841 protein-coding genes, 6 tRNA genes, 6 pseudogenes and 2 riboswitches (1 of these 855 only partly in view) are annotated in these 922746 nt (G+C 70.9%); of the genes and pseudogenes, 362 read left to right on the top strand and 491 right to left on the bottom strand.

Translation table 11 applies throughout. The annotated features are described in order from the left end of the window. Positions 1–118 precede the first annotated feature (118 nt). The 12 genes from OG538_RS11240 (at position 119) to OG538_RS11295 (ending at position 13640) form a co-directional block, all read left to right on the top strand. Positions 119–253, top strand: coding sequence for a hypothetical protein (locus OG538_RS11240; RefSeq protein WP_406092593.1), 135 nt, complete (start codon positions 119–121; stop codon positions 251–253). Between the two features lie 265 nt (positions 254–518). Continuing rightward, positions 519–1097: an isochorismatase family protein gene (locus OG538_RS11245; RefSeq protein ID WP_406092595.1), complete on the top strand. Its 579-nt coding sequence runs from the start codon at positions 519–521 to the stop codon at positions 1095–1097. Positions 1098–1215: 118 nt separating this feature from the next. Next, on the top strand, positions 1216–1965 hold the full coding sequence (locus OG538_RS11250) for a GNAT family N-acetyltransferase (protein ID WP_406100073.1): 750 nt from the start codon (positions 1216–1218) through the stop codon (positions 1963–1965). A 506-nt stretch (positions 1966–2471) separates the two neighbouring features. After that, positions 2472–3074: an RNA polymerase sigma factor gene (locus OG538_RS11255; RefSeq protein ID WP_406092597.1), complete on the top strand. Its 603-nt coding sequence runs from the start codon at positions 2472–2474 to the stop codon at positions 3072–3074. Continuing rightward, positions 3071–3943, top strand: coding sequence for a hypothetical protein (locus tag OG538_RS11260; RefSeq protein ID WP_406092599.1), 873 nt, complete (start codon positions 3071–3073; stop codon positions 3941–3943). The genes OG538_RS11255 and OG538_RS11260 overlap by 4 nt, the downstream gene beginning before the upstream one ends. A 10-nt stretch (positions 3944–3953) precedes the next feature. Next, entirely contained in the window at positions 3954–4739 is a 786-nt protein-coding gene (locus OG538_RS11265; protein WP_406092601.1) for an ABC transporter ATP-binding protein, read from the top strand. Beyond that, positions 4736–6079, top strand: a complete 1344-nt coding sequence (locus tag OG538_RS11270; RefSeq protein WP_406092603.1) for a hypothetical protein — start codon at positions 4736–4738, stop codon at positions 6077–6079. Before OG538_RS11265 ends, OG538_RS11270 begins: the two co-directional genes overlap by 4 nt. Further along, complete coding sequence (locus OG538_RS11275) at positions 6076–6717, top strand: hypothetical protein (RefSeq protein WP_406092605.1); 642 nt, start codon at positions 6076–6078, stop codon at positions 6715–6717. Before OG538_RS11270 ends, OG538_RS11275 begins: the two co-directional genes overlap by 4 nt. Before the next feature lie 117 nt (positions 6718–6834). Continuing rightward, a complete protein-coding gene (locus OG538_RS11280; protein ID WP_406092607.1) occupies positions 6835–7530 on the top strand; it encodes a spermidine synthase in 696 nt (231 codons plus the stop codon). Positions 7531–7762: 232 nt separating this feature from the next. Next, complete coding sequence (locus tag OG538_RS11285; RefSeq protein ID WP_024491908.1) at positions 7763–8500, top strand: response regulator transcription factor; 738 nt, start codon at positions 7763–7765, stop codon at positions 8498–8500. After that, positions 8497–9573: an ATP-binding protein gene (locus tag OG538_RS11290; RefSeq protein ID WP_406092609.1), complete on the top strand. Its 1077-nt coding sequence runs from the start codon at positions 8497–8499 to the stop codon at positions 9571–9573. Before OG538_RS11285 ends, OG538_RS11290 begins: the two co-directional genes overlap by 4 nt. Before the next feature lie 257 nt (positions 9574–9830). Then, positions 9831–13640, top strand: a complete 3810-nt coding sequence (locus tag OG538_RS11295; protein WP_406092611.1) for a multifunctional oxoglutarate decarboxylase/oxoglutarate dehydrogenase thiamine pyrophosphate-binding subunit/dihydrolipoyllysine-residue succinyltransferase subunit — start codon at positions 9831–9833, stop codon at positions 13638–13640. 91 nt (positions 13641–13731) lie between these two features. Here the strand turns inward: OG538_RS11295 and fxsT are convergent, their stop codons facing one another. The 8 genes from fxsT to OG538_RS11335 all read right to left on the bottom strand — a co-directional run bounded on the left by fxsT (position 13732) and on the right by OG538_RS11335 (position 27311). Then, positions 13732–16725, bottom strand: a complete 2994-nt coding sequence (gene fxsT, locus OG538_RS11300; RefSeq protein ID WP_406092613.1) for an FxSxx-COOH system tetratricopeptide repeat protein — start codon at positions 16723–16725, stop codon at positions 13732–13734. Between the two features lie 81 nt (positions 16726–16806). Further along, on the bottom strand, positions 16807–18198 hold the full coding sequence (locus tag OG538_RS11305) for an aKG-HExxH-type peptide beta-hydroxylase (protein ID WP_406092615.1): 1392 nt from the start codon (positions 18196–18198) through the stop codon (positions 16807–16809). Beyond that, on the bottom strand, positions 18195–19409 hold the full coding sequence (locus OG538_RS11310) for an FxsB family cyclophane-forming radical SAM/SPASM peptide maturase (protein ID WP_406100075.1): 1215 nt from the start codon (positions 19407–19409) through the stop codon (positions 18195–18197). Before OG538_RS11310 ends, OG538_RS11305 begins: the two co-directional genes overlap by 4 nt. A gap of 227 nt (positions 19410–19636) precedes the next feature. Further along, positions 19637–19861: an FxSxx-COOH cyclophane-containing RiPP peptide gene (gene fxsA / locus OG538_RS11315; protein WP_406092617.1), complete on the bottom strand. Its 225-nt coding sequence runs from the start codon at positions 19859–19861 to the stop codon at positions 19637–19639. A gap of 184 nt (positions 19862–20045) precedes the next feature. Beyond that, on the bottom strand, positions 20046–23417 hold the full coding sequence (locus tag OG538_RS11320) for an SAV_2336 N-terminal domain-related protein (RefSeq protein WP_406092619.1): 3372 nt from the start codon (positions 23415–23417) through the stop codon (positions 20046–20048). Between the two features lie 94 nt (positions 23418–23511). After that, positions 23512–24534: an AAA family ATPase gene (locus OG538_RS11325; RefSeq protein ID WP_406092621.1), complete on the bottom strand. Its 1023-nt coding sequence runs from the start codon at positions 24532–24534 to the stop codon at positions 23512–23514. Positions 24535–24660: 126 nt separating this feature from the next. Beyond that, entirely contained in the window at positions 24661–26673 is a 2013-nt protein-coding gene (locus tag OG538_RS11330) for a trypsin-like peptidase domain-containing protein (RefSeq protein WP_406092623.1), read from the bottom strand. A gap of 56 nt (positions 26674–26729) precedes the next feature. Further along, positions 26730–27311, bottom strand: coding sequence for a CU044_2847 family protein (locus tag OG538_RS11335; RefSeq protein ID WP_406092625.1), 582 nt, complete (start codon positions 27309–27311; stop codon positions 26730–26732). Positions 27312–27513: 202 nt separating this feature from the next. On the opposite strand from OG538_RS11335, the gene OG538_RS11340 reads away from it, so the two are divergent. Next, on the top strand, positions 27514–27699 hold the full coding sequence (locus OG538_RS11340) for a DUF6104 family protein (RefSeq protein ID WP_406092627.1): 186 nt from the start codon (positions 27514–27516) through the stop codon (positions 27697–27699). A 14-nt stretch (positions 27700–27713) separates the two neighbouring features. Here OG538_RS11340 and OG538_RS11345 read toward each other — a convergent pair whose 3' ends face one another. Continuing rightward, a complete protein-coding gene (locus OG538_RS11345; RefSeq protein WP_406092629.1) occupies positions 27714–28604 on the bottom strand; it encodes a hypothetical protein in 891 nt (296 codons plus the stop codon). A 164-nt stretch (positions 28605–28768) separates the two neighbouring features. Between OG538_RS11345 and OG538_RS11350 the strand changes: the two genes are divergently transcribed. Further along, positions 28769–29626 carry a DUF4097 family beta strand repeat-containing protein gene (locus OG538_RS11350; protein ID WP_406092631.1) on the top strand — a complete coding sequence of 286 codons (858 nt, stop codon included), beginning with the start codon at positions 28769–28771 and terminating at the stop codon, positions 29624–29626. Between the two features lies 1 nt (position 29627). Further along, entirely contained in the window at positions 29628–30641 is a 1014-nt protein-coding gene (locus tag OG538_RS11355) for a helix-turn-helix transcriptional regulator (protein ID WP_406092633.1), read from the top strand. Between the two features lie 97 nt (positions 30642–30738). Here the strand turns inward: OG538_RS11355 and OG538_RS11360 are convergent, their stop codons facing one another. From OG538_RS11360 to OG538_RS11375, 4 genes are all read right to left on the bottom strand, one after another. Next, on the bottom strand, positions 30739–31314 hold the full coding sequence (locus OG538_RS11360; protein WP_406092635.1) for a Clp protease N-terminal domain-containing protein: 576 nt from the start codon (positions 31312–31314) through the stop codon (positions 30739–30741). Further along, a complete protein-coding gene (locus OG538_RS11365) occupies positions 31314–31523 on the bottom strand; it encodes a sigma factor-like helix-turn-helix DNA-binding protein (protein WP_266782775.1) in 210 nt (69 codons plus the stop codon). The genes OG538_RS11360 and OG538_RS11365 overlap by 1 nt, the downstream gene beginning before the upstream one ends. 38 nt (positions 31524–31561) lie before the next feature. Further along, entirely contained in the window at positions 31562–32527 is a 966-nt protein-coding gene (locus OG538_RS11370; protein ID WP_406092637.1) for a zinc-binding dehydrogenase, read from the bottom strand. A 245-nt stretch (positions 32528–32772) separates the two neighbouring features. Next, positions 32773–33996 (bottom strand): NADP-dependent malic enzyme, encoded by a 1224-nt coding sequence (locus tag OG538_RS11375; RefSeq protein ID WP_406092639.1) that lies wholly within the window; start codon positions 33994–33996, stop codon positions 32773–32775. Between the two features lie 521 nt (positions 33997–34517). Between OG538_RS11375 and OG538_RS11380 the strand changes: the two genes are divergently transcribed. The 3 genes from OG538_RS11380 to OG538_RS11390 are packed head-to-tail and all read left to right on the top strand — an operon-like array spanning position 34518 to position 37223. After that, complete coding sequence (locus OG538_RS11380) at positions 34518–35486, top strand: ABC transporter substrate-binding protein (RefSeq protein ID WP_406092641.1); 969 nt, start codon at positions 34518–34520, stop codon at positions 35484–35486. Positions 35487–35514: 28 nt separating this feature from the next. Next, the gene (locus OG538_RS11385) at positions 35515–36465 is read left to right on the top strand and encodes an amino acid ABC transporter permease (protein ID WP_406092643.1); all 951 of its coding nucleotides are present in this window, start codon (positions 35515–35517) and stop codon (positions 36463–36465) included. After that, positions 36462–37223 carry an amino acid ABC transporter ATP-binding protein gene (locus OG538_RS11390; protein WP_406092645.1) on the top strand — a complete coding sequence of 254 codons (762 nt, stop codon included), beginning with the start codon at positions 36462–36464 and terminating at the stop codon, positions 37221–37223. The genes OG538_RS11385 and OG538_RS11390 overlap by 4 nt, the downstream gene beginning before the upstream one ends. Before the next feature lie 64 nt (positions 37224–37287). On the opposite strand, the gene OG538_RS11395 is transcribed toward OG538_RS11390, so the two are convergent. The 3 genes from OG538_RS11395 to OG538_RS11405 all read right to left on the bottom strand — a co-directional run bounded on the left by OG538_RS11395 (position 37288) and on the right by OG538_RS11405 (position 39457). Next, entirely contained in the window at positions 37288–38064 is a 777-nt protein-coding gene (locus OG538_RS11395; RefSeq protein WP_406092647.1) for a hypothetical protein, read from the bottom strand. Then, positions 38061–38549 carry a SigE family RNA polymerase sigma factor gene (locus tag OG538_RS11400; RefSeq protein WP_406092649.1) on the bottom strand — a complete coding sequence of 163 codons (489 nt, stop codon included), beginning with the start codon at positions 38547–38549 and terminating at the stop codon, positions 38061–38063. Before OG538_RS11400 ends, OG538_RS11395 begins: the two co-directional genes overlap by 4 nt. Before the next feature lie 146 nt (positions 38550–38695). Further along, on the bottom strand, positions 38696–39457 hold the full coding sequence (locus OG538_RS11405) for a class I SAM-dependent methyltransferase (RefSeq protein WP_406092651.1): 762 nt from the start codon (positions 39455–39457) through the stop codon (positions 38696–38698). 90 nt (positions 39458–39547) lie between these two features. Between OG538_RS11405 and OG538_RS11410 the strand changes: the two genes are divergently transcribed. Beyond that, positions 39548–40177 carry a CGNR zinc finger domain-containing protein gene (locus tag OG538_RS11410; protein ID WP_406092653.1) on the top strand — a complete coding sequence of 210 codons (630 nt, stop codon included), beginning with the start codon at positions 39548–39550 and terminating at the stop codon, positions 40175–40177. On the opposite strand, the gene sodX is transcribed toward OG538_RS11410, so the two are convergent. Next, positions 40081–40539, bottom strand: a complete 459-nt coding sequence (gene sodX / locus OG538_RS11415; RefSeq protein ID WP_406092655.1) for a nickel-type superoxide dismutase maturation protease — start codon at positions 40537–40539, stop codon at positions 40081–40083. The two genes, OG538_RS11410 and sodX, sit on opposite strands and share 97 nt — an antisense overlap. A gap of 180 nt (positions 40540–40719) precedes the next feature. Between sodX and sodN the strand changes: the two genes are divergently transcribed. From sodN to OG538_RS11430, 3 genes and pseudogenes are all read left to right on the top strand, one after another. Further along, positions 40720–41115, top strand: a complete 396-nt coding sequence (gene sodN / locus OG538_RS11420; protein WP_406092657.1) for a superoxide dismutase, Ni — start codon at positions 40720–40722, stop codon at positions 41113–41115. A 213-nt stretch (positions 41116–41328) separates the two neighbouring features. Further along, positions 41329–41880, top strand: coding sequence for an NUDIX domain-containing protein (locus tag OG538_RS11425; RefSeq protein WP_406092659.1), 552 nt, complete (start codon positions 41329–41331; stop codon positions 41878–41880). Between the two features lie 325 nt (positions 41881–42205). Continuing rightward, positions 42206–42383: pseudogene (locus OG538_RS11430) on the top strand (IS630 family transposase); the annotation flags it as partial. A 46-nt stretch (positions 42384–42429) separates the two neighbouring features. On the opposite strand, the gene OG538_RS11435 reads toward OG538_RS11430, so the two are convergent. The 3 genes from OG538_RS11435 to OG538_RS11445 all read right to left on the bottom strand — a co-directional run bounded on the left by OG538_RS11435 (position 42430) and on the right by OG538_RS11445 (position 45034). Beyond that, a complete protein-coding gene (locus OG538_RS11435) occupies positions 42430–42999 on the bottom strand; it encodes a histidine phosphatase family protein (protein WP_406092661.1) in 570 nt (189 codons plus the stop codon). Between the two features lie 328 nt (positions 43000–43327). Then, entirely contained in the window at positions 43328–43459 is a 132-nt protein-coding gene (locus OG538_RS11440; RefSeq protein WP_406092663.1) for a hypothetical protein, read from the bottom strand. 105 nt (positions 43460–43564) lie between these two features. After that, a complete protein-coding gene (locus tag OG538_RS11445; protein ID WP_406092665.1) occupies positions 43565–45034 on the bottom strand; it encodes an MFS transporter in 1470 nt (489 codons plus the stop codon). A 101-nt stretch (positions 45035–45135) separates the two neighbouring features. On the opposite strand from OG538_RS11445, the gene OG538_RS11450 reads away from it, so the two are divergent. Further along, complete coding sequence (locus tag OG538_RS11450) at positions 45136–45756, top strand: TetR/AcrR family transcriptional regulator (protein WP_406092667.1); 621 nt, start codon at positions 45136–45138, stop codon at positions 45754–45756. A 2-nt stretch (positions 45757–45758) separates the two neighbouring features. On the opposite strand, the gene OG538_RS11455 is transcribed toward OG538_RS11450, so the two are convergent. The 6 genes from OG538_RS11455 to OG538_RS11480 form a co-directional block, all read right to left on the bottom strand. Continuing rightward, positions 45759–46373, bottom strand: a complete 615-nt coding sequence (locus tag OG538_RS11455; protein ID WP_406092669.1) for a nucleotidyltransferase domain-containing protein — start codon at positions 46371–46373, stop codon at positions 45759–45761. 133 nt (positions 46374–46506) lie between these two features. Beyond that, positions 46507–47439 (bottom strand): SDR family oxidoreductase, encoded by a 933-nt coding sequence (locus tag OG538_RS11460; protein WP_406092671.1) that lies wholly within the window; start codon positions 47437–47439, stop codon positions 46507–46509. Beyond that, positions 47436–47792 (bottom strand): DUF952 domain-containing protein, encoded by a 357-nt coding sequence (locus OG538_RS11465; protein ID WP_406092673.1) that lies wholly within the window; start codon positions 47790–47792, stop codon positions 47436–47438. Before OG538_RS11465 ends, OG538_RS11460 begins: the two co-directional genes overlap by 4 nt. Positions 47793–47965: 173 nt before the next feature. Then, positions 47966–49348: a choice-of-anchor A family protein gene (locus tag OG538_RS11470; RefSeq protein ID WP_406092675.1), complete on the bottom strand. Its 1383-nt coding sequence runs from the start codon at positions 49346–49348 to the stop codon at positions 47966–47968. Between the two features lie 111 nt (positions 49349–49459). Next, positions 49460–50473: an SDR family oxidoreductase gene (locus OG538_RS11475; RefSeq protein WP_406092676.1), complete on the bottom strand. Its 1014-nt coding sequence runs from the start codon at positions 50471–50473 to the stop codon at positions 49460–49462. 115 nt (positions 50474–50588) lie between these two features. Next, complete coding sequence (locus OG538_RS11480) at positions 50589–51539, bottom strand: LysR family transcriptional regulator (RefSeq protein ID WP_406092678.1); 951 nt, start codon at positions 51537–51539, stop codon at positions 50589–50591. A 258-nt stretch (positions 51540–51797) separates the two neighbouring features. Between OG538_RS11480 and snpA the strand changes: the two genes are divergently transcribed. Continuing rightward, a complete protein-coding gene (gene snpA, locus OG538_RS11485) occupies positions 51798–52469 on the top strand; it encodes a snapalysin (protein ID WP_406092680.1) in 672 nt (223 codons plus the stop codon). Between the two features lie 67 nt (positions 52470–52536). Here snpA and OG538_RS11490 read toward each other — a convergent pair whose 3' ends face one another. The 5 genes from OG538_RS11490 to OG538_RS11510 all read right to left on the bottom strand — a co-directional run bounded on the left by OG538_RS11490 (position 52537) and on the right by OG538_RS11510 (position 57803). Next, positions 52537–52896 carry a GntR family transcriptional regulator gene (locus OG538_RS11490; protein WP_406092682.1) on the bottom strand — a complete coding sequence of 120 codons (360 nt, stop codon included), beginning with the start codon at positions 52894–52896 and terminating at the stop codon, positions 52537–52539. A 2-nt stretch (positions 52897–52898) separates the two neighbouring features. Beyond that, complete coding sequence (locus OG538_RS11495) at positions 52899–53882, bottom strand: DUF1648 domain-containing protein (RefSeq protein ID WP_406092684.1); 984 nt, start codon at positions 53880–53882, stop codon at positions 52899–52901. A gap of 307 nt (positions 53883–54189) precedes the next feature. After that, positions 54190–54858, bottom strand: coding sequence for a DUF6304 family protein (locus tag OG538_RS11500; RefSeq protein ID WP_406092686.1), 669 nt, complete (start codon positions 54856–54858; stop codon positions 54190–54192). Positions 54859–55210: 352 nt separating this feature from the next. Then, complete coding sequence (locus OG538_RS11505; RefSeq protein WP_406092688.1) at positions 55211–56257, bottom strand: family 2 encapsulin nanocompartment cargo protein polyprenyl transferase; 1047 nt, start codon at positions 56255–56257, stop codon at positions 55211–55213. Positions 56258–56399: 142 nt separating this feature from the next. Continuing rightward, a complete protein-coding gene (locus OG538_RS11510) occupies positions 56400–57803 on the bottom strand; it encodes a family 2B encapsulin nanocompartment shell protein (RefSeq protein WP_406092691.1) in 1404 nt (467 codons plus the stop codon). Between the two features lie 181 nt (positions 57804–57984). Here OG538_RS11510 and OG538_RS11515 point away from each other — a divergent pair, with 181 nt between their 5' ends. The 4 genes from OG538_RS11515 to OG538_RS11530 all read left to right on the top strand — a co-directional run bounded on the left by OG538_RS11515 (position 57985) and on the right by OG538_RS11530 (position 61446). Further along, entirely contained in the window at positions 57985–58434 is a 450-nt protein-coding gene (locus tag OG538_RS11515) for an RrF2 family transcriptional regulator (RefSeq protein ID WP_406092693.1), read from the top strand. A 92-nt stretch (positions 58435–58526) separates the two neighbouring features. Beyond that, on the top strand, positions 58527–59723 hold the full coding sequence (locus OG538_RS11520) for a globin domain-containing protein (protein WP_406092695.1): 1197 nt from the start codon (positions 58527–58529) through the stop codon (positions 59721–59723). A gap of 149 nt (positions 59724–59872) precedes the next feature. Then, entirely contained in the window at positions 59873–60463 is a 591-nt protein-coding gene (locus tag OG538_RS11525) for an N-acetylmuramoyl-L-alanine amidase (protein ID WP_406092697.1), read from the top strand. Between the two features lie 41 nt (positions 60464–60504). Next, entirely contained in the window at positions 60505–61446 is a 942-nt protein-coding gene (locus OG538_RS11530) for a 1-aminocyclopropane-1-carboxylate deaminase/D-cysteine desulfhydrase (RefSeq protein ID WP_406092699.1), read from the top strand. Here OG538_RS11530 and OG538_RS11535 read toward each other — a convergent pair. After that, positions 61422–63023: a Na+/H+ antiporter gene (locus tag OG538_RS11535; RefSeq protein WP_406092701.1), complete on the bottom strand. Its 1602-nt coding sequence runs from the start codon at positions 63021–63023 to the stop codon at positions 61422–61424. The genes OG538_RS11530 and OG538_RS11535 overlap by 25 nt on opposite strands. A 35-nt stretch (positions 63024–63058) precedes the next feature. Between OG538_RS11535 and OG538_RS11540 the strand changes: the two genes are divergently transcribed. The 3 genes and pseudogenes from OG538_RS11540 to OG538_RS11550 all read left to right on the top strand — a co-directional run. Next, positions 63059–63319, top strand: coding sequence for a UBP-type zinc finger domain-containing protein (locus tag OG538_RS11540; RefSeq protein WP_406092703.1), 261 nt, complete (start codon positions 63059–63061; stop codon positions 63317–63319). Between the two features lie 231 nt (positions 63320–63550). Next, the gene (locus OG538_RS11545; RefSeq protein ID WP_003966375.1) at positions 63551–63964 is read left to right on the top strand and encodes an anti-sigma regulatory factor; all 414 of its coding nucleotides are present in this window, start codon (positions 63551–63553) and stop codon (positions 63962–63964) included. Beyond that, positions 63925–64941: pseudogene (locus OG538_RS11550) on the top strand (RNA polymerase sigma factor SigF); the annotation flags it as partial. The gene OG538_RS11545 and the pseudogene OG538_RS11550, both read left to right, overlap by 40 nt. 72 nt (positions 64942–65013) lie before the next feature. On the opposite strand, the gene OG538_RS11555 reads toward OG538_RS11550, so the two are convergent. Then, a complete protein-coding gene (locus OG538_RS11555; protein ID WP_406100077.1) occupies positions 65014–65406 on the bottom strand; it encodes a hypothetical protein in 393 nt (130 codons plus the stop codon). 244 nt (positions 65407–65650) lie between these two features. Here OG538_RS11555 and OG538_RS11560 point away from each other — a divergent pair, with 244 nt between their 5' ends. Both OG538_RS11560 and OG538_RS11565 read left to right on the top strand, forming a co-directional pair. Then, positions 65651–66619, top strand: coding sequence for a diacylglycerol/lipid kinase family protein (locus tag OG538_RS11560; RefSeq protein WP_406092705.1), 969 nt, complete (start codon positions 65651–65653; stop codon positions 66617–66619). A gap of 318 nt (positions 66620–66937) precedes the next feature. Then, positions 66938–67195, top strand: coding sequence for a WhiB family transcriptional regulator (locus OG538_RS11565; protein WP_003953983.1), 258 nt, complete (start codon positions 66938–66940; stop codon positions 67193–67195). A gap of 206 nt (positions 67196–67401) precedes the next feature. Here the strand turns inward: OG538_RS11565 and OG538_RS11570 are convergent, their stop codons facing one another. Both OG538_RS11570 and OG538_RS11575 read right to left on the bottom strand, forming a co-directional pair. Further along, complete coding sequence (locus OG538_RS11570; protein WP_406100079.1) at positions 67402–68868, bottom strand: sensor histidine kinase; 1467 nt, start codon at positions 68866–68868, stop codon at positions 67402–67404. 400 nt (positions 68869–69268) lie between these two features. After that, positions 69269–70339 carry an SIS domain-containing protein gene (locus OG538_RS11575; protein WP_406092707.1) on the bottom strand — a complete coding sequence of 357 codons (1071 nt, stop codon included), beginning with the start codon at positions 70337–70339 and terminating at the stop codon, positions 69269–69271. Between the two features lie 218 nt (positions 70340–70557). On the opposite strand from OG538_RS11575, the gene nagB reads away from it, so the two are divergent. Beyond that, positions 70558–71343: a glucosamine-6-phosphate deaminase gene (gene nagB / locus OG538_RS11580; protein WP_406092709.1), complete on the top strand. Its 786-nt coding sequence runs from the start codon at positions 70558–70560 to the stop codon at positions 71341–71343. Positions 71344–71494: 151 nt separating this feature from the next. Here the strand turns inward: nagB and OG538_RS11585 are convergent, their stop codons facing one another. From OG538_RS11585 to OG538_RS11600, 4 genes are all read right to left on the bottom strand, one after another. Then, positions 71495–73030 (bottom strand): glycoside hydrolase family 3 protein, encoded by a 1536-nt coding sequence (locus OG538_RS11585; RefSeq protein WP_406092711.1) that lies wholly within the window; start codon positions 73028–73030, stop codon positions 71495–71497. An 8-nt stretch (positions 73031–73038) separates the two neighbouring features. Beyond that, complete coding sequence (locus tag OG538_RS11590) at positions 73039–73869, bottom strand: carbohydrate ABC transporter permease (RefSeq protein ID WP_406092713.1); 831 nt, start codon at positions 73867–73869, stop codon at positions 73039–73041. Continuing rightward, positions 73866–74852, bottom strand: a complete 987-nt coding sequence (locus OG538_RS11595) for a carbohydrate ABC transporter permease (protein WP_406092715.1) — start codon at positions 74850–74852, stop codon at positions 73866–73868. The genes OG538_RS11590 and OG538_RS11595 overlap by 4 nt, the downstream gene beginning before the upstream one ends. Before the next feature lie 85 nt (positions 74853–74937). Then, the gene (locus tag OG538_RS11600; protein WP_406092717.1) at positions 74938–76221 is read right to left on the bottom strand and encodes an extracellular solute-binding protein; all 1284 of its coding nucleotides are present in this window, start codon (positions 76219–76221) and stop codon (positions 74938–74940) included. Positions 76222–76527: 306 nt separating this feature from the next. Here OG538_RS11600 and OG538_RS11605 point away from each other — a divergent pair, with 306 nt between their 5' ends. The 6 genes from OG538_RS11605 (at position 76528) to OG538_RS11630 (ending at position 83808) form a co-directional block, all read left to right on the top strand. Then, on the top strand, positions 76528–77298 hold the full coding sequence (locus OG538_RS11605; RefSeq protein WP_406100081.1) for a GntR family transcriptional regulator: 771 nt from the start codon (positions 76528–76530) through the stop codon (positions 77296–77298). A 293-nt stretch (positions 77299–77591) separates the two neighbouring features. Further along, entirely contained in the window at positions 77592–77804 is a 213-nt protein-coding gene (locus OG538_RS11610; protein WP_406092719.1) for a DUF3311 domain-containing protein, read from the top strand. After that, positions 77801–79429, top strand: coding sequence for a monocarboxylate uptake permease MctP (gene mctP / locus OG538_RS11615; RefSeq protein ID WP_406092721.1), 1629 nt, complete (start codon positions 77801–77803; stop codon positions 79427–79429). The genes OG538_RS11610 and mctP overlap by 4 nt, the downstream gene beginning before the upstream one ends. 116 nt (positions 79430–79545) lie before the next feature. Further along, a complete protein-coding gene (locus OG538_RS11620) occupies positions 79546–80058 on the top strand; it encodes a GNAT family N-acetyltransferase (RefSeq protein WP_406092723.1) in 513 nt (170 codons plus the stop codon). 57 nt (positions 80059–80115) lie between these two features. Beyond that, a riboswitch (cobalamin riboswitch) is annotated at positions 80116–80245 on the top strand. A gap of 138 nt (positions 80246–80383) precedes the next feature. After that, on the top strand, positions 80384–82792 hold the full coding sequence (locus OG538_RS11625; RefSeq protein ID WP_406092725.1) for a ribonucleoside-diphosphate reductase subunit alpha: 2409 nt from the start codon (positions 80384–80386) through the stop codon (positions 82790–82792). Next, entirely contained in the window at positions 82792–83808 is a 1017-nt protein-coding gene (locus tag OG538_RS11630) for a ribonucleotide-diphosphate reductase subunit beta (protein ID WP_406092727.1), read from the top strand. The genes OG538_RS11625 and OG538_RS11630 overlap by 1 nt, the downstream gene beginning before the upstream one ends. 5 nt (positions 83809–83813) lie before the next feature. Here the strand turns inward: OG538_RS11630 and OG538_RS11635 are convergent, their stop codons facing one another. Next, positions 83814–84026 carry a hypothetical protein gene (locus OG538_RS11635; RefSeq protein WP_406092729.1) on the bottom strand — a complete coding sequence of 71 codons (213 nt, stop codon included), beginning with the start codon at positions 84024–84026 and terminating at the stop codon, positions 83814–83816. A gap of 81 nt (positions 84027–84107) precedes the next feature. On the opposite strand from OG538_RS11635, the gene OG538_RS11640 reads away from it, so the two are divergent. Then, positions 84108–85082, top strand: a complete 975-nt coding sequence (locus tag OG538_RS11640; protein ID WP_406092731.1) for a helix-turn-helix domain-containing protein — start codon at positions 84108–84110, stop codon at positions 85080–85082. 104 nt (positions 85083–85186) lie between these two features. Next, positions 85187–87094: a family 20 glycosylhydrolase gene (locus OG538_RS11645; RefSeq protein ID WP_406092733.1), complete on the top strand. Its 1908-nt coding sequence runs from the start codon at positions 85187–85189 to the stop codon at positions 87092–87094. Positions 87095–87147: 53 nt separating this feature from the next. On the opposite strand, the gene OG538_RS11650 is transcribed toward OG538_RS11645, so the two are convergent. The 9 genes from OG538_RS11650 to OG538_RS11690 all read right to left on the bottom strand — a co-directional run bounded on the left by OG538_RS11650 (position 87148) and on the right by OG538_RS11690 (position 95517). Then, positions 87148–87879, bottom strand: a complete 732-nt coding sequence (locus OG538_RS11650) for a D-Ala-D-Ala carboxypeptidase family metallohydrolase (RefSeq protein ID WP_406092734.1) — start codon at positions 87877–87879, stop codon at positions 87148–87150. A 166-nt stretch (positions 87880–88045) separates the two neighbouring features. Continuing rightward, complete coding sequence (gene def / locus OG538_RS11655; protein WP_406092736.1) at positions 88046–88684, bottom strand: peptide deformylase; 639 nt, start codon at positions 88682–88684, stop codon at positions 88046–88048. Positions 88685–88811: 127 nt separating this feature from the next. Continuing rightward, complete coding sequence (locus OG538_RS11660; RefSeq protein ID WP_406092738.1) at positions 88812–89804, bottom strand: tetratricopeptide repeat protein; 993 nt, start codon at positions 89802–89804, stop codon at positions 88812–88814. A 91-nt stretch (positions 89805–89895) separates the two neighbouring features. Continuing rightward, positions 89896–91188 carry an HD-GYP domain-containing protein gene (locus OG538_RS11665; RefSeq protein WP_406092740.1) on the bottom strand — a complete coding sequence of 431 codons (1293 nt, stop codon included), beginning with the start codon at positions 91186–91188 and terminating at the stop codon, positions 89896–89898. Next, on the bottom strand, positions 91185–92630 hold the full coding sequence (locus OG538_RS11670) for an HD-GYP domain-containing protein (protein ID WP_406092742.1): 1446 nt from the start codon (positions 92628–92630) through the stop codon (positions 91185–91187). The genes OG538_RS11665 and OG538_RS11670 overlap by 4 nt, the downstream gene beginning before the upstream one ends. Positions 92631–92733: 103 nt before the next feature. Beyond that, the gene (rsrA, locus tag OG538_RS11675) at positions 92734–93054 is read right to left on the bottom strand and encodes a mycothiol system anti-sigma-R factor (RefSeq protein WP_406092744.1); all 321 of its coding nucleotides are present in this window, start codon (positions 93052–93054) and stop codon (positions 92734–92736) included. Then, positions 93051–93707 carry a sigma-70 family RNA polymerase sigma factor gene (locus tag OG538_RS11680; protein WP_406092746.1) on the bottom strand — a complete coding sequence of 219 codons (657 nt, stop codon included), beginning with the start codon at positions 93705–93707 and terminating at the stop codon, positions 93051–93053. The genes rsrA and OG538_RS11680 overlap by 4 nt, the downstream gene beginning before the upstream one ends. 284 nt (positions 93708–93991) lie before the next feature. Further along, the gene (locus OG538_RS11685; protein WP_406092748.1) at positions 93992–94642 is read right to left on the bottom strand and encodes an alpha/beta family hydrolase; all 651 of its coding nucleotides are present in this window, start codon (positions 94640–94642) and stop codon (positions 93992–93994) included. 59 nt (positions 94643–94701) lie between these two features. Beyond that, positions 94702–95517, bottom strand: coding sequence for an SOS response-associated peptidase (locus OG538_RS11690; protein WP_406092750.1), 816 nt, complete (start codon positions 95515–95517; stop codon positions 94702–94704). A 65-nt stretch (positions 95518–95582) separates the two neighbouring features. On the opposite strand from OG538_RS11690, the gene OG538_RS11695 reads away from it, so the two are divergent. The 4 genes from OG538_RS11695 to OG538_RS11710 all read left to right on the top strand — a co-directional run bounded on the left by OG538_RS11695 (position 95583) and on the right by OG538_RS11710 (position 99196). Then, positions 95583–96296: a M50 family metallopeptidase gene (locus OG538_RS11695; RefSeq protein ID WP_406092752.1), complete on the top strand. Its 714-nt coding sequence runs from the start codon at positions 95583–95585 to the stop codon at positions 96294–96296. An 89-nt stretch (positions 96297–96385) separates the two neighbouring features. After that, a complete protein-coding gene (aroA, locus tag OG538_RS11700) occupies positions 96386–97726 on the top strand; it encodes a 3-phosphoshikimate 1-carboxyvinyltransferase (protein ID WP_406092754.1) in 1341 nt (446 codons plus the stop codon). Positions 97727–97729: 3 nt separating this feature from the next. Then, on the top strand, positions 97730–98746 hold the full coding sequence (gene rsgA / locus OG538_RS11705; RefSeq protein ID WP_406092756.1) for a ribosome small subunit-dependent GTPase A: 1017 nt from the start codon (positions 97730–97732) through the stop codon (positions 98744–98746). Between the two features lie 126 nt (positions 98747–98872). Then, positions 98873–99196, top strand: a complete 324-nt coding sequence (locus OG538_RS11710; protein WP_030915586.1) for a multidrug efflux SMR transporter — start codon at positions 98873–98875, stop codon at positions 99194–99196. Between the two features lie 34 nt (positions 99197–99230). On the opposite strand, the gene OG538_RS11715 is transcribed toward OG538_RS11710, so the two are convergent. Then, on the bottom strand, positions 99231–99848 hold the full coding sequence (locus tag OG538_RS11715) for a TetR/AcrR family transcriptional regulator (RefSeq protein WP_406092758.1): 618 nt from the start codon (positions 99846–99848) through the stop codon (positions 99231–99233). Positions 99849–99970: 122 nt separating this feature from the next. Between OG538_RS11715 and hisN the strand changes: the two genes are divergently transcribed. Further along, positions 99971–100771: a histidinol-phosphatase gene (gene hisN, locus OG538_RS11720; protein ID WP_363066460.1), complete on the top strand. Its 801-nt coding sequence runs from the start codon at positions 99971–99973 to the stop codon at positions 100769–100771. A gap of 197 nt (positions 100772–100968) precedes the next feature. Continuing rightward, positions 100969–101370 (top strand): cyclic nucleotide-binding/CBS domain-containing protein, encoded by a 402-nt coding sequence (locus tag OG538_RS11725; RefSeq protein WP_406092760.1) that lies wholly within the window; start codon positions 100969–100971, stop codon positions 101368–101370. Between the two features lie 102 nt (positions 101371–101472). Here the strand turns inward: OG538_RS11725 and OG538_RS11730 are convergent, their stop codons facing one another. Then, a complete protein-coding gene (locus OG538_RS11730) occupies positions 101473–102924 on the bottom strand; it encodes a catalase (RefSeq protein ID WP_406092762.1) in 1452 nt (483 codons plus the stop codon). A gap of 176 nt (positions 102925–103100) precedes the next feature. Between OG538_RS11730 and OG538_RS11735 the strand changes: the two genes are divergently transcribed. The 4 genes from OG538_RS11735 to OG538_RS11750 all read left to right on the top strand — a co-directional run bounded on the left by OG538_RS11735 (position 103101) and on the right by OG538_RS11750 (position 106580). Then, positions 103101–103520, top strand: a complete 420-nt coding sequence (locus tag OG538_RS11735; protein ID WP_406092764.1) for a Fur family transcriptional regulator — start codon at positions 103101–103103, stop codon at positions 103518–103520. A 197-nt stretch (positions 103521–103717) separates the two neighbouring features. Further along, positions 103718–104536 carry an ABC transporter ATP-binding protein gene (locus OG538_RS11740; RefSeq protein ID WP_406092766.1) on the top strand — a complete coding sequence of 273 codons (819 nt, stop codon included), beginning with the start codon at positions 103718–103720 and terminating at the stop codon, positions 104534–104536. Continuing rightward, positions 104533–105402 carry an ABC transporter permease gene (locus tag OG538_RS11745; protein ID WP_406092768.1) on the top strand — a complete coding sequence of 290 codons (870 nt, stop codon included), beginning with the start codon at positions 104533–104535 and terminating at the stop codon, positions 105400–105402. Before OG538_RS11740 ends, OG538_RS11745 begins: the two co-directional genes overlap by 4 nt. Before the next feature lie 32 nt (positions 105403–105434). Further along, the gene (locus OG538_RS11750) at positions 105435–106580 is read left to right on the top strand and encodes an ABC transporter substrate-binding protein (RefSeq protein WP_406092770.1); all 1146 of its coding nucleotides are present in this window, start codon (positions 105435–105437) and stop codon (positions 106578–106580) included. Between the two features lie 72 nt (positions 106581–106652). On the opposite strand, the gene OG538_RS11755 is transcribed toward OG538_RS11750, so the two are convergent. From OG538_RS11755 to OG538_RS11770, 4 genes are all read right to left on the bottom strand, one after another. Then, a tRNA-Met gene (locus OG538_RS11755) sits at positions 106653–106726 on the bottom strand. A gap of 292 nt (positions 106727–107018) precedes the next feature. Next, on the bottom strand, positions 107019–109073 hold the full coding sequence (locus OG538_RS11760; protein ID WP_406092772.1) for a sel1 repeat family protein: 2055 nt from the start codon (positions 109071–109073) through the stop codon (positions 107019–107021). Positions 109074–109287: 214 nt separating this feature from the next. Continuing rightward, positions 109288–109361: transfer RNA gene (locus OG538_RS11765), tRNA-Met, on the bottom strand. A 107-nt stretch (positions 109362–109468) separates the two neighbouring features. Next, positions 109469–112402, bottom strand: a complete 2934-nt coding sequence (locus OG538_RS11770; protein ID WP_406100083.1) for a UPF0182 family protein — start codon at positions 112400–112402, stop codon at positions 109469–109471. Positions 112403–112529: 127 nt separating this feature from the next. Between OG538_RS11770 and OG538_RS11775 the strand changes: the two genes are divergently transcribed. After that, positions 112530–113099, top strand: a complete 570-nt coding sequence (locus OG538_RS11775; RefSeq protein ID WP_406092774.1) for a PPA1309 family protein — start codon at positions 112530–112532, stop codon at positions 113097–113099. A gap of 27 nt (positions 113100–113126) precedes the next feature. On the opposite strand, the gene OG538_RS11780 is transcribed toward OG538_RS11775, so the two are convergent. The 4 genes from OG538_RS11780 to OG538_RS11795 form a co-directional block, all read right to left on the bottom strand. After that, complete coding sequence (locus OG538_RS11780; RefSeq protein ID WP_406092775.1) at positions 113127–114215, bottom strand: PDZ domain-containing protein; 1089 nt, start codon at positions 114213–114215, stop codon at positions 113127–113129. A 144-nt stretch (positions 114216–114359) separates the two neighbouring features. Next, on the bottom strand, positions 114360–114548 hold the full coding sequence (locus OG538_RS11785; protein ID WP_148020620.1) for a hypothetical protein: 189 nt from the start codon (positions 114546–114548) through the stop codon (positions 114360–114362). 128 nt (positions 114549–114676) lie between these two features. After that, positions 114677–115138 (bottom strand): molybdenum cofactor biosynthesis protein MoaE, encoded by a 462-nt coding sequence (locus OG538_RS11790; protein ID WP_406092777.1) that lies wholly within the window; start codon positions 115136–115138, stop codon positions 114677–114679. A 152-nt stretch (positions 115139–115290) separates the two neighbouring features. Beyond that, on the bottom strand, positions 115291–116433 hold the full coding sequence (locus tag OG538_RS11795; protein ID WP_406092779.1) for an SDR family oxidoreductase: 1143 nt from the start codon (positions 116431–116433) through the stop codon (positions 115291–115293). 190 nt (positions 116434–116623) lie between these two features. Between OG538_RS11795 and OG538_RS11800 the strand changes: the two genes are divergently transcribed. Further along, positions 116624–118111 (top strand): zinc-dependent metalloprotease, encoded by a 1488-nt coding sequence (locus OG538_RS11800; protein ID WP_406092781.1) that lies wholly within the window; start codon positions 116624–116626, stop codon positions 118109–118111. Further along, positions 118108–118674 (top strand): NUDIX hydrolase, encoded by a 567-nt coding sequence (locus tag OG538_RS11805; RefSeq protein ID WP_406092782.1) that lies wholly within the window; start codon positions 118108–118110, stop codon positions 118672–118674. Before OG538_RS11800 ends, OG538_RS11805 begins: the two co-directional genes overlap by 4 nt. Positions 118675–118779: 105 nt before the next feature. Here the strand turns inward: OG538_RS11805 and OG538_RS11810 are convergent, their stop codons facing one another. The 4 genes from OG538_RS11810 to OG538_RS11825 form a co-directional block, all read right to left on the bottom strand. After that, on the bottom strand, positions 118780–119535 hold the full coding sequence (locus OG538_RS11810) for an AIM24 family protein (protein ID WP_406092784.1): 756 nt from the start codon (positions 119533–119535) through the stop codon (positions 118780–118782). A gap of 19 nt (positions 119536–119554) precedes the next feature. After that, on the bottom strand, positions 119555–120235 hold the full coding sequence (locus OG538_RS11815; protein WP_148020615.1) for an AIM24 family protein: 681 nt from the start codon (positions 120233–120235) through the stop codon (positions 119555–119557). Between the two features lie 11 nt (positions 120236–120246). Beyond that, positions 120247–121848: a TerD family protein gene (locus OG538_RS11820; RefSeq protein WP_406092786.1), complete on the bottom strand. Its 1602-nt coding sequence runs from the start codon at positions 121846–121848 to the stop codon at positions 120247–120249. 106 nt (positions 121849–121954) lie between these two features. Then, the gene (locus OG538_RS11825) at positions 121955–122578 is read right to left on the bottom strand and encodes a M48 family metallopeptidase (protein ID WP_406092788.1); all 624 of its coding nucleotides are present in this window, start codon (positions 122576–122578) and stop codon (positions 121955–121957) included. Between the two features lie 186 nt (positions 122579–122764). Here OG538_RS11825 and OG538_RS11830 point away from each other — a divergent pair, with 186 nt between their 5' ends. After that, complete coding sequence (locus OG538_RS11830) at positions 122765–123910, top strand: ThiF family adenylyltransferase (RefSeq protein ID WP_406092790.1); 1146 nt, start codon at positions 122765–122767, stop codon at positions 123908–123910. Between the two features lie 41 nt (positions 123911–123951). Beyond that, positions 123952–125523, top strand: coding sequence for an ABC1 kinase family protein (locus OG538_RS11835; RefSeq protein ID WP_406092792.1), 1572 nt, complete (start codon positions 123952–123954; stop codon positions 125521–125523). A gap of 156 nt (positions 125524–125679) precedes the next feature. On the opposite strand, the gene OG538_RS11840 is transcribed toward OG538_RS11835, so the two are convergent. From OG538_RS11840 to OG538_RS11860, 5 genes are all read right to left on the bottom strand, one after another. After that, positions 125680–125883 carry a hypothetical protein gene (locus OG538_RS11840; RefSeq protein WP_406092794.1) on the bottom strand — a complete coding sequence of 68 codons (204 nt, stop codon included), beginning with the start codon at positions 125881–125883 and terminating at the stop codon, positions 125680–125682. A gap of 302 nt (positions 125884–126185) precedes the next feature. Next, positions 126186–126509 (bottom strand): hypothetical protein, encoded by a 324-nt coding sequence (locus OG538_RS11845; protein WP_406100085.1) that lies wholly within the window; start codon positions 126507–126509, stop codon positions 126186–126188. Positions 126510–126541: 32 nt separating this feature from the next. Continuing rightward, positions 126542–126910: a WhiB family transcriptional regulator gene (locus OG538_RS11850; RefSeq protein WP_406092796.1), complete on the bottom strand. Its 369-nt coding sequence runs from the start codon at positions 126908–126910 to the stop codon at positions 126542–126544. Between the two features lie 173 nt (positions 126911–127083). Then, a complete protein-coding gene (locus tag OG538_RS11855) occupies positions 127084–127419 on the bottom strand; it encodes a hypothetical protein (protein ID WP_406092798.1) in 336 nt (111 codons plus the stop codon). 165 nt (positions 127420–127584) lie between these two features. Further along, complete coding sequence (locus OG538_RS11860; RefSeq protein WP_406092800.1) at positions 127585–129774, bottom strand: ATP-dependent DNA helicase UvrD2; 2190 nt, start codon at positions 129772–129774, stop codon at positions 127585–127587. Positions 129775–130117: 343 nt separating this feature from the next. Between OG538_RS11860 and OG538_RS11865 the strand changes: the two genes are divergently transcribed. Beyond that, complete coding sequence (locus OG538_RS11865; RefSeq protein ID WP_279559893.1) at positions 130118–130360, top strand: mycoredoxin; 243 nt, start codon at positions 130118–130120, stop codon at positions 130358–130360. A gap of 148 nt (positions 130361–130508) precedes the next feature. On the opposite strand, the gene nudC is transcribed toward OG538_RS11865, so the two are convergent. From nudC to OG538_RS11880, 3 genes are read right to left on the bottom strand one after another with little or no spacing between them, the layout of a single operon-like run. Next, entirely contained in the window at positions 130509–131453 is a 945-nt protein-coding gene (gene nudC, locus OG538_RS11870; RefSeq protein ID WP_406092802.1) for an NAD(+) diphosphatase, read from the bottom strand. A gap of 44 nt (positions 131454–131497) precedes the next feature. Next, positions 131498–132892, bottom strand: a complete 1395-nt coding sequence (locus OG538_RS11875) for a dipeptidase (RefSeq protein ID WP_406092804.1) — start codon at positions 132890–132892, stop codon at positions 131498–131500. Between the two features lie 10 nt (positions 132893–132902). Continuing rightward, positions 132903–136310 (bottom strand): UvrD-helicase domain-containing protein, encoded by a 3408-nt coding sequence (locus OG538_RS11880; RefSeq protein ID WP_406092806.1) that lies wholly within the window; start codon positions 136308–136310, stop codon positions 132903–132905. A gap of 203 nt (positions 136311–136513) precedes the next feature. Here OG538_RS11880 and OG538_RS11885 point away from each other — a divergent pair, with 203 nt between their 5' ends. Then, positions 136514–137440: an SAM-dependent methyltransferase gene (locus OG538_RS11885; protein ID WP_406092808.1), complete on the top strand. Its 927-nt coding sequence runs from the start codon at positions 136514–136516 to the stop codon at positions 137438–137440. A 24-nt stretch (positions 137441–137464) separates the two neighbouring features. On the opposite strand, the gene OG538_RS11890 is transcribed toward OG538_RS11885, so the two are convergent. Both OG538_RS11890 and OG538_RS11895 read right to left on the bottom strand, forming a co-directional pair. Then, complete coding sequence (locus tag OG538_RS11890; protein WP_406092810.1) at positions 137465–140860, bottom strand: ATP-dependent helicase; 3396 nt, start codon at positions 140858–140860, stop codon at positions 137465–137467. A gap of 229 nt (positions 140861–141089) precedes the next feature. Next, a complete protein-coding gene (locus OG538_RS11895) occupies positions 141090–141482 on the bottom strand; it encodes an MGMT family protein (protein ID WP_406092812.1) in 393 nt (130 codons plus the stop codon). 221 nt (positions 141483–141703) lie between these two features. Between OG538_RS11895 and OG538_RS11900 the strand changes: the two genes are divergently transcribed. The 3 genes from OG538_RS11900 (at position 141704) to OG538_RS11910 (ending at position 147831) form a co-directional block, all read left to right on the top strand. Further along, positions 141704–144424, top strand: a complete 2721-nt coding sequence (locus tag OG538_RS11900; RefSeq protein ID WP_406092814.1) for a lysylphosphatidylglycerol synthase domain-containing protein — start codon at positions 141704–141706, stop codon at positions 144422–144424. Positions 144425–144565: 141 nt separating this feature from the next. Next, complete coding sequence (locus tag OG538_RS11905) at positions 144566–146152, top strand: alpha/beta hydrolase (RefSeq protein WP_406092816.1); 1587 nt, start codon at positions 144566–144568, stop codon at positions 146150–146152. 104 nt (positions 146153–146256) lie between these two features. After that, positions 146257–147831 (top strand): alpha/beta hydrolase, encoded by a 1575-nt coding sequence (locus tag OG538_RS11910; RefSeq protein ID WP_406092818.1) that lies wholly within the window; start codon positions 146257–146259, stop codon positions 147829–147831. 84 nt (positions 147832–147915) lie between these two features. Here OG538_RS11910 and moeZ read toward each other — a convergent pair whose 3' ends face one another. The 12 genes from moeZ to OG538_RS11970 all read right to left on the bottom strand — a co-directional run bounded on the left by moeZ (position 147916) and on the right by OG538_RS11970 (position 163034). Next, positions 147916–149094 carry an adenylyltransferase/sulfurtransferase MoeZ gene (gene moeZ / locus OG538_RS11915; RefSeq protein ID WP_406092820.1) on the bottom strand — a complete coding sequence of 393 codons (1179 nt, stop codon included), beginning with the start codon at positions 149092–149094 and terminating at the stop codon, positions 147916–147918. Positions 149095–149179: 85 nt separating this feature from the next. Further along, positions 149180–150022: a phage tail protein gene (locus OG538_RS11920; RefSeq protein WP_406092821.1), complete on the bottom strand. Its 843-nt coding sequence runs from the start codon at positions 150020–150022 to the stop codon at positions 149180–149182. Continuing rightward, a complete protein-coding gene (locus tag OG538_RS11925) occupies positions 150010–150975 on the bottom strand; it encodes an NAD-dependent epimerase/dehydratase family protein (RefSeq protein WP_406092823.1) in 966 nt (321 codons plus the stop codon). Before OG538_RS11925 ends, OG538_RS11920 begins: the two co-directional genes overlap by 13 nt. A 132-nt stretch (positions 150976–151107) precedes the next feature. Then, positions 151108–152538, bottom strand: a complete 1431-nt coding sequence (locus OG538_RS11930; protein ID WP_406100087.1) for a hypothetical protein — start codon at positions 152536–152538, stop codon at positions 151108–151110. Positions 152539–152830: 292 nt separating this feature from the next. Further along, on the bottom strand, positions 152831–154663 hold the full coding sequence (locus tag OG538_RS11935; protein WP_406092825.1) for a DUF3492 domain-containing protein: 1833 nt from the start codon (positions 154661–154663) through the stop codon (positions 152831–152833). 190 nt (positions 154664–154853) lie between these two features. Then, positions 154854–156437, bottom strand: coding sequence for a dipeptide ABC transporter ATP-binding protein (locus tag OG538_RS11940; protein ID WP_406092827.1), 1584 nt, complete (start codon positions 156435–156437; stop codon positions 154854–154856). Continuing rightward, the gene (locus OG538_RS11945; protein WP_406092829.1) at positions 156434–157423 is read right to left on the bottom strand and encodes an ABC transporter permease; all 990 of its coding nucleotides are present in this window, start codon (positions 157421–157423) and stop codon (positions 156434–156436) included. The genes OG538_RS11940 and OG538_RS11945 overlap by 4 nt, the downstream gene beginning before the upstream one ends. Further along, complete coding sequence (locus OG538_RS11950; protein WP_406092831.1) at positions 157420–158403, bottom strand: ABC transporter permease; 984 nt, start codon at positions 158401–158403, stop codon at positions 157420–157422. Before OG538_RS11950 ends, OG538_RS11945 begins: the two co-directional genes overlap by 4 nt. Positions 158404–158405: 2 nt before the next feature. Beyond that, positions 158406–160133, bottom strand: a complete 1728-nt coding sequence (locus tag OG538_RS11955) for an ABC transporter substrate-binding protein (protein WP_406092833.1) — start codon at positions 160131–160133, stop codon at positions 158406–158408. A 225-nt stretch (positions 160134–160358) separates the two neighbouring features. Next, positions 160359–160454 (bottom strand): Ms4533A family Cys-rich leader peptide, encoded by a 96-nt coding sequence (locus OG538_RS11960; protein ID WP_399307995.1) that lies wholly within the window; start codon positions 160452–160454, stop codon positions 160359–160361. A 157-nt stretch (positions 160455–160611) separates the two neighbouring features. Then, positions 160612–162084: a DUF3152 domain-containing protein gene (locus tag OG538_RS11965; protein WP_406092835.1), complete on the bottom strand. Its 1473-nt coding sequence runs from the start codon at positions 162082–162084 to the stop codon at positions 160612–160614. Next, complete coding sequence (locus OG538_RS11970; RefSeq protein WP_406092837.1) at positions 162069–163034, bottom strand: alpha/beta fold hydrolase; 966 nt, start codon at positions 163032–163034, stop codon at positions 162069–162071. The genes OG538_RS11965 and OG538_RS11970 overlap by 16 nt, the downstream gene beginning before the upstream one ends. 205 nt (positions 163035–163239) lie before the next feature. Between OG538_RS11970 and OG538_RS11975 the strand changes: the two genes are divergently transcribed. The 4 genes from OG538_RS11975 (at position 163240) to OG538_RS11990 (ending at position 165111) form a co-directional block, all read left to right on the top strand. Then, positions 163240–163455, top strand: coding sequence for a hypothetical protein (locus tag OG538_RS11975; RefSeq protein WP_406092838.1), 216 nt, complete (start codon positions 163240–163242; stop codon positions 163453–163455). A gap of 168 nt (positions 163456–163623) precedes the next feature. Then, positions 163624–164265, top strand: a complete 642-nt coding sequence (locus tag OG538_RS11980; protein WP_136329491.1) for a TetR/AcrR family transcriptional regulator — start codon at positions 163624–163626, stop codon at positions 164263–164265. Between the two features lie 132 nt (positions 164266–164397). After that, positions 164398–164625: a DUF3107 domain-containing protein gene (locus OG538_RS11985; protein ID WP_024490505.1), complete on the top strand. Its 228-nt coding sequence runs from the start codon at positions 164398–164400 to the stop codon at positions 164623–164625. Between the two features lie 216 nt (positions 164626–164841). Beyond that, entirely contained in the window at positions 164842–165111 is a 270-nt protein-coding gene (locus OG538_RS11990; protein WP_406092840.1) for a hypothetical protein, read from the top strand. An 87-nt stretch (positions 165112–165198) separates the two neighbouring features. On the opposite strand, the gene OG538_RS11995 is transcribed toward OG538_RS11990, so the two are convergent. Then, a complete protein-coding gene (locus tag OG538_RS11995) occupies positions 165199–165933 on the bottom strand; it encodes a ferritin-like fold-containing protein (protein ID WP_406092842.1) in 735 nt (244 codons plus the stop codon). 473 nt (positions 165934–166406) lie between these two features. Between OG538_RS11995 and OG538_RS12000 the strand changes: the two genes are divergently transcribed. Continuing rightward, entirely contained in the window at positions 166407–168317 is a 1911-nt protein-coding gene (locus tag OG538_RS12000) for a DEAD/DEAH box helicase (protein WP_406092844.1), read from the top strand. 110 nt (positions 168318–168427) lie between these two features. Beyond that, on the top strand, positions 168428–169273 hold the full coding sequence (locus OG538_RS12005) for an alpha/beta fold hydrolase (protein WP_406092846.1): 846 nt from the start codon (positions 168428–168430) through the stop codon (positions 169271–169273). A 41-nt stretch (positions 169274–169314) separates the two neighbouring features. Here OG538_RS12005 and OG538_RS12010 read toward each other — a convergent pair whose 3' ends face one another. Further along, the gene (locus OG538_RS12010) at positions 169315–170202 is read right to left on the bottom strand and encodes an NYN domain-containing protein (protein WP_406092848.1); all 888 of its coding nucleotides are present in this window, start codon (positions 170200–170202) and stop codon (positions 169315–169317) included. Between the two features lie 221 nt (positions 170203–170423). Between OG538_RS12010 and OG538_RS12015 the strand changes: the two genes are divergently transcribed. Further along, positions 170424–170576, top strand: a complete 153-nt coding sequence (locus OG538_RS12015; protein ID WP_219572777.1) for a hypothetical protein — start codon at positions 170424–170426, stop codon at positions 170574–170576. Between the two features lie 93 nt (positions 170577–170669). On the opposite strand, the gene OG538_RS12020 is transcribed toward OG538_RS12015, so the two are convergent. From OG538_RS12020 to OG538_RS12030, 3 genes are all read right to left on the bottom strand, one after another. Continuing rightward, on the bottom strand, positions 170670–171275 hold the full coding sequence (locus OG538_RS12020) for a MarC family protein (RefSeq protein WP_406092850.1): 606 nt from the start codon (positions 171273–171275) through the stop codon (positions 170670–170672). Positions 171276–171458: 183 nt separating this feature from the next. After that, positions 171459–172325 (bottom strand): PHP domain-containing protein, encoded by an 867-nt coding sequence (locus OG538_RS12025; RefSeq protein WP_406092852.1) that lies wholly within the window; start codon positions 172323–172325, stop codon positions 171459–171461. A gap of 75 nt (positions 172326–172400) precedes the next feature. Beyond that, complete coding sequence (locus OG538_RS12030) at positions 172401–173045, bottom strand: DUF6758 family protein (protein ID WP_406092854.1); 645 nt, start codon at positions 173043–173045, stop codon at positions 172401–172403. A 157-nt stretch (positions 173046–173202) separates the two neighbouring features. On the opposite strand from OG538_RS12030, the gene OG538_RS12035 reads away from it, so the two are divergent. Beyond that, complete coding sequence (locus OG538_RS12035; RefSeq protein ID WP_406092856.1) at positions 173203–174435, top strand: MFS transporter; 1233 nt, start codon at positions 173203–173205, stop codon at positions 174433–174435. A gap of 71 nt (positions 174436–174506) precedes the next feature. Here the strand turns inward: OG538_RS12035 and OG538_RS12040 are convergent, their stop codons facing one another. Continuing rightward, entirely contained in the window at positions 174507–175091 is a 585-nt protein-coding gene (locus OG538_RS12040) for a suppressor of fused domain protein (protein ID WP_406092858.1), read from the bottom strand. 410 nt (positions 175092–175501) lie between these two features. Between OG538_RS12040 and OG538_RS12045 the strand changes: the two genes are divergently transcribed. Further along, entirely contained in the window at positions 175502–176623 is a 1122-nt protein-coding gene (locus OG538_RS12045; RefSeq protein WP_406092860.1) for a magnesium and cobalt transport protein CorA, read from the top strand. Positions 176624–176658: 35 nt separating this feature from the next. Continuing rightward, positions 176659–177177, top strand: a complete 519-nt coding sequence (locus tag OG538_RS12050; protein ID WP_406092861.1) for a hypothetical protein — start codon at positions 176659–176661, stop codon at positions 177175–177177. Here the strand turns inward: OG538_RS12050 and OG538_RS12055 are convergent, their stop codons facing one another. After that, on the bottom strand, positions 177178–177957 hold the full coding sequence (locus OG538_RS12055) for a hypothetical protein (protein ID WP_406092863.1): 780 nt from the start codon (positions 177955–177957) through the stop codon (positions 177178–177180). A 194-nt stretch (positions 177958–178151) separates the two neighbouring features. On the opposite strand from OG538_RS12055, the gene OG538_RS12060 reads away from it, so the two are divergent. From OG538_RS12060 to OG538_RS12070, 3 genes are read left to right on the top strand one after another with little or no spacing between them, the layout of a single operon-like run. Beyond that, positions 178152–179426, top strand: a complete 1275-nt coding sequence (locus OG538_RS12060; protein ID WP_406092866.1) for a magnesium transporter MgtE N-terminal domain-containing protein — start codon at positions 178152–178154, stop codon at positions 179424–179426. After that, entirely contained in the window at positions 179416–179970 is a 555-nt protein-coding gene (locus tag OG538_RS12065; RefSeq protein WP_406092868.1) for a DUF1003 domain-containing protein, read from the top strand. Before OG538_RS12060 ends, OG538_RS12065 begins: the two co-directional genes overlap by 11 nt. 44 nt (positions 179971–180014) lie before the next feature. Continuing rightward, positions 180015–181148, top strand: coding sequence for an Mrp/NBP35 family ATP-binding protein (locus OG538_RS12070; RefSeq protein ID WP_406092870.1), 1134 nt, complete (start codon positions 180015–180017; stop codon positions 181146–181148). Positions 181149–181224: 76 nt separating this feature from the next. Here the strand turns inward: OG538_RS12070 and OG538_RS12075 are convergent, their stop codons facing one another. The 5 genes from OG538_RS12075 to sigE all read right to left on the bottom strand — a co-directional run bounded on the left by OG538_RS12075 (position 181225) and on the right by sigE (position 186191). Further along, positions 181225–181881 (bottom strand): hypothetical protein, encoded by a 657-nt coding sequence (locus tag OG538_RS12075; protein ID WP_406092871.1) that lies wholly within the window; start codon positions 181879–181881, stop codon positions 181225–181227. A gap of 118 nt (positions 181882–181999) precedes the next feature. Then, positions 182000–182476 carry a sec-independent translocase gene (locus tag OG538_RS12080; protein WP_406092873.1) on the bottom strand — a complete coding sequence of 159 codons (477 nt, stop codon included), beginning with the start codon at positions 182474–182476 and terminating at the stop codon, positions 182000–182002. A 99-nt stretch (positions 182477–182575) separates the two neighbouring features. After that, a complete protein-coding gene (locus OG538_RS12085) occupies positions 182576–184312 on the bottom strand; it encodes a S1C family serine protease (protein WP_406092875.1) in 1737 nt (578 codons plus the stop codon). A gap of 122 nt (positions 184313–184434) precedes the next feature. Beyond that, the gene (locus tag OG538_RS12090) at positions 184435–185433 is read right to left on the bottom strand and encodes a zf-HC2 domain-containing protein (protein ID WP_406092877.1); all 999 of its coding nucleotides are present in this window, start codon (positions 185431–185433) and stop codon (positions 184435–184437) included. Beyond that, positions 185430–186191: an RNA polymerase sigma factor SigE gene (gene sigE, locus OG538_RS12095; RefSeq protein ID WP_236064539.1), complete on the bottom strand. Its 762-nt coding sequence runs from the start codon at positions 186189–186191 to the stop codon at positions 185430–185432. Before sigE ends, OG538_RS12090 begins: the two co-directional genes overlap by 4 nt. A 183-nt stretch (positions 186192–186374) precedes the next feature. Between sigE and OG538_RS12100 the strand changes: the two genes are divergently transcribed. Next, positions 186375–187040 carry an O-methyltransferase gene (locus tag OG538_RS12100; RefSeq protein WP_406092879.1) on the top strand — a complete coding sequence of 222 codons (666 nt, stop codon included), beginning with the start codon at positions 186375–186377 and terminating at the stop codon, positions 187038–187040. 132 nt (positions 187041–187172) lie between these two features. On the opposite strand, the gene OG538_RS12105 is transcribed toward OG538_RS12100, so the two are convergent. Beyond that, positions 187173–187340: a DUF3117 domain-containing protein gene (locus tag OG538_RS12105; RefSeq protein ID WP_003966491.1), complete on the bottom strand. Its 168-nt coding sequence runs from the start codon at positions 187338–187340 to the stop codon at positions 187173–187175. Between the two features lie 314 nt (positions 187341–187654). On the opposite strand from OG538_RS12105, the gene OG538_RS12110 reads away from it, so the two are divergent. Beyond that, positions 187655–188467: an enoyl-CoA hydratase/isomerase family protein gene (locus OG538_RS12110; protein WP_406092881.1), complete on the top strand. Its 813-nt coding sequence runs from the start codon at positions 187655–187657 to the stop codon at positions 188465–188467. Between the two features lie 12 nt (positions 188468–188479). Here the strand turns inward: OG538_RS12110 and OG538_RS12115 are convergent, their stop codons facing one another. Together OG538_RS12115 and OG538_RS12120 are read right to left on the bottom strand one after the other, a co-directional pair. Beyond that, entirely contained in the window at positions 188480–189073 is a 594-nt protein-coding gene (locus OG538_RS12115) for a DNA-3-methyladenine glycosylase I (protein WP_406092883.1), read from the bottom strand. Further along, positions 189070–189483 carry a DivIVA domain-containing protein gene (locus OG538_RS12120; RefSeq protein WP_406092885.1) on the bottom strand — a complete coding sequence of 138 codons (414 nt, stop codon included), beginning with the start codon at positions 189481–189483 and terminating at the stop codon, positions 189070–189072. The genes OG538_RS12115 and OG538_RS12120 overlap by 4 nt, the downstream gene beginning before the upstream one ends. Before the next feature lie 120 nt (positions 189484–189603). On the opposite strand from OG538_RS12120, the gene folP reads away from it, so the two are divergent. Continuing rightward, positions 189604–190476: a dihydropteroate synthase gene (folP, locus tag OG538_RS12125; protein ID WP_406092887.1), complete on the top strand. Its 873-nt coding sequence runs from the start codon at positions 189604–189606 to the stop codon at positions 190474–190476. A gap of 158 nt (positions 190477–190634) precedes the next feature. On the opposite strand, the gene OG538_RS12130 is transcribed toward folP, so the two are convergent. Beyond that, positions 190635–191420 carry a TIGR00730 family Rossman fold protein gene (locus tag OG538_RS12130; protein ID WP_406092889.1) on the bottom strand — a complete coding sequence of 262 codons (786 nt, stop codon included), beginning with the start codon at positions 191418–191420 and terminating at the stop codon, positions 190635–190637. A 96-nt stretch (positions 191421–191516) separates the two neighbouring features. Further along, a complete protein-coding gene (dapE, locus tag OG538_RS12135) occupies positions 191517–192596 on the bottom strand; it encodes a succinyl-diaminopimelate desuccinylase (RefSeq protein ID WP_406092891.1) in 1080 nt (359 codons plus the stop codon). 35 nt (positions 192597–192631) lie between these two features. Here dapE and OG538_RS12140 point away from each other — a divergent pair, with 35 nt between their 5' ends. Continuing rightward, entirely contained in the window at positions 192632–193576 is a 945-nt protein-coding gene (locus OG538_RS12140; protein ID WP_406092893.1) for a hypothetical protein, read from the top strand. Positions 193577–193862: 286 nt separating this feature from the next. After that, positions 193863–194282: an ATP-binding protein gene (locus OG538_RS12145; protein WP_406092895.1), complete on the top strand. Its 420-nt coding sequence runs from the start codon at positions 193863–193865 to the stop codon at positions 194280–194282. An 82-nt stretch (positions 194283–194364) separates the two neighbouring features. Here OG538_RS12145 and dapC read toward each other — a convergent pair whose 3' ends face one another. Continuing rightward, positions 194365–195459, bottom strand: a complete 1095-nt coding sequence (gene dapC, locus OG538_RS12150; RefSeq protein WP_406092897.1) for a succinyldiaminopimelate transaminase — start codon at positions 195457–195459, stop codon at positions 194365–194367. Positions 195460–195579: 120 nt separating this feature from the next. Next, on the bottom strand, positions 195580–195900 hold the full coding sequence (fdxA, locus tag OG538_RS12155; RefSeq protein WP_018956287.1) for a ferredoxin: 321 nt from the start codon (positions 195898–195900) through the stop codon (positions 195580–195582). A gap of 117 nt (positions 195901–196017) precedes the next feature. Here fdxA and OG538_RS12160 point away from each other — a divergent pair, with 117 nt between their 5' ends. Together OG538_RS12160 and OG538_RS12165 are read left to right on the top strand one after the other, a co-directional pair. Next, the gene (locus tag OG538_RS12160; RefSeq protein ID WP_406092900.1) at positions 196018–197019 is read left to right on the top strand and encodes a GNAT family N-acetyltransferase; all 1002 of its coding nucleotides are present in this window, start codon (positions 196018–196020) and stop codon (positions 197017–197019) included. A 4-nt stretch (positions 197020–197023) separates the two neighbouring features. Then, on the top strand, positions 197024–197863 hold the full coding sequence (locus OG538_RS12165) for a transglutaminase-like domain-containing protein (protein ID WP_406092902.1): 840 nt from the start codon (positions 197024–197026) through the stop codon (positions 197861–197863). A 9-nt stretch (positions 197864–197872) separates the two neighbouring features. Here OG538_RS12165 and OG538_RS12170 read toward each other — a convergent pair whose 3' ends face one another. Then, positions 197873–199888 carry a GTP-binding protein gene (locus tag OG538_RS12170; RefSeq protein WP_406092904.1) on the bottom strand — a complete coding sequence of 672 codons (2016 nt, stop codon included), beginning with the start codon at positions 199886–199888 and terminating at the stop codon, positions 197873–197875. A gap of 398 nt (positions 199889–200286) precedes the next feature. On the opposite strand from OG538_RS12170, the gene OG538_RS12175 reads away from it, so the two are divergent. From OG538_RS12175 to thrS, 3 genes are all read left to right on the top strand, one after another. Then, the gene (locus OG538_RS12175; RefSeq protein ID WP_406092906.1) at positions 200287–201075 is read left to right on the top strand and encodes a hypothetical protein; all 789 of its coding nucleotides are present in this window, start codon (positions 200287–200289) and stop codon (positions 201073–201075) included. A gap of 164 nt (positions 201076–201239) precedes the next feature. Then, positions 201240–201980 carry a class F sortase gene (locus OG538_RS12180; RefSeq protein ID WP_406092908.1) on the top strand — a complete coding sequence of 247 codons (741 nt, stop codon included), beginning with the start codon at positions 201240–201242 and terminating at the stop codon, positions 201978–201980. 117 nt (positions 201981–202097) lie between these two features. Then, on the top strand, positions 202098–203396 hold the full coding sequence (gene thrS, locus OG538_RS12185; RefSeq protein WP_406100089.1) for a threonine--tRNA ligase: 1299 nt from the start codon (positions 202098–202100) through the stop codon (positions 203394–203396). Between the two features lie 247 nt (positions 203397–203643). On the opposite strand, the gene OG538_RS12190 is transcribed toward thrS, so the two are convergent. Continuing rightward, positions 203644–204435 (bottom strand): hypothetical protein, encoded by a 792-nt coding sequence (locus tag OG538_RS12190; RefSeq protein ID WP_406092910.1) that lies wholly within the window; start codon positions 204433–204435, stop codon positions 203644–203646. Between the two features lie 250 nt (positions 204436–204685). Next, positions 204686–205882, bottom strand: coding sequence for an MFS transporter (locus tag OG538_RS12195; protein WP_406092912.1), 1197 nt, complete (start codon positions 205880–205882; stop codon positions 204686–204688). A gap of 76 nt (positions 205883–205958) precedes the next feature. Between OG538_RS12195 and OG538_RS12200 the strand changes: the two genes are divergently transcribed. Next, a complete protein-coding gene (locus OG538_RS12200; protein ID WP_406092914.1) occupies positions 205959–206537 on the top strand; it encodes a sugar O-acetyltransferase in 579 nt (192 codons plus the stop codon). Between the two features lie 23 nt (positions 206538–206560). Then, on the top strand, positions 206561–207118 hold the full coding sequence (locus tag OG538_RS12205) for a TetR/AcrR family transcriptional regulator (protein ID WP_406092916.1): 558 nt from the start codon (positions 206561–206563) through the stop codon (positions 207116–207118). 55 nt (positions 207119–207173) lie between these two features. Here OG538_RS12205 and OG538_RS12210 read toward each other — a convergent pair whose 3' ends face one another. Continuing rightward, positions 207174–207821: a class I SAM-dependent DNA methyltransferase gene (locus tag OG538_RS12210; protein WP_406100090.1), complete on the bottom strand. Its 648-nt coding sequence runs from the start codon at positions 207819–207821 to the stop codon at positions 207174–207176. Between the two features lie 281 nt (positions 207822–208102). On the opposite strand from OG538_RS12210, the gene OG538_RS12215 reads away from it, so the two are divergent. Next, on the top strand, positions 208103–209911 hold the full coding sequence (locus tag OG538_RS12215; RefSeq protein ID WP_406092919.1) for a coagulation factor 5/8 type domain-containing protein: 1809 nt from the start codon (positions 208103–208105) through the stop codon (positions 209909–209911). A 190-nt stretch (positions 209912–210101) separates the two neighbouring features. Here the strand turns inward: OG538_RS12215 and OG538_RS12220 are convergent, their stop codons facing one another. Beyond that, positions 210102–210674, bottom strand: coding sequence for a TetR/AcrR family transcriptional regulator (locus tag OG538_RS12220; RefSeq protein ID WP_406092921.1), 573 nt, complete (start codon positions 210672–210674; stop codon positions 210102–210104). Between the two features lie 149 nt (positions 210675–210823). Between OG538_RS12220 and OG538_RS12225 the strand changes: the two genes are divergently transcribed. Continuing rightward, positions 210824–211753 carry an SDR family oxidoreductase gene (locus OG538_RS12225; RefSeq protein ID WP_406092923.1) on the top strand — a complete coding sequence of 310 codons (930 nt, stop codon included), beginning with the start codon at positions 210824–210826 and terminating at the stop codon, positions 211751–211753. Between the two features lie 85 nt (positions 211754–211838). Here the strand turns inward: OG538_RS12225 and OG538_RS12230 are convergent, their stop codons facing one another. The 3 genes from OG538_RS12230 to OG538_RS12240 all read right to left on the bottom strand — a co-directional run bounded on the left by OG538_RS12230 (position 211839) and on the right by OG538_RS12240 (position 215161). Beyond that, positions 211839–213215 (bottom strand): alpha-amylase family protein, encoded by a 1377-nt coding sequence (locus OG538_RS12230; RefSeq protein WP_406092925.1) that lies wholly within the window; start codon positions 213213–213215, stop codon positions 211839–211841. A gap of 183 nt (positions 213216–213398) precedes the next feature. After that, on the bottom strand, positions 213399–214256 hold the full coding sequence (locus tag OG538_RS12235; RefSeq protein WP_406092927.1) for an ABC transporter permease: 858 nt from the start codon (positions 214254–214256) through the stop codon (positions 213399–213401). Then, entirely contained in the window at positions 214253–215161 is a 909-nt protein-coding gene (locus OG538_RS12240; RefSeq protein ID WP_406092929.1) for an ABC transporter ATP-binding protein, read from the bottom strand. Before OG538_RS12240 ends, OG538_RS12235 begins: the two co-directional genes overlap by 4 nt. 133 nt (positions 215162–215294) lie before the next feature. Here OG538_RS12240 and OG538_RS12245 point away from each other — a divergent pair, with 133 nt between their 5' ends. Both OG538_RS12245 and OG538_RS12250 read left to right on the top strand, forming a co-directional pair. Continuing rightward, positions 215295–216524 (top strand): sensor histidine kinase, encoded by a 1230-nt coding sequence (locus OG538_RS12245; RefSeq protein ID WP_406092931.1) that lies wholly within the window; start codon positions 215295–215297, stop codon positions 216522–216524. After that, complete coding sequence (locus OG538_RS12250; protein ID WP_406092933.1) at positions 216521–217204, top strand: response regulator; 684 nt, start codon at positions 216521–216523, stop codon at positions 217202–217204. Before OG538_RS12245 ends, OG538_RS12250 begins: the two co-directional genes overlap by 4 nt. A gap of 93 nt (positions 217205–217297) precedes the next feature. On the opposite strand, the gene OG538_RS12255 is transcribed toward OG538_RS12250, so the two are convergent. The 8 genes from OG538_RS12255 to OG538_RS12290 form a co-directional block, all read right to left on the bottom strand. After that, positions 217298–217909, bottom strand: a complete 612-nt coding sequence (locus OG538_RS12255; protein ID WP_406092935.1) for a response regulator — start codon at positions 217907–217909, stop codon at positions 217298–217300. After that, positions 217906–219084, bottom strand: a complete 1179-nt coding sequence (locus OG538_RS12260) for a sensor histidine kinase (RefSeq protein WP_406092937.1) — start codon at positions 219082–219084, stop codon at positions 217906–217908. The genes OG538_RS12255 and OG538_RS12260 overlap by 4 nt, the downstream gene beginning before the upstream one ends. After that, complete coding sequence (locus tag OG538_RS12265) at positions 219081–219821, bottom strand: ABC transporter permease (protein WP_406092939.1); 741 nt, start codon at positions 219819–219821, stop codon at positions 219081–219083. The genes OG538_RS12260 and OG538_RS12265 overlap by 4 nt, the downstream gene beginning before the upstream one ends. Next, the gene (locus OG538_RS12270; RefSeq protein ID WP_406092941.1) at positions 219818–220753 is read right to left on the bottom strand and encodes an ABC transporter ATP-binding protein; all 936 of its coding nucleotides are present in this window, start codon (positions 220751–220753) and stop codon (positions 219818–219820) included. The genes OG538_RS12265 and OG538_RS12270 overlap by 4 nt, the downstream gene beginning before the upstream one ends. Positions 220754–220915: 162 nt before the next feature. Further along, on the bottom strand, positions 220916–222847 hold the full coding sequence (locus OG538_RS12275; protein WP_406092943.1) for a peptidoglycan binding domain-containing protein: 1932 nt from the start codon (positions 222845–222847) through the stop codon (positions 220916–220918). Positions 222848–223277: 430 nt separating this feature from the next. Beyond that, entirely contained in the window at positions 223278–223724 is a 447-nt protein-coding gene (locus OG538_RS12280) for a DUF6113 family protein (protein WP_406092945.1), read from the bottom strand. Continuing rightward, positions 223721–224620: an N-acetyl-1-D-myo-inositol-2-amino-2-deoxy-alpha-D-glucopyranoside deacetylase gene (gene mshB, locus OG538_RS12285; RefSeq protein ID WP_406092947.1), complete on the bottom strand. Its 900-nt coding sequence runs from the start codon at positions 224618–224620 to the stop codon at positions 223721–223723. The genes OG538_RS12280 and mshB overlap by 4 nt, the downstream gene beginning before the upstream one ends. 123 nt (positions 224621–224743) lie before the next feature. Continuing rightward, positions 224744–224938, bottom strand: coding sequence for a hypothetical protein (locus OG538_RS12290; RefSeq protein ID WP_018100847.1), 195 nt, complete (start codon positions 224936–224938; stop codon positions 224744–224746). Positions 224939–225148: 210 nt separating this feature from the next. Between OG538_RS12290 and OG538_RS12295 the strand changes: the two genes are divergently transcribed. Next, the gene (locus OG538_RS12295) at positions 225149–227230 is read left to right on the top strand and encodes an alpha/beta fold hydrolase (RefSeq protein ID WP_406100092.1); all 2082 of its coding nucleotides are present in this window, start codon (positions 225149–225151) and stop codon (positions 227228–227230) included. Between the two features lie 7 nt (positions 227231–227237). Here the strand turns inward: OG538_RS12295 and OG538_RS12300 are convergent, their stop codons facing one another. The 6 genes from OG538_RS12300 to OG538_RS12325 all read right to left on the bottom strand — a co-directional run bounded on the left by OG538_RS12300 (position 227238) and on the right by OG538_RS12325 (position 234486). After that, the gene (locus OG538_RS12300) at positions 227238–228293 is read right to left on the bottom strand and encodes a hypothetical protein (protein WP_406092949.1); all 1056 of its coding nucleotides are present in this window, start codon (positions 228291–228293) and stop codon (positions 227238–227240) included. A gap of 219 nt (positions 228294–228512) precedes the next feature. Beyond that, complete coding sequence (locus tag OG538_RS12305; protein ID WP_406092951.1) at positions 228513–229880, bottom strand: ABC transporter ATP-binding protein; 1368 nt, start codon at positions 229878–229880, stop codon at positions 228513–228515. Continuing rightward, a complete protein-coding gene (locus tag OG538_RS12310) occupies positions 229870–230847 on the bottom strand; it encodes an ABC transporter ATP-binding protein (protein WP_406092953.1) in 978 nt (325 codons plus the stop codon). Before OG538_RS12310 ends, OG538_RS12305 begins: the two co-directional genes overlap by 11 nt. 13 nt (positions 230848–230860) lie before the next feature. Further along, a complete protein-coding gene (locus OG538_RS12315) occupies positions 230861–231835 on the bottom strand; it encodes an ABC transporter permease (RefSeq protein WP_406092955.1) in 975 nt (324 codons plus the stop codon). Then, complete coding sequence (locus OG538_RS12320; RefSeq protein ID WP_406092957.1) at positions 231828–232751, bottom strand: ABC transporter permease; 924 nt, start codon at positions 232749–232751, stop codon at positions 231828–231830. The genes OG538_RS12315 and OG538_RS12320 overlap by 8 nt, the downstream gene beginning before the upstream one ends. Positions 232752–232854: 103 nt before the next feature. After that, positions 232855–234486: an ABC transporter substrate-binding protein gene (locus tag OG538_RS12325; RefSeq protein WP_406092959.1), complete on the bottom strand. Its 1632-nt coding sequence runs from the start codon at positions 234484–234486 to the stop codon at positions 232855–232857. Positions 234487–234992: 506 nt separating this feature from the next. On the opposite strand from OG538_RS12325, the gene OG538_RS12330 reads away from it, so the two are divergent. The 5 genes from OG538_RS12330 to OG538_RS12350 all read left to right on the top strand — a co-directional run bounded on the left by OG538_RS12330 (position 234993) and on the right by OG538_RS12350 (position 241102). Continuing rightward, positions 234993–236021, top strand: coding sequence for an ABC transporter permease (locus tag OG538_RS12330; RefSeq protein ID WP_406092961.1), 1029 nt, complete (start codon positions 234993–234995; stop codon positions 236019–236021). A 74-nt stretch (positions 236022–236095) separates the two neighbouring features. Next, complete coding sequence (locus tag OG538_RS12335) at positions 236096–237883, top strand: ABC transporter substrate-binding protein (RefSeq protein WP_406092963.1); 1788 nt, start codon at positions 236096–236098, stop codon at positions 237881–237883. A gap of 86 nt (positions 237884–237969) precedes the next feature. After that, positions 237970–238950 (top strand): ABC transporter permease, encoded by a 981-nt coding sequence (locus OG538_RS12340; protein ID WP_406092965.1) that lies wholly within the window; start codon positions 237970–237972, stop codon positions 238948–238950. A 71-nt stretch (positions 238951–239021) separates the two neighbouring features. Beyond that, a complete protein-coding gene (locus tag OG538_RS12345) occupies positions 239022–239987 on the top strand; it encodes an ABC transporter ATP-binding protein (RefSeq protein WP_406100094.1) in 966 nt (321 codons plus the stop codon). 26 nt (positions 239988–240013) lie between these two features. After that, complete coding sequence (locus OG538_RS12350; protein WP_406092967.1) at positions 240014–241102, top strand: ABC transporter ATP-binding protein; 1089 nt, start codon at positions 240014–240016, stop codon at positions 241100–241102. Positions 241103–241517: 415 nt separating this feature from the next. Here the strand turns inward: OG538_RS12350 and OG538_RS12355 are convergent, their stop codons facing one another. The 8 genes from OG538_RS12355 to OG538_RS12390 form a co-directional block, all read right to left on the bottom strand. Beyond that, positions 241518–242660: an ABC transporter ATP-binding protein gene (locus tag OG538_RS12355; protein WP_406092969.1), complete on the bottom strand. Its 1143-nt coding sequence runs from the start codon at positions 242658–242660 to the stop codon at positions 241518–241520. Continuing rightward, a complete protein-coding gene (locus OG538_RS12360) occupies positions 242653–243711 on the bottom strand; it encodes an ABC transporter ATP-binding protein (RefSeq protein ID WP_406092972.1) in 1059 nt (352 codons plus the stop codon). The genes OG538_RS12355 and OG538_RS12360 overlap by 8 nt, the downstream gene beginning before the upstream one ends. A gap of 10 nt (positions 243712–243721) precedes the next feature. Then, on the bottom strand, positions 243722–244672 hold the full coding sequence (locus tag OG538_RS12365) for an ABC transporter permease (RefSeq protein ID WP_406092974.1): 951 nt from the start codon (positions 244670–244672) through the stop codon (positions 243722–243724). Next, positions 244665–245597, bottom strand: a complete 933-nt coding sequence (locus OG538_RS12370) for an ABC transporter permease (protein WP_406100096.1) — start codon at positions 245595–245597, stop codon at positions 244665–244667. The genes OG538_RS12365 and OG538_RS12370 overlap by 8 nt, the downstream gene beginning before the upstream one ends. 169 nt (positions 245598–245766) lie before the next feature. Further along, positions 245767–247407: an ABC transporter substrate-binding protein gene (locus OG538_RS12375; protein ID WP_406092976.1), complete on the bottom strand. Its 1641-nt coding sequence runs from the start codon at positions 247405–247407 to the stop codon at positions 245767–245769. A 569-nt stretch (positions 247408–247976) separates the two neighbouring features. Next, complete coding sequence (gene typA, locus OG538_RS12380; protein ID WP_406092978.1) at positions 247977–249851, bottom strand: translational GTPase TypA; 1875 nt, start codon at positions 249849–249851, stop codon at positions 247977–247979. Positions 249852–249989: 138 nt separating this feature from the next. After that, positions 249990–250685, bottom strand: a complete 696-nt coding sequence (locus OG538_RS12385) for a hypothetical protein (RefSeq protein ID WP_406092980.1) — start codon at positions 250683–250685, stop codon at positions 249990–249992. Between the two features lie 296 nt (positions 250686–250981). Then, positions 250982–253366: an ABC transporter family substrate-binding protein gene (locus tag OG538_RS12390; protein ID WP_406092982.1), complete on the bottom strand. Its 2385-nt coding sequence runs from the start codon at positions 253364–253366 to the stop codon at positions 250982–250984. Between the two features lie 322 nt (positions 253367–253688). On the opposite strand from OG538_RS12390, the gene OG538_RS12395 reads away from it, so the two are divergent. The 4 genes from OG538_RS12395 to OG538_RS12410 are packed head-to-tail and all read left to right on the top strand — an operon-like array spanning position 253689 to position 257515. Then, positions 253689–253937: a hypothetical protein gene (locus OG538_RS12395; protein WP_406092984.1), complete on the top strand. Its 249-nt coding sequence runs from the start codon at positions 253689–253691 to the stop codon at positions 253935–253937. A gap of 9 nt (positions 253938–253946) precedes the next feature. Beyond that, the gene (locus OG538_RS12400) at positions 253947–254834 is read left to right on the top strand and encodes a hypothetical protein (protein ID WP_406092986.1); all 888 of its coding nucleotides are present in this window, start codon (positions 253947–253949) and stop codon (positions 254832–254834) included. Then, positions 254835–256745 carry a fumarate reductase/succinate dehydrogenase flavoprotein subunit gene (locus tag OG538_RS12405; protein WP_406092988.1) on the top strand — a complete coding sequence of 637 codons (1911 nt, stop codon included), beginning with the start codon at positions 254835–254837 and terminating at the stop codon, positions 256743–256745. Then, positions 256742–257515 carry a succinate dehydrogenase/fumarate reductase iron-sulfur subunit gene (locus tag OG538_RS12410; protein ID WP_406092990.1) on the top strand — a complete coding sequence of 258 codons (774 nt, stop codon included), beginning with the start codon at positions 256742–256744 and terminating at the stop codon, positions 257513–257515. The genes OG538_RS12405 and OG538_RS12410 overlap by 4 nt, the downstream gene beginning before the upstream one ends. A 9-nt stretch (positions 257516–257524) precedes the next feature. Here OG538_RS12410 and OG538_RS12415 read toward each other — a convergent pair whose 3' ends face one another. The 3 genes from OG538_RS12415 to OG538_RS12425 are packed head-to-tail and all read right to left on the bottom strand — an operon-like array spanning position 257525 to position 259982. Further along, positions 257525–258076: an isochorismatase family protein gene (locus tag OG538_RS12415; RefSeq protein ID WP_406092992.1), complete on the bottom strand. Its 552-nt coding sequence runs from the start codon at positions 258074–258076 to the stop codon at positions 257525–257527. Between the two features lie 35 nt (positions 258077–258111). Further along, entirely contained in the window at positions 258112–259530 is a 1419-nt protein-coding gene (locus tag OG538_RS12420; RefSeq protein ID WP_406092994.1) for an MFS transporter, read from the bottom strand. After that, positions 259527–259982, bottom strand: coding sequence for a MarR family winged helix-turn-helix transcriptional regulator (locus tag OG538_RS12425; protein ID WP_406092996.1), 456 nt, complete (start codon positions 259980–259982; stop codon positions 259527–259529). Before OG538_RS12425 ends, OG538_RS12420 begins: the two co-directional genes overlap by 4 nt. Positions 259983–260151: 169 nt before the next feature. Here OG538_RS12425 and OG538_RS12430 point away from each other — a divergent pair, with 169 nt between their 5' ends. Continuing rightward, positions 260152–261207 carry a LacI family DNA-binding transcriptional regulator gene (locus OG538_RS12430; RefSeq protein WP_406092997.1) on the top strand — a complete coding sequence of 352 codons (1056 nt, stop codon included), beginning with the start codon at positions 260152–260154 and terminating at the stop codon, positions 261205–261207. Positions 261208–261501: 294 nt separating this feature from the next. On the opposite strand, the gene OG538_RS12435 is transcribed toward OG538_RS12430, so the two are convergent. Then, the gene (locus OG538_RS12435) at positions 261502–262491 is read right to left on the bottom strand and encodes an acetylxylan esterase (protein ID WP_406092999.1); all 990 of its coding nucleotides are present in this window, start codon (positions 262489–262491) and stop codon (positions 261502–261504) included. Positions 262492–262746: 255 nt separating this feature from the next. Here OG538_RS12435 and OG538_RS12440 point away from each other — a divergent pair, with 255 nt between their 5' ends. From OG538_RS12440 to OG538_RS12465, 6 genes are all read left to right on the top strand, one after another. Next, the gene (locus tag OG538_RS12440) at positions 262747–263997 is read left to right on the top strand and encodes a sugar ABC transporter substrate-binding protein (RefSeq protein ID WP_406093001.1); all 1251 of its coding nucleotides are present in this window, start codon (positions 262747–262749) and stop codon (positions 263995–263997) included. 5 nt (positions 263998–264002) lie between these two features. Beyond that, positions 264003–264995, top strand: a complete 993-nt coding sequence (locus OG538_RS12445) for a carbohydrate ABC transporter permease (protein ID WP_406093003.1) — start codon at positions 264003–264005, stop codon at positions 264993–264995. After that, positions 264992–265903, top strand: coding sequence for a carbohydrate ABC transporter permease (locus OG538_RS12450; RefSeq protein WP_406093005.1), 912 nt, complete (start codon positions 264992–264994; stop codon positions 265901–265903). Before OG538_RS12445 ends, OG538_RS12450 begins: the two co-directional genes overlap by 4 nt. Before the next feature lie 104 nt (positions 265904–266007). Next, on the top strand, positions 266008–267210 hold the full coding sequence (locus tag OG538_RS12455) for a glycoside hydrolase family 1 protein (RefSeq protein WP_406093008.1): 1203 nt from the start codon (positions 266008–266010) through the stop codon (positions 267208–267210). A 350-nt stretch (positions 267211–267560) separates the two neighbouring features. Continuing rightward, complete coding sequence (locus tag OG538_RS12460; protein ID WP_406100097.1) at positions 267561–269690, top strand: TPM domain-containing protein; 2130 nt, start codon at positions 267561–267563, stop codon at positions 269688–269690. Between the two features lie 57 nt (positions 269691–269747). Further along, positions 269748–270461: a PspA/IM30 family protein gene (locus OG538_RS12465; protein ID WP_406093010.1), complete on the top strand. Its 714-nt coding sequence runs from the start codon at positions 269748–269750 to the stop codon at positions 270459–270461. Positions 270462–270473: 12 nt separating this feature from the next. Here OG538_RS12465 and OG538_RS12470 read toward each other — a convergent pair whose 3' ends face one another. The 5 genes from OG538_RS12470 to OG538_RS12490 form a co-directional block, all read right to left on the bottom strand. Continuing rightward, complete coding sequence (locus tag OG538_RS12470) at positions 270474–273038, bottom strand: SpoIIE family protein phosphatase (RefSeq protein ID WP_406100098.1); 2565 nt, start codon at positions 273036–273038, stop codon at positions 270474–270476. A 207-nt stretch (positions 273039–273245) separates the two neighbouring features. Beyond that, the gene (locus OG538_RS12475; protein ID WP_406093011.1) at positions 273246–273674 is read right to left on the bottom strand and encodes an ATP-binding protein; all 429 of its coding nucleotides are present in this window, start codon (positions 273672–273674) and stop codon (positions 273246–273248) included. Positions 273675–273850: 176 nt separating this feature from the next. Continuing rightward, positions 273851–274255, bottom strand: a complete 405-nt coding sequence (locus OG538_RS12480; protein WP_406093013.1) for a (deoxy)nucleoside triphosphate pyrophosphohydrolase — start codon at positions 274253–274255, stop codon at positions 273851–273853. Positions 274256–274310: 55 nt separating this feature from the next. Beyond that, positions 274311–274511: an SPOR domain-containing protein gene (locus tag OG538_RS12485; protein WP_406093015.1), complete on the bottom strand. Its 201-nt coding sequence runs from the start codon at positions 274509–274511 to the stop codon at positions 274311–274313. Positions 274512–274793: 282 nt separating this feature from the next. After that, positions 274794–275546, bottom strand: coding sequence for a GntR family transcriptional regulator (locus OG538_RS12490; protein WP_406093016.1), 753 nt, complete (start codon positions 275544–275546; stop codon positions 274794–274796). Between the two features lie 303 nt (positions 275547–275849). Between OG538_RS12490 and OG538_RS12495 the strand changes: the two genes are divergently transcribed. From OG538_RS12495 to OG538_RS12510, 4 genes are all read left to right on the top strand, one after another. Continuing rightward, complete coding sequence (locus OG538_RS12495) at positions 275850–277247, top strand: glycoside hydrolase family 18 protein (protein WP_406093018.1); 1398 nt, start codon at positions 275850–275852, stop codon at positions 277245–277247. An 80-nt stretch (positions 277248–277327) separates the two neighbouring features. Beyond that, a complete protein-coding gene (locus OG538_RS12500; RefSeq protein WP_406093020.1) occupies positions 277328–278431 on the top strand; it encodes a pyridoxal-phosphate dependent enzyme in 1104 nt (367 codons plus the stop codon). 79 nt (positions 278432–278510) lie between these two features. Beyond that, a complete protein-coding gene (locus OG538_RS12505) occupies positions 278511–281258 on the top strand; it encodes a discoidin domain-containing protein (RefSeq protein ID WP_406093022.1) in 2748 nt (915 codons plus the stop codon). After that, positions 281255–282085: an acyltransferase gene (locus tag OG538_RS12510; RefSeq protein WP_406093024.1), complete on the top strand. Its 831-nt coding sequence runs from the start codon at positions 281255–281257 to the stop codon at positions 282083–282085. Before OG538_RS12505 ends, OG538_RS12510 begins: the two co-directional genes overlap by 4 nt. A gap of 128 nt (positions 282086–282213) precedes the next feature. On the opposite strand, the gene OG538_RS12515 is transcribed toward OG538_RS12510, so the two are convergent. From OG538_RS12515 to OG538_RS12535, 5 genes are all read right to left on the bottom strand, one after another. Further along, positions 282214–283287, bottom strand: a complete 1074-nt coding sequence (locus OG538_RS12515; RefSeq protein ID WP_406093026.1) for an NAD-dependent epimerase/dehydratase family protein — start codon at positions 283285–283287, stop codon at positions 282214–282216. Continuing rightward, positions 283284–284000: a 2-C-methyl-D-erythritol 4-phosphate cytidylyltransferase gene (locus OG538_RS12520; protein ID WP_406093028.1), complete on the bottom strand. Its 717-nt coding sequence runs from the start codon at positions 283998–284000 to the stop codon at positions 283284–283286. Before OG538_RS12520 ends, OG538_RS12515 begins: the two co-directional genes overlap by 4 nt. A 3-nt stretch (positions 284001–284003) precedes the next feature. After that, positions 284004–285575, bottom strand: a complete 1572-nt coding sequence (locus OG538_RS12525) for a CDP-glycerol glycerophosphotransferase family protein (protein WP_406093030.1) — start codon at positions 285573–285575, stop codon at positions 284004–284006. 895 nt (positions 285576–286470) lie between these two features. Beyond that, complete coding sequence (locus OG538_RS12530; protein ID WP_406093032.1) at positions 286471–286839, bottom strand: hypothetical protein; 369 nt, start codon at positions 286837–286839, stop codon at positions 286471–286473. A 200-nt stretch (positions 286840–287039) separates the two neighbouring features. Beyond that, positions 287040–287498: an ATP-binding protein gene (locus OG538_RS12535; RefSeq protein WP_406093034.1), complete on the bottom strand. Its 459-nt coding sequence runs from the start codon at positions 287496–287498 to the stop codon at positions 287040–287042. 317 nt (positions 287499–287815) lie between these two features. Here OG538_RS12535 and OG538_RS12540 point away from each other — a divergent pair, with 317 nt between their 5' ends. The 4 genes from OG538_RS12540 (at position 287816) to OG538_RS12555 (ending at position 290161) form a co-directional block, all read left to right on the top strand. Next, on the top strand, positions 287816–288682 hold the full coding sequence (locus tag OG538_RS12540) for a helix-turn-helix transcriptional regulator (RefSeq protein ID WP_406093036.1): 867 nt from the start codon (positions 287816–287818) through the stop codon (positions 288680–288682). Continuing rightward, complete coding sequence (locus OG538_RS12545; protein ID WP_406093038.1) at positions 288679–288930, top strand: DUF397 domain-containing protein; 252 nt, start codon at positions 288679–288681, stop codon at positions 288928–288930. Before OG538_RS12540 ends, OG538_RS12545 begins: the two co-directional genes overlap by 4 nt. Before the next feature lie 82 nt (positions 288931–289012). Continuing rightward, positions 289013–289831, top strand: coding sequence for an SAM-dependent methyltransferase (locus OG538_RS12550; RefSeq protein ID WP_406093040.1), 819 nt, complete (start codon positions 289013–289015; stop codon positions 289829–289831). 75 nt (positions 289832–289906) lie between these two features. Further along, entirely contained in the window at positions 289907–290161 is a 255-nt protein-coding gene (locus tag OG538_RS12555) for a type II toxin-antitoxin system RelE/ParE family toxin (protein ID WP_406100099.1), read from the top strand. A gap of 133 nt (positions 290162–290294) precedes the next feature. Here OG538_RS12555 and ychF read toward each other — a convergent pair whose 3' ends face one another. Next, positions 290295–291383, bottom strand: coding sequence for a redox-regulated ATPase YchF (gene ychF, locus OG538_RS12560; protein ID WP_356321754.1), 1089 nt, complete (start codon positions 291381–291383; stop codon positions 290295–290297). A 396-nt stretch (positions 291384–291779) separates the two neighbouring features. Here ychF and OG538_RS12565 point away from each other — a divergent pair, with 396 nt between their 5' ends. Next, positions 291780–292310 (top strand): DUF6542 domain-containing protein, encoded by a 531-nt coding sequence (locus OG538_RS12565; protein WP_406100100.1) that lies wholly within the window; start codon positions 291780–291782, stop codon positions 292308–292310. Positions 292311–292321: 11 nt separating this feature from the next. Here OG538_RS12565 and ppgK read toward each other — a convergent pair whose 3' ends face one another. Together ppgK and OG538_RS12575 are read right to left on the bottom strand one after the other, a co-directional pair. Continuing rightward, positions 292322–293059 (bottom strand): polyphosphate--glucose phosphotransferase, encoded by a 738-nt coding sequence (ppgK, locus tag OG538_RS12570; protein ID WP_406093042.1) that lies wholly within the window; start codon positions 293057–293059, stop codon positions 292322–292324. Positions 293060–293137: 78 nt separating this feature from the next. Further along, on the bottom strand, positions 293138–294127 hold the full coding sequence (locus OG538_RS12575) for a 4-hydroxy-3-methylbut-2-enyl diphosphate reductase (protein ID WP_406093044.1): 990 nt from the start codon (positions 294125–294127) through the stop codon (positions 293138–293140). A 118-nt stretch (positions 294128–294245) separates the two neighbouring features. On the opposite strand from OG538_RS12575, the gene OG538_RS12580 reads away from it, so the two are divergent. The 4 genes from OG538_RS12580 (at position 294246) to OG538_RS12595 (ending at position 298015) form a co-directional block, all read left to right on the top strand. Further along, positions 294246–295625, top strand: coding sequence for an APC family permease (locus OG538_RS12580; protein WP_406093046.1), 1380 nt, complete (start codon positions 294246–294248; stop codon positions 295623–295625). 76 nt (positions 295626–295701) lie between these two features. Further along, positions 295702–296913, top strand: a complete 1212-nt coding sequence (xseA, locus tag OG538_RS12585) for an exodeoxyribonuclease VII large subunit (RefSeq protein ID WP_406093048.1) — start codon at positions 295702–295704, stop codon at positions 296911–296913. 88 nt (positions 296914–297001) lie between these two features. Beyond that, a complete protein-coding gene (locus OG538_RS12590; protein WP_406093050.1) occupies positions 297002–297268 on the top strand; it encodes an exodeoxyribonuclease VII small subunit in 267 nt (88 codons plus the stop codon). Positions 297269–297424: 156 nt separating this feature from the next. Continuing rightward, complete coding sequence (locus tag OG538_RS12595; protein ID WP_352121900.1) at positions 297425–298015, top strand: malonic semialdehyde reductase; 591 nt, start codon at positions 297425–297427, stop codon at positions 298013–298015. Positions 298016–298110: 95 nt separating this feature from the next. Here the strand turns inward: OG538_RS12595 and OG538_RS12600 are convergent, their stop codons facing one another. Continuing rightward, a complete protein-coding gene (locus tag OG538_RS12600) occupies positions 298111–298629 on the bottom strand; it encodes a DUF4245 domain-containing protein (RefSeq protein WP_406093052.1) in 519 nt (172 codons plus the stop codon). Between the two features lie 202 nt (positions 298630–298831). On the opposite strand from OG538_RS12600, the gene glpX reads away from it, so the two are divergent. After that, positions 298832–299863: a class II fructose-bisphosphatase gene (glpX, locus tag OG538_RS12605; RefSeq protein WP_406093054.1), complete on the top strand. Its 1032-nt coding sequence runs from the start codon at positions 298832–298834 to the stop codon at positions 299861–299863. Between the two features lie 117 nt (positions 299864–299980). On the opposite strand, the gene OG538_RS12610 is transcribed toward glpX, so the two are convergent. Together OG538_RS12610 and OG538_RS12615 are read right to left on the bottom strand one after the other, a co-directional pair. Then, the gene (locus OG538_RS12610) at positions 299981–300352 is read right to left on the bottom strand and encodes a WhiB family transcriptional regulator (RefSeq protein ID WP_406093056.1); all 372 of its coding nucleotides are present in this window, start codon (positions 300350–300352) and stop codon (positions 299981–299983) included. Between the two features lie 221 nt (positions 300353–300573). Further along, on the bottom strand, positions 300574–301239 hold the full coding sequence (locus OG538_RS12615) for a DUF1707 domain-containing protein (protein WP_406093058.1): 666 nt from the start codon (positions 301237–301239) through the stop codon (positions 300574–300576). Between the two features lie 175 nt (positions 301240–301414). Between OG538_RS12615 and OG538_RS12620 the strand changes: the two genes are divergently transcribed. Beyond that, positions 301415–303091, top strand: a complete 1677-nt coding sequence (locus OG538_RS12620) for a fumarate hydratase (RefSeq protein ID WP_406093060.1) — start codon at positions 301415–301417, stop codon at positions 303089–303091. A 98-nt stretch (positions 303092–303189) separates the two neighbouring features. On the opposite strand, the gene OG538_RS12625 is transcribed toward OG538_RS12620, so the two are convergent. Beyond that, positions 303190–304203: a LuxR C-terminal-related transcriptional regulator gene (locus tag OG538_RS12625; RefSeq protein WP_406093062.1), complete on the bottom strand. Its 1014-nt coding sequence runs from the start codon at positions 304201–304203 to the stop codon at positions 303190–303192. Positions 304204–304361: 158 nt separating this feature from the next. Here OG538_RS12625 and OG538_RS12630 point away from each other — a divergent pair, with 158 nt between their 5' ends. Continuing rightward, a complete protein-coding gene (locus OG538_RS12630) occupies positions 304362–305564 on the top strand; it encodes an MFS transporter (RefSeq protein WP_406100101.1) in 1203 nt (400 codons plus the stop codon). A gap of 224 nt (positions 305565–305788) precedes the next feature. Beyond that, positions 305789–307090: a M18 family aminopeptidase gene (locus OG538_RS12635; RefSeq protein ID WP_406093064.1), complete on the top strand. Its 1302-nt coding sequence runs from the start codon at positions 305789–305791 to the stop codon at positions 307088–307090. Between the two features lie 52 nt (positions 307091–307142). Here the strand turns inward: OG538_RS12635 and OG538_RS12640 are convergent, their stop codons facing one another. After that, positions 307143–308669 (bottom strand): ricin-type beta-trefoil lectin domain protein, encoded by a 1527-nt coding sequence (locus OG538_RS12640; protein WP_406093066.1) that lies wholly within the window; start codon positions 308667–308669, stop codon positions 307143–307145. A gap of 107 nt (positions 308670–308776) precedes the next feature. Here OG538_RS12640 and OG538_RS12645 point away from each other — a divergent pair, with 107 nt between their 5' ends. From OG538_RS12645 to OG538_RS12655, 3 genes are all read left to right on the top strand, one after another. Next, positions 308777–310177 carry a class II fumarate hydratase gene (locus tag OG538_RS12645; RefSeq protein WP_406093068.1) on the top strand — a complete coding sequence of 467 codons (1401 nt, stop codon included), beginning with the start codon at positions 308777–308779 and terminating at the stop codon, positions 310175–310177. A gap of 44 nt (positions 310178–310221) precedes the next feature. Next, positions 310222–310941 (top strand): DUF402 domain-containing protein, encoded by a 720-nt coding sequence (locus tag OG538_RS12650; RefSeq protein WP_406093070.1) that lies wholly within the window; start codon positions 310222–310224, stop codon positions 310939–310941. Between the two features lie 395 nt (positions 310942–311336). Continuing rightward, positions 311337–313235 carry a SpoIIE family protein phosphatase gene (locus tag OG538_RS12655; protein WP_406093072.1) on the top strand — a complete coding sequence of 633 codons (1899 nt, stop codon included), beginning with the start codon at positions 311337–311339 and terminating at the stop codon, positions 313233–313235. A 357-nt stretch (positions 313236–313592) separates the two neighbouring features. On the opposite strand, the gene OG538_RS12660 is transcribed toward OG538_RS12655, so the two are convergent. Then, the gene (locus OG538_RS12660) at positions 313593–315890 is read right to left on the bottom strand and encodes a transglycosylase domain-containing protein (protein WP_406093074.1); all 2298 of its coding nucleotides are present in this window, start codon (positions 315888–315890) and stop codon (positions 313593–313595) included. Positions 315891–316112: 222 nt separating this feature from the next. Between OG538_RS12660 and OG538_RS12665 the strand changes: the two genes are divergently transcribed. The 5 genes from OG538_RS12665 to OG538_RS12685 all read left to right on the top strand — a co-directional run bounded on the left by OG538_RS12665 (position 316113) and on the right by OG538_RS12685 (position 321046). Continuing rightward, positions 316113–317084 (top strand): SPFH domain-containing protein, encoded by a 972-nt coding sequence (locus tag OG538_RS12665; protein ID WP_406093076.1) that lies wholly within the window; start codon positions 316113–316115, stop codon positions 317082–317084. After that, positions 317081–317344: a hypothetical protein gene (locus tag OG538_RS12670; protein WP_406093078.1), complete on the top strand. Its 264-nt coding sequence runs from the start codon at positions 317081–317083 to the stop codon at positions 317342–317344. Before OG538_RS12665 ends, OG538_RS12670 begins: the two co-directional genes overlap by 4 nt. Before the next feature lie 101 nt (positions 317345–317445). Then, positions 317446–317970, top strand: coding sequence for a PadR family transcriptional regulator (locus OG538_RS12675; RefSeq protein WP_406093080.1), 525 nt, complete (start codon positions 317446–317448; stop codon positions 317968–317970). Continuing rightward, complete coding sequence (locus OG538_RS12680; RefSeq protein WP_406093081.1) at positions 317967–318653, top strand: ABC transporter ATP-binding protein; 687 nt, start codon at positions 317967–317969, stop codon at positions 318651–318653. Before OG538_RS12675 ends, OG538_RS12680 begins: the two co-directional genes overlap by 4 nt. Further along, positions 318650–321046, top strand: a complete 2397-nt coding sequence (locus tag OG538_RS12685) for an ABC transporter permease (protein WP_406093083.1) — start codon at positions 318650–318652, stop codon at positions 321044–321046. Before OG538_RS12680 ends, OG538_RS12685 begins: the two co-directional genes overlap by 4 nt. Positions 321047–321073: 27 nt before the next feature. Here OG538_RS12685 and OG538_RS12690 read toward each other — a convergent pair whose 3' ends face one another. Further along, on the bottom strand, positions 321074–322039 hold the full coding sequence (locus tag OG538_RS12690) for a hydrogen peroxide-inducible genes activator (RefSeq protein ID WP_406093085.1): 966 nt from the start codon (positions 322037–322039) through the stop codon (positions 321074–321076). A gap of 280 nt (positions 322040–322319) precedes the next feature. Here OG538_RS12690 and OG538_RS12695 point away from each other — a divergent pair, with 280 nt between their 5' ends. Then, complete coding sequence (locus tag OG538_RS12695; protein ID WP_406093087.1) at positions 322320–322871, top strand: peroxiredoxin; 552 nt, start codon at positions 322320–322322, stop codon at positions 322869–322871. 10 nt (positions 322872–322881) lie between these two features. Continuing rightward, positions 322882–323415 carry an alkyl hydroperoxide reductase gene (locus tag OG538_RS12700; protein WP_406093089.1) on the top strand — a complete coding sequence of 178 codons (534 nt, stop codon included), beginning with the start codon at positions 322882–322884 and terminating at the stop codon, positions 323413–323415. Positions 323416–323526: 111 nt separating this feature from the next. Here OG538_RS12700 and OG538_RS12705 read toward each other — a convergent pair whose 3' ends face one another. The 4 genes from OG538_RS12705 to OG538_RS12720 all read right to left on the bottom strand — a co-directional run bounded on the left by OG538_RS12705 (position 323527) and on the right by OG538_RS12720 (position 328657). Further along, positions 323527–324945: an AI-2E family transporter gene (locus OG538_RS12705; protein ID WP_406093091.1), complete on the bottom strand. Its 1419-nt coding sequence runs from the start codon at positions 324943–324945 to the stop codon at positions 323527–323529. A gap of 136 nt (positions 324946–325081) precedes the next feature. Beyond that, positions 325082–325786, bottom strand: a complete 705-nt coding sequence (locus tag OG538_RS12710; protein WP_406093093.1) for a transglycosylase SLT domain-containing protein — start codon at positions 325784–325786, stop codon at positions 325082–325084. Between the two features lie 390 nt (positions 325787–326176). Then, positions 326177–327499, bottom strand: coding sequence for a PhoH family protein (locus OG538_RS12715; protein ID WP_406093095.1), 1323 nt, complete (start codon positions 327497–327499; stop codon positions 326177–326179). A 396-nt stretch (positions 327500–327895) separates the two neighbouring features. Beyond that, positions 327896–328657 carry an isoprenyl transferase gene (locus tag OG538_RS12720; protein WP_148020469.1) on the bottom strand — a complete coding sequence of 254 codons (762 nt, stop codon included), beginning with the start codon at positions 328655–328657 and terminating at the stop codon, positions 327896–327898. A 219-nt stretch (positions 328658–328876) separates the two neighbouring features. Between OG538_RS12720 and mgrA the strand changes: the two genes are divergently transcribed. The 3 genes from mgrA to OG538_RS12735 all read left to right on the top strand — a co-directional run bounded on the left by mgrA (position 328877) and on the right by OG538_RS12735 (position 332437). After that, positions 328877–329917: an L-glyceraldehyde 3-phosphate reductase gene (gene mgrA / locus OG538_RS12725; RefSeq protein WP_406093098.1), complete on the top strand. Its 1041-nt coding sequence runs from the start codon at positions 328877–328879 to the stop codon at positions 329915–329917. A 417-nt stretch (positions 329918–330334) separates the two neighbouring features. After that, positions 330335–331489 carry a winged helix DNA-binding domain-containing protein gene (locus OG538_RS12730; RefSeq protein ID WP_406093100.1) on the top strand — a complete coding sequence of 385 codons (1155 nt, stop codon included), beginning with the start codon at positions 330335–330337 and terminating at the stop codon, positions 331487–331489. A gap of 207 nt (positions 331490–331696) precedes the next feature. After that, positions 331697–332437 (top strand): YqjF family protein, encoded by a 741-nt coding sequence (locus tag OG538_RS12735; protein WP_406100103.1) that lies wholly within the window; start codon positions 331697–331699, stop codon positions 332435–332437. Between the two features lie 27 nt (positions 332438–332464). Here the strand turns inward: OG538_RS12735 and OG538_RS12740 are convergent, their stop codons facing one another. The 3 genes from OG538_RS12740 to OG538_RS12750 all read right to left on the bottom strand — a co-directional run bounded on the left by OG538_RS12740 (position 332465) and on the right by OG538_RS12750 (position 334875). Next, a complete protein-coding gene (locus OG538_RS12740) occupies positions 332465–332923 on the bottom strand; it encodes a hypothetical protein (protein ID WP_406093102.1) in 459 nt (152 codons plus the stop codon). A gap of 69 nt (positions 332924–332992) precedes the next feature. Next, entirely contained in the window at positions 332993–333865 is an 873-nt protein-coding gene (locus OG538_RS12745) for a class I SAM-dependent methyltransferase (protein ID WP_406093104.1), read from the bottom strand. 77 nt (positions 333866–333942) lie between these two features. Next, the gene (locus tag OG538_RS12750; RefSeq protein ID WP_406093106.1) at positions 333943–334875 is read right to left on the bottom strand and encodes a prepilin peptidase; all 933 of its coding nucleotides are present in this window, start codon (positions 334873–334875) and stop codon (positions 333943–333945) included. A 103-nt stretch (positions 334876–334978) separates the two neighbouring features. On the opposite strand from OG538_RS12750, the gene OG538_RS12755 reads away from it, so the two are divergent. The 3 genes from OG538_RS12755 to OG538_RS12765 all read left to right on the top strand — a co-directional run bounded on the left by OG538_RS12755 (position 334979) and on the right by OG538_RS12765 (position 337577). Beyond that, positions 334979–335350, top strand: a complete 372-nt coding sequence (locus tag OG538_RS12755; RefSeq protein WP_406093108.1) for a DUF192 domain-containing protein — start codon at positions 334979–334981, stop codon at positions 335348–335350. 143 nt (positions 335351–335493) lie between these two features. Beyond that, on the top strand, positions 335494–336690 hold the full coding sequence (locus OG538_RS12760; protein ID WP_406093110.1) for a hypothetical protein: 1197 nt from the start codon (positions 335494–335496) through the stop codon (positions 336688–336690). 104 nt (positions 336691–336794) lie between these two features. After that, complete coding sequence (locus OG538_RS12765) at positions 336795–337577, top strand: hypothetical protein (RefSeq protein ID WP_406093112.1); 783 nt, start codon at positions 336795–336797, stop codon at positions 337575–337577. 68 nt (positions 337578–337645) lie between these two features. Here OG538_RS12765 and OG538_RS12770 read toward each other — a convergent pair whose 3' ends face one another. Both OG538_RS12770 and OG538_RS12775 read right to left on the bottom strand, forming a co-directional pair. Further along, positions 337646–338167 (bottom strand): hypothetical protein, encoded by a 522-nt coding sequence (locus tag OG538_RS12770; protein WP_406093114.1) that lies wholly within the window; start codon positions 338165–338167, stop codon positions 337646–337648. A gap of 84 nt (positions 338168–338251) precedes the next feature. Beyond that, positions 338252–339790: a polymorphic toxin-type HINT domain-containing protein gene (locus tag OG538_RS12775; RefSeq protein ID WP_406093115.1), complete on the bottom strand. Its 1539-nt coding sequence runs from the start codon at positions 339788–339790 to the stop codon at positions 338252–338254. A 442-nt stretch (positions 339791–340232) separates the two neighbouring features. On the opposite strand from OG538_RS12775, the gene OG538_RS12780 reads away from it, so the two are divergent. Beyond that, positions 340233–340751 (top strand): hypothetical protein, encoded by a 519-nt coding sequence (locus tag OG538_RS12780; RefSeq protein WP_406093117.1) that lies wholly within the window; start codon positions 340233–340235, stop codon positions 340749–340751. A gap of 146 nt (positions 340752–340897) precedes the next feature. Here the strand turns inward: OG538_RS12780 and OG538_RS12785 are convergent, their stop codons facing one another. Continuing rightward, positions 340898–341491, bottom strand: a complete 594-nt coding sequence (locus OG538_RS12785; RefSeq protein WP_406093119.1) for a hypothetical protein — start codon at positions 341489–341491, stop codon at positions 340898–340900. A gap of 378 nt (positions 341492–341869) precedes the next feature. Here OG538_RS12785 and OG538_RS12790 point away from each other — a divergent pair, with 378 nt between their 5' ends. Continuing rightward, positions 341870–342373 (top strand): DinB family protein, encoded by a 504-nt coding sequence (locus OG538_RS12790; RefSeq protein ID WP_406093121.1) that lies wholly within the window; start codon positions 341870–341872, stop codon positions 342371–342373. 19 nt (positions 342374–342392) lie between these two features. On the opposite strand, the gene OG538_RS12795 is transcribed toward OG538_RS12790, so the two are convergent. Beyond that, positions 342393–343295, bottom strand: a complete 903-nt coding sequence (locus OG538_RS12795; RefSeq protein WP_406100105.1) for a YihY/virulence factor BrkB family protein — start codon at positions 343293–343295, stop codon at positions 342393–342395. Positions 343296–343648: 353 nt separating this feature from the next. Between OG538_RS12795 and OG538_RS12800 the strand changes: the two genes are divergently transcribed. After that, positions 343649–344053 carry a hypothetical protein gene (locus tag OG538_RS12800; RefSeq protein WP_406093123.1) on the top strand — a complete coding sequence of 135 codons (405 nt, stop codon included), beginning with the start codon at positions 343649–343651 and terminating at the stop codon, positions 344051–344053. Beyond that, positions 344050–344346, top strand: coding sequence for a hypothetical protein (locus OG538_RS12805; protein ID WP_406093125.1), 297 nt, complete (start codon positions 344050–344052; stop codon positions 344344–344346). The genes OG538_RS12800 and OG538_RS12805 overlap by 4 nt, the downstream gene beginning before the upstream one ends. 78 nt (positions 344347–344424) lie before the next feature. Here the strand turns inward: OG538_RS12805 and OG538_RS12810 are convergent, their stop codons facing one another. Further along, on the bottom strand, positions 344425–345366 hold the full coding sequence (locus OG538_RS12810) for a nitroreductase/quinone reductase family protein (protein WP_406093127.1): 942 nt from the start codon (positions 345364–345366) through the stop codon (positions 344425–344427). A gap of 655 nt (positions 345367–346021) precedes the next feature. Here OG538_RS12810 and OG538_RS12815 point away from each other — a divergent pair. Continuing rightward, complete coding sequence (locus OG538_RS12815; protein WP_406093129.1) at positions 346022–346468, top strand: hypothetical protein; 447 nt, start codon at positions 346022–346024, stop codon at positions 346466–346468. Between the two features lie 150 nt (positions 346469–346618). Here OG538_RS12815 and OG538_RS12820 read toward each other — a convergent pair whose 3' ends face one another. The 15 genes from OG538_RS12820 to OG538_RS12890 all read right to left on the bottom strand — a co-directional run bounded on the left by OG538_RS12820 (position 346619) and on the right by OG538_RS12890 (position 359862). After that, positions 346619–347437 (bottom strand): GPP34 family phosphoprotein, encoded by an 819-nt coding sequence (locus OG538_RS12820; RefSeq protein ID WP_406093131.1) that lies wholly within the window; start codon positions 347435–347437, stop codon positions 346619–346621. Positions 347438–347694: 257 nt separating this feature from the next. After that, positions 347695–348339 (bottom strand): OmpA family protein, encoded by a 645-nt coding sequence (locus OG538_RS12825; RefSeq protein ID WP_406093133.1) that lies wholly within the window; start codon positions 348337–348339, stop codon positions 347695–347697. Continuing rightward, on the bottom strand, positions 348339–348932 hold the full coding sequence (locus OG538_RS12830; RefSeq protein ID WP_406093135.1) for a hypothetical protein: 594 nt from the start codon (positions 348930–348932) through the stop codon (positions 348339–348341). Before OG538_RS12830 ends, OG538_RS12825 begins: the two co-directional genes overlap by 1 nt. Positions 348933–348961: 29 nt before the next feature. Then, positions 348962–349555 carry a pilus assembly protein TadG-related protein gene (locus OG538_RS12835; protein WP_406093137.1) on the bottom strand — a complete coding sequence of 198 codons (594 nt, stop codon included), beginning with the start codon at positions 349553–349555 and terminating at the stop codon, positions 348962–348964. Positions 349556–349563: 8 nt separating this feature from the next. Continuing rightward, positions 349564–349797, bottom strand: coding sequence for a hypothetical protein (locus OG538_RS12840; protein WP_406093139.1), 234 nt, complete (start codon positions 349795–349797; stop codon positions 349564–349566). A gap of 203 nt (positions 349798–350000) precedes the next feature. Beyond that, on the bottom strand, positions 350001–351083 hold the full coding sequence (locus OG538_RS12845; RefSeq protein ID WP_406093141.1) for a response regulator: 1083 nt from the start codon (positions 351081–351083) through the stop codon (positions 350001–350003). 61 nt (positions 351084–351144) lie between these two features. Further along, the gene (locus tag OG538_RS12850; protein ID WP_406093143.1) at positions 351145–352515 is read right to left on the bottom strand and encodes a sensor histidine kinase; all 1371 of its coding nucleotides are present in this window, start codon (positions 352513–352515) and stop codon (positions 351145–351147) included. 53 nt (positions 352516–352568) lie between these two features. Next, on the bottom strand, positions 352569–353456 hold the full coding sequence (locus tag OG538_RS12855; RefSeq protein ID WP_406093145.1) for a DUF5936 domain-containing protein: 888 nt from the start codon (positions 353454–353456) through the stop codon (positions 352569–352571). A gap of 27 nt (positions 353457–353483) precedes the next feature. Further along, positions 353484–354422, bottom strand: coding sequence for a type II secretion system F family protein (locus OG538_RS12860; protein ID WP_406093147.1), 939 nt, complete (start codon positions 354420–354422; stop codon positions 353484–353486). A gap of 61 nt (positions 354423–354483) precedes the next feature. Further along, positions 354484–355824 carry a CpaF family protein gene (locus OG538_RS12865; RefSeq protein WP_406093149.1) on the bottom strand — a complete coding sequence of 447 codons (1341 nt, stop codon included), beginning with the start codon at positions 355822–355824 and terminating at the stop codon, positions 354484–354486. 36 nt (positions 355825–355860) lie between these two features. Then, entirely contained in the window at positions 355861–356265 is a 405-nt protein-coding gene (locus OG538_RS12870) for a TadE/TadG family type IV pilus assembly protein (RefSeq protein ID WP_406093150.1), read from the bottom strand. Then, positions 356259–356636, bottom strand: coding sequence for a TadE/TadG family type IV pilus assembly protein (locus OG538_RS12875; protein WP_406093152.1), 378 nt, complete (start codon positions 356634–356636; stop codon positions 356259–356261). Before OG538_RS12875 ends, OG538_RS12870 begins: the two co-directional genes overlap by 7 nt. Positions 356637–356848: 212 nt before the next feature. Beyond that, positions 356849–358096, bottom strand: coding sequence for a CpaE family protein (locus OG538_RS12880; RefSeq protein ID WP_406093154.1), 1248 nt, complete (start codon positions 358094–358096; stop codon positions 356849–356851). 7 nt (positions 358097–358103) lie between these two features. Next, positions 358104–358814, bottom strand: a complete 711-nt coding sequence (gene cpaB / locus OG538_RS12885; RefSeq protein ID WP_406093156.1) for a Flp pilus assembly protein CpaB — start codon at positions 358812–358814, stop codon at positions 358104–358106. A gap of 211 nt (positions 358815–359025) precedes the next feature. Beyond that, a complete protein-coding gene (locus OG538_RS12890; protein WP_406093158.1) occupies positions 359026–359862 on the bottom strand; it encodes a hypothetical protein in 837 nt (278 codons plus the stop codon). A 710-nt stretch (positions 359863–360572) separates the two neighbouring features. On the opposite strand from OG538_RS12890, the gene OG538_RS12895 reads away from it, so the two are divergent. Together OG538_RS12895 and OG538_RS12900 are read left to right on the top strand one after the other, a co-directional pair. After that, a complete protein-coding gene (locus tag OG538_RS12895) occupies positions 360573–362303 on the top strand; it encodes a chitinase (RefSeq protein WP_406093160.1) in 1731 nt (576 codons plus the stop codon). 213 nt (positions 362304–362516) lie between these two features. Further along, positions 362517–364814, top strand: coding sequence for a serine/threonine-protein kinase (locus tag OG538_RS12900; RefSeq protein ID WP_406093162.1), 2298 nt, complete (start codon positions 362517–362519; stop codon positions 364812–364814). A 19-nt stretch (positions 364815–364833) separates the two neighbouring features. Here OG538_RS12900 and OG538_RS12905 read toward each other — a convergent pair whose 3' ends face one another. From OG538_RS12905 to OG538_RS12920, 4 genes are all read right to left on the bottom strand, one after another. After that, entirely contained in the window at positions 364834–366309 is a 1476-nt protein-coding gene (locus OG538_RS12905; protein ID WP_406093164.1) for a GntP family permease, read from the bottom strand. A gap of 125 nt (positions 366310–366434) precedes the next feature. Continuing rightward, on the bottom strand, positions 366435–366854 hold the full coding sequence (locus tag OG538_RS12910; RefSeq protein WP_406093166.1) for a RidA family protein: 420 nt from the start codon (positions 366852–366854) through the stop codon (positions 366435–366437). 6 nt (positions 366855–366860) lie between these two features. Beyond that, positions 366861–367619, bottom strand: a complete 759-nt coding sequence (locus OG538_RS12915; RefSeq protein ID WP_406093168.1) for an IclR family transcriptional regulator — start codon at positions 367617–367619, stop codon at positions 366861–366863. Continuing rightward, positions 367616–368701: a sugar kinase gene (locus OG538_RS12920; protein ID WP_406093170.1), complete on the bottom strand. Its 1086-nt coding sequence runs from the start codon at positions 368699–368701 to the stop codon at positions 367616–367618. The genes OG538_RS12915 and OG538_RS12920 overlap by 4 nt, the downstream gene beginning before the upstream one ends. 154 nt (positions 368702–368855) lie before the next feature. Between OG538_RS12920 and OG538_RS12925 the strand changes: the two genes are divergently transcribed. From OG538_RS12925 to OG538_RS12935, 3 genes are all read left to right on the top strand, one after another. Further along, positions 368856–370169: an alanine racemase gene (locus OG538_RS12925; protein WP_406093172.1), complete on the top strand. Its 1314-nt coding sequence runs from the start codon at positions 368856–368858 to the stop codon at positions 370167–370169. Between the two features lie 65 nt (positions 370170–370234). Further along, the gene (locus tag OG538_RS12930; protein WP_406093174.1) at positions 370235–371854 is read left to right on the top strand and encodes an amidohydrolase family protein; all 1620 of its coding nucleotides are present in this window, start codon (positions 370235–370237) and stop codon (positions 371852–371854) included. Positions 371855–371966: 112 nt separating this feature from the next. Next, entirely contained in the window at positions 371967–372779 is an 813-nt protein-coding gene (locus OG538_RS12935) for a DUF1206 domain-containing protein (protein WP_406093176.1), read from the top strand. Positions 372780–372825: 46 nt separating this feature from the next. Here the strand turns inward: OG538_RS12935 and OG538_RS12940 are convergent, their stop codons facing one another. The 6 genes from OG538_RS12940 to OG538_RS12965 form a co-directional block, all read right to left on the bottom strand. Then, positions 372826–373743: a serine protease gene (locus tag OG538_RS12940; RefSeq protein WP_406093178.1), complete on the bottom strand. Its 918-nt coding sequence runs from the start codon at positions 373741–373743 to the stop codon at positions 372826–372828. Between the two features lie 116 nt (positions 373744–373859). Further along, complete coding sequence (locus OG538_RS12945; protein WP_406093180.1) at positions 373860–374519, bottom strand: response regulator; 660 nt, start codon at positions 374517–374519, stop codon at positions 373860–373862. Further along, positions 374516–375670, bottom strand: coding sequence for a sensor histidine kinase (locus OG538_RS12950; protein WP_406093182.1), 1155 nt, complete (start codon positions 375668–375670; stop codon positions 374516–374518). The genes OG538_RS12945 and OG538_RS12950 overlap by 4 nt, the downstream gene beginning before the upstream one ends. Further along, a complete protein-coding gene (locus OG538_RS12955) occupies positions 375667–376503 on the bottom strand; it encodes a CPBP family intramembrane glutamic endopeptidase (protein WP_406093184.1) in 837 nt (278 codons plus the stop codon). Before OG538_RS12955 ends, OG538_RS12950 begins: the two co-directional genes overlap by 4 nt. A 290-nt stretch (positions 376504–376793) precedes the next feature. Then, the gene (locus OG538_RS12960) at positions 376794–377660 is read right to left on the bottom strand and encodes a helix-turn-helix domain-containing protein (RefSeq protein ID WP_406093186.1); all 867 of its coding nucleotides are present in this window, start codon (positions 377658–377660) and stop codon (positions 376794–376796) included. Positions 377661–377789: 129 nt separating this feature from the next. Then, on the bottom strand, positions 377790–378464 hold the full coding sequence (locus OG538_RS12965) for a methyltransferase domain-containing protein (protein WP_406093188.1): 675 nt from the start codon (positions 378462–378464) through the stop codon (positions 377790–377792). 86 nt (positions 378465–378550) lie between these two features. On the opposite strand from OG538_RS12965, the gene OG538_RS12970 reads away from it, so the two are divergent. After that, a complete protein-coding gene (locus OG538_RS12970; protein WP_406093190.1) occupies positions 378551–378763 on the top strand; it encodes a DUF4287 domain-containing protein in 213 nt (70 codons plus the stop codon). A 53-nt stretch (positions 378764–378816) separates the two neighbouring features. Here the strand turns inward: OG538_RS12970 and OG538_RS12975 are convergent, their stop codons facing one another. Beyond that, entirely contained in the window at positions 378817–379158 is a 342-nt protein-coding gene (locus tag OG538_RS12975; RefSeq protein ID WP_406093192.1) for a hypothetical protein, read from the bottom strand. Positions 379159–379264: 106 nt separating this feature from the next. Between OG538_RS12975 and OG538_RS12980 the strand changes: the two genes are divergently transcribed. From OG538_RS12980 to OG538_RS12990, 3 genes are all read left to right on the top strand, one after another. Beyond that, positions 379265–380098, top strand: coding sequence for an arylamine N-acetyltransferase (locus OG538_RS12980; protein ID WP_406093194.1), 834 nt, complete (start codon positions 379265–379267; stop codon positions 380096–380098). A 236-nt stretch (positions 380099–380334) separates the two neighbouring features. Continuing rightward, entirely contained in the window at positions 380335–381546 is a 1212-nt protein-coding gene (locus OG538_RS12985) for a pyridoxal phosphate-dependent aminotransferase (protein WP_406093196.1), read from the top strand. Positions 381547–381637: 91 nt separating this feature from the next. Then, on the top strand, positions 381638–382057 hold the full coding sequence (locus tag OG538_RS12990) for a hypothetical protein (RefSeq protein ID WP_406093198.1): 420 nt from the start codon (positions 381638–381640) through the stop codon (positions 382055–382057). A 135-nt stretch (positions 382058–382192) separates the two neighbouring features. On the opposite strand, the gene OG538_RS12995 is transcribed toward OG538_RS12990, so the two are convergent. Further along, a complete protein-coding gene (locus OG538_RS12995) occupies positions 382193–382711 on the bottom strand; it encodes a hypothetical protein (protein ID WP_406093200.1) in 519 nt (172 codons plus the stop codon). Between the two features lie 264 nt (positions 382712–382975). After that, the gene (locus OG538_RS13000; RefSeq protein ID WP_406093202.1) at positions 382976–384802 is read right to left on the bottom strand and encodes a phosphoenolpyruvate carboxykinase (GTP); all 1827 of its coding nucleotides are present in this window, start codon (positions 384800–384802) and stop codon (positions 382976–382978) included. Between the two features lie 211 nt (positions 384803–385013). On the opposite strand from OG538_RS13000, the gene OG538_RS13005 reads away from it, so the two are divergent. From OG538_RS13005 to OG538_RS13015, 3 genes are all read left to right on the top strand, one after another. Next, a complete protein-coding gene (locus OG538_RS13005) occupies positions 385014–385715 on the top strand; it encodes a hemolysin III family protein (protein ID WP_406093204.1) in 702 nt (233 codons plus the stop codon). A 147-nt stretch (positions 385716–385862) separates the two neighbouring features. Next, positions 385863–387380, top strand: coding sequence for an MFS transporter (locus OG538_RS13010; protein WP_406093206.1), 1518 nt, complete (start codon positions 385863–385865; stop codon positions 387378–387380). A gap of 11 nt (positions 387381–387391) precedes the next feature. Then, positions 387392–388024 (top strand): TetR/AcrR family transcriptional regulator, encoded by a 633-nt coding sequence (locus OG538_RS13015; RefSeq protein ID WP_406093208.1) that lies wholly within the window; start codon positions 387392–387394, stop codon positions 388022–388024. A 46-nt stretch (positions 388025–388070) separates the two neighbouring features. On the opposite strand, the gene OG538_RS13020 is transcribed toward OG538_RS13015, so the two are convergent. Then, positions 388071–390089 carry a thioredoxin domain-containing protein gene (locus OG538_RS13020; protein ID WP_406093210.1) on the bottom strand — a complete coding sequence of 673 codons (2019 nt, stop codon included), beginning with the start codon at positions 390087–390089 and terminating at the stop codon, positions 388071–388073. A gap of 74 nt (positions 390090–390163) precedes the next feature. Here OG538_RS13020 and OG538_RS13025 point away from each other — a divergent pair. The 6 genes and pseudogenes from OG538_RS13025 to OG538_RS13050 form a co-directional block, all read left to right on the top strand. Beyond that, positions 390164–390353, top strand: a pseudogene (locus OG538_RS13025) (Uma2 family endonuclease); the annotation flags it as partial. A gap of 310 nt (positions 390354–390663) precedes the next feature. Further along, a complete protein-coding gene (locus OG538_RS13030; RefSeq protein WP_406093212.1) occupies positions 390664–391977 on the top strand; it encodes a hypothetical protein in 1314 nt (437 codons plus the stop codon). A gap of 131 nt (positions 391978–392108) precedes the next feature. Further along, positions 392109–392696 (top strand): DUF2975 domain-containing protein, encoded by a 588-nt coding sequence (locus OG538_RS13035; protein ID WP_406093214.1) that lies wholly within the window; start codon positions 392109–392111, stop codon positions 392694–392696. Beyond that, positions 392696–392929 (top strand): helix-turn-helix domain-containing protein, encoded by a 234-nt coding sequence (locus OG538_RS13040; protein WP_406093216.1) that lies wholly within the window; start codon positions 392696–392698, stop codon positions 392927–392929. Before OG538_RS13035 ends, OG538_RS13040 begins: the two co-directional genes overlap by 1 nt. Before the next feature lie 239 nt (positions 392930–393168). After that, positions 393169–396396, top strand: coding sequence for a tetratricopeptide repeat protein (locus tag OG538_RS13045; RefSeq protein WP_406100107.1), 3228 nt, complete (start codon positions 393169–393171; stop codon positions 396394–396396). A 139-nt stretch (positions 396397–396535) separates the two neighbouring features. Continuing rightward, positions 396536–397378 carry a sulfurtransferase gene (locus OG538_RS13050; protein WP_406093218.1) on the top strand — a complete coding sequence of 281 codons (843 nt, stop codon included), beginning with the start codon at positions 396536–396538 and terminating at the stop codon, positions 397376–397378. A 102-nt stretch (positions 397379–397480) separates the two neighbouring features. On the opposite strand, the gene OG538_RS13055 is transcribed toward OG538_RS13050, so the two are convergent. After that, on the bottom strand, positions 397481–397726 hold the full coding sequence (locus OG538_RS13055; RefSeq protein ID WP_406093220.1) for a hypothetical protein: 246 nt from the start codon (positions 397724–397726) through the stop codon (positions 397481–397483). Position 397727: 1 nt separating this feature from the next. Next, positions 397728–398609, bottom strand: coding sequence for a mycothiol conjugate amidase Mca (gene mca, locus OG538_RS13060; protein ID WP_406093222.1), 882 nt, complete (start codon positions 398607–398609; stop codon positions 397728–397730). Between the two features lie 97 nt (positions 398610–398706). Here mca and OG538_RS13065 point away from each other — a divergent pair, with 97 nt between their 5' ends. Both OG538_RS13065 and greA read left to right on the top strand, forming a co-directional pair. After that, positions 398707–399117, top strand: a complete 411-nt coding sequence (locus OG538_RS13065) for a DUF4307 domain-containing protein (protein ID WP_406093224.1) — start codon at positions 398707–398709, stop codon at positions 399115–399117. Between the two features lie 189 nt (positions 399118–399306). Then, positions 399307–399804 carry a transcription elongation factor GreA gene (greA, locus tag OG538_RS13070; protein ID WP_384128716.1) on the top strand — a complete coding sequence of 166 codons (498 nt, stop codon included), beginning with the start codon at positions 399307–399309 and terminating at the stop codon, positions 399802–399804. Between the two features lie 56 nt (positions 399805–399860). Here the strand turns inward: greA and OG538_RS13075 are convergent, their stop codons facing one another. The 3 genes from OG538_RS13075 to ilvA form a co-directional block, all read right to left on the bottom strand. After that, positions 399861–400712, bottom strand: coding sequence for an ABC transporter permease (locus OG538_RS13075; protein WP_406093227.1), 852 nt, complete (start codon positions 400710–400712; stop codon positions 399861–399863). Beyond that, complete coding sequence (locus OG538_RS13080; RefSeq protein ID WP_406093229.1) at positions 400709–401722, bottom strand: ATP-binding cassette domain-containing protein; 1014 nt, start codon at positions 401720–401722, stop codon at positions 400709–400711. Before OG538_RS13080 ends, OG538_RS13075 begins: the two co-directional genes overlap by 4 nt. A 150-nt stretch (positions 401723–401872) precedes the next feature. Beyond that, the gene (gene ilvA / locus OG538_RS13085; RefSeq protein WP_406093231.1) at positions 401873–403102 is read right to left on the bottom strand and encodes a threonine ammonia-lyase; all 1230 of its coding nucleotides are present in this window, start codon (positions 403100–403102) and stop codon (positions 401873–401875) included. A 155-nt stretch (positions 403103–403257) separates the two neighbouring features. On the opposite strand from ilvA, the gene OG538_RS13090 reads away from it, so the two are divergent. The 6 genes from OG538_RS13090 (at position 403258) to OG538_RS13115 (ending at position 406592) form a co-directional block, all read left to right on the top strand. Next, positions 403258–403788 (top strand): MarR family winged helix-turn-helix transcriptional regulator, encoded by a 531-nt coding sequence (locus tag OG538_RS13090; RefSeq protein WP_406093233.1) that lies wholly within the window; start codon positions 403258–403260, stop codon positions 403786–403788. Between the two features lie 53 nt (positions 403789–403841). Further along, the gene (locus OG538_RS13095) at positions 403842–404336 is read left to right on the top strand and encodes a sigma factor-like helix-turn-helix DNA-binding protein (RefSeq protein WP_406100108.1); all 495 of its coding nucleotides are present in this window, start codon (positions 403842–403844) and stop codon (positions 404334–404336) included. Beyond that, positions 404333–404584, top strand: coding sequence for a hypothetical protein (locus tag OG538_RS13100; protein WP_406093235.1), 252 nt, complete (start codon positions 404333–404335; stop codon positions 404582–404584). Before OG538_RS13095 ends, OG538_RS13100 begins: the two co-directional genes overlap by 4 nt. A gap of 154 nt (positions 404585–404738) precedes the next feature. After that, the gene (locus OG538_RS13105) at positions 404739–405146 is read left to right on the top strand and encodes a YciI family protein (RefSeq protein ID WP_406093237.1); all 408 of its coding nucleotides are present in this window, start codon (positions 404739–404741) and stop codon (positions 405144–405146) included. Positions 405147–405154: 8 nt separating this feature from the next. Then, the gene (locus tag OG538_RS13110; RefSeq protein ID WP_406100109.1) at positions 405155–406300 is read left to right on the top strand and encodes an RNA polymerase sigma factor; all 1146 of its coding nucleotides are present in this window, start codon (positions 405155–405157) and stop codon (positions 406298–406300) included. Between the two features lie 100 nt (positions 406301–406400). Beyond that, positions 406401–406592, top strand: a complete 192-nt coding sequence (locus tag OG538_RS13115; protein ID WP_356325505.1) for a DUF1059 domain-containing protein — start codon at positions 406401–406403, stop codon at positions 406590–406592. A gap of 123 nt (positions 406593–406715) precedes the next feature. On the opposite strand, the gene OG538_RS13120 is transcribed toward OG538_RS13115, so the two are convergent. Further along, entirely contained in the window at positions 406716–407861 is a 1146-nt protein-coding gene (locus OG538_RS13120) for a cystathionine gamma-synthase (RefSeq protein WP_366798515.1), read from the bottom strand. 68 nt (positions 407862–407929) lie between these two features. On the opposite strand from OG538_RS13120, the gene OG538_RS13125 reads away from it, so the two are divergent. The 4 genes from OG538_RS13125 (at position 407930) to OG538_RS13140 (ending at position 410429) form a co-directional block, all read left to right on the top strand. Next, positions 407930–409033 carry a hypothetical protein gene (locus OG538_RS13125; protein ID WP_406093240.1) on the top strand — a complete coding sequence of 368 codons (1104 nt, stop codon included), beginning with the start codon at positions 407930–407932 and terminating at the stop codon, positions 409031–409033. A 95-nt stretch (positions 409034–409128) separates the two neighbouring features. Then, complete coding sequence (locus OG538_RS13130; RefSeq protein ID WP_406093242.1) at positions 409129–409251, top strand: hypothetical protein; 123 nt, start codon at positions 409129–409131, stop codon at positions 409249–409251. Between the two features lie 73 nt (positions 409252–409324). Continuing rightward, positions 409325–409990 (top strand): peptide-methionine (S)-S-oxide reductase MsrA, encoded by a 666-nt coding sequence (gene msrA / locus OG538_RS13135; protein WP_406093244.1) that lies wholly within the window; start codon positions 409325–409327, stop codon positions 409988–409990. Between the two features lie 46 nt (positions 409991–410036). Then, on the top strand, positions 410037–410429 hold the full coding sequence (locus tag OG538_RS13140; RefSeq protein ID WP_406093246.1) for a YrdB family protein: 393 nt from the start codon (positions 410037–410039) through the stop codon (positions 410427–410429). 80 nt (positions 410430–410509) lie between these two features. On the opposite strand, the gene gdhA is transcribed toward OG538_RS13140, so the two are convergent. Together gdhA and OG538_RS13150 are read right to left on the bottom strand one after the other, a co-directional pair. Then, on the bottom strand, positions 410510–411886 hold the full coding sequence (gene gdhA, locus OG538_RS13145; RefSeq protein WP_406093248.1) for an NADP-specific glutamate dehydrogenase: 1377 nt from the start codon (positions 411884–411886) through the stop codon (positions 410510–410512). Positions 411887–412232: 346 nt separating this feature from the next. Then, a complete protein-coding gene (locus OG538_RS13150) occupies positions 412233–412403 on the bottom strand; it encodes a hypothetical protein (RefSeq protein ID WP_406093250.1) in 171 nt (56 codons plus the stop codon). 371 nt (positions 412404–412774) lie between these two features. On the opposite strand from OG538_RS13150, the gene OG538_RS13155 reads away from it, so the two are divergent. Then, a complete protein-coding gene (locus tag OG538_RS13155; RefSeq protein ID WP_406100111.1) occupies positions 412775–413218 on the top strand; it encodes an RDD family protein in 444 nt (147 codons plus the stop codon). Positions 413219–413273: 55 nt separating this feature from the next. On the opposite strand, the gene OG538_RS13160 is transcribed toward OG538_RS13155, so the two are convergent. The 4 genes from OG538_RS13160 to OG538_RS13175 all read right to left on the bottom strand — a co-directional run bounded on the left by OG538_RS13160 (position 413274) and on the right by OG538_RS13175 (position 417670). Beyond that, entirely contained in the window at positions 413274–413957 is a 684-nt protein-coding gene (locus tag OG538_RS13160) for an ABC transporter ATP-binding protein (RefSeq protein ID WP_406093252.1), read from the bottom strand. A gap of 110 nt (positions 413958–414067) precedes the next feature. Then, entirely contained in the window at positions 414068–415516 is a 1449-nt protein-coding gene (locus tag OG538_RS13165) for an ABC transporter permease (protein ID WP_406093254.1), read from the bottom strand. 153 nt (positions 415517–415669) lie between these two features. Continuing rightward, entirely contained in the window at positions 415670–416935 is a 1266-nt protein-coding gene (locus OG538_RS13170) for an Ig-like domain-containing protein (RefSeq protein WP_406093256.1), read from the bottom strand. Positions 416936–417220: 285 nt separating this feature from the next. Next, a complete protein-coding gene (locus OG538_RS13175) occupies positions 417221–417670 on the bottom strand; it encodes a hypothetical protein (protein WP_406093258.1) in 450 nt (149 codons plus the stop codon). Between the two features lie 154 nt (positions 417671–417824). Here OG538_RS13175 and OG538_RS13180 point away from each other — a divergent pair, with 154 nt between their 5' ends. Next, positions 417825–418109, top strand: coding sequence for a hypothetical protein (locus OG538_RS13180; RefSeq protein WP_406093260.1), 285 nt, complete (start codon positions 417825–417827; stop codon positions 418107–418109). Positions 418110–418166: 57 nt separating this feature from the next. Here the strand turns inward: OG538_RS13180 and hutH are convergent, their stop codons facing one another. From hutH to OG538_RS13205, 5 genes are all read right to left on the bottom strand, one after another. Then, entirely contained in the window at positions 418167–419717 is a 1551-nt protein-coding gene (hutH, locus tag OG538_RS13185; protein ID WP_406093262.1) for a histidine ammonia-lyase, read from the bottom strand. A 35-nt stretch (positions 419718–419752) separates the two neighbouring features. Then, complete coding sequence (locus OG538_RS13190) at positions 419753–420982, bottom strand: diguanylate cyclase domain-containing protein (protein ID WP_406093264.1); 1230 nt, start codon at positions 420980–420982, stop codon at positions 419753–419755. A 96-nt stretch (positions 420983–421078) separates the two neighbouring features. Next, positions 421079–421891: an enoyl-CoA hydratase/isomerase family protein gene (locus OG538_RS13195; RefSeq protein WP_406093266.1), complete on the bottom strand. Its 813-nt coding sequence runs from the start codon at positions 421889–421891 to the stop codon at positions 421079–421081. A gap of 178 nt (positions 421892–422069) precedes the next feature. After that, positions 422070–423251 (bottom strand): adenylate/guanylate cyclase domain-containing protein, encoded by a 1182-nt coding sequence (locus tag OG538_RS13200; protein WP_406093268.1) that lies wholly within the window; start codon positions 423249–423251, stop codon positions 422070–422072. Positions 423252–423381: 130 nt separating this feature from the next. Beyond that, positions 423382–424245, bottom strand: a complete 864-nt coding sequence (locus OG538_RS13205; RefSeq protein ID WP_406093270.1) for a biotin--[acetyl-CoA-carboxylase] ligase — start codon at positions 424243–424245, stop codon at positions 423382–423384. A 157-nt stretch (positions 424246–424402) separates the two neighbouring features. Here OG538_RS13205 and OG538_RS13210 point away from each other — a divergent pair, with 157 nt between their 5' ends. From OG538_RS13210 to OG538_RS13225, 4 genes are all read left to right on the top strand, one after another. After that, positions 424403–425986: an acyl-CoA carboxylase subunit beta gene (locus OG538_RS13210; RefSeq protein WP_406093272.1), complete on the top strand. Its 1584-nt coding sequence runs from the start codon at positions 424403–424405 to the stop codon at positions 425984–425986. Positions 425987–426000: 14 nt separating this feature from the next. Further along, entirely contained in the window at positions 426001–426207 is a 207-nt protein-coding gene (locus OG538_RS13215) for an acyl-CoA carboxylase epsilon subunit (protein WP_250968010.1), read from the top strand. A gap of 140 nt (positions 426208–426347) precedes the next feature. Beyond that, complete coding sequence (mmpB, locus tag OG538_RS13220; RefSeq protein WP_359078709.1) at positions 426348–426476, top strand: morphogenic membrane protein MmpB; 129 nt, start codon at positions 426348–426350, stop codon at positions 426474–426476. 24 nt (positions 426477–426500) lie between these two features. Next, positions 426501–427118 (top strand): Maf family protein, encoded by a 618-nt coding sequence (locus OG538_RS13225; protein ID WP_406093275.1) that lies wholly within the window; start codon positions 426501–426503, stop codon positions 427116–427118. 9 nt (positions 427119–427127) lie between these two features. On the opposite strand, the gene OG538_RS13230 is transcribed toward OG538_RS13225, so the two are convergent. Then, a complete protein-coding gene (locus tag OG538_RS13230) occupies positions 427128–427586 on the bottom strand; it encodes a hypothetical protein (protein WP_406093276.1) in 459 nt (152 codons plus the stop codon). 393 nt (positions 427587–427979) lie between these two features. Here OG538_RS13230 and OG538_RS13235 point away from each other — a divergent pair, with 393 nt between their 5' ends. Both OG538_RS13235 and OG538_RS13240 read left to right on the top strand, forming a co-directional pair. After that, on the top strand, positions 427980–429734 hold the full coding sequence (locus tag OG538_RS13235) for an acetyl/propionyl/methylcrotonyl-CoA carboxylase subunit alpha (RefSeq protein WP_406093278.1): 1755 nt from the start codon (positions 427980–427982) through the stop codon (positions 429732–429734). 163 nt (positions 429735–429897) lie between these two features. Further along, entirely contained in the window at positions 429898–430497 is a 600-nt protein-coding gene (locus OG538_RS13240; protein ID WP_406093280.1) for a TetR/AcrR family transcriptional regulator, read from the top strand. A gap of 50 nt (positions 430498–430547) precedes the next feature. Here OG538_RS13240 and OG538_RS13245 read toward each other — a convergent pair whose 3' ends face one another. After that, positions 430548–431501: a DeoR/GlpR family DNA-binding transcription regulator gene (locus tag OG538_RS13245; RefSeq protein WP_406093282.1), complete on the bottom strand. Its 954-nt coding sequence runs from the start codon at positions 431499–431501 to the stop codon at positions 430548–430550. A 208-nt stretch (positions 431502–431709) separates the two neighbouring features. Beyond that, the gene (locus OG538_RS13250) at positions 431710–433149 is read right to left on the bottom strand and encodes an NAD(P)H-quinone dehydrogenase (RefSeq protein ID WP_406093284.1); all 1440 of its coding nucleotides are present in this window, start codon (positions 433147–433149) and stop codon (positions 431710–431712) included. A gap of 285 nt (positions 433150–433434) precedes the next feature. On the opposite strand from OG538_RS13250, the gene OG538_RS13255 reads away from it, so the two are divergent. The 3 genes from OG538_RS13255 to OG538_RS13265 all read left to right on the top strand — a co-directional run bounded on the left by OG538_RS13255 (position 433435) and on the right by OG538_RS13265 (position 436738). Then, positions 433435–433872, top strand: a complete 438-nt coding sequence (locus OG538_RS13255) for a gamma-glutamylcyclotransferase (RefSeq protein ID WP_359138987.1) — start codon at positions 433435–433437, stop codon at positions 433870–433872. A 135-nt stretch (positions 433873–434007) separates the two neighbouring features. Further along, positions 434008–434832, top strand: coding sequence for a purine-nucleoside phosphorylase (locus OG538_RS13260; RefSeq protein ID WP_406093286.1), 825 nt, complete (start codon positions 434008–434010; stop codon positions 434830–434832). A gap of 259 nt (positions 434833–435091) precedes the next feature. Next, positions 435092–436738: a phospho-sugar mutase gene (locus OG538_RS13265; RefSeq protein WP_406093288.1), complete on the top strand. Its 1647-nt coding sequence runs from the start codon at positions 435092–435094 to the stop codon at positions 436736–436738. A 247-nt stretch (positions 436739–436985) separates the two neighbouring features. Here the strand turns inward: OG538_RS13265 and OG538_RS13270 are convergent, their stop codons facing one another. Beyond that, positions 436986–437624 carry a PH domain-containing protein gene (locus OG538_RS13270; RefSeq protein ID WP_406093290.1) on the bottom strand — a complete coding sequence of 213 codons (639 nt, stop codon included), beginning with the start codon at positions 437622–437624 and terminating at the stop codon, positions 436986–436988. Between the two features lie 180 nt (positions 437625–437804). Between OG538_RS13270 and deoC the strand changes: the two genes are divergently transcribed. The 3 genes from deoC to OG538_RS13285 are packed head-to-tail and all read left to right on the top strand — an operon-like array spanning position 437805 to position 441131. Beyond that, entirely contained in the window at positions 437805–438752 is a 948-nt protein-coding gene (gene deoC, locus OG538_RS13275; protein ID WP_406100112.1) for a deoxyribose-phosphate aldolase, read from the top strand. A gap of 5 nt (positions 438753–438757) precedes the next feature. Beyond that, positions 438758–440194 (top strand): aldehyde dehydrogenase family protein, encoded by a 1437-nt coding sequence (locus tag OG538_RS13280; RefSeq protein WP_406093292.1) that lies wholly within the window; start codon positions 438758–438760, stop codon positions 440192–440194. After that, entirely contained in the window at positions 440187–441131 is a 945-nt protein-coding gene (locus OG538_RS13285; RefSeq protein ID WP_406093294.1) for an aldehyde dehydrogenase family protein, read from the top strand. Before OG538_RS13280 ends, OG538_RS13285 begins: the two co-directional genes overlap by 8 nt. 58 nt (positions 441132–441189) lie before the next feature. On the opposite strand, the gene OG538_RS13290 is transcribed toward OG538_RS13285, so the two are convergent. Next, positions 441190–441606 carry a hypothetical protein gene (locus tag OG538_RS13290; protein WP_406093296.1) on the bottom strand — a complete coding sequence of 139 codons (417 nt, stop codon included), beginning with the start codon at positions 441604–441606 and terminating at the stop codon, positions 441190–441192. Positions 441607–441747: 141 nt separating this feature from the next. On the opposite strand from OG538_RS13290, the gene OG538_RS13295 reads away from it, so the two are divergent. Continuing rightward, positions 441748–442419 carry a uridine kinase gene (locus tag OG538_RS13295; protein WP_406093298.1) on the top strand — a complete coding sequence of 224 codons (672 nt, stop codon included), beginning with the start codon at positions 441748–441750 and terminating at the stop codon, positions 442417–442419. A gap of 213 nt (positions 442420–442632) precedes the next feature. Here the strand turns inward: OG538_RS13295 and OG538_RS13300 are convergent, their stop codons facing one another. Next, positions 442633–443394, bottom strand: a complete 762-nt coding sequence (locus OG538_RS13300; protein ID WP_406093300.1) for a SigE family RNA polymerase sigma factor — start codon at positions 443392–443394, stop codon at positions 442633–442635. Between the two features lie 192 nt (positions 443395–443586). On the opposite strand from OG538_RS13300, the gene afsQ1 reads away from it, so the two are divergent. The 5 genes from afsQ1 to OG538_RS13325 all read left to right on the top strand — a co-directional run bounded on the left by afsQ1 (position 443587) and on the right by OG538_RS13325 (position 447429). Further along, a complete protein-coding gene (gene afsQ1, locus OG538_RS13305; protein ID WP_185095372.1) occupies positions 443587–444264 on the top strand; it encodes a two-component system response regulator AfsQ1 in 678 nt (225 codons plus the stop codon). Further along, positions 444261–445799 (top strand): ATP-binding protein, encoded by a 1539-nt coding sequence (locus tag OG538_RS13310; RefSeq protein ID WP_406093302.1) that lies wholly within the window; start codon positions 444261–444263, stop codon positions 445797–445799. Before afsQ1 ends, OG538_RS13310 begins: the two co-directional genes overlap by 4 nt. Then, a complete protein-coding gene (locus tag OG538_RS13315; RefSeq protein WP_406093304.1) occupies positions 445796–446413 on the top strand; it encodes a hypothetical protein in 618 nt (205 codons plus the stop codon). The genes OG538_RS13310 and OG538_RS13315 overlap by 4 nt, the downstream gene beginning before the upstream one ends. 101 nt (positions 446414–446514) lie before the next feature. Continuing rightward, complete coding sequence (locus OG538_RS13320) at positions 446515–447129, top strand: VanZ family protein (protein WP_406093306.1); 615 nt, start codon at positions 446515–446517, stop codon at positions 447127–447129. Positions 447130–447222: 93 nt separating this feature from the next. Continuing rightward, positions 447223–447429 carry a PspC domain-containing protein gene (locus tag OG538_RS13325; protein ID WP_406093308.1) on the top strand — a complete coding sequence of 69 codons (207 nt, stop codon included), beginning with the start codon at positions 447223–447225 and terminating at the stop codon, positions 447427–447429. Positions 447430–447509: 80 nt separating this feature from the next. Here the strand turns inward: OG538_RS13325 and OG538_RS13330 are convergent, their stop codons facing one another. Continuing rightward, positions 447510–447824 carry a hypothetical protein gene (locus OG538_RS13330; RefSeq protein WP_406093310.1) on the bottom strand — a complete coding sequence of 105 codons (315 nt, stop codon included), beginning with the start codon at positions 447822–447824 and terminating at the stop codon, positions 447510–447512. 134 nt (positions 447825–447958) lie between these two features. After that, positions 447959–449113, bottom strand: a complete 1155-nt coding sequence (locus tag OG538_RS13335) for an adenosine deaminase (RefSeq protein WP_406093312.1) — start codon at positions 449111–449113, stop codon at positions 447959–447961. A 113-nt stretch (positions 449114–449226) separates the two neighbouring features. On the opposite strand from OG538_RS13335, the gene OG538_RS13340 reads away from it, so the two are divergent. After that, positions 449227–449988, top strand: a complete 762-nt coding sequence (locus tag OG538_RS13340; RefSeq protein WP_406093314.1) for an alpha/beta hydrolase — start codon at positions 449227–449229, stop codon at positions 449986–449988. Between the two features lie 58 nt (positions 449989–450046). Here the strand turns inward: OG538_RS13340 and OG538_RS13345 are convergent, their stop codons facing one another. Beyond that, on the bottom strand, positions 450047–450802 hold the full coding sequence (locus tag OG538_RS13345; protein WP_406093316.1) for a helix-turn-helix domain-containing protein: 756 nt from the start codon (positions 450800–450802) through the stop codon (positions 450047–450049). Positions 450803–451026: 224 nt separating this feature from the next. Between OG538_RS13345 and OG538_RS13350 the strand changes: the two genes are divergently transcribed. The 5 genes from OG538_RS13350 (at position 451027) to OG538_RS13370 (ending at position 456658) form a co-directional block, all read left to right on the top strand. Next, complete coding sequence (locus OG538_RS13350; RefSeq protein ID WP_406093318.1) at positions 451027–451698, top strand: DUF4097 family beta strand repeat-containing protein; 672 nt, start codon at positions 451027–451029, stop codon at positions 451696–451698. A 100-nt stretch (positions 451699–451798) separates the two neighbouring features. After that, entirely contained in the window at positions 451799–452617 is an 819-nt protein-coding gene (locus OG538_RS13355) for an alpha/beta fold hydrolase (RefSeq protein WP_406093320.1), read from the top strand. Between the two features lie 267 nt (positions 452618–452884). Beyond that, on the top strand, positions 452885–454552 hold the full coding sequence (locus tag OG538_RS13360; RefSeq protein ID WP_406093322.1) for a hypothetical protein: 1668 nt from the start codon (positions 452885–452887) through the stop codon (positions 454550–454552). Between the two features lie 100 nt (positions 454553–454652). Continuing rightward, positions 454653–455345, top strand: coding sequence for a hypothetical protein (locus OG538_RS13365; RefSeq protein WP_406093324.1), 693 nt, complete (start codon positions 454653–454655; stop codon positions 455343–455345). Next, the gene (locus OG538_RS13370) at positions 455342–456658 is read left to right on the top strand and encodes a hypothetical protein (protein ID WP_406093326.1); all 1317 of its coding nucleotides are present in this window, start codon (positions 455342–455344) and stop codon (positions 456656–456658) included. The genes OG538_RS13365 and OG538_RS13370 overlap by 4 nt, the downstream gene beginning before the upstream one ends. Before the next feature lie 24 nt (positions 456659–456682). On the opposite strand, the gene OG538_RS13375 is transcribed toward OG538_RS13370, so the two are convergent. Further along, positions 456683–457141: an ATP-binding protein gene (locus OG538_RS13375; protein ID WP_406093328.1), complete on the bottom strand. Its 459-nt coding sequence runs from the start codon at positions 457139–457141 to the stop codon at positions 456683–456685. A gap of 144 nt (positions 457142–457285) precedes the next feature. Between OG538_RS13375 and OG538_RS13380 the strand changes: the two genes are divergently transcribed. Together OG538_RS13380 and OG538_RS13385 are read left to right on the top strand one after the other, a co-directional pair. Next, entirely contained in the window at positions 457286–458134 is an 849-nt protein-coding gene (locus OG538_RS13380; protein ID WP_406093330.1) for a helix-turn-helix domain-containing protein, read from the top strand. Continuing rightward, positions 458131–458319 carry a DUF397 domain-containing protein gene (locus OG538_RS13385; RefSeq protein WP_406093332.1) on the top strand — a complete coding sequence of 63 codons (189 nt, stop codon included), beginning with the start codon at positions 458131–458133 and terminating at the stop codon, positions 458317–458319. The genes OG538_RS13380 and OG538_RS13385 overlap by 4 nt, the downstream gene beginning before the upstream one ends. 9 nt (positions 458320–458328) lie before the next feature. On the opposite strand, the gene OG538_RS13390 is transcribed toward OG538_RS13385, so the two are convergent. Continuing rightward, positions 458329–459282, bottom strand: coding sequence for a LysR family transcriptional regulator (locus OG538_RS13390; RefSeq protein ID WP_406093334.1), 954 nt, complete (start codon positions 459280–459282; stop codon positions 458329–458331). Positions 459283–459345: 63 nt separating this feature from the next. Here OG538_RS13390 and OG538_RS13395 point away from each other — a divergent pair, with 63 nt between their 5' ends. The 4 genes from OG538_RS13395 (at position 459346) to OG538_RS13410 (ending at position 462890) form a co-directional block, all read left to right on the top strand. Beyond that, positions 459346–460671: an MFS transporter gene (locus tag OG538_RS13395; RefSeq protein ID WP_406093336.1), complete on the top strand. Its 1326-nt coding sequence runs from the start codon at positions 459346–459348 to the stop codon at positions 460669–460671. Between the two features lie 87 nt (positions 460672–460758). Next, complete coding sequence (locus OG538_RS13400; protein ID WP_406093338.1) at positions 460759–461475, top strand: L,D-transpeptidase family protein; 717 nt, start codon at positions 460759–460761, stop codon at positions 461473–461475. A 99-nt stretch (positions 461476–461574) separates the two neighbouring features. Next, a complete protein-coding gene (locus OG538_RS13405; RefSeq protein WP_406093340.1) occupies positions 461575–462573 on the top strand; it encodes a sigma-70 family RNA polymerase sigma factor in 999 nt (332 codons plus the stop codon). Next, positions 462570–462890 (top strand): hypothetical protein, encoded by a 321-nt coding sequence (locus OG538_RS13410; protein ID WP_406093342.1) that lies wholly within the window; start codon positions 462570–462572, stop codon positions 462888–462890. Before OG538_RS13405 ends, OG538_RS13410 begins: the two co-directional genes overlap by 4 nt. 38 nt (positions 462891–462928) lie before the next feature. On the opposite strand, the gene OG538_RS13415 is transcribed toward OG538_RS13410, so the two are convergent. After that, a complete protein-coding gene (locus tag OG538_RS13415; protein ID WP_406093344.1) occupies positions 462929–463234 on the bottom strand; it encodes an STAS domain-containing protein in 306 nt (101 codons plus the stop codon). A 663-nt stretch (positions 463235–463897) separates the two neighbouring features. On the opposite strand from OG538_RS13415, the gene OG538_RS13420 reads away from it, so the two are divergent. After that, entirely contained in the window at positions 463898–467236 is a 3339-nt protein-coding gene (locus OG538_RS13420) for a S8 family peptidase (protein ID WP_406093346.1), read from the top strand. A gap of 137 nt (positions 467237–467373) precedes the next feature. On the opposite strand, the gene OG538_RS13425 is transcribed toward OG538_RS13420, so the two are convergent. From OG538_RS13425 to OG538_RS13455, 7 genes are all read right to left on the bottom strand, one after another. Further along, positions 467374–468651, bottom strand: a complete 1278-nt coding sequence (locus OG538_RS13425) for a thymidine phosphorylase (protein WP_406093348.1) — start codon at positions 468649–468651, stop codon at positions 467374–467376. Positions 468652–468762: 111 nt separating this feature from the next. Next, positions 468763–469185, bottom strand: coding sequence for a cytidine deaminase (locus OG538_RS13430; protein WP_326738276.1), 423 nt, complete (start codon positions 469183–469185; stop codon positions 468763–468765). Continuing rightward, positions 469182–470471, bottom strand: a complete 1290-nt coding sequence (locus OG538_RS13435; RefSeq protein WP_406093350.1) for an ABC transporter permease — start codon at positions 470469–470471, stop codon at positions 469182–469184. The genes OG538_RS13430 and OG538_RS13435 overlap by 4 nt, the downstream gene beginning before the upstream one ends. Beyond that, positions 470468–471583 carry an ABC transporter permease gene (locus OG538_RS13440; RefSeq protein ID WP_406093352.1) on the bottom strand — a complete coding sequence of 372 codons (1116 nt, stop codon included), beginning with the start codon at positions 471581–471583 and terminating at the stop codon, positions 470468–470470. The genes OG538_RS13435 and OG538_RS13440 overlap by 4 nt, the downstream gene beginning before the upstream one ends. Further along, positions 471580–473205 carry an ABC transporter ATP-binding protein gene (locus OG538_RS13445; protein ID WP_406093354.1) on the bottom strand — a complete coding sequence of 542 codons (1626 nt, stop codon included), beginning with the start codon at positions 473203–473205 and terminating at the stop codon, positions 471580–471582. The genes OG538_RS13440 and OG538_RS13445 overlap by 4 nt, the downstream gene beginning before the upstream one ends. A 268-nt stretch (positions 473206–473473) precedes the next feature. Then, positions 473474–474514 (bottom strand): BMP family protein, encoded by a 1041-nt coding sequence (locus tag OG538_RS13450; RefSeq protein WP_406093356.1) that lies wholly within the window; start codon positions 474512–474514, stop codon positions 473474–473476. Positions 474515–474652: 138 nt separating this feature from the next. After that, on the bottom strand, positions 474653–475837 hold the full coding sequence (locus OG538_RS13455) for an amidohydrolase (RefSeq protein WP_406100114.1): 1185 nt from the start codon (positions 475835–475837) through the stop codon (positions 474653–474655). A gap of 211 nt (positions 475838–476048) precedes the next feature. Between OG538_RS13455 and OG538_RS13460 the strand changes: the two genes are divergently transcribed. Then, on the top strand, positions 476049–476612 hold the full coding sequence (locus tag OG538_RS13460) for a hypothetical protein (protein WP_406093358.1): 564 nt from the start codon (positions 476049–476051) through the stop codon (positions 476610–476612). Here the strand turns inward: OG538_RS13460 and OG538_RS13465 are convergent. The 4 genes from OG538_RS13465 to OG538_RS13480 are packed head-to-tail and all read right to left on the bottom strand — an operon-like array spanning position 476599 to position 481264. Continuing rightward, positions 476599–477657 (bottom strand): hypothetical protein, encoded by a 1059-nt coding sequence (locus OG538_RS13465; protein WP_406093360.1) that lies wholly within the window; start codon positions 477655–477657, stop codon positions 476599–476601. The two genes, OG538_RS13460 and OG538_RS13465, sit on opposite strands and share 14 nt — an antisense overlap. Positions 477658–477668: 11 nt before the next feature. Beyond that, entirely contained in the window at positions 477669–478604 is a 936-nt protein-coding gene (locus tag OG538_RS13470; protein ID WP_406093362.1) for an N-acetylneuraminate synthase family protein, read from the bottom strand. Between the two features lie 15 nt (positions 478605–478619). Then, positions 478620–479843, bottom strand: a complete 1224-nt coding sequence (locus OG538_RS13475) for a cytidylyltransferase domain-containing protein (protein ID WP_406093364.1) — start codon at positions 479841–479843, stop codon at positions 478620–478622. Between the two features lie 32 nt (positions 479844–479875). Continuing rightward, on the bottom strand, positions 479876–481264 hold the full coding sequence (locus OG538_RS13480; protein ID WP_406093366.1) for a DUF6716 putative glycosyltransferase: 1389 nt from the start codon (positions 481262–481264) through the stop codon (positions 479876–479878). Positions 481265–481483: 219 nt separating this feature from the next. Between OG538_RS13480 and OG538_RS13485 the strand changes: the two genes are divergently transcribed. Both OG538_RS13485 and OG538_RS13490 read left to right on the top strand, forming a co-directional pair. Continuing rightward, positions 481484–482467, top strand: coding sequence for a glycosyltransferase family 2 protein (locus OG538_RS13485; RefSeq protein WP_406093368.1), 984 nt, complete (start codon positions 481484–481486; stop codon positions 482465–482467). After that, complete coding sequence (locus OG538_RS13490) at positions 482464–483852, top strand: polysialyltransferase family glycosyltransferase (protein WP_406093370.1); 1389 nt, start codon at positions 482464–482466, stop codon at positions 483850–483852. The genes OG538_RS13485 and OG538_RS13490 overlap by 4 nt, the downstream gene beginning before the upstream one ends. 198 nt (positions 483853–484050) lie before the next feature. Here the strand turns inward: OG538_RS13490 and OG538_RS13495 are convergent, their stop codons facing one another. After that, positions 484051–486384 carry a glycosyltransferase gene (locus OG538_RS13495; RefSeq protein WP_406093372.1) on the bottom strand — a complete coding sequence of 778 codons (2334 nt, stop codon included), beginning with the start codon at positions 486382–486384 and terminating at the stop codon, positions 484051–484053. Next, complete coding sequence (locus OG538_RS13500) at positions 486381–487940, bottom strand: hypothetical protein (protein WP_406093374.1); 1560 nt, start codon at positions 487938–487940, stop codon at positions 486381–486383. Before OG538_RS13500 ends, OG538_RS13495 begins: the two co-directional genes overlap by 4 nt. Positions 487941–488304: 364 nt before the next feature. On the opposite strand from OG538_RS13500, the gene OG538_RS13505 reads away from it, so the two are divergent. Both OG538_RS13505 and OG538_RS13510 read left to right on the top strand, forming a co-directional pair. Further along, positions 488305–490812, top strand: a complete 2508-nt coding sequence (locus tag OG538_RS13505) for a YfhO family protein (RefSeq protein ID WP_406093376.1) — start codon at positions 488305–488307, stop codon at positions 490810–490812. Positions 490813–490818: 6 nt separating this feature from the next. Then, the gene (locus OG538_RS13510; RefSeq protein WP_406093378.1) at positions 490819–490986 is read left to right on the top strand and encodes a hypothetical protein; all 168 of its coding nucleotides are present in this window, start codon (positions 490819–490821) and stop codon (positions 490984–490986) included. A gap of 16 nt (positions 490987–491002) precedes the next feature. Here the strand turns inward: OG538_RS13510 and leuE are convergent, their stop codons facing one another. Both leuE and OG538_RS13520 read right to left on the bottom strand, forming a co-directional pair. After that, the gene (gene leuE, locus OG538_RS13515; protein WP_406093380.1) at positions 491003–491671 is read right to left on the bottom strand and encodes a leucine efflux protein LeuE; all 669 of its coding nucleotides are present in this window, start codon (positions 491669–491671) and stop codon (positions 491003–491005) included. A 132-nt stretch (positions 491672–491803) separates the two neighbouring features. After that, positions 491804–493384, bottom strand: coding sequence for a methylmalonyl-CoA mutase (locus tag OG538_RS13520; protein WP_406093382.1), 1581 nt, complete (start codon positions 493382–493384; stop codon positions 491804–491806). A gap of 228 nt (positions 493385–493612) precedes the next feature. On the opposite strand from OG538_RS13520, the gene OG538_RS13525 reads away from it, so the two are divergent. Continuing rightward, the gene (locus OG538_RS13525; RefSeq protein ID WP_406093384.1) at positions 493613–494542 is read left to right on the top strand and encodes a L,D-transpeptidase family protein; all 930 of its coding nucleotides are present in this window, start codon (positions 493613–493615) and stop codon (positions 494540–494542) included. 183 nt (positions 494543–494725) lie between these two features. On the opposite strand, the gene OG538_RS13530 is transcribed toward OG538_RS13525, so the two are convergent. From OG538_RS13530 to OG538_RS13570, 9 genes and pseudogenes are all read right to left on the bottom strand, one after another. Next, positions 494726–495985 (bottom strand): hypothetical protein, encoded by a 1260-nt coding sequence (locus tag OG538_RS13530; RefSeq protein ID WP_406093386.1) that lies wholly within the window; start codon positions 495983–495985, stop codon positions 494726–494728. Next, a complete protein-coding gene (locus OG538_RS13535) occupies positions 495985–496809 on the bottom strand; it encodes an RNA polymerase sigma factor (RefSeq protein WP_406093388.1) in 825 nt (274 codons plus the stop codon). Before OG538_RS13535 ends, OG538_RS13530 begins: the two co-directional genes overlap by 1 nt. A gap of 429 nt (positions 496810–497238) precedes the next feature. Further along, positions 497239–497496, bottom strand: coding sequence for a hypothetical protein (locus OG538_RS13540; RefSeq protein WP_406093390.1), 258 nt, complete (start codon positions 497494–497496; stop codon positions 497239–497241). A 77-nt stretch (positions 497497–497573) separates the two neighbouring features. Then, positions 497574–498005 (bottom strand): hypothetical protein, encoded by a 432-nt coding sequence (locus OG538_RS13545; protein ID WP_406093392.1) that lies wholly within the window; start codon positions 498003–498005, stop codon positions 497574–497576. 700 nt (positions 498006–498705) lie between these two features. After that, a complete protein-coding gene (locus OG538_RS13550) occupies positions 498706–499476 on the bottom strand; it encodes a hypothetical protein (protein WP_406093394.1) in 771 nt (256 codons plus the stop codon). A gap of 13 nt (positions 499477–499489) precedes the next feature. Beyond that, positions 499490–504271 carry a putative T7SS-secreted protein gene (locus OG538_RS13555; RefSeq protein ID WP_406093396.1) on the bottom strand — a complete coding sequence of 1594 codons (4782 nt, stop codon included), beginning with the start codon at positions 504269–504271 and terminating at the stop codon, positions 499490–499492. A gap of 57 nt (positions 504272–504328) precedes the next feature. Further along, a pseudogene (locus OG538_RS13560) lies at positions 504329–504757 on the bottom strand (hypothetical protein); the annotation flags it as partial. Between the two features lie 151 nt (positions 504758–504908). Further along, positions 504909–505490 carry a hypothetical protein gene (locus tag OG538_RS13565; protein ID WP_406093398.1) on the bottom strand — a complete coding sequence of 194 codons (582 nt, stop codon included), beginning with the start codon at positions 505488–505490 and terminating at the stop codon, positions 504909–504911. A 415-nt stretch (positions 505491–505905) separates the two neighbouring features. Continuing rightward, positions 505906–507507, bottom strand: coding sequence for a family 20 glycosylhydrolase (locus OG538_RS13570; protein WP_406093400.1), 1602 nt, complete (start codon positions 507505–507507; stop codon positions 505906–505908). A 387-nt stretch (positions 507508–507894) separates the two neighbouring features. Between OG538_RS13570 and OG538_RS13575 the strand changes: the two genes are divergently transcribed. From OG538_RS13575 to OG538_RS13595, 5 genes are all read left to right on the top strand, one after another. Next, positions 507895–508347, top strand: coding sequence for a 2-oxo-4-hydroxy-4-carboxy-5-ureidoimidazoline decarboxylase (locus OG538_RS13575; RefSeq protein WP_406100116.1), 453 nt, complete (start codon positions 507895–507897; stop codon positions 508345–508347). Between the two features lie 242 nt (positions 508348–508589). Next, complete coding sequence (gene sdhC / locus OG538_RS13580) at positions 508590–508970, top strand: succinate dehydrogenase, cytochrome b556 subunit (RefSeq protein ID WP_026249405.1); 381 nt, start codon at positions 508590–508592, stop codon at positions 508968–508970. 5 nt (positions 508971–508975) lie between these two features. Further along, positions 508976–509449, top strand: a complete 474-nt coding sequence (locus OG538_RS13585) for a succinate dehydrogenase hydrophobic membrane anchor subunit (RefSeq protein WP_406093402.1) — start codon at positions 508976–508978, stop codon at positions 509447–509449. A 30-nt stretch (positions 509450–509479) separates the two neighbouring features. Then, a complete protein-coding gene (sdhA, locus tag OG538_RS13590; protein ID WP_406093404.1) occupies positions 509480–511234 on the top strand; it encodes a succinate dehydrogenase flavoprotein subunit in 1755 nt (584 codons plus the stop codon). Continuing rightward, a complete protein-coding gene (locus OG538_RS13595; RefSeq protein WP_406093406.1) occupies positions 511234–512010 on the top strand; it encodes a succinate dehydrogenase iron-sulfur subunit in 777 nt (258 codons plus the stop codon). Before sdhA ends, OG538_RS13595 begins: the two co-directional genes overlap by 1 nt. Before the next feature lie 87 nt (positions 512011–512097). On the opposite strand, the gene OG538_RS13600 is transcribed toward OG538_RS13595, so the two are convergent. Continuing rightward, positions 512098–512607, bottom strand: coding sequence for a MarR family winged helix-turn-helix transcriptional regulator (locus OG538_RS13600; protein WP_406093408.1), 510 nt, complete (start codon positions 512605–512607; stop codon positions 512098–512100). Between the two features lie 87 nt (positions 512608–512694). Here OG538_RS13600 and OG538_RS13605 point away from each other — a divergent pair, with 87 nt between their 5' ends. From OG538_RS13605 to OG538_RS13620, 4 genes are all read left to right on the top strand, one after another. Next, entirely contained in the window at positions 512695–513930 is a 1236-nt protein-coding gene (locus tag OG538_RS13605) for an MFS transporter (protein ID WP_406093410.1), read from the top strand. A gap of 67 nt (positions 513931–513997) precedes the next feature. Continuing rightward, entirely contained in the window at positions 513998–514429 is a 432-nt protein-coding gene (locus OG538_RS13610; protein WP_406093412.1) for a hypothetical protein, read from the top strand. A gap of 9 nt (positions 514430–514438) precedes the next feature. Further along, positions 514439–514888, top strand: coding sequence for a thiol-disulfide oxidoreductase DCC family protein (locus tag OG538_RS13615; RefSeq protein WP_406093414.1), 450 nt, complete (start codon positions 514439–514441; stop codon positions 514886–514888). 23 nt (positions 514889–514911) lie between these two features. Further along, positions 514912–515628 carry a TetR/AcrR family transcriptional regulator gene (locus OG538_RS13620; RefSeq protein ID WP_406093416.1) on the top strand — a complete coding sequence of 239 codons (717 nt, stop codon included), beginning with the start codon at positions 514912–514914 and terminating at the stop codon, positions 515626–515628. A gap of 72 nt (positions 515629–515700) precedes the next feature. On the opposite strand, the gene OG538_RS13625 is transcribed toward OG538_RS13620, so the two are convergent. The 3 genes from OG538_RS13625 to OG538_RS13635 all read right to left on the bottom strand — a co-directional run bounded on the left by OG538_RS13625 (position 515701) and on the right by OG538_RS13635 (position 519123). Continuing rightward, the gene (locus OG538_RS13625; protein ID WP_406100118.1) at positions 515701–517254 is read right to left on the bottom strand and encodes an ABC transporter substrate-binding protein; all 1554 of its coding nucleotides are present in this window, start codon (positions 517252–517254) and stop codon (positions 515701–515703) included. Between the two features lie 220 nt (positions 517255–517474). Further along, positions 517475–518803: a metallophosphoesterase gene (locus OG538_RS13630; protein WP_406093418.1), complete on the bottom strand. Its 1329-nt coding sequence runs from the start codon at positions 518801–518803 to the stop codon at positions 517475–517477. A gap of 74 nt (positions 518804–518877) precedes the next feature. Continuing rightward, positions 518878–519123 (bottom strand): SCO4848 family membrane protein, encoded by a 246-nt coding sequence (locus OG538_RS13635; RefSeq protein WP_406093420.1) that lies wholly within the window; start codon positions 519121–519123, stop codon positions 518878–518880. A 121-nt stretch (positions 519124–519244) separates the two neighbouring features. Here OG538_RS13635 and OG538_RS13640 point away from each other — a divergent pair, with 121 nt between their 5' ends. Further along, positions 519245–520513: a D-alanyl-D-alanine carboxypeptidase family protein gene (locus tag OG538_RS13640; protein WP_406093422.1), complete on the top strand. Its 1269-nt coding sequence runs from the start codon at positions 519245–519247 to the stop codon at positions 520511–520513. Here OG538_RS13640 and OG538_RS13645 read toward each other — a convergent pair. Beyond that, on the bottom strand, positions 520461–521438 hold the full coding sequence (locus tag OG538_RS13645; protein ID WP_406093424.1) for a YihY/virulence factor BrkB family protein: 978 nt from the start codon (positions 521436–521438) through the stop codon (positions 520461–520463). The two genes, OG538_RS13640 and OG538_RS13645, sit on opposite strands and share 53 nt — an antisense overlap. Before the next feature lie 140 nt (positions 521439–521578). On the opposite strand from OG538_RS13645, the gene OG538_RS13650 reads away from it, so the two are divergent. Further along, positions 521579–522940 (top strand): FAD-binding protein, encoded by a 1362-nt coding sequence (locus OG538_RS13650; protein ID WP_406093426.1) that lies wholly within the window; start codon positions 521579–521581, stop codon positions 522938–522940. A gap of 77 nt (positions 522941–523017) precedes the next feature. Continuing rightward, positions 523018–523818, top strand: a complete 801-nt coding sequence (locus tag OG538_RS13655; RefSeq protein WP_406093428.1) for a decaprenylphospho-beta-D-erythro-pentofuranosid-2-ulose 2-reductase — start codon at positions 523018–523020, stop codon at positions 523816–523818. A 100-nt stretch (positions 523819–523918) separates the two neighbouring features. Here OG538_RS13655 and OG538_RS13660 read toward each other — a convergent pair whose 3' ends face one another. Beyond that, positions 523919–524509: a 2'-5' RNA ligase family protein gene (locus tag OG538_RS13660; RefSeq protein ID WP_406093430.1), complete on the bottom strand. Its 591-nt coding sequence runs from the start codon at positions 524507–524509 to the stop codon at positions 523919–523921. A 142-nt stretch (positions 524510–524651) separates the two neighbouring features. Then, entirely contained in the window at positions 524652–525665 is a 1014-nt protein-coding gene (gene trpS, locus OG538_RS13665; RefSeq protein ID WP_406093432.1) for a tryptophan--tRNA ligase, read from the bottom strand. A 203-nt stretch (positions 525666–525868) separates the two neighbouring features. Between trpS and rocD the strand changes: the two genes are divergently transcribed. Together rocD and OG538_RS13675 are read left to right on the top strand one after the other, a co-directional pair. Beyond that, complete coding sequence (gene rocD / locus OG538_RS13670; protein WP_406093434.1) at positions 525869–527074, top strand: ornithine--oxo-acid transaminase; 1206 nt, start codon at positions 525869–525871, stop codon at positions 527072–527074. Positions 527075–527187: 113 nt separating this feature from the next. Beyond that, positions 527188–528045, top strand: coding sequence for a hypothetical protein (locus OG538_RS13675; RefSeq protein ID WP_406100120.1), 858 nt, complete (start codon positions 527188–527190; stop codon positions 528043–528045). Between the two features lie 15 nt (positions 528046–528060). On the opposite strand, the gene OG538_RS13680 is transcribed toward OG538_RS13675, so the two are convergent. Next, complete coding sequence (locus OG538_RS13680; RefSeq protein ID WP_406093436.1) at positions 528061–529464, bottom strand: PLP-dependent aminotransferase family protein; 1404 nt, start codon at positions 529462–529464, stop codon at positions 528061–528063. A gap of 47 nt (positions 529465–529511) precedes the next feature. Between OG538_RS13680 and OG538_RS13685 the strand changes: the two genes are divergently transcribed. Then, positions 529512–530018, top strand: a complete 507-nt coding sequence (locus OG538_RS13685) for a carboxymuconolactone decarboxylase family protein (RefSeq protein WP_406093438.1) — start codon at positions 529512–529514, stop codon at positions 530016–530018. A gap of 44 nt (positions 530019–530062) precedes the next feature. Beyond that, the gene (locus tag OG538_RS13690; RefSeq protein ID WP_406093440.1) at positions 530063–530791 is read left to right on the top strand and encodes an isocitrate lyase/phosphoenolpyruvate mutase family protein; all 729 of its coding nucleotides are present in this window, start codon (positions 530063–530065) and stop codon (positions 530789–530791) included. Positions 530792–530891: 100 nt separating this feature from the next. Here OG538_RS13690 and OG538_RS13695 read toward each other — a convergent pair whose 3' ends face one another. The 3 genes from OG538_RS13695 to OG538_RS13705 form a co-directional block, all read right to left on the bottom strand. Next, a complete protein-coding gene (locus OG538_RS13695; protein ID WP_406093441.1) occupies positions 530892–531881 on the bottom strand; it encodes a malate dehydrogenase in 990 nt (329 codons plus the stop codon). Between the two features lie 587 nt (positions 531882–532468). Beyond that, positions 532469–533071 carry a DUF3017 domain-containing protein gene (locus OG538_RS13700; protein ID WP_406093443.1) on the bottom strand — a complete coding sequence of 201 codons (603 nt, stop codon included), beginning with the start codon at positions 533069–533071 and terminating at the stop codon, positions 532469–532471. Positions 533072–533100: 29 nt separating this feature from the next. Then, on the bottom strand, positions 533101–533964 hold the full coding sequence (locus tag OG538_RS13705) for a bifunctional methylenetetrahydrofolate dehydrogenase/methenyltetrahydrofolate cyclohydrolase (protein WP_406093445.1): 864 nt from the start codon (positions 533962–533964) through the stop codon (positions 533101–533103). A gap of 229 nt (positions 533965–534193) precedes the next feature. On the opposite strand from OG538_RS13705, the gene OG538_RS13710 reads away from it, so the two are divergent. Next, positions 534194–534991, top strand: coding sequence for an RDD family protein (locus OG538_RS13710; RefSeq protein WP_406093447.1), 798 nt, complete (start codon positions 534194–534196; stop codon positions 534989–534991). A gap of 119 nt (positions 534992–535110) precedes the next feature. Here the strand turns inward: OG538_RS13710 and purH are convergent, their stop codons facing one another. Beyond that, positions 535111–536664, bottom strand: a complete 1554-nt coding sequence (gene purH, locus OG538_RS13715) for a bifunctional phosphoribosylaminoimidazolecarboxamide formyltransferase/IMP cyclohydrolase (protein ID WP_406093449.1) — start codon at positions 536662–536664, stop codon at positions 535111–535113. Continuing rightward, positions 536651–537307: a phosphoribosylglycinamide formyltransferase gene (gene purN / locus OG538_RS13720; RefSeq protein ID WP_406093451.1), complete on the bottom strand. Its 657-nt coding sequence runs from the start codon at positions 537305–537307 to the stop codon at positions 536651–536653. Before purN ends, purH begins: the two co-directional genes overlap by 14 nt. Before the next feature lie 365 nt (positions 537308–537672). On the opposite strand from purN, the gene OG538_RS13725 reads away from it, so the two are divergent. Next, positions 537673–538605, top strand: coding sequence for a hypothetical protein (locus OG538_RS13725; RefSeq protein ID WP_406093453.1), 933 nt, complete (start codon positions 537673–537675; stop codon positions 538603–538605). On the opposite strand, the gene OG538_RS13730 is transcribed toward OG538_RS13725, so the two are convergent. Beyond that, positions 538595–540373, bottom strand: a complete 1779-nt coding sequence (locus OG538_RS13730; protein ID WP_406100122.1) for a DUF6350 family protein — start codon at positions 540371–540373, stop codon at positions 538595–538597. The genes OG538_RS13725 and OG538_RS13730 overlap by 11 nt on opposite strands. 125 nt (positions 540374–540498) lie before the next feature. Here OG538_RS13730 and OG538_RS13735 point away from each other — a divergent pair, with 125 nt between their 5' ends. Continuing rightward, entirely contained in the window at positions 540499–542046 is a 1548-nt protein-coding gene (locus OG538_RS13735; RefSeq protein WP_406093455.1) for a helix-turn-helix domain-containing protein, read from the top strand. A gap of 139 nt (positions 542047–542185) precedes the next feature. Here OG538_RS13735 and sucD read toward each other — a convergent pair whose 3' ends face one another. The 5 genes from sucD to OG538_RS13760 form a co-directional block, all read right to left on the bottom strand. Then, the gene (gene sucD / locus OG538_RS13740) at positions 542186–543070 is read right to left on the bottom strand and encodes a succinate--CoA ligase subunit alpha (RefSeq protein WP_326738197.1); all 885 of its coding nucleotides are present in this window, start codon (positions 543068–543070) and stop codon (positions 542186–542188) included. Between the two features lie 21 nt (positions 543071–543091). Beyond that, positions 543092–544273 (bottom strand): ADP-forming succinate--CoA ligase subunit beta, encoded by a 1182-nt coding sequence (gene sucC, locus OG538_RS13745; protein ID WP_406093457.1) that lies wholly within the window; start codon positions 544271–544273, stop codon positions 543092–543094. 472 nt (positions 544274–544745) lie between these two features. Next, positions 544746–546038 (bottom strand): vWA domain-containing protein, encoded by a 1293-nt coding sequence (locus OG538_RS13750; RefSeq protein ID WP_406093459.1) that lies wholly within the window; start codon positions 546036–546038, stop codon positions 544746–544748. Beyond that, positions 546035–548413 carry a DUF5682 family protein gene (locus OG538_RS13755; RefSeq protein WP_406093461.1) on the bottom strand — a complete coding sequence of 793 codons (2379 nt, stop codon included), beginning with the start codon at positions 548411–548413 and terminating at the stop codon, positions 546035–546037. The genes OG538_RS13750 and OG538_RS13755 overlap by 4 nt, the downstream gene beginning before the upstream one ends. Continuing rightward, positions 548410–549522, bottom strand: a complete 1113-nt coding sequence (locus tag OG538_RS13760) for an AAA family ATPase (RefSeq protein WP_406093463.1) — start codon at positions 549520–549522, stop codon at positions 548410–548412. The genes OG538_RS13755 and OG538_RS13760 overlap by 4 nt, the downstream gene beginning before the upstream one ends. 151 nt (positions 549523–549673) lie before the next feature. Between OG538_RS13760 and OG538_RS13765 the strand changes: the two genes are divergently transcribed. Both OG538_RS13765 and OG538_RS13770 read left to right on the top strand, forming a co-directional pair. Continuing rightward, positions 549674–551092, top strand: a complete 1419-nt coding sequence (locus OG538_RS13765) for an SWIM zinc finger family protein (protein ID WP_406093465.1) — start codon at positions 549674–549676, stop codon at positions 551090–551092. 17 nt (positions 551093–551109) lie between these two features. After that, the gene (locus tag OG538_RS13770; RefSeq protein ID WP_406093467.1) at positions 551110–552924 is read left to right on the top strand and encodes a DUF5691 domain-containing protein; all 1815 of its coding nucleotides are present in this window, start codon (positions 551110–551112) and stop codon (positions 552922–552924) included. A 202-nt stretch (positions 552925–553126) separates the two neighbouring features. Here OG538_RS13770 and OG538_RS13775 read toward each other — a convergent pair whose 3' ends face one another. After that, entirely contained in the window at positions 553127–553540 is a 414-nt protein-coding gene (locus tag OG538_RS13775) for a cobalamin B12-binding domain-containing protein (RefSeq protein WP_406093469.1), read from the bottom strand. 405 nt (positions 553541–553945) lie between these two features. Between OG538_RS13775 and OG538_RS13780 the strand changes: the two genes are divergently transcribed. Both OG538_RS13780 and OG538_RS13785 read left to right on the top strand, forming a co-directional pair. Next, positions 553946–554890: an esterase/lipase family protein gene (locus OG538_RS13780; RefSeq protein ID WP_406093471.1), complete on the top strand. Its 945-nt coding sequence runs from the start codon at positions 553946–553948 to the stop codon at positions 554888–554890. 261 nt (positions 554891–555151) lie between these two features. After that, a complete protein-coding gene (locus OG538_RS13785) occupies positions 555152–556807 on the top strand; it encodes a M23 family metallopeptidase (protein WP_406093473.1) in 1656 nt (551 codons plus the stop codon). Positions 556808–556851: 44 nt separating this feature from the next. Here the strand turns inward: OG538_RS13785 and pcrA are convergent, their stop codons facing one another. Next, positions 556852–559290, bottom strand: coding sequence for a DNA helicase PcrA (gene pcrA / locus OG538_RS13790; RefSeq protein WP_406093475.1), 2439 nt, complete (start codon positions 559288–559290; stop codon positions 556852–556854). Positions 559291–559549: 259 nt separating this feature from the next. Beyond that, positions 559550–559715, top strand: a riboswitch (cyclic di-AMP (ydaO/yuaA leader). Between the two features lie 7 nt (positions 559716–559722). Between pcrA and OG538_RS13795 the strand changes: the two genes are divergently transcribed. Then, entirely contained in the window at positions 559723–560895 is a 1173-nt protein-coding gene (locus tag OG538_RS13795) for an NlpC/P60 family protein (protein WP_406093477.1), read from the top strand. A 156-nt stretch (positions 560896–561051) separates the two neighbouring features. On the opposite strand, the gene OG538_RS13800 is transcribed toward OG538_RS13795, so the two are convergent. Beyond that, entirely contained in the window at positions 561052–561405 is a 354-nt protein-coding gene (locus OG538_RS13800; RefSeq protein ID WP_406093479.1) for a hypothetical protein, read from the bottom strand. A 355-nt stretch (positions 561406–561760) separates the two neighbouring features. Between OG538_RS13800 and OG538_RS13805 the strand changes: the two genes are divergently transcribed. Continuing rightward, complete coding sequence (locus OG538_RS13805) at positions 561761–562807, top strand: NlpC/P60 family protein (RefSeq protein WP_406093480.1); 1047 nt, start codon at positions 561761–561763, stop codon at positions 562805–562807. Between the two features lie 43 nt (positions 562808–562850). Continuing rightward, positions 562851–563612 carry a GNAT family N-acetyltransferase gene (locus tag OG538_RS13810; RefSeq protein WP_406093482.1) on the top strand — a complete coding sequence of 254 codons (762 nt, stop codon included), beginning with the start codon at positions 562851–562853 and terminating at the stop codon, positions 563610–563612. 18 nt (positions 563613–563630) lie between these two features. Here OG538_RS13810 and OG538_RS13815 read toward each other — a convergent pair whose 3' ends face one another. Continuing rightward, positions 563631–564335, bottom strand: coding sequence for a response regulator transcription factor (locus OG538_RS13815; protein WP_136327611.1), 705 nt, complete (start codon positions 564333–564335; stop codon positions 563631–563633). Beyond that, the gene (locus OG538_RS13820; RefSeq protein WP_406093484.1) at positions 564319–565617 is read right to left on the bottom strand and encodes a PspC domain-containing protein; all 1299 of its coding nucleotides are present in this window, start codon (positions 565615–565617) and stop codon (positions 564319–564321) included. Before OG538_RS13820 ends, OG538_RS13815 begins: the two co-directional genes overlap by 17 nt. A gap of 172 nt (positions 565618–565789) precedes the next feature. On the opposite strand from OG538_RS13820, the gene OG538_RS13825 reads away from it, so the two are divergent. Next, entirely contained in the window at positions 565790–567106 is a 1317-nt protein-coding gene (locus tag OG538_RS13825; protein ID WP_406093486.1) for a PspC domain-containing protein, read from the top strand. Next, positions 567093–567356 carry a hypothetical protein gene (locus OG538_RS13830; protein ID WP_406093488.1) on the top strand — a complete coding sequence of 88 codons (264 nt, stop codon included), beginning with the start codon at positions 567093–567095 and terminating at the stop codon, positions 567354–567356. The genes OG538_RS13825 and OG538_RS13830 overlap by 14 nt, the downstream gene beginning before the upstream one ends. Here OG538_RS13830 and OG538_RS13835 read toward each other — a convergent pair. The 4 genes from OG538_RS13835 to guaA form a co-directional block, all read right to left on the bottom strand. Then, complete coding sequence (locus OG538_RS13835) at positions 567263–567772, bottom strand: DoxX family protein (RefSeq protein ID WP_406093490.1); 510 nt, start codon at positions 567770–567772, stop codon at positions 567263–567265. The genes OG538_RS13830 and OG538_RS13835 overlap by 94 nt on opposite strands. A 152-nt stretch (positions 567773–567924) precedes the next feature. After that, positions 567925–569190 carry a hypothetical protein gene (locus OG538_RS13840; RefSeq protein ID WP_406093492.1) on the bottom strand — a complete coding sequence of 422 codons (1266 nt, stop codon included), beginning with the start codon at positions 569188–569190 and terminating at the stop codon, positions 567925–567927. A 126-nt stretch (positions 569191–569316) separates the two neighbouring features. Beyond that, complete coding sequence (locus OG538_RS13845) at positions 569317–570087, bottom strand: class II aldolase/adducin family protein (protein ID WP_406093494.1); 771 nt, start codon at positions 570085–570087, stop codon at positions 569317–569319. 182 nt (positions 570088–570269) lie between these two features. Next, entirely contained in the window at positions 570270–571856 is a 1587-nt protein-coding gene (guaA, locus tag OG538_RS13850) for a glutamine-hydrolyzing GMP synthase (protein WP_406093496.1), read from the bottom strand. A gap of 343 nt (positions 571857–572199) precedes the next feature. Here guaA and OG538_RS13855 point away from each other — a divergent pair, with 343 nt between their 5' ends. Continuing rightward, complete coding sequence (locus OG538_RS13855; protein ID WP_406093498.1) at positions 572200–572511, top strand: chorismate mutase; 312 nt, start codon at positions 572200–572202, stop codon at positions 572509–572511. A 633-nt stretch (positions 572512–573144) separates the two neighbouring features. Here OG538_RS13855 and OG538_RS13860 read toward each other — a convergent pair. The 7 genes from OG538_RS13860 to OG538_RS13890 all read right to left on the bottom strand — a co-directional run bounded on the left by OG538_RS13860 (position 573145) and on the right by OG538_RS13890 (position 587917). Further along, complete coding sequence (locus OG538_RS13860; RefSeq protein ID WP_406093500.1) at positions 573145–574893, bottom strand: peptidase; 1749 nt, start codon at positions 574891–574893, stop codon at positions 573145–573147. A gap of 299 nt (positions 574894–575192) precedes the next feature. Continuing rightward, positions 575193–577028: a GMC oxidoreductase gene (locus tag OG538_RS13865; RefSeq protein ID WP_406093502.1), complete on the bottom strand. Its 1836-nt coding sequence runs from the start codon at positions 577026–577028 to the stop codon at positions 575193–575195. 61 nt (positions 577029–577089) lie between these two features. Then, on the bottom strand, positions 577090–578718 hold the full coding sequence (locus tag OG538_RS13870; protein ID WP_406093504.1) for a succinic semialdehyde dehydrogenase: 1629 nt from the start codon (positions 578716–578718) through the stop codon (positions 577090–577092). A 206-nt stretch (positions 578719–578924) separates the two neighbouring features. Next, positions 578925–580595, bottom strand: a complete 1671-nt coding sequence (locus OG538_RS13875) for a serine/threonine-protein kinase (protein WP_406093506.1) — start codon at positions 580593–580595, stop codon at positions 578925–578927. Positions 580596–580738: 143 nt separating this feature from the next. After that, positions 580739–583552 carry a protein kinase gene (locus OG538_RS13880; protein ID WP_406093508.1) on the bottom strand — a complete coding sequence of 938 codons (2814 nt, stop codon included), beginning with the start codon at positions 583550–583552 and terminating at the stop codon, positions 580739–580741. A 180-nt stretch (positions 583553–583732) separates the two neighbouring features. Further along, complete coding sequence (locus OG538_RS13885; protein WP_406093510.1) at positions 583733–585712, bottom strand: serine/threonine-protein kinase; 1980 nt, start codon at positions 585710–585712, stop codon at positions 583733–583735. 498 nt (positions 585713–586210) lie between these two features. After that, entirely contained in the window at positions 586211–587917 is a 1707-nt protein-coding gene (locus OG538_RS13890; RefSeq protein ID WP_406093512.1) for a glycerol-3-phosphate dehydrogenase/oxidase, read from the bottom strand. Between the two features lie 248 nt (positions 587918–588165). Here OG538_RS13890 and OG538_RS13895 point away from each other — a divergent pair, with 248 nt between their 5' ends. From OG538_RS13895 to OG538_RS13905, 3 genes are all read left to right on the top strand, one after another. Next, complete coding sequence (locus OG538_RS13895; protein ID WP_406093514.1) at positions 588166–589428, top strand: nucleotide sugar dehydrogenase; 1263 nt, start codon at positions 588166–588168, stop codon at positions 589426–589428. Between the two features lie 106 nt (positions 589429–589534). After that, positions 589535–590134, top strand: coding sequence for a hypothetical protein (locus tag OG538_RS13900; protein ID WP_406093516.1), 600 nt, complete (start codon positions 589535–589537; stop codon positions 590132–590134). A gap of 140 nt (positions 590135–590274) precedes the next feature. Then, a complete protein-coding gene (locus OG538_RS13905; protein ID WP_406093517.1) occupies positions 590275–591732 on the top strand; it encodes an NF041680 family putative transposase in 1458 nt (485 codons plus the stop codon). 267 nt (positions 591733–591999) lie between these two features. Here OG538_RS13905 and OG538_RS13910 read toward each other — a convergent pair whose 3' ends face one another. The 4 genes from OG538_RS13910 to OG538_RS13925 all read right to left on the bottom strand — a co-directional run bounded on the left by OG538_RS13910 (position 592000) and on the right by OG538_RS13925 (position 596630). Continuing rightward, entirely contained in the window at positions 592000–593124 is a 1125-nt protein-coding gene (locus tag OG538_RS13910) for a GuaB3 family IMP dehydrogenase-related protein (protein ID WP_093707048.1), read from the bottom strand. 263 nt (positions 593125–593387) lie between these two features. Continuing rightward, positions 593388–594890, bottom strand: a complete 1503-nt coding sequence (gene guaB / locus OG538_RS13915; protein WP_406093519.1) for an IMP dehydrogenase — start codon at positions 594888–594890, stop codon at positions 593388–593390. 172 nt (positions 594891–595062) lie between these two features. Beyond that, positions 595063–595638, bottom strand: a complete 576-nt coding sequence (locus tag OG538_RS13920) for a sigma-70 family RNA polymerase sigma factor (protein WP_399307701.1) — start codon at positions 595636–595638, stop codon at positions 595063–595065. Positions 595639–596018: 380 nt separating this feature from the next. Then, entirely contained in the window at positions 596019–596630 is a 612-nt protein-coding gene (locus tag OG538_RS13925) for a response regulator transcription factor (RefSeq protein WP_003948568.1), read from the bottom strand. A gap of 411 nt (positions 596631–597041) precedes the next feature. Here OG538_RS13925 and OG538_RS13930 point away from each other — a divergent pair, with 411 nt between their 5' ends. Further along, the gene (locus OG538_RS13930; protein ID WP_018550557.1) at positions 597042–597368 is read left to right on the top strand and encodes a WhiB family transcriptional regulator; all 327 of its coding nucleotides are present in this window, start codon (positions 597042–597044) and stop codon (positions 597366–597368) included. A 72-nt stretch (positions 597369–597440) separates the two neighbouring features. Here the strand turns inward: OG538_RS13930 and OG538_RS13935 are convergent, their stop codons facing one another. Continuing rightward, positions 597441–598331: a LysR family transcriptional regulator gene (locus OG538_RS13935; RefSeq protein ID WP_406093521.1), complete on the bottom strand. Its 891-nt coding sequence runs from the start codon at positions 598329–598331 to the stop codon at positions 597441–597443. A 93-nt stretch (positions 598332–598424) separates the two neighbouring features. On the opposite strand from OG538_RS13935, the gene OG538_RS13940 reads away from it, so the two are divergent. Then, a complete protein-coding gene (locus tag OG538_RS13940) occupies positions 598425–599090 on the top strand; it encodes an MOSC domain-containing protein (protein ID WP_406100124.1) in 666 nt (221 codons plus the stop codon). A gap of 57 nt (positions 599091–599147) precedes the next feature. Next, positions 599148–599921, top strand: a complete 774-nt coding sequence (locus tag OG538_RS13945) for an SDR family NAD(P)-dependent oxidoreductase (RefSeq protein ID WP_406093523.1) — start codon at positions 599148–599150, stop codon at positions 599919–599921. An 8-nt stretch (positions 599922–599929) separates the two neighbouring features. Here OG538_RS13945 and OG538_RS13950 read toward each other — a convergent pair whose 3' ends face one another. Then, a complete protein-coding gene (locus tag OG538_RS13950; RefSeq protein WP_406093525.1) occupies positions 599930–601459 on the bottom strand; it encodes a right-handed parallel beta-helix repeat-containing protein in 1530 nt (509 codons plus the stop codon). A 213-nt stretch (positions 601460–601672) separates the two neighbouring features. Between OG538_RS13950 and OG538_RS13955 the strand changes: the two genes are divergently transcribed. The 5 genes from OG538_RS13955 (at position 601673) to OG538_RS13975 (ending at position 607040) form a co-directional block, all read left to right on the top strand. Next, positions 601673–602758, top strand: coding sequence for a substrate-binding domain-containing protein (locus tag OG538_RS13955; protein WP_406093527.1), 1086 nt, complete (start codon positions 601673–601675; stop codon positions 602756–602758). 145 nt (positions 602759–602903) lie between these two features. Beyond that, complete coding sequence (locus tag OG538_RS13960; protein ID WP_406093529.1) at positions 602904–604232, top strand: ABC transporter substrate-binding protein; 1329 nt, start codon at positions 602904–602906, stop codon at positions 604230–604232. Beyond that, a complete protein-coding gene (locus tag OG538_RS13965) occupies positions 604232–605125 on the top strand; it encodes a carbohydrate ABC transporter permease (RefSeq protein ID WP_406093531.1) in 894 nt (297 codons plus the stop codon). Before OG538_RS13960 ends, OG538_RS13965 begins: the two co-directional genes overlap by 1 nt. After that, on the top strand, positions 605122–605976 hold the full coding sequence (locus OG538_RS13970) for a carbohydrate ABC transporter permease (RefSeq protein WP_406093533.1): 855 nt from the start codon (positions 605122–605124) through the stop codon (positions 605974–605976). The genes OG538_RS13965 and OG538_RS13970 overlap by 4 nt, the downstream gene beginning before the upstream one ends. 35 nt (positions 605977–606011) lie before the next feature. Continuing rightward, a complete protein-coding gene (locus OG538_RS13975) occupies positions 606012–607040 on the top strand; it encodes a hydroxyacid dehydrogenase (protein WP_406093535.1) in 1029 nt (342 codons plus the stop codon). An 81-nt stretch (positions 607041–607121) separates the two neighbouring features. Here OG538_RS13975 and groL read toward each other — a convergent pair whose 3' ends face one another. The 4 genes from groL to OG538_RS13995 all read right to left on the bottom strand — a co-directional run bounded on the left by groL (position 607122) and on the right by OG538_RS13995 (position 610824). After that, positions 607122–608744 carry a chaperonin GroEL gene (groL, locus tag OG538_RS13980; protein WP_406093537.1) on the bottom strand — a complete coding sequence of 541 codons (1623 nt, stop codon included), beginning with the start codon at positions 608742–608744 and terminating at the stop codon, positions 607122–607124. Positions 608745–608847: 103 nt separating this feature from the next. Then, positions 608848–609156 (bottom strand): co-chaperone GroES, encoded by a 309-nt coding sequence (gene groES, locus OG538_RS13985; protein ID WP_024490209.1) that lies wholly within the window; start codon positions 609154–609156, stop codon positions 608848–608850. A 355-nt stretch (positions 609157–609511) separates the two neighbouring features. Continuing rightward, a complete protein-coding gene (locus tag OG538_RS13990; protein ID WP_406093539.1) occupies positions 609512–609844 on the bottom strand; it encodes a hypothetical protein in 333 nt (110 codons plus the stop codon). Further along, positions 609841–610824 (bottom strand): polysaccharide deacetylase family protein, encoded by a 984-nt coding sequence (locus OG538_RS13995; RefSeq protein ID WP_406093541.1) that lies wholly within the window; start codon positions 610822–610824, stop codon positions 609841–609843. The genes OG538_RS13990 and OG538_RS13995 overlap by 4 nt, the downstream gene beginning before the upstream one ends. A 131-nt stretch (positions 610825–610955) precedes the next feature. Here OG538_RS13995 and OG538_RS14000 point away from each other — a divergent pair, with 131 nt between their 5' ends. Then, positions 610956–612242, top strand: a complete 1287-nt coding sequence (locus OG538_RS14000; protein WP_406093543.1) for a THUMP-like domain-containing protein — start codon at positions 610956–610958, stop codon at positions 612240–612242. Between the two features lie 12 nt (positions 612243–612254). On the opposite strand, the gene OG538_RS14005 is transcribed toward OG538_RS14000, so the two are convergent. The 9 genes from OG538_RS14005 to tsaB form a co-directional block, all read right to left on the bottom strand. Continuing rightward, positions 612255–612620 carry a hypothetical protein gene (locus OG538_RS14005; protein WP_406093545.1) on the bottom strand — a complete coding sequence of 122 codons (366 nt, stop codon included), beginning with the start codon at positions 612618–612620 and terminating at the stop codon, positions 612255–612257. 53 nt (positions 612621–612673) lie between these two features. Next, positions 612674–613342, bottom strand: a complete 669-nt coding sequence (locus OG538_RS14010; RefSeq protein ID WP_406093547.1) for a hypothetical protein — start codon at positions 613340–613342, stop codon at positions 612674–612676. 53 nt (positions 613343–613395) lie between these two features. Continuing rightward, positions 613396–613866 carry a VOC family protein gene (locus OG538_RS14015; RefSeq protein WP_406093549.1) on the bottom strand — a complete coding sequence of 157 codons (471 nt, stop codon included), beginning with the start codon at positions 613864–613866 and terminating at the stop codon, positions 613396–613398. Between the two features lie 63 nt (positions 613867–613929). Next, positions 613930–615180 carry an RNA polymerase sigma factor gene (locus OG538_RS14020; protein ID WP_406093551.1) on the bottom strand — a complete coding sequence of 417 codons (1251 nt, stop codon included), beginning with the start codon at positions 615178–615180 and terminating at the stop codon, positions 613930–613932. Between the two features lie 55 nt (positions 615181–615235). Beyond that, positions 615236–615592 carry a YciI family protein gene (locus tag OG538_RS14025; protein WP_406093553.1) on the bottom strand — a complete coding sequence of 119 codons (357 nt, stop codon included), beginning with the start codon at positions 615590–615592 and terminating at the stop codon, positions 615236–615238. Between the two features lie 141 nt (positions 615593–615733). Then, on the bottom strand, positions 615734–616030 hold the full coding sequence (locus OG538_RS14030; RefSeq protein WP_406093555.1) for a hypothetical protein: 297 nt from the start codon (positions 616028–616030) through the stop codon (positions 615734–615736). Beyond that, positions 616027–617130 carry a tRNA (adenosine(37)-N6)-threonylcarbamoyltransferase complex transferase subunit TsaD gene (gene tsaD, locus OG538_RS14035; protein ID WP_406093557.1) on the bottom strand — a complete coding sequence of 368 codons (1104 nt, stop codon included), beginning with the start codon at positions 617128–617130 and terminating at the stop codon, positions 616027–616029. The genes OG538_RS14030 and tsaD overlap by 4 nt, the downstream gene beginning before the upstream one ends. After that, complete coding sequence (gene rimI, locus OG538_RS14040; RefSeq protein ID WP_406093559.1) at positions 617130–617657, bottom strand: ribosomal protein S18-alanine N-acetyltransferase; 528 nt, start codon at positions 617655–617657, stop codon at positions 617130–617132. The genes tsaD and rimI overlap by 1 nt, the downstream gene beginning before the upstream one ends. Further along, positions 617654–618301, bottom strand: coding sequence for a tRNA (adenosine(37)-N6)-threonylcarbamoyltransferase complex dimerization subunit type 1 TsaB (gene tsaB / locus OG538_RS14045; RefSeq protein ID WP_406100126.1), 648 nt, complete (start codon positions 618299–618301; stop codon positions 617654–617656). The genes rimI and tsaB overlap by 4 nt, the downstream gene beginning before the upstream one ends. A 158-nt stretch (positions 618302–618459) precedes the next feature. Between tsaB and OG538_RS14050 the strand changes: the two genes are divergently transcribed. Further along, positions 618460–619020, top strand: a complete 561-nt coding sequence (locus OG538_RS14050) for a hypothetical protein (protein WP_406093561.1) — start codon at positions 618460–618462, stop codon at positions 619018–619020. A 24-nt stretch (positions 619021–619044) separates the two neighbouring features. On the opposite strand, the gene OG538_RS14055 is transcribed toward OG538_RS14050, so the two are convergent. From OG538_RS14055 to OG538_RS14105, 11 genes are all read right to left on the bottom strand, one after another. After that, a complete protein-coding gene (locus OG538_RS14055; protein WP_406093563.1) occupies positions 619045–619209 on the bottom strand; it encodes a hypothetical protein in 165 nt (54 codons plus the stop codon). A gap of 139 nt (positions 619210–619348) precedes the next feature. Beyond that, positions 619349–619909, bottom strand: a complete 561-nt coding sequence (gene tsaE / locus OG538_RS14060; RefSeq protein WP_406093565.1) for a tRNA (adenosine(37)-N6)-threonylcarbamoyltransferase complex ATPase subunit type 1 TsaE — start codon at positions 619907–619909, stop codon at positions 619349–619351. An 85-nt stretch (positions 619910–619994) separates the two neighbouring features. Further along, positions 619995–621188 carry an alpha/beta fold hydrolase gene (locus tag OG538_RS14065; RefSeq protein WP_406100128.1) on the bottom strand — a complete coding sequence of 398 codons (1194 nt, stop codon included), beginning with the start codon at positions 621186–621188 and terminating at the stop codon, positions 619995–619997. 154 nt (positions 621189–621342) lie between these two features. Next, positions 621343–622512: an alanine racemase gene (alr, locus tag OG538_RS14070; protein ID WP_406093567.1), complete on the bottom strand. Its 1170-nt coding sequence runs from the start codon at positions 622510–622512 to the stop codon at positions 621343–621345. 82 nt (positions 622513–622594) lie between these two features. Further along, on the bottom strand, positions 622595–622981 hold the full coding sequence (locus OG538_RS14075) for a DUF488 domain-containing protein (RefSeq protein ID WP_406093569.1): 387 nt from the start codon (positions 622979–622981) through the stop codon (positions 622595–622597). Between the two features lie 45 nt (positions 622982–623026). After that, positions 623027–624493: an NAD(P)H-hydrate dehydratase gene (locus OG538_RS14080; protein ID WP_406093571.1), complete on the bottom strand. Its 1467-nt coding sequence runs from the start codon at positions 624491–624493 to the stop codon at positions 623027–623029. A 95-nt stretch (positions 624494–624588) separates the two neighbouring features. After that, a complete protein-coding gene (locus OG538_RS14085; RefSeq protein WP_406093573.1) occupies positions 624589–624957 on the bottom strand; it encodes a holo-ACP synthase in 369 nt (122 codons plus the stop codon). Positions 624958–624985: 28 nt separating this feature from the next. Beyond that, a complete protein-coding gene (glmS, locus tag OG538_RS14090) occupies positions 624986–626833 on the bottom strand; it encodes a glutamine--fructose-6-phosphate transaminase (isomerizing) (protein WP_406093575.1) in 1848 nt (615 codons plus the stop codon). A 318-nt stretch (positions 626834–627151) separates the two neighbouring features. Then, entirely contained in the window at positions 627152–629035 is a 1884-nt protein-coding gene (locus OG538_RS14095; protein WP_406100130.1) for an ATP-binding cassette domain-containing protein, read from the bottom strand. A 304-nt stretch (positions 629036–629339) separates the two neighbouring features. Beyond that, on the bottom strand, positions 629340–629546 hold the full coding sequence (locus OG538_RS14100) for a DUF397 domain-containing protein (RefSeq protein WP_406093577.1): 207 nt from the start codon (positions 629544–629546) through the stop codon (positions 629340–629342). Beyond that, positions 629543–630394 (bottom strand): helix-turn-helix domain-containing protein, encoded by an 852-nt coding sequence (locus OG538_RS14105; RefSeq protein ID WP_406093579.1) that lies wholly within the window; start codon positions 630392–630394, stop codon positions 629543–629545. Before OG538_RS14105 ends, OG538_RS14100 begins: the two co-directional genes overlap by 4 nt. Before the next feature lie 136 nt (positions 630395–630530). Between OG538_RS14105 and OG538_RS14110 the strand changes: the two genes are divergently transcribed. The 3 genes from OG538_RS14110 (at position 630531) to OG538_RS14120 (ending at position 632720) form a co-directional block, all read left to right on the top strand. After that, positions 630531–631049, top strand: coding sequence for an ATP-binding protein (locus tag OG538_RS14110; RefSeq protein ID WP_406093581.1), 519 nt, complete (start codon positions 630531–630533; stop codon positions 631047–631049). Between the two features lie 259 nt (positions 631050–631308). Further along, the gene (locus OG538_RS14115) at positions 631309–632214 is read left to right on the top strand and encodes a helix-turn-helix domain-containing protein (protein ID WP_406093583.1); all 906 of its coding nucleotides are present in this window, start codon (positions 631309–631311) and stop codon (positions 632212–632214) included. 116 nt (positions 632215–632330) lie between these two features. Continuing rightward, entirely contained in the window at positions 632331–632720 is a 390-nt protein-coding gene (locus OG538_RS14120; RefSeq protein ID WP_406100132.1) for a RidA family protein, read from the top strand. A 34-nt stretch (positions 632721–632754) separates the two neighbouring features. Here OG538_RS14120 and OG538_RS14125 read toward each other — a convergent pair whose 3' ends face one another. Next, positions 632755–633672: a LysR substrate-binding domain-containing protein gene (locus OG538_RS14125; RefSeq protein ID WP_406093585.1), complete on the bottom strand. Its 918-nt coding sequence runs from the start codon at positions 633670–633672 to the stop codon at positions 632755–632757. Between the two features lie 148 nt (positions 633673–633820). On the opposite strand from OG538_RS14125, the gene OG538_RS14130 reads away from it, so the two are divergent. The 5 genes from OG538_RS14130 (at position 633821) to argG (ending at position 638597) form a co-directional block, all read left to right on the top strand. Then, positions 633821–634228, top strand: coding sequence for a nuclear transport factor 2 family protein (locus OG538_RS14130; protein ID WP_406093587.1), 408 nt, complete (start codon positions 633821–633823; stop codon positions 634226–634228). A 41-nt stretch (positions 634229–634269) separates the two neighbouring features. Next, positions 634270–635196 carry a zinc-binding dehydrogenase gene (locus OG538_RS14135; protein WP_406093589.1) on the top strand — a complete coding sequence of 309 codons (927 nt, stop codon included), beginning with the start codon at positions 634270–634272 and terminating at the stop codon, positions 635194–635196. A 179-nt stretch (positions 635197–635375) separates the two neighbouring features. Then, on the top strand, positions 635376–635849 hold the full coding sequence (locus OG538_RS14140) for a carboxymuconolactone decarboxylase family protein (protein WP_406093591.1): 474 nt from the start codon (positions 635376–635378) through the stop codon (positions 635847–635849). 139 nt (positions 635850–635988) lie between these two features. Continuing rightward, positions 635989–636912, top strand: coding sequence for an RNA polymerase sigma-70 factor (locus tag OG538_RS14145; protein ID WP_406093593.1), 924 nt, complete (start codon positions 635989–635991; stop codon positions 636910–636912). A 239-nt stretch (positions 636913–637151) separates the two neighbouring features. Further along, a complete protein-coding gene (argG, locus tag OG538_RS14150; RefSeq protein WP_406093595.1) occupies positions 637152–638597 on the top strand; it encodes an argininosuccinate synthase in 1446 nt (481 codons plus the stop codon). Positions 638598–638733: 136 nt separating this feature from the next. Here the strand turns inward: argG and OG538_RS14155 are convergent, their stop codons facing one another. Beyond that, positions 638734–640884: a hypothetical protein gene (locus OG538_RS14155; protein ID WP_406093597.1), complete on the bottom strand. Its 2151-nt coding sequence runs from the start codon at positions 640882–640884 to the stop codon at positions 638734–638736. A 171-nt stretch (positions 640885–641055) separates the two neighbouring features. Between OG538_RS14155 and coaA the strand changes: the two genes are divergently transcribed. After that, entirely contained in the window at positions 641056–642051 is a 996-nt protein-coding gene (coaA, locus tag OG538_RS14160) for a type I pantothenate kinase (protein ID WP_406093599.1), read from the top strand. A gap of 27 nt (positions 642052–642078) precedes the next feature. After that, positions 642079–643044 carry a DUF389 domain-containing protein gene (locus OG538_RS14165; protein ID WP_406093601.1) on the top strand — a complete coding sequence of 322 codons (966 nt, stop codon included), beginning with the start codon at positions 642079–642081 and terminating at the stop codon, positions 643042–643044. A gap of 169 nt (positions 643045–643213) precedes the next feature. Here OG538_RS14165 and glmM read toward each other — a convergent pair whose 3' ends face one another. From glmM to OG538_RS14185, 4 genes are all read right to left on the bottom strand, one after another. Next, a complete protein-coding gene (glmM, locus tag OG538_RS14170) occupies positions 643214–644572 on the bottom strand; it encodes a phosphoglucosamine mutase (RefSeq protein ID WP_406093603.1) in 1359 nt (452 codons plus the stop codon). A 166-nt stretch (positions 644573–644738) separates the two neighbouring features. Then, positions 644739–645275, bottom strand: coding sequence for a 30S ribosomal protein S9 (gene rpsI, locus OG538_RS14175; RefSeq protein WP_406093605.1), 537 nt, complete (start codon positions 645273–645275; stop codon positions 644739–644741). 45 nt (positions 645276–645320) lie between these two features. Further along, the gene (gene rplM, locus OG538_RS14180; protein WP_266781688.1) at positions 645321–645764 is read right to left on the bottom strand and encodes a 50S ribosomal protein L13; all 444 of its coding nucleotides are present in this window, start codon (positions 645762–645764) and stop codon (positions 645321–645323) included. Positions 645765–646561: 797 nt separating this feature from the next. After that, positions 646562–648181: an ABC-F family ATP-binding cassette domain-containing protein gene (locus tag OG538_RS14185; protein WP_406093607.1), complete on the bottom strand. Its 1620-nt coding sequence runs from the start codon at positions 648179–648181 to the stop codon at positions 646562–646564. Between the two features lie 67 nt (positions 648182–648248). On the opposite strand from OG538_RS14185, the gene OG538_RS14190 reads away from it, so the two are divergent. Together OG538_RS14190 and OG538_RS14195 are read left to right on the top strand one after the other, a co-directional pair. Beyond that, positions 648249–649097, top strand: coding sequence for a hypothetical protein (locus OG538_RS14190; RefSeq protein ID WP_406093609.1), 849 nt, complete (start codon positions 648249–648251; stop codon positions 649095–649097). A gap of 52 nt (positions 649098–649149) precedes the next feature. After that, complete coding sequence (locus OG538_RS14195; protein WP_406093611.1) at positions 649150–651018, top strand: hypothetical protein; 1869 nt, start codon at positions 649150–649152, stop codon at positions 651016–651018. A gap of 22 nt (positions 651019–651040) precedes the next feature. Here OG538_RS14195 and truA read toward each other — a convergent pair whose 3' ends face one another. The 31 genes from truA to rpsJ form a co-directional block, all read right to left on the bottom strand. After that, positions 651041–651895 (bottom strand): tRNA pseudouridine(38-40) synthase TruA, encoded by an 855-nt coding sequence (gene truA, locus OG538_RS14200; protein WP_406093613.1) that lies wholly within the window; start codon positions 651893–651895, stop codon positions 651041–651043. Between the two features lie 90 nt (positions 651896–651985). Beyond that, on the bottom strand, positions 651986–652489 hold the full coding sequence (gene rplQ / locus OG538_RS14205) for a 50S ribosomal protein L17 (protein WP_136328425.1): 504 nt from the start codon (positions 652487–652489) through the stop codon (positions 651986–651988). A gap of 202 nt (positions 652490–652691) precedes the next feature. Beyond that, entirely contained in the window at positions 652692–653714 is a 1023-nt protein-coding gene (locus OG538_RS14210) for a DNA-directed RNA polymerase subunit alpha (RefSeq protein ID WP_003966937.1), read from the bottom strand. Between the two features lie 137 nt (positions 653715–653851). Then, positions 653852–654256: a 30S ribosomal protein S11 gene (gene rpsK / locus OG538_RS14215; RefSeq protein ID WP_003956432.1), complete on the bottom strand. Its 405-nt coding sequence runs from the start codon at positions 654254–654256 to the stop codon at positions 653852–653854. A 105-nt stretch (positions 654257–654361) separates the two neighbouring features. Beyond that, positions 654362–654742, bottom strand: a complete 381-nt coding sequence (rpsM, locus tag OG538_RS14220) for a 30S ribosomal protein S13 (RefSeq protein WP_014154579.1) — start codon at positions 654740–654742, stop codon at positions 654362–654364. 194 nt (positions 654743–654936) lie between these two features. Next, a complete protein-coding gene (rpmJ, locus tag OG538_RS14225; RefSeq protein ID WP_003956441.1) occupies positions 654937–655050 on the bottom strand; it encodes a 50S ribosomal protein L36 in 114 nt (37 codons plus the stop codon). A 60-nt stretch (positions 655051–655110) separates the two neighbouring features. Continuing rightward, positions 655111–655332 (bottom strand): translation initiation factor IF-1, encoded by a 222-nt coding sequence (gene infA / locus OG538_RS14230; RefSeq protein WP_003956442.1) that lies wholly within the window; start codon positions 655330–655332, stop codon positions 655111–655113. 164 nt (positions 655333–655496) lie between these two features. Then, positions 655497–656333 (bottom strand): type I methionyl aminopeptidase, encoded by an 837-nt coding sequence (gene map / locus OG538_RS14235; RefSeq protein WP_406093616.1) that lies wholly within the window; start codon positions 656331–656333, stop codon positions 655497–655499. 125 nt (positions 656334–656458) lie between these two features. Then, positions 656459–657115 (bottom strand): adenylate kinase, encoded by a 657-nt coding sequence (locus tag OG538_RS14240; RefSeq protein ID WP_406093618.1) that lies wholly within the window; start codon positions 657113–657115, stop codon positions 656459–656461. After that, positions 657115–658434: a preprotein translocase subunit SecY gene (secY, locus tag OG538_RS14245; RefSeq protein ID WP_406093620.1), complete on the bottom strand. Its 1320-nt coding sequence runs from the start codon at positions 658432–658434 to the stop codon at positions 657115–657117. The genes OG538_RS14240 and secY overlap by 1 nt, the downstream gene beginning before the upstream one ends. Positions 658435–658657: 223 nt before the next feature. Next, positions 658658–659113, bottom strand: coding sequence for a 50S ribosomal protein L15 (rplO, locus tag OG538_RS14250; protein WP_018550610.1), 456 nt, complete (start codon positions 659111–659113; stop codon positions 658658–658660). A gap of 1 nt (position 659114) precedes the next feature. Further along, entirely contained in the window at positions 659115–659297 is a 183-nt protein-coding gene (gene rpmD / locus OG538_RS14255) for a 50S ribosomal protein L30 (protein WP_018550611.1), read from the bottom strand. Then, complete coding sequence (rpsE, locus tag OG538_RS14260) at positions 659297–659902, bottom strand: 30S ribosomal protein S5 (protein ID WP_018101216.1); 606 nt, start codon at positions 659900–659902, stop codon at positions 659297–659299. Before rpsE ends, rpmD begins: the two co-directional genes overlap by 1 nt. Before the next feature lie 47 nt (positions 659903–659949). After that, complete coding sequence (gene rplR, locus OG538_RS14265; RefSeq protein ID WP_018550612.1) at positions 659950–660333, bottom strand: 50S ribosomal protein L18; 384 nt, start codon at positions 660331–660333, stop codon at positions 659950–659952. A gap of 2 nt (positions 660334–660335) precedes the next feature. Further along, positions 660336–660875: a 50S ribosomal protein L6 gene (gene rplF / locus OG538_RS14270; protein ID WP_148020235.1), complete on the bottom strand. Its 540-nt coding sequence runs from the start codon at positions 660873–660875 to the stop codon at positions 660336–660338. A gap of 21 nt (positions 660876–660896) precedes the next feature. Then, positions 660897–661295 (bottom strand): 30S ribosomal protein S8, encoded by a 399-nt coding sequence (gene rpsH / locus OG538_RS14275; RefSeq protein WP_018519291.1) that lies wholly within the window; start codon positions 661293–661295, stop codon positions 660897–660899. Positions 661296–661519: 224 nt separating this feature from the next. Beyond that, positions 661520–661705 (bottom strand): type Z 30S ribosomal protein S14, encoded by a 186-nt coding sequence (locus OG538_RS14280; protein ID WP_003948630.1) that lies wholly within the window; start codon positions 661703–661705, stop codon positions 661520–661522. Between the two features lie 2 nt (positions 661706–661707). After that, positions 661708–662265: a 50S ribosomal protein L5 gene (rplE, locus tag OG538_RS14285; protein ID WP_014047789.1), complete on the bottom strand. Its 558-nt coding sequence runs from the start codon at positions 662263–662265 to the stop codon at positions 661708–661710. Then, entirely contained in the window at positions 662265–662588 is a 324-nt protein-coding gene (gene rplX / locus OG538_RS14290; RefSeq protein WP_018550616.1) for a 50S ribosomal protein L24, read from the bottom strand. Before rplX ends, rplE begins: the two co-directional genes overlap by 1 nt. A gap of 2 nt (positions 662589–662590) precedes the next feature. Beyond that, a complete protein-coding gene (gene rplN / locus OG538_RS14295) occupies positions 662591–662959 on the bottom strand; it encodes a 50S ribosomal protein L14 (protein WP_003966950.1) in 369 nt (122 codons plus the stop codon). A gap of 107 nt (positions 662960–663066) precedes the next feature. Then, a complete protein-coding gene (rpsQ, locus tag OG538_RS14300) occupies positions 663067–663351 on the bottom strand; it encodes a 30S ribosomal protein S17 (protein WP_073786784.1) in 285 nt (94 codons plus the stop codon). Beyond that, positions 663351–663575 (bottom strand): 50S ribosomal protein L29, encoded by a 225-nt coding sequence (rpmC, locus tag OG538_RS14305; protein WP_024494976.1) that lies wholly within the window; start codon positions 663573–663575, stop codon positions 663351–663353. The genes rpsQ and rpmC overlap by 1 nt, the downstream gene beginning before the upstream one ends. Continuing rightward, complete coding sequence (rplP, locus tag OG538_RS14310) at positions 663575–663994, bottom strand: 50S ribosomal protein L16 (protein WP_003966953.1); 420 nt, start codon at positions 663992–663994, stop codon at positions 663575–663577. The genes rpmC and rplP overlap by 1 nt, the downstream gene beginning before the upstream one ends. 5 nt (positions 663995–663999) lie before the next feature. Further along, positions 664000–664836, bottom strand: coding sequence for a 30S ribosomal protein S3 (rpsC, locus tag OG538_RS14315; RefSeq protein ID WP_326738105.1), 837 nt, complete (start codon positions 664834–664836; stop codon positions 664000–664002). Further along, positions 664836–665183 (bottom strand): 50S ribosomal protein L22, encoded by a 348-nt coding sequence (gene rplV / locus OG538_RS14320; RefSeq protein WP_026290933.1) that lies wholly within the window; start codon positions 665181–665183, stop codon positions 664836–664838. Before rplV ends, rpsC begins: the two co-directional genes overlap by 1 nt. Positions 665184–665225: 42 nt before the next feature. Further along, positions 665226–665507: a 30S ribosomal protein S19 gene (rpsS, locus tag OG538_RS14325; protein ID WP_023539342.1), complete on the bottom strand. Its 282-nt coding sequence runs from the start codon at positions 665505–665507 to the stop codon at positions 665226–665228. A 12-nt stretch (positions 665508–665519) separates the two neighbouring features. Further along, positions 665520–666356 (bottom strand): 50S ribosomal protein L2, encoded by an 837-nt coding sequence (rplB, locus tag OG538_RS14330; RefSeq protein WP_024494973.1) that lies wholly within the window; start codon positions 666354–666356, stop codon positions 665520–665522. Positions 666357–666395: 39 nt separating this feature from the next. Continuing rightward, on the bottom strand, positions 666396–666719 hold the full coding sequence (gene rplW / locus OG538_RS14335; protein WP_356322373.1) for a 50S ribosomal protein L23: 324 nt from the start codon (positions 666717–666719) through the stop codon (positions 666396–666398). Beyond that, positions 666719–667369: a 50S ribosomal protein L4 gene (rplD, locus tag OG538_RS14340; RefSeq protein ID WP_363067025.1), complete on the bottom strand. Its 651-nt coding sequence runs from the start codon at positions 667367–667369 to the stop codon at positions 666719–666721. Before rplD ends, rplW begins: the two co-directional genes overlap by 1 nt. A 4-nt stretch (positions 667370–667373) precedes the next feature. Continuing rightward, positions 667374–668018 (bottom strand): 50S ribosomal protein L3, encoded by a 645-nt coding sequence (gene rplC, locus OG538_RS14345; protein WP_136328436.1) that lies wholly within the window; start codon positions 668016–668018, stop codon positions 667374–667376. Positions 668019–668032: 14 nt separating this feature from the next. Then, positions 668033–668341, bottom strand: a complete 309-nt coding sequence (gene rpsJ, locus OG538_RS14350; RefSeq protein ID WP_003948644.1) for a 30S ribosomal protein S10 — start codon at positions 668339–668341, stop codon at positions 668033–668035. Between the two features lie 631 nt (positions 668342–668972). Here rpsJ and OG538_RS14355 point away from each other — a divergent pair. Further along, positions 668973–670643 (top strand): RNA ligase family protein, encoded by a 1671-nt coding sequence (locus OG538_RS14355; RefSeq protein ID WP_406093628.1) that lies wholly within the window; start codon positions 668973–668975, stop codon positions 670641–670643. Then, on the top strand, positions 670643–672865 hold the full coding sequence (locus OG538_RS14360; protein ID WP_406093630.1) for a poly(A) polymerase: 2223 nt from the start codon (positions 670643–670645) through the stop codon (positions 672863–672865). Before OG538_RS14355 ends, OG538_RS14360 begins: the two co-directional genes overlap by 1 nt. A 119-nt stretch (positions 672866–672984) precedes the next feature. On the opposite strand, the gene OG538_RS14365 is transcribed toward OG538_RS14360, so the two are convergent. Continuing rightward, positions 672985–673887 (bottom strand): DUF3626 domain-containing protein, encoded by a 903-nt coding sequence (locus OG538_RS14365; protein ID WP_406093632.1) that lies wholly within the window; start codon positions 673885–673887, stop codon positions 672985–672987. A 284-nt stretch (positions 673888–674171) separates the two neighbouring features. Here OG538_RS14365 and OG538_RS14370 point away from each other — a divergent pair, with 284 nt between their 5' ends. Beyond that, a complete protein-coding gene (locus OG538_RS14370; protein ID WP_406093634.1) occupies positions 674172–674636 on the top strand; it encodes a GNAT family N-acetyltransferase in 465 nt (154 codons plus the stop codon). 110 nt (positions 674637–674746) lie between these two features. Here OG538_RS14370 and tuf read toward each other — a convergent pair whose 3' ends face one another. The 4 genes from tuf to rpsL all read right to left on the bottom strand — a co-directional run bounded on the left by tuf (position 674747) and on the right by rpsL (position 679113). Then, a complete protein-coding gene (gene tuf, locus OG538_RS14375; RefSeq protein WP_148020219.1) occupies positions 674747–675940 on the bottom strand; it encodes an elongation factor Tu in 1194 nt (397 codons plus the stop codon). 160 nt (positions 675941–676100) lie between these two features. Continuing rightward, entirely contained in the window at positions 676101–678230 is a 2130-nt protein-coding gene (gene fusA, locus OG538_RS14380; RefSeq protein ID WP_406093636.1) for an elongation factor G, read from the bottom strand. A gap of 38 nt (positions 678231–678268) precedes the next feature. Continuing rightward, positions 678269–678739 (bottom strand): 30S ribosomal protein S7, encoded by a 471-nt coding sequence (gene rpsG / locus OG538_RS14385; RefSeq protein ID WP_014154599.1) that lies wholly within the window; start codon positions 678737–678739, stop codon positions 678269–678271. Between the two features lie 2 nt (positions 678740–678741). Next, a complete protein-coding gene (rpsL, locus tag OG538_RS14390) occupies positions 678742–679113 on the bottom strand; it encodes a 30S ribosomal protein S12 (protein ID WP_003948652.1) in 372 nt (123 codons plus the stop codon). A 370-nt stretch (positions 679114–679483) separates the two neighbouring features. On the opposite strand from rpsL, the gene OG538_RS14395 reads away from it, so the two are divergent. The 6 genes from OG538_RS14395 to OG538_RS14420 all read left to right on the top strand — a co-directional run bounded on the left by OG538_RS14395 (position 679484) and on the right by OG538_RS14420 (position 686276). Continuing rightward, the gene (locus OG538_RS14395; protein ID WP_406093638.1) at positions 679484–680236 is read left to right on the top strand and encodes a Crp/Fnr family transcriptional regulator; all 753 of its coding nucleotides are present in this window, start codon (positions 679484–679486) and stop codon (positions 680234–680236) included. 108 nt (positions 680237–680344) lie between these two features. Then, entirely contained in the window at positions 680345–681112 is a 768-nt protein-coding gene (locus OG538_RS14400; RefSeq protein WP_406093640.1) for a hypothetical protein, read from the top strand. Beyond that, complete coding sequence (locus OG538_RS14405; protein WP_406093642.1) at positions 681109–683331, top strand: hypothetical protein; 2223 nt, start codon at positions 681109–681111, stop codon at positions 683329–683331. The genes OG538_RS14400 and OG538_RS14405 overlap by 4 nt, the downstream gene beginning before the upstream one ends. After that, positions 683328–684650 carry a hypothetical protein gene (locus tag OG538_RS14410; RefSeq protein WP_406093643.1) on the top strand — a complete coding sequence of 441 codons (1323 nt, stop codon included), beginning with the start codon at positions 683328–683330 and terminating at the stop codon, positions 684648–684650. The genes OG538_RS14405 and OG538_RS14410 overlap by 4 nt, the downstream gene beginning before the upstream one ends. Next, entirely contained in the window at positions 684647–685171 is a 525-nt protein-coding gene (locus OG538_RS14415; RefSeq protein ID WP_406093645.1) for a Pycsar system effector family protein, read from the top strand. Before OG538_RS14410 ends, OG538_RS14415 begins: the two co-directional genes overlap by 4 nt. A 130-nt stretch (positions 685172–685301) precedes the next feature. Further along, positions 685302–686276, top strand: a complete 975-nt coding sequence (locus tag OG538_RS14420) for a M48 family metalloprotease (RefSeq protein ID WP_406093647.1) — start codon at positions 685302–685304, stop codon at positions 686274–686276. Positions 686277–686371: 95 nt separating this feature from the next. On the opposite strand, the gene OG538_RS14425 is transcribed toward OG538_RS14420, so the two are convergent. The 10 genes from OG538_RS14425 to OG538_RS14470 all read right to left on the bottom strand — a co-directional run bounded on the left by OG538_RS14425 (position 686372) and on the right by OG538_RS14470 (position 699890). Next, positions 686372–690271: a DNA-directed RNA polymerase subunit beta' gene (locus OG538_RS14425; protein ID WP_406093649.1), complete on the bottom strand. Its 3900-nt coding sequence runs from the start codon at positions 690269–690271 to the stop codon at positions 686372–686374. Positions 690272–690400: 129 nt separating this feature from the next. Beyond that, positions 690401–693886, bottom strand: a complete 3486-nt coding sequence (gene rpoB, locus OG538_RS14430; protein WP_406093651.1) for a DNA-directed RNA polymerase subunit beta — start codon at positions 693884–693886, stop codon at positions 690401–690403. Positions 693887–694482: 596 nt separating this feature from the next. Then, on the bottom strand, positions 694483–694866 hold the full coding sequence (rplL, locus tag OG538_RS14435; RefSeq protein WP_306082939.1) for a 50S ribosomal protein L7/L12: 384 nt from the start codon (positions 694864–694866) through the stop codon (positions 694483–694485). Between the two features lie 83 nt (positions 694867–694949). Next, positions 694950–695507, bottom strand: a complete 558-nt coding sequence (rplJ, locus tag OG538_RS14440) for a 50S ribosomal protein L10 (RefSeq protein ID WP_148020214.1) — start codon at positions 695505–695507, stop codon at positions 694950–694952. A 458-nt stretch (positions 695508–695965) separates the two neighbouring features. Continuing rightward, entirely contained in the window at positions 695966–696886 is a 921-nt protein-coding gene (locus tag OG538_RS14445; protein WP_406093654.1) for a hypothetical protein, read from the bottom strand. A 159-nt stretch (positions 696887–697045) separates the two neighbouring features. Then, a complete protein-coding gene (rplA, locus tag OG538_RS14450; protein ID WP_406093656.1) occupies positions 697046–697768 on the bottom strand; it encodes a 50S ribosomal protein L1 in 723 nt (240 codons plus the stop codon). 79 nt (positions 697769–697847) lie between these two features. After that, positions 697848–698282 carry a 50S ribosomal protein L11 gene (gene rplK, locus OG538_RS14455; RefSeq protein ID WP_024494105.1) on the bottom strand — a complete coding sequence of 145 codons (435 nt, stop codon included), beginning with the start codon at positions 698280–698282 and terminating at the stop codon, positions 697848–697850. A gap of 177 nt (positions 698283–698459) precedes the next feature. Continuing rightward, positions 698460–699350, bottom strand: a complete 891-nt coding sequence (nusG, locus tag OG538_RS14460; protein WP_406093658.1) for a transcription termination/antitermination protein NusG — start codon at positions 699348–699350, stop codon at positions 698460–698462. A gap of 73 nt (positions 699351–699423) precedes the next feature. Beyond that, positions 699424–699711, bottom strand: coding sequence for a preprotein translocase subunit SecE (secE, locus tag OG538_RS14465; RefSeq protein ID WP_356322388.1), 288 nt, complete (start codon positions 699709–699711; stop codon positions 699424–699426). Between the two features lie 106 nt (positions 699712–699817). Next, positions 699818–699890 (bottom strand) — tRNA-Trp (locus OG538_RS14470). 235 nt (positions 699891–700125) lie between these two features. Between OG538_RS14470 and OG538_RS14475 the strand changes: the two genes are divergently transcribed. Both OG538_RS14475 and OG538_RS14480 read left to right on the top strand, forming a co-directional pair. Further along, on the top strand, positions 700126–701352 hold the full coding sequence (locus OG538_RS14475) for a pyridoxal phosphate-dependent aminotransferase (RefSeq protein ID WP_359313799.1): 1227 nt from the start codon (positions 700126–700128) through the stop codon (positions 701350–701352). A gap of 234 nt (positions 701353–701586) precedes the next feature. Beyond that, positions 701587–702609 (top strand): adenosine deaminase, encoded by a 1023-nt coding sequence (locus tag OG538_RS14480; RefSeq protein WP_406093661.1) that lies wholly within the window; start codon positions 701587–701589, stop codon positions 702607–702609. A gap of 18 nt (positions 702610–702627) precedes the next feature. Here the strand turns inward: OG538_RS14480 and OG538_RS14485 are convergent, their stop codons facing one another. Beyond that, the gene (locus OG538_RS14485; RefSeq protein ID WP_406093663.1) at positions 702628–703233 is read right to left on the bottom strand and encodes a TetR/AcrR family transcriptional regulator; all 606 of its coding nucleotides are present in this window, start codon (positions 703231–703233) and stop codon (positions 702628–702630) included. An 87-nt stretch (positions 703234–703320) separates the two neighbouring features. Between OG538_RS14485 and OG538_RS14490 the strand changes: the two genes are divergently transcribed. Continuing rightward, positions 703321–703956, top strand: coding sequence for an NAD(P)-dependent oxidoreductase (locus OG538_RS14490; RefSeq protein WP_406093665.1), 636 nt, complete (start codon positions 703321–703323; stop codon positions 703954–703956). An 11-nt stretch (positions 703957–703967) separates the two neighbouring features. Here OG538_RS14490 and OG538_RS14495 read toward each other — a convergent pair whose 3' ends face one another. The 8 genes from OG538_RS14495 to OG538_RS14530 form a co-directional block, all read right to left on the bottom strand. After that, a complete protein-coding gene (locus tag OG538_RS14495; RefSeq protein ID WP_406093667.1) occupies positions 703968–705023 on the bottom strand; it encodes a UDP-N-acetylmuramate dehydrogenase in 1056 nt (351 codons plus the stop codon). A gap of 69 nt (positions 705024–705092) precedes the next feature. Then, positions 705093–706526, bottom strand: coding sequence for a DHA2 family efflux MFS transporter permease subunit (locus OG538_RS14500; RefSeq protein WP_406093669.1), 1434 nt, complete (start codon positions 706524–706526; stop codon positions 705093–705095). Between the two features lie 75 nt (positions 706527–706601). Then, a complete protein-coding gene (locus OG538_RS14505; protein WP_406100135.1) occupies positions 706602–707150 on the bottom strand; it encodes a TetR/AcrR family transcriptional regulator in 549 nt (182 codons plus the stop codon). A 337-nt stretch (positions 707151–707487) separates the two neighbouring features. After that, the gene (locus tag OG538_RS14510) at positions 707488–707916 is read right to left on the bottom strand and encodes a MaoC family dehydratase (protein WP_406093671.1); all 429 of its coding nucleotides are present in this window, start codon (positions 707914–707916) and stop codon (positions 707488–707490) included. Next, a complete protein-coding gene (locus OG538_RS14515; protein ID WP_406093673.1) occupies positions 707916–708368 on the bottom strand; it encodes a MaoC family dehydratase N-terminal domain-containing protein in 453 nt (150 codons plus the stop codon). Before OG538_RS14515 ends, OG538_RS14510 begins: the two co-directional genes overlap by 1 nt. Before the next feature lie 102 nt (positions 708369–708470). Continuing rightward, the gene (rpmG, locus tag OG538_RS14520; protein WP_003956487.1) at positions 708471–708635 is read right to left on the bottom strand and encodes a 50S ribosomal protein L33; all 165 of its coding nucleotides are present in this window, start codon (positions 708633–708635) and stop codon (positions 708471–708473) included. Between the two features lie 90 nt (positions 708636–708725). Then, positions 708726–708798: transfer RNA gene (locus tag OG538_RS14525), tRNA-Met, on the bottom strand. A gap of 46 nt (positions 708799–708844) precedes the next feature. Next, positions 708845–708917: transfer RNA gene (locus OG538_RS14530), tRNA-Thr, on the bottom strand. A 374-nt stretch (positions 708918–709291) separates the two neighbouring features. On the opposite strand from OG538_RS14530, the gene OG538_RS14535 reads away from it, so the two are divergent. Then, positions 709292–710569: an amidohydrolase family protein gene (locus OG538_RS14535; RefSeq protein ID WP_406093675.1), complete on the top strand. Its 1278-nt coding sequence runs from the start codon at positions 709292–709294 to the stop codon at positions 710567–710569. Positions 710570–710603: 34 nt separating this feature from the next. Next, positions 710604–711260 (top strand): SDR family oxidoreductase, encoded by a 657-nt coding sequence (locus tag OG538_RS14540; RefSeq protein ID WP_406093677.1) that lies wholly within the window; start codon positions 710604–710606, stop codon positions 711258–711260. A 27-nt stretch (positions 711261–711287) separates the two neighbouring features. Here OG538_RS14540 and OG538_RS14545 read toward each other — a convergent pair whose 3' ends face one another. Both OG538_RS14545 and OG538_RS14550 read right to left on the bottom strand, forming a co-directional pair. Next, on the bottom strand, positions 711288–711779 hold the full coding sequence (locus tag OG538_RS14545; RefSeq protein WP_406100137.1) for a DUF523 domain-containing protein: 492 nt from the start codon (positions 711777–711779) through the stop codon (positions 711288–711290). Between the two features lie 75 nt (positions 711780–711854). Next, positions 711855–711936, bottom strand: a tRNA-Tyr gene (locus OG538_RS14550). Positions 711937–712150: 214 nt separating this feature from the next. Between OG538_RS14550 and OG538_RS14555 the strand changes: the two genes are divergently transcribed. From OG538_RS14555 to OG538_RS14565, 3 genes are all read left to right on the top strand, one after another. Next, positions 712151–712639 (top strand): YajQ family cyclic di-GMP-binding protein, encoded by a 489-nt coding sequence (locus tag OG538_RS14555; protein WP_350999268.1) that lies wholly within the window; start codon positions 712151–712153, stop codon positions 712637–712639. Between the two features lie 149 nt (positions 712640–712788). After that, entirely contained in the window at positions 712789–713307 is a 519-nt protein-coding gene (locus tag OG538_RS14560) for a methylated-DNA--[protein]-cysteine S-methyltransferase (RefSeq protein ID WP_406093680.1), read from the top strand. After that, a complete protein-coding gene (locus OG538_RS14565) occupies positions 713307–714020 on the top strand; it encodes an alpha-ketoglutarate-dependent dioxygenase AlkB family protein (protein WP_406093681.1) in 714 nt (237 codons plus the stop codon). Before OG538_RS14560 ends, OG538_RS14565 begins: the two co-directional genes overlap by 1 nt. Here the strand turns inward: OG538_RS14565 and OG538_RS14570 are convergent. The 14 genes from OG538_RS14570 to OG538_RS14635 all read right to left on the bottom strand — a co-directional run bounded on the left by OG538_RS14570 (position 713981) and on the right by OG538_RS14635 (position 726732). Next, positions 713981–714256 carry a GlsB/YeaQ/YmgE family stress response membrane protein gene (locus OG538_RS14570; protein ID WP_406093683.1) on the bottom strand — a complete coding sequence of 92 codons (276 nt, stop codon included), beginning with the start codon at positions 714254–714256 and terminating at the stop codon, positions 713981–713983. The two genes, OG538_RS14565 and OG538_RS14570, sit on opposite strands and share 40 nt — an antisense overlap. A gap of 110 nt (positions 714257–714366) precedes the next feature. Then, entirely contained in the window at positions 714367–714759 is a 393-nt protein-coding gene (locus tag OG538_RS14575; protein ID WP_406093685.1) for a YccF domain-containing protein, read from the bottom strand. Next, positions 714756–715619, bottom strand: a complete 864-nt coding sequence (htpX, locus tag OG538_RS14580; RefSeq protein ID WP_406093687.1) for a zinc metalloprotease HtpX — start codon at positions 715617–715619, stop codon at positions 714756–714758. Before htpX (OG538_RS14580) ends, OG538_RS14575 begins: the two co-directional genes overlap by 4 nt. A 195-nt stretch (positions 715620–715814) precedes the next feature. Beyond that, positions 715815–716279, bottom strand: a complete 465-nt coding sequence (mscL, locus tag OG538_RS14585; protein WP_406093689.1) for a large conductance mechanosensitive channel protein MscL — start codon at positions 716277–716279, stop codon at positions 715815–715817. Positions 716280–716393: 114 nt separating this feature from the next. Then, positions 716394–717980 carry an NADH-quinone oxidoreductase subunit N gene (locus tag OG538_RS14590; protein WP_406093691.1) on the bottom strand — a complete coding sequence of 529 codons (1587 nt, stop codon included), beginning with the start codon at positions 717978–717980 and terminating at the stop codon, positions 716394–716396. Further along, the gene (locus tag OG538_RS14595; RefSeq protein WP_406100139.1) at positions 717977–719527 is read right to left on the bottom strand and encodes a NuoM family protein; all 1551 of its coding nucleotides are present in this window, start codon (positions 719525–719527) and stop codon (positions 717977–717979) included. The genes OG538_RS14590 and OG538_RS14595 overlap by 4 nt, the downstream gene beginning before the upstream one ends. 27 nt (positions 719528–719554) lie before the next feature. After that, positions 719555–721555: an NADH-quinone oxidoreductase subunit L gene (locus OG538_RS14600; RefSeq protein WP_406093693.1), complete on the bottom strand. Its 2001-nt coding sequence runs from the start codon at positions 721553–721555 to the stop codon at positions 719555–719557. Next, on the bottom strand, positions 721552–721977 hold the full coding sequence (gene nuoK / locus OG538_RS14605) for an NADH-quinone oxidoreductase subunit NuoK (RefSeq protein WP_406093694.1): 426 nt from the start codon (positions 721975–721977) through the stop codon (positions 721552–721554). Before nuoK (OG538_RS14605) ends, OG538_RS14600 begins: the two co-directional genes overlap by 4 nt. Further along, positions 721977–722720, bottom strand: coding sequence for an NADH-quinone oxidoreductase subunit J (locus OG538_RS14610; RefSeq protein WP_406093696.1), 744 nt, complete (start codon positions 722718–722720; stop codon positions 721977–721979). The genes nuoK (OG538_RS14605) and OG538_RS14610 overlap by 1 nt, the downstream gene beginning before the upstream one ends. Next, positions 722720–723292 (bottom strand): NuoI/complex I 23 kDa subunit family protein, encoded by a 573-nt coding sequence (locus OG538_RS14615; RefSeq protein ID WP_406093698.1) that lies wholly within the window; start codon positions 723290–723292, stop codon positions 722720–722722. The genes OG538_RS14610 and OG538_RS14615 overlap by 1 nt, the downstream gene beginning before the upstream one ends. Then, the gene (locus OG538_RS14620; RefSeq protein WP_406093700.1) at positions 723292–724260 is read right to left on the bottom strand and encodes an NADH-quinone oxidoreductase subunit H; all 969 of its coding nucleotides are present in this window, start codon (positions 724258–724260) and stop codon (positions 723292–723294) included. Before OG538_RS14620 ends, OG538_RS14615 begins: the two co-directional genes overlap by 1 nt. Continuing rightward, positions 724257–725648: an NADH-quinone oxidoreductase subunit C gene (locus OG538_RS14625; RefSeq protein ID WP_406093702.1), complete on the bottom strand. Its 1392-nt coding sequence runs from the start codon at positions 725646–725648 to the stop codon at positions 724257–724259. Before OG538_RS14625 ends, OG538_RS14620 begins: the two co-directional genes overlap by 4 nt. Beyond that, entirely contained in the window at positions 725645–726340 is a 696-nt protein-coding gene (locus OG538_RS14630) for an NADH-quinone oxidoreductase subunit B (protein WP_406093704.1), read from the bottom strand. Before OG538_RS14630 ends, OG538_RS14625 begins: the two co-directional genes overlap by 4 nt. Then, positions 726331–726732, bottom strand: a complete 402-nt coding sequence (locus tag OG538_RS14635) for an NADH-quinone oxidoreductase subunit A (RefSeq protein WP_406100141.1) — start codon at positions 726730–726732, stop codon at positions 726331–726333. The genes OG538_RS14630 and OG538_RS14635 overlap by 10 nt, the downstream gene beginning before the upstream one ends. A 225-nt stretch (positions 726733–726957) precedes the next feature. Here OG538_RS14635 and OG538_RS14640 point away from each other — a divergent pair, with 225 nt between their 5' ends. The 6 genes from OG538_RS14640 (at position 726958) to OG538_RS14665 (ending at position 736141) form a co-directional block, all read left to right on the top strand. After that, positions 726958–728160: a sensor histidine kinase gene (locus OG538_RS14640; protein ID WP_406093706.1), complete on the top strand. Its 1203-nt coding sequence runs from the start codon at positions 726958–726960 to the stop codon at positions 728158–728160. Positions 728161–728459: 299 nt separating this feature from the next. Then, positions 728460–729815: a sensor histidine kinase gene (locus OG538_RS14645; RefSeq protein ID WP_406093708.1), complete on the top strand. Its 1356-nt coding sequence runs from the start codon at positions 728460–728462 to the stop codon at positions 729813–729815. Positions 729816–730052: 237 nt separating this feature from the next. After that, positions 730053–730712 carry a response regulator transcription factor gene (locus OG538_RS14650; RefSeq protein WP_148022109.1) on the top strand — a complete coding sequence of 220 codons (660 nt, stop codon included), beginning with the start codon at positions 730053–730055 and terminating at the stop codon, positions 730710–730712. A 330-nt stretch (positions 730713–731042) separates the two neighbouring features. Further along, positions 731043–732998 carry a 2-oxoacid:acceptor oxidoreductase subunit alpha gene (locus tag OG538_RS14655; protein ID WP_406093710.1) on the top strand — a complete coding sequence of 652 codons (1956 nt, stop codon included), beginning with the start codon at positions 731043–731045 and terminating at the stop codon, positions 732996–732998. Then, on the top strand, positions 732991–734049 hold the full coding sequence (locus OG538_RS14660) for a 2-oxoacid:ferredoxin oxidoreductase subunit beta (protein ID WP_406093712.1): 1059 nt from the start codon (positions 732991–732993) through the stop codon (positions 734047–734049). Before OG538_RS14655 ends, OG538_RS14660 begins: the two co-directional genes overlap by 8 nt. Before the next feature lie 133 nt (positions 734050–734182). Beyond that, positions 734183–736141 carry an APC family permease gene (locus OG538_RS14665; protein WP_406093714.1) on the top strand — a complete coding sequence of 653 codons (1959 nt, stop codon included), beginning with the start codon at positions 734183–734185 and terminating at the stop codon, positions 736139–736141. 15 nt (positions 736142–736156) lie between these two features. Here the strand turns inward: OG538_RS14665 and OG538_RS14670 are convergent, their stop codons facing one another. Continuing rightward, positions 736157–736552: a winged helix-turn-helix transcriptional regulator gene (locus tag OG538_RS14670; protein ID WP_406093716.1), complete on the bottom strand. Its 396-nt coding sequence runs from the start codon at positions 736550–736552 to the stop codon at positions 736157–736159. A gap of 110 nt (positions 736553–736662) precedes the next feature. Between OG538_RS14670 and OG538_RS14675 the strand changes: the two genes are divergently transcribed. The 5 genes from OG538_RS14675 to OG538_RS14695 all read left to right on the top strand — a co-directional run bounded on the left by OG538_RS14675 (position 736663) and on the right by OG538_RS14695 (position 742531). Beyond that, positions 736663–737523, top strand: coding sequence for an SDR family oxidoreductase (locus tag OG538_RS14675; protein WP_406093718.1), 861 nt, complete (start codon positions 736663–736665; stop codon positions 737521–737523). 141 nt (positions 737524–737664) lie between these two features. Further along, on the top strand, positions 737665–738642 hold the full coding sequence (rarD, locus tag OG538_RS14680) for an EamA family transporter RarD (RefSeq protein WP_406093720.1): 978 nt from the start codon (positions 737665–737667) through the stop codon (positions 738640–738642). A gap of 60 nt (positions 738643–738702) precedes the next feature. Beyond that, a complete protein-coding gene (locus tag OG538_RS14685; protein WP_406093722.1) occupies positions 738703–740256 on the top strand; it encodes an FAD-dependent monooxygenase in 1554 nt (517 codons plus the stop codon). A 56-nt stretch (positions 740257–740312) separates the two neighbouring features. Then, entirely contained in the window at positions 740313–741845 is a 1533-nt protein-coding gene (locus OG538_RS14690; RefSeq protein WP_406093724.1) for a hypothetical protein, read from the top strand. Next, a complete protein-coding gene (locus tag OG538_RS14695) occupies positions 741842–742531 on the top strand; it encodes a class F sortase (RefSeq protein WP_406093726.1) in 690 nt (229 codons plus the stop codon). The genes OG538_RS14690 and OG538_RS14695 overlap by 4 nt, the downstream gene beginning before the upstream one ends. A gap of 96 nt (positions 742532–742627) precedes the next feature. Here the strand turns inward: OG538_RS14695 and rbsD are convergent, their stop codons facing one another. From rbsD to OG538_RS14710, 3 genes are all read right to left on the bottom strand, one after another. Beyond that, a complete protein-coding gene (gene rbsD, locus OG538_RS14700; protein WP_406093728.1) occupies positions 742628–743017 on the bottom strand; it encodes a D-ribose pyranase in 390 nt (129 codons plus the stop codon). A gap of 273 nt (positions 743018–743290) precedes the next feature. Continuing rightward, a complete protein-coding gene (locus OG538_RS14705) occupies positions 743291–744136 on the bottom strand; it encodes a class I SAM-dependent methyltransferase (protein ID WP_406093730.1) in 846 nt (281 codons plus the stop codon). Next, on the bottom strand, positions 744133–744993 hold the full coding sequence (locus OG538_RS14710; RefSeq protein WP_406100143.1) for a helix-turn-helix transcriptional regulator: 861 nt from the start codon (positions 744991–744993) through the stop codon (positions 744133–744135). The genes OG538_RS14705 and OG538_RS14710 overlap by 4 nt, the downstream gene beginning before the upstream one ends. Positions 744994–745137: 144 nt before the next feature. Between OG538_RS14710 and OG538_RS14715 the strand changes: the two genes are divergently transcribed. After that, positions 745138–745917, top strand: coding sequence for an NAD(P)H-dependent oxidoreductase (locus OG538_RS14715; protein WP_406100145.1), 780 nt, complete (start codon positions 745138–745140; stop codon positions 745915–745917). 36 nt (positions 745918–745953) lie between these two features. On the opposite strand, the pseudogene OG538_RS14720 reads toward OG538_RS14715, so the two are convergent. After that, a pseudogene (locus tag OG538_RS14720) lies at positions 745954–746147 on the bottom strand (hypothetical protein); the annotation flags it as partial. A gap of 177 nt (positions 746148–746324) precedes the next feature. Between OG538_RS14720 and OG538_RS14725 the strand changes: the two are divergent. Together OG538_RS14725 and OG538_RS14730 are read left to right on the top strand one after the other, a co-directional pair. Beyond that, positions 746325–747170: an HAD family hydrolase gene (locus tag OG538_RS14725; RefSeq protein WP_406093732.1), complete on the top strand. Its 846-nt coding sequence runs from the start codon at positions 746325–746327 to the stop codon at positions 747168–747170. A 68-nt stretch (positions 747171–747238) separates the two neighbouring features. Then, complete coding sequence (locus OG538_RS14730) at positions 747239–747706, top strand: hypothetical protein (RefSeq protein WP_406093734.1); 468 nt, start codon at positions 747239–747241, stop codon at positions 747704–747706. 76 nt (positions 747707–747782) lie between these two features. On the opposite strand, the gene OG538_RS14735 is transcribed toward OG538_RS14730, so the two are convergent. The 5 genes from OG538_RS14735 to OG538_RS14755 all read right to left on the bottom strand — a co-directional run bounded on the left by OG538_RS14735 (position 747783) and on the right by OG538_RS14755 (position 752966). Continuing rightward, the gene (locus OG538_RS14735) at positions 747783–748373 is read right to left on the bottom strand and encodes a TetR/AcrR family transcriptional regulator (protein ID WP_406093736.1); all 591 of its coding nucleotides are present in this window, start codon (positions 748371–748373) and stop codon (positions 747783–747785) included. 196 nt (positions 748374–748569) lie between these two features. Beyond that, positions 748570–749460 carry an ABC transporter permease gene (locus OG538_RS14740; RefSeq protein WP_406093738.1) on the bottom strand — a complete coding sequence of 297 codons (891 nt, stop codon included), beginning with the start codon at positions 749458–749460 and terminating at the stop codon, positions 748570–748572. Continuing rightward, the gene (locus OG538_RS14745) at positions 749447–750400 is read right to left on the bottom strand and encodes an ATP-binding cassette domain-containing protein (protein ID WP_406093740.1); all 954 of its coding nucleotides are present in this window, start codon (positions 750398–750400) and stop codon (positions 749447–749449) included. The genes OG538_RS14740 and OG538_RS14745 overlap by 14 nt, the downstream gene beginning before the upstream one ends. Before the next feature lie 96 nt (positions 750401–750496). Further along, positions 750497–751738: a LolA family protein gene (locus OG538_RS14750; protein WP_406093742.1), complete on the bottom strand. Its 1242-nt coding sequence runs from the start codon at positions 751736–751738 to the stop codon at positions 750497–750499. A gap of 217 nt (positions 751739–751955) precedes the next feature. Beyond that, positions 751956–752966: a polyprenyl synthetase family protein gene (locus tag OG538_RS14755; protein ID WP_406093744.1), complete on the bottom strand. Its 1011-nt coding sequence runs from the start codon at positions 752964–752966 to the stop codon at positions 751956–751958. A 156-nt stretch (positions 752967–753122) separates the two neighbouring features. On the opposite strand from OG538_RS14755, the gene OG538_RS14760 reads away from it, so the two are divergent. The 4 genes from OG538_RS14760 to OG538_RS14775 all read left to right on the top strand — a co-directional run bounded on the left by OG538_RS14760 (position 753123) and on the right by OG538_RS14775 (position 758686). Next, on the top strand, positions 753123–754622 hold the full coding sequence (locus OG538_RS14760; protein WP_406093746.1) for a peptide MFS transporter: 1500 nt from the start codon (positions 753123–753125) through the stop codon (positions 754620–754622). Positions 754623–754631: 9 nt separating this feature from the next. Continuing rightward, positions 754632–756626 (top strand): CocE/NonD family hydrolase, encoded by a 1995-nt coding sequence (locus tag OG538_RS14765; RefSeq protein ID WP_406093748.1) that lies wholly within the window; start codon positions 754632–754634, stop codon positions 756624–756626. 150 nt (positions 756627–756776) lie between these two features. Then, entirely contained in the window at positions 756777–758006 is a 1230-nt protein-coding gene (gene fahA / locus OG538_RS14770; protein ID WP_406093750.1) for a fumarylacetoacetase, read from the top strand. After that, positions 758003–758686, top strand: coding sequence for a GPP34 family phosphoprotein (locus OG538_RS14775; protein WP_406093752.1), 684 nt, complete (start codon positions 758003–758005; stop codon positions 758684–758686). Before fahA ends, OG538_RS14775 begins: the two co-directional genes overlap by 4 nt. Positions 758687–758804: 118 nt before the next feature. Here the strand turns inward: OG538_RS14775 and recQ are convergent, their stop codons facing one another. The 15 genes from recQ to OG538_RS14850 form a co-directional block, all read right to left on the bottom strand. Then, a complete protein-coding gene (gene recQ, locus OG538_RS14780) occupies positions 758805–760874 on the bottom strand; it encodes a DNA helicase RecQ (protein WP_406093754.1) in 2070 nt (689 codons plus the stop codon). Between the two features lie 158 nt (positions 760875–761032). After that, positions 761033–762697 (bottom strand): NADH-quinone oxidoreductase subunit NuoN, encoded by a 1665-nt coding sequence (gene nuoN, locus OG538_RS14785; RefSeq protein ID WP_406093756.1) that lies wholly within the window; start codon positions 762695–762697, stop codon positions 761033–761035. Next, on the bottom strand, positions 762694–764265 hold the full coding sequence (locus OG538_RS14790; protein ID WP_406093758.1) for an NADH-quinone oxidoreductase subunit M: 1572 nt from the start codon (positions 764263–764265) through the stop codon (positions 762694–762696). The genes nuoN and OG538_RS14790 overlap by 4 nt, the downstream gene beginning before the upstream one ends. 4 nt (positions 764266–764269) lie before the next feature. Beyond that, a complete protein-coding gene (gene nuoL / locus OG538_RS14795) occupies positions 764270–766222 on the bottom strand; it encodes an NADH-quinone oxidoreductase subunit L (protein WP_406093760.1) in 1953 nt (650 codons plus the stop codon). 13 nt (positions 766223–766235) lie between these two features. Continuing rightward, positions 766236–766535, bottom strand: a complete 300-nt coding sequence (nuoK, locus tag OG538_RS14800) for an NADH-quinone oxidoreductase subunit NuoK (RefSeq protein ID WP_018101339.1) — start codon at positions 766533–766535, stop codon at positions 766236–766238. After that, positions 766532–767359 carry an NADH-quinone oxidoreductase subunit J gene (locus OG538_RS14805; protein WP_406093762.1) on the bottom strand — a complete coding sequence of 276 codons (828 nt, stop codon included), beginning with the start codon at positions 767357–767359 and terminating at the stop codon, positions 766532–766534. The genes nuoK (OG538_RS14800) and OG538_RS14805 overlap by 4 nt, the downstream gene beginning before the upstream one ends. Beyond that, positions 767356–768075 carry an NADH-quinone oxidoreductase subunit NuoI gene (gene nuoI, locus OG538_RS14810; RefSeq protein ID WP_406093764.1) on the bottom strand — a complete coding sequence of 240 codons (720 nt, stop codon included), beginning with the start codon at positions 768073–768075 and terminating at the stop codon, positions 767356–767358. The genes OG538_RS14805 and nuoI overlap by 4 nt, the downstream gene beginning before the upstream one ends. After that, positions 768068–769471 (bottom strand): NADH-quinone oxidoreductase subunit NuoH, encoded by a 1404-nt coding sequence (gene nuoH / locus OG538_RS14815; protein ID WP_406093766.1) that lies wholly within the window; start codon positions 769469–769471, stop codon positions 768068–768070. Before nuoH ends, nuoI begins: the two co-directional genes overlap by 8 nt. Then, positions 769468–771975: an NADH-quinone oxidoreductase subunit G gene (locus OG538_RS14820; protein WP_406093768.1), complete on the bottom strand. Its 2508-nt coding sequence runs from the start codon at positions 771973–771975 to the stop codon at positions 769468–769470. Before OG538_RS14820 ends, nuoH begins: the two co-directional genes overlap by 4 nt. Beyond that, complete coding sequence (nuoF, locus tag OG538_RS14825) at positions 771972–773339, bottom strand: NADH-quinone oxidoreductase subunit NuoF (protein WP_406093770.1); 1368 nt, start codon at positions 773337–773339, stop codon at positions 771972–771974. The genes OG538_RS14820 and nuoF overlap by 4 nt, the downstream gene beginning before the upstream one ends. Beyond that, positions 773336–774151 carry an NADH-quinone oxidoreductase subunit NuoE gene (gene nuoE, locus OG538_RS14830; protein ID WP_406100147.1) on the bottom strand — a complete coding sequence of 272 codons (816 nt, stop codon included), beginning with the start codon at positions 774149–774151 and terminating at the stop codon, positions 773336–773338. Before nuoE ends, nuoF begins: the two co-directional genes overlap by 4 nt. Positions 774152–774180: 29 nt before the next feature. Next, positions 774181–775503, bottom strand: a complete 1323-nt coding sequence (locus tag OG538_RS14835; protein ID WP_328895718.1) for an NADH-quinone oxidoreductase subunit D — start codon at positions 775501–775503, stop codon at positions 774181–774183. Next, complete coding sequence (locus OG538_RS14840) at positions 775503–776216, bottom strand: NADH-quinone oxidoreductase subunit C (protein ID WP_406093772.1); 714 nt, start codon at positions 776214–776216, stop codon at positions 775503–775505. The genes OG538_RS14835 and OG538_RS14840 overlap by 1 nt, the downstream gene beginning before the upstream one ends. Then, complete coding sequence (locus OG538_RS14845) at positions 776213–776767, bottom strand: NADH-quinone oxidoreductase subunit B family protein (protein ID WP_073964532.1); 555 nt, start codon at positions 776765–776767, stop codon at positions 776213–776215. The genes OG538_RS14840 and OG538_RS14845 overlap by 4 nt, the downstream gene beginning before the upstream one ends. Positions 776768–776784: 17 nt before the next feature. Further along, on the bottom strand, positions 776785–777144 hold the full coding sequence (locus OG538_RS14850; RefSeq protein ID WP_136328529.1) for an NADH-quinone oxidoreductase subunit A: 360 nt from the start codon (positions 777142–777144) through the stop codon (positions 776785–776787). 780 nt (positions 777145–777924) lie between these two features. Here OG538_RS14850 and OG538_RS14855 point away from each other — a divergent pair. The 4 genes from OG538_RS14855 to OG538_RS14870 all read left to right on the top strand — a co-directional run bounded on the left by OG538_RS14855 (position 777925) and on the right by OG538_RS14870 (position 781500). After that, complete coding sequence (locus tag OG538_RS14855; RefSeq protein WP_406093775.1) at positions 777925–778755, top strand: C40 family peptidase; 831 nt, start codon at positions 777925–777927, stop codon at positions 778753–778755. A gap of 208 nt (positions 778756–778963) precedes the next feature. Beyond that, positions 778964–780163, top strand: a complete 1200-nt coding sequence (locus OG538_RS14860; protein WP_406093777.1) for an MFS transporter — start codon at positions 778964–778966, stop codon at positions 780161–780163. A 480-nt stretch (positions 780164–780643) separates the two neighbouring features. Beyond that, entirely contained in the window at positions 780644–781153 is a 510-nt protein-coding gene (locus OG538_RS14865; RefSeq protein WP_406093779.1) for a DUF6232 family protein, read from the top strand. Then, positions 781150–781500, top strand: a complete 351-nt coding sequence (locus OG538_RS14870) for a hypothetical protein (protein ID WP_406093781.1) — start codon at positions 781150–781152, stop codon at positions 781498–781500. The genes OG538_RS14865 and OG538_RS14870 overlap by 4 nt, the downstream gene beginning before the upstream one ends. Positions 781501–781586: 86 nt before the next feature. Here the strand turns inward: OG538_RS14870 and OG538_RS14875 are convergent, their stop codons facing one another. Beyond that, a complete protein-coding gene (locus tag OG538_RS14875) occupies positions 781587–782870 on the bottom strand; it encodes a geranylgeranyl reductase family protein (RefSeq protein ID WP_406093783.1) in 1284 nt (427 codons plus the stop codon). A 97-nt stretch (positions 782871–782967) separates the two neighbouring features. Here OG538_RS14875 and OG538_RS14880 point away from each other — a divergent pair, with 97 nt between their 5' ends. Continuing rightward, a complete protein-coding gene (locus tag OG538_RS14880; RefSeq protein ID WP_406093785.1) occupies positions 782968–783513 on the top strand; it encodes a GNAT family N-acetyltransferase in 546 nt (181 codons plus the stop codon). Here the strand turns inward: OG538_RS14880 and OG538_RS14885 are convergent. The 3 genes and pseudogenes from OG538_RS14885 to OG538_RS14895 form a co-directional block, all read right to left on the bottom strand. Further along, positions 783501–785273: a zinc ribbon domain-containing protein gene (locus tag OG538_RS14885; protein WP_406100454.1), complete on the bottom strand. Its 1773-nt coding sequence runs from the start codon at positions 785271–785273 to the stop codon at positions 783501–783503. The two genes, OG538_RS14880 and OG538_RS14885, sit on opposite strands and share 13 nt — an antisense overlap. A 57-nt stretch (positions 785274–785330) precedes the next feature. Continuing rightward, positions 785331–785399, bottom strand: a pseudogene (locus OG538_RS14890) (zinc-ribbon domain-containing protein); the annotation flags it as partial. Between the two features lie 177 nt (positions 785400–785576). Continuing rightward, on the bottom strand, positions 785577–786269 hold the full coding sequence (locus OG538_RS14895; protein WP_406093787.1) for a demethylmenaquinone methyltransferase: 693 nt from the start codon (positions 786267–786269) through the stop codon (positions 785577–785579). A gap of 251 nt (positions 786270–786520) precedes the next feature. On the opposite strand from OG538_RS14895, the gene OG538_RS14900 reads away from it, so the two are divergent. The 4 genes from OG538_RS14900 to OG538_RS14915 all read left to right on the top strand — a co-directional run bounded on the left by OG538_RS14900 (position 786521) and on the right by OG538_RS14915 (position 789626). Then, positions 786521–787030, top strand: coding sequence for a SigE family RNA polymerase sigma factor (locus OG538_RS14900; protein ID WP_406093789.1), 510 nt, complete (start codon positions 786521–786523; stop codon positions 787028–787030). Between the two features lie 16 nt (positions 787031–787046). Further along, the gene (locus tag OG538_RS14905; protein ID WP_406100148.1) at positions 787047–787934 is read left to right on the top strand and encodes a hypothetical protein; all 888 of its coding nucleotides are present in this window, start codon (positions 787047–787049) and stop codon (positions 787932–787934) included. Further along, positions 787924–788811: a DUF3152 domain-containing protein gene (locus tag OG538_RS14910; protein ID WP_406093791.1), complete on the top strand. Its 888-nt coding sequence runs from the start codon at positions 787924–787926 to the stop codon at positions 788809–788811. Before OG538_RS14905 ends, OG538_RS14910 begins: the two co-directional genes overlap by 11 nt. Positions 788812–788897: 86 nt before the next feature. Next, positions 788898–789626, top strand: coding sequence for a DUF3152 domain-containing protein (locus OG538_RS14915; protein WP_406093793.1), 729 nt, complete (start codon positions 788898–788900; stop codon positions 789624–789626). Positions 789627–789642: 16 nt separating this feature from the next. On the opposite strand, the gene OG538_RS14920 is transcribed toward OG538_RS14915, so the two are convergent. The 4 genes from OG538_RS14920 to OG538_RS14935 form a co-directional block, all read right to left on the bottom strand. Continuing rightward, complete coding sequence (locus OG538_RS14920) at positions 789643–790287, bottom strand: hypothetical protein (protein ID WP_406093795.1); 645 nt, start codon at positions 790285–790287, stop codon at positions 789643–789645. A gap of 11 nt (positions 790288–790298) precedes the next feature. Then, entirely contained in the window at positions 790299–791498 is a 1200-nt protein-coding gene (gene mqnC / locus OG538_RS14925) for a cyclic dehypoxanthinyl futalosine synthase (RefSeq protein ID WP_406093797.1), read from the bottom strand. A 125-nt stretch (positions 791499–791623) separates the two neighbouring features. After that, positions 791624–793348, bottom strand: a complete 1725-nt coding sequence (locus OG538_RS14930; RefSeq protein ID WP_406093799.1) for a protein kinase domain-containing protein — start codon at positions 793346–793348, stop codon at positions 791624–791626. A gap of 355 nt (positions 793349–793703) precedes the next feature. After that, positions 793704–794582 (bottom strand): menaquinone biosynthetic enzyme MqnA/MqnD family protein, encoded by an 879-nt coding sequence (locus tag OG538_RS14935; RefSeq protein WP_406093801.1) that lies wholly within the window; start codon positions 794580–794582, stop codon positions 793704–793706. A gap of 353 nt (positions 794583–794935) precedes the next feature. On the opposite strand from OG538_RS14935, the gene OG538_RS14940 reads away from it, so the two are divergent. Both OG538_RS14940 and OG538_RS14945 read left to right on the top strand, forming a co-directional pair. Continuing rightward, a complete protein-coding gene (locus tag OG538_RS14940; RefSeq protein ID WP_003967102.1) occupies positions 794936–795139 on the top strand; it encodes a cold-shock protein in 204 nt (67 codons plus the stop codon). Positions 795140–795477: 338 nt separating this feature from the next. Beyond that, the gene (locus OG538_RS14945) at positions 795478–796305 is read left to right on the top strand and encodes a MerR family transcriptional regulator (RefSeq protein WP_406093803.1); all 828 of its coding nucleotides are present in this window, start codon (positions 795478–795480) and stop codon (positions 796303–796305) included. A 46-nt stretch (positions 796306–796351) separates the two neighbouring features. On the opposite strand, the gene OG538_RS14950 is transcribed toward OG538_RS14945, so the two are convergent. Then, positions 796352–797584 (bottom strand): amidohydrolase family protein, encoded by a 1233-nt coding sequence (locus tag OG538_RS14950; RefSeq protein ID WP_406093805.1) that lies wholly within the window; start codon positions 797582–797584, stop codon positions 796352–796354. Positions 797585–797817: 233 nt separating this feature from the next. On the opposite strand from OG538_RS14950, the gene OG538_RS14955 reads away from it, so the two are divergent. Continuing rightward, a complete protein-coding gene (locus OG538_RS14955) occupies positions 797818–800778 on the top strand; it encodes a BTAD domain-containing putative transcriptional regulator (RefSeq protein ID WP_406093807.1) in 2961 nt (986 codons plus the stop codon). A gap of 210 nt (positions 800779–800988) precedes the next feature. Continuing rightward, positions 800989–801177 (top strand): hypothetical protein, encoded by a 189-nt coding sequence (locus OG538_RS14960; protein ID WP_406093809.1) that lies wholly within the window; start codon positions 800989–800991, stop codon positions 801175–801177. 242 nt (positions 801178–801419) lie between these two features. Here OG538_RS14960 and OG538_RS14965 read toward each other — a convergent pair whose 3' ends face one another. Continuing rightward, positions 801420–802988 carry a FadD3 family acyl-CoA ligase gene (locus OG538_RS14965; RefSeq protein ID WP_406093811.1) on the bottom strand — a complete coding sequence of 523 codons (1569 nt, stop codon included), beginning with the start codon at positions 802986–802988 and terminating at the stop codon, positions 801420–801422. A 113-nt stretch (positions 802989–803101) separates the two neighbouring features. Here OG538_RS14965 and OG538_RS14970 point away from each other — a divergent pair, with 113 nt between their 5' ends. Genes OG538_RS14970 through OG538_RS14980 form a run of 3 tightly spaced genes read left to right on the top strand, consistent with a single transcriptional unit; the run spans position 803102 to position 805479 of the window. Further along, positions 803102–804250, top strand: a complete 1149-nt coding sequence (locus OG538_RS14970; protein WP_406100150.1) for a lipid-transfer protein — start codon at positions 803102–803104, stop codon at positions 804248–804250. Positions 804251–804255: 5 nt separating this feature from the next. Beyond that, positions 804256–804696 (top strand): Zn-ribbon domain-containing OB-fold protein, encoded by a 441-nt coding sequence (locus OG538_RS14975; RefSeq protein ID WP_406093813.1) that lies wholly within the window; start codon positions 804256–804258, stop codon positions 804694–804696. Positions 804697–804702: 6 nt separating this feature from the next. Then, entirely contained in the window at positions 804703–805479 is a 777-nt protein-coding gene (locus OG538_RS14980; protein WP_406093815.1) for an enoyl-CoA hydratase/isomerase family protein, read from the top strand. A gap of 27 nt (positions 805480–805506) precedes the next feature. Here the strand turns inward: OG538_RS14980 and OG538_RS14985 are convergent, their stop codons facing one another. Continuing rightward, positions 805507–806052, bottom strand: coding sequence for a hypothetical protein (locus OG538_RS14985; protein WP_406093817.1), 546 nt, complete (start codon positions 806050–806052; stop codon positions 805507–805509). A gap of 246 nt (positions 806053–806298) precedes the next feature. Between OG538_RS14985 and OG538_RS14990 the strand changes: the two genes are divergently transcribed. Next, positions 806299–806997 carry a hypothetical protein gene (locus tag OG538_RS14990; RefSeq protein WP_406093819.1) on the top strand — a complete coding sequence of 233 codons (699 nt, stop codon included), beginning with the start codon at positions 806299–806301 and terminating at the stop codon, positions 806995–806997. Positions 806998–807066: 69 nt separating this feature from the next. Here OG538_RS14990 and OG538_RS14995 read toward each other — a convergent pair whose 3' ends face one another. Next, entirely contained in the window at positions 807067–809460 is a 2394-nt protein-coding gene (locus tag OG538_RS14995; RefSeq protein WP_406100152.1) for a PQQ-binding-like beta-propeller repeat protein, read from the bottom strand. 179 nt (positions 809461–809639) lie between these two features. Continuing rightward, positions 809640–810434, bottom strand: coding sequence for a VOC family protein (locus OG538_RS15000; protein WP_406093821.1), 795 nt, complete (start codon positions 810432–810434; stop codon positions 809640–809642). Between the two features lie 336 nt (positions 810435–810770). On the opposite strand from OG538_RS15000, the gene OG538_RS15005 reads away from it, so the two are divergent. Beyond that, on the top strand, positions 810771–811418 hold the full coding sequence (locus OG538_RS15005; protein WP_359131959.1) for a TetR family transcriptional regulator: 648 nt from the start codon (positions 810771–810773) through the stop codon (positions 811416–811418). Between the two features lie 132 nt (positions 811419–811550). On the opposite strand, the gene OG538_RS15010 is transcribed toward OG538_RS15005, so the two are convergent. Further along, on the bottom strand, positions 811551–812057 hold the full coding sequence (locus OG538_RS15010) for a nitroreductase/quinone reductase family protein (RefSeq protein WP_406093823.1): 507 nt from the start codon (positions 812055–812057) through the stop codon (positions 811551–811553). Beyond that, on the bottom strand, positions 812057–813289 hold the full coding sequence (locus OG538_RS15015; protein ID WP_406093825.1) for an acyl-CoA dehydrogenase family protein: 1233 nt from the start codon (positions 813287–813289) through the stop codon (positions 812057–812059). The genes OG538_RS15010 and OG538_RS15015 overlap by 1 nt, the downstream gene beginning before the upstream one ends. A 165-nt stretch (positions 813290–813454) precedes the next feature. Here OG538_RS15015 and OG538_RS15020 point away from each other — a divergent pair, with 165 nt between their 5' ends. Together OG538_RS15020 and OG538_RS15025 are read left to right on the top strand one after the other, a co-directional pair. Continuing rightward, positions 813455–814633: a thiolase C-terminal domain-containing protein gene (locus OG538_RS15020; RefSeq protein WP_406093827.1), complete on the top strand. Its 1179-nt coding sequence runs from the start codon at positions 813455–813457 to the stop codon at positions 814631–814633. A gap of 134 nt (positions 814634–814767) precedes the next feature. Beyond that, positions 814768–815448, top strand: a complete 681-nt coding sequence (locus OG538_RS15025) for a pyridoxal 5'-phosphate synthase (protein WP_406093829.1) — start codon at positions 814768–814770, stop codon at positions 815446–815448. 21 nt (positions 815449–815469) lie between these two features. On the opposite strand, the gene OG538_RS15030 is transcribed toward OG538_RS15025, so the two are convergent. Then, positions 815470–815649: a ferredoxin gene (locus OG538_RS15030; protein WP_406093832.1), complete on the bottom strand. Its 180-nt coding sequence runs from the start codon at positions 815647–815649 to the stop codon at positions 815470–815472. Between the two features lie 29 nt (positions 815650–815678). Continuing rightward, positions 815679–816884 carry a cytochrome P450 gene (locus tag OG538_RS15035; protein ID WP_406093833.1) on the bottom strand — a complete coding sequence of 402 codons (1206 nt, stop codon included), beginning with the start codon at positions 816882–816884 and terminating at the stop codon, positions 815679–815681. A gap of 170 nt (positions 816885–817054) precedes the next feature. Here OG538_RS15035 and htpX (OG538_RS15040) point away from each other — a divergent pair, with 170 nt between their 5' ends. After that, positions 817055–817966, top strand: a complete 912-nt coding sequence (gene htpX, locus OG538_RS15040; protein ID WP_406093835.1) for a zinc metalloprotease HtpX — start codon at positions 817055–817057, stop codon at positions 817964–817966. A gap of 30 nt (positions 817967–817996) precedes the next feature. Continuing rightward, complete coding sequence (locus OG538_RS15045) at positions 817997–818581, top strand: hypothetical protein (RefSeq protein ID WP_406093837.1); 585 nt, start codon at positions 817997–817999, stop codon at positions 818579–818581. Positions 818582–818773: 192 nt separating this feature from the next. Here OG538_RS15045 and OG538_RS15050 read toward each other — a convergent pair whose 3' ends face one another. The 3 genes from OG538_RS15050 to OG538_RS15060 form a co-directional block, all read right to left on the bottom strand. Next, complete coding sequence (locus OG538_RS15050) at positions 818774–819406, bottom strand: hypothetical protein (RefSeq protein ID WP_406093839.1); 633 nt, start codon at positions 819404–819406, stop codon at positions 818774–818776. A 43-nt stretch (positions 819407–819449) separates the two neighbouring features. Continuing rightward, entirely contained in the window at positions 819450–820694 is a 1245-nt protein-coding gene (locus OG538_RS15055) for a DUF4157 domain-containing protein (protein ID WP_406093841.1), read from the bottom strand. A 136-nt stretch (positions 820695–820830) separates the two neighbouring features. Then, complete coding sequence (locus OG538_RS15060) at positions 820831–821766, bottom strand: hypothetical protein (RefSeq protein WP_406093843.1); 936 nt, start codon at positions 821764–821766, stop codon at positions 820831–820833. Positions 821767–822029: 263 nt separating this feature from the next. On the opposite strand from OG538_RS15060, the gene OG538_RS15065 reads away from it, so the two are divergent. Next, positions 822030–824324, top strand: coding sequence for a hypothetical protein (locus OG538_RS15065; RefSeq protein ID WP_406093845.1), 2295 nt, complete (start codon positions 822030–822032; stop codon positions 824322–824324). A 100-nt stretch (positions 824325–824424) separates the two neighbouring features. Here the strand turns inward: OG538_RS15065 and OG538_RS15070 are convergent, their stop codons facing one another. The 15 genes from OG538_RS15070 to OG538_RS15140 all read right to left on the bottom strand — a co-directional run bounded on the left by OG538_RS15070 (position 824425) and on the right by OG538_RS15140 (position 839886). Next, complete coding sequence (locus OG538_RS15070; RefSeq protein WP_406093847.1) at positions 824425–824739, bottom strand: DUF397 domain-containing protein; 315 nt, start codon at positions 824737–824739, stop codon at positions 824425–824427. Beyond that, positions 824736–825509 (bottom strand): zinc ribbon domain-containing protein, encoded by a 774-nt coding sequence (locus OG538_RS15075; protein WP_406093849.1) that lies wholly within the window; start codon positions 825507–825509, stop codon positions 824736–824738. Before OG538_RS15075 ends, OG538_RS15070 begins: the two co-directional genes overlap by 4 nt. A gap of 475 nt (positions 825510–825984) precedes the next feature. Continuing rightward, positions 825985–826548, bottom strand: a complete 564-nt coding sequence (locus tag OG538_RS15080; RefSeq protein ID WP_406093851.1) for a phage tail protein — start codon at positions 826546–826548, stop codon at positions 825985–825987. Continuing rightward, positions 826545–828506: a putative baseplate assembly protein gene (locus OG538_RS15085; RefSeq protein WP_406093853.1), complete on the bottom strand. Its 1962-nt coding sequence runs from the start codon at positions 828504–828506 to the stop codon at positions 826545–826547. The genes OG538_RS15080 and OG538_RS15085 overlap by 4 nt, the downstream gene beginning before the upstream one ends. Beyond that, entirely contained in the window at positions 828506–828913 is a 408-nt protein-coding gene (locus OG538_RS15090) for a GPW/gp25 family protein (protein ID WP_406093855.1), read from the bottom strand. Before OG538_RS15090 ends, OG538_RS15085 begins: the two co-directional genes overlap by 1 nt. Then, entirely contained in the window at positions 828910–829227 is a 318-nt protein-coding gene (locus OG538_RS15095) for a PAAR domain-containing protein (RefSeq protein ID WP_406093857.1), read from the bottom strand. Before OG538_RS15095 ends, OG538_RS15090 begins: the two co-directional genes overlap by 4 nt. Before the next feature lie 58 nt (positions 829228–829285). Next, positions 829286–831055, bottom strand: a complete 1770-nt coding sequence (locus OG538_RS15100) for a VgrG-related protein (protein WP_406093859.1) — start codon at positions 831053–831055, stop codon at positions 829286–829288. Next, entirely contained in the window at positions 831052–831774 is a 723-nt protein-coding gene (locus OG538_RS15105; RefSeq protein ID WP_406093861.1) for a LysM peptidoglycan-binding domain-containing protein, read from the bottom strand. The genes OG538_RS15100 and OG538_RS15105 overlap by 4 nt, the downstream gene beginning before the upstream one ends. A gap of 70 nt (positions 831775–831844) precedes the next feature. Then, complete coding sequence (locus tag OG538_RS15110) at positions 831845–832270, bottom strand: phage tail protein (RefSeq protein WP_406093863.1); 426 nt, start codon at positions 832268–832270, stop codon at positions 831845–831847. Positions 832271–832325: 55 nt separating this feature from the next. Beyond that, positions 832326–835175, bottom strand: coding sequence for a hypothetical protein (locus tag OG538_RS15115; protein ID WP_406093865.1), 2850 nt, complete (start codon positions 835173–835175; stop codon positions 832326–832328). A gap of 103 nt (positions 835176–835278) precedes the next feature. Further along, the gene (locus tag OG538_RS15120) at positions 835279–835437 is read right to left on the bottom strand and encodes a DUF6760 family protein (protein WP_167535327.1); all 159 of its coding nucleotides are present in this window, start codon (positions 835435–835437) and stop codon (positions 835279–835281) included. Then, the gene (locus OG538_RS15125) at positions 835434–835928 is read right to left on the bottom strand and encodes a hypothetical protein (protein WP_406093867.1); all 495 of its coding nucleotides are present in this window, start codon (positions 835926–835928) and stop codon (positions 835434–835436) included. Before OG538_RS15125 ends, OG538_RS15120 begins: the two co-directional genes overlap by 4 nt. After that, positions 835925–836365, bottom strand: a complete 441-nt coding sequence (locus OG538_RS15130) for a phage tail protein (RefSeq protein WP_124720830.1) — start codon at positions 836363–836365, stop codon at positions 835925–835927. The genes OG538_RS15125 and OG538_RS15130 overlap by 4 nt, the downstream gene beginning before the upstream one ends. 58 nt (positions 836366–836423) lie before the next feature. Then, positions 836424–837950, bottom strand: a complete 1527-nt coding sequence (locus OG538_RS15135) for a phage tail sheath family protein (protein WP_406093869.1) — start codon at positions 837948–837950, stop codon at positions 836424–836426. Positions 837951–838587: 637 nt separating this feature from the next. After that, positions 838588–839886 (bottom strand): hydrolytic protein, encoded by a 1299-nt coding sequence (locus OG538_RS15140; protein WP_406100153.1) that lies wholly within the window; start codon positions 839884–839886, stop codon positions 838588–838590. Between the two features lie 247 nt (positions 839887–840133). Here OG538_RS15140 and OG538_RS15145 point away from each other — a divergent pair, with 247 nt between their 5' ends. From OG538_RS15145 to OG538_RS15165, 5 genes are all read left to right on the top strand, one after another. Then, positions 840134–840865 (top strand): response regulator transcription factor, encoded by a 732-nt coding sequence (locus OG538_RS15145; protein WP_406093871.1) that lies wholly within the window; start codon positions 840134–840136, stop codon positions 840863–840865. A 525-nt stretch (positions 840866–841390) separates the two neighbouring features. Continuing rightward, positions 841391–844555, top strand: a complete 3165-nt coding sequence (locus OG538_RS15150; protein ID WP_406093873.1) for a hypothetical protein — start codon at positions 841391–841393, stop codon at positions 844553–844555. After that, the gene (locus tag OG538_RS15155; protein ID WP_406093875.1) at positions 844552–845259 is read left to right on the top strand and encodes a DUF4255 domain-containing protein; all 708 of its coding nucleotides are present in this window, start codon (positions 844552–844554) and stop codon (positions 845257–845259) included. Before OG538_RS15150 ends, OG538_RS15155 begins: the two co-directional genes overlap by 4 nt. Positions 845260–845336: 77 nt before the next feature. Continuing rightward, positions 845337–847409: an ATP-binding protein gene (locus OG538_RS15160; protein WP_406100155.1), complete on the top strand. Its 2073-nt coding sequence runs from the start codon at positions 845337–845339 to the stop codon at positions 847407–847409. 61 nt (positions 847410–847470) lie between these two features. After that, positions 847471–848061: a DUF1707 domain-containing protein gene (locus OG538_RS15165; protein ID WP_406093877.1), complete on the top strand. Its 591-nt coding sequence runs from the start codon at positions 847471–847473 to the stop codon at positions 848059–848061. A 97-nt stretch (positions 848062–848158) separates the two neighbouring features. Here the strand turns inward: OG538_RS15165 and OG538_RS15170 are convergent, their stop codons facing one another. Both OG538_RS15170 and OG538_RS15175 read right to left on the bottom strand, forming a co-directional pair. Then, positions 848159–848587, bottom strand: coding sequence for a Zn-ribbon domain-containing OB-fold protein (locus OG538_RS15170; protein WP_406093879.1), 429 nt, complete (start codon positions 848585–848587; stop codon positions 848159–848161). Beyond that, the gene (locus tag OG538_RS15175) at positions 848584–849036 is read right to left on the bottom strand and encodes a DoxX family protein (RefSeq protein WP_406093881.1); all 453 of its coding nucleotides are present in this window, start codon (positions 849034–849036) and stop codon (positions 848584–848586) included. The genes OG538_RS15170 and OG538_RS15175 overlap by 4 nt, the downstream gene beginning before the upstream one ends. A gap of 148 nt (positions 849037–849184) precedes the next feature. Between OG538_RS15175 and OG538_RS15180 the strand changes: the two genes are divergently transcribed. From OG538_RS15180 to OG538_RS15195, 4 genes are all read left to right on the top strand, one after another. Then, positions 849185–850375: a flavin-containing monooxygenase gene (locus tag OG538_RS15180; RefSeq protein ID WP_406093883.1), complete on the top strand. Its 1191-nt coding sequence runs from the start codon at positions 849185–849187 to the stop codon at positions 850373–850375. A 246-nt stretch (positions 850376–850621) separates the two neighbouring features. Continuing rightward, positions 850622–852850, top strand: coding sequence for an acetate--CoA ligase family protein (locus tag OG538_RS15185; protein ID WP_406093885.1), 2229 nt, complete (start codon positions 850622–850624; stop codon positions 852848–852850). A 160-nt stretch (positions 852851–853010) separates the two neighbouring features. Continuing rightward, positions 853011–853859 carry an enoyl-CoA hydratase/isomerase family protein gene (locus OG538_RS15190; protein WP_406093887.1) on the top strand — a complete coding sequence of 283 codons (849 nt, stop codon included), beginning with the start codon at positions 853011–853013 and terminating at the stop codon, positions 853857–853859. Between the two features lie 468 nt (positions 853860–854327). Then, on the top strand, positions 854328–854945 hold the full coding sequence (locus OG538_RS15195) for a flavin reductase family protein (RefSeq protein WP_406093889.1): 618 nt from the start codon (positions 854328–854330) through the stop codon (positions 854943–854945). A gap of 5 nt (positions 854946–854950) precedes the next feature. On the opposite strand, the gene OG538_RS15200 is transcribed toward OG538_RS15195, so the two are convergent. Beyond that, positions 854951–856270: an MFS transporter gene (locus tag OG538_RS15200; RefSeq protein WP_406093891.1), complete on the bottom strand. Its 1320-nt coding sequence runs from the start codon at positions 856268–856270 to the stop codon at positions 854951–854953. A 200-nt stretch (positions 856271–856470) separates the two neighbouring features. Here OG538_RS15200 and OG538_RS15205 point away from each other — a divergent pair, with 200 nt between their 5' ends. Further along, a complete protein-coding gene (locus OG538_RS15205) occupies positions 856471–856803 on the top strand; it encodes a hypothetical protein (protein WP_406093893.1) in 333 nt (110 codons plus the stop codon). Here the strand turns inward: OG538_RS15205 and OG538_RS15210 are convergent. Beyond that, positions 856760–857173, bottom strand: a complete 414-nt coding sequence (locus OG538_RS15210) for a DUF2809 domain-containing protein (protein WP_406093895.1) — start codon at positions 857171–857173, stop codon at positions 856760–856762. The two genes, OG538_RS15205 and OG538_RS15210, sit on opposite strands and share 44 nt — an antisense overlap. Continuing rightward, positions 857170–858420: an MFS transporter gene (locus OG538_RS15215; protein WP_406100156.1), complete on the bottom strand. Its 1251-nt coding sequence runs from the start codon at positions 858418–858420 to the stop codon at positions 857170–857172. The genes OG538_RS15210 and OG538_RS15215 overlap by 4 nt, the downstream gene beginning before the upstream one ends. A 115-nt stretch (positions 858421–858535) precedes the next feature. Here OG538_RS15215 and OG538_RS15220 point away from each other — a divergent pair, with 115 nt between their 5' ends. Beyond that, positions 858536–859597, top strand: a complete 1062-nt coding sequence (locus OG538_RS15220) for a GlxA family transcriptional regulator (RefSeq protein ID WP_406093897.1) — start codon at positions 858536–858538, stop codon at positions 859595–859597. Positions 859598–859651: 54 nt separating this feature from the next. Here the strand turns inward: OG538_RS15220 and OG538_RS15225 are convergent, their stop codons facing one another. Further along, positions 859652–860701, bottom strand: coding sequence for a Zn-dependent alcohol dehydrogenase (locus OG538_RS15225; protein ID WP_406093899.1), 1050 nt, complete (start codon positions 860699–860701; stop codon positions 859652–859654). A gap of 299 nt (positions 860702–861000) precedes the next feature. Then, positions 861001–861918 carry an SDR family oxidoreductase gene (locus OG538_RS15230; RefSeq protein ID WP_406093901.1) on the bottom strand — a complete coding sequence of 306 codons (918 nt, stop codon included), beginning with the start codon at positions 861916–861918 and terminating at the stop codon, positions 861001–861003. An 83-nt stretch (positions 861919–862001) separates the two neighbouring features. Between OG538_RS15230 and OG538_RS15235 the strand changes: the two genes are divergently transcribed. After that, positions 862002–862928: a cyclase family protein gene (locus OG538_RS15235; protein WP_406093903.1), complete on the top strand. Its 927-nt coding sequence runs from the start codon at positions 862002–862004 to the stop codon at positions 862926–862928. 57 nt (positions 862929–862985) lie between these two features. Here OG538_RS15235 and OG538_RS15240 read toward each other — a convergent pair whose 3' ends face one another. The 4 genes from OG538_RS15240 to OG538_RS15255 all read right to left on the bottom strand — a co-directional run bounded on the left by OG538_RS15240 (position 862986) and on the right by OG538_RS15255 (position 867328). Beyond that, entirely contained in the window at positions 862986–863525 is a 540-nt protein-coding gene (locus OG538_RS15240; RefSeq protein ID WP_406093905.1) for an ATP-binding protein, read from the bottom strand. A 486-nt stretch (positions 863526–864011) separates the two neighbouring features. Further along, positions 864012–864962, bottom strand: coding sequence for an acyl-CoA dehydrogenase family protein (locus tag OG538_RS15245; RefSeq protein WP_406093907.1), 951 nt, complete (start codon positions 864960–864962; stop codon positions 864012–864014). Positions 864963–864969: 7 nt separating this feature from the next. Beyond that, a complete protein-coding gene (locus OG538_RS15250) occupies positions 864970–866127 on the bottom strand; it encodes an acyl-CoA dehydrogenase (protein ID WP_406093908.1) in 1158 nt (385 codons plus the stop codon). Positions 866128–866134: 7 nt separating this feature from the next. Continuing rightward, a complete protein-coding gene (locus tag OG538_RS15255; RefSeq protein ID WP_406093910.1) occupies positions 866135–867328 on the bottom strand; it encodes an amidohydrolase family protein in 1194 nt (397 codons plus the stop codon). 143 nt (positions 867329–867471) lie between these two features. Here OG538_RS15255 and OG538_RS15260 point away from each other — a divergent pair, with 143 nt between their 5' ends. After that, positions 867472–869010: a class I adenylate-forming enzyme family protein gene (locus OG538_RS15260; RefSeq protein WP_406093912.1), complete on the top strand. Its 1539-nt coding sequence runs from the start codon at positions 867472–867474 to the stop codon at positions 869008–869010. A 71-nt stretch (positions 869011–869081) separates the two neighbouring features. Here the strand turns inward: OG538_RS15260 and OG538_RS15265 are convergent, their stop codons facing one another. The 3 genes from OG538_RS15265 to OG538_RS15275 form a co-directional block, all read right to left on the bottom strand. Next, positions 869082–870299 (bottom strand): IS110 family transposase, encoded by a 1218-nt coding sequence (locus OG538_RS15265; RefSeq protein ID WP_406099985.1) that lies wholly within the window; start codon positions 870297–870299, stop codon positions 869082–869084. An 854-nt stretch (positions 870300–871153) separates the two neighbouring features. Further along, the gene (locus tag OG538_RS15270; RefSeq protein WP_406093914.1) at positions 871154–871675 is read right to left on the bottom strand and encodes an EF-hand domain-containing protein; all 522 of its coding nucleotides are present in this window, start codon (positions 871673–871675) and stop codon (positions 871154–871156) included. A gap of 103 nt (positions 871676–871778) precedes the next feature. Continuing rightward, a complete protein-coding gene (locus OG538_RS15275) occupies positions 871779–872141 on the bottom strand; it encodes an STAS domain-containing protein (protein ID WP_406093916.1) in 363 nt (120 codons plus the stop codon). A 407-nt stretch (positions 872142–872548) separates the two neighbouring features. Here OG538_RS15275 and OG538_RS15280 point away from each other — a divergent pair, with 407 nt between their 5' ends. Next, positions 872549–873151, top strand: coding sequence for an RNA polymerase sigma factor (locus OG538_RS15280; protein WP_406093918.1), 603 nt, complete (start codon positions 872549–872551; stop codon positions 873149–873151). After that, entirely contained in the window at positions 873148–874524 is a 1377-nt protein-coding gene (locus OG538_RS15285; RefSeq protein WP_406093920.1) for a zf-HC2 domain-containing protein, read from the top strand. Before OG538_RS15280 ends, OG538_RS15285 begins: the two co-directional genes overlap by 4 nt. A gap of 7 nt (positions 874525–874531) precedes the next feature. Here the strand turns inward: OG538_RS15285 and purU are convergent, their stop codons facing one another. After that, the gene (purU, locus tag OG538_RS15290) at positions 874532–875410 is read right to left on the bottom strand and encodes a formyltetrahydrofolate deformylase (RefSeq protein WP_406093922.1); all 879 of its coding nucleotides are present in this window, start codon (positions 875408–875410) and stop codon (positions 874532–874534) included. Positions 875411–875453: 43 nt separating this feature from the next. Further along, positions 875454–875897, bottom strand: coding sequence for an SCO4402 family protein (locus OG538_RS15295; protein WP_148019301.1), 444 nt, complete (start codon positions 875895–875897; stop codon positions 875454–875456). Positions 875898–876071: 174 nt separating this feature from the next. On the opposite strand from OG538_RS15295, the gene OG538_RS15300 reads away from it, so the two are divergent. After that, the gene (locus OG538_RS15300; RefSeq protein WP_406093924.1) at positions 876072–877352 is read left to right on the top strand and encodes an ABC transporter substrate-binding protein; all 1281 of its coding nucleotides are present in this window, start codon (positions 876072–876074) and stop codon (positions 877350–877352) included. Between the two features lie 37 nt (positions 877353–877389). On the opposite strand, the gene OG538_RS15305 is transcribed toward OG538_RS15300, so the two are convergent. After that, positions 877390–878898: a hypothetical protein gene (locus OG538_RS15305; protein WP_406093926.1), complete on the bottom strand. Its 1509-nt coding sequence runs from the start codon at positions 878896–878898 to the stop codon at positions 877390–877392. Positions 878899–879093: 195 nt separating this feature from the next. Beyond that, complete coding sequence (locus OG538_RS15310; protein WP_406093928.1) at positions 879094–880476, bottom strand: transcriptional regulator; 1383 nt, start codon at positions 880474–880476, stop codon at positions 879094–879096. A 322-nt stretch (positions 880477–880798) separates the two neighbouring features. Between OG538_RS15310 and OG538_RS15315 the strand changes: the two genes are divergently transcribed. Genes OG538_RS15315 through OG538_RS15325 form a run of 3 tightly spaced genes read left to right on the top strand, consistent with a single transcriptional unit; the run spans position 880799 to position 883977 of the window. Beyond that, positions 880799–881455 (top strand): bifunctional DNA primase/polymerase, encoded by a 657-nt coding sequence (locus OG538_RS15315; RefSeq protein WP_406100157.1) that lies wholly within the window; start codon positions 880799–880801, stop codon positions 881453–881455. A gap of 45 nt (positions 881456–881500) precedes the next feature. Continuing rightward, positions 881501–882331, top strand: coding sequence for an ABC transporter ATP-binding protein (locus tag OG538_RS15320; protein ID WP_406093930.1), 831 nt, complete (start codon positions 881501–881503; stop codon positions 882329–882331). Further along, positions 882328–883977 carry a transporter gene (locus OG538_RS15325; protein ID WP_406093932.1) on the top strand — a complete coding sequence of 550 codons (1650 nt, stop codon included), beginning with the start codon at positions 882328–882330 and terminating at the stop codon, positions 883975–883977. The genes OG538_RS15320 and OG538_RS15325 overlap by 4 nt, the downstream gene beginning before the upstream one ends. Before the next feature lie 33 nt (positions 883978–884010). On the opposite strand, the gene OG538_RS15330 is transcribed toward OG538_RS15325, so the two are convergent. Then, the gene (locus OG538_RS15330) at positions 884011–884904 is read right to left on the bottom strand and encodes an alpha/beta fold hydrolase (protein WP_406100158.1); all 894 of its coding nucleotides are present in this window, start codon (positions 884902–884904) and stop codon (positions 884011–884013) included. Between the two features lie 682 nt (positions 884905–885586). Continuing rightward, on the bottom strand, positions 885587–886279 hold the full coding sequence (locus tag OG538_RS15335; RefSeq protein ID WP_136328905.1) for a metal-dependent transcriptional regulator: 693 nt from the start codon (positions 886277–886279) through the stop codon (positions 885587–885589). Positions 886280–886496: 217 nt separating this feature from the next. On the opposite strand from OG538_RS15335, the gene OG538_RS15340 reads away from it, so the two are divergent. After that, complete coding sequence (locus OG538_RS15340) at positions 886497–887252, top strand: SIS domain-containing protein (protein WP_406093934.1); 756 nt, start codon at positions 886497–886499, stop codon at positions 887250–887252. A 142-nt stretch (positions 887253–887394) separates the two neighbouring features. Here the strand turns inward: OG538_RS15340 and OG538_RS15345 are convergent, their stop codons facing one another. Continuing rightward, positions 887395–888762, bottom strand: a complete 1368-nt coding sequence (locus OG538_RS15345; protein ID WP_406093936.1) for a PAS domain-containing protein — start codon at positions 888760–888762, stop codon at positions 887395–887397. A 351-nt stretch (positions 888763–889113) separates the two neighbouring features. After that, positions 889114–889746 carry a pyridoxamine 5'-phosphate oxidase gene (gene pdxH / locus OG538_RS15350; RefSeq protein ID WP_406100160.1) on the bottom strand — a complete coding sequence of 211 codons (633 nt, stop codon included), beginning with the start codon at positions 889744–889746 and terminating at the stop codon, positions 889114–889116. A gap of 221 nt (positions 889747–889967) precedes the next feature. Here pdxH and OG538_RS15355 point away from each other — a divergent pair, with 221 nt between their 5' ends. Both OG538_RS15355 and OG538_RS15360 read left to right on the top strand, forming a co-directional pair. Further along, entirely contained in the window at positions 889968–891077 is a 1110-nt protein-coding gene (locus OG538_RS15355) for a citrate synthase 2 (protein ID WP_406093938.1), read from the top strand. A 404-nt stretch (positions 891078–891481) separates the two neighbouring features. Beyond that, positions 891482–892126, top strand: a complete 645-nt coding sequence (locus OG538_RS15360) for a hypothetical protein (protein ID WP_406093940.1) — start codon at positions 891482–891484, stop codon at positions 892124–892126. Positions 892127–892336: 210 nt separating this feature from the next. On the opposite strand, the gene OG538_RS15365 is transcribed toward OG538_RS15360, so the two are convergent. Beyond that, positions 892337–892879: a GNAT family N-acetyltransferase gene (locus OG538_RS15365; RefSeq protein WP_406093942.1), complete on the bottom strand. Its 543-nt coding sequence runs from the start codon at positions 892877–892879 to the stop codon at positions 892337–892339. A 260-nt stretch (positions 892880–893139) separates the two neighbouring features. Here OG538_RS15365 and OG538_RS15370 point away from each other — a divergent pair, with 260 nt between their 5' ends. Continuing rightward, complete coding sequence (locus OG538_RS15370) at positions 893140–893697, top strand: hypothetical protein (RefSeq protein ID WP_406093944.1); 558 nt, start codon at positions 893140–893142, stop codon at positions 893695–893697. 45 nt (positions 893698–893742) lie between these two features. Here OG538_RS15370 and OG538_RS15375 read toward each other — a convergent pair whose 3' ends face one another. From OG538_RS15375 to OG538_RS15420, 10 genes are all read right to left on the bottom strand, one after another. Then, entirely contained in the window at positions 893743–894321 is a 579-nt protein-coding gene (locus OG538_RS15375; RefSeq protein ID WP_406093946.1) for a TetR/AcrR family transcriptional regulator, read from the bottom strand. Next, a complete protein-coding gene (locus OG538_RS15380) occupies positions 894309–895043 on the bottom strand; it encodes an enoyl-CoA hydratase family protein (RefSeq protein WP_406093948.1) in 735 nt (244 codons plus the stop codon). Before OG538_RS15380 ends, OG538_RS15375 begins: the two co-directional genes overlap by 13 nt. Continuing rightward, complete coding sequence (locus OG538_RS15385; RefSeq protein ID WP_406100162.1) at positions 895040–896614, bottom strand: 4-coumarate--CoA ligase family protein; 1575 nt, start codon at positions 896612–896614, stop codon at positions 895040–895042. The genes OG538_RS15380 and OG538_RS15385 overlap by 4 nt, the downstream gene beginning before the upstream one ends. Before the next feature lie 157 nt (positions 896615–896771). Further along, positions 896772–897932 (bottom strand): acyl-CoA dehydrogenase family protein, encoded by a 1161-nt coding sequence (locus OG538_RS15390; RefSeq protein ID WP_406093950.1) that lies wholly within the window; start codon positions 897930–897932, stop codon positions 896772–896774. Next, a complete protein-coding gene (locus OG538_RS15395; RefSeq protein ID WP_406093952.1) occupies positions 897929–899965 on the bottom strand; it encodes a biotin carboxylase N-terminal domain-containing protein in 2037 nt (678 codons plus the stop codon). The genes OG538_RS15390 and OG538_RS15395 overlap by 4 nt, the downstream gene beginning before the upstream one ends. A 10-nt stretch (positions 899966–899975) precedes the next feature. Further along, positions 899976–901574: an acyl-CoA carboxylase subunit beta gene (locus tag OG538_RS15400; RefSeq protein WP_406093954.1), complete on the bottom strand. Its 1599-nt coding sequence runs from the start codon at positions 901572–901574 to the stop codon at positions 899976–899978. After that, on the bottom strand, positions 901571–903292 hold the full coding sequence (locus tag OG538_RS15405; protein ID WP_406093956.1) for an acyclic terpene utilization AtuA family protein: 1722 nt from the start codon (positions 903290–903292) through the stop codon (positions 901571–901573). The genes OG538_RS15400 and OG538_RS15405 overlap by 4 nt, the downstream gene beginning before the upstream one ends. Next, positions 903289–904083: a TIGR03084 family metal-binding protein gene (locus OG538_RS15410; RefSeq protein WP_406093958.1), complete on the bottom strand. Its 795-nt coding sequence runs from the start codon at positions 904081–904083 to the stop codon at positions 903289–903291. The genes OG538_RS15405 and OG538_RS15410 overlap by 4 nt, the downstream gene beginning before the upstream one ends. 223 nt (positions 904084–904306) lie before the next feature. Beyond that, the gene (locus tag OG538_RS15415; protein WP_406093960.1) at positions 904307–904897 is read right to left on the bottom strand and encodes a DinB family protein; all 591 of its coding nucleotides are present in this window, start codon (positions 904895–904897) and stop codon (positions 904307–904309) included. 16 nt (positions 904898–904913) lie between these two features. Further along, entirely contained in the window at positions 904914–905867 is a 954-nt protein-coding gene (locus OG538_RS15420) for an EamA family transporter (RefSeq protein WP_406093962.1), read from the bottom strand. 171 nt (positions 905868–906038) lie between these two features. On the opposite strand from OG538_RS15420, the gene OG538_RS15425 reads away from it, so the two are divergent. Both OG538_RS15425 and OG538_RS15430 read left to right on the top strand, forming a co-directional pair. After that, positions 906039–906965, top strand: coding sequence for a LysR family transcriptional regulator (locus OG538_RS15425; RefSeq protein ID WP_406093964.1), 927 nt, complete (start codon positions 906039–906041; stop codon positions 906963–906965). 78 nt (positions 906966–907043) lie between these two features. Then, positions 907044–908201, top strand: a complete 1158-nt coding sequence (locus OG538_RS15430) for a serine hydrolase domain-containing protein (protein WP_406093966.1) — start codon at positions 907044–907046, stop codon at positions 908199–908201. 132 nt (positions 908202–908333) lie between these two features. Here the strand turns inward: OG538_RS15430 and OG538_RS15435 are convergent, their stop codons facing one another. Continuing rightward, positions 908334–911162: an FAD-binding and (Fe-S)-binding domain-containing protein gene (locus OG538_RS15435; RefSeq protein ID WP_406093968.1), complete on the bottom strand. Its 2829-nt coding sequence runs from the start codon at positions 911160–911162 to the stop codon at positions 908334–908336. Positions 911163–911428: 266 nt separating this feature from the next. Between OG538_RS15435 and OG538_RS15440 the strand changes: the two genes are divergently transcribed. The 7 genes from OG538_RS15440 to serC all read left to right on the top strand — a co-directional run bounded on the left by OG538_RS15440 (position 911429) and on the right by serC (position 918050). Further along, positions 911429–912931 carry an ATP-binding protein gene (locus tag OG538_RS15440; protein WP_406093970.1) on the top strand — a complete coding sequence of 501 codons (1503 nt, stop codon included), beginning with the start codon at positions 911429–911431 and terminating at the stop codon, positions 912929–912931. Further along, positions 912928–913356, top strand: a complete 429-nt coding sequence (locus tag OG538_RS15445) for a roadblock/LC7 domain-containing protein (protein WP_406093972.1) — start codon at positions 912928–912930, stop codon at positions 913354–913356. The genes OG538_RS15440 and OG538_RS15445 overlap by 4 nt, the downstream gene beginning before the upstream one ends. Beyond that, positions 913353–913718, top strand: coding sequence for a DUF742 domain-containing protein (locus OG538_RS15450; protein WP_406093974.1), 366 nt, complete (start codon positions 913353–913355; stop codon positions 913716–913718). The genes OG538_RS15445 and OG538_RS15450 overlap by 4 nt, the downstream gene beginning before the upstream one ends. Next, a complete protein-coding gene (locus tag OG538_RS15455) occupies positions 913699–914349 on the top strand; it encodes a GTP-binding protein (RefSeq protein WP_406093976.1) in 651 nt (216 codons plus the stop codon). The genes OG538_RS15450 and OG538_RS15455 overlap by 20 nt, the downstream gene beginning before the upstream one ends. Next, entirely contained in the window at positions 914346–915611 is a 1266-nt protein-coding gene (locus OG538_RS15460) for a cytochrome P450 (RefSeq protein ID WP_406093978.1), read from the top strand. Before OG538_RS15455 ends, OG538_RS15460 begins: the two co-directional genes overlap by 4 nt. Continuing rightward, positions 915608–916816 (top strand): cytochrome P450, encoded by a 1209-nt coding sequence (locus tag OG538_RS15465; protein ID WP_406093980.1) that lies wholly within the window; start codon positions 915608–915610, stop codon positions 916814–916816. The genes OG538_RS15460 and OG538_RS15465 overlap by 4 nt, the downstream gene beginning before the upstream one ends. Before the next feature lie 115 nt (positions 916817–916931). Then, on the top strand, positions 916932–918050 hold the full coding sequence (serC, locus tag OG538_RS15470) for a phosphoserine transaminase (protein ID WP_406093982.1): 1119 nt from the start codon (positions 916932–916934) through the stop codon (positions 918048–918050). 351 nt (positions 918051–918401) lie between these two features. Here serC and OG538_RS15475 read toward each other — a convergent pair whose 3' ends face one another. Together OG538_RS15475 and OG538_RS15480 are read right to left on the bottom strand one after the other, a co-directional pair. After that, on the bottom strand, positions 918402–918944 hold the full coding sequence (locus OG538_RS15475) for a GNAT family N-acetyltransferase; N-acetyltransferase (protein WP_406093984.1): 543 nt from the start codon (positions 918942–918944) through the stop codon (positions 918402–918404). 49 nt (positions 918945–918993) lie between these two features. Beyond that, positions 918994–919986, bottom strand: coding sequence for a WD40 repeat domain-containing protein (locus OG538_RS15480; RefSeq protein ID WP_406093986.1), 993 nt, complete (start codon positions 919984–919986; stop codon positions 918994–918996). On the opposite strand from OG538_RS15480, the gene OG538_RS15485 reads away from it, so the two are divergent. After that, the gene (locus OG538_RS15485; RefSeq protein WP_406093988.1) at positions 919985–920734 is read left to right on the top strand and encodes a GDSL-type esterase/lipase family protein; all 750 of its coding nucleotides are present in this window, start codon (positions 919985–919987) and stop codon (positions 920732–920734) included. The genes OG538_RS15480 and OG538_RS15485 overlap by 2 nt on opposite strands. A 21-nt stretch (positions 920735–920755) precedes the next feature. On the opposite strand, the gene OG538_RS15490 is transcribed toward OG538_RS15485, so the two are convergent. Then, positions 920756–921316: a TetR/AcrR family transcriptional regulator gene (locus OG538_RS15490; RefSeq protein WP_406093990.1), complete on the bottom strand. Its 561-nt coding sequence runs from the start codon at positions 921314–921316 to the stop codon at positions 920756–920758. Positions 921317–921431: 115 nt separating this feature from the next. On the opposite strand from OG538_RS15490, the gene OG538_RS15495 reads away from it, so the two are divergent. Together OG538_RS15495 and OG538_RS15500 are read left to right on the top strand one after the other, a co-directional pair. After that, a complete protein-coding gene (locus OG538_RS15495; RefSeq protein WP_406093992.1) occupies positions 921432–922118 on the top strand; it encodes an SDR family oxidoreductase in 687 nt (228 codons plus the stop codon). A gap of 148 nt (positions 922119–922266) precedes the next feature. Beyond that, a protein-coding gene (locus OG538_RS15500) for an NADP-dependent oxidoreductase (protein WP_406093994.1) crosses the window boundary here: on the top strand, positions 922267–922746 show its 5' end (the start). 525 nt of this gene lie beyond the right edge of the window; only the first 480 of its 1005 coding nucleotides appear in the window; the start codon lies at positions 922267–922269; its stop codon lies off the right edge, out of view.

The following is a 922746-nucleotide window of genomic DNA, read 5'->3' on the forward strand; positions in this document are numbered from 1 at the left end:
CGATCACGTACGACTCGTACGTTGCGAGGTGTGCAACGCCTGACGGGTGCCGTCGTAGTCCCACGCGCCCCGCTGACCGCCCACGCGCCCTGACCCGGACACCGGCGCAGAGCGGGTCGTGGGTCCGGTGACGGTCGGCGTGTGCGCGCCGGCTGCCCGGCTCGATGGTCCGTACGTCGCGCTCGTCGCACCCTCCGCGCGGCGGCTGCGGGCCAGGATCGAGGCCGCCTGGGAGGCCGCCCTGCCCTCGTGACACGCGCGAGGAGCCGTTCCTCCGGGGCGGGCAGGCGCCGGTCGGGCTGTGCCGGATCGTCGGACGCCCGGGGGCGCTTCCCTCTTCCTGAGCAGCAGGATCGCGTCGTCCTGGATGACGCGCTTCGGCTTGCCTGTCGGAGCGGTCCTGGATTCCCCGCTCCCCCGGCCCGCGTCCGGCCGACGTCCGTCCAGGACTCCGGGGCCCGGCCCACGGGGGCGAAATCCCGTGGAGTGCGGGGGACCGACCGATCAGGATGGGCCGCATGACCCATGCCCTCCTCCCTGTGCAGGCCCTGCTCGTCGTGGACGTCCAGGAGGCGGGGGTGAGCGGGGAGCGTGCCGTGCCCGGTGCCGCCGGTCTGCTGGAGCGGACGATGTCCCTGATCGCCCGCGCACGCCGGAGCGGTGCGCTGGTCGTGCACCTCCAGAACGACGGCGCACCAGGCGCCGGTGACGAGCCGCACACCCCCGGATGGGCGCTCCACCTGCCGGTCGAACCGGGCCCCGCGGAGCACGTGATCCGCAAGACCAGGGACGACGGCTTCGCGGGCACGTCCCTGGGGGACCTGCTGACCGGAGCCGGCGTCGAGGCGGTCGCCGTCTGCGGCATGATGTCGGAGATGTGCGTCCAGGCGACGGCCCGCACGGCCCTGGCCCGGGGCCACCGGGTCGTCCTCCCCCACGACGCGCACGCGACACAGGACGTGCCGGCAGCTCCCGGGATCTGCGAGGCGGTCCCGGCCGCCGTGGTCTCCCGGGTCGCCGCCTGGGCCCTCAGCGCAGACGCCGAGGTCACGGCACCGGCCGCCGCCGTGACGTTCACCGCGCCGCGGGTGCGCTGAAGCCTCCACATGACCGGCGGAGGCCGGAAAAGCGTTTGCGCCGGCTCGTACGCTCACTGCTGTGACCGAATCCTCCGGAACCGACCTCGCCACCCTGCTCGCCGCCTACGACGGGAACATGCGCGGCGCAGCCCCGAATCCGCCCGCGGGCGTCCACTACGAGCGGGACGGCGAGCTGCTGCGCGTCGTGGGCCAGTTCCGCGGCTTCGTCACCACTCCCCCGGACGTCGGGGTGCGCGGCACCGAGCTGGACCAGCTGATCGCCCGGCAGTGCGCGTACTTCGCCGCACGCGGCGAGGCCGTGGAGTGGAAGACCCGCGGCCACGACCGGCCGGCCGACCTCCCCGACCGGCTGCTCGCGGCGGGCTTCGTCCCCGAGGAGCGGGAGACGGTGCTCATCGGTCGCGCGGACGAGCTGGCCGCTGACCCGGTACTGCCGGACGGGGTGACGCTGCGGCAGGTCACCGCCGACGCCGACCTGCGGCGTATCGCCGCCATGGAGTCGGAGGTCTGGGGCCAGGACTTGAGCCGGCTGGGCGAGGACCTGATCGGCCGGGTCGCCACGGCCCCGGACGAGATCGCCGTGTTCGTCGCCGAGGCCGGGGACGAGGTCGTCTCCGCGGCCTGGCTGGTCTCCCGTACGGGGACGAGCTTCGCCGGACTGTGGGGCGGTTCGACCCTGGCGCCGTGGCGGGGCCGCGGGATCTACCGCGCCCTGGTCGCCGTACGCGCGAAGCTGGCCGCCGCCCGCGGGGCCCGCCATCTCCAGGTCGACGCCTCCGACGACAGCGCGCCGATCCTGCGCCGGCTGGGCTTCCACGCCGTGACCACCACCACGCCGTACATCTGGACCCCGGCCGGGGGCTGACCGTCGGGGACGGACCTGCGTGTCACGGGGACCCGGCCGCAGGGCAGAGGGCCGGCGTGAACGACGACCGAAGGCTCGGCCCGGACGGCACGATCGCCCGGGGAGGGTTCGCTGAGCCGCGTGCAGGCGGGGTCCGCAGCGCGGGCCGCCGAGACCACCGCGGACGTCGAACTCCGCGCCCTGAGCCGGGTGGTCGCGCCGTCGGACCGTGTGCACCGGCTTCGCCCCGGTCATGCCGCGGGGGCGCCCGGACCCATGATCCGGCCGAATCGCGGCCGGGCTCGGCGCCCGCTGCCACCCGATCGGACCGCGCAGATGCGGCCTGCCCCCGCTCGGGCATGGCCGGCACCGCCGGTACGACCGTCCTGGCCCTGCCCGTCGACGGCCTCGCTCGGGGCCGTCGGCCGAACACATCGCGGTGCACGGCCGGCCGGCACCACGCCCCTGACAGCATCCGTCTGCGCCGCGCGTGAACCGGCCGGCGTCCGGCCGTCGATAGAGGAGGTGTGAGCCACTTGCGCCCCTCGGGGGAGGACCGGAACGACGAGACGCTGTTGCGTGCCGTCGCACAGGGGGACACGACCGCGCTGGCCGCGCTCTACGACCGGCACTCCGGCTGGCTGCTGGCTCGGCTGAACCGGCGGTGCGCGGACACCGAGACCGTACGAGAGGTACTGCAGGACACCTTCGTCACGGCCTGGCGTTCCGCCGGTTCGCACCGGGGCGCCGAAGCCGGCGGCTGGCTCTGGGTGATCGCCGCCCGCCGGCTGGTCGACGCGCAGCGCGTCCGGGCCAGGACGGAGCGCGTGGCACAGGCCGAACACGTGGACGGTGCCGAGTGGGGGGCCGCCGTGCCCTCCGCCGAGGACCGGGTCCTGGCCGGTCTGGAGTACGGGGATGTGGGGGCCGCGCTCGACCGGATCTCGCCGGAGCTCCGGGAGGTGCTGCGGGCGACGGTCATCGACGGGCTGACGACCCGGGAAGCCGCCCGGCTGCTCGGCATACCGGAGGGCACGGTCAAGACCAGGGCCTCGCGGGCCCGGCGCGAGCTGCGGTCCGCACTGGACCGGCTGGTTGTGGAGAACGGTCCGCTGGGAGGCACCGCATGACGGCCTGGCACGTGGGAGACGAACTGGCGGCGCGGTACGCGGCGGGGACCGCCGCCGAGACCGACGCCTGGTCACTGGAGAAGCACGTCGAGTCCTGTGCGCACTGTGCGGACCGGGTGTCGGCGGCGGTACGTGGCCGGGGGGCCGCGGCACCGCTGCTGGCCGACGTCCGCACCTCGGTGCTCGCGGTCGCGGAGGCGAGCGCCGTACCGGCGCGCCGGACGGCTCCCGGGGCCGCCCACCGGCTCGGGCGGGCGGTGTGGGCGGCCGGACCCGCTCTCCGTGGCGCGTGGGTGGGGGCCCTGCTGCTGGTGGCGCTCGGTGCCGTCGCCCTGGCCTACGTGGGCGGGCTCGGCAGCGCGGCGCGCCCCCTGCTCCTCGTTGTCGCGCCCGTCCTGCCGCTCGCCGGGGTCGGCCTCTCCTACGGGCGCCGCACCGACCCCCTGCACGAGATCATCGCCGCCAGTCCGGGCGGCGGCCTACGGCTGCTGCTGATCAGAACGGCCGCGGTGCTCTCGGTGACCGTCCCGGTGCTCGCCCTCGCCTGGGCGGTGCTGCCCGCGTCGGCCGGCGGACCGGGGGTCCTGGCCTGGCTCCTGCCGGGGCTCGCCATGACGCTGGGGGCGCTGGCGCTCGGCTCGTACGTCGGCTGCCTCACCGGTGCCTCGTCCGTCGCCGCGTGCTGGGCCGCCGCCGTCACCGTACCGGCCCTCGGAACGCTGCCGACGGGGCTCGACGAGTCGCCGGCGGAGGCCGCCGGCTATTTCGCGGGTGCGGCCGCCCAGGGCGCCTGGGCGGCCGCGGCCGTGCTCTGCGCCGGGCTGCTGGCCCTGCGCCGCAGATCCTTCGACCATCTGGAGAAGTCATGAGCGTGACCGCGTGAACAGCACCGTCCGCGTCGAGGGGCTGACGGTCCGACATCGCCGCAGGACTGCCCTGGACGGCGTCGATCTGGAGTTCACACCCGGCGTGCACGGCCTTCTCGGACCGAACGGGGCGGGCAAGACGTCGCTGATCAGAGTGGTGTCGACGGCTGCCGCGCCGACGTCCGGCCGGATCGAGCTGCTGGGTGCCGAGGTGGGTGCGTCCGCGGATCACCGCAGCCGCGCGGAGGTCCGCCGCAGGCTGGGATATCTGCCGCAGGAGTTCGGCTTCTACCCGGGCTTCACCGTCCGCGAGTTCGTCGCCTACGTGGCGTGGCTCAAGGAGATGGACGGCGCCCTGATCGCCGGCGCCGTGGAGCGGGCGGTGGACCGGGTGGGCCTGACGGACCGGCTGGACGCCCGGATGAAGACCCTGTCGGGCGGCATGGTCCGGCGCGTGGGCATCGCACAGGCGATCGTCAACGAACCGGATCTGCTGCTGCTCGACGAGCCGACCGCGGGCCTGGACCCGGAGCAGCGGGTGGAGTTCCGGGCACTGATGCGCGAGCTCGGGGAGCAGTCCACGGTGATCCTCTCCACGCACCTGGTCGAGGACGTGGCCACGGCCTGCGCGGATGTGACCCTCGTCGAGGCGGGACGCATCGCGTACCGGGGGTCGACGGCCGCACTGGCTGCCCTCGGCAGCGAGGACGACGGCGCGGACCGGATCGACGGCAGCCCGATCGAGCGCGGATACGCCGCTGCCCTGAGGGCCCACCGCGCGACGGCGGGCGCCCGATGACCACCGACCACGCCCCCGTCACCCGGCCGCAGGACGCCTCCGGGCCCGCCCGCTCCCCCGCCGCCGGCCGCCGCCCGACGCTCCTCGCGCTGCGCACCGAACTGCGCCGCGGGATCGCGCCGTGGACCGGTGCCTGCACGGCGGTCATGCTCGCCGTCACCATGGCGGCCAAGGCCGACACCTGGCAGGGGAGCTGGGGGGAGACCCAGGGACTGCTGCATACCGGCGCGGCCCTGCTCGCCGGTCCGCTGGTGGCGGCCGCCGCCTGCTGGCAGGGCGCCCGCGAGCACCGGCGCTCCACCACCGAACTCTGGAGTTCCACCCCGCGCGCCCGGTCGGCCCGGGCCATGGTGGCTGCCCTGCCGCTCGCCCTGTGGGCGGTGGCCGGCTATCTCGCCGCGCTGGCCGCCGCGCTGCTCGCCACCTGGCCGTATGCCGGGGGCGGCAGCCCGTTCCCGTCCTTCGCCGTGGTGGACAGCGCCTTCCTGGTGTCCGTATGCCTGGTGGGGTTCGTCGTCGGTCAGCGGTCCCGGTGGCGGCTGACCGCGCCGGTCCTGGCCGTGCTGCTGTACGTCGTTCTCGGTGCGCTGCCCTACTCCGAAGGCCCGGGGCAGTATCTCGATCCGGCGATGCAGTACGAGCTCGACGGGGCGCTGCCCGTGTGGTGGTTCGCCCCCGCGATGGTGGCGTGGACCGGCGGACTCGCCCTGGCCGCACTGATCATCCACGCCGCCCGGCGCAGGCTCCTCGCTGTCGTACCGCTCGCCCTGGCCGCCGCCGTCGCGCCGCTCATCCTGCACACGGGCGGGGACCTGCTGCGGGACGATCCGGCTGCCGGCCGGCTCGTCTGCACGGACGGCAGCCCGCAGGTCTGCCTGAACGCACTCGACGCATCGCTGCTGCCGCAGGCGTCCCGGGCGCTCTCCGGACTGATCGCGCGGCTGGACGGTGTGCCGGGAGCACCGATCCGCTACGTGGACCACAACGTCCGGGAGGGCTCCGGTGAAGCTCAGCTGTCGACGCTCACCCGCGGCTGGGACCTCGTACGCGACCGGCTGAGCCGGCCGGACGACTACGCCTGGCAGACGGCCGCGAGCATGATCTCCCGGGACTGCCCGGCCGACGGCGATGCCCCGGCCGGCTCCGACCGGATCATGAACACCGACCTAGCCGTCACGAACTGGCTCGCCGGCCTCCGGGCCGCACAGCTGCCGGGCGCGGAGAGCGACCCGCTGTTCCGCAGGATCGAGGCGATGCCCGCCCCCGAGCGCCGGGCCTGGCTCGGCCGCTATCTGGCCACGAGCACGAGCTGCGACCCCTCGGAGGTGCCGGCCCTGTGAACCGCGCCGCCACTGCCACCGCGAAGCACTCCGCTCCCGGGCCCCGCCTGCCCGGCCTCTATCTCCGCTCCCGCGCCCTCCCTCGTACCGCCGCCGCGCTGGCCTGCATCGTGCTCCTCGCAGCGTGGTCGGCCGGGCGGCTGGAGGACCACTTCGACCACAGCGCCCGCGTCCCGGTCCTGGTGCTGGCGCCGCTGCTGGTCTCCTCGGCCATCGGCACCAGCCTGTACGCCGCCGCCGACGAGCTCGACCGCACCGCCGTGCACCGCTGGTGGCCGCGGCGGCTGCTGCACCTGCTCGCGCTCGCCGTCCCGGCCGCGGCGGCTCTCGCGCTGGCCGTCCCCGGGCATCCCGAGTCGTTCGGCGCACCGGGCATGGTCCGCAATGTTCTCGGTGCGACCGGAGTGGCGGCCGCTTCCGCCGCCCTGATCGGTGCCCGGCTGAGCTGGCTGCCCATGACGGTCTACAGCAGCGCGGTCTACCTGGCGGCCCCGCGCACTCCGGGCGGAGCGGCCTCCGTATGGGCCTGGCCGATGCAGCCCGGTCCGCAGCCCGCGGCATGGCTGGTGGCCTCGGTGGCGTGTGCGGCGGGGGCCGCGCTGTTCGCCGTACGCGGTCCGCGCCGCGAACGCGGCTGACCTGACGACCCGGCCGGACCGCCGCGGCCGGACTCGTTCGGGTAATCCGCTGGTCCGGCCGCCGCCCGGCGGACAGGATGACGGGAACACCGAACGCCACCACCGGAGATCAGCCCCATGTCCCAGACCTTCGGCCCCGACGCCCTCGCCCCCGTCACCCTGGACCGCCGCGAGGGACCGTACGGGGAGGTCGTCCTGCGGCGGCGGGGCGACGACTTCGAGATCATCGCCAACGGGTGTTTCCTGATGGACACCTCGGACGGGCGCTCCGAGCGGCTGCTGATCGACGCCGCGCTCGACGCGCTGCCCCCCGGCCGGCCGGCCCCGGCGGTGCTCATCGGCGGACTCGGCGTCGGGTTCTCCCTCGCCCGGGCCGCCGCCGAGCCGAGGTGGGGGCGGATCGCGGTGGCCGAGCGGGAGCTCGCCATCGTCGACTGGCACCTGCGCGGGCCGCTGGCCGGGATCTCGGGGGCGGCGCTCGCCGATCCGCGGACCTCCGTGCTCACGACGGACCTCGTCGCGTACCTGCGGACGACTACGGACCGTTACGACGCCCTGTGTCTGGACATCGACAACGGGCCGGACTGGACCGTCACCGAGGAGAACGGGAATCTGTACTCCCCGGCCGGCCTCGCCGACTGCCACGCGAGGCTCACGCCGGGCGGCGTTCTCGCGGTGTGGTCCGCACAACCTTCCGCGGAGTTCGAACAGGCCCTTCGGAATGCCGGATTCCATGGGGTAAGGACGGAAGAAGTAGGCGTTGCCCGAGGTGTGCCCGACGTGGTCCATCTCGCAATTCGAGCAGGCCGATAAGCCCCCGCCGGGTATGCGGGCCCCCCGGACGCCCGGGGGCCAAGTGCCACAAGCGCGACACTCCGCCTCCGTTGTGCCCCCGGCCCGCCCCCGCGGCCTTGCACCCTGCGTAGCCGGGAGCCCTCCGGTGCCTTTACGCTGCTGACCGATAGCGGGATCACCCACGAAAATCACGAGCGAAGACCGTACGTCCGGGGGAATGGCCTCCGTGAGAACGGGCAGGGGCGGGGCGATGGAACAGACACACACCACCCACACAGGTGTCGCGGCCACCCCGGGCGCGCAGCGCCGCGTGCTGGTGGTCGAGGACGACGCCACGATCGTCGATGCCATTTCCGCCCGGCTGCGGGCCGAGGGCTTCCTGGTGCAGACCGCACTCGACGGCCCGGCGGCCGTGGACGCGGCCGAGGCCTGGCAGCCGGATCTGATGGTGCTCGACATCATGCTTCCCGGTTTCGACGGCCTGGAGGTCTGCCGGCGCGTGCAGGCCCAGCGCCCGGTGCCGGTGCTGATGCTGACGGCCCGCGACGACGAGACCGACATGCTCGTCGGCCTCGGCGTCGGCGCCGACGACTACATGACCAAGCCGTTCTCCATGCGCGAGCTGGCGGCCCGGGTCCACGTCCTGCTGCGCCGGGTGGAGCGGGCCGCGCTGGCCGCCGTGACGCCCCGCAGCGGAATCCTGCGTCTCGGTGAGCTGGAGATCGACCACGCACAGCGCCGGGTGCGGGTCCGCGCCGATGACGTGCACCTGACGCCGACCGAGTTCGACCTTCTGGTCTGCCTGGCCAACACCCCGCGCGCGGTGCTCTCCCGGGAACAGCTGCTGGCGGAGGTGTGGGACTGGGCCGACGCCTCGGGCACCCGTACCGTCGACAGTCACATCAAGGCCCTGCGCCGGAAGATCGGCGCGGAGCGGATCCGTACGGTGCACGGTGTCGGCTACGCGTTGGAGACTCCCGCGCCATGACCGCGCCCGGACCGGGGCTGCGGCCGTTCTCCATCAAGGCCAAGCTGGGCACGCTGGTCGTGGTCTCGGTGTTCATCACGACCGGGCTGATCATGGTGGCCGTGCGCACGCGCACCGAGCTGCGGTTCATCACGGTGTTCTCGGTGATCGCGACCCTGCTGATCACCCAGTTCGTGGCGCACGGCCTGACCGCGCCGCTGGACGAGATGAGAGCCGTGGCCCGGTCGATCTCGCACGGCGACTACACCAGACGGGTGAGCGGGGCGGACCGGCGGGACGAGCTCGGCGACCTCGCGCAGACGATCAACCTGATGGCGGACGACCTCGCCGCCGTGGACCGGCACCGCAAGGAGCTGGTGGCGAATGTCTCACATGAGCTGCGCACGCCCATCGCGGCGCTGAGAGCCGTGCTGGAGAACGTCGTGGACGGGGTGTCCTCGGCGGATCCTGAGACCATGCGCACGGCGCTGAAACAGACGGAGCGGCTCGGCCGGCTGGTGGAGACGCTGCTGGACCTGTCCCGGCTGGACAACGGCGTGGTCACGCTGAAGGCCGGCCGCTTCGAGGTGTGGCCCTATCTGTCGGGGGTGCTCAAGGAGGCGAACCTCGCCGCCGCGCACCGCAGGCTGTCCTCGGGCTCCGGCAACCACTCCCGCAAGGACGTCCATCTGCACCTGGACGTGTCACCGCCCGAGCTGACCGCGCACGCGGACGCGGAGCGGCTGCACCAGGTGGTGGCCAATCTGATCGACAACGCGGTGAAGCACAGCCCGCCGCACGGCCGGGTCACGGTGCTCGCCCGGCGCGGTCCGCAGCCCGAGTCGCTGCACCTGGAGGTCCTGGACGAGGGCCCCGGCATCCCGGAGTCCGAACGGCACCGGGTCTTCGAGCGTTTCAACCGGGGTGAGATGCCCTCCCCGCACGGTCCCGGCAGTGACGGCGGTACGGGACTGGGCCTGGCGATCGCCCGCTGGGCGGTGGATCTGCACGGCGGCCGGATCGGTGTGGCCGAATCGGCTCGCGGTTGCCGCATACGCGTCACTCTTCCGGGCATCCAACAGTCACGAGGTTGACATAGGGTTCGAACCGGAAGGGCACGTTCTACGTGTTCTGTTCAAGGGGTACGGTCCAAGGGGCCGTAACTACGGTCTCGCGTACCCGGAGTGAAGCGGAACCAAGCTTGTTTCCCGCCATTTCCTGCCCCGAAACCCGACTTTCGATGTGACTTGCACGACGAAGACCGGCCCGGCCTGCATGGAACGGCCGGGGAGGCGTAGCCTTGATTTCCGCTGTCCATCACCTTGTGAAGCGGAAGAGGGCGGTTGCCGCCGTGTCGTCTCAGTCCCCCAGTAACTCGAGCATCTCGACCGACCAAGCCAGCCCGGGTACGAGCCCGGCTGCCGCTTTTGGCCCCAATGAGTGGCTCGTCGACGAGATCTACCAGCAGTACCTCCAGGATCCCAGCTCGGTCGATCGCGCCTGGTGGGACTTCTTCGCCGACTACAAGCCGGGCACGTCCGGCACGGCGGACAAGCCCGTTCCCGGCGCCGCAGCAGCGGGGGCTGCGGTGCCCGCGGCCCCGGCCGCCACCACGCCGGCGCCTTCCGCACCCGCGGCCAAGGCTCCGGTCGCCCCGGCACCCGCTCCGACCGCGCCCGCACCTGCCGCCCCGGCGGCTCCGGTGAAGGCCGCTCCGGTGAAGGCCGCCCCTGCGAAGACCGCTCCGGCTCCGGCCGCGAAGGCTGCCGCCGCCCCGGCCACCGAGGCCCCGGCCGGTCCGGAGTACGTGACGCTGCGCGGCCCGTCCGCCGCCGTCGCCAAGAACATGAACGCCTCGCTGGAACTGCCGACGGCTACGTCCGTCCGCGCCGTCCCGGTGAAGCTGCTGTTCGACAACCGCATCGTCATCAACAACCACCTCAAGCGCGCCCGCGGCGGGAAGATCTCCTTCACGCACCTCATCGGGTACGCCATGGTGCAGGCCCTCAAGGCCATGCCGGCGATGAACTACTCCTTCGCCCAGAAGGACGGCAAGCCGACCCTGGTGAAGCCGGAGCACGTCAACCTCGGCCTCGCCATCGACCTGGTGAAGCCGAACGGTGACCGCCAGCTCGTCGTCGCGGCCATCAAGAAGGCCGAGACGCTCAACTTCTTCGAGTTCTGGCAGGCCTACGAGGACATCGTCCGCCGGGCCCGCAACGGCAAGCTCGGCATGGACGACTTCACCGGCGTCACCGCCTCGCTGACCAACCCCGGCGGCATCGGCACCGTCCACTCGGTGCCCCGCCTGATGCCCGGACAGGGCCTCATCATGGGCGTCGGCGCGATGGACTACCCGGCGGAGTTCCAGGGCACGTCGCAGGACACCCTGAACAAGCTCGGCATCTCCAAGGTCATGACGCTGACCTCGACGTACGACCACCGGGTCATCCAGGGCGCCGCCTCCGGCGAGTTCCTGCGGATCCTCGCCCAGCTGCTGCTCGGCGAGAACGAGTTCTACGACGAGATCTTCAAGGCGCTGCGCATCCCCTACGAGCCGGTCCGCTGGCTCAAGGACATCGACGCCTCGCACGACGACGACGTCACCAAGGCCGCGCGGGTCTTCGAGCTGATCCACTCCTACCGGGTCCGCGGCCACGTCATGGCCGACACCGACCCGCTGGAGTACCACCAGCGCAAGCACCCCGACCTGGACATCACCGAGCACGGCCTCACCCTGTGGGACCTGGAGCGGGACTTCGCGGTCGGCGGTTTCGCCGGCAAGACGATGATGAAGCTCCGCGACATCCTCGGTGTGCTGCGTGAGTCCTACTGCCGCACCACCGGCATCGAGTTCATGCACATCCAGGACCCGAAGCAGCGCAAGTGGCTCCAGGACCGGGTGGAGCGTCCGCGCCCCAAGCCCGAGCGCGAGGAGCAGCTGCGCATCCTGCGCCGGCTGAACGCCGCCGAGGCGTTCGAGACGTTCCTGCAGACGAAGTACGTCGGCCAGAAGCGGTTCTCGCTCGAGGGCGGCGAGTCCGTCATCCCGCTGCTCGACGCGGTCATCGACTCCGCCGCCGAGGCCCGCCTGGACGAGGTCGTCATCGGCATGGCCCACCGTGGCCGGCTGAACGTGCTGGCGAACATCGTCGGCAAGTCGTACGCGCAGATCTTCCGGGAGTTCGAGGGCAACCTCGACCCGAAGTCGATGCACGGCTCCGGCGACGTCAAGTACCACCTGGGCGCCGAAGGCACCTTCACCGGTCTGGACGGCGAGCAGATCAAGGTCTCACTGGCCGCCAACCCCTCGCACCTGGAGGCGGTCGACCCGGTCCTGGAGGGCATCGCCCGCGCCAAGCAGGACATCATCAACAAGGGCGGCACGGACTTCACCGTCCTGCCCGTCGCGCTCCACGGCGACGCGGCCTTCGCGGGCCAGGGCGTCGTCGCCGAGACGCTCAACATGTCGCAGCTGCGCGGCTACCGCACCGGCGGCACCGTGCACGTGGTGATCAACAACCAGGTCGGCTTCACCGCCGCCCCGGAGTCCTCGCGCTCCTCGATGTACGCCACCGACGTGGCGCGCATGATCGAGGCGCCGATCATCCACGTCAACGGTGACGACCCCGAGGCCGTCGTCCGTGTCGCGCGGCTCGCGTTCGAGTTCCGTCAGGCGTTCAACAAGGACGTCGTGATCGACCTCATCTGCTACCGCCGCCGCGGTCACAACGAGGGCGACAACCCTCAGTTCACCAACCCGCAGATGTACACCCTGATCGACAAGAAGCGCTCGGTGCGCAAGCTGTACACCGAGTCCCTCATCGGTCGCGGCGACATCACGCTGGAAGAGGCGGAGCAGGCGCTCCAGGACTTCCAGGGCCAGTTGGAGAAGGTGTTCGCGGAGGTCCGCGAGGCCACCTCGCACCCGGCGCAGCCGCATGTGTCCGACCCCCAGGCCGAGTTCCCGGTGGCCGTGACCACCGCGATCTCCCAGGAGGTCGTGAAGCGGATCGCCGAGTCGCAGGTCAACATCCCGGATCACATCACCGTCCACCCGCGCCTGATGCCGCAGATGCAGCGCCGTGCGGCCTCCGTGGAGGACGGCACGATCGACTGGGGCATGGGCGAGACCCTGGCCATCGGTTCGCTGCTGATGGAGGGCACCCCGGTCCGGCTCGCCGGCCAGGACACCCGCCGCGGCACGTTCGGCCAGCGCCACGCGGTGCTCGTCGACCAGGTGACCGGCGAGGACTACACCCCGCTGCTCTACCTCACCGACGAGCAGGCCCGTTACAACGTCTACGACTCGCTGCTCAGCGAGTACGCGGCGATGGGCTTCGAGTACGGCTACTCGCTGGCACGCCCGGAGTCGCTGGTCGTCTGGGAGGCCCAGTTCGGTGACTTCGTCAACGGCGCGCAGACCGTCGTGGACGAGTTCATCTCCTCGGCCGAGCAGAAGTGGGGCCAGACCTCCGGCGTCACCCTGCTGCTGCCGCACGGTTACGAGGGCCAGGGCCCGGACCACTCGTCCGCCCGCCCGGAGCGCTTCCTCCAGATGTGCGCGCAGGACAACATGACGGTCGCGATGCCGACCCTGCCGTCGAACTACTTCCACCTTCTGCGGTGGCAGGTGCACAACCCGCACCACAAGCCGCTGATCGTCTTCACCCCGAAGTCGATGCTCCGCCTCAAGGCGGCCGCGTCGAAGGCGGAGGAGTTCACCACCGGCGGCTTCCGCCCGGTGATCGGCGACGACTCGGTCGACCCGAGCGCGGTCCGCAAGGTCGTCTTCTGCTCCGGCAAGGTCTACTACGACCTGGACGCCGAGCGTCAGAAGCGCGGTGACACGGAGACCGCGATCATCCGTCTGGAGCGCCTGTACCCGCTGCCGGGTGCGGAGCTCCAGGCAGAGATCGCCAAGTACCCGAACGCGGCGAAGTACCTGTGGGCCCAGGAGGAACCGGCCAACCAGGGTGCCTGGCCGTTCATCGCCCTGAACCTGATCGACCACCTGGACCTGGCCGTCGGCGCCGACGTCCCGCACGGTGAGCGCCTGCGCCGCATCTCGCGGCCGCGCGGCTCGTCCCCGGCGGTCGGCTCGGCCAAGCGGCACCAGGCCGAGCAGGCACAGCTGGTCGCGGAGGTCTTCGAGGCCTGACCGGTCGCCGTACGCACGGAAGGGGCCCGGCCCGCGATTCGCTCGCGGGCCGGGCCCCTTCCGTTTCGGCGTGGCGTACCCGGGCTGTCCCTCAGATGACCAGTGGCTCGAAGTCCCAGTACGGGCGGTTGCGGGAACGGGCCGAGACCGTGTGGACGTGCTGGGCGCCGAGCGTCGAGACCAGGTCTTCGAGTGCCTCGCCCTCGGTCTTCTCGGCCCTCCGCCGTTCCCGCAGGCCGCGCAGGTCGGCGGCGTGGGCGATCCGGGCGGAGAGCGTCAGGGGATGGGTGCGGCCGAGGATCTCGATGGCCCGGGTGACGACCGAGTCCGTCAGCGCGGCGGCGGACTCCGTGTCCCCCACCAGGTTGCGCAGCGCCGAGGCGTTGATCGCACAGCCCAGGGTCCAGGGATGGTTCTCGCCCACGGCCCGTGTCATGGCGGCCAGCGACTCCTCCACGAGCGCGTAGGCGTGCTCCCGCTCCCCCACGTTGCGCAGGATCAGAGCGTGGTTGCCCCGGGTCCCCGCAGCGAAGGGGTGTTCCTCGCCGAGCATGTCGACGTAGGCGGCGACGGCCTTCTCGCTTATGGCCCTGGCCTGGTCGATGCTGGCGTGCTCCCGGGCGAAGCAGCTCTGGCCCGCCGCGAACATCATGGTCAGCGGAGCGCCCTCGCCGAGAACCCGTTCGGACCGTTCCAGGACCCGGGTGAACAGGGTGGCGGCCTTGCTCCGCTCCCCCGAACGGTAGTGGCACAGCGCGAGGTTGAACTCGGCCCGCAGGGTCTGCGGGTTGTCGGGCCCCATGACCTTCCGGTGCACCGGGACGCTCTGGTTCTGGAGCGACATCGCCTCGTCGTAGCGGCCGAGCAACCGCAAGTCGGTGGAGTAGTGGATCTCGGAGTCCAGCCGCCAGGAGTGGTTCACCGGCAGGAGCGTCCGCCGGGACTCCAGCGTCTGTCCGTCGAGCTCCCGGGCCTCCGGGTACCGGCCCAGCAGCCGCAGGGTGACGGCCAGGTTGTTCTGCGCGGCAAGGGTGCGCGCGTCCTGGTCTCCCAGCAGCTCACGGTAGCCCGCGAGCACCCAGCCCGACATCTCCCATGCCTCGTCGTAGCGGCCGAGGCCCCGCAGGTCGGCGGCGAGACCGGCGGCGGCGCGCAGGTGCTCCAGGTCCTGAGCGCCGCGCTCCGTGCGCAGGTGCTCCACGGCTACGCGCTCGATGGCCTCCGTACCGGCGTAGTCACCGACGGCCCTCAGCAGGTTGGCGTAGTGATAGCTGACGTCCCAGATCCGGGGGTGGTTCTCGCCGAGGAGTTCCTGCCATGCCTTCATGGCGCGTTCGCCCAGTTTGATGCCGGCCCGGTACTCCCCGGAGACGTACATGTAGCGCAGGCAGTTGAGCACCAGGTTCTGCACCGTCGGGTCGGTGCTCCTGAGCACGTCCGCCCACTTCAGGTGCGGGGTGAGCTCGGCGTACGTGGGCCATTGACCGGGTTCGTTGGGCCGGCCCGGGTCCGCGGCCGCGAGCGCCCGGCGGACGACGTCGATGAACTCCTGACGGTCCCGTTCGGTCATGTCATGGCCGACGATCTGGTGGACCATGCGGTGCATGTACAGCGATTCGCCGGACGACGCCACGTCGTCGGCCGACTCGTGGGACTCCAGCCGGACGACGGAGTACTGGCGGAGCTGGCCGATCGCCTTGTTCCAGAGCAGCGGATCGTTCATCAGCCCGGACACCTGCTCCGGCAGCTCTCCGAAGGGCATGTCCTTCAGCAGCCTGACGGGGATGGAGCCGGGTGCGAAGAAGCTGCACAGCCGCAGCAGGTCCACGGACTCGGGGACCGTGTCCTTGAGCTTGTTCAGCAGTATCGACCACGCGGTCTGGAAGGCGAGCGGGAAGTCCGCGGAGACCTTGACGACGTCCTGGTCGATCCCGCCTTCGAGGAGCTCGATGTACTCCCCGACCGACATGTCGGAGTCGTTCAGCCAGCCGGCGGTCTGGTCCAGAAGCAGCGGAAGGTCTTCGAGCGCGTCGGCCAGCTGGTCGGCCTCGGCGAGGGTCAGACGGGCGGCACGGCGGCGGATGAAGGCCACCGACTCCTCACGGGTGTAGACGGGCACCTCCACCAGATGGCTGTTGTGCTCGCTCCACTCCGGGTTGCGGGAGGTGATGAGGACATGTCCGGGGCCGGTCGGCACCAGATCCCAGATCTGGTCCGGATCGTCCGCCCCGTCCAGGATCAGCAGCCAGTGGGCGTGCGGGTCGCCGCGGCGCAGCGAGTCACGCACTGCACGCAGCCGCTCGCCGTACTCCGGGCCGGTGGACAGGTCCAGTTCCGGGGCGAGTTCGGCGAGCTTCTGACGGTAGAGCGCACGACGGTCGGCGGGCACCCACCACACCACGTCGTACTCGGAACCGAAGCGGTAGACGTACTCGGCGGCCAACTGGGTCTTGCCGACACCGGACATGCCGTGCAACGTCACGACCCCGGCGCCCCGGCCGGAGTCCTGGAGGGCGCTGTACGCCTGGCTGAGCAGTTCCTCACGCCCGGTGAACCGGATGTTGCGCCGCGGCACCCCTCCCCACACCTGCGGGGTGTCGGCCGGATAGCGCGGGCCGGACCGGGCCTCGGTCGTCTCGGGCAGCTTGCCCGTGGGCAGTCCCAGCCTGACGAGGAGCCGCCGCTCCGCCTCGTCGGCACCGACGTTGGTCAGGTCGGCCGCGCCGAAGACGGACGTGGCGCCGGGCAACGCGGACGTGGTGACGGAGACCGCGGCGAACCGCTCGGGGTCCGGGGCCACCTCCGCGCGCAGTGCCCTGTTCCACTCGTCGTGGCTGCGGGGACCGAGCTGGAAGTACCAGTCGCTGAGGATCACCAGGACGAGGCCGTGCGAGAGCGTCAGATCCCGCAGGGATTCCTCCAGCGGGATCTCCACCGGCGGATCCCACCGCTGCTGGTAGACCGTCACACCGCGGCGCTCCAGGCGGTCCGTGATCCACGCCGCCCAGGCGCGGTTGTAACCGGCGAAACTGATGGTGACGGTTCTCGCCCCGGTTGCTCCAACTTGCCTAGCCGTTCCGGGCATTCAACCGACTCCCTGCCTCGATACCAGCATTGTCAACATACACCGGAGCAAGGTCGCTCCGGCCGGAATCACGGTGGCCGCTCACTGCCGTCGCGAGCCGTTCCTCTGCTGCCATATCACCTTCACGGTGCTCACATACGCCTGCGCGCGGGCGAGATGCCCCGGGGGAGGCGGACAATCGTCCATACGGTGGTAGAGCGTGATCATCTCGTTGACCAGCAACCGGCCTTCGCGCGTCAGCCCCGCCGAACCGGCCAGTACGGGCAGCACCGCACCGACCTGTTCCCGGCAGCGGGCGTGCTCGGCCCAGGCCATGTCGCGCGGAGTCACGCGCTGCGCGCCGAGCGCGTACCGCTGCCAGTAGTCGGCCAGGGCGAGGTGCGAGTAGGCGCCCTGCAGGAGGCCGTCGAAGGGCCGGGGGTCGGAGCGCCAGGGCGCGAAGTGCCGTGGCACCGGGTCCTCGTGGTGAAGCGTCACGAGTTCGCCGAGTGCGGCCAGCTTGGTGTGCTGGAGTTCGTGGACGAGCGTCGAGGCGAAGTACACGGGTGTGGCCGGCCGGCTGCTGAGAACCGCACCGAACGCCTCTCGCCTGGTTCCGCTGCAGTGCGCCGCACCACCGGCGTCGGCCCCGGAGCCGGGCGGGTGGCCGAGCGGCACCACACAGCGCAGCAGCACGGCCGCCTCGATGAGCCGGTGCTCGCCGCCGGCGCGGAGCAAGGGCTCCATCTGGGACCAGCATGCGGCCCAGGCCTTGCGTTCGTGGTCATCCATGCGGACGGCCATGCTCAGCCCGTGGCGCGGGAGTCCGCCCCCTCCGGTGCGGTAGGGGTCGAGGTCGTCCAGCGGTACCGGGCCGGTTCCGGGAAGCAGGGCGGGAAGGGGGAGCACCGGCAGCCAGCGAGGGTCGGCCGAGGTCACGGTGCCGTCCGGCTGGGTCCGGGCCACCAGGGACGGTCCGCCGGCCGGCCGGATCGCCATCTCCCCGGCGATGTGCACGAGTTCGACCGGTCCGGAGTCCACGCGGACCGCCCCCAGTGTGGGCAGGGAGACGAAGCCGCCGCGGGGGGCGAGCCGCGCGGTGCAGCGCACCCCCGCCCGGATCGCGGCCGCTGCGGCGAGCGCGGTCAGGTGGGTCAGGTCGGCCGGAAGCCCGGGCCCGGCGGCCGTCACCGAGGTGAGGCCGCCCAGCAGGCTCTGCACCCAGGGGCCCGCCATCGGGTGGAACAGCACGGTGCGTACCGCGGCCCGGTCGGCGCGTTCGGCCGCTTCGAGCAGCGACCAGTCCGCGTACAGCCGGTCGAGCACAGGGGGCGGGCAGACGGTCGTGGGGGCGGCGGCCGCCGCGTCGAGAACCGCCCTGAGGAGGACGAGGCGGCGGGTGTCCTGATCGCGTACGAGCAGGCCGAGGGAGTCGGTACCGCCCTCGGTGCGGCCGAGTTCGCGCAGGGCGCGGTCGGGGATGGCGGGGTTCATGGGGGGTCTCCTGCGGTTGCTTCGGCGAGCCGGGCCGCCACGTGGCGGACCAGCCGTTCGAGGTCGGCGCAGTAGACGGAGGGGTTGGTGAAGCCGCTCTCTGCGCGGTAGCGGTGGGCGTAGTGCCCGCCGCCGCAGACGTGCAGCAGCGGGCAGGCGCGGCAGGCGTCGGCAAGCGCCCCGGCTCCTGCCTGGCGGGCGGCGACACCGGGGTGCTGCAGGGCGTCGTCGAAGGTGTGGCGGAAGATGTCGAGTCCGGTGGCCGCCGCCCCGTCGTAGGCGGACTTGAGGGAGTCGACCTGCTCGATCGATCCGTCGGTCTCGACCACGACCGCGTCGAGGGGATCGAGTCCGAGCAACTCCGTGGCGCCGGGCAGGCCGAGGAGCAGGGCGATGCACTCCTCGAACAGCCGGATCCGGGTTTCCCGTCCGGCGGCCGGCCACCACCGGTCGAAGACCGTGCACAGCCAGTCGCCGTACGGCGTGGAGCGGCCCGACCCCGGGCCCGCCTGCGTGTCCGTCAGGTCCGGGAGACCGGGCGGTGGGCTGGTCCAGTTGCCGTGGGGCAGCAGCAGGTCCAGGGCCGGCGGACGCAGGGTGAGCAGTGACTCGTACATCTCCAGGGGGTCGGTGCGCGGGTCGACGACCGTGAGAATGCCCGCGTACGCGTCGGGGTGGTGGTCGGCGAGGAGCCGGGCGCCGCGTGAGGCGGCGGGCCATGAGGGGCGGCCGGCGTGGTCGACGCGCTGGGTGTTGTGGGCGGCGAGGCCGCCGTCCAGGCTGATGCCGATCCGTATGCCGTGACGGGCGAGCTCGGTGACGCCGGCGTCGGTGAGCAGGGTGGCGTTGGTCTGCACGGTGGTGTGGACGGTGCAGCCGGCGGGGGCCTCCTCCCGGACCCGGTCGGCGAGTGCGCCCAGCCGGTCCGGCCCGGCGAGGAGGGGTTCGCCGCCATGGAGTACGAGAGCGACGTGCCGGAGCCGGTGGGCGGCCGCGTGCTCGGCGATGCGCTCCGCGGCGCGCGCCAGGACGGCCGGCGCCGCGGCCGCCGGTCTGCTGCGCCAGGTCCGGTCGGGGCCCTCGTACAGGTAGCAGTACCGGCAGGCCAGGTTGCAGCGGCCGTGCACCTTCACGATGAACTGCCCGAAGGGTACGGGCGACGATGTGCCGGCGTCGCGGTCCGCAACCTCGTCCGCCTCTGGCCGCGGCACCCCCTGCGCGTCGTACTGCTCCCCTCGCGGCGTCGCCCGACGAGACACTCCGGCACCCCCGTGCTGTACGTCTGCCGGAACGCCTCCCGGCCCCGTGCCGGGGCGAGTGGGCCCGGGCGCACGGCGAGGGAGGGTCCGCCCCGGTCGATGATGTCCTGACCGATCGCGCCCCTGAGCGGAACCGGGCGAGCGGTGCCGGGACCCGTCGCGGCGTCGCGGGCACCGCTTCAGAAGGCGCTCTGGAACCCCCAGAGCATCTCTCGGGGCTGTTCGGCCCGGCCGCGCAGATCCGTGACCACCTCGGCCAGCACCGGGTGGTCCAGGGTCCGCAGGGTTTCCAGATCGAGTCCCAGCAGGTCCGGCAGTGCGCCCGTGGCAGCTTGCGGGCCACCTTCGGCGCCACCGGGCACATCGGGCACACCGAACCGGTCGTCACGTGTCGCCTCGTTCATCACGCCTCCCCGTACTGCAGCACCGGGCCCGCGGTGCCGCGCTCGCCGTTGAGCGCACGCCGCCGGACCCATGTCCCTGACCTGCCTCGTCCTGCCGCCTGCGGTCCCGCAGACCTTCGCCCCCGGGCCGTCTCCGGTCAGGCCCATCGGTACGCCCGGCTGCCGAGTGCTGCTCGTCGAGCGCTCAGCGCTCCAGCTCCGCCAGCCGCGCGGCGGTCGACTCGCCCGCCGCACCACCGCCGTCCGGCAGTTTGCGCCACTCCTGGAGGGCGGCCCGGTACGCCGCGCGCGCGGCCCGGGGACGCCCGGCCTCCTCATACGTCATACCCCGCCAGTGGTTGGCTGTAGCACCCAACTCCACTGCGACCTGATGTTGTTGTGGAGTATTCAGCTCCGCTTCTGCCTCCCCGGCCGCCTCGGCGGCCGAGCGGAAGTCCTCCGCAGCCTCGTCGCGCCGGGCCGGTCTGTCCAGGACCTCGGCAGCCTCCAGGTGTGCCCTGCCCAGCTCCAGCCAGCAGCGCGCCGCGGTCAGTGGGTCCGCCGCCTCCTGCGCCGCCAGCCCGAAGAGGTACTCGGCTTCGCGCAGGTCGACCCGGTCGGCGGTGGCACGGTGTCTGAGCATCAGGGCCCTGCCGAGCATCAGCAGCCGCTCGGACTGGTGCGCGGCAGCCTCCGGCGTCTCGGTCCGGCAGTCCCGCAGCACCCGCACCGCCGCACCGATGTGCGCGCCGCCGTCGGGCAGTTCGGCGCGGCGGAGCAGTGTGGCACCCCATTCGGCGAGCACGTCGGTGTGCGCGCGGGAGTCGCGGGGGATGCCCCGTGCCGCCCGGGCGAACCACTCGCCTGCGGCGACGAGTTCGTCCGGATCGCCGGTGTGCTCGTAGCGTGCCACCCGGACCCGCCCGGCCCGGGTCTGCAGCTGGGCACGCTGCCGCTGCTCCCGCACGGTCTCCAGCGCCTGGCCGGTCAGAGCCGCGGCCTCGTCCGGTTCCGCGCCCGAGGCCAGCAGCGCGTCCACGAGGTCCAGCACGATGCGGACCTCGGTCCCCATGGTGTGCCGGCCGCCCTGGGCGAAGGCCGTGCGCAGCGAGCGGGCCGCCTGCGCCGCGTACGCCCTGGACTGTTCGTCGTCCTCGGTGGCACCGGCCAGCTTCAAAAGGGTGCGGCCGTGCTGGAGCGGCAGGGTGGCCGGCCGGTTCTCCTGATCCGGCCAGGCGTCCGCGAAGGCCTCCAGCATGCCGCAGGCACTCTGCAGCAGCGCGCTGTCGCCGTCGAGCCGCCACTGCGCCTCCAGCGCCCGCACCCGCTCCAGGGTCAGCTGCAGCGCCTCGGCGGGTTCCAGGCCGGGTGCCGCGCAGGCCGCGGTGTACTCACGGTCGGCGCGACGGAGCAGTTCCAGGGCGCCACGCCGGTCGCCGTGCCGCCTGCGGTCGTCGGCGTCCGCGTGCAGCACCTTGGCGAGTACGGCCCGCTCGCGTACCCCACCGGGATACGCGGAGGCCTGCTCGGCAGCATGCTTGGCCTCGCGAAGCAGCTCGGCGCCGCCCTGCACCTCCCACAGCCGCAGCACGCAACGTGCGTACTGCGTCCAGAGTTCGGGGTCGACGGCCGGATGCGGACTGTTCTCGGCGGCTCCCCGCAGCAGCTGGACGGCGTCGATCAGGCGCTGCACCATCTTGTCCGCCTCGAACTGCCGCACGAGCGCGCGGGCCCGCTCCACCGTCGGGCGGGAGTCGGGTGCCGAAGGTCCCGCGGGTGCCTCTTCGGACACAGGGGGCAAAGGCATGAATCGCTCCAGTACGCGGGCTGCGACTTCGGCGAAGGCGTGGGGGGCGCGCCCCGCGGACCCCCCGTTGTCCTCGCCGTCCTCGGATTCCTCGGCGGACTCGCTCCCTGCCTCGGAACGCGCCATGCCGTAACCGGCCGGGTACGCGGATCCCCCCGAGGCGCCGTCGCCGAGCTGGGCGAAGGCGAGGGCCGGGAAGTTGGGCCCGCCCTTGCCGAACCGCTGCTCTATGTACTGCGAGCAGTGCTTGAGCACGAGCAGGGCCTCGTCCCTGCTCAGGGGGCCGAGCAGCGCCTCCTGGACACCGGGCTCGAAGGCGTACCAGTGTCCGCGGCCCGCGCCGCTCTCGACGCGTGAGAGCAGCCCGCTCAGGAGCACCTCGGCGAGTTCGGAGGGACCCGAATGCGGCAGCATCGTGCGCTGCACGAGCTGCATCACCGGCAGGTAGAGCGGGGCCGCGGCGAGGTAGACGGCCAGCTGCCCGGCGGCCGGGGAGGCCACCGACCGGAACCGGCTGACCAGTTGCAGCGAGGAGAGCGTGCTCCCGGAGCGCTGGGCGGCGGCCGCGGCCTGGTCGCCCCGGACCCATCCGACCGCTCCGGAGATCTGTGCCGCACCGGTGCCGGAGAGCAGCCTGGCCCAGGCCGCCAGCGCGTCCGGCACCGGCGGGAGGACCGGGACCGCCAGAGCGCCGAGACGCACTGCGGGGCCCGTTCCGCCCTCCTCGGTGACCTTCAGCAGGGTGGCCCCGGCGAGACCGTCCCCCCGTGACAGCGAACCGAAGGTGACGGGCAGCCTGGTGCGGTTCCACATGCGCTGCGGCAGCGGCTGCAGCACGGCAACCGGGGCCTGCCGGGCCAGCTGGTGCAGCAGCCGGTGGGCCCGCCCACTGTGCCAGAGCGGGCCGGCGCAGTCGCTGATCACCACGGTGACCCGGCGTCCGGTCGGGTCGCTGAGCCGGTCAGCGGAGTGCAGCGGGGCCGCGGCCGGGTCGGAACTGCGGCTGACCGTGCAGCCACCGTCCGGTCCCTGGTGCAGATAGCGCACCTGAACGTCCCTGAAGGCCCCCAGCTGGCCGAAGATCTGCTGGAGCTCGCCGAACATCCGGTCCCACACCAGCATCGAGGAGGACGCGTCCATGACGCACTGCAGGATGGCGTCGGCCCGCCGGACCCCGCGGAAGACCGGCATGATCATGCCGCCCGCCCGGGCGCTGCGCTCCGCGGTCGCCGTCTCGTCAAGGACGCGGCGCAGCGGGGTGGAGGCCGGGTGGTAGCGCTGTAACGGACGCAGCGCGCGGGCGAGTTCGAGCGGGGCCGGAAGGACGGGGGCGGCCGGGACCCCGAGGGTGACCGCCGTGGCACGGGCCCCGGCCCCGGATCTCCGTCCGGCCGGGGCCGCGCTCTCGTCCCGCCCGCCGTCCCGCGCGGTACGGGGGACGGGGTACAGGGAGATCTGCCGGTCACCCGCCGGTTCCGGCACCTCGGGCGTCCGGGCGTCCTCGCGGGACTCCGGGGCGCGGCCGTCGGGTGCTGCCGCCGGATCCGAGGAGCCCGGGGCTGCGGCGCCCGGGGGCGTCGAGGCCCGCGAGGACTCCGGTCCGGCGTCGGCCGGGGCCCCCTCCGGTGCGCCGGCGGTGCGGGTCCACCGGGCCAGCCAGAGCGCGTCGCGGAGCTGCTCGACGTCGGGATCGATCCCGGCCTCGCGCAGCCTGGCTATCAGTGTCGGCAGTAACCCACCGTCGTGCGCCTGCGTGGCGTCGGAGGCCATCGGGGCACCACGTGGCCCGGCCCTCGCGGGCTCCTCTGGCGGCCCGCCCGCTCCGGGCGCCCCCGGCGTCCCGTCCACCCCCGGCATCAGACCCTCACCTCGGCCGGTCGAGTCGCTGGATGAGCAGTTCGGCCAGCCGGTCCCGGCCGGCCGGGGCTGCCGCGTGGGTGAGGTAGATGGCGTTCAACAGCTGGTCGGTGGCCAGGAGTTCACTGCGCGAGCGATCCAGGAAGTAGGCGATGAGGTCTTCGCTGGAGCGTGCGGCCTCCTCGCCGAGATGGGCCTTCACGAACGCGGCCAGCCGCTGGTGGTCGGGGCGGTCGAGTTCCAGATGGATGCAGCGACGCATCAAGGGGGCGGGGAAGTCCCGTTCACCGTTGCTGGTGAGCACCACGAAGGGGAAGGCCCGGCACTGCACCCGGCCGCCCTTGATCCGCACCTTGTTGCCGTCGTGGTCCAGCACGTCCGCCTCGCCGTCGGGCAGCCGGTCGACGATCCGTTCCAGTTCGGGGATCGCGAACTCCCCTTCCTCCAGCACGTTGAGGAGATCGTTGGGCAGATCGATGTCACTCTTGTCGAGCTCGTCGATGAGCAGCACCCGCGGCCGGTCCGAGGGCAGCAGGGCGGTGCCCAGCGGGCCGAGCCGGATGTAGCTCCCCACGTTCTGCGCGGCCTCGGCGCCCGCATCCGCGGAGGCTGACGCGTGCGAGGCGATCTGCACGTCCTGCAGCCGGGCGATCGCGTCGTAGTGATAGAGCCCGTCCAGCAGGGTGGAGCGGCTGACGATGGGCCAGCGCAGCACCTTGCCGAGCTCTAGCTCACGGGCGACGGAGTGGGCCAGGGTGCTCTTTCCGGCACCGGGGTCCCCGGTGACCAGCAGCGGACGCCGCAGATACAGCGCGGCGTTGATCATTTCGAGCTCCTCGGCGCCCGGCCGGTGCTCCTCGGCGATGCGGCCGGGGATGCCGAGCCGGCGGTCGGCCGAATCGTCCCCGCCCACCGGGGCGGTACGGTCTCCCGCGAAGTCCCGCCAGGGCGGGGGTGGAGGCAACTGCGGTACGCCGTCGTGGGGTTCGCCGATCCCTCGGTAGATGAGCCACTCGCTGGGTTCACTCATAGCGTTCCTCGTCGTCATTCATTCGCCAGGGAGCGGCCGTCGAACGTGCATCACCGTATCGACCCGGCGCACCCCTCGAAAGGGGCGGACGGGAACGGCCCTTCGGGTCACGACCGACGCGTCCCGTCATGGCGCTTCCAGGAATTCGGAACGAGGCAAGGGCCGGTGCGGATCGTCGTAGTAGAGGGCCATTCCGTCGGACCAGTAGGTCTCCGGGCGAGACGTACTCACCCCGCGCCTCAGCTCGTGGATCCAGCGCGGCAGCCGGTCCCGGACCCGGACGTCCGAGACGCCCTCGGCCACACGGCGGTGGAAGTCCCTGCAGACGGTGTCGTCCTCCGTCGGCCTGCGCTGGAGCAGCGCCACCCCGAAGCCGGCGTCGAGCACCCGCCCCACCCCGGCCGTGACCCCGGGATCCGGCCGGTTTCCGTAGCGGCAGAGGACCGGCACCGTTTCGCGTGCGCGGCTGCCCAGCTTGGCCGCCTCCGGCACGCGAACCCGTAACTCGTTCTCACAGTCGATGACTTCGGCCCGAAGCCCGGTGTCCAGAGTCGTGTCCCAGCGCGTCAGCCGCTCGTCGGTGGGACCGTGTTCCGAACTGCGCAGGACCACGGGGCGTACGGCACCGAGCGGACGGCCGTCGGAAGGGAGTTCCCAGCGGTCGACCTCCAGACCGAACAGTGTGGGGGCGACCACGACCTGGAGCATGGCGGGGCTGCCCGGCTCGTCGCACTCCCGGAAGGCCTCGGTCAGTGCCGCGGCGAGCTGGTCGGGCACGGACCCGAGCGGGCCCCCCTGACCATCCCTGATCCGCGACATCTCTCCGCCGTGCCGGGCGACGGCGACCCGCCAGTCGTACTGCCCGGGGGCCCAGCCCTGGCGTTCCACCTCCAGGACGACACAGTCGCGTTCCCCGGACGCGCGTGGCTCGCTCAGCGGCGGACGAGCCCGCTGCCGGCTCTGCTGCTCCAGGTACAGGTGGACATCGGCCCACTCCACGTCGAACTGGCGGCGGAGGTCCCGGGGCAGTTCGGCCTTGGCCACCTGCTGCACCCACTCCCACAGCGACTCGGCGTTCGCGGCGGAGAGCACGCCGCCGGGCCGGTCGGCCGCGAGGACACCCATGCAGTAGCGCAGGACCAGCTCGAACTGGGCCGCCCGCTCACGGGCGCGGGTGTCGTACAGCGCCCCCAGCCCGTCGCGCCAGCCGCGCGGTGCCGGGCGGTGCTCCCGGGAGTGGACGCCGGGCAGGCCGTCCAGGAGGACGAGCAGACTTCGGGTGCTGACCGGGGGCGGGAGCTCGGCGAGCCGCCCCAGCAGGTCCACGCGCTGCTTGGGACCGAGGATCCCGCCGGGCGGCGCCGGCAGCTCGCTCTGCACGTCGGCCCAGGTCCGCTCGGTGCCGGCCGAGCTGTTGTGCCGGTCCGCGTGGTAGCGGTCGTGAGCGTGGAAGACGGACTGGTACATGTCGTCGGCTTCGGTCCCGACCGGTCCGGAGGGCACCTTGAGGGTGCGCAACCGCTCCGTCCCCACGGCCGTCCCGCCCTGGTGGTTGTCGAGCCGCGACTTGATCACCCCGACCACCTCCCCCCGGACGAGATCCACCACGGGGCCGCCGGACATGCCCGGCTCCAGCCAGTCCCCGTCGAGCCGGACGACCTGTTCGGCGTCGTCCGACGCACCGTAGGCGCCCTTCACCACGCAGACGCCACTGCGCTTGAGCAGCCCACCGCCCTGCGAGGGCGCCCAGCCCACGCAGTGGATCTCGCGGCTGCGCAACATGGCCTCCGAGCGCTCGGAGACGTACACACAGGTGTGCTCGACGGGGCGCTGGAGCTTGATGAGCGCGAGGTCGGGGGCGGGCCAGCCGGGGGCGCCGGGCGGCCGCGCGCCGGGCATCGCGGCGACGACTTCGCCCGGCACCTCGCTCAGTTCCGTGCTGTAGCGGTCCCCCTTGAACCACACGTCCACCATGCCCCCCTCCCCCCTCATTGCCACGTGCGCGCACGTGAGGATCCAGCTGGGGGCGATGAAGAAGCCGCTTCCCAGGAAGTCCCCGCCCGGCCCGCCGGGTCCGTCATGGACATACCCGGCCCCCGGACGATGGATGCGCACAGTGGCGTCACGCACGAGGTCCATGAGTGCGGCCTGCGGTCGGCCCAGACCCCCGTCTGCGCCCCCGGCACCCTCCGTGGTCACGCTCCGCCGCCGTCGGTGTCATCCGCTCCGTCGGGGTGCGCCGGGGCGCCGGGAGATGCCCCGGCGGACGTCACGGGGGGCGCGGGCGCCGGTGTGGCCGGCGGCACCCGCGGGGGCGCGAACGGAACCGTCGGCACGGGAGCGGGAGGGCCGGGGGGCACGGGCGCCCGAGCCCGCACGGGCGTGGGTGCGGGCTCCGGCGCGGGCGGGTCGACCGGTGGTCCGCCGCCGTTCCAGGTGAGCGTGACCTTGATGGCCCCCTTGGCCTCGCCGTCCGCGAGAAGTCCGACGACCTTGCCGGACTTGGCGGTGAGCTCGATACCGAACTCGACACTGACCTCGTCCGGCCGCACCGCACGCAGCGGCACGGCGAGCGAGCGCGCGACACTGGTCACCACGGAGTGCAGGCTCTCGACCCGCGCCTGCACCCGGTCGGCGATGTCGCCGTACCCGGTGTCCGTGAACGTCAGACCACCGGGCTCCGGGCGGTCCAGCTCCTCCGCTCCGGAGATGCGTGCCCAGACCGGCGTACCGTCCGGCATCTCGATGCGCGTAATACGGGCCCCACTGTCACCCACGACACCCCCCGTTCCCCAACTCCCCGCAGGTTAACGGCCGTAGGTCGCCTATGCGAGGCTCATGGACCATGACGCGAGGGGGCGGCCGATCGGTTCGGGTGTGTCCGCGCGGCCTGCCCGGGCCGGCTCCCGCGTCCCTTCCGGGCTGTCACCAGGCAAGAGAGGGTCCGACGCGATTGCCGGTCGGTCTAAACTTGCCGCCATGTACTTCACCGACCGCGGTATCGAGGAACTGGAGAAGCGGCGAGGCGAGGAAGAGGTCACTTTCGAGTGGCTCGCCGAGCAGCTGCGTACGTTCGTCGATCTGAACCCCGACTTCGAGGTGCCGGTCGAGCGCCTCGCCACATGGCTGGCACGGCTGGACGACGACGAGGACGACGGGGCCTGATCGGTCCGGGATGTTCAGGGCCGGTCCGGCTTCTCGCCCGGCCCCTCCTCCCTGATCCGGTCGTACGCGAGGCCGAGCGCGCCGTGCACCATCAGCAGCGCGCCGGCGACGGCCCATCCGCCGCTGCGACGGCCCACTCCCCAGAGAACCAGCGGAAGCCCCACCACCAACTGGGCGCCCGCCAGGGCGCGCGCCCGGGGACCGCGCATCCAAGGCCCCAGGCGACCGCCCTCGACCGCTTCGAGCTCGACCATGACCGCGTCGCGCCAGCCGGCCCACGCGATCCGCTCCGCCTCCGGCCCCACCTCGCCCCACGCGGCCAGGCGGGCGGAGGGTCCGCCGGGGTCCAGGCCCGGCGGGAGCTCCAGCCCGATGCGGGTGAGCACGGCGAGCAGTCCGCGGAGCCGGGCCCGGGCGTCCGCCTCCGGATCGGTACGGGTCAGGGCTTCGAGGGCCTGGACGTCCAGCACGGGATCGAGGGCGAGCCGCTCGGCGAACGTCCGCATCGCCTCGTCCTCGCCGGCCGGTGTCCCGTCCGCGAGCCAGACGTAGGCGACGGGTCGGCGGAATCCCGCGGCCAGCGTGTATCCGGCCCGGTCGCCGTCCCACCACAGCGCCAGGACCGGCCAGGTGGAGCCGACGGCGAGCGCGGTGGCCCAGCCGCCGAGCACCCGGTCGACCGGCTCGGCGGCCTCCCCGGCCGGCGACCGTCCGTCGCGCCCGCCCTGGCCGCCCTCCCCCTCGGTCCCGTCCTGCCAGGGCGTTCCCTCCGGTACGAGGACGCTCCAGCCCGCTCCGGCCGGCGCGAGCAGCATCGGTTCCCGCAGCAGATGGGCGACCGGTCGCACGGAGTCCGGTTCGGCCCGGCACAGCAGCAGCGCTCCCACCGGTGATGTCGCGTCCATGTCCCACACCGTAGGTCACCTTGCACCTTTTTGATGCGATTTGCACAGGAATCCATGCCACCCACACCCCCTCAACCCGCCTTGACTTCCGAGATCCGCGATATATCGTGTTGTGCAGAGACGCGATATGTTGCGTCATCCGCGCTCCCCAGGAGGTCAGATCCATGCCTGTGTCGACGTGGGCCATCACCGAGCCTCGCAAGCTCACCTTCGACGAGCCCGTGACCGCGCTCAGCGTGCGCGTCGTCAACGGAACGGTCAACGTCGTCGGCACCGACGAACCGACCGCCAGGCTGGAGGTCTCCGACATCGAGGGACCGCCACTGATCGTCACGCAGCAGGACGGAGTCCTCACCGTGTCGTACGAGGACCTCGCCTGGCAGGGCATGCTCAAGTGGTTCGACCGCAAGGGCTGGCACCGCCGCGCCGTGGTCTCCCTCGCGGTCCCGGCCGGCTCGACCGTGGAGGTCGGCGTGGTCGGCGCCGGGGCCTTCGTCTCCGGGGTCCGCGGACGTACGGACGTTCGTGGCGTCACCGGCGACACCACACTCGTCGGACTCGCAGGGCCGGTCGGCGCGGAGACCGTGTCCGGCAACGTGGAGGCCCAGGCCGTCACCGGCGAACTGCGCTTCCACTCGGTCTCCGGCGACCTGACGGTCGTCGAGGGCGCCGGGGCCTTCGTGAAGGCGGAATCGGTCAGCGGCAACATGGTGCTCGACCTGGACCCGACCGGGAAGCCCACCGATGTCCGGCTCGCCACGGTCTCCGGCGAGCTCGCCATCCGCCTGCCGCACCCGGCCGACGCCAAGGTCGAGGCGAACACGGCGAGCGGTTCCGTCTCCAACGGCTTCGAGGACCTCCGGGTCAGCGGCCAGTGGGGCGCGAAGAAGATCACCGGCACCCTGGGCTCCGGAACCGGGACACTGAGGGCGACGACGGTCTCGGGATCGATCGCCCTGCTGCGCCGCCCACCGGCCGAGGGCGATCCGCACGACGCCGGTCCGACCGGAAAGGTTCTCTGACATGCCCCCCGTATTCGCCCACGGCCGCCTGCGCCTCTACCTGCTGAAGCTGCTCGACGAAGCCCCTCGCCACGGTTACGAAGTGATCAGACTTCTCGAGGAACGCTTCCAGGGCCTGTACGCCCCTTCGGCGGGCACCGTCTACCCGCGCCTGGCCAAACTGGAGGCCGAAGGCCTGGTCACGCATGCCACCGAGGGCGGCCGCAAGGTCTACTCGATCACCGACGCCGGCCGCGCCGAACTGGCCGGCCGCACCGGCGAGCTCGCCGATCTGGAGCTGGAGATCCGGGAGTCCGTCTCCGAGCTGGCCGCCGAGATGCGCGACGACGTCCGGGGTGCGGCGGGCAAGCTGCGCAGCGAGATGCGCGCCGCGGCCGACGAGTCGCGCCACACGGGCTCTGCGGGGCCGGGCGGCAAGGCGGGCAAGGCGACCTCCTTCGGCGGCTTCGGCGATCTCGGTGACCTGGGCGGCTTCGGTGACCTCGGCGACAAGGAGGCCTGGCGCACCGCGAAGGAGGAGCTGCGCAAGGCGAAGCAGGAGTGGAAGGAGCAGGCCCGCCGGGCGAAGGACGAGTCCCGGCGCGCCCGCGAGGAGGCCCAGCAGGCCCGCCGCCAGGCCAAGGAGGCCCAGGACAGGGCGCGCGAGCAGATGCAGAACGCCGCCCGCCAGGTGCAGGACCACTTCGCCCGGGGCGACTGGCCCGCGGGCGTTCGGGAGGGGCTGGCCGAGATCACCGGCCAACTGGGCGGCTTCGCCCGTACGGGCAACTGGTCGTACGTGAAGCCGGACTCCCCCGACGCCGACCCGGACTGGGGCAAGGACGCGGGCGGCACCGGCGACCCGGCCCGCGACCTGGACCGTCTGCTCGACCGGTTCCGCGACGACATCCGTGACGCCGCCAGGGACCGGGGGGTGACGGAGGACCAGCTCACGGAGGCCCGCCGCCACCTCTCGACGGCGGCCGCCCACATCGGCGCGCTGCTGCGGAAGGACTCCGAAGGCACCGCGGAGTAGGCGAGGAGACGGCGCGGCCGGGCAGGACGGGAACGGCAGGGCGGCCCGGGGAGCGGGAACACTCCCCGGGCCGCCCTGCGTTCAGCCCGTCCTGCGTTCAGCCCGCCCTGCGGTCCCGGCCGGCGCCGCCGTCCCCGTACAGCGCGCGGTTGACCGTCTCGTACGTCGCGCCGTGATCGGCGAGCACGTCGGCGACGACCCCGGGGGACGCGGTGAGGGCCAGGAGGAGGTGTTCCTCGCCGATGAACCGGTCACCGCGGCCGAGCGCGATCCGCAGCGACTTCTCCAGGATCTTCTTGGCCTCCTTGGTGAACGCACGGTTGCCCGACCACCGGCGCCGGTCCTTGCGGTCGCCCGTCAGGGCCCCCTCGCCGTGCGCCTCCTCGATGCGGGAGACGATCGCGGTGAGATCGATGCCGATGCCCGCGAGAGCCTCGGCATCGGCCTTGGTCATGCCGCCGCGCCTGCGCGCGTCGGTGAGCGCGGCCTCCACCGAGGCCCTGCGGTCCGTCAGTCCCAGTGCGGCGACGGCGAACGACGCCCGACCCCCGTCCTGGTCCAGCAGCGACAGCAGCAGATGTTCTTCGGTGATCGAGCCGGCTTCGGCCCGTTCGGCGTGGGTCACGGCCCCGGTCACGGTGGCGCGGGCACCCTTGGTGAATCGCTCGAACATCAATGCCTCCCGTACTTCTTGTGCACGGCCTGCCGGCTGACGCCCAGTTCGGCGGCGATCTCCTGCCACGACCAGCCCTGGACACGGGCGCTTCTGACTTGTACGGCTTCGAGCTGCTCCAGCAGCCGCCGCAGCGCTGCCACCGACCGCAGCCCCACCCGGGGGTCGCGGTCGCCTGCGCGCTCGGCGAGATCCGTTGCTTCGGTCATGGTGTCAACTTACGTTGACACCATGACGCATGTCAACCCTAGTTGACAGTCAGCACGATCTTCCCGAACTGGTCACCCGAGGCGAGGCGCTCGAATCCCTCGCGGGCACGGTCCAGCGGCAGCACCTCGTCGATGACGGGGCGCACCCCGGTGGTCGCGCAGAACGCCAGCAGGTCCTCCAGCTCGTCCTTGGACCCCATGGTCGAACCGACGACCTTCAGCTCCAGGAAGAAGATGCGGGTGAGCTCGGCGTGCGAGGGACGGTCGCCGCTGGTGGCCCCGGAGATGACCAGCGTGCCGCCGGGGCGCAGGGACTTGACGGAGTGGGACCAGGTGGCGGCACCTACCGTCTCGATGACGGCGTCGACCCGGTGCGGCAGCCGTTCGCCCGGCTCGTACGCCTCGATCGCACCGAGTTCGACGGCCCGCTTGCGCCTGGCCTCGTCGCGGCTGGTGGCGTAGATCCGCAGCCCGGCGGCCCGGCCGAGGACGATCGCGGCGGTCGCGACACCGCCACCGGCCCCCTGGACCAGAACGGAGTCACCGGGCCGCACCCCGGCGTTGGTGAAGAGCATGCGGTACGCGGTGAGCCAGGCGGTGGGCAGACAGGCGGCCTGTTCGAAGGTGAGTTCCTTCGGCTTGGGCAGCACGTTCCAGCTGGGGACGGTCACCTGCTCGGCGAAGGTGCCCTGGTAGCGCTCGGTGAGGATGGAGCGGGGCTCGTCGGGGCCGACCCCATGCCCGGTCTGGCCGATGACGGAGTGCAGGACGACCTCGTTGCCGTCCTGGTCGGTGCCCGCGGCGTCGCAGCCGAGGATCATCGGCAGCTTGTCCTCGGCGAGGCCGACGCCGCGCAGGGACCAGAGGTCGTGGTGATTGAGGGAGGCGGCCCGGACGTTGACGGTGGTCCACCCTTGACGCGCCTGGGGAGCCGGGCGTTCGCCCAGCTCAAGGCCGTTGAGGGGGTGGTCGCGGTCGAGGCGGGATGCGTAGGCGGCGAACATGGGCCCGACGATAGGCGGGGCCGTGGCCGGGCGTAACCGGCTGCGGGTGTGACACGCACCGCGCGTGACGGGGCAGGGGCCGGCCCCCCGGCGCTCCCGGGTCCCCCCGGGCCCGGCCCCTGGAGGTCCCCCCAGAGGCCGGGCCGCCGGAGGTCCGCCCCCACCACATCCCGGGAGAACGAGAAGCGGGGGCCCGGGGCGGCGCTCCCGGGGAAGCGCCGCGCCCGAACCCCCGCGTCAGGACTTCAGCGCCGGGCCACGCCCTCCGCCCGCGCGGCCGCGGCCACCGCGGCCGTCACCGCCGGGGCGACCCGCTCGTCGAACGGTGACGGGATGACGTAGTCGGCGGCCAGCTCGTCGCCGACCACGTCCGCCAGCGCGTTCGCCGCGGCGATCTTCATGCCCTCGGTGATCCGCGAGGCCCGCACCTGGAGCGCACCCGCGAAGATGCCGGGGAACGCCAGCACGTTGTTGATCTGGTTCGGGTAGTCCGACCGTCCGGTCGCCACGACTGCCGCGTACTTGTGCGCGATGTCGGGGTGCACCTCGGGATTCGGGTTCGCCATGGCGAAGACGAAGGCACCGGGCGCCATCGAAGCGACGGCCGGCTCGGGGACCGTACCGCCCGAGACGCCGATGAAGATGTCCGCACCGGCGAGTGCGTCCGCGAGGGACCCCGAGATCCCGGCCTTGTTGGTGAGCTCGGCCAGCTCCCGCTTGACGTCGGTCAGGTCCTCGCGGTCCCGGCTGACGATGCCCTTGCGGTCGGCGACGGCGACATCGCCGAGCCCCGCCTCCAGCAGGAACTTGGCGATCGCCACGCCGGCCGCACCCGCGCCCGAGATGACACCGCGCAGCTCACCCAGACCGCGCCCGGACAGCTTCGCGGCGTTGCGCAGGGCCGCGAGGGTGACCACGGCGGTGCCGTGCTGGTCGTCGTGGAAGACGGGGATGTCGAGCCGCTCCTGGAGCTTGCGCTCGATCTCGAAGCAGCGCGGTGCCGAAATGTCCTCCAGGTTCACGCCACCGAAGGACGGAGCGAGCCGCACGACGGTCTCCACGATCTCGTCCGCGTCGGTGGTCGCGAGCGCGATCGGGACCGCGTCCACGCCGCCGAACTGCTTGAACAGGATCGCCTTGCCCTCCATCACGGGGAGGGAGGCCTCGGGGCCGATGTCGCCGAGACCGAGCACGGCGGTGCCGTCCGTCACGACGGCGACCACCTGCGACTTCCAGGTGTAGTCGTGGACGAGTTCGGGATTCTCCGCGATCGCGCTGCACACCTTCGCCACACCGGGTGTGTAGGCGAGGGACAGGTCGTCCTTGTCCCGGATCGGGACAGTGGCCTGCACGGCCATCTTCCCGCCCCGGTGGAGCGCGAAGGCCGGATCGAACGGCTCGTCGGTCGCGCTGCCGGTCGTGCTGTCCGTGTTGCTGTCGCTGCGAGGATTGACGATCTCCGCTGCCATGGTGTTGACCCCTTAAGTCTTCATCGTTTGAGGGTGGCCACTCCTGGTTGAGGAGGGGTGGGTGGGCACCGCGTACGTTCCCTGCGCTGGACGATTGGTCCGTCCCGGCAGGGGGGAATACCTACGCGCGGGCGCGCCGCACACGCGCCCTGAGCCCCGGATGAGGGGTGTAAACGTCCTTCTTACCGGACAGGCAGCACCGCAGACGAGTCGGTATCCCCACGGTGACGCGTCTCATAGTGGGACATACACACAAGTCGGCCAGGCGACATGAAACCCGCCCAGAGCAGGTCCTGGGCGGTGGATCTTCCGGCAGGAAGAAGCAATTCCAGTGAAAGGTCCGGCCTTGATGTGCCGGCCCGCTGGGTTCGGGGGTGTCCCGTTACCCGATTTTGACATGCGGTGCCCCCTGAATGGGCTAGTCCGAATGGCAAGATGCCGTAACCACACAAGGCGGCGACACCCGACGCCGTGTGTCATACCGCCTCGCAACACCACCTTCACCGCCGGAGGAACCCCTCATGACCGCACGTACCACCCGTCGTACGACCGCGAAGTCCCGGATTGCCGCGGTCGGCGCCATCGCGGTCGCCGGCACCATGCTGCTGACCGCCTGTGGCGACCAGACGAAGAACAACACCAGCGACTCGGCCTCGGCGAAGACCGGCGACGGCTCGTCCGCCTCCTCGCCCGCCGACCTGCTCCCCGCGGACATCAAGTCCAAGGGCGTCATCAAGGTCGGTTCGGACATCGCGTACCCGCCGGTCGAGTTCAAGGACGGCTCCGGCAAGACGGTCGGCATCGACCCCGACATCGCCGCCGCGCTCGGCAAGGAGCTGGGGGTGGAGTTCCAGTTCGAGAACGGCACCTTCGACACCCTGGTCACGGGTCTGCGTGCCAAGCGCTACGACCTGGCGATGTCGGCGATGACCGACACCAAGGAGCGTCAGGAGGGCATCGACCCCGAGACGCAGAAGAAGGTCGGCGAGGGGGTCGACTTCATCGACTACTTCACCGCCGGTGTCTCGATCTACACCAAGAAGGGCGACGACCAGGGGATCAAGACCTGGGCCGACCTGTGCGGCAAGAAGATCGCCGTCCAGCGCAACACCGTCTCGAACGACCTGGCCAAGGCCGAGTCCAAGAAGTGCACCGGCGGTAAGAAGATCGCCATCGAGGCGTTCGACAACGACCTCGAGGCCCAGACCCGGCTGCGCTCCGGCGGCGCCGACGCCGGTTCGTCCGACTTCCCGGTGGCCGCGTACGCGGTGAAGACCTCGGGCGGCGGCAAGGACTTCCAGATCGTCGGCGACCAGGTCGAGGCCGCCCCGTACGGCATCGCCGTGGCCAAGGGCAACGACAAGCTCACCGCGGCCATCAAGGCGGCCATGGACGCCATCATCAAGAGCGGCGAGTACGAGAAGATCATCGCCAAGTGGGGCGTGGAGGCCGGCGCGGTCACCGAGGCCAAGCTGAACGGCGGATCCTGACCGGGTCCGGCGCTGAAAGGCATCAGCTGTGACTGACATCGAAAAGACGGGCCCGGCCGAGCAGCCACCCGCACCCCCCGCCCCGGCGGCCGGACCGGAAGCCATCAAGGCCATTCCGGTCCGGCACTACGGCCGGTACGTCTCGGCGGTCATCGCCATCGCCGCACTCGTCGCGATCGTCTACGCCTTCAGCCAGGGCAAGATCAACTGGGGTGCGGTCCCGGACTACTTCTTCGACGACCGCATCCTCAAGGGGGTCGGCCAGACACTGCTGCTGACCTCCCTTTCGATGGTGATCGGCGTGGTCGGCGGCATCCTGCTGGCCGTCATGCGCCTGTCGAAGAACCCGGTGACCTCCTCGATCGCGTGGTCGTACATCTGGTTCTTCCGCGGCACGCCGGTCCTGGTCCAGTTGTTCGTCTGGTTCAACCTGGGTCTGGTCTTCGAGTACATCAACCTCGGGCCGATCTACAAGGACTACTGGTCGAGCTTCATGACGCCGCTGCTGACGGCGCTGCTCGGCCTCGGCCTCAACGAGGCCGCGTACATGGCGGAGATCTGCCGGGCCGGTCTGCTCTCGGTCGACGAGGGCCAGACGGAGGCGTCCCACGCGCTGGGCATGAGCCACGGCAAGACGCTGCGGCGTGTCGTGCTCCCGCAGGCCATGCGGGTGATCGTGCCGCCGACGGGCAACGAAGTCATCAACATGCTCAAGACCACGTCGCTGGTGGCGGCCGTGCAGTTCTACGAGCTCTTCAAATACGCCCAGGACATCGGGCAGGGCTCCGGAGCCCCGGTGGAGATGTACTTCCTCGCCGCTGCCTGGTACCTGATCATGACCTCGGTCCTGAGCGTCGGCCAGTACTACCTGGAGCGGTACTACGCCCGCGGCTCCAGCCGCAGTCTGCCGCCCACCCCGATGCAGAAGATCAAGGCCAACCTGCTGTCGCTGGGCCGCCCGAAGGGAGGCATGGCATGACCGCCATGGTGAAGGCCGAGGGCGTTCACAAGTCCTTCGGCACCGCGCACATCCTCAAGGGAATCGACCTGGAGGTCGCCCCGCGAGAGGTCTTCTGTCTGATCGGCCCGTCGGGCTCGGGCAAGTCGACCTTCCTGCGGTGCATCAACCACCTGGAGCAGATCAGCGCCGGACGACTGTACGTAGACGGCGAACTGGTGGGCTACCGCCAGAAGGGCGACAGGCTCTACGAGCTCAAGGACAGCGAAGTCGCCCTGAAGCGCCGGGACATCGGCATGGTCTTCCAGCGCTTCAACCTGTTCCCCCACATGACGGCGATCGAGAACGTCATGGAGGCCCCCGTCCAGGTCAGGGGCGAGTCCAAGGCCGTGGCCAGGGCGCGCGCGGAACGGCTCCTGGACCGCGTCGGCCTGTCCGACAAGGCGAAGAACTATCCCTCGCAGCTCTCCGGCGGACAGCAGCAGCGGGTGGCCATCGCCCGGGCGCTGGCCATGGAGCCGAAGCTGATGCTCTTCGACGAGCCCACTTCGGCGCTCGACCCGGAGCTGGTGGGCGATGTGCTCGACGTCATGCGCGGCCTCGCCGAGGACGGCATGACGATGATCGTCGTCACCCACGAAATGGGCTTCGCCCGTGAGGTCGGCGACGCGCTGGTCTTCATGGACGACGGTGTGGTGGTCGAGTCGGGCCACCCGCGCGACGTCCTGACCAACCCGCAGCACGACCGGACGAAGTCGTTCCTCTCCAAGGTCCTGTAGCCGCACGAACGCGTGAGGGCGGTACGGACCGACAGGGTCCGTACCGCCCTCACGCGCGTACGCACTACTTCGCCGGCAGCAGCTCCGGGCTGAGCACCAGTGTCCGCAGCTGCGCCCGCGTCAGCGGCGCGGTCCTGAGCAGCGGCCCCAGCGCGGAGTCCGCCTCGAAGCCGGTGCTGTCCCGTACGGCCAGCTGCCCGCCGTCCTTGAGCGTGAGCCGGGCCACCAACTCCGGGCCCCACTGCGGGGTGCCGTCCCCGTAGTCCATCGAGTCGCTCCAGGTGGTCAGCACCCTCCCGTCCGGCAGCTCCTCGCGGACGCAGTCGGTGCGGTGCGGCTCCCCCACCATCACCTTGCACAGGTTCGCTTCCTGGGGACCTCCCCCGAACTTCTTCCGCATCATCTTCGCGTCCATGACTCCGACGACGAGATAGCCGACGCCCCCGTCCCTGCGGACCGCGTACTGCCCGTCGAGCGGCCCGACCGGATGCTCCTCGGCCTGCTCCGGCGTCGCGTGCTTGATGACGACGGCCAGCGACACCTGCTCGACCGAGCCGACGCCGTCGGGCAGCAGCTCGGTCAGTTCCCTGGCCCGCTCGCTGTTGCCGGTGGCCTCGGCCGGGGCCGCGACCGAGGACGTCCGCGGCGCCTGCTCCTGTCCTGCCGGGAGTCCGGGCACGACGAACGCACCCGCCGCCACCGCGCACACCGCCGCGGCCGACACCGCGACCCGGCGGCGCCTGCGCACGCGGGCCGCCCTCGCATAGATCACCTCGGTGCTGATGACCGGCTGCCCGGCGTCCTCGGCGGCCCGCCCCAGCAGTTCACGCACGTCGTTCATACCAATTCCTCCGCCATCTCGGCGCGCAGCGCCGCCAACCCCCGAGCCGCGTGGCTCTTGACCGTGTTCGCCCGCATCCCGAGCAGTGCGGCCGTGGCCTCGACGCTCAGGTCCTCCCAGTAGCGCAGCACCAGTACGGCCCGCTGCCTGGGCGCGAGCCGGGCGAGCGCCGCCCGTACCGCGAGGCCGGTGTCCGTGTCGGGCGCGTGGACCGCTCGCTCGGGCAGTTCGCCGTACGCCTGCTCGCGCCGCCAGAACCGGCGGCGGGCCGCGATGAAGGTGTTGACCAGGGTCTTGCGCGCGTACGCCTCGATGTTGTCGAGGCGCCCGTGCCGCCGTCCGCCGAGCACCACCTTGACCAGCGTCGCCTGGACCAGGTCCTCGGCCTCGTGCCGGTCGCCGCAGAGCAGATACGCGCTGCGGAACAGTGCGGTGCGTCTGCTCTCGACGAAGGCGTGCAGCGCGTCGTCGTCCTCGCTCCGCATCGTCAGCGTCCTCCCCCGGCCCGCGGGCGCGGACCGTCTCACCCTTCCAGTGCGGTGGGACGCGGAACGGGTTGCAGCGGTGGGCCGGAAATGTTGGCGGGGCGGTACGGACCGTCGTCCGCACCGCCCCGCCCCGCATGGTGCCCCTACTTCACCGCGAGCACCAGACTGTCCGAGGGGGAGGACCAGACGGCCCGCGCCTCGGCGAACCCCGCAGCACGCAGGGTGGCCGCATGCCAGGCCGCGGACGGCATGTCGCCGTCGGCGTGCTCGCCGTAGATCGCGAACCGCTCGGCGGTCGGCCCGGCGAGCACCGGGTCCTCGGCGGCCAGCGCCCACCACTGTGCCCAGTCAAGGACCCCGGCGGCCTTGGCCCGGTCCATGCCGGCGTGCCGGTGGGCGCGTTCGGCGGCGTTGATCCGGGGGGTCTCCGTCTCGATCATGCGGTCGGCGTTCATGAACACGCCGCCGTCCCGCACGAGTCCGCCGATCTGCCCGTAGAGGGCGGTGAGCGGCTCACTGTGCAGCCAGTGCAGAGCGGTGGCGGTGAGTACGGCGTCGTACGAGCCGTGGGGCAGCCGCTCCGTCCACCGCGGGTCCTTGAGGTCGGCGGTCACGAAGGTGACGCGCGCGTCGCCGGCGAAGGAACCGCGGGCGATGGCCAGCAGCGCGGGGTCGAGGTCGACACCCGTACTCGTGGCCTTCGGGAACCGCCGCAACAGCCTGTCCGTAATACTTCCCGTACCGCACGCGAGGTCGAGCACCCGCGGTTCCGGCCCCGTGAAGGCCTCGACCATGTCGAGCATGACCCGGAAGCGTTCCTCGCGGTCGGGCATGTACCACTCCTGCTGCCGGTCCCAGCTGCTCTGCCAGGCCTGCCAGTCGGCACCCGCCACTGTCTCTGTCACCCGAAACCCTCCCGTGTAATACCCTGGACCCGTATCAGCCCATTACATCATCGCCGTATCGACCCTAGACCGACGCCGTAAGGACTACAAGTGGAACTGGCCTATTACTCGGACTACGCCGTGCGCCTGGTCAACACCGAGGAGCCGGCCCGTAACAAGGACGCCCTCACCTCGGTCGACGCGGTGCGCGAGCTCTTCGGCGCCAACGGACAGGCGGCACGGCGGGCGACCGATGCGGACGTGACCCGCTTCCGGTCCGTAAGGGCCCGGCTGCGCGCGGTCTTCGAAGCGGCCGACGGCGGCGACGAGACGCTCGCGGTCGACCTGCTCAACTCGCTGCTGCTGGAATTCCCCGTCAGCCCGCAGATCTCCGGCCACGACATCCGGGACGCGGACGGCAAGCCGGACTGGCACATGCATCTGGCCGACCATCCGTCCAACGCCACCGCGGGCTACGCCGCGATCGCGGCGATGGGCCTCGCCTTCCACCTCACCTCGTACGGCGTGGACCGGCTTGGCCTGTGCGAGGCGGCGCCGTGCCGCAACGCCTACCTCGACACCTCGACCAACCGCTCCCGCCGCTACTGCTCGGACCGTTGTGCCACCCGCGCCAACGTGGCCGCCTACCGGGCCCGCAAGCGCCTGGAGACGGATCGGGCGGCGGAGACCGGCCGCAGCGCGGAGACGGCCCAGCCCGCGACACCGCGCACCGATCGCTGATCCTTCGTCAGCGGGCGGTAGCGGGCCCGGACCCTGGCCAGTACGAGCTCCTCGGGCACGGTCCCGTAATCCGTGCTGTCCCCGCCCGCGAAGCTGTTGTCACCCAGCACCCACCAGCCACCGGTGCGCCGCTCCACGGCCCGCTTGACCACCAGCAGGTCCTGCTGGAACGGATGCCGGAGTATCACCACGTCACCGGGGCGCACCTGCGCCCCGTACTGCACGAGCAGCCAGTCCCCGTGGTGGAGCGTGGGCACCATCGAAGGTCCCGTCACCTCCACCACCTGGAACGGCACTCTCGCCGCCAGCCCTCTTCGGGGCTGTTCATCGGTCAGCTCCGGCACCTCCGGCACTTCCCGCATCTCTCCGGCACCTCCCCGGTCCGTCCAGTACGCCGTCCCCCACAGGGTTCCGTACATTCGGCCACTGGTCCCATCCTCACCCCGGACTTTTGGCCTAAGCCCACGGGGGCACCCGCTAAATCACGCTTCTCACGGAGTAATGTCCCACCTGAGAAGACGATCACGAGGAAGGACAGCCCCATGCTTTCCCGCCTGTTTGCCCCCAAGGTGAAGGTCAGCGCCCACTGCGACCTCCCCTGCGGCGTGTACGACCCGGCCCAGGCCCGCATCGAGGCGGAGTCCGTCAAGGCCGTCCAGGAGAAGTACCAGGCCAACGAGGACCCGCACTTCCGGGCCCGCGCGGTGGTCATCAAGGAGCAGCGCGCCGAGCTCGCAAAGCACCACGTCTCGGTGCTCTGGAGCGACTACTTCAAGCCCCCGCACTTCGAGAAGTACCCGGAGCTGCACCAGCTGGTCAACGACGCCCTCAAGGCGCTGTCGGCCGCGAAGGGCTCCACGGACCCGGCCACGGGCCAGAAGGCGCTCGACCTGATCGCCCAGATCGACAAGATCTTCTGGGAGACCAAGAAGGCTTGACCGGCCCGCCGTTCGGCCTCCGGCCGGGCAGCAGGTCAGAGCAGGAACGGGAGAGGCCCGACCGCTTCGAGCGGCCGGGCCTCTCCCTCGTTCGTGGATCGTCCGGGAGCCGTCCGGAGGACGAGGCCGGGCGGAGCGCCGCTCCCGCCGGTCCGGGCCGCGTCCCCACAGCCGCGGATCTCGCCCGCCGAGCCCGCGAGGCCCCCGCCCCACATGCCCGACAACCGGCCCGACGAGGGGACCTGCGTGGCTCAGCAGACCGGCAGCCGCCCCCCAGCCCTCAAGCCGGCACTCGACTCGATGACGCTGCTGGTCGCGGCCGTCGTCGTCCACGACAGGGCCACCAACCGCGTCGTGCTCCTCCAGCGCAGCGAGAACGCGAAGTTCGCCCAGGGAATGTGGGACCTGCCCGTCGGCAAGAGCGAACCGGGCGAGCCCATCACTGGGACGGCAGTCCGCGAGCTGTACGAGGAGACCGGCCTCACGGTGAAGCCCGACTCCCTCAAGGTCGCGCACATCATTCACGGAGCCTGGGGCGTCGAGTCCCCCAATGGCTTCCTCACGGTCGTCTTCGCCACCCACGAATGGACCGGCGAACCCGAGAACCGCGAACCCCGCAAGCACTCCCAGGTCCGCTGGGTCGACGTCGACGCCCTCCCTGAGAACTTCGTGGACACCACCGCAAGCGTCCTCCGCAGGTGCCTCACGGGAGGACCGGAGGTCTCCCTGAGCGGCTGGAGCCAGGGGCTGTCCTGCAATTCCTGACCCTCGTCTCAAGCCTTGAGCAACCAGCTCCAGCCGAGCCCCGTGAGAAGGGCGGACGTCATCGGGTTCGACGGGCGGATGTCCTGTGAAGCGTGCGGGTGGCGAGGGAGAGCACGCCGAGATCGGTGGGTCCCCCGGCATGAGACTTCGATGCGTCGGCTGGAGCATCCGTCCGAGCTCTCCAGGATCGGCCAAGAGATCAACGCCGAGGAGACCGGACGTCGGGTGAAGGTCAGCTTCGTCTCTCCACCAGGGCCTGCGAGATCCCATCCTTGCGATCCCTTCTACTCACCGAGGAACGCGGACAGGTGGCCACCGGGACCCCTGGCTCCACCGCGTGGAAGCCCAGTTCACCGCGATGCGCTACCTCACCCTTGATGGCACCGGCCACGCCGGCCACGAGGAGCAGGGCAGCATGATCCGCCGCTACCTCCTCCGGCGAAAAACGCCACGCCGACGCCCGGCACCTACGCTCCATCGTCCGAAGGCCCAAAGCCGCCTGACGGCACAGCAGCAGCTACCCCTTGGACGGGGTACGGACAGCTGCCGTTACGGCACGTTCCACCCGAGCACGACTGGCAGCTTGTGCTCATGACCCAGAGTGTTGATCGTCCCCGGATGCGGGTGCCCGAACTGCCGCGCAGCCGACGCGTCGAGCCCGAGCCAGCGCGCGGTGAGTATGCGTGACAGGTGGCCGTGCGCGACGACGGCCACGTCGCCCTCGTCCAGCAGCGGCCTGACCCGGCCGAGGAAGGCGTCGACCCGCACCGTCACGTGCCCGATGTCCTCGCCGGCGTCGACGCCGTCGCGCCACAGCTCCCAGCCGGGCTTGAGTTCCTGGATTTGCTCGGCGGTCAGCCCTTCGTAGCGGCCGTAGTCCCACTCGACCAGGCCGATGTCGGGCTCCGCACCGCTCAGCCCCGCCAGTTCGGCGGTCCGCAGCGCGCGGATCAGCGGGCTGCTGTAGACGGCGGCGAACTCCCGTTCGGCCAGCCGAGGTGCGAGCGCACGTGCCGCCTCCTCCCCCGCCTCGGTCAGCGGCAGGTCGGTGCGGCCCGCATGCTGGCCGGTCCGGCTCCATGCGGTCTCGCCGTGCCTGATCAACACCAACTCGCCCATGGCTGAGGACCGTATCTCATCGAACACGGGGCGAACGTTGCCTGCTACGGCAATAAAGGCTCTCCTGTTACGTGGATCACGCATTCCCCGTCTGGCCGGTGGAACGATCAAGAGTGATCCCCTGAGCCAAGGGCCCAACCCGGCGCAACAGCCGCAAAGGACGCCGTATGTCGAAGCCGTCGAAGACTCGCTCCCGATCCGCCGTTACCTGCTCTGCGGTCGCTGCATCCGTTTTCATCATGGCCCTCCCTCTACGGCGATCACCCCTTTAGGTGCAAGAATCTCCTTGCGTCGCACGCAGAGCCTGGAGCAGGCCGTGGTTCCCGGTTCATGCTCGGAGCCAGATCACGAGGGCCGCGAGGGTGACGGTGCCGAGGTAGATGGAGGCGTGTTTCTCCTGGCGACTGTCGAGTCCGCCGTCCGTGTAGCCGCCATCGACAAGTGGCTGTGACCAGCACATTCGATACACCTGGTCCTCCGGACCGAGGTGGCCGTCAATGACGCGGGGCCGATGCGGCCCCGCGTCTGCGGTAGGTGGTCTGCGTACGGTGCGCGCTCCGCACCGTCACCCCCGCGCGCCGCTCCTCTCTCGCCGCGGCGCGAGGGAGGCTCCGGCGAGCAGGGCTCCCGCCAGGACGAGGGTGGAGTTGACCAGGATCGCGACCGAGACCCCGGAGAGGACGCCCTCGGGCCCCGTGTCGCCGAGTGCGGACATCCGGGCCGTGGCGATGGCGCTCATGACCGGGATGCCCATGGTGATGCCGACCTGCTGGGTCATCGTGGCGAGGCCCGTGGCCAGGCCCTGTTCGTCGTCGGGAAGGCCCGAGGTCGCGGTGACCATGAAGCCGACGATCATCAGCATGTTGCCGATGCCACCGATGAACGTCGCAGCCAGCAGGAGCCAGATCCATGCCCCGGAGGTGCCGAGCGCCACCAGGGAGAGCGTGGCCGCCGCCTGGATGATGCCGCCGGTCACGATGGTCGTCCGGTTGCCGAAGCGGCCGACGGCCCGACCGCCGAGCGTGCCGCCGATCACCGTGCCGACGCCGAGGACACCGAAGGCGAGGCCCGTGGCGAGCGGGGAGTAGCCGAGGACCTCCTGGAGGTACAGCGTCAACAGGAAGACCAGCGACGTCTCGGTGACGAAGGCGATCAGACCGGTGGCGTTGCCCCAGATGACGCTGCGGCGCTTGAGGATGCGTACGGGGACGAGCGGCGCTGCCGCCCTCTTCTCGACGAACCAGAACGCGATGAGCAGCGCGGCGCCGGCGAGCAGCGCGGTCAGAGTGGTGGGCGCGGTCCAGCCGGTCGTGCCGGCCTGGGTCAGACCGTAGACGAGGAGCAGCAGTCCGCCGGTGACGGTCGCGGCACCCGGGATGTCGAGCCGCGGGCGGCCGGCCGGGCGCGAGTCGGTGATGACGGACGGGGCGAGTGCGACGACGAGCGCGGCGACGGGGACGTTGACGAAGAAGGCCCAGCGCCAGGAGAGCAGGTCGGTGAGGAGCCCGCCGAGGATCGCCCCCGCCGTGAAGCCCGCGGACATGAGGGCGCCGTTGAGGCCGAGGGCGCGTTCGCGGAGCGGGCCCTCCTTGAACGCGGTGGTCAGCAGGGCGAGTCCGGCCGGGGTGACGGCCGCGGTGGCGAGACCTTGGAGGACCCGGGCGGTGAGCAGGATCTCGGGGGAGGTCGCCAGCCCGCCGAGCGCCGAGGAGAGGCCGAGGACGACCATGCCGCCCACGAAGAGGCGCTTACGGCCCACGAGGTCGGCGATGCGGCCGAACAGGAGGGTGAATCCGGCGGCCGCCAGGGCGAAGGAGGTGGCGATCCACTGCAGGTTCGGGAGGGAGAAGCCGAGTCCTTCGCCGACGACGGGCAGTGCGACGTTCAGGATCGAGAAGTCCACGGCGATCATGAACTGGGCGCCGAGGAGGAGGGTGAGGACGAGCTTCTGCCGTCCGGTCATACGGAGAGCCGTGGGCGGATCCGCGGCGGGGGCGGTCGTGCGGTGCAGCGGGGTCTGGCTGGGTGCGGACATGGTCGTCCTTCCTCGGACGGAAGTTTTAACGGGTCTGTGGTTCCGTTAAGATGGAGTGACCGTAGCAGAGGAACACCCATTAATGGAACTGGAGACCCGTTATGACGTCGGAGAGCTCGGACAATGTGGAACCCGGTACGGTCCGGCCCGGCGGGCGCACGGCCCGGGTCCGTGAGTCCGTCCTGCGCGCGGCAGGTGACGCACTGGCCGAGCACGGCTTCGACCGGCTCGACCTCGCCGATGTCGCGCGCCGGGCGGAGGTCGGCAAGACGACCGTCTACCGGCGCTGGTCCACCCCCACCGGCCTGATCGCCGACCTGCTCGACGACATGGCCGAGCAGTCGTCTCCGCGGGCCCGGACCGGCTCACTGGCCGAGGACCTCAGGGCCAACGCACGGCTCGTGCTCTCGACGCTCACCGATCCGCGCCAGGGCGCACTGTTCCGCTCCGTGATCGCCGCGGCGACCTGCGACGCGCGCACGGCCCAGGCGCTGCACCGGTTCTACGCGGTCCGCATCGAGGAGTGGTCCGGCTGCGTCGCCGAGGCCGTCGAACGGGGCGAGCTCCCCGCGGGCACCGACCCGGACGAGGTGATCCGCGCCGTCTCGGCCCCTCTCTACTACCGCCTGCTGGCCAGCGGCGACCCGCTCGACGAGGCGGCCGCGGACCGCGCCGCCGATGCCGCGGTCGTGGCGGCGAAGGCGGGGACGTACGTGAGCTGAGCTCAGACCGCCCGCAGCCGGGCCGCCCAGGGATGGCCGGCGCCCTCCGCCAGGGTGATCGTCTCCGTCAGCCAGGCGCGTTGGTCACCGTCGAGAACGGGCAGCAGGGCCTCGAAGTCCTGCTCGTCCTTGGACCGCCGGGACCTGGCCTTGTAAAGGAGCTGGACCTCGGGCGCGAGGTAGGGCACGCCGTCCCCGGTGACCCTGCCGAGCCGCTCCAGCGGGAGGCGGATCCTCGGGTCGCGGCGGAACACCCAGTCGCCGTCCTCCGTGTCATCGAGCATGAACTGCGCGCGCCACGGCTCGCCCGGGCCCGGCCGGCACCAGATGTCGTGGACCTGCGGCGGCAGGATCTCGCCCGGGAGCCAGGGGCGCAGGGTGCCGGGCGGATCGGCGGCCCACCACTGCCCGTCCGGCAGGACCCGCTGGACGGCGAGCTGGTCGCCGCGCAGCAGGAGTACGTCGATGTCACCGTGGTCCCGGTAGGCACGGCCCACGGCCAGTTCGACCGCGTACCCGCCGGCGATCCACCACGGCGTGCGCAGCGGGGCGAGCAGGCGCACGGCGTCGGTGAGGGACATCGGATCCCAAGGGCCCCAGGGGGTTTCCGTACGCATCGGGGTCCCGTCGGTTCGTCGGGGGTCGGGGTCGGGGTCGGGGTCGGGGTCGGGGCATCGAGGCGGCGGGTGGGCCGGACGGGTCGACGGAGCGGGCCGCGCACCGCCCGGTCGCGGCCCGCCGGGCCGCCGTTCAGCCGCCGGACAGGAGGTGACGGTAGCTGTCCGGGTGCTCGCGGAGGTACGTGGCCAGGTTCATGGGCTGCCTGCCCGTGAGGGTGGCCACGGCGTCCGAGACCGTGGCCATCTCCCCGGCCGCGATGGCCTCGTACGACGTCACCCAGCCGGCCACCTCCCAGTCCTGCGCGCCGTAACCCGACCGCGAGGCGTAGGCCTCCTCCCGGGTCTCCGGCACATAGGTGACGGCCCGCCCGGTGACCCGGCTCAGCTCCTCGGCGGCCTCGGCGAGGGTGAACGCCTCGGGTCCGGTGAGGTCGTACGTCTCCCCGTCGTGTGTCGGACCCGTGGGGTCGGCGTCGGACAGCAGGACGGCGGTCGCCGCGTCGGCGATGTCCTCGTGGGCCACCGCCGCGACCCTGCCGTCGCCTGCCGGTCCGCGCAGGACGCCGTCGGTGCCGGTCATCGCCGGGAGACCGCCCAGGTACCAGCTGTCGCGCAGGAAGGTGTGCCGGACACCGGAGACCCGGATGTGGGCCTCGGTGTCCCAGTGGTCCCGGGCGAAGGTGAACGTCGCGTCGGGCGCGGCGCCGACGAAGGAGACGTACACGATCCGTTCGACACCGGCCGCGACCGCCGCGTCCACGGCCGTCAGGTGCTCGTGCACGCGGTGCGGGCTCTCGTGCGCCGAGACGAGGAACAGCGTGTGCGCCCCGGCCAGCGCGCGGCGCATGGCCTCACCGTCCCCGTACGGGGCAGCCGGTGCGGCATCGGCGCCCGGCAGTTCGGGCAGGCGGGACGGGTCCCGGCCGAGGAGCCTGACGGGGACGCCCGCCCGGGTCAGCCGCTTCGCGACGCGGCCGCCGAGCGCGCCGCTCGCTCCGGTGACGGCGGTGAGGGGGCCGTTCGTGACGCCTTCGGGGTCCTGTGCGGGGTCTGTGGGGTTCATGCGGGGTCGCCTTCCTTGTTCGGCCAGGGGCGCACCCCCACGACCGCCTCGACCGGAACCGGTCCGTAGATGTGCGGGAACTCCTCGCCACCGGGCCGCAGCGACTCGTAGCGCACGGGCGCGGGGAGCCGGTCGGTGTCGATGACGAGCACCACCAGGTCCTCGTCACCGGCCCCGGTCCGGCTCCCGGTGCCGTACAGCAGCTCGGCCATACCGGCGAGCTGGTGCGGCAGCGAGCAGTGGATGAAGCCTTCTTCGTGCAGGGTGCGGCCGCGGGTGGACATCTCGTACGTCCCGATCCCGCGGGCCGCCTCCCACAACGGGCGTTCGGTCAGGTGCAGCAGTTCGGCCATGGGCCAAAACTAAGGGGTGTCCCGCAATTCCTGACGGGCGCACGACGACAGCCACGGCGCCCCGCTGCGTTGTCGAAACGCCCGAATACATCCATTATGCGGGCACCTCTCCGCCTTGCGATGCACCGCCTCTGACGCCGCGCGCTGATCCACCAGGAATTGCGGGACAGCCCTTAGCCGCGCCGACGCGTCCTGCGGGCCATGAGCGTGGCCGCCGTTCCAGCGACCAGCAGGCCTGCCGCGATCCCGCCGATCACCCATTCGCCGCCGCGCGAGCCCGTGTCCGGGAGCTGTCCCCCGGGGTGGGGCGGCCCGGGCGGCCAGCTGTGCGTCGGAGTGGGGAGCGGAGCCGGCGTCGACTCGGAGGGGAACGGCGAGGGCGTCGGGGACTCGTCCGAGGGGGACGGCGAAGGGGACGGCGACTCGTCGTCCGTCGGGGAGGGGGACGGGGACGGCGACTCGTCCGTCGGAGAGGGGGACGGGGACGGTTCCCCGCCGCACCCCGGGAGATCGCCGTCGAACGGATAGGCGTGCAACTCCTGGCCGCCCGACTCGCCCTCCGAGGTGTGGGTGAGCGAACCGGCCGTGTAGAAGCGGCCGTTGGTCCCGCTCATCGCGAGAGTCGCCGCACTGGACTGCCGGCCGATCAGCACGCTGCCCTGGAACTGGCCGGTGCCCTTCAGTCCGATGGTGGTCGCGTCCGGGAAGTTCCACATCAGGTGCTCACGGAGTCCGGACCGGGGCAACGAGCCCATGTACGTACTGATGTTGCGGGTGTTGCCGTAGACATTGACCAGCACGGTCGCGCCGTCCGGAACGCCGCTGAAGACGATGCCCTGCCGGCCGCCGGTGGCCGTGGCCAGATCGGCGTCCACCGCGAAGACCTGAAGGGCGGAGGTGCCGTCGCCGGTGAAGACGGTCTCGGCGCCACTGTTCCGCGCCGTCCCGGTCACCGGGCGGCGGTGCTCCTCGTTGTCGTCGTAGGCGTAGCAGTGGCTGGCCGCCGTCAGCCGGTCACGGAGCGCGGTGTACGGGTCGGTGGCGTCGGCGTCATGGACCGGCCCGGGGATCACCGTGCCGCTGAGATTCCCGGCGTAGCGGACTACACCGTGGTGGGGTCCCTCCTCTGCGAGGAGCCGCTTTCCACTCTGGACGGTGAGATCGCCGCCCACCGTCAGGTAGTCGGAGTCGTTGGGCGGCGGCACCCGCGATCCCCCGCCGGCGACGCCGACGTTGTAGATCTGCGAGGCGCCTTCCCGCTTCCTCATGTCGAACTGCCCGAGGGCGACGATCTTGCCTTCGGCTTCCGCGGCGGCCTCCCTGACCAGGTAGTCGCCGCCGACGAAGATGTTGATGTTGCTGTCGTGGTGGACGACGGGGCCGCTGTTCGAATCCGGCCATGTGGCGGGACAGTCACTTCCGAGACACGGGCCGAGACCGCCGGGCAGCGGGTCGGCGGCGGCGGTGGGTGCGAAGGCTCCCACCATGGCTGCCGCTGCCGCCACCGTCACCGCCACGCGGTGCTTTGTGCCGCTTCTGCGCTCTTTGGTTCCCATACAGCGCAATATGCAGCTTTATGTACTATCCGTCGGGCATGCCACGCCGGACGACCGGCATCCGTCCGCCGACTGCCGTCGGCACGACGGCAGTCCTGCGGGGCCGCCGCGTCAGCCCGCCAACAGCTTCTCCTCGGCCGCCGGATCGAGCCCCACCGGCGGCCGGTCGGGGCGCTGCGGCGCCGTACCGCCGAGCTCGCACAGCCAGGCCCAGGTGTCGGCGACCGTCTCCTCGGCCGGCCGGCAGCGCAGCCCCGTCGCGTACGCCTTGTCGACATTGCTCCCGTGGGTGGAGTCGCACAGCTCCCCCGGCGGCAGCCAGAGCGGCAGGCCCGTCCAGGGCTCGACGCCGGCCGCAAGGATCCGGTCGGCGTCGATCCAGCGCAGCTCGGCATCGGAACCGGTGGCGCGCGCACAGGCGTTCAGCAGCTCACCCATCGTGGTGTGACCAGGGCGGCTGACCAGGTTGTACGGGCCGTGCAGTCCCTTCCCCGCGGCATCCAGCAGCCATTCGGCCAGGTCGCGGACGTCGATGTACTGCAGGCCCTGGTCCGGTGTGCCCGGCGCCAGCACGGGGCCGCCGCGGGCGATCCGGGTCAGCCACCACGGCAGCCTGCCGACGTTCTCCCAGGGGCCGATGATCAGGCCCGCGCGGACCAGGAGCGCCCGGTCTCCGAAGGCGTCCAGCGCGGCCAGTTCACCGCCGCGCTTGGCCAGGGCGTACGAGACGTCACCACCGGCGTCCGGCGAGGCGCCCTCCACCAGCGGACCGTCCTCGGGCAGACCCGCCGGTGCCGGGTAGTCGTACACCGAGCGGCTGGATACGTACGTGTATCGCGCGGCGCGGCCGGAGAGCAGCCGGGCGGCATCCCGCACGGCCGAGGGTGCGCCGCTCCAGGTGTCGACGACCAGGTCCCAGGTGTGGGTCCCGTCGCCCGGCTCCGCGACCCCGGCGAGCGCGTCGAGGCCACCCTCCACGGTGCGGTCGCCGAGCAGTTCGGCCACTCCGGGCGGGGGCGCGTGCCGGCCGCGATGGAACACCGTGATCTCCCAGCCGCGCGCGAGCGCGGCCTCCGTGACGGCCCTGCCGACGAATTCCGTACCACCCAGGATCAGAAGCCTCATGCCCCGACTCTGCCCGCTCGCGCCCCGGACCGGCACGGTCCTCGCTCTCGGCTGAATCACCCCGAGCCGCGCGGTGTACCGGAAGGGACCCCTCCGCCACCGGGGGCGACCGGGCTCAGGACAGGGCCAGCGGGCTGCGGTGGCGCAGCAGCCACTGGTGGTAGCCGGCCGCCCGCTGCGCCGCCTCACGGTAGGCGGCCTCCAGCTCTCCGTACACCACCGTCGTGTCGGCGCCCGGCCGGGAGACCAGGAGCAGCCGGACGGCGAGCGGGTCGTCGCGCAGAGGGCGGATGGCCATGTCGTCGCGCGGGCCCGAGGTGGGCTGGCACGGGGCCACCGCCTCGCCGAGCACCACGAGCGACGCGGCGGTGAGGTAGTCGCCGTGCAGCACGGTCGGTGCGACGCCTGCGGCGCCGAACACCCGGCGCAGGCCGTCCCATTCGCCGTCCACCGTGGGGTCGACCATCCACCGGTCGGCGGCCAGGTCGGCCAGGTCGACGACGGGCAGCGCGGCCGCCGGGTGGTCGCGGGCCATGGAGATGAACTGCGGTTCGCGGTCCAGCAGGACGCGCTGTTCCAGGCCGTCGGGGACGGACAGCGGGCAGCCTTCCACCTCGTGCACGAAGGCTACGTCGAGCCGGCCCGCCCCGACCGCGCGCAGCAGTGCGCGGGCCGATACGTCGACCCGCAGCGAGATGTCCGTGCCCGGCAGCCGGAGCCGCAGTCTGCGCAGCCAGCCACCGATGACCCGGCTGGCAGTGCAGCCGATCCTCAGCCGCGGTCCGCCGGCCCCGGCGGCGTCCGCCTCCGCCTTCGCCTCGGCGACCAGTGCGCTCATCCCGTCGAGGAGGGGGCGTGCCCGGCCGATGACCGCGCGGCCGAGCAGAGTGGGGCGGCAGCCGGTGCGTTCACGGCTGAACAGTTCGGCGCCCAGCGTGTTCTCGATGCGGCGCAGTTGCGTGGTGAGCGAGGGCTGACTGACGCCCAGTCTGCGGGCCGCCCGGTGCAGGCTGCCGGTGTCGGCGATGGCGCACAGCGCCCTGAGGTGCCTCACCTCAAGCTCCATGCTGCCGAGGGTAGGGCGGCGGCGGCGTACCGCACCAGATGCCGGAACCCCATCAAATGACGTTGATTCAACCGTTGTTGGGGTGATCGACATCGGGTGTGCGACTGCGGGGCACCGGCGGGTGATAGGGCGGCGTTATCGCCGGTTGGCATCATCCGCGCGGGGCCGTCGGTCCCCGACACTCGCTGCGTACCGCCCCCGTTCGCGTCCGCTGACCGGACGGGCCCCCCTGGCAGGTAACCGGCAGGAGAACCCCCCATGAGACACCCCAGGACCGTCATGTCGGCCGTGATCGGCCTCGGCTTCGGCCTCGCCGCCGCGCTGGGCACCGCCCCGGCGATCGCCTCGGCGCACGCCGCTCCCCCGGCGTCCGCCTCCGCCGTCCACGCGGCGTACACCCCCCACTCCGGATCACACGAGAGCGCCGCCGCCAACAAGGCGTTCTTCGAGGCGGTGGCGAAGTCGGTGGCCGAGAAGCGGGCCGCACACCCGGGCGTCCAGGCCGTCACCATCGTCTACAGCACCGCCAACGCGCCGAGCTTCCGTTCGGAGATATCCAACAGCGCGCAGATCTGGAACAGCTCGGTGTCCAACGTCCGGCTGCAGGAGGGCTCCAACGCCGACTTCTCGTACTACGAGGGCAACGACCCCAGCGGCTCCTACGCCAGCACGGACGGGCACGGCAACGGCTACATCTTCCTCGACTACGCACAGAACCAGCAGTACGACTCCACCCGCGTCACGACCCACGAGACCGGGCACGTCCTCGGCCTGCCGGACCACTACTCGGGACCGTGCAGCGAGCTGATGTCGGGCGGGGGCCCCGGCCCGTCGTGCACCAATCCGTATCCGGACTCCAACGAGCGCAGTGAGGTGAACTACCTCTGGCAGAACGGCTTCGCGGCCGCGCTCGCCCGCAGCGGTTCCTGATCCCGCCGCGAAGGGCCACCTCGCAGGACGGGGTGGCCCTTCGTCGGCAGCGGATGCGCTGGGGCTTTCACAGGGCAGCGAGTTCGCTACGGACCAGGGCCACCAGTTCGTCCTCCGTCATCCCGAGCTCTCGCGCCTCGCCGACCATCTCGCGCACCCGCTCCAGCAGCCTGGCGCGGTGCGGGGAGGCTCCGTCGGCGACGACCGCGCCTCGGCCGCGGCGCAGTTCGATCAGCCCCTCCTCGCGCAGGCGCTGGTAGCCGCGCAGGGCGGTGTGCACATTCACGCCGAGGGACTCGGCGAGCGCCCGTGCGGCCGGCAGCCGTTCGCCGGGCACCACCGCCCCGTCGGCGACGGCGCGGCGCACGCAGGCCGCGATCTGATCGCCGAGGGGCACGGTCGAGGTGGGGTCGACCCGGAAGAGCATGATCAGTTCTCCGTTCGGCGTTGGTCTATCAGCGTATTGAGGAGCGCGGCCGCGGTCGCCGAGTCGTCGACCGTCACCGCGAAGTCCCGTCCGTCGGCCAGCCGGGCCACGAGCCCCTCACCGGAGCGGATCATGACACCCGTGCGTCCCGGCCGGATGCGGTATCCCCAGCCCCCGTACTCGGTGAACGGACTGATGTCACGGCTGGCCGCCGCCTCGATCCGGTCGAGCGGCACCCGGACGCGCGGCCACGGCAGCATCCCGGAGACCATGATCCCGCGCCGGTCCACGGTCACGTTCGGGCGGGCGAAACTCAGCAGGAGCAGCCCGACCACAAGAGCCGGCACCCCGGCGATCCACCCCGTGGTGCACCACAGGGCGACCCCTCCCGCGCAGACCAGGAGCGCCACCGGCGGGAGCCCGCGGTTCCCGGTGCTGCGCGCCCACCCCGCGACCTCCCCGGCAGCCAGCGCGATCCGTTCCGCGTCCCCCGCCGGACCGTCCGCCGCCGGCCGCTCCGGTACGGGAAGGAGCGCGGCGAGCAGCAGCCCCAGCCCGAAGGCGAGCCCGGCGACCCCCGCCGCGGCGGCGAGGTGCCACATCGGGAACGAGACGTCCTGGGCACGGCCTTGCGCGTCCTGGGCGGCGTCCACGTTGACAAGCAGCACCACCGCCATCAGGTAGCCCAGGAATCCGGCGAGGGCGTATCCACCGGCGAGCATCCGGTTGAGTGCCGGGCCATGGGCCTTCGCGGCGGCGGTCGTCAGGGTCCACAACACCCCGATGCCGACGAGCAGCACCGTGGTGACGACGACGTACGAGGTCCGGCCCGCGTAGTCGTTCGCCCGGCCGTTGCCGACGAAATGGCTGGCCAGTTGGGCGGGCAGCCGGTCACGACGCATGGCGAAGAGGATCAGGTCGACGGCGAGGGCAAGCAGGAACGGCAGAGCGGCGAGAGCTGCGCGGCCGATGTTCTTCCGGTTCATCAAAACCTCCATTGTTCGCATGCTAGTAGAACAACGGAGGTGTGGCAACGCGCTACCTCGGCGACGCGGAAACGCGGCAACTCGGCGGTGCGCGACCGCGGCAGTGCAGAGACTCGGCGGCGCGGCAGGGGGCAGTGCGGCAGTGCGGCAGTGCGGCAGTGCGGCAGTGCGGCAGTGCGGCAGTGCGGCAGTGCGGCAGTGCGGCAGTGCGGCCGCAAACGACGAACCGGCCCGACGGTGTCGAGCCGTCAGGCCGGTTGAGGGAGTGTCACGTGGGGTGGGCCGCGGTGTTCGCCCGCCGGTGCGGTCAGGCCGTCTCGAGCGGGAACGCGCCGCGGTGCCCGGTGCCCGCGCCCGCCTCCGGGCGGGGTTCGAACTCACGGCAGCTCCAGATCTCCTGGACGAATCCGCTGCGCCGGTCCCACAGGTCCAGCACGTCGTCCTCGCCCGCCGCCCCGCGGTACGCGTCCTTGGCGCCCCGGAAGCATGCGAGGCCGCCGGAGAGCCCCCGCCCGGGCGCCGGGAAGTAGTCCGAGAAGGCGCACGCGATGCACGTCTGGAGACGGATCCCGGGTGGAAGGGACCGCTGGATGGTGGCGAGTGCCGCCCCGAAGTCGCTTTCGGCCCGATGGGACCGGAAGGCCGCGCCGCCGTACCGCAGCTCAAGGTAGAGATACGGGTCGGGCCTGCGCAGCGACAACAGGCAGCTCAGCGTGGCCTGGTGGACCGCGCCGTCCACGGTGACGGGAAACGGCAGGTCCCATTCCAGGACACAGTCGTTGAGCGCCCCGTCGGCCAGGGCGAACATCCCGCTCTCCGGCGGCACGCCCGCCACCGGGCGCAGTCCGCCGAAGCTCTCGCCCTCGAAATCCACGCCCCTGATGCGAAGGCGGAGTTGCTGTCCGTCGGTGGTGAGGATGACGGCATCGGAGCCCTGTCGGTCCCGGTACCACCCTGCCCACGACTCATCTGTCATGGGCACGGACTGTAGCCCGTGGCTCGGACACCCTCCGTGCCGCCCTCCACTTCGCCGCCCGACCCTGTGACCTCGGCCGATCCGTGTTACGCCGCCACCTCTCCCCGGCCCGTCCCGAACCGTGTTCCACTTCCGGTGGTGCGAAGCCTCTGATACCTACCTTCACCACACCCGGCATTCGGCACGCGGGGCGTCCTCCGTCCGGCGGTCGGTGTGCCCGGCGGTCGGTGCGCGCGATGCCCTCCGTTCACCGCGCCCGGCGGACTGCATGCAGTACCTCCTGCATGCAGCACCCCCCTGCATGCAGTGCCTCCCTGCATGCAGTGCCTCCCTGCATGCAGCGCTCCTGCGTTCAGTGCGTCCGGCGGGTGACGAACTCCGCCAGGGCCAGGAGATCGCCCGCCGCCGACAGATCGGGCACGGCCCGCGACAAGTGGTGCACCGCACGCGCCATCCGGTCCGCGGCGCAGACCTGCGCCCAGTCACGGCCACCCGCCCGGTCCACGGCCTCGGATGCCCGGCTCACCTCACCGGGCGTGTTCATGGGGCCCCGGTAGAGCGACGCGAGCTCCGCCGCCGCCGGGGTGCCCGAGGTCAGCGCGGCGACCACGGGCAGCGACTTCTTGTGGGCGGCGAGGTCGGCGCCGACCGGCTTCCCGGTCTGGGCGGGGTCTCCCCAGATGCCGATCAGGTCATCGATGAGCTGGAAGGCGAGCCCGGCCTCCCGGCCGAAGCCGTCCATCGCTCCGACAGCACGCTCCTCCACGCCCGCGTAGAGAGCACCCAGCGCGCAGGCACAGCCGAGCAACGCTCCCGTCTTCGCCGTGGCCATGGCTAGGCACTCGTCCAAAGTGACGTCGTCCGGCCCGCGTTCCTCGAAGGCGCAGTCCGCCTGCTGGCCCGCGCACAGCTCGATGACACAGGTGGAGAGCCGGGCCGAGGCGCGGCCCGAGACCGCGCGCGCGTCCTCGGCGAGGAGCCGCTGGGCGAGGGCGAGCATGGCGTCGCCCGCGATGACGGCGTCCGGGATGCCGAAGACCGTCCAGGCGGTGGCCCGGTGACGGCGGGTGCGGTCCTCGTCGATGACGTCGTCGTGCAGGAGGGTGAAGTTGTGGGCCAGTTCCACGGCGACGGCCGCCCGCACGGCGTGCCTCGGGTCACCACCGAGCGCACGGGTGGCGGCGAGAACGAGCGCGGGTCTGATCGCCTTGCCGGCGCCGCCCGCGGCGGGGCTGCCGTCGGCGTGCTCCCAGCCGAAGTGGTACATCGCGACGCGCCGGATCGATCCCGGCAGTGAGGCGACCGCGGCCCGCAGATGCGGGTCGACGAGGGTCCGGGTGTACTCCAGGAGCGCCGCGGCCTCGTTGCCCTCGGTGGCGGCGGTGTCGGTACGGGTCATGGTCAATCGGTCACCCCGGTCGTTGCCGTGCCCGGCCCCCGATGGCTGTCGCCCCGGGGGCCGGGCACGTGGGTGGTTGCTGTGGGCACACATGGTGCGGTGGGCGGGGTCCCGGACCCGGCGGACCCGGGACCCCGTGAACTCACCGCCAGCGGCTGACCTCGACGTTCTCCAGGACGCCGAGGGCGTCCGGGACCAGTACGGCCGCGGAGTAGTAGGCCGTCACGAGGTAGGAGATGATCGCCTGCTCGTCGATCCCCATGAAGCGAACCGACAGGCTGGGCTCGATCTCGTCCGGGATACCCGTCTGCTGGAGGCCGATGACGCCCTGCTCGGCCTCACCGGTCCTCATGCAGATGATCGACGTGGTGCGGGCGTCCGTGACCGGGATCTTGTTGGACGGGAAGATCGGGACCCCGCGCCAGGCCGGCACGTGGTGTCCGCCGATGTCCACGCTCTCCGGCACCAGACCGCGCTTGTTGCACTCGCGGCCGAAGGCGGCGATGGCCCGGGGGTGAGCGAGAAAGAGCTTCGATCCCCGACGGCGCGACAGCAGTTCGTCCATGTCGTCGGGGCCGGGCGCTCCGTCGTGCGGCTGGAGCCGCTGTCCGTAGTCGCAGTTGTTGAGCAGTCCGAACTCCCGGTTGTTGATGAGCTCGTGCTCCTGGCGCTCACGCAGCGCCTCGACCGTGAGCCGCAACTGCTGCTCGGTCTGGTTCATCGGCTGGTTGTAGAGGTCCGCGACCCGGCTGTGGACCTTCAGAACGGTCTGGGCCACGCTCAGTTCGTACTCACGGGGAGCGGACTCGTAGTCCACGAACGTGTGCGGGACGACGGCTTCGCCACTGTGCCCGGCGGACAGGTCGATCTCCGCCTCGCCGTACTTGTTGGTCCGCTGCTGCGGGATGGCGAGCAGCCCGGCGAGATGGGTGCGCAGCGACTCGGCCCGCTCGGCGAGGTTGAGCACATCGGCCCGCCTCAGCGTCAGAACGGTGCATGCCGTGACGGCGCGCGCCGTGTACTCCCAGAGGGCGTCACCCTCGATCAGGGAGTGGTCGCCGAAGTAGGCCCCGTCCGCATGGACCCCGAGCACCGTCTCGTCCCCGTAGGGCCCGGTGCCGACCTTCTCGACCTTTCCGTGAGCCAGCAGGAAGACCCGGTCCGCCGCCTCGCCCGCCGTGGCCAGGAGCTGTCCGGCGGGAATGTCGCGCTGCTCGCACCGCCTGGCGAGTTCGGCCAGCACTTCCTCGTCCCCGAAGTCCCTGAGGGCCGGGAGTTCGCCGAGCTCGGCGGGGATGACCGAGACGCGGTCCCCGGTCTGTACGAAAGTCACCCGGCCGTCGCCGACCGAATAGCTCAGCCGGCGGTTAACCCGGTAGGTGCCGCCCTGCACCTGCACCCACGGCAGCATCTTCAGCAGCCACCGCGAGGTGATCTCCTGCATCTGCGGAGCGGACTTGGTGGTCGTCGCGAGGTTCCGCGCGGCTGCCGTGCCAAGACTCTGCTGCGGCGGCTGCGCGTTCTGAACCTCTTCGCCAACGGACATCTGTCGTCCTCTCGATTCATCGGGCTGACCTGCGAGAAGAACCTTTCAGCATGAGGACTCGGCACGCCATTACACAAAAGAGTGTGACTAATCGGGCTTTGGGCTGGGCACGACGCTGCGCGATACCCGTCGACCCCGGGTAATTTGCATACGTAATGCACATTCACCTACCGTGACCGGCATGCGGCTGACGAAGTTCACCGACGTGGCGCTGCGCGTGCTGATGCGTCTCGCCGTCGTGGAGAACGAGGACCCGCCGACCACCCGGGAGGTGGCGGCCACGATGCAGGTGCCGTACTCCCACGCCGCGAAGGTCGTGGCCCGCCTCCAGCACCTCGGCCTGATCGAGGCGCGGCGGGGCCGCGGCGGCGGGCTCGCCCTCACCGCCGCCGGCCGGACCGCCTCCATCGGCGGGCTCGTCCGCGAACTGGAGGGCGCAGGCGACGTCGTCGAATGCGAGGGCGCCACCCCCTGCCCGCTGCGGTCGGGCTGCCGGCTGCGCAACGCCCTGCGGGCGGCCTCGGAGGCCTTCTACGCCTCGCTCGACCCGCTCACGGTCGCCGAACTGGTCTCCTCCCCGACCGGCCCCCTGCTGATCGGCATCAGCAGCAGACCGCCGACGGACGACTGAACGACCCCCCGCCGCACCGGGCCATCGGCCCGGTTTCTACACTGGGCTTAAATACGCATCTGAGATGCCAATTCTTATCCGAGGAGTTAACGATGCTCTCCGAGCCGTCGACCGCCACCGTCCGTGCCACGCTTCCCGCCGTCGGCGCGGCCATCGGAGACATCGCCGATCTCTTCTACCGCAAGCTGTTCGACGCCCACCCCGAGCTGCTGCGCGACCTGTTCAACCGCGGCAACCAGGCATCCGGCGCCCAGCGCCAGGCCCTCGCCGGCTCCATCGCCGCCTTCGCCACCCAGCTGGTCGAGCACCCCGGCACCCGCCCCGACGTGATGCTCGACCGCATCGCCCACAAGCACGCCTCGCTCGGTGTCACGGCCGCCCAGTACGAAGTCGTGCACACGCACCTGTTCGCGGCCATCGTCGAGGTGCTCGGCGATGCGGTGACCCCCGAGGTCGCGGCCGCATGGGACGAGGTCTACTGGCTCATGGCGAACGCCCTGATCGCCATCGAGGAGCGGCTGTACGCACAGCAGGGCGTCGTCGCCGGCGACGTCTGGCTCGACTGGGAGGTGGTCTCCCGCACCGAGGAGACCCCGGACGTCGCCACGTTCCAGCTCCGTCCGGCCGACGGGCGGCGCGCCCCCGCCTTCCGCCCCGGCCAGTACGTATCCGTGCAGGTCGAACTCGCCGACGGTGCCCACCAGATACGCCAGTACAGCCTTTCCTCCGCCCCGGGTTCGGCACTCCGCTCCATCACCGTCAAGCGGGTGCACGGCGCCGGCGCCCCCGACGGCGAGGTCTCGCGGCACCTGCACGCAGAGGTCGGGCCCGGTGACCGGCTCCGGGTCTCGGCCCCGTACGGCGACCTCGTACTGAAGTCCACCGACGCCCCGCTCCTGCTCGCCTCCGCGGGCATCGGCTGCACCCCGATGCTCTCGATGCTGGAGCACCTCGCGGACTCCGGCCACCGCGCGCCGGTGACCGTGGTGCACGGCGACCGCTCCCCCGCCGACCACGCGCTGCGGGCCGACCACGCCCTGTTCGCCGCCAAACTGCCGGACGCCGCCGCGCACTTCTGGTACGAGAACCCCGAGCCGGGCCACCCTTCGGACCGCACCGGCCTGGTGGACCTGACCGGTGTGGTGATCCCGTCCGGCACCCACGCCTACCTCTGCGGCCCGCTGCCCTTCATGCGGGCCGTGCGCACCCAGCTGCTCGCCAAGGGTGTCCCGGCGGCCGACATCCACTACGAGGTGTTCGGCCCCGACCTGTGGCTCGCCCAGGGCTGAACACCGGAGGGTGCTCGTGGAATTGACCGGATCGGCTCGCACACCGTCCGAACAGGGCTGCGGAAACTCGCCGTGACTGGTCCGGGGGCCCGTCCGTCGGGTAGAAGCGCTGTACGGACGCACTCCCCCCACGCACGAAGGAGTCGGTCATGTCCTCACCCATGTCCGCGAGCACCTTTCTCGACGCCCTCAAGGACGAAGGGCTCACCGTCGTCCAGGTCGGCGGCTGGCGCACACACAACCGCAACCACAAGGGCCCCTGGGGCCCGGTCAACGGCGTGATGATCCATCACACGGTCACCAGGGGCACCGCGGCGACCGTCCGGATCTGCCGCGACGGCTACGCCTCACTGCCGGGGCCGCTGTGCCACGGTGTCATCGCCAAGGACGGCCGGGTCCACCTGGTCGGCTACGGGCGGGCCAACCACGCCGGGCTCGGTGACGACGACGTGCTGCGCGCCGTGGTCGCCGAGAAGGGTCTGCCGTCGGACAACGAGACCAACACGGACGGCAACCGGCACTTCTACGGCTTCGAGTGCGAGAACCTCGGCGACGGCAAGGACCCCTGGCCCGACGTCCAGCTCGAAGCCATCGAGAAGGCCGCGGCCGCGATCTGCCGCCATCACCACTGGACCTCCCGGTCGGTCATCGGGCACCGGGAGTGGCAGCCCGGCAAGGTCGACCCCCGCGGCTTCTCGATGACCTCCATGCGGGCACGGATCCACGACCGCCTGAAGTAGCCCGCGGCCCGCTCGGGCCGGGGCGCGGCCACAATGGAGGCATGCCCACCACTCCGTCCGACGCGCTCGGCCTCTCCCGGCTGCAGCCGGTGCTCCCGTCGCCCCTGCAGCCGGCCGAGGACGAGCGTTTCACGCGTCACGGCGTGACGCTGCTCCTCAAGCGCGACGACCTGATCCACGCGGACCTGCCGGGCAACAAGTGGCGCAAACTCGCCCCGAACCTCCGCGCCGCGGCCGGCCGGCCCGTGCTGACCTTCGGCGGGGCGTACTCCAACCACCTGCGGGCCACGGCCGCCGCGGGCCGACTGCTGGGATTCCGCACCATCGGAGTCGTGCGCGGCGACGAGCTCGCGCACCGCCCGCTCAACCCCTCGCTCGCCCGGTGCGCGGCCGACGGCATGCAGTTGCACTTCGTGGACCGCCGGACGTACCGCGACAAGACCGATCCGCAGGTGCTGGCAGGCCTGCTGAGCGCCCACGGGGAGTGCGAGGTCATCCCGGAGGGCGGCAGCAACGCCCTGGCCGCACAGGGCTGCACAGAGCTCGGCCGCGAGCTGCGCGGAGCGGCCGGCGTGGCGGCGGTGGCCTGCGGTACCGGCGGCACCCTCGCGGGCCTCGCCGCGGGCCTGGCACCGCAGCAGCGCGCGCTCGGCATCCCGGTCCTGCGCGGTGGCTTCCTGGGGGACGCGGTACGCGACCTCCAGCGCGAGGCGTTCGGCGGACCTGCCGGAGCCTGGTCCCTGGACGAGCGGTTCCACTTCGGCGGGTACGCCCGCACCACGCCCGCACTGCACGCGTTCGCCGACGACTTCGAGGACCGCCACGGGCTGCCGGTGGAGCGGCTCTATGTGGCCAAACTCCTCTACGCGCTGACCGTGCTGGCAGGGGAGGGACTGTTCCCCGCCGGAACCGCCGTAGCGGCCGTCATCACGGGGCGCCCGGACGCCCCCGGGGGAAATCAGTCGTCCGACTCCTCCCGGTAGGCCGCGGCCTCCTCCAGGTCGAGGCGCCGGAGCAGGGTCCGCATCATCTCGTCGTCGATGCTGCGCTCGTCCCGGAGCCGTACGAAGACCTCGCGCTCGGCCTCGATCATCTCGCCGGCCAGGCGCCGGTAGGTGTCGTCGGCCGACTCCCCCGTCACCGGGTTCGCCGCCCCGAGGCGTTCCCAGACGGCGTTGCGGCGGCGCTCCAGGACGGTGCGCAAGCGGTCGGTGAGCGGCTGGGGCAGGCAGTTGCGCTGATCGGCGAGCAACTCCTCCAGGCGCGCCTCGGCGGCCGTGGAGGCCGTGCTCTGGGCCTGCGCCTCGGCGAGCGTCTCGGCCTGCCGGTCGCGGCCCGGGAGCTTCAGGACCTTCACCATGACCGGCAGTGTGAGCCCCTGGACGAGCAGCGTGCCGATGACCGTGGTGAAGGTCAGGAACAGCACCAGGTTGCGTGCAGGGAACGCCTCGCCGTCACTCGCGACCAGCGGGATGGAGAAGGCGATGGCGAGCGAGACGACTCCGCGCATCCCGGCCCAGCCCACGATCAGCGGCGAGGTCCAGTTGGTCTCGGGTTCCCGCTCCCGGATGCGTTTCGACAGCAGGCGCGGCACATAGGTCGCCGGATAGACCCAGATGAACCGGACCACGACGACCGCCAGGAACACCGCCACCGCGTACCAGAGGGCGTCGGCGACGGCGTACCTGCCGAGCCCCTTCAGCACGAACGGCAACTGGAGGCCGATCAGGGCGAAGACGGCGGACTCCAGGATGAAGGCGACCATCTTCCAGACGGCGGCCTCCTGGAGCCGGGTGGCGAAGTCGACCTGCCAGGAGCGGTGGCCCAGGTAGAGCGCGACGACGACCACGGCGAGCACTCCGGAGGCGTGCACGCGCTCCGCGGCGGCGTACGCCACGAACGGGATCAGGAGCGACAGGGTGTTCTGGAGCAGGGGCTCCTTGAGGTGCGTGCGGAGCCAGTGCAGCGGGACCATGAGCACCAGACCGACGCCGACACCGCCGACCGACGCCAGCAGGAACTCGCCGATCCCGCCGGCCCAGCTCATGCCCTCGCCCACGGCCGCGGCGAGCGCCACCTTGTAGGCCGTGATCGCGGTGGCGTCGTTCACCAGCGACTCACCCTGCAGGATCGTCGTGACCCGGGTGGGCAGGCCGACCCGGCGGGCGATGGCCGCGGCGGTGACGGCGTCCGGCGGAGCGATCACGGCGCCCAGGACCAGCGCCGCCGTGAGCGGGAGGTCGGGCACCAGCCGGTACGCCAGCCAGCCCACCGCCACGGTGGCGAACAGGACATAGCCGACGGAGAGCAGGGCGACGGGACGGATATTGGCCCGCAGGTCCAGATAGGAACTGTCCACGGCCGCCGTGTAGAGAAGCGGCGGCAGCAGGAGCGGCAGCACGATGTGCGCGTCGAGCGTGTACGTCGGCACCCCCGGCACGTACGAGCCGATCAGCCCGAGGGCCACCAGCAGCAGGGGTGCCGGCACCGGTGTCCGGCGGGCCAGGCCGGCTGTCGCCGCACTCGCCGCCACCAGCGCCACCAGTGGCAATGCGTCCATCTCAAGGTCCTCGCATCCGTCGTAACCTGGCCATCATGAGTGAGTGCCCGCATGTACCGGACCTGCCGCGCCCCGAGCCCGCAGCTCTCGCCGAGACCTGTCTCGAATGCCGCGCAGCAGGCACCCACCCCGTGCAACTGCGACTCTGCCTGATGTGCGGACATGTCGGCTGCTGCGATTCGTCACCCCGGCAACACGCCACGGGGCACTTCAAGGAGACCGGCCATCCGGTGATGCGGAGCTTCGAGCCCGGCGAGAGCTGGCGCTGGTGCTTCGAGGACGGTTCGATCGTGTGACGTCTGGGTACGTCAAACCGGCGCCTGTTGTTCGTAATTGATCGCCGCAGACCCCTAGCCACTGTGCGTACTCGTGGGCTTACCATGAGTGACAGTCATGGGATGGGGTCTCGGCGACACGGCATCATGGATCGCGATAGCGTCGCCGGACCAAGAACCGAAGACGTACCGCATGGCTCCGGGCGACCCTTCCCGGATCCTCGAAGAGTTTGTGCCACCTTGGAGGTGAGGGTGTCCCAGATCGCAGGCGAGCCCGGGAATCAGGACTTCGTAGAGGTCCGGCTGCCCGCTGCGGGTGCCTACCTGTCGGTGCTGCGTACGGCCACGGCCGGCCTCGCAGCGCGTTTGGACTTCACTCTCGACGAGATCGAGGATCTTCGCATCGCGGTCGACGAGGCGTGCGCGATCCTGCTCCAGCAGGCCGTGCCCGGTTCCGTCCTCAGCTGCGTGTTCCGGCTCGTCGACGATTCTCTCGAGGTGACGGTTTCCGCCCCGACGACGGACGGCCGGGCCCCGGAGCGCGACACGTTCGCCTGGACGGTGCTCTCCGCACTGGCCGGAAAGGTCGACTCCACGGTCGCCGATGACCGTACGGTCAGCATCAGCCTGTACAAACAGCGCGGCGCGGGACCCGGGCCGGCGTGAGCAACGGGAACGGGGACGGTCCTGTGCGGGACGAGACGATCCGACCAGGGGTGGTGCGCGCAGCAGGCATCCCGGAACAGCAGGCCCTGCCTCATCCGGTGGACGGGGCGGACCTGCCCCGTGCGGTGGACGGGGCGGAGAGGCCCGCCGGCAGTACGGTCGCGGTGGAGCAGTCGCAGGCGGAGCGGGCAGGCCAGATGAGCGAGCACGGGCACCACGATCCACACGACCGCAGCGGGGCGCGGGCGTTGTTCATCGAGCTGGGCAAGCTCCCGGACGGGTCACCCGAGAAGGCGGAGCTGCGCAACCGGCTGGTGCGGATGCACCTGCCGCTGGTGGAGCACCTGGCGCGGCGCTTCCGCAACCGCGGCGAGCCGCTGGACGACCTGACCCAGGTCGCCACGATCGGTCTGATCAAGTCGGTGGACCGGTTCGACCCGGAGCGCGGCGTCGAGTTCTCGACGTACGCGACACCCACGGTCGTCGGCGAGATCAAGCGCCACTTCCGCGACAAGGGGTGGGCGGTCCGGGTGCCTCGCCGGCTCCAGGAGCTTCGGCTCTCGCTGACCACGGCGACGGCGGAGCTCTCCCAGCAGCACGGCCGCTCGCCCACGGTGCACGAGCTGGCGGAGCGGCTCGGCATCTCCGAGGAAGAGGTCCTGGAGGGCCTGGAATCGGCCAATGCGTACAGCACGCTCTCGCTGGACGTGCCGGACACGGACGACGAGTCCCCCGCGGTCGCGGACACGCTCGGCTCCGAGGACGAGGCGCTGGAGGGTGTCGAGTACCGGGAGTCACTCAAACCGCTGCTGGAGGACCTGCCCCCGCGAGAGAAGCGGATTCTTCTGCTCCGCTTCTTCGGCAACATGACCCAGTCACAGATCGCGCAGGAGGTCGGCATCTCACAGATGCACGTCTCCCGGCTGCTGGCCCGCACCCTGGCCCAGCTGCGCGAGCGGCTGCTCGTCGAGGAGTAGGCGGACCGGAGGCGGGCGGGCGGCGCTCGCCCCGGGCCGGCCGGGCGGCTGCCCTGCCACCGCCCCGACGTCTCAGGCGTCGGTGCTGTCCGCGTCGGGGGCCGTGCCCGGTCGGCGGATGCCGAGCGCCTCGATGGTCGCCGGCCGGACCAGCTGGAACAGCGCGGTCAGCGCAGCGGCCGCGAGCACGATCCCGGCCGGGATCAGCACACCGTGCGACCGCAGCAGAGTCCAGGCCACCGGCAGCGCGATGATCTGTGTGATGAGCGCGGGTCCGCGGCTCCAGCTCCGTCGCCGGAGCAGTCCGCGGGCGGCGAAGAGCGGGATCAGTCCCAGCGCGACCACCGTCAGCCCACCCATTTCGGCCTGCTGCGGACTGTCGGGACGACCGAGCAGTCCCATGACCAGCATGTAGACGCCACCGATGACGAGGGCCGCACCTTCGAGGGCGCTGAGCCCGGCCACGAGCGTGATCCTGGCCGGCTTCGACGGTCCGGCCGAGGGCATCGACGAGGGCACGTTCTGCTGAGTACTCACCCATGCAGGTTGGCATCCCGGACCCCCGAAAGCGAAGGCGGGGTCGGAACACCACCGGATCGCCGGTGGACGTCGCGCGCAGGCCCGCGCACCGCGCCCACCCCGTCACTCAGCGTGAAGGCATCCGGGCAGGACTTCAGGCCGATACCTCGCGGTAGGTAGTCTGGCAGTCATGCGCGCACTTCTTGTGGTCAATCCAGCTGCCACCACCACCAGCGCGCGGACCCGTGACGTGCTGATTCATGCGCTGGCCAGCGAGATGAAGCTGGAGGCCGTGTCCACGGAGTACCGCGGGCACGCCCGCGACCTGGGGCGACGGGCCGCCGACAGTGACGACATCGATCTCGTGGTCGCGCTCGGCGGTGACGGCACGGTCAACGAGGTCGTGAACGGCCTGCTCCACAACGGGCCCGACATCGACAGCCTGCCGAAACTCGCCGTGGTCCCCGGCGGCTCCACCAACGTCTTCGCGCGCGCCCTCGGCCTCCCGAACGACGCGGTGGAGGCGACCGGCGCCATTCTGGACGCACTGGCCAACCGCACGGAGCGCACCGTGGGCCTGGGCCTGGCAGCGGGCACCCCCGGCACGGAGGACGAATCGGTCCCGGAACGCTGGTTCACCTTCTGCGCCGGCCTCGGGTTCGATGCCGGAGTGATCGGTCGCGTCGAACAACAGCGCGAGCGCGGCAAGCGTTCGACCCATGCGCTGTACGTGCGCCAGGTGATGCGCCAGTTCCTCGAGGAGCCGCATCGGCGGCAGGGAATGATCACGCTGGAGGTGCCGGGCCAGGACCCGGTGACCGACCTCGCGCTCTCCATAATCTGCAACACGGCACCCTGGACCTACCTGGGGAACCGGCCGATGTACGCCTCCCCGAAGGCATCGTTCGACACCGCCCTGGACATCCTCGGCCTGCAACGACTGTCCACCGCGGCGGTCACCCGGTACGCCACGCAGCTGCTCACCTCGAGTCCGGAAAAGGGCCCGCGCGGCAAGCACGCGGTTTCACTGCATGACCTCACGGACTTCACCTTGCATTCAAAGGCTCCACTGCCCTTCCAGATGGACGGTGACCACCTGGGGCTGCGGACGAGTGTGACGTTCACAGGCGTACGCCGTGCACTGCGTGTGATTGTGTGAGTGGAAGGGACCAAAGTCCTTTAACTCGAACGTTTGGACTGGCTTCCACCCTCTAGAAGTACGGCTGTGACCTAGCCGACACCGAGGAATCAAAAAAAACTTTCCAGAAGGGGTTGTATCCGCCGCCGAGGTTTGCGAATCTCTACATGGCGATCGGGACGGCCCGCAACAACGGCCTCCACTGAAAGCCAGAACCCCTCCTCACTGCACAGGACCACAACCAGTTCATCTGGGCGTCGGCCCGACACTTGCGGGGGGATTCGTGAAAGCGTTCACATTCACAAGCCACAGTACGTATACCAAGGAGAGGTAGCAGCCATGGACTGGCGTCACAACGCCGTTTGTCGTGAGGAAGACCCGGAGCTGTTCTTCCCCATCGGCAACACCGGTCCTGCGCTGCTGCAGATCGAGGAAGCCAAGGCCGTCTGCCGTCGCTGCCCCGTCATGGAGCAGTGCCTGCAGTGGGCGCTCGAGTCCGGCCAGGACTCGGGTGTCTGGGGTGGCCTCAGCGAGGACGAGCGCCGCGCAATGAAGCGCCGCGCCGCTCGCAACCGGGCGCGCAACGCAAGCGCCTGACCGACGCCACCGCTACGAACCTCAGCCAGGCGGCGCATACGGAGTGTATGCATCACCCCGCCCCCCGAGTCGCAGCGCGCAGTACCCCCGAAGCGCATGCTTGACCAGAAAGCCCGGACCGTTCACCAACGGTCCGGGCTTTTTGCTGTGCACCGCCGGAGTCCGCGCGGGCCCGGAATCCGCCCGGCCCGGAAACCGGCGGGCGCCTACTTGTCGGCGCGGACCGGAATGTCGAGGACGACCTGGGTGCCGCGTTCAGGTGCCGGCACCATGCCGAACGAGCCGCCCAGCTCGCCCTCCACGAGCGTGCGCACGATCTGGAGTCCCAGGTTTCCGGCCCGCTGCGGGTCGAACCCCTCGGGCAGACCGCAGCCGTCGTCCTGAACGGTGATCAGCAGCCGCCCCTCGGTGGGCGAACCGCCGCGCACCGCGGAGACCTCGACCGTGCCGGACTCGGCCACGCCGAACGCGTGCTCCAGGGCGTTCTGCAGCACCTCGGTGAGGACCATCGCCAGCGGTGTGGCCACTTCGGCGTCGAGGACGCCGAAGCGTCCTGTGCGGCGGCAGGTGACCTTGCCCGGTGAGATCTCGGCGACCATGGCGATGACCCGGTCGGCGATCTCGTCGAACTCCACCCGCTCGTCCAGATTCTGGGACAGCGTCTCATGGACGATGGCGATCGAACCGACGCGCCGCACCGCCTCGTTGAGCGCCTCGCGGCCCTGCGGGGAGTCCATCCGGCGAGCCTGCAGGCGCAACAGGGCGGCAACCGTCTGGAGGTTGTTCTTCACCCGGTGGTGGATCTCCCGGATGGTGGCGTCCTTGGTGATCAACTCGCGCTCACGTCGGCGCAGTTCGGTGACGTCGCGCAGCAGGACCAGGGAGCCGATGCGAACCCCCTTGGGCTTGAGCGGGATCGCCCGGAGCTGGATCACGCCGCCCGCGCACTCGACCTCGAACTCCCGGGGCGCGTAACCGCTGGCCAGTTTGACCAGCGCTTCGTCCACCGGGCCCCGGGAGGGCGCGAGTTCGGCGGTGATCCCGCCGAGATGCTGGCCGACCAGGTCGGAAGCGAGGCCGAGGCGGTGGTAGGCGGAGAGGCCGTTGGGGCTGGCGTACTGGACGACGCCGTCGGCATCCAGCCGGACGAGCCCGTCGCCGACCCGCGGCGAGGCGTCCATGTCGACCTGCTGACCGGGAAAGGGGAAGGACCCGGCCGCGATCATCTGCGCCAGATCGGAGGCCGACTGGAGGTAGGTGAGCTCCAGCCGGGACGGGGTGCGCACCGTGAGCAGGTTCGTATTGCGTGCGATGACGCCCAGGACCCGCCCTTCCCGGCGTACGGGGATCGACTCGACCCGTACGGGGACCTCTTCACGCCACTCCGGGTCGCCCTCGCGCACGATCCGGCCCTCGTCCAGAGCCGCGTCCAGGAGCGGACGGCGGCCACGCGGCACCAGGTGGCCGACCATGTCGTCCTGGTAGGAAGTGGGGCCGGTGTTGGGCCGCATCTGGGCGACGGACACGTAGCGGGTGCCGTCACGCGTCGGGACCCAGAGGACGAGGTCGGCGAAGGACAGGTCGGAGAGCAGTTGCCACTCCGAGACCAGCAGATGGAGCCACTCGAGGTCGGTGTCACTCAGGGCGGTGTGCTGGCGGACGAGGTCGTTCATGGAGGGCACATGTGGGAGCGTACCCGTGGATGTGCACAGGTTCCGAACCGGACGGCCGGCCCGTACGTGCAAGGGGGAGGGCCGGAAATCGTCGCGCCCCGCAGATGGACACCGCGAGTGGTCTAGTCCAGAATGCTGAAGACAGAGCCTCCGCTCTCCCCGCACAGGAGAGCGGATAGAGGTACCCGCGCTCTCTGCCCTGACTGCGCCGGTATCTCCCCCCGGCCGGGGGCACCGCACACCGCCGGCCGGCCAGACCGCCCGTTACGGGCGGTCCTGCTCCGGGCTGCGGTGCTGGTCGGGCTGAGGGTCCCGGCCCGGCGCCGCGGCCCGCGGGTGTTTTGCGGGGCGGTTCGCGCGGCTTCAGCAGGTGTCCTCCCCAGGCCGGCCCGCCCGGCCCTCAGCGGGTCTCGGTGACCTTCGCGAGCGCGCGCGGCGCGTCCGGGTCCTGGCCACGCGCGATCGTCACCTCGTAGGCCAGCATCTGCAAGGGCAGGATCTCCAGGATCGGCTGAACCTCCTCGGCGACCCCCGCCGTCGGCAGTACGAAGCCCGCCGAAGCGGCTTCCACCTGGGCCTTCGGACCGACCACGAAGAGGTCCGCCCCGCGGCCGCGCAGCCGGTCGAGCACGGGCTGCAGTGCCTCGCCGCCGCGGCCGTCGGTGACCACGGCGATCACCGGGGAGATGTTGTCCACCATGGCCAGCGGGCCGTGCAGCAGGTCGGCGCCGGAGTAGGACAGAGCGGGGATGTAGCTCGTCTCCATCAGCTTCAGGGCCGCCTCCTTGGCTGTCGGATAGCCGTAACCGCGCGAGGTGATGACCATCCGCTCGGCGAAGCGGTAGCGCGACGCCAGGGCCCTGACCTCGTCCTTGCGGGCCAGGATCGCCTCGGCGAGCTCCGGCAGGATCGCCGCCGCGGCCCCGTCACCGCCGCGCAGCCCCTCGACGAAGAGGTACAGGGACAGCAGCGAGGCGGTGTACGTCTTGGTGGCCGGCAGAGCCTTCTCCGGCCCCGCCAGGATGTCGATGTGGTATTCGGAGACGGCGGCGAGCGGTGAGTCCGGGCTGTTGGTCACCGCCAGCGTGACGGCACCGGCCTCCCGGGCAGCCTTCGTCGACGCCACCAGATCGGGCGAGCCGCCGGACTGGCTCACGGTGATGACCAGGACGTCCCTGAGATCCGGCTTCGCACCGTAGGCGGTGGTCGTGGACATCGAGGCCAGGCCGCAGGGCAGACCGAGCGTGATCTCCAGCAGGTACTTCGCGTAGAGCGCGGCGTTGTCCGACGTGCCGCGGGCCGTGAGCAGCACGAAGCGTGGGTTCCGGGCCGCGATCTCGACGGCCACCGCCCGGATGGCCGGGGCTCCGCGGTCGAGGATGCGCCGGAGCATCGCGGGCTGCTCGGCCATCTCGCCGGACATGATCCGGCCGGGCTGCTCGCCCTCGTCGGCCGGGTACGTGGCGGACATGTCTGGTGCCTCCCGGAGGGTGTCGCGATGCGTCGGTCAAGTCGAACACGGGGCACCAAGGACCCGCCAGCGGACGGCCCCGGCGCGGGGGCGCCAGGGAGCCCCCGAAAAGGTCTCCCCGAGGACGCCCGGAGCCGTGTCCGTGGGCGCGAGGTCTGCTAGATTATGGCTAGATTGGTCTATACCACATGTCTTCACTCTAGATCGGCAGGCCCCGCGTGGAAGTTGTCATCGTCCCGGACGCCAAGGCAGGCGGCGAACTCATCGCGGGGGCCATCGGCGCCCTGCTGAGCCGTAAGCCCGACGCACTTCTCGGCGTTGCCACCGGATCGACCCCGCTGCCCATCTACCGGGCGCTGGCCGAGAAGGTCCGCTCGGGCGCGGTGGACGCGTCGCGCGCCCGCATCTGCCAGCTCGACGAGTACGTGGGGCTGCCGACGGGCCATCCGGAGTCGTACCGCTCCGTGGTGCTGCGCGAGGTCGTCGAGCCGCTCGGACTCTCCGAGGCGTCGTTCATGGGCCCTGACGGCTCCGCCGACGACGTCCAGGCCGCCTGCGAGGCGTACGACAAGGCGCTCGCCGAGGCCGGCGGAGTGGACCTCCAGCTGCTCGGGATCGGCACGGACGGGCACATCGGCTTCAACGAGCCGTGCTCCTCGCTCGCCTCCCGTACCCGGATCAAGACGCTGACCGAGCAGACCCGGGTCGACAACGCGCGCTTCTTCGACGACGACATCGAGCAGGTGCCGCACCACGTCATCACGCAGGGCATCGGCACGATCCTGGAGTCGCGTCACCCGATCCTGCTCGCGACGGGCGAGGGCAAGGCCGACGCCGTGGCGCAGACGGTCGAGGGCCCGATCGCCGCGATCGTGCCCGCCTCGGCGCTGCAGCTGCACCCGCACGCCACGATCGTGGTCGACGAGGCGGCGGCGTCCAAGCTGAAGCTGGCGGACTACTTCCGCGCCACGTATGCGGCGAAGCCGCTGTGGCAGGGTATTTAGTCCTTGCGGTACGCGTGAGGGCCGGGGCACCTGTGGTGTCCCGGCCCTCATGCGTGCGGGGCGCCTCGCCGGCCGCGCTGTCCTCAATCGCCGGACGGGCTTGATCGTGCCCAGGCACGGGCTTGATCGTGCCCGGGTGGGCTGCATGGGGTCAGCCCCCGGTGATGACCTCCGCCGCGGCCAGACCGCACACCCTGGCCGCACCGTGGGTGGCGATGTACAGGGCACCCCTGGGCTCGGCCTGGGGGACGCCCATCTCGACCACGATCGTGTCCGGACGCGCCGCGAGCACCGCGTCGAGGGCCTCGGTCATCCACGGGTGGCGGTGCGCGTCGCGGACGACGGCGACGATGCGCCGCTCCCCCGCGGCCCGCAGCACACCGGCCGCGGGTGCCTCGGTCAGGCCGCTGTACGTGTCGGTCCCGGTACCCGGAACCAGCCGGGCCAGTTCGGCGGCGACACCCCACGGGGTCTCGTCGCCGACCGCGATGTTCGCGACCGGGGTGAACGCGGCCACGTACGCCGGTTCGGTGAGCGGCTCGGCCGTGCCCGTCACCCTGACCGCGCGGCGGGCGGCGATCAGACCGATGTCCGATCCGATGTCCGTGCTGTTTCCGGTGCCGGGCGCGGTCCCCTCCTGCACTGCCGCGCCCGGCTCCGAGACAGCCCCCCTCGCCCCTTGCGTCCAGGACGCGAGGGCCCGGACCCGGGCCGCGGCATCGGCCAGCCGCTCCTCGGGCAGTTCACCGGCACGCACCGCCGCGACCAGCGCGTCGCGCAGCCGCAGGACCGTGCTGTCGTCGTCGAGGCCGCCGCCGACGCACAGCGCGTCGGCACCCGCCGCGATCGCGAGGACCGAGCCGCGCTCGATCCCGTACGTGGAGGCGATGGCCTGCATCTCCACGGCGTCGGTGACGATCAGGCCGTCGTAGCCCAGCTCCTCGCGCAGCAGACCGGTCAGGATCTGCGGGCTCAGGGTCGCCGGGCGGTGCGGGTCGAGCGCGGGCAGCAGGATGTGCGCGCTCATCACCGACTTGGAGCCCGCTGCGATGGCCGCCCGGAAGGGCACCAGCTCACGGGCGTGCAGGGTCTCCAGGTCCACGTCGATGCGGGGCAGCGCGTGGTGCGAGTCGACCGCGGTGTCGCCGTGTCCCGGGAAGTGCTTGGTGCAGGCGGCGACGCCGGCGGCCTGGAGGCCCTCGACGTACGCGGCGGTGTGGCGGGCGACCAGGTGGGGGTCGGCGCCGAAGGACCGCACCCCGATGACCGGGTTGCCGGGGTTGGAGTTGACGTCCGCGGAGGGCGCCCAGTTGAGGTTGACGCCGCAGTCGGCGAGCCGGCGGCCCAGTTCCTGGGCGACGGCGCGGGTCAGCGCCACGTCGTCGACGGAACCGAGCGCCAGGTTGCCGGGGAAGGACGAGCCGTGACGCACCTCCAGCCGGGTGACGTCGCCGCCCTCCTCGTCGATCGCGACGAGCACGTCGTCGCGTTCGGCGCGGAGCTGTGCGGTGAGCGCGGCGAGTTGCTCGGGCGTCTCGATGTTGCGGCCGAAGAGACCGACGGAGGAGAGCCCTTCGCCGACACGGCGCAGCAGCCAGTCCGGTGCGGTGGTGCCGGTGAAGCCCGGCTGCAGGACGGCGAGGGCGTCGCGGGTGACGGTGTCCGTGGTGGAAGTCAGGGTGGTCATGGGAGGCGTTATCCCTTCACTGCGCCGTCGGTAAGACCGCTGACGGCCTTGCGCTGCAAGTAGATGAAGAGGATCAGGATCGGGATCGCGAAGAGTGAGGAGGCAGCCATGGTCGCTCCCCAGTCGTCACCGAACGCGGTCTGGAACTGCGAGAGCCAGAGCGGCAGGGTCTGGGACTCGATGTCCTTGTTGAGGATGAGGACGAGCGGGAACTCGTTCCAGGCGGTGATGAAACCGAAGAGCGAGGTCGCCATCAGACCGGGGCCGAGCAGGGGCAGGATCACCTTCCTGAACGCCTGCGGGCGGGTGCAGCCGTCGACCATGGCGGACTCCTCCAGTTCCTTGGGCACGGCGGCGACGTAGCCGCGCAGCGTCAGAATGGTGAAGGGCAGGACCATCATCATGTAGAAGGCCGTCAGCGGGACCAGGCTGTTCAGCATGTCCGCGTCGCGGACCAGCATGTAGATCGCGATGACCATGACTTCCCAGGGCGCCATCTGCGCGATCATGAACGTCAGCAGGATGCCGCGGCGGCCCTTGAAGCGCATGCGCGCCATCGCGAAGGACGCCAGCAGCGCGATCACCAGCGAGGCGACCACGGACACGATCGTCACCGTGAACGAGTTGGCGACCAGGGTCCAGAAGTGGTCGGCCGCCATGGCCTTCTTGAAGTGCTCGAAGGTGATGTCGGTGGGGAACCACACGGGGGTGTCGGTGACGATGTCGCCGGTCGGCTTGAAGGCCGTGCTGAACATCCAGTAGACGGGGAAAGCGAAGCCTATGAAGAGGACGACTGCCGTCAGGTTGGGCCAGATCCGGCCGAACAGTGAGCGCTTCACAGCTCGTCCTCCTCTTGCTTGAGTACGGTGCGCAGGTAGTAGGCGGTCATCGCCAGCAGGACGATGATCGTCAGGAACGAGATGGCCGCACCCATGCCGAAGTGCTGGTTGCCGACGCCTTCGACGAACGCGTAGACGGGCAGGGTCTCGGTGAGCCGGTCCGGGCCGCCGCCGTTGATCGCGAAGAGCTGGGCGAAGGACTTGAAGACCCAGATGATTTCGAGGAACGTCGTGGCCAGCAGGAACGGCTTGAGGAACGGGAGCGTCACCAAGGTGAAGCTCTTCCAGGAGTTGGCGCCGTCCAGCGAGGCGGCCTCGTACAGCTCCTTGGGGATCGTCGTCGACGCGGCGTACAGGTTGATCGCCACGAAGGGGATGGACTGCCAGACGATCACCAGGGTGACCAGTGAGAAGGTGGACAGCTGACTGCTCGTCCAGTTGAAGTCGGCCATCGAGTGCCAGCCGAGGCTGTCGAGGACGTAGTTGACGACACCGAACCGCTGAGCGAACAGCCACTGGTAGACCGTGGTCGCCGCGATCATCGGCATGGCCCAGGCGAGCACCAGGCCCAGCATGAGCACCAGTCGCATCTTCTTGCCGAGCCGTGCGAGCAGGAGGCCGACCAGCATCCCGAGCACCATGATCAGGACGACGTTGGCGGCGGTGAAGAGGACCGACCGCTCAACAACCCTCCAGAAGTCCGAGCTGCCGAGAACTTCCTTGTAGTTGTCGATGCCGTTCCACTCGGTCAGGTGGAGGATCAGCTGGCGCGGGTTGAGGTTCTGGAACGACAGCATGCCGTTCTTGACCAGCGGGTAGCCCAGGAGCACCGCTGTGACGAGCAGTGCGGGCACGAGGAGGAGGTAGGGGGCGGAGCCGCCGGTCCGCTCCTTGCGCGATGCGGCGGGGCCGCCGGAAGGGGCGTCATCCTTGCGGACGCCGGCTGCCGGGACCGAGTCCACTTTTTCGGTCTGCACTGACATGCTCGCCATCTCTGTCTTGGGCCGTACGGTCGAGTCACGCGAGTGCGCCGGGGGGCGGTCGTTGCCCGCCCCCCGGCGCGTGCAATCAGCTCTTCTGCGAGAGACGCTTGTTGATCTCCGACTCGACCGCCTTGGCGGCGTCGGCCGGCGACTTGCCGTTCAGAACCGCGGTCATGTAGCTCTTGATCGGGTTCGGCGCGTTCTCGACTGCGGCCCACTCGGGGATGAGCGGGGTGGTGCCACCGGCGACGGCAGCCGGGGCGGCGGCCTCGGCGGCGCCGTTTCCGGTCAGGTTGGAGTTGAGCGACTCCTTGTTCGGGATGACGCCGTTCTCCTTGGCCAGCTGGCCCTCGAACTGGTCGGACAGGGAGAGCTTCAGGAACTCCTTGGCGAGGTCCTGCTTCTTGCTGCCCGCGGCGACCGCGAAGTTCGAGCCACCGAGGAAGACGCCCTCGGGCTTGCCGGCGGTCTCACCCGGGATGGTGAAGTAGCCGATGTCGCTCTCGATCTTCTTGTTGGCCGCGATGGCCGTGCCGGCCTCCCAGCCCATGCCGATGAAGGCACCGACGTTGCCCTTGGCGAAGACCTCGGCCTGCTGCGGGGTGGCCTCGTCCTTGTCCTTGGGAGCCTTGGAGTAGCCCTGGTACTTCTTGTAGAGCTCCATGGCGGCGGTGACCTTGGGGTCGGAGAGGTTGGAGACGTACTTGTCCCCTTCCTTCTTCACGAGGTCCGCGCCCTGGCCGATGGTCAGGCCGTCGAAGAAGTACCAGTTCTGGCCGGGCAGGTAGATCGGCTCCGCCTTGCCCTTCTTCTTGATGGCGTCCAGGTCCTTGAAGAACTCGTCCCGCGTCTTCGGGGTGTCCTTGATGCCGGCGTCGGCCCAGACCTTCTTGTTGTAAATGACGACGCGGTTGGCGAAGTACCACGGGGCGGCGTACTGCTTGCCGTCGAAGACCGAGGACTCGTTGAGGGCCTCGACCCAGTCGCCGCCGATCTCCTTCTTGAGGTCGCTCAGGTCGGAGAGGCCGCCCGTGGCCGCGTAGGCCGGGGTCTGGGTGTTGCCGACCTCGATGACGTCCGGCGGGGTCGACTCCGAGAGAGCCGTCGTGATCTTCTGCTGAATGCCGTCCCACTTCTGGGTCTCGAACTTCAGCTTGGCGCCGGTCTTCTTCTCGAAGGCGGCAGTCAGGTCCTTGGTCCAGCCGGGAGGCGTCGAGCCGTCCATGGCCCAGACAGTCAGCGTCTGGCCCTTGTAACTGTCGGGGCCGGTCTTCTTGCTGCTGCTGTCGGTCTTGTCGTCCGAGCCACAGGCAGTGGCACCGGCCAGCAGAGCCACGACGCCAATGGCCGCGATGAGTCCGCGCTTCACGAACACCCTCCTCAGGGATGCAAGAGAATTCCCCCCACCACCCGAGAACGCCCTCCGTCGCACAATTGAATGCGACGGGTACTGCCCGTGGGGCTGGGACCTGGTCTTTAATGGTTTAGACCAGTACCGGGAGCTTGGCCTAGACCTTTAGGGGTGTCAAGGGTGTATAAGAAGTGCACTCGCGTCCGTTACAGGACCGACACCTGAGGGAGGGCGACGAGCCGTGACCGGACCGTGCCACCATGTGAGCCGCGACAGACGGAGGAGCCGGTGACGGCAGCAACGCAGCAGTCGGGAAGGCGGGCCATGGGCGCCGACGGGGGCAGTACGGAGAACGAGACGGGCGCGGGCGTGGGCACGCGCACCGCACGCGTCCCGAAGTACTACCGGCTGAAGCGACATCTCCTCGACATGACGGACACGATGCCGCCGGGCACCCCCGTGCCCCCGGAGCGGACCCTGGCCGCGGAGTTCGACACCTCGCGCACCACCGTGCGCCAGGCACTCCAGGAACTGGTCGTCGAGGGCCGGTTGGAGCGCATCCAGGGGAAGGGCACCTTCGTCGCCAAGCCGAAGGTCTCGCAGGCCCTGCAGCTCACCTCGTACACCGAGGACATGCGCGCCCAGGGCCTGGAACCGACGTCCCAGCTCCTGGACATCGGTTATGTCACCGCCGACGACACGCTCGCCGGACTGCTCGACATCACCGCGGGCGGGCGCGTGCTGCGGATCGAGCGGCTGCGCCTGGCGAGCGGTGAGCCGATGGCGATCGAGACCACTCACCTCTCGGCCAAACGCTTTCCCGCGCTGCGGCGTTCACTGGTGAAGTACACGTCCCTCTACACCGCCCTGGCCGAGGTGTACGACGTGCGGCTGGCCGAGGCCGAGGAGACCATCGAGACCTCCCTGGCCACCCCGCGCGAGGCCGGCCTGCTCGGTACGGACGTCGGACTGCCGATGCTCATGCTGTCCCGGCACTCGCTGGACGGCCAGGGCGAACCCGTCGAGTGGGTCCGCTCGGTCTACCGGGGCGACCGCTACAAGTTCGTGGCGCGCCTGAAGCGTCCGCTGGACTGACACCGGCTCCGGAACCGTTGAGCAGCCCCCGTGGAAGCGTTCCCACGGGGGCTGCTCACTGCCCTGCGCACCTTCACCCCCACTTGGCCTGGACCAATACCCCGACGTTTGGCGTCATTTCGACCGGACGTCCGACGCCACAGGACCGTTGCCGGACCGCAATGCGGACAGGGGGTGACGGTGGCCGGGACCCTCGCCTAGATTTCGTGCGCATTACACCAGGTGATCAGCGAGGGGACGGAGTCGCCGCCATGCCGGAAGAACCAGAAGGAAAACCACCCACCGTCACACCCATGAGGGTGGTCATCGCCCTCTGCCTCATCGCGCCGTTCGTGGCGATGCTCTGGGTGAGCTCGTACGCCAAGGTCGATCCGGCCTTCATCGGCATCCCGTTCTTCTACTGGTACCAGATGCTCTGGGTGCTGATCTCCACGGCGCTCACCATGATCGCGTACAAGCTGTGGCAGCGTGACCAGCGCGCCCGCAAGGGGGGTGCGTCGGCATGAAGGACGGCGTGAACGGCGTCGCGCTCGGCGTCTTCATCTTCTTCTTCCTGGCCGTCACGGTCGTCGGCTTCATGGCCGCCCGGTGGCGCAAGGCCGAGAACGAGGCCAGCCTCGACGAATGGGGTCTGGGCGGACGGTCGTTCGGCACCTGGGTCACCTGGTTCCTGCTCGGCGGCGACCTCTACACCGCGTACACCTTCGTCGCCGTACCGGCAGCGATCTACGCGGCGGGCGCGGCCGGCTTCTTCGCGGTGCCCTACACCATCCTGGTGTACCCGCTGATCTTCACCTTCCTGCCGCGCCTGTGGTCGGTGTCCCACAAGCACGGCTACGTCACCACCTCGGACTTCGTCCGCGGACGCTTCGGCTCCAAGGGGCTCTCGCTGGCGGTCGCCGTCACCGGCATCCTCGCCACGATGCCGTACATCGCGCTCCAGCTCGTCGGCATCCAGGCGGTCCTGGACGTGATGGGCGTCGGCGGCGGCGAGAACACCCACTGGTTCGTCAAGGACCTGCCGCTGCTGATCGCGTTCGCGGTGCTCGCCGCGTACACGTACTCCTCCGGGCTGCGCGCACCCGCGCTGATCGCCTTCGTCAAGGACGGCCTGATCTACCTGGTCATCGCCGTGGCGATCATCTACATCCCGATCAAGCTCGGCGGCTTCGACGACATCTTCGCCGCCGCACAGGAGAAGTTCGCAGGCCCGCCGGGCGGCAAGCCGACCGGTGCGCTCGCACCCGCCGCGGCAGGGCAGTGGGGTTACGCCACCCTGGCGCTGGGTTCGGCCCTGGCACTCTTCATGTATCCGCACTCGATCACGGCGACGCTCTCCAGCCGCAGCCGTGAGGTGATCCGCCGCAACACGACGATCCTGCCGCTGTACTCGCTGATGCTGGGCCTGCTCGCGCTGCTCGGCTTCATGGCGATCGCCGCCGGGGTCAAGGTGGACAACGGCCAGCTGGCCATCCCACAGCTGTTCGAGAACATGTTCCCCGACTGGTTCGCGGGCGTCGCGTTCGCCGCCATCGGCATCGGCGCACTGGTGCCCGCCGCGATCATGTCGATCGCCGCGGCGAACCTGTTCACCCGCAACATCTACAAGGACTTCCTGAAGCCCGACGCGACACCCGCGCAGGAGACCAGGGTCTCCAAGCTGGTCTCGCTGCTGGTGAAGGTCGGCGCGCTCGCCTTCGTCCTCACCATGGACAAGACGGTCGCGATCAACTTCCAGCTGCTCGGCGGAATCTGGATCCTCCAGACGATGCCGGCCCTGGTCGGCGGGCTGTTCACCCGGTGGTTCCACCGCTGGGCGCTGCTCGCGGGCTGGGCGGTCGGCATGATCTACGGGACGGCCGCAGCGTACGGCGTCGCCAGCCCGACCCAGGCGCACTTCGGCGGGTCCTCCAAGGAGATCCCGGGCCTCGGCGAGATCGGCTACATCGGCCTCACGGCGTTCGTGCTGAACCTCGTGGTCACGGTCGTGCTCACCTTCGTCCTGAACGCCGTGAAGGCGCCCACGGGGATCGACGAGACCTCCCCGTCCGATTACACCGCGGACGCGGGCGACCCCGGCGTGAAGACGGAGCTCCCGCCGGCCACCGCCGGTGCGCCGGGCGGTCACTGACCGGCGACATGTGCGCGGCGGGCCGCCGCACCCCTCTCCGGAGGGGGCGGCGGCCCGTCGCGCGTCCGCGGAAAATCTCTGCGGCCACAGCCCGCCCGTGCGGCAGACTTCCGCCCATGGACATATCGATCCGGCCGGTCGCCCCCGCCGAACACGTACTCCTCGGCGAGATCACGGCCGAGGCCTATCTCGGCGACGGGCTCCTGGACTACGGCGCCGACGACCCGTACCTGGTGCAGCTGCGCGACGTCCCCCGCCGGGCCGCCGAGGCGGAGGTGCTGGTGGCCGCCGACGCCCGGGGCCACGTCCTGGGCGGGGTCACCTACGCCCCGCCGGGCAACCCGTGGGCCGACATCGCCGCGGCGGACGAAGCCGAGTTCCGGATGCTGGCGGTCTCCCGCGAGGCTCGTGGCGCCGGCGCGGGCGAGGCACTCGTACGGGCCTGTATCGACCGCGCGCGGGGCACCACGGGGGTCACGGGGCTCGTCCTGTCGACGCAGCCGGCGATGCTCGGGGCCCACCGGATCTACGGGCGCCTGGGCTTCGTACGGACCCCCGAGAGGGACTGGAACCCCATCGCCGACCTCAAGCTGCTGACGTACCGTCTGGAGCTCGGCCCTCTGCCGTAAGGCGTGCTAAGACCACGTACGACACAACATGTGGGGGCTGCCGCATACGGCAGCCCCCACATGTATGCTCATGCTCGCTGTCGCCGCAGGGAAATCCGGTGCGAATCCGGAACTGTCCCGCAACGGTGTGTTCGGTGTGCTTTTGCGCACCCCAGTCCGAGCTCCTGCCGGCAGCGCATCCGGCTCGACCGATCCGGATGCCCAGACGTCCGGGCCTCGTGGATGGGCCGGTGGACGCCGCACGGAGCGCTGCCCTGCCGGGTCCCGCTCCGCCCGGCTGCCCCCGCTCCCCGATGGCCCCGATCCGAGCGAGGGAGAGCACCGCGTGACCATCGCGCCAGCCGATCCGGTTTCAGCGGCAGAGTCCGAAGCAGCCGAGGCCCAAGCGGTCCTGTCCGGCGGACCCGCGAAGGACGGACCGGGGACCGCACTGCTGCGGACCCTGACCGACCTCACCGCCGATCTGCCCGACACCGACCCCGGACGCGTCGCCGCCGCCGCTCTGCGCGGCCGCAACGCCCGGTCGGACGAGGCCGAGCTGCGCTCGCTGGCCACCGAGGCCGCCGCGGGTCTGATCTCCGAGGACCCCGCCTACTCCCGGCTCGCCGCCCGCCTCCTCACCCGCACCATCGCGGACGAGGCGGCCGGGCAGGGCGCGACGTCGTTCTCCGCCTCGGTCGCCGTCGGCCACCGCGAGGGCCTGATCGCGGACCGCACCGCCGAGTTCGTGACGCTCCACGCCGCCGCCCTGGACGCGCTGGTCGGGCAGTCGCTCTCCGACGGCGCCGACGACCGCTTCGGCTATTTCGGCCTGCGCACCCTGCACAGCCGTTACCTGCTGCGTCACCCGCTCACCCGTCAGGTCATCGAGACGCCGCAGCACTTCATGCTGCGCGTCGCCTCCGGTCTCGCCGAGGACACCTCCGAGCGCGCCCTGGACGAGGTCGCCGCGCTGTACGGGCTGATGAGCCGGCTGGACTACCTGCCCTCCTCCCCCACGCTCTTCAACTCCGGCACCCGGCACCCGCAGATGTCCTCCTGCTACCTGCTGGACTCCCCGCTGGACGAGCTGGACTCGATCTACGACCGCTACCACCAGGTGGCACGCCTCTCCAAGCACGCGGGCGGCATCGGCCTCTCGTACTCCCGCATCCGCGCCCGCGGTTCGCTGATCCGTGGCACCAACGGGCACTCCAACGGCATCGTGCCGTTCCTGAAGACGCTCGACGCCTCCGTCGCCGCGGTCAACCAGGGCGGCCGGCGCAAGGGCGCAGCCGCCGTCTACCTGGAGACGTGGCACGCGGACATCGAGGAGTTCCTGGAGCTGCGCGACAACACGGGCGAGGACCAGCGGCGCACGCACAACCTCAACCTGGCGCACTGGATCCCCGACGAGTTCATGCGCCGGGTGGACGCGGACGGCACCTGGTCGCTGTTCTCCCCTGCCGACGTGCCCGAACTGGTCGACCTGTGGGGCGACGAGTTCGATGCCGCCTACCGGTCCGCCGAGGCCAAGGGCCTGGCGCGCAAGACCATGCCCGCCCGTGAGCTGTACGGCCGGATGATGCGGACCCTCGCCCAGACCGGCCAGGGCTGGATGACGTTCAAGGACGCTTCCAACCGGACCGCGAACCAGACCGCCGAGCCGGGCCGCGTCGTGCACTCGTCCAACCTGTGCACCGAGATCCTGGAGGTCACCGACGACGGCGAGACGGCCGTCTGCAACCTCGGCTCGGTCAACCTCGGCGCGTTCGTCACCGACGGCACGATCGACTGGGAGCGCCTGGACGCCACCGTCCGTACCGCCGTGACCTTCCTCGACCGGGTCGTGGACATCAACTTCTACCCGACCGAGCAGGCCGGCCGGTCCAACGCCCGCTGGCGGCCCGTGGGCCTGGGCGCCATGGGGCTCCAGGACGTCTTCTTCCAGCTGCGGCTCCCGTTCGACTCCCCCGAGGCCCGCGCCCTGTCGACGAAGATCTCCGAGCGCATCATGCTCGCGGCGTACGAGGCGTCCTGCGACCTCGCCGAGCGCTCGGGCCCGCTCCCCGCGTGGTCCGAGACGCGCGCCGCCCGCGGTGTGCTGCACCCCGACCACTACGACACCGAGCTGAACTGGCCGGAGCGCTGGGACACCCTGCGCGCCCGGGTCGCGAAGACCGGCATGCGCAACTCGCTGCTCCTGGCCATCGCGCCGACGGCGACGATCGCCTCGATCGCGGGCGTGTACGAGTGCATCGAGCCCCAGGTCTCCAACCTCTTCAAGCGCGAGACGCTCAGTGGTGAGTTCCTCCAGGTCAACGCCTATCTCGTGGACGAGCTGAAGAAGCTCGGCGTGTGGGACGCGCGGACCCGTGAGGCGCTGCGCGAGGCGAGCGGCTCGGTGCAGGGCTTCGCGTGGATCCCGGAGGAGGTGCGGGCCCTGTACCGCACGGCGTGGGAGATCCCGCAGCGCGGCCTGATCGACATGGCGGCGGCCCGTACGCCGTTCCTCGACCAGAGCCAGTCGCTGAACCTGTTCCTGGAGACGCCGACGATCGGCAAGCTCTCCTCCATGTACGCGTACGCCTGGAAGCAGGGGCTGAAGACGACGTACTACCTGCGCTCACGCCCGGCGACCCGGATCGCCCGTGCGGCGTCCGCCGCACCGATCCCCGAGCAGGCACCCGCGCCCGACGCGGACGCGATCGCCTGTTCCCTGGAGAATCCCGAATCCTGCGAGGCCTGCCAGTAATGAGCACCGACGACCACAAGAACCTGCTGGACCCGGGCTTCGAACTGACCCTGCGGCCGATGCGCTACCCGGACTTCTACGAGCGCTACCGGGACGCGATCAAGAACACCTGGCACGTGGAGGAGGTCGACCTCCACTCCGACGTGGCGGACCTCGCCAAGATGTCGCCCGCCGAGCAGCACCTGATCGGCCGGCTGGTGGCGTTCTTCGCGACCGGTGACTCGATCGTCTCCAACAACCTCGTGCTGACGCTGTACAAGCACATCAACTCCCCCGAGGCCCGGCTGTACCTGTCGCGGCAGCTCTTCGAGGAGGCCGTGCACGTCCAGTTCTATCTGACGCTGCTGGACACCTATCTCCCCGATCCGGACGACCGGGCGGCCGCCTTCGACGCGGTGGAGGAGATCCCGTCGATCCGCGAGAAGGCACAGTTCTGCTTCCGGTGGATGGACTCGGTCGAGAAGATCGACCGGCTGGAGACGAAGGGCGACCGCCGCCGTTTCCTGCTGAACCTGATCTGCTTCGCGGCGTGCATCGAGGGGCTGTTCTTCTACGGCGCCTTCGCGTACGTGTACTGGTTCCGCTCGCGCGGGCTGCTGCACGGTCTCGCCACGGGCACCAACTGGGTGTTCCGTGACGAGACGATGCACATGAACTTCGCGTTCGAGGTGGTCGACACCGTCCGCAAGGAGGAGCCCGACCTCTTCGACGACGAGCTCCAGCAGCAGGTCACCGACATGCTGAGGGAGGCCGTCGAGGCGGAGCTGCAGTTCGGCCGTGACCTGTGCGGCGACGGCCTGCCCGGGATGAACACCGAGTCGATGCGCCAGTACCTGGAGTGCGTCGCCGACCAGCGACTCACCCGGCTGGGCTTCCCCGCGGTGTACGGATCGGAGAATCCGTTCTCGTTCATGGAGCTCCAGGGAGTCCAGGAACTGACGAACTTCTTCGAGCGGCGCCCCTCCGCGTACCAGGTGGCCGTCGAGGGAACGGTCGGCTTCGACGACGACTTCTGACCCGTTCAGATCCTCGCCCAGCTCCTGACGTACGGACGCCGTGCGGCCTTCACCGGCCGCGCGGCGTCCCGCGTTTGCGGGGGCTCGGCACTCCGGACCCGTTCCGCCTCCCGCAGCTGGCGGTCGATGCGGCGTTCGCGGGCGATGCCGACCAGCGTCGGCAGCAGGAAGAGTGCGAAAACAACCGTTGTGCCCAGGTAGTTCAGGAATGTGTTCATGCCTCTACTGTCGTCGGTTCCGGCCGATCGTGGCAGTGGCAGGACTGTCATGGAGCATCGAATTACTGCCACACTGGGGGCATGCTGAAAAATGTCGCCGCCCTGCTGCTCGACGAAGTGAATCCCTTCGAACTCGGCGTCCTGTGCGAGGTGTTCGGACTCGACCGCAGCGACGAGGGACTGCCGGTGCACGATTTCGCCGTGGTCTCCGCCGAGGGCCAGGTCCTGCGCACCCACGCCGGATTCACCATCACCACCCCCCACGGCCTCGACCGCCTGGAGGAGGCCGACCTCATCGCGGTCCCGGCCGGCACCCACTTCGTCGACCGGGAGTACCCCGAGGCGGTGCTGGAGGCGCTGCGCCGGGCCGTGGAGCGCGGGGCCAGGGTGCTGAGCGTCTGCTCGGGGGCGTACGTGCTCGGCGCGGCCGGCCTGCTGGACGGCCGGCGCTGCACGACTCACTGGCGCCACGCCGCCGAGCTGGCCCGCCGCTTCCCGCGGGCCGTCGTGGAGCCGGACGTGCTGTACGTGGACGAGGGCCCGGTCATCACGTCGGCGGGCACGGCCGCGGGGATCGACGCCTGCCTGCACCTGGTCCGCCAGGAGTACGGAACCGCCGCCGCCAACAGCATCGCCCGGCGCATGGTGGTGCCGCCGCACCGCGACGGCGGGCAGGCGCAGTACATCCAGCGTCCACTGCCGCGCACCCCCTGCGACACGGTCGGCGACACACTGGCCTGGATGGACCGACACCTCGACCGGGAGATGACCGTCGAGCAGCTCGCCGCCCAGGCGCACATGTCCCCGCGCACCTTCGCCCGCCGCTTCCAGCAGGAGACGGGCACCACGCCGTACCGCTGGCTGCTGCGGCAGCGAGTGCTGCTGGCCCAGCACCTGCTGGAGACATCGGATGAAACGATGGATACGATCGCCGGACAGACCGGCTTCGGCAACGCCGCCGCGCTCCGCCATCAGTTCGTACGCTCGCTGGGGACCACGCCGAACGCGTACCGCCGGACCTTCCGCGGTCCGACCGACTTGACCGAAGTTGCCTGATCATTGACAGATCTGACGTCGGACCATTCGTCCAATCGATTCCTGCACCTGTCCATGGACCGGACCCCTGTCGGCGCGCCAGGGTCGGGCGCATGGACATCCGGATGGCTAAACGAAGGACCGTCGGGGCCGTGGTGGCCGCGCTCACCGCCACTCTGCTGCCCCTGCAGAGCGCCTCGGCCGTGGACGGGGCGGCAGCTCCCGCACCGCCGCCCGAGGTGCTGCCCTCGCTACGGCAGTGGCAGCCCGGCGAGGGGGAGTTCACCCTCTCCGACCGGGCCAGGATCGTGCTGGACGGGGTGCGGGAACAGCGCACGGCGGCCGACGCGGCGCGGTTCGCGGGTGAGCTGGCCGGCGAGGCCCCGGTGTCGCGGGGCAAGGCCCGCTCCGGTGACATCGTGCTGCGCCAGGACCCGTCCCTGAAGGGCTCGCTGGGCACGGAGGGCTACCGCCTCGACGTCGGTGACCGGGTCACGGTCACGGCCGCGACATCGGCGGGGGTGTTCTACGGTTCGCGCACCGTGCTGCAGCTGCTGAACGACGACGGCCGGGCCGCGCGTGGTTCAGCGACCGATGTGCCCGCCTACCGCGAGCGCGGGGTCGGGGTGTGCGCCTGTTACATCAACGTCTCGCTGCCCTGGTTCGAGCGGCTGATGAAGGACATGGCCTCGCAGAAGCTCAACCAGCTCTGGATCGAGGCGAAGGTCAGGAGCGACGTCGATCCCGAGTCGGCCTTCTGGGGCTACTACACGAAGCCGCAGGTGCGCGCCCTGGTCGCGATGGCGAAGAAGTACCACGTCGACCTGGTGCCGGAGATCAACTCCCCGGGCCACATGGACACCTACCTGGAGAACCACCCGGAGCTCCAGCTCAAGGACAAGGACGGCGTCGCCTCACCGCCCCGGCTGGACATCTCCCGGCCCGAGGCGCTGGCGTACTACACCTCGATGGTCGACGAGGCACTGGAGGTGTGGGACACCCGCACCTGGCACATGGGCGCCGACGAGTACATGATCGGCTCCTCGTACCCGAACTATCCGCAGCTGCAGTCGGCCGCGACCGCGAAGTTCGGAGCATCGGCCACCCCCGACGACCTCTTCGCCGACTTCATCAACCAGGTCAACGCCCATGTGAAGGCCGATGGCCGGTCGCTGCGGATCTGGAACGACGGCCTGGTGGGCCGTAACAGCGTCGTCCCCCTCGACCGTGACATCACCGTCGAGCACTGGCTGGGCGGCGGCGCCATCCAGCAGCCTTCCGCCCTGCTGGCCGAGGGCCGACCGGTGATGAACTCCGCGTACGCGCTCTACCTCGTGCGCGGCGGGTACACGATGCAGACCCAGAAGCTGTACGAGAGCGACTGGACGCCCCTGCGCTTCGAGGGCCAGACCCTGCCGGCCACGGCGGCGAACCTGACCGGCGCGAAGATCAGCCTGTGGCCGGACAGTGCGGCGGCCGAGACCGAGAACGAGGTCGAGGCGAAGGTGTTCATGCCGCTGCGCTTCATCGCACAGGCCACCTGGGGAGGCCCGAAGCCCAGCGGGACGTACGCCGGTTTCGAGGCCCTGGCCCGCAGGATCGGACACGCCCCCGGGTGGGACAACACCGACCGCACCCCTCTGGCCGACGGTACGTACCGGCTGACCGCGGGCGCGAAGGCGCTCACGCCCGGCACGGACGCCGGGGTATCGCTGACCAAGGGCGCTGAGGCGGCCTGGACGCTGACGGCGACCGGCGACGGCTACTACACCGTGCAGGCCGCGGACAGCGGCCTGTGCCTGGACGCGGTGCGCGGGAAGAAGTACCTGGGCGCCCCGCTGGAGGTGGGGGCCGAGCTGTCGCTCGCGAGCTGCTCGGCGGGCGTGCGTACGCAGCGCTGGCAGCTGGACGCCGGAGCCGGTGCGCTGGTCCTGCGCAACGCCGTCTCGCAGCTCCGGCTGACGGAGCGGTCCGCGGACGGCGCCGCGGTGCAGACGACCGGCGGAACGCGCCTGACGGCGGAGGCCGCCTGACCGCTCGGGTACGGATGTGGGGCCCGCCGGTGCCGGCGGGCCCCACACGCGTGTCAGATGCCGCAGTTGGGCGCCGACCAGAAGTGGCTCGGCCCCTGGTTCACGTGGACGTGGTCGTTGTGGTCCGGGTAGCCCGGGCCGAGGATCCCGTTGAACCCGTGGTTACGGGCCTGCTGGGCCAGGGTGCAGAAGGCGATCCCTCCGAGGTCGGCCGCGTCACCGTACAGATGACGGCTGTTCGACGCGCCCCCGGCCGCGCTGTTGCAGGAGGTGGAACGGAATCCGCTGTTGACGGTGATGGGGCGGTCACCGAGCGCGTGGCGCAGCGCCTCCAGCTTCCACATGGTGCTCAGCGCGTTCGCCTTGGCCGTCCCCGCCGCGACGGCACCGCCTGCCCAGGTGCTGTTGCAGCGGTTGAGTTCGGCGTACGTGAAGTGGATGGGCGTGCAGTCGCTGTCCTGGAGGGCGTAGAGCTTGGACTGGGTGGCGGGGCCGGCGATGCCGTCGGCGGCCAGTCCGTAGGCGGCCTGGAAGCGCTTGACGGCGGCGGTGGTGGCGGGTCCGTAGGAACCGTCGACGGCGAGCACGGAGTTGTATCCGGGGTATCCGGCCACGCGGATCTGGAGCTGGACGACATCGTTGCCGGTGGCGCCCGGGGACAGGGTGCGGGTCCAGGTGTAGCAGCCGTCGGCCTGCGCGGTTCCGGCGGTCACCACCGCACCACCCAACGCAAATGCCATGGTCATGACAAGGCCGAGCAGAAGTCGTGCGGAACGTCTGAGCATGGGGGGCTCCCTAGCGCGGTGAAGGTGTGGAGTGTGAGCCTGACGGACGAGTCGACGCGCGTCAACTATCCACGGAAGAACGAGAGTTGACGGTACGAAAACGCAACAGGGGCCCCGCTCCGGCGTCCCGGAACAGGGCCCCTCGCAGAACGCGGGCGCGGCCCGGTCAGTCGTTCGGGACGACCTCGTAGCGCGGGGTGTTCTCCGCCATCTGACGCAGCGCGTCCTTGCGGTCGCGCTTGGAGAGGCGGTCGATGTACAGGTAGCCGTACAGGTGGTCCGTCTCGTGCTGGAGGCAGCGGGCGAAGTAGCCGTTGCCCCGGACCTTGACCGGATTGCCCTGGGCGTCCTGGCCCCGCACCACCGCGTAGTCCGGGCGGGCCAGCGAGGCGTAGGCCGTCGGGACCGAGAGGCAGCCCTCGTTGGAGTCGTCCAGGACGCGCTCCTCGGGCGCCAGCTCGTCGAGCACCGGGTTGCAGATGGCGCCCGTGTGCCGGACCCCGTCGTCGTCCGGGCAGTCGTAGACGAAGACCTTGAGGTCGACCCCGATCTGGTTGGCGGCCAGGCCCACGCCCTCCGCCGTCCGCTGGCTGGCGAACATGTCGTCGATCAGCTGGGCCAGGTCGTCGTCGAACGCGGTGACGTCCTTGCACTCCTTGTGCAGGACCGGGTTGCCCACGACCGTGATCGGGCGCGAGGTGCCGCGCTCGCGGTGTGCCGCCTCACGCGCCTCACAGTCCTCGGTGTCGACGAGGAAACCTTCCTCGTCGACGCTGATCTGCTCGTCCGTCTCCTGCTGCGCCATGTCCGCCGTACGCCTTCCTCACAACCTGAACCCCGGGATCCGCGGCTCGCGAGAACCCGGGCACCCGAGCACCGGAATCGGTGCGCGTACAGCCTACGGGCACCCGTCAGCAGAGTTCCTCGAGACGTCAGCAGACTTCTTCGAGATCCCGCCACTCGCGACTGTCCGGACTGTCCGCCACCCAGCCGTCGAGCAGCCCCCGCACCAGCCCGGCGGGGGCGGCGAGACCGCACTCTCGCTCCGGCACCCACAGCTCGCCGGCAGTGCGGTGGCCCAGCGGACCGGGATGGCCCGGCTCGCTGTGGTCGTGCGGGTCCAGGTGCTCCCCGTCGCCCTCGTCGCTCTCCATCCGGCTCTCCGAACAGGCCCGGCACAGCAGCCGGACGGACGAGGACCAGTCCTCGGCGGCGAAGCCCGCGTCGGACGCCAGCTGCTCCAGCGCGTTCCGGTCCGCCTCGGTGGCCGCTTCCAGGAGCACCACCCAGGTGGGCACGGGAGACGGCGCCCACAGCTCGATCTCGTCGAACACGGGGTACGACGGCCCGGCCGCGGTGATCCGCTCACCGTGCGGCACCCCGTCGTGCAGGACGACCTCGCCCCAGCGCCGCCCGGACGACGGCAGCGGGATCGACAGCACTTCGATGCGTGCCGGATCCAGCCTGCGGCCCCAGACGACCTCCGCCTCGCCCTCCGGCGACAGCCGCACGGCCGCGCTGCCCAGCTCCATGCCGACCGGCTCGCTGTTGGACGCCGGTGTCTGCTGCCCGCCGCCGGGCACCCTCAGTCCGTACGCCTGCCAGGCACGCCGGGCCAGCGGCCAGTCCTGGAGCGCGGTGGCGGCGATCCCGACGTTCCACCAGTCGGGGGCGCCGGACTCCTTGTCGAGGAGCGCGACGGCCCGCAGGCCCGCGGCTCTCGCCTGTTCCCAGTCGTGCCGGAACTTGTGCAGCAGCGCCAGGTTGAACCACGACTCGGAGAGCCAGGGCTCCAGGTCCGCCGCACGCGTCAGCAGTGCGCCCGCGTCCTCGTACCGGCCGTCGCCGATCAGCGTGAACGCGCGGTCCGTGGCCTGCCGCCAAGAGGCGGAGGGCCGATGCCGTACCTTCCCGAAGATCCTCACGATTCCCGCCTGTCCCGACTGGGCACCCTCGTTTTTCCGCTCTCTTCGCATCCAACCATGCCCGGCCGGACGCCCGCTCATTACCCATGGGTTACCCAGGCGGGACGGGGGTCAGACCGCCCCGGGCCAGAACCCTGGCAAGCGATTCCACGACCAGGGGCTGGTAGTCGCGGCCGGTCCCGAGCCTCAGCTGTTCCAGAGCGCCGAGCGGCCCGCTGAGACCTTCCCCGCACAGGTCGTCGTATGCGTTGACCGCCCGGACGATCCTGGCGGACAGCGGCTGCTCGCGGTAGGGGTCCGCCTGCTGCTCCACGACGACGGCGACCTCCTTGTCCACCCCGGTCTGGCGGGCCACCGCGCCGCCCAGGAGCGCGATCCGGCGCTGCTCGGCGGCCGGCAGACGGGCGGTCGCCCCGTCCGGCACCGGGTCGACGAGCGAGAGCTGGCCGATGTCGTGCATCAGCGCCGCGCACTCCAGGACGGTGAGCTCGGGCCCGGAGAGTCCCATCTCGCGCCCGACGGCCGTGCAGAGCGCCGCCACCCTGCGGGCGTGACCGTGCGGGGTGTACCCGGCGATCTCGGTCGACCGGGCAAGCGAGGCGATGGTCTGCCGGTACGTCGTGCGCACGGCGGCGAACCTGCGGAAGGACACCTGGGTGAGCAGCAGCGGTACGCACAGGACCGGCAGCGCCCACAGCCCCGCGACGGCGACCCCGAGCGCCATCACGGCACCGGTCGCGCAGACCGCCGATCCGATGCCCCCCAGCGCCCGCAGTTCGTCGCGGAGCAGTGGCCCGTACGGGACAGGCGTGAGGCCGGCCGCACGGAGGCTGCGGGGCAGCGTGCGGGCGCGCAGCAGCAGGGCGCCCAGCACGGCGTCGCACAGCGCGGTGAGCCCGAGCAGCACGAGCAGGAAGGCCGCGTAGTACGGGCCGTCCCCGAACCAGCTCTCGGACCGGCCGGAGTTGTACAGCGGCTGGAAACAGACGGCCGCGAAGGCCACCGTCAGGATCCGGCGGGCCACCTGGTCGGGGGCCGGCCCGCTGCCGCGCGCGAAGTGGGGCACGGAGGCCACGAGCTGCGCCGCGACGAGCACGGCGATCACCTGGAGCACCCCGTGGCCGGTGGGCTCCCCGCCGCTGCGCCCGAGCAGGGCGTACGCGAGCGCCCCGGCCGCACCGAGCGGCGCGGGTTCCCGCTCCCCCGGCTGGGCGCCCCAGCGGGCCAGCTCACCGATGGTGATGAGCACCCCGAAGGCGAGGGCGTGGCCCGGTTCGTGGAGGCCGCCCCAGAGGGTGTGCGCGAGCCCCGTGGCGGCGAGCACGAGGGCGGCGCCGCGAACGGCCAGGACGACGGGCGGCAGCCGTACCCACCGCGGGCTCACCGGGTCCGGTCCGGATCGGGCCCGGACGACGACGGCAAGGGCGGCACGTCGGAATCGAGCCCCTCCGCCGATTGCGGCCGCAGCGGCTCCCGGCCGGCCCGAGCATCCTCTGCGTGCCCCGCACCCCCTCTCCGGGGCGGCGGCACATCGTCCGCCGTCACGGCTCCCGACCACCCGTGCCGTTCCAGGCCCCGCGCCAGCGCCCGCACCATCTGCGGGTCGAACTGGGTGCCGGCACACCGCTTGAGCTCCTCCACGGCGACCGGCACCGGGCGTCCCGGCCGGTAGGAGCGGGTCGAGGTCATCGCGTCGAACGCGTCGGCGACCGCGACCACGCGGGCGAACTCGGGGATCCGGCGGCCGGTCAGGCCGTACGGGTACCCACTGCCGTCGAGCCGCTCGTGGTGGTGCAGGATCGCGGCCCGGGCCTCGCCGAGGAAGCCGATGCCGCGGACGATCTCGTGCCCGTACTCCGGGTGCAACTCGATCACCCGGCGTTCCTCCGGCGTCAGCGGCCCGTCCTTGCGCAGCACCCTCGTCGGCACCCCGAGCTTCCCGACGTCATGCAGGATCCCGGCGAACCGGAGCACCTCGATGCGCTCCTGCGCCATGCCCAGCTCCTGCGCGATGAGCACGGACGCGTGACCCACGCGTTCGCTGTGCCCCCGGGTGTAGGTGTCCTTGATGTCGACGGCCTGCACCAAGGCCCTGATCGTGGCGCGGTGCGCGGCATGCTCGCGGTGGTACTGGGCGAAGACCCAGCAGGAGATGTACATCGGCAGCAGGACGAAGAGCGCGGCCAGCGCCCCGTACGAGCTGTTCCACAGGATCGCCATCATCAGCCCGGCCAGGCCGTGCACCAGGTGCGGTCCGAGCGAGCGGGGCAGCAGCCCCCTCCAGGCGCGGCGCAGGGGCAGTTGTTCGGCCGCGGCAAGGATGGACCCGTCGAGGGCGGTCAGCACGAGACTGAAGACCGACGCCGCGGCGCAGGCCGGCAGGAGCGCGTACGGGAGGTCGGGGAGCCGGTCGTGTCCGGGGCTGCCGAGCGCGGCGGGACCGTCGAGCAGCGTGTGCACCGACGAGGCCGCCCAGACCGTGACGGGAAGCTGTCCGGCACGCCAGATCCGGCGGGCGACGGCGGGCGGCTTCTCCACCCGGCCGGCGAGCGAGCCCGGGATCGCGACAAGCGCCGCGGCCGGTGGCGGCAGCAGGAAGGCCGCGGCGAGCAGCAGGGGGAAGAACGATCCGGCACCGATCGGCACGGAGCTGCCGAAGAAGGGGCAGCGGCCGGGCAGTTCACAGACGAGGTAGAGCCCTGCGAGCAGTCCGAGGGTGGACCACGGAGTGCCCGCGCCGGGACGCAGCGCGGGCAGGACACACAGGGCGGCGCCGAGCGCGACGGCCAGAATGTACGCCCGGGCCGCGCCCCGTGTGGCTCTCACCCGTCCGCCCGCCCCCAAGCATCACCAATGGAGGCGTCAGGCTAGCGAGTTGGGCGTCCCGGCACAGGGCCGACGACCGCGATTAGCACGTTCGGGTGATGCGTCATTCGTTGGCGGCGGCCGGCAGCTCGGTGTCGGAGACCGTTACGTCCTGTTCCGGCACCGCCTGCCCGGACCGGATCAGGTCGATCCGGCCCATCACCTTCGAGCGCAGGTCGGACGGCACGTCGTCCTGACCGCAGCACCGCTTGACCAGCTTCTTCACGGCCTGCTCCAGGCCGTACTTCTCCAGGCAGGGGGAGCACTCGCCGAAGTGCACCTCGAACTTGGTGCAGTCGCTGTCGGGCATCTCCCGGTCGAGGAACTCGTAGAGGTGATCGAGGACCTCAGCGCACTCCGTCTCGTGCGGCTCTCCGCAGCTCATGAGCCCGAGCCTTTCCGATCGTCCGACTCACCGGCGCCCGCCGGGACGAGCCCGCGGTCACGGGCGTAGTCCTCCAGCATGCCGCGCAGTTGACGGCGGCCCCGGTGCAGTCGGGACATCACCGTACCGATGGGAGTCCCCATGATGTCCGCGATCTCCTTGTAGGCAAAGCCCTCGACATCTGCAAGATAAACCGCGATGCGGAACTCTTCGGGGATCGCCTGCAGCGCAGACTTCACATCGGAGTCGGGCAGGTGGTCGAGGGCCTGGGACTCGGCAGAGCGCAGACCGGTCGACATGTGCGACTCGGCGCGGGCCAGCTGCCAGTCCTCGATCTCCTCGGCCGCGCTGCGCTGGGGTTCGCGCTGCTTCTTGCGGTACGAGTTGATGAAGGTGTTGGTGAGGATGCGGTACATCCACGCCTTGAGGTTGGTGCCCTCACGGAACTGGTGGAAGGAGCCGTACGCCTTGGCATACGTCTCCTGGACCAGGTCCTCGGCATCTGCGGGGTTGCGCGTCATGCGCAGCGCGGCCGAGTACATCTGGTCGAGGAAACCGAGGGCATCGCGCTCGAAGCGCGCGTTGCGCTCGGCCGTCGACTCCTGCGGGCGGCCGTCGTCGGTCCCTGTGTCGGTCCCAGTGACCGGACCCACCTCCTCCAACGCTGTGGCGGAACCGAAACCGGACCCGCTCGAATCGGAGAATAGTCGACCTTGGTCCGGCGCGGGCTGTCGATCCGATCCGCTCAGTGCCCGCTCGGTAGTGGTCTTGGCCGCATGCAGCACCGTCCACTCCAGGTCAGCGGCGTTCGAGCGACGCGGGCAGATGGTCGAACCCATGCGACGGACTCCCTCTCCACATACGACGTTGGTGTACCGACGTCCCGAACAACATCGGCCCCCCGCCAGGCATTCCCGGGTCCGGGACCAGTACTGCGTCACACGATTCCGGCCAGCCAGCCGGTCACGGATGTGGTGAGGATCTCCATCGCCTGATCCTCGGTCAGCCCGGATCGCTTGGGCACGGCGAAGCCATGATCCCCGTGCGGCACCTCGGCCATCCGGTACTCCCCCGGCGGGAATTCGGCGGGCCTGCCGAACGGGTCGTTGCCGCCCTGGACGACGAGCGTGGGGAGCCCGGAGGCCAGGAGTTCGTCCGCGCGGGACTTCTCCGGACGGCCCGGGGGGTGCAGCGGGAAGCTGAGGGCGAGGACCGCACGGGCCCCCAGCCCGGCCGCCGTGCGGCAGGCCACCCTCGCTCCGGCGCTCCGCCCGCCGGCGACGACCGGGAGTCCCGGTGCCGCCAGTGCCGGCCACAGTCCGCGCCAGCCGGTGTCCAGGGTCTTCGGGGCGGGGGCGAGCTTCTTTCCGGCGACCCGCCAGGGCTGCTCCACCAGGGCGACGCTCACCCCGTGTGCGGGCAGCACGGCAGCCAGGGCCCGCAGGTCACGGGCCTCGATGCCGCCGCCCGCGCCGTGTCCGAGCGCGAGCAGGAGGCGAGGTTCCGCGGCGGGCACCCAGGTGATCCGTGCCGTGCCGGTGTCGGTGTCGACCGTTTCTGAGCGGGGGTCTGCCCCAGTGGCTTTCACGCCCTCATCCAACCAACCCGTAGCGGGCCGTCCGGGGTCCGGCGCGTCCCTGGGAAGTCTCAGAAGAGGGTGCTCACCTCGGGAGCGGCCAGCTCGTCGAGCAGCTCGGGACCGTTGTTGCGGACGTTGCTGACGGCAGTGGCCACCGGGTAGGCCCGCATCAGCCCGCCGGGCGGGGGCGTCAGCAGTCCGCGCAGCTCCTCGACGTCGGTACGGGACGGGTCCAGCCAGTCGTCCCAGCGGTCCGGGGTCAGCATCAGCGGCATCCGGGGGTGGATGTCGGCGAGCGCGGCCGGCCCCTCGGCGGGAGCGACGGCGAGCGGGCTCGTCTCCGCCTCGGTCGTGATCACCGAGCAGGTCACCCACCAGGCCCGGGGGTGGTCGTCCGGCAGGGTCCGGTCGCGCCAGAACTCGTACAGCCCCGCCATGGCGAAGACGGATCCGTCGGCGGGGGTCACGAAGTACGGCTGTTTGCGGGGGCGCTTCTTGCGGCCCTTCTCCTCCAGCTGCCGCTCCTCGGTCCCGGTCACCCACTCGTAATAGCCGTCGGCCGGCAGGATGCAGCGCCGGGAGACGAAGGGGCGGCGGAAGGACGGCTTCTCGTGGATCGTCTCGGCGCGGGCGTTGATCATCCGGGCTCCGCCGTCCGGAGTCTTGGCCCAGGAGGGGACGAGCCCCCATTTCAGGGCGCGCAGCTGGCGAACCGGACGCTGGTCGTCGGCGTCCTTCACAGGACGTTCCAGTACGGCGTAGACCTCCTTGGTCGGCGCCACGTTGTAATCGGGTTCCAGCGTCTCGGCCGGTTCCCACTTCTCCACCTGGAAGAGTCCGGTCAGATCCTCGGGCCGCCGACTCGCTGCATACCGTCCGCACATAGATGCCAGACTGCCACGACCGTCGCCCGGAACGGACGCCAATACCGCTAGGAGCCGCCCACACCATGGACAGCACCGATCTCGGCAATCTGTGGGACCGCGTCTTCGGCACCCAGCCCGCCCCCGAGCAGTGGCTGGTGGTGGTGACCGCCACGGCCGCGCTGATCGCCGTCGTGCCGAACTTCATATGGCGGCTGTCACGCAACGCGATCACCATCGCCCACGAGGGCGGCCACGGACTGATCGCCCTGCTGACCGGACGGCAGCTGTCGGGCATCCGGCTGCACTCGGACACCAGCGGGCTGACGGTGAGCCGGGGCAAGCCGACCGGCATCGGCATGGTCCTGACGGCGGCGGCGGGCTACACCGCTCCGTCGCTGCTGGGCCTGGGTGGTGCCTGGCTGCTGGTGAACGGCCGGATCACGCTGCTGCTGTGGGTGGCCACAGCGCTGCTTGCGGTGATGCTGGTGATGATCCGCAACGTGTACGGGGCGCTGACCGTCATCCTCACCGGTTCGCTCTTCCTGCTGATGTCGTGGCTGGCCTCACCCGCCTGGCAGTCGCTGTTCGCCTACAGCGCGGTCTGGTTCCTGCTCCTGGGCGGTGTGCGTCCGGCGTTCGAGCTGCAGTCCAAGCGGCGGCACGGCGGGGCGCCGGACTCGGACGCGGACCAGCTGGCCCGGCTGACGGACGTACCGGCCGCGTTGTGGCTGTTCCTGTTCCACGCGGTGTCGCTCTGCTCGCTGATCGGCGGCGGGCGCTGGCTGCTGGGCCTGTGAGCAGCCTCCCCTATCACTACCGCGTTACGTCCCCATTTTATACCGTTTGGTCAGAATCCAGGTGGCTGGGGAGCCACTAAAGTGAGCCCATGACCGAAAGTTCCGTGCACCCCGCCCTCTGGCCCGCCCCTCACGCGAGCGGAGCCGTCGACGCGACCGTCGTCGTGCCCGGATCGAAGTCGGTCACCAACCGCGCACTGGTGCTGGCCGCGCTGTCCTCGGAGCCCGGCTGGCTTCGTCGCCCGTTGCGCTCCCGCGACACCCTGCTGATGGCGGACGCGCTGCGCGCGATGGGCGTCGGCATCGAGGAGACGGTGTCCTCCAGCTCGTCCGTCGCGGGCGGCCCGGACGGTTCGGGGGAGGCCTGGCGGGTGATCCCGGCCGGCCTGCACGGCCCGGTCACCGTGGACGTGGGCAACGCCGGTACGGTCATGCGCTTCCTGCCCCCGGTGGCGACCCTGGCCAACGGGCCGGTCCACTTCGACGGCGACCCCCGTTCCTACGAGCGCCCGCTGACCGGCGTGATCGACGCCCTGCGGGCGCTCGGCGCCCGGATCGACGACGACGGCCGCGGCTCCCTGCCGATGACCGTGCACGGCGGCGGGGCCCTGGACGGCGGCCCGGTGGCGATCGACGCCTCCTCGTCCTCCCAGTTCGTCTCGGCGCTGCTGCTGTCGGCGCCGCGTTTCAACCAGGGCGTGGAGGTACGTCACACCGGCGACCGGCTCCCCTCGATGCCGCACATCCGGATGACCGTCGACATGCTGCGGGCCGTCGGCGCCCAGGTGGACGAGCCGGAGACGGGTGGCGAGCCGAACGTCTGGCGGGTCTCCCCCTCCGCCCTGCTCGGCCGGGACCTGACGGTGGAGCCCGACCTGTCCAACGCCCAGCCGTTCCTGGCCGCGGCGCTGGTCACCGGCGGCCGGGTCACCATCCCGGACTGGCCGCTGCGCACCACGCAGCCCGGTGACGCGCTGCGCGAGATCTTCACCGCGATGGGCGGCAGCTGCGAGCTGACCGAGCGCGGGCTCACCTTCACCGGCTCCGGCCGGATCCACGGCATCGACGTCGACCTCGGCGAGGTCGGCGAGCTGACCCCTGGCATCGCGGCCGTCGCGGCCCTGGCCGACTCCCCCTCCACCCTGAGCGGCGTCGCCCATCTGCGGTTGCACGAGACGGACCGGCTGGCCGCGCTGACCAAGGAGATCAACGAGCTGGGCGGCGACGTCACGGAGACCGCCGACGGCCTCCGCATCCGGCCGAGGCCGCTGCACGGCGGTACCTTCCATACGTACGACGACCACCGGATGGCAACCGCGGGGTCGATCATCGGCCTTGCCGTCCCCGGAGTGGAGATCGAGAACGTGGCGACGACCGCCAAGACCCTGCCCGACTTCCCGCAGATGTGGACCGGAATGCTCGGGGCCTGAGACATGCGCCGCTACGGCAAGAACCCTGACGAGGACGACATCCGGGTCCGCCCCAATCGCAAGGGCAACCGGCCTCGTACGCACATCCGGCCCAAGCACGAGGACGCCGAGGACGGCATGGTCCTCACCGTGGACCGCGGTCGCCTCACCTGCCTCGTCGAGGGCCGCACGGTCATCGCGATGAAGGCACGTGAGCTGGGCCGCAAGGCCGCGGTGGTGGGCGACACCGTCTCCATCGTCGGTGATCTGTCCGGCGACAAGGACACCCTCGCCCGCATCGTCCGGATCGGTGAGCGCCGCTCGGTGCTGCGCCGGACCGCGGACGACGACGACCCGTTCGAGCGGGTGGTCGTGGCCAACGCCGACCAGCTCGCGATCGTCACCGCCCTGGCCGATCCGGAACCCCGCCCGCGCATGATCGACCGCTGTCTGGTCGCCGCGTACGACGGCGGGCTCTCCCCACTCCTGGTGCTGACCAAGTCCGATCTGGCCTCCCCGGACAAGCTGCTGGAGGCGTACACCCCGCTGGGGGTCCCGTTCATCGTCACCAACCGCGAGGAGCTGGAGAACGGCGACGCGGCGGAGCGGGTCCGTGAGCAGCTGAACGACCGGGTGACCGCCTTCGTGGGGCACTCCGGTGTCGGAAAGACCACCCTGGTCAACGCGCTCGTCCCCAAGGACAGGCGGCGTACCACCGGGATCGTCAACGCGGTCACCGGCCGCGGCCGGCACACCACCACCTCGGCGCTGGCGCTCCCGCTGCCGGACTACCGGGGCTGGGTGATCGACACCCCAGGCGTGCGTTCCTTCGGCCTGAACCACATCGACCCGTCCCGGGTCATCAACGCCTTCCCCGACCTACAGCCCGGCACGGCGGAGTGTCCGCGCGGCTGCACCCATGACAGCCAGCAACCGGAATGTGCGCTGGACGCCTGGGTGGAGGCAGGGCACGCAGATCCGGCACGGCTCGATTCGCTGCGCCGGCTGCTGTCCACCCGGGAGCGGCGCGAGGGCGACTGACCGCTGTCCGCCGGGGAGAACGCGGGAGCGACCGGGCCGGGCACGTTTGCGATCACTCGTCACCGGTAAGTGCATAATCACGCTCAGCGCCACAAGGCGGTCACCGATGCGGGAGGGGCACTGACGATGGCGTGGCTGCTGGTCGTGGTGGCGGGGCTTCTGGAGACCGGTTTCGCCGTCTGCCTCAAGCTCTCGCACGGTTTCACCCGGCTCTGGCCGACCATCGCCTTCTGCATCTTCGCCCTCGGCAGTTTCGGTCTGCTGACCCTGTCACTGAAGAAGCTCGACGTCGGCCCCGCCTACGCGGTGTGGACGGGCATCGGCGCGGCGGGCACCGCGATCTACGGCATGGTCTTCCTGGACGACGTGGTGTCCACGCTCAAGCTCGTCTCGATCTCGCTGGTCATTCTCGGCGTGATCGGGCTCCAGCTGTCCGGCTCGTCCCACTGACGCCCAGCCCCGCCGGGCGTCCGCCCCACCGTGCTCAGGCGGCCACGTCCGGCAGCCGGTCCACGATGTCCCGCACCAACTCCGCCCCGTCCCCCGCCACGCCCGCGGGGGGCGGCACCAGCGCGTAGGACAGGGCGAGCCGCAGAGCGAGTTCGCACGCCATGCCCAGGGCCGCCGGGTCGTGCGGCGGACGCCCTTCGTCCAGTGCGGCCACTGCCCGGTCCCGGACCTGGCCGAGGAGTTCGGCGGGGGTCGGCGGGCCGGCATCGGCCCGGCGCTGGGCCGGTACGGCGGAGGCGGAGCGTCGCGCCGGCCCGGGGCGGGGCGACCACTCGCCCCAGCAGCCCGTGAGCAACCCCCTGACCAGGGCGCTCGCCCGGGTGGCGCGGACCGTCCAAGCAGCGGTGGCGGCCAGCCTGTCGCCCGTACCGCCGGCGGAGCCCAGGGCCCGTTCGACACCGGCCAGGTAGGTGTCGGCGGCGCGCCGGACCAGGGCGCGGGCCAGTCCGTCCTTGCTGCCGAACTCGTTGTAGAGCGTCTGGCGGGACACCCCGGCAGTCGCGGCCACGTCGACCATCCGCACGGCGTGCCAGGGCCGGGCGGCCAGCGCCGCGTGGGCTGCGTCCAGCAGTGTTTCCCGGGCTGTCGGCATCGTCGCCTCCCCCACCGAGGGCTCTGCGTTTCAGAGTTGAGGCGCTCCCCCGCACTGTCAAGGGTCCTCGCGGGCTCCGGGGCCCTGTGGCTCCGTTCCCCGGCGGTGGATACTGTGACGGCATGCCCGATTACCACGATGATCTGCGCCTCGCCCACGTGCTGGCGGACGCCGCCGACGCGACGACGATGGACCGGTTCAAGGCTCTGGACCTCAAGGTCGAGACCAAACCGGACATGACGCCGGTGAGCGAGGCCGACAAGGCCGCCGAGGAGCTGATCCGCGGCCACCTCCATCGGGCACGGCCGCGCGACGCGATCCTGGGCGAGGAGTACGGGATCGAGGGGACGGGTCCGCGCCGCTGGGTGATCGACCCGATCGACGGCACCAAGAACTACGTCCGCGGCGTGCCGGTCTGGGCGACGCTGATCTCGCTGATGGAGGCCGGCGAGGACGGCTTCCAGCCGGTGGTCGGCGTGGTGTCCGCGCCCGCGCTGCAGCGGCGCTGGTGGGCGGCGAAGGGCGCGGGCGCGTTCTCCGGCCGCAGCCTGACCTCCGCGACCCGGCTGGGCGTCTCGAAGGTGGAGCGCATCGCCGACGCGTCGTTCGCGTACTCCTCGTTGACCGGGTGGGAGGAGCAGGGCCGGCTGGACGGCTTCATGGACCTGACCCGGGCCTGCTGGCGCACCCGTGGGTACGGGGATTTCTGGCCGTACATGATGGTCGCCGAGGGTTCGGTCGACATCTGCGCCGAGCCGGAGCTCTCACTCTGGGACATGGCGGCGAACGCGATCATCGTCCAGGAGGCGGGGGGCCGCTTCACCAGCCTGGACGGGGTCAGCGGGCCGGGCGGCGGAAATGCCGCGGCCTCGAACGGAACCCTCCACCACGAACTGCTGGGCTACCTGAACCAGCGCTACTGACCGTGCCGCACCGGGCTTCACGGCCCTGATCAGGCGCATGGGACCGACGAGGGGCGTGCCGCACCACCGCACGCCCCTCGAACGATCTTCGCTCCCCCTTGTTGCCGTCCCCCATCGGTGCAACTCTGAGAGTCCCCCCACTTGTGAACTTGTGAATCGGCTCACAGAGTCGCTTCGCGAAGGAGGTGGCTCCTTTCATGCTCGTCCGAGACGCCATGAGCACGATGGTCCTCACCATCGGCCCGACCCACACCCTCCGCCAGGCCGCCCGGCTGATGTCGGCGCGCCGGATCGGAGCAGCCGTCGTCCACGACCCGGACACCTGCGGGCTCGGCATCATCACCGAGCGCGACATCCTCAACGCGGTCGGATCGGGGCAGGACCCCGACGTGGAGACCGCCTCCACCCACACGACCACCGACGTGGTCTTTGCCGCACCCACCTGGACCCTGGAGGAGGCCGCCGAGGCCATGACACACGGCGGCTTCCGGCATCTGATCGTGCTGGACGACGACGGGCCGGTCGGAATCGTCTCGGTGCGCGACATCATCCGCTGCTGGACACCGGTCAGGCACCACCCGGTGGAACTGGTCGGCTGACAGACCCGCGTGCCACCGGGCGGCCCCGCGCACGGGGAGCCGGACGGACGACCGGCCGGCCCCCACGCACACGGGAACCGGCCGGGCTTCGATCGGTCGGTCCTACGCGCGCCGCTCCTGGACCGCTGCGTCCAGGCGCTTGCCGAAGTCCCCGTCGGCCTGGCGGAAGTTGTTGACGGCGCGCTCGATGATGTCCTCGCGCGACACCTTCGCGAGGAACCCGGCCAGGTTGTCGATCAGCCGGCTCTTCTCGTCCTCCGAGTAGAGCCGGTAGAGGTTCCCCGCCTGCACGAAGTCGTTGTCCTCGGCGTGGCTCGGCGCCTCGTGGGTTCCGGTGCCGCCCGTGACCTGGGTGGGCCCCCACAGGGGGCGGTCGGTCTGGACCGGTCCGCCGAAGCTGTTGGGCTCGTAGTTCTTCGCACCCTTGTGACGGCCGTCGTAGAGGTAACCGTCACGGCTGTTGGTGCGTGCCTCGGTGGCGTGCGGGCGGTTGACCGGCAGGTGGTCGGCGTTGATGCCGACGCGGTAGCGGTGCGCATCGCCGTACGCGAAGAGCCGGCCCTGGAGCATCTTGTCCGGGGACGGGCCGATGCCGGGTACGAAGTGCGCGGGGCTGAAGATCGACTGCTCGGTCTCGGCGAAGACGTTCTCCGGGTTCCGGTTGAGCTCCAGCTTGCCGATCTCGATCGGCGGGTAGTCCGCGTGGGGCCACACCTTGGTGAGGTCGAACGGGTTGAAGCGGTAGGTCGCCGCCTCGGCCGCCGGCATGATCTGGACCTGCACGGTCCAGGACGGGAAGTCGCCGCGCTCGATGGCCTCGCGCAGATCGCGCTGGTGGCTGTCCGGGTCCTCACCGGCGAGCTTGTTCGCCTCGTCCTGCGTGAGGTTCTTGATGCCCTGGTCGGTCTTGAAGTGGTACTTGACCCAGAAGACCTCGCCGGCCTCGTTGTTCCACTGGTAGGTGTGCGAACCGAACCCGTTCATGTGGCGCAGCGTGGCCGGGATCCCCCGGTCACCGAAGAGCCAGGTCACCTGGTGGGTCGACTCGGGCGACAGACCCCAGAAGTCCCAGACGTTGTCCGCCTCCTGCGAGCCGGTGTACGGGTCGCGCTTCTGGGTGTGGATGAAGTCGGGGAACTTGATGGCGTCCTTGATGAAGAACACCGGGGTGTTGTTGCCCACGAGGTCGTAGTTGCCGTCCTCGGTGTAGAACTTCAGCGCGAAGCCGCGCGGATCCCGCACCGCGTCGGCCGAACCGAGGTTGCCGGCGACCGTGGAGAAGCGCAGGAAGGTCTCGGTCTGCTTGCCGACCTCGGAGAGGAACGTGGCGCGCGTCCACTGCGAGACGTCACGGGTCAGCGTGAACGTGCCGTACGCCCCGGCGCCGCGGGCGTGCACGACGCGCTCCGGAATGCGCTCCCGGTTGAAGTGCGCGAGCTTTTCCAGCAGTGACTGGTCCTGCACCAGGACCGGACCGCCGACGCCCGCGGTCTGGCTGTTCTGGTTGTCGGCGACCGGTGCGCCGGCCTCCGTGGTGAGCGGTCCCTGTGTCACGTGCGCCTCCTGCGTCATTCCTGCACATTCGTCATGCCGTCGTGCCGTCATGGCGAGCGCAGTCTGTCCCTGGCCTGTCTCAGAGTTAATCCTACATTGGACTAAGTCCAAGTCAAGGTGGCATCCAAAGCCACACCCATTCAGGACCTGGCGCCCGCCACTGTTAGGCTTGCGCCATGAGTGACCTGCTGGAACGACTTCGCGGACGCGGCTGGCGCATGACTGCACAGCGGCGCGTCGTGGCCGAGGTTCTCGACGGGGAGCACGTACACCTGACGGCCGACGAGGTCCACGCCCGGGCCGTCGCCAAGCTGCCCGAGATCTCCCGCGCCACCGTCTACAACACGCTCGGCGAGATGGTGTCCCTGGGCGAGGTGATCGAGGTCTCCACCGACCGCCGCGCCAAGCGTTACGACCCGAACGCGCACCGCCCCCACCACCACCTGGTCTGCGCGAAGTGCGGCGCCATCCGCGACGTGCATCCGGCGGGCGACCCGCTGGCAAGCCTCCCGGACGGCGAGCGCTTCGGCTTCACGATCTCCGGCGTCGAGATGACGTACCGCGGCATCTGCCCCAACTGCACCGCGGCCGCCTGACCCAAGCCGCTCCCCCACCCCCACCGGACGTTCCGGTGGGGGCGCTTCACGTGGGCACGGGCACTCCTGCGGCGCACCCTCTTCCGCACACTGTCCGCGCACCCCCTTCCCGAATCTGACGGGTCGTCATATCGTCGTCGGCGATCACAGCCGCCCCCGCGACGGCTGTACACCTCGACACGTACGAGGAGAGACCCGTGGGAGACCCGCACCCGAACCCACCCCGGACGACCGCGCCACCCCTCACCGCACCCGGACTCCGCGCCCACGCCCTGTCCCGTTCCTTCGGGCGGGGCCCCAGGGCCCTGGCCGCCCTCGGCCCCGTCGATCTCGACATCGCGCCGGGCGAGTTCACCTGTGTCGTCGGACCGTCCGGCTGCGGCAAGTCCACCTTGCTCCGGATCGCGGCCGGCCTCCTGCGCCCCAGCTCCGGCGAGCTGTCCATCCGCACGGCATCGCCCCGGCCGGCCGCGATGATCTTCCAGGACTACGGGATCCACGACTGGAAGACCGTCCTGGCCAACGTCCGCTTCGGCCTCGACATCCAGCGCGTACCCCGCCGGGAGGCCGATGCCCGGGCGCGCGACTGGCTGGCCCGGCTGGGGCTCGCCGAGTTCGCCGCCGCCTATCCTGCCGAGCTCTCCGGCGGGATGCGCCAGCGGGTGGCCATCGCCCGCGCGCTCGCCGTCGAGCCCGAGATCCTGCTGATGGACGAGCCGTTCGCGGCGCTCGACGCACAGCTGCGCACGATCCTGCAGGACGAACTGCTCGCCCTCACCCAGACCACCCGCACCACCACCCTGTTCATCACCCACAGCCTGGAAGAGGCGATCGTGCTCGGGGACCGGGTCCTCGTGATGTGCGCCCGACCGGGCCGGATCATCGCCGAACGCCGCCCGCCGTTCGCCCGCCCGCGCACCGGGGACATCCGCTCGACAGCCGAGTTCACTGCGCTGAAGAGCGAGTTGTGGGAACTGCTGCGCGGCGAGGTCGGCAGGGAGGTGACGCCGGTATGAGCACGAGCATGAAGCCCACAACCGCCCAGGAGCACGTCCTGGTCCGCAGGCCGGGGCCGCAGGAACTCCATCCCGCACGCACCCACCGCAGGCGCCGCACCCTGGAGACCGCTCTCGCCGTCGCCGTACCGCTGCTCCTGGTCCTGCTCTGGCAGCTGGCCGCAGCACGGTCCTGGATCGACGACCGTGTCTACCCCGCGCCCTCCACCATCCTCGCCGACGGGTGGGACCGCGCGGCCGACGGCGACCTGTGGCCGGATGTGTGGGCCACGCTCAAGCGGGTCCTCGGGGGCTACGCCATCGGCACGGTCGCGGGCTACGCCCTCGGCCTGCTGATGGGTTCGCTCGCGCTCGTCCGGGCCGCGCTGGAACCGTTGCTCGACGCCCTCTACGTCGTACCGAAACTGGCGCTGCTGCCGGTCTTCCTCAACATGTTCGGCCTCGGCGAAGGGCCGCAGATCGCGCTGGTCGCCGCCACCGTCTTCTTCTTCGTCTGGATCTCTACGATGGCGGCGGTGCTCGCCGTTCCGTCCGGTCACCGGGACGCGGGGCAGGTGTTCGGCGCCTCGCCGTGGCAGATGTTCCGGCACATCCTGCTGCCCGCCTCGCTCCCCGCCGTCCTGGTGGGTGCGCGGATCGCGGCGGGGGTGGCCGTGCTGGTCATCGTCGCCTCGGAGCAGATCGCGGCGGCCGACGGCCTGGGACACCTGATCTTCGACTCCCGCGCCCTGTTCCGGAACGACGTGATGTTCGTCGGCATCGTGTGCGTCGCGGTGCTCGGCGTCGTCTTCTCGGAAGCGGTGCGGATCGCGGGCCGGCTGCTCACCCCGTGGGCGCCGCGCGACCGCGGCCGCAGTCAGTCGTGAACGGCTCCTTCCGCTCCCCTTACGGAGGCACTGTGCGTACACGTACCCCTTTCACCTGCACCGTTGCGCTCGTGGCGGTGTCCCTGCTCGGCGCAGCGGGCTGCGCCGGGAACGACTCGTCGGACGATGCCGACGCCGACGCCGCACCGCGCACGGTCAAGGCCGTGACCGGCTGCGGCGCTCGCAGTTGGACGGACCCCTCCGACCTCGCACCGGAGCGCGAGCCCGCCCGCTGCGACAGGGGCGCACCGGCCCCACAGCCGCTCGCGAAGAAGCGGAAGATCACCGTCGCCACCGGCACCCTGAGTGCGGAGTACGTTGCTCCGCTCCAGGTCGCGGTCGCCAAGGGCGAGTTCACGAAGGAGGGCCTCGACGTCTCCCTGAAGGTGCTGCCCACCCCCGACGCCCTGCCCCTGCTCGCCAAGGGGGATGTGGACGCGCAGTGGGCGGCGCCCGAAGCAGCGGTGATGAACGGCATCAAAGGCGGCTTCGTCATCAAGTGGGTGGCGGGCAACTTCTCCCCCGACCCGGCCTCGAAGAGTGGCCTGTGGGTACGCCTCAAGGACGGCGAGCGTGCCGATCACGTGGACATGGCGGGACGGAAGCTCGGCACGATGATCGGCAAGGGCTCGGTGATCGCGTACCCGATGGACACCTCGCTGAAGAAGCACGGCGGCGGTCTCGACAAGATCAGTTTCCAGCAACTCGGCTCCGCCGACGTGCTCACCGCCCTGCAGAACGGCGGCGTCGACTCCGCCTGGCTGCTCGATCCGATCTGGCGGAAGGTGGACGACGACAAGCGGTACGCCTTCCTGGGCGGTCAGCCCGTCGGCGAGCCGCTGGGCGGACTCCTCTTCGGCCCGACGCTGCTGAACAAGGACCCGGACGCGGGAGTCGCCTTCCTCCGGGCGTACATCCGGACGGTGAACACGTACTTCGCCGGCGACTACAAATCAGACCCCGCCTTCGTCGCCGAGCTGGCCGAGCTGATGAAGACCGACGAGGCCACTCTGCGCTCGACACCGTCGATGCGGATGGACTGGGAGATCCGGAAGGGGACCACGGACCGGCTGCAGAAGGCGTACGCCGACTCCGGCGTCTCGACGGGCTCGCCGGTGCCGGAGGACAAAGCCGTGGACCGCGCGATGTACGGGGAGGCGGTGGGCCACAGGCCCTGAGCCGGGCAGCGGGGGCAAAGGGCCATGCACAGAGGGCCGGATCCCCGAAAGGATCCGGCCCTCTGTCTTCAGTAGCGGGGACAGGATTTGAACCTGCGACCTCTGGGTTATGAGCCCAGCGAGCTACCGAGCTGCTCCACCCCGCGTCGTTGTGATCCCCACAGTACGTCACGCCCTGGACCAGCGCAAATCCCTTTTCCCGGCCGCGGGGGCAGGGCCGAAGGTGTTGCCGCACCCCCCGCGGATGCCAGGGTGGTGACCCTGCCGCACCCCCCGCGGAAGCAGACTTGGCGGCGTCCGTTCCGGCCCTCGCCGTGGCAGACGTAGCGCGGCGTCCGTTCCGGCCCTCGCCGGGCTGGAGCGCCCCTGGTCGATAGGGGCCAGCCCCCGACCGGTTCGGAGCAACCGACGGGGTCGGCCGGGCGACGGGGACGGCCGCTATGCGGTCAGTTCCTGATGCAGGGCCTCGCGCAGCCGCCCTGCACGCTCCGAGACCTCCGCGGGCCCCAGCTCGACCGCCCGCGCACACCACCGCTGCCCCTCGGCGAGTTCACCGCGGCGCGCGGCCAGCAGGGCGAGGCGCAGCGCGGCCCGCCCGTGTCCGTCGTTGGCGGCACGGCTCCACCACAGCGCGGCCTCCCGCTCACTGCCCTCACGGGCAAGCAGCAGCCCGAGGTTGAAGGCCCCGTTACGGCTGCCCGCCTCGGCCGCCTCCCGGTACCAGCGACCGGCGCTCTCCACGTCCCCCCGGGCGGCGGCGAGCATGCCGACGCGCACCTGGGCTCGGCGGTGTCTCTGCTCGGCAGCGCGCTCGTACCACTCTTCGCACTCGGTCTTGTCCGGCATGGGCTCGCCCAGCGCCGGCGGTCCGGGCGGCGGCTGCCGCGCGTCCAGCAGCCCCGCCAGCCGGAACGCCGCTTCCGCGCTGCCGCCGCCCGCCGCACACCGCAGATGGCGCTCGGCCTCGCGCTCCTGGCCGTGGTGCAACAGCGCCATGCCCACCTGGAGGGCCGCCTCGGTGTGACCCGCCGCCGCGGCGCGCTCGTACCAGAGCAGAGCCGTACGGTCCTCGTCCCGCCCGGCGTGCAGGATGCCGAGATTGAAGGCGGCGTCGACGCTGCCGGCCTCCGCCGCCTTGGAGAACCAGGGCTCCGCCCCGGTCGCGTCGCCCGCCTGGAGCAGGAGGACGGCCAGCGCGTTGGCGGCCTCGCGGTGGCCCGCGTAGGCCGCGCGCCGGTACCACTGCTCGGCCTGCGGTGTGCGGTCCTGGGCGGCGCAGAGCAGCCCGAGGTTGTACGCGCCGTTGACGTCACCCGCGTCCATCGCGGCGCGGTACCAGCGCTCGGCGGTCTGCTGCTCACCCCGGGCCGCGTGCAGCGCACCCAGCGCGTTGGCGGCGTTGCCGTCGCCCTCCTGGGCGGCGCGCAGCCACCACACGGCGGCGCTCTCCCGGTCGCCCGCGTCGCGCAGCAGGAAGCCGAGCGCGCAGGCGGCGCGCGCCTCACCGGCCTTGGCGGAGATGAGGTACCAGCGGCCGGCCTCCTTGAGCTCGCCGCGCTGTTCGAGGATGGCGCCGAGGTGCAGAGCGGCACGCCGGTGTCCGCGGGCCGCGGACTGCCGGTACCACTGCTCGGCCTCGCCCATGCGTCCCGCGTCAGGGCCCGCTACCGGGCCGTCGCCCTTGCGCACGGCGGCCCCGCGCCCCGGGGCGCACGCCTGGGACTCCGGTCCGGTACGGGGGCCCAGACCGGGACGGCCGAAGGCGTCATGTGCGTCCGTCGCGTTGCGCTCCAGCATGCGGGCCAGCCGGTACGCCGCCTCACGGTGCCCCTGCTCGGCCGCGGCGCGCAGCCAGCGTTCTGCGCCCACGTCGCTGCGGTGTTCCAGCAGGTCTGCCAGGGCGTACGCCCCCAGCGCGTGGCCCTGCTCGGCGGACTGGCGCAGCCAGTACTCGGCCCCGGGCTCGTCACCGCGCTCGCGGTAGTGGCGCCCGAGGGCGTGTGCGGCCGCGGCGGAACCGGCGACCGCCGCGATCCGCCACCAGCCGGCCGCCTCGTCCGCATACCCGCGCTGGTGCAGCAGGACGCCCAGGTTGTTGGCCGCTGCGCGGTCCCCGTCGGCGGTCGCCCCGCGCAGATAGGCCTCGGCCCCGTTCAGGTCGCCTCGGCGCAGCAGCAGCGCGCCGAGAACACTCATGGCCTCGGTGTCGCCTGCATCGGCGGCCCTGCGGTGCCGCGCCTCGTTCTCGGCGTTGTCCGCGCTCGCCGCGGTCTCCGCACTCTCGGCGTTCTCCACGCCGTCGGCGGTCTCTACGGTCTCTGCACTCTCGACGGTCGCGGCACACTCCGCAGTCTCGGCGGTCTCGATGTGGTCGTTGTACTGCGCGGCGGCAGCAGCAAATGCCACATCCGCCACTTTTTCCGCCGGATGGACGCGCTGCTGCACAAACCGCCCTGTCTCCAACAGAGTTGCCCTGTCCCCCATAAATACCATCGTCGCACCACCCGCAACCCGCGTACACCTGGTATAGCGCGACCAGAAGAGGTCACTACAGCGTTTTGTCGACATGCCCACAGAGAGACAAGTCAAACACGCTCGTGCCCAACTCGTGCCCTATGAACCGCACTTCACGCAGAATGCACAAGAAAGTCACCGCGACATGACGAAGGCCCGGATCCCCTGGAGGATCCGGGCCTTCGTCTTTCAGTAGCGGGGACAGGATTTGAACCTGCGACCTCTGGGTTATGAGCCCAGCGAGCTACCGAGCTGCTCCACCCCGCGTCGTTGTGTTCAAACCGTACCACGACACGCAGGTGGAGCTTTACCGAGTTGAACCGGCCGGCACATGGGGGGCGGCATCGCGGAGCCCATGTGCCGGTCCGTCCTACTCAGCCACCGCTGTCGGCACTCGCCGACGCCGCCGGCTTCTTCGATTCGTCCGTCGCGCTCGGACTGCCGGACTTGGGCTGGGCGGCGGCTGCCCGCTCCAGCGCGTCCTGCAGGTCCTTCTGGGCCTGGCCGTAGGCGGTCCAGTCCTGTTCCTTCAGGGCCGTCTCACCTGCCGTGTAGGCCTTCTGCGCATCGGCGATCGCCTTCTTCAGCGCGGCGTCACCGGTGGCCGGCGGCTCCGTCGTGTCGCCCGGTGGTCGCGTCGTGTCGGCCGGCGGCTCGGTCGTATCGGAGCCGTCCACCCCGAAGACCGCGTTGAGCGCCTCACCGAGACTGTTCTCGAAGACGATCTTCGATCCGTACGAGGCGGCCACCTTGCGCAGCAGCGGATAGTTCTGCGTGCCACCGCGCGTGTACACCGGCTCGATGTAGAGGAAGCCCCCTTCGAGCGGCACCGTGAGCAGGTTGCCGTACTCGATGTCGGAGTCGGTGCCCTTGAGGTTCCTCACGAACTCGGCGACATCGTCGTTGCCGTTGAGCTCACTCTGCACCTGGCCGGGACCCTTCACCGTGGTGGTGACTCTCAGCAGTCTTATCGTGCCGTAGTCCTTGCTGGCCGCATCGGCGTCCACCGCCATGAACGCCCCGAGGTCGGGTCGCCCCTTCGGGGTGAACGTCGTCGTCAGCGAGAACTTCTGAGCCGTCTGGTCCGGCATCTTTATGCTCAGGTAGTACGGCGGAACGGCACCGGACTCCTTGTTGGTCGGATCATCCGGGACCTGCCACGCGTCACTGCCGCTGTAGAACTGCGCGGGACTCGTGACGTGGTAGCGGGTGAGCAGTTCGCGCTGAACCTTGAACAGGTCCTGCGGGTACCGCAGGTGGTCCATGAGGTCCTGCGGGATGTCCGCCTTGGACTTCACGGTCCCCGGGAATGCCTTGCGCCAGGTCTTGAGGACCGGGTCCTCGGTGTCCCACTCGTACAGCGTGACCTTGCCGTCGTACGCGTCGACGGTGGCCTTCACCGAGTTGCGGATGTAGTTGACCTGGTTCTGCTGGGCGACGACCGCGCGCTGGTTGGTGGTCAGCGAGTCGGCCGTGGTGTCACCGAGCGTCGTGCGCGAGGCGTACGGATAGCCGTTGGTCGTGGTGTACGCGTCGACGACCCACTGGATGCGGTGGTTGACCACCGCCGGGTAGGCGTCGCCGTCGATGGTCAGCCACGGGGCGACCGCCTCGACGCGCTCCTTGGGTGTGCGGTTGTAGAGAATCCGCGAACCGTCGCCGATGGCTCCCGAGTACAGGATCTGCGGCTCGCTGAACGCCACCGCGTAGGCGGCGCGGTTGAAGGCGCTGGAGAGGCTGACCCCGCTCTTGCCCTGGTAACTGGTGGTCTTCTCGCCGTCCTCCTCGTAGTCGAGCTCCTTCTGGGGCCCGCCGACGATGGAGTACTGCTCGGTCTTCTCGCCGTAGTAGATCTCCTGCTTGTACTCGCCCAGCTCGCCGGTGGTCGGCAGGCCGGACTCGGTGAAGTCGGGAGATCCCTTCGGGTTCTTGCCGGTGGTGGTGCCCCGGGCGGCGATCGCGCCGTAGCCGTGGGTGTAGGTGAAGTGGTCGTTGATCCAGTTGCGCTTGGGGATGCCCTGGAGGTTGAGCTCGCGCAGACCGATGACCGTGTCCTGCTCCTTGCCGGCCGCGTCCTTGTAGCGGTCGACGTCCAGCGTCTTGGGGAACTGGTAGTAGTTCCTCTTCTGCTGGAGCTGCTGGAAGGCCGGGGAGACGACGTTGGGGTCCATCACCCGGTAACTGGCCGCGGCGTCCGCGCTCGCCCGGAGCTTCGCCTCGTCGTCCGTGATGGACTTGCCCGCGTAATCGGTGACCTTCGCGTCATCGATGTCGTAGGCGTCCCGCGTGGCCTTGATGTTCTTCTGGATGAACGGGGCTTCCTTGGCCTGCTCGTTCGGCTGGACCTGGAACTTCTGCACGATCGCCGGGTAGAGCCCGCCGATCAGGATCGCGGAAAGGACCATCAGCCCGAACCCGATCACCGGGAGCTGCCAGGTACGGCGCCAGAGCGTCGCGAAGAACAGCACGGCACAGATCGCGGCGATGCAGAACAGGATGGTCTTCGCCGGCAGGTAGGCGTTGGCGTCGACGTACCGCAGGCCCGTCCAGTTGTCCGTGGCCTTGAAGTCACTGGACTTCACGGCCAGACCGTAGCGGTCGAGCCAGTAGGCCACCGCCTTCAGCGCGACGAAGATGCCGAGCAGCACCGAGAGATGACCGGTGGCCGCACCCGTCGCCCGCGCGCCGGGGCTGGTGATGCGCAGGCCGCCGTACAGGTAGTGGGTCAGCGCGGCAGCGATCAGCGAGAGCACCGTCGCCGCGAAGCCGAAGCCGAGCAGGAAGCGGTACCACGGCAGGTCGAAGGCGTAGAAGGACACATCCAGGTGGAACTGGGGGTCCTTCTGCCCGAACGACACCCCGTTCACATACATCAGCCAGGTGCGCCACTGGCCGGAGGCGGACGCACCGGCGATCAGACCGACGAGCGCGGTGATCGCGAGCAGCACCCACTTCTTGTACGGGGCGAGACTCATCCGGTAGCGGTCCAGGCTCTGCTGCTCCAGCGACATCGCGCTCAGCGGTGGCCGGAGCCGGTGCGCGAGCCAGATGTTCACACCGATGGCGACGGCCATCAGCAGTCCGAAGACGAGGAACAGTCCGATCTTGGTCCACAGGGTGGTGGTGAAGACGGATGAATACGCGACCGACCTGTACCAGAGCCAGTCCGTCCAGAACCCGGCGAACATGACGAACGCCATGGCGAGGATCGCCAGGACGCCCAGTGTCATGAGCAGGGTTCGGGCGCGCCGGGACGGGCGGCCGACTCTGATCCGTGGCCCGGTCGGGCCTCCGCCGCGGTCCGGCATCTGGAAAGCCAACGTGCGCACCTCGAAGTTCGCGGTCGTGTGGAGCGGGCCCAGCGATCGTAGAGCCCACCTATGCAACTTACTGAGGCTTTACCTAGTTCCCGTTCCCGGGGCGGAAGGAGGCAGGATGTTGTCCATGCCCAACGTTTCCCCCTCAGGTCCTCCGATGGCCGCGAGCCCGCTCACCGTCGCCGTGCTCGAAATCGACACATATGTCTCCGGCCTCGGCTGGGATCAGCCCGCCCGGCTCTTCGCCCTGGTCGACACCGCACGGCTGCGGGTGCAGGAGCCCGGACTCGCCGCTCAGCTCGGCCTCGACGGCGACGGCTCGAAGGCCGCCGCACTCACCCCTATCGAGCAGGAGGAGCTTCCCGCAGGTACCGCACTGGACGAGTTCCTCGCCACGATCGCCTGGCCCGACGCGGTCGTCGGGTGCGCGATGACGGTGGAGCGGCTGATGCTGCCGCCGTCCGCGGAGGCCTCCGTACCGGACGGTCTCAATGACGCCCAGCTGACCAAGTGGGTCGCCGGGCACCCCGACCGGCAGGAGGTGCGGATGACCGTGGCGGTCCTGCGGGACGGCGCCCGCGAGTCGGCCGTACGTCTGCGGGAGAAGGACTCGCCCAACGAGGTCCTGACCGGCGCCGGCCTGGTGCCGGGGCTGGCCGAGGCGCTGGCCGCGACCTTCGAGTCCTGACCCCGCCGTCCCGCACCGGGGCCGCGGTCAGCCCGTCGAGCAGCTCGGCAGGCCGGCCGCGTTCCCGGTGCGGATCTTCTCCAGCGACTTCTTGGCGTCGTCGATGGTCTTGACCCTCACCAGGGTGAGTCCGTCGGGGGTGTCGGAGGCGGCCGCCTCGCAGTTCGTGTCGGGGGTCAGGAAGTAGCGTGCGCCGGCGTTGCGCGCACCGACCAGCTTCATGTTGATCCCCCCGATCGGTCCGACCTTGCCCTTGTCGTCGATCGTCCCGGTGCCGGCGATGAACTTGCCGCCCGTCAACTGGCCCGGGGTCAGCTTGTCGACGATGCCGAGGGAGAACATCAGACCGGCGCTCGGACCGCCCACGTCGGCGAGCTTGATGTCGATGTCGAACGGGAAGGTGTGGTCCGTCCCCGCCTGGATGCCGACGATCGCCCTCTTCTCCTTCGGGGCCTTCTCGGTGGTGATGGTGATCTGCTCGGTGCCCTTGGGTTCCTTGCCGGCCTTCTCGGCCGCGGCCGCTGTCTTGGCCGGGATGATCGTGAAGGTGACGTCCTCGCCGGGCTTGTGCCGGGTGACGAGCTTCGCCACGTCCTCGGGCTGCTTGACCACGGTGCCGTCGACGGCCTTGATCACGTCGCCCGCGTGCAGCTTGCCCTGTGAGGGACTGTCCTTGAGGACCGTGGAGACGACGACCCGCGACGACACCGGGATCCCCAGCTCGGTGAGGGCCGCGACCTTGGCGCTCTCCTGGGACTGGCTGAACTCCTCGGCGTTCTCCTGCGTCGACTGCTCCTCGGTCTTTCCGTCCGGGTAGAGCGTGTCGTGCGGAACGACCACGCTGTCGTGGCCCAGCCATCCGTAGACGGCCTCGACGAGGTTCATGTGGTAGTCGGCGCCGGTGACCCTGACCGTCGTCATGTTGAGGTTGCCGGAGGTCTCGTACGTCTTGTGCCCGGTGATCTGCAGGACGGGCTCGCCATCGACCTTGCCGAGTGTGTTCACGGTCGGCCCGGGGGACATCTCCGAGTACCGCACTGGAATCAGCACGCCTGCGCAGAGCAGCGCGATCAGGATCAGGGTGGAGGCGAGCATCGTCGCGGTGCGGCGTGGCATGGAACGACAGTACGGGAAGGGCCTGTCAGTGCACCGCCGGGGCCGGTCCGTACGGGGGCCGCGGCCGGGCGCGGCACGGGCGCCGGGCGGCAGAGGTGAGGGCGACGGACAGCCGATTGGCGACTGCGTACGGCCGGTGTGGCGTCAGACGTTCGATATCTGCTCGACCGGTTCGGAAGCGGAGTGCGAACGCTCCATCGCTTCACGGAACCGGGCGTAGCCGGCGAGTTCGGTGACATCACCGGTGGTGCGATTGCGAGCGGCCCAGCTCCCCCATATCGCAGCACCGAGCGCAGCGAAAAGCGGAATCAACAACCAGGCGAGTGCTGCCATGACGACCTCCCTGCCCCATGAGCGACCGCAACTGAATGATCAGCAGATTAACCATCTGCAGAACCAACGCTCAGGGCAGGGGTGTGGTTACGCAAATCGGGGGGACTGCCCGCCTGTACGGTTTGCGCTCAGCAAGCGCCGACCCACTCCTCCGTGCCGTCGGAGAAGCGCTGGTGCTTCCAGATCGGCACCTCGTGCTTGAGGTCGTCGATGAGCTTGCGGCAGGCCTCGAAGGCCTCTGCGCGGTGCGGGCAGGAGACCGCCACGACCACCGCGAGATCGCCCACCTCCAGTTCACCCACCCGGTGGATGGCGGCCAGGGCCCGGACAGGGAACCCGGCGACGATCTTCTCCGCCACCCGGCGCATCTCGTCCTGTGCCGAGGGGTGGCACGAATAGCCCAGCGCCCCGACGTCCTGCCCGCTGTCGTGGTTGCGCACGGTGCCGACGAACAGCGCGGTGCCTCCGGCCGCGTCGTCGCCGACCGCGCGGAAGACCTCGTCCACGGACAGCGGCGTGTCACGGATCTCCAGCAGCCGGATGGGGTCCTGCGCCGCCTGCTCGCCGGGGTGGTCATAGGTAGGTGCCATGGCAACCATCGTGCCGTACCGCTGCGGCATCGCGGAATACGGGTTTCACCCCGCGGGCCGCCGGCCGGCTTGGAGCCTCCTACAGCCGCCGGCCCCGGGCCCACCGCCTCGGCGGCGGGGGCGGGCCGGACGAGACCGTCGGCGCGGCGGCCTCAGAAGCGGCGGCGGGCCTTGCGGGCACGGCGCACCAGCGCCGCGGTGCCGAGCAGCGCCACGGTCGCTCCGGCGGCTCCGGCCGCTGTCGCGTCCTTGCGGCCGAGCCGGCGCCCGGCGACGGTGTGGCGTCCCTCGACCTCTTCGAGGAGCGCCGCGAGCACCTCCTCGTTGGTCCAGCTCGGACGCCAGCCCACGTCGTGGAGCCGGCTCACGCTCACCACCCAGGGATGCATCGTGTACGCCAGGTCTCCGGCCGGGGACGGCGTCAGGCCGATCCGGTGCAGTCGGGCGGCCGCACCGAGCGCGACGGCCGAGGGCAGTTCCATCCGGCGGACGCCGCTGAGCTCCTCGACCTCGGCCTGTTCGAGCCAGCCGTCGCAGCCGACCGCGAACTCGCCGTCGATCTTCTCCAGCGCGGCGTACTCCAGCGCCGTGACCAGGTCGTCGACGTGGCAGAACTGCCAGGTGGGGCGGGATCCGGCGACGACCAGGAGGCGCGGCGACTCGAAGTAGCGGGTCAGCGCCGTATCCGTGCCACCGACGAGCACGGTGGGGCGGACCACGGTGACGTGCAGTCCGGGGTGGGCGCGGGGCGCGCGTCGGCCGAGCCGTTCGATCTCCAGGAGGTCGCCGACACCGGTCGCCTCGGCCGTGGCGCGCAGCTCCGCGTCCTCGGCGAGCGGGACGTCGTTGTCCGGCAGAGCGCCGTAGACCATCGCCGAGGTGCACAGCACGACGCGGTGCACACCGACGGCCGCGGCCGCGGTCAGCACGGTCTGGGTCCCGCGCACGTTGTAGGCGGTGCGGGCGGCGGGATCGGTCTCCAGATCGAGATCGAGTGCCAGGTGCACCACCACATCGGCACCGCGCAGTTTTTCCGCGATCGCGGGATCGCGCACATCGAGGATGTGCCACGTAGCCTCGGAGACCTCTCCGCGGCGCTCGTCGATGGCGATGACCTGCTTGATCTCTTCGGATGCCGCCAGGCGTGCGGCGAGCAGCTCACCGACACCCGTCGCGGCTCCGGTGACGGCCACGACGGGGCCGCGGCTTCTGGAGCGGCTGCGGACGGACTTGTTCTCGGGCGAAGGGTCGGCCAGGTTTCGCGCTGCGCGAACCTGAGGATCTGGGGAACTCACCGGGCGTCTCCAGCGGTTGTCTTCAGTACGTACCCGAATGACGCGTACGTACCAGGTGGCGTCCATCCTGCCGCAGGCCGGGAGCAGGCGGAGCACTGAGGCCCCGAGCGGACTTGGTGTCTACGCTGGATGGTGATGTCGGGCAGTCGCCGTCGGTTCGAGCCGGCGGCCCTACGAGCCGAGGAAACCCGTGAGTGACACCCCATTCGGATTCGGCCTTCCGCCGGAGGAGCCGGACGACGGCGACAAGGGCAAGAAGAACGACCCCACCGGAGGTGGGCAGGGTTCGGGCGGTCCGGCGAACCCGTTCGGCTTCGGCCCCGGCGCGGGTGGTGACAACCCCTTCGCCGCCATGTTCGGCTCGATGAACCCGAACGACCTGGGCGCCGCCTTCCAGCAGCTCGGCCAGATGCTGAGCTACGAGGGCGGTCCCGTGAACTGGGACATGGCCAAGCAGATCGCCCGCCAGACGGTCTCGCAGGGCACGCCGGACGGCACCAAGGACGCGAGCGTCGGCCCGTCCGAGCGTGCCGCGGTCGACGAGGCACTGCGGCTGGCGGACCACTGGCTGGACGGCGTGACGTCGCTGCCCTCCGGTTCCGTCTCGACCGTGGCGTGGAGCCGGGCCGAGTGGGTCGAGGCGTCGCTGCCCGCCTGGCAGAAGCTGGTGGACCCGGTGGCCGAGCGTGTCGGCCTCGCCATGGGTGATGTGCTGCCCGAGGAGATGCAGGCGATGGCGGGCCCGCTGATCGGCATGATGCGGTCGATGGGCGGCGCGATGTTCGGTCAGCAGATCGGACAGGCCGTCGGCGTGCTCGCCGGCGAGGTGGTCGGTTCGACGGACATCGGGCTGCCGCTCGGACCGGCCGGCAAGGCCGCACTGCTTCCGCTGAACGTCGAGCGGTTCGGCAAGGACCTGAGCGTTCCGCAGGACGAGGTGCGGCTGTACCTGGCGCTGCGCGAGTCCGCTCACCAGCGGCTCTTCGCCCATGTGCCGTGGCTGCGCTCGCATCTGTTCGGTGCGGTCGAGGGCTACGCGCGTGGCATCAAGGTCGACACCAGCAAGCTGGAGGACGTGGTCGGCCAGTTCGACCCGTCGCAGCCGGAGCAGTTGCAGGACGCCCTTCAGCAGGGCATGTTCCAGCCGGAGGACACCCCGGAGCAGAAGGCCTCCCTGGCCCGCCTGGAAACGGCTCTCGCGCTCGTCGAGGGCTGGGTGGACGCCGTGGTCCACGAGGCAGCGAAGCCGCGGCTGACCTCCGCCGACGCACTGCGCGAGACCATGCGCCGGCGCCGCGCGTCGGGTGGGCCCGCCGAGCAGACCTTCGCCACGCTCATCGGTCTCCAGCTGCGTCCGCGGCGGCTGCGTGACGCCTCGCGACTGTGGGCCTCGCTCACCGACGCGCGGGGTCTCGACGGGCGCGACGCACTGTGGGAGCACCCCGACATGCTGCCCACCGCCCAGGACCTGGACGATCCGGACGGTTTCGTCCATCACGAGCAGCTGGACTTCTCCGAACTGGACAAGATGCTCGGCGAGGCGGCGAACGAGCCGCAGAAGCCCGCCCCCGGCGCCAAGGGTTCCGCGGGGTCCGACGACGCCACCGGCAACGGCAGCAACGAGGACACGGACGACGGGGCCGAGGGCGGCACCGGCAAGGACGACACCGACAAGTGAGCCTGCACGACGACGCCGTTCTCGTACTGAACAACTACCGGAACGGGGCGCACGGCACGGACCGGCCCGACGACGCGCAGGAGGAGCTGCGCAGCGCCTATCTGAACCATCTGGCACTGCATCCCGACGGAATGTGGAAGGCCTGCGGGGCCGGGCACCTGACGGCCAGCGCCCTGGTCGTCGACCCGGAGCGCGGAAAGGTGCTGCTCACGCTGCACCGGAAACTGCGGATGTGGCTGCAGATGGGTGGCCACTGCGAACCCGGGGACGCCACCCTGGCCGCCGCCGCGCTGCGCGAGGCGACGGAGGAGTCAGGTATCGCCGGCCTGGTTCTGCTGGCGGGCGGCCCGGTGGTCCTGGACCGTCATCCGATCCCCGCACCGTGCCACTGGCACCTGGACGTCCAGTACGCGGCGCTGGCACCGTCGGGCGTGGCGGAGCGGATCAGCGAGGAGTCGCTCGACCTGCGCTGGTTCGCCTACGACGAGGTCGCCGGGGTCGCCGACTCCTCGGTGGTCCGCCTGATGGAACGTACACGCGCAGCCCTGGACGCCGGCCGGTAACCGGAAGCTGACGGTACGGACAAGGGGCGGCCTCCTGGGAGGCCGCCCCTTGTCCATGTCACCCCGCCCGCCTCACCCCTGGCACAGGGGGCCGGGCCGCACAGCTCAGTTCCACGCGTTGTTCTGGTTCTGGGCGTGGGAGCCCTGCTGGCCCACGCCGAACTGGGCGGCCAGGCCCTGGCCGATCTGGGCGCCCTGCGGCGGCAGCACCTCGCTCGGCTGCACCAGGGCGAAGCCCTGGCCGAGGAAGCTGAGCTCCCAGCCCTCGCCCGTGTTGCCACGTCGGCGGAAGACGCCCGAGGAGTGCGTCTGGGCCTGCATCTGCACGCGCAGGGAGCTGGACCAGGCCACGATCGCGTCGGCGTCCGCGTTGACGTACTTGTCGGGCGTGACCTGCATCATCAGCGGCTGGCCGGAGGTCATCAGCGCGACCTTGCCGGTGCCGGAGATGTTGAGCTGGTACTTGCCGGTGCCCGAGATGCCGTACTGGCTGTCCACCGCGATGACCTCGGTGTGCAGGGACGAGTCGAGCGCCAGGACATAGGAGCTGTCCACCGTCAGACCATCGCGGTCGACGTCCACCACGTGCACGTACTGCGCGAGGTTGGCCAGGAAGACGGTGCCCTGCCCGGAGCAGCGCATCAGGTCGAGGCCCTCACCCGTGGTGGCACGCGCGCGGCGCTGTCCGTGCGACTGGTACTCGCCGTCGAACTCCATCAGGCCCTGGTACGCGACCATGGCGCCCTTGCGGGCGAGGACGTCGTCGTGGCCGGTCAGCGAAACCCGCAGCAGCTGCGGGTTCTGAACCGTGTACCGCTCCTGGGACTGCTGTTCCGTGTAACTGAAAAGCGGACTCTGCATGGTGTGTTCTCCCTCCCCGTCAGTTCCGGACGCGCAAGCGGTCGGTACTGTCCTCGCTCGGCTGGACGACGACGATCCCCTGGCCGGAGAAGGCCATCTGGAAGGCCTCGCCGCTGCCCCGCCCGATGAGCGAGGAGGCCTTGAAGCTGCGCTTGCCCTTCACCTTGAGGTTCGGGGACCACGCCACGAGGGCGTCCGGGTCGACGTACGTCTCGTCCTCGCCCCGTCCGCAGTCGACGACGATCGGCGTGCCGCGTGAGGTGATCGCGACCCAGCCGGTGCCGGAGATGCAGACGTTCCACAGGCCCTGGCCGGCGAACTTGGCCAGCCCCTTGACCCTTTCGACGCCCCAGGTGAGATGGCCGTCGAAGGCGAGGACGTTGGTGCCGTTGACCGAGAGGGAGTCGTTGTTGAGATTGATGACGACCACATCGGCGCCGTAGTCGGCGAGGTAGAGCAGTCCGTCGCCCGCGCACTTCATCAGGGGCGCGCCCTCGCCGGTGATCCACTGCGAGGCGATCTGACGGACGGCCGGCGGGTTGGGCTCGTACTGGATGAAGCCCTCGTACGCCACCATCGAGCCGGTGCGTGCGTAGAGGTCCTGGCCGGTCGCCATGGCGACCTTCAGCATCGAATGGCCGTGGTTCTCCATCCGGGCCGTGACGGGGGTCGGGGCGTAGCCCGCGAGTTGCTGATTCATGACGGGCTCCCTCAGACCTCGTAGGGCTGGACGACGATGAAGTTGCCGGGGGCGCCCCGGAACTGGAGGTTCACGGTCTCTCCGCTGTGGCCCGGGTAGGCGTTGCGGCGCAGCCGGACCTGGCTGGAGATGATCACCTGGGACGCCGACGACCATGCCACGACGGCGTTGCAGTCGGCGAACGTGGTCGGGGTGACCGGCAGGACGACGGGAACACCGTGGGTCTTGACGACGATGGTGCCGGTGCCCTGGAACTGCATGGTGAACAGGGCGCCGCCGGGGATGCCGTGACCCTCGATCCTGCGGACCTCGTACTGCAGCGACTCGTCGAAGGCGAGGACGCTCTCCGCCGAGACACAGATGCCGTCGCCCTGGAGCTCGATGGCGTGCAGATGGGAGCCGTCCTCGGCGAGGAAGACCTGGCCGCGGCCGGTACAGCGCATCAGCTGCATTTCCTGACCGGTGGCATTGCCGACCATCCGGCCCGCGAAACCGGCACCCTTGTAACTGAAGTCGACCTTGCCCTGGTACATCACCATGCTGCCCTGCCGGGCCAGCACTCCGGCTCCGCCCATGGTGAGGTCGACGCGCATGAGCTGCTGGTTCTGCGGGGTCCAGCGCTGCCCGGTGGCCGTCTCCTTGTACGGCTGGAGCGCTGCCAGCAGGCCGGCACCCGCCTGCGGGACTCCTTGGGGCATGCCCTGCGGAACTCCCGGTGGCTGCTGTCCGTACGGAGCGGGAGCAGGCTGCCCGAACGGAGCGGGGGCAGGCTGGCCGAAGGCGCCGGGCGCCTGGGCCGGGACCTGTCCGAACTGCGGCTGCTGACCCGGCTGACCGTAGGGAGCGGGCGGGGGCGGGGGCGGCATGCTGCCGCCCTGGGGGGCCAGCGGCGCCGCAATCGTCGGCGCGGCGTGCATCTGCTGCTGCGGCGCGGGAGCCTGAGCCGCCGGCGCACCGAAGGACGGCGCGGGCTGCGGCGCCTGCGGGGCGGCGGGGGCGCCGAAGGACGGCGCGGGGGCCGACGCCTGTGCGGGCGGGGCGAACGAAGGGGCCGCGGCCTGCGGCTGGGCAGGGGCGGGGGCCTCCTCGGCGACCTCTCCGCCGAAGTTCTTCAGCAGCGCGTCGAGCCCGCCGTCGAAGCCCTGACCCACAGCGGCGAACCGCCATACGTCCTTGAGGTAGAAGTCACCGAGCATCACCGCACGCTCGGTGGTGAACTCCGAGCCCGTGAAGGCGTACCTGACGACTTCCTCGCCGCCCGCGACGATCCGGATGTACCCGGGACCGACCTGGGACATCTGTCCGGCACCATCCAGCGTCGCGGTGAAGGACAGCTTGTGGATGTTCGCCGGAATGCGGTCCAGAGTGACGCGGAACGACTCCGTGTCGCCGGCCTGCGCACCGAGGAGCTGAATGGACTCCTCAGGCGATTTCGGCTGATTGAAGAAGATGAAATAACGGTCGTCCGAGAGCTGCTCATTGGCATCGAGGCCGAAGCAGCTGATGTCAAAGGTCAGTCCCGGGCCGGCGATCTGCACACCTACGTACAGGTCCGTCCCCGGCGTGAGATCGCTGATCTTGGCCTTGTGGCCGCGCTGGAATTCCCTGGCCATGCGTAACGACCGTCCCCCATCCGGAAGGTGAATGCGTCGCGTCAGGCTAACCGCAAACTCCGGCATTGGGCCAAGCCGGTACAGACCCGGTACAAAATCGCGAACGTCACTCGCCGCGCGCGGCAGGCAGGTGCGGCAGCCGGTCGGCCGCCACTACCCCTTCGAGATAACCCCGCGCCCGCTCGGTTCGGGGGTAGGCGTCGAGGAGCCGCCAGAACCGCGGCCCGTGCCCGGGCACCAGGAGGTGGGCCAACTCATGGACGAGCACGTAGTCGACGACGTACTCCGGCATGCCCTGCAGCCGGTGCGACAACCGGATGCTGCCCTCGGCCGGGGTGCACGACCCCCACCGGGTGTTCTGATTGGTCACCCACCTCACCGAGACGGGCCGGGCCCGGCCCTCGAAATACTGGGCGGACAGCCGCTCCGCCCGCTCGGCGAGCTCGCTGTCGCCGAGGATCCGCTTGTTCTCCTGAGCGGCGAGCTTGTCGAGCATCACGCTCACCCACCGCTGCTCCTCGGCCTCGGACATCCGGGCAGGGATCAGCACGATCGTGCGGTCGCCCTCGCGGTACGCGGAGACCGTTCTGCTGCGGCGGGCGCTCCTGCGAACCTCGACCGCACTCGTCGCCGAGGCACGGGGTGGATGGTCGGCCGCACTGCGCCGGTGGGTTCCGGCGCCGCGCGCGGAAGTCTCCCCGGCGAAGCCGGGTGACGGGTCGGCGGGCACGCCACGACGTTACCCGCTGCCAGTGGGGGAAGTCCCGCCTCCGGGGCGGTTACACATGATCCACCCCATGGCTTGCACCATTTGAACGACTAATACCCCTCACCTGTGGATAACTCTTCGCACGGTTCTGCGGCGCACCTCATTCTGGCAATGGATCTCACGCAGCCACACAGACCGGGGGAAGCCGTGCATCCGATGTTGAAGCCCGCACTGCGCCGCGCATGGCGCGGCAGCGGCACCGTGCAATTCGGTGTGACACCCGCACATGCGGTCAAGGTCGGCCCGATGGATATCGCCACGGGCTGTTTCCTGGAACTGCTCGACGGAACGCGCGGGATGCCCCTGCTGCGCGAGGAAGCCAGGGGACTGGACCTGAATGATCATCAAGTGGACGCGCTGGTCGCTCGGTTGATGGACGCCGGACTCGTCGACGACGTGCGGGCGGGCGGTCCGGAGGCCGATGCGTTGAGGAACCGGGCAGACGCGCTGGAGCGTCACCGACCCGACCTGGCGTCACTCTCCGTCGTTCATCCCGAGCCGGGAGGAGGGATGCGACGGCTGGCCGCCCGTCGCTCCATGCGGGTCCAGGTGCGCGGAGCGGGCAGGGTCGGGGCGGCGATCGCGGCGGTGCTCTCCGGAGCCGGAGTGGGCCGGGTCGAAGTCCTGGACGGCGGATGCGCCGCACCGAGCGACGTGTCACCCGGGGGCCTTCCGGCCTCGGCGGTCGGCGAGCGCCGGGATTCGGCGGCGCGGCAGCTGGTCCGCCGCTCCGCCCCCGCCCCTGCGCCTCGGGCCGTGCAGCCCGCATCCGGATGTGCGAGCGGTGAGCCCGGGTTGTCCCTCATCGTCGTCGCCCCTCGCGACGGCCTGTCCGTCTACGTTCCGGACCCGCGCACCGCCGAGCCGTGGATCGCCTCGGGCACACCCCACCTCTATGCCGGGGTCATCGAGGCCACCGGGTTCGTCGGACCACTGGTGCTGCCGGGGGGCACGGCCTGCGCGGGCTGCCTCGATCTGAACCGGCGGGACCGGGACCCACAGTGGCCGCGGATGCTCGCTCAGTGGCAGTCCGGGAGGCGCACCGCCGTGCAGGCATGCGACCTGGGACTCGCGACAGCGGTGGCGGGACTTGCGGCTTCCCATGCGCTGGCCTTCCTCGACGGCGAGCTGCCGGCCAGCACGGGGGCGCGATGGGAGGCAGCGCTGCCGCTGTTGGACTGGCGGTCCGAGCAGATCAGGGCGCACATCGACTGTTCCTGTGGAGCGGGTGGGCACACTGAGGGGGTGCGCACCTCCGGGGCCGGCACGGCGCACGACACAATGGCCGGGTAACCGCCGCACGCAGCGCGGCAGTCTGGGATTTGGAGGGGCATATGTCTGATCTTCCCCGGAAGGCGGTCACCCGAACCGCCAAGCTGGCCGCGCTGCCTTTGGGGTTCGCCGGTCGCGCCACGTGGGGGCTGGGAAAGCGCATCGGCGGGAAATCCGCGGAACTCGTCGCCCGGGAGGTCCAGCAGCGCACCGCCGATCAGCTGTTCAAGGTGCTGGGCGAGCTGAAGGGCGGGGCCATGAAGCTCGGACAGGCCCTGTCCGTCTTCGAGTCCGCACTGCCGGAAGAGGTCGCGGGTCCCTACCGCGCGGCCCTGACGAAACTTCAGGAGGCCGCCCCTCCCCTGCCCAGCGCCACGGTGCACGCAGTGCTGGCCGAACGGCTCGGCGAGGACTGGCGGGAGCTGTTCCTCGAATTCCAGGACAAACCGTCCGCCGCCGCCTCGATCGGACAGGTGCACCGGGCGGTGTGGCACGACGGCCGCGATGTCGCCGTGAAGGTGCAATACCCAGGCGCCGGTGAGGCGCTGCTCTCGGATCTCACACAGCTCAGCCGGTTCGCACGGCTGCTAGGCCCGCTGATCCCCGGCATGGACATCAAGCCGCTCATCACGGAGCTGCGCGACCGGGTGTCGGAGGAGCTGGACTACGAACAAGAGGCTCAGTCGCAGCGGGAACACGCCGAGGAGTTCGCGGACGATCCCGATGTAGTGGTGCCCGGAGTGGTCCACCAGTCCGATCAGGTGCTGGTCACCGAGTGGATCGACGGGGTGCCGCTGGCCGACGTGATCGCCGACGGGACTCCTGAGCAGCGGGACCGGGCCGGTCAGCTGCTGGCCCGGTTCCTGTTCTCCGGCCCCGCACGCACGGGCCTGCTGCATGCGGACCCCCACCCGGGCAATTTCCGGCTGCTGCCCGCGGACCCGTCGTTCGCGACGGGTGACGCACCTGATCAGACGGACGGCGAAGTCGATCAGGACGGCGCCGTGGAGACCGGCGCGGCACAGTGGCGCCTGGGGGTGCTCGACTTCGGCACGGTGGACCGGCTGCCGGGAGGTCTGCCGCAGACCATCGGAGACTCCTTGCGGCTGACCCTGCAGGGAGATGCGGACTCCGTGTACGAGCTCCTGCGAGAGGAGGGGTTCGTCAAAGACTCGATCGATCTCGAGCCGGACGCGGTCCTCGACTACCTCCTCCCGATCATCGAACCGGCCGAGGTGGACGAGTTCACCTTCAGCCGGACCTGGATGCGCAATCAGGCCGCCCGCATAGCGGACCCGCGTTCTCCCGCCCATCAGCTGGGCAAGCAGCTGAATCTGCCGCCCGCCTACCTGCTGATACACCGGGTGACGCTGAGCACGATCGGGGTGCTGTGCCAGCTCGGCGCCACGGTGCGGCTGCGCGAGGAACTGGAGTCCTGGCTTCCGGGATTCCTGCCCCAGGACGAGGAAGGGTGCATCGCGGAGAAGCGAACGGGCGGAGATGCTCAGGCCGAGGAGGATCGGGCGGGCAAGGAGGATCGGGCGGCCGAGGAAGCTTCGGTCGAGACCGAGACGCCGGAGGAGCCCACGGCGGAGGAGCCCACGGCGGGGGCCGTCGGCGCGGAGGTCAAGTAGCCGGCCCCGCCCAGACGGTTACGGAACGGCCGGGTGGTTTCGGACCGGTCGGCGCGTACGTAATGGTCGGGCGGTTGCCGACCGGCCGGGTGGTCACGTGCCCCGGCCGGGTGGTCACGTGCCCCGGCCGGGCGCGGCAGGGGGTGGCCCTGCCCGTCACCACCACGCGGAATCGAGGCGGCCCTCAATGGCCCTGATGTGGGTGCGGGCACAGTCGTCGCAGAAGTAGCGGCGACTGCCGTTCTCCACGGAACAGAGCCAGGTCGGCGGTGCGTTCTCGCTCCCGGCGCGGGTACCGCACAGTGCGCATACGACGTCCTTGGTGCCGCCCGCTCCGGGGCGAGGGGTCTGTTCGTCCACGTCGTGACGATAACTCCGTCGGCGCTTTCCGGCACGGCGCGGCACCGCAGCACCGGAGCCCGTCACACGGCCCGCCCACCGCTCGACCACGGGCCGGAACGCAGACAGGAAAGCGGACAGGAACACAGGCAGGAACGCACACCCATAGAGAACGAGAGCCCGGACACGACCGCGGGGCCGGTCCGAGTGGACCGGCCCCGCGGTAGGGGTCCTGCTGTGGGTACTGGGGTGGGTCCTTCCTACCGGGGAGCAGAGAGCGGCTGCCCCGCGGCGGATGGTGCCGGCGTGCGGTCCTGCTGGGTTCAGTGCATGACCGCCATGGCCAGCGCACGGCGGGCGCGCATCGAGGCGCGCTCGGCGCGGCGCTGCATCCGCCGCGCGTTGATCAGGCGCACGGCCTGACGTTCCGCGTCGGCTTCCCGCAGGCGGTCGTGCATATGCGCACGAGCCAGGGCTTCTGGGATGAGTTGCATCTCACGGGTCCTGTTCTGACGCGAGTCGTTCGCGCCGATGATGGTGACGTTCGGTGTCGCGGAGCCGACGGGCTCCCTCGTGGGGATGGTCATTGGTGCCTGGTTTCGGGGATCGTGGGTCAGGGGACGGTCGATGGTTCCGATGCGGTTCATGGGCTTGGGGGCCATGGCCCCCAGGTCGGCGGTCACGCCGCGACCGGGTTCTTGCGCGGACGGCCACGCGGCCGCTTGCGAGCGACGACGACACCCTGGATGAAGAGCTCGCCACCCCAGACACCCCACGGCTCGCGGCGCTCCTTGGCGCCGGCGAGGCAGGCCTCGACGAGCGGGCAGGTGCGGCAGAGGGACTTGGCGTACTCGACGTCGGCAGGCGACTCGGCGAAGAAGACCTCGGGGTCATAGGCGCGGCAGGGAACGGGCACGCCGAGGTTCTCGATGGCGTCGTCGAGCGCGGTGAGCGCAGTGAGGGGGATCAAGGTGGAGTCCTCCGTGAGGCCGGGCGGGGAGATCGTTTCGGAAGGCGGTACTGACGGGGCGTGCGCTTCGAGTTGCACGGTGGTGGTGTCCTCGTCTGGTCGTTTCCGGCCTGTTGGCCGGGGGGCGGCTGGTACCAGGTCTTGCTTGTCCCGAGGCTCCTTCGCGCTGTCTCGTCCGTTTGGACAAAACAAAAGGGCCGCGGATCCCGAGTGGGGTTCCGCGGCCCTGAAGGCGCCGGCCTGATCGTCGATCAGGCTGGATCACTCCAGGGTTCAGGCCCACGGAAGGCCCACATCGTGTGGTGGTGCGTCGTCTGCTTCTCGGCTCCGGCTTCCGCTCCCGCACCGACGGCCGCAAAGGCATAGGCCTGGGCCTGTCCCTTCGCTACTGCTGCTGCCGGTGCCTGGGTCGGTCGCTCATTGCGCTCCCGCACGGGAAGGCTTGCCAGGGACAGCGGGCTGACGGCGGAGATGCCGGACATACCGGTGCCACGAAGCGAAGAAGCCGAAGAGCGGGTGAGGCCGAGCGAGCAGGCGGAGACGACCGAGAGATCGGTCATTTTGTTGGTCTTGATGATGCTGATCACTTCAATCGCCTCCTCTCGGCGTCTCTGGGGACCGGGCGGGCCGGTCCTACGTATTCGGATAAGTACAGCACAGGGTCAGAGCTTCAGAGAAGTCGCTGTTCCCGTGGTTAAGAACCTATGGTGATGACTGGGGCGGGCGCAAACTATTTTTGCGACGAGTTTTTCTCACATCTCCTCGTCGGCTCCCGGAGCCCCCTCGGCCCCGTCCCCACCTGCGCAGATGTCCAGCACGGCAGCGCCGAACCGGCCCAACTTCCGCGCGCCGACCCCTGCGATCCCGGCCAGCTCGCCCTCGGTGCCGGGCACCGCCTCGGCGATGGCCATCAGCGTCTTGTCGGTGAACACGCAGTAGGCGGGCTGCCCGATCTCCTGCGCCCGCGCCGAGCGCCAGTCACGCAGCCGCCCGTACAGCGCCTCGTCCATGTCCGACGGGCAGTCGTCGCAGCGCATCAGCTTCATCTCGCCGGCGTCGGTCAGGGTCTTGCCGCAGACCCGGCACAGGGCGGGCCCGCGCCGCTTGCGCCGGGCCGCGGCCGGACGCTCGATCCCGCCGCTGCCGCCTGCGGTAGCCCGCCCGCCGGGCGCCGCCGAGCCTGGGCGCATCCCGTTCAGGAACCGGCTCGGGCGACGGCCCGCCCGGCCACCGGGTGAGCGCGCCAGCGACCACGACAAAAAGAGATGGAAGCGGGCCCGAGTGACACCGACGTAGAGCAGTCGGCGCTCCTCCTCGATCTGCTCGTCCGTCTTGGCGTAGGTGATCGGCATCATGCCCTCGGTCAGCCCGACCAGGAACACGGCGTCCCACTCCAGGCCCTTCGCGGAGTGGAGCGAGGCCAGGGTGACGCCCTGGACCGTGGGGGCGTGCTGTGCCGCCGCCCGCTCGTCCAGCTCGGCGACCAGGTCGGAGAGGGTCGCACCCGGCCTGGCCCGCTCGAAGTCCTCGGCCAGCCTGACGATGGCGGCCAGGGACTCCCACCGGTCGCGCACCGCGCCTGATCCGGCGGGCGGCTCGGTGCTCCAGCCCTTGGTGGAGAGCACCGCCCGCACTTCGGAGGGCAGCCCCTCCGCATCGTCCAGGAGGGAGTCGTTGCCGCCCGCGCGGGCCGCCCCGCGCAGGGCGACGCCCGCCTCCCGCACCTCCGGACGATCGAAGAACCGCTCGGCGCCCCTGAGCTGGTACGGCACCCCCGCGTCGGCGAGGGCCTGCTCGTAGACCTCTGACTGGGAGTTGACCCGGTAGAGCACGGCGATCTCACCCGCCGGGACGCCGGCGGTGATCAGATCCCGGATACGCCGGGCGGTGCCCTCCGCCTCGGCGGGCTCGTCCGCGTACTCCAGGTAGGCGGGCTCGGGGCCGGACTCGCGCTGCGAGACCAGTTCGAGCCGGTGCTCGGCCGCCCGGCCCCGGGCCTGGGAGAGCAGACCGTTGGCCAGATGAACGACCTGGGGCGTGGAGCGGTAGTCCCGGACGAGCTTGACCACGGTGGCCCGGGGGTGGCGGGTGCGGAAGTTGAGCAGGTGATCGGGGGTGGCTCCGGTGAAGGAGTAGATCGTCTGACTGGCGTCGCCGACGACGCAGAGGTTGTCGCGGTCGCCGAGCCAGAGGTCGAGGAGCCGCTGCTGGAGCGGGCTGACGTCCTGGTACTCGTCGACCACGAAGTGCTGGTACTGACGGCGGACGTGGTCGGCGATGTCGTGGCGGTCCTGCAGAATGCCGACCGTGAGGAGCAGAACGTCCTCGAAGTCGATCACCGTGCGGTCGCGCTTCAGCTGCTCGTACATCGCGTAGACCTGGGAGATCTCGGCGGGATCGCGCGGGGCGTCCCGCTGGGACTTGGCCACCACCGCCGGATAGTCGGCGGGCACGGTCTGGGTGACCTTGGCCCACTCGATCTCGCTCGTGACGTCACGCAGCTCGTTGCGGTCGAGCCGGATGCGGCAGCGGGCCGCCGCCTCGGCGACCAGCTGGACCTTGCGCTCCACCAGGCGCGGCAGATCACCACCGACTGCTTTCGGCCAGAAGTACTGGAGCTGACGCAGCGCCGCGGAGTGGAAGGTCCGCGCCTGCACCCCGCCCGCGCCGAGCTGACGCAGGCGCCCCCGCATCTCGCCGGCGGCGCGGTTGGTGAACGTGACGGCGAGCACGCTCGACGGCTGGAGTATCCCCGCACGCACCCCGTACGCGATGCGGTGCGTGATGGCCCGCGTCTTGCCCGTACCGGCTCCTGCCAGCACGCATACCGGGCCCTGCAGGGCCTCGGCGACCTCGCGCTGCTCGGGGTCGAGCCCGTCGAGGACGGCGTCGGCGGAGTCGGGGACCTGGGGGAAGAGGGTGGAATGCGTAGCTGATGTCACCCCGCCATGCTGCCAGGTCGGGAGGGGCGGCCGCGGAAGTTGTCCACAGGGGGGCGCATCTGTCGTACTAATACGGAGGTGATGCGGGGGGCAATCACCGTCGGCCCATACGGGCGCGGCCACGGACGGCAGGGGAACCGCCGCGGTCGGCACAGGCATGGTCCGGCCAATACAGGCGTGGGCACGGGAATGGCGGCCAGGTGGCGTACGTTCCCCTTCCGTGCGGCAACGCACGCCCCGGCTTCTCCGTGAGACCTCGGTGTGACGGAGGAGTGTGACGGAAGAGACCGCGACGGGACGTGACGGGACTGCCGTGACCGATGAGACAGAGGAGCGCGAAGACATGCCGGGCACTGTGACGATGTACAGCACCACGTGGTGCGGCTACTGCCGTCGGCTCAAGGGCCAGATGGACCGCGAGGGCATCGCGTACACCGAGATCAACATCGAGCAGGACCCGGAGTCGGCGGCCTTCGTCGAGAAGGCGAATGGCGGGAACCAGACGGTCCCGACCGTGCTCTTCCCGGACGGCTCGACGCTGACGAACCCCTCGCTGGCCCAGGTGAAGCAGAAGGTCGGCGCCTGACCGCCCACGGCCGCTCGGCTGCGACCGCCCGCCGTCTTCCGTCTCTGCCGACGGGAAGCGGCGGGCGGTTTGGTGTACGGACCTGTCGGCAGCGAGGCCGGCAGGGGGTCGGCCCGGCCGGCCCCGGAGGCCCGGCCGGATCAGTCCGTCAGCCGGCCCGGACCGGCTTCGGCAGGGGCTTGCCGTACCAGATCTCGATCAGGCGGGCCGCGATCGAGATGCCGAACGGCGGCAGGATCTCGCCCGATTCGAAGGCGGCCGTCAGGGCCTCGCGGGAGAACCAGCGGGCCTCCTCGATCTCCTCGCCGTCGACGTTGATCTCGTACGTCGTGGCCCGTGCCATGAAGCCGAGCATCAGGCTGGAGGGGAAGGGCCAGGGCTGGCTGGCGACGTACTCGACCTCGCCGACCGTGATGCCCGCTTCCTCGAACACCTCGCGTGCCACGGACTGCTCGATCGACTCGCCCGGCTCGACGAAACCGGCCAGCGTGGAGAAGCGGCCCTCGGGCCAGTGGACCTGGCGGCCCAGCAGGGCGCGGTCCTGGTCGTCGGTGACGAGCATGATGACCGCCGGGTCGGTGCGCGGGTAGTGCTCGGCGCCGCAGGCCTGGCAGCGACGGATGTGACCGGCCGCCGCGATGACCGTGCGTTCGCCGCAGCGCGAGCAGAAGCGGTGCAGCCGCTGCCAGTTCTCCAGGGCCACCGCGTGCACCATCAGGCCGGCGTCGCGGGCGCCGAGGAGCAGGCCCGCCTCGCGCAGGCCCGCCGGGCGGGCGGACTGGTCCATGCGGCCCGGCAGCGAGTCCTTCTGGAGGGCGAAGTAGCTGACGCCGTCCTCGTCGGTCCCGAGGAAGTAGCGGTGGGTCTCGGTGACGGGCGCCTCGAAGGCGGGGGTCATCACGAGTTCGGTGCCGTCGGCGGTGTCGTCGATCAGCACCTGCCCCCCGGAGACGACGAAGACCCGGGTCGTCGGGTGGCTCCACGCGGCGGCCAGCCAGGCCTCGTCGAGGCGGTGGTGCGCCGCGCGGTCGATGCCGCTCGGCGCGGTCAGACCGATGGGACGGTCCGTGGTGGCGTTGTCGAAGGTGCTCACAGGTGCTTCCTACTCCCCCGGGATGGATCGGGTGTTCAGAGGATTCAGCGGAGTGCGGCTGCCAGTTCGCCCCAGAGGTGGGCGGTGGTCTCCACACCCTTGAGCAGCAGGTCGAGTTCGACCTTCTCGTTGGGGGCGTGCCAGCCGTCGGACGGTACGGAGATACCCAGGAAGAGGACGGGGGCGCCGAGCACGTCCTGCAGGTCGGCGGCGGGTCCCGAGCCCCCTTCGCGGGTGAAGAGGATCTTCTGGCCGAAGGCTCGCCCCATGGCGCGGGCCACGGCCTGCAGGGCGGGGTGGTCCAGGGGGGTGAGGCAGGGGCGGGTGGCCGGGAGGAAGGTGATCCGGTGGCGGATGCCGGCCGGGATACGGTCCTCGGCCCAGGCCTGGACGGCCTTTTGGATGTGATCCGGGTCCTGGCCGGCGACCAGGCGGAAACTGATCTTGACCAGGGCGGAGGACGGGATGATGGTCTTGCTGCCGGCGCCCTGGTAGCCGCCGCCGATGCCGTTGACCTCGGCGGTGGGGCGGGCCCAGACCCGCTCCAGCGTGGAGTAGCCGGCCTCGCCGGACGCTGCCCCGGACCTGGCGGTGCGCAGCCAGGTGGCCTCGTCGAAGGGCAGCTCGGCGAAGAGGGCGCGTTCGGTGTCCGTGAGATCGGCCACGCCGTCGTAGAAGCCCGGGACGGCGATCCGGCCGTCGGTGTCGTGGAGCGCGGCGACGAGGCGGGCGATCTCCGTCGCGGGGTTGGGAACGGCGCCGCCGAACGATCCGGAGTGGATGTCCTGCTCCGGTCCGCGCAGTTCGATCTCGCACTCGGCGAGGCCGCGCATGCCGGTGCAGACGGTCGGGGTCGTCTCGTCCCACATGCCGGTGTCGGAGACGATCACGGCGTCCGCGGTGAGACGGTCGGCCCGCTGCTCGGCCAAGGCGCGGAAGTGCGGGGAGCCGGACTCCTCCTCGCCCTCGACGAGGAGCTTGAGGTGGACGGCGGGGGTGGAGCGGCCGGTGGTGGCGAGGTGGGCCCGGACGCCGAGGGTGTGGAAGAACACCTGCCCCTTGTCGTCGGCCGCGCCGCGCCCGTACATCCGGCCGTCGCGGATCACCGGTTCGAAGGGGTCGGTGTTCCAGCCGTCCTCGCGGGCGGCGGGCTGCACGTCGTGGTGCCCGTACACGAGGACCGTGGGGGCGTCCGGGTCGTCGGAGGGCCACTCGGCGAAGACGGCGGGCGCGCCGGCCGTCTCCCAGATCTCGGTGACCGGGAAGCCGGTCTCCTTCAGTTTGGCGGACAGCCAGGCGGCGCTGCGCCGTACGTCCCCGTCGTGTTCCGGCTGTGCGGATACGGACGGGATGCGCAGCCACTCGGCGAGGTCGTCGAGGAAGGCGGCGCGGTGCTGCTCGGTGTACGTACGGACGGCGTTGTCCGGGGTGTCGCTCATGACCTTCAGCTTATCCGCCCGTGGGAGGTGGCTCGTCCAGGAGGATGCGCTCCAGCTCGGGACGGCCCGGGAGGCGCGTGGGGCGGACGCTCTCGCCGCTGCGCACGAAGAGGAAGGTGGCCGTGACGTCGGTGAGCGGCAACCCGTGCAGTTCGGCCCAGGCCAGCCGGTAGACGGCGAGCTGGAGTGGGTCGGCGGTGTTGGTGCGGCTGGTCTTCCAGTCGACGATCTCGTAGGTGTTCCCCGTGCGGTACACCGCGTCGATACGGCCCCGGATCACCCGGCCGGCCAGGGTGATCTGGAACGGCGTCTCGACGCGGTAGGGGGTGCGGCGGGCGTACGGGGTGCGCTCGAAGGCCTCCTTCAGCTCGGCGAGATCGCGCTCGTCGGCGATGTCGGCGTCGCTCTCGTCGCCTCCGGGCAGCTCGTCGGGGCCGAGCATGGGCAGCGGCAGCTCCTCGAAGCGCGACTCGACCCAGGCGTGGAAGCGGGTGCCCCGGCGGGCGGCGGGCTGCGGGGGGCGGGGCATGGGGCGGGCCAGCTCCTGGGCGAAGCCGTCGGGGTCGTCGGCGAGGCGCAGCAGCTGGGTGGCGGAGAGCGAGGCGGGTACGAGGACGTCGCGCACGGTGGCGCGCGCCCGGCGCAGTTCCCCGGCGAGGGCGTCGAGGTCGCGGTCCCAGGAGGCGAGGGTGCGGGATTCCTCGGGGGTGAGGCGTGGGGGGAGATGCTCGGGGGCGCGGGCGGCGGGGACGTGCGGGGCGGCTGGGGCCGGGTCCTCGTCGGGGAACGGGACGTCGTCCAGGAAGGGGTCGTCCTCGGGGAACGGCGCGTCGTCGGGGAACAGCTCCTCGTCCAGGAAGACCGCGTCGGCGTGGGGCTCGTCCGAGGGGGGCGGCGGTGCCGTGGCCAGTGCCTCCAGGTGGGCCAGCACCGTGTCCGCGGCGGCCCTGCGTAGGGCCAGCGCGGCGGTGTCCAGCGGCAGCGGCCAGGCGTGGTCGGCCGTGGCTTCGCCGAGGGCGGGGTTCTCCTCGTCCTCGGCCGGCTCGTCCGCCCACTCCTCGATCTCGCCGTACCCGGCCGCGCAGTGCTCGTACAGCGTGTGCAGGAACGCCGACGGGCCGCGCGGCTTCTTCTGGCTCGGCCCCCACCAGTGGCCGGAGCCGAGCAGCAGGGTGCGGGGCCGGGTGAAGGTGACATAGCCGAGGCGGAGCTCCTCGGTGTGCTGGTGCTCCTTCATCTCCGCCTTGAAGTCCTTGAGCCCCTTGGCGTCGAAGGAGTGCAGGACGGGCAGCGTGGCCGTGTCGCCGCGCAGGGCATGCGGGAGGACCTGGGGCTGGGAGGTCCAGGCGTCGCGTGACTGGCCGCTGGGGAACTGGCCGGTGACCAGGCCGGGCACGGCGACGACGTCCCATTCGAGGCCCTTGGACTTGTGGGCGGTGAGGACTTTGACGGTGTTCTCGCCGCCGGGCAGCGCGTTGTCCAGGCCCTTCTCGTACTGCGCGGCGGTGCGCAGGAAGCCGAGGAAGGCGAGCAGCGTGGTCTCCCCGTCGACGGTGGCGAACCGGGCGGCGACGTCGAGGAAGTTGGCGAGGGTCTCGCGGCGGCGGGCCGCCAGGGTCTGGGGCGAGGCGGAGAGCTCGACCTCCAGGCCGGTGGTGGCGAGGACCCGGTGCAGAACGTCCATCAGCGGGTCGGAGAGCGAGCGGCGCAGGTCGCGCAGCTCGGTGGCGAGGCGGGCGAAGCGGATGCGGGCCTCGGCTGAGAACGGAAGACGGTCGTCCTGTTCGCCCCCGGAGTCGAGGAAGGTGTCCAGGGCGTCCGCGAGGGAGATCACTTCGGCCGGGTCGATGCCCTCGACGGCCTCGGCAAGGCGGCGGTCGGGGTCGAAGCCGTCGTCCCCGTGGGTCGCACGGTGGACGAGGAGGCGGGCGCGGCGGCCGAGCAGGGCCAGGTCGCGGGGGCCGATCCGCCAGCGAGGGCCGGTGAGCAGCCGGACGAGGGAGGCGTTGGCCCCCGGGTCCTGGAGGACCTCGCAGACGGCCACGAGGTCGGCGACCTCGGGGAGGTGGAGCAGCCCGGAGAGGCCGACCACCTCGACCGGGATGTCCCGGGCGACGAGCGCGGCGTGGATGTCGGGGAAGTCGCCGGCGGTGCGGCACAGGACGGCGATCTCGCCGGGGGCCTTGCCCGTGCGCACGAGGTGGGCGATCGAGTCGGCGAGCCAGTCGATCTCCTCGGCGTGGGTGCGCAGCAGGGCGCAGCGGACCAGGCCGTCGCGCTCGGCGCCCGGGGCGGGGCGCAGGGCCTCGACGCCCGCGTGCATGGCGCGCAGCGGGGCGGCGAGCCCGTTGGCGAGGTGGAGGAGGCGGCCGCCGCTGCGACGGTTCTCGCTGAGCGAGTAGCGGGCGGCCGGGGTGCCGTCGGCGTGCGGGAAGTGGCTCGGGAAGTCGTCGAGGTTGGCGACGGAGGCGCCGCGCCAGCCGTAGATGGCCTGGCAGGGGTCACCGACGGCGGTGACGGCGTGCCCGGAGGCGGTGCCGTCGGGGCCGCTGCCGAAGAGGGCGGAGAGCAGGAGGCGCTGGGCGACGGAGGTGTCCTGGTACTCGTCGAGCAGGACGACCCGGTACTCCTCGCGCAGGATCGCGCCGACCTCGGGGCGGGTGAGGGCGAGCTGGGCGGAGAGGGCGATCTGGTCGCCGAAGTCGAGGAGGTCGCGGCTGCGCTTCGCCTCCCGGTAGCGCCGGGTCAGCGAGAGCAGCTCGCGGCGGGCCTCGGCGGCTTCGGGGATCTTGCGCAGTTCCGCGTTGCTGAGCTTGGCGGTCTCCAGGGTGCGGAGCAGTTCGCTGTCGTACTCCGTGAGCTGTTCGGGCCGTACGAGGTGTTCGGCGAGCTCGGCGTCGAGGGCCAGCAGGTCGCTGACCAGGGTGGGGAAGGACCTGGTCAGGGCCGGGTAGGGACCGGGAGCCTCGCGCAGCACGCGGGCGGCGAGCTGGTAGCGGGTGGCGTCGGCGAGGAGCCGGGTGGTGGGTTCGAGTCCGATGCGCAGCCCGTGTTCGGTGAGGAGCCGGCCGGCGAAGGCGTGGTACGTGGAGATGCCGGGTTCGCCCGGGGGGTTGTCCGGGTCGATGACGTCCGGGTCGGTGACCCCGGCAGCGATCAGGGCCTTGCGGACTCGCTCGGCGAGCTCGCCGGCCGCCTTGTTGGTGAAGGTGAGTCCCAGGACCTGTTCAGGAGCGACCTGACCGGTCCCGACCAGCCACACGACGCGGGCCGCCATCACCGTGGTCTTTCCCGACCCGGCTCCGGCGACGATCACCTGCGGGGCGGGCGGCGCGATGATGCACGCCGTCTGCTCCGGGGTGAAGGGGATCCCGAGAAGCTCCTTGAGCTGCTCGGGATCGGTGATACGTGAGGCCACTCCACAGAGGCTAACCGGAGGGACCGACAACCCACGAAGCCCGGCGCGATCCGCACGAGAGTCCCGGAACGGCAAGGGAGCGGCTCGCGGAGGCCCGGTCCGAGCCAACGAAAGGCTCTAGGTTGAAGGCGAGCACCACCGATCGCTGTTGATCACCAATGAGCGGCTCTGAACGCATCAACCTCCTTATAAGGGACGGCCTCATGAGCTCCGACACACCCGCCCCCGACTCCACGGCCGCCCTGGACGCCACCGAGGAGCTCAGGAAGCGCATCGACACGACGAAGGCACACCCGGCGCGGGTGTACGACGTCTTCCTCGGCGGCAAAGACAACTACCCTGCCGACCGCGAGGCCGCGGCCATGGCGCTGGCCGCCAATCCGCGCGGGTACCTCACGGTGCGGCACAACCGGGACTTCGTGCGGCGGGCGGTCACGCTCGCCGCGAAGGAAGGCATCCGGCAGTTCCTGGATGTCGGGACCGGGCTGCCGACGCAGCAGAACGTGCACGAGACAGTCCAGGCGATCGCCCCGGACGCGCGCGTGGTGTACGTCGACAACGACCCGGTCGTCCTCGTCCACGCGCAAGCACTGCTCACGAGCGGACCCGAGGGTCGCACCGACTACATCGAGGCGGACCTGCGCGACCCCGCCAAGATCCTCGAAGCGGCCCGCCGCACCCTCGACCTCGACCGGCCCGTGGCCCTGGTCCTCGCCGCCGTCCTCCACTTCATCGAGGACGAGGAGGCCTACCCCATCGTGAGGCAGCTCCTCGACGCGCTGGCGCCCGGCAGCTACCTCGTGCTGAGCAACGTCAGCTCGGACCTCAACACCGAGCAGGTGGGCCAGGTGACGAAGGCGTTCAAGGAGCGCGGCTTCGCGATGGTCCGCCGCTCGCACGCGCAGGTCGGGCGATTCGTGACGGACAACGGTCTGGAGATGCTCGACCCCGGCACCGTGGCGGTGCACCGCTGGCGGCCCGAGCAGGTCGTCGACCTGCCCGAGTCCCGGAATCCGGATGCCGAGTTCGTGGCGGGGCTGGACGAGCTGGACCGGACGCGCTACCGGGGGATCAACGACGTCACCGACGCCGACGTCAGTGTGTACGGGGTGATGGCCCGCAAGCCCTGACAGCCCCGGCGGGCCGGTCCCGGCTCACTCCAGGACGTGCCGCCCCTCGGGCTGCGCGCTGCACGAGGCCTTGAAGGTGCAGTGGGTGCAGTGCTGGCCGGTCGAGGGGGTGAACCGTTCGTCCAGGACCTTGCCGGCCGCGGTCGCCAGCAGGTCGGAGACCCACTCGGTCTCCGGCGGCTGCTGGGACTGCACTTTGGGGACGGCGTCGCCGCCCTCCTTCTTGGGGGCGGGCTGGCGCAGCTGGACGAGTTCGGCGCCCCCGGACTCGGGGCGCGTGCCGTCGAAGACCTCGTCGACCGCGCCTTCCCGGACCGCGAGCTGGTAGACGGCGAGCTGGGGGTGGCGGGCGACCTCGTCCTTCGTCGGGGACTGCTTGCCGGTCTTGAAGTCGACGACGTAGGCCCGGCCGTCGGCGTCGCGTTCGACGCGGTCCATGGAGCCGCGGATGCGCACTTCGTACTCGCCCGCCTCCAGCGTCACGTCGAAGTCGTGCTCGCTGGCGGCCGGCGTGCGGCCGGTGCGGTCCATGACGTGCCAGCGCAGGAACCGTTCGAGGGCGATGCGGGCCTGCTGCTTCTCCTGCTGCGACTTCCAGGGCGCGTCGAAGGCCAGCCCGTCCCAGACCGAGTCGAGCCGCTCCATCAGGACGGCCAGATCGGCGGGCGTCCGGCCGGAGGCCACCTCGTCGGCGAGGACGTGGACGACGTTGCCGAAGCCCTGGGCCGCGGTCGCCGGGGCGTCGGCCTTCACCTCGCGGCCGAGGAACCACTGGAGCGCGCAGGTGTTCGCGAGCTGGTCGAGCGCGCTGCCGGACAGGGCGACGGGCTGGTCCCGGTCGCGCAGCGGGACGGCCGAGCGGGTCGGTTCGTACAGGCCCCACCACCGGTAGGGGTGGGCCGACGGCACGAGCGGCTGTCCCTCGTCGTCGCTGAGGGACGCGAGGCGGGCGAGGCGATGGGCGGCCTCCTGGCGCAGCGCGTCCGAGGCGTCGGGGTCGACGGTGGTGGCGCGCAGTTCGGCGACGAGGGCGGCGACGGCGAGGGGACGGCGCGGGCGGCCGGTGATGTCGCGGGGTTCGACGCCGAGTTCGGTGAGGAAGCGGGACGGCTGGTCGCCGTCGTCGGCGGGGGCCTTGACCGCGGTGACGATCAGGCGCTCGCGGGCGCGGGTCGCCGCCACGTAGAAGAGCCGGCGCTCCTCGGCGAGGAGGGCGCCGGGCGTGAGCGGTTCGGCGAGGCCGTCGCGCCCGATCCGGTCCGCTTCGAGCAGTGAGCCGCGTCGGCGCAGGTCGGGCCAGAGGCCCTCCTGCACTCCGGCGACGACGACCAGGCGCCACTCCAGGCCCTTGGAACGGTGGGCGGTCATCAGCCGTACGGCCTCGGGCCGCACGGAGCGCCGGGAGAGCGTGTCGGCGGCGATGTCCTGGGCGTCGACCTCCTCCAGGAAGTTCAGCGCGCCGCGGCCGCCGGTGCGCTCCTCCGCACGGGCCGCGGTGTCGAAGAGGGCGCAGACCGCGTCGAGGTCGCGGTCGGCGTTGCGCCCGCCCGCGCCCCCGCGCAAAGCGGCGCGCTCCAGCCTCGCGGGCCAGGGGGTGCCGGACCACAGCGCCCACAGCGCCTCCTCGGCGGTGCCGCCGGCTTCGAGGAGCTCACGCGCCGTGCGCAGCAGCGCGCCGAGGCGCTGGGCGCCGCGGGCGTACGCCGGGTCGTGCGCCACCAGCCGCTCCGGTTCGGCGAGCGCACGGGCGAGCAGTTCGCCGGACGGCGCGGGCACCCGGTTACCGGCGGCGCGCTCCTCGTCGCGCAGGGCCCGGCCGAGCCGGCGCAGGTCGGCCGTGTCCATGGACCCGAGGGGGGAGGTCAGGAGGGTGAGCGCTGTCTCGGTGTCGAGCCAGGGGGCCGGTCCCGCGTCCGCAGCCACATCCGTATCCGCGTCCGCCGCCGCGTCCGCCTTCACATCCGCGGCCACGTCCGCATCCGCATCCGCCCCCCGGCGGAGCGCCGCAGCGGCCACCGTGCGCAGGGCCGTGAGCAGCGGGGCCACCGCCGGTTCGTGGCGCAGGGGCAGGTCGTCGCCGTCGACCTCCAGCGGCACGCCCGCCGAGGTCAGGGCCCTGCGCACGGAGGGGATGGTGCGCCCGCCGGCCCGGACCAGGACCGCCATCTCGTGCCACGGCACCCCGTCCTCCAGATGGGCCCGGCGCAGCAGGTCGGCGATGTTGTCGAGCTCGGTGGACGCGGTCGGGTAGGTGTACGTCTCGACACTCCCGCCCTCGCGGACCGCGCCGAGCTCCCGGTGGGCGCGCACCTTCGCCGACGGCAGCCGGGTGAGCGGCATCCGGCGGGTGAGGAGCCGGGTCGCGGCGAGCAGCTGGTCGCCGGAGCGACGGGAGGTGGTGAGGACGCCGACCGGGGCCGGGTCGCCGTCCGCGCGCCGGAACAGCTCAGGGAAGTCGAGGATGCCGTTCACATCGGCGCCGCGGAAGGCGTAGATCGACTGGTCCGGGTCGCCGAACGCGATCAGGTTCCGGCCTCCGCCGCCGCCCGGGGTGCTCCCCCCGTTCCCGGCCAGCGCGTGCAGCAGCCGCACCTGAGCCGGGTCGGTGTCCTGGTACTCGTCGACGAACACGGTGTCGTAACTACCTGCCAGCGGGCCCGCCACCTCGGGGCGCTCCGCGAGCAGCACGGCTCGGTGGACCAGTTCCGCGTAGTCCAGCACCCCCTGGGCGTCGAGGACGTCGAGATACTCGGCGAGGAACGCCGCGGCCGCGCCCCAGTCGGGCCGGCCGGTGCGCCGGGCGAAGTCGGCCAGGGCGTCCGGACCGAGGCCCAGCTCACGGCTGCGGGCAAGCACGGCGCGCACCTCGTCGGCGAAGCCGCGCGTGGTCAGGCAGGCCCGCAGCTCGTCGGGCCAGCGGATGTGGGCATGGCCCTCCTTCTCCAGGTCGAGCTGGCCGGCCAGCAGATCGCGGACCGTGACGTCCTGTTCCGGCCCGGACAGCAGCCGCAGCGGGTCCGCGAAGAGATCGGCGTCCTGATGGGCGCGCACCAGGGCGTAACAGAAGGAGTGGAACGTGGTGGCCTGTGGTCCGCGGACGGCTCCGAGCCGGGCGGCCATCCGGTCGCGCAGCTCGACGGCGGCCTTGCGGCTGAAGGTGAGGATCAGCATGCGGGCCGGGTCGGCGCCGCGGGCGACACGGGCGGCGACCGCTTCGACGAGCGTGGTGGTCTTTCCCGTCCCGGGTCCCGCGAGCACGAGCAGCGGTCCGCCGGCGTGGTCAACCACCGCCCGCTGCGCCGCGTCCAGGAGAGGGGGATCAACGGAGCCCGGCAGGGTACGCACCAGCCGGTACGCGCCCGCGGTCCGACGCCGTGCCTGCCGGTGCGGACTGTTCCGGGTGGTGGAGGAGGAGCTCACGTTGGGATCGCCGGTCCTGGTGGGTGTGCTGGGGGTGCTGCGGGAGAGGGCGCGGCGCGTGCCGCGAACTGACGACGCTACTCCGGCGGGACCCCCGATCGGGGCGGGACGGGTGCGGGGATCGTCACGTTCCGCCGGGCGGAAGGGGCGGGCGAGGCCCCCGCACCACGCTTCCTGTACGTCGCACGGGCCCGGCTCCGCCCGATGTGCCGCCGGATGGCCGAAGCTGTCAGGTGTGAGCTCCCCCGCCGTCGTCCCCCTCAGGGCCCGGACCGCCGTCCGCCACGCCGTCCCACCGCGCACGCCGCATGTCCAGGCGCGGTACATGGCCCTCCGCGGACCGCGATGCCTCGCGCAGCGGGGTGTTCTCCTCGCGGTAGTGATCCAGCGCACGCAGCTCGTGACCGGGCAGCAGCGCACCGTCCGCGCGCACCACACGCCACCAGGGGACCGCTCCCCCGTACAGCGCCATGGCCCGGCCGACCTGGCGCGGCCCGCCGTCCCCCAGCCACTCCGCGATGTCGCCGTAGGTCATGACGCGGCCGGGCGGGATCAGTTCGGCGACATCGAGCACGCGCTCCGCGTACTCCGGCAACGCGTCGCTCGTCGGGTGTTCGCTCATCCGGTCCATCCTGCCGTACGCCACCGACAGTCCGGCCCGCTCCGTGTCCGGGCGGACACGGGGTGTGCACGGAAGGCGAGGGGGGCGTATCTTGCGCATCGCGCGCCCTCGCATCGCACCCTGATGCCCCCCTTCGCCCGTCGGCCGTGCCACCATCATGCGGGCGGTGACCGGTGATACGAGAAGACGAAGACCAATCAGAGGCGACGAAGGAGCAGGGCGTGCAGCCACCGAAGGCGGCCGACGCCTCTGATGCCGAGCCGCGTCCCGGGGAGAGCGGCCAGGAGCCGGGCTCGGACCCGCGGACGCCCTCGGACCACCCGACCGGCTCGACCCTCTCGACCTCCGAACCGGCACTCTCCGACCGCGTCTCGGGGGACGAGCCCCTGCTCCCCGCCCGGGTGCACCGCCCCTCCGATCTCCTGCGGCTCCTCGTCGGGGTGCTGGCGGTCGTCGTGCTGTTCGCCGTCGCCGCATTCGCCCACGGCACGACGGCCGGCCTCGAACAGGACATCAACAAGGGCACCGGCCAGGCGCCCGATCTGCTCATCAAGCTCGCCGGTCTCGTCTCCAGCATCGCCGTGCTGCTCGTCCCGGTGGCCTTCGCCATCGAGCGGCTGATCAAACGCGACGGGCTGCGGATCGCCGACGGTGTCCTGGCCGCCGTGCTCGCGCACGGGGTGACGCTTGCCACGGATCTCTGGGTGTCCAATTCCGCCTCCGGCACCATTCAGGACGCCCTGACCCAGCCGCAGCCCGGTGACGCGCTCACCGACCCCGTGCACGGCTATCTCGCCCCCGTGATCGCCTATATGACGGCCGTCGGCATGGCGAGACGGCCGCGCTGGCGGGTCGTGCTGTGGGTGGTGCTGCTGCTCGACGCCTTCACCATGCTGGTGGGCGGGTACACGACCCCGCTCTCGATCATCCTCACGGTGCTGATCGGCTGGACGGTCGCGTACGGGACTCTGTACGCGGTCGGCTCGCCGAACGTCCGGCCGACCGGGCAGCACCTGATGGCCGGTCTGCGCCACGTCGGCTTCCGGCCCGTCACCGCCATGCGGGCCGAGGACACGCCCGACTCGGGTGACCAGAGCGACCGCGGACGCCGCTACGTGGTCTCCCTGGAGGACGGCCCACCCCTCGATGTGACGGTCGTGGACCGCGAACAGCAGGCGCAGGGCTTCTTCTACCGGGTCTGGCGCAGGCTCACGCTGCGCGGCATCACCCAGCGGCGCTCCATCCAGTCGCTGCGCCAGGCGCTGGAGCAGGAGGCACTGCTCGCGTACGCGGCGATCGCCGCCGGCGCCAACGCGCCCAAGCTGATCGCCACGTCCGAACTCGGCCCCGACGCCGTGATGCTCGTGTACGAGCACATCGGCGGGCACTCGCTGGACGCGCTGGAGGACTCCGAGATCACCGACGACCTGGTGCGGGGCGCCTGGCGTCAGGTCCAGGCACTGCAGTCGCGGCGGATCGCGCACCGCAGGCTGACCGGTGACGCCATCCTGGTGGACGGTTCCGGCAAGGTGTTCGTCACGGATCTGCGCGGCGGTGAGATCGCGGCCGGCGACCTGGTCCTGCGGATGGACGTAGCTCAACTGCTCACGACCACGGGTCTGCGGGTGGGTGCCGAGCGGGCGGTCGCCTCCGCGCTGGCGGTGCTCGGCCCGGATGCCGTCGCGGACTGTCTGCCGCTGCTCCAGCCGATCGCGCTCAGCCGCTCCACCCGCGCCCACCTGCGCCGGCTCGCCCGGGAGCGGTCTCAGCGCGAGCGCGAGGCCGTGCTGGACGCGTCGGACGCGGCGAAGCGAGCCCGCTCGGAGGCTGCCGACGACGCCGGCCGCAAGTCCGGCCGTAAGTCGCAGCGCATCGAGAAGCAGGCCGAGAAGCGTGCCATGGACGATGCGCTGGACGGGGCCCGCGAGGTGGATCTGCTCTCCCGGATCCGCCAGGAGGTGCTGCTGATCAGGCCGCAGGCCCCGGTCGAGCCGGTCCGTCTGGAGCGCATCAAGCCGCGCACTCTGTTCAGCTTCATCGCCGGTGCCATCGCCGCGTACTTCCTGATCTCGCAGGTCACCGAGGCCGACTTCGGTGCGGTGGTCGAGCAGGCGGAGTGGGGCTGGGTGGCGGCCGCGCTCGGTTTCTCGGCACTCAGCTACATCGCTGCCGCGATGAGCCTGCTGGGCTTCGTGCCCGAACGGGTGTCGTTCGGCAAGACGGTGCTGGCGCAGGTCGCCGGCTCGTTCGTGAAGATCGTGGCCCCGGCGGCGGTGGGCGGCGTCGCACTGAACACCCGTTTCCTGCAGCGGTCCGGCGTGCGCCCGGGGCTCTCGGTCGCGAGTGTCGGCGCCTCGCAGCTGTTCGGGCTGGGGTGCCACATCCTGCTGCTCGCCGCGTTCGGCTATCTGACCGGTACGGAGAAGACGCCCTCCTCACTCACCCCGTCCAGGACCGTGATCGCGGGGCTGCTGACGGTCGCTGTGCTGGTGCTGGTCGTGACGGCGATCCCGTTCCTGCGGAAGTTCGTCGTGACCCGGGTGCGATCGCTGTTCGCCGGGGTCGTACCGCGCATGCTCGACGTGGTGCAGCGGCCGCAGAAGCTGCTCACCGGCATCGGCGGGATGTTGCTGCTGACCGGCCTGTTCGTGATGTGCCTGGACGCATCGGTCCGGGCGTTCAGCGGCCCGGACACACCGCACCTCAGTTACGCGAGCATCGCGGTGGTCTTCCTCGCCGGCAACGCGCTCGGGTCGGCGGCGCCGACGCCGGGCGGCATGGGCGCGGTCGAGGGCGCGCTGACCCTCGGTCTCATCGCGGTCGGTCTGCCGAAGGAGGTCGCGGCACCTGCGGTGCTGCTGTTCCGGTTGATGACACTGTGGCTGCCGGTGCTTCCCGGCTGGCTCGCCTTCAACCATCTGACGCGCAAGGGCGAGCTCTGACGGCCTCACCCGCGAGTGGACACCACTGACCGTCGCGGGTGAGATCGTGAGAGCCGCCCGCGAAGTCCCGTCCGGCGCGTCGTCCACCCGCTTGGACCGGCGCCCCGTGCACCCCCGGGGGCGCCGCCGCACGATGGAGCGATGAGGACCTCCCCTGCCCTGCGCGCCGCGGCCCTCGCCGCCACCGTGACCGTGCTGCTTCCGCTCACCGGCTGTTCGCACGGGGGCGACGAGGAGAGCTCGCCGCAGGCGGCCGTGGCCGCCGCGGCCACCACCCCCGCCGGCCTCACCTCCCAGCAGCTGAAGTGGACGCCGTGCCCGGCCCCCTCCCAGGCGCAGGGCGGCGGAGCCTCCCCGTCCCCGCTGCCCGGCGGGGCCGTCTGGGAGTGTTCGTTCATGAATGTCCCGCTCGACTACGCGGACCCGGAGGGCGACACCATCGAGCTGGCGCTCGTCCGCGCGAAGGCGAAGGACGAGAAGCGGCGGATCGGTTCGCTCATCTTCAACTTCGGCGGGCCCGGCGCCTCCGGCGTCGCGACCCTGCCCGCGTTCGGCACGGAGTACGACAAGCTCCGCACCCGGTACGACCTGGTGAGCTTCGACCCGCGCGGAGTCGGCCGCAGCGCGGGCGTGGAGTGCGAGGACGACGCACAGCTGGACGCCCGGTACGAGAGCGACGGGACGCCCGACGACGCGGCGGAGGAGAAGGCGTTCACCGAGGACACCAAGACGTACGCGGCGGCCTGCGAGAAGAACTCGGGCAAGGAGCTCCCCTTCGTGGGGACGACGAACGCCGCCCGCGACATGGACCTGATGCGCCAGGTCCTCGGCGACGACAAGCTTTACTACTTCGGCATCTCGTACGGAACCGAACTGGGCGGCGTCTACGCGCACTTGTTCCCCCGGAGCGTCGGCAGGTCGGTCCTCGACGCGGTGGTGGACCCGACCGAGGACGCCGAGCAGTCCTCCCTCGGCCAGGCCGAGGGCTTTCAGCTCGCGCTGGACAACTTCGCCAAGGACTGCGTGGAGCGGGGCGACGCCTGCAAGCTGCCCGGTTCCACCGCGGACGAGGTCGAGCAGGGGGTGTCCGGCCTCCTCGACCGGCTGGAGAAGAAGCCCATCGCGGGCATCGGCTCCCGGAAGCTGACCCAGACGCAGGCCACCACCGGCATCGCGGCGGCGCTCTACTCCAAGGAGACCTGGCCCCTGCTGGAACAGGGCGTGGACGAGGCCGACGGCGGCAACGGCGCACTGCTCCTGGCCCTCGCCGACTCCCTCAACGGGCGCTCCGAGGACGGCCACTACGACAACTCCGCCGCGGCCAACACCGCCATCAACTGCGCAGACTCCAAGGAGCGGTTCACCCTCGACCGGACCAAGGAGAAGCTCCCCACGTTCCGTGAGGCCTCACCGGTCTTCGGCGACTACCTCGGCTGGGGCCTGATGGCCTGCACCGGCTGGCCCGTGAGGGGCGCCTGGAACACCCCGGACGTCAGCGCCGAGGGCGCGGCCCCCGTCCTGGTCATCGGCAACACGGGTGACCCGGCGACCCCGTACGCGGGCGCGAAGGCGATGGCGCAGGCGCTGGGCGAGAAAGTCGGCGTGGAGATGACCTACAAGGGCGAGGGCCACGGCGCGTACAACAGCGGCAACGCCTGTGTGCAGAAGGCGGTGGGCGGCTATCTGCTGGACGGCAAGGTGCCGGCCGCGGGGACGGTCTGCGGCTAGGCCCTGCCGGCGGATCAGGGCCGGACAGGCCCTGGGCGCCGCCCGTACCCGCCTACCATGGGCGAACTGCCGGACGGGCAGGCACAACGGGGAGGGACGTACACGTGGACGCTTACGTACGGGCCGGAGCGCTGGCCGCCGCCGGCCTACTGCTGACGGGGGTGCTCGCGGGCTGCGGGGGCGGCTCCGACGACAAGCCGGGCGAGCGGGCGGACGGCACCACGGCCCCGGCCGGCTCACCGTCCGCGGCCCCGTCGGCCGAGCCGAGCGCGAAGCCCCTGCCCACCTCCCTCACCTCGCAGCGCCTGGACTGGAACAGCTGCAAGGCTCCCGAGGGCGGCAGCGCACCGGGCTCGGCCTGGCGGTGTACGACGGTCAAGGTTCCGCTGGACTACGCGAAGCCGGACGGCGAGACGATCGGGATCGCGCTGATCCGCAAGGAGAGCCGGGAGAAGAAGCGGCGGCTCGGCTCGATGCTCTTCAACTTCGGCGGACCGGGTGGCTCGGGGGTGTCCATACTGCCGCGCGCCGCGGGATCGTACGGGAAGCTCAACACCCGTTACGACCTGGTGGGTTTCGATCCACGCGGGGTCGCACGGAGTGCCGGGGTGCGGTGCCGCACCGACCAGGAGCAGGACAGCTCCAACCGGACGGTCGACATGACGCCGGACACGCCGTCGGAGGAGGCCGCGTTCATGAAGGACGGCGCCGGTTTCGGCGCCGGCTGCGAGCGCCGCTCCGGCAAGGTCCTGCCGTTCGTCGGCACGACGAACGCGGCTCGCGACATGGACCTGATCCGCGAAGTGCTCGGCGACAAGAAGCTGACGTACTTCGGTATGTCGTACGGCACCGAGCTGGGCGGCACCTACGCGCACCTCTTCCCGAAGCACGTCGGGCGGACCGTCTTCGACGCCGTCGTCGACCCGACCGCGGACACCACCGGCCACGCCCGCAACCAGACGACCGGCTTCCAGCGGGCACTGGAGAACTACCTCAAGGACCGCGGCCAGGACCCGAAGGCGGGTACGCGGCGCATCGTGGCCCTGCTGAAGCGGATCGACGCCGACCCGCTGCCGACCGGTACGCGACGCGAGCTCAACGAGTCGCTGGCGATCACCGGCATCGTGCTGCCCCTCTACTCCAAGGACAGCTGGCCGACGCTCACCCAGGCCCTGGACGAGGCGGAGAGCGGCACCGGCTCCATGCTGCTGCAGCTCGCCGACTCGTACAACGGCCGTGACGAGAACGGCCATTACGACACCCAGAACCACTCGCAGCGGGCCATCTCCTGTGCGGACACCACGGCCAGGTCCACGGCGGCCGAGGCGAAGGCGCTGCTGCCCGAGTTCAAGAAGCTGTCGCCGGTCTTCGGACCCTTCCTGGCCTGGGACACCGCGGGCTGGTGCTCCGACTGGCCGGTGGCGGGCGAGCACGACACCCCGGAGGCGAGCGCTCCGGGCGCCGGCCCGATCCTGGTCGTGGGCACGACGGGCGACCCGGCGACACCGTACGAGGGCGCACGGAAGATGGCGGACGAGCTGGGCAAGGGCGTCGGCGTGCTGCTCACCAACAAGGGTGAGGGGCACGGCGCCTATGGCGTGAGCAGCTGCGTCACGACGACGGTGGACGCGTACTTCCTGGACGGGAAGGTCCCCGCGGACGGCAAGTCCTGCTCGTAGCAGAGGCACGCACACGCCGAAGGGGCCGGCCCGCATGATGCGGACCGGCCCCTTCGATGCGTACAGACTTCGGACCGAACGGTCTCAGTACACCGGCTTCTCGGGCTCGATCTGGTTGACCCAGCCGACGACGCCGCCGCCGAGGTGCACCGAGTCGGCGAAGCCCGCCGACTTGAGGACCGCGAGGACCTCGGCACTGCGGACACCGGTCTTGCAGTGGAGAACGATGCGCTTGTCCTGCGGGAGGTCCTGGAGGGCGTTGCCCATCAGGAACTCGTTCTTCGGGATCAGCTTCGCACCCGGGATCGAGACGATCTCGTACTCGTTCGGCTCACGGACGTCGATGATCTCGATCTTCTCTTCCGCGTCGATCCACTCCTTGAGCTGCTTGGGAGTGATCGTGGAGCCGAGCGCCGCCTCCTGGGCCTCCTCGGACACGACGCCGCAGAAGGCCTCGTAGTCGATGAGCTCGGTGACGGTCGGGTTCTCGCCGCAGACCGCGCAGTCGGGGTCCTTGCGGACCTTGACCTGGCGGTACTGCATCTCCAGCGCGTCGTAGATCATCAGACGGCCGACGAGCGGGTCGCCGATGCCGGCGAGCAGCTTGATGGCCTCGTTGACCTGGATGGAGCCGATGGACGCGCAGAGCACGCCCAGGACACCGCCCTCGGCGCAGGAGGGAACCATGCCGGGGGGCGGCGGCTCCGGGTAGAGGCAGCGGTAGCAGGGACCGTGCTCGGACCAGAAGACGGACGCCTGACCGTCGAACCGGTAGATCGAGCCCCAGACGTACGGCTTGTTCAGCAGGACCGCGGCGTCGTTGACGAGATAGCGGGTGGCGAAGTTGTCCGTGCCGTCCACGATCAGGTCGTACTGGGCAAAGATGTCCATCACGTTGTCGGCTTCGAGCCGCTCCTCGTGAAGGATCACGTTGACCAGGGGGTTGATCCCCTGCACGGTCTCCTTGGCCGACTGGGCCTTGGACTTGCCGATGTCGGCCTGGCTGTGGATGACCTGGCGCTGCAGGTTCGACTCGTCGACCTCGTCGAACTCCACGATGCCGAGCGTGCCGACACCGGCCGCGGCCATGTACATGAGAGCCGGTGAGCCGAGGCCCCCGGCGCCCACACAGAGCACCTTCGCGTTCTTCAGCCGCTTCTGTCCGTCCATCCCGACATCCGGGATGATCAGGTGGCGGGAGTACCTGCGGACCTCGTCGACGGTGAGCTCAGCAGCTGGCTCGACCAGGGGTGGCAGCGACACAGGAACCTCAACAATGCAGGTGGTCGGTTTCTACGTACTTCGGCTACGTACGGTTGTTCTTGCCGTAACACTGCCACGCCCCTCCTCATTCCGAGATAGCAGGTCCGATCCGCGAGACGATTTCGTCCCAGTACCTGGGCAGTGTCGCAAATGGATCGCTTTGCCCCCGCAGGTTTCCGGGACCGGCCTTCCCGGTGCGGTCGGTGAAGAAGATCGTCCCGGCGCCCTGCCAGCGGGCGATCCGCATGGCCTCCTCCAGGTGGGTGCGCGGGACACCGTGGACGAAGTGGGCGAATCGGTCGGGCGGATAGGCGGCGGTCCACTCCGCCACCTGCGACCAGCGGTAGTCGGTCCACGAGCCGCGGAAGGTGACCAGCTGGTCGGCGGTCTCCGCGTAGCCGGGATACGGATGGGTGTCGTGGCCGAGCACGAGGTGCCCCCCGTGCTGCGCACTGTCGCTGTCCGCCAGGAGCGCGGACAGGGTGCTGGTGAGACGACGGACGGCCGGGAGGTCCGGGCGCCCGGCCGGGCAGCGATCGAGGTGGAAGCCGTCGACGCGGTACCAGTCCAGATAGGACCGCGCGTCGTCGACCAGCTCGCCGAAGGACCGGCTGCCGTGGGCCAGGTCGAGCCTGCCGAGCAGCCGGCCGGCCGAGGCCCGCACGGAGTCGAGCGGGTCCTCACCGTGCACGGCCCGGTCGCGGGCGTTGCGGAGCCGGCCCGCGGCCTCCAGGCAGTGCGGGTCGGGGCGGCTGCCTGGGCCGTTGTCGATGTCGAGGACGGCCCAGTGCAGCGGGGTGCCGGGGCGGGTGAGTTCGGCCCACTCGACCGGTGCGAGCAGCGGGTGCGCGTACCCCGGGACGCCGAAGCCGAGTTGTGCGGCGCCGCTGGTCCGGCGGGCCGTGCCGGTGCCGGTCAGATACGGCACGCCGCCTCCATCCAGATGTCGGCGAGGGACTCCTCCAGATTGATCCGGGGGCGCCAGCCGAGCCGGTCCCTGGCGGTGCGCACGTCGGCCTGCTGCCAGGCGCCGCAGCCGTCCGGGTAAGGGGACGGGGTGACCGCGAGGTGTTCCATGACCGATTCGGCGGAGGTGCGCGGGGCGCCGATGGGCAGGCGGCCGGGGGGCGTGTCCAGCTCGTGGAGTGCGCCCGCGTATCCGGCGACCTTGGCGAGGACGGCGGCGGCGTCGCGCAGGCGCACGGCTCGTCCGGTGCCGATGTTGACGACGCCCTGCGCGGCGGAGAGCGAGGCGGCGTGCACGGCACGCGCGACGTCGCGCACGTCCACGAAGTCGCGCTGCACACCGAGGCCGCTGAGCTTCAGTTCGCCGTCGCCCGCCTGCATGGCGCGGCGCATGGCCTCGGCGAGCCGGCCGAGCGGGGAGCCCGCCGGGGTACCGGGACCGACCGGCGAGAAGACCCGCAGCACGACCGCGTCGAGGCCGGAGCCGAGGACGAGTTCGGTGGCGGCCAGCTTGCTGACGCCGTACGGCCCGCCGGGGCGCGGAATGGCGTCCTCGGCCGTGGACGAGCCGGGCTGCGAGGGCCCGTACTCCGAGGAGCAGCCGACCTGGACGAGGCGGGCGGTGCAGCCGCTGCGCCGCATCGCCTCGCACACCGTGGCGACGGCGACGGTGTTGTGACGGGTCAGGTCGCGGGCCCCGCCCCGGGTGGCGCCCGCGCAGTTGACGACGACTCCGGGGTGGACGGCGTCGAGGAAGCGGGTGAGCGCTCCCGGGCTGCCGCCGGCGAGGTCGAACCGTACGTCGGCGTCGTCGCCGCGGCCGAGCGCCGTGAGGTGGACGGCGGGGTCGGCGAGCAGCCGGTCGGCCACGAACCGGCCGAGAAATCCGTTGGCTCCGAGCAGCAGCACCCTCATCGTGCGCCCCCTGGGTGCCGACGGCGCGCTGCCGGTGCGGGGGATCGGTGGGTCATGTCCGGTGTCTCCTTGGGGCAGGTGTGTGCGGTACGGGAGAATCCGCGGCGTCGGCTCCGCGGGGTTCTGGCGTGGTCAGGCGGTGTGGGCGGAGGCTCGGGAAAGAGCGACGGTGGCGGTGGTCAGCAGGCCGAGCGCGGCCACGCCGCAGGCGACGGCGGGTACGGCCCCGGTGCCGCCCGCCGCGACGAGCGCGTCGACGGGGCGGGCGAGGGCGTCGAGGCCCGGCAGCCGGCCGGCCAGGATCAGGGCAGGGGCGGCAACCTCGACGGCGCAGGCGGCGGCGAGGCCGGTGGCGGCCGGTTCGGGGAAGCCGTGGACGGTGAGGAGCCGGGCCAGCAGAAGGAGCACGCCCAGCGCCGCCGCCCCGACCGGGGCGCCGCCCGTCCCGATCCCGAGGCGGGCCAGGTACAGCAGCCCGCTGAGGACGCAGAGGAAGAAGGCGACAGCGGCGAACAGCAGGGGGCGCACGCCCGCGGCGAACTCCTCCAGCGCACGGCTGCCGTTGAGCTTGCGGTGTGCGTGTACGGAGAAGAGGTGGGCGCACCACGCCGCGGGAGCGACCGCGACGGCAAGGCCGAGCAGCGGCGCGGGCGTGATGTCCCAGGGGCCTTCGGGACCGCCGCTGAGGACCTGGTGGAGCAGGGCGTCGCCGTACAGGACGTAGCCGAGCAGCCAGCAGCCGAACAGGCCGGCGGCGCCCGACGAGCGGCCTTCGGCGCCGAGAGGGCCGGTGCGCAGGGCGAGCGCGAGCCCGATGAGCGCGAGGAGGCCGCCACCGATGCCGAGGGCGAGGCGCGGCTCGGCTCCGAGCACCCCCTCGGTGAGCCGCAGCGCGACGAGGGTCGCGAGGCAGGCGGCGCCCGGCAGCAAGGCCCTGAGTGACCATGCGGCGCGCGTCTCGACGTCGTGCGCCGGGGCGAGGGACGCCCCGAGGGGCTCCCCCGCGACGGCGGGCACCCGCGCGAACAGCTCTTCGGCGAGCGAGAAGACGTCGCGGTGCCGGTAGCGGGCGGCGGTGCGGTCGGTGACCCCGTGCGCTTCCAGCCCGGCGGCGATCTCCAGCGGGTCGACGGCACGTTCACAGAGCTCGCGGTGTCGGTGCATGAGCGATTTCACGGGGTCGGCGGGCCCGCGCCGCCCGGTGGTGAGCTTGCGCGCCGGAGCGGGGTGCGCGATTTCGGGAGCCCTGGGGGCGAGGTGCGGTGCGGGGTCGTCGGGGAGCGTCGCGGCCTCGGCGGGTGCCGGGCGCGGCGCCGGGTGCTCGGGGGGTGACGGCTCCGAAGCGGTGGGGGACGTGGCGTCATCGGCGTCGAGAGCCGTGGCTTCATCGGCGCCGGGGCCTGTCGGGTCATCGGCTTCCGCGGGAGCGGGGAGCGGCTCCGGCGAGGGGGCGGGCGCGGCGTCGGGCGCCGGGTGCGGGGCGTCCTCCTGGGCCGGCGGCGCGCTCGCCGCGCCGTCAGCCGCGGCGCCCTTCGACCCCTTCGTCGACCCGTCCGCCGGCACACCCGCCGCCTCGCCCGTCGCCTCGTCAGCCGGTGCAGCCGCCGCCTCGTCCGGTGGTGCGGCGGACAGCGTCCACGCCGGTTCGGAGACGTCCGCAAGCAGGGTCCCGGAGGCCGACGCCCATGAGCGGTGGTCCCCGTTGCTGCTGGTCATCGGTGTGCCGAGTGCCTCGGGCACTTCGGTCGGGCGGCCCATCGTCGTTCCTCCGTGCTCGTCGGCCAGGGCAGCGACCACCCCGGATGCACCGGTCGGTCCCGGTCGCTCCGTGCGGCCCGGCCCGGCCGTCTCCTGGTCACACATCGCCGTCCCCCACGCCGCACGCTCCCGCGCCGACTCCCTGCACGGCCCAGCCGGGCGTGCGCCCGGCGTGCGCCGGCCCCGGGCCGAGGTCGTCCCCCCGCTCCGGCCACAAGCCGAGGACATGGGCCTCCGGCGGGGTGGCGAAGGGGCGCGGCCCGCCGTCGGCGGCCGGCTCCGCCCCCCTGCGCACCGGTGCCTGCGAGATCAGCTCCAGGTAAATGCCGCGAAATGCCGCGAGGTTCTGTTCGACGGTGAAGAGTTCGAGTGCGCGGGCGCGCGCCGCCGCCCCCAGGCGTGCACGGCGCTCCGGGTCGCGCAGCAGCGCCAGACACGCGTCCGCCAGCGCCCGCGGATTGCGCGGGGGCACCACGAGTCCCGTACCGCCGATGACCTCGACGACGGCCCCGACGTCCGTGGAGACCGTCGCCCGGCCGCAGAACATCGCCTCGACCAGACTGATCGGAAAGCCCTCGACCACGCTGGAGAGCACCACGACCCCGCCCGCCCCGTACGCCTGGACGAGATCGGGGACCTCCGCCCCGCCGATGTCCTCGAAGGAGACCGGGCTGTCGCCGACCGCGTGCGCGTCCACGGCCTCGTCGGGGAACAACTGGTCGGCGAGCGCCCGGCAGTGGGCGAGATAGGAGGCGCCCTCCGGCCCCTGGGCCGGAGCACCGATGATCCGCAGCCGGGCGTCGGGCTCGGCCCTGCGCACCTCGGCGAAGGCGTGCAACAGAGCGATCAGGTCCTTGGCCGGTTCGATCCTGCCGACCCAGACCAGCGTGTCGGGGCCTCCGTCGTCGTCGCTCTCGCCGAGTGCGGCGAAGCGGCCGGATTCCATGCCCGGGTAGACCGTCCGCACTTTGGCGGGCTCCGCGCCGCAGCGCTCCTGCCAGCGGCGGGCGTGGGTATTGCCGGGGGTGATGAGTGCGGCCTGTCGGTACACCTCGGTGGCGAGCCGCCCGTGGAAGTTGGCGAGCAGCGCGCGCACCGGCGCACTCACCGGCGCACCGGTGTCGGCGAGGTAGTGCGCGCGCAGCTGCACGGCGTGCTCGGTCACGAGCAGCGGCACCCCGAAGAAGCGTTTGGCCAGCAGCCCGGGCAGCGCGGCGGCGCCGCCCGACGCGGCATGGCAGAGGTCGACGGCACCGAGGCTCTCCTCGTCGTACCAGTCGAGGGAGAGCGGGCGCAGCACCCGGTCGAGCTCCGCGGCGAAGGCGAGGAGATCGGGGACGGTGGCGGACTGGACGGTGCGTCCTGTGCCGTGGGCGCGGCAGGCGGCCTCAAGAACGCGTACGGCGGTCTCGGAGCGGAGGGCGGCGGGCAGTCCGCCGTGCTCGCAGGCCAGTTCGGCCAGTCCGTAGAGGCCTTCGGTGAACTGCGCGTCCTCGAAGCCTGCGGGTGCACGCCCCGCGTCGCTTCCCTCGCCACGACCGGCGGTCGAACCGGCGTCACCCCGCTCGTCGTCGGACGCGCCCGCCACGCACACCGAGGTGGCGAGCGCCGTGAAGTGGGTGACGAAGCGGCGTCGTTCGCGCCGCCCGTACGTCCGCGCGCCCCCGCCGGTCAGCAGTCGCGGGAGCAGTCCTCTGGGGGAGTGGAGGCCGAGGGCGTCCTCGTCGGCGGTCCACAGGGGTGCCGTCCGCACCCGGCTGACCTGGGCCGGGAGCTGGACCCAGCCCTGCGCCTCCTGCTCGGCGCTGCGGCTGAGCGCGAAGAGATCGAACTCATGCTGCGCGAGGCCGCGCACCAGACGGTCGCACCAGAGTCTTGACTCACCGGACGCATACGGATAACCACCGTCGGTGAGCAGTCCGATCCGCACGAGTACACCCCTGATCTCCCTTGAGAGCGGCCGCCGTTGGATTGGCGACTCGCAGCGGGACGACCGTAAGCGGATACGCCGGTGGTGCGACGGACGGTTGTCCGTCGCACCACCGAAAGGGGTGAACCGTCGTAACTTTCCCGCCCCGGTAGCGTTCTGTCGCGCTATAGAAGCAGTGGGTCACACAGGGTCAGGCTGCGGCCAGCTCCTTGCGGGCCGCGCGGCGCACCGCCGCGAGTGCCGGATCGAGGGCGGGGACGGCCGCCAGCAGCTGCCTGGTGTACGGGTCGCGGGGATGCGCGTACACCTCCTCCACCGGTCCCTCCTCGACGATCCGGCCCCGTCGCATGACGGCGACCCGGTCGCTCACCTGGCGTACGACAGCGAGGTCGTGGGCGATGAAGACCAGGGCGAGTCCCAGCTCCTGCTGGAGCTCGGCCAGCAGGGCGGTCACCTGGGCCTGGGTCGTCACGTCGAGGGCGGAGACGGCCTCGTCGCAGACGATGAGCTCGGGTTCCGCCGCCAGAGCGCGTGCGATCCCGACGCGCTGACGCTGACCGCCGCTGAACTCGTGCGGATAGCGGTCGTACTGCTCGGGGTCGAGTCCGACCCGCTCCAGCAGATCGCGTACGCGCGCCCTGATCAGGCCCTCGTCGCGCTGCCCCTGCGCCCGCAGCGGGTCGGCGACCGCCTCGCCGACGGAGCGGCGCGGGTTGAGCGAGGAGACCGGGTCCTGGAAGACCATCTGGACCCGGGCCGCCCGGCTGATCCGGCCGGACGTGGGCTCCAGCAGACCGACGAGCATCCGCCCGAGGGTGGTCTTGCCGCTGCCGCTCTCGCCGACGATGCCGAGCGTCTCACCGCGGCGGACCGCGAGGGAGACCCCGTCGACGGCGGCCAGGGCGGACTTCCCCCGGCCGAACACCTGCCGCACGTCCTCGGTCTCGATCAGGACCTCGTCCTCGGCGGCGGTCCGCTCCGGAGCCGACGGCGCAGCCTGGGGCGCGATCCGCGGCACGGCCGCCAGCAGCGCCTTCGTGTACGGCTCGCGGGGGGCGCCGAGCACCTCGGCCACCGGCCCGCGCTCCACCGCGAGGCCGGACCGCATGACGAGCACCTCGTCCACCGACTCCGCCGCCACGCCCACATCATGGGTGACCAGCAGCAGTCCCATGCCCGTCTCGCGGCGCAGATCGTGCAGCAGGTCCAGGATCTGGGCCTGGACGGTGACGTCGAGCGCGGTCGTCGGCTCGTCGGCGATCAGCAGCCGGGGCTCGCAGGCCAGTGCCATCGCGATCAGCGCCCGCTGGCGCATCCCCCCGGAGAACTCGTGCGGCCTGGACCGGGAGCGGCGTACCGCGTCCGGGATCCCGACCCGGTCCAGCACCTCCACCGCCCTGGCCCGCGCCGCTCGCCGGGTGACACGGTGATGGACGCGGTACACCTGGGCGATCTGGTCGCCGACGGCGTAGTACGGGTCCAGCGAGGAGAGCGGGTCCTGGAAGACCATCGCGGCCTTCGCCCCGCGCAGCCCGCGCAGTTCGGTGTCACCGGCGGCCTGGACATCCACGTCCGCGACCCGGATCGAGCCGCCGACCTTCGCACCGGTCCCCCGGTGCAGGCCGAGCAGGGCGTACGCCGAGGCGCTCTTTCCGGAGCCGGACTCGCCCACGACTCCGAGCGCGCCACCCTCCTCCAGCGAGAACGACAGCCCGCGCACCGCGTGCACGTCGCCGAAGGAGATCGAGAGATCGGTGACCTCGACGAGACTCATGACAGCACCACCCGTCGGTCGGCCATCGCCTGGAGGACGTCCGCGACGGCATTGGCAAGGACGACGAAGAAGCCGGTGACGAGCACCAGACCGACGACGACCGGGAGGTCCACCTGCTTGACGGCCTCGACGAGTTCGCGGCCGACACCGGGGATCCCGAAGAGGGACTCGGTGAGCACAGCGCCGCCGAACATCGAGCCGATGTCGAGTGCGCCGAGCGCGATCACGGGGGCGAGCGCGCCCCGCAGCGCATGCCGTCCGACGATCACGCGCTCGCTGACCCCGTACGCCCTGAAGGTGCGCACATGGTCCTCGGCCAGCGTCTCCAGCATCGAGGCCCGGGTCATCCGGGCGTACGGGGCGGCGGAGACGAGCGCGAGCGAGATCCAGGGCAGCAGCAGGTTCCACGCCCACTGCTCCGGGTCCTCGGTGAGGGGGACGTAGTCGGGGAACGGCAGGATCTGGAGCGCCGTGACGCAGATGATGATCAGCAGCAGGCCGATCACGAAGACGGGCGTGGCCATGCCGGCCAGGGTGATCCCGGTGAGGATGCGCTCGGTGGCACGGCCGCGCCGCCACACCGAGAGCAGTCCGGTGCCGACACCGAGCAGCATCCACAGCACGAACGCGCCGGCGGCGAGCGAGGCGGTGGCGGGCAGTTTGGCGAGGATCAGCTGGGTGACCTGCTGGCCGCTCTGGTACGAGAGTCCCAGGCACGGGGCCTGGCAGTGCACGACGGCGGTGCCGGTGGAGTAGTCGCGGCCGGCGACCAGGGCCTGGAGGAAGTGGGCGTACTGCACGTACACCGGGTCACCGAGGTGCAGTTGTTCGCTGACCTGGGCGACCTGCGCGGGCGAGCAGCGCGGTCCGCAGGCGATCTGCGCGACGTTGCCCGGGGCGACGTAGAAGGCTGCGTAGACGACGACGCTGAGGGCGAGGAGGACGAGGAGCGCCCCGCCGAGGCGGCGCAGCAGGAACCAGCTCATGCTCCCGCCTCCTTCCTGGCGCCGGTGCCGATCCTCAGCCGGGAGGCGGCGCGCGGGTCGAGTGCGGTGCGCACGCCCTCGCCGAGGACGGTGAGCGCCAGCACGGTGACGAAAAGCAGCCCGGCCGGAATCAGCAGATAGGTGGGCGCGGCCTGGTACCAGGTGTCGGCGTCGCTGAGCATCTGTCCCCAGGACGGCGTGGGCGGCTTGATGCCGACCCCGAGGAAGGACAGGGCTGCCTCGACGACGATGTTGGCGGGGAAGAGCAGGACGGCGTAGGTGATGACGGGTGCGGCCAGCGAGGGCAGCAGTTCGCGCCGGGCGATCTGCCAGGACCCCCAGCCGCTGAGCCGGGCGGCCGCGACGTGGTCGCGCGACTTCAGGGAGAGGGTCTGGGCGCGCACGATCTTCGAGATGCCGGACCAGCCGACCAGGCCGACGATCACGGCGATCAGCACCGGCCGGGGGAAGCCGGCCGGAACGACGGCGAGCGCGCCGAGCGCGATCACCATGACCGGGAGGGCGACCACGACATCGGTGACGCGGCTGAGCGCCTGGTCGACGAAGCGGTTGCCGAGGCCGGCCGAGAGGCCGATGAAGACACCGACGGCCACCTGGAGCAGGGTCGCGCCGAGTGCGACGCCGAGCGAGACCCGGGCGCCGTAGGCGACACGGGCGAACAGGTCGCGGCCGGTGAGCGGTTCGACGCCGAGCCAGTGCCCGGCGCTGATGCCACCGAAGGAGCCGAGCGGGACCCCGCCGGTGGCGGAGTCGACGAGATCGGGGTGGTACGTGGTGGGGTTCTGGCCCTCCAGGCCCGTGAGAAGGGGCGCGGCGATCGCGAGGAGGACCAGCAGGACGACGACGGCCGCCGCCACGAGGGCGGCGCGGCGGGCGCGCAGCCGCCGCCAGAACGGATGGGCCCCGGGGGCGGGGGCCGCGACGGCCCCCGCCTCCTTGACCAGCAGTGCTTCGGCCATGGTTACTTGACCGCGACCTGCGAGATGTCGAGCACGCCGGTCCAGTCGCTGATCACGACGTTCTTGACGGACTCGCCGTACAGGCGCTTGTAGACGGGGTGGAACAGCGGCACGGTCAGTGCCTGCTCACCGACCTTCTTGTCGAGCGCGCCCCAGCGCGCGGCCGCGGCGCTCAGGTCGGTCAGCTTGTTGATCCCGTCGATCTCCTTGTTGACCGAGGGGTCGTTGAGCTGGGCGGAGTTGAAGTTGTATCCGGCCTTGACGATCTGACGTCCGTCGAAGATCGGCGCGAAGAAGGGGCCGCCGGACGGCCAGTCGGCACCCCAGCCGCCGAGGAAGAGGCCCGGCTCGCTCTTCACGTTGTAGACCGTGTCCGAGTAGGCGTTGGACTCCAGACCCTGGAGCTTGACGGTGATGCCGGCCTTCTTCAGCGCCTCCTGGAGCGCCGTGGCGATCTCCGGGCTGGTCTCGAAGTTCTTCTCGTTGTTGTGCGTGAGGGTGACCGTCAGCCCGTCGGGGTAGCCGGCCTCCTTCAGCAGTTCCTTCGCCTTGGCCGCGTTGCCGGTCTTGCCGGCCGGGAAGGCGTCGTACGGCGTGTAGCCGAAGGAGGCCTGGTCGGGCAGGAAGGTGGTGGCGGGCTCGGCGAGCGAGGAGCCGCCGGCGGCGTTGACCACCGAGGTGCGGTCGACAGCGTACGAGATGGCCTGGCGCACCTTCGGGTTGTCGAACGGCTTCACCTTCGGGTTGAAGGCGATGTAGTTCGTGTAGCCGAAGTGGCCGGTGCCGACGCGCGCGGCGAGCTTCTTGTCACCGCTGACCTTGGCGAGTTCGGCCGGGCCGAGGTTGGTGTCGGTGGTGACGGCCGCGGCGTCGCCGCCCTGGGAAGCGGACAGCCGCTGGTTGATGACGGCGGAGTCGAGTCCGGACCGGACGTCGATCCGGTCGGGGTAGGCCTTGCGCTCCTGGTCGGTGGCGGCCGACCAGTGCGTGTTGCGCTCCAGGATCAGCCGTTCGCCGTCACCCTCGTTCTTGACGACCTTGTACGGGCCCGAGGAGAGCGGGTGCTCCTCGTACTTCGTGCCGGTGTCCTTGGCCTTCGGTACCGGGGTGGTCTGCGTCTGGGTGGCCAGGTAGGGGAACTCGCCCTCGGGCTTGTTGAGGTGGAAGACGATGGTCTTCGCGTCGGGCGTCTCGATCGAGGCGAGGCCCTTCTTGTCCTTGTACGGGCCCTGGTAGTCGGCCCCGCCGATGAGCCAGTCGCGCAGATAGGGTGCGCCGCCGGAGAGTTCGGCCGCGAAGGAGCGCTCGATGCCGTACTTGATGTCGGCGCTCGTGATGGCGGTGCCGTCCTCGTAGGTGAGGCCGTCCTTGAGGGTGTACGTCCAGACGGTGGCGTTCTTGCTGGGCGTGCCCAGGTCGGTCGCCAGGTCGGGGACCACCTTCGAGCCCGCCGCGCCGTCCTCCCGGTTGCGGGTGGTGAGCGTACGGAAGACGAGGGAGGGGACGTTGCCGCCGCCGGACGTGTAGAGCCGCGCGGGGTCGAAGTCCTCCTGCGGCTTGCTGTTGAGGACGGTGAGCGTGCCGCCCTTCTTGGGGGCGCCCGCCGCGCCGGAGGCGTCGTCGCTGCCCTTGCTGCTGCCCTCGGGCCCGCAGGCCGCGGCCCCCGCGGCCACGGCGAGTACTGCGGCGGCCGCTGCTACGCGGCGCGATATGACGGACGGATGACGCATCGGAAGGTGACCTCTCGGAGTACTGCCGGAATGAGGGAAACAGGAAGTGATTCCGTGCAGGCGGCGACGAGAGTCATGTGCACACAACCGGTCAGGACTGGTGAAGGACCGGAACACTGGAACTGCCGCGCCTGCGGACGGAGTACGCCCGGGCGCGGCAGTCGGGGAAGGGCGGTCCGGGCCATCAGGGCTCGGGCAGGGGGCCGACGTGCGCGCGGGCTGGCGTCAGCAACAGTCGATGTCGGCGACGCTGTGCCCGGTCACGCCGATGAGCGCCAGCTCGATGGCGGCGCGATCGGTGGTGACGGGGCTGCGTGACATGCCGAGAAATATGCGTGACGGTCCGCCCGGTGTCAACGCGATATGAGACGGTCATCTCACCATGCGGACAGCGACTTCGGTTGGGCGTTCCCGGGGCCGGCCCCGGGGGGGTCCGGCGCGGCGGCCGGCCGGCCGCCCCCCGGACCCGGCATCGGGCTCAACCCTTGGGATACACCCAGGCGTTGGGGCGGCACTTGATGCCGTCGATGTCGAGCGACTTGGTCTGCTGCTGCATCACCGGAGCGAGGGCGCCCTTCGTGCCGCAGCTCACATGGTTGTGCCCCAGCCGGTGGCCGACCTCGTGGTTGATCAGCATCTCCCGGTAGGCGAACAGCTTGTCCGGCCCGAAGGTCGACGAGCCCTGGGCCCAGCGGTAGGCGTTGATCATCACGCGCTCGGTGGCCGCGGAGTCGCAGGAGACGTTGTCCTCGGTCGTGTCCAGACCCGACTTCTCGCACCAGTCCCCCGTGGTCCCCGGGCTGGCCAGCGTGATCACGAAATCCGGCTTGCCGGTGGAAATCCGTTCGAAGGTCATATCGCCGTTGTGCGCCCAACTCCGGTCATCATTGAGGGTCTTCTGGACCGCCTGGGCGAAGAGCGCGGAGTCGAGTCCGAGCCCGTGCTCGACATCGATCCGATAGCGCCAGATGCGCCCCTTGCCCGGAGCCTTCGCCGCACCGGCGACCGTCTCGAACTTCCCCGGGCCGGCCAGCTTCGGTGCCAGCGGGTAGGCCTTGGCCATTTTCTGCTCGTACGAAAGGGGCTTGGTCACCGCCGCCTCGGGGCTCGGCGACGTCCGGACGTCCGAACGGGAGGCGTCGCCCTCGGCGTCCCGGTCCATGCCCGCGGCCTGCGCGGCGCCGGACCGGCTGCCGCTGTCCTGGGCGACCTGGCCCGCCACGATCACGGCGAGCACGGTCGTCACCGCGGCCGCGGCGATCCCGGTGAAGGTGCGCCCCCTGCCGCCCTTGGCTCCCCTGGCGTCCCTGTCGCCCTCGCCGGAAGCCGCCGGCCCCGCGCCGGCCTCCGGCGGGCGCTCGTCCCACTCGGTGACCGAACGGTACGGATCAGCCGGCCCGGAAGGTGCCGGGGCCGCCCCGCCGGGCGGGGCGGGCGGGCTGTCGAAAGCCTCGACGAACTCCCGCCGCGGCCCCGGCACCAGTGGCCGGGCGGCTGTGGACTGCGGAATCCGCGAGGCCTGCGGGCTACGCGGGTTCCGCTCCCCTTGCGGACCTCGCGGATTCGGCGCCCCCTGCGAATTCTGTGGGCTCCCCGCCCCGTGCGGCCGACCGGGCGTCGGGGCCTGATTGCTGACGCGGCCCGGTGCCGTGCCGTGCGGCGGGGCCGGCCTCTCGCCGTACCGCCCGACGGGCCCGGTGCCCCAGCCGCCGCCGGGTTCACGCTGCTCGGGGTGCCCGCCGCGCACCTGGGGTGTGCCCGAGAACGGGGTGTGGCCGTCGGTGTCGGGAGACGCGTCGCCCGGCCGTCTGCGCCGGCCGCTGCCCGCGTCGGGCCGGGTGCCCTCGCGCCCCGCTTCCGCGTTCGCCTCGGAGGGCCCGGTCCCGGGCACGCTGGGCGCAGGGCCCTTTCGGCTGTGTCGTCCCACGCCCTGGATCAGCTCCCGCCACATTCGTCGAGCAGGTCCCGGAACGCCTGGGCGACCGCCTCCGGGTACTCCATCATCGCCACGTGCCCGGCGTCGGGCAGTGTCAGCAGTCGCGCATCGCGGAAGGCCGCGGACGCCCTGCGTGCCATCCGGTACGAGACGAGCCGGTCCCGTCCGCCGTACACGAGCTGGGTCGGTGCGAGCACCCGCTCGGCCTGACGCCACAGCCCGTGCTGCCCGCCCAGTGTGTACGCGTCGACGATGCCACGTGCCGAGCGCGCCATCGCGTCCCAGAAGTACGGCAGCGCCAGCCGCCGCTCCATTTCGGCCACCGCGTCACGGAGGCCATCGGCGGAGACACGTGCCGGATCGCCGTAACAGAGTCCCATGACTCCACGGGTGCGTTCTTCCGCGCTCCAGTCCCGGGTCATCCGGGCGAACAGGGACACGACTCCCGGAACGGCGAGCAGTGCGGTCGGCGCGGCCGACAGCTGCACCCGGATCTCGGGGAGCGCGGGCGAGATCAGGGTGAGGGTGCGCACCAGGTCGGGGCGGACCGCCGCGACGCGGGTCGCCACCGCGCCGCCCAGCGAGTTGCCGAACAGGTGGACGGGGCCGCGCTCCCCCGCGTCGAGAAGGCGGATCACCGCGCGGGCGTGGCCGGTGACCGAGTAGTTGCCGTCGTCCGGCGGCGGGGAGTCCCCGAAACCGGGCAGGTCGACCGCCTCGCTGTCCAGCACGTCCTGGAGCAGCGGCATCAGCGCCGTCCAGTTCTGCGAGGAGCCGCCGAGGCCGTGCACGAAGAGCGCGGGCGGCAGCCCGGTCCGCTCCGGCGGCCTCGAACGGACGGTCAGCGTCAGCCCGGGCAGCGTGACGGAGCGAAGCCTCTCCCCCTCCGCGACCCTGACGGTGCTCACCGTGGGGGACACCGCTGCGGCGGCGGCACGGACTCCCGGCAGCTCGGTCGAAGACATGCGGCAATGTTACGAGACGATCACACCGTGGTTCATGTGTTCGCCATCACAGACCGCATGGCGGCCTCATGGGCTGATGGGCTCTCCCGCAGTCCCGGCGGGCGCCCGACGCCGGCTACGGCACCATCCGACGCCGCGCGCCCATCCACCAGGAATTGCGGGACAGCCCTCAGCTCCTAGGCTCGGAGCAAGGAAGGGAGTCGCCATGACGGTAGACCCCAGTGACCCGGAGACCTTCGAGGGCGTCCAGCCGGACGAGCCCGACCAGGAGGCACCCGACGCGGACACCGCCGAGCAGCGGGCCGATCTGCGCCCGCGGGACGACGAACCGACGCCGGACGTGGACCGGGACCGCGTGAACGAGGCGGATGCGGCGGAGCAGGCCCGCGTCGTTCCGCAGGATGAGGACGATTACCGCTGATACGCCCCGCTATGCGGCAGGGGGTACGGAAACTGTGGCTACCGCAGTCGTCCGGTCCGTGAAATTCTGCGTCCGCGCCGCGCATACCTGGGTTACCCAAAAGTACGATGTCGGTATGGCGCAGCGTGCACGGAACTGCTGGGTCCGATCACAATTTTGGGAGGCGGCGTGACAGCCATCGAGCAGACCGAGGCGGCGCGCCCGCGGGGCACTCGTTTGCCCCGCCGCGCCCGACGCAATCAGCTCCTGGGTGCTGCGCAGGAGGTCTTCGTCGCGCAGGGGTACCACTCGGCGGCGATGGACGACATCGCGGAGCGTGCCGGAGTCAGCAAGCCGGTGCTCTACCAGCACTTCCCGGGCAAGCTGGAGCTTTACCTGGCCCTCCTCGACCAGCACTGCGAGTCGCTGCTCCTGGCCGTGCGCACGGCGCTGGCGTCGACCACCGACAACAAGCTGCGCGTGGCCGCGACGATGGACGCCTACTTCGCGTACGTGGAGGACGAGGGCGGCGCCTTCCGGCTGGTCTTCGAGTCGGACCTGACCAACGAGCCCGCCGTGCGCGAGCGGGTCGACCGGGTCTCCCTCCAGTGCGCCGAGGCGATCTCCGACGTGATCGCGGGTGACACGGGGCTGTCCAAGGACGAGTCCATGCTGCTCGCGGTCGGGCTGGGCGGCGTGTCCCAGGTGGTCGCCCGTTACTGGCTCTCCAGCCGCTCCGCCATCCCGCGCGACACGGCGGTCCAGCTCCTCACCTCGCTGGCCTGGCGGGGTATCGCGGGCTTCCCGCTGCACGGCCTCGATCAGCACTGACCGGGGCGGCCGGCGCCGGTGTTCGCTGCGGGCGTTGCCCGCCGGGCCCTGGCAGGTCCCCTCAGCGGGCTAATGTGTGCTGCGTACGGCGCGGTTCACCGCGCAGGGACTGACCGTCGGAGGGACATAGCCGTGGAGGTCAAGATCGGGGTGCAGCACACGCCCCGGGAGATCGTTCTGGAGAGCGGGCTTTCCGCCGAAGAGGTCGAGAGCGCGGTTTCCGAGGCTCTCGCCGGCAAGGCGCAGCTGCTCAGCCTCACGGACGAGAAGGGCCGCAAGGTCCTGGTGCCGGCCGACCGGATCGCCTACGTGGAGATCGGTGAGCCCAGCACGCGACGGGTGGGGTTCGGCGCGCTGTAGCCGCATACCGGAAAGACCGTGGAAGCGGCCCGGCGGGGGTTCCCCGCCGGGCCGCTTTCCGTTGTGCCACAGGTGCGAGCGGCGGGGTGCGCTCGGCCGCCGATCCTGTGCGACGGCTGAGCGAAGCCTGTCCGCGGGAGGGTTGCCCTCCGCTGCCCGGGGGTAGTACCGCCTACGACCGATTTGCCCGCCCCCGCACCTGCGAGGTGATCACCTGTGATCTTGGAAACCCTGGGCTCCGTCGTGCTCGGACTCGCCCTCTCCTCGGTGGCCCTGCGCGCCCTGTCGCCCCGGCTCCCGTCCCGTCGCGCCGTGCTCGGCACCGGTGCGCTGGGGGCCCTGTTCGGCGCCTGGCTCACGCACTCGGTGCTGGGCCCGGGCCACGCGGCGGCCACGCTGGTGGGCTCGGTGCTGATCTCCGCGGTGACGCTGTCCCTGTTGCTGCGGCCGCGCAGCCGCCGGTTCGGCCGGTCGGCGGCAGCCTGACGCGGCAGCGGTCCGGAGAGTCCTGGGGCCTTCCGTCCGGATCAGGCCCGGCCCCGCGCCCCCGGCACGATCCGGGCGGGACAGCCCTCAGGCCGCCAGCCCCAGCGCGGCCATCCGCTTGGTGTGCGCCTCGGTGATCCGGGAGAACATCCGGCCGACCTCGGCCAGGTCGAATCCGTCGGCCACTCCGCCCACCAGCATGGTGGACAGCGCGTCGCGATCGGCCACCACCCGCTGTGCCTGCGAGAGCGCCTCGCCCATCAGCCGGCGTGCCCACAGCGCGAGCCGGCCCCCGAGCCGCGGGTCGGCCTCGATCGCGGCGCGCACCTTCTCGACGGCGAAGTTGCCGTGGCCCGTGTCGTCGAGCACGGCGAGGACCAGGGAACGGGTGTCCGAGTCGAGCCGTGCCGCGACCTCGCGGTAGAAGTCGCTGGCGATCGAGTCGCCGACGTAGGCCTTCACGAGACCTTCCAGCCAGTCCGACGGCGCGGTCATGCGGTGGAAGTCGTCGAGGGCCTTGGCGAACGGTTCCATGGCGCCGGTCGGCTCCACCTCGATCGCGGTCAGCCGGTCCGTCAGCCGCTCGAAGTGATGGAATTCCGCGGAGGCCATCTTCGCCAGCTCCGCCTTGTCGGCGAGGGTCGGCGCGAGTTTCGCGTCCTCGGCAAGGCGCTCGAAGGCCGCCAGCTCCCCGTAGGCGAGTGCCCCCAGCAGGTCGACCACGGCGGCCCGGTACTGCGGCTCCACGGACGCGGTGGCCCAGTCCTGGTCGGCGATTTTGGTGGATGCGGGGGTTTGCGTGGCGTTGTCAGGCGTCTCCATGGAGCGCAGAATAGCCCGCCCGCCGGGGGGCCGAGGGGTCCGGCCGCCGACTGACGTCACACCGTTCCGATGAATTCGCCCAACACAGATGCGCAAATCCGGGGTACAGTGGTATTGCGCTTACTGAGCATTGCAACTGCTCGTTGCGCGAAATTGAATGAGGATGCCCGGTCGGAGGCCCGATCGGCTCCGAACCGACAGCCCTCCACGCGGTGTGTACGACACGTGCAATCGCAGATGAGGGGCCCCCTCAGCGGCACGAGCGCTCGAGCGACGGCAGTGGTCCCGCGCCACCCGGCCCATCCACGGCCGGATGACCAACCCCGGCACGGTACGACCCCCATCGTTCGCCTCGGACCGCGTTTCACAGAAGAGGCAGCACCCTGACTACGTTCCGAGACCTCGGGATCCTTTCCGAGACGGCCGAAGCCCTTGAGGCAGTCGGCATCACGTCCCCCTTCCCCATCCAGGAGATGACGCTCCCCGTAGCGCTCTCCGGCTCCGATGTCATCGGACAGGCCAAGACGGGCACCGGCAAGACGCTCGGTTTCGGTCTGCCGCTGCTGGAGCGCGTCACCGTCCTCGCGGACGTCGAGGCGGGCCGGGCCCAGCCCGAGAAGTTGACCGACGCCCCGCAGGCGCTGATCGTCGTCCCCACCCGCGAGCTCTGCCAGCAGGTCACCAACGACCTGCAGACCGCCGGCAAGGTGCGTAACGTCCGCGTTCTCGCGATCTACGGCGGCCGGGCGTACGAACCCCAGGTCGAGGCCCTCAAGAAGGGCGTCGACGTGATCGTCGGCACCCCGGGCCGGCTGCTCGACCTGGCGGGCCAGCGCAAGCTCGACCTGTCGCGGGTCCGCGCCCTCGTCCTCGACGAGGCCGACGAGATGCTCGACCTCGGCTTCCTGCCCGACGTCGAGCGCATCATCACGATGCTGCCGGCGAAGCGCCAGACGATGCTGTTCTCGGCGACCATGCCGGGCGCTGTCATCAGCCTCGCGCGCCGCTACATGTCGCAGCCGACGCACATCAACGCCACGTCGCCCGACGACGAGGGCACGACCGTCAAGAACACCGCGCAGTACGTCTACCGCGCGCACAACATGGACAAGCCCGAGATGGTCTCGCGCATCCTGCAGGCCAACGGCCGCGGGCTCGCGATGATCTTCTGCCGCACCAAGCGCACCGCGGCCGACATCGCCGAACAGCTGGAGAAGCGCGGTTTCGCCTCCGGCGCGGTCCACGGCGACCTCGGCCAGGGCGCCCGTGAGCAGGCGCTGCGCGCCTTCCGCAACGGCAAGGTCGACGTGCTGGTCTGCACCGACGTCGCGGCCCGCGGTATCGATGTCGAGGGTGTCACCCACGTCATCAACTACCAGTCCCCCGAGGACGAGAAGACCTATCTGCACCGGATCGGCCGTACCGGCCGTGCGGGTGCCAAGGGCATCGCGATCACGCTGGTCGACTGGGACGACATCCCGCGCTGGCAGCTGATCAACAAGGCCCTGGACCTGAAGTTCCCGGACCCGCCGGAGACGTACTCCACGTCCCCGCACCTGTACGCGGAGCTGGACATCCCGGCCGGCACCAAGGGTGTCCTGCCGCGCACCGAGCGGACCCGCGCGGGTCTGCGGGCCGAGGAGATCGAGGACCTCGGCGAGACGGGCGGCCGCGGTCGCAAGTCCGCCGCCGCGGCGGCTCCCGCGGTCCGCGAGGAGCGTCCTGCGCGCACGCCGCGTCAGCGTCGTCGCACCCGGGGCGGTTCGGCTGCGGAGGAGGGCGCCGTGACGGTGCCCGCACCCGCCACGGAGGTCGTCGAGGCTCCCGAGGCCACGGACGGCCCGTCCGAGCCTCGCACCCCGCGCCGTCGCCGTCGCAGCCGCGTCGGTGCCGCGGACGTCGCCGCCGAGGCAGCGGTGGCCGTGGCGGAGGCTCCGGCCGTGGTCATCGACACCGAGCCCGCGGCCGAGCCGAAGAAGCGGACGAGGACCAAGGCCGCCAAGGCCGAGGTCGTGGTCGACGCCGAGCCCGGGACGGAGTCGGTGACCGAGACGAAGCCGCGCCGCCGCCGCGCACGGGCCGCCAAGCCGGTGACGGAGGAGGTCGACTTCCAGACCTCTCCCGTGGCCGAGCCCGCGGTCGAGGCGACCACGGTCACCAAGCCGCGCCGCCGCGCCCGAGTGATCAAGCCCGCCGAGGACGAGGTCGACTTCCAGATCGCGCCGATGGCCGAGCCCGAGCCGGACTCCCGGGCGCGCCGTCGCCCCCGTGCGGCCGCGAAGCCGAAGACCGAGGCCGTGGCCCAGACGCCGGCCGCCGAGGGCGAGGCCAAGCCGCGCCGCCGCCGGGCCCCGCGCGCCGCTGCCGCGAAGTCCGAGGGCTGAGCGCACCACGTGTGACGACTGCCGGACGGGCCCGAGGGATACCTCGGGCCCGTCCGGCGTTCCACGGCGTGACGGCCTCGCCCTGCGGAGCGGGGTCGTAACCTCGTGCCATGAGCAGGCCACCCACCTTCACCCCGCCCCCCTGTGCCCGCCCCCGCGCGCTGCACACCGAGCGCGGGGACTTCGCCGTGCTGGACGCGGTGCCGCGTACGCGAACGCGCGGAACTGTCCTCCTGCTGCCCGGGTACACCGGCAGCAAGGAGGACTTCATCGCGCTGCTGCAGCCGCTCGCCGACGCCGGCTACCGCGCCGTCACCGTCGATGGGCGCGGGCAGTACGAGACCGACGGGACGGATCGTCAGGAGAGCTACGGCCAGGGCGAGTTGGCCCGTGACGTGCTCGCGCAGGGGGCCGCTCTGGGTCTCGGCGACGGCGCGCTCGACCTGCTCGGCCACTCACTCGGCGGGCAGATCGCACGCGCGGCCGTGCTCCTGGACCCGGCACCGTTCCGTTCGCTGACCCTGATGTCCTCCGGGCCCGCCGAGGTCGTCGAGGCCCAACAGGTCAAGCTGAAGATGCTCGGCGACGCGCTCGCCACGATGAGCATGGACGACGTCTGGTCCACCATGCGGACCCTCGACCCGCCGGCCGAGGCGGAGACGGACGGCGAGGATCTGCGGCGGCGCTGGCTGCGCCATCACCCCGCGCAGCTGATCGCCACCGGTCGGCAACTGGCCACCGAACCGGACCGGGTGGCCGAGCTCGCCGCCACGGGGCTGCCCCTCCATGTGATCTCCGGCGAACGCGACGACGTCTGGCCGGTCCCGCTGCTCGACACGATGGCGGAACGCCTCGGCGCGCGCCGGACCCGGATCGAGGGTGCCGAGCACTCCCCCAACACGGACCGGCCGGGGCCGACGGCCGACGCGCTCGTCGCCTTCTGGGGCAGCGTGTAACAGGCTGTACGAAGGCGGGTGGCACTCCGGGTCGGCAGACCTCAGTACTGCGCCTGGAGGTGCTGCCAGAAGCCGTCACGCAGCGCCCGGCGCAGATGGGCGTGGCCGCGCAGCGAGTGCTGGAGCAGTCGCTCCGCCTCGACCAGCAGGTCCTGGTCGACGGAGCCCGGCAGATACGGGTGCCCGGGCAGCAGGTCTGCCAGGGACTCGCGTCCGCGGGCGGAGAGCCAGGTGGCGGCGATCTGCGCACCTACGAAGCGGACGTCCTCGCGCGAGGGCGCCGGGGCGTCCTCCTCGTAGGTGGTGACGGGGCGTCTGGTCACGTACGGGCGGCAGAAGTCGAGGTCGAAGGTGCGCTGGCTGTCGACCTCCCAGAGCAGCGGTTCGGCCTGGTTGCGCCCTTCGGCGGCCTCGATGCCCCACAGGTGGACCCGGGCCCCGTAGCCCTGCGCGGCCTCGACGGCCGACACCAGGTCCTCGTCGCCGCCGACCAGCGCGGCGTCGCTGATGGCTCGGTGGCGGGCGAGGGATTCGAGGTCGGTGCGGATGAGCGAGTCGACGCCCTTCTGCTGGTTGTTGGCGTTGAGGTTGCCCAGCCTGACCTTGACGTCGGGGAGTTCGGCGATGGACTGCTGCTCCACCGTGTGGATCCGGCGCCTGGCCCCGTCGTACCAGTACACGCGCAGCAGTCTGCTGTCGGCGAAGATGGTGCGGGCCTTGTCGATGAAGGCCTCGATCAGCCCTTCGGAGTCGAGGTCGAAGGAGCGCCGGTCCTCGGTACCGGTGACGAGCAGCCCGGCCGCGGCGTACACATAGCCCGCGTCCACGAAGATCGCGTGGGTCGACGGGGTCTTCGACACCTCGGCGAGTACGCGCTGGAGCAGTTCGTTCGTGCGGTCCAGACGATCGGTGATCTCTGCCTCGTTCATGCGGGCCTCGTCGCGGACGCCGTCGTCCGCGCACGTTCGGTTACCTGCTGGTACTTAGACATCCAAAAAATTTCCTTAGCGTAGGGAATGATTGCAGGAGGCAAGCCGTTGTACACCCCGTGGGGCGCAAGACAGAGATGCCTGCGCTCCTCATCCTTGCGGACGGGCCACCCGTCCTCCCAGTAGTTCTCCAGCAGGAGGATCAGACGAAGGGAAGCCATATGCGCTTCGAGATCATGCGACTCGACGATGTCGACGGTACCGCCGTGGACAGCACCGTCGTGGACGCCGCCTCCGTCAACCGGATCGTGCAGCAGGCCGCAGCTGTCGGCCAGCGCATCTATATCCGCCCGGCCGACTCCTCGGCTTCGTAACACCTTGCCGACGTAACACGACGCCGACGTAAAAAGACGAAGCGCCCCCGCACGGATGGTCCGTGCGGGGGCGCTGTGGTGTCCGGGTGCCGGTCAGGCGTTCTGGATGACCTGGGTGACGCCGTTGATGATCTGCTGGACGGCGATGGCGGACAGCATCATGCCCGCGAGCCTGGTGACCAGCACGACGCCGCCGTCCTTGATGACCCGGATGATCAGGAGCGAGTAGCGCATGGTCAGCCACAGCACGATGTGCATGGCGATGATGGCCGTCCAGACGGAGATCTGACTGCCGACGCTGTCGGCGTGCTGCACCGCGAGGATCACCGAGACGATCGCTCCGGGGCCGGCGAGCAGAGGCATGCCGAGGGGGACGAGAGCCACGTTGACGTCCTTGGTCTGCGTCGGCTCGTCGGTCTTGCCGGTCAGCAGATCGAGCGCGATCAGGAGCAGGAGCAGCCCGCCCGCGATCATCAGCGCGGGGACGGAGACATGCAGGTAATCCAGGATCTGCTGGCCGAGCAGCCCGAAGACGGCGATCACACCGAAGGCTACGGAGACCGCCTGCAGCGCCATTTTGCGCTGCATCCTGGCGGGTCGGCCTGCGGTGAGGGCGAGGAAGATCGGGGTGATTCCGGGCGGATCCATAATCACAAAAAGGGTGAGAAAAAGGGATCCGAAGACAGCGACGTCGAACACAGTGAGCCTTGCGAGGAGAGAGCGGAAATGCGACGGGGGGGAGCACACCACGCGGTCCCGCCGGACGGGCGGCCGTCGCACGGGGCGGCAGCAGCGCCGGCGGACCGGTGCGCGAGGTGGGGACGAGCGGAGTCACGCGGGCGCGCGGAGGCGGCAGGAGCGTGAGGGGTGACGTGTGGTCCGTTACGGAGCGGCGGGTCCGCCGGCCCCCGGCACCGGGAAGGCTCCCGTGGCGCGCCGGGTGATCTCGCCGTAGATCTCCGGGTCGGTGGTGTGGGCGCCGAGCGCCACGGTCTTGCGGCTGCCGTGATAGTCGCTGGAGCCGGTCGTGAGCAGGCCGAGCTCGGCGGCGAGTCCGCGCAGCCGGGCCCGGGTCGGCTCGTCGTGGTCCATGTGGTCGACCTCGATGCCGTCGAGCCCCGCGGCTGCGAGCTTCGCGATCGACGACTCGGGGACGACCTCGCCGCGCTTGACGGCGGCCGGGTGGGCGAAGACGGTGACGCCGCCGGCGGCCTTGACCAGGCGGATCGCGTCGAAGGGGTCGAGCTCGTGCTTCTCGGCGTACGCGCGTCCGCCGTCGGCGAGCCACTGGGGCGTGAAGGCGTCGGAGACGGTCTCGACGACCCCGAGCTCGACAAGGGCGGTGGCGATGTGCGGCCGTCCGACCGAACCGTCCCCGGCGATGCGTGCGACCTGTTCCCACTCGACCGGGACGCCCAGTCCCTGGAGCTTGCGCACCATGGTCTGCGCGCGCGGCACCCGGTCGTCGCGCACCAGCTCGCGCTCGCGCGCCAGCTCGGGCTCGTCGGGATCGAAGAGGTACGCCAGCATGTGCAGGCCCACGCCGTCGATGCGGCAGGAGAGCTCGGCGCCGGTGACCAGGGTGAGGCCCTCGGGAAGCGCGGCCTTCGCCGCGGCGTGACCGCGGACGGTGTCGTGGTCGGTGAGCGCGACGACGTCGAGTCCGGCGGCGGCCGCGTTGCGCACCAGCTCGGCGGGGGTGTCCGTGCCGTCCGACGCGGTGGAGTGGGTGTGCAGGTCGATGCGCACGACACGTACTCCTGTGCTCGCAGCCGGGTGGGGGACGCTCAAGGATAACCGGCGGGCGGACCCCCTCCGGCCCGCTCAGGGTCCCGTCAGCAGCCGGGGCGTGAGGGCCCCGCAGGGCACCAGGTCGACCTCTCCCCCGGCGTCCCGCAGATCGGTCAGCACCAGTTCGTCGTACATCAGGAGGCCCGACTGCTCGGGCCAGACGATCGCCCAGAGCCAGAGCCCGCACGCCTCTCCGGCGAAGACGGCCCGGTCGGCGGGGGCGTCCCTCACGTGCCAGAGCGGGGTCGGGCGGCCGGCGGCGAGCACCTTGACGTCGGGCGGCCCGTCGACCCGCAGCAGTGGGCCCGGGTCCGGTCCGTCGATCCCGGCGTACCGCGCCCCGAGCCCGACGCCCAGTTCCTCGGCGACGAGCAGCAGCTCGCCGACCCCGCCCAGCGGTCCCGGTCCGGAACACGCGACGGCGGTGGCCCGGCCGCCGCTGCGGTCGTCCCCCGCGGCCGCGACACCGGTGAACAGCCAGCCGACCGGCAGCGGCCAGGGCATCCACACGGGCACCTGAGCGCGGTGCACCACCACTCCGAGCGCCTCGACGCTGGGCGGGATGACCGGCTGCATCGGGTGCACGCTGCCGTGCATGTCGCACTGCCAGGTGTCGTCGAAGAAACCGGGCGCCTTGACCCGGCCTCCGCACTTCGGGCAACTGGGTTCGCCCCTCATAGCGACCAACGGTCCTCCCCGGTCGTCGCCGCGTCAAGGACGATCACCCTTCCGCAGCGCGCCTCCGACCAGCACATTTAGATGTAGCTTGCATTCATTAGGCGCTCTAACTTATTCTGTGTACAACACACCGATCTAGTGGAGAGCGAGAAGTCCCATGCAGGGAGAGGATCCGTTCGAACAGGGAACGGCGAGCATCCTGCGCCAGCCGAAGGCCGTCTGGGCCACAGCGGGCGCTTCCGTCGTCGCGTTCATGGGAATCGGGCTGGTGGACCCGATCCTCCCGTCCATCGCGAAGGGGCTGGAGGCGACTCCGAGCCAGGTGTCCCTGCTGTTCACCTCGTACTTCCTCATCACGGCCGTCGCGATGCTCGTCACCGGCTTCGTCTCCAGCCGCATCGGTGGCCGCAGGACGCTGCTGGCCGGCCTCGCCCTCGTGGTGGTCTTCGCCGCGCTCTCCGGCACCTCGTCCTCCGTCGCGGAGCTCGTCGGCTTCCGCGCGGGCTGGGGCCTGGGCAACGCGCTCTTCGTCTCGACGGCACTCGCCGTGATCGTGGGCGCCGCCGCAGGCGGCAGCTCGGCGGCGATCCTGCTGTACGAATCGGCGCTCGGCCTCGGAATGGCCTGCGGACCCCTGCTCGGAGCGCTGCTCGGTGACGCCAGCTGGCGCTACCCGTTCTTCGGCACGGCCGCACTGATGGCGATCGGCTTCGTCTGCATCACCGCCTTCCTCAGGGAACAGCCCGGGCCGGCCCGGAAGACGTCCCTGCTCGACCCCCTCAAGGCGCTCGGCCACCGCGGCCTCGCCTCCGTCGCCACCTCGGCCTTCTTCTACAACTACGCGTTCTTCACGATCCTGGCGTTCACGCCGTTCGTGCTGAACATGACCCCGTACAAGTCCGGCGCGGTCTTCTTCGCCTGGGGTCTGCTGCTGGCGGTCTTCTCGGTGCTCGTCGCACCGCGCCTGCAGAAGCGCTTCGGCTCGCTCAAGGTGGTCGGCGCCTCGCTGGTGCTGCTCGCCGCGGACCTGGTGATCCTGGGGTACGGCAACCACACGACGGCGATCGTCTGCACCATCGTCTCCGGCGCCTTCATCGGCATGAACAACACCGTCTACACCGAGCTGGCGCTCGGCGTCTCGGACGCGCCGCGCCCGGTGGCCAGCGCGGGCTACAACTTCGTCCGCTGGTTCGCGGCCGCGGCCGCGCCCTACCTGGCCCCGAAGATCGAGGAGTGGAGCAACATCCACATCCCGTTCGTGGTCGCCGCCGTCGCCGCGGTGCTGGGTGCGCTCGTCGTCTGGGTCCGGCGCTCGGCGCTGACGCACGAGGCCGAGGAGCTGGAGCCGAAGCACGCCACCGAGGACGGGGTCACCGTCTTCGCCGGCTGACCGCCCGTACGACCCCGCCCACGGCTCCTGGCCGCGCGGCGGGGCTTTCGCGTCCGTGCCTCCCGGAGGCATCAGTCCAGGGCGACCGAGGTCCGCAGCGGATCGCGCAGATCCGTACCCTGCGAGAGCCACCGTTCCTGGAGTTCCTGCGCCCCTCTGACCCGTTTCCAGGCCGCCTCGTTGTGCGTCATCGGCAGCAACGGCAGGAACCTCACCGGCTCCATCGGCTCCTCCAGCTCCAGGTCTTCGACCAGCCCCCCGGGCTCGGCGACCAGCACGGAACTGAACGGCGCCCCGGGCCACAGCGGTTCACCGACCTCCAGGGAGGCACCCGGCGCCACGATCACCCCCTCCACCTGCGGCGAGGCCGCCAGTACGGCGAGCCTGCGCAGCACCTGGTCGGTTTCGGCGAGACCGACCCGTACGGAGAGGACCAGCTCGGCGCGCGGCCCCTTGACCGGGTCGGCGAGCGTGGCCGTCGGGTCGGCCATCGGCTGGGCGGACATGCCGAGGGTGGCGTACCTCACCACGTCGCCGTCGATGAACCGGAGCACCTCGATCCGGTCCGTCCCGAGAAACGTCACTGCTGCGCGTGCGTCCGGTTCACCCAGGGCCGTCCGCAGACGTGCCTCGACCAGAGCAAGAATTTCTGCCATGCCGCGAGCATAGGACGCGTATGGAACGGGCAAAGTAAGGGATTGGCCCTGTACCGGCTGCTAGCCTGGGGTGCCGGTCGGGACAGCACGCAGAAGCGTCGCTCTCAAGTCCCGACGAAACGTCATCCCCCACGGGGGACCGACCGGAGGAGGTGGGGCTGCGGTGGATCCAAGTCGACCGTGCAGTACCAACCGCTCTTCCGCTCGACACCTTTCTTCTGTGATCTGACGCCTTCTCGGTCAAGGCGCATGGCATTTCGCACGACGGAAGAGCACTCCTTTTTTGCCTGTCTGTAGCGAACGCCGTCGTCGTGCCTCCGCGGTGCCGCCCGCTTTGCGGACGTGAGCCCACGTCCCCATTCCGGGCTGTTCCACGCCTGCACCGGCGGCCCTCCGTGAAGGAGCCAGCCATGTCGATGATCCGTGACCTGCGCGCCGTCGTGCGCCCGTCCCTGCGCAAGACCAACACCCTGCACAGCGGGTACGACACCACGCGCGACCCGTCCGCCTCCAGCGCCGTCGTCGACTGCGCGGTCTACCGCGACGGCCGCCGTATCGCCGAGGTGGAGGGCACCTGCCGTACACCGCACGAGGCGATGCTGCGCGTACGGGAGAAGGGCGGCTTCGCCTGGATCGGCCTCCACGAGCCGACCGAGGAGGAGTTCGCCGGCATCGCCCGGGAGTTCGGGCTGCACCCGCTCGCGGTGGAGGACGCCGTCCACGCCCACCAGCGGCCGAAGCTCGAGCGGTACGACGACACGCTGTTCACCGTCTTCAAGACGATCCACTACGTCGAGCACGCCGAACTGACCGCGACGAGCGAGGTCGTCGAGACCGGCGAGGTGATGTGCTTCACCGGCCGGGACTTCGTCATCACCGTGCGGCACGGCGGCCACGGCTCGCTGCGGGCGCTGCGCCACCGGCTGCAGGACGACCCCGAGCTGCTGGCCAAGGGCCCGTCCGCGGTCCTGCACTCCATCGCCGACCACGTCGTCGACGGGTACATCGCGGTGGCGGAAGCGGTACAGGACGACATCGACGAGGTGGAGATCGAGGTCTTCTCCACTCCGGACAAGGGCAGCCCACGCGGTTCGGACGCCGGCCGGATCTATCAGCTCAAGCGCGAAGTACTGGAGTTCAAGCGGGCCGTGTCGCCTCTGCTGCGCCCGATGCAGCTGCTCAGCGAACGGCCGATGCGGCTGATCGACCCGGACATCCAGAAGTACTTCCGGGACGTCGCCGACCACCTGGTCCGGGTGCAGGAGGAGGTCATCGGCTTCGACGAACTGCTGAACTCGATCCTCCAGGCCAACCTGGCGCAGGCCACCGTCGCGCAGAACGAGGACATGCGCAAGATCACGTCCTGGGCGGCCATCATCGCCGTACCGACGATGATCTGCGGCGTCTACGGCATGAACTTCAAGCACATGCCGGAGCTCCGGTGGACGTACGGCTACCCGATGGTGCTGGGCTTCATCGGCGTGGTCTGTTTCTCCATCCACCGCATGCTCAAGCGCAACGGCTGGCTCTGAGACCGCTGGAGCGGGGCCCGTCTAAGCTCTCCTCCATGACTGCTGCTGACGCGCTGCTCGGACCCGCCCTCGTCGAGGAGGCCACCAAGAAGTCGGGCCTCATCTGGGTGCGCGGCACCGGTCCCGCGCAGGCGCTGTGGCACGTGTGGCACGAGGGGGCGGCGCACCTCGTCGGGGACGGCCCCGGCGAGCAGCCGCTCCCGGCCGGTCTCACGGACGGCGCCACCGCGGAGGTGACCGTCCGCAGCAAGGACAAGGGCGGCCGTCTCGTCGCCTGGTCGGCGTCGGTGGCGCAGCTCGCCCCGCACTCCGAGGAGTGGGAGGCCGCGGTCGCCGAGCTGAAGGGCAAGCGTCTCAACGCACCGGACGCCGAGCAGATGCCCGAGCGGTGGGCCCGCGAGTGCCGGATCGTCACACTGACGCCGCTCGACTCCCGTACGGAACTGCCTGACACCTCGGGGGCGGCGGCTCCGCTGCCCACCACCGCGACCACCCGGCTGCCCGTGCCGGCCGGGCTGCCGCGACTGCTGAAGCGGTCCCTGCGCAGGTCGTAGCTACGAGGAGGACGACTTCGGCAGCTGCTGCCCGTAGTCGACCGTCTCGTCCTCGGCCGGGGCCGCCAGCGTGAAGTCCCTGCCCCAGTCGGCCAGCCTGACGACGCCGCCGCCACCACCACGGGCGAAGCTCAGCGGGTACGGAGTGCCCTCCAGGGACACGTCCAGGGCGCCGCCCTCGCCCGTGCCGCCCAGGATCCGGATGGTGCGCACATCGCCGACCTTGCCGCGCTCCCCCGTGCCGATCTCGCCGTGCAGCGTGAGCAGACCGTCGAGCAGCAGCTTCTTGTCGGTGAAGCCGCGCAGCTGCTTGTACGTGGGGTCGTCCTCGGGGACCTTCACGTACTTGTCGTCCAGCTTGTCGGCGGCGGCGCCACCCGCGTCGCTCGCCGTCCCGGCGCTCGTCTTCGTGTCGTCGTGGCTCCAGAAGCCGGCATCGGCCTTGAGGTAGAGCTCGTCGCCGATCCGCAGCAGCTCGAAGGTGCTGTTCTTCGAGGTGACGGAACCCGCGCCGCCCTTGTCCTTGAGCTTCATGTCGATCTTGTACGTGCCGCCCTTGCTCACCAGCGTGCCGGCCAGCCGGACGGCGTCGGCCGAGTCCGCCGCCGCTTGGGCCTTCTTCTCGATCTCCGGCCCGGTCAGCTTGCCGATGCCGTTGGTTCCCTTGTCCGGATCCTCACCCGCGCACGCGGTCAGGGCCGCGGTCAGCCCGGCACAGAGCACGACGGCGAGGGTGGCGGTCCGGCGGCGGGCCCGGACGGACGGGACGAAAGAGGTCACAGGCGCACTGCCTCTCATCTGCATGGCGGGGGTGGCAGACGGCAGCGTACCCGTGTGGCCTACGTCTTCCGGCAGAGAGCCGTACGGACGGTTCGCCGGGGCACCACGGAGCGGTACCGGCTAGCCTGATCACGTCATAAACGTGCAGTAACTGTCGGAACAGACCGCTCGGCGGCGAACGAGGAGGCGCACGCATGGCCCCAGGCACGCCCCGCGTCTTCGTCTCGCACCTGTCCGGCGTACCGGTCTTCGATCCCAACGGCGACCAGGTGGGGCGGGTCCGCGACCTCGTCGCGATGCTCCGGGTCGGCGGCCGGCCGCCCCGCCTGCTCGGCATCGTCGTCGAGGTGGTGAGCCGGCGCCGGATCTTCCTTCCGATGACCCGGGTGACGGGCATCGAGTCGGGGCAGGTCATCACCACCGGCGTGGTCAACATGCGGCGCTTCGAACAGCGGCCCACCGAACGTCTGGTGCTCGGCGAGTTCCTCGACCGGCGGGTGAGTCTGGTGGAGACCGGCGAGGAGGTCACGATCCTGGACGTGGCCATCCAGCAGCTGCCGGCCCGCCGCGACTGGGAGATCGACAAGTACTTCGTCCGCAAGGGCAGGGGCGGGGCGCTGCGCCGCAAGGGCGAGACCCTGACCGTCGAGTGGTCGGCCGTCAGCGGCTTCTCCCTGGAGGAGCACGGGCAGGGCGCGGAGTCGCTGGTCGCCACGTTCGAGAAGCTGCGCCCCACCGATGTCGCCAACGCCCTGCACCACCTGTCCCCGAAGCGGCGGGCGGAGGTCGCCGCCGCCCTGGACGACGACCGGCTCGCCGACGTCCTGGAGGAGCTCCCCGAGGACGATCAGGTGGAGATCATCGGCAAGCTCCAGGAGGAGCGTGCGGCGGACGTCCTGGAGGCCATGGACCCCGACGACGCGGCCGACCTGCTCTCCGAGCTGCCCGAGGAGGACAAGGAACGGCTGCTGACGCTGATGCGTCCCGACGACGCGGCCGATGTGCGACGCCTCATGTCGTACGAGGAGCGGACCGCGGGCGGTCTGATGACGACCGAGCCGATCATCCTGCGCCCGGACGCGACGGTGGCCGACGCACTCGCCCGGGTACGCCAGTCGGACCTCTCCCCGGCGCTCGCCGCACAGGTGTACGTGTGCCGGTCGCCCGACGAGACGCCCACGGGCAAGTACCTGGGCACGGTGCACTTCCAACGGCTGCTGCGGGACCCGCCGTTCACCCTGGTCAGCTCGCTCGTCGACAGCGACCTGGTGGCGCTGGCCCCGGACACCCCGCTGTCGGTGGTGACCAGTTATCTGGCGGCGTACAACCTGGTCTCGGTGCCCGTGGTGGACGAGCTCGGCTCGCTGCTCGGCGCGGTGACGGTCGATGACGTCCTGGACCACCTGCTGCCCGACGACTGGCGCGAGACGGACTTCCTCGGCCGCGAGGGGGTGCTCCGTGGCCGGTGAGGACCGCTCCAGGGCATCGAACGGCTCCACGGCGCTGACCCGCACCCCCAGGTACCGACTCGACCAGCCCAAGGCCCCGCGCCGGCGGCTGCTGCCGGAGTACGACCCCGAGGCGTTCGGCCGGTTCTCGGAGCGGATCGCCCGCTTCCTGGGCACCGGGCGGTTCATCGTCTGGATGACGCTGATCATCATCCTGTGGGTGGTGTGGAACATCTTCGCGCCCGAGCCGCTGCGGTTCGACGAGTACCCGTTCATCTTCCTGACCCTGATGCTCTCGCTCCAGGCCTCGTACGCGGCCCCGCTGATCCTGCTCGCACAGAACCGGCAGGACGACCGTGACCGGGTCACGCACGAACAGGACCGCAAGCAGAACGAGCGCTCCATCGCCGACACCGAGTACCTGACCAGGGAGATCGCCGCGCTGCGGATGGGCCTCGGAGAGGTCGCCACACGCGACTGGATCCGCTCCGAACTGGAGGACCTGGTGAAGGACCTGGACGAGCGGCGGGCACTGCAGTCCGCCGAGAGTGACGAAGACCGCTGACGGAGCTACCCACGCGTAGCGACGGGCGCCGTAACATCGTCGGTATGGCTACGGAAGACGCGGTGCTTGAGGCACTGGCGACAGTGAACGACCCGGAGATCCACCGCCCGATCACCGAGCTCGGCATGGTGAAATCGGTCGATATCGATCCTGATGGTGTGGTCGCTGTCACGGTGTACCTCACCGTCTCCGGCTGCCCGATGCGCGAGACGATCACCAAGAACGTGACGGACGCGGTGGCCCGCGTCGAGGGTGTGTCCCGGGTCGAGGTCACGCTCGACGTCATGAGCGACGAGCAGCGCAAGGAGCTTGCGACCTCGCTGCGCGGCGGCACGGCGGAGCGCGAGGTGCCCTTCGCCAAGCCCGGCTCGCTGACCCGGGTCTACGCGGTGGCCTCCGGCAAGGGCGGCGTCGGCAAGTCCTCGGTGACGGTGAACCTCGCGGCGGCCATGGCGGCCGACGGGCTCAAGGTCGGTGTGGTGGACGCTGACATCTACGGGCACAGCGTGCCCCGGATGCTCGGTGCGGACGGCAAGCCGACCCAGGTCGAGAACATGATCATGCCGCCGTCCTCGCACGGTGTGAAGGTCATCTCGATCGGCATGTTCACCCCGGGCAACGCCCCGGTCGTGTGGCGCGGCCCGATGCTGCACCGCGCGCTCCAGCAGTTCCTCGCCGACGTGTACTGGGGCGACCTGGACGTCCTGCTGCTCGACCTGCCGCCGGGCACGGGTGACATCGCGATCTCCGTGGCCCAGTTGGTGCCGAACGCGGAGATCCTCGTCGTCACGACCCCTCAGCAGGCCGCGGCCGAGGTGGCCGAGCGGGCCGGCTCGATCGCCGTGCAGACCCATCAGAAGATCGTCGGCGTCGTCGAGAACATGTCGGGCATGCCGTGCCCGCACTGCGACGAGATGGTCGACGTGTTCGGCTCGGGCGGCGGCGCGCGGGTGGCCGAGGGCCTGACGAAGACGGTCGGCGCCGAGGTGCCGGTGCTCGGCTCCATCCCGATCGACGTACGGCTGCGCGAGGGCGGGGACGAGGGCAAGCCCGTCGTCCTGTCCGACCCCGACTCCCCGGCCGGCAAGGCCCTGCGTTCCATCGCCGACAAGCTCGGCGGTCGTCAGCGCGGCCTGTCCGGCATGTCCCTGGGCATCACCCCGCGCAACAAGTTCTGAGCGCGGTCACGACGCACCAGGTGCCGGGACCCTTCGGTCCCGGCACCTGGTGCGCCGCTCATGAGCCAGTCGGTGGCTACGCGTACGAGGCGATGTCCGCGACGACCGAGAACCCCAGCCCGTACGCGCTCATCCCCCGCCCGTACGCCCCGATGTGGACGCCCTGCGCCGACCCCGCCAGCACCCAGCCGAATTCGGACTCGCGGTAGTGGAAGGGCACCGGCACACCGTCGACCGGCAGCGACAGCGCCGACCAGGCGGGGCCGTCCAGGTCGTCGGCGAGCTCGAACGCCGTCTCCGTCTGCTGGTCCAGCCAGTCGTCGCGCAGGGTGTGGTCCATCTGCGGGGGCCAGGTGTAGGCGAGCAGGCCGGAGCCCGCCAGCCAGGCCGCGGAGGAGACCGTCGTCGCCTCCAGGACCCCCGTGCCGTCCCCGCTGCGCCGCACCGGACTGCTGGCCACGGTCACGACGACCGCGAAGCGCTGCTTGTCCGCGCCGGCGTCGCCCCGTACCGAAGGCTCGTCACCGTGACCGGTGGAGCCGTGCTGCACCGTGCCGTCCGCCGCGGTACCCACCTGCATCAGCCAGCGGGGCCCGGTGAAGGCCTCGTCCAGTCCGTACCAGGGGAACGACGCCTGCAGATAGCCGTCGACCGTGAGCCGGGCCGCCGGCACCCCTTCTGCCGCGGCTGTGTCCGGCGCACCGTCCGCGCCCAGCCGACTCGTTGTCGTCATCTGACCGGCCGCCTCCTCGATCCGTAGGGTCCGGAGCGGCCCGCCCCCCGCGGGCGTACTCACAACCGGACAGATGGAGAATAGCCATACCGTCCGGACGAGTCGGGATTGACGGGTGTCAGGTGGCGTCTGCGTCGAACGGCGGGTGGTCGGTCTTCGTGGGCTGCTCACGCTTCTTGAGCAGGTCCGGAGCGCCCGCCGAGCCGTTCGCCGCGGTGATCGCGGAAGCGCCCGACACGCCGCTCTTCGCCTCCACGGCAGAGGTCTCGCGCCCGTTCACCGCGTCGGTGACCTCGGCGACCTCCTTGCGCAGGTCGAAGCTTTCGCGGATCTCCTTCAGCCCCAGGTCGTCGTTGCCGTCCATGAGCTGCTTACGGACGAACGTCTTGGGGTTGAGGTCCTCGAACTCGAAGTCCTTGAACTCCGGTCCGAGCTCTGTACGGATGTCTTCCTTGGCGCTCTCCGAGAACTCCCGGATCTTGCGGATGAAGCGCGACGCGTCCTGGATGACCTTGGGAAGCTTGTCCGGGCCGAAGACGAGCACGCCGATGATGGCGAGCGCCACCAGCTCGAGTGGTCCTATGTCATTGAACACCTTGCGGCTCCTCGTGTTCTCCGCGACCAGGTCGGATGAGGTCCGGACTCGGCCCACGGTACCCGCCCGAACTGTCCGGGCGGTAGCTCCTCATGGCTGTCACGTGCCGGTTGCCGAACCGAGCGTCAAAGTCATGGACAGCTCTTTACCACCGCGGGTCAGAGTGAGCTTCAACCGGTCGCCCGGCCGGTGCGAGCGGATCTTCACTATCAGCTCCTCGCCGCTGTGCACCCGCCTGCCGTCCACTTCGGTGATGACGTCGCCGGGCCGGATGCCCGCCTGGGCCCCGGGACCGCCCGCGGTGACGGACGACTTGCCGTCGGCCCCCTTGGGCCCGACCTTGGCGCCGTCCCCCGTGTACTTCATGTCGAGACTCACACCGATCACCGGGTGGGTGGCCTTCCCGGTGTTGATGAGTTCCTCGGCGACGCGCTTGCCCTGGTTGATCGGGATGGCGAAGCCGAGACCGATGGAACCGGCCTGGCCCCCTTCCGTGGTCGAACCGCTGTCCGCGGCGCGGATGGCGCTGTTGATTCCGATCACGTGCGCGTCGGTGTCCACCAACGGGCCGCCGGAGTTGCCCGGGTTGATCGGGGCGTCCGTCTGGAGAGCGTCGACGTAACTGATGTCGCTGCCGTCGCCCTTCTCACCGCCCGCGGTGATCGGCCGGTCCTTGGCGCTGATGATGCCGGAGGTGACGGTGTTGGACAGGTCGAAGGGCGCGCCGATGGCCACCACCGGGTCCCCGACCTGAACGTTGTCGGAGTTGCCCAGGGGCAGGGGCTTCAGCCCCGAGACGCCGCGCACCTTGACCACGGCGAGGTCGTATCCGCTGTCCTTGCCGATGATCTCGGCGCTCGCCGTCTCGCCGCCGCTGAACGTCACGGTGATCTCGCCCGATGAGCCTGCCGGGGCGACCACGTGGTTGTTGGTCAGGATGTGGCCCTGGTCGTCGAGGACGAAGCCGGTGCCGGTGCCCGATTCGGTGGTGCCGCTGACATGCAGGGTGACCACGCTGGGCAGGGCGCTTGCCGCGATGCCCGCGACGCTGTCGGGAGCGCGTCCGCCGCCGTTCCTCTCGTCCTGGGGCAGTTCGACCGAAGTGAGGCCGCCGTTGCGCTCTATGTAGGCGCCGATGCCGCCACCGATACCGCCCGCCACCAAGGCGAGGAGCAGTGCGCCGATGAGCACGGGGCCGCGCCCGTTCTTCCGGCGGCCGTCGGGGCCCAGCGGGGGGCCGGGCTGGGTGATGAGCGGCTGCCGGGGCGCGCCCCAGGGGTCGTACTGGAGCCACTGCGGCGACGGGGGCTGGGGCGGGACGGCCTGAGGGTGGGGGGCGGCCGGGCCCTGTCCCTGGGGCTGCGGGTGCGACGGCATCGGGGGCGGGGTGTGGAAGGCGGGCGCGGGGGCGGCCGGGGACGGCATGCCGGAGCCGTTGGTCCCCGCGTAGGCCGGGGGGACGGGGGTGCCGTGCGCCGGGGTCGGGCGCTGCACGGGCGGCGCGGGCGCCCAGGGGCCGGGACCGCCGTAGGGCGGGGTGCTGTACTGGTCGGGCTCATGCAGCGGCTTGGCGGCCTGCGGCGCCGGCGCGGCAGCCTCGGGTGCCGGAGTTTCGGGTACCGAGGCCTCCAGTGGCACGTACGCGGCTGACGCGGACTCGGGTGGGGCAGCCTCGTGCGGGGCGTCCTGAGGTGTCCGGCTCGCGGCCGGCCCCTCGGCCGGGGGAATCGCGTCCTCGACGGGTGACGGCTCCTGAGGCGCTGTGCGCGTGCTGCGTCCCGGCGTGGGCCGGCTCCACCACTTCGCCTTCGGCTCGGTGGTCTTCCCGTCGTCCATGCTCTCCCCGCAACTGCCGCAACCGGCCTCTGCACACCCCGACAGGGGCGTCCCTCCGAAAATCCTGCCGGAATTCAACCAGGTTTACGGATGCCCTGCGCAGCCCCGTACACAGACCTTCATCAGCGGCGGGGCGAGAGCGGCAGGCCGTGATCGGCGGGGGCCGATGCCCCGGCGGCCGATGTGGGGGTCCAGGACGGCTCGGCGGAGGGCGCGGCCGGTTCGGCCGGGGTGCGTCCGCTGCCGAGGGCACGGGCGAAGAGCGGGTTGCTCGCGTCGGGACGTATCAGCGACGGCGCGGACACGGTCGACTGAACGGGAAGGGCGAACGGGTTCCCGTGGAGCCCCCCGGTGCCGAGCACAGGGGGTGTCGAGGGGAACGCCAACGGTGCGGCGTTCACCACGAGTGAGAACGGGCGGTCGGTGCCGGCCGCGGCGAGCGTGCCGTGGTTACCGCCTCCGCGGCGGCTGACGGCGCCGCTCTCCGCGCGGGCGGCGGCGTCGAGCGGGGCCACGGTGTTGCCCGGCCCCTCGGCCCGCGTGGCGGTCTCGGTGACGGGGTCCGTCGGCAGGGCGCCGCCGAGCGCGATGGCGGCCAGCGAGACGGCACTGGCGGCGGCGAAGGCGAACCGGCGCCCCCGCCACGGCGAGCGGTCGCCCTCACGGCCGACCTCGTGGATCCGGAAGACGGAACCGGCCGGACCGGCGGGCAGGACCGCGGTCGAACCGTGCAGGGTCGGAAGGTAGCCGAAGGAGGCCGGCGGCGATCCGTCCGCCGGTGATTCCGCGCGGCTGCCCGGGGGCCGCATCACCGGAAGCACACCATCGGCAAAGCGGCCCGGGTCACCCCAGGGTCTTCCCCGACCGTCGTCGTCACCCCCGGGTCCACCGGGTAGGCCCTGGAGCCGGGCAAGGAACCCCTCGGAGGGCGAGGGTGGGGCCGACTGCGCGAAGACACTCTTCAGGCGCCGCTGTGCGGCGGCCTCGGCCTTGCACTTGGCGCAGGTCGCGAGGTGGGCGAGCACCCGGTCGCGGGCATCATGCTTCAGCTCGCCGTCGACAAGCGCGGCGAGGCGGTCCCCCAGGTGCTGTTCCGCGGAGGTCGGACCCGTGCCACTCACGCCGTCCCGCCCTCCCCCGATACGAGGGCTCCCGCGAGCGAGCGCTGCTCGGCCCGGGCTTCGGGCGAGCGGTGCTGCAGTGCCTTGCGCAGGTGCGAGCGCCCGCGGTGGATACGGCTGCGCACGGTGCCGAGCTTCACGCCGAGTGTCGCGGCGATCTCCTCGTACGAAAGTCCCTCGATGTCGCACAGGACGACCGCGGCCCTGAACTCGGGCGCGAGGGTGTCCAGCGCCTGCTGGACGTCCGCGTCGAAGTGGGTGTCGTTGAAGACCTGCTGCGGCGACGGCTCACGGCTCGGAAGCCGCTCGGCGGCGTCGTCCCCGAGGGAGTCGAAGCGGATGCGCTGCTTGCGCCGGACCATGTCCAGGAACAGATTGGTCGTGATGCGGTGCAGCCAGCCCTCGAAGGTGCCGGGTGTGTACGTCGAAAGCGAACGGAACACCCGGACGAAGACCTCTTGCGTGAGGTCCTCGGCGTCGTGCTGGTTACCCGTCAGTCGGTAGGCAAGGCGGTAGACACGACCGCTGTGCGTGCTGACGATCTCTTCCCAAGAGGGCGGCGTCCACGCCTGGGAGTCCGCATCCGAGGCGAAGGTCGCGGTCGGTGCGGAGTCGTTGGAAGAACGGTCAGCAATGTTGGTCACGGATTTCGGCTCACCCGCCGACCTGAGAAAGCGCCACAGCACTCCTCCCCGATCCACAGGCGCAGCCGCACCTCCCCTGTCGGCTCTGGTGGTGTCCAGTGGAGCCCCTACCATAGCCACCTCGCCCGTTAGCTCCGGATAAGCCTTTTTCCTGCTGGGGCCGGGGGTCTCCCCGGGAACCGCCTGCCACGTCGGCCAGGTGCCCGGTCTGTGGGCCCGATCCGCGTGCTTTCCCCTGTCCTTGCCTAACGCCCGGTCCCATCTGCGGGTTCCCGAGCACAGCGGATACAGTCACCGTTGCGCCAACTACGGGGACAGGAGAGGGTCATCACCGCCAACCGGCAGACGAGCTGGGCGTTCTCCGACGCCTTTGTCGCCGAGGACGAAGCAATGCGCTGGGCCCGGGACCGGGCACGGGACGCAGGGCTCCGCTCGGTGTCGCCAGGCACCGGCTCCGCGCTGCGCCTGCTTGCTGCCACGACGGACGCCAAGGCGGTGGCCGAGATCGGCACCGGGACGGGCGTGTCCGGCCTCTACCTGCTGCAGGGCATGCGGCCCGACGGGGTGCTGACCACGGTCGACCCGGAACCCGAGCGCCAGCAGTTCGCCCGTGAGGCGTTCCGCGCGGCGGGCTTCGCCGCCAATCGGGCCCGCTTCATCCCCGGCCGCGCCCTCGACGTACTCCCCCGGCTGGCGGACGGCGGATACGACCTCGTGTTCTGCGACGGCGACCGGCTGGAGAGCCTGGACTGTCTCGCTGAATCGTTGCGCCTGCTGCGACCCGGGGGCCTGGTCTGCTTCGAGGGCGTCTTCGCGGACGGCCGTACGGTCGACTCGGCCGCCCAGCCCGCCGAGGTGCTGCGCCTGCGCGAGCTGCTGCGTGCCGTCCGCGAGAGCCAGGAGCTGATGGCGACTCTGCTGCCGGTGGGCGACGGCCTCCTCTGCGCCGTACGACGGGGCTGACCCGGCGGGAACCGCGCGCTCACGGCCCGTCACCTCGCACGGGACGCGTCCCGACGCGGTCGCCTCCACGCATACACCACTGCCCCGGCACGAGAACCGTGCCGGGGCAGTGGTGGAGTATGGGCGCCTCTGCTAGCCGACGACCTTCTTGAGGGCATCGCCGAGTGCATCGGCCTCGTCCGGAGTCAGCTCCACGACAAGCCGACCGCCGCCTTCGAGCGGAACGCGCATGACGATGCCCCGCCCCTCCTTTGTCACCTCGAGCGGGCCGTCGCCCGTCCGCGGCTTCATGGCCGCCATGCTCGTTCCCCTTCCTGAAACCAGCTCATCGCAACCGGCGGCCCCATGACAGGCGCTGCCTCACCGGCATCGAACACATTGCTTCCAGGCCATTATCCCGCATCACAGACCCCGATGACCAACATCGCTCTGCATCGCTTGCGCAACGCGCTCGCTCAAAACCACCCAATTCGGCGATCCGACTGCGATACTCCGTCCCCATCCGCCCCCCATCGGAGCGGAATTGTTAGACGCAGGTCACATGTTCGCTCCCACCGATGTCCGCCATGCTTGCGTGGACAAGCATTGTGAACAAGGCGCAAAGGGGACCGCACATGGCCGATCACGACGACACCGTGCTCTACGAGGTGAGCGACGGGCTCGCGACGATCACGATCAACCGCCCCGACGCGATGAACGCGATGAACACCGCGGCCAAGGTGGCGCTGCGTGACGCCCTCCAGTCGGCCGGCGCCGACACCGCCGTGCGGGCGGTTCTGCTCACCGCGGCCGGCGGGCGTGCCTTCTGCGTCGGCCAGGATCTCAAGGAGCACCTCTCCAAGCTGTCCGAGGTCCGTGCGTCGGGCGGCGGTAACGCGCTCAGCACGGTGCAGGAGCACTACAACCCCATCGTGCGGGCGCTCACGCAGATGCCGAAGCCGGTCGTCGCCGGAGTCAACGGCGCCGCGGCCGGTGCGGGCTTCGGCTTCGCCCTCGCCTGCGACTACCGGGTCGCCGCCGACACCGCCTCGTTCAACACCTCGTTCGCCGGCGTCGCTCTCACGGCGGACTCGGGCGTCTCCTGGACGCTGCCCCGGCTGATCGGCCACAGCCGCGCCGCCGATCTGCTGCTCTTCCCGCGCTCCCTCTCCGCCAAGGACGCCCACGACCTGGGCATCGTGAACAGGCTGGTGCCCGCCGCCGATCTCGTCGCCGAGGCCACCGCGGTGGCCCGCGCCCTGGCGGACGGCCCGACGGTGGCGTACGCCGCGCTCAAGGAGTCGCTCTCCTACGGCGCCGGTCACACCCTGGCCGAGGCCCTGGAGAAGGAGGACGAACTCCAGACGAGGGCGGGCGCGTCGCAGGACCACGGGATCGCGGTGCAGGCGTTCCTCGACAAGGAGAAGCCGAAGTACCTCGGGCGGTAGCTCGGCTCCCGGCTACGCGGCGGTGCCGCCGCCCCGGGCCACGCAGTCGGCGAGGTGATCGTCGACCAGGCCGCACGCCTGCATCAGGGCGTAGGCCGTGGTCGGACCGATGAACCGCAGGCCGCGCTTCTTGAGATCCTTGGACAGGGCCGTCGACTCCGCGGTGACGGCCGGCACGTCCCCGAGGATGCGCGGGGCGGGGCGGCTCGCCGGATCGGGGGCGTACGACCAGATCAGTTCGTCCAGCTCGCCGTCCTGCCAGCCGGCCAGCTCCCGGGCGTTGGCGAGGGTGGCGTCGATCTTCGCGCGGTTGCGGATGATGCCCGCGTCGGCGAGGAGCCGCTCGCGGTCCGTGTCGGTGAACGCCGCCACCTCCGGGATGCTGAACCCGGCGAACGCGCTCCGGAAGCCCTCCCTGCGGCGCAGGATCGTCAGCCAGGACAGACCGGACTGGAACGCCTCCAGGCACAGCCGCTCGAAGAGGGCGTCGTCGCCGCGGACCGGGCGGCCCCATTCGGTGTCGTGGTAGATGAGGTAGTCCTCGGTGGACAGGCCCCACGGGCAACGCAGTCCGCCGTCCGCCGCCGCCACGGCGCCGCCGCTCAACGCCCGGCCTCCTCGTCGGGGTGCGGAGCCTCAGCCGGCGGCCGTGGCGCCTCCCAGGGCGCTTGTGGACGGTCCTCGGGGTGCTTCAGAAGATCCGGACGACCGGCTCTCGTGGCCTGGGCACCGGCGAGCGCCGACTCCAGCTCCGCGATGCGGGCGTCCCGCTCGGCGAGCTCGGCCCCGAGACGGCCCAGCGCGTCGTCCACATCGGCCATCCGGTAGCCGCGCACGGCGACGGGCAGCCTGAGCGCCTCCACGTCCGCCCGGCCGACCGGGCGCGTCGCGGGCAGCGGATCCGTCAGCTGCTCGGGCGCCACGTCCTGCAGGATGGCACTCTTCCCTCCGCCGACCACCGCGAGGGTGACCGCGGCAACCACCACCACCATCGCGAGCAGCAAGAACCAGAACACGCGTATCTCCCCGGGAGCTGAATTCGTCCGGGTCCGATCGTGCCACGAGGGACCGACAGTTAGGGTCGCAGTCGGTCCTGGCGGGAGATCCGCCGGGGGATTCACAGGGAGAGACACGGGATGCGAAGCGGTGCGCTCAGGCTGGGGCGGCGCGAATTCGGAGCGCACGAGCCGGTGATCATGGCGATCGTGAACCGCACCCCGGACTCCTTCTACGACCAGGGCGCCACCTTCCAGGACGAGCCCGCCCTCTCCCGGGTCGAGCAGGCGGTGGCCGACGGCGCCGCGATCATCGACATCGGCGGAGTGAAGGCGGGCCCGGGCGAGGAGGTCACCGCCGAGGAGGAGGCCCGTCGCACCGTCGGGTTCGTCGCCGAGGTGCGCCGCCGCCATCCGGACGTGGTGATCAGCGTGGACACCTGGCGTCACGACGTCGGGGAGGCCGTGTGCGAAGCCGGGGCCGACCTGCTGAACGACGCGTGGGGCGGCGTCGACCCCAAGCTGGCCGAGGTCGCCGCCCGGTACGGGGCAGGGCTGGTCTGCACGCACGCGGGTGGCGCCGAGCCTCGTACCCGGCCGCACCGGGCCGGGTACGAGGACGTGATGGCCGACATCCTGCGAGTGACCGTGGGCCTGGCCGAACGGGCCGTGGAACTGGGGGTCCGGCCGGACGGGATCATGATCGACCCCGGCCACGACTTCGGGAAGAACACCCGGCACTCGCTGGAGGCCACCCGCCGGCTCGGCGAGATGGCGGAGACGGGCTGGCCGGTCCTCGTCTCGCTGTCCAACAAGGACTTCGTCGGCGAGACACTCGACCGGCCCGTGAAGGAGAGGCTGCTCGGCACGCTGGCGACGACCGCGGTGTCCGCGTGGCTGGGGGCGCGGGTGTACCGGGTCCACGAGGTGGCGGAGACGCGGGACGTCCTTGACATGGTGGCGTCCATCGCCGGGCACCGGGCGCCCGCGGTGGCCCGGCGAGGTCTGGCCTGAGGGCTGGAGCGGGCAGGTGGAGCGGCGACCGCGGCGGACCGGTCGCCCACGGGCTGCCCCACCTCCCGGAGCCGGGGGTTCCGCCCGCGGACCCGCGCTCCTCGCACGCCGGGGCTGAATGAGGCCGCAGGGCCGGCGGACCGGCCGGCCGGGCTGATCTACCGCCCGACCTCCTTCGTCACCAGGTCCACCGCCTCGTCCACGTCGTCGGTGACGTGGAACAGCAGCAGGTCCTTCGACGACGCCTTGCCCTGCGCCACCACCGTGTCGCGCAGCCAGTCCACCAGGCCGCCCCAGTACTCCGTCCCGAACAGCACGATCGGGAAGCTGGTGACCTTGCCCGTCTGGACCAGGGTCAGCGCCTCGAAGAGCTCGTCCAGGGTGCCGAGGCCGCCGGGCAGGACGACGAACCCCTGGGCGTACTTCACGAACATGGTCTTGCGGACGAAGAAGTACCGGAAGTTCACGCCGATGTCGACGTGCGGGTTGAGGCCCGACTCGAAGGGCAGCTCGATGCCGAGGCCGACCGAGACGCCCTTCGCCTCCCGGGCACCCTTGTTCGCCGCCTCCATCGCCCCGGGGCCGCCCCCGGTGATCACCGCGAAGCCCGCCTCGACGAGCGCCCGGCCGATGCGTACACCCGCTTCGTACTCCGGCGTACCGGCCGGTGTGCGGGCGGACCCGAAGACGCTGATGGCGCTCGGCAGTTCGGCGAGTGCGCCGAAACCCTCGACGAACTCCGACTGGATGCGCATGACCCGCCAAGGATCGGTGTGCACCCACTCGGAGTCGCCCTCGGAGTCCAGCAACCGCTGGTCGGTCGTGCCGGGCTGCACCTGGTCCCTGCGGCGCAGCACCGGGCCGAGTCGCTGTTCCTCGGGCTTGACCGCTCCCTCGGGGATCTCCGCGCCCTCGGGGATCCTTGCGTCCTCCGGGTTGCCCATGTCCTGCTCCCTACGCCGACGTCGGAGCCGCCCTGCGGCGCTCCGTCTCGGGCCAGCGTAGATCCCCGCGGGTTACGGACGGGGGAACGGCTGAGGTCAGGTCGTGAGCCAGGAGCGCAGCCGGTCCTCGCAGTGGGTGATCAGCTCGGTCCGTACGTGCTCGTTGCGCTTGTGCGCGAGGATCGGGTCGCCCGGGCCGTAGTTCACCGCGGGAACGCCGAGGGAGCCGAAGCGCGCCACGTCCGTCCAGCCGAACTTGGGCCGTGCGGTGCCTCCGACTGCGTCCATGAACGCCTTGGCCGCCGGGTGGGAGAGGCCGGGCATGGCCGCGCCGGAGTGGTCGTCGACGATGAACTCGGCGACGCCGCAGCCGTCGAAGACCTCGCGGACGTGGGCCAGGGCCTCGTCGGGGCCGAGGTCCGGGGCGTAGCGGTAGTTGACGACGACCGTGCACGCGTCCGGGATGACGTTGTTGGCGACGCCGCCCTCGATCCGTACGGCGTTGAGCCCCTCGTGGTACTCCAGCCCGTCGATCACCGGCTTGCGCGGCTCGTAGGCGGCGAGCCTTGCGAGGACCGGTGCGGCGGCGTGGATGGCGTTGGAGCCCATCCAGCTGCGGGCGGAGTGCGCCCGCTCGCCCTCCATGCGGAGGAAGACGCGCAGCGTGCCCTGGCAGCCGCCCTCGACCTCGCCGTTGGACCCCTCCAGGAGGACGGCGAAGTCGGCCGTCAGCCAGTCGGGATGGGCGGCGGCGATGTGTCCGAGGCCGTTGAGGTCGGCGGCGACCTCTTCGTTGTCGTAGAAGACGAAGGTGAGGTCGCGGTTGGGTTCGGGCACGGTCGCGGCGATCCTCAGCTGCACGGCGACGCCGGACTTCATGTCGGAGCTCCCGCAGCCCCACAGCAGGCCGTCCGCGTCGAGCCTGGAGGGCACGTTGTCGGCGACCGGCACGGTGTCGATGTGACCGGCCAGTACGACGCGCTCGCCGCGGCCCAGATTCGTCCTGGCCACGACGTTGTTGCCGTGCCGGTCGACGGTCAGGTGCGGAAGGGTCCGCAGCGCCGACTCGATGGCGTCGGCAAGGTCCTTCTCCTCCCCGCTGACCGAGGGGAAGTCGACGAGCCACGCGGTGAGCGCTGGTCCGTCCAGTGTGAGGTCAAGCGTGCTTTCGGCCATGGCTACGACCCTAGTGCCTCGCGTACGGTGGCCCCGTGCCCCGGACCGTTGCTCCTGCCCGCAGACACACCGCCCGCAGCCGCCGTCTGCGCATCACGGCGGCCTTCGGCGTGCTCGTGGCGGTGGCCGGGTACCTGACCGTGCAGTACGTGACGGGCGGCATGAGCTCCGACCAGTGCACCGTGCGGTCGGCCGACGGTTCGGCGGGCGAGGGACGCACCTATCGGCTGAGCGCGGAGCAGGCGGCGAACGCCGCGACGATCTCCGCGGTCGGCACCACGCGCGGCATGCCGGAGCGCGCGGTGACGATCGCGCTGGCGACGGCGCTGCAGGAGTCCGGGCTGCGCAACATCGAGCACGGTGACCGGGACTCGCTCGGCCTGTTCCAGCAGCGTCCCTCGCAGGGCTGGGGCACCGAGAAGCAGATCCTGGACCCGGTCTACTCGGCCGGGAAGTTCTACCAGCACCTGGCCGAGGTGCCCGGCTACTCGCGGCTGCCGCTCACCGTGGCCGCGCAGCGGGTCCAGCGCAGCGGCTTCCCGCAGGCGTACGCGAAGCACGAGCCGGATGCCTCCCTGCTGGCCGCCGCGCTGACCGGCCGGGCGCCGGCGGCGCTGAACTGCGAGCCGCCGCGGAGCACGGCCGGGACGGGTGGGGCGGCTGAGGTCCGGGCCGCGCTGGTGCGCTCCTTCGGCAAGGACGTACTGCCGTCCGGCAAGCCGGCGGACGGGGCGGGAACCGGGACGCCGGCCGCCGGTGCGGCCGCGGGAACGCTCTCGGTGCCCGTGGCCGGCAGGGCCGACAAGAGCGACGCCCCGCGGCGTGGATGGGAGCTCGCGCACTGGGCGGTCGCCCAGTCCGAGGCGCTCGGCATCGACGAGGTCGCGTACGCCGGCAAGAAGTGGGACTCCGGGTCGGGCTGGCGGACGGAACGTAAGGAATCGGGCACCGGCACAGTCCGCCTACGTCTCGTGCAGTAGTGCGAATCATCACCCGCCCAGGGGGGATCACACCTCAGCTGTCCGGGCTCCGCGAGGGCTCCCCCACGCCTTCCTCCACACCCGCCCATCCCCTTGCGGTCAAAGGGAAGTGACGGTTCAGCAGGGGGGCGCGCGATGCAGTGCCTGCCCGGGTTCCTCCGTTGCGGATTATGTGACGCATTACCCGATCTTTACGTCGTTCCACCGCAACCTCTCCCTCCCCCACGGCGGTTGTCATGGCGTCCGACCCACGGACACCAGGAATTCCCCCCGTCGAAGGAGCATCATGTCCCTCCCCCTGACCCGTCGGATCGCCCGCACCGCGCTGCTGATCGCGGCGGGTGCGGCCCCCGTGGTCGGTGCGGCCGGTGCCGCAGGTGCCGCGGAGCTCCCGCAGGCCCCGGAGCTCGGCGGCCTCACCACCGTCGAGGGCGCCGGACTCGGCCAGGCCGTCGATGCGGCCCAGCCCGCCACCGACACCGCAGGCAAGGCCGGCGGCAAGGTCGTCGGGACCACCCTGCCGGTGGCGGCCAAGACCCTCGGTGAGACGGGCGCCAAGGCGGCACCCGCGGCGAAGGGCGTCAGCAAGACCGCCAAGGGCGGCGCGAGCGACACCCTCGGCGACGCGACCGGTGCCGTCACCAAGGGCGGTCTGCCCACCGACAGCCTCGGTGGCCTGCCCACCCAGGGCCTGCCGATCGGCTGATCCGCACCACACCCCTGCGGACGCGCGAGGGCCTCGGGAGTGCGCACTCCCGAGGCCCTCGCGCGTCCGTACCGCTCCGAGCTCAGCCCAGTCGCTTGACGGCGGCCGCCACGCGTTCGTCGGTCGCCGTGAACGCGACGCGTACGAAGTGGTCGCCCGCCGGCCCGTAGAAGTCCCCGGGCGCCACCAGGATGCCCAGCTCCGCCAGGTACCCCACCGTGTCCCAGCAGGGCTCGTCGCGGGTCGCCCACAAGTAGAGACTCGCCTCGCTGTGCTCGATCCGGAAGCCGTGGGCCTCCAGGGCCGTACGCAGGGCCGCGCGCCTGTCCGCGTACCGGGTGCGCTGCTCCGCCACGTGGTGGTCGTCGCCGAGTGCCGCGACGGTCGCCGCCTGGACGGGGGCGGGCGTCATCATCCCGCCGTGCTTGCGGATCAGCAGCAGCTCGCTCAGCACGGCCGCGTCGCCCGCGATGAAGGCCGCGCGGTAGCCGGCGAGGTTGGAGCGCTTGGAGAGCGAGTGGACGGCGACGATTCCCTCGTACGTACCGCCGCAGACGTCCGGGTGGAGCACGGAGACCGGTTCGGCCTCCCAGCCCAGCTCCAGGTAGCACTCGTCGCTGAAGACCAGCACGTCGTGCTCGCGCGCCCAGGCGACGGTCCGGGTCAGCTCGTCCTTGGCCAGGACCCGGCCGGTCGGGTTGGACGGCGAGTTGAGCCAGAGCAGCTTCAGCCCGGCCGGGTCGAGGTCGGTCGGGTCGTCGTACGCGACGGGTTCGGCGCCGCAGAGCCGGGCGCCGACCTCGTACGTCGGGTAGGCGAGCCGCGGATAGGCGACCCTGTCGCCGGCGCCGAGGCCGAGCTGGGTCGGCAGCCAGGCCACCAGTTCCTTGGAGCCGACCACGGGCAGGACGTTCTCGTGCGTCACCGAGACCGCGCCCAGGCGGCGCTCCACCCAGCCGGTGAGGGCGTCCCGCAGTGCGGCCGTCCCCCACACCGTCGGATAGCCGGGGCTGTCCGCCGCGGCGACGAGCGCCTGCTGGATCAGCTCGGGCACCGGGTCGACGGGCGTGCCGACGGACAGGTCCACGATGCCGTCCGGGTGGCTCTCGGCCGTCGACTTGTAGGGCGCGAGCCTGTCCCAGGGAAAGACCGGGAGGCGGGAGGAGACTGCGGACACGGATCTCTGCTTTCTCGTACGGGGTTCACGCGGGCGGCCCGGAGTGGCTGCGGGAAACACCTCGGTCCCGCACGGTGACGAGCCGTACGGGACCGGGGCGACGCACGTGCCGGGGCGCTGCTACTGGTTCTGCGGCGGCAGCGCGGCGATGAACGCGTGGTCGCGCTCGATCAGACCCAGCTTGGAGGCACCACCCGGCGACCCGAGGTCGTCGAAGAACTCGACGTTCGCCTTGTAGTAGTCCTTCCACTCCTCCGGGGTGTCGTCCTCGTAGAAGATCGCCTCGACCGGACAGACCGGCTCGCAGGCTCCACAGTCGACGCACTCGTCCGGGTGGATGTACAAGGACCGCTGGCCCTCATAGATACAGTCGACGGGGCACTCTTCGATGCAGGCCTTGTCCTTTACGTCGACACAAGGCTGCGCGATGACGTAGGTCACGCTGTCGTTCCTCCTCGGTAGGGCGTTGGCTCTCGCGCGGGAGCGCGGCGTCGTCGATGCCCGCCCCTAGTATCTCCGTTCCTGGGCACGATCCGAACAGGAGGGGCGGACAGAGCTGTGGAATTCACCATGGGCGGACGGCTGGAGGTCCGAATTGCACCGGCTGACGTGGGCAAACGGGTATCAGTCCGGCGGCTGACCGAGGACGGCCCCCACGGTCCGAAATTCACCGACACGGTCGGAGTTCTCACATCCTGGAACGAGGGTGTGCTGTCGGTCACACCCAAGAGCGGCGAGTCCGTCCGGATCACCGAATCGGCCCTGGTGGCGGGCAAGGTCGTGCCGCCCGCGCCGGCCCGTCGGCGCGGCCCCGCGGCCTCCCTCGCGGAACTCGCCCCGGTCTGCGCGCGCGCCTGGCAGCCCGTGGAGAGCGAACCGCTGGGCGACTGGCTGCTGCGCGCCTCCGGCGGTTTCACCCGGCGGGCCAACTCCGTGCTTCCGCTCGGTGATCCGGGCGTGCCGCTCGACGCGGCGCTCGGACGGGTCAGCCAGTGGTACGCCGAGCGCGGTCTCCCCGCGTACATCCAGACCGCGACCGGCGCCGAGGGCGCCCAGGAGGAACTGTGCGCGGCGCTGGAGGGGCAGGGGTGGCGGCGGGAGGTGACCGCCGAGGTGCGGACCGCCGCGTTGGCCCCCATCGGTGATCTGGCGGCGGAGGTGTCGCGGGTGCGGCTGAGCCGCAGGGTGGACGACGCGTGGCTCGCCCGCTACCAGCGCTTCGAGGCACCGGGCCCGCACGTGACGTCCGTGCTGAACAGCGGCCCCTCGGTGTGGTTCGCGACCGTGCCGGGCACGGCGGGGGACGGGGCGCCCGCCGCGATCGGGCGGTGTGTCGTGGACGGTCGCTGGGCCGGCTTCATGGCCGTCGAGGTGGCACCGGAGCACCGGAGGCAGGGGCTCGCCACCACGGTGATGACCGCGCTGGCCCGGCAGGCGATGGACGAGGGCGCGTCGGCCGCCTGGCTCCAGGTGGAGGCGGACAACGACGGCGCCCGTGCGCTGTACGACGGGATGGGCTTCGCGACGCACCACCTCTACCACCACTTCCGGGCTGCGTAGCGCGATGACCCCCGAGAGGAGCGACAGGGACGAGCTGCGCCGCCGGTTCGCCGAGGAGACGCGTTCGGAACGGCCGGACCTGGCACTGCTCTGCCTGCTGCTGGCCGCGGAGGCCGACCCCGCGCTGTCCGGAGACGGCGTGGACGCCGCCCAGATCGAGCTGGACCGGCTGGCGGGCCTGCTGCCGTACGGGCTGCGCGGCGGCCGTGCCTGGGCGTCGGCGCTGGCCGAACTGCTCGGTGAGCGGTGCGGATTCGAGGGCTCTTCGGCGGACTACCAGCGGCTGGAGTCGTCCCTGCTGCACGAGGTGCTGCGGCGGCGGCGCGGACTGCCGATCCTGCTGTCGGTGGTCTGGATCGAGGTGGCGCGGCGTGCGGGCGCTCCGGTGTACGGGGTGGCGCTGCCGGGCCACTTCGTGGTCGGTTTCGGGGATCCGGCGGAGCACGTGCTGGCCGATCCGTTCGCCGGTGGACGGCCGTTGACGGACGAGGACGCCGAGCTGCTCGTGGCGGGTGCGACCGGGGCGCCGTTGGAGGCGTCGATGCTGATGCCGGCGCAGCCACTGGAGATCGTGCTGCGGATCCTGAACAACATCCGGGCATGGGCGGCGGCCCGCCCGGAGCGCACGGATGTGGCGCTGTGGGCGGTGGAGCTGTCCCTGCTCCTGCCGTCGCACCCGGCCCGGCTGCGCTACGAGCATGCCCAGCTGCTGGTCCGGAGCGGGGAGTTCCTGCGCGGGGCGGCGGAGATGGAGGAGTACGCGCAGGTGGTCGAGGAGGTGGATCCTGCTGCGGCGGAGGCGGTGCGCGGGAGTGCGCGGGCGGCCCGGGCGATGCTGAACTGACGGCCTCGCTCACTCCGGGCCGCCGCCCGCCCGCCTCACCGTGTGCGACAGGTACTCCTTCCGGTCGAGCGGGTTGCGGTCCGTGCGGGAGCGGCGAGGGGCGGTGCCGGTGACGGGGCGGTGGGTGTCGAAGGCGGTCTCCAGCAGCCCTTCCCCCCGGGTCAGACCCGGGAGCCGCTGCTGGAGCTCATGCACCCGGGCCGCCGGGATCTCGCCCTTCAGTACGCAGCGGGTGCCGTCGACGGACGGAGAGCCTGGGACGGCCCGCAGACGGGCGAGAACCGGCAGGAGCGGCCCGAGCGCGTCGGCGGGGAGCTCCGCCCGGAAGCGGTGCATCGGCTCGTACACCACGGTGCCTGCCTGACGGAGTGCGGCCATCAGGACCAGCGGGGTCAGGTGGCGGAAGTCCCCGGCCGTGCTCGACATGGACTTGTCGAAGACACCGTGCGAGTGGCTCTGCCGGGGCCAGTACCCGGAGTGCGTCATCGTGACGGTGCAGTCGGTGACGCGCCAGCCGTACAGGCCCTGTGCGAGCGTTTCGAAGACGGTCTCCTCGACGGCTCTCATCAGGGAGTACGGCATCGAGCCGAGCTCCACCTCCAGCCCGTAGGAGACACCGCTTCCGGGCGGGGCCGGATCGACGCGAAGTCCGACTGTGGCGAGAAAGGGGTTGTCGTCCTTGTCGATGATCTCGAAAGCGGCTCCGGTTCCGGACGGTTTTTCCAGGCAGATGGTCGTGGTCCCGCGGAAGGCGACGTCGATTCCGAATTCGTCCGCGAGCGTCGCCTGGATGACTTCTTTCTGCACTTCGCCGTAGAGCGACAGGGAGACTTCCTTACGGATGTCGTCCTGCCGCAGGTTGATCAACGGATCCTGCTCGGCGAGCTGCGCGAGCGCGAAATGCAGTGCGCCCCGGGAGGCAGGCGGTGCGGGTACCACCACGGATTCCAGCGTCGGCGGGGCGAAATGGTGCCTGGTGGCCGCCGCCCGAGTGTCTCCGACCGCGTCGCCGATGCGGATGTCCCCGAGCCCCTGGAGCTTGGCGATCCGCCCCGGCCCCGCCGACGCGGCCTCGGCGTCCGCACCGTCGGAGAAGACCCGGATGCCCGTCACCTTGCCCTCGGACACGGCGCCGGGGCCCTGCCCGAACGTCAACCGGTCGCGGAGACGTACGGTCCCGGAGAACATCCGGACCCAGGCCAGCTTCTCGCCGGCCCGGCCGCGTTCGACCTTGAAGACGGTCCCGGAGACCGGCCCGTCCGCGTCGCCCCCGGCCGCGGGCAGCAACTCCTTGATCCCGTCGGTCAGCGCGGTGACGCCGGCGCCGGTGACGGCCGAGCCGAAGAACACCGGGTGGACCCGCGCCCGCCGGGTCTGGGCCCTCAGCTCCCCGCGGAGCCGGGCGGGCGAGAGCCTCCCGCCGCCCTCGACGTACGCGGTCAGCAGGGCGTCGTCGTGCCGGGTGAGCAGCTCAGTGAGCGGGCCCGCGAGCCGGGGGTCGCCGTCGGTGTACGCCACGCTGCGGGCCTCGCGGGTGCCGAGGCCGGTGACGGCGGGTCCCATCACGACCGCGTGCGGCGTGAGCTTCTCCTCGATGTCGCGCAGCACCTGCGCGTACCGGGCTCCGGCCCGGTCCGTCTTGTTCACGAAGACGAGCGCGGGGATGCGCAGGCGCTGGAGCGTGCGCATCAGTACGCGGGTCTGCGCCTGTACACCCTCCACGGCGGAGATGACCAGCACCGCGCCGTCGAGCACGCTCAGGACCCGTTCCACCTCGGCGATGAAGTCCGGGTGGCCGGGGGTGTCGATCAGATTGACGGTGACGTCGTCGAGGCGGAACGAGACGACAGCGGACTTGATCGTGATGCCGCGCTGCCGTTCGAGCGCGAGGGAATCGGTCTGCGTATTCCCGTCGTCGACGCGGCCGATCTCGTCGATGATTCCGGCGGTGTGGAGCAGCCGCTCGGTCAGGCTCGTCTTACCGGCGTCGACATGCGCCAGAATTCCAAGATTCAGCGTGTGCACAGAACTCCATGTTCTCAGCGGTGGGGTGAATTCCCGTCGAGACGAACATGTGAGATCGGCGCATCGATTTCTCCTGGTCCTGTCGGCTGATGCCGCGAGTACAACAGCGGGCCGGCCGGCCGTGCAACTCATTTACCCGTGCCGTGATCGCCGGTGCGGTGAGGCGCCGTCAGCGAACGGGGGATGCCGCGCTGAAACCTCCCCTCGGCGCGCCGTGCCGTCCAACGGGTGATTATCCGCCGTCCGCCACTCGATGAGCCCTATGCCGTAGCTCCAATGCGGGGCTCCCGGATGGCGCGTTCCGGGCTCCGGGCTGACGGTGAATCACGTAGCCACTGCGCCACTCCGAGTCGACATCCCGTCACTCATCGCAGTCGCGACGAAAGGAAAGTGTTCAGATGCGCTCTGCCCGCACCCTGTTCGCTACGGCCGCCGCCACGGCGGTCCTCACGATCACCGCTCCCTCCGCCTACGCCATGACGGCCGGCGACTGGGAGCACGACAGCGGTTCTTCCTCGAGCAGCGAGGACGGCGGCTGGAAGAAGGACAAGCCGAACGGCGGCGTTCACACCGGCGGCGGCGCCCTGGCCAAGACGGTCGCCGGCGACGAGCACGGCAAGTCGGACGACGAGGGCTGGAAGAAGGACAAGCCCCACGGCGGCGTCCACACCGGCGGCGGCGCACTCTCGATGACGGTTGCCAAGGAGTGGCAGCCCGGCAACGACGAGGACAGCGGCTCGTCCGACTGGAAGAAGGAGAAGCCCAGCGGCGGCGTCCACACCGGCGGCGGCGCCATGTCGATGACGGTCGCCAAGGAATGGCAGCCCGGCAACGACGAGGACAGCGGCTCGTCCGACTGGAAGAAGGAGAAGCCCAGCGGCGGCATGCATGCCGGTGGCGGCGCCATGTCGATGACGGTCGCCAAGGAATGGCAGCCGGGCAGCGACGAGGCCGACAAGACGGACAAGACGTCGAAGGGCGAGAAGACCGAGAAGGGTGAGAAGACCGAGAAGAGCGACGAGGGCTGGAAGAAGGACAAGCCCAGCGGCGGCATGCACACCGGTGGTGGCGCGATGGCCATGACCGGCGGCGGTCTGGCGGCCGGTTCGCTGCTGCTCCTCGGCGGTGTCGGTGTCGGCGCGTACAAGGTGCGCCGCCGTCAGGCGACGGGTGGCGCGATGGCCTGACCCGGCCGCATCGCGAGCCGCTCACTTCGTTGTCGCGGCCGCCGTCCCTCCGGACGGCGGCCGCGGCGCCGTCGTTTCCCCGGATTCATGGCCAGGGCGCCGCCCCGGCCCCGCCCCGCGCCCCTCACACCGCAACGCCCCGCACGGACGAAAGGCACGTTCCCATGGCCGCCCCGCAGTCGCCCGGTTCCCCCTCCTCCCGGACTGCCACCCCCACCGTCGGCCTCGGCCGCGCCCTGCTCTGGCCCGCCGCAGTGGCCGGGCTCGGCATGCTCCTCATCTACAACTCCATCGGCCCCTCGGCCGACGACAAACCACCCGCCCCGCCCGCCGCCGCGGCGCCCGCCACTCCGGCCCCCGCGGCCACCGGCTCCTCACCGGCGGCCGGCGTCCCGCGCCAGGCCTCCCCCTCTCCCTCCCCCACGGCCGCGCCGGCCCTGTCCCGTTCCGTACCGACGCGGCTCAAGATCCCCGCTCTCGCCGTGGACGCCCCCTTCACCCCGCTCGCGATCGGCGCCTCCGGCCGCCTCGACGCCCCTCCCCCGAACGACAAGAACCTGGTCGGCTGGTTCAAGGACGGTGTGACGCCCGGCGAGCGCGGCGCGTCGATCGTGGCGGGCCACGTCGACACGAAGACCGGCCCGGCCGTCTTCCTCCAACTGCGTTTCCTGCAGCCCGGATCGGGGGTCGACATCACGCGTGCGGACGGCACGGTGGCCACGTTCAAGGTCGACACCGTCGAGACGTTCAGCAAGGCGAAGTTCCCCGACAAGCGGGTCTACGCCGACACGCCGGACGCCCAGCTGCGCCTGATCACGTGCGGCGGCAACTACGACAGGAAGGCCAAGGACTACGAGGACAACGTGGTCGTGTTCGCGCACCTCGACTCGGTCAAGAAGGGATGAGTCGCCGTGCTCCCCCGGCGCAAAACGCCGTGCGACGGGCAGAGGGCCACTGCTAGCGTCCCCGGTATGAAGCGCGCTGCGATGACGACGACGCCGGAGAGTGTCCCGGCGCGCTGACTGCTGAGAAGTCCAGAGCCCCGGGGCGAGTGCCCCGGGGCTTCTGCTTGCGGTCACTCGCCCTTCGTACGCGAGGAGACCGCCATGCACGACCACCGCAGACTCGGCCGCGAGCTGGAGCTGTTCGACACCGACCCGCTGATCGGCGCGGGACTTCCGTACTGGCTGCCGGACGGCGCGGCGCTGCGGCACACCCTGGAGGAGTACATCCGTGGCGCAGAGCGGCTGGCGGGCTACCGGCACGTGTACTCGCCGGTGCTCGGCAAGCGGGAGCTGTACGAGATCTCGGGGCACTGGTCGCACTACAGCGACGACATGTTCCCGCCGATGGACCTCGGCGGCGAACAGATCGTGCTTCGACCGAGCCTGTGCCCGCACCATGCCGTCATCTACCGCTCCCGCTCGCACAGCTACCGCGAGCTTCCGCTGCGGATGGCCGAGCTGGGCGGCATGTACCGCTCCGAGCTGTCAGGAGTGCTCGGCGGGCTGACCCGGGTACGGGCCATCCAGCTGAACGACGCCCACATCTTCTGCACCCTGGACCAGGTCGCCGGGGAGGCGCGCGCCGCGCTGGACATGATCCGCCGGGCGTACGAGGCACTCGGCATCCGTCCGGCCCGCTTCCGGCTCTCGCTTCCGGGGCCGGGTGGGAAGTACGTCGCCGCTCCCGCGATGTGGCAGCGCTCCACCGCCCTGCTGACCGAGGTCCTCGACGCGTCCGGGCTGCCGTACGAGGCGGCCGAGGGCGAGGCGGCGTTCTACGGCCCGAAGATCGACGTCCAGGTCGCCGATACTGCGGGCCGCGAGGCGACCCTGTCGACCGTCCAGGTCGACTTCCACCAGCCGGAACAGTTCGACCTGCACTACGTCGGCGCGGACGGGGCGAAACACCGGCCGGTCATGGTGCACCGCAGCATCATCGGCAGCGTGGAGCGGGCCGTCGCCCACCTCATCGAGCAGCACGGCGGAGCGTTCCCCGCCTGGCTGTCCCCGGTCCAGTTGATGATCCTGCCGGTCTCGGACGCCGAGCTGCCGAACGCCGAGGCGCTGGCCCGCCGTTGCCTCGCACTCGGGCTCCGCGCGGAGGTCGGCGGCCGGGAACGCGGCAGCCTGGGGGCCAGGATCCGGGAGGCCCGGCTGGTGCCGTACCAGGTGGTCATCGGCGCCGCGGAGGCGGCCGACGACCTGGTGGCGCTGCGCCTGCGGGACGGCCGCCGCCTCGACCCGCTGGCGGCCTCGCAGGCCCTGGAACGGATCAGTGCGCTGATCGCGGCGCACAGCACCGAGCTGTGGGACTAAGGGCTGTCCGTCCGGATCATGCCGGGCTCGCAGGTCCGGCATGATCGGGACGAAGGCCCTCGGACGTAGGTCTTCTTCGGGGCCGCCACCGCAGCGGCCCGCACCATCCGGCTCGGCACATGATCGGCCGGACACGTCCTGACCGATCCCGCGGTGCTCGAAGCGGCCCTGGACGCCGGGCTCCTGCGCGAGGCGCCGCGGGTGCCCCGGCAGCGGACCGGAGAGTTCAACAGCGCTGGGGCGATGCTCAGTTCGAGCGCCGCAGGGCGGGCAGGCCGGCGCACAGGGCGTCCGGGAAGGCGGGCTCGACGCGGTGCACGTCGACGCAGCCGGCCTTCGTGCCGCGGGCCAGGGGCACCCAGCCCGCCTCCTCGGCCCGGAAGAACCACCGGCCGCCGACGCTCACCCCACAGCCCGGCCCCTCGCCCTCGGCGCAGGCCGGGCCCATGCGCGAGGACACGTCGAACACCAGCCACTTCCCGTCGCAGTGCTCCTCGCCGCGGGAGGTGTGGTTCGGCACGTCGAGCGCCGCCACCGCCTGGTCGTAGGACGCGGGGGTGCAGCCGGTGGGTGCGGGGTGGCAGCCGCGGTCGCCGCACAGACGCAGGTCGGGCAGGTCGGCGTCGTCCGTGGTGAACGCCGTGTCGTTGTCCACGGCCAGTTCGCGGTGGCCGAGCGGGGACGGCAGCCGCACCTTCGCCGTGCCGGTGGCCGTCTCCGAGCAGTCGGCGTGCGGGTCGCCGGTCAGGGAGGAGAAGGTGACCTGCACCCACACGGTGCGCTCCGAGGTGGAGGTCACGACCGCCTTCAGCTCGCGTGCGCAGGTCTTGCCCTTGCCGGGCACCTCCACGTCGACACTGAGTGCGCGCCCGCCGTCGGAGAGCCGGGCGGCGGTCACGCGGAACGGCGCGAACGTCTGCCAGTGCGGCGCTTCCGTCGTCGGCGCACCGGCATCGACCCGCTGGGTACCGCACGCGCCGAGCAGCAGCACGGCGACGGCGCTCAGCAGGACGACGGCCAGCGATCTCCTGGACTGCATGTGTTCCTGACCCCCCATGAAAACGGTCGACCCGGGCGACTATAGAACGCCGCTCACACGTCAGACCCGGCGCAACCGCACGGTGGCGAGCGGCGGCAGGGTCAGGCGCGGACATGCCGGACGGCCGTGGGCCGGCGCTTCGCCCGAGGCACGGACGAGCGGAGCCCCGGAACACGACACCCCCCTTGGCCGCCCGGACCAGCTCCTCGGAGCTGGTCCCAACTCTCGCGGGGTAAGCCCTGGGGGCGCCCTATGCCGTGATGGGCTCCGTCTGGGCGTCGCGGTCGGTGCCGAGCGCCCCGGCCAGCGTGGACGCGGCGATCAGCAGGGCGAGAACCACGGTCATCGTGAGCCGGAGCCCGACGTGGTCGGCGAGGAAGCCCAGCGCGGGTGGGCCGACGAGGAAGGCAACATAGCCGGCTGTGGACACCGCGCCGACCCGTGCTGCCGCGTTGTGCGGGTGGTCACCGGCCGCGGAGACGGTGACCGGGAACCCGAGCGAGGCACCCAGCCCCCACAGCACCGTTGCGGCACCCGCCATCGCCGGGCTCGGCGAAACGATCACCACCGCCAGGCCCAGCGCGGCGACGACCGCGCTGATCCGGACGACCTGGACGGGGCCGAAGCGCTGCAGCAGGGGGCCACCGGCGAAGCGGCCGAGCGTCATCGAGGAGGCGAAGACCAGGAAGGTCAGCGAGCCCGCGGTGGCGCTCACCTCGTAGCCGTCCACCATGAGCAGCGGCAGCCAGTCGTTCGCGGCGCCCTCCGCGAAGGCCATGGCCAGCACGATCACCCCGATGAGAATCAACCGCCGGTCCCGCCACACCTCCAACTGGCCCCGCCACCCGCCCGGACCGGAGGTGCCGGCCGCCTCCTTGCCCGTGCCGTGCGGGAGCGCACGGACGGCCAGGACCGCGGCGGCGGCGACGAGTACCGCGACGGCCGCAAGATGCAGGCCGACGGGGAACGCCGCAGCGGTCAGCCCCATGCCGAGCAGCGCCCCGACCACGGTGCCCAGGCTGAAACAGCCGTGCAGCACCGGCAGCACGGGCCGGCCGATGACCTGCTCCACGTCCGCGCCCTCGATGTTGAACGCGACCTCGGCCAGTCCCATCCCGCCGCCGAACAGGGCCAGTCCGCAGAAGACGCCGCCCGCCAGGGCCAGGCCCGTGCCCGCGGCGACGACCAGCAGTCCGGCGACGACCAGCGCCGCACCGGTGGTGATGGCGGCCCGGGCCCCGTAACGGCGTACGAGTGGGCCGGAGGCGGTCACACCGGCCATCGAACCGGTGGACAGCCCGAACAGCACCAGCCCCATCGCACCGGTGGACACATCGAGTCCGTCCCTGACGGCCGGGGTGCGCGCCACCCAGGAGGCCATACCGGTTCCGGCGGCGAGCATGAAGAGGAACAGGGCGGCACGCCGACGACGTGTTGCGGCATCCATGAGGGGCCTCGGCAGTCCGGGAGGGAATTCAACAGGAGCGTACGATCGTACGCCCTTGAAGTGTACGCTCGTACTCATGACGGACCACTTCGCGGGAGACCCGCGTACGAACCATGAGCGGATGCTCGCCGGGGACCTCTACATCGCCGATGACCCCTCGATCGTGGAGGCCCAGCGGCGCGCCGTGCGGCTGGCCGCCCGGTATCTCGCGGCCTACACCGAGGACCCCGACGCCGCACAGCCCGTCGTCGCCGAGCTCCTGGGTGGTGTCGGCGCAGGTGCCCACATCCGGCCGCCGCTGTACGTGGACTACGGCACGTACATCACGGTCGGCGAGGACACCTTCATCAACTACAACCTCACCGCTCTGGACGTGGCCCCGATCACCATCGGTCGCGACTGCCAGATCGGACCCAACGTGCAACTGCTCACCCCCACCCATCCGGTGGAGCCGGAGCCGCGCCGGAACAAGCTGGAGGCCGCGAGGCCGATCACGATCGGCGACAATGTCTGGCTGGGCGGCGGCGCGATCGTGCTGGCAGGGGTGACGATCGGGGACAACAGCGTCATCGGCGCGGGAGCCGTCGTGACCAAGGACGTCCCCGCCAACGTGGTCGCGGTCGGCAACCCGGCCCGGGTGATCCGCTCGATCTAGAAATTCTCGGCAGAAGGAAACACGTGGCGACCGGACAGAACGACCCCGAGCGGCGGGAGCGCATCATCGCCGCCGCGCTCGACCTGATCGCCGAGGAAGGGGTCGCCGGGACCTCGCACCGCAAGGTCGCCGCCCGTGCCGGTGTGCCGCTCGGCTCGATGACGTATCACTTCGGTGGCATGGACGAGCTGCTGCGGGAGGCGTTCGTCCGCTTCTCCAGCAGCATCGTCGCCGTCTTCGAGGAACGACTCGGCGCCGCCACCACGCCCGACGAGGCCCGGGAGGCGGTCGCCGACCTGGTCCACCACCTGTCCGGCGGCAACCAGCGCGAGCTCGTCCTCACCCACGAGCTGTACACACTCGCCGCCCGCAAGCCCGCCTACCGCGAGCTGACCCGGGAGTGGATGCGCCGCAGCCGCGTCGCGCTGGAGTGGCACTTCGACGCGGCGACGGCACGTCAGCTCGACGCGTTGATCGAGGGCCTGTCCATCCACCGCGCCCTGGAGACGGCGCCCCACGACCGGGCCCTGACCGTCGAGGCGATCGCCCGCATCACCCGGGCCCCCGGCACCCGTCCCTGACCTGCGCCCCCAAGACCCCTGGCCGGCACCCCACCTGACCAAGGTGCCGGCCAGGTCATTCCTTCGATGCCGCCCGGTCGGCGCCCCTGGCGAGCACGCACGCCTGAGGCCACTTCTCTCCCTCGCCGATCAGCTGCGCGGTGACGGTGAACCCGGCCTGTTCCAGCTGGGCACCGACCCGTGCGGGGTCGAGCAGATGGATGGAGTAGGCCACGCCGTTGTCGCGCTTCTGCCCCGTGTACGCCTCGCCGTCCCCGGCGTGGAACCCCAGCAGGAGCCGGCCCCCGGGGGTCAGGACACGCCGGAACTCGGCGAACAGCCGAGGCAGCAGATCCGGCGGGGTGTGGAGGATCGACCACCACGCGACGATGCCGCCGAGGCCGCCGTCCGGGTAGCCGAGGGCGTCCATCGACCCCACCTCGAACCGCAGACCCGGATGGCCGCGACGGGCGATGTCCACCATGCGGGACGACAGGTCCACGCCGGACACGGAGAGGCCGAGCCCGGCCAGATGGGCGGCCACATGCCCCGGGCCGCACCCGAGATCGGCCACGGGCAGCCCGCCGTCGGTCCGCACCTCCTCGGCGAACGCACCGAGCATCGCGCGCCCCAGCACGTCCTGCGCGAAGGGGAGTTTCACCCGTTCCGCATAGTCCTCGGCCACGGTGTCGTAGTAGGCGCGGGTCGCGGGCAGGGTGGGCATGTCGGTCACACCGCCCGACCCTAAGGGCCCCGGCGGCTCGTGCGCCACCGCATCACCCTCTGAACCCAAGCGCACCCCGAACTGAGCGCAGACCGGCTCAATTGCCGTGCCACTGCTGTTAATTGTTGCGAACAGGGAGATCGGTTGAGGCTCCTGCGGCACACCTCTTGACGACTTCCGGGTAACGACGGAACCATCAACTCCCGTCAGAGAGCGCTCTCAACAGCTTCCCCACAAGCTCGTCGTGTCATCTCGTTACCACGACTCTGGAGACGTACCCCATGCATGTTCCCCCCACGGAACCTCCCACGGCTCCCCCCACGGGAACCCCCCTCGCCGCCCGTCGCAGGCGCCGGCCCCGCACGTTCGGGTTCGCCGCTCTCGCCGTTTCGCTGCTCATGGCCGTCCCCACGGCGCAGACCGCCTTCGGCGAGGATGCGCAGGCCATCGAGGGCGGCGGCGACCTCGGACCCAACGTGATGGTGTTCGACCCGTCGACGCCTGACATCCAGGCGAAGGTCGACGAGGTCTTCAAGCAGCAGGAGTCGGCCCAGTTCGGGACCGGCCGCTACGCGCTGATGTTCAAGCCGGGCACGTACAACAACATCAACGCGCAGATCGGCTTCTACACCCAGATAGCCGGTCTCGGGCTCAAGCCGGACGACACCACGTTCAACGGCGACGTGACCGTCGACGCGGGCTGGTTCAACGGGAACGCCACCCAGAACTTCTGGCGCTCCGCCGAGAACCTCGCCCTCAACCCGGTGAACGGCACCGACCGCTGGGCCGTCTCACAGGCAGCACCCTTCCGCCGGATGCACGTCAAGGGCGGCCTCAACCTCGCACCGAACGGCTACGGCTGGGCAAGCGGCGGGTACATCGCCGACAGCAAGATCGACGGCCAGGTCGGCCCCTACTCACAACAACAGTGGTACACCCGCGACAGCTCCATCGGCAGCTGGGGCAACGGCGTCTGGAACATGACGTTCTCCGGCGTCGAGAACGCACCCGCCCAGAGCTTCCCCAACCCCCCGTACACCACCCTGGACACCACCCCCGTCTCCCGCGAAAAGCCCTTCCTCTACCTCGACGGCAACGACTACAAGGTCTTCGTCCCCGCCAAGCGCACCAACGCCCGCGGCGTCTCATGGAACGGCACCCCGCAGGGCGAGTCCATCCCGCTGAGCCAGTTCTACGTGGTGAAGCCCGGCGCCACCGCCGCAACCATCAACGCCGCCGTCCAGCAAGGCCTGCACCTGCTGTTCACCCCCGGCGTCTACCACGTCGACCAGACCATCAACATCGACCGCGCCAACACGGTCGCACTCGGCCTGGGACTCGCCACGATCATCCCCGACAACGGCGTCACCGCCCTCAGGGTCGGCGACGTGGACGGCGTCAAACTCGCCGGACTCCTCGTCGACGCCGGCCCGCAGAACTCACAGGTACTGGTCCAGATCGGCCCCGACGGCGCCTCGGCCGACCACACCGCGAACCCGACGACCGTCCAGGACGTGTTCATCCGGGTCGGCGGCGCGGGAGCCGGCAAGGCCACCACCGGCATGGTCATCAACAACAACGACACGATCGTCGACCACACCTGGCTGTGGCGCGCCGACCACGGCGACGGAGTCGGCTGGGAAACCAACCGGGCCGACTACGGCCTCCAGGTCAACGGCGACGACGTCCTGGCAACCGGCCTGTTCGTCGAACACTTCAACAAGTACGACGTCCACTGGTCCGGGGAGAACGGCAAAACGATCTTCTTCCAGAACGAGAAGGCGTACGACGCCCCCAACCAGGCCGCCATCCAGAACGGCAGCACCAAGGGATACGCCGCCTACAAGGTCGACGACACCGTCACCACCCACGAGGGCTGGGGCCTGGGCAGCTACTGCTACTTCAACGTCGACCCCACCATCCGCCAGGACCACGGCTTCCAGGCACCGGTCAAACCCGGCGTCAAATTCCACGACCTGCTCGTCGTCTCCCTCGGCGGCCAGGGCCAGTACGAACACGTCATCAACAACACCGGATCACCCACGGCGGGGACGGACACCGTTCCGTCGCAGGTGGTGTCCTTCCCGTAGCGGGGCTCCCCTTCCCGAGCGGTGCGCCCCGTCACTCCATGGCGGGGCGCACCGCTGTCCGGCCTCGCCGCCCGCCGTCAGCGGCTCACCGGCCGTCACCCGTCACCAGGCCCCGCCGCTTGGCTCCCCGCCGTCGATCGGGACCAGACGCCTGCCACGCCCAGCCGCATGCCGGGCCCGGGCACACACCTCAGACGCCGCCGCCCGTCGTCACGGCCTTGAGCTCGTCGAGGGACTCCTGGATGAACGCGCCCATGGTCCGCTCGTCGGCACCGGCGATCCAGCGCTCGAAGGCGACCTTGAACACGGCGACCCCCGCCTCGCCCGCCAAACTCGCGGCCGGTTCCGCGACACCGCGCTCGCGAAGGGAGTCGGCGAGCGCCGCGGACAGGGAGGCGAGCTTGATCAGCTCGCGTTCCCTCAGTTCCGCGTTGGCCGAGATGACTTTCTGGCGCCGCCTGGACTGCTCGCGACGCTCGTCGAACACCGCCGCGGCGGCGTGGAGGGCCACGGCCACCGCGTCGATCGGCGACGCCGCCGCGGGCGCTTCGGTGAGGGTGTTCACGAGGAGCTCCTGGAGCAGGAGCGAGCCCCCGAACAGGACTTCACGCTTGTCGGCGTAGTGCCGGAAGAACGTCCGCTCGGTGAGGCCTGCTCGTGCGGCGATCTCGGTCACGGTCGTCTGTTCGTAACCGCGCTCGCCGTAGAGCTCCATTGCCGCCTGCTCCAGCCGGCCGCGCGCGTTCGGCTCCCATCGACTCATGCCGCAGATTCTATGTGATGACAGTGACAGACATCAGGCGTAGGGTGATGTCAGTCGCTGACATTGACTGTCGGCCGCTGACACTCGCTGCCGGACTGCGTCCGGGTGCGGCGGGTGCCCGGACGGCCGGCCCACCTTGGAGGATTCCCATGCGTGTATTCATGACCGGCGCGTCGGGCTGGATCGGTTCCGCCGTCGTTCCCGAGCTCATCGGCGCGGGGCACCAGGTCGTCGGACTCGCCCGCTCCCACACCTCGGCCGAGGCCCTTGCCGCCGCGGGTGCCGAGGTGCGGCTGGGGGAGCTCGACGACCTCGACACCCTGCGCGCTGCGGCTGCCGACGCGGACGGCGTGATCCACCTCGCGTTCAAGCACGACATCGCCTTCTCGGGGGGCTTCCAGGACGCCGCCGTCGCGGACCGCCGGGCCGTCGAGACCTTCGGCGAGGCGCTCGCGGGTTCCGGCAAGGCGCTCGTCATCGCCTCGGGGACGCTCGGGCTCGCCCCGGGCCGTGTCGCCACCGAGGAGGACGGTCAGAGCCCGGACTGGCCGACGCCGTTCGAAGCCGCGCGAGCCCGGCTTGCCACAGCCCTGCTGACCGTCGGCCTCGCCTCGCGCGACGTCCGCTCGTCCGTCGTGCGCTTTCCCCCGACGGTGCACGGCCAGGGGGATCACGGCTTCATCGCGGCCCTGGTCGGCATCGCCCGCGACAAGGGCGTCTCGGGCTACATCGGTGACGGTTCGAACCGCTGGCCGGCCGTGCACCGCGCGGACGCCGCCCACCTCGTCCGCCTCGCGCTGGAGTCCGCCCCCGCGGGGTCGACGCTGCACGCGGTCGGCGAGGAGGGCGTCCCGATCCGTGACGTCGCCGAAGCCATCGGGCGCCGGCTCGGCCTCCCCGTCGCCTCCGTCTCCCCCGAGGACACGGACGCGCACTTCGGCTGGCTGGGAGGCGTCGTGGGCGTGGACGGGCCGACGTCCAGCACGCAGACCCGCACAGCATTCGGATGGCAGCCGATGCACCCGGGCCTGATCGAGGACCTCGACAAGGGGCACTACTTCGACGCACCGTCCGCGTGACTGTCTGAGCACCGGAGCGCCCGACCGCCCGGGCCGCAAGGGGGAAGCGCCTTCGGACCCGGAGGCGCTTCCCGGGCTGCGGAGATCAGCCGTGCAGTGCCAGCGCACCCTTCGCCGGGACGGTCGCCGTGACCGTCCCGTCGTCGCCGACCTGCACCGTGTTGCCGTCGCAGGCGTCCGGGGAGGCCTGTGCCACGTTGCAGTAGGTGCCGGCAGCCAGCGACGTGGTGAACGTCTGCCGGAGCTCGCCGTCGCCGTTGTTGAGGGCCACGAAGCCCTTGTCGCCGCGGCCGAAGGCGATCGCCGTGGAGCCGTTGTCCCACCAGTCGGTGAGCTCCGCGCCCTCGGTGGCGTTGTGGAAGCCGACCATGCCGGTGATCGCCGTCTGCGCGTGCGTACAGGTCCAGGCGCCGCTGCCGCACGCGGCCGAGCCACCGTTCGGCGGGCCCGCGTCCTTGTCCGACCACTCGTAGCCGGAGAAGACGTTCGGGGAGCCGTAGGGCGACGCGAGCATGAAGACGTTGGCCAGGGTGTAGGCCGCGCCGTCCTTGTACGTCAGCGTGGAGCCGTTGCGCTCGGTGTCCCAGTTGTCGACGAACGTACGGGCGTTGCCGCCTGCCAGTTTGCCGTCGGCGATGTTCTTGAGACCGGTGATCCCGCCGCCCTGGAAGGCGCTCTTGAGGTGGCCGCAGTACCGGAACTCGTCGACGTCGCCCACGCCGGTGTACTCGTCGGGCTGGACGGCTTCGCCGCCCCCGTAGATGACCTCGGTGACCCAGAAACCCGGGTCGGCCATCTTGCCCTTGATCGCGGCGATGTCGTCGGCGGCCATGTGTTTGGCGGCGTCGATGCGGAAGCCGTCCACGCCCAGGCTGCGCAGATCGGAGAGGTAGGCGGCGATCGTCGTACGGACGGCGTCACTGCCGGTGTCGAGGTCGGCCAGGCCGACCAGTTCGCAGGTCTGGACGTTGTCGCGGTCACCGTAGTTGCTGATGTCCTTGCGACAGCCGTGGAAGTCCTGGTCCTGGAAGTAGCCCGGGTAGTCGTACTTCGTGTACGCCGTGCCGCCGGTCCCCGTACCGGAGCCGGACGACATGTGGTTGATGACGGCGTCGGCGACGACCTTCACCCCGGCGGAGTGGCAGCTCGCCACCATCGAGGCGAAGGCGTCGCGGTCACCGAGACGTCCGGCGATCCTGTAGCTGACAGGCTGATAGGAGGTCCACCACTGATCGCCCTGGATGTGCTCGGAGGCGGGCGAGACCTCGACGTAGCCGTAGCCGGCCGGGCCCAGCGAGTCCGTACAGGCCTGGGCCACCGCGTCGTACTTCCACTCGAACAGGGTCGCGGTGACGGTCTTCTCACCCGGCGGGGTCGCCTGGGAGGCCCAGGGGGCGAGAACGGTGATGCCGGCGGCGGCGAGCAGGCCGGCCAGTGTCGCGCGAGCGGCGCGGGAACTCAATTGCGGCTCCTTCGTTCGCGGGTACGGATGTGGGGTCCGTGCCCGGCGTGGGTGGCCACGCGCCTGGCCACCGTGGGGGACTTCGGAGCCTGCCGCCACGCCGGTGAACACGTCAAGAGGTGTCGCAAGAATTTCCAGCAGGTTTCTGAAATGTGTTGCGGGGTAGCCGAGTTGGGGAATGCCTCACTGGTCCCGGCGGTGCACGGCGACCACCGCGACCGCCCCGGCCAGCAGGGCCCAGGCAGCGTAGACCGTCCAGGCTCCGGCGACCGTCCACGGGTAGAGGACGGATGCGTGGAGATCCGAGACCGAAAGCCGCTCCCACGCACTGAACGGAAGCGTGTGCTGGAGCACCGCCGTGAGATGGCGCCGGTCGCTGAGGACCATCGGGAGCAGGAGCAGCACCACCACGCATCCGATGGTGGAGCCTCCGGTGTGGCGTATCACCGCGCCTGTCGCCAGGCCCGCGAGCGCAGCCACCGGCGCGAGCAGTGCGGAGGCCACGACGAGGCGCACGGCGCCGGGGTGGGAGAGGGAAACCGATGCGTCCCGGCCGGCGAGGATGGCCTGCGTCGAGGCGAAGGAGGCCAGGGCGACGAGTGCCCCGAACACGGTGGTGACGGCTGTGAGGACGAGCGCCTTGGCGGCCATCACCGAGCGGCGGGCCGGAACGGCGGTGAACGTGGTGCGGATCAGGCCGGTGCCGTATTCGCCGGTGATCGATACGGCACCGATGGCGGCAACGGCCAGCACCAGCACCATGGCGGCGTTCCCCGTGAAGGCGTCCATGAGCGGCGAGCCGTTGGCGATGAAGGACTCGCGGCCGCGGTCGTCGTACTGGTACCAGTACTTGTAGTGATCGTAGGCCGTGCCGGCGTTGAAGGCGATGACGGCCAGCGCGGTGATCGCGTACATCCAGGAAGTGGAGCGGAGCGACCACGTCTTGAGCCATTCGGCCACCAGCAGGTCACCGAAGCGGGCGCGGGGCTCACCGCCGGTCGTACGGGCGGATGCAGCGGTCGTGGCTTGTGCCGTGGTCATCGGGGATCTCCTGCGAGGTATTCGACGCTGTCGGCGGTGAGCTCCATGAACGCCTCCTCCAACGAGGCGCCGATCGTCGTGAGTTCGAGGAGCGGGACGCGGTGGTGCAGGGCCAGCTCTCCGATGCGGGCGGCGGTGAGCCCGGTGACCGTGAGCCGTTCGCCGTCCGGGAGCACCTCGGCGCCCTCGGCCCTGAGCAGCGGGGCCAGGGCAGCGGGGTCGGGAGCGCCCACGGTCACGCTGAGGCGGGTGCTCCGGGCGGCGAACGCGGTCAGGCTCTCGGCCGCGATGAGTTCGCCGCGGCCGATGACGACGAGCCGGTCGGCGGTGTGCTCCATCTCCGTCATCAGGTGACTGGAGACGAACACGGTGCGTCCCTCGGCGGCGAGCCTGCGGAACAGCCCGCGCACCCACAGCACGCCCTCCGGATCAAGGCCGTTGAGCGGTTCGTCGAAGAGCAGCACGGGCGGGTCGCCGAGCAGCGCGGTGGCTATGCCGAGGCGCTGGCGCATCCCGAGCGAGAAGCCGCCGATGCGCCGACGGGCCGCCCCTGCGAGGCCCACGTCCTGGAGCAGTTCGTCGACCCGGGAGCGCGGGATGCTGTTGCTGCGGGCCAGCGTCGCGAGGTGGGCGCGGGCGGTACGGCCGCCGTGTACGTCACCCGCGTCCAGGAGGGCTCCGACGTGCCGCAGTCCGCGTGGGTGGTCGCGGAACGGCCGGCCCTGCACGGTGGCCGTCCCGGCGGTCGGCTCGACCAGACCCAGCAGCATGCGCAGGGTAGTGGTCTTGCCGGCCCCGTTGGGTCCGAGGAAGCCGGTGACCTCGCCCGGCCGTACGGTGAAGGTGAGGTCGTTGACGGCGGTGGCGCCGCCGTACCGCTTGGTCAATCCGTTGACTTCGATCACGCCGTCAACTTTCCCGTCCGTACCCACGGTTCGTCGTCGGACCGGCGGTGACACCTGTCCCGGCCCGGTGTCGACCCCGGTTGTACGACCGTGGTCCGATGCCGGTCCGGGAGGCGCTGGCTACGATCGGCGCATGTCCCAGTCACCCTCTCTGCCTCGTCTCAAGCGCGTGCCGCCTGGTTGGTGGGTAGGCATGGGCTGGTACGCGGGCATGCTGCTCACCCTCCTCGTGCGGGTGCGCCTGCCCGGCGAGTACGAGCCGTCCGTCCGGGCCGGGGTGCTGCTCTACCGGTGGGACGGTCTGCTGATGCAGCTGCTCGCCATGGCATTGGCGGCTGCCGGCTGCTTCATGCTGGAGCAGCGTCCGCTGAAGGCCCTGGCACTGGTGCTGGGCGCCGCCACGGTCGCCACGTTCTCGCTGAGCGTGGGAGAGATACCGCTCGCCCAGTTCCTGGCCGCCGATGTGGCGCTGTACTTCATAGCTGCCACCCGGTCGCGCCGGACCGCTCTCGTCGCCCTCCTGATGGCGCTCGGCACCCTCACCGGGTTCCTGGCCGTCCGGCTGCTCGCCGGGTGGGACGTCGGCACGTCGGCTGAGCTGGTGGTCGCGCTGACCGCGGTCGTCGCCTGGCTGGTGGGCGGCTCGGCGTACGAGACCCGCCGGCACGGCGAGCGTCTCGCCGCACGGGCCGCCGAACAGGCCCTGGTCGAGGAGCGGTTGCGGATCGCCCGCGAGATGCACGACACGGTCGCGCACAGCCTCGGCATCATCGCCCTCCAGGCGGGTGCGGCGGCCAGGGTCGTACACACCCGGCCGGACGCCGCGCGCGAGGCGATGAGTGCCGTCGAGACCGCGGGCCGGGAGACGCTGTCGGGGCTGCGCAGGATGCTGGTCGCGCTGCGCCAGGCGGATCCGGCTCATGAGGGCGTGGAACGGGAGGCGACGGCGCGGCGTCCGCCGGAGGGCCTCGCCGATGTGGAGCGGCTGGCGCGGGCCACAAGCGCCGCCGGGGTCCGGGTCGACGTGGACCTGCGGGGCGAGCCCCGGCCGCTGCCGCCGGAGATCGACCTGTCGGCGTTCCGGATCATCCAGGAGTCGGTGACCAATGTGGTCCGTCACGCAGCCACCGGTTCCTGCCGGGTGTCGATCGTGTACGGCTCCGAGGCACTCGCCATCGAGGTCGCCGACCGCGGCCGGGGCGCGGGCCTCGCCTCCCGGCCGGGGTTCGGTCTGGTCGGCATGCGGGAGCGGGTCGCCCTGCTGCACGGTGAGTTCACCGCCGCCCCTCACCCGGAGGGTGGCTTCCGGGTGACGGCCCGGCTGCCGGTGCCTGCCACAGCGTTGAGGGGCGACGAGGCATGAGCGACGAGATCTCCCGGCCCTCCGGGCCGGTCCGCGTCGTGCTCGCCGACGACCAGCCGCTGGTGCGCACCGCGCTGCGCATGGTCATGGCCGAGACCACCGACCTCGACGTCGTCGGAGAGGCGGGCACGGGCGAGGAGGCGGTCAGGCTGACCGCCGAACTGGCCCCCGATGTAGTCGTGATGGACATCCGGATGCCGGGCCTCAACGGCATCGAGGCCACCGAACGGATCGCCGCCAGCCCCGCCACCGCCCATGTGGTGGTCCTGACGACGTTCGACGACGACGAGTACGTGTACGGCGCCCTGCGGGCCGGTGCGGCCGGCTTCCTGGTCAAGGACATGGCGCTGGACGACATCCTGACGGCGGTGCGGGTGGTGGCGGCCGGTGACGCACTGATCGCACCGGGCGTCACACGGCGGCTGATCAAGGAGTTCGCGGGCCGCCCGGCCTCGTCGCCCCCGCACCGCCCGCTCACGGCGATCACCGACCGGGAGCGCGAGGTGCTCGTTCTGGTCGGCCGCGGGCTGTCCAACGCGGAGATCGCGGAGCGGCTGTTCATCAGCGTCGCCACGGCCAAGACGTATCTGACCCGGCTGCTCGCCAAGCTCGACGCCCGGGACCGGGTGCAGCTCGTCATCATCGCGTACGAGGCGGGTCTGGTGTCTGCCCCCCGGTGAGAGGAAGACCCGGCCAACCATCCGGTGTGAGGCAGAGCGGGGGGCAACCGTCCGGTGCGAGGCAGAGCGGGGGCAACCGTCCGGTGAGGAGGACTAGAGCCAGCCCTTCTCCCGTGCCATCCGGACCGCCTCCGCACGGTTGCGGGCCGCCATTTTCTGGATGGCCATGGAGAGGTAGTTGCGGACCGTGCCCTGGGACAGATGCAGCGCCGCGGCGATCTCCGCGTTGGTCGAGCCGTCGGCGGCGGTGCGCAGCACATCGCGTTCGCGTTCGGTCAGCGGGCTGGCCCCGTCGGCGAGGGCGGCTGCCGCGAGGGTGGGGTCGATGACGCGCTCCCCGGCGAGCACCTTGCGTACGGCTTCGGCGAGTTGCGATGCCGGGGCGTCCTTCACCAGGAAGGCGTCCGCGCCCGACTCCATCGCACGGCGCAGATACCCGGGGCGGCCGAAGGTGGTGACGACGACGACCTTGATGTCCGGGAGGGCGGCGTGCAGTTCCGCCGTCGCCTCGATGCCCGTCATGCCGGGCATCTCGATGTCGAGGAGGGCCACGTCGATGTCGTGCTCCCTGGCTGCGGCCAGGACCTCGTCACCGCGGGCGACCTGGGCGACGACCTCGATGTCGGGTTCCAGGCCGAGGAGCGCCGCAAGGGCCTCGCGCACCATGGACTGGTCCTCGGCGAGGAGGAGTCTGATCATGCTCATCCCCGGGATCCTAGGCCGGATCCGAGCGGAACGCTGAGGAGCATGGTGAAGCCTTTGCCGGAACGGGAGTCGGTGGCCCGGGTGATGAGCGTCCCGTCCACGGAGGCGAGCCGCTCGGCGATGCCGGTGAGGCCGTTGCCCCGCTTCGTTCCGGCGGCGCCGCGGCCGTCGTCGGCGACGGTGAGTTCGAGGACGCGTCCGTCGAGTGTCTGGCGCGGGGCGAGGGTGACCGTGCAGCGGCCCGCACCGCTGTGACGTACGACGTTGGTGACGGCTTCACGCAGCGCCCAGGCGAGCACCTCCTCCGCCTTGTCCGGGAGATGCGCGGGGGCCTCGGCCGGGATTTCGGCGGTTACCCCGGCGGCGGCGAGGGCGGTCCTGGCCCCGGCCAGTTCGCCGGGCAGGGTCGGCCGGCGGTAGCCGCTCACGGCGCTGCGTACGTCCACGAGGGCCTGGCGGCTGACCTGTTCGATGTCGGCGACCTGCGCGGCCGCCTGTTCCGGGTGGGCGGGGAGCATCCGTCCGGCCAGTTCGCTCTTGAGGGTGATCAGGGAGAGGGAGTGGCCGAGCAGGTCGTGCAGATCGCGGGCCAGGCGCAACCGTTCCTCATTGGCGGCGAGCTGGGCGACGGTGGCGCGGGCCTCACGGAGCTGGATCGTGGTGCGGATCATCTGCCGTACGCCGGACATCGCGAAGCCGCCCAGGAGTGCGGGGAAGACCAGGGCCGTGATGATCTCGCGGGGATGGTCGCCGGTCAGGCCGATGGCCACCAGTACGGCGGTGACGGCGGGGATCAGCCAACGAGCGGTGCGCATGGGCAGGGTGGCGCCGACGGACACCGACACGTAGACGAACAGGACGAGCCAGGAGGTGCCGAACGTGAGGGAGAGCAGGACGGCGAGGGCGCCGAGGAAGACGAGGGCGGCGCGGACCCGGAAGGGGTCCAGCGCCTTCGAGGTGTGGCGGAAGACCAGGACGAGATAGCTGACGACGAAGACCAGCAGGCCGAGGATGCCCAGCGCGGTCGCCCACGGGGTGTGGTTGCCGTCCGCGAGGTCCTTGACCGGCGCGCTCATGAACGCGAGCCAGATGCCGATCCACAGCAGCTTGGTCCCGGTCTCCTTCCTGCTCGTGGGCGGGCGCCCGATGCCCACGGGCATCTCGTCCTCGTTCATGCCTTCAGGGTGTCCTTCCGGTAGAGCCAGGCAGCGCCGCCCGCGAAGATCAGGAAGTAGACGCAGAGGATGGCGACGTCCTTGGCGTGCGGCGCACCGCCCAACTCGACGGCCTGGCCGAGTGCAGCGTACGCGTGGGTGGGGAGCCACTCGGAGATGTTCTGCATCCACTGGGGGAAGGTCGCGCTCGGCATCCACAGACCGCCGAGGATCGAGAGGCCGAAGTAGATGATCATGGTGATCGGGCGGACCGCGTCGCCGCTGGCGAGGTAGCCGATGGCGACCCCGAGTGCCGCGAAGACCAGCGAACCGGCCCAGATGACACCGGCGAGGGCGAACCACTGCCACAGGTCGAACCGCACCTGCTTGACGGCGACCGCGACGAGGAAGACGACCACGATGCAGGGCAGGGTGACCATGGCGGCACTGGCGATCTTCGCCAGGACGTAGCCGCGGCTCGGCAGCGCGGTCAGTCGCAGCTGGCGGACCCAGCCCTTCTCGCGCTCCTTGGCGATGCGCTCGCTGTTGCCCATCAGCACCGCGGTCAACGCGCCGAAGGAGGCCATGGAGACCATGAAGAAGGACTGCAGGGTGAGGTCGGTGCCCGGCACCTTGTCGGTGGTGTTCTGGGTGCCGGAGATCAACAGGTAGATGACCGACGGGTAGATGATCGAGAAGAACATGAACTTCTTGTTCCGCAGGGTGCGGGTCACTTCGAGCTTGATGAGGGTGTTCATCGGGTCCTGGCCTCCTCGGCCTCGGTGATGGCGACGAAGGCCTGCTCCAGGCCGAGTCCCGCGACTTCGAGTTCGCGCGGGTAGAGGCCGAGGCCGTAGACGGCGTGCACGGTCGCGTCGGCGTTGTGCGACTGGATACGGACGCGGCGGCCGGTGACGTCGAGCGTGGAGAGGAACGGCAGGGCGCCGAGCGCCACTTCGTCGATGGCGCCCTCCAGTTCGAAGGAGATCCGGCGGGCCCCGGCCTTCGCCTTGATCTCGGCGGCGGTGCCGTCGGCGAGGATCCGGCCCTTGTGCAGGACGAGGACGCGGTCGGCGATCGCGTCGGCCTCTTCGAGGTAGTGGGTGGCGAACAGGACCGTACGGCCCTGGTCCGCCTGCTCACGCATCGTGGCCCAGAAGGCCTGGCGGGCCGTGACGTCCATGCCGGTGGTCGGTTCGTCGAGCACGATGAGGTCGTTTGCACCGGCCGTGGCGAGCGCGAACCGGACGCGCTGTTCCTGGCCCCCGGAGAGCTTGTTGACCATGCGGTCGGCGATCGGTGCGATGCCTGCTCGGCCCAGCACCTCGTTGACCGGGTAGGGCCTGGGGTGCAGATCGCAGACGAGCCCGACCAGTTCGCCGACGGTGACGTCCTCCATCAGCCCGCCGGACTGCAGCATGGCGCCGACGCGTCCGGCCGCGATGGCCGCCTGCGGGGTCGTACCGAAGAGGCGGACCGTGCCGGAGTCGGCGGTGCGCAGGCCCAGGAGGAGGTCCAGGGTGGAGGACTTGCCGGCGCCGTTGGGGCCGAGGAGCGCCACGGTCTCGCCGGGGTGCAGGTCGAGGGTGAGCCCGTCGACGGCGCGTACGTCTCCGTAGGTCTTGCTGACCTGGTCGAAGCTGACCACGGCGGTCTTCGCCACGGTGTCTTCGGGGGCTGTCGTTGTCATGCGTCCACCCTGGCTCAGCCGGGGGTGCGCCCGGCAGGGTCACGGGTCGTGGATCCGGGATGACAGATGTCATGGCCTACGGGTGACGCAACGCCGGGCGGATGCCGCACCGCCCCCGGCCGGGAGTCCGGTCGGGGGCGGTGGAGTGCGGTGCGGGCCGGGTCAGCCGTTGCCGCCGAGGTCGATCGTGACGGTCCGCTCGGCTTCCGTCTTGCCGAGCAGTGCGCCGCGCATGGCGAACGCCACGTCATCGGGACCGACCTGGTGCTTCGTACCGTCCCCCTTGGTGATCATGATGCCGTCGAAGACGCTCCCGCAGAGCTCTTCGATGGCCTTCTTGTCGTAGTGGTCGACGAGCTTGCCGTCGACCGGCACCATCGAGAGGATTTTCGGCAGGGACTTGGCCGGGCCGAACGGGATCTGCTTCGGACCGGCCTTGATGAGGATCAGGCCGGACATCGCGGGCTTGGCGAACTCCTTCATCGCCCGGTCCAGTTCGGCCTGGCTGATGGTGGGCTCACGGGTGGTGACGGGCAGCGGGACGGTGTTCGCCTTCCCCGTCTCGACCTGGGCACGGTACGCGTCACGCACCGAGCCCATCGACTGGTTGACGTCGAGCGCCTTGCCCGGCTTGCCCGGGACGGCGACGGCCTTGCCAGGTACGAACTTGATCGTGCCGTCGGTGGCCGAGCCTGAGGCACCGGCCAGGTCCTTCAGCGCGACCCCGAGCTTCTCCTCGTCGACCGGGATCACCGGGTCGACGGTGCGCTCGCTGCCGAAGAGGGAGCCGATGACGGACACCGGGTTGTAGTCGCTGCCCGCTGCGGCACGCACGGTCGCCTGGCTGTCCAGGGCCAGTCCGGCCTTGTCGGGGGCGAGCTGCGTCTTCCTGCCGTCCACGGTCAACTGGAGCGGGGTCCTGGACCGCTCACCGAGCGCGGCGTCCAGCTTCTCGATGGCGTCGTCCCTGGTCCCGCCGCCGATGTCGACGCCCAGGACAGTGGTGCCCTTGGGTACGTCCGAGTGGTTCATCAGCAGACCGGCGCCGTAGGCGACCCCGAGCACGCAGACGGCGGCCACGCAGAGCATGACCATCTTGGAGCGGCCCTTCTTCGCCGGAGCGCTCGGCGCCGCGGGCGCGGGACGGGCAGCGGGCTCGGGCTCCCGGTCGGCGAAGCCGCCCGGGCCGGCCGGTCCGGTGCCCATCGGGCCGTCCTGCGTCCGCAGGGCGGAGCCGGGAGCGTCGGGGAACGGCGAGGGCGCCCCCGTGCGCCGGTCCGAGGGAACGACGGGGATGCCGCTGTTCAGCGTGTCGCCCGAGACGTTGCCCCCGGGCCCGGCGGGGCCCGGTCCGAACTGCGGGGTGAGCACGGCGGTGTCGTCCGACATCCGCGGCGGTCCTCCGCCTGGCGTGCCGGGCCCCTGAGCGCCGCCGGGTCCCACCGGCCCGCCCGGGCCCGGGCCGAAGGCCGCCCGGGCGTCGAGGTCCGGCGTGAGGGCCGAGGTGCCGCCGGCCGGTCCCGTGGTGGGGCCGGACGGTCCAGGCGTACGGACACCGAGGTTCGGCGTGGAGCGGGACCCTCCGGCACCGCCGCCGCCGAAGGCGTCGGGACCGGGCGCACCCGGGTCACCGGCGCGCTGCGGTCCGTCGGAGAAGTAGGGCAGATCGGTGCGGGGGCCACCCGCGGGCGGGGAGGACGGGCCGTCAGGACGGCCGCCCGGTCCACCGGCGGCGAAGCCGGAACCACCCGAACCACCGGTACCGCCCGCACCGCCTGAACCACCAGCGCTGCCGGGACCACCCGCACCGCCGGGACCACCGGCCTGGAAGCCGGCCCCGTCGGTGCCGTCGCCCGACGGGGTGCCCGAGGCGGCGTTCGCCGGGGCGCCCGGCGGGTTCTTGCGCGGCGCGAACCAGTCGCTGCCGCTCTTCTCCCTGGCCGGCTTCTCGGCAGCGGGCTCCGCCACGACCGCGGTCTCCCGGGGCTCGGGCCCCGGCGCGGCCGGTGCCGTCTGCGCGCCGCTGGACGCGGAGGCGCCCGGACGCGGGGTGGAGCCGGTGCGCTCGCTGCCGGAGCCGTCGACGTCACTCATCGGCGTACGCATGACAACCGGAGGGATGGGGCGCGAGCCCGGAATGTTGATCCGGATACGCGTCGTCAGCGTCGTCTCCGTCCTCGGCTCGTCGGGCTGAGGCGGATCCGCAGACTCCGGGGACTCCTCCGGGGCGTCCTGCGAAGGGTGCAGCGACGGATACTGGCGGGATCCGTACGGCGGGGTACCCGAAGGGTACGCGGCTCCTCCACGACCCTGGGGCCCGGAGGACGAACTGTCAGTTTCACGACTCAAAGCAAGTTCTCCCGATTGGCTCCGCCGCCCGTACTACCCCCGTGCCGCAGGCCAGGGGACGGCTCGACACGCGAACCACTTTACTGGCCGCGGCCGACAGACACCCCGCGACCGGGGGAAACGGCTGCGCACCCCCCGGACGGACAAGGGGCATTACGGGATCGGACGTGGCACATTACTTGCCAGGTCGGCCGCTGTCGGCGCCCGGTTGGGGCGACCGCGACATGGTGGCACAGATCACAGCGATGGCCAGGCCGCCCAGCATGAAGAGGGCGAGGCCCAGTTCGTCCCCGAAGACGTAGTCGCCTTCCGGTCGACCGCCCAGCAGAAGAATGACCGAAATCAGCCACCCCGCGGCGGGTGCCACAGCCCCCGGCTGGGTGCCCATGAGGCAGCGGCCGCCGTAGAAGAGGCCCGCCGATGCGAGCAGGGCCAGCAGCAACCCGCCGGGGAACCAGGCGGATTGGACCAGCGTTCCCGCGACACCGACGAGCGCGCCGAGGACCGCCAGGCCCAGCAGTGCGGCAATCCGGCGAGGGTTGAGCGGTGCGGCCAGACCGGTGGCCGGAATATCCCTCGGAGGGGCATTGGTCCGCGTGGCCCGCTGCCTGCTGCTGCTCACTGGTCCACCTCCGGGACGCCCGCGAAGAGATCATGTTCCCGGGTGCCGCCGGCGCCGCCCGGGACACCGTTCACCAACTCGTAGTACTCGGTGGTGAGGACGGGCTGGCCCAGGTCGTTGGACAGGGCGAAGAAGGGGCCGTCGAGAACGATCTGCGTGGCGTGCGCCCGCATCGCCGCGGCCTTCGCCTCGCCGTGTCCGGTGCCGTCGATCTCCGTGGTGATCAGGGGATCGTCCACCACGCCCGGTACGTCGTCGATCGCCGCGATGCCCGGGAACGCGTCCGGAGCGGTGGCCCGCAGCCGGGCGAAGCCCTCCTCGACGACCGAGCGCGGCACCCGGTTCCAGTAGGTCTTGGCGATGGTGTGCGGGGGGCCTGAGCCGGGGCGGTACGCCGGGTCGGCGGCCAGTTCGGCGGCGCGCGTCGCGACCCGGTGCGCCTGGATGTGGTCAGGGTGCCCGTAGCCCCCTTCGGGGTCGTACGTCACCAGGACCTGGGGGCGCACCTCGCGGATGACCTCCACGAGGTGCCCGGCGGCCTCGTCGATGTCGGCGGACCAGAAGGCGCCGGGGCGGTGGTTCTGCTCGGCTCCCATCATTCCGGAGTCGCGGTACCGGCCGGCACCGCCCAGGAAGCGGTGGTCGGTGACCCCCAGCGCCTTCATCGCCGTGGCGAGTTCGCCCCGGCGCCAAGGGCCCAGGGAGTCGTCCCGGTCCGCGGCAAGATGGGCGAGCGCGGGCGGGATGATCTCGCCCTCCTCGCCGAGCGTGCAGGTCACCAGCGTGACCAGGGCGCCGTCGGCCGCGTACCTGGCCATGGTGGCGCCATTGTTGATCGACTCGTCGTCGGGGTGCGCATGCACCAGGAGCAGACGCCGGGCGGGAAGGTCCGTCATGGGGACCACCCTACGAGCCGCGGACCCCCCGGGCCGAAGGCGGCCACACCGTCGAGCCGACAGCCCCCCGGGCCGAAGGCGGCCACACCGTCGAGGCCGAAGGGCCACGCACGACCACGGGTGTCAGAACTTGATGCCCCCGATCATGCCGGCCACGTTCGTGGTCAGCTCGGAGATGGTGGGCGCGATGGACGAGCTGGCGAGATAGAAACCGAGCAGCGCGCAGACGACCGCGTGTCCCCCCTTCAGTCCGGATTTCCGGATCAGCAGGAAGACGATGATCGCCAGCAGCACCACCGCCGAAATCGAGAGCGCCACGACGGTTCACCTCCATCTGTACGGTCGGGACGGGCAGCACGCATGGAGCCAGCAGGTTCTTACCCACCGAGCGCTACGGATCATAACTATCCGTGGCAACGCATTGATCGGGGCACAGCAGCACGAGGGGCGCACGGGCAGCGGGCGGGCCGATAGGTTCGGCGCATGACTTCGCCAGAGATCACCTTCCCGTTGCAGTTGGCCCGGAGCATGCGGTTCACCCTCGGTGCACCGCGCGCGTTCACGGTTTCACCCGACGGTGAACGGGTGGTCTTCCTCCGCTCGGGGTCGGGCACCGACCGCTCGGGGCAGCTCTGGGTGCTGGACCTGAACGACGGTGCGGCCCCGCGGGAGCGCGTCGTGGCCGATCCGGCGGCCCTGCTGGGCGGTTCGGAGGAGCGGCTCTCGGCTCACGAGCGGGCCCGGCGCGAGCGCAGCCGCGAGGGGTCGTCGGGGATCGTCGGCTACGCGGTGGACGCGGCTGCCGAGTTGGCGGCTTTCGCACTCTCGGGGAAGGTGTACGTCGCCGGGTTGCGGGACGGGACGGCGCGCGCGCTGCCCGTGCCGGGCCCGGTGATCGATCCGCGCCCCTCCCCCGACGGGCGACACATCGCATATGTGTCCAAGGGTGCGCTGCGCGTCGTGGGCGTCGGCGGCGAGGAGGACAGGGCGCTCGCGGAGCCGGAGGACGCGCAGGTCTCGTACGGCCTCGCCGAGTTCATCGCGGCCGAGGAGATGGCGCGCTCGCGCGGCTTCTGGTGGTCGCCCGACTCGGACCGGCTGCTGGTGGCCCGGGTCGACGAAAGCCCGGTGCGGCGGTGGTGGATCGCCGATCCCGCCCACCCGGACCGCAAGCCCGCCGAGATCGCGTACCCGGCGGCGGGTACGCCCAACGCCGAGGTGCGGCTCTTCGTGGTGGGGCTGGCCGGGGAACGTACCGAAGTGGTCTGGGACCGGGCCCGGTTCCCGTATCTGGGGCGGGTGCACTGGTCGTCGGACGGAGCGCCGCTGCTGCTGGTACAGGCCCGTGACCAGCAGACTCAGCTCTACCTGGGGGTGGACCCGGAGACCGGGGCGACCCGGACGGTGCACGCGGACGAGGACCCGGTGTGGCTGGAGTTGTTCCCCGGCGTGCCCGCGTGGGCGCCGGACGGCCGGCTCGTGCGGATCGCGGACGAGGGCGGGGCGCGGGTCCTCGCGGTCGGCGACCGGCTCCTGACCGGGGCCCAGTTGCACATCCAGGAGGTGCTGGACATCGGGGGGTCCGACATCCTGGTGACGGCATCGGCGGGCGAGCGGGCGGCCGAGGCGGAGATCGGCGAGAGCCATGTGTACCGGGTCAACGAGCTGGGTGTCGAGCGGGTCTCGGAGGGCGCGGGCGTGCACGCGGCGGTCCGGTCCGGCGGGGTGACCGTCATGATCTCCACCGCGCTCGACGTGCCCGGATCGACGGCGCGGGTGCTCCGGAACGGGAAGCGGATCGCCACCGTCACCAGTCACGCGGAGCAGCCGGTCCTGTCCACCCGGCCGCAACTCACCGAAGGGGGCGCACGGCGGATTCCGTGCGCCGTGATGCTCCCCACCGATTACAAGGAATCGGATGGTCCGCTTCCGGTTCTAATGGATCCGTACGGCGGACCGCACGGCCGCCGGGTCCTCGCCGCGCACAATCCCTACCTCACCTCGCAGTGGTTCGCGGACCAGGGCTTCGCCGTGATCGTCGCGGACGGCCGCGGCACTCCGGGTCGCTCACCCGGCTGGGAGAAGGCCGTCAAGCACGACCTCACCCTCACCCTCGACGATCAGGTCGAGGCGCTGCACGCCCTCGCCGAGCGGTTCCCGCTGGACCTCGGCCGGGTGGCGATCCGGGGCTGGTCCTACGGAGGCTTCCTGGCCGCGATGGCGGCGCTGCGGCGGCCCGACGTCTTCCACGCGGCGATCGTCGGCGCCCCGGTGACCGACCAGCGTCTCTACGACACCCACTACACGGAGCGCTACCTCGGTGATCCGGCGAAGCGGCCGGAGGTGTACGCGTACAACTCCCTGCTCACCGACGAAGGACTCTCGCACGCCGCCGACCAGGTGCGCCCGATGATGATCATTCATGGTCTGGCGGATGACAACGTGGTCGTCGCGCACACCCTGCGGCTGTCCTCGGCGCTGCTCGCGGCGGGCCGCTCGCACGAGGTGCTGCCGCTGAGCGGGGCTACGCACATGACGCCGCAGGACAAGGCGGGCGAGAATCTGCTGCTGCTCCAGGTGGACTTCCTGAAGCGGTCATTGGGGATGTGAGTCCCGGTTACCAGCCCGGCGGCGGCTGCGACGGCGGCGGAGGCGGCCCGAAGCCGCCGCCCTGCGGGTAGCCGTAACCGGGTGCGGGCGGCTGCTGCTGCCCCGGGTAGGGGGCGGTGTCGTAGCCGGAGGGCCCGAATCCCGGCGGACCGTACCCGGGCCCCTGCCCCGGCCCGTACGGGGCGGGGACGTCGGCAAGGCCCCTGGGCGCCAACGCCATCAGCACCACCAGCGCGGCGAACGCCTCGAAGATCCAGCTCAGGAGCGTGAGCTGGGTCTCCGTCGGCAGCGACCCGAAGCCGTCGAGCAGGTCGTAGTGCACGATCCGGGCCACGCCCAGCACCCCGCCGGGAAGCAGCAGCGCGGCGGCCACCAGGCCGAACGGCCGTGCGTGCACCGCGTGGAAGAGGGCGCTGACCCCCGCGAACAGGCAGAGCAGCGCCAGCGCCACGGTGCCCCAGCCGGGCGGTGGGTCGATCACGCCGTACGGGACCGGGTCCCCGTTCACGTACCACTCCGGATAGAGCTCCGGATACCGCACCATCTGCCGGATCTCCCAGGCGATCAGCACCGCCCCTGCCGCGCCCAGCATCAGGAACGCGGTGACGGAGGCGCCGGGGCCGGGCCGGGTCGGCAGCCGTTCGTAGGAGTCGGCCGGTGGGCGGCGGCCGGCCCCGGCGGTGATGAGGAGGGCGACGGCCGCGGCGAGAGCGACGAAGGCGCAGATCAGCGCACGCGACCGCAGGTCGTCGGAGAACACCGATTCCATCCGGCGTCTGCCGATCCCCCAGAGCCCCGGCAGGCGTACGGCGAGGGTGATCACTCCGGTGGCGACGAGAGCGGTGGAGGCGACGGAGGAGCGCAGCGCGGCGACGGAGGCGACCACGTACACCACGAGCAGGACGACATCCATCGCCGAGGTCGCGGGAAACGCGTGCGGGAGTGCCTCGCGGTACCCGGCCCAGTACCGCCACAGCTGACCGAACCCCGCCGCCCTGACGTCCCGTACGAGCCAACTCGCGACGATCACGGCCAGCACCGCGCAGAGAGCGGCGCCGGTCACTCTTGCTCCACGGGTGAGTATCACCTCAGCGATACTCCACCGCGCCCGGCCTCCCGACAAGAGGGCCGTCAGCGCTGTCCCGTCGGGCGACCGGCCGGGAGGACGTGAGTCCTTCCGGCCGGTCCACGGCACCCGCACGGCCGTACGCGGTCCATGCTGACGGATCCGTATATCGGACATGAGACGCCCGAGTTGCTCCGGCGTTAACGGACCGGCGGCTCAGCTCACGCGACTGCTGCCGGAGGGCGGCTCGTCGTCCCCGCCCGCACTCTCCGAGGAGGGCGGTCCCTCGCCCCCATCTCCGCTCTCCGAAGACGGCGGTCCCTCGCCCCCACCCACACCCTCCGAAGACGGCGGCTCCTGCGACGGCTTCCCGGCCTCCCGGTCCGCCTTCTCCACCTCCGGTCCGGTCACCGCGGCGCCCTCGCCCGGCTCTTCCCCCTCCCCCACCTGCTCCAGCGTCCCCTCCGGGGGCACCACCCGCTTCTCCTCCGCGAAGTGACAGGCCGAATCGTGCTTGGCCGGGGTGTCCGTCAGGCGGAAGGCTGCCGGGACCGCCAGCAACGGGACCTCCAGCTCGCACCGCTCCTGCGCCTTCCAGCAGCGGGTGCGGAAGCGACAGCCGGAGGGCGGCTTGGCAGGGGAGGGCACGTCGCCGTGCAGGATGATCCGCTCGCGGTACTCCCGCGCCATCGGGTCCGGCACCGGGACGGCGGAGAGCAGCGCCTGGGTGTACGGGTGCGTGGGGTGGTCGTAGATCTCCTCGTCCGTGCCGATCTCGACGAACCGGCCGAGGTACATGACGCCGACCCGGTCGGAGATGTGCCGGACGATGGAGAGGTCGTGGGCGATGAACACGTAACTGAGGGCGAACTCCGCCTGGAGCCGGTCCAGCAGGTTGACGACCTGGGCCTGGACGGACACGTCGAGGGCGGAGACGGGTTCGTCGGCGACGATGATCTCGGGGTTGAGCGCGAGGCCGCGGGCGATGCCGATGCGCTGGCGCTGACCGCCGGAGAACTGGTGCGGATACCGGTTGATGTACTCCGGGTTGAGACCCACGACGTCGAGCAGGTCCTGGACCTTGCGCCGCCGCTCGCCCTTCGGGGCCACCTCCGGGTGGATGTCGTAGGGCTCACCGATGATGTCGCCGACCGTCATACGCGGGTTCAGCGACGTGTACGGGTCCTGGAACACCATCTGGATGTTGCGGCGCACCGCCTTCAGCGCACGGCCGGAGAGCTTGGTGACGTCCTCGCCCTTGTAACGGATCGCGCCGGCCGTCGGTTGTTCCAGGTGCACCAGCATCCGGGCGACGGTCGACTTCCCGCAGCCGGACTCCCCTACGATGCCGAGGGTCTCGCCCGCCGCCAGGTCGAAGGAGACCCCGTCGACCGCCTTGACGGCGCCGATCTGTTTCTTGATCAGGATGCCCTGGGTCAGGGGGTAGTGCTTGACGAGGTCGCGGACCTCCAGGATCGGCTCGCCGCCCGCGTACGCGCTCCCCTGGCGCGACTTGGCCAGGAGATCGCGTGCCACCTCGCCTTCTTCGCGCGCTCCCTTGCGCCCCGAGTGATCAGCGTGCATCGAGCGTCTCCTTCCAGAAGTGGCAGGCGCTCTGTCGGTGCTCGGCCACGTCGTACAGCGGCGGCACGTCGGTGCGGCAGACGTCCTGCGCCATCGGGCAGCGCGGGTTGAAGGCGCAGCCGGGCGGGATGTGCAGCAGGTTGGGCGGCAGGCCCTTGATCGCGTACAGCTCCTGGCCCTTCTGGTCCAGGCGCGGGATCGAGCGGAGCAGGCCCTTGGTGTACGGGTGCGCGGGTGCCCGGTAGATCTCGTGGACCGGCGAGGTCTCCACGATGCGGCCCGCGTACATCACGGCGATCTTGTCGGCGACGTCGGCGACCACGCCCAGGTCGTGGGTGATCAGGATCAGGCCCATGTTCAGCTCGCGCTGGAGCTCCGCGAGCAGGTCCATCACCTGGGCCTGGACGGTGACGTCGAGGGCGGTGGTGGGTTCGTCCGCGATGATCAGCGAGGGTTCCAGGGCCAGCGCCATCGCGATCATGATGCGCTGGCGCATCCCGCCGGAGAACTGGTGCGGGTAGTTGCCGACCCGCTCCTTCGCGGCCGGGATGCGGACCCGGTCCATCAGTTCGACGGCCTTGGCCTTCGCGTCCTTGCGGGACAGCCCGCGGTGCACGACGAACATCTCGCCGAGCTGCTCCCCCACGGTCAGCACGGGGTTGAGGGAGGAGAGGGCGTCCTGGAAGATCATGGCCATCTCCTGGCCTCGGATCTTCCGGCGCTCCTCCTTCTTGAGCTTCAGCAGGTCGCGGTCCTTGAAGAGGATCTCGCCGCCGCTGATCTTTCCGGGCGGCATGTCGAGGATGCCCATGATCGCTTGTGCGGTGACCGACTTGCCGGAGCCGGACTCGCCGAGCACGGCGAGCGTCTCGCCTTCGGCCACTGAGTAGTTGACCCCGTTGACGGCCTTGGCGACCCCGTCCCGGGTGTGGAACTCCACGTGCAGATCGCGCACTTCGAGCAACATGGCAGCGGACTCCTCAGCGCAGCTTGGGGTCGAGGGCGTCGCGCACCGCGTCGCCGAGCATGATGAACGCGAGCACGGTGACCGCCAGCGCACCGGCGGGCCAGAGGAGCATGTGCGGGGCGTTGCGGATGTACTGGGACGCGGCGGAGATGTCGATGCCCCAGGAGACGGCCGGTGGTTTCAGGCCGACGCCGAGGAACGACAGGGTCGCCTCCAGGGAGATGTACGTGCCCAGCGCGATGGTCGCGACGACGATGACCGGGGCGACGGCGTTCGGTGCGATGTGGCGCAGCATCATCCGCCCGTTGGAGGCGCCGAGCGCCCGGGCCGCCTGTACGTAGTCGTTGTGCTTGGCGGTGATGACGGAGCCGCGGGCGATGCGGGCGATCTGCGGCCAGCCCAGCAGCACGATGAAGCCGATGACCGGCCAGACGGTGGAGCTGGTCACCACGGAGAGGAAGACCAGGCCGCCGAGGACGACCGGGATCCCGAAGAAAACGTCGGTGAGGCGGGAGAGGATCGCGTCCCACCAGCCGCCGAAGAAGCCGGCCAGACCGCCGAGGACGCTGCCGATCAGGGAGACCCCGATGGTGGAGCAGATGCCGACGGTCACGGAGTTCCGGGCGCCGTACACGACCCGGGTGTAGACGTCGCAGCCCTGGCCGTCGTACCCGAAGGGGTGGCCGGGCTGGGAGCCCTCCTGTGCCTTGTCCAGGTTGCAGTCGAGCGGATCGCCCGAGGCGATGAGCTGCGGCCAGATCGAGATGATCACCAGGAACAGGATGATCAGGGCGGAGATGATGAAGACGGGGTTGCGGCGCAGGTCGCGCCAGGCGTCGGACCACAGGCTCTGCGGTTTGGTGCCGGGCCCCGTCCCCTCGGGCCCGCCAGGGGTCTTTTCGAGGGTGTCGCCCTCGTCGAGTGCGAGGTCCATCGTCCCGCCGGCTCCGGCCGACGAGATCGCCTCGTCCGGTGTCTGCTCAGGCATAGCGGATCCTCGGGTCGAGTACGGCGTACAGCAGGTCGACGATCAGGTTCGCCGCCAGGAAGACGAGGACCAGGACGGTCACGAACCCGACGACGGTCTGCGAGTTCTGGCGCAGGATGCCCTGGTAGAGCTGGTAGCCGACGCCGTGGATGTTGAAGATCCGCTCCGTGACGATCGCCCCGCCCATCAGCGCGCCCACGTCCGTACCGATGAAGGTGACGACGGGGATCAGCGAGTTGCGCAGCAGGTGGCGGACGATCACGCGGCGCCTGGGCAGGCCCTTGGCGGTCGCGGTGCGCACGTAGTCGGCGCGGGCGTTCTCGGCGATCGAGGTACGGGTGAGCCGGGTGACGTAGGCCAGCGAGACGGACGCGACCACGAGGCCGGGGATCAGCAGCTCGTTGAGGGGGGCCTCGCTGGAGACGGAGGGTTTGATGACGCCCCATTCCACGCCCAGCAGGAGCTGGAGGAGCAGACCGGTGACGAAGGTCGGGATCGAGATGACGACCAGGGTCAGGATCAGCACGGAGGTGTCGATGGGGCGGCCGCGGCGCAGTCCGGTGACGACGCCGAGGCTGATGCCGATGACGATCTCGAAGACGATCGCGATGAGGGTGAGGCGGATGGTGATGGGGAAGGCCGTGGCCATCAGCTCGGTCACCTTCTGCCCGTTGAACGCGGTGCCGAAGTCGCCGGTGAAGACGTTGCCCATGTAGGTGAGGTATTGCTGCCAGACGGGCTTGTCGAGGCCGAACTCCGCACGGAGTTGGGCGGCGGTCGCCGGGTCGCACTGGCGGTCGCCGCAGAGACCCGCGATGGGGTCACCCATCACGTTCACCATGAGGAAGATCAACAGCGTGGTGCCGAAGAAGACCGGGATCATCTGCAGCAGCCGCCGGATCACATAACGTCCCATGAAGGGCTCCGGGGGTCTCGGGGTGGCTGAGGTGTCGTCGGGCCGGGGACGGGGAAGCCGGGTGGCCGGTGCGGGAGCGCACCGGCCACCCGGCCTCAGCCCGTCACTTGACCTTGATCTGCTCGTACACCGGGACGCTGAACTGGTTCAGCGAGACGTTGGTGACGTTCTCGGAGTAGCCGGCGCTGCCGTTCTGGTACCAGAGCGGGATGACGGGCATCTGCTGGACCATGACCTTCTCCGCGTCCTGGAAGGTGGAGACGGCCGTGGCCTTGTCCGACTCGGCGTTCGCCTTGTTGACGAGGTCGTCGAACTGCTTGTTGCTCCACTTGCCGTCGTTGGACGAGGCGTTGGTGTAGTAGACGGGCTGCAGGAAGTTCTGGATCAGCGGGTAGTCCATCTGCCAGCCCGCGCGCCAGGCGCCGTGCAGCTTCTGCTGCGAGACCTGGCTGCGGAAGTCGGCGAAGGTGCCGACCGGGGCGCCCACGCACGCCTTGTTGTTGCCCATGACCTTGTTGATGCTGTTGCAGACGGCGTCGACCCACTCCTTGTGGGAGCCGGTGTCCGCGTTGTACGAGATCTTGAGCTGGCCGCCGGGGATGCCGCCGCCGTCCTGGATCATCTTCTTGGCGTCGGCGGCGTTGTACGTGCACTCCTTGCCGCAGAGGCCCTTCTTGAAGCCGCCGTCGGCGCCGAGGACCGGGGAGGTCCAGTCGGAGGCGGGGGTGCGGGTCTGCTGGAAGATCTGGTTGGTGATCTGCTCGCGGTTGATCGCCATGGAGAGGCCCTGGCGGACCTTGATCGCGCCGGCGGTGTTCCACTGCTTGTCGTAGAAGGGGAACGCGAGGGTCTGGATGATGCCGGCCGGGGTGTTGATGTAGCGGTCGCCGAGGTCCGCCTTGACGTTCTTGAGCTGGGACGCGGGCACGTCGTCGACCAGGTCGAGGTTGCCGGCCGTCAGATCGGTGTAGGCGGTGTTGTTGTCGGTGTAGACCTTGAGGTCGATCCCGCCGTTCTGCGCCTTGTCGTCACCGGGGTAGCCGTCCCACTTGCGCAGGTTCATCGACGAGCCCTTGGCGTACTTGTCGATGGTGTACGGGCCGTTGCCGATCGGCTTGGACACCCAGGCGGCGTGGTCGGTGAAGAAGGCCGTGGGCAGCGGCGCGAAGGCGGGGTAGCCGAGGGTGTCGGGCCACAGGGAGAACTTCTGCGTCAGCTTCACCGAGAAGGTCATGTCGTTGACCTGCTTGAGGCCGGAGAGCGTGTTGGCGGTCGCCGAGCCGGACTCGGGGTGGACCTTGTCGTATCCGTCGATGTAGCCGAAGAAGTAGGCGTTCTTCTGGTTGTTCTTCAACAGGGCGCCGTAGTTCCACGCGTCCACGAACGACTTGGCGGTGATCTTCTCGCCGTTGCTGAAGGTCCAGCCGCTCTTCACCGTGATGGTGAAGTTCTGGTTGTCCTTGGACTCGATCTTCTGGGCGAGCATGTTCGTCGCCTCGCCGGTCTTCGGGTCGTACTTCTTCAGCCCCCGGAAGATCATGTCGAGGACCTTGCCGCCCTGCACCTCGTTGGTGTTGGCGGGCTCCAGCGGGTTCTGCGGGTCACCCCAGGAGGAGCTCACGATCCCATCGGCGCCACCGCCACCACCGCCGCTGTCCCCTCCGCCGCAGGCCGTGGCCGCCAGGGCGACGGCCACCGCGCATGCGGCCCACTTGACCTGTGTGGCTCCGCGCATGGAGTGCCTCCTCGTAGTGCTCCGTCTTACGTGAAGTCAAATATCACCGCATACCGACCCTTACGCATATCTACTCCCGCCATTCGGGCAGGGCACGGGTCACTCGGTCGACCTCCGGTACATCCCGCATCGCGGGTTTTTGTCAGGGGCATGGCACTCTGGACGGCCCCCGGACGCCCCCGGCGACCCTTGGCGCGATAACGACAGGACAACGAACCCGCATCGACCTCACACCCATCCATCCGGCTGTACGAATTTCGCGACAGCGCCGCCCGGATATCGGACTCAATGCCGGAATTGAATTGATTTAGAGGGGAATGGATGCCGGAGAAGGTGAACAACGAGTAAATGCATGGCCATGTCAAGGCAATGTCCAGGTCAAGCTTCCAAAGAGCGGCCCAAGTCGGCCCGCCATTCATTGACCCTGCATGAATTGCGTTGAAAAAGTCCGGGTAGCCCGTAGGTGTGCCCTGCGGAGTCCTTCGACCCTCCGGGCCAGGAGCACCATGACGATTCCAACCTCAAACGCAGCAGCCCCTCTTGGGACTGCGGACGTGCAGGCTCCGGCGGTGGCGGATCCTTCCGCACCCAAGGGAGGCGACGGCCGGTCACCGGGGAAGCTGGCCTGGCGCCGCTTCAAGCGTGACCGCACCGGCGTCATTTCGGCCTATGTAGTCATTTTCTTCTTCGTGGTGGCCATCGCCGCACCGCTGATCGCGAAGCTCTACGGGAAGGACCCGTACACGACGTACGGGCAGAACGACACCAGTCTGCTGGACGATTTCGGCTCCCCGGTTCTTCCCAATGGCGGAATCAGTGGTGATTTCTGGTTCGGCATCGAGCCCGGCCTCGGGCGCGACGTCTTCACCTTCCTGCTCTACGGCATCCGCAACTCCCTGCTCATCGCCACGGCCACCACGCTGCTGGTGACCGTGATCGGCATCGCCGTGGGGATCACGGCGGGCTACCTCGGCGGCAAGACGGACTACCTGGTCGGCCGGGTCATCGACATCCTGCTGGCGTTCCCCTCCACGCTGTTCTTCATCGCCTTCTGGCCCGTGATGATCTCGATCCTGGTCGACCCGGAGGAGAACACACCGGTCTGGCTGACCGTCGTCAGCCTGATCTCGGTCATGACCGCCTTCGGATGGGCCTCCATCGCCCGACTCCTTCGGGGAGAGGTCCTCGCCCTGCGCGAGCGCGAGTTCGTCGAGGCCGCCAAGGTCACCGGCGCCTCCCCGGCGCGGATCATCTTCAAGGAACTGCTGCCCAACCTCTGGACGCCGATCCTCATCCAGGCCACGCTCGCGCTGCCCGCGTACGTCACGGCGGAGGCGGGTCTCGCCTTCCTCGGCGTCGGGCTCACGTCACCGACTCCCGACTGGGGCGTGATGATCCAGCGCGGGTCGGACGTCTACCAGAGCGACATCACGTTCATGCTCTTCCCCGGCGCATCGATGGTGATCTTCGTCATCGCCTTCAACCTCCTCGGCGACTCGGTGCGCGACGCACTGGACCCGAAGACCAAGCGCTGAACCCGCCGTAACTCCGGCCGGGCGACGGGGCCCACCGGATCCACCGTTTCTCCACTCGACCAGAGCAGGAAGCCATGTCTCTCTCCCGCAGAAACTTCGTCATCGCCACGTCGGTCGCGGCCGGCGGCTCGATGATGCTCTCCGCCTGCAGCAGCGGCAGCTCGAACACGGACAAGGGCAGCAAGGACAAGGGCCACGGCGGCGCCGACAAGTACACCGGTGCGGTGGTCGTCGGCACCAAGGAGGACTCGACGGGTCCGGCTCCCGAGATCGCGGGCGCGAAGAAGGGCGGGACGATCCGCGGCATATCGCCGGACGACTTCTCCCACCTCGACCCGCAGCGCATCTACTACTCGTGGAACTCGCAGATCGGCAATCTCCTCATCCGTGGCCTGACCGGCTACAAGATCGCCGCGGACGGCTCGATGAAGCTCGTCGGTGACCTCGCCACCGACGCGGGCACCATGAGTGACGCGGGCAAGACCTGGGCGTTCACGCTCAAGGACGGCCTCAAGTGGGAGGACGGCAAGGAGCTCACCGTCGAGGACGTGCGCCACGGCATCGAGCGCGGCTTCGCCAGCTTCACCACCGAGGGCGCGGGCTACGCCCAGCAGGCACTGACCGGCTCGGCCGACTTCCGGTCCAAGTACAAGGGCCCGTTCAGCGGCAAGCACCTCGAGTCCGTCGTGACGGACGCCGCGGCGAAGACCATCACCTTCAAGCTCGTCGAGTCCCGCCCTGACTTCAACTTCACCCTGGCGATGACGTCCTACGGCGCCGTCCCGGTCAAGGGCGACAGCAAGGACAAGTACGACAAGGACCCGGTCTCGGCCGGCCCGTACCGCATCAAGGCGCACTCCATCGACAAGTCGATGACGCTGGTGCGCAACGAGCACTGGGACCCGAACACGGACTCGATCCGCAACGCCTACCCGGACAGCTTCGCCTTCGAGTTCGGGCCGGAGTCGCTCCAGGCCGCCGACCGCATGATCGCCGACTCCGGCGACGACCAGTACGCCTTCATGGCGTACAGCGGCGTCCCGGCCGAGCGGATCCAGAAGGTCCTCACCGACCCCGAGCTGAAGAAGCGCACCTTCAACGGCCTGCTCACCGGCATCTACTACTACGGCATCAACACCAAGCGCATCACCGACCTGAAGGTGCGCCAGGCGCTCATCCACGCGTGGCCGCTGGAGCAGATCCGCAAGATCTACGGTGGTCCGTCGGCCGGTGACTACGCCACGTCCATCCTGAGCCCCGACATCATGGGCTACGCCAAGGACGACGTCTACGGCAAGCTGAAGAAGCCGCAGGGCGACCCGGAGAAGGCGAAGCAGCTGCTGAAGGAAGCGGGCAAGGAGGGCCAGAAGATCGTCTACGCCTTCCCGCAGAGCAACGTCTACGACAAGACCAAGGTCGTCATCGAGAACGCCCTCAAGGCGGCCGGCTTCGACCCGGTCATCAAGCAGCTGGACTCCTCCAGCTACTACGACCAGATCCAGCAGATCGACAACAAGTTCGACGTGATGTGGTTCGGCTGGTCCCCGGACTGGCCGACCGGCTACACGCTGGTGCAGCCGCTGTTCGACGGCGGCACCATCGCCAACGGCGCCAACAACATCTCGCAGCTGAACGTCGACTGGGTCAACGCCGCGATCAAGAAGAACGTCGTCATCGCCGACCCGGCCGAGGCCGGCAAGCAGTGGGCCGCGCTCGACAAGCGGATCATGACGGAGGAGGCGCCGATCATCCCCGAGACGTTCCAGCGCCGCTTCTACCTGCACGGCTCGAAGGTCGGCGGGGCGATGTTCGACCCGCAGTACTCCTCGGCCGTGATCTACAAGCTGTTCGTGAAGGCCTGAGCCGACACTACCGAGGCGGGGCGCCCTTGCGGCGCCCCGCCCGCTCCCCTCCCCCTCGTCGGCGTCTGCCAGGGAAATCCATCGCCATGTTCCGCTTCCTCATCCGCCGGGCAATCGGCGCACTGGTCATCCTGCTGATCATCAGTGCCATCACCTTCGTCCTCTTCTACGTCGCGCCCCGCGACCCCGCTCGTGTGGCCTGCGGCAAGGTGTGCACGCCGGAGACGCTGGCGCTGGTCAAGCGCAACCTCGGCATCGCCGACCCGCTCCCCGTGCAGTACTGGCACTGGCTGCAGGGCGTGTTCGTCGGACGCGACTACACCTCGTTCGGCCACTGCCCCGCGCCGTGTCTGGGCTACTCGTTCCACAACCGCGAGCCGGTCCTCGGCACCATCCTGGACCGCTTCCCGACGACGCTCTCCCTCTCCGTCGGCAGCGCGATCGTCTTCGTGATCTTCGGTGTGGGCACCGGCATGCTGGCGGCGGTGAAGCAGGGCAAGCTGCTGGACAAGGTCGCGTCCTCGGCGTCGCTGATCTTCTCCTCGATGCAGATCTACATCGTCGGCGTGGTCGCCATGTACTACCTGACGGACCAGTGGCACATCCTGAGCCGCCCCAAGGACGTCCCCTTCACCGAGGACCCGGTCGCCTGGTTCAACGGGCTGCTGCTGCCCTGGCTGGTACTGGCGCTGATCTTCACCGCCAACTACACACGTATGGCCCGCTCCCAGCTCGTCGAGACACTGAGCGAGGACTATGTGCGCACCGCCCGCGCCAAGGGCCTGTCCCGGCGCACGGTGTTCTTCCGCTTCGCGTGGCGCGGTGCGATGGGCCCCATCGTCACCATCTTCGGTCTCGACATCGGCGTGCTGCTCGGCGGCGCGATCATCACGGAGAAGGTCTTCGGCCTGCACGGCATCGGCGCCCTCTCGATCAAGGCCGTCAACGACAACGACCTTCCGCTGATCCTCGGTGTCGTCCTGGTCGCAGCGGCGGCGATCGTCGTCTTCAACATCATCGTCGACGCGGTCTACGCCCTCATCGACCCACGCGTCCGCCTCGCCTAGGGAGAGATCCAGTGAGCACCCCCTTCCTCTCCGTACGCGATCTGCGCGTGCACTTCTCCACCGACGACGGCATGGTCAAGGCCGTCGACGGACTGTCCTTCGACGTCGAGCGCGGCAAGACCCTCGGCATCGTCGGCGAGTCCGGCTCCGGCAAGTCCGTGACCAACCTGGCCATTCTCGGCCTGCACCACCCCGAACACACCGAGATCGAGGGGGAGATCCTGCTCGACGGGCAGGACCTCCTCGCCGCATCGGAACGGGAGCTGGAACAACTGCGCGGCAACAAGATGGCCATGGTCTTCCAGGACGCGCTTGCCTCCCTCTCGCCGTACCACACCATCGGCAAGCAGATCGGTGAGACCTACCGCAAGCACACCGGGGCCTCCAAGCGGGAGTCCCGGGCGCGGGCCGTGGAGATGCTGACCAAGGTGGGCATCCCGCAGCCCGATCTGCGGGTGGACGACTATCCGCACCAGTTCTCCGGCGGTATGCGCCAGCGCGCGATGATCGCGATGTCGCTGGTCTGCAACCCCGCGCTGCTGGTGGCGGACGAGCCGACGACCGCGCTGGACGTCACCGTGCAGGCCCAGATCATGGACCTGCTGAAGGACCTTCAGCAGGAGACCGGCACCTCGATCATCTTCATCACCCACGACCTCGGCGTCATCGCCGACATCGCGGACGACGTGCTGGTGATGTACGGCGGGCGCCGTGTGGAGCGCGGCACGAAGAAGGAGGTGCTACGGGCGCCCCAGCACCCGTACACCTGGGGCCTGCTGGGGTCCATGCCCACGCTCGAAGGGCCGGTGGACGTGCCCCTGTCGCCGATCCCCGGGACCCCGCCGAGCCTCCTGAACCCGCCGACCGGCTGCCGGTTCCACCCGCGGTGCTCGTTCACCGAGCAGGTCGGCGGCGACCGCTGCTCGGCCGAGCAGCCTCCGCTGGACCTGGTGTCCGGACGCGGGGCGGCCTGCCACCTGACACCGGAGCAGCGCATCGAGTACTTCTCCGACTTCGCCGGCACCCGGCCCAACTGACGTACAAGAGACGGGACTTCCCCACCATGAGCAGCACCGATCCCCTCCTGGACGTCTCCGGACTCACCAAGCACTTCCCGATCAAGGGCGGCTTCCCGATCCGGCGTACGGTCGGAGCGGTCCAGGCCGTGGACGGACTGGACTTCACCGTCGGAGCGGGCGAGAGCCTCGGTCTCGTCGGTGAGTCCGGCTGTGGCAAATCGACGACGGGCCGGCTGATCACCCGGCTCCTGGAGCCGACCGCCGGCCGGATCTCCTACCGCGGGCAGGACATCAGCCACGCCTCGCGCAAGGAGCTGGCGCCGATCCGTTCCGAGATCCAGATGATCTTCCAGGACCCGTACGCCTCGCTGAACCCGCGGCAGACCGTGGGCAAGATCGTCGCCGCGCCGATGGAGATCAATGGCATCGAGCCCGCGGGCGGCCGCGAGGCGCGCGTGCGGGAACTGCTGGAGACCGTCGGCCTCAACCCGGAGCACTACAACCGCTTCCCGCACGAGTTCTCCGGCGGTCAGCGCCAGCGAATCGGGGTGGCCCGCGCGCTGGCCCTGGAGCCGAAGCTGATCGTGGCCGACGAGCCGGTCTCCGCGCTGGACGTGTCGATCCAGGCCCAGGTGGTGAACCTGCTGCAGAAGCTGCAGCAGGAACTGGGCATCGCGTTCCTGTTCATCGCCCACGACCTGGCGATCGTGCGGCACTTCTCGCAGCGCGTCGCCGTCATGTACCTCGGCCGGATCGTGGAGATCGCCGACCGCGAGGATCTGTACGGCAATCCCCGGCACCCGTACACCAAGGCGCTCCTCTCGGCCGTTCCCGAGGCCACCGCGGACGACGTACCGGCCCGCGAGCGCATCCGGCTGACCGGTGACGTCCCGTCGCCCGTCAACCCGCCGTCGGGCTGCCGCTTCCGTACGCGCTGCTGGAAGGCGACGGACAAGTGCGCGAGCGAGACCCCGCCGCTGGTGCAGGTGGGGGGCAGCCGGGACGGGCACCTGACGGCCTGCCACTACCCGGAGGACTCGCAGTCCCTGTCCAGTGTCCCGCAGGCCCGTAAGGCAGCCGGCATGACGAAGTCCGGCAACGAGACCCCCCAGGACCCCAAGGCCGGAGGCTGACACCCCTCTCCTCGGCCCCGGGGTGGCCCGACAGGACGCGGATCCGACCGGTCCGCGGTCCGAGGGACTCCCCGGCCCAAGGAACCGAGCACGTCGGCCCATTGACCCGAGCCACCTGCGAGCCCGGTTCCCGGGTACACGGGAAAGGCGCCCGGAACCGATCGGTTCCGGGCGCCTCGTGCCTCCGGGCCTCCCCCACGGGGACCTTCCGACCACGGCGGTCCAGCTCTTCGGGGTGTACGCCGTGATGCCCGGCCCCGGACATCCCGGTCACCGCGTCACCACGGCCACGGCTGCCCTGCCGCGCACACGTGGGCCTGCGGGGGCGCCGTCTGCCGGATACGCATCGGACCCCCCGGTGCCCGAAAGGGTTCCGAGGGGTCCGATCATGTCCGCAACGGACGTCGGTGACGCGTCAGGCCGCGTGCACCACGTCCTTCTCCTCCGCGAAGTGGCACGCCGACTCGTGCGCGGCCGGCGTCGTCGAGGTCTTGAAGCGCTCGGGGATCGCCAGCAGCGGCATCTCCTGGGCGCACTTGTCCTCGGCCTTCCAGCAACGGGTGCGGAAGCGGCAACCCGACGGCGGGTTGGCCGGGGACGGGACGTCGCCGGTGAGGATGATCCGCTCGCGGCCCTCACGGGCCTCCGGGTCCGGGACGGGGACCGCCGACAGCAGCGCCTGGGTGTAGGGGTGCGTCGGGTGGTCGTAGATCTGCGTGTCCGTACCGATCTCGGCCATCTTGCCGAGGTACATGACGCCGACCCGGTCCGAGATGTGCCGGACGATCGAGAGGTCGTGCGCGATGAAGAGGTAGGAGAGGTTGAACTCGTCCTGGAGCTTCCCCATCAGGTTGATGACCTGCGCCTGCACCGACACGTCGAGCGCGGACACCGGCTCGTCGCAGATGATGATCTCCGGGTTGAGCGCGAGGCCGCGGGCGATGCCGATGCGCTGGCGCTGACCGCCGGAGAACTGGTGCGGATACCGGTTGATGTACTCCGGGTTGAGACCCACGACGTCCAGGAGCTCCTGCACCTTGCGGCGCCGGTCGCCCTTCGGGGCCACCTCCGGGTGGATGTCGTAGGGCTCACCGATGATGTCGCCGACCGTCATACGCGGGTTCAGCGACGTGTACGGGTCCTGGAACACCATCTGGATGTTGCGGCGCACGGCCTTCAGCGCACGGCCGGACAGCTTGGTGATGTCCTGGCCCTTGTAGAAGACCTCGCCGGCGGTGGCCCGCTCCAGCGTCATCAGGAGCTTGGCGACCGTGGACTTGCCACAGCCGGACTCGCCCACGATGCCGAGCGTCTCGCCCGCGTAGAGGTCGAACGAGACCCCGTCCACGGCCTTGACCGCGCCGACCTGCTTCTTGAACAGGATGCCCTGGGTCAGCGGGAAGTGCTTGACCAGGTTGCGGACCTGGAGGATCGGCTCGCCCTGCGACACGGGTGCGTCGATGGCGGCTACGGACTCCGCCTCGGTTGCCGCGTCGACCGTCTCCACCTCGGAGACGTTCGGGGTGGCGTCCACGGGCTCCTTCTTGATGTCAGCCATGGATCGTCTCCTTCCAGAAGTGGCAGGCGCTGCCGCGTCCGACCAGCTCGGTGCCGTCCTGCTCGGTCACCGGGGCGAGAGCCGGGATGTCCGTACGGCAGATGTCCTGCGCCATCGTGCAGCGCGGGTTGAAGGCACAACCCGACGGCACGTGGAGCAGGTTGGGCGGCAGGCCCTTGATCGCGAAGAGCTCCTGGCCCTTCTGGTCCAGGCGCGGGATCGACTCCAGCAGACCCTTGGTGTACGGGTGCGCCGGGCGCTTGTAGATCTCGTGCACCGGAGCGGTCTCGACGATCCGGCCCGCGTACATCACGGCGATCTTGTCGGCGACGTCCGCGACGACACCGAGGTCGTGCGTGATCAGGATCAGACCCATGTGGTACTCGCGCTGGAGCTCCGCGAGCAGGTCCATGACCTGGGCCTGCACCGTCACGTCGAGCGCGGTGGTCGGCTCGTCCGCGATGATCAGGTCCGGCTCCAGGGCCAGCGCCATGGCGATCATGATGCGCTGGCGCATACCGCCGGAGAACTGGTGCGGGTAGTCCGAGACCCGCGCCGCGGCGGCCGGGATCTTCACCTGGTCCATCAGCTCGATGGCCTTGGCGCGGGCTTCCTTCTTGGACAGGCCCTGGTGGACGCGGAACATCTCGCCGAGCTGGTAGCCGACGGTCAGGACCGGGTTCAGCGAGGACAGCGCGTCCTGGAAGATCATGGCGATCTTCTGGCCGCGGATCTTCCGGCGCTCCTCGTAGGACATCTTGAGCATGTCCTGGCCGCGGAAGAGGATCTCGCCCTGCGGGATCCTGCCCGGCGGCATGTCGAGGATGCCCATGATGGCCTGCGCCGTCACGGACTTGCCGGAGCCGGACTCACCGAGAACGGCGAGGGTCTCGCCGGCGTTCACGCTGTAGTTGACACCGTTGACCGCCTTGGCCACACCGTCGCGGGTGTGGAACTCCACGTGCAGGTCACGGACATCGAGCAGGGGGCCGACATAGTCGTCTCCCGAGCGGGGGGACGGGACTTCGGCGGTCTTGTTGATGGTGGCCACGTTCGCCCTCCTATCGCGACTTCGGATCGAGGGCGTTGCGGACGGCTTCGCCGAGCATGATGAACGCCAGAACGGTGATGCTGAGCATGATCGACGGGTAGATCAGGATGTGCTGCGCGACGCGGATCTGCGCGGCGCCACCGGAGATGTCCATACCCCACGAGATCGTCGGGTCGGCGAGACCCAGACCCAGGTAGGACAGGGTCGCCTCGGCGGAGATGTAGACGCCGAGCGAGATGGTGGCGACCACGATCACCGGCGCCATGGCGTTCGGCAGGATGTGCCGGAAGAGGATCCGGTTGGTTCCCGCGCCCAGCGCCCTGGCGGCCTGCACGTAGTCCGACTGCTTGATCACGATCACCGCACCGCGCATGACACGCGCGATCTGGGTCCAGCCGAGGAACGCCAGGGCGAAGATGACCACCCAGACCGTCCGGTCGGTGAACGCCTGGAGGACGACCATGGCACCCAGCAGGAAGGGGATGCCGAGGAAGACGTTGGTGAAGAAGCCGGAGAGCAGCGCGTCGACCCAGCCGCCGAAGTAACCGGCGAGCATGCCGATCAGTCCGCCGAACAGCGTCACCAGGAGCGTCACGCAGACACCGACGGTGATCGATGCACGGGTGCCGTAGATGACACGCGCGTAGACACTGTGGCCCTGGCCGTCGTAGCCGAGCCAGCCCTCCGAGCCGATCTTGCTCAGCTCCGGCTTGCCCAGGTAGTGGTGCACCAGGTCGGCCGAAGTCGGGGAGGCGTTGGTGAACAGGCCGGGGAAGACCGCCATCACGAGAAGGATGACGATCAGGACCGACGAGACGATGAAGTACCAGTTGGAACGCAGGTCCCGCCAGGCATCGCCCCACAGGCTGCGGGCCTTGTCGGCCTTCACGGTCGCCGCGGGGTCCGCGATGGGCGCCTTGGCGTCCTCGGGTGCGGGTGCGGTCTTGGTCGCGTCAGGCATAACGGATCCTCGGGTCCAGGACCGCGTACAGCAGGTCGACGATGAGGCTCATGCAGAGGTAGACGAGCACCAGGATGGTGACGAGGCCGACGAGCGTCGTGCCCTCGCGCTTGACGATCGACTCGTAGATCGTGCCGCCGACGCCCTTGACGTTGAACAGACCCTCGGTGACGACCGCGCCGCCCATCAGGGCGCCCAGGTCGGTGCCGAGGAAGGTGATGACGGGGATCAGCGAGTTCCGCATCAGGTGCACGCCGACGATGCGTCGCTTGGGCAGGCCCTTGGCGATGGCGGTGCGCATGTAGTCCGAGCGCAGGTTCTCAGCCATCGTCGTACGCGTAAGTCTCGCCACATAGGCAAGGGAGAGCGAGCCCAGCACGATGGCCGGCGCCAGGAGTTCGCCCCACTTGGCTTCGCCGGAGACGTTCGGGTCGATCCAGCCGAGCTGGAAGGCGAACACCGTCTTGACGATGAAGCCGAGGACGAACACCGGGATCGAGATGATCAGCAGGGTGAAGACCAGGACCACGTTGTCGGTGAGTCGGCCGGCGCGCAGACCGGCGATCATCCCGAGACCGATACCGATGACGATCTCGATGACGAAGGCCATGCCGGCCAGCCGGAGGGTGACGGGGAACGCATCGCCGAGGACGTCGGTGACAGGACGTCCGCTGGCTATCTGCTTACCGAAATCACCGTGCAGGACGATGCCTGTCATGTAATTCCAGTACTGCTGCAGGATCGGCTGATCCAGGCCGTACTCATGGCGAAGTCTCGCCAGCGTGGCCGGGTCGGCGCCCTTGTCCCCGAACAGCCCGCGCACGGGGTCGCCGGGCAGCGTATAGACCATCAGGAAGATCAGCAGGGTTGTCCCGAGGAAGACCGGGATCATCTGGAGCAGTCGTCGTGCGACATAGCGCCCCATCATGCCTCCATGTAATAGGCAGGCGGCAGCCGACGGGCCCTCCCCTGCACCGACTCCCCCTGTGGGGTCGTCGGTTGCGTGGAAGGGCCCCCCGGCCACTGCGTGCGGGCAGGCGCGGACCGTCCTTCAGTGCCGGTCCCGCGCCTGCGCGCGGACTACGTAGGTGTGGTTACTTCTTGACTTCGATCTGGGTCAGGATCGGGTCGCCGTCCTGCGCGTAGTCCACGTTCTGGACCTTCTCCGAGTAACCGGCGTTGACCTTGTAGTACCAGAGCGGGATGGAGGGCATGAAGTTCACCAGCTCCTTCTCGATCTTCTGGTACGCCGCAACGGAGTCCTCGAGGGAAGCCGCGGAGTCGGCCTTCTTGATCTCCGCGTCCAGGGCCTTGTTCGAGAAGTCGCCCTGGTTACCAGCGGCGCCGGTCCGGAACAGGTCCGAGATGAAGTTCGCGTTCACCGGGTAGTCGAGCACCCAGCCGGAGCGGTACAGGGACTTGACCTGCTTGTCGTCACGCGCGTTCGTGTCGGCCTGGAAGTCGGCCTTCGAGTCGGTGGCGCACTTGACACCGGTCGACTGCGTGATGCTGTTGCAGACCGCCTCGACCCATTCCTTGTGGCCGCCGTCGGCGTTGAACTGGATCGAGATCTTGTTGCCCGGGACGCCGCCGCCGTCCTTGATGAGCTGCTTGGCCTTCGCCGGGTCGTACTTGGTGACGTCGCCCGCGGCGTCCTTCTGGAAGCCGAGAACACCCTGCGCGACCCAGCCGGTGGCGGGCTCACGCGTGCCCTGGAGCACGGTCTTCGTGATCGTGGCGCGGTCGATACCCATCGACAGGCCCTGGAGGACCTTCGGGTCGATGTCCTTGAACTGCTTGGTGTAGAACGCGACGGCGATCGTCTGGATGGCCGAGTACGGCTTGTCCACCGCGCGGTCACCGAGGTCGGACCGGTAGACCGGGAGGTCCTTCGGGCCGATCTGGCGCAGCACGTCGACGTTGCCGGACTTCAGGTCCTCGTAGGCGGTCTCGAGGGTGGTGTAGTTCTTGAAGACCACACCGCCGTTCTTCGCCTTGTCGGCACCCTTGTAGTCGTCGTTGCGGACGACCTTGATCTGCTTCTTGTGGTCCCAGCTGACGAACTTGTACGCGCCGTTGCCGACCGGCTTCTCGCCGGCGGCCTTCGGGTCCGCGTAGAAGGACTCGGGCAGCGGGGAGAAGACCGTGTAGCCGAGCTTGTACGAGAAGTACGGGAGCGGGGCGTTGAGCTCGATGGTGAACGTGTAGTCGTCCACCTTCTTCAGACCGGACATGGCGTCGGCCTTGGGCTTGGCCTTGGCGTCCTCGGGGTGGACGTCGGCGAAGCCCTTGATGTCGCCGAACCAGGACGCGTTGGTCTGGTTGTTCTTGATGTTGGCGGCCCAGTTCCAGGCCTTGATGTAGGACTCGGCCGTGACGGGCGTGCCGTCGTGGAACTTCCAGTCCTTCTTGAGCTTGACCGTCCAGAGCTTGCTGTCCTTGGTGTCGACAGACTCCGCGTTGATCATCTCAAGCTTGCCGGACGGGTCATAGTCCACCAGCTGCGAGAAGATCGCGTCGGTGACGATGCTGCCGTTCGACTCCATCGTGTTGGCCGGCTGCAGCGGGTTCTGCGGCTCACCGACCTCGACGGAGAAGATGCCGTCAGCATTGACAGCACCCTTGGCGCTGTCCTTGCCCTTGTCGGCGTCACTGTCGCCGCCGCCACAGGCAGTCGCAGCCAGGGCGATGATGGCCGCTCCCGCGACCCACTTGGCGCTCTTGGCACCACGCATGGGTTTCCTCCTCATGAGTCCACTTTTGACTACAAGAAGGGCACTGGGTCGATACACCGACACCCCTGACGGTGATCGTTTCAGTGCCCTTAGTGTGCTCGTGAGTCGGCACTCCCCACAGTGCGTGACCCATTGACCCGAGCTCAATGGAGCCAACTATTAAGTACGACTGGGCTGTAAACCACACTTAAAGGGTCTCGGTTTGACAACATCCAAACCTCGCGCGGACCAAAATCCGGACAAAGTGATCCCAGACAGACACCCCCGAAACGGACTGTTAACACATGTTTCGGAGAGCGACGCCCGATAACCGGACGCTCGCGTCTCACAGTCCGGACAGCGTGGGCGGAAAACCGGTTGCCAAAGGCCAGGGCCCCCACAGTGTCTGTGAGGGCCCTGGCCTTCTGCAATGCCCGGAGCTGACGGATCATCGGCCGAAAAAGGCCTACCCGCCGCCATGCCGGTCGTGCTCCGCGCCAGTGGTGCGCGAAGCGTGACGCCAGTGGTGGGTGGGGCGCGTGACGTCAGCGGTTCCGACGCGCGACGTCAGCGCCTCCCTGCGCGTGGCGTCAGTTGTTCTTGGCGCGCGAGGCGGAGCGGCCACGCTGCTTCTGGTCCAGGACGACCTTGCGGATACGCACGGTCTCCGGGGTCACCTCGATGCACTCGTCGTCGCGGCAGAACTCCAGGGACTGCTCCAGCGACAGCTTGCGGGCGGGCACCACGTTCTCCGTGGTGTCCGCGGAAGCCGCACGCATGTTGGTGAGCTTCTTCTCCTTGGTGATATTCACGTCCATGTCGTCGGCGCGCGAGTTCTCGCCGATGATCATGCCCTCGTAGACCTCGGTGCCGGCCTCGGTGAAGATGACACCGCGCTCCTGGAGGTTGACCATGGCGAACGGCGTCACCGTGCCCGCGCGGTCGGCGACCAGCGAGCCGTTGTGACGGGTCCGCAGCTCACCGAACCACGGCTCGTGGCCCTCGAACAGGGAGTGCGCGATGCCCGTACCGCGGGTCTGGGTCAGGAACTCCGTACGGAAGCCGATGAGGCCGCGGGACGGGACGATCCACTCCATGCGGACCCAGCCCGAACCGTGGTTCGTCATCGTCTCCATGCGGCCCTTACGGGTCGCCATGAGCTGTGTGATGGCGCCGAGGTGCTCCTCCGGCGAGTCGATCGTCATGCGCTCGATCGGCTCGTGGGTCTTGCCGTCGACCTGCTTGGTGACCACCTGCGGCTTGCCGACGGTGAGCTCGAAGCCCTCCCGGCGCATGGTCTCGATGAGGATCGCGAGCGCGAGCTCACCGCGGCCCTGGACCTCCCAGGCGTCGGGGCGCTCGGTGTCCAGGACGCGGAGCGAGACGTTACCGACGAGCTCGCGGTCCAGACGGTCCTTGATCTGACGGGCGGTGACCTTGTGGCCCTTGCCGCCCTTGCCGACGAGCGGCGAGGTGTTCGCACCGATGGTCATCGAGATGGCGGGCTCGTCGACCGTGATCAGCGGCAGCGCGATCGGGTTCTCGGTGTCGGCCAGGGTCTCACCGATCATGATGTCCGGGATACCGGCGATCGCGCAGATGTCGCCCGGACCGGCCTTCTCGGCGGGCTTGCGGGTGAGCGCCTCGGTCATCAGCAGCTCGGTGATGCGGACGTTGGACTGCGTGCCGTCGCGCTTGATCCAGGTGACCGTCTGGCCCTTGCGCAGCTCGCCCTGCTCGACGCGGCACAGCGCGATACGGCCGAGGAAGTTGTCGGCGTCCAGGTTGGTGACGTGCGCCTGGAGCGGGGCGTCCTCGTCGTACTCCGGGGCCGGGACCGCGGAGAGGATCGTGCTGAAGAACGGCTCCAGGCTGTCGCTGTCCGGCGGGACGGTACCGTCCTCCGGCTTGGTCAGCGAGGCGACGCCGTCACGGGCGCAGGCGTAGACGATCGGGAACTCGATCTGGTCCTCGTCGGCGTCCAGGTCCAGGAAGAGGTCGTACGTCTCGTCGATGACCTCGGCGATCCGGGAGTCCGGCCGGTCCGTCTTGTTGATGCAGAGGATGACCGGCAGCTTGGCCGTCAGCGCCTTGCGGAGCACGAACCGGGTCTGCGGCAGCGGGCCTTCGGAGGCGTCGACCAGCAGCACCACCGCGTCCACCATCGACAGGCCTCGCTCGACCTCACCGCCGAAGTCGGCGTGGCCGGGGGTGTCGATGATGTTGATCGTGATGACGTCGCCGCCATCCTTGGGGTGGTACTTCACGGCCGTGTTCTTGGCCAGGATCGTGATGCCCTTCTCACGCTCCAGGTCGTTCGAGTCCATCATGCGTTCGTCGAGGTGCTCGGCGGCGTGCGCGGCGAAGGCGCCGGCCTGCTTGAGCATGGCGTCGACCAGCGTGGTCTTGCCGTGGTCGACGTGGGCGACGATGGCTACGTTACGGATGTCGTGGCGCGTGGGCATGGGTGGCTTGCGCTTCTCTCGGATCGGGGATTCAGGCGTCTTAGTCGGTCTTGAGTCCTCGTACGCCCGCCGGGCGGACGCGCCACGGCTACACCCCATGGTACGGGGCGGGCGCGCCTGCGGCTTCCCGGGCAAGTCTTACCGGCCACAGGACAGGCGCCCGGCCTCGCGCGCGGCGGCCGAGGCGCCCTTGGGCAGGGGCTCGTCGCAGTCGAGGATTCCACCGCCCGACGTGGTCCATGTCGACACGTGCCCGGTGGTCGGTTCCTGGTGCGCACGGCTCCCGCAGGTGTAGCGGAAGTCCGTCTCGACCAGCGTCACGGAACTGAAGTTCACCAGGCGGGCGGCATGGCCGGTGACCTCACCGCCGCCCTCGTCGAGCGGGGCGTAAGTCCCCGGCTCGCCGAGCCCCGCCCCGCCCTCCGGTTCGTCGCCCTTCTCCGCGAAACCGAGGTGCACGCTCAGCGCGAGGAACACGTCCTGCGCGTCCGGCCTCGGGCCGTCGGACCGCAGGGATGCCTGGTCGGTGCGCAGTCGCCGGATGGGCTCGACCATCTTGGTGGCCTCGGCCGTGACGCGCTGTGCGTCGGCCACCCCGTTCAGCACGGACTGCTTCCGCAGGTTGAACCAGGTGTACGTGCCGCCCTCGCACGCCCGCTGCTCGGAGGCGGCGACCCGCTCCGCACCGGCCGTCCCGGCCGTCGGCGAACCGGCCTGCTTCGGCCTCCCGCTCGCGCCCGGGTCGTCCGGCGTCGAGCCGCAGCCACTCGCGCCCGCGAGGATTCCTGCGACGAGCACGGCGACCGTAGAGGTGAGAGTCCGTGTCCGCTTCATGTTTGCGCCCCCGTGATCAATTCGTCCGGCGGAATTCACCGGTGGTCGTGACCAGGGTCACCCGGGCGGACGGCACGGAGGCGGAACTTGAGCAACTTCAGAGGTGGGCCACGGGGCGGCGGCTCCGAGTGGGGCTCGGAGCCGTGCCTCCGTGGCGGGATCTTCGGGGTTGGGGCCCCGGAGATCCGGTGGTGAGCGGCTACCCGGGTCAGCGGGTGCGCACAGCCTTGCCCGCCGGCAGTCCGGCGGGCAAGGGAATTGAGCCAGTTCTGAGCTTTCCGTCCGGCGCTGACCTGCTACTTCTTCCTGTTGGCCGGGGCGCCTGCGGACTGCGGCTTCTTGAAACCGATGTCCTGGTAGTGCGGCACCCCGAAGCCGAAGGCGCCGACGTTCACGAGCTTCTTGTCCGTGGCGACCAGTTGCGGGCGCTGGTAGAGGGGAATCGATCCTGCGGCGGCCCAGATCCGGGCGTCCGCCTGCTTCATCAGCTTCCGGGCCGTCCCTTCGTCGAGCTCCGAGACCGCTTCGTCGAAGAGCTGGTCGATGTGGTCCGTACCGACGCGGGTGTAGTTCTGCTCGACGAGCAGCGAACCGTCGGTGGCGGGCACCGGCTTGGCGAAGATCGGCCGGGCGTCCGTGGCCGGGTAGGCGGTGGCCGGCCAGGAGTACAGCGCCAGGTCGTAGTCGCCGGAGGCGACGTGATCCGTGAAGTAGCTGTCGTCGGACACCTTGGTGATCTCGGTACGGATCCCGATCGTGTCGAGCATCGCCGCGATCTTGTCGCCGACGGTCCGCAGGGACTCGGAACCCGGACCGGACGGGAGGACGAACCGCAGCGTCAGCGGCTTGCCGTCCTTGCCGAGCGGCCCGCGGGCCGAGTCCGGAGCCTTGGCGGGGGCCGCGGTACCGGCCGGGGCGTATGCGCCGGCCGCGCCGCCGGGCTGCCGGTCCTGGGCGGTGATCCGGGCGGGAGCGTCCTCGGAGGTGCCCGTCTCGCCCAGGCGTCCGGCCTGGCGCAGCAGGGCGGCGCTCTGTGCGGCGGCGGCGGGGGCGGGCGCGAGGACGTGGGTGGCCGCGCCCCCGGCCTCACCGGGCTTGTCGTCGTCCCCGACGATGTACAGCCCGTCGTCCTTGGAGGGCTCGCGCCGGGCGGCGTCGTCGGTCTTGCCGTCGTCCTTCGCGCTGTCGGCCCCGCCCTCCTCGTCCTGCTCCTCGGACTCCTTCTTCTTCTCTGCCTTCTCCTCCGTCCTACCCGCGTCCTTCTGCTTCTCGCCCTCGCTGCCCGCCTTGGTGCCGTCCGTCTTCTCGATGGCGCCCTCGCGCGTCCAGCCGGCGTCGGCCAGCAGTGCCTGCGCCTCCTTGGTGTCCTGGCTGCCGAGGGCGTCGCTGCCGTTCTTGTACGCGGGCTGCCCGGCCAGCGCCAGATGGCTGCCGAGGGGCTCGGCGGGCAGGCCGAGGGGCCTCAGTACGGCGTCGGCGAGCTCCTGGCGGTTCAGGGCGCGGGCCACGGCCCGGCGTACGCGGTCGTCGGCCAGCGGTCCGGTCTCGCCGTTCAGCGCGAGCTGGGTGTAGGCGGGCTCCAGTGACTTGCGGACCGCGTAGCCGCGCAGTTCGCTCTGCTCGGCGGCGTACGCGTTCGCGGCCCCGGCCTTCTCGGCCCGGGCCTCCTGCGCCTCCTCGGCCGCCTTCTCGTCGGAGCCGTGCGCCAGCGCCCAGGACCGCAGTGCTTGGGCCGGGGTGACCTCGGAGCCGGGGCCGTGGGCGGGCGGTGCGCCGTTGCTGCCGTTGTCCCGGGCGGCCTGGACGATGCGATGGGCTGCCGCCGCGTCGATGTCGGCCACGTCGATCTTCCCCTCGACCAGTGCCTCCGTGCGGTCCTGGGGCTTGACCGCCCTGAAGACCAGCGAGTCGAGCTTGGCGGGGCTGCCCCACCAGCGCGGGTTGCGGTCCAGCGTGACGGATCCCGCCTCCTTGTCCACCGTGCGCAGCCGGAAGGGTCCCGCGGTCGCCTTGAGCGTGGACCGCGCGCCGTCGTTGAACGCGTCCGGAGACCCGGTCACCTGTTTCGGGTACAACGGAGAGAAGAGTGAGCGCCAGTCCGCGTACGGCTTGGCGAAGGTGACCTTGACCTCCAGGTCGTCGGCGCCGCGCTCGATCTTCTCGATGCGTTCGTACCCGGCGTTGCGGGCCGTCCAGAAGGCGGAGTCCTTGCCGCTCAGGGCGCGCCACTGGGCGACGAAGTCCGGTGCGCCGATCTCCCGGCCGTCGCTCCAGACGGCCTGCTGGTTCAGCCGGTAGAGCACGACCTGCCTGGGCTCGGTGTCGACGACCTTCGCGGATTCCAGGTAGTCCGGATTGAGCTGCGGCCGGCCCTTGGCGTCCAGCGGGAAGAGGGTCGGCAGCAGCGCGCCGGTGATCCGGGTGGTGGCGCTGTCGGCGTCGGCCTGGAAGGCGTTGAGGGTGGCGGGCATCGCGTCGATCGCCCAGTTGACCGTGCCGCCGTCCGCGACCTGGGCGCGGGCCGCCGGCGCGACGTCCTGCGGGACGACGACGGCACGGACGGCCTCTTCGTGGGCGGAGCTGCAGCCGGCCAGCACGGGCAGGGTGAGCACCCCGGTGGTGAGCAGTGCGAGCGAGCGGCGCTTTCGGGATGTCCCGCGCGGGACGCCGACGTGGGACATGGCTGATACCTCCGGGGACGGCCCGGCCCACCCTCGCTCGAATGAACCGGATTGTGCGTATGTGGTGGCATTTGCAGTTGATCACACTGGTTCCGCCCGTCCACTGAAAGCGCCCACGCGCGGGAGACCGCGCAGACACGGCGCAGCCGCCCCGAACCTCACCCGTGCGGCGGAGTGCCGGGAGCGGCCGGAAGCCGACGTTCTCCGGGCTCGTACACCCCCGACCGCAAGACAGAGCGGCCCGCTCTCTTCCCAACGGGGATGTGACGCGCGACACTCGCATGCGCATGGCCACCCGCGACTGCGGAAGTGAGATCAAGTCATGTCACTGCATGATGAATTGACGGCAGTTCAGCACTGTCTCGACGACCTGGTCCGCACCGTCGGACGGCTGGAGCGGAGCCTCGCGCAACTGCGCGCGGCGGACACCGCCCCGGACCCGCTCGACCCGGCCGGCCACGCCGCACCCGTCGACGGCGTCATCACCATCACCGAAGCGCCGTACGACACCACCCTGTGGACGGACTCGGACGACGAGGGTCTGGGCGTCCGCGGCAGGCACGCCCCCTAGGAGAGTTCCTTGGCCACCGGTACGGAAACAGGAACGGATTCAGGCAAGGACCCGGGCAGCGCCCCGGGTACGGGACCCCGCCCGCCGGGCGGTGCGGCCGCCCGGACGACGGGGGTCCACCACCCCACGCGGGCCGCCATCGCCGCCCGCCATCTGCGGACCGACCGCTGGTGGCTGGCGCCCGCGGTGACGGCGGGCGGGCTCCTCGCCTTCATCGTCTACTCGACCTGGCGGGCGTTCTCCAACGCGGACTACTACGCCGCGCCCTATGTCTCGCCGTTCTACTCGCCCTGTCTGGCGGACAACTGCGCCCCCATGCGCAGCGGCCCGAACTGGGAGATCCTCGGCAACTGGTGGGGCCTGTCCCCGGCCCTGCTGATCCTGATCTTCCCGCTCGGCTTCCGGCTGACCTGCTACTACTACCGCAAGGCCTACTACCGGGGCTTCTGGGCCTCTCCCCCTGCCTGCGCGGTCGCCGAGCCGCACCAGGCGTACAGCGGCGAGACCCGCTTCCCGCTGATCATGCAGAACATCCACCGGTACTTCTTCTACGCGGCGGTACCGGTCGCCGGGATCCTCACGTACGACACCGTGCTCACCTTCCGCGACGAGCACTATGCCTGGGGCCACATGGGTCTCGGCTCGCTGATCTTCCTGGTCAACATCGCCCTGATCTGGGCGTACACCCTGTCCTGCCACTCCTGCCGGCACATCATCGGAGGCCGGCTGCGGCACTTCTCCAAGCACCCCGTGCGCTACCGGCTTTGGGGCTGGGTGGGGCGGCTCAACACCCGTCACATGCTGCTCGCCTGGGCCTCGCTGATCAGCGTGGCGGCGTGCGACTTCTACGTGTACCTGGTCGCCTCCGGCGCCTTCGACGATCCGAGGTTTTTCTGAATGACTGAGCTCGAACGTCAGCAGTGGGACGTCGTCGTGGTCGGTGCCGGAGGCGCCGGGCTGCGTGCCGCGATCGAGGCCCGGGAGCGCGGAGCCCGTACGGCCGTCATCTGCAAATCGCTCTTCGGCAAGGCACACACGGTCATGGCGGAGGGCGGGATCGCCGCCTCCATGGGCAATGTGAACTCCGGGGACAACTGGCAGGTGCACTTCCGCGACACCATGCGCGGCGGGAAGTTCCTCAACCAGTGGCGGATGGCGGAGCTGCACGCCAAGGAGGCGCCCGACCGGGTCTGGGAGCTGGAGACCTGGGGCGCGCTCTTCGACCGCACCCCCGAGGGGAAGATCTCCCAGCGCAACTTCGGCGGCCACGAGTATCCGCGCCTGGCCCACGTCGGGGACCGTACCGGCCTCGAACTGATCCGCACCCTCCAACAGAAGATCGTCTCGCTCCAGCAGGAGGACGAGCGCGAGTTCGGTGACCACGAGGCGCGGCTGAAGGTCTTCCAGGAGTGCACGGTCACGCGCGTCCTCAAGGACGGGGAAAGGGTCTCGGGCACCTTCTGCTACGAGCGCGAGACCGGCCGCTTCTTCGTACTGGAGGCGCCCGCGGTCGTCCTCGCCACCGGCGGCATCGGCAAGTCCTTCAAGGTGACGTCGAACTCATGGGAGTACACCGGCGACGGCCACGCGCTGGCCCTGCTCGCGGGTGCGCCCCTGCTGAACATGGAGTTCGTGCAGTTCCACCCCACCGGCATGGTCTGGCCGCCCTCGGTCAAGGGCATCCTCGTCACCGAGTCGGTGCGCGGTGACGGCGGGGTGCTGCGCAACTCCGAGGGCAAGCGGTTCATGTTCGACTACGTCCCCGATGTGTTCAAGGAGAAGTACGCGCAGTCCGAGGAGGAGGGCGACCGCTGGTACGAGGACCCGGACCACAACCGCCGGCCGCCCGAGCTGCTGCCGCGCGACGAGGTCGCCCGGGCGATCAACTCCGAGGTGAAGGCGGGTCGCGGGTCGCCGCACGGCGGAGTGTTCCTGGATGTGTCGACGCGGATGTCCGCGGAGCGGATCCGGCGCCGGCTGCCGTCGATGTACCACCAGTTCAAGGAGCTGGCGGACGTCGACATCACCGCCGAGGCCATGGAGGTCGGCCCGACCTGCCACTACGTGATGGGCGGCATAGCCGTCGACTCGGACACCGCCGCGGCCCTGGACGTACCCGGCCTGTACGCGGCGGGCGAGGTCGCGGGCGGCATGCACGGCTCCAACCGGCTCGGTGGGAACTCCCTCTCCGACCTGCTGGTCTTCGGCCGGCGGGCCGGACTGCACGCCGCCGGGTACGCCGCGTCGGCCGGCGCCCTGCCCGTCGTCGACGAGGCCCAGATCGACGCCGCGGCCGCGGAGGCGCTGCGTCCGTTCAGCGCGGAAGGGCTCGCCGACGGCGCGCCGGCGGAGAATCCGTACACCCTGCACCAGGAACTCCAGCAGACGATGAACGACCTGGTCGGCATCATCCGCCGGGCCCCCGAGATGGAACAGGCCCTGGAGAGGCTTGCCGGGCTGCGCGAGCGGGCCCGGCGCGCGGGGGTCGAGGGGCACCGGCAGTTCAACCCCGGCTGGCACCTCTCCCTGGACCTGCGGAACATGCTGCTGGTCAGTGAGTGCATCGCGCGGGCGGCCCTGGAGCGCACCGAGAGCCGCGGCGGCCACACCCGCGAGGACTGCCCGGGGATGGAACGCTCCTGGCGTCCGGTCAATCTGCTGTGCCGGCCGACGGACGAGCAGGACGCCGCGAGCGGCCGGATCGAGCTCGTACGCAAGGTGACCGAACCCATCCGTCCGGATCTGCTCTCCCTCTTCGAGAAGGAGGAGCTGGTCAAGTACCTCGCCGATGAGGAGCTCTACGAGTGAGCAGCTACGACGCACGGTTCAGGGTGTGGCGCGGGGACATCGAAGGCGGCGGCCTGGAGGACTTCGAGGTCGAGGTCAACGACGGCGAGGTCGTCCTCGACATCATCCACCGCATCCAGGCCACCCAGGCGGGCGATCTGGCGGTGCGGTGGAACTGCAAGGCGGGCAAGTGCGGTTCGTGCAGCGCGGAGATCAACGGAAGGCCGCGGCTGATGTGCATGACGCGCATGTCGGTCTTCGGCCGTGAGGACACGATCACGGTCACCCCGCTGCGGGCCTTCCCCGTGGTGCGCGACCTGGTGACGGACGTGTCGTTCAACTACACCAAGGCACGTGAGATCCCCGCCTTCGTCCCCCCGGAGGGCGTGAAGGCGGGCGAGTACCGGATGCAGCAGGTCGATGTGGACCGCTCGCAGGAGTTCCGCAAGTGCATCGAGTGCTTCCTGTGCCAGGACACCTGCCACGTGGTGCGCGACCACGAGGAGAACAAGGCGGCCTTCGCCGGACCCCGCTTCCTGATGCGGGTGGCCGAGCTGGACATGCACCCCCTGGACGCCGCCGCCGAGTCCGGTCTCGACCGGAAGGCGACGGCGCAGGAGGAGCACGGGCTCGGGCTCTGCAACATCACGAAGTGCTGTACGGAGGTGTGCCCCGAACACATCAAGATCACCGACAACGCCCTGATCCCGCTGAAGGAGCGGGCGGTGGACCGCAAGTACGACCCACTGGTGTGGCTGGGCAACAAGATCCGGCGCCGGGACGCGACCTGAGGCGGGCCGTCAGCCGAGCAGCTTGACGATCGCGTCCGTCGTGTCCGTCTCACCGAGGCGGGGGAAGATCCGCTCGACGCTGTTGTCGTGGGCCTCGGCGCTCATGTCGGTGACCGCGTCCGTGGCGACGGTGACGTGATAGCCGTGCTCGTGGGCCGAGCGGGCGGTGGACTCGACACCGATGCTGGTCGCGATCCCGGCCACCACGACCTGCGTGATGCCGCGGCGGCGCAGCTGGAGGTCGAGGTCGGTGCCGTAGAAGGCGCCCCACTGCTGCTTGGTGACGACGATGTCGCCCTCGTCCGGGCCGAGTTCGGGAACGATCTCGGCCCAGTCGGCGGCCGGCTGCCCCGACCTGGCGGGGCCCTCCGTGCGGCCGGGGGCGCCGCCGGTGACGCGGACCAGGACGACCGGGAGGCCCTTGGCGCGGAAGGCGTCGGCGAGGGTCGCGGCGCGGGCGACGACCTCGGCGGCGGGGTGGGCGGTCGGCAGGCCGACGATGCCCTTCTGGAGGTCGACGACTACCAACGCGGTGTTCGGGTCGAGGGTGGTGGCGCTCATGGCTGGTGCTCCTTGCCTGGGTGGTGCCGGTGGGATCAGGTACGGCCGCGCAGGGCGCGGTCGGTGACGGTGAGGACGATGAGCAGCGCGCCCAGTACGGCGGCCACCCCGGCCATCAGGTGGAGGCCGTGGTCACCGGCCGACGGTCCGTACGCGAGCGCGATGAGACTGGACGCGGTGATGGCCCCGATGTACTGGGCCGTGCGCTGGAGACCCGCGGCGGAGCCGATGGACTCGGGCGGGGCGTAGGCCTGGACGGCTGCCTGGTTGCTCGTGCCGATCAGCCCCTGCGGGATGCCGAAGCAGGCACCGGCCAGCAGCAGGACGGCGACCGGGGTGTCGCCGGTGAGGAGCAGCAGCAGCCCGGACCCGGCGGTGAGCAGCACACAGGCCAGGACGAGCGGACCGCGGATGCCCTTCGTGCGGGCGCCCAGCAGCGAACAGACCAGCGCGGCGACGGACATCGGCAGCATCAGCAGCCCGGTGTGCCCGGACGAGTAGCCCCGGGCCTCCTCCAGCCACTGTGTGTACCCGTACATCACCACGTAGATCAGCAGGTAGCTGATCCCGTGCCGGAGGTACGTCCGCGAGAGCGCGCCGTTCCCCGCCAGCGTCCGCAGGTCGATGAAGGGCTCGGGGCTCTGCAGTTGCCACCGCACCAGCGCGGCGGTCAGCACGGCGAACGGCGCGAGCAGCCACCACATGGGGTGGGCGAGGTCGAGCAGGAAGAAGACGAGCACGGTCAGCGCGGTGGCGAAGAGACCGATGCCGAGCGGGTCCAGACCGAGTCGGGGCGCACTGCCGCCGGCGGCCCGCCCGCGCGCCGGGTCGGCGGGGATCCAGAGCAGCGCGGCCCCGAACGCGATCAGGGCGACGGGTACGTTGACGGCGAAGATGCCGCGCCAGCCGACGACCATGACCAGGAGCCCGCCGAGCGTGGGCCCGACGGCCGCGCTGCCGAGTGCGGCGAAGGAGAGCCGGGCCAGTACCGGGCGCGGGGTGGCCCGGCCGGTCCGGGCCGACTCGTCACGCAGGACGGCCATGGCGGCCGGGTAGGCGGCCGACGTGCCGATGCCGAGCAGGAGCCGGGACGCGATCAGCCACCCGAAGTCCGGTGCCACCGTCCCGACGACGCCGGAGGCGATGACGACGACGAGACCGGCGAGGAAGACGCGGCGGGGGCCGAGGACGTCGGCGAGCTTGCCGAGGACCGGCTGGGCGACGGCGCTCGCGAGGTAGAGGACCGAGATCAGCCAGGCGGTGTCGGCGGCGCCGATGCCGAAGTGGTGCCCGATCGCCACCAGTGCGGTGGAGATCATGGTGGTGTTGAGCGGGTTGAGCAGCGAGCCGAGCAGCAGCGGGGCGGTGAGCCGGGTACTGAACCCGGGGGCGGCCGCCGCCTGCTGCGGTGCCTGCCGGGTCGTCGCCGGGCGGAGCCCGTTGCGAGCGGTCATGAACCGACCAGGCGTTCGATGAGATCGGCGGCCTCGGCGACGGTGCGCCGCTGTGCCCCGTCCAGCTCGGCGGCGATGGCCTCGGCGAGCCAGTCGCGCTTGGCGGCCCTGACCCGGGCGAGGATCGTGCGACCCGGGTCCGTGATCGACATGACCGATTTGCGTCCGTCGACCGGGTCCGGCGCCCGCTCGACGAGCCCCTGCTCCGCCAGGGCGCCCAGGGTCAGCCGCATGGACTGGGGGCGCACGAACTCGGCACGGGCCAGATCGGCCGTGGTGGCCGGGCCCCCTTCCTCCAGCCGGGCCAGCACCGAGCGCTGGGTCGGCGTCAGCAGACTCTCCGAGGACGAGGAGCGCAGCCGGCGCAGCAGCCTGCCGACCACGGAGGCGAGATGGTCCGCCACCTCCTCCGCGGTCGGGTCGGCGGGCGTGGTTCCGGACGGTTGCGTCATGCCTCCACCGTAAAAGATGCACAAGCCATCTTGCAAGGTTGCCTGTCGATCTCGACCGGCCTTGCCCGCACACGGCCCGCGATCTAGGGTGAATGCGCTTTCATAGCGTGTACGTCGATGGTTGTACCGACACGTGTCGGTACGGAAGAAGAAGCGGACGGTCGGTCGAGTGAGCGCCCCAACGGTGTACGACGTCGCGGAGCGGTCGGGCGTCTCCATCGCCACGGTTTCGCGGGTCTACCGCACCCCGGAATCCGTGCGCGCCCAGACCCGCGAGCGGGTTCTGGAGGCGGCCCGGGAGCTCGGTTACGTACCGAGCGGCAACGCGCGCGGGCTGGCGAGCCGCACCACCGGTGTGCTCGGTCTGTGCTTCCCGGACTACGCCGACCCGGACGCCGAGGCCGACGCCGAGGCGGACAGCGACGCCGATGACGCGGTGATGCTCTACTCCGACCAGATCATCCGCGGCATGGAGCGCGCGGCCCGGCGGCACGGGTACGCGCTGCTGATCGCCGCGTCCCTGGAGGGCGGCCCGGAGAGTCTGGTCGCGAAGGTCGCGGGCCGGGTCGACGGTTTCGCCGTCCTGGCGCAGACCGTGCCGACCGAGGACCTCGAAGTGATATCGCGCCGGCTGCCGGTGGTGATGCTCGCCGGACCACGCGAGATCGACCATCTCGACCACATCGTCGTCGCCAACGCCGACGGTGAACGCGAGCTGACCCGCCACCTGATCGAGGACCACGGCCTGCGCCGGCTCGTCTTCGTCGGGGGTGACACCGATTCGCCCGACGCGGAGGCACGGTTCCGCGGCTTCCAGGAGGCGTGCCGGGACGGCGGCCTCCCGGTGCCGGACGAGCCTGCCCTCCGGACGACGATGATGAAGCAGGCCGAGGGCGCACTGGCGGCCGAAGCCCTGCTGGACCGGGGCGGGGAGCGGCCCGAGGCGATGCTGTTCGCCAACGACCAGATGGCGGTGGGCGCCCTGCGCGCCCTGGCCCGGCGCGGTGTGCGGGTACCCCAGGACATGGCGGTGACCGGCTTCGACGGCATTCCGCTCGGCAGGATCGTCCAGCCGTCCCTGACGACGGTGCGCCAGCCGATCCGCCGGCTGGGCGAGCAGGCGGTCGAACTGCTCGTGCAGCGCCTGAACGACACCGGCCGCGAGCCGGTGTCACTCACCCTTCCGGTCTCGGTGATCCGCCGGGCCAGCTGCGGCTGCGGCTGACGTGACGGAGGGGGCAGGCCACGCCCCCTCACCCGCCCCTTTCGGACCCGCGCATCGACACCGCTCCCCGTCCCCGCGGGGGCGGGCCTGCCGGACGGCCTCGGGCCACCTCTGGCGGCTGCCCGGCGGCTGATCCTCCAGGCGGCGCCCAGCTGCTCGCAGTTCGCCCCGCGGGAGCCGGCCGCCCTCGCCGCGATCACCGCCCGCCGCTCGACCTCCGGTTCGACCGCCTTCCTTCCGGGCAGCGAGGACCTCCGGCCACCTGGACCAGGTCGTCGCACCTACCGACGCCCGCTACTCCAGCCACTTCCCGAAGAACGTGCTGCGCGCCGCCACCAGCCCGGCCACGTCCTGCGCCAGCTCCTCGTACTCGAAGTGCCCCGCCGGCAGCACCAGCAGCTCCCGCTCCCCCGCCAGTGCGTTGTGCACGGCGAACTGGCCCGGCGGCGGCACGGACGGGTCGAACAGCGCGGCCGCCACCAGCGTCGGCAGCTCCACGAACCCCGCGGCCGTCGCAGCGTCGAAGTACCGCAGCACGTCCACGACTCCGGGGTGCTCGCGGCGGTGTCCCCGTACCGCCTCCCCGCTCCCCGCGCACGGCAGCGTCAGCCGCAGCGGGTGGTTGCCGAACGTGGGCACCGTCAGCTGCGCCGCCCCGAAGCGGTCGTCCCACGGCAGGGCCAGCGCACCGAGTCCGCCGCCGAAGCTCTCGCCGAGGTAGCCCAGCCTGCCCGGCCCGCCGAGCTCCGGCACCAGCTCCTGAAGCGCGGAGGCCGCGCACCACAGGTCCGCCACGCAGTCTCCGATGACATAGGTGTCACGCGATTCGATTCCGTGCAGCACATGCTCCGCGGAGACGTCGGGGATGCCCGCCACGAGACCGCGCGACCCCATCCCCCGTACGCAGGGCAGGATCGCCGCCGACGAGGGCAGTGGCAGCGGCACGTCGGGCCCCGGTTCCTGACGGCCCCCGTACCCGTGCCCGATGACGAACCCGTGGCGCACCGGCTCCGCGGCCGCGCTCTCCACCGGCAGCGCCAGCCAGCCGCCCAGGCGCACCCCGCCCACCGAGGTGTACGTCACACCGTGGATCCGCACGCCGTCGCGCTCGTCCTCCACCGGCCCCACCTCCGGGTCGGTCGCGACCTTGCGGGCCGCGTCGTACCGGGCCCGCCAGAAGTCCGCGAAGTCGTCGGGGGCGGGCGGCGCCGGCACGGCCGCCAGCTCGTCGAGGGTGCGCCCGTAGGCCGGATCGAAGGGGAAGTCGTGCACGAACGGAGTCATGATCACGACACTATCGCCGCTCGTTTCGCGGTGCGGACCCATTTCGACCCTGGGAATCAATGGTGCGGAATCGGTCACACCCTCACTTTTACTCCACACATCGCGCTTACCGTTCCAAGTTGAACATTCAGATGTCGCCCGCGTTGCACGAGTGTGACCAAGCACCCTCTTGCGGATTTCCGAATCTCTGCCGCAGAGTGATGTATGCGCTTACAGGCAGCGCATACATCCGGATTGCTCAAGGAGGAGCCCTCCATGTCCCGCACCGCCAGAACCGCCTCCACCGGCATCGGTATCGCTGTCGTGCTCTCCCTCGGCCTCACCGCGTGCGGCAGCTCCGGTGGCAAGGACGTCGCCGCGGACAGCAAGCAGACGCTCACCGTCTGGGCCATGGGGGCCGAGGGCGAGAAGCTCGCGGACGTGGCCAGGGTGTACGAGAAGGCCAACCCGAACATCACCGTCAAGGTGACCCCGGTCGGCTGGGACGTCGCCCACCAGAAGCTCGTCTCCGCGGCCGCCGCCGGCACCATGCCGGACGTGGCGCAGATGGGCGGCACGTACATGGGCGAGTTCTCCGAGCTCGGTGTCCTGGAGCCCGTCGACACCAAGACCTTCCAGGAGAAGGACTTCTTCCCGGCCGGCTGGCAGCAGGGCGAGGTGGACGGCCAGGCGTACGGCGTGCCGTGGTACGTCGACACCCGCGTCCTCTACTACCGCACCGACCTGGCCGAGAAGGCCGGCATCACCAAGGCTCCGACCGACTGGAAGGAGCTGCGGGACCTCGCCACCGCCTACCAGAAGAAGGCGGACACCAAGTGGGGCCTGTCCATCCAGCCCAGCGGCCTGGACACGGTGCAGAACTTCTACGCCTTCCTGTACTCGGCCGGCGGCGAGATCCTCAACGACAAGGGTGACGTCGTCATCGACAGCCCCGAGGCCGTCAAGGCGCTCAAGGAGTACGGCTCGTACTTCGACAAGGGGCTCTCCAACAAGTCCGTGCAGCCCGGCTACGACGTCGTGAAGGACTTCGGCAACGGCCGCGTCCCGATGTTCTTCGGCGGCCCCTGGCACGTCACCCTCCTGAACGAGGGCCAGCCGCAGCTCAAGGGCAAGTGGGCAGTGGCCAACATCCCCGCCGACAAGGACTCCCTCGCCCAGGCCGGCGGCTCCTCCCTGGTGGTCTCCAAGGACAGCGAGCACAAGGCCGCGGCCACCGCGTTCATCAAGTACCTGACGGACACCAAGGGCCAGGCCGACTGGTACAAGCGCACCAAGGACCTGCCGGCGAACACCAACGCCTGGGCGTCCGGTGACCTCGCCGACGACGCCGACCTGCAGATCTTCAAGAAGCAGATGGACACCGCCAAGCCCACCCCGTCGCTGCCCAACTGGACCGAGATCACCGACAAGGTCGACCAGGCCATCGCGAAGGTGACCCAGGGCAAGGCGTCCGCCGAGGACGCGCTGAAGACCGCGCAGTCCGAGATCGAAGGCCTCGTGAAGTAGCAGCCATGAGCACCACGACCGGAAAGGCCGCGCACGCGGCCAAGGTGCAGGCCGGGCCGGGGGCCACCGCGTCCCCGGCCACCGGGCCGAAGGGTTCCCGAAGTCGCAGGAAGCCCGCGATGGGCGTGCAGAACATGGCCGGCTGGCTGTTCTCCACTCCCTTCCTCGTGCTCTTCCTCGTCTTCATGGCCGTCCCGATCATCGCCACGCTGGTGATGAGCTTCACGGACTTCGGGCTGCGCAACGTGACGCACCCGCTGGACGCGAACTTCATCGGCTTCGAGAACTACACCGCGCTGTTCAGCGACGAGAAGTTCCTCAAGTCGCTGTTCAACACGGCGTACTTCGTGGTCGTCGGCGTCCCGCTGACGATCCTCCTCGGACTGGTCGTCGCCGTCCTGCTGAACAACGGCATCGACCGGGCCCGGACCTTCTTCCGCGTCGGCTTCTACGCCCCGGTCGTCACCACCATCGTCGCGGTCGCCGTCGTCTGGCGCTTCGTCCTCGATCCGAGCGACGGTCTCATCGCCGGTCTCTTCTCCGAGGTGGGCCTCACCGCGCCGGACTTCCTCGGTTCCGAGAAGCTCGCCATGCCGTCGATGATCGCGATGGCGGTCTGGCGCAACCTGGGCACGGTCATGGTGCTCTTCATCGCCGGTCTGCAGGCCATCCCCACCGAGGTGCGGGAGGCGGCGCGGCTGGACGGCGCCAACATCTGGCAGGAGTTCAAGGGCATCACCGTGCCGCTGCTGCGGCCCACGCTGCTCTACGCCACGGTGATCACCACCATCGGCTACCTCAACGTCTTCGAGGAACCGTTCGTGATGACGCAGGGCGGGCCCTCGGACTCGACGCTCACCGTCTCGCTGAACATGTACCGCGAGGGCTTCAACTTCTTCCACATGGGCTATGCGAGCGCCATGGCGTATGTCCTCTTCGTAGTGATCATGGGCATCACGGTGCTGCAGCTCCGACTGCTGAAGGACAACACGAAATGAGCGCCACCAGTGCACCGGGCGCCGTCCACACGGCGCCGCCGAAGAAGCCCGGGGACGCCGAGCAGCCGGGCGGGGAGAAGCGGCCGCGGTCGCTGAAGCGGGTCCTCGTCTACGTCCTGCTCTCGTTCGGCCTGCTGATCATGTCGGCGCCGTTCCTGTGGATGGCCCTGTCCGCGTTCAAGACGTCGAACGAGCTGACCGCGAGTCCGCCCGTCTGGATCCCGACAGAGTGGACCCTGGACAACTTCCGGGACCTGCTCGACAAGCTCGATCTGCCGCTGTACTTCATGAACTCGGTGATCGTCGCGGTGCTGGTCACCGTCTCGAACCTGGTGTTCTGCTCGATGCTCGGGTACGCGCTGGCCAAGCTGAACTTCGCCGGCCGCAACAAGATCTTCGGTCTGGTGCTCGGCGCCCTCATGGTGCCCGGCAACCTGATGCTGCTGCCGCTGTTCGTCCTGATGAGCAAGATGGGTCTGATCGACTCGTACGCCGGACTGGTGCTGCCGTTCGCGGCGGGCGCCTTCGGGGTCTTCCTCATGCGGCAGTTCATGCAGTCGATCCCCGACGAGCTGCTGGAAGCGGCCCGGATGGACGGCGCCGGCGAGTGGTACATCTTCTGGCGGATCGTGATGCCGCTGGTGAAGCCCGCCCTGGCGACGCTGTCGATCTTCACCTTCCTGGGGTCCTGGAACAACTTCGTCTGGCCGCTCATCGCGACCAACGACCCCGACAAGTACACCCTCCCGGTCGCCCTGGCGACGTTCGCCACCGACCCCAACAAGGCGGGCGGCTCCAACGGCATGCTGATGGCCGGGTCCTTCCTGATCGTGCTGCCGGTCCTGGTCGTGTTCATCGCGCTCCAGCGGCACTTCACCCAGGGCATCGCCACGGCGGGCATGAAGTAGCCCGCCCCGGGGCGGCCCCACCGCCCCACCGACACGTACGAGGCCGCGCACCCCGCACCCACCGCGCCGGCCGCACCCCTCACGCACCAGAAAGACAGTTTGCGATGACGCACACCCAGGTCCCGTTCCCCGAAGGCTTCCTGTGGGGCGCCTCCACGGCCGCCCACCAGATCGAGGGCAACAACACCAACAGCGACTGGTGGGTCAAGGAGCACACTGCGGGCACCCACATCCAGGAGCCCAGCCTGGACGCCTGCGACAGCTACCACCGCTGGCGCGAGGACATGGACGTGCTCGCCGGACTGGGCTTCACCGACTACCGGTTCTCCATCGAGTGGGCCCGTATCGAGCCCGCCGAGGGCCGGTTCTCCCGGGCCGAGCTCGCCCACTACCGCCGGATGGTCGAGGGCGCCATCGAGCGCGGGCTGCGCCCCATGGTCACCCTGCACCACTTCACCGTCCCCCAGTGGTTCGAGGCCCGCGGCGGCTTCACCTCCGAGGGCGCGACCGAGCTGTTCGCCCGCTACGTCGCGGCCTGCGCACCGGTCATCGGTGAAGGTGTCAGCCACGTCTGCACCATCAACGAGCCGAACATGATCGCCGTCATGGCGGGCCAGGCCAAGCGCGGCGACACCGGCTTCCCGCCCGCCGGCCTGCCGACCCCGGACGACGAGACCACCGTGGCCGTGATCGCCGCCCACCACGCGGCCGTCAAGGAGGTCAGGGCGATCAACGCCGACATCCAGGTCGGCTGGACCATCGCCAACCAGGTCTACCAGGCCCTCCCCGGCGCCGAAGAGGTCACCGCGGCCTACCGCCACCCCCGCGAGGACGTCTTCATCGAGGCCGCCCGCGGCGACGACTGGATCGGCGTGCAGTCCTACACCCGGACCATGATCGGAACCGACGGCCCGATCCCCACCGCGGACGACGTCGAGCGCACCCTCACGCAGTGGGAGTACTACCCCTCCGCCGTCGGCTACGCGCTGCGCCACACCGCCGACGTCGTGGGCCACGGCATGCCGCTGATCGTCACCGAGAACGGCATCGCCACCGATGTCGACAGCCGTCGCATCGACTACTACACCGGCGCGCTGAACGAGGTCGCCTCCGCGCTGGAGGACGGCCTCAACATCCAGGGCTACCTGGCGTGGAGCGCGCTCGACAACTACGAGTGGGGCTCCTACAAGCCCGCCTTCGGCCTCATCGGCTGGAACCCGGAGACGTTCGAGCGGCTGCCGAAGCCGTCCGCCGTCTGGCTCGGCGAGATGGGCCGGACGCGCGCCCTGCCGCGCGACGCCGGCTGACACCGGCCCCCGACCGGGAGCTCCTGACGGCTCCCGCCCGTACGGGGAGCCGGTGGAACCTGACCTCCGCCGGCTCCCGTACCGCGGTACCGACGCGACGCGGCCGCATCCGAACCCTGCCGGCCCGGCACCGGACGGAGCTCGTCCGTCCCGTCACCCGACTGGACGGCGGGCCGCGGCGCCGCACCCGTCACTCGCCGTACGCCGGAAGACCTCCGTGCGGAGCCGGACCCGGTGACGGACGCACCTGTACGACGTGGAGGGGGGTTCCGCCAGGACGCGTGCTGCGGTCCCCCGCCGGGTCGCGGGCCACCTGCGGCGGACATAGCCTCACGAACGTGACGCCGCCTGTGAGCCGAACCCGGACCCTCATACCGGGCCGGGCCCTGCTCGCCGTGCTGTTGACGGTGTGCTGGCTGGCCCTGTGCCCCGCGCCGGCAGCGCGCGCGGACGGGCCGATCACGCTGTCCCGCGACGGACAGATCACCGACAGGGTGGGCGCGCTCGGGGACCGCAAGGCCCAGGTCGTCACCGCGCTCGACCGGCTCTACGACCAGCGGCGCGTCCAGCTCTTCGTGGCGTACGTCCGTGACTTCTCCGGGCGGTCCGCGCAGGACTGGGCCGACACGACGGCCGACCGCAACGGACTCGGCCGCGACGACGTGCTGCTGGCCGTCGCCACCCACGACCGGCAGTACGCCTACTCCGTCGACCAGGACTCCCGCCTCACCGACGCACAGCTCCAGGACGTGGCGAGCACGGCCATCGAGCCGGCGCTCAGGGAGAACGACTGGGCGGGGGCCGCGATCGGCGCCGCCGACGGGTACTCCGCCGTTCTGACGGGTGCGCCCGTGCCCACCCCCACGATCACCCCGGGCGCCGACGACCCCGGGGCGGGGACGTCCGGCGGGACGAGTACCGGTGACCTGGTGCTGCCGATCGTCCTCGTCGGCGGTGCCGGGGCGGTCGCCGCGTACGCGTTCACCCGGCGCAGGCGGCGCGCCACCACGCGTACGACACCGGGCGCGACGGGCTGGGGGCCGGCCGGGGGCGGGCCGGACGAGCCGCAACAGCCGCCCACCCCGCTCCCCGAACTCGACGCCCGGGCCAAGGAGACGCTCGTCGACACGGACGACGCGGTCCGCACCAGCGACGAGGAACTCGGCTTCGCCACCGCCCAGTTCGGCGAGGAGGCCGCCGCGCCGTTCACCGAGGCGGTCGCCTACGCCAGGGGCGAGCTGACGGCTGCGTTCCGAGTGCGCCAGCAGCTCGACGACGCCTTCCCGGAGGACGACGCCACGCGTCGGCGGATGCTGGACGAGATCATCAGCCGCTGCGCAGACGCCGATGCCCGGCTGGACGCGGTCTCCGAGGACTTCGACCGGCTCAGGGAGCTGGAACGCGACGCCCCGCAGGCGCTCACGGCGGCCGAGGCCGCGTTCCGCTCGCTCGCCGGCCGGGTCTCCGCCGCCCAGGCCACGCTCGCCGCCCTGCGCGGCCGGTACGCGGAGTCGGCGTCGGCCCCGGTCGCGGACGGCATCGAGCAGGCCAAGGACCGCCTCGTCTTCGCGACGTCGTCGCTCAACCAGGCCCGACAGGCCGTGGACGGCGGGGACAACGCGGCGGCGGTGTACGTACGGGCCACCGAGGGTGCGGTCGGCCAGGCGGCCACCCTCGTCGACGCCGTCGACCGGCGCGCCCAGGAGCTGGACCAGGCGGCGGCCAGGCTGCCGGCCGCCCTCACGGAGACGGGGACGGACCTGGCCGACGCGGGCGGGTTGCTGGAGGGCACGGCGCAGGGGGTGTCCACCGCCGACCTCCGTGGCCGGATCGCCCGCGCGCAGTCGGTGGTCCGTGATGTGCGGGAGGAGATGGGGGCGGGGGCGTACGACCCGATCGACGCCCTGCGCAGGGTGGAGGAGGCGGACGCGGTGCTGGACGAGGCGCTGGCCGGTGCGCGCGAGCAGGAGCAGGGCAAGGGGCGGGCCCGCGCCCTGCTCGACCGGACGACGCTCACCGCGCGGTCCTCGGTCGCCGCCGCCGCCGACTACGTCACCACCAACCGGGGTGCGGTCGGCACCCGGGCCCGGACGCGGCTCGCGGAGGCCCAGCGACGGCTGGAGCGGGCCCGTGAGCTCGCAGGGGCGGACGATCCGCAGGCCGCGCTGGCCGAGGCGCAGCGGGCCGACGCCCTGGCCGGTGAGGCGCGGAGCCTTGCCGAACAGGACGTGCGCGCGTACGGGGGTGGCGGTCAGGGCGGCGGAATGCCGGGCGGCGGGGGCGGGGGCATGGGCGGCGCGGTCCTCGGCGGGATCATCCTCGGCGGGCTCCTGGGCGGCGGACGCGGCCGGGGAGGCGGGTTCGCGGGCGGCGGGATCGGAGGCGGGTACGGCGGTGGTGGTGGCTTCGGGGGCGGCGGTCCGGGCAGCTTCGGCGGCGGCGGGACGCGCGGCCGGCGGGGCGGTGGCGGCCGCTTCTGAAAGGCCACCCGTACACATCACCTTGCAGAGCAGAACCGGACACTCAGGAGAGGTGCCATGACCAAGCAGACCATCCTCGGACGCGTCACCCAGCTCGCGAAGGCCAACATCAACGCCCTGCTCGACCAGGCGGAGGACCCGCAGAAGATGCTGGACCAGCTGATCCGCGACTACACGTCCAACATCTCGGAGGCCGAGCAGGCCGTGGCCGCCACCATCGGCAATCTGCGTCTGATGGAGCAGGACCACCGGGAGGACGTGGCGGCGGCCCAGGAGTGGGGCGGCAAGGCGCTCGCGGCCAGCCGCAAGGCCGACGAACTGCGGGCGGGCGGGTCGGGTCCCGAGGCCGACAAGTTCGACAACCTGGCCAAGATCGCGCTCGGCCGCCAGCTCCAGTCGGAGAAGGAGGCGAGGACCGCGGAGCCCACCATCGCCGCCCAGACCGAGGTGGTGGAGAAGCTGAAGTCCGGCCTGGACCAGATGAAGGCGAAGCTGACGGAGCTGAAGTCCAAGCGTGACGAGCTGGTCGCCCGCGCCAAGTCCGCCCAGGCCCAGAACCAGATGATGGACTCCGTGAAGAGCATCGACGTCCTGGACCCGACCAGCGAGATCAGCCGGTTCGAGGACAAGGTGCGGCGCGAGGAGGCGAGGGCACTCGGCAAGCAGGAGCTCGCCGCGTCGTCGCTGGACGCCCAGTTCGAGCAGTTGGACGCGTTGGGCGACAGCGCCGAGGTGGAGGCGCGCCTCGCCGCGCTGAAGACCTCTGCGTGAGAGGGCCCGAAATCAGAACATGCTGAGCAGTTCCTCCACCGTGCGCTCGGCGACCGGTGCGCCGTCGGGCAGCGGGAGTTCGAACCAGACGGTCTTGCCGCGCGGTGTCCTGCGCGATCCCCAGGCCGCACTCAGCAGCCCGACCAGCTGGAGTCCGCGGCCACCCTCGTCCGTGTCGCGGGCACGCCGGCGCCGCGGCTGGACGAGGCCCGCGTCCCACACCTCGCACACGAGGGTGCGATCGCGCAGCAGCCTGAGCCGGATCTCGCCCTCGCCGTACCGCAGGGCGTTGGTGACCAGCTCGCTGACCAGCAGTTCAGTGGTGTCCACCAGGTCGTCGAGGTCCCAGGCGATCAGCCGGCCGCGGGCCAGTTCCCGGGCGCGCCCGACCGAGCGGGGCTCGCGGGGCAGCCGCCAGTCGCCGACGGCGTCGGCCGACAGCCCCTGGATGCGGGCCATCAGCAGAGCGATGTCGTCCTCGCCGTGCCGGGTGTCCAGCGAGCTCAGCACGTGGTCGCAGACGTCTTCGAGGGGCCGGTCCGGTTCGACGAGGGCTCCGCGCAGCGCTTCGAGGCCCTCGTCCAGGGGATGGTCGCGGGACTCGACGAGGCCGTCGGTGTAGAGGGCGAGGAGGGCGCCCTCCTTGAGCTCCACCTCGACCTCCTCGAAGGGCTCGCCGCCGACGCCGAGCGGCATGCCCGGCGGGACGTCGAGGAGCAGCGCGGCTTCGCCCGGCTCGACGACGGCGGGCGGGAGGTGGCCTGCGTTGGCGAAGGTGCAGCGCCGGGTGACGGGGTCGTAGACGGCGTAGATGCAGGTCGCCAGGTAGACCTCGGAGAGGTCCGCCTCGCGCGACTTGTGGGCGGCCCGCGAGGGCCACTGGGCGCCGCCGCCCACATCGGACGAGGTGCCCGCGCCGGGGGTGCCGAGGCCCCGGGCGACCTCGTCGAGCGCGGAGAGCACCTCGGCGGGCTCCAGGTCGAGGAGCGCCAGGGTCCGTACGGCGGTACGCAGTTCGCCCATGGCCACGGCGGCGCGCAGTCCGCGGCCCATGACGTCGCCGACGACGAGGGCGGTGCGGTGGCCGGGGAGCTCGATCACGTCGAACCAGTCGCCGCCCACCTCGGTCGCCGTGTTGCCGGGCAGATAGCGGCAGGCGATGTCGAGGCCGGCCGCCTCGGGGTCGCCGGGGGGCAGGAGGCTGCGCTGGAGTATCAGCGCGCGTTCGTGCTCACGACGGTAGAGGCGGGCGTTGTCGATGCAGACGGCTGCGCGTGCGGCCAGTTCGGTGGCCAGGGCGCGGTCCCGTTCACCGAAGGGCTCGCTGCCCTTCGTACGCGAGAAGCGCACGAGGCCGACCACGGTGTCGTGGGCGACCAGCGGCACGGCGAGTGTGGACTGGACGAAGCCGCGGTCGTCGCCTGGCACGTCCTCCACACGGCCGGTTCGCAGGGCGACGGCGCAGGGCGAACCGAAGGAGTAGCGGTGCACGGCGCCGAGCACGGGCGGGCTGTCGGCGGGCCGGGGTTCGGCGTCGGACGAGGCGTCCGCCGACTCGGGCAGGGCGTCGGACACGGCGCTGGCATAGGCCACGCGGCGCAGTTCCGCGGAACCGCCGACCGCTTCCCGGTGCGGGGAGCCCACGCTGCCCGGCGCCGTCTCCTCCCCGGTGAGCAGGGCCTGGTAGAGGTCGACCGACGCGAGGTCGCAGAAGCCGGGTACGGCGACGTCGAGGAGCTCGCGGGCGGTCGTCTCCAGATCGAGGGAGTTGCCGATGCGGGCGCTCGCCTCGTTGAGCAGGGCGAGGTTGCGCCGGGCGCTGGCGGCCTCGCGGGCGGCGATGTGGCGCCGGGTCACATCGGTGGCCAGTCCGGCGATGCCGATGGGACGGCCCGATCCGCTGTGCACCCGGTAGAGGTTCATCGACCAGTGGCGGCGCTCGGTGTCGCCGGGAGCGGTACCGACGAGCTGAAGGTCGGTGACGGAGTTGCCCGTGGCCAGGACGTGTTCGAGCGTGGCCGTCAGCCTGGCCGCCTCCGTGCCTGTGAGGTAGTCGTCGACCGTGCGGCCGCGGTGGTCGTCCGCCCGGCCGCCGAAGACCGTGGCGAACCGCTCGTTGGAACGCACCACGGTGAGGTCGGTGCCGAACAGTACGAAGCCGAAAGGGGATTGTCCGAAAATCGCCTGTGAGGCGGCGAGGTCCGTCTCGATGAGGCGCAGCGCGCGGACGTCCACGACGATACAGACGGCGGCCCGTTCACCCGTCCGCGTCTCGCTCGGCATCACATAGATCTCGGCGAGCCCGTGCACGGCGTCCTCGCCCGGCATCCGGAAGGGGACGAGGCCGGTCCACTCCTTGCCGTCGAGCACCTCGCCGACCCGCCGGTGGCCGTCCTGGCGCAGTTCGGCGGGTATGAAGGCCTCGACCGGGTCCCTGCCCACGGCCTCGTGAGCGGCAACGCCGAAGAGGCCGGCGGCCCGGCGGCTCCACTGCTCGATCAGGCCATCGGGGCCGATCGAGAAGGAGGCGACCCTGATGTAGTCGTAGATCGAGCCAGGCGGACTGCTCTGCCACACGACGTCGCCCGCTGTCCCAGGTATTTCGCTCACGCGACCGTCCCCTCCAGCTCACACACCGGACCGGTCCTGCCCGCAGTATTCAGCACTACGGCCCCGACCGACACGGCGTTCACGATCACAGCACGGTCTCAGTCCGTTTCGGCCAGATTCTGACCGGCCGATTCCGACCGGCTTTCCGTGATCGCTGTTCGTCCCACCTCACTCCTAACCAGGCAGGGCCAGCTCGAACCACACCGTTTTGCCGCTCTTTCCACGCCGGGTCCCCCAGCGGCGGGCCGAACACGCCACGAGTTGCAGTCCTCGGCCGCCCTCGTCGTCGGGTCCAGCCGTACGTTCGGTAGGTGGATCCGGAAGCGGATCGGAGACTTCCACGAGCAGGCCGGGGTGTGCCGCGGTGCCTTCGCCATCGGGGTGGGGGCGTACCAGCCGCACCCCGATGGGTCCCGCGGTGTACCGCATCGAGTTGGTCACGAGCTCGCTGACCAGCAGAACCGTCACGTCACCGACGGTCGCGTCCAGCCCCCAGGAGCGCAGTGCCTCGTGGACGGCGTGTCGTGCCGTGCGCACGGCACCGGGAACAGCCGGAAAGCTCCACTCGGCGCAGTCGCCTTCGGTATCGATCACGCCGTTCACGTCCCAAGACCAGCAGCGGGAACGCCCTGTTTGCCGGGGCTAAACACCACATACCCGAAATACGTGACGAAATACCGCCGCTGTCGACACGTGGGGCGTACGGGTGTAGGGGCGCGCGCACGAACGGCTGCACGTGTAAGGAAGGGGGCGCACAGGACCGGGGCCGGGCGCTCCACTCAGCGATGTGCGCCGCCGGGCTGCCGGCGTACGGCTTCCGCGACCGCGGGCACGTCCTGTTCCAGCCAGTCCACCGTGCCGCTCTCGCCCGGTCCGAGCCAGCGCAGCTCGTCGTGGTCCTGAAGCGGCGCGGGCACACCGGACACCAGCCGGGCAGTCCACACGTGCAGCACATAGCCGGGCTTGAGCGGCCACGCTCCGGGGATGCGCTCCAGCAGCTCCGCCTCGATGCCCAGCTCCTCGCGGAGCTCGCGGACGAGCGCCTGCTCGCCACTCTCCCCCGGCTCCGTCTTGCCGCCGGGCAGTTCCCATCGGCCGGCCAGCTCCGGCGGAGCACTGCGGCGCGCGGCCAGCAGCCGCCCCCGGTCGAAGACGGCCCCGGCCACCACCACGCGATCTGTCATGGTGCGGAGCGTAATACCCCGTCACGAACGCCTGGAAAGCGCCGCAAGGGGCGCACTACGGGCGGGCGGTCTGCCCTGCGCGCTCCACCCAGTAGAGCTGCTTGTGGCCGCGGTCCTGCAGTTTGTCCGCGGTCCGCTGCGCCTCGTCCTGCGTGGCATACCTGCCCACGCGGTAGCGGTTGCCGTTGTCGTCCTGCCGTATCACCAGCCAAGGGAGCACGGCACCGCTGTCGCTCATCGCGCCCCTACCGAGCATTGCGCCCCTCCCCTGAACGGCGTGCACGTCTCTAAGGATCCCCAGGAAACCGCAGTACGCATATGCCCGAGCCTACGCCTGACCTTTACTCAACGCATGCGTAATTGCACAAAGAGGCACCGATCCGGCCAGGAGTGGACCAACGCACTGGGGGCGCATCCTTTTGGATGCGCCCCCAGTCTCCCGCTTCACCCCCGCAGACCCGAACGGGCCCCAGCGAAAGGGACATGACAAGCCGTCACGCGCGGCGGACGCCCGGCCGAGAGGTCCGGGCGAGCACGGTCACCGGACCGGAAGGTGGTAGGCGATCCGGTAGCGATCGGCCGGCACCACCACGTCAGCGGTCTCGACCGGGCGGCCCGACGCGTAGAACGTCCGCTCAATGACCATCACCACGTGCCCCGGCACCCCGCCGAGCGCCAGGAGCTCCTCCGCCAGCCCCGGGCGCGCGCCGACCTGTTCGGCCACGTTGTCCACGACGACATCGATCGCGGCCATCCGCTCGACCACCCCGCAGCCGCCCAGGGGGCCCTCTTCCGGCAGCATCACCGGGGTGCGCCCCGTGACCGCGAGGGTCTCCCAGGAGGTGGAGAGCATCATCGGCTCGCCGGCGTCCCGGAACACGTAGCGCGTGCGCATGACGCGGTCGCCCGGCTCGATCCCGAGCCGCTCGGCGATCTCCGGGCTCGCGCCCTCCTGTTCACTGCGGGACTCCCAGGTCCCGCGCGCACCCTCCGCCGTCTGCTCCTGCCGGAACGGACTGGCCCCGGCCTCCGACCGGAAGCCGGAACGGGCGATCCGGCGCGGGACCGGGCGCTCCCGCACATAGGTGCCGGAGCCGGAGCGGCCCTCGACCAGCCCCTCGGCCATCAGCACCTTGCGCGCCTCCAGCGCGACGGTGTCCGAGACGCCGTACTCCTCGCGGATACGCGCCTGCGACGGCAGGCGAGTATGCGGCGGCAGCGAACCGTTGACGATCTTCTCTCTCAGATCGCTCGCAACGCGCAGATAGGCGGGCTGCTCACCGAAAGTCACAGGCCACTCCCCAAGAGGTTGACAGACTGCAACAGCGTCGCAACCGTCGGTTCAAGACTGCAAGCGCAGGCCAGAGTTTCACTCGAAGTGATGATTCGTCCCCGGCGTGCGCATATCCCGCCCCGGCCGCCACGGCACCCCCGGCCGTCCCGGTTCGCCGCACCCCTTGACCTCGTTTGGTCCAGACCAATAGCTTCCTCTCCACACGGCACAGCACGCACCCCCCGCACATGCCTTCCCACGGCACGACCACGTACCTCCCGCACATGCCTCCGCGCATGCACACGCACAGGAACGGGCCTCATGCGTCGAAGAACCCTGTCCGGACTGGCCATTGCCGCCTGCGCCTTCTCGCTGGCCGCCACCCTCGCCCCCGCCGCCAACGCCACCGCGGGACACGGCCAGGAGCGCCGCGCGGACCACGGGAAGGACAGCCACCACAGCTCGGCGCCCGCCTACAAGCGCGTCGGCTACTTCACCCAATGGGGCGTCTACGGACGCGACTTCCAGGTCAAGGATCTGGAGACGAGCGGCACGGCGGCCAAGCTCACCCACATCAACTACTCGTTCGGCAACGTCAGCGCCGACGGCAAGTGCTTCACGGGCAACGTGCCCGGCGAGGCCGACGCCTGGGCCGACTACGTCCGCCCGCTGGACGCCGCCGGCTCGGTGGACGGCGTCGCCGACACCGACGACCAGCCCCTCGCCGGCAACTTCAACCAGCTGCGCGAGCTCAAGGCCGAGCACCCCGGCCTCAAGGTGATGATCTCGCTCGGCGGCTGGAGCTGGTCCACGCACTTCTCGGACGCCGCCAGAACGGCCGCCTCCCGCAAGGCGTTCGTCTCCTCCTGCATCGACCTGTACATCAAGGGCAACCTGCCGGTGGACGGGACCCGCGGCGGCGAGGGCGCGGCAGCCGGCCTCTTCGACGGGGTGGACATCGACTGGGAATGGCCGGGATCCGCCGGTGACTCCGACACCGTGTACCGCCCGGAGGACAAGCGGAACTTCACCGCCCTGGTGCACGAGTTCCGTACCCAGCTCGACGCGTACGCGAAGAGCAGCGCGGCTTCGCGCAAGGGTGGCCACCACGGATCGAAGCCCAGGCACTACGACCTCTCGGCGTTCGTGCCCACGTCCCCCGAGAAGATCGACGCCGGCTTCGACGTCCCGCGCATCATGCGGGACTTCGACTTCGTGAACCTCCAGGGCTACGACTTCCACGTATCGGGCGAGCAGACGACCGCGCAGCAGTCCGCGCTCTACGCGAGGGGCGACTTCAGCGTCGACCAGACCGTGCGCGCCTGGCTGCAGCGTGGCGCCCCGGCCCGCAAGCTCGTGATGGGGATGCCGTTCTACGGACAGGGCTGGACCGGTGTGACCGGCGGCGGAGACGGCCTCGGCCAACCCGCCACGGCCCCCGCTCCCGCCACCTGGGCAGCCGGTTACGAGGACTACAAGGCTCTCAAGAAGCTGGCCGAATCCGGTACGTACACGGTCCACCGCAATGTCCGTGACGGCAGCGCCTGGCTGTTCGACGGCACCACCCTGTGGACGTACGACGACCCGCAGGTCCTGCGCACCAAGACCGCGTACATCCGCGACCACCGGCTCGGTGGTGCGATGTTCTGGTCGCTGGACGGTGACACGGAGGACGGTGAGCTGATGACCGCCGTCGACCGCGGACTCTCCCAGCGGTAGGGACCCTCTTCCCGGGGCGGCTGCGACGGCGCAGCCGCCCCGGACCCCGCCCCGCCGTCCGGGCTGGCATGCTGGCCGCCATGGCCACCACGTACCGCTGCCCGCAGGACGGCACCCGTGCCGACGTCACCTCGCTCACCTGGTGCTGTCCGGTCTGCCGCGGCCCGTGGGACCTGGACTTCGAGAGCGCGGGCCCACTGCGGCCCGGCGAGCTGCCCGGCAGGGTCAACTCCCTGTGGCGTTATGAGGAGGTCCTGCCGCTCTCCTCCCCCACGACCACCCTCGGCGAGGGCCGCACCCCGCTCGTTCCGCTCACCGGCACGGTCTCGGCCAAACTCGACTTCCTGATGCCGACGCTCTCCTTCAAGGACCGCGGCGCGGTGATGCTCGCCGAACTGGCCCGCGGCCTCGCCCCCGAGCGCGTCGTCGCGGACAGCAGCGGCAACGCGGGCACGGCCGTCGCGGCGTACTGCGCCCGGGCCGCACTGCCCTGCACGGTGTACGTCCCCGAGGGCACCTCCCCCAAGAAGACCGAGCAGATCCTGGCCCACGGCGCCCGGCTGGAGGTCGTCCCCGGGGACCGGGAGGCGACGGCGCGGGCCGCGCGCTCCGCCGCCGACGCACCCGGCACCTTCTACGCCTCGCACGTCTTCAACCCGTACTTCCTGCACGGCACGAAGACGTACGTGTACGAGCTCTGGGAGGACCTCGGCGGACGCCTCCCCGACGCCATCGCCGTACCGGTCGGCAACGGCACGCTCCTCCTCGGCGCCGCCCTGGCCACCGCGGAGCTCCTCGCCCAGGGGCTGATCGACACCCGCCCCGCGCTGATCGCCGTCCAGGCGGAGGCCGTCTCCCCGCTGGCCGCGGCCTTCCATGCGGGGGCCGCCGACCTCCTCGACGTCCCGGCCGGGACCACCACCTCCGCCACCCTGGCCGAGGGCATCGCCATCCCGCGCCCGCCGCGCGCCCGGGCGATCCTGGCAGCGGTCCGCGAGTCGGGCGGCACCTTCCTCACCGTGACCGAGGACCGGATCCGCACCGCGCAGCGGGACCTGGCCGCCCGCGGTCTCTACGTCGAGACGACGGGCGTGGCCTGCTGGGCGGCGGTGGGCGGCTGGACGGACCGCAGCGTCGTCGTACCGCTGTGCGGCGCCGGCCTCAAGACGGGCCTCGCCGCCTGAGGGGCCGCGGTCCGCGTGTCAGCCGTTCACCCGCGCGCCGTGCCCCACCGCATCGCCCCCGCTTCCCTACGTTCGTACCGTGAGCCTCTCGCGTACCTCTCTCCTCACGTCCCTCCTCGCCTGCGCCCTGATCGCACCCCTGCCGCCCGCCGCGGCCGCTTCCGGCCCGCCGTCGCGCTCCGCTCCCCCTGTGGCCTGCGGCCGGGACACGGACCCCTCCTGGGCCCTGACGTCCACCGCGTACGGCGAGGCCGCCGGCTACGACCCCTACGTCGGCAACGGATACCTCGGGCACCGCGTACCGGCGGCCGGGGCCGGGTACGCCGAACGCGAGGAGAAGACCGGCTGGCCGCTGTACACGCCGCGCTACGACGGGGCGTTCGTCTCCGGGCTGTTCGGGCGCGAGGAGGACCTGGCGGCCGGCCGCGACGTGGTCGCCGCGCTGCCCAGCTGGACGAACCTCGATGTGCGGGTCGGCGGGGAGACATACGGCGCCTCCACCCCGGCCGAGCGGATCTCCCGGTACCGCCGGACGGTGTTCCTGCGCTGCGGACTGGTGCGTACATCGCTGCGCTGGACCATGGCCGACGGCCGCGCGACCGACCTGACGTACGAGGTGCTGGCCGACCGGTCCGACGTGCACACCGGTGCCGTACGGCTGCGGATGACCCCGCACTGGACGGGCACCGCGACGGTCACCGGCCGGCTCGACCCGCGCGGCGCACGCCGGATCGACCTGGCGGACGACGGAACGTTCCGCACCCGCGGGACGGGGACGGCGGGGGCGATCGTGCAGACGGTGCGCCCGGCCGGTGCGAACGGGCACGCGTCCCGGGTGAGTGCCGGGCGAACGTACACGTTCGAGAAGTACGTGGGGATCGACACCGCGCTCACCTCGCGCGCCCCGCGCACCACCGCGCGTGAGACGTCCCGGCGTGCGGCACGGCGCGGCTGGGCCACCGTCCTTGACGAGAACGCCGCCGCCTGGCGCCGCGACTGGTCGGCCGACGTGTCCGTGCCGGGGGACCCGGACCTCCAGAAGTGGCTGCGCTCCGCGCAGTACGGGCTCCTCGCCTCCACCCGCGCCGGGTCCCGCGACAGCGTCGCACCGGCAGGGCTGACCAGCGACAACTACGCGGGCATGGTCTTCTGGGACGCCGAGACGTGGATGTACCCGGGGCTGCTCGCCACCCGGCCCGAGCTGGCCCGCTCCGTGGTCGAGTACCGCTACCGCACCCGCGACGAGGCACGTACGAACGCCGAGAAGCTCGGGTTCAAGGGCCTGTTCTACCCGTGGACCAGCGCGAGCAGGGGCAATCTCTGGTCCGAGTGCCAGAGCTGGAACCCGCCGCACTGCGTGACCCAGAACCACCTCCAGGGCGATGTGTCGCTGGCCGTCTGGCAGTACTACCTGGCCACCGGCGACCGCGACTGGCTGGCCGGCCACGGCTGGCAGATGCTCCAGGGCATCGCCGACTTCTGGGTCTCGCGCGCCACCGCGAACGACGACGGCAGCTACTCGGTCAAGGAGGTGGCGGGCCCGGACGAGTACAGCAACGGCGTCACGGACGGGGTGTTCACCAACGCCGTCGCGGCCACCGCCCTGCGCAACGCCACCCGCGCGGCGCAGCTCCTCGGGCATCCCGCCCCCGCCGAGTGGACCGAGGTCGCGGACGGCCTGCGCATCCCGTACGACGCGGACCGCAAGCTCTATCTCCAGTACGCGGGGTACGACGGCTCGACGATCAAGCAGGCCGACACGGTGCTCCTCATCCATCCCCTGGAATGGCCGATGGAGGCGGGTGCGGCGGCCGCCACGCTCGACTACTACGCGGCGCGCACGGATCCGGACGGCCCGGCGATGACGGACTCGGTGCACGCGATCGACGCGGCATCGATCGGGGAGCCGGGCTGTGCCACGTACACGTATCTGCAGCGTGCCGTGCGCCCCTTCATGCGCGGCCCGTACGCCCTCTTCAGTGAGGCACGGGGCGCGAAGGCGGGCGCGCAGGACCCGCTGTCCGGTTTCCCCGCCGAGGACTTCCTCACGGGCAAGGGCGGCTTCCTCCAGGTGTTCACCCACGGGCTGACGGGTCTGCGCCTGCGGGAGGACGGGGTGCGGCTGGACCCGATGCTGCCGCCGCAGCTGGGCGAGGGCGTGAGTCTGACGGGCCTGCGCTATCAGGGGCGTACGTACGACATCGCGATCGGCCCCCGGACCACCCAGGTCCGCCTCACCTCGGGCGCCCCCTTCACCCTCCACACGCCGTCCGGCCCGCGCTCCCTGTCCACCACCCTCACCCTCCCCACCCGGCGCCCCGACCTGACCCCGACCACGGACGCGGCCCGCTGCCGCCCGGCTACGGCCACGTCCGAGACGCCCGGCCTGTACGCGGCCGCCGCCGTCGACGGCAGTGCGGCGACGGCCTGGGCCCCCGACGGGGCTGCGGGCTCGCTGACGGTGGACCTGGGGCGTACGGCCCCGGTGACGGGCATCACGCCCGAGTGGACGGACGTGGCTCCCGCCTCGTACCGCCTGGAGACCTCGGCCGACGGCAGGAACTGGCTGCCGTACCGGGCCGGGGCGCCGGCCCGCGAGGTCCGGGTGACGGTCCGTTCGGCGGACGCGGACGAGCCGGCGGGGGTGCGGGAGCTGAGGGTCACGCGGCCTCAGGACGCACGCGGCGGACCTCGGCGGCAGTCATTGCGGAGCCCAGGATTGATCCGTTCACGCCAATATTCAGCACCAGTGTCATCTGATAGCTTGAGCCGAAATCGCAGGCTCGAACGGAGGTACGAGGGGCAGGTCCCGCCGCCGACCCGGTGAAGGACACCCCTCAGATCACGATGCTGCAACTGCACAAGCTGGAGCGCTACAAGGACGATCAAGGTAACGAGATTGTCTATGACGGCGAACTCCTCGAAACCAAGATCGATATCCGGTTCAAGGGGTCGAACAACCGACTCGTCATCAGTCCCCAGGCGGACATCAAGGATCTGCTCGTCACCTTCACGGGAGACAACGGCGAGATCGAGATCGAGCAGACCACGAAGAAGCGCGCAGGCCTCCGCTTCGAACTGCGCTGTGGACACGAGTCCCGGATCCGGATCGGCGAGAACGTGGGCTGCGCCGGCCGCACCTTCATCTCCGCCGTCGAGGGCGTGTCGGTGACGATCGGTGCCGACGTGATGTTCGCCAAGAACATCGAGGTACGCGGTGACGACACCCACCCGATCTTCGACGTGCGTACCGAGAAGCGCGTGAACCCGTCCCAGTCGATCGTCGTGGGCGAGCACGTCTGGATCGCGAAGCACGCGGTCGTGATGGGCGGCGTCACCATCGGCAACGGCTCGGTGATCGGCTTCCGCAGCGTCGTCACGAAGTCGATTCCCAACAACTGCACCGCGGTGGGCTCACCGGCGCGCGTGGTACGGCGGAACATCGCCTGGGAGCGCCCCGAGGTCGTTCATCGCCGCCCGAACGAGCAGTTTCCGCGCAAGGGTGAGAAGTCCCCTCAGTACTGGAACGTCACCGATGACGACGCGGTCCCGGAGAAGCCCGTGATCCGGGCGCAGCCGAAGGCTCGGCGGCGGCTGGTCCACTACCTTCCGGCTCCGGTACGGAAGCTGGCCAGGAAGCTGCGCTCCTCCTGAATCGCCCACGTCCGGCGATGCGGTGACAGAACGCCCATTGCCCCGGGTGCGGACCTTCGTCCGCGCCCGGGGCAATGGGCGTTCTGATGATGTTCACGATTGCGCGTCGGCGGCCCGACGCGGGATCGCTAAAGACCCGGGGCGCTCGACTCCAGATGCGTCACCATGCGGTCCAGCCCGGTCGGCAGACCGACCACCGGGTTCCAGCCGAGTGCGGCAAGCCGCGAGCTGTCCAGACCCTGTTTCTTGGTGAGGCTGTACGCGCGCGCGTCGGACTCGTTGGTGAAGCGGAGCTGCTGTCCACGCTCCGGGCGCACCTCGGTGAACAGCTCAGCCAGCCGCCGGATCGAGACGAGCCCTGACGGGTCCGCGACGTTGTAGGCCATCTGCTCGCCGCGGAGCAGCGCGTAGAACAGCCCCGCGATGGCGTCGGCCACATAGGTGTAGGTCCGCACGCCGGAGCCGTCGCTGTTGAGCACGATGTCCTTGCCGGCCACCACGTTCGCCGCGAAGTCGGCCTGCACCCGGCCGTCGTCGAGCGCCATCCCCGGCCCGTAGACGTGCCCGAACCTGACGACACGGCTGGTGATGCCGTACTGCGCCTGATAGGTCGAGCAGATCGTCTCGGCGGCACGCTTTCCCTCGGCGTAGCAGGCCCGGGGGTTGAGGATGTCGAAGCCGCCGTAGCTCTGCTCGTCGATGAGCTCGGTCTCCGGGGGCTGGGCCCCGTAGACCTCTGCCGAGGACATCAGCACGAATCCGCGGGCGGCCTTCTCCACACAGAGGTCGAGCAGGTTGAAGGTGCCCAGCAGGTTCGCCTTGATCGTGCTGACCGGCTGGCTGCCGTGCAGCGCGGGCCGCGCGGCGCTCGCCCCGTGGATCACGTAGTCGACGGGACCCGGCAGTTCGAGCGGAGCCGACACGTCCTGGACCACGAGGTGGAAGTCCGGGCGGTCGAGCACGTCCGCGAGCAGTCGTCTGGCCTTCTCCTCGTTCCGCACCAGACCGTGCACGGTGATACCCGCGCCGTGCCGGTCGTTCAGTGCGAGCAGGGTGTAGACGACGTACGACGGCAGCATGCCGCTCGCGCCGGTGACCAGCACGGTGCGGCCGGAAAGCTCGCTCCACGGCAGGTCACGGTCGAGGATCTCGTCGAGGTCGTGCGCCACGACCGGGCTGGAGACGGTGGTCACTGGAATCACGTACCTACGATCTGCTGGTTCTCAAGGATCTCGAAGAACGTCCGGCAGAGGTAGAAGTCCTCGGCCGTCGTGATCTTGATGTTCGAGCGGGGGCCGACCACTCGGTAGATCTTGCGCCCGTAGCGGTGCATGAGGGAGCACGAGTCGATGGTGTCGTGCTCGTCCTCCGCGACCGCCTGGTTGTACAGCGAGAGGATCTCGCCGAGCCGGAAGCTCTGCGGGGCCTGCGCGGCGTAGATGTGGTCACGCGGGATCACGTCGTCGATGTGCTCGTGCTCACTCGACACCACGGTCTCGTTGAACTTGGTGCAGGTGATGGCCGAGCCGTGCTCACGGACCGTCTCGATGTTGGCGCTGATCAACTTCGCGTCGATCAGGGGCCGCACACCGTCGTGGATCAGCACGACGGTGTCGTCGGGGCAGTCGGCGGAGACCGTCTCGAGCGCCTTGTGCCGCGACTCCTGGCCGGTCTTGCCGCCGTCGATGATCCACTTGACCTTCTGGATCTCGTACCGCTTCAGCAGCTTCTCCATGTACTCGCGGTACTCGGCGAGTATCGCGATGGCGATGCCGTCTATCTCGGGGTGCGCCTCGAAGTGCTCGAGGGTGTGGATGATGATCGGCTTGCCGTTGACCTCCAGGAACTGCTTGGGGAGGGCGCGGGAGTTCATCCTTGAGCCGATACCACCGGCGAAAAGCAACGCAACGTTCATGACTTATTCCTCTGACTGATCACTGAGCGGCTGGTCGCCCACCGTGGTGTCGTCCGGGACGGGTTCGAGCCATCCGGGCCGACCGCCGGTTTCATTGCCACCGTGCTCTCCGACCACCAGCCAGTCGATGACACGGTCCGCCGAGTTGGTGTCGACGTAGTCGAAGTTCTCCCGACGGAACTCCTCGACCTTCGAGAGGTCGAAGTCCTCGTCCTGCAGGGCCTTCAGCAGCTCGTCGAAGGTCACACAGATCTTGCCGGGGGCAACGGTGTCGTAGTCGCGGTGGAATCCGCGGATCACCGAATACGTGTCCTTGTCGTACGCGTAGAACAGGATCGGCTTGTCGAGCAGCGTGTACTCGTAGATGACCGACGAGTAGTCGGTGACGAGCACGTCGGTGACGTGCAGCAGGTCGTTGGTGTCGGGGAAGGACGCGAAGTCCATCAGCCGGTCCGCGTACTCGGCGGGGATCGGCGGGGCCTCCGCGATGAAGTGGTGCATCCGGAAGAGCACGACGTACTTGTCACCGCAGACCTCGTGGAGCTTCCCGAAGTCGATGCGGTCGTAGTCGTAGTGCGCGTCGCCGATGCTCTTCCCGCGGAAGGTCGGCGCGAACAGCACGATCTTCTTGCCCTTGAGCTGCGGGTTCGAGGCGAAGAAGTCGTCGGAGACCTTCTGGGACCGCTCCTTGTCGAGGAACGTGTCGATGCGGGGCAGGCCGGTCGGGACGACCGCCGACTCCTCGATGCCGAACGCCTCGGCGTACACCGGCACAAGGTGCTTGGACCCGGTGATGACGTGGGTGTACTTGCGGTGGGCGTTGGACAGCTTCGGCGAACCGTACTTACCGAACCGGCTGTAGCCGACCGCCTTGAACCCGCTTCCGGCGTGCCAGAGCTGGATGATCTTGGTGTCGGGCGAGATTTTCAGGTTCGCGAGAAGCCCGAAGTAGTCGTCCATCAGCACGGTGTCCGACGTCGCGAGCAGGTAGATGAGCCGCAGCGTGCTCCACTTGTTCGCCGTGGAGGGGACACGGAACGAGTGACGGAAGGTGTACTTCTCGTCGAGGCCCCGCTCGATCATCCGGTCATGGACGCGCGCGAGGTTTCCGCCGAGTCCGGTACGCATCTCGGAGGCGAACAAAATGCGATTGCCGCGCGGCGGATTCAGACGGCGCGCGGCAGCGTAGAACTGGTTGGCGATCTTGCGGCGTCGAGCCCGCGGCATCACCTTCAGTGATATTCGCTTGCGGAGCGGCTTCTTCACCGGGCTCTTGGCCGCGCCCGCGCTGCGGAACAGCTGGTACGTCCGCATAAGGAACTCGGGGCTCTCGTCGTCGTCCGAAATGCCGAACGCGATTACATAGACGGAGCGGTTCCGGTCATAGAGGAAGGTGCGGGAATCGACGTCCAGTCGATCCGCTTCCTTGAGGTCGAAGCCGGCGGCGGGAAGTCGCTCATCACCGATCACCGGGACGATCCGCCACGTGCCGTTGGGCACCTGACGTCGGTTCTCGAAGTTGGTGACGTTGATCTCCAGGCGGTGCTTCCCGGCGTCGATTTGCCGAGAGTTCACCGGGAATTCGCGCCCGTTGTCAACAATCAGGAACCGGAGAGCACTAGCATCCCCAGTGAACTCCGAGACTGCGACATCGAGAGTAAGGTGCACACGCTCCCAGGAAATCGCCGCTATTGAGCAATCCGCCATCGTCGTCCTTCCATTCGTTAACCGTCGCGCCTTCTATGGGGCCTGTGCGACGGCTACGAGCGCGCCAGAGCCAGTGAGGCGGCTAAGGGAGCATAGCCTACCGAGTCACGCCAGCCCCAAGTCCGAGACGAGGCCCCCCTTGTCCGGCGGGAGCACCTGACTCCGCGCGGCAATATCCAAATCACGCGCCGCCGGTCCGGCCGCAGCGATTGACCAGGATAAGCCCCGTTTGCCTGACTGCGGACAACTGCGGACTCCGCTGGACGACACCTCCGCGATTTCACACCGTAGCGATCCGAATACTCTTCGCAGCGGTGTGGTGTTGCCTTTATCTCGTGTCCGGCTATGAAGTACACCGGCACGACGGGCCGGACCGGTTCGCCGATCCGAGCACGCTTCCCGCGGTCGCTTCCCGAGCCAGGAGATGCAGTCCGCCCGGCTGCCCCGGTCCACGAGGACAAGCCTCACGCGCGCCCGCAGCAGGCCCCGCGCCATCCAAGTCGGTCAGCTCGCACTCCTGCCCGCCGACGCTGCCCGGGTGTTTCCGCACGGCTTGAGTGGTCGCCGTGCGTTCGCGGGCGAACGGCGCCCCCGCCCGGCTCGAACACGCCGTTCGTCCTCGACCGGCCCCGGTCGGCCGGGCTGCCTGCCGAGGACCCCTTCCCCCTGGGCCGGGCGGCCACGGCGCGCCGCCCGGCGTGCGCGCCGGCTGTGGAGGATCCGCGATCGGCATGACGTCACGTCCGCGGGATGGCCAGGTCTTTCAGCCCCTTGACGACAAGGGCGCCCATGTATAGCGGACACGCACGCCCCGGTCACGGAGCCAGGCGGCCTCGCGGTGCCGGAGCTCGCGCGCGGACTCCGGGGCGATGGCGCTGGGCCAGCGGACGAGTACCGCGGTGACGTGACCCGTCTGCACCAGCTGTCTCACCCGCCGCCACCCTCTGCGCTGGGCCGGGTCGGGCTCACCGTACGTATCGGTCACGACCTCGGCGATCGTCAGTCCGCGCTCCTGGGCGAACGCACGGCCTTCCGTCTGCGCGCGCTGCGTGGCTTCCCCGGGCACCCCCCGGGCCCGGTCGGCGCATACGTACAGCACGACGGGAGAGGCGGCCTCATCGCGGGCGGCCATGGACGCCTGCTGCCCATGGGGTGAGGAGAAGGCGGGTGGAGCGGACGTTCCGCCGCGCGGAGGGGACGCGGCCGCGCCGTGCGGTCGCTGCGGCGGGACGGAGGAACCGGCCCGGTGCGCGGACGACCGGTCCTGGCCCCCGCCCTGCCTGTCGCTGCCGGTTCCGACGCCGCGGCCGGCGTCTCCCGGTTCCCACGGCGTCAAGGGTGGGCCGCCAACTCTGCCCAGACGACCTTGCCTTCGCCCCTCGTCGAGCGTGCACAGCCCCAGCTGTCCGCGATCTGCTCGACCAGGAGGAGCCCACGGCCGCTCTCCTCGTCGGGGCCGGCGTGGTGGCCGGGCGGGCGGACCGGGGTGCTGCCCTCGTCATGGAGTTCGATGCGCAGGCGCCTCCCGTCGCCGGTCAGCGTGAGGCCGCACAGGACGTGACCGCTGCCGGTGTGGAGTACGGCGTTCGTGGTCAGCTCGGAGACCAGCAGCACCGCGTCGCAGCAGGTGTCGCCGGGCACCTCCCAAGCACGCAGCCGGTCGCGCACCGTGTCGCGGGCCGATCTCGCGCTGGTACGCAGGGCGGGCAGGCCGAACCAGTACTCCCGGCGCGGCACGGTCCCGGCTAAGGCGGCGGGCGAGGCCGGGGCTGAGTGCGTGGACAGAGTCACGGATGTCGCCTTCCAGCGCCTTTCGGGGGCGGGGCGCGGTGGGGGGATGCGGGACTGCAACTCGAGCGGTGAGGGGCGTACGCCGAGGCAGGCACCCGGGGGCCGGGGGTCGACGACGGCATCGACAACACGCGCCCCCTCCGGCCCGGATCCCGTGTCCTTGCTGTGACTTGACCGCTCACACCACCACTATGCGCGTGATACGGCTCACGCTGCAACCGACTCCCTGATAATTTCAGCAACGCGGGTATCACCCTGGCGTCAACATCAAATGGCTGAAAGGATGGCATTGTTGACGGTCACTCAGGAGGTTGGGCGTGAGCGAAGCCCGTTCCGGCACCAGCGCGCCGACAGTCCTGCGCATGATCCTCGGCCGTCGGCTGCAGGAAATGCGCCTGGGCGCCGGTGCCTCGCTGGAGGACGCGGCGAAAGCACTGCGCGTGACGACCCTGACGATCCGCAGGCTGGAGAAGGCCGAGGTCGCGCTGAAGCCTCTCTACGCGGAGAAGCTCCTGGAGACCTTCGGCGCGGACCGCCAGGAGATCGGCGAGTTCGTCGACCTGGCCGAGCAGGCCAACAAGCCCGGCTGGTGGCACTCCTACCGCGATGCCGTCCCCAGCTGGTTCACCGCCTACGTCAGCCTGGAGACCGGAGCCAAGACCCTCCGCACTTACGAACCCCAGTACGTCACCGGCCTTCTCCAGACCCCCGAGTACGCGCGCGCCGTACTGCGTGGGGGGCTGCCGAACGGCAGCGAGGAGGAGCTCGCACGCCGCGTGGAGCTGCGGCTGCGCCGCCAGAGGCTGCTGGAGCGGGAGGACGCGCCCACGTTGTGGGTGGTCATGGAAGAAGCCGTCCTGCACCGGGTGGTGGGCGGCCCTCGCGTGATGCGAGAGCAGGTCGAGCGGCTCCTGGACGTCGCCGAGCTCGCGCACGTGAGCCTCGACATCGTGCCCTTCACCGCGGGCGCTCATGTCGGAGCGTGTGCCCCGTTCACATACTTCCGGTTCGAGGAACCCGAGCTTCCCGACATCGTCTACAGCGAACTCCTGTCCGCCTCCGTCTACCTGGACCAGCGCGCGGACGTCGTCTCCCATCTGGAGGCGCATACCCGCATGGCGCTGCTGACGTCGTCCGAGGAGAGCAAGGCGCTCTTGAACCGCATGCGCAAGGAGTACTCATGACGATCACCGACGAGGGCGTCTACAACGGCATGCCGGCCAGCAGTCTCGGGGAACAGGGCTGGGAGCGTCCCTGGAGCGGGCCGAACGGCGGTCAGTGCGTCGAGGCGAAACAGCTCGCCGACGGCCGCGTGGCCGTACGGCAGTCCACCGACCCTGCCGGGCCGGCGCTGATCTACACGCCGCAGGAGATCGCCGCGTTCGTCCGCGGGGTCAAAGAGGGCCTCGCCGATCACTTGGCCGCCGGGTGAACCGACGGCCGGCAGAAGGGACGCGGGCACCGGTCCCGTCCCTGGCCTGCGGGCCGACAGACACACTCATGAAGGGGAGCACATGACCGCCAGGCAGGCCGGCCAGGATCTCGACACGAGCAAGGCGCACTCCGCCCGGATGTACGACTACTTCCTCGGCGGCAAGGACCACTTCGAGATAGACAAGAAGGCGGCCCTGGTCGCCGCCCAGGCCCACCCCGGCATCTACGTGACCGCGCGCGAGAACCGGGCGTTCATGCACCGGGCCACCCGCGTCCTGGCGCAGGAGCACGGCATCCGCCAGTGGCTCGACATCGGCACGGGCATCCCGACCGAGCCCAACCTGCACCAGGTGGCCCAGTCCGTCACGCTCGACGCCCGCGTCGTGTACGCGGACAACGACCCGCTCGTCCTCAAGTACGCCGAACGCCTCATGCGCAGCACGACACAGGGCCGCACGGCCTACGTCCAGGCCGACGCCACCGACGCCGATGCGCTGATGAGCGCCGTGGAGGAGTCGGGGGTCCTGGACTTCAACCAGCCCATCGCCCTCTCCCTCAACGCGCTCATGCACTTCATCACCGACCCTCACGACCCGTACGCCATCGTCCGCCGGCTGCTCGACCCGCTTCCGGCGGGCAGCGCCCTCGCCATGACCCACTGCACGCCCGACTTCGACCCCGTCACCTGGAACAAGGTCGCGGAGATCTACACGAAGTCCGGCTCCCCGGTGCAGTTCCGTTCGCACAGCGACGTCCGCCGCTTCTTCGACGGACTCGACCTGGTCGGCCCCGGCATCTGCTGCTGCCACCGCTGGCGGTCCGACGAAGCCGGCACGGACGGCGAGGAGATCACGGACGCGCAGATCAGTCTGCTGGCGGGCGTGGGCATCAAGCGCTGAGTGCGGGCCCGCAAGGTCCGGTGGATCAGCGCGCGGCGTCGGCTGCGGTGCATCGCAGGGCGGAGAGGTGCCGCCATACGGGATACATGCGGGCATTTCGCGCAGGCCGAGCTTCGGAAGATCCCGCGCGAGGTGGCGCTGCGCATCCTGACCAAGCTGACCGAACTGGAAAGCGATCCGCTCGGCTTCAACACCACCGCACTCGTGTCCCAGCCAGATCGCCGGCGCCTACGGGTTGGCGACCACCGCGTCGACTACACGATCGACAACGGGGAACTGGTGGTCCGGGTCGTTCAGGTGGGGCACCGGTCCACCGATTACGACTCCTGACCACCGCTGACCACACGTCAGAATATTCGGCACCCATCCAGTACGGGAACGACGAAGGGGTCGGGCTCGGCAGAGGCCGACCCCTTCTGACGTGTGCGTTTGACTCAACGCCCAACAGGCAGCAATCGCACGGCTACACGTTGAAGCGGAACTCCACCACGTCCCCGTCCTGCATGACGTAGTCCTTGCCCTCCATGCGCGCCTTGCCCTTGGCGCGGGCCTCGGCGACCGAGCCCGTCTCGACGAGGTCGTCGAAGGAGATGATCTCCGCCTTGATGAAGCCCTTCTGGAAGTCGGTGTGGATCACACCGGCCGCCTCGGGGGCCGTGGCGCCCTTCTTGATCGTCCAGGCGCGGGTTTCCTTCGGGCCTGCCGTGAGGTAGGTCTGCAGGCCCAGGGTGTCGAAGCCGACGCGGCCGAGGGTGGCGAGGCCGGGCTCCTCCTGGCCCATCGACTGGAGGAGTTCCAGGGCCTCGTCGTCGTCGAGCTCGATGAGCTCGGACTCGATCTTGGCGTTCAGGAAGATGGCCTCGGCGGGGGCGACCAGGGCGCGCTGCTCGTTCTTGAAGTCCTCGTCGACCAGCTCGTCCTCGTCGACGTTGAAGACGTAGAGGAAGGGCTTGGTGGTCAGGAGGTGCAGCTCGTGGAGCAGGCGGCCCTTCTCGGTGCCGGCCGTGATGCCCGCGTGGAAGAGGGTGTCGCCGGCTTCCAGGATCTTCTGGGCCTCCTCGACCGCGGCCAGGACGGCCACCTTCTCCTTCTGGAGGCGGGCCTCCTTCGTGAGGCGGGGGACGGCCTTCTCGACGGACTGGAGGTCGGCGAGGATCAGCTCGGTGTTGATCGTCTCGATGTCGTCCTTGGGCGAGACCTTGCCGTCCACGTGGACGACGTTCTCGTCCTTGAAGGCACGGATGACCTGGCAGATCGCGTCCGACTCACGGATGTTCGCCAGGAACTTGTTGCCCAGTCCCTCACCCTCGCTCGCGCCGCGCACGATGCCTGCGATGTCGACGAAGTCGACCGTCGCCGGGAGCAGCTTCTGCGAGCCGAAGATCTCGGCGAGCGTGTTCAGCCGCGGGTCGGGGACACCGACGACGCCGACGTTCGGCTCGATCGTGGCGAACGGGTAGTTGGCCGCCAGCACGTCGTTCTTGGTCAGGGCGTTGAAAAGGGTCGACTTGCCGACATTCGGCAGACCGACGATTCCGATCGTGAGCGACACGGTGGCGACTTCCCTAGGGGGTGGACGGGCTCGAATGGACATCGGGCCCGGGTGGGCCGATTCTCCAGTTTACGGGCGGGGGCGAGCGGGCGGTCACGGGTCGGGCGGCAGTGGGGCCGGCTCCGGGGTACGGGGGTGTCCGAGCGGGGGACCGGGACGGAATCGGGGGCGGAATCGGTTCCCGTTGGGCCGTGTGGCATCGAACTCATCGCTAACGTCGGCCAAAGCGCGTGTCCCGCACCCGCTTCCGGCCGCCCGGCGACCTACGTTGTCCCGGTGGAGCAGCACAGGACACGTCCCCCGCAGCGCAGGCAGACCCGGCAGGCCCCGCTGTCCCCGCTCGGGACCAAGGGAGCCGAGGGGGCCGGCGACGAAGGCGCGCCCGTCCATCGGGTGATGAGCACGCCGGCCGGCCGGGGCCGCCCGGTCGCGCCTGCCGTGCTGGCCCTGCGGCGGCTGCCCAATCCCCGGCTGACCGGTATCGGCGCCGGGCTCTTCGCCGCCGCCGTCATGTTCGTCATCGGCTGTGCGGACTGGCTGCTGTTCGACGGCTCGTCCGCCGTCTTCGGTGTGCTGTTCCTGCCGGTCAGCGCGCTGGCCGCGCTCTGGGTGCGACCCGCCGACCTGGTGACCGCGCCGATCAGCGTGCCGATCGCGTTCGCCGTCGGCATCATCCCGATCTCGGGCGGCACGGGCGGCTTCGGCGGACAGACCATGGCCGTCGTCACCGCCCTCGCCGTCCATGCCGGCTGGCTGTACGGCGGCACGCTCGTCGCCGGGCTCATCGCGACCGTACGGAAGGTCCGGTTGATGCGGGCCCGGCAGCGGCGGATGCTGCTGGCCGCGCAGACCGCGCGGCCTGCCGGACAGCCGTCACCGGCGGCCCGGCCCGCAGGACGGACCCCGCGGCGGCCCTCCCGGCGCTGAGACGCCTCGGCTCAGCGGTGTGCCGCTGCCATCGCCGCGCCCACGATTCCGGCGTTGTTCTGCAGTTCCGCAGGCACCATCTCGGCCCGGACGTGTTCGATGAGCGGCAGGAACTTCTCGGCCTTGCGGCTGACTCCGCCGCCGATGATGAACAGCTCGGGCGAGAACAGCATCTCCACATGGGCGAGGTACTTCTGCACCCGGTGCGCCCAGTGGTGCCAGCTGAGGTCCTCGTCCTCCTTGGCCTTCGTGGAGGCGTGCTTCTCCGCGTCGTGGCCGTGCAGCTCCAGATGGCCGAGCTCGGTGTTGGGCACGAGCCGGCCGTCGATGAAGAGGGCGCTGCCGATCCCCGTACCGAGCGTCAGCATGATGACCGTGCCCTTGCGGCCCCGGCCCGCGCCGAAGGTCATCTCGGCGATACCGGCCGCGTCCGCGTCGTTCAGGATCGTGACGGGGAGGCCCAGCCTGTCGCCGAGCAGGGTGCGGGCGTCCAGGTCGATCCAGCCCTTGTCGACATTGGCCGCGGTGCGGGTGAGACCGTCGGTGACGACGCCCGGGAAGGTGATGCCCACCGGCCCCTTCCAGTCGAAGTGGCCGACCACCTCGGCCACGCACCCGGCCACGTCCTCAGGCGTGGCCGGGTGCGGGGTGAGTACTTTGTGGCGCTCCTGCGCCAGGTCCCCGCGATCCAGGTCCACGGGAGCACCCTTGATCCCGGATCCGCCGATGTCCACGCCGAAGATCTCCATGTGATCCACGGTACGGGTACCCGGCCCCGCTCACTTCCCGGAACGGGAAACCGACCGGGGGCCGGGCGACGCCAGGTGCTACTGCGCCGTCAGTGCCGCCGCCTCCGCGCGCAGGTCGCGGCGGAGCTCCTTGGGCAGCGAGAACACGATGGACTCCTCGGCCGCCTTCACGATCTCCACGTCCTCGAAGCCCCGCTCGGACAGCCAGGCCAGGACGCCGTCGACCAGCACCTCGGGCACGGACGCGCCGGAAGTGACCCCGACCGTGGAGACACCCTCCAGCCAGGCCTCGTCGATCTCGTCGGCCGCGTCGACGAGGTGGGAGTCGCCCGCACCCGCGCCGAGCGCGACCTCGACCAGACGGACCGAGTTCGAGGAGTTCTTCGAGCCGACGACGATCACCAGGTCGGCGTCCGCCCCCATCTGCTTCACCGCGATCTGGCGGTTCTGCGTGGCGTAGCAGATGTCGTCGCTGGGCGGCGAGATCAGGAGCGGGAACTTCTCCTTCAGCGCGCCGACGGTCTCCATCGTCTCGTCGACCGAGAGGGTGGTCTGGGAGAGCCATACGACCCTGGAGGGGTCACGCACCTCGACGTTCGCGACGTCCTCGGGGCCATCGACCAGGGTGATGTGGTCGGGGGCCTCGCCGGAGGTGCCGATGACCTCTTCGTGGCCCTCGTGGCCGATCAGGAGGATGTCGAAGTCCTCCTGCGCGAAGCGGACGGCCTCCTTGTGGACCTTGGTGACGAGGGGGCAGGTCGCATCGATCGTGGCGAGCTTCCGCTCGGCCGCCTCCTCGTGCACGGTGGGCGCGACGCCGTGCGCGGAGAACATGACGATCGAGCCCTCGGGGACCTCCGCCGTCTCCTCGACGAAGATGGCGCCCTTCTTCTCCAGCGTCTGTACGACGTACTTGTTGTGGACGATCTCGTGGCGCACGTAGACCGGGGAGCCGTACTGCTCAAGGGCCTTCTCCACGGCGATCACGGCACGGTCCACGCCCGCGCAGTAGCCACGGGGAGCGGCGAGCAGGACGCGGCGGGGTGTCGTAGCAGTCATGCGTCCCATCGTAACGGCGCCGTCGCGACGGCGTGGGAGGCCGTAAGGCCGTACCGAACAGGCGCGGGGGCGGCTGGGTCGGGAGACTGATCATCACGCCACCAATGACGCGACCGACGGAGGACTCATGGCCGGCAGCGGCAGCGATTCCGGCAGCGGCAGGCATGCCGGCAGCACGACTGACCGGGCGGGGCTGCGGCGGACGCTCGGCTTCCGGGATCTGGTGGTCTACGGGCTGCTCTTCATCGCCCCGATGGCCCCTGTCGGCGTCTTCGGCACCCTGGACGCGAAGGCCGACGGTGCCGTGGCGCTGGTGTACATCGCCGCGACCGTCGTGATGGCGTTCACCGCGTTCAGTTACGCCCAGATGGTGCGGGTAGCCCCCCTGGCGGGTTCGGTCTTCGCCTACGCGCGCAAGGGGCTCGGCGAGGGGCCGGGGTTCATCGCCGGGTGGATGGCGATGCTCGACTACCTGCTGATCCCCGCGGTCGCCTATCTCTTCTCCGGGATCGCGATGAACTCGCTGGTGCCGGAGGTGTCGCGCTGGGTGTGGACGGCGCTGGCGGTGGTCCTCACGACGCTGCTCAACCTCTGGGGGGTGCGGGCGGCGGCGCGGGTCGGTTTCGCGGTGCTCGCGATGGAGATCGTGGTGCTGCTGGTCTTCGCGGTGTCCGCGGTGGTGGTGCTCGTGCGGGACGGGGCGCAGCGCGGCTGGCTGACGCCGCTCACCGGGGACTCCGGGTTCTCGGCGACGGCGGTGCTGGGCGCGGTGTCCGTGGCGGTGCTCTCGTATCTGGGCTTCGACGCGATCGCCTCGTTCGCGGAGGAGGTGACGGGCGGTTCGGCGAAGGTGGCGCGGGCGGTGCTGTTCTGCCTGGTGCTGGCGGGGGTGCTGTTCGTGGCGCAGGCGTATCTGGCCGCGTTGCTGGAGCCGATGTCGTCGGCGGATCTGGCCGCCGATCCGGTGGCGCAGGGCTCGGCCTTCTACGACACGGTGGACTCCGCGGTGGGGTCCTGGCTGCACGATCTGGTGGCGGTCAGCAAGGCGATCGGAGCGGCGTTCGCGGCGCTGGCCGGGCAGGCGGCCGCGGGACGGCTGCTGTTCGCGATGGCCCGTGAGCGCCGGCTGCCCACGCTGTTGTCCAAGGTCGATCCGAGCTCGGGGGTGCCGCGGATCGCGATCCTGATCGCGGCGGTCGTGACGCTGGTGGCGGCGGTGTGGGCGGCCCGGCGTGACGACGGTCTGGATCATCTGGTGTCGGTGGTGGACATCGGCGCGCTGACCGCGTTCGTCCTGCTGCACGCGTCGGTGGTCGGCTGGTTCGCGGTGCGGCGGATGGAGGGGCCGCCGAGTTGGTGGCGGCACGTCCTGATCCCGGTGGTGGGTGCCGGGGTGCTGATCGCGGTGATCGTGGAGGCGACGTCGAGCGCTCAGGTGGTGGGGGCGTGCTGGCTGGCGGTGGGGCTGGTGGTGCTCCTGGCACAGCGCGGGCGCCGGGTGGGGTGAGGGGCCGGGGGGCCCGCGCGGGCGGTCCGTCCCGGGGACGGGCCGGTTGTCGGTGCCGGCGGATACGCTCGCCCGCATGGCTCTCCAAACTTCCCCGGAAGCTCCGCTGCCCGTCGGTGACGTGTCACGGCTCATCGGCGGCTGGATCGACCGGCTCGGCGCGGTCTGGGTCGAGGGGCAGATCACACAGCTGTCGCGGCGGCCGGGTGCCGGAGTGGTGTTCCTGACGCTGCGCGATCCGTCGCACGACATCTCGGTGAGCGTGACCTGCTTCCGGCAGGCCTTCGACCGGATCGCGGACGTGGTGACGGAGGGGGCGCGGGTCGTGGTGCTCGCGAAGCCCGAGTGGTACGCGCCCCGTGGCCAGCTCTCGCTGCGGGCCACGGAGATCCGGCCGGTCGGCATCGGTGAGCTGCTGGTCCGGTTGGAGCAGCTCAAGAAGTCCCTGGCCTCGGAGGGCCTCTTCGCTCTCGACCGCAAGAAGCCGCTGCCGTTCCTGCCCCAGCTGATCGGGCTGGTCTGCGGGCGCGCGTCGGCGGCCGAGCGCGATGTGCTGGAGAACGCACGCCGCCGGTGGCCAGCGGTCCGGTTCGAGGTCCGCAACACCGCCGTGCAGGGGGTGCACGCGGTGAATCAGGTGGTCCGCGCGGTCAAGGAGCTCGACGCCGTCGACGAGGTGGACGTGATCGTCGTGGCGCGCGGCGGCGGCAGCGTGGAGGACCTGCTGCCGTTCTCGGACGAGGAGCTGATCCGTACGGTCGCCGCCTGCCGCACCCCGGTCGTCTCGGCGATCGGGCACGAGCCGGACTCCCCCCTGCTCGACCTCGTCGCCGATGTGCGGGCCTCCACACCCACGGACGCGGCGAAGAAGGTCGTACCCGATGTGGGCGAGGAGCTGGACCGGGTGCAGCAGTTGCGGGACCGGGCGCTGCGGACGGTACGGGGGCTGCTCGACCGGGAGGAGCGTGGCCTGGCGCACGCGCTGGGGCGGCCCTCCATGGAGCACCCGCAGCGGATGGTGGACGAGCGCGCCTCGGAGGTCGACGCGCTGATCGGGCGCGGCCGCCGGGTGCTGGGGCACCTGCTGGACCGTGCGGACTCGGAGCTCGCGCACACCCGCGCCCGGGTGCTCGCGCTGTCGCCCGCGGCAACGCTGGAGCGCGGCTACGCAGTGCTCCAGCGGGCCGACGGACACGTGGTCCGCGACCCGGCCGACGCGGGCTCCCCGGGGGAGGCGCTGCGGGCACGCGTCTCGGGGGGCGAGTTCGTGGTGCGGGTCGCCGAGTGAGGCAGCACATCGCGGGGCCGGTGGACGGGCCCCGGAAGACCGGCCGGGGCCGGGAGTGACGGACATGCCGACGCATAGGGTGGATCACATGACGGACGACGGTACGACGACGGCTTCGGCCACGGGCACGCTCGGTTATGAGCAGGCGCGCGACGAGCTGATCGAGGTGGTGCGCCGGCTGGAGGCGGGTGGGACCTCGCTGGAGGACTCCCTTGCGCTGTGGGAGCGTGGCGAGGAGCTGGCGAAGGTGTGCCGGCGCTGGCTGGAGGGAGCGCGCGCCCGTCTCGACGCGGCGCTGGCGGCGCCTGCCTCCCCCGCGCAGGACCCCGGGGACGCGGCTGCCGACGCGGGCTGAGCAGGCCGTACGCACAGACGGTCGGACCAGCACAAGACACCCGCGTTGTGGAGTGAGTCACTCCTTCCCCGTTTTAGTTGAAAGTTAACCTACCTCTCCCGTACGGTGACCGGTGTTGCTTGATCCCCCGTGTTCGTCCGGAAGGTAATACGCAAGATGTCCCTCGTTCTTGACCCCGCCGCCCAGGACCTCCTCTTCCGTGAGGCCCGCACCGCCAACACCTTCACCGACGAGCCGGTGACCGACGAGCAGGTCCAGGCGATCTACGACCTGGTCAAGTACGGCCCGACCGCGTTCAACCAGTCGCCGCTGCGCGTCGTCCTGGTCCGTTCGGACGAGGCTCGCGCCCGCCTGGTCCCGCACATGGCCGAGGGCAACCAGCCCAAGACCTCGACCGCCCCGCTGGTCGCGATCCTGGCCACCGACAACGAGTTCCACGAGGAGCTCCCGGCCCTGCTGCCGCACTTCCCGCAGGCCAAGGACGCGTTCTTCTCCGAGCGCCCGGTCCGCGAGTCCGCCGCCGCGCTGAACGGCGCCCTGCAGGCCGCCTACTTCATCATCGGCGTCCGCGCCGCCGGCCTGGCCGCCGGCCCGATGACCGGCTACGACGCCGCGGGCATCGAGAAGGAGTTCCTCGACGGCGACCACAACGTGCTGATGGTCGTCAACATCGGCAAGCCGGGCGAGGACGCCTGGTTCCCGCGTCTGCCGCGCCTGGCGTTCGACGAGGTCGTCAAGACCGTCTGAGCCCACCGCCCCCAGGGGCGCATGGACATGAGGAAGGCCCCGGAGCGCATGCTCCGGGGCCTTCCTCATGTCCGGCGCGCGAGCGCGTCCGCCGGTCAGGACGTCTTGAGCGACGCCGCCATCTCCGCCAGCCGCTCCGTCGACGCGGACCCGGTGACGACCGTGGTCGCACCCTTGTCCTGGCGTACGAGGGCGTCGTACTTCGGGCCCTCCCAGTGCTGCCAGGTCTGCCCCGCCACCCGCTGCGTACGCCCGGTGTCCTTCGCCTTCTGGCTGACCTCGGTGACGTACTTCTTCGCGGGGGACGTGGACTGCTCCACCGCGACGTACTTGCCGTCGGGGTCCAGGAAGCCCAGGTGCCAGCTGTCGCCCGCCGCGCGGTCGTAACCGACCGAGGTGGGCTTCCAGCCCTGCACCAGTCCGCTCGGGGCGGCCACCGGGTACGGGGCCGCTCGCCGCGCGGTCAGGAGCTCGACCCGGTAGTCGACCGCCTTGACGGGATCGGCCTTGTCGTCGTGCGGGATGAAGATGTAGACGACGCCCGCCATGGCGGCGATCACCGCCAACGACAGGATCATGTCCCGCACTGTCTGCTTGCCTCGCTTGCTTGCCACGCGTCCATCGTCGCATCAGCCCCTGAGGAACCGGATCGCGGGACCGGGTCGAGGGGCGGAGCATGGTCGGAACGAGGGTCCGCTCCGAAGACGGGAGCAGGCACGGCCGCTCATTCGTGACCCGGTCTGCTCATTTTATCGGCCTGACGATAGAGTCACATCACCCTCATCCGGTCGTCGTCGTACAGAAAGGTGCGCTCCGATGTCCGAGCATCATCTGCCGTCCCAGCTGGAGGTCTCCCCGGAGGCCCCCGACCGCAACCTCGCCATGGAGCTCGTCCGGGTCACCGAGGCCGCCGCCATGGCCGCCGGGCGCTGGGTCGGCCGCGGGGACAAGATCGGCGCCGACGGCGCCGCCGTGAAGGCCATGCGCACCCTCGTCTCCACCGTGTCGATGAACGGCGTCGTCGTCATCGGTGAGGGCGAGAAGGACGAAGCGCCCATGCTGTTCAACGGCGAGCGCGTCGGCGACGGGACGGGTCCCGAGGTCGACATCGCCGTCGACCCGATCGACGGCACCACCCTGAACGCCAAGGGCATGCCGAACGCGATCGCCGTGCTGGCCGCGGCGGACCGGGGCGCGATGTTCGACCCGTCGGCCGTCTTCTACATGGACAAGCTGGTCACCGGCCCCGAGGCCGCCGACTTCGTCGACATCAACGCCCCCGTCTCGGTGAACATCCGCCGGGTCGCGAAGGCGAAGAACTCCACGCCCGAGGACGTCACCGTCGTCATCCTCGACCGCCCCCGCCACGAGGGCATCGTCAAGGAGATCCGGGAGACCGGCGCCCGGATCAAGTTCATCTCCGACGGCGACGTCGCCGGCTCGATCATGGCCGCCCGCGAGGGCACCGGCGTCGACCTGCTCATGGGGATCGGCGGCACGCCCGAAGGCATCATCTCGGCCTGCGCCATAAAGTGCCTCGGCGGTGTCATCCAGGGAAAGCTCTGGCCGAAGGACGATGCCGAACGGCAGCGCGCCCTGGACGCCGGGCACGACCTGGACCGGGTCCTGTCCACGGACGACCTGGTCAGCGGCGACAACGTGTTCTTCGTCGCGACCGGCATCACGGACGGCGAGCTGATGCGCGGGGTGCGCTACCGCGCGGAGACGGCGACCACCGAGTCGATCGTCATGCGTTCCAAGTCGGGCACCATCCGCAAGATCGACTCCACCCACCGGCTGTCGAAGCTGCGTGCCTACAGCGCGATCGACTTCGACCGCGCGAAGTGATGTAAGGGCTGTCCCGGGAATTGCGGGACAGCGCTCGGGCACGCCCATGCGAAGAGGCGCCCCCCATGTGCGGTGGGGGCGCCTCTTCGCGCAGTCGGGTACGGTCCCGGGCCGGCGTCAGCCGGCCGCGGCGATGCGGCCGGTCGCGCCGGATGCCTTGAGCTCCGCATCGCGCCGCCTGCGGCGGGCGAGCGCCACCCGGCGCTCGGCAGCCGTGAGGCCGCCCCACACGCCGTACGGCTCCGGTTGCACCAGGGCGTGTTCCCGGCATTCGATCATTACGGGGCAGCGCGCGCAGACCCGCTTCGCGGACTCCTCACGCGACAGTCGGGCAGCAGTCGGCTCCTTCGACGGGGCGAAGAACAGCCCGGCTTCATCCCGGCGGCACACCGCCTCCGAGTGCCAGGGGCCTGCCTGGTCCTCCCGAGCGGGGGTCCGCTGGGGAGGGATGGCGGCGACCTGCAGGGGCTGATGCGGCAGTTGCAGCACGGTCCACTCCTGACGACGACTTCGCGAGCAAGAGGCGATGCAGCACTCCCTACCCGCTGTGCGCACGCCTATGCACTGAGTGGCACTCAGTTCCGGACCACGGAATTGCGGTCGAGCTGATTTCCGCCTGAATCCGCGCGTCCCGCGCCTGATTCCGCGCCCCCGCACGCCATTCCGCCCCCGGACACACCACTGCGCGCCATCGCGCCGTCGCGCCGTCGTCAGTGGCCGAGATGTTTACGCAGCCGGTCCTGCAGATCCGTAATGAACTTGCCGCGCTTGGGCTTGGCCTCGACGCTGCCGAACACCGAATAGCCGTTGACGGCGACCACAGGGGCCTCGGGATCCGCCGATTCCAGGGTGGCGACTTCGAAACTTCCGAATACTCCCGTCCCGCTACCGCGCAGCGAGATGTTCTCGGGGACCCTGATGTCCACGCTCCCGAAGATGGAGGTCGCGTTGATCACGGTGAGCCGCTGGCCGAAAAGCGCCTCGGTCAGATCGATTTCCACGCTGCCGAACAGCGCGAACGCGTTCGTGCGCCCGCCGACCCGCCAGCGTCCCTTGCGACTGGCACTGCTGAAGATCGCCACCAGGTTGTCGGCGGGGCCCGTCGGCACCTCGGGGGTGCGGTCGTACGAGGCGCCTGCGGCCCTGGGGGTACCGCCCGGGGTGGGCAGGTCCCGTACCAGCGGTTCGAGTTCACCCATGGTCTTGGCGCGGTAGACGGCGTCGACCCGCTCGGCATGCTCGTCGGCGGTCAGCCGGCCCTCGGCCATCGCCTCCCGCAGGATGTCCGCGATCCGGTCACGGTCCGCGTCCGAGGCGCGGATGACAACGGGTTCCGCCGGCGCGGTGGGCTGCTGGGGGTGCTTTTCGAGGTCCACCGGCCCAGCGTACCCAAACGCGATAGATCGCGACCAGGGCTCAACGCACCTGTATCGCGACCGCCTCCGGGTCCGGCCGGGTGAGCCCTACCTCACAGGCTCACCGCCCCCGCGGGGTCCTACCCTGGTGGGTGCGCTGCCCAAGGGAGGTCAGCCGCTGTCTGCCGAGTGAGGAATGGCCGTAATGCCAGAGTTTGCGTACTCCGATCTGCTCCCCCTGGGAGAGGACACCACGCCGTACCGCCTGGTCACCGCCGAGGGTGTGTCCACCTTCGAGGCCGACGGACGTACGTTCCTCAAGGTCGAGCCGGAGGCGCTGCGCACCCTGGCCGCCGAGGCGATGCACGACATCTCGCACTATCTGCGGCCCGCGCACCTGGCGCAGCTGCGGCGGATCGTGGACGACCCCGAAGCGTCGTCCAACGACAAGTTCGTCGCGCTCGACCTGCTGAAGAACGCGAACATCGCCGCTGCGGGCGTGCTGCCGATGTGCCAGGACACCGGCACCGCGATCGTCATGGGCAAGCGCGGACAGAACGTGCTGACGGCGGGCGGTGACGAGGAGGCCCTGTCGCACGGCATCTTCGACGCGTACACCAAGCTCAACCTGCGCTACTCGCAGATGGCCCCGCTGAACATGTGGGACGAGAAGAACACCGGCTCGAACCTCCCGGCCCAGATCGAGCTGTACGCGACCGACGGCGGGGCGTACAAGTTCCTCTTCATGGCCAAGGGCGGCGGCTCGGCCAACAAGTCGTTCCTCTTCCAGGAGACCAAGGCGGTCCTCAACGAGACCTCCATGATGAAGTTCCTGGAGGAGAAGATCCGTTCGCTGGGGACCGCGGCCTGCCCGCCGTACCACCTGGCGATCGTCGTCGGCGGCACGTCGGCCGAGTTCGCGCTGAAGACCGCGAAGTACGCCTCCGCGCACTACCTGGACGAGCTGCCCGCCGAGGGCTCCCCGACCGGTCACGGTTTCCGCGACAAGGAGCTGGAGGAGAAGGTCTTCGAGCTGACGCAGAAGATCGGCATCGGGGCGCAGTTCGGCGGCAAGTACTTCTGCCACGACGTGCGTGTGGTCCGGCTGCCCCGGCACGGCGCCTCGCTGCCCGTCGCCATCGCCGTGTCCTGCTCCGCCGACCGCCAGGCGACCGCGAAGATCACCGCCGAGGGCGTCTTCCTGGAGCAGTTGGAGAAGGACCCGGCGCGCTTCCTCCCCGACACGACCGACGAGCACCTGGACGAGTCCGGTGACGTCGTGAAGATCGACCTCAACCGGCCGATGGACGACGTCCTCGCCGAGCTGACGAAGTACCCGGTCAAGACCCGGCTCTCGCTGACCGGACCGCTGGTCGTGGCGCGCGACATCGCGCACGCCAAGATCAAGGAGCGGCTGGACGCGGGCGAGGAGATGCCGCAGTACCTGAAGGACCACCCCGTGTACTACGCGGGACCGGCCAAGACGCCCGAGGGTTATGCCTCCGGTTCCTTCGGCCCGACGACGGCCGGCCGGATGGACAGCTACGTCGCCCAGTTCCAGGCGGCGGGCGGCTCCAAGGTGATGCTGGCGAAGGGGAACCGGTCCAAGCAGGTCACCGACGCGTGCGACGCGCACGGCGGTTTCTACCTCGGTTCGATCGGTGGCCCGGCGGCCCGCCTCGCGCAGGACTGCATCAAGAAGGTCGAGGTCGTCGAGTACGAGGAACTCGGCATGGAGGCCGTCTGGAAGATCGAGGTCGAGGACTTCCCGGCGTTCGTTGTCGTCGACGACAAGGGAAACGACTTCTTCACGGAGCCCGCCCCCGCCCCGACGTTCACCAGCATCCCGGTGCGCGGTCCCGGCCTCGGCTGACCGGCACCCGCACGCACGGGGGGGCGTTCCGGCCGCGGCGGCCGGTGCGCCCCTCAGCCGTCCCGGCTCCGGGGCAGCCGTCCAGGAGCCCCTCGGGCTCAGTCCTCCAGCAGTCCTGACGTCGCGACGAGATAGCCGAGCTGGGCGCGGCTGGTACTGCCCAGCTGCTCGGAGACCTTCCGCATGTGTTCGGCGACGCTGCGGCGGCTCATCCCGATCCGCCGGGCGATCGAGGCGTCCGTCTCCCCGTTGACCACCGCCAGCAGGATGGCGCGTTGCAGGTCGGACGTGATGACGGGGGTGCGCAGGGGCGCCCGCTCCGGCCTGACCGGCACCGCACGGGCCCATGCCTCGTCGAATCCGCGGGCCAGGAAGCGTGCCAGGGAGGGGTGTTGGATGCGCAGGGCCTGGTGCGGCGCATCGGAGAACGGGACGAAGGCGAGGTCCCGGTCGAAGAGGATCACCCGGTCGACGACCTCGGCGAGCGTCCTGACCTCCGCCCCCGCGGCGGTGACCTGCTCGATGTACGAGAGGGTCGCACGGTCGGACCGGACGGTGTGCTGGTAGATCGTCCGCTGCCGGACGCCCCGCCGCAGACTGCGAAGGTCCCGGGTCAGGGCCTCCTGGAGCACACCCGGGGGCCGGCCGCCCCCCGGGTGGGCGGTGCGGACCTCCTCGCGGCAGCCCGCCACCCCGGCGTCCAGCGCACGGCTGATGACGGCCGCGCCGGAGAGCCGGGTGAGTACGGGCTGCTGGGTCCGGTGCACGTCCGCGTACAGCGCCTCGAAGGCGGAGAGCGTGGCGCGGGTGGCACGCAGCGTGCGGCGCCGTTCGAGGATGGCCTCCTGGAGCGGGGCGAGTGCGGCGTACGAAGCCGTCTCGGGCGGTACGGGGATCATGGACTGCGGTGACTCACGGTCCGCGACCATCAGATGGAGGGTCACCAGACAGCCGGTCACCTGGTCCCGCGGAAGGCTCCCCGCCACCAGCGCACGCCGGTAGGTCGCGAGCGCCGCGTCGCACGGGGACTCCGGCGCAGGACGGTCCCGCGAGTCGTCCGCCGACGATTCGCGGCAATCACATGCCGGTGGGCTGGAATGATCGTCCTTCACAAGTATGCAGATTACCTTTGTGCATACGGGATGACAGCGGAGAGTTGACGCACCTCGGCGACCATGGAGAGGTGACGCCCGGCATCGACGACTCCCCCGGCCGGCCCCTCGGTGAATCGGCCGACTCCGCGCGCGGAGAGCGGCGTTATCGATTCCTGGTGACCGGCTACGCCATCTCTTCCTACGGCACGTTCCTGAATATGGTGGCGCTCAACCTGTTCGTCTACGAGACGACGGGCCGGGCTCTCGCCCTGGGCCTGTTCATGGCGGTCCGGCTCGGATCCGGATTCGCCGCCGGGCTCGCCGCGGGCAGTCTCCTCGCCCGCTTCACCGCGAAAAGCGTCATGCTCTGGACGAATATCGCGCAGGCGGCGGTGATGCTGCTGCTGATCTTCGCGCCGCACGGCCTGCGTACGGCCGCGCTCGTCGCCGTGTCCGTGGTGGTCGGCTCCTGCGGGACGCTGTTCATGGTGTCGCTGCGCAGTTCCATTCCCGAGATGGTGGGCGAGGAGCGGCGCTCCTGGGCGAACTCCCTGTCGATCAGCGGGCGTTCGATGGCGATGGTGGCCGGTTTCGCCTCGGCGGGTGTCGTCGTCTCGCTCGTCGGGTACACCGCCGCTTTCGTGGTGGACATGGCCACCTTCGCGGTCTGTGCGGTGACCGTGGCCCTGCTGCCGATCGCCGGCGGTGGAAAGGGCACGCCGGAGGCGGAACCGTCGCAGGCCCCCCGGCCGGCCCGGCGGCGGTTGCCCGTCGCGCTGACCGCCCTGGCCGCCGCGCCCGGTCTCGCGCTGATGGTGGCGCTGCGCGGTGTCGACGCCCTCGGCTCGTCCTCGCACAACGCCGCGCTCCCGGTCTACTCCAGCGCGCTCGACGCCTCGCGTCCTGCCGTCTTCGTCAGCTCCTTCTGGTGCCTGTGGGCGCTCGGCAACATCGTGGCCCAGCAGCTGATCCAGCGGTACACGCGGCGCACCGGCCGGTCCGTGGGCGCGCTGGGCTTCGGGTACGGCACCTGTGTGATGTCGGGGGCGTTCATCCTGGCGTTCGCGGGGTTCCCGCTGGCCGCCACGGCCGTGATCGCCCTGGTGGCCGGGGCCGCCGACGGACTCACGGAGGTCTCGTACACCTCTCATCTGCAGACGCTGCCGACCGGGCTGCGGGCCCATGCCTTCGGTCTGTCCGCGACTGTGGAGAACCTCGGCTTCGGGGCCGGGATGATCCTCGTCGCGGCGGCGCTCGACCGCTTCAGCCCGCTGACCGTCGTCGGCTGGTCCCACGGCGCGGCCCTGCTGGTGGCGGCGGTGTTCCTGCTCCGGGTGACGGGTCTGCGCAGGGCGGCGCCGAGCCGGCCGACGCCGTGACGGGCCGCAGGACCGATCCACCTACGACGGAATTCGGCCAATCTCGCGCAGCGGGCCGTCCGCGCAGCTTGCGGGCGACCGCGCCGATGCGGTGAGTTGTCCGCGTTGCCGGAGAACTGCGCCCCTGACCCCGCACTCCGGCTCACGGTCCCCCATGCCGGAACGCCCCGCGTCCTCACGCCCGAACCACCCTCACCGTCCCACTCCGGAAAGGCGGACACCGCATGACGCCGGTCCCTCACCGCAGCCACACCGACGACCTGCTCTCCTTCATCAGGGCCAGCCCCTCCCCGTACCACGCCGTGGCGAGCGCGGCCCAACGCCTGGAGAAGGCCGGCTTCCGTGAGCTGCGGGGCACCGACGACTGGACGGGCACCACGGGCGGCAGCTTCGTCGTCCGCGGTGGCGCCCTGATCGCCTGGTACGCGCCCGAGGGCACGCCCTGCCACACGCCGTTCCGGATCATCGGCACCCACACCGACTCGCCGAACCTGCGGATCAAACCCACCCCCGACACCGGCTCGGCCGGGTGGCGGCAGATCGCGGTGGAGATCTACGGCGGTGTCCCGCTCAACACCTGGCTCGACCGCGATCTGGGCATCTCCGGCCGTCTGGCCCTGCGCGGTCCGGGCGGCACGACCGAATCACGGCTCGTCCAGATCGACGAACCGCTGCTGCGCGTGCCGCAGCTGGCCATCCACCTGGACCGTTCCGTCAACGACGGCCTCGCTCTGGACCGGCAGCGGCACATCGCCCCGGTCTGGTCGCTCGGTGCGGCCGAGGAGGGGGCGCTGCTGCGCCGGGTCGCCGCGGCGGCCGAGGCCGATCCGGACGAGGTGCTCGGCTGGGACCTGATGCTCCACGACATCCAGCCCCCCGGATACCTGGGCGCGGAGAAGGAGTTCCTGGTCGCGTCCCGGCTGGACAACCTGGTGTCGGTGCACGCGGGTGTCACGGCGCTGGCCGGCGCGGCCGGGGCGGCCGGAGAGCCCGCGTACATCCCCGTCCTGGCCGCCTTCGATCACGAGGAGGTCGGCAGCGGTTCCGACACCGGTGCGCAGAGCCCGTTGCTGGAGCGCGTGCTGAGCCGTTCGGTCACCGCCCGCGGCGGAAGCCCGGAGGACTGGTCGCGGGCACTGGCGGGTGCCTTCTGCGTCTCGGCGGACATGGCGCACGCGGTCCACCCCAACTACGCGGAGCGCCACGACCCCGACCACCGGCCGCTGCCCAACGGTGGCCCCACGGTCAAGGTCAACGCCAATCAGCGCTACGCCACCGACTCGACCGGCATCGCGGTGTTCGCCTCCGCCTGCGAGCGGGCGGGGGCGCCGTGGCAGCCCTTCGTCTCCAACAACGCGATGCCTTGCGGCACCTCCATCGGTCCGCTCACCGCGGCCCGGCTGGGTGTGCAGACCGTGGACGTGGGCGTGCCGGGTCTGTCGATGCACTCGGCGCGCGAGCTGTGCGGGGCGGACGACCCGGGGCATCTGGCTGCGATCCTGGGCGCGTTCGTGACGTCGGACTGAGCGCGGGGCAGGGGGGCGTGACCGGCCGGCCCCGCCCCCCTGCCTGCCGGACCTACGCGAAGCGCTGCTGCGCGCTCGCGTCGCAGGGCTGCAGCCTCAGCGGGTCGTGCGCCCCCGCCAGGGTCGCGCACAGCCCGGTCGAGGCGGCCGGGCGCAGGGTGCCCGACTGCCGGACGAACTGCTGGTTGGCCGCGCCCGAGCAGTTGTAGAGGATGAGGGCGGCGCCCGCCCTGTAGTCCGCACCCGGGACGTCGAGGCAGCGGTCGTGGCTCAGTTCCGTGCGCAGGGTCTTCGTGCCGGAGTCGTACCACCAGCCCTGGTTCCGCCCGCCGTGGCACTCCCAGCCGGTGACGCCGGTGCTGTTGCGGGTGACCGATGCGGGCACGTCCAGGCAGCTGCCCGTGGCCTCCCCGCGCAGGCGCTTGAAGGCGTCGTCCCAGGCGGCCGGCTGCAGGACGGGCTTTCCGGTGCTCGCCGGGTCGGCGCAGCTCGCCTCGCGCAGGCCCGAGTTGTAGATCTGGGTGAGGCAGGAGGCGAAGGCGCCGTGCCCTGCCGCGTTCGGGTGGAAGGACTGCCGGACGGAGTTGGAGTCCGGCGGGAAGTGCGAGAGGTCGATGAACAGGCCGCGGGCCCAGGTGGACTCGCTGCACACCTCGTGGCCGTGGAAGAGCCGGGAGTTGTCCAGGTAGACGGCTCCGGTGTCGGTGGCGACCCTGCGCATGCCGCGCTCGAAGGCGGGCACGGCCGTGTTACGGCCCCAGGCGGCGTCGGAGTCGTATCCGGCGCACCCGCCGGGAAGCTTGCCGGGGAAGTTCGGGTTGTCGTAGAAGTCCGGGCCGATGGGGCTCGGGTAGCCCATGACGACGAGCTTGTAGTCGCCCTCCGCGTAACCGGCGCCGGTCATCACCGTCCGCAGGTCGCGCACGGTCTTCTCGACCTTGGGCACGAGTCCGTCGACGCGGGCCTGCCAGCCGCCCTCGTACTTCGACTGGCAGGCACCCTGGAGGAGGACCCAGCGCTCGACGCAGTCCGTCATGACCGGACCGAACTGGAGGTCGTCGTTGGCACCCGCCACCAGCACGATCATCTTGATGCGGGTGTTGCGCGCCTTGATGGCGAGGCTGTCGCTCTGCACGAGCTCGTCGGCGTACTGCTTCGAGCCGCCGATGACGATGTTTCCGGTGTACGCGCCGGAGCAGGAGACGTTGTACGTGACGTCGGCCGGAATCCCGGTGCGGTGGATGGCGGCGTCGGGCGAGCGGTGGCACCAGTTGTCGGGGCCGTTGGTGCCCGCCTCGTACGTGCCGACGCCCTCGCCCGAGATCTCGCTGTCGCCGAGCGAGATGAGCCCGGTCTTCCGTTCGGCGAGCGGCCGCTCGGCCGGGTTGCCGTACAGCCGGGTGGCCTCGGCGGCGCGCAGGGCCTCCAGTTCGGGCGACAGCGGGGTGGAAGCGGTACTGCTGGTGCCGGGCTGGGCAGCACCTGCCGGACCGGCGGCGACCGTCATTCCGCCCAACGCCGCCGCCATGGCCGCGACGGCTGCGACCGTACATCGGACTCGGTATCCGGTACGTCTCATTGCGCCTCCCGAGATTGTGGTTACCCCCGGTATTTACTGGTGGGTAGACAACTTGGGAATACATGGAACAAGACAAGTGCTCATCTTTTTCAGGAGGTTGAACGAGGATGGACAAGGAACAGAGCGAGGACTACCGCATCGAGCACGACTCGATGGGCGAGGTGCGGGTGCCCGCCGACGCGAAATGGCGGGCCCAGACCCAGCGGGCCGTGGAGAACTTCCCGATCTCCGGACAGCGTCTGGAGCGGGCCCACATCGAGGCCCTGGCCCGCGTCAAGGCCGCGGCGGCGAAGGTGAACGCCGAGCTGAAGGTGCTCGACCCGGAGATCGCCGAGGCGATCCAGGAGGCCGCGGCCGAGGTCGCCGAGGGGCGCTGGGACGACCACTTCCCGATCGACGTCTTCCAGACGGGTTCCGGCACCTCGTCGAACATGAACACCAACGAGGTCCTGGCCACGCTCGCCACCGAGCGGCTCGGCCGCGCGGTCCACCCCAACGACCACGTCAACGCCTCGCAGTCCTCCAACGACGTCTTCCCCTCCTCCATCCACATCGCCGCGACCGGCGCGGTGACGGGCGAGCTCATCCCTGCCCTGGACCATCTGGCGGCGGCGCTGGAGCGCAAGTCCGCCGAGTTCGCGGACGTGGTGAAGTCGGGACGTACGCATCTGATGGACGCCACTCCGGTCACCCTGGGCCAGGAGTTCGGGGGGTACGCCGCGCAGATCCGCTACGGCATCGAGCGGCTGCACGCCTCGCTCCCCCGCCTCGCCGAGCTGCCGCTGGGGGGCACGGCCGTCGGCACCGGCATCAACACCCCGCCCGGCTTCTCCGCCGCCGTCATCGCCGAGGTCGCCCGCGTCACCGGGCTGCCGCTCACCGAGGCCCGGAACCACTTCGAGGCGCAGGGCGCGCGGGACGGCCTCGTCGAGGCCTCCGGCCAGCTCCGCACCATCGCGGTCTCCCTCACCAAGATCTCCAACGATCTGCGCTGGATGGCGTCGGGCCCGCGCACCGGCCTGGCCGAGATCAGCCTCCCCGACCTCCAGCCGGGCTCCTCGATCATGCCGGGCAAGGTGAATCCGGTCATTCCCGAGGCCGTGCTGATGGTCGCCGCCCAGGTGACCGGGAACGACACGACGGTGGCCGTCGCCGGAGCGGCCGGCAACTTCGAGCTGAACGTGATGCTCCCGGTCATCGCGAAGAACCTGCTGGAGTCGGTCCGGCTGCTGGCGGCAGTCTCCCGGCTGCTCGCGGACCGCACGGTCGACGGGATCACGGCGAACGTCGAACGGGCCAGGGAGTACGCGGAGTCCTCACCTTCCGTCGTCACGCCCCTGAACAAGTACATCGGCTACGAGGAGGCCGCGAAGGTCGCCAAGAAGTCCCTGGCCGAGCGGCGGACGATCCGCGAGGTGGTGCTGGATTCGGGCTACGTCGAGCGCGGCGACCTCACGGTGGAACAGCTCGACGAGGCGCTGGACGTGTTGCGTATGACCCGTCCGTGACGTGCATCGCTGCGCAGGGGCGGCGCCATAACTAAGATCTCTCCATGACAGGTACCGGAGAGACCGAGCGCTGGGCGCCGGGTGATCAGATCCTGTGGCGTTACCGCGGCAACGGACCGCTGCGGCACCACCCCGGGGCCGGCCGGGCCCCGAATCCCGTGCACATCTGCCGTCCCGTCACCGTCGTCCAGGACACCGACGAGCTGCTCGCCGTCTGGGTGGCCCCCGGCACCGAGTGCGTGAAGCCGGTCCTGACGGACGGCACCGACGTACACGCCGAACCGCTCGCCACCCGGTACACCGCCCCGCGCACCACCGCCCGCTCACCCTGGCTGGGCAACGGGGTCCTGAAGCTGGCCCGGCCCGGCGAACCCTGGTCCGTCTGGCTGTTCTGGGAGCAGGGCTGGCAGTTCCGCAGCTGGTACGTGAACCTGGAGGAACCGCGGACCCGCTGGGCCGGCGGCATCGACTCCGAGGACCACTTCCTCGACATCTCGGTCTTCCCGGACCACAGCTGGCTCTGGCGCGACGAGGACGAGTTCGCCCAGGCCCAGCGGGTCGGGCTGATGACCCCCGCCGCCGCCCGGCGGGTGCGTGCGGCAGGGCAGGCGGCCGTCGGGGTGATCCGGGACTGGGGGGCACCGTTCAGGGACGGCTGGGAGGACTGGCGGCCCGATCCGCGCTGGCGGGTACCCGCGCTTCCGGCCGACTGGGACCGGTTGCCGGATGACTGGGACCGGACCCCCTCCCCCATGCCGTCGTGAGACCCTTGATGCATCCCAGGGTGGCAAACGTAGGATCGCCCCGAGGAGATCAGCTCCGCCCCAACCGACGGGCGTGGCACACGGCCTGACCGCAAGTCATCGAGTCATCGCACACGTTGCACACTTCATGAACCGCATCAGTCGTATGAGTCGTACGAGTCGCCCGAGTGACCTGAAGCGCATGAGCCACGACGAAGGGGTGGAGACGTGCTCGCTGTCCGCCGTCCCGGCGCCGGAAACGTTGTCACGGACACCCGGTGCGGACATCCGGTTTCGGCCCCGCGTTCCGGGGCACCAGATGTCAGCCGTTGTGATTGCTGCTCCTGCCGGGGCACAGTAGCGCTCCCCGAGGTGATTGCCTCATACAACCGGCCCGGACGGACGGAACCCCACGCGTGACGGAGCACCCCACCTCCCACGAAGGCCGGCAGCCTCTCGCCGCCCGGCCGCAGGAACGCACCCGGCCTCGGCAGCGCGACGCCGCGTCGGCGTCCGCCCCCGCCACCGCGGCGATCCCGGCCCCGGCCAAGGGCCCCAACCCGCCCGCGGCGGGACCCGACCCGCAGGCCGCGTCCCGCCGTGAGGGCGACCGGCTGCGTTTCGTGGGGGCCGCGACCCGGCGGATCGCCCGCGGAATAGACCTGGACGAGATCGTGCTGGGTCTGTGCCGGGCCAGTGTGCCGACGTTCTCCGACGCCATACTCGTCTACCTCCGCGACCCGCTGCCGGTCGGCGACGAGCGGCCCGTCAACCCGTTCGTGCTGCGGCTTCGCCGCTCCGACCGGCTGAGACTGAGCGACGAGGGCACCGAGAACCTCTCGGACATCGAGCGGTTGCGGCTCCCCACCGTCGATCCCCAGGCCGATCTCACCCCCGCCTCCGAACTGTGCGAGGTCCTGGCGGGCGGCGCGCTGGCCGAGGTGCTGCGCGGGGTCCGGCCCGTCTTCGGCGACTCCGCCGCGGCCCGGGTCGCCCTGCCCGAACTGCTCGGCGCGGACCGCATCGTGCCGTCCGGGCACCGGGCGATCCTCGCCCCGCTGCGCGGCCGGCGCCGGGTGATCGGCGCGGCGGTGTTCCTGCTCGGCACCGAGCGCCCGCCCTTCGAGGCCAACGACCTGCTGGTCGCGGCCCAGTTGGCGACGCACACCGCGCTGGGCATCGACAAGGCCGTGCTGTACGGCCGCGAGGCGTACATCGCCGACGAGCTCCAGCGCACCATGCTGCCCGACTCGCTCCCCCAGCCCACCGGGGTCCGGCTCGCCTCCCGCTACCTCCCCGCCGCCGAGACCGCCCGGGTCGGCGGCGACTGGTACGACGCGATCCCGCTGCCCGGCAGCCGGGTCGCCCTGGTCGTCGGCGACGTCATGGGCCACTCCATGACCTCCGCGGCGATCATGGGTCAGCTGCGCACCACCGCCCAGACCCTCGCCGGTCTCGACCTCCCTCCGCAGGAGGTCCTGCACCACCTCGACGAGCAGGCCCAGCGGCTGGGCAGCGACCGCATGGCGACCTGCCTCTACGCGGTGTACGACCCCGTCGCACACCGCATCACCATCGCCAACGCCGGCCACCCGCCGCCCGTCCTGCTCCACCTCGGCGGCCGGGCCGAGGTGCTCAAGGTGCCGCCGGGCGCCCCGATCGGCGTCGGCGGAGTGGACTTCGAGGCCGTCGAGCTGGACGCGCCCGCGGGCGCCACGCTGCTCCTCTACACCGACGGACTGGTCGAGTCGCGACTGCGGGACGTCTGGACGGGAATCGAGCAGCTGCGCGAGCGGCTCGCCGTCACGGCCCGGCTGACCGGCCCCGACCACTCGCCGCCGCTGGAGGCCCTCTGCGACGACGTGCTGGACATGCTCGGCCCGGGCGACCGGGACGACGACATCGCACTGCTCGCCGCCCGCTTCGACGGGATCGCGCCGAGCGACGTGGCGTACTGGTTCCTGGAACCGGAGGACTCCGCCCCGAGCCGGGCCCGCAGGCTGGCCCGGCGCGCCCTCAGCCGGTGGGGGCTCGACGACCTCGCGGACTCGGTGGAACTCCTGGTCAGCGAGGTCGTGACCAACGCCGTGCGGTATGCGGAGCGGCCGGTGACCCTGCGGCTGCTGCGGACCGACATCCTGCGCTGCGAGGTCGGCGACGACTCCCCGCAGCTGCCCCGGCAGCGCCGGGCGCGGGACATGGACGAGGGCGGCCGCGGTCTGTTCCTGGTGAACCGGCTGGCCCGGCGGTGGGGCGCGACGCGCCTGTCGACCGGCAAGGTGGTCTGGTTCGAGATGCCCACCGGGGGGCAGTGACCCGGGCCGTACCCACGAGACGTACGCACCGCACCGGGACGAAAGCCGCAGCCGGGCCGACGCACCGGTGCGCGGCCCACCGTCCTCGGCGGCACAGCGGCATGGCGGCACAGCGCGCCGACGCGCCGGCCTGCCGAACATTTCCGGCCATCTACTGGACGGTGCGGACCGTGCCCGGCGCTGGACCGGGGCACCGCCGTAGGGGCGCGACATGGCCAGGACCGTCGGCGGCCGGGTGACACGGAGGCCGCGGCGGCTGAGCAGCGGACCCACGGCGGGGGACATGGAGACGGGCGGTGTGCGAGGGACGTCCCTCGCACACCGCCCGTCTCCGTGAACGGCCGCCGCGTCAGCTGGTCAACGCGTCACGGAGTCCTCGTTCACCGGCCGGTCGTCCCCCGGCTTCGCCGGAATGTCGATCGTCGTCGAGGGACCCGGCTCGGTCGACGGACCGGTCGGCGGTTCACTCGTCGGATCCCCCGTGGGGCTGGCGGGCGGCGAGCTCTCCGGCGACTCGGATTCCGTGGGCGGCTCGGACGTGGGGGCCTTGGTGGACGGCTCGTCGGAGGGCGAGATCTCCGCGGTGGGCGACGTGGTCGCGCTCGGCGAGCTGGTGTCCGGCGGCGGGGTGACCGCGGCGCCCATGTCGGTGTCGAGCACGAACTCGCTCGGTTCGCCCATGGCCTTCGCGGTGAAGTCCGCCCATATCTCGGCCGGGAAGCCGCCACCGTTGACGCGCCCGCCGCCGCCGGCGCCCTTCAGGGTCACCTGCGCACCCTTCTGCACCTTCTTGCCGTCGTCGTCGGTACGCGGGTAGGCGGCCTCGCCGAAGAGGCCCACCGAGGTGACGAGGTCCGGCGTGTAGCCGGTGAACCAGGCCGACTTGTTGTCGTCCGACGTACCGGTCTTGCCCGCGATCTGCTGGTCGGACAGTCCCTCGGCGTTACGCACCGAGCGATGGGCCGTACCGTCGTCGACCACACCGGTCAGCACGGAGGTCACGGAGTCCGCGGCCTGGCGGCTGATCACCTGCTCGCCGAGCGCGTCGGGCAGCTGCACCGCCTCGTCGCCCTGGTGCACGGCCGACTTCACGATCTGCGGGGTGACCTTCTTGCCGTGGTTGTCGAGGGTGGCGTAGATGCCGGCCATCTCCATCGGGCTCGCGCCCATGGAGCCGAGCGTCTGCGCGGGCACGGCCGGGAGGCCCTTCACGTCCATGCCGAGCTTGCCGGCCGTCTGCATCACCTTGTCCATGCCCACGTCCACGCCCATCTGGGCGAAGACGGAGTTGATGGACTTGTTCATCGCGGTCTGGACGGTGACCGAGCCGTAGTTCTGGTCGTCCTCGTTCTCCGGCGCGAAGGCGACGTCGCTGCCCTCGACCGGACGCTTGCTGGTGCCGTCGTAGCGGGTGTTGGCGGTGATCTGCTGGTCGTCCTGCGTCACCGACTCCTGGTCGAGAGCGGCCGCGAGGATGACCGGCTTGAAGGTGGAGGCGGGCTGGTAGTCGGTCCGGAAGGCGTTCGACGTCCAGTGCTCGTTCTGCCCCCGTCCGCCGTACAGGGCGATGACCGCGCCGGTCTTCGGATCCACCGAGACGGCCCCGGCCTGGATGTCCTGGTCGAGCTTGCGCTTCTTCGTGTCCAGGTTGTCGATCAGCTTCGTCTCGACCGACTTCTCCAGCTGCTGCTGCTTCTTCTTGTCGATGTTGACCGTGATCGTCCAGCCACCGAGGTCGAACTGCTGGCTGCTGAGGCCCGTCTCCTCCAGCACCGCCTTGCGGGCCGCTTCGACGATGTACCCCTTCTGTCCCGCGACCCCGTTCAGCGGCTTGGGGTCCTGCGGAATGGGGAACTTCAGGCCCTGGCGCTTGCCGGCGTCCAGCCAGCCCTCCTCGACCATGTTGTTCAGCACGTAGTTCCAGCGCTCCTTGACGAGCGCCTTGCTGTTCGGGCCGGCGACGGCCCAGTCGTACTGGCTGGGCGCCTGGAGCAGGGCGGCGAGGTAGGCCCCCTGGGCGACGTTCAGGTCCTTGGCGTCCTTGCCGTAGTACGCCTGAGCCGCGGCCTGGATGCCGTAGGCCTGCCGGCCGTAGAAGCTGGTGTTGATGTACCCGGCGAGGATCTCCGACTTGCTCCGCTTCTGGTCCACCTTCAGCGAGATGACCAGCTCCTTGAGCTTGCGGGTGACCGTCTGGTCCTGGTCGAGGTAGTAGTTCTTGACGTACTGCTGGGTGATGGTCGAGCCACCCTGCTTGCCTTTGCCGGAAACGGTGTTCAGCAGGCCGCGTGCGGTGCCCTTGAAGTCGACGCCCTGGTCGTCGTAGAAGGACTTGTTCTCGGCGGCGACGAAGGTCATCTGGACCTCCTTGGGCACCTGCGCGAGGTCAACGATCTCCCGGTTGACCTCACCCGTCCTGGCCAGCAGGGTCCCGTCGGAGTACTTGTAGATGTTGCTCTGCAGCTTGGCCTGGGCGTTGCCCTCGGGCACGTCGACGAGCATGTAGAGCACGGCGAAGCCGCCCATGCCCAGCAGGCAGACGGTGAAGGCCGCGCCCAGTATCTTCCGCCAGGTGAAGAGTCCGCGTATGCCGCCGCTCTTCCCGGCCCGCCGCGACCCACTCCGCTGGGCTCGTCGCGCATCCGCTCGACCCATTGCTGTGTTGCTCCCGTTTCTCTGCTCGACCGGATCAGCTCGGACCTGCCAGCTAACACCGTTGGCAAGGACAAAAAGCGAGCGATCCCGCATTTTCCGGACGTGACAATCAGCACCCGTTCCCAAGGGAACCGACTCACGAGGGGTGCGCAGGGTTGCGAAAACCATTAATGTGTAATCACATTGCTAGCGAACAGCTAGCCACGTGAAACGGGGGATTCCATGTCTGAACCGCTCAACCCGCCCGCATCGGCCGGACCGCAGACCGACCTCACGCCGGACGCGCCGCAGATGCCGGAACCGCAGGTCCGCGAGACGAAGGCACACAGCATCGCCGGTGGCCTCGGCCTCCTGCTGACCGTGATCGGGGTGATCGTCGGCATCGGCGGCGCCATCCTCGGCGGGGTCATCGGATCCAACGGGAACAACGGCCTCGGCATCCCGCTGTGCATCCTGGGCGTGCTGCTCACCATCGCCTCGTTCTTCTGCATGGGCGGTGTGAAGATGGTCGCACCGGGCGAGGCGCGGGTGATCCAGCTCTTCGGCCGGTACGTGGGCACGATCCGCTCCGACGGCCTGCGCTGGATCAACCCGCTGACCTCCAGCCGCAAGATCTCCACCCGGGTCCGCAACCACGAGACCGCGGTCCTCAAGGTCAACGACGCCTACGGCAACCCGATCGAGCTCGCCGCGATCGTCGTCTGGAAGGTCGAGGACACCGCGCAGGCCCTCTTCGAGGTCGACGACTTCCTGGAGTTCGTCGCCACCCAGACCGAGTCGGCCGTCCGGCACATCGCGATCGAGTACCCGTACGACGCCCACGACGAGGGCGGCCTCTCCCTGCGGGGCAACGCCGAGGAGATCACCGAGAAGCTGGCCGTGGAGCTCACGGCACGGGTCCAGGCCGCCGGCGTACGGATCATCGAGTCCCGCTTCAGTCACCTCGCGTACGCCCCCGAGATCGCTTCCGCGATGCTCCAGCGCCAGCAGGCGGGAGCCGTGGTCGCGGCCAGGCAGCTGATCGTCGAAGGCGCGGTGGGCATGGTCGAGATGGCCCTGACCCGCATCGCCGAGCAGGACATCGTCGAGCTCGACTCGGACCGCAAGGCCGCCATGGTCAGCAATCTGATGGTGGTGCTGTGCGGCGACCGGGCCGCACAACCGGTCCTCAACACGGGCACGCTCTACCAGTGACGAACGAGACCCCGCGGCGCCGCGCCCCGCAGTCCGGGCCGCAGCAGCGCAAGCAGATGCTGCTGCGGCTGGACCCCGCCGTGCACGACGCCCTGGCACGCTGGGCCTCGGACGAGCTGCGCAGCGCGAACGCGCAGATCGAGTTCCTGCTGCGGCGGGCTCTCGCCGAGGCGGGACGGCTGCCCGGCGGGACGGCGCCGATCGCGCGCCGGGGGCGCCCGCCGAAGGCGCCGGACCCGGAGCGGCCCACCCCCGAGTGACCAGCCGGAGCGGTGCTCCGGTCCGCCACCGTCCACTCGAAGGAGTGGCTCCCGGTCACCGGTATACACACCAGGTATACACACCGTGTACAGTCCCTGGTATGTCTATCGGCCACACCCTGCTCGGGCTCCTGGAGTCCGGTCCCCGCCACGGCTACGACCTCAAGCGGACCTTCGACGAGAAGTTCGGGCACGACCGCCCCCTGCACTACGGGCAGGTCTACTCGACGATGTCCCGCCTTCTCAAGAACGGCCTCGTCGAGGTCGACGGGGTCGAGACCGACGGCGGCCCGGAACGCAAGCGATACGCCATCACCGACGCCGGAATCACCGATGTCGCCACCTGGCTCGCACAGCCCGAGAAGCCGGAGCCGTACCTCCAGTCGACCTTGTACACCAAGGTCGTCCTGGCCATGCTCACCGGCCGCAGCGCCGCCGACGTGCTGGACGCCCAACGCTCCGAGCACCTGCGCATGATGCGCATCCTCACCGACCGCAAGCGTCAGGGCGACCTCGCCGACCAGCTGATCTGCGACCACGCCCTGTTCCACCTCGAAGCCGATCTGCGCTGGCTGGAACTCACCGCCGCTCGACTCGGCCAACTCGCGAAGGTGGTCGCCCCGTGATCCCCGCCGGCTCCCTGCTCTCCGCCCACGATCTGCACAAGACGTACGGGCAGACCGCCGCACTGGACGGCGCCTCGTTCTCCGTCCACCCCGGCGAGGTCGTCGCCGTGATGGGCCCCTCCGGCTCCGGCAAGTCCACCCTGCTGCACTGCCTCGCCGGGATCATCACCCCGGACTCCGGCACCATCACCTACGCCGGACGCGAGCTGTCCACGATGTCCGACGCCGGACGCAGCGCGCTGCGCCGCAGCGACTTCGGCTTCGTGTTCCAGTTCGGCCAGCTCGTCCCCGAGCTGACCTGTGTGGAGAACGTCGCCCTGCCGATGCGGCTGAACGGCACCCGCCGCAGGACCGCCGAGCGCACCGCCCTGGAATGGATGGAGCGCCTGGAGGTCGACGACATCGGTGCCAAGCGCCCCGGCGAGGTCTCCGGCGGCCAGGGCCAGCGCGTCGCCGTGGCCCGGGCACTGGCCGCGTCCCCGAAGGTGATCTTCGCGGACGAGCCGACCGGCGCCCTGGACTCCCTCAACGGTGAGCGGGTCATGCAGCTGCTCACCGATGCGGCCCGTTCCTCCAACGTCGCCGTGGTCCTGGTGACCCACGAGGCCCGCGTCGCCGCCTACTCCGACCGCGACATCACCGTCCGCGACGGCCGGGCCCGCGACCTGGAGCACGCCGTATGACGCTGCTCGACGAGAAGAGGACCCCGGCCGGCCCGGCGCACTCCCCCGAACCGCCGTCGCGCATCGCCTCCTGGCTGCGCGACCTCGGGCTCGGGATCCGCTTCGCCGCCGGCGGCGGCCGCGAGGGCTGGGTACGCACCCTGCTCACCGCGGTCGGCGTGGGGCTCGGTGTGGCGCTGCTGCTCACCGCCTCCTCCGTGCCGCACATGCTCGACGCGCGGTCCGCCCGGGACCAGGCTCGCTCCGAGACCAAGGTCTCGGACTCCCCCGACGCCTCGGCGAAGAAGTCGGACAGCACGGTCCTGCGGACAGAGGCGAGCACCGAGTACCACGACCGCTCCATCACGGGTTTCCTCATGCGCGCCGACGGCCGCCGTCCGGTCGTCCCCCCGGGCCTCACCGCCTTCCCGGCCCCCGGCGAGATGGTGGTGTCCCCCGCGCTCGGAAAACTCCTCGACTCCCCGGCGAACGCGCTGCTCAAGGAGCGGTTGCCCTACAAGGTGACCGGCACGATCGCGGACTCGGGCCTGCGCTCACCGGGCGAGCTGTGGTTCTACGCCGGCAGCGGCACCCTGACCAGCGCGACGGGCGGCCACCGGATCGCCGGGTACGGCAACCCCGGCCCGACCACCCCGATGCCACCGATGCTCATCGTGCTGATCATCATGATCTGCGTGGTGCTGCTGGCACCCGTGGCCATCTTCATCGCCACCGCCGTGCGCTTCGGGGGCGACCGCCGCGACCGCCGGCTCGCCGCGCTGCGCCTGGTCGGTACGGACATCCGGATGACCCGCCGGATCGCGGCCGGTGAGGCCCTCTTCGGCTCGGTGCTGGGCCTCCTCATCGGACTGGCCGTATTCCTGACGGGACGCCAGTTCGTCGACTACGTCGAGATCTGGGACGTCAGCGCCTTCCCCTCCGACCTGGCCCCCGACGCCAGGCTGTGCGCGCTGATCGCCCTCGCAGTCCCGCTCACCGCCGTAGTCGTCACCCTGGCCGCCATGCGCTCGGTGGTCATCGAGCCACTCGGCGTCGTACGCAACAGCCGCGGCCGCAAGCGGCGCCTCTGGTGGCGGCTGTTGCTGCCGGTCGCCGGGCTCGCGGTCTTCGGACTCACCGGCAAGGTCGACGGGTACGCACCCGTCAACCCGTACCCCGTCGCCTCAGGCGCGGTGCTCGTACTGGTCGGGCTGGCGCTGCTCCTGCCCTGGCTCGTCGAGGCCTGCGTCAGGCGACTGCGCGGCGGCCCGGTCCCCTGGCAGCTGGCCACCCGCCGGCTCCAGCTCAGCAGCGGGGCGGCCTCCCGCGCGGTCAGCGGCGTCACCGTGGCCGTGGCCGGTGCGGTGGCGTTGCAGATGCTGTTCGCCGCGATGAACGACGACTTCAACAAGATCACCGGCCAGGACCCGTCCCGCGCCCAGCTCTACGCCGCCTCCGAGATCGTCCGGGGCGATGCAGCCCTGCACTCGATCAAGGAGTTCCGCGCCACCAAGGGCGTCATCCAGGTGATCGGGACCGTCGAGGCATACGCGACCAAGCCGGGGACGTACACGGGTGACGAGATCCAGCCCACCACCTCGTTCACCATCGGGGACTGCGCAACCCTGCGCGAGATCGCCCGGATCACGACCTGCCGGGACGGCGACACCTTCGTCGCCCACCCCAAGGACAAGGGACAGGCCGACTGGGTCGACGAGACCGCACGCAAGGGCAAGGTGCTCGAGTTCGACTCCTACGGCCGGGGCAAGAAGCTGCACTGGACACTGCCGGCCGATTCCCGGACCGTCGCGGCCCGCACCGACCCCTACGGCGAGGAGCGCTCGGGCATCCTGGTGACCCCCGGAGCGATCAACGCGCGGATCCTGCCGGGAGCCCAGACCATCTCGCAGATCCGCTACGACGAAGACGTCCCGGACGCCGCCGAGTACGTACGTAACACGGCGGCACGGCTCGACCCCGGCATGCGCCTGGTCACCATCAACTCGGTCGAGCGCAACCGTCAGTACGCGAGCATCCAGACCGGCCTCCAGGTCGGCGCGACCGCCACCCTGCTGCTGATCGCCGCTTCCATGCTGGTCTCCCAGCTGGAGCAACTGCGTGAGCGCAAGCGGCTGCTGTCGGTCCTGGTCGCCTTCGGTACCCGGCGGGTCACCCTCGGCTGGTCGGTGCTGTGGCAGACCGCGATCCCGGTCGTCATCGGGCTCGCGGTCGCGGTGGCCGGCGGCCTGGCCCTCGGCGCCACCCTGTGCTGGATGATCGGCAAGGAGGTGTCCGGCTGGTTCCTGTTCCTGCCGCTGGTCGGCGCGGGCGCGGCCCTCATCGTGCTGGTCACCCTGCTCTCCCTGCCGCCCCTGTGGCGCATGATGCGCCCCGACGGGCTGCGCAGCGAGTAGCACCCCGGCGGCCGGCCGGACCTGTGCTCAGGTCCGGCCGGCCGTCGCCACGCGCACCGGCAGCGCTCCCATCGCCCCGCGCAACGCCGCCGCGAACTCCTCGAACTCCTCGTGCCGGGCCGCCCCGGTCCGCATCCCCAGCGCCACCCGCCGTGCGGGGGCGGGGTCCGCGAAGTACCCCGTGGCCAGCGCGTCGTTGCGCGCGGTCTCGACCGTCACCGCGGTCCGCGGCAGCAGCGTCACCCCGAGCCCTCCGGCCACCAGCTGCACCAGCGTGGAAAGCCCCGCCGCGGTCGTGGTGACCGGTGCTCCCTCCGTACGCCCCGCCTCACGGCAGATGTCGAGGGCCTGGTCGCGCAGGCAGTGCCCCTCGTCGAGCAGCAGCAACGGCAGCTCCCGCAATGCCTCGCGCGGGATGTCCTGACGCCCGCCGAGCCAATGGTCACGCTCCATGACCAGGACGAAGTCCTCGTCGAAGAGCGGGAGTTCAGTTACCCCGGGCACTCCGAGCGGCACCGCGAGCAGCAGCAGGTCCAACCGCCCCGCGGCCAGCCCCTCCAACAACGAGGATGTCTGCTCCTCGTGCACCTGGAGGTCGAGGTCCGGGTAGCGCTCATGGACCAGCCGCAGCACGGTCGGCAGCAGATACGGGGCAACGGTCGGGATCACGCCGAGCCTCAGCACCCCGGTGAAGGGCGCCCGGACCGCCTCGGCCTCCTCCATCAACTCACCGACGGCGTGCAGCACGACCCGCGCCCGGACCGCCAGCCGTTCCCCGGCGGGCGAGAGCAGCACCTTGCGCGTCGTACGCTCGATGAGCTGGACCCCCAGTGCCTCCTCCAGCGCGGACACGGACCCGGAGAGCGCGGGCTGACTCATCCCGATTGCGGCTGCCGCATCCCGGAAGTGCAGATACTCCGCCACAGCGGCGAAGGCGCGCAGCTGCGCGAGACTGGGCTGTTTGGGCCGGATGCCCTGATTGCTCTGGGACACTGATAGGCACCTCCGATCATTCGCGACCCAGTGTAGCCGCACCTCGGATCAAACGAGGGCGGCCAAAGACGACCGACGCGACGTGAAACCGGAAGCGCTATCCCCCTCATGCAACTTCCGGGGATGGACCTCACAGCGGGCCGCAGGACCCGGCGTCCCGCACCCAGCACTGATCCCTCGCCCCTATCAATCCCTTCGGCGTGACCGATTTCCGTGATCAATGGGGCATGTGGGACTGTGCTTGGGTCCAACCTCGAGCAACACAGGAGTTCCCCGAATCATGCTCACTGTCGGTGACCAGTTTCCCCAGTTCGAACTGACTGCTTGCGTCTCCCTGGAGAAGGGCAAGGAGTTCGAGACCATCACCCACAAGTCGTACGAGGGCTGGAAAGTGATCTTCGCGTGGCCGAAGGACTTCACCTTCGTGTGCCCCACGGAGATCGCCGCGTTCGGCAAGCTGAACGACGAGTTCGCCGACCGTGACGCCCAGATCCTCGGCTTCTCCGGTGACTCCGAGTTCGTGCACCACGCCTGGCGCAAGGACCACCCGGACCTGACCGACCTGCCCTTCCCGATGCTGGCCGACTCGAAGCACGAGCTCATGCGTGACCTCGGCATCGAGGGCGAGGACGGCTTCGCCCAGCGCGCCGTCTTCATCGTCGACCAGAACAACGAGATCCAGTTCACGATGGTGACCGCCGGTTCCGTGGGCCGTAACCCCAAGGAGGTCCTGCGGGTCCTCGACGCCCTGCAGACCGACGAGCTGTGCCCGTGCAACTGGACCAAGGGCGAGAACACCCTGGACCCGGTCGCGCTCCTCTCGGGCGAGTGAGCTGACCGACATGGCACTCGATGAACTGAAGGCCGCCGTTCCGGACTTCGCCAAGGACCTGAAGCTGAACCTCGGCTCGGTCATCGGCAACAGCGAGCTCCCGCAGCAGCAGCTCTGGGGCACCGTTCTCGCCTGCGCGATCGCCTCGCGCTCGGCGAAGGTGCTGCGCGAACTGGAGCCGGAGGCGAAGGCCAACCTCTCCGCGGAGGCGTACACCGCCGCGAAGTCGGCCGCCGCCGTCATGGCGATGAACAACGTGTTCTACCGGACCCGGCACCTGCTGTCGGACCCCGAGTACGGGAACCTCCGGGCCGGCCTGCGGATGAACGTGATCGGCAAGCCGGGCGTGGAGAAGGTCGACTTCGAGCTGTGGTCGCTCGCCGTCTCCGCGATCAACGGCTGCGGCCAGTGCCTGGACTCCCACGAGCAGGTGCTGCGCAAGGCCGGCGTGGACCGTGAGACCATTCAGGAAGCCGTCAAGATCGCCTCGGTGATCCAGGCGGTCGGTGTGACCCTCGAAGCCGAGGCAGTCCTCGCCGAGTAGTACCGCGGTACCCATGTACGAGAAGGGCCCCCAGGACGACCGACCGTCCCGGGGGCCCTTCTTCTTGCGTCCGCCGGGTTTCACCGTGCCCGCTGCGTTCGCCGCGCTCGTTCAGAGTGCCTTCGACGTCTCCGCCACCGGCTCCTCGTCGATGCCGTCGTCGACGTCCTCCGGCGGCGCACCGGGCGCCGGAGCGACTGCCGCGTCCAGCGAGGTCGCGCCGTGCGGCGGCGGCGAGTGGCGACGGGACTCCTCCTGCCCGTACGTCCGCAGATAGCCGACCACCGTATTGGTCACCGCCACCAGCGGTACCGCGACAACGGCGCCCCCGATGCCGGCGATCATGCCGCCTGCGGCGACCGAGAGCACCACGGCCAGCGGATGCACGCGCACCGCGCGGCCCAGGATGAAGGGCTGCAGGATGTGGCCCTCGATCTGCTGCACCGCGAGGACCACGGCCAGCACCATCAGCGCCGTGAACACGCCCTGGGTGACCAGGGCGACGACCACCGCCAGCGCCCCGGAGACCACCGCGCCGACGAGCGGGATGAAGGCGAACAGGAAGATGAAGACGGCCAGCGGAACGGCCATCGGCACGTCGAGGAAGAAGATCCCGAGGCCGATGAAGATGGCGTCGATCAGGGCGACGATCACCGTGCCGCGCACATAGGCGGTCAGTGTCCGCCAGGCCCGGGGGCCGGCACCCGCGACGCCCGGCCGGGCCTGTGCGGGCACGAGCTTCAGCACCCATTGCCAGATGCGCTTGCCGTCGTACAGCAGGAAGAGCGTGGAGAACATCGCCAGCAGCATCCCGGTGAGGAGCTCCACCATCACGGTGACGCCCTGCAGTCCGGCGGAGGTGATCGCCTCCGTGTTGGTGCCGACGGTGTCGCTGAGGTTCTTCGCGACGTCGTTGATCTGTTTGTCGGTCACATGGAACGGGCTGTCCAGCAGCCAGTTCTTCAGGTCGTCGATACCCGTCCGCACCTTGTCGGAGAGGGTGTCGATGTTGTCCATGACCTGCCAGACCACGAACCAGCCGACCAGGCCCATGATGACGAAGCCCAGGATCGCCGTGACCGCGGTGGCCAGTCCGCGCGGCAGCCCGTATCGCCTCAGCCGGGCCACGGTCGGCTGGAGCATCGCGGTGACGAGCAGAGCCGCGACGAAGGCCAGCACCACCAGCTGCACCGCGCTGATGACCCGCATGAGCACCCAGAGGGTTCCGGCGAGCACCAGCAGGCGCCAGCCCGCCTCGGCCGCGACCCGCATCCCCCAGGGGATGGCGGCGACCGGATCGGGGCGTGCGGAGACGGAGGGAGCGTACGAGGGCGGCGGCGGCACGTGGTCGGTCGCGGCCGCGCTCCCGTCGGTCCCGGCCTTGCGGGCGGAAGCGGAGGCGGTCGCATGGGACTCCGCGTGCGCGATATCGTCCTCGGCCGCCGCTTCGGCCCGCCGTTCGTCCAGGCGCTCCCCCAGCTTGGTCAGTTCAGCACCCAGTTGTCCGAGCCACCCCGGCAGTTTTGACATGACAGTTCCTCTACCCCCGTCCGCTCTCCCCACCGCTCCCCCCGGGAACGGCTCCGCCCGACCGTACACGCGCGAAGCCCCTCACCGTAGGACGGCGAGGGGCTTCGTGAGGTTGAGACCTGAACCTCGAAAGGTTCTAGTACCAGTGGTTGGCCTGCCAGAAGGACCAGGCCCCGCACGGGCTGCCGTAACGGCTGTCCATGTAGTTCAGGCCCCACTTGATCTGGGTGGCCGGGTTGGTCTGCCAGTCGGCACCGGCGGAGGCCATCTTCGAGCCGGGCAGCGCCTGGACGAGGCCGTAGGCACCGGAGGACGGGTTGCTGGCCCGGTAGTTCCAGCTCGACTCGTTATTCACGATGTTGCTGAAGCACTGGAACTGCTCGCCAGGGATCATCTGACGGGCCATCGCCTGGACGTCGGCCACGCTGTACGAGCTCTGCGTCGCGAATGCGGAGGCGCTGCGGACCTCGGAGCGGCTGGCGCGCTCGGCGCGCTCCGCCTTCTCCTGGCGCTCCCTCTCCAGCCTGTCCTCGGCTGCCGCCTTCTTGGACTTGGCGTCCTTGGCTGCCTGAACGCGGGCTGATTCCTCGGCGGACTTCTTCGCCGACGCGTCGGCCGCGGACGCCTGGGCGTCGGCCTGCTGCGTCAGCGATGCGGTCTGCACCTGGGCCTGCTGGCCCGCGGGGATGTCTGCGAGCAGCGTGGTGTCGGCTGCGGTCGCCTCGAAGTTGTTGTCGTCGACAGCGGGAGTGCTGCCTGCTGCAACGCCTACGACGGCGCCAACGGTGGTTACCGCTGTGGCTGATGCCACGGCGAACCCCCGGACCGAGATCCGGCTCACACGGTGTCCTTCCAGCATCGCCCGCTTAGGTGACCTCGCGGGCGCAATCGTGCCCCTGACACTGGCCTCCCTACTGCTTGGGTCACGGGAGGCACGGGCCCGGTGGGCGACTCCCCGGAGGGAGCGCCGCGTGGTGCTCGCGGGCGGCATACGGGCGGCGGTTGTTGAGTTGTGTGGTGCGTGGCACCTCTGAAGGTGCCGGTGTGCCGTATGCGGGGCCTGACGGAAGCAAGACTCTGCCGGAACGGGACGCCGGGAAGCAATTCTCCGTTGAGTGTGAAAGCTCACACCTCGTTTGGGCCACATGAATCGCGGAAATGGTGCCGCAACACAATGCCGCCCGGCTAAGCTCCTTGGCTCGCCGGGCGGCATCAACTCTCCCAAGCCGTATCAGATGTGGCCTTCCTCCAGCATTTCGGTCACCAGTGCGGCGATGCGGGAACGCTCCGAACGCGTGAGCGTCACATGCGCGAAGAGCGGGTGTCCCTTCAGCTTCTCGACCACGGCGACCACTCCGTCGTACCGGCCGACCCGGAGGTTGTCCCGCTGGGCCACGTCATGGGTGAGCACCACCCGGGAATTGGCCCCGATCCTGGACAACACGGTCAGCAGGACGTTCCGTTCGAGCGACTGGGCCTCGTCGACGATCACGAAGGCGTCATGCAGGGACCGGCCCCTGATGTGGGTGAGCGGCAGGACTTCCAGCATGCCGCGCCCCAGTACCTCCTCGATCACCTCGCGGCCGGAGACCGCCGAGAGCGTGTCGAAGACGGCCTGCGCCCAGGGGCTCATCTTCTCGGCCTCGCTGCCGGGGAGATAGCCGAGCTCCTGCCCGCCGACCGCGTACAGCGGACGGAAGACCATCACCTTCTTGTGCTGTCCTCGCTCCAGTACCGCTTCGAGGCCTGCGCAGAGGGCCAGCGCCGATTTGCCGGTGCCGGCGCGGCCGCCCAGCGACACGATCCCCACGTCCTGGTCCATGAGCAGGTCCAGGGCGATGCGCTGCTCCGCGCTGCGACCGTGGATGCCGAAGGACTCCCGGTCGCCGCGGACCAGGCGGACCGTGCCGTCGGGCGTCACCCGCCCCAGCGCCTTGCCCCGTTCGGACTGGAGGACCAGACCGGTGTGTACGGGAAGCTCGGCGGCCTCGGGGACGTAGAGCGTCTCCTCGGCGAAGAGCAGGTCCACCTGTTCGGCGGACAGGGACAGCTCGGACATCCCGGTCCAGCCGGAGTCGGTGATGGCGAGCTCGGCCCGGTACTCCTCGGCGAGGAGGCCGACCGACGAGGCCTTGATGCGCAGCGGCAGGTCCTTGGAGACAACGGTGACGTCGTACCCCTCGGCCTGGAGATTGCGTGCGACCGCGAGAATCCGTGAGTCGTTGTCCCCCAACCGGTAGCCGGCGGGAAGGACGCCGGGATCGGAGTGGTTGAGTTCGACGCGCAGCGTCCCGCCCAGATCCCCGAGGGGGATCGGGGCATCCAGCCGGCCGTACCGGACCCGGAAGTCGTCCAGCAGGCGCAGGGCCTGCCGGGCGAAGTACCCGAGCTCGGGATGGTGCCGTTTGGCCTCCAGTTCCGTGACCACGACGATCGGGAGCACGACTTCGTGCTCGTCGAACCGGGCCATGGCGTTCGGATCGGCCAGCAGGACGCTGGTGTCGAGAACATAGGTGCGCCTGTCGGGCATGCGGCGCTTTGTGCTGGTCACCACGGAAGGACGTACCCCCTCGGACGAGGTTGGGGTGCGACGGCGTCGCGGAGCATCCCAAAGGGAGAGGACGGGCCGGGCTCCGGCCACCTTGCGCGGGCCGAGCGCCGGCCCTCCGCGTCGGCCGCACTGTCTGTACGGTCCTTCGTGTGCAAAGGGCCTCCCGGGCGAGCGGACTCCATGCCGCTCACTTGGACTCGACGTCCGCCTGGTTGGCGACCGGACGTCGACCTGTCAGGGGTATGCCCTCGAAAACGCCAAGCCATGCCGTCCGGGGCGGGCGGGGTGAGCGGGCGGCAACGGGGAGCCGTGGCCGTCGTCCGGGCACACCACCCGAGCAGCCCCGTCCTGCGTACGCCGGACGGGGCCGTGGTGCCGGTCGGTTGGGGGTCTGGGGTGTCAGCCGCCGTAGCGACGGTGGCGGGCGGCGTAGTCGCGCAGGGCCCGCAGGAAGTCGACCCGGCGGAACGCCGGCCAGAAGACCTCGCAGAAGTAGTACTCGGAGTGCGCGCTCTGCCAGAGCATGAAGCCCGACAGCCGCTGCTCCCCGCTGGTGCGGATCACGAGGTCGGGGTCGGGCTGTCCACGGGTGTAGAGGTGCTCGGAGATCAGGTCGGTGGAGACGATCTCCGCCAGGTCCTCGAAGGAGGTGCCCTTTTCGGAGTGGTCGAGCAGCAGGGAACGCACCGCGTCCGCGATCTCCTGGCGCCCGCCGTACCCGACGGCGACGTTGACCAGTATTCCGTCGACTCCTACGGTGGCCTGCTCGGCCTCCTTGAGGACCGTCTGGGTGTGCGCGGGCAGCAGGTCGAGGGTGCCGACGTGGTGGACGCGCCAGCGCCCGTCCGCCACCAGGTCGCGCACGGTGTTCTCGATGATGCCGAGGAGGGGGATGAGCTCGGACTCGGGCCGGTCGAAGTTGTCCGTGGAGAGCATCCAGAGCGTGACGACCTCGACGTCCGTCTCGCTGCACCAGCCGAGGAGCTCCTTGATCTTGTCCGCACCGGCCTGGTGCCCCTGCGCGGCGGTGCCGCCGGACGCCTTCGCCCAGCGCCGGTTTCCGTCGAGGATGACACCGATGTGCTTGGGCACCTGGGCGTGATCGAGGCGGGCCTCCACCCGGCGCGCGTAGAGCCCGTACACCAGGTCGCGCAAGTTCACTGAGTCCACCTCTCGGTTCCGTGCGGGCACGCCCGCCCCTTTGCCCGGGGTCCGGGATCGTCCACCTGGGGATCGCCGCACCGGAAGGGGGCGATCGCCCCGCCGTGCCGTGCAGTCCCGAAGCCGCCACATTACTGCGCAGGCGGCGCAGCGGCCCAACCCGGCCTGTCACAAGTCCGCGATATCCGGCCTGTCGCATGTCCGTGATAGGAGAGAAACGTGACTGATTCCTCTTCCTCCTACCGGGCCGACGCCTCGCGCTACGACTCCATGGAGTACCGCCGCACCGGCCGCAGCGGCCTCAAGCTCCCTGCCGTCTCGCTCGGCCTCTGGCACAACTTCGGCGACGACCGGACGCTCGACTCGCAGCGCGCCATCCTGCGCCGCGCCTTCGACCTCGGCGTGACCCACTTCGACCTGGCCAACAACTACGGACCGCCGCCCGGCTCCGCCGAGCTCAACTTCGGGAAGATCTTCGGGCAGGACTTCACCCCGTACCGTGACGAGCTGATCATCTCGACCAAGGCGGGGTACGACATGCACCCCGGCCCGTACGGGGAGTGGGGCTCGCGCAAGTACCTCCTGTCGTCGCTCGACGCCTCGCTGAAGCGGATGGGACTCGACTACGTCGACATCTTCTACTCGCACCGCTTCGACCCGGACACTCCTCTGGAGGAGACGATGGGGGCGCTGGCCTCCGCCGTGCGGCAGGGCAAGGCGTTGTACGTGGGAGTGTCCTCGTACACCTCCGAGCAGACCGCCGAGGCGGCCCGGCTGCTCAGGGAGATGGGTGTGCCGGCACTGATCCACCAGCCGTCCTACTCGATGATCAACCGCTGGACCGAGGACGACGGGCTGCTGGACACCCTGGAGACGGCGGGCATGGGCTGCATCTCCTTCGTGCCGCTCGCCCAGGGTCTGCTGACCGGCAAGTACCTCAAGGGCATCCCGGAGGGTTCGCGCGCCACGCAGGGCAAGTCCCTCGACCCGGACCTGCTCTCGGACGAGGTGGTCCGCCGGCTGAACGGGCTGAACGACATCGCGCGCCGCCGCGGCCAGTCGCTCGCCCAGCTGGCCATCGCCTGGGTGCTGCGCGACAGCCGTATGACGTCGGCTCTGATCGGCGCGTCGAGTGTGGGGCAGCTGGAGGAGAACGTCGCGGCTCTGGCCGGTCCGGCGCTGTCCGCGGAGGAGTTGAAGGAGATCGACACCTTCGCCGTGGACACCGCGGGCACGAATATCTGGGCCGGGCGGGGCTGAGGGAACGTGCCGGGGGGCCACGGCCGCGTCTGCGGTACGGGCCCGGCGGTACCGGGGCACAAAAAACGGGCCGGTCCGTGGGGGGGGGTTACGGACCGGCCCGAGGGGGGGTTTCCACCATAACCCTTCGTAAGTGCTGCTGCGTGCCGCGGCACGAAATAATTACTCTCCGGATGTGCGGGGCATCCCTCCGGGTGCGGAATCCGGGGCTCCGCAGGGCTGTGAGCTGCACGGACGCTCGGCAGCCCTGACCTGGGGCTGAATCCGCCCGCAGGACGTACACAGGATGTGCACATTCCGGTCGTGGCGACCGCGCCCGGCACCGCCCACGGGGGACTCCTTCCTGCTTCACGCAGGGTCATGAGCGGGTGGGCATCAGGACAGAACGTGACCTGATGGGCCGGTAGCTTTCGGTTCATGACGACACCGAGCGCATCTGTGAGCCGGTCCGGAGCGAACACCCGCCGGATGGAACGCCAGGGCCTGACCGCCCCGCTCGCCGCAGCCCCGGCGGCGGTGGTCGAGTCGATGCCGGCCGCACACGCGCAGGTCCCGTCGGCCGCCGAGCTCTCCGTGGGCCTGCGGAGCCGGGACCTGACGCGGGCGGATGTGCGCAAGGCCCTGTGGACGGACCGGACCCTGATCAGGACGTTCGGGCCACGCGGGACCGTCCATCTGGTGGCTGCGGCCGAACTCCCCTTGTGGACCGGCGCACTGTCAGCCCTGCCGGTGGGCCGCAACCCCCACCCGGAGGGGGTGCGGATGACTCCGGAGCAGACCGGGACGGTGCTCGCCGCGATCGCCGACGCCCTGACCGGCGAGGAACTGACCGTCGACGAACTCACAGAGGCGGTCGTCGCGCGCGCCGGGGCCTGGGCGGGTGAGCCGGTGGTGCCCGCCTTCCAGACCCTGTGGCCGCGCTGGCGGCAGGTGACCCACCTGGCGTCCCACCGCGGAGTGCTCTGCTTCGGACCGGACCGCGGCCGCAAGGTCACCTACACCCGCCCGGACGTCACCCCGCTGGACGGACCACCGGCGCTCGCCGCACTCGTCCGCCGCTATCTGCACGCATACGGCCCCGCCACCTCGTCGGACTTCGCCAAATGGCTCGCGGCACCCGCTCGTTGGGCGTCGGAACTGTTCGATGGGGTGGCGGCAGCCGGGGAGATCGAGGGGGTGGTGTACGAGGACGGCAGCCCGGCCTGGGTGGTGGCGGGCGACACCGCCTTCCCCTCAGAACCGGTGCGCGGGGTGCGGCTGCTCCCCTACTTCGACGCGTTCGTCATCGCCTCCCGGCCCCGGGAGTGGCTCTTCCCCGGCGCCGCGTACACCCGGGCGCTGGCGGGTGGCCAGGCGGGCAACTTTCCGGTGCTGCTGGTCGACGGCACCGTGGCAGGGGTGTGGCACCAGCGCCGCTCGGGCCGGCGCATCGCGGTGACGGTGGAGCCGCTCTCCCCGCTGACGGCCGGACAACTCCTGGAGCTGGAGCAGCAGGTGGCGCGGGTGGGCGAGGTGATGGAGGGCCGGGCGGAGCTGACAGTGGGGAAGGTGACGGTCGGCGGGCACGCGTAGGGCGGCGGAGCCATGACGCGCCCGGAGCCTGGGGACGGCTTCGCGGGCGACTTACGAGGGCGGGGTGGCGCGCCCGGGGCTCGGGCGCGGCTTCGCGGGCGACGCAGGAGAGTCCGGGTGGCTCGCCTGCCCTTCCGGGCCGGGCGCACGACGGACCGACGGGGCGCGCCCGGCGTGGCTCGGCCGTGTCACTCTTGCCCCGTGACGATGCCCGTGCCCATCACCCCCGACGCCCCCGGCGTCCTCGGCCGCCCCCTCCTCACACAGGAGTGGCTCGATCTCTGCTTCATCCACTGGGCGGTCGATCCGGGCGCGGTGGCGGGTCTGATGCCCGGAGGGACCGTTCCCGACACGGTCGACGGGGTCACCTACGTCGGGCTGGTGGCCTTTCGGATGCACCGGGTCGGATGGCTCGGGCTGCCGGGCCTGCCCTACCTCGGTTCGTTTCCCGAAACCAACGTCCGCCTGTACTCGGTCGACGCACAGGGGCGTCGCGGGGTCGTCTTCCGCTCGATGGACGCCTCGCGGCTGATCCCCGTGGTCATGGGCCGGACCGGCTTCCAGCTCCCGTACGCATGGTCCCGGATGAGCGTCGAGACCAGCGGCGACCTCGTCACCTACACCAGCTCGCGCCGCGTGCCCGGCCCTCGTGGAGCCCACAGCCGCATCACCGTACGCACCGGCGCCCGCATCCGGACCCCTACGGAGTTGGAGCACTTCCTCACCGCCCGCTGGGGCCTGCACAACCCGTTCCTCGGCGGCACGGCGTACCTGCCCAACGACCACCCCCGCTGGCCGCTGCACCGTGCCGAACTGCTCGTCTGTGACGAGAACCTGGTCGAGACGGCGGGCCTGCCCGCCCCGAGCGCCGCGCCGGTCAGCGTCCTTTACTCCCCAGGCGTGCGGGTCCGTCTGGGCCGCCCCGGTCGCGTCCCCGGTGAAGGGTGAACGGGGCGAGCCCGTGGTACGGCCCGGTCAGGTGGCTGCGGCCGCTCCCCGGTGGCCCCGGGTGAAGCGGATGCCCACGGTGTCGCCGCCGGTCACCACGAAGCGGCCGCCCTCGCAGCGGATGACGGCCTGATCCACCTCGCCCCGCTCGTCCCTGCGCTCCTCGGTGCGCAGCACCGTCCAGCCGCCGTCGGGCGGCTGCGGCAGCCCCGCCATCGCGGCGAACTCCCACTGGACGGCGGGCACGCACCAGTCGGGGAGTCGGGGCCAGGAGCCGGCACCCACATGCAGGCTGCCGTCGGACGCGCAGGTCAGCAGGACGGACTGGCCGTCAGCCAGCAGGAAGGCGACCGCTTCCGGCTCCCCCATCCGCCCCTCGGGCCGGTAGAAGATGCCGAGTACGCCGACGATCCGGGCGCCTCTGAGCCACTCGGCGTTCCCCTGCCGCGGGCCGCGCGCCGCTTCTTCGTCGTTGCCGACCCTCATGGCCTGCTCCTTCCCCGTGCGCTCAGCACCCAGAGTGCCATCCTTCGGGCGCGGGAGGGACGTTCGGCCTCACCCGGGTTTGCGGGCCTCGATCAGAAAGCGGGTCGTGTGGGCGACGAACGGCCCCTCGGTCTCGATCCGGTGGTGCAGCGCGGCCAGTTGGGTGCGGAACGCGTCGACGGTGAAGCCGGGCACCATCCAGATCACCTTGCGCAGGAAGTAGACGACGGCGCCGATGTCGAGGAACTCGGCGCGCAGCCGCTCCATCCTCAGGTCGACGACATCCAGACCGGCCGCCTCGGCCGCCGCACGTGCCTGCTCGGGGTCGCGTCCGGCGCGTACCTCCGGCGGCTGCGGGCCGAGGAAGTACTCGACCAGTTCGAAGACGCTGGCCGGGCCGACCTGCTGTGAGAAGTACGTACCGCCAGGGGCCAGGACCCGGGCGATCTCCTCCCACCACGTGGTCACCGGATGGCGGCTCGTCACCAGGTCGAAGGCGCCGTCGGCGAACGGCAGCGGCGGCTTGTCCTCGTCCGCGACCACCACGGCTCCCAGCGGGTGCAGAAGGGCGGTGGCGCGGGCGACGTTCGGCGGCCAGCCTTCGGTGGCCACGGTCAGCGGCGGCAACTTCGGTGCGGAGGCGAGCACTTCGCCACCCCCCGTCTGGATGTCCAGCGCCGCCCTCGCCCGGCCGAGGCGCTCCCCCATGGCCCGTGCGTACCCCCAGGACGGGCGCTCCTCGGTGGCCCGGCCGTCGAGCCAGGAGAAGTCCCAGCCGGCCACGGAGACGGCGTCGGCCTCGGCGACCAGGGCGTCGAACCGGGCACGTTCAGCTGCCTCGGCCGCTTCTCCTGCCGCTTCTCCTGCCGCCTCTTCTGCCGCTGCCTCTGTTCCTTCGGCGGCCTCTGCGGCTGCTTGCGCGTCATCGGGGGTTGCGGTCATAGGGGAATGGTGGCAGCCGGACGTCTCCGGGCGCGACCGCAATACGGTCCTCCCGGCCCCCGGCCCCGGCATCCGGCTCAGGCGGCCAGTCCGCCGAAGAGGATCCCCAGCAGCGCGCCCGCGATCATGAACGGGCCGAACGGGATACCCGTCTTGCGCCCGGCACGTCGCATGATCACGAGCCCGAGCCCGTACAGGGCACCGAACAGGAACCCCGCGAACCCTCCGGCGAACACGACGGCCCAGCCGTACCAGCCCAGGGCGACCCCGAGGGAGAGGGCGAGCTTCACGTCGCCGAAGCCCATCCCGCTCGGGTTGATGAGGAAGAGGAGGAAGTAGAAGGCACCCAGGGTGGCTCCCCCGAGCAGCGCGGACAGCCAGGCGCCACCGTGCTCCGGCAGCAGAGCGGCGAGCCCCAGAAGTACGGCGGCTGCCGCCGCGGCCGGCAGGGTCAGCTGGTCGGGGAGCCGGTGGACGCGTCGGTCGATGGTCGCGAGGAGCACCCCGACGGGGGTGAGCAGCAGCCAGACGGCGAGCTCGGGCCGCGCCCCGGTGGTTGCGGCGAGGGCGACACAGCCGAGGGCTGTGACGACGGGGGCGAGGAAGGACGGGGCGTAGCGCGGCCCGTCCCGGCGCGGGGCGGGTGGTGCGCCGGGGGCGGCGCCGGGGCCGTCGGCGTCTTCGGCTGCGTCGCCGGGGTTGCCGGTTGCCTCGCCGGGATCATCGCCGGTTGCGTCGCCGTCAGGTTCCTCGGCTGCGCCGTCTGCCGGGTCCGGCCCGGGGCGCCCCGCCGTCGTATCCACGGCGACGGCCGCGCCCACTTCGGCACAGGTCCCGCAGCGCGTGGAGCCGAGCCAGCCGCGGCCCGGCCCCGTGAGGGCGTGGCCGGCGGGGCAGGCATCCCGCCACGTGTCTTCCGGTTCGACGGAGAACCGGTAGGCGGCCCGCGGGACCAGCAGTCCGGTCGCGGCCCCCCAGAGGGCGGCGACCCCAATCAGCATGGCGTACACGGCACCGAGACTAGGCGCCCCGCCGGCGCCGGTCATGGGCCCTGGGGCCCACAGCCTGTCGATACGGACCCACAGGCCGTCACGTGGCGCTACCGTCGTGGCCATGGCTCGATGGCGCAATGGAACAGGAACGCTGACGATCACGGACCGGGGCGGGGAACGGGAGACCGTGGTGCCGCTGCGGATCGCGGCCTCGTACCGTCACCGGTCCCGCGGGCTGCTCGGCCAGGACGGGATCGACGGCGCGCTGTTGATCACGCCGTGCGGGAACGTCCACTCCTTCAGGATGCGGTTCACGATCGATGTGGCCTATCTGGACCGGAAGTTCAACGTCGTGGCCGTGCACTCGATGAAGCCCGGGCGGCTGAGCCTGCCCCGGCTGCGGGCCCGGCACGTGATCGAGTCGGAAGCCGGCGCGATGGCGAAGTGGGGGCTGCGGCCCGGTACTCAGGTACGGATCGCGCAGACCGACTGAGCTCCCGCCCGACTACGGTCGGTCGCGCGCGCGGGCGTCGGGCGTGCGGAGGCCGGGCGGCGCGGACGGCCGGGCTCTCGCCGGGCAGTGCAGGGCCGGGGCCCTCGCCGGGCGGTGCGGGGCCGGCAGACATAATCGGGCGTATGCCCGCCGCCCCCTCCCCCCAGATCACCCCCGCCCCGCCGCCCCCGGAGCGCCGGCCGGTCGGCGGACGGGTTGCCGCCGCCCTCACCGAGGCCGCACCGGCTCTCGGCGCGTACGCCGCGGTGCGGATCGTCGGGCTCCTCGTCCTTTGGGCCGCCGCGTCCGCAGACGGGAAGGATGCGCTGCATCTGCTCTCCGAGCGCTGGGACTCCGTCTGGTACCAGCGGGTCGCGGGAAGCGGCTACGGGTACACGGCCACGCTGCCGGACGGGAGCATCCACTCCGACCTGGCCTTCTTCCCGCTGCTGCCCGCACTGGAGCGCGGCATCGCGGAGGTGACCCCGCTCGGTCTGGCGGGCGCCGGACTGCTGGTGGCCTGGGTTGCCGCGCTCCTCGCCGCCTGGGGGATCTTCGCCGTGGGTGCGCGGCTGTACGGGCGCCGGGCGGGGGTGGTCCTGGTGGCGTTGTGGGGGGTGTACCCGACGGCGTTCGTCCAGTCGATGGCGTACACCGAAACCCTGTTCACCGCACTCGCCGCCTGGTCGCTGTACGCCGCGCTGACCCGGCGATGGATCGTCGCCGGTGGGCTGTGCGTGCTCGCCGGGCTGACCCGGCCCTCCGCCGTCGCGCTGATCGCCGCCCTCGCGGTCACGGCCGCCGTCGTCCTCGTACGTGAGTACCGGAGCGGTGCCACCGACGGCATCGTCCGCCGTCATGGCCGGATGCTGCTCGGGGTGGTCATCGCGCCCATGGGCTGGCTCGCGTACGTGGTGTTCGTCGCGGTGCGCGAGGGCAGCCCGTTCGCCTACTTCGACGTCCAGGCCCAGTGGGGCAACAGCATCGACGGCGGCGCGGCCCTCGCCTCCTTCGTCCTCGGTCTGCCGCTCCCCGGCATGCTCGGGCTGTGCGCGGCACTGGCCGCTCTCGGCTGGCTGGTGTCGTTGTGCGTACGACAGCGACAGCCGCTGCCCGTACTCGTCTACGGCATCGCCGTCGTCGTCGTCTCGTTGATCGGATCCGGGTACTTCGGCTCCCGGCCCCGGCTGATGATGCCCGCCTTCCCGCTTCTGCTGCCGCCCGCCGTCGCCCTGCTGCGGCTGCGCTCCACGGCGCGTACGGTGGCGGTGCTCGCCGTCCTGGCGGTGGCCTCGGCGGTCTACGGGGCGTGGACGCTGCTCGGCTCCGGTCCGCCGTGACTTGGGCCCGTGGGCCCAAGCATCCGCGGTGCTCCGGTTGTTAGCGTGCGGAGTCCGTGCGGGAACGACGTCGGCGGTCACGCTTCGCCGGTGAGGAGCGGTCAGTGTTGAAGGCACGTACGGCGGCCTTGGCGGCCACCACTGCGCTCTGCCTGGCGGCCGTCGCCTGCGGCCCGGAGGGGAAGACGTCCGACCAGGACGGCGGGAAGGCGTCGAGCGCGCCCGCGAAGCCGAGCGGGACGCCCTCCTCGGATCCTGCCGCGAGTGACTCCGCGGCCCCGTCCCCCACGTCGATCCCCACCAGCAGCGGCAAGGTCCTCGACAAGGCCGGGCTGGCCGGAATCGCACTGACCACCGGCGAAGTGGGGAGCTACGAGGTCACGCCCATGCAGGGCGGTGAGGAGACGGGCACGGAGCGCTCGGAGAGCGAGGACTGCCGGCCTCTCGTCGCCGTGATCAACGGCGCGCCCGAGCCGGCCCCGGCCGCCACCGTCTTCCGTACCGTCATGGACAGGTCGCAGGAGGACAAGGACGACCGGACCGTCGTCACCGAGATCCTCACCTCGCATCCCAAGGACGCGGCGCAGCAGGTCATGCGCGGGGTCCGGGACGCGGTCCGGGCCTGCGCCGGCGGCTTCCGTACGTCGGGCGCGGACGGCCCGTCCACCTACACCGAGGTCAAGCAGCTCCCGCTGCCCCCTGCGGGCCAGGAGAGCATCGCCTATCAGGTGACCGGGAGCATCGAGGGGAACAAGGTGCCGCTGCTCTTCCAGCTGGTGCGGACCGGATCGACCGTCGTCACGTTCTACGTGGCCGACTTCCTCACGGCGAAGACCCCTCGGCTTCCGGCCGAACTCGTCGCCGCCCAGGCCGCCAGGCTTCCCTGACGCCCTCGGTCCCGTCGGCCCGGGCCCACCGCCCGCCGGGCGCGTGCGCTCTCGCGGCAACCGCGCTCTCACACGTCACGCAGGACCACGTCCGCGGCCAGGGCCGTTCCCGCCGCGTCGTGCAGCTCCAGCCAGCGCCGCTCGTCCGCCACGTTGCCGGTCCTGATGCCGAACGTCCAGGTCGGATCGAGGAACAGGGTGTGGCCGCCCTCGAAGTCGAGGGCGAGGCACGTGCAGTCGGCCGCACCGGCACCCGGCGCGCGGTAGACGCGCAGCCGGGTACAGCGCAGTGCGTCACGGCCGTCACCGAACAACTGCTCCCCGCAACTGGCGACCATCACCTCTTCCTCGGCGTCCGTGAGCAGGTCGACGTCGCTCCAGTCGATGCCGTCCGCCGCCAGGGTGTCCAGCCGGTCGAACCCGTCCGCGGCCTCGAACCTCAGCAGTCCCTCGTCCAGCCGGAGCCAGACCACCAGGGGCTGCGGACGGAACTCGGGGACGTCCTCGTCCCGGTCCAGGAACCCCGGGAGGAGGACATCGTGGACGGCCCGGTCGCGCAAAGCCTTCTCGGCCGTCTGCCAACCGCTCATGTCCGCTCCCCGCTCATGTCCGCTTCCTGCCCGTGTCGGCGTCCCACTGCTGCCCGGCCGCCGGCCGGCTCCCTGCCGTTTCGGCTACTTCACCGGCACCTTCTTGGTGATCTCGATGGCGGTGTCCATGCCCTCGCCGCTCTTGAGCGCGGTCCAGAAGTCGCCGTTCTCCTTGAGGACGATCGTCACGCCGTTGCCACGATAGATCAGTCCCTCGGGCTCGCCCTTCTTCAACGTGCCCTTGCCGACAAGCTTGAACGTGCCGTCCTTGACGGCCTTCGCGATGTCCTCCCGGAAGCGCGGACCGTCCTCCTTGAGCTTCTTGTACTTGGTGCCCAGCGCGTCCTCGACGAGCTTCTTGTGTCGCAGGAAGTGGTCCTTGAACTTCTTGGGGTCCCCTTCACCCACACCGGGGTTGGTCGCCGCATCGACCTCCTCCGGCGACATGTCGCAGTCGTTGTTGTGGACGAGCGCGGTCGCGGAGCCGATGCCGACGTAGTAGGTGTGGACGCCCTCGACCGTCAGGTCGTACGTCGTCTGCCGCTGGGTGTACCGCGCTACTCCGGTGACGGTCAGGGTGCCGCCGGTCTCGGTGCGCAGCGCGTCGCCGCGGCCGAGGTCGCCCGCGTCCGTCCAGCGCCGTTCGCCCGTCACCCAGAACGGGTGGCTGTCGGTGGCGGTCAGCCGGCCCGGTGCCCCGGCGGTCCGGACGGTCAGCCGGGTGAAGTGCTTGTCGTCGTAGGTGGTGATGGTCCGCTCGACCCGGCGGGCTCCGGTCCTGCCGGTGACCGGATCGGTGGCGGTCACCAGGTCCCCCGGGCGGACCGCCTCGATGGACAGGGTGCGGCCGTCCGCGAGGAGCACCGGGGTGCCGGCCAGGAAGCTGTGCTTCGCCGCGCAGGTGGTCGGCTTCTTCTCGTCGGGTTTGTCGTTCTTCTTGGGCTTCTTGGCGTCGTCGAGCTTCTTGCCCGCGTCCTCCAGAGCCTTCTCGGCGTCCTTGACCTTCTTCCGGCTCTTGATGAGCCCCTTGAGCCCGTCGTAGAGGTCGCCGCCGTGCTTCTTGAGGGCCTGGATGAGTTTGTAGGCCTTCTTCCACTTCCATGGCGCCCCGTACTTCGCGGCGAGCTTCCCGACCGCGCCGCCGATGAGGCTGAGGAGGACGTTGATGAGGGTTTCGGTGCAGGCGCCCATGTCGCCCTTGGTGATGCAGTCCAGGGCGTCGGTGATGCCGAGCTCGTCGGCGAGGATCTTCGCGAGTTCCTTCGCGGCCTCGATCGCCTTGTCGCTGTTGGACTTCTCGTCCTTCTGCGCGTCCTGGAGATCCTTCAGGGCCTGGTCGTACGCGGTCTGCTCGGGTGACTTCGGCGTTCCGTCGGGGTTCTCGTCCGATGCCGGGTCCCCGTCACCCGGACGGTTGGCGCCGTCCTGCGCCTCCGCCCCGTCGCCACCCCCGCAGTTCCCGCCGCCGGTGACCTTGCAGACCTCCACGCCCATCTTCTGGGCGAGATCGGCTCCCACCCCCGTCGCGATCAGGGCGCCGACGATCGCTACGACCACCAGGGTCAGCCCCACGTACTCCAGTGCGCCCTGCCCCCGGTCGCGGCGGCCACGTGCCCCTGGCAACCGCACGCCCGTGCGTGGCACGGCGCGCCGCAACCCGCGGCGTACTCCGCGAAACCGTCGACGCAACTCCCCCATGGATGCCATAGGGCGACCGTAACGACCCGTCCTGCCAGGCGTCTTGGGCCCGCGGGCCCAAATACCGCCCGCCTCCGCGCGCGCCCGGCCCCGGCCGGCAGCCTGGGTCCGGCATTGGGGCTGCGGGCCCGCGTCAGGCGCCTTCTCCAGCCGTACGCTCCACGCCACAGCCGGATTCGGCAGTGCGGGCACAGGCAGCGGGACGAGCACCGGAGAGGGAGAGAACACCGTGAACGGTGGAGACGGCGGGGAGAACGGAAGCAGGGGGCCCCGGCCCTCGGAGCAAGGGCGGGGCCGGGCGGGAATCCGCACGGGCAACCCGACAGAGAACGGGGCGGGAGGAGGTGGCTCGGGCGGGGGCAGGGGCGTGCCGTTCGTACTGGCCCGGTGCTGGGCCGTCGGCGCCGTCGTCCACGTCGTCTCCGGGTACGTGATCTCCCGCGGGCTCGTCGATCTGCTGGCCACCGACGAACGACTGGACGCCTTCGGCTGGCGACTGGGACTGCAGCACGTACCCGCCGTCCTCACCGCCGTACTGACCGTGCTGGCCGCCGCCCGCAGCCTCCCCGAGGAGCGCCGCACGTCCCGGTCCCTGTACCTGGCGGCTTCACTGATCGCCCCCCTGGCCGCCCTCGGGTACGGGTACGCGGTGCAGTGGCCCGTCTCCGGCATCGAGGGGGTCCTGATGCCCGCGGTCACCCTCGCCACCGGAGCGGCGGTGGGCCTGTCCCTTGACCGGCTGATGGAGGACACCGATGCGGAGTCCGCACAGGCCGCCCCGTACTTCTGGCGGGACGGCGGGGCCGGCGCGCCGGCCTACATCGGGGGGATCGGCGTCGCGGTCGGCGTAGTCGCCGCGCTGGCGGGCACCGGGGTCGGCGGCTGACGGCTGTCCCGTGAGGGTTCGCCGGTCCTGTGCCGCCGCGGGGCCGGCCGCACAGCGGGCCTGCACCACCTGGAAGGGCGCGGGCGGTGACGCCTTCCGCGAGTGGGGCGACGGCTTCGCCGAGACCTTCGCCGGGCCCCGCGCCCCTACCGGTTGGGCACGTCACTTCCGTACACGACCCAGGGCGACTGCTCGAACGAGCTCACCCCGGACAACTGCGGCTGGACGGACGCCACTTCCCGCCGCACCGCGAGCGTGTCCGGCCAGTGGTCGAAGTACACCGTCCCCTTCTCTATGAACCCTCTCCAGTCCGTGGCCGCCGACGCGCCCTCCCGGTCGACCACGAAGCCGACACAGAGCACCGACGCCCTGCCGATCGCCTCCCGCACCGCACGGACGACCGTCTCCCGCTCGTCCCCGCTCAGGCAGCCGAGGGCGAACTGCAAGGCCACCGTGCCGTCGTCCGTCCGCCGGACCTGAGCGGGGACCTCCGCGCCGCTGCGCAGCCAGAGGAGGAAGTCGACCTGGTCCAGCCGTTGCAGGCCGGTCAGAAGCACGAGCTGATCCCTGGTCACCCAGGACTGGGTGCCGGTCCACCGAGGCCCTGGCCCGAGCAGCGTGATGCGCCGGGTGGCCGGATGATCGGGCCGCACCCCCGCCGCCTCCAGGTCACCGAGCAACGACTCGGCGTCGGGGCGGCCCCAGCCCAGGTGGTACGAGTAGAAGAATCCGTCACTCATCGAGACGTCACCTCATGAAGAAATTCTGGGCACCCCGCATCACCCCGGCGCACGCCGGATGAGAGATGGCCGCCCTGCTGGTCAGGTAGAGCGCGAAGATCCCTGTGCACGCGAGCGCGCCCGTCGGGCCGCCGGCAGGGCGACGCCGCGTGGGGCTCACGGTTGGTCCCCACGAGCGTAATGAGCAGCGCGGCCCGGTGCGTGGGCCCACGGACCCACCGGCGGACCCCAATGGGCCGCGGGGCGGCGCCCCGACACCAGGACCCGATACGCCCGCCGGGTACGGCCGCGCGACAGCCGGCTAGCTGTCGCTGTCGCTGTCGCTGTCGCTGTTAAACGATGGACAGGGACGCACCCCACCGGCCATCGTGTACGGCGATGACACGCACCGATTCGCCTCCCGCCTGGGACGAGCGCACCCAGCTGACCACGTTCCTCGACTACACCCGCGCCACCGCCGTGGCCAAATGCGAGGGGCTCTCGCAGGAGGACGCGGTCAAGGCCCCGCTCCCGGGTTCTCCCCTGATGACCCTCGCGGGTCTCGTCAACCATCTCCGTTGGGTCGAGTACTTCTGGTTCGAGGTCCAGTTCCTCGGCGGGGAGGACGAGGGCCCGTGGACGGACGAGGACCCCGACCGCGAGATGCGCATCGCCGTCGACATGCCGCTGGCCGACGTCCTGGCGGAGTACGAGGAGCAGTGCGCCCGCTACCGTGAACTCGTCGCGGCCCACGACCTGGACACCCCGGCCAAGAACCCGCGCCGCGACGGCCGGCACCCCGATCTGCGCTGGATCCTGCTGCACCTGATCGAGGAGACGGCCCGGCACAACGGCCACATCGACATCATCCGGGAGACCGTCGACGGCACCACGGGAGACTGACGGCTGTCCCCGGTGGGGCTCAGGGAACGCTGCGCCGCGCCCGGTCCAACTCGACGTTGAACTGGGCGCCGGTCAGCAGCGCCAGGTTGGTGAACCACACCCAGATCAGGAACACCACCAGCCCGGCCAGTGATCCGTACAGCCTGCTGTAGGACCCGACGTACGTGGCGTACAGCGCGAATCCCGCCGAGGCCACCAGCCACAGCAGAGCCGCCAGCACCCCGCCCGGCAGCCCCTGACGCGTGCCGCGCGCGGAAGCCGGGCCGGTCCGGAACAGGACCATGATCAGGCAGGCGACCAGGCAGAGCAGCACGGGCCACTTCAGCACCGCCCACACCGCGTCCCCCAGATGCGCGAGCCCCATCCGGTGCCCGAGCCAGCGGGCCAGCGGGCCCGAGAGCACGAGGGCGAACGCGCTGGTCATCAGGAGCAGCAGCAGCCCGATCGCGGAGACGACGATGATGTGCGCCTTGCGCAGGGCGGGCCGGGTGTCCGGCACTCCGTGCATCGCGTGCAGCGCCCGCCGGAACACGGCCAGATAACTGGACGCGGACCAGACCGCGCTGACGGTACCGGTCGCGGCCAGCAGCCAGACCGCGGTGCGCTGCTGGGTGGCCGCCTCCAGCGGCTGTCGCAGTGCGGCACCGGACTCCGCCGGGGCGAAGGCGGTGAAGTCGGCGATCAGCGCGTGCGTGGCCTGGGGGTTGGCCAGCCCGATGACGGACACCGTCACCAGGAGCGCGGGGAGCAGCGCGAGGATGGCGTAGTACGTGAGGGCGGCCGCCCAGTCCGAAAGGTCGTCGTTCCACAGGGAGACGGGCGTCCGCCGCAGCGCGACGGGCCAGCTCCGCAGCGTCCCGGGGGCGGCGGGCTGCCCGGCTCCGGGACGGTTCCTCCCGGGGCGGTGGTCCGTCCGGGGTATGGCCCCGGCAGCGGTACCGCTGGTCTTGCTGAACACGGTTGCGGCTCCGGGGATGTAGGAGGGTTCGGCCTGGTCGGGTCCCTGCCGGGCGAATGCCGTGGGGACACCGAGCACTACCCATCCTCTTCTGCTCCCGTTCACGCCCGGTACTCCCGGTCCCTCCGGACGGCGCGCGGGTGGCCCCCGCCACGGTGGGCCGGCCGCCTCTCCCGTCACCGGCAGCCCTTCCTGCGCCCAGGCCCCGGGCAGCCGCGAGGCGGTCTCGGAGACGGATCCCTCCTCCACCGTGTACGCGATCAGCGCCTGGCGTATGGACGCGCGGCGTTGTCACACCCTCGCCTTACGCTCGCGTCATGAGCGTCTCCCTCTACTACAACGCGCACCGCGCGACCCCGCTGACCGAGGCCGAGTCCGAGGCCGTCGAGCGCGTCGTCGCCGCGCACATGGCGTCGTTCCCGTACGACGACGAGGAAAGCCTGTACGTGTACGACGGGCGTTCCTCCGAGTCACGGGAGATCGTCGCCGGGTCCACCAAGATGCCGTTCGATCCCGGCCGGCTCATGCCCGTGATCGCCCATGTGCTGGATTCCGTGACGGAGTTGCGCCGTGCCCTGCCGGATGCGGAATGGCGCGTGCACATGGACGATCTCGACATCCCCTGGGACGAGGCCGAGGGATACGCCCTGCCCGGGATGCGCGACCCGGATCTGATCGCGGAGCTCTCGGCGGTCCACGGCGAGGACGGGGTGCCGGGATGAGCGGCGCGAGCACGGGGCCGGCCACGAAGGCCCCGCAGCCCACGCCGGGACAGCAGCGGCTCATCGAGTTCGGTGAGGCGTTGTACCGCCGCATGTCGCCGGACGCCGGGCTCGGCCATGTGCTGCTGCCCGACGACGACGCGGTTGCGGTCGTCCACCAGGTGCGGGGCGGCGGCAGCATCCTGGTGGCGGCCGACCGTTCCGTGCTCTTCTTCGGCTCGGCGCTCGACATCAGCGCCGCTCTGCTCGACTTCCGGGCGGGCGTGCGGACGCCCGTGGAGCGATTCGGGTAGCGGCCGACTGGTGCGCCCGGGCTCCAGACTGCGCGCCGTGCCGAGCACCGGAAACGGCACCCGGCCCGACACCTCGGCTCACTGCGCCGCGGCGGCACCCCCTTCCACGCCGGCCGGCGGCGCGGGCGGCCAGGGGACGTCGGCGAGCAGGGGCACGATGGTCTGCTCCTCGTAGTCCAGATGCGCGTTCAACTCCGCTGACATGGAGTTCAGTTCGGCGCGGAACCGCGGGGCGTCCGCGATACCGATGCCGGCCAGCAGGGCCGCCAGATCGCCCTGGATGCGGGCCACCGTGCGGTGTTCGTCGCGAAGCCGGTCGAAGGTGGCACCCAGGTCAGCGTGGTACCGCGCGATCCCGGGGAACAGGTGCTCGTCCTCGCTGGTGTGGTGGAACTCCAGGGCCTGGCAGAACGCCAGGCACCGCTGCCTGATCTGGAGCCCGAGCCCCGGGGCCGGCGGCTCGCCGGGCCCCTGATGAGCCGCGCGGGCGGCGAAGTGGGCTTCGGTCTCCGCCCGCACCTGACGGAGCTGGCCGCGCAGCCAAGTGTGGACCTCCATCACCTTGTCGGCGAGGGTCCTGACCTCGCGGGGCCGCCCCTCCCACCGGTCGGGGTCGGCGGGCTCCAGCACGACGACCAGCGGGACGCGGACCGCCGGCGGTTGGTGGGCACCGGCTCCGGGGGCGGCCGGCACGGCATGGTCGAGCAGCTCCTCACCGTGCGCGTCCGGGTCGGGGACGGCGAGCGCCTGGTAGCTCTGCGTACCGACCTCCACCGACACCACCGGGTGGGCCAGCAGATCGTGGTACCAGCCGGGGTGGTTCGGCGTACCGGTGCCGGCCCCGACGACAGCGAGGGAACCCTCGCGCCGGACGTAGCCGAGCAGGGTGGTCCGCGGGGTTCCCGACTCCGCGGCGGTGGTGGTCAGCAGGAGCAGGTCGCGGCCTTCGAAGGGGCCGGTGGGCTTCCCCCCGTTGGCTCGGAACTCCTCGATGTGTCGGTCGTGGAAAGACGTGGGCATACGGATCTCTGTCTCCGGAAGAGGTGAGGGTGCGGTGCGGCCGCAGCGACTGCGGCCCATGGCCGGCGAAGACACACACCGCGCACGTCCACCGCGGAACCGGGTGGAACAGTTCGGAGTGACGAACCCGTGGCACGCGCAGAAGCGCGGCAGGTGACGGGGGCGACGTGCGTCTGCGCTACGTCGGATGCTCAGGTGCAGAGCGCGGAGTTCGAACTCACGACGGGCTCCTGACTGGATGATGCTCACCCGACTACCGGCCGGCCCACTGCTCTTTGGCCGGCGTCACGTGGCACCGCCTCTATTTACGGGCACCCGCCCGCCCGCTGTCAACGCCAAACCCCCGGCTCCGGCTACGAAGGGCCGGGCGGCCGAAGTACGCCGGCGGACGGGAGGGGACGAGCGGAACAGCGGATACGCGTGCACAGGACCAGGCTGGGCGGGGCCGAGATCCGGGTGATCCGGCACGCCCCGTTCCTGGCAGAGCTGGCGCTGCACGACGACAACCACTGGATGTCGGTGTACGGGGACCGCGAGGGCGCCGCGCGGTTCCTCGCCCTGTGGTCGCTCGCCGCCCGTTCCGCCCGGTCGCTGGTCCACCACCTGCCGCTCCGGCCCAACGCGGCCCCGGACAAGGTCGCGAGACGGCGTACCGGTGCCGCCGAATCCGGTCCTGATCCACCACACTCTGCAGTTCGCGCCGTCGGCGTGGAAGGGGATACGGCCCCGGCTCGGCGCCGGTTCCCCGCAGGTCGCGGTGACCCCGGACAACGACTTCCCCGACGGGAGCACCATCGACCACCGGCGCCGGCCCTACCCGGAGCACCAGGACCGCCTCGGTTTCCACATCACCGCGCACACCCTGTTCGTCGTGGGCAGCCCCATCGCCTTCCGCGAGCACTGCAGCGCCCTGGGCGGCCTCGTCGACGAGGCCCCTTCGTATCCGCACCGCCATCCGCAAACCGGACACTTCTGGGTCGAGTTCAGCGCCGGCCCGTGGCTGCGGCCGCGGACCCGCGGGAACGTACCGGCCCGCCTGCACATCCAGTACTGCGACGACTGGCGCGCCCGAGAACCGACTCGGCCGATGCCGCGCAGGTGAGAAGGGGCACAGGAAGCGCCTCCCCGCGCCCGTCCGGTGATCACCCGGGCCGAGCCCCCGCGCCCGTCCGGTAATCACGCGGGCCGAAGCCCCCCGCGCCCGGCGGTCGCGGCATACGCCGCCTCCTCGCTCACCGGCCGCTGTCCGCGCTCACCACCCTCCGTGCCCGCTGTCACCGTGCCCCCCACCTCCGTGGTGGCCGGTGCCGCCCGCCCCGCCGTCCGACCAACTGCCAGGGTCCGCGGAGTGACCGAGACCGTGGCCGCCGGTGGTGAAGTCCGCGTACAAATCGCCGAGTTCGCCCTGGAGCAGCCTGGTGAGCGAATCGGCGCCGGCGTCCAGCGCCGCGGCAAGCTCCTCGTCGGTGGCCTGCCCCGCCCTGCTGCCGGCTGAAGCCAGGTGTCCGCCAGCAACGAGAGCGGCCAGCCGGCGGCGGTCGCCGGTGCCCCGGAGCCCCGGGTAGGCGGCCCGGGCAAGGTCCGCCAGCTGAACGAGGACGGCCAGGGTCAGGTCCGCGTCGCCCGGGGCCTCCCCGCCGCCGGCCCGGACCACGCCGTCCAGACGGTCGAGCACCGCCCGGCGGCGCCCCGGGGCGAGGGAGAGGATCTCGTGGCGGGTACGCCCGCCGGGGTCGCGCCGCCGACGGACCCGGACCACCTTCCGGTCCTCCAGCCACGAGAGGTACTCGTTGGTGAGGGAACGCGGGGTCCGCCGCAGCCAGTCCGCTGCATCAGGCGGTGAACCGGCCGCTGCGAGGCTGTGCAGGACGTTGTTGAGGCGGCGGTCCGCGACGCGCCGGGCGTCGATCACCTCGATCCCCCGGGCCCCGACAGCGATGCGGCCCGCGTGGCCGAGATCCGCCAACTCTGCGGCCCGCAAAGCGAACCGGAGCCGCTCGGGGCCTCGTATCCGTATGCGTCGCCGGCCCGTCACTATGGCGATCAGGAGCAGATCATCCCCCGTGGTCATACGTTTCAGAGTAGGGGAGCCCGCCTCCGGAGGGACCTCCTCCGCAGCCCGGTTCAGGATGTGGCGCCCGCGGCCCTCAGCGCGGTGTCCGTGCCGCAGTCCGTGCCGCAGTCCGCCGATCGTACGAGGAGGCGCCGGCAGAGCCCCGGCGCTCACACCCGCGAAAAGCCTCGCGGCCGGTGCCGTATGCGATGTGCATACGGCACCGGCCGCGAGGTCACGACACACAGAGGGAGGGCAGGCCACCAGAAGCTGGCTCAGCTCCCCGAGCCCTCCCCGCGCGCGAAGGAGACCTCCACGCGTCGGTTCTTCTTCCGGCCGTCCTCCGTGCTGTTGTCGGCGATCGGGTACTGCTCGCCGTAACCACGGATCTCGTACGAGATGCCGGTGGCGGCCAAGGCCTTGTCCAGGACGTTGTGCACGGCCTCCGCGCGCTCCTTGGAGAGCACGTCGCCGTGGGCGGAGGAACCCAGGTTGTCGGTGAAACCGAACACCCGGACCTTCTTGGCGTCCTGCTTCTTGATCTCAGCGGCAATCGCGTTGATGCGACCGTTGGCGGCGGAGCTCAGCTTCGCGCTGTCCTTGCCGAAGAGGACCTCGGCCTGGAGCGCGAACTTGATGTCCTGGTTGGTGTCCTCGCGGCGTTCGGTGCCGCCCATGTCCTCGATGACCGACTTGATGTCGAGGACTTTGGGTGGTGCGAGGGTAGCCCCGTCAGGGAGCTTCAGGTCCGTGTCATTCGCGTCCAGCCTCACTGCCGGCTCGGCCGACGCCGAGGGGTACGGGCTGTCTTCGGCAAAGGCGCCCGGAGCCGTCGCGACTCCGAACCCGAACGCCACCACGAGTAGTGCCGTCGTTACCCTCGTCCGGGAAGGCCGGGTGTCAGGGATGCCATTGCTCATCACGAGATCGCAATCGTCGCATTGGCAAAGCCCGGAAACTGAAGGTCGACCTCGTTCGTGGACTGCTCGGGAGCAGGGAACTGCGCGAAGAAGGTGAGACTCTTGCCGGCAGCGATGCTCGGCTCGAAGCCACTGGTCGTCAACGGCCGGTCGTCCGTGTCACGAAGAACGTAATATCGCTTCTTCGCCCGCGAATCCACAAGGGTCATCCCTGCCAGCGACCTGCCTGTGGCTGCGATGTTCTGTTCTTGACCACTCCACTGCACCGGCGTGGTGTACAGGCCGCTTCCAGTGTTCTTGAACTGCCCGGTGACCGTGAGGAATCCACCTGAATCGCGCACAGCCGAATTGATGACCATGTCTACCCCGGAGTCACCCTTGACCGTCACCAGAACCGCATCGGTGTCCGGCACGGTCTCCCCGCCACCACTGCCCTTATCTGACTTGGACGGCGAGGTAGAGGCCTGAGAGGCGACGTCCTTCGGCTTGTTGCCGTCGTCACTGCCGCAGGCGGTCATCGAGAGCGCCAGGGCGGCTGCCAACACAGCAGCGGCTCCAGCACGGCGCATGGTCCTCACGTGCGGATAGCTCATCGGTCCAGTTCCTTTGCGTTTGGTCGTGATCAGTCTTCGGCCAGGCGAACGTCGAAGAGCAGCGTCATATCAGGCATGACAGCCAGACTCTGGGGGCTCACCACCCACACCAGCCCGCTGGCACAGCCGACCGTGCCGATGGAGGGCGACGTGGGGATCGGGTTCGGGACAAACTTGCATCCCCGGTTGTCCAGGACGGCGACAGCCTCTGCCTTCGCCCTTTTCCCCTCAGTACCCGGGACAAGGTTCGAGCTCATTCGCTTTCTCGACTTCAGCTCAACCTCGTAACCCCAGCGCATACCGCCGACAGGCTGGCATCCGACCTCGGTGGCGTCGTTCCTGGCGCCGAACCTGCTCGCCATGGAACAGCCGTCCATCCCGACGTAGGGGGCGTTGAACACTTCGGTGTAGAAGCCCCTGTCCATGACGTGCGCCATCAGGTCCAACTTGAGCAGACGCCGGGAGTCCTTGGCCGCCGCCAAAGCCGTGGCATCGGCCGCAGTCTGTGCCCCGTTGCGCTGCACATCGGCCTCACCAAACGCAAAGAAGACCAACGCAAGGAAGAGCAGGCCCGTCACCGCTGTGATGTACAGCGGCGCGGCCTGCCCTGCCTCGGACTCCATTCGGCGGATCACCCGTTGAGAACCGAGTTGATCTTCGTGGTGAAGGAGTTCGCGATGGTCGCGCCCAGCTTCGTGTTCAGCAGCGCTACGACGATGGCCACCACGAGGATCGTGATGCCGACGTACTCGATCGCACCCTGGCCCTTGTCGCTGCGACGCTTGAGCGCGTCCACGGCGGTGTTCTTCCAGCCGTTGATGTAGGCCTGAGTGGTGGTTGCGGCCTTCAGGGTGATGTTCGACATGGTGTTCCCCTCCGAGTTCGGCCGACCGGGAATCGGCCGACATTGGTACGTAAGACTTCATGTCGTGCGCGCTTCCGGCTTCCTCCTGGCCGGTCTCGCTTTCGACACGAGTAACGTACGTCGGGGCAACACCCGCTCGCATGGGTCTGCGGGCCCAACTCCGGGCCCACCGCACCAGTTGGGCCTCCGGGCCGGTCGTGTGCTCAGCCATGCCTCGTCGACCCCCCGGACGAAATGCGGTGCCACACAGCAATGGCCTCGCCCCGGCTGCCGGCGTTCAACTTGGCGAAGATGCGGTTGATGTGGTTCTTGACGGTCTTCTGACTGATGAAGCAGGTGGCGGCGATCTGCTGATTGGTCATGCCCGACGCGATCAGGTCCATCACTTCCACCTCCCGCTCGCTCAGCTCGGCCTGCATCCCTTGGGCCGCCGCTGCGGGGAGCCCAGAAGATGAATGTCCCACAGATGATTGCGGAAGCGAAGCATTTTGCGGGAATCCATGCGTGTTCAACTCCCGTCTCCCACCCCCGACCTGCTGACTCATGCCCGCACCGGACCCCCACTTCCCACCCGCATCGTGTGCGGGTGCAGACACCTGCCCCTGAGGGACAACGGGTCGGTAGCCCGGTCCGGTGAAGGCCGTACCCAGGCCTTCGGGCAGCGGCCGGCCGTCCTGGCCCTGTCCACCGCCCCCTCCTCGTACCGACTCCCGCAGCGCGCTGCTGGCCGAGTACGTGAAGTGCGCCCGGCCCTCCTTCGTGTCGCGGACGGCGGCCACCAGCTGGTCCGCGGTGAACTCGCCGTGCACCAGGTAGCCCCCGGCGCCCAGACGCAGCGCCTCGTGGACGATCGCGCTCTCCCGGCTGTACGTCATCATCAGCACCGGGGCCAGCCGCACCAGGTGGGGCAGAGCCGAGATGCCGTCGACGCCGGGCATGCGTACGTCCAGCAGCACGACGTCCGGGCGGTGCTGCACCGCCATCTCGTACGCCTGGCGGCCGTCACCCGCCTCCGCGACCACATCGATGTCGTCGCGTCCGTGCAGGAGAACGGTCAGGCCGGCCCGCACGACCGGGTTGTCGTCGGCGACGACCACTCTGAGCGGCCGCGCCGCAGGCATCGCGTCGGGGCTGGGGAAGGCCGGGAATCCACCAGGAGAATCGTTTGTGGGCGCGCCTCCTGTGGGGGGCGAACTGAGCGGGCTCGGATGTGAGGACGTGTGCTGCGAGACATGCGGCTGCTGCGTCCACTGCTCTCCGGAGCTGCGGGAGATCTCGTCCGACATGGTGCGGGCCTCCTCTCAAGGATGGGGGACTGTGGGGGTGATCAGAAGCGGTTGCGCGGACTCAGTTGTCGGGTCGGGCGGGCTGGCCGGGTACCTGGGTCAGCAACGGTGCGTACCCGGGAGCGGTGGGAAGAGCGGGTGGCGCCAGGTTCATCGCGGCAAGCGACAGGTCGAGCCGGACCTCGGTGCCCCGCTCCGCCTGGCCCCTGCCGATACGGATGCGTGCTCCGATGGAGGCTGCGCGCTCGACCATGCCGACGAGGCCGAAGTGTCCGGCCTTGCGCAGATCTGCGAGCGAAGTGCCCCGGGGCAGGCCCTCGCCGTCGTCGTACACGCTGATGCGCACCACGTCGCGGACCAGCCCGGCGGAGACCTCCACATAGTTGGGACGGGCATGGCGCTGGGCGTTCTCCATGGCCTCGGTCGCGATGGTGAGGGCCTGTCGGGCCACGGCGTGCGGGATGGGTGGGACGGGGCCTCCGCCCAGTCGGCGGAACACCGTCTTGACGCCGTGGCGCCGTTCGAAGTCCATCGCCCGCGCACTCAGTTCGTCCACCACGTCGACCCCTCCGTCGAGTCCGGATTCTCTGCGAAGGTCGGAGAGGAGTTCCCGGGACTCGGCCGCGGCCCGGCGTGCCGAGCGTGCGACGAGTTCGGCCTGGTGCTTGACGGTGAGCGGATCCATGCGGTCGGCAGTGCTGGCCAGACCGTCGGCCGCCATGGCCAGGCCGTGCAGGGTCTTGGCCACGGAGTCGTGCATCTCCCTGGCGAGGCGGGCGCGCTCCTCCTCGACGGCGCCACTGACCGCCAGGCGGGCCCGGGTCTCCGTCAGTGCCTGGGAGGCGGCGCCGAATCCCAGGAGGAGACTGCGCAACGTACTGCCGACCGCCCCGGCCATGATGCAGAGCCCCACCACGAGAAGCGCCGAGGCGTCCGCCTCGGCCTCCCGGCTGACACCGTAAGCCGCGGCGAGCAGCAACGCCTGAAGGGCGGCGAAGATCGCTCCGCCCCGCCAGCTGTAGACCAGCCCGGCGAGGAGTGGGGTGCAGACCGTCACGTAGGAGAGCGTCGAGCCGGGACTCGCCGCGAACAGCAGGAGTGCACCGAAGAGCATGTCCGCGGCAAGCAGCGAGGGATGCCTGAGAAGGATCGGCCCGAAGCGCTCCCAGTCGCGCATCAGGACGTAGGACACCATGACGGTGACCAGTACCGCCGCGCCCACCAGCCAGCTGCCGAGCTCGTCGTGCACGCCGTCGAGCGCGAAGGGCGCCGCCAGCAAGGTCATCGCAAGGCGAAATCCGAACAGCTGGCGGCAAAGCGCCTGTAGCGCGTTCAGCTGGATGGGCAGGGAGGGAACACGCCCGGGGGCGCTCTCCGGCGCCTGCACGTCGGGGCCACCTGTAAGGGCACGGCCGGTCGGTCCTGAGCCCATCTGGTCCTCTCACCTCCTCGATGGTGTGGATCGCTCCCTCGCGCCGGCGGGCGTCAGCCGCCGAAAACCTCACCCACATTGACGTTGGCCGCGTAGTAGAAGCCCACGACGATCAGAATCATCGTTCCGGGGAGCATGAAGCTGGTGACGATCAAGGTGGCCTTGGGCACCGCCTTCGAGGCCTTGCGCCGGGCATTCTGGGCATCGGTACGCCGCATGTCGTTGGCGATCTGGATCAAGGTGTCCACGATCGGAGCTCCTAGTTCCTCGCCCTGCTGGAGAGCCGAGACGAACATCGAAACCTGTTCGGACTCGTTCCGCTTGCGGAGCTGGTCGAAAGCGTCGCGTCGGCTGACACCCATGTCCATCTGGCGCAGGGTGATGCGGAGTTCGTCGGCCCACGGTCCCTGGTACTTCTCCGCGACCCGTTCCAGCGCCTGCCGGAAACCGAGCCCGGCCGAGACGACCACCGCGAGAACGTCGAGGAAGTCCGGGAGCGTCCGGTCGATGTCGTCCTTGCGGCGCGCAATGGCGGACCGGATGATCACGTCCGTCCAGAAGAGGCCGTAGACGAACAGGATGATGGCCAGAACGAGCTGGCCGTTCATGAGCATGGCCAGGGCCGCGAGCGTCCCGAGGCCGCCGTAGAAGGCGCGACGGGCCGCGTAACGGTCGACCGTCATACCCCCGGGGTTGCCCGCCATATCCAGCTTGCGCCGGACTTTGTCGACACGCTTGGGACCCATCATGGACAGGACCCGGGGGGCATAGCGCATACCCATGCGGTCGGCCAGCCCGCCGGCTGCGGTGGTGCGGGTGCCGCCGACCTCCAGCGCGAGCTCCATGTCCCCGGGCAGCTTTGCTTCGGCTCGGTACATGCGGATGCCGTGGAAGGCTCCGTAGACGGCGAGTCCGAAGACGGCCGCGATCAGAAGATCCATGATGTCCTCTCCCTGTGGTTCCGGCCCTCAGATGCGGACGCGAGTCATGCGGTTGATGAGGAAGAAGCCGAGTGCGTAGAGGCCCGCGGCAACCAGGACGGCGATCCGCCCGGGCGTGGCAGCGGTCATATCGTCGAGCGCTCCGGCACGCATGCTGTTGATGATGAGCAGGAACCCCATACCGAGGACCGGAACAGCGACCGCGGTCACCTTCACCTGGGACAGCAGCGTGGTGACTTCTCGCCGTGTCTCCTTGCGCTCCTCCAGCGTTCCCGTGAGGTTGCGCAGCGAGGAGACGATCGTGCCGCCCGCCCGGTTGGAGAGGATGAGGGTGGAGACCAGCACGGTCAGTTCTCGCGAAGGAAGCCGCTCGACGAGTTCGTTCATCGCGTCGTCGAGCGAGTGGCCCACGGCCAGCCGGTCGGCCACCCTGCGCAGTTCCTCGTGCGCCGGTTCGTCGAGTTCGTCCACCGCCATGCTGATGGCCGTACGGAGCGCGAGGCCGGCCTGGGTGGCGTTGGCGAGGACACGGGTCAGCTCGGGGAGCTGGTTGATGAACGCCTCGGTCCGTTTGGCGCGCTGATAGTTGAGGAAGGCATTGCCACCCCACAGGCCGATGAGCGCGGCGATGAGTCCGAAGAACGGCGCGAAGACCGAGCCGACCACGAAGTAGAGGCCGAGCAACGTCGCCACGACGTAGACGAAGTACTCACCAGGTGTGAGGTCCAGACCCGTTGCCGCGATCTTGCGTTCGATGCGCTTGCCCAGATTCGTCTTGCGCAGGCGCCGGTCGACGCCCCGGAAACGACGGGTGCGGCCACCGATGGTGAGCTGGCCCGTCTGGGACATCCGGTCGACCAGAATCTGCTGATGTGCTCTGCCCGAGGAGAAGATGTGCACGCCGATGACGGCGAACAGACCGGCGAGGAGTGTCACGCCGATCGTCAGGAGCGGGAGATTATCCATGTCGGACGAGGCCTTCTGGGTGAGCGGCGGGCTGGGGACGTAGCGGCTTACGCGAGCGGCATCAGGCTGCGGATTTGCGCATGCTCAGCTGCTCCTCCGCCTCGGCGACGCCGAAGGCCGCGGGGACGGCCTCACTCGACATGTAGAGACGTTCGGCCACCCGGCGGGGCAGCGGGTAGTACTCGAACTGCCCGTAGATGCGACCGTCCGCGGCCATCGGCTGGGCATGGAAACGGCAGACCGAGACGATGCGGTAGTCCTCACGTCCGTGCGAGTCCACAATCGCGATCTCGGTGATCCGGCGGGAACCGTCGGCGTGACGCGTCAGCTGGACGATCACGTCGATGGCGCTGTTGATCTGGTCGTGGATCGCCACGAACGGGATTTCGACCTCGGACATGGAGCTCAGCGTCTGCAGACGCATCAGCGCGTCCTCGGCGTTGTTGGCGTGGACTGTGGCGAGCGAACCGTCGTGACCGGTGGACATGGCCTGGAGCATGTCGAGCGTCTCGCCGCCTCGGACCTCACCGACGATGATGCGGTCGGGGCGCATACGCAGGGAGTTGCGGACCAGGTCGCGGATGCTGATCTGGCCCTTGCCCTCCACGTTGGAGGGGCGGCTCTCCAACGTGATCACGTGGGACTGCTGGAGCTGGAGTTCGGCGGAGTCCTCGATCGTGACGATGCGCTCGCCGTTCGGGATCAGCCCGGACAGCGCGTTGAGCAGTGTCGTCTTGCCGGTGCCGGTGGCCCCGGAGACGATCACGTTGAACTTGGCCCGGACCAGTCCCGCGAGCAGCATCAGCATGTGCTCGTCGAGCGAGCCGAGCCCGATCATCTCCTGGAGCGTGAACGCCTTGGGGAAGCGGCGGATGGTGAGGATCGGGCCCTTGAGGGAGAGCGGCGGGATGATCACGTTGACACGCTCGCCCGAGGGGAGTCGCGCGTCGACCATCGGATTCGCCTCGTCGACACGGCGGTTGACCGTGGAGACGATGCGTTCGATGGTCTGCATCAGCTGTTCGTTGGACGAGAAACGCATCGGGAGCAGTTCCAGGCGCCCGCGCCGCTCCACATACACCTGTTCGTGTCCGTTGACCATGATTTCGCTGATGGAGGCGTCTTCGAGGAGCGGTTCCAGGATGCCGAGTCCGAGGGACTCGTCGACGACCCGGCGGATGAGCTGCGAGCGCTCCATCTGGGAGAGGACGGGGCCCTCGCGGCTGATGATGTGGCCCAGGACGCGTTCGAGCCGCGCCCGGCGCTCGGCCGCCGCGAGGGCGGACATCTCGGCGAGGTCGATCTCCTCCAGGAGCTTGGCGCGGTAGACCTGGACCAGCCGACTCTCTTCACTCAGCCCGCTCGTCGGCTCGGGACCGGTAATGCGCGCCCGCAGGCTCATGTCCTCAACTCCCTGGTGTGGTGCAGCGGTACTGGATCAGTCGCGCGGCATGGTGGCTTTCTTCGTGACGGATCCGAACGTGAACATCGGCAGGAGAGAGGGGATGCGAACCTTCACCCTCACGGTCACCTCGTTCACCCCGCCGGACGGGATGGCTGTGGCGTCGTCGGCCAGCCAGTCGCTCAGGGAATCGAGGGCCACCGACTGTGCGCGCCCGAACTGGTACTTGTCCGAGCCGACGCGCGCCCCCGCCCGGGCGGCCGTGCCGGCCTGCTGGGCCGCGTACACGGCGATGCCGAGCTGAACCACGGCCAGTGATACGACGAGCAGGAGGGTGAGCACACCCACGTACTCGATGGCGGCCTGGCCCCGCCGGCTGTCCGAGCGAGAGGCTGTTGTGCGTCCGGTGCCGGGCTGCCGCGTCGCTGTGCGCCTCACCATCCCCACCCACCCTTCTCCTTCTTGGCCTTGGCGTCGCCCGTCGCGTGCCACGGCACGTTGAACACCCCCGGGAAGATGAGGGGCACCTTGACCTCCACCTTCGCGGTGACCAGGTCACCGAAGCCGGCGCTGCAGCGCACGACGTCGGTCTCCCAGGCGTCGGGCACGTCCTCGCGTACGGCCTGCTCGCATGCCTGGCGGGAGCTGCCCTCGGCGACCGCGGCCGCCCTGACGCCCTTGTCCGCCGCGTTGCCCGCGAGCACCCACGTGTAACAGACCAGTCCGGCCTGCCACATCACCGCGAGCGTCACCAGGATGAGCGGCAGCGTGCCGACGAACTCGATCGCCGTCTGCCCTCGGTCGCTCCGCATGCGGGGACGCCGCTCAGCTGAGACGGCTGCCTCAGCCCTCGCGCTGCCCGGTTCCGCCGGCGGCCGGCCCGTTCGTAGAAGATTCATAATTCAACGGTCCCCCTCGGTTTCTTCGCTTCACTGGTCGTGTCACTGCGTGCTCGGTCGCTCACTTCGTCGCGTCACTGCGTGCTCGGTCGCTCACTTCGTCGCGTCACTGCGTGCTCGGTCGCTCACTTCGTACGTCCCCGCCGGCCGCCGAACGAACCGCGGTCGCCCTTGAACTTGCCCTGCTTGTCGGCGCCTTCGGCGTTCTTCACCAGACCGAGATCTCCCGCCAGTCCCCACAGGGCCTGCTTGACCGTGGATTTGGCCTCCAGGTCCTGGAGGCGCCCGGCGTCGATCACCGCCTGGAGCTCCTTGAAGTTCGCGGGGACCGTGACCCGTGCCACCTTCGTGGCCGTGATCTTCTCGATCAGGGGTGGCTGGATCTCCGTGTTGCGGGTGTAGCGGTTGACCACGGTGATCGTCTCCTCGGCCTTGCGGACCTGGAGGCGGTCCCAGAGCCGGACCATGCGCTTGGCCGCGCGGACGGTGATCACGTCCGGGGTGGTGACCAGCAGGGTCCGGTCCGCCATCTCGATGGCCGCGGCGTTGGCCGAGTTCATGTGCGTGCCGCAGTCGATGATGACGATCTCGAAGCGGTGGCGCAGGGCGCTGATCGCCTGGCGTACGACCCGGTCGCTGACGTCCTCGCCCCGCTCGCCCTCGCCCGGTGCCAGCAGCAGGGAGATCCCCGTGTCGTGGCTGTACAGGGCGTCCTGGAGGACGCGTGGCGAGATGTCCTGGATGGTGGAGAGGTCCACGATCGACCGGCGGAACTGCACGTCCAGGTAGGACGCCACGTCCCCGGACTGGAGGTCCAGGTCCGCGATGGCGACGGTGTGGCCCGACGCCGCCGCGGCGAGGGCCAGTTGCACGGCGGTGACCGTCGTGCCGACGCCGCCCTTCGCACCGCTGACGGTGACGACCGTGCCGCCGGGGCCGGTGAAGATCTCGGCGCCCGCCCCGAGGTGGCGGCGGACTCCGACGGACCATCCCGCGGCTGCCTGGACGCGCTGGGCCAGTTCCTCGTAGGACAGGGGCAGGCAGACCAGGCCGCGGGCGCCGGAGTCCATGGCTGCCGAGTAGAGCGCGGGGCTCGCGTCGGCGGTGACCATCACGACCCCTACCGCGGGAAAGCGCAGGGCCACCTCCCGGATCAGCTCGAGGGCCGGGACCGGACCGATCCGCTCGTGCACCAGCACGACCTCGGGCAGCTCGTCGAGCGACTCGGCGGCGAGCCGGGCCAGTGTGTCGAGCAGCGTGGTCGAGTCGCCCAGCGGCCCGGCCGGCTCCGCGTCGGGGAGCTGGCTGAGCAGGGTGGTGATGGACCGGGCGGCGTCGGCATCGCCGACAGCCGGGAGGATTCGTGTGCTCATCCGGTCCTCACTTGTTCTTGTCTTCGTCGAGGTTGTAACTGCCCTCGCCTGGACGGAGCGTCGTCGGGCTGTCGTCGGGCAGCAGGGCCAGCCGTACGTGCTCCGCGAACGACTCGGCGTAGGCGACGCGCTGCGAGTCGGTGGTGTCCAGGGCGAAGGTGATCGGCACGGCCTCGGTGGGGCCGCCGCGGTCGTCGCCCTTCGGATCGAGCGAGGTCAGCTGGCCGACGTCGATGACCTTGGCGTTGGGGACGATCACGCGCGAGGTGGGCTTGTCCTTGTCGGTCTGGCCCGCGAACGTCGCGTAGATGTTGACGAGGTTGCCGGGCCGGATCTTGCCCGCGACACCGGTCGCGGCGTCGATCATGATGGCGATCTCCTGCTGGCCGTTCTCCAGCTTGGGCCGCTTGACGAGCATGTCGTCCTGGAGCAGGGAGCCCTTGCGGAGGCTCGTGACGGCGATCTTGCCGTTCAGTACGGAGAGGTCGGTGACCGCGTTCTTGGACAGCCAGCGCTTCGGCATCGAGATCTTCTCGAACTGCCCCGGGTCCAGCGGCCGGTAGGGGGCTATGTCCGCCTTGACTTGATAGGCAGTCACCTCCGGGCCGACCTTCGAGTTCACATCACTGATCACCGAGAGCACGCCGGCGAACGCAGCGAAGGCGCAGAGGACCGAGAGGAGGAGAAGGATGACGCCGCGGCGTTGCCGTGAGTTCATGAGCGGAGCAACCTCGTTGGGAGACGTGGGCCGATGAGCGGGCAGAGGAGCGGAGCGGGGTCGAGCCGTCGCAGGTCTGGCAGGTCTGGCAGGTCTCGCTGTGGCGCCGCCCGTGCGGGACGGGACGGTGTCGTGCGCTGTTCTCCGGGCTGTGGGTGCGGCGGGGGAGCATCGCCGTCGCGATGGCTGACGACCCGTGGTGCGTCGGCGTTCATTGGCTCAGGACACCGGAACCGCGGGTTTGGTTCTCCGGCGGTTTCAGTGGGGACGAGCACAGACCACAGCGGTCACCGATGAGTTCATTACCGCACCAGGTGCAGACCTCCCTGCGAACCGAAGAAACCAGCTGATAAATCAGAGAGATATCGGGCAGGAACGCGGCGAATTCGATCATCTTCGAAGTGCCCCACCAGGAGGGCGAATCAGCAGGCAAAGCGGCTTCGTGCACCGTCTGCACCTGCCAGGCCGGGACGATCGTGTCCGTCACCCAGTCGGACTGCAGCTGCCCCTTCGCCACCAGCAGGTGGGTGGCGAACTCGGGTCCGGTGAGGTCCCCCGAGCCGATCTTGACCAGCTGGGGGTTGGGGTTGGCCATCACGCCGAACTGCGAACCGGGCACCCACGACTTCGCGTGGGACTTCATGCTGACGGGCACCCGGTCGAGCTTGGTGACCGAGTTGAGGAGGGCTCCTGCGTGGATGTAGTGCGAGAGCAGCCTCGCCGCCGAGGCGACGACCCCCGCACTGAAGTCACAGATGGACAACTGCCTCAATTGGCGGACCAGTACGGCGATCCCCAAGGGGGGCAGATCCACTTTGAGCAGCGCAATACGGTCGCTCTCCAGCACCGCGCGGATCGCGTGCAGTCGCCGCTCGTGGGTGGGCTTGATGCTGGCGGGATAGACCGCGATGACGTAACCGTGCTGCTCCAGGAGCACGTGCATGTCACCCACCGCCTGCTCGAGCGACTGCTCGTCGGGCGCGCGCAGGACCACCGCGGTGGGTGTCTGCTGATCGGTCGGGGGCAGCACCAGGTCAGCGCTTGTCACTGCTATTGCTGTCGGCACGCTGTTCCCCGTTCGGCTCCGGCCGCCGCGTACCGCCGGCCGCAATCGCTCCTGCCAGGTGCTCCTGCTCGGGCGCTCCTGCGTCAGCACTTTATCCACGTAATGCGAGGTAGAGAACACCTTCCAGGGCCCAGTAAGGCCGGCTTCGCGGACCCCCCGCGGGACGTTCGCGTGACAAATCCGCCCAAGTGACTAGTTGTTAAAGTCCATACCTTTTAATCGAATACCCTTTCTCTGCCACGGCTATTCGCGATCACCCCCTCTCTTTATGCACGTCAGAGGCGTGGGAGCGCATCCACGCGAAAGCCAGCCGGGTTCCCGATGGGCCCAATGTGAACTCTGGGCCCGGATTGGGGCCCCAGGGCCCACATGATCAGCGCCGTCGGCCCCGGTGGCGGCGACCGGCGCGAGGGCCATACGACGGGCGCCCCCGACTCCCCCTCAGGAGCGAACGAGACACCCCCGTGAGGCGGGCCACCACCCCTTCCGTGGCGGGAAGTTGCGACGGGGTACTGCCAGAGGTCTTGACAACTCGATTGGTCTGGACCAGTTTTAGCGCCCAGCGGTGGCCACCGTTCCTCGATTCGACACTCCGGCATCCCCGTGCCGCATTCCTCGCGTCGCTCTGCCCCACACCCCGGCATCCCCGTGCCGCTCCCCCGCCATCCCCGACTCCCCCACGGAGGCAGCAAGTGGAACGTTCCCCCGCCACCAGCCGCAGAAGGCGTCACAGCCGCCCGCTCCTCGGCTCCGCCATGGCCGTCGTCGCCGCGGGCGCGCTGACCCTCACGGGTCTCGTCAGCAGCGCCCAGGCCGCCGACGTCAACGTCGCCAAGAACGCGGGCTTCGAGTCCGGCCTCGCCAACTGGACCTGTTCCGGTGGCTCCGGCGCCACCGTCTCCTCCCCCGTGCACAGCGGCACCGCGGCCCTCAAGGCGACCCCGGCCGGCCTGGACAACGCCCAGTGCACGCAGACCGTCGCCGTGAAGCCCAACTCGACGTACGCCCTCAGCTCCTGGGTCCAGGGTTCGTACGTCTACCTGGGCGTCAGCGGCACCGGGACCACCGACGTGTCGACCTGGACCCCCGGAGCCAGCGGCTGGACCCAGCTCTCGACGAGCTTCACGACGGGGCCCAGCACCACGTCCGTCACCGTGTACACGCACGGCTGGTACGGGCAGCCCGCCTACCTCGTCGACGACGTATCGGTCAGCGGACCCGACGGCGGCGGTGGCACCGACCCCGCCCCGACGATCCCCGCGGCCCCCGCCGGCCTCACCGTCGGCACGCCCACGTCCTCCTCCCTCGCCCTGTCCTGGAACGCGGTGTCCGGTGCGACCGGCTACACCGTCTACAAGGACGGCGCGAAGGCCACCACGTCCACCGGCACCTCGGCGACGATCACGGGGCTGGCCGCCGACACGGCGTACCAGTTCGCGGTGACCGCCACCAACGCGGCCGGTGAGTCCGTCAAGTCCGCCACCGTCGGCGGCCGCACGGCCACCTCCGGCACCGGCAACCCGAACCCCGGTACCTCCGTGCCCAAGCACGCCGTCACCGGCTACTGGCAGAACTTCAACAACGGCGCGACCGTGCAGAAGCTCAGCGACGTACCGGCGAACTACGACATCATCGCCGTCTCCTTCGCCGACGCGACGACCACGCCCGGAGCCGTCACCTTCAACCTGGACTCGGCGGGCCTCAACGGCTACACCGTCGACCAGTTCAAGGCCGACATCAAGGCCAAGCAGGCGGCCGGCAAGAACGTCATCATCTCCGTCGGCGGTGAGAAGGGCTCCGTCGCGGTCAACAGCGACGCCTCCGCCACCAACTTCGCCAACTCGCTCTACTCCCTCATCCAGGAGTACGGCTTCAACGGCGTGGACATCGACCTGGAGAACGGCCTCAACTCCACGTACATGACGAAGGCCTTGCGCTCGCTGTCGCAGAAGGCGGGCTCCGGCCTCGTCATCACGATGGCCCCGCAGACCATCGACATGCAGTCCACCTCGGGCGAGTACTTCAAGACGGCGCTCGGCATCAAGGACATCCTCACCGTCGTCAACATGCAGTACTACAACAGCGGTTCGATGCTCGGCTGCGACGGCAAGGTCTACTCGCAGGGCTCGGTGGACTTCCTCACCGCGCTGGCCTGCATCCAGCTGGAGGGCGGGCTCGACGCGTCCCAGGTCGGCCTCGGTGTCCCCGCCTCCACCAGTGGTGCGGGCAGCGGTTACGTGGCCCCCTCGGTCGTGAACGCGGCCCTGGACTGCCTCGCCAAGGGCACCGGCTGCGGTTCCTTCAAGCCGTCGAGGACCTACCCCGGCGTGCGCGGCGCGATGACCTGGTCGACCAACTGGGACGCCAAGTCGGGCAACGCCTGGTCGAACGCGGTCGCACCGCACGTCCACGGCCTGCCGTAACCACCACCCGACGGGCGGTCCGCACCGCCGCACCGCATCACTGACCAGCAGCGCCGCCGCTCCCCCGGTGGCGCTGCTGCATGTGCGCGGCCCGGCGGGCGTCCCCGGCCTGTACCGGACCCGCAACAGACTCTGCGGGAGTTGCCGCATTCCATGGCTGTTCGGGCAGCCTCGTGGCACCGTTGCTATGAGGGTGCGAACGGGGGGAGTGACATGGCCGGGGCGCGGGTTCAGGCGCTGGGCGGTGACGATCCGGCGACGCTCGGACCGTACCGGCTGATCGGACGGCTCGCGTCCGGCGGCATGGGGCGGATCTATCTGGCCCGCAGCGGTGAGCGCGGCGGCCGGGGCCTGGTCGCCGTGAAGACACTGCTGGCGGAGGGGCCCGTCAGTGACGTCGACCGGCGGCGCTTCGCACGCGAGGTGTCGCTCGCGCAGCGGGTCGCCAGCGCGTACACGGCGCGGGTGCGGGAGGCCGACCCGGACGCGGAACGGCCGTGGATGGCCATCGACTACATCGCGGCTCCCCCGCTGTCCGAACTCGTCCGCAACTGCGGCGTGCTGCCCGCCTCGGCCGTACGGTGGATCGCCGCCGGGACCGCGGAGGCCCTGGTCACCCTGCACGGCGTGGGCATCGTCCACCGCGATGTGAAGCCGCAGAACGTGCTGCTGCCGCTCGACGGCCCCCGGGTCATCGACTTCGGCATCTCGCACGCCAGCGACCTCACCCTCACCGGGCTCACGCTCGGCACGATCGCCTTCACCTCGCCCGAGCAGGCGCGCGGCGAGGAGTCGACCGCCGCGTCCGACGTCTACTCCTTGGGCGCGACGCTCTTCCTCCTCGCCACCGGACGGCCGCCCTATCGCGCGGACGGTGACACCCTGCGGCTGCTCGCCCGCGTCCAGCGCGGCGAACTCGACCTCGGCGGGCTGCCGAAGGAGCTCGTGGCGACGATCCGGCCCTGCCTGTCCGTCGACCCGGCCCGGCGCCCCGAGCCGGCGGAGCTGCTCGCGCGCTTCCGCCGGGACCAGGCGGGCCTGCCGGCGTCCCAGAGCGGGACCAGGTGGCTGCCGCCCCGGTGGACGGCACTGATCGGTGCTTACGCGACGCAGGGCCTGGAACTCGCGAACGACCGCCCGACGAGCCGGACGAGACCTCCCACGGCGAACCCGGTGGCCCCGACCCTCGTCCAGCGCACGCCGGTGGCGGCGCCCCCGCCTCCGACGCTGGTCTACCCGCCGGAGCGCCGGGCCCGAGCGGCCCGCGACCGCGCACGGCGCGACCGGACGCGGCAGGAACTGGCGGCCCTGTCGGCACTGGCGCAGCGACAGCGCGCGGAGCAGGACGAGCAGGAGCGCACCGAACGGGAGCGCGCCGACGCGGCCCGCCTGGAGGCCGAGCGGCAGGCGGACCGGCGCCAGGAGGCCGAGCGTGCCCGGCGCGAGCGGGAGCGCGCGGCGCAGGAGAGCGAGCGCGCCGAACGGGAGCGGGCACAGAGGCGGGCGGAGCGGGAGCGGGTCCAACGGGAACTGGCCGAGCGGGAGCGCGCTGCGAGGGAAGCGGCCGATCGCGCGTCACGCGAGCAGGCCGAACGCGAGGCGAGGAGGCGCGCCGAACGGGAGCAGGCACGGCGGGCGGCACGTGCCGCGCAGGCGCGTACCTCCTCCCCCAGCACCGCCCCGCCGGCCCCGGGCCCCACGCGTCCCACGCCCCCGCGTACGGGTGCCTCGGGCCTGGGCTGGCTGGTCGCCGTGGCCGCCGTCATCGCCCTGCTGGTCTGGCAGCCGTGGGAGACGGGGGGTAACGAAGCGAGCAGCGGCGGCAGTTCGTCCTCCGACAGCAGTTCCGGCGCCGTGTCGGCGGGCAGCGGACTCGACACGCATACGGACGACTCCGGCACGGGCACCGGCAGCGGCACCGGCTCCTCCGTCGGTGCCGCGGACGACTCCGACGACGAGTCGGTGGACGAGCCGACGCCCACACCTACCCCGACCCCCACCCCGAGCCCCACCCCGGATGCCACCGACCGGGCGTTCGCCGCGGTGCGCGCCGGTGACTGCCTCAACGTGTACAACGACGGGCACAACGACATGAGCGCCGACCGCCCGGTCCGGGTGAGCTGCGGTGCCTCGAACGCGTACATGCACGTCAATCGCGTCAGCACCCTCTCGGGAGGCTCCGGTTCCTGCGACACCGGAGCGGGCTTCACCTGGTGGAGCAGGTCCGGTGACGACGGGGTCGACAGGACGCTCTGTCTCGACCGGGTGTTCCAGGTGGGCCAGTGCTTCCCCGCAGACGTCACGGGGGCCACCAGCGCGGATCTGACGGTGGTCTGGCGCTGCAACGCCTCGACCGTGCCCGTGGCCGGTCAGTCGATCCTGCGGATCACCGGGTTCTACCGGGCTCCCGCGGCGGGCCAGAACTGGACCTGTCCGTCCGGGCATGGTGAGCGGTTCTGGTACTGGCCGGTGAACCAGGGCCGGAGCATCATCTGCGCGTCGGCGGCCTGACACGGCGGCGGGACAGCCCTCAGATCACCAGGCTGAGCAGCGCCGCCACCACGAACCCCGCGACCGACAGGACCGTCTCCAGGACCGTCCAGGACTTCAGGGTGTCGCGCTCCGAGATGCCGAAGTACTTCGACACCATCCAGAAGCCGCCGTCGTTGACGTGCGAGGCGATGATCGAGCCGGCCGAGATCGCCATGATGATCAGGGCCAGGTGGGGCTGCGAGAAGTCCTGGTCCTCGACGAGCGGGACCACGATGCCTGCGGTGGTGACGATGGCGACCGTCGCGGAGCCCTGGGCGATGCGCAGGACCGCGGAGATGAGCCAGGCGAGCAGGATGACGGGCAGGCCGACGTCGTTGAACGTGTCGGCGAGCGCGTCCGCGATGCCGCTGCTCTTGAGTACGGCGCCGAAGATGCCGCCCGCACCGACGACGAGCAGGATGTTGCCGACCGGCTTCAGGGATGAGGTCGACACGGATTCGAGGGACTTGCGGGACCAGCCGCGCCGGATGCCGAGCAGGTAGTACGCGAGCAGCAGCGCGATCGTCAGGGCGACGAACGGGTTGCCGAAGAACTCGATGACGGAGCGGAGCGTCGAGGGGTCGAGCGCGATCGAGGAGAACGTCGCGGCGAGGATCAGTACCAGCGGGGTGCCGATGATCGCGAGGACGGTGGAGAGCGCCACCGGTGCCTCGTGCGGGGTGACCCCGGCGGCCCGCTGCTCGGCGACGACCGCGGCCTTGGCCTCCTCGGCGGCCTCGACCATGTCCTGCGGCACGTCGACGAAGATCCGCTTGCCGATCCAGGCGGCGTAGCCCCAGGCGGCCAGGACGGACGGGATGCCGACGACGGCGCCCATCAGGATGACCCAGCCGAGCGAGACGTGGAAGAGGCCTGCGGCGGCGACCGGGCCGGGGTGCGGCGGGAGGAACGCGTGGGTCATGGACAGGCCCGCGAGGAGCGGCATCGCGTAGAGCAGGATCGACTTGCCGGAGCGCTTGGCGGCGGCGTACACGATCGGTGCGAGGACGAAGATGCCGACGTCGAAGAAGACCGGGATGCCGAAGATCAGACCCGTCAGGCCCATGGCGAGCGGGGCGCGCTTCTCACCGAAGAGGTTCAGCAGGCGGGCGCTCAACACCTCTGCGCCGCCGGAGACTTCGAGGATCGCGCCGAGCATCGTACCGAGGCCGATGATGATCGCGACATGGCCGAGGATGCCGCCCATGCCGGACTCGATGACGGAGACGGCCGCGGACTTCTGCACCGTGCCGAACAGCTCGGTGACGGAGAGTCCCGCGCCCAGGCCGACGGCTATGGAGACGGCGAGCAGCGCGACGAACGGCTGCAGCCTGACCTTGATGATCAGGAAGAGGAGGAGCGCGATGCCGAGGACGGCGACGGTCAGCAGACCGGCCGTCCCGTCTATGAGGAGGAGGAGTCCACCGGTGTGGGGTGGCGTCTCGACCGGCGGGGGGCTTGCGGCGAGCAGCATGGCAACTCCGTTGTTTTCCATGGTATTCGGGCAGGGCGGACCGCGGCACGGCGCCCGCGTGGGGCGGGGCGCCGTGCCGTACGGCGTGGTGGTGCGGTGGAGCGGGTGCGGCAAGGGGATCAGGCTCAGCCCAGCACCGCGAGGGCGTCGATCTCGATGAGCAGGCCCTTGGGCAGGCCGACGTAGACCGTCGTGCGGGCGGCGGGGGCCTCCTTGAGGTTCTGCTCGCCGAAGTAGGTGTTGTAGATCTCGTTCATCTCGGCGAAGTGGTCCACGTCCGTGAGGTAGACGCGCATCATCATCACGTCGTCCCAGCTCGCGCCGCCCTCCTCCAGGATCGCCTTGACGTTGGCGAAGGTCTGGAGGGTCTGCTCACGCAGGGTGGGACCGGCGGGCGTCGGGGCCTGGCCCTCCACCGCGGGCAGGAAGCCGACCTGGCCGGCGACCTGGAGGATGTTCCCCTTCCGCACCCCGTGCGAGAACTTCGCGGGCGGGGTGGTGTGGGTGCTCGGCGTGAGGGGGGTCTTCACGGTCTTGTCGGTCATCGCTGATCAGGCTCTCTTGGGTCGGTTGGTGCCGGAGTACTCCCGGCTGATGGTGTCGGCGGTGCGCCGGACCAGGGGGAGCAGGGTGAGGAGTTCCTCGGCCGTGACGACCACGTTCGGTGCGGAGACCGACATCGCGGCGACGACGCGCCCGTCGGCGCCGCGAATGGGGGCGCCGACGCAGTTGATGGACTCCTCGTGGCCGCCGAGGTCGGTGGCCCATCCCTGTTCGCGCACGGTGGCGAGTTCCTTGAGGAAGGCGCCGGGGCCGGGGGTCGAACGGGACGTGTACATGGGGTAGTCGAGCTTCTCCGCGATGGCGCGCCGCTCGGCTTCGCCGAGGTCGGCGAGCAGGAGTTTGGCCACGGCGGCGACGGTGATCGCGACGGGCTTGCCGATGCGGGAGTACATCCGGACCGGGTAGCGGCTCTCGACCTTGTCGATGTAGAGGACCTCGTTCTCCTCGTACACGGCGAGGTGGACGGTGTGCCCGCAGTTGGCGTTGAGCTCGACGAGGTGCGCGTGGGCGATTTCCCGTACGTCGAGGTTCTCGACGGCCTCCTGGGCCAGCGCGAAGAGTCGTGCGCCGAGGCGGTAGCGCTGGTCCTGCTGGCGGTAGACGAGCCCGTGCTCGTGGAGCGTACGGAGCAGGCGCAGGGCCGTGGACTTGTGGACGCCGAGCCGCTCGGCGACCTGTCCGAGGTCGGCGGGACCCTGGGCGAGCAGCGGCAGGATGCTCAGCGCCCGGTCGACGGTCTGACTCATGTCGTACGTACCTCCGTGTCGTCCCCCGTCCACCCGGGGCCGAGACGCAGTCTCCCCCAGTCGGCGTCGTCGAGGGCGGCGAGGCGGTCGGCCAGGTTCCGGGCGGGCGGGGCGGTCAGGTCGCCGGGCACGGTGAGGACGGCGGCGGCCATCAGGTGTCCGTGCCGGGCGCTGTCGCGGACGGGCAGCCCGCGCAGGGTGGCGGAGAGGAACCCGGCGGCGAATGCGTCACCGGCGCCGACGGGGGCGACCACGTCGACGTGGAGGGCGGGGACGTCGGTGACCGCTTCGGCCGCCACGGCGGTCGCGGAGCCGGGTCCTGGACGGGGCGGGGTGGGGTGGGCGAAGACCGTCGCCCCCTCGGACCCCCGCTTCACGACCACCACCGCGGGCTCCGGCATCGCCTCGCGGATCGCGGCGGCGCCCCGCACCCCCCACGCTTCCTCCGCCTCGTCCTCGCCGACGAAGACGAGGTCGGCGCGGCGGGCCAGGTCCAGCAGGACGCCGGGGGACGCGTCGGCGTCGCGCCACAGCCCGGGCCGGTGGTTGACGTCGAACGAGACGAGCGGGCGGCCGGGACGCGGCGCCGTCAGCTCGTGCAGCAGTGCCAGGCAGTCGGCGGAGAGCGCCGCCGTGATGCCGGACAGGTGCAGGACCCGGCCGGCGAACAGCGCGTCGTACGGGACGTTCGAGGGGGACATCGCGGAGGCGGCCGATCCGGCCCGGTAGTACGCCACCTCGTGGACATCGGTGCCACGGTCCGTCGCGGTGCGGAAGTAGATGCCCGTGGGCCGGGCGGGATCGCGCTGGACCGCGGAGGTGTCGACCCCGTACGCGGAGATCGCGTCGACGAGGTGGTCGCCGAAGCCGTCCGCGCCGACCCGGCTCACCCAGGCGGTGCGGTGGCCGGCCGCGGCGAGGGCGCAGGCCACGTTGGACTCGGCACCGCCGATGCCGCGGCCGAAGGACGGTACGTCGGCGAGGCGCCCGGGCCGCGAGGGCAGGAACGTCACCATGGACTCGCCGAGGCACACGACATCGGCGGCCGTATCGGCATCGGTCCTGGCCGGGGTTCCGGACACGCGGGCTCCTCGGGATCGGGCGGGTGGCGCCGGGTCTCACCATTGACCGGGCGTCGGCTCGGATGTTAGACAGCCCTGAGCGATATACGCAATGGGTGTTGCACATGTTGCAACGCCAGCGCGGTAAGACACCGCCTGACCCCTGAGCGCCCCCATGACTTCGATCGAGGAGACCTCCATGGCCGCCGAACGCCCCGTTGCCGGACTCGCCGACGAGCGGGTCGACCACCGCTTCAAGGCGCTGCCGCCCGACGCGGCCGGCCTGACCGTCGGCGACCTGGCAGCCGAGCGGCGCAACCTCTTCACCGGCGGGTTCACCACGCCGGTCCTCGCCCTGTCGGCCGAGTCCGTCGAGCACAACCTCGTCCTGCTGGAGACGTACGCGCGGCGCCATGGCCTCGCCTTCGCACCGCACGGCAAGACCTCGATGGCGCCGCAGCTGTTCGCCCGCCAGCTGGAGCACGGCGCGTGGGGCATCACGGCGGCGGTGCCCCACCAGGCGCGGGTCTACCGGGAGTTCGGTGTCCAGCGGATCTTCCTCGCCAACGAGCTCGTCGACGCGGTCGCGCTGGCCTGGCTCGCGGGCGAGCTCGACGCCGACCCGGAGTTCCACTTCGTCTGTTACGTCGACTCGGTGCGCGGCGTCGAGCTGATGGACGAGGCCCTGCGCGCGGCGGGCGCCTCGCGCCCGGTGGACGTCGTCGTGGAGCTCGGTGCGGGTGAGGGCGCCCGCACCGGTGCCCGTACCGAGGCCGACTGCGCCGCCGTCGCCGACGCGGTGGCCGCGGCCGGGACGCTGCGCCTGGCGGGTGTGGCCGGTTACGAGGGCGAGGTGCCGGACGCGACGGGCGAACGGGTACGGGACTGGCTGCGCCGGCTCGTCGCACTGGCTGAGGAGTTCGACGCGGCGGGTCGGTTCGCCGCCCTGGACGCCGGTGAACCGATCGTGATCAGCGCGGGTGGCAGCGCGTGGTTCGACGCCGTCGCGGACGTCTTCGCGGAGATCCCCGAACTCTCCTCGCCCGTACTCAAATTGCTCCGCTCCGGGGCGTACGTCTCGCACGACGACGGGCACTACCGCCACCTCACCCCCTTCAACCGGGTCCCCGAGGAGGGCGCGCTGCAGCCCGCTTTCCGGCTCTGGGCCCAGGTCGTGTCGCGTCCGACGGGCGAGCAGGCCTTCCTGAACGCGGGCAAGCGGGACGCCGCCTACGACCTCGACCTGCCCCAGGCGCAGGTCGTGCGGTCCGCGCGCGACGGCTCGGTGCGGGCGGCGACGGGGATCGGGATCACCGGCCTGTCGGACCAGCACGCGTGGGTACGGACGGACGAGGGCGCCGAGCTGGAGGTCGGGGACTGGGTGGGGCTGGGCCTGTCGCACCCCTGCACGAGCTTCGACAAGTGGCAGCTGATCCCGCTGGTGGAGGCGGACGGCACGGTCACGGACTACATCCGCACGTTCTTCTGATCCGCGCCGGCGCTCCGGGGGCCCGTGGCCGGGCCCCCGGCCCCGGCCCCCGAAAGGCACCCCCCATGGACCTGGTCATCCGCGACGCCCGTGTCATCGACGGCACCGCCACCCCCTCCTACCGCGCCGACGTGGCCCTCGTCGACGGCCGCATCGCGGAGATCCACCGCGAGGGCTCCGCCGGCCCCCGCCCCACCGCCGCCCGCACCCTCGACGCCGCCGGCCTCGCCCTCTCCCCCGGCTTCGTCGACATGCACGCCCACAGCGACCTCGCGCTGCTGCGCGACCCCGACCACAGCGCGAAGGCGGCCCAGGGCGTCACCCTCGAAGTGCTCGGCCAGGACGGCCTCTCCTACGCCCCGGCCGACGACCGCACTCTCGCCGAGGTCCGCCGCTCCATCACGGGGTGGAACGGCGACGGGAGCGACATCGACTTCGACTGGCGCACCGTCGGCGAGTACCTCGACCGGCTCGACCGCAACTTCGGCGGCCGGGGCATCGCCGTGAACGCCGCCTATCTGATCCCGCAGGGCACCGTCCGCATGTACACGGTCGGCTGGGACGACCGCCCCGCCACCGATGCCGAACTGACCCGGATGAAGCAACTCGTCGCCCGGTCCATGGCCGAGGGCGCCGTCGGCATGTCCTCCGGACTCACCTACACCCCGGGCATGTACGCGGACGACGCCGAACTCACCGCCCTGTGCCGGGTGGTGGCCGAGCACGGCGGCTACTACTGTCCGCACCACCGCTCGTACGGCGCCGGCGCTCTGGAGGCGTACGAGGAGATGGTGCGGCTCACCCGCTCCGCGGGCTGCGCCCTCCACCTCGCGCACGCCACCATGAACTTCGGTGTGAACGAGGGCCGCGCGCCGGAGCTGCTCGAACTCCTCGACGACGCGCTCGACGCGGGCGCCGACATCTCGCTCGACACCTACCCGTACACCCCCGGCTGCACGACCCTGGTCGCCATGCTGCCCAGCTGGGCGAGCGAGGGCGGGCCGGAGGCGGCCCTGGCGCGGCTGGCCGACGACGCGACGGCGGCGCGGATCCGTCATGACCTGGAGGTCGTGGGGTCGGACGGCTGTCACGGTGTGCCGATCGAGTGGGACACCATCGAGATCTCCGGCGTGAGCGCCCCGGCCCTCACCGCGCACGTCGGCCGTACGGTCGCCGAGTCGGCGCGGCTGCGCGGCGAGGAGCCCTGGGTGACCGCGCGGCGGCTGCTCCTGGACGACCGGCTGGGGACGACGATCCTCCAGCACGTGGGCCACGAGGAGAACGTCCGGCAGATCATGCGGCACCGCGTCCACACGGGCGGCAGCGACGGCATCCTCCAGGGCGACAAGCCGCACCCCCGGGCGTACGGCACGTTCCCGCAGTATCTCGGTCGGTACGCGAGGGACCTGGGCATCCTCTCCCTGGAGGAGTGCGTCGCCCACCTCACCTCGCGCCCGGCGGCCCGTCTGCGACTGCCCGACCGCGGGTACGTGCGCGAGGGCTACCGCGCCGACCTGGTCCTCTTCGACCCGTCGACGGTGGCAGCGGGCTCGACGTTCGACGAGCCGCGCACGCTTCCGACCGGCATCCCGCATGTGCTGATCGACGGCCGTTTCGTCATCGAGGACGGGCAGCGGACGCAGGTGCTGGCCGGCCGGTCGGTGCGGTCCACGGCGTGGCGGTAGCGCCGGGGGCGGCGTGGGCGGACCGTCGTATGCGGCGTTTCTCGCGCTTCTTCACGGGCAACCGGGTGAAATGAATATTTCTGCGACAGCGCGAAGAGGTAATGGAAAGGACATGCACGGAAAGGCGAGACGTGCGGGAAACAGTTCGGCCGTCGAGGCGGGCGGCCGAGCGGGTTTCGTGGCCCGAGGGGTGATCTATTTCCTGGTCGGCATCCTCGCACTGCGCATCGCGTTCAGCGACGGCGGGCAGCAGGCCGACCGGGGCGGCGCGCTCGCGGAGATCGCGCAGAAGCCCTTCGGGTCGGTGCTGTTGTGGGTCCTGGGAATCGCCCTGGCGGGTATGGCCCTGTGGCGGCTGTCCGAGGCGGCGTTCGGGGCCGCGGGCCCGGACGGGCGCAAGGCGACCAAGCGTCTGGCGTCGGCGGGCCGTGCGGTGTTCTACGCCTTCGTGTCGTATTCGGTCCTGCTGTTCGCCGCGGGTGACCGGGGCAGCGGCAGCGGTTCCGGCGACGCCCAGTCGAAGGACATCACGGCGCAGGCGCTCGACATGCCGGGCGGCCGCTGGCTGGTCGGGGCCGTCGGCGCCGTCATCGCCGGTGCGGGCCTCTGGATCGCCGGCCGCGCAGCCCTGCGGAAGTTCCACAAGCACCTGCGTATGGGCGAGATGTCGCCCGCCGTGCGACGCGCGGTGGACGTCACGGGGGTGTTCGGGGGTATCTCCCGCGGAGTCGTCTTCGCGGTGGCGGGCGGTTTCGCCGTGGCCGCGGCGGTCAAGGCCCGCTCGGGCGAGGCCAAGGGGATGGACGACACCCTCAGGTCGTTCAGCACGACACCGGCCGGTCCCTGGCTGCTGGCCCTGATCGCCGTCGGGCTGGCGGCCTTCGGCCTCTTCTCCTGCGCGAACGCCCGGTACCGCAGGATCTGACCGGAGGCAGGGGCGGGACGGTGTCCCGCCCCGCCCCGCCCGACCGTCACGGCTTGGGCAGTGCGCACCCTTCACGGCTGAGGTCGAAGACGTTCCCGGTGCCGATGCACGGCACGATGCCGTAGGTCTCCTGGGCGTAGTTGATGCCCTTGCGGACCGTCACCTGCCCGTTCTGGTCGACCTCGCACGGGTTGTTGTCCGTGCACTTCTGGCCGTCCTCGTTACCGGTGTTGTTGACGGCGACGACCTTGCCGGTGGCGTTGTCGATCACCGGCGAGCCGGACGTCCCGCCGATGGTCTGGCAGGCCGAGGTGTAGCGGACCGAGTCCTTCCAGGTCCACTCGCCCTCCTTGAGGCGGTAGACGAACCCGTCGACGTTGCAGCTGTACGTGCGCTTCCAGTACCCGGACACGACCGTGATCGCGGTGCCCTGCACAGGGTGCGCGGTGTTGAGCTCCAGCGCCTTGATGCCGTACTTGCTCTCGATCTGGGCGTACGTGGAGGTGAGTTGGTACACCGATATGTCGGTGTCCGTCATCGTGCCGTACGCGATCTTGCTCGCCCGCACGGTGCCGACCCCGCTGCCCGAGGCGTTCAGCAGGGTGAAGCTGCGGGTGGACGACCGGTTGAAGACGACCTCGCCCGGACCGGGGAAGCCGGTCTCCATGCAGTGCCCGTTGGAGAGCACCAGCGCGGGGTCGCCCGGCTGGGAGCCGGGCGCACGGACGACCGATCCCGAACAGTTGCTGAGCGCCACGGTCCCGGCGAAGCCAATGGCCTTGGCCCTGACCTTCGGCTGGAGGGCCGTGTGGCCGGATGACGCCGCGTCTGCCGCAGCCGCGGCTGCGGCGGCCTTGATCGTGCTGGGTGCTGTCGCGTCGTGGCTCGTGGCCGCTGCCGCGGGTGCGGTGCCCGCTCCGAGGAGCAGCACCGCGAAGATCGCACCGACGAGAGGCTTTTTCATGTGGGGGTCCCCTCAAGTGACCTGTGCAGAGCGTGAGAAGCCTCTGCGACCGAAGTTCTTCCGGTCTTGACATGCGCATGGTTGCGCATCGAAGGGAGCCGCCACAAGGGACGAATTCAGGTCACCAGTCCCTGGCGGTAGGCGTAGACGACTGCCTGGACGCGGTCACGGAGTCCGAGTTTGGCGAGGATGCGTGACACGAAGGTCTTGACGGTCTCCGGGCTGATCAGAAGGGTGACGGCGATCTCACTGTTGGAGAAGCCGTCCGCGATGAGCCGCAGGACCTCCAGCTCACGCGGGGTCAGCGGGATGTCGGGCGCGGTCTCCCCGGTGGGCCGGATCCGGGCTGCGTACCGGCCCACGAGCCGGCGTGTCACCTCCGGATCCAGCAGGGCGGCTCCCGACTCCACGGTCCGGATCCCGTGCAACAGGTGGGCCGGCGGCGCGTCCTTCAGCAGGAAGCCGCTCGCCCCGGCGCGCAGCGCCTCGTAGACGTACTCGTCGAGGTTGAACGTGGTCACCACGAGCACCTTGGCGGGATGCGGCACCCCGGCACCGGCGAGCAGCCGGGTCGCCTCGATGCCGTCCAGCACCGGCATCCGGATGTCCATCACCACGACGTCCGGGCGCAGTCGCCCGGCCAGCTCGACCGCCGTCCGCCCGTCCCCGCACTCACCCGCCACCTCGAGGTCGGGCTGGGCGTCGATGATGGTGGCCAGACCGGTGCGGACCAGAATCTGGTCGTCGCAGACCAGGACCCGGATCGGCGCGCTCACGCGGAGCTCCCCGTGGGTATGCGGGCCCGTACGACGAAGCCTCCGTCCGTCCGGCGGCCGGCGCTGAACTCGCCGCCCAGGACGTCGACCCGTTCGCGCAGACCCGCGAGCCCCCGCCCGCTCCCGCCCGGGACCTTGGCCCGCGAGCCCGAACCGTCGGTGCTGACCTCCACGGCGATCTCCCTCTCACTGTGCTGCACCTGAACCGAAGTGCGGCTCCCCTGAGCGTATTTGAGCGCGTTCGTCAGCGCTTCCTGCACGACCCGGTAGGCGACGAGGTCGGCGCTGCCGGTCGACTCCGCCGGAGTGCCCTCCTCGGTGAACTCCACAGTCTGCCCGGCTCTGCGGGTCCGCTCCACCAGAGTGAGCAGCTTGCCGACGGTCGGCTCTCTGGCCTCGGCTCCGTGATCGGGGTTGAGGAGGTCGAGCAGGTGCCGCAGGTCGGTGATGGCCCGCCGGCCGGTGTCGGTGACCGTGGTCAGGGTCTGGTCGAGGCGTTCGGGCGCGGCGGTCAGATAGCGGGCCGCCTCGGCCTGCACGACCATCGCCGTGACGTGGTGGGTCACGACATCGTGCAGTTCCCGGGCGATGCGGGTGCGTTCGGCGGCGCGCGTTTCCTCGGCGACGCGGCTGCGGCGCTCGGCCTCCGCCGCGCGGTTGGAGCGCAGCCACGCCCCTGCGCCCCAGGCGAAGGCCAGCACCAGATAGAACGTCACGAAGTCGAAGGGCGGTTCGCCGGTTCCGAACCGGAGGAGCACGAGCGCGAGGGGCACGTACGCCGCGGACAGCAGGAGCACGACGGCCCGCCGGTGCCGTTCCAGGTGGGAGCCCGCGCTCAGCAGCGCGATGGGCAGCGCGGCACCGGCGACCAGGTGGTAGCCGCGGAGTTGGTCCGCGGCGAAGCCGAGCGAGACCAGGGCGACACAGACGACCGGCCACCGTCGGCGCACGGTCAGCGGGAGACATTCGAGGGCGACGACCACGACGGCCGGCGCGTCGAAGGAATGGGCGGGCATCCCCCCGAGCTGCGTCCCGCGGCTGTGGAGCGCCGGAAGGAGCGACGCCACGAGGAGGAACAGCCCGAGCGGAAGGTCGCGCAGGGCGACGTCGAGCCGACGCCACTGCTCGGTAGGGCTCGGAGGACTGGTCACCGGGGAACTGTAGTGGTGACCTCGACAGCCTCGGCGCGCCGGCGGCGGGGGACCACATGGCCGCGCCGGTGGGCCAGCCACATGAACACCACGGTCAGCACCATGCCGAACGCCACCGAGTACACGCTGGCTTCGGGTCCGAAGTCACCGCCGGTGATCAGCTGCGAGCCCGAGGTCGCGGAGTCCAGTATTCCCTGCTGGGTGTCGTTGCCCGACACCTCGGTGCTGAAGATGCCGGATGCGGCGAAGTTCCAGCCGAAGTGCAGACCGATGGGCAGCCACAACGTGCGGGTGGCCGCGTACGCGGCGGCGAGCATGCCACCGGCCTCGATCGCGATGGCGAGGGCACCCCACAGGTTGGCGTCCGGGTTGAACAGGTGCGCAAGACCGAACAGCACGCCCGTCAGCGCCAGCGCGATCCAGGTGCCGCCGCGCTCCTCGATGAGCCGGAACAGCACACCGCGGAACAGCAGTTCCTCCGTGACCGCGGCGGCGGCCATGAAGCCGATCAGCCCCACCGCTCCGGAGACCGATCCCAGGCCGTCGACCTCGTAGTCGCCGAGCAGGGCGATGTTCGCGATGACGACGGCGAACAGGGCGACGCCGATCAGCACCCCGCGGCCCAGGCCCGCCCGCGCGCCTTCCCCGGACAGCTCGGCGACCGGACGGCGCTCGGTCCGTCCCACCACCCACCGGTAGGCCGGCACGGCGAGCACCGCGGTCAGTAGGCCGAGAACCAGCGTGAGCCACGGATGACCGTCCACCACGGCGACGCACTGACCACCGATCATCGCGACCGCGGCGACGACGGCGAGTTGCCAGACCACTCTCATGAGATCTCCTCAGAAGGACCCGCGGACGGTGCGCCGCGGCTTCGCTCCGACGCTACGGATCCGGCGGACCGCAGTCGTCACCGCGCAGAGGACACCTGCTCGTAGCTCGCTCGGGGGACAGCCCGCGGCCCCTGACTCGTGGGGGGAGTCATGGGCCGCAGGCCGTGCGGTCACAGGTCCTTGGGCCGCAGCCCGTCACAGGCCCCTCGGACACGGGGCGTTCGGCCGCAGACCGTCACAGCCACTCGGCCCACGGGCTGTCCGGCCGAGGCTCCGGCCTCACGGGCCCGTCAGGCGTCGGTCCGCTCCACCGGGATCCACAGTTGCGCGTCCGCCCGCGCCCCGTCGGGCGAGAGCCGGGTGCGCAGGATCTCCGGGCCCGGCCGACTCCGGTACGGGTTGGAGGGGAACCACTCGGTGAACACGTCCCGCCACAGGAACTGGAGCGCCTGGGGGAAGGCACCCGAGCTGTCGAAGACGGCCCAGGTGCCGGCCGCCACGGGGAGCGCGTCCATGTCCTCGGGGACGGGCGCCGAGCTCACCACCCCGTGGTAGTAGTCCAGTTCGGTGCCCTCCGCCCGGCCGGCGGCGAGGTCGTCGCTCACCTGGACGATCCCCTCCGGCTCCTGGTCGGACAGGCTCCTGATGCGCTCCACGGTCTCCTTGTCGATGCTCCGGATGAACGTGGCGATGGCCGGGTTCACCCCCTCGTGCACCAGCGGAACGCGCGCCTTCCTCCCCACCACACAGAACTTCTCCTTCTCCACGATCCGGTATCGCATGCTGCTGGTCCCTTCGACGACGAGGCGGAAGGACATCCGGGGCTGGGACCGCAGAGCTGCCCCGGTACGCCTGGCCTCACCCGGCCCGACGCCGTGCATGGCACGGAACGCACGGGCGAACGCCTCGCCCGACGCGTAGCCGTAGCGCACCGCGATATCCAGCAGCGTCCGCTCCCCGGCCAGCACCTCGGCACCCGCGACGGTGAGCCGCCTGCGCCGGATGTACTCCGACAGCGGGATACCGGACAGCGCGGAGAACATCCGCCGCAGGTGGTACTCCGAGGTCATCGCGATCCTGGCCAGCTCGGCGACCTCGATGCGGTCGTCGAGACGCAGCTCGATGTGGTCCATGGCCTCGTTCAGCCGCTCCAGCACCCGGGCCTCCTTCCCTGTACGTCCACCACGCTAGGAAAGGACCACCCTGCCCCACCCGACATCCTGTGCCCGGTCCGGTCGGGTGCGTCAGCGGGGCGGGGCGCCGAAGCCCCGGTCCGGCCGGGTGCGTCAGCGGGACCCCGCCCCCCGGCCGCCCTCCCCCGCCGCCTTGAGTACGTCGTAGCCGATGAAGTCGAACATCCGCTGAGCGGAGGTCAGTTCATCCGGCTCACCCGTGAAGCGGTGGGCGCCGACACCGAAGCCCGCATCCGGGTCGGACAGCCACATCCGCTCGAAGCCGCGCTCCTCGAACCAGTCGCAGACCAGTGGCACCCGGTCGGGTGCGTGGCGGTTGCGCGTCCAGACGACCGTGCCGCCGGTCCGGCACAACCGGGTGCAGACGTCGACGGTGCGCTCGATGTCGGCGTCGACGATATTGCCGAACACACCGCAGACCAGGACGAGATCGGCCGGAGCCAGGTCGAGGTAGTGGTCCGTGAGCGAGGCGTCGCCCGTCACCACATCCACCTGGCCCAGGCCCGCCCTGTGGGCCGACTCCCGAGCGAAGGCGGCGTTCTCGTGGTCCAGCTCCACCAGCCGGGCCCGGACGTCGTCACGCCGGGGATGGTGCGCCAGCACCTCGACGAGGTCGCGGCCCTGACCCGCGCACACGCTGACCACCCGCAGGGGGCCGGGCGGCGCCGCGTCGAGGGCGTCCTGGATCCGGTCCTGGACGGCGCGCAGGCGCCGTGTCAGCCATGAATCAGGAGAGTCGTACGCGTCGTGCCACGCCTGCCAGTCCATGGCCGGGACCCTACGACAGGGGTGGCTGCCCCGTCGTGCGAGTTCCGGCGGGCTTCGATGTCGGACCCGGCTGTCAGACTTCCGGCATGACTGATGCTGCGAAGGGCCCCGCCGGCTATTTCCCGTCGATCGAGCAGAAGTACGGCCGTCCGGTCGCGGAATGGAAGGAGCTCATCCGCGCCTCGCCGCTGACCAAGCACATGGAGATCGTGGGCTGGCTCAAGTCCGAGCATGCGATGGGGCACGGTCACGCCAACGCGCTGGTCGCCCACACCCTCACCGAGGACAGGACCGCGTAGCGGGTCGTACGTACGGCCACCGGGCAGGGCGGCTCCGCGAGGCCGCCCTGCACTCAGCCGGCGTCCGCCACCGTGCCGGCCGCCGCCGCGTCCCGCGACAACTGCACCGCCTGCCGCAGGCTCAGCCCCGGCTCGGCGGTGCGCAGCGCCTTGACCGCCGGCACGGAGTCGAGCGGGCCCGCGTGCCCGGCCGCTCTGATCCGGCACCCCGCCCACCGGCCGCGCAGCTCCGCGTCCGGTACACCGGCCTCGGCGAGGGCCAGTGCGAGAGCGCGCTCCAGACCGGGGCGCTCCTCGTCGCTTGCCTGCTCCAGCGCCTGCCGGAGCGCGGCGGTGACGCCCTCCGCGTCGCGGATCAAGATGACGGCCAGGTCCTTCTTCCCGTTTCCGATCATGCAGACAGCGTCCCCCGCCGGGCGCCCGTCCTCACCCGGGTTGAGGTACTTCAGAGGTTGACGCCCCCGGCGGTGCCCGTCGGCCGGCCGTGATTACTGTCGGGGCATGACTCGCGAAGCCGCTCAGGCCCTCGACCTCGACGCCTATCTCGCCCGGATCGGCTGGAGCGGGGAGCGCCGTGGCACCGCCGCCGTGCTGCGCTCCGTGCACCGTGCGCATGCGCTGGGCATCCCGTTCGAGAACCTGGACCCCGTCCTCGGCACCGTGCCCTCGCTCGCCCTGTCCGACCTGGAGGCGAAGCTCGTCCACGGCGGGCGCGGCGGCTACTGCTACGAGCACAACACCCTGTTCGCCGCCGCGCTGCGGGCGCTCGGCTTCGAGGTCACGCTGCTGGCCGCCCGGGTCCAGCTGGGCGCGGCCCCCGGTGACATCCGGCCCCGTACCCACATGCTGATGCTGGTCCGGGTGGAGGGCGAGCCTGACCCGTATCTCGCTGATGTCGGCTTCGGGGCCGGTGGCTCGCTGCTGGAGCCGATCGCCCTGGCCGCGGGCACGGAGCTGCACGACGCCCCGCGCCGCCACCGGCTCGTCCGTCCGTCGCACGACGGGCCGCTGGAGCTGTGGCAGTTGCAGGCCCGGGCGGGCGACGGGGAGTGGCAGGCGCAGTACGCCTTCACGGTGGAGCCGTTCGAGGCGCCCGACTTCGAGGTCATCAACTGGCACATCGCGACCAACCCGCGCTCACCCTTCGCGCACCGGTTGTACGTCCAGCGCACCACCGAGGGCACCCACCTGTCGCTCACCGGCCGCACGCTCGTGGTGACGGCCGCCGACGGCACCCGGGAGGAGCGGGAGCTGGCGGACAGCGCGGAGACGGCGCGCGTCCTCGCGGACACGTTCGGGATCCGGCTGCCGGAGGGTGCCCGGCTGCCCGAGTGACGGGGGCGGCGTCAGCAGCTCGCGGCGCGCCGTGGCACATGTCACCCGGTCCGGTCCGTCACGTCCCCGTCCCACCCGATTCCAAGCCCCGGCCCGGCCCGCGCCCCGGGTTCCGAGGGTCCGGGGGCGTGGGCGCATGGTGATGGAAGCCGGGGCGGCGGCCGGACGGACCCGGGTGGGTCAATGGGTGCGGAAAGCCCGGGCGACCCGGGAAACACAGTCGTAAGCTCGCAGACATGCAGGTCATCCAGTCCACGAAGCTCGCCAACGTCTGTTACGAAATCCGGGGCCCCGTGCTCGAAGAGGCGATGCGGCTGGAAGCAGCAGGTCATCGCATCCTCAAGCTGAACACCGGCAACCCTGCCGCGTTCGGTTTCGAGTGCCCGCCCGAGATCCTCGAAGACATCCTGCGCAACCTCTCCGGGGCGCACGGGTACGGCGACGCGAAGGGGCTGCTTTCCGCACGCCGCGCGGTGATGCAGCACTACCAGACCAAGGGGATCGACCTCGACGTCGAGGACGTCTACCTGGGCAACGGGGTCTCCGAGCTGATCCAGATGTCGATGCAGGCACTGCTCGACGACGGCGACGAGGTGCTCGTACCGGCACCCGACTATCCGCTGTGGACGGCGTCGGTCTCGCTCGCCGGGGGCACGGCCGTGCACTACCGGTGCGACGAGCAGTCGGACTGGATGCCGGACCTCGCCGACATCGAGCGGAAGATCACCGACCGCACGAAGGCCCTCGTCATCATCAACCCGAACAATCCGACGGGTGCGGTGTACGACGACGAGATGCTGCGCGGGCTGACGGAGATCGCCCGCCGCCACAACCTGGTGGTCTGCTCCGACGAGATCTACGACCGGATCCTGTACGACGGCGCGACGCACACGCCGACCGCGACCATCGCCCCCGATCTGATGGTGCTCACGTTCAACGGGCTCTCGAAGAACTACCGGGTGGCCGGGTACCGCTCGGGCTGGATGGCGGTCTGCGGGCCGAAGGCGCACGCCTCCTCGTACATCGAGGGGCTGACGATCCTGGCCAACATGCGGCTGTGCGCCAACATGCCCTCGCAGCACGCCGTGGCCACCGCGCTCGGCGGCCGCCAGTCGATCAACGACCTGGTACTGCCGGGCGGCCGGATCCTGGAGCAGCGGGACGTGGCGTACGACCTGCTGACGCAGATCCCGGGCGTGACCTGCGTGAAGCCGAAGGGGGCGCTGTATCTGTTCCCCCGGCTCGACCCCAAGGTCTACAAGATCAAGGACGACCGGCAGATGGTCCTCGACCTGTTGCGGGCCGAGAAGATCATGGTGGTGCAGGGGACGGGGTTCAACTGGCCGGATCCCGACCACTTCCGGGTCGTGACCCTGCCGTCGACCAAGGATCTGACCGACGCGATCGGCCGGATCGCCCGCTTCCTGGACGGATACGGACAGGTGTAGGGCGTCACCGCCACCCTCTGTCTCGATGACAGACAACTTTAGACTGAATCCAAGCTAGGATGGTTCCCACAGCATCACCAGGAGGCCATCCATGTACGAACCGATCCGCACCAAATCGGTCCACACACCGGCCGACCACGCAGGCGACTTCCCGCACCGCACCCGCGAGGAGGAGCTGGACATCCAGCTGGCCGGACACCTGGCCGCCCTGCTCGCGGTCACCGACGAGCTGGGCCTCGGCACGGCGGGCGACCGCATCGCCGAGCAGGTCGCCCGGCTGCGCGGCGCACCGCCGGCCCGGCATGCCGGTCTGAGTGACGCACCCGCCACCACCCTCCACCGCCGCGCCCACGCCCTCGCGGGCCGGGCCCTGGTGGTGGCGGCGTCCCGCGCCGACACCGTGGTCGCGATCCTCTCGGCCGAGCGTATGGACGCCCACACCGCGGCGGTCTCGGCCGCCGCGACCGCCGACCCGGCCGCGGCCCCGTCGCGCCTGGTCGGCGCCCTCTGACGGCCTCGGTCCACGGGCCGTCGAGGCTCGTGGACCGGGTGCCACCCCTTCATGGCGTGGCCCACTGCGCCGCCCCGGCCAGGGAGCGTCGTCACGCTGCGGCCGACGCCGCCCCGGGCGCGACGGGCAGCCCCTTCATGGCGTGTTCTTCGCGGACGCCTCCGCCCACTCGGTCGACAGGAACGTCACGTCGGCGACCACGCACCGCGGCCGGCCTCGCACCGGGACCGGTCCGGCGATCTCCCTGCTCACGGTCGCGCCCACCGCCAGGTCCTTGAAGACCACGGTGCGCCTGCCGGCCGGCTCGCTCCTGTCCTCGTCCCCGCCCTTGCCCCGCGGGTCCCGGAACGAGAGGTGCACCGTGTAGGTCCCGGGCCGCTTCGCCCGGCTCGTCACCCGCACCTCGGCCACCGGGCCGCCGGTCACCGCGTCCCGTCGGCACGAGGCGACCGCGACGTCCCAGGACGGGAAGCGCATGTTCTCGTGGTTCTGGCCCGAGACGTAGAAGAAGCCCACCACGAGGGCGACCGGGGACAGCGCCGCCAACGAGGCGATCACCACGATCAGGACCACCCACCAGCGCGGTGCCCGCCTGCCCCGGGGTGGCATCCCGGTGAGCTGATCCGGATAGGGCGGTATGCCGGACAACGTCACGCCCCCAGCCCCCGCGCCCCCCGGCGCGGCCAGGTCCAACATAGGCCGGGGCACACCCCGCCAACAGCTCGGGCCGGTCACGGCCCGGGCACGAACAGCGCAGGCCGGGGCCCGGGCCACCCCGGCAAAAGGGAGCGGCCCCCGCAACCGCTGTCGGTTCCGGGGGCCAGGGGCGTGTTCGTGCACGTCCCTACCGCGGCAGGCGTGTGACCCCACAGGTCAGGGCGGATGTCGGGAGCCGGCGCGCGGAGATCGAAGGGGCGGTCAGCCCAGGCGCTGGACCAGGGCCCTGTATTCGTCCCACAGCTCCTTCGGCGTGTGGTCGCCGAAGGTGTTCAGGTGCTCGGGGACCAGCGCCGCCTCCTCGCGCCAGACCTCCTTGTCCACGTTGAGCAGGAAGTCCAGGTCGGACTCGGCGAGGTCCAGGCCCGCGGTGTCGATCGAGCCCTTGGCCGGCAGGATGCCGATGGGGGTCTCGACGCCCTCGGCCTTGCCCTCCAGGCGCTCCACGATCCACTTCAGGACGCGGCTGTTCTCACCGAAGCCGGGCCAGACGAACTTGCCCGCTTCGTTCTTGCGGAACCAGTTCACGTAGTAGATCTTCGGGAGCTTGGACTGGTCCGGCTTGTCCGCGCCGACCTTGAGCCAGTGGTTCATGTAGTCGCCCATGTTGTAGCCGCAGAACGGCAGCATGGCGAACGGGTCGCGGCGCAGCTCGCCGACCTTGCCCTCGGCGGCGGCGGTCTTCTCGGAGGCGACGTTGGCTCCGAGGAAGACGCCGTGCTGCCAGTTGAAGGACTCGGTGACCAGGGGGACCGCCGAGGCGCGGCGGCCGCCGAAGAGGATGGCCGAGATCGGCACGCCCTTCGGGTCCTCCCACTCGGGGGCGATGATCGGGCACTGGCCGGCCGGGACGGTGAAGCGGGCGTTGGGGTGGGCGGCGGGCGTGCCGGACTCGGGGGTCCAGTCGTTGCCCTTCCAGTCCGTGAGGTGCTTGGGGAGCTCCTCGGTCATGCCCTCCCACCACACGTCACCGTCGTCGGTGAGCGCGACGTTGGTGAAGACGGAGTTGCCCCACATCGTCTTCATGGCGTTGGCGTTGGTGTGCTCGCCGGTGCCGGGCGCGACACCGAAGAATCCGGCCTCGGGGTTGATCGCGTAGAGACGGCCGTCCTCGCCGAACCGCATCCAGGCGATGTCGTCGCCGATGGTCTCGACGGTCCAGCCGGAGATCGTGGGCTCCAGCATGGCGAGGTTGGTCTTGCCGCAGGCGCTCGGGAACGCGGCGGCGACGTACGTGGACTCACCGCGCGGCGGGGTGAGCTTGAGGATCAGCATGTGCTCGGCGAGCCAGCCCTCGTCGCGCGCCATGACGGAGGCGATGCGCAGCGCGTAGCACTTCTTGCCGAGGAGGGCGTTGCCGCCGTAGCCGGAGCCGTAGGACCAGATCTCGCGGTCCTCCGGGAAGTGCGAGATGTACTTGGTCGAGTTGCAGGGCCACGGGACGTCCTCCTGGCCCTCCTCCAGGGGTGCGCCGAGTGTGTGGACGGCCTTGACGAAGAAGCCGTCGGTGCCGAGCTCGTCGAGGACGGCCTGCCCCATGCGCGTCATGGTGCGCATCGAGACGGCGACGTACGCGGAGTCGGTGATCTCGACGCCGATGGCGGAGAGCGGCGAGCCGAGGGGCCCCATGCAGAAGGGCACGACGTAGAGGGTGCGGCCGCGCATGGAGCCGCGGAAGACGCCCTTCTCCCCCACGAAGATCTCCCGCATCTCGGCGGGGTCCTTCCAGTGGTTCGTCGGACCTGCGTCCTCTTCCTTCTCGGAGCAGATGAACGTCCGGGTCTCGACGCGCGCGACATCGCTCGGGTCGGAGGCCGCGTAGTAGGAGTTCGGGCGCTTGATCTCGTCGAGCTTGGTGAACGTCCCCTTGGCGACGAGCTCCCCGCACAGGCGCTCGTACTCGGCCTCGGAGCCGTCGCACCACACCACTCGGTCCGGTTCGGTGAGGGCTGCGATCTCGTCGACCCAGGAGACGAGCTCCTGGTGGTTGGTGGGAACAGTGAGGGGAGCCGCGATGTCGCGCGCCACGATCGCTCCTTGATGAGGGTGTCTGTCTGGTAGGTGCCCCGTGGGGGCTGCGACCCGGATGCTTCTACCCCTTCGAATTCCCTGGCGCTCATCCGGTGCCGACCGCACTCATTTGATCATCCGACCGATCCGCCCATATGTCCAGGGGGCCGCCCACGTGAGCATCGCCACTCATATTCGGTACCTACGGAGGCGTAGGTACGATGCGGTAATGACTGTCGCCTCCGCCGCCGCGCCCGAACCCGCCGGGCTGGAACCAGCCGGGACCGTCGATGTCGAGCTGAAGCCACGCATGCGCGGCTGGCTGCACGCCGGGATGTTCCCGGCGGTCCTGATCGCGGGCATCGTGCTCATCGCGCTGGCCGACAGCACCCGCGGCCGGATCGCCTGCGCGATCTACATCGCGACGGCCTGCCTGCTCTTCGGCGTGAGCGCGGTCTACCACCGCGGTACGTGGGGGCCGCGCGGCGAGGCCGTACTGCGCAGACTCGACCACGCGAACATCTTCCTGATCATCGCAGGCACCTACACCCCGCTGACCCTGCTCCTGCTGCCCGAGTCCACCGGGGCCCCGCTCCTGTGGGCGGTCTGGGCGGCGGCGCTCGCCGGCATCGCCTTCCGGGTCTTCTGGGTCGGCGCCCCTCGCTGGCTCTACACCCCCTGCTACATCGCGATGGGCTGGGCGGCGGTCTTCTTCCTGCCGGACTTCATGCGGACCGGCGGCGTCGCGGTCCTGGTGCTCGTCGTCGTCGGCGGGCTGCTCTACAGCGCCGGCGGCATCATCTACGGCATCAAGCGGCCGAACCCGTCGCCGCGCTACTTCGGCTTCCACGAGGTCTTCCACTCGCTGACCCTGGCCGCCTTCGTCGTCCACTACGTCGGCATCTCACTGGTGGCGTACAACCACAACTGACCCCTGCGACGACCCCCAGGACCAGGGCCGCGGCTTGTGAGCCGCGGCCCTTTTCGTGCCCGGACACCAGGAGGACCCCTCCGCATTGACACTCCCCACCTTTTGAGAGTTACTTCCATTTGACTGCGACTCTCAAAGGAGTGAGCCATGAACCGGCGCTGGTGGGCCCTGGGAGCTCTGGTGGCGAGCATGCTCGTCCTCGGCTTCGACATGACGATCCTCAATGTGGCGCTGCCGACCATGGCGGGCGATCTCGGCGCCACCACCGGTGAGCAGCAATGGATGGCCGACGCCTACGTCGTCGTGTTCGCCGCCCTGATGCTTCCGGCAGGCCTGCTGGGCGACCGGTTCGGCCGCCGCCGGATGCTCATCACCGGCCTCGGCGTCTTCCTCGTCGGCTCGGTCGCCGGAACACTCGCCGACGGCGTGACCGGCGTCGTGGTCGCCCGGTGCGTCATGGGCGTCGGCGGCGCGCTCGTCATGCCGCTCGCCCTCGCCGTCCTGCCGTCGCTCTTCGGCGAACCGAAGGACCGGATCAAGGCCATCGGCATCGTCTCGGCCGCCTCCGCGCTCGGCATGCCGCTCGGCCCGATCCTCGGCGGCCGGCTCCTCGACCACTTCTGGTGGGGCTCGATCTTCCTGGTCAACGTCCCCATGGTCGGCATCGGCATCACCGCCTGCGTGTTCCTGCTCCCCGAGACCCGGGACCCCGCGTCCCCCGAGGTCGACCTCGTCTCCACCGCGCTGACCGCGACCGGCCTCGGCGCCCTGATCTACGCGATCATCGAGGCACCGGGCCGCGGTTGGGACGACCCGCTGGTGCTCGCCGTGACGGCCGCCGGTGCGGCACTGCTCGCCTCGCTCGTCGTACGGGAGCGCCGCGCCGTCCGCCCGATGCTCGACATGTCCTTGCTGCGGCAGCGGTCGTTCCTGCTCAGCGCGCTCGCGGCCACCCTCGTGATGTTCGTGATGGCGGGGCTGATGTTCATCCTGCCCGGCTACCTCCAGGCCGTCCTGGGTCACGACGCCTTCGGTACGGGGCTGCGGATGCTGCCCATGATGGGCGGGCTGATCGTCGCCGCGAAGGCCGGCGGCCCGGTCACCGGGCGGTTCGGAGCCCGCGCCACCATGTCGGCCGGACTCGTGGTGCTCGCCTTCGCCGCGCTGCTCGGCAGCCGCACGACCGTCGACAGCGGCTACGGCTTCACCGCGCTGTGGCTCTCCGTCGCCGGCGTCGGCTTCGGCTTCGCCGTCGTCCCCGCCATGGACGCGGCCCTCGGCGCCCTGCCCGCGGACCGGGCAGGCAGCGGGTCCGGGCTGCTGATGACCGTACGGCAGACGGGCAGCGCCCTCGGGATCGCTCTGCTGGGCAGTCTGCTGGCGGGGGCCTACAGCGGCCGGCTGGACACCACGGGCCTCCCGGCGGCCGCAGCGGACACGGCCGGGGGATCGGTCGTCGCCGCCCACGCCGTCGCCGCACGGCTCGGGGCCCAGCGGCTCGCGGAATCCGCCGACGCGGCGTATGTGCACGGGATGAGCCTGGTGCTGCTCGTCATCACCGTGACGGCCCTGGTCAGTGCCCTGCTGGTCGGGGCGTTCCTGACCTCGGCCGACAGGCGGCCGGTGGAATCCGCGGACGTGGCCGCCGCCCCTGTCGATGCGTGACAATGGCGAGCATGGCCGCCACCTCCCGGACCCCCTCCTTCACCGCACCCGAGGCGCAGCCCCCCATGGGGCTGCGTGAACGCAAGAAGCTCAGGACACGGGTCGCGATCCGGCAGGCGACGTACCGCCTGATCCAGGAGCAGGGCTACGAGGCGACGACCATCGAGCAGATCGCGGAGGCGGCCGAGGTGTCGCCGAGCACGGTGTTCCGGTACTTCGCGACCAAGGAGGACATCGTCCTCACCGACGAGTACGACCCGCTCATGGTGGCCGTGCTCCGGAGCCGTCCCCTGGACGAACCTCCGCTGGAATCGCTGCGATTGACGATGCGCGAGGCACTGATGTCGTTCGCGACCGCGGAGGACGACGAACTGCGCCGGCGCACCCGGCTGATGGTGGAAGTCCCCGCCGTCCGGGCCCGGATGACGGAGACCATGTCGGACACGGCGAAGCTGCTCTCCCAGGTGCTCGCCGACCGCACCGGCCGCAGCGCCGACGACCTGCGGATCCGGGTCTTCATCGCGGCCGTGCTGGGTGCGCTGCGCGAGGTCACGCTGTACTGGGGCGAGCACGGCCAGGAGGGCGACCTCATCACGATGGTCGACGAGGCACTGGACACGCTGGAGGGCGGCCTGCGGCTGTGAGCCGCGCCCCGAAGACCGCCGGTGTCGCTTCGGAGCGGGAGACCTCTCAGGCCCCGGCGCCGCCGAGCGCCCCGGCCAGCACCTCCGGGTCCGTGGTCGGCGCCTCGCAGACGAAGTGCCTGCACACATAGGCGGTGGGCTCGCCGTCCAGCATCGGGCGGTCCGCCAGCAGCGGGAATTCCGAACCCGCCGTCTCCCCCGCCGCGACCACCGCGCCGGGTGTCCGCCCCAGCAGGGCCGTACGGTGCAGCTCGCCGCCCACCGGTCCGGCGACCGCCACCTCGCGCGGACCGTCGAGCAGCGCCTCGGCCACCGCGAGCCCCCAGCCGATGAACCGCGGCGCCCGCGGGCCCAGCGCCTTCACGACGCCCAACGCCCCTTCCGCAGCCGTTCGGTGGGGTTCCGACCCGGTGTAGGCGGCGTACGAGAGCAGCGCCCCGGCTGCCGCGGTCCAGCCCGCCGGGGTGGCGCTGTCGGTGGGGTCCTGCGGTCGGCGGATCAGCTGCTCGGCGTCGTCCGCCGTGTCGTACAACTGCCCGCCGTCGCCGGTGAAGTGCTGGAGCACGATGTCGGTCAGGAAGCCCGCGAACTCCAGCCAGGTCCCCTCACCGGTGACGGCGGCCAGGGCCAGGAAGCCCTCCGCGACATCGCCGTAGTCCTCCAGCACCCCGGCGTGCTCACCGGCGCGGCCGTCCTTCGACGTACGGACGAGCCGGGCGACGGGCCCCATGTGGAGCCGCACCAACAGGTCCGCCGCCTCGGTGGCGCGCTCGATCAGGTCGGGGCGGCCGAAGTAGGCTCCCGTCTCGGCGAGTGCGGCGATCGCCAGGCCGTTCCACGCCGCGACCACCTTGTCGTCCCGCCCCGGCCGCGCGCGCAGCTCACGGGCGGCAAGCAGCCGGGCCCGCACATCGGCGGCGCGGGCCTCCTCCGTGGAACCGCCTCCCGGCAGCTGGAGCACCGAGGAACCCTCCTCGAAGGTGCCCTCGTCGGTCACCGCGAAGAGCTCCGCGGCGAACACGGCGTCCTCCTCGCCCAGCACCTCACGCAGCTGCGCCGGCGTCCAGACGTAGTACGCGCCCTCCACGTGCTTGCCGTTCACGTCCTCGCTGTCGGCGTCCAGCGCGGAGGCGAAGCCGCCCTCGGCAGTGCGCAGTTCGCGGACCATGAAGTCGGCGGTCTCCAGCGCCACCCGGCGGGCGAGCTCGGATCCGGTGGAGCGCCACAGGTGGGCGTACACACGGCAGAGCAGGGCGTTGTCGTAGAGCATCTTCTCGAAGTGCGGGACGACCCACTCGCGGTCCACCGCATAGCGGGCGAAGCCGCCGCCGAGCTGGTCGTAGATCCCGCCCCTGGCCATCACCTCACAGGTGTCGGCCGCCATCTGGAGTGCGCCGTCCGCCCCGGTGCGGGCGTGGTGGCGCAACAGGAACTCGATCGCCATCGACGGCGGGAACTTGGGCGCGCCGCCGAAGCCGCCGTGCTTCTGGTCGTACTCGCGGGTCAGTCCGAGCAGCGCCTGGGCGAGCTCCGGCTCGCCGGGCACGCCCCCGCCGCCCTGGGTGAGGGTGCGCTCGGACAGGTCGTGGACGATGCGCGAGGCGACCTCGCCGACCTCGTCCCGGCGGTCGGTCCACGCCCCCGCCACCCCTTCGAGGACCTGGCGGAACGACGGCAGGCCGTGGCGGGACTCGGGCGGGAAGTAGGTGCCGAAGTAGAAGGGCTCCGCGCCGGCGGTGAGGAAGACGGTCATCGGCCAGCCGCCCTGCCCGGTCGCAGCCTGCACGGCCTCCATGTACACGGCGTCCACGTCGGGGCGTTCCTCGCGGTCGACCTTCACGTTCACGAAGTGCTCGTTCATGTACGCCGCGGTGGCCTCGTCCTCGAAGGACTCGTGCGCCATGACGTGGCACCAGTGGCAGGCGGAGTAGCCGACCGACAACAGCACGGGTACGTCGCGCCGTTCCGCTTCCGCGAACGCCTCAGGTCCCCACGGCCACCAGTCGACCGGATTATCAGCGTGCTGAAGCAAATAAGGCGAGGTCACACCAGCCAACCGGTTCATACACCCCAGCCTCTCACAGCGCCAGGCCCGACCGGCGAAACCCTCACGGGCCCGCCTCGCTCGGCCCGGCTCGTGAAGTGGACCAGTACGCCAAGGCCGGCATCCCCTTCTACTGGCGGGTTGAACAGGCCGCCACCGGTGTCCCCATCGCGTACACCTACGTCCTCGACCCCGCCACCGAGGAATACAGGGACGGCGAGATGTCACCGGCACGGTGAAGGCCACAGCGCCCTTTCCATCACGGTCGATCTTGAGGTCCTGTAGGGAATCGGGAAGTCGCCCGCACTAACGCAGCACCGACCGCGGGAACCCCGAATCGGAACAGACGGTGCACGGACGATCTCGCGGATGCAATGGAGGCGGTCTGACACTGATTCCATGAAGCAGAACCGCTCCGGAGTCACCGAGAACGTCTCCGTGTCCATGCCGGCTGTGCGTTGCGGGAGCACGGTCCCGAATGTGTTCGCCGCTCCCGTGCAACCCTCCGGCGGTGTCGGAGGTCTCCTGGACGAACAAACGTTCTTGCGTTGTTCCGATGCTCGCATCGGTCAAGCCACTTCATACAGAGGTTTCCATGGCCCACGCTTCTCCCCGCCGCCGCACCCTCCGCCGGACCGCCACTGCTGTCGGCGCCGTGGCGGTGATCGCGCTGGGTGCCGCGCCCGCGGGTGCCGCAGACCCGGACACCGGCCTCGTGATGGGCAAGATCGGCCCGATCGACGGGGTGAAGCCGGGCAGCGAGGTCGGCCTGCCGGGCTCCTTCACGAACACGGGCACCGAGGCGCTCGACAAGGTCTGGATGATCTGGTCCGCGACCATCGGCCTCGGCTATTCCTCCCCGACGCCCTCCAACTGCTCGACCGAGAACTACGGTGGCGCCGACGAGGCGCCTCAGTCCTACCTCCTGATCTGCGAGTTCGACCAGACGGTGAGCCCCGGTGTCGTCTACGCGCCCGAGGGGCCGAAGCTGCGGATCCAAGACAGCGCCCTGAACGACGAACTGACCGCGAGAGTCAGCAAGAGCCCTATACAGATCCCGGAGGGCTCGCCGACTCAAGGCACCGGGCCCGCGATAAAGCTGGTGGAACGACCTGACGAGACCCCGGCCGCCCCGGGCTCCACCGAGCCCGCCCGGGCCGGGACGAAGGTGACCGCCAAGAGCACGGCCGACTTCCAGGTGACGGGCGCCCAACTGAAGGGCAAGGTCGGCGACACGGTCCCGCTGACGGTGAAGTTCACCAATGCAGGACCGGGCTGGGTGGCAGGGGAGCCCTACGAATCCGTGACCAACGTCCACATCAAGATGCCTGCCGGCACGACGGTCACCGGGACCCACTCCTGCCGGGACCAGGGGCAGGGGGCGTACGTCTGCGGCACCAGCAGCTCGTTCATGCACCCGAATACCGAGCACACCTACAAGTTCAAGCTGAAGATCAACAAGGCCGTGCCCGGGGCCAAGGGCTCGGTGGCGCTCGAAGAGAAGTCCCGGCCCTTCGACCCGATCAAGTCGAACGACTCGGCGGACATCCTGCTCGACGTCGAGGGCGCCGGCGCCACGGGCGGCAGCGGCTCCACGTCCGGCACGGGCGGTTCGGGCACGTCCGGCTCCGACAGCTCCGGCTCCACGTCCGGCTCCGGCGGCTCGGGCACGTCCGCGTCCGGCGGTTCCGGCTCGGCGTCCGGTTCCGGTTCGACGTCCGGCTCCGGGACCTCCACCACGGGCGGCAGCTCCGCCACGGGTACCTCGGGCTCGTCCTCCACGGGCGGTGACCTGGCGGAGACCGGCTCCGGCTCCACCCTGCCCCTCGCAGCCGCGGCCGCCGGCGCCGTGATCCTCGGGGCGGGCGGAGTCCTGGTGGCCCGTCGCCGCGCCGCCCGCCAGCGGTAACGACGTCCGCCCGGACGGGGCGGGTTCGCGCCCGCCCCGTCCAGTCAGGCCGCGCCGGAAGCATCGACTTGTCGAATATCGATATGCTCCCCTAGTGTCCTCCATATCGACCATCGATATGGAGGACACGGGTGAACACGCGACTCACGAAGACTCTGGCCTCGGTCACCTTCGGCCTGGCGGTGCTCTGCGGGCTCGCCTTCCTGGGCACGGCGGCCTCGCACATGCTCGACGACGGCGCGGTCTGCGTGAAGACGGACTTCTGGGCCAACGCCTCTTTCGGGCCGGACGGCCCGCCTGTCGGCAAGGGGGTCGAGGCGTCCAGCAGCACCGCACGCCTCTGCCAGGACAGCCCCTCCGCGGGACAGCGGGCCGCCGACCTCGGGGGCCAGCTGCCCTGGCTCCTGTTCGGCGCCCTCGCACTGCTGCTCTTCTCCCGGCTGCTGACGGGCGTCCTGGAGCAGGGGCCGTTCACGGACACGGTGGCAGACCGGCTCTCGGCTCTCGGCTGGCTCGTAGCCGCGGGCACGCCGCTGGCCGGCCTCGTCGTCGGCTCGTCGCAGTCCTGGCTCGCCGGGAGCATGGGTCCGGTGGTGGGCTCCGGGATCCATCTCACCGGCCCGACGGCACTCACCCTCGCCGGCCTGGGCGCGGTGATCATGGGGCGGATCATGCGCGAGGGTGTGCGCATGCGCGAAGACATCGAAGCGACCATCTGATGCCCGAAGACGAAATCCACGGGATCCGGATCCACCTCGACCGGGTCCTCGCCGAGCGCGGCATGACACTGACCGAACTCTCCTCTCAGGTGGGCATCACCGTCGTCAACCTGTCCGTACTCAAGAACGGACGGGCCAAGGCCGTACGCTTCTCGACCCTGTCGAAGATCTGCGAGGTCCTCCGGTGCCAGCCGGGGGACCTGATCACCTTCGACCCCGCCGGACCTGCCTGACCCGACCCGGCGACGGGCAGAAACCGCACCCCGCCCGCCACGGGGAAGACACCGACGGGCAGGTCAACTGCCGCGGAATCACGCACACTTGTCGTGACGGGCGGCCGCGGGGGTGACGCCACGTCGGCACAGTCCCGCAGACTCCCTGTCGCACACCGGCCCCAAGCAGGAGACTGGTCCTCCATGCGGCCGGATGCCGCACCGGCCCAAGGGGCAGGAACCGAGGGGGACTCATGCGGATGCGGGACAGCCACCGGGCGGAAGCCGAACGGCTGTTGGCACGGGCCGTGGAGGAAGAGGTGCGCCGTTCCGGCGGCCGGACCGACCCCGGCACGCTGATGGCACGCGGCCGCGCCGCGCTCGACTCGCTGGCAGCCGGGGCGGGCGAGGAGTACGTCGCGTACACCCAGGCGCTCGACGCCGCGACGGCCGGGCAGCAACCACTGGCCCAGCGGTTCAGTCGGGCATCGATCGGAACGCCCCTACTGGTCACGGGAGTTGCCGCCATCGCGGCCTTCGGCGCGGACGTGGCGCTCGGCACTGCGAGCGGCCTGGCACTCGGCGCGGGCGCTGTCGTCGCGGTCGCGGGCGCCACCGCCACCGTCGCCAAGGTCACCGCCTCGCACTGGCCGGCGGCGCACCGCCGGGCCGGCGCGCTCGGCCAGCCCGGGGGCACGGAACAGCTGCGCCTTGAGTGGCTCACGGCCCTGGAAGTACGCGGCATACGCCCCTTCGTCGACCAGCAGCGCATGCTGACCGCCTCGTCCCGCACTCCGGCGAAGAAGAAGGCCGCGGCGGACCGGTCCGCACCGCAACTGCGGGGCGGGGACCGCAGTGCAGCAGCCCGCATGCGCTCGATCCTTGAGCAGTCCTTCAGCCATCTGCCCACTGCCGAAGGCGAGTTCGCCGGCCGTCGGGCCGAGCTGGCCAGGATCGCCCAGTGGGTGCACGCGGCCCGCGCCTCGACGGAGACGAAGCCGACGGTCGTCGTGCTGCACGGTCCGCCGGGCGCCGGGCGCACCACACTGGCCGTGCGGGCGGCGCACAGCCTGAAGGACCAGTTCCGGGGCGCCTGCGTGGTGGATCTGCGCGGGGGCGCCGACGACGAGCCGCCGCTGCCGACCCGGGACGCGCTGCTGCACCTGCTGAACCGGCTCGGCGCCCCCCGTGAGCAACTGCTGTTCCGCGACAGCTCCTCCGCCGAGCAGCAGGTGCGCCGGCTCAGCGAGCTGTACCACCAGCATCTGACCGGCACTCCGGTGACGGTCGTCCTCGACGACGCGAGCGATGCCGCACAGGTCCGCACCCTCATTCCGGAGCGTTCGGACAGCCTCGTCCTGGTCACCGCCCGGGAGCCGCTCGACCTCCCGGAGACCCTGCCGGCCTGGGTGCATCAGCTGGAGGTCGGGGCTCTGGACCCGGCGGGCGCCGAGGAGTTGCTGCGAGAGGCGTCCCAGGAGGACGGGCAGGGTCTTTACGACTACCCGTCGAGCGAGGCGATCACCGAGCTCTGCGGAGGCCTGCCGCTCGCCCTGCGGATAGCGGGATCCTCGCTCGGGGAGCGCACCCCGAGCGCGCTGGCCGCCGACCTGGCCGCGTACGGGCCGGTCCCGCCGGTCGAGCGGGCCCTGTGGCTGCGCTACACCGACCAGTCCGAGCAGGCGCGGCGGCTGCTGCGCAGGCTCGCGCTGGCCGGGCGCGCCAGCCTGGGCGCCGCGGCCGCCGCCGCACTGCTGTCGGCCGACGAGCAGGAGGCCGGACGGCTGCTGACCGCCCTGTCCGGAGCCGGTCTGCTGACTCATGTGCGGGGCTCGCGCTACCGGCTGCACGATCTCGTACGGGGCTTCGCCCTGGCGCGGCTGAACGACGAGGAGGAGGCCGCGGACCGCACGGCCGCACAGGAACGGCTCATCGCGAACTACGCCGAGCTGGCCGGATCGGTGATCCGCATGGTCGACGGCAAGATGTCCACCCGGGCCGGGCAGTTCGGGCCGCACGGGTTCGGTTCCCTCGACGCGGCGCTGCGCTGGCTGGACGACGAGTCGAGCTTCATCACCTCCGCGCTGCGGCACAGCGAGGGCGTCGACCAGGGCGCGGTGCTCGACCTCCTGGGCGCGCTGTGCGACTACTGCCTGCTGCGCGGCGACCTCTACCGGCTGGGCGAGATCAGCGAGTTGACGCAGGCGGTGGACCAGGGGCTGCTGGAGCGGTCGGTGCAGTGGCGGACCGGTATCGCGGCCCGCCAGCTCGGCGAACTGGACAAGGCCCGCACCACGCTGTCGTCCGTCGTCGGCCTGTACCGGGAGGCGCAGAACGATTCGGGTACGGCGCTGGCACTGTGCTCGCTCGGCATCACGCTGCACCACCAGGGCAATCTGACGGAGGCGGCGGCGCGGCTGCGCGAGGCGATCGAGCTGCAGTCCTCCGCGGCGCAGGCGGAGGACCGGGCCTGGTCGCTGCATGCGCTGGCCGCGGTGGAGCGCGACCGGGCCCACCTGCCCGAGGCGCTGGAGCTCCTGGACACGGCGCTGGTCCTGCACCGCGAGGGCGAGTCGCTGCACGGGGAGGCGTGGACGCAGTTCCAGCTGGGTCAGGTGCTGCTGCGGATGGGCGATGTGGAGCGGGCCGAGGCGGCGCTGCGCACGGCCCTGGATCTGTACGGGCGGACCCGGGACGAGCGGGGCGAGGCGTGGGCGCTGACCCAGCTGGCCCGGGCCCGGCTGCTGGACGGCGATCCGGTCCCCGCGGTCGAGCAGCTGAACGCCGCCCTGGCCCGCCACCGCGACAGCGAGGACGCGCGGGGCGAGGCATGGACGCTCTACTACCTGGGCCAGGCGCTGGAGGAGACCGGCGAGACCGATCAGGCGGTGCGGCAGCTGGAGCGGGCCCGCACGATGTTCTCGCGAATGCGGGACGTGTACGGGCTGGCGTGCACCCGCCACCACTCGGGGCGCGTCACCCGCGACCAGCGGGCCGCCCAGACGGGCAACCTGCGCAATTCCGGTCTCGCCCGCCAGCTGCTCGTCGACGCCCGGGCCGACTTCCGGCGCATCGGGGTCGCCCACGGGGAGGCCTGGACGGCCCTGGAGCTGGTCCTGATCGACGCGGGCAACCAGCGCGCGCCGCAGGCCCTGGAGCTGTGCGGCGAGGCAGCCGCGCTGTTCGACTCGTACGGCGACGCGCGGGGCGCGGACTGGGCCCGCTTCCTGCGCTGCACGCTGTTGCCGTACGCCTCGCCGGGCGGCATCGAGGTGGGCACGGTGGTGGCCCAGCAGGAGCTGGGCGAACTGATGGAGGCCGGCCATCCGACGCGGGACGCGAAACTGGAGGACTGCGCGGAGGCGTTCCGGGTGGTTCTGAACCGGGGCGTGGACCTGGAGGACGGCTGGCAGGCCTGGCGCCTGGGCCTGACCCCGACCCGCCAGGCCCGGGAGATCATGGGCGTCGCCGTCCCGGGAAGGCCGTAGACACGGGCGTACGGCACCGCGGCGGCACGCGCGGGCCACACGCCGGGCGCTGGACGCGTACCCGGAAGCGTGGGGCCTCGTCGCTGCCATGATGACCGGGGCGGGAGCGGTACCCGCCCAGCCAGAGCCAAGGAGTGAGATGTCCGAGACGGACCCGCTGATCCAGGTCGACGAGCTGCGCGCGCTGCTGGCGGCGGACTCGGCCCCGCCCACGGTGCTCGACGTCCGCTGGGGCCCGCAGGGCCCGCCACCGTCGCAGCGCTACCTGGACGGCCACCTCCCCGGAGCCGTCCGCGCCGATCTGGACGCCGACCTTGCCGCGCCACCCGGCCCCGGCGGGCGGCATCCCCTGCCGGAGGCCGAGGCGTTCCTGGCAGTGACGCGCCGGCTCGGCATCGACCGTGACCGGCCCGTGGTGGTCTACGACCAGCGGGACGCCACCATCTCCGCCCGGCTGTGGTGGATGCTGCGCTACTACGGCCACCCCTCGGTCCGGGTCCTGGACGGTGGCTACGAGGCGTGGGTCCGGGCCGGCGCACCGGTAGAGACCGGGCCCGGCACACCGGCGGCCCCGGGCGCCTTCTCCGGTGCGCCCGGCGGACTGCCGCTGCTGACGGTGGAGGAGGTCCCGGAGGTGGCCGCCCAGGGCTTCCTGCTCGACTCGCGCCTCCCGGAGCGCTTCCGCGGCGAGGTCGAGCCCCTCGACCCCGTCGCCGGTCACATCCCCGGGGCACTCTCCGCACCCACCTTCGACAACAGCGCCCCGGACGGGCGGTTCCGCTCGCCCGAGGAGCTGCGCCGCCGCTTCGCCGGTCTGGGCCTCACCCCCGGCCGGCCACTGGCCGCCTACTGCGGTTCCGGGGTGACCGCCGCACACCAGGTCCTGGCGCTGCGCCTGGCCGGCTTCGACGCGGCGCTGTACGCCGGATCGTGGAGCGAGTGGATCGCGGACCCGGCCCGGCCCGTGGCTGTGGGCGCGTGAGCGCGCGCCGGGCCCGCCCCGCGGCCGTGGGTGCGTGAGCGCGGTACCGCCGACACGGCGCAGGCGGAGCGGACCGGTCGCCCGGCACCGCCCCGCCACTGCCTACTTCCGCTTCGCGGACCCCGCGGGCTCCGCCGCGCCCTTCGCGCCGGCCGACGCCTCCGGTTCGTCCGGGGCCTCCTCGAAGTCGACCTTCCCCATGTGCCGGTTCATCGACTTCATCAGCAGCCACACGCCCACGGCGAGCGCTGCGAAGACGATGAAGCCGAGGACCCCGGGGGTCACCTTGTTCTTGTCGAGTTCCTCGGCGAGCGGGACGAGGTGCGTCAGTGCCTGAGTCGCGTACATATCAGGCATTGTCGCGGATGCCCGCGAAGAGGTCGCTCTCGGGGAGGGAGGTATCGACGAGGGACTTCGCCAGCTCGTACTCCTCGGTCGGCCAGACCTCCCGCTGGATGTCCATCGGGACGCGGAACCAGCCGCCGTCCGGGTCGATCTGCGTCGCGTGCGCGATCAGTGCCTTGTCGCGGATCTCGAAGAAGTCCGCGCACGGAACATGCGTGGTCAGCGTGCGCTCCGCGCGCTCGAACTCCTTCCAGCGCTCCAGCCAGTCCCCGTACGGCGACTCCAGGCCGCGGGCCAGCAGCGCCTCGTGCAGCGCGACCGTGCGCGGCTTGTTGAAGCCCTGGTTGTAGTAGAGCTTCTGCGGCGTCCAGGCGGGTCCGAACTCCGCCTCGGGGAACTTCTCGGTGTCCGCCGCGCCCTCGAAGGCGATCATCGAGATCGTGTGGGTCATGATGTGGTCGGGGTGCGGGTAGCCCCCGTTCTCGTCGTACGTGGTGACGACCTGCGGGCGGAAGGCGCGAATCTTCGCGACGAGGCGGCCCGCCGCCACGGTCTCGTCCTCCAGCGCGAAGCAGCCCTCGGGCAGCGGGGGCAGCGGGTCGCCCTCGGGCAGGCCCGAGTCGACGAAGCCGAGCCACTCCTGCTTGACGCCCAGGATCTCCCGGGCCTCGTCCATCTCCTTCTTGCGCACCTCGTGGATGTGCTCCTCGATGTACGCGTCGCCCTGGAGTTTCGGGTTGAGGATGGAGCCGCGCTCGCCTCCCGTGCAGGTCACGACCAGCACGTCCACCCCCTCGGACACATACTTGGCCATGGTGGCCGCGCCCTTGCTCGACTCGTCGTCGGGGTGGGCGTGTACGGCCATCAGTCGAAGCTGCTCAGTCAAGACTCGATCCTCAGTGATTGGTCGCGAAGTGCAACTTCTATAGTGACCGAACCGGGGGGTGGAAAATTCCTCGATCTCCGGTACGGGAGGAACGATCATGACAGCGGTGCGCGAGGCGCTTCCCGGGAACCGTTACGGCCGGTCGGCGGACCAACGCGCGGACCGCCAGCTCAAGATCATCGGCTCGGTCCTCGGCGTCGCCCTGCTGGCCGTGGTCGGCTGGATCGGTTACGGCTATGTGAGCGGCCAGGCCCTCAGCGCCGAGATGATCAAGTTCAAGGTCGTCTCGGACGGCCGCGTCGAGGTGCACCTGGAGGTCCGCAAGGACCGGGACGCCAAGGGCTACTGCACCCTCCGCTCACAGAGCGAGGACGGCATGGAGGTCGCCCGCAAGGACTTCCGCTTCGACGGCGACACCGACCGGATCGACCAGGTGCTCAGCCTGCGTACGACGTCCAGGGCGACGAGCGTCGAGCTGCTCGGGTGCACGGAGGACGGCGGGGCGTAGCGTTGACCGCCGCACGGGTGTCGTGAGCCACTCCTGATGGCTCTGACCTGCGGTTCAACACTCTCAGCCGTTTACCTCCTCCCCCTTTCCCCGGTGAATTGTTAGGCTCGTGGTTTCGCCCACCCGTAGAAGCGCATGCTTCGGGGTAGGGCGATGCTTTGTATTCCCAGTACCGACGAGGAGCACCCTGTGACCCAGACCAGCGAAAACGTCACCTGGCTCACGCAGGAGGCGTACAACCAGCTCAAGGCCGAGCTGGAGTACCTGTCTGGTCCCGCGCGCACGGAGATCGCCGTCAAGATCGCGGCGGCCCGTGAAGAGGGCGACCTGCGCGAGAACGGCGGATACCACGCCGCCAAGGAGGAGCAGGGCAAGATGGAGCTCCGGGTGCGCCAGCTGACCCAGCTCCTGGAGCACGCGAAGGTCGGCGAGGCGCCGGCCGACGACGGCGTGGTCGAGCCCGGCATGGTCGTGACGATCGCCTTCGACGGCGATGACGACGACACGACGACCTTCCTCCTGGCCTCCCGTGAGTACGCGAGCGCGGACATCGAGACGTACTCCCCGCAGTCCCCGCTCGGCGTGGGCGTGAACGGCAAGAAGATGGGCGAGAGCGCGGACTACGAGCTGCCGAACGGCAAGACCGCCACGGTGAAGATCCTTTCGGCGAAGCCGTACACCGGCTGATCCGACCACTTCATGACGGAGCCCCGGCCGCATGCGGCCGGGGCTCCGTGCTGTGCTCAGACGGCGACCGAGCGGTACTTGCGCACCGCCAGGGTCCGGAAGACCACGATGATCAGTACGGACCAGATCAGCGAGGCCCAGACCGGATGCTGCATCGGCCAGGCGTCCGAGGTCGAGACGCCCGGGTTCCCGAAGAGCACCCGGCAGGCCTGGACGGTCGCGCTGAACGGGTTCCAGTCGGCGATGGGCTGGAGCCAGCCCGCCATCTGGCTGGAGTCCACGAAGGCGTTGGAGATGAACGTCACCGGGAACAGCCAGATCAGCCCGCCCGAGGTGGCCGCCTCCGGGGTGCGGACGGACAGGCCGATCAGCGCGCCGATCCAGGAGAAGGCGTATCCCAGCAGCAGGAGCAGCCCGAACGCGCCCAGCGCCTTGGCGATGCCCTCGTGGATGCGCCAGCCGACGAGCAGGGCGACGATCGTGAGCACCAGCACGGTGAACATGGTCTGGACGAGGTCGGCCAGGGTGCGGCCGGTGAGCACCGCACCGCGCGCCATGGGCAGCGAGCGGAACCGGTCGACGAGACCCTTGTGCATGTCGTCGGCGATCCCCGCACCCGCCCCGGCCGTGGCGAAGGTGACGGTCTGCGCGAAGATCCCGGCCATCAGGAAGTTGCGGTAGACGACGGGATCCGTCGACCCTCCGATGTTCATCGAGCCGCCGAACACGTAGCTGAACAGCACCACGAACATGATCGGCTGAATGAGCCCGAAAAGTACCACTTCGGGAATTCTGGTCATGCGGATGAGGTTGCGGCGCGCGATGACCAGCGAGTCGCGGGCGGACTGGCCGATACCGCCGGCCCCCCGGGGCACGGGGGCTGAGGTCGCCTCGGTCACGGCACTCATGTCCCTGCCTCCGTCCGGACGGCGGGCTGCGGGTCCGTCCCGCTCCCGTTGTTCTCGTCGGTCCTCTCCTGCTCGGCCGCGTGACCGGTGAGGGAGATGAACACGTCGTCGAGGGTGGGGCGGCGCAGCCCGATGTCGTCGATCTCCACGCCTCGGGCGTCGAGGTCGCGGATGACCTCGGCGAGCAGTTTGGCGCCGCCGTCGACCGGAACTGTCAGTTTGCGCATGTGCGGGACGATGGCGACATCGCCCTTGCCCAGGTGGGCGAGGACCTCCCGGGCCGGGTCGATCTGATCGCGCTGCTGGACGACGACCTCGACGCGTTCGCCGCCGGTCCGCGCCTTGAGCTGGTCGGAGGTGCCGCGGGCGATGACGAGACCGTGGTCGATCACGCAGATGTCGTGGGCGAGGCGGTCGGCCTCCTCCAGGTACTGCGTGGTGAGCAGCAGTGTCGTGCCGCCTGCGACGAGCTCCTCGATGACGTCCCAGAGCTGCTGCCGGTTGCGGGGGTCGAGGCCGGTGGTCGGCTCGTCCATGAACATGACCGGCGGCGAGACGACGAGTGCCGCCGCGAGGTCCAGGCGGCGGCGCATGCCCCCGGAGTAGGTCTTGGCGGTGCGGTCGGCCGCGTCGGCGAGGTTGAAGCGCTCCAGGAGTTCCGCCGCCCTGGCCTTCGCGTCGCGGGACGACATCTGGTAGAGCTGGCCGACCATCTGGAGGTTCTCGCGACCGGTCAGGTATTCGTCGACGGCGGCGAACTGGCCGGAGAGCCCGATCGAGCGCCGCACCTCGTTGGGTTTCTTCAGCACGTCGATGCCCGCGACGAAGGCGCTGCCCCTGTCGGGTCTGAGCAGCGTCGTGAGGACGCGTACGGCGGTCGTCTTGCCGGCTCCGTTGGGGCCGAGAAGTCCGAGGACGGTGCCTTGCGGCACGTCGAGGTCGACGCCGCCGAGTGCTCGTACGTCTCCGAAGGTCTTCACCAGACCTTCGGCGTAGATGGCGCCTGGCATATGGGATTCCCCCAGTGCGTTCGGGTGACTTCCTCACAGATCCTAGATTTGCCCGAGTTTCCGCGCCCGGTGAAGACACGACACGAACACCCGTGCGTCACCGGGTCGGGCGCACGCACAGTAACGCGATACATCGCGACCAACAAGGGGTCAGTCCATCACCAGATAGCCCGCCCCGCGCAGCGCCGCGGCGACCTCCTCGCAGTGCTCGGGGCCCTTGGTCTCCAGATGCAGTTCCACCTCGGCCTCCGTGAGGCCGAGCCGGGGGTCGGTCCGCACGTGACTGATGTCCAGGACGTTGGCGTCGGCCACCGTGAGCACGCCCAGCATGGTCGCCAGCGCACCCGGGCGGTCCGTCAGGCGCAGCCGCAGGCTCAGATACCGGCCCGCCGCCGACATGCCGTGGGTGAGGATGCGCTGCATCAGCAGCGGGTCCACGTTGCCGCCGGACAGGAGGGCCACCACCGGCCCGCGGAACGACTTCGGGTCGCTCAGCAGCGCGGCCACCGGGCTCGCCCCGGCCGGCTCCACCACCATCTTCGCCCGCTCCAGACAGAGCAGCAGGGCACTGGACAGCTCGTCCTCGGAGACCGTACGGACCTCGTCGACCAGCTCCCGGACCAGGCCGAACGGTACGTCGCCGGGGCGGCCCACCTTGATGCCGTCCGCCATCGTCTGGAGCGAGCCGATCGACACGGGGCGACCGGCGGCGAGTGACGGCGGGTAGCAGGCGGCGCCGGCCGCCTGCACACCGATGATCCGCACGTCGGGCCGGACCGCCTTCACGGCCACGGCGATCCCCGCCGCGAGGCCGCCGCCGCCGATGCCCACGACGATCGTGCGCACCTCGGGGCACTGGTCCAGGATCTCCAGGCCCACGGTGCCCTGCCCCGCGATGATGTCCGGGTGGTCGAAGGGGTGGATGAAGACCGCGCCGGTCTCGTGCGCGTACTCCTGCGCCGCGGCGAGCGTCTCGTCGACGACGTGGCCGTGCAGCCGCACCTGCGCTCCGTACTCACGGGTCGCGGCGATCTTGGGCAGCGGCGCCCCGACCGGCATGAAGACCGTCGAGCGTACGCCGAGCAGCGCAGACGCGAGCGCGACACCCTGCGCATGGTTTCCGGCACTCGCGGCGACGACGCCGGCGGCCCGTTCGACCGGGGTGAGGCCCGAGATCCGTACGTACGCGCCCCGCAGTTTGAACGACCCGGTCCGCTGCAGGTTCTCGCACTTGAACTGGACGGGCGCGCCCACCAGCGCCGACAGATGGCGGCTGCCCTCCAGCGGAGTGACCTTGGCGACCCCGGAGAGCATCTTCTGCGCTCCCCGGACGTCATCGAGGATCAGCGGAGGAAAACGGCCGGGCGGCGGGAAGTTCATACCGCAAGTCTTGCAGCTGAAAGGGGTCGCGGCCGCCGCCGAGGGTCCCCTCATGCGCCGATGTCCGCAGGTTTGTGCGGCACTGGTACGCGTTGCCCCGGGGCCGCGTACTCTGTCCCCCACCCATCCGACACGCACGAAGAGAGCTCCCGGCCATGCCCCCTCAGGACATGACGACTGCCGCGTCTCCTTCCGGGGGCGCCGCCCCGGAGAACCCGGGTCACGACCACCTTCTCGACGCTCTGCAGCACCAGGTGGCGGTCTTCGCCAGGCGTGCCGAGCAGACCCGCCTCGGCGGTGTCGGCCAGGTGCGCAACTCCATGGACCGGGCCGCGTACTTGCTGCTCAACCGGCTGGACAGGGAAGGCCCCATGGGCGTCAAGGCGCTGGCCGCCGGCATGGGGATCGACTCCTCGACGGTGACCCGGCAGGTCGCACCGCTCGTGGACACCGGTCTGGTCAAGCGCACCTCGCATCCGGAGGACGGCCGCGCGGTCGTGCTCCAGTTGTCCCCGCGCGGGCAGGCGCGGCTGGAGGAGGTCCGGGCCTCGCGGCGCGAGTTGATGTCCCAGGTGACGGACGAGTGGTCCGAGGACGAGCGGGACACGTTCTGCACGCTGCTCACCCGCTTCAACGCGGCCCTGGCGGCGCGGCAGGCGGCGCACCAGCCGCCGTCGGCGGGATAGCGCCGCTTCCTGGGGGTTGACCCGGGGGGTCGCGGAGCGCTCCGATGGACCTCGTGCGAGAGCGCCATGCGGTCCGACTGCGGCGCCGTGCCCAGGAGTTCGAGGCCTTCGTGGCGGGCGCGGCGGGCCGGTTGCTGCACACAGCGACCCTGCTGACGGCCGAACCGGCGGATCCGCCCGGGGCCAACGTGCATGCGCAACGTCTGCTGACGGCCGTGCTGTCCCGGACGTACGCGGACTGGGACGGGCTGCACGGCGAGGATCCGTACGACCGCACCCGGCAGGAGCTGGCCGCGCGGTTCGCCCGGGAGGCGTGGCGCCATCACCGTCCGCGCGGCGGGCTGCTGGACCGCCTCACCCCGCAGGAGCGGCTGGTTCTGGTGCTGCGCCTGTACGAAGGTGTCCCCGAGGAGCAGACGGCGGCGCTGCTCGGGGTGCCGGTGGACCGGGTCCGCGCGGTCTGCAACCGCTCGGTGGCCACGATGCGCGGCACCAGGAGTCCGACCTCGCGCCGGGGGCAGTCCCGTCCGCTGGGGGCCGCGCCGTGAGCGGTACGGGGCGCAAGGAGGACGAGGTCCGGCGGATGCTGGAGACCTCGCATCCGCCGGTGCCCGCGGAGCTGGCGGCGCGGGCGGCGGAGCGCGGTGAACGGCTGCTCCGGCGCCGACGGGCGCTGCGCCGGCTGTGGCTGGTGACGGCGACGGCGGCGGTCGTGGCGTTCACGGTGTGGGCGGTGGTGGTCCAGCCCTGGCAGGTGCCGCCGGCCGAGACGACGCCGCCGCTGGACGGCTGGTAGGGCGTCGGACCCCGGCATCACGGGGCGGCACCCCTACGCTCGTCCAGAACTCGGAGAAAAAAGTTCGGGCGGCGATGTCGAGAACCGGTGACCGGCTCCGTCCCCGGGGTGAACGCGACCACAGCGGGTCGCACGAGCACCAAGGAGAACCATCATGGCCAAGTACCTGCTGCTGAAGCACTACCGCGGCGCCCCGGCCCCGGTCAACGACGTGTGCATGGACCAGTGGACGCCGGAGGAGATCTCGGCCCACATGCAGTACATGAACGACTTCGCGGCCCGGCTGGAGAAGTCGGGCGAGTTCGTCGACGGTCAGGCGCTCGCTCCCGAGGGTGCGTGGGTCCGCTACGACGGTGAGGGGCGCCCCCCGGTCACCGACGGACCGTTCGCGGAGACCAAGGACCTCATCGCCGGCTGGATGATCATCGACGTCGACAGTTACGAGCGTGCCGTCGAGCTGACCGGGGAACTGTCGGCCGCGCCCGGCGCGGGCGGCAGGCCGATCCACGAGTGGCTCGAACTGCGCCCGTTCCTGACCGAGCCGCCCACCATCTCCGAGTGACGTCACCGGTGGACGAGGTCCTGCTCAGGAGCCTCACGCCGGGTGTGCTCACCGTCCTCGTCCGCCGCGGAGCCGACTTCGCGGCGGCCGAGGACGCCGTGCAGGACGCCCTGGTCGAGGCGCTACGGGTCTGGGCGGTGGACCCCCCGCGGGATGCCAGGGGCTGGCTGATCACCGCGGCCTGGCGCAAGTTCCTCGACGCGACACGCGCCGACGCCGCCCGCCGGCGCCGTGAGGACCGGGTCGGGGAGGAGCCGGCGCCCGGGCCGGCGGGCGCGGGGGACGACACGCTCCAGCTCTACTTCCTGTGCGCCCACCCGTCGCTGACCCCTGCGTCGGCGGTCGCGCTCACGCTGCGCGCGGTCGGCGGGCTGACCACGCGACAGATCGCCGAGGCCTACCTGGTGCCCGAGGCGACCATGGCACAGCGCATCAGCCGCGCCAAGCGCACCGTCTCCGGCGTGCGCCTCGACCGTCCCGGCGACGTCGCCACGGTGCTGCGCGTCCTCTATCTCGTCTTCAACGAGGGCTACTCCGGGGACGTCGACCTGGCCGCCGAGGCCATCCGGCTGACCCGGCAGCTCGCGGCCCGTATCGACCACCCCGAGGTGGCCGGGCTGCTCGCCCTGATGCTGCTCCACCACGCGCGGCGTGACGCCCGGACCGCGCCCGACGGCAGCCTGGTACCGCTCGCCGAGCAGGACCGGGGCCGCTGGGACACGGCGTCGATCGCGGAGGGGGTCGGGATCCTCCAGGCGGCCCTCGCCCGCGACCGCCTGGGCGAGTTCCAGGCCCAGGCCGCCATCGCGGCACTCCACGCCGACGCGCCCGCCGCCGGGGAGACCGACTGGGTACAGATCGTGGAGTGGTACGACGAGCTCGCGGGCCTGACCGACAGCCCGGTCGTCCGCCTCAACCGCGCGGTCGCCGTCGGGGAGGCCGACGGGCCGCGCGCCGGCCTGGCGGCGCTCGCGGCAGTGGACGCCTCGCTGCCTCGCCACGCCGCGGTGGCGGCGTACCTCCACGAGCGTGACGGCGACCCGGTGACGGCGGCACGGCTGTACGCCGAAGCGGCCCACAAAGCCCCCAACCTCGCCGAGCGTGACCACCTGACACGCCAGGCCGCCCGGCTCAACGCCCGCCGGGGTCACTGAGGGGTCACGGCAGGTCACGGGCAGATCCTGCCGGGGTCACTGACGGGTCGCGCACCGCTACCCGATTTATCCTGGAATGGCATCGGTCGAGGAGGCTGTGATGACCAGGAAGATCGCCGACTGCCGCAAGTATCCGAGCGTGTCGAACTGCTCGCTGACCATCTCCGGCGAGGAGGAGGAAGTCGTGCGGGCCGCGACCGAGCACGCGGTCTCCGTCCACGAACACACCGACAGCCCCGAGCTGCGCGAGCAGGTCAGGGCCTCGCTGGAGGACGAGAAGGCCTCGGTCTGAGGGCGGGACGTACGACGGCTGAGGGCGGAACGCACGAGGGGCGGGACCGGTTTCCCCGGCCCCGCCCCTGCTGCCGCCCCGTACGGGAATCAGCCGAGTACGGGGATCAGTCGAGTACGGGGATCAGCCGAGCGCCTGCGTCAGGTCGGCCAGCAGGTCGTCGCCGTTCTCGATGCCGACGGAGAGCCGGACCAGATCGGCCGGGACCTCCAGCGGGGATCCGGCGGCGGAGGCGTGCGTCATCCGCCCCGGGTGCTCCAGCAGCGACTCGACGCCGCCGAGGGACTCACCGAGCGTGAACAGCTTCGCGCGGTTGCAGACCTCCACGGCCGCTTCCTCGCCGCCCGCGACGCGGAAGGAGACCATGCCGCCGAACGCCTTCATCTGCTTGGCGGCGATCTCGTGCCCCTGGTGCTCGGGCAGCCCCGGGTAGAGGACCTGGGTGACCTTGGGGTGGCGGGTCAGCAGGTCGGCGACCTTGGTGGCGTTCTCGCTGTGCCGGTCCATCCGGACGGCGAGGGTCTTGATGCCGCGCAGCACCAGCCAGGCGTCGAACGGCCCGGCGACGGCACCCATGGCGTTCTGGTGGTACGCCAACTCCTCCGACAGATCGGGGTCGTTGACGATCAGCGCACCGCCGACGACGTCCGAGTGGCCGCCCATGTACTTGGTGGTGGAGTGGACCACGACGTCGGCGCCCAGGGCGAGGGGCTGCTGGAGGTAGGGGCTGGCGAAGGTGTTGTCGACGACGAGGCGCGCACCCGCCGTGCGGGCCACGTCGGCGACGGCCGCGATGTCGGTGATGCCGAGCAGGGGGTTGGAGGGGGTCTCCACCCAGATCGCCTTGGTGCGCGGGGTGATCGCGGCCCGGACCGCCGCCACGTCCGAGGTGTCGGCGACCGAGAACTCCACGCCCCAGCGCGAGGCGACCTTCGCGAACAGCCGGAACGTGCCGCCGTAGGCGTCGTTCGGGATGACCACGTGGTCGCCGGGGGTCAGCAGCGTGCGGAGCAGGCAGTCCTCGGCGGCGAGGCCCGACGCGAAGGCGAGTCCGCGGCGGCCGCCCTCCAGGGCCGCGAGGTTCTCCTCCAGCGCGGTGCGCGTGGGGTTGGCGCTGCGGCTGTACTCGTAGCCGCCGCGCAGACCGCCCACGCCGTCCTGCTTGTACGTGGACACCTGGTAAATGGGCGGAACAACGGCGCCGGTGAGGGGATCGGCGGTGTTTCCCGCGTGGATCGCGAGAGTCTCGAAGCTGTGCTGGTCGCTCATGGGCCCCGAGCGTAGTTCGTTCCGAGGGCGCTCGACCGGGCACCGTGCCGTCCGGCAACAATGGGGGCATGGAGATTCTGTGGTTCCTGCTCGCGCTGTGCATGCTCGCCGCGGTCGTCGGCCCCTTCGTGCTGAGGCGCCGCGGGGGTATCCGTCAGGTGGCGCCCGGTTCCCCGGACGCGGCCGATCCGGACACCTACGGCTTCGTGCGTCAGGAGGAGCTGGACATCCGGACGCCCGGCCCCGACCAGGATCTCCTCGACGTCCTGGAGGTCGTCCAGCACACCCAGGAGTGGCGGGCCGCTTCCCAGCTGCTGTCGGGGACGCCGAAGGACGGCGAGGTGCGGTGGCAGCGGGTGCAGGCGTTCGCCGGGGCCGCGTCGCTGGAGCTGATGCGGCGGCCCGGCGAGGGCGGGGCGTGGCTGCGCAGGTGGCGGGCCGAGGCACCCAAGGACGCGGGGGGCGCGGCCGTGCACGCGGAGTTCCTGGTCCAGCAGGCCTGGCGCACGTCGACGGCCGGTACGGACGACTTCCGGATCATCCTGGAGGAGGCCCGTACGGTGGTCGGCGAGGCGGCCCTGCTGGCTCCGGGCGACCCCGTCCCGTATCTGACGGAGCTGGCCGTCGCCCGGGGACTGGGCTACTCCCACGAGGAGTTCGACCAGCTCTGGGCGAAGATCATCGACCGGGCGCCGGCCCACATGGGCGCGCACATCGCGGCGCTGCACTTCTGGTGCGAGAAGTGGCACGGATCGCGCGAGGAGGCCGACCGCTTCGCGACGGCGGCCGCCGCCCGCGCCCCGCAGGGCTCCCTGCTGGCGGCGCTGCCGCTGTTCGCGGTGTACGAGCACCTGCCCGAGGTGAATCTGGTGCAGGGCTTCTACCGGAGCCTGGTGGTGACGAAGGCAGTCGAGGGCGCGATGTTCGCGGTGCACGCGGCGCGCGCCGACGACCCGATGCTCGCGCACGTACGCCATCTCCTGGTGCTGTTCCTGGTACGGATGGAGCGCTGGTCCGAGGCGATGAACCAGCTCGTCCACATCGACGGTCACGTGGGCGCGCTGCCGTGGACGGAGAACTCCGACCCGGCCGCCGAGTACACCGTGTACCGGGCCCTGGCGGTGGCCGGCTACGAGGCGAACGGCGGCAACCCGGCCACGCTCCCGCGCTGAGGGCGCGGGACTCCCGCGGCCGACGCTGTGCGACCGTGGGAGCGACGTATTCCCGCTTCCCGCTCCCGCTTCCCGAGACAAGGACCGGTGTTCCCGTGGCACGACTGATACCCCTGATCCTGATCGGCCTCGGCCTCTACTTCTGGTTCAAGGCCCGCAAGCGGGCCGCCGCCTATGTGGAGGCCGCCGAGTCGCAGGACGGCACGCCCCGCGACTGAGCACCGGGGACGGAATCCGTGGCGGCCCGGGTGTGTTGTACGGACAGCACGTCGATCCCTGGAGGAGCCCCGCATGTTCCTGAACCGCCGCACCCCGCAGCTCCCCACCCCGGGGGAGGCCCTGCGCGGCCGCGCCACCCCGGAATTCACCGTCCCGTCCCGCCACACGGTGCTGGGCAACGCCCTGCTGGGGCCGTACCCGGAGGGTCTGGAGGTCGCGGACTTCGCGATGGGGTGTTTCTGGGGCGCCGAGCGCACGTTCTGGGAGACGGACGGTGTCTGGACGACACTCGTCGGCTACCAGGGCGGCTACACGGAGAATCCCGCGTACGAGGAGGTCTGCTCGGGCCTGACCGGGCACACGGAGGCGGTCCGTGTCGTGTACGACCCGCGGATCGTCACGTACACCGAGCTGCTGAAGCGCTTCTGGGAGTCCCACGACCCGACCCAGGGCTTCCGCCAGGGCAATGACGTGGGTACGCAGTACCGCTCCGCGGTCTACACCCACTCCCCCGAGCAGGCGGCGGCCGTGGCGGCGTCCCGCGAGGCGTACCAGAAGGTCCTCACGGGCTCCGGCTACGGCGAGATCAGCACCGAGATCCTCCCGGCCGAGGGCCGCACGTTCTGGCCCGCCGAGGCGGCGCACCAGCAGTACCTCGACAAGAACCCGGCGGGTTACTGCGGGATCGGCGGGACGGGCGTCTCGTGCCCGATCGGTGTGGCGCGGGCCGAAGGCTGAGCCGGTTACCCTCGCTCGGGCACGAACCGACGAGGGTGGGGGCACCATGGGCGACGACCGTACGGACAGACCGGCGACCCCTTCGGTGAGCGGCCGGCCCTGGTGGGCCGCCAACGAAGGTCTGGCATTCCTCGTGGAACTGGCGGCGCTGGCCTGTCTGTTCTGGTGGGGGTTCAGCCTCGGCGACGGCCTGGCCGTCCCACTCCTGCTCGGTACGGGGGTACTGGCGATCGCCATCGCCCTGTGGGGGCTGTTCGCCGCCCCGCGCGCCCGGATCCGGCTGCCGCTGGCCGGTGTGCTCGTGATCAAGGCGGTGGTGCTCGGCGGCGGCGCCTTCGCGCTGTACGGGGTGGGGCACCCCGTGGCGGCTGCGGTACTGGCCGTCGTGGTGGTGGTGAACACGGGCCTGGCGCAGACGTTCCGGCGCAGGGCGGAGTGAGGGCGGCACAGCCCTTGAGCACGGGCACGGGCACGGGACGCATCCGCGTCCCGGGCCCGTGCCGGCATGCGGGCGACCGGTCAGATCAGCCCCTGCGCCAGCATCGCGTCCGCCACCAGTTCGAAGCCGGCGATGTTCGCGCCGACCACGTAGTTGCCGGGGCTGCCGTAGCGCTCCGCCGTGGTGTAGCAGGAGTCGTGGATGTGGCGCATGATCTCCGCGAGGCGCTCCTCGGTGTGGGCGAACGTCCAGGAGTCGCGTGAGGCGTTCTGCTGCATCTCCAGGGCGCTGGTCGCCACGCCGCCCGCGTTGGCCGCCTTGCCGGGGGCGAAGGCCACACCGGCGTCCTGGAAGACGCGGACGGCCTCGGGGGTCGTGGGCATGTTGGCGCCCTCGGCGACCGCCTTCACACCGTTGCGTACGAGTGCCAGCGCGTCGGCCTCGTGGAGCTCGTTCTGCGTGGCACACGGCAGTGCCACATCGCAGGGGACGTTCCAGACTCCGGGGCCCGGCACGAACACGGCCTGGTCGCCGCGGCGCTCCGCGTACTCGGCGACGCGCCCACGGCCGGCCTCCTTGATCTCCTTGAGCAGGGCGAGGTCGATGCCCTTCTCGTCCACGACGTAGCCGTCGGAGTCGGAGCAGGTCACCACCGTGGCGCCGAGCTGCTGGGCCTTCTCGATCGCGTAGATCGCGACGTTGCCCGAGCCGGAGACGGCGATGCGCCGGCCGTCGAGGCTGTCGCCCTGGCTGCGGAGCATCTCGGCGGTGAACATCACGCAGCCGTAGCCGGTCGCCTCGGTGCGCACCAGGGCGCCGCCCCAGCCGAGGCCCTTGCCGGTGAGGACTCCGGACTCGTAACGGTTGGTGATCCGCTTGTACTGGCCGAAGAGGTAGCCGATCTCGCGGCCGCCCACGCCGATGTCACCGGCGGGGACGTCGGTGTACTCGCCGAGGTGGCGGTGGAGTTCCGTCATGAACGACTGGCAGAAGCGCATGACCTCGGCGTCCGAGCGGCCCTTCGGGTCGAAGTCGGAGCCTCCCTTGCCGCCGCCGATGGGCATGCCGGTCAGGGCGTTCTTGAAGATCTGCTCGAAGCCGAGGAACTTCACGATGCCGAGATTGACCGAAGGGTGGAAGCGCAGCCCGCCCTTGTACGGACCGAGGGAGCTGGAGAACTCGACGCGGAATCCGCGGTTGACGTGGATGTCCCCCGAATCGTCCGACCACGGCACGCGGAAGATGAGCTGGCGCTCCGGCTCGCATATGCGCTCGATGATCCGGGCGTCCACGAACTCCGGCCGCTGGACCAGCACCGGGCCGAGCGTTTCCAGGACTTCCCGGACGGCCTGGTGGAACTCCTTCTCGCCCTGGTTGCGGCGGAGGATCTCCGCGTACAGCGGCTCGATGACGCGGTGGGTGGCGTGCGGCGTTGCGGAGTCAGCGGTGGCCGGCATCTGATCAAGACCTTCCGTGGGTCGGCTCATGCGCGAAGGCGCCCCCGTCCCGAGGGGCACCAGGTCCCCCTCGCCGTTGAGGGCGTCGCCCGACATCACGCATACCGTGCTCACGAAAGCGACGTACAGGACCGTTGTGGCGTATCGAGTGTCCCAGCGGGACGACGGAATGCTCCACGGGCATCCACATGGTGATCCCTCCGCACCGCGCCCGGGAAGCCCGCAGCCGCCCGGCCGCAGGCCGGTTCCGGGCAGAATTGGCCGGGTTGCGGTGGGGTCGCACATCATCCGAAGTGGTGAACCTCACAGTGGCGCACGACGGGGTGTGAGGTGGCGTGCGGGGGTCTCAGTTCTCGCGCGGGCCGCGCAGCATCCACAGACCCGCCCCCGACGCGAGCAGGACCACGCCCGACACGACGCTCAGGGCGATGTGCAGCCCGTCCTGGCCCACCAGGAAGTTCAGCGAGAGGTTCGCGACGAGGGCGACGAGCAGCACGGTCCAAAGCAGCGGTTTCACAGAATTCCTCCGGGTACGGGGTGGTCGGCGCCGCATTGTCCGGCGGTTCCTTCATGCTTCCAGCGGACGCGCTCCGCCACGAGGGGCCGGCCTCCCCGGCCCGTGGTGTAGCGGGCTACACCACGGGCCGGGGAGGCGCGATCCACGGAGGTTGCCGTCCGGGCCCGCGGTGACGGGCTTTCAGACATGATTCCGTCATGACGACATCACGGGGGAACCGCGGCGGCCGGAATCCTCATCCCCCTTATGAATCAAGGCCGTTGGCGAGAGGCCCGCTGTCCGGTTACGGACAGCGGGGACCCTCGTACGTACCCGGCAGAGCCGCGCCCGGCACACCGCCCCGGGCCGGCGGGACGCGCCGCTACCTCGCGGTGGGGCTCGACTGCTATCTCTGTCTGGTGACCGCGGGGTTAATCGTCCGGCCCTACGCGGACTCGGCGACCGTTCCCCAGGTCGTCGGGCTGCTGATCGGGCCGGTGCTCGTCCTCTCGTTCCTCAATCAGGTGGTGCTCACCGCGGTCGTGGGCGCCGGGGCGGGGAAGCTGATCATGGGGATAAGGGTGGTGAGCCTGCCGGACGTGGGGCGCCCGGGCCCCACGCGACTGGTACGCCGCTGGCTGTACGGGCTGTGCTGGCTGCCGTTGCAGCCCTGGTACGGGATGCGCGCCCGAGCGGCCGGGGCAGGCGCCGGCGTCGCGGGTGTCCCCGGGCCGCGGACGGAGGGCGTCGCCCGCAGCGACCCGGCCGGCCTGCGGCAGGTCCGCCGCAGCGACCTGGCGGCACACCGCAGGGCCGTGGCCGGACGGGCCGGCTGAGCCGGCGGATCCGTCGTGCGGGTCCGCCGGCCCGGAGGGCAGGAGTGCTACCGGGTCAGGCCGCGGCGTTCTCCGTGATGGTGACCTTGCCCTTGCGGATGGTCGCCAGGCGCGGGGCCCTGCGAGCGATCGCGCTGTCGTGGGTGACCATGATGAAGGTGAGCCCGTGCTCCTTCCACATGGTCTCCAGCACCTCCATGATCTCGTCGCGCATGGATTCGTCGAGGTTGCCGGTGGGCTCGTCGGCGAGCAGCACCTTGGGCTGCTTGACCAGAGCTCTGGCTATCGCCACCCGCTGCTGCTGGCCGCCGGACATCTCGCCGGGCAGATGGCCCAGGCGTTCGCCGAGCCCGACCGAGTCGAGCGCCTCCGCGGCCCGTCTGCGCCGTTCGGACGCCTTGCCGCCGAGCGGGACGAGGGCGGTCTCGACGTTCTCCTGGGCGGTGAGCGTCGGGATGAGGTTGAAGCTCTGGAAGACGAAGCCGATGTTCTCGGCGCGCACCTTGGTGAGTCTGGCCTCGCTGAGCTTCGCGAGGTCCACCCCGTCGAGTTCGACGCTGCCGGCCGTGGGGCGGTCGAGGCCGCCGAGCATCTGGAGCAGTGTGGACTTGCCGCCGCCGGTGGGGCCCTGGATGACCAGACGGCCGCCGTCCTCGATGGTCAGGTCGACGCCGGCGAGCGCGTGGACGGTGGACTTGCCGCGCGTGTAGCGCTTGGTGACGCCTTGAAGGGTGTACATGGGTCAACTCCTGCTGGACGGTGTTCGCGGATCCCGGGCGACCGCCCCGCGGATCGCGGATCGCTGGGGACGAGGTAGGGACGCCCGTGCGCCGGGCATCCCGCGACGGGCTACTCGACGCGCCGCAGCGCGTCCGCGGGGCGCAGCCGGGAGGCGCGCCAGCCGCCGAACGCCCCCGCGATCAGCCCGCCCGCCACGGCCAGCCCGACGGCGATCAGGATGATCGAGAGGGAGACGGGTGCGGTCAGCGCGATGTCGAGCGCCTTGGACGCGGTCTGCCTGCCGGGGCCGCCCATCATGCCGCCGCGTCCGCCGCCGCCGCCCGAGGAGCCGAGCTGGGCGGTGAGGGTGGGACTGACGGCGGTGACGGCGTACGCGCCGGCGAGGCCGATCGCGATGCCGAGGACACCGCCCATCAAGCCGTTGACGAGCGCTTCGCCGATGACCTGACGGGTGACCCGGCCGCTCTTCCAGCCGAGCGCCTTGAGTGTGCCGAACTCCCGTACGCGGCGGCTGACCGCGGAGGAGGTGAGGAGCCCCGCCACCAGGAAGGCGGCGATCAGCACGGCGATGGAGAGCCACTTGCCGACGCTGGAGGCGAGGTCGGACGCGGTGGACAGGGAGCCGGAGACGGTGTCCGCCAGGTCGGCCGAGGTGGTGACCGTGGTGCCGGAGATGTTCTTCTGGATTGCGGACTTGACGCTGTCGATCGCTGTCGAGTCCGCCGCCTTGACGTAGACCGTGGTGACCTTGTCCTTCGAGTCGGCGAGGGTCTGCGCCTGCTGGAGCGGGATGTAGAGGTTGGCCGCCGCGTCACCGCTGTCGGCCGTCGAGACGCCGACGATCGTGAACCTGGTGCCGTGGATCGTCACGGTCTTGCCGGTCGAGAGCTTCTTCTCCTTGGCGTACGCGGCGTCGACGACGGCCACCTTGCCCTTGGTCTCGGTGGTCTTGAACGTACGACCGGCAGTGATCTTCGACGAGGTGAGCGGGCCGAGGTCCTGCTTGGTGACGTCGGTTCCGTACACGGTGTACGAGTTGACGTCGAAGGAGGCGCCGCCGCCCTGGACCTCGCCCTGCGGCTGGCCGCTGCCACCGCCGGGGCCGCCGCGGCCGCTCTGGGCCGTGCCGCCCTCCTGCTTGAACTCGCCGCGCTTGAACTGGCCGTCCACCTTCATGACGGTCAGGCTCAGCCCGCCCACGGCGTCGGCGACGCCGGTCTGCCCTCCCACCTTGGCGACGGTGGTGGAAGCGAGTGTCTGGAAGCCCTGGACCATGACGCGGTCCGTGCTCTGCGTCGCGTCGTCGTCGTCCTTGGCGTCGAACTCGAACCTGGGACGTTCCGTGCCGGAGCCCGGAGCTGCGGCGGCCTTGGTGACGGTCATGTCCGTGCCGAGCCCGTACAGCGATTCCAGGACCTTGTCCTGGGCCTTGCTCATGCCGGAGGAGACCGAGCTGACGATGATGACCAGCGCAATGCCGAGGGCGAGCCCCGAGGCGACGACGAGCGCCGCCTTTCTGCGGCGGCGCAGCTCGCGCCGGAGGTAGGTGAAGAACATGGCGCGAGGCTAGGGACCACGTGTGATGGTGGGTTAAGGCCACGATGAGAGCGGGATGAGAACCCGGGAACGCCGAAGGCGGCGGCTCCGGGATCCGTGGGGATCCGGGGCCGCCGCCTGGCGTGCGGGGATGGGCCGGCGGGGTCGGTCGGCTCAGGCCTCGGAGCCTGCCGTCCACTGGGCCCAGCTCAGGTTCCAGCCGTTGAGGCCGTTGTCGGGCTGGATGGTCCGGTCCGGGGAGTTCTTGACGATGACCACGTCACCGATCATGGAGTTGTTGTAGAACCAGGCGGCGGGCTCGTTGGGGTCGCCGGCGCCCTTGGTGTCGGAGAGGCCCACGCATCCGTGGCTGGTGTTGGCGCTGCCGAAGATCGACTTGGCGCCCCAGTAGTTGCCGTGGATGAAGGTGCCCGACGTGGACAGCCGCATGGCGTGCGGCACGTCCTTGATGTCGTACTCGCCCTTGCCGTCGTCGTCGGTGAAGCCGACCGTCGATCCGTCCATCCGGGTCTCCTTGAACTTCTCGGAGATCACCATCTGGCCGTTGTACGTCGGGTTGTCCGACGAACCGGCCGAGATCGGGATGGTCTTGATCGTCTTGCCGTTCTGGGTGACGGTCATCGTGTGCGTCTTGGCGTCCACGGTCGAGACCTGGTTGCGGCCGACCTTGAAGGTGACCGTCTTCTGCTGCACACCGAAGACGCCGTCCGCGCCCTCGACACCGTCGAGCGCCAGCTTCAGCGTGACGGTGGAGCCGCCCGTCCAGTAGTCCTCGGGGCGCAGGTCCAGGCGCTGGGAGTTGAACCAGTGGCCGGCGACCTGCTGGCCGCTGCTGGACGTCACGGTGATGCCGGCCTGGACGGCCTTCTTGTCCGTGATCGGCTTGTTGAAGTTGATCGAGACGGGCATGCCGACGCCGACGGTGGAGCCGTCCTCGGGGGTGAAGTTCCCGATGAAGCTGTTGGCGGGCGACACGGTGGTGAAGGAGGAGTTCTCGTGCGCCTCGCGGCCCTTCGAGTCCTGCGCCGTCGCATTGATCTTGTACGTGGTCGAGCGCTCCAGCTGGGCGTCGGGCTTCCAGCTCGTGCCGTCGGCGGACAGGGTGCCCTTGACGCTCTCGCCGGCCGCCGTGGTCATCGTGACGACCGTCAGCTTGCCCTTGGTGACGCTGACCTTGGCGGCGTTGTTGATGCTTGCGTTGGTCGCGCCGTTCTTCGGCGAGATCGCTATCTGCGCCTCCGAGGCCTCCTGGGCCGCCGCCTTGTCGACCTCGGCCGCCTGTGACTTCGAACTCGCCGGGCCAGGGCTGTCCTTGTCGCCGTCGCTGCAGGCCGAAAGCACCAGCACGCCGCCGAGCAGTGCGGACGCGGCCATGAGGCCCCTGCGCCGTTTGCTGTCCGTCATCACACGCTTCTCCATCGTTGCCGAAATCCCCTGAAACCCCGGGTCAGGCCGTCGACCGACGAAACCCGTCAATGTTCCAAGAACACCCTGAACGGATGCCCCGTTCCATATCTGCCGCAGATGTGGGGAACACCACTCATCGACGCGGTGGTGACAGCCGTGGTTCCCGCTGTTCATCACCTGTGTGTCCACGGGCGCACGACCCGGTTGTACAACACATCCGCGCCCCGGATCCACCGGCCGCTCACACGCACCGGCCCCGGTCCGCCGGAAGCGGGCCGGGGCCGGTGTTCCCACTGGCTACGCCCGCTGCTCGGTGCTGCCGTTCCTGTCGCTCTCCTCCCCATTGTGCGGGACGCCGACGGTGTTCCCGTCCCCGTCGCCGTCTTCCTCGTACACGTCCTCGCCCTCGTACCCGTCCTCGTCCTGGCCGTCATCGAGGTCCCATCCGTCCGGGTCCTCCGGGTCGTAGTCGATGGTCTCGCTGCTCCAGGAGGCCTGGGCCAGCTCGACCCCGGGCACCTCGCCGACCAGGTCGAACGGGTCGATCAGCGAGGCGAGGGCCTCCGCACCGTCTTCCCGCACGGCGGTCTCGGCATGCGTACGTTCCTCGGCGGACTCGCCGCCGGGCTCACCGAACTCGGCCGCGAGGCTTTCCAGCGCCGTTCCGCTCAGGGCGTCGGCGTCCGTGATCTCCACCACCATTTCGACACGAAGGCGAACGAATCGTGATGACTCAGAAGTACTCATGGGGTGGAGCGTAAGGCCGCCCGGTCCGAACTCCCGGCCGCCATGACTTTCCCGGGACCCGCCGCGTTCATTAGCATCGGCGCAACAGGCCTGAGGGGACCCGGCATTCGCCGAAGCCCTCGCCCTTACGGCTGCCCCAAGGGGGATCGATTCCGTGGCCATCACCCGCCGCCCACTCCTGACCGCCACCGCCGCGGGAACACTGCTGTGCGCCCTGTGGTTCGTCCCGTCCGCCAACGCGGGCGACGCGACCGCCGCCCAGGGCTCGGCCGGCCACAGCGCCGCCGAAGGCTCCGGCACGGGCTCCAGTACGCTCGCCGACACCGGGACCGGCGTCGACACGACGCCGTATCTCCTCGGCGGCATGGCGTTCCTGGGCATCGGAGCCGGCTTCATCACGTACTCGGGCCGTCGCGGAGGCTCCCGGCCCGCATGGTGAGCGATACGCGGAAGCGGCCACCGGGCCTGCCCGGTGGCCGCTTCCGTGCGGCGGAGGTCAGGCCAGCGGCCCCGTGACCGGCTCGACCGCCGAGACGAGTCCGCCCGCGCGGACGAAGGCGTCCGCCGCGGCCAGGTCCGGCGACAGGAAGCGGTCCGGGCCGGGGCCCTCGACGCCCGCCGCCCGCAGCGCCTCGATGGCGGCGAGCGAGGCGGGGGCCGGGGTCAGGCCCTCGGCGGCGCGCAGTTCGACGGCGCGGGTCGCCGCGTACAGCTCGACGGCGACGATCCGGGCGAGGTTGTCGACGGCGGTGCGGAGCTTGCGCGCGGCCGACCAGCCCATCGAGACGTGGTCCTCCTGCATCGCGGAGGAGGGGATCGAGTCGGCGGAGGCGGGGACGGCGAGCCGCTTCATCTCGCTGACCAGGGCGGCCTGGGTGTACTGGGCGATCATCAGGCCCGAGTCGACACCGGCGTCGTCGGCGAGGAACGGCGGCAGCCCGTGCGAACGGTTCTTGTCCAGCAGCCGGTCGGTGCGGCGCTCGGTGATCGAGCCGAGGTCCGCCGCGACGATCGCCAGGAAGTCCAGGACGTACGCGACCGGCGCCCCGTGGAAGTTGCCGTTGGACTCGACCCGGCCGTCGGGAAGGACGACCGGGTTGTCGACCGAGGAGGCCAGTTCGCGGTCCGCGACGGTCGCGGCGTACGCGAGGGTGTCGCGGCCCGCGCCGTTGACCTGGGGCGCACAGCGCACGGAGTAGGCGTCCTGGACGCGCGGCGCGTCGTCCTGGTGGTGACCGGTGAGCCCTGAACCGGCGAGGACCCGCAGCATGTTGTCGGCGCTGGCGCCCTGGCCGGGGTGCGGACGGATGGCGTGCAGCTCGGGGGCGAGCACCTTGTCCGTGCCGAGCAGCGCCTCCAGGGAGAGGGCCGCGGTGATGTCGGCCGAGGTGTAGAGGCGGCGCAGGTCGGCGAGGGCCATCACAAGCATGCCGAGCATGCCGTCGGTGCCGTTGAGAAGGGCGAGGCCCTCCTTCTCGCGCAGTTCGACCGGGGTGATGCCGTGGGCGGCGAGGAGCTCACCGGCCGGGCGCACGGTCCCGTCGGGGCCCTCCGCGTCGCCTTCGCCCATCAGCGTCAGGGCGCAGTGCGAGAGCGGTGCCAGGTCGCCGGAGCAGCCGAGGGAACCGTACTCGTGAACGACGGGTGTGATCCCGGCGTTCAGTACGTCCGCCATGGTCTGGGCGACCTGGGGCCGCACGCCCGTGTGACCCGAGGCGACGGTCTTCAGCCGCAGGAACATCAGCGCCCTGACGACCTCGCGCTCGACCCGGGGGCCCATGCCTGCGGCGTGCGAGCGGACGATGTTGCGCTGGAGCTGAGCACGGAGCTCGGGGCTGATGTGGCGGCTGGCCAGGGCGCCGAAGCCGGTGGAGACGCCGTAGACCGGCTCGGGCTTGGCGGCGAGCGCGTCCACGATCTCGCGGGCGGCGGCCAGGGCGCTCACCGCGGCTGCGGAGAGCTCGACACGGGCGTTGCCGCGGGCCACGGCGATGACGTCCTGTGCGGTGGTACCGGACGTCCCCACCACGACTGTATGCATATCCATATTCAGAAGCGTACGGATTGAAACCCTTCGTGTCACTAGTGGTCCTCGGGTTGACCCCTTACCTCGTCCGTCACCTCGGGCACGGCTCCCCGCAGCCGGCGGCGGTCGTGGGCGGACTTGGGCGGGGAGTCGGCCAGCCGGATGACCTCACCGTCACGCCCCGCCACCACCGGCCTCCTGGAACGGGCCGCCTTGGCCCGGTACTGAGCCGCGTCCGCGAGCCGGAAGAGCCGCCGCGCGGAGACCACCACGCCGATCGGATCCCCCGTGGACGCGATCCCGCAGGCGACACCGTTGCCGAACTCCAGCTCGGCCGACCGCTCGCAGAGTTCCGTGGCCACCGCGATCACCTCGTCCGCCCCGGGGCCCAGGGCCAGCAGACAGAACTCGTCCCCGCCGAGCCGGGCAGCCAGCGCACCGGGCAGCATGGCCCCGCACCGGGACAGCACGGAGCCGAAACGTTCCAGCAGCCGGTCGCCGACGGCATGTCCATGCGTATCGTTGACCCACTTGAGACCGTTGAGATCGCAGACGACCAGACTCACCACCGAGCCGTCCTCCCGATGCCGCTCCACCGCCTCGTCCAGCCGCATGTCGACGGCCCTCCGGTTGGCGAGGCCCGTCAGCGGGTCGGTGAAGGCGAGCTTGCGCACCTCCTCCAGGCGCTCCGTCTGGGCGATCCCGGCGGCCACGACGGCGGCCAGCACGGTGGCGAAGTCCGCGTCCCGGCGGCCGAACACCGGCTCGCCCACCGGCCGCGCCACATAGAGCTCACCCCAGGCCCGCCCGTGCAGCACGATCGGCGCGACCACGCAGCAGCCCCGCCCGCGTCGACGCAGGGCCGCCACCCGCTGATGGCAGTAGCCGCGCCCGTAGCCGTGGGCGCCCGCCACATCCGCGCTTCCCGGGTCCGCACCCCCGGGCTCCGGCTCCACCGGGCCGTCGGCGGTCTCCACCCAGGCGTCCGGCTCACCGCCTCCGGCCCACCGCTCGTGGAGGAACTCGGTGATCTCCGGGAACTGGTGCACCGGGTACGTCTCCTCGTCGGGGAACTCCTCCTCCCCCTCCGCCCGCTCCCCCGCGTTGACCAGGACGCGCAGCCGTCCGCGCCCGCGCTCCCAGACCGACAACGCGGCGAAGCTGCCGCCCAGCGCCTCGCACGCCCCCAGCGCGGCCGCTCGCCAGCACCCCCGCGGGGTGTGCGCCGCCGCCATCGCCTGCGCAAGCGAAACCACGGCCCGCAGCCGCGCATCGTCACCACCCATCGCACCAGCTTATGTAGATTTGTGATGTTTTGATCAATTCGCAGCCCTGATCATGCGCGGTGCGTCGCGGGACGAACACGAAGAGTCATGTGCGCGTCACTCCCCGGGCCAGTTCGCCTTCCGCTTCTCGTTGAACGCGGCCACACCCTCCGCACGGTCGCCGGAGAAGGCCACCGACCGCCACGCGGAGTCCTCGACCTCGAGCCCGGCCCGCAGGTCGAGTCCGTGCCCCAGCCGCAGCGCCCGCTTGGCCGCCCTCAGTCCCACCGGGGAGTTCGCCGCGATCCGGCCGGCCAGCGCGAGCGCCTCGGCCCGGTCCTCGCCCTCCGCGACCAACTCGTCGACCAGCCCCAGGTCCAGCGCCTCCGCCGCCGCGACCCGGCGCGCGGTGAAGATCAGCTCGGCGGCGCGCGCCGCACCGATCCGGCGCGGCAGGAGCTGGGTGCCGCCGCCGCCCGGGATGACCCCGACCGACACCTCGGGCAGACCCACCAGGGCGGTCGCGTCGGCGACGATCAGATCGCAGGACAGGGCGAGCTCGAACCCGCCGCCCAGCGCGAAGCCGTGCACCGCGGCGATCGTCGGCATCGGCAGTTCGAGCACTCCGGTGTAGGCGGCGCGTGCGGTGGGCCGCTGGCGCACCAGGTCGGCGTCGGTGAAGGAGTTGCGCTCCTTGAGGTCCGCGCCCACGCAGAAGGCCCGCTCGTGACTGGAGGTGAGGACGGTGACCCGGACGTCCGGGTCAGCGGCGAGCGCGGCACACGCGGCGCCGATCGAGCGGGCCATGTCCGTGGACACCGCGTTCATGGCCTTGGGCCGGTCGAGGACCAACTCGGCAACGTGCTCCAGGCCCTCGTGACCCCGTACGACGACGAACTCCCCGAACCGCTGCTCTGACGTGACGGTCATGACTGCACCCCTGTCGGTTAACGAGCGTTACCGGAGGGATCCTAGGGCGTGCTTCGAAAGTCCCGCCTGCTCGGCGACGCCTGGCACGCACGCCCGCCCTCCCGGCGGACGGCGCTACTTTCGAAACAGGCCCCAGAGCTCTCCCGCAGTGGGCGGTGAGGGGGCTGTCGGCGGCTGGTCAGGAACTGCCGCGACGGGCCAGCAGCCACGGCTCGACGATGCCGAGCCCACGCACCGGGCGCTGCCACATCGGCTGGAGCCCGTAGCGGTACTTGGGCACGGGAGCCGGCTCCCCGCCGTCCGCGCCCTCCTTCGCGGCCCGCTCGGCGGCGGCCGCCGCCTCCGCGGCCTGGGCCTCGGAGACGGGGGCGTCGCCCGTGCGGGTCAGCTCCTCGGCGAACGCCCCGTCCACCAGGACGGCGTCCTTCGGCGCTATCGACGTCAGACGGCTGGCCAGGTTCACCGTGGTGCCGAAGACATCGCCCATCCGGGTGGTGACGGTGCCGAACGCGATGCCGACGCGCAGCGCCGGCATCGTCTCGTCCAGGGTCATCGCCTCGACGAGGCGCAGCGCGATCTCGGACGCGGTCCCCGCGTCGTCGGCGGCGAAGAGGACCTCGTCGCCGAGGGTCTTGATCAGCCGGCCGCCGTGCGCGGCGACGAGGTCGGCGCAGGTGGTCTCGAAGGACTCGACGAGTTCACCGAGCTCCTCCTCCTCCAGGCGGCGGGTCAGCCGGGTGAACCCGACGAGGTCGGCGAAGCCGACGGCCAGGCGCCGGTCGACCATCTCCTCGTCATCCGCGGCCTGCACGACCCGGCCGGTGGCGGCGGCGAGCTGGCGCCGCCACACGTACACCAGGAACTCCTCCAGCTCGGGCAGGAGCAGTTCGATCAGGGGATACGTGACCTCGGTGCGGGTCATTCCGGGCTCGGGCGGCTCGGTGAGGCCCTCCAGGAACGAATCGATCTGCCATTCCGCCAGCCGGGCGGTGGTCTGCCCGGTCGACCGGGCCACCTGGATCGCCATCGGCTCGCTGAGCAGCCCTGCCTCGACCAGACCCGACAGCCGCCGCAGCGCCAGTACGTCGGCCTCGGTCAGCGCCTTGGCCTGCCCGATGTCGGCGAAGCCCATGGCCCGCCAGAACCGGGATGCCAGATCCATGGAGACGCCCGCGGTCCGGGCGGCCTGGAACGGGGTGTAGCGCCGGTCGGCCCCCAGGATCAGCTGTTCCAGCCGGATCGCGAGGGGGTCGTCGGTCGGTTCGGCCGTGTGGTCGACTTCGTGATGCGGTGTCGCGTGGACCGAGGAGTCCGACGGGGGCTCCGCGCCCGCGCCGGAGTTCGTGTCGTCGACGGTCACCAGCCGCCTCCTGCCCGTTCCCTGCGCACTGCCCTGCCGATCTGTCGGTGGATCGCCTCAACGATACGGCAGGTGTGCCCTACCTCACGTCGTCGAGGCGTTACCGGCGGGGTCGGGTCGTGCGCGCCTCTCAGGTCAGTCCACCTCCCGCGCCGCGCAGGTGCACGATGTCGCCCGCCGAGACCGGTTCCCGCAGGCCGTCGTCCGAGGACAGGACCAGCCGGCCGTCCCCGTCGATCGCCACCGCCTCGCCGGTGATCGTGCGGTCACCGGGCAGCTGGGCCCTCACGGTGCGGCCGAGCGTCGCGCAGCCCGCCGCGTACGCCTCCTGGAGCCCGCCGGCGGCCGCGTCGCCGTCGGCCGCCCGCCACTGCCCGTACCACTGCTCCAGCGAGCGCAGTACGCCCCGCAGCAGCGTCTCGCGGTCGGTGGAGACCGCACCGGCCAGGGCGAGCGAGCCGGCGGTGGGGGCGGGCAGCTCGTCGGCCCGGAGGGAGACGTTGAGACCGATGCCGATGACGACGCCGTCGCCGGCCCGCTCGGCGAGGATGCCGCCCGTCTTGCGCTCCTGTCCCCCGACGGTGACCAGCAGGTCGTTGGGCCACTTCAGCGCCGTGTCGACGCCCGCCGACCGTGCCAGTCCGGTCGCCGCCGCGACCCCCGCGAGGAGTGGAAGCCAGCCCCACCGCTGTACCGGCACGGCCCCCGGCGTCAGGTAGACGGAGAAGAACAGTCCCGAGCGGGCCGGAGCGGTCCAGGCGCGGTCCAGCCGGCCGCGGCCGGCGGTCTGCTCCTCGGCGACCAGGACGGCACCCTCGGCCAGGGAGGCGGCACGGCCCGCGAGGTCGGAGTTGGTGGACCCGGTGCTGTCGACGACGTCGAGGGTGGTCCACAGCCCGCCCGGCCGCAGGAGTCCGCGGCGCAGCGCGGGAACGTTCAGGGGCGGCCGGTCCAGGTCCGACCAACGGCTCTGTGGCGCATCCGAAGGTGTCATGCAAGCCACCCTAGGTGTGTCAAACGACGCACTGCCGAACCGTATCCGCGCCGATACGCTACGGATCAGTAGCCGTTCAGCGCTGCGGGCCGTCAGCCGTTCATCCGCTGATCAGCAGCACAGTCGTCCCCGTGACCAGGCAGGGAGCCGCCACCCGATGTCCGAGCCGGAAGAGATCGACATCCACACCACCGCGGGCAAGCTCGCGGACCTGCAGCGCCGTATCGACGAGGCGACCCACGCGGGCTCCGCGCGCGCGGTGGAAAAGCAGCACGCGAAGGGCAAGTTGACCGCGCGCGAGCGCGTCGATCTCCTGCTCGACGAGGGTTCCTTCGTGGAGCTTGACGAGTTCGCCCGGCACCGCTCGACGAACTTCGGCATCGAGAAGAACCGGCCGTACGGGGACGGGGTCGTCACCGGGTACGGCACGGTCGACGGCCGCCCCGTCTGCGTGTACTCGCAGGACTTCACCATCTTCGGCGGCTCGCTCGGCGAGGTCTACGGTGAGAAGATCGTCAAGGTGATGGACTTCGCGCTGAAGACCGGCTGTCCGGTCATCGGCATCAACGACGGCGGCGGTGCCCGCATCCAGGAGGGTGTCGCGGCGCTGGGCCTCTTCGCGGAGATCTTCCGCCGCAATGTGCACGCCTCGGGTGTCGTCCCGCAGATCTCGCTGATCGTCGGCCCGTGCGCGGGTGGCGCGGTGTACTCCCCCGCGATCACCGACTTCACGGTCATGGTCGACCAGACCTCGCACATGTTCATCACCGGACCCGACGTCATCAAGACGGTCACCGGCGAGGACGTGGGCTTCGAGGAGCTCGGCGGCGCCCGTACCCACAACACCACCTCGGGCGTGGCGCACCACATGGCGGGTGACGAGAAGGACGCCATCGAGTACGTCAAGTCGCTGCTGTCGTACCTGCCGTCGAACAACCTCTCCGAGGCACCGGCCTTCCCGGAGGAGGCGGACCTGGCGATCAGCGACGAGGACCGCGAGCTCGACACGCTCATCCCGGACTCGGCGAACCAGCCCTACGACATGCACACCGCGATCGAGCACGTGCTGGACGAGGGCGAGTTCCTGGAGACCCAGGCCCTGTTCGCGCCCAACATCCTCACCGGCTTCGGCCGGGTGGAGGGCTATCCGGTCGGCATCGTCGCCAACCAGCCGATGCAGTTCGCCGGCTGTCTGGACATCAACGCGAGCGAGAAGGCCGCACGGTTCGTCCGCACCTGCGACGCGTTCAACGTGCCGGTGCTGACGTTCGTCGACGTGCCTGGCTTCCTGCCGGGCGTGGACCAGGAGTACGGCGGCATCATCCGTCGCGGCGCCAAGCTGATCTACGCGTACGCGGAGGCGACCGTCCCGCTGATCACGGTGATCACCCGCAAGGCGTTCGGCGGCGCGTACGACGTCATGGGGTCCAAGCACCTGGGCGCCGACATCAACGTCGCCTGGCCGACCGCCCAGATCGCCGTCATGGGCGCGCAGGGCGCCGTCAACATCCTGCACCGCCGCACCATCGCCGCCGCCGAGGACCAGGACGCGACCCGCGCCGAGCTGATGGCGGACTACGAGGACGCGCTCCTCAACCCGTACGTGGCGGCCGAGCGCGGCTACGTCGACGCGGTGATCATGCCGCACGAGACGCGGGCACAGGTGGTGAAGGGGCTGCGGCAGCTGCGGACCAAGCGGGAGTCGCTGCCCCCGAAGAAGCACGGCAACATCCCCCTCTAGAAAGGGTCCTGGCCATGATCAAGGTCGTACGGGGCAACCCGACCCCGGAGGAACTGGCCGCCGCCCTGGCGGTGGTCCAGGCGCGCGCCGCGGCGGCGTCCGCCGTGTCGTCCGGCGCGCCGGAGCTGCCCGCGCAGTGGTCCGACCCGGGCCGGCTGGCCCGGCGCGGCCGCCATCTACCGGGCCCGCGCGCCTGGGCGCGCACGTACTGGCCCGGATAGGCGCGGATTGTCCCCGGAGGCCCGGATCCCTGGTGGGTCCGGGCCTCCGGCGCGTACCGGAAGGATCTGGTCCGTACGCACCAGGGCGGCTGAGTACGAGTACTCAGGCGCGACGGCGGCGCCCGCAGCAGGATCGGATCATGTTGTGGTCCGACCCCGAGAACAAACCGCCGAAAGAGCTGCGCGACGCCCAGGACATGATGCGGCGCGCGGGGCTGGTGCTCGCGCTCGCCATGGTGGTCGCGATGATCGTGCTCGGGACGCGGTGAGAGGGCCTGGGGCCGCCTCGTACGATGGCGCCCATGACTGATCCCGTTCGCCGCCGGCTCGTACTCGCTTCGCAATCACCCGCCCGTCTGGGTCTGCTGCGGCAGGCCGGGTTCGCGCCCGAGGTGATCGTCAGCGGGGTCGACGAGGACGCGCTGAGCGCCCCGACGCCGGCCGAGCTGGCACTCGTCCTGGCCCGGGCCAAGGCCGCGGTCGTGGCGGGGCTGCCGGAGGCCGCGGGGGCGCTCGTCATCGGCTGCGACTCCGTGCTCGAACTGGACGGCGAGGCGCTCGGCAAGCCTGCGGACGCCGAGGAGGCCACCGCGCGCTGGAAGTCCATGCGGGGGCGTGCCGGGGTCCTGCAGACGGGTCACTGCGTGACCGACACCGCGAGCGGGCGCACCGCCGCCGCGACCGCGTCCACGACGGTCCGCTTCGGCGAGCCGTCGGACGCCGAGATCGCCGCCTACGTGGCCTCCGGCGAACCGCTCCACGTCGCGGGCGCCTTCACCCTCGACGGGCGCTCGGCACCGTTCGTGGACTCCATCGACGGCGACCACGGCAATGTCATCGGGCTCTCGCTGCCGTTGCTGCGGCGGCTGCTGGGCGAGCTGGGGATCCAGGTCACCGACCTCTGGGCCTGAGGGACCGGGTCAGACGGGGGCGGGAGCCGCAGGCTGCTCGGGCTCGGCGCCGGTGGCCGGCTCCTCGTCGGCGGGGCCGTACGCCACCAGCGTCAGCACGATCAGACCGAGCACCACCATCATGAACACGAAGGCCGTCCAGCCCACCAGGCCGACCGTCAGCGCGCCCAGCACGCCGTGGACGACGGCGCAGACGATGAGCACGATCCGGGCGATGCGGCCCGGGGCCCGGTCGCGGATGCCTGCCAGCAGGAGCAGCACACCGCACAGCACCAGGAACAGCCCCGAGACGCCGCCGAGCACCCAGGTCCCCGTGGACATGGCGCCGGGGTCGGTGCCCGCCAGGGACATGTCCTGGTTCTTCACGACCGTTCCCAGGACCACGTTGATGATCACGATGCCCACGGCTTCCGCGAACAGCACGAGCGCGGCTATGAAAGCCACCGGCCTGCGCACCACGGCGCTCACCCCCTGTTACCTGCAGTACGTGCGATAGCGCGGACCCTACTAACGGGTAATGCTCCGGACAAGGGGTTGGGCAACTCCTTCGCCGCCGCGGAAGCCCGCGGTCCGCACCCCGGTTGTGCGCGCCCAGGTGCGTCGGGCAAAGAATCTTGCGCCGCTTAGTAGGAAGTCCACAAAGAAACACCGGGCGTCGCTGCCTGTGCCGACAGAGACCTGGACCACACCTCGTGGCTACTGTGCGGTCATGGTTCCCGGCGTACCGTGGTGCCACAAGGGATTTCGCGACTCGAGCAAGCCTCGAATCACACTCCGTGTGGGCAAGCTCACCATTGGGGACGGGTCGTAGGACCGTGTCGGTTGTCCCTAAACTCAGCTTGTTTCAAGGAGGGAGCCATCGTGCGCAAGGTGCTCATCGCCAACCGTGGCGAAATTGCTGTCCGTGTTGCCCGAGCTTGCCGGGATGCGGGAATCGGGAGCGTGGCCGTCTACGCAGACCCGGACCGCGACGCTCTGCATGTGCGTGCGGCCGACGAGGCATTCGCTCTGGGCGGTGACACCCCGGCCGCCAGCTATCTGGACATGGCCAAGGTGCTCCAGGCGGCCAAGGACTCCGGGGCGGACGCGATCCACCCGGGTTACGGCTTCCTCTCGGAGAACGCCGAGTTCGCCCAGGCCGTGCTCGACGCCGGTCTCACGTGGATCGGCCCGCCGCCGCAGGCGATCCGGGACCTCGGCGACAAGGTCGCCGCCCGCCACATCGCCCAGCGCGCCGGCGCCCCGCTCGTCGCGGGCACCCCGGACCCGGTCCAGGGTTCCGCCGAGGTCGTCGCCTTCGCGAAGGAGCACGGGCTGCCCATCGCGATCAAGGCCGCCTTCGGTGGCGGCGGTCGCGGGCTGAAGGTCGCCCGCACGCTGGAGGAGATCCCGGAGCTGTACGACTCCGCGGTCCGTGAGGCCGTCGCCGCGTTCGGACGCGGGGAGTGCTTCGTGGAGCGCTACCTCGACAAGCCGCGGCACGTGGAGACCCAGTGCCTGGCCGACACCCACGGCAACGTGGTCGTCGTCTCCACCCGTGACTGCTCGCTCCAGCGCCGCCACCAGAAGCTGGTCGAGGAGGCGCCCGCCCCGTTCCTGTCCGAGGCGCAGAACGCGGAGCTGTACGCGGCCTCCAAGGCGATCCTGAAGGAAGCCGGCTACGTCGGCGCCGGCACCGTCGAGTTCCTGGTCGGCATGGACGGCACGATCTCCTTCCTGGAGGTCAACACCCGCCTCCAGGTCGAGCACCCGGTCACCGAGGAGGTCACCGGCCTCGACCTCGTACGCGAGATGTTCCGCATCGCCGACGGCGAGAAGCTCGGTTACGACGACCCGGAGATGCGGGGCCACTCCTTCGAGTTCCGGATCAACGGCGAGGACCCGGGCCGCGGCTTCCTGCCCGCCCCCGGCACCGTCACCGTCTTCGCACCTCCGAGCGGCCCCGGTGTCCGCCTCGACGCGGGAGTGGAGTCCGGCTCGGTCATCGGCCCGGCGTGGGACTCCCTGCTCGCCAAGCTGATCGTGACCGGCGCGACGCGTGAGCAGGCGCTCCAGCGCGCGGCCCGTGCGCTGGCGGAGTTCAACGTCGAGGGCATGGCCACCGCCATCCCCTTCCACCGTGCGGTCGTCGCCGACCCGGCGTTCACCTCCGACCCGTTCCGCATCCACACCCGCTGGATCGAGACGGAGTTCGTCAACGCGATCAAGCCGTTCGCCGCTCCCGCCGAGGCGGAGGTGGACGAGGAGTCCGGCCGCGAGACGGTCGTCGTCGAGGTCGGCGGCAAGCGCCTCGAGGTCTCCCTGCCCTCGTCACTGGGCATGAGCCTGGCCCGTACGGGACTCGCGGCGGGCGCCAAGCCCAAGCGCCGCGCGGCGAAGAAGTCCGGCTCGGCGGTCTCCGGCGACACCCTCGCCTCCCCGATGCAGGGCACCATCGTGAAGATCGCGGTGGAAGAGGGCCAGGAGGTCAAGGAGGGCGATCTGATCGTCGTCCTGGAGGCCATGAAGATGGAGCAGCCGCTCAACGCACACCGCGCCGGCACGATCAAGAGCCTGGCCGCCGAAGTCGGCAGCTCGGTCTCCTCCGGTGCCGTCATCTGCGAGATCAAGGACTGATCCTCGCGACACCTGTTCCACCGGCGCCCCGCTCATGTCATAGGACGTGACCGGGGCGCCGGTCATTGCGGGGCGCGCTCCGGGCGTCGCGCATTACGGAGGGCACCTCCGGTTGCGCGATGGCATCCTGGACCCAAGGGGTGGACAGAGGGAGGACTGCGCGATGGCGATGAGTACGGCAGGGACACCGGTCCGCACGCCGGACCGGCCCATGCGCGCCGACGCGCGCCGCAATTACGACCGGCTGCTGACCGAGGCCCGCGACTCCTTCGCCGAGCACGGCACCGACGCCTCCCTGGAGGACGTCGCGCGCCGGGCGGGCGTGGGAATCGGCACGCTGTACCGGCACTTCCCGACCCGGCACGCGCTGATGAGCGCGGTCTTCCAGGAGGCGGTGACCTCCCTGATCGCCCGCTCCCGCGAACTGGCAGAGGCGGAACAGCCGTGCACCGGCCTCGTGGAGTGGCTGGGCGCGCTCATCACTCATGCGGGTGAGTACCGGGGGCTGGCTCAGGCGCTCATGTCGACGTGCCGGGACGAGACCTCGGCCCTGTCACCGTGCAATGTGCCGTTGCGCGAGGCGGGTTCGGTGTTGCTGGGTCGGGCGCAGACGAGCGGAGCGGTCCGGGCCGACGTGTCCATCGACGACCTGATGCAGCTGACGAACGCGATCGCGCTGGCCGCCGAGCAGTCACCGGGCGACCCGGAGCTCGCGCAGCGGTTGCTGACGCTGACGTTGCGGGGGTTGCGGGCGTCGGACTGACGCCCGCCCTCCCTCGGCTTCCGCCCGGGCCCGCACCTCGGCGCCGGCGCCTACCTCCGGCGCAGGTCCGCCACTCTCGCCCGGTCCCCCTGCCCACTCTGCTCCGCCAGTACGGCCGCCCCCCGCAACTGCTGGGCGTGCGTACGGCGCTGCCCCGGCAGGGGCATGTCGCGACGGGCGGTACGGCCCGGCGGCGCGGTGTCGGCGGAGGCGGGCGCACCTCCGGCCCCCGCCACCGCGATCTGCACGCCCTGGTCCGCCAGGGCCTGCAGCTCCGCGGCCGCCCGGTCGTCGTGCGCGGCCGGCTCGTCCGTCACCAGACGGGTGATGAGGTCCGTCGGCACGGTCTGGAACATCGTGTCGGAGCCGAGCTTGGTGTGGTCGGCGAGGACCACCACCTCCCCCGCGGCCTGCACCAGTGCCCGGTCCACGCTCGCGGAGAGCATGTTGGACGTGGAGAGTCCGCGTTCGGCGGTGAGCCCGCTCCCGGACAGGAAGGCGCGCGAGACCCGAAGCCCCTGGAGCGACTGCTCGGCCCCACTGCCCACCAGGGCGTAGTTGGAACCGCGCAGAGTGCCCCCGGTCATCACCACTTCCACCCGGTTGGCATGGGCCAACGCCTGGGCGACCAGCAGCGAGTTGGTGACCACGGTCAGGCCGGGTACCCGCGCGAGCCGGCGGGCCAGCTCCTGCGTGGTCGTACCGGCGCCGACCACGATGGCCTCGCCCTCTTCGACGAGACCGGCGGCCAGATCGGCGATGGCGGTCTTCTCCGCGGTGGCGAGATGGGATTTCTGCGGAAAGCCGGACTCCCGCGTAAAACCGCCCGGCAAGACCGCACCGCCGTGTCGGCGGTCGAGGAGTCCTTCTGCCTCCAGTGCCCGCACGTCCCGCCGTACGGTCACTTCGGAGGTCTGGACGACGCGGGCGAGCTCACGGAGCGATACCGCCCCGTTGGCGCGCACCATTTCGAGGATCAATTGACGACGTTCTGCAGCGAACACAAAACTGACAGTAACGTGACCGCCCGAGCGTTTTCAGCTGTTTGCGCCGAATAACAGAAGTTGTACTTACAAGGGGCCGCCAAGTGGTATAGGCGGCCCCGTTGTTGTTCCGTACTGATCGAACGGCGGTCGGCGAACCGCCCGAGTTGCCGGGGTTACCGGGGAATGCCGGGTTGCCCGGTGCTCCCCGCGACTCCCCCGGCAGCGGTCACCCCTCGCCCGCCTGCTTACGGGTGTGCAACTGGCGGGCCACTTCGGCGATCGATCCCGACAGGGAGGGATACACAGTGAAGGCGTTTGCGATCTGTTCCACGGTCAGATTGTTGTCGACCGCGATCGAGATGGGGTGGATCAGCTCGCTCGCCTTCGGTGCGACGACACAGCCGCCGACCACGATGCCGGTGCCGGGCCGGCAGAAGATCTTGACGAACCCGTCCCGGATGCCCTGCATCTTGGCGCGCGGGTTGCGCAGCAGCGGGAGCTTGACGACCCGGGCGTCGATCTTGCCGCTGTCGACGTCGGCCTGGCTGTAGCCCACCGTGGCGATCTCGGGGTCGGTGAAGACGTTCGAGGAGACCGTCTTCAGATTCAGCGGGGCCACCGCGTCACCGAGGAAGTGGTACATCGCGATGCGGCCCTGCATGGCGGCGACGGAGGCGAGCGCGAAGATCCCGGTGACGTCACCGGCCGCGTAGACACCCGGCGCGCTGGTGCGGGACACCTTGTCGGTCCAGATGTGGCCCGAGTCCTTGAGCCGTACCCCGGCCTCCTCCAAGCCCATGCCGGCGCTGTTCGGGATCGCTCCGACCGCCATCAGGCAGTGCGAGCCGGTGATGACCCGGCCGTCGGCCAGGGTCACCTCGACCCGGTCGCCGACCCGCTTGGCCGACTGGGCGCGGGAGCGCGCCATCACGTTCATGCCGCGGCGCCGGAAGACGTCCTCCAGGACCGCCGCCGCGTCGGGGTCCTCGCCCGGCAGCACCCGGTCCCGGGACGAGACGAGGGTGACGCGGGAGCCGAGGGCCTGGTAGGCACCGGCGAACTCGGCGCCGGTGACACCGGAGCCGACCACGATGAGCTCCTCGGGGAGCTCGTCGAGGTCGTAGACCTGGGTCCAGTTCAGAATCCGCTCGCCGTCGGGGAGCGCGTCCGGGATCTCGCGGGGGTGGCCGCCGGTGGCGATCAGCACGGCGTCCGCGGTGAGCGTCTCCTCCGTGCCGTCCGCCGCGGTGACGACGACCTGGCGCGAGCCGTCGGCGGCCTGGAGGCCCTCCAGACGGCCGCGCCCGCGCATCACCCGTGCGCCGGCGCGGGTGACGGATGCGGTGATGTCGTGCGACTGGGCGAGCGCCAGGCGCTTCACCCGGCGGTTCACCTTGCCCAGGTCGACGCCGACCACACGCGCCGCCTGCTCCATGTGGGGCGTGTCGTCCGCGACGATGATGCCGAGCTCCTCGTACGAGGAGTCGAAGGTGGTCATCACCTCTGCCGTCGCGATCAGGGTCTTCGAGGGCACGCAGTCGGTGAGGACGGACGCGCCGCCGAGGCCGTCACAGTCGACGACGGTCACCTCCGCGCCGAGCTGGGCGCCCACCAATGCCGCCTCGTACCCGCCGGGTCCGCCGCCGATGATCACGATCCGGGTCACGAAAAGTCCGCCTCGCGTTTCTCGTCCCGCGGCCGTCTGCTGTCCCGGCCGGGGGTCCGGGGGGACGCCCCGGGGGAATGCAGTACGTACTTCATTGTCCCGCACGCGCCAAGGTGCTTCGCCCCGGGGCCCTCCATACGTGCGCCGGGGCGCCCCGCACACGGGAAGCGGCCGCTCGGACCGGCCGGCACATCGGGGGCGGCCGGTCCGGATCCGGGCCTTCGTGCGGGGTTGTTCCTCCCAGGAATCGCCGCTCCCGCTGTCACCTCCCGTACCCTCGATCCCATGTCGCTCTACGCCGCGTACGCCGGCAACCTCGACGCGCGGCTGATGACGCGCCGCGCACCGCACTCCCCGCTGCGCGGCACCGGCTGGCTCAACGGCTGGCGGCTGACGTTCGGCGGCGAGCAGATGGGCTGGGAGGGCGCGCTGGCCACGGTGGTCGAGGCGCCGCGCTCCCAGGTGTTCGTGGCGCTGTACGACCTGGCGCCGATGGACGAGGACTCCATGGACCGCTGGGAGGGTGTCGGCCTGGACATCTACCGCCGCATGCGGATCCGGGTGCACACCCTGGACGGCGAGGAACCGGCCTGGATGTACGTCCTGAACGGATACGAGGGCGGCCTGCCGTCCGCCCGCTACCTGGGCGAGGTGGCCGATGCCGCCGACTCCGCGGGCGCGCCTCACGATTATGTGATGGAACTCCGCAAGCGCCCCTGCTGAACGGCGGAAACCTGCCCTGATCTGCCCTTTCCCGGGATCACCGGCAGCCGACTGTGGGAACACACGAACGAACGCGACAAGACTCTGTACGGGAGCATCTACGCGCGTAGGGGTTCAGCGGTTACGCTCATCCGCGTGAACGCATCAGTTATTCCGGACCACATCCAGGGCGACCCGCGCGCGGCCGCCGCCGACGCCGCCGCCCGCCTGCGCGAGCTGACCGGTGCCGAGACCCACGACGTCGCCCTCGTGATGGGCTCCGGCTGGGCGCCCGCCGGCGATGCGCTCGGCACACCGGATGCCGAGTTCCCGGTGACGGACCTGCCCGGATTCCCCGCCCCGGCCGTCGAGGGCCACGGCGGCACGATCCGCTCGTACCGCATCGGCGAGAAGCGCGTCCTGGTCTTCCTGGGCCGCACGCACTTCTACGAGGGCCGCGGCGTCGACGCCGTGGCGCACGGAGTGCGCACCGCCGTCGCCGCGGGCTGCGGGACCATCGTGCTGACGAACGGCTGCGGCGGTCTGCGCGAGGGCATGCGCCCCGGACAGCCGGTCCTGATCAGCGACCACATCAACCTCACGGCGGCGTCGCCGATCATCGGCGCCAACTTCGTCGACCTGACCGACCTGTACTCCCCGCGACTGCGGGCGTTGTGCAAGGAGATCGACGAGACCCTCGAAGAGGGCGTGTACGTGCAGTTCCCCGGCCCGCACTACGAGACCCCGGCCGAGATCAACATGGTCCGCGTGATGGGCGGCGACCTCGTCGGCATGTCCACCGTGCTGGAGGCCATCGCGGCCCGGGAGGCGGGTGCGGAGGTGCTGGGCATCTCCCTGGTGACGAACCTGGCGGCGGGCCTGAGCGGGGAGCCGCTCAACCACGAAGAGGTGCTGCAGGCGGGGCGCGACTCGGCGACCCGGATGGGGTCGCTGCTGGCGAGGGTCCTCGACCGGATCTGACCCGGCACACCCGGCCCCCGCGGCGTTCGCGGCGCGGGGCCGGTCGCGGGTCCCGAGCCCTCGGCCCCGCCGACCTTACGCGGCGCGGGGGGCCCGGGGCGGAGCCCCGCCCCCCGGCCTGTCGGCGTACGCGGCGCGGGGGCCCGGTGGCTGCGCCCCGGTTACGCGAAGGGGCGGGCAGGGGACAAGGTCCCGCAGGCGCACCCCGCCCCCACGCCCACCACCATCACGCACCCCGGAAACCGAAAGGCGGACCACCGTGCAGCAGGAGCAGAACCTCATCGCCCGGGCCAGGACCTGGCTCGCCGAGGACCCCGACCCCGAGACCCGCGACGAGCTCGCGAAGCTCATCGACGCCGAGGACCTCGACGAGCTCGCCACCCGCTTCGCCGGCACGCTCCAGTTCGGCACCGCCGGACTCCGCGGTGAGATCGGCGCCGGGCCCATGCGGATGAACCGCGCCGTCGTCATCCGCGCCGCCGCCGGGCTCGCCGCGTACCTCAAGGCCCAGGGGCAGGACGGCGGCCTCGTCGTCATCGGCTACGACGCCCGCTACAAGTCCACCGACTTCGCCCGGGACACCGCGGCCGTGATGACCGGCGCCGGTCTGCGGGCAGCCGTACTCCCCCGCCCGCTCCCCACCCCCGTACTGGCGTACGCCATAAGGCACCTGGGCGCCGTCGCGGGCGTAGAGGTGACCGCCAGCCACAACCCGCCGCGCGACAACGGCTACAAGGTCTACCTCGGCGACGGCTCGCAGATCGTGCCGCCGGCCGACGGCGAGATCGCCTCCGCCATCGCCGCGGTCGGCCCGCTGGACACGGTGCCCCGCCCCGACAGCGGCTGGGACACGCTCGGTGACGAGGTCCTGGACGCCTATCTGGCGCGTACGGACACCGTTCTGGAGACGGGCTCGCCGCGCACCGCCCGCGTCGTGTACACGGCGATGCACGGCGTCGGCACCTCCGTACTCACCGCCGCCTTCGACCGCGCCGGCTTCCCCGCCCCGGTCCTCGTCGCCGAGCAGGCCGAACCCGACCCCGCGTTCCCCACGGTGGCGTTCCCCAATCCGGAGGAGCCCGGCGCGATGGACCTCGCGTTCGCCACCGCGCGCCGCTCGGACCCCGACATCGTCATCGCCAACGACCCGGACGCGGACCGCTGTGCCGTCGCCGTGCCGGACCCGGCCGCGGACGGTGGCTGGCGGATGCTGCGCGGCGACGAGGTCGGCGCACTGCTCGCCGCTCACCTGGTCCGCCGCGGGGTCACCGGCGTGTTCGCCGAGTCGATCGTGTCGTCGTCCCTCCTCGGCCGGATCGCCGAGAAGGCGGGCCTGGGCTACGAGGAGACGCTGACCGGCTTCAAGTGGATCGCCCGCGTGGCGGGTCTGCGGTACGGCTACGAGGAGGCGCTCGGCTACTGCGTCGACCCGGACGGCGTCCGCGACAAGGACGGCGTCACGGCCGCGCTCCTGGTCGCCGAACTCGCCTCCGTGCTCAAGGAGCAGGGCCGTACGCTGCTCGACCTGCTGGACGACCTCGCGGTCGAGCACGGGCTGCACGCCACGGACCAGCTCTCGGTCCGGGTCGAGGACCTGTCCGTCATCGCCGACGCCATGCGCCGCCTGCGTGAGCAGCCGCCGACGGCACTCGCGGGCCTCGCCGTCGTCTCGGCCGAGGACCTGTCCCGGGGCACGGAGCTGTTGCCGCCCACCGACGGGCTGCGCTACCACCTGGAGGGAGCCCGGGTGATCGTCCGCCCGAGCGGCACCGAGCCGAAGCTCAAGTGCTATCTGGAGGTCGTCGTGCCGGTGGGCTCGGCCGGCGAACTGCCCGCGGCCCGTACGAAGGGCGCCGGGCTGCTGGCCGGCATCAAGCGGGACCTGGCGGCCGCCGCCGGGATCTGACACGCGCCCGGACCGCGGCCGGTACGCCGCGTCGGGTCGTCCGGAGCGCGAAGCGCCGAGCAGTCGTTCACGTGGGCCCGGGCCGGGCACCCTGCGTCGCCGTGCCGGGAGGGACGGGGCCGCCGGGCCCGTGAACAGGCGCGCCGGTCGCTCCTCACGCGGAAGGCACCCGCGGCCGCCCGGTACACATGCGGGCGCCCCCGGCCGGTGCTCCGTGCGGCGGGGGCGCGTCTCGCGTGGCGACCGCTCAGCCGGTCGCGCCCAGCACCACCAGCAGCACCGCACCCGCCGCGGCCGGCGCGATCACCTCGTACGCCCACCGGACCGACTTGACCGTGCCGCCGGCGACGGGCTTGTCGCCCGCGCGTTCGGCCAGTTCCCTCAGGTCCACGACCGCCTGGTCCGCGGCTGCCGTCCGTGCCTTCGTGTCGCGCACGTCGGCGGTGACGGACGTCTTGCCGTAAGGGTCGTCCATCGCGTGCCGGGACTGGTAACGGGCGGCCTTCTTGCGCTGCCGCAGCGACACCGGGACCGCCCAGAGCTGGAACTTCTCGTTGGCGTGCGTGTAGAGCTCGCTCGAATACCCGGCCCGGACGTCCGCCACGTCGGTCCACGGCAGCGTGATCGTCCGGAACGGGTTGCGGATGCGGATGCGCTCCTCGTTGGCGGCCACCACGGGCCGCAGGCTGAAGGCGACCACCAGCGGCACGACCGTCAGCAGTCCGGCCAGCGCCAGCCACGGCACCCGGCCCTCACCCCGGATCGCGGCGTCGCCGCCGATCCAGCAGATGAGCAGGAGCAGCAGGGCGCCCCCGACCAGCCCGGCGGGCGACCGGAACGTCCGGTCGGCGTAGGTGGGCTCGGAGGGCGGCGTGGGGCTCGTCATGAGCCCGATTCTGCCTGACGTGCGCGGCGGACGCGGGGGCGGCTGCCCGGACACGCGTGCGGAGGGCAGCCGGGCCGGTTCCGGACGCACGTTCCCCTCGCACGGGGCGCCGCGCGATGCGCGAGGCGCCGGGCCCCCTGTACAGGCCGCTACGCGCGTAGATATGCTCATGTGGTGACCATGCCCACCACTGCTCCCGCATTCGCCGACGCGACGGCGTCCGACAGTGCGCTGCGCCGCTTCCTGCACGGGCTGCCCGGCGTCGACGCCGTCGGCCTCGAAGCGCGCGCCGCCTCGCTCGGAACCCGTTCGATCAAGACGACGGCCAAGGCGTACGCCATCGACCTCGCCATCTCGATGATCGACCTGACGACGCTGGAAGGCTCGGACACCCCGGGCAAGGTCCGCGCGCTCGCCGCCAAGGCCGTCCATCCCGACCCCACCGACCGCACGACCCCGCGCACCGCGGCGGTCTGTGTCTACCCCGACATGGCGGAGACCGCGGTCGCCGCCCTCGCCGGCTCGGGCGTGAAGGTGGCGTCCGTCGCCACGGCCTTCCCGGCCGGGCGCGCCGCGCTCGACGTGAAGCTCGCGGACGTCCGCGACGCCGTGGCGGCCGGGGCCGACGAGATCGACATGGTGATCGACCGCGGCGCCTTCCTCTCCGGCCGCTACCTGAAGGTGTACGAGGAGATCCTCGCCGTGAAGGCCGAGTGCGGCCGGGCACGGCTGAAGGTGATCTTCGAGACCGGTGAGCTGTCCACGTACGACAACATCCGGCGGGCCTCCTGGCTCGGGATGCTGGCGGGCGCGGACTTCATCAAGACGTCGACCGGCAAGGTCGGGGTCAACGCCACCCCCGCGAACACCCTGCTGATGCTGGAGGCGGTGCGCGACTTCCGTGCGCAGACCGGCGTCCAGATCGGCGTGAAGCCGGCCGGCGGCATCCGCACCTCCAAGGACGCCCTGAAGTTCCTGGTGCTGGTGAACGAGACGGCCGGCGAGGACTGGCTGGACAACCACTGGTTCCGCTTCGGCGCGTCCAGCCTGCTGAACGACCTGCTGATGCAGCGCCAGAAGCTCAGCACCGGCCGTTACTCCGGCCCCGATTACGTGACGGTGGACTGATTCCCATGGCATCTGCATTCGCATACGCACCGGCGCCGGAATCCCGTTCCGTCGTCGACATCGCGCCCTCGTACGGCCTGTTCATCGACGGCGAGTTCACCGAAGCCGCTGACGGCAAGGTCTTCAAGACGGTCAGTCCGTCCTCCGAGGAGGTGCTCTCCGAGATCGCGCAGGCGGGCTCCGCGGACGTGGACCGGGCCGTGAAGGCGGCCCGTCGGGCGTTCGAGAAGTGGTCGGCGCTGCCCGGCTCCGAGCGCGCCAAGTACCTTTTCCGGATCGCCCGGATCATCCAGGAGCGCGCGCGCGAACTGGCCGTCCTGGAGACGCTGGACAACGGCAAGCCGATCAAGGAGACCCGCGACGCGGACCTCCCGCTGGTCGCCGCGCACTTCTTCTACTACGCGGGCTGGGCCGACAAGCTGGACCACGCGGGCTACGGCGCGAACCCGCGTCCGCTCGGCGTGGCCGGCCAGATCATCCCGTGGAACTTCCCGCTCCTGATGCTCGCGTGGAAGATCGCCCCGGCGCTCGCCACCGGCAACACGGTGGTGCTCAAGCCCGCCGAGACGACCCCGCTGTCGGCACTCTTCTTCGCGGACATCTGCCGCCAGGCCGGTCTGCCCAAGGGCGTCGTCAACATCCTCACGGGCTACGGGGACGCGGGCTCGGCCCTCGTCGAGCACCCGGACGTCAACAAGATCGCCTTCACGGGATCGACCGCGGTCGGCAAGGCCATCGCCCGGCAGATCGCGGGCACGGACAAGAAGGCGACGCTGGAGCTGGGCGGCAAGGGCGCCAACATCGTCTTCGACGACGCACCCATCGACCAGGCCGTCGAGGGCATCGTCACCGGCATCTTCTTCAACCAGGGCCAGGTCTGCTGCGCCGGCTCGCGCCTCCTCGTCCAGGAGTCGATCGAGGACGAGCTGCTGGACTCCCTCAAGCGCCGGCTGTCCACGCTGCGCCTGGGCGACCCGCTGGACAAGAACACCGACATCGGTGCGATCAACTCCGAGGAGCAGCTCTCCCGGATCACCGCGCTCGTCGAGACGGGCGAGGCCGAGGGCGCGGACCGCTGGTCGGCACCCTGCGAGCTGCCCTCCGCGGGCTACTGGTTCGCGCCGACGCTGTTCACCGGCGTCACCCAGGCACACACCGTCGCCCGCGACGAGATCTTCGGCCCGGTGCTGTCCGTGCTGACCTTCCGTACGCCCGACGAGGCCGTGGCCAAGGCGAACAACAGCCAGTACGGCCTCTCGGCCGGCATCTGGACGGAGAAGGGCTCCCGCATCCTCGCGGTGGCCAACAAGCTCCGGGCGGGCGTCGTCTGGGCCAACACGTTCAACAAGTTCGACCCGACCTCGCCGTTCGGCGGCTACAAGGAGTCGGGCTTCGGCCGCGAAGGCGGCCGTCACGGTCTGGAGGCCTACCTCGATGTCTGACGGACGACTGAGCGTCTTCAAGACCTACAAGCTGTACGTCGGGGGCAAGTTCCCCCGCTCCGAGAGCGGCCGGGTGTACGAGGTGACGGACTCCAAGGGCAAGTGGCTGGCGAACGCCCCCCAGTCCTCCCGCAAGGACGCCCGGGACGCCGTCGTGGCCGCCCGCAAGGCGTTCGGCGGCTGGTCGGGGGCGACCGCGTACAACCGCGGCCAGATCCTCTACCGCGTCGCGGAGATGCTGGAGGGCCGCCGGGACCAGTTCGTCCGCGAGGTGGCGGAGGCCGAAGGGCTCTCGAAGTCCAAGGCCGCGGCCGTCGTGGACGCGGCGGTCGACCGGTGGGTCTGGTACGCGGGCTGGACGGACAAGATCGCCCAGATCGTGGGCGGCGCGAACCCGGTCGCGGGGCCGTTCTTCAACCTGTCGACCCCCGAGCCGACCGGGGTCGTGACCGTCCTCGCGCCGCAGGACTCCTCGTTCCTGGGCCTGGTTTCGGTGCTCGCACCCGTGATCGCGACCGGTAACACGGCGGTCGTCGTGGCCTCGGAGCGGTCCCCGCTGCCCGCGCTGTCGCTGGGCGAGGTGCTGGCCACCTCGGACCTGCCGGGCGGCGTGGTCAACATCCTGTCGGGGAAGACGGCGGAGATCGCCGCGCCGCTGGCCTCCCACCAGGACGTGAACGGCATCGACCTCACGGGAGCCGGCGCGGATCTGGCGAAGGAGCTGGAGATCGCGGCCGCCGACAACCTGAAGCGCGTAAGCCGCCGGCCCGTCTCCCGCCACCCGGAGGCGGAGGAGCAGAGCGCCGATCGTCCACAGGCTGTGGACGGAGCCGACTGGTCGGCCGATCCGGGCACCCACCGGCTCACGGCGTTCCTGGAGACCAAGACGGTCTGGCACCCGACGGGCGCGCTGGGCGTGTCGGGCTCCTCGTACTGACGCGGATACGACAGCGGCCCTGCACCCCGGGACTCCGGGGCGCAGGGCCGCTGCGCCGTCAGCCGTGCAGCAGGCCCGCGACCTGCCCCAGCACGGGCAGGTCCTTCAGCGCGCCGCCACTGGTCACCGGGTCGGTGACGGCGGCGGTGGAGACCGGCTTGAAGTCGGCGACCTGCGTACCCACCGCGTTGTCCAGCGGGTCCACGCCCGTACCGGCCAGCGGGTCGAGCCGCAGGTGTGTGACGGGCGCGACGCCATTGCCGAGCGAGTGACCGAGCGCCCCGGTGACCGCGCCGCCGGCCGCCTCGCTCGCCTCGCCGAGGCTGGTGTCCGTACCCGACGCCTGCACGAGGGGCAGCGGCGCCGCCTGGGCCGCCGCACCCCCCGCACCGAGCGCGGCACCCACCGCCGTGACGGTCAGACCCGCTCGCAGCAGCGTGCGGCGCCGGGACTTGGAAAGTGCGTGACGTGCCATGAAGTTCCCACCTGATCGGGCCGATTCGAACCATCAATCGAGTAATCGGTTGAGTGCACAGAGTAGTTGAGGTGTGATGCCGGATACCAACAAGACCTCCGGGGATCCCCTGTGCGGGTCAATGCCTCACACTTGTGTTCTGTGAGCTCCCAAGCGATTCCGACCCGCGTCGTCCTGTTGGCGGGCCCCTCCGGCTCCGGCAAGTCCTCCCTGGCCGCCCGTACCGGTCTTCCGGTGCTGCGGCTGGACGACTTCTACAAGGAGGCGGGCGACCCCACCCTGCCGCTCGTCACCGGCAGTACGGACATCGACTGGGACTCCGCGCTGTCCTGGGACGCCGACGCGGCGGTCACCGCGATCACGGAGCTGTGCCGCACCGGGCGCACCGACATACCGGTGTACGACATCGCGACCAGCTCCCGGACGGGCCACGAGGGCTTCCACATCGAGCGCACGCCGCTCTTCGTCGCCGAGGGGATCTTCGCCGCGGACATCGTCGAACGGTGCCAGTCACTGGGCCTCCTGGCGGATGCCCTGTGCCTGCGCGGCCGCCCGTCGACGACGTTCCGCCGCCGACTGCTGCGGGACCTGCGGGAGGGCCGCAAGTCCGTGCCGTTCCTGCTGCGTCGCGGCTGGCGGCTGATGCGGGCCGAACGCCGCATCGTGGCACGCCAGGCGGAACTGGGGGCGCACCCCTGCGGCAAGGACGAGGCACTGGGCCGGCTGGCCGCCGCGGCGGCGGGCCGCTGCCGTACGCCCGCGACGGCGAAGCCGAGTCTGCGGACGGCACACACAAGCCCCTCCGGGGACTGAGGAGCGGGGTCCCGGGGGCGGCGCGCCCGTAAGGCCCGCGCCCCGGAACCCAGAACGCGCCGAAGGGCCGGACAGGACCCCCCGGCCCGTCCGACCCCTCGACTTCCCCGTACACCGCCGTCTTCACCGAAGCAGCGGCCTTGCGCCCCCGTGCACCGCCGCCTCCCCCGAAGCGGCGATCCCGTTCCCCCGTATCCCCGTTCCCCCGTCGCCTCAGGCCACCAGCTCGCCGAAGGACTCCTCCTCGTCACGGCCGAAGCTGAGGACCTCGTCCTCGCGCAGCCGGCGGAGCGACCGCCAGATGCTGGACTTCACCGTGCCGACACTGATGTCGAGGATGGACGCGATCTCCGGGTCCGTACGGCCCTCGTAGTAGCGCAGGACCAGCATCGTGCGCTGCGTCTCGGGCAGTCGCGCCAGCGCCTGCCAGAGCACGGCGCGCAGCTCCGTACCGCGCATCGCGTCCGTGTCCCCCGCCGTCTCCGGCAGCTCCTCGGTCGGGTATTCGTTCAGCTTGCGCCTGCGCCAGGCGCTGATGTGCAGATTGGTCATGGTGCGGCGCAGATAACCGCCGACCGCCGCCTTGTCGCTGATCCGGTCCCATGCCCGGTACGTCGAGAAGAGGGCGCTCTGCAGCAGGTCCTCGGCCTCGAACCGGTCACCGGTCAGGTGATAGGCGGTGGCGTACAGGGAGGCGCGGCGCTCCCGGACGTAGGCCGTGAACGCCACTTCGGCGTCCTCGGACTGCGCCGGGGCCTTCCGCTCCCCCGTGACCTCCCCGTACGTGCTTCCCCCGTTGCCCGCCCCCGTGGCGGCGGGCGCGTCGACCACCGTCATGTATGACGGGTGCTGACGCCCGGCGCCTCGAACGCACCCCCGTCCGTTCACTGCGGCGCCGGACTTCTCGGTGCTCCGCCCGATGTCGTGGAGACGCGTGACAACTGCGCTGGTGGTGATGCTGTGCGTTGCGTTCATCTCGCGCCCCCCGTCGGTGGAGTCCGTCCGTTCCTTGTGTCAACGAGCTTGCCGGGGCGATTTCATGGCCCTGTCCGCCGACTGTCACAGACCTGTCACAGGGCCCGGCGCAGACACGATTCGGGGCTGCCGGGTGCATGAGAGGGGACCAACTGTCGAACTAGGGCACCCCCATGGGTCAGAATGACCAACGTGCCTTTCCTGTTGCTGATCGAGGACGACGACGCCATCCGCACGGCCCTCGAACTCTCGCTGTCTCGCCAGGGCCACCGTGTGGCCACCGCGGCGACGGGAGAGGACGGCCTCAACCTGCTGCGCGAGCAGCGACCCGACCTGGTCGTGCTGGATGTGATGCTGCCCGGGATCGACGGTTTCGAGGTGTGCCGGCGCATCCGGCGCACCGACCAGCTGCCGATCATCCTGCTGACCGCGCGCAGCGACGACATCGACGTCGTGGTCGGTCTGGAGTCCGGTGCCGACGACTACGTGGTGAAGCCCGTGCAGGGCCGGGTGCTCGACGCCCGGATCCGCGCGGTGCTGCGCCGCGGTGAGCGCGAGTCCACCGACTCCGCCACGTTCGGCAGCGTGGTGATCGACCGGTCCGCCATGACCGTGACGAAGAACGGGGAGGACCTGCAGCTCACGCCGACCGAGCTGCGTCTCCTCCTGGAGCTGAGCCGCCGGCCGGGCCAGGCCCTGTCCCGCCAGCAGCTGTTGCGCCTGGTCTGGGAGCACGACTACCTCGGTGACTCCCGGCTGGTGGACGCCTGCGTCCAGCGGCTGCGCGCGAAGGTGGAGGACGTGCCGTCCTCGCCGACCCTGATCCGTACCGTGCGGGGCGTGGGGTACCGGCTGGACTCGCCGCAGTGAGCACAGCTGTACGGCGGAGCCTGCTCGCCGGGCTCCGCTGGACCAGCCTGCGGCTGCGGCTCGTCGTCGTGTTCGCGCTGGTGGCGCTGACCGCCGCGGTGTCGGCGTCCGGGATCGCGTACTGGCTGAACCGCGAGGCGGTGCTGACGCGTACGCAGGACTCCGCGCTCGGGGACTTCCGCCAGGAGATGCAGGGCCGGGCGGCATCCCTGCCACTGCGGCCCACCAAGGAGGACCTGCAGGCCGCCGCCGTACAGATGGCCAGCAGCAGCCCCGGCTACAGCGTGCTGCTGATCGACGAGCGCGATCCCGGCAAGCCGATCGTCGGCAACTCCGACCTGGACACCTTCACCCGCGACAACGTGCCGGTGTCGCTGCAGAAGCAGGTCGACAGGAAGCAGCAGGTCAAGGCGGGCAACAAGTACCAGTACCACTTGTTCTGGCAGCGGACCTCGATCCGCGGTACGCCGTACCTCGTCGCCGGCACGAAGATCATCGGCGGCGGTCCGACCGGCTACATGCTCAAGTCCCTCGACCAGGAACGGCAGGACCTCAACTCCCTCGCCTGGTCACTGGGGATCGCCACCGCGCTGGCCCTGGTCGGATCCGCCCTGCTCGCGCAGGCCGCGGCGACGACGGTGCTGCGTCCCGTGCAGCGGCTCGGCGACGCGGCCCGCAAGCTCGGCGAAGGCAAGCTCGACACCCGGCTCGTGGTGTCCGGCACCGACGAACTCGCCGATCTCTCCAGAACGTTCAACAGAACGGCGAGCTCCCTGGAGAAGAAGGTCGCGGACATGAGCGCGCGGGAGGAGTCCAGCCGCCGCTTCGTCGCCGACATGTCGCACGAACTGCGCACCCCGCTCACCGCGATCACCGCGGTCGCCGAGGTGCTGGAGGACGAGGCGGACAGCCTCGACCCGATGATCGCGCCCGCCGTGCACCTGGTGGTCAGCGAGACCCGACGCCTCAACGACCTGGTGGAGAACCTGATGGAGGTCACCCGCTTCGACGCGGGCACGGCCCGCCTCGTCCTCGACACCGTGGACGTGGCCGACCAGGTGACCGCCTGCATCGACGCCCGCGCCTGGCTGGACGCGGTGGACCTGGACGCCGAGCGCGGCATGATGGTCCGCCTCGATCCGCGCCGGCTCGACGTGATCCTGGCCAATCTGATCGGCAACGCGCTGAAGCACGGCGGTTCGCCGGTACGGGTCGCGGTGCGGACCGAGGGCGACGACCTCGTCATCGAGGTGCGTGACCACGGCCCCGGCATCCCCGAGGACGTACTGCCGCACGTCTTCGACCGCTTCTACAAGGCCAGCGCCTCCCGGCCGCGTTCCGAGGGCAGCGGTCTCGGCCTGTCGATCGCCATGGAGAACGCGCACATCCACGGCGGCGACATCACCGCCGCCAACTCGCCGGACGGCGACGGCGCGATATTCGTCCTGCGCCTGCCGCGCGACGCCGAGGCACTGGACCGGACCGCCGAGGGTCACGACGCGGAGATCCCGGACGAGGAGGACGACGCGACGTGACGCCCAGCGAACGCCGGGGCCGCCGCCCCGCCGCAGCCCTGGCCGGTGCCGCGCTCTGCGCCGTACTGGCGGCGGGCTGCGGGATCAGGACCACCTCGGTCCCCGTCGACGCGGGCCCGGCTCCGTCCCGGGTGCCGTGCGCGATGCCGGCGGAGGACATCGCCACGCAGGCCCAGCAGGGCATCCCCGTGCAGGTCTATCTGGTCTGCGCCTCGGAACTGGTCACCGTGGACCGCGCGGTGCGGGTCCAGGAGACGACGTCGGACCGGCTCCGGATCGCCCGGGCCCTCCTGGACGAACTGCGCCAGGCACCGCCGAGCGCGGAGGAGAGGGCCGGGTTCTCCACCCATGTTCCGGCGCCGCTCCGGATCAGCGGCCCCCGCGCGGGCGATCCGAAGGGCACCCTGCGCCTCAGCGAGCAGCCGGAGGACCTCCCGTCCGAGGCGCTGGCGCAGATCGTCTGTACGTTCACCGAGAGCGAGCCGCTCGTCCCCGACGGCTCGGTGGTGCTCGGCGGCCCGGGTGACTACGCGCCGCGCGGCTACCTGTGCACCACGGAGACCAAGGCCAGCCCCGAGACCGTACCGACGACGGGCGCGGCCCTACTGTCCTGAGCCGGACGGGCGGGCCCGCGGCGCAGGGCGTCGCATGGGGTGAGCCAGGTCTCCCCGGCCCGAGCGGAACCGATCCTGCCGCCGCCCGCGTCTTGGGTCACGTGCGTCAAGGTTCGGGCGGCCAAGCCGTCATCCGCTTCCGCGTGGTCGGAGTGTCACTGCTCCTCGCGCATCTGCTGCTCGTCGGGTGGCTGACTCTGCGACCGCTGGACGTGCCGTGGATGACCGCCGCCAACCTCCAGCCGTTCGCCGGCATCAAGGCCGATCTGTCCCTCGGCCCGGCGGCCGCCGCCCGCGGCATCGGCAAGCAGCTCCTGCTGCTGGCTCCCCTGGGCGTACTGCTTCCGCTGGCCGGAGGCCGCCTCTTCGTCTCCCCGTGGTCCTCGCTGACCCGTACGGTCGCGGCCGGAGCGCTGATCTCGCTGGCCATCGAGCTGGGCCAGACCGGGGTTCCCGGCCAGGTCGTCGACGTCGACTCGCTGATCCTGAACACCATCGGCGTCGCGCTGGCCCACGCCCTGATCGTCCCGGCCTGGCGGGCGCGACTACGCCACCGCGAGCAGCAGCGGGGGGCGCTGCCCCGGATCGGGCGGGAGGCTGGGACGGCTCAGGCGTCTCCCGGGCCTCAGCGGTCTCACGGGCCGCACGGCCCTTACGGATCGGCGGCGCCTCAGGGGTCGACCCCGACGATTTCCAGGGTCGGTATCGCCCCGTAGGGCGACGTTCATCCCCCCTTGCGCGCGCCATCCTGGATACACCGGGAGCGCAACGGACCGCTCCCTCCGCAACGGTTCGCGAAGGAGCCCACCATGGCCGCACTTGCCCGCCCCCGTGACGGACGCATGCTCGGCGGAGTGTGCGCAGCGCTGGCACGGCGCTTCGGCACCTCCGCGAGGACCATGCGCATCATCTTCGTCGTCTCGTGCCTGCTCCCGGGCCCCCAGTTCCTGCTCTACCTGGCGCTGTGGCTGCTGTTCCCCGAGGAGCGGCCGTCGTCCGCCGCGACCGCCTGGTAGTCACCCCGTACACGCGCCTGTGGGCGGGCACCCGGCAACGGGTGCCCGCCCACAGGCAGGTGCGGAGCGGTCGACCGGTCTCAGCGGCCGAGCGGCAGACCGTTGGCCGACAGGCCGCTGGTCGTCAGACCACCGGCGGGCAGGCCACCGAGGAGACCCTTGGCGGGGGCGGCGACGTCACCCAGGACCTTCGTCTGGCTGGTGCCGAGGAGCTCGGTGGCGGTGTCCTGGACCGGGAGGGTCGACGTGGCGTTCGCCAGAGCGCCGGCGACGGGCAGTGCGCTGGTCGCGGTCTCCAGCGGCAGGGCGGAGGCCGATGCGGTACCGGCGGCGGCAGCGGCGAAGGCGGCACCGAGAGCGGCGACGCCGAGAGTCCTGGCAGCAGACTGCTTCATGTGAAATTCATCCTTGGGGAAGGGGATGTGAGCGGCTCTGCAAGGTAGTCAGCCCACTGCCCGTCCCGCAAACATCGAGGAACACGGAAAACGGCCGGGAATCACGTTCCCGGCCGTTCCCAGAAAGCGCTCGATCAGCCGGCGAGCGAGGTAGACACGCTGGTCGCAGCGGTCTGCTCGAAGAGCCATTCGGACTTCAGCTCGGCATATCCGGGCTTGATGACGTCGCTGATCATCGCCAGACGTTCATCGAAAGGAATGAATGCTGATTTCATCGCATTGACGGTGAACCACTGCATGTCGTCGAGTGTGTATCCGAAGGTCTCGGTCAGCTTCTCGAATTCCTGACTCATGCTCGTACCGCTCATCAGCCGGTTGTCCGTGTTCACGGTGGCCCGGAAGTGGAGCCGGCGCAGCAGCCCGATGGGGTGCTCGGCGTACGAGGCCGCGGCACCGGTCTGCAGGTTGGAGGTCGGGCACAGCTCCAGCGGAATGCGCTTGTCCCGTACGTAGGAGGCGAGGCGGCCGAGCTTCACGCTGCCGTCCTCGGCGACCTCGATGTCGTCGATGATCCGGACACCGTGGCCGAGCCGGTCGGCGCCGCACCACTGGATGGCCTGCCAGATCGACGGCAGACCGAAGGCCTCGCCCGCGTGGATGGTGAAGTGGTTGTTCTCGCGCTTGAGGTACTCGAACGCGTCGAGGTGCCGGGTGGGCGGGAAGCCCGCCTCGGCGCCCGCGATGTCGAAGCCCACGACGCCCTGCTCGCGGTAGCGGTTGGCCAGCTCCGCGATCTCCAGCGACCGTGCGGCATGCCGCATCGCGGTGAGCAGCGCACCCACCCTGATCCGGTTGCCGTCCTGACGCGCCCTGCGCTCACCCTCGCGGAAGCCCTCGTTGACGGCCTCGACGACCTCTTCGAGGGTCAGACCGGCTTCCAGGTGTTGCTCGGGGGCGTACCGGATCTCGGCGTAGACGACGCCGTCGGCGGCCAGGTCCTCCGCACACTCGGCGGCGACCCTGACCAAGGCGTCACGGGTCTGCATGACGGCGCAGGTGTGGGCGAACGTCTCCAGATAGCGCTCCAGCGACCCGGAGTCGGCGGCTTCCCGGAACCAGGTGCCGAGCTTGTCGGGATCGCTCTCCGGCAGTCCGTCGTATCCGTTCGCCGCGGCGAGGTCGACGATCGTCCCGGGGCGCAGTCCGCCGTCGAGGTGGTCGTGGAGAAGGACCTTGGGGGCACGCCGGATCTGATCCTGGCCGGGCACATTGAGGGTCGGGCTCATCATCCACGCACTCTAGCGCCTACGCGCGTAGAGCGCCGCTGGGCGCCGCTCGCCGATACGTAACAGAGACCGCGAATACGGGTGGCGTACACCTGCCCTTCTGACACTGTTACGTCATGGCACAGCGCGCACTCCCCCTGCCTGCTGCAAGGCTGGGACGGGCCGTCAGTACGGCCGGAGCATCCACCACGGTCAGCGGCGTCGTGCTGCTGCTCCCGGACGGCGAGCCCTATTCGCACCGCCGCCCCTCCCCCCTCACCTACGCCCTCCAGCTCCCGCTGGCCCGGTCGCTGGCCCGTGCCGGCGGCACCGACGGCCTCGCCGCGCACGTCGTCCACTACCGCTGCCGCGGCTGGAACACCACGGACGCCCACCTGGCGGCGGACGCCGAGTGGGCGGTGGACGAGGCCGTACGCCGCTACGGCGACATCCCGGTCTGCCTGGCCGGCCACGGCATGGGCGGTCGAGCGGCCCTCCGCGCGGGCGGCCATCCGGCAGTCACCTCGGTCCTCGCGCTGGCCCCCTGGCTCCCTGGCGACCCGGACGCCGAACCGGAACCGGTCAAGCACCTGGTCGGCCGTCAGGTCCTGCTGGTCCACGGCACGAACGACGCGCGCTCCGACCCGGAGTTGTCGTTCCGCCTGGCCGAACGTGCCAAGAAGTCCAACCGCGACACCTGCCGCTTCGAGGTCCATTCGGACGGCCACGCCCTGCGCCAGCACCACGCCGAAGTGGCCGCCCTGGCAGCCGACTTCGTACGCGGCTCCCTCTTCGCCCACTCCTACGCCCGCCCGGTCGCCGACGCACTGGCAGCCCCACCGCCACTGGGGCTGCGGATGCCGCTGGCCGCGGGGTTCGGGAAGTCGTTGCGGGGGTGAGGGGCGGGCACGGCCTCCGTGCCGCCGCAACGAGGTCGCCCGTCGGACGCGCGATGCCCTATCCGCGGTCCGCATCCGGTTCGGCAGTACCGCCCGCGCTCGTTTCGGGCTTCGCGTGGAGGATTTCGCGGACCTGCTCCGCGGCGCGAAGAATGCTCTCGCTGATGAAGTCGCTGAAGCGGGCGATGTTCTCGAGGCGGGCGGCGGCGGGGCTGTCGCGGCCGAGGATGCCGACACCCTGCCGTGCGGTCTCGGCGATCCGGGCGGTGCCGTGGGCGCTGGCGATCGTCGACCGGTACCAGACGTCGTCGTCGACGAAGTAGCGCTCGCGGCGGCGTTCGTCGCGTTTCCGCAGGACGAGTCCCTGACCCTCGAGGAACCCGATCGCCTTGGAGACGGATGCCGGGCTGACCTGGAGGCGCCGGACGAGTTCGGACGCGGTGAGGCTGCCCGCGTCGGCGATGAAGAGACAGGTCAGCACCCGAGCCGCCATCTTGGGCAGGCCCTGTTGCATCAGGAGGGTGGTGAAAGCCTCCTCGTACTCGCGCACGGCCTCGTCGTCGCTCCCGCCGGCCGGAACCGGTGCCCCCTGCGCTCGGGGCGGGGCGTTCCTGCGCCGGTGGGCGCGGCGTTCGGTGGCACGGTGGGCCAGTTCGGCACGGTAGGCGGCGGGACCCCCGTTACGCATCACCTCACGCGTGATCGTCGAGGTGGGGCGGTCGAGACGTCGGGCGATCTCCGCGTAGGCGAGGTCGTCGGCCAGGCCCAGTGCGATCTGCTGGCGTTCCTGCTGGGTGAGTCTGCCTCCCGGCATCGCGGTCCCCTTCGTCGTCCGTGATGTCGCCAGCGTAGCGTTCGCCCACACCCCAATGCAACGAACAGTCATCCTGGCATTGCATTAGCTGCGCAACCATTGCAACGAAATCTGCACCACGACCTGCTTCTATGCGATTTGGACGCAATAAGTTCGTTGCCGGATCATCGAACGCAACGTAGCTTTTCCAATGTAAGAAACGAAGAACACACAAGGAGAGCACCATGCAGAAGTTCGACACCCCCGCCACGATCTCCGCCGTCGTGGACATCACCGCAGGGCGCATCCAGGTCATCGGCGCCGACCGGGCTGACACCACCGTCACGGTCCTGCCCGCCGACGCCTCCAAGGGCCGCGACGTGAAGGCGGCGGAGCAGACCACGGTCGAGTTCACCGACGGTGTCCTGCGGGTCAAGGCCCCGGCGGAGAAGAACCAGCTCCTCGGCGCATCCGGTTCCATCGAGGTGACCGTCCAACTGCCCGCCGGATCCCGTATCGATTCGAAAGCGGCCGGCGCCGAGTTCCGCGGCGTCGGACGGCTCGGCGCCGTCACCTGCGAGGGCGCACACGGCGCGGTCAGGATCGACGAGGCCGCGAGCGTGCACGTAACCGCCCACGCCGCCGACGTCACGGTCGGCCGCCTTACCGGCGCCGCGGAGATCAGCACCCAGAAGGGCAGCATCCACATCACCGAGGCCACCTCCGGCACGCTCGTGCTGCGCACCCGGACGGGCGACGTGACGGTCGGCGCCGCCCACGGAGTCTCTGCCGCCCTGGACGCCGGCACCGGCTACGGCCGGGTCCACAACACGCTGAGGAACACCGAAGGCGCCGCGGCCGGCCTGAACATCCAAGCGACCACCGACCACGGCGACATCACCGCCCGCAGCCTGTAAGGAAGCGAGCGCGGCCCATCGGACCCAAGGGGCCGCGGTCCGCACACAGGGCCTTGCGAAGCCGCACGAGACGCACACCCGACGCGACCAGGAGAACCACATGACGAAGCACAGCCCTTCCTCGACCGGTTCGGCGTGGACCGGCATGGTGCCGGTCGAGGACACGGCCCTGGCCGTCACGGACACCGGCGGCTCCGGAATCCCCGTGATCTACCTCAACGGCCAGTTCGCCACCCAGGGTTACTGGCGGCACGTCATAGCGGAACTGGGCACGCGATGGCGGCACATCACCTACGACGAGCGGGCCCGCGGCAAGAAGTCGAAGCGTTCCGCGGACTACTCCTTCGAAGCCGCCGTCCGGGACGTCGACGCCGTCCTCGCGGCCAGGGGCGTCGACCGGGCGCTCGTGGTCGGCTGGTCCTACGGGGCGTTCGTCGCAGCACACTGGGCCGGCCGCAATCCCGACCGCACCCTGGGCGTCGTCATGGTCGAAGGCGCACAGCCGCACGACTGGCTGGACGAGGCCATGGAGCAGCGGATCCGCAAGACCTTTCGCCGGCTGAACCTCTTCATGCCGCTGCTGCGCCCGACCGGCCTGACCCCGCGCATGAACGCCGCCCAGATGGCGGACTGCAACATCGAACTCGGCAAGCTCGCCCGCGAGCGCGAACTGGGCCCCGTACTGGACAGCATCACCGTCCCGGCGCGGTACGTCGTCGCATCGGGCAACTCCCTGGGAAGCAAGGGCGACGAACAGGAGCTCATCCGCGCCAGCCTCGACGGTGTGGTCGCCCGCAACGCACACATCAAGATCAGCGCGAAGGTCGCCAGCAACCACGACTCGATCCTGAAGAAGGACTTCCTGGCGGTCGCCGAGGCCGTACGCGAGGTCGCCACCCTCGACCACGGCCCGCGCTGAAGGGACGGGGACGGTTGCCGAGCCCATCGTGCGGAGGCAGCCGAAGGCGACCTTGCCCGGGGGTGCGGGGATCAGCTGGCACGCTGCTTGCGCCGCTTCGCACCCCAGGGGCCGCCCCCACGCGCGAGGGTCCCACACTCCCGATTTAGGTCCTGGTATGGGCCTTTGGGCACTGTCCGTGGGCCCCGTCGCGCTGGCTACGGTTCACACCCGGCAGCCGCACGGCTCCCGGTGACGCGATCCGAGCGAGCCATGACGAGGTGAGACGTGCACAGCAGCGAACGAACGCGCCGGGACCCGCGCACGAGCGCGGGACAGTCGGCGATCGAGTACGTGGCGATGGTGACGGTGGCGGCCACCGTGGTCGGCGCAATCCTTGCCACGTCCGTCGGGGGTGACATCGCTGACACGGCGCAGCAGCAGGTCTGCCGCGTCCTGGAGTTCGGCGGGGGCGCCTCTTGCCAGAGTGACAACGACGTCAATTATGACAACGATGTCGCAGGCGGCGGGAATCCCCCCGACGCCAAGTCCTTCACACCGGCCGACACCTCCGGCGCCCAGCCGGGTGACACCGGCGGGCTGCCCGGTGACATGCGCGGCGGACCGGTCAACGAGCCCCGAGGCAACACAGAGAACAGGTCCGACGACACCCAAGGCAACGCGCTCCCGAGCCTGTGCTTCGAGCCACGGGAGCGGTCGTCGCACTCCTCGGTCTCCGTACCGGGCAGCGGGACCGTCGGCAAGACTGCCGCCTGGGGCTACTCGTACCTGGTGAACTTCGTCGCGGAGAAGATCAGCAACGAGAAGAACAAGGAGAAGCGGGTCAAGCTGGCGCTCGACGATCTCTCCTACTGCCTCCCCGACTACAACATCGTCATCGCACAGCCTCATGAGGGCGATCTGCAGCAGATGGACGGCGCGGCCATGATCCAGACCGTCGAGATCAGCGGCACGACATACCGCGTCTACGCGTTCAAGAAAGGGAAGTTCACCTGGGCGGACGACGCCGACCTCGGCTGGAAGAACCGTGCGTTCAAGGGTGTTTTCGACGTCAGCGAGGACCGCCGCACCGTCACGTTCGAGGAGCCTCCCCGCCCGAAGCGCAAGAAGGACTGGAAGCCCGGCGACGAGGGCTGCCAGATCGAGGGCCAGGAACCGCCCGACCGGAGCCGGTACTACGACACGTACTCCCCGCTGGACAACGAGGGTTCGACGCAGGCGGTCCGGATGCTCGTGAACGACATGCGCCGCTGCTACCCCGACTACAACGTGGTCGCGATGCACTCGGAGCAGTCCTCGCACTGGGCCGAGAAGCCGGACACGCTCATCGACCACAGCAGGTACCGGCTGAACTCCAACGAGTACCACTCCGACGAATCCGAGGACGAAATCGCCTCGGGCCGGGCGGTGTTCGACGTCTACGTCTTCGACAAGGGCACGTTCAGCAACGACGGCGACGGCGGCTACACCAACTGGGCGTACTACGGCGACGTCACCCGCGACGGCAAGGATGCCACCTTCGAGCAGCCGGAACCCGCCGACCTGGACGCCGACGCCCTAGCCACAGGAACGGAATCGGTCGACTTCGACGACGGGGCACCGAAGTACACGAACACGGACGGCGGGCCCTACCCCGGCACCGACTACAGCGGCAAGGCGCCCGGCGGGGACGCCGAACTGAACCAGTCGCTGGTCGACGAATACAGCCGCAGCTTCCCCGGCACGAACATCATCGCGGTGAAGAACTTCAACGAGATCTCGTTCTCCGCGGTCTCCGGCCTCGAACACCTCGCGGTGGTGGACGGTGTCGACGTGTTCGCCGTCAAGGACGGCACGATCACCAACAACGGCGACGGCGGCTGGAAGAACTGGGGCTTCGCCGGCAACTTCAAGCGTGACAAGGACTCGAAGGAGGTCACGTTCAGCAAGCCGTGAAGGCGTCGCGGACCACCGACGTCAGGGCGGGAAGGCGGATCGCGTACCGGATGCCTACGAATTCCCGGCGCTGGATGCGATCGCCGAGGACCATCTGAATGTGCTGCACCGGACGCTGCGCGAGGATCCGTCCGCGTTCGGTCTGTATGACGTCGCGTGCGCGGCGGGAGAGCGCCTGACAACCGTCATGCACACCAAGTCGGCGCCGCAGAACGACGGCGGTGCCGACGTCGGCCCGGACGCGGCGGACAACGGAATGGACCGCACGGAGTTCGTGTCCCGTTTCACCGCAGCCGTGGGCGGCGAGGGCGGTACGATCTCGGACGCAGCCGTGAGGCGAGCGGCCGCGGCGACTGCGGACCGGTTGGCAAGGCACTGTCCCGAGGTTCTCGCCCCAGGCGGAAGCCAATGGCCCGGCGACCTGCTTTGTCTCCTCTACCAGTGGTTCTTCGCGGACATCGTGGCCGAGTTCCTGCGCGTCGTCATAGCCGAGAAGGTCAAGCTAGTGGTTCCGGTACTGCCCCTGGCCGACCCGGACGACCACATCGCGGACTGGGTCGCCGAGCGGGTGCTGGGCCTGGTGCCCAACCCGTGCGAGGAGGCGGCCGCGCTCCTCGATGCAGCGGCAGAAGCCGAGGAGGATGTGGCCGCCGTGACAAATCCGGCGGCCTTTGCCCTGGCGCAGGTCGCACGTGGTCTGGTCCCGCGCGCCGTCGGAGCGGCACTCGGACTGCTCACCAATACCGGCTCCGGGCCGAACACCCCTCGCAGCGAGGAGACACCAGCCGCATGACCACGAGACCGGTCCTCTATTCCTGGCGCGCCCACCCGGGAGCCCCTGCGCCCGGCCTCCCCTGGCAGCCGTTGAGCGATGATCTTTACTGGGAGTCCTCAAAACGCGCGCCCGACCGCCGCCTGCTCTTCGCGCCCGCCCCGGACTGGGCGGACGATCTCCAGCGGGTTGCTCGTGCCGTCTTTGCCGCAGATCGCTGCACCTCCAGAAATGCAACCTTCGACCGCTGGACCCGCCATATCCGCCTCTCCGTCCCAGTCACCGCTCCCGGCGCCTGGGCCCGTGCCCTTCCGCACCTCACCAAGCTGCTCACGACAGTGACGGGAGACCGCTGGGAAGTGGAGTTCCGCCCCTTCGACGCCGACCGGACCCGGTCCGGACCCCTGACCTTCGACACCGAGGAATACGCCCGTGAAGTGAGCCTCTTCTCCGGTGGTCTGGATTCCCTTGGCTGGGCGGCACAGCGGGCCACCACAATCAGTTCGGGCGCCCTGCTCCTGGTCACCTTCCAGGAGCGGAACTTCGAGGCACTTCAGGACTCCGTGTACGAGGCGGTACTAGGGCAGAGCAAGCGTCCATTGCGCCGCCTCGAACAGAGTCAGACCGTACGCAAGCCCAAAGGGGCCACGTTCGAGCTGGAACGCTCCACGCGCTCACGGGGTCTGCTGTACGCCACCGCAGCCGTACACGCCGCAGCGGCCGAGCGCGTCCCCGTCGTCCACATCCCCGAGAACGGACAGCTCGCTCTGAACCCTCCCCTTTCCGCCGCCCGTGCCGGCTCCTGTTCCACTCGCTCGGTGCACCCCTGGACGCTGTATCACCTCAACCGCGTCGTCGCAGAGATCACGGACACCCCTGATGTGGCGCTACGAGTCGTCAATCCCTTCGCCTCACTCACCAAGGGCGGGGTGTGCGCGATGGCACGGGACGCCGGTCTGCCCCAGGAGGTTCTGGAGGCCACGCTGAGCTGTGGAACTCCCCCGGCCCGCCAGGGAAACCAAGCGCGCCTCGCCCACTGCGGGCTCTGCTTCCCCTGTCTGATTCGCCGCTCCGGTCTGCTGTTCGCCTACGGCGAGGACCGTACGCCCTACGCATCCGATCCTTGGGATCCGCATCTGGACAAGAAGCGCACCCGACGCTGGAGGGCCCTCCAGCACTGGCTGGACACTCCGTGCACGGTGCTCGACCTGCTGGCCGACACTCCGCTGCCGTCCGATGCCCAGCCCGCGGAGCTACTGGCAGTTGTGGAACGGGGACGAGAGGAGCTGCGGGTGCTGGTCGAGTCGGCAGCGAGGTGGCGGCGGGCTGCGTAATACGTTCCGCTCTCGCACAGTGCCTCACAGCACGCCCGGCACCCCGGCCGGCCCTGTCTCCGCCCACACGGTCTTGCCCGGCCCACCCCTGTCGCTCACGCCCCAGCGGCAGGCGACGGCCTCGACGATGAGCAGGCCCCGGCCGCCCTCCGCCACTGCGTCGGGCTGCTCGACGGCGGACGGATCCGGCCGGGCCTCGTGAGTGTCGGAGATCTCGACGCGTACGACGCCGGTCGTGTGCGCGTACGAGAGCCGCAGCTCGAAGTCGCGCCCCGGAACGCGTCCGTGCAGGACCGCGTTCGCCGCGAGCTCCGCGACGAGGAGGGCCACGGTGTCGGAGAGCGGGCTGCCGTACGGGATCCCCCAGACGTCGAGCTTCCATACGGCAAGGCGCCGCGCGAGGGTCGCACCGAGGCGGGTGGCGGAGCACCTCTGGACGAACGGACTTACGGTTACGGGGGGTTGGGATTGCAGTGCTGTCATGCGCCAAGCGTTCCGCCTCGACCCTGGCTTCCAGCAGGAACGACGCCCATACAGATCCGCCTGTATGGGTTGACGCCCTGGACGGGCCGGGTAACTGTCCGTGATCATTGTCGAGTTGATCGATGCACGGAAGACGGGGCGGCGATGACGGCGGACCACGAGAGCACGACGGCGGGCAGCGAACCCGAACTGTCCGACGGCCTGAGGACATTCGGGGCGGTCCTGAAAGCTCTGCGCGAGGCCGCCGGCCTGACCCAGGAGGATCTCGCGCCCCGAGTGCAGTACTCGCCCGCCTACATCGCCAAGATCGAGCAGGGCAAGAGATTCCCGCCCGCGAGCCTCCCGGAGAGGGCGGCGGAAGCTCTCGGGCCAGTCGCGGGCAAGGTCCTGGGAGCTGCCGCACGAAGCCTGCGGAGGAAGGCAGGCCTGGCGAGCTGGTTCCTGCAATGGGCGGGGATCGAGGAGGAGGCGATCACGCTGTACGCGTACGAGTGCCGGGGCATTCCAGGACTGCTGCAGCCGGAGGACTACATCCGGGCAGTGTTCGAGCGCCAGCTTCCGCCACTCACCGGGACGCAGATCCACCGACAGGTAACGGCTCGCCTTGAGCGGCAGCGCCTCCTGACCCAACGCCCCAACACCGCTTTCAGCTTCATCATCGAGCAAGGAATTCTGGAGCGTCAGGTGGGCGGAGGGGACGTCACGGCCGTCGTCATCGACCACCTGCTCAGCATCGGCCGGTACACCAACGTCGAGATCCAGGTCATGCCGTTCAGGCAGGAGGACCACACGGGAATCGACGGGCAGATGTATCTGGCCGAGAGCCCCGGTAATCAGTGGTTCGGCTACACCGAGGGGCACCGCTCAAGCGCCCTGCTCACCGCTCCGAGCGAAGTCAGCATCCTGCTTCAGCGCTATGGCAAGCTGCGTTCCCAGGCCCTGGATTGCCGGGCTACGGTGAACTTGCTGGAACAGATGCGAGGAGCGTTATGAGCACCACAGAGCTGAACTGGTTCAAGAGCAGCTACAGCGGCGGCGATGGCGACAACTGTATCGAGGTCTCCCTGCACCCCGACGCCGTCCACGTACGCGACTCCAAGGACACGGACCGCCGCCCGTTCACCGTCTCCGCCGCCGCCTGGTCGGACTTCACCGCGTACGCGTCCGCCGCCTCCTGACCCGCCCCCTCAGTCCGGCAGCAGATTCCCCCGTCGCGACAGCAGGAACTTCTTGAACGCCGCGACCGGCGGCGTGTCCGGATGGCCGTCCAGCCAGGCCACGCCGATCTCCCGGGCGGCCCGCGGCGCCGTCACCGTCAGCTCCACCACCCCCGGGCGGGCCACCGCCGGAGGCGGCAGCAGCGCCACGCCCAGGCCGGCCGCGACCAAGCCGCGCAATGTCTCCGCCTCCTCGCCCTCGAACGCGACACGGGGGACGAAGCCCGCCTCCGTGCAGAGGTCGTCCGTGATGCGGCGCAGGCCGTAGCCGGGTTCCAGGGTGACGAAGGTTTCGTCGGCGGCCTCCGCCAGGCGGACGCGGCGGCGGGTGGCCAGGCGGTGGTCCTCGGGGACGACCAGGCGCAGCCGCTGTTCGTCCAGACGGCGGGCGACGAGGTCCGGGGCGTCCGGGACCGGTGAGGTGAGGCACAGGTCCAGGCCGCCCGCGCGGAGGCGCTCGATCATGGCTTCGCCGTAGTTCTGGACGAGCTGGAAGCGGACCCGGGGGTGGTCGACGCGGAAGGCGCGGATGAGGGCGGGGACGGTTTCCGAGCCCATCGTGTGCAGGAAGCCGAAGGCGACCTTGCCGGAGGTGGGGTCGGCGTCGGCCCGTACCGAGTCGGCTGCCTTCTCCACCTCCGCGAGTGCCCGTTCCGCGGAACCGAGGAAGGTGCGGCCCGCGGGGGTCAGGGACACCGTGCGGCCCTTGCGGGCGAACAGGGCGACGCCCAGGTCCTGTTCCAGGCGGACCATCGCCCGGGAGAGCGTGGACTGCGGGACGCCCAGCTCGTGCGCGGCGCGGGTGACGTGCTCGTGGCGGGCGACCGCCTCGAAGTACGCGAGGCGTGGCGCGAGTACCGCGCGAATGTCTTCTTCGTAACTGCTTGGTGACAGTCGAGGCTGTGAGCTGTGCTGATGCGCCATGGGATTGATTATCGCGTGTTTGTGCATTGGACGCATGAAAGGTGGCAGGCCTACGTTCGTGGCATGCCTCCTGCCAGTACCGGGGCGTCCACCCTCATCGTGGCCGCCTCGACCCAGTCGTCCCCCGTCGCCGCAACCGTTCCCGCCGTCTCGGAGCGGCTCGAGCCCGGACGCCCCGGCTATCGCCGGATGAGCTTCGCGCTCTTCGCCGCCGGTGTCGCGACGTTCGCACTCCTCTACTCCACCCAGGCCCTGCTGCCGGCCGTCTCCGCGTCCTTCGGCGCCACGGCCGGACAGGCGAGCTGGACGGTGTCCGCCGCGACGGGTGCGCTGGCGCTGTGTGTGCTGCCGATGAGCGCGCTGTCCGAACGGTTCGGCCGGCGGCAGATGATGACCGCCTCGCTGGCCGTGGCCGTGGTGGTGGGCCTGTTCGTACCGTTCGCCCCCTCGCTCGGCTGGCTGATCGCCCTGCGTGCGGTCCAGGGCGCGGCACTCGCCGGTCTGCCCGCCTCCGCGATGGCGTACCTGGCGGAGGAGGTCCGGCCGAAGGCCCTGGTTGCCGCGATCGGGCTGTTCGTGGCCGGTAACAGCATCGGCGGGATGAGCGGCCGTATCCTCACCGGCTGGATCGCCCAGGCATGGGGCTGGCGGGCGGCGCTCGGCGCGGTCGGGCTGCTGGCCGTGGCCTGCGCGATCGTCTTCCACCTCATGATCCCGCGGGCTCGGCACTTCACCCCCGGTTCGCTGAACCCGAGGGCTCTGGCGAAGACCGTCGGCGGACACCTCTCCGACCCGCTGCTGCGTCGGCTGTACGCGATCGGCGCCCTGTTCATGACGGTGTTCGGCGCGGTCTACACGGTGATCGGCTACCGGCTCGTCGAGGCGCCTTTCAACCTCCCGCAGGGTGTCGTCGGCTCGATCTTCCTCGTCTATCTGGTCGGTACGGTCTCCTCCGCCGCCGCGGGCAAGCTCGTCGCCCGGACGGGGCGCCGGGGTGCGCTCTACCTCGCCGTCTCCACCACGGCCGCCGGTCTGCTGCTCTCGCTCGCCGACCAGCTGGCCGCCGTCCTCCTCGGCCTGGTCCTGATCACGGCCGGCTTCTTCGCCGGGCACGCGGTCGCCTCGTCATCGGTGAGCCGGACCGCGACCACGGGCCGTGCCCAGGCGTCGGCGCTCTACCAGTCGGCGTACTACCTGGGCTCCAGCGCGGGCGGCACGCTGGGCGCGGTCGCCTTCCACGCCGGGGGCTGGGCGGGCACGGTCACGCTGGGCCTGGTCGCGGTGCTCGGAGTCGTGTCGATCACGCTCTACGGGTCGCGGGCTGCCCGCGCCGAGCGGCTGCGGCCGAGCGCGGTGATCTCCGTACGGAGCCGACCCGTACAGAACTGAGACATTCGGCGCACAACCATCGACTCCCCGACGCGCGTCTAGCAGGCGGAAGCACCGCACAGCGCGCGAAGGGGAGTTGGGGTTCACATGAGAGTCACGGGGAATATGCGGAGCGTACGGACGCGGCGCGTGCTCGCGCTGACCGTCGCCGGTCTGACGGCGATACCGGCGTTCGTGCTCGGCACCGGCGGCACCGCCCAGGCGGCGTCGTGCACGGCCTCCAAGGGGCCGTACCAGAAGCAGGCCGAGAAGTATCTGCACCTGAAGGTGGACGGCAAGCAGTCGGCCGCCGACTGCAAGGCGATCCGGTCGTTCCAGAGCACGTACGGGGTCACCCCCACCCTTGGTTACGCCGGTCCCATCACCTGGCGCACCATGCAGACGCTCACCGCCCAGAAGGCGGCCGGTAAGACCCCGAACAAGGCGAAGAAGTGCCCCACGAACAAGGGGCGCATCGCGTGCGTGGACCTGACCCGGCAGATCAGCTGGATCCAGGACGGCAGCAAGCTGAAGTTCGGGCCGGTGCCGGTACGGACCGGGCGTAACGGGTACGAGACCCGGACCGGCGCGAAGAAGATCTACTGGAAGCACAAGAACCACGTCTCCACCATCTACAACGTGCCGATGCCGTACTCCCAGTTCTTCGACGGCGGGCAGGCCTTCCACGCGGTGGGCGTGAAGATGTGGAACCCGCCGGGCTCGCACGGCTGCGTCAACATGCGCACCGCCGACGCGAAGTCATACTGGAACCTGTTGAAGAACGGCGACGACGTGTACGTGTACGGGCGCAAGCTCGGAACGTGACCGCTTCTGCTCTTCCCGCCCCCGTTGTCAGTGCCCTGCGGTAGCTTCCGAAGTGCTGAAGTGAGCGGTGTCACAGCGCAACAGGGGTGAAGTGAAGCGATGAGTGATCTGACGGCGACGGCGACCGATATCGACAGCCGTCTTGAGGGACACCGGGTCGAGCTGACCGGTTACTGCTACCGGATGCTCGGCTCGGCCTTCGAGGCGGAGGACGCGGTCCAGGACACCCTGGTGCGCGCGTGGCGCAACATCGACAAGTTCGAGGGACGTTCGTCGCTGCGGTCCTGGCTCTACCGCATCGCGACGAACGTCTGTCTCGACATGCTGAACGCGGGCAACAAGCGGGCCAGGCCGGTCGATCTGTCCGGCCCGACCCCGCTCGCGCAGGCCGCGCTCAATCCCCTCCCGGAGAACACCTGGCTGGAGCCGATGCCGGACGGGCGGATCCTGCCGTCGGTCGAGGACCCGGCGGAGGCCGCGGTGGCGCGCGAGTCGGTACGGCTGGCGTTCGTCGCCGCGCTCCAGCATCTGCCGCCGAAGCAGCGGGCCGTGCTGATCCTGCGCGAGGTCCTCGCGTGGAGGGCGAGCGAGGTCGCCGAGCTGCTCGACACGTCGGTCGCCTCGGTCAACAGCGCACTCCAGAGGGCTCGCGCGACGCTCACCGACCACCAGGGCGATGCCGCCACCGCTGACGCGGCGAATCCGCTGGACGAGGAGCAGGCGAAGCTCCTGGAGCGGTACGTGGCGGCGTTCGAGGGTTACGACATGAAGGCGCTGACCGCCCTGCTCCACGAGGACGCGGTCATGACGATGCCGCCGTTCGACCTCTGGCTCCAGGGGCACGACGACATCACCGGCTTCATGACGTCGATCGGCGCCGCCTGCGAGAACTCCCGGCTGGTCGCCACGTCCGCCAACGGCACTCCGGCGTTCGCGCACTACAAGCCGAACCCGGAGGGACCCGGCTTCGTGCCGTGGGCGGTCCAGGTCATCGACATCCAGGACGGCGCGATCACCGGGATGCACTGCTTCCTGGACACCGCGCGCTGGTTCCCGCTGTTCGGTCTGCCGGATCACCTTGAGGCGGATGCCGTGTGAGACGCGGGGCGGTGCGGGGGCTCGTCGCGGGGTGGGTGGTGCTCGCGGGCGTCGGCTGGGGGGCCACGCAGTGGGTCGGTGAGCCGGTGGCGACCGCGGGGCCGGGCCCCGTCACGCCCCCGGCTTCCGGCGCGGAGCCGGGCCCGCAGCCGGAGTTCGACTGTGCGCAGGCGGTGCGGTCCGCGAAGCGCGCGCAGCACCGGACGCCGGATCCGTCGCCCCCGGGCCTGCCGGCGAAACGTGCGCCCGTGGGGCCCGACGGGCAGGCCCGTCTCACCCAGGTGGTCTGCGACTACGCGGTGATCGCCCGGCCCTGAGGGGTGGTGCACCGGCTGCCCGGACGGCGACGGCCGGCTCAGGCAGGATCCTCCGCAAGCCCGACGACCTCTCCCAACCCCACCAGATCGAGCAGCAGTTGGAGTTCCGGGGGCGTGCCGCGCAGCCGCAGCCGTCTGCCGTCCGCCCTGCGCGCGACCAGCGACAGGCGGGCGATCGCCTCCACCGAGGTCAGATCCGGGTCGACGATGCCGCCGACGTCGCAGTCCACCACCGCGGCGTCCGACGCGGCCAGTACCGCTTCCAGATCGGCGCAGAGGCGGGGCACACCGGCTCGGGTGACGCGCCCGGACACGACGAGAGCGACCGGGGACAAGGAATCCATACCAAGGAGACCGGCGCCGCAACGGAAACTCATCGCGGCGGCGCGGCGCTTCCCGGCCGACGGTGAAGACCCGCTCCAGATCAGGCCCGCCCGGCTCGGGCCTCATCGGCTTCCCGCCGTACCCGGCCGTGTTGCGTCACCGGGTCCAGCACGCGGAAGAGGGCCGGCAGCAGCCCACCGACGCCGTCCCCCTCACGAGGAACCCGCAGGTCACCCGGCATGTTCGCGCGCGCGGCGGCGTCACGGTGGATACCGTGCCGACGGGGCGGGTGGCACACGTCGGCCGGCGCCCTGAGCGCCTGGTCGACCGTGGGACACCTCGGGGAGACCCGTTGGGTGGCCGGAACTCGTCGCCCCGTGCCTCTGTCCTTCGCCAGGACCTCAGGACCCGGCTCAGGTTTCCCGGAGGAGGGGCCCCGGCGTCGTGGGCCACTCCTGGCGCCTTCCCGGCACATTCAGCACGGTCACTTCCTCGCCGACGGACGGGCGACAACCGACAACGACGCGCCAACTCCAGCCACTTATGTGCTCTCCATGAACCCTCTCCCTCAGTTCTGCCCTCTCTCCGGGTGAACTGACCGGCTCCGGTGCACGCCGGAGACGGCTGACCACCGGCCCCCTCGGGGGCCGCCTGATTCTCCAGGGGGAGAGTTGCAGAGACACGTGAGAAGAGCGTGTGTTTCCACCGTCGCCACCGCGGCGGCCGTGGCGCTCGCGGCCGGGTTGACCACCCCGGCCATGGCCCGCGACACCAGCCCGTCGCAGCCGGCCGACAGCCTGTCCGGCACCCGGCATCAACTGACCCTCATCACGGGCGACCGCGTCACGGTGGGCGCCAAGGGGCGGGTCGTGGGCTTCCGCCCCGCGGCGGGGCGCGAACACATACCCGTGCAGCGGCAGATACGCGACGGGCACACCTACCTCGTCCCCGCCGACGCACACCGGCTGGTCGGCTCCGGAAAGCTGGACCTCCGGCTGTTCGACATCACGGAGCTGAGCCGGGCGGAGAACCGCAGGGCCCAGAAGTCGGGCCTGAGGCTGATCGTCTCCTACCGGGGCGGCGCCGCAACGGCCGCGAAGGCCGAGGTCCGCGACGCGGGTGCCACCCGGGTCGGGCCCGTGCTGAAGTCGCTGAACGCACAGTCCGTGGTCACCCCGCGGGAGGACGCAGGGTCCATCTGGCACGCGCTCACCAGCAAGCCGTCGACCGGCGTCCAGCGGACCACGGCCGCCGGTATCGACCGGGTGTGGCTGGACGGCGTGCGCCGGGCGAGCCTCGACAGGAGCGTCCCGCAGATCGGCGCGCCGATCGCCTGGAAGGCGGGCTACACCGGCAAGGGCGTCAAGATCGCCGTCCTGGACACCGGCGCGGACGCCACTCACCCGGACCTCAAGGGTCAGATCCTCACGTCGAAGAACTTCTCCACCGCGCCCGACACGAAGGACCGTTTCGGCCACGGGACCCATGTCTCCTCGATCGCTGCCGGTACCGGCGCGAAGTCGGGCGGGAAGTTCAAGGGCGTGGCCCCGGACGCCAAGCTCCTCGAGGGCAAGGTGCTCGACGACGACGGCTTCGGCGAGGACTCCGGCATCCTGGCCGGCATGGAGTGGGCGGTCGCGCAGGGTGCCGACGTCATCAACCTGAGCCTCGGCGGCACCGACACCCCGGGGATCGACCCGCTGGAAGCGGCGGTCAACAAGCTCTCCGCCGACAGTGGCGTGCTCTTCGCCATCGCGGCGGGCAATGAGGGCGACGCGGCCGGCACGGTCGGCTCCCCCGGCAGCGCGGACTCCGCGCTGACCGTCGGCGCGGTCGACGACGAGGACCTGCTGGCGGACTTCTCCAGCCGGGGCCCCCGGGTCGGCGACAGCGCCATCAAACCCGATGTGACCGCTCCCGGCGTGGACATCACGGCGGCGGCATCTCCCGGCTCCGTCATCGACGAGGAGGTCGGTCAGAACCCGCCCGGGTATCTGACGATCTCCGGTACGTCGATGGCGACCCCGCACGTCGCGGGGGCCGCGGCGCTCCTCAAGCAGCAGCACCCCACGTGGAAGTACACCGAGCTCAAGGGCGCCCTCACGGCCTCCACGAAGCCGGGCCCGTACACCCCCTTCCAGCAGGGCTCGGGCCGCATCGCCGTCGACCGGGCGATCGCCCAGACGGTCGTCGCCGAACCGGTCTCGCTGAGCTTCGGCAGGCAGCAGTGGCCGCACACCGATGACGTGCCGGTCACGAAGAAGGTGTCGTACCGCAACCTCGGCACGACCGACGTCACGCTCGCCCTCGCCGTCCAGAGCACCGGCCCGACGGGCAAGCCCGCCCCGGCCGGCTTCTTCACCCTCGGCACCACCGGCGTGACCGTCCCGGCGGGCGGCACCGCCGAGGTGCCGCTGACCGTGAACACCCGGCTCGGCGGCACTTCCGACGGCGGCTACTCCGCGTACGTCGTCGCGACCGGCGGCGGGCAGACCGTCCGCACCGCGGCCGCGGTCGACCGTGAGCGCGAGTCCTACGACCTCACGCTCAAGACCATCGGGCGTGACGGCAAGCCTGCCCCGTACACCACCGGCGACGTCTACGGCATCAGCGGTGCCGCCGTCGGCGTGTGGGAGTCCCCCGAAGTGGTCGACGGAACGGCGAAGCTCCGCGTCCCCAAGGGCGGGTACGTACTGAACTCGGCGGTGTACATCGACCCGGACGACCTGGACAAGGGCGTCGACTGGCTCGCTCAGCCCTCTCTGAACCTCACCAGGAACACCACGGTGACCTTCGACGCCCGCCGGGCCAAGCCGGTGACCATCACCCTCCCGGCCACCGGCACGAAGCCCGTGCTCGCCTCGCCCGACCTCCAGGTCGAACACGAGGACAACAGCTACGGCTACGGCTGGCTGCTGGACTCGTACAAGCATCTGCGCACCGCGCACATCGGTCCGAAGACGACCGGCGTCAAGCTCTCCCAGCACTGGTACGGCACCTGGACCAAGGGCGCGGCGACCCGGTACGACATCGCGCTCGGCGGCCCGGTGAGCCGGGTGGCGACCGGCTACCACCGCGCGTTCGGCAGCGACCGGCTGGCCAAGGTCACGGTCCGCGCCGGTTCGTCCGTCAAGGGCAAGACCGGCGACTTCTCCGCGTGGGGCGAGCTGCCCGGCTCGTTCGGCGGCTGGTCGGCCGCAACCACCCAGAAGCTTCCGTCGACCACCACCGCCTATGTCTCCACTGCCGACAAGGTGCGGTGGGGCTTCGACTTCGACCAGAACGGTGCACTCGACGAGGACGGATACCCGCGGACGGACGCCTCGTACTCCCTCGGCGCCCCGCAGACCCTCACGGCCGGAAAGGCGTATGCGAAGACCGTGAACACCGCGGTGTTCGGGCCTTATGTCAACGCCGACTTCGGGATCTTCCGGGAGGACAACGTGCTGATGGGGTCGCTGCCCCTGGTCGCCGACGGCCACCGGAACATCGGCGGTTCCGTCTACGGATCGGTGTCGACCGTCCTGTACCGCAACGGCAAGGTGTTCGCCAAGAACGCCGACCCGCTGGCGGGCGAGACGCCCATCACCGTGCCCGCCTCTGCCGCCGACTACCGGCTGACCACGTCGGTTCGGCGCGGCCCTGACATCTCTTCGGTCTCCACCCGGATCGACGCGAGCTGGACCTTCCGCTCCGGCCGGACGACGGGCCTCGCGGCGCTGCCGGTCTCCATGGTCCGCTTCACGCCGGAGGTTGCGCTGGACAGCACGGCCAAGGCCGGGAAGTCCGTGTCCGTGCCGGTGACGGTGCAGGGCGCGGCCGCCGGGAAGAACCTCAAGTCGCTCACGGTGTACGTCAGTTACAACGCCGGGAAGACCTGGAAGAAGACCGCGGTCACCAAGGGCAGGATCTCCGTGAAGAACCCGGCCGCGAAGAAGTCGATCTCCTTCAAGGCCAGGGTCACGGACAAGAAGGGCAACACGTCCTCGGTGGCGATCTACCACGCCTACTTCGGCAAGTAGCAGGCAGCCACCGGCCGGCGGCTCGGAGGAGACCGCCGAAGAGGACAGCCGGAGCAGGCAGCCGGCACCGACCGCATGACAGCGGCCCGCCGGGACGGTTCTCACCGTTCCGGCGGGCCGCTCGCATGGGCGCGTGGTCAGGCGATACGTTCCCGCACCACCGGGGTGGCGGCGAACGGGGTGCCCGACGGGGCGATGTCGTACGCGTCCGGCAGGGCCTTGAGCGCGTACTCGAACTTCTCCGGGGTGTCCGTGTGCAGCGTCAGCAGCGGCATCCCGGCGGTCACCTGGTCGCCCGGCTTGGCGTGCAGTTCGATACCCGCACCGGCCTGGACCGGGTCCTCCTTGCGGGCGCGGCCCGCGCCGAGGCGCCAGGCGGCGACACCGATGTCGTAGGCGTCCAGGCGGGTCAGGACGCCGGAGGACGGGGCCGTGACGACGTGCTGTTCGCGGGCGACCGGAAGCGTGGCGTCCGGGTCACCGCCCTGGGCGGAGATCATCCGGCGCCAGACGTCCATCGCGGAGCCGTCCGCGAGGGCCTTCTCCGGGTCGGCGTCCTTGAGTCCAGCCGCGTCCAGCATCTCGCGGGCGAGGGCCAGGGTGAGGTCGATGACGTCCTTCGGGCCGCCGCCGGCCAGGACGTCCACGGACTCGCGGACCTCCAGGGCGTTGCCCGCGGTGAGGCCGAGGGGGGTGGCCATGTCGGTGAGCAGGGCGACCGTGCGTACGCCGCTGTCGGTGCCCAGCGCGACCATGGTGGAGGCCAGTTCGCGGGCGTCCTCGATGGTCTTCATGAAGGCGCCGGAGCCGACCTTGACGTCCAGGACGAGTGCGCCGGTGCCCTCGGCGATCTTCTTGGACATGATCGAGCTGGCGATGAGCGGAATGGCCTCGACGGTGCCGGTGACGTCGCGGAGCGCGTACAGCTTCTTGTCGGCGGGGGCCAGGCCGTCGCCCGCCGCGCAGATGACGGCGCCGGTGGTGTCGAGGACGTTGAGCATCTCGGCGTTCGAGAGGTGCGCGCGCCAGCCGGGGATGGACTCCAGCTTGTCGAGCGTGCCGCCGGTGTGGCCGAGGCCGCGGCCGCTGAGCTGCGGTACGGCGGCGCCGCAGGCGGCGACCAGCGGGGCGAGCGGCAGGGTGATCTTGTCGCCGACGCCGCCGGTGGAGTGCTTGTCGGTGGTGGGGCGGGAGAGGGCGTCGAAGTTCATCCGCTCGCCGGAGGCGATCATGGCCGCGGTCCAGCGGGCGATCTCCGTGCGGTTCATGCCGTTCAGCAGGATCGCCATGGCCAGTGCGGACATCTGCTCGTCGGCGACCTCGCCGCGGGTGTACGCGTCGATGACCCAGTCGATCTGCTCGGGGGTCAGCTCGCCTCGGTCCCGCTTGGTGCGGATGACGGAGATGGCGTCCATGTCCTGGAGTCCTTCCGGCCGGTACGTACGCATGAGTCCCATTGACTCTACGCGCATAGAGAAGAAATGAGCCGCCGGGTGGGCCCGCCTGCGGGCCCACCCGGCGAGTTGCTAACCGAGGTGCGACGGTCCGAACGCCTGCGGCAGCATCTCGTCCAGCGTGCGGAAGCCGTCCGGCGTCTCCAGGACGAGTTCCGGTCCGCCGAACTCGTACAGCAGCTGCCTGCACCGGCCGCACGGCACCAGGATCTCGCCCGCCCCGTCCACACAGGTGAAGTGGGTCAGGCGGCCGCCGCCGGTGGCGTGCAGCTGGGAGACCAGGCCGCACTCCGCGCACAGCCCGATGCCGTACGAGGCGTTCTCGACGTTGCAGCCGACGATCGTGCGGCCGTCGTCGACGCGCGCGGCGACGCCGACCGGGTAGCCGGAGTAGGGCGCGTACGCCCGGGACATGGCGTCCCGGGCCGCGGCCCGCAGGGCGTCCCAGTCGGCCCCTGCGACGGCGGCGGCGTCCGCGCCGGCGGTGGGCGTCACTTGCCCTGCCCCTTGCGGTAGCGCATGCCGTCCGCCTTCGGCATCCGCAGCCGCTGTGCGGAGAGCGAGAGGACGAGCAGCGTGACGACGTACGGGGTGGCGCTCACGAACTCGGTGGGCACCGTGTCCGTGCCGAGGTACCAGACCAGGACCGCGGCGGCGATGAGCGCGCTGACGACGCCCTGCAGGAAGCTCTTGCGGTAGAGCTTCCAGGCGGCGATGCCGGCCAGCACGACGACGAGCAGCAGGAGCAGCGCGTGGACGGACTCGCCGCCGTTGCGCAGCTGGAGGGCGTCGGCGAAGCCGAACAGGCCGGCGCCCATGGCGAGTCCGCCGGGCCGCCAGTTACCGAAGATCATCGCGGCGAGACCGATGTATCCGCGGCCGCCGGTCTGTCCCTCGTTGTAGATGTGCGAGGTGACCAGGGAGAGGAAGGCGCCGCCGAGTCCGGCCATGCCGCCGGAGACGATCACCGCGATGTACTTGTACGTGTAGACGTTCACGCCGAGCGATTCGGCGGCGACCGGGTTCTCGCCGCAGGAGCGCAGCCGCAGGCCGAAGGCGGTCTTCCACAGGACGAAGAACGTCACGACGAACAGGACGGCGGCCACGATCGTCAGCAGCGACAGGTTGGTCACCAGGCCGCCGATGATGCCGGCGAGGTCGGAGACGAAGAACCAGTGGTGCTTCTCGATGGAGTGCAGCCAGTCGGAGAGGCCCGGGATCGTCACGGAGGTGATCTCGTCGGCGGGCGGGGACTGCTTCGGGGAGCCGCCCTTGGCCGCCGCGTCGCCGGAGTTGAACCACAGCTTGGCGAAGTAGGTGGTGAAGCCGAGCGCCAGGATGTTGATCGCGATGCCGGAGATGATGTGGTCGACGCCGAAGGTGACGGTGGCGACCGCGTGCAGCAGCCCGCCGAGCATGCCGCCGATGACACCGGCGAGGACGCCGAGCCAGGGGTTGGTCTGCCAGCCGGCCCAGGCGCCGAAGAAGGTGCCCAGGATCATCATGCCTTCGAGGCCGATGTTGACCACGCCGGCGCGTTCGGACCAGAGGCCGCCGAGACCGGCCAGGCCGATCGGTACGGCCATCGCGAGGGCGGCGCTGATCTGTCCGGCCGAGGTGACGTCCTGGGCGCCGGTGATGGCGCGCACCGCGGACAGCGCGAGCAGGACGCCCGCGATGATCAGCAGGACAACGGGGAAGGAGAGGCGGGTGCGGCCGCCCTTGCCGCCGGAGACCTTGGGGGCCGCGGGGGGCGGGGTGGAAGTCGCCGTGACGGTCACGCCGACACCTCCTGCTGGTCGGAGTTACGGGCGGCCTGTGCGGCGAGTTCCGCGCCGACCTTGCTCTGCTGGCGCTTGAGTCCGTAGCGGCGGACGACTTCGTAGGCGATGACGACGCACAGGACGATGACGCCCTGGATCACGCCGACGATCTCCTTGTCGTACCCCTCGAACTCCAGCTTTCCGGTGCCGCGTTCCAGGAAGCCCCAGAGCAGTGCGCCGAGCGCGATGCCGACGGGGTGGTTGCGGCCGAGGAGTGCGATGGCAATGCCGGTGAAGCCGATGCCGACCGGGAAGTCGCCGCTGTACTCGTAGCTGTCGTTGAGCAGCGTCGGCATACCGATCAGCCCGGCCATGGCACCCGAGATGAGCATCGAGGTGACGATCATCTTCTTGACGTTCACGCCGCTGGCCTCGGCCGCGGAGCCGGACTGCCCGACGGTGCGCAGGTCGAAGCCGAAGCGGGTGCGCGAGAGCGTGAACCAGTAGGCGATGCCCGCGATGATCGCGATCACGATGAAGCCCCAGACGGGCGTCGGGGTGGTCGGGAACTCGAAGAAGTGCGAGGACTCCGGGAGCGGCTCGGTGGAGATCTTGGTGCCGGCCTCGTCGAGGTGTCCGAGGCGGTGCTGCTGGAGCAGGTAGCCGATGATCGCGGTCGCAATGGCGTTCAGCATGATCGTCGAGACGACCTCGCTGACGCCCCGGGTGACCTTGAGGACACCGGCGATACCGGCCCACATCGCGCCGACGATCATCGCGGTGAGGATGATCAGCGGGATCTGGAGGGCACCGGGCAGGGTCAGCGCGCCGCCGAGGGCGGCGGCGAAGAAGGCGGCGAGGCGGTACTGGCCGTCGACGCCGATGTTGAAGAGGTTCATCCGGAAGCCGACGGCCACCGCAAGACCCGCGAGGTAGTACGTCGTCGCCTTGTTGAGGATGTAGACCTGGCTGTCCGACTTCAGGCCGTAGTCGAACATGATGCCGAAGGCGCTGAAGGGTTCCTTGCCGGTGGCGGCGAGCACGAGTGCCGTCACCAGGAAGGCGACCACGATCGCGAGTACGGGGGCCGCGATCCCCAGGAGCAGCCGCTCCTTGTCGATCTTCTTCATCGGTCCTCTCCCCCGTTCCGGGGGTCGGTGTCGGTGCGGTCGGCGGCCGGGTCGTCCGGCGCGAGTGACTTCCCCGGGGCCGGGGGCTCCGCCGCCGGGGTCTCCTCCGGCGCGTCGAGGTGGCCGCTGGCCGCGCCCGTCATCGCCGAGCCGAGTTCCTCGGGGGTGACGGACGCCGGGTCGGCGTCCGCGACCAGCCGTCCGCGGTACATGACGCGCAGCGTGTCGGAGAGCCCGATCAGCTCGTCGAGGTCGGCGGAGATCAGCAGGACCGCCAGTCCCTCGCGGCGCGCCTCACGGATCTGGTCCCAGATCTGGGCCTGCGCGCCGACGTCCACGCCCCGGGTGGGGTGCGCGGCGATCAGGAGCTTGGGCGAGTGGCTCATCTCGCGGCCGACGATCAGCTTCTGCTGGTTGCCGCCGGAGAGGGACGCCGCCGTGACCTCGATGCCGGGGGTGCGCACGTCGTACTCGCGCACGATCCGCTCGGTGTCGGCGCGGGCGGCCTTGAGGTCGAGGAAGGCGCCCTTGCTGTTGGGGCGCTCGGTGACGTGGCCGAGGATGCGGTTCTCCCAGAGGGGGGCCTCCAGCAGCAGTCCGTGCCGGTGGCGGTCCTCGGGGATGACGGCCATGCCGTTCTCGCGGCGCCTGCGCGTCGGCGTACGGGAGATGTCCGTGCCGTCCAGGGCGAGCGAGCCCGCGTCGAGGGTGCGCATGCCCATGATGGCGTCGACGAGTTCGGACTGGCCGTTGCCCTCGACGCCCGCGATGCCGAGGACCTCGCCCTTGTGGATGGTGAAGGTGATGCCGTCGAGCACGGCGCGCACCACCCCGTCCGGGTCGGTCGCGGTCAGCCGCAGCCCGTCGGCGGTCAGCATCGGTGTGTCGGTGACGGTCGACTCACGGGTCTCCGGCGACGGCAGTTCACTGCCGACCATCAGCTCGGCGAGCTGCTTGGTCGTGGTGTGCTGCGGATCGGCGGTGCCCACGGTCGTCCCGCGCCGGATGACGGTGATCTCGTCGGCCACCGACAGCACCTCGCCCAGCTTGTGCGAGATGAAGATGACCGTCAGGCCCTCGGCCTTGAGCTCGCGCAGGTTGTCGAAGAGCGCATCGACCTCCTGCGGCACGAGGACGGCGGTGGGCTCGTCGAGGATCAGGGTGCGGGCGCCGCGGTAGAGGACCTTGAGGATCTCCACCCGCTGGCGGTCGGCGACCCCCAGGTCCTCGACCATGGCGTCCGGGCGGACGCCGAGGCCGTACGCGTCGGAGATCTCCCGGATCTTCGCGCGGGCCCGGTCGCCGATGCCGTACAGCTTCTCGGAGCCGAGTACGACGTTCTCCAGGACGGTGAGGTAGTCGGCGAGCATGAAGTGCTGGTGCACCATGCCGATGCCGCGGTCGATGGCGTCGCCCGGGTTGGAGAACGTGGCGGGCTCGCCGTCCACCGCGATGGTGCCCTCGTCCGGCTTCTGCATGCCGTACAGGATCTTCATCAGAGTGGACTTGCCCGCACCGTTCTCACCGACGAGAGCGTGGACGGTGCCGCGGCGCACGGTGATGTCGATGTCGTGGTTGGCCACGACCCCGGGGAACCGCTTGGTGATGCCGCGGAGCTCCACGGCATGAGGACTGCTGGACGCGTTGATGGCGCACTCTCCTTGGCAGGAGCGGAGGGCGGAGGCGGTGGGACGGAGACGGGATGGCGTGAGCGGGGGGCGGAAAAAGGTACCGCGCCCGAGCGGTGCTACGCGCGTAGCGCCACCGAATCGTTGGCCACCTGATCACAGATGGCGGACCGGGGCCGGTGACCCCCGTGAGGGGGTACGTGAATCGGGGCCCGGTCGGGCGGCCGAAGCCGCTCGTCCGGGCCCCGATCGACGGGACGGATCAGGTCGTGGTCTTGACCGTGATGGTGCCGTCGACGATCTTCTTCTTCGCCTCGTCGAGCTGGGTCTGGATGTCCTTGAGGTGGTCACCCGTGGTGGTCAGGCTGACGCCGCCCTTGGCCAGGGAGTACGTCTGCGTGCCGGTCAGCGGCTTGCCGTCCTTGACGGACTTGACCAGGTCGAAGACGCCGGTGTCGACGTTCTTGACGACCGAGGTCAGGATCGACGCCTTGTACTTGGACAGCGCCGGGTCCAGGGCCTGGTCGGAGTCGACACCGATGGCCCAGGCACCCTTCTGGCCCGCGACGGCCTCGATCGCACCGGCACCCGAGCCGCCCGCGGCGGCGAAGATGACGTCGACGCCCTTGTCGAGCATGCCCTTGGCGGCTTCCTTGCCCTTGTCGGGGCTGCCGAAGCCGGACAGGTCCGAGCCGGTGGACAGGTACTGGATCTGCACCGTGGCCTTGGGCTTCGTGTCCTTGACACCCTGCTGGAAGCCGGCGGCGAACTTCTTGATCAGCGGGAGGTCCACACCACCGATGAAGCCGACCTTGCCGTCCTTCGACTTCAGCGCGGCCGCGACACCGGCGAGGTACGAGCCCTGCTCCTCGGTGAAGACGATCGAGGCGACGTTCTTCGCCTCGGCGACCGAGTCGACCAGGCCGAAGTTGACCTTCGGGTACTTCGGAGCGATCTTGTCGACCGCGTCCTTGTACGCGAAGCCGACGGCGATGACCGGGTTGTAGCCACCCTCGGCCAGCGACTGCAGACGCTGCTCGCGGTCGGCGGGGGTCTCACCGTTCTTGGCGGTGAGCTCCTTCGTCTGGGCGTCGAACTCGGCCTTGGCCTTGTCCAGGCCACGGGCGGCGGAGTCGTTGAACGAGTTGTCGCCACGGCCGCCGACGTCGTAGGCCATGCCGATCTTCATCTGGCCGTCGTCGGAGCTGCTGCTCTCGTCGGACGAGCTGCCGCACGCGGTGGCGGTGAGCGCCAGCGCCGCGGTAACGGCACAAGCTGCGGTGATCTTGGATACCCGGCGCAAGGGAAGGCTCCTTCAAACCTGACCGAAGCGCCTCTTCCGGCGCTGGTTTCGCCGCGATCGTAACGCGCGTAGATGTCAGATAAAGCCCTGTACGGAAGCCGTTATCGGATCGTCGCGAACCTGGGGTGACCTGTCCGGTTACGGATGGTTGCCGTGAAGCAGAGCGGAGGCGGTGAAGAGCTCCACGCCCACGGTGATCGCCTCCTCGTCCGCGTCGAAGTTACCCCGGTGCAGGTCCAGCCCGCGCGTGTCGCCGGGCGTCCGCACTCCGAGGCGCGCCATCGCGCCCGGTACGTGCTCCAGATACCAGGAGAAGTCCTCCCCGCCCAGGCTCTGTTCGGTGTCCTCGATCGCATACGAACCGCGGCGGGCGGTCATCGCACCGGAGAGCAGGTCGATCGCGGCCTGGTCGTTGACCACGGGCGGGACACCCCGGATGTAGTTGATCACCGTCTTGGCCCCGTACATTCCGGCCACCTCGTCGATCGCGGCGTGCACCAGGTCCGGTGCGTCGCGCCACGCCGCCAGATCCAGGCAGCGAACCGTGCCCGACAGTTCGGCGTGTTGCGGGATCACGTTGCACGCGTGCCCGGTCTCCAGGCGCCCCCAGGTCACCGCGAGCCCGGCCCGCGCGTCGACCCGGCGGGCCAGCAGGGCGGGCACCTCGGTGGCCACCTTGGCGGCGGCGGTGACCAGGTCCGTGGTCAGGTGCGGGCGGGCGGTGTGGCCGCCGGGCCCGTCCAGGGACAGCTCCAGCCGGTCGCAGGCGGAGGTGATCGCCCCGACCCGCAGCCCGATCCGGCCGGCGTCGACCTTCGGGTCGCAGTGCACCCCGATGATCCGGCCGACACCCTCCAGCACCCCGCACTCGATCGCATCGGGCGCCCCGCCGGGCAGCACCTCCTCGGCCGGCTGGAAGATCAGCCGCACCGGGTTGGGCAGCAGCCCCTGCCGGTCGAGGTCGGCGAGCACGAGACCGGCGCCGAGGACGGTGGTGGTGTGCACGTCGTGCCCGCAGGCGTGCGCCCGGTCGGGCACGGTGGAGCGGTACGGGACGCCGGCCTTGGTGTCAGGGATCGGCAGCGCGTCGATGTCGGCCCGCAGCGCCAGCATGGGCTGCGTCGCCCCGTCCCGCGTCCCCACGTCACACATCAGCCCCGTCCCGGAGGCGAGCACCCGCGGCTCCAGGCCCGCCTGCTCCAGCCGGGCCCTGATGGCCGCGGTGGTGCGGAACTCCTGGTTGCCGAGCTCGGGGTGCATGTGCAGATCACGGCGGAAGGCGATGAGCTCGGCGCGCAGCGCTTCGGGCAGCGTGCCGGGCAGGGCCTCTGCCGCGAGCGGCCGGGCCTCACCGTCGCGGAGCGTCTCGGGGTGCGTCGAGTGGTTCACTGATGAAGGGTAAGTCCGTTCCCCCTTCAAGTGACCATGAAACAAGAAAAGTTCAGCCACATAGACGAATAAATGACTGGGTCGCGGAGTGTGGGGTGAAGACGCGGTGGGTACACTCGCCGATCGGATACGGGGAGGCGCAACGATGAAGGACGCGTACGGATTCGACCACGCCTCCGACGAGGTGATCGCGGTACGCGCCGAGTTGGCCGATGAAGTCGTCCAGGCGCTTCAGCTCGCGGGACTGCCCACTTTCCGCTCCGACCATGTCTCCGAAGCCCGGCCCGGTGCGGTGGTCCACGTCCATCGCGACGCGGACCTGGCTTCGGCGGCCGTGTCCGTGAGCTGGCGTGGTGACGGCAGGCTGGCCGAGGCCGCAAGGGTGGCGGTCGCTGCTGGAGACCTTCATTCACCGGACGTCCGCCGTCTCGGATCGGTCGGTCTGCACATGCAGGACTCATTGATCAGGATTCTTCTGTCGGCAGGGATCATCGCGAGCCTGAGCAACGACTGCATCGATCCGGGCGACGTCCTGGTGTTCGGGCGGCAGTCCGAACTGCCGCCCGGGCTGAGGCCCACGTACGTGCCGCTGTCGGCCCCGGTGGAGCGGACCGGGCGCGGCTCGCTCCGGGGGCGGATCCACATCACCCATGACTCCGACGAGTGGCCGGAGGACGCGGTCGGCCCCTTCGAGCTCACGCCTCCGTAGTCACCGCCGTCACCCGCCACGGCGCCAGCCTCTGGACGTCGCGGGCCGTCTCCGTGACTCCCGCGAGGAATCCCTGCGCCCTAGGGGACGCCGTTTCCCGGAGCCACTCCGGGGCGATGTCGCAGACCGCGACCTTGACCTCGGTGCCGACCAGGGCCAGCGGGAGGGTGTGGACCACCGTGGAGGGGAAGCTCAGGACCGTGCGGCCGATGGGGCCGCGGCGGGCGATGAGTTCCAGGGGGAGGTCCGGGCGGACGATCTCCAGGCCGGTGGCGGCCTCCAGGGCGTGGAGCTTCTCGGTGGACTCGCGGCGGTGGGCGAAGTAGCGGGTGGCGCCGTGCGTACGGGCGAGGGCCGCGACCGCCTCCAGGTACGGGACGCGGTCGACCACGCCCGTCTCGACCAGCGAGGTGCCGACCAGGTCCGCGCCCTTGGTGAGCAGCGGAGGCCCGAAGCGGGAGCGGGTCCAGGAGAAGGTGTTGGGGATGAGGGTGATGCCGGGCGGCGGGATCACCGGCATCGCGGTGAAGAGCTCGACCTCGCGCGCCGCGGACGGGGTGAAGCGCCGTCGGGCGGTGGCCGAGACCGGGGCCAGTGCCAGGTCCCGGGGGCCGGAGCCGCCACGGCGGTGCCAGCGCACCAGGCGCTCGCCGCGAGTCAGCAGGGCCACGAACTCCATGGTGGCGGTGCCGTCGTCGACCACGGTGAGCCGGCGGGGCCGGACCAGGGAGAGCAAAAGTTGTACGTAGCGGGAGAACGGGTCCCCGATGACGATGTGGTCGGCGTTGCGTACGAGCCGGGTCAGGGCGCGCAGCGACTTCAGGGGGGTGCCCGAGTCGCCGCGCGCCTCCTGCCAGCGCACGGTGATGCCCTCGTCGCGGGCCAGCTCCGCCATCCGGCGCAGCTGACCGCGCGACATCGGGTCGACCGGAGGGAGGACGACGACGGTGACGTCCGCGACGACACGGCCGCCGCCTCCCTCTGTGTAGGCCCACTCCAGGACGTTCAGGAGCTGGACCGGGCTCTCGACGAAGGCGAGGTTCACCGGTCTGCCCGTCAGACCGCGACCGGCTCGGCGGCCTGGGCCGTCTCGCCGCTCTCTGCCACGACGCCCGGGACCCGGCGGAGCTTCTTCATCGGACCGAGCTCCGACTCGTACACCTTCTTGACACCGTCGCCGAGGGACGCCTCGATGGTGCGGATGTCGCGGACCAGGCGGGTCAGCCCCTGCGGCTCGACGGACGCGGCCTGGTCGGAGCCCCACATGGCGCGGTCGAGCGTGATGTGGCGCTCGACGAACGCGGCGCCGAGCGCGACGGCGGCGAGGGTCGTCTGCAGGCCCGTCTCGTGGCCGCTGTAGCCGATCGGGACGTTCGGGTACTCCTGCTGGAGGGTGTGGATGACGCGGAGGTTCAGCTCCTCGGCCTTGGCCGGGTACGTCGAAGTGGCGTGGCAGAGCAGGATGTTGTCCGAGCCGAGGACCTCCACGGCGTGCCGGATCTGGCGCGGGGTCGACATGCCGGTGGAGAGGATCACCGTGCGGCCGGTGGCGCGCAGCGAGCGCAGGAGCTCGTCGTCGGTGAGGGAGGCGGAGGCCACCTTGTGGGCGGGGACGTCGAACTTCTCCAGGAAGGCGACGGCCTCGGTGTCCCACGGGGAGGCGAACCAGTCGATGCCGCGCTCGGCGCAGTGCTCGGAGATCGCCCGGTACTCGGTCTCGCCGAACTCGACGCGGTGGCGGTAGTCGATGTACGTCATCCGGCCCCAGGGGGTGTCGCGCTCGATGTCCCACTGGTCGCGCGGGGTGCAGATCTCCGGGGTGCGCTTCTGGAACTTGACGGCGTCGCAGCCGGCTTCGGCGGCCACGTCGATCAGCTTGATGGCGTTGTCGAGGTCACCGTTGTGGTTGATGCCGATCTCGCCGGTGACGTAGACGGGGTGGCCGGGGCCGGCGGTGCGGGTGCCCAGGGTGCGCAGTCGGGAGGTGCTCATGAGGGTGGTCCTTACTTACTTGGTGGGGGTGGGATCGGTCAGGGTGGGGCCCAGGAGCCAGGCCGCGATCTCGCGGACGGCGCCGAAGCCACCGGGGGTGTTCGTCACGGCGCGCGCGGCGGCGCGTACCGAGTCGTGAGCGCTCGCGACGGCCACGGGCCAGCCGGCGAGTGCGAAGCAGGGGAGGTCGTTGACGTCGTTGCCGACGTACAGGACCCGTTCGGGGGCGATGGACTGTTCGTCGCACCACTGCTTGAGCGCGAGGTCCTTGCGGTCGATGCCGTGGAGGACGGGGACGCGGAGCTTCTGGGCGCGGGCGGCGACGACCGGGTTCTGTTCCGTGGAGAGGATCAGAAGGGGCATGCCTGCCTTGCGCAGTGCGGCGATTCCGAGTCCGTCGCCGCGGTGGACGGCGACCGTCTCGCGGCCGTCGGAGTCGATGAGGACCCGGTCGTCGGTCTGGGTGCCGTCGAAGTCGAGGACGACCGCGTCGATGTCCTCGCGGGTGGGCAGCGGCGCGGGGTCCAGGAGCGGGGCCAGTGCGCGGGCGCGGGCCAGGTCGTGCGGGTCGTCGATCTCCAGGACGCGCGCGGGGTCGGTGCGCACCAGCGCGGTGTGACCGAAGAAGCGGTGGCGGTGGGTGCGGAATCCTGCCGCGTCCATCGCGTAGGCGGCGCCCGTCTCCAGGAGGTCCTCGGGCCGGTCCTGGCGGCGGGGGCGGACGGCCTTGTCATGGTTGACGCCGTAGTTGTGGTCCTCGACCGCGCTGCCGTCGCGCCACAGGAAGCCGTGGAACGGGGCGACGGTGACGGCCGTGTCGGCGCCTTCGCGGGCGACCGCCGCGGCGACGCCGTCGATGTCCTCGCGGGCGATGAAGGGGCTGGTGCACTGGACGAGCAGGACCACGTCCACGGTCCGGCCGTGCTCCGCCTCGTAGGTGTCCAGAGCGTGCAGGACGGCGGCCTCGCTGGTCGCGGTGTCGCCCGCGATGGCTTCGGGGCGCTGGACGCAGTGCAGCCGGCCGGCCTCGCCGAGCGCGGCGCCTGCGGCCCGGGCCGCCTCCGCGACGGCCGGGGCGTCGGTCGTCACGACGACGTCCGTCACCTCGCTCGACGCGAGGCAGGCGCGGACCGCGCGGACGACCAGCGGTACTCCGCCGACCTGGGCGAGGTTCTTGGCGGGTACGCCCTTGGATCCGCCGCGGGCGGGGATCACGGCGAGCACGGTGGGCTGCGTCATCGCTGCTCCATTGGGTGACTTGGGGATGGTTTTCACAGCTCGCCCATCCGTCGGATGACCGGGGCGACCCGCTGCACGCCGTGGCGGTACGCGCCCCGGGCCGCGTCGCGGACGGCCTCGCGCACGGCTCCTCTGACCCGGCCGGTCTCCTTGGGCGCGGCGGCGCCCGGCAGCGGGTGGCCGTCGGGGGCCAGGTGGTGGCGGGCGAGGATTCCGGGGAGGTAGCCGGGGGCGGTGGCGGGTGTGTAGTAGGGCGCCGGGTCGGGCAGCCGGTCCTGCGCCAGCAGGGCGGTGACCCGGGCGCGGGCGGTGTCGTAGGCCGTGTCGTAGGTGCCGTCGGCGGCGACCCCCTGGCCGGCCAGCCACTCGGCGTCGGGCCGCGGGTGGGCGCCGCCGTCGAGGTGGTCCCAGGAGGTGAGCAGGCCGGAGCCGATGAAGTGGTGGTTGCCCAGGGCCTCGCGCACCCCGAGGTCGGTGAGGACCGCGGTGGGGATGCGGCGGTGCAGGGACTCCAGGGCGGCGGTCGAGGAGACGGTGACCAGCAGGTCGGTACGGTCCAGGACCTCGCCCATGTGCCCGTACACCAGGCGGAAGTTGGGCGGGAGCCCGCCGGGCAGCTTCTCGGCGAGGCGCTGGTACGGGAGTTCCTCGATGTGCGTGGTGTGCTCACCGGGCTTGGAGCGCAGCTTGAGGAGCACCTCGCGCCGCGGATGCAGTCTGGCGTGCTCGACGAGCCTGCGCAGCAGGTACGCACGGTCGCCGCGCGAGGCGGGCACGGAGGGCTGGGCGGCGAACACGACGGTGTCGCGGCCCTGTTCGGGGCGGTGCGGAGCGCCGCCGAGGAACGGCAGGGCCGCCTCCGTGACGGCCGAGGCATCGGCGCCCACTCCCTCGTACACCGCGCGGAAACGCTCCGCGTCGTGACGGGAGTTGGCGAGGACGATGTCGGCGCCGTGCCGCAGCAGCAGTCCGTCGGCGAGCTTCTCGTAGACGACGCCGACGTAACCGGTGACGAGGACCGGTCTGATGGGCAGCCGGAGTGCGGCAATGCCGTGCAGCATCGCCTGGACAGCGCCGCCGACGAGGGCGAGGACCACGAGGTCGTAGCCCTCGTCGCGCACGGCGTGCAGGAACTCGACCGCCGTCACCTCACGCACCCGGTCGGTGTCGATGCCGACGTCGCCGACCTCGGCGAGCTGGCGGGGAGTCGGCGTCGCCCGGCCACGCAGCAGCAGTCCGCTGATCTCCGCACGGTCCGTGGGCGCGCCGCCGCCCCCCGTGGTCAGCCGGCGCGCGGTGAGCGCGCCCCACTTCCATCGGGTGTCGGAGTCGGCGAGTACGGCTACGCGGAGCGCGGCGGGCTGCGCGTCCGTGGACTCCAGCCCTGCTGGAGAAGCCGAATTGCTGTTACGAAGGGGCACGTCCAAGACGTTAGGAAGGCCCGGGGGTGGACAGCCCAACGCGAAAGCAACAGAAAGTTAACAGCCCGCCGACGCTTGTCGAACCGGCTGCCCGCTCGTCGAAAAGCCAATGGAAATGCCCCTGCGGGCACACCGGTTAACGATTCCGACGGGTTCCGTTCACCCGGCGTCCGCCCGGCCGACAGGGCGAATGCGCAGCCCGGAACTAGCGTGATGCGGGTGGTTAAGCTCTCCGTCATCGTGCCGTTCTACAACGTGCAGACATACGCGCCCGACACCCTCAGCAGCCTGCTGGCCAACGCCCGCGACGACTTCGAATTCATCCTCGTCGACGATTGCTCGACCGACGGGACGGCCGACATCCTGCACCGCGCCCAGGAGGACATCCCCGGGGTGGTGGTGCGCAGACACGAACAGAACGGCGGTCTGGCCACCGCGCGCAACACCGGGCTGGACGCGGCCCGCGGCGAGTACCTCACCTTCCTGGACGGCGACGACTGGCTGGCGCCCGGCTACTACGCCGAACTCGTAGCCCGCGCCGAGGGCCTGGCCTGCGACTTCGTCCGTACGGACCATGTCCAGGCCCACGCCCGTGCGCGCACCGTGCAGCGCGCGCCGCACGGCCTCAGGGACGTACCGCTGGATCCCCGCGCGGCGATCCTGCCCGCCACCCGGTCCACGATGGTCGACTATCCGTACGCCTGGGCCGGGATCTATCACCGCCGACTGCTGGACCGCGGTCTGCTGCATTTCACGGACGGGCTGCGCACGGCGGAGGACCGGCCGTGGATCTGGCGGCTGCACCGGCAGGCGGAATCCTTCGCGGTGACCGGAATGCTGGGCCTCTTCTACCGGCGCGGGGTTTCCACCTCACTGACCCAGATCGGGGACGTACGCCAACTCGATTTCATCCGGGCGTTCGACCAGGTCGTACGGGAAACGGCCGAGGACCGTGACGCGGACACCCTGCTGCCGAAGGCCGTACGGACCTATTGCGCCGTGATTTCCCACCACATCAGCTCCATCGAAAGGTTCGAACCCTCCGTGGCTCGCACATTGAAGTCGCTCAGTTCGGCCGCCCTGAAGCGTATGCCGCAACAGGTGCTCGACGAGGCGCTGGACTCGATGGACGGACAGCGCGCGACGCTGCTGCGCCGGCTGCGCCGCCGGCCGCACACCGTGAAGGAGGCCGCCGCCGCATGAGCACCACCGTGCGCACCACGCGCATCTTCGTCGCCTCCACCCTCTACGGCGTGGCCACGCTCGCCGCCGCGATGGACGAGGGGCGCTTCGAGCCCGCCGACCGCTCGTTGCTCCTGCTCTGCAACAACGCCTCGATCCCCGAGACGTCCCCGTCCGTCGACGCGATGCCGGGCTTCGAGGCGTTGCGCGGCCGCTTCGACGGTGTGCTGTCGTGGAACGAGGCCATCGCGCCCTTCCACCCCGGCGCCTGGGTGCCGCGGCTGGACGACGTGCCGCTGTGGGAGCGTCATCTGCGGCTCGTATGGGGACTCGGCGACGACCGTGTCGAGCTGGTCGTCGAGTCGATCCAGGTCAGCCCGTCCCTGTCGGTCTGCCAGATCTTCACCGCCGCACCGATCGACGTGTACGCGGACGGCCTGATGAGTTACGGCCCGACCAGGAACAAGCTCGACCCGCTGGTCGGCACCCGGGTGCGCCGCCTCCTGCATCCCGATCTGGTGCCGGGGCTGAAGCCGTTGCTGCTCACGGAGTTCGGCGTCGAGGCTCAGACGCTGAGCACGGACCACCTGCTGAAGGTCTTCGCCGAACTGGCCGACCTGCCCGTCGCGGTCCCGCCCGTGGAGGCTCCCGCACTGCTGCTGGGCCAGTACCTTTCGGCGCTCGGACTGATCGAGGCGGCGCAGGAGGAGGAGCTGCATCTGCGGATGATCCGGGGCGCCGTCGCACTCGGCCACACCCGTCTGGTGTTCAAGCCGCATCCCACCGCGCCCGAACAGTGGGCGCACGCGATGGTGGCCGAGGCGACCGCGCTGGGCGCCGAACTGACCGTGCTGGACAGCCGGTCCGGCGGGACCCGTACGCCGGGCGGGTCCCTGCTCGCGGAGGTGCTGTACCAGCGGATGCGACCGGCGCTGGTCGTCGGCTGCTTCTCCACGGCTCTGCTGACGGCGGCCGTGTTCTACGGGCTGCCGGTCGCCAGGACCGGTACGGAGCTTCTGCTCGACCGGCTGGCCCCGTACGAGAACAGCAACCGGGTGCCGGTGACACTGGTGGACGCACTGCTGCCGGACCTGGGCGACGCGCAGGCCGTACGCGAGTGGTCGCCGCCGTCCGCGGAGCACGTGGTCGAGCGTGTCTCCCCGCTGCTCCACGCCGTGGGCTTCGCGATGCAGCCGCGGATCTACCCGGATCTGCGCCCGGCGGCCGAGCGCTACCTCTCGCGCCACCTGGGCCACGGCACCTGGCGCTACTTCAAGCGTCGCCGCCTGACCACTCTGGCGCTGCCGGGCGCGGTCCCCGCCCAGCTCTCGTTCATCCCGCGCAGCCCGGCCCTGCGCAAAATAGCGCGCCGGGCACGGACGTTGAAGCGGGCCGCACTGGGCTGAGGGCCGGCCGGCGCAGGCGGAGTCCCGTCGTAGCGGCGGACACGCCGGCGGCCGGACCACCGGCACGGGCCATCACCACCTGAGTACCGGGAGCCCACGCACAGGGCCCCGTTCGGTCACTGAACCGGACGGGGCCTTCGCGGACGGGCATGTACGCGGGGAGGGGAGGGGCGGCGTCCCCGCCCCTCCCCCGTGCTGTCAGACGCGCACGCCCCCCTGGATGAACCGCAGGTCCGCCGCGTTCGCCTCGGTGACCTTCCACAGCTCCTGCTGTCGGCCGTGCACATCGGCAACCGCCGCCGCGTGGTCGTCCAGCAAACCGGCCGCGCGTTCCACGAGCCGCGCCCCGAGGTGCCGGTCATGCACGGAGATGCCCCACTCGGGCCGCTGGATGTCGGCCAGGAAGTACGCCATCTTCGGGTGCGAGATCAGACTGATGATCGGCGTGCCGCAGCCGAACGGGATCATTCCCGCGTGCCCGCGCATGCCGATGACCAGCTTGGTCCGGGCGTACGTGTCACGGATCTCGTCGTTCCCGAAGTCGTACATCGGGATCACCGGCAGCGCGATGCCGTGCTCGCGCCGCAGGTCGAAGGCGATCCGCTCGTCGTCCAGCGAGTGGGCGACGCACTTCACCTCGGCATGGGCGCCGAGCCCCTTCACCGCGGTGGCCATCTCGGCGAGGAAGTGCGCGTAGTCATGGCCGAAGCGGAGCCCCGAGCGGTCGTACGCGGCGTTGACGAGGACGGTGTTCTCGCGCTGTGCGGGGTCCCTCCAGCCGTCGACGAGCTGCCGGGTGACCGTGGTCGGGCAGGGCTGGAAGCGGACCTTGTCGTGCAGCGACGGCGGCAGCAGCTCGCGGACCTTCTCGATCGATCCGTGGTTGCGCAGCCCGAAGAAGGAGGCGCGCTCGACCAGTTTGCGCAGCGAGGAGAGGAACCGGTCGCGGCCGTGGCCGTACGCCTGGCCGTCGAAGGCGTTGAAGCCGACCGCGTACACCATGACGGGTACGTCGATCCGCTCCAGCAGGGCGTCCGGGACGTTCCACTGCCAGCCGCTGTTGCCGTTCGCGGCGGTGTCCGGGATGAAGAGGCCGCCGCCCCCGATGACCAGTCCCCGGCGGGCGTTGACCCGCTCCAGGGCGGCTTCGTCGAACAGCCGGTGGGCGTGGACGGAGTGCCAGCGGGCCGGGCCCGTGTCTCGGCCGAAGGCGAGCCGGACGCTCTCCGGGAGCAGCTTGTCCCCGGCGTTGCCCTGCCGGTCCATGTAGAAGGCGACGTGCGCCAGCTGGTCGGCGGCCGGCCCCTCGACGGGCGTCTCGGCATCCCTGGTGCGCTTGTACATCAGCCGGTTCGCCCGGTGGGTCGGGTCGACGCCGAGACCCTGGAGGGCGTACTGCGCGGCGCCGGCGTCGTCGCCGTGGATCCAGGCGATCTGGGCGAGGCGCGAGAAGGCGGTGGCGGCCCGGTTGGGGGCCGCGGTGGCCAGCATGAGCTGGGCGCGGGCCTCCTCGTAGCGCGAGACGCTCATCAGCGCGTTCCCGAGCACCTCGTGCGGCCAGGCCTCGTCGACAGGGATCCGGACCCCGCCGAGCAGGTCGGCCGCCTCCTGGTACTCACCTGCGCCGATGTGTGCGGCGGCGACCTTGCGGGCGCTCTCGGGGTCGGCAGTGCGGCGGACGTGCGGCGTGCCGTAGTGCACCAGCAGGTCGTGGTGCTTGGCGCCGGGCAGCGCCAGGTAGGCGGAGTGGAACGCGGCGTCGGACAGCTCGAACTCACGCCAGCGGGCCTCGGCGAGTCCATAACCGGCCTCGCCGCCCTGCCACGGCTTGTGCCGGCCGGTGAAGTGCAGGATCGCGGTGGTCTCGGGCACCGGGAGGTCGCCGGAGAGCCGCCGCTTGACGAAGTTGTAGCGGGCGTCGAGCTGCACGAAGTCGCCGTCCAGGACGGCGTTCAGGATGCCCTGGTCGTGCTTGTCGAGTTCGTAGGTGCCCTTGCGGCCGACGTCGTCGATCTTCGCGCAGAAGGCATCACTCAGATACTCGCGCTGGATGACCAGCAGCCCGCTGTTGAGCTTGTGCTGCCCGTAGAAGAACTGCGGAACGGCGGCGAGTCCGTCGCGGAGCTTCAGCAGGTCGCCCAGGTCGCCGAGGACGACCATGTCGGTGTCCAGGGTGATCACCGTGTCGTAGTCGCGCACCCGGAAGACGTCGAGGATGAAGTACGCCTTGCGCACCAGGTAGTTGTCCTGGTCGCCCTTGGCGTACGAGTCGTAGTGCGCGGCGTCGACACGGCGGAAGTCGATGCGCGGGTGCAGCGCCCGGATCTTCGCGACCGATGCGGGACGCAGTCCGTCGTGCAGGACGATGAAGTCCTCGCACACTCCGGGGTTGGACAGGGCGAGACTGCGCAGCAGGGCGAGAAAGCCCGGCAGGTAGTTCTCGTCCACGAAGCTCGCGAAGGCGACGCGGCGCTTTCCGGTGAGCGCGTTGGCGGCGTTGTGTGGCGCGAGCGCGGTAGGGGGCGTCGTCATCGCAGGCTGATCCTCGTGTCGGTGACGCTCTGGGCGCGTTCCATGACCCACGCCTTTTCGCTGGTGTACTCGTGGACGGAGGTGATGGGCATCTTCATCGCGGCGGGCATCCGGTAGGCGCCGCTCTCGTAGAAGTCGAAGCCGATCAGGTCGAGTCGAGGGCTGACATCCAGGTAGTCCAGCAGCCACAGCATGTTGAAGCCGGTGGTGGGGATGGACGGCCAGTCGGCCGTGCCGACCCTGCCGATGTTGCGCAGCGGCCAGCGCAGGGACTCGTCGCCGAGGTACTGCTGGGCGCCCGGCACCAGCCGGTTGCGCAGCGAGTACTTCCAGTCGCCGGAGATCCCGCCGAAGACCAGTCTGGTGTGCACCTTCTGGTCCCAGTTGAAGCCGTGCTTGTGGATGGTGGCGTGGATGTCGGTACGGCTGCCGGTCGCCGGCGGGTCCGTCCGGTACGAGTTGAAGCGGACGACGAGGTCGTACGCATCGATCTCGGCGCCCATCGAAGAAGTGCCGACCCGCTGCGAGTTGGCGATCAGACAGATCGACTTGCCCGCGATGCGGTTGCGGAACTCACCGAGCGTCGTCCACTCGACGTCACCGAACGTCGGGTCGTCGACCGGGCCGCGCATCCGGGCCCGGCGCTGACCCGCGTAGAGCTCCAGGAGCTCGGTGAGGAGGGCGGGGTCGCCGTTGCCCGCGCCGGTGCGCAGGGTGCCGCCGCTGCCCGGTGCGCCGCCGGCCTCCAGTGCGAGGCCGACGTACTGGCTGAGGGCTTCCTGGATCTCCGGCACCGGTGCGCCGGCCCGGTCCTGGGCGAGCAGTGCGCCGATCAGCCGGGAGCGTGCCCGGTTCCAGTCCCCGCGCCCGTGCAGGGCCAGGCCCTCGGCCCAGGTGTCGGTGACGGACCCCGCGGCGAAGGCCGCGGCCTCGGGGCAGCTCTGCTCCAGCTTCCTGAGCAGTTCGCTCTGGCGCTCGGCACCGGCCCGCAGCCCGGCCGTCTTCGCCGCGACCCCGAAACCGTCCTCGTCGGTGAGTGCGAGATAGCGCTCGTACGCCTCGACGGCGTCGCTCTCGGCGCCCATCGCCTCCAGGACGCGGCCCCGCAACCGCCAGGCCGCCCGGGATCCCTTGCGCTGGGTCAGCACCGTGTCGGTGATGAGGACGGCGAGCTTGAGCTCGTCCTCGTAACCGCAGTCCAGCGCCTTGGTGCCGACGGCGAGCAGCGGGTCGAGCAACCGGTCGCCGAGGACCAGGGCGGAGCCCGTCCCGCCCTTGCCCGCGCGGCGCAGGAGCGGGAGCGGGGAGGCGGCCTCGGCGGACGGCGTCTGCTCCATGGCGGCGTGGGTGGCCAGGAGATGGCGCAGGGCCTCTGCGAGCGCCGTACGCCGCCGGTCGAGCCCGGCGACCAGCTTCCCGCTGTGCGCGGCGCAGGCACGCAGACACGTCTCCAGATCCGTCGGGCGTACGGCGGCGAGGGAGGGCGTGCCGCCGTCGGGCGGGACGGGTTCCTCCGCGTCACGCTGCCGTGGCCAACGGGTGCGGGCTTTCGTCATGGCGCTCCAAGCGTCTGCTGCCCGTGGGGGGAGGGGGCGTAGGGAGAGGTACGGATGTTCGTCAACCGTTCGTGGTTCCGTCGCACGCTAGGAAACCTGTACGGCCGGAAGATGAACTCGCCCTGTCAGCCCGGAAAACTGCCGCCCTCCGCCCGTGGGCGGCGGCCCCGGTCAGGGGCGCGGGCGCCGAACTCGGGCCCGTGCGCGACCGACCGGCGCAGGGTGCCCGACGGAAGGCGAAGGGCGCTGACGCCCGCGGAGGATGACCGGGCGGAGAGTGCCGCGTGAAGGCTGGTGGTCCATCAGGTGAACCGCCTTTTCACTCGCGGGATTTCACGATGCTCGATGACATATTCGACCCATCATGAGGACTCCGTCGACTCTCCGATCGCCGCGCGGCCGAGGTGCCGCGCTGGCCGCCGTGCTCACCGTCGTGACCGTCTGTGCCGGCGACGCGGTGGCCCGCAGCTACCCCTTCGGCCCGCGCACCCGCAGCGTGAACGACCTGGGTAATCAGTTCGTCCCGTTCCACGCCCGGCTCTGGGACCTGCTGCACGGACAGGCGGACGGCGGGCCGCTGGTCAACTGGCAGTCGGGCTTCGGCACGAGCTTCCTGCCGGACCTCGGTACGTATCTGAGCAGCCCGTTCGCCCTGCTCGTCGGGGTGTTCCCGAGGGACCGGATCGACCTGGCCGTCTACGTGGTCACGCTGGTGAAGACGGGGGCGGCCGCAGCGGCCATGACCTGGCTGCTCACCGCGTTGCGCCGGGGGCGCGGCCGGGAGTGGCCGGCGGCCGTGCTCGGTGCCTCGTACGCCCTGTGCGGCTGGTCGGTCGCCGAAGCCGCGTACAACCCGATGTGGCTGGACGGACTCATCGCCTTCCCGCTGCTGTGCCTGGCCGGCGAGTGGGCACGCACCGCGCGGCGGCCGGTGCTGGGGACGCTCCTGGTGACGCTCGCCTGGGTGTCCAACTTCTACACCGCGTACATGGCCACGCTCGGGGCCGCCCTGGTGCTCGTGGTGCGGCTGCTGCTGGAGGACGGGACGCCGCGTGAGCGGGTGCGGGGCCTGGTACGCGCGGTGCGGACCGTGGTGCTCGGCATCGGACTGGCCGCGCCCGTGCTCGTGCCGGTCTTCCTCGGCACCCGGCACGCCTATCCGGGCTGGACCCGGGAGTTCGCCGCCGCCACCTGGCCGGACGTCGCCGCCCGCCTGCTGCCGGCCACGTACGGGTTCTTCAGCCCCGCGGTCTTCATCGGCACCGCTGCCCTGCTTCCGGCCTGCGCCCTGGCCTTCCACCGTTCCGTGCCGCGCACGGAACGGTGGGTGTGGCCGGGGCTGGTCGCCGTGGTCGCGCTGTCGTTGCAGTGGGGGCCCACACATCTGCTCTGGCACGCCTTCGCGACCCCGAACGGGAGCCCGTTCCGCCAGACGTTCGTCCTCTCCGGCCTCGTGGTGATCGCCGCCTGGACCTCCCTCGCCCATGCCTGGCCGGACCGTCGGGCGCTGCTGTGCGGGGGCGGGGTGCTGGTGCTGGCCGCCGCCGCTGCAGCGCCCAGTGAGCTGGTCACCCGGTGGACCTATCCGTTGTTCGCCGCCGGTCTGGTGGCGGTCCTCTGCGGTCTCGCGCTGGTCCGCAGCGGCAGGTTCGTCGTGCTCGCGGCCGTCCTCCTGGCCGGGGCGCAGGCCGGTCAGGCCGCCGCGACCACCGCGTACGCCGACCGGCAGCGGCTGACCCGGCTCGACGACTACGCCCCTTGGGGGGAGCGGCAGAGCGACCAGGCCGCAGCGGTCGCGGGTGCCGACGGCTGGCCGCGCTATCGCACCGACCCGGGCCTCGAACAGAGCACCGCCAACGATCCGTTGCTGGTCGGCGGGCAGGGCGGGGCCTACTACAGCAGCCATACGCCCGACGTGACGACCCGCACCTTCCTCGCACTGGGCGGCGGCTGGACATCGCGCGGCCGCGCCCTGCAGAGCCTGGACAACCCGGTGACCGACGCGGTGTTCTCGGTCGGCGCCCGGGTCCACGTGCCGCGCGATCCGCACCAGGTCTGGAACCGGCCGGACGACCGCCCGGTGACCGTGACCCGGCAGGACGTCCCGCCGCTGGTGACGGTGCGGCCGGCCGGCTCGGGTGCGTCCGGGTGGGGGCGCTCGCCCTTCCGCAATCAGGAGAAGCTGCTGGGTGCTTCGGTGTACACGCTGCCGACGACCGAGCTGCGGTCCGCGGACGGCGCGGCCGCCACCGACAGGAACACGAGCGCCTACGCAGTGGACCCCGGCACGTACACCCTGCGTGCGGACTGCCCCGCGGGCAGCCGGGTGTTCCTGTGGGCGCCCGACCTGTTCGGCACCGCCCGGCTGGGCGCGACCGGTGAAGCGAATGACGTCCGGGGCGACCTGCCCGCACGCCGTGCCGGGATTCTGCCGCTGGGCGCGGGGGCGGGCCGGCTCGCCGTGACGCTGCGGGCGGAAAGGGCGGGAACCGTCCCGCACGACGCCGTCGGCTGCCTGGATCCGGGCCACCTGGCCTCGGCGGTGGCGGAGCTGAAGCGCACCGGCGCGACGCGGGTCACGGTCTCCGGCAGCGGCGTGCACGCCGAACTCCCTTCAGGGACCGGAGGGGTCGCCGTGCTGGCCGCTCCCCGGATCGCGGGCTGGAACTGCAACGGGCGTCCGGCCGACTCGTATCTCGGTCTCGTCGCCGTCCCGGTCGGCGGCGACCGGACGACGGTGGACTGCGCCTTCCGGCCCCCGGGACTGCGGGCCGGGGCGGTTGCCGGAGTGGCCTCGCTGGTGGCCCTGGTCGCCTTGGCGTCCACCCCGGCGGTCCTGACGCGTGCACGGCGGCGGCGCGCCCGGTCGTAGGAGGCGGTGACGGGCCGACCGGAGGCACCGGACGCGCTCACCCCGCCCCGTAGCGCGCCTCGATGCCGCGCCGATGAGCCGCAGGCCGACGGCTGCATCGGGTGGGCGGGCGAGGACACGGCCGGGCTCGCGGAGTACGTCACGGCGCTGGGCCCCGGCCTCAGGGCCGGCTGAGACCGCCGGCGCCCGGTCAGACGCTGCTGAGCGAGAGCTTCGCCGCGAACCCGAGGAACAGCACGCCCGCCGCCGAAGTGGCCCCCGCCGAGAGCCGCTTGCGGCGCCGGAACGCGGCGGACAGCCGGGTGCCGCCGAAGATCAGCATCGACAGATACAGGAAGCTGGCGATCTGGAGCAGGGTGCCCAGCAGCAGGAAGGAGAGCGCCGGGTAGGCGTACCCCGGGTCGACGAACTGCACGAAGAACGAGATCAGGAAGAGGATCGCCTTCGGGTTGAACAGGCTGACCACCAGCGCCCGCCGGTACGGCCGCTCCATGGCGCCCGGGGTCACGGACCCGTCCGTCGCATCGCCCGTCAGCTCCGCCACCCGGCGGTGCCGCTCGCGCCACATCGACACCGCGGCGCGCAGCATCCCGATCGCCAGCCAGGTCAGATAGCCCGCACCGGCGAACTTCACGACGGCGAAGAGCACGGGCGTCGTCTGCAGCAGCGAGGAGGCCCCGAGCGCGGACAGCGTCATCAGCACGGTGTCCCCGGTCCACACCCCGGCCGCGGCGACATAACCGGTCCGCACTCCGCGCCTGGCCGCGACGGACAGCACGTACAGCGAATTCGGACCCGGCAGCAGAACGATGAGCACGAGGCCGGCGAGATAGGTCGGAAGGTCGGTGACACCCAGCATGGAACGGAGTGTCGCACGGGGGTACGACGCGCCGGAAGCGGGGCTCCGCGGCGATGCCGCCCCGGCCCTCCCCCGCGGCATCCCCTCGGCCGGGCGCCGGCGGTCCGCCCCGCTGCTCCACGGCCGGAGCTCTCAGAAGGCGTCCGCCGGCACGTACGTCCCCCAGACCTCCCGCAGCGCGTTGCAGACCTCGCCCACGGTCGCGCGGGCCCTGAGCGCGTCCTTCATCGGGTAGAGCACGTTGTCCGTGCCCTCGGCCGCCTTGCGCAGGGCCGCCAGTGCCGTGTCCACCGCCCCCTGGTCCCGTTCGGCACGGAGCTTCGCCAACCGGGCGGCCTGCTGGGCCTCGATCGCCGGGTCGACGCGGAGCGGCTCGTACGGCTCCTCCTCGTCGAGCTGGAAGCGGTTGACGCCGACGACGACCCGCTCGGCGCTGTCCGTCTCCAGGGCGATGCGGTAGGCGCTGCGCTCGATCTCGTCCTTCTGGAAGCCGCGCTCGATCGCGTGGACGGCGCCGCCCATGTCCTCGATCCTGAGCATCAGTTCCAGGGCCGCGGACTCGACATCGTCGGTCATCCTCTCCACCACGTAGCTCCCCGCGAACGGGTCGACGGTCGCCGTCACGTCCGTCTCGTACGCGAGGACCTGCTGGGTGCGCAGGGCGAGGCGGGCGGACTTGTCGGTGGGGAGGGCGATCGCCTCGTCGAAGGAGTTGGTGTGCAGCGACTGGGTGCCGCCCAGGACCGCGGCCAGGCCCTGCACCGCGACACGCACCAGGTTCACCTCCGGCTGCTGGGCCGTGAGCTGCACGCCGGCGGTCTGGGTGTGGAAGCGCAGCATCAGCGACTTGGGGTTCTTCGCGCCGAACTCCTCCTTCATCACCTTCGCCCAGATGCGACGGGCGGCGCGGAACTTGGCCACCTCCTCCAGGATCGTCGTACGCGAGACGAAGAAGAACGAGAGCCGCGGGGCGAAGTCGTCGACGTCCATGCCGGCCGCGACGGCGGTACGGACGTACTCGATGCCGTCCGCGAGCGTGAACGCGATCTCCTGCGCGGGCGAGGCCCCGGCCTCCGCCATGTGGTAGCCGGAGATCGAGATGGTGTTCCACTTCGGGATCTCGGCCCGGCAGTACTTGAAGATGTCGGCGATCAGCCGCAGCGAGGGCGCGGGCGGGAAGATGTACGTACCCCGGGCGATGTACTCCTTGAGCACATCGTTCTGGATGGTGCCCGTGAGCTGCCGCGCCGGGACGCCCTGTTCCTCGCCCACCAGCTGGTACATCAGCAGGAGCAGTGCGGCGGGGGCGTTGATCGTCATGGACGTGGAGACCTGGTCCAGCGGGATCCCGTCGAACAGCACGCGCATGTCGTCGACGGAGTCGATCGCCACTCCGACCTTGCCGACCTCGCCGGACGCGATCTCCGCGTCGGAGTCGTGGCCCATCTGGGTGGGCAGGTCGAAGGCGACGGAGAGGCCCGTCGTGCCGTTGGCGATGAGCTGCTGGTAGCGGGCGTTGGACTCGGTGGCCGTCCCGAACCCGGCGTACTGACGCATCGTCCACGGGCGTCCCGTGTACATCGACGGGTACACACCGCGCGTGAAGGGGTAGCTGCCCGGCTCACCCAGCTTCTCGGCGGGGTCCCATCCGTCGAGCGTGTCCGGTCCGTAGACCGGCTCGATGGGCAGTCCCGACTCCGACTCGCGCGTCATCTGCTGTGCCTCCCGCTGAAGCTACTCACTGGTAACCAATGGCTCTCGCGACGGACTGTAGCGGCGGGTGCGCGACCGTTGGAGGGGGCCCGGCTGGGACCTTGCTCACAGCCCTGATGCCTGACATCCTCCGGTCCTCGGTGCCGCTTTCCCCATCATGCGCAGGATTCGGCAACCGGGCAGAGCGGGAATCCGTCCCATGAGACAACGCAGATCCAGGGGGCCGAGATGATACGCAGCAGCAGGGCCGGGAGCGGCCACGCACACAGGGGTGGCCGCGGGGCCGGTGCGGCATCCGCCGTCGCCGTACTGGCGCTGGTCGCCGTGACCGCAGGATGCAAGGCGGAGCCCGCAGGCAGCGCGTCGGCCCCTCCGTCGAAGCCGCGCGCGAGCAGTTCACCCACCGACGACGCCAAGCCCGGCACGGACCCCACGCAATCAGCGAAGCCCTCCGCGAGCGCGAAGCCGAGCACGCCGCCGAAGCCGACACCGACATCCACGCCCACGCCGTCGGCCGATCCGCAGGCCACGGTGCTGATGGCGAGCGGCGCGCAGGGCAAGCGGGTGCGCGAGCTCCAGGCCCGGCTGCGTCAGATCGGCCACTTCGACCGCAGCCCGACGGGCTACTACGGCTCCGTCACGGTCGCCGCCGTGCAGTCGTTCCAGGGCAAGCGCGGGCTGTCCCGCACGGGGAGGACGGACTCGCTCACCTGGCAGAAGCTGCTCGGCATGACGCACGCGCCGACGGCCGCCGAGCTGAACCCGCCGACCACCCGGCCGGCCGCGAAGCCGGACAAGCGCTGCATGACGGGCCGGGTGATCTGCATCAGCAAGAACAGCCGGTCGCTGTCCTGGATGATCGACGGCCACGTCGTCTCGTCGATGGACGTCCGGTTCGGCTCGCAGTACACGCCGACGCGCGAAGGCACCTTCTCCGTCTACTGGAAGTCCCGGCACCACGTGTCGACGATCTACCACACCGCCATGCCGTACGCGATGTTCTTCAGCGGCGGCCAGGCGGTGCACTACTCGTCGGACTTCGCGGCCCGCGGCTACAACGGCGCCTCGCACGGCTGCGTCAACGTCCGGGACGAGGGGAAGATCGCCTCGTTGTTCGACCAGGTCCGCAACGGCGACAAGGTCGTCATCTACTGGTGAGGTCCTGAATGAGGGGCGCGGGCGGGACCGGGGGAACGTGTCCCGCCCGCGCCATTGCGCCGAGCCGTAGGTACGGGGGGAACCCCGGCTCCGGGCGCTGCCGATGACCAGTCGGCTCACTCAGTACTGCGTCCAGGGGCCGAAAAACGTCACACCCTGCGGCGGGCGGCGCGGAGCGGACCGTCAGCGGGCCGCGACGGAGAGGGCTGGCGCCGGGGAGTGCGAAAGGTCGGAGCCTCCGGCAGCGGCCGAGAAGGAGGGGGACGGGGGTGCCGCGGGCGACGGGGAGAACCTGATCGACGGCAGGCTTCCCGAGCCGCCCTGGGACGAGTCGTCGCTGCCGGCCGGGTCGTCGCCGTCCTGACCGTCGCCGTCCTGACTGCTGCCGTTCTGACTACTGCCGCTCTTCCCGTCGCCGCTCTGCCCGTCGCCGCTCTGCCCGTCGCCGCTCTGCCCGTCGGCCTGGTCGAGCAGCCGGTCGCAGAAGCGGTCCAGGTTGCGGGCGCCCTTGGCCAGCGCTTCGAGACGGGTTCTGCGCTCGTCGTCGAGCTTGCCGTCCCGGTAGTCGCGGCAGGCCTTCAGGGACTTGGCGTACCAGGTAGACGTCCTGCCGTCGGCGTCGCCGGCCGTTCCGTCGCCCTCCTGGCCTCCTGGACCCGTCGTCGCGTCGGCACCTCCTGTCGCGTCACCGCCGACGTCGCCGGACCGGTTGTCGCCGGTACCGTCCTCGCCGGCGCCGTCGGGGCCGCCTGCGGTGGGGCGCCCGCCGTCGTCGGGGCGGTCGCTCTCCTGCCCCCCGGTCCGGCCGGGGCCGGGCTCCCCCGGCGTCGCCGTGCCGTGGCCCGGGGACCCGGGCGGCGGTGCGGGCGTCTCCTCGTCGGTGGCGAGACCGGAGCCCAGTTCCTCGGGGGACGCCGCGGCCGACACCGAGGTGGCCGGCGTGGGTGCGTGCCGGCCGAAGGGGCCGGGCAGCATTCCGGTCCCGGCTGCCACGGCCACCCCGCCGATCGCACAGCACGCGAGGGAGGCGACCAGACCGAAGCGGATGGGCCGGCTCCAGCGCATGGGCCGGGGACCGCGGGAACCCGCCGCGCCGGAACCGGCCGAGCGTATGTGTACGGGCGCGAGCATCCCGGACTCGGACTCCGGCTCGGAGAAGCCGTCCGTCCCGGCGGTCCGCGCGGCGCTCACCGAATCCGCGGGCTCCGGCACGGCGGCGGTACGGAGGTCGGGGTTGCGGGCGGCGCGGAAGGCGGCCAGCGCCGCGGCTTCGCCGGGCAGTTCCGCGACGGCGGGGCGGGCCGTGCGGGCGGCGGCGTCCAGAGCGGCCGCGAGCCTCTCGGCGTCGCGCCGGGACCGGCCGTCGGAAGGGTCGACCGGTTCGCGGCGGAGCATCTTCTCCGCCGCTTCCTTGTCAAGCCATTCGTGCTGCTCGTCGGCCATCACATGTCCTTCTGCGTCCACAGACGCGAATGCGTCACACCGGCCGGCGCCACCAGGCCGGTGCGGGAGGGGCGCTGCGCGGGGACGGCGCCGAGTTCCACCGTGCGGCCCGCCGCCTTGCCCTGCGGGGACTGCGCCGGAGCCGCATCGCCGGCCGGCCCCCTGGGCGACCCGACTCCACCGGCCGGACCGTCACCGCGCGGACGCCCCCCTTCCGCGGGGTCTGCCACCGCCAGACCGCCTCCGGCGCCCGTGTGCCCGGCACCGTCCACGCCGTCCGCCCGCAGCAGCTCGGCGAGCCGCTTCAACCCGCGGTGCGCGGCCGTGCGGACCGCGCCCGGCCGCTTGCCGAGCGTCTGCGCCGCGCTCTTGGCGTCGAGCCCGACCACCACGCGCAGCACCACGGCCTCGGCCTGGTCCTGCGGCAGCTGCGCGATGAGCGACATGGTGCGGCCGGTGGCCAGCGCCTCGATCGCCTCGTCGGCCGTGTCGGACCCGGCCGGCTTCTCCGACAGTTCCGTCTCGTCCCCGCCGGTGGCGGGCCGCCTGCCGCGCATCCGCAGATGGTCCAGGGCACGGTTGCGGGCTATCCGCGCAGCCCAGCCCCGAAACCGGTCGGCGTCACCGCTGAACCGGTCGAGATCCCTCGCTATCTGCAGCCACGACTCGGACGCCACGTCCTCGGCGTCCGGCTCCCCCACCAGTGTCCGTATGTAGCCCAGCAGCCGCGGCTGCACAGCGCGGTACACAGTACGGAAGGCGTCCTCGTCCCCGTCCTGCGCCGCGAGCACCGCGGCAGTAAGCCCCGCGTCGTCCCCCAGCACTCCCTCAACCTGCCCTGCTGACCTGAAAAGCAGCTGGTCACCACTGCCGCGCCACCCTGCGCGACTCAGACGCTACGTCCTTCGCGTGCGTCGCGTCCATGACTTGTACAACCCGCAACATTCCCCGGACACCCTGCGGTGTGACAGAAAACGCACTCGCGGCGCTGAGATGAGTACGGGGTCGTCCTGCGGCCCCGCGGAAGACGACCGGGGCCTCTCCTGTGGGGGGTGGCGGCCTCGGTCGTCCTCCATTTCCCCCGCTCCTGCCATGTCACGCCCAGGGCGTGTGGCCTCCGCATGCCCCGCGCGCAGCCGAGGCCGGGCGAGGCACTGAGCGCGCCTGTCAGCCCGCCCACAAGCCCTCCTTGATCATGCTGTGGACCAGGGCTTCGCTCTCGCCTGCTCCAGGCAGAGGCCGTTGCCGTGGCCTCACACGCCGGTGTCCCGGATGCGACGCGCGATGTCGATGTCCGGCTGCAGCGCGCTGAACCGCGGCTCCTCCCGGCTCGCGTCGAGCACGACGACGTGCAGCCGGTCCCCGACCTGGGGCCGGGGGCTGCTCTCGTCCCACCAGGAGGGGTGCTTCACCTGATCGATGAACCCGATCTCGCCGGCGGCATCGACCTTCGAGCCGACCGGAGCGACCGCGATCACGGTCACATCGAGCTCCTGGTGATTACGGAACATTGCTTTGGTCCTCTGGGGAACGGTTAACTCTCTGGCAAGGGTTATCGAGTGGGGTGGATTTCACCACGCAGAGGATATCAGTGCGAGGCGTCGGAAAAGGGGGAGGCGGCCTCTCCCCAAGTGAATACAAATTGGTCTCGTGAAGCCTCATACGTGACGCCAGCACCTGAACTCTCCATATCGAACCGCTCATGGAGCCCACCGTCCATGGCCAACGCCGAAGCCTCGGACCGATAATCACTCAGAGGATAATCGAGTGAAGACACGTGAATGAAAACGCCATCGGGCAGGAGTTCACTCAGGGCTCGGGAATTGACGGAGACCCCGAACGCCAACCAGGCGGCGTCTTTCCAGTGCAGGCCGGATGCGGGTAGGCCGAGCCAGATATTTTTGTGGATCTGCATGCTGTGCGATGGGATCCCGCATTCGATCGCAGCGGATTCTGCCCGCAAGTTCACTGCGAGCCCGCCCGCCGGACCTCGAAAACGGAACTTGAATACTTTGGTCACGATTTCCTTCAGTCGCCGAAATTGAGACGATCGATCTTTTCCCAGCCGGGTCCGAAGCACAGCAGGTCCGCGGCCGCCTCCCGGAGCAGTCGCGGGTCGTCAGGACGCTGCAGGCGAGCCGGACGGTGGGGCGAGATTCCCGGCCGGGTGAGATCCGAATGTGCCTCACGATGTTTCGGGCGTGATGAACTCCAGCACGTTGGTGTCGAAACGGGCCCCCGCACCCCGGGCACTCGTTGACGTACGTGTGAGCGCGTGAACGCTCGACTCCGTTGGAGAACAAGGGAAAGGTAACGTCCCATTCGATCGTCCGGAATTTCGCACCACAGACTGAGTGCGAGAGGCTGCGAGGCTCCCCTGCAACGCCCCGGCGAAGTCCTGTTCGGCCGCTGCCCCGGCGGCCACCCGCCTGTCGAGGGACGCCAGGCCGGTTCCGCCGCTCCAGTGCAGGTAATAGCGATGCAACGGCCGGCCGGGGCGTGGGCGAAACATGATCCGGCGCATTCGGGGGTGGTCCGCGAGCAGGCGGACCTCCTGCTCGTCGAAGCCGGCGATCGGCTCGTCGGCCGTGATCGGTTCTCCTGCGGAGAAGTAATGCGTGTCCCGCTTACGAAAGGCCACTGTCAGCCTGCCCACGGACTCCTCTCGATCATGTGAGGGATCAGGACTTCGCTCGCTCCGGGCAGGGCAGGGCAGTGGTTCACGGCTTCTGCCGGGGCGGCAGGTCGGCGTAGTCCTCGACCAGGTCAGCGATGAGTGCGAGCAGGGCGTCGGCCCGATGGCGGTCCTCGCGCTGGTTGCGCAGGTCGTCGTTGACAGCCCGCAATCGGGCCAGGGCGGCCGGTTCGCGGTCCATCACGTCATCGATCACCGGCTCGGTGATCAGATCCAGGCACTCGGTGAGCAGTCGTCGGGTGGTCGGGAACGGCGGATCGGGGTCAGGTGCGGTGAACGCCTGGGTCAGGTATCGCGCCGGATCCGTCAGGCTCCAGCCCACGACGGTGCCGCGCTGGACGAGGAGGGCCACGTCGGGAGCGATCCCGATGCGGGCCTCCAGCGGCTCGTCAAGGACATCGAGGTCGCGCAGACAGGTCAGTACGGCGTCGCCAGGAGCGCGACACAACACCTCGCACGCTTCCAGGCGGAAGTCCCGGGCCTCGTCCGCGCGGAGCCCGCCCGGACGTACGGCGGGCAGGACGGGAACACGGGCGGAGTCCTCGGCGGACGCGGACGCGCCCGGCACCTGAAATTCGGTACCGGCCAGGTTCCGGCTGTCCCGGTCGAACCGGACGACGTCGGGGGTGTCCCACAGCAATCCCTGGCTGCCGAACGTGGCCTGCAAGAACCTTTCACGTTCCTTGACGTCCGCGTAGTCCGCGATATCCACGGAGTTGCCCGAGAAGCGGGGGGTGATGGGCAGGGGACTGTTCGTCACCGTCGCCTGCCAGCCGTTGTCGAAGGTGAGTCTCATGGTCGGCGTCGCCTCATTTGATCTGTGGTGCGGGGGGCATGAATCCGCCCTTGTTCGGAATCCTGCCCCCCACGATGTCCGCGTGAGTAACCGGTGCCCCCGGGTCCGTGGCCGAACCGCCCAGCGCTGACGCCCCGGATTCTCCCTTCACGCCCGATGGTCCGTACGCCGTGATGGCCTGGCCGGACTGGGATCCGGCCCCCTGGGTCACGACGATGTCCTCGCCCTGCCGGAACACGAGCTTTCCGCCGGACGACTGGTACACCGCGTCCGGCTTCTTCAGGATCTCCAGGATCTTTTCGTCGGTGAAGCCGTGTCTCTCGTCCCCGTGGTACGTGGAGTGCTTGCGGAATCCGCCGGCCTGCGCCCTCTCGATGACCCCGTCCGCAGCCTTGACGGCCTTCTCCTTGGCTTTCGCCCTGGCCTGTTCGGCCTTCTCCTCCTTCGTGTAGTCGGGCATCAGGCCCAGCGGGTCATACCCGTCGTGCGGGTTGTCCACGTACGCGACGGGGTTGGGGGCGGGGGCGAGGCCCAGGGGGTCGGGGGAGGCGTAGCGGCCGGTTTCCGGGTCGTAGTGGCGGAAGACGTTGTAGTGGAGGCCGGTTTCGGGGTCGTAGTACTGGCCGGGGAAGCGGAGGGGGGTGTATGTGCCGCTGTTGCGGGACCAGGCGGTGGTGCCCCAGAGGGTGGCGCGGGAGCGCCAGGCGATGTGGCCGGTCTCGTCGATGAGTTCGGTGGGGGTGCCGATGAGGTCGGTGGCGATGGCGAAGAAGCGGCGGTCGATCTCTTCCTGGCCGTCGTCGGCCGTGAGGATGCGCTCGGTCTGGGCCAGGGGCCTGTGGCCGCGGTGGTCCCAGGTGAGGGCGACCGTGTTCGGGGTGTCCGGGTGGTGGGTGGTCTGTTCGCACAGGGTCAGGCCGTCCCAGGTGAACCGGACCTCCTCGACCACCCGCTCGTCGTCGGCCGCCAGGCGCTGCTTCGCGGTGCGGCGGCCGAGCGGGTCGTGGCGGTAGCGCCACCGGGTGCCGTCGGGGGTGGTGACGGAGGTGAGTCGGTTCTCCGTGTCCCACGTGTAGCGCCAGGTGTCGGGCTTGCGGGAGAGGCGGGTCTTCCGGCGCAGGGTGAGCCGGCCGAGGGCGTCGTGCTCGAAGCGGACGTTCCCGGCGCGGGTGATGGTGGTGCCGGTGTAGGCGCGTGGTCCGGTGGCTTCGCTGCCGGGGTGGCCGGACGGCCAGGACGCCGAGGTCTGGTTGCCGGCGTCGTCGTAGGCGTAGCGCTCCGTCCAGTCCTTGGCGTGGACGGCGGTGACGCGGCCCGCCGGGTCGAGGTCGAAGGTGCGGGTGCCCGCATGCCGATCGGCGACGGACGTCAGGTTGCCATCGGCGCGGTAGGAGTAGGCGCGGCTGTTGACCGGGCGCGCCCCGGCGGTGATGTGCTGGGCGGAGAGCCGTCCGGCCTCGTCCCAGGCCGACGTCATGGTGAGCGCGTCGTCGAAGGTGCGGGTGAGTTCCCGGCCGATGGCGTCGTGGGTGAAGTCGATCCGGTGATCGCCGCTGGTCAGGCGCTCGGGCCTGCCATCGGCACCGTAGGCGTAGGAGGTGACGTGACCGGTGGGTGTGGTGCGCCGGGTGCGGCGGCCCAGTGCGTCGTAGGAGTAGGAGACCGGCCGGCCGTCGACCAGTTCCGTCTTGGTGAGTCCTCGGCGGTCGTACTGGTACCGGAGTTCGCCGCCGGGGCCGATAGCTTCCAGCAGCCGTCCGGCCTGGTCGTAGCCGTAGGTCGTCACCTGGCCGTCGACGTCCTTGCGGACCACCTGGCCGAGTTGGTCGCGTTCGAACGAGATGGTCCCGCCGAGTGCGTCGGTGCGGGCGACGAGCCGGCCCGCGGCGTCCATCCGGTAGGTGAGGGTGCGGCCGTCGAAGTCGGTCTCGGAGACGACGTTGCCGGCTGCGTCGTAGGCGTAACTCCAGGTCAGTCCCTGGGGGTTGGTGACGCGGGTGAGGCGCAGTTCGTTGTCGTGCTCGAACTCGTGGCGGGCGCCGTCGGGTCCGGTGCGGGCGAGGGGCAGGTCGAAGTGGGTGTACTCGGAGCAGGTGACGCCACCGGACGCGTCGGTGTGGGTCAGGCGGTTGCCCTCGCCGTCGTACGTCCATGACTCCGTGGCGCCGTCGGGTCCGGTGCGGCGGGCGAGTTGGCCGTCGGGGTGCCACTCCAGGCGGGTGGTGCCGCCTGCCGGATCGGTGACGCGGACCGGTCTGCCGAGGGCGTCGCGCTCCGTGCGGGTGACGGCGCCGGTCGGGCCGGTCACCTCGACGGGCAGGCCCGCCGCGTCGCACACCACGTGTGTCGTGGTGCCGAGGGCGTCGGTGACCGAGGTGATCCGGCCGGCCCGGTCGTAGGTGTAGCGGGTGGTGGAGCCTGCCTGGTCCGTGAACGCGGTGCGGTTGCCGCGTTCGTCGAATTCGGACAGCACCCGGTTGCCGTCCGGGCCGATGACCTCAACCGGCAGACCGAACGGGCCGCGTACAGTGCGCAGTTCACCGCCGTCGGGTGCGATGGTGGAGACGAGGCGGCCGTCTTCGTCGTAGGCGAAGGCGGTGCGCAGACCCAGCGCATCGGTGCGGGCCAGGAGGTCGCCGTGCGGGTCGTAGGTGAACCGGGTGGTGTGGCCGAGCGGGTCGGTGACGGCCAGCCTGCGGCAGCCGGGGCCGAACAGATGGCGTGTGGTGTGGCCTTCGGCGGTGGTGAGTGTGGTGGTGCGGTGGCCCGTCACGGGGTCGGGTTCGGTGTAGGTCAGGGTGATCTGGACGTGGCCGGCCTGACCGCCTTCGGCTATGACGCGGTCGTGGTCGTCGTAGGCGTAGTCGTAGCGGCTGTTGTTCGAGTCGATCCAGGCGGTGACGCGGCGGCGGTCGTCGTAGACGAAAGCGGTGGTGGCGCCGGACGGCTTGCTGACGGTGGTGAGGTCGCCGTCCTCGTAGCCATAGCTCATCAGGGGCAGGTCCGTGCCGCCGTCGCCCGCACCGGCCAGGGACAGCGCGGTGATCCGGCCGCCGGCGGTCGTCAGATTCACGTGGTGGCCCGCGGAGTGGGCCAGGGCCAGCGGCAGACCGTCCTCGCCGCGGTCGATGCTGATCCGGTGGCCGTTGCGGTCGGTCACCTCCGACAGCCAGGCGGTTCCGTCGCCCCCCGGTTCGCTGCCGGACGGGGCGTCGAAGTCGAGGACCAGGCCGCTGTCGGGGTCGGTGACCGTGTAGTCGCCGTTGCTGTCGCGGGCCAGCAGGGTGCGGGCCCTGCCCGTCTCGGGCGTGGTGGGCGCGCCCGGGGCCGGGTGCGGGTAGCGGATCAGGAGCCCGTCGGCGGTGATGTGGAGGACGCCGATGGCGTCGATCTGCAGACGTTCGTCGACGGTGGACGTCCAGGACGCGCCCAGGAAGCGGCCGGCCGTGCAACCGGACTCGGTGCGGCGGGTGAAGAGCAGCGGCAGGATGCCGGGGAGTGCGAGGTCGGTCTGCGGGAGGTACATCCGTCCGGTGGCGAGGTCCACCGGGTCGGTGTCGTCGGATATTCGCTCGCCGTCGGGCCGGGTGTGGGTGCCTTCCGGGGCGTCGTCGACGAGGCGGCGCAGCCGTGCGGCCTCGGCGGCCTCGTCGGCGACGCGCACGCCCTTCACCGCGGCGCCGCCGCCGCCGGTGGCGATGGTCAGCGCGATGTCGGGGATCAGCCGGCCGAATCCCTCGGCCGGGTCCTTCATGAAGTCCTTGACCATCGCGGTGCCGGTGCCGACCGGGTCGTTGGCGGCGACCACCAGCCCGGCGGCCAGGCTGTTGAGGGACGTGACGTACTCGGCCGGATGCGTGAGGTTGTACGGATCCATGGGGTTGACGCTGCGGACGAAGTTGAGCATGCCCGCCGTGGCCTTGATGATGCCGCCGTCCACATGCATGCCCATGACCTGCAGTTCTTCGGCCCCGTCGCGCAACTGCTCGGTGTACGAGGGCTTCTGCGGTGCCATGTCGCGGGCGGCAGACACCGCTGTGCGCGCGGTCTGCGCCGCCGAGTTCCGCTGCTCGCGGGCCGCGGCCAGGAGGTCCTGCGCATCCTGCATCAGCTTCTTGCCGGGGTCGGTGAACGTCGAGGAGGGGCGGGGAGGCAGCGAGGCGGGGTCACGCTTGTCGGAGGCCTGGGCGTTGTAGCGGTCAACCGCAGTGTTGAAGTCGTCGACCTTCTTGCGGTGGGCGTCCGCAGCGTCCTCGGAGGCCTTGACGCCCTCCTTCCACTTGTCGATCGCCGTCTGCGCCTGCCCCTGCGCCCAGGTGACGGTGTCCGCGAACGCGTCGAGAGCCCCGAGCGCCTTCGCACTCGCATCGGCGGCCGCGTACCACTTCGGCGGCTGGGTGCCCACCGCCGTGCGCAGGGCGTCAGCCGTCGCGCCCTTGAGCTGTCCGGAGTCCAGGCCCTTGAGACCGTCGCCGGTGCCGTCGAAGGCCGACTGGAAGGCGCGGAGTTTGGTGACGGTGGCGTTGAGCTTGCTGGGGCTGCCGTAGATCAGCTTGGTCTTGTCCTCGGTCTGCCCGAGGTCCAGCTCGTCGACTTCCGCGCCCATCCGGTTGGCGACCGAACGGGACTGCTCGCGCACCCAGTCCGCACCGGACTCCCAGCCGACGTCGTCCAGCCGGTCGGCGGTCCAGTCCCCGGCGTCCTCGACCCGGTCACCGGCCCACTCGACACCGTCCTCGATCACGTCCTCGACCGAGTCGGGCGTGATGTCGCTGATGAAGTCGCCGATACCCACGGTCAGTTCTCCCCCGAACTCGCCCTGCTGCTGCGCCCGCCACTGCTACCGCTCTTGCTACTGCTCCTGCTCCTGCTCCTGCTGAGCGCGCTCTTCCGGTGACGGGCCGAAGGTCTCGTCCAGCGCCTGGTCGAACTGGTCGTCGGAGATGCCGAGCGCGTTGTTGAACATGTCGGACTGCCGGCCGCCGTAGCCCTCGGTGAGGACGGTGCGGCCGGTGTCCTTCCAGGTCTGCCCCATGTCCTGGCCGGCCTTCTCGAACGACTCGGGGCTGAAGTCCGGGTTCAGATAGTCCGGCGTGAAGATGTCGCCCCAGTTCTGCTGGGCGATCTCCTCCTCGCTCGCATGCGGGTTCCCGCCGAACAGGGAGTTGGCACCCACCTTGAGCGTGCCCGCGATGTACTGGTCGTGCTCCCACTGGGTGCCCGCCGCCAGACCGAGCCGGTTCGCCAGCCCACTGGCATCCCGCACCAGGGCGCGCACGCCCGGGTGGTCACTCAGGAAGTGAAGGCCGGTCCGCAGAACGGCCGATGGCGGTGTACGAAAGTGCTCCGGGCCTGATCCACGCCATGATCCGGCCCGTGGTGGTGCACGGCACCGGGGCACAGCCCCGCGCCGGAGCCGGACCGAAACCGTGTCAGCCGCGCGCCCGCGCCCGTCGGGAGACCGCGGCCCGCAGCACCCGCCGGCCCTCGGTCGAGACGTCCCTCACCTGACGCAGCCCGCCGCCCGCGGGGGCAGCGTCCCCGGTCTCCGCGAGCAGCTCCAGGATCCGGACCTGCCGGGTGGCCTCCCCGGACAGCAGTGGTCCCGCCCCTTCCGGATCCCCGGCCCGGCAGCGCCCCACCAGCTCCGTGGCGTCGGCGCCCACGGCGTCGTGGCCGCAGTGGATGTCGAGGGCCAGCACCGAGCACGCGTCCGCCCAGGTGCGCAGCTCCTCGCCCGCCCGCTCCGCGGGCGCCTCGGCGAGCAGCGTCCGGATCCGCAGGACGGTCTCCTGCGCCCCCTCCTGCGGGTCGGACAGGCCGTCCAGCGCCGCCCGCGCCTCGGCCAGCCGGTCGGCCCAGTCCCGCGGGTCGGCGCAGCCGGCCCAGAGCGGTCGCAGAGGATCCGGCTCGGCTCCGGCTGCGGGCTGCGGCAGGCACCGGTCGAGGCAGGCGGTCCCGCTCGCGGCGAGCCCGCGGGCGTCAGCGGCGGCGATCAGTTCGAGCAGGCTCATCGGCGTCTCCCGTCGGCCTCCCCGTGCTCGGACACACGGGGACGCAGCGCGTCGTCTTATCGCGTTCAGCGCCGAATGGCCGAAAATCGTCACTCCAGCCGTCTGAATACCGCCGCCCGGTCCTGCCGATGCCCTGACCGCCCCCGCCGGACGTAGGTGCGCCCGGCCCCACCCGGCCCGCTCCGCCGGGACCGGGACGACGGGAGTGGCCCGCTGCGCCGCCCGCTCGCCCTGCATCGCGGCCGCGCACCGCTCGTCGGCAGTGCCGGCCGGGCTCGTGCCGCAGAGTGAGCAGAGCATGGAAGTGGAACCCCCCAGGATTCGGACGCCTACGCAGGGAGCGCGCGTCCCTCCCCGGTCCACGCGGCAAGCGGAACGTAGTGCCCGCTCGCCGCGCTGTCCACGGGTGTCGTGCTCAGCCCTGGTCGATCTCCTTCGCAAGCGCCTGGAACCCGTCCCAGCTCAGCTTCGGTTTGCCCGGATCCCACAGCTTCTGGGACGTCGCCCGCAGCGGCATCCGGATGCCCTCGGCCACCTGTGCCGCGGTCTGGGCGTTCGGGAAGTCCCCCCAGACGGCGAAGCGGCCGCCCAGGATCTGGTCGGAGTAGCGGGCCGGAACGGGGCTCGTGCCGCGCAGCACGAGGGGGGTCCACTGCTCGTAGATGCGCTTGCCCGTGGGATAGACGAAGGCGTTGGGCTGGCCGAGCACGTAATAGAGGAACTCGTCGTTGAGGTTCAGCATCTTGAACCCCTCGCGCAGGTAGTCCTCCGGCGGCCGGGCGCCGTACTCCTTGCCCGTCCAGTACTCGATCTCGATGTCCTTGTCGGCCCGGACGGTGCTGTCGCGGAAGAGCCCGTCGTTCCACGCCTTGGGCGTCATGCCGTGCGGCCGGACCACTGCCGCGCGGTCGTTGAGCCAGCCGGTGGCGAGGTCCTCGATGCCGGCCTGCGCCCCGTACTTCTTCACAGCAGCGCGCTGGAGCTGCGGGTACGAGGCGGCGGGATCACGCACCGTGAGCGCCTGGTACTCGTCGGCACCCAGATGCCAGTAGGCGCCGCCGAACAGCTCGGTGTACTCGCCCAGGAGCTCGTCGAGGAGCTTCGCCGCGCCCGGCTTGGAGATGTCGAGCGATCCCTTCGAGGGCACGCCCGAGACGTTGAGCAGTTGGAGGTCGGGGTGGGCGCGCAGCACAGCGCCGAGATGGCCCGGCGAGTCGATCTCGGGGACGACCTCGATGTGCAGCCGGTTGGCCAGAGCGACGATGCGCCGCACCTCGGCCTTGGTCAGGTGCTCGGGCGACACCACCTCGGGGTGGGTGTCGGACTCGATACGGAAGGCCTGGTCGTCGGAGAAGTGCAGGCCCAGCTGGTTGAGCTTGATGTCGGCCATGCCGCGCAGCCGGTCCTCGATCCAGCCGGCGCTGTAGTGCTTGCGCGCGATGTCGAGGTTGAGCCCGCGCTGCGGGCGGTCGGGGCGGTCGCGCACCTCACCCTCCGGCATGGTGCCGTCGGCACGCACGGACTGCTTGAGGGTGCGGGTGCCGTAGAAGACGCCCGCCTCGCCGGGCCCGCTGATCGTGACACGTCCGTCGTGGGTCCGCAGGGTGTACGACTCCGGTCCGCCCCCGGCCTTCGGGTTCAGGGCCAGTTCCACGTCGCCCGCCCGGGCCGGGGCCTCGCCCCGGTAGCTGATCCTCAGCTCGCCGGCGAGCAGCCGTCCCTCGTCGGCGAGCGCCTTGTCGCCCTTGCCGATCACCACACCGCTGCCCTTCCCGGGCTGCCAGCCGGGGCCGCGGGCGGGGGTGTGTTCCCGTACGGCGGGGATGGTGCGGGGCGTCTTCGAGAGCGGGTAGCTCCGGGTCGGGGAGGGCTCGGGGGACGCGGACGGTGACGACGACGAGCGGGACGTCTCGGAGCCGTTGCGGTGTGCGGTGCCGGAGCCGTCGCAGGCGGCGACGGTGACGGTCGCCGCGGCCACCGCCGTAACGGCCATGAGGGCGCCGCGTGAGGGTGCCATCGGTCAGAAACCTCCGGTTTCAAGGGGAAAAAGAGCAAGGGAAGGAAGGAAAAGGGTGGATAGGGGAGACAGCCGGGCATTCTCCTCGCCCGCTCGCCCCTCAGGCATCCCGAAACTCTCCCGTCCGGGTGAAATTCGCGCATCCGTCGGACGGCCGTTGCCCGGCGTCGCTAGCTTTGAGGCACATTCGTCTCTCCCTTCACCCTGCATCCACCTGGTCCCCCCGGTCCCTCCCCACTCCAGGTTCACAGATGCCGCTGATTCGAGGAGCTCACGCTGTCCAGGTCCAGCGAGTCCCACGCCGGCCTCCCCGGGCAGCCGCCCCCGCCCGTCCGGCGGACCGCCGTCCCCGTACAGAGCTGCGGGCCCGTACCCGGCCCGGCGGGCCTGGCGGGGTTCAACGCGGCGCCCGCGGCCGAGGTCAGGGCCGCCCTGCTGGAGTGCTACGGCAGCCGCCGCTGGGCCGAGCGGCTGGTCGCCACCCGCCCGTACCCGGACCTGGACGCACTGCTCGCCGCCGCCGACGAGGCGGGCTACGACCTCTCCCCCACCGAGCGCGCCGAGGCGCTGGCCGGCGAGGCCTCCCCGAAGCTGCACCCGGACGCACCGCACTCCGCCCACCTCGCGCTGGCCGCCGCGCATGCCGCGTACGAGTGCAGGTTCGGCCACGTCTTCGTGATCTGTCTGGACGGCTTCCGGCCCGCCGAGCACCCCGACCAGGTTCTGGCCGGCATCCGGGCCCGGCTGGCGCACGATCCCGAACAGGAGCGGGTGGTGGCGGCCGACGAGATGCGGCGACTCGCCCGGGGCCGCATCATCGAGCTGGTATCGAGTCAGTAACGGGTTGGCGGCGGGCCCAGGCATGCCGATTCCCCGCCACAGGCGGGCAAACAGCCCCGTCGACGTCTGTCCATAGCCCGTCCGTGCCTGATTCATTGCCACTTTGATCACACCAGAGGCCCCCGCGCGATCGAACCGACAATCCGTCGCTACGATGGCCGGGGCCGGTGGACCGTACCCGGCCGGGTCAGACCGACAGTCAAGCCGGCCGACCCCAATCCCCGCTCCCGGAGGGTTCTTCCGTGCCGGCTGGAACGCTGTACCGCGGCCGGGAAGGCATGTGGTCCTGGGTGGCTCATCGAGTCACCGGTGTCCTCATTTTCTTCTTCCTGTTCGTACATGTCCTGGACACCGCTCTCGTCCGCGTCTCCCCCGAGGCATACGACGACGTCGTGTCCACGTACAAGACGCCGATCGTCGCGCTCCTCGAATACGGCCTGGTGGCCGCGATTCTCTTCCACGCGCTGAACGGTCTGCGCATCGTCGCCGTGGACTTCTGGGCCAAGGGCCCGCGCGTTCAGAAGCAGATGCTCTGGGCCGTGCTGGGTATCTGGATCGTGCTGATGGTCGGGGCCCTGTACCCCGTCCTCGGCCACGCCGTACGCGAAGTATTCGGGAGCTGAGGCCAATGTCCACCGAGACTTCCGCGATCGGCGACGTCGAGGGCGCAGCCCTGTACGACGTCGACAACCCGGCGCCCGTGATCGAGCCGCCGCGCAAGCGGACCGGCAAGACCCCCAAGGGCTCGCGCACCAACTTCGAGATGTACGCCTGGCTCTTCATGCGCCTGTCGGGCATCGTGCTCGTCGTCCTGGTCATCGGCCACCTGCTGATCCAGCTCGTGCTGGACGGCGGTGTCTCCAAGATCGGCTTCGCCTTCGTGGCGGGCCGCTGGGCCTCGCCGTTCTGGCAGGTCTGGGACCTGGCGATGCTGTGGCTCGCCATGCTGCACGGCGCCAACGGCCTCCGTACGGTCATCAACGACTACGCCGAACGGGACAACACCCGCTTCTGGCTGAAGATGCTGCTGTACACCGCCACGGTGTTCACCGTCCTGCTGGGCACGCTGGTGATCTTCACCTTCGACCCGAACATCCGCTAGGCGCCGGGCCCGAAGGACCAGAGGTAAACCATGCAGATCCACAAGTACGACACCGTCATCGTCGGCGCCGGCGGCGCCGGCATGCGCGCGGCCATCGAGTCGACCAAGCGCAGCCGCACCGCCGTGCTGACCAAGCTCTACCCCACCCGCTCCCACACGGGCGCGGCGCAGGGCGGCATGGCCGCCGCGCTCGCCAACGTGGAGGAGGACAACTGGGAGTGGCACACCTTCGACACGATCAAGGGCGGCGACTACCTGGTCGACCAGGACGCCGCCGAGATCCTGGCGAAGGAGGCCATCGACTCCGTTCTCGACCTGGAGAAGATGGGCCTGCCGTTCAACCGCACGCCCGAGGGCAAGATCGACCAGCGCCGCTTCGGTGGCCACAGCCGTAACCACGGCGAGGCCCCGGTCCGCCGGTCCTGCTACGCCTCGGACCGCACCGGGCACATGATCCTCCAGACGCTGTACCAGAACTGCGTCAAGGAGGGTGTGGAGTTCTTCAACGAGTTCTACGTCCTGGACCTGCTGCTCCAGGAGGTCGACGGCGTCAAGAAGTCCGCCGGCGTCGTCGCGTACGAGCTGGCGACCGGTGAGATCCACGTCTTCCAGGCGAAGTCGATCATCTTCGCCTCCGGTGGCACCGGCAAGTTCTTCAAGGTGACGTCGAACGCGCACACCCTGACCGGTGACGGCCAGGCCGCCGCGTACCGCCGCGGTCTGCCGCTGGAGGACATGGAGTTCTTCCAGTTCCACCCGACGGGCATCTGGCGCATGGGCATCCTGCTGACGGAGGGCGCCCGCGGTGAGGGCGGCATCCTCCGCAACAAGGACGGCGAGCGCTTCATGGAGAAGTACGCGCCCGTCATGAAGGACCTCGCGTCCCGTGACGTCGTCTCCCGCTCCATCTACACGGAGATCCGTGAGGGCCGCGGCTGCGGTCCCGAGGGCGACCACGTCTACCTCGACCTGACGCACCTGCCGCCGGAGCAGCTGGACGCCAAGCTCCCGGACATCACGGAGTTCGCGCGTACGTACCTCGGTATCGAGCCCTACACGGACCCGATCCCGATCCAGCCGACCGCGCACTACGCCATGGGCGGCATCCCGACCAACGTCGAGGGTGAGGTGCTGGCCGACAACACCACCGTCGTCCCGGGCCTGTACGCCGCCGGCGAGGTCGCCTGTGTCTCCGTGCACGGCGCCAACCGCCTCGGCACCAACTCACTGCTCGACATCAACGTCTTCGGACGCCGGTCGGGCATCGCCGCCGCCGAGTACTCCGCGAAGAACGACTTCGTCGAGCTTCCCGAGAACCCGGCGCAGATGGTCATCGACCAGGTCGAGCGGCTGCGCAGCTCCACGGGCACCGAGCGCGTCTCGGCGATTCGCCTGGAACTGCAGGAGTGCATGGACGCCAACGTGATGGTGTTCCGCACCGAGCAGACGATCAAGACCGCGGTCGACAAGATCGCCGAGCTCCGCAAGCGCTACCTCAACGTGTCCATCCAGGACAAGGGCAAGCGGTTCAACACGGACCTGCTGGAGGCCATCGAGCTGGGCAACCTGCTCGACCTCGCCGAGGTCATGGCGACTTCGGCGCTGGCGCGCAAGGAGTCACGCGGCGGTCACTACCGCGAGGACTACCCGAACCGCGACGACGTCAACTTCATGCGCCACACCATGGCGTACCGCGAGGTCGCCGACGACGGCACCGAGTCGATCCGGCTGGACTACAAGCCGGTCGTCCAGACCCGCTACCAGCCGATGGAGCGTAAGTACTGATGTCTACCCCCACCTTGGAAAAGGCCGACAAGGCTCCCGAGCCCGAGGCCGGTTTCGCCGACTCGCCGTACATCACGGCCACCTTCCGGATCCGCCGGTTCAACCCGGAGGTCTCCGACGAGGCCCAGTGGCAGGACTTCCAGATCGAGATCGACCCGAAGGAGCGTGTTCTCGACGCCCTTCACAAGATCAAGTGGGAGACCGACGGCACGCTGACGTTCCGCCGCTCGTGCGCGCACGGCATCTGCGGTTCCGACGCGATGCGGATCAACGGCAAGAACCGGTTGGCCTGCAAGACGCTGATCAAGGACCTGAACCCGGAGAAGCCGATCACGGTCGAGGCCATAAAGGGCCTCACGGTCCTCAAGGACCTCGTGGTCGACATGGACCCGTTCTTCCAGGCCTACCGCGACGTCATGCCCTTCCTCATCACCAAGGGGAACGAGCCGACCCGCGAGCGCCTGCAGTCCGCCGAGGACCGCGAGCGCTTCGACGACACCACCAAGTGCATCCTCTGCGCCGCGTGCACGTCCTCGTGCCCGGTGTTCTGGAACGACGGCCAGTACTTCGGCCCGGCGGCGATCGTCAACGCCCACCGCTTCATCTTCGACTCGCGTGACGAGGGCGGCGAGCAGCGCCTGGAGATCCTCAACGACCGTGACGGTGTGTGGCGTTGCCGCACCACCTTCAACTGCACGGACGCGTGCCCGCGTGGCATCGAGGTCACGAAGGCGATCCAGGAGGTCAAGCGCGCGCTGATCACGCGTCGCTTCTGATCCCCGGGATCTCCCGAGCACACCGGAGGCCCCGCCCCTCGCAGGAACACTGCGAGGGGCGGGGCCTCCTGCCGTACGCGGGGTGGCTCAGTCCCAGTCCGCGCCGCCCTTGTGCTCCGCGACCACCATGATGCGTCGCAGCATGTCGTTGAGCAGCACGCGCTCGCCCTTGTCGAGGACGCCCAGCAGGCGCTCCTCCTCGTGGCCGAGGAACTCCATGGCGCCGGTCCAGGTCGCGCGACCCTCGTCGGTCAGCTCCACGTCGACGCGGCGCCGGTCGCTGGTGGAGGGCGTCCGGCGGACGAACCCACGGCGCTCCAGGGCGTCCAGCCGGCCGGTGACCGAGGCGGGCGCGAGGTCGAGGTCGGCGGCGAGCTCGGAGGGGGCCGCCTTCCCGCCGCGACCGGCGAGCTTGTGGAGGGTGTCGAACTCCTGGCGGTCCAGGTCCCGGTCGACCAGGGACTGTTCGCGCACCCGGCGCAGATGGACGGAGAGCTTCTTCATCCGGGTCACCGCGCCCTCGACATCGGGGTCGAGCTCGGGGAGCACCGGCTTCCACCGCTCCACGTGGGCGTCGGTCCAGTCGCGTTGCTGCATGGCCACAGCCTACGCCGAGCCCTTCCTTCGCTTCGGAAGCTTATATTTCGTTGACGAATAGTTCGGTGACGAAATAGATTCCCGCTCATGCCTCACCCCTTACGCACCCGGTCCTTCCGCCTGCTCTTCGTCGGCCGCAGCCTCTCGCTGCTCGGTGACGCCGCGATTCCCGCGGCCCTCACCCTTGCCGTCTACCTCGCCACCGGCTCGACGGGCGCCCTCGCCCTGGTACTTGCCTGCGCGATGGTGCCCAAGCTGCTCCTGCTGCCCCTCGGCGGCGTGGTCGGCGACCGCTTCAACGCCCGCACCGTCGCGCTGACCACCGATCTCGTACGGTGCGTCACCCAGCTGTTCGTCGGCGCGGAACTACTGTCCGGGACCCCCGCGCTCTGGCAGATCGCCGTGGCCGAGGCGCTCGGCGGCGCCGCCGGCGCCTTCTCGATGCCGACCGTCTCGCCACTGATCCGCGGCACCGTGGCCGAGTCAGGACTGCTGCGCGCCAACGCCCTGATGGCGGTGGTCAGCAGTGCGGCCCGGATCGGCGGCCCGGCCGTCGCCGGGGCGCTGGTGTTCACCGCGGGGCCCGGCTGGGCCTTCGTCCTGGACGGCGTGAGCTTCGCGGTGAGCGCCGCGCTGCTCGCCGCGATCGAGGTGCGGCACGTCCCCATCCCGCGACGCTCGCTGATCAGCGACCTCAAGGAGGGGTGGGGCGAGGTCCGGGGCCGCGACTGGTACTGGACGAGCCTGATCGCCCACGCCGCGTGGAACGGTGCGGCCGCCGTCCTGATGACCGTGGGCCCGGCGCTCTTCCTCCGCGACCTGGGCGGCAAGGGCGTCTGGGTCGCCTTCCTCCAGACCGGCGCCGTCGGCCTGCTGGCCGGCTCACTGGTGGCCGGCCGGGCCCGGCCGCGCCGCCCCGTCCTGACCGCCAATCTGGGCGGCGCCCTCTACGCACTGCCGCTCTGCCTGTTGGCCGGGCACGCCCCCGTGGCCGTGGCCGTCGTCGCGTACGGGATCGCCCTGGCCGGCCTCGGCTTCCTCAACCCCGTCTGGGAGACCGCTGTCCAGTCCGCCGTCCCGGCCCACGCGCTCGCCCGGGTGACCTCGTACGACTGGCTGCTCTCGCTCGGCGCGATGCCGCTGGGGTACGCCCTGGCCCCGCTCGCCGCCTCCGCGTGGGGCGCCGAAGTCCCGCTTGCGGCGGCCGGGTTGCTGGTAGGCGCTGCCTGTCTGGCCACCGCGGCCGTGCCGGGCGTACGTCACTTCACGTCCCCTGCCGAGCCCGCCGAGACGGTGACGCGGGCCACCGAGGCCTCGGCTTGAACATGTTCAAAGAGAGGTCTACAGTCCAGGACAACAGCATTTGAACGCGTTCAAGGGAGGGTGGGGCATGGACCTCACTGTTGTCGCGTACGTCATCTACCTGCTCATCAGCGTGGCGCTCACCATCTGGGTCGCCCGCACGCTGAGCCGCAACGGCAGGGTCTTCCTGGCCGATGTGCTGCACGGGAACGAGAAGCTCGCGGACGCGGTCAACCACCTGCTGGTGGTTGGCTTCTACCTGGTCAACCTGGGGTTCGTGACGCTCTACCTGAAGAGCTCCGAGGGCGTCGCCGACGCCCGGGAACTCTTCGAGGCGCTGTCGGTCAAGGTCGGTGTCGTCCTGCTCGTCCTCGGGGTCATGCACCTGGGCAACGTCTACGTACTCAACAAGATCCGCCGTCGCGGCCTGATGGAGCGCGAGCAGACCCCGCCCGTCGCACCGCAGGGCTGGACGGGACCGGGGCAGGGACCGTGGGCGGCTCCCGCCCCCAGGGTGTGAGGGCCCGTCATGACACGCCACACGGGTGGCGGGCGGTGGTCCGTCGAACGGCTCACCGTGCTGTACGACGCACAGTGCTCGCTCTGCGTCCACATGCGCCAGTGGCTGATGAACCAGCGCCAGCTGGTCCCGCTCGACCTCGTACCGGCGGACTCCGTCGAGGCGCACCGGCGCTTCCCCGGCCTCGATCACTCCGCGACGCTGGAGGAGATCACGGTGATCGGTGACCGGGGGCAGATCTACCGCTCCACCTCCGCGTGGATCGTCTGCCTCTGGGCGCTGGCCGAGCACCGGCCGAAGGCCCACTGGCTGAGCACCCCGGCCGGGTGGCCGTTCGCCCGGGCGACCGTCCTCGCCGCCGCCAAGTACCGTTCGCTGACGGCCGAGCCGTGCCGTGCGGACGGGGGCGGCGGCCGGGACGGAGCCTGCCGGGTGCAGGGTCCCGGCCCGGCGACGTAGCCGGTCCGGATACCCTCGGGACCGTGGTGAAGGAAGAGAAGGACGTGAAGGAAGTCAAGGCTCCCAAGAGCGAGCAGACCCGCACACTCATCCTCGAAACCGCGCTCCGGCTCTTCGCGGAACGCGGCTACGACAAGACGACGATGCGGGCCATCGCCCAGGAGGCCGGCGTCTCCGTGGGGAACGCGTACTACTACTTCTCGTCCAAGGAACATCTCGTCCAGGGCTTCTACGACCGGATCGCCGCCGAGCACGAGGTGGCGGTCCAGCCGGTCCTGGCCGGCGACGAGGACCTCACGGTACGCATCCGCGGGGTCCTGCTCAGCTGGCTGGACGTGGCGGAGCCGTACCACCGCTTCGCCGCCCAGTTCTTCAAGAACGCCGCCGACCCCGAAAGCCCGCTCAGCCCGTTCTCCCCCGACTCGGTCTCCGCGCGGGAGGCCGCGATCTCCATCCACGAGCGCTGCCTGGCGGGCTCCGGAACCAAGATCGACCCCGAACTGGCCGAGTTGCTGCCCCAGCTGATGTGGCTGAACCAGATGGGGCTGGTGCTGTACTGGGTGTACGACCGGACGGACGATGCCGAACGCAGCCGCCGCCTGGTCGAGCGCACCGCCCCGATCATCGCGCGGGCCGTCGCCCTCTCCCGGTTCCGGGTGCTGCGGCCGCTCGTGCGCCAGGTCCATGAGGTCCTGGAGGAGTTCCTGCCCGGAGTGGCGGGCCGGGCAGCGGCCAAGTAGCGGGAACGGCCGAGCGGCCGCGCCGGGATCCGATCCCGGGGCGGCCGCTCGATGTCGTGCCGTGATGCCGGATCAGATCCAGCCCAGCTCCCACAGCCGCCAGATGCCGGTGCCGTCGGAGAGGTACTGCGATCCGGCCACATCGGGCTTGGCGACGACGTAGTCCTTCTTCTGCCACAGCGGCACGAGCGGCACGTCCTCGCCGACCAGCTTCTGGATGTCCTTGAAGTCTGCCGAGGTACGGCTGCGGTCGCTGTACTGCAGCGTGGAGCTGATCAGCTGGTCCATCTTCTTGCTGGTGTAGCCGTTGTGGAGGCTGCTGTCGCGGCCGACGAGCGGCTGGCTGAAGGTGTCGGGGTCCGGGTAGTCCGGGAGCCAGCCGACGGTGTACATGTCGTACGCACCGGCGGCGTACTCCTTCTGGAACTTCGTCCACTCCACGGCCTTGACGGTGACCTTGAACAGTCCGTCCGCCTCCAGCTGGCGGCGGATCTCCTTCGTCTCCGGCGTGTATTCGTCGTCATCCCGGTAGGCGAAGGTGACGGGCAGCGGCAGCTTCACGCCGGCGTCCTTCATCAGCTCCCGGGCACGCTTGGGGTCCGGCGCGGGGTACGCGTCGAAGAACGGCGTGCTGTGGCCGATGTAGCCCTGCGGGATCAGCGAATAGAGCGGTTCGACGGTGCTCTTGTAGACGTTGGTCACCAGCGGCGCGCGGTCGATGATCGCCGCGATGGCCTGGCGGACCTTCTTGTCCGCGAGCGGCGATCCCGGGCGCACGTTGAAGACGAGATTGCGGATCTCCGCGCTGTCCGCCTCCGTCACCCGCTGCTCGACGTCGGTCGTGTCCAGCTCGGAGAGCGTGGACGGCGGGAGCTGACGGTGCGTGACGTCCACCTGGCCGGACTTCCAGGCCGCCAGGAGATCGTTCGACTGCTTGTAGTAGCGCACGTTGACCGGCCCGCCGGTCTCCTTCAGGGCGCCCTTGTACCTGCTGTTCGGCACCAGCTCGGCGGAGACGCCCGGCTCGTAGGACTTGAGCACGTAGGGCCCGGAGCCGGTGACGCCGTTGTCGGTCCGCAGCTTGTGCTCCGAGTAGGCGTCCTTCTCGACGATGGAACCCGCACCGGTGGCGAGTTTCTGCGGGAAGGTCGCATCACGCGCGGAGAGGTTGAAGGTGACGGTCAGCCCCTTGGCCACCACGTTCTTCAGGCTGGGGAACAGGACCGAGGGACCGACGTCCGTCTTGATCTCCATCATCCGGTCGAACGAGTACTTGACGTCCTCGGCCGTGACGTCCTTGCCGTCGGAGAACGTCAGGTCGTCACGGAGCTTGCACTGGAACGTCTGCAGCTTCCCGCCGATGAATCCGCAGCTCTCCGCGGCGTCCGGCTCGGGGACGATCGCCCCGGACTTGAACGTCATGAGGGACTGGTAGACGTTGCTGTACATCGCCCACGAGCCCGCGTCGTACGCACCTGCCGGGTCGAGCGAGGTCACCGCGTCCGTCGTGCCGACCGTGACGGGGTCCTTCTTCCCTCCGTCCGAGGGGAGCAACTGCCAGGCGACCACGCCTGCGATGACCAATACCGCGAAAATCGCGAGAATCCGTAGCCGGATCGACCGCATTGCCGTGCTCTCCCTTAACAGCCCCACCTCGGCGTCGCGCTCAGATACGCAGATCACCGCACGTTCGCGCTCAGCCAATCACACGATTTTCACATCTGGAAGAGGAAATCGGAGGCTCATAGCCTTTTGTTCGTTACTTGAAACCTTGGGCCGTTAGGTCGAATACAGAGGGTTTACACCCCGTCACCCGAACGGTCGTTCTGGGCGGTTCGCCGGTGCATTACGCCTGGTGGGACGCGAGCTCGACGACGGTGACGTCCGAGGGAGCGCCCACCCGCACCGGCGGGCCCCAGGCACCCGCGCCGCGCGTGACGTACAACTGCGTGTCCCCGTAGCGCTCAAGGCCCGCGACCGTGGGATTGGACAGTTCCGCAATGAAGTTGCCCGGCCAGAGCTGGCCGCCGTGGGTGTGCCCGGAGAGCTGAAGGTCCACGCCGTGCTCGACGGCCTCGTCGATGACGACGGGCTGGTGCGCCAGGAGCACGGCCGCACGGGTGCGGTCCCTGTCCCCGAGGGCACGCCCGAAATCCGGCCCCCGGCCTTCGCTCCCGCCCGCGATGTCGTTGACTCCGGCGAGATCGAAGCCATCGATCTCGACCCGGGCGTTCTCCAGCGGGTGCAGGCCCAATTCCCTTACGTGGTCGACCCATTCGGCGGCCCCCGAGTAGTACTCGTGGTTGCCCGTGACGAAGAACGCGCCGTGCCGGGAGCGGAGCCGGGCAAGCGGTTCCGCGGCCGGACCGAGATCGGCGACCGATCCGTCGACCAGGTCCCCGACGACCGCGATCAGGTCGGGCTGGGTCCGGTTGACCGTGTCGACGATCCGCTGGGTGTGGGCCCTGCCGAGGATCGGGCCCAGATGGACGTCGCTGACGACGGCGATCCGGAAGCCGTGGGCGGAGCGGGGCAGCCTGGCCAGCGGGACGGTGACGCGCTTGACGCGCGGGCCGCGCAGCACTCCGTAGGCGCCGTAGGCGGTCGTACCGAGCCCGGCGGTCGCGGCGGCGCCGCCGACAGCACGGGCCACGAAGAGGCGGCGCGAGGGGGCAGGGGGTGCGAGGGGCGCGGCGGCCGGCGGGGGCGCGGTCGCGAGGGGCGCGGCGGCAAACGAGGGCGCGGCGGCCGGCGGAGGCGCGGCCCCGGTGCCGGACCCGGGCGGGGCGGTGCCCGTGTCGGCGGGCGCCGTCTCCGCTGCAGGCGCCTTCGTACCCGCCGCGGCCCGTACGCCCGCGGCCCGGCGGGCGAGCAACCGTCGCAGCAGGGGACGTACCGCTTCGCCGGCCAGCAGGGCGAGCGTCAGGTAGAGCAGGGCGGCCAGCCACAGGTAGCCGGGCCAGGCCAGCACCTGTTGGAGCCAGAAGGGTGCACCGGTACGCCCGGAGACCAGGGCGCCGATGCTCAGCAGCGGCAGGACATACGCCGCCGCCGTTCCGGCCCTGCGCGGGAGGCTCCCCGCTGTCGTCGTGTCACCGACGAAGCGGCGCCACACATAGCGGTGCACGACGACCAGCAGCACGAGCACCACGGCCGCGAACAGAGCGAACCCCATGACGGCCACCCGCACTCCCCCACCTCGTTTGTACCGGTACGCCCCATATTCGGTCCTGGCCGGAAGTCGCTGCGCTAAGCGCTTTGACTGCGCAGGGCCCTGACGCCACGGAACCCGATCACGCCCACTGCCGTCCCCAGGAGAAAGGACGTGATGGCGAGCAGCAGATGCACCCAGAAGTAGGCAGTCGGGTCACCCGCGTCGTCGAAGGCGAGGCCGCTGCCGTCCTTCCACAGGTTCTTGACGAAAGTGATCCAGATGAACCAGCTCCACACCCCGAACGCGAGCAGGAACCAGGAGACGGGGCGGCTGAGCTTCATGGAATCAGTATCTCCGGAACCCTCCGACCGCCTCGCCCGGGGTGGGCTGTCCCGGCGGTGCGTCCGGCGGGTCATACCTCCGGTATCCATATTCAGATCAACTGCATGTACGTTTTCGACCGTGTCAGCTCTCAAGAAGACCGCACTGTCGGTCACCTCTGCCGCTTTGCTGTCCGTTCTCCTCGTCGGTCCCGCGTCGGCGGTCGGTCAGGACACCGCGGACGACGAGCCGAAGCCGCCCGCCGGCATGTCGCAGCTCGGTGGCGCGCAGCTCGGCCGGAGCGGGACCCAGGTCAACCTCGGCGCCGGTGCCCCGGTCCTGCCGAAGGATCTGACCGGCCGGTCCTGGATGGTCTCGGACGCGGAGACGGGCGATGTGCTCGCCTCGCACAATCCGCACTGGCGACTGCCGCCGGCCTCCACGCTGAAGATGCTCTTCGCCGACACCCTGATCCAGGCACCGGCGCTCCAGCCGAAGACGCTCTCGTACACGGTGAAGGACGAGGACCTCGCCGATCTCGGAGAGGGCAGCAGCCTGGTCGGCGTCAAGGAGGACCTCAGCTACACGGTGCACGACCTGTGGCTCGGGGTCTTCCTGCGGTCGGGCAACGACGCGGTGCACGTGCTGGCGTCGATGTACGGGGGCGTCCCCAAGACCGTCGCCGACATGCAGGCGCACGCGGAGGAGCTCCAGGCCCTGGACACCACGGTGGTGTCGCCCGACGGGTACGACGCCCCCGACCAGGTCTCCAGCGCGTACGACCTCACGCTGTTCGCCCGCAGCGGGCTGCAGAAGGCGGACTTCCGCGAATACTGCGCCACGGCGACGGCACAGTTCCCCGGCAAGAAGGAGAAGGGCAAGGAGCGCGAGAGCTTCGGCATCCAGAACACCAACCGGCTGCTCACCGGAGCCGACGGCGTCGCCCAGTACAAGGGCATCGCGGGCGTCAAGAACGGCTACACGACGCACGCCGGCAACACCTTCACCGGCGTCGCCGAGCGCAACGGCAAGGTGCTGCTCGTCACCGTCATGAATCCGTCGTCCAACCAGACCCACGCCGTCTACAAGGAGGCGGCGAGCCTGCTGGACTGGGGCTTCGCCGCAAGCGGCAAGGTCACCCCGGTCGGCGAACTCGTCGCACCGAAGTCCGCCGAGACCGGGACCGGGACAGGTACCGGCAAGGGCGCCCAGGCCGACAAGCCGGCCGCGGCCAAGGGTGAGCACGGCCCCGGCGCCGCGAGGGCCGCCGCGGCCACCGACAGCACCAACGGCGTCGGGACCGCCCTCGCCATCGCCGGTGGGGCGCTCGTGCTGCTGGCCGGGGCGGTGTTCCTGGTCAACCGGCGCTGGCCCCTGCCGGACCTGGTGCGCCGCCTCCCCCGCCGCTGAGGGTGCTGCCACCGGTCTGCCCGCCGGGGGCGGGCGCGGAGCCCTGCTCCGCGCCCTCCGCCGGTCCGGCCTCCCCCTTGCTCCGCGTGGCCGTCCAGGCGGCGCAGAACAGCAGGAGCTTCGCGGTGAAGTTGATCCACAGGAGCAGCGCGATCGGCACGCCGAAGGCGCCGTACATGCTCTTCGAGGCGACGCTCTTCATATAGCTGCCGAGCAGCAGCTTGAGCAGTTCGAAGCCGACCGCGCCGATCAGCGCGGCCACCACGAGCCGGCGTCGCGGCGGCTCGACGCCGGGCAGCAGGGTCAGCAGGTAGAGCAGCAGCAGGAAGTCGGCGAGCACGGCCACCAGCAGGGCCGCGATCCGCAGCAGCACGCCGCCCGCGCCGTTCTCCGGGATGTTGAGCAGATCGGCGACGCGGCCGACGGCCACGGAGCCGACCGAGGAGATCGCCATGGTCACCAGGGCGGCGCCGCCCAGCCCGAACAGCACTCCGGCGTCCTTGAGTTTGCGCAGGACGGGGTTGCCCTGGTCCTGGTCGTCCTTCTCCCAGACGGCGCGCAGACAGTCCCGCATGGAGCCGACCCAGCCGATGCCGGTGAAGAGCAGCAGCGCCCCGGCCACCAGCCCGACCGTCCCCGCGTGGGCCACCAGGTTGTCGATGCCGAGCTGGTCGGAGATGCCGGGCACCTGGTCGGCGAGCTTGTCCTCGATCTTGTTCAGTTGCTCGTCCGAGAGCAGCGCCGCGCCGATCGCCGCCGCGACCGCGATCAGCGGGAAGAGAGCCAGAAAGCTGATGAAGGTGATCGCCGCGGCCAGCCTGGCCCAGTGGACCCTGTCCAGCGTTTCGTAGCTGCGCCAGGCGTGTGTCTCCATCAGCCGGGAGATGAGCGGCCCGATGACGGGGAGATTCTTCAGCCAGTCCATGACGTACGACTACCCTCCCGGGCACCGAAAACCGGCGTGCGGTTCGCCGGGGGCGGGATGGCATCCCCGCAATCACCCATTTCGGTGAGTGTTGTAACAAATCCCTCAAAGGTGTTTTCTCGGGCGATACGGTCACCCTCATGTCTGTCGACACCGTGTCCCTGACCGGCTGGGGCCGTACCGCCCCGACGACCGCGCTGCGCTTTCACCCCCGTAGTTACGAGGAAGCCGTCGCCGCGGTGCGCGGCTGCGGCCCGCGCGGCTCGATCGCCCGCGGCCTGGGCCGGGCGCACGGCGACGCGGCGCAGAACGCCGGGGGTTCCGTCCTCGACATGACGGGGCTGGACCGGATCCGCACCATCGATGCCGCGGCCGGCCGCGTGACGTGCGACGCGGGCGTGAGCCTGCACCGGCTGCTGGAGGTTCTGCTGCCGCTCGGCTGGTTCCTGCCGGTGACGCCCGGCAGCCGGTACATCACCGTGGGCGGGGCGATCGCCTCCGACGTCCACGGTCACAACCACCGCACCGCCGGCTCCTTCTCCCGGCATGTCGCGGAGTTCGAACTCCTCACCGCGGACGGCCAGATCCGTACGGTCCACCCCGGCACGCCGCTCTTCGACGCGACCGCGGGCGGCCTGGGCCTGACCGGGGTGATCCTCTCGGCCAGACTGAGGTTCCATCCGGTCGAGACGTCCCTGATGTCGGTCGACACCGAACGGGCTCTCGATCTCGACGACTTGATGACGAGGCTCGCCGCCGGCAGCCGCCGTCACCGTTATGCGTCCGCCTGGGTCGACCTGACCGCCCGCGGCGGGTCGACGGGGCGCGGCGCGCTGATCCGGGGGGAGCACGCCTCCCTCCAGATGCTCCCGGCGTACGCCCGGCGCACACCCTTGAGCTTCCGCCCCACCCCCCTGCCCCCCGCACACTCCTCCGCGCCGGGCCTCATGCCCGGCGGCCTGCTCGGCCGGGTGTCCGCCGCCGCGTTCAACGAGCTCCGCCATCGCCGCGCGCCGAGGTCCCGCACCGGTGAACTCCAGCGGATCTCCACGTTCTTCCGTCCCCTGGACACCGCGCCGCACACACACCGGATCCGCGGCCGGGGCGGCTTCGTGCACTACGAGTTCACCGTCGGAGACAGGAGGGCGGAGACATTGCGCCGGATCGTCGGGCAGCTCTCGCAGCGCCGCTGTCCGACGTCCCTCGCCGTGCTCAAGCGGTTCGGACCGGGCGATCCCGGCTGGCTGTCGTTCGCGGAACCCGGCTGGAGCCTCGCCCTGGACCTGCCCGCCGCCCTGCCGGGGCTGGGCCGCTTCCTCGACCGCCTGGACGAGGAGGTGGCCGCGGCGGGCGGGCGGGTCTGCCTGACGGCCGACTCCCGGCTGCGCCCCGACACGCTGGCCGCGATGTACCCCCGTCTGGGCGAATTCCGGCAGCTCCGAGCCGAGTTGGACCCGCGGGGGGCGTTCCGCTCGGACCTTTCGCGACGGCTCTCCCTCTGACGACGCCTGCGACCGCCGGCCGGCGGCCGTGCGCGCCCCTCTTCCGCCACCCGTCACCCGCCTTTAAGGAGCGTTCCGTGAAGGATGCCTTCGGTGCCCCGCAGTCCCTGCTCATCCTCGGCGGCACGTCGGAGATCGGGCTCGCCACCGCACGCCGCCTGATCGCCCGCCGCACCCGCACGGTCTGGCTGGCCGGCCGTCCCTCCCCCGCCCTGGACTCGGCCGCGGCCGAGCTGCGGGGCCGGGGTGCCTACGTCCGTACCGTCGACTTCGACGCGCTGGACACCGAGGCCCACGAGACCGGCCTCGGCAAGATCTTCACCGAGGGCGACATCGACATGGTGCTTCTCGCCTTCGGTATCCCCGGGGACCAGGAGCGTGACGAGGAGGAGCCGCTCGCCGCGGTCCGGGTCGCCCAGACGAACTACACGGGGGCGGTGTCGGCCGGCCTGGTGTGCGCCGGCGCACTCCAGGCTCAGGGCCATGGCTCGCTGGTGGTGCTCTCCTCGGTGGCGGGAGAGCGCGCCCGGCGCGCGGACTTCATCTACGGATCGAGCAAGGCGGGCCTGGACGCGTTCGCGCAGGGGCTCGGGGACGCTCTGCACGGGACGGGCGTGCATGTGATGGTCGTACGCCCCGGGCTCGTCCGGCCGGCGACCGTGCCCGCAGGCTCCGGAGCGGCGGCGGCCGATGCTCCGCTCGCGATGGTCCCGTTCACCCGGACCCCGCTCGTGACCACGCCGGACGCGGTCGCGGAAGCGATCGTGACGGGGCTACGGCGGCGTTCGGAGACGGTGTGGGTGCCGGGGGCACTGCGGGCGGTGATGTCGGCGCTGCGGCATGTGCCGCGGCCGCTGTTCCGGCGCCTGCCGGTCTGAGGCGGAGGGGCCGCGAGGGCGGCCGCCCGGCCCCCTCAGGTGAGGCCCGGGGGCGCGCCCCGGGCCTCAGGTGCGGAGCGAGGCTGCGCCCCAGGGTCTCTCAGGTGTGGAAGGAGGGTGCGTCCACGCAGGTGCCGCTCTGCGCGGGCACCGCGGGGCTGCCGCCGCCCGCCCCGAACGGGAACTCGTTGATCTTGCGCCAGACGCTGTCCACGCCCTGCTCGTACAGGGCGAAGGAACCGCAGGTCCAGGACGCCTCGTAGTCGCCGAGCTCGGCGTACGCCCGGTCCATCGCCGCTTCGGAGATGCCGTGCGCCACGGTCACATGGGGGTGATACGGGAACTGGAGCTCGCGCACCAGCGGCCCGGAGGCGTCCCTGACCCGCTTCTGGAGCCAGGAGCACGCCGAGGCACCCTCCACGACCTGGACGAAGACGACCGGCGAGAGCGGGCGGAAGGTCCCCGTGCCGGAGAGCCGCATCGGGAAGGGGCGGCCGCCGGTCGCGATCGCGGCGAGGTGCGCCTCGATCGCGGGCAGGTCGGCCGCCTCCGCCTCGGTCGGCGGCAGGAGGGTGACGTGGGTGGGAATGCCGTGTGCGGCAGGGTCCCCGAAGCTCGCGCGCCGCTCCTGGAGCAGGCTGCCGTAGGGCTCCGGGACCGCGATCGAAACGCCGAGCGTTACGGTCCCCACGTCGTTCTCCTCAATCCTCGATGGTCTGTTTTCAGCCACTGACGGCCGATGCTCTATGCCGCCAGTGTGCCGCCTGTGGAGGCCCCGACGCCAGGGTCCTTGGACCCAGAGACTGTCGGGTGACCTGCGACCGGACGTCCTCTCAGTGCTTGGCGGGCAGAAGGCCCATCCGGTCGTAGGTCAGCGCCAGGGTCTCGGCGGCGACGGAACGGGCCTTCTCCGCTCCCTTGGCCAGGATGGAGTCCAGCGTCTCCGGGTCGTCGAGGTATTCCTGGGCGCGGGTGCGGAACGGGGTGACGAAGTCGACCATGACCTCGGCGAGGTCGGTCTTCAGCGCACCGTAGCCCTTGCCCTCGTACTTCTGCTCCAGGTCGGCGACGGACGTGTCGGTGAGGGTCGAGTAGATGGTCAGCAGATTGCTGACCCCCGGCTTCTCGGCCCGGTCGAAGCGGATCACGGTGTCGGTGTCCGTGACGGCGCTCTTCACCTTCTTGGCGGTCGCCTTCGGCTCGTCGAGGAGGTTGATCAGGCCCTTGGGCGTCGCCGCCGACTTGCTCATCTTCGCCGACGGGTCCTGGAGGTCGTAGATCTTCGCCGTCTCCTTGAGGATGTACGGGTCCGGCACGGTGAAGGTGTCCCCGTAGGTGCCGTTGAACCGCTCGGCGAGATTGCGGGTCAGCTCCAGGTGCTGGCGCTGGTCCTCGCCCACCGGGACCTGGTCGGCCTGGTAGAGCAGGATGTCGGCGACCATCAGCATCGGGTACGTGAAGAGTCCCACCGTGGTGCGGTCGGCGCCCTGCTTGGCGGACTTGTCCTTGAACTGCGTCATCCGCGACGCCTCGCCGAATCCGGCCAGGCAGTTCATGACCCACCCGAGCTGTGCGTGCTCGGGGACGTGGCTCTGGACGAAGAGCGTGCAGCGCTCCGGGTCCACCCCGGCGGCGAGCAGCTGGGCGACGGCGAGCCGGGTGTTGGCACGCAGCTCGGCAGGGTCCTGCGGGACGGTGATCGCGTGCAGGTCGACCACCATGTAGAAGGCGTCGTGGGACTCCTGCAGGGCCACCCACTGGCGGACCGCGCCGAGGTAGTTGCCGAGGTGGAACGAGCCTGCGGTGGGCTGGATTCCGGAAAGCACACGGGGACGTTCAGAGGCCATGGAAGTCATTGTCTCAGGTACGGAACACATCTCGGGCAGCCGGTGGAGGAATCGTTCGAGGACGCCGGAGGGGGCACACGGGCGGAGCCCGGCAGCGGAAAACGCGGGCGCGCCGCGAAGTGAAGGTTTCCTCGTGCGGGATCCGACCGACGATACAAAGTGGGCACACCCTTGGCCCACGCCGCACGACGAACGGAGATCCCGTGTCGACCACGGAAACCGCCATCGCCTCCGCCGAGGCCCACAGCGCGCACAACTACCATCCGCTGCCCGTCGTCGTCGCGACGGCGGACGGCGCCTGGATGACCGATGTCGAGGGCCGGCGCCACCTCGACATGCTCGCCGGCTACTCCGCACTCAACTTCGGCCACGGCAACCGCCGTCTGATCGATGCGGCCAGGGCGCAGCTCGAGCGGGTGACCCTCACGTCGCGGGCCTTCCACCACGACCGGTTCGCCGACTTCTGTACGCAGCTCGCCGAGTTGTGCGGCATGGAGATGGTGCTGCCGATGAACACCGGGGCGGAGGCCGTCGAGACCGCGGTGAAGACCGCCCGCAAGTGGGGCTACCGGGTCAAGGGCGTCCCGGACGGCATGGCGAAGATCATCGTCGCCGCCGACAACTTCCACGGCCGGACGACGACGATCGTCAGCTTCTCCACGGACCACGAGGCGCGCGCGGACTTCGGTCCGTACACGCCGGGGTTCGAGATCGTGCCGTACGGGGACCTGACCGCGCTGCGGGAGGCGATGACCGAGAACACGGTGGCGGTGCTGCTGGAGCCGATCCAGGGCGAGGCCGGGGTGCTCGTCCCGCCGCCCGGCTATCTCCCCGGGGTCCGGGAGCTGACCCGCGAGCGGAACGTGCTGTTCATCGCCGACGAGATCCAGTCGGGCCTCGGCCGGACCGGTAAGACCTTCGCCTGCGAGCACGAGGGTGTCGTGCCGGACATGTACGTGCTCGGCAAGGCGCTGGGCGGGGGCGTGGTGCCGGTCTCGGCGGTGGTGTCGTCCGCGGCGGTGCTGGGGATCTACCGGCCCGGTGAGCACGGCTCGACGTTCGGCGGCAACCCGCTGGCGTGCGCGGTCGCGCTGGAGGTCATCGCGATGTTGCGCACCGGCGAGTACCAGCAGCGTGCCGCGGAGCTGGGCGAGCACCTCCATCAGGAGCTGGGCCTGCTGGTGGGCGGCGGCGCGGTGGAAGCGGTGCGGGGCCGCGGGCTGTGGGCGGGCGTCGACATCGACCCGAGCCACGGCACGGGGCGGGAGATCTCCGAGAAGCTGATGGAGCGGCGGGTGCTGGTGAAGGACACCCACGGCTCCACGATCCGGCTCGCCCCGCCGCTGGTGATCAGCAAGGAGGACCTGGACTGGGGCCTGGAGCAGCTGCGCGAGGTGCTGCGGGGCTGATGCCCGGGCGGCGGGCGGCGGGCCGCGCACGCGGGGTAGGGCTTTCCCGGGCCGGTACCGGGAGCGCTCCGGCCCTGCGTGTCCGCCAGTAGAGTCCCGGTGTGCTTCTGGGGATGATCTGTGCGCTCGGTTCCGCGGTCTGCTTCGGCACGGCCTCCGTCCTTCAGGCCGTCGCCGCGCGTGCGGCCGCGGAGCCGGGTGCGGGTGCGGGGCTGGACCCGGCACTGCTGCTGCGGGCCCTTCGCCAGTGGCGTTACGTGGCCGGGCTCGCGCTGGACGGCCTCGGCTTCGTCTTCCAGATCATCGCCCTGCGCTCCCTGCCGATCTACGCGGTGGGCGCGGCCCTGGCCGCGAGTCTCGCCGTCACCGCGGTCGTCGCCGCCCGGCTGCTCGGGGTGCGGCTGAGCGCCACCGAGTGGACGGCCGTCGCCGTGGTCTGCGCGGGCCTCGGCATGCTGGGGCTCTCCTCCGGCGAGGAGGGGCGGGAGACCGGGTCGGATGCGCTGCGCTGGTCGATGCTCGGTATCGCCGTCGGCATCCTGCTGATCGGCACGGCGGCGGGCCGGCTGCCCGAGCGGGCGCGGGCCCTCGTCCTGGGGCTCGGCGCGGGCTGCGGCTTCGGCGTGGTGGAGGTCGCCGTCCGGCTGATCGACGACGTGTCGCCGTCCGCCCTCGTCGCCGATCCCGCCGTGTACGCGCTGCTGGTGGGCGGCGGTTCGGCGTTCCTGCTGCTCACCTCGGCACTGCAGCGCGGTTCGGTGACGACGGCGACGGCCGGCATGGTGCTGGGCGAGACGATCGGGCCCGCGCTGGTGGGGGTCGTCCGGCTCGGGGACCGTACCCGCGACGGCCTCGGCTGGCTGGCGGTCACCGGCTTCGCGGTGGCCGTGGCGGGAGCGCTGGCCCTGGCCCGGTTCGGGGAGGCGCCGGCGGGCACGCCGGAGCGTGCGGTCCCGGGCGAGGCCGGCTGACGGCCCGTATCCCGCTCACGGCAGGATCCGGCACAGTGCGTCCAGCGCCCCCGCCCAGGCGCTGTCGGTCGGTGTTCCGTACCCGATGACCAGCGCCTCGCGCCGCACCTCGGCGTCCGGGTGCCGGAAGAAGGACAGCCCCTCCACCGCGAGGCCCTGCCAGGCCGCCGCCCGGATGACCTCGCTCTCGGCGCCCTCCGGGAGTTCGAGCACGGCGTGCAGCCCGGCGGCGATGCCGCTGACGCGGATGGAGGGCGCCCGCTCCGCAAGGGCCGCGACCAACTGGTCGCGGCGGTTGCGGTAGCGCAGCCGCATCGCACGCACATGCCGGTCGTACGCGCCGGAGGCGATGAACTCCGCCAGTGTCAGCTGGTCCAGTGCGCTCGACGCCCAGTCGCTCCAGCCCTTGGCCGCGGTCACCTCGTCCACCAGCGACTGCGGCACCACCATCCACCCCAGCCGCAGCCCGGGCGCCAGGGACTTGCTGGCCGTCCCGAGGTACACGACACGTTCGGGGTCCAGGCCCTGGAGTGCGCCGACCGGCTGGCGGTCGTAGCGGAACTCCCCGTCGTAGTCGTCCTCCAGGATCACTCCGCCGGTGCTGCGCGCCCAGTCGACCGCCGCGGCCCGCCGGTCGGGGTGCAGCGGCACCCCGGTCGGGAACTGGTGAGCGGGTGTCAGGAGCACGGCGCCCGCGCCCCGCATCCCGTGCAGTTCGCCGGTCCGGGAGCCGAGTCCGTCGAGCGGCAGACAGGGGATGCGCAGCCCTGCGCCGGTGAGCAGGCTCGTGTGCACGTCCAGTCCGTACGACTCGACGGCCACCTCGCGCACCCGGCGCTCCCGCAGCACCTTCCCCATCATCGTGAGGCCGTGGACGAAGCCGGAGCACACCACGATGCGTTCGGGATCGGCGTACACCCCGCGGGCCCGTGACAGATAGTCGGCGAGCACGGTACGCAGCTCGATCCGGCCGCGCGGGTCGCCGTAGCCGAAGGCGTCGTTGGGTGCGCGGGTGAGGGCGCGGCGGGCCGCCTTCAGCCATTCGGCGCGCGGGAACGTCGCCAGGTCGGGCGAGCCCGGCATCAGGCTGTACGCGGGACGGCTGCGGGGCGGCCGGGTGCGCGGCGTCCTGGTGGTGGACGGGCGCGGCGCGGACCGCTGCGCCACCCGGGTGCCGGAGCCCTGCCGGGCGGTGAGCCAGCCCTCGGCGACCAGCTCCGCGTACGCGTCGGCGACGGTGTTGCGGGCGATGCCGAGGTCGGCGGCGAGCGTCCTGGAGGAGGGCAGCCGGGTCCCGGGGGCCAGCCGGCCGCTCCGGGCCGCCTCCCGCAGGGCGTCCATGAGACCGGCCCGCAGCCCGGTCGCCCCGGTCAGGTCGATGTGCAGGTCGGCGCCGAAAGCGGCCCATGAATCCGTCATGGAAATGGACCATACAGGTGCGCCACTGGCCGCGTAGCGTCTTATCCATGACGACGAACGAGAACAGCCACGCAAGCTCCGAGTACACCGCCGAGCACACCCCGCGCATGCAGTGGACGCAGCACGCCCCCGACGTCTACAAGGCGATGGCCCGCCTGGAGGCCGCGTCCCGCAAGGGGCTCGACCCGGTCGTGGCCGAGCTGGTGAAGATCCGGGCCTCGCAGCTGAACCACTGCGCCTTCTGCCTCGACATGCACACCAAGGACGCTCTCGCCGCGGGTGAGTCCGTCGAGCGCATCGTGCAGCTCAGCGCCTGGGAGGAGTCGCAGCACTTCTACACGCCGAAGGAGGTCGCGGCGATCGAGCTGACCGAGGCGGTCACCGTCCTGACCGACGGCTTCGTGCCCGACGAGGTGTACGCCAAGGCCGCCAAGCACTTCGACGAGTCCGAGCTCGCCCATCTCATCTCCGCGATCATCACGATCAACGCCTGGAACCGGTTCGCCGTATCCACCCGCATGGTCCCGGGCCACTACACCCCCGGCGACCACTGATCCGTGTACTCCCCCCGCACCGCCACCCTCAGGAGCCTTCCGCTATGACCGCCGCCGACCTCCGTGCGCTGCACCACGGCCGTACTCCCGGCGATCCGCTGGTCCTCCCCGGCCCGTGGGACGCCGCGAGCGCCCGCGTCCTCGCCGACGCGGGGTTTCCCGCCCTGGCCACCCCGAGCGCGGGGGTCGCGGCCTCGCTCGGTTACGAGGACGGGGCCACGCCGGCCGCCGAGATGTTCGCGGCGGTGGCGCGGATCGCCCGCGCCGTCTCCGTACCCGTGTCGGCCGACATCGAGGCGGGATACGGGCTGGCACCCCGGGAGCTGGTGGAGCGGCTGCTCACCGCCGGGGCCGTGGGCTGCAATCTGGAGGACACGGTGGACGGGGTCCTCGTGGATGCCCGGTGGCAGGCGGACCGGCTGGCGGAGGTGCGGGCGGCCGCCGGGGATGCGCTGTTCGTCAACGCCCGGGTGGACACGTACGTCACCGGCGTCCCGGACGGCACGGATCAGGAGGCCGAGACGCTGCGCCGCGCGCTGCTGTACGTGGCGGCGGGTGCCGACGGCGTGTACCCGATCATGGCGCCGCCCGAGGCGCTCCCCCGCCTGGCCGCCGCCGTTCCCGTGCCGCTGAACGCCCTTGCCCGGCCGGACGGTCCGGGTCCGCGGCGCCTGGGCGAACTGGGCGCCGCCCGCGTCACGTTCGGCCCCGGTCTCCAGCATCGGGCCACAGCGGCCCTGCGCGAGTTGGCCGACGGGCTGCGCAAGGCCTGAGGCCGGCCGCGCCCGTACGGGAAACGCCACCGCCCCCGGCAGCGACCGGCTGCTGACGGGGGCGGTGGCGTCCGCGTGTCCCCTGTCGGGGACGTACGGATCAGATCAGGCCGAGCTCGCGGACCGCGTCGCGCTCCTCGGTGAGCTCCTTCACCGACGCGTCGATGCGCGCACGGGAGAACTCGTTGATGTCCAGGCCCTGGACGATCTTGTACGTGCCGTTCTCCGTGGTGACGGGGAAGGACGAGATGATGCCCTCGGGGACGCCGTAGGAGCCGTCCGACGGGATGCCCATGGAGGTCCAGTCGCCCGCGGCGGTGCCGTTGACCCAGGTGTGCACGTGGTCGATGGCGGCGTTCGCGGCCGAGGCGGCCGAGGACGCGCCACGGGCCTCGATGATCGCGGCGCCGCGCTTGGCGACGGTCGGGATGAAGGTGTCGGCCAGCCACGCCTCGTCGTTGACGAGCTCGGCGGCGTTCTTCCCGCCGACCTCCGCGTGGAAGATGTCCGGGTACTGGGTGGCCGAGTGGTTGCCCCAGATCGTCAGCTTCTTGATGTCGGAGACGGCGGCACCGGTCTTGGCGGCCAGCTGCGAGATCGCGCGGTTGTGGTCCAGACGGGTCATCGCGGTGAAGCGCTCCGCCGGTACGTCCGGGGCGGCGGCCTGCGCGATGAGCGCGTTGGTGTTGGCCGGGTTGCCGACGACGAGGACCTTGATGTCGTCCGCGGCGTTGTCGTTGATCGCCTTGCCCTGCGGCTTGAAGATGCCGCCGTTGGCGGAGAGCAGGTCGCCGCGCTCCATGCCCTTGGTGCGCGGGCGGGCGCCGACGAGCAGGGCGACGTTGGCACCGGCGAAGCCGACGTTGGCGTCGTCGGTGATCTCGATGTTGCGCAGCAGCGGGAAGGCGCAGTCGTCGAGCTCCATCGCGGTGCCCTCGGCGGCCTTGAGACCCTGCGGGATCTCCAGGAGACGCAGGCTGACCGGCACGTCCGGGCCGAGCAGGTGGCCGGAGGCGATGCGGAAGAGCAGCGCGTAGCCGATCTGGCCGGCTGCGCCGGTCACGGTGACATTCACGGGAGTGCGGGTCATGGCGATCTCCGTTAGACAGCTGGCGGTGGGGGCTCCTGGCCCCTGGTGCTGGACATCCCTGAATCTTGATGTGAAGAGATATCCAGCGGTCAGGCTATCCGACCCGGAACCCCACGGCCGCCCGCCCCCCTGTGGCACCGCACACAACCCGTCACTCCCCGCTCATCCGGCCGCGGCCACCTGCGCGCTCCGTCTGCCCGGCGGTTTCGTCCCCCTGCTTACCGCTGCCGCTGACCACTCGTTGCGCGTGTGTCCCGTTCGCTGCGCCGGGCCGCGCCGCGCCGCGCACGGTATGCCTCGCCCGGGGCCGGGTCGGTCCGAGCGCCGTTGCGCAGCGATCACACCGTGGCGGAATGGTCACTTCCGTGCCACAGGCCGCAGTCACCCCTTGAACCCTTGTTCCCCGTCGACAAGGCTGACGTCAGGACGGGGCAAGGTCGCTCAAGTCGCCGCTTTCCGGGCATTTCTTCCCGGTGGGCCCCGCCGCCGGTGTCCGTCCCTTCTCGGGGGAGGGGACGGACACCGTTCAGACCGAGGGACAGGGGTTCAGGGAGGCGGCGTCGCCGCCCCCGTGCGCCGGGCCGGTCTCAGCGAATCGTGAAGTGGACCGCGTCCTCGAGGATCGGGATGTCCAGCCACGGTTTGGGCTGCGCCATGAGCGCCAGCATCACGATGAGGGCGCCCAGCAGTCCGTACGTCACCAGGTCGGTGAACCGGGAACGCACCGCGAGCATGCCCACCGAGGGGACCAGGAGCCGCAGGACCGCGCCCCCGATGAGCGCGACGCCGATCAGGATCGTGCCGATCCGGAAGGCCTCGTCGAAGGGGTCGGCGGCCACGATCAACAGGCCGGCCCCGGCCGTGCAGAGCACCGCGAGCAGCGGCCACTGACGGGCGGGCGCGGGGGCGTCCCCACCCGCCGCCCGGCCGCCGCCCTCGGGGCGCGCGGTGTCCCGGGTGAACGACGGGAAGCGCCGCGACCGGCGCGCGGCCGGGCTCGCGTCGGGGCCGGGCTCCGCATGACTTCCGGTGCGGCCGTCCGGCTCCTCCTCTGCGGGGGCGTCGGCCGCATCTGCCGCGGGGGCCCCGGCCTCGCCTTCGGCCGCGACCTCAGCCGCGTCCGCGGCCTGCTCGCCGGCCGGGCCGGTCGCCGAGGCGGCCCGGTCGGCCGGGCTCGTACCAGCACCCATGGGGTTCCTTCCGGATCGGATCAGCCGGCTCAGACGGCGTCGGCGGCGTCACGCTCGGCCGCCTCGACCACGTTGACGAGCAGCTGGGCGCGGGTCATCGGACCGACACCGCCCGGGTTCGGGGAGATCCAGGCGGCGACCTCGGCCACACCGGGGTGGACGTCTCCGACGATCTTGCCGTTCTCGTCCCGGCTCACGCCGACGTCGAGCACGGCCGCGCCCGGCTTCACGTCCTCGGGCTTGATGATGTGCGGGACGCCCGCGGCGGCGACGATGATGTCGGCCCGGCGCAGGTGGGAGGAGAGGTCACGGGTACCGGTGTGGCACTGGGTCACCGTGGCGTTCTCGGACTTGCGGGTCAGCAGCAGCGGGATCGACCGGCCGATGGTGACACCGCGCCCGACGACCACCACGTGCGCGCCGTTGATCTCGACCCCGTGATGGCGGAGCAACTGCACGACGCCCTGCGGGGTGCAGGGCAGCGGGCCCTTCTCGTTGAGGACGAGCCGGCCCAGACTCATCGGGTGCAGACCGTCGGCGTCCTTGGCCGGGTCCATGAGCTCCAGGACGCGGTTGGTGTCGATGCCCTTGGGCAGGGGCAGCTGCACGATGTAACCGGTGCAGGCGGGGTCGGCGTTGAGTTCGCGGACGACCTCCTCGATCTCCTCCTGCGTGGCGGTGTCGGGGAGTTCACGCTGGATGGAGCCGATGCCGACCTGGGCGCAGTCCTTGTGCTTGCCGTTCACGTACCACCTGCTGCCCGGGTCGTCCCCGACCAGCAGGGTTCCCAGGCCAGGGGTGACACCCCGGGCCTTGAGGGCCGCCACGCGGACGGTGAGATCGGACTTGATCGCGGCTGCGGTGGCCTTGCCATCGAGAATCTGGGCAGTCATGGGTACATTCTCGCGGATGACCGGGCCTGCGGACGAATTACAGGTGCTGACCGTGGCCACAAGGTTGCGCTTGGACAACTTCTTGGGCAGCGACTGGACAAACTTACGTCCTGCTTATAACGATGAAGGCCGCAGTGCCGCAGAAGTACCCGGGGGGCGGACCGCTGATGTTTTCTTTCCTCCGCGCGGCCGCATTCGTCCCCGTACGTCCGTTGGAGGAACGCCCCAGATGAGCTTCGGCGACCCGAACCCGAACAACCCCTACGGAAAGCAGCCCGGCCAGCCCGGCCAGCCGCCGCAGGGTCAGCCGCCCCAGGGTCAGCCCGGTTACGGCTACCCGCAGCAGGCCCCCCAGGGCATTCCGCCGCAGGGTCAGCCGGGTTACGGCTACCCGCAGCAGCAGCCCGGTGTGCCCCCGCAGGGTCAGCCCGGCTACGGCTACCCGCCCCAGCAGCCGGGCGGCACCCTCCAGGCCAACAACGGGTACATCAACGTCGCGGGCCTCGGAACCGTCGAACTCGCCACGATGGGCCGCCGCCTGGGTGCGCGCGCCCTGGACGCCGTCGCGTACGGCATCCTCTACATGATCTTCTCGTTGATCGGCGTGGCAAGCCTCGTGGGCGCCTCGAAGTCCATCGACGACTGCAGCGGCATGGAGTACGGCACTCCTGCCTACACCCAGTGCGTGAACGACGCGGCCGACGCCAGCGTCGGCATCGTCGCGGGCTTCCTCGGCTTCGTCGCCGTGTTCGCACTGATCGCGCTGCTCTACGAGTGGCTGATGGTCTCCATCTGGGGCGCCACGCTCGGCAAGATGGTCCTCAACGTCAAGGTCGTCAAGGAGAGCACCGGCCAGGCCCCCGGTCTGGGTGCGGGCTTCATCCGCTGGATCATCCCGATGGTCGGCTCGCTCTTCTGCGGTCTCGGCACGCTGCTGGTCTACCTCTCCCCCTTCTTCGACAACTCCGGCAAGCTGCAGGGCTGGCACGACCGCGCCGGCAGCACGCTCGTCATCAAGACGAAGTAAGCAATGCCGAGGGTGTGACCGCACACCCCCACCGCATCGCGAAGGCCGCCAACTCCCCTCTCGTTCGGGGGAATTGGCGGCCTTTCGTCTTGCCGGGTCAAACCCGGTTGCGACTCGTGTCAGTGGAAGAAGTGCCGCGTGCCCGTGAAGTACATCGTCACGCCCGCCTTCTTCGCGGCCTCGACCACCAGCTCGTCGCGGACCGAACCGCCCGGCTGGGCCACGGCCTTGATGCCGGCCGCGGTCAGGATCTCCAGCCCGTCGGGGAAGGGGAAGAAGGCGTCGGAGGCCGCGTACGCCCCTCGTGCCCGCTCCTCGCCCGCACGCTCTACGGCGAGCTTCGCGGAGTCGACGCGGTTGACCTGCCCCATGCCGACGCCGACCGAGGCGCCGTCCTTGGCGAGCAGGATCGCGTTGGACTTGACCGCGCGGCACGCCTTCCACGCGAAGGCGAGCTCACGGAGCTCGTCGGCGGAGAGCGCGTCACCGGTGGCGAGCGTCCAGTTGGCCGGGTCGTCGCCCTCCGCCTGGAGGCGGTCGGTCACCTGCAGCAGCGCGCCGCCGTCGATCGGCTTGACCTCGACCTCGGCGGACGGGGCGTCGGGGCAGCGCAGCACTCGGATGTTCTTCTTGCGGGAGAGCACCTCGACGGCGCCGTCCTCGTACGCCGGGGCCACGATGACCTCGGTGAAGATCTCGGCCACCTGCTCGGCCATCTCGACGGTCACCGGCCGGTTGACGGCGATGACGCCGCCGAAGGCCGACAGCGGGTCGCAGGCGTGCGCGTTGCGGTGCGCCGTCGCGACGTCGTCGGCGATCGCGATGCCGCACGGATTGGCGTGCTTGATGATCGCGACGCACGGCTCGGCGTGGTCGTACGCGGCCCGGCGCGCGGCGTCGGTGTCCGTGTAGTTGTTGTACGACATCTCCTTGCCGTGCAGCTGCTCGGCCTCGGCCAGACCGCCCTCGCCGGAGGTGTAGAGCGCGGCGGGCTGGTGCGGGTTCTCGCCGTAGCGCAGGACGTTCTTGCGCGCGAAGGTCGCACCGGTGAAGTCCGGGAAGCCCGAGTCGTCGGCGGCGGCGTAGTCGGCCGCGAACCAGGAGGCGACGGCCACGTCGTACGCGGCGGTGTGCTGGAACGCCTCGGCGGCGAGCCGCTTGCGGGCGGTGAGGTCGAAGCCGCCCGCCTTGACCGCGGCAAGCACGTCGGCGTACCGCTCGGGGCTGGTGACGACGGCCACCGACGGGTGGTTCTTGGCGGCGGCGCGGACCATCGACGGGCCTCCGATGTCGATCTGCTCCACGCACTCGTCGTCGGAGGCACCGGAGGCGACGGTCGCCTTGAACGGGTAGAGGTTGACGACCACCAGGTCGAACGGCTCCACACCGAGCTCGGCGAGCTGCTCACGGTGGGCGTCCAGGCGCAGGTCGGCCAGGATGCCGGCGTGCACGCGCGGGTGCAGCGTCTTCACGCGGCCGTCGAGGCACTCGGGGAAGCCGGTGAGCTCCTCGACCTTGGTGACCGGCACTCCGGCGGCCGCGATCTTCCCGGCGGTGGAGCCGGTGGAGACCAGCTCGACACCCGCCTCGTGCAGACCGCGCGCGAGGTCTTCGAGCCCCGTCTTGTCGTAGACACTGACCAGGGCGCGGCGGATGGGCTTATTCACCGACATGACCGAGATGAACCTTTCGTCCCTCAATGCGATAGCCGTCACGGGCGAGCCGCCCCACGGCCTCGACGAGCAGCTTGCGCTCGACTTCCTTGATGCGTTCATGGAGGGCTGCTTCACCCTCCGGGGTGTCCTCTTCGGTCACCTCGACCACGCCCTGCGCGATGATCGGACCGGTGTCGACGCCGTCGTCGACGAAGTGGACGGTGCACCCGGTGGCCTTCACGCCGTACGCGAGCGCGTCACGCACACCGTGGGCACCGGGAAAGCTGGGGAGCAGGGCGGGGTGGGTGTTGATGAACCTGCCGCCGAACCCGGCGAGGAACTCCTTGCCCACGATCTTCATGAAGCCCGCCGACACGACGAGGTCCGGGCGGTACTCGGCAGTGGCCGCGGCGAGCGCCGCGTCCCACTCCTCGCGCGTCGCGTGGTCCCTGACCCGGCACACGAAGGTGGGAAGTCCGGCCCGCTCGGCCCGCTCCAGACCGGCGATGCCGTCGCGGTCCGCACCGACTGCGACGATCCGGGCGCCGTACCCCTCGGGGTCGTCACCGATCGCGTCGAGCAGGGCTTGGAGGTTCGTACCGGAGCCGGAGACCAGGACGACCAGGCGGGCCGGTCCGGCGGAGGAGAGCGGGGAGGCCACGGCTGGGCCCTTTCTCGCGTGTGGAGCAGTTCGAAGCGGCCGCACCACCCGCCACGTTGCGGGGCCGGCGGCACGGCGGCCATGCTGTTTGTACGGTCGTACGAAAGAATCGCGCCCCCCGATACGGGGAACTCTACGAACGAGTCGACCGTCAGCAACGATACCGGCACCTCGGGAAGCCCTCGTCTTACGGGGGTGAGGGTCCGGTGACGCCTGCCCGGCAGGGGCGGGCGGGCCCGTCCGGCAGCTGCCGGGCACCCCGCCCGTGCGCCCAGCTTCCGGCCCCTCTTCGCCGGAGGGTAGCGTCAGGGGACAGCGAACCGTCCGCCGGGCGGAAATGACGAGATGGGGAAGACGTTCACCATATGCCGGACCGACGCCGCCGCACCGCCTTCCGCCATCCGCTGCCCGAGCGGTCCTCACTGCTGATGCGGGAGCGCCAGTCCCCCACGCCGGGCTCCTCTTCCTCCTCTTCCACTCCGCCCTCCTCCTCGCCGGCCGGTTCCTCAGGGCCTTCCGGTGCCGGGGACGACAATCCGTTCGCCCCGCCGCCCGAGGACCGCCCCGACCAGCCGTGGCAGCCGCGCCACCCGGTCGACGGCGGTACGAACGGTGAGGGCGACGGCGACTCCGGGGACGCTCCCGAGGGCGGGTCCTCCGACAACCGCCCCGTCTGGGGCAGCCAGTGGAGCAGCCACCAGCCGGGGCGCCAGAACGGCACCTTCGGCGGACGGCCCACCGGGCCCGGCGGGCCGAACGGCCAGGGCGGTCCCGAAAGCCCTCGCGGCGGCCTGCGCTGGGACCCGACCGACCCGGTCCAGCGCCGCGCCCGCTACTCACTGCTCTCCGGCATGTGGGCCTTCTTCTTCGCCCTCTTCGACTTCCCGGAGATCGCGCTGCTCCTGGGTGCGCTCGCCACCTACTGGTCGATCAGTGCGCTCCGGGCCAAGCCGACGGAGCCGACGGCGCCGGGGGAAGCCACCGGTCAGACCGGGGCTACCGGCACCGCGTCCGGTGCACCCTCCGCTCCGGCGCCGGCCACCGGCTCCGCGGCCGCTGCGAACCCGCAGGGAACGAACTACCTCCAGCGCGGCAGCCGGCAGCAGACGACGGCCGCGGTCAGCGGTCTGGTGACGGCACTGATCGCTCTGTCGATCGTCGCGACGACGTTCACGGTGCAGTTGGTCTACCGCGACTACTACACCTGCGTGAACGACGCCCTCACCAAGACCGGGCAGCTGTCCTGCAACGACCTCCTCCCGAAGCCGCTGGAGCCCTTCTTCGGCGTCAAGAAGTAGCGTCCTGCGGACCGGCCGGGCCCGGGGGCGCGTCCGGTCCGGACGGCGCGGACGGCGCAACCGGTCCGGACGGTGTAGCCGGTCCGGGTGCGGAATCAGCGGGCGGTACGGGGTGCGAGACCGGTGCCGAAGCCGACGGTGCCGAGTCCGTGGCCGGTGCCGACGGTGCTGAGTACGCTGCCGGTGCCGAGTCCGTGGCCGGTGCCGACGGGGTGGCGGCGGCCGGGACCTTCGCGCGCCAGGGGTCGGTCGGCAGGAAGTCGTACGCCTCGAACTCGTCGTCCGCGTCGTTCCGACGCGGGCCCGCCGGGCGGACCACGGGCACGGAGGCCTCGTCCGCGTCGGCTCCCTCCGCCCGGGGGCCGCGCCTCGGCCACCACCGGCGCCGGGCCGTCCCCGTCGCTCCGTCCGCCGCGCCTTTGTCCGACGCGCCTCCCGGCTTCTCCTCCCCGTCCGTACCACTTGTCGCGGCGCTCTCCGCCTCGGCCTCCTGCCGCTCGGCCGGCTTGACCTCACGCAGCCTCCAGGCCCGCAGCAGCAGCGCCACCGGGACGGCGAGCGCCACCGTCCACGCCAGCGCCGCCGCCCCCGTGAGCCACCAGACCGGGCCGAACCGTGCCAGTGCGTGGGCCCCGAGCGGACCTCCGGCCGCCGCCGCCAGCACGGCCGCACCCACCCCGCAGCCGGCCGCCGCCAGGGTGGTGGTGAGTGCCGTCTCCCGCAGGCTCCACGCTCTCTCGCGCTCACCGTGGGCGGGCGCCGCCCTTCGCACGGTGAACCAGGCGACCGTGACCGCGGCCGCGACCGGCACCGCCCCGGCCGCCCAGTTCAGGGGCGTCCCGGCTCCCTGGTCCGGCAGCGCGGCCAGCAGCGGGAAGTCCGGCAGGGAGGGGTGGCCCCCGAAGGCGACCGGGGTGGCCGTGGACGCCGTACCGAGCGCGAAACCGGGGCCCAGCCCGTAGGCGGCACCCCACACCGCCGCGTTCGGCACCAGCGCCAGCGCCAGGAGGAGCACCGCGAACCGCCCGGCCCAGTCGCCGGAGAGGCGCAGGAAGGACTCCTGGACCGGTTGGGCATGGAACACCAGCGCCATCGCGACCACCAGCGCGCCCCCGCCCAGCAGGACCGCCACTCCGGCCGCCGCCGACCGGCCGACCGCCTCCGCGCGCCGCGCGAACCGGGAGCGCGCCATCGCCTCGTGCAACCGCACCGCCGCCCAGGAGGGCGGCGGCCCGAGCGGGCGGCCCGAGGCTGTCCACACCCCGGTGGCCGCCGCGCCCGCCACCACAAGAACCGACGGGAACAGCAGGGACAGCGGCTGCGCGGACAGCGAGGAACCCCGCGCGTAGAGCGCGACAGCCGCACCGACCAGCAGATATCCCCCCGTCACCAAGGCGAACGCGCCACTGGCAGAGGGAGCGCCGTACCCCTGCTCCGGCTCCAGCACATCCCGGGCCGCCCGGTGCACCAGCCGGACCGGCAGGACGGCGAGGAGCAGCGGAACCACACCGACGGGGGCCGGGGCGCCGGTCAGGGTGTCGGTCCTGGTCAGCTCGGCGCCGTGCGCGAGCAGCCAGAGACCCGCCGCCGCGTGGACAGCCTCGCCCGGTCCGCTGTCGGGTGCCGGCGAGCTGATCCAGAGCACCACGACGAGCACGGCGACGGAGCCCAGGCCCAGTCCTGCCGCGAGGGCTCCGCGGAGCAGAGCCCGGGCCTGCACGGCGGACCGTCCATGCTCTGTCGGCAACGACGTGCGGCGCTCGGTCATTTGGGTCACGTCGCCATGCTCCCAACGACACGCGCCTATTCCGTGTAACGGGCGAACGGCCGTTGTGTCGCTCAATATACGTTTATGTACTTTTTCACCCAGTGCAGGTCGGGCGGGGGGCCTTGATGACGCAGAGCGCGAACGGTACGGCCGCTGCCCATCCGCTCCCCACGCCCAAGGAGCGACGCAGACTGCGGGAGGCGAAGTCACTGAGTGAGGAGCAGGTCGCGGCGGCCGTGGGCGTCACCCGGGCCACGGTCCGGGCCTGGGAGACGGGCCGCACCAGCCCACGCGGTCGCAAGCGCGAGGCGTACGCGCGACTGATCGGAACCGGCGGTACGCGGTCCGGTTCACATCCCGTCCCCGTCAAGCCGACCACGCCGAACGGTCGGGCGAGGGCCGCCGCCGCACGGCAGGCCAGGTCGCCGATGGTGGTGCCGCCCGGGTCCGAGACCTCCGGCGCACCCGAAACCGTGAAGGCCGCCCAGCGGTCCGCGACGCCCACCCCCACGAACCGTCCGCCGACCCCCGTCGAAGCCACCGGGAGCGACGTCATGGACCCGACCGAGCCCGGCACCACCGCCACACCCGAGCACGGCACCACCGCCACACCCGAGCCCGGCACCACCGCCGCACCCGAGACGGTGGCCGGCCGGACGGCCGAGAGTCCCGCCCTCGCCGTCGCAGCCGGGAGCGTGCACGCCGAGACCGTTGCGACCGAGCCGGTCGCTGCCGGGAGAGCGGGCGGAGCCGAAGCGGCGCTCGCGGACGAGGGAGCGGACGCAGCCGCAGCGACCGCCGGGACCGAGAGAGCAGACGCAGCGGAAGCGGCCGCCGCGGCCGAGGGCGCCGGGCCCTCCCCCGCCGAGGCGTTCGACGCGCTGTACCGGCACACCGCCCCCGCCCTCTACCGTCAGACCTATCTGCTGACCGGTCGCCGCGCCCTCTCCCGGGAGGCCGTCGGCAAGGCGTTCGAGCAGGCCTGGCAGCGCTGGCCGGAGGTCGCCGTGGACCGCGATCCGGCGGGCTGGGTGCGGGCCGCCGCCTACGAGCACGCGATGTCACCGTGGCACCGACTGCGTCGCGAGCACCGCCATCCCGATCCGCCGCCCGAGGCACCGGGTCCGCGCGCCCTGCTCGACGCGCTGCTGGCTCTGCCGCCCTCGTACCGCCGGACCCTGCTGCTGCACGACGGGGTCGGCCTCGGGCTGCCGGAGACAGCGGCGGAGACGGAGGCCAGTACCGCGGCGGCGGCCGGGCGGCTGGTGAACGCCAGGGCCGCCGTCGCCGAGCAGCTGCCGGAGCTCGCGGAGCCGTCGACACCGGCCGGGCAGTCCGCACTGCTGCACGAACATCTCGGCGCCCTCGCCCTCGCCCAGCCCGCGCCCTCGCTCCCGGTTCCGGACCTGATCCGGACGGGCTGCGAGCGCAAGGCGCAGCTCTGGACCCGGGCCGCCATCGCGTTCACCGTGCTGCTGATCGGGCTGACGCTGATCACCCTGGCGACGGCACCGACCCGGTACGAGACGCCCCAGTCGCCCCCGCAAAGGGTGCAGGGGGTGCCTCCGCTCGGCGGTCCGCAGAAGCTGACGCCGCAGGACAAGGAGCTTCAGAAGAAGCTCGGCAGCGAGCTGGTGCGCGGTCCGGGCCGGCTGGTCCCCCGAGCCGGCTGATCCGGCGCATCTGCGGGAGCTCCGGCCGACCGCCGCACACCCGGCACACAAAGACGCGGGCCCGTCCCCCGATCGGGGGACGGGCCCGCGTCTTGTGCGGTGACGCGTTCCTGCGGTGGTGCTCCGACACGGTGGGGCGTCAGGCGCCGAGGATCTCGCGTGCCAGCTTGGCGGTCTCGGTCGGCGTCTTGCCGACCTTGACGCCGGCGGCCTCGAGGGCCTCCTTCTTCGCCTGCGCGGTGCCGGACGAGCCGGAGACGATGGCACCGGCGTGGCCCATGGTCTTGCCCTCGGGGGCGGTGAAGCCCGCGACGTAACCGACGACCGGCTTGGTGACGTTCTTCGCGATGAAGTCCGCCGCACGCTCCTCGGCGTCGCCGCCGATCTCGCCGATCATGACGATCAGGTCGGTGTCGGGGTCGGCCTCGAACGCTTCGAGGGCGTCGATGTGCGTCGTACCGATGACCGGGTCGCCACCGATGCCGACGGCGGACGAGAAGCCGATGTCACGGAGCTCGTACATCATCTGGTAGGTCAGCGTGCCGGACTTCGACACGAGACCGATGCGGCCGGGCTTGGTGATGTCGCCCGGGATGATGCCGGCGTTGGACTGGCCGGGGGTGATGAGACCCGGGCAGTTCGGGCCGATGATCCGGGTCTTGTTGCCCTTAGCGCCGGCGTACGCCCAGAAGGCGGCCGAGTCGTGAACGGCGATGCCCTCGGTGATCACGACGGCGAGCGGGATCTCGGCGTCGATCGCCTCGATGACGGCGGCCTTGGAGAAGGCCGGCGGCACGAAGAGGACGGACACGTTCGCGCCGGTCTTCTCCATCGCCTCGGCGACGGAGCCGAAGACCGGTACCTCGGTGCCGTCGAAGTCGACGGTCGTGCCGGCCTTGCGCGGGTTCACGCCACCGACGATGTTGGTGCCGTCGGCGAGCATGAGCTTGGTGTGCTTCATACCCGTCGAGCCGGTCATCCCCTGGACGATGACCTTGCTGTCCTTGGTGAGGAAGATAGCCATGGTGGTCTGAGTCCCTCTTCCTTACTTCGCAGCCGCGGCGAGCTCGGCGGCCTTGTCGGCCGCGCCGTCCATGGTGTCCACGCGCTGAACGAGCGGGTGGTTGGCGTCGGAAAGGATCTTGCGACCCAGCTCCGCGTTATTGCCGTCAAGGCGCACGACGAGCGGCTTGGTGACCGCTTCGCCCTTGGACTTGAGCAGCTCGAGCGCCTGGACGATGCCGTTGGCGACCTCGTCGCAGGCGGTGATGCCGCCGAAGACGTTGACGAACACGGACTTGACGTCCGGGTCGCCGAGGATGATCTCCAGGCCGTTCGCCATGACCTCTGCGGAGGCGCCGCCACCGATGTCGAGGAAGTTGGCGGGCTTCACGTTGCCGTGGTTCTCACCGGCGTACGCGACGACGTCCAGGGTCGACATGACCAGACCGGCACCGTTACCGATGATGCCGACCTCGCCGTCGAGCTTGACGTAGTTGAGGTTCTTGGCCTTGGCGGCAGCCTCGAGCGGGTTGGCCGCGGCCTTGTCCTCGAGCGCCTCGTGCCCGGGCTGACGGAAGTCGGCGTTCTCGTCGAGAGACACCTTTCCGTCCAGCGCCAGGATGCGGCCGTCCTTGGTCTTCACCAGCGGGTTGACCTCGACGAGGAGCGCGTCCTCGGCGACGAAGGTGTCCCACAGGGTCACCAGGGCCTCGGCGACACCCTCGGCCACGTCGGCCGGGAACTTCGCCTGGGCCACGATCTCGCGGGCCTTGACGATGTCGACGCCGTCAACGGCGTTGACCGGGACCTTCGCGAGGGCCTCGGGGGTCTTCTCCGCGACCTCCTCGATGTCCATGCCGCCCTGCACCGAGGCCATGGCCAGGAAGGTGCGGTTGGTGCGGTCGAGGAGGTACGAGACGTAGTACTCCGCCTCGATCTCCGGGGACAGCTCGGCGATCATCACCTTGTGGACCGTGTGGCCCTTGATGTCCATGCCGAGGATGTCGGTCGCCCGGGCGACCGCCTCGTCGGGGGTGGCGGCCAGCTTCACGCCACCGGCCTTGCCGCGGCCACCGACCTTCACCTGGGCCTTGACGACCGACTTGCCGCCCAGCCGCTCGGTCGCCTCGCGGGCTGCCTCAGGCGTCTCGATCACTTCACCGGCCAGCACCGGTACACCGTGCTTGGCGAAGAGGTCCCTCGCCTGGTACTCGAACAGGTCCACGCGCGTCCGTCCCTTATCAATGGTCTCGCGGTTGGTTTTCTGCGTGGGCGTGCCGCGAGGGGCAACGTGACTGCTCTGTCACTAGGAAGGCGCACACGGTGACCGAATACGCGGCATGTCCATCTCGCAGGTTATCCCCGAGCCCCGCATGACCCTAAATCGCAGATCACACCTGGGCGGTGATTACGGTCACAGATCGCGCTGGTAGCCGGGTCGCAGTGGACAAAACGGCGCCGGGCAGCGGCCGTGGCGGCTCCCCGCGGACCGGGCGGGCCCCCTGGTGCGGCCCCTTCGGGGCCCGCACCGTGCGGGACACCGTGGACGGCAGCGGATGCCGTGGAGACGAGGGCCACGGGGGCCGCGGTGGGTGCGGTGGATGCGGTGGGTGCGGTGGCACTGGAAGCCGCCGCGGCCCCGTACCGGGGAGGCGGACCGTGGCCGCCGTCGGTGCCCGGGTCGCGCATGTCCCCTGTTACTGATGGGTCTCCTCGTCCGGTATGGGCAGGGGCCGCTTCTCGATCGCGGCCGCCATCACGTCCGGGAAGAGGTCCGGGGTACAGGCGAAGGCCGGAGCACCCAGGGCGGAGAGCGCCGCCGCGTGATCGCGGTCGTAGGAGGGCGCCCCCTCGTCGGAAAGGGCGAGCAGGGTCACGAACTGCACTCCGGACGCCTTCATCGCGGCGACCCGTTTCAGCATTTCGTTGCGGATGCCGCCCTCGTAGAGGTCGCTGATGAGCACGACGACGGTATCGGCGGGGCGGGTGATCCTGGACTGGCAGTAGGCGAGCGCCCGGTTGATGTCCGTGCCGCCGCCGAGCTGGGTGCCGAAGAGCACGTCGACGGGGTCGTCGAGCTGGTCGGTGAGGTCGACCACCGCCGTGTCGAAGACGATCAGCCTGGTCTGCAGCGTGCGCATGGACGCGAGGACGGCGCCGAAGACCGAGGCGTACACGACGGAGGCCGCCATCGAACCCGACTGGTCGATGCAGAGGATGACGTCCTTCTTCACGGACTGCGCGGCCCGCCCGTAGCCGATGAGCCGCTCGGGGACGATCGTGCCGGCCCCGTCCTCGCCGGGGAGGGTGAGGTAGTTCTTCAGGTTGGCCCGGATGGTGCGGTCCCAGTCGATGTCGTGATGGCGGGGCCGGTTGACCTTCGCGGAACGGTCCAGGGCACCGGTGAGCGTGGCCCGGGTCCGGGAGGAGAGTTGCGCCTCCAGCTTCTCGACGACCTTGCGCACGACGGCTCTTGCCGTCTCCTTCGTCGTCTCGGGCATGGCCTTGTTGAGGGAGAGCAGGGTGCCGACGAGATGGACGTCCGCCTCGACGGCCTCCAGCATCTCCGGTTCGAGCAGGAGCGCGGAGAGGCCGATGCGCTCGATGGCGTCACGCTGCATGACCTGGACGACGGACGTGGGGAAGTACGTACGGATGTCACCGAGCCAGCGGGCGACGGACGGGGCGGAGGCCCCGAGGCCGGCCGCTCGGCCATTGCCGCCCCGCCCGCCGGACCGGCCCCCGCTCTCGTAGAGCGCGGTCAGCGCACCGTCCATCGCCGCGTCGCGTCCGGTGAGGGTGCAGCCGGTGCTCTCCGCGCTGTCCGCCCCCAGCACCATGCGCCAACGGCGCAGTCGTTCCCCGTCGTCCTTCTCGCGACCCCTCTCGTGGCCCGCCGCGACCTGCGGCGCTGCCGCTGGTGCGGCTGCCACGTCCCCCACGGTCGACGCTGCCACGTTCACCGCGTCCGTGCCGTTTCCTGTCGTCATCCCGCGGCCCCCAGCCGTTCCTCGTGGTGTTCGGACGTTTCCGGTCTCGTCCCGGCGTCCAGGCCCAGCAGCAGGCGCAGCACCGGCACCACCGCGTCCGCCCGCGCCCCGTCGAGGACGGGTCCGAATCCGGGCGCCGTGGACTCGCGGCCCGCTACCGCTCCCGTGCCCGGGTCCGTGCCCACGGCCGGACCGCGCCGGACGAGTTCACCCAACGTGCGCCGCACGCCCGACTCGTACGCCGAGAAGGTGCGACGCAACAGGGGCAGGACATCGGTGAAGGTGTCCGCCGGGACTCCGGTGAGCCAGGAGTCGACCAGGGCGAGCAGCCGCTCGTCGTGGACCAGGAGCATGCCGCCACCGGCCGCGCCGCCGACGAAGCCCTCGATCCACGCGGCGGCGTCGGCCGGAGGCGTGCCGGGCGACAGGGCAAGCCCCATCAGCCGCGCGGCCTCGTCCTGCGCGAGGTGTCCGTCGTCGAGCAGCAGCCGGGCGGCCCGGCCGCGGATCACGCCCGCGACCGTGTCGCGGACGGCGAGTCGGTGCAGCACCGTTCGCCAGCGCTCACGCAGTCCGTCCGCGTTCGCCGGGACGGCACCGGCGAGCAGCCCGATCGCCGTGTGGACGCCGTCCACCTGGCGGCGCAGCGCGGCGGCCCCGTCCGCGTCGAGACCGGTGCAGGCGGGCGGCAGTCCGACACAGATCCGCTCCGCGAGCCCGGCCGCGACCTCCCCGAGCGCGGCGGTGTCCGTGGCGCGGACGTCCCCGTATCGCAGGGTGCGGGCCAGGGCCGGCAGGGCGTCGGCGAGGTGGCCGACATCGGCGTCGAGGGCCGCCCGGTCGGCGAGGACCCGCATCACGACGGGCAGCGCCTCGGGCAGTCCGGCGAGCAGGCAGCGCTCGGCGAGGGTGGTCACCTCGGCGAGTGCGGTGGCCGCCAGGGCGTCCGACTCGGCGCGGGCGGTGGCGGCGGAGAGCACGGTGGTGCCCCAGACGCCCGCCTCCGCGACGCGTACGTACAGCTCGGGCTCCCAGCGCAGCCGCCAGCTCTCCCTGAAGGTGCCGGTGCTTCCCCGGCCTGCGGCCGGTTCGCCCCAGCCGATGCCGAGGAGGCGCAGCCGGTGCAGGAGCCGGCTGCGGGCCGCGTCGGTGTCCTTGCGCAAGTCCAGGTCCAACTCCCGCTCGGCGGCCTCCGGTTTCAGCCGGAGGGTGCGCTGCTGCCGGTTGAGGTCGCGCTGGAGCGGCACGGCGGGTGCGGTGTCCGGCACTTCGCCGAGGGTCACGCCGACGACCAGCCGGTCCCGGACGAGGGCGAGAGGCACATCTGAGCCCTCACACATCACGGCCCGGACGGCGTCCGTCGTCTCGCTCAGTCCGGCGAGCGGCCGGCCTCGCATGGCGGCGAGGGTGTCGGCGAGCCGGACCGCCTCGATGACGTGGGCCGAGGACACGAACCGGTCCTCGTCGCGCAGGAGTCCGGCGACCTTGGTCATCCACCGTTCGACCGGGCGGTCCGGGGCGGCGAAGAGGTGCTCGTACCAGCCCGGCGAGTCGATCCCCGCCCCGTATCCGCTGTGCCGGGCGAGCCGCTGGTGGGTCCAGGGCACCCAGGTCAGCTCCGCCTTGACCTTGGGGAGGCCCTTGAGGAGTGCCCGGTCGGCGGTCTGCGTCGTCCTCGCCTCCAGTGCGGGAACGTGCCAGGCACCGCAGACCACGGCGAACGCCCCGCCGAACTCCTTGCGTGCGGAGCGGAGCTGGATGCGCATGTACGCCTCCCGGACCGCGTCCCTGGGGTGCCCGCCGTCCCCGTACACCTCGCGCAGGGCGGTCATCGCCTCGCCGAGTGCGGCGAAGGCGGCCAGCGGGTCGGCGGCTGCGGCCCCGGACGACCCCGGGGTGCGGTGTTCGACGACGTCCTCCCACCAGCGCTCGGGGTCGTCGTAGCCCGCCGTCTCGGCCAGCACCCGGATCGGGTCGACGGGAACGGGCCGAGGCTCGTCGTCCGGCTCCGGGCCACCGTCCTGCTCGCCCTCCTCCGTCATGGCCAGGGAGTGTGCCGCGGGCAGATCGATGAACCGGACCGGGACGCCGTGCGCCAGGGCCCAGCGCATCGCGACCCACTCGGGCGAGAACGCGGCGAGCGGCCAGAACGCCGCCCGCCCCGGATCGTCCACCGCGTGGGCGAGCAGGGCGACGGGCGGCCTCATCTGCTCGTCGGCGGCGAGCGGCAGCAGCGCGTCGCCCTCGGGCGGGCCCTCGATGAGCACCGCCTGCGGCCGGGCCCGGTCCAGGGCGGCGAGGACGGCGCGGGCGGAGCCCGGGCCGTGGTGCCGCACCCCGAGCAGCAGCGGTCCCGCCGGGTGCGCGCCGGTCATACCGAGACCTCACGGCAGGCGCGGTAGAAGTCCTTCCAGCCGTCCCGCTCGCGCACCACGGTCTCCAGGTACTCCTGCCAGACCACGCGGTCGGCCGCCGGATCGCGGACGACCGCACCGAGGATGCCGGCGGCGACGTCCCCGGGACGGAGCACGCCGTCACCGAAGTGGGCGGCGAGGGCGAGGCCGTTGGTGACGACGGAGATGGCCTCGGCCGTGGACAGTGTCCCGGAGGGGGACTTGAGCTTGGTGCGGCCGTCGGTGGTGACCCCGTCGCGCAGCTCGCGGAAGACCGTGACGACGCGGCGGATCTCCGCGAGGCCGTCGGGCGCGGGCGGGAGGTCGAGCGAGCGGCCGACCTGGTCGACACGGCGCGAGACGATGTCGACCTCCGCCTCGGGGGTGGCCGGCAGCGGCAGCACCACGGTGTTGAAGCGGCGGCGCAGCGCGCTGGACAGCTCGTTGACGCCGCGGTCGCGGTCGTTGGCGGTGGCGATGACGTTGAAACCGCGGACGGCCTGGACCTCCTGGCCCAGTTCGGGCAGCGGCAGGGTCTTCTCCGACAGGATCGTGATCAGCGAGTCCTGCACATCCGCGGGGATGCGGGTGAGCTCCTCGATCCGGGCGGTCATGCCCTCGGACATGGCGCGCATCAGCGGGCTGGGCACCAGCGCGTCACGACTGGGCCCGTGCGCGAGCAGCTGCGCGTAGTTCCATCCGTATCGCACGGCTTCCTCGGGCGTCCCCGCCGTGCCCTGGACGAGAAGGGTCGAGTCGCCGCTGACGGCGGCCGCGAGGTGCTCGGACACCCAGGTCTTGGCGGTCCCCGGCACGCCGAGGAGCAGCAGCGCCCGGTCGGTGGCGAGTGTGGTGACGGCGACTTCCACGAGGCGGCGCGGGCCGACGTACTTGGGTGTGATCACTGTGCCGTCGGGCAGGGTGCCGCCGAGCAGATACGTGGCGACGGCCCACGGCGACAGCCGCCAACGCGCGGGACGGGGACGGTCGTCGGCTGCGGCGAGCGCTTCGAGCTCGTCGGCGAAGGCGTCCTCGGCATGCGGGCGCAGCGCCTCGGCGCCCATGGTCGAGGTGGTTTCGGACACGGTCATGGATCCCCCTCCAGATCGGTCGACCTGTTGTGGTTCCCACCGTGCACCATGCCACTGACAATCGGCCTTCCCGCAGGTCAGGGCCAGGTTCCGGCGATCTGATCCGCCGGGTGGGACCGCGTTGTCAGTGGGGCGGCCTAACGTCGTTCCCATGCTGCTGACTGACGGGGGAGAACCTTTGGGCGCCGCTGCTCCGGCGGCGCACTGGACGGTGGAGCAGGTCCTGGCCCTGGCTCCTGACGACGCCTCACGCAAGGCGGGGAACAAGCTGGGTTCGGCCGGCCCGTGGTCGGACACCGGAGCGGACGGGTCGGGCGCGGTGTGGGGGCTGTGCCGGGGAAGCGGGAGCAAGCCCTACCGCACGGTGATCGACACCACGGGCCCTGCGTACAAGTGCAGTTGCCCCAGTCGCAAGTTCCCGTGCAAGCACGCGCTGGGTCTGCTGCTGCTCCGCGCGTCCGACGGATCGGCGCTGCCCGTCGGCGATCCGCCCGACTGGGCGGGCGAGTGGCTGGCGGGCCGGCGTGTACGCGCCCAGGTCAAGGAACAGACTCCGGGCGGCGGGCCGGCCGATTCCGAGGCCGCCCGGCGCCGTGCCGAGCGCCGGGCCGAACGGATCGGCGGCGGCGCTCAGGAGCTGGAGCAGCGTCTGACCGACCTGCTGCGGGGCGGCCTGGCCGCGGCCGAGCAGTCGGGGTACGGGCTCTGGGAGGAGACGGCCGCCCGCATGGTCGACGCGCAGGCGCCCGGTCTGGCGGGACGGGTGCGGGAGTTGGGCGCGATCCCGGCCTCCGGTCCGGGCTGGCCGGTACGACTGCTGGAGGAGTGCGCGCTGCTCCATCTGCTGGACACGGCGTGGCTGGGCATCGACCGGCTTCCGCCCCCGCTGGCGGCGACGGTCCGCACCCGCGTGGGCCTGACGGCGGCTGCGGAGGGACCGCCGATCCGTGACCACTGGCTGGTCCTCGCGCAGTACGACACACCTGAGGGCAAGATCGTCACCCGCCGCATCTGGCTGTACGGGAGGGCCTCGGGCCGCACCGCGCTGCTGCTGTCCTTCGGGGCGGCCGGCCGCTCCCCCGGACAGGCCCTGCCGGTGGGTGTCACGCTCGACGCCGAGGTCACACCCTTTCCGGGGGCCGGACAGCTACGGGCCGAGCTGGGACCGCAGTTCGGCCTGCCCGTACCGGCCGGATCGCCACCGCCCGGTGTCCCGGTGGGTGGGGCGATCGCCGCGTACGGCCGGGCGCTGGGCGACGATCCGTGGCTGGAGTCCTGGCCGGTGACGCTGCGCGATGTCATACCCGTGCCGTCCGCGGACGGCTGGCAACTGGCGGACGCGGAGGGTGATGCGGCCCTGCCCGTCGCCGCCGCCGCGCTGTCCCGGCCTGCGCTGTGGAAGCTCGTCGCGCTCTCCGGCGGTGGCCCGGTCACCGTCTTCGGGGAGTGCGGCCACCGCGGCTTCGATCCGCTCGCGGCATGGCGGCCCGCCGACGGGGGCGATGACGCCGCCCCGGCGGATCCGTCGGCGCCCGCCCGGCCGGCCGCCGAGACCGTGCCGCTCATCTGACCCGAGGAGGAGGAGCGATGCCCCGTACCACCGCGTCCACGACGGCGCCTGCGCCCACGACCCCACACACGACCGCACCCCGGTCCGGTTCTTCGACCACCACGTCCCGGTCCTCAACCACCGCGCCCCGCACCGGCTCCCCGGCCACCGAGCCCATCGCAGGGCCCGTGCCCGCCGCAGAGCCGCTGCCCGCCGACGGGCCGGCGGCCCTCCCGTGGGAGGAGCTCGTCACCTCGGCGCTGCTCGGTACCGACCGCCGCCCACCCGGGACGCCCTCCGGCACCGGCTCGTCCGGCACCGGTTCATCCCGCACCGGGCCCGACGGCGCGGCGGCCGTGCTGCTGGACGCGGCGGCGCTGCACACCGTGCGCCGCCGGGCGGGGCTGCTGCCCGCCCCCGCGGCACCCCGGCCCGATCCCGCACCCGCCGACCCGCGGCCGGCGCTTCCGGACGCCGCCCGAAGCCGGCTGGCACAACTGCTCGCTGACCGGGCGGCAGCCGGCGGTTCGGGGGGCAGGCGTGGCACGGCACCCGATCTCATGGAGCTGCTCCCGCAGTGGCTCGCCACCGCCAATCTGCACGGATACCGGGCGCCGGACGCCGCGTTGCCGCCCCTGCTGGACGCCGCCCGGGCGCGGACCGATCTGCGCCCCCAGGCCCTGGCGTTCGCCGGGCCCCGCGGGCTGTGGCTGGCCGGCCTGAACCCCGACTGGAAGTTCGCGCTGCGCGGCGCGTCCGGCAGTGCGCTGCTGCCCGAGGTGACGGACGCGGAGGCGGTGCGCCGGCTCTGGGAGGAGGGCCTGTTCGCCGAACGCGTCGCCCTGCTGTCCGCCGTCCGGGCGCACGACACGGGCGCCGCCCGCGCCCTGCTCGCCACCACCTGGTCCACCGAACGGGCCGAGGACCGCCTGATGTTCATCGACTCGCTGCGTACGGGGCTGTGCGGGGCCGACGAACCGTTCCTGGAGCAGGCGCTGGCCGACCGCAGCCGCAATGTGCGTGCCACGGCCGCCGAACTTCTGTCCGCGCTCCCCGGCTCGGCGCTGGCCCGTCGGATGGCGGCGCGCGCCCTGTCCTGCGTGAGCCCCGGTCTCACCGGCGCCGGACCGTCCGTGGCCGTGGAGGCACCCCATGAATGCGATGCGGCGATGCAGCGCGACGGGGTGGTGGCGCTCCCGCCGTCCGGGCGGGGCGAGCGGTCGTGGTGGCTGGGCCAGCTGGTGGAGTCGTCCCCGCTGTCCGTGTGGCCGGGCCGGTTCGGCGGCCGTGCGGCACAGGAGATCGTCGCGCTGCCCGTGGCCGACGGCTGGGGCGAGGAACTGCACGCGGCCTGGTGCCGGGCGGCCGTGCGCCAGCGGGACCCGGCGTGGGCGCGGGCGCTGCTGGGCGCCCCTTCCACGCCTCCGTCGAACGGCCCCGGCACTGCGTCGCTCGCCGAGCGGTCGAAGCTCCTGGCCGTTCTTCCCGCTGCCGAACGGGCCGACTGGGTGGCCGGGTTCATCGCGGCCCACGGCCTGTCGGAGGCGTTCCAGCTGCTGGGTGTCTGCCCGACGCCGTGGGCGGAGCCGCTGGGGCGGTCCGTCGTGGACGCCCTCGACATCGCCCGGGACGCGGGCAGTTACCCCTGGAGCTTCAGCGGGGTGATGGGCCTCGCCGAGCGCTGCCTGAATCCGGCCGAGGCGGACCGGCTGGAGGTCCTCACCACGACACCCGACGAGCCCGTGGACGCCTCACCGGGTGCGAACGGTTACTGGTCGGAAGCGTTCCAGCGCCTGGTCTCCACGCTGCGGCTGCGCGCGGCGATGGACGGGGAGCTGGTACCGGGCCACTGAGGCAGGGGGCGGCAGCGTGCGGCTCACGGTCCGGGAGACCGGGAGCCGCACACCGTCGCAGCCCGGGCCGCGGCGGTCACGCTCCGACTCAGGCCTGCGCCGGCCGGCGGACGCGGCAGCGGGCAGCGGTGTGCGGCTCACGACCCCGGAGGCCGGGCACCGCACACCGTCGCAGCCCGGGCCGCGGCGGTCACGCTCCGACTCAGGCCTGCGCCGGCTGGCGGACGTTCGCGTTGACCCAGTCCACGATCGCGACCGTCGTCGCGCCCGGCGTGAAGATCTCCGCGACACCCTGCTCCTTCAGCGGTGCGATGTCCGCCTCCGGGATGATGCCGCCGCCGAAGACCTTGATGTCCGCCGCGTCGCGCTCCTTCAGCAGCTCGATCACCTTCGCGAAGAGCGTGTTGTGCGCGCCGGAGAGGATCGAGAGACCGATGGCGTCTGCATCCTCCTGGATCGCGGTGTCCACGATCTGCTCAGGCGTCTGGTGGAGCCCCGTGTAGATGACCTCCATACCCGCGTCGCGCAGCGCCCGCGCGATCACCTTGGCCCCGCGGTCATGGCCGTCGAGGCCCGGCTTGGCCACCACCACACGGATCGGACCGGTCACACCCATCACTGCCTCCACATGCGTCTCCCGTGCCTGAAGGCCAGGGAATGTGAACGAACGTTATCCACAGCATCCCGCAAGCCGCCGTTTCGCGGTGGGCGGGGAGGGGGAAATCACACGTGGGACATGTTCACCGGTCGCCGTTCCCGCAGCACTCGGCATTCCTGCCGTGCGGGACCGGTCGTCAGGGAGCCGCGACGAGGTCGCCGTGCCACCGCGCCGTCAGCCGCACGGCACGGTGGTACGGCTCACCGCCTTCCCGTCCGCCGGTCACCGAAGGTGATCCGGCCGGCACGGCGGGCGGCGAGTCCCGGGACGGCGACCGCCGGTCCGGTCCTCCGGCGTGGCACCCGCGGGAGCATACGGGGCAGCGAGCCGCTCCTCCCCGGGTTCCGGAGCAGGAGGTCGACCATGAAGGCCCCGCAGACCCTGCCCTTCCTTCCCCTACTGCTGCGCCGGCTGTGCACGGTCTCCACCTGGCTGCCGTCCGCCCGGGTGCCGTCCACCCGGCTGTCCGCCGCCCTGCTGAAGGCGACCGCGCTCGAACTGGTGGTGCTGACCGGGCACGCCCTCCTGTATCCCACCGGCATCACCGGTGAACGCCACGCCACAGCCGGACCGCCGACAGGACCAGCGGCCGACACCGCGGGTCGAGCCGTCCCTGCCCCCGCTCCCACGGCCGCCCCCGAAGGGACGACCGCCCTGCCCGGCGGTGGCCCCGAGCGTCCGCCCGTCGTACTCCTGCACGGCTTCATCGACAACCGCTCCGTCTTCGTCCTGCTGCGCCGCTCGCTGGCCCGGCACGGCTGGCACCATCTGGAGTCGCTCAACTACTCCCCACTGACCTGCGACATCCGCACGGCCGCCGAGCTGCTCGGTCGGCACATCGAGGAGATCTGCGCCCGCACCGGCCACCGCGAGGTCGACATCGTCGGGCACAGCCTCGGCGGGCTGATAGCGCGCTACTACGTCCAGCGCCTGGGCGGTGACCGGCGGGTGCGCACCCTTGTCACCCTCGGCACGCCGCACGGCGGCACCGCCGTCGCCCCGCTGGCCGGCGCCCACCCCATCGTGCGCCAGATGCGCAGCGGTTCGGCGCCGATCGAGGAGCTGCGCCTGCCGGCGCCCGGCTGCCGCACCCGGTTCGTCAGCTTCTGGAGCGAGCTGGACCGAGTGATCGTCCCCGTCGAGGCGGCCTGCATCGAGCACCCGGACCTGGACGTGGTGAACGTACGCGTCAGCGGCGTCGGCCATCTCGCCCTGCCCGTGCACCCGGCCGTGGCCACCGGCATCCGCCAGGCGCTCGACGCCCGTGCCCCGGCCCCCGGGTCCGCCGACGCCGCCTCCGTGGCCTGACTGCCGGATTCCGGATGCCGCGTCCCAGCCGCTGCCCCCTTCAACCCTCCCGCAAATAGAACGAACCTCGAACATAGAGCCAAGGGTGTGTGAGCGGCCCACCGATAGGCGGCCGATTGCCCGTTTCCTGTGCGCCCGGGGGCCGTCGAAGATTGTCGGCGTCGCGTACCGCCGGGTACAGTCGCGGCCACTGCTTTCCCCGGAGTCCCCCCACCGGACACCGGACACACCGGTCCTGCTGCCGAGGCGAGAGAGAAGTTGGTGAACGACCAGCACCCCCACGCCGGGTACGCCGGCTACGACAGCCACTCCACAGGCGGCTACGACAGCGACCCGCTCTTCGGCTCCCTCCCCGGCACCTACGACGGTTCGTACGACACCGCGACCGCCTACGCCACCCCGTACGGCAGCGGTCAGGCCGACTACAGCGGCTCGTACGACACCTCCCAGTGGGACACGGGTGCGCACCACACAGCCGCCTACGGCCACTCCGCCGACTACACGGCGCACACCGTGCAGCCCCAGCAGCACCCGTACGACGCGGCGCCGCAGTACGACACCGGCGCGACCTGGATCCCGGCCGACGGCGGCTACGCCCCTCAGATCCCGGCTCAGCACGGCGCTCCGGACTCCTCCGGCCAGTGGGACACCAGCACCTGGCAGCAGAACGACCAGTGGGCCGCCACCGGCACGACGGGCTACGGCACCGGGGCGTACGACGCAGCCGCGTACGACACCGGGTCGTACGACGCCACCGCCTGGAACACCGGCGCCACGCCCGAGCAGGAACGCCAGACCGCGCACACCACGACGTCGCCGCACGAAGCCGAGCAGACGGCCCCCTATCCGTACGTGCCCACCGAGGCGAACGAGCATCAGGCCTCCTACGAGACGCCGAACGAGCACCAGGCCTCCTACGAAACGCCGTACGAACAGCAGGCCGCCTTCGAGACGCCGTACGAGCAGCAGGCCGCCTCCTTCGATCCGTACGAGCCCTACCGGAGCGCCGAGTTCAGCCTCCCGGAGACGGATCTCGACGCGGAGGCCACCGATGGCACCGGGTCCGAGTCGGACGAGCATGCGCGCGAGCACGATTCCGCGGCCGCCCCGGACCTCGCGCCGGCCGCCGGGCACCGCCCCGCAGGCCGTCCCGTCACCCGCGGCGCCGGCGGAAGTCGCAGCCGCAGGCGCTCCCCCGCGAAGCGTTCCGCGCTCCTCACCGTCGCCGTTCCCTCCGCCTGCGTGATGAGCGTGGCGGGTATCGCCGCAGCCTCCGTCGGCGGAATGGGCGGCGAGGAGAAGAAGGACGAGACCACATCGATGGCGGCCGCCGATCCCGGCACGGTCAAGCCCGTCGCGGCCAACAACGAGCTGGACACCCAGCTGGCCAACCTCAGTGCCGACGCGGAGAACTTCGCCGACCGCGCCAGCCGCACCCAGGAGCGCATCGACCTGAAGGAGCGGCAGGCCGCCGAGAAGAAGAAACGTGCGGAGGAGGCCGCCCGCAAGGAGGCCCTGCGCCCCAAGTTCGTCATGCCGGTCGCGGATCACCGGCTCAGCGCGTACTTCGGCCAGGCGGGGGTCAACTGGATGTCCGTGCACACGGGTATCGACTTCCCCGTCGACTACGGCACCCCGGTGATGGCGGCGACGGACGGCACCATTCGCACGCAGTTCAACACCGCCTACGGCAACATGGCCATCGTCACCGCGGCCGACGGCACGGAGACCTGGTACTGCCACCTCAGCAGCACCCGGATCCGCTCGGGTCCGGTCAAGGCCGGTGACGTCATCGCGCACTCCGGCGACTCCGGCAACTCGACCGGCCCGCACCTGCACTTCGAGGTGCGGCCCGGCGGCGGCGCGGCCATCGACCCGCTGCCCTGGCTCCGCAGCCACAACGTCAACCCGAACTGACCGGTCCGGCGACCGCGGCCGCCGGACCGTGTGGTCGAGAAGCGCTAGAGCTTCTCGACCGGTGCGTACCGCAGCAGCAGCTTCTTCGGGCGCTCGTCGCCGAAGTCGACCGTGGCCTTCGCCTGGTCGCCGATGCCCTCGACCGCCGTCACCGTGCCCACGCCGAACTGGTCGTGGGTGACCCTGTCACCGGCCACCAGCGTGATCGTCGGCTTGTCCGAGGTCCGCCGCGTCGCGAAGCCCGAGGGCCCGGAGCGTGAGCGGGACGCGGAGAGCGACGAGGTGATACCCGACGTCGGACCCGCCGGGGCCGCCATCGGGCCCTTGCGCTTCCACTCCAGGTGCTGGTCCGGGATCTCCTCCAGGAACCGCGACGGCGGGTTGTACGAGGGCTGGCCCCAGGCGCTGCGCATCGCCGCCCGGGTGAGGTAGAGCCGCTCCCGGGCGCGCGTGATGCCGACGTAGGCCAGCCGCCGCTCCTCCTCCAGCTCCTTGACCTGGCCGAGTGCCCGCATGTGCGGGAAGACGCCGTCCTCCATGCCGGTCAGGAAGACCACCGGGAATTCGAGGCCCTTGGCGGTGTGCAGCGTCATCAGCGTGACGACACCGGATCCGTCCTCGTCCTCGTCGGGGATCTGGTCGGCGTCGGCGACGAGTGCGACCTTCTCCAGGAACTCGGCGAGCGTGCCCGCACCCTCCTCCTCCGCCCGCTCCTGCTCGAACTCAAGGGCGACGGAGGCGAGTTCCTGAAGGTTCTCGATCCGGGTCTCGTCCTGCGGGTCGGTGGAAGCCTGGAGCTCGGCGAGATAGCCGGTCCGCTCCATGACGGCCTCCACCACGACCGCCGGCCCCGCACCGGACTCCACGACCGTGCGCAGTTCCTCCATCAGCGTGTTGAACCGCTTCACCGCGTTCGACGAGCGGGCCGCCATGCCGTACGCCTCGTCGACCCGGCGCAGCGCCTGCGGGAAGGAGATCTTCTCGCGCATCGACAGGGCGTCGATCATCGCCTCGGCCCGGTCGCCGATGCCCCGCTTGGGCACGTTGAGGATGCGGCGCAGCGGGACGGTGTCCTCGGGGTTGGAGAGGACCCGGAGGTAGGCCAGGACGTCCCTGACCTCCTTGCGCTCGTAGAAGCGCACGCCGCCGACGACCTTGTAGGGGAGACCGACACGGATGAAGATCTCTTCGAAGACACGGGACTGGGCGTTCGTACGGTAGAAGACGGCGACGTCGCCCGCCTTGGCGTCTCCTGCGTCCGTGAGCCGGTCGATCTCGTCCGCGACGAACTGCGCCTCGTCGTGCTCGGTGTCGGCGACGTAGCCCGCGATGCGGGCGCCGGTGCCGGCGTTGGTCCAGAGGTTCTTCGGCCGGCGGCTCTCGTTGCGCTCGATGACCGCGTTGGCCGCGGACAGGATCGTCTGCGTGGAGCGGTAGTTCTGCTCCAGCATGATCGTGGTCGCGTCCGGGTAGTCCTCCTCGAACTGGAGGATGTTGCGGATGGTCGCGCCGCGGAAGGCGTAGATCGACTGGTCCGCGTCACCCACGACGCACAGCTCGGCGGGGGCGTCCTCCGGCCCGGCCGGGCCGACCAGTTCCCGTACGAGGGTGTACTGGGCGTGGTTGGTGTCCTGGTACTCGTCGACGAGGACGTGGCGGAAGCGGCGGCGGTAGTGCTCGGCGACATCGGGGAACGCCTGGAGCAGGTGCACCGTCGTCATGATGATGTCGTCGAAGTCGAGGGCGTTGGCCTCGCGCAGCCGGGACTGGTAGAGCGCGTAGGCCTGGGCGAGCGACTTCTCGAAACCGTCCGCCGCCTGTCCGGCGAAGGTCTCCTCGTCGATCAGCTCGTTCTTCAGGTTCGAGACCTTCGCCGTGAACGACTTCGGCGGAAAGCGCTTCGGGTCGAGATCGAGATCGCGGCACACCAGGGCCATGAGGCGCTTGGAGTCGGCGGCGTCGTAGATCGAGAACGAGGAGGTGAAGCCGAGCCGCTTCGACTCGCGGCGCAGGATCCGCACGCACGCGCTGTGGAAGGTCATGACCCACATGGCGTTGGCCCGCGGTCCGACGAGCTGCTCGACGCGCTCCTTCATCTCGCCGGCGGCCTTGTTGGTGAAGGTGATCGCCAGGATCTGGCCCGGGTGCACCCCGCGCTCGGCCAGCAGGTGGGCGATGCGGTGGGTCAGCACGCGGGTCTTGCCGGAACCGGCGCCGGCGACGATGAGCAGCGGGGACCCGGCGTGCACGACGGCCGCGCGCTGCTCGGTGTTCAGCCCGTCGAGCAGTGCGGCCGTGTCGATGACCGGGCGGTGGGCCCCGTCGCGGTAGTACGCGTCGCGGGGCGGCGGGGGCCCTTCGAAAACGCCCGCGAACAGGCCCTCCGGCACCGCTTCGGGTGCGGAGTCCTCGGGGGGCGGAGGGGGCCCTTCCTCCGTGTGCTGGAGGCCGGCCAGGAAACTGTCGTCAAAGAGGCTGCTCATCGCTGTACGAGTCTAGGCCGCCGCACTGACACTCCGGGGCCGAGTGGTGAAGCACGCACCCGGACGCGGGCACGCAGAGCGAGCGCGTGACCTCGGCGGGTGGACGGACCGCGGGCCCCACCTGCCCCGCGGCATCCCGGTCCGTCGAGGTCACGAAAATGTATCGGGCATATCGAACATCAACCTTCACAGCGGCACCATGAGTTGGCTAGCGTGCTCGTTCGGGCGGCCCGTACCCCCAGAGGCGATCCACGCCGAGCGGGCGTCCACGCCGAATCCGGGCTTCCCGTGCGGGAGTCAGGAACCGGGGACCCACACGCATCACCGGGGTGAATCGGTCCGTATCCCCCATCAGGACCGTAGGGCAGCCTTCCGTTCCGCCCGAACCCGACAGCTAACCCGGTAGGCGGTCCACGGAAGGAGATGCCGACCTTGGCATCGCATCGCAAACCGCGCACCCGCGTGCGCAGTACCGGCCCCGCCGTCGGGCTCACGACGGCCGCGCTGGCGTCGGTGACCCTGCTGTCCACGCAGAGCGCACTGGCCGCACCGGCCCCCAAGCCCAGCATCGAGGACGTACAGAAGAAGGTCGACGACCTCTACCGGCAGGCGGGCACCGCGACCCAGCAGTACAACCAGGCCAAGGAGGCGACGACCAAGCAGCGGTCCAAGGTGGACACACTGCTGGACGACGTCGCCCGGCGCACCGAGAAGCTGAACGAGGCCCGCAGGACGCTCGGCACCTATGCCGCCGCCCAGTACCGCGGCGGCACCCTCGCCCCCACCGCGACCTTCTTCCTGGCCGACGACCCGCAGTCGTTCTTCGACCAGACCCACCTCATGGACCGGATGACCGAGCGCCAGACACGGGCCGTGTCGGACTTCCGTACGCAGCAGGCGAAGGCGTCGAAGCAGCGAGCCGAGGCGGTGGCGAGCCTGGAGACGCTCACCGAGTCGCAGACGACGCTGCGCACCAGCAAGCAGAACGTCCAGACGAAGCTGTCCGAGGCCCGCAGCCTGCTGTCGAAGCTGACCGCCGAGGAGAAGGCACGGCTCGCCGAGCTGGAGCGCCAGAAGGAGGCGGAGGCCAAGCGCAAGGCGGCGGAGCTGGCGAAGAAGCAGGCAGCCGCGAAGGCCGAGGCCGACCGCAAGGCCGAGGAGGCCGCCAAGGAGGCCGGCAGCGGTACCGGCACGGGGACGGACACCGGGACCGGCACCGGGACCGGCACCGGCTCGGGTACGGACGCCGACGCCTCGACCAAGGCCGAGAAGGTCATGGCGTTCGCCCGCGCGCAGCTCGGCAAGCCGTACGTCTGGGGGGCGACCGGCCCGTCCTCGTACGACTGCTCGGGGCTCACCCAGGCGGCCTGGAAGGCGGCCGGCGTCGACATCCCGCGGACCACCTGGGACCAGGTGAACGTCGGCACCCGGATCGCCACGGCGGATCTGCAGCCCGGGGACCTGGTGTTCTTCTACGACGACATCAGCCACGTCGGCATCTACAAGGGGGACGGCATGATGATCCACGCGCCGAAGCCGGGGGCGAACGTGCGCGAGGAGTCGATCTACTACATGCCGATCTACGGGAGCGTGCGGCCGGGCTAGGGCGTGTTTCGAAAGTCCCGCCTGCTCGGCGACGCCTGGCACGCACGCTCGCCGCGCTGTCGGGATCACCCCGATACACCCAGGACTCACGGAACATGACGCGAAAACGCCGCTGCCCGGACCCTCGTGGGTCCGGGCAGCGGCGGTGTCGACGGCTCAGGTCCAGAGCGTGGCGATGAAGATGTTGACGATCGTCAGTCCGCCGACCGCCGCGAAGAGGCCCTTGTCGACCCTCTCCTCGTCACGCTTGACGTAGACGAGCGCGAGGATCACGACCAGGATCAGCAGCTTGATGCCGATCTTGACGTTGTTCACGGGGTGGTCGTCCGCCTGGTCGAGCCCGACCAGCGCGACTCCGGTGACCAGCATGGTCAGCGCACCGTGCAGCATGGCCGGGACGAACCGTGCCGTGCCCGCGCCCATCGCCTTCATCTGGGTGAGGAAGCCGCCCAGCAGGGAGGCGATGCCGATGATGTGCAGGGCGACGAAGACATCGATGAGTACACGCATGGCTCCGCAGCCTAGCCCCGGCCATATCAGCACTCCGCAGCCGGGTGAGGCTTAGTGGCCATTTGACTGCGTAATGCACCAATTGCCTGACTCTGATGCAATTTTTCCGATCACTCGGAGACAATGCAACGCCAAAATCACGCAATAGGCGTCATTACAACCCTTTCCCGTGTCCCGGGCCTAGCGTCCCCTCCAGGTGACCGGCACATCGCCGATCCGTACCCGGGCGGCGCCGCCGGTCACCCCGCCGAGGTTCCGGCGGCGGGCCGCTCCCCCTGTTGGTGGCCCGTCGCCGGGCCGGGCGGGCCCGTCGGTAGACCCCGGCGGGTCGTCGAACGGAAGGACGCCCGCCCTCGTGGCAGCGCACCGGAAACCCAAGCAGCGCCTGTACACCGGCACTGCTGCCCGCACCGCGGCGACGCTCGCCTTCGCCGGAGCCGCGACCGCTGCCGCGTTGCCGGGATCCGCGCACGCCGATCCGGCACCGACCCCCGCCCAGGTGAGGGCCGAGGTGGACCGGCTGTACCGGGAGGCGGAGGTCGCCACCGAGCAGTACAACGGCGCCGAGGTGAAGGCCGCCGCCACCGCGAAGTCCGTGGACGCCCTGCGCGACGAGGCCGCCCGCAGGACCGAGCGGCTCAACACCGCGCGCGACACGCTGGGTTCGTACGCCGCCGCGCAGTACCGCTCCGGCGGCCTCGACCCCGCCGTGCAGCTGGCGCTCTCCTCGGACCCCGACCAGTACCTCCAGCGCGCCTCGTACGTGGACCGGGCCGGCGAGCGGCGCGCCACCGAGGTCCGCACCGTGCAGCGCCAGGTCGCGGACGTGGCCCAGGTCCGTGCCGAGGCGGCCGGACAGCTGACCGAGCTCGCGACTCGCCAGGCCGCCCTGAAGAAGCACAAGGCCACGGTCCGCGCCAAACTCGCCGAGGCCCGGCAGCTGCTGGCCCGCCTCTCCCCCGCCGAGCGCGCCTCCTACGACGCCTCCGAGGGCGGCCGCGGCAGCGCCCACGCCGACCGCAGCGCCCCGCGCGGCTCCGCCCAGGCCCCCAACGCCCGCGCCGCCGAAGCGGTCGCCTTCGCCTACACCGCGCTGGGCAAACCGTACGTCTGGGGCGCCACCGGCCCCTCCTCGTTCGACTGCTCCGGTCTGACCCAGGCCGCGTACCGCTCGGCAGGGGTCTCCCTCCCCCGGACCACGTACACGCAGATCAACGCGGGCCGACGCGTATCGCGCTCCGAACTCGCCCCCGGGGACCTGGTGTTCTTCTACTCGGGCATCAGTCACGTCGGTCTCTACATCGGCAACGGCCAGATGATCCACGCCCCGCGGCCGGGAGCCCCGGTCCGGGTCGCACCGATCGACCAGATGCCCTTCGCGGGAGCGACCCGGGTGGCATAAGCTCCCGGCTTCCGAACCCGAACGGCCCGAAGGACACCCGCACATGCCCTTGGACGTCGACGTCCAGACCCATGCCCGTACGCTCACGCTCCGCTCCCCGGACCACGTCCGGGTGGGCCCGTTCGTGATCCGCTACAACCCGGAGTGGTCCCTCAAGTACGCCAACTACGCGATCCCCGACCGGGGTGCCGAGCCCACGCCCGCCGAACTCGACGCGCTGACAGCGGCCTTCCGCGAGCTGGACCGGATGCCGCGCCTGGAGTTCCTGCCCGGCTGGGCGCCCGCGGTCGAACCCGCGCTGCTGGCAGCCGGGTTCACGGTGGAGAACCGTGCCCCGATCCTGGCCTGCGCCCCGGGCGGCGTGCTGTCGCCGAAGCCGGTGGACGGTCTGGTGATGGCCGAGCCCGCCACGGACGCGGAGTTCGACGCCGCGGCCCTCATCCAGCACCTGGGCTACGGCGGGTCGGGCGAACCCGAGGCAGGCACGGTCCAGTGGCTGCGCACCGCTGCGGCGGACGGCGGGGTCGCCGCCCTCGCCACCGTGGACGGCACCCCGGCCGGCGCGGGCGGCTGCTCGGTCCCGGTCGACGGCCTCAGCGAGCTGGCCGGGCTCGCGGTCGCGGCCGGCTTCCGTCGCCGCGGCGTCGGGGCCGCCCTGTCCGTCCATCTGACGGAGACCGCGTTCGCGCGGGGCTGCCGGGTGGTCTGGCTGGAGCCGGGCGACGCCGATGTGGAGCGGATCTACGCGGGCATCGGCTACCGCCGGATCGGCGAGAAGCTGAACATTTCGCTCGATCCGGCCTGATCCCCGGACCCGCCGGTCTCAGACCAGCCGTCGCGCCGTCGCCCACCGCGTCAGCTCGTGCCGGTTGGAGAGCTGGAGCTTGCGCAGCACCGCCGAGACGTGCGACTCGACCGTCTTCACCGAGATGAACAGCTGCTTGGCGATCTCCTTGTACGCGTATCCGCGGGCGATCAGCCGCAGCACCTCGCGCTCGCGCTGGGTCAGCCGGTCGAGGTCCTCGTCGACCGGCGGGGCGTCCGTCGAGGCGAAGGCGTCGAGGACGAAGCCGGCCAGCCGGGGCGAGAACACCGCGTCGCCGTCCTGGACCCGGAACACCGAGTCGACCAGGTCGGCGCCGGTGATGGTCTTGGTGACATAGCCGCGGGCGCCGCCGCGGATGACACCGATGACGTCCTCGGCGGCGTCCGAGACGGACAGCGCCAGGAAGCGCACCGGGTTCTCGACCGCGCCCATGAACGGGGCGCAGCGGCGCAGCACTTCGACGCCGCCGCCACCCGGGAGGTGGACGTCGAGGAGGACGACCTCGGGGCGGGTGGCCGTGATGACGGTGACGGCCTGGTCCACGTCGGCGGCCTCGCCGACGACCTCCACGCCGGTCTCCTCGGTGCGGCCGATCTCGGCCTGTACTCCGGTGCGGAACATCCGGTGGTCGTCGACGAGCACGACTCGTACCCGGCGCTCCGGGCCCTCGTGGCCCCCGGTCGCCTCAGTGGTCCCGTTCATCGCTCGTCCTCTCCATCTCCAGCTCGACTTCCGTGCCCCCGCCGGGCACCGAACGCAGCCGGGCGGTACCGCCGTTGCGCTGCATCCGGCCGATGATTGATTCTCGTACGCCCATTCTGTCCCCCGGTACGGAATCCAGATCGAATCCCGGACCCCGGTCACGCACCGAGACGAAGACCGTGCGGCCCTCCACCTCCGCGAAGACCTGGACGGCGCCGCCCTCGCCACCGTACTTGGCAGCGTTGACCATCGCCTCGCGTGCGGCCTGCATCTGTGCGGTCAGCTTCTCGTCGAGCGGGCAGTCGCCGACGACGACGACCTCCAGCGGGACGCCGTGCTTGTCCTCGACCTCGGCCGCCGCGCGTTTGACGGCCTCGGCGAGGGTCTCGGGCTCGTCGTCCTCGTCCTTGCCGGTGCCCCCGGGGTTGTAGAGCCAGTTGCGCAGTTCGCGTTCCTGGGCGCGGGCCAGCCTGCGCACCTCGCCCGCGTCCTCGGCGTTGCGCTGGATCAGGGTGAGGGTGTGGAGCACCGAGTCGTGGACGTGGGCGGCGACCTCGGCGCGTTCCTGGGCCCTGATGCGCATCAGGCGTTCCTCGGAGAGGTCCTGCGTCATGCGGACGAGCCAGGGGCCGGCCAGCAGCGCGATGCCGGTGAGCACGGCGATGGCCGCCGTGAGGACGTTGCCGAGCTGGGCGGCGGAGCCGCGTACGACCATGAATCCGGCGAGGCCGAGACCGACCAGGGCGACCCCGGCGAGTCCCCGGGCCAGGTGCAGGACCCTGCGGCGGCTGCCGACCTCCATCCAGCGGGCGCGGCGCGCGTTGTCGGCCTGGCGCCACACCAGGACGGAACCGGCACCGATCAGGAGGGTGGGCCAGATGTAGCGGTCGGCCTTGCCGCCCATGTCGACGTTGCCGACGAAGATCAGGGCTCCGATGAGCAGCGCGATGAGCGCGAAGACCTGGCCCTTGTCGGGTTTGCGGAGTCTGCGGGTGCCGTCGGGGGCGGTCTCGAAGACGGAACGCGGACCGTCGACGCCGCCGACCCCGAGCGGGACGACGATCCAGAACACGGCGTACAGGAGCGCGCCGAGCCCGTCCGCGAAGAACAGCCCGAGGAAGACGAAGCGCACCCAGGCGACCGGCAGCCCGAGGTGTCCGGCGAGACCGCGCGCGACACCGCCGAGCAGCCGCCCGTCGGCGCTGCGGTACAGCTTGCGCTGGGGCGGCTCCTCCGGGTCGGGGGCGAGGGAGCTTGCGGCTCGGGGCGTGGCGGCTGGCATGCCCCGATCGTCACACGTCCGTGCGGGTGATGGCATCAGGGTCGGCCCCCACATCAACCCTGAGACCGGGGGGACGCGGGAGCACGCTCTCAGGGTCGGCCGGCTCAATATCAGGGACCGGCCAGGGTCGTGACGGGTGCCGGAAGGGGCCGGCGCCGGTCACCATGGAGCCATGACCGTTCCCCAGGATGCGCCGCCCGGCGTCGTACCGCCCCCAGGGCCCCTACCGCGGCTGCACCGCAGCTCGCGGCAGAAGGTGGTCGCCGGGGTGTGCGGCGGGCTGGGCCGGTACTGCAACGTCGATCCGGTGATCTTCCGGATCGTGCTCGGAGTGCTCTCCGTGACCGGCGGCCTCGGACTGATCTTCTACGGCTTCGCGTGGCTGTTGATCCCGCTGGAGGGCGAGGAGGAGAACGAGGCGCGCCGGCTGTTGTCGGGCCGGGTCGAGGGCTCGTCGCTGATCGCGGTGCTGTGTGCGCTGATCGGCTGCGGTCTGTTCCTGTCCATGCTGGGCAACAGCGGCACGCTGGCGTTCTCCGCGATGCTCTCGCTCGCGGTCATCGGGTTCACGGTCTGGACGCAGCAGCGCAGGACGGCCGAACCGCAGGAGCGGACGCATCCGGCGGCCGACCGGGCGGTGGCTGACGCACCGCCCGAGGTGAAGGCGCCGCCGAAGCCGTCCGGCCCGTCCTGGTGGCGCGACCCGATCATCAAGGACGGGACCACGGGGCCGGTCGGGGCGGGCTATCTGTGGGGGCCGCCCGACACCACGCTCGACGGCCGGGCGCAGGGCGCGCGCGGCGGGACGGCCGAGGCCCCGTTCCTTCCCCCGCAGCGGTCGCGGGAGGTGCGGGGGCCGCGGTCGATCGGCGGTGCCGTTTTCGTCAACGCGATGGTCGCGGGCGGGCTGGGCGCCGGCCTGAGCTGGGACTCCCAGCCGCTCGGTACGAGTCTGCAGATCGGCCTGGCCGCCGCGCTCGCGGTGTTCGGGGCCGGGATGGTGATCAGCGCCTTCGTCGGCCGGACCGGTTTCGGCACGCTCCTCATGGCGATGATCACGGCCGGTCTGCTCGCGGGAGCGTCCGCCCTGCCCAAGGACATCACCACGCACTGGGTGCGCGAGGAGTGGCGGCCCGCGTCGGTCGCCGCTGTGCAGCCGCGCTACCAGGTGGGCTCCGGCCAGGCGAAGCTGGACCTCACCCGGGTCGCCGTGCCCGAGGGTGCCACGGTGCGGACCGAGGTGGAGGTCGGTGCGGGGCGGGTCGTCGTGCACGTGCCGAAGACGGCCACCGTGAAGGTGGACGCGCGGGCCGGTCTCGGTGACATCACCCTGCCGGGCGACCGGCGCCAGGACGACGTGGACATCCGCCCCTCGCAGAACGAGCACCGGACGCTGGCGCCGGCTGCGGGCGGCAAGGCGGCCGGCACGGTCGAGCTCGATCTGGAAGTGGGTCTCGGACAGGTGGAGGTCATCCGTGGCAAGTCGTGAGTTCCGGCCCGGACGGGGCGTCGCGGGTCTGGTGATGCTGACCCTGGCGGGCGGCTACGCGGCCGACGCGGCGGGCCTGTGGGAGGCCCCGTGGATCTTCTTCGTCCCCGTCTTCGTGGGCGGCCTCTGGCTGGCCGCCACGGTGACGTGGGTGGCCTACCGGATCCGTCGCCGCCGCGTTGCGAGGAAGGCGTCCACCGAGAGCGACGCCGCCCCGCCGAGCAGCAGCGGCAGCCAGGCCATGAGGTAGATCAGGTCGTTGCCGAGGTAGTACGGCGATACCTGCCAGCTGACGGTCAGCCACAGGCTGAGCGAGATCAGCGCCCCGCCGAGTGCCGCGATCCGGGTCCACAGGCCGAGGAGCGTGCCGATGCCGACGGCGAGCTCACCGAAGGCGATGGCGTATCCGAAGCCTGACGGGCTCTTCAGGGCGAGGTCGACGAGGGCCGGGATCGCGGCGGAGCCACGGACGGCGGTCATCTGCTCGCCGATGGATCCCGGGCCGGTGGCGTGGAAGAAGGCGCTGTCGGTCAGTTTGTCGAGGGCGGCGTAGATGAAGGTGACGCCGAGGAAGATCCGCAGGGGCAGCATGGAGTGCTCCCGCGCCAGTTCTCCCAGGCCCTTGGCCTCGCCCGGAACGCGCCCGTTCGTGCCGTACCCGTGCATGGTTCTCCCGCCTTCCGCAGCCCACCGCCGGACCGCCGGGTCCGCCAACAGGGCCGTTCGACCCTCGCCGGACCGTTCGATCCGTCACCAGACCATACGTACGCCGCGGGCGCCCGGCTCACCCGGTCTGCGGTCGGGTCCCCGAGTGCCTGTCAGTCCGTCACGTCGATCGCGACGCGGTTCGACTCGGCCCCGGACGCGGTCACCACCTGGACCTCGACCACCCCGGGCTCCACCTCCACCGGCACCGGCACGGTCAGCACGGTGTCGGTCGGGTTCGCGAACCCGCCGGTGACCGGGACCATCGGGACGTGCACGTGGACGGGGCCGATCCGCACGACCATGCGGGCCAGCCGGTCCGGGGCCCCGGCGCCGGGCGGCACGAACCCCGCGCCGCGGATCTCGATGTCGTCGCCGGTACGGATCGGCGCGTCGAGGTCGCCGGCCTCGCGGGCCCGGACCACCGACAGCACCACGGGCCGGCCGCCCTCGGTGTACTTCCCGGCGAAGTAGGCCACCGCCGAGACGGCCACCAGCAGGGCGAGCCCCCACGGCAGGTCGGGCAGCTGCTCGGGCCGGCGGGCCAGGCGGACCGCGGCGAACACCACGGCGACGGTGGACACCAGCACGTACTGCACATCGGTGAACCCGCCGCGCCCCGAGTCGTCGGTCAGCAGGTCGGCCGCGCGCGGCCGGTCCGCCCGCAGCTTCTGCAGCCGCCCGGACAGCACCCGCACACTCACCACCCGCCGCACGACCACCGCGATGGCGCACACCAGCGCCAGCACGGTCACCACACCCGCGCCGCGCGCCAGGTCGAGGCCCTCGATCAGCGCGTCGCGCTGTGCGTGGCCGGAGGCGGCCGCCAGCTGGAGGGCGAGGACGAGGACGGAGAAGACGGCGAGCAGCACCCAGGACGCGGCGACGGCGCGGGAGGTGGAGAGCCGGTTGTCCTCGCCGATCAGCGGGGCGAGGAGGCCGCCGCGTGCCCGGTGCACATGCGCGGCCGCGGTGAGCAGACCGGCGGTGACGAGTCCGGCGACCAGGCCCGCGGTACGGGCATGGGTCCAGCCGGCACCGATGGCGGTGGCGGCCTCGGCGACGGCCAGCACGGCGACCGCGCCCCAGACGATGACCAGGGTGCGCTGCCACACCCGGTACAGCCAGGCGTCACCGGCTTCCCGGCCGCGTTCGGCGACGGCGCGCGCGGACTGGGTCAGCTCGTCCGAGACCCACTGCCGGGTCGCGGAGGCGGACTGGGCGACCCCGGTGGGAAGCCCCTGGCCTGCGGCGAGCTCGTCCCGCTTGACCAGGAAGGCGGCGACTGCGCGCCGGTGCCCCTGGCGTGCCCCGTGCGGGCAGTCGCCGCACGTGCAGCCCCCGCCGTGCGTGCTCTGTCTCGCCTCGTCCAACGCCACGGAGAACGCCGCCCTTTCCCGCCCCGGTACAGCCGCTGGCCGACCCAACTCGACTGTGATTGCTGCGAATTGTGCCGTACGGGGCGGGAGTTTCCCGCATCGGGGCACACCGGGCGGGCGGGATCGTCAGAATGTTCGAGAGATCCGGGTCCACAGCGGCTGGTAGTTGATCCAGGCGACCAGGTCGCTGCCGAGCTGTTCGCGGGTGGCGACCGCGTCCCGGTGCTCGATCAGCACCGGTTTCCCGGCCGCCCGCGCGGCCAGCTGGATCCGGCAGGACCGCTCCAGCGCGAGGAACCACCAGGCTGCCGCGTCCACGGAGTCGCCCACGGTCAGCAGCCCGTGGTTGCGCAGCACGATGGCCTTGCGGGGTCCGAGGGCGGCCGCGATCCGGCGCCCTTCGTCCTCGTCCACGACGACCCCGGTGTAGGCGTCGTACAGCGCGTGGTCCTCGTAGAAGGCGCAGGACTCCTGGGTGATCGGCTCGACGAACTCCCCCAGCGCGGCCAGCGCCCTGCCGTGCACGGAGTGGGTGTGCGCGACGGCGACGACGTCCGGGCGGGCCCGGTGCACCTGCGCGTGGACGGCGAACGCGGCCTGGTTGACGTGCCGGCTTCCCTCGACGACCTGGCCCTCGCCGTTGACGAGGATCAGCTCGTCGGGCCGCAGCCCGTCGAAGGGGGCGCCGAAGGGGTTGACCCAGTAGCAGTCGCTGAACTCCGGGTCACGCGCGGTGATGTGCCCGGAGACGCCGTCCTCGTACCCGTACTCACCGAACAGGCGCAACGCCCCGGCCAGACGCTCCTTGCGGTGGGCACGCTCCTCCTCCACGGAGGTGTGCACGGGCGGCATGGCGAAGTGGAGCTGGTCCACGGGTACGGGTGTGGGCTCGGGCATGGCGACTCCTCGGGTGCTCCCGGGCGTACGGGATCAGGCGTACGGGATCGGAAGTTACCGCCGGTCGCCGCAGGTGACCAGAGGTATCGGCCATCCATTGTCGGGGCGTCGGGGCCCAGGACGCGGCGATGCCGCCGCCCGCGGGAACGGACGGCGGCAGCGTCGGGGGAGCCGGGTGGGGACTACTCCCACTCGATGGTCCCCGGCGGCTTGCTCGTGACGTCGAGCACGACGCGGTTGACGTCGGCGACCTCGTTGGTGATGCGGGTGGAGATCTTGGCGAGGGTCTCGTACGGCAGTCGCGACCAGTCCGCCGTCATGGCGTCCTCGGAGGAGACCGGGCGCAGCACGATCGGGTGACCGTACGTGCGGCCGTCGCCCTGGACGCCGACGCTGCGGACGTCCGCGAGCAGGACCACCGGGCACTGCCAGATGTCCCGGTCCAGACCGGCCGCGGTCAGCTCCTCACGGGCGATGGCGTCGGCCTCGCGCAGCAGGTCGAGCCGGTCCTTGGTGACCTCGCCGACGATGCGGATGCCGAGGCCGGGGCCGGGGAACGGCTGACGCTGGACGATCTCCTCCGGCAGGCCGAGCTCCTGGCCGACCATCCGGACCTCGTCCTTGAACAGCTGGCGCAGCGGCTCGACGAGCTGGAACTCGATGTCGTCGGGGAGCCCGCCCACGTTGTGGTGCGACTTGATGTTGGCGGTGCCGGTGCCACCGCCGGACTCGACGACGTCCGGGTAGAGCGTGCCCTGGACGAGGAAGGCGACCTCGGGGCCGTCCTCCTGGAGGATCTCCAGCTGCGCCTGCTCGAAGACGCGGATGAACTCGCGGCCGATGATCTTCCGCTTCTGCTCCGGGTCGGACACACCGGCCAGCGCGTCGAGGAAGCGCTTCTCCGCGTCGACGACCTTCAGCTTCGCGCCGGTCGCGGCGACGAAGTCCTTCTCGACCTGCTCGGTCTCGCCCTTGCGCATCAGACCGTGGTCGACGTAGACGCAGGTCAGCTGGGAGCCGATGGCCTTCTGCACGAGGGCGGCGGCGACCGCCGAGTCCACCCCGCCGGACAGGCCGCAGATGGCGCGCTTGGTGCCGACCTGCTCGCGGATGAGGGCGATCTGCTCCTCGACCACGTTGGTGGTCGTCCAGTTCGGCTCGATGCCGGCGCCGCGGTAGAGGAAGTGCTCCAGGACCTGCTGGCCGTGCGTGGAGTGCAGGACCTCCGGGTGGTACTGGACGCCGTAGAGCTTCTTCTCGTCGTTCTCGAAGGCGGCGACCGGGACGACGTCCGTGGACGCGGTGACCGTGAAGCCTTCGGGGGCGGCGGAGCAGGCGTCGCCGTGCGACATCCACACCGGCTGCTCGGTCGGCGTGCCCTCGAAGAGGGTGGAGCCGGGCTTGGAGACGGAGAGCGCGGTACGGCCGTACTCGCGGGCACCGTTGTCGTCGACGGTGCCGCCGAGCGTGGTGGCCATCAGCTGGAAGCCGTAGCACATCCCGAAGACGGGGACCCCGGCCTCGAACAGTGCACGGTCGAGCGAGGGCGCGCCCTCGGCGTACACCGAGGAGGGTCCGCCGGACAGGATGATCGCCCGGGGGTTCTTGGCCAGCATCTCGGCCACCGGCATCGTGGACGGCACGATCTCGCTGTAGACCCGGGCCTCACGGACGCGTCGGGCGATGAGCTGGGCGTACTGCGCGCCGAAGTCGACAACGAGGACCACGTCGGTGGTGGTGTCGGGGGCGGCGGGGGGTGCTGCTGGCACGGGGGCGGCCTTCCGGCGGTGGAGAGGGGGTCGGTTCTGCCAATTCTACCGGCGGCCGGAAGCGCCCCTCGTCGCGCCGTGACGCACCGCCCGCACTCACCGCCGTCTCATCATCCGGGCCGGGCGTTGGCCCGGGCCCGCCACCGGGTCCATACTGTCTGGCATGCGTCAGCACACGATCTTCGTCTTTACCTATGGCACCCGGCCCGCCGGCTGCCATGGTCGTGCTGCTTGAGCAACTGACAAGCAACGTTCCAGGCGCCCCGGGCCGACAGGCCCGGGGCGTTCTGGCGTTCCGGGCCTGTCGGTTCAGGGGGGGCCGCACCCCACCGGGAGACCCGCCATGAGCAGCACCGCAACCACCACCACCGCCAGGACCGCCACCGAGGTGACCGGCGCGCACACCGACGAGGCCGCGTCCCTGATCTCCGACGCCCGGGCGCGCATCGACTCCCTCGACGACCGGATCATCGGCCTCGTCCAGGAACGGATGGCCGTCTCCACGGTCATCCAGGAGGCCCGGATCACATCCGGCGGCCGCCGGGTCAACCTCTCCCGCGAGATGGAGATCCTCGGCCAGTACCGGGACGCGCTCGGCCGGCCCGGCACGTCCCTCGCGATGACCCTGCTGGAGCTGTGCCGCGGCCGTGTGTGACGCCTTGCGGGGGACGGCCTCGCCGCGGCAGGGAGTGGATCGGCGAGCAGGGTTCCGTGGCTTCGCACGCACGGCGCAGGAGGGAGGCGACGCGGAGCGCCGTTGACCGGCGACAACGGCGCAAGCGCGGTCGCAGGGCGTCGGGAGCCCCTTCTCCACCGCGGGGGAGGTCGTCAGACGCCCAGGGGTTACCAGGGCTGTACGGGCGTATCCCTGTTCGGGCGGAGTCTCACCCGTACGGCGCGTGACCGGGCCCCGTACGGCTTCGTTGGTCCCGGTGTCCGTGCCAGCCAGGGGCGGCTTTGGAAGGAAACCACGCGTGGCTCCGCCGGGGTGTGTGGCGTACTGCACGTACGCCGTGGGACCGCGCACCGGCGTGCGTGACCGGTCGGCAGGGGACAGCAGCCCGGTCACTCGGAGGGACCGTTCGCCGGTCTCTTCACGAACGGCCGGCTCCGGGGACGCCCGGAGCCGGCCGTTCTTCGATCCGGCCGTTCTCGCTTCTGGTCTCTGTTCCGGCCGTTCCCTGTTCCGGCTGCTCCTGCCTCCAGCCGTTCCTGCTCAGCCGCCCCCTGCCGGCGTTCCGTCCTTCACCGGCGTGCCGTTACTCCCGTGCCGTGCGGCCCGGGGGTGTCAGCGGGTCGCGCGGCGGCGGGACGCCGCGTACAGGGCGCCGCCCGCGACCAGGGCCACGAGAGCCGCGCCGCCGGTCATCAGCGCGGCCGAGCCGGTGGAGGCGAGACCGCGCCCGCCCCCGGTGTCACCGCCGCCGTCGCCGCCGGTGGTGCTGCCGGCCGAGGACGAGCCGGTCGAACCGCTCGGGGCGCCGGCCGCTCCACCGCTGTCCTGGGAGCCGCCGGTGGAAGCGCCCGCAGCGGTCGATCCACCCGAGCCCGAGGTGGCTCCACCGGTGGTGCCGCCGGTGGAGCCCGTGCCCGGGTCCTTGCCGTTCAGCACCAGGGAGGCGGTGTTGTCGGCGGGCTTCGGGTCGAAGTCCAGGCCGGGGGCGCCGAGGTGGATGTTGCGGACCCAGACCTTGCCCGACGCCCCCGGGACCACCTTGTCGATCTTCAGCTCGAAGGGGAGGGCGAAGTCGGTGTCCTCGTTGACGGACATCGGCGTGGAGCAGAAGTAGCGCGGGGCTGCTTTCTGGTTCTCGCGGTACCCGCCGTCCGCGGTCACACCGCGGCAGGAGGCGGGCTTGTCGAGGACCGTGGCACCCTCGGGCACGGTGATGTCCACCGTGGCGACGTCCTCGCCGGAGCGGATGTTCCCGACCCAGGCCGGCCCCCGGTTGCGGAAGCCGACCGTCACCTCGACCGAGTCGCCCGCGGCGCCCTCGGCCCGTGCTCCGTACGCCGCGAAGTCGGCGCTGTTGGCGGTCCGGAAGTCGACTTCCTGCTGGTTGTCGTACGGATCGAGGTCTGCCGTGCGTGCCGCCGGGGCCTTGCGCAGGGTCAGCGCGGCGCCCGTGCCGGAGCTGTACCGCGTACCGCCCCGCTCCGCGGCGAGGGCGGCCGCGCCGCCCTCCGCGATGCGGTAGAGGAAGGTGTCGTACAAGGCGCGCGGGGTGGCCTGGACGGTGAGCGGCTCTGCCAGCGTGTACGTGGCGCCCGGCTCGTAGCTGCCGTCGAAGGTGCACAGGGCGGTGGCCCAGTCGCCGGGGAAGGCGCTGCCCGGCTCGCCCTCGCTGTACTCGCAGTTCCGGTACCGCTCGGTGAATGCCATGCCGCGGCTGTGGCGCAGGGTGAGCAGGACCCCGTCGGCCGCGCGCGTGCCGTTGTTGGTGAAGGTGATGGGCACCGGCTGGCTGTCGCCGGGTTCGAGGTTCGTCCTGAACGGGAGCCGCTTCATCGACAGGTCCGGGCCGCCGATGCCGACGTGGGCGGAGAAGGACCGGAAGGTGGCGCCTTCCGCCTCGGCTGTGACCTCGATGGTCCCGGAGTCGCCGTCCTTGCTGCCCTTCGCCGCGGTGAGCTCCAGCTCGGCGAGGGTGCTCAGGCCGGGGAAGATGCCCCAGTCGTGGCAGGTGGCGGTCGTGCCGGTGGTCTCGCAGTCGCTGCTGCCCTCGTTGCTGAACGACACGTCCGCCACCCCGGCGATCCCGCTGAGGTCGAAGCGGACGGTGTACTCCTCGCCGAAGGTCCCGTTCTCCTCGTCCTCGGACGGGTTGTCGACCGTGAAGTCCAGGGTCGCCTTCTGCGCCGTACCCGTGGCCGGGTAGGGGTGCAGGGCGGTGTCGGCGGGGCCGCCGAGGGTGAACTCGGGGACCGCTGCCTGCGCCGGGGTGTTCAGGACGAGAGCACCGGCGGCCAGCAGGCCGGCAGCGGCGAGACCTCCGGTGACGCGACGGAGCCTTGCTCTCGGGGTCGTGCTTCTCATCTCGGGCCCTTGGGGTCGTCGGGAGCTGTGTGACCGCTGTGACAGCGACACGGGTACGACCACGGGCATGCCGGAATAGTTGCGCGGGTGCGGATCACGGATCGGGTACGCAGCGGAGCGTGACCGACCTCACACCGGAAAGTCGCCGGCCCGGGGGCAACCATCCGGGCGCTCCGCAGGTCATGCATGCGGAACCACCGGTCACATCCGTAACGCGGCTTCACCGGTAGAGCGTGAGGGGCTGCACTCGGAGGGGGGTGCAGCCCCTTGCGCTGTCCCGGCCCCGCCCCCCTGCTCCGTCACTCCGCCTTCGTGGCCTTCCTCGGCGGTATCGCGGGCATCTCCAGGAACGGCAGCCTCAGAGCGCCGAACGCCTCCTTCGGGACGGCAGGCGCCTGGGGCTCCACCGCCGCCAGCCGCTCGTACCCCGCGCCCTGCGCCGGGCGCGGGTCCTGTTCGCCCTTGTTGGGCCAGAAGGACATGGCCCTCTCCGCCTGCGCGGTGATCGTCAGCGACGGGTTGACCCCCAGGTTGGCGGAGACCGCCGAACCGTCGACGACCGATATGCCCGGGTGACCGAACAGCCGGTGGTACGGGTCGATGACCCCCTCCTCGGCACTCGCGCCGATCGGGCAGCCACCGAGGAAGTGCGCGGTGAGCGGGGTGCCCATCAGCTCGCCGATGTTGGAGCCCGGGAAACCGTTGATCTCGTCGGCGAGCAGTGACGCGCTCTGCGTCGCCTCGGCGATCTGCGTCGGGTTGGGCGCGCCGTGGCCCTGGCGGGCGGTGAGCAGCCCCTTCCCGATGCCGCGGGGCTTGCGGTACGCGGTCAGGGAGTTGTCCAGCGACTGCATGACGAGCCCGATGATGGTCCGCTCCGACCAGCGCCGGTTGGAGAGCGACCGCACGGCCAGGGTGGGGTGCTTGGCGATGTTGCCGAGCCAGGCCAGCACCCGGTGGGTGCTGTACGGGACCTGGAGAATGGTCAGGCCGCCCATCGCGTTCGATCCCTTGCCGTAGCGGACCGGTTCGATGTGGGTGTTCTCGTCGGGGTGGATCGACGAGGTTATGGCGACGCCCTTGGTGAAGTCGGCCTTGGTGCCGTGCTTCTTGCGGTAGCGGCGGTCGGAGGTCTGCGCGCCGACGAGGCCCTCGGAGTTGGTCCGGGTCAGCTCGCCCAGGCGGGCCGGGATTCGGGGCAGAAGCCCCTGGTCCTTCATCGTGTGCAGCAGGGTCTGGGTGCCGTACGTCCCCGCCGCCACGACCACCTTGCGTGCGCGCAGCACTGTGGGCTTCGCCTTCCTGCGGCGGTCGGTCGGCACGGTGGAGACGCGGTAGCCGCCCTCCGGGTCGTCCGTGACCGCGACGACGGACGTCATCGGGTGGATGACCGCTCCGGCCTTCTCCGCGAGGTGGAGGTAGTTCTCGTTGAGGGTGTTCTTCGCACCGTGCCGACAGCCGGTCATGCACTCGCCGCACTCGGTGCAGGCCTTGCGGGCGGGGCCCGCGCCGCCGAAGTACGGGTCGGCCACGGTGCCGCCGGGCTTCGCCCTGGCCGTACCGTCGGCGTCCTTGCCGTCGCCGAAGAAGACGCCGACGGGGGCGAGGTGGAAGGTGTCGCCGACACCCATCACCTCGGCCGTCGCCTTCAGGTGGACGTCCGAGGGCGTCATCGTCGGGTTGAGCCGGACCCCGAGCATCCGCTTGGCCTGGTCGTAGTACGGCTTCAGCTCGTCCTGCCAGTCGGTGATGTGCGCCCACTGCTGGTCCTCGAAGAACGGCGCCGGGGGCACGTACAGCGTGTTGGCGTAGTTCAGCGACCCGCCGCCGACACCCGCGCCGGCCAGCACCATCACGCTGCCGAGCAGGTGGACGCGCTGGATACCGAAGAGGCCGAGGGCGGGGGCCCACAGGTAGTTCTTCAGGTCCCAGGAGTTCTTGGGCAGGGTGCCGGGGGTGAAACGGCGGCCCGCTTCCAGGACGCCGACCCGGTACCCCTTCTCGGTCAGCCGCAGCGCCGACACCGCTCCGCCGAAGCCCGAACCGACGACGAGGACGTCGTAGTCGTACGCCGCGTCGTCATCGGTTCCTTCCGGGTCCACGGACTGATTCCGGGCAGGGCTGACCTGGGACATGGCTCTCCTCGGTGCGGTACGAAAAAAGCTGGGCGGGGCGGGATGGGGTCGGGCAGGGCGGTCAGCGCAGGCGGAAGGCCTTCATCGCCTTGAGGCTGCGGCTCATGAACGCCGCGTACCTGGCGTCGTCCATTCCGAAGGCCGGGGCGAGCGGGATCAGCCGCTGCTGGGCGACGGTCTGGGCCTCGGTGTACTTGAGGATGCCCTCGGAGCCGTGGCGGCGGCCGAGACCGGAGTCCTTCATGCCACCCATCGGGGACTGCACGCTGCCGTACGCGGGGGCATACCCCTCGTTGATGTTGACCGTGCCGGTCCGCAGCCGGGCGGCGACCTGGTGGCCGCGCCTGCCGTCCTTGGTCCAGACGCTCGAGTTGAGGCCGTACGGGGTGGCGTTGGCCAGAGCGACGACCTCGTCCTCGTCGCTGAAGCGGTAGACGGAGACGACCGGCCCGAACGTCTCCTCGCCACAGACGGCCATCGGCGCCTCCACGCCGTCGAGGATGGTCGGCTCGTAGAACAGCGGGCCGATGTCGGGGCGGGCCACGCCGCCCGCCACGAGCGTGGCGCCCTTCTCGACGGCCTCCGTGACGTGCCGGCTGACGGTCTCCAGCTGGCGCTCGCCGACGAGCGAGCCCATGTCGGCGCCGTACGCGAGGGAACTGCCGAGCCGCATCGCCTTCGTGCGGGCGGCGAACCGGGCCACGAAGTCGTCGGCGACGGACTCGTGGACGTACAGCCGCTCGATGGAGATGCAGAGCTGGCCGGCCGAGGAGAAGCAGGCGCGGACGGCGCCGGCGGCGGCCTTCTCCACGTCGGCGTCCTTCAGGACCAGCATGGCGTTCTTCCCGCCGAGTTCCAGCGAGACCCCGACGAGCCGGGCCGCGGCGCCCTGGGCCACCTCGCGGCCGGTGCGGGTGGAGCCGGTGAACGAGACGTAGTCGGCGTGCTTGACGATCTCGGGGCCGACGACGGGCCCGTCACCGAGCACCACCTGGAAGACCTCGGCCGGGAGCCCGGCCTCGATGAGCAGGTCACGGGCCCACAGCGCGGTCAGCGCGGTCTCCGTGTCGGGCTTCATCACGACGGCGTTGCCGGAGACGAACGCGGGCAGCGCGTCGCCGACGGACAGTTCGAGCGGGTAGTTCCACGGTGCGATCTGGCCGATGACGCCGCGGGGCTGGCGCAGTTCGGTGACCTTCGTGAGGGTCGGTACGACGCCGGTGTGCCGCTTCGGCTTCAGATAGGAACCGGCCTTGCGGCCGTAGTGCCGGGCGGCGACGGCGACCGCCTGCACCTCCTCGTGGGCGTGCAGCCGGGCCTTGCCGGTCTCCAGCTGGATGAGGTCGAGGACCTCGGACTGGCGGTCGAGTACGAGGTCGTGGAAGCGCAACAGCACGGCGGCCCTGGCCCGGACGGGCATCGCGGCCCAGGCGGGCTGGGCGGCGCGGGCCCGCTCGTAGGCGGTCGCCACGTCCTCGGGGGTGGACTCGGGCAGGTCGGCCAGCTTCTCGCCGGTGAAGGGGGTGTGGTTGGCCGTACGGCCGGAGCCGACGACGCCCCGGGTCAGCTGGGCGATCACCTCGGGCGTCACGACATCGGCGGCCGTGCGCGCGCCCGCGGGCGCGGCGGCCACGGGGTTGGTCCCGACAACCGCGGCGGAGGTGGACGTGGAGGCCTGCGAGTCCGTCATGAGGGCGAGAGTACGTCGAGCCGGATGCTTTGGGTACCCGTGGGTAACAGCTTTTCACACTCCCCACAACAGCCCTCTGCGACCGCTCACCGATCGAGCCAGTGATCACTGGCCGAATAACCCCTGATCAGGGGTATTCTCCGCGGTATCTCCCCCGTGACCATCCGGTCCGTGGGGCGGCTTCGGACCTGTGGCGGTCCGCCGGGTCAGTTGGAGTCGACCGGGGCGCGCCAGCTGCGCAGCATCGTGGCGAACTGGTCCCGGGTGATGTCCCAGTCGTCCTCCGGCCCCGTCATGTACAGCGCGTACTCCGGGCCGCCCTCCTGCGCGTAGTACATCTGGTCGATGGCGTGCCGCGGCCCGGCGGCACCCTTCTCGGTCCAGGTGAACTCCCAGATCGATCCGGGGCAGTCACGGTAGACGTTGGTGTTCAGCTCCAGGCTCCGGTAGTCCGGCAGCCGCTCGCGCAGGCTCGTCTCCAGGTTCTGCATGTGCGTGTACGAGTCCTCGAAGTCGGGCGCCGGGTCGACGCTGACGCGGAAGTAGTGCACACCGTCGTCCGGGGTGTAATCGATGTTGGTGCCCTCCACCCGGCGCTCCCAGCCGATCGGCATGAGGATGCTGAACCCGGCGGGGTCCTGCACGCGCCGCCAGCCGTCCGGTACGTCCGCCTGCACCAGGTCCGCTGCGGACGTCGGCTTGGGGGTGGGCGTCGGAGTGGCGGTGGCCCGTCCCGGCGACCGGGTTCCGTGGGACGCCGTGCCGCCGCTGCCGGTGCCCGGTTCCGTGCGGTTCGCGTACAGCATCGCGGCGATGCCCGCACCGCCGCCCACCAGGGCAGCCAGGGCGATGACCAGGAGCGTGGTCCGCCAGCGGCTTCGCCGCGTGACCGGCGCGGGGCCGGAGGGCGGAACGGGGTAGGGCAGTTGGGCCGTGCCGCCGCCCGGTATCCCGCCGCCGGAGGCGCCGTCGGCGCCCATCGCGTGCAGGACCTCCTCGGGGAGCCGCTGAGTGGGGACGTACGCCTGGGCCGACCGGGGCTCGCGCCCCTCCATGGCCTCCAGCAGCATCCGTTCCGTCTCCGCGGCCGACGGCCGGTCCTCGGGCTCCTTGCGGAGCAGCGCCGTGATGACGGGGGCGAGCGCCCCGGCCCGGTCCGGCCGCGGGGGCTCCTCGGTCACGACGGCCTGCATCGTGGATATCGGGGAGGTGCGACGGAACGGCGAGCGTCCCTCGACCGCCGTGTACAGCGTGGCGCCCAGGGACCACAGATCGGAGGCGGGGCCCGGGTCACCGCCGCGGACCCGCTCGGGCGCCAGGTAGTCGATGGAGCCGACCAGTTCACCGGTCCTGGTGATGGTCGAGTCGCCCTCGATCGCCGCGATCCCGAAGTCGGTCAGCAGCACCCGGCCGTCCCGGGCGAGCAGGACGTTGCCGGGCTTCACGTCGCGGTGCAGCACCCCGGCACCGTGCGCGGCGCGCAGGGCACCCAGCACGTGGAGACCGATCCTGGCGGCCTCGCGCGGCTCGATCTCGCCCGATTCCTTGGCCTGGTCGGCGAGTGACGGGCCGTCGACGTACTGCATGACGATCCACGGCCGGTTGTCGTACTCGATCACGTCATGGACGGTGACCACGCCGGGGTGCGTGATGCGGGCGGCGGCGCGGGCCTCCTTCTGGGTACGCGCGTGCAGCACCACCCGGTCCGCCTCGGCGACGTACAGCCCGGCTGTCAGCTCCTTGACGGCGACGGTGCGGTGCAGCACCTCGTCATGAGCGCGCCAGACCTTGCCCATGCCGCCGCGCCCCAGGACTTCGCCGAGCCGGTACCTCCCGGCCAGTACCAGTCCCGCTTCCGTGCTCTGTGATCGATCCACGTGTCCCCGCCCCGTTCCTTCGGATGACAGGTTACGGAGGGGAAGTACGACCACGGAACCTCGCACCACTCACGAAATCGCACTGTGATGCTTGTCGCTCTGCCGCGGCGGACCCGGTCGCGCGCTGTCGCCACCGTGCGGATTCACTTCGTCACACGGTAGGAGACACTGGCCTGTTGGTAGATCTCGGTCACCTTGTCGCGCTGTGCCTCCGGGCCGATGACCTGGAGGATGTGGTAGCGGCCCTCGACGACCATCACGAGGTTGCGGACGTAGACCTCGCGGCCTTCGGCGTCCTGCCAGGTGAACTGACCCTCCGCCATGGCCTGCCGGCCGACGTCGATCCGGCGCAGTCCGCTCGCCGACGCCCAGCTGGAGTCGCGGAACTGTTTCAACTCCGGCTCCTTGTCCCGCTGGTAGTCGAGCGGGTCCGCGCCGTTGGCCTTCACGGTGTCGCGGCCGGGGACCACCAGAAGGCTGAAGCCGTCGCTTCCGTAACGGATCCGGCGGTTCGCGTCGGCGGGGCTGCGCTGCCAGCCCTTGGGCGCCCCGATCTCGAAACCCTCGGCGTCCTTGCGCAGGGTGTAGCCGGGTGCGAGTGCGACGGCGGAGCGGCTGGTCTGCGGCTGCTGTGCTCCGGAGGAGCGCGTGGGCGACGGCTCCCCGGAGTCCGGGGAGCCTGGGTCGGGCGCTCCCGATGCGGTGCGGGAGGGGCTTGCGCCCGCCCCGGACTCCGAACCGGACTTGGGCATGAACATCACCGCGTAGGCGACCGCCGCGGCCAGGAGCAGCAGGATCAGGACGAGCAGCAGCCGGCCGAGCCGGCGCGGCGTCCGCTCCTCACCCTGCTGCGGGCGGGGCGGCGTACGCAGCGCCTTCGGCCCCTTGGGCTCCCGGAGCGGCTTGGGGTTCCTGGGCTCGCGCACGGGGCGGGGGGCCCGCTCCGCCGGTTCCAGCCGCTCCTTGGTGTGCCGGTGCCGGCCGTGCGCCGCCCCGCCCCGGCGGCCGCGGCGCTTGCGGACGAGTTCACCGCGGCGGCGTACGACGGGGAGCCGGGTGGCATCGGGGGAGGGCAGCGTCACTACGTCGAGACCGGCCTCCGGCTCGGGCGCCGACCGCACGAGGGAGCGCAGCCAGCCGCGCAGCTCCTCGAAGTCCGGCCGCTCGGTGGGGTCCTGACGCAACAGCGATTCGACGACGGGCCGGAGCGGGCCGCACTCCTCGGCGTACGCGGGAGGTTCGCCGCAGACCATCTGGACGAGCTCGGCGGCGTTCTCCTCGGGGTACGGGGCGTGGCCCTGTACGGCGCGGTAGAGCAGGGCACCGAGCGCCCAGAGGTCGGTGGAAGGACCGATGGGCGGGGCCAGCTGCCAGTTCTCATGGACCGGGCCGGCCTGCTCGGGGGCCCAGCGCTCGGTGACCGCGCCGACGACGGCGATCCGGGCCTGCCGGGCCCGCTCGGCGGCGAGTGTGGTCGCGGGGCCGCGGTACGCCGACGCGTCACGGCCTTCGGCGACGATCTCGTCCCAGCGGCCCGGGGAGGCCTCACGGGTGGTGGCCGGCAGCTGCGGGCGGACGGCCGGGGCGGCCCCCTGCCGCCGGGAGTCGGCACGCAGGGCGTCCTCGCTGGAGCCCCCGGCGGGCACCGGACGCCCGCGGCCGGGGCCGTCGTCCCAGGAGCCGGTCAGATGGAGCCGCCGGGGCGGCGGGCCGTCGTCGCCCTCGTCGTCGTACGGATCCTCGTCGTCGTAGAGGTCCTCGTCGTACGGGTTGTCGGCGTCGTACCCGGCCGGGAGACCGGGGCGGCCGGGGGCCGGCTGCGGATGGGCGGGCCGCTGGACCGGAAGCGTGCCGGTGTCCTGCGCCTCGTCGGCCTGCGCCCGGCGCTCCTCCTCGCCGATGCGGGCGGCGGCGCGGGCGCCCGCGCGGTACGCGGCGATGGCGCCCGCCCGTGCGGCCCGCGCCTGCGCACTGCCGGCCTCGGAGGCGGGGACGGGCACGGTGGCGGGCGGTGCGGGCGGCGAGGGCCGGCGCACCGACTCCAGCTCGCCGGCCCCGTAGGGCTGGACCGGGCTGGCCCCGGGCCCCGACTCGATGGCCGCGGGACCCCGGGAGCCGGGGAGCTCGGGCGGGCCGTACGGATCGTCGTGCTCGGGCTCGGGCTCGGCCGCGGCCGGGCCGTACGGATCGTCGTGCCCGGGTCCGGCCGCGGCCGGGCCGTAGGGACGGGCATCCCCGGGCTCCAGCGCGGAGGTGGCGCGCGGATCGGGTCCGGGCGCCTCGACCGCGGGCGGGGTGTAGGGGCCCGTGGGCCCCGACTCGACCGCGGGGCCGCCGTAGCCCTCCTCGCCGTCGCCGTCGTCGGCACGCGGCACCGGCACGTACCCGCAGAGGGCCTCCTCCGCCGCCCCGGCCGCCAGACCGGTCAGCACCACGCGCCCGTCGTCGCAGACGAGCACCGTCCGCACGGTGATGTTGCGGTGGGTCCAGCCGTGGGCGTGCAGCACGCGGAGCGCGGTCAGGACGTCGGAGCCGATCTCCGCGGCCCGGTACGGATTGAGCGGTTGCTCCGCGAGCAGGGCCGCCAGCGGCCGGGCCGCGACCAGTTCGCTCACGATCCAGAGCGAACCGGCCTCGGCGAACACGTCGAAGACCTGGTCCAGGCGCGGGTGGTCGGGCACCTGGGCCGCCGCCTGGGCGGCCTCGATGGCGCGCCGGACCGCCGGATCGGTGGACCGCCGCACCGTGCGCCCGCTCGTCCTCCGCGCCGCCGTCGGCAACCCGTCGGCATCGAGCACCTCGGCGTCCACGACCTCGGGCAACGGCACCTGACGGACCAGGACCTCCTGGCCGCTGTAGGTGTCGAACGCCCGGGTCTCGACCAGTTCGTACTCGTCGGACGGGGGCAGCGGAAGGCGGTAGCGGTCGGCAAGTACCCGACCCGCATAGTCGTCCACGACGCCTCCCCAGAGCGCGCTGTCCCCCGGTCACGTAGACCGCACGAAAACCGTCAATCGCAGTCAGGTACTGCGCAATTGACTTGTGGCTTCGGCTGCGTACGGTCTTCGAGCTCTCACAATACGTGGCAAGCGGCGGCCGCGCGGCAGGGTCGGCGCAACCCGGCCGGCCGGCTTGCCTCAGTCGAGCGGCTTGAACGTGTCGAACGCGGTCTTGCGCAGCGCCCGGCACTCCGCACCGTCCCATTCGCCGGCCGGGCAGCTGATCATGATCGCGTACCCATGACCGGCGTCGACCTTGAATCCCCGGTTGAGCACCCGGACCCGCTGCCCCTGCTGCGTACGCTCGAACTGCCAGTCGGCGACGGTCGGGTAGCCGTTGTACTGGACCTTTTTTATGCCGCGGTGGTGGTAACCGTTGCTGGTGCCGGCGACCGCCGCCCTGGCCGCGTTCCAGGCCGCGGCCGCGTCGCCTCCGGGCGAGTTGGTGTAGTCCACCTGAATCCGGGGGAAGCCGCCGCTGACGTTGTAGATGGCGCCGGAGTTGGCCCCCGCCGTCTTGTCGAAACGGAAGTCCTCGGGCATCGCCATGGAGAAGTGGAACTTCTTGTTCTCCACCCTCTTGTAACCGGCGGGCACGGCGTCGTCCTGCTTGTCGCCCTGCGAGTCGTCCGAGCCCTTGCCCGAGTCGTCGCTCCCGCCCTGGGCGCCGTCCGTCCCCTGCTCGTCCTTGCCCTGCTCGTCCTTGCCCTGCTCCTTGCCGCTGCCCTGCTCCGTGCCGGCGGAGCCGCCGGATCCAGCGGAACCGCTGCCGTCGGCTCCGGCGGCGCCGGCCGAGGCGGACGTGCCGTCCTTGGCCTTGCCCGCGTTGCCGGAACCCTTGTCGTCCCCGCCGAGCGTGAGCGCGAGGACCGTGCCGAGCACGGCGAGCACGATGACGGCCGCGATGACCGCCAGCGTGCGGCGCGGCACCACGTCCGTGAGGGACGCGCGGGGCGGGGGGACCGGCGAGGTGGCCGGACGCGGCGGCGGTACGGCCCCCGAAGGGGAGGCCGCGGCCGTTGTGGGGGCCGTGGCCGGCCGGGCCGGAGCCGATGCCACGGCACCCGCTCCCGCTCCGGCGGCCGCGGCGGGTCCCGCCTTCGCGTTCCGTACGGAGCGCAGCGCCCCGCGCAGCCGGTCGCGGGCGCCCTCGCCCGTCTCACCGGGCTTCTGCGCCGCCTTCGGCGGGGCGTCGGCCACGTTCTTGGGAAGCGCCATCACCTGGGTGGCGTCGGCCGGCGTCGGCACCGGGAGCACCGGCTGCTCCGGAGCGTCGATCACGGCGTTGAGCAGGGCCCGCGCGCCCGCGTCGTCGAGCCGCTGCTCGGGGTCCCGGGCGAGCAGCCCGTAGATGACCTCCTCCAGCGGGCCCGCGTTCTTCGGCGGGTCCAGTGGCTCCGTCATCACGGCCGTCAGGGTCGCGATCGCGGATCCCTTGTCGTACGGCGGGCAGCCCTCCACGCTCGCGTACAGCAGTCCGCCGAGCGACCACAGGTCGGCGGGCGGTCCCGGCTTGTGCCCGCGGGCCCGCTCCGGCGAGATGTACGAGGGCGCACCGACGAGCATGCCGGTGGAGGTGACCGACGGGTCGCCCTCGACCTGGGCGATCCCGAAGTCGGTCAGCACGACCCGGCCGTCCTCGGCGATCAGCACGTTGGACGGCTTCACGTCGCGGTGCAGAATGCCCTCGCGGTGGGCCGAGCGCAGCACGTCGAGGATGGCGAGGCCGACCTCGGCCGCCCGCTTCGGCGTCAGGACGCCGTCCTCGCGCACCGCCTCGGCCAGCGACTTGCCCTCGATGAGTTCCATGACGATCCACGGCCGGTCGTCCTCGTCGACCACGTCGTAGACGGTGACCGCGCCGTTGTTGCGGATCCGGGCGATTGCCTTCGCCTCACGCAGCGTGCGCGTGATGAGCCGGCGCTTCTCGTCGTCGTCGATCGCCGAGGGAAACCGCAGTTCCTTGACCGCGACCGTGCGGCCCAGCGTCTCGTCGACGGCGCGGTGGACCGTGCCCATTCCGCCCCGGCCGAGCACCTCTCCGAGCCGGTACCGCCCCGCGAGAAGACGTCCGTCCTTGTCCCGTTGGGGCTCCCGTGCCTGCTCCGCCTCCGACATGCGTCCCCTCTGCGATCAACCCGCCCTGGCAGAGCGTTCATTGTCCCTCACCCCGGGACCGGTCCTGGTGCCGGGTCCGGGGACCGTCATAAGTGGCCGACGGAAGTGATTCTTTCGGCCCGGCCCGTACGCGCGGCGCTGCCGGGTCACGACCGCGGGCCCCCGCCCCGCTCTGCCTCTGCTGCGCCCAGCGAACCACATCTCGCCCGGGCGTCCCCCCTTGCCTACCACGGCCCGCCGCTCACAGCGGCGCTTCGAACCACCCCATTCCCGGGCCAACCTGACGCACCGCCCCGGGGAGTGTGCCCCCTTCCCGTACCACCGAGGGCTCGAACCCACGCTGTGAACGCCGGAGTTCCCCCGCCTGCCCGTGCCCCCGCCCCGCCCGGGCCACCGCCCCGCCCGGTGGGGGCACGGGCGGTGGGCGGCGGGCCGCCCGCGGAGGGGGTGAGGAGCGACCGGTGGACGGGCGGCGGGCGGGGCCAGGACCGGCAGCCCTCAGATCGGCACGATGTCCGGCGCTCCCAGCCGCGCCGCGTCCGCCGTCAGGTCGTCGGGCTGGCGCTGCGACTCCCGCTCCGCCTCCACCCGCTTCTCGTAGTGCGCGACCTCGCGCTCGATCCGTCCCTCGTCCCAGCCGAGCACCTTCGCCATCAGCTCCGCGCACAGCCGTGCGGAGCGGGTGCCCCGGTCGAAGGTCTCGATGGAGATCCGGGTGCGCCGGGTCAGTACGTCGTCGAGGTGGCGCGCCCCCTCGTGCGAGGCCGCGTACACGATCTCGGCCTTCAGGTAGTCGTCCGCGGACGGCAGCGGTTCGCCCATCGCCGGATCGGCGACGATCAGCTCCAGGATCTCCTCGGTCATCGAGCCGTAACGGTTCAGCAGATGCTCCACCCGGGCGACATGGAGGCCGGTCCGGGCGGCGATCCTGGCCCGGGCGTTCCACAGGGCGCGGTAGCCCTCGGCACCCAGCAGCGGGATGTCCTCCGTGACGCACTCCGCGACCCGCTGGTCGAGGCCGTGCACCGCCTCGTCGACGGCGTCCTTGGCCATCACCCGGTACGTCGTGTACTTCCCGCCCGCGACGACGACGAGGCCCGGCAGCGGATGTGCCACCGTGTGCTCGCGCGACAGCTTGCTGGTCGCATCCGACTCGCCGGCCAGCAGCGGGCGCAGCCCGGCGTAGACGCCCTGGACGTCATCCCTGGTCAGTGGGGTGGCCAGGACCGAGTTGACGTGTTCGAGCAGATAGTCGATGTCCGCGCTGGACGCCGCCGGGTGCGCCTTGTCCAGGTCCCAGTCGGTGTCCGTCGTCCCGACGATCCAGTGCCGCCCCCACGGGATCACGAAGAGTACGGACTTCTCGGTGCGCAGGATCAGGCCCGTGGAGGAGTGGATGCGGTCCTTCGGGACGACCAGATGGATGCCCTTGGACGCGCGCACGTGGAACTGCCCGCGCTCGCCGATCAGCGCCTGGGTGTCATCCGTCCAGACGCCGGTGGCGTTGACCACCTGTTTGGCCCTGACCTCGTACACACCACCCGCCTCGACGTCCTCCACCCGGGCGCCGACGACGCGCTCGCCCTCCCGGAGAAATCCGATCACCCGGGCCTGGTTCGCCACCTGCGCGCCGTACCCCGCGGCGGTACGCACCAGCGTCGCCACGTAGCGGGCGTCGTCCATCTGGGCGTCGTAGTACTGGAGGGCCCCCACCAGGGCGTCCCGCTTCAGTGCCGGTGCGACCCGCAGGGCCTGGCGGCGCGAGAGGTGACGGTGCACGGGCAGTCCGCGGCCGTGTCCGGACGACACGGACATCGCGTCGTACAGCGCGACGCCCGAGCCGGCGTACAGCCGCTCCCAGCCCTTGTGCTGCAACGGGTAGAGGAAGGGCACCGGCTTCACCAGATGCGGAGCGAGGCGCTCCAGAAGCAGCCCGCGCTCCTTCAGTGCCTCGCGGACGAGCGCGAAGTCGAGCATCTCCAGATAGCGCAGCCCGCCGTGGACCAGCTTGCTCGACCTGCTCGACGTGCCCGACGCCCAGTCGCGCGCCTCGACCAGCCCGGTCGAGAGCCCTCTCGTCACCGCGTCCAGCGCCGTCCCGGCGCCGACCACGCCCGCCCCCACGACCAGCACGTCCAGTTCGCGCTCGGCCATCGCGGCGAGCGCCTCGGCGCGCTCCGCGGGTCCCAGTGTCGCTGTCCTCACCGCTGCCTCCCGGTAGATCGGGGTGGTCCGGCACGGGGATGCGGTCCGACCGCGCGGTCGGGCGCCCGTGCCCACCTCTCGATTCTGTCCGCGCTCCGCGACTTCAGCCACCGCCTGTGGACAACACCCCGACGACGGGGACCGCGTAATGCGACATATAGGTCATATTTACGCCTAGTCTGACATTGCGCTGTCCCCAGCAGTTGCGCTTTCACTCCTCATGGTCTTAGGGAAGGACGGCCACCCACGTGCCTGCAGACCTCGCCGTCATCGGACTCGGTCACCTCGGCCTGCCCCTCGCCCAAGCCGCCGTCGCCGCCGGTATCCAGACCATCGGCTACGACACCGACCCCCGGGCCTTCGCGGAGCTCTCCGCCGGCCGCACCCCCGTCGAGGGATCGCTCACCGCGTCCGACATCCGCCGGATGCTGGCCGGCGGATTCCGCCCCACCACCAACCAGGCCGAGCTGGGCCGGGTCCGTACCGCCGTGATCTGCGCGCCCACCCCCCTCGGCCCCGACCGCACCCTCGACCTCACCGGCGTGGGCGACGCGGCCCGCGCCCTGGCGGCCCGGCTGCGCCCCCACACCACGGTGCTCCTGGAATCGGCCGTGCCCCCCGGAACCACGGAGAACTTCCTGCTCCCCCTCCTCGAAGAGGGCTCCGGCCTGCGCGGTGGACGCGACTTCCACCTGGCGCACTCCCCCACCCGGCTCGACCCCGGCAACCGCGCCCACGTCTACGCCAACACCCCCAAGGTCATCGGCGGCCTCACCCCCGCCTGCACCGAATCGGCCGCCGCCTTCTACGGCAGGCTCACCGACAAGGTCGTCCGCGCCCGCGGCCCCCGCGAGGCCGAGATGACGAAGGTCCTGGAGACCAACTTCCGACACGTCAACATCGCGCTCGTCAACGAGATGGCCGTGCTCTGCCACGACCTCGGCGTCGACCTGTGGGACGTCATCCGGTGCGCCGAGACCAAGCCCTTCGGCTTCCAGCCCTTCCGCCCCGGCCCCGGCGTCGGCGGCCACGGCGCCCCGGTCGACCCGGGCTACCTCCCGTACAACAGCCGCACCCCCGGACACCCGCTGCGGATGGTCTCGCTCGCCCAGGAGATCAACGACCGCATGCCGCAGTACGTGATCCAGCGCTGCGCCACCCTCCTCAACGAACACGGGAAATCCGTCCGGGGCGCCCGGATCCTCCTCCTCGGCGTCACCTACAAGCCCGACCTCGCCGACCAGGAGGCCTCCCCCGCCCGCGAGATCGCCACCCGGCTGATGGACATGGGGGCGCAGATCGGCTACCACGATCCGCACGTCCTGGACTGGCGGGTACGTGAACTCCCGGTCCCCCGTGCCGATTCGCTGTACGAGGCCGCCTCCAGCGCCGATCTGACGGTGCTGCTCCAGCACCACCGCACCTACGACCTCCAGGGCCTCGCGGTGAAGGCTCAGCTCCTCCTGGACACCCGTGGCGCGACCCCGGCGGGGGCCGCGCACCGGCTCTGATCGCAGTTCCCCCAAGGATTCCGGTGGGTCGATGTCGGAACCGACTGCTAGCCTGCGGCGTCACTCATCGCACACTCGTGCGCCACAGTCCCAGGGGGAACCCACCATGAGCACGCCCGTACCACCGCCGAACCAGCCGTACGACGCCCAGCCGCAGCAGGGCAACCCGTACGCCGCCCAGCCCGGCCAGCCCCAGCCCGGCCAGCCGCAGCCCGGCGCCCCCACCGGCAACCCGTTCGCGGGCCAGCAGCCCGTCGGCGCCCCGTTCGGCGGCGGTGCACCGTTCGCTCCGGTGGCACCGGCACGCAGCAACGTGGGCCTCGGCATCCTCGTGGCGCTCGTGGCAGCCCTCGTCGCGGCCGGCATCTACGGTGCGATCATCGGCGCCACGAAGCACGAGATCGGCTACGCGGCCGTGGGCGTCGGCGCCATCGTCGGCTTCGCCGCCGGCAAGCTCGGCGGCCGCAACCCCGCCCTGCCGGTCATCAGCGGTGTCTTCGCGCTGCTCGGCGTGTACCTCGGCCAGCTGCTCGGCGAAGCGATCATCATCAGCAAGCAGCTGCCGCTCTCGGTGACGGAGATCTTCTTCGACCACTTCAGCGACCTGAACACGGTGTGGAAGGAAGACTCCGACTTCATCAGCGTCCTCTTCTTCCTCGTCGCCGCCGCGGTGGCGTTCTCCACGACCAAGAAGACGTCCGACTAGCTTGATCTTTAACCTCGGGGCCCGAACGAGTCCTCGTACTTGATCACTCGGACTGGTAACTGCGGTACATGCGGGCGGCCTTCGGCTGAGCATGTGATCCGACCAAGGAACACACAACGCTCAGCACGAAGGCCGTGGGGATGAGTCTGTCGCATCACGTCGTCCGACAGGATCCGATTGCGGGACTGTCACGCTTCCGGGGTGAGTTCTACTCCTGTCTGACCAGGCGTGCGGATGGACTGTTCGAACTCGTGGACGCGGTGTTGTGCGCGGACGGGCCGGTCCGTTCCCTGGTGGAACTGTCATTGGTCGGCGAACACCGGCGGGGACACGGCGGGCTCTACGACGCCCTGGCCGCAGGCCGGGTCGATGTCACCCGGCTGCGACGGGCCCTCGCCACGATGCCGCTGCCGCGCGCGTCGGACGGCCGCCTCGTCCTTGCCGCCGACCTCACCTGCTGGCTGCGGCCCAGCGCCCACACCTCACCGCAGCGAATCCTGTGCCATACCTACGGCCGGGGCAAGGACCAGCACATCCCAGTTCCCGGCTGGCCGTACTCGGTGATCTGCGCGCTTGAGACGGGCCGCAGTTCCTGGACCGCACCACTGGACGCACTACGTCTGGCACCGGGCGACGACGCTGCCACCGTCACCGCCAGGCAGATGCGCGAGCTCATCGAACGGCTCATCACAGCCGGGCAGTGGAAAGACGGCGACCCGGAGATCCTGATCGTGGTGGACGCCGGATACGACGTGCCACGTCTGGCCTTCCTGCTGAAGGACCTGCCGGTGCAGGTGCTGGGCCGGATGCGCTCGGACCGCGTACTTCGACGCGCGGTACCACCCCGTGAGCCCCGTCTCCGAGGGCGGCCGCCCCGTCACGGCGGCGAGTTCGTGTTCGGTGACCCGGCCACCTGGGGCGCCCCCGACGCGCAGACGGTGACTGCGACACGCCTTTACGGCACTGCCGTCGCACGGGCCTGGGACCGGCTCCACCCGAGACTGACCCACCGCTCGGCCTGGACCGCCGAGCTGGGTGCCCTGCCGGTCATCGAGGGCACCGTGATCCGGCTGCGGGTCGAGCACCTGCCCAGCGGCGCGACACCGAAGCCGGTCTGGCTGTGGTGGTCAGGCACCGACGCCACAACGGCCGACGTCGACCTGCTCTGGCAGGCATTCCTGCGACGCTTCGACATCGAACACACCTTCCGGCTCTTCAAACAGACCCTGGGCTGGACCTGCCCGAAGATCCGCAGCCCCGAAGCCGCCGATCGCTGGACCTGGCTGATCGTCGCCGCGTTCACTCAGCTCCGGCTCGCACGCCCACTGGCGGCAGACCTCCGACGGCCGTGGGAGAAGCCGGCCCCGCCCGACAGACTCACCCCCGCCCGAGTCCGCCGCGACTTTCGGCACCTCCGCACGAAGGCCGCCTGCCCAGCCGGAGCACCGAAAACCGCCCGGCCCGGTCCAGGACGCCCACCCGGCCGCAAGAACGACCAGCCCACTGCCCGCTATGACGTGCACACAGTCGGCAAACCAGGTTCCGCCAAGCGACGAACGAAAAAGTCAACGACTCCACGTCCACGCCGCACAGGTTAAAGATCAAGCTAGGGCCTGTTTCGAAAGTAGCGCCGTCCGCCCGGAGGGCGGGGCTCGGCGGCGTCCGGTGCGTGCGATCGCAAGGCGGAGGGTCGCCCCGCTACTGGGTGTGTCGGGGTGATCCCGACAACGCGGCGAGCGTGCGTGCCAGACGCCGCCGACCAGGCGGGACTTTCGAAACACGCCCTGGTCGCGGACCGCAGCAGGACGCACGGGAGGGCCCGGACCGCGATCGCGGTCCGGGCCCTCCCGTCATACTCCGTGCAGTCAGCGGCGGTGCTGCGAGTCCGCCACCGTCACCTCGACGCGCTGGAACTCCTTGAGGTCGCTGTACCCCGTCGTCGCCATCGCCCGGCGCAGGGCGCCGAAGATGTTCATCGAGCCGTCGGGGGTGTGCGAAGGACCGGTGAGGACCTCCTCCGTCGTCCCGACCGAGCCGAGGTCGACCAGCTTGCCGCGCGGCACGTCCTCGTGGACGGCCTCCATGCCCCAGTGGCGGCCGCGGCCCGGCGCGTCCGTCGCGCGGGCGAGCGGGGAGCCCATCATCACGGCGTCGGCGCCGCAGGCGATGGCCTTCGGCAGGTCGCCGGACCAGCCGACGCCGCCGTCGGCGATCACGTGCACGTACCGGCCGCCGGACTCGTCCATGTAGTCACGGCGGGCACCGGCCACATCTGCGACCGCGGTGGCCATCGGGACCTGGATGCCGAAGACGTTGCGCGTGGTGTGCGCGGCGCCGCCGCCGAAACCGACCAGGACACCGGCCGCACCCGTACGCATCAGGTGCAGGGCCGCGGTGTACGTGGCGCAGCCGCCGACGATGACCGGGACGTCCAGCTCGTAGATGAACTGCTTCAGGTTGAGCGGCTCGGCCGCACCCGAGACGTGCTCGGCGGAGACCGTCGTACCGCGGATGACGAAGATGTCCACACCCGCGTCGACGACGGCCTTGGAGAACTGGGCGGTGCGCTGCGGGGAGAGGGCGGCGGCGGTGACGACACCGGCGTCGCGCACCTCCTTGATGCGCTGCCCGATCAGCTCCTCCTGGATGGGGGCGGAGTAGATCTCCTGGAGCCGGCGGGTCGCGGACTCGACGGGCATCTCGGCGATCTCGTCGAGGAGCGGCTGCGGGTCGGCGTGCCGGGTCCACAGGCCTTCCAGGTTGAGCACGCCGAGGCCGCCCAGCTCACCGATGCGGATGGCGTGCTGCGGGGAGACGACGGAGTCCATGGGAGCGGCCAGGAACGGCAGCTCGAAGCGGTAGGCATCGATCTGCCAGGCGATCGAGACCTCCTTCGGGTCACGGGTCCGGCGGCTCGGGACGACGGCGATGTCGTCGAATGCGTATGCCCGGCGGCCGCGCTTGCCGCGCCCGATCTCGATCTCAGTCACGATGGTGTGGCCTTTCCCTCTACGTCTGCGCTGTCCAGTATCCCCGACACGTGCGGGCCCGGCCGTCACATGGGGGGTGGGTGAAGGAGCGGGGCTGGGTGCGTGCAGCCGAAAGGCGGAGGATTGAGGCGACGCGGAGCGTTGTTGATTGACGACAACGCCGCGGATGCGCGTGCCCGGCCCCGCGACGCCGCCCCCCGTGCGACGGCCGGGCCGGGGGCGGTCCCGGGAACTCCGGACCGCCCCTCACCTGCGCTGTTGCGTTACTTCCTGCTGTAGTTCGGTGCTTCGACCGTCATCTGGATGTCGTGCGGGTGGCTCTCCTTGAGACCCGCCGAGGTGATCCGCACGAAGCGGCCCTTGCTCTCCATCTCGTCGACGGACGCCGCGCCCACGTACCCCATCGTCTGGCGGAGGCCGCCGACGAGCTGGTGCAGCACGTTGGCCAGCGGGCCGCGGTAGGGCACCTGGCCCTCGATGCCCTCGGGGACGAGCTTGTCGTCGGAGGACACCTCGGCCTGGAAGTAGCGGTCCTTCGAGTACGAGCGGCCCTGTCCACGGGACTGCATGGCGCCCAGCGAACCCATGCCGCGGTACGACTTGAACTGCTTGCCGTTGATGAAGAGGAGCTCGCCCGGCGACTCCTCGCAACCCGCGAGGAGGGAGCCCAGCATCACGCTGTCGGCACCGGCGGCGAGCGCCTTGCCGATGTCGCCGGAGTACTGGAGGCCGCCGTCACCGATGACCGGGACGCCCGCCGCACGGGCGGCCAGCGCGGCCTCGTAGATCGCGGTGACCTGCGGGACGCCGATGCCGGCGACCACTCGGGTCGTACAGATCGAACCGGGTCCGACGCCCACCTTCACGCCGTCCACGCCGGCGTCGATCAGGGCCTGGGCACCGTCGCGGGTCGCGACGTTGCCGCCGATGACGTCCACGTTCACGGCCGACTTGATCTTCGCCATCCAGTTGAGGGCGTTGCTGTTGTGGCCGTGCGAGGTGTCGACGATCAGGAAGTCCACCCCGGCACCGGCCAGTGCCTGGGCGCGGTCCAGCGCCTCCGGGCTGGCGCCGACGGCCGCGCCGACGAGGAGACGGCCCTCGGCGTCCTTGGCCGCGCCCGGGTACTGCTCGGCCTTCTTGAAGTCCTTGACCGTGATGAGGCCCTTGAGGATGCCCGCCTCGTCGACCAGCGGAAGCTTCTCGATCTTGTGGCGGCGCAGCAGCTCCATGGCGTCCACGCCGGAGATGCCGACCCGGCCGGTGACCAGGGGCATCGGCGTCATGACCTCGCGCACCTGGCGCGTGCGGTCCGACTCGAAGGCCATGTCGCGGTTGGTGACGATGCCGAGCAGCTTGCCCGCCGGGTCGGTGACCGGGACGCCGCTGATGCGGAACTTGGCGCAGAGCGCGTCGGCATCGCCGAGCGTCGCATCCGGACCGACGGTGATCGGGTCGGTCACCATGCCGGACTCGGACCGCTTCACCAGGTCGACCTGGTTGACCTGGTCCTCGACCGAGAGGTTGCGGTGCAGTACGCCGACGCCGCCCTGACGGGCCATGGCGATGGCCATCCGGGCCTCGGTCACCTTGTCCATCGCGGCGGAGAGCAGCGGGATGTTCACGCGTACGTTCCGAGAGATGAGCGTCGAGGTGTCGACCGCGTTGGGCAGCACCTCAGATGCGCCCGGCAGCAGCAGCACGTCGTCGTATGTCAGCCCGAGCGTCGCGAACTTCTCGGGCACTCCGTCGACGTTTGCAGTCATGACACCTTCCCCAAATGGCCTTGATCGGTGCGGATGTCCATGCTAACGGCCTCCGGGGGTGTCTCATTCCACGGTCAAGATCACCGAGAGGTTCTGTAGCTTCCTACGGGGCCCGCAGGCCCCGTCCCCCTGCGCCGCCCGCCGTTCCGCCAGGATGCGCGGCGGGCCGGGCTCACTGCCCCGCGAGGGCCCGCAGCCGGCTGAGCGCACGGTGCTGGGCGACCCGGACGGCACCCGGCGACATGCCGAGCATCTGCCCGGTCTCCTCGGCGGTGAGGCCGACGGCGACCCGCAGGACCAGCAGCTCGCGCTGGTTCTCCGGAAGGTTGGCGAGGAGCTTCTTGGCCCAGGCGGCGTCACTGCTCAGCAGCGCCCGCTCCTCGGGCCCGAGCGAGTCGTCGGGCCGCTCCGGCATCTCGTCGGAGGGCACCGCGGTCGATCCCGGGTGCCGCATCGCGGCTCGCTGGAGGTCGGCCACCTTGTGGCCGGCGATGGCGAAGACGAAGGCTTCGAAGGGTCTGCCGGTGTCCTTGTACCGCGGCAGGGCCATCAGGACCGCGACACAGACCTCCTGCGCCAGGTCCTCCACGAAGTGACGGGCATCACCGGGCAGCCGGTTCAGCCGGGACCTGCAGTAGCGCAGCGCGAGGGGGTGGACGTGGGCCAGCAGATCATGGGTGGCCTGCGCGTCGCCCTCCACGGCACGATGCACCAGGGCACCGATCACCGTCGTTCCGTCCTCGCGCATCGGACCATGGTGCCCCGGCGCCGCGTCATCCGCGGCACCGCGTCCGTAGTTGTGCACTGAAGCGTTATGAGCGGGTGCGCCGGAAGTCATGTCCTGCGCCCTCCCCTTCCGCTCGACCGAATCGTTCCCGAGGAACTCCACGTCTCAAGGATGCGTCATCGGCCGGGAAGCGTCACATGCCGCCGGGGCGGCGGGCTTCACGGGCGGTTCACCAGCGGGTCGCGTCCGCGGACACGACCCGGCCCGGCACCCCTCGCGCGGGTCGCCCCGTCCGCCCGGGAGCGGATGGACGGGGGATGAAACGGCGGGCGGTCACGGCCCGCCCCCGGAGACTGTCGGGTGACCGCGTCCGCTCTCGGATCCGTGGTCACCCGGCGGCCTCAGCGGACCAGGCCCCAACGGAAGCCGAGCGCCACCGCGTGCGCACGGTCCGAGGCGCCGAGCTTCTTGAACAGACGCCTGGCGTGGGTCTTCACCGTGTCCTCGGACAGGAACAGCTCCCGGCCGATCTCCGCGTTGGAGCGGCCGTGGCTCATCCCCTCGAGCACCTGGATCTCACGTGCCGTGAGCGTGGGCGCCGCACCCATCTCGGCCGACCGCAGCCGGCGCGGGGCGAGCCGCCACGTCGGATCGGCCAGGGCCTGGGTGACGGTCGCCCGGAGCTCCGCCCGGGAGGCGTCCTTGTGCAGATACCCACGGGCCCCTGCGGCGACCGCGAGCGCGACCCCGTCCAGGTCCTCGGCGACGGTCAGCATGATGATCCGCGCCCCGGGGTCGGCGGAGAGCAGCCGACGGACGGTCTCCACACCCCCCAGACCGGGCATGCGTACGTCCATGAGAATCAGATCCGAACGGTCGGCACCCCAGCGGCGGAGGACTTCCTCCCCGTTGGCGGCCGTCGTCACACGCTCGACGCCGGGCACGGTCGCGACCGCGCGGCGGAGCGCTTCTCGGGCAAGCGGGGAATCGTCGCAGACGAGAACGGATGTCATGACCGCCCTCCGCAGCTGATGCGCGTCACCTTGTGCCTCCAGGCTGTAACAAGTCGTCACCTGTGCGGTTGACGCTCTCGGACACCTGCCCGATCGCTTTCTCTGCCAACCGCCTCCGCACTCTCAACGATGGTCACTCGAAAGAGTTACGGGTCGGACGACCGAGTTCGGCACTCTACGTGAGGGGTCGAGCACGGAGGAGAGCGCCACGGGATCGTCCAGCCGTCAACCGAACTTTTCCGCGAACTTATGCACCATTTAGCCGGTTTTCTTCCCTTTTGCTGGTGTCTGTGGCTAGATTCGCAATCAGTCATATTTACATCTACTAACACCGTAGATGTACGGTCATGGGCACGGTACGACGGACGACCACGACGTTTCCGACTCAGCATGGTTTCGAGGGGACAAGCAATGGCAGATTTCTCCCGCCTTCCCGGACCCAACGCCGATCTGTGGGACTGGCAGCTGCTGGCGGCCTGCCGAGGGGTCGACAGCTCACTGTTCTTCCATCCCGAGGGGGAGCGCGGAGCCGCCAGGAGCGCCCGCGAAACCTCCGCGAAAGAGGTCTGCATGCGATGCCCGGTGCGCGCCGAGTGCGCAGCCCACGCGCTGGCGGTGCGCGAGCCCTACGGGGTGTGGGGAGGACTGACCGAGGACGAGCGCGAGGAGCTCATGGGCCGGGCCCGCAACCGGCTGATCAGCGCGGCGGCTCCGTCCTCCCCGCCCGGGCACGGCTGACCCGCCGCGCACCCTCACAAGAGAAACGTTTCTCCATTCGCGGCCGAGGCCCGCGGGCCCGCGCCGGACCGCTCAGCGGGCCGCCGCCAGCGACAGCTGGTCCAGGGTGGCCGCCACCGCCGGGACCTGCGCCAGGTCGGGCAGGGTCAGCGCGACGATCTCGCGCTCGATGGCCGGCTCCACCGTGACGGCCCTGGCCCCCCTGGGGCGTACCGACTCGATCGCCAGCGCAGGCAGGACGGCCACCCCGAGACCCGCGCCCACCAGACCGATCACCGCCGGGTAGTCGTCGGTGGCGAAGTCGATCCGCGGGGTGAACCCGGACGCCTCGCAGACCTCCACCAGCTGCCGGCGGCAGCGCGGGCACCCTGCGATCCACGACTCCCCGGCGAGTTCACCGATGCCCACCTCGTCCCGGCCCGCGAGCCCGTGGCCCTCGGGAACGAGACCGATCAGCCGGTCGGTGAGCAGCGGCCGCACCACCAGGTCGTCCCACTCGGCGCCCGGCGTGCCGTACCGGAAGGCCAGCGCGATGTCGCAGTCGCCGTCGCGCAGCATCTCCACCGAGCGCGGCGGCTCGGCCTCGACCAGGGAGACCCGGGTGCCGGGGTGGGCGGCGCGCAGCGCCGCGAGGGCGCCCGGGACCAGGGTGGAACTGCCGCTGGGGAAGGAGACCAGCCGGACCCGGCCGGCCCGCAGCCCGGCGATCGCGGCGACCTCCTCCTCCGCGGCAGTGAGCCCGGCGAGGATGCCCGAGGCGTGGCGAACGAGCGCCTCGCCTGCCTGGGTCAGCCGCATCTCGCGTCCGGTGCGGATGAGCAGCGTGGTGCCCGCCGAGGACTCCAGGGCCTTCATCTGCTGGCTCACGGCGGGCTGGGTACATCCCAGCTCACGGGCGGCGGCGGAGAAGGAGCCGGTACCGGCCACGGCGCGCAGGACTCGGAGATGACGGGCTTCGATCACTCTTCGAATATAAGGGATTCTTGGGTCGCCTGCGAATAATCGTCATGCCACTTTGGGCCGGGGCCGAGTCGCTAGCGTTCGGGCATGACTGCGATGACTGTGCTGACCGTGAACGCGGGGCGTCCCACTGCGGCCTCCCACACCAACGCCCCGGGCGGAATGACCGGAATCGACAAGCACCCCGTGGAGGGCCCCATACGGGTCTGCGACCCCGGTCCCGAGGGTGAGGGCGGCAGCGGTCTGGCCGGGGACGCGGTCTGCGACCTGCGCCACCACGGCGGCTCCCACCAGGCCGTGTACGCCTTCGCCCGCGAGGAGCTCGACGCGTGGGAGCGGGAGCTGGGACGTCCGCTCGCCAATGGCGCGTTCGGGGAGAACCTGACGACGAGCGGGGTGACGGTCAGCGGGGCGCTGATCGGCGAGCGGTGGCGGATCGGGGGCGAACTGCTCCTGGAGGTCACGTCCGGCCGGATCCCGTGCCGTACGTTCGCGGGCCACCTCGGCGAGGCGGGCTGGATCAGGCGGTTCACGCAGGCGGCAGCCCCCGGGGCGTACCTCCGGGTGATCACGCCGGGCAGCATCCGGGCGGGCGACCCGGTCGAGATCGTGCACCGGCCGGAGCACGAGGTGACGGTGGAACTGCAGTTCCGGGCCGTGACGACCCAGCGCGAACTGCTGCCCCTGCTGCTCGCGGCCGGTGACGCGCTGCATCCCGAGGCGTCACGGAGGGCGCGCGCGGCCGTGGCTCCTCAGGGGTGAGCGGGCAGCGGTGGGCGGGTCGTCCGGGGGCGCACGCAGGGCACTAACGTGCCGCGTATGACGACTGCACTGATTACGGGCGCGACGGCGGGCATCGGGGCTGCCTTCGCGCGGCGGCTGGCGGCCGAGGGGCACAACCTCGTGCTGGTGGCCCGCGACACCGACCGGCTGCGGGAACAGGCCACCGAACTGCACGACCGGCACGGCATCGAGGCCGAGGTGCTGACCGCGGACCTGTCCCGGGACGAGGGGATCGCCGCGGTCGAGGGGCGGCTGGCCGACCGCAGGCAGTCGGTCGACCTGCTGGTCAACAACGCGGGATTCGGCAACAAGGGCCACTTCCTCGACGTCCCGATGAGCGACGAACTGGCGATGCTGAAGGTGCACTGCGAGGCGGTCCTGCGGCTGACCTCGGCGGCGGCGGCCGGCATGAAGGAACGGGGCAGGGGCGGCATCGTGAACGTGGCTTCCGTGGCCGCGTTCGTGCCGCGCGGTACGTACGGGGCGTCCAAGGCGTGGGTCGTGCAGTTCACCCAGGGGGCGGCGAAGGACCTGGCAGGTTCGGGGGTGCGGATGATGGCGCTCTGCCCCGGCTTCGTGCGCACGGAGTTCCATCAGCGCGCCGGGATGGGCACCGGGAACATCCCGGGCTGGATGTGGCTGGACGCGGACAAGCTGGTGGCGACGGCACTGACCGACCTGGCGCGCGGCAAGTCGGTCTCGGTGCCGGATCCGCGGTACAAGGCCCTGATGGGGCTGGTGAAGGTGACGCCGCGCGGCCTGCTCGGAGGGGTGACCTCCAAGACAGGCCGCAAGTACGGACCGCAGTGAGCGGTGGGTTACCGCACCCCGCGGCCCGCGTAGGCGCCGATGTTGGGGGCGCCGGGCTTCAGCCGGTTGCCGAAGTAGTCCTTGCCGCCGTTGGCCTCGATGACGGCTCCGGCGGCGAGGGCGGGCGAGCCGGCGCCGAGCCGGAAGTCGTCGCGGAGCAGCGGATCGGCCGTGACGCCTCCGGGGTCCGGTCGCGTCATCTCGATGCCGTAGAAGGCGTTGTGGTCGAAGGAGAGCCCGGGGGTGGGGTTCTTGAAGAGGTAGCCGCCCGTGCCCTCACTGACGAAGACGTTGTTGCGGATGGACAGTTCGTGCTGGGTCGTGGCGGGGCTTGCGGCATCGTCCTGGACGAGGAAGCCGGGGATCTGCTCCGTGTTGTGGAAGGTGTTGTTGTAGATCTCCGTACCGAGGATCGGGCCCCAGCAGTTCTGGACGAGGCGGGCGCCGTCGTTGCCGCTGACGTTGTACCGGGCGACCGTGCCGATGGTCTTCGCGCCGCTGTACGGGCAGATCAGCAGGAAGCCGCCCTTGTTGTCGTGGCTGTGGTTGTACTGGAAGACGGTGTTCCGCGAGGCGCCGTCGGCGTCGAAGGACATGCCGTCGTGGGTGTTGCCGCCGCCCGAGACCTCGTTGTACTCGACGGTCGTGTCGTCGGTGTTGAAGGTCCAGATGCCCGCGTTGGCGGAGGGCGAGCGGAGCTGGAAGCCGTCGACCCGGTTGTGGTCGACGCGGGCGCCGCTCGTCGTGTCGAGTTTCATGCCGTCACCGGCGAGGGACTTCAGGGTGTTGTGATGGATGCGGACGCCGGTGCTGGGGGTCCACTCTCCCGGGTAGACGTTCGGGTCCTGCTGCTGTCCGACCAGATCGCGCCTGGAGAAGGTCGACTTGAAGTAGATGCCCTCGCGGTCGACGTCCTCGATGCGGTTGTGACCGATGTCCAGTCCGTCGTACCAGCTGGCCTTCGCCGTGCCCTGGACCGCGATGTGGATGGCGCTGGAGCCCGTCACGGTCTTGTGGTCGCCCCCGCGCACATCGTGGATGTAGAGGCCGCTGATGTCGAAGCCCCGGGCGACGCCGTAGTCGGTGAGGCGCAGGCGGACGCCGTTGCGCTCGCTGCCCGGGTTGTCGGCGTTGGTGATCTCCAGGTCCCTGAGGTGCACGTACTGCGTGTTGGAGAGCAGGACCGTGTCGTGTGCGCCCGCGCCGTCGAGACGGGCCCGGTCCGGGCCGGTGCCGTAGTCGGCGATCGTGAACGGTGCACGGTCCGAGCCGGTGCCCGTGGGGGCGAGGGTGCCGGAGCAGGTGACGCCGCGCTTGAAGAGCAGCCGGTCGCCGGGCCCGTAGGTGTGCGCATTGGCTTCGGTGAGCGTGGTCCAGGGATGCCGACCGCTGCCGGTGGCCCCCTGCGGGTCGGCGCCGCAGTCGACGTGGAAGGTCCGGCCGGCGGGGGCCGCCTGCGCGGAGTCCGGGCCTGCGAGGGTCAGACCGGCCGGGGCGATCAGGGCCGCGAGCGCCACGGCGGTGAGGCGATGTCTCACAATTCCTCCGTACGAACAGTCAGGGTCGGGAAGGGCCGGGAACGGCCGGATCGGCATCGCCGGGAATCCTGGACTCGGAATGATCGAACGTCAATGGATCGCGTTTGAATGATCGAAATTCCCATCGTTCGATCACGTTGGTTTAGGGTCGGACCTCGGCTCCGGCGCCGGCCGGCCAGGAGCCGGGTCACACACTGCGAGGGGACTGCCGCCGTGCGCGAAAGTGCAGCTGAACGTCATGACCGCCTGCTCGGGCTGGTACGCGACCGGGGCTCGGCCCGGGTGTCGGACCTGGCCTCGCAGCTGGGGGTCTCGCCCGTCACGGTGCGCCGGGACGTCGAGGACCTGGCCGGCCGCGGCCTGCTCGACCGGGTCCACGGTTCGGTGTCCTGGCCCCAGGACAGCGCCCCCGCCGCAAGCTCCGCCGGCCCTGGGCACGGCCTGGTCCTCGGCATGCTCGCACCCTCCGCGACCTACTACTTCGCCGAGGTCATCAGGGGCGCCCACGAGGCAGCGGCCCGGGCGGGCGCCCGGCTGATCCTGCGGATCTCCGACTACCGGCCGCAGGAGGACCACGCCCGCACCGAGGGGCTGCTGTCCGCGGGCGCCGAGGGGCTGCTGGTCGCCCCCGGCTGGCAGCATCCGGGCGACCCGTCGGAGTTCGGCGACTGGATCAGCTCACTGCCCGTACCGACCGTCCTGCTGGAACGCAGGCCCACCGCCGGGTCGCCCCTGGACGGCTTGGACCGCGTCTGCTCGGACCATGCGCACGGGGTGCTGCTGGCCGTGCGCCACCTGGTGGCCCTCGGGCACGGCGCGCCCCTGCTGATGGCCCGCGCGGACTCCCCGACCGCCCTGGCGGTGCGATCCGGATATGCGGAGGCGCTGACCGTCCTCGGGCTGCGCGCACCGCAGGAGGTGATCGACTCCGTGCCTGCCGAACTGGCGCCGGAGGCCTTCGAGAAGGCCGTGCAGGTGCTGCGCGAGGCGGTCGGCTCGGGGGTGGCGACCGCGGCGCTGATCCACAACGACGTGGACGCGATCCAGGTGGTGCAGCGTCTCGCGGAGCTGGGCGTGCGGGTGCCGGAGGACCTCGCACTCATCGCGTACGACGACGAGGTGGCGGCGCTCGCGGACACCCCGCTCACCGCCGTGGCCCCGCCCAAGCGCGAGGTGGGCCGCCATGCGACCGAGCTGCTGGTGGAGCGGCTGGGCCAGGGCTCCGACGCCCCCCGGCGGCATCTGACGCTGCTCCCGCAACTGCGGGTCAGGGACTCCTGCGGGGCGCCTCTCCCGTAGGCGTTCCGCCGACTCCGACTCGGCTTGCACACGAAGCTCTTCTGATCTTTTTTCGATCAATCGATCTTTCGCTCTTGACTTCGGTCACGGCTGGTCCAAGGATCACGGCCAACGCCCATGTCGCCGCCTGTTCAGGAGCCTCGCTGTGAGCCGCAGTTCGAGCAGAACGTCCCTCGCCGTAGTCGGCGCCGCCACCGCCCTCGCCGTTCTCACGGCCTGTGGCGGCAGCGGTGACGACTCGTCCACCGCCGGAAGCGACGGCAAGCCCGTCAGCATCACCTTCTGGGGCTGGGCCAAGGGTTCCAAGGAGGTCGTTGACGCGTTCAACGCCTCTCACACGAACATCAAGGTGGTGTACGAGGAGATCCCGTCCGGCAACGCGGGCGGCTACGCCAAGATCTCCAACGCGGTGAAGGCGGGCAACGCCCCCGACCTCGTCTCCATCGAGTACCCGCAGCTCCCGGAGTACGTCAGCCAGGGCGCACTCCAGGACATCGGCCCGTACTTCACCGAGGACATCAGGAAGAAGCTGCTGCCCCAGGCGGTGGAGCTGACCACGCTCGGTGGCAAGAACTGGGCCGTGCCCTTCGACGCCTCACCGCAGTCCTTCTTCTACCGCAAGGACCTCTTCGCGAAGTACCACGTGGAGGTCCCCCAGACCTGGGACGACTTCCGCAAGGCCGCGGAGAAGGTCAAGAGGGCCGACAAGAAGGCCCGGATCGGTACGTTCTTCCCGGACGACCCGACCACGTTCCAGGCGATGGCCTGGCAGGCCGGCGCCCAGTGGTACAAGCCCGAGGACGACACCTGGAAGGTGAACACCACGGACGCGGCCACCGACAAGGTCGCCGACTACTGGCAGGGTCTGCTCGACGACGACCTGATCCGTGCCAACGCCTCGTTCAGCCCCGAGTGGACCAACTCCCTCAAGAACGGCGGCACCGTGGGCTACCTCGGCGCGGCCTGGGGCGCGGGGGTCCTCAAGGGCACCCTGCCCGAGCAGAGCGGCAAGTGGGCCGTCGCCCCGATGCCCAGCTGGGACGGCAAGCCTGCCAGCGGCATGCTCGGCGGCTCCACCTTCGCGGTGACGAAGACCAGCAGGAAGGCGAAGGCGGCTGTCGAGTTCGCCACCTGGATGTCGACCACCGAGGAAGGCATCAAGGCCCGCATCGAGTCCGGCACGTCGAGTGCCTTCCCGGCCGCGGCATCGCTGCGGCCGGTGGCGAAGAAGGCGTTCGACGCGGACTTCTACGGCGGTCAGGACATCTACCAGGTGTTCGAGGACGCCGCGACGTCCATCGGCCCGAACTGGAGCTGGGGCCCCACGACCGGCACCACGAACACCACGATGAAGGACCAGTTCGGCAAGGTCGCGAGCGGTGGTACCACCGTCAAGGACGCGGTGGAGGCCGGGCGCGACGCCACGGTCGCCGAGCTGAAGAAGCGCGGGCTGAAGGTCGAGGACGCAGGCTGATGAAGCGCGCCCGGACCACCAGAGCCGCCGCCATCCTGCTGGGGCCCTTCTTCGTACTGTTCACGCTGGCCATGGTGCTGCCGATCGGCTACGCGGTCTGGCTCAGCCTGTTCACCGAGAAGCAGTCCGGCCTGGGCTTCGGCGGCACCGAGTCCGTGTTCAGCGGGCTCGACAACTACACGGCGGCCCTGGGTGACCGGGCGTTCCGCGAGGGCTTCGGCGTACTCCTCGGATACTGCCTCTTCTACATCCCGCTGCTCCTCGTCGGAGCCCTCGCCCTCGCGCTGCTGCTGGACTCGACGCTGGCCCGTGCCCGCCGGTTCTTCCAGCTCGCGCTGTTCCTGCCGCACGCCGTTCCCGGCATCATCGCCGCGCTGATCTGGGTGTACCTCTACACACCGCAGCTCAGCCCGGTGGTCAGCGCCATGGAGTCCGGCGGCATCGGCTTCGACTTCTTCTCCCCCGACGGAGCCCTGCCCTCGGTCGTCAACATCGCGCTGTGGGAGTGGCTCGGCTACAACATGGTGATCTTCTATGCCGCGTTGCAGGCCATCGACCGCTCCGTACTCGAAGCGGCCACCGTCGACGGGGCCGGCGCCTGGCGGATCGCCATCGGCATCAAGATCCCGCTGATCCGGGCCTCCGTCGTGATGGTCGCGCTGTTCACCGTCATCGGCTCGCTCCAGTTGTTCACCGAGCCCCTGATCCTCAACAAGGGGACCGGCTCCGCCGTCACCTCCACCTGGACTCCGAACATGTACGCGTACACCGCGGCCTTCGAGCGCAACGACTACGGGCTCGCCGCCGCCGCCTCCCTCCTGCTGGCGCTCACGGCCGCGCTGCTGTCCTTCGTCGTCACCCGCTTCACCGGCCGGAAGGGCAAGAAAGCATGAGTTCCCCCGCCTCCCACGGCCGCTGGATGTCGAAGACCGCGGTCAACGGCTTCCTGCTGCTCGCCGTCGTCTACATGCTCTTTCCGCTCGTCTGGCTGGTCACCGCCGCCACGAAGGACACCGGCGGCCTGCTCGCGGGCAACGCGTTCTCCTTCGACGGCTTCAACCTCGGCGAGAACCTCTCGAACCTGGCGGACTACGGCGACGGGATCTACTTCCGCTGGTACCTCAACAGCCTCGGCTACGCGGGCGGCGGGGCGCTCGTGTGCTCGCTGATCTGCGTCGCCGCCGGGTACGCCTTCGACAAGTACGCGTTCCGGGGCAAGGACCAGCTGTTCGGCCTGGTGCTGATGGGCGTGCTCGTCCCCACGACGGCGCTCGCCCTGCCGATGTATCTGCTGGCGTCCGAGGTCGGCCTGGTCAACACGTACTGGTCGGTGCTGATCCCGGTGCTGGTCAATCCGTTCGGCGTGTACCTCGCCCGGGTGTTCAGCTCGGGCTACATACCGAACGAGGCGCTGGAGGCCGCCCGGATCGACGGGGCGGGCGAGCTGCGGGTCTTCTGGTCCGTCGGTCTGCCCATGGTCATGCCGGGGTTCGTGACGGTCTTCCTCTTCCAGTTCACCGCGATCTGGAACAACTTCTTCCTCCCCCTCGTGATGCTCTCGGACCGCAAGCTCTTCCCCTTGAGCCTCGGTCTGTACTCGTGGAACACCAACACCCACGGCGAGCCGAGCTTCTACCCGCTCGTCGTCACCGGCTCCCTTCTGGCCGTCATCCCGCTGATCGTCGCCTTCGTCTCCCTGCAGCGGCACTGGAAGGCGGGACTGACCGCCGGAAGCGTCAAGTGACCGTCCACGCGCGCCCCGAGGAGTCGAGTTCCGCCATGTCGCACGCCACTGACAACCGGCCCCGGGCCCTGCTCGCGATGGGCCCCGGCATCGCCGGACGCCTCCTCGCCGAGCATCACCACACCCGGCTGGCCGCCCTCACCCGTACGGACACCCGGCTCGTCGCCCACGATCTGGCCGACCCCGCGCCCGAGGTGGCGGCCGCGCTCGCCGAGGCCGAGGTGCTCTTCACCTGCTGGGGTGCGACTCCGCTGACCGCACCGGTGCTGGCCGCCGCCCCGCGGTTGCGTGCGGTCGTGCACGCGGCCGGGTCCGTCAAGCACCACATCACCGACGCCTGCTGGGAACGGGGCATCGCCGTCACCTCGGCGGCCGGCGCCAACGCGCTGCCGGTGGCCGAATTCACCCTCGCCGCGATCCTCTTCGCCGGCAAGCGGGTCCTGGGCTCCGCGCAGCGCTACCGCAGCCTGCGCACCGCCCACGACTGGCTCACCGAGCTGGACGGCACCGGCAACTACCGCCGCACGGTGGGCATCGTCGGCGCCTCCCGCATCGGCCGGCGGGTGATCGAGCTGCTGCGCCCCTTCGATCTGGACGTCCTGCTGTACGACCCGTACGCCGGCGAGGACGAGGCGGCCCGGCTCGGTGTACGGCTCACCACGCTCGATGACCTGTGCGCGAGCAGCGCCGTCGTCTCGGTCCACGCCCCGCAGCTTCCCGAGACGCACCATCTCATCGGTGCCGCCCAGTTGGCGGCCATGCCGTCGGGCGCGACGCTGATCAACACGGCGCGCGGATCGCTGGTCGACGAGGGCGCCCTGGTTCCCGAGCTGACGAGCGGGCGACTGCACGCGGTCCTGGACGTGACGGACCCCGACCTGCCCCCGGCGGCCTCGCCGCTCTACGACCTGCCGAACGTGCTGCTGACTCCGCACGTCGCGGGGTCGCTGGGCAACGAGCTGCACCGGATGGCGGACCAGGCCCTGGACGAGCTGGAACGCTTCGCCGCCGGCCTTCCGTTCGCGGACCCGGTGTACGGGGACACGTTGTCGCGCTCGGCGTGACCTTCCCGCACACGCACGAGGCCCGGCACCCCTCACGGGGTACCGGGCCTCACCGCATTGCGCGGGGACTACAGCTGCACGCTAGTGCGAGTGACCGTGGCCGTGACCGGCATCGGCCTCTTCCTCGGCCGGCTTCTCGACGACCAGGGTCTCGGTCGTGAGCAGCAGCGACGCGATGGACGCGGCGTTCTCCAGCGCGGAGCGGGTGACCTTGACCGGGTCGATGACGCCGGCCTTCACCAGGTCGCCGTACTCGCCGGTCGCGGCGTTGAAGCCCTGACCCTTGTCGAGCTCGGAGACCTTCGAGGTGATGACGTAGCCCTCGAGGCCCGCGTTCTCCGCGATCCAGCGGAGCGGCTCGACGGCGGCGCGGCGCACGACCGCGACACCGGTGGCCTCGTCGCCGGTCTTGCCGAGGTTGCCCTCGAGGACCTTGACGGCGTGGACCAGAGCGGAGCCACCACCGGAGACGATGCCCTCCTCGACCGCGGCGCGGGTCGCGGAGATGGCGTCCTCCAGACGGTGCTTCTTCTCCTTGAGCTCCACCTCGGTGGCCGCACCGACGCGGATCACGCAGACACCGCCGGCCAGCTTCGCCAGGCGCTCCTGGAGCTTCTCGCGGTCCCAGTCGGAGTCCGTGGACTCGATCTCGGCCTTGATCTGGTTGACGCGGCCCGCGACCTCGTCGGACTTGCCGCCACCGTCGACGATGGTGGTGTCGTCCTTGGAGACGGTCACGCGGCGGGCGGTGCCCAGAACGTCCAGACCGGCCTGGTCGAGCTTGAGGCCGACCTCCTCGGCGATGACGGTCGCACCGGTGAGGGTGGCGATGTCGCCGAGCATGGCCTTGCGGCGGTCACCGAAGCCCGGGGCCTTCACCGCGACGGCGTTGAAGGTGCCACGGATCTTGTTGACGACCAGGGTCGACAGGGCCTCGCCCTCGACGTCCTCGGCGATGATCAGCAGCGGCTTGGAGGCACCGGCCTGGATGACCTTCTCCAGGAGCGGCAGCAGCTCCTGGATCGAGCCGATCTTGCCCTGGTGGATCAGGATGTACGGGTCGTCGAGGACGGCCTCCATACGCTCCTGGTCGGTCACCATGTACGGGGACAGGTAGCCCTTGTCGAAGGCCATGCCCTCGGTGAAGTCGAGGTCCAGACCGAAGGTGTTGGACTCCTCGACGGTGATGACACCGTCCTTGCCGACCTTGTCCATCGCGTCCGCGATGAGCTCGCCGACCTGGGTGTCCTGCGCGGAGAGCGCGGCCACGGCGGCGATGTCGGACTTGTCCTCGATCGGGCGGGCCGTCGCGAGGAGCTCCTCGGACACGGCCTTGACCGCGGCGTCGATGCCCTTCTTCAGGGCGGCCGGGGACGCGCCCGCGGCCACGTTGCGCAGGCCCTCGCGGACGAGCGCCTGGGCCAGGACGGTGGCGGTGGTCGTGCCGTCACCGGCTACGTCGTTGGTCTTGGTCGCCACCTCCTTCACCAGCTGGGCACCGAGGTTCTCGTACGGGTCGTCCAGCTCGACCTCGCGCGCGATGGTGACACCGTCGTTGGTGATGGTGGGCGCACCGAACTTCTTGTCGATGACGACGTTGCGGCCCTTGGGGCCGATCGTCACCTTGACCGTGTCGGCAAGCTTGTTGACGCCGCGCTCGAGGGCGCGACGGGCGTCCTCGTCGAACTTCAGGATCTTCGCCATGGAGCTGAACTGTCCTCTCAAAAACAAGAACTGCGCCCCTGCCGCCCGGCTAGTTATCTCGCAGGGGGCCAGGGGCGCAGAACAGAAGCAAACGTGGTGTGAATTACTTCTCGATGATCGCGAGCACGTCGCGAGCCGAGAGGACGAGGTACTCCTCGCCGTTGTACTTCACCTCGGTGCCGCCGTACTTGCTGTACAGCACGACATCGCCGGTCTTGACGTCGAGCGGAAGGCGCTCGCCGTTCTCGAAGCGGCCCGGGCCCACGGCCAGGACGACGCCCTCCTGGGGCTTCTCCTTGGCAGTGTCCGGAATGACCAGGCCGGAGGCCGTGGTCTGCTCGGCGTCGAGCGGCTGGACCACAATGCGGTCCTCGAGCGGCTTGATCGCAACCTTGGTGCTGGTCGACACGATCCGGTCTCCCCCTTCGGAGATCTCACGGGGTTATCAGTCTTTGGGTGGCGACCAGGTGGGCCCGTCGTCGCGGGTGCCGGACCTGCCGGTCGCACAGTACTGCTGGCACTCTCCAGTGGGGAGTGCCAGCACTGAGACTATGACCGCGATTAGCACTCGGTCAAGCGGAGTGCCAATTCACGCCCCCCGTGGCGTCCGGGGGGGTGCCTCTCGTACGGCTGTGCCCGTACGGCGTTCCGGTCGCCGTAGGGACAACGCGGGGGGTGTCCGCTCCGTTCCGTCGGGCGGTGGCGTCGTGGGCATGCGACCGGCCGGGCCGGGCTCCCCGTGACCGCTCGTGGGGGGGGCACGGCGACTACCGCCTCGCGCACCCCGCATCCGCGGCCCCTCTGCCGTACCTCCCCGGCCCCGGCCCCTCCGGCCACCAGTGGACCGACGGGGGCACCCGGGAGCCCCCGGCCGCAGCGGGGCGGCCGCAGGCGACGACCACCATCGCCCCCGGCGCCCCGTGGTCCCCGCGCACCGCCGCGGGCCGCGCTTCCCGGGCGCTCGGTGACGGGTGCACCCGCTGCGCCGCCTTCCTGCCCAGCCGCTCGATCGGGTCCACCGACTGCGCGCAGCCCGCGGTGGCGGTCAGGAGCGCACCGGCGGTCAGCAGTCCGGCCAGCAGCCGGTGCGCCCTTCTCATACGTAGTCCTCCAGGCGGGCCACGGCGTATCCCTTGTCCGTGACGACCTTCATGACGGACCGGATCAGGTCGGGCATGCTGCCCTTCCAGTTCTTCTTGCCGCGGAAGTGCGTGAGGATGATGTCGCCGGGGTGCAGGTCCTGGTCCTCCTCCCGCCACTCCATGTGGTCGGGGAACGCCTCCGCCGCCCACAGGGGCACGGCCGTGATGCCGCAGGACTTGGCGATCCGCAGGGTGTCGCCGTTGTAGTTCCCGTACGGCGGCCGGAAGAGCCGGGGGCGCTCGCCGTACTGCTTCTCGAGGATGTCCTGCTGGTCGCAGATCTCGTGCTTCTGCTCGTCGCGGGAGAGCCCGGGCATGTAGCGGTGGTTCAGCGTGTGGTTGCCGAGAACGACACCGCGGACCTGGGCCTCCTTGAAGTACGCGTAGTTGTCGCGCACCAGGTAGTCGCTGAGGAAGGCGCTGTACGGGATGTTCAGCTCCGCCATCATCTTCAGCAGCTCGGGGTCCTTGTCGTCCCCGTCGTCCATCGTCAGGAAGACGATCTTCTCCTTGGTGGGGACGGCGGTGAAAACCGGTGGCAGGGAGGCGTCGCCGCCCTCGACCTCGAAGCCCTCGCGGGTGGTGATGTGCGGTTTCACGGCGGGCGGCACCGGCGGGGTCAGCGGAGTGCTTGCCAGGCCCCACTTCTTGGCGGCGACGGCCCGTGCGAGTTGGGCGCGGTGCACCTTCTCGGCCTGCGCCGCGACGGAACCCGCCGCGCCCGCCGGGGGTCCGCCCGGCTGCCCGGCCTGCGCCGCGGCCGCGCGTCCGGGGTCGGACGGGGCGCGTTCGCCGGGCTCGGCCGCGCAGCCCGAGCCGACCGCGGCGACCAGCAGCGCGGCGAGGACCGCGTAGCCCGGCCGGCCCCGCAGATGGCCCCGCCCGCACTTCCCGCTGCCCCGCCCACCCGACTCCGCACCCGGTCTGCGCCGTTTCATCGTAAATTCTTCCTTTTGTCGTACTGGCTGCATGGCGCCGCATCCTGCCAGCCCGGGGCCGGGTACCCGGGTCGACACAGCGCCCGTCCCGCCCGGGGTCCCCCGGCCGGCGCGCAGCCGACTGGCCCACAATGGGACGGGTGAACGCTCTCTCCCCGGCCGGCCCGTCCGGCGCCCCCGACCCTTCCCCGAGCTCTCGGCTTCACCCGAGCGGGGAGGACCCCATCGGCTCCTTCCTGGCCCTGCGCGGCCCCGAGGGCGCCGAGCTGCTGGCCGGGCTGCGGTCGTACGACCCCGCCACCGAACTGGCCACCGCCACCCGGCTGCGCCGCACCCACCCGGCCGCCCTCGTCTCGGCGGCGCTGGGGCAGGCCCGGCTGCGGCAGCGGGCGGTGGCGAAGTTCGGCGCCGAGGACGCGCACCGGATGTTCTTCACGCCGGACGGGGTCGAGCAGGCGACCCGCACCTCGGTGGCCGGCCACCGCGCCCGGCGGTTCGCGGACACCGGGGTACGCAGCGTCGCCGACCTCTGCTGCGGAATCGGCGGTGACGCGATCGCCCTGGCCCGGGCCGGGATCTCCGTCCTCGCCGTGGACCGCGACCCGCTGACCGCCGAGGTGGCCCGCGCCAACGCCGCCGCGCTCGGTCTCGAGGCACTGATCGAGGTGCGGTGCGCCGACGTCACGGAGATCGACACCTCGCCCTACGACGCGGTGTTCGTCGACCCGGCCCGCCGGGGCGGACGCGGCAGGATCTTCGACCCGGAGGCGTACTCCCCGCCCCTGTCCTGGGCGACCGCGGCCGCGCTGAAGGCGCCCCGGGCCGCGCTGAAGATCGCCCCGGGAGTCCCGCACGAGGCGATCGGGCCACAGGCGGAGGCCGAGTGGATCTCGGACGGCGGCGCGGTGAAGGAGGCGGTGCTCTGGTTCGGCGAGGGCTTCGAGTCGGGCTCCTACCGCGCGACCCTGCTCCCGTCCGGCGCCACCCTGTCCGCTCCGGCAGCGCTGCCCGCCCCGCCGGTCGGCCCGGTGGGGCGCTATCTGTACGAGCCGGACGGCGCGGTGATCCGGGCGCACCTGGTCGCCTCGATCGTGGAGCGGTGCCACGGCCGGCTGTTCGACGAGATGATCGCGTACGTCACGAGTGACGAGCTGTACGACTCCCCGTACACCGCCGGCTACGAGATCACCGATCAGCTGCCCTTCAACATGAAGCGGCTGAAGGCACTGCTGCGAGAGCGGGAGGTCGGCGTCCTCACGGTCAAGAAGCGCGGCTCGGCGGTCGAACCGGAGGAACTGCGAAGGAAGATGAGGCTCCGGGGCCCGAACACGGCCACGGTCTTCCTGACGCGGGTCGCCGACGCGCCGACGATGCTGGTCGGCCGTCCCGTGACCGGCCCGGAGGCCGGCCTCGGGTGACCGCGGCCGGCCTCAGGCGAGGTCGGTCAGGTCCTCGGCGTACACCTGCGAGAGCGGCTGCGGGCCCACGTACTGCTGGCAGTTGCACTGCCCCGACTCGAAGCGCACCGGCTTCTTCTGCTCGTCCCAGGCGGTCGGCACCTCGACCCGCTCGTGGCACATGCCCTGCTTGTCGTGCTTGGCGAGGTGGTGCGTGCAGCCGCAGACCGGTTCCGGCGGCCGGTTCGCGGCCTCGACCGCCAGCCGCTCCTGCTTGCCGGCCTCCAGCAGTTCCAGCTTGCGGGTGTGCCGATTGCGCAGCGCCGTACGGGCGTTGTCGACGACCCAGCCGAAGCCGCCCGTCCAGAAGATGATGAGCACCCACCAGTACCACGCCATGAGAACGTCCTCCCCCTGAGTCGCCCGTGATGTGCGCCAAGAATAGGGCGGGGTCAGCGGTGGGCGCCGCCGCCTGCGGATATCAGCGGCTCGGGGGCGGGCGCGCCGAGGAGCGTCCGCAGGACCCAACGCCGGTGCCAGAAGGCCTTGTTGATCCCGATGAGGCCGATGAGCCAGCCGATGAAGCCGAGCCCCATGACCAGGGCCATCAGACCGTAGGTGTCATCGCCCCGGACGGCCCCCGCCGGCACGGCGAAACAGGCGTACAAACCGCACGCGCAGAGCGCGAAGGAGCCCAGCAGCCAGGCCAGGCTCACACCCGGCAGCCGGTACGCGGCGTCGCTCGCCGGATCGCGGTCCAACGCACCCCACTGGGACAGGAGCCGGCGCAGCTGACGGTCCCTGCGCAGTCCGATGACGACGAGGATGACGGCCGGCACGAGGCAGCAGGCGCCCATGGCCAGCAGGATGACGCCGACGACGGCGCTGAAGATGTCGTACGACTGCTCGAAGGTGATGAACGCGGTGCCGATCAGTGCCCAGCCGAGGGCACCGACCGCTCCCCACATCCACAGCAGTCCGAGGCGGCCGGGGCCTGTGTGCATCTTCACCAGCGCGCCCAGGATGAAGGCCCGGTCGGCGAGCAGCGCCCTCCGATCGGGCCAGGTGCGTATCTCCACGGGCGGCGGGGGCGGCGGCAGCGGCGCCGAGCGAACGAACATGGGCCCGACCCTACCGAGAGCCGGGCTCCGCCCCACGCCCGAGTGAGCACGCGTCAGGCGTTGCGCAGCGCCTCGATGTCGAGGCGCTTCATGCCGAGCATCGCCTTCATGGCGCGGGCCGCCTTGTCGGGGTCCGGGTCGGTCAGGGCCTCACCGAGACCCGGCGGGATGATCTGCCACGAGACGCCGAACCTGTCCTTGAGCCAGCCGCACTGGCTCTCCTGGCCGCCGTCCGCGGTGAGCCTGTCCCACAGCCGGTCCGCCTCCTCCTGCGAGCCGCACTCGACGGAGAGGGAGACGGCCTCGTTGAAGGGGAACTCGGGGCCGCCGTTGAAGGCGATGTACTCGGCGCCCTCCAGCTGGAAGCGGACCGTCATCACCGCGCCCTCCTCGCCCGGTGACGCCGCCGTCCAGCGGGTCACGTCCAGGACGCGCGAGTCTCCGCCGATGACGGAGATGTAGTGGTCCGCCGCCTCCTCGGCCTGGTTGTTGTCGAACCACAGGAACGTGGTGACCTTCTGCATGGTCTTCTCCTCACGCGGTGGTACTGAGTGCCGTGCAAGGTAGACCGGTGACAGGCCCGGAACTCATCGGCCGGCCCGGTCCAGGAGCAGCGCCCGTTCCCGTTCGTTGCGGGTGAGCTCCGCCGCCCGTACGAACTCGGCGCGTGCCTCGTCCGTACGCCCCATCCGCTCCAGCAGATCCCCGCGGACGCTCGGCAGCAAGTGGTAGTCCTTGAGCGCGGGGTCGGCGGCCAGCGCGTCGACCAGGACGAGTCCGGCGGCCGGGCCCTCGGCCATGGAGACGGCGACGGCGCGGTTGAGCTCGACGACCGGCGACGGAGTCAGGGCGGCGAGCCGGTCGTAGATCGTGCGGATGGCGGCCCAGTCGGTGTCCTCGTAGCGTGCCGTCCGGGCGTGGCAGGCGGCGATGGCGGCCTGGAGGGCGTACGGCCCCAGTGCCTGACCCGTCTCCGCGGCCGCATCGCGCGCCCGGAGCAGGGCCGCGAGGCCGCGGCGGATCAGCAGTTGGTCCCAGCGGGCCCGGTTCTGGTCGGCGAGCAGCACCACGGCACCGTCCGGCCCGGTCCTGGCGGCGGTGCGCGAGGCCTGGAGCTCCAGCAGGGCGGCCAGCCCGTGCACCTCGGGTTCGTCCGGCACGAGCCCGGCCAGCACCCGCGCCAGGCGCAGCGCGTCCTCGCAGAGCGCCGGGCGCAGCCAGTCGTCACCAGCGGTCGCGGCGTAGCCCTCGTTGAAGACCAGGTAGATGACTTCGAGCACCGATCCGAGCCGGGCGGCGCGCTCGGGGCCGTACGGCACCTCGAAGGGGACCCCGGCCCGGCCGAGCGCCCGTTTGGCCCGCACGATGCGCTGGGCGACGGCCGGCTCGGTGGTGAGGAAGGCGCGGGCGATCTCCCCGGTGGTGAGACCGCCGAGGAGCCGCAGGGTGAGCGCGATCCGGGCGTCGGTGGAGAGCACCGGATGGCAGGAGGTGAAGATCAGCCGCAGCAGGTCGTCGTCGATCCGGTCGGGATCCGCGTCGCCGGGATCCGGTTCACCCCGGACGCTGTCCGCGTCCCGGCCCATCTCGGCCAGCTTGCGGGCGTACGTCTCGCGGCGGCGTACGAGATCGATGGCGCGGTGCTTGGCCGTGGCCATGAGCCAGGCGCCCGGGTTGTCCGGGACACCCGACTCGGGCCACTGCTCCAGCGCGGCGACCAGGGCGTCCTGCGCGAGCTCCTCGGCGATGCCCACGTCCCGCACGATCCGGGCGACACCGGCGATGATCCGCGCGGACTCGATCCTGAACACCGTCTCCACCGCGCTCACTGCCGTCACGGCCACCCATCAGAGCAGGCCGTGCCGGACCGGGCAAGCGCGACCCGGCCCCTTCTCAGGCCTCGTCGATGGCCCGGATCTCGGAGGTGACGCTCCAGCTCTCCGGGTGGCACTGCAGGAACCGCCTGGTCCACTCCAGGGCCTCCTCCTTGTCCTTGCACTGGAGGATGGCGTACCCGCCGACGACTTCCTTGGTCTCGGTGAAGGGGCCGTCGGTGTGGCTGAGCTTGCCGCCGGACCAGTGGACCCGGGTGGCCTGGGCGGTGGGGGTGAGGCCGGCCGTCTCCAGCATCACGCCCGCCTTGCTGATCTCCTCGAACAGGGCGCCCATGCGCTTCTCGAAGTCGGGGTCGGGCTCGAACCCGGCGGCGGCCTGCTCGTCGATGCGGATGAGGGACATGAAGCGCGGCATGGTGACTCCTCGGTCGGGAGGACGGGGACCTCTTCCCCGCCTCTCACCCCTGCGTCGAACGGGAGACCCCCGGATCGACAGCTCCTCCGGAATTCTTCTGAGAAGTTTCCGGATCGGCCACCGGGGCGTATCCCGGACGCATCACGGGGCGGGGTCCTCCGCCGCCGGCCCGAGGGACTCGAAGCGCCAGCGGTGCACCGGCCGGGTGACGCTCTCCGCGTCCGGTTCCGGCAGCTCGGGGAGGTCGTCGCCGTAGGCGCCCTCCCACCACGTGATGACCAGGACACGGTCCTGCGGGGCGCGCAGCAGCTCGCTTCGCAGCGGGGGGCGCGCCAGCTCACCGGCGCGGGCGCGGGCCCACTCCAGGAGTTCGGCGCCCCGGCCCTCGGTGGCCCGGGCCTCCCACATCAGCGCGACGGTCGTGCCGTTCCCGCTCATGAGTACAGGTTGTCCTTGCTGATCTCGTGCACGTGGTCGTGCGTGTGGGTGTGGTCCGCACCCGGCACATGGGTCTCGGTGACCGGCAGCGAGGAGTCGGCCGAGAGCTCCAGGTCGGAGGCGGGCCGGTTGCGGGCCACCATCTCCGCACCCAGGGCCGCGACCATGGCCCCGTTGTCGGTGCACAGGCCGGGCCGGGGCACGCGCAGCCGGATGCCGGCCCGCTCGCACCGCTCCTGGGCGAGGGCGCGCAGCCGCGAGTTGGCCGCGACGCCGCCGCCGATCATCAGGTGGTCGACGCCCTCGTCCTTGCAGGCACGGACGGCCTTTCGCGTGAGGACGTCCACCACGGCCTCCTGGAAGGACGCCGCCACGTCCCGTACCGGCACCTCCTCGCCCGCGGCGCGCTTCGCCTCGATCCAGCGGGCGACCGAGGTCTTGAGGCCGGAGAAGGAGAAGTCGTACGCGGGGTCGCGCGAGCCGCTCAGGCCGCGCGGGAACGCGATGGCCTTCGGGTCTCCCTCCTTGGCGAGGCGGTCGATGACGGGTCCGCCGGGGAAGCCGAGGTGCAGCACCCGGGCGATCTTGTCGAAGGCCTCGCCCGCCGCGTCGTCGATGGTCGCGCCGAGCGGGCGCACGTCGTTAGTGATGTCGGGTGCGAGCAGCAGCGAGGAGTGCCCGCCGCTGACCAGCAGCGCCATCGTGGGCTCGGGCAGCGGGCCGTGCTCCAGCTGGTCGACGCAGATGTGCGAGGCGAGGTGGTTGACTCCGTACAGCGGCTTGTTCAGGGCGTACGCGTACGCCTTCGCGGCCGAGACGCCGACCAGCAGGGCGCCGGCGAGCCCGGGACCCGCGGTGACGGAGATGCCGTCGAGGTCCCGTCCGCTGACGCCGGCCTCCTTCAGGGCGCGCTCGATCGTGGGGACCATCGCCTCCAGGTGCGCGCGGGAGGCGATCTCGGGGACGACGCCGCCGAAGCGGGCGTGGGTGTCGACGCTGGACGCGACGGCGTCGGCGAGCAGCGTCGTCCCGCGGACGATACCGACACCGGTCTCGTCGCAGGAGGTCTCGATGCCGAGTACGAGCGGTTCGTCAGCCATCAGTCAGTCTCTGTTTCCTGTACGTGCCCTGGTACGTCCTCGTGTACGTCTTCGTGTACGTGGAGGCGCATGACGAGTGCGTCGATGTTGCCCGGCTGGTAGTAGCCGCGGCGGAAGCCGATCGGTTCGAAGCCGAAGCGCTCGTACAGCTTCTGCGCCCGGGTGTTGTCGACCCGGACCTCCAGCAGCACCTCGGCGCACTCGAAGGCCGTGGCGTGCTTCAGCAGGTCGGTCAGCAGCTCGGAGCCGAGTCCGCCGCCCCAGTGGCCGCGTGTGACGCCGATCGTCTGTACGTCGGCGAGGTCACCGGCCGCCGCGAGGCCCGCGTATCCGACGATCCGGCCGGTGACCGGGTCCTCGGCGACCACGTAGCGGCGGGTGGCCCGCGGTCCGCGGGCATGCGCCAGCTCGGACCAGAACATGCCGGCCGACCAGGCGTCGTCCGGGAACAGTTCGTGCTCCAGGTCGAGCACCGGATCGATGTCCCACCAGCGCATCTCGCGCAGCACTGCGGTCGTGGCGGTCACTTGGGGGTGACCACCTTGTAGTTCTTCGGGACCTGCGCGTCGGGCCTGCGCAGGTAGAGCGGCTGCGGCGGCAGCAGCCCGTCCCCCGCGGCGAGGCGCTCGGCGGCGAGGGCGGCCAGCGCTCCGGCCGCGACGTGCTCGGGACCGCGCGCGTCCGGGAACGCGTCGGGGTAGAGCACCGCGCCCGCCCCGACGACGGGGAGACCGGCGAGCTGATCGGCGATGTCGGCGGGCCGGTCCACGGACGGCTCACCGCTGCGGGTGCGGGGGTCCTCGTACCGCGCCCAGTAGACCTCCTTGCGGCGGGCGTCCGTCGCGACGGCGAACGGGCCCTCCACCCCGGTCTGCCCCGCGGCGTACGCGAGGGCGTCCAGGGTGCACAGCCCGTGCACGGGCACGGACAGGGCCGAGCCGAAGGTCGCGGCCGTCACCAGGCCGACCCGCAGTCCGGTGTACGGGCCGGGGCCGACTCCCACGGCCACGTCCGTCACGGCGTCGAGTGTCACGCCGGCCTCGGCGAGGACCCGGTCGACGGCGGGCAGCAGCAGCTCCCCGTGCCTTCGGGCGTCGACCTGCCCGGACTCGGCGACGACGCGGGTCCCGTCGTGGAGGGCGACGGTGACGGCGGGGGTGGCGGTATCCATAGCGAGCAAGAGCACGCAAACAGCCTACGGCTCCGCCGCGGGCGGTACGGCGCCCGTACGGCGTCCCGGGACGAGGGTGCTCCGGTGCTACCGTCACCGGGTGTACGCGGAGTACGTGTAAACGCTTGTACGACATACGACAGCGAAAGAGGCGCACGGTGGCTAGGGGCAGCTCGGGAATCGTGGCCGCGCTCACTGCGGCGGCCGTCGCCGCGGTCGGCTTCCTGGCCTACCAGGCGTCGGCGAGCGTCCCGGACAACCTCGGCGTCACGCCGAAGGCGTCCAGCAGCGCACCGGCCACGGGTGGCCACGCCAAGGCCAAGCCGAAGAAGAACCCCCTCGCGGTGCCCTCCGCGTCCGGCACGGGCATGCGCGTGGTGTACGCGCTGAGTGACCGCCGGGTGTGGCTGGTGAACGCGAAGAACAAGGCGACCCGCACCTTCAAGGTGATGCCGAGCGCGGTGGAGGCCCTGCCGGGCACCTACCGGGTGAGCTCGCGCTCCGGCAACGTCACGGGCTCCGACGGGGTGCCGATCGAACACGTGGTCCGGTTCGCGTCGAACAAGGACGTGGCCATCGGCTTCAGCGCGGCGCAGGACGGCTCGATGGAGAGCCCGGACCCGACGCTGAAGGCGGGCGGCGTACGGATGTCCCGCGAGGACGGCAACGCGGTGTGGACGTTCGCCACGGTGGGTGTGAAGGTCAACGTCGTCCCGTAGCCCCGCCGTACCGGCCCCGGGGGCTCAGGCACGCTTCGGGTTCGCGCCCTCGCGCGGCGCGGGCGCCGCACCGCGCGGGCGTGGGCCGGGCGGGGTGGAGACCGCGTCGGCCGCCGCCCCGGCGGCGAGCAGGTCTCTCATCGACACCGCCCGCGGCGGGGGCTGCATTTCTCGCTCCGATGTCGGCATGAACGCCTCCTGGGGCTCCGGTGGAAGGCACGGTTAGGCAGACCTAACCTGCTCTCGCCCTCCATGTCACCACGCCCGCACCGCCCGGCGCAACAATTTGCCGACACGATGTCGGAAACGGGTCCGGGGTGACCTTCTCTCAGGCCCCGGCCGTGTCCCACGGCGCCCAGGACTCCACCCGCAGCCCCGCCCACCGTGCGCCGTAGCCCACCAGGGTCACCTCGCGCCGTTCGTCGTCCGTGTCACCGACCGCGCGGTCGATCAGCACCTGGAGCCGGTCCTCGGAGAGTTCCTCGACCTTGCCGTCGCCCCACTCGACGACGACCACCGAGTCCGGCAGCGACACGTCGAGGTCCAGGTCCTCCATCTCGTCGAGGCCGCCGCCCAGGCGGTACGCGTCGACGTGGACCAGCGCGGGGCCGGCGCCGAGCGAGGGGTGGACGCGGGCGATCACGAAGGTGGGGGACGTCACGGCGCCGCGCACGCCCAGGCCCTCGCCGAGTCCGCGGGTCAGGGTCGTCTTGCCCGCGCCGAGCTCGCCGCTGAGCATCACCAGGTCTCCGGGGCGCAGCACACCGGAGATCCGGCGGCCGAGGGCCTGCATCTGTTCGGGTGATTCGACGGCCAGCGTCACGGTGACGACGCCCGGCGGGGTGCCTGTGGCGCGCTCGGCCGCCGGGCTGTTCTGCGGTGCTTCCATGCCCGCCAACGTTAGAGGATTCCGGTACGGCTCCGGCCCTCACCCGCGGCCTTCGGCCGGACTCCGGTACGAAGGAGCGCCGACCTCACCCACGGGCCTCGGAGGACTCCGGCACGGCTCCGGCCCGCACCAGCAGGTCCGCCAGCCGGTCCGTCACCGTCTCCGGGTGCTCCAGCATCACCAGGTGTCCGGCGTCCGGGACGATGACCAGCTCCGCGTCGGGCAGCTCGTCCGCGATCGCCTCGCTGTGCGAGCTGGGCGTCACCAGGTCCTTGTCGCCCGCCAGGATCAGCACCGGGACGTCCCGGAACAGCGGCAGCGCGTTGCTCTTGTCATGCTCGGCGAACGCGGGGTAGAACTCCGCGACGACGTCGATCGGCGTGGACTCGATGAGCCGCTCGGCGAACCGCTCGACCGCCGGGTCCACGTCCCGTGAGCCGAACGAGTAGCGCTTGATCAGCCCGGCGAACAGGTCCGCGGTCGCCCGCCTCCCCCGCTCCACCAGCTCCGCCTGCGAACCGAGTGCCTTCAGCACGCCGGGCAGCACCCGCCGCACCGCGTTCACTCCCGCGATCGGCAGTCCGAAGTTGACCTCACCGAGCTTCCCGCTCGACGTGCCCACGAAGGCGACGGCTGCGACGCGGTCACGCATCAGGGCCGGGTACTGGTCGGCGAGCGCCATCATCGTCATGCCGCCCATGGAGTGCCCGACCAGCACCAGGGGCCCTTCGGGGGCGGCAGCGTCGATCACGGCCTTCAGGTCGCGGCCGAGCTGGTCGATGCCGACGTGCACGCCCTGCGCCTGCGCCCGGCCGCGCTCGGAGCGGCCGTGGCTGCGCTGGTCCCAGTGGACGGTGCGCACGAGGCCGCGCAGGGCCGCCCGCTGGAAGTGCCAGGAGTCCTGGCTCAGGCAGTAGCCGTGGCTGAAGACGACCGTCACCGGGGCGGGCTCCTTGCGTCCGAAGAGCCGGCGCCTGCGCGGGCCCGCGGCGGAGACGGGGGGCGTGCTGCCCGCTGCGCCGCCGCTGCCCGGGTCGACCTCGTCGATCTCGTAGTACAGCTCGGTGCCGTCGTCCGCCGCCGCCCGGCCCGGCAGCCCGCGCAGCGAGCCGTACGGTCCGGTGGCGTCCAGCGCCAGCCTGGCCCGCTTGCGCATACCGCGGCCGACCGTCAGCCGCTCGACCGCGACCCCGGCCGCGGCGCCCGCGGCGATGACACCTATGGCGGCCCCGGCGATCCCCGCCCGGCGCCAGCCGGCCGCCGAAGCGGCTGTCGCCATCGCGTCCCCCGCGCTGATCTCGCTCACCGTTCCGCGCTCCTCGTCGGTCGTGTCGTGTCCGTCGGATCGGTCGGGGCCGGCCCGAGCTCCTGCCTTCTCGTCCGGCCGTCCCAGGACATGATCAGATCGTGCCTGGTCAGGGGCGCTTGTTCGGTCAGGACCCGGCCGAGGGGCCCTTGGGCGTTTCGTCGTCCCGGTAGACGCGCGGCACTCTGCCGCTGATGCGGGTGACGATCTCGTACGCGATCGTGCCGGCCGCCTGCGCCCAGTCCTCGGCGCTCGGCTCGCCCCGGTCCCCCGGACCGAACAGCACCGCGTCACTGCCCACCGCAGGCTCGTCCCCGTCGAGGTCGACGACGAACTGGTCCATGGCCACCCGGCCGGCGATCGTCCGCCGGACACCGCCGACCAGGACCGGGCCGCAGCCCGACGCGTGGCGCGGGATGCCGTCCGCGTACCCCACCGGCACGAGGGCGAGCGTGGTCTCCCCGGACGTCGTGTAGTGGTGCCCGTAGCTGATGCCGTGGCCGGCCGGGACGCGCTTGACCAGGGCGACGGACGCGGAGAGCGTCATCACCGGGCGGAGACCGTAGTCGGCCGGGGTGCCGAGCTCGGGGCTGGGCGAGATGCCGTACATGGCGATGCCGGTCCGCACGAGGTCGAAGTGCGAGTCGGGGACCGTCAGCGTCGCCGGGGAGTTCGCGATGTGCCGCACCTCGGGCTCGACACCGGCCTTCTCCGCGTACGCGACCATGTCGCGGAAGGTGTCGAGCTGCGCGGTGATCGAGGGGTGCCCGGGCTCGTCCGCGCAGGCGAAGTGGGACCAGAGGCCGGTGATCCGGACCGTGCCCGCCTGCTCGGCGGTGCGGGCGGCGGCGACCAGTTCGGGCCAGTCGGCGGGCTGGCATCCGTTGCGGCCGAGGCCCGTGTCGGCCTTGAGCTGGATACGGGCGGGCCGGCCCGCCTCCGCGGCCGCCGAGGTGACCTCGTCCAGCGCCCACATGCCGCTCACCGACACGTCGATGTCGGCCTCGATCGCCTCGCGCCAGGGCCCGCCCGGCGTCCACAGCCAGCACATCACCCGGCCGCCCAGACCGGCCGCGCGCAGGGCGAGCGCCTCGTGCGGGGTGGCGGTGCCGAGCCAGGTGGCGCCGGCTTCGAGCGCGGCGCGGGCGCAGCGCTCGGCGCCGTGCCCGTAGGCGTCGGACTTGACCACGGCCATGAGTTGCGCGCCGGCCGCCCGGGCACGCAGAACACGCACGTTGGCGCGGAGTGCGGCGAGGTCGATCTCGGCACGGGCTCTCAAGGACGCTGTCTCGTTCATCGCGCCCAGTGTCTCACTGGCGTACGACGGGGCCCCCGGGCGTCGGCCGGGGCAGGGCGCGGCGCGCCGGTGGACGAGCACCTCAGTGGTGGTGCAACGCGTGTGCCACATGGTCGGCGAGGACCGGGACGTGACTGTGCGGGACGTCCTTGACCGCCGTGACGAGCGTCACCGGCCCGCCCTCGCGGACCAGCGCCGTCAGCTCGTCCACGGCCGCCGTGTGCACGGGGTCGGCCAGCTCGGCACGGTAGCGGTCGACGAACTCGTCGTAGCGGGTTGCGGAGCGGTCCTCGTGGTACCAGGAGCGCAGTTCGTCCGACGGGGTGACGTCCTTGAGCCACCTGTCGATCGCGGCCCGCTCCTTCGAGACGCCGCGCGGCCACAGCCGGTCGACGAGGACACGGGTGCCGTCGCCGTCCTCCTGGGGGTCGTACACCCGCCGTACCCGTACGTCATCGCTGCTGCCCACGACCGACCACTCCCTTGCTGTCGCCCTGTCTGGCCCCAGCGTCACTCAGGCCCGTACGTCCCGCCATGCCGCCCCGATCGCCTCCGCGACGTCCTGCGCGGCGACCGGGGAGCCGTCGGACGCCAGCCGGGCGGCGAGCCCGTGGAGGTGGGCGCCGACGGACGCGGCGTCGCGCGGGGCGAGGCCCGCGGCGAGCAGCGAGCCGGTCAGCCCGGAGAGCACGTCGCCGCTGCCCGCCGTGGCCAGCCAGGAGGTGCCGGTCGGGTTGACCCGCACCGGGGCGTGCGGGGCGTCGGTGGCGACCAGGGTCGTCGACCCCTTGAGCAGGACCGTGGCGCGGAACCGGGAGGCGAGTTCGCGCACGGCGGCCAGCCGTCCGGCCTCCACCTCCTCGCGCGGTACGCCGAGCAGCGCCGCGGCCTCCCCGGCGTGCGGGGTGAGGACGGTGGGCGCGCTGCGCGCCCGTACGACGTCGGCGTCCAGCAGCCGCAGCCCGTCGGCGTCGACGAGTACGGGGACGTCGGTGGCCAGCACGTCGGAGACCGCCTCGACGGCGTCCGTGCCGTCGCCGAGCCCCGGCCCGACCACCCAGGCCTGCACCCGCCCGGCCTTCGACGGCGGCCCCGCGTGGACCAGGGTCTCCGGATGCCGTGCGATCACGGCGTCGCCACCGGGCCCGACGTAGCGCACCGCGCCCGCCCCACCGCGCAGCGCCCCGGAGACGGCGAGTACCGCGGCCCCCGGGTAGCGCGCCGATCCGGCGACGATGCCCACGACACCGCGCCGGTACTTGTCGCTCTCGGCGGCGGGCACGGGCAGCAGCGCGGCGACGTCCGCGTACTGGAGCGCCTCCAGGTCGGGCACCTCCGGAAGTTCGGCGCCGAGCCCGATGTCGACGAGGAGCAGGGCGCCGGCCCGTTCGGCGGCCGGGTCGACGAGCAGCCCCGGTTTGTACGCGCCGAAGGTGACGGTGGCATCGGCGCGCACGGCCGCCCCCCGCACCTCGCCGGTGTCCGCCTCGACTCCGCTCGGCAGATCGACCGCGAGGACGGGCACCCCGTCGGCCGTGTAGTGCTCCACCAGTGCGGCGGCGTCCGGCCGCAGTCCGCCGCGCCCGCCGATGCCGGTGATGCCGTCGACGACGAGGTCGATGCGCCCGCCCCAGTCGCGGTGCGAAGCGGGATCGCCGCCCTCCCTCACCCGTCCGCCCGCGGCCAGCAGGGCCGCCACCCCGCCCTCGTGGGCCCGGCCGGACGAGACGCGCACGGCCACGACACCCGCGCCGCGCCGGGCCAGTCTGGCCCCGGCGTACAGCGCGTCGCCGCCGTTGTCGCCGCTGCCGACGAGGAGGACGACCCGGGAACCGTAGACCCGGCCGCCACGCCGGAGCAGATCGGCGCAGGCGGACGCGAGTCCGGCGGCGGCGCGCTGCATCAGCGCACCCTCCGGGAGCCGTGCCATCAGGGCCTGTTCGGCGGCCCGTACGGTCGAGACGCTGTAAGCGGTACGCATGGCTCCAACGTACGCAGGAATCCGCGCCCGTGCCCCGGCATGATCCGGACGACAGGCGCTCAGGGCTGTCCCGTTCGTTCCTGGCGGGACAGCCCTCAGCCCTCCGCGATCACCACAGCCGAGGCGACCCCCGCGTCATGGCTGAGCGAGACGTGCCACTGCCGCACGCCCAGCTCGGCCGCGCGTGCGGCGACGGTGCCCTGGACCCGTAGCCGGGGCTGCCCGCTCTCCTCGACGTACACCTCGGCGTCAGTCCACAGCAGCCCGGCGGGAGCGCCGAGCGCCTTGGCCAGGGCTTCCTTGGCGGCGAACCGGGCGGCCAGCGAGGCGATCCCGCGCCGCTCACCGCCGGGCAGCAGCAACTCGCTGTCGATGAAGAGGCGTTGCGCCAGGTTCGGCGTACGTTCCAGCGCTGCGCCGAACCGCTCGATCTCCGCCACATCGATCCCGACCCCGATGATCACGTACGCACCCTCACTGTTGGCTGATGGCTCACTCCACGGTGACGGACTTCGCCAGGTTGCGCGGCTGGTCCACCTCGTTGCCGCGGGCCGTCGCCAGCTCGCAGGCGAAGACCTGCAACGGCACGGTGGCGACCAGCGGCTGAAGCAGCGTAGGCGTTGCGGGGATCCGGATGAGGTGGTCCGCGTACGGAACGACCTCCTCGTCGCCCTCCTCCGCGATGACGACGGTGAGCGCCCCGCGGGCCCGGATCTCCTGGATGTTCGACACGATCTTGCCGTGCAGCACCGAACGCCCCGCCGGCGACGGGACCACCACGACGACGGGCAGCCCTTCCTCGATGAGCGCGATGGGCCCGTGCTTGAGCTCCCCGGCGGCGAATCCCTCGGCGTGCATGTACGCGAGTTCCTTGAGCTTCAACGCGCCTTCCAGGGCGACCGGGTAGCCGACGTGCCGGCCGAGGAAGAGCACGGTGTCGTGCGAGGCGAGGGACCGGGCCAGCGCACGGACCGGCTCCATCGTCGACAGGACCCGGTCGACGGACCCGGAGATCTCGGAGAGCTGGCGGATGACCGTACGGATCTCGTCGCCCCACTTGGTCCCGCGGACCTGGCCCAGGTACAGGGCGACGAGGTAGCAGGCGACGAGCTGGGTCAGGAACGCCTTGGTGGAGGCGACGGCGACCTCGGGACCGGCGTGCGTGTAGAGCACGGCGTCGGACTCGCGCGGGATGGTCGAGCCGTTGGTGTTGCAGATGGCGAGGACCTTCGCGCCCTGCTCACGGGCGTGCCGCAGTGCCATCAGGGTGTCCATCGTCTCCCCGGACTGCGAGATGGCAATGACGAGGGTGTGCGGGTCCAGGATCGGGTCGCGGTAGCGGAACTCGCTGGCGAGCTCCGTCTCGCAGGGGATGCGGGTCCAGTGCTCGATGGCGTACTTGGCGATCATCCCGGCGTGGAACGCGGTCCCGCAGGCGACGATCACCACCTTGTCGACCTCGCGCAGCTCACCCCGGCTGATCCGCACCTCGTCGAGGTGGAGGGTGCCCTCCCGGTCGATCCGGCCGAGGAGGGTGTCGGTGACGGCCTTGGGCTGCTCGGCGATCTCCTTGAGCATGAAGGAGGCGTAGCCGCCCTTCTCAGCCGCGGAGGCGTCCCAGTCCACGTGGTAGGCGTGCACTTCGGCCGGCTCCCCGTCGAACCCGGTGACCTCGACTCCCTCCCGCCGCAGCTCGACCACCTGGTCCTGGCCGAGCTCGATCGCGGAGCGGGTGTGGGCGATGAACGCGGCGACGTCGGAGGCGAGGAAGGCCTCCCCCTCCCCCACACCGACGACGAGCGGCGAGTTCCGCCGGGCCCCGACCACCACGTCGGGCGCGTCCGCGAACACGGCGACGAGCGTGAAGGCCCCTTCGAGGCGCCGGCACACCTGCCGCATCGCCTCCCCCGGGTCCGCGCTCTGCGAGAACGCCTCGGCCAGGAGGTGGGCGACGACCTCGGTGTCGGTTTCGGAGACCAGGTCGTGGCCGCGCTTGCCGAGTTCGGCGCGCAGGGCGGCGAAGTTCTCGATGATGCCGTTGTGCACGACGGCGACGCGTCCGGCGTTGTCGAGGTGCGGGTGGGCGTTGGCATCGGTGGGCCCGCCGTGGGTGGCCCACCGGGTGTGCCCGATCCCGGCGTTGCCGGCCGGCAGCGGCCGCTCGACCAGCACCTTCTCCAGGTTGACGAGCTTCCCGGCCTTCTTCGCGGCGGCCAGTCCCCCGTCGGCGAGGACCGCGATCCCGGCGGAGTCGTACCCCCGGTACTCCAGCCGTTTGAGACCGGCGACGACGACGTCCTGCGCCGACTGCCCACCGACGTAACCCACGATTCCGCACATAGTGGTCCTTTCCTGGTCACCAGCCCCTGTTCTTCGCATAGTCGCAGAAGCAACCACTATTTCAAGCCCACGAACCAAGCCGGTCGGGCACTTCGAGTCCGCCGGACTCGTCGCCTGCGCCCAGCAGGCGCCGGGAGCAGGGGTGCCGCTCCGGTCGCGGTGGGCCGCCGCCCTCCGACCGGCGCGGCCGCCGGGGACCGACGGCGTGCTGGGGTCCGGAGGACGACATCGCGGCATGGCGACGAGGAGGACCTGCGGCGCGGGTGGGCGCGGCAGGTCCTCGGGAACTACGGAAGAGGAGCGGCGCTCAGCCGGCCGTCACCGGTCGTTGGCGAGGGCCACGAGTTCGGCGAACAGACCCCCGGCGTGGATCAGGTCGTCGTACGTACCGTCCTCGGTCACCCGGCCCTGCTCCATGACGATGATCCGGTCGGCCAGCCGGGTGTTCTCCAGCTGATGGGTCACGACGATCGTCATGCAGTCGGCGGCCAGCCGCTTGATCTCCAGGAAGATCTGGTGCTCTCCGCGGGCGTCCATCTGCGAGGTCGGCTCGTCCAGGATCAGCAGCGGAGTCCGCCGGTAGAGCGCGCGGCCGCACGCGAGCCGCTGCCACTGCCCGCCGGAGAGTTCCGCCCCACCGAAGAGCTCACGGGCCAGCAGGGTGTCGAGCCGGTTCGGCAGTTCCTCGACGGCCTCACGCATGCCGACGGCGTCGACGGCCTTCCACACCAGCTCGTCGTCCCACGACCTGGGCTGGCCGAGCGTGATGTTCTCGCGGACCCGCAGCGGCCAGGTGGCGAAGTTCTGCGGCACGAGCGCGGTCCGCTTCCACACCGCCTCGGCGTCGGCGTGGGCCAGGTCGACGCCGTCCCAGAGCACGCGGCCCTTGTCGGCGAGGAGGATGCCGGTGATGAGCTTGGTGAGCGTGGACTTGCCCGAGCCGTTCTCTCCGACCACGGCCAGGATCTCGCCCCGGCGCATCGTCAGGGAGACGCCGGCGACAGCGGGCTGCTCCTTGCCGGGGTACTGGTAGACGACATCGTCGAGCCGGATCTCGTCCACCACCTCCGGGATCATCAGCTCGCCGCGCTTCGGCGCGCGCTTCCCGGCCAGGTCCAGGAACGCGCGCATGTCGGCGAGGTAGAGCGAGGTGTGGAACAGTGCGGCGCCCTGGACGACGAGCTGGGCGAGTGCGCCCAGGGTGGTCTGCACGGCGACGACCGCGGTCGCGGCGACCGCGAGGGGGACACGCCCCGTGGCGGCCAGCCAGGCCAGGAGGACCCAGGTGCCCGTCAGGAAGACGCCGCTGACGGCGCTGGTGGACACGTCGATGCGCAGTTGCCGTGGTGCGGCGGTCAGGGTGCGCCGGTCGATGCGCTCGGACATGACCCTGTACCAGTACAGGAGGTACCCGGTCATGCCGTTGGCGCGGACCTCGTCGCCGTACCGGGAGAACGTGGCCCACCAGCGCATCATGCCCCGCACGTTGCGGTCGCCGACGTTGAGGTAGTGCGTCTCGTAGTCCACCCGGGCCCGGAGGATCGCGCCGAGCCCGGCCGGGAGCACCGCGAGCAGAAGCGCGGGGAGCATGGTCCAGTGCAGGACGGTGATGACGCCGCCCGCGGCGACCATGCGGACGCCCGCCGCCATGAACCGCTGCGCGTCGTTGACCAGGGCGGTGGTGCGGGTGACTCCCACTTCGGCGGCTTCCTGCCGGTCCGCGAAGCCGTCCTCGCCGTAAGCCGCCACCTCGACCCGGCACACGGCGGCGACCAGCGCCACGTCGGCCTCGGTCATCAGCAGCGGCGAGACCCGGCGTTCGGCGTACGAGGCCAGCGCCACGCCGATGCGGCCCGCCCCGGCGGCGACGGCCACCACGACGAGCGCGGGCAGAGCGCCGTGCAGGCGTTCGGGGACGGGCCCCGTGGCGAGCAGGTGCGTCATCGCCTTCGCCGTGAAGGCGAGCGTGAGGGCGGCCGCGGTTCCGGTGAGGAGCTGGCAGCACAGGAGGATCAGGACAGCGGTCCGGTCCACGGTCCAGGCGAGTCGGACGGTGTGCCTCAGGACACCGGGAAGGCGCCCGCACATGGTGCGGAAACCTGCTTCTGCCAGCGGGTTCTTGCCGTGCTTGCCCTGGTAGTCGAGGACTGCCGGGGGTGGGGGCGGTGGTGTATCCGAGTGCGCGGTCAAGGCGTCAGTCACAGTCACCTGCGTCCCTCCTGGGACTCGGTGCCGCACCTGGATGGCTCGGCGGTGCACGGCCTAACGACGCCGACACGGAATCGAACGCGCTCGATTCCGGACGCGTGCGACCTCAGCAACGACAAGGGTGCACGGGTGCCGCCCGTGTGCTGGGGCAGGCTCGCCACGGCGGACGGTGGCCGAATCGCCGACGCTTGAAACTCCTGTGACGGGTGGGTTTACCGGCGCCCGTCACGCGCGGAGGGCCTGACGCACGCACTCGCGCGGCAGGCCCTCCGGGCGTGACGGGGCTACGTATCAGCGGTCAGTCTTCCGAGGCGTACGAGACGAAGTCGGCCCAGGCGCCCGGGGCGAAGCCCAGTTCGGGGCCGGGGGTGTTCTTCGAGTCCCGGACGCGGATGGTGGCGGGGGTGGCGGCTACCTCGACGCAGGCCGGGCCGTCGTTGCTGCTGTAGCTGCTCCTGAACCACTCCGGCCCGGAGCCGCCTGCGGGTGCGGTCGTGCGGGTCATCTCTCTCCCAACGCTTTCTCGATGAAGGCCAGAGACTCCCGTGGAGTGAGAGCCTGGGCCCGGATGATTCCGTACCGCATCTCGATGATCCGGACCTTCTTGGCGTCGGAGACAAGGCTGCTGGACAACTGCCCCTCCCAGTGTCCCAACGAGGTGCCGTCGTCGAACTTCAGCAGGTGGAACTGGCCGCCCATCCCAGCATGGTCCTCCCGGTCCATCGGCATCACCTGAATTTCGACGTTCCGCAACTGACCTACCTCCAGTAGGCGTTCAAGCTGACGCCGCATGACCTCCCTGCCCCCGAGAGGACGTCTGATCGTCGCCTCCTCCTGCACGAACGTCAGCATGGTCAGGGGTCGCCGCTCGAAGACCTCCTGGCGTGCCATCCGTGCGGCAACGTAGCGATTGATCTCGTCCGGCACGAACGACGGCCGCCGCATCTCGTACAGAGCCCGCGCGTACTCCTCGGTCTGCAGCAGACCGTTGAGGTTGTGGTTGTCATAAGCGCCGAGCTCCACTGCCTCGGCCTCCAACTTCGCCAGGTCCCGGACCTTCTTCGGGTACCGCGCCTCCGCCACGTCCTGCTTCATCGCGGCGATCTTGCCGCCGGCACCCAGCGCCTCGTCCGTACGGTCCAGGAACTCCGGCTTCGGAATGCGCGTCCCGGCCTCCACCTTGTAGACCAGGTTCTCCCCGTACCCGATCGCCTCACCGAGCTCCGCGGCACGTAACCCCGCCGCTTCCCGCCAGAGCCGGATCTGCCGGCCGACCGCCGCGATCACCGCACCCGCGTCGTCATCGGGCTCGACGCCCCATTCCGGCTCTTCCGTACCGACGTTGACACCCATACGCCACCCGCCTCCACCCGTGACCGGCACCCGACCGCTGTACACGTGGGACAGCCCCGCACCACCACTGGACAGTCACCGTCCGTACACGCGTCACTACTGTTCAGCGTAGCCACGGGCGGCCACGCTGAGTGACGTGAACCGAGAAATCACCCCGCCCCGTACCCGCAACGGCCAGTTCGCCGTGCAACTGTCCGCGACCCGTCGGGGAGCCCGCCTGGCCCGGCTTCTGGCGGCGGAGCAGCTCCGCTCGTGGGGACTTCCGCTGGAGGACGCGAGCCTTGTCGTCGCCGAACTGGCGGCGAACGCCGCGCTGCACGGGTACGTACCGGGGCGGGACTTCCGCGTCCTGCTGACGGTTGACGGGGACACGCTGCGTATCGAGGTCGCGGATGCACGCGGCGATCAACTGCCTCGCGTCCGGACGCGGACGGAGGCGGCCGGGTCCGGGCGCGGGCTGCTGCTCGTCGAGGCGTTGGCCACCCGCTGGGGTGTCGTGCGCGGGCCGTTCCCCCGCAAGACCGTCTGGGCGGAGATCGCACTGGCCGCGTCGGGAAACCACGACCCGGTGGGCCGCGACGCGGCGAAGTGCGACGCGATGAAGTACGACCCCGTGGGCCGCGACGCGGCGGCCCACGACGTAAAAGGCTCTTAAGCCTTTCGGGAAGAAGAAACCAACCAAACCAAACCCACCCGGGTGGGCCTCAGCAGGCCCCCACGCGCATGCGTGCGCGTTCGCGTCCGCCCTCGCGCAGGCCCGTCACTCGCACGGGTGAGGTTCGCCAACTGAGCTGGGTTTCGCCCCGGTTGCCTGGCATATGCTCACGAAACCGAACTTCAGACTGAGACGGCCCCCGCCGGGATTGCCATCCCGCGCGAGGGCCTGACCGCCGAGGAAGAAGAGCCCCTTCCCGATGGATACCCAGCAGGTTATCTCCCCCTCTCGCGCCCGGTCCGGCGGCGTCGTCCACGTGAAGGTGCGCCACAGCAGCCACTTCACGGTCATCGGCAACCACCTGGCCCAGCACGGCGCGCTCTCGCTCCTCGCGATCGGCCTCGCCACGCACATCCAGTCGCTGCCCGCCGGGGCGAAGGTCGGCATCAAGTGCCTGGTCGAGCGCTTCCCGGAGAGCGAGGCCCGCATCGCCGGAGCGCTGCGCGAACTCGAATCGCACGGCTACCTCACGCGCACCCGCGAGCGCCTCCCCAGCGGCCGCGTCGTCACCCGCACGACGTCGTACAACCAGCCGTGTGCCGTGGCCCGGACGGCCCTTCCGGCTACCGGGTCGCGAGCGAAGCGGCCGCCCGCAGCTGCCGGACAGGTGCCGGAAACCGCTCCTCCCACTCCCGAAACAGCAACGCCCGTACCCGGACCCGGACGCGGACCGGCACCGGCACCGGCACCGGCAGGCGCAGCCGCGGCGAAGGCGCCCGCGCCCCGGCCGGTGACGCCGAGTCCTCGGCTGGACCGGACGGCCTCCGTGCTCCTGACCGACCTGGCGCGGGGGGCGGCCGGTTTCGAGCTCTCCGAGGCCGACGTCCGGGCGCTCACCCCCGCCGTCGCCGCCTGGCTCGAACGCGAGGCCACCCCCGCCGCCATCAGACGGGCGCTCACGACGGATCTTCCCGTTCCGCTGAGGTACCCGGTGAAGTTCCTGGAGCACCGGCTCACCGCACAGCTTCCGTCGCCCGTCCCGCCCACCGGACGGTCCCCGCTCCACGACCCGCTGCAGAACTGCGACGGCTGCGACCGCGCCTTCAGAGCGCCCGAGCCCGGCAACTGCGCCGAGTGCCGGTGGGAGCACGCCGGCACCGCATAGGACCCGGCGACAGATCCCGTCCGAACACGGCTTCCGGCGCCTATCGTTGAGCTGCGGAGAGGCCGCAGGAGAGTGAGGTCGCGGTGCAGGACGAGACCGACGGTTCCGAAGAGACCATGCTGAGCCACCACCTGCCCGAGGGGGTCGCCCCCGCTCAGGGATACAGCCATGTGGTCATGGGCGAAGGCAGGCTGGTCGTGATCTCGGGCCAAGTGGCACTGGACGAGAAGGGAAACGTGGTCGGGGAGGGCGATCCTGCTGCCCAGGCCCGTCAGGTCTTCGAGAACCTGGGGCGTTGCCTCGCAGCGGGGGAGGCGACGTTCGCCGACGTCGCCAAGCTCACCTTCTACGTCACCGACATCGGATTCCTGCCCGCCGTCCGGGCCGCGCGGGACGCACATGTCGACGTGAAGCGCCCCCCGGCCAGCACAGCGGTACAGGTGACCGCGCTCGTCCGGCCGGAGTTGCTCATCGAAGTGGAGGCGCTCGCCATCATCCCCTGGTGACCCGTTGAGGTCACCGGGCGCGCGCCCCGCCGGATCACACAGCCGCGTCCGGCGATCGCAGCCAGCCGCCGGACCGGGCCGTCTCCGCGGCCGCACGCAGCAGTTGGGCCACGACGGGGCGTGCGCCGCGGCCCCTCGTCAGCAGGTGCAGTTCGATGGCGGCTCCCCCGGCCAACGGCCTCCACACCAGACCTGCGGGCAGGCTCGACGCGGCTGAGCCGCCGACGACGGAGACGGCGTCGCCGCGCACCACCGGGGTGTGACCGGCGTCGAACGACAGCGGGCGCAGCATCAGCCGCGGGCTGATGCCGATGCGGTCCAGAATGCCGATGATCGCGTCGTAGTGGCCGGGATTGGCCTCGCGCGGATGGATGAGGAGGGTCTCGTCGGCCAGGGCGGCGGGGTCGACGGCGGGGAGTGCGGCGAGGCGGTGGCCGGCGGCCATGAGGACGCCCTGCGGTTCCAGCCGTACGAGCGTGCGCACCAGTTCCGGCGTGGGCGGCGGACAGCGGACCAGTCCCGCGTCGAGCGTGCCCTCGGCGACGCCGGACAGGACCCCGGCGGTGGGCAGGAGATGCGTGGTGGTGGTGAGGCCCGGCAGGCGCTCGGCCAGGGCGGCGAGGAGGGCGGGGGCCGTCTCGTAGCTCGTACCCATGCTGTACCCGAAGGTCAGCGTGCCCTGCTCGCCACCGGCGAAGCCGCGCACATCGCGCCATAGCCGGTCGGCGTCCTCACAGAGGGCGGCGCCCCGCTCCATCAACACCGCGCCGGCTTCGGTGGGTTCGACGGAATGGGTGGTGCGGTCGAGGAGTTGCACGCCCAACTCCTTCTCCAGTTCGCGTATCTGCCGGCTGAGGGCGGGCTGGGCAATGTGGAGCCGCTCGGCGGCACGGGTGAAGTTGCGTTCCTCGGCCACGGCCAGGAAGTAGCGCAGGCGCCGCAGTTCTGACATGCGCAGCAGCATACGAGCGGTGCTGAGCTGGGGCGATGCCGATCGGTTCTGGAGCGATCGAGAACAGGTCTTTCCCTCCGCACGCCTCCTCTTCCTAGCCTTCAGGAGTCAGAGCGGAAACCGCACCTCAGGAAGGGCCACCGACATCATGGACACCACCACCCCTGCTCCCAAGGACATCGTCCTCGACTACATGCACACGCTCGTGGCGGGGGACATGGACCGGTTGCGCGCGTTCTTCGACGCCGACGTGACCTGGACCCTCGCCGGAGACCTGCCGGTGTCGGGTACGTGGACCGGGCCGGACGAGATATTCGACGCGTTCGTGGCCCAGATGGTCGCCCGGCTGGTGCCGGAGTCGATGGAGATCGAGTTCGAGGGCGTGATCGCGGAGGGCGAGCGGGTCCTGGCCGAGTGGAACACGCGGGGACTGACGAAGAAGGGGGCCAGGTACGACCAGCACTGCCTGGCCGTCTTCACGGTACGGGGCGGGCGCATCACCTCCGTCCGCGAGCACTTCGACACACTGCACGCCCACACCGTCGTCTTCGCATGAGCCATGTCGTCTTCGCGTGAGCCATGAGGAGGGAACATCCGATGAGAGCAGTGATCCCCACAACCGCCGGCACGGTCCTCCTGAGCGAAGCCCCGGAGCCCGAGCCCGCCGCCGACGAAGCGCTGGTCGCGGTGGAGGCGTACTCCGTCAACCGGGGTGAGACGTTCCAGCTCGACGGACAGCTTGCACGGCGCTGGGCGGGCTGGCGCCCCGGCAAGGACGTCGCGGGCACGGTCGTGCGTGCGGCGGCCGACGGCACGGGCCCGGCGGCAGGCTCCCGTGTGGTGGCCCACCCGCCCGCATACGGCTGGGCCGAGCGCGTCGCGGTCCCGGTCCACAGCATCGCCGCACTCCCGGACAGCATCGACGCGGTGACGGCGGCGGCGCTCCCCCTGGCGGGCATCACCGCGTTGCGCCTGCTCCGGGCGGCCGGCCCCGTGGCGGGGCGGCGGCTGCTGATCACCGGGGCGAGCGGGGGCGTCGGTCACTACCTCACGGAGCTGGCGGCTTCCTCGGGCGCGGCGGTGACGGCGGTCAGCGCGACGCCGGAGCGGGGCGCCGGCCTGCTGGACCTGGGGGCTTCCGCCGTGGTGACGTCACCGGCCGAGGCGCGGGGCCCGTACGACGTCGTCCTGGAATCGGTGGGCGGAGACTCGCTGCCCGCCGCCCTGGCCCGGCTCGCCCCGGGCGGCTTGCTGGTCTGGTTCGGCCAGGCGAGCCGGACCCCGGTGACGCTGGACTTCTTCGACTTCTTCAAGGGCCCGGCCCAGGCCCGTATCGCGCACTTCGACTACACCCGCGCGGACACGGCGTACGCCGACGATCTCACCACCCTGGTGCGGCTGGTGGCGGGCGGGCGTCTCCACCCGGAGATCGGATCGGTGCGGGACTGGTCGCGGACGGCGGACGTCATCGAGGACATCCGGGGGCGTCGGGTCCGGGGAAACGCGGTGCTGACGGTGGGGTGAGGGCGCGCCGCGGAGTGACAGCGCCGGTCCGCCGCGGCCGGCGGCTCTCCGGACATCCGAGTACGGAGCCGGAGGGAACACACAGCACCGTGTCACAGGGCGTCGGGCTGTCTCGTCCCAAGGGGTGCGACGACCTCGCGGTGAGGTCGCCACCACCGACGAGCACGGAGGAGCACACCATGGACGCGCGACTGAACTACTTCGCCGACCCCACCGCCGCGAAGGCCCTCAAGCACCTCATGTCGGCGGGCAAGGCGCTCAAGGAGTCGCCGTTGCCGGCAGCGACGCAGGAGCTGGTGGCCCTGCGGGTGAGCCAGATCAACGGCTGCGCCCTCTGCATCGACATGCACACCAAGGAGGCCGCGGCGGCCGGGGAGACCGCGGTGCGGCTGCACCTGGTGGCGGCGTGGCGCGAGGCGACGGTCTTCACCGAGGCCGAGCGGGCCGCACTGGAGCTGGCGGAGCAGGGGACCAGGGTCGCGGATGCGGCCGGCGGAGTCGATGACGAGGTCTGGGCGCGGGCCGCGAAGCACTACGAGGAGGAGCAGCTCACCGCCCTGGTGGTCCTGGTCGCCTTCATGAACACGGCGAACCGCCTGAACATCATCGCCCGGCAGCCGGCCGGCGACTACGAGGCCGGACAGTTCCACTGAGGGTCCGCCGACGCCCGGGGCCCCTTTGTGCGCCCCGGGCCACCGGGGGTCTTGCAGGGCCCCGCCGACGAACACAGGATCAGTCCGAACGCGCCCGCGCCGGGAACGGCCGGGTGGGCGACCTCGAGGGAGATGCGGCGTGAGCAAGGTCGGGGAGTTCGAGGAACTGCGACCTCTGCTGTTCTCGATCGCCTACCGGATTCTGGGCAGCGTGAGCGAGGCGGAGGACGCGGTACAGGAGACATGGCTGCGCTACGACGGCTCGGCGACCCTTCCCACCTCGGTCAAGGCGTTTCTGTCCACCACGGTGACGCGCGTCTCGATCGACGTGCTGCGCTCCGCACGGGTGCGGCGGGAGGAGTACGTGGGCCCGTGGTTTCCCGAACCGCTGCTCAGCGATCCGTATCAGGATCCGGCGCGCTCGGCGGAGCTGGCCGACTCGGTCTCGATGGCGGCGTTGCTGCTGCTGGAGCGCCTCAGCCCGCTGGAGCGGTCGGTGTTCGTGCTGCGGGAGGTGTTCGGCTTCGGGTTCGACGACATCGCCTCGGCGGCAGGGCGTTCGGAGGCGGCGTGCCGGCAGCTGCTGGTACGGGCACGGCGGCACATGCGGGCCGGGAGGCCGCGGTTCGATGCGGACCGCCAGGAGCGTGAGGAGCTGGCGAGGCGGTTCTTCGACGCCCTCCGCGAAGGAGACCTCGTGGGCCTGCGGGACCTGCTGGCTGCCGACGTACAGATGGTCGGGGACGGCGGCGGCAAGGCCCCCCAGCTGGCCAGGGCCGTCGTCGGCGCCGAGAACGTGGCCCGGCTGCTGGCATCCGTCTTCCCGCTGCTGGCGCGGATCGACGTGACGTTCGAGGCGCACGAGGTCAACGCTCAGCCCGGCGCCGTCTTCCGCGACCGGGACGGCAAGGTGCTCCACACCCTGGCTCTCGACGTGCTCGACGGGCAGATCCAGGCCATCCGTTCGGTGATCAACCCCGACAAGCTCGGCCATCTCGGCCCGGTTGCCGACGCGTGGGGCATCAACGAAGAGGTGAAGCAGGCCCGCCGGGGACTGAAATGACCTCCCGGAGGCGGTGCGAGCGGGCTCGTGGCTCGTGCCGCGAGCCGCGTCCGGGGCCGGCGGCGCCCGGCCCGTCACGCCGTCGCCTCGCCGTGCGCCGGCACGTATCCAGCACCTTCAACCCACCGACGAGCCCTTCCGTCCCCTCATCGCGCCGTACGGGGTGGGATTCCCCGGGGCCCGGAAGCCCGGAGTCCGCTCACGTTGCATGATCATGCGAGATGATGCATAATCTTCCTATGTCTAAGGTCCTCACCTCCCTGCCCACCGGCGAGCGCGTCGGCATCGCCTTCTCGGGCGGCCTCGACACCTCGGTCGCGGTCGCGTGGATGCGCGACAAGGGCGCAGTGCCGTGCACCTACACCGCCGACATCGGTCAGTACGACGAGCCCGACATCGCCTCCGTGCCCGGCCGCGCCAAGGCCTACGGCGCCGAGCTCGCGCGTCTGGTCGACTGCCGCGCGGCGCTCGTCGAGGAGGGGCTGGCCGCGCTCACCTGCGGGGCGTTCCACATCCGCTCGGGCGGGCGGGCGTACTTCAACACCACGCCGCTCGGCCGCGCCGTCACCGGCACGCTCCTGGTGCGGGCGATGCTTGAGGACGACGTCCAGATCTGGGGCGACGGCTCCACGTACAAGGGCAACGACATCGAGCGGTTCTACCGCTACGGTCTGCTCGCCAACCCGCACCTGCGGATCTACAAGCCCTGGCTGGACGCGGACTTCGTGACCGAGCTCGGCGGCCGCAAGGAGATGTCGGAGTGGCTGGTCGCCCATGACCTGCCCTACCGCGACAGCACGGAGAAGGCGTACTCCACCGACGCCAACATCTGGGGCGCCACCCACGAGGCGAAGACCCTGGAGCACCTGAACACCGGTGTGGAGACCGTCGACCCGATCATGGGCGTGAAGTTCTGGGACCCCTCGGTCGAGATCGAGACCGAGGACGTCACGATCGGCTTCGATCAGGGCCGCCCGGTGACGTTCAACGGTGAGAAGTTCGACTCCTCCGTCGACCTGGTGATGAAGGCGAACACCATCGGTGGCCGTCACGGCATGGGCATGTCGGACCAGATCGAGAACCGGATCATCGAGGCCAAGAGCCGCGGCATCTACGAGGCCCCCGGCATGGCCCTGCTGCACGCCGCGTACGAGCGCCTGGTCAACGCGATCCACAACGAGGACACCCTCGCCCAGTACCACAACGAGGGCCGGCGCCTGGGCCGGCTGATGTACGAGGGCCGCTGGCTGGACCCGCAGGCGCTCATGGTGCGCGAGTCGATTCAGCGCTGGGTCGGCACCGCCGTCACCGGCGAGGTGACACTGCGGCTGCGGCGCGGCGAGGACTACTCGATCCTCGACACCACGGGCCCGGCGTTCAGCTACCACCCGGACAAGCTGTCCATGGAGCGCACCGAGGACTCCGCGTTCGGCCCGGTCGACCGGATCGGCCAGCTCACCATGCGCAACCTCGACATCGCCGACTCCCGCGCCAAGCTGGAGCAGTACGCGGGTCTCGGTCTGATCGGCACCGCCAACCCGGCCATCGGTGCGGCCCAGGCCGCCGCGACCGGCCTGATCGGCTCCCTGCCCGAAGGCGGCGCCCAGGCCATCGCCTCCCGCGGCGAGGTCTCCGAGGCCGACGAGATGCTGGACCGCGCCGCGATGGAGTCCGGCACGGACTAGGACACGCTCGTTCGGATCATGCCGGGCTCGCGAGGTCCGGCCTGATCCGGACGAACGGCCCTGGCCAGTACGACGAAGAGAAGGCCGGTCAAGCGCCATGGGCGCCGGACCGGCCTTCTCCGTCAAGCGGCAGGGCTCAGTGCGAGCGCCGCTTCTCCGGCCCGTGCGTCCCGGCCTTCGGCCGGCGTCGCACCAGGATCAGCGCACCGCCCGCGGCCGCGGCCCCTGCGGCGATGCCGAGGGGGAGGAGCATCGGCGCCCCGGTCTCCGACAATTCGCCGCCGTGGTGGCCGTGGTCGCTGGACGTCGGCGCAGGCCACGAAGCCGTGTGCGTCGGCCCGGGGGTGGGGCTGTGCGTGCGGGTGGGACTGTGGGTGGGCCTGGGGCTGTGCGTGCGGGTGGGACTGTGGGTGGGCCTGGGGCTGTGCGTGCGGGTGGGACTGTGAGTGGGCCTGGGGCTGTGCGTGTGCGTGGGCGTCGGGGTGGGGGTCGACGTCGGGGTGGGGGTCGACGCAGTGACCTGGACGGTCGCTTCGTCGGGCGGAGACTTCACGGCACCGCCATTGCCCGTCGCGACCGCGTGGTTCAGCACGCTCCCCCGCTCCACGTCGTCCTCGTCCACCACGTAGGTGCCCGTGCAGGTGGTGCTGTCGCCCGGCGTCCCCTGCTCGGCCAGCGTGGTGGACTCGCAGGTCACGCCGTCGACGAGGTCGTCGTGGATCCGTAGCCCCTCGACCGGGTTGCCGGTGACGTTGCCGACCACATAGCTGTATTCCACCTCGTCCCCGACCTCGTACGGCCGGGAGTCGTCCACCTGCTTGTCGAGGGTCAGACCGACCTTGCCGCCCAGGGGCAGATGCACACGCGACGGCGGGGAGACGACACTCTCGTCACCGCTCCTGCCGAGCGCCTCCGCGGTGTTGGAGATGTAGCCCCGCCCGGCATCGCGACCGGTGACGGTGTACGACGCCGTGCAGGTCATCGTCGCCCCGACGGCCAAGGTGGTGTGGGGGCAGGTCACCGGTCCGACGGTGGGGTCGTCGACGGTGACGTCGGTGAGCTCGGTGCCCCCCGCGTTCGTCACCACGAACTCGTACGGCACCCGTGTCCCCGGCACGATCACCTCCGGCAGCGGATCCGCGATGCTGACCTGCTTCACGAGGTTGAGCTGCGGCAGGGGCTTCAGCGAGCGCGCCGAGAGCGTGCGGATGAGGTGGACGTCGGTGAAGCCGCCCGTCGACGCGGCGAAGCCGAATTTGTACGTGGCGGGGACCGGCTGGGGTGCGGCCGTCTCCAGGACCTGCTGGGCGCCCTGCCCGTCGTGGAAGTCGACGAGGACCGTCAGCATCGGGTCGGGGGCGGGAGTCACGCGTACCGTCACGGTGCGGCGTGAAGCCTCGAGGATCTGCTGAGCCGCGAGGGGTGTCGTCCCCGCAGGAAGGTCCGCGGCGGTGGTCGGCCCGTGCAGAGTGCCGGGCAGGGTGGACGGCCAGGGCCCCGTCGTCGTCAGGTTGCTGGTGGTGGCGGCCAGGAAGCAGTAGCCCTCGGTGCCGTCCCCGGGCCCCCGCACGGTCACCATGTTGCTCCCCGGTCCCGGCACCCGGAATCCGGTACCGGCGGGAGACCGTTGCGCGCAGCCGTTGCCGCGGTGCTCCCAGTCACCGAAGTAGTTCCCCAGGACGTCCATGCCGACGCCCAGGTAGCCGTGGTCCACGCCCGGCAGGAAATCCCGGCCGGGGTCGTCGTCCGGCAGCTTCTGCGCGTAGCCGAGGCTGCCGCCGAACGCTCCGGGGCCGGACAGCTCGGATGCCCCGTCCACCAGGAAGAACGAGATGCCGTCCGCCGGGTGCGCGACCGGCTGCCCGCCGTACTGCCATTGGTCGAAGGAGACTTCCAGCCCTTCGTTCGCGGGCAGCGCCTTGTTGTGGATCACTGCCGAAGACCGGTCGTTACCGGCGTCCGTCAGCTGGAGGTATCCGTAGGGCGCCCCGTTGCGCGGCGGCACGGGCCCCACCGCCCCGTCGGAGCATCCGCCCAGCGGATGCGCCGTGTTCCCCACGGGCGGCTGCTCGGACGCGGCCCCCGTCAGGCAGGCCGGCCCCACCGCCGTGAAGTCGCTGTCCGCGGTCGCCCCGGTGAAGGACTCGTCCACCAGTACGGGCGACACGGCTGCGGCACTGCTGCCCGTGGCGGGCACGGCGCCGGGGAACAGTGAGACCGCCATGACCGCTGCCGTCAGGGCCATCGCTCCGGTCAGGGCCGGAACGCGGCGCGGGCGACGCGGCACAGAATGAGTTCGTAGCATAAATAGGACATTAGGAATTTATTCGGCTGCGGCGATGTGCCACGCCGCAGCCCCGCTTCCGTCGCCCGTATTCGGCCGAACCCCGCCCCCACGTGACCGAGCCCACCCCCCACTCCGTTCGAACTCCCGTCGAACTCCCGCAACAATGAACCCGTGATCACTTCGCCTGCACGGAGCACGAACCGGCGCGCCGAGGCCGCCGCGACGCCGTACGTCGACCTCTCCCGGGCGGAGTGGAGCGCGCTGCGCGACAGGACTCCGCTGCCGCTGACCGCCGACGAGGTGGAGCGGCTGCGCGGGCTCGGTGACGTCATCGACCTCGACGAGGTGCGCGACGTCTACCTGCCGCTCTCCCGCCTCCTCAACCTGTACGTCCAGGCCACCTCCGGGCTGCGCGGCGCCCTGAACACCTTCCTCGGGGATGCGGGGAACGGCCACGGGGCGCAGCGCGGGACCCCGTTCGTCATAGGGGTCGCGGGCAGTGTCGCGGTGGGCAAGTCCACGAGCGCCCGTATCCTCCAGGCACTGCTGGCCCGCTGGCCGGAGCACCCCCGGGTGGAGCTGGTGACCACGGACGGGTTCCTGCTGCCGATGAAGGAGCTCCACGCGCGCGGCCTGATGTCGCGCAAGGGCTTCCCGGAGTCGTACGACCGGCGCGCCCTGACCCGCTTCGTCGCCGACATCAAGGCGGGCAAGGACGAGGTGACGGCCCCCGTCTACTCGCACCTGATCTACGACATCGTGCCGGGCGAGCGGCTCACCGTACGACGTCCGGACGTCCTCATCGTCGAGGGACTGAACGTGCTGCAGCCCGCACTCCCCGGCAAGGACGGCCGCACCCGGGTCGGGCTCGCGGACTACTTCGACTTCAGTGTGTACGTGGACGCGCGGCCCGAGGACATCGAGACCTGGTACCTCAACCGTTTCCGCAAGCTGCGTGCCACGGCGTTCCAGGACCCGTCCTCGTACTTCCGCAAGTACACGCAGGTCTCCGAGGCGGAGGCGATGGAGTACGCGGCGACGATGTGGCGGACCATCAACAAGCCCAATCTGGTGGAGAACGTGGCGCCGACCCGGGGCCGTGCCACCCTGGTGCTCCGCAAGGGCCCCGACCACAAGGTCCAGCGGCTGTCCCTGCGCAAGCTCTGATCCGCCCGAGCCACCCCGAGGAGCGTTGTGCTGCATCTGCGCCTGCTCGTCCCCGCCGACCGTACGGACGAGGTGACGGGCCTGCTGGAGCGGACCGTCGGCACCACCCATCTCGTGGTGCTGCCGGGGGTGGCACGTGATCCGGTCGGCGACATGGTGCTGTGCGACGTGGCGCGCGAGGCCGGCGACGAGCTGATCGCGGCGCTGCGGCGGCTCGGGGTCGACACGTACGGCGCCATCACCGTCGAGAACATGGATCTCACCCTCTCCGCGCGCGCCGACCGGGCCGAAGAGGACGCACCGGGTGAGGGCGCCGACGCGGTGCTGTGGGAAGAGCTCGTGGAGGCCACGCACGACGACTCCACGTTCAGCGCCACGTACGTGGCGTTCCTCTCCGTCGCGACGATGCTGGCCGCCTGCGGTGTGATGCTCGACAACGCGATCCTGATCGTGGGAGCGATGGCCGTGGGACCGGAGTTCGGGCCGCTGGCCGGCATCTCCACGGCTCTGGTGCAGCGCGCCCCGCGCCTGGTGGGGCGGTCGCTGTGGGCACTGATCGGTGGCTTCGCGGCAGCCATGGCGCTGACGGCCGGCTTCGCCTGGCTCATGGACGCCTTCGGCCTGTTCGACAAGGCGATGGTCGAGGCGGACCGGCCCAACACGGCCTTCGTCTGGCAGCCGGACTGGATGTCGTTCGTGGTGGCGTTCCTCGCGGGGATCGCCGGGACGCTGTCCCTGACCTCGGCGAAGTCCGGCGCCCTGATCGGTGTCGCGATCTCGGTGACGACCGTGCCCGCCGCGGCGAACGCGGCGGTGGCGTTCAGCTACAGCGACTACGCCCAGATGACGGGCTCCATCCAGCAGCTGCTGGCGAACCTCGGCGGCATCGTGCTCGCGGGAACGCTCACCCTGCTGGCGCAGAAGGCCCTGTGGCGCACGACCCGCCACCACCAGCGGGCCCACACGAAGCCGAGCAGGCCGGCGGACGCGTAGAGCGACCGGTGGCCGGAGCCCGTCCACGTACCCGCCAACCAGTGACGGAACGGCCATGTCGACGGATCGGCACCCGGCGCCGGGGCGGGACGACCACGAGCACCGGCCCCAGAACGCGGGAGGACCCGGCCCTGGGGCCGGGTCCTCCCGAAAGTCGCGGACGGGCAGGTCAGCCCAGCGCGGACTTCACCACGTCGGCCAGCCGTCCGGCCACCGCGCGCGCCTGCTCGATGTCGGCCGCCTCGACCATGACCCGTACCAGCGGCTCCGTGCCCGACTGGCGCAGCAGCACGCGGCCGGTGGCGCCGAGTTCGCGCTCGGCCTCGGCGACGGCCGCGGCCAGCTCCGGGGAGGTGCCCACGCGGGACTTGTCGACGTCCGGCACGTTGACGAGGACCTGCGGAAGGCGCTGCATCACACCGGCCAGGTCGGCGAGCGTACGTCCGGTGGCGGCGACCCGGGCCGCCAGCATCAGGCCGGTCAGCGTGCCGTCGCCGGTCGTGGCGTGGTCCAGGACGATGACGTGTCCGGACTGCTCGCCGCCCAGGGCGTAGCCCTCGGCCTTCATCGACTCCAGGACGTAGCGGTCACCGACGGCCGTCTGGACGAGCTGGATGCCCTCGCGCTCCATGGCGATCTTGAAGCCGAGGTTCGACATCACGGTGCCGACCACGGTGTCCTTGCGCAGCTGTCCGGCCTCGCGCATGGCGAGGGCCAGCACGGCCAGGATCTGGTCGCCGTCGATCTCCTCACCGTCTCCGTCCACGGCCAGGCAGCGGTCGGCGTCGCCGTCGTGCGCGATGCCGAGGTCGGCGCCGTGCTCGACGACGGCGGCGCGGAGCAGTGCCAGGTGCGTGGAGCCGCAGCCGTCGTTGATGTTCAGGCCGTCCGGCTCGGCACCGATCGTGACGACCTCGGCCCCGGCGCGCGCGAAGGCCTCGGGCGAGACGTGGGCGGCGGCGCCGTGTGCCTCGTCCAGGACGACCTTCAGGCCGTCGAGCCGGTTGGGCAGGACCCCGATGAGGTGGGCGACGTAACGGTCGAAGCCCTCGACGTAGTCGCTGACCCGTCCGACGCCGGCACCGGTGGGGCGGGCCCACGGCTCGCCGGTGCGGTGCTGCTCGTAGACCGTCTCGATGCGGTCCTCCAGCTCGTCGGCGAGCTTGTGGCCGCCGCGGGCGAAGAACTTGACACCGTTGTCCGGCATGGCGTTGTGGCTGGCGGAGAGCATCACGCCGATGTCGGCGCCCAGGGCACCGGTGAGGTAGGCCACGGCCGGGGTCGGCAGCACGCCGACGCGCAGGACGTCGACGCCCGCGCTGGCGAGACCGGCCACCACGGCGGCCTCCAGGAACTCTCCGGAGGCCCGGGGATCGCGGCCGACGACGGCCGTCGGCCGATGACCCTCGAAGGTCCCTGCCTCGGCCAGTACGTGCGCCGCCGCGACCGAGAGACCGAGCGCGAGCTCGGCCGTCAGGTCCGCATTGGCGACGCCGCGCACGCCGTCCGTGCCGAAGAGTCGTCCCACTGGTGTCCTCCGAAGGTGCTCCGAAACGCAAAAATGTCAGACTAAGTCAGCAACAAGCCTATGAACGCCTTATGCCGTTATATGCCCGAGGCTGTCAATAAACGAACGCCCCGGCAGCACGAGGTGTGCCGCCGGGGCGAACGTGTAACGCGGTTGAGCAGGCGGTTTAGCGCTTGCTGTACTGCGGGGCCTTACGGGCCTTCTTGAGACCGGCCTTCTTGCGCTCGACCGCACGGTCGTCACGGCAGAGGAAGCCGGCCTTCTTCAGCGTGGCGCGGTTGTTGTCCACGTCCGCCTCGTTCAGCGAGCGGGCCACACCGAGGCGCAGGGCGCCGGCCTGACCGGAGACGCCGCCACCCGAGATGCGGGCGATGACGTCGTAGCGGCCGTCGAGCTCGAGCACCTTGAAGGGCTCGTTGACTTCCTGCTGGTGCACCTTGTTGGGGAAGTAGTCCTCAAGGGTGCGACCGTTGATCTTCCACTTGCCGGTGCCCGGAACGATCCGGACGCGGGCGATGGCGTTCTTGCGACGGCCCAGGCCGGCCGCCGGCTGCGGGTCGCCGAAGCGGCCCGCGAGCGACTCGGAGGTGTACTCACCCTCGACGGGGACCTCCGACTCGAAGGTGGTCACCTCGGCGAAGGTCTCTTCGCCCTCGTTGACCTCGGTGCCCTCGACGGGCGTCTCTGCAGTGGTCTCGGCCACGATTCTCCTCAGATCTTTCTTTACGTCTTTGGGGGGAGGCCGGAACTACTGCGCGACCTGGGTGATCTCGTACGGGACCGGCTGCTGCGCAGCGTGCGGGTGCTGGTCGCCCGCGTAGACCTTCAGCTTCGAGATCATCTGACGGCCCAGGGTGTTCTTGGGGATCATGCCCTTGATGGCCTTCTCGACGGCCTTCTCGGGGTTCTTCGCGAGCAGCTCGTCGTAACGAACCGAACGAAGACCGCCCGGGAACCCGGAGTGGCGGTACGCCATCTTCTGGGTCTTCTTGTTGCCGGACAGGTGAACCTTGTCCGCGTTGATGATGATGACGAAGTCGCCCATGTCCATGTGGGGGGCGTAAATCGCCTTGTGCTTGCCTCGGAGGAGGTTCGCAGCCGTCGTGGCCAGACGGCCCAGGACGATGTCCTCGGCGTCAATGATGTGCCACTGGCGAGTGACATCGCCGGGCTTGGGGCTGTACGTACGCACTTCGTAGCCTTCGCTTCTTCAGTGGATGGGGTCCAGACACACGGCACCTCTGAAGCGATCATGCAGCTGGGGCTCACAATGCCGGGGACGCTGCCCGTATGCGAGCCACTGGTAACTGCTCCAGGGAACCTACGTAAGGGCCCTTCGCGTGAGAACGACGAAGCCAATACGTATAACAATCCCCGACAGTACCCGCCCCGCCCCGGACGGGTCAAAACGGGGCCCTTGGGCGGGCGGCGGCGGGGTTCTGACCTTGCCCCGGTCCGGGGCGGGGGTTCTGTCCTCAATCGCCGGACGGGCTTGGTGTGGTGCGGGTGCCCCGCAGGGGCGCTTCGGCCCGGTGGTGGGGGTCCGTGGCCCCTCCGGGGCGTCTCCTCGAACGACGAACGTTCCGCGGGTACGCAGCGGACCCGGGTCGATGTTCGTCGTCCTGCGGGGACTCCCCTGCACGGCCCCGGACCGGCCGCCCTGCGTCTGCGGCAGTCGTACGGCCGGTGTGCACACGCGAGTGATGCAGGGTGGGGCCGTGCAGGGCAGTCCCCGCAAGAAATGGCGTACGACCCGGGTCCCCCACGTGACCGGGTGCACACGCCATTTTTGAGGAGTCTGCCCGGAGGGGCACCACCCCCACCCACCCGACGTGGCGCACCCCGCGGGGACCCCGCACTCAAGCCCGTCCGGCGATTGAGGACGGAACCCCGAGCCCCGGACAGCGGCGCACCCCGCGGAGCAACCCGCACCCCGGACCCCGGACAACGGCGCACCCGCAGGGACCCGCACCCCGCGGGGTCCCCCCGCTACCGCGCTCGTTCCACCCGCCGCTCGTCCCACACCGGCTCCGTCGTCTCCCGTACGAAACCGTCCGAGCCGAACACCAGGTACCGGTCGAAGGACTTCGCGAACCACCGGTCGTGCGTGACGGCCATCACCGTCCCGTCGTACACCTCAAGGCCGTCCTGGAGCGCCTCGGCCGACTCCAGGTCCAGGTTGTCGGTCGGCTCGTCCAGCAGCAGCGCGGTCGTGCCGGCCAGCTCCAGGAGCAGGATCTGGAAGCGGGCCTGCTGGCCGCCGGACAGCTTCTCGAACGGCTGGTCGCCCTGCCGCTCCAGCTCGTAGCGGCGCAGGACGGACATGGCGCCGCCCCGGTCCTTGGCCTGCTCCGTCCACAGGATCTCGACGAGCGTCTTGCCCAGCAGCTCCGGATGGGCGTGGGTCTGCGCGAAGTGTCCGGGCACCACCCTCGCCCCGAGCTTCCACTCCCCCGTGTGCGCCACCGGCTCGCCCGCCAGAAGCCGCAGGAAGTGCGACTTGCCCGACCCGTTGGAGCCGAGGACGGCGACCCGTTCCCCGTAGTAGATCTCCAGGTCGAACGGCTTCATCAGACCGGTCAGCTCCAGGTTCGTGCAGGTCACCGCCCGCACCCCGGTCCGACCGCCGCGCAGCCGCATCTTGATGTCCTGCTCGCGCGGCGGCTCCGGGGGCGGTCCGGCGTCCTCGAACTTCTTGAAGCGGGTCTGCATCGCGTGGTAGCGGTTTGCCATGTCCGGGCTGTTCGCCGCCTGCTGCCGCATCCGCAGGACGAGGGCCTTCAGCCGGGCGTGCTCCTCCTCCCAGCGGCGCAGCAGTTCCTCGAAGCGCGCGAACCGCTCCTTGCGGGCCTGGTGGTACGTGGCGAATCCGCCACCGTGCACCCAGACGTCACTGCCCGCCGGGCTGGGCTCCACGCTGACGATCTTCTCCGCGGCCCGGGAGAGCAGCTCCCGGTCGTGGGAGACGAACAGGACCGTCTTACGGGTCTCCCTCAGCTTCTCCTCCAGCCACCGCTTGCCGGGGACATCCAGGTAGTTGTCCGGCTCGTCGAGGAGCAGCACCTCGTCCGGCCCCCGCAGCAGCGCCTCCAGCACCAGCCGCTTCTGCTCACCACCGGACAGTGTGCGCACCTCGCGCCACTGCGCCTTCTCGTACGGGACACCGAGCGCCGCCATGGTGCACATGTCCCAGACCGTCTCGGCCTCGTACCCGCGCACCTCCGCCCAGTCGCTCAGCGCCTGCGCGTACGCCATCTGCGCGGCCTCGTCGTCGGTGGTGAGGATCAGCTCCTCGGCCCGGTCGACGGCGCCGGCGGCTTCGCGGATGCGGGGCTGGGCGACGGACACGAGCAGGTCGCGCACCGTGCGCTCGTCACGCACCGAGCCGACGAACTGCTGCATCACGCCGAGCCCGCCACTCACCGAGACCGAACCGCCGTGCGGCTGGAGCTCCCCGGCGAGCAGCCGCAGCAGCGTGGTCTTGCCGGCACCGTTCGCCCCGACGAGGGCGACCACGGCGCCGTCCGCCACGCGGAACGAAGCATCGCCGAGCAGCACCCGCCCGTCCGGTAGGTAGTACTCGAGATGGCCTGCTTCAAGATGTCCCATGCACAGCATTGTCACGGCCCGCGAAGCCCTGGCCCAACCGGTTTAGGTTCCGTCTAGGATTCGGCGCATGAGCTTTGGGCAAGGGGGGCCCTCCTGGGGGCCAGGGGACACCGGTACTCCGGACTGGGCGGCGCTGGCAGAGGCATCGGCGGCACGCGCCAGGCGCAAGAAGTGGCTGATGATCGGCGGGGGTGCGCTGGCCACCGCGGCGGTCGCGGCGATCGTGGCGACGGCGGTCATCTCGACCAACAAGGACGACCCCGACGGCTCGTCCGGGAAGAACGCGAGCCAGCTGCCCTCGGCGACCGATCTGCCGAGCGAGACGGCACAGCCGGAGCCGTCGTTCTCGTCGGTGGCCCCGCTGCCGCCGCCGGACCCCAAGGACTACATATCCGACGTGAAGAAGGACCGGGCGCCCGTCACCGTCGACGCCTTCTTCCCCGGGAAGAAGCTGACGATGGGCGACCGCGTCTACTTCAAGGGCGCGACGCACCACACCACGAAGTGCGCCACGACCACCCAGGGCGCGCTGGGCGCGATCCTCACGAACAACGGCTGCGACCAGGTCATCCGGGCCACGTACAGCCGTAGCGGTGTGGCCGTGACCATAGGCCTCGCGGTGTTCGAGACGGAGGCCCGGGCGAAGAAGGCGGCCCAGCAGGCCAGCGGCGGCATCGCCTCGCTCAGCGGCTCCGGCGTCCCGACGTTCTGCCGCGCCGGTTCCGTCTGCCGCCGCACGGCCAACTCCTACGGCCGGTATGCCTACTTCGCGATAAGCGGCTTCACCAACGGCAAGAACGTGACGAAGACCGACAAGAACGTGTACGCCGTCGGCGACGACCTGACGGACTTCACCTTCCGCCAGATCCGCCGGCGCGGCGAAGCCCAGGCCTCGGCCGCCGCCACCGCCCCCTGACCCGTCCGCCCCTCCGTTCAGTCACCTCTCCCGGATGCGGAGAACCGCTGCTGTGCGTCTCGTCTTCCTGGTCTCCTTCCTGCGCATCCTGCGCCACCGCGACGCCGTCGGCGCCGACTTGGCGCCCGACGAGGCCGTGGCCCTGGACCCGCCGGACGCACCGCTGCGCGCCGCCCTCACCGCGGCGACGGCCGGCGACCACGCCCCGGCGGCGGAGCTCCTGGCCTCGACGCGGGTGCACGGCCAGTGGGAGCGCAGGGACGCGTACGTGAGCCGGCTCGCCAGGACCGCGCTGCACCACGACGGCTGGCTGGACACCTGGGTGGCGGAGTCCCCCGAGGACCCCGACGCCCTTCTCGTCGTCGCCGACCTCCATCTCCACCAGGCGTGGAAGGTGCGCACGAGCGCCCGCGCCAAGGACGTCGAACGGGACCAGTTCCAGGCCTTCTTCGCCCTCCTGGAGGACGCCGTGCCGGCGATCGGCGCCGCGGCCGAACTCAACCCCGCCGACCCCGTCCCCTGGCGCATCGCGCTGACCCACGCCCGAGGCATGCAGGCCCCGCGCGAGGTCTTCGACGCGTATCTCGCCGAGGCCGAGGCCCGCGACCCGCACCACTTCGGGTGTCACGCGCAGGCGCTGCAGTACCTGTGCGCCAAGTGGTACGGCTCGCACGAGGAGATGTTCCGGTACGCGGAACGGGCGGCCGCCTCCGCCCCGCCGGGCTCCAGGCTGCACGCGTTGCCGCTCCAGGCGGCGCTGGAGTACCGGCTGTCCGAGGCCGACGAGCCCGAGGGCCCCGACCCGTACGGGCCCAAGGTCGACGCGGCCATCACCCGGGCGCTCAGCCTCTCCGACACCTACGACGGGGCGGGCGACCGGGAGGCGGCCGGATTCCGCAACGAACTGGCCCTGCTGCTGATCATGTCGGACCGGCCGGCCGAAGCCCTCGACGTGTTCCGGGCCATCGGAGTCCACGCCACCGAGTACCCGTGGAACCGGCTCGGCGACGCCCGTACCGAGTTCCTCGAAGCCCGGTCCGACGTCCGGCTCGACCTCGCGTCGCAGATCCCGTTCTTCGGCCGCCCGCCGGAGCCGCCCGCGACGGCCCCCGACTGGGCGGCCCTCACCCCGCGCGCGCTCGCGATCGTCCCCGCAGCCCCGGCCGTCGTGGCCCAGGCGGCTCTGATCTGCGGTTTCTCGCTGCGTACCGCCCCAGCGGGCGAGGGCTACAGCTATGTCGAGGTGGTCCCCGAGGCCGCCCGCGGCCGACGCGCGGCGCTGCTCCCCGAGGAGCCTCTGACCGCGGCGGCGGAGACCTTCACGACCGGAGAGAGCTGGCCCGCCCTGATCCTGCACCGCACCCCCGAGCGCTGCACCGTCACCGCTCTCCACCAGGGCCGGCAGATCGCGAAGCACACCTGGGACGCCGAGTCCCCTGCCCCCGACCACGCCGAGGTGCAGGCCGTCGCCGGAGACCTCGCCCGTCTGTACCGGGTGGCGGACCCGCGGCCCCTGGCCCACATCCTGCGCGCCACCGGCGACCCGGTCCGCCATCAGTCCGAGCTGGTGACCGCCCTCGGTCTGCCGCCCGTCCCGCCCGGCTTCGGCGGGGACACCGAGATCCTCGGCGACATCCCCGGAGCCCGGGTGCAGGCCCGCCGCTCCGTCCTGGCGGGGATGCGCGACACGATGACGGCGAGCACGGGCAGCCACCCGCCCGACCCTCACGACGGCACCCCGCGAACGGGCCGCTGGTGGCTGACCCGTGCGGCCGCCCTGGTGGTCGTCGGCGCGGCAGCGGTCTTCGCCTGGTGGAGCCCGCGGATCGGCTGGTTCCGCTCCTCGCTGCTGAGCGGCGCCGCACTGTACCTGGCGGGCACCCTCACGGCCGCGCTGCACCGCCGTCGACGTACGGCCTGACGACGCCCGCCCTGCCGGGCCGTCAGCAGCAACCGGCTCCCGGAAGGGTGCGCACGTTACGCGCCTCCACCGCCCGGGCCGCAAGCAACTCATCGGCTGGGTAAGCGACTTCCTCCAGCGTCAGCCCGTGCGGCCGCACCACGTGCACCCCGGGATCGCGCACCCGGGCGGCGAGGACCTCAGCCGGCCACGGGTACGGGCGGCGCCCGTCGCCCACGAACAGCATCGCCCCCACCAGCGCCCGCACCATGTTGTGGCAGAAGGCATCGGCCTGCACGGTCCCGGTGATGATCCCGGACGCCTCGTCACGGACCCAACTCAGCTTCTGCAGCGTGCGGATGGTCGTCGCGCCCTCCCGCTTCTTGCAGTACGCGGCGAAGTCGTGCTCCCCGGTCATGCGCGCCGCCGCCGCGTTCATCGCGTCGAGGTCCAACTCCCGGTCATGCCACAGCACATGACCGCGCACCAGCGGATCGACCCCGCCCGGCCCGTCCGACACCCGGTACGCGTACCGGCGCCACAGGGCGGAGAAGCGCGCGTTGAACCCGTCCGGCGCCTCCTCGATCCGCCGGATCCGCACGTCGGGCGCCATCCGGCCGGCCATCCGCCGCAGCAGCATCGACGCGTGTTCCGCCCACACCTCGGCGGGCAGGTCCACGTGCGCGACCTGGCCCCGGGCGTGCACACCGGCGTCGGTACGCCCCGCCACGGTCAGGTCGTAGGTGCGCGAGGAGCGGGTCACGGTCCTCAGCGCATCCTCGATCTCACCCTGGACGGTCCGCCGGCCGGTCTGCTTCGCCCAGCCCGAGAAGTCCTTGCCGTCATAGGCCAGGTCCAGCCGCACCCGTACAAAGCCGGGCTCCACCACGTCACTCACACCAGCGGTCCTCTCAAGATCCGTACACAGCGAAACGGGCCCGCACCGCCCCGAAGGGTGATGCGGGCCCGTCCAGAGGTCTCAGAACGCTCAGGCGTCCTTGGACTCCTCGTCGGCCTCGGCCGGCTTGGCGTCCTCGACGGACTCGACCGGGGTCTCGTCCTTCTTGAGGGCGTCTTCCTTGACCGCACGCTTCGTGGCGGCCTCGGCCTCACCGGTCGCGGCCTGCGCCACGGTCAGGGCCTCGACCAGCTCGATGACGGCCATCGGGGCGTTGTCGCCACGACGGTTGCCGATCTTGGTGATGCGGGTGTAACCACCGGGGCGGTTCTCGTACCGCGGGGCGATCTCGGTGAAGAGCGTGTGCACGATGCCCTTGTCCGTGATCGACTGCAGCACCAGGCGACGGTTGTGGATGTCGCCCTTCTTCGCCTTGGTGATGAAACGCTCGGCGACCGGACGCAGGCGGCGGGCCTTGGCCTCGGTCGTGGTGATGCGGCCGTGCTCGAACAGCGACTTCGCAAGGTTGTTGAGAAGAAGCTTCTCGTGCGCAGCGCTGCCGCCCAGACGGGCACCCTTGGCGGGCTGAGGCATGGTTTTCTCCTTGTGTGCTGCACCGGCCGTATCAGGTACCGGTGTCAGTTCCCGTGCGGCGGTCGCCACACGGAAGTGTGCGTGGGCCGTCCGGACCCGACATCAGGCCTCAGCCCGAGATCAAGCCCGTCCGGCCATTGAGGACAAGGTCCTCGTCCGGACCGGGGCACCCGGCGAACCGGGCACCCCCGCCGGAGGCGGATCAGTACTGCTCGGTCTCCACGAAGCCGGCATCCGCGTCGTCGTCCGCGCCGAACGCGTCCGCAGCCGCGGTCGGGTCGAAGCCGGGAGGCGAGTCCTTCAGCGCCAGGCCCATACCGGCCAGCTTCGCCTTGACCTCGTCGATCGACTTCGCACCGAAGTTGCGGATGTCGAGCAGGTCCGCCTCGGAGCGGGCCACGAGCTCGCCGACCGAGTGGATGCCCTCGCGCTTGAGGCAGTTGTACGAGCGGACCGTGAGCTCCAGCTCCTCGATCGGCAGCGCCAGATCGGCAGCGAGTGCGGCGTCCGTCGGCGACGGGCCCATGTCGATGCCCTCGGCGTCGATGTTGAGCTCGCGCGCCAGACCGAACAGCTCGACCAGGGTCTTACCGGCCGACGCCATGGCGTCACGGGGACGCATGGCCTGCTTGGTCTCGACGTCGACGATCAGCTTGTCGAAGTCGGTGCGCTGCTCGACACGGGTCGCCTCGACCTTGTACGTGACCTTGAGCACCGGCGAGTAGATGGAGTCGACCGGAATCCGGCCGATCTCCTGGCCGACCTGCTTGTTCTGGACGGCGGAGACGTAGCCGCGACCGCGCTCGACGGTCAGCTCCATCTCCAGCTTGCCCTTGCCGTTCAGCGTCGCCAGGACGAGGTCCGGGTTGTGGACCTCGACACCGGCCGGCGGGGCGATGTCAGCAGCGGTGACCAGGCCGGGACCCTGCTTGCGCAGGTACATCACGACCGGCTCGTCGTGCTCCGAGGAGACGACCAGCTGCTTGATGTTGAGGATGAGGTCGGTCACGTCCTCCTTGACGCCCGGCACGGTGGTGAACTCGTGCAGGACACCGTCGATACGGATGCTGGTGACAGCGGCACCCGGGATCGAGGAGAGGAGCGTGCGGCGCAGGGAGTTGCCGAGCGTGTAGCCGAAGCCCGGCTCCAGCGGCTCGATGACGAACCGCGAGCGGAACTCGTCAACGACCTCTTCGGTCAGCGACGGACGCTGAGCGATAAGCATGTGTGAATCCTTCAGTCGTGGGCGCCCACTATTTGACACCCGACAGATGAAACAAGGATACGGGCGGCACACCCCCGTAGGGGGCATACCGCCCGTACCCACGCTACTGACGCACGGCCGTCACCGGCCGTGGCGGATCAGACGCGGCGACGCTTCGGCGGACGGCAGCCGTTGTGCGGCGTCGGGGTGACGTCCTGGATCGAACCGACCTCCAGGCCCGTGGCCTGCAGGGAGCGGATCGCGGTCTCGCGGCCGGAGCCCGGACCCTTCACGAAGACGTCAACCTTGCGCATGCCGTGCTCCTGCGCGCGGCGGGCGGCCGACTCGGCGGCCATCTGCGCGGCGAAGGGGGTGGACTTGCGCGAGCCCTTGAAGCCGACGTGGCCGGCGGAGGCCCAGGAGATCACATTGCCCGAGGGGTCCGTGATCGAGACGATGGTGTTGTTGAACGTGCTCTTGATGTGCGCGTGGCCGTGAGCGACGTTCTTCTTTTCCTTGCGACGCACCTTCTTGGCTGCGCCCTGACGACCCTTGGGGGGCATGTCTTGACTCCAGATGGAGAGGGGAGGTGATCGGTCCTACAGCGAAGACCGCTGGATGCTGCGAATGTCCGGCGAACCGGCCGCTCGCAGTGCGTCCGCTGAGGACTACTTCTTGCCCGGCTTCTTCTTACCGGCGATCGCGCGACGCGGGCCCTTGCGGGTACGTGCGTTCGTGCTGGTGCGCTGGCCGTGGACCGGCAGACCGCGACGGTGACGGATGCCCTGGTAGCAGCCGATCTCGATCTTGCGGCGGATGTCGCCCTGGATCTCGCGGCGAAGGTCACCCTCGGTGCGGAGGTTGGCGTCCACGTACTCGCGGATCTTGACCAGGTCCTCTTCGGCCAGGTCACGAACGCGGGTGTTCGGGTTCACGCCTGCGGCGGCGAGGATCTCCTTGGACCGGGTGCGCCCGATGCCGAAGACGTAGGTGAGGGCAACCTCCACGCGCTTTTCGCGCGGGATGTCAACACCTGAAACGCGTGCCATTCAATGGCTCCAGTTGTTATGTCGGGGGTCTTCCGCAGCGCCACTCCCGACCGCCGACCTCTCGCTGGGAGAGGTGGTACGCCCGGGTCCCCGGCCCCCGCCGGAGGTGTCGTCAGCCGTGGCTTGGACGGGCACTGCGTATGTACGTTTACGTGCGTCGCGCGAAGTACTGCGAGATGCGAGGGGGTCGTGCGTCAGCCCTGGCGCTGCTTGTGGCGCAGGTTGTCGCAGATGACCATGACCCGACCGTGACGGCGGATCACCTTGCACTTGTCGCAGATCTTCTTGACGCTCGGCTTGACCTTCATGGGATGTCAGGTTCTCCGGGTCAGTGCCAGCACCCCGCCGAAGCGAGATGTGGGCAAGATCTACTTGTAGCGGTAGACGATCCGGCCACGCGTCAGGTCGTACGGGGAGAGCTCCACCACGACCCGGTCGTCCGGAAGGATACGGATGTAGTGCATCCGCATCTTGCCGGAGATGTGCGCGAGGACCTTGTGACCGTTCTGGAGTTCCACCTTGAACATGGCGTTCGGGAGGGACTCGATCACGGTGCCCTCAATTTCGATGGCACCTTGCTTCTTGGCCACGCTTCGCCTTTCGAATCGGCTACCTTGATCGACTTCCGTCACTCGTATGCGGACACACGGATGCACGAGAGCCGACGAGTCAGTCTACGTCAGCGGACTCCAAAAGACGAATCCGTCAAGTTTGCCCACCGTGGGAGATCCTTAGACCTCACGATGGCCGTCAATCAGCCCAGCGGGTCGGGTGCGGCCTCCACGCCGTACTGCGCCAGCTTCTCGCGGCCGCAGTCCGGAGCGGTGAGGACCAGCGGACCCTCTTCCGTGAGGGCGATGGAGTGCTCCCAGTGGGAGGACCAGGTGCCGTCGGTGGTGATGACGGTCCACTCGTCCTCCAGCACCTCGGTGCGGGCCGTGCCGAGGGAGACCATCGGCTCGATGGCGAGGCAGAGGCCCGGCACCAGCTTGATGCCCTTCCCGCGCTTGCGGGCGACGTAGTTCAGCAGGTGCGGGTCCATGTGCATCTCGGTGCCGATGCCGTGCCCGCCGTAGTCCTCGATGATGCCGTACTTGCCCGTCGCGGGACGGGGCTGGCGGCGGATGTAGGACTCGATCGCCTTCGAGATGTCGACGAGGCGGTTGTTCACCTTCATCGCGGCGATGCCGGCCCACATCGACTCCTCGGTCACCCGGGAGAGCTCGATCAGCTCCGGAGCGTGCCCGGTACCGACGAAGGCGGTGTACGCGGCGTCGCCGTGCCAGCCGTCGATGATCGCGCCGGCGTCGATGGAGATGATGTCGCCGTCCTTGAGGACGGTCTTGTCGTCCGGGATGCCGTGGACGACGACCTCGTTCACCGAGGTACAGATCGTCGCGGGGAATCCGCCGTACCCGAGGAAGTTCGACTTCGCGCCGTGGTCGGCGATCACCTTGCGGGCGACCTGGTCCAGGTCCAGCGTGGTGGCGCCGGGCACCGCGGCCTCGCGGGTGGCGGCGTGAATGGCGGCGACCACCAGCCCCGCCTCACGCATCTTCGCGATCTGCTCGGGGGTCTTGATCTGCACCATTGCGCGGCGCCTTTCTGGGGAGACGGTGACAGGGCCGTTAATCCACGATACGGCCGCAAACAGTCGGCCGCGGCGCCCAAGGACGCCGCGGCCGACTGCACAACACGTACTACGGGTGTTCTCTCTCAGCCCTTGTCGGACTTCAGAGCCTCCATGGCCCGCTCGGTCACATCGGTGACCTTGCCGAGCGCGGAGATGGTGACCACCAGGTCCTGTGCCCTGTAGTAGTCGATGATCGGCTCGGTCTGCGTGTGGTAGACCTCGAGCCGGGTGCGGACCGTCTCTTCGCTGTCGTCGTCGCGCTGGTACAGCTCGCCCCCGCAGGTGTCGCAGACACCCTCGGTCTTCGGCGGGTTGTACGTCACGTGGAACACGTGCGCGCTCTCGTTGCGGCAGACCCGGCGGCCGGCGATGCGCTTCACGACCTCGTCCTCGGGAACCTCGAGGTCGAGTACCGCGTCCAGCTTTACGCCCTCGTCCTTGAGCATCACATCGAGGGCCTCGGCCTGTCCCACGTTGCGCGGGAAGCCGTCGAGCAGGAAGCCGTTGACCGCGTCCGGCTGGGACATGCGGTCCTTGGCCATCCCGATCGTGACCTCGTCCGGCACCAGCTGCCCCGCGTCCATGTAGGCGCGGGCCTGCTTGCCAAGGTCGGTGCCCTGGCTGATGTTGGCGCGGAAGAGGTCGCCCGTGGAGATGTGCGGAATCGACAGGTTCTTGGCAAGGTACGCAGCCTGCGTTCCCTTGCCGGCACCCGGCGGGCCGACGAGGACGATTCGCATCAGCGGAGGAACCCTTCGTAATTGCGCTGCTGGAGCTGACTCTCGATCTGCTTGACGGTCTCCAGACCCACACCCACGATGATGAGGATGCTCGTCCCGCCGAACGGGAAGTTCTGGTTGGCTCCGCCGAAGCCTGCCAACGCCATCGTTGGCACAAGAGCGATCAGACCCAGGTACAGCGAGCCCGGCCAAGTGATCCTGTTGAGCACGTAGCTCAGGTACTCGGCAGTAGGTCGACCAGCCCGGATACCCGGGACGAAGCCACCATACTTCTTCATGTTGTCGGCGACTTCCTCGGGGTTGAACGAGATCGCCACATAGAAGAAGGCGAAGAAGACGATCAACAGGAAGTACGTCGTCAAGTAGTACGGGTGGGTGCCCTTGACGAAGTGGTCCTGGATCCAGGTCGCCCAGCCCGCGGTGGAGTTGGAGAACTGGACGATCAGAGCCGGGATGTAGAGCAGCGAAGAAGCGAAGATGACGGGAATCACACCCGCCTGGTTCACCTTCAGCGGGATGTAGGTGGACGTACCACCGTAGGACTTCCGGCCGATCATGCGCTTCGCGTACTGCACCGGGATACGGCGCTGGGCCTGCTCGACGAAGACCACGAGGCCCACCATCACGAAGCCGATCAGGATGACGGTGCCGAACTCGATCCAGCCGTCGGCGAGCTTGCCGCTGACCTTGATGGCCCACAGGGCGCCGGGGAAGCTGGCGGCGATCGAGATGAACATCAGGATCGACATGCCGTTGCCGATGCCGCGGTCGGTGATGAGCTCACCGAGCCACATGACGGCGGCGGTACCCGCGGTCATCGTGACGACCATGACGATCGTCGTGAAGATCGAGTGGTTCGGGACGATCTGGTCGGCGACCGGGCAGCCGCTGAACAGCGCACCGCTGGTGGCCGTGGCCACCAGGCCGGTGCCCTGGAGGATGGCGAGCGCGACCGTCAGATAACGCGTGTACTGCGTGATCTTTGCCTGGCCGGACTGCCCCTCCTTCTTGAGTGCCTCGAGTCGGGGAATCACCACGGTCAGCAGCTGAAGAATGATGCTGGCCGTGATGTACGGCATGATGCCGAGCGCGAAGATCGTGATCTGCAGCAGTGCACCACCGCTGAACATGTTCACCAGGCCGAAGAGGCTGTTGTTGCCCTTGCTTGCCTGATCAACACAGGTCTGGACGTTCTCGTAGCTCACTCCGGGCACCGGGATGTGCGCCCCGAGCCGGTAGAGCACGATGATGCCGAGCGTGAAGAACAGCTTCTTGCGCAGGTCGGGCGTCTTGAACGCCCGGGCGAACGCGGTGAGCACGGTGCCTCCTGCGACCCCCGCGCAATGCGTAGAGGTGACGGTCTTGAGGATCGACGAATAAGTAAGAGCCAAAGGCCCCCGGACGCGTACATCCAGGGGTTACCACAGCAACGGACGCCACCTTACCGGCGTACATGCCCCCCTAGGAACGACCAACCGGGGATGCCCCATATGAGAGGCATCCCCGGTCGGATGTTCAGGCCACCGAATGGTCCGAGTTGTCTCAGACGAGCTCGGTGACGGTGCCGCCCGCAGCGGCAATCTTCTCCTTGGCGGAGCCGGAAACGGCGTCAACCGAAACCTGCAGTGCCACGGAGATCTCGCCCTGTCCGAGGACCTTGACGAGGTGGTTGTTACGCACAGCGCCCTTGGCGACCAGGTCGGCCACCGTGACCTCTCCACCCTCGGGGTAGAGCGTCGCGAGCTTGTCCAGGTTCACGACCTGGTACTCGGTGCGGAACGGGTTCTTGAAGCCCTTGAGCTTCGGGAGACGCATGTGGAGGGGCATCTGGCCACCCTCGAAGCGCTCCGGAACCTGGTAACGGGCCTTGGTGCCCTTGGTACCACGACCAGCGGTCTTACCCTTGGATGCCTCACCACGACCCACACGGGTCTTGGCGGTCTTGGCACCCGGGGCAGGCCGGAGGTCATGCGCCTTCAGCGGCTTGTTCTCCGCCATGTCAGTCGACCTCCTCAACCGTCACGAGGTGGCGGACGGTGTGAACCATTCCGCGGAACTCGGGGCGGTCCTCCTTGACAACCACGTCGTGCAGGCGCTTGAGCCCGAGCGAACGCAGGGTGTCGCGGTGGTTCTGCTTGCTGCCGATGTACGACTTCGTCTGCGTGATCTTGAGACGGGCCATTACGCACCCGCTCCCGCACGCGCACGAAGCAGAGCCGCGGGGGCGACGTCCTCGAGGGGCAGACCACGGCGAGCCGCGATCTCCTCGGGACGCTGCAGGCCCTGGAGGGCCGCCACGGTCGCGTGCACGATGTTGATCGGGTTCGAAGAACCGAGCGACTTCGACAGGATGTCGTGAACGCCGGCGCACTCCAGAACGGCGCGCACCGGGCCACCGGCGATAACACCGGTACCGGGGGAAGCAGGCTTGAGCAGAACGACGCCCGCAGCCTTCTCGCCCTGGATCGGGTGAGGGATGGTGCCCTGGATACGCGGAACCTTGAAGAAGTTCTTCTTGGCTTCTTCCACGCCCTTGGCAATGGCCGCGGGAACTTCCTTGGCCTTGCCGTAACCGACACCGACGGTGCCGTCACCATCGCCCACCACGACCAGCGCGGTGAAGCTGAAGCGACGACCACCCTTCACAACCTTGGCGACACGGTTGATCGCGACGACGCGCTCGACGTACGCGGTCTTCTCGGCGGCAGCTGCGCCGCCGTCACGGCCCTTCCGGTCCCGCCGCTCGCCGCCACCGGCACCGCTTCCGCGGCGCTGGGGTCCAGCCATTGGATTTACCTCTCTCTGTTACGTCCGCTGTGCGTAGGAACCGGGGCTTAGAACTTCAGCCCGGCTTCACGGGCGGCGTCAGCCAGAGCGGCAATCCGCCCGGCGTACTGGTTACCACCGCGGTCAAACACGACGGCCTCAACGCCTGCGGCCTTGGCACGCTCGGCGACCAGGGCGCCGACCTGCTTGGCCTGGCTGCTCTTGTCGCCCTCGCCACCACGGATGGAGACGTCCAGGGTCGACGCCGACGCGAGCGTGTGGCCCGCGATGTCGTCGATGACCTGAGCCACCATGTGGCGGTTCGAACGCGTCACAACCAAGCGCGGACGCTCCGGCGAACCGGAGATGTGCTTGCGGACGCGAATGTGGCGACGCTTGAGGGCTGCACGCTTGTAGGCGTCGCCCTTGGCGATCTTTACGCCGTATGCCATCGCTACTTACCAGCCTTTCCGACCTTGCGGCGGATGACCTCGCCGGCGTACTTGACGCCCTTGGCCTTGTACGGGTCAGGCTTCCGCAGCTTGCGGATCTTGGCCGCGGTCTCGCCGACCTTCTGCTTGTCGATGCCCTCGACGGTGAACTTCGTGGGGGACTCCACCTTGAAGGTGATGCCCTCCGGGGCCTCGATCAGGATCGGGTGGCTGTAGCCCAGGGCGAACTCCAGGTTGGAGCCCTTCGCCTGGACGCGGTAACCGACACCACTGATCTCGAGCGCCTTGATGTATCCCGTGGTCACGCCGGTGATCATGTTCGCCACCAGCGTGCGGGACAGGCCGTGAAGGGCCTTGTTCTGACGCTCGTCGTTCGGGCGGGCGACGTTCAGGACGCCGTCCTCACCCTTGGTGACCTCGATCGGCGACGCAACGGTGTGCGAGAGGGTGCCCTTGGGCCCCTTCACCGCGACCGTGCGGCCATCGATGGTGACGTCCACACCGGCGGGAACCTGGATGGGGAGCTTGCCGATTCGCGACATGAGCTATTCCTCCGTTCCCGACTACCAGACGTAGGCGAGGACTTCCCCACCTACGCCCTTCTTGCTGGCCTGCTGGCCGGTCAGGAGACCGTGGGACGTGGAGATGATCGCCACGCCCAGGCCGCCGAGAACCTTCGGCAGGTTGGTGGACTTTGCGTATACACGCAGACCCGGCTTCGAGATTCGCTTGATGCCGGCGATCGAGCGCTCGCGGTTCGGGCCGAACTTCAGCTCGAGGACGAGGTTCTTGCCAACCTCGGCGTCCTCGACCTTCCAGCCCGTGATGAAGCCCTCCTGCTGGAGGATCTCCGCGATGTGCGACTTGATCTTGCTGTGCGGCATCGTGACGTCGTCGTGATACGCCGAGTTCGCGTTACGCAGACGCGTGAGCATGTCTGCGATGGGATCAGTCATGGTCATGAGTTGGCCTTCGGCCTCTCTCGCCGGGGTTTCCTGTATGCGCCATCCCTCTCCCTACTCAGAGGCAGGACGGGTGCGGTGCGGGGACCTACGGCGTAGTAAGTCGGTCTTGGGCGGCAGGCGCCCAACCCCACAAGCCTACGGCATGTGAGGACGGGCTCCTGCCGACCAGATGCTTACCGAGAGTCTCCGGTGATTCCCAACGCCCAAAGGGCGAAGGAGAATTACCAGGAGCTCTTGGTCACGCCCGGCAGCTCGCCACGGTGAGCCATCTCACGAAGGCACACGCGGCACAGGCCGAACTTGCGGTAGACGGAGTGGGGCCGGCCGCAGCGCTGGCACCGGGTGTAACCCCGGACGCCGAACTTCGGCTTGCGGGCGGCCTTAGCGATCAGAGCCTTCTTCGCCACGGTCAGTTCTCCTTGAACGGGAAGCCGAGGTGACGAAGGAGGGCACGACCCTCGTCGTCATTGGTCGCCGTGGTGACCACGGTGATGTCCATGCCCCGGACCCGGTCGATCTTGTCCTGGTCGATCTCGTGGAACATGACCTGCTCCGTGAGACCGAAGGTGTAGTTGCCACGGCCGTCGAACTGCTTCGGCGACAGGCCACGGAAGTCACGGATACGCGGCAGCGCGAGCGACAGCGTACGGTCCAGGAACTCCCACATGCGGTCACCACGGAGGGTGACGTGGCAGCCGATCGGCTGCCCCTCGCGCAGCTTGAACTGCGCGATCGACTTGCGGGCCTTGGTGACGGCCGGCTTCTGACCGGTGATCGTGGTGAGGTCGCGCACGGCGCCATCGATCAGCTTGGAGTCGCGGGCGGCGTCGCCCACACCCATGTTGACCACGATCTTGACCAGACCGGGAACCTGCATGACGTTCTCGTAGGAGAACTCCTCACGCAGCTTGCCGGCGATTTCCTCGCGGTAGCGCGTCTTGAGACGCGGCGCAGTGGTGGTAGTCATCAGATGTCCTCACCGGTGCGCTTGGCAACGCGGATCTTGTTGCCCTCGTCGTCAAAGCGGTAGCCGACGCGAGTAACGACCTTGTTGCCGTCCTTCTCAACAACCAGCTGCACGTTGCTGACGTGGACGGGAGCCTCGGTCGTCACAATGCCACCGGTCTGCGAACCGCGAGCGGTCTGACCGGCCTTGGTGTGCTTCTTGACCCGGTTGACACCCTCGACGAGGACGCGGTCCTGAGCAGGGTAGGCAACGATGACCTTGCCCTGCTTGCCCTTGTCCTTACCGGTGATGACCTGAACCAGGTCGCCCTTCTTGATCTTCATGCTTACAGCACCTCCGGCGCGAGCGAGATGATCTTCATGAACTTCTTCTCGCGCAGCTCACGGCCCACCGGGCCGAAGATACGGGTGCCGCGGGGGTCGCCGTCGTTCTTCAGAATGACGGCGGCGTTCTCGTCGAAGCGGATGTACGAGCCATCCTGACGACGACGCTCCTTGACGGTGCGAACGATGACGGCCTTGACGACGTCACCCTTCTTCACGTTGCCACCGGGGATCGCGTCCTTGACGGTGGCGACGATGACGTCACCGATGCCCGCGTAGCGGCGACCCGAGCCACCGAGAACACGGATGGTGAGAATTTCCTTCGCACCCGTGTTGTCGGCGACGCGCAGTCGCGACTCCTGCTGGATCACGTCTATCTCCTGATCGTCTGCCGGTTCCCGGCGGGGGCCGCTCCGTTACCGGAGCGAACCCCCGCCGAGCCTGGCGGAACCTGCCTGAAGGGGAAGCCCCTCAGGAATTACTTGGCCTTCTCGAGGATCTCGACGATGCGCCACCGCTTCGTGGCGGACAGCGGCCGGGTCTCCATGAGGAGGACACGGTCGCCGACGCCGGCGGCGTTCTGCTCGTCGTGAGCCTTGAGCTTGTTCGTACGGCGGATGACCTTGCCGTACAGCGCGTGCTTGACGCGGTCCTCGACAGCGACGACGACGGTCTTGTCCATCTTGTCGCTGACGACCAGACCCTCACGGGTCTTGCGGAAACCGCGGTCGGTGTTCGTCTCAGTCACAGTCTTCTCGCTCATCAGACGCTCTCCACCGTCTCGATGCCGAGCTCGCGCTCGCGCATCAGGGTGTAGATCCGGGCGATGTCCTTACGGACGGACTTGAGCCGGCCGTGGTTCTCGAGCTGTCCGGTCGCCGCCTGGAAGCGGAGGTTGAACAGCTCTTCCTTGGCCTCGCGGAGCTTGTTGAGGAGCTCCTCGTTGCCCAGCTCGCGCAGCTCGGACGTCTTGGTACCGGCCGACATCACGACTCACCTGCCTCGCGCCGAACAATCCGGCACTTCATCGGAAGCTTGTGAGCAGCGCGGGTGAGCGCCTCACGAGCAATCTTCTCGTTCGGGTAGGACAGCTCGAACATCACCCGACCCGGCTTGACGTTCGCGATCCACCACTCGGGAGAACCCTTACCGGAACCCATGCGGGTCTCGGCAGGCTTCTTCGTCAGGGGACGGTCCGGGTAGATGTTGATCCAGACCTTGCCGCCACGCTTGATGTGACGGGTCATCGCGATACGAGCGGACTCGATCTGACGGTTCGTCACGTACGCCGGGGTCAGCGCCTGGATGCCGTACTCGCCGAACGCAACCTGCGTGCCACCCTTGGACATACCGCTGCGCTTCGGGTGGTGCTGCTTGCGGTGCTTGACCCTACGGGGGATCAGCATTTCGGTCAGGCCTCCGTTCCGGTGCTCTCAGCCGCCGGAGCAGCGGCGGTCGCGTCGGCCTTGGGGGCCTCGGCGGCCGGAGCCGACTGCTGCGGCTTGCGGCCGCGACCGCCACGCTCGCCACCACGGCCACCGCGGCCGGCCGGACGGTCAGCGCCGCCACGGGCCGGGCGGTTGCCCGCACGGGCAGCAGCGTTCTCGGCGCGGACCTCGGCGATGTTCTTGACGTCGCCCTTGTAGATCCAGACCTTCACGCCGATGCGGCCGAAGGTCGTCTTGGCCTCGAAGAAGCCGTAGTCGACGTTCGCACGGAGCGTGTGCAGGGGCACGCGGCCCTCGCGGTAGAACTCCGAGCGGGACATCTCGGCGCCGCCGAGGCGACCGCCGCACTGGATCTTGATGCCCTTTGCGCCGGCCTTCATCGTGCTCTGCATGCTCTTACGCATGGCACGACGGAAGGAGACGCGGGAGGAGAGCTGCTCGGCGACGGCCTGGGCCACCAGCTGAGCGTCCACCTCGGGGTTCTTGACCTCGAGGATGTTCAGCTGGACCTGCTTGCCGGTCAGCTTCTCCAGCTCGCCACGGATGCGGTCGGCCTCGGCGCCACGGCGGCCGATGACGATGCCCGGGCGGGCGGTGTGGATGTCAACGCGGACGCGGTCGCGGGTGCGCTCGATCTCAACCTTCGAGATGCCGGCTCGCTCCATGCCCTTCGTCATCATGCGACGAATGGCAACGTCTTCCTTGACGTAGTCCTTGTACAGCTTGTCGGCGTACCAACGGGACTTGAAGTCCGTGGTAATGCCGAGCCGGAACCCGTGCGGGTTTACCTTCTGGCCCATTACCGGGTTCCTTCCTTGCTGCTGACGACCACGGTGATGTGGCTGGTCCGCTTACGGATCCGGTAGGCACGGCCCTGAGCACGCGGACGGAACCGCTTCAGGGTCGGGCCCTCGTCCACGTACGCCTCGCTGATGACCAGCGAAGAAGCGTCAGGGTGGTCGTAGTTGTGTGCAGCGTTGGCGATGGCGCTGTCAAGCACCTTGCCAACCGGCACGCTCGCGGCCTGCGGGGCGAAACGCAGGACCGCCTGAGCCTCCGTGGCATCCATGCCACGGATGAGGTCCACCACTCGGCGGGCCTTCATGGGCGTGACGCGGATGTACCGCGCCTGGGCCCTGGCTTCCATGGTTGTCCCTTCGGTGTGAGTCATAGTCGTTTCCACCCCGCGCTAGCGGCGCTTCGACTTCCGGTCGTCCTTGACGTGGCCGCGGAAGGTGCGAGTCGGCGAGAACTCGCCGAGCTTGTGGCCGACCATCGACTCGGTGACGAACACCGGGACGTGGATCTTGCCGTTGTGCACCGCGATGGTGTGACCCAGCATGGCCGGGATGATCATCGAGCGACGGGACCAGGTCTTGATGACGTTCTTGGTGCCTGCCTCGTTCTGTACGTCCACCTTCTTGATGAGGTGGCCGTCGACGAAGGGCCCCTTCTTGAGACTGCGCGGCATCTAAACCCGCTCCTAGCGCTTCTTGTTCGTCTTGCGGCGGCGGACGATGTACTTGCTCGATGCCTTCTTCGGCGAGCGAGTACGACCCTCCTTCTGACCCCACGGCGAGACCGGGTGACGTCCACCGGAGGTCTTGCCTTCACCACCACCGTGCGGGTGGTCGACCGGGTTCATCGCAACACCGCGGACGGACGGGCGAACGCCCTTCCAGCGCATGCGACCGGCCTTGCCCCAGTTGATGTTCGACTGCTCGGCGTTGCCGACCTCGCCGATCGTGGCGCGGCAGCGGGCGTCGACCAGGCGGATCTCACCCGACGGCATACGAAGGTGGGCCATGGTGCCCTCCTTCGCCAGCAGCTGCACGGAGGCACCCGCGGAACGGGCGAACTTCGCGCCGCCGCCGGGCCGCAGCTCGATGGCGTGGATGGTCGTACCGACCGGGATGTTGCGCAGCGCCAGGTTGTTGCCGGGCTTGATGTCGGCGGCCGGGCCGTTCTCGACACGGTCGCCCTGTCCCAGGCCACGCGGCGCGATGATGTAGCGCTTCTCGCCGTCCGCGTAGTGCAGGAGCGCGATGCGCGCGGTGCGGTTCGGGTCGTACTCGATGTGCGCGACCTTGGCCGGCACGCCGTCCTTGTCGTGACGACGGAAGTCGATCACGCGGTAGGCGCGCTTGTGGCCACCACCCTGGTGGCGAACGGTCACACGACCGGTGTTGTTACGGCCGCCCTTGCTGTGCAGGGGGCGGACCAGCGACTTCTCCGGCGTGGACCGCGTGATCTCGACAAAGTCGGCGACGCTGGAGCCACGACGGCCCGGGGTCGTCGGCTTGTACTTGCGGATACCCATTTCTCAGTCCTCGTCCGATTCCGGACGACTCGACCTCCGTTAGGAGGTCGGGCCGCCGAAGATGTCGATACGGTCGCCCTCAGCGAGGGTCACGATGGCGCGCTTGGTGTCAGCGCGCTTGCCGAAACCGGTCTTGGTGCGCTTGCGCTTACCCTGACGGTTGATCGTGTTGACCCCGGTGACCTTGACCGAGAAGACCGCTTCCACGGCCTGCTTGATCTGGGTCTTGTTGGAGCCGGGCGCGACGATGAACGTGTACTTGTTCTCGTCGAGCAGCGCGTAGCTCTTCTCCGAGACAACCGGCTTGACGAGAACGTCACGCGGGTCGTCGTAGGTCTTGCTGGTAACGGTCGCCTCGCTCATCAGGCGTCGCTCCCTTCGGTCTCAGCGGTCTGGGGGCCAGACACGAAGGACTCGAAGGCGGCCTGGGTGAAGACCACGTCGTCAGAGACGATCACGTCGTACGTGTTCAGCTGGCCCGGCTCCAGGATGTGCACCTGGGGCAGGTTGCGTGCGGAGAGCCACGCGGCCTCGTCGTTGCGGTCGACGACCAGGAGCACGTTCTTGCGCTCCGAGATCTTGCCGAACAGCGACTTCGCGGCCTTCGTGGAGACTCCACCCTCGACCACGCCGGTGACGACGTGGATGCGGGAGTGACGCGCCCGGTCGGAGAGGGCACCGCGCAGGGCGGCGGCCTTCATCTTCTTGGGGGTGCGCTGCGAGTAGTCACGCGGCTGCGGGCCGTGGACGACGCCACCGCCGACGAACTGCGGCGCGCGGGTCGAACCCTGGCGCGCGCGGCCGGTGCCCTTCTGGCGGTACGGCTTGCGCCCACCACCACGGACTTCGCCGCGGGTCTTGGTCTTGTGCGTGCCCTGACGGGCAGCTGCCAGCTGTGCGACGACGACCTGGTGGATCAGCGGAACGCTGGTCTTCGCGTCGAAGATCTCCGAGGGGAGCTCGACGGTACCGGCCTTGTCGCCTGCCGGCGAAAGGATGTCAATGGTGCTCATTACCTCAAGCCCCCTTGGCCGCGGTACGGACCAGGACGAGGCCGCCGTTCGGACCGGGGACCGCGCCCTTGATGAGGAGCAGACCCTTCTCCGCGTCAACCGCGTGGATGGTCAGGTTCTGGGTGGTGACGCGCTCGTTACCCATCCGGCCGGCCATGCGCATGCCCTTGAAGACACGCCCAGGGGTGGCGCAGCCACCGATCGAACCGGGGGAACGGTGCTTGCGCTGGACGCCGTGACCGGCGCCGAGGCCCTTGAAGTTGTGACGCTTCATGACACCGGCGAAGCCCTTGCCCTTGCTCTTGCCCGTGACGTCAACCTTGACGCCGGACTCGAACACCTGGGCGGTGATCTCCTGGCCCAGCGTGTACTCGCTGGCGTCAGGGGTGCGGAGCTCCACCAGGTGGCGGCGCGGAGTCACGTCGGCCTTGGCGAAGTGACCCTTGAGGGGCTTGTTCACCTTGCGCGGGTCGATCTCGCCGAAGGCGATCTGGACCGACTCGTAGCCGTCGCTGTCGTTCGTACGGACCTGCGTCACGACGCACGGACCGGCCTTGACGACGGTCACCGGGACAACCCGGTTGTTCTCGTCCCAGACCTGGGTCATGCCGAGCTTCTCGCCCAGGACGCCCTTGATGTTCTTGCTCATCTCGGCCCGTCCCCTCAGAGCTTGATCTCGATGTCGACGCCAGCCGGAAGGTCGAGGCGCATCAGCGAGTCAACCGTCTTCGGCGTGGGGTCGAGAATGTCGATGAGGCGCTTGTGCGTGCGCATCTCGAAGTGCTCGCGAGAGTCCTTGTACTTGTGCGGCGACTTGATGACGCAGTACACGTTCTTCTCAGTGGGCAGCGGCACCGGGCCCGCGACCGACGCACCAGTGCGGGTCACCGTCTCGACGATCTTCTTCGCCGAGGAGTCGATGACCTCGTGGTCGTAGGCCTTGAGCCGGATGCGGATCTTCTGTCCCGCCATGGCTACTAGTAGTCCTGTCTCTCGTAACGCTCTGGAACCCGAGGTTCTGGTAACTCCACCTCCGACCCACGCGGTCGGGCGTGTCGCATCCCCTCTACGAAAATCTCCCGAAGAAGATCCCAACCAAGGGGGTGCGGGCCTGAGACCGCGCTGCCGGGGGAGGAACCCCACCGGGCGCCTGGCCGGTGCCACACGAACGCTTCCCGAAAGATTCCCGTACGTCCGGCCCTTACAGGGCCGACGAGTACTGTGGGACTCGCTTCCGGTCCTCCCGGCGGGAGGCGCGCAGCATTGACACTCAACCGAGCAACCTGGTCAGTGTGCCATACGGGGCACGAGCCTGGCCAATCGGGCCGGAGATCCTACCCCGCGCGGATGAATGGTCAAACGCAGGCACGCTCCGGCCCTCGACGGTGTCAGTCGCGGGTGTTCGTACCGCAGCCCTCGATGTCCTCGTTCAGGAGAGACCGGCTGCGGCTCCGCCGCCCGCTTCCGTCCCCGCCTGCGCCGACCGCCACCCGCGTTCCCCGAGCCTGCGTCGCCTCGTCCTGCTCGCGAAATTCGGTCGAGTGCGGCAAGCCCGCGCCCCTACAGTGACCGGCCGGGACGGCGACCAACGGGGGCACAGAACATGCGTACGCACTATCCACGGACCCCGCATCTGCCCTGGTCGCCCGGGGCCACTTCGGACGACGTGCGCCTGGCCGACCTCGCCGGACTGACCGGCTCCGAGGTCGTGGTCACCGAGAAGATGGACGGCGAGAACACCACGCTGTACGCCGACGGACTGCACGCCCGCTCCCTCGACTCGGCGCACCACCCCTCCCGGGGATGGGTCAAGGCACTCCAGAGCCGCATCGGCCCGCGCATACCGGCGGGGTGGCGGATCTGCGGCGAGAACATGTTCGCCCGCCACTCCATCCCGTACGAGGACCTCGCGAGCCACTTCTACGGCTTCTCCGTCTGGGACGGCGAGGTCTGCCTGAACTGGGACCGGAGCGTCGACTTCCTGCGGGACCTGGGGGTCCCGGCACCGCCCGTGCTGTGGCGCGGCGTGTTCGACTCCCGGGCCGAGAAGACGCTGCGGGCGCTGAAGCCGGACACGGGACGCCAGGAGGGGTACGTCGTCCGCCCCGTCGAGGCCTTTCCGGCCGCGGCGTTCGGGCGGCGGGTGGCCAAGTGGGTGCGGCCCGGCCACGTGACGACGGACACGCACTGGATGCACGCGGCGGTGGTGGAGAACGGACTCGGTCCCGCCGCCGCCCTGTGGGCCGTGCGTTCGGGCGCCCCCGTGGACCCGGCGGGACTCGCCGTCGCCACGGGCACCGGTCCGGGCGACGCGAGCGCGGCCCTCGCGACGGGTGACGCGCTGGACGCGCTGGGCCGCACCGGCGACGACCGGCTGTCCGGGGTACTCGCCGCCCTGCTGCACCGCAGCCGCCGGGCCGCCCTGGCCCCGGCGCTCGCCGTGCGGCTCGGCATGCCGCTCGCCCGGCGGACCGCGGACCTCGTCGGCCTGTACCCCGCGCTGCACCGCCCGTACCCGGACGAGGAGCGCCGCAGCGGCCTGGCCCGGATGTCGCTCGCCGCCGACCTCACGGTCCTGCACGCACTGGCCGGTGCGCTGGCCGAGGGGCCCGAGGCCCGGGAGCAGGCCGAATGGTCGGCCCTGCACGCCCAGGACGTGCACGAGCCCGACGGGCTGGCGGAGGACTTCGCCGGCCTGGAGCCGGACGCCGCCGCCCGCTGTCTGGCGCAGGCCCGCGAGGCGTACGCACGGGGGCGCATCAGCACCGCGGAGGAAGCGGCCGCCGCGACCTGGCGGTGGCGCACCGGTGACTTCCCGCGCCTGGTCCACCTGGTCGGGCCCTCCGGCAGCGGGAAGAGCACCTTCGGCCGGGGTCTGCCGGGCACCGTCACGTACCTCTCGCTCGACGAGCTGCGCGAGGACCGCGGATCGCGCGCCGACCAGAGCGCCAACGCGGACGTCCTGCGCGAGGGGCTGCGACGCCTGGACGCGGCTCTGGTCCCCGGCGCCACGGTGGTCTGGGACGCCACCTCGCTGGGCCCGCGCCAGCGCTCCCTCGTCCACACCGTCGCCCGGACCAGGGACGCCCTGATCACCCATGCCGTGGCGTGGGTGGGCGAGGGCGAGCTGACCGACCGCAACGGGCGGCGCAGCCACCCGGTACCCCCGGAGGTCCTGGCCTCCCAGCTGCGCCGCTTCGACCCCCCGTATCCCGGCCAGGCCCACCGCACCTGGTACATCGGCACGAGCGGAACCGTGGAGGACCGGACCTGATGCGTACGAGCGAGGAGATCTACCACCGGGTCCGCTGGGACGCCCGGTTCGACCCGGCGCGCTTCGTCCTGGGCGTCGCCCAGCGCGGCCGCGACCCCAAGCGGGTGCCGCTGGAGCGCTTCACACCCGGCGGCGACATCCCCTGGCACCGGGTGCTGTTCTTCGAGGCGGACGGCGAGGTGGTGTGGGACCGGTCCTCGGGCCTCGACCGCATCGACGCGACGGACGCGGGGCGGATACGGGACCCGCGCAGGCTGCCGTCCCCGTACTTCTCCTCCCGCACCCCGCACGCCTTCTCCCCGGCGGCGGGCGCCTGGGAACCGGCGCCCGCCGCGGGGGCCCCGGGCCTCTCCGGTCCGCTGACGGTGCTCACCTGGAACACCCTCTGGGACCGGTACGACAGCGACCGCATCGACACCGCCCGGCGCCGCCCGCTCCTGCTCGACGCCCTGCGCGCGGCCGACGCCGACGTCATCGCACTCCAGGAGGCCGAGCCCGCGCTGCTGGATCTGCTGCTGGCCTGCGACTGGGTGCGCGACGGCTACGTCCTCGCCACCGATCCGGCCGGCCGCGACGTGGCGGACTGCGGCCTCCTGCTGCTCAGCCGGCTGCCGGTGAGCGAGGCGGGTCTGCACCCACTCGGCCCGCACAAGGCGGTGGCCGCTGCCGTCATGGAGACGGCCGAAGGCCCCGTCACCGTGGCCGTGACGCATCTCAGCAGCGACCACTCACCCACCGGGGCTGATCGCCGTGAAGCCGAACTGACCTCCCTGGCAACGGTGTTGGCGGGCATCGAGGGCGAGCTGCTCCTCGTGGGGGACTTCAACGACGGCAGCGACCGTCCGCAGACCCGGCTGGCGATGGCGGACGCCTGGAGCAAGGTGCACGGCCCGGCCGACCGCACCCCGACCTTCGACCCGTCCGTGAACCCCCTGGCAGCGGTCTCCTCCCTGTCGGGACGCGTCTCGCGCCTGGACAGGGTGCTGCTGCGTACGGAGCGACTGCACGCCCGGTCGGCGGCCCTGACCGGTGACGTGCCCGGCCCGGAGGGGCTGTACGTCTCCGACCACTACGGGGTGCGGGTGGAGCTGTGCGCAGCCCTTCCGTCCGTCGACACCGGCCTCATCGCGGAACGGGTGGCCGCCGCCCTCCCCGGCGCCCGGGTCCACACCGTCGGCTCGCGGCGCATGGACTGCGCGGCACCCGACGCCGACCTGGACCTTGTCGCAGCGCTGCCCGGCGCACCCGATCCGGAGGGGGTGAGGCGCCGGCTGGCTGCCGCGTTCCCGGAGGCGCGGGACCTGCGCGAGGTGACGGGGGCCAGGGTGCCCGGCCTGCGCTGGTACACCGGCGGCCTCCGGGTCGACCTGGTCACCGTGGCGACCGGCGCCCTCTCCCCCGCCGCGGCGGTCGCCCGCCGGACCGAGCTGGGTGAGGCGGCGGCCGTCGCGCTGAGCGCGGTCAGCGACGCCGAAGCGGTGCTCGCGGCGGCGGACCCGCACCGGGGCGCCTTCACCACCCTCGCCCGGGACGTCAAGGCGTGGGCGGCTGCGAGGGGCCTCGACTCCGCACCCTGCGGCGGGCTTCCGGGCCTCGCCTGGGCCCTGTTCGCAGCCCGTACCGCACACGAGGCCGGCGACCTGCCGCCGCCCGCGCTGCTCCGGCACTTCTTCGCGACCTGGGCGATGTGGGACTGGGACGAAGCGGTGGGGACGGCCTCCCCTTCCGGGTCCCCCGTCACGGTGCTGACCCCGACCACCCCCGTACGCTCCTGCACCACGCAGGTCTCGGTCGCCGGCCGCGAGCTGCTCGCCGCCGAGCTCTACCGCGCCTGGGAGATCGTGGAGGCCGCGGCGGACGACGACCCACGCCCCCTGCTGTGCACCCCGCCTCCGCTCCCCGGCCTCCACCCGTCCTGGGCCCTCGCCTCCATCCCCTCGGGCGGCCCGGACGAGGGGCGGCTACGCGGCCGGCTCCTGGCCCTGTCCGCCGCGCTCGCCGACGCGGACGCTCCCGACTGCCGCATCTGGCCGCGCCCGCTCACCGTCGGCGGTCGCACGGGGTACGCGATCGGGCTCGGCGCGACCCCGCCGGCCGCGCACCGGCTGGCGGAGATCGGGGCGGAGGTGCTGCGGGGGATCCGGGACGCCGCTCTGGCCCCGGTGGGCCCGGCCGCTCTCGGGTCGGCCGGAAAGCCCGCGTTCACGGACGGCGGAAGCTGAGCGCGAACCCGTAGGGGGGGTCAGCACCCGGAGGGTCGACGGCCGCCGCCTCGAGGACTTGCGGCGGCCTGCGGTCCCGGAGCACGGAACAGGCCCGCGGTCCCTCCGGCACCGGCCCCTCAACGAAGGCCATCGAGTACAGCCCCCTCCGTGGCTGCCGGCGTCACCGGACTCTCCGCGGCCTTCCGGGGAGACCCGAATCGCGCCAGGTAGTGCCACACCTTCTTGACCGCCTGGGGGTCGTAGAGGCCGGCACGTGCAGCGTCGCCGACGATCCGCGGATCGAGCATGCCGTCGACCGCGATCCGCGCGCCCAGGTCGACGTGTTCCTTGCCGCGATAACCGGGGTGACGCCGGAGTTCCTCCACCCCCAGCCGGAAGCCTGGGTGCCACTCCACCGGGCAGCCAAGACGCAGAGCCGCGTCCTCGACGGTCGTGTCTCGGTAACAGGGGTCCAGCACCAGCGCCTCCACGTCGCGTCGCAGGTGGACCGACGCGTGCACCTGCGCCTCGATGTAGTCATCGAGCTCGTCCTGACGATCGGCGCAGGCAAGCTCGATCAGCCCCATGCGGGCCGCGACGCCGAAATCCGCCGGTTCGAGGAAACTGTCCGGGTAGCAGAACGTGCTGCGCGTCAGCGTCCGGGCCGTCAGCCGGAAGTGGGCCGAGCCGAACCGCGGCGCCCCGCCGACCGGCTTGCGGCGGAAATTCAACGCCCCGTAGACGGGCCGCTCACGAGCGGTCGCTTCGTCGTACGCGCCGTCGAAGATCCGGCTCTCCCAGCGCCACCGGTCACCGCCCGGATACGCGGTCAGGCCGCCGTTACTGGTCCCCGTGACGAACTGCGAGTGGTAGACGCCGCCCTCTGCCATAGCGTCCAGGATCGGCTCGCCGTGCAGCAGACGGTCCGGGTGGAAGTTGAGGGTCACCCGCAATGCCGGGTCCATCGGAGGGCCCGACGCCAGTTCCGCGACATGCCGAAGGGCCCGTTCCTGCGCTGTCCGGGAGGCTGCAGAGCTCATCGGCCCAGTGTTCCCCAGCCCGATCGACCGGTGCACGCGGATTGTTCACCGCCATACCGTTCCGGCGTGACTGAATGTTGACTGACCACCCATCGATGCCGTCGGCATCCCCTACCCGGTATCGCGCGCCCGTGCGCCCAGCCCGGCTCCCCCGCTACCCTCCGAGCTTTCCGCGCGTATCCGGGTGTGCCGTGCGCCAAGCCTTCATCGAGCGACGGGTATGCGACCTCTCCAGGAGCTGTCCGCCCGGGAACCCGCCGTCGCCCCTCTGACAGACTCCCGCCATGCATGTACGTACCACTCAGGCGTGGACGCTGCGCCCCGCCACCCCCGGCGACCTCGAAGCCATCGTCGAGATCCGGGCCGTGGTGATGCGACCGGATCTCGTCCGCCTCGGCCGCTACGACGAGCACCGGGTGCGTCAGCGGATGCGCGACTCCTATCTGCCCGAGTACACCTCGGTGATCGTCGTCGACGGCCGCTTCGCCGGGAGTGTCACCCTGCGCCCCTACGAGGACGGGCACTGCCTGGAAAGCTTCTTCATCGCCGAGGAGCTCCACGGGCGGGGCATCGGCTCGGCCGTGCTGAGCGCCCTGCTGGCCCGTACGGACGCCGAAGGGGTACCGGTCCGCCTCAACGTGCTCCGGGGCAGCGCGGCCCGGCGGCTGTACGAGCGGCACGGGTTCGTCCTGGAGCGGGAGGACCCGGTCGACGTGTTCATGGTGCGCCGGCCCGTCTCCCCGTCGTAGGAAAGGGAAGGCCCGTAGAAAAAGTAGGGCCCCGTCCCACCGCTTGCGCGGCGGGGCGGGGCCCTTCTCGGTGCTCTTGTGCGGAGCTACCAGGTCAGACTCTCACGTACTTACTTGAGGATCTTGGTGACCTGGCCGGCGCCCACGGTCCGGCCACCCTCACGGATGGCGAACTTCAGGCCCTCTTCCATGGCGACCGGCTGGATCAGCGCGACGTCCATGAGGGTGTTGTCACCCGGCATGACCATCTCGGTGCCCTCGGGAAGGGTCACAACGCCCGTCACGTCCGTGGTACGGAAGTAGAACTGCGGGCGGTAGTTGTTGAAGAAGGGGGTGTGACGGCCACCCTCGTCCTTCGACAGGATGTAGGCCTGGGCCTGGAAGTCCGTGTGCGGCGTGACCGAACCCGGCTTGATGATGACCTGGCCGCGCTCGACGTCCTCGCGCTTGATGCCACGGAGGAGCAGACCGACGTTCTCACCGGCCTGGCCCTCGTCGAGCAGCTTGCGGAACATCTCGATGCCGGTGACCGTGGTGGTGGTCTTCTCGGTCTTGATACCGACGATGTCGACGGTCTCGTTGACCTTGAGGACACCACGCTCGATACGACCGGTGACGACCGTGCCACGACCGGTGATCGTGAAGACGTCCTCGATCGGCATCAGGAACGGCTTCTCGACGTCACGCTCGGGCTGCGGGATGGACTCGTCGACGGCCTTCATCAGGTCGAGGACGGTCTGGCCCCACTCCTTGTCACCCTCAAGAGCCTTGAGCGCCGAGACCTTGACGACCGGAAGGTCGTCGCCCGGGAACTCGTACTCGGAGAGGAGCTCACGGACCTCGAGCTCGACGAGCTCCAGGATCTCCTCGTCGTCCACCATGTCGGCCTTGTTCAGCGCGACGACGATGTAGGGAACGCCGACCTGGCGGGCCAGGAGCACGTGCTCCTTGGTCTGCGGCATCGGGCCGTCGGTGGCGGCGACCACGAGGATGGCGCCGTCCATCTGCGCGGCACCCGTGATCATGTTCTTGATGTAGTCAGCGTGACCCGGGCAGTCGACGTGCGCGTAGTGACGCGACTCCGTCTGGTACTCGACGTGCGCGATCGAGATGGTGATACCGCGCTGGCGCTCTTCGGGAGCCTTGTCGATCTGGTCGAAGGCCGAGGCCTCGTTCAGGTCCGGGTACGCGTCGTGCAGCACCTTGGTAATGGCGGCCGTAAGGGTCGTCTTACCGTGGTCAATGTGACCGATGGTGCCGATGTTGACGTGCGGCTTAGTCCGCTCGAACTTTGCCTTCGCCACTGGGTCCTCCTGCGGAGTGGTTCTGTACGCCTTGCTTCATCGGCGCCAGGTGATCTTTGCTGGGATGCCGGGGCCGGGGGGCATTCGACGCATTGCTTGCGCGCCGCGTCAAATGCCCCACCAGGCTCCGGTGATAAGCCTAAAGCGTCAACTCGGGGAGTTACTCGCCCTTGGCCTTCGCGATGATCTCCTCGGCGACGTTCCGCGGAACCTCGGCGTAGGAGTCGAACTGCATCGAGTAGCTTGCGCGACCCGAGGTCTTGCTGCGGAGGTCTCCGACGTAGCCGAACATCTCCGAGAGGGGCACGAGGCCCTTCACGACGCGAGCGCCGCTGCGCTCCTCCATGGCCTGGATCTGGCCACGGCGGGAGTTGAGGTCGCCGATGACATCGCCCATGTAGTCCTCGGGCGTGGTGACCTCGACGGCCATCATCGGCTCGAGGAGCACGGGGGACGCCTTGCGAGCGCCCTCCTTGAAGGCCTGCGAACCGGCGATCTTGAAGGCCAGCTCCGAGGAGTCGACCTCGTGGTAACCACCGTCGAGAAGGGTGACGCGGACGCCGACCATCTCGTAACCGGCCAGGATGCCGAACTGCATGGCTTCCTGAGCACCCGCGTCCACCGAGGGAATGTACTCACGGGGGATGCGGCCACCGGTGACCTTGTTGACGAACTCGTAGGACGCGTCGCCACCCTCGATGGGCTCGATGGCGATCTGCACCTTCGCGAACTGGCCGGTACCACCAGTCTGCTTCTTGTGCGTGTAGTCGATGCGCTCGACGGCCTTGCGGATCGTCTCGCGGTACGCGACCTGCGGCTTGCCGACGTTCGCCTCGACGCGGAACTCGCGCTTCATGCGGTCGACGAGCACCTCGAGGTGAAGCTCGCCCATACCACCGATGATGGTCTGGCCGGTCTCCTCGTCGGAGTGCACCTGGAAGGACGGGTCCTCCTCGGAGAGGCGCTGGATGGCAACACCCAGCTTCTCCTGGTCACCCTTGGACTTGGGCTCGATGGCGACCTGAATGACCGGCGCCGGGAAGTCCATGGACTCCAGGATGACCGGGTTCTTGTCGTCACACAGCGTCTCACCGGTGGTGGTCTGCTTCAGGCCCATGACGGCGATGATGTCACCGGCGCCCACCGACGCGATCTCCTCACGCTTGTTCGCGTGCATGCGGTAGATCTTGCCGATGCGCTCCTTCTTGCCCTTGACCGAGTTCAGCACCGCGGTGCCGGCCTCGAGGCGACCGGAGTAGATCCGGACGAAGGTGAGCTTGCCGAGGTGCGGGTCGCTCGCGATCTTGAACGCGAGGCCGGAGAACGGCTCGTCGTCCGAGGGCTTCCGCCGGATGACCTTCTCCGGGTCCTTGACGTCGTGGCCCTCAATGGCCTCGACGTCCAGGGGGGAAGGCAGGTAGCGGACGACGGCGTCGAGCAGGGGCTGAACGCCCTTGTTCTTGAACGCGGTGCCACAGAACACCGGGGTGACGGTGATCGAGTCGGCGGTGCCCTTCGATGCGAGGGTGATCCGACGGATCGCCTCGTGCAGCTGGTCCTGGGAAGGCTCGACGCCCTCCAGGTACAGCTCCATCATCGCGTCGTCGTTCTCCGAGACGGCCTCGAGGAGCTTGCCGCGCCATTCCTCGGCGGCCTCCTTGAGGTTGTCCGGGATGTCGATGACGTTGTACATCTCGCCCTTGGCGGCCTCTTCGGGGTACACGAAGGCCTTCATCGACACGAGGTCGACGACACCCGTGAAGTCGGCTTCGGCGCCGATGGGGAGCTGCATCACGATCGGGACGGCGCCGAGGCGCTCGACGATCATGTCGACACAACGGAAGAAGTCGGCACCGGTGCGGTCGAGCTTGTTGACGAAGCAGATACGCGGCACGCCGTAGCGGTCCGCCTGACGCCACACGGTCTCGGACTGCGGCTCGACGCCGGCCACACCGTCGAACACGGTGACGGCGCCGTCGAGGACGCGGAGCGAACGCTCCACCTCGACGGTGAAGTCGACGTGACCCGGGGTGTCGATGATGTTGATGGTGTGGTCAACATCATTGAGCGGCCAGTGGCAGGTCGTCGCGGCAGACGTGATCGTGATGCCGCGCTCCTGCTCCTGCTCCATCCAGTCCATCGTGGCAGCGCCGTCGTGGACTTCACCGATCTTGTACGAGACGCCGGTGTAGAAGAGGATCCGCTCAGTGGTGGTCGTCTTGCCCGCGTCGATGTGGGCCATGATCCCGATGTTGCGGACCTTGGCCAGGTCAAGCGAAGTGGTGGCCATAAGGCTCAATCTTCTCTCGGTCTCGATGGGGTAAGCGACTACCAGCGGTAGTGCGCGAAGGCCTTGTTGGACTCGGCCATCTTGTGGGTGTCCTCGCGCTTCTTGACAGCAGCGCCAAGACCGTTGGAGGCGTCGAGCAGCTCGTTCATGAGGCGCTCGGTCATCGTCTTCTCGCGACGGGCGCGGGAGTAACCCACGATCCAGCGCAGCGAGAGGGTGGCGGCACGACCGGGCTTGACCTCGATCGGCACCTGGTAGGTGGCGCCACCGACACGGCGGGACTTGACCTCGAGCGAGGGCTTGACGTTCTCAAGCGCGCGCTTCAGCGTGATGACCGGGTCAGCGCCGGTCTTCTCGCGGAGGCCTTCCATGGCGCCGTACACGATCCGCTCGGCGGTGGAACGCTTGCCGTCGAGCAGGATCTTGTTGATCAGCGACGTGACAAGAGGAGAGCTGTAGACCGGGTCGATGATGACCGGGCGCTTCGGGGCGGGGCCCTTACGAGGCATTCTTACTTCTCCTTCTTGGCGCCGTAGCGGCTGCGGGCCTGCTTGCGGTTCTTGACACCCTGGGTGTCGAGCGAGCCGCGGATGATCTTGTAACGAACACCCGGCAGGTCCTTCACACGGCCACCACGCACGAGCACGATCGAGTGCTCCTGCAGGTTGTGTCCCTCACCCGGAATGTAGGCCGTGACCTCGATGCCGGAGGTCAGACGCACACGCGCGACCTTACGGAGGGCCGAGTTCGGCTTCTTCGGGGTGGTCGTGAAGACACGCGTGCAGACGCCACGACGCTGGGGCGAACCCTCGAGCGCGGGCGTCTTGTTCTTCTCGACCTTGTCCTGCCGGCCCTTCCGGACCAGCTGCTGAATCGTAGGCACTACTTCTCCGGTTTCTGTGTGCCGTCGGTGAAACTAACCTGGAACGTCACCGACCCACGCGGTCGGGTGTGTCGGATACTGCGGGCCACTCCCCTGGAGCAGTGGAAGCACAGATCACGGTGGCCAAAGACGGACTCGCCGTGCGGCTGAAAACACGCACACGAGACCAGGCACACCCCAGGCACAAGGTCTGAGCGTACCTACCTCACGGACCTGGGTCAAAACAAATGCTGTCCCGACCCCGCGTTCCGCCCCAGGCGGCATGACGTAATCGTCCGGGAACGGTGCGTGGCCGAAACCTCGTCACTCACCTGCGCGTCTCGCGGCACCGTCAGTACATTGAACCGCGCGCCGGAGGACGGGGGACTGGATGACGGCTGCCACGGCCCTACCCGGCGACGACGGGCTCGACGACCGCGTTCCCTTTCTCGCCCGTCTGGAGCGCGAGGACCGGGAAGCCCTCCTTGCCCTGGGCCGAGAGCTGTCCTTCGCTCCCCGCGCGCCTCTCCTGCAGCAGTATGAGCCGTCTTCCCACGTCCTGCTCATCCTGCACGGCTGGACGAAGGTCATCGCAGCCTCCGAGAACGGGTACGAGGCGCTGCTCGCACTGCGGGGCCCCGGTGACATCGTCGGCGAGTCCGCCGCTCTGACGGGCCGGCCCCGCTCAGCGACGGTGACCGCATTGGCTCCGGTACGGGCCGTCGCCGTTGCGCACGACCGGTTCCGCGAGTTCGTCAGCCACTCCCCCTCCGTCGCGCTCAAGCTGCTGGGACTGACATCCGACCGGACCCGGGCCGCCGACCGACGCCGGCTGGAGTTCGCTTCCATGAGTGTCCGAGAGCGGTTCGCGGTTCTGCTCCTCGATCTCGTCCGCTCGCACGGACACCGCACCGACGAGGGCATCGAGATCGCCGTCCCTCTCAGCAAGCAGGAACTGGCCGGCGCGGTCGGCGCCTCGCGCGAAATGGTGCAACGGCTACTGAAGGACCTGAGGGCCCGCGGCATCGTGGTCACCGGTCGTAAGGCTCTGGTGGTGGTGCGTCCGGGCGCCCTGCGTCTGATCGCGCGCACTTCGTCCACCCTGCCCGCCGAACTGCCCCGGCAGAGCACACTCGCGCCCTGACGTCTGTGCACGCGGTCACACTGCTACTGCGTCATCTGCACTCACCGCTGCCCCCGTGCCGACGACAGGCTCTTGCCGTACCCGTCCCCGGCGAGAGGCAGCCCACCTATGTCCGGCCCCGTGAACAGCACCATCCTCCTTCTCGACATCGAGAAGTTCAGCCTTCGCGACGACGTCGAACAGGCATATCTGCGGCGCATGCTGTTCGAACTCACTGATCGCGCCCTGCTGGCCGCCGGAATCGAGATGACCCAGCGCCAACGCGCGGACCGGGGCGACAGCGTCATGGAACTCATCGATTCCAACGCGTCGTCCACGACTCTGCTGCGCACCCTTCTCGGCTTCGTACCGGCGGAATTGCGTGCGCTGAACCGTACGGCCTCCAACTCCGCGCAGATGAGACTGCGCGGAGTGGTCGCGTCCGGGTACGTGGCGGTCGACGGCGAAGGCGGCTGGGTGGGGTCCGATCTCAACCATGCCTGCCGCCTGCTCGATGCCGACGTACTGCGGAAGGCGCTGCGGGAGGAGCGCGGCGACTTCGCCCTGTGCGTGTCCGAGACCGTCTACCAGGGCGTCGTGCGCCACAACCATCCCGGTGTGCCGGCGGAGGAGTTCCATTCCGTCACGGTGGACAGCAAGAACGGGCCGTTGCGGGCCTGGCTGCACAGTCAGGGGCCCAGGAATGACGTGCCGGCCTCCCGCAGCGATGGCGCAGCGGCCGCGCCCCAGCGGCCCGCCTCCGGGTCCCGGCCCGCGTTCGACATCGGCGGAGCGACGGTCACCGGCGGAGTCTTCGGCGGCGAGAACCACGGCATCGGCGGCGGCACTTTCCACGGTGATGTCACCTTCGGGGGAGACCGCGGAGACCGGAGGTGAGCAGCGAGAACGAGGCGGGAAAGACGGAGGGGCACGACCGGCCGTCGGAGGGCGAACCCCCCGGACATCCGGACGATGGGGCGAGCGCCAAAGCCACCGACCGGCCGCAGGATGCCTGGGCGGCACAGCGGGATCTACTTGACCACACCCCGCGCACCATGGCATTCGGCGAAGGATCCCGCCTTGCCGGTGGTGTCTTGGGCGGCGTCAACCACGGTATCGGCGGCGGTTCGTTCCACGGCGATGTCCATGTGGACGCCAGGACCCAGATCCACTACGGGTTCGGCGGCCTGTCCACCGCCCAGTCCTCGGGCGAGATCCGCGCCGCCGCGCTGGAGGAGGTGGCAAAGTCGTTCGCCGATCCGGGCCCCGCCTTCGCCGGTCTCATCGAGCGGCTGCACGACGAACGGGTGCTCGTACTCAGCGGGCCTCAGTCCTCGGGGCGGCGCACCGCCGCCCTCATGATGCTGCACCGCCTGGGAGTCTCGCCGGTGCACTCCGTCGCCCGCGACACGGCACTGAACTCCCTCGTACCGGACAGCGAGGAACAGAGCGGGGCTCGCGGCCACCTTCTGTGCGACCTGGAGACCGACCGGAACAAGCCGTTGCGAGACGTGGATCTGCTGGCCCTGCGGGACCGGCTCACCCTGCGGAACGCGTATCTGGTGATCACCATCGGGCCTCGGGCCCACGTCGAGGACGTGGAGCCCGACGTCTGGGAGCCACCACCGCCGGCGGACATCCTCGCCGCGCACCTCCGCGCGCGGCTCGCCCCGGACGCCGTCGCGGACCTCCTGTCCCTGCCGGTGGTCACGGAGTTCCTCGACCGCGCACACCAACCGCGCGAGACGTCCGAGTTCGCCTCGGTACTGGTGCGGTACGCGGCCGGCGACTCCGATGAGCAGCGGGTCGAGAACTTCTCACTGCTTGCGCTCGAAAGCCAGGTCCGGGAGTGGTTCGAGGAGGATGACACGGTTCTTCACCTGCGGGAGAAGGCCTTTCTCATCGCACTGGCCGCGTTCGACGACGGCCCCTACGCACTGACGGCCGAGGTCAGCGACCGCCTGTACGCACGCCTTCAGAGCACTGCGGATTCCCAACGCCCGGCTGCCGTACCTGTGTTCGGCACGCACATCGGCAAGCGTCTCCAACTGGCACGGGCCCTTCGCTACGAGGCCGAGCAGCCCACCGAGTGGGGGCCTGTGCGTCAGGTGAAGGCGGCTTTCCTCGACGACCGGACCGCACTGGTCCTCCTGCGGGAGGTGTGGACCGGGCATCCGTCGGCACGGCCGGCGCTGGTTCGATGGCTGCAGGACCTGGCGGAGGACGGCAGGCCGCTCGTCCGCACGCGTGCGTCCTCCACCGCAGCCGTCCTCGCCCATACCGATCTCCCCTCCGCCATGGCGCTCGTCATCGAGCCCTGGGCAACCTCGCCACTCTTCGGCCCCCGGACCGTCGCGGTCAATGCCCTGACCCTCGCCCATCACGTCGGCACGCCCAATGTGCCGCGCATCCTCGACGCCTGGTGCGACAGCAAGACGCCCCATCTGCGCTGGGTGGCGATCCGTACCCATGGGCTGATCGGTCCCGAGCGCCCCATCGAGACGATGGCGGCGCTGCGTACCGCAGCACGGAGGGAGGAACTCGCCGAAGCCGTCGATCCGGACCGGCCGGGCCGGGAGGACGACGAGCAACTGGCGGAGGTGCTGGCCGAATCGGTAGAACTCCTGCTGCTCTCCTCGGTCGCCGACCAGGTGCTCGGCGAACTACTCAGGACTCTCGACCACGACCAGCGAATCCGGGCCATGGCCGTCAACGGATTCCTCGGCGCCTGCGGACGGACCCAGCACCGCACGCCCTCGGAGCGTCCGTTCGTCCTGGACTGGTACGCGGCGTCCCTTCACGCCCGAGCCCTCGCCTCTACCGGCATCCCGGCTCTTCTTCGTACGGCGCTGAACGACAGTGCCCACCGCCCACGTGCCCTCGACGTGCTGCGCCGGTGGGTGGTGTCGGCGGACCGCGACCCCGCGGCCGAACACGCCCTCGCCCACCTGCTGTCCGCCTTGGTGACGAACGAGACCGATCACCGGCGCATAAGCCATCTGCTGGGCACGGTGCCGGGCGACGACGGCCCGGCTCCGCCGGCAGCGGCCCGTCTGCTCGATGCGCTGCCGCTCCACAGGCTCTTTCCGACAAGCACAGGAGATCCATCGGCATGACCCGATTCCATCGCCTTCCCGACTGGGAACAACCCGCCGGCCGTCATACGGCGCTCAAGGACCCGGTACTGACCGTTCGCCAGCTCCCACGGTTCGGCTTCGTTCCCCGGAAACTCACCCGCATCGACCATGCCCTGGTGTTCTCGACGCCCTCGGGTGCGTACGTCACATCGCTGCCTCCCATCCGGCCGACACGGGCGGAGGTCATAGGCAAGCGTTACACGGCCGTGTACGAGGTGGACATGGGCGTACATCCCGTCGTCATGGCCCTGCGCCTCCCGAGCAGTAACGACGCCCTCCAGTTCGAAGGAGCCGTCGAAGTGAGCTGGCAGGTCGCCGACCCGGCTGTCTTCGTGGCGTCCGGACACCGCGACGTGCCGCGTCTGTTGCTGGGCGAGCTGGAGCAGGAAGCCCGCTCGATCGCGCGGCACTTCGCCGTCACGAGCAGCGCCGAAGCCGAGGCGGAGGTTCTTCGAGCGGTGCACGCGAGGGGGCCGCTCGGCGCATGGGCCGGTCTCCTCGTCACGTGGACGATGCGGCTGCACCGGGACCAAGACAACATCGATCACCAGAGGCGCATGCAAGCAATCGACCACGCGGCCACAGAGCGCATCCACCACGAACGGCGGGGAACCGACTGCGACGTCGAGGTGAACTTGCGCGAACAGCGGCGCGACCGACTCCGGTACGACCGGACCCTGACCTACGGAGAACAGCAGCAGGCACTTCTTCTTCAGCAGCAGAAGTGGCGGACGGAACTACGCGAATCCGAACTCGCGAAGATCGATTTCTACCAGGCCCAGTTGGAACAAGGGGGGGTAAGGGCCTGGGCCTTGCACCTCGCCGAGCATCCAGAGGACTCCCGGCTGGTCGTGCAGAGCCTGCGTCAGGACCAGGTGAATATGATCCGAGCCAAGGCGGACATGGTCGCCAAGCTGCTCGACGGGGACAACGCCGAAGGGTACGAGCTCGCGGCACCCAAGAAGCTCGCCCTGCGCGCCATGCACGACATCCTGAACCAGCAACTGCCCACGGACGACACGGGCCAAGGTGCACCGGTTCCCCGGTTGCCCGTCACCCCGTGGCCCCCCACCGAGGCGTTGACAGATCCGCTCCTCGGCGCTTCAGGGGGCGAGTCGCCCGTACCGGGCGGGCCCCGTCAATCCGACTCCGATCCGTACACCCCTGGCTCGTACAGTTCCGCCGGGGGCGTCTCAGGAACCGGGTCTCCGTTCGATTCGCGCCTGCCCGGACCCCGACCCGCCCAGCCGCCCGAGACGCCCAGGGCCGATGGCACGGGACCGGAGGGCTCCCGATGAGCGGCCCTGCCCCGTCAACACCGCTACCTGCGCCGGGCGCCGAGGCCGCTGCTCGTCTCCTGACCGAACTCCGCGCCGAGATCGCCCGGGCCGACAGCAAGGCAGCCGTCGTGGTCGCGGCACTCGGCATGAGTTCGAGCGTCGTCTGCGGCGTCCTGGTCAGCCGGGACTGGCTATCGGGCCATCTGTCGGGGCTGGGTGCGATCGTGTGGTGGGCGGGGGTCGTCGCCCTTGCCATCGCTCTGCTGTTCCTTCTGATGGCGGTGGTTCCGCGTTACCGTGCCAGCGACTGGGCTCCGGGGACCCCGCTCACGTACTTCGGCGACATCCAGCGGGCGGTGCGGCGGAACCTTCTGCCGGAGGCGCTGGCCGAGACGGAGCGGCTGCCCATGGCGGCACTTCTGGCCGCGCTGACAGAGACCAGCCGGATCGCCACGCGCAAGCACCAATGGATACGGGCCGGTCTGATCGCCTTCTGTCTCGGCACCCTGATGCTCCCCGTATCCGTGGTCATCGGCTGACCTCCCGACATCATCGAGGACGGACATGTCACAGAACCCAGACGAACCTCCCCACCGCCGGAAACGGATCACTGGCGCTTCCGCCCGGCCCCCGGACGGCGCACCCCGGACGCCCGGTGACCTCGGCCTGGTGGACGACCTCGAGTATCTCCACGCACCCGGCAAACGGCTGTACATCGCCGCCCGCCAGAGGCGAGCCGATCCCACCACCCTGGGCCAGCTGGTCCTGCACCTGCCCGCATTCGCGTTCAGTCTCGGGATGGTCCTCGTGGTCGGCCGGCTCTTCGAACTCGCCTGGGGCCTACCGCTCTGGCTCCCCGTCACACTCTGGCTGGTTTCGGGGCTGCTGGTCTTCCACCGCCCCACGGAGGATCTGTACGCCCGCTATGTGCTGGGGTTCCGCTATCCCCTCCCCCACGAGCTCGCCAAGCTCGGACCGGTCTGGCGCGAGGTGACCGGACGCGCCGGGATCGAAGGCGACGGCTACCGTCTGTGGATCGAGAACACCGAGAACCTCAACGCCTACGCAGCCGCAGGCCACATTGTCGGCGTCACCCGGTTCGCGGTGGAAAGCCTGCCGAGTGCCCAGCTCGCCGCCGTGCTCGCGCACGAGCTGGGCCACCACACGGGCGGACACAGCTGGTCCACGCTCGCAGGCCGCTGGTACGGGCTGCCCTGCCGGGCGGCCTTCCGGGCCGGGCACGCGGTGCTCAGCAGCACAGACAGCGTGATGGTGCGGGGCTCCTGTCTGGTCACCGCGGTCCTGCTCGCCGGATCCAGCTTCATGCTGCTCGGGCCGGCCGCCGCGCTGCTCGGCGGTGTCCCGCTGGTTCTCCTTCTCCTGCCCTACGCGACGGCGGCGCTGAGCAGGCGTGCCGAGCTTCGCGCAGATGTGCACGCGGCCTCGCTCGGCTTCGCACCCATGCTGACGGAGGTTCTGCTCGCCATGGAAAACGCCGGAACGCCGACGTCTCCGGCCCCTGGCACAACCGGGCCCAGGGGTGCCGTCACACGATCCGGGCCCGGCGCGCAACTGCTTGCCTCCCACCCGGACTACGCGACCCGCCTGCACCGCCTCCGTCCCTTTCTGACACCACAGCGCTGAGAGGCACCGACCGGCGTTCCGTCTCCGAAAACGTCGGAGGGCGGCCACCCCGTGTGTACGGGATGACCGCCCTCCGGTCGTATCAAGCGACTCGCTTACTGGTTGTACGGACCGTAGTCGTAGTCCTCCAGCGGAACGGCCTGGCCGGAGCCCGTGCCGAACGGCGAGTAGTCGATGTCGTCGTAGCCGACGGCCGAGTACATCGCGGCCTTGGCCTCTTCGGTCGGCTCGACCCGGATGTTGCGGTAGCGGGACAGACCCGTACCGGCCGGGATGAGCTTACCGATGATGACGTTCTCCTTGAGGCCGATCAGGGAGTCGGACTTGGCGTTGATCGCCGCGTCCGTCAGGACCCTGGTCGTCTCCTGGAAGGAAGCCGCGGACAGCCACGACTCCGTCGCCAGCGAGGCCTTGGTGATACCCATCAGCTGCGGACGACCGGAGGCGGGGTGACCGCTCTCCTGGACCACACGACGGTTCTCGGTCTCGAACTTCGAACGCTCGACGAGTTCGCCCGGCAGGAGTTCCGCGTCGCCGGACTCGATGATCGTCACGCGGCGGAGCATCTGCCGGATGATGATCTCGATGTGCTTGTCGTGGATCGACACGCCCTGCGAGTTGTAGACCTTCTGGACTTCGCCGACCAGGTGGACCTGGACCGCGCGCTGACCGAGGATCCGCAGCACGTCGTGCGGGTTGGTGGCACCCACGGTGAGCTTCTGGCCCACCTCGACGTGGTCGCCCTCGCCCACCAGCAGACGGGCGCGCTTGGAGATCGGGAAGGGAATCTCGTCGCTGCCGTCGTCCGGCGTGACCACGAGCTTCTTGGTCTTCTCGGTCTCCTCGATCCGGACCCGGCCGGCGGACTCCGAGATCGGGGCGACACCCTTCGGCGTACGGGCTTCGAAGAGCTCGACGACTCGGGGCAGACCCTGGGTGATGTCGTCACCGGCCACACCACCGGTGTGGAAGGTACGCATCGTCAGCTGGGTGCCGGGCTCACCGATGGACTGGGCGGCGATGATGCCGACCGCCTCACCGATGTCGACCAGCTTGCCGGTGGCGAGCGAGCGTCCGTAGCAGAAGGCACAGGTGCCGACCGCGGACTCACAGGTCAGGACCGAACGGGTCTTGACCTCCTCGACGCCGGCGCCCACCAGGGCGTCGATCAGGACGTCACCGAGGTCGACGTTGGCAGGAGCGATGACCTTGCCGTCGACGACGACGTCCTCGGCGAGCATGCGGGCGTACACCGAGGTCTCGACGTCGTCCGTCTTGCGGAGCACGCCGTCGGCACCCTTGACCGCGATCTTCAGCTTGAGGCCACGGTCGGTGCCGCAGTCCTCCTCGCGAATGATCACGTCCTGCGAGACGTCCACCAGACGACGGGTCAGGTAACCCGAGTCGGCGGTACGCAGGGCGGTGTCCGCCAGACCCTTACGGGCACCGTGCGTGGAGATGAAGTACTCCAGAACGGTGAGGCCCTCACGGAAGGACGCCTTGATGGGACGGGGAATCGTCTCGTTCTTGGCGTTCGACACCAGACCACGCATACCGGCGATCTGACGCATCTGCATCATGTTTCCTCGGGCACCCGAGTCAACCATCATGAAGATGGGGTTCGTCTTGGGGAAGTTCGCGTTCATCGCCTCGGCAACCTCGTTGGTCGCCTTGGTCCAGATCGCGATGAGCTCCTGCGTGCGCTCGTCCTTGGTGATCAGACCGCGCTCGTACTGCTTCTGGACCTTCTCGTCCTGCTCCTCGTAGCCCTTGACGATGGCCTTCTTGGCCTCGGGCACGACGATGTCGGCAACGGAGACGGTGACCCCGGAACGGGTCGCCCAGTGGAAGCCCGCCGCCTTCAGGTTGTCGAGCGTCGCCGCCACGATGACCTTGGGGTAGCGCTCGGCGAGGTCGTTGACGATCTCGGAGAGCTGCTTCTTGCCGACCGAGTAGTCGACGAACGGGTAGTCCTCGGGCAGCAGCTCGTTGAAGAGCGCGCGGCCCAGGCTCGTCCGCAGCCGGAAGGTGTCACCCGGCTGGTACTCGGGCTCGCCCTCCTCGGCGACCGGCGGCACCCAGCCACGCGGCGGGATGGTGCCCACCGGGAAGCGGATGTCGACGGACGACTGAAGCGCCAGCTCGCCGGCGTCGAACGCCATGATCGCCTCGGCCGTGGAGCCGAACGCGCGGCCCTCGCCCTTGGTGTCACGGAGCTCGCCGTCGGTGGTCAGGAAGAACAGACCCAGCACCATGTCCTGCGTAGGCATGGTGACGGGACGGCCGTCGGCCGGCTTCAGGATGTTGTTCGAGGACAGCATCAGGATGCGGGCCTCGGCCTGCGCCTCCGCGGAGAGCGGCAGGTGCACGGCCATCTGGTCACCGTCGAAGTCCGCGTTGAACGCGGTGCAGACGAGCGGGTGGATCTGGATGGCCTTGCCCTCGACCAGCTGCGGCTCGAAGGCCTGGATGCCGAGGCGGTGCAGCGTCGGCGCACGGTTCAGGAGAACCGGGTGCTCGGCGATGACCTCTTCCAGGACGTCGTACACGACCGTGCGGCCGCGCTCGACCATGCGCTTGGCCGACTTGATGTTCTGCGCGTGGTTCAGGTCCACCAGGCGCTTCATCACGAACGGCTTGAAGAGCTCCAGCGCCATGGCCTTGGGCAGACCGCACTGGTGCAGCTTGAGCTGCGGGCCGACGACGATCACGGAACGCGCGGAGTAGTCCACACGCTTACCGAGAAGGTTCTGACGGAATCGGCCCTGCTTGCCCTTCAGCATGTCGCTGAGGGACTTGAGCGGGCGGTTACCGGGACCGGTCACCGGGCGACCACGGCGGCCGTTGTCGAACAGCGCGTCGACGGCCTCCTGCAGCATCCGCTTCTCGTTGTTCACGATGATCTCGGGGGCACCGAGGTCAAGGAGACGCTTGAGGCGGTTGTTGCGGTTGATCACACGGCGGTACAGGTCGTTCAGGTCGGAGGTCGCGAAGCGGCCACCGTCCAGCTGCACCATCGGACGCAGGTCCGGCGGGATGACCGGCACGCAGTCGAGCACCATGCCCTTGGGCTTGTTGCTGGTCTGCAGGAACGCGGAGACGACCTTGAGGCGCTTGAGCGCACGGGTCTTCTTCTGGCCCTTGCCAGTACGGATGATCTCGCGGAGGCGCTCGGCCTCCTCGTCGAGGTCGAACGACTCCAGGCGCTTCTGCAGGGCGGCAGCGCCCATGCAGCCGTCGAAGTACGTGCCGAAGCGGTCACGCAGCTCGCGGTAGAGCAGCTCGTCGCCCTCGAGGTCCTGGACCTTGAGGTTCTTGAAGCGGCTCCACACCTCGTCGAGACGGTCGATCTCGCGCTGCGCACGGTCACGCAGCTGCTTCATCTCACGCTCGGCACCTTCGCGCACCTTGCGGCGCACGTCGGCCTTGGCGCCCTCGGCCTCGAGCTCGCCGAGGTCGGTCTCGAGCTTCTTGGCGCGGTTCTCGAGGTCCGAGTCGCGACGGTTCTCGACCTGCTGACGCTCGACGGAGACGTGAGCCTCCAGCGACGGGAGGTCGCGGGTGCGGCGCTCCTCGTCGACGAACGTGATCATGTACGCGGCGAAGTAGATGACCTTCTCGAGGTCCTTCGGCGCGAGGTCCAGCAGGTAGCCCAGGCGCGACGGGACGCCCTTGAAGTACCAGATGTGGGTGACGGGAGCGGCAAGCTCGATGTGGCCCATGCGCTCACGACGCACCTTGGCGCGAGTCACCTCGACGCCACAACGCTCACAGATGATGCCCTTGAAGCGGACACGCTTGTACTTGCCGCAGTAGCACTCCCAGTCCCGGGTCGGACCGAAGATCTTCTCGCAGAAGAGTCCGTCCTTTTCGGGCTTGAGCGTGCGGTAGTTGATGGTCTCCGGCTTCTTCACTTCGCCGTGGGACCAGGTCCGGATGTCGTCCGCGGTGGCAAGGCCGATCCGCAGCTCGTCGAAGAAGTTGACGTCGAGCACTTGTCGTCAATCCCTCTTTCGGGGGTTCGAGCCCCCTCGCTTCACGCGAGAAATCGGGGCACTTCAGCAATGGTCTGAACGGGTCCGGGGAGAGCCGGCCGGATCACTGGGATCCGGCCGGCCAACCCGTCAGACCTCTTCGACGCTGCTCGGCTCGCGCCGGGACAGGTCGATACCGAGCTCCTCCGCCGCGCGGAAGACGTCCTCGTCCGTGTCGCGCATCTCGATGGACATGCCGTCCGAGGACAGCACCTCCACGTTGAGGCAGAGCGACTGCATCTCCTTGATGAGCACCTTGAAGGACTCGGGAATGCCGGGCTCGGGGATGTTCTCGCCCTTGACGATGGCCTCGTAGACCTTCACGCGGCCGGTCACGTCGTCGGACTTGATCGTCAGCAGCTCCTGGAGGGCGTAAGCGGCGCCATAAGCTTCAAGGGCCCACACCTCCATTTCACCGAAGCGCTGTCCACCGAACTGAGCCTTACCACCCAGCGGCTGCTGGGTGATCATGGAGTACGGACCCGTCGAACGAGCGTGCAGCTTGTCGTCGACGAGGTGGTGGAGCTTGAGGATGTACATGAAGCCGACCGAGACCGGCTCCGGGAACGGCTCGCCGGAGCGGCCGTCGAAGAGCTGGGCCTTGCCGGAGGGCTGCACCAGGCGGTCGCCGTCGCGGTTCGGGATCGTGGCCTGGAAGAGGCCGGTGATCTCGTCCTCGCGCGCACCGTCGAAGACGGGCGTGGCGACGTTGGTGCCGGGGGCGACCTGGTCGGCGCCGATGGACTGCAGGCGCTTGGCCCACTCGTCACCGAGGCCGGAGACGTCCCAGCCGCGGCTGGCGAGCCAGCCGAGGTGGATCTCCAGGACCTGTCCCGGGTTCATTCGGGACGGGACACCCAGCGGGTTGAGGATGATGTCGACCGGGGTGCCGTCCTCCAGGAACGGCATGTCCTCGATCGGGAGGATCTTCGAGATGACGCCCTTGTTGCCGTGACGGCCGGCGAGCTTGTCACCATCGGTGATCTTGCGCTTCTGCGCGACGTAGACGCGGACCAGCTGGTTCACGCCCGGCGGCAGCTCGTCGCCCTCTTCGCGGTCGAAGACGCGGACGCCGATGATCTTGCCGATCTCGCCGTGCGGCACCTTCAGCGAGGTGTCGCGCACCTCGCGCGCCTTCTCACCGAAGATCGCGCGGAGCAGGCGCTCCTCGGGGGTCAGCTCGGTCTCACCCTTGGGCGTGACCTTGCCGACGAGGATGTCACCGGCCGTGACCTCGGCACCGATGCGGATGATGCCGCGCTCGTCGAGGTCCGCGAGGACCTCTTCGGAGACGTTCGGGATGTCCCGGGTGATCTCCTCCGGGCCGAGCTTGGTGTCACGGGCGTCGACCTCGTGCTCCTCGATGTGGATCGAGGAGAGTACGTCGTCCTGCACGAGGCGCTGCGACAGGATGATCGCGTCCTCGTAGTTGTGACCTTCCCACGGCATGAACGCCACGAGCAGGTTCTTGCCGAGGGCCATCTCACCGTTCTCGGTGGCCGGTCCGTCGGCGAGTACCTGGTCGGCGACGATCCGGTCGCCTTCGGAGACGACGACCTTCTGGTTGACCGAGGTGCCCTGGTTGGAGCGCATGAACTTCGCGATGCGGTACGTGGTGTACGTGCCGTCGTCGTTGGTCACGGTGATGTAGTCCGCGGAGACCTCCTGGACCACACCGTCCTTCTCGGCCTTCAGCACGTCACCGGCGTCGGTGGCGCAGCGGTACTCCATGCCGGTGCCGACGAGCGGCGCCTCCGACTTGATGAGCGGCACCGCCTGCCGCATCATGTTCGCGCCCATGAGGGCACGGTTGGCGTCGTCGTGCTCCAGGAACGGGATCATCGCGGTGGCGACGGACACCATCTGGCGTGGCGAGACGTCCATGTAGTCGACTTCGGTGCCGGGCACGTAGTCGACCTCTCCGCCACGACGGCGGACCAGGACGCGGGGCTCGGTGAAGCGCAGCTCGTCGGAGAGCGTCGCGTTCGCCTGGGCGATGACGTAACGGTCTTCCTCGTCGGCCGTGACGTAGTCGACCTCGTCGGTGACCTGGCCGTCGACGACCTTGCGGTACGGCGTCTCGATGAAGCCGAACGCGTTGACGCGGCCGTACGAGGCGAGCGAACCGATCAGACCGATGTTCGGGCCTTCAGGGGTCTCGATCGGGCACATGCGTCCGTAGTGGGACGGGTGCACGTCACGGACCTCGAAGCCGGCCCGCTCACGGGACAGACCACCCGGGCCAAGAGCCGACAGACGGCGCTTGTGGGTGAGACCCGACAGCGGGTTGTTCTGGTCCATGAACTGCGACAGCTGGCTGGTGCCGAAGAACTCCTTGATGGAGGCGACGACCGGCCGGATGTTGATCAGGGTCTGCGGCGTGATGGCCTCGACGTCCTGGGTCGTCATGCGCTCACGCACGACGCGCTCCATACGAGCCAGACCCGTGCGGACCTGGTTCTGGATGAGCTCGCCGACGTTGCGCAGACGACGGTTGCCGAAGTGGTCGATGTCGTCGGTCTCGACGACGATCTCCCGGCCGGACTCGCCGGTCGTCTCGGTCTCACCGGCGTGCAGCTTGACCAGGTACTTGATGGTCGCGATGACGTCGTCGGTGGTGAGCACCCCGGCGTCCAGCGGCTCATCGGCGCCGAGCTTCTTGTTCACCTTGTAGCGGCCGACCTTCGCGAGGTCGTAGCGCTTCGGGTTGAAGTAGAGGTTCTCGAGCAGCGTCTGAGCGGCCTCGCGGGTCGGCGGCTCGCCCGGGCGGAGCTTGCGGTAGATGTCGAGCAGCGCGTCGTCCTGGCCCTGGGTGTGGTCCTTCTCCAGGGTGGCGCGCATGGACTCGTACTCGCCGAACTCCTCGAGGATCTGCTCGGTGCTCCAGCCGAGAGCCTTCAGGAGGACGGTGACGGACTGCTTGCGCTTGCGGTCGATGCGGACACCGACCATGTCGCGCTTGTCGATCTCCATCTCCAGCCAGGCACCCCGGGACGGGATGATCTTGGCGGAGAAGATGTCCTTGTCGGACGTCTTGTCGATCGAGGAGTCGAAGTAGACACCCGGCGAGCGGACCAGCTGCGACACGACGACACGCTCGGTGCCGTTGATGACGAAGGTGCCCTTGTTGGTCATGAGCGGGAAGTCGCCCATGAAGACCGTCTGGGACTTGATCTCGCCGGTCTCGTTGTTGGTGAACTCGGCCGTGACGAAGAGCGGGGCGGCGAACGTGAAGTCGCGCTCCTTGCACTCGTCGATCGAGTTCTTGGGGGGCTCGAAGCGGTGGTCGCGGAACGTAAGCGACATCGACCCGGAGAAGTCCTCGATCGGTGAGATCTCCTCGAAGATCTCCTCCAGGCCGGACTTGGTGGGGACGTCTTGTCCACTGTCCAGAGCAGCCTCGACGCGAGCCTTCCAGGCGGCGTTGCCGAGAAGCCAGTCAAAGCTTTCGGTCTGCAGCGCGAGGAGGTTCGGAACCTCGAGGGGCTCCTTGATCTTTGCAAAAGAGATGCGCAGCGGGGCGGTGCTGGCACCGTTGTTCGTATTCGCGGTCGAGGCGTTGCGCGAGGCGGCCAAGAGGGGGTCCTTCCGAGGGCTCGGACTCACTACGCGCGTACCGGTCCCAAACTGGACAGGTGGACAGAAAATCCCCGGTGAGGGAGGAACGTTCCACGGTGCACAAGATGGGTATGCCCCTGGTGACGGGCAGGAGGCAGCTAACAGGCAGCGCAAAGGGTCAGTGTAGCCAAGCGGCACACTGATGTCCAGTCGGGGTTCTCAGAGACCCACGTTGCTCTCAACAGCTGTTCTCAACACCTATGTCTAGCCCTGCGCGAGGTGCGCTCTTCTTTACTGCCCTCTTCGCCATCGATCCATGCCTCGGATTCGGATCGATGTGACGACGCGCCTTGAGAATTGCGCGCCTCGTGCGGTTCGTCAAGGCCCCCCAGCCGGGACGGGCCCCGCGAGCCGGGTCCGTCGCCCCTCGGCGCCGCCCGTGGCCGCTGTGAGAGGCGCACGGCGAAGATCACCATACTCGTCACCACGGGAAGAGCAAGGCACCCGCCGCGGGTACGCCGAAAGGCGACCACCCGAACGGGTGATCGCCTTTCGCGATGTGACGACCGCGCCTCGCGGCACGGGGGTCCAGACGAGTCAGAAGACTCGCAGGGTCACTTGACCTCGACGGAAGCGCCGGCGGCCTTGAGGGACTCGGCAGCCTTCTCGGCGGCCTCCTTGGCGACCTTCTCGACGACGGGCTTCGGGGCGCCGTCGACGAGGTCCTTGGCCTCCTTCAGGCCGAGGGAGGTCAGCTCACGCACGACCTTGATGACCTGGATCTTCTTGTCACCGGCGGCGGTGAGGATGACGTCGAACTCGTCCTGCTCCTCCGGGGCGTCGGCAACGGCACCCGGGCCGGCGGGACCGGCAACGGCGACGGCCGCGGCGGCGGTGACGTCGAACTTCTCCTCGAAGGCCTTAACGAACTCGGAGAGCTCGATGAGGGTGAGCTCCTCGAACTGGGCGAGCAGGTCTTCCTGGCTGAGCTTCGCCATGATGGCGTCCTTCCACTATTCGGCAGGTGCCGGATGTATATGTCGGCGGGCGTACGTGGAGCCCGCTGGACCGCTGAGCGAAATTACTCGGCGGCCTCGGCGGGAGCCGGAGTACCGGCACCGCCCTGCTCTTCCCGCTTGGCACGAAGAGCTTCCGCAGTGCGGACGAACTTCGACGGCAGAGCCTGGAAGAGCTGCGCAGCCTGAGTCTGCTTGCCCTTCATGGCACCGGCCAGCTTGGCGAGCAGAACCTCGCGGGACTCGAGGTCCGCGAGCTTCTTGATCTCATCGGCGGACAGCGCCTTACCGTCAAGGACACCGCCCTTGATGATGAGGTTGGGGTTGTCCTTGGCGAAGTCACGAAGACCCTTCGCCGACTCCACCGGGTCACCGGTGACGAAGGCAACCGCCGTCGGACCTGCGAACAGGTCGTCCAGCGTGTCGATCCCGGCCTCGTTGGCCGCAATCTTGGTCAGCGTGTTCTTCACCACGGCGTACTGGGCGTTCTCACCGAGCGAACGGCGCAGCTGCTTGAGCTGTGCCACGGTGAGGCCCCGGTACTCGGTCAGCACGGCGGCGTTCGAGCTGCGGAACTGGTCCGCGAGCTCGGCTACCGCTGCAGCCTTGTCGGGCCTTGCCATGAGCGTGGCCTCCTTCCGGGTGATGAGGACCGCTCAAAAGGGCCCGGAAAAGACGAAACGCCCCGGCGCAGGCGCCAGGGCGAAGCTCGACCGAACGAAGTCCGGGAGCTTTTCCACAGTCACCTGCGCAGGTCGTCCGTATTCAACGGATCCTTCGGTCACCGTCCCCCTTGCGGGTTTCAGCAACGACCAGCGGTCTTTGGCTTCTGCAGAAGAGTACGCGACAGGGGTCGCGCCGAGCAAATCCGTCCCGGTTCGGGTGGTCCGGGTGGTTTAAAGCGCGGCCGGACGGCCCGAGAGGGCCGTCCCGTCATCCCCGGCCGATGAGCGCGCGGCGTCGGACCCGGACCCTCGCGAGGCGGAGGGACGGCCGCACACCGGTCTTATCCGGGTGGTCCGCCGGCGCGGCGAGGTGCCGCAGCTGTCGTCCGTACCCGCCGGGGACTGCGAGACCGCACTCAGGAGGCGGCGCCCCCGGTCGCGCCCTGCTGCTGCTTGAGCAGTTCCTTGAACCCGATGGTCTCGCCGGCCGGGGGCCGCTCGACCGAGACCTTGGTCCCGTAGTCGCTGTAGAACACCGTCGAGTTGAGCTCGCCGGTCTTCATCTGTCCGCGCTCGCTCTTCTTCACCAGCAGGTCGTTGTCGTCGACCCAGATGTCGACCGTCTCCGTGGTGATCCCCGCGTCATTGAACTGCTTCTTGAGGGCGGCCAGCTGGTCCGCGTCCAGGTTCGACGTCTTGGCGGTCAGCTCGGCGACGTCGACCGTGCCGGAGTAGTGCGTGGTGGCGACACCACGGACCTCCTCCTTGCCGACCTCCTTCACATCGCCGGAGGCCAGCAGCGACTTCACTCCCTGGTCGGGAGTGGTGTTCTGCATCTGGTCCTTCATCGCCGCCCCGGAGGCGCCCCCGAGCTCGGCGAGGTCGTCGTAGGAGTAGCTGATCCAGCGCTTGCCACCGGTCTGCTGGGCGAGGGCCGCGCCCATGTCCGCCGCGTAGCCGTCCTTGAAGTAGCGGGCCTGCATCGTGCCGTTGCCGCCGGCCTTCTTCATGGTGTCGGCCATGGCGCCGCCGGTGTACGTGATCTCCATGGAGCCGGTGACGCCGTCGCTCCAGTCCAGCGCCCCCGACTGCTTCATGGACATGGCACTGCCCATGACCGTGGTGCCCTCGACCTTCGCCGAGTTCGCAGCGCCGGTCTTCTTCTGCACATCGAGCAGCGCGGAGATCGCGTCGGCCTTCACCACGCCGCTGCCGCGGCTCTGCTCCTTGCCCTTGGACGTGCCCCCGTCGTCCGACCCGCCGCAGGCCCCGACCGACGTCAGCGCCGCTGCCACAGCCACGGCCACACCCACGCGCCGTACGGTACTGGTCCTCATGTCCGCTTCCACCCCTCGTTCGGCTCTCTGTGACCCGCACGCTAACGCACGGCACCGACAGCCACCGGTACGTACATACGAGGACGGGCCCCGCACCTCGAAAGGTTGCGGGGCCCGTCAATGTCACACGTGACACGGCGGTCGTACGAGCGCGGAGGCTCAGACGGACGCCGGGTCCTCCTCGACGAGGAGGTTACGGGTGCGGTTGGAGTCCAGCGGGATGCCGGGGCCCATCGTGGTGGCCAGCGTGGCCTTCTTGATGTAGCGGCCCTTGGCGGCGGACGGCTTCAGACGGAGGATCTCCTCCAGCGCCGCTGCGTAGTTCTCCACCAGCTTGGTCTCGTCGAACGAGGTCTTGCCGATGATGAAGTGCAGGTTCGAGTGCTTGTCGACGCGGAACTCGATCTTGCCGCCCTTGATGTCGTTGACAGCCTTCACGACATCGGGGGTGACGGTGCCGGTCTTCGGGTTCGGCATCAGACCACGCGGGCCGAGCACGCGGCCGAGGCGGCCGACCTTGCCCATGAGGTCCGGGGTCGCGACGACGGCGTCGAAGTCCAGACGGCCCTTCGCCACCTCGTCGATGAGCTCGTCGGCGCCGACGATGTCGGCGCCCGCGGCTTCCGCGGCCGCAGCACGGTCACCGGTCGCGAAGACCAGGACCCGGGCGGTCTTGCCGGTGCCGTGCGGGAGGTTCACGGTGCCACGGACCATCTGGTCGGCCTTGCGAGGGTCAACACCCAGGGCAAACGCGACCTCGACGGTGCTGTCGAACTTCGTGGAGGCGGTGTCCTTGGCGATACGGACGGCCTCGAGCGGGGCGTAGTTGCGCGCCCGGTCGATCTTGGCGTCCGCAGCGCGGAGGTTCTTGCTGCGCTTCACTTCTACTCCTGTGGTTTCAGAGTGTGGAGTCGTGGTGCGGACCAGCGCTTGGTCCTACCACTGAGGGGGTGGGGCTGAATCAGCCTTCGACCGTGATGCCCATGGAACGGGCGGTGCCGGCGATGATCTTCGACGCGGCGTCGAGGTCATTGGCGTTCAGGTCGGGGAGCTTCGTCGTGGCGATCTCGCGGACCTGGGCAGCCGTCAGCTTGGCAACCTTGGTCTTGTGAGGCTCGCCGGAGCCCTTGTCCACACCCGCGGCCTTGAGGATCAGCTTGGCAGCCGGCGGAGTCTTGGTGATGAAGGTGAAGGAACGGTCGTCGTAGACCGTGATCTCCACCGGCACGACCATGCCACGCTGCGACTCGGTCGCGGCGTTGTAGGCCTTGCAGAACTCCATGATGTTGACGCCGTGCTGGCCCAGTGCGGGGCCGACCGGCGGGGCCGGGTTGGCCGCACCGGCGTTGATCTGGAGCTTGATAAGCCCCGTGACCTTCTTCTTCTTGGGAGGCATGTGCTCTCTCCGGGTCCTAGTGAGAGTTTTCGCCGTCATCCGGTCATCCGGATGCAGGCATACCGCACAACGATAACGGGTATAGCTGCGCGACCAAAAACCGAGCAGGTCAGACCTGCTGTGACAGCCGGTCTGACCTGCTCGGTAGGCATGTGTCCAGAAGCTGGCGGATAACCGCTAGTTCTTCTGGATCTGGTCGAAGCTGAGCTCGACCGGAGTCTCGCGGCCGAAGATCTCTACGAGACCCTTGACCTTCTTCGAGTCGGCGTTGATCTCGTTGATCGTCGCCTGCAGCGTCGCGAACGGGCCGTCGGTGACGGTGACGGAGTCGCCCACCTCGAAGTCCAGCACCTGGACCTCGACCTTGCGGGACGGAGCCGGCTTGCCCTCGGCCTCTGCGGCCTCACGGGCGGCCTTCTCCTCGGCCTCCGGGGCGAGCATCTTGACGATCTCGTCCAGGGTCAGCGGATACGGGTCGTAGGCGTTGCCCACGAAGCCGGTGACGCCGGGCGTGTTGCGGACGACGCCCCAGGACTCGTTCGTCAGGTCCATGCGCACCAGGACGTAACCCGGGAGCTTGTTCTGGCGGACGTTCTTGCGCTCGCCGTTCTTGATCTGGACGATTTCCTCCTCAGGCACCTCGGCCTGATAGACGAACTCCTCCACGTTCAGCGAGACGGCACGCTGCTCCAGGTTGGCCTTCACACGCTTCTCGTAACCGGCGTACGTGTGAATGACGTACCACTCGCCCGGGAGGCCGCGGAGCTCCTCGCGCAGGGCGGTGACGGCGTCGACGGGCTCGGCCGGCTCGGCCTCTTCCTCGTCGGCCTCGTCGGCGGCTTCCTCGGCCTCGGGGCTCTCGCCCTCGTCCTCACCGGCCTCGTCCTCGGCGGACTCCTCGGTGTTCACGGCGGCCTGCTCGGCGGGCTCGCCCGCGGCGGCGTCGGCAGCTTCAGCCTGGTCCGGCTCCACAGCGTCCGCCGCCTCGACGATGTCGAGCTCGTCCTCGGCGGACTCGAAGGCGCCCGCCGTCGGCTCGATGGCGTCGTTCAGGTTCGGGTCAGACACGGTGGCTGCTTCTTCCTGGATACATATGGGTGGAACATGCGAAAGGGGCGCCCATGAGGCGCCCTCCGCGGGATCAGCCGAAGACGTACTTGATGACCCGCTGGAATCCGAAGTCAATCACGGTAACAAGACCAATCATGACGACCACGAACACAATCACCACTGAGGTGTATGTCGTCAGCTGGTTGCGCGACGGCCAGACGACCTTGCGCAGCTCGGCGACGATCTGGCGGTAGAACAGCGCGAGACGGCCCAGAGGGCCCTTCTTGCCGCGCTTGCCGCCCTTCCGGGTCTTCTTCTTCGACTCGGGGACTTCGTCCTCGGCATCAGGCATGTCGATGGAGCCCACGGCGTCCGTCACGCTTCTCACCTGATTCCGGGTCATGGCCGTGCCGCGCCCGGTGGAGCCGCACGGCGGTGCATTGAAGTACGTACATGCGCACACATCCTGGCGAAGGAGTGTGTAGCAGGGCCGGAGGGACTTGAACCCCCAACCGCTGGTTTTGGAGACCAGTGCTCTACCAATTGAGCTACGACCCTTTGTGGTTTCCACCAACCTACCGCATGTCCCCGAATGCTTCGGGTGCAGGAACGGTGCGGCTGGTGAAGGCCAACGACAGGTGAGTGTACGTGCTCAGCGGCCCGGCGTCGAACAGATAGCTCCCGACCGTTCCTGTCCGATGCTGTCCGCTCATCCGTCCGCATGCTGTCCGAGTGCTGTCCGGTCCCTGAAACCCCTGTGCCGACGGGGAATACGGTCTGGGAGCATGGGGGCATGAGCGCTGCTACTTCTCCCTCCGAGCGCCGGGTCTCCGCCCGCATCGGTGCCATCTCCGAGTCCGCCACCCTCGCCGTCGACGCCAAGGCCAAGGCCCTCAAGGCCGCCGGCCGTCCGGTGATCGGCTTCGGTGCCGGCGAGCCCGACTTCCCGACCCCCGGCTACATCGTCGACGCCGCGGTCGAGGCCTGCCGCAACCCGAAGTACCACCGCTACACCCCCGCCGGCGGGCTCCCCGAGCTCAAGGCCGCCATTGCAGAGAAGACGCTGCGCGACTCCGGGTACGAGGTCGACGCCTCCCAGATCCTGGTGACCAACGGCGGCAAGCAGGCCATCTACGAGGCATTCGCCGCGATCCTCGACCCGGGTGACGAGGTCATCGTCCCGGCGCCGTACTGGACCACCTACCCCGAGTCGATCCGCCTCGCCGGCGGCGTGCCGGTGGATGTCGTGGCCGACGAGACCACCGGCTACCGGGTCTCGGTGGAGCAGCTGGAGGCGGCGCGCACGGAGCGTACGAAGGTCGTCCTGTTCGTCTCCCCCTCGAACCCGACCGGTGCGGTCTACAGCGAGGCGGACGCCGAGGCGATCGGCAAGTGGGCCGTCGAGCACGGTCTGTGGGTGCTGACCGACGAGATCTACGAGCACCTGGTCTACGGCGACGCGACGTTCACCTCGCTGCCGGCGATCGTGCCCGAGCTGCGCGACAAGTGCATCGTGGTCAACGGCGTCGCCAAGACGTACGCGATGACCGGCTGGCGCGTGGGGTGGATCGTCGGCCCCAAGGACGTGGTGAAGGCCGCGACCAACCTGCAGTCCCACGCCACCTCCAACGTCTCCAACGTCGCCCAGATCGCCGCGCTGGCCGCCGTCTCCGGAAACCTGGACGCGGTCGCCGAGATGCGCACCGCCTTCGACCGGCGCCGGCAGACCATCGTGCGGATGCTCAACGAGATCGACGGCGTCCTGTGCCCGGAGCCCGAGGGCGCGTTCTACGCGTACCCGTCGGTGAAGGAGCTGCTCGGCAAGGAGATCCGCGGCAAGCGCCCCGCCACCTCGGTCGAGCTGGCGGCGCTGATCCTGGACGAGGCCGAGGTCGCGGTCGTGCCGGGCGAGGCCTTCGGCACTCCGGGCTACCTGCGCCTTTCGTACGCGCTGGGTGACGACGACCTCGTCGAGGGCGTCTCGCGGCTCCAGAAGCTGCTGGGCGAGGCCAAGGCCTAGGGCCTTCGTCTGGATCGGGCCGGGTCAGGGAGCGACGCCGCAGGTGTGCGTGCCGGACCCGCGAGCCCGGCACGATCCGGACGAGCGAGCCCAGGGCCTCCCGCTCGGTCGGCTTTCAGTGGCGACCCCCGGCTCCGGCCGGGGGTCGTTTTCTTGTTCGCTTATCCGTTCCAGGGACAACTCGATGGGGGAACCGGCTACCGCCGCACCCCGTCCGTGCGGCAAGATCTTTGAATGGAGCGTGATGTACGGCTGTTGCCCAAGGCCCACCTGCACTTGCATTTCACCGGGTCGATGCGGCCCACGACGCTGCTCGAACTCGCCGACAAGTACGGCGTGCGGCTGCCCGAGGCACTGACCGGCGGCGAGCCGCCCCAACTGCGGGCGACGGACGAGCGCGGCTGGTTCCGCTTCCAGCGGCTCTACGACATCGCCCGGTCCTGTCTGCGGACTCCCGACGACATCCAGCGGCTGGTGCGCGAGGCCGCCCAGGAGGATGTGGCGGACGGCTCCGGCTGGCTGGAGATCCAGGTCGACCCCACCTCGTACGCGCCCCTGCTCGGCGGGCTCATCCCGGCGATCGAGATCATCCTGGACGCGGTGGACAGCGCGTCGCGCGAGACCGGGCTGCCGATGCGGGTGGTGATCGCGGCCAACCGGATGAAGCATCCACTGGACGCCAGGACGCTGGCACGGCTCGCGGTGCGGTACGCGGACCGGGGCGTCGTCGGATTCGGACTCTCCAACGACGAGCGGCGCGGCATGGCCCGTGACTTCGACCGGGCCTTCGCCATCGCCAGGGAGGGCGGACTGCTGGCGGCCCCGCACGGCGGTGAGCTCTCGGGCCCCTCCAGCGTCCGCGACTGCCTGGACGACCTGGACGCATCCCGGGTCGGACACGGAGTGCGGGCCGCCGAGGACCCGCGGCTGCTGCGCAGGCTGGCCGAGCGTGGGGTGACCTGCGAGGTCTGCCCGGCGTCGAACGTGGCGCTCGGCGTCTACGAGAAGCCGTCCGACGTCCCCCTGCGCACTTTGTTCGAGGCCGGTGTGCCGATGGCGCTCGGCGCGGACGACCCGCTGCTCTTCGGCTCCCGGCTGGCAGCCCAGTACGACCTCGTGCGCCGTCACCACGCGTTCACGGACGAGGAGCTGGCGGAGCTGGCCCGCCAGTCGGTACGGGGTTCGGCGGCGCCCGACGCGGTGCGTGCGGAGCTTCTGGCGGGCGTCGACGACTGGCTGGCCAAGCCCGCGGGCTGACCCGCGTCCGCTCGCGGCCTACTCCGCGAGCCCGCTCAGCAGCATCCGGGCGATCGAGGCGGCGAAGGCGTCGAGCGACTGAGGAGGCCCGCCGGTCTCCGTGGCGTCGTAGGCGAAGGCCCGCTGGGCGCAGGCCCCCATCAGCAGGGAGGCGGCCGCGTAGGTGTCGGCGTCGGCCCGTACCCGGCCTGCGGACTGTTCGGCGCGCAGATACGTGTCGACCCCGCGGATGGGCATGTGCGGGCCGACGCCCAGCTCGCGCATCGCCGCGTTGTGGCGCTCCTTGAGCCTGGGCTCGGCGTAGAGGGACGCGGCGATCGGGAAGCTCTGCTCGTAGAAGAGGGCGGCCTCGCGGGCGATCTCGGCGAGATTGCGCTCCACCGTCCGTTCCCCCTCCCCCGGGTCGGCTATCAGGCGCTTCAGGATCCCGTCGATCTTGGGCAGCCGTTCCCTGAGCACCACCACGAAGAGCTCCTCCTTGCTCGCGAAGTTCTTGTAGAGCGCGGCCTCGGAGCAGCCGGCGGCCTTGGCGATCTCCTTGGTGGTGGCCCGGGCCAGTCCGATCGTGAGCATCAGCTGGTGGGCGGCGTCGATGATGCGGGCGCGGGCCGGCCTCTGCTCCATGTGCACTCCAACGAAGCTTGACGGGTGGGTGAGTACCCACTCACTCTAGAGGTGAGTGAATACTTACCCACCCGAGGAGGGTGCGCCATGAAGCTCACAGTGTTCGGCGCGACAGGCGGCATCGGGCAGGAGATCGTCCGCCAGGCGACGGCGGCGGGGCACGGGGTGACGGCGGTGGTCCGCGATCCCGCGCGGCTGCCGGTGCCGCTCTCCGGCCTCACGGTCCACACCACGGCCCGTATCGACGATCCGGAGGCGTTGCGTGAGGCGGTCGCGGGTTCCGACGCGGTGCTCTCCGGTCTGGGTTCGCGGGGCCGGAAGGCCGGCGGGATCGCCGAGCGGCTGACCCGCAGCGTCCTGACGGCCATGGAGGCGGAGGGGACACGGCGACTGCTCGTGGTGAGCGCGGCCCCCGTCGCACCGAAGCCCGCGGACGACCCGTTGCTCGACCGGATGATGCTCTCGGCGATCGGCGCGATCCTGAGGGAGGTCTACGCGGACCTCACGGCCATGGAGGCCGCGCTGGCGGCTTCCGCCACGGACTGGACGTCGGTGCGGCCGCCGAAGCTCACCAATGGGCCGCTGACGGGCACCTACCGCACGGTCATCGGTAGCAATCCGCGCAGCGGCCGGTCCATCTCCCGGGCCGACGTTGCGCACGCGATGCTGGCGCTCACCGACGACCCGGCGACGGTGAAACAGGGGGTGGGCGTGGCGTACTGAGGGGCGGGCCCCTACAGGCTCACTCCGACGGTCACTGGTTCGTTGACGAGCGTGACACCGAAGGTCGCGTGGACCCCGGCGACGACCTCCCTCGCCAGGGCCAGCAGGTCCTCGGTGCTCGCCGCGCCGCGGTTGGTGAGGGCGAGGGTGTGCTTGGTGGAGATGCGGGCCGGGCCGGAGCCGTATCCCTTGGTGAAACCGGCCCGGTCGATGAGCCAGGCCGCCGAGGTCTTGGTGCGTCCCCCGCCCGCGGGGAAGGCGGGGGGCGTGACGTCCGGCCCGAGGCGTTCCGTGACCCGTGCGAGGAACGCCTCGAACTCGGCCGGGTCGAGGATGGGGTTGGTGAAGAAGGACCCGGCCGACCAGGTGTCGTGGTCCTCGGGATCGAGCACCATGCCCTTCCCGGCGCGGAGCCGGAGCACGGTTTCGCGAGCGGCCGCGGCGGGAACGCGCTCCCCCTCCTGGACGCCCATGGCGCGGGCCGTTTCCGGGTACTTGAGCGGGGCGGACAGGCCGCCCGCGTCCTCCAGCCCGAAGCGGACACGCAGCACCACGAACCGGTCGGGTTCGGCCTTGAAGCGACTGTGCCGGTAAGCGAAGGCGCACTCGGAGTTCGGAATGGTCACCGTCTCCCGGGTGTGCCGGTCATAGGCGACGACCTCCGTGATGGTGGACGACACCTCCTGTCCGTACGCCCCGACGTTCTGGATCGGGGTCGCCCCAGCGGAGCCGGGGATGCCGGCCAGGCATTCGAGGCCGGCCAGTCCGGCCTCCACGCTGCGGGTGACGGCGTCCGTCCAGACCTCTCCGGCGGCCAGTTCGACCGTCGTCCCGTCCAGCACGAATCCCTTGGTCATGATCCGCAGGGCGGTGCCTTCGAAGCCCTTGTCGCCGATGACCAGATTGCTGCCGCCGCCGATCACCAGGAGCGGGGTGCCGCTGTCGTCGGCCTCGCGCACGGCGTCGACCACGTCGGCGTCGGTCGTCGCGGTGAGGAGGCGGGTGGCGGGTCCGCCGAGCCGGAAGGTGGTCAGGGGGGCGAGGGGCGCGTCGTGGAGTTCCTGCACGGGGACAAGAGTACGGTCCGCTGCCCCACCGTCGGGCGGGGCAGCGGACCGTACGGGCGTGCCGACCTGTCAGGCGGGTACGGGGACCCGCGCCTCGGCCTGCTCGGACTCCTCGACCGGAGTGACGGGACGACGGCGCGGTATCAGCAGGGCGGCGAGCGCGGCGAGCGCCACCACAACGGCCCCGATCCCGACCGCGGGGACGATCCCGTCCGTGAAGGACCGGGCGGAGCCGTAACCGCCCTGCGAGGAGAAGACCGTGGCGAGCACGGCGACCCCGAGGGCACCGCCGACCTCGCGCAGCGCGTTGTTGGCACCGGAGGCGATGCCCTGTTCGCCGGGGCGGACGCTGGACATCACCAGGCTGGCGGCGGGTGCGAAGTACAGGGCCATGCCGACGCCGCTGACGGTCAGTGCCGGAAGCTGCGAGACGTAGGAGGCGTCGGGCGCGAGGGCCATGGCGAACAGTCCGAGGCCGACGGCCTGCAGGGCGAGCCCGGTCACGACCACCGGGCGGCCACCGAGCCGGTCGGCGAGCACCCCGGCGATGGGCGCCACCAGCATCGGCATGCCGGTCCAGGGCAGCATCCGCAGTCCGGCCTCGGTGGGCGAGTAGCCCAGGACGCCCTGGAAGTACTGGCTGAGCAGGTAGATCGAACCGAACATGCCGAAGAACATCAGCAGACTGGCCATGTTGATCCCGAAGAACGCCCGGTCCTTGAAGAGGCGCATGGGCAGGATCGGGTTCCTGACGCGGAACCCGTGGCGGATGAATCCGCCGATGAGCGCGGTACCGGCGATCAGGGCGGTCAGGACGGTGGGGCTGGTCCAGCCGTCGGCGTTGGCGTTCACGAGGCCGTAGACGATTCCGAAGAGCCCCGCGCTGACCAGGAGGGTGCCGGGCACGTCGAGCCGGGATTCGGGGGCGTAGGACTCGGCGAGGCGCAGCCTGGCGAGCGGCAGCAGGAGCAGCCCGATCGGGACGTTCAGCCAGAAGATCCACTGCCAGGACATGTGCTCGGTGAGACCGCCGCCGATCAGCGGGCCGCTGGCCACCGCCAGTCCGGTAGCGGCGCCGAAGATGCCCAGCGCGGCGCCCCGGCGGGCGGCCGGCACGGCGGCCGTGAGCAGGGTGAGCGTCAGCGGCATCATGATGGCCGCGCCCACGCCCTGGACGGCACGGAAGGCGATGAGTTCGTTGATCCCGGGCGAGAGGGCGGCTGCGGCCGATGCACCGGTGAAGACGGCGAGCCCGATGGTGAAGAGCCGGCGTCGACCGAACCGGTCACCGAGGGAGGCACCGAACATCAGCAGCACCGCGAAGGTGAGGGTGTACGCGTTCACCGTCCACACGAGCTCCTCCGGTTCACCGCCGAGGCTCTCGCGGATGGACGGCAGGGCCGTGGTGACGACGAGGTTGTCCAGAGCCGCCATGAAGCCGGCCACGCTGGTGATGACAAGGGCCCAGGCCGCTCCCGCGCGGCCCTTCGTGTGCTGGTCCACTGCTCCCCCTGGGGGTTAGTTATTGATGACTAACTTCGATGGGCAGAAAACCGGGCCGAACCCGGGTGGAACCGGTCAGGCGTCGGGCCTGGCCGAGGAGTAGAACCCGGACCAGACCCGGTGGCCGGCCGGAAAGCCGAGCGAGGTCAGAGTATTGGCAAGCATTCCGTAGGCGAGGAAGGTCGTCGTCTCGTCGGCGTCGGCCCCGAGCGCGAGGTGCACGTCGTCCCAGAGCTGGAGCCATCCCGCCCGCGCCGACTCGCCGAACTCGTGGTCCCCGGCCGCCTCGGCCGCCGCTACGGCCGAGTACAGCTGCATCTGCATCAGCAGCTTGTCGGGGTCGTGAAGAATCAGCCGCTGGTAGGCGGTCGCCATGGCGTGGAGCGCCGCCTCGCCCTCCAGCCCCTCCGCCGCGTCCGCGAAGACCTTGCGGGTGTCTTCCAGGCATCGCTCGGTAGCGGCCAGGAACATCGCCTGCTTGTTGGAGAAGAGACGGAACAGGTACGGCTGCGAGACACCTACGCGCCTGGCGATCGCCTCGGTGGAGGTGGCACTGTACCCGCCCCGGGCGAATTCGGTGATCGCCGCCCGGATGACGCTCTCGCGCCGCTCGTCTGCACTCATCCTTGCCATGCCCCTAAGTTAGTACTCAATCACTAACTTAGTCAACGGACTCGCCCGAACCGCTGATCCGTGACGCCCGCGAACCCCTGATGGGTAGCGACCGGGTGAGGCCGTGAAGGGCGCCGCCCCACGGGGCGCACATGCGTAAGTGCCTCGCATGCATACGGGCACGGCCCGTGGAGCGGGCATGCGCAAGGGACAGGCCCCGCGGCCCGCGCACACGCAAGGAACACAGCCCCATGGAGCGGGGTACGTAAGGAACACGGCCCCATAGCCCGCGCATACGTAAGGGGCACGGCCCAAAGGACCGCGCCCCTTACATCGCCCCTCAACAGCTTCAGGCGAGCTGCACCACGGCACGGGACATGCCCAGCACCTTCTTGCCGGCACTCATCACCGTCAGGTCAACCCGCACCCGCCGGTCGTCCAGCAGTGCGGCCACCTTGCCGCTGACCTCGATCAGCGCACCCTTGTCGTCGTCGGGCACGACGACCGGCTTGGTGAACCGGACCCCGTACTCGATGACCGAGCCCGGATCGCCGGCCCAGTCGGTGACCACACGGATCGCCTCGGCCATGGTGAACATGCCGTGGGCGATCACATCCTCCAGCCCGACCTCGCGGGCGAACTTCTCGTTCCAGTGGATCGGATTGAAGTCGCCCGACGCGCCCGCGTACTGCACCAGCGCCGCCCGGGTGACCGGGAAGAACTGCGGCGGCAGTTCCGTTCCGACCTCGACCGAGTCGTAACTCACCTTCGCCGCCATCAGGCCTCCTCGGCGGCGCGCGCCACCAGTTTCGTCCACGCCGTCACGACATGCTCACCGGACTCGTCGTAGACCTCGCCACGAACATCCAGGATGTCGTTGCCCGCCATGGACTTGACCGCCTCGATCGTCGAGGTGACCGTCAGCCGGTCCCCCGCCCGCACCGGACGCACATAGACGAACTTCTGATCACCGTGCACCACCCGGCTGTAGTCCAGACCCAGCTGCGGGTCCTCCACGACCTGACCGGCGGCCTTGAAGGTGATCGAGAACACGAACGTCGGCGGCGCGATCACATCACTGTGACCGAGCGCCCTGGCCGCCTCGGGGTCGACGTACACGGGATTCGCGTCGCCCACCGCCTCGGCGAACTCGCGGATCTTCTCCCGGCCGACCTCGTACGGCGGGGTGGGCGGATAGGTCCGTCCCACGAAGGACTGGTCGAGCGCCATGAGCTCGCAACCTCCTGATGAAAGACGAAGGGGCCGAAGGACAGCCCCGTACAACGACACGAGGCCGCCCCCAATGGGGACGGCCTCGTGTACGAGCCTGATTCAGCGCGTTTCGCGGTGCGCAGTGTGCGAGTTGCAGCGCGGGCAATGCTTCTTCATCTCAAGTCGGTCCGGGTTGTTACGCCGGTTCTTCTTGGTGATGTAGTTCCGCTCCTTGCACTCCACGCAGGCCAGCGTGATCTTCGGGCGGACGTCGGTGGCAGCCACGTGAGTGCTCCTTGGACGGACGGTGGACGGATGAACGCAAAAAAAAGAGTAGCCGATCGGAGGACCGACCCCACAATCGGCTACTGTTAGTAGCGGTGACCGGACTTGAACCGGTGACACAGCGATTATGAGCCGCTTGCTCTACCGACTGAGCTACACCGCTTTGATGACTGAGTCCCCCCGCCGAAGCGGGGTTTCCCGATCACCAGAGCCCCAATGCGGAATCGAACCGCAGACCTTCTCCTTACCATGGAGACGCTCTACCGACTGAGCTATTGGGGCGAGCGATGAAGACATTACACGGTCGGTCGCCGATCGCCCAAATCCGTTTCGAAGCCCCATCCCGAGCCCTTGATCAGCACGGCTCCGCGCCCTTGATCAGTCCCGCCCGAGCTCCTGACCGGCACCGCTCCGGGCGCTTGATCAGTCCCGCCCGAGTCCTTGAGCGACCTCGCTCCCAGCGCTTGGTCCGGCCCCGTCCGAGCCCCGGACCGGCGTCGCCCCCGCCCTTGATCAGCCGCGTCCACCCGAGGCCCCGCACTGGGGCTGAGGCTTGCGCGCACCGGTACGACTATTTGGCTCCTCCTCGAACCGAACCGGGCACGCCCCTAAGCTCAACTCACTCTGAGTGATCTTGCCCCCATCCAGGAGCCGTGATGCCCGACAGTCAGCCGCGGCGGCCGGACGACCACGCGGCCGATGCCTCCCCCGACCCGGAGAGCTCCGCCCTGACGCTCTGCGGCGCCCGTCTCACCGACGGCCGCATCGTGGACGTACGGCTCGGCGGCGCCCGCATCGAGGCCGTCGGCACCGCCGGCAGCCTCGTCGCGCCCGGTGCCCGCGTGGACTTGCGCGGCTACCTGCTGCTCCCCGCCCCCGCCGAGCCGCACGCCCACAGCGACACCGCGCTCACCGCCGACGTTGCCGGGCCCGACGCCCCCGGACCCGCCTCGCAGCACCCCGAAGACATCCAGCGGCGCGCCACCGAGGCCGCGTTGCTCCAGCTCGGCCACGGCGCGACCGCCCTGCGCTCGCACGTGCGGATCGGCGACATGGCGGGCCTCGGCGCCCTCGAAGCCGTCCTGCAGGCCCGCCGCTCGCTGCGCGGGCTCGCCGATCTGACCGCGGTCGCCGTCCCCCGGCTGCTCACCGGCGTCGCAGGCGCCGGCAACCTGGCGATGCTCCGCGACGCGCTGAAGATGGGAGCCGGTGCGGTCGGCGGATGCCCCGACCTGGACCCCGACCCGGCGGGGTACGCGGAGGCCGTCCTCGAAGTCGCCGCCGAGCACGGCTGCCCCGTGGACCTGCACACGGACAGTGACGATCCGGCCCGGCTGGCCAGGTTCGCGACCACGGCGGCCGGGATGCGGCAAGGGGTCTCCATCGGCCCCTGTGCCGGCCTCTCCCGGCTTCCCGAGGATGCCGCCGGCCGTGCCGCCGACCAGCTCGCCGCAGCCGGTGTGACGGTCGTCTGCCTTCCCCAGGGCGGCTGCTGCGGAGCCGAGCGGAGCGGCGTCGCCCCCGTACGGCTGCTGCGCGCGGCAGGGGTACGGGTCGCTGCGGGCAGCGGAGCGCTGCGCGACCTCGCCAACCCCGTGGGACGCGGCGACCCACTGGAAGCCGCCTTTCTGCTGGCGTCCCAGGGCGGACTGCGGGCGGAGCCCGCCTACCAGGCCGTCTCCGCGGACGCCAGGAGCGCCATGGGGCTGCCAGAGGTGCGGGTCGAAGCGGGCTTCCCCGCAGAGCTGCTCGCCGTACGCGGGGCACAGCTGACCGGGGTGCTCTCGCTCGCGTACAGCCGGATCGTGGTGCATCGCGGCCGGGTGGTGGCCCGGACCAGTGCGGTACGCGAGTACTGCGACTCCGGGACGGACGGATCATTCGGGCTGCCGCGCCAGGGGAGACCGGATTCCGGGACCGGCGGCGGGCCTTGAGCGCGGCGGCCCGCTCCGGCGTACCGTCGACACCATGCGCATTGTCATCGCAGGTGGACATGGTCAGATCGCGCTGCGGCTGGAGCGGCTGCTCGCTGCGCGCGGGGACGAGGCGGCGGGCGTCATCCGCAACCCGCAGCAGAGCGAGGAACTCCGCGCCGTGGGCGCCGAACCCGTGGTCCTGGACCTCGAGTCGGCCACCGTGGAGGAGGCCACCGAAGCGCTGCGCGGCGCCGACGCGGCGGTCTTCGCGGCCGGAGCGGGCCCCAACAGCGGCACGGACCGCAAGGACACGGTGGACCGGGGCGCCGCGGTGCTCTTCGCGGACGCGGCCCAGCGGGCGGGGGTGCGGCGTTATGTCGTGGTGTCGTCCATGGGAGCCGACCCGGACCACCCCGGCGACGAGGTGTTCGACGTCTATCTGCGGGCCAAGGGGGCGGCGGACGCGTACGTGCGCGCGCAGCCGGCCCTCGACTGGACGATCCTGCGCCCCGGGATGCTGACCAACGACGCGGGCACCGGACAGGTCCTGCTCGCCGCGTCGACCGGGCGCGGCCCGGTCCCGCGCGACGACGTGGCGGCGGCGATCGTGGAGCTGCTGGACACCCCGGCGACGGCGGGCCTCACGCTGGAACTGATCTCGGGCAACGTCCCGGTCTCGGTCGCGGTGAAGGACATCGCGGGGAACTGAGCCCGGGCAGTCCGCCGGTGCCGGAGGTCACGGGGAACCGCTCCCGTCCCGCGTGACCGTCCGCCCCCACCGGTCTCCGGTCGCGGGCCGGACGGGGGTGCCGTGCAGCTCCAGCAGGGCCGCGGTGACCCCGTCGCCCTCGCGCAACCCACCGGCGAACGTACCGTCATAAACCCTGCCGCGCCCGCACGAAGGGCTGCGGGCCATCAGCAGCGCCTCCGTGCAGCCCGCCCCTGGCGCGGCCTCCGGCGCACGCCTGGCGCCGTCCACGGACGCGTCCGTCACCTCGTGTCCGGTGTCGTCCACGACGCGGGCCCGGCCGTCCAGCACGTCGTGCCCGTCGGCACCGACGATCTCGGCGGGGCGACGGGGCGTGGGCAGTCCGGCGGCAACCTCGGGGCAGAAGGCGCCGGGCCGCCGCCCGCCGAGGGCCGCGGCCACCTCCGAGGAGGCCTTCCCCCGCCCGTCGAACCGAAGGGGCACACCCCGCAGACGTGCGCTGACCAGCACGGATCCCATGTTCACGTTGCTCAGCACGGCACACCGTGACACAACAGAGAAGGCCCCCGTCCGAAGGACGAGGGCCTTGCTTTGTGGCGGCGCCAGGGTTCGAACCTGGGTAGGCTGAGCCGGCAGATTTACAGTCTGCTCCCTTTGGCCACTCGGGCACACCGCCAAGGGATGCTGCCGTGAGATCCACCTTGCGGTGGTGCTCTGTGGCAACGACGTAAACGATACCTGATGCCCGGGGGTGCTACGCCACTGGATTGACCAGCGGCCAGGACGGGCACGGGTGGCTAGGCTTTGTTGGCGGCGTGGTGCCCGAGGGCGCCGCGACCGCCCCTGCAAGCACTTCCTTTCCAGCACCCCGATACAAGGAGCCACACGTCATGGCCGACTCCAGTTTCGACATCGTCTCGAAGGTCGAGCGGCAGGAGGTCGACAACGCCCTCAACCAGGCCGCCAAGGAGATCTCCCAGCGCTACGACTTCAAGGGCACCGGAGCTTCGATCTCCTGGTCCGGCGAGAAGATCCTGATGGAGGCGAGCGGCGAGGAGCGCGTCAAGGCGATCCTCGACATCTTCCAGTCCAAGCTGATCAAGCGCGGCATCTCGCTGAAGTCGCTGGACGCGGGCGAGCCGCAGCTGTCCGGCAAGGAGTACAAGCTGTTCTGCACGATCGAGGAAGGCATCTCGCAGGAGAACGCCAAGAAGGTCGCGAAGATCATTCGCGACGAGGGCCCCAAGGGCGTCAAGGCGCAGGTCCAGGGCGACGAGCTGCGGGTCAGCTCGAAGAGCCGGGACGACCTGCAGGCCGTACAGGCGCTGGTGAAGGGCCAGGACTTCGACTTCGACGTCCAGTTCGCGAACTACCGGTAGAACGCGGTGGTCCGGGCACGGGGTGGAATGCATCGCTCCGCGCCCGGACTGCATGTCCGAATACCGCCGGTCGCGGCGGTGCGGGCGACGCAGACTGGTCCGTGGCGGCCGGTGGACCGGCGGCCGACGGACGAGAAGAGGGACGAGTCATGACCATGTACGCGACGGTCGGCAGCCCGCTGGGTGAGCTGCTGCTGGTCGGCGAGGAGGTTGCGGGGCCTGCCGGTACCGCGGCGGGGGTCGCGCTCGTCTCGCTCTCCCTGCCGGGTCAGAAGGGTGCGGCGGTCGTCCAGGACGACTGGCTGCATGAGCCGGAGGCGTTCGCGGGGATTGCCGCGCAGCTGCGGGAGTACTTCGAGGGGCGGCGGACCCGCTTCGACCTGGTGTACGCCGAGGGCCGGGGCACAGACTTCCAGTGCCGGGTCTGGGCCGCTCTGGACGGTGTTCCGTACGGCGAGACGGTGTCGTACGGGCAGATCGCCGAGCGGGTCGGTTCCCCCGGTGCGGGGGTACGGGCCGTGGGTACGGCGATCGGGCGCAATCCGTTGCTCGTCGTGCGGCCGTGCCATCGGGTGATCGGTGCGGACGGGGCGCTGCGGGGTTACGCGGGCGGCCTGGAGCGCAAGGAGCAGCTCCTGGGGCTCGAGGGTGCCCTGGCGGTGGGCTGATGACCGGGCTCTTCCCGAGGCCGCGGGCCGTGGTCGCGCCGGGCGCCGTGCACGTACCGGAGTGGCTGTCGGTCGCCCAGCAGCGGGAGTTGGTGGCGGCGTGCCGTGAGTGGGCGCGCGGGCCCGTTCCGCTGCGGCACACGTCGCTGCCCGGTGGCGGGGTGATGTCGGTGCGGACGGTGTGCCTGGGATGGCACTGGCAGCCGTACCGGTACACGCGAACGGCGGACGACGTGAACGGTGCGCCGGTCGCCCCGTTTCCGGAGTGGCTCGCGGAGCTGGGGCGGGCGGCGGTGGTGGAGGCGTACGGGACGGAGAGTCCGGTACGGAGGTACGCACCCGACGCCGCGCTGATCAACTTCTATGACGACGCGGCACGGATGGGCATGCACCAGGACAAGGAGGAACGGTCCGGTGCCCCCGTCGTGTCGCTCAGCATCGGCGACACCTGTGTCTTCCGCTTCGGCAACACGGAGGGCCGGGGGCAGCCCTACACGGACGTGGAGTTGGCCTCCGGCGACCTGTTCGTCTTCGGCGGGCCGTCGCGTCACGCGTTCCACGGTGTGCCGAGGATCCGTCCCGGAACAGCGGGCCCCGGGACGGGGATGAGTGGTGGCCGGCTCAACCTGACGCTGCGCGAGACGGGGCTCGGCGCCCCGGCGGACGACGGGCGTCAGCGGCGTTCGCGGGAGTTCCCGAACAGCAGCCGGTAGGCGATCAGCAGGACCAGTGAGCCACCGATGGCCGAGACCCAGGTCGCGGGGTCGAAGAAGTCCTCGTTGTTGATCGTGCGGTCCAGGAAGCGTGTCGCTATCCAGCCTCCCAGGAAGGCGCCGACGATCCCGATGAGGGTGGTGCCCACGAGGCCGCCGGGGTCGCGGCCCGGCAGCAGGATCTTGGCGATGACGCCCGCGACGAGTCCGAGGATGATCCAGCCGATGATGGTCATGCGCGCCAACCTACCCGTCACTCGGTCCTGGTATCCAAGACGTTCGCGCCGGTCGGGCGGTTGCGCATCACCGGGTGTGACTGGCGGTACGCCGCGGGCCGCCCGGTGCGCTACCAGCCGGCGAACTCTTCGTCGGTACTGACGATCTCCTTGCCGAAGGGCATCAGCGAGACGGGGATCAGCTTGAAGTTCGCGATGCCCAGGGGGATGCCGATGATCGTGATGCACAGGGCGATGCCTGTGGTGATGTGACCGAGCGCCAGCCACCAGCCGGCGAGGACCAGCCACAGCACATTGCCGACGCACGAGGGCGCACCCGCGTCCCGGCGGTCGACGACCCGGTGGCCGAAGGGCCACAGGGCGTAGAGGCCGATACGGAAGGCCGCGAGGCCGAAGGGGATGCCGATGATCGTGATGCAGAGCAGGAGTCCCGCCAGCAGGTAGCCGAGGAACATCCAGAAGCCGCACAGGACCAGCCAAATGACGTTCAGAATTGTCTTCACGGTCGATGACCTGCCATCTGCTCGAGTCGGGCGATGCGCTCGGCCATGGGCGGGTGGGTCGAGAACATCTTGGACATACCCTGCCCGGGTCGGAACGGGTTCGCGATCATCATGTGGCTCGCGGTCTCGATCCGGGGCTCAGGGGGCAGCGGAAGCTGTTTGGTGCCGGCGTCCAGCTTCCGCAGGGCGTCGGCCAGGGCCAACGGGTCGCCGGTCAGCTGGGCGCCCGAGGCATCCGCCTCGTATTCCCGGGAGCGGCTGACGGCCAGTTGGATCACGGAGGCGGCGAGCGGGCCGAGGATCATGATCAGCAGCATGCCGAGGATGCCGGGGCCCTCGTCGTCGTTGGAGCGGCCGATCGGGATCAGCCAGGCGAAGTTGACCAGGAACATGACGACGGAGGCGAGTGCTCCGGCGACGGACGAGATCAGGATGTCGCGGTTGTAGACATGGCTGAGCTCGTGACCGAGGACGCCGCGCAGTTCCCGTTCGTCCAGGATCTGAAGGATGCCTTCGGTGCAGCAGACGGCGGCGTTGCGCGGGTTGCGGCCGGTCGCGAAGGCGTTGGGGGCCTGGGTCGGGGAGATGTAGAGGCGCGGCATGGGCTGTCGGGCCGCGGTGGAGAGCTCACGGACCATGCGGTAGAGCTGGGGCGCTTCGAACTCGCTCACCGGGCGGGCCCGCATGGCTCGCAGTGCCAGCTTGTCGCTGTTCCAGTACGCGTAGGCGTTGGTGCCGAGGGCTACGAGGAGCGCGACGATCAGACCCGTACGTCCGAAGAAGCTGCCGATGACGATGATGAGTGCGGAGAGGCCTCCGAGGAGTACGGCGGTTCTCAGCCCGTTGTGCCGGCGGTGCACGGTACGCCCTCCAAGTGGTGCAGCAGGGGAACCCTTGCTTGGTGGTGCTCCACTCCCCAGTGGAGCCTCCCGTACTGGTCAACGCCAGGCGAGGAGAGCTAGTTCCCTTGTGCCCACCGCCGCAGGACCCGGCCCGCTGCGGGCGTTCGCGCCGGAGCGGGCCATAGGCCGTACGGGTGGGGGCGCGCCCCCGGCTCAGCGCTGGACGGGCAGTTTCGCGAGCGCCAGGGCCTCGGGGTCGGGCTCGACCTCGCTGGTGCAGTGGCCGCAGCGGGAGGCGATGGCCGGGATCGCCGTGTAGCAGCGGGGGCAGTCGCGGAGGGCGGCCTTGATGTCGATCTCCTCCTGGTCCTTCTTGGCGGTGAAGCGGTCCTGGACCTTGGCCATGGGCATGACGACACAGAAGTAAAGGACCGCGGCGGTGATCAGGAAGGCGATCGCGGCACTCACGAAGAGGCCGTAGGGGAAGGTCACTCCGTCGAACTTGAAGTGCGCCTTGCTGAAGTCGCCGGTGCCGCGGGTGATGATGCCGATCAGCGGCACGATGAACGCGTTGCTGAATCCGGTGACGACCGCGGTGAACGCCGCTCCGACGGCGAGGCCGATCGCCATGGAGATCACGTTTCCGCGAAGGATGAAGTCCTTGAACCCGTTCAGCACTGCTTCCGGCTCCTCTGTTGTGATGGGAAGGTTGTATGCGCCATGCGCGGGCATGACCCTGCCCTGTCCGGGCTGCCGGGGGCAAACCGATCTTGGCGACGTCGGAGCAGCGCGTCAGAACAGGTTGACGTCGGCGAACCGGAGGACGGTCTGCGGGGCACCCGACAGGGCGATGCCGGCGACGGCGGTGAGGACGATCGCGACGGTGAGCGGGGCCGGGGCGCGGTGGCGGGTGCGGGGCTGCTCCGTACCCCCCTCGGCGGGGCCTCGGAACAGGGCCGCGGTCCACTGGAGGTAGTAGTAGAGCGCGATCACGACGTTCACGGCCATGACGACGGCGAGCCAGCCGAGTCCGGCGTCGACGGCCGAGGAGAAGACCGTGACCTTGGCGAAGAGCCCGATGATGCCCGGCGGCAGTCCGGCGAGGCAGAGCAGGAAGAAGCCCATCGCGAGGGCGGCGAGCGGGCGGGTGGCGTACAGACCGCGGTAGTCGGCGATGCGGTTGCCGGGGTGGGTGCGGGCGACCAGGGCGACGACCGCGAAGGCGCCGAGGTTCACGACGGCGTACATCAGCGCGTACGCGACCGTGGAGCCGATCTGGCGGTTTCCTGCGTACGCGGCGGCCGCGATCGGCACCAGGAGGTAGCCGGCCTGGCCGACGGAGGACCAGGCGAGCAGGCGTACGGCGCTGCGGGCACGGGTGGCGCTCTGTCGCAGTGCGGCGACGTTGCCGACGGTCATGGTGAGTGCGGCGAGGACGGCGAGGGCGGGGCCCCAGACGTCCGCGTAGGACGGGAAGGCGACCACGGTGACGAGGATGAGGCCGGAGAAGCCGACCGCCTTGCCGACGACCGAGAGGTAGGCGGCGATCGGCACCGGGGCCCCGACGTAGGTGTCGGGGACCCAGAAGTGGAAGGGTGCGGCAGCCGTCTTGAAGGCGAAGCCGACGAGGGTGAGGGCGACGCCCGCCTGAGCGAGGGTGCCGAGCTGCCCGGGGACGTCGTCGAGGCGGTCGGCGATCTCCGTGAGGTGGAGGGTGCCGGTCGCCGCGTACACGAAGCTGACGCCGAGGAGCATCACGGCGGTCGCGACGACGGAGGAGAGGAAGAACTTCAGCGCGGCTTCCGAGGAGCGCCGGTCACCGCGCTTGATGCCGACGAGGGCGAAGGCGGGCAGCGAGGCGACTTCGAGGGCGATGACGAGGGTGGCGAGGTCGCGGGCGGCGGGGAGAAGCGCGGCGCCCGCGGCGGAGGACAGCAGCAGGAACCAGAATTCGCCGGCGGGCAGCTTGCGGGTGTCACCGATGGAGAGCAGGGCGGTGAGCAGGGCCCCGCCGAGCACGAGGGCCTGGATGACCAGGGTGAAGTGATCCGCGGTGTAGCTGCAGGCGCGGGTGCCGGTGGTGAGGCAGAAGGTGGAGCGGTCACCGTCGTGCAGCGGGATGATGAGCGCGAGGGCGGCGACGAGTCCGGCTACGGCCCCGTAGCCGAGGAGCGACTTGCGTGCTGCGGGGACGAAGAGGTCGGCGACCAGGACGACGAGGGCGACGACCGCGACGGTGACCGGGGGCGCGATCGCGAGCCAGTCGACGGACTGGACGAGGCTGGTGGCACTGCTCCCGGCCGCCGACTGGACGAGACCGGTGGTGTTCCCGGCCGCCGACTGAAGGAGGCCGGTGGTGCTCTCGGCCGCTGTGGTCACGACTTGCCTCCTGCGAGGAGCTTCTGCACGGCCGGGTCGGTGAGGCCGAGGAGGACGGCGGGCCACAGGCCGGCGAGGACGGTGAGGGCCGCGAGGGGGGTCCAGGCGGCGAATTCGTAGCTCTGGACGTCTGCGATGGGGTGCGGTTCCTCGCGCTTGGCGCCCATGCAGACGCGGCGGACGACGACGAGCAGGTACGCGGCGGTGAGCAGGGTGCCGAACGCGGCGATGGACATGAAGGTCAGGAAGGCGGGGCGGCTCAGGCCCTCGGCGGGGTCGAACGCGCCGAACAGGGCGAGCATCTCGCCCCAGAAGCCGGCGAGTCCGGGCAGACCGAGGGAGGCGACCGCGGCGAACGCGAGAAGGCCGCCGAGGCGTGGTGCGCGGCCGTAGAGCGCGGCGCCGGTGGCTCCGGCGAGGGTGTCGAGGTCGGCGGTGCCGTACCGGTCCTTGACCGCGCCGACCAGGAAGAACAGCAGGCCGGTGATGAGACCGTGGGCGATGTTGGCGAAGAGCGCCCCGTTGACACCGGTGGGGGTCATGCTCGCGATGCCGAGGAGGACGAAGCCCATGTGGCCGACGGAGGAGTAGGCGATCAGCCGCTTCAGGTCGCCCTTGGCGCCGGGCCTGGCGAGGGCCAGGCAGGCGAGCGATCCGTAGATGATGCCGATGACTGCGAACGCCGCGAGGTAGGGCGCGAACGTGTGCATGCCGTCAGGGGCGATCGGGAGCAGGATCCGGACGAAGCCGTACGTGCCCATCTTCAGCATGACGCCCGCGAGGAGGACGGAACCGACGGTCGGGGCGGCGGTGTGGGCGTCGGGGAGCCAGCTGTGCAGCGGCCACATCGGCGTCTTCACCGCGAGCCCGATGCCGATCGCGAGAACGGCGATGACCTGCACGGACGTGCTGAGGCCCCGGCCGTTGTCAGTGGCGAGTGCCACCATGTCGAAGGTGCCGCTCCTCAGTCCGATGAGGAGCAGGCCCAGCAGCATGACGACCGAGCCGAGCAGTGTGTAGAGGATGAACTTCCAGGCGGCTGCCTGCTTCTGCGCACCACCCCAGCGGGCGATGAGGAAGTACATCGGGACGAGCACCATCTCGAACGCCAGGAAGAACAGCAGCAGATCGAGGACGGCGAAGGTCGCGAGGGTGCCGGACTCCAGGACGAGGACGAGCGCGACGAAGGCCTTCGGGGAGGGGCCCGCGGGCATTTTGAAGTAGCTGTAGAGCGCGCAGAGGAAGGTCAGCAGCGCGGTCAGTACGAGGAGGGGGAGCGAGATGCCGTCGATGCCGAGATGGATGCGGACATCGAGCGCCGGGATCCAGTTGATGTCGGTGGTGGCCTGCATCTTCGACGGGTGGTCGTGGTCGAAGCCGACGGCCAGCACGATCGCCGCGATGAGGATCACGCCGGTGACGGTCACGCCGTGGCGGAGCACGGCCTGGTCGGGGTTCCTGCCTTTCAGCCCGGGCGGAGCCGGGAGCAGAGCGGCCACGGCCCCGACGAGCGGGGCGACGACGACGAACGCCAGAAGGAACTGCATCACGGATGCGCTGATATCGATCACGGCTCACGACCCGGCGTTGACGTTGGCGAAGACGACGGCGGCGACCGCCAGGACCAGCGAACCGGCGAGCAGCGCGCTGAGGTAGGTCTGCACGTTGCCGGTCTGCGCGCGGCGGACGGCGGTGCCGAGCCAGCGCGCACCGGTGGCGGAGCCCCGCACGTAGGTCTCGACGACCTCGCGGTCCAGGAAGCGGACGAGGCTCGCCGCGGCCTGGACGGGGCGGACGAACAGGGCTGCGTACAGGGCGTCCAGGTGGAAGCCGGTGGCCGCGTGGCGGTGAAGGGGCCCGAGCAGCAGGCGCCCGGGGTCGGCCGGATCGGGGGCGTCACCGGCGTCGCCGTAGGCGGCGGTGTGGCTCTCGATGGCCTCGATCTCGACGAGGGCGGGTTCCGCGTCGGGGTGGGCGACGACGGAACCCATGGGGGTGCGTGCGGCGAGTGCCGAGGTGTGGCGCCAGGCCCCGTAGGTGACGAGGCCGCCGACGAGACCGACGCCGGTGGACAGCACGGCGGTGGTCAGCGACGGGGTGAGGCTGTGGCCGTCGAACCAGTCGGTGATCACGCCGACGGTCAGGCCGAAGGCCATGGTGGGGACGGCCAGTACCCACAGGACCGAGGTCATGGCGACGGGCTGCCTGCCGTGGTCGGGGGCCTCGGCGCCGCGGCCGCGGAATGCGAGGAGCCAGAGGCGGGTGGCGTACGCGGCGGTGAGCATGGCGGCCAGGAGGCCGGCGACGAGGACGGTCCAGCCGGCGGCCGCGGGGGCGACGTGCCGGTCACCGAGGGCGGTGTGCTCGGCGGCGACGAGGACGGCTTCCTTGGAGAAGAATCCGGCGAACGGCGGGATGGCGGCCAGCGCGAGCAGGGCGACCGTCATCGTCCAGTAGGCGTCGGGGATGCGCTTGGCGAGGCCTCCCATGCGGGACATGGCGGCCAGTGAGTTGGTGCCTGCCGCGTGGATGACCACGCCTGCGGCGAGGAAGAGGACGGCTTTGAACGCGCCGTGCGAGATGAGGTGGAAAACGGCGGCTCCACGGTCCCCGACGGCAAGGGCGCCCGACATGTAGCCGAGCTGGCCGATGGTCGAGTAGGCGAGGACGCGCTTGATGTCGTCCTGGGCGAGGGCGGCGAGGCCGGAGCCGATCATCGTGACGGCAGCCATCACGGCGAGGACGACGAGGGCGGCGCCGGATTCGGCGAAGACGGGGAGGAGCCGGGCCACGAAGTAGATACCGGCGGCGACCATCGTCGCCGCGTGGATCAGCGCGGAGACGGGGGTGGGGCCCGCCATGGCGTCGGGCAGCCAGGTGTGCAGCGGGAACTGCGCGGACTTGCCAGCGACACCGGCGAGGAGCAGCAGGGCGATCACGGTGGGGTGATCGAGGCCGCCGTGGGCGACGGCACCCAGGATGCCGGTGATGCGGAAGGTGCCGGTGTCGGCAGCGAGGGCGAACAGGCCGATGAGGAAGGGGACGTCGCCGAGCTTGGTGACCAGGAAGGCCTTCAGGGAGGCGGCGCGGGCCTCGGGGGTCTCCCAGTAGTGGCCGACCAGGAAGTATGAGCAGATGCCCATGATCTCCCAGCCGACCAGGAGCACCATCAGGTCACCGGAGTAGACGACGAGCAGCATCGCGGACGTGAAGAGGGACACGAGGGCCGCGTACGAGGGGTAGCGGGGGTCGTCACGCAGATACGCGGTCGAGTAGATCTGCACACAGCTCGCGACCAGGGTGACCAGGACGGCGACGAGGACGGCGAAGCCGTCGAGGTGCAGTGCGAGGTCGATCGGGACGGAGCCGGTGGGCGTGAGCTCGGTCGCGGCGTCGATGGCCGGGCCGCCGCCCTGGCGTGCGGCGACGACCGCGGCGGCGACGAGGGAGGCGAGAGCGGGCATCACGGCGAGCGGCCGGACGAAGCCCGGTGCGGAGCGTCCGAGGAGGAGGCCGGCCGCCGCGCCCAGGAACGGGAGAAGGGGGACGAGGGCGGCGAGGGTCGTGGTGGTCACGCGGTGGCCTCTGCCTTCTTTGCCTTCCCTGCCGGAGCAGTGGCCTGGTCTTCGGTGCCGTTGCCGGTGCCTGCGGGGTCGTCGCTGTCGCCGTCCGGGACCGCCTCGGCCTCGTCGGTCTCGGCGGTGTCGCGGAGGCGGTCGATGTCGGAGCTGCCTCGGTTGCGGTGGACGGCGAGGACGATCGCCAGGCCGATGCCGATTTCCGCCGCCGCGACGGCGATGGTGAACAGGGTGAGGGCCTGGCCGGAATGCAGGGCGTCGCGGAGCCAGACGTCGAAGGCGACGAGGTTGAGGTTGACGGCGTTGAGCATCAGCTCGACGGACATCAGGACGAGGATCGCGTTGCGCCGGGCCAGCACTCCGTACAGCCCGGTGCAGAAGAGGAGGGCGGCGAGCACGGCGGGGTAGGCGAGGTGCATCAGCTGTTGTCCTCTCGGCTCTTGTCCGCTCGATTACCCGCTCGGCTGCCTGCCGGGTCACCAGCTCGGCTCGCGGCCGCCCGGCTGCCCACGTCGCGGCTTCCGGTCCCGGGGCTTCCGGTCCCGCGGCTCCCGGTCCCGGGGCTTGCGGTCCCGCGGCTTCCGGGCTCCCGGCTCACGGTGTCCCGGCCCTTGCGGGACAGGACGATCGCTCCGACGAGGGCGGCGAGCAGCAGGACGGAGAGGGCTTCGAAAGGCAGCACCCAGTGCCGGAAGAGGAAGGAGCCGGTGGCCTCCGTGGAGCCCTGGGCCGGCCCGTCCAATTCGATCCAGGTGGTGCGGAAGGCGTCGACGACGACCCATACGAGGGTGCCGGCAGCGGCGACGGCGACCGCGAGGGCGGCCCAGCGGTTCTCCGAATCGGCGTCCGGAGAGTGGCCGATGGGGGCCCGGGTGAGCATCAGGCCGAACAGGAGGAGGACAACCACGGAGCCCACGTAGATCAGTACCTGGACCCAGGCGATGAACTCCGCGGTGAGCAGGAGGTACTCGACGGCGAGGCCGCCGAGCGCCACGATCAGCCAGAGTGCGGCATGCACCAGCTGTCTGGTCGTGACGGTGACGAGGGCCGCGCCGAGGGTGGCGATGCCCACGAGGACGAAGGCGATCTCTACCCCGGTCGGGGAGAGGAAGCCGGGGTGGCTCGCGGCCGCGAGGACGGGGGTGACTCCGACAGTGGTCATCACTCCTGTCCCTCCTGAGCGGCTTCCCGCTCTGCCGCTTCCTGTTCGCGCTGGGTGCGGAGCTTCTCCGCCGCCTTGCCGGCGGCGGCGACCTCCTTCGGCTCCTCGGCGGCCGGGTCGAGCGCCGGCGGCTCCGGCACCGTCCACATCCAGTCGCGCAGTTTGTCGCGCTCATGGGTGAGTTCGAGGATGTCCGTCTCCGCGTACTCGAACTCCGGCGACCAGAACAGCGCGTCGAAGGGGCAGACCTCGATGCAGATGCCGCAGTACATGCAGAGGGAGAAATCGATCGCGAAACGGTCCAGCACGTTGCGGCTGCGCTCGCGCCCGCCCGGGACCGCGGCGGGCACGGTCTCCTTGTGGGAGTCGATGTAGATGCACCAGTCCGGGCACTCGCGTGCGCAGAGCATGCAGACCGTGCAGTTCTCCTCGAACAGCGCGATGACGCCCCGGGAGCGGGGCGGGAGTTCGGGCTGTACGTCCGGGTACTGGGCGGTGACGGTCTTCTTCGTCATCGTCCGCAGGGTGACGGCGAGGCCCTTGGCCAGACCTGAGCCGGGGATCGGGGGCACTAGTTGATCGCCACCTTCACGATGCCGGTGAGCGCGATCTGCGCCAGAGCGAGAGGGATGAGGAGGGTCCAGGCGAGCTTTTGGAGCTGGTCCTCGCGCAGTCGCGGATAGCTCACGCGCAGCCAGATGACGACGAACGCGAGGATCCCGGTCTTCAGAAGTGTCCAGACCCAGCCGAGACCGTCGGCACCGAGCGGGCCGTGCCAGCCGCCCAGGAAGAGGACGGTGGTGAGTCCGCACAGCACGACGATGCCCGCGTACTCGGCAAGCAGGAACAGCGCGAAGCGAAGGCCGGTGTACTCGGTGTACGCGCCGAAGATGATCTCCGAGTCGGCGACCGGCATGTCGAAGGGCGGGCGCTGGAGTTCGGCGAGTCCGGCCACGAAGAAGACCAGGGCTCCGACGATCTGCCAGGGCAGCCACCACCACTCGAAGGCGTTGAGGATGCCGGGGAGCGAGACGGTGCCGGCCGCCATCGCCACCGAGGCGGCGGCAAGCAGCATCGGCAGCTCGTACGCGAGCAGTTGCGCGGCGGTACGCAGACCACCGAGCAGGGAGAACTTGTTGGCGGAGGCCCAGCCCGCCATGAGGGAGCCGAGCACACCGACACCCATCACGGCGAGCACGAAGAAGATGCCCGCGTCGACGACCTGGCCGACCGCACCCTCCCCGGGCCCGATCGGGATCGCGACGATCACGAGGAGGTACGGAAGCAGCGCGACGGCGGGCGCGAGCTGGAAGACCCGGCGGTCGGCCTCGGCCGGGACGATGTCTTCCTTCTGCGCGAACTTCACTCCGTCCGCGACGAGCTGGGCCCAGCCGTGGAAACCGCCGGCGTACATGGGGCCGAGGCGGCCCTGCATGTGCGCCATCACCTTGTGCTCGGTCTGCCCCACGATGAGGGGGACGACCATGAACACGGCGAAGACGATGACGAGGCGGAGGGCGACGTCCAGTACGTCGTTCACTCGGGGTCGCCTCCGGCGGGGGTGTTGGGGGGCTGGGGGTCCCGGGAGTCCCGGGGGACCTCGGGGCGCGGCTCGGTGGGTGGTTCGGACGTCGGCTCGGGAGCGGGTTCGGCGGCGGGTCCGGGAGCCGGCTCGGGAGCCGGGGCGGGAGTCGGTTCGGGGGCCGGGGCGGGACTCGGCCCGGCGGCACCGTGGAAATCACCGGACTCACTGGACTCGCCGGACTCGCCGGACTCGCCGGACTCGCCGGAGTCGCCGGAGTCGCCGGAGTCACGCGCCTCACCGGGCTCACTGGACTCGTCAGACCCACGCGACTCACCGGACCCGGCAGACCCGCTGGGCTCACCAGACCCACGCACCTCACCAGACCCGTGGGACTTACGGGACCCACCGGGCCCACTCGACGGCTCGTCGAACGCCGGGCGCGCGGCGTGCCACGGCGCGTCCGCGGCCGGGGCCGAAGGCGCGTCCGCGGCCGGGGCCGCGTTCGGGTTCGGGGGCGCGTCCGCGGCCGGGGCCGAGGCCGCATCCGAGGGTGCTTCCGGACCCGTCTCCGGGGTCGCCGCTGCCTGCTGGCTCGCCGAGCCCTGGGATGCACTGCGGCTTCGTCGCGGGGGCGCCGTCCGGGGTGCCGGTTCCGTAGCCGATGTGCCAGGGGTGGCAGGGGCGGCCGGAGTCGTCGGCGTGGCCGGTGTGGCGTCACTCGCGCTGCGGGTGCGACGGACCGGGCGTTCACCCGCGGGCCGGGCCGCTCGCGTCGGGCGGGCGGGGGCCGGCGGGAGCTGGCCCTTCAGGGGGCCCCATTCGTTCGGGTCGGGAACGCCGGGCGGCAGCATCGTGCGGCGCTTCGGGCCGCCGTGCTCCGACTCGCCCGGCTCCTTGGCACCCGGCCAGGCCTTCGCCACGCGCGCCGCGAGGACGAAGTCCTTGCGCAGGGGGTGGCCTTCGAAACCCTCGGGCAGCAGCAGCGGGACCAGGTGTGGGTGGCCGTCGAAGCCGATCCCGAACATCTCGTGGGTCTCACGCTCGTGCCAGGCGGCACCGGCGTACACGCCGATCGCGGTGGGCAGCACGGCCGTCTCGTGCGGAACCGTCGTACGGACCAGCAGCCGGCGGACGCTGCCGCCCTCGACCGGCAGCGCGGCGACGTGGGCGCAGACCCGGAAGCCGGTGCCCGGTTCGTCCACGGCGCTCAGCCAGTCGAAGTAGGTGCAGCCGAGCCGGTCGCGTGCCGTTTCGAGGGCGGCGATCCAGGAAGCGGGCGGCACGTCGACGGTCAGGAGCTCGTGGGCCTGCTCCGCCGTGGCCTCCTCGCCGAAGATCTCGGTGACGGCGTCCGGCAGCCGGTCGTGGCTCGCGGCGCCCTCGGTGTTCTGGGAGGCGGTCACTGTCCCTCCTCCCCCGACGAGCCCGACGTGTCCGACGCATCCGACGAGCTCGGTGTCGGCGGGGCGGCGATCAGTCCGCTGCGGAGCGCGGCGGTGGAGGGCCTGTTTCCGGCACTCGCCGCGTAGCGTTCGCCCAGCGACTCGCGCGCGATCTTCTCCTGGAGCTTGAGGATGCCCTGGAGAAGGGCCTCCGGCCGGGGCGGGCAGCCAGGGACGTAGACGTCGACCGGGATGATCTGGTCGACGCCCTTCGTCACGGAGTACGAGTCCCAGTAAGGGCCGCCGCAGTTGGAGCAGGCGCCGAAGGAGATGACGTACTTGGGCTCGGGCATCTGCTCGTACAACCGCTTCACCGCGGGCGCCATCTTGTCCGTCACCGTGCCGGAGACGATCATGAGGTCGGCCTGGCGGGGGCCCGGGGCGAAGGGGATCACGCCGAGGCGGATGAAGTCGTGGCGGGCCATGGAGGCGGCGATGAACTCGATGGCACAGCAGGCGAGTCCGAAGTTGAAGACCCAGAGGCTGTAGCGGCGGCCCCAGTTGAGGACCACCTTCATCGGTTCGGGCGCCAGCCGGGAGAGCACGCCGAGGCGCTTCGGCTCCGGGAGGAACGTGGGTACGGGTACGGATTCGGCGTCCGCCTCCGGCCCGGACTGCGGGTGGCCGGAGGACGACGGGTTCGTCACGTCCATTCGAGGACGCCCTTCTTCCATGCGTAGAGCAGTCCCACGGCCAGGAAACCGAGGAAGATGAACATTTCCACCAGCGTCGTCGCGCCGTACCCGGGCGCGGCGAAGACGGTCGCCCACGGGAACAGGAAGATCGAGTCGACGGCGAAGATCACGTACAGGAAGGCGTAGACGTAGTAGCGGACCTGGGTATGGGCCCACCCCTCCCCCACGGGGTCCACGCCGCATTCGTACGTGAGGAGCTTCTCCGGCGTCGGCACCACGGGGCGCAGCAGTCGGCCGGCTCCGAAGGCGACGGCGACGAACAACACGCCGATCACCGCAAGGAGTCCGACCACCGAGTAGCTGTGGAAGTAGTCCGACGCGAGAACGGTCGATCCCGGCCGGGCCGACAGGGCCGTCACGTCCGGCAGAGCCGTCACGTCCGGCAGTTCCACCACGTCCGTCACGTCCGCCCCCTCGCTCCCTCGACACCTGTCCGACGATCTGTACGCACGGGAGTCTAGGCCCTGTAAAGGGACGGTAAGCAGTTGCGTAGGGCAACGGGTAGGGATATCCCTACTTCGCCCCCACCCACGAGCCCCATGGCGTCCGGAGGCCGGGCCCGGCAGGCTGGACGCATGACCATGAGCCCCCAGGTACCCGACCACGACGGGCCGCCTCCTGTCCGCTTCGCCTTCGACCGGTGGACGTGGAAGGAGATCGCGCATCTCCTCTCCAATCTCCCGATGGCGCTCGCCGGATTCGTCTACACCGTGCTGATGATCGCCATCGGTGTGGGGCTGGCGGTCACGGTGATCGGTCTGCCGCTGCTCGCGCTGGGGCTCCAGGGAGCCCGGCTGCTGGGGCGGGCCGAGCGGGGCCGGGCGCGGGGGCTTCTCGGCCTGCGGATCGACGAGCCGAGCCCGATGGTGCGGGTCCGCCGGGCGGAGGGGTTCTTCGGCTGGCTGTGGTCGAGCCTGAAGGACCCGGTCGGCTGGCGCGCGGTGCTCTACGGCTTCATACGGCTGCCGTGGGGCGTGGTCACGTTCGCGGTGACGCTCGTGAGCCTCTTCGTCCTGTGGCCGGTACTCCCCTATATGGCGCGGCTGATGACCAATGCCGACCGCGGCATGGTGCGGGGGCTGTTGTCCCCCTCCGACGAGCTGGAGCGCCGGATCGCCGAGCTGGAGTCGGACCGTGGTGTGGTCGTGGACACGGCCGCCGCCGACCTGCGCCGCATCGAGCGTGACCTCCACGACGGGGCCCAGGCCCGGCTCGTCGCCCTCGCCATGGGGCTCGGGCTCGCCAAGGAGAAACTGACCAACGACCCGGAGGCCGCCGCCAAAATGGTCGACGAGGCGCACGGCGAGGTGAAGGTCGCCCTACAGGAACTCCGCGACCTGGCCCGCGGCATCCACCCCGCAGTCCTCACCGACCGCGGACTCGACGCCGCGCTCTCCGCCATCGCCTCCCGCTGCACCGTGCCCGTCACGGTGCGGGTGGATCTGCCGGGGCGCCCGGCGCAGGCGATCGAGGGCATCGCGTACTTCACGGTGTCCGAGCTGCTGCAGAACGTCAGCAAGCACAGCGGGGCTCGTACGGCGTCCGTCGATGTGTGGCGCTCGGCGGACCGGCTGATGCTCCAGGTCACCGACGACGGACGGGGCGGGGCCTCGATGGACGGCGGTACGGGGATGGCGGGGCTCGCCGAGCGGCTGGGGGCCGTCGACGGACTGTTCGTCCTCGATTCCCCGGCCGGCGGCCCGACGACCGTCACCGCGGAGCTGCCCTGGCGCGACCGGGAGAGCGAGAAGACCGTGGCAGGGGCCCGTACGGCCTGACCCGGGCCGCCGCCAGGGCCGGGGGGTAGGGAAAACCCCCGGTCGAACAGGGATACCGCCCTCATGGTGCGCGGGCCCGCGGCCCAGCACTCTTGAATCAGACATCCGGTACGCAACGGCAGCTCGCAGACTGACGCACACACCCACATACGCCGGCAGGCACAGCGGCAGTCGCAGGCACAGCAGCCGCCGCAGGTGCAATGCAGGCCCAGCGGCAGCCGCAGGTGCAGGTGCAGGTGCAGCCGCAGTCGCAGTCGCCCACAGAAGATGCAGACACGCAGAGGAAACGGACGGAACCCATGGCCACGGCATACGGACCGGACACACGGGACCCCCAGCGGCCGGGCACCGGTCCGGGGGAGCGTCTCGCGAGGAAGCACGTGCTGCCGGCCGCGCTGCGGGCCCCCTTCGAGGCGAGGACCTGGCGCGAGTTCCTCTATCTGATGCTCAGCCTGCCGATCAGCATCGTGGTGTTCTGCTTCGCGATCACCATGACCTCGGTGAGCGCCGGCCTGCTCATCACCTTCGTGGGCATTCCCCTCCTGGCCGCCGGGCTGGCCATGTGCCGCGGCTTCGGCGCGCTGGAGCGGGCCAGGGCGCGCGGCCTGCTGAAGCTGGACGTGGCCGATCCCGAGCCGGTGCGGGGCCGGACCGGTGGCCCGATGTCCTGGGTCGGGGCGGTCCTCAGGAGCGGGGTGTCCTGGCGGCATCTCCTCTACTCGCTGCTGCACTTCCCGTGGGCCGTCTTCGCGTTCAGCGTCTCGCTGACCCTGTGGGTGTGGGGCTGGGCAGCGCTGACGTACCCGCTGTACTCCTGGGTCTTCCCCACCTACGCGGGGATCGACGGGGTGCAGTTGTATGGCGACGGCACTCACAGGGTCTACCTCGACTCGTCCTACGAACTCGCTCTGACCTGTGCCTTCGGGCTGGTGGTCGTCCTGGGCACGGCGTGGGTCATCCGTGGTCTGGCCGCGGTGGACCGGCTGATGGTCGCCGGGCTGCTGGGCCCGTCCCGGCTGGCGACGCGTGTGACGGAGCTGGAGTCGGACCGTGGTGTGGTGGTCGACACGGCCGCCGCCGACCTGCGCCGCATCGAGCGTGACCTCCACGACGGGGCCCAGGCCCGGCTCGTCGCCCTCGCCATGGATCTGGGGCTCGCCAAGGAGAAACTGACCAACGACCCGGAGGCCGCCGCCAAAATGGTCGACGAGGCGCACGGCGAGGTGAAGGTCGCCCTCCAGGAACTCCGCGACCTGGCCCGCGGCATCCACCCCGCAGTACTCACCGACCGCGGACTCGACGCCGCGCTCTCCGCCATCGCCTCCCGCTGCACCGTGCCCGTCACGGTCGAGGTCGACCTGTCGTCCCGCCCCGCGCAGGCCATAGAGGGCATCGCGTACTTCACCGTTTCGGAGCTGCTGCAGAACGTCAGCAAGCACGCCCGCGCCACCCGCGCCTCGGTCGACGTGTGGCGGTCGGCGGACCGGCTGATGCTCCAGGTCACCGACGACGGACGCGGCGGCGCCGACCTGACGTCGGGCAGCGGACTGGCCGGGCTGACCGAGCGACTGGACGCGGTGGACGGAATCCTCCTCGTCGAGTCCCCCATGGGCGGCCCGACGAAGGTCACGGCCGAGCTGCCCTGGCGCGGCTGACCGCACCCGCACCCGGTCGCCGGGCGGACCCGCACTCCGGGCCGCCCGGCGACCGGGCGTTTCCGGGACCGAGCAAGAACCGGGCCGCCGCCCCGGACCGCCCGCCCGCCCGCCCACCGCGACGCAACCCTTCGAAGGCTCACGACGTCACCGCCGATACTGGGATGCTGGACGCCATACGGGCGGGACAGCGAACAAGTGATCAGTGGGGGATTCAGCGTCGTGGTGGAGGACAGGGTGCGTGTAGTCATCGCCGAGGATTCGGTACTGCTCCGGGAAGGACTCACCCGGCTGCTGACCGATCTCGGGCATGACGTCGTGGCGGGGGTCGGTGACGCGGAGGCGCTGATCAAGACGGTGGGCGACCTCGCCGGGCAGGACGCGCTGCCCGATGTGGTGGTCGCCGACGTGCGGATGCCGCCGACGCACACCGACGAGGGGGTGCGTGCCGCGGTGCGGCTGCGCAAGGAGTATCCGGGGATCGGGGTACTGGTCCTTTCGCAGTACGTCGAGGAGCAGTACGCCACCGAGTTGCTGGCCGGGTCCAGCCGGGGTGTGGGGTATCTGCTGAAGGACCGGGTCGCCGAGGTCCGCGAGTTCGTCGACGCGGTGGTCCGGGTGGCTCAGGGCGGCACGGCACTGGACCCCGAAGTGGTGGCGCAGTTGCTGGGCCGGAGCCGTAAGCAGGACGTGCTGGCCGGACTGACGCCCCGTGAGCGCGAGGTGCTCGGCCTGATGGCGGAGGGGCGGACGAACTCGGCGGTGGCAAGGCAGCTCGTGGTGAGCGACGGCGCCGTGGAGAAGCACGTCAGCAACATCTTCCTGAAGCTGGGGCTGTCGCCCAGCGACGGTGACCACCGGCGCGTTCTGGCCGTCCTGACCTATCTGAACTCCTGATGCCGCGGCCCATTATCTGACAACCTGTCAGATAGCTGTCGTCCGTGCCGCTCCGGGGCGACACGCGACGGCCGCCACGGGCCCGGCAGGGGCCGGGGCGGGCGGAAACACCGGGAACCCGTCACCCACCCCCCGGATGACCCCAGCGAGGGTCCGACGGGGAACCGGGCGGCTGGTGAATCATGGCGGAACAGCACCGAAAAGCGTCTCAAAAAGCCGTCCACGATGTGATCGGCCAGAGGAAGGCGACCCTTACAGACGTAGGGTGGGGCTGGGGACCGCCGGCGGGCCGGATGGTTCCGAGCCGCCGCGCCGAGGGAGGTCCAGTAAGTGACCAGCCAGGTCAGTAGCCCAGCCGAACAGGCCGATGAGGCCAGTGACGCACTCGTAGGGGGACAGCGTGCCCCCCAGTCCGCAACAGCAGGCACCGGCGAGAAAGAGATCCGTCGCCTGGACCGGGTGATCATCCGCTTCGCGGGTGACTCCGGAGACGGCATGCAGCTCACGGGTGACCGGTTCACCTCGGAGACCGCGTCCTTCGGGAACGACCTCTCCACGCTGCCGAACTTCCCCGCCGAGATCCGCGCCCCCGCAGGAACCCTGCCGGGTGTGTCCTCGTTCCAGCTCCACTTCGCCGACCACGACATCCTCACTCCCGGCGACGCCCCGAACGTCCTGGTCGCGATGAACCCGGCCGCGCTCAGGGCCAACATCGCCGACGTGCCGCGCGGCGCCGACATCATCGTCAACACCGATGAGTTCACCAAACGCCCCATGGCGAAGGTGGGTTACGAAACCAGCCCGCTGGAGGACGGCTCGCTGGAGGCGTACCACGTCCACCCGGTACCGCTGACCACGCTCACCATCGAGGCGCTGAAGGAGTTCGGGCTCTCCCGCAAGGAGGCCGAACGCTCCAAGAACATGTTCGCGCTGGGCCTGCTCTCCTGGATGTACCACCGGCCCACCGAGAACACGGAGAAGTTCCTGCGGACCAAGTTCGCCAAGAAGCCGCAGATCGCCGAAGCCAACGTGGCGGCGTTCCGGGCCGGGTGGAACTTCGGGGAGACCACGGAGGACTTCGCGGTCAGCTACGAGGTGGCCCCCGCTTCGCAGGCCTTCCCCACCGGCACGTACCGCAACATCTCGGGGAACCTCGCGTTGTCGTACGGGCTGATCGCCGCGGGCCGGCAGGCGGATCTGCCGCTGTACCTGGGCTCGTACCCCATCACCCCCGCCTCGGACATCCTGCACGAGCTGTCGCGTCACAAGAACTTCGGCGTGCGCACCTTCCAGGCCGAGGACGAGATCGCCGGGATCGGTGCCGCGCTCGGCGCGGCCTTCGGCGGGAGCCTCGCGGTCACCACCACCTCCGGTCCGGGTGTGGCGCTGAAGTCCGAGACGATCGGACTGGCCGTCTCCCTCGAACTCCCCCTCCTCATCATCGACATCCAGCGTGGCGGCCCCTCCACCGGGCTCCCGACCAAGACCGAGCAGGCCGACCTGCTCCAGGCGATGTACGGGCGCAACGGCGAGGCCCCGGTCCCGATCGTGGCCCCGAAGACCCCGGCCGACTGCTTCGACGCGGCGCTCGACGCCGCCCGGATCGCCCTGGCCTACCGCACCCCGGTCTTCCTGCTCTCCGACGGCTACCTCGCCAACGGCTCCGAGCCCTGGCGCATCCCGGACATCGACGAACTCCCGGACCTGCGCGTTCAGTTCGCGCACAGTCCGAACCATGAACTGGCCGACGGGACAGAGGTGTTCTGGCCGTACAAGCGCGACCCGGAGACCCTGGCCCGCCCCTGGGCCGTCCCGGGTACACCCGGTCTCGAACACCGTATCGGCGGCATCGAGAAGCAGGACGGCACCGGGAACATCTCCTACGACCCCGCCAACCACGACTTCATGGTCCGCACCCGCCAGGCGAAGATCGACGGCATCGAGGTCCCCGACGTGGAGGTCGACGACCCGGCGGAGGCCAGGACCCTGGTGCTCGGCTGGGGCTCGACGTACGGACCCATCACCGCCGCGGTCCGACGGCTGCGCGCGGCCGGGCACCCCATCGCGCAGGCCCATCTGCGCCACCTCAACCCGTTCCCGCGCAATCTCGGCGAGGTGCTGAAGCGTTACGACAAGGTGGTCGTCCCCGAGATGAACCTCGGGCAGCTGGCCACACTCATCCGGGCCAAGTACCTGGTGGACGCGCACAGTTACAACCAGGTCAACGGCATGCCGTTCAAGGCCGAGCAGCTCGCCGCGGCCCTCCAGGAGGCCATCGATGCCTGAGACCAACGAACTCCTCCAGCTGGTGCCGAAGACCGAGGCCAAGCAGTCCATGAAGGACTTCAAGTCCGATCAGGAGGTGCGCTGGTGCCCCGGTTGCGGTGACTACGCGGTCCTCGCCGCCGTGCAGGGCTTCATGCCCGAGCTCGGACTGGCGAAGGAGAACATCGTCTTCGTCTCCGGCATCGGCTGCTCCTCCCGCTTCCCGTACTACATGAACACCTACGGGATGCACTCGATCCACGGCCGCGCGCCGGCCATCGCCACCGGACTCGCCTCCTCCCGCCGCGACCTCTCCGTCTGGGTCGTCACCGGGGACGGCGACGCGCTGTCCATCGGCGGCAACCACCTCATCCACGCGCTGCGCCGCAACGTGAACCTGAAGATCCTGCTGTTCAACAACCGGATCTACGGGCTCACCAAGGGGCAGTACTCCCCCACCTCCGAGGTCGGCAAGATCACCAAGTCGACTCCGATGGGTTCGCTCGACGCCCCCTTCAACCCGGTGTCCCTCGCCATCGGCGCGGAGGCCTCGTTCGTCGCCCGCACCGTCGACTCCGACCGCAAGCACCTCACCGGTGTGCTGCGCGCGGCGGCCGACCACCCCGGCACGGCGCTGGTGGAGATCTACCAGAACTGCAACATCTTCAACGACGGCGCGTTCGAGGTCCTGAAGGACAAGGACCAGGCCCAGGAGGCGGTGATCCGCCTGGAGCACGGGCAGCCGATCCTCTTCGGCACGGACGACTCCAAGGGGGTCGTCCGGGACTCGCTGACCGGTGATCTGAAGGTGGTTGCCGTCACCGAGGAGAACCGCTCGCAGATCCTCGTCCACGACGCGCACGCGACCAGCCCGACCACGGCGTTCGCCCTCTCGCGGCTGGCCGACCCGGACACGTTGCACCACACCCCGATCGGGGTGCTCCGCAGCGTCGAACGGCCCGTCTACGACACCCTCATGGCCGACCAGCTCGACACCGCCGTCGAACAGCAGGGCAAGGGCGACCTGGCCTCACTGCTCGCGGGCAACGACAACTGGACGGTGGCCGGCTGAGGGCCGGCCCACGGAGGGGCGCGGCCCCCGGACATGGTTCCGGGGGCCGCGCCGCGTTGCCGAACGGGCTGTCTTTCGGTACGCCCGGCGAGTGCGGACCGGGTCCCGCCCGCCGCCCGCGCACCATAACGCCATGGCCCTGGAGCGTCCGGCGTACCGCATCAAGAGACGACTGCTCGGCAGGCCGCTGACCACCGAGCACATCAGCGACGAGAAGCTGGACAACCGGACGGCGCTCGGGGTGCTCGCCTCCGACTGCATCAGCTCGTCCGCGTACGGGCCCGAGGAGATGCTCCGGGTCCTCGTGCCCGTCATCGGCGCCGCCGCCTTCACGCTGCTCATGCCCGTCACGTTCGCGATCCTGCTGGTCCTGCTGTTGCTGACGCTCTGTTACAGCGACGTGGTGACGATCTACACCCGGGCAGGCGGGTCGTACGTCGTGGCCCGGGAGAACTTCGGGCCGAACGTCGCGCAGATCGCCGCCGTGGCCCTGCTCGTCGACTACATCGTGACCGTTGCCGTGCAGGTCTCGGCCGGTACGAACGCCCTCATCTCGCTCGCCCATCTGGCCGGGGGCGGGTTCACCGGGCTGGACCATCTCCAGCTCCCGGTCTCCGTGGCCGTGATCGTGATCCTCGCGTACGGGAATCTGCGCGGGGTCCGCGAGGCGGGCCGGCTCTTCGCGCTGCCCGCCTATCTGTTCATGGCCGCCATCGGCCTGGTCCTGCTCGTCTCCGCACTGCGCGGCTTCACGGGCGGCCTGCCGCACGCCGATCTGCACGCCCCCGGTGTCGTGCCGCTGGGCACCCCGGACGACGGCTGGCTCTACGGCGCGTCGCTCTTCATCGTGCTGCGCTCGTTCGCCAACGGCGGCTCGTCCCTCACCGGCCTCGAAGCCATCTCCAACGGCATCTCCGCGTTCCGCGAGCCCCAGGGCCGCAACGCCCGTCGCACGCTCCTCACCATGAGTGTGATCCTCGGTGTCCTCGTGCTCGGCGTCTCCACGCTGGCGCACTTCACCCACGCCGTCCCGTACACGGACGGCACGCCGACGGTCATCGCGCAGGAGGCCCATCTGGCCTTCGGGACCGGGGCCCTCGGCACGGCCGGACTGGTCTTCGTACAGCTGGCGACCGCGCTGGTCCTCTACACCGGCGCCAACACACCGTTCACGGGCTTCCCCCATCTCGCGAGCTTCGTCGCCGAGGACCGTTTCCTGCCGCGCGTGCTGACCCGACGCGGGCACCGCCTCGCGTTCTCCAACGGAATCATCGCGCTGACCGTCGTCTCGCTGGCGCTGCTTCTGGTGACCGGCGCCAGCGTGGACAAGCTGGTGGCGCTGTACGCGATCGGCGTGTTCACCGCCTTCACCATGGCGGGGGCCGGGCTGGCGGTCTACCACCTGCGACGCCGGGAGCCTTACCGCAGGCCGAAGATCGTGCTCAACGCGCTCGCCGCGGCCACCTCGGCCGCCGTTGTGCTGATCTTCGCGATCACCAAGTTCACCGAGGGCGCCTGGCTGGTCGTGGTGATCTTCCCGCTCGGGGTGTGGGCACTGACGCGGATCAACCGCGAGTACCGGCGCGAGGCCGCCGTGCTCCAGGCCATCCAGGCCCCGGGGGCGGACCGGGTGGCCTTCCGCCACCATCTGGTCATGGTCCTCGTCGAGGCGCTCGACCTCGCGACTCTGAAGGCCCTTCGGTACGCCCACGAGATGCGCCCCGACGAGATCCGGGCGGTGCACTTCGCCATCGACGAGGGGCACGCCAGGCGCCTGGCCGCCCGCTGGGAGACGACGGCCGCCACCTCCGTGGCCCTGGAACTGGTGGAGTGCCCGGACCGCCGGCTGCGCCATGCGATGGAGGACCTCGCGTACCGGTCCACGCAGGACGGGGAGACCTGGGTGACGGTCCTGGTGCCCCGGCGTACGTACAGCAACGCACTCGGCAAGATGCTGCACCGGGGCACGGGCGAGAAGTTGGCGAAGGCGCTGGCGCGGCTGCCCCACGTGGTGGTGACGATCCTGCCGTTCGACGTCTCGCGGGAGCTGCGCGCGCTGGAGGAGCGGCACAGGGACCGGACCGGGGCCTGACCCCGGGCGCGCCGCTCAGGCGGAGGCTCGGACCTCCTTGCGCGCGTCGTACGCCGCGCGCGCCGCGTCCACCGCCTCCAGGCTCCGCTCCGACCAGCGAGCCAGGGCCCACACCTGCTCCGCGGCCTCCCTGCCGAGCCCGGTCAGCGCGTAGTCCACGCGCGGCGGGATCACCGGCTTGGCATCCCGGTCCACGAAGCCGTCGCGCTCCAGGGTCTGAAGGGTCTGCGCCAGCATCTTCTCGCTGACGCCACCGACCTCGCGGCGCAGTTCGCTGAAGCGGTACGAACGCTCCAGCAGGGCGGCGAGCACCAGAACACCCCATCGGCTGGTGACGTGTTCGAGGACGAGCCGGGAGGGGCACATCGGCTCCCGCAGGTCGGGCCGTCGCTCCATGTTGCTTACTCTCATGCCAGTACCTTACTTCAAAGTGGGTACTTTCGTTTAGTTAGTGTCGCCCTTAGGGTGAGCAACAGAGCGCATGAACAGGACCATGAGCCCCCGAAGAGGAGAAACACCCCATGAGCATCGTCGTCACCGGAGCCACTGGAGAGCTCGGCCGCCTCGTCGTCGAGCAGCTGCTGACCACGGTCCCCGCGAGTGATATCGCCGCCGTCGTCCGCGACAAGGAGAAGGCCGCCGGCCTCGCCGCGCGCGGCGTCGAGCTCCGGATCGCCGACTACAACCGGCCCGAAACGCTGACCGACGCCTTCCGGACCGGTGACCGGGTGCTGCTCATCTCGGGCAGCGAGGTCGGCAGCCGTGTCGCCCAGCACACCTCGGTCATCGACGCGGCCAAGGCGGCGGGCGTGGCCCAGCTCGCGTACACCGGCATCCTCGGCGGCCCCGAGGCGGACTTCCAGCTGGCGGCCGAGCACAAGGTGACCGAGCAGCTGATCCTCGACTCGGGCCTGCCGTACACGTTCCTGCGCAACGGCTGGTACACGGAGAACTACACCGCGAACCTGGCCCCCGTCCTGGCCCACGGGGCCGTCGTGGCCAACGCGGGTGAGGGCAGGGTCGCCTCGGCCACCCGCGCCGACTACGCCGCCGCGGCCGCGGCCGTCCTGACCGGCGAAGGTCACCTGGGCGCGGTCTACGAGCTGAGCGGTGACGTCGCGTGGTCGTTCGCGGAGTACGCGGCGGAGGTCTCCAGGGCGTTCGGCAAGGAGATCGTCCACAAGGACGTCCCGGCCGCCGTGCACCAGGAGATCCTGGTCGGCGCCGGTGTGCCCGAGGGCTTCGCCGCGATCCTGGTCGACGTGGACGAGGCGGTCCGGCGCGGGCGACTGGCCCACACCGGCGGCGACCTGGCCCGGCTGATCGGCCGGCCGACGACGCCGCTCGCGGAGACCGTGGCCGCCGCGGCGGCCGCGCGGTAGTCCGGACACGACAGGAGACCCGCGGCAGGGCCCGGCCCGGTGTCATGACCGTCTGGCGATACGGCAATGACACCGGGGCCCGTCGGCGCTACCTTCGTCAGGTCGACGGAGTCGTCGACGGACACCTGCCAGGAGGGACCCGTGAAGGGTACGAACGAACAGCGGGCAGGACTCCTGTCCGGCGTGGCGGCCTACGGGCTGTGGGGGATCGTCCCGCTCTTCTGGCCCCTGCTGAAGCCGTCCGGGGCGGTCGAGATCCTCGCCCACCGCATGGTCTGGTCCCTCGGCGTCGTCGGCGTCGCCCTGCTCGCCCTGCGTCGGTGGGCCTGGATCGGCGAACTGATCCGGCAGCCGAAGAAGCTGGGGCTGATCACCGTCGCGGCGGCCGTGATCACCGTCAACTGGGGCCTGTACATCTGGTCCGTGAACAACGGGCACGTCGTCGAGGCCTCCCTCGGCTACTTCATCAATCCGCTGGTCACCATCGCCATGGGCGTCCTGCTTCTCGGCGAACGGCTGCGCCCCGCCCAGTGGGTGGCGGTCGGCACGGGCGTCGCGGCGGTGCTCGTCCTGGCGATCGGCTACGGGCAGCCGCCGTGGATCTCACTGGTCCTGGCCTTCTCGTTCGCGACGTACGGCCTGGTGAAGAAGAAGGTCAACATGGGCGGCCTCGAGTCGCTCACCGCCGAGACCGCGGTGCTGTTCGTGCCCGCGCTCGGCTACCTGGTGTGGCTGGGCGCACAGGGCGATTCGACCTTCCTCTCCGGCGGCGCCGGCCACGCGGCACTGCTCGCGGCGACCGGCCTGGTGACCGCCGTCCCGCTGGTGCTGTTCGGGGCGGCTGCGATCCGCGTGCCGCTCTCCACGCTCGGCCTGTTGCAGTACCTGGCACCGGTCTTCCAGTTCGTTCTCGGAATCGTCTACTTCCACGAGGCCATGCCCCCGGAGCGGTGGGCCGGCTTCGCGCTGGTCTGGCTGGCTCTCACCCTGCTGACCTGGGACGCGCTGCGGACGTCACGGCGCACACGGGCGCAGGCACAGGCCGCACGGCTGGCCGCGGCGAAGCAGGCAGCGCCGGCGGGGACAGAGGCCCCCGCCACGACCCGGATCGTTACCTAGTTGCTTTTTTAACTCAGTTGCGTTTCCCTGGGGCCACGGACACGCAACCGAGGAGCACCTGTGCCCACATCCCCGACCACCGTGCTGATCGTCGGCTCCGGCCCGACCGGACTGACCCTGGCCATCGATCTCGCCCGGCGGGCCGTCGACGTACGCATCATCGACAAGAGCCCGCGTTTCCCGCGCAGCTCTCGGGCCAAGGGCCCCGATCCGCGCTCCCTGGAGGTTCTTGAGGACCTCGGCGTCGTCGACGAGGTGCTGGCCGCCGGGTCCGCGCCGATGCCGATGCGCAAGTACCGGGACGGAGTGGCGATCGCCGACGCCACCCCCTTCGCGGACGCCCGCCCGACGCCGGACTCCCCCTACGACCGGCCCCGGATGATCGCCCAATGGCGACTGGAGGAGGTCCTGCGGGAGCGGCTCGCGACGTACGGCGTACGGGTCGAGCTCGGCGTCGAGCTGGTGGGGCTGGCCCAGGACGCCGCCTCCGTGACCGCCACTACGGCCGACGGCCTCCCGGGCATCGAGGCGCGGTACGTCGTCGGCTGCGACGGCGGCCACAGCACGGTGCGCAAGCTGCTGGGCATCCCGTTCGAGGGGAAGACGGACGAGGCCCGGATGATGGTCTGCGGCGACGTCGAGGCCCAGGGGCCGGACCGCGGCTTCTGGCACCAGTGGTTCGACGAGGACGGCGCCGTGATGCTGTGCCCGATCCCCGGCACACGGTCGGGCTGGTGGTTCCAGGCCGGTCCCGAGACGGACACCTCCGGCGCCCCCGTACCCCCGTCGCTGGAGAGCTTCCAGCGACTGTTCGCCAAGCACACGGGCCTGCCCGGCGACCAGCTTTCGCAGGCCACGCTGCTCTCCACGTACCGGGTCAACGAGCGCATGGTGGACCGCTACCGGGTGGGCCGGGTGTTCCTGGCGGGCGACGCCGCGCACGTGCACTCGATCGCGGGCGGGCTGGGCATGAACACCGGCATCCAGGACGCGTACAACCTCGGCTGGAAGCTCGCCCGGGTCGCCGCCGGGCAGGCCGGTCCGGCTCTGCTCGACACGTACGAGGAGGAGCGGCTGCCCGTCGCGGCCGATGTCCTGAACCTCAGCGCGGAGCGGTTGCGGGCCACGCTGGAGGCGATCAAGGAGCCGGGCGGCGGGCTGGACACGGCGGTCGCGCCGCGCACCGACGGCCTGGGTGACGGCTACCGCTGGAGCTCCCTGGCCCGCCTCGGCGCCACGTCCCGGCTGCGGGCGGGCGATCGCGCCCCGGACGCCCCCTGCCGCGATGTGGCCACCGGCGCCCCCCGCCGGCTGTTCGAGGCCTTCGCCGGACCGCACTTCACCCTGCTCGGCTTCGGCGCGGGCACGGCTCCCGCGCTGCGGGACGCGTCGGCGGCGCACGAGGGCGAACTACTGGCGTACGGGGTGGACGCGGGGGGCACGCACGGCCTGGCCGACGACCAGGGTCACGCCCGCACCGCGTACGGCATCGGACCCGGCGAGAACATCCTGGTCCTGATCCGCCCGGACAACCACGTCGGACTGATCACCCCGCCCGAAGACCTGCGGGCAGTCCCGGACTACGTGAACGCTGCGGCATTGGAGCGAGCTTGAGAATGTCACGGCGGGTCACCACTCACTGACACGCAGTTTATATTTTCCTCACACTTATGACCCGACCTCCGCGCACCTCCGGGACGTCACGGACGCTCCTGCGCACCGCCACCACCACCGCCGCCCTCTCCGCTCTGACGCTCCTCGCCTGCGGGATCGCCCCCACCGCGGGCGCGGACGACACCGTGCAGACCGTCCACCCGTCGGGCCTCGGCCCGACGGGCCCTTGGTTCAGGCTCCAGGAGACGACCCCCGGCCGGGACCCCGGCATCCAGGAGGTCTCCCCGAAGCCCGACCCGGTCCACCTGAACGGGAGCCTGCACCTCGCCATCGGCGCCGGCGAGCAGGCCCAGGCCGCCCACTACTTCAACGGGACCTGGACGCCCGAGCCCATGAAGCCGCTGCTGGACGCGGGCATCTCGTACTGGGCCTACACCGCGACCGAGGGCTCCACCGTCACCAACATCGGGGCCAACCTGCAACTCCCGGCATCCTGCGGTGGATTCACCACCCTGTCGTTCGAACCTGGCAGCAACACGGACGTGCAGGGCGACGCGCTGAAGCCGGACACCTGGCAGAAGTACCGCTTCACCGCGGACTCGGTGATGCGGACCTCGAACGCCGTGGTCGGCATCCCTGCGGGCGGTAGCGCCCCGCTGTCGCACTTCGTCGCGGAGTGCGAGGGGGCGTACGGAGTGATCGCCAACATCGGCCGGCTCGGCGCTGCGAACGGCACGCTCAACACCTACGTCGACAACATCACCGCCAAGGGCACCATCTGGGACTTCGCCGTCACCGGCCGCGCGACGGCCGCGCTCACCGTCCCCGAAGAGATCGAGGCGGGCGACGGCCCCCGTCCGGCCGACGCCTCCTACACCGACCCGGCCGACGGACCGCAGTACCCCGGCATCGGCACCCACCTGACGCTCAAGGGACCGGCCGGCCTCCGGGCGAACCAGCTGACCGTCATGTCCGAAGGCTCCGAAGTCCCCCTGACCCAGGGCACGGACGGGACGCTCACCGGCGAACTGCGGACCAACCTCAGGGCCGGCGGCACGCTGGAGCCCGGCGGAAAGGCCGGTGCCGCCTTCACCCTCGCCGCCGCCGAGGGCGCGCCCACGGGTCCGCTCGACGTGACGACCGAACTGACCGTCACCATCTCCGGCGTCGACGGTCCGCAGCGCACAGGCGTCAGCGCGACGGAGCGCACCCGGATCACCGCGCAGGACGTCGAGCCCAGCCCGTCGCCCAGCCCCACCCGCCCGCACCACCCCAAGCCCACCCCGTCCGGCGGCCACGGCAACGGGAACGGCCACGGGAACGGGAACGGGAACGGCGGCGGCCACTGGGGTGGCGGCCACAACAACGGCAACGGCGGAAGCCACGGCAGCGGCAGCGGCAGCGGCAGCGGCGGGAGTCACGGCAGCGGCCCGATGCCCAACGGTCCGGTCGACGCCGGCGACGGCTCCACGGCCCTGACCAGCAGCGGATCGACCGGCCTCGCCGGTATGGGTCTGGCGGCCGGGCTGCTGGCAGCGGCTGGCGCCGCTCTCGGCGGGCTCCGCACCGTCCGGCGCCGACGCGGTTGAGCACGCGCACCACGCGGGAACGGCCTCCACGACGGCGGTTCCCGCGCCTGATCGCGGCGGCCGGGCTGCTCCCGGCCGCCGCGGCGGCACTCGTCCTGCTCCTGGGCTCACCGCTGACGGAGCCGGGCACGTCCGCCGCCCCCCGGTCCGGCGCCCCGTCCACGACGACGGCACCCCTGCCGGCCGCGCGCCCTGTCCGTGTCGACATCCCCGCCCTCCACGTCAGCGCGCCCCTGGTGGACCTGACGTTGAACAGCCGGGGCAAGCTCGGCGTGCCCGACCCGGCGGAGCGCAATCTCGCGGGCTGGTACCGGGACGGGGTGACCCCGGGCACCCCCGGCAACGCGATCGTGGTGGCCCACGTCGACACGCCCACCGGCCCGGCCGCCTTCGCCGGGCTCGACACACTGCGCCCCGGCACGCGCGTCGACGTGCGCCGCGCGGACGGCAAGGCGGCGACCTTCCGCATCTACGCGATCGAGGAGTTCGAGAAGAGCGACTTCCCGAGCACCCGCGTCTACGGCCCGACGAAGGACGCGCAACTGCGCCTGCTCACCTGTGGAGGCGCCTACGACCCGGACGCGGGCGGCTACCAGTCGAACGTGGTGGCCTTCGCCCGGCTGGTGTCGGTCCAGTCTCCGCGATCCACCGTGCCGAGTGAGAACGTCCTCCCTCACGGCTCTTGAGCGCGGTCGCCCCGAACGCCTGTGCGGCCCCCTCGTGCGGTGTACGAGGGGGCCACACAGGTGGGAGCCGGCTCCCGGGCGTACGGACATCACGGATCAGAAGAAGACCCCGCACCGCAGGGACACGTTGGCGTACTGCGTCGCCTCGCCGGTGCGCACCACCAGCCGGGCCCCGGCCGTGCGGGCCTCCGGCTCCTCGTGGCCGACATGTTCCAGCCCGGGCAGCCGGCCGGCGGGCAGCCGGTCCGTGCCGGGCGCGGCGGTGCGGACCTCCTCGGCCGCCGTCGCGCCCTCCACCACCAGTTCGTCGAGGAGCCCGTCGAGGACCTCGGCGAAGGGCGGGACCCCGGCCAGGAAGGCCAGGTCGACCACGCGCGGGCCGGGCGGGATCGGCATGCCCGCGTCGCAGACGAGCACCTCGTCGCCATGGCCGAGTTCGGCCGGCGCGCCCGCCAGGTGCCGGTTGAGGATGCCGGACCGCTTCACGGGGCCGCCACCTCCGCGGCGGTCGGGTACGACTCCTGCGCCCCGGCCGGGTGACGCCGGCGGCACCGACCCGCACCACGTACCGGGCCGCGTCGACGAGGCTCTCGCCGAGGCCGAACCGCCAGGCGAGGGCCGCCTGGCGAGGGCCGCGAACAGGGTGCCCGCCCCGTGTACGGAGCCGCGCCACCCGCCCAGGCGGGCTGCCCGAGCCGTGCGGAACCTACGGGTGGCCGAGAGCCCACGCCGCGAAAGGCTGGGCAGTGCCCGCCCGGGTCAGCTCGCCCGGGGTGATCGCGCTCGGAGCGAGTAGAGGATCGGGAGATACGTGTCACCGAACGGGAACCGCCGCATGCCGTCGGGCCCCTGGGGCAGGATGCGGCGCCCGGGGATCTCGGCCTCGGTGTGCTCGACGAGCCGGTCGACGGTCAATCCGGACCCGGCCGCCGCTGTTACGATCTCGCCCACCGAGTGCGGGTACTCGACCACCTCCTGCGCGGCCATCGGATGGTCCGGGTCCGCATAGGTGTCCGTGATGACTTCCCGCTGGGGCTCTCCTCCGCCGTACGGCCAGTCGGCCACGAGGGGCTCGTAGCTGGCCAGGGTCTGGTAGGCGGGATGCAGGTCGACCAGGACCAGCCTCCCACCCGGTCGCAGTGCCATCGCCGCACCGCGCATCCACGCGTCGAGGTCCCCGATCCAGCACAGCACCCCGTAGGTGGCGATCACCAGATCGAACCTGGCCGCCAGGCCGGACGGCAGGCTCTGTGTGTCCGCCTCAATGAACTCGGCTTTCAGCCCAGCGAGTTCGGCCAGCTCACGCGCCCGGGCGACCGCCGTCGACGAGAAATCGACCCCGGTGACCGTGGCACCCAGACGAGCCCAGTTGAGCGTGTCCATACCGAAGTGGCACTGCAGATGCAGCACATCCTGTCCGGTCACATCGCCGGCGAGCTCCCGCTCGATCCCGTAGAGCGTCTGCCGGCCCGCCAGGAACGAATCGACGTCGTAGAGAAGGTCGTTGGGAGTCGTGCCATGCGTACGGGCCCGGGCGTCCCACAAGGCACGGTTCACGCTGAGCGCGTCGTCGGGAGAGTTGTCGTCGGGAAGGTGTCCGTTCATGTCCGCAGTGTGGCAGGACGCTTCGGGTTCACCGCCGGATGCCCGGCACCGCCCTCCGCGTCCAGGCCCGCGAGCAGACGCAGCCCGTCCTCGGCCGGGCTGCCCGGGGGCGCCGACAGCACCAGCAACTCCCTCCCGCCCTCGCCGGGCAGCGCGAAGTTCTCCTGGTGCAGTTCCAGCAGCCCGACCAGCGGGTGCTGGAACGCCTTGCGGCCATGGGTGCGGGCGCGCACATCCGCACGGGCCCAGAGCCGGCGGAAACGCTCGCTGCCCATCGCCAGTTCACCGATGAGGGAGGCGAGGCGGGGATCGTCGGGATACGTACCGGCGGCCAGCCGCAGGTGCCCGACCGCGTCGAGGGTGCAGGTCTCCCAGTCCGCGTAGAAACCGCGCTCGGCCTCCTCCAGGAAGAGGTGCCGGGCGGTGTTCAGGCCCGGCATCGGCCGACCGTAGAGAAGCCCGGCGAGGCGGTTCCCGGCGAGGACGTCCAGCCGGTGGTCCATGACCATCGCTGGTGCGTCGACGACCAGATCGAGGACCCGCAGCACCTCCGGCCGGACCCGCCCGCCCGGCACCTTCGCGCGGCGGCGGCACTGCCGGGCGAGCCGGTGGAGGTGCTCGCACTCGGTGTCGTCGAGGCCGAGGACGCGGGCGAGCGCGTCGAGGACCTGGGCGGACGGCTGGGTCGCACGACCCTGCTCCAGGCGTACGTAGTAGTCGACGCTGACCCCGGACAGGTGGGCGACCTCCTCACGGCGCAGCCCTTCGACTCTGCGACGGCTGTCGGTCGGGATGCCGACGGCCGCCGGATCGACCCGGGAACGCCGGGTCCGCAGAAAGCCCGCGAGATCGTCCATGCCCTCCAGTATGGCCACAGCGCCGCCCCGCGAAGGTGGCCCTGCCAATACCAGGAAGTCCGGTCCGACGGAAGACGCGCCCCTGAACGCCGGGCGCCGGAACGCCTTGAATCGAAGGCAGCCGACCTTCCCGAAGGAGTTCCCATGAAGACGCTGATCGTCCACGCCCACCCGGAACCGAAGTCGCTCAACAGCTCGCTGAAGGACCTCGCGGTGTCCACCCTGGAGGCCGCCGGCCACGAGGTTCGGGTGAGCGATCTGTACGCGATGGGCTGGAAGGCGGTCGTGGACGCCTCCGACTACGGTCCCGACGCCTCGAACCCGCTGAGCGTCGGCCGGGACTCGGGCAGGGCCTTCGACGCCGGGACGCTCTCCCCGGACGTTCGCGCCGAGCAGGAGAAGCTCTTGTGGGCCGACACGATCATCTTCCAGTTCCCGCTGTGGTGGTACTCGATGCCCGCGATCCTCAAGGGCTGGGTGGACCGGGTCTTCACCTTCCACTTCGCGTACGGGGTCGGCGAGCACAGCGACATCAAGTACGGCGAGCGCTACGGCGAAGGCACCCTCGCCGGCCGCAGGGCCCTGCTGTCGGTGACGGTCGGCGGCCATGAGTCGCACTACGCGGCTCGCGGTATCAACGGCCCCATCGACGACCTGCTGTTCCCGATCCAGCACGGCATCCTCTACTACCCGGGCATCGAGGTACTGCCGCCGTTCGTCCTCTACGGCACCGACCGGATGAGCGGCGAGGACTTCCCGGACGCCGCCAAGGCGTGGGAACAGCGCCTGCTGACCCTGGAGTCGACGGAACCGATCGCGTTCCGGCCCCAGAACTCCGGCGAGTACGAGATCCCCTCCCTGCACCTCAAGGAAGGGCTGGAGCCCGCCGGCCGCACGGGTTTCGGACTCCACGTGCGCGGCTGAACACCGAGCGGCAGCAGCCGTACGGGGGGCGGGCGTAGCCGGGCGGACGTGCTCGGGGAGCGCCTCCCACTCCGGGCCGCCCTGGCCGGGCGAAGCGTCCAGTAGGGGCCGGCGACTCCTCGGAACTCCCCCACTCGGTCGCGGTCACCACGCGCGGTGTCCACGACGAGTGCGCCGGAGGGCGGGGGCTGCGGGGGGCCTTGTTGCTGTGGAACGGCAGACGGTGGCATGGCGGAACGCCAGGTGCCTGCCCGGAGCCTCCCGTCCGCGCCCGACACCCGGCCGGCAGGCGGTCAGCACCTTTCCTCCTGTTACGCCCTGACCTCTCCGAACCGCCACCCCAGGGCCGGACCATCGCCGCAGGTCAGCGCCACACAGCGGAACTCGGATCTCCCTAGGCTTGACCCATGCCCCTCCCGCCCGCACATGCCCTCGTCGCCACGGACCTGGACGGCACCCTGCTGCGCCGCGACGACACCGTGAGCCCCCGCACCCGCTCCGCCCTCGGCCTCGCGGCCGCCGCCGGAGCCCGCCACCTGGTGGTCACCGGCCGCCCGGTCCCGGGGGTGAGGGAGTTGCTCGATGGTCTGGGGTACCGGGGCCTGGCCGTCTGCGGGCAGGGAACGCAGCTCTACGACGCCGGGACCGGGCGCATGATCCGCGCGGTCGGTCTGGACCGGGAACTGGCAGCCGCCGCGCTGGGCAAGATAGAGGCGCAGGTGGGGCAGGTCTTCGCGGCGGTGGATCAGGACGGGCCCGACGGCCGGACCCTGATCGAGCCGGGCTACCTCATGCCGCACCCCGCTCTGCCGGCCCATCGGGTGCTCCACCGGGACGAGTTGTGGGCTGCACCGGTGATCAAGGTACTGATCCGGCACCCGGAACTGGACGACGAAGCGCTGGCCTCCGCCGCCCACGCCGCCGTCGGGGATCTGGCCACCGTCACGCTGTCCGGCCCGGGGACCGTCGAGCTCCAGCCGTACGGCGTCGACAAGGGCACCGGGATCGCGCTCGCCGCCGGGCACCTGGGGCTGGATCCGGCGACCGCGATCGCCTTCGGGGACATGCCCAACGATCTGCCGATGTTCCGCAGTTGCGGATACGGAGTGGCGATGGCCAACTCCCATCCGCTTCTTCTGGCGGCGGCGGACGAGGTGACGCTGTCCCATGAGGAGGACGGGGTGGCAGTGGTCCTGGAGCGGGTGTTCGCGTGCGAAGCGTCCCTGGCGACGCCGACCCCCAGGTCTGCATGACCCTTCCCCGGCCTCCCGCTTCCATGGGGAAGGCACCATGCCGTGCGGGCCGGACGCTCGCCCTCCTCGTGTGCGCATGGTCCGTCGCTCTGCTCGCTGGATGCACGACCGACTCCGAAGCGCCGGACGCCCCGGCGAGCAGTCCGGCCCGGCAACGCCCGCACGCCGCAGGGGCGTCCGGCACTGCCGACGAGGAGCTGGGCAGGCGTGTCGAGGACGTCCTCGACACGGCCGACGACAGCGCCGCCGGTCCGCTGTTCGTGGAAGCCGGCCTCGAACGTGTCGGGGACGGTTTCCACACGCGGCCGGATCTGGCACGGGGGCACGCGTACACGCTGTCGGTCGCCTGCGAGGGGAGGGGCAGCATCAGCCTCTCGGTAGCGGCCGGATCCCCCGTTCGCCGGACCGTGGCGTGTGACGGCGTGGCGCTCCGGAAACGCTTCACGGCATCGGCGTCCACCCTGCGGATCGACGGGGACGGGCTCGCGGGAGCCACGGGCATGGTGGGGTGGCGCCTGGACAGGGCCGACGAGTAGGCCGCAGGTGCCCGGCCCCCGGCACCGCGCTCACGCCGTCCGGCGGGGATGCCGGGCACCGGCGGACGCTCTCCCCTCAGCCCTCCCCGGCCCCCAGCGACCGCAGCACATGGCCGACCAGGGCGGCGACCGTCTCCGCGTCCTGCATCGGCTTGCGCAGGACGTGGCGGTAGTAGACCGGTCCGTAGAGCATCTCCACTGCCAGCCGGAGATCGGCACCGGGCGGGATCTGGCCCTGCTCCTGAGCGCTGCGCAGCCGGCCGACCGCCGCCTCGAAGCGGGGATCGATCAGTTGCGTGCGGACCGTTTCGGCCAGGGCGTCGTCATGGTGGAGCTCGGAGAGTATTCCGGCGTACGCGGGGCCGAAGGGCGGTTCGGCGAGGAATCTCACCGCGCCCGTCACGTGGGCACGCAGGTCCGTGGCGATGTCGCCGGTGTCGGAGAACGGGGTGGCGGTGACCAGTGCCTCCGTGAACGCCTCCAGCAGTACCGCGCTCTTCGACGGCCACCAGCGGTAGATCGTCTTCTTGCTGACGCCGGCCCGGGCCGCGATGGCCTCGACCGTGACGCGGCCGTATCCCTTCTCCGTGCAGAGGTCGAGGGCGGCCTCCAGCGTCGCCCTGCGTGAGCTCTCGCTCCGGCGCCGCGAACTCGGCGATGTGATCATTCGGTGAGCATAGGTCTGTTCGAGCCAATCCTTGTTGACAGTCCGTCGCCAGAAGTCGAACAATGCTCAGGCGGGAAACGGAACGTACCGTGTCGGCTCGTTCCTTGCCTTCGCACCGTTCGTGCCGTTCGTGCCGCGACGAGCCGATCGGGGGACGGCTCGCCGGCCGACGGTACGGGTGCCGGTGCCGCCCCCGTCAGGCGGTGATGTCCTTCGCCGTGAAGCGTGCCCAGGCCGCCGAGCCGAACACCGCCGCGTACAGCGCCTGCAGCTCCAGGTTCTTCAGCAGCTCGTCCCAGTAGACGGGCTCGCGCAGCAGGTCCGAGAAGGACAGCCAGTAGTGCGGGAAGAGATAGGGGTGGGCCCCGCTCAGCTGTGGAATGGTGTCCACGATCTGTACGGTGATCAGCACGCCGACCGTCGCCGCCATGGCCGCGATCCCGCTGTTGGTGAGGGTCGACACGAAGAGCCCGAGCGCCGCGAAGCCGGTCAGTGACGCCGCGACCGCCACCGCGACGAGTCCCGCGCGCAGCAGTCCTTCGCCGAAGCCGATCCGGGTCCCGGAGATCGTCGTGACGTCGCCGACGGGGAAGAGCAGCGCGCCGACGGCCAGGGCGGAGGCCGCCACGACGAGGGTCGCGATCAGGCAGAAGGCCAGGGTGGAGGCGTACTTGGCCAGCAGGAGGCGGGTGCGGCCGGCCGGTGCGACCAGCAGGTAGCGCAGCGTTCCCGCGTTGGCCTCGCCCGCGATCGAGTCCCCCGCGATGACGCCCACCGCCATCGGGAGGAAGACCGGGAGGGTCGCGGCGAGGGAGGCGAAGACCAGGAAGAGGCCGTTGTTGGTCACCTGGGAGAGGAACGCGGGCCCTCCGCCGCCCTCACCACCCCCGGGCGACGAACCGTCGGCGGTTTCGATGCGGACCGCGATCCCGATCAGCACGGGGACGGCGGCCAGCACGCCGAGCAGGGCGAGGGTGCGCCATCGGCGCAGGGTGGTGGTCAGTTCGGAGCGCAGGATGCCCAGCGTCCACAGCGGGTTGCGCCGGGCCGTGGTGGCCCCGGCCGGTGCGAGTTCAGCCTGCGACATCGAATCCCTCTCCGGTGAGTGCGACGAACGCGTCCTCCAGCGAGGCCCGTTCGACGCCGAAGGACCGGACCCGGATGCCGCCGTGGACCAGGGCGGCGTTGAGATCCGCGAGCTCGACGGAACCGGCCGGGGCTTCGGCCCCCACCCGGTCGCCGTCGAGGGTGATGCCGGTGATGCCGTGCTCCTTCAGGATGCGGGCGGCGTCGGCCGGGTCCGGCGTGGTGACGACGAGCCGGCCGAGGGTGCCCGCGGCGAGCTCCGCGACGGGTCCCTGGGTGATCAGCCGGCCCCGGGCCATGACCGCCGCGTGGGTGCAGATCTGCTCGATCTCGTCCAGGAGGTGGGAGGAGAGGAAGACCGTGGTGCCCTCGGCGGCGAGCTCCCGGACGAGGGCGCGGATCTCCCGCATGCCCTGCGGGTCCAGGCCGTTGGTCGGCTCGTCCAGGACGAGCAGCCGGCGGGGCCGGAGCAGGGCGGCGGCCAGGCCGAGCCGCTGCTTCATGCCCAGCGAGTAGGCCCGGGCCTTCTTGCCGGCCGCGGCAGCCAGCCCCACCCGCTCCAGGGCGTCTCCGACACGGGCGCTCCGGGTGCGGGGATCGGCGGTGGGGTCGGCGCGGTCGTAGCGCACGAGGTTGTCCCGGCCGCTCAGGAACCCGTACAGCGCGGGGCATTCGATCAGCGCACCGACGTGCGGGAGCACCGTGCGGGCCGCGCCGGGCATGGGCTGCCCCAGGACGGTCGCGGTGCCGGACGTCGGATCGATCAGGCCCATCAGCATCCGGATCGTGGTGGTCTTCCCGGAGCCGTTGGGTCCGAGGAAACCGAAGACGCTGCCTCCGGGGACCGTGAGATCGAGCCCGTCGACGGCGAGCTGGCCGCCCCGGTAGCGCTTGGTGAGACCCCGGGTCTCGATCACGGGCGCGGTGTCGGCCCCTGTCATGTTCTTCTCCCCAGATCGCGTCCGCCCCGCCCTGCCGTACGGAGGCTACGGCGGGGCGGGGCGGGGCCGGTGCGCGAGACGGTGTACGACGTGGTGTCAGCCGGCGTCGTTCGCCGCGTTCACCAGCGCGTCCTTGGTGACCGCGCCGACGTACACCCGGCCGTCGTCCGTCATCAGTGCGTTGACCAGGCGGGTCTTGAAGACCGTGCCCGAGCCGAACTTTCCGGTGACCTTGTCCCCGAGTGCGTCCAGGAACTGCTGCGCCTCGGCCGGCACGTCACCCGACGCCTTCGACGGGAGGGCCGCCCCGCCGGGGGTCCTGATCTCGGCGATGCTGTTCCAGCCCTCGCCGATCACGTTCATGCCCTCGAAGGCGCTCAGGTCGCCCTTCGCCTCCTCGGCAGCCTTGCCGGCGGCCTTCCCGTGGTCTTCGGCCTCGTCCGCCTCGGTCACCTCGGCGCCCTTGGGCGGGGTGAAGGAGAACGAGGAGGCGTCGGGCTTCTCGAAGTCGACGGAGGTGAACCCGGCGTCGATCGCCGCCTTGCCACCACTGCTGGGCTGCAGGGTGAACTTGAGCGGCACGCCGTTCTCGGCGTCGACGGCGACCGTGATCGAGCCGATCGTGGAGCCGCTCTGCTCGGGCTTGAGGACCAGCCGGTACGCGTCGCGTCCGGCGACCTGCGCGGTGCCGTCGACCGTGACGGACGTCGTGCCGTCGGCGGCCTTCAGCGCCTGCTCGGCCAGGGCCTTGGGGGTGGTGGGTACGCCGTCGGGGGCGGCCCGGTGCTCGCCCTTCCCGGTGCTGCCCCCGGCCCGGTCCTGTGCGTGGTAGACCGCGTTGGACTCGCTGTCGTACGCCCAGACCTGGTCCCCGTCGTGGATCAGGCTGTACTCGGACGCGTTGTCCAGGATGGACACCCGCTGCTTGTCGGGGCCGTCGGCGGCCACCCGGAGGGTGTGCGTGCCGGAGGCCAGTTCGGTGAGCTTCGTCTGCGGATCGGCACTCGCCGAGCCCTTGTCGCCCGCCCCGTCCGGGAGGAAGGAGCCGGCCAGGCCGCCCATCGACGGGATGCCGAGGTCGGTGCTGATCTTCACCGTGCCGGAGAGCTGCTGCGTGTCCGAGGCGGCGATCTTCTCGATGAGTTCCTGCGCGGTGATCTTCGGCAGATCGGGGTCCCCCGAGCTGGCGAGCGCCGGGACCAGCCCGATCGTCGCGGCCGCCACTCCCGCCACCGCGACCGGGACGATGTAGCGCACCGCCTTCCGGCGGCCCGCTTCGGCGCCCTTGGTTCCGGGCGCTGCCGTGCCGTTGGTGCCTGCGCTGTCGTTCGGTGCCATCTGTGCCCTACCTCCGTGGTCGGCGGCTTCCGTCCGGATGCACTCGTCCACTCCGTGCCGCCATTCTCACCCGTTTTGGTCAGGAGTGGTTGTTCTCCATCTGACCAAATCGGGCGGCTCCAGGCGTCAGCCCGCGGGAGCAACTCCGCGTACCTCTCCGGGATGACACCGCGGGGGTGTTTCTCCGCCGTCCCGTAGGGGTCGGGCGGACGGGCTCTCAGCCCGCGCGGTGCACCACGGCGTCGCACATCTCTTCCAGCGCGTCCTTGGCATAGCAGGACGGCAGCGGCTTCAGGGTGGCCCGCGCCTCCTGGGCGTACCGCACCGTGTCGCGTCGTGCCTGTTCGAGCGCCGGGTGGGCACGCAGCCGGCGCAGCGCCTCGTCGAGCCTGCCGGGCTCGTTCAGATCGCCGTCCAGCAGCTCGACGAGCTCCACGTCGTCCGGCTTGCCGTCGGCCGCGGCCTGCGCCCTCAGGTGGAGGACAGGCAGGGTCGGGATGCCTTCGAGAAGGTCGGTGCCGGGGGTCTTGCCGGACTCGTGGGAGTCGGAGGCGATGTCGAGGACGTCGTCGGCGAGCTGGAAGGCGACGCCGAGGCGCTCGCCGTACTGGGTGAGGATGTCGGTCGCCGTCTCGTCGGCACCGGACATCATCGCGCCGAAGCGGCAGGCGACGGCGATCAGCGATCCGGTCTTGCCGCGCATCACGTCGAGGTAGTGCTCGACCGGGTCGCGCCCGTCGCGCGGACCGGCGGTCTCCAGGATCTGGCCGGTGACCAGGCGCTCGAACGCCTCGGCCTGGATGCGGACGGCCTCGGGGCCGAGGTCGGCCAGGATGTGCGACGCGCGCGCGAAGAGGAAGTCGCCGGTCAGCACGGCCACCGAGTTGCCCCAGCGGGAATTGGCGCTGTCGACTCCGCGCCGTACGTCGGCCTCGTCCATCACGTCGTCGTGGTACAGCGTCGCGAGGTGCGTCAGCTCGACGACCACGGCGGCGGGCACCACGCCCGGGGCGTCGGCGTCACCGAACTGGGCGGCGAGCATCGCCAGCAGGGGCCGGAACCGTTTGCCGCCTGCCCGCACCAAGTGCTGCGCGGCCTCCGTGATGAAGGGCACCTCGCTCTTGGTGGCATCGAGCAGCCCCGACTCGACAGCAGCCAAACCGGCCTGGACACCGGCCTCAAGAGCCTGGTCCCGCACGCTCAGTCCGAACGGCCCGACGACGGTCACGAGGGGATCTCCTGTCTGCTGACGATCACACGGAATGTCGATGTGTCGCTGTCATCACTCAAGTCAGCGTATCCGGTCCCCTTTGGATCACCGTGGGCGCCTTCCCGCCACCGCCGGTATGTTCGGGATCAGCTCATACGATCAGGAGTTGTCCCTTTGTCCCACGCCGCCGCAGACACCGAGCCGGCCCAGCCCCCTCCGGGCGACGACCATGCCTTCTTCGGCCAGCCGCGGGGTCTGATGACCCTGTCCGGCCTGGAGGTGTGGGAGCGGTTCTCGTTCCTCGGCATGCAGGCGATCCTGGTCCTCTACTTCGCCGACACGGTCGCCAACGGCGGCATGGGAATGGAGGCCGGCACCGCCGCCTCCGTCTCCGCCGCGTACGGCACCCTCGTCTACCTGGTCTCCGTGGCCGGCGGCTGGCTGGCCGACCGGATCCTCGGCTCGTACCGCGCCGTCCTGTACGGCGGCATCCTGATCGCGTGCGGGCATTACGCCATGGCGGTCCCCACCGACGTCATGACCTGGGTCGGCCTGGGCCTGATCAGTGCCGGAACGGGCCTGCTCAAGCCCAATGTGGCCACCATGGTCGGCAAGCTCTACCGCACCGAGGACGAGCGCCGCGACGCCGGATTCGCCCTCTACTACATGGGCATCAACATCGGCGCGTTCCTCGGCCCGCTCGTCACCGGCTGGCTCGGTGACCACGCGAGCTGGCACTGGGGCTTCTCGGCCGCCGCCTTCGGCATGACGCTCGGCCTGATCCAGTACGTCCTGGGCCGCCGTCACCTGGCCGGGCGAAAGGGCGCCGCCGAGTTCGCCCTGGCCCCCGGGCCCATGCGCCGGGCGATCCGGCTCATCGTCGTCGGCTTCGTCGTGGTCGCCGCCGCCGCCACCGCGCTGGCCCTGGCGGGCTGGCTGACCATGGACCGCTTCGTCGACCTGCTCACCCTCGTCTCCGTGATCGCTCCGGTCGTGTACTTCGCGGTGATGTTCAGGAGTCCCCGGGTCACCGCGGAGGAGCGCGGCCGGCTGCGTCCGTACGTGGTGCTGTTCCTGGCCTCGGTCGTCTTCAACTTCATCCTCTTCCAGGCGTACTCGACGATGATCCTGCTCGCGTCGACCAACGCCCGCACCGAGATCTTCGGCTTCCACTTCCCGTCGAGCTGGTACGCCTCGGCGCTCGGCGCCTTCGAGGTGGCGCTGGCCCCGGTGGTCGCCGCCGTGTGGGCGAAGATGGGGCCCCGGCAGCCGCACGCGTCCAACAAGATCGCGATAGGGGTGATCCTCGGCGGGCTCTCGTTCCTGCTCATGGTCCTGCCCACCTCCGGGCACTCCGATGACACCTACAAGATGGCCGCCTGGTGGATCGTCGGCTCCTACCTGCTGCTCGGCCTCGGTGACGTGCTGCTGGAGACGTCCGGCATGTCCGCGACCACGAAGCTCGCCCCGAAGGCGTTCGCCAGCCAGACGATGGCGCTCTGGTTCCTCTCCCTGGCCCTCGCCAACGGCATCCAGGCACAGATCGTGAAGCTGTACGGCGAGGTCTCCAACCCCGCCTACTTCGGTGTCAATGGCGCCATCGCCGTGGCGGCCGGCCTGGCCGTCATCGCCGCCGCACCCTGGCTCAGGCGCACCATGCACCCCGTCCACTGAGGTACCGCCATGCACATCCAGACCGCGTTCCCGTACGAGACGGCCCGCGAGGACCTCTACATCCCGCTGCCGGACGGCACCCAGCTGTACGCCCGGATCTGGCGGCCGGTCACGGACGAACCCGTGCCCGCGCTGCTGGAGTACCTGCCCTACCGGCTGAGCGACTGGACCGCGCCGCGCGACTGGCAGCGCCATCCCTGGTACGCGGGCCACGGCTACGCCTCGGTCCGGGTGGACGTGCGCGGGCACGGCAACAGCGAGGGGATGCCGGGCGACGAGTACGACGCCACGGAGCTCGCGGACGGGGTCGCCGTCATCCACTGGCTGGCGCAGCAGGAGTGGTGCTCGGGCCGGGTGGGCATGTTCGGCATCTCGTGGGGCGGGTTCAACTCGCTCCAGATCGCCGCGCTCGCCCCGGAGCCGCTGAAGGCGATCGTCACCGTGTGCTCGGCCGACGACCGGTACGACAACGACGTCCACTACATGGGCGGCTCGGTCCTCGCCGTGGACATGCACGCCTGGGCGGCGACCATGCTGGCCTTCGTCTGCCGGCCGCCGGACCCGGCGGACGTCGGCGACGACTGGCGGGAGATGTGGCTGAACCGCCTCGAAGCCGTGGACCCCTTCATCCACACCTGGCTGGCGCACCAGACGCGCGACGCGTACTGGAAGCACGGCAGCGTCTGCGAGGACTACTCGGCGGTCAAGGCCAGTGTCCTCGCGGTCGGCGGCTGGCACGACCCGTACCGCGACACCGTGCTCCGGCTCGTCCAGCACCTGGACCCCGGGAAGGTCCGGGGGCTCATCGGGCCCTGGTCGCACCAGTACCCCGACCGCGGACTGCCGCCCGGGCCCGGCATCGGCTTCCTCCAGGAGACGCTGCGCTGGTGGGACCAGCATCTGAAGGACGAGGACACCGGCGTCATGGCGGAGCCGCTGCTGCGGTCCTGGATCAGCGAGTCGCACCGGCCGGCCACGGTCTACGAGACGCTGCCCGGCCGCTGGGTCGGGGACACGAGCTGGCCCTCGGAGAACGTCGCGCCGGTCGCGTACGCCCTCCAGGGCGGGCCGCAGATCGTCGACTCGCCGCAGCAGACCGGGCTGGACGCCGGGCGGTTCTTCCCGTTCGGCAACGACGCCGACCTGCCGCCCGACCAGCGTGACGAGGACGCCAAGTCGGTGTGCTTCGAGTTCCCCGTCGAGGGCGCCCCGATCGAGATCCTGGGCCGCCCCCGGGTGAGGCTGCGGATCCGGATGGACGTCCCGCGCGGCCAGGCCGTCGCCCGGCTCTGCGACGTCGCCCCCGACGGCTCCTCCACGCTCGTCACCCGCGGCGTCCTCAACCTCGCCGCCCGCCACGGACGCGACCGCACCGAGGACTGGCCGGCCGGGGAGACCGAGGACGTCACCTTCGACCTGAACGGCATCGGGCACACCTTCCCGCCCGGCCACCGCATTCGGCTCGCGGTCTCCTCCTCGTACTGGCCGTGGATCTGGCCGCAGGCCGGTTCGGCGGGCTTCACACTGGACGCCGACGGCAGCCTCGTCGAACTCCCGGTGCGCCGGCACACGGAGGACCCCTCGATCCGCTTCGAGGAGCCGGAGCAGTCCGAGCCGCTCGGCGTCGTCTTCCCCGTCACGCTCGACGAGCAGCGCCCCGAGCGGCTGGTGGTCCGTGACGTCGCCAAGGGCGAGTGGCGGATGGAGGTGGACCCGCGGTACGGCGGCACGCGCGTCTACCCGGACGGCCTGGAGTTCACCGAGGACGCGGTGGAGACGTACACGATCCAGGAGAGCGATCCGCTCTCCGCGCGCACCCGTTCCGACTGGACGGTCCGGCTGCACCGGCCGGAGATGTCCTGGGACGTACTGATCGAGACGCGGTCCGAGATCTCCGCCGACGCCGACGACTTCGTCACCTCCGACGAGGTCGTCTGCAAGGAGGGCGGCGAGGTCGTCTTCCACCGGACCTGGGAGAAGCGCATCCCGCGCACGGCGGGCTGAACGGGAACCGCCGTGTCCCCGCGTACCTCCCCGTACGCGGGGACACGGCGGAACTTTCCGGTCAATGGGGATGGTTGGGTCACTGCCGCCGGGGGATGTCCCCCACGTAACGTGTCCCCCACAGCGACCTGGAAAGCGAGGCAGCAACCGATGCCCGAGCAGAGCAGCCCGCTCGACGTGACCGAGGGCGATCCCTTCGGTCCGCACCACCTTCCGTACGGTGTCTTCTCCACGCCCGACCGGCCCGGCGAGCGACGCGTCGGTGTCCGCATCGGCAGTCATGTGCTGGACGCCGGGGCAGCCGCGCACGCGCTGGGTTCGCCCTATGCGCAACTGCTGGCCCAGCCCGACCTGATGGCCCTGTTCGCGGCCGGCCGCACCGCCTGGAGCGATGTGCGCCGCGCGCTGACCGCCTGGGTGACGGTGCCGGCCCACCGCGCGGACATCGAGCCACTGCTGCACCCCGTCGACTCCGTGACGCTCCACCTGCCCTACCGGGTCGCGGACTACGTCGACTTCTACGCCAGCGAGCACCACGCCACCAACGTCGGCCGGATCTTCCGCCCGGACGGTGACGCGCTCACGCCCAACTGGAAGCACCTGCCCATCGGTTACCACGGCAGGGCGGGCACGGTCGTGGTCTCCGGCACGGACGTGGTGCGCCCGTCGGGGCAGCGCAAGGCCCCCACCGACCCGGCCCCCGTCTTCGGCCCGTCCGTCAAGCTGGACATCGAGGCCGAGGTCGGGTTCGTCGTCGGCGTCGGCTCGCAGCAGGGCCGTGCCGTGCCGCTGGCCGACTTCCGCGAGCACGTCTTCGGACTGTCGCTGCTCAACGACTGGTCGGCGCGGGACATCCAGGCCTGGGAGTACGTCCCGCTGGGCCCCTTCCTCGGCAAGTCCTTCGCCACGTCCGTCTCGGCGTGGGTGACGCCGCTGGACGCCCTGGACGCCGCCAGGACCGCGCCGCCCGCACGCGACCTCCCCCTTCTGCCCTACCTCGACGACGCGGACGAGGAGGAGCTCGGCGGCTTCGACCTGCGGCTCTCCGTCGCGATCAACGGCCAGGTCGTCTCGGAGCCGCCGTTCTCCACCATGTACTGGACGGCAGCCCAGCAACTGGCGCAGATGACGGTCAACGGCGCCTCGCTGCGCAGCGGCGACCTGTACGGCTCCGGCACCATCAGCGGCGCCGAACCGGCCCAGCGGGGCTCCCTGCTCGAACTCACCTGGAACGGGCGCGACCCGCTCGAACTCCCGGAGGGCAAGCGGACGTTCCTGGAGGACGGCGACACGGTGACATTGACGGCCTGGGCCCCGGGTCCTCACGGCACCCGGGTCGGTCTCGGCGAGGTCACCGGACGGATCGTGCCCGCGTCATGACCCTGCCTCCGCCCGGCCCGACGCTGCCCGAGGAACTGCTGCTGCTCGCGCTGGACCCGCAGCGCGGGCGACCGTACTGCCGCGTCCGTTTCCTGGAGTACGCGATGGCCGGGGCGGCCCTGGCGGAGCTGGAGCTCCAGGGGCGGGTCACCGGAGAGCGCGCGTACGTGCGGGTGGCCAACCCGCTGGACCCGTCCGATCCGCTGCTGGCCTCGCTGATGCGGACCCTGCCGCCGCCGGGCAAAGACAAGCCGCGTTCGGGGGTGCCGGCCAAGACCTGGGTCCGACGCGCCGGACGGCCGGCCCAGGAGATGTATCTGGCGGCCCTGGTGCAGCGCGGCATCCTGGTCCGGGAGACCCGCCGCTTCCTCGGCCTGTTCCCCTACCACCGCCACCCGGCCGGACCGCAGAACTACGCGGGGGCGGTCCGGGAGCGGTTCACGGCGGCCGAGCGAGCCGGATTCCCGGACCACCGCAGCCGTGCGCTGGCCGCGCTCGTCGCGGCTGCCGGTCTCGAACCGCACGTGACCGGGGGTGAGCGGCGAAGCCGTTCGGCCATGCGGTCGCTGGTCCGCGAACTGTGGCCGGCCGACGCGGTGCGCCGCAACGTCGTTCAGGACAAGTCGGACGAGTCCGGGGGGAGCCGGCGGAACTTCACGATGGGCGCCGGCGGGGCTTGAGGTGTCCGCGCCCATCAGCGCGCCCTTCGGCGTCGACCTCGACCTGACCGTGATCGCCTCGCACCGCCGGGCGACGGCCTCCGAGTAGACCGCCCGGCGCCCCCGTCTCCCACCGCGCTCACTCGTACTCCGGCGGCTCCTCGTCCCAGCCGAACTCCGGGTCGGCGGCCGGAGCGGTCACCCGGGCCGGGGCGGCGGCCCGGGCGGGGGCGGGCACGGACGCCGGAGGCGCGTCCGTCACCGGGACGGGCTCCGGGGCAGCGCGATCCGCAGCCGGGGCCGCCGCCTCGGCGGGGTCCGGGGCCGGGGCGGCTTCCTCGCCCCCCAGGGACGCCAGCACCTCCAGCACACCCTCCCCGTACGTCGCCAGCTTCTTCTCTCCCAGGCCGCTGATCCCGCCCAGCTCGCCGAGCGACGACGGACGCAGGCTCGCGATCTCGCGCAGCGTGGCGTCGTGGAAGATCACGTACGCGGGCAGGCCCAGCTCCTTGGCCTGGGCGCCGCGCCAGGCGCGCAGCGCCTCGAAGACCGGGAGGGCCTCCGGGGGGAGCTCGGCGGCTGCCGCCGAGGACTTCGCCTTCCGCTCGCCCTTCGAGGAGCGCGCGGCCGCGGCCTTCGGGGACTCCTTGCGCAGCAGCACCTCGCGCTCCCGGCCGAGCACGGTCGCGCTCTCCTCCGTCAGCACCAGCGTGCCGTACTCGCCCTCCACCGCGATCAGGCCCTGGGCCAGCAACTGCCGGACCACTCCCCGCCATTCCGCCTCGGCCAGCTCCTCGCCGATGCCGAACACCGAGAGCTGGTCGTGGTCGAACTGAATGACCTTCGCGGTCTTGCGGCCGAGCAGGATGTCGATGATCTGGCCGGCGCCGAACTTCTGTCCGCGCTCCCGCTTCAGCCGGACCACCGTGGACAGCAGCTTCTGGGAGACCACGGTGCCGTCCCAGGTCTCGGGCGGGGTCAGGCAGGTGTCGCAGTTGCCGCAGGAGGCCGCGGTGGGGTCCTGGCCGAAGTAGGTGAGCAGCTGGGCCCGGCGGCACTGGACGGTCTCGCAGAGCGCCAGCATGGAGTCCAGGTGCGCGGCGGCCCGGCGGCGGAAGGCCTCGTCGCCCTCGCCGCCCTGGATGAGCTTGCGCTGCTGCACGACGTCCTGGAGCCCGTACGCCATCCACGCCGTGGACGGGGCGCCGTCACGGCCGGCCCGGCCGGTCTCCTGGTAGTAGCCCTCGACCGACTTCGGCAGGTCGAGGTGGGCGACGAAGCGCACGTCCGGCTTGTCGATGCCCATGCCGAAGGCGATCGTCGCGACGACGACGAGCCCCTCCTCGCGCAGGAAGCGGGACTGATGGATCGCGCGGGTGCCGGCGTCCAGACCCGCGTGGTACGGGACGGCCTCGATGCCGTTGCGGCAGAGGTACTCGGCGGTCTTCTCGGTGGAATTGCGCGAGAGGCAGTAGACGATGCCCGCGTCCCCGGCGTGCTCCTCCTTCAGGAAGGAGAGCAGCTGCTTCTTCGGGTCGGCCTTGGGCACGATGCGGTACTGGATGTTGGGCCGGTCGAAGCTGGCCACGAAATGCTTGGCGTCGGGCATGCCGAGGCGCTGGGTGATCTCGCGGTGCGTGGCACCGGTCGCCGTGGCCGTCAGGGCGATGCGCGGGACGTCGGGCCAGCGCTCACCCAGCACCGACAGGGCCAGGTAGTCGGGCCGGAAGTCGTGGCCCCACTGGGCGACACAGTGTGCCTCGTCGATCGCGAAGACGGAGATCTCGCCGCGGGAGAGCAGGCCGAGGGTGGAGTCCAGGCGCAGGCGCTCAGGCGCCAGGTACAGGAGATCCAGCTCGCCGGCGAGGAACTGGGCCTCCATCGAGCGGCGCTCGTCGAAGTCCTGCGTGGAGTTGATGAAACCGGCCCGCACGCCGAGCGCCCGCAGCGCGTCCACCTGGTCCTGCATCAGCGCGATCAGGGGCGAGATGACGATGCCCGTACCCCGCCTGACCAGGGCAGGGATCTGGTAGCACAGGGACTTGCCGCCGCCGGTCGGCATGAGCACGACGGCGTCACCGCCCGCGACCACATGGTCGACGACCGCTTCCTGCTCGCCGCGGAACGTCTCGTACCCGAAAACCCGGTGGAGCGTCTGCTGAGCCTCGCTCTCCGTCCCGCCCGCGGCCACGTCTGTCACGCCTGTCATGCCCGTCCCACTCTCCGTGCTCACGCGCTGTCCCCCGAACATCCGTCCCGTTCTGTCCCTGCGCTCTCCCCTGCCACGATAGGCGCCACCTACGACAGCGCCGGACGGGCTTGACTTCCAAGCCCGTCCGGCGCTGTCGAAGCGGTGGTGCGTCACGGCTACCTCACGAACACTCCCGCCTGACTCGCCAGGTCCAGGAAGTACTGCGGGGCCAGGCCCAGCACCAGGGTGACCGCGACTCCGACCGCGATCGTGGTCATCGTCAGCGGGGACGGGACGGCGACCGTGGGGCCGTCCGCCTTCGGCTCGCTGAAGAACATCAGCACGATGACGCGGATGTAGAAGAAGGCGGCGATGGCCGAGGAGATCACACCGACGACGACCAGTCCGCTCGCACCGCCCTCGGCCGCGGCCTTGAACACCGCGAACTTCCCGGAGAAGCCCGAGGTGAGGGGGATACCGGCGAACGCCAGCAGGAACACCGCGAAGACCGCGGCGACCAGCGGGGAGCGCCGGCCGAGCCCGGCCCACTTGGACAGGTGCGTCGCCTCGCCGCCCGCGTCGCGCACCAGGGTGACGACGGCGAAGGCGCCGACCGTCACGAAGGAGTACGTGGCCAGGTAGAAGAGGACCGAGGAGATGCCCTGCGGGGTGGCCGCGATCACACCGGCGAGGATGAATCCGGCGTGCGCGATCGAGGAGTAGGCCAGCAGCCGCTTGATGTCGGTCTGGGTGATGGCGACGACCGCGCCGCCCACCATCGTGACGACCGCGATGCCCCACATGACCGGGCGCAGGTCCCAGCTGAGCCCCGGCAGCACCACGTACAGCAGGCGCAGCAGCGCGCCGAACGCGGCGACCTTCGTGGCCGCGGCCATGAAGCCGGTGACCGGGGTCGGGGCGCCCTGGTAGACGTCCGGGGTCCACATGTGGAACGGGACGGCGCCGACCTTGAACAGCAGACCGGTCAGGATCATCGCGCCGCCGATCAGCAGCAGCACGTCGTTGCCCATGGTGTCGGCGAGCGCCGGGTCGATCTGCTGGATGGACCCGTCGACGACGGTGGCGATCTGGGCGTACGAGACGGAGCCCGCGTACCCGTAGAGCAGGGCGATCCCGAAGAGCAGGAAAGCCGAGGAGAACGCGCCGAGCAGGAAGTACTTCACCGCGGCCTCCTGCGACATCAGCCGCTTGCGGCGGGCGACGGCGCACAGGAGGTAGAGCGGGAGCGAGAAGACTTCCAGTGCCACGAAGAGCGTCAACAGGTCGTTGGCGGCCGGGAAGACCAGCATGCCGGCCACCGCGAAGAGGAGCAGCGGGAAGACCTCGGTGGTGGTGAATCCGGCCTTGACGGCGGCCTTCTCGCTGTCGCTTCCGGGGACCGACGCGGCCTGCGCGGCGAACGAGTCCACGCGGCTGCCGTGCGACTCGGGGTCGAGCCGCCGCTCGGCGAAGGTGAAGACGGCGACCAGCGAGGTCAGCAGGATGGTGCCCTGGAGGAACAGAGCCGGACCGTCCACGGCGATGGCGCCCATCGCCGCGATGTGTGCCTTGGTCGTGCCGTATCCGGCGGCCGCCAGCCCGATCACCGCGGCGAACGCGGCGACCAGGGCGACGACGGTCAGGAACACTTGGGTGTAGTAGCGGGCCCGGCGCGGCACGAAGGCCTCGACGAGCACGCCCAGGACGGCGACCCCGATCACGATCAGGACGGGCGTCAGCTGGGTGTACTCGATGACCGGCGCCTTGAACTTCTGGTCCGGGGCGGCCGACGTCACCCCACCCGCCATTGTCCACAGGCTGTGGACAGCTGTTGCGCTCACTTGGCGGCCTCCACCTCGGGCTGGGGGTCCTTCTTCTGTACGTCCGACAAGGTGTGCTGCACCGCCGGGTTGACGATCTCCGTCAGCGGCTTCGGGTAGACGCCCAGGAAGATCAGCAGAGCGATCAGCGGGACGACCACCACCAGCTCACGGACCTTGAGGTCCGCCATGCCCTGGACCTCGGCCTTGACCGGTCCCGTCATCGTCCGCTGGTAGAGAACGAGGACGTAGATCGCGGCGAGCACGATCCCGGTGGTGGCGATGATGCCGACCGCCGGATACGCGGTGAACGCGCCGACCAGGACCAGGAACTCACTGACGAACGGGGCGAGCCCCGGCAGCGACAGCGTGGCCAGGCCACCGATCAGGAAGGTGCCGGCCAGGACCGGGGCCACCTTCTGCACTCCGCCGTAGTCGGCGATGAGCCGCGAACCGCGCCGGGTGATCAGGAAGCCCGCCACCAGCATCAGCGCGGCGGTCGAGATGCCGTGGTTGACCATGTAGAGCGTCGCGCCCGACTGGCCCTGGCTGGTCATCGCGAAGATGCCCAGGATGATGAAGCCGAAGTGCGAGATCGACGCGTAGGCGATGAGCCGCTTGATGTCGCGCTGGCCGACGGCGAGCAGCGCCCCGTAGACGATGCTGATCAGCGCCAGCACCAGGACCACCGGCGTGGCCCACTTGCTGGCCTCCGGGAAGAGCTGGAGGCAGAAGCGCAGCATCGCGAAGGTGCCGACCTTGTCCACGACCGCGGTGATCAGCACGGCGACCGGGGTGGTCGCCTCGCCCATGGCGTTGGGCAGCCACGTGTGCAGCGGCCACAGCGGGGCCTTCACCGCGAAGGCGAAGAAGAACCCGAGGAAGAGCCAGCGCTCGGTGCTCGTCGCCATCGACAGCGAGCCGTCGGCGCGGGCTGCGGCGATCTCGGAGAGCGAGAACGTCCCCGTGACCACGTAGAGCCCGATCACCGCGGCCAGCATGATGAGGCCGCCGACCAGGTTGTACAGGAGGAACTTGACTGCGGCGTACGAGCGTTGGGCCGCGGCGTTCTCGTCGCTCCCGGAGTGGGCCCGGTCCCCGAAGCCACCGATGAGGAAGTACATCGGGATGAGCATGGCTTCGAACAGGATGTAGAAGAGGAAGACGTCGGTGGCCACGAAGGAGAGGACCACCATCGCTTCGACCATCAGGATCAGGGCGAAGAACCCCTGGGTGGGGCGCCAGCGCGAGGAGTTCGTCTCCAGGGGGTCGGCGTCGTGCCAGCCCGCCAGGATGACGAAGGGGATCAGCAGGGCGGTGAGCGCCATGAGCGACAGCCCGATGCCGTCCACCCCCAGCTCGTACCGCACGCCGAAGTCCTTGATCCAGGCGTGCGATTCGGTGAGCTGGTAGCGGCTGCCGCCGGGTTCGAAGCGGGCGAGCGCGATGCCCGCCAGCACGAGGGTTCCCAGCGAGAAGGCGAGCGCCAGCCATTTGGCGGCGGTGCGCCGGGCTGCCGGGACGGCGGCGGTGGCGACCGCGCCGATCGCCGGGAGCGCCGCCGTCGCTGTCAGGAGGGGAAAGGACATGTGATCAGACCGCCCTCATCAGCAGGGTCGCGGCGATGAGAACCGCCGTACCGCCGAACATCGAGACCGCGTAGGTGCGGGCGTAGCCGTTCTGCAGTTTGCGCAGCCGGCCGGAAAGCCCGCCCATGGAGGCGGCCGTGCCGTTGACGACGCCGTCGACCAGGGAGTGGTCGACGTAGACCAGGGAGCGCGTGAGGTGCTCGCCGCCGCGGACCAGGACCACGTGGTTGAAGTCGTCCTGGAGGAGGTCGCGGCGGGCCGCCCGGGTGAGCAGCGAGCCGCGCGGGGCGAGCGCGGGAACCGGCCGGCGTCCGTACATCGCCCAGGCGATGGCGACACCGATGACGAGCACCACCATGGTGGCGGCCGTGACGGTGGTCGCGCTGACCGGGGAGTCCCCGTGGCTGTGGCCGGTGACGGGCTCCAGCCAGTGCAGGAAGCGGTCGCCGATGGAGAAGAACCCTCCGGCGAACACCGAACCGAACGCCAGGATGATCATGGGGATCGTCATGGACTTCGGGGACTCGTGCGGATGCGGCACGGAGTACTCGCCGCGCGACTCGGCGGCGGGCTCCACGTCCGGCTCGGCGGGCGACGGCGTCGGGGCGTTGCGCCATCGCTCCTCACCGAAGAACGTCATCAGCATCACGCGCGTCATGTAGAACGCGGTGATCGCGGCGCCCAGCAGGGTCACCGCTCCGAGGATCCAGCCCTCGGTGCCGCCCTTGGCGAAGGCCGCCTCGATGATCTTGTCCTTGGAGAAGAAGCCGGACAGGCCGGGGAAGCCGATGATCGCGAGGTAGCCGAGACCGAAGGTGACGAAGGTGACCGGCATGTACTTCCGCAGGCCGCCGTACCGCCTCATGTCGACCTCGTCGTTCATGCCGTGCATGACCGAACCGGCGCCGAGGAAGAGTCCGGCCTTGAAGAACCCGTGCGTCACCAGGTGCATGATCGCGAAGACGTAACCGATCGGGCCGAGCCCGGCGGCCAGGATCATGTAGCCGATCTGCGACATCGTCGAACCGGCCAGGGCCTTCTTGATGTCGTCCTTCGCGCAACCGACGATCGCACCGAAGATCAGCGTGACCGCTCCGACGACCACGACGACCAGTTGTGCGTCCGGTGCGCCGTTGAAGATCGCGCCGGAACGGACGATGAGGTAGACACCCGCGGTCACCATGGTGGCGGCGTGGATCAGGGCCGAGACCGGGGTCGGGCCCTCCATCGCGTCACCGAGCCAGGACTGCAGCGGCACCTGGGCGGACTTGCCGCAGGCCGCGAGCAGCAGCATCAGGCCGATCGCCGTCAGCTTGCCCTCGCTCGTCGCGCCGCTTTCCGCGGCGTCCAGGACGGGCGCGAAGGCGAAGGTGCCGAAGGTGGTGAACATCAGCATGATCGCGATCGACAGGCCCATGTCGCCGACCCGGTTGACCAGGAACGCCTTCTTGGCGGCGGTGGCCGCGCTGGGCTTGTGCTGCCAGAAGCCGATGAGCAGGTACGACGCCAGACCGACGCCCTCCCACCCGACGTACAGCAGCAGGTAGTTGTCGGCGATGACCAGGATCAGCATCGCCGCGAGGAACAGGTTCAGGTAGCCGAAGAAGCGGCGCCGGCGCTCGTCGTGCTCCATGTAGCCGATCGAGTAGATGTGGATCAGAGTGCCCACACCGGTGATCAGCAGCACGAAGGTCATCGACAACTGGTCGAGCTGGAAGGCCACATCGGCCTGGAAGCCCTCGACCGGAATCCAGCTGAACAGCATCTGGTGCAGCGCACGGTCGTCGGCGCTCTTGCCCAGCATGTCGGCGAAGAGCACCACGGCGACGACGAACGAGGCAGCGGCGAGCGCGGTGCCGAGCCAGTGGCCCACGCGGTCAAGGCGTCGGCCGCCGCAGAGCAGCAACGCCGCTCCGAGCAGGGGCGCCGCGACAAGCAGCGCAATGAGATTTTCCACGGTCAAGCGCCCCTTACAGCTTCATCAGGCTGGCGTCGTCGACCGAGGCCGAGTGGCGGGAACGGAACAGCGACACGATGATCGCGAGCCCGACCACGACCTCCGCGGCGGCGACGACCATCGTGAAGAAGGCGATGATCTGGCCGTCGAGATTGCCGTGCATCCGGGAGAAGGTGACGAACGCGAGGTTGCAGGCGTTGAGCATCAGCTCCACGCACATGAACACCACGATCGCGTTCCGCCTGATCAGCACCCCGGCCGCGCCGATGGTGAACAGCAGAGCGGCGAGATAGAGGTAGTTGACCGGATTCACTTGGCGACCTCCTCTTCTTCTGTGTCACGGCCCAGCCGCTCACCGGAGCGCTGCTCCAGTGCCTTGAGGCCGGCCAGCGACTCGTTGGACACGTCGCGCATCTGGCCACGCTTGCGCAGCGTCTGCATGACGGTGAGTTCGGACGGCGTGCCGTCCGGGAGGAGTCCGGCGATGTCCACGGCGTTGTGCCGGGCGTAGACGCCGGGTGCGGGCAGCGGCGGCACGTGATTGCTGCGCACGCGGTCCTCGGACATCTCCCGCTGGGTCCTGGCCCGCTCGGTGCGCTCGCGGTGCGTGAGCACCATCGCGCCCACCGTCGCGGTGATCAGCAGCGCGCCGGTGATCTCGAAGGCGAAGACGTACTTGGTGAAGATGAGGTTGGCGAGCCCCTCCACGTTTCCGCCGTGTTCGGCGTTGGCCGCGCCGAGCCCGTTGAAACTGTTCAGCGAGGCGTTTCCGATTCCGGCGATCAGGAGGACCCCGAAGCCGAGCCCGCATCCGGCGGCAAGCCAGCGCTGGCCCTTGAGGGTCTCCTTCAGCGAGTCCGCCGCCGTGACACCGACGAGCATGACCACGAAGAGGAACAGCATCATGATCGCGCCGGTGTAGACGACGACCTGGACGATGCCGAGGAAGTAGGCGCCGTTGGCGAGGTAGAACACCGCCAGGATGATCATGGTCCCGGCGAGGCTCAGCGCGCTGTGCACCGCCCTCTTCATCAGCACGGTGGACAGGGCCCCGATCACGGCGACCGTGCCGAGCACCCAGAACTGGAAGGCCTCACCGGTCGAGGTCTGGGAGGCCGCTGCGGCCAGGCCGGTCATGCGTCCACCTCCTGCGAGGAGCCGTTGCTCCCGCTGTTTCCGTCGTCGGGCTTCTCGCCCTTGGAGACGGCGGTCTGGCGTTCCGTGCCGGGGGCGGCCTCGGTCACCAGGCCCCGGTAGTAGTCCTGTTCGTCCGTGCCGGGGAAGATCGCGTGCGGACTGTCGACCATGCCTTCCTCCAGGCCCGCGAGCAGCTCGTCCTTGGTGTAGATGAGGCTCTCTCGGGTGGTGTTGGCGAGCTCGAACTCGTTGGTCATCGTCAGCGCCCGGGTCGGGCACGCCTCGATGCACAGTCCGCAGAGAATGCAGCGCGCGTAGTTGATCTGGTAGACGCGGCCGTAGCGCTCACCCGGGGAGTAGCGCTCCTCGTCGGCGTTGTCCGCGCCCTCGACGTAGATCGCGTCCGCCGGGCAGGCCCAGGCGCACAGCTCGCAGCCGACGCACTTCTCCAGGCCGTCCGGGTGGCGGTTGAGCTGGTGCCGGCCGTGGAAGCGCGGCGCCGTCACCTTCGGCGTCTCGGGATACTGCTCGGTCAGCCGCTTCTTGAACATGGCCTTGAAGGTCACGCCGAAGCCGGCCACCGGATTCTGGAACTTGTCCTCCGAGGACTGCGAGGACTGCGAGGACCCGGAGGCCCCCGAGGACGCGGCCGCCCCCGTCGGTCCGGTGGACTTCGCCGGCCTCTTGGATCCCGGCGACTCAGGCAGTTCAGACACCGCCGGCCTCCTTTCCGTCACTCGGATTGTCGTCACTCTGAGTATCCACGCCGCCACTGACAACGAGCTCCCGCTCACGGCGCGGCCTGCGCCGCGGCACGGGCGGCAGGGTCTGTCCGGGCAGCGGTGGCACCGGGAATCCGCCCGCCATCGGGTCGAACGCCGGCTCCGGCTCCGCGTGGTCCGCGGCTTCCCGGCCCTTCTTGTCGCGGAAGATGTCGACGACGAAGGAGATCAGCAGGACCGCGATCACGGCACCGGCCACGTAGAGCAGGATCTTCGAGAAGTCGTAGCCCTCGTTGCGCAGCGCCCGCACGGTCGCGACCATCATCAGCCAGACCACGGAGACCGGGATCAGGACCTTCCAGCCCAGCTTCATCAGCTGGTCGTAGCGGACGCGGGGCAGCGTGCCGCGCAGCCAGATGAAGAAGAACAGCAGCAGCTGGACCTTGACGACGAACCAGAGCATCGGCCACCAGCCGTGGTTCGCGCCCTCCCAGAAGGTGCTGATCGGCCACGGGGCCCGCCAGCCGCCCAGGAACAGGGTCGTGGAGACGGCGGAGACGGTGACCATGTTGACGTACTCGGCGAGCATGAACATCGCGAACTTGATCGACGAGTACTCGGTGTTGAAGCCACCGACGAGGTCGCCCTCGGACTCCGGCATGTCGAACGGGGCGCGGTTGGTCTCACCGACCATCGTGACGATGTAGATGATGAAGGAGACCGGCAGCAGGATGATGAACCAGCGGTCCTCCTGTGCCTCCACGATCTTCGAGGTCGACATCGACCCGGAGTAGAGGAAGACCGAGGCGAACGCGGCGCCCATCGCGATCTCGTACGAGATCATCTGCGCGCAGGAGCGGAGTCCGCCGAGCAGGGGGTACGTCGATCCGGAGGACCAGCCCGCCAGCACGATGCCGTAGATCCCGACCGAGGCGACCGCGAGGATGTAGAGCATCGCGATCGGCAGGTCGGTGAGCTGCATCGCCGTACGGTGTCCGAAGATCGAGACCTCGTTGCCGGACGGTCCGAACGGGATGACCGCGATCGCCATGAACGCCGGGATGGCCGCCACGATCGGGGCGAGGACGTAGACGACCTTGTCCGCCCGCTTGACGATGACGTCTTCCTTCAGCATCAGCTTGATGCCGTCGGCGAGGGACTGGAGCATCCCCCAGGGTCCGTGCCGGTTCGGGCCAATGCGCAGCTGCATCCAGGCGACGACCTTGCGCTCCCACACGATGGAGAAGAGCACGGTCACCATCAGGAACGCGAAGCAGAAGACCGCCTTGATGACGACGAGCCACCACGGGTCGGTCCCGAACATCGACAGGTCCTCGGCGGCGAGCACGGCGCCCTGCGGTGCCGCGGCCAGTTGAGCGAAGGCACTCACGCCCCCACCTCCGGTGTGACGTCGGAAATGCCGGGTGCGGCGGGGCCGATCCGGACCGGGCCGCCCGGCTGGACGCCGGTGTCGGCCGGGACGCCCCGCCCGACGGAGTTCAGCGGCACCCAGACCACCCGGTCGGGCATCTCGGTGACCTGCAGCGGAAGTTCGACACTGCCCGCCGGGCCGGAGACGGCCAGCAGATCGCCGTCCTTGACGCCGGTCTCCGCCGCGGTGGCGGCCGAGAGCCGGGCGACCGCCGCGTGCCGGGTACCGGCCAGCGCCGTATCGCCCTCCTGGAGCCGGCCCAGGTCGAGCAGCATCCGGTGTCCCGCGAGGATGGCCTCGCCGTCGCCGGGCCGGGGCAGCGGCTGGGCGGAGGCGCGCGGGTCGTCCGCGTGCGTGCCCTGCCACCCGCCGAGCCGGTCCAGCTCGCGGCGCACGGACTTCAGGTCCGGCAGCGCGAAGTGGACGTCCAGGGCATCGGCCAGCATGTGCAGCACCCGGGCGTCGCCGGGGGCGAGGTTGCGGGTCATCTGCTCGGGCTTCAGCGCGGCCTCGAACATCCGCGCCCTGCCCTCCCAGTTGAGGAAGGTGCCCGACTTCTCGGCAACCGCGGCGACCGGGAACACCACGTCGGCGCGGTCGGTGACCGCGCTGGGCCGGAGCTCCAGGGAGACCAGGAACCCGACCCGGTCCAGGGCCTCCAGGGCCCGCGCCGGATCGGGCAGGTCGTCGGCCTCGACCCCGGCGACGAGCAGCGCGCCCAGTTCGCCGGAGGCCGCGGCCTCGACGATCTGGCCGGTGTCGCGGCCGAAGCGGGACGGGAGTTCGGCGACGCCCCAGAGGGCCGCCACCTCGTCCCGGGCCCGCGGGTCGGTGGCCGGGCGGCCGCCGGGCAGCAGCGACGGGAGCGCGCCCGCCTCCACCGCACCGCGCTCGCCGGCCCGGCGCGGGATCCACACCAGGGTGGCCCCGGTCGCGGTCGCCGCCCGTACCGCGGCGGTCAGTCCGCCGGGCACCCCGGCCAGCCGCTCGCCCACGACGATCAGGGCGTCCGCACCGCGCAGCGCCTCGGCCGCGACGGCTCCTTCGCCGTCCAGGCCGACACCGCCCGCGATCGCGTCCAGCCACTCGGTCTCGGTCCCGGGAGCGGCGGGCAGCAGCGTGCCGCCCGCCTTCGTGAGGCCGCGGGTGGCGTGGGAGGCGATGGCGAAGGTGCGCTGTCCGTGCTTGCGGTGCGCCTTGCGCAGCCGCAGGAAGACGCCGGGCGCCTCCTCCTCGGACTCGAACCCGACCAGGAGCACGGCCGGAGCCTTCTCCAGCGAGGTGTACGTGACCCCGCGGCCGTCCAGGTCGCGTCCGCGTCCGGCGACGCGGGCGGCCAGGAAGTCGGCCTCCTCGCCGCTGTGCACCCGGGCCCGGAAGTCGATGTCGTTGGTGTCCAGTGCGATCCGGGCGAACTTGCTGTACGCGTACGCGTCCTCGACGGTCAGCCGGCCGCCCGTGAGGACACCGGTCCGGCCGCGGGCCGCGGAGAGACCGGCGGCCGCGGCGGCCAGTGCCTCGGGCCAGCTCGCCGGCTCCAGCTCGCCCGCTTCGCTCCGGACCAGCGGGGTGGTGAGCCGGTCGCGCTGCTGGGCGTAGCGGAAGCCGAAGCGGCCCTTGTCGCAGAGCCACTCCTCGTTGACCTCGGGGTCGTTGGAGGCGAGGCGCCGCATGACCTTGCCGCGCCGGTGGTCGGTGCGGGTGGCGCAGCCGCCGGCGCAGTGCTCGCACACCGAGGGCGTGGACACAAGGTCGAAGGGGCGGGAGCGGAACCGGTACGCCGCAGAGGTCAGCGCCCCGACGGGGCAGATCTGGATGGTGTTGCCGGAGAAGTACGACTGGAACGGGTCGCCCTCGCCGGTGCCGACCTGCTGGAGCGCACCGCGCTCGATCAGTTCGATCATCGGGTCGCCCGCCACCTGGTTGGAGAACCGGGTGCAGCGCGCGCAGAGCACACACCGCTCACGGTCCAGCAGCACCTGGGTGGAGATCGGGACGGGCTTCTCGTACGTCCGCTTCTTCCCGTCGAAGCGGGAGGTCGCGTCTCCGTGCGACATCGCCTGGTTCTGCAGCGGGCACTCGCCGCCCTTGTCGCAGACCGGGCAGTCCAGCGGATGGTTGATGAGCAGCAGTTCCATCACGCCGCGCTGCGCCTTGTCGGCGACGGGCGAGGTGATCTGCGACTTGACGACCATGCCGTCGGTGCAGGTGATGGTGCAGGACGCCATCGGCTTGCGCTGGCCCTCGACCTCGACGATGCACTGGCGGCAGGCGCCGGCCGGGTCGAGGAGGGGGTGGTCGCAGAAGCGCGGGATCTCGATGCCGAGGAGCTCGGCGGCGCGGATGACCAGGGTGCCCTTGGGCACGCTGATCTCGATGCCGTCGATGGTCAGCGTGACGAGGTCCTCGGGCGGGAGCGCCGCCTCGCCGCCCCCGGAGGGCGCACTCGTGGTGACTGTCATGCGTTCACCCCCTGGGGTGCGTTCTTGTCGTCGGCCCAGACGGTCGACCTGGCGGGATCGAAGGGGCAGCCCTTGCCGGTGATGTGCTGCTCGTACTCCTCGCGGAAGTACTTCAGCGAGGAGAAGATCGGCGAGGCGGCGCCGTCGCCGAGGGCGCAGAACGACTTGCCGTTGATGTTGTCGGCGATGTCGTTCAGCTTGTCGAGGTCGGCCATCTGGCCCTTGCCCGCCTCGATGTCCCGGAGCAACTGGACGAGCCAGTACGTGCCCTCACGGCACGGCGTGCACTTGCCGCAGGACTCGTGGGCGTAGAACTCGGTCCAGCGGGTGACGGCCCTGACCACGCAGGTGGTCTCGTCGAAGCACTGGAGCGCCTTGGTGCCGAGCATGGATCCGGCGGCGCCGACGCCCTCGTAGTCGAGGGGCACGTCGAGGTGCTCCTCGGTGAACATCGGGGTGGAGGAGCCGCCCGGGGTCCAGAACTTGAGCCGGTGGCCGGGGCGCATGCCGCCGCTCATGTCGAGGAGCTGGCGCAGCGTGATGCCGAGCGGGGCCTCGTACTGGCCAGGGCCGGCGACGTGTCCGCTGAGCGAGTAGAGCGTGAAGCCCGGGGACTTCTCGCTGCCCATGGACTTGAACCAGTCCTTGCCCTTGTTCAGGATCGCGGGAACCGAGGCGATGGACTCGACGTTGTTCACCACAGTGGGGCAGGCGTACAGACCGGCGACCGCGGGGAAGGGCGGGCGCAGCCGGGGCTGGCCGCGGCGTCCTTCGAGCGAGTCGAGCAGCGCGGTTTCCTCACCGCAGATGTACGCACCGGCACCCGCGTGCACGGTGAGTTCCAGATCGAGTCCGGAGCCCATGATGTTCGTACCGAGATAGCCCGCCTCGTACGCCTCGCGGACGGCTTCGTGCAGCCGCCGGAGCACGGGGACGACTTCGCCGCGCAGGTAGATGAAGGCGTGCGAGGAGCGGATCGCGTAGCAGGCGATCACGATGCCTTCGATCAGGCTGTGCGGGTTGGCGAAGAGGAGCGGGATGTCCTTGCAGGTCCCGGGCTCCGACTCGTCGGCGTTGACCACCAGGTAGTGCGGCTTGCCGTCGCCCTGCGGGATGAACTGCCACTTCATCCCGGTGGGGAAGCCTGCGCCGCCGCGGCCGCGCAGGCCGGAGTCCTTGACGTACGCGATGAGGTCGTCCGGGGACATGGCCAGCGCCTTGCGCAGTCCCTCGTACCCCTCGTGGCGGCGGTAGGTCTCCAGGGTCCAGGATTCCGGCTGGTCCCAGAAGGCGGACAGGACAGGCGCGAGAAGCTTCTCGGGACTGGTCCCGTTCTTGTCGATTTCGGCGGCCAACGTCATCACTCCCCCTCCTCGGCGGCGGGACCGGCCGGGTGGTCCGGGTCGGAGGCCGAGGTCTGCTGTGGCGCGTCATGGGAGCTGAGGTGTTCGGCGCCCTTCTGCGGTTCGTCGCGCGGGCTCTCGCCGCGCGGGCCCACCACGCGGGGCTGGGGACCGGCCTCGCCCTTGGCCAGTTTCAGGCCGATGAGCGAGGCGGGACCGGCACCGCCGGACGCCGCGACGGCGCCGGGGCGCTCGTCGGGGAAACCGGCCAGGATCCGGGCGGTCTCCTTGTACGAGCACAGCGGGGCGCCGCGGGTCGGCTCGACGGTGCGGCCGGCGATGAGGTCGTCGACGAGCTGCGTCGCGCTCTCGGGCGTCTGGTTGTCGAAGAACTCCCAGTTGACCATCACGACGGGCGCGAAGTCGCAGGCCGCGTTGCACTCGATGTGTTCGAGGGTGACCTTGCCGTCCTCGGTGGTCTCGTCGTTGCCGACCCCGAGGTGCTCCTTGAGCCGGTCGAAGATCGCGTCGCCGCCCATCACCGCGCAGAGCGTGTTGGTGCAGACGCCGACCTGGTAGTCGCCGCTGGGCCTGCGCCGGTACATCGTGTAGAAGGTGGCGACCGCGGTGACCTCGGCGGTGGTGAGGCCGAGCAGCTCGGCGCAGAACGCCATGCCCGTACGCGAGACGTACCCCTCCTCCGACTGCACGAGGTGCAGCAGCGGCAGCAGCGCGGAGCGGCTGCCGGGGTAGCGGGCGATCACCTCCTTCGCATCCGCTTCGAGCCTGGCGCGCACCTCGGCCGGGTAGGCGGGGGCGGGGAGCTGCGGCATCCCCAGACTGACTTCGCTACGTGCTTCGGTCACCGGTCGACGCCTCCCATCACGGGGTCGATGGATGCGACGGCGACGATGACGTCGGCGACCTGGCCGCCCTCGCACATCGCCGCCATGGCCTGGAGGTTGGTGAAGGACGGGTCGCGGAAGTGGACCCGGTAGGGGCGGGTGCCACCGTCCGAGACGACGTGCACGCCGAGTTCGCCCTTGGGCGACTCGACCGCGGTGTACGCCTGCCCTGCCGGGACCCGGAAGCCCTCGGTCACCAGCTTGAAGTGGTGGATCAGGGCCTCCATGGAGGTGCCCATGATCTTCTTGATGTGGTCGAGCGAGTTGCCGAGTCCGTCCGGTCCGAGCGCGAGCTGTGCGGGCCAGGCGATCTTCTTGTCGGCGACCATGACCGGTCCCGGTGCGAGCCGGTCGATGCACTGCTCGATGATCCGCAGCGACTGGCGCATCTCCTCGAGACGGATGAGGAAGCGGCCGTAGGAGTCGCAGCTGTCCGCGGTGGGGACGTCGAACTCGTAGTTCTCGTAACCGCAGTAGGGATCGGTCTTGCGCAGGTCGTGCGGGAGTCCGGCGGACCGCAGGACCGGGCCGGTGGCGCCGAGCGCCATGCAGCCGGTGAGGTCGAGGTAGCCGACGTCCTGCATGCGGGCCTTGAAGATGGGGTTGCCGGTGGCGAGCTTGTCGTACTCCGGCAGGTTCTTCTTCATGGTCTTGACGAACTCGCGCAGCTGGTCGACCGCGCCCGGGGGCAGGTCCTGGGCGAGTCCGCCGGGCCGGACGAACGCGTGGTTCATGCGCAGGCCGGTGATCAGCTCGAAGAGATCGAGAACGAGTTCACGATCGCGGAAGCCGTAGATCATGATCGTCGTGGCGCCGAGCTCCATGCCGCCGGTGGCGATGCACACCAGGTGCGAGGAGATCCGGTTGAGCTCCATCAGCAGCACGCGCAGGACGGTGGCCCGGTCGGGGATCTGGTCCTCGATGCCGAGGAGCTTCTCGACTCCCAGGCAGTACGCCGTCTCGTTGAAGAACGGCGTCAGGTAGTCCATGCGCGTGACGAAGGTGGTGCCCTGCGTCCAGTTCCGGAATTCGAGGTTCTTCTCGATGCCGGTGTGGAGGTAGCCGATGCCGCAGCGGGCCTCGGTGACGGTCTCGCCGTCGATCTCCAGGATCAGCCGGAGCACACCGTGCGTGGAGGGGTGCTGGGGACCCATGTTGACGATGATGCGCTCGTCGTCGGACTTGACCGCCGACTCGACGACCTCGTCCCAGTCGCCGCCGGTGACCGTATATACAGTCCCCTCGGTGGTCGCACGGGGTGTCGCGTGGGGAGTGGTCATCAGGAGTACGACCTCCGCTGGTCCGGAGCCGGGATCTGGGCGCCCTTGTACTCGACGGCGATGCCACCGAGCGGGTAGTCCTTGCGCTGCGGGAAGCCCTGCCAGTCGTCCGGCATCATGATCCGGGTGAGGGCGGGGTGCCCGTCGAAGATGAGCCCGAAGAAGTCGTACGTCTCGCGCTCGTGCCAGTCGTTGGTCGGGTAGACCGCGACGAGGGACGGGATGTGCCGGTCGTCGTCCGGCGCGGACACCTCCAGCCGGATGAGCCGGCCGTGGGTGATCGAGCGCAGGTGATAGACGGCGTGCAGCTCGCGTCCCTTGTCACCGGGGAAGTGGACGCCGCTCACGCCCGTACAGAGCTCGAAGCGCAGAGCCGGGTCGTCGCGCAGGGTGCGAGCCACCGTGGGCAGGTGCTCGCGGGCGATGTGGAAGGTGAGCTCGTCGCGGTCGACGACCGTCTTCTCGATGGCGTTGCCGGGGAGCAGACCCTGTTCCTCCAGGGCCCCTTCCAGCTCGTCGGCCACCTCGTCGAACCAGCCGCCGTAGGGGCGCGCGGTGGCGCCCGGCAGCGCGACGGTCCGGACGAGGCCGCCGTAGCCGGAGGTGTCGCCGCCGTTGTTGGCGCCGAACATGCCCTTGCGTACGCCGATGACCTCGCCGTGCTCGTCGCGCGCGGCGGGGACGCCGTTGGCGCCGGGCTCCTTGTCGCTCATCGCAGCAGCCCCTTCATCTCGATCAGGGGCAGCGCGTTGAGTGCCGCTTCCTCCGCCTCGCGGGCGGCCTCCTCGGCGTTGACCCCGAGCTTGGAGCCCTGGATCTTCTGGTGCAGTTTGAGGATCGCGTCCATCAGCATCTCGGGCCGCGGCGGGCAGCCCGGCAAATAAATATCAACCGGGACAATATGATCAACACCTTGAACAATGGCGTAATTGTTGAACATTCCACCCGATGACGCACAAACCCCCATGGAGATGACCCACTTGGGGTTCGGCATCTGGTCGTAGACCTGTCGCAGGACGGGCGCCATCTTCTGGCTGACCCGCCCCGCCACGATCATCAGGTCCGCCTGCCGCGGCGATCCGCGGAAGACCTCCATGCCGAACCGGGCCAGGTCGTAGCGCCCGGCCCCGGTCGTCATCATCTCGATGGCGCAGCAGGCGAGGCCGAAGGTGGCCGGGAAGACGGATGACTTCCGTACCCAGCCGGCGGCCTGCTCGACAGTGGTCAGCACGAAGCCGCTGGGCAGCTTCTCTTCGAGTCCCATGTGTGCCCCTCAGCCCCTCAGTCCCATTCCAGGCCGCCGCGTCGCCATACATACGCGTAGGCGACGAAGACGGTGAGCACGAAGATCAGCATCTCGACGAGCCCGAAGATCCCGAGGGCGTCGAAGGTGACCGCCCAGGGATAGAGGAAGACGATCTCGATGTCGAAGACGATGAAGAGCATCGCCGTCAGGTAGTACTTGATGGGAAAACGGCCGCCTCCGGCTGGAGTCGGGGTGGGTTCGATACCGCACTCGTACGCTTCGAGCTTCGCCCGGTTGTACCGCTTGGGGCCGATAAGCGTGGCACTGACCACGGAGAAGATCGCAAACCCTGCCCCGAGGGCGCCGAGCACGAGGATGGGCGCGTAGGCATTCACGCTCCTCGCTCCTTCCAGTCGTCCTTGACCGTTGGACCGCATCGGGCGACCTGGCTCGCCACCTCACCAAGATCGTGCACATGTGAGGCAGTTCACAAGCCCGACTGCCCCGCATCCTATGCCTGCCGTCCTGTGATCTGCGACACGGGGTACGACAACGTCTTTGTGATCTCCACCACCTGACGAACGATCATGAAGTCGGATGAGCGGTGATCTTCGTACATGAAGCGGTCGAGTGATCACGAGACGTGACATCTGTTGCCGTTACCGCTGGTCAAAGAGGTGTCGCACTATCAAGCCCCGGCGGCGGGCGCCAAATTGGCGATGGACGCGATCGGGTGATAAAGGGATCTGCCCCACTCTGCGATCGGCGCGGGTCACTCGCGCGGGGGTTCGCGCGGAACGAAGTGGACGCCTCCCGACATCCACCCCCAATCGGGCGAATGGGTCACCGGACCCCGCCAGTTCCGCGCCGGCCGCACGCTCCGCGCACGGACCCTCGTATGCCCGTCACGCGGAGACCATGTGGTGACCTGCGTCACACGCCCGAGGTCTCCACAGAAGCGGGCTTGGCCAACAGTGTGAACGGATGGTAAGTGACGGGCAATTCGGGCGTATTACCGATAACCCGTGATCACGGGGGTGTTCGCGCATGTCCATTTTGCCCGTTACGGCGTCAATAAAGGCCCTCAGAAAGCGGATTCACAGATTCCGGACGTAACTGTGTCGCAACACACGTTTCTTGATGGGACCCCTGAGGCCCTGATAGCGCTAGTACCCATGTCCCACACCGCTCTCATACCCAGCCACCGGAAGCCCCGCCGAAACGCCTCGAAGACGGCGCTGCGGGCCGGAGTTGCCGGTGGCGTCCTCAGCACCATCGCGGTCGCAGGCGCTGCCGGTCCGGCCCAGGCCGAGCCGGTGACCCAGACCATCGAGATGCCCACCATCACGGCCGGGCTCTCCACCTCCGTCGCGGCGTCCGCCGAGGCCACGCAGCAGGTCGCCCTGGACCTGGAGACGCAGGCCCACGAGGACGCCGCAGCCACGACCGCCGCCAAGGCCGCCAAGAAGGCCAAGGCCGAGGCGGTCCGCAAGGCCGAGGCCGAGGCAGCCAAGGAGAAGGCCGAAGCGGCCGCGAAGGCCAAGGCGGAGGCCGCCGCTCGCGCCTCCCGCTCCGCCGCGCGCACGACGCTGAGCGCCTCCACCGGCTCCTCCTCCTCGTCGTCGTCCGCCACGACGTCGTACTCCTCCACCGCCACGGGCTCCGCCGTCGTCGCGTTCGCGCAGGCACAGGTCGGCGACGCGTACGTGTCCGGCGGCACCGGCCCCAACTCCTGGGACTGCTCCGGCCTCGTCCAGGCCGCGTTCCGCTCGGTGAGCGTCGACCTGCCGCGTGTATCGCAGAGCCAGTCGACCGCAGGCACCCAGGTCTCGCTGAGCAACCTCCAGCCGGGCGACATCCTGTACTGGGGCAGCGCGGGCAGCGCGTACCACGTCGGGATCTACGTGGGCGGCGGCCAGTTCGTCGGAGCGCAGAACTCCTCCACCGGTGTGGTGCAGAAGTCCCTGGACTACGACCCGCCGTCGGGCGCGGTCCGCGTCCTCTGAGTTCACGGATTCACAAGCGCCTCGGCGCACATCGAAGGGCCGCCGCTCCCCCGCTCGGGAGCTGCGGCCCTTCGCCGTTCCCGGCAGGTTCGCGACGTCGCCCCCCGGCGGCCGGGGGTGACGTCGCGAACCTGCCGGACTCCGTCCGCCGGAGCTTGTGAACTGGGGCGAACAGCCCCCGCGTCACCGAGCACAGGACGGCCCCGCCATGTCCACTCCCCGCACCGGCACCACGCTCCGGACTCCGTTACGCGGCCGCCTGGCCGTGCTCTCCGTGACGCTGGGCATCTTCGCCGTCGTCACCACCGAGATCCTGCCGATCGGTCTGCTGACGCCGATCGGGGCCGACTTCGGCGTCGCGGACGGCACGGCGGGCCTGATGATGACGATGCCGGGGCTCCTCGCCGCCGTCGCCGCTCCGGTGGTGACCCTCGCGACGGCCCGCGCCGACCGGCGGCTGATGCTCGGCGCCTTCGTCCTGCTGCTCGCGGTGGCCAACTTCCTCACGGCCGCCGCGACGTCCTACTGGGTGGTCCTGGTCGCCCGGGTCCTCGTCGGCATCACCATCGGCGGCTTCTGGTCGATCGGCGCCGGTCTGGCCGGCCGGCTGGTCCCCGCCCCGTCCGTCGCACGGGCGACCGCGGTCGTCTTCGCCGCCGTCCCCCTCGGGTCCGTGCTCGGCGTCCCCGCCGGCACGCTCATCGGCGATCTGGCGGGCTGGCGCACCGCGTTCGCCACCATGGGCCTGCTGTCCACCGCAGTGCTGGCCCTGCTGCTCCTGACCCTGCCCGCCCTGCCGCCGGAACGGGTCACCCGCCCCGCCGTGCTCCGCGCCCTGCTGCGCGGCGCCGGCACCCGGTTCGCGCTGCTGATGACGTTCCTCGTCGTACTGGCGCATTTCGGCACGTACACCTACGTCACGCCGTTCCTGCGGGAGGTCACCCATGCCGGCCCGGGGACGGTCACCGGCTTCCTGCTCGTCTACGGGGCGGCGGGCGTGGCCGGCAACTTCCTCGGGGGCGCCCTCGTGCCGCGCTACCCGCACGCCGCGTTCGGGGCGGCCGCCGCGACGATCGCGGCCGCGACGGCGCTCCTGCCCGTCCTCGGCCGGTCCGAAGCGGGCGCGCTCGCGCTCCTCGTCCTGTGGGGCCTCGGATACGGCGCGGTGCCGGTCTGCTCACAGGCCTGGTTCGCCCGTGCGGCACCGCACACACCCGAGGCCGCCTCGGTCCTGTTCACCGCGTCGTTCCAGGCGACGATCGCCGCCGGCGCGCTGGCGGGCGGTTACGTCGTCGACCACGCCCCGCTCCCCGCGGTCATGACGCTCGGCGCCGCGACCGCGGGTCTCGTGGTGCTTGCCGCCAGGATCCACTTCGTACGGACGCCGCCTTTGAGCACCTCGGGGTAGTTGCTCAGGGCCGGTTCGCGCTGGGCAGGGGTCGCCCGGGCGTGGGCCTGGACGAGCCGGCCGGGCCTTCCCCGGCCCCGCCGACCGGCCGGCTCCCGCACCGTCCGTCGCACGTGCGACCGCGGTCTTCCTCGCAGCCGTCCCCTCCGGTTCCGCGCTCGGCGCCCCCTCCGGCACGCTCATCGGCGATCTGACGGGCCGGCGCACCGCGTTCCCCGGTTCACAAGCGGTCGAGCGGTCCCGTGTGCGCTCGCCGACGGGAGACGACGACATTGGCCGTATCTCGTCTGGCGCCCCACAACCCGCTCGGGCCTAATGATGCTCCCGCGCCACGCATTGCGCGGCTGGTTGTGACGACAGCACGGGGGGACCATGGATCACACAGGCGGCATCGGTGTACCGCCTTCCGGACCTCCGCCTCAGCCGCCTCCCCGGCCCCCGTCTCAGCCGTTTCCTCAGGCGCCACCTCAGATACCGCCGATGCCGCTGCCTCCCCGCAGGGGGAGCAAGCTGGAACTCCGGGTCCAGCGGCAGACTCTGTGGGTGGGGTCGGCGGCGCTTCCGTTGCGCAACGTCAGCTGGGTCGAAGTGTTCCGGCTGAGGCCCGCTTGGGGCAAGGCGGGCGTCTACTTCCTGCTGTTGGTGTTCGTCGCCTTCTTGGTCTCCAGCCGGTTCGGCTCCACGAGCGGGGGCGGCGGCGGGGGCCCTGCACCCGGCGTCCTCGCCCTGTTCGTCCTGGTCGTTGTCGGCGCCCTCCTGCTCTCGTCGAGGAAGCCGGTGCTGGTCGTCGAGCTGAACAGCGGTTCCCGGGTGGTCCTGACCCTGCCGACCATGGACGAACTGCGTGCGATCGCCGGGCAGATCGTGTACGCGATCGACCACCCGGAATACGAGTTCTCCGCCACCCTCGAGCAGCACAACACGACGAACAACTTCGGTTCAGTCGTCAACATGAACGGCGGCAGGGGAAACACGGGGATCAAACTATGAGCGACACATCGAACTACTACGGAGACGTCGTCAACGTGAACGACGGCGAAAAGGTCATCGGAATCAACCACGGCACCGTCATCCACAACGACGGCACCACTCAGGACGCCGAACTCCAAGCTGCCGTGGCGGACCTCACCCGCCTCCTCAACGACCTGCGCCCGGTGCTCACCACGGACCAGGCCCAGACCGTGGTGAGCGCGCTGCCCGCGCTCACCGCCGACCGGGCCACCCTGCGCGAGCGTGGCATGACCCTGGCGTCCGTCTCACAGATCGCGGCGACCGTGGGCGAGGTGGGCAAGCCCGCCGTGGAGGCGCTGGGGCGGCTGCTTGCGCTGCTGGGCTGAACGGGTCCGGCCCCGTCCGCAGGCCTTCGGACCTCAAGGTCAGCAATGCGACCATGAGCGTCCTTGAACGCTCATGGTCGCGATGATCACGACCGCGGAGCCACCTTCGTCAGACCGTTGATGATGCGGTCCATCGCGTCGCCGCCCGCCGGGTCGGTGAGGTTGGCGAGCATCTTCAGGGTGAACTTCATCAACAGCGGGTGCGTGAGGCCGCGCTGGGTCGCGACCTTCATGACCTTCGGGTTGCCGATCAGCTTCACGAAGGCGCGGCCCATCGTGTAGTAGCCGCCGTAGGTCTCCTTGAGCACCTTGGGGTAGTTGCTCAGGGCCAGTTCGCGCTGGGCAGGGGTCGCCCGGGCGTGGGCCTGGACGATGACGTCCGCGGCGATCTGACCCGACTCCATGGCATACGCGATGCCTTCGCCGTTGAACGGGTTGACCATGCCGCCGGCGTCACCGACGAGCAGCAGGCCCTTGGTGTAGTGCGGCTGGCGGTTGAACGCCATCGGGAGGGCGGCGCCGCGGATCGGCGTCGTCATGTTCTCGGGGGTGTAGCCCCAGTCCTCCGGCATGGAGGCGCACCACGCCTTGAGTACCTCGCGCCAGTCCAGCTCCTTGAAGGCGGAGGACGAGTTGAGGATGCCGAGGCCGACGTTCGACGTGCCGTCGCCCATCCCGAAGATCCAGCCGTAGCCGGGCAGCAGCCGGTCCTCGGCCCCGCGCCGGTCCCAGAGCTCCAGCCAGGACTCCAGGTAGTCGTCGTCGTGGCGGGGCGAGGTGAAGTAGGTGCGGACCGCGACGCCCATCGGGCGGTCCTCGCGCCGGTGCAGGCCCATAGCGACGGAGAGCCGGGTGGAGTTGCCGTCCGCGGCCACGACGAGGGGGGCGTGGAAGGTGACCGGGGTCTTCTCCTCGCCCATCTTCGCGTGCACACCGGTGATGCGGCCGGTGCGCTCGTCCTTGATCGGGGCGCCGACGTTGCAGCGCTCGTACAGCCGCGCGCCGGCCTTCTGCGCCTGGCGGGCCAGCTGCTCGTCGAAGTCGTCGCGCTTGCGGACGAGACCGTAGTCCGGGTACGAGGCCAGGTCCGGCCAGTCCAGCTGGAGCCGGACGCCGCCGCCGATGATGCGCAGGCCCTTGTTGCGCAGCCAGCCGGCCTCTTCGGAGATGTCGATGCCCATGGAGACGAGCTGCTTGGTGGCGCGCGGCGTGAGGCCGTCACCGCAGACCTTCTCGCGCGGGAAGGCTGTCTTCTCCAGGAGGAGGACGTCGAGTCCGGCCTTCGCGAGGTAGTACGCGGTGCTGGAGCCGGCTGGGCCTGCCCCGACGACGATCACGTCCGCGCTGTGTTCGGAGAGGGGCTCGGTCACGGTCGGATCTCCCGAAGACTCGAATTCGCGTGCCGCGCGGCACATGTCCCGTGCAGTCTATGGGGGCCTGCTGATCAACCCTCCGAAGGGCTCCCCGATGTCGATCGCACCTCCCGCACTTCCCGTCGTACAGCTGCGTGTCCCGACCGACGAGGACGCGGTGGCCTGGCACCGCGCCTTCGACGACCCGGAGGTGATGGAGTTCTTCGGCGGTAGGTCCGACGAACTGTCCATGTACGAGGAGTGGACTGCCCGCCAGCGCAGACACGACGCGGAGCTGGGCTTCTGCCTGTGGACCGTGCTCGACGGGGACGGCGAGGTGCTCGGCTTCACCGGCGCGCAGCCGTGGCCGCAGAGCGCGTACGGCCCGGTGGGCGAGATCGAGATCGGGTGGCGGCTGGCCCGGCCGGCCTGGGGGCTCGGATACGCGACCGCGGCCGCGCGCGTCACGCTGGAGCGGCTGCGCGCGGCCGGGGTCGAGCGGGTGGTGGCGACGATCGACGCGCTCAACGAACGGTCGATCGCCGTGGCCCGGCGCCTGGGCATGGAGCAGGCCGAGAGTTTCACGACGCCACGGGAGGGCCAGGAGGTGCGGTGCTTCCGGCTGGAGCTGACCGGTGACGTGCCGGGTCAGCCCGTGTAGCCGGCCGGCCGGACGGAGCGGGGCGTCGAGGGTCCGTCGGGGCCGATGACCTGGTCGGTGGACCCGTCGGTGTCGGACCGGTCGGACTGCGGTGACTCCGTCGCCGGCTCGCTGCTCCGGGTCGGGGCGGGCTTGTTGTCGTCGCCGTCACGGTCCTTCAGTGCCAGCACACCGGCGGTCACCCCTCCGCCCACGAGCAGCGCCGCGGCGAGCGTCGCGCACCAGACGGCCACGCTCCGCCTGCGGCCGGACGGTTCGGGCGCGGACGCGAACGGACCCGCCCCGGCGGTGGTGGGCGTGGACACGTGCATCGGTGTGGTGGTGGCCGTCGGGGCGTACGGGGCGTACGCCCCCGGCGCCGCCGCCGGGTACCCCGGGTACGCCGGAGGCAGCGCACCGGGCCGCCCCGTCAGCCGCAGCAGGTACGGCGCGACGAACACCGCGCCCCCTACCCACAGCAGGCCGAACAACAGCACGTCCGACAGGCTCAGGGCGAACTCCACGGTGCCCCGGCGGTCCACGCCCTCGGTGCTGCCGGAGAGCTCCGCCGACATTCCGCCCACCGCGGCCAGCACCAGGAAGAGCAGCAGGAACAGGCCTCCCACGGTGGCCTGTTCGCCTCTGCCCGCCGAGCGGCGCGCGGCCAGCAGCCCTACCGTCAGCGCGCAGACGACGCCGGTGACCAACGCCCCGGTCACCGCCCAGCCGCCGAACGCGTCATCGAGATCGGACAGGCCGACGGTGCCGTGCTCCGTACCCGAGCCGAGGAAGTCCATCCACCCCCGCAGGTCGTACTCGAAGTGGGCACCCCAGCTCACACCGAGCACCTGCAGTCCGATGTTGGGCAGCAACGGCAGGGCGATCAGCAGGGCTTCACCGTCGACGTCGTCCGCGGTGGCGTACGTGACGAAGCCGACCACGGAGCAGAGCAGCACCACGACGCCGAGCGCCCTGAGCGCCGTGCCCGCGGCCCGGACCAGGGTCAGCGTCCCGGGCCGTTCCGCCAGCCACCGGGCCGCCGCGTCGCGTTGCAGTACGCCGCCGGCGACCAGCAGCGCCATGACGAGCGCACCGAGCGCGGCGAGGACCGGGGAGGACGAGACCGAGACGTCCGCGACCTCGGGCTGCGCGAAGAGTCCGAGGAGCAGGACGGCCGCGGTGGCCACGAGGCTGATCCGTACGGCGGCCTCCAGGCCACCGCCCTGCCGGCGGACCGTACGGGCGCCGAGAATCAGCGCGCCGATCCAGAGCACGGTGACGGTGAGCGGCACGAGGGCGAGGACGTAGCTGCCCTGGGCGCCGGGGTCCAGTCCTGCGAAGTCCGACCCGAAGTCCGGTCCGCCGGAGCCGTAATCGAAGTCGGAGCCGTAGTCGTAGTCGGAGCCGTAGTCGGAGGGGTTCAGGCCGCCGGACCCGGCCGGCCGCAGTTCGAAGCCTCCCCCGAACGCCTGGAGCAGCATCGCGAGCGCGATCCTCAGCCGGTCGCTCCAGCCGACGACGACATCGTCGCCCTGGCCGTACGTGGGGATGGAGAGCGCCACCGCGAGGGCCACGATCAGCCCGCTCGGCCAGGCGGCGGCCTTCACCGAGCCCGCCCAGTCACCCCGGAACACCCGGCCGAAGAAGGCACCGAGCGGTGACGGCCCCGCCGGGGCGGCAGGCATCGGGGCGTACCCGGGCGGCGGGGGCGGGCCCGCCGGAGCGGGCGGCACCACGGCAGCGGGCGGTGCGGGCGGCGGGAGCGGGGGCGCTGCGGGCATGTGCGGGGGCGTCGCGGGTGTCGGCGGGGGCGTCGCGGGTGTCGGCGGGCGTTCGCGTCCGCACTTCATGCAGAAGCGCGCATCATCCGGCGCCTGGGTTCCGCAGAAGGGGCAGTACGACGGCATGAGGACTCCGCACGGAGGAGACGGGGACGGCCGGAACGGTGACACAGGGGAACGGGAAAGACGCGTGCCGTATCAACGGACACATCTTCCCCGTTACCCGGTTCCCGTCAACTCGGATCCTCGGCACCGGACTTCACCGGGTGGCGGCCCTGTCGGGCACGCACCTCCCCGCGTCCCTCAGGCGCGCACGCCCCGGTGCAGCGCGACGATGCCACCGCTGAGGTTGCGCCAGGCGACCTTCGACCATCCGGCCCGCTGGAGCTTGGCCGCCAGCCCGGGCTGGTCGGGCCAGGCGCGGATCGACTCGGCGAGATAGACGTACGCGTCGGGGTTGGACGACACTGCCCGCGCGACCGGCGGCAGCGCCCGCATCAGGTACTCGGTGTAGACGGTCCGGAACGGTGCCCAGACCGGCTGGGAGAACTCGCAGATGACCACCCGGCCGCCCGGCTTGGTCACCCGGTACAGCTCACGCAGTGCCGCGTCGGTGTCCTGGACGTTGCGCAGCCCGAAGGAAATGGTCACCGCGTCGAAGGTCTCGTCGCGGAACGGCAGCTTCGTGGCGTCGCCCGCGGTGAACGGCAGCCAGGAGTTGCGCTTCTTGCCCTCGCGCAGCATGCCGATGGAGAAGTCGCACGGCACGACGTACGCACCGGTCGCGGCGAACGGCAGCGAGGACGTCGCCGTCCCGGCGGCCAGGTCGAGGACCTTCTCCGCGGGCCGGGCGTGCACCGCCGCGGCGACCTCCTTGCGCCACAGCCGGGCCTGGCCGAGCGAGAGCACGTCGTTGGTGAGGTCGTAGTTCGCCGCCACGTCGTCGAACATCGAGGCGACTTCGTGCGGCTGCTTGTCCAGGGAGGCTCGGGTCACCCACCCATTCAAGCAGCCCGGCCCGGCCGCGTCGGGGCGGGCCCGCTGTCGGGGAACACCGCGACGGCGGTCAGCGGCGCGGTCCCCCGGCGGCGGCACCCGGCCCTGCGACCCCACGGGCACTGCCTCGGCGGCGATGAGCCGCGGGATTCGGGATTCGGACACGTTTTCCCCTCCGGCTTCAACCTTTCCGGCCCGGCGTCGCTCAGTAACAGGCGTAGTGACCACCGACAGACCGTAGAGGAGGCCGGATGACCGCCGGACGCAGCCCGGGCGCCCCTGGCTTCGAGGAGTTCGCCCGCGTGAGTCAGCGCCGGCTGTACCGCACCGCGTACCTGCTGTGCGGGGACGCCGACGCCGCCCGCGACCTCACCCAGACGACGCTGGCGAAGCTGTTCCAGCACTGGGGCCGGGCGAGCGCAGCCGACCATCCGGACGCCTACGCCCGCACGGTGCTGACCCGCACCTACATCGCCGAGCGCAGGCGCCGGCTGCTCGACTTCCGTGCCCATACACCGATCGCCGCGCACACGCCCGCGGTCGGTCCCGAGCTGACGGTCACCCTGCTGGCCGCGCTCGCCGAACTGCCCGCCCGTGCCCGGGCGATGGTCGTCCTGCGGTATTGGGAGGACCTGAGCGTGGAGAGGGTCGCCGAGCTGCTGCGCTGCAGCCGGTCCACCGTGAAGAGCCAGTGCTCGCGCTCGCTCGTCACCCTGCGCACCCGCCTGGGCGACGCGCATCTCTACACCACCCGAAGCTGAGGAGACCGTCGTGGACATGAATACGGACCGCTCCCCCGGCCGGGGGCCAGGCCCCGGGGCCGAGGCACTGCTGATCAGGGCGGCCATGGAAGAGACCGCCGAGAGCGCGCCGTCGCTGCCCGATCTGGTGCCGGTCGCCCTGGTTCAGGGCCGCAGGCGCCGCAACCGCGCCCGTGCCGTCGGGGCCGGGGTGACGGGCGTGGTGGCCCTGGGAGTGTTCGGCGCGCTGCTGCCGATGTGGGGCTCCGGAGGGGACGCGCAGACGGCGCGGACCGGGTCCGCCGCCTCGCAGACCGCGACGCCCTCTCCGGCCGCTACCGGCCGGCCCGCGCCCACGCCCGTGCACATCGAGCCGACCGCCGGTGAGACGTCGATGGCCGATCTGCCACCGGCCGAACGGGCCCGGCAGGAGGAATTCCAGCAGCAGGTCGCGGTGCTGCTGGACGAACTGCTCCCCGCGCGGCTCGGCACCGTCCGTCCGGTCGATCTGGCGGTGGACCGCTATCAGGGCGGATCGGACGGCAACACCTTTCCGGTCATCTTCTCGGTACGCCCCCAGGCCGATCCGGGGGATGCCGGCGCGGATCCGCCGTGCCAGGACACCCCGTCGAAGGGCTTCCGGTGCAGGACGGTGATGCTGCCGGACGGCATCAAGGTCCGCTCCTTCAGCGCGGTGGGGAACCAGAAGGGCTCGCAGGCCATCACCGGCGTCGGCCTCTCGTTCACGTACGGCAGGAGCAGCGTCAGGCTCTCGGTCGACGGTGACGACTCCTCGATGGTGTCGGCGCCGGTCACCGTGGACCAGCTGCTCCATGCCGCCCGTGACCCCAGGACCCTGAAGCTCGTGAAGTACGCGGACGGGCATCCGATGGAGGACAAGGAGCACTCCGTTCGTGGCGGCTGACAGCGGACGGCACCAGGGACAGCGATGGAGGCGGGGAGGCCGTCGGCTCGCCCGGCAGGAGCGCCGGCGCCGCAGCCGGATACGCGTGCTGGTCGCGGTACTCGTCCCGGCGACGCTGATCTGCGCCGCCGCGGTCGCCGATCCCCTGTGGGCGGGCGGCCACGACCCAGCGGCCGCGGCGGCCGGGCCGGAGCCGACGGGCTCCGGCCCGCCCGGCACGTCGTCCTCCCCCAGCGCGAGGCCGAGGACGACCACCGCGCCTCCCACCCGCTCCCCGGCCCCCTCCCGCTCCGCTGCCCGGGCCGGTCGGGCTCCCGGTGTCCCGGCATCCGGCCCGGGCACGTTCACGGTCGCCCGCGCGGGCGCCACGTCCGGCAGCGGGAACGCCTACCGGATCGAGGCCGAGGACGGGTCCGGCGTGGACCCCGACGCGGCGGCCACCCTGATCGCCGACGTCCTGGCCGCGCCGCGCGGCTGGGCACACGGCGGGGCGCGCTCGTTCCACCGGGTGGCACAGGGCCCTGCCGGGCTGGTGATCCGTATCGCCACTGCGGCGACCACCGACCGCGTCTGCGGGGCGGAGGGCCTGGACACCCATGGCGAGGTCAACTGCCGGGTGGGCGGGGTGGTGATGGTGAACCTCAAGCGCTGGCAGACCGGTTCGCCCGAGTTCCACGGCCCCCTCGCCGAGTACCGCGCCCTGATCGTCAACCACGAGGTCGGCCACTGGCTGGGCCACGGCCACGAGACCTGCGCGGGGGCCGGCTTGCCCGCCCCCGCGATGATGCAGCAGATCTACGGCCTCAGGGGATGCGTCTCCAACGCCTGGCCCTACGACTCCAAGGGGCAGTACCTCGGCGGCCCTTCCGTACGGTGACTCTTCCCCGGACTCATCCCCAGCCACCACCTCGTACACGTGTGGACTGAACCAATTGGCATCGGCACCGGTCTATACCCCGGGGAGTGGAATCCACCGAGGACTGGGGAGGGGCGCGGATGTCCGCAGGGGATGTGCGCCGGAGCGGGCAGCGGGGACGCGGACGGAACCGGCTGTTCGCCAAGGCCGTCGTGCCGGTCGTACTGGTCACGGCGGCCGTCGTGGGCATCCGGTGGAACGGGGGCCACGATCCGGGTACGTCCTCCGCATCCGCCACCTTCACGGTCGCCCGGGCGGGCGTCTCGGAGACGGGCAAGGGCGACGCCTACCGGGTCGAGGTGGAGAAGGGCTCCGGCCTGGACGCGGACGAGGCCGCCGCCGAGGTCGCCCGCGTCCTGGCCGCGCCGCGTGGGTGGGCGCACCACGGCGAGCACTCCTTCCGCCAGGTCGCCGAGGGCCCGGCGGGCCTGGTCATACGGATCGCCACACCCGCGACCACGGACCGGATCTGCGGGAAGGGCGGGCTCGACACGCACGGCGAGGTCAACTGCCGCGTGGGGACCGACGTCATGGTCAACCTGAAGCGCTGGGAGCAGGGTTCGCCGGAGTTCCACGGCCCGCTCGCCGACTACCGCGCCCTGATCGTCAACCACGAAGTGGGCCACTGGCTCGGCCACGGCCACGAGACCTGCCCCGGCAAGGGCCGCCCCGCCCCCGCGATGATGCAGCAGATCTACGGCCTCAAGGGATGCGTCTCCAACGCCTGGCCCTACGACCCCGCGGGGCACTACCTCGGCGGCCCGTCCGTACCGTGAGCCCCGCGGGCGCGGCCTACCTGCCCCGGTACACCAGTCGTCCCGCCGCCACCGTCGCCACGCAGCTCGCCCCGCCCGCCGCGAGCAGTGCTGCCTCGTCCGGCACGTCGAAGGCGGCGAGATCGGCCCGCCCCCCGACGGCGAGCGGCGCCACCGTCGCGCCGGCCACCGTCTCGGCCCCGGCCAGCGGATCGAGCCGCGGTGTGCCGCCCGGAGCCGCCGGCCCGCCGATCACCAGCAGCCCGGACCGGCGCATGGCCGTGATGAGGGCGGGTGGTGCGGTGGGCGCGGCCGTCGCCGCGGTCGTCCCGTGGCGGAGCATGCGGTGCAGCCCGCGCCTGATGCTGCCGGCCCGCCAGGTGTCGTCCGGCCCGAGCGCGTCGAGTGCCTCGCCGGTCAGCGGTGCCGTGCCCAGGGTGTCCGCCTCACGCGGATCGGGGAAGTAGGTCTCCTCCAGCAGCCTGACCGCGTCCCGTTGGACGAGACCCGGGGTCAGGAGGCCCGGCCAGCGCCGGACCCGGGCGGCGGGATGGACCGCGGCCAGTTCACCGTACGGGCCGAAGGCGACGGTCACCGCGTCCTGGACGACCACCGCCCCGTCGGGCACCGCAGCACGGCCGCCGCCCGGCAGGAGCAGGGCGGCGGCGTGAATCGTCAGCAAGGCGAGGGGCCCTAGTTGGCGTTGAGGAGCTTGAGCTCCGGGTGGGCGGTGCCGCCCTCGATCGCAGTGGACGAGATGTGCGAGACGACGCGCTCGTCGACCGGGTCGTTCGCCGGGTCGTCGTGGACGACCAGGTGCTCGTACGTGGTGGCGCGCTGGGCCGGCACCCGGTCCGCCTTGCGGATCAGGTCGATGATCTCCAGGCGGTTGGAGCGGTGCTTGGCGCCGGCGGAGGAGACGACGTTCTCCTCCAGCATGATCGAGCCGAGGTCGTCCGCGCCGTAGTGCAGCGACAGCTGGCCGACCTCCTTGCCGGTGGTGAGCCAGGAGCCCTGGATGTGGGCGACGTTGTCCAGGAAGATCCGGGCGATGGCGATCATCCGCAGGTACTCGAAGAGCGTGGCCTGCGTCTGGCCCTTCAGCTTGTTGTTCTCCGGCTGGTACGTGTACGGGATGAAGGCGCGGAAGCCGCCGGTGCGGTCCTGCACGTCGCGGATCATGCTCAGGTGCTCGATGCGCTCGGCGTTCGTCTCGCCGGTGCCCATCAGCATGGTGGAGGTGGACTCGACACCGAGCCGGTGTGCGATCTCCATGATCTCCAGCCAGCGCTCGCCGGACTCCTTGAGCGGGGCGATCGCGGTGCGCGGCCGGGCCGGGAGCAGTTCGGCGCCGGCACCGGCGAAGGAGTCGAGACCGGCGGCGTGGATCCGCTGGATGGCCTCCTCGGCGGAGACCTTGGAGATCCGGGCCATGTGCTCGATCTCGGAGGCGCCCAGTGAGTGGATGACGAGCTGCGGGAACGCCTTCTTGATCGCGGAGAAGTGCTCCTCGTAGTACTCCACCCCGTAGTCCGGGTGGTGCCCGCCCTGGAACATGATCTGCGTGCCGCCGAGCTCGACCGTCTCCGCGCAGCGGCGCAGGATGTCGTCGAGGTCGCGGGACCAGCCCTTGGCGGTGTCCTTGGGCGCGGCGTAGAACGCGCAGAACTTGCAGGCGGTGACACAGACGTTGGTGTAGTTGATGTTGCGCTCGATGATGTACGTCGCGATGTGCTCAGTACCCGCGTAACGGCGTCGGCGCACGGCGTCGGCGGCCGCGCCCAGGGCGTGCAGGGGCGCCGACCGGTAGAGGTCGAGGGCCTCCGCCGGAGTGATCCGGCCGCCTTCGGCGGCTCGGTCGAGGATGGGCTGGAGGTCGGCCTTCTCGGTCACCGGGCTGTCACCTTTCGGCGGTTTTTCAACGGATCTACGGACCGGTTCAGCGTACGCCAGGGCCTGTACGGGTCGGCGGCCGGACCGGGCCGGTGCGCCGTCGGTGAGTCCCGGGCCGTTACCGGTCAGCGCTCGGACCGGGTCAGCGTGCCGTACGGGAGCCCGGCTCCCCGCTCGTCGGACCGGAACCGCAGGGCGCCGTCGTCGGTGCGCGTGAAGTGCAGGTCGGTGGGTGTGGTGGTGCACAGCCCCGCCGCACCGGGGTGCTCGGGGTCGGCGCGTTCCCGGAGCTTCAGTTCCCTGACCGTGCCGGAGGTGAGAGTGGCGACGCTGTAGCAGCTGAGGTCCACACCGAGGCCCGTGATCGTGGTCGTCATGTGGAGGACCTCCGCGCCCTTCTTCCCCTTCTCGAACACCGCGGTGAGGGTGCCGTGCGGCGCTCCGGTCGTCTTCTCGGTGAGCGGCCCCCGCCACGTGCCGAGGAAGGCGGCCGGAACCTCGGCGACCTGACCCGGGGTGCCGGTGGCGGAGCCTGCGGGCGGGGACGGCTCGGCGGACGAGGTGTCGCCGGGGGAGGTGGCCGACGGGGTCCTGCCGACGTCACCGTGCCCGGCGGTGTCGTCGCCGCCCCCGCCCGGCATGAGGTCGAAGAGGAACGCGCTGCCCACGGTCACCGCGGCGAGCGCACCGGCCACCGCGAGCGCGACGGTGCAGCTGAGCCTGCGCCCACGGTGCCCGCCCGGCCGCGAGTCGGCACCCATGGTGACGGCGAACCGGGGATCAGGGGTGCGCTGTCCCGGCACCCCGTCCGCCCCGGTGGCGGGCGGCGGGGTGGGGCCGGCCGTCGCGAGCGGCTCGACCGGCGGGCCGAAGACGCCGAGGGCCCCGCCGCTCCCGCCCGTGCCGAACGAGGCGTTGGTGAACGGCACCGGTCCCGACCGCACCGGCGCCTCCTGCGGTTCCAGGTCCAGCAGGGCGACCGCCGACCGGCTGACCTCGCGCACCAGCGGAGCGGGCAGCCAGCCCGCCGCCACCGAGGCCGCCGCACCGCCTGGCGCCAACTGCCGGGCGAGCTCCGCCGGGGTGGGCCGGTGGGCCGGGTCCTTCGCCAGGCATGAGGCGATGGCGTCGCGCATCGCGCCTTCCAGCTCGCCCAGTTCGGGTTCCTCGTGCACCACCTTGTAGAGGAGGACGGCGGAGGAGTCGCCGAGGAAGGGGGCGGACCCCGTCGCCGCGTACGCCAGCACCGCGCCCAGCGAGAAGATGTCGGCCGCACCCGAGATGTCCAGGCCGCGGATCTGCTCCGGCGCCATGTAGCCGGGCGAGCCGACCGAGACACCGGTGGAGGTGAGGGAGGCGGTGGCGTCGATGGCCCGGGCGATGCCGAAGTCGATCAGCCGGGGGCCGTCGAGGGCGAGCAGGACGTTGGAGGGCTTCACGTCCCGGTGGATCAGGCCCTGCCCGTGGACCGCGGCCAGCGCCTCGGCGAGGCCGGCACCCAGGGTGCGTACCGACTGCTCGGGCAGCGGCCCGTGTTCGGTGACGGCTGCCGACAGCGCAGGCCCGGCCACGTAGCCATGGGCCACCCACGGGACGGGGGCGTCCGGGTCGGCGTCCAGGACGGGTGCGGTCCACTGCGCGCCGAGCCGCCGTGCCGCGTCCACCTCGCGCCGGAACCGGGCGCGGAACTGCTCGTCGAGCGCGAAGTGCGGGTGGACGACCTTGACCGCGACGGTCCGGCCGCCCGCGCTGCGCCCCAGATAGACACGGCCCATGCCGCCGGCTCCGAGTCGGCCGAGCAGCCGGTAGCCACCGATGCTCAGCGGTTCGCCGGCTTCGAGCGGCTGCATATACGGACTCCCTTGTGGACCGGCCGGACCTCCGACCGAAGCCTAGGGGCGAAGGTCATCGGGTCACAGGGGAAAGCATCCGCCGATTTCGCCCTCAAGGGAACGAACGACGCCATTCGTCACCGTGAAAGGCGTGAATGCGCCCTTCCCCGGTCGATTGAGGGAGGGATCGGGACCGGATCGGGGGCGTGCTTCCGGCACCTTCCGCCAATCGGCCATTCAACGCGAATTCGCCCGAATCGATATCCGTACATCCGCACCCGGGTTCCGCGGGCGGGGCCCCGGTGGGAATGGCCGGGCATTCCCGTCCGACGCGTGCGGACGGCACGCGGCGGGGGAACCCCGGCGTGATCCCTCAGCCGCCGAGCAGCTCGACGTTCACATCCGCCGGGAAGCCCGTCGTCGGGCCGGTCCGGCGCGCGAACTCCTTGACGCCCGCCAGCTGCGCGGGCCCGAAGCGGAAGTCGAGCGTCGTGAAGTAGCGCTCCAGGACCTCCGCGTCGAAGGCCTCCCAGCGCGCGGCCTGCTCCGCGACCTTGGTGACCTCCTCCAGGGAGACGTCCCGCGAGGCCAGGAACGCCTCGTGCACCTTCTTCACCGCGGTGGGCTCGGCCGCCAGGTAGTCCCTGCGCGCGGCCCAGACGGCGAAGACGAACGGCAGCCCCGTCCACTCCTTCCACATCGCGCCCAGGTCGTGGACCTGCAGCCCCAGCCGGGGGGCGTCGTGCAGGTTGGCGCGCAGCGCGGCGTCACCGATGAGGACGGCGGCGTCGGCCTCCTGCATCATCAGGCCGAGGTCCGGCGGGCAGGTGTAGTAGTCGGGCGTGACACCGAACCGCTCCGCGAGGAGCAGCTGCGCCAGCCGTACGGAGGTGCGGGAGGTCGAACCGAGCGCCACCCGGGCCCGGTCGAGGTCCTCCAGGGGCCGCTGCGACACGATCACGCACGACATGACGGGCCCGTCGCAGCCGACCGCGATGTCGGGGAAGGCGACCAGGTCGTCGGCGTTGCGCAGGAACTCCACGAGGGTGACGGGGCCGATGTCCAGATCGCCCCTGATCAGCTGCTCGCTGAGCTTCTCCGGGGTGTCCTTCGAGAGCTCCAGGTCGAGCAGGGTTCCGGTCCGTGCGAGCCCCCAGTAGAGGGGGAGGCAGTTCAGGAACTGGATGTGGCCGACGCGCGGCCGGCTGCGACGGTCGTCGCCTGCGACGGTGGTGACGGTTGAATTGTCCACATCGCGAGGCTAGACCCGTGACCGGCCGACGGCCTCACCGGGGGCGCGCGGCGTCGCTTCGGCCCCTCTTCCGGAGGCTCCGGAATGGGTACCGAAGGCCTCTCGGGAAGGGTTCGGAAGGCGCCCGGATGAGCCTCCTGGAGCACCCGTCCACACGGCAATCAAACATCCGGGTGAAGTGATCTTTCCCTCTACCCTTCCGTACATGCTGCGTGCTAGGCTCATCGCCAAGTTGCAGTTTGGTTTCCCTTGCAGTACAGAGCCTGCGGAGCATGTAACCCGCAGGCTTTTGTAGTTTTCAGACTTCTTTGCAGGTTCTGGAGCAGGGCAACCCTTTGGCCCAAGGAGGGCTTATGGCTACCGGAACCGTCAAGTGGTTCAACGCTGAAAAGGGCTTCGGCTTCATCGCCCAGGACGGCGGCGGCCCGGATGTCTTCGTCCACTATTCCGCGATCAACGCGTCCGGGTTCCGCTCCCTCGAGGAGAACCAGGTCGTGAACTTCGACGTCACTCAGGGACCCAAGGGTCCGCAGGCTGAGAACGTCACCCCGGCCTAGTTGCCCGGGTCGGCCGATCGCGGCCGGTAACGCAGTACCCAAGGAGCCCCGCTCCCCCGCCTCGGCGGAGGAGCGGGGCTCCTGCCTGTGTGGAGCGGACGGTGCCGACCGGGACCCCGAGCGCCCGTGCGGCGTCCCGGGGGGCCGGCCCCGTCCCGGACGCAGAGCACAAACACCTTCCACTTCTCGGGCCACAGCCGTCCCAGCGCGGCGGTGAGCTGTTCCGCGTCATGCACACGGCCCCGCCCGTTCGTCGGCGAAGTCCTGCACTCTCCACCTGTCCGGGCCTTGCCATGCTTGACCTTGACACCGTGTGAGGGCGTGCACTCGGAGACATCATGTTCACCATCGGAGACTTCGCCCGGTACGGGCGGGTGTCGGCCCGGATGCTGCGTCACTACGACGCCGTCGGGCTGCTGCACCCGGACCGTACCGACCCGGCCACCGGCTACCGCTATTACGGTGCCGCCCAGTTGGCCCGGCTCAACCGCATCATCGCCCTCAAGGAGCTCGGCTTCACCCTTCAGCAGGTGCGGGCCGTCCTCGACGAGGAAGTGGGCTCCGACGAGCTGCGCGGGATGCTGCGGCTGCGACGGGTGGAGTTGGAGGCGGCGATGGCGGCGGCGGCCGCCCGGCTGGCCCAGGTCGAGGCGAGTCTCCGGTCGATCGAGAGCGAGGGACACATGTCCGTGGAGGACGTCGTGATCAAGAGCGTTCCGGCAGTACGGGTCGCGGAGCTGACCGGTGTGGCCGCGGGGTACGGACCGGAGGACATCACACCGGTGATCGGCCCGCTGTACGAGCGGCTGTTCCCGCTGCTGGGCGGGGCGGGAGTCACCCCGACGGGCCCCGGCATCGCACGTTACGAGGACGCCCCGGAGGGCGGCGGCGCGATCGTCGTCCACGCCGGGGTGACGGTCTCGGCCCCGGTGGGGCCGCTGGGTGACACGGGAGTCACGGTGGTCGAGCTGCCCCCGTTCGAGGCGGCGACCATCGTCCACCGGGGTTCGATGGCCGGGATCCTGCCGACGTCCCAGGCCCTGGCGCAGTGGATCGACGCCAGTGGCTACCGGTCGGCGGGGTACGCACGCGAGATCAACCTGGAGTGCCCCGAGAACCGGGCGAAGTGGGTGACGGAGCTGCAGGAACCGGTGACCCGACGCTGACCGGCCGACGGGGAGGGTCCGGGGGCGCCCCCGGACCCTCCCCCGCTCACACCCCCGTGCCGGGTCCCGCCCAGAGCCCGTCGGCGGTCAGCCCGAGCAGGTCGATCGCGTTACGGCGCACGATGCGGTCCACGACGTCGGCGTCCAGGTGCCCCATCTGCGCCTCGCCGACCTCGCGGGACTTGGGCCAGGTGGAGTCGGAGTGCGGGTAGTCCGTCTCGTACAGGACGTTGCCCACTCCGATCGCGTCCAGGTTCTTCAGCCCGAAGGCGTCGTCGAAGAAGCAGCCGTGGACGTGCTCGGTGAACAGCTCCGAGGGAGGCCGGTGCACCTTGTCGGCCACGCCGCCCCAGGCGCGGTTCTCCTCCCAGACGACGTCGGCGCGTTCCAGGATGTACGGAATCCAGCCGATCTGGCCCTCCGCGTACATGATCCGCAAGTTCGGGAAGCGTTCGAACTTGCCGCTCATCAGCCAGTCCACCATCGAGAAGCAGCAGTTGGCGAAGGTGATGGTGGAGCCGACGGCCGGTGGGGCGTCGGCCGAGGTCGACGGCATCTTCGAGGACGAGCCGATGTGCATGGCGATCACCGTCCCCGTCTCGTCGCAGGCCCGGAGGAAGGGGTCCCACTCGTCCGTATGAATGGACGGCAGTCCGAGGTGCGGCGGTATCTCGGAGAACGCGACGGCACGCACCCCGCGCGCGGCATTGCGCCGCACCTCGTCGGCGGCCAACTGCGCGTCCCAGAGGGGTATCAGGGTGAGCGGGATGAGCCGGCCGTGCGCGTCGGGCCCGCACCACTCCTCGACCATCCAGTCGTTGTACGCGCGCACCCCCAGCAGTCCGAGTTCGCGGTCCTTCGCCTCGGTGAAGGTCTGGCCGCAGAAGCGGGGGAAGGTCGGGAAACAAAGGGCGGACTGGACGTGGTTGACGTCCATGTCGGCCAGTCGCTCGGGCACCGAGAACGAACCGGGGCGCATCTGCTCGTACGTGATGACTTCGAGCCTGATCTCGTCCCGGTCGTAGCCGACGGCGGTGTCGAGCCGGGTGAGGGGGCGGTGCAGGTCCTCGTACACCCACCAGTCGCCGATGGGGCCGTCGTCCCCCTTCGCGCCCATCACGGGCGCGAACCTGCCGCCCATGAAGGTCATTTCCTTGAGCGGCGCCCGGACCACGCGCGGTCCCGAGTCCGCGTACCGGGACGGGAGCCGGTCCCGCCAGACATGAGCGGGCTCCACCGTGTGGTCGTCCACCGAGATGATCTTCGGGAAGGTCTCCATGCGTACCACGGTAGCGTTGATCTGACGAAGCGTCAGCTATCTGGGCGCGGCCCCGTTCCACAATCGTTGTCGAGGGCTTGTGCAGAGAGTCACCCACTGCTGACGCGCCCCCCTTTCACAAGGCAGACTGTTGACGGCGATACCAACGGTATGGAGCAATCCGGATGGCCCGGGCGGCATCCGGACATATACAACCGTGCCGGGCAGCGCACAGAGCAGGACAGGAGACAGCAATGGGCCGTGACGACGGGCCACGGGTACGTGTTCCGGAGCAGCGGGCCCCGGAGCAGCGCACGGCGGATGAGGCCGGACTGCACTTTTCCCTGCTCGGTCCGGTACGGGCCCGGCGGGGCGACGAAACGCTGCCCTCCGGCTCACCCCAGCAACGCGCACTGCTGACGGCACTGCTGCTGAGGGGCGGGCGCACCGCCACGGCCGCCGAACTCATCGACGCCATCTGGGGCGAGGACCCGCCCTCCCAGGCCCTGGCCGCGGTACGCACCTACGCCTCCCGGCTCCGCAAGACCCTGGGCCCGCTCACCCTGGCGAGCGAGTCCGGCGGCTACGCGATGCGGATCGGGCCCGAGGAGCTCGACCTCACGGTGGCTCAGGAGCGGGTGGCCGACGCCGAGAAGGCCAGGGCGTCGGGCGACCGCTGCCGGGCCAGGACCCTGTTGAACGAGGCGCTGGGTCTCTGGGAGGGCGAGGCCCTGGCCTCCGTGCCCGGGCCGTACGCGGAGTACCAGCGCTCCCGGCTGGAGGAGTGGCGGCTCCAGCTCACCGAGACCCGCCTCGATCTGGACCTGGAGGTCGGCTGCCACGCGGAGGCGGTCTCCGAGCTGACCGCGCTCACCGCCGCACACCCGCTGCGCGAACGGCTGCGCGAGCTCCTGATGGTGGCTCTGTACCGCAGCGGCCGCCAGGCCGAGGCCCTCGCAGTGTATGCCGACACCCGGCGGCTGCTCTCCGAGGAACTGGGCGTCGACCCGCGTCCCGAACTCTCCGCGCTCCAGCAGCGCATCCTCCAGGCGGACGAGGACCTGGCCCGCCCGGCCGACGAACCCGCCCCCGCCGCGGCGCCCATCCGCCCCGCGCAACTCCCGGCCACGGTGCCCGACTTCACGGGCCGCGTCTCCTTCGTCCGCGAGCTGGGCAACCGCCTGGCGACCGCGGAGGGGTCGGTCATGGCCGTCTCCGCCCTGGCCGGCATCGGCGGCGTCGGCAAGACGACTCTCGCCGTGCACGTCGCCCACCAGGCCCGACGGCACTTCCCGGACGGACAGCTGTACGTCGACCTGCAGGGCGCGGGCGGCCGGGCCGCCGAGCCGGAGACGGTCCTCGGCGCGTTCCTGCGCGCCCTGGGCACGGCGGACTCGGCGATCCCGGACTCCCTGGACGAACGGGCGGCGCTCTACCGCTCCACGCTGGACGGCCGCCGCATCCTGGTCCTCCTGGACAACGCCCATGACGCCGCGCAGATCCGCCCCCTGCTCCCCGGCACGGCGGGGTGCGCGGCGCTGGTCACCAGCCGGGTCCGGATGGTCGACCTGGCGGGTGCGCACCTGGTCGACCTGGACGTGATGTCGCCCGAGGAGGCGCTCCAGCTCTTCACCCGGATCGTCGGCGAGGAGCGCATCAGCGCGGAGCGCGAGGCGGCCCTCGACGTGGTCGCCGCCTGCGGCTTCCTCCCCCTGGCCATCCGCATCGCCGCGTCCCGGCTGGCGGCCCGCCGCACCTGGACGGTCTCGGTCCTGGCCGCGAAGCTCGCGGACGAGCGCCGCCGGCTGGACGAGCTCCAGGCGGGCGACCTCGCGGTGAAGGCCACGTTCGAGCTCGGCTACGGCCAGCTGGAACCGGCCCAGGCCCGTGCCTTCCGCCTCCTGGGCCTCGCGGACGGCCCGGACATCTCCCTGGCCGCGGCGGCGGCGCTGCTCAACCTGGAGGCCCACGCGGCGGAGGACCTCCTGGAGGCGCTGGTCGACACGTCCCTCCTGGAGTCGGCGGCGCCGGGCCGCTACCGCTACCACGACCTGGTGCGCCTCTACGCACGTTCGTGCGCGGAGCGGGACGAAGAGCCGCCGCAGGAGCGGGAGCGGGCGCTCTCGCGGCTGCTGGACTTCTACCTGGCGACCGTTGCCTGCGTCAGCGCGATGGAGAAGCCGGGCGACACCCTGGTGGACCACCTCACACCCACCTCCTACGCCGGGCTCGCCTTCTCCAGCCGGCGAGAGGCTCAGGACTGGCTCTACGCGGAGGCAGGAACGCTGCTGGCGTGCGCCCGCCAGTCCGCGAGTGGAGGGACACTGCCCCGAGCAGTCGACCTGCTGTGGATCGCGGTCGATCTGGCCGAATCGGGGGCGAACGCGAAGGAGTACGAGGCGACGGTCACCGCGGCCTGCACGGCGGCGGCCACGGCCGGTGACGCCAGGTCGGAGGGCAGGGCACTCCTCGTCCTGGCCAACGTGCACCATGTCACCGGGCGCTTCGATCTGATCGAGATCGAGTGCGGGCGGGTGCTTCAGCTCTCCCCGGTCGCACAGGACCCCCTCCCCGTCTGCTGGGCATCCAACCTGCTCGGCATCATCGCGCTCTACGAGAACCGGCACGCGGACGGTGAGGAGCATCTGGCCCGCGCCATAGCGCTGTTCCAGGACCTCGACGACCGGCCGGGGCAGGCCTCCGCCCTGTGCAATCTGTCGCGTGTCCACCTCGCCATGGGCCGAACCGCGAGCGCCGTGTCACTCGCGCAGCAGGGAACGGCGATGTACGACGAGATGGACCACGCGCTCAAAGGCGCGAACGGCCGCTACGCGTTGGGCCTCGCGCTGACTCAGAGCGGCCGGCTGGAAGCCGCGGCAGACAGTTTGCAGGAGGCCTACCAGGTCTTCAAGGACAGCCGGCAGCGGCTGTGGGAAGGCATGGCGCTGTTCCGCCTCGCGGAGGTCGACATCGCGGCACAGCGCCCGGCTCAGGCAGCCGCCAGTGCCGAGATGGCGCTCACCGTCCTGCGCGGGATCGGTGGGGAGTGGCGGCGGGGCAACGTCCTGACGGTCCTCGGCAGTTCCCTGGCCGGGGTCGGGCAGACCGGTCGCGCCCAGGTCTGCTGGAGCGAGGCGCTCGCCATCTTCGAATCGCTCGGCTCCCCCGAAGCCGACATGGTGCGAGGTCTGCTTCGTGCCGTCGCAGTCGTCTGAGCTGCTCCAATCAGGCCGTTCATCGTTCGTTTATCGCGACACGGCAGTCTCTACCCAGTCGATCCGTCGCGTCGGGGGGCAGACGGGGCGACCTACGGCCGTGGCACTAATGTGAGCGGCCCCGACAGGCCCGTCCGGCAGTCCACGGGGGAACAGCCGGACGGGCCTGGTCGACCCAGCACGCAGAATCACTAACGGGAGAAGACGATCATGGCCGACGCTCAGAGCAACGAGCCGATCATCAAGCCGCTCAACACGCACGCCACCAGCGAGCCGGCGAACATCCTGGGTACGGACGGCGGGATCAAGCCGCTCAACACCCACGCCACGAGCGAGCCCGCGGGTGAGACGGAAGCCACGACCGACAACACGCACGCCACGAGCGAGCCGGTCAACTAGAGCCGCACTACGACGGGGAAGCGGCCGCGGCGGCGCGGAGGGGGAGCCGTCGCGGCCGCTGCATGTCCGGACACGGACGTTCCGCACGATCGCGCCGGGGTGCGGCCGCCTCCCGCCAGGCGTACCGCGGGCCGGCTGAACCAGCCCCCGCGCCAGGGCCGCAGCCCCCGGGCCCGGGACCCGCAGTGACCGATGCTCCCGACGGAGTGCGCGGCAGGCGCGCGCCCGCCCGGCAGAGCCGCTCAGCCTCCCGTGCGCCCCCGCAGCTCCCCCTTCACCACCTTGCCGCTCGCGTTGCGCGGGAGCTCGTCGACGAACTCCACCGCCCTCGGCACCTTGTAGTTCGCCATCTCCCGCCGCGACCACGCGATCAGGTCGTCCGCCGTCACCGTCGCGCCCGGGCGGCGCACCGCGTACGCCTTGCCGACCTCGCCGAGACGGGGGTCGGGGATGCCGATCACCGCGACGTCCGCCACGTCCGGATGCAGGCCCAGCAGCTGTTCGATCTCCGCCGGGTAGGCGTTGAAGCCACCGACGATGAACATGTCCTTGATCCGGTCCGTGATCCTCAGGTTGCCGTCGGCGTCGAGGATTCCCACGTCGCCGGTGTGCAGCCAGCCGTCCGAGGTGATCGTCGCCGCCGTCGTCTCCGGGTCCTCGAAGTAGCCGCTCATCACGTTGAAGCCGCGGACCAGGATCTCGCCCGGGGTGCCGGGGGCGGCCAGGACGCGGAGCTCCGTGCCGGGAATCGCCCGGCCCGAGGTGGAGGCGATCACCTGCGGCGGGTCGCCGCGGCGGCACATCGTGACGATGCCGCTCGCCTCGGAGAGGCCGTAGGCGGTCAGGACCGTGGCGATGTGCAGTTCCGTGCGGAGGCGTTCGACCAGTTGCAGGGGGACGACCGCCGCCCCCGTCACCACCAGGCGCAGGGCCGAGAGGTCGTGGGCCGCGCGGGCCGGGTGGTCCAGGAGGGACTGGTGGAGCGTGGGCGGGCCGGGCAGGACCGAGATGCGTTCGGCCGCGATGTTGGCGAGGACCGTGTCCACGTTGAAGACCGGCTGCGGGACCATCGTGGCGCCCCGCATCAGGCACGCGATGATGCCCGCCTTGTAGCCGAAGGTGTGGAAGAACGGGTTCACGATCAGATAGCGGTCGCCCTCGCGCAGACCGGCCAGCTCGCTCCAGATCGCATAGCAGCGCAGGGTCTGCGCGTGGCTGATGACGGCGCCCTTGGGGCGGCCCGTGGTGCCTGAGGTGTAGATGATGTCGGAGGGGGAGGACGGGGCGATGGCGTCGGCCCGGGTCCGTACCTGCTCGGCGGATATCCGATCCCCTGCCGCCAGGAAGTCCTTCCAGGTCACGTAGGCATCGGCCTCGGGCGCGGTGTCGGCGAGGACCACCACCTGCTCCAGGTGCGGGAGTTCGACCGCGGCCCGGCGCAGCGACGCCACGTACGACGTGCCGAGGAAGGTGCCCGTGACGAAGAGCAGCTTCGCCCGGCTCCGGTCCAGCACATAGGCGGCTTCCGTGCCCTTGAACCGGGTGTTGAGCGGAACGAGGACGGCGCCCGCGGTCACCGCTCCCAGCGCGGAGACGATCCAGTCCAGGGTGTTCGGGGCCCAGACCGCGACCCGGTCCCCCGGCTCCACGCCCGAGGCCATGCACGCGGCGGCGGCCCGCTCCACGCGTTCGCCGAGTTCCGTGTACGTGATCCGGGTGCGGCCCTCGACCACCGCCTCCCGGTCGCCGTACCGCCCCGCTGCCTCGCGTACCAGGTTCGGGACGGTGGACCATTCCTCGTCGCCGCGCATCTCGTGCCCTCCCGCCGAACCGGAAATCCGCCGTAGCCGGCTTAGCTGACTATCCGTCAGATTAGCTGTAGCCTCCTCCGCTGTCAGCAGTCATGACGTCTCGGAGGTGGCGGGTGGCGACGCTCAAGGACAAGGCAGCGATAGCCGGTATCGGGCAGACGGAATTCGCGAAACATCTGCCCGAGTCCGAGAAGACCCTGGCGTGCCGGGCCATCCTGGCGGCGCTCGACGACGCGGGAATCGCCGCGTCGGAGGTGGACGCGTTCGCCTCGTACACGATGGAGGAGACCGACGAGGTCGAGGTCGCCAAGGCGATCGGGGCCGGGGACGTCACCTTCTTCAGCAAGGTGGGATACGGGGGCGGAGGCTCCTGCGCGACGCTCGCGCATCTCGCCGCCGCCGTCGCCACCGGGCAGGCGAGCGTGGGCGTCGCCTGGCGCTCCCGCAAGCGCGGGTCGGGGCCGCGCCCCTGGAAGAACACCGCCGTGCAACTCCCCACCCCCGCCCAGTGGACCCGGCCGTACGGACTGCTGCGGCCCGCCGACGAGATCGGGATGCTGGCCCGGCGGTACATGCACGAGTACGGGGCGACCCGCGACCACCTCTTCAACGTCGCACTCGCCTGCCGCAACCGCGCCAACCAGAACCCCGCCGCGGTGATGTTCGAACGGCCGCTGACCCGCGAGATGTACATGAACTCGCGCTGGATCAGCGAGCCGCTCTGCCTCTTCGACAACTGCCTGGAGACGGACGGGGCGCTGGCCTGCGTCATCGTCTCCGCCGAACGGGCCCGCGACTGCCGGCAGAAGCCCGTCTACCTCCACTCCGTCGCCCAGGGGCTGCCCGCCCAGCACCACGGGATGGTCAACTACTGGAACGACGACCCGCTCACCGGACCCGCCTGGACGGCGGCCCGACAGCTGTGGAAGCAGGCCGACTTCGGGCCCGAGGACGTCGATGTGGCCCAGATCTACGACGCGTTCACCCCCCTCATCCCGCTCTCCCTGGAGGGATACGGATTCTGCGGGCGCGGCGAGGGTGCCGCGTTCACCGAGGGCGGGGCCCTGGAGAGCGGCGGCCGCCTGCCGATCAACACGGGCGGCGGCGGGCTCAGCGAGGGGTACGTACACGGCTTCAACCTCATCAACGAGGGCGTGAAGCAGCTGCGCGGCATCTCCACCGCCCAGGTCCCGGACGCCTCCACCTGCCTGGTCACCGCCGGCGAGGGCGTCCCCACATCGGCCGTACTGCTGAGGAGCTGACCTCGATGAACGACCTTCTGCTGCCCGTCGTCGACGAGGACGGCGCCCCCTTCTGGGAGTACGCGGCCCACGGCGAACTGCGCGTCCAGGCGTGCGCCGCCCCCGGCTGCGGGCGGCTCCGCTTCCCGCCCCGGCCGTGCTGCCCGCACTGCCAGTCCTTCGAGAGCGAGTGGCGGGTGATGAGCGGACGCGGCCGCATCTGGTCGTACGTGCTGCCACATCCGCCGCTGCTGCCCGCGTACGCCGGCCAGGCCCCGTACAACGCCGTGATCGTCGAGCTGGCCGACGCCCCTGATATCCGGCTGGTCGGCAACGTGGTCAGCGGGCCCGACGCACCGCTGAACTCCGTCGACCCGGCCCGGCTGCGGATCGGGGCGGCGGTGAAGGCGGTCTTCTGCCCCGTCCCCCCCGACGCGACCCTGGTCCGCTGGACGCTGGAGAGGTGACCGGGGATGGCGCTGCGCACGGAGACGGACAAGGAGACCGGGGTCGCCCTGCTCACCCTGGACCGGCCGGAGAAGCACAACGCGATCGATCTCGCGACGGCCGACGAACTCGGCGCCGCCTGGCGGGCGTTCCGGTTCGACGACGAGGTGCGGGCCGTCGTGATCACCGGGGCGGGCGGGCGGGCGTTCTGCGCCGGCATCGACCGGGGCGTGGACGTCCCGCAGCCCTCGTCCCCGTACGCGATCGACGATCCGCTGCTCACGATCGGGCCGAAGGCCAACGACCTGTGGAAGCCGGTGATCGCGGCCGTGGAGGGGATGGCCTGCGGCGGGGCGTTCTACCTGCTGGGGGAGGCCGAGTTCGTCATCGCGTCCGAGGAGGCGACGTTCTTCGACCCGCACACCACGTACGGCATGGTCAGCGCGTACGAGGCGATCGCCATGGCGCAGCGAATGCCGTTCGGTGAGGTGGCCCGGATGTCACTGATGGGGACGGCGGAGCGGGTCACGGCCCGTCGTGCGTACGAGACCGGGCTCGTCAGCGAGCTGACCCCGCCCGGCGGCGCGGTGGCGGCGGCGCTGAGGGCGGCGGCGGTCATCGCCTCGTACCCGTCCGGCGGGGTCCAGGGGACGGTACGAGCGCTCTGGTCCGCGAAGGAGGCGGCCCGGGCACAGGCCTTCGCCCACGCCCCGCACCTGATAGCGCTCGGAAACCTGGCGCCGGAGCAGCAGACGGAGCTGTTCAGGGGGCGGGGCGGAGGTGGCGGATTCCGGCTGCGGTGAAGGCCGGGCGGGAGCCGCCGGGGCCGGTCAGTAGTCGAGCTCGGCGGTGACGGCGCACTTCTTCACCCGGGACACCTTCCGCGGGTTGGCCATCCGGACGGAGACGGTCTTCGTCTCGCCGCCATCGGCCTCCACCGTCGCCTCACCGGTGTCGACGGTGTTGCCGGCCGAGTCGAGGAACGTCACGTCGACCTCGTACGTGTGGGTACCGATCTCGTTCGCCGTGAGGCGCACGGTGGAGGTGGTGACCGCCTTGCGCTTGCCCTTGCGGGGCGCCGCGCAACGGAAGACGTACGCCTGCGGGGCGTCCGTCGCGGTGGCGGTGGGGGTCGGGGTGCCGTACGTGGAACCGGAGGAGCCGCTCGACGAGCTGTAGTCGTCATCGTCGTCGTAGTCGGTGTCGTGGTAGGTGCCGTTGCTCTTCTTGGAGTTGGAGCACCCACCGCCACTGCTGCTGCTCGACTTGCTCTTTCCGCTGCGGCTCTTGCCGCCCTTGCTGCCGCTGCTGAATCCGGTGAGCGCAAGTACCACGGCCACCAGGACCACTGTGAGCTTCACGTGCTGCCGCACCATCGGTACGTCCCCCTTGTGTTGTCCCTCTTGTGCTGCGGGCCGGCCGGGCTGCCGGGCGGCCGCGCGACACCGTAGCGCACAGCATGGCGGGCCCCGCCCGGCGGTCCCGTCATGGCCCTGTCACGATCTCGTCATCATCCGTCTGGTGGCGAGGGTCATGACCCCGGCGTAGCGTCGAGTCGAGAGCGGTGGGGATCCGCGCCGCCGGCCGGTGGCGCCTCTCACGCCCCGCGGGAGGTACCGGACATGATCCGTAACGTCCTCGGCTCGATCGTCGCTCTCCTAGGAGCGGCGGCCGCCGTGCTGAGCCCCTTCCGTGACTGGTACGACGGCCGCCTCGGGCGGTACTACCGGATCGACGAGCTGTTCACCGGCGTCACGGGAGCACACCCCGGCGTGCTCGGTTCGATCCTGCTGCCCTTCCTCTTCGCCGCGGTCCTCGCGATCGTGGGCGTGGTGCTGCGATTCCGGCCGATGGTCGCCCTCGCGGGTGTGCTGGTGCTCGGATTCACGGTCCTGTGGATGGTGCGGCAGGGGCAGGCCGCGGGCAGCCTGACCGTCGCGGGCGACGGTTCCGGACTTCAGCAGGGGGTTGCGGGCGCGGCGGGTGGCGGTGTGCTGATCCTGCTGGGCGCGGCGCTGATGTCGGGGCGGGTACGCCGTACCCGGACCGACCACCCGTACGCGGCGCCGGGGTCCGCCGATCCGGACACATGGCCGCCCACGCGGGAGCCGGGGCCGTCGGTGCAGACGAGTCCGTGGCCGGAGCCGGAGGCGGAGCCGTACGTGGGCCCCGGGACGGGCTCGGCGTCCGGTCCCCCGTCGGGGCAGGCGTCCGGTCCCCCGTCGGGGGCGGCCGGGCCCGCGCGTGACGCCGACACCGAACCGACGGCGACGTACCCGGTCCAGGACCGCCCGGACCGCCCGGGCCCCCCGCGGGAGTAGCCCCCCGTCGAAGCCGTCCACTTCCCGGCGCCTTCCTGCGGGTCGGGCCGGCGGGGCGGGCCGGAAGGCCTACGCGCGGGCCCTGTTGCCCGTGCCCGTGCCCTTCATCGCGTCCAGCGCGTACACGCAGCGGTCCTTGCTGCACGCGTAGACCACCCCGCCCTGCGCCACCGGCGAACCCGTGATCTCGCCGCCCGTGGCGAGCTTCCAGCGAAGCTGGCCGCCGGCCGCGTCCAGCGTGTACAGGACGTGGTCGGCGGAGCCGAAGTGGACGCGGCCGTCGGCGACGACCGGCGCGCCCACGACCTCGCCGCCCGCCGCGAACCGCCACTTCGGGGTGCCCGTGACCGCGTCCAGCGTGTACAGCGCGCTGCCGCTGCCGACATGCACGTTGCCCGCCATCACCAGCACCGGCTCGATCGACTGCCGGGGCTCCGTCGCGATGCGCCAGCGGTCCTTGCCGTTCGAGGCGTCGAGTGCGTACACCGTGCCGAGGTAGTCCGCGAGGTACACCCCGCCGCCGGTGACGGCCGGGCCCGGGGCGAAGGCGGGCGCGGAGAGGAACACCGCCGGCGACTCGAAGCGCCAGCGCACATGGCCCGAGACGATGTCCACGGCAAGGACCCGGGTCCCCGCGGCAACGTACACATAGCCGTCCGGCGCCGGGGTCACCCGGACCGGCACCCCACCGCAGGAGGCCGCGTCACCGACCGGGTAGGACCACCGCTCGGTGCCCGTACGGGCGTCTACGGCCCGCAGCCGGGCGTCCTGCCAGAGGTAGACCGTCCCGTCGTGGAGCGCCGGCCCGGCCTCCGCCGTCTCGAAGTCCGTCTGCGCGCCGGTGATCTCCCAGAGCCGCTCGCCCGTGGACGCCTCCCACGCCTGGACGCCGCCGCCCCGGGTGCCGGTGACGACCGTGCCGCGGTCGGCCTTCAGGGAGTACACCCACGCATCGGACTGAAGCCGCCATCGCTCGCTGCCGGTCGACGCGTCCAGGGCGTAGAGCGACGGTCCGTCGGAGGCGAGGATGCTGCCGCCGTCCACGGCCATCGCCCAGGCCACGTCGCGGGTCTTGAACTGACGCCGCCCGTTTCCGGTGTCCAGCGCGTGCACCTCGAAGGAGGTGACGTACAGCAGGTCACCGACGACGACCGGGGTCCCCCACACATCGTTCGACATCCGGAACCGCCAGGGGCGCCAGCGGCCCGGGTCGGCCGCCGCGCTGTCGGGCGCGTGCGCCGGTGCGGGCACCGGGGCGGTCACCGGGGCGGTCGCCGCCACGTTGACCCCGGCGGGCGGGCGCACCCAGCCGGTCGCCGGACCGGCTTCGGCGGTGGCCGCCCCGGCCCGTACGTCCTGGGCGCGCGGACCCGGACCGATCGGGACGCGCGCGCCGGACAGCCGCACCGGACCGCCGTCGGGCACCTGCGCGGGCGGAGCGGAGGGCGGGGCGGCCGGCGGGCGCCCCTCGGCGCCGCTGCGCCAGGCGTTGTCCCAGTCGGAGGCCGCCGGCTGCGGAGGCGGCGCCACGGGTGCGGGCGGGACGGGCGGTGCGGCGGCGACCGCGCGCCCGCCGCCGCGACGCTGCTCGATCATCGCGGTGGCGGGGGCCGGCAGCCAGGCCGACGCCGTGCCGCTGTCGTCGGTGCCGGAGGCGAAGAGGTGCGGGGAGAGCTGGGCCTGCAGTTCGGCGGGGGTGGGCCGCATCGAGGCGTCCATCTGCATGCACGACTCGATCAGCGACCGCAGATCGTCGGGCAGACCGCTGACGTCGGGGCCCTCGCGCAGCAGCATGAAGACCGTCTCGACCGGGTTGGCCCCGTGGAACGGTGCATGGCCGGTCGCCGCGAAGACCAGCGTGGAGCCCAGCGAGAAGATGTCACTGGCGCCGGTGACGCTGCGCGAGTCCCGCGCCTGCTCGGGCGACATGTACGCGGGCGTGCCCACGGCCACGTTCGTCATGGTGAGCCGGGTGTTGGAGACACCGGACGCGATCCCGAAGTCGATCACCCGGGGGCCGTCCTCGACGACGAGCACGTTGGACGGCTTCATGTCGCGGTGGACGAGCTTCGCGCCGTGGATGGACTGCAGGGCCTCCGCGATGCCCGCCGCCAGCCAGCGCACGGCCTGGGTCGGCATCGGCCCGCACTCATTCACTATCTCTTCGAGGGAGGGCGCGGGCACATAGGCGGTGGCGAGCCAGGGCACGGCGGCGCGCGGGTCGGCGTCGACCACGGCGGCCGTGTAGAAACCGCTGACGGCCCGGGCGGCCTCCACCTCACGCGTGAAGCGGACCCGGAACAGCTGGTCCTCGGCCAGTTCCGTGCGGACCGTCTTGATCGCCACCCGCCGGCCGGACGCCGAGCGGGCGAGATAGACCAGCCCCATGCCGCCGGCCCCGAGCCGTCCCAGCACCTCGAACGGGCCGATCCGCCTCGGGTCGTGCTGCGTCAGCTGCTCCACCACTTGCCTGCCACCTCCCCGTACGGACCTCAGGGAACAGAGGTCCGCGAAAAACCCGCCGTGTGCAGCGTCTCATCAGTGGGCACCACCCGGCGGTGCGCACCCTGATTCTTCCTGGCCGAGGCGCCGGTTGCGAACCCGGGGGCGGATCGGGGTGTCCTGGATCACTTTGTGCCGTATCAGGACACGGGGGGCTGAAGTACGGCGAAAACGGCGCCCTGGTCGTCCTGAACGACTGCCATCCGCCCGTAGGGGATGTCGAAGGGCGGCTCGGAGACGCGGCCGCCGAGCCGCTTGACGGTATCGGCCGACGCGTCGCAGTCGGCCACGGCGAAGTAGCTGAGGAAGTAGCTGGGCATCTCGGCGGGGAACGCGTCCGTGATGACGCTGCGCCCGCCGACCGCGGTGTCGGGGCCCGGTTCGGTGCCCGCCGGGGACCACATGCGGAAGTCGACGCCGGATTCCGCCGTACCCGGACCGCCGGAGTCGTCGAGCTCCGCGGAGGTGAAGCCGAAGGCTTTCTCGTAGAACGTGTCGACCCGGTCCTTCTGCCGCGTGTAGACCTCGGTCCAGCAGAAGGAACCGGGCTCGTTCTGCTTCTGGAAGCCCTTGCGCTCACCGGCCTGCCAGAGGCCGAATACGGCACCGCCGGGGTCCGCGGCCTGGGCGAGCACGCCGGACCGACCGACCCGGACGGGGTCGGTGATCACCTGTCCGCCGTGCTCGCGGATCCGGGCGACGGAAGCGGTGATGTCGTCGGTGGCGAAGTAGACGCCCCAGGCGGTCGGCATCCGGCCGTCCTGCTTGGCGGCGAGGGCGGCGACCAGCCTCCCCTCGCTGAGGGCGTCGGCGAAGGGGCCGTCGCCGGCGCGGAAGGTCCAGCCGAAGAGCTCACCGTAGAAGCGCTTGCCCGCTTCGAGGTCGGGGAGCTGCACATCCACCCAGCACGGGGCGGACTGCGCGAATGCGGCCATGGGCCCGGATCCTTCCGTCTCGGTGACGCTCATCCGTCGTGACGCTCGTCACACCCAACGTAGCCGCGCACCGCGCGCATCGCGCCCCGACCTCGCCGAATCGAACATAATTTCGATACAGGGTTTCCGGACACCGCCGTGGCACCACCCTCACGGAAAGTTATCCACGGAAGTTGTCCACAGGCTGTTGATAACACTAATCAGACTGTGGGGAACCGGGAGAGCGAGCCCGGGCGCATCGTCCGAAATCAGCCCACTCCCCCCATCGCACTTGCCGCGCGCCCCATTTGCAGTCGGCCGAATCGCGCTCCGATCACCCGTCGGTAAGCTGACGGCATGACAGGACAAGTACGCACCGTCGACGGCCGCGTGGCCGGTCGACGCGGACAGGCGACGCGGCAGAAGCTGCTCGACTGCCTCAGCGAGATGCTCAGCTCCTCGCCGTACCGGGACGTCAAAGTCATCGACGTCGCCCGGAAGGCGGGGACTTCACCCGCGACCTTCTACCAGTACTTCCCCGACGTCGAGGGCGCCGTCCTCGAAATCGCCGAAGAGATGGCCAAGGAGGGTGCCGGACTGACCGAACTGGTCGCCGGACGCTCCTGGGTCGGCAAGTCGGGATGGCAGGCAGCCGAAGAACTCGTCGAGGGGTTCCTCGACTTCTGGCGGCGCAACGATGCCATCCTGCGCGTGGTCGACCTCGGCGCCGCCGAGGGCGACAAGCGGTTCTACAAGATCCGCATGAAGATCCTGAACTCCGTCACCAACTCCCTCACGGACTCGGTGAAGGAGCTCCAGGCCAAGGGCAAGGTCGACAAGGACGTCAGCGCCGCGGCGATGGCGGGCTCCCTGGTCGCGATGCTGGCCGCCGTCGCCTCACACCAGAAGGGCTTCACCACCTGGGGCGTCAAGCAGGCCGAACTCAGGCCGAACCTCGCGCTGTTGGTGCATCTGGGCATCACCGGCAAGAAGCCGACCAAGTAGCGCCCGCGCCGGAATCCCGTACTGGGTGACGCGCGGTGATCCCGGGCGCCCCAGGTCCTGTCTCACCGACGGCGGACCACGCATGTGGTCCGCCGTCGGCGTTCCCGGACGGAGCGCGGCGGGCCCTCCGCGTCACGCAGGACCCTCACGCCCCGCCAACCTCTCCAGCCTGAACAGCCGGATCTCCCGGTCGATCCGGGCCTGGTACGCGGCATAGGGCGGCCAGAACGCCAGCGCCGCCTCCCACACCCGGGCCCGCTCCTCCCCCGCCAGCAGCCTTGCCCGTACGGAAAGGTCGCGGCCCTTCCAGTTGATGACGGCCGCCTCCGGATGCGCCAGCAGATTCGCCGTCCAGGCCGGATGCCCCGGACGGCCGAAGTTGCTGCCGACCAGGATCCAGCTGTCCTGCCCACCCTCACCCGCCTCCGGCATGCAGGCCAGCGGAGTGGTTCTGAGCTGCCCGCTGCGCGCCCCCGGCACCGTCAGCACCACCCCCGGCAGCATCCGCGCGCTGAGCAGCACCCGGCCGCGCGTGAGCCGGTGCACCGTGCGGTCCATGGCGGGCACCACGTGCGGGGCGATCCGCGCGAAGACGCGGGTCGAGGACACCTTCTGGACGAGCCGGACCCCGGCCGCCATCAGACCGCCACCTGCCCGGCCGGCCCGCGCCCTGCCATGCTGCCCTGCCGCTCCGGCCCGAACAGCCCGGCCCGCTGCGCGGCGTGGTCACGGAGCCGGTGGACGGGACCGAGGAGCAGTTCGTCGGATGCGGCCCGGTTGAAATACAGCTGCGCCTCGTCCTCCCGGCCGTCGCCGGTACCCCCGTGCAGCTGCACGGCCTCCGCGGTGGCCATCCGCAGCGCCTCCAGCGCCTGGGCGAGTGCCAGACCGCCGGACTCCGGGTCCCAGGCCGCGTAGTACGCGGCGGAGCGGGCCGACCGCACGCGTACGTACAGGTCCGCCAGGCGGAGCTGCACGGCCTGGAACGATCCGCCCGCCCGCCCGGACCGCTCACACTCCCCGACATGGCCGACCGCCCGCTCCAGCGCGCTCGCCGCTGCCCCGGCAGCCTCGGCGGCGAGCACGACGGCCGCGGTGCGCCCGGTGGCCGCGAGCGCGGCCGTCGCGTCCACGGTGTCGTCCGCGCCGAGGAGTTCGGCCTCGGTGTCGCGCAGCTGGATCCGGGCGAGCGGCCGGGTGACGTCGAGCGAGGTCTGCCGGGTACGGACGAGGCCGGCGGGCGGCTGCGGCCCGTCGGTCCGGACCAGGAACAGCAGGGTGCGGCTGCGCGGGAAACCGCCCGTGTGCGCGGCGACGAGGAGGACTCCCGCACTGTGTCCGTCCAGCACCTGGGCGGCCTCCCCGTACAGCCGCCACCCGCCGTCGCCGCCGGCCGGCCGGGCCTGCACACCGCCCGCCCGGCCACCGCCCGCCCAGGCGCCACCGGTGAGATCACCGGTGAGGCCGAGCGCCGTGGGGAGCGAGCCACCGGGTACGGCCAGTGCGGCGGTGAGCTCACCCGCCGCGAGGCCCGGCAGCAGGCCGGTGCGCTGCTCCCCGGAGCCGAGGGCGAGGATCAGGGGGGCGGCGAGCACGGCGGTGGCGAGCAGCGGGGACGGCAGCAGGGCTCGGCCGGCCTCCTCCAGGGCGACGGCGAGCTCGGCCGGCCCGCGGCCCGCGCCCCCGTACTCCTTCGGGAGGGCGAGTCCGGGCAGCCCGAGGTCCTGGGAGAGCAGGCGCCACAGCGCGGGGTCGTATCCCTCCGGTGCGGCTGCGGCGTTACCGGCCCCGCCGGGCCCGCCGCGTGCGGCCAGCAGTTCGCGCAGGGTGCGGCGGATCTCGTCCTGTTCCGCGGTGAAGGCGGCATCCATCGTCGAGCTCCTTCCCCTCAGAGACCGACGGCCTCTGATCTGACGGGCCGTCATGCTAGGGGTGAAGCGGCGAGATTCCCAGAGTCGCGCACGGCGACAGAAGCCACAAGATCCTTGCGACACACGGCGGTTCACCCACGCATCATCTGATGTACCGTCAGATTCATGCCTGTCACGCCCTCCTCCCGCCGCAAGGTCGCCGTCGTCGGCATATCCCTCGCCGACTGCGGACGCGTCGACACGGCCACGCCGTACGCCCTGCACGCCCAGGCTGCCCGCCGGGCGCTCGCCGACTCGGGCCTGGACCGGTCCGTCGTCGACGGTCTCGCCTCCGCCGGCCTCGGCACGCTCGCCCCGGTCGAGGTCGCCGAGTACCTGGGGCTGAGACCGACGTGGGTGGACTCCACCTCGGTCGGTGGATCGACCTGGGAGGTGATGGCCGCCCATGCGGCGGACGCCATCGCCGCAGGCCGCGCCAACGCCGTACTGCTGGTGTACGGGTCGACGGCCCGGGCCGACATCAAGGCGGGCCGCCGCACGTCCAACCTCTCCTTCGGGGCCCGGGGCCCCCTCCAGTTCGAGGTGCCGTACGGCCACTCACTGATCGCCAAGTACGCGATGGCGGCCCGGCGCCACATGCACGAGTACGGCACCACGCTGGAGCAGCTCGCCGAGGTGGCGGTGCAGGCCCGGGCGAACGCGGCGGCCAACCCGGACGCGATGTTCCGCACCCCCGTCACGGTCGACGAGGTGCTGTCGGGCCCGATGATCGCCGACCCCTTCACCAAGCTGCACTGCTGCATCCGGAGCGACGGCGGCTGCGCGGTGCTGCTGGCGGCCGAGGAGTACGTACCGGACTCGGCGAAGGCCCCCGTCTGGATCCTCGGCACCGGCGAGCACGTCTCGCACTCCACGATGTCGGAGTGGGAGGACTTCACGGTCTCCCCCGCGGCCGTATCGGGCCGCCTCGCCTTCGAGCGGGCCGGGGTCCGGCCGGCCGACATCGACCTGGCGGAGATCTATGACGCGTTCACCTATATGACCCTGGTGACGCTGGAGGACCTGGGCTTCTGCGCGAAGGGCGAGGGCGGGGCGTTCGTCGAGAAGGGCCGCACGGGCCTCACCGGTGAGCTCCCGGTCAACACCGACGGCGGCGGCCTGTCCGCCTGCCACCCCGGCATGCGCGGACTGTTCCTGCTGGTGGAGGCGGTACGCCAACTGCGCGGCGAGGCGGGGGAGCGCCAGGTCCACAAGGCGGGCGGCCGACTGCCGGAACTGGCGGTGGCGTCGGGGACGGGCGGCTGGTTCTGCTCGTCGGGGACGGTGGTGCTGGGGCGGGGGTGAGGGGGCGGGGGTGCTCCGAGGGCCGACGGCGAGGGCTCACACCTCGACGACCCCGAGGCCGCCCCGGCCGCCTCCGCCGCGCCCACTTCGCCCTCAACCCCCCACCGGCCTCGCCGCACCGGTGAAATGGACGTATGACTGACGCATCGGCCTCCGCCCCACAGCGCACCTTCCTCGACCTGCTCCACGCCCAGCGCGTCTGGGACATCGTGCTGCCCGCCTTCGACCCGGCCACCGCACCCCCAGCTCCCCTCCCCCTCTTCCACGCCTGGTTCGCCGAGGCGGTCGCCGCCGGTCAGACCGAGCCGCACACGATGACGCTGGCCACGGTCGACGCGGAGGGACTGCCCGACGTCCGGACCCTGATGCTGCACGACGCGGACGAGCGCGGCTGGCACTTCGCCACGCACGTCACCAGCGCGAAGGGCCGCGAGCTGGCCGCTCGTCCGTACGCCGCGCTCGGCTTCTACTGGCCCGCGCAGGGCAGGCAGGTACGGCTCCGGGGCCCCGTCGCCGCCTGCTCCCCCGCCGAGAGCAGCGCCGATCTGCACGCCCGCTCGACGGGCGCCCTCGCCTCGGCGCTGGTGGGGCGGCAGAGCGAGGTGCTGGGCTCGACGGGGGAACTCGACCGGGCCTCGGACGCCGCCTGGCAGCGGGCCCAGGAGGAACCGGACGCGGAGGTGCGGACCTGGACGCGGTACGTGGTCGAGCCGCGCGAGGTCGAGTTCTTCCAGGGCGATGCCAGGCGGCGGCACGTACGGCTGCGCTACCGCCGGCGCGCCGGAGCGTGGGAGCGGGAGCTGCTCTGGCCCTGACCGGCGGGCCCGGACACCGGGTCAGGTGATCGTGATCGCCTGTACGGGGCACGCGCGGGCGGCCTCGCCCACCATGGGCCCGGGCTCGGGCGCGGGCAGGAGTTCGCTGAGCCCGTCGTCGTCCTGGGTGAACACCTCCGGTGCGGCGAGGGCGCACTGCCCGGCCCCGATACACACGTCCTTGTCGATGTCGATCCGCATGTCCGTCCCTCCTTCCGCTCGGGTTCCGGTCACCAGGTCACGGGCAGTTCGACGAGTCCCTGGACGGTGTCCCCCGGTTTGCACGGGATCTCGTCCACGGGCACCGCGAGCCGCAGGCCGGGCAGGCGGCTGAAGAGGGCCGGCAGCGCGATCTCCAGCTCGGCGCGTGCGAGGTTCTGGCCCAGGCACTGGTGGATGCCGAACCCGAACGCCACGTGGTGGCGCGCCCCGCGCCCGAGATCCAGCTCGTCCGGCGACGCGAACGCGGCCTCGTCCCGGTTGATCACCGCGGTGGACAGCAGGACACCGTCGCCCGCCCGGAAGGTCACCCCGCCCACCTCGATGTCCTCGACCGCCACCCGTGAGAGCCCGTCGGCGATGGACAGGAAGCGGAGCAGTTCCTCCACCACGGAGGTCATCCCCTCGGGGCCGCCCGCACGCATCAGGGCCAGCTGGTCCGGGTGCTGGAGGAGGGTGAGGGTGCCGAGGGAGATCATGTTCGCGGTCGTCTCATGGCCCGCCACGAGCAGGATCTGGGCCAGCCGGACCAGCTCGTCGAGGTTCACCGCACCGGTCTCCAGCTGCTTGGCGATGAGCTCGTCGAGCAGCCCCTCGCCCGGCTCCCGCCGCTTGCGCTCGATCAGTACGTGGAAGTACTCGCTCAGGGCGTCCCGCGCCGCCTCGACGTCGGAGCCCGCGGGGCCGCGCAGCAGCTTGCGGGACTGCGCCTCGAAGAACTCGTGGTCCGCGTAGGGCACGCCGAGCAGTGCGCAGATGACCATGGAGGGCACGGGCAGGGCGAAGGCGTTCACCAGCTCGGCGGGCGGGCCCTGCTCGGCCATCGCGTCGAGCAGCCGGTCGACGATCTCCCGGATGCCCGGCCGCAACGCCGTCGCCTTCCTGACCGTGAAGCTCGGGATCAGCATCCGGCGCTGCACGTTGTGCTCCGGGTCGTCGAGGCCGAGCAGTTCGACACGCCGCTGGGTGGTGGCGGCCAGCCTCCGGGCGAAGAGCGGGAAGTCGGGATTCTCCCGGTCGGACGAGAGCCTCGGGTCCACCAGGAGGGCTCGCGCCTCGGCGTGGCCGGTCACCAGCCACACCGTACGACCGTCGAAAAGGCGCACGCGGGACACCGGCTGCCGGCCTCGGCCCGCGTTCGGATAGCCGGTCGGTGGGTGGTAGGGGCAGGTGCGGTCCTGCGGGAAGGCAACGAGCTCGGGCTCGGTCTGTGTCATGGCGGACCTCACAAGGAGAGGGGGGTGTCCTGCCGATCACCTCCCACTAGATGCCTCAGGCACCTAAACGGCTAGGCGGTGTTCGGCCAAATGCCTCCGTCCGCATCGGCTTATCCACTTCGAACAGCCGAGGAGCACTATGGGAGGCAGGCGAGGACTGGAGGTCACCGATGACCAAGACCCGCAGCCGGTACGCTCCCGACCGCGGTCTGACCACCCGCATGGTCACCACCATGTTCCTGATCGGGCTGCTGTACGTGGTCCTGGTCGGCGTGCTGCTCGCCGTACTGCGCGGCGCCTGGCCGATCATCCTGATCATCACCGGGGGCATGTTCGTCGCCCAGTTCTGGTTCAGCGACCGCATCGCCGCATTCAGCATGGGCGCCCGCGAGGTCACGCCCGAGCAGGCGCCGGCGTTGCACGGAGCGATCGACCGGATCTGTGCGCTCGCCGATATGCCGAAGCCCCGGGTCGCCATAGCCGAGAGCGACGTGCCGAACGCGTTCGCCACCGGCCGCAGCGAGAAGACCGCCCTGGTCTGCGCCACGACAGGGCTGCTGCGCAGACTGGAACCGGAGGAGCTGGAGGGCGTCCTCGCACACGAGATGTCGCACGTCGCCCACCGCGATGTGGCGGTCATGACGATCGCCTCGTTCCTCGGCGTCCTCGCGGGCATCATCACCCGCGTGGCCCTCTGGGGCGGCTTCTCCCGCAACAGCCGCAGCAACGACCCCATGGGCATCGCCATCATGCTGATCCCCCTGATCAGCGCGGTCGTCTACGCCCTGAGCTTCCTCCTCACCCGGCTGCTCTCGCGCTACCGCGAACTCTCCGCCGACCGCACGGCCGCCCTCCTCACCGGCAGACCCTCCGCCCTCGCGTCCGCCCTCACCAAGGTGAGCGGCCAGATGGCCCGGATCCCGACGGAGGACCTGCGGAAGGCGGAGCCGTACAACGCCTTCTACTTCGTCCCCGCCTTCTCCTCGAAGGAGAGCCTGAGCCGGCTGCTCTCCTCGCACCCGACGCTGGAACAGCGACTGGAACAGCTGGCCCGCATCTCCGCCGACCTGTCCCGGCCCTGAGCCGGCCGGTCCCACCCCCAAGGAGTCCCCGTGGGCCTGCTCGACACCATCCTGGGCCGCAGCAAACCGGCCCGCCCCGACCTCGACCAGCTCTTCGCCGTCCCGTCCGCCGCACTCACCCTCCAGGCGGCCACGGGCTTCGTCCCCACCGGCCGGGGCTCGGTGTGCTTCGCGGGCGTGGAGGGCGGCACGTTCGCCCGCCTCCAGCAGGACGTACGGGAACTCCTCGACGCGGACACGGAGCGCGGCGGCATCCCGGTGGAGTTCAGCCGGGACACGTACGGCTACACCTGGCTGCTCGCCCGGCAGCCGGCCGACGACACGGCCGCTCTGGTCAACGACCTGCACGCGGTCAACGCCCTGCTCCAGGACGGCGGATTCGGCCCGCAACTGCTCTGCTCGCTGATCGGCTTCCACGACGCGGAGGGCCGGCCGCTGGCGCTGGTCTACCTCTACAAGCGCGGCACGTTCTACCCGTTCGCCCCGGTTCCGGGCGGCGGCGAGAAGCGGGACAACCAACTGGAGTTGCAGGTCCGGGCCGCCCTGGGGGACGACCTGCGGGTGGAGAAGGACCTGGGGCGGTGGTTCCCGGTGTGGGGGGCGCCGGGGTTGTGAGGACCTCCTTCCTTCCGGTCGGTGTCGCCCAAGGGCCGTCCCGCGATTCCTGGTGGATCGGCGCGCGGCGTCAGCTGCGGTGCATCGCACGGCGGAGAGGCACCCGCGTACGGGATGTACTCCGGCGTTTCGACAACGCGGCGAGGTGCCGTGGCTGTCGTCGTGCGCCCGCCAGGAATCGCGGGACAGCCCCTATTTCCCTTCCGGCCGCGGCTGGAACATCGCGTCGTCGTAGTCCGGGAAGACGAGGGGCATGTTCCTTCGGAAGTCAGCGACTTCCGCACTGTCCTCGTATCCGGCACACAGCGTTTTCTGCCAGTACCAGTACCCGCGTGAGGCGATCAGCAGATCGAGGTACTCACCGAAGGTGCGGTTCGTGGAGGCCAGTTCCTCGCCGAAGTAGTGATAGCTGAGCTTCTCCTCGAAGACGCCGCCGTCCCCCCGCTCGAATGCCACACACGCTTCCGGGGTGAAGAAATCGAAGGGCACAACGGGACGGAATTCCTGCTCCCCCTTCGGGAACCAGGTGACCCCGCTCCAGTCCCCGAGCACCTTGTCGAGGGGCAGGATGTCGACCAGGCCGTGATCCGACCTGTCCCCCTGGCGGGCTTCCGGGACGGTGAGCCGCCAGTCGAGCCTGAAGGACCCCACCTGCCGATAGAACTCTTCCACTCCGGCGGGAAGCCGGTCGCCCGACTCCTCGATGAGGTGGGAGAGCCGGTCGGACGGGAGGGGCTCGGTCACTGCGTGGTCCAGCAGTTCGACACGTGGGTTCTCGCGGAGTTCAGCGACGAGCGAGTCGAGCCGGTGCCTTGCGTTGCTCACTTACGTGTCTCCCGTCGCCCGTTGGATCCGCCGGTCGAAGTCACTACAGGTTGTTGTTCTCGATCTCCCACGCGTCCCCGCCCACTTCCTTGTTCTTGGCGTCGTACAAGGTGTATTCCGCCCTGATCATCCCAGGAAGACCGAATCGATAGATACTGTCGAAGGCTATGGCTTCCGGAGATCCCGGCGTCATCTTCATGTCGGCCGAGGTGGGATGAGAGCTGAAGTCCGCCGTCACGTGATAGCGGGCGGTGTACCCCGACTGGAGAATGGCCAGCTTGAGGCCTTTCTCGACCTTCGCGTGATGCTGACTGTTCGCCTGCCTGACCAGCGGGGTCAAATTCTCCAGATGCTTTCCTGAACCACCCAGATTGTGGTTCAGGAGATGCCCTTGCACCATGTAGTTCTTGAACCAGTCCCCGATCGGGGTACCACTGGCCGGCCACCAGGCGGGTTGCACGGTGGGCGCCTGTCCGGTCCCGAGCTGGCCGGGAAAGAGGTCTCCCTTCATCTCTATCCCCACGTCGCCCGCCGTGCCGTTCACCGTCACGGAATGGGCTCCCTGCGGGTAGTCGACCCGCGGGTTGTAGCCCGCGAGCGGGGCACGCTGCACGACGGACGGACGCGCACGCTGGAGTGGGGTGCCCGAGGACACGGAGCGCTGGGCGGTGTCGTCCTCGCGCCGGCCCGGAGCGGGCGCGCGCATGACCCGTGCGGCGTTGGCCTCCGCTTCACGTTCGAACCGGTCGGAGGGGTCGGAGACGCTCAGCCCGGAGCCGTTGTCGGTACCGGCGACCGGGCCCCGGCGCTGCTGCATGACGTGGGTGAGCTCGTGGGCCAGCGTGTGGTTGTCGGCTCCGCCGGCACCGATGACGACATGGTGGCCGGAGGTGTAGGCGCGCGCAGCGACTTCGGCGGCCGACGCCTTGGCGGCAGCGTCGTTGTGGATGCGGACATCGGAGAAGTCCGCCCCCAGTCGGGACTCCATATCGGTGCGCACGGCGCTGTCCAGCGGCCGGCCGGCCGAGCGCAGCACGTCCCTGACGGCAGAGCGCTGCACCGAGGGCTGCTCCGCCTGCTCGTGACCGCATCCGGCCCCGTGCCTGTGCCGGTCCTGGGCGGCCGGGTGACCGGCGGCCCGCAGCATCTGGACGACGGCCGCGTTCCCGATACTGCCCTGCAGGGCCAGGCGGCCGGCGACCGGCACACCGGTTGCGGCCGCAGGCTTGCGGGCCCGGTCGGGGCCGTGAGCCGCGCCGGTCTTCTCAGCACCGTCCTGGCTGCGCATGGAGACCTCTTCCTGCCCGGGGGAATGACTCTTCCTGCATACCCCGGGGCGCGGCTCCGGTTCCAGGTCCCCCGGGGCACAGTTGACTGGCCCCGGCGGACGTCGACTCCGCGGCGGAAGGGGCGAATCGTGGCCCTCAGACGTCCGCGACGACGTCGGCCAGGTGGTAGTCCGTCCCGTACCGGATGAGGCCGCGCAGCATGTCGAGCGGGTCGCAGGGGCGCGCCCTGCGCTTGTGGGGCTGGTGGGTGAAGGGGATGCCGGACCATGGGTTGTCCGCGTGATGGTGGCTGCCGCGCGGGGCGTCCGGCTCGATCGCCCAGTGCACCCACGTGCTGTCGTGGTGCAGACAGATGACCTGTCCGAGGTACCAGACGGCGCCTTGGAGGAACGGTCCCTCGCGTGCGGCGTCGAAGTCGGCGAGGGTGCGGTAGCTGTCGCGTACCCGGCGCTCCAGGGCATCCAGCGTCGAGGGGGCGAAGTCGTCCCACCCGTCGGCGTCCTGGGCCACTGACAGCTCCCGGACCCAGGACGGGTGGGAGTCGCGCCGCCGGGCCAGCCACGACTGGAGCCACGCGTCCGCCGGCTGCGGGCCGATCGGGTCCATGGGCGAGCGTTCCTTGTACGGTTCCCAGCCCGGGACGGTCCGGCGCCGGGAGGACACGGCCTCGGCCAGTTCCTCCCGCTCGCGGGTGAACGCCTCCCCGGACTCCTCGGCCAGGGCGACGTCGATGAGGACGCCGATGAACACCGGGGGCAGGCCGAGGGCGGGGTCGGGGCGGACGAACGGTTCGCCGTCCTCGCCGCCCGCGTCGGGGTCGATGTCCCACCGGCCGCCGCAGGCGTCCATGAGGACTTCCCCGATGTAGGGGATCGCCGCCCGGCGCAGGCCGCTGTCGGACTCCTCGTCGAGCAGCTCCCGTTCGAGGGCGGCGAGGGAGGCGGGCGTGTAGTCGAACGCGAAGTCGCCGGGCAGGTGCACCTGTTCGAGCCGGGCGGTCAGCACCTGCATGTCGTCAAGCCACCGGTCGAGGAGCTCCTCATGGGTGGGGTGGTGCGGGTCGGTGGTCATGACCGGGAAGCGTAGGCGGCCACCCCGCGTCGGCGCCAAATGCCCTTGGAGGACGTGTGTTTGTTGTGCGCCACGCCTGTGTACCCCCGTGAGCCCGGGGACGCCGGCCGCTAGGGTGCCAGGAGAGGCGGTGGCATCGACGGGGGCCATGCACCGCCGACCTTCCCTTGCCCGCCCTGCGCACAAGGGCTGACCGCTGCCCCCACGAGGGACATACACACATGCACTCTGCGATACGCGCACGCGGCTGGACAAGGCTTCGCGTGGCGGCCGTTGCATTCGGCGCGACCGTACTGGTCGCCGGGCCACTTCCCGGCCTGCACCACAGCGCCGAAGCGGCGCCGCCGAAGCCGATGCTGGGCCGTTGCATGGACAAGTACGGCACGAGCCCGACACCGCCGCCGGCCTACAAGCTGCCCGGGTCCAAGCCCGCCGGCCCGAACCAGTGGAAGACTCCGAACGCCGAAGACCGCTTCTACGGCTACGACCACCTCGCCAAGGGCTTCGAGGCGCTCACCGACCCCGGGCTGATCGATCTGCCCGACGGGGACAGCTCGAAGAACTACAAGTGGGGAACGCCTGAGAACGCGGTCGCGACCTGGAAGCAGACCCAGGCCGGCTCCAAGCCCTACAAGGGCACGTTCAACGAGTGGCTGAACAACATCTACTCGCGCAACGAAGGAAACAACAAGCGGGGCAGCAGTTTCGAGTCGGAGGTCGTGAAGTACTTCGACCTCGGCGGGGTGGACTGGATCTGCCAGAAGAACCTCCGCGACCTCAACCCCGGCCTGCACAAGGAGCTCGAACGGGCTCTCGGCAAGGACGTGATGAAGGACGGCCGGGTCTTCGACGCGGTCAACCAGCGCACCCGGACCGTCTACGAGGTCAAGTCCGGAATCGGCTACGACGCCCGGCAGCTGAAGATCGATGCCGAGCTCGTCCGCCGGGGCTGGAAGGTCGTCTACATCAACGGGCTGGAGCCCGACGAGAAGACGGTCAACAAGTACAGGGCCGCCGGCGTGAAGTACTACCGGCACGCCGCCACCCCGAACCCGCGCTTCACCCCGGGCAAGTACACCCCCGGCAGCAACCAGCTGATGACGCCGGACCCGAACCGGCCCTCCTTCGGCTCCGGCGCCGACATGGCCCGCCGGTCCGCGCCGACCCCTGAGGACGTCCGCCGTCAGATCGAGCAGGCCCGCGGCCGGATTGCGCAGCCCGGCAACGGCCTGCGCAGTCCGGGCGGTGTCGACTTCACCACCCTCGACATCTCCTACGTCGGGCAGACGAAGACGGGGAACCTCTCCTACGCCTTCAGTGCGAAGAACACCGACGAGGAGACCGCACCCGGCTACGGCGGCCAGGAGAAGGCCCAGCTCATCTCGGACGCCTTCTTCACCTGGCTCGCCCTCACCCCTGACCACTTCTGGGTCAACCTCAATCCGGACGACCCGAAGACGGTCATGGAGCCGCCGTTCGACAAGACCGACGCGGGTCGCGTCCTGCTTGAGGCCGACATGGAGATGAAGCACGACTTCGGTCGCGCGGAGGACCCGAAGACCGACGCCGGAAAGCGGTTCTGGGACGAGATCACGAAGATCGACGGAGCGCCCTGCATGGGCTCCACCCGCAACTGGATCGTGCCGAAGAAGGCCCAGGTCCGCATCGAGAACGACGGCGCCTACATCCTCAGCGCCCCGCTCGACGTCAAGACCGTCGCCCAGGACTACAGCACACCCGGCCCCGGTGGCGGCATGCCCTGCACGCTGACCAAGGAGCAGACCGCCCACAACATGGACGTCTACCGGCAGACGGTACTGCCGGTGGTCCAGAAGCAGATCAACGAGGCGCCCAAGTACGCCGATCTGCGTCGCGTCTACAAGGCCCGCATCGCCGCCGAGTACGTCCGCCAGACCCTCGCCCAGGACAAGAAGGCCTTCGGCGGCTCCTTCGCGAAGATCATCGACAGCAACCAGGTGAAGCGCTGGCCCCTGCGCGGCAAGAACGCCGACTGGGACAAGATGACTGTCTGGAAGGAAATGAAGCGCTCGTACAGCGAGGGCGACTTCAAGTACGAGATCCCCGTCGGCGGTGAGGTCTGGGTCTACACCGTGGGCGGCGTCGACCTGACCAAGCAGCCTCAGGAGAAGGTCAGCAAGGCCCGGTTCCGGGCCGAGAAGCCCAACCTTCCCTCGGTGGTGCAGGGTTCCCGCAACGAGGCCCTCGACTACCAGGCGACCGGCACCACGGTGATGGGCGGCGACAACAGCGGCCGGCCCGGTGGCGGCGGTCCCGCCCCCACCCCGACCCCCACGCCCAGTCCGACCGGCAAGCCCACGGAACAGCCGACGGGCACACCGGCCCCGACCCACACCCCGGCCCCGGGCCCGTCCGGCAACGGCGGCCACAGCACACCGCCCACCGCGGGCGGTGACCCGGGCGGCCACATGGCCGACACCGGCACCCAGGTCCTGACCATCGCCGCCATCGCCGCCGCCCTTCTCGCGGCCGGCGGGGCACTGGTCTGGATCAGGCGCAGGCGCGGCATCGGCGGCTAGCCGGGACGCGTTCGCCCGTACGCGAGCACAGGACGGCCCCCACACCCCCGAGCAGCACGGGTGTGGGGGCCGTTCCACGGGACGGTGACGCGCGCGCTGCTCAGATGTTCGCGGCGTGACCCCGGAACGCGGTCCAGGCGGCGGGGGCGACGGCGAAGGTGGGGCCGTCGGTGACCTGGGACTCGCGGACGTGGAGGGTGTGGGGGCAGGTGGCTGCCTCTACGCAGGCTCCGCCCTCGCGACAGCACCGACTGCCGTTCCAGCCTCGCCCCGACGTGCCGGGCGATCTCGTCCTCCGGGTACGCCGGTACGCGCGACCGGGCCAACGCGGAGTGGCCGGACACCTGGCTGCCGGCCGCGGCGTCGCGTCACGAGCAGCGCCACGGCGGCTGAACCGGCCGCCCCTTCCCGTCACGTGCGCTTGAAGAACTCGATCTCCCCCAGGGCGATCGGCCGCCCCTTCTCCTGCCCTGCCGCCTCCCGCACGACGAGGCTGACGGAGACGACGTCGCTGATGCCGGTCCGTACCGTCTGCTCGCCGGGCTTGTCGGTGAGGGGCCACGTCTTGTCGTGGATCGTGCCGTCCTGCGTAGTGATGCGGAGTTCCGCCTGAGTCGGCCTTGCGCCCTGCCGGAACGCCTCGGCCTTCGCCGACACCCCCGTGTGGACCGTCACGCCGACCAGCCGGAACGGCTTCTCGAACTCCGCGGTCAGCGAGGCGCCCACCTTCGGGGCGCCCCAGTACGTGTTCGTCACCCCGTCCGTGGCCAGCTTCGCCGGGTGCCCTGGGACGGCTGCGCTCGCCGAGACGTCCGTGGGGCTGATCTCCCCCGTCCCGCCGAGCTTGTCCCGCACGTCCTCGAAGACGTAGCGCCCGGCCGGTACGAGCAGGAAGCCCGCGACCAGGAGCCCGGCGAGCAGCAGAGCCAGCACGCTCCCGCGCAGCAGCCGCCCCGAACCTGCCCGTACCTTGCGGTTGAACGGCCACCTGGTGCGCCACCAGGGCAGCGCCTCAGCCTGCTCACCCGGGTTCAGCGGTGCCGCGCAGCGGCGGCAGAACTTGCGGTCCGGCCGGTTGGAGGTGCCGCACTTCGGGCAGGGCGAACCGCCCGGCTCGTCGACCGCCGCCACCGGCCTGACGACGGGGCGCGCGGCGATCGGTACGCCGGGCTGTACGGCCCCCACGGGCTCGTCCTCCACCGGCGGCACCGGCCGCACCGGACCCGGCGGCGCCGGCCGCACGGGGGCAGGCGGCGCCGGGCGGACGGGGGTGGGCTCCGGCGGCCGCACAGGGGCAGGCGGAGTCTGCCGCACGGGAGCGGGCTCCGGCGTGGCGGTCTCGGGCGGGGCGGCCTCAGGCGTGGCGGTCTCGGGCGGCGGAGGGCTCGGCGGGGTCTCCGCGACCGGGGCGGGCGGGGGTGCGGCGACCGGCGTCGGTGCCGGGGCCGGAGCCGGGGCCGGGCGGGGGGCCGGGACCGGGGGCGCTGCTTCACCCACGGGCCCTGCGTCCCCGACCGCAGGCTCCGGGGCGTCACCCTCCGGCGCCGGTGCCGGCGTTCGGGAGCGGCGGGACGACCCGCCCAGGTACGTACCGCAGCTTCCGCAGAAGTCCTCGTCCTCGCCGTTGGCGGCGCCGCACGCCGGGCACGAGCGCGTCATGTCAGTCTCCTGTCTCGTCCGGTGAGCCCGGCAGGATCTCCACCCGGCAGGTGAGGTGGGCGGGGCACGAGGCCTGGACCACGGCCAGCACGCGGGCCGCGTCCACCGGCCTTCCGGCCGGTGCCCGGACTTGTACCAGCAGTTCCCCGGTCGGGGGCGGGGGCAGTTCCGTACCCGGCTCCGACGACCAGGCGGCTCCGCCGCCGTCGTGGACGTACGCCTCCACGCCGAAGCAGAGCCGCAGATGTTCCGTCAGGCCACGGCGGGTGCCGCGCCGGCGGTGGAGCTCGACGGCACGGGTGACGACGGCCCGGCGCAGTTCCACCGGCCACGCCGGGTCGACGTCGGCCCCGACCCACGAAGACAGCCAGGGCAGGAAGTCGTCCGGGGTCAGCGCGGGGTCGAAGTACGCCGGGAGGTTGTCGAGGGTGGACAGGACGGGGGCCAGCACGGTGTCGAGGCCTGCCGTGAAGCGCTGGGCCAGGTCGTCGTCCGCGTACAGCGCGGGCAGCAGTCCGCCGATCGGGTAGCGGCTGGGGAGCCCGGGGACCGAGGCCCTGGTCATGGGCGGTCACCGGCCCCGGCCGCGGTGACGACCACCTGGTGCTGGTGGGAGAAGACCAGGGCGTTCGCGGCGACGTCGATGCGGTCCGCCGCCGCTCCCCGGCGTCCCGTGAGCGGGTCGGCGGGGAACAGCCGTACCTCGTCCACCAGGCGGACGCCGCGCACGGCCTGTAGTACGGCGAAGATCTCGCCGTACTGGACCGGCCTGCCGAAGGGCCAGCCGGTCCGGTCCGCGCCGCCCCGCAACGGGTCGATGTGGCGGAACAGCGCGTCGAGCGCCTCGGCCCGCACGCGGTCCACCTCGCCGTCGGCCGCCACGAGTTCGGCGACCACGGTGACGCCCTGGTAGGCGGGCGGTTCCACGATCAGCCGGGTGCCGACCAGCCGCCGTTCGTCGAGCCGCTCGGCGACCGTCGCCAGCACCGAGTCCGGCGGGATCAACTGCTCGAACCGCAGCCGGCCCCCCTCGTCGGGCACCGCGTCGGGCACCACCAGGACCCGCACCGCACCGCCCTCTCCGGCGACGGCGGGCAGACAGCGGACCCTGCGCAGCGAGCGCGCGGCCTCGCGGGCGATGACCTCGTAGTCCTCGGCCGTGACCGCCCGCTCCTGGACGCGGAGGATGTGGGGCGCGCGCACCTTGGCGTTCTCCACGCTCTCGCCGTCGACCCCGCCCCGTGCCGCCTCGCGGTTGTCGACGGAGGCGACGTACGGCACCGAGCTGCGCAGGACACGGATGGCGCCGCGCGCCACGTTCCCGGCGCCCCCGCCGCCTGTCCGGTAGCGGGGGACCCGGAGCTGAGCACCCTTCGGTGGCACCGAACCGTAGACCCGCATCGTGCCGTCCGCCTCGCGTACCTCGGGCGGGAAGGCGAACTCGCCGGTGACGGCGTCGATCCGCACGTGCCGGTCGCCCGGGGAGGAGGCGCCGAAGTGCTCCACCGGTGTCCAGAGCTGCCAGCCCTCGGCGGAGGACACCTGGACGACGGGCGGGTCCCCGTCCATCAGGAGCGGCACCTTGGTCACGGAGAAGCGCTGGCCTGCGACCCCTTCGGAGGTGCCGAGCAGTACGTCGAGGACGGTCTCCGCGTGTTCGACGCCGGTGGTGCCACCCACGGTGAACACCTCGGCCTCGCGGATCGTCGGCGACTCCGAGTAGAAGGGCTGCCCCGGCTCGGGGGCGGTGACCCGGCAGCGCAGCCAGCCGGCCCGCACTCCGGCCGTCACCGAGGCCGTGTGCCCGGCGGGCACGAACACGGTGATCTCGCCGGGCTTGTTGAGCCCTCCGGTGCTGTCGGTGCCCGTCCGGCAGGGCACCCAGCGGGCGCCGTCCCACGCCTCCCACACCAGCGGCGGCTGCCGGGGGTCGACGCCGACGCCCTCCACCCGGCTGTCGAGGCGTACGGCGACGATGCACCCGGGTACGGCGGTGGGCAGCCCGAACAGCAGGGCGTCGCCCGGCTCCGGCCGGGGCTGGAAGCAGGGGATGTCCTTGCCCGCGCCGAGCGGCGCGGTGCGGTCCGTCTGGTCGCCGGACATGGGGGCGGTGACCAGCCTGACCAGGGAACTCGGCACGATCGCCAGATCCTCGGCGGTCGAGAAGACCACCGCCTCCTCCGTCTCGCCCCGGGCGGTGGCGACCTCCGTGCCGGCCGGGAGCCGCACGGTGTCCGGCTGGGGGGCGGACAGCCAGAAGTCGACATCGGCGCGGGCGACGGTCGGCGGGAACAGCCGCACACCGAGCAGGTCGAGGAAGGCGGAGTAGTTCCGGTCGGGCACGCGGTTCAGCCGGTACAGCAACTGGTCGACCATGTACGCGAAGGTCTCGATGAGCGTGACCCCGGGGTCCGACACGTTGTGGTCGGTCCACTCGGGAGAGCGCTGCTGGACGTATCGCTTGGCCTCGTCCACGAGTTGCTGGAAGCGGCGGTCGTCCAGGTTGGGGGAAGGCAGGGACATCAGGCCGCCCCCGCTTCCGGGATCGTGTAGAAGGGGAAGACGAGGTTGCGCAGGTCGTTGGTGGACCGCACGGTGTAGTGCACGTCGATGTACAGGGTTCCCTCGTCGACGGTGTCGAAGGCGATCACCACGTCCCTCACCTCGATGCGTGGTTCCCAGCGCTCCAGCGACGTACGCACCTCGTGGGCGATGCGTCCGGCGGTGGCGCCGTCGCCGGGCGCGAAGACGTAGTCGTGGATGCCGCAGCCGAACTCGGGCCGCATCGGCCGCTCCCCCGGTGCGGTGCCGAGCACCAGCCCGATGGCCTCCTCGATCTCCTGGTCCCGCTCGACCATGCCGATGCCGCCCGTGGCGCCGACCCGCAGCGGGAAGCCCCAGCCGCGTCCGATGAATCCGCTTCCGCTCACAGCGGGCCTCCGACCAGGACGTTCGGCGCACCGCTGATGATCTTGGCGCCGCAGCTGGTGGTGTCCCCCATGCGGGCGGCCGGCAGTCCGCCGATCAGGACCAGGCCGCCGGCCGCGGCTGCCGGGGACGGCATGACGACGTTGCCCGGGCCGAGCAGGGCGTGCGGAGGGATGACGCACACGTGCAGGCTGCCGGTGACTGCGGCCGGCCTGCCGCCGATCAGCACGGTGGCGACGGCCACCGCACCCGGTGGCGGGGTGCCGATGACGCCTCCGTGGACGGTGGGATCGCCTGTGCGGGCTGCGGGGGGCATGGCTGCTGTTCTCCTTGCTGAATCGGGGCTTCGGGTGACGCCGGAGCGGGCGCGGGTGTCAGTTGATCCGGATGAGCCTCGCCTTGAGGACGGCGAGCAGTCCGCCGTCGACGGTGACCCCGGTCTTGCCGTTGATGGTCACCGAGGCCCCCTTCACGTCCACGTTCCCCGTACCGGCGTCGAGCGTGATCCCCGACCGGCCGAGGGAGAGGGAGCTGAGCACCCGGGAGGTGCCGCGGGCGAACACCTTGAGCGCGATCTCGCCCTTCCGCTCGTCCAGGGTGACCTCCAGCTGCTTGTCGCCGGTGGCGAGGCGCACGCCGGACGGTCCGCGCGGAGCGTCGAGCAGTTCGATCCGGTTGCCCGAACGGGAGACGAGGGAACGGCGGTTGACCTTCCCGCTGGTCGGGTCGACCAAGGGCACGTCGTGGGGCGAGGGCTTGTCGACGCCGTTGTAGAGACCGCCCAGCACGTACGGGCTGTCCAGCAGGCCCTGTTCGAAGCCGACCAGCACCTCGTCGTTGACCTCGGGGCTGAAGACCCCGCCGCCGCCCTGGCCGCCCCACTGCACCGTACGGACCCAGTCGGACACGTAGGTGTCGTCGAGCCAGGGGAACTTCAGCCGGACCGAGCCGCGTTCGCCCTTGCCCCTGCCCTCCCGGATGTCGGTGACCACGCCGATCGCGAGGCCCGGGATGCGGGGGCCGTGCGGGGACGTACCGCCGGCGGTGAGCCCGGAGAGCGAACGGTCGGGGGAGGTGCTGACCAGCACGGTCGTGCGGTAACCGCCGTGCGGGTCGAGGACGTGGTGGGCCGCCGTCGCCGTGTAGCGGCCGGCGAACGCGGGCCCGACGTTGCCGAGGGCGACGGGTTCCCCGGCCCGCAGCCGGGGGTTGCCCTCGGCGACGGCCTCGATCTCCCCGAAGCCCGAGCTCACCCGGGCCGCCACCGCGCCGGCGACCGCGCCGGCCTCGGCCTGGGTCCGGTACGGGGTGTCGGCGACCGTCATCCGGGCCTTCGGGCCGAACGCCCCGGCCGCGACGGACGCGCTCATCCCGGGGACCACCGTGGTGCTGCGGACGGACGGCTCGCGTGCCACCAGCCGGGTCTTGGTGTCCACGTCCCAGCCACGCACCTCGACGCTGTCCGCCCCGTCCGCGCCGGTCAGCACGGCTCTCAGGGCCAGCAGGTTGCGCCCGTACTCCAGCACCATCGGATGCCGGGTGGCCGAGGTGGAGGGGGAGGGCGCCGAGGCGGCGGGCTTCGGCTTCACGAACTGCAGCAGACCCTTCTCGTCCACCCGTACGTGCGCGCCGCTCTCGGCCGCGAGGTACTGGAGGAAGTCCCAGTCCGAGATGTTGGGCTGAGTGAGCTGCTTGTACATGACGGGAGCCGCCTCCACCTTCCCGCAGGTGAGCCCGGCCCCGGCGGCGACCTTGCGGACGATGTCGGCGGCCTTCATGTTGCGGAAGGCCACCACCTTGCGACCACGCTGGAGCCGGTGGGCCTTGGAGAAGGCCCGGACCACGGTGAAGGAGCCGGTGGTGTCGCTGTCGAGTTCGAGCGCGGTGACCTCTCCGGTGAACAGCCTTTCCTTCGCCTGTTCCTGGACGGTGACCACGGAGATCTTCAACGGGGTACCGATGGTGATCCCGGTGGCGGTGAGGAGCGTGTGGTACGGGTCCCGGTAGGTCAGTACGGCGGTGTCCGGCAGACCGACGTTCTCGTCGACCGCGCAGCTCACCAGCTGGGACGCCCAGGCCTGCGGGAGCTCGGCGGGGGCCTCCACGATCGGGTCGGCGGCGAAGGAACGGGCGGGTGCGGTCACCGGGTGCCCTCCGGGGCGTCGTCTTCGAGGGCGGGCACCAGGAGCTCGGTGCCCGGCGCCAACTGCATGGGGTCATCTATGTCGTTGGCCTCGGCGATGGTCCGCCACGCGGTGGCGTCACCGTATTCGCGCCAGGCGAGCAACGGCAGGCTGTCACCGGCGACGACCCGGTGGGTGCGGCGCGCCTCCCGCGATCCGGACGTGGGGTTCTGGCCGGCCGGGTCGACACTCGCCTCCTCGATCGACAGGGAGCAGGTGGCGCGCAGCGGCTTCCCGTCGACGTCGAACAGCGTGTACGAGATGGAGAGGCTGGACAGCACCCCGTCGAACGACGTCGTCTTCGACGTTCCCCAGTCGAAGCGGACCCAGGGGCTCGACGGCTTCTTGCGGCCCAGGCTGCTCGGGGTGGGCACACAAGCCGTCATCAGCTGCTCCACGGCCTTCTCCACCGAGTTGTCGTGGGTGGCGGTGGCGTCCAGGAAGACGTCCAGGGACAGCGACCGGGGTCCGCTGCCCACGAATTCCGGCAGCGCGGACTCGCCGGCGGTCCGGGAGGGGGTCCGCCGCCATTCGGTGCTCTTGGTCAGGGAGAGCGTCGCGGGATTGAACTGCAGCGTGAGCCGGGCGAGGGTGCCGGACGGTTTGGCCCCCACGTCCGCCGGCGGCTCCATGATGGTCAACTGGGCGCGGGCTCGGCTCGTGCGGGCAGCTGCCGGCATGGTGTCCCTCCTTCCTGCTCGTCTCTGTCATGGGCGTCCTCGGCCCGGGCGCGGGTGTACGGGCGGCCGGTCAGGACGGCACCAGGCCCTCGTGCGCGATCTCCAGGGTCTCGATCGCCGCCTCGGAGCTGGACGGGTCGAAGGAGGGCCCCTGCCAGCGCACCGGCACGATGCCCTGGATCTGCCAGCTGATGATCCGGCTGAGGTCCGGCCGGAGCGCGACGATCTCGCCGTCCTTGCGTTCCACCCGCTGGGTCGTCTCGTTCAGCCATCGCGCGATCTTCAGTGTGTCCGAGGTGACGGGGCGCGTCAGCGTGATGTTGGTCCAGGTGATCCGCCCCGGCAGCTGCCACGTGAAGCCGTTGTTGCCGCCCTCGGCGTACTGCTCCAGCTCCACCTCCGCACCCAGCCCCGAACAGGTGTGGAATGCCCCCAAGTCACTTCCACCGATCGCGAGTTTGAAGAACACACTCGTCGCGAAGATGTTGTCCGTCATGCGTTTCTCTTCTTCTCTGCTGTCCGTGGGTGGAGTGGCGGGCGGGGCCCCGGCTTCAGCGCCGGCCGTCGTACGGCCGGCCTGAGCGTTCCCGTCCTCTGCGCAGGTCCGCCCGGATCAGCCTGCTGACCGGGTCGAGCAGTCGGCGGGCCAGCTCCTCGATGTCCAGACCGGGGAGCTCGCTCGTCCGCGGCGCACCGGCGGCGTCCGCCGCGGCGGGCGTGGGGGCGGAGGCGGACGTGGCGGCCTTCGGCTGGACCACGCGTACGGGGACTCCGGAGAGCCCCGCCTCGTCCACGGCCCGTTGGAGCGCCTGATCCCGGGAGCCGGACGCACGGTTGCCGGGAGCAGGGTTCCGGGATGCGGGGTTCCGGGGCGCGGGGTTCCGGGAAGCGGGGCTGCCCGGGCCGCCCGGCTGGGCTCCGCCGGGGCCGCCCGGCGCGGGGCGGGACGCGCGCACGGTGAGGGGCTGCGGTACGCCGCCGGGGGCGCCCGGATCCGGCGCCGGTCCGGTGGCGGATGCGCCGCTCTCGGGAGCCACTGGCATCGGGAGGCGTTGCACCGGCACGGCCACGCCCCCCGGCCGGGGGGACCCGGGCGGGTGCGGGCGCACCACCGGGACGGGCGGGGCGGACTCCGCTGCGGGGGCGGGCAGTCCGGGCGTGCGGGAGGCAGGGCCCGGGGAGTCCGTGCGGTGCCCGACGGCCTCGTGTCCGGACGGGCGGTTGCCGCCCGGGGACGGCACGGAAGGGGTGGCACCGCGCACCGAACGCTGGACCAGCCGTGCGAGGGAGCGGGCGGAGGGCGGCGGCGACGTCTGCGCCCGGGCGCCCGGGGACGGCGCGCCGGCCCGCGGGAGACCGGCCGGAACCGAGCCGGCCGGAGCCGAGCCGGCCGGAGCAACAGAACCTGGCACGGACCGCTGGACGGTGGCGCCGTGCGCCTGTCGCATCGCTCCCGCGTCCGGCCTCGCATTCGGCCGCGAGTCACGTCCCGCCCTCGGAGCGGCAGCGGGGGTCCGGTCGCCCGGCGTCGGCCCCTCTGAGCCCTGCGGCCGCACGTCCCGCCGCCAGGTCGCCGCCACGACGGGCCGTGCGGTGGCGGCCGAGGCCGGTGCCGAGAAGCCCTCGGCCGCTCCGGTGCTCACGGTCAGCGTCCGGCCCGCGAGCAGGCCCCGCGATCGCTGGACCGTCATCGGCGCAGGACCGGTTCCCGTTGCTCGCTCGGCCGGTGCCGACGGCTGCCCGTGCAGCCCGCGCGGGGCGATCCGCCTGATGCGTACCGGGCCGGGCGCGGTGGCCGGGGCCTTGGAGGAGGGTGGGGTGACGGCCGTGCCCGTGGACGGGCGCGTGGTCTCCGCAGTGCGTTGGACGGCCGCCGGCTGCGGGGAAGGGGACGCGGGCCCGACGCCGGGGCCGGCGGCCGCCGGCGAGCGAAGCGGCATGCCGCGAGGTGCGGACGAGGAGGCCGTGGTGGGCGCGGACGTCGACGCCTCCCCCACCGAGGGGCCGCCCGGCAGCGGGCGCGTGGTTCCGGGCCGCGCTCGACGGGAGTCGCCCAGCAGCGGGGCGTCGTGCGCGGTGTCCGCGGTCGGCGGGAGCGAGGAGAGGGGCGCGCCGAGCCCGCCCCGGGTGCGGGCCTGCGAACCCGGGCCACTGGGGCCGGGGACGCTCGGGCGGTGTCCGGAGGATGTGGGTGCGGGTGCGGTTGAGGGCTGGACGGGCATCGGACCCGCACCGGAGACCGGACCCTGCCGCTCCGCCGCCTGCTGTCCCGTCGAGTGCCCCTTCGACGGCTGCCGGATCTGCTGCCGTGCCCTCTCGGGCGAGGCGGAAGCCGGCGAGGAGGCCCGCGAAGGGGAAGTCCGTGACGGGGAGCCCGGCGAGGAAGTCCGCGAGGCGGAGCCCTGCGAAGGGGAAGTCCGCGAAGGGGAGGCCCCCGAGGGATGGGCCGTGGCAGGAGTGGGCGCGCCGGAACCTGCCGTTTCGGACGTCTGCCGCTGGACCACGGGCAGCGCCGGACCCGGCGTCACGGCCGAGGGCGAGGGCGCACCACCGTCTCGGCCGGGTGCGACGAACGGGGCCGCATCAGGGGGCAGTTCACGCAGAGGCTTGCCGAGGGCGGGGCGTACGGGAGGCGCGGCGGGCGAGCCCGCCGGACGCTCCACCGCGCCGGTGGGCAGATGCTTCCCGGACTCCGTACGACCTGCGTCCGCCCGGCCTGGGCCGGTGGGATGCCCGGCCTGTGGGGCCCGTGCCGGCGTTCCGGCCGGCACGACGGCAGCGAGGTTCCGCAGGGCCGTCACGGGCCGCCGCGCAACGACCAGGGACGGCGCGACGCGCCGGGGGCGGACCGCCGCGAGTCCGGCCTGCGGTGCCGCGGCCGTGGCGCGCCCGGCGCCGGCGGACCGGCGGGCCGCGGACGGCTCACGCCCGGCTGCGGGCTCGGCGTCCGGGCCGGGGCGGGCGGCCGCGTCGTCGGGACCGGGCTGCCGCACCACCGGCGCGCGCCCGGCGGCGCCGCGGCGCTGCGTGCTGCCGCCCGCCCGCTGGACGGGGGCGGGCGCACGGCCCGGCCCGTCGGACGAGGAAGGCCGGACCGGCTCCTCCTGCCCCCCGGCGGCGGCGCGCAGGAGGAGAGGCGTTCCGGCGGCCGTGGGACGGGCGACGCCCGGCCGCGCGACCCCGTGGATGAGGCCCACGGGGGCGGAGGGCAGGACCGCGTGGCCGAGCTCGCCTCCGTACGAGACGTTCTGCCACGAGGCGAGCCCGGACCTGAAGCGCAGCCCGTCGCTCACCCCGATCGAGGACCGGGCGATGGTCACCGCAGGCGGCGCGACCCTCCGCCAGCCGCCGTCCCAGTCCGCGTCCCGGCGCGCGGGCCGGACGGCGTCGGGTCCGGCCACCGGCTCCGGACCGTCAGCGCTTCCGCCCTGCGCGGGCACCGGATCAGGCGCAGCGGCCTGCCGCCGGTCCCCTCTGCGGAACCAGTCCCTGAACTCCACGCCCTCACCCGCTCTCGTTGACGCGGGTGTTGATCCGCGCTATCTCCCTCACCCACTCCTGCCGCTCACCATGGGTGAGGTCGAGGATGTCCTCACGCTGCCAGTGGAAGTGGTAGGCGATGTACGCGAGCTCCTCCCGCAGCCGGGAAGGCGCGTACGTCACGATTCCCCCAGGCGTTCACCCGAGAGGTCCACCTCGAACGACCCGTGGCACAGCGGGCACGTCACCGCGGCGTGGGTGTGGCCCTCGCTGTTGATGCGGCGGTAGAAGTCCTGGAGGAACGCCACGTCGGTGGCGTACATCCGCTCGACCACCCCGGCGTGCACATCGGTGATGGTGCCGAGCCGGGTGATCACCTGGCTGAGCAGCACCACGCTCAGGTACGCGGGGTTCTCCTTGACCCGCAGGTCGATCTGCGGGCGCAGCTCGTCCCGTGCCGTGGCGAGCCGCATCGACCCGCTCCGGTGGACCTGGCCCTCGTCGTCGACGTAGCCGCGCGGGAGCTCGAACTCGAACTCCGTACGCAGGTCCTGACGGTCCCGATCCCGGGCGGGAGGGGGTGTCGGGGCGTCCTCGCGCGGGGCGGGCGCCGCGGCGGCGAGGGTGTCGAGGACCTCGTCGAGGCCGCCGCCGGAAACGGTCCTGCGCCTCATTCGACGACGATCTCCTCGAAGGTGATGGTGACCGTCTCCGTCGCCGCGCTGGACTCGCCGGCCTTCAGCGAGGGGCCCTCCCACTTGCTGGCCCAGCCCTGCATCAGCTGGATGCGGCGGACGGTCTCACCCTTCGAGTCCTTGATCTCGATGGTGAGGTTCTGACGTGCGGTGTCGACGGCTCCGTTGTTGAGCGTCTCCTTGATCCACTTGGTGAACTCGCTGCTCTTGTCGAGCCCGCGGGTGATCGTCACCTCACCGGCCTGCCGCGCGCCGGGCTGCTTGCGGATGATCTGCTTGCCCTCGGCGGTCACCTGACGGACCTCGACGACTTCTTCCTCGACGGTCAGACCGCTGATCTCCTGGATGGACTCCACGAGATAGCCGCCGAGCTGTACGCCGAAGACGTGGGTGGAAAGAGCATCGCCCTCTGCCATGACTACTGGTCACCTGTTCCGTTCGTTGCCTGCTGGGTCACTCGTCGACGAGGACGGGTCACTCGTCGACGAGGCTGGTGCTGTCGGAGAACTGCGAGAGGCGGAAGATGACGAACTCCGCGGGCTTCACGGGCGCGACGCCGATCTCGCAGACCACCTGACCGAGGTCGATGGACTCCTGCGGGTTGTTGTCACGGTCGCACTTGACGTAGAACGCCTCTTCCGCCGTCCGCCCGAAGAGCGCGCCCCGGCGCCATTCCTCGGTGAGGAAGGCGGTGACGTTGCGCCGGATGCTCGACCAGAGACGGTCGTCGTTCGGCTCGAAGACCACCCACTGGGTGCCCAGGAGGATGGACTCCTCCAGGTAGTTGAAGAGGCGGCGTACGTTGAGGTAGCGCCAGGCCGGGTCGGACGACAGGGTCCGTGCGCCCCAGATGCGGATGCCACGCCCCGGGAAGGCGCGGACGCAGTTGACGCCGATCGGGTTGAGCAGGTCCTGCTCGCCCTTGCTCAGGCGGAGTTCGAGGTCCAGTGCCCCACGGATGACCTCGTTGGCGGGCGCCTTGTGCACACCGCGCTCGGCGTCACTGCGCGCCCAGACTCCGGCGACGTGGCCGCTCGGCGGTACCAGGGTCTGCCGGCCGGTCGCCGGGTCGAGGACCTTGAGCCACGGGTAGTACACGGTCGCGTAGCGCGAGTCGTATCCGGCGTCCTCGTTGCGCCAGGTGCGGACACGCTGGGCGTTCATGCCGGGCGGTGTGTCCAGGACGGCGACCCGGTCGCCCATCTGCTCGCAGTGCGCGATGACGGCCAGCTGTACGGCCCTGACACCCTCGGCGTCGATGTCGCCGCGCAGGTGGGCGCTCATCAGGTCCGGGACGGCGACCATGGTGATCTCGTCGATCGCTTCGAGGGCCGCGATGCCCGTGCGGGCCGAAGCGTCGCCCACGTACTCCGTCGGTCCGGTCCTGGCCGTGGTGCCGGCGCCCGGGGCGGCGGGGGCGAGGGAGAGGCTCTGCTTCTCGGGGCGGGTCTGCACCGCACCGGGCTGCTCAATGACCTCGATGAGCTTGGACTGACGGGCCTGGGTGACCAGATAGCCCTTGACGTTCTTGCGTACGGAGGTGTCGTACGTCTCCGCCACCTTGCCGCCCTGGCGCACCAGCAGCCGGAAGCGGTCCTCCGGAGGGTTCTCGCCCTCGGGGTCGGCGACCTCGATGGAGAGGCCGTCACCGGCGCCCGGCCGGGCGGAGACCAGGAAGCCGCCGATGGCGACGGACGGGGCCGCCGCGGGCGCGACGCCCTGGGGCGCGTCCTCGGAAGGGCCGCCGATCCGCACGATGTACGCCGCGCCGCCACCGTTGCTGAAGTAACCGTGGACGGCGAGCGTCAGGTAGGTGTCCGGGGTGAAGGTACCGAAGGCCGAAACGTACTGGTCCCAGCTCGTCACCAGCGTCGGCCGGTGGAAGGGGCCGGTCTCCGCGAACCCGACGAAGGCGGCGACCGCGGTGCCGACTCCTTCGATGGGCCGTGCTCCGGACTGCACCTCCTCCACGTATACACCTGGGGTGAGGTACGACGGCATGCTCGCTCCTTCGGGTGGTCAGTCGTTCGCACGTTCAGTCTTGCCCGGGAGCGTCTGCGAGCAGTAGGCCTCAAAGTCCTGGCCGCGGGGCAGGGTGACTGCCTTCCCGGGCACCCGGAGCGCCCGGCGAGGCCTTCCCCCGGCAGCCGCCCGCACGACGTCACGCGGACCGGCCGGCAGGACGTCACGCCGGTACACACCCGCGGCGCGTCCGTGCGGCGCCCTCGTACGGCGCGTCAGTGCGGCGCGCCCGTGCGGCGGAAAGGCACGGTCCGGAATCCTCACAGCCGCACGCGCGCCACGGCGAGGGGTTAGTTTTAGCCAGAAACTACTGGGGTTTCGCCGCCGGATCGGCCGGTTTTCCACGGTCGCCGCGGAGCCCCGGAGATCCCGATCCGCTCCGGTGAGCACAAGCATGTGCAGTACGAGCGGATCCCCCCACCCGCGAAAGACCGGGAATCACCCGCGAAAGACCGGTATTCACCAGTCAACCCCGCTGCGGGGATTTGGTTCCCGGTCCGAGCGGGTGTGTGAAGGGCCACACCCCGACGGGCAGTCAGATGGAGGTTTCCGCTGGCAGGGACGCTGTTTGTTCATGTTCCCGGAACGGAGGAACAGGAATCCGGCGCTATCGTTCCTACGGTGCGATATCGCTCAGCACACCGCTGACATTGAGTACTTGGTGGCACCCGGAGGCCTGTGTCCCGGTCGCCGGAGTACCCGGTTTGGAACAGGTCACGGAGACAGTGACCTTGGCATTCTCCTGGATCCGAATGGGGGTGACCCAGTGATAGTCCTGGTTACGGAAGGTCTCCAGAGCAATGGTGGTGATCTTCCGCTCTCCGAAGGAGATGGTCAACACCCCTTCGTCTCCCTGGAAGTTCGCCACGACGATGTCGGTGACCCCGAATACCTTTCCTTCGGGAACCTGATACGTCCCGTCCTTCTTGGCTCCGGCGCCCGTCTGTACGTCGATGGTCTCGGAGCTCTGCTGCGCGTCCGCCTCTCCGACTCCCCCGGTCGAACCGGAGCCGCCCGTACCGGCACCGCCGGTCCCGGCCTTGCCTGTTCCGGCACCCTTCCCCTGCTCCTGGCCACCGGCCGGGTCGCCGCCGGTCGCGCCGCCGGTCGCCGCACCGCCCTGTGGCCGCTCCCGGTTCTCCTCCTGGGCAGCCTTGGCCCCCGCTTCCTTCGCGGTGCTGCGGATCTCCGGCCGTACCAGTGCGAACCACGCCACCAGCAGAGCGATCAGAGCCGCCAGCAGGATCAGCAACCACTTCGGCAGCAGCGGGAGTTGTGCGAACTCGCCGGGCAGCGGCTCGGTCCGGCCGGGCTGATCGCCCTCACTGTCGGCCACCTCGCTGTCCACGGCCCTGACCTCGAACGGCCAGGTGGCAGGAGCGCCGAACCAGATCAGCTTCCGGGCCCGCACCCGCAGGCCCGACTCGGCGGACTCACCCGGTTCCAGGCTCCGGCGTTCCGGCGTGAAGGCGAGGCGGAGTTCCTCCCCTTCCTGCTTTCCGGTGAAGACGACGTCGACGGGGGTGTTCCCCCGGTTCTGCACCGAGGCCCGGAACCGGGCACCCAGCCAGCCCCTGCGCCGACCCGGCTCCAGTGCCGCCCGGAGTTCACGGAAGGGCTCGACGACCACGGTCGTCTCGGGAACGGCCACCGACTCGGGGTGCTCCGCCGGCAGGACACGTACGCCCAGAGGGACTTCGCCCGCCTTGACCTCGTGGGACCGGGGCGGAGCGAGTCGCACCGTGACGGTCTCGGAGGTGCCGGGGTAGAGGGACACCCTCTCCGGTTCCACCGTGGTCCATGCCGCACAGTCGCCGACCACGTCGAGGGTGTACGCCTCGACGATGTCGCCGTCGTTGCGCACGGTCAGCGTGGTCGTCGCTTCGGCGCCGGGCGACACCGTCACCGTGGGTATGTCGAATTCGGCAGATGTGGTCACGATGCGACGTTAGGCCGCGCCCCCGCCCCGGCAGCAGGGGCGGGAGGGCAACGTGCGGGCAGGCCCGGTGCCCCGGCGGCACACCCGTACCGCCTCGTCACACCCGGCCCCCGCGCCCGGTCTCCCTGCCGAGGGGGACGAGCGGGCACCACACCTGACGTACCGGGGACCGGCGCAATCACCTATCGGGGAACCTGCGGAAGTAGCTGAGGAAGACGAGTCCATGACCATGACCACGACAGATACGACGAAGACAGGGGCGGGGGGCTTCCGCAACCGCGGGCCGGCCGTGCCGGCGCAACGCGCGGACAGCACGCCGACGGGGGCCCCGGGGGGCAGGATCTCCGTAGCGGTGTACGCGGAGGACCTGATCCTGCAGACCGGCATGGTGCACCAGTTGCGCCTGCGGCCGGAGGTGGAGCTGATACCGGAGGAGGAGGCCGACCGCGCCCAGGTCTCCTTAGTAGTGGTGGACATGGTGAACGAACCGACCGTCCAGCTCCTGCACCGTCTCCAGCGCAACACCTCTACCCGCACCGGGCTCGTCGTCGGCTTCTTCGAACCCGGAGCGCTCCAGACCCTGATCGAGTACGGCGTCGCCGCCGTACTCAGGCGCGGGGAAGCCGACCAGGACCGTCTCATCCATCTGGTCACGGCGATCGCGAAGGGCGAGGGGGTGCTGCCGGGCGACCTCCTCGGCAAGCTCCTCGACCATGTCAGCAGCCTCCACCGCACGGTGCTCGACCCCCGGGGGCTCTCGCTCTCCACCCTCACGGCGCGGGAGGCGGAGATGATCAGGCTGGTGTCGGAGGGGTACGGCACCGCCGAGATAGCGCAGAAGACCTCGTACTCCGAACGAACCGTCAAGAACGTGCTGCACGAAGTGGCGGCACGGCTGGATCTGCGCAACCGGGCCCACGCGGTGGGCTACGCGATGCGGCACGGCCTCATCTGAGGCACCCTCGCCCCCACCGTGGCGGTGGCCTCCCCCGGGAGTCCGCCGCCACGGGTCCGCGAGGGAAACAGGCGTTGCCCCCGCGGCGTCCGGGGCCCTGGGCCAGGCCGCAGCTCGCCGGCGCACCTTCACGAAGGCGGGACCGTCTCGGTTTCGGACGATGCTGTGCCGCAGTCGCCGGTGTGCAGACGGACTCGCGCCGGCCCTGATCCCCCGCAGCCCGGCGGCCACGGCAGTCGTCTCCGAGGAGCGCACGACCCGGTGGGGCTGTCACGAGGGTCTCCGCGCCCGCAGGTGAGGCGCCGGCAGTGGCCTGCCCGAAGGCGCCGGCGGTCAGGGCTCCCCGAGGGCGAGGGCCCCCGGACTGCCCGCCGGGCCGCAAAGGGCACCGGCTCTTCCCCTCTCCGGGTACTCCGGGCCCTGTCCCCGATCCCCCGCGCCCAGGATGCTTGAGGGTGGAGAACCATCGACCAGACTGTGAGGTGGACCGTGGGCGGTCCTGCTGGCCCGGCACGCCGTACCCGAATGCGCAGACTGAGCGGTGTCGTCGTGCTGCTGACGCCGTTGCTGGTGGCGGGTTCCATCTCCGCCCCTCAGGGTGCCGCGAAAGCGGCCGCCGCCTCGGAAGCGGCGCCGGCGGACACCGGACGGATCGCCTTCGCCGGTACCGGGCACCGCAGTCTCGGGCAGGTCCCGTACGGAACCGGGGCCGCACAGGATCTGTTCGGCACCGGTCCGGCGCACTACGACCAGGACTCCTTCGGCCGCGGTGACACACTGGTCTTCACCAGCCTGCGCGACGAGCCCGAGCCCCAGGTGTACGTGCGCAGCGCGAACGGCTCCGTACGCAGGCTGACCCTCGGCCGCGACGCCGCGCACCCCGAACTCTCCCCCGACGGGCGGACCGTGGTGTTCGACTCGGCCGAGCCGGGAGCGGGGCAGTCGACCCAGCGGGACCTCTGGTCCGTCAGGATCGACGGCTCCGGCCTGCGCCGGCTGACGAACACACCCGCCGACGAGACCCACCCGACGCTCTCCCCGGACGGCACCCGGATCGCGTACGCGAGTGACGGCGGCCCGGAACCGGGCACGCAGGTCTACGCGCGGGCCGTCTCCGGTGGGGACGCGACCTGCATCAGCAACCCCGCGGAGGGCGACGCGAGCGAACCGGAGTGGAACCCGGTGAACGACGACGCCCACCGGGAACTGCTCGTGTACACGCTGCACAAGGCGCCGGAGACCGACACGGACACCGGCTACCGGCTGCGGGTCACCAACGGTCCGGGTGCCGGCCGCCCCCTGCTGACCGGCGATTTCGCCGGCTGGGGCACCCGCTCGGCCGCCTGGCTCCCCGACGGCGCCGGTCTCGTCTTCCTCAGTCCCAACACGGACTGCGGCTGCTCCGTCTACGACCATGTGTACCGGGCCGGCTCCCTCGACAACCCCGTCCCGGCCATGGTGCTTTCCGAGGACCGTCAGGTGGAGTCCCCGGCCGTCCTCGGCCCGGCGAACGTGTGGACGGTGGTCGTCACCCGCAGGACCACCGCGGACCCCGATCTCGTCACGCTCCAGGACATGCGGCAGGACGGTTCGGACCCCCGCGACCTCAGGGTCGACGTGCTGCGTGAGGACCCGAGAGCCCGCACCAACACCAGTGAGAACCCCGCCGACGATCCGCTGTTCCACCCTGCGCCGGGCTACGACCCCTGGACCGAGCGGCAGACCTATACGCCGGACGGCCGGAACATCGCCGTGACCCGCTTCGTGACCGTGGACAACCAGCGGGTGCAGCAGATCTGGATGGCCGCCACCGACGGCACGGGCGCGGTGGAGATGAAGCTGGACGGGCGGGGCCCGCAGGACTGGGACACCGACCCCTCGTTCTCCCCGGACGGCACCAAGCTGGCCTTCACCCGGACCTCGCCGGGAGGTATCGGTGACGCGGCCGGACCGAGCACGGTGCTCGTCGCAGAGGTCGCCACGGGGAAGATCCTCGGCAAAGTGGTCCCGCCCGCCGGGCAGGTGGTGGGCGGCGACGCCCAGCCCACCTGGTCGGCCGACGGCACGACGCTCGCCTTCACCCGTAACCAGGTGATCCGGGGCCTCGGCGGAATCAAGCACGTCTGGACCGCCCCGGTGAAGGCCCTCGACCAGCAGGAGGACCTCAGCGCCACCGGCTGCCCCGGCGAGTGCAAGGTGATCGACGACAGTCCCGCCTTCTCCCCCGACGGCACCGCCATCGCGTTCAACCGCAAGGACCGGGCCGACCAGATCAACCACCGGGCGAGTGTCGTCGTCACCTCACCGGGCGGCGCGGACTGCCGGGTCGTGCTGCCGTCCGACCGGCGTGACGACCCCGCCGCATGCGGCGAGCGGATCCCCGACGTCTCGGCCACCGGGCCCTACCAGCCGCGTGACGTGGCCTGGTCGCCGGACGCCGGACGTCTGGTGCTGAGCTCCCGCCGGGAGATCGCACCGAACTCCCCCGAGCAGCTCTCCGAACTCGACCTCGCCACGGGCACGCTGACCCCGTTGACCGCGAAGCTGCCGGGCCGCCAGAAGGAGCCCGCCTTCCAGCAACAGGTCGACCTGACACTGACCGCGCCGCCCGTCGGCCCTTCGGTGGAGGCCGGTTCCTCCGTGACGATGACGGTCACCGTCACCAACCGGGGTCCGGCCCCCTCCCCCGGCACCACGTTCGTCGCCGACGTACCGCCGGGCGTACGCCTGGAGGAGCTCAGCACCGACTCCGGTTCCTGCGGCGCCGGTTCGCCGAGCTGCGACCTGGGCGTGCTCCCACCGGGCACCGAGGTGGAGATCACCGCACGGCTGACGGGCGTGACCACCGGGCCCTGGCAGATCGGCTGGTCGGTCACCGGAGCCGTCGTCGACCCCAACCCCACGGACAACGCCACCGGGACGTCCGTCCAGGTCCGCGACGTCCCCCCGTCGCCCAGTCCTTCGCCCTCGGCGCCCACCGCGCCCCCGGCCACGCCCTCTCCCGCGCCGCCCGCGCAGCCGCCCGCTCCACTGCCGCCCGAGCCCGAGGCGGGCCCCGGGGTCACCGTGCGCGCCCAGCCCAGCCCCGGGTACGTGGGCGGGCGGGTGGTGGTGACGTACACCGTGCGCAACGGGAAGAACGCGCTCGCCACCGGGCTGCGGCTGCGGCTCGGGCTGCCCGCCGGGATTCCGGTGGACACACTCCCGGCAGGCTGTGCCAACGGGACGTGCGCGCTTCCCGACCTTGCGCCGGGCGCCTCCTCGGTCCTGCGCGTGGTCCTCGCCCCGGACCGGGCCCTGCGGACGAAGGTCACCGGAACGCTGACCACGACCGGTACCGACGCCGACCGCGGTGACAACGTCTCCCGGATCCCGCTGCGCATCCTCCAGCCGCGCATCGTCTCGGTGCCCGCGGTCGGCAAGCCGGGGTTCGTCACCTCGGTGCGCGGCAAGGACTTCCCGCCCGGTGCGCCGGTGAAGCTCACCTGGAAGCCGGGGATCACGGCAGCCGCGCCGCCGGCCCGGCCGGGCGGCGACGGCACCTTCATCGCCCAGCTGCTGATCCTGGTGAAGGACCGGACGGGGCCGCGCACCATCACTGCCTCGGGGCCGGGGTTCAGCCCGGTCACCACCGACTTCCTGGTCGTGGTCGGCACCATCGTCCCGCCGGACGAGGTGGGTCGCAGGTGATCCACGAAGTCGACGAGGCCTTGCGGGTGTTGCTGGTCGAAGCAGGCCTGCAGGAGAGCGGGGTGGACCTGGTCTTCGACGCCCCGACGAGCGACTGGTCCGCGCGCCGCAACGCACCCACGGTCAGCATCTTCCTCTACGGGATCCGGGAGGACGCCACCCGCCGCCGCACCGGCACCACCGAGGAGTACGACGGCGACGGCGTCGTCACGGGACGGCGGACGCCTCCGCGGTGGTTCGAACTGACCTATCTCCTCACCGCGTGGACCAACCGCCCGCAGGACGAACACCGCCTGCTCTCCGAGGTGTTGCGGCGAGTCATCCACACCGACGCCCTGCCCGCCCGGACGCTGACCGGCAGCCTCGCCACGCTCGGACTGACGGTGGAGATGGAGGCGGCGTCGGCGGGTTCGGGCGACCGGCCGTCGACCGTGGACGTGTGGTCCGCCCTCGGCGGCGAGCTGAAGGCCGCGATCGACCTGCGGGTGTGGGCGCCGCTGGCCGGCGAGCTCACGCCCGTCGGGCCACCGGTCACCGAAGGACTGCTGGTACGAACGGCGCCCGGCCGGGACGGCGAGGCGGCGGAGCCCGGGCGACGGCTGCGCTACGACGGGGCGTCCGACGCCGAGGGGCAGGGCTTCGCAGCGGAGCGTGAACGGCAGCTTCCGCCGGGCCGGCGCAGGCGCGGAGGTCCGACCCGGTGAGCACGACGTACGAGACCCCGTCCGGCGTCCGGGAGCCGGGCGGCACCCCGCCGACGGCCGGCACCCCGCCGACGCCGGTGGAGGACCTCTGGGAACGGCTGGGCCACATCGAGCAGCGCGTACGGCACGCGGTCGCGCTGCGCGAGGACAGCGACCCGGAACCGAACGATCCGTACCGCGGGCAATACCTCACCCCCGCCGCGGCCGAACGGATACTGGACTCCCGCGACGCGTTCCACCCCGTCCCGGCCCACGGCCCCGACGCCCCGTCGAGCTCCCCGCCGGGGAGCCGGATCGCCGCCCTCGCGGAGAACTTCGGGCTGGTGGCGCCGGACCTCGATCTCCTTCTCGTCGCGATGGCCCCGGACATCGACGCACGGTTCGAGCAGCTCTACGGCTATCTCAACGACGACCTCACCCGGCGCAGGGCGACGATCGGCCTGGCTCTCGAACTCTGCGGGCTGCCCGCCGCGGGCTCCGGCCGCTTCCGCTTCGCGCCGGCCGCCCCGTTGGTCGCGGCCGGCCTGGTGGAGGTGCTGGAGGCCGAACGGCCGCTCCTCACACGGGTCCTGCGCGTCCCGGACCGGGTCACCGCCCACCTGCTCGGCGACGACGGCGTGGACGGCAGGCTGCACGGCCTCGTCCGGGTGGCCGGGCCCGAGGAGGAGCCGGACCGGTGTCCGACGACCCTGCGGGTCGCGGCGGCGCTGGGCACCGGCAGCGGTCTGGTGCATCTGCTGGACCGGGGCGGCGACCCCGGCAGGCTCGCGGCCGACGCGCTCCTCGCGGCCGGGCGCCTCCCGCTGGTGGTGGACGCCTCGGCCCTGGCCAACGCCCCGGAACCGGCACGGACCGCGCGGATCCTGGCGACCGAGGCGCGACTGACCGGTGGCGGACTGGTCCTCGGGCCCCTGGAGACGCTCGCCCCCGAGCAGCCCAGGAGTGCCGGACTCATCGCCGCGCTCTGCGAAGCGGTCGGCGGCGGCTCCCCCCTGATCATGTACGGGAAGAAGAACTGGGACCCGTTGTGGGCCGCCGAGAGCCCGGTGACGGTCCATGTACCGCCTCCGGCCCCGGCGGACGCGGCCCGGCGGTGGCACCGGGCCCTCGCGGCGGCCGGCTCCCCCGCGGGCCCCGCCGCCGGGACCGCGACGGCCGACGCACGCCTCGTCGACGCCACCCGCGCCTACCGGCTCGACTCCGGTCAGATACGCAGGGCCGCCGCCGTCGCCTCCCGGCTGGCCGCCCTGGAGGGGCGCCCGGTGGAGGCACAGGACCTGCGCACCGCGGTCCGGGCCCAGAACGGCGCGGGGCTGGCACGCCTCGCCCGGCGTATCGAGCCCGCCGTCGGCTGGGACGATCTCGTGCTGCCCCCTTCGACCCGCGGGCAGTTGTCCGACCTGGCCCTGCGCGCACGCCACCGTGAACAGGTGCTCGGCCAGTGGCGGATGCGGCCGGGCGGCGGCCGGGGCCGGGGCATCGTCGCGCTGTTCGCCGGGGAGTCCGGCACCGGCAAGACCATGTCGGCGGAAGTGGTCGCGGCCGACCTGGGCATGGAGCTCTACGTCGTGGACCTGTCCTCCGTGGTGGACAAGTACATCGGTGAGACCGAGAAGAACCTGGAACGGATCTTCGTCGAGGCCTCCGACGTCAACGCGGTGCTGCTGTTCGACGAGGCGGACGCCGTCTTCGGGAAGCGCTCGCAGGTCAAGGACGCTCAGGACCGGCACGCCAACGTGGAGTCGGCCTACCTCCTGCAGCGGATCGAGTCCTTCGACGGCATCGCCGTACTCACCACCAACCTGCGGGCCAACCTCGACGAGGCGTTCACCCGCCGGCTCGACGTGGTCGCCGACTTCCCCGTACCGGACAAGGACCAGCGCCTGGCCCTGTGGGAACGCTGCCTGGGTACGGACATACCCCGCGCCCCCGACCTCGACCTGCGGACCTGTGCGGAGCGCTTCGAACTGACGGGGGGATCCATCCGGGCCTGCGCGGTCACCGCCGCCTACCAGGCGGCGGAGTCGGGCGGCCCGCTGGACACGGAACAGCTCGTCTCGGCCGTCCTCTCCGAGTACCGCAAACTCGGACGGCTGGTCCTGGAGAGCGAGTTCGGCCCCTGGCTGGAGCACACACGGCGGGCGGACTGACCGGCTGCGCGGCTGTTCCGGAACGCTGGACTCACGTATCGCCGTCCGTATCATCTGCTGCATGACTGCAGAGCCCTCGCGATCCGCCGGCCGTATGCGTGCCTCCGACGCCGACCGCGAAGCGGTCGTGGAACAGCTGCGGGAGGCCGCGGCCGAGGGGCGCATCGATCTCGGTGAGCTGGACGAGCGCCTGGGCCTGGCCCTCACGGCCAAGACCCACGCCGAACTCGCCCCGCTCACCGATGACCTGGGACCGGCCGAGCCCGGATCGGGCGAGCCGCTGACCCTGAGGGGCGGCATCCACGGCGCGCAGCGGAGGGGCCGCTGGAAGGTGCCGCCGCGGATCGAGGCGTACGGAGGTCTGGGCGGCGTCCTCCTCGACTTCACGCAGGCCGAGTGCCGGCTGCGCGCGATCGAGGTGGAGGTGGACGCGCAGATGGCCGGTGTGGTGTTCGTGGTCCCGGAGGGCTGGAAGGCGGAGACGGACGCGCTGGACCTCGCCTTCGGCGGTCTGAAGGACAAGACCTCGGGCGAACGGCTGCCCGGCACACCGGTGCTCCGGCTCACGGGGACGTGCGGCGCGGGCGGCGTGGTCGTCCGCCACCCGAACCTCCGCGAACGCCGCAAGCGGCGCAAGGAGCTGTCGCGCTGAACGGCACCCTTGCGACCGGGACTTCCTGCACGGGCCGGACGGTGAGGATCTGCTGGGCCTGCCCGACGGGACCGTTGACGTCGTGCGGGACGGTGCTTCAGGGCCGGAAGACCGCCACGGCCTCGCCCCCCTCCTCCCGGCGGAACGTCACCCGCAGCTCCATCCCGATGGCGAGCGCGCTCTCCTCGCACTCCACGACCTCTGTCATCATCCGCGGCCCCTCCGCCAGGTCGACGACGGCGGCGACGTACGGAACGCGGATGCCGAACGGCGGCAGGTCGTTGCGGTGGACGACGGACCAGGTGTAGAGCGTGGCCCGGCCGCTCGCCCGCTCCCAGTCGACGACGTCGCTCCAGCAGTGCGGGCAGAACTCGCGCGGGTAGTGGTGCGCCCGGCCGCAGGCCCGGCAGCGGCGCAGCAGCAGGTGTCCTTCGGCGGCGGCGTCCCAGTACGGCCGGGTGAAGTCGTCGGGCTCCGGAAGGTCGTAGCGGGAGGACGGCGTGGGGGCCGGGGGCGGGGCCGTCACCGGAAGAGCCCCATCGCGTCGTCGAGGGACCAGGTCTGCCAGGACATCGCGAACAGGGCGACGAGGGAGATGAGCGCCATCATCGCGTTCTGGCCCTGCTCCGCCCAGTCGTGGATCATCAGCACCAGGTAGAGCAGGTTGAGCAGGAGGCCGCCGGCGAGGGCGACCGGGGTCAGGAACCCGGTCACCAGGCCGAGCCCCAGAGCCAGTTCCGCGTACACGACGACATACGCCATGGTCTTCGGGCGGGGCGCCACGACCCTCTCGAAGCCGGTCCGGACCACCGGCCAGCGGTGCTTGCCGGCGACGTCCGCCGCCCACGCGATGCCGGTGCCGCGTTCGAACCAGCCCTTCCTGTCCTTGTGGCGCCAGCTTTCCAGCCACCACAGACCGAGGCCTATGCGGAGCACGGCGAGCCACTGCGCTCCGTCGAGCCAGATCGTTCGCATGGGGCCCTCCGCTTCATCGGATCTGACGATACGTCAGTTCACCTGATGGCGGCGGACTGCGCAAGGGGCGCGCACCCGTGATCAATTCGCAATCGATTCCGGTCTTGACCGAGACCCATCAAGGGGGGACGCGATTACGCTCCGAACCATGTCCGACAGCACATCTACCGCCGACAACGGCAGCACCCCGGCCCCCACCGACATCACCGAGGACCGCCCCGTCTACGTCATCGGCGGCGGCCCGGGCGGCCTCGCCGCCGCCGCGGCTCTGCGCGAGCGAGGGGTCCGGGCCGTCGTCCTGGAGAAGTCCGGGGACGTCGGCGCATCCTGGCGACGCCACTACGACCGGCTGCACCTGCACACCACCCGGCGATGGTCCACCCTTCCCGGACTGCCCATGCCCCGCAGGTTCGGACGCTGGGTCTCCCGGGACGACGTGGTGCGCTACCTGGAGAAGTACGTCGAGCACCACGGGCTGGAAGTGGTGACGGGCGTCGAGGTCTCGCGCATCGACCGGGCGGCGGACGGCACCGGGTGGCGGCTGACGGCGACCGGCGGGCGGGAACTCACCGGCCGGGCCGTGGTCGTGGCCACCGGCTTCAACCACACCCCGCGGGTCCCCGAGTGGCCCGGGCGCGACACCTTCACCGGCGAGCTCCTGCACGCGTCCGAGTACCGCAACCCGGCCCCGTACAAGGACAAGGACGTCCTCGTCGTGGGCGTCGGCAACACGGGCGCGGAGATCGCCGTGGACCTGGTGGAGGGCGGGGCGTCGCGCGTCAGGCTCGCGGTGCGCACCGTTCCGCACATCGTGCGCCGCTCCACCGTCGGCTGGCCCGCGCAGGCGACCGGCATCCTGGTGCGCCGGCTTCCGGTCGCGCTCGTCGACCGGGCCGGCGGCCTGATGGCCCGCGTGGCCGTGCCCGACCTTGCCGCACAGGGGCTGCCCCGCCCGGACACGGGCCTGTACTCCCGGGTCAAGGACGGAGCCATCCCGGTCCAGGACGTGGGGCTGATCGACGCGGTGAAGGGCGGCCGGGTGGTGCCGGTGGCGGCCATCGAGTCCTTCGACAAGGACACGGTGGTGCTGGCGGACGGGACCAGGATCACCCCGGACGCGGTGATCGCAGCGACCGGCTACCTGCGGGCCCTGGAGCCGCTGGTAGGCCACCTCGGGGTGCTGGACACCCGGGGCCGCCCAGTGGCACACGGCGGCGGTACACCGAAGCAGGCGCCCGGTCTGTACTTCACCGGGTTCACCAACCCGATCAGCGGCATGTTCCGCGAAATGGCCCTGGACGCGCAGAAGATCGCCAAGCGACTGGCGCGCACCGCCTGATCCGCCGCCCCCTCGGGGCACACCGCCCGAGCCGTCACCGAGGGGGCCGCCACCGCACCCCTGCGCCCCGGGGGGCGCTTTTGCGACCGAGAGCGGTGGTCCGGGAAGGATTCCGGACCACCGCTCTCAACCTTTCCCTGCACACCCATTCCTGACGGGCCGTCAGTTCAGTAAACTGACAGAGCGTCAGCTTTGTGCCGGGCACCACGCGTGCCGAAGGACTTTCGAGCAGGAGTGGGCGGAACGATGCTTGGATCGACTCACGGCACCCTCACCACCGACTTCCGCGCCAGGGTGGTGGCCTGCGGCGAGGCACCGCATGCCGCCGTCCACAGCATGGCGGCCGCCGCCGCGGAGGGCGACCTCGATGTCAGCGGCCGCCCGCTGCACGCGCCCGTGCCGGACCTGGACCGGTTCTTCCAGCCGGAGTCCGTAGCCGTCATCGGCGCCTCAGACGCCGACGGGCGGCCCAACACCGGGATCACCCGTCAGCTGATCGCCTGGGCCGAGCGCGTCGGGGCGCGCCTGTATCCGGTGCACCCCACGCGCGAGACCGTCTTCGGCCGGGCGTGCTCCCCCTCCGTCGCCGATCTGCCGGAACAGGTGGACCTGGCGGTGCTGCTGGTCGGCGACCCGCTCCCGGTGATCGAGGAGCTCGGGCAGGCCAAGGTGAAGTTCGCCGTCGCGTTCGCCTCCGGCTTCGCGGAGACCGGTGCGGAGGGCGCCGCCGCGCAGGCCCGGCTGGCCGCCGCCGTGGAGCGGTCCGGACTGCGGCTGCTCGGCCCGAACACCAACCTCAACGCCTTCGAGGAGTTCCGCGACGACCTGGACGGGCCGGCGATCGCGCTGATCACCCAGTCCGGCCACCAGGGACGCCCCGTCTACACGCTCCAGGAGCTGGGCGTGCGGCTCTCGCACTGGGCTCCCACGGGCAACGAGGCGGATCTGGAGACCGCCGACTTCATCGCATACTTCTCCCAGCGCCCCGAGGTGGGTGCCATCGCCTGTTACGTCGAAGGGCTCAAGGACGGGCGCTCCTTCCTGCTCGCCGCGGACCGGGCAGCACGGGCCGGTGTCCCGGTGGTGGCGGTGAAGGTCGGGCGTACGGAGACGGGGGCCAGGATGGCCGCGTCACACACCGGCAAGCTGACCGGCGCAGACCAGGTGGTCGACGCGGCGATGCGGCAGTTCGGCGTGATCCGGGTGGACGGCCTCGACGAACTCCAGGACACCGCGGCCCTCCTGGCGCGGGCGCGCAAACCGCTGGCCGACGGCGTCGTGGTGTATTCGATCTCGGGCGGCACGGGTGCACACTTCTCGGACCTGGCGACGGGAGCGGGCCTGTCGCTCCCGGTGCTGTCCGAGGAGAAGCAGGCCGAGCTGCACACCTGGATACCCGGCTACCTGAACGTGGCCAACCCGGTCGACAACGGCGGCCACCCGGTCGGCGACTGGCGCGGCCGGAAGATCATCGACGCGATCCTCGCCGACCCCGGGGTGGGGGTGCTGATCTGTCCGATCACCGGCCCCTTCCCTCCGATGAGCGACAGGCTCGCGCAGGACCTGGTGGACGCGGCGGAGGCCACGGACAAGCTGGTGTGCGTGGTGTGGGGGTCGCCGGTCGGGACCGAGGACGCCTACCGCACGACGCTGCTCGGCTCGTCCCGCGTCGCCACCTTCCGCACGTTCGGCAACTGCATCACCGCGGTGAAGGCCTATCTGGACCATCACCGCTTCGCCGCGTCCTACCGCTCCCCGTTCGACGAGGCGCCGCGCACTCCGTCGCCCTCCTTCCGCAAGGCGCAGGCACTGATGCGCCCGGGCCACCAGCTGAGCGAGCACGCGGCGAAGCAGCTGCTGCGCGCGTACGGAATCCGGGTGCCCCGCGAGCAGTTGGTGACCAGCGCCGCGGCAGCCGTCCGGGCGGCGGGGCTCGTCGGCTACCCCGTCGTCATGAAGGCGTCCGGCGCACGGCTGGCTCACAAGACGGAGCTGGGCCTGGTCAAGGTCGGTCTCACCTCGGCCAGCCAGGTGCGGGACGCCTATCGCGAACTCACCGACATCGCACGCTACGAGGACATCGACCTGGACGGCATCCTGGTCTGCCAGATGGTGGAGCGGGGCGTCGAGATGATGGTCGGCGTCACCCAGGACGCCCTGTTCGGGCCGACGGTGACGGTCGGCCTCGGTGGCGTACTCGTCGAGGTGCTGCACGACGCTGCGGTGCGGGTACCGCCGTTCGGCGAGGACCAGGCGCGGGCGATGCTCGGCGAGCTGCGCGGCCGGGCCCTGCTGGAAGGGGTGCGGGGCGGCCCGCCGGTGGATGTGGACGCCCTCGTAGAAGTCGTCCTGCGGGTGCAGCGGATGGCGCTGGAGCTCGGCGACGACCTCTGCGAACTCGACATCAACCCGCTGATGGTGCTGGGCCGCGGACAGGGCGCGGTGGCCCTGGACGCGCTGGCGGTCTGCCGCTGACCGGCCCGGCCACCACGCCCGCGGAGAGGGCCGCCCGCCCGCGCCGGTCCGGGGCTCGGGCCCTTCGGCCTGCCGGCCCGGACCGGAACGCGGGATTCCGTCCTCAACCGCCGGACGGACTGGTTTCCCGTCCGCCCTCCACCTGCTCAGGAGCTGCCTCATGCCGTCCTCCCCCGAAGACAACCACGACCGCACCGACCACGCCGACCCGTCCGGATCGCCTGAACCATTGATACTCCACGCCACTGACAACGGCGTCTCGTGGATCACGCTCAACCGTCCCGAGGCGATGAACGCCGTCACCTGGGACCAGCGCGAACGCATCATCGCCCTGCTCGCCGAGGCCTCCGCCGACCCCGGCATCCGGGCCGTGGTCCTCACCGCCACCGGCCGCGGCTTCTGCGCGGGCGCCGACCTGCGCGGCGCTCCCGCGACCGGCGACCGGGTGCCGGGGGACGTGGCCCGCACGATCCGGCTCGGCGCACAACGCCTGATCGCCGCGGTCCTTGACTGCGAGAAGCCCGTCATCGCGGCGGTCAACGGCACGGCGGCGGGTATCGGCGCGCATCTCGCGTTCGCCTGCGACCTGGTGCTGGCGGCCCGGTCGGCGAAGTTCATCGAGGTGTTCGTACGCCGCGGCCTCGTCCCGGACGGCGGCGGGGCCTACTTGCTGCCGCGCCTGATCGGCCCGCAGCGCGCCAAGGAGCTGATGTTCTTCGGCGACGCGCTCCCGGCGTCGGACGCGGAACGGCTGGGCCTGGTCAACCGGACGGTCCCGGACGAGGAGCTGGCAGCGACGGCACGCGCGTGGGCCCAGCGCCTGGCCGACGGCCCGACCCGCGCGATCGCCCTCACGAAGCAACTCGTCAAGGCGTCCCTGGACGCGGACCGGGCCACGGCGTTCGCCGCCGAGGCGATGGCCCAGGAGATCAACATGACGACGCAGGACGCCAACGAGGGCGTGGCGAGCTTCGTGGAGCGGCGGATGCCGAAGTACCGGGGGGTGTGAGCGCGGGGCCCGCGTCATGCGCGGGACAGCGCCCGGGGCGCGCGGAGTCGATGCCCTGCCCGTGGCCGGGCGCACTGGTCATCTCACGTATCCACTCGCTCGCCCACCCGTGACCACTCAGGGATTCTGTCGCGCACCGGGCGTCGCCGCCTGACGGGAAGCCGCTGCCGTCCGCCATGTGCGGCGCCGGCCACCCCTGACTTCCGGCAGTGCCGCCCCGGCCTCCGGTTGCGTACGGTCGGCCGGGTGGAGAGAGCCCCTGCCGTTCGGCCCGGGAGTCCCGCTGCTGTCGTACCTGGGTTCGGGCTTCATGAGAAGCGAATCCGGAAACCGGACCCGAAGCGCACGGCCCCTGCTCGCCTGCAGGGTCCTGGGCGGGTCACCCCTGACGAAGGTCGGGGGTCCGGCTCCCCTCTTCCCATCTGACGCCTCGTCAGCTCTAATCGAAGGGTGATGGGACACGCAGGCATGGCCGCAACCGCAGTCCGCTACCTCAGGTCCGTCGGCGCTCCGACGGCCGCCGGCCCGGAGCGGCTCGATCCGCTGCCGCGCCCCTCGCTGCGGGCCGTCGCCGAGGACGAGCGGCTGCCACTCGACCGGGGCGAATTCCGGCGCGTGCTGGGGCACTTCGCGAGCGGGGTGACCGTCGTCACGGCACACGATCCGGGCGGCACCGACGGCTCAGCCGGCCCGGCGGGCTTCGCCTGCCAGTCGTTCTCCTCGCTCTCGCTGGATCCGCCGCTGGTCACGTTCATGGTCGCCCGTACGTCGACGACCTGGCCGCGCATCGCCCGCGCCGGAGCCTTCTGCGTCAACATCCTGGGCGCGGACCAGGGCGCGCTGTGCCGGGCCTTCGCCGTCAGCGGGGCCGACAAGTTCGCCGGGGTGGCGCACTCCCCCGCCCCCGGTACCGGCTCGCCGCTGCTGGACTCCGTACCCGCCTGGGTCGACTGCCGCATCCAGGCCGTCCACACCGGCGGCGACCATCTGATCGTGGTCGGCCGGGTGGAGGCGCTGGGGGCGACGGCGGACCGGGAGGGGCCGCTGCTGTTCCACCGAGGGGTGTTCGGGCACTTCAGCAGCTGACCGTCTCACCTCACGACGGCGTCTGCGGGCAGCCCCTTCACCCGGCGGATCATCAGCGCCATCAGCGCCGCCATCGCGCACAGCGCCCCCGCCGAGTACCAGACCACGTTGTACGAGCCGAAGTGGTCGCGCGCCACCCCGCCGAGGAACGCCACCAGCGCCGCGCCCACCTGGTGGGAGGCGAGGACCCAGCCGAAGACGATCGCGCTGTCCTCGCCGTACTGCTCCCGGCACAGGGCCAGGGTCGGCGGGACCGTGGCGACCCAGTCGAGTCCGTAGAACACGATGAAGAAGACCATCGGCGGCTCCACGGTGGCCTGCATCAGGACCGGCAGGAACAGCAGCGACACCCCGCGCAGCGCGTAGTAGACGGCCAGCAGGCGGCGGGCGTCGAAGCGGTCGGTGAGCCAGCCGGAGAAGACCGTGCCGATGATGTCGAAGATCCCGATGACGGCGAGCAGTGAGGCCGCGGCGGTGATGGGCATGTGGTGGTCGTGCGCGGAGGGCACGAAGTGGGTCCGGATCAGGCCGTTGGTCGACGCACCGCAGATCGCGAACGACCCGGCCAGCAGCCAGAACGGCCCGGTGCGGGCCGCGTCGAGCAGGACGCGTACGGTCCGGCGCGCCGCCCCGCGCGCGGGCGCGGGCTTGGCGACGTACTCGCCGCCGTACGGGGCGAGGCCCACATCGGCCGGGTGGTCGCGCATCAGGAGCATGACGAACGGGACGACGGCCAGGGCGGCCAGGGCGACGGTCACCGAGGCGGGCTGCCAGCCGTGCCGGTCGACGATCCAGGCGCAGAGCGGCAGGAAGACCAGCTGTCCTGAGGCGCCGGCGGCGGTGAGGATGCCGGTGACCAGGCCGCGGCGGGCGACGAACCAGCGGTTGGTGACCGTCGCGGAGAAGGACATCGCCATCGCACCGGTACCGAGGCCGACAAGCAGCCCCCAGTAGATCATCAGCTGCCAGGCCGCGGTCATCCAGACACTGGCCAGCGCACCGGCCGCAACGGAACTGAGGGCGACGACCACGACCCGGCGGATGCCGAACCGGTCCATCAGCGCCGCGGCGAACGGCGCGGTGAGCCCGTACAGCGCCATGTCGATCGAGACGGCCAGCCCGATCTCCCCGCGCGACCACCCGAAGTCCTCGTGCAGGGGGTCGATGAGCAGCCCGGGAAGGGCGTTGAAGGCGGCGCCGCCGATGATCGTCACGAAGGCGACGGCGGCGACGATCCAGGCGCGGTGGATTCCCCGCCGCGGTGGCGCCTCGTGGCCGGTTCGCGGGCTGTCGTCGCGGGCGGCGGGTTCGGTTGTCTGGGTCACGCCGCCCAGCATCCGGCCCTGGCGCCCCCGTGCGCGAGTGGCCCGACGGACATGGTTCGCAGGAATCGGGCCATGGCCCGCTGCCCGCCCCGGGTTCGGCGAACCGGGTGCGCGTACGATCTGCGTCGATCGGCGGCCGGGCACCACGCGAAGCGATGCGTGCATACGCGCCGCTTCGTCCACGTCCCCGGGGGATTCCCATGCAATGGGTCGCACGCCAGCACTTCCACCACAGGTCCGCGCTGATGCAGGGCTGGGGTGCCGTTCTCCTGCTCGTCGCCTGCGTGTTGTGGGTGTGGCTCGGCTTCCTGCTGTGGGGTCAGGACGACTCGCTGTACTGCTTCCGCGCCTCGTCGATCTGCGAGCTGGACAGCACCATGCCCAAGCAGCTGGTCCTCCTCGCCGTCTCCGCGCCCCTCTCGGTGGCCGGCTCGGCGCTCCTCGTCGCGGGCAGTGTGCGCCGGCAGACGAGCGCACACGTCCTCCGGGTCATCGAGATGCAGCAGTCCGAGGAGCGCGCCCGCCGGAAGTAGCCGCCCGGTGTGCCGCCCAGGCGGCTGCCGCCCCCACCGCGTACCAGAGCAGGTCGGGTGCGTTGAACGTCGAGCCGAGGACCAGCCGCGCCACCGTGCTGCGCCCGGACAGTTCGGCGGGCACCCCGGTGAGCTGGAGCAGCTCGACCGCCCAGCTGACCGCCAGCCCGGCACCTGCCACCACGAGCGGCCGGGCCCGGGGCGCGCACAGGGCGACGAGGGCGCAGACCAGGACCGTGTAGAGCGCGTCCCCGGCGTACTTGGCGACCAGGCCGTCCGCCACGGTACGCACCCCGAGCCCGGCAGCCACGGTCAGCACGGCCGCTCCCGCCGCAACGCCCCGGGCCCGTCCGGCGCTTCGCCCGCTCATCCGATCCGCTCCAGCCGCCGGATCGGCCGGGCCGCCAGCAGGACGCCCACCGCCAGCATGTTGATCACCGCGCCGGCGAGCAGCACCTGCGGGGTCCCCACCCGGTCCGCGACCGGCCCCGCCAGCGCGCGGCCCGCCGCCAGCATCAGCAACGAACCGGCCACGTCGTAGGCGTGCAGCCGGTTCAGCGCCTCCGGCGGCACGTGCGTCTGGACGGTCGTCGACCACATCACCAGCCAGAACGCGAACGCCGCGCCCGCCACGAACTGCCCGGCCCCCAGAGCCGGCACCGGCAGCCCGAGCCCCAGCACCACCAGATTCACGCACACCCCGGCCAGCGCGACGGCGCCCGCCGCCAGGGGGCGGCGCGGCCGCAGCCGCAGGGCCAGCAGGCCGCCGACGACGCTGCCCGCACCGTTCACCGCCATCATCGCGCCGTACGTCCCCGAACCGTGGGCCTCGGTGACCTCGACGGCGGTCAGCGGCAGCATCGGGCCGAGCACGGTGAAGCCGTACACCGTCCAGATCGCGATCACCCCCCACAGCCAGTTGCGCGCCCTGAACTCGCGCCAGCCATCGACCAGTTCTGCGACGAACGTCCCTCGTGGCGCTTCGTCCGACGGAGCGGGCGCGAGCCTCAGCAGGAAGAGGCAGATGCCGGAGACCAGGAACGTCGTCGCGTTCGCCGCGTAGACCGCGCCGGCGCTCGCCAGCCCGACGAGCACGCCCGCGAACGCCGGTCCCGCCATGGTCATCAGCGCCTCGGACACTCGCAGCACCGCATTGGCGCGCTGCACGTCCGAGGCGACTCGCGGGGTCGTCGACGCGACCCCCGGCTGGAAGAGCGCCGCCCCCACACCGGCCACCGAGCTCAGTGCGTACACCGCCCACAGGGGCGGGTTGCCGGTGGCGAAGGCGACCGCGAGCACCGAGGCGCCGATCAGCCTTAGCGTGTCGGCGATGATCATCATCCGGCGTGGGGTGAACCGGTCCGCCAGGACGCCGCCGAACAGGACGAACAAGGCCAGCGGCCCCATCCAGGCGGCCAGCGCGAACCCCACCGAGGAGTGCGGCCGCCCCGCCCCCAGCAGCCCCGCGGTGAGCGCCACCGGGATCATTCCGTCGCCGAACAGCGCCGCTGTGCGGGCGACGAAGAACAGCCGGAAATTACGGTTCCAGAGCCGGGCGGCCCCGAGGGGCGGGTACGGCAACGGCGGCAGGGGCGACACCGCCGGCGATTCGCGCAACGCGGGTTCGTGGGCCGCGGCGGGAATGCCCGCGAGGTCTGCTGACTTTTCCTTCACACCGAGGACATGTATCAGCTTATGGTCTACACCAGCTAGTGCGAAGGGAGTCCGTGCCGTGCCGCACCGGGTCGCCGTTCTCGCCCTCGACGGGATCATCCCCTTCGAACTGGGCATTCCACAAAGGATCTTCGGCCGCTCACTCGGTTCCGAGCCGCTGAACCGGGGCCGCAAGCTGTACGAAGTCGTGACCTGCTCGGTCCGCGCGCCGGGCCCGGTCAGCACCGACGCGGACTTCACGATCACCGTCGAGAACGGCCCGGAGATCCTCGCCACGGCCGACACCGTCGTCATCCCGGCCAGCTACGAACTCGGTCCCGTGTACACCGAGGGCCGGCTGACCGACCAACTCGCCGCCGCGTTGGCGCACATCAGGCCGGGCACCCGGATGGTCTCCATCTGCACGGGCAGTTACGTCCTCGCCGCGGCCGGATACCTCGACGGACGCCCGGCCACCACCCATTGGTCCTCCGCCGGCCACTTCCAGCGGCTGTACCCCGCCGTCCGGGTCGACCCCGACGTCCTGTTCGTCGACGACGGGGACGTCCTCACGTCCGCCGGGGTCGCCGCAGGCATCGACCTCTGCCTCCACATCGTGCGCCGCGACCACGGCACCGCCGTCGCCAACGACATCGCCCGGCGCACGGTCGTACCACCGCACCGCGACGGCGGCCAGGCGCAGTACATCCAGCGCCCGGTCCCCGGTCCGGAGGTCTCGGCGACGACCACCGCCCGCGCCTGGGCACTCGGGCGGCTCGAGTCACCGATCCTGCTGCGCGACATGGCCCGGCAGGAGTCGATGAGCGTCCGGACGTTCACCCGCCGGTTCCGCGAGGAGGCCGGGATCAGCCCGGTGCAGTGGCTGACCCAGCAGCGGGTGGAACGGGCCCGCCATCTGCTGGAGTCCACCGATCTGTCGATCGACCGGATCGCCCGGGACACCGGCTTCGGCACCCCCACCTCGCTCCGGCAGCATCTGCAGGCAGCACTGGGGGTGTCGCCGACGACGTACCGGCGGACGTTCCGGTCGGCGGCCGCCGACCCGGCCCCGGAGCGGCCCCAGGCCTTTCGTCCGGATCGGGCCGGACGACCCCGCGAGCCCGGCATGACCCAGACGTAAGGCACCGGCGGCCACGGCCTGAGGGCTGTCCCGCAATTCCTGGCGGAACAGCCCTTAGAAGACCAGCACCCCCCTGGCCACCCGCCCGTGGTGCGCGTCGTCCGCCGCCTTGGCGAAGTCCTCCACCGGGTAGGTCTCGGTGACCAGTTCATCGAGCAGCAGCCGGCCCTCGCGGTACAGCTCCGCGTACAGTGCGATGTCGCGCTGCGGGCGCGAGGAGCCGTAGCGGCAGCCCAGGATCGACTTGTCCAGGTACATCGACGAGACGAGGAACGACGCCTCGGCCGTGGCCGCCGGTACGCCGAGCAGGATCGCCTGGCCGTGCCGGTCGAGCAGATCGATCGCCGTACGGATCAGCTCGGTGCGGCCCACGCACTCGAAGGCGTGGTCGGCGCCGTGCGGCAGGATCTCCTTGACCCCCTCCGCCGAGGTGAGGAAGTGCGTGGCGCCGAACTGCCGGGCCACCGCCTCCTTGTCCGGGTTGGAGTCCACCGCGACGATCGTCAGCGCACCGGCGATCCGCGCGCCCTGGATCACGTTGAGTCCGACGCCACCGGTGCCGATCACGACGACGCTCTCGCCGCGGTCGACCTTGGCCCGGTTCAGTACGGCCCCGACTCCCGTCACCACCCCGCAGCCGATGAGGGCCGCCGAGGCCAGGGGCAGGTCGGCGGGGATCCTCACCGCCTGCACGGCCTTGACCAGGGTCCGTTCGGCGAAGGCCGAGTTGGACGCGAACTGGTACAGCGGTTTCCCTCCGCGCGAGAACGGCTGCCCCGGCATCCCGATCGCCTTGCGACACATCGTCGGCCGTCCCCGGTCGCACTGTGCGCATGCGCCGCAACTGGCCAGCGTCGACAGCGACACGTGGTCACCGGGCACCACATGACTCACGCCGGCGCCGATCGCCTCGACCACCCCGGCACCCTCGTGGCCGAGCACCACCGGCAGCGGGAACGGGATCGTCCCGTCGATCACCGACAGATCGCTGTGGCAGAGTCCGGCCGCGGCGACCGCCACCAGCACCTCGCCGGGGCCGGGGTCGCGTATCTCCAGGTCGTCGACGACCTCGGTCCGTTTGCCGTCGAAGACGACGCCTCTCATCTCGGCTCCCTCGGTAGGCCGAGCACGCGCTCGGCGGTGGTGTTCCGCTGCGCCCCGGGACCCGGGGCGCAGTCGTGCCGACTCGCTTTCCGGGCCGGGGCCCGATCTCAGCCCGCAGGGAGCAGGACGCGTGCGGCAGGAGCGGCCGGCCACGCACCCACCCCGCATAGGGCTGGCCCCGTGCGGCACGGGCGGCAGGAACGGCCGGCCACGCCCTCCGCAAGGGGGGCAGTACCCCGCGCGGGCGCCAGGGGGCGCCTCCGCCGCCCCGGGCCAGGAGGGCGGCGGCGCCCACCTGTCTACGCGTTCGGCCGCGTCGCGGCCTTCGCCGCCGCCGCCATCTCCTCCAGTTGCGCCAGCATCGGCATCGGATCCGTGCCGACCGTCCCCGGCAGGAAGTCCGCGATCCGCTCCGGCGTCCATGCCGCCCCCTCCGCGTACCCGGCGCGCAGCTCCCTCGGCTGGGCCCAGACCGCGATCTTCGGGCCCGCGATCGTGTACACCTGGCCGGTGATCTTCTCCGCGCGGGCGCGCTCGCTGAGCAGGTAGACGACGAGCGCCGCCACGTCCTCCGGCTCGCCGATCTCCTTGAGCTCCATGGGGACGTTCGCGGACATCCGGGTCCGCGCCACCGGCGCGACCGCGTTCGCCGTGACGCCGTACTTGTGGAGGCCGAGCGCCGCGCTGCGGACCAGCGAGATGATGCCGCCCTTGGCGGCGCTGTAGTTCGCCTGAGCCACGCTGCCCTGGTGGTTGCCGCTCGTGAAGCCGATGAGCGTGCCGGCGCCCTCCTGCTTGCGCATCACCGCCGACGCCGCCCGGAAGACGGTGAACGTGCCCTTGAGGTGGGTGGCGACCACGGGGTCCCACTCCGCCTCGGACATGTTGAACAACATGCGTTCCCGCAGGATCCCGGCCACGCAGACGACCCCGTCGATCCTGCCGAACTGTGCGAGCGCGGTGTCGACGACCCGCTGCCCGCCGGCCATGGTGGAGATGTCGTCCGCCACCGCGACCGCTTCGCCGCCCGCCGCCACGATCTCCTTGACGACGGACTCGGCTATCTCGCTGGCGGGTTCACCCCCCTCGATGGAGACGCCGTAGTCGTTGACGACGACCCGCGCCCCCTCCGCCGCCGCGGCGAGCGCGACGGCCCGCCCGATGCCGCGGCCGGCACCCGTCACGGCCACGACCTTGCCTGCCAAGAAGTTCCCCATGCCCGGCCCCTTCCCGCGGTTTCTGACGGACCGTTAGATTCTATGGGTCATCAGGTCCACCGGCACAAGCCCCAGGAGGCGCCATGTCCTTGCCGGCCGAGTTCCACGACCTCGCCAAGCGCGTGAACAACTGGGGTCGCTGGGGCGCCGACGACGAGATCGGGACCCTCAACCTCATCACCGACGAGGTCGTGCGCGAGGCGGTGGCCACCGTCCGTTCCGGACTGCGCATCCCCCTCGCGCTCCCGCTCCAACAGGACGGCGTACAGAACGGGCTCATCCCGGGGCGGGTCAATCCGCTGCACACCATGGTTCAGATCAACCAGGAGCTCTTCGGCCCCGACACCGTCGCCACCAGCGACGACACCGCGGTCCTGAGCCTCCAGACCGCCACCCACTGGGACGCGCTCACCCACGCCTCGCACTCGGGGAAGATCTACAACGGCCGCCCGGCCGCAACGATCACCGCCCACGGCGGCGCGCAGTTCAGCGGCATCGACAAGGCCCCGCACATCGTCTCGCGCGGGATCCTCCTGGACGTGGCCCGCGCCCACGGCGTGGACCGGCTGCCGGGCAGCCACGCGGTCACGCCCGAGGACCTGGAAGCGGCCGAGGAGCTGGCCGGGGTGCGGGTGCGGTCCGGGGACATCGTCCTCGTACGGACAGGGCAGGTGCAGGTGTACCTCTCGGGGGACAAGAACGCCTACGGGTATCCGTCACCGGGTCTTTCGATCCGCACACCGGAGTGGTTCCGGGCCCGTGACACGGCCGCGGTCACCAATGACACGCTGACCTTCGAGATCTTCCCGCCGGAGATCGAGGACCTGTGGCTGGGGGTGCACGCACTCGATCTGGTCGAGATGGGCATGCTCCAGGGCCAGAACTGGAATCTGGAGGGCTTGTCCACAGCCTGTGCGGACGCGGGGCGCTACGCCTTCCTGCTGTCCGCCATGCCGGAGCCGTTCGTCGGCGCCACGGGCACCCCGGTCGCCCCGGTCGCGATCCTCTGAGCCTCCGCCGCGCGCACGGGAATCCGCCCCGGGCCTCCCGTGCGCGGCGCGGCGGCGTTACGCGCGGTGGAGACCGGCGTGCGAGGTCTCGTACGCCGCGGAGCCCGCCTCGTACGCGACGCCCGGACCGCACCCGCCGGCGCCGTCGCGCTCGGAGGGCCCGGGCTGCAGCTGCACCTGGATCAGCGGGATGCCGCGGTCGACCTCGCACCAGATGCGCTTGCCCGCGCCCTCCGGCTGCCAGCCCCAGCGATCGGCCAGGCCGTCGACCAGCTCAAGGCCGCGGCCGCCGGTGTCCTCGCCCTGTGCGTGCCGCTGCTGCGGTGGGCGGCAGCTGGTGTCGGCCACCTCGACCCGGACGGTCCCGGCGTTGCCCGGGGCCCCCGTCGAGCCGAACAGCATGCGCAGCACAGCCGGACAGCCGGTGTGCACGACGGCATTGGTGACGAGCTCCGAGATGAGCAGGATGAGCGTCTCGGCCAGCGGCTCGTCGTCTCCTATACCGGACCCGACGAGCCTCGAACGCGCCCATCTGCGGGCCCGTCCGACCTCCGCGGGGTCGGGCCCGACCTCCAACTGAACCTGAAGCACCTGCACCGCTCACACCATCCGAACCGGCGGACACATCGCCTCGCGCCTCCTCAGGGTCACGGAACGTGATTCCCTTACGAGACAGCATGGTTGACGTACAGTCACCGCAACAAGCGCTTCGGGCATATTCCAACGCGAAGGAGTACGCGTGGTGCATACTGTGCGACGCGCGCTGCGGGAAGTCGAACAGAGGCACGCGCCCGTCCCGGGAACCGCTTCCCGGGCAGGCCCGACGCTTCCGTGTGGATCACGAGCAGGGCACCTCTCGCGGACCGGAGCAGCCGCACAGGCCACATCCGGATCGCCAGGTTCCAGAACCACTCGCATCCAACGGAGCGTACCCGAGCCGGGCACCGACTCCACCCCGTGACGAATCACGCAAAGGACACAAGCCGGTATCGACCGATACCGACTGCGCTGCGTCACTCCGCAGCGTGAACCTCAGGGGTCCACCGCGTCACGTGCATGCGCCGGGCACCCACCCGCCGCGGCTCAGTCCAGATCTGCCGCCAGCGCCTCCTCCGCGTCCGCCGCCGTCAGCCACTGCCCGGCCCGCAGCCAGGCCCGCTTGAGACGCAGATGAACGTCCGCCTCCCAGGTGAAGCCCATACCACCGCACACCTGGAGGCAGTCGCGGGCGTTGCCGACGGCCGCCTCGTCGGCGAGGAGCTTGGCCCCGGCGGCCTCCACCGGATCCGCGGTCACGGCCGCCGCGTAGACGGCACTGCGGGCGGGCTCGGCCCGCACCAGCATTCCCGCGCACAGATGCTTGACCGCCTGGAAGGTGCCGATCGGCGCTCCGAACTGTTCCCGCTCACCGGCGTGTTGGACCGCCGCCTCCAAGCTGCGGGTCGAACTTCCGAGCTGTTCCGCCGCGGTCAGCAGGGCACCCTCGCGCCGCAGCCGCGCCCCGTCGGGCAGCACCTCCCCCTCGTACACGGACAGGTCCGGCACCCGCCACAGGGGGGTGCCCGGGTCGAGCGACCGTACGGGGCGGGCCTCGCGCACCAGCCGCCGCAGCGGCCCGCCGCTCACCACCCTCGCTCCCTCCTCCCCGTCCAGGACCAGCACCGCATCGGCCCCTTCCAGGTGCCCCACGGGCCGCCGCGCCTCAGCCAGAGCCACCACGGCCTCACCCTCCGCCGCCCCCTTCACCGCGCCCGCGACGAGCTGGGTGGCGGCCAGCGGTCCGGGCAGCAGCGCCCTGCCGACCTCCTCGAACAGGAGGGCGGCCTCGGGCAGGCCCAGGCCCACCCCGCCGGCCGTCCCCGGCAGCCGCAGCGCGAAGAACCCCGCTCCACCCAGCTCCCGCCACAGCGCTCGGTCCAGACCCCCTCCCCGCTCGTGCACAGCCCGCATCCGGTCCCTGTCGAACCGTCCGGCGAGCAGGTCCCGCATCCCCGCCCGCAGGGCCCGCTGGTCGTCCGAGAGCTGGAAGTCCATCCTCCGCTCACCGCCCCTTCGGCAGGCCGAGAATCCGCTCGGCGACGATGTTCCGCTGGATCTGCGAGGTGCCGGCCGCGATCGTGTACGAGAGCGAGGACAGCCGGTCCAGCACCCACTCCCGGTCCAGATCCAGGGCATCGCCCGCGCCGAGCACCTCGGCCGCCGCCTCGTACAGCTCCTGGCGGGCGTGCGAGTACCGCAGCTTGAACACCGAGCCACCGATTCCGGGGACGCCCCCACTGGCCTGCGCCTCGCTGACGTTCCACTGGGTGAGCCGCCACAGCGCCCGGAACTCGGCGTTGAGCCTGCCGAGCCGGCGCCGCAGCACCGCGTCGTCCCAGCGACCGCTGCGCCGGGCCTCGGCGGCGAGGGCGTCGAGGGTGCGTCGGCAGGCGACGACCTCGCCGACGAAGGCGGTGCCGCGCTCGAAGGAGAGGGTGACCATGGTGACCCGCCAGCCGTCGTTCTCCGCTCCGACCCGGTGCGCGACGGGCACCCGCACCTCGTCGAGGAACATCTCGGCGAACTCGGTGGACCCGGCGAGCGTGCGCAGCGGCCGGACGGTGACGCCGGGGCTGTCCATCCGCATCGCGAGCCAGCTGATCCCGCGGTGCTTGGGAGCGGCCGGATCCGTACGCACGAGGAGCTCGCACCAGTCGGCGACCTCCGCGTGCGAGGTCCAGATCTTCTGTCCGCTCACCACGTAGTCGTCGCCGTCGCGCACCGCCCGGGTCCGCAGTGAGGCCAGGTCGGAGCCCGCTTCCGGTTCGCTGAACCCCTGGCACCACATCTCGTCACCGCTCAGCACCGGCGGCAGCCATCGGGCCCGCTGCTCGGCCGTGCCCTCGGCGGCGATGGTGGGCCCGGCATGCAGCAGCCCGACGAAGTTCGCCCCGACGTAGGGCGCCCCGGCCCGCTCCGTCTCCTCCAGGAAGATCAGGTGCTGGGTGGGCGTGGCGCCCCGGCCGCCTGCGTCGGCGGGCCAGTGGAGGCCCGCGTACCCGGCGTCGTACAACAGCTTCTGCCAGCCGCTGTCGTACACCCGCCGCCCCGGCCAGTCGCCGGGGTCCGGCTTCCCCGGCAACCCGGGAAGCACGTCGGCCAGCCACGCCCGCAGGCGCGCCCGAAAATCTTCCTCTTCCTCCGTGTACGCGAGGTCCATGGCGCGCCTACTTGTCGAGGTCCAGGCCGAGCATCCGGATCGCGTTCCCGCGCATCAGTTTGTAGACGGTCTCGTCGTCCAGTCCCTTGACGTGGTCGAGCGCGACCTCCTTGGTGTGCGGGAAGGTCGAGTCGACGTGCGGGTAGTCGGTCTCGAACGTCGCGTTGTCCCGTCCGACGACATCCAGCGACGCCACCCCGTGCTTGTCGCGGAAGAAGCAGCAGAACATCTGCCGGTAGTAGTACGTGGAGGGCGGCTCGGGAATCAGGTCGCGCACCCCGCCCCACGCCCGGTGCTCCTCCCAGACGTCGTCAGCACGCTCCAGGGCGTACGGGATCCACCCCATCTGCCCCTCGCTGTAGGCGAGCTTGAGCTGCGGGAACTTCACCAGCACACCGCTGAACAGGAAGTCCATCATCGAGGCCATCGCGTTGTTGAAGGAGAGCGAGGCCTGGACGGCGGGCGGGGCGTCCGGCGAGGCGGCCGGCATCTGTGAGCTGGATCCGATGTGCATGTTCACGACCGTGCCGGTCTCCTGGCAGACGGCGAAGAACGGGTCCCAGTAGCCGGTGTGGATCGAGGGCAGCCCCAGATGGGTCGGGATCTCCGAGAAGGTCACCGCGCGGACCCCCCGGGCGGCGTTCCGCCTGATCTCCGCGACGGCCAGATCGATGTCCCAGAGCGGGATGATGCAGAGCGGGATCAGCCGGCCGCCGCTGCCCCCGCACCACTCCTCGACCATCCAGTCGTTGTACGCACGCACGCAGGCGAGCGCGACCTCCTTGTCGTGGGCCTCGGCGAAGGTCTGCCCGCAGAAGCGCGGGAAGGTGGGGAAGCAGAGGCTCGCCTCGACGTGGTTGAGGTCCATGTCCTTCAGCCGTTCGACGGGATCCCAGCACCCGCGCCGCATCTCCGCCCGGGTGATCCCCTCCAGGGTCATGTCGTCGCGGTCGAAACCCACGGCGGCGATGTTCCGCTTGTACGGGAACTTGAGGTCCTCGTAGATCCACCAGTCGGTCGGTGGGCCGTCCGGGTCCATCGTGATGACGTACTTGCCTCCGGTGTACGCCAGCTCGCCGATGCCCGCGGTCAGGGGCTGCGGGCCACGCTCGCGGTACTTGGCGGGAAGCCAGGTCGAGAAGAGGTGCGGCGGCTCGATCACATGGTCGTCGACGCTGACGATCCGAGGCAGTTCCGTCATGGTGTCCCCTTCGGCGCACGCTTTCTGATGGCCCGTCAGATTGACGTCGCCCACAGGCTAGCCCCGCACCCCTGGACCGACAAGGCGCAGCGCTCTACGCTCTCCGCACGATCTGACTACCCGTCAGCTGTGAGGGGTTCGCCGTGAACGAGACCGCGCACACCCTGGGTGCATCGGGCACCTTCTGGGAGCTCATCGAACGCCGGGCCGCTCTGACGCCGGACCGGCCCTTCCTGATCCAGGACGACCGCACGCTCACTTTCGGCGACCTGCGCACCCGTGCCGAGCGCGTGGCGGCGGGCCTGTACGCCATGGGCGTACGCCCCGGCACCGTCGTCGCCTGGCAACTGCCCACCCGCGTGGAGACGGTGCTGCTGTCCTTCGCCCTGACCCGGATCGGGGCGGTGCAGACGCCGGTGATCCCCTTCTACCGCGACCGCGAGGTGGGCTTCGCACTGCGCGAGTCGAAGGCGGAGTTCTTCGCGGTGCCGGGCACCTGGCGCGGGTTCGATCACACGGAGATGGCCGGCCGCCTCTCGGCGGACCTCGCGCACCCGCCCCGGACCTTCGAGGCGTACGACACCCTCCCGGACGGCGACCCGTCGACCCTGCCCCCACCCCCCTCCGACGGCACGGCGGTGCGCTGGATCTACTGGACCTCGGGCACCACATCGGACCCGAAGGGTGTCCTGCACACCGACCGCAGCCTGATCGCGGGCGGCTCGTGCCTCGCCCACGCGCTGCACCTGTCCGCGGACGACATCGGCTCGGTGGCCTTCCCCTTCGCCCACGTCGGCGGCCCGGACTACGCGGTGATGCTCCTGCTCTACGGCTTCCCGGCGGTGCTGTTCGAGCACTTCGCGATGCCGGACGCCGTCGCGGGCTACCGGCGCCACGGGGTGACGGTGGCCGGCGGCTCCACGGCCTTCTACTCCATGTTCCTCACCGAGCAGCGCAAGGCCCCGTCCACCCCCCTCGTCCCCACGCTCCGCCTCCTCGCGGGCGGCGGAGCCCCGAAGCCCCCGGATCTCTACCACGCGGTCGTACGCGAGATGGGCGTCCAGCTCACCCACGGCTACGGCATGACCGAGGTTCCGATGATCACGATGGGCGCCCCGGACGACACGGTGGAACAGCTCGCCGAGACGGAGGGCCGCCCGCCCGAGGGCATGGAGATCCGGATCACCGACGAGGACGGCAAACCGCTGCCGTACGGCACGGACGGCGAGGTCCGCCTGCGGGGCGAGGCGGTCTGCCAGGGCTACCTGGCCTCCCCCAGCCCGTTCGACGCCGACGGCTTCCTGATCACGGGCGACGTCGGCCACGTGCGGCCGAGCGGGCACCTGGTGCTCACCGGGCGGCTGAAGGACATCATCATCCGCAAGGGCGAGAACATCTCCGCGAAGGAGATAGAGGACCTCCTGGCCCGCCACCCCGACGTGGGCGACGCGGCGGTGATCGGCCTCCCGGACGCCGAACGGGGCGAACGCGTGTGCGCGGTGGTGGAACAACCCCCGAACGCCACCCCCCTCACCCTCCCCGGCCTGACGGCCTACCTGCGCGGCGAGGGCCTGTCGGTGCACAAGCTCCCGGAGCAACTGGAACTGGTCGACGCGCTGCCCCGCAACGAGACGCTCCGCAAGGTCCTGAAGTACCGGCTCCGGGAGCGCTTCGCCGCCTGAAGGGGCGGGGGGTGCCTCTATGTCGTTCGTCAAGGCATCCCTGTCGGGTTTGGGGTGGTTCGGGTGGGGGGCTATGCGGCGAGTTCGACGTCCTTCGGTGTCCGAGATTCGTAGAAGGTGCCGTCTCGGAGCATGGCGAACAGGACGCTGATGCGCTGGCGGGCGAGTCGGAGGAGGGCTTGGGTGTGGGTTTTGCCGCGGGCTCGCTGTTTGTCGTAGTAGGTCCGGGAGGCCGGATCGGCGTTCATGCAGGCGAAGGCGGAGAGGAACATGGCCCGTTTGAGCTGCCGGTTGCCGCCTCGGGGCGCGTGTTCGCCGTGGATCGAGGTTCCGGATTGCCGGGTGTTCGGGGCAAGGCCGGCGTAGGAGGCGAGGTGGGCGGCGGTGGGGAAGTTGGTGCCGTCGCCGACGGTGGTCAGCAGGACTGCGGCGGTCCTGACGCCGACGCCGGGCATCGAGGTCAGGACCTGGGAAAGAGGGTGGGCCTCCAGCAGGGTGCTGATCTGGGTTTCCAGGGCCCGGCGCTGTTCGTGGACGGCGCCGAGGGAGCGGGCCAGGGAGGGAATGACGGTGCCGAGGGTGCTGGTTCCAGGCACGATCACGGTCTGCTCGTCCAGGGCGTCGAAGACCTCGTCGATCAGCCGTGCGGCCATGCGCGGGGCCTTGGGGCGGATGAGCTCGACGAGTTTGCGGCGGCCGGCTTTCCGCAAGGCGGCTGGGGATCCGTGGCGTTCCAGCAGCCAGGTGACGGCCCGGTGGTCCAGGCGCGGGCCAAGGACACGTTCCAGGCTGGGGTGAAACTGGGTGAGAAGGCCGCGTATGCGGTTGCTGGTGCGGGTGGCCTCGGCGGCGAGGTCCTGGTCGAAGCCGACCAGGACGTTCAGCTCGGCGGTGATCTCGTCGGTCAGTTCCAGCGAGCGCAGGGTGTGGGGCAGGGTGCGGGCGGCGTCCGCGATGACTGCGGCGTCCTTCGCGTCGGTCTTCGCCTCGCCCGGGTAGAGATCGGCGATCCGGCGCATCGCCAGGCCGGGCAGGTAAGCGACCCGGCAGCCGGCGTCCCGGGCCACGGTCAGGGGCAGAGCCCCGATGGAGGCGGGCTGGTCCACGATCACCAGCACTGTGCCGAACTTCGCGGCCAGCTTCTCGAAGACGGCCCGCAGCTTCGGCTCGCTGTTGGGCAGCTGCTTGTCGAAGACCTTCTTCCCGACCGGGGTCAGCCCGTGGCCGTGATGGGCACTCTTGCCGACATCCAGGCCCAGGAAGACGCCCACCTCAGTGGTGTCGAACATCGATACTCCCTCTCCCCAAAGGGTGTTCACGGTGCCGGCCTCGGCGTTGGTGTCGTACGCGCGCATCCACGTTATGCAGACCTGCCGCCCGCGAGCCGTCCGGCATTGCGCCGGACCGGGCAGTGGCCGGACCTCTCATCAGCGTCTCCGACGGCACCTCCCGGGCCCGGTGACACCACCCCCCAGGTCATGCCTTCGACAGGGGGACACAGTCATGCCGGGCCCGGAGGCCAGCGGTCCCATTGCAGGACCGCCAAGAACATAACGGGGGGCCGGTCCTCAATCGCCGGACGGGCTCGATTGTGCGGGTGCCCCGGGGGGTGCGCCGTTGTCCGGGCGCGGGTTCCCTGCGGGGTGCGCCGTTGTCCGGGGCTCGGGGTTCCGTCCTCAATCGCCGGACGGGCTTGAGTGCGGGGTCCCCGCGGGGTGCGCTGTGTCCGGTGGGTGGGGGTGGTGCCCCTCCGGGCAGACTCCTCAAAAATGGCGTGTGCACCCGACGACGCGGAGGACCCGGGTCGTACGCCATTTTCTGCGGGGACTGCCCTGCACGGCCCCACCCTGCATCACTCGCGTGTGCACACCGGCCGTACGACTGCCGCAGACGCAGGGCGGCCGGTCCGGGGCCGTGCAGGGGAGTCCCCGCAGGACGACGAACAGATACCCGGGTCCGCTGCGTACCCGCGGAACGTTCGTCGTCTGAGGAGACGCCCCGGAGGGGCCACGGACCCCCACCACCGGGCCGAAGCGCCCCTACGGGGCACCCGCACCCCACCAAGCCCGTCCGGCGATTGAGGACGGAACCCCCCACCCCGGACCGGGGCAAGGTCAAGACCCCGCTGCCGCCCGCCCAAGGGCTACGCGTCGGGCTCGATCACCGTGAAGTACGCGGCGAACGCCGCCACCGCCTCCGCCTCCGCGATGCGCCCGTCGCGGTCCGCGTCCAGGCTCTGCGCGGCGAACGACGCCGCGTCCGGGCTCGCGCCCAGGACCCGCAGGGACCGCTCGACGGCGGCCACCGCGGCGGCCCCGTCGTCGTCCTGGTCGGCCACCGCGATGGCCGCCCGCAGGAAGGGGCGGGCGATTTCCGCGAAGCGCTCGGGGTTGTCGCGGAGCCGTTTCACCGCGCCTCCCACGAACTCCTCGCGGGTGACCCGCTGGTCCCCGTCGACGTCGGCGATGCCCGCCATGCCCTGCCAGAACGCCTCGGCCCCGCTGTAGAGCGCCTGGCCCTTGTCGCAGCGGGCCGTCGTACCGAACTCGGTGAGCAGACGGGCCGCGGCGGCGTTGAAATCCGCGCGATCGATGCATCCGTTGCCGTCCTGGTCGAAGGCGGCGAAGCGGAAGGCGATCTTGCGCTCATACTCTGCGCTGTCCATGCGGGGAGCGTACGACGCCCGCAGGCGTCACGTGTCACTTACGCGCGTCACCGGTGTGACAACCCGGTATTCATGTCCACCGCAGGCGGGTGGCCACGACGGCTCAGGCCGAGAGCGGCTGGGCTTCGTCGTCGACGGCGGAGTCCCAGTCCGGGTACACCTCGAACAGCCGGCGTACGCCCAGCGCGGCGAGCACCCGGTTGACGTGGGAGCCGTCCTCGGCGCCCCGCGCGGGCAGGATCAGGCGCAGGCGCCCCCCGCAGGAGCGCATCAGACGGCGGGAGGCGATCAGGACGCCGACGCCGCTGGAGTCGCAGAAGAAGACCTCGGAGAGGTCGAGCACGACGTTGTGGCGGCCCACGGCCACCGCGTCGTGGACGGACTGGCGAACGACGGGTGAGGTCACCAGGTCGAGCTCGCCGTGCATGTGCAGGACGGTCCACTCGCCCTGCTCGGTCTCGGCCACGGCGAACGGCTTCCCGGAACGCTCCTGCCCGAGCCAGGGGGCGTGGGGGACTGCGGCCGGATGTGGATTTCCAGGAGGGCAAGGTGTGCTCACGCGACTGGTGCCTCTCGTTCCGGGGATACCGGGGGATTCCAGTGATCCGGAAGTTTGCGTTCCTCCTCGCGGCTGCCCCGGCGCACTCCCCATGAAACACGGCCTCCCGCAGGAAGGCCCAGAACGGTTTCGGGCAGAAATGATCACTTCGGGTCCGAATCCGACGCTGCGGGGCGCCGCATTCTCTACCATCCGGGACGACCGCGGGGACGTACTTGCCGTAAAGGGGCGTGCTCGGACAGCCTTGCCGACTACATTCGATGTGACGAGGGGTACAGGGCGAGAGGCCCTGACGGCACAGGGTTGGGGGTCGCATGGCCAAAAACACACCACCCCGCTGGGACCGCAGGATGCAGCAGCGGCTGGCACGCGGCGAGGCGGCCGCGCTCGGCGAGCTCTACGACCGGTTCGCGTCCCTCGTGCACAGTCAGGCCAACCGGATGCTCGACGACGAGAGCGCCGCGGACCTCGTCACCCGCGAGGTCTTCGGTTACGTATGGGAGAACCCCGACGCCTACGACCCCAAGCAGGGCTCGATGCGCTCCTGGGTCGCCCGGCTCACGCATCGCGAGTCCGTGCAGCGGCTGCGCAGGTCCGCCGCCGCCCGGCAGACGGACGACACGTACGACTCGTACGACGGGGACGGCGTCGGCCCGGACGACCTGGAGGAACGCGTGCGCCGGGCCACTGCCGCGGCCCGCGCCGACTACATCGTCGCGTCCATGCCGGCACCGCTGAGGGCCGCACTGGAGCTCGCGTACATCCAGCGCCGCGACTACCGGCAGACCGCGACCGACCTCGGAGTGACCGAGGACGAGGCTCGCCGCCGGCTGCGGCTCGGGTTGCAGCTGCTGTCCACCGCGCACACCCGGCCGCTGGAGGGCTCCTCGCCGCCCGGATACGGACGGCAGCTGTGACCGACGACGCGGACGGCCGCGACGAGGGGGACGGGCCGGACGAGGAGGTGCGGGGCGCCCGGCGCATACCGGGGCCACGGGCTGCCGCGGACGACTTCGACCCGGACCGGCTCGTCATGCCGGCGCCGCCCGTGCCGCCCGCACCCGTTCCGGCCGAGTCGGAGGCCGAGTCGGCGCTGCCCGACTCGGAGCCCGTGCCGGAACACGCCCGGCCCGACGACGAACCGCCGGGCCCGCCCGCCCCGGTGCTCCCGCACCGCGTGCTGAAGGCCCTTCTCGGTGCCTGGGCGCTGACCGCGTGCTCGGCCGAGGAGTCCGAGGCCGTCGAGGCGCACCTCACGGAGTGCGCCCCCTGCGCCGACGAGGCCCTGCGGCTGCGCGACGCGGTCGGCCTGCTGCACACCGACCGGAGCCTGGACCTCGATCCGATGCTCCGGAGCCGGGTGCTGGACACCTGCCTGAGCCGTCGGCCCGCCAAGATCCCCGTACCTCAGTGGGCCGCCCCGTACGACGCGGAGACGGCCCGGCTCGACGCGCTGCTGCGCGACATCGGCGACTCGGAGTGGCACGCCCCGGTGCGGCTGAAGTGGTTCGAGGGCGAGCGTGCGGTGAACCGCAAGACGACGGTCGCCGGTGTCATCGGTCACCTGATGACCGTCGACGGGCTGGTCAGCAGCGCGCTGGGTCTCGACGACCCCCTCGCCGAGAGCGTCCCCGGCGCCTCGCGCCGGGGGTCCGGGCTGCCGCTCGCGCCCACCTCGCGCACCGAGACGTACTGGTCGGCCGCCCGGCGCCCGCCGACCCGCAGCATCCGCGAGCCGTGGCGCGACCAGAGCCACACCCTCATCCGCACGGTGTCCTTCGCGGGGCGGGGGGTCTCGGAGCTCTCCGTCTCCTACGGAGACTTCGCCCTGCCGTTGCAGGACGCGATGCTGGACCGCGCCTTCGAGTGCTGGATGCACGCCGGTGACATCGCAGAGGCGGTGGACTATCCGTACGAGCCGCCGTCGGGCGCCCATCTGCACCGGATGATCGACCTGGCGGCGCGGCTCCTGCCGGCCGCCCTGGCCGAGCGGCGCCGGGCGGGGCTCGCCGGTCCCGCCCGCCGGCTGGTGACGGCCGGGTCGCCGGGCCGCTCGCTGCATCTGGAGGTCGAGGGTTCGGGTGGCGGCAACTGGTACATCCCGCTGGACTCCCCCGCCGCCCTCGGCTCTCCCGATCACGCCGTGGCGCAGGTCGCGCTGGACGGCGTGGAGTTCTGTCAGGTGATGGCGGGGCACGTGGCGCCCGCGGAGGCGGCGGCCGGTCAGCGCGGTGACCGCGAGGCGATCCGGGACGTGCTCTTCGCGGCGGCCTCGCTCAGCAGGCTCTGAAGCGCGGCTACGCGAAGATCACCGTACGGCGGCCGTTCAGCAGGATGCGCCGCTCCGCGTGCCACTTCACCGCGCGAGCCAGGGCCTGGCACTCCACGTCGCGCCCGATGGCGACCAGCTGGTCCGGCGTCACGCCGTGGCCCACCCGCTCGACCTCCTGCTCGATGATGGGCCCCTCGTCGAGGTCGGCCGTGACGTAGTGCGCCGTGGCACCGATCAGCTTCACACCGCGGGCGTGCGCCTGGTGGTAAGGCTTGGCGCCCTTGAAGCTCGGCAGGAACGAGTGGTGGATGTTGATGATCCGGCCGCTGAGCTGCTTGCACAGATCGTCCGAGAGGACCTGCATGTAGCGGGCCAGGACGACCAGCTCCACGTCCTCCTCGCGGACCAGCTCCAGCAGCTGCGCCTCCGCCGCCGCCTTGTTCTCCCTGCTCACGGGGATGTGGCGGAAGGGAACGTCGTAGGAGGCGACCAGCTCGGCGAAGTCGGTGTGGTTGGAGACGACCGCCGCGATCTCGACGGGCAGGGCCCCGATACGGGAACGGAACAGCAGGTCGTTGAGGCAGTGGCCGAACTTGCTGACCATCAGCACCACCCGCATCCGGTCCGAGGAACGGTGGATCTGCCAGTCCATCCGGAAGGAGTCGCCGATCGCGGCGAAGCTCGCCCGCAGCTTGTCCAGCGTCACCGGGCTGTCCGCCGAGAAGTGGACGCGCATGAAGAACAGACCCGTGTCGTGGTCCCCGAACTGCTGACTGTCCTCGATGTTGCAGCCGGTCATGAAGAGATAGCTCGACACGGCGTGCACGATGCCCTGTTTGTCAGGGCACGAAAGAGTGAGGACGTACTGCTCGGGGGCGGTCTCGGCAGGCTGCGGCGCGGTCATCCCCGTAGCGTGCCACACCGTCCGCGGTTCGGCGGAAGCCTTCTCAGGACCTGGTCATGATGCGCAGCACGTCCAGCGAGCGCGGGGGGACGTCCGGGTCCTCACCGTCGTTCGTGGCGAGCAGCACATGGGCCTCGCGGGCGGCCCGGACGGCCTCCGGCCAGCCATGATGCTCCAGGTAGGCGGAGACGGGGGCGTCCGCGCCGACCTGGTGCATGATGCGCAGCACCCGCAGCACGGCGACATCGACGAGGGCGGCCTCGCCGGAGTCCCGGAAGACCGTACCGACGTACTTCTCGGCGGACCAGTTGTCGAGCCAGGTGTCCTCGACCAGGCGGTACACGGCGTCGGTGACGTCGCCGTATCCCTCCCGGCCGGCCAGCCAGCACTCGTGATGGAAGACGGGGTCGGAGAGCATGTGCAGCGCCGAGCGCACGTTGCTGCGCCAGCGCCACCACGGAATGTCATTGAGCGGCATGCCGCCCATGGTGGAGGAGCGACGGCCGCGACGGGAAGAGTTCTCGGAACCTTGCTGCACGGTTGTCGATCGTACGTTCCCTTTTCGGCTTCCCGTACAGGCCCCTGCAATTCACCTGGACGTCACCGAGCGTTGAACGGGGCACACTGCTGCGTTACCCGGGGACGGGAAGTGTCTGTGCCCATGACCGGACGGCGACGCCCCATCTTCCCCCGCCCCCTCGGATTCCTCACCGGTGCGGTGGCGGCAGGGGCTCTGCTGATGACCGGCTGCGGCGCACTCCCTGGGGCATCGGGGGGCTCCAGGGAGCCCGTCACCGTCGTGACCTGGGCGCCCAGCGGCGCTTCGGGAGCGGACGCCGCCAACATGGCGGGCATGACCGCCATGGCGCAGACGTACGCCCGCTGGATCAATGGCGAGGGCGGCATCGACGGGCACGAGCTGCGGGTGATCACCTGCGACGAGCAGGACACCTCGATCGGCGCGGGCAACTGCGCCCGCCGGGCCGTCAAGGAGAAGGCCGTCGCGGTCCTGGGCTCCTACAGCCGGCACGGCCGGGCGTTCATGGCGCCGCTCGAAGTCGCCGGAATTCCCTATATCGGCGGCTACGGAGCCTCCGAGGAGGAGTTCCGGAGCTATATGTCCTATCCGGTCACCGGCGGGCAGTCGGCGCTCCTGGCGGGCAACGCCAGGCAGCTGGCCCGCACCTGCGGCCGGGTGTCCCTGGTGCGGCCGGACACCCTGGGCGGCGACAGTCAGGCGTGGCTCCTGAACACCGGCCTCACCGAGGCCGGGCGGCCCGCACCGCTCGACGTCCAGGCGGCCGAGGAGACCACGTCGTACGACGATGCGGCGGGGCGGGCACTGGCCGGGGCGGGCACCGACGGAGGCTGCGTGACGGCCGTTCTCGGTGACCGCACGGAGACGTTCTTCGATTCCTTCCGGCGGCTGGAGCCGGACGGCGGATCGGTGCGGATCTCCTCGGTCCTCGGCAGCATCGGACAGCCGCTGATCGACCGGACCGGCGGCCGTGAGAGCCCGTTCGAGGGGGCGTACGTCACCGGGTGGTACCCGCCCCCCGGCGATACGCACTGGGACCTGATGCGGCAGGTGATCAGCAAGCACGCCTTCGGCGACAACCGCATCGACCCGGACGACACGGGCGTGCAGACGACGTGGATCGCCTACACCGCGCTGAAGTCGATCGTCGAGTCGCTGAACGAGGCGGACATCACGTCCCGGAAGGTCACCAAGGCCCTCAACGACGGCACCCCGGTGAGCACCGGCGGTCTCACTCCCGCACTGCGCTGGCGCTACGAGGACATGATCGGCTCGTCCTCGTACCCGCGCATCGTGAACAGCAAGGTGACGTTCCAGATCGTGCGCGACGGCCGGCTGGTCGCCGACAAGAAGGGCTTCGTGGATGTGACGGAGACCCTGTCGGACGCCAGCGCGACCGGCTGAGGCCCCGGCGCCCGGGGCCTCCACGCCGCGACCGCGCTCAGAGTGCGGTGGACGCGCGCTTCGTCAGGCCGTACTTCGTCGCGATGACGTTCCACAGCCGGGAGGCCTGCTTCTTGGCCGCGGTCGCCTCGCCGCTCTGCACGTTGGCCTGCTGGAAGTGCGAGGTCGGGCGGGCCCTGCCCTTCTTGCACACCTTCTTGCTCTTGGCCTGCGCCGCCCAGGCGGCATAGTGGTCGTCCGCCGAGGCGGAGGCCTGCCAGGCCTTGGTGAGCGACGCGGTCAACTGCCCGTTGTCCGGCAGCTTGTCGACCGAGAGGTCCTTGAGCCGGGTCACCAGGTCGCGACGCTGCTGGGCGGCGCCCTTCAGGTCGGCCACCGCCTTGTCCAGGTCGGTGCAGGTCTTGGCCTTCTCCACCGCGCCGATGACCGCTGACCGGCTGTTGTTGCTGTCCGCGAGCAGCTTGTCGAGCTCCTGGGCCTGCGGCTTCGCCGGGTCCGGCGCGGCCTGGCTGGAGGGCTGCTCGGCTGCGGGCGAACTCGCCGCCGCCACCGGCTGCTTACCGTCGTCGCCCTTCTCGTCGCCACCACTCATCAGGGCGCCGGCACCGAGCCCGATCACGGCACAGCCGACGACGACCGCGGCGATCAGCGGGACGTGCGCGGACTTCTTCCGCCGCCCGTCCTGCCCGTCCTGCGGCAGCCCGTCCTCGGGGCCCGAGTACGGGGGCGCCTGCTGGTACGCCTGCGGCGGAGGCCCGCCCTGGTACTGCTGCTGCCCGCCCTGCGGCCGGTGCTGCTGGTGCTGCCCGGGGTCGAACCGGGGCATCTGCTGTGTGGCGCCCGCGGGTTCGTCGCTGCGGAAGAGGTTGTCGAACTCCGCGGGTGGCTGCCGCTCGCCGGGCGCCCCGGGCCGGATGCCGTACGGAGCGCCACCGGGCACGGGCGGTATGAACTGGGTGGCGTCGGCGTCCTGGCCGCCCTGCGCGGGCGGCTGTGCCGCATGACCGCCGGGCTGCTGGTAGCCCTGCTGCGGGGCGTGGCCCAGGAACTGCGTGGACTCCGCCGGGACCTCCGGCGGCAGGCCGCCCGGGCCGGGCCCGCCCGGTATCGGCGCGATGTACTGCGTGGCGTCCGCGTCGCCGCCCCTGCCGGGCCCCGCCTCGGGCGGCAGCGGCTGGGCGTACGGCGAGGGCGGCTGCTGGGGCTGCGGAGCCTGACCGTAACCGGGAGCCTGCTGCCCGTAGCCGTACTGCCCGCGCTGTGGCTGCTGCCCGTACGGCCCCTGCTGCTGGCCGGCTCCGTACGCGCCCTGCTGGTCCTGCCCGTACGCGCCCTGCCCCTGGTGCTGCGCCTGCTGGGCGGGGTCCTGCCGGGGTGCCTGCGGCCCCCAGGGCTGCCCCCACGGCTGCCCGCCTGCCGGGGTCGCCTGGTCCGCGGGTCCCCCCGGCGTCCAGGGCTCTCCGCCACCCGCGGGCAGCACGACGCCCTCGTGTGCGGGTCGTACAGCAGGGAGCTGCTGCTCGTCACCCTGTCCGCTCTGTGTCACCGGGACTCCTACGTGTGAACCTATGGAATCGTCGGCTCACGCTATCGGGTGCCTACCACCCTTCGCCAAGCGTGTGTTGTCGCTCACCACCCCTTCACACGGGCTGTAACGTCCGGCGGCCTCAGGACGCAGTTAAGTGGCTCCCGCACACCCCTGCCCTGCCGGGCAGGCCCTGCGGGCCACGGAGCACCGCTTTCAGGCCGCCTGAAGCTCCAGGCGGGCGCCGAACTCCCGCACCGCGGGCTCGTCCCCGTACGGCACCAGCCGGTGCTGCAGGTCGTCCAGGTACTCCGAGCCACGACTGGAACGCACCGTGCCCAGCAGCTCCATCGCCCGGGTCCCGGTGTGGCAGGCCTGCTCCACCTCACGCATCTGCACCTGCGCCGCGGCCAGCAGGGCCAGACCGATGCCCCGGCGGCGGGCACGGGATTCCGGGAGGCCGCCCAGCGCCTCCTTCGCCCGGCGAGCGGCCGCCTCCGCCTGTCCGAGGTCGCGGTGGCAGTGCGCCAACTCGTCCGCCAGGTAGGCGTGGTCGAAGTGAATGATCCAGTCGGGATCGTCACCGCTCTCCGGGTCCGCCTGCTCCAGCGCCGCCAGCGCCCGGCCGGCCACCGCCTGGCTGGTGCGGGCGTCCCCGAGCAGTGCGTGACCGCGTGCCTCCGCCGCGTAGAACATCGCCTCCGCCCGCGGCGTGACCCGCCCGCGCGCACCCTCCTGCGCCGCCCTGGCCAGCTGCGCGATCTCCCGCGGATTGCCGAGCTGTGCCGCGAGATGGCTCATCGAGGCGGCCAGCACATAGCCCCCGTAGGCGCGGTCACCCGCCGCCTGGGCGAGACGCAGCGCCTGGATGTAGTAGCGCTGGGCGAGACCCGGCTGACCCGTGTCGATCGCCATGTACCCGGCGAGCTCGGTGAGCCGCGCGACGGCCCCGAACAACTGCCGCCCGGTCGACTCGCGGTACGCCCCCGAGAGGAGCCCGGAGACCACGCTGTTCAGGTAGTGCACCAGGACCGGCCGCACATGGCCGCTGCCGAACCGGTGGTCCAGGTCGACGAGCGCCGCCGTCGTGGCCCGCACCGCCTCGACGTCCGGCATCCCGACCCGGGCCCCGGCCACCCGTGCCACCTGTGGGTCCGCGCCGCTGATGAGCCAGTCGCGGCTCGGCTCGACCATCGCCGAGGACGCGACCGCGGAGCCGGACAGGAAGTCACGCCGGCCGACGTCGCTCCGCCACAGCTCGCAGACCTGCTCGATCGCGCCGATCACCGTCGGGGCGAACTGCAGGCCGACGCCGGAGGCCAGGTTCTTGCCGTTGGCCATCCCGATCTCGTCGATCGTGACCGTACGGCCGAGTTTGCGTCCGAGCGCCTCGGCGATGATGCCGGGCGCCCTGCCGCGTGGCTGCTGTCCGCGCAGCCAGCGGGCCACGGAGGTCTTGTCGTAGCGGAGGTCGAGCCCGCGCTCGGCCCCGACCATGTTGACGCGGCGGCTGAGGCCCGCGTTGGAGCATCCGGCTTCCTGAATGAGCGCCTGGAGCCGTTCGTTCGGCTGGCGTGCGACGAGAGGCCTGGCTGCCATGATTCTCCCCCTGAGGCCGCAGTGATCAGTGAAGGGATCACTGCCCGACATATGCCTGAGAAATTCGCCGATTCATCGTGTTGGTCTCTTTTGACGCGTCTCTGCCCTTTCCTCCCGGCCCGCGCTCTAGGATGCAGAGCGAACTGTGCCGGATCTCCGGTATGTGGCTACCCGCCCGCCGCCCGCCTCCCTCCCGCGCGCCCCCACCCGTGCATCGATGCGCCCCACATGCGGGCGCGGCGGACCGTAACCGTGCTCATCACGCCCGTAACCCCAGGTGGCGGCGGGAGTTGTGCTGTGCGTGAAAGAGCCCATCGGAGTCATGGAAGCCGCACGGATCCCTCAGCAGCGAGCCGAGCAGCTGCTCGACGCGGCCGTGCGGTACGCGGAGGAGCGGCACTGGGACGTGTGCCCGGGAGCCTGGCTGGAGCCGGTCGGCAGCACCGAACGGTGCTCGTGCGGCGAGGCCCGCTGCGCGGCGCCCGGCGCCCACCCGACGCGGGCCGACTGGGCGGGCCGGTCCACCGGAAGCGGCGCGGCGGCCCGCCGGATGTGGTCCCAACACCCCCGGGCCTCGGTCCTGTTGCCGACCGGGCGGGGCTTCGACGCGATCGACGTACCGGAGTCGGCGGGCTTCCTGGCGCTGGCCCGGATGGAGCGGCTGAGCCTGCCGCTCGGGCCGGTCACCCGCACCCCCGACCGCCGGATGCAGTTCTTCGTCCTGCCCGGCGCCGCCGCGAAGGCGGACGGTCTCGTCCGCAGGATCGGCTGGGACGCCGCGGCGATCGGTCTGCGCGGCATGGGCGAGGGCCGCTACGTGGTCGCCCCGCCCACTCGCGTCGGCGGCGCCGGAGCGGTGCAGTGGGCCCGCAGCCCCTCCACCGCCAACCGCTGGCTGCCCGAGGTGGAGGAGCTCATCAGCCCGCTCGCCTACGCCTGCGGACGCGAAGCCGCCGACGCCCGGGGGCGCCTTTCGTAGGGTGTCCCCCAAGTAGCACCCAGGGGACTTCGAAGGACGTGCAGCATGCCGGACCGGACAGACACCGACAGGGCCGACCGGGCCGAGGAGACCGACGTACCGCGGGCCGCGCCGCCCGCGGTACGGGTGGAAGGGCTGTGGAAACGATTCGGCGACCACACCGCGGTCGCCGGGATCGACCTGGTCCTGCCCGCGGGCAAGTTCATCGGCCTGGTGGGCCCCAACGGCGCCGGCAAGACCACGACCCTGTCGATGGTCACCGGTCTGCTCCGCCCCGACCTGGGCCGGATCGAGATCGGCGGCCGCGACGTCTGGCGCGACCCGGTCGAGGTGAAGTCGCGCATCGGCGTACTGCCCGAGGGTCTGCGGCTCTTCGAGCGCCTGTCGGGCCGTGAACTCCTCGCCTACACCGGCAGGTTGCGCGGTCTGCCGGGCGACGAGGTGGACAGCAGGGCAACCCAGCTGCTGGACGTCCTGGACCTGGCGGGAGCCCAGCACAAACTCGTCATCGACTACTCGACGGGCATGCGCAAGAAGGTCGGGCTCGCCGCCGCGCTGCTGCACAACCCCGAAGTGCTCTTCCTCGACGAACCTTTCGAGGGCGTCGACCCTGTGTCGGCACAGACCATCCGTGGGGTGCTGGAGCGCTACACCCGCTCCGGGGCCACCGTGGTCTTCTCCAGCCATGTGATGGAGCTCGTCGAGTCCCTCTGCGACTGGGTGGCCGTCATGGCCGCGGGCGCCATCCGTGCCCAGGGCACCCTCGACGAGGTCCGCGGCGACGCGCCCTCGCTGCAGAACGCCTTCCTGGAGCTCGTCGGCGCGGGCGACCGCGACAACGGGACCGCCCTGGACTGGCTCGGCGGTGCCCGATGAGCGTGCTCGACGCCCCGGCCGGTTCCGGGCCCCGGACGAGCCGCCCGGCAGGCGGCGAGGGACTGGTCCCCGTCCTCGTACGTCTCAAGCTCGCCCTGCTCCGCAACGGGCTGCGTCAGTCGGCCGGCCGCCGCGCCGTCTACATCGCGTCCGTCGTCGTCACCCTGCTGATCGCCCTGGGCCAGCTGATCGGGCTCATCGCGCTGCGCGGCCACGCCCACACGAGCTCCCTCGTCGTGCTGCTCGCCGCGGTGCTGGCGGTCGGCTGGGCCGTGATGCCCCTCTTCTTCGCCGCCGGGGACGAGACTCTCGACCCGAGCCGTCTCGTGATGCTGCCGCTGCGGGCCCGGCCCCTGGTCACCGCGCTGCTGGTGTCCTCGCTGGTCGGCATCGGCCCCCTCTTCACGCTCTGCCTGGCGGCCGGTTCGGTCATCGCGCTGGCGCACGGGGCGGCCGCGGCGGTGTTCGCCGTCCTGGCGGCCCCGCTGACCCTGCTGGTCTGCGTCGCGCTGGCGCGGGCCGTCGCCACGGCCAACACCCGGCTGCTGACCTCGCGCAAGGGCCGCGATCTGGCGGTGCTCAGCGGGCTCGTGATCGCCGTCGGGGTCCAGGGCGTCAACTTCGGCGTCCAGCGGCTCGGCCGGGCGGGCGGCCTCTCCGCACTCGACCCGGCGGCGGACGTGGTCCGCTGGCTGCCGCCCGCCTCGGCGATCGGCTCGGTGGACTCCGCGTCCCAGGGGGCGTACGGGCGGGCCGCCGTGCAACTGCTCCTCTCCGCAGCGGCGCTGGTCCTCCTGGTGGCGCTGTGGCGGCGCAGCCTGGAGAAGCTGATGACGGCACCGGACGGCTCGACGCTCTCCGCCGCCGAGCCGGCCCGGAAGTCCGGCGGGGACAGCACGGGCCTCTGGGGGCTCTTCCCCGGGGGACGCACCGGCACGGTGATGCAGCGCAGCCTGCGGTACGTCGCACGGGACCCGAAGACCAAGGCCGCCTGGGTGACGGCGCTGGCGATCGGGCTGATCGTGCCGCTGCTCAACGCCCTGCAGGGCACGGGGTCGGTCTACTTCGCGTGCTTCGGTGCCGGGATGCTCGGCATCCAGATGTACAACCAGTTCGGGCAGGACACCTCGGCGTTCTGGATGGTGGCGCTGACGATCTCGTCGACCCGTGACGCCTACCTCGAACTGCGGGCGAGGGCGCTGGCCCTGCTGTTGATCACCCTTCCGTACACGGTCCTGGTCACGGTCCTGACGGCAGCGGTGCTCGGGGACTGGGCGGCGCTTCCCGGCGTCATGGGGCTGTCCTTCGCGCTGCTGGGCGCGATGCTGGCGACGGGTGCGGTGACCTCGGCCAACTTCCCGTACTCGGTCCCGCAGGACGGGGCGTTCAAGAACGTGGCGCCCGGACAGGCCGGGCTCGCCTGGATCTCGATCTTCGGCGGCATGGTCTCGGCGGCGTTGCTGTGCTCCCCCGTGATCGGTCTGACGATCTGGCTGCATCTCGCCGACGCGGAGAACTGGCTGTGGCTCCTGCTGCCGGTGGGCGCCGTCTACGGGGCCCTGATCGCCTGGGGCGGTCTGCGGGTCGCCGCACCCCGCACCGCGGACCGGCTGCCGGAGATCCTGACGGCGGTCAGCAAGGGGTGACGGGTGCGGCGGGCCTCGCCCCGGGCCCGGCCCCTACGGGGCCACCGGCTCCCGGTCGTCCTGGGCATCCTCGGCCAGCTGCTCCAGAAAGGGTTCGACCGCGGCGCGCCAGCCCTCGGGCTGGTCGTAGTGGACGAGATGGCCGGCGTCGGCCACCTCCGCGTACTGCCCCCGGGGCAGCACCCGGACCATCTCCTGGGCCTCCGCGCGGCCCAGTTCGCCGTCCAGACCGCGGAGCACCAGGGCCGGGCACCTGACCTGCGCCAGCTCCTCCCAGTGGGCGTCGAAGACCCAGGTGGCGCGGGACTCGAGCATCTGCCGGCGGGAGAAGACGGGCCGCCATCCGTCGGCCCGCTCGGCCATCACCTCGGCGAAGAACTCGCCGCGGGCGGGATTCGGGCGTTCCACCCAGGGGTCGTCCTCGCCGAACCACTTCCGCACGTCGGCAAGGGTGGCGAACGGAACCGGCCAGGACGTGAACCAGTCCTCCCACTCCCGCTGCGAGGCCGCGCCGAGAGCGGAGGCCCGCATGTCGCAGATGACCAGGGCCCGGACGAGGTCGGGGCGCTTCGCGGCGAGCTGCCAGGCGGTGAGCGCTCCCATCGAATGCCCGACGAGGGTGACGGGGGCGAGACCGAGCTGTTCGATCGCCGCCTCGGCGTCGGACACGTACGCCTCACGGGTGAACGGGCCCTCGGCGGGCTTCTCGCTGCGGCCGTGGCCCCGCTGGTCGAGGCCGACCGCCCGGTGCCGCTCGGCGAGCCAGCGGGTGGTGGAGGCCCAGTGGGAGGCCCGGCCCATCAGCCCGTGGAGCAGTAAGACGCCTCCTGCGCGCTCGGCTTCCGCGCGCCCCTTGGGCGGGTCGGCGAACTCCCAGGCCGCGAGGCGTACGCCGTCGGTTCCGGTCACATCGATGCGCCGCACCATCGTTTCTGGCACCCCCTTCTGGTCCCTCGATCACCATGTGGTCGCGTCAGCCAGACTATCGAACTCGTATTCGAAAACCGGGTTCCGGCACACAACACCGCTCGTTCGAGTGACCGCCTCCCAGGATTGACGCGGGCCACGGAGGGGAGATCTTCTCCGGGAGGCGGGCCACTCGGGGATGAGGGCTCGCGGGAACCGACCTCGAGAGCTCGGGGCTCCAGGTCGGAACAGGGGAGGACAGGCCCCGGCGCCTTGCGGCGCCGGGGCCATCCATCGTTTTCGGGCCGCCGGCCCTGGGGCGGAGCCCGGCCACCGGGGCGCGTGTCGCAGGCGCGTACGCCGGAGCGGCCGGCGGGACCGCGGCAGCCTTCTCCCGGTGCGCAGGCCGGACCTGCCAGTACGACGGGCGCATTCCCTGCTCCCCTCCCCGACCGCGCGGCCAGATGGCCGACACTCTCAGGTATCCCTCCGCCACAGACTGGCACGCGATCCGTCCGGGCGCTGCAATTCCGGACGGAAAAACGGAAAACGGACGTCAGCACCGCTGATCGTCCGCCACCCGCTGTTCGGCGCCTGCCCGCATGGCGCCTGCTCACATCCGTAACATCGCCCTGTTCGGCGCCGCGCATGCTTCGGAGCCGCGCCCTGTGCAGAGCGCGTCACCGCAGAACCGCCGCGAGGCTCAGCGCTTCGCCACGAACACGTGCGAAGCGACCTCCGAGTCCAGCTCCGCCGCCTCGCCGCTGCTGCCCACCAGCACCCCGCCGGGCGACTGGGTCACGCTGACCACGGAACCGGGCTGCACGCCCGCCCGGCGCAGCGTGTACATCAGCTGGGCGTCCGTCTGGATCGGCTCACCGATCCGGCGGACGACGACCGTCTTGCCGTCGGCGCCCGGGTCGAGCTCCGACAGGCTGACCATGCCCTCGTCGAGGAAGGGGTCGGCCTCGGCCTTCTCACCCAGCTCCTCCAGACCCGGGATGGGGTTTCCGTACGGAGACTCCGTCGGGTGGCGCAGCAGCTCCAGCACCCGCCGCTCCACGGCCTCGCTCATCACATGCTCCCAACGGCATGCCTCGGCGTGGACCTGCTCCCACTCCAGGCCGATCACGTCGACGAGCAGGCACTCGGCGAGCCGGTGCTTGCGCATCACGCGGGTCGCCAGCCGGCGCCCCTCCTCCGTCAGCTCCAGGTGCCGGTCCCCCGCGACCTGCACCAGGCCGTCGCGCTCCATCCGCGCCACCGTCTGGCTGACGGTCGGACCGCTCTGATCCAGCCGTTCGGCGATTCGGGCGCGCATGGGGACCACGCCTTCCTCTTCGAGTTCGAGGATGGTGCGGAGATACATCTCCGTCGTGTCGATCAGTCCGGACATTCGTGCCCCTCGATGCAGTCGTGCGCTGGCCCTCGTCCAATTCTGACGCATAGCGCCGACAACCGTGCCGCACCGTCCGAACGAGCTCCGCGCACGGGCTGCCGGCGAGGCCCGGAGCAGCCTGTGCGGTATTGACATGTCACTGGTCCAGACCGCAACGTGATCGGCGGCAAGGACGCCCCGCGAACATCCCATCCCGCCGGAAAGGCCCTCCTCGATGAGCGCAAGCAAGCTGGCCGGTCAGTTCTTCGACGCAGCGATCGGCCTGCTGGAGAAGGTGCGCGACGAGGAGTCCGGCTCCATCGCGGCCGCGGGTGACGCGATCGCCGACGCCGTCGTGGCCGGTGGCCGGCTCTTCGCCTTCGGTGCCGGCCACTCCTCGCTGGCCGCCCAGGACGTCGTCTACCGTGCGGGCGGGCTCGCCCTCATGAACGTGCTGGCCGTCCCCGGCACCCTCGGCGTCGACGTCATGCCGGCGACCCTGGGCTCGGCCCTGGAACGCGTCGACGGCCTCGCGGGCGCGGTGCTCGACTCCAGCCCCGCGAAGGCGGGCGACATCCTCGTGATCATCTCGCTCTCCGGGCGCAACGCCCTGCCGGTCGAGATGGCGATGAACGCACGCGCGCTGGGCCTGAAGGTCATCGGCGTCACCTCGGTCGCCTACGCGGAGGGCACCCGGTCCCGGCACAGCTCGGGCGGGTTCCTCCGGGACCACTGCGACATCGTCCTCGACAGCAAGATCTCGATCGGCGACGCCGAACTGGACGTCGACGGCATCGAGGCCCCCTTCGCCCCCGCGTCGACGGTCGTCACCAGCGCGATCATGCAGGCGATGATGGCCGCCGCGGCGGAAGGCCTGCTGGAGCGGGGCGTCGAGCCGCCGCTGCTGCGGTCGGGCAACGTCGACGGCGGCCACGAGTGGAACGGGCGCGTGATGGCCGAGTACGCGGACCGGATCTTCTACCGCCACTGAGACGTCCGGAACCGGCCCGCGGGCCGACCGGACCGCGGGACAACCGGACCGCGGGACAACCGGACCGCGGACCCCTCGGACCGACCGTTCCTGTGAGCGTTCGAGGCCCCCGGCCCCGCCCCTGTCCGAGGGCGCCCCGCCCTCAGGCGCTGAACGGGCCGGGATCGCTCCCCAGGGCCTGGTACAGGTCCACCGAAGCAGCCACCCGGTCCGCCACGCTCTCCGCGTACACCGCGTCCGCGCGCTCGAACGCGGCGCGGTGGGCCGAGCGCAGGAACGTCACCACGCCCAGCGTCCGCCCGCGGCTCCGCAGCACCACGCACAGGGCGTGCACCGCATCGGCCGGCCAGCAGCGCTCCGCCGCCCAGTCCCCTGCCGCCTCGACGGTCCCGCCCCCTGCCGACGCCCGCACCGACCCCGTGCGGTCCACCGCCTGCAGGGCGGGGTGCCCCGGCGCGTAGCGCAGCGGAATGCCACCCCCGGCCACCGGCAGGCACGGGCCCGGAGCATCGGCCGGCGTCCCCGCGGCGCGCACCAGCCGCTCGCCGGCCACCAGGTCGATCAGCGCATGGTCGGCGAAGCCCGCGAGCGCGTAGTCCAGCGACGAGGTGGCCGCCTCCATCGGGGCCTCGCACTCGGCGGCCGACCGCGAGGCCCGGTGCAGCTGACTGGACCGGAACCGCACCCGGTCCGCGTCCTGGGCGGCCAGCTTCGCCGCCGTCACGTCCTGGAACAGCCACCCCACGCCCAGCGGCACCGGCTCCTCCGCGAGCGGCGAGGCGAGCCGCAGGAAGCCGCTGCGCCAGCAGCGCCGCCGGTCGCCGTCGCCCGTGCGCAACGTCACCCACAGCTCCGCGGGCGCGGGCGGCGCGCCTTCCGCCAGCACGTGGTGGAGAGCCCCCTCCAGGTCCTCGACACCCTGCACGATCAGCTCGCCGAGCGGCCGGCCCAGCAGCGTCGTACGACCGCCGCCGAGCGCGCGGGCCGCGTGGGCGTTGACGACGGTGGGGCGCAGGTCCACGTCCACGAGGACGACACCCCACGACGCGTCCTCGAACAGCGCCTCGCTCAGCGCGATGGACCGCTCCAGATCGATCTGGGCATGGACCTCGCTGAACGCGCAGTACACCCCGGCGGGCTTCCCTTCCGCGCTCCGCACGCCGGCCGACTGGGTCCGCACGAGTACCCGTCCGCCGTCCTTGCGCAGCAACGCGAACTCGTGCACCTGCCGCCCGGGCCCGTCCATGACGGCCATCAGCCGCCCCTGCACCTCGCCCGCGTCCGCCCGGCGCACGGCCCACCCGGCGAACCCGGGCCGGCCGACGGCCTCCTCGGCGGACCAGCCGAGAATCCGCTCGGCCTCACGGTTCCAGTGGGTGACGGTGCCGTCCGCGTCGAAGGCGCACAGCGCGGCGTCCATCCCGTCGAGGAGAGCCGCCAGCAGCTCCGCCCCGGGAATCGGATCGGGACCGAGAGCATCGGTCGTTCCGCTGGTCGTGGAAGCACTCATCCCGGACCCCCTGCAGGACGTGTCCGCCATTGCCGCACGTCAGACCATTGAACTCGAACGTGACCCAGCACACAGGGACTTCCCTGAAATCAGTGCTCCGATAATTCGGTTGTGCGGGCCCGGCGGGCTTCCTAGGCTGATGCCACACATGAAGGGAGGTGTTCCGGAAGTGATTTCTTTTCGGACTCGTGAGGTGACTGCGGGCTGACGCCCGTTGTCGCGCTCTTGCAGTGCAGGCCGGTCATCGGCCAATCCCAAGCAGTCACCGACCCGCAGGCTCGCCGGTAAGTCCGGCCGGCTCCTCCGCAAGGAGGGACCAGAGCCTGCGGGTTTCTGCATGTCAGTGACGTTCTACGGACACAGCCGCTCCACGCGCCACGGGCCCTCGCCGCTCTCCCGGACATACCTCAGGCGGTCGTGGAGGCGGTTCTCGTGGCCCTGCCAGAACTCGATCGAGTCGGGGACGACCCGGAAGCCGCCCCAGTGCGGGGGCGCCGGGACCTTCTCGCCTTCCGGGTAGCGCGCCTCAAGGTCCTCGTAGCGGCCGATCAGCTCCTCGCGGGAGCCGATCACCTGCGACTGCTCGCTCGCCCACGCGCCGAGCTGGGAGCCGTGGGGACGGGTGCGGAAGTAGGCGACCGTCTCCTCGCGGGCGACACGGGTCGCGGTGCCGGTGACGATGACCTGGCGGGCCAGCGGGTGCCAGGGGAAGAGCAGCGAGACGTGCGGGTTGGCCGTGAGTTCGCGGCCCTTGCGGGAGTCGTAGTTGGTGAAGAACACGAAGCCGTGCTCGTCGTACATCTTCAGCAGGACCGTGCGCGAGGACGGGCGGCCTTCGGGGGTCGCCGTGGACACCACCATGGCGTTCGGCTCGTGGAGCATGCCGCCGGCGGCGACCTGCCGGAACCAGCGGGCGAACTGCCGCATCGGATCGGCGGCGAGGCCGTCCTCGGTGAAGGCCTCGGATCGGTACTGCTCGCGCATCGCGGCCGGATCAGTGGTGGAATCGAAGGAGGAATCTGCGGTGGGCACGGTGTCATCCTGCCGCAGCGGCCGGGCACAGGTCCTAAGGAGGTCCACCCACCGTTACGCGGTGGAACGGGAAGCTGTGCCGGATGTCACGCTTCCCGGTCACGTCGGAACCCGCCAGTATCTTGGGTGGGCCCTGGGCCCATTCGCAGCCGCCGATCCGAGGGAGCCGCCTGATGTCCGACTTCGTACCCGGACTCGAAGGAGTCGTCGCGTTCGAAACGGAGATCGCCGAACCTGACAAGGAAGGCGGTTCGCTGCGATACCGAGGCGTCGACATCGAGGATCTCGTCGGCCACGTCTCGTTCGGCAATGTGTGGGGGCTGTTGGTCGACGGGGCGTTCAGCCCCGGACTGCCGCCCGCCGAGCCCTTCCCGATCCCGGTGCACTCCGGTGACATCCGGGTCGACGTCCAGTCCGCCCTGGCGATGCTCGCGCCCGTGTGGGGGCTGAAGCCGCTGCTGGACATCGACGAGGAGACCGCGCGCAACGATCTGGCGCGCGCGGCCGTCATGGCGCTGTCGTACGTCGCGCAGTCCGCGCGCGGGCAGGGGCGGCCGATGGTCCCGCAGAGCGAGATCGACAAGGCCGGATCCGTCGTGGAGCGGTTCATGATCCGCTGGCGCGGTGAGCCGGATCCCCGGCACGTGAAGGCCGTCGACGCGTACTGGACCTCGGCCGCCGAGCACGGCATGAACGCATCGACGTTCACCGCCCGTGTCATCGCCTCGACCGGCGCCGACGTGGCCGCCGCGCTGTCCGGCGCGGTGGGGGCCATGTCGGGCCCGCTGCACGGCGGCGCCCCGTCCCGCGTCCTCGGCATGATCGAGGAGATCGAGCGGACCGGGGACGCCACCGCGTACGTGAAGCAGGCCCTGGACCGGGGTGAGCGGCTGATGGGCTTCGGTCACCGCGTGTACCGCGCCGAGGACCCGCGGGCGCGGGTGCTGCGGCGGACGGCGCAGGAGCTGGGCGCCCCACGGTTCGAGGTGGCGCAGGCGCTGGAGAAGGCCGCGTTGGAGGAGCTGCACGCGCGGCGCCCGGACCGGGTGCTGGCGACGAACGTGGAGTTCTGGGCGGCGATCATGCTGGACTTCGCCGAGGTTCCGGCGCACATGTTCACGTCGATGTTCACGTGTGCGCGCACGGCGGGCTGGTCGGCGCACATCCTGGAGCAGAAGCGGACGGGGCGCCTGGTGCGGCCGTCGGCGAAGTACGTCGGGCCGGGGACGCGCAGTCCGCAGGAGATCGAGGGGTACGAGCAGCTGGCGGACCTGGGGAACTGATCCTCCTGGTACCGAAGGGCCGGTACGGGACAGCCCCTGGGGGCGCCGCGGAGGCAGGCGGCGCTCATCGCGGATGACACCGCACCAGCTGCGCCCGCTCGCCGGCGGGCACACCGCCGCGAGGCGCCCGTCCGCCGGCATGACGGCCCCGGGGAGCCGTCCGCCGACGTGACGGGCGCAGAAGCCGCGCCCCGCCGAGCCGTGCCGCACCCGTCGCATGGCTGTGGCGTTCCTGTGTCATTCCCGCCGCAGTGTGAGACGCGTCAGGGAGCGGCTCGGCGACGGACGCCCGTCGCCGAGCCGCTCCGGCACGTCCGGCCGCCTCCACAGGGCCGGGCGCTTCGTCCGGTTGTTGAACGTTTCGGCTGTCGTACAGGGCAGCCCTCACTGCCAGTTAGGTCAAAATGACGCACAAGGGACGCATCTTCTTCGCGGTTGCTCTGACCACCGTGGGGCTCGGGCTCACGGCCTGCAACGACGGCGAGGACTCGTCATCGGTACAGGAGTCGCCCTCGGCCTCCGCCCCGGCATCGTCCGACCCGGGCAGCGAGAGCCCGTCCGCGACCCCCGACGACGACGCCGCCGCTCCGGCCGGTGGCGACGTCGCCGCGCCGGGCACGAAGTTCAAGATCGGCGACAGGGCGGTTCTGCCGTTCTCGTACGGGACCGACAAGAAGGGCACCATCGCCGTGACCGTCACGGCGATCGAGAAGGGCGCCGAGGCCGACATGGCCCCCTTCGGCGCGAAGGCGAAGGGCATGACGCCCTACTACATCCGGATGAAGGTGGAGAACGTCGGCGGCACCGACCTGTCGTACGCGTCGCTGAGGCTGCGCGGCGAGCTGGCGGGCGGCGGCCCCACGGGCGTCATACTGATCGGCGACCTCCCGGGCAAGTGCGACAACGACTCGGCGCCCCGCGACTTCGCCACCAAGGGCGCTTCGTACGAGACCTGCTCGCTCAGCGCCACGAAGACCGAGCCCATCGCGGCTGCCTCGTTCGACGAGGGTGACGCGTACAGCGACAGCCCGGTCCTCTGGACCAGCTGATCACCCGTTCCCTCGCCCGGGCGCCGGGCATCTCGTCCTCGACGGCATGCCCGGCCCGCGGCCACCCGCCTTCGGGCGCCGGCCTGCGGGCCCGAGGGGACAGCCGCGGGAAAGCCGTGTGACGGCCGGCGAGCGAAGAGGCGGCGACGGTCGCCCGAAGCCGCTCCCCCACTCTGCCGCCCGGGCCGTCACGCACCATGAGCCCCCGCGTCAGGGGCGGTTCAGCCCCCACGTCTGGAGGACGAACGGGCGCCCCTTCTCCTCCCCCTCGATCAGCGGCACGTCGAGGAGGCGGAAGCCCGTCTTCGTGGCGACCGCGACGCTGGACGCGTTCTCGGCCTCCAGCTCCAGGATCACCTGCTCCACGCCCAGTTGCTCGAAGGCGTAGGCGGCCATCAGGCGCACCGCCCGCGCGGCCAGCCCCTGGCCGCGGTGGGCCGGGCCGACCGCGTAGCCGATCTCCGTGCCCTCGGGGGCGCACCGCAGCATCACCTCGCCGAGCGGCGCACCGCCGTCGGTGGTGATGGCGAGCAGGATGGTCGTGCCTTCCGCCCGGAGGTCCCGGGCCCGCTCCAGGCGGGCGCGGGCGGCCTCCTCGCCGAAGGGAGAGACGATCGGCGTCCAGTGCGCGATGTCGGGGTGGTCGAACAGGCCGGGCATCGCGGCCAGATCCTCCTCCGTCCAGTCACGCAGGACGAGCCCTTCCCCCGTCAGCTCGATCCGGTCGGGAAAGGACGACGTGGTGCTGCTCATGGTGAGGGCCTCCCTGGCCTGTTCGGAACGAGGCAGGATATCCGGCCGGCGGCACACGGAGCTTGCGGCGGCCTTCGCAGCAGATATCGCGCAGCTCGCCCTCTACCACGCTTCTCCCCCGGAGGGGCCCTTACACGCATATGCGCGCAATCTGCTGACATCACGCCCATCACTGCGCCACACTCTGGCTCCCGAACACCGACAGAGCGGACGGGGGGCCGGGTGGCAGGCTCGGCCGCCCCGGGGAGAGGCGGGGGCAGGTGCTGAACGAACAGCTGCGCAAGGGAGTGCGGAGGCGGGACGCGATCAGGTACGGCGGCCTCGGCCTGCTCGCCGTCGCGCTGGCGGCCTGCGGGGGCAAGAAGGACGGCGACGAGGTGCCGGGAGCGGCCGGCGGGTCGGCCGTTCCGACGGTCACCGGGGCCGCGGTGCAGGCCTTCGTGCGCGGTGCGTGGGATCTCCGCTACACCCCACAGGGGCAGGTCAACGACGCGTACAAGCGGATCGAGTTCACCGGCCGCACCTGGAGCCTCGACGGGGGTGACCTGACGGGTTCCTTCGAGCTGACCGGGGACGCGCTCACCGTCCGGGTCGACGGCAGGACCTCGGAGAACGTCTGGGCCGCCACCGGCATGCCCGCAACGGTCGGTGACGACGCCTCTCTCACCCTGCAGTGGGGGGAGGACGAGGAGTCCGGTCCCGTCGATCCCGGCTCGCCGGTGGACACCACACCGTCCCCGCTGCCCGTCGTCTGGGACGGCACCACGCTCAGGATCCAGGCCGGGCACGGCCTGCTGATCACCGCGGTACGCGCCTGACTCCGCCGCCCACCGTCGCGTCGCCCCGCGCGCGGGGGCGGCGCCTCACCCCAGCGCCTCGTCCAGCAGCGCCGCCCACTGCGCCACGACCCTGCGCCGACGGGCGGTGTCATCCGTGAGGACGTTGGCGAGGCCGAGGCCGCGGGCCATGTCGAGGAGGCCCTGGACCGTCTCCCGTACCCCGGGGCGGGTTTCGTCGGCGCGCAGGAGGCCGACGGCGATGCGGTGCGTCTCGCGGCCGACGCGGGCCTCGAGTTCGGTGACGCGGGGGCGGAGCTGTTCCTCGTTGGACGCGGCGACCCAGAGCTGGAGCGCCGCGCGGAAGAGCGGGCCGGTGTAGAGGTCGACGAGCGCGGCGACGACGGCGGCACGGTCCTGGACGGCGACGGCGCGCAGGGCGGCGGAGCGTTCCTCGGCGACGTACTCGACGGCGCCGGTGAACAGGTCCTCGCGGGTGGGGAAGTGGTGCTGGGCGGCCCCGCGCGACACACCGGCGCGCATCGCGACGACCGAGACGGTGGAGCCTGCCCAGCCGTGATCGGCGAGGCAGGCGACCGCGGCTTCGAGGAGCTTCTGCCGGGTGGCACGGCTGCGGTCCTGCTTGGGTGGTGTCAGAGCCGCCATGCGGGATCCCGTCGTTCCAGGAAGGCCGTCATCCCCTCCCGTGCCTCGTCGGAGGCGAAGAGTGCCGCGGAGCGGGCGATGAGGTCTTCGGCGTACTGGTCGAAAGTCTCCCGCACAGTAGCCGTGACCAGCTCCTTCGATGCGGCCAGCCCCTGGGGAGAGGCTCTGCGCAGTCCGTCCAGTACCGGTACGAGCGCCTTGTCCACGTCCTCGGCGGCGATGCTCACGAGCCCGGCGCGGGCGGCTTCGGCCGCGTCGAAGCGTTCACCGGTGAGGTAGTAGCGGGAGGCCGCACGGGGGTCCATGCGGGGCAGCAGGGGCAGGGTGATGACGGCGGGGGCCAGTCCCAGGCGCGATTCGGTGAGGGCGAAGGAGGAGCCGGGTCCCGCGACGGAGATGTCGCAGGACCCGAGCAGCCCGAGGCCGCCGGCCCGGACGTGCCCGGTGACACGGGCGACGACCGGTTTCGGCAGGGTGACGATGCGGCGCATGAGGGCGACGAAGGCGTGCGGGTCGGCCGGCGCCCTGAGGTCGGCGCCCGCGCAGAACGTGTTGCCGGTGTGGGTGAGCACCACCGCCCGCACGGTCTCGTCGGCCGCACACGCGTCGAGGGCCTGGGTCAGTCCGGCCACGAGCGGTGCGCTCAGGGCGTTGCGGTTGGCCGGGGAGTCGAGCGTGAGGGTGGTGATGCCCCGCTCGTGGGTGGGTGGGGCGAGGCTCATGTCCGCTTCTCCCTGTCGCGCAGTTCGCGGCGCAGGATCTTCCCGGAGACCGCGCGCGGTACGGCGTCGACGAACTCGGCACGGCGGATCTTCTTGTACGGGGCGACGCGTTCGGCGACGTAGGCCATGACGTCGTCGCCCGTGAGGTCCGCGGCGTCCGGCCGGCGCACGAGGAAGGCCTTCGGGATCTCGTTGCCGTCGGCGTCGTACACGCCGATGACGGCGGCGTCGACGATCGCCTCGTGGGAGAGGAGAAGCGCTTCGAGTTCGGCGGGGGCGACCTGGTAGCCCTTGTACTTGATGAGTTCCTTGACCCGGTCGACGACGAAGAGCCAGCCGTCCGCGTCGACGCGTCCGACGTCGCCGGTGTGCACCCAGCCATCACTGTCGATCATGGCGTCGGTGGCCTCGGGGCGGCCGAGGTAGCCCTTCATCACCTGGGGGCCGCGGATGAGGATCTCGCCGTCGGAGTCGATACCGAGGTCCTTCCCCGGGTCCTCGATGGAGACGATCCGCATCTCGGTGCTGGGCAGCAGCTTGCCGACGGCCGCGGGCGGCGGGTTCTCGATGTCGAGGGGCACGACGTGGGTGCCGGGCGAGAGTTCCGTCATCCCGTACGCCTGCCGTACGGGCGGCACCCCGAGGCGGGCGGAGCAGGCGGCGGCGAGCTCGGCGTCCAGGGGCGCGGCGGCGCTGACGATGTACTCGAGCGAGGAGAGGTCGTACTCGCCGACGGCGGGGTGCTTGGCGAGGGCCAGGACGATCGGCGGAGCCACGTACAGCCCGGTGATGCGGTGTTCCTGGATCACGCCGAGGAACTGGTCGAGGTCGAAGCGGGGCAGCACGACGACGGTGGCCCCGCACCGCAGCGGCGCGTTCATCAGGGCGGTCAGCCCGTAGATGTGGAAGAAGGGCAGGACGGCCAGGATGCTGTGGCCTGGCTTGATGGGGATGAAGGGGCGCAGCTGCTCCAGGTTGGTGCCGATGGAGCGGTGGGTGAGCATGACGCCCTTGGGGGCGCCGGTGGTCCCGGAGGAGTACGGGAGCGCGGCGATGTCATCGGGGCGGAACTCGATCTCGGGTTCCGGGGCGGTGGAGCCGAGCATGTCGAGCACGGAGGTGTGGCCCTCGGCCTGGTCGCAGACGAAGATCTCCTGGACGCCGCCCGCGAGTTCGGCCGCGCGGCGGGCGACGTCGAGGAACAGGGACACGGTGACGATCCAGCGGGCGCCACTGTCCCCCAGCTGTTTCGCGAACTCCTCCGCGGTGGCCAGCGGGTGCACGGTGGTGACCGACGCTCCGGCCCGGGTGGCCCCGTAGAAGACCGCCGGGTAGGCGATCGTGTTGGGGCTGTGCAGGGCGAGGACGTCGCCCTTGCGCAGGCCCGCCTGTGCGAGGTGGGCGGCGATGCGGCGGTGGAAGGTGTCGAGCTGGGTGTACGTGACGGAGAGGCCGTTGGTGCCGTCGACCAGGGCGACCGTGTCACCGAAGTCCGCGGCGCCGCCGAGAACCGTCTCGTGGATGGGTGTTTCGAGGGCCGGAACGTCTTCGTACTCGCTGTGGAACACCATGGCGGTTCCCTTCGACGCGGGTACGGCCTGTCCGGCACTCCGCCCTGGGGCGGCGGGGTCACCGAGCGGCCGTTCGGTGGTGGAGAGGGTCAGCATCGCGTCTGACTGCGGGGCCCGGGAAGGCCCCGGACGGGCCGGGCGGGGCTGCCGGGCCCGGTCAGTACGACTTGGGGAGGCCCAGGGACTGGTGGGAGACGTAGTTGAGGATCATCTCCCGGCTGACCGGCGCGATCCGGGCGACCCGGGACGCGGTGATCAGTGACCCGAGTCCGTACTCACGGGTCAGGCCGTTGCCGCCGAGGGTGTGGACGGCCTGGTCGACGGCTCTGACACAGGCCTCCCCGGCAGCGTACTTCGCCATGTTGGCGGCCTCGCCCGCGCCGATGTCGTCGCCGTCGTCGTAGAGGCGGGCGGCCTTCTGCATCATCAGGCGGGCCAGTTCGAGCTCGATGTGGGCCTGGGCGAGGGGGTGCGCGATGGCCTGGTGGGCGCCGATGGGCTCCTTCCACACCTGGCGGGTCTTCGCGTACTCGACGGCGCGGCCCAGGGCGTAGCGGCCCATGCCGATGCCGAACGCGGCGGTCATGATGCGTTCGGGGTTGAGTCCGGCGAAGAGCTGGAGAAGTCCCGCGTCCTCCTCACCCACGAGGGCGTCGGCAGGCAGTCGTACGTCGTCGAGGACGAGTTCGAACTGCTTCTCCGGGGCCTGGAGTTCCATCTCGATGTGTGAGCGCTGGAAGCCCGGTGTCTCACGCGGCACGATGAACAGGCAGGGCTTCAGCTTCCCGGTCCTGGCGTCCTCGGTGCGGCCGACGATGAGGGTGGCGTCGGCGATGTCGACGCCGGAGACGAAGACCTTGCGCCCGTTGAGCACCCACTCCTCGCCGTCGCGGCGGGCGGTGGTGGTGATCCGGTGGGAGTTGGATCCGGCGTCGGGTTCGGTGATCCCGAAGGCCATGGCGAGGCTGCCGTCGGCGAGTCCGGGGAGCCACTGCCGCTTCTGGTCGTCGGTGCCGAAGCGGGCTATCACCGTGCCGCAGATGGCCGGCGAGACGACCATCATCAGCAGTGGCGAACCCGCCGCACCCAACTCTTCCAGGACGATGGCGAGTTCGGCCATCCCGCCGCCTCCGCCGCCGTACTCCTCGGGGAGGTTCACACCGAGGTAGCCGAGCTTGCCCGCCTCGGACCACAGCTCCCGCGGGTGTTCGCCCTTGCGGGCGAGGGCGGTGGTGTACTCCCTGCCGTACCGCTTTCCGAGTGCGGCGACGGCGGCGCGCAGGGCCTGGTGCTCTTCGGTTTCGAGGACGGTGCTCATGCGTTCTCCTCAGAGACTGTCGATGCGGGGTCTGTCGATCCGGGGTCTGCCGATCCGGGGACACCCGGTCCGGGGTCGGTCGATGCGGGGTCCGTGCCTTCGTTGTCCGCGCCCTCGGTGACGACGGCGAGCAGGGCGCCGACCTCCACCTGGAGGCCGGGCGCGGCGTGCAGGGCGGTGAGGGTGCCTGAGGCGGGGGCGAGGATGCGGTGCTCCATCTTCATCGCCTCCAGCCAGATCAGCGGCTGCCCGGCCTCCACGGCGGCCCCGGCCGCGAGACCCTCGGCGAGGCGCACGACGGTGCCGGGCATCGGGGCGAGCAGGGAGCCCGGTTCGGCGCGTTCGGCGGGATCGGTGAAGCGGGGCAGGGCGGTGAACGCGTACGAGCCGGTGGCGGTGTCCACGTACACCCGGTCGCCATGGACGGCGACGGCGAAGTGCCGGGTGACGCCGCTTGCTTCGAGGGTGACGCGGTCGGGGCGGGCGGCGACGAGCCGGATGCCGTCGTCGGGCATGAGGCCGTCACGGGTGGTGCGGTAGGTGATGTCGAGCTCGTGCCCGCCGGGTTCGCTCCGGTAGCGCCTGAGCTGGGGCTGAGAGGCGATGTTGCGCCAGGCGCCGAAGCGGACGACGCCGCCGGTGGTGGTGCGTCGGGCGGCTTCGGCGAGGGCGGCCGCCGTGGCGGCGAGCCGCTGGTCCGCCTCGTCGGCGCCGCCGGTCAGGGCTGTCAGGTGCCGGTCGTAGAAGCCGGTGTCGAGGCGGGCGGCGACGAAGTCCGGGTGGCGCAGGGAGCGTACGAGCAGCTCGCGGTTGGTGACGGGGCCGTGGACGCGTGCACGTTCCAGGGAGCGGGCGAGGAGGCGTACGGCTTCGGTGCGGGTGGGGGCGTGTGCGATGACCTTGGCGAGCATCGGGTCGTAGTGCACGCCTATGGTGTCGCCGCCGGTGTAACCGGTGTCCAGGCGCAGCCCGGGCTCGTCCGGCACATCGAGTGCGAGCAGCGCTCCGGTCTGCGGCTGCCAGTCACGGGCCGGGTCCTCGGCGTAGAGCCGGGCCTCGACGGCGTGCCCGGTGGGCTGCGGCGGCGTGGCGGAGGGCAGCGGCTCCCCCTCCGCGAGCCGTAGCTGCAGGGCGACGAGATCGAGACCGAACACGGCCTCGGTGACGGGGTGTTCGACCTGTAGACGGGTGTTCATCTCCAGGAAGTACGGACGCCCGTCAGCGGCGACCAGGAACTCGACGGTGCCGGCGCCCCGGTAGCCGACGGCCCGCGACGCGGCCGTGGCGGCATCGTGCAGCCGGTCGCGGAGCACGTCGTCGAGACCGGGGGCGGGGGCCTCCTCGATGACCTTCTGGTGGCGGCGCTGGAGCGAGCAGTCGCGGGTGCCGAGCGCCCAGACGCCGTCGTGCTCGTCGGCCATGATCTGGACCTCGACGTGCCGGCCGCGCTCCACGTACGGTTCGGCGAAGACCTCGCCGTCCCCGAAGGCGGACAGCGCCTCGGCGGCGGCGGCCGTCAACTCGGCCGGCAGAGCGCCGAGTTCCCGCACGATGCGCATGCCGCGCCCGCCACCGCCCGAGGCCGCCTTGAGCAGCAGCGGCAGGTCCTCGGCGCGGGCCGCGGCAGGATCGACGGGGGCGAGCAGAGGAACCCCGGCGGCGGACATCAGCTCCTTGGCGCGGGTCTTGGACGCCATCAGCTCGATGGCCTTGACCGGCGGGCCGACCCAGATCAGCCCCGCGTCCTGCACCGCGGCCGCGAATCCGGCGTTCTCGGAGAGGAAGCCGTACCCGGGGTGGACGGCGTCGGCCCCCGCCGCGACGGCGGCGGCCACCACGAGGTCACCGCGCAGATACGTGTCGGAGGGCGCCGCGCCCGGAATCCGTACGGCAGTGTCGGCCTCCCGTACGTGCAGCGCGTCGGCGTCGGCGTCGGAGTACACGGCGACGGTGGCGATCCCGAGTGCGCGGCAGGTGCGGAAGATCCGGCAGGCGATCTCGCCGCGGTTGGCGACCAGCAGGGTGGTGATCATCGAGTGCTCCTCACATCCGGAAGACGCCGAAGCCGCCGCGGGCGCCCTCGACCGGTGCGGTGTGGATGGCGGACAGGCACATCCCGAGGACGGTCCTGGTGTCGCGGGGGTCGATGACCCCGTCGTCGTACAGCCGCCCGGACAGGAACATCGGCAGGGACTCGGACTCGATCTGCTGCTCGACCATGGCGCGCAGTCCGGCGTCCGCCTCGTCGTCGTACGGGCGCCCCTTCGCGGCCGCGGACGCGCGGGCGACGATGGAGAGCACCCCGGCCAGCTGCTGCGGGCCCATGACGGCGGACTTGCTGCTGGGCCAGGCGAACAGGAAGCGCGGGTCGTAGGCCCTGCCGCACATGCCGTAGTGCCCGGCGCCGTAGGAGGCGCCCATCAGGACGGACAGGTGCGGGACCTTGGAGTTCGACACCGCGTTGATCATCATCGCGCCGTGCTTGATGATGCCGCCCTGCTCGTACTCCTTGCCGACCATGTAGCCGGTGGTGTTGTGCAGGAAGAGCAGCGGGGTGTCGCGCTGGTTGGCGAGCTGGATGAACTGGGCGGCCTTCTGCGACTCCTCGCTGAACAGCACGCCCTGCGCGTTGGCGAGGATGCCGACGGGGTAGCCGTGCAGCCGGGCCCATCCGGTGACCAGGCTGGTCCCGTAGAGCGGTTTGAACGCGTCGAAGTCCGAGCCGTCGACCAGCCGGGCGATGACCTCGCGCGGGTCGAAGGGCACCTTCAGGTCACCGGGCACGATGCCGATCAGCTCGTCCTCGTCGTACTTGGGCGGCTCGGCGGGGCCCGGGTCGGGGTGTGCCTTGCGCCAGTTGAGGCGGGCGACGATGCGGCGGGCCTGGCGCAGCGCGTCGTGCTCGTCGACGGCGAAGTGGTCGGCGAGACCGGAGGTGCGGGCGTGCATCTCGGCGCCGCCGAGGGATTCGTCGTCGCTCTCCTCACCGGTGGCCATCTTCACCAGGGGCGGCCCGCCGAGGAAGACCTTGGACTGCTCCTTGATCATGACGGTGTGGTCGGACATGCCGGGGACGTACGCCCCGCCGGCCGTGGAGTTGCCGAACACGACGGCCACGGTCGGGATGCCGGCGGCCGAGAGCCGGGTGATGTCGCGGAAGAGCGCCCCGCCCGGGATGAAGATCTCCTTCTGGGACGGCAGATCGGCGCCCCCCGACTCGACCAGGCTGATGCAGGGCAGCCGGTTGGCGAAGGCGATCTCGTTGGCCCGCAGGGCCTTCTTCAGCGTCCACGGGTTGGAGGCGCCACCGCGTACGGTCGGGTCGTTGGCGGTGATCAGGCACTCGACGCCCTCCACCACCCCGATCCCGGTGACGAGCGAGGCGCCGACCGCGTAGTCGCTGCCCCAGGCGGCGAGCGGGGACAGCTCCAGGAACGGGCTGTCGCGGTCGATGAGCAGCTCGATCCGCTCACGGGCCAGGAGCTTGCCGCGCGAGCGGTGCCGCTCGACGTACTTCTCGCCGCCACCGCCCAGCGCCCCGGTGTGCGCGGCCTCCAGTTCGGTCAGCTTGTCGAGCATGGCGGCGCGGTGGGCGGCGTATTCGGGGCTCGCGGTGTCGAGGCCGGTGGGCAGGACGGTCATGCGTGCACCTCCGGTGCGTCGGCGCTCTCCAGCGGCGGGAGCAGGGCCACGGGTATGTCCAGCCGCCGCGAGCGCAGCCACTCCCCCACGGCCTTGGCCTGCGGGTCGAAGCGGTGCTGGGCGGCGACACCTTCGCCGAGGAGCCCGTGGACGGTGAAGTTCAGGGCGCGCAGGTTCGGCAGGACATGGCGTACGACGGTGAGGCCGGCGGTCTCCGGGAGGAGTTCCCGCAGCCGCTCGACGGTCAGCTCGTGGGCCAGCCACCGCCACGCCTCGTCGGTGCGGACCCACACCCCGATGTTGGCGTCGCCGCCCTTGTCGCCGCTGCGGGCCCCCGCGACAAGCCCGAGGGGCGCGGTCCGGGTGGGGGCCGCCTCCAACGGCGGGGGCAGCGCGGGCTGTTCGACGTCCGCCAGGACCTGCGTGCGTGCGGCAGGTTCCTGCACCTCGCGCCGCCCGTCGGGCAGCACGGCCACCTGCTCCACGTCCCCGGCCGGTACGTACCGGGCCTCGAACACTCCGTAGGGTGCGCCCTTCCCGGGCGGAGCGGTGACGTGGAAGCCCGGGTAGCTGCCGAGTGCCAGCTCGATCGCGGCGCCGGACAGGGCGCGCCCCACGGCCTCCGGTTCCTGGTCGCGGACGACGAGCCGCAGCAGGGCGCTCGCCGTCTCCTCCGTCACCGCATCGGCCCGGTCGGTACGGACGAGCTCCCACCGCACTTCCTCGGGCTGCCGGCCGGTCCGCGCGAAGGCGTCCGCGATCTGGTCGCGGACGAGCTGGGCCTTGGCCTCGATGTCGAGCCCGGTGAGCACGAAGACGACCTCGTTGCGCCAGCCGCCGAGCCGGGTGAGCCCGGCCTTGAGCGTGGGCGGCGGGGCCTCGCCCCTCACTCCGGATATGCGGACCCGGTCGGGACCGTCGGGGGACAGCCGTACGGTGTCGAGCCGGGCGGTGACGTCGGGGCCCGCGTACCGGGCGCCGCCGGTCTCGTACAGCAGCTGGGCGGTGACCGTGCCGAGGTCGACGACGCCGCCGGTGCCCTCGTGCTTCGTGATGACGCAGGAGCCGTCGGCGTGGACCTCGGCGACGGGGAAGCCCGGACGCCGGATGTCGTGGCCTCGGAAGAAGGAGTAGTTGCCGCCGGTGGCCTGGGTGCCGCACTCCAGTACGTGCCCGGCGACGACCGCTCCGGCGAGCGCGTCGTGGTCCTCCGGCCCCCAGCCGAAGTGGGCGGCGGCGGGTCCGGTGACGAGGGCGGCGTCGGTGACCCTGCCGGTGACGACGACATCGGCCCCGGCCCGCAGACAAGCGGCGATGCCCGCCCCGCCGAGGTAGGCGTTGGCGGTGAGGAAGCCGTCGGGCACCGTGAGGCTGTCGCCCTCGACATGGGCGACGCGCACGGGCACGCCCACCTTGGCGGCCAACTCCGTGATGGCGTCGGCCAGTCCGGCGGGGTTGAGCCCGCCCGCGTTGGTGACGATCTTCACCCCGTGCTCGTGGGCGAGCCCGAGCCCTTCCTCCAGCTGGCGCAGGAAGGTGGTGGCGTAGCCGCGTCCCGGATCCTTGAGCCGGCTGCGGCCGAGGATGAGCATGGTCAGCTCGGCGAGGTAGTCGCCGGTGAGGACGTCGAGGGGGCCGCCGGTGAGCATCTCGCGCACGGCGTCGAAGCGGTCGCCGTAGAACCCGGAGGCGTTGCCGATCCGCAGCGGCTCGGTCATCGGCCCGCCTGCGGTACGCGCCCCGGCCCCGCCGGACCGGCGAACGCCTGCGCGATGTCCAGCCACCTGTCGGCGTCGGCCCCCTCGGCCCGGACGGCGAGGTCGTCGCGGTGGGCGCGCTGGGTGACGAGCAGGCAGAAGTCGTGGAGGGGGCCGGTGACGCGCTGGTCGGCATCCTGGGGACCGTAGGCGATCACCTCACCGCCCGGGGCCTCCAGTTCGACCCGGAACTCCTCGCCGGGCGGCTGGATCCCCCGTACGAGGAAGGCGTAGTCGCGGGCCCGGACCCCGATCCGGGCGACGTGCCGCAGCCGGGCGGTGGGGGCGCGGGTGACCCCGAGGGCGTCGGCGACGTCCTGGCCGTGGGCCCAGGTCTCCATGAGCCTCCCGGTCGCCATGGAGGCCACGCTCATCGGCGGCCCGTACCAGGGGAACCGGGTCCCGGCGGGGGCCGCGCGCAGGGCCTCCTGGAGCCGCTGCCGGCCGCTGCGCCAGCGGACGAGCAGGGCGTCCGGGGCGTACGCCGCGACGACCTCCTCGGCGGCCCGGTCGACGAAGCCCTCGGGGTCCTTCATCGCCCTGTCCACCTCGCCGCCGAATCGCTCGGGCTCCGTGACGGCGATCAGCGCGACCTCGTCGGTCCAGCTGAGATGGGCCACCTGGTGGGCGATGGTCCACCCCTCGGCGGGTGTCGCTCCCGCCCATTGCGAGGCGTTCAACCCGGCGACGAGCAGGTCGAGTTCCTCACTCTCGCTGCGCAGGTCTTCGAGCACGGCTGCGGCATCGGACACGGTGCGCTCCCCTCGGGGCGTGGCGGTGTGTCCCGGAGCCTGCCAGCGCATCAGAAAACAATCAAGCGTGCTTGCATTGTTTTTCCGGCTTCTTCCGCCGGGGCCTGCGGCGCGTGCGGAGCCTGCCGCAGGAGCGGCGCGTCGGCCGCTGGGCGGGGGCGCCGGCTGCCGGTCGGCCGTCCCGCCGGGCGGGGGCGCCGGACGACGCCCCCGCCGAGCGCCCCTACTGCCCCTTCTCGGCCGCCTCCTTCATCCTGAGCGTCGTACTGGCGCCGTCCAGCGCCTCGCGGATGATGTCGGCGTGGCCACTGTGGTGGGCGATCTCGCGGAAGATGTGCCACAGGACGCGGCGGACCGTCCAGACGACGGGCTCCGGGGGCGACCACGGGTACGCCGGCAGGGTGACCTCACGGTCGAGGTCGGTCTCCTCGCGCGCCGTACGGTCGAACGCGGCCGCCGCGGCGTGGAAGGCCTCCAGCAGTCCGGGCAGCGTCTCGGCGTCGGTCATCCGGTTGCCGTCGGGGTCGAGGTCCGCCCAGTCGATCTTGGCCGGGGCGGTGCCCTCGACCACGTCCAGCCAGCTGCGCTGCACGAGCCCGAGGTGCTTCAGCAGTCCGCCGAGCGTCAGCTCGCTGACGGTCGTGCGGGTGCGCGCCTGGGTGTCGTCGAGGTTCGCGACGGTGTAGAGAAAATTGGTGCGCTGGTCGGTCACGAGCGCGAGCAGGTCGTCGCTTTCCGGCATGTTTTCCTCCAGGTCGGATATCGCGCCCACCCTAAGATCGGGCACCCGGGCGTGCAGCCGGAACCGTGGCATCCGCCTCCTCGGCCCCTCAGCGCTTCCCGGCGCCCCGCACCTGACTGCGTACCGCTCCCATGCTCGCCCCTATGACCAGCGCGATGGCGAGGGCGTCCGTCGTGGAGAGGGCCTGGTCGAGGATGAGGAAGCCGGCCGTGGCCGCGATCGCGGGTTCCAGGCTCATCAGGATCGCGAAGGTGGGCGCGGGCAGCCGGCGCAGCGCAATGAGCTCCAGGGTGTAGGGGAGGACCGAGCTCAGCACGGCCACGGCGGCGCCGAGGCCGAGCGTGGACGGGACGAGGAGCTTCGAGCCCGACTCCATGATGCCGAGCGGCAGCGAGAGGACGGCCGCCACCACCATCGCCAGGGCCAGTCCGTCGGCCTGCGGGAAACGGCGGCCGGTGCGGGCACTGAAGACGATGTACGCCGCCCACATGGCACCGGCGGCGAGTGCGTACGCGGCGCCCACCGGATCGAGTCGGTCGAAGCCCCCGCCGCTCAGCAGCAGCACCCCGCCCAGCGCGAGGCCCGCCCAGAGCACGTTGACGAGGCGGCGCGAGGCGAACACCGAGAGGGCGAGCGGGCCGAGCACCTCCAGGGTCACGGCGGCACCGAGCGGGATGCGGTCGGCGGCCTGGTAGAACAGCGTGTTCATACCGCCCATGGCGAGGCCGAAGGCCACCACGGTGCCCCAGTCGGCGCGCGCGTGGCCGCGCAGCTTCGGGCGGCAGACGACGAGCAGGACGAGGGCCGCGGCGGCGAGGCGCAGGGTGACGACCCCGAGCGCGCCCGCCTTCGGCATCAGCAGCACGGCGACCGCCGAGCCGAACTGCACGGAGAGCCCGCCCGCGACCACCAGCGCGACCGGAGCGAGCGCCGCCCTGCGCCCTGCGGCGCGGGCGGAGCCGCCCTGCTCGCCGAGGGCGGTGACCGCCTCGGGGACGGCGACTGCTGCGGCCGGTTCTGCGGCGGTGCCCTGGTCGTTCACCTGTGGCCTGACTTTCTGAGTTCACGCGTACGGGTCATGAGGACCGACAGTGCAACATGATGCACTACCAAATCGAAGATACTGCACTCACCCCATGCAGCACCTCTCCACCGTAAGGACCTGGGCGCGGCACGTGAAATGCCGATTGGGCGGCCGTTATGCTCCCCACGCATGAGCACGGGACGGAGCGCGGGCGGCGCAGCGAGCACAGGCGCGGGCGGGAACACCGGCAGGGGCATCGAGATCCGCCACCTGCGCGCCTTCCTGGCCGTCGCGGACGAGTCCAGCATCACCCGGGCCGCCGCCAGGCTCCGGCTCACCCAGCCCGCCGTCTCCCGCACCCTGGCCGCCCTGGAGCGCCACCTCGGCATCCGGCTCGTCGACCGCTCCACCCACCACCTGGACCTCACTCCCGAGGGCGTCGCCTTCCGCGACAAGGCCGCCGTCGCGGTGGCCGCGTTCGACGAGGCGCTCGACCCCGGCGGGCTGCGCCGGTGGCCGCTTCGGCTGGGGCACGCCTGGTCCGCGTTCGGCCGGCACACCACCCCGCTGCTCCGCACCTGGCAGGAGCGCTGCCCGCAGACCCCGCTGGAACTCCGCCGGATCGACGACCGCACCGCCGGACTGACCCGCGGCGAGGTCGACGCCGCACTGCTGCGCGGCCCCGTCGAGGCGCCGGGTCTCGTCACGGAGGTGCTGTACGAGGAGGAGCGGGTGGCCGCCGTGGCGGCGGACGGCCCCCTCGCCTCCCGTGCCACGCTCCGGCTGGCCGATCTGGCGACCGGCACCGTCGTCCTGAACACCGTCTCCGGCACCACCACCCCCGAGCTGTGGCCGCCGCACGCACGTCCCGCCGCCACGCTGACCGTGGCCAACACCGACGACTGGCTGGCCGCCATCGCGGCGGGGCGCGGCACCGGGGTCTCGGCCGCGTCGACGGCCGGCATGCACCCGCACGCCGGGGTCGCCTACCGCCCGCTCGTGGACGCCCCGCCCCTCCCGGTACTGTTCGCCCGCCGCGACGCACCCGGTCACCCCGCCCTCGACGACCTTGCCGCGCTGGCCCGCGAGATCGTGGCGCGAGACGCCGGGGAATGAGGGAATGTGCGCGCACGGGCGCGTAGTTGGTGCCCCTGTGAGAGAGGCGCGAAAGCCGCGCCCGCCAAGGGGGGACCCATGTCGGACCACAGCTCCAGCTCCACCAGCATCACCGTGCACGGCACCGTGGCCGCCGGCTACGAGGCGGTGCGAGACGAGTTCGCCGCCGTACTCACCGAGGAGCACAACGAGCCGGGCGCACAGCTCGCGGTCTACCGGGAGGGGCGGCTGGTCGTCGACCTCTGGGCGGGTGACGGGATCGACGGCGACTCGCTGCCCGCGGTCTTCTCGTCCACCAAGGGCGCCGCCCACCTCGTCGTGGCCCTGCTCGTGCAGGACGGGACGCTCGACCTGGACCGCACGGTCGCCTCGTACTGGCCGGAGTTCGCGGCGGAGGGCAAGGGCCAACTGACCCTGCGGGAACTGCTGGGCCACCGCTCCGGGCTGATCGGCATCGAGGGCGGCTTTCCCGATGCGGACCTGGCCGACGACCGGTTGCTCGCCGCCCGGCTGGCCGGGCAGACCCCGTTCTGGGAGCCGGGCAAGGAGTACGGCTATCACGCGCTGGTGATCGGCGCCCTGACCGGTGAGGTGGTGCGCCGGGCCACCGGGCGCTCGATCCAGGAGCTGTTCGAGGAGCGCGTCCGCGCCCCGTACGGCCTTGACCTCTACATGGGGCACCCCGCCGGGCTGGAACCGCGCTATGTCGCCATCCGGCCCCTCAACCCGACACCGGAGCAGGCGGCGGAGATGGCCGCCCGGCCGTTCGACCCGAAGGGTCTGAAGGCGGTGGCCTTCAACGTGCGGACGGACATGGTCGCGTGGATCAACCAGCCGTCCGTGCGCGCGCTCGGCCCGGCCTCCGTCGGCGGCATCGGCTCGGCGCGCGCCCTCGCCGGCATGTACGCGGCCACGCTCTCGGAGTTCGCGGGGCGGCCCCCGCTGCTGAAGCCGGAGACCCGCACCGAGTTCGCCCGGCTCGGCCTCGCCGGCACCGACCGGGTGACCGAGGAGACGGACCACTTCGGCCTCGGCTTCGAGCGCCCGCAGATGGTCTACCCGTGCCTCGGCGAGGGCGCGTTCGGCCACTGCGGCGCGGCGGGCTCGCAGGCGTTCGCGGACCCGGCGAGCGGGATCGCGTACGGGTACACGCGGAGGCGTTTCGCGTTCCCGGGCGGGGCGGCTCCGGAGAACGAGCGGCTGGTGGCGGCGGTGGTGAAGGCGGCGCGGCGCTGAGCCGACGGGGCGGGGCGGCTCCCGCCCCGCCCCGCCCGGCAAGGAATCCCACTGACCCCACAGCTTCGGTGGCGCCCGAGGCGGGCGCCCGGTCCGGCGCGGAACACAACGGACCTGCCGGGAACGGCCCGGTCACTCCTCCTCCAGCCCCTCCGCCAGCAGCTGGGCCAGGTGGCGCGCGCGCACGCCCCCCACCTGGGCCAGCTGCGTCCGGCAGGAGAACCCGTCCGCAAGGACCTCCGCGCCCACCGCCCCTCCCCGCACGGCCGGCAGCAACTGGTCCTCCGCGCAGGCCACCGACACCTCCCAGTGGCCGCGCTCGAAGCCGAAGTTGCCGGCCAGGCCGCAGCAGCCGCCCGCCAGATCCCCGACCAGACCCGCACGTTCACGCAGCCGGCGATCCGCGGCATCGCCCAGCACCGCGTGCTGGTGGCAGTGCGTCTGGCCGGTGACCGGACGGTCGATGTGCGGGGGCTGCCAGTCGGGGGCGTACTCCTCCAGGTATGCGGCCAACGTGTGTACGGACGATGCCAGTTCTGCCGCCCGGGGGTCGTCCGGCAGGAGCTCGGGGAGGTCCGTACGGAGCGTCGCCGCGCAGCTCGGCTCCAGGACGATCACGGGATCACCCAGCAGGCCGCCCAGCCGTTCCAGGGTGCGGCGCATCACCCTGCGCGCATGGTCCAGCTGGCCGGTCGAGACGTACGTGAGGCCGCAGCACAGGCCGCTGCCGGGCGTCAGCGCGGTCCGGCCCGCGGCCTCCAGAACCCTCACCGCCGCCCGGCCCACCTCGGGCGAGAGGTGTTCGGTGAACGTGTCCGGCCAGACCAGGGCCACGTCGTCGCGGGAGAAGACGGAAGTCCCCTTGCCCTGACGCCGCAGGAGCCACCGCGTGAACGTCTCCCGCGCCAGGACCGGAATCCCTCGCTCCGGCGCGATGCCCGCCAGCCGCTTGGCGAGGGCCGCGAGCGGGCGCACCCGGGCCAGGGCGTTCAGCGCGCCCGCGACGGGGGACGCGAGGCGCAGCCACCTCGGCAGCCACCCCATCGCGTAGTGCGCGGCGGGGCGCAGCCGCCGGCGGTAGTGGTGGTGCAGGAACTCCGCCTTGTACGTGGCCATGTCGACGCCCACCGGGCAGTCACTGCGGCAGCCCTTGCAGGACAGGCACAGGTCGAGCGCGTCCCGCACCTCCGTCGAGCGCCAGCCGTCCTTGATCACCCCGCCCGCCGTTCCGGCCAGCATCTCGTGCAGCAGCCGGGCCCGGCCGCGGGTCGAATGGGCCTCCTCGCCCGTCGCGCGGAAGGAGGGGCACATCACGGCCGGGCCGGACGTCTGCTCCGTACGGCACTTGGCGACCCCGACGCACCGGCGCACGGCCGCGGAGAAGTCACCGCCGTCGCGCGGGTAGCCGAAGGCGACGTCGACGGGCTTCTTCGGGAGCACGTCGAAGCGGAGGTTCTCGTCGAGGCGGGCCGGGCGGGCGAGGATGCCCGGGTTCATGCCGCCGTCGGGGTCCCAGAGGTCCTTGAACCGGGCGAAGAGTGAGACGAGTTCGTCCCCGTACATCCGGGGCAGCAGTTCGGCGCGTGCCTGGCCGTCGCCGTGTTCACCGGACAGGGAGCCGCCGTGTGCGACGACGAGCGAGGCGAGGTCCTCGGAGAAGCGGCGGAAGCGGGCGACGCCCGCGCCGGTCAGCAGGTCGAAGTCGATGCGGACGTGGATGCAGCCGTCGCCGAAGTGCCCGTACGGCGACCCGCGCAGGCCGTGTTCGGCCAGCAGGGCGCGGAAGTCGCGGAGGTAGGGGCCGAGCCGGGCGGGCGGCACGGCGCAGTCCTCCCACCCGGGCCAGGCCTCGGTGCCGTCGGGCATCCGGGTCGCGGTGCCGGCCGCGTCCTCCCGGATCCGCCACAGGGCCCGCTGCCCGGCCGGGTCGGTGACGACGGCCGTGTCCACCGCGTCGGCGGACGCGGCCCGCACGATGCGCTCGGCGTGTGCCCGGGCCTCGGCCGGGGTGGCGCCGCCCGTTTCCACGAAGAGCCAGGCCGCGCCGCGGGGCAGCCCGGCCGGTTCGCGTACGAGGTCGGCGGCCATGCCCTCGACGGTCAGCGGGCGAAGGGGCAGGAGGCCGGGGGCGGCCTCGGCGGCCGCGGACTCGTCGGCGTAGCCGAGGACGGCGAGCGCACGGGCGGCGGGTGACCCGACCAGCCGCAGCGTCGCCTCCGTCACGACGCCGAGGGTGCCCTCGCTGCCGCAGAACGCACGGGCGGGGTCGGGACCGTTCTCGGGCAGCAGGGCGTCCAGGGCGTATCCGGAGATGCGGCGCGGGAGTGCGGGGAATCCGGTGCGCAGGAGGGCGAGGTGGCCGGTGATCAGTTCATGGAGTCCGGCGGGACCCTCGGCCCCCCGCTCCAGGCGCAGGGTGTCGCCGCCGTAGCGGGCGACGGTCAGGGCGTGGACGTTGTCGGCCGTGGTACCCCAGGCGACCGAGTGCGAGCCGCAGGAGTTGTTGCCGATCATGCCGCCGAGGGTGCAGCGGCTGTGCGTGGAGGGGTCCGGGCCGAAGGTCAGCCCGTGCGGGGCTGCGGCGGCCCGCAGGTCGTCCAGGACGACACCCGGCTGGACCACGGCGGTACGGGAGCCTGCGTCCAGGTCCACGATCGTGCGCAGATGGCGGGTGAGGTCGAGGACGACGCCGGTGCCGGTGGCCTGCCCGGCGATGGAGGTACCGCCGCCGCGCGGCACGACGGGCACCGCGTGCGCCCGGCAGACGGACAGCACGGCGGCGATGTCGTCGGCGTCGCGCGGGGCGACGACCCCGAGCGGCACCCGGCGGTAATTGGAGGCGTCCATCGTCGCCAGGGCCCGTGCGGTGGCGTCGAACGCGACCTCGCCCCGTACGGACGCGCGCAGTTCGCGGACGAGTGAGGTGGGTGTGCCGCCCGAGTGAGCGTTGCCGGATGCCATCCGGCCAGGATGCCGTCGGGCCGGCCGGGCTGCCGGGCAGCCCCGCACGTTTCCGCCGATTACGTCAATACGTCGGAATATGCCGGGCTCTCAAACACAAACGGAACAGAGAACACCACAAGTTCTTCCCAAACAGATCGTCAATTCTCATATAGTGACCCAGACTTGTCTGGGAATCATCTGTTCCAGTTGTCGCATTTGATCACCCCAGTCACGACTCGCCCGAACCGTCCCATCCGTCACCGTCCGCCCCCCAAGGACTCCGCTTGCGCCCCTCAACCCGGCCGACCGCACTGGCCCTGCTGGTCACCGTGGCCCTCACCGGATCCCTGTGTCTGTGGGCGACCGCTGTCGCTCCCGACTCGGCCAGGACCGCAGTGGCCTGGGGGTCGAGCGCCGCCGCCGTGCTGCTCTCCGCCGCCGTCGCCACCGCCGTCCGCGCCCGCCTCGCCGCACGCCGGCTGCGCGAACTCCTCGCAGCCGAGAGCGGGAGGTTCACCGCCGAGACCTCGCGCATGGTGTCGGCCTCCGCGGCCGACGCCCAGCGGTTCACCGCCGAGACCGCCAGGATCAAGGCCGCGGCGGCCGCCGAGACGGCCCGCGTCATCGAGCAGGCCCGCGCCGGCGCGGAGCAGCTCACCGCGGAGAACGCGCGCCTCAAGGCCCGCGCCGCCCGCAGTGAAACCGAACGCTCCGCCGCCGTCGCCGCCTGCGCCAACGCCGCAGGACGGATGCAGGCCCTCGCCACCAGCATGCTCGCCGACCTGCGCGACATGGAGCACCGGCACTCCTCCGAGGACGTGCTGGGCGACCTCCTCCACCTCGACCACCGCACCGCCCAGGCGGGCCGGCTGGCCGACTCCATCGCCGTGCTGACCGGTGCCCGCTCCGGGCGGCGCTGGGCGAAGCCGATCGTGATGGAGTCCATCCTGCGCGGCGCGATGGGCCGGATCAGCGGATACCAGCGCATCCGTCTCCACTCGACCAGCGACGTCGCCGTCGCCGGTCACGCCGCCGAGGGCGTCATGCACGCCCTGGCCGAACTCCTCGACAACGCCGCGAACTTCTCGCCGCCCACGGCCGAGGTCCATGTGTACGTGGAGGAGGTCCCGGCCGGCATCGTGCTGACCGTCGAGGACAGCGGTCTCGTCATGAGCGACGTGCAGCTGCGCCGCGCCGAACACGCCGTCTCCGCGACCGACCACGACCTGACCGGCCTGTCCGGCACCCGCCTCGGTCTCGCCGTCGTCGGCCGCCTCGCCCGCAAGCACGGTCTGACCGTCTCGTTCCGGCCCTCCGCGCGCGGCGGCACGGGTGCGCTGATGATGCTCCCGCAGGAGATCATCACCCGCACCCCGATGCCGGCCCACGGACCCGTCGCCGAGCCGGCCGCCCCCGCCCCCTCCCCTGTCCCGCGCGAGCCCGAACCGGTCCACACCTCCGGCGTCGACCGCTCCGGCGCAGCGCCCGACACGGCCTCCGACACCGCCCGCACCGCGGAGCCCCTGCGCTCCGACTCCGGTTCGGAGACGACCGGCAGCCTCCCCCGGTTCGGCGAGAGCGGCCTGCCCAAGCGCTCGCGCGGCCGCACCCTGGCCGCCGCCGAGTCCCGCGCCCGGGCAGCCAACTCCGACCCGGACTCCGAGACGACGGACGGCACCACCCCCCGGCCCCGTACCGCCGACCCCAAGACCCAGGCAGCCCGCTTCAGCAGCTTCCGCCAGGCCGTACGGCCCAACTCCCCGCACCCGGAAGGCAACACCCCATGACCGCGACCACCGACGAGAAGCTCAACTGGCTGCTGGAGGGGCTCCTTGAGCGCACCCCCGGCGCCCGTCACGCCCTCGTGCTGTCCAGGGACGGCCTCAAGCTGTGCCGTACCCCCGAGCTCTCCGTCGACCAGGCGGACCAGCTGGCAGCGATCTCGGCCGGAATCCAGAGCCTCTCGCACGGCGCCTCCGTCGAGTTCGGTGACGGCACCGGCGGCGTACGGTCCGCGATGGCCGAGTTCTACGGCGGGGTGCTGTTCATCGTGGAGGCAGGGGCGGGCGCCCACCTCGCGGTCGTCGCCTCCGAGAGTGCCGATGTCGGCCTCGTCGGACACAACATGAGCGAGCTCGTCGAGCAGCTCGGCGAGCACCTCGTCGCCCCGCCGCGCGAGTCCGTGGAAGCCTCCGAAACCGCGGCCGTATGACTCCCCGCCCCCGCCCCGGCCGGGACGACGATCCGGACCGGCTCTACACCCTCACCGGTGGCCGCAGTCAGTCCGATTCGGCCGCCTTCGACCTGGTGACGCTGGTCGTCTCCGAATGCGAGCCGGCCCCCGGCATGCAGTCGGAGCACGTCACGATCCTGCGGATGTGCGAACGGCCCACGGCCGTCGTCGAACTCGCCGCCGGACTGAACCTGCCCGTCAGCATCGTGCGCATCCTGCTGTGCGATCTGCTCGACACCGGCCGGATCAGCGCCCGCCACCCCCGTACCGCACGTGTCGCGGACCGGCTCCCCGACCCCGACATCCTGGAACAGGTGCTCGTTGGACTCCGCAACCTCTGACCGTGCCGCCCTGCAGGCCACGGCCGACAACGGACTGAAGATAGTCGTCGTCGGTGGCTTCGGGGTCGGCAAGACCACCATGGTCCGATCCGTGAGCGAGATCCGTCCGCTCAACACGGAGGAGACGATGACCCGCGCGGGCGAGGCCGTCGACCACCTCGACGGGGTGCAGTCGAAGACGTCCACCACCGTCGCCTTCGACTTCGGCCGGATCACGCTCGACGCACGCTCCGTCCTGTACCTCTTCGGCGCACCCGGCCAGGAGCGCTTCTGGTTCCTCTGGGACCGGCTGTTCTCCGGGACCCTCGGCGCGGTCGTCCTCGTCGACACCCGGCGCCTCGCCGACTCCTGGTACGCCATCGACCGGCTGGAGCACCACGGCACACCCTTCATCGTGGCGTGCAACGACTTCGGCGGCCCGCTCCACACCGAGCAGCAGATCCGCGAGGCGCTCGCCCTCTCGGACGACGTACCGCTCGTGGAGTGCGACGCCCGGGACCGGTCCTCCAGCAAGTACGTCCTGATCACGCTGGTGGAGCACCTCTACGCCCTTTCGCGGGGCACGGTCAGCTCCTCAGCCGCCGCCCGTCCGGAAACCGCTCCGGAGAAGACCCCGGAGCCCACCCCGTGACCCAGCCACCAGAGCCGCCCCCGGGCTGCCCCGCACACGGCCGCACGCCTCTGTCCGGGCCCCGGTTCCAGACCGAACCCACGCAGCTGTACCGCGAGATGCGCCGCGACCACGGCGCCGTCGCACCCGTCGTCCTGGACGGCGACATCCCCGCGTGGCTGATCCTCGGCTACCGCGAACTGCACCAGGTCACCAGCGACCCGGTGCTGTTCAGCCGCGACTCCGACCTCTGGAACCAGTGGGAGCACATCCCCGACGGCTGGCCCCTGCTCCCGATGATCGGCCGCAAGCAGCCGTCGATCCTCTACACGGTCGGTCCCCGGCACGTCGAACGCGCCCGGATGATCAGCAACGCCCTGGAGGCGGTCGACCCGTTCGCCCTCAAGCGGTACGCGGAGGACTTCGCCGACGAGCTGATCGACCGGTTCTGCTCCAAGGGCTCGACCGACATCATCGCCGAGTACGCGATGCTGCTCCCCGCCCGCGTCCTGGCCAGGATCTACGGCTTCAGCGACGAGGTCGGCGACGCGCTCGTCGGCTCGATCAACGACATGATCGACGGCCGTGAACGCGCCCTCGCCGGCCAGCAGCACCTCGGCACGTCGATGTTCCAGCTGCTGGCGGACAAGCACGCCGAGCCGGGCGACGACGTCGCCACCAGGATGCTGGCCGACCCCGGCGGCTTCACGGACGAGGAGGTCGCCCAGGACCTCATGGTCATGATGGCCGCGGGTCACCAGCCGACCGCGGACTGGATGGGCAACTCGCTGCGGCTGATGCTCACCGACGACCGGTTCGCCGCCTCCCTCTCCGGCGGCCGGCACAGCGTCGCCGAGGCCATGAACGAAGTCCTGTGGGAGGACACCCCCACGCAGAACGTCGCCGGCCGCTGGGCCTCGCGCGACACCCACCTCGGGGGCCGTCACATCCAGGCGGGCGACCTGCTGCTCCTGGGCATCGCCGCCGCCAACGCCGACCCGCAGGTGCGCACCGACGGCTCCTCGCTGACCGGCGGCAACAACGCGTTCCTCTCCTTCGGCCACGGCGAGCACCGCTGCCCGTTCCCGGCCCAGGAGACCGCCGAGGTCATCGCCCGTACCGGCATCGAGGTCCTCCTGGACCGCCTCCCGGACATCGACCTGGACGTCCCCGCCGAGCAGCTCACCCGGCGCCCCTCCCCCTGGCTGCGGGGCCTGACGGACCTGCCCGTCGCCTTCACGCCCACGCCCGCCACAGGACCCGCCTCCGGAGGCCAGATATGACCCGCATCGCCCTCGACCCGTTCGTCGCCGACCTCGACGGCGAGAGCGCGGCCCTGCGCGCCGCGGGCCCGCTCGCCGAGGTGGAGCTCCCCGGCGGCGTGCACTGCTACGCGGTCACCCACCACGCGGAGGCGCGGCAGCTGCTGACCGACTCCAGGATCGTGAAGGACATCAACGTCTGGGGCGCCTGGCAGCGCGGCGAGATCCCGAAGGACTGGCCGCTGATCGGCCTGGCCAACCCGGGCCGCTCCATGCTGACCGTCGACGGCGCCGACCACCGCCGGCTGCGCACCCTGGTCGCGCAGGCCCTCACGGTCAAGCGCGTGGAGCGGCTGCGCGCGGGCATCGAGGCGCTGACGACCGCGAGCCTGGACCGTCTCGCGGCCCTGCCCAAGGGCGAGAAGGTCGACCTGAAGGCCGAGTTCGCCTACCCGCTGCCGATGAACGTGATCAGCGAGCTGATGGGCGTCGACGGCGCCGACCACCCCCGCCTGAAGGAACTCTTCGAGAAGTTCTTCTCGACGCAGACGCCGCCGGAGGAGGTCCCGCAGATGATGGCGGACCTCGGCGCCCTCTTCACGAAGATCGTCGACGCGAAGCGGGCCGAGCCCGGCGACGACCTGACCAGCGCCCTGATCGCGGCCTCCGAGGACGGCGACCACCTCACCAACGAGGAGATCGTCAACACCCTCCAGCTGATCATCGCGGCGGGCCACGAGACGACGATCAGCCTGATCGTCAACGCCGTCGTCGCCCTGGAGACCCACCCCGAGCAGCGCAAGCAGGTCCTGAACGGCGAGCTGCCGTGGGAGAACGTGATCGAGGAGACCCTGCGCTGGAACACCCCGACCTCCCACGTCCTGATCCGCTTCGCGACGGAGGACGTCGAGGTCGGTGACAAGGTCCTCCCCAAGGGCGAGGCACTGATCGTGTCCTTCGGCGCGCTGGGCCGCGACGAGGCGCAGTACGGCCCGACCGCCGGCGAGTTCGACGCGACCCGCTCCCCGAACCGCCACATCGCCTTCGGTCACGGCCCGCACGTCTGCCCGGGCGCCGCGCTCTCCCGCCTCGAAGCGGGCGTCGCGCTCCCGGCGCTGTACGAGCGGTTCCCGGAGCTGGAGCTCGCCGTGCCGGCCTCCGAGCTGCGCAACAAGCCGATCGTCACCCAGAACGACCTGTTCGACCTCCCCGTCGAGCTGGGCTGATCCGGGCCGGCCGGGCCCCCGTACGGACATACCTCCAAGATCCACGAGTCGGATCCCTGTCTCATCCGACGGACAGGGTGCGTAGCCGCCGCGGCGAGCGGCTACGCTCCGACTCGTGGCCGACATCCAGATTCCCGCTGACATCAAGCCCGCCGACGGACGCTTCGGCGCCGGTCCTTCCAAGGTGCGGACGGAGGCGCTCGACGCGCTGGCCGCCACCGGTACGTCTCTTCTCGGCACGTCCCACCGCCAGGCCCCGGTGAAGAACCTGGTCGGCGCGGTACGTGACGGCGTGCGCGACCTCTTCTCCCTCCCCGAGGGTTACGAGGTGATCCTGGGCAACGGCGGCTCCACCGCCTTCTGGGACATCGCGACCCACGGTCTGATCGAGTCGAAGTCCCAGCACCTCAACTTCGGTGAGTTCTCCTCGAAGTTCGCGAAGGCCGCCAAGCTCGCCCCGTGGCTGGCCGACCCGACCGTCATCGCCTCGGACCCGGGCACCCACCCGGACCCGAAGGCCGAGGCGGGCGTCGACGTCTACGCCTTCACCCACAACGAGACCTCCACCGGTGTCGCCGCGCCCGTCAAGCGCGTCGCGGGCGCCGACGAGGGCTCCCTGGTCCTGGTGGACGCCACCTCCGGCGCGGGCGGTCTGCCGGTCGACATCGCCGAGACGGACGTCTACTACTTCGCCCCGCAGAAGTCCTTCGCCTCCGACGGCGGCCTGTGGATCGGTGTCTTCTCCCCGGCGGCCCTGGAGCGCGCCGCGCGCATCCACGCCTCCGGCCGTCACATCCCGGAGTTCTTCTCGCTGCCCACGGCGATCGACAACTCCCTGAAGAACCAGACGTACAACACCCCGGCCCTCGCCACGCTGTTCCTGCTGAACGAGCAGCTGACCTGGATGAACACCCAGGGCGGCCTGGAGTTCACCACCGGCCGCACGGCCGCCTCCTCCGGCCACCTGTACGGCTGGGCCGAGGAGTCGAAGTACGCGACCCCGTTCGTCACGGACGCGGCCAAGCGCTCGCAGGTCATCGGCACGATCGACTTCGCGGACGAGATCGACGCCGCAGCGATCGCCAAGGCGCTCCGCGCCAACGGCATCGTCGACACGGAGCCCTACCGCAAGCTGGGCCGCAACCAGCTGCGCGTGGCGATGTTCCCGGCGATCGACCCGTCGGACGTCCAGGCGCTGACGGCGTGCATCGACTACGTGATCGAGAAGCTGTAACGCCTCCGCACCTGAGCAACGGCCCTGCGCACACGCCCGTGTGCGCAGGGCCGTTGCTGCTTCACCCGGCGGGGTGAGGGCGGCGCCTGCCCGCCGCCTACGGCCACACCGTCCTACGATGACGCGCTCGACACCAGCCGTTCCACGAGGCCCGCAATGTCTGCAGCAGCAGTCGAGCACCCCTGTGAAGACGAGCCGGATGTCCACGCCGCGATCTGCGTCGACGACCGCGAGGTCGGGTACGACCGCCACGTGGTGTGCACCCCCGGCCAGGATGCCCCGCTCCCCGACTCGACCGGCGCCGAGGTGGTCCTCGACGTCGCCGCACCGGTCAAGGCCGGCCCGGCGAGGTCAGGCCCGCCCTGCGGCCGAGGGCTCAGAGCTCGCTCCGGCACCCAGCCGCCACCGCTCCTCCCCGTCCTCCCACTCACCGGTCCGCACCAGCCCCGCAGCCGCGGCCACGGCAGCGGACGCCGTGTGGCCGGGGTGGACGTGGGCGATGACCGTACGCACCACACCCCCGCCCAGCAGGTGCGCGACCAGCCCGCCCGCCGCCTCCTTGGCGTACCCCCGGCCCTGCCACTGAGTGCCGGTCACCCAGGCGATCTCCGCCCCCGAGCCTCGGACCGTCGCCTGTACGTAGCCGGCCAGGCCGTCCTCGTCCCGGACCCGGAGCACCCAGTTCCACCAGAGCTCGGCGGGGTCCGGTGAACCGGCGGTCTGCCGCTCGTAGCGGGCCCGCAGCTCCCGGGCCGACTCCGGGGCGCCTCCGGTGAAGGTGTGCAGGGCCGGATCGCCGAGCACGGCCGCCATCTCGTCCGCGTGGGCCACCCGCAGGGGCAGGGCGTCGAGGCGGGTGGTGGAGAAGGGCGAGGGCCCGTTGTTCGTCGTCATAGGACGCCGACCCTACGCCGGGCTCGTCGCCGCCCCCGAGACGCAGGGCTCAGCCCTGACGTCGCCGCCTGCCCAGGAACAGCAGCAGCCCGATCCCGGCGAGGACGGCGACCCCGGTCAGCGTCGTGCCCTTGACGGGTACGCCGTCCCCGCCCGCCGCGTTGCCCGCGGACGGCGACGTGCCGCCCGCCCGGGCGGGCCCGTCGCCCCCGCCGTTCTTCAGGTCCACCCGCACCACATCGCTCTGCTCGCCCTCGGAGCCGTACATCAGCGCCGAGCCGTCGGCGGTGTACGTCACCGACTCGGCCTGCCCGAGCAGCGGCGAATCGACCGCGTAGTCCTTGCCGAGCCTGCCGTTCGCGAAGACGTAGCCGCGCGCGCTGAAGTACGAGCGCAACACCAGCTCCTTGCCGTCCGGCGAGAACGCGCCGTCCGTCACCCACGGCACCTCCCCCACCCGCCGGAACACGTTGTCCCCACCTGTCGCGAGCTTCGCGGGACCTTCGTACAGCCCGCCGCCGTCCTCGTTCTTCGACGCGATGTACACGCGCCCGGTCTTGGGGTGGACCATCAGCGCCTCCGCGTTGCGCGGACCGTCGGCGTACTTCACGTCGAACTGCGTGGCCCGGACCGTCGCGTCCCGGAGCTCCTTCGGCTCGGGGAAGCGGTAGATCCAGACGTGGTCCCAACTGCCGTTCAGGTTGTCGCCGATGTCACCGACGTACAGGTTCCCGTCGGGCCCCAGCGAGATCGCCTCCACGTCCCGGGGCGCGCCCACGCCCTTCATGGTGATCCTGGCGACGGTCTTCCCGGTGCGGGAGTCGACGGCGAAGACGTACGGCCCGTCGTCGCTGTCGTTGTGCGTCCAGTAGATCCCCGGGTGGGCGCGGCTGGCGGCCAGACCGCTGGACTCGGTGATCCGCGGGTCCTCGATCGTGAAGCTCCGGTCGGCATCCCCGTCGTCGGCCACGGCAGGAACCGCCGCCGTCGCGAAGGACAGGAGCGCGGTGGCGGCGAGAACGGTCACTCGGTACGAACGCATGGCACAAGTGTCCATCGTCACGTCGCAGGCCGGAGCCATGATCCGCCATGATGGCGCCATGCGTTTCATGTGCGTCGGCGATTCCATGACCATCGGACGCGCCGGCGACTTCACGTGGCGCTACCGCATGTGGCAGCACCTCGAAGCTGCCTTCGACGGTCCGTACGCGATCGTCGGCCCGCGCACCGAGCTGTACGACACCGGCACGGGCACACCCGTCTCGACCGCGTACGCCGCCGCAGGCTTCCCCTCCGGCGCCCGTCGCCACCTGGCCGGCTGGGGCGAGGGCTGGCTGCACATGGCCCCGGTGATCGCGGACACGGTCGCCGAGCACCGGGCGGACGTCCTGCTCGTCTCGCTCGGCCTGATAGACCTCGGCTTCTACACGGACAGCGAGCAGACCGCGCTGAACGCCCGCTCGTTCCTCACGGCGGCCCGTACGGCGAACCCGCACATCAAATGCGTGCTGCTCCCCGTCATACCGAACATCCGGGCCGAGTCCGACGCCCCCTTCGCCGCCGAGTGCGCCCGCTTCAACGAACTCCTCGCCAAGACCGTGGCCGACCTCGACGCCCCGGGCTCCCCGCTCCTCCTGGCCTCGCACCCGCCCGGCTACGACATCCACACGGACACCTACGACGGCACGCACCCCGGCCCCTCCGGCGAACACCGGCTCGCGGCCGCCTACGCCGACGCGATGCACCAGGCGTGGGGCATCGGCGGCCCCTACCAGCCCGCTGCCTCGTAGGACCGGGCCCGGCCCCCGCGCTCAGCCGGCTGCCGACAGGGCCGCGCGCGCGGCGGTGAGGATCTCCTCGGAGAGCGGGGAGCCTTCGGTCGCCCGGGCCAGGAGGAGTGCCCCGACCATCGTGCTCAGGCGGGTGATGCCGTCCCGGTCGTCCGTGGCGAGGAACGCGGCGAAGTCCCGCACGCCCTCGGTGTACACGCGGCGCGCCTCACCGTCTCCGTGCTCACGCGCCATGTCGGTGGCCAGCGCGGCGACAGGGCACCCCCGCGCCGCGCTGTCGCGGTGCTCCACGGAGAGATAGGTGCCGATCAGCGCCTGCTGAGCGGCGTCGCGCCGGCCCGCGTGCTGCTCGATCCCGTCCTGGTGGAGCCGGGCGAGTTCCTCGAAGGCCTGCGCGGTGGCTTCGCCGATGAGCGCCTCCTTGGAGGCGAACTGCTTGTAGAAGCCGCCGTGGGTCAGGCCGGACGCCTTCATGAGGTCGGCGACGCTGGTGTGGGTGCCCTGCTCCCGGAACAGCCGGGAGGCGGTTTCCACGACCCGCCGGCGGTTCTCCTCCGCTTGTGCCTGCGATACGCGGCCCATGAGCCACCTCCCATTGGATGTCGGTTGCAATCTATCCTAGACTGTGTTTTAGATTGTCATCGTAATCTAATTCACGACAGCGGGCCGTCCGGCGCCCGCGACGCAGGGAGTAGTCATGGATCTGAACAACACGGTCGCGGTCGTCACCGGTGCCAACCGGGGCCTCGGACGGCACCTGGCGGCCCAGCTCGTGGAGCGCGGCGCGAAGGTGTACGCCGCCGCCCGCCGCCCCGAGACGGTGGACCTGCCGGGCGTCGTCCCCCTGAGGCTGGACGTGACGGACGAGGAGTCGATCCGCGCCGCGGCCCTCACCGCGTCCGACGCGACGCTGCTGGTGAACAACGCGGGCATCTCCACCGCCACGCCTCTGATCGCGGGCGGCCTGGACACGGTGCGCCTGGAGATGGAGACGAACTTCTTCGGCCCCCTCGCCGTGACCCGCGCCTTCGCCCCCGTCATCGAGGGCAACGGCGGCGGGACCGTGCTCAACGTCCTGTCCGTCCTGTCCTGGCTGCACCCCGCCGGCCTCGGGTCCTACGCGGCGGCCAAGGCCGCGGCATGGGCACAGACCAACGCGGCCCGGGAGGAGCTGGCGCCCCGCGGCATCACCGTCTCCGCGCTGCACGTCGCCTACATGGACACCGACATGGCAGCGGCCGTCCCCGCCGACCAGAAGACCGACCCCGCCGATGTCGCCGCACAGGCCCTGCGCGGCATCGAATCGGGCCTGACCGAGATCCTCGCCGACGACACCACCCGGCACGTCAAGCAGAGCCTGGGCGCTTCACCGGCCGCCGCCTGAGACACCCTCGCCGCACCGGCCGCAATCCCAATCCCGCACCGGCGCGGTGCTGCCGGAATCCGAAGCACACACCGCGGATGATCCGTCCCGGGAGATCCCACGACGGACGAAGACCCCGGCCCCCTCGGGGCGGGTGACGGAGACGACGATGAAGACCTTCATGATCGAGCGGTACGGCGACCGGAGCGCAGTGCACGCCGGCGAGATGCCCGACCCCCAGGTGGGCCCCGACGACGTCCTGGTCCGGATCCACGCGGCGAGCGTCAACCCGCTCGACCTCAGGCTCCGGGACGGGGCGTTCAAGGCGTTCCTCCCGTACCGGCTGCCGCTCGTCCTGGGCAACGACCTCGCCGGGGTGGTCGTCCGGACGGGGCCGGCCGTCACGCGGTTCACCGTGGGCGACGAGGTCTACGCGCGGCCCGGCAAGGACCGCATCGGCACCTTCGCCGAACTCATCGCCGTTCACCAGAACGACGTGGCGGGCAAACCGGCGAACCTCACCATGACGGAGGCCGCGTCCCTCCCCCTCGTCGCCCTGACCGCATGGCAGGCACTGGTCGAGCGGGCCCAGGTGCGGCCGGGCCAGAAGGTCCTGATCCACGCCGGTGCCGGCGGCCTCGGCACCATC

Source organism: Streptomyces sp. NBC_01013 (assembly GCF_045162765.1).
GTDB lineage: Bacteria > Actinomycetota > Actinomycetes > Streptomycetales > Streptomycetaceae > Streptomyces.

Coding starts and splice junctions, on each gene's coding strand:
- OG538_RS13865 (WP_406093502.1), bottom strand. CDS start 577,028: ATGTCCCAGGTCAGCCCTGCCCGGAATCAGTCCGTGGACCCGGAAGGA.
- OG538_RS12415 (WP_406092992.1), bottom strand. CDS start 258,076: ATGAGCGCCACCACCCTCGACCCGAACACCGCGTTGGTAGTCGTCGAC.
- OG538_RS13825 (WP_406093486.1), top strand. CDS start 565,790: ATGACCGTTCCCCAGGATGCGCCGCCCGGCGTCGTACCGCCCCCAGGG.
- OG538_RS13765 (WP_406093465.1), top strand. CDS start 549,674: ATGCTGCTGACTGACGGGGGAGAACCTTTGGGCGCCGCTGCTCCGGCG.
- OG538_RS12130 (WP_406092889.1), bottom strand. CDS start 191,420: ATGGGCAACCCGGAGGACGCAAGGATCCCCGAGGGCGCGGAGATCCCC.
- OG538_RS12970 (WP_406093190.1), top strand. CDS start 378,551: ATGACTGATGCTGCGAAGGGCCCCGCCGGCTATTTCCCGTCGATCGAG.
- OG538_RS14945 (WP_406093803.1), top strand. CDS start 795,478: ATGTTCACCATCGGAGACTTCGCCCGGTACGGGCGGGTGTCGGCCCGG.
- OG538_RS15355 (WP_406093938.1), top strand. CDS start 889,968: ATGTCCGACTTCGTACCCGGACTCGAAGGAGTCGTCGCGTTCGAAACG.
- OG538_RS11510 (WP_406092691.1), bottom strand. CDS start 57,803: ATGTCCGTTGGCGAAGAGGTTCAGAACGCGCAGCCGCCGCAGCAGAGT.
- OG538_RS12315 (WP_406092955.1), bottom strand. CDS start 231,835: ATGCCTGAGCAGACACCGGACGAGGCGATCTCGTCGGCCGGAGCCGGC.
- OG538_RS14690 (WP_406093724.1), top strand. CDS start 740,313: ATGACCCGACCTCCGCGCACCTCCGGGACGTCACGGACGCTCCTGCGC.
- OG538_RS14960 (WP_406093809.1), top strand. CDS start 800,989: ATGGCCGACGCTCAGAGCAACGAGCCGATCATCAAGCCGCTCAACACG.
- OG538_RS13020 (WP_406093210.1), bottom strand. CDS start 390,089: ATGAACCGGTTGGCTGGTGTGACCTCGCCTTATTTGCTTCAGCACGCT.
- OG538_RS14845 (WP_073964532.1), bottom strand. CDS start 776,767: ATGGGACTCGAAGAGAAGCTGCCCAGCGGCTTCGTGCTGACCACTGTC.
- OG538_RS15430 (WP_406093966.1), top strand. CDS start 907,044: ATGTCGGACCACAGCTCCAGCTCCACCAGCATCACCGTGCACGGCACC.
- snpA (WP_406092680.1), top strand. CDS start 51,798: ATGAGACACCCCAGGACCGTCATGTCGGCCGTGATCGGCCTCGGCTTC.
- OG538_RS14400 (WP_406093640.1), top strand. CDS start 680,345: ATGTCCGGCCCCGTGAACAGCACCATCCTCCTTCTCGACATCGAGAAG.
- OG538_RS13030 (WP_406093212.1), top strand. CDS start 390,664: ATGGCCCACGCTTCTCCCCGCCGCCGCACCCTCCGCCGGACCGCCACT.
- msrA (WP_406093244.1), top strand. CDS start 409,325: ATGTTCCTGAACCGCCGCACCCCGCAGCTCCCCACCCCGGGGGAGGCC.
- OG538_RS11775 (WP_406092774.1), top strand. CDS start 112,530: ATGTTGTCCATGCCCAACGTTTCCCCCTCAGGTCCTCCGATGGCCGCG.
- OG538_RS13520 (WP_406093382.1), bottom strand. CDS start 493,384: ATGACGCGCGAGTCGGAGTCGGGACTGCCCATCGAGCCGGTCTACGGA.
- OG538_RS11895 (WP_406092812.1), bottom strand. CDS start 141,482: ATGAGCGAACACCCGACGAGCGACGCGTTGCCGGAGTACGCGGAGCGC.
- OG538_RS12685 (WP_406093083.1), top strand. CDS start 318,650: ATGACGCTGCTCGACGAGAAGAGGACCCCGGCCGGCCCGGCGCACTCC.
- OG538_RS15230 (WP_406093901.1), bottom strand. CDS start 861,918: ATGGGGAACTTCTTGGCAGGCAAGGTCGTGGCCGTGACGGGTGCCGGC.
- OG538_RS14725 (WP_406093732.1), top strand. CDS start 746,325: ATGCCCCTCCCGCCCGCACATGCCCTCGTCGCCACGGACCTGGACGGC.
- OG538_RS15020 (WP_406093827.1), top strand. CDS start 813,455: ATGCCTGTCACGCCCTCCTCCCGCCGCAAGGTCGCCGTCGTCGGCATA.
- OG538_RS14055 (WP_406093563.1), bottom strand. CDS start 619,209: ATGCCGACATCGGAGCGAGAAATGCAGCCCCCGCCGCGGGCGGTGTCG.
- pdxH (WP_406100160.1), bottom strand. CDS start 889,746: ATGCGCGAGCAGTACCGATCCGAGGCCTTCACCGAGGACGGCCTCGCC.
- rplX (WP_018550616.1), bottom strand. CDS start 662,588: ATGAAGATCAAGAAGGGCGACCTGGTTCAGGTCATCACCGGTAAGGAC.
- OG538_RS14360 (WP_406093630.1), top strand. CDS start 670,643: ATGCGTACGAGCGAGGAGATCTACCACCGGGTCCGCTGGGACGCCCGG.
- OG538_RS14015 (WP_406093549.1), bottom strand. CDS start 613,866: ATGCAGAAGGTCACCACGTTCCTGTGGTTCGACAACAACCAGGCCGAG.
- OG538_RS13970 (WP_406093533.1), top strand. CDS start 605,122: ATGAGTTCCCCCGCCTCCCACGGCCGCTGGATGTCGAAGACCGCGGTC.
- OG538_RS12565 (WP_406100100.1), top strand. CDS start 291,780: ATGAGCACGCCGGCCGGCCGGGGCCGCCCGGTCGCGCCTGCCGTGCTG.
- OG538_RS13870 (WP_406093504.1), bottom strand. CDS start 578,718: ATGACGGACTCGCAGGCCTCCACGTCCACCTCCGCCGCGGTTGTCGGG.
- OG538_RS13605 (WP_406093410.1), top strand. CDS start 512,695: ATGCCTCACCCCTTACGCACCCGGTCCTTCCGCCTGCTCTTCGTCGGC.
- OG538_RS12215 (WP_406092919.1), top strand. CDS start 208,103: ATGCATGTTCCCCCCACGGAACCTCCCACGGCTCCCCCCACGGGAACC.
- OG538_RS12865 (WP_406093149.1), bottom strand. CDS start 355,824: ATGAGCCTGCGGGCGCGCATTACCGGTCCCGAGCCGACGAGCGGGCTG.
- OG538_RS12755 (WP_406093108.1), top strand. CDS start 334,979: ATGGCTCGATGGCGCAATGGAACAGGAACGCTGACGATCACGGACCGG.
- OG538_RS15315 (WP_406100157.1), top strand. CDS start 880,799: ATGGAAGCCGCACGGATCCCTCAGCAGCGAGCCGAGCAGCTGCTCGAC.
- OG538_RS12465 (WP_406093010.1), top strand. CDS start 269,748: ATGACCAAGCAGACCATCCTCGGACGCGTCACCCAGCTCGCGAAGGCC.
- OG538_RS12110 (WP_406092881.1), top strand. CDS start 187,655: ATGGCCGATCACGACGACACCGTGCTCTACGAGGTGAGCGACGGGCTC.
- def (WP_406092736.1), bottom strand. CDS start 88,684: ATGGCGCAGCAGGAGACGGACGAGCAGATCAGCGTCGACGAGGAAGGT.
- OG538_RS12860 (WP_406093147.1), bottom strand. CDS start 354,422: ATGGATAATCTCCCGCTCCTGACGATCGGCGTGACACTCCTCGCCGGT.
- xseA (WP_406093048.1), top strand. CDS start 295,702: ATGGCTCTCCAAACTTCCCCGGAAGCTCCGCTGCCCGTCGGTGACGTG.
- OG538_RS15405 (WP_406093956.1), bottom strand. CDS start 903,292: ATGACCGAGCCGCTGCGGATCGGCAACGCCTCCGGGTTCTACGGCGAC.
- OG538_RS11710 (WP_030915586.1), top strand. CDS start 98,873: ATGGCGTGGCTGCTGGTCGTGGTGGCGGGGCTTCTGGAGACCGGTTTC.
- OG538_RS15395 (WP_406093952.1), bottom strand. CDS start 899,965: ATGATCACCACCCTGCTGGTCGCCAACCGCGGCGAGATCGCCTGCCGG.
- OG538_RS12900 (WP_406093162.1), top strand. CDS start 362,517: ATGGCCGGGGCGCGGGTTCAGGCGCTGGGCGGTGACGATCCGGCGACG.
- rplE (WP_014047789.1), bottom strand. CDS start 662,265: ATGACTACCACCACTGCGCCGCGTCTCAAGACGCGCTACCGCGAGGAA.
- OG538_RS12015 (WP_219572777.1), top strand. CDS start 170,424: ATGCGCTTCGAGATCATGCGACTCGACGATGTCGACGGTACCGCCGTG.
- OG538_RS14980 (WP_406093815.1), top strand. CDS start 804,703: ATGGCGCTGCGCACGGAGACGGACAAGGAGACCGGGGTCGCCCTGCTC.
- rpmJ (WP_003956441.1), bottom strand. CDS start 655,050: ATGAAGGTCAAGCCGAGCGTCAAGAAGATCTGCGACAAGTGCAAGGTG.
- OG538_RS13495 (WP_406093372.1), bottom strand. CDS start 486,384: ATGACGACGCCCCCTACCGCGCTCGCGCCACACAACGCCGCCAACGCG.
- OG538_RS12785 (WP_406093119.1), bottom strand. CDS start 341,491: ATGAGTGACGGATTCTTCTACTCGTACCACCTGGGCTGGGGCCGCCCC.
- OG538_RS13775 (WP_406093469.1), bottom strand. CDS start 553,540: ATGGGTGTGACCGGTCCGATCCGTGTGGTGGTGGCCAAGCCGGGCCTC.
- OG538_RS11845 (WP_406100085.1), bottom strand. CDS start 126,509: ATGAACCGCATCGGAACCATCGACCGTCCCCTGACCCACGATCCCCGA.
- OG538_RS15005 (WP_359131959.1), top strand. CDS start 810,771: ATGACAGGACAAGTACGCACCGTCGACGGCCGCGTGGCCGGTCGACGC.
- OG538_RS13350 (WP_406093318.1), top strand. CDS start 451,027: ATGCAGAAGTTCGACACCCCCGCCACGATCTCCGCCGTCGTGGACATC.
- OG538_RS13055 (WP_406093220.1), bottom strand. CDS start 397,726: ATGTACGCGACTCAGGCACTGACGCACCTCGTCCCGCTCGCCGAGGAA.
- OG538_RS14735 (WP_406093736.1), bottom strand. CDS start 748,373: ATGATCACATCGCCGAGTTCGCGGCGCCGGAGCGAGAGCTCACGCAGG.
- OG538_RS15180 (WP_406093883.1), top strand. CDS start 849,185: ATGTCCGACAGCACATCTACCGCCGACAACGGCAGCACCCCGGCCCCC.
- OG538_RS12935 (WP_406093176.1), top strand. CDS start 371,967: ATGCACGGAAAGGCGAGACGTGCGGGAAACAGTTCGGCCGTCGAGGCG.
- mctP (WP_406092721.1), top strand. CDS start 77,801: ATGAAGGACGGCGTGAACGGCGTCGCGCTCGGCGTCTTCATCTTCTTC.
- htpX (WP_406093835.1), top strand. CDS start 817,055: ATGACCAAGACCCGCAGCCGGTACGCTCCCGACCGCGGTCTGACCACC.
- OG538_RS11365 (WP_266782775.1), bottom strand. CDS start 31,523: ATGACCGAAGCAACGGATCTCGCCGAGCGCGCAGGCGACCGCGACCCC.
- OG538_RS13570 (WP_406093400.1), bottom strand. CDS start 507,507: ATGGCACCCTCACGCGGCGCCCTCATGGCCGTTACGGCGGTGGCCGCG.
- OG538_RS11945 (WP_406092829.1), bottom strand. CDS start 157,423: ATGAGCTGGTTCCTGCTGCGCCGCCTCGGCGGGGCGCTCCTCGTCCTC.
- OG538_RS12255 (WP_406092935.1), bottom strand. CDS start 217,909: ATGAGCATGATCAGACTCCTCCTCGCCGAGGACCAGTCCATGGTGCGC.
- OG538_RS13300 (WP_406093300.1), bottom strand. CDS start 443,394: ATGAACGCAACGCACAGCATCACCACCAGCGCAGTTGTCACGCGTCTC.
- OG538_RS13240 (WP_406093280.1), top strand. CDS start 429,898: ATGGCGATGAGTACGGCAGGGACACCGGTCCGCACGCCGGACCGGCCC.
- OG538_RS12145 (WP_406092895.1), top strand. CDS start 193,863: ATGTCCCTCCCCCTGACCCGTCGGATCGCCCGCACCGCGCTGCTGATC.
- OG538_RS11995 (WP_406092842.1), bottom strand. CDS start 165,933: ATGGAGACGCCTGACAACGCCACGCAAACCCCCGCATCCACCAAAATC.
- OG538_RS13900 (WP_406093516.1), top strand. CDS start 589,535: ATGAGCACGCCCGTACCACCGCCGAACCAGCCGTACGACGCCCAGCCG.
- OG538_RS11305 (WP_406092615.1), bottom strand. CDS start 18,198: ATGAACCCCGCCATCCCCGACCGCGCCCTGCGCGAACTCGGCCGCACC.
- OG538_RS13080 (WP_406093229.1), bottom strand. CDS start 401,722: ATGCCAGGCGCCATCTACGCCGAAGGTCTGGTGAAGACCTTCGGAGAC.
- OG538_RS12005 (WP_406092846.1), top strand. CDS start 168,428: ATGAGCAGGCCACCCACCTTCACCCCGCCCCCCTGTGCCCGCCCCCGC.
- OG538_RS14745 (WP_406093740.1), bottom strand. CDS start 750,400: ATGACAGGGGCCGACACCGCGCCCGTGATCGAGACCCGGGGTCTCACC.
- OG538_RS13645 (WP_406093424.1), bottom strand. CDS start 521,438: ATGGACTGGCTGAAGAATCTCCCCGTCATCGGGCCGCTCATCTCCCGG.
- OG538_RS12245 (WP_406092931.1), top strand. CDS start 215,295: ATGTCCCAGTCACCCTCTCTGCCTCGTCTCAAGCGCGTGCCGCCTGGT.
- OG538_RS12985 (WP_406093196.1), top strand. CDS start 380,335: ATGCAGGTCATCCAGTCCACGAAGCTCGCCAACGTCTGTTACGAAATC.
- OG538_RS12880 (WP_406093154.1), bottom strand. CDS start 358,096: ATGAGCACACGAATCCTCCCGGCTGTCGGCGATGCCGACGCCGCCCGG.
- OG538_RS12575 (WP_406093044.1), bottom strand. CDS start 294,127: ATGGGACGCATGACTGCTACGACACCCCGCCGCGTCCTGCTCGCCGCT.
- OG538_RS14965 (WP_406093811.1), bottom strand. CDS start 802,988: ATGCGCGGCGACGAGGAATGGTCCACCGTCCCGAACCTGGTACGCGAG.
- OG538_RS14905 (WP_406100148.1), top strand. CDS start 787,047: ATGAATACGGACCGCTCCCCCGGCCGGGGGCCAGGCCCCGGGGCCGAG.
- OG538_RS13470 (WP_406093362.1), bottom strand. CDS start 478,604: ATGAGCACCTCCCGACTGCGCACCCTGGGCACCCGCACCGCCGGCCCC.
- OG538_RS14120 (WP_406100132.1), top strand. CDS start 632,331: ATGCTGAGCCACCACCTGCCCGAGGGGGTCGCCCCCGCTCAGGGATAC.
- OG538_RS15465 (WP_406093980.1), top strand. CDS start 915,608: ATGACCCGCATCGCCCTCGACCCGTTCGTCGCCGACCTCGACGGCGAG.
- OG538_RS12530 (WP_406093032.1), bottom strand. CDS start 286,839: ATGGCCGCCCGCGATGAGGCCGCCTCTCCCGTCGTGCTGTACGTATGC.
- OG538_RS11375 (WP_406092639.1), bottom strand. CDS start 33,996: ATGGCAGCGGAGATCGTCAATCCTCGCAGCGACAGCAACACGGACAGC.
- mshB (WP_406092947.1), bottom strand. CDS start 224,620: ATGACGGACCTTCCCGCCCGGCGTCTGCTCCTGGTGCATGCGCACCCC.
- OG538_RS12340 (WP_406092965.1), top strand. CDS start 237,970: ATGTTCCGCTTCCTCATCCGCCGGGCAATCGGCGCACTGGTCATCCTG.
- nuoK (WP_406093694.1), bottom strand. CDS start 721,977: ATGCACCTCGCCTACCCCGCCGTGCTCGCCGCCCTCCTCTTCTGCACC.
- OG538_RS11380 (WP_406092641.1), top strand. CDS start 34,518: ATGACCGCACGTACCACCCGTCGTACGACCGCGAAGTCCCGGATTGCC.
- OG538_RS15250 (WP_406093908.1), bottom strand. CDS start 866,127: ATGGACCTCGCGTACACGGAGGAAGAGGAAGATTTTCGGGCGCGCCTG.
- ilvA (WP_406093231.1), bottom strand. CDS start 403,102: ATGAACTTCCCGCCGCCCGGCCGTTTTCCTCCGCTGATCCTCGATGAC.
- OG538_RS11695 (WP_406092752.1), top strand. CDS start 95,583: ATGGACAGCACCGATCTCGGCAATCTGTGGGACCGCGTCTTCGGCACC.
- OG538_RS15175 (WP_406093881.1), bottom strand. CDS start 849,036: ATGCGAACGATCTGGCTCGACGGAGCGCAGTGGCTCGCCGTGCTCCGC.
- OG538_RS14370 (WP_406093634.1), top strand. CDS start 674,172: ATGCATGTACGTACCACTCAGGCGTGGACGCTGCGCCCCGCCACCCCC.
- OG538_RS13460 (WP_406093358.1), top strand. CDS start 476,049: ATGAAGGACGCGTACGGATTCGACCACGCCTCCGACGAGGTGATCGCG.
- OG538_RS12425 (WP_406092996.1), bottom strand. CDS start 259,982: ATGACGCAACCGTCCGGAACCACGCCCGCCGACCCGACCGCGGAGGAG.
- OG538_RS12275 (WP_406092943.1), bottom strand. CDS start 222,847: ATGAGTGACGTCGACGGCTCCGGCAGCGAGCGCACCGGCTCCACCCCG.
- OG538_RS11515 (WP_406092693.1), top strand. CDS start 57,985: ATGCGGCTGACGAAGTTCACCGACGTGGCGCTGCGCGTGCTGATGCGT.
- OG538_RS13370 (WP_406093326.1), top strand. CDS start 455,342: ATGACCACGAGACCGGTCCTCTATTCCTGGCGCGCCCACCCGGGAGCC.
- OG538_RS11725 (WP_406092760.1), top strand. CDS start 100,969: ATGCTCGTCCGAGACGCCATGAGCACGATGGTCCTCACCATCGGCCCG.
- OG538_RS13550 (WP_406093394.1), bottom strand. CDS start 499,476: ATGAGACTCACCTTCGACAACGGCTGGCAGGCGACGGTGACGAACAGT.
- hutH (WP_406093262.1), bottom strand. CDS start 419,717: ATGGATATGCATACAGTCGTGGTGGGGACGTCCGGTACCACCGCACAG.
- OG538_RS12220 (WP_406092921.1), bottom strand. CDS start 210,674: ATGAGTCGATGGGAGCCGAACGCGCGCGGCCGGCTGGAGCAGGCGGCA.
- OG538_RS15365 (WP_406093942.1), bottom strand. CDS start 892,879: ATGAGCAGCACCACGTCGTCCTTTCCCGACCGGATCGAGCTGACGGGG.
- OG538_RS12445 (WP_406093003.1), top strand. CDS start 264,003: ATGAGCACCACGACCGGAAAGGCCGCGCACGCGGCCAAGGTGCAGGCC.
- OG538_RS14645 (WP_406093708.1), top strand. CDS start 728,460: ATGGCCACGGCATACGGACCGGACACACGGGACCCCCAGCGGCCGGGC.
- OG538_RS11490 (WP_406092682.1), bottom strand. CDS start 52,896: ATGCTCTTCCGGGTCGACCCCACCTCGACCGTGCCCCTCGGCGATCAG.
- rpsG (WP_014154599.1), bottom strand. CDS start 678,739: ATGCCTCGTAAGGGCCCCGCCCCGAAGCGCCCGGTCATCATCGACCCG.
- OG538_RS14545 (WP_406100137.1), bottom strand. CDS start 711,779: ATGGGATCCGTGCTGGTCAGCGCACGTCTGCGGGGTGTGCCCCTTCGG.
- OG538_RS12595 (WP_352121900.1), top strand. CDS start 297,425: ATGTCCCTCGTTCTTGACCCCGCCGCCCAGGACCTCCTCTTCCGTGAG.
- OG538_RS14030 (WP_406093555.1), bottom strand. CDS start 616,030: ATGAGCGGGAACGGCACGACCGTCGCGCTGATGTGGGAGGCCCGGGCC.
- OG538_RS13345 (WP_406093316.1), bottom strand. CDS start 450,802: ATGCCGGGAGGCAGACTCACCCAGCAGGAACGCCAGCAGATCGCACTG.
- OG538_RS15400 (WP_406093954.1), bottom strand. CDS start 901,574: ATGACCGTCCTGCCCACCGGCCTCGACACCGCGAGCCCCGAATACGCC.
- OG538_RS15190 (WP_406093887.1), top strand. CDS start 853,011: ATGCCGTCCTCCCCCGAAGACAACCACGACCGCACCGACCACGCCGAC.
- OG538_RS13595 (WP_406093406.1), top strand. CDS start 511,234: ATGTCTACCCCCACCTTGGAAAAGGCCGACAAGGCTCCCGAGCCCGAG.
- OG538_RS13730 (WP_406100122.1), bottom strand. CDS start 540,373: ATGACCGAGCGCCGCACGTCGTTGCCGACAGAGCATGGACGGTCCGCC.
- OG538_RS14855 (WP_406093775.1), top strand. CDS start 777,925: ATGTCCCACACCGCTCTCATACCCAGCCACCGGAAGCCCCGCCGAAAC.
- OG538_RS13680 (WP_406093436.1), bottom strand. CDS start 529,464: ATGACGGATTCATGGGCCGCTTTCGGCGCCGACCTGCACATCGACCTG.
- OG538_RS12590 (WP_406093050.1), top strand. CDS start 297,002: ATGACGGACGACGGTACGACGACGGCTTCGGCCACGGGCACGCTCGGT.
- OG538_RS15375 (WP_406093946.1), bottom strand. CDS start 894,321: ATGGCGGCTCTGACACCACCCAAGCAGGACCGCAGCCGTGCCACCCGG.
- OG538_RS12385 (WP_406092980.1), bottom strand. CDS start 250,685: ATGAAGCGGACACGGACTCTCACCTCTACGGTCGCCGTGCTCGTCGCA.
- OG538_RS13140 (WP_406093246.1), top strand. CDS start 410,037: ATGGGCGACGACCGTACGGACAGACCGGCGACCCCTTCGGTGAGCGGC.
- OG538_RS15475 (WP_406093984.1), bottom strand. CDS start 918,944: ATGACGACGAACAACGGGCCCTCGCCCTTCTCCACCACCCGCCTCGAC.
- OG538_RS11620 (WP_406092723.1), top strand. CDS start 79,546: ATGGACATATCGATCCGGCCGGTCGCCCCCGCCGAACACGTACTCCTC.
- OG538_RS12875 (WP_406093152.1), bottom strand. CDS start 356,636: ATGCGGAGCGACCGAGGGCAGACGGCGATCGAGTTCGTCGGCACGCTG.
- OG538_RS13705 (WP_406093445.1), bottom strand. CDS start 533,964: ATGACTGCCCAGATTCTCGATGGCAAGGCCACCGCAGCCGCGATCAAG.
- map (WP_406093616.1), bottom strand. CDS start 656,333: ATGGTGCAGATCAAGACCCCCGAGCAGATCGCGAAGATGCGTGAGGCG.
- OG538_RS12660 (WP_406093074.1), bottom strand. CDS start 315,890: ATGGGTCGAGCGGATGCGCGACGAGCCCAGCGGAGTGGGTCGCGGCGG.
- OG538_RS15210 (WP_406093895.1), bottom strand. CDS start 857,173: ATGAGCGGGCGAAGCGCCGGACGGGCCCGGGGCGTTGCGGCGGGAGCG.
- OG538_RS12835 (WP_406093137.1), bottom strand. CDS start 349,555: ATGGAGTCCGAGGCAGGGCAGGCCGCGCCGCTGTACATCACAGCGGTG.
- rplW (WP_356322373.1), bottom strand. CDS start 666,719: ATGAGCGAGGCGACCGTTACCAGCAAGACCTACGACGACCCGCGTGAC.
- OG538_RS12705 (WP_406093091.1), bottom strand. CDS start 324,945: ATGTCAAAACTGCCGGGGTGGCTCGGACAACTGGGTGCTGAACTGACC.
- rpsJ (WP_003948644.1), bottom strand. CDS start 668,341: ATGGCGGGACAGAAGATCCGCATCCGGCTCAAGGCCTACGACCACGAG.
- OG538_RS13690 (WP_406093440.1), top strand. CDS start 530,063: ATGACCGCCGCCGACCTCCGTGCGCTGCACCACGGCCGTACTCCCGGC.
- OG538_RS13995 (WP_406093541.1), bottom strand. CDS start 610,824: ATGAAACGGCGCAGACCGGGTGCGGAGTCGGGTGGGCGGGGCAGCGGG.
- OG538_RS11345 (WP_406092629.1), bottom strand. CDS start 28,604: ATGGACGCGACATCACCGGTGGGAGCGCTGCTGCTGTGCCGGGCCGAA.
- OG538_RS13160 (WP_406093252.1), bottom strand. CDS start 413,957: ATGTACACCCTTCAAGGCGTCACCAAGCGCTACACGCGCGGCAAGTCC.
- OG538_RS14000 (WP_406093543.1), top strand. CDS start 610,956: ATGGGACGGGTGAACGCTCTCTCCCCGGCCGGCCCGTCCGGCGCCCCC.
- OG538_RS12305 (WP_406092951.1), bottom strand. CDS start 229,880: ATGCACGCTGATCACTCGGGGCGCAAGGGAGCGCGCGAAGAAGGCGAG.
- OG538_RS13975 (WP_406093535.1), top strand. CDS start 606,012: ATGTCGCACGCCACTGACAACCGGCCCCGGGCCCTGCTCGCGATGGGC.
- OG538_RS15205 (WP_406093893.1), top strand. CDS start 856,471: ATGCAATGGGTCGCACGCCAGCACTTCCACCACAGGTCCGCGCTGATG.
- OG538_RS13225 (WP_406093275.1), top strand. CDS start 426,501: ATGGCGCCCATGACTGATCCCGTTCGCCGCCGGCTCGTACTCGCTTCG.
- OG538_RS11370 (WP_406092637.1), bottom strand. CDS start 32,527: ATGTTCGCCGCCTACGCATCCCGCCTCGACCGCGACCACCCCCTCAAC.
- OG538_RS15195 (WP_406093889.1), top strand. CDS start 854,328: ATGGCCGCAACCGCAGTCCGCTACCTCAGGTCCGTCGGCGCTCCGACG.
- mmpB (WP_359078709.1), top strand. CDS start 426,348: ATGTTGTGGTCCGACCCCGAGAACAAACCGCCGAAAGAGCTGCGCGAC.
- OG538_RS11605 (WP_406100081.1), top strand. CDS start 76,528: ATGGGCGCCGACGGGGGCAGTACGGAGAACGAGACGGGCGCGGGCGTG.
- OG538_RS11460 (WP_406092671.1), bottom strand. CDS start 47,439: ATGAACCCCACAGACCCCGCACAGGACCCCGAAGGCGTCACGAACGGC.
- rplV (WP_026290933.1), bottom strand. CDS start 665,183: ATGGAAGCCAGGGCCCAGGCGCGGTACATCCGCGTCACGCCCATGAAG.
- OG538_RS13490 (WP_406093370.1), top strand. CDS start 482,464: ATGAGCACCACCGTGCGCACCACGCGCATCTTCGTCGCCTCCACCCTC.
- OG538_RS15105 (WP_406093861.1), bottom strand. CDS start 831,774: ATGCCGGCAGCTGCCCGCACGAGCCGAGCCCGCGCCCAGTTGACCATC.
- OG538_RS12790 (WP_406093121.1), top strand. CDS start 341,870: ATGACACGCACCGATTCGCCTCCCGCCTGGGACGAGCGCACCCAGCTG.
- OG538_RS11290 (WP_406092609.1), top strand. CDS start 8,497: ATGACCGCGCCCGGACCGGGGCTGCGGCCGTTCTCCATCAAGGCCAAG.
- OG538_RS11570 (WP_406100079.1), bottom strand. CDS start 68,868: ATGAACGACCTCGTCCGCCAGCACACCGCCCTGAGTGACACCGACCTC.
- OG538_RS11585 (WP_406092711.1), bottom strand. CDS start 73,030: ATGACCACCCTGACTTCCACCACGGACACCGTCACCCGCGACGCCCTC.
- OG538_RS12295 (WP_406100092.1), top strand. CDS start 225,149: ATGCGGTTCACCCTCGGTGCACCGCGCGCGTTCACGGTTTCACCCGAC.
- OG538_RS13395 (WP_406093336.1), top strand. CDS start 459,346: ATGCCTCCTGCCAGTACCGGGGCGTCCACCCTCATCGTGGCCGCCTCG.
- OG538_RS15030 (WP_406093832.1), bottom strand. CDS start 815,649: ATGCGGATCGACATCGACAAGGACGTGTGTATCGGGGCCGGGCAGTGC.
- OG538_RS13335 (WP_406093312.1), bottom strand. CDS start 449,113: ATGATGAGCCCGACCCTCAATGTGCCCGGCCAGGATCAGATCCGGCGT.
- OG538_RS12250 (WP_406092933.1), top strand. CDS start 216,521: ATGAGCGACGAGATCTCCCGGCCCTCCGGGCCGGTCCGCGTCGTGCTC.
- OG538_RS11770 (WP_406100083.1), bottom strand. CDS start 112,402: ATGCCGGACCGCGGCGGAGGCCCGACCGGGCCACGGATCAGAGTCGGC.
- OG538_RS12635 (WP_406093064.1), top strand. CDS start 305,789: ATGACGCCGGTCCCTCACCGCAGCCACACCGACGACCTGCTCTCCTTC.
- OG538_RS15080 (WP_406093851.1), bottom strand. CDS start 826,548: ATGACCAGGGCCTCGGTCCCCGGGCTCCCCAGCCGCTACCCGATCGGC.
- OG538_RS14490 (WP_406093665.1), top strand. CDS start 703,321: ATGAAGCTCACAGTGTTCGGCGCGACAGGCGGCATCGGGCAGGAGATC.
- OG538_RS13015 (WP_406093208.1), top strand. CDS start 387,392: ATGGCCGCCACCTCCCGGACCCCCTCCTTCACCGCACCCGAGGCGCAG.
- OG538_RS12070 (WP_406092870.1), top strand. CDS start 180,015: ATGGCTACGGAAGACGCGGTGCTTGAGGCACTGGCGACAGTGAACGAC.
- OG538_RS13290 (WP_406093296.1), bottom strand. CDS start 441,606: ATGGCACGTCACGCACTTTCCAAGTCCCGGCGCCGCACGCTGCTGCGA.
- OG538_RS12210 (WP_406100090.1), bottom strand. CDS start 207,821: ATGCCCACCCTGCCCGCGACCCGCGCCTACTACGACACCGTGGCCGAG.
- OG538_RS12805 (WP_406093125.1), top strand. CDS start 344,050: ATGAGCGGCGCGAGCACGGGGCCGGCCACGAAGGCCCCGCAGCCCACG.
- ppgK (WP_406093042.1), bottom strand. CDS start 293,059: ATGGAGATCTTCGGCGTGGACATCGGCGGATCCGGGATCAAGGGTGCT.
- OG538_RS11790 (WP_406092777.1), bottom strand. CDS start 115,138: ATGGCACCTACCTATGACCACCCCGGCGAGCAGGCGGCGCAGGACCCC.
- OG538_RS14835 (WP_328895718.1), bottom strand. CDS start 775,503: ATGACCACTCCCCACGCGACACCCCGTGCGACCACCGAGGGGACTGTA.
- OG538_RS14740 (WP_406093738.1), bottom strand. CDS start 749,460: ATGTCGCAGGCTGAACTCGCACCGGCCGGGGCCACCACGGCCCGGCGC.
- OG538_RS12355 (WP_406092969.1), bottom strand. CDS start 242,660: ATGGCTGACATCAAGAAGGAGCCCGTGGACGCCACCCCGAACGTCTCC.
- OG538_RS15000 (WP_406093821.1), bottom strand. CDS start 810,434: ATGGCCGCATTCGCGCAGTCCGCCCCGTGCTGGGTGGATGTGCAGCTC.
- OG538_RS12695 (WP_406093087.1), top strand. CDS start 322,320: ATGCTCACTGTCGGTGACCAGTTTCCCCAGTTCGAACTGACTGCTTGC.
- OG538_RS13735 (WP_406093455.1), top strand. CDS start 540,499: ATGACGCAGAGCGCGAACGGTACGGCCGCTGCCCATCCGCTCCCCACG.
- OG538_RS15165 (WP_406093877.1), top strand. CDS start 847,471: ATGACTGCAGAGCCCTCGCGATCCGCCGGCCGTATGCGTGCCTCCGAC.
- OG538_RS15270 (WP_406093914.1), bottom strand. CDS start 871,675: ATGGACAGCGCAGAGTATGAGCGCAAGATCGCCTTCCGCTTCGCCGCC.
- OG538_RS14355 (WP_406093628.1), top strand. CDS start 668,973: ATGCGTACGCACTATCCACGGACCCCGCATCTGCCCTGGTCGCCCGGG.
- rplK (WP_024494105.1), bottom strand. CDS start 698,282: ATGCCTCCCAAGAAGAAGAAGGTCACGGGGCTTATCAAGCTCCAGATC.
- OG538_RS11250 (WP_406100073.1), top strand. CDS start 1,216: ATGCGCGGCGCAGCCCCGAATCCGCCCGCGGGCGTCCACTACGAGCGG.
- OG538_RS12270 (WP_406092941.1), bottom strand. CDS start 220,753: ATGACAACGACAGCCCCCGAAGACACCGTGGCGAAGACCGCCGTGGTC.
- OG538_RS13325 (WP_406093308.1), top strand. CDS start 447,223: ATGGCCGCACTTGCCCGCCCCCGTGACGGACGCATGCTCGGCGGAGTG.
- OG538_RS13210 (WP_406093272.1), top strand. CDS start 424,403: ATGTCCGAGCCGGAAGAGATCGACATCCACACCACCGCGGGCAAGCTC.
- rpsK (WP_003956432.1), bottom strand. CDS start 654,256: ATGCCCCCCAAGGGTCGTCAGGGCGCAGCCAAGAAGGTGCGTCGCAAG.
- OG538_RS12450 (WP_406093005.1), top strand. CDS start 264,992: ATGAGCGCCACCAGTGCACCGGGCGCCGTCCACACGGCGCCGCCGAAG.
- OG538_RS14640 (WP_406093706.1), top strand. CDS start 726,958: ATGACCATGAGCCCCCAGGTACCCGACCACGACGGGCCGCCTCCTGTC.
- OG538_RS12520 (WP_406093028.1), bottom strand. CDS start 284,000: ATGAACGTTGCGTTGCTTTTCGCCGGTGGTATCGGCTCAAGGATGAAC.
- OG538_RS11645 (WP_406092733.1), top strand. CDS start 85,187: ATGGCTAAACGAAGGACCGTCGGGGCCGTGGTGGCCGCGCTCACCGCC.
- OG538_RS14535 (WP_406093675.1), top strand. CDS start 709,292: ATGCCCGACAGTCAGCCGCGGCGGCCGGACGACCACGCGGCCGATGCC.
- hisN (WP_363066460.1), top strand. CDS start 99,971: ATGCCCGATTACCACGATGATCTGCGCCTCGCCCACGTGCTGGCGGAC.
- OG538_RS11780 (WP_406092775.1), bottom strand. CDS start 114,215: ATGCCACGCCGCACCGCGACGATGCTCGCCTCCACCCTGATCCTGATC.
- OG538_RS13635 (WP_406093420.1), bottom strand. CDS start 519,123: ATGAAGCTCAGCCGCCCCGTCTCCTGGTTCCTGCTCGCGTTCGGGGTG.
- OG538_RS14975 (WP_406093813.1), top strand. CDS start 804,256: ATGAACGACCTTCTGCTGCCCGTCGTCGACGAGGACGGCGCCCCCTTC.
- OG538_RS15385 (WP_406100162.1), bottom strand. CDS start 896,614: ATGGTGTTCCACAGCGAGTACGAAGACGTTCCGGCCCTCGAAACACCC.
- OG538_RS12035 (WP_406092856.1), top strand. CDS start 173,203: ATGCAGGGAGAGGATCCGTTCGAACAGGGAACGGCGAGCATCCTGCGC.
- OG538_RS15380 (WP_406093948.1), bottom strand. CDS start 895,043: ATGAGCCTCGCCCCACCCACCCACGAGCGGGGCATCACCACCCTCACG.
- OG538_RS13120 (WP_366798515.1), bottom strand. CDS start 407,861: ATGAGCGACCAGCACAGCTTCGAGACTCTCGCGATCCACGCGGGAAAC.
- OG538_RS12800 (WP_406093123.1), top strand. CDS start 343,649: ATGAGCGTCTCCCTCTACTACAACGCGCACCGCGCGACCCCGCTGACC.
- OG538_RS15015 (WP_406093825.1), bottom strand. CDS start 813,289: ATGGATGCCGCCTTCACCGCGGAACAGGACGAGATCCGCCGCACCCTG.
- OG538_RS12545 (WP_406093038.1), top strand. CDS start 288,679: ATGACGATCACCGACGAGGGCGTCTACAACGGCATGCCGGCCAGCAGT.
- rplO (WP_018550610.1), bottom strand. CDS start 659,113: ATGGCGGAGAACAAGCCGCTGAAGGCGCATGACCTCCGGCCTGCCCCG.
- OG538_RS13425 (WP_406093348.1), bottom strand. CDS start 468,651: ATGGACGCCATCTCCGTCATCCGCACCAAGCGGGACCGAGGCGAGCTG.
- OG538_RS14105 (WP_406093579.1), bottom strand. CDS start 630,394: ATGGGTGTCAACGTCGGTACGGAAGAGCCGGAATGGGGCGTCGAGCCC.
- OG538_RS13760 (WP_406093463.1), bottom strand. CDS start 549,522: ATGACCGTGTCCGAAACCACCTCGACCATGGGCGCCGAGGCGCTGCGC.
- OG538_RS11435 (WP_406092661.1), bottom strand. CDS start 42,999: ATGGGCGAGTTGGTGTTGATCAGGCACGGCGAGACCGCATGGAGCCGG.
- OG538_RS11905 (WP_406092816.1), top strand. CDS start 144,566: ATGAGGACCTCCCCTGCCCTGCGCGCCGCGGCCCTCGCCGCCACCGTG.
- OG538_RS11350 (WP_406092631.1), top strand. CDS start 28,769: ATGCCTGTGTCGACGTGGGCCATCACCGAGCCTCGCAAGCTCACCTTC.
- OG538_RS12840 (WP_406093139.1), bottom strand. CDS start 349,797: ATGTCGAACATCACCCTGAAGGCCGCAACCACCACTCAGGCCTACATC.
- OG538_RS14870 (WP_406093781.1), top strand. CDS start 781,150: ATGAGCGACACATCGAACTACTACGGAGACGTCGTCAACGTGAACGAC.
- OG538_RS11690 (WP_406092750.1), bottom strand. CDS start 95,517: ATGTGCGGACGGTATGCAGCGAGTCGGCGGCCCGAGGATCTGACCGGA.
- OG538_RS13505 (WP_406093376.1), top strand. CDS start 488,305: ATGAGGACTCCGTCGACTCTCCGATCGCCGCGCGGCCGAGGTGCCGCG.
- OG538_RS11465 (WP_406092673.1), bottom strand. CDS start 47,792: ATGGCCGAACTGCTGCACCTGACCGAACGCCCGTTGTGGGAGGCGGCC.
- OG538_RS12195 (WP_406092912.1), bottom strand. CDS start 205,882: ATGGATGCCGCAACACGTCGTCGGCGTGCCGCCCTGTTCCTCTTCATG.
- OG538_RS12855 (WP_406093145.1), bottom strand. CDS start 353,456: ATGGATCTTCTGATCGCGGCCGTCTTCGGACTCGCCGTCTACGGAGCC.
- OG538_RS11245 (WP_406092595.1), top strand. CDS start 519: ATGACCCATGCCCTCCTCCCTGTGCAGGCCCTGCTCGTCGTGGACGTC.
- OG538_RS11285 (WP_024491908.1), top strand. CDS start 7,763: ATGGAACAGACACACACCACCCACACAGGTGTCGCGGCCACCCCGGGC.
- OG538_RS15300 (WP_406093924.1), top strand. CDS start 876,072: ATGACCGGACGGCGACGCCCCATCTTCCCCCGCCCCCTCGGATTCCTC.
- OG538_RS14410 (WP_406093643.1), top strand. CDS start 683,328: ATGACCCGATTCCATCGCCTTCCCGACTGGGAACAACCCGCCGGCCGT.
- OG538_RS11810 (WP_406092784.1), bottom strand. CDS start 119,535: ATGCAGAGTCCGCTTTTCAGTTACACGGAACAGCAGTCCCAGGAGCGG.
- recQ (WP_406093754.1), bottom strand. CDS start 760,874: ATGACAGGCGTGACAGACGTGGCCGCGGGCGGGACGGAGAGCGAGGCT.
- rplQ (WP_136328425.1), bottom strand. CDS start 652,489: ATGCCTCAGCCCGCCAAGGGTGCCCGTCTGGGCGGCAGCGCTGCGCAC.
- OG538_RS11525 (WP_406092697.1), top strand. CDS start 59,873: ATGTCCTCACCCATGTCCGCGAGCACCTTTCTCGACGCCCTCAAGGAC.
- OG538_RS12730 (WP_406093100.1), top strand. CDS start 330,335: ATGACGACACCGAGCGCATCTGTGAGCCGGTCCGGAGCGAACACCCGC.
- OG538_RS14930 (WP_406093799.1), bottom strand. CDS start 793,348: ATGCAGCCGCTCGAAGCCGGCGAACCGCTGAGCATCGGTGGCTACCGG.
- OG538_RS11390 (WP_406092645.1), top strand. CDS start 36,462: ATGACCGCCATGGTGAAGGCCGAGGGCGTTCACAAGTCCTTCGGCACC.
- tsaD (WP_406093557.1), bottom strand. CDS start 617,130: ATGGCTGACGAACCGCTCGTACTCGGCATCGAGACCTCCTGCGACGAG.
- OG538_RS15435 (WP_406093968.1), bottom strand. CDS start 911,162: ATGGCATCCGGCAACGCTCACTCGGGCGGCACACCCACCTCACTCGTC.
- OG538_RS12405 (WP_406092988.1), top strand. CDS start 254,835: ATGACTGAGCTCGAACGTCAGCAGTGGGACGTCGTCGTGGTCGGTGCC.
- OG538_RS13625 (WP_406100118.1), bottom strand. CDS start 517,254: ATGCGGTCGATCCGGCTACGGATTCTCGCGATTTTCGCGGTATTGGTC.
- rpsM (WP_014154579.1), bottom strand. CDS start 654,742: ATGGCACGCGTTTCAGGTGTTGACATCCCGCGCGAAAAGCGCGTGGAG.
- OG538_RS15035 (WP_406093833.1), bottom strand. CDS start 816,884: ATGACACAGACCGAGCCCGAGCTCGTTGCCTTCCCGCAGGACCGCACC.
- OG538_RS13695 (WP_406093441.1), bottom strand. CDS start 531,881: ATGACCCGCACTCCCGTGAATGTCACCGTGACCGGCGCAGCCGGCCAG.
- OG538_RS12310 (WP_406092953.1), bottom strand. CDS start 230,847: ATGTTGCTCGAAGTGCGCGATCTGCACGTGGAGTTCCACACCCGGGAC.
- OG538_RS15145 (WP_406093871.1), top strand. CDS start 840,134: ATGACCATGACCACGACAGATACGACGAAGACAGGGGCGGGGGGCTTC.
- OG538_RS11835 (WP_406092792.1), top strand. CDS start 123,952: ATGTCTGATCTTCCCCGGAAGGCGGTCACCCGAACCGCCAAGCTGGCC.
- OG538_RS11735 (WP_406092764.1), top strand. CDS start 103,101: ATGAGTGACCTGCTGGAACGACTTCGCGGACGCGGCTGGCGCATGACT.
- OG538_RS13170 (WP_406093256.1), bottom strand. CDS start 416,935: ATGGAGAAGCGTGTGATGACGGACAGCAAACGGCGCAGGGGCCTCATG.
- OG538_RS14880 (WP_406093785.1), top strand. CDS start 782,968: ATGTCGATCGCACCTCCCGCACTTCCCGTCGTACAGCTGCGTGTCCCG.
- OG538_RS11450 (WP_406092667.1), top strand. CDS start 45,136: ATGACGTCGGAGAGCTCGGACAATGTGGAACCCGGTACGGTCCGGCCC.
- OG538_RS14080 (WP_406093571.1), bottom strand. CDS start 624,493: ATGCGTACCGCTTACAGCGTCTCGACCGTACGGGCCGCCGAACAGGCC.
- OG538_RS12010 (WP_406092848.1), bottom strand. CDS start 170,202: ATGAACGAGGCAGAGATCACCGATCGTCTGGACCGCACGAACGAACTG.
- OG538_RS14820 (WP_406093768.1), bottom strand. CDS start 771,975: ATGACAGTCACCACGAGTGCGCCCTCCGGGGGCGGCGAGGCGGCGCTC.
- OG538_RS15280 (WP_406093918.1), top strand. CDS start 872,549: ATGGCCAAAAACACACCACCCCGCTGGGACCGCAGGATGCAGCAGCGG.
- gdhA (WP_406093248.1), bottom strand. CDS start 411,886: ATGCCGGCCACCGCTGACTCCGCAACGCCGCACGCCACCCACCGCGTC.
- OG538_RS13710 (WP_406093447.1), top strand. CDS start 534,194: ATGAGCTTCGGCGACCCGAACCCGAACAACCCCTACGGAAAGCAGCCC.
- OG538_RS14100 (WP_406093577.1), bottom strand. CDS start 629,546: ATGACCCGCACGACCGCACCCGCAGGCGGCTCCGGGCCGGAGTGGTTC.
- OG538_RS11340 (WP_406092627.1), top strand. CDS start 27,514: ATGTACTTCACCGACCGCGGTATCGAGGAACTGGAGAAGCGGCGAGGC.
- OG538_RS15235 (WP_406093903.1), top strand. CDS start 862,002: ATGTCCTTGCCGGCCGAGTTCCACGACCTCGCCAAGCGCGTGAACAAC.
- OG538_RS11330 (WP_406092623.1), bottom strand. CDS start 26,673: ATGGACCTCGTGCGTGACGCCACTGTGCGCATCCATCGTCCGGGGGCC.
- OG538_RS15310 (WP_406093928.1), bottom strand. CDS start 880,476: ATGGCAGCCAGGCCTCTCGTCGCACGCCAGCCGAACGAACGGCTCCAG.
- OG538_RS14125 (WP_406093585.1), bottom strand. CDS start 633,672: ATGTCAGAACTGCGGCGCCTGCGCTACTTCCTGGCCGTGGCCGAGGAA.
- OG538_RS11395 (WP_406092647.1), bottom strand. CDS start 38,064: ATGAACGACGTGCGTGAACTGCTGGGGCGGGCCGCCGAGGACGCCGGG.
- rpsQ (WP_073786784.1), bottom strand. CDS start 663,351: ATGAGCGAGAAGACTGTGACTGAGACGAACACCGACCGCGGTTTCCGC.
- OG538_RS15485 (WP_406093988.1), top strand. CDS start 919,985: ATGGCACAAGTGTCCATCGTCACGTCGCAGGCCGGAGCCATGATCCGC.
- typA (WP_406092978.1), bottom strand. CDS start 249,851: ATGCCCACGCGCCACGACATCCGTAACGTAGCCATCGTCGCCCACGTC.
- OG538_RS13190 (WP_406093264.1), bottom strand. CDS start 420,982: ATGGGTGGTGACGATGCGCGGCTGCGGGCCGTGGTTTCGCTTGCGCAG.
- OG538_RS12365 (WP_406092974.1), bottom strand. CDS start 244,672: ATGCCTGACGCGACCAAGACCGCACCCGCACCCGAGGACGCCAAGGCG.
- OG538_RS13090 (WP_406093233.1), top strand. CDS start 403,258: ATGCCCCCTCAGGACATGACGACTGCCGCGTCTCCTTCCGGGGGCGCC.
- OG538_RS12580 (WP_406093046.1), top strand. CDS start 294,246: ATGGCCGGCAGCGGCAGCGATTCCGGCAGCGGCAGGCATGCCGGCAGC.
- OG538_RS15450 (WP_406093974.1), top strand. CDS start 913,353: ATGACTCCCCGCCCCCGCCCCGGCCGGGACGACGATCCGGACCGGCTC.
- OG538_RS13500 (WP_406093374.1), bottom strand. CDS start 487,940: ATGACGAAAGCCCGCACCCGTTGGCCACGGCAGCGTGACGCGGAGGAA.
- OG538_RS12060 (WP_406092866.1), top strand. CDS start 178,152: ATGGCCCCAGGCACGCCCCGCGTCTTCGTCTCGCACCTGTCCGGCGTA.
- OG538_RS14865 (WP_406093779.1), top strand. CDS start 780,644: ATGCCGCTGCCTCCCCGCAGGGGGAGCAAGCTGGAACTCCGGGTCCAG.
- OG538_RS13045 (WP_406100107.1), top strand. CDS start 393,169: ATGCGGGACAGCCACCGGGCGGAAGCCGAACGGCTGTTGGCACGGGCC.
- OG538_RS12980 (WP_406093194.1), top strand. CDS start 379,265: ATGACTCGCGAAGCCGCTCAGGCCCTCGACCTCGACGCCTATCTCGCC.
- OG538_RS13215 (WP_250968010.1), top strand. CDS start 426,001: ATGATCAAGGTCGTACGGGGCAACCCGACCCCGGAGGAACTGGCCGCC.
- OG538_RS13530 (WP_406093386.1), bottom strand. CDS start 495,985: ATGGCCGACGAGCAGCACGAATGGCTTGACAAGGAAGCGGCGGAGAAG.
- OG538_RS11950 (WP_406092831.1), bottom strand. CDS start 158,403: ATGGCCGAAGCACTGCTGGTCAAGGAGGCGGGGGCCGTCGCGGCCCCC.
- OG538_RS13585 (WP_406093402.1), top strand. CDS start 508,976: ATGTCCACCGAGACTTCCGCGATCGGCGACGTCGAGGGCGCAGCCCTG.
- alr (WP_406093567.1), bottom strand. CDS start 622,512: ATGAACGAGACAGCGTCCTTGAGAGCCCGTGCCGAGATCGACCTCGCC.
- OG538_RS12030 (WP_406092854.1), bottom strand. CDS start 173,045: ATGAGGGGCGAACCCAGTTGCCCGAAGTGCGGAGGCCGGGTCAAGGCG.
- OG538_RS12650 (WP_406093070.1), top strand. CDS start 310,222: ATGACAGGTACCGGAGAGACCGAGCGCTGGGCGCCGGGTGATCAGATC.
- OG538_RS11560 (WP_406092705.1), top strand. CDS start 65,651: ATGCGCGCACTTCTTGTGGTCAATCCAGCTGCCACCACCACCAGCGCG.
- OG538_RS11455 (WP_406092669.1), bottom strand. CDS start 46,373: ATGCGTACGGAAACCCCCTGGGGCCCTTGGGATCCGATGTCCCTCACC.
- OG538_RS14560 (WP_406093680.1), top strand. CDS start 712,789: ATGACCATGTACGCGACGGTCGGCAGCCCGCTGGGTGAGCTGCTGCTG.
- OG538_RS12495 (WP_406093018.1), top strand. CDS start 275,850: ATGCGTCGAAGAACCCTGTCCGGACTGGCCATTGCCGCCTGCGCCTTC.
- OG538_RS14670 (WP_406093716.1), bottom strand. CDS start 736,552: ATGAGAGTAAGCAACATGGAGCGACGGCCCGACCTGCGGGAGCCGATG.
- OG538_RS12050 (WP_406092861.1), top strand. CDS start 176,659: ATGACTGCTGCTGACGCGCTGCTCGGACCCGCCCTCGTCGAGGAGGCC.
- OG538_RS12665 (WP_406093076.1), top strand. CDS start 316,113: ATGTCTGAACCGCTCAACCCGCCCGCATCGGCCGGACCGCAGACCGAC.
- OG538_RS13540 (WP_406093390.1), bottom strand. CDS start 497,496: ATGTTCCGTAATCACCAGGAGCTCGATGTGACCGTGATCGCGGTCGCT.
- OG538_RS13835 (WP_406093490.1), bottom strand. CDS start 567,772: ATGCACGGGTACGGCACGAACGGGCGCGTTCCGGGCGAGGCCAAGGGC.
- OG538_RS14005 (WP_406093545.1), bottom strand. CDS start 612,620: ATGGCGTGGTACTGGTGGGTGCTCATCATCTTCTGGACGGGCGGCTTC.
- OG538_RS12640 (WP_406093066.1), bottom strand. CDS start 308,669: ATGAGACGTACCGGATACCGAGTCCGATGTACGGTCGCAGCCGTCGCG.
- OG538_RS12350 (WP_406092967.1), top strand. CDS start 240,014: ATGAGCAGCACCGATCCCCTCCTGGACGTCTCCGGACTCACCAAGCAC.
- OG538_RS12925 (WP_406093172.1), top strand. CDS start 368,856: ATGACTTCGATCGAGGAGACCTCCATGGCCGCCGAACGCCCCGTTGCC.
- guaB (WP_406093519.1), bottom strand. CDS start 594,890: ATGACTGCAAACGTCGACGGAGTGCCCGAGAAGTTCGCGACGCTCGGG.
- OG538_RS12965 (WP_406093188.1), bottom strand. CDS start 378,464: ATGGACTGGCAGGCGTGGCACGACGCGTACGACTCTCCTGATTCATGG.
- OG538_RS13810 (WP_406093482.1), top strand. CDS start 562,851: ATGCCCTTGGACGTCGACGTCCAGACCCATGCCCGTACGCTCACGCTC.
- OG538_RS12440 (WP_406093001.1), top strand. CDS start 262,747: ATGTCCCGCACCGCCAGAACCGCCTCCACCGGCATCGGTATCGCTGTC.
- aroA (WP_406092754.1), top strand. CDS start 96,386: ATGACCGAAAGTTCCGTGCACCCCGCCCTCTGGCCCGCCCCTCACGCG.
- OG538_RS12830 (WP_406093135.1), bottom strand. CDS start 348,932: ATGAGCTATCCGCACGTGAGGACCATGCGCCGTGCTGGAGCCGCTGCT.
- OG538_RS13165 (WP_406093254.1), bottom strand. CDS start 415,516: ATGTTCTTCACCTACCTCCGGCGCGAGCTGCGCCGCCGCAGAAAGGCG.
- OG538_RS13415 (WP_406093344.1), bottom strand. CDS start 463,234: ATGGATTCCTTGTCCCCGGTCGCTCTCGTCGTGTCCGGGCGCGTCACC.
- OG538_RS13700 (WP_406093443.1), bottom strand. CDS start 533,071: ATGGGTGCTGGTACGAGCCCGGCCGACCGGGCCGCCTCGGCGACCGGC.
- OG538_RS13050 (WP_406093218.1), top strand. CDS start 396,536: ATGTCCGAGACGGACCCGCTGATCCAGGTCGACGAGCTGCGCGCGCTG.
- OG538_RS13065 (WP_406093224.1), top strand. CDS start 398,707: ATGACAGCGGTGCGCGAGGCGCTTCCCGGGAACCGTTACGGCCGGTCG.
- OG538_RS14610 (WP_406093696.1), bottom strand. CDS start 722,720: ATGACCACTGTCGGAGTCACCCCCGTCCTCGCGGCCGCGAGCCACCCC.
- OG538_RS11445 (WP_406092665.1), bottom strand. CDS start 45,034: ATGTCCGCACCCAGCCAGACCCCGCTGCACCGCACGACCGCCCCCGCC.
- rsrA (WP_406092744.1), bottom strand. CDS start 93,054: ATGAGCTGCGGAGAGCCGCACGAGACGGAGTGCGCTGAGGTCCTCGAT.
- OG538_RS11270 (WP_406092603.1), top strand. CDS start 4,736: ATGACCACCGACCACGCCCCCGTCACCCGGCCGCAGGACGCCTCCGGG.
- OG538_RS13340 (WP_406093314.1), top strand. CDS start 449,227: ATGGCACAGCGCGCACTCCCCCTGCCTGCTGCAAGGCTGGGACGGGCC.
- OG538_RS13005 (WP_406093204.1), top strand. CDS start 385,014: ATGACTGTCGCCTCCGCCGCCGCGCCCGAACCCGCCGGGCTGGAACCA.
- OG538_RS12645 (WP_406093068.1), top strand. CDS start 308,777: ATGGACAAGGAACAGAGCGAGGACTACCGCATCGAGCACGACTCGATG.
- OG538_RS11500 (WP_406092686.1), bottom strand. CDS start 54,858: ATGACAGATGAGTCGTGGGCAGGGTGGTACCGGGACCGACAGGGCTCC.
- OG538_RS12075 (WP_406092871.1), bottom strand. CDS start 181,881: ATGACGACAACGAGTCGGCTGGGCGCGGACGGTGCGCCGGACACAGCC.
- OG538_RS12810 (WP_406093127.1), bottom strand. CDS start 345,366: ATGCCCACGTCTTTCCACGACCGACACATCGAGGAGTTCCGAGCCAAC.
- deoC (WP_406100112.1), top strand. CDS start 437,805: ATGCCCACCACTGCTCCCGCATTCGCCGACGCGACGGCGTCCGACAGT.
- OG538_RS13755 (WP_406093461.1), bottom strand. CDS start 548,413: ATGACCGGCGCGCACCCGGCGGGACCGCTGCTGCTCGGGGTGCGGCAC.
- rpmC (WP_024494976.1), bottom strand. CDS start 663,575: ATGTCGGCCGGTACCAAGACGTCCGAGCTGCGCGAGCTGGGCAACGAG.
- OG538_RS15085 (WP_406093853.1), bottom strand. CDS start 828,506: ATGTCCCTGCCTTCCCCCAACCTGGACGACCGCCGCTTCCAGCAACTC.
- OG538_RS15295 (WP_148019301.1), bottom strand. CDS start 875,897: ATGGGCGGCATGCCGCTCAATGACATTCCGTGGTGGCGCTGGCGCAGC.
- OG538_RS12370 (WP_406100096.1), bottom strand. CDS start 245,597: ATGGGGCGCTATGTCGCACGACGACTGCTCCAGATGATCCCGGTCTTC.
- OG538_RS12330 (WP_406092961.1), top strand. CDS start 234,993: ATGACGATTCCAACCTCAAACGCAGCAGCCCCTCTTGGGACTGCGGAC.
- OG538_RS15245 (WP_406093907.1), bottom strand. CDS start 864,962: ATGGACTTCCAGCTCTCGGACGACCAGCGGGCCCTGCGGGCGGGGATG.
- OG538_RS13930 (WP_018550557.1), top strand. CDS start 597,042: ATGGCAGATTTCTCCCGCCTTCCCGGACCCAACGCCGATCTGTGGGAC.
- OG538_RS12420 (WP_406092994.1), bottom strand. CDS start 259,530: ATGACCGCTCGCAACGGGCTCCGCCCGGCGACGACCCGGCAGGCACCG.
- OG538_RS13375 (WP_406093328.1), bottom strand. CDS start 457,141: ATGACAGCACTGCAATCCCAACCCCCCGTAACCGTAAGTCCGTTCGTC.
- OG538_RS14135 (WP_406093589.1), top strand. CDS start 634,270: ATGAGAGCAGTGATCCCCACAACCGCCGGCACGGTCCTCCTGAGCGAA.
- OG538_RS13010 (WP_406093206.1), top strand. CDS start 385,863: ATGAACCGGCGCTGGTGGGCCCTGGGAGCTCTGGTGGCGAGCATGCTC.
- OG538_RS11260 (WP_406092599.1), top strand. CDS start 3,071: ATGACGGCCTGGCACGTGGGAGACGAACTGGCGGCGCGGTACGCGGCG.
- OG538_RS15360 (WP_406093940.1), top strand. CDS start 891,482: ATGACGCACAAGGGACGCATCTTCTTCGCGGTTGCTCTGACCACCGTG.
- OG538_RS13195 (WP_406093266.1), bottom strand. CDS start 421,891: ATGACCGTCACGTCAGAGCAGCGGTTCGGGGAGTTCGTCGTCGTACGG.
- OG538_RS13965 (WP_406093531.1), top strand. CDS start 604,232: ATGAAGCGCGCCCGGACCACCAGAGCCGCCGCCATCCTGCTGGGGCCC.
- OG538_RS13725 (WP_406093453.1), top strand. CDS start 537,673: ATGCCGGACCGACGCCGCCGCACCGCCTTCCGCCATCCGCTGCCCGAG.
- OG538_RS12825 (WP_406093133.1), bottom strand. CDS start 348,339: ATGAGCAATGGCATCCCTGACACCCGGCCTTCCCGGACGAGGGTAACG.
- rpsE (WP_018101216.1), bottom strand. CDS start 659,902: ATGGCTGGACCCCAGCGCCGCGGAAGCGGTGCCGGTGGCGGCGAGCGG.
- OG538_RS12045 (WP_406092860.1), top strand. CDS start 175,502: ATGTCGATGATCCGTGACCTGCGCGCCGTCGTGCGCCCGTCCCTGCGC.
- OG538_RS13905 (WP_406093517.1), top strand. CDS start 590,275: ATGAGTCTGTCGCATCACGTCGTCCGACAGGATCCGATTGCGGGACTG.
- OG538_RS11540 (WP_406092703.1), top strand. CDS start 63,059: ATGAGTGAGTGCCCGCATGTACCGGACCTGCCGCGCCCCGAGCCCGCA.
- OG538_RS11955 (WP_406092833.1), bottom strand. CDS start 160,133: ATGCGTCATCCGTCCGTCATATCGCGCCGCGTAGCAGCGGCCGCCGCA.
- OG538_RS12700 (WP_406093089.1), top strand. CDS start 322,882: ATGGCACTCGATGAACTGAAGGCCGCCGTTCCGGACTTCGCCAAGGAC.
- OG538_RS11815 (WP_148020615.1), bottom strand. CDS start 120,235: ATGAATCAGCAACTCGCGGGCTACGCCCCGACCCCCGTCACGGCCCGG.
- OG538_RS13780 (WP_406093471.1), top strand. CDS start 553,946: ATGAAGGCCCCGCAGACCCTGCCCTTCCTTCCCCTACTGCTGCGCCGG.
- OG538_RS14415 (WP_406093645.1), top strand. CDS start 684,647: ATGAGCGGCCCTGCCCCGTCAACACCGCTACCTGCGCCGGGCGCCGAG.
- OG538_RS14565 (WP_406093681.1), top strand. CDS start 713,307: ATGACCGGGCTCTTCCCGAGGCCGCGGGCCGTGGTCGCGCCGGGCGCC.
- sdhA (WP_406093404.1), top strand. CDS start 509,480: ATGCAGATCCACAAGTACGACACCGTCATCGTCGGCGCCGGCGGCGCC.
- pcrA (WP_406093475.1), bottom strand. CDS start 559,290: ATGAGCAGCCTCTTTGACGACAGTTTCCTGGCCGGCCTCCAGCACACG.
- OG538_RS13355 (WP_406093320.1), top strand. CDS start 451,799: ATGACGAAGCACAGCCCTTCCTCGACCGGTTCGGCGTGGACCGGCATG.
- OG538_RS12905 (WP_406093164.1), bottom strand. CDS start 366,309: ATGCTGCTCGCCGCAAGCCCCCCGCCGGTCGAGACGCCACCCCACACC.
- OG538_RS11475 (WP_406092676.1), bottom strand. CDS start 50,473: ATGAGGCTTCTGATCCTGGGTGGTACGGAATTCGTCGGCAGGGCCGTC.
- OG538_RS14595 (WP_406100139.1), bottom strand. CDS start 719,527: ATGCAGTTCCTTCTGGCGTTCGTCGTCGTCGCCCCGCTCGTCGGGGCC.
- OG538_RS14990 (WP_406093819.1), top strand. CDS start 806,299: ATGATCCGTAACGTCCTCGGCTCGATCGTCGCTCTCCTAGGAGCGGCG.
- OG538_RS11280 (WP_406092607.1), top strand. CDS start 6,835: ATGTCCCAGACCTTCGGCCCCGACGCCCTCGCCCCCGTCACCCTGGAC.
- OG538_RS12735 (WP_406100103.1), top strand. CDS start 331,697: ATGCCCGTGCCCATCACCCCCGACGCCCCCGGCGTCCTCGGCCGCCCC.
- OG538_RS14630 (WP_406093704.1), bottom strand. CDS start 726,340: ATGGACGTGACGAACCCGTCGTCCTCCGGCCACCCGCAGTCCGGGCCG.
- OG538_RS11940 (WP_406092827.1), bottom strand. CDS start 156,437: ATGAGTCTCGTCGAGGTCACCGATCTCTCGATCTCCTTCGGCGACGTG.
- OG538_RS13845 (WP_406093494.1), bottom strand. CDS start 570,087: ATGCCCGAGCCCACACCCGTACCCGTGGACCAGCTCCACTTCGCCATG.
- OG538_RS13385 (WP_406093332.1), top strand. CDS start 458,131: ATGAGCACCACAGAGCTGAACTGGTTCAAGAGCAGCTACAGCGGCGGC.
- OG538_RS14900 (WP_406093789.1), top strand. CDS start 786,521: ATGACCGCCGGACGCAGCCCGGGCGCCCCTGGCTTCGAGGAGTTCGCC.
- OG538_RS13600 (WP_406093408.1), bottom strand. CDS start 512,607: ATGCAGCAACGCGACTGGACCGACGCCCACGTGGAGCGGTGGAAGCCG.
- OG538_RS13125 (WP_406093240.1), top strand. CDS start 407,930: ATGGAGATTCTGTGGTTCCTGCTCGCGCTGTGCATGCTCGCCGCGGTC.
- OG538_RS13945 (WP_406093523.1), top strand. CDS start 599,148: ATGACGACTGCACTGATTACGGGCGCGACGGCGGGCATCGGGGCTGCC.
- OG538_RS14515 (WP_406093673.1), bottom strand. CDS start 708,368: ATGGCGCTCGACCAGTCCTTCGTGGGACGGACCTATCCGCCCACCCCG.
- fusA (WP_406093636.1), bottom strand. CDS start 678,230: ATGGCCACCACTTCGCTTGACCTGGCCAAGGTCCGCAACATCGGGATC.
- OG538_RS15110 (WP_406093863.1), bottom strand. CDS start 832,270: ATGACGGACAACATCTTCGCGACGAGTGTGTTCTTCAAACTCGCGATC.
- OG538_RS13270 (WP_406093290.1), bottom strand. CDS start 437,624: ATGACGAGCCCCACGCCGCCCTCCGAGCCCACCTACGCCGACCGGACG.
- OG538_RS12235 (WP_406092927.1), bottom strand. CDS start 214,256: ATGACCACGGCACAAGCCACGACCGCTGCATCCGCCCGTACGACCGGC.
- rpsS (WP_023539342.1), bottom strand. CDS start 665,507: ATGCCGCGCAGTCTCAAGAAGGGGCCCTTCGTCGACGGCCACCTCATC.
- OG538_RS15335 (WP_136328905.1), bottom strand. CDS start 886,279: ATGTCCGGACTGATCGACACGACGGAGATGTATCTCCGCACCATCCTC.
- OG538_RS13855 (WP_406093498.1), top strand. CDS start 572,200: ATGAGCAGCACCGCAACCACCACCACCGCCAGGACCGCCACCGAGGTG.
- OG538_RS14950 (WP_406093805.1), bottom strand. CDS start 797,584: ATGGAGACCTTCCCGAAGATCATCTCGGTGGACGACCACACGGTGGAG.
- OG538_RS12850 (WP_406093143.1), bottom strand. CDS start 352,515: ATGGGCTCAGGACCGACCGGCCGTGCCCTTACAGGTGGCCCCGACGTG.
- OG538_RS13400 (WP_406093338.1), top strand. CDS start 460,759: ATGAGAGTCACGGGGAATATGCGGAGCGTACGGACGCGGCGCGTGCTC.
- OG538_RS13800 (WP_406093479.1), bottom strand. CDS start 561,405: ATGCGTGTACTCATCGATGTCTTCGTCGCCCTGCACATCATCGGCATC.
- sigE (WP_236064539.1), bottom strand. CDS start 186,191: ATGGTAGGGGCTCCACTGGACACCACCAGAGCCGACAGGGGAGGTGCG.
- OG538_RS12500 (WP_406093020.1), top strand. CDS start 277,328: ATGGCCACCACGTACCGCTGCCCGCAGGACGGCACCCGTGCCGACGTC.
- OG538_RS11565 (WP_003953983.1), top strand. CDS start 66,938: ATGGACTGGCGTCACAACGCCGTTTGTCGTGAGGAAGACCCGGAGCTG.
- OG538_RS12375 (WP_406092976.1), bottom strand. CDS start 247,407: ATGCGTGGTGCCAAGAGCGCCAAGTGGGTCGCGGGAGCGGCCATCATC.
- argG (WP_406093595.1), top strand. CDS start 637,152: ATGTCTAAGGTCCTCACCTCCCTGCCCACCGGCGAGCGCGTCGGCATC.
- OG538_RS15135 (WP_406093869.1), bottom strand. CDS start 837,950: ATGCCGTCGTACCTCACCCCAGGTGTATACGTGGAGGAGGTGCAGTCC.
- OG538_RS15495 (WP_406093992.1), top strand. CDS start 921,432: ATGGATCTGAACAACACGGTCGCGGTCGTCACCGGTGCCAACCGGGGC.
- groL (WP_406093537.1), bottom strand. CDS start 608,744: ATGGCGAAGATCCTGAAGTTCGACGAGGACGCCCGTCGCGCCCTCGAG.
- OG538_RS11505 (WP_406092688.1), bottom strand. CDS start 56,257: ATGACCCGTACCGACACCGCCGCCACCGAGGGCAACGAGGCCGCGGCG.
- OG538_RS14185 (WP_406093607.1), bottom strand. CDS start 648,181: ATGGGACATCTTGAAGCAGGCCATCTCGAGTACTACCTACCGGACGGG.
- OG538_RS13925 (WP_003948568.1), bottom strand. CDS start 596,630: ATGACATCCGTTCTCGTCTGCGACGATTCCCCGCTTGCCCGAGAAGCG.
- OG538_RS13205 (WP_406093270.1), bottom strand. CDS start 424,245: ATGACACCTTCGGATGCGCCACAGAGCCGTTGGTCGGACCTGGACCGG.
- OG538_RS15225 (WP_406093899.1), bottom strand. CDS start 860,701: ATGAGAGGCGTCGTCTTCGACGGCAAACGGACCGAGGTCGTCGACGAC.
- OG538_RS15445 (WP_406093972.1), top strand. CDS start 912,928: ATGACCGCGACCACCGACGAGAAGCTCAACTGGCTGCTGGAGGGGCTC.
- OG538_RS12910 (WP_406093166.1), bottom strand. CDS start 366,854: ATGACCGACAAGACCGTGAAGACCCCCCTCACGCCGAGCACCCACACC.
- OG538_RS13920 (WP_399307701.1), bottom strand. CDS start 595,638: ATGCGCGAGGACGGAACGACGGTGATCGGTGCCCTGGTGCATCGTGCC.
- OG538_RS12955 (WP_406093184.1), bottom strand. CDS start 376,503: ATGAGAGTGGTCTGGCAACTCGCCGTCGTCGCCGCGGTCGCGATGATC.
- OG538_RS15390 (WP_406093950.1), bottom strand. CDS start 897,932: ATGAGCACCGTCCTCGAAACCGAAGAGCACCAGGCCCTGCGCGCCGCC.
- dapE (WP_406092891.1), bottom strand. CDS start 192,596: ATGGCCGAAAGCACGCTTGACCTCACACTGGACGGACCAGCGCTCACC.
- OG538_RS11495 (WP_406092684.1), bottom strand. CDS start 53,882: ATGAACCGGAAGAACATCGGCCGCGCAGCTCTCGCCGCTCTGCCGTTC.
- sodX (WP_406092655.1), bottom strand. CDS start 40,539: ATGCGGGAAGTGCCGGAGGTGCCGGAGCTGACCGATGAACAGCCCCGA.
- fxsA (WP_406092617.1), bottom strand. CDS start 19,861: ATGAACGAGGCGACACGTGACGACCGGTTCGGTGTGCCCGATGTGCCC.
- OG538_RS12745 (WP_406093104.1), bottom strand. CDS start 333,865: ATGACCGCAACCCCCGATGACGCGCAAGCAGCCGCAGAGGCCGCCGAA.
- OG538_RS15340 (WP_406093934.1), top strand. CDS start 886,497: ATGAGCGCAAGCAAGCTGGCCGGTCAGTTCTTCGACGCAGCGATCGGC.
- OG538_RS14190 (WP_406093609.1), top strand. CDS start 648,249: ATGAGCTTTGGGCAAGGGGGGCCCTCCTGGGGGCCAGGGGACACCGGT.
- OG538_RS14485 (WP_406093663.1), bottom strand. CDS start 703,233: ATGGAGCAGAGGCCGGCCCGCGCCCGCATCATCGACGCCGCCCACCAG.
- OG538_RS13610 (WP_406093412.1), top strand. CDS start 513,998: ATGGACCTCACTGTTGTCGCGTACGTCATCTACCTGCTCATCAGCGTG.
- OG538_RS13390 (WP_406093334.1), bottom strand. CDS start 459,282: ATGGCGCATCAGCACAGCTCACAGCCTCGACTGTCACCAAGCAGTTAC.
- OG538_RS15130 (WP_124720830.1), bottom strand. CDS start 836,365: ATGGCAGAGGGCGATGCTCTTTCCACCCACGTCTTCGGCGTACAGCTC.
- OG538_RS13860 (WP_406093500.1), bottom strand. CDS start 574,893: ATGAGAAGCACGACCCCGAGAGCAAGGCTCCGTCGCGTCACCGGAGGT.
- OG538_RS15415 (WP_406093960.1), bottom strand. CDS start 904,897: ATGCCACGGTTCCGGCTGCACGCCCGGGTGCCCGATCTTAGGGTGGGC.
- rplP (WP_003966953.1), bottom strand. CDS start 663,994: ATGCTGATCCCCCGTAGGGTCAAGCACCGCAAGCAGCACCACCCGAAG.
- glpX (WP_406093054.1), top strand. CDS start 298,832: ATGTCCGAGCATCATCTGCCGTCCCAGCTGGAGGTCTCCCCGGAGGCC.
- OG538_RS11965 (WP_406092835.1), bottom strand. CDS start 162,084: ATGTGGCGGGAGCTGATCCAGGGCGTGGGACGACACAGCCGAAAGGGC.
- OG538_RS14860 (WP_406093777.1), top strand. CDS start 778,964: ATGTCCACTCCCCGCACCGGCACCACGCTCCGGACTCCGTTACGCGGC.
- OG538_RS13285 (WP_406093294.1), top strand. CDS start 440,187: ATGTCTGACGGACGACTGAGCGTCTTCAAGACCTACAAGCTGTACGTC.
- OG538_RS15345 (WP_406093936.1), bottom strand. CDS start 888,762: ATGAGTGCTTCCACGACCAGCGGAACGACCGATGCTCTCGGTCCCGAT.
- OG538_RS14775 (WP_406093752.1), top strand. CDS start 758,003: ATGACCCTGCCTCCGCCCGGCCCGACGCTGCCCGAGGAACTGCTGCTG.
- OG538_RS14570 (WP_406093683.1), bottom strand. CDS start 714,256: ATGACCATCATCGGCTGGATCATCCTCGGACTCGTCGCGGGCGTCATC.
- tsaB (WP_406100126.1), bottom strand. CDS start 618,301: ATGGATACCGCCACCCCCGCCGTCACCGTCGCCCTCCACGACGGGACC.
- OG538_RS12435 (WP_406092999.1), bottom strand. CDS start 262,491: ATGACTCCGTTCGTGCACGACTTCCCCTTCGATCCGGCCTACGGGCGC.
- OG538_RS15185 (WP_406093885.1), top strand. CDS start 850,622: ATGCTTGGATCGACTCACGGCACCCTCACCACCGACTTCCGCGCCAGG.
- OG538_RS15425 (WP_406093964.1), top strand. CDS start 906,039: ATGAGCACGGGACGGAGCGCGGGCGGCGCAGCGAGCACAGGCGCGGGC.
- OG538_RS15060 (WP_406093843.1), bottom strand. CDS start 821,766: ATGACCACCGACCCGCACCACCCCACCCATGAGGAGCTCCTCGACCGG.
- OG538_RS11960 (WP_399307995.1), bottom strand. CDS start 160,454: ATGTCACGCAGCCCCGTCACCACCGATCGCGCCGCCATCGAGCTGGCG.
- glmS (WP_406093575.1), bottom strand. CDS start 626,833: ATGTGCGGAATCGTGGGTTACGTCGGTGGGCAGTCGGCGCAGGACGTC.
- OG538_RS13685 (WP_406093438.1), top strand. CDS start 529,512: ATGACGACGAACGAGAACAGCCACGCAAGCTCCGAGTACACCGCCGAG.
- cpaB (WP_406093156.1), bottom strand. CDS start 358,814: ATGAACTCACGGCAACGCCGCGGCGTCATCCTTCTCCTCCTCTCGGTC.
- OG538_RS12105 (WP_003966491.1), bottom strand. CDS start 187,340: ATGGCGGCCATGAAGCCGCGGACGGGCGACGGCCCGCTCGAGGTGACA.
- leuE (WP_406093380.1), bottom strand. CDS start 491,671: ATGCTGGGTGTCACCGACCTTCCGACCTATCTCGCCGGCCTCGTGCTC.
- OG538_RS13885 (WP_406093510.1), bottom strand. CDS start 585,712: ATGTCGGAGGCGGAGCAGGCACGGGAGCCCCAACGGGACAAGGACGGA.
- trpS (WP_406093432.1), bottom strand. CDS start 525,665: ATGGCCTCTGAACGTCCCCGTGTGCTTTCCGGAATCCAGCCCACCGCA.
- OG538_RS12930 (WP_406093174.1), top strand. CDS start 370,235: ATGGACCTGGTCATCCGCGACGCCCGTGTCATCGACGGCACCGCCACC.
- OG538_RS14555 (WP_350999268.1), top strand. CDS start 712,151: ATGGCCGACTCCAGTTTCGACATCGTCTCGAAGGTCGAGCGGCAGGAG.
- OG538_RS13615 (WP_406093414.1), top strand. CDS start 514,439: ATGACACGCCACACGGGTGGCGGGCGGTGGTCCGTCGAACGGCTCACC.
- OG538_RS15010 (WP_406093823.1), bottom strand. CDS start 812,057: ATGGCGGCCGGGGTCCGGCTCGTCCAGAAGGTGTCCTCGACCCGCGTC.
- OG538_RS11975 (WP_406092838.1), top strand. CDS start 163,240: ATGACGGTAGACCCCAGTGACCCGGAGACCTTCGAGGGCGTCCAGCCG.
- OG538_RS14010 (WP_406093547.1), bottom strand. CDS start 613,342: ATGTTCGTTCGCTCGGCGCCGCTGCCGCCGCCCCCGCCGCCCGTGGAG.
- OG538_RS11635 (WP_406092729.1), bottom strand. CDS start 84,026: ATGAACACATTCCTGAACTACCTGGGCACAACGGTTGTTTTCGCACTC.
- OG538_RS11970 (WP_406092837.1), bottom strand. CDS start 163,034: ATGTCTTCGACCGAGCTGCCGGGAGTCCGTGCCGCCGCCGCAGCGGTG.
- OG538_RS13630 (WP_406093418.1), bottom strand. CDS start 518,803: ATGGGGTTCGCTCTGTTCGCGGCCGTGGTGCTCGTGCTGCTGGTCGTC.
- OG538_RS12740 (WP_406093102.1), bottom strand. CDS start 332,923: ATGAGGGTCGGCAACGACGAAGAAGCGGCGCGCGGCCCGCGGCAGGGG.
- nuoE (WP_406100147.1), bottom strand. CDS start 774,151: ATGCCGCAGCTCCCCGCCCCCGCCTACCCGGCCGAGGTGCGCGCCAGG.
- OG538_RS11530 (WP_406092699.1), top strand. CDS start 60,505: ATGCCCACCACTCCGTCCGACGCGCTCGGCCTCTCCCGGCTGCAGCCG.
- rpsC (WP_326738105.1), bottom strand. CDS start 664,836: ATGGGCCAGAAGGTAAACCCGCACGGGTTCCGGCTCGGCATTACCACG.
- OG538_RS14510 (WP_406093671.1), bottom strand. CDS start 707,916: ATGGCGGCGAAGGTGAGTTACGACTCGGTCGAGGTCGGAACGGAACTG.
- OG538_RS12085 (WP_406092875.1), bottom strand. CDS start 184,312: ATGGACGACGGGAAGACCACCGAGCCGAAGGCGAAGTGGTGGAGCCGG.
- OG538_RS14365 (WP_406093632.1), bottom strand. CDS start 673,887: ATGAGCTCTGCAGCCTCCCGGACAGCGCAGGAACGGGCCCTTCGGCAT.
- OG538_RS12335 (WP_406092963.1), top strand. CDS start 236,096: ATGTCTCTCTCCCGCAGAAACTTCGTCATCGCCACGTCGGTCGCGGCC.
- OG538_RS12485 (WP_406093015.1), bottom strand. CDS start 274,511: ATGCTCGGTAGGGGCGCGATGAGCGACAGCGGTGCCGTGCTCCCTTGG.
- OG538_RS14885 (WP_406100454.1), bottom strand. CDS start 785,273: ATGCCCGCAGCGCCCCCGCTCCCGCCGCCCGCACCGCCCGCTGCCGTG.
- OG538_RS11440 (WP_406092663.1), bottom strand. CDS start 43,459: ATGTGCTGGTCACAGCCACTTGTCGATGGCGGCTACACGGACGGCGGA.
- OG538_RS12040 (WP_406092858.1), bottom strand. CDS start 175,091: ATGGCAGAAATTCTTGCTCTGGTCGAGGCACGTCTGCGGACGGCCCTG.
- OG538_RS13105 (WP_406093237.1), top strand. CDS start 404,739: ATGGCCAAGTACCTGCTGCTGAAGCACTACCGCGGCGCCCCGGCCCCG.
- OG538_RS12000 (WP_406092844.1), top strand. CDS start 166,407: ATGACGCTCCCCGTAGCGCTCTCCGGCTCCGATGTCATCGGACAGGCC.
- OG538_RS11520 (WP_406092695.1), top strand. CDS start 58,527: ATGCTCTCCGAGCCGTCGACCGCCACCGTCCGTGCCACGCTTCCCGCC.
- OG538_RS11575 (WP_406092707.1), bottom strand. CDS start 70,339: ATGTCCGCCACGTACCCGGCCGACGAGGGCGAGCAGCCCGGCCGGATC.
- sucD (WP_326738197.1), bottom strand. CDS start 543,070: ATGGCTATCTTCCTCACCAAGGACAGCAAGGTCATCGTCCAGGGGATG.
- OG538_RS12345 (WP_406100094.1), top strand. CDS start 239,022: ATGGTCAAGGCCGTCGACGGACTGTCCTTCGACGTCGAGCGCGGCAAG.
- OG538_RS11610 (WP_406092719.1), top strand. CDS start 77,592: ATGAGGGTGGTCATCGCCCTCTGCCTCATCGCGCCGTTCGTGGCGATG.
- OG538_RS12265 (WP_406092939.1), bottom strand. CDS start 219,821: ATGAACACCCTCATCAAGCTCGAAGTGACCCGCACCCTGCGGAACAAG.
- OG538_RS11425 (WP_406092659.1), top strand. CDS start 41,329: ATGCCCGACAACCGGCCCGACGAGGGGACCTGCGTGGCTCAGCAGACC.
- OG538_RS11325 (WP_406092621.1), bottom strand. CDS start 24,534: ATGAGTGAACCCAGCGAGTGGCTCATCTACCGAGGGATCGGCGAACCC.
- OG538_RS13820 (WP_406093484.1), bottom strand. CDS start 565,617: ATGCCAGCCGCCACGCCCCGAGCCGCAAGCTCCCTCGCCCCCGACCCG.
- OG538_RS11650 (WP_406092734.1), bottom strand. CDS start 87,879: ATGCTCAGACGTTCCGCACGACTTCTGCTCGGCCTTGTCATGACCATG.
- OG538_RS11480 (WP_406092678.1), bottom strand. CDS start 51,539: ATGGAGCTTGAGGTGAGGCACCTCAGGGCGCTGTGCGCCATCGCCGAC.
- OG538_RS12915 (WP_406093168.1), bottom strand. CDS start 367,619: ATGAGTCAGACCGTCGACCGGGCGCTGAGCATCCTGCCGCTGCTCGCC.
- OG538_RS12940 (WP_406093178.1), bottom strand. CDS start 373,743: ATGAAAAAGCCTCTCGTCGGTGCGATCTTCGCGGTGCTGCTCCTCGGA.
- OG538_RS14480 (WP_406093661.1), top strand. CDS start 701,587: ATGGAGCGTGATGTACGGCTGTTGCCCAAGGCCCACCTGCACTTGCAT.
- OG538_RS15490 (WP_406093990.1), bottom strand. CDS start 921,316: ATGGGCCGCGTATCGCAGGCACAAGCGGAGGAGAACCGCCGGCGGGTC.
- OG538_RS14445 (WP_406093654.1), bottom strand. CDS start 696,886: ATGAGGACCAGTACCGTACGGCGCGTGGGTGTGGCCGTGGCTGTGGCA.
- OG538_RS14660 (WP_406093712.1), top strand. CDS start 732,991: ATGCCTGAGACCAACGAACTCCTCCAGCTGGTGCCGAAGACCGAGGCC.
- tsaE (WP_406093565.1), bottom strand. CDS start 619,909: ATGGAAGCACCGCAGAACAGCCCGGCGGCCGAGCGCGCCACAGGCACC.
- OG538_RS13175 (WP_406093258.1), bottom strand. CDS start 417,670: ATGAGTACTTCTGAGTCATCACGATTCGTTCGCCTTCGTGTCGAAATG.
- rplB (WP_024494973.1), bottom strand. CDS start 666,356: ATGGGTATCCGCAAGTACAAGCCGACGACCCCGGGCCGTCGTGGCTCC.
- OG538_RS11760 (WP_406092772.1), bottom strand. CDS start 109,073: ATGGTATTTATGGGGGACAGGGCAACTCTGTTGGAGACAGGGCGGTTT.
- OG538_RS12260 (WP_406092937.1), bottom strand. CDS start 219,084: ATGAACGAGGACGAGATGCCCGTGGGCATCGGGCGCCCGCCCACGAGC.
- OG538_RS15255 (WP_406093910.1), bottom strand. CDS start 867,328: ATGACGGAACTGCCTCGGATCGTCAGCGTCGACGACCATGTGATCGAG.
- OG538_RS15150 (WP_406093873.1), top strand. CDS start 841,391: ATGCGCAGACTGAGCGGTGTCGTCGTGCTGCTGACGCCGTTGCTGGTG.
- OG538_RS12870 (WP_406093150.1), bottom strand. CDS start 356,265: ATGGTGAGGCGCACAGCGACGCGGCAGCCCGGCACCGGACGCACAACA.
- OG538_RS14710 (WP_406100143.1), bottom strand. CDS start 744,993: ATGGACGATCTCGCGGGCTTTCTGCGGACCCGGCGTTCCCGGGTCGAT.
- OG538_RS13815 (WP_136327611.1), bottom strand. CDS start 564,335: ATGAACGGGACCACTGAGGCGACCGGGGGCCACGAGGGCCCGGAGCGC.
- OG538_RS14715 (WP_406100145.1), top strand. CDS start 745,138: ATGAAGACGCTGATCGTCCACGCCCACCCGGAACCGAAGTCGCTCAAC.
- OG538_RS13255 (WP_359138987.1), top strand. CDS start 433,435: ATGTCGCTCTACGCCGCGTACGCCGGCAACCTCGACGCGCGGCTGATG.
- rpsH (WP_018519291.1), bottom strand. CDS start 661,295: ATGACCATGACTGATCCCATCGCAGACATGCTCACGCGTCTGCGTAAC.
- OG538_RS12325 (WP_406092959.1), bottom strand. CDS start 234,486: ATGCGCGGAGCCACACAGGTCAAGTGGGCCGCATGCGCGGTGGCCGTC.
- OG538_RS15125 (WP_406093867.1), bottom strand. CDS start 835,928: ATGAGGCGCAGGACCGTTTCCGGCGGCGGCCTCGACGAGGTCCTCGAC.
- fxsT (WP_406092613.1), bottom strand. CDS start 16,725: ATGCCCGGAACGGCTAGGCAAGTTGGAGCAACCGGGGCGAGAACCGTC.
- OG538_RS14675 (WP_406093718.1), top strand. CDS start 736,663: ATGAGCATCGTCGTCACCGGAGCCACTGGAGAGCTCGGCCGCCTCGTC.
- OG538_RS14210 (WP_003966937.1), bottom strand. CDS start 653,714: ATGCTTATCGCTCAGCGTCCGTCGCTGACCGAAGAGGTCGTTGACGAG.
- OG538_RS11630 (WP_406092727.1), top strand. CDS start 82,792: ATGAGCACCGACGACCACAAGAACCTGCTGGACCCGGGCTTCGAACTG.
- OG538_RS12320 (WP_406092957.1), bottom strand. CDS start 232,751: ATGGGACGTTATGTGATCCGGCGGCTGCTGCAGATGATCCCGGTCTTC.
- OG538_RS13650 (WP_406093426.1), top strand. CDS start 521,579: ATGTCTGTCGACACCGTGTCCCTGACCGGCTGGGGCCGTACCGCCCCG.
- OG538_RS13750 (WP_406093459.1), bottom strand. CDS start 546,038: ATGACGACAGGAAACGGCACGGACGCGGTGAACGTGGCAGCGTCGACC.
- OG538_RS14475 (WP_359313799.1), top strand. CDS start 700,126: ATGAGCGCTGCTACTTCTCCCTCCGAGCGCCGGGTCTCCGCCCGCATC.
- OG538_RS14805 (WP_406093762.1), bottom strand. CDS start 767,359: ATGACCGGCCTGGCCGCAGCGGCCTCCCAGACCTCGACCGGTGAGGCC.
- OG538_RS12165 (WP_406092902.1), top strand. CDS start 197,024: ATGACCCCCGAGAGGAGCGACAGGGACGAGCTGCGCCGCCGGTTCGCC.
- OG538_RS12845 (WP_406093141.1), bottom strand. CDS start 351,083: ATGTCGGACGAGATCTCCCGCAGCTCCGGAGAGCAGTGGACGCAGCAG.
- OG538_RS13940 (WP_406100124.1), top strand. CDS start 598,425: ATGACTGTGCTGACCGTGAACGCGGGGCGTCCCACTGCGGCCTCCCAC.
- OG538_RS12390 (WP_406092982.1), bottom strand. CDS start 253,366: ATGTCCCACGTCGGCGTCCCGCGCGGGACATCCCGAAAGCGCCGCTCG.
- OG538_RS12620 (WP_406093060.1), top strand. CDS start 301,415: ATGGCCGTAATGCCAGAGTTTGCGTACTCCGATCTGCTCCCCCTGGGA.
- OG538_RS15025 (WP_406093829.1), top strand. CDS start 814,768: ATGACTGACGCATCGGCCTCCGCCCCACAGCGCACCTTCCTCGACCTG.
- rpmD (WP_018550611.1), bottom strand. CDS start 659,297: ATGGCCCGTCTCAAGATCACGCAGACGAAGTCGTACATCGGCAGCAAG.
- OG538_RS14115 (WP_406093583.1), top strand. CDS start 631,309: ATGGATACCCAGCAGGTTATCTCCCCCTCTCGCGCCCGGTCCGGCGGC.
- OG538_RS13115 (WP_356325505.1), top strand. CDS start 406,401: ATGACCAGGAAGATCGCCGACTGCCGCAAGTATCCGAGCGTGTCGAAC.
- OG538_RS11875 (WP_406092804.1), bottom strand. CDS start 132,892: ATGAGCGACACCCCGGACAACGCCGTCCGTACGTACACCGAGCAGCAC.
- OG538_RS14240 (WP_406093618.1), bottom strand. CDS start 657,115: ATGCGAATCGTCCTCGTCGGCCCGCCGGGTGCCGGCAAGGGAACGCAG.
- OG538_RS13040 (WP_406093216.1), top strand. CDS start 392,696: ATGCCCGAAGACGAAATCCACGGGATCCGGATCCACCTCGACCGGGTC.
- OG538_RS11885 (WP_406092808.1), top strand. CDS start 136,514: ATGAGCTCCGACACACCCGCCCCCGACTCCACGGCCGCCCTGGACGCC.
- OG538_RS12480 (WP_406093013.1), bottom strand. CDS start 274,255: ATGACAGATCGCGTGGTGGTGGCCGGGGCCGTCTTCGACCGGGGGCGG.
- OG538_RS14540 (WP_406093677.1), top strand. CDS start 710,604: ATGCGCATTGTCATCGCAGGTGGACATGGTCAGATCGCGCTGCGGCTG.
- OG538_RS12175 (WP_406092906.1), top strand. CDS start 200,287: ATGCGCTCTGCCCGCACCCTGTTCGCTACGGCCGCCGCCACGGCGGTC.
- OG538_RS14065 (WP_406100128.1), bottom strand. CDS start 621,188: ATGGCGACAGCCGCTTCGGCGGCCGGCTGGCGCCGGGCGGGGATCGCC.
- rplC (WP_136328436.1), bottom strand. CDS start 668,018: ATGAGCAAGAACATCAAGGGCGTCCTGGGCGAGAAGCTCGGCATGACC.
- purU (WP_406093922.1), bottom strand. CDS start 875,410: ATGACCGCGCCGCAGCCTGCCGAGACCGCCCCCGAGCAGTACGTCCTC.
- OG538_RS12190 (WP_406092910.1), bottom strand. CDS start 204,435: ATGCAGTCCAGGAGATCGCTGGCCGTCGTCCTGCTGAGCGCCGTCGCC.
- rplR (WP_018550612.1), bottom strand. CDS start 660,333: ATGGCATACGGCGTAAAGATCGCCAAGGGCGACGCCTACAAGCGTGCA.
- OG538_RS14790 (WP_406093758.1), bottom strand. CDS start 764,265: ATGTCCTTTCCCCTCCTGACAGCGACGGCGGCGCTCCCGGCGATCGGC.
- OG538_RS13770 (WP_406093467.1), top strand. CDS start 551,110: ATGCCCCGTACCACCGCGTCCACGACGGCGCCTGCGCCCACGACCCCA.
- OG538_RS11320 (WP_406092619.1), bottom strand. CDS start 23,417: ATGGCCTCCGACGCCACGCAGGCGCACGACGGTGGGTTACTGCCGACA.
- OG538_RS13565 (WP_406093398.1), bottom strand. CDS start 505,490: ATGAGCCTGCTCGAACTGATCGCCGCCGCTGACGCCCGCGGGCTCGCC.
- OG538_RS14140 (WP_406093591.1), top strand. CDS start 635,376: ATGGACGCGCGACTGAACTACTTCGCCGACCCCACCGCCGCGAAGGCC.
- OG538_RS13075 (WP_406093227.1), bottom strand. CDS start 400,712: ATGAGTGCCGTGACCGAGGCGACCTCAGCCCCCGTGCCCCGGGGGGCC.
- OG538_RS12675 (WP_406093080.1), top strand. CDS start 317,446: ATGTCTATCGGCCACACCCTGCTCGGGCTCCTGGAGTCCGGTCCCCGC.
- OG538_RS15265 (WP_406099985.1), bottom strand. CDS start 870,299: ATGTTCGACACCACTGAGGTGGGCGTCTTCCTGGGCCTGGATGTCGGC.
- OG538_RS14940 (WP_003967102.1), top strand. CDS start 794,936: ATGGCTACCGGAACCGTCAAGTGGTTCAACGCTGAAAAGGGCTTCGGC.
- OG538_RS14840 (WP_406093772.1), bottom strand. CDS start 776,216: ATGAGCGACAAGGAGCCCGGCGCCAACGGCGTCCCCGCCGCGCGCGAC.
- sodN (WP_406092657.1), top strand. CDS start 40,720: ATGCTTTCCCGCCTGTTTGCCCCCAAGGTGAAGGTCAGCGCCCACTGC.
- OG538_RS14665 (WP_406093714.1), top strand. CDS start 734,183: ATGGCCCTGGAGCGTCCGGCGTACCGCATCAAGAGACGACTGCTCGGC.
- OG538_RS11400 (WP_406092649.1), bottom strand. CDS start 38,549: ATGCGGAGCGAGGACGACGACGCGCTGCACGCCTTCGTCGAGAGCAGA.
- OG538_RS12975 (WP_406093192.1), bottom strand. CDS start 379,158: ATGATCGGAAACGGGAAGAAGGACCTGGCCGTCATCTTGATCCGCGAC.
- OG538_RS13525 (WP_406093384.1), top strand. CDS start 493,613: ATGATACGCAGCAGCAGGGCCGGGAGCGGCCACGCACACAGGGGTGGC.
- OG538_RS15055 (WP_406093841.1), bottom strand. CDS start 820,694: ATGCGCAGCCAGGACGGTGCTGAGAAGACCGGCGCGGCTCACGGCCCC.
- OG538_RS12455 (WP_406093008.1), top strand. CDS start 266,008: ATGACGCACACCCAGGTCCCGTTCCCCGAAGGCTTCCTGTGGGGCGCC.
- rplL (WP_306082939.1), bottom strand. CDS start 694,866: ATGGCGAAGCTCAGCCAGGAAGACCTGCTCGCCCAGTTCGAGGAGCTC.
- OG538_RS13380 (WP_406093330.1), top strand. CDS start 457,286: ATGACGGCGGACCACGAGAGCACGACGGCGGGCAGCGAACCCGAACTG.
- fahA (WP_406093750.1), top strand. CDS start 756,777: ATGCCCGAGCAGAGCAGCCCGCTCGACGTGACCGAGGGCGATCCCTTC.
- OG538_RS11865 (WP_279559893.1), top strand. CDS start 130,118: ATGCCGGGCACTGTGACGATGTACAGCACCACGTGGTGCGGCTACTGC.
- OG538_RS11355 (WP_406092633.1), top strand. CDS start 29,628: ATGCCCCCCGTATTCGCCCACGGCCGCCTGCGCCTCTACCTGCTGAAG.
- OG538_RS15330 (WP_406100158.1), bottom strand. CDS start 884,904: ATGGTGCGGCGCATCGATGTGACCGGAACCGACGGCGTACGCCTCGCG.
- OG538_RS14955 (WP_406093807.1), top strand. CDS start 797,818: ATGGGCCGTGACGACGGGCCACGGGTACGTGTTCCGGAGCAGCGGGCC.
- OG538_RS12770 (WP_406093114.1), bottom strand. CDS start 338,167: ATGAGCGGTTGGCAGACGGCCGAGAAGGCTTTGCGCGACCGGGCCGTC.
- OG538_RS11470 (WP_406092675.1), bottom strand. CDS start 49,348: ATGGGAACCAAAGAGCGCAGAAGCGGCACAAAGCACCGCGTGGCGGTG.
- OG538_RS14765 (WP_406093748.1), top strand. CDS start 754,632: ATGCACATCCAGACCGCGTTCCCGTACGAGACGGCCCGCGAGGACCTC.
- purH (WP_406093449.1), bottom strand. CDS start 536,664: ATGTCGGTGAATAAGCCCATCCGCCGCGCCCTGGTCAGTGTCTACGAC.
- OG538_RS15095 (WP_406093857.1), bottom strand. CDS start 829,227: ATGCCCCCCGCAGCCCGCACAGGCGATCCCACCGTCCACGGAGGCGTC.
- OG538_RS11925 (WP_406092823.1), bottom strand. CDS start 150,975: ATGAGGGTGCTGCTGCTCGGAGCCAACGGATTTCTCGGCCGGTTCGTG.
- OG538_RS13475 (WP_406093364.1), bottom strand. CDS start 479,843: ATGACGCAGCCCACCGTGCTCGCCGTGATCCCCGCCCGCGGCGGATCC.
- OG538_RS14985 (WP_406093817.1), bottom strand. CDS start 806,052: ATGGTGCGGCAGCACGTGAAGCTCACAGTGGTCCTGGTGGCCGTGGTA.
- OG538_RS14025 (WP_406093553.1), bottom strand. CDS start 615,592: ATGCCGCGCTTCATGTCCCTCATCCGCATCGACGAGCAGGCCGCCGCC.
- OG538_RS13675 (WP_406100120.1), top strand. CDS start 527,188: ATGATCTGTGCGCTCGGTTCCGCGGTCTGCTTCGGCACGGCCTCCGTC.
- OG538_RS11640 (WP_406092731.1), top strand. CDS start 84,108: ATGCTGAAAAATGTCGCCGCCCTGCTGCTCGACGAAGTGAATCCCTTC.
- OG538_RS13280 (WP_406093292.1), top strand. CDS start 438,758: ATGGCATCTGCATTCGCATACGCACCGGCGCCGGAATCCCGTTCCGTC.
- folP (WP_406092887.1), top strand. CDS start 189,604: ATGCGAAGCGGTGCGCTCAGGCTGGGGCGGCGCGAATTCGGAGCGCAC.
- OG538_RS13990 (WP_406093539.1), bottom strand. CDS start 609,844: ATGAGAAGGGCGCACCGGCTGCTGGCCGGACTGCTGACCGCCGGTGCG.
- OG538_RS11785 (WP_148020620.1), bottom strand. CDS start 114,548: ATGGCAGCACTCGCCTGGTTGTTGATTCCGCTTTTCGCTGCGCTCGGT.
- OG538_RS14505 (WP_406100135.1), bottom strand. CDS start 707,150: ATGAGTGCAGACGAGCGGCGCGAGAGCGTCATCCGGGCGGCGATCACC.
- OG538_RS11595 (WP_406092715.1), bottom strand. CDS start 74,852: ATGTCAGTGCAGACCGAAAAAGTGGACTCGGTCCCGGCAGCCGGCGTC.
- OG538_RS15320 (WP_406093930.1), top strand. CDS start 881,501: ATGCCGGACCGGACAGACACCGACAGGGCCGACCGGGCCGAGGAGACC.
- OG538_RS14130 (WP_406093587.1), top strand. CDS start 633,821: ATGGACACCACCACCCCTGCTCCCAAGGACATCGTCCTCGACTACATG.
- OG538_RS11745 (WP_406092768.1), top strand. CDS start 104,533: ATGAGCACGAGCATGAAGCCCACAACCGCCCAGGAGCACGTCCTGGTC.
- OG538_RS12990 (WP_406093198.1), top strand. CDS start 381,638: ATGTACGAACCGATCCGCACCAAATCGGTCCACACACCGGCCGACCAC.
- OG538_RS15480 (WP_406093986.1), bottom strand. CDS start 919,986: ATGCGTTCGTACCGAGTGACCGTTCTCGCCGCCACCGCGCTCCTGTCC.
- OG538_RS12820 (WP_406093131.1), bottom strand. CDS start 347,437: ATGACCACGGGGGATGATCTGCTCCTGATCGCCATAGTGACGGGCCGG.
- OG538_RS11820 (WP_406092786.1), bottom strand. CDS start 121,848: ATGGCCAGGGAATTCCAGCGCGGCCACAAGGCCAAGATCAGCGATCTC.
- rplF (WP_148020235.1), bottom strand. CDS start 660,875: ATGTCGCGAATCGGCAAGCTCCCCATCCAGGTTCCCGCCGGTGTGGAC.
- OG538_RS12760 (WP_406093110.1), top strand. CDS start 335,494: ATGCCCGCCGCCCCCTCCCCCCAGATCACCCCCGCCCCGCCGCCCCCG.
- OG538_RS14395 (WP_406093638.1), top strand. CDS start 679,484: ATGACGGCTGCCACGGCCCTACCCGGCGACGACGGGCTCGACGACCGC.
- rplJ (WP_148020214.1), bottom strand. CDS start 695,507: ATGGCAAGGCCCGACAAGGCTGCAGCGGTAGCCGAGCTCGCGGACCAG.
- OG538_RS13330 (WP_406093310.1), bottom strand. CDS start 447,824: ATGAAGCAGTCTGCTGCCAGGACTCTCGGCGTCGCCGCTCTCGGTGCC.
- OG538_RS12225 (WP_406092923.1), top strand. CDS start 210,824: ATGCGTGTATTCATGACCGGCGCGTCGGGCTGGATCGGTTCCGCCGTC.
- OG538_RS11360 (WP_406092635.1), bottom strand. CDS start 31,314: ATGTTCGAGCGATTCACCAAGGGTGCCCGCGCCACCGTGACCGGGGCC.
- rplD (WP_363067025.1), bottom strand. CDS start 667,369: ATGAGCACCATTGACATCCTTTCGCCGGCAGGCGACAAGGCCGGTACC.
- OG538_RS12395 (WP_406092984.1), top strand. CDS start 253,689: ATGTCACTGCATGATGAATTGACGGCAGTTCAGCACTGTCTCGACGAC.
- OG538_RS12200 (WP_406092914.1), top strand. CDS start 205,959: ATGACGGACCACTTCGCGGGAGACCCGCGTACGAACCATGAGCGGATG.
- OG538_RS12550 (WP_406093040.1), top strand. CDS start 289,013: ATGACCGCCAGGCAGGCCGGCCAGGATCTCGACACGAGCAAGGCGCAC.
- OG538_RS13440 (WP_406093352.1), bottom strand. CDS start 471,583: ATGAAGAAGATCGACAAGGAGCGGCTGCTCCTGGGGATCGCGGCCCCC.
- OG538_RS14705 (WP_406093730.1), bottom strand. CDS start 744,136: ATGAACGGACACCTTCCCGACGACAACTCTCCCGACGACGCGCTCAGC.
- OG538_RS11535 (WP_406092701.1), bottom strand. CDS start 63,023: ATGGACGCATTGCCACTGGTGGCGCTGGTGGCGGCGAGTGCGGCGACA.
- OG538_RS12180 (WP_406092908.1), top strand. CDS start 201,240: ATGGCCGCCCCGCAGTCGCCCGGTTCCCCCTCCTCCCGGACTGCCACC.
- OG538_RS13405 (WP_406093340.1), top strand. CDS start 461,575: ATGAGTGATCTGACGGCGACGGCGACCGATATCGACAGCCGTCTTGAG.
- OG538_RS11715 (WP_406092758.1), bottom strand. CDS start 99,848: ATGCCGACAGCCCGGGAAACACTGCTGGACGCAGCCCACGCGGCGCTG.
- rsgA (WP_406092756.1), top strand. CDS start 97,730: ATGCGCCGCTACGGCAAGAACCCTGACGAGGACGACATCCGGGTCCGC.
- OG538_RS14750 (WP_406093742.1), bottom strand. CDS start 751,738: ATGGCACCGAACGACAGCGCAGGCACCAACGGCACGGCAGCGCCCGGA.
- OG538_RS15325 (WP_406093932.1), top strand. CDS start 882,328: ATGAGCGTGCTCGACGCCCCGGCCGGTTCCGGGCCCCGGACGAGCCGC.